The sequence below is a fragment of the Streptococcus iniae genome (assembly GCF_030732225.1).
In the GTDB taxonomy this organism is placed as follows: domain Bacteria; phylum Bacillota; class Bacilli; order Lactobacillales; family Streptococcaceae; genus Streptococcus; species Streptococcus iniae.
On record NZ_CP132230.1, the window covers coordinates 897,400 to 1,820,145 of the forward strand.

General features: G+C 36.4%; 885 protein-coding genes, 7 tRNA genes, 3 rRNA genes, 2 other RNA genes, 26 pseudogenes, 5 riboswitches and 3 other annotated features (1 of these 931 only partly in view). Of the genes and pseudogenes, 290 read left to right on the plus strand and 633 right to left on the minus strand.

Going from position 1 to position 922,746, the window contains the following annotated elements:
- Window positions 1–86: 86 nt before the first annotated feature.
- Window positions 87–1,040, minus strand: coding sequence for an IS30 family transposase (locus Q9317_RS04360; RefSeq protein WP_003098714.1), 954 nt, complete (start codon window positions 1,038–1,040; stop codon window positions 87–89).
- Window positions 1,041–1,211: 171 nt separating this feature from the next.
- Between Q9317_RS04360 and Q9317_RS04365 the strand changes: the two genes are divergently transcribed.
- A tRNA-Arg gene (locus tag Q9317_RS04365) sits at window positions 1,212–1,283 on the plus strand.
- Between the two features lie 101 nt (window positions 1,284–1,384).
- On the opposite strand, the gene Q9317_RS04370 is transcribed toward Q9317_RS04365, so the two are convergent.
- From Q9317_RS04370 to Q9317_RS10570, 5 genes and pseudogenes are all read right to left on the minus strand, one after another.
- Window positions 1,385–1,996 (minus strand): DUF3862 domain-containing protein, encoded by a 612-nt coding sequence (locus tag Q9317_RS04370; RefSeq protein WP_003099396.1) that lies wholly within the window; start codon window positions 1,994–1,996, stop codon window positions 1,385–1,387.
- 378 nt (window positions 1,997–2,374) lie between these two features.
- Window positions 2,375–3,463, minus strand: coding sequence for a site-specific integrase (locus Q9317_RS04375; protein ID WP_305981585.1), 1,089 nt, complete (start codon window positions 3,461–3,463; stop codon window positions 2,375–2,377).
- Between the two features lie 110 nt (window positions 3,464–3,573).
- Window positions 3,574–4,377 carry a TM2 domain-containing protein gene (locus Q9317_RS04380; protein WP_305981586.1) on the minus strand — a complete coding sequence of 268 codons (804 nt, stop codon included), beginning with the start codon at window positions 4,375–4,377 and terminating at the stop codon, window positions 3,574–3,576.
- Between the two features lie 15 nt (window positions 4,378–4,392).
- On the minus strand, window positions 4,393–4,740 hold the full coding sequence (locus Q9317_RS04385; protein ID WP_305981587.1) for a M78 family metallopeptidase domain-containing protein: 348 nt from the start codon (window positions 4,738–4,740) through the stop codon (window positions 4,393–4,395).
- Window positions 4,741–4,890: 150 nt separating this feature from the next.
- A pseudogene (locus tag Q9317_RS10570) lies at window positions 4,891–5,103 on the minus strand (helix-turn-helix domain-containing protein); the annotation flags it as partial.
- A 147-nt stretch (window positions 5,104–5,250) separates the two neighbouring features.
- Here Q9317_RS10570 and Q9317_RS04395 point away from each other — a divergent pair.
- The 3 genes from Q9317_RS04395 (at window position 5,251) to Q9317_RS04405 (ending at window position 6,629) form a co-directional block, all read left to right on the plus strand.
- Window positions 5,251–5,442, plus strand: a complete 192-nt coding sequence (locus Q9317_RS04395) for a helix-turn-helix transcriptional regulator (RefSeq protein WP_305981589.1) — start codon at window positions 5,251–5,253, stop codon at window positions 5,440–5,442.
- A 29-nt stretch (window positions 5,443–5,471) separates the two neighbouring features.
- Window positions 5,472–6,245, plus strand: a complete 774-nt coding sequence (locus Q9317_RS04400) for a phage antirepressor (protein ID WP_305981590.1) — start codon at window positions 5,472–5,474, stop codon at window positions 6,243–6,245.
- Window positions 6,246–6,440: 195 nt separating this feature from the next.
- Window positions 6,441–6,629, plus strand: coding sequence for a hypothetical protein (locus tag Q9317_RS04405; RefSeq protein WP_016355924.1), 189 nt, complete (start codon window positions 6,441–6,443; stop codon window positions 6,627–6,629).
- Window positions 6,630–6,659: 30 nt separating this feature from the next.
- Here Q9317_RS04405 and Q9317_RS04410 read toward each other — a convergent pair whose 3' ends face one another.
- Complete coding sequence (locus Q9317_RS04410) at window positions 6,660–6,818, minus strand: hypothetical protein (RefSeq protein WP_016355925.1); 159 nt, start codon at window positions 6,816–6,818, stop codon at window positions 6,660–6,662.
- A gap of 112 nt (window positions 6,819–6,930) precedes the next feature.
- On the opposite strand from Q9317_RS04410, the gene Q9317_RS04415 reads away from it, so the two are divergent.
- The 54 genes and pseudogenes from Q9317_RS04415 (at window position 6,931) to Q9317_RS04680 (ending at window position 41,573) form a co-directional block, all read left to right on the plus strand.
- Window positions 6,931–7,179, plus strand: a complete 249-nt coding sequence (locus Q9317_RS04415) for a helix-turn-helix domain-containing protein (protein ID WP_003108347.1) — start codon at window positions 6,931–6,933, stop codon at window positions 7,177–7,179.
- Entirely contained in the window at window positions 7,176–7,334 is a 159-nt protein-coding gene (locus Q9317_RS04420; RefSeq protein ID WP_305981591.1) for a hypothetical protein, read from the plus strand. Before Q9317_RS04415 ends, Q9317_RS04420 begins: the two co-directional genes overlap by 4 nt.
- A complete protein-coding gene (locus Q9317_RS04425) occupies window positions 7,327–7,572 on the plus strand; it encodes a hypothetical protein (RefSeq protein WP_305981592.1) in 246 nt (81 codons plus the stop codon). The genes Q9317_RS04420 and Q9317_RS04425 overlap by 8 nt, the downstream gene beginning before the upstream one ends.
- Window positions 7,573–7,890, plus strand: a complete 318-nt coding sequence (locus tag Q9317_RS04430; protein WP_305981593.1) for an XRE family transcriptional regulator — start codon at window positions 7,573–7,575, stop codon at window positions 7,888–7,890. It abuts the gene before it with no gap.
- Between the two features lie 37 nt (window positions 7,891–7,927).
- Window positions 7,928–8,716, plus strand: coding sequence for a DnaD domain protein (locus tag Q9317_RS04435; protein WP_305981594.1), 789 nt, complete (start codon window positions 7,928–7,930; stop codon window positions 8,714–8,716).
- A gap of 11 nt (window positions 8,717–8,727) precedes the next feature.
- Window positions 8,728–9,573: an ATP-binding protein gene (locus tag Q9317_RS04440; RefSeq protein ID WP_305981595.1), complete on the plus strand. Its 846-nt coding sequence runs from the start codon at window positions 8,728–8,730 to the stop codon at window positions 9,571–9,573.
- Window positions 9,574–9,711, plus strand: coding sequence for a hypothetical protein (locus tag Q9317_RS04445; protein WP_305981596.1), 138 nt, complete (start codon window positions 9,574–9,576; stop codon window positions 9,709–9,711). It begins immediately after the preceding gene.
- An 8-nt stretch (window positions 9,712–9,719) separates the two neighbouring features.
- Window positions 9,720–9,848, plus strand: a complete 129-nt coding sequence (locus Q9317_RS04450; RefSeq protein ID WP_305981597.1) for a hypothetical protein — start codon at window positions 9,720–9,722, stop codon at window positions 9,846–9,848.
- The gene (locus tag Q9317_RS04455) at window positions 9,841–10,017 is read left to right on the plus strand and encodes a hypothetical protein (RefSeq protein ID WP_305981598.1); all 177 of its coding nucleotides are present in this window, start codon (window positions 9,841–9,843) and stop codon (window positions 10,015–10,017) included. Before Q9317_RS04450 ends, Q9317_RS04455 begins: the two co-directional genes overlap by 8 nt.
- Entirely contained in the window at window positions 10,018–10,500 is a 483-nt protein-coding gene (locus tag Q9317_RS04460; RefSeq protein ID WP_305981599.1) for a siphovirus Gp157 family protein, read from the plus strand.
- Entirely contained in the window at window positions 10,497–11,084 is a 588-nt protein-coding gene (locus tag Q9317_RS04465) for an ERF family protein (RefSeq protein WP_122023704.1), read from the plus strand. The genes Q9317_RS04460 and Q9317_RS04465 overlap by 4 nt, the downstream gene beginning before the upstream one ends.
- A 12-nt stretch (window positions 11,085–11,096) precedes the next feature.
- Window positions 11,097–11,456: a hypothetical protein gene (locus Q9317_RS04470; RefSeq protein WP_122023705.1), complete on the plus strand. Its 360-nt coding sequence runs from the start codon at window positions 11,097–11,099 to the stop codon at window positions 11,454–11,456.
- 1 nt (window position 11,457) lies between these two features.
- Window positions 11,458–11,901: a RusA family crossover junction endodeoxyribonuclease gene (locus Q9317_RS04475; RefSeq protein ID WP_016355936.1), complete on the plus strand. Its 444-nt coding sequence runs from the start codon at window positions 11,458–11,460 to the stop codon at window positions 11,899–11,901.
- Between the two features lie 120 nt (window positions 11,902–12,021).
- A complete protein-coding gene (locus Q9317_RS04480) occupies window positions 12,022–12,300 on the plus strand; it encodes a DUF3310 domain-containing protein (protein WP_016355937.1) in 279 nt (92 codons plus the stop codon).
- On the plus strand, window positions 12,293–13,534 hold the full coding sequence (locus Q9317_RS04485; RefSeq protein ID WP_016355938.1) for a hypothetical protein: 1,242 nt from the start codon (window positions 12,293–12,295) through the stop codon (window positions 13,532–13,534). The genes Q9317_RS04480 and Q9317_RS04485 overlap by 8 nt, the downstream gene beginning before the upstream one ends.
- A gap of 76 nt (window positions 13,535–13,610) precedes the next feature.
- Entirely contained in the window at window positions 13,611–13,952 is a 342-nt protein-coding gene (locus Q9317_RS04490) for a hypothetical protein (RefSeq protein WP_016355939.1), read from the plus strand.
- On the plus strand, window positions 13,949–14,362 hold the full coding sequence (locus Q9317_RS04495; RefSeq protein WP_016355940.1) for a YopX family protein: 414 nt from the start codon (window positions 13,949–13,951) through the stop codon (window positions 14,360–14,362). Before Q9317_RS04490 ends, Q9317_RS04495 begins: the two co-directional genes overlap by 4 nt.
- A gap of 2 nt (window positions 14,363–14,364) precedes the next feature.
- Window positions 14,365–14,685, plus strand: coding sequence for a hypothetical protein (locus tag Q9317_RS04500; protein ID WP_016355941.1), 321 nt, complete (start codon window positions 14,365–14,367; stop codon window positions 14,683–14,685).
- Window positions 14,682–14,906 carry a PilN family protein gene (locus tag Q9317_RS04505; protein ID WP_016355942.1) on the plus strand — a complete coding sequence of 75 codons (225 nt, stop codon included), beginning with the start codon at window positions 14,682–14,684 and terminating at the stop codon, window positions 14,904–14,906. The genes Q9317_RS04500 and Q9317_RS04505 overlap by 4 nt, the downstream gene beginning before the upstream one ends.
- 78 nt (window positions 14,907–14,984) lie before the next feature.
- Window positions 14,985–15,221: a hypothetical protein gene (locus Q9317_RS04510; protein WP_016355943.1), complete on the plus strand. Its 237-nt coding sequence runs from the start codon at window positions 14,985–14,987 to the stop codon at window positions 15,219–15,221.
- 724 nt (window positions 15,222–15,945) lie between these two features.
- Window positions 15,946–16,308, plus strand: coding sequence for a hypothetical protein (locus Q9317_RS04515; protein ID WP_122023708.1), 363 nt, complete (start codon window positions 15,946–15,948; stop codon window positions 16,306–16,308).
- The gene (locus Q9317_RS04520) at window positions 16,301–16,693 is read left to right on the plus strand and encodes a hypothetical protein (protein WP_016355944.1); all 393 of its coding nucleotides are present in this window, start codon (window positions 16,301–16,303) and stop codon (window positions 16,691–16,693) included. The genes Q9317_RS04515 and Q9317_RS04520 overlap by 8 nt, the downstream gene beginning before the upstream one ends.
- The gene (locus Q9317_RS04525; protein WP_183121172.1) at window positions 16,690–16,863 is read left to right on the plus strand and encodes a hypothetical protein; all 174 of its coding nucleotides are present in this window, start codon (window positions 16,690–16,692) and stop codon (window positions 16,861–16,863) included. The genes Q9317_RS04520 and Q9317_RS04525 overlap by 4 nt, the downstream gene beginning before the upstream one ends.
- Before the next feature lie 288 nt (window positions 16,864–17,151).
- Entirely contained in the window at window positions 17,152–17,565 is a 414-nt protein-coding gene (locus Q9317_RS04530; RefSeq protein WP_305981600.1) for a DUF722 domain-containing protein, read from the plus strand.
- A 9-nt stretch (window positions 17,566–17,574) separates the two neighbouring features.
- Entirely contained in the window at window positions 17,575–18,042 is a 468-nt protein-coding gene (locus Q9317_RS04535) for a hypothetical protein (protein ID WP_016355945.1), read from the plus strand.
- 471 nt (window positions 18,043–18,513) lie between these two features.
- On the plus strand, window positions 18,514–18,876 hold the full coding sequence (locus Q9317_RS04540) for a phBC6A51 family helix-turn-helix protein (protein WP_016355946.1): 363 nt from the start codon (window positions 18,514–18,516) through the stop codon (window positions 18,874–18,876).
- Window positions 18,857–20,140, plus strand: coding sequence for a PBSX family phage terminase large subunit (locus Q9317_RS04545; RefSeq protein ID WP_016355947.1), 1,284 nt, complete (start codon window positions 18,857–18,859; stop codon window positions 20,138–20,140). The genes Q9317_RS04540 and Q9317_RS04545 overlap by 20 nt, the downstream gene beginning before the upstream one ends.
- A complete protein-coding gene (locus Q9317_RS04550) occupies window positions 20,140–21,450 on the plus strand; it encodes a phage portal protein (protein ID WP_016355948.1) in 1,311 nt (436 codons plus the stop codon). The genes Q9317_RS04545 and Q9317_RS04550 overlap by 1 nt, the downstream gene beginning before the upstream one ends.
- Complete coding sequence (locus Q9317_RS04555; protein ID WP_016355949.1) at window positions 21,437–22,357, plus strand: minor capsid protein; 921 nt, start codon at window positions 21,437–21,439, stop codon at window positions 22,355–22,357. Before Q9317_RS04550 ends, Q9317_RS04555 begins: the two co-directional genes overlap by 14 nt.
- A 206-nt stretch (window positions 22,358–22,563) precedes the next feature.
- Window positions 22,564–22,815, plus strand: a complete 252-nt coding sequence (locus Q9317_RS04560; RefSeq protein ID WP_016355950.1) for a DUF6275 family protein — start codon at window positions 22,564–22,566, stop codon at window positions 22,813–22,815.
- Between the two features lie 206 nt (window positions 22,816–23,021).
- Window positions 23,022–23,594, plus strand: a complete 573-nt coding sequence (locus Q9317_RS04565) for a DUF4355 domain-containing protein (protein ID WP_016355951.1) — start codon at window positions 23,022–23,024, stop codon at window positions 23,592–23,594.
- Window positions 23,595–23,609: 15 nt separating this feature from the next.
- Window positions 23,610–24,503, plus strand: coding sequence for a phage capsid protein (locus Q9317_RS04570; protein ID WP_305981601.1), 894 nt, complete (start codon window positions 23,610–23,612; stop codon window positions 24,501–24,503).
- The gene (locus Q9317_RS04575) at window positions 24,504–24,785 is read left to right on the plus strand and encodes a Rho termination factor N-terminal domain-containing protein (protein WP_016355953.1); all 282 of its coding nucleotides are present in this window, start codon (window positions 24,504–24,506) and stop codon (window positions 24,783–24,785) included.
- A gap of 8 nt (window positions 24,786–24,793) precedes the next feature.
- Window positions 24,794–25,135 (plus strand): hypothetical protein, encoded by a 342-nt coding sequence (locus tag Q9317_RS04580; RefSeq protein WP_016355954.1) that lies wholly within the window; start codon window positions 24,794–24,796, stop codon window positions 25,133–25,135.
- The gene (locus Q9317_RS04585; RefSeq protein ID WP_016355955.1) at window positions 25,132–25,443 is read left to right on the plus strand and encodes a hypothetical protein; all 312 of its coding nucleotides are present in this window, start codon (window positions 25,132–25,134) and stop codon (window positions 25,441–25,443) included. The genes Q9317_RS04580 and Q9317_RS04585 overlap by 4 nt, the downstream gene beginning before the upstream one ends.
- Window positions 25,440–25,841 carry an antigen C gene (locus Q9317_RS04590; RefSeq protein ID WP_016355956.1) on the plus strand — a complete coding sequence of 134 codons (402 nt, stop codon included), beginning with the start codon at window positions 25,440–25,442 and terminating at the stop codon, window positions 25,839–25,841. Before Q9317_RS04585 ends, Q9317_RS04590 begins: the two co-directional genes overlap by 4 nt.
- Window positions 25,842–25,844: 3 nt before the next feature.
- Window positions 25,845–26,255, plus strand: coding sequence for a DUF5072 family protein (locus Q9317_RS04595; RefSeq protein ID WP_016355957.1), 411 nt, complete (start codon window positions 25,845–25,847; stop codon window positions 26,253–26,255).
- 12 nt (window positions 26,256–26,267) lie between these two features.
- Window positions 26,268–26,774: a phage major tail protein, TP901-1 family gene (locus Q9317_RS04600; RefSeq protein WP_016355958.1), complete on the plus strand. Its 507-nt coding sequence runs from the start codon at window positions 26,268–26,270 to the stop codon at window positions 26,772–26,774.
- A gap of 15 nt (window positions 26,775–26,789) precedes the next feature.
- On the plus strand, window positions 26,790–27,107 hold the full coding sequence (locus Q9317_RS04605; RefSeq protein WP_016355959.1) for a hypothetical protein: 318 nt from the start codon (window positions 26,790–26,792) through the stop codon (window positions 27,105–27,107).
- 155 nt (window positions 27,108–27,262) lie between these two features.
- Complete coding sequence (locus Q9317_RS04610) at window positions 27,263–27,541, plus strand: hypothetical protein (protein WP_016355960.1); 279 nt, start codon at window positions 27,263–27,265, stop codon at window positions 27,539–27,541.
- Window positions 27,534–28,133, plus strand: a pseudogene (locus tag Q9317_RS04615) (hypothetical protein); the annotation flags it as partial. The gene Q9317_RS04610 and the pseudogene Q9317_RS04615, both read left to right, overlap by 8 nt.
- Before the next feature lie 316 nt (window positions 28,134–28,449).
- Window positions 28,450–28,962: an NUMOD4 motif-containing HNH endonuclease gene (locus Q9317_RS04620; RefSeq protein ID WP_016355962.1), complete on the plus strand. Its 513-nt coding sequence runs from the start codon at window positions 28,450–28,452 to the stop codon at window positions 28,960–28,962.
- Between the two features lie 404 nt (window positions 28,963–29,366).
- Window positions 29,367–30,917 (plus strand): phage tail protein, encoded by a 1,551-nt coding sequence (locus tag Q9317_RS04625; protein WP_305981602.1) that lies wholly within the window; start codon window positions 29,367–29,369, stop codon window positions 30,915–30,917.
- The gene (locus Q9317_RS04630) at window positions 30,918–32,408 is read left to right on the plus strand and encodes a distal tail protein Dit (RefSeq protein ID WP_016355964.1); all 1,491 of its coding nucleotides are present in this window, start codon (window positions 30,918–30,920) and stop codon (window positions 32,406–32,408) included.
- The gene (locus Q9317_RS04635; RefSeq protein WP_305981603.1) at window positions 32,408–35,302 is read left to right on the plus strand and encodes a phage tail spike protein; all 2,895 of its coding nucleotides are present in this window, start codon (window positions 32,408–32,410) and stop codon (window positions 35,300–35,302) included. The genes Q9317_RS04630 and Q9317_RS04635 overlap by 1 nt, the downstream gene beginning before the upstream one ends.
- Before the next feature lie 16 nt (window positions 35,303–35,318).
- Window positions 35,319–36,443 carry a hypothetical protein gene (locus Q9317_RS04640; protein ID WP_016355966.1) on the plus strand — a complete coding sequence of 375 codons (1,125 nt, stop codon included), beginning with the start codon at window positions 35,319–35,321 and terminating at the stop codon, window positions 36,441–36,443.
- The gene (locus tag Q9317_RS04645; RefSeq protein ID WP_016355967.1) at window positions 36,440–36,613 is read left to right on the plus strand and encodes a hypothetical protein; all 174 of its coding nucleotides are present in this window, start codon (window positions 36,440–36,442) and stop codon (window positions 36,611–36,613) included. Before Q9317_RS04640 ends, Q9317_RS04645 begins: the two co-directional genes overlap by 4 nt.
- Before the next feature lie 682 nt (window positions 36,614–37,295).
- Window positions 37,296–37,799 (plus strand): annotated as a pseudogene (locus Q9317_RS10595) (phage tail protein); the annotation flags it as partial.
- Between the two features lie 10 nt (window positions 37,800–37,809).
- Entirely contained in the window at window positions 37,810–39,681 is a 1,872-nt protein-coding gene (locus Q9317_RS04655; protein ID WP_016355969.1) for a DUF859 family phage minor structural protein, read from the plus strand.
- A 49-nt stretch (window positions 39,682–39,730) separates the two neighbouring features.
- Entirely contained in the window at window positions 39,731–40,081 is a 351-nt protein-coding gene (locus Q9317_RS04660; protein ID WP_305981604.1) for a DUF1366 domain-containing protein, read from the plus strand.
- Between the two features lie 28 nt (window positions 40,082–40,109).
- Window positions 40,110–40,268 carry a CD1375 family protein gene (locus tag Q9317_RS04665; protein WP_016355971.1) on the plus strand — a complete coding sequence of 53 codons (159 nt, stop codon included), beginning with the start codon at window positions 40,110–40,112 and terminating at the stop codon, window positions 40,266–40,268.
- 12 nt (window positions 40,269–40,280) lie between these two features.
- Window positions 40,281–40,547: a DUF7365 family protein gene (locus tag Q9317_RS04670; protein WP_016355972.1), complete on the plus strand. Its 267-nt coding sequence runs from the start codon at window positions 40,281–40,283 to the stop codon at window positions 40,545–40,547.
- A 7-nt stretch (window positions 40,548–40,554) separates the two neighbouring features.
- Window positions 40,555–40,740: a holin gene (locus Q9317_RS04675; protein WP_183121175.1), complete on the plus strand. Its 186-nt coding sequence runs from the start codon at window positions 40,555–40,557 to the stop codon at window positions 40,738–40,740.
- Window positions 40,741–40,853: 113 nt separating this feature from the next.
- Window positions 40,854–41,573 (plus strand): peptidoglycan amidohydrolase family protein, encoded by a 720-nt coding sequence (locus Q9317_RS04680; protein ID WP_016355975.1) that lies wholly within the window; start codon window positions 40,854–40,856, stop codon window positions 41,571–41,573.
- A gap of 167 nt (window positions 41,574–41,740) precedes the next feature.
- Here the strand turns inward: Q9317_RS04680 and Q9317_RS04685 are convergent, their stop codons facing one another.
- The 5 genes from Q9317_RS04685 to ssrA form a co-directional block, all read right to left on the minus strand.
- The gene (locus Q9317_RS04685; RefSeq protein ID WP_016355976.1) at window positions 41,741–42,343 is read right to left on the minus strand and encodes an AP2 domain-containing protein; all 603 of its coding nucleotides are present in this window, start codon (window positions 42,341–42,343) and stop codon (window positions 41,741–41,743) included.
- 1 nt (window position 42,344) lies between these two features.
- Window positions 42,345–42,539 (minus strand): hypothetical protein, encoded by a 195-nt coding sequence (locus tag Q9317_RS04690; protein WP_016355977.1) that lies wholly within the window; start codon window positions 42,537–42,539, stop codon window positions 42,345–42,347.
- Window positions 42,540–42,614: 75 nt separating this feature from the next.
- Window positions 42,615–42,803 carry a hypothetical protein gene (locus Q9317_RS04695; RefSeq protein ID WP_016355978.1) on the minus strand — a complete coding sequence of 63 codons (189 nt, stop codon included), beginning with the start codon at window positions 42,801–42,803 and terminating at the stop codon, window positions 42,615–42,617.
- Between the two features lie 14 nt (window positions 42,804–42,817).
- Window positions 42,818–43,189 carry an anti-CRISPR protein AcrIIA3 gene (gene acrIIA3, locus Q9317_RS04700; RefSeq protein WP_016355979.1) on the minus strand — a complete coding sequence of 124 codons (372 nt, stop codon included), beginning with the start codon at window positions 43,187–43,189 and terminating at the stop codon, window positions 42,818–42,820.
- Between the two features lie 320 nt (window positions 43,190–43,509).
- Window positions 43,510–43,857, minus strand: a transfer-messenger RNA (tmRNA) gene (ssrA, locus tag Q9317_RS04705).
- A 90-nt stretch (window positions 43,858–43,947) separates the two neighbouring features.
- On the opposite strand from ssrA, the gene Q9317_RS04710 reads away from it, so the two are divergent.
- Window positions 43,948–44,559, plus strand: a complete 612-nt coding sequence (locus Q9317_RS04710) for a TVP38/TMEM64 family protein (RefSeq protein WP_003099399.1) — start codon at window positions 43,948–43,950, stop codon at window positions 44,557–44,559.
- Between the two features lie 27 nt (window positions 44,560–44,586).
- Here Q9317_RS04710 and Q9317_RS04715 read toward each other — a convergent pair whose 3' ends face one another.
- Genes Q9317_RS04715 through Q9317_RS04725 form a run of 3 tightly spaced genes read right to left on the minus strand, consistent with a single transcriptional unit; the run spans window position 44,587 to window position 46,462 of the window.
- The gene (locus Q9317_RS04715) at window positions 44,587–45,384 is read right to left on the minus strand and encodes a hypothetical protein (protein WP_003099401.1); all 798 of its coding nucleotides are present in this window, start codon (window positions 45,382–45,384) and stop codon (window positions 44,587–44,589) included.
- A gap of 9 nt (window positions 45,385–45,393) precedes the next feature.
- The gene (locus Q9317_RS04720) at window positions 45,394–46,092 is read right to left on the minus strand and encodes an ABC transporter ATP-binding protein (protein ID WP_003099402.1); all 699 of its coding nucleotides are present in this window, start codon (window positions 46,090–46,092) and stop codon (window positions 45,394–45,396) included.
- A gap of 1 nt (window position 46,093) precedes the next feature.
- Window positions 46,094–46,462, minus strand: a complete 369-nt coding sequence (locus Q9317_RS04725; protein ID WP_003099404.1) for a GntR family transcriptional regulator — start codon at window positions 46,460–46,462, stop codon at window positions 46,094–46,096.
- Between the two features lie 182 nt (window positions 46,463–46,644).
- Here Q9317_RS04725 and Q9317_RS04730 point away from each other — a divergent pair, with 182 nt between their 5' ends.
- The 14 genes from Q9317_RS04730 to Q9317_RS04795 all read left to right on the plus strand — a co-directional run bounded on the left by Q9317_RS04730 (window position 46,645) and on the right by Q9317_RS04795 (window position 64,507).
- Complete coding sequence (locus Q9317_RS04730; RefSeq protein ID WP_016355980.1) at window positions 46,645–49,749, plus strand: DNA polymerase III subunit alpha; 3,105 nt, start codon at window positions 46,645–46,647, stop codon at window positions 49,747–49,749.
- Between the two features lie 79 nt (window positions 49,750–49,828).
- A complete protein-coding gene (gene pfkA, locus Q9317_RS04735; RefSeq protein WP_003099408.1) occupies window positions 49,829–50,842 on the plus strand; it encodes a 6-phosphofructokinase in 1,014 nt (337 codons plus the stop codon).
- 73 nt (window positions 50,843–50,915) lie between these two features.
- Entirely contained in the window at window positions 50,916–52,418 is a 1,503-nt protein-coding gene (gene pyk / locus Q9317_RS04740; protein ID WP_003099410.1) for a pyruvate kinase, read from the plus strand.
- A gap of 125 nt (window positions 52,419–52,543) precedes the next feature.
- Window positions 52,544–53,101, plus strand: coding sequence for a signal peptidase I (gene lepB, locus Q9317_RS04745; protein ID WP_003099412.1), 558 nt, complete (start codon window positions 52,544–52,546; stop codon window positions 53,099–53,101).
- Between the two features lie 170 nt (window positions 53,102–53,271).
- Window positions 53,272–55,086 carry a glutamine--fructose-6-phosphate transaminase (isomerizing) gene (gene glmS, locus Q9317_RS04750; protein WP_003099414.1) on the plus strand — a complete coding sequence of 605 codons (1,815 nt, stop codon included), beginning with the start codon at window positions 53,272–53,274 and terminating at the stop codon, window positions 55,084–55,086.
- 133 nt (window positions 55,087–55,219) lie between these two features.
- Window positions 55,220–56,986 carry a PTS mannitol transporter subunit IIBC gene (locus tag Q9317_RS04755; protein ID WP_305981605.1) on the plus strand — a complete coding sequence of 589 codons (1,767 nt, stop codon included), beginning with the start codon at window positions 55,220–55,222 and terminating at the stop codon, window positions 56,984–56,986.
- A 25-nt stretch (window positions 56,987–57,011) separates the two neighbouring features.
- Window positions 57,012–58,964 carry a BglG family transcription antiterminator gene (locus Q9317_RS04760; protein WP_305981606.1) on the plus strand — a complete coding sequence of 651 codons (1,953 nt, stop codon included), beginning with the start codon at window positions 57,012–57,014 and terminating at the stop codon, window positions 58,962–58,964.
- Between the two features lies 1 nt (window position 58,965).
- Window positions 58,966–59,403 (plus strand): PTS mannitol transporter subunit IIA, encoded by a 438-nt coding sequence (locus tag Q9317_RS04765; RefSeq protein ID WP_003099421.1) that lies wholly within the window; start codon window positions 58,966–58,968, stop codon window positions 59,401–59,403.
- 23 nt (window positions 59,404–59,426) lie between these two features.
- On the plus strand, window positions 59,427–60,575 hold the full coding sequence (locus tag Q9317_RS04770; RefSeq protein WP_003099422.1) for a mannitol-1-phosphate 5-dehydrogenase: 1,149 nt from the start codon (window positions 59,427–59,429) through the stop codon (window positions 60,573–60,575).
- A 125-nt stretch (window positions 60,576–60,700) separates the two neighbouring features.
- Window positions 60,701–61,039: a zinc ribbon domain-containing protein YjdM gene (locus Q9317_RS04775; protein WP_003099424.1), complete on the plus strand. Its 339-nt coding sequence runs from the start codon at window positions 60,701–60,703 to the stop codon at window positions 61,037–61,039.
- Between the two features lie 104 nt (window positions 61,040–61,143).
- A complete protein-coding gene (locus Q9317_RS04780; protein WP_003099426.1) occupies window positions 61,144–61,785 on the plus strand; it encodes an amino acid ABC transporter permease in 642 nt (213 codons plus the stop codon).
- Between the two features lie 9 nt (window positions 61,786–61,794).
- Window positions 61,795–62,424 (plus strand): amino acid ABC transporter ATP-binding protein, encoded by a 630-nt coding sequence (locus Q9317_RS04785; RefSeq protein ID WP_003099428.1) that lies wholly within the window; start codon window positions 61,795–61,797, stop codon window positions 62,422–62,424.
- A gap of 18 nt (window positions 62,425–62,442) precedes the next feature.
- The gene (locus Q9317_RS04790; RefSeq protein ID WP_031238952.1) at window positions 62,443–63,282 is read left to right on the plus strand and encodes an amino acid ABC transporter substrate-binding protein; all 840 of its coding nucleotides are present in this window, start codon (window positions 62,443–62,445) and stop codon (window positions 63,280–63,282) included.
- A gap of 454 nt (window positions 63,283–63,736) precedes the next feature.
- Window positions 63,737–64,507 (plus strand): CAMP factor family pore-forming toxin, encoded by a 771-nt coding sequence (locus Q9317_RS04795; protein WP_003099431.1) that lies wholly within the window; start codon window positions 63,737–63,739, stop codon window positions 64,505–64,507.
- A 110-nt stretch (window positions 64,508–64,617) separates the two neighbouring features.
- On the opposite strand, the gene Q9317_RS04800 is transcribed toward Q9317_RS04795, so the two are convergent.
- Both Q9317_RS04800 and Q9317_RS04805 read right to left on the minus strand, forming a co-directional pair.
- On the minus strand, window positions 64,618–65,853 hold the full coding sequence (locus Q9317_RS04800) for a cation diffusion facilitator family transporter (RefSeq protein ID WP_003099433.1): 1,236 nt from the start codon (window positions 65,851–65,853) through the stop codon (window positions 64,618–64,620).
- Between the two features lie 89 nt (window positions 65,854–65,942).
- Window positions 65,943–67,271, minus strand: a complete 1,329-nt coding sequence (locus Q9317_RS04805) for an alanine/glycine:cation symporter family protein (protein ID WP_003099435.1) — start codon at window positions 67,269–67,271, stop codon at window positions 65,943–65,945.
- Between the two features lie 131 nt (window positions 67,272–67,402).
- Window positions 67,403–67,476, minus strand: a riboswitch (glycine riboswitch).
- A gap of 318 nt (window positions 67,477–67,794) precedes the next feature.
- Here Q9317_RS04805 and pcrA point away from each other — a divergent pair.
- The 4 genes from pcrA (at window position 67,795) to Q9317_RS04825 (ending at window position 71,505) form a co-directional block, all read left to right on the plus strand.
- A complete protein-coding gene (gene pcrA, locus Q9317_RS04810) occupies window positions 67,795–70,095 on the plus strand; it encodes a DNA helicase PcrA (RefSeq protein WP_305981607.1) in 2,301 nt (766 codons plus the stop codon).
- A 328-nt stretch (window positions 70,096–70,423) separates the two neighbouring features.
- Window positions 70,424–70,669 carry a GlsB/YeaQ/YmgE family stress response membrane protein gene (locus Q9317_RS04815; RefSeq protein WP_003099440.1) on the plus strand — a complete coding sequence of 82 codons (246 nt, stop codon included), beginning with the start codon at window positions 70,424–70,426 and terminating at the stop codon, window positions 70,667–70,669.
- Window positions 70,670–70,722: 53 nt separating this feature from the next.
- The gene (amaP, locus tag Q9317_RS04820) at window positions 70,723–71,304 is read left to right on the plus strand and encodes an alkaline shock response membrane anchor protein AmaP (protein ID WP_003099441.1); all 582 of its coding nucleotides are present in this window, start codon (window positions 70,723–70,725) and stop codon (window positions 71,302–71,304) included.
- A 9-nt stretch (window positions 71,305–71,313) separates the two neighbouring features.
- Complete coding sequence (locus tag Q9317_RS04825) at window positions 71,314–71,505, plus strand: DUF2273 domain-containing protein (protein ID WP_003099443.1); 192 nt, start codon at window positions 71,314–71,316, stop codon at window positions 71,503–71,505.
- Between the two features lie 80 nt (window positions 71,506–71,585).
- Here the strand turns inward: Q9317_RS04825 and Q9317_RS04830 are convergent.
- Window positions 71,586–72,697, minus strand: a protein-coding gene (locus tag Q9317_RS04830; protein WP_089180045.1) for an IS3-like element IS981 family transposase whose coding sequence is annotated in 2 segments (ribosomal slippage) — window positions 71,586–72,481 and window positions 72,481–72,697 — 1,113 coding nt in all. Because the reading frame shifts where the segments join, the coding sequence is not laid out codon by codon here.
- A gap of 90 nt (window positions 72,698–72,787) precedes the next feature.
- Between Q9317_RS04830 and Q9317_RS04835 the strand changes: the two genes are divergently transcribed.
- From Q9317_RS04835 to tpx, 5 genes are all read left to right on the plus strand, one after another.
- Window positions 72,788–73,315, plus strand: coding sequence for an Asp23/Gls24 family envelope stress response protein (locus Q9317_RS04835; protein WP_003099446.1), 528 nt, complete (start codon window positions 72,788–72,790; stop codon window positions 73,313–73,315).
- Between the two features lie 57 nt (window positions 73,316–73,372).
- A complete protein-coding gene (locus Q9317_RS04840) occupies window positions 73,373–73,573 on the plus strand; it encodes a CsbD family protein (RefSeq protein ID WP_003099447.1) in 201 nt (66 codons plus the stop codon).
- Between the two features lie 2 nt (window positions 73,574–73,575).
- Window positions 73,576–74,064 carry an Asp23/Gls24 family envelope stress response protein gene (locus Q9317_RS04845; protein ID WP_003099451.1) on the plus strand — a complete coding sequence of 163 codons (489 nt, stop codon included), beginning with the start codon at window positions 73,576–73,578 and terminating at the stop codon, window positions 74,062–74,064.
- Window positions 74,065–74,212: 148 nt separating this feature from the next.
- Complete coding sequence (locus Q9317_RS04850; protein ID WP_003099453.1) at window positions 74,213–74,860, plus strand: GntR family transcriptional regulator; 648 nt, start codon at window positions 74,213–74,215, stop codon at window positions 74,858–74,860.
- Window positions 74,861–75,017: 157 nt separating this feature from the next.
- Complete coding sequence (gene tpx / locus Q9317_RS04855) at window positions 75,018–75,509, plus strand: thiol peroxidase (protein WP_016355984.1); 492 nt, start codon at window positions 75,018–75,020, stop codon at window positions 75,507–75,509.
- 23 nt (window positions 75,510–75,532) lie between these two features.
- On the opposite strand, the gene Q9317_RS04860 is transcribed toward tpx, so the two are convergent.
- A complete protein-coding gene (locus tag Q9317_RS04860) occupies window positions 75,533–76,081 on the minus strand; it encodes a TetR/AcrR family transcriptional regulator (RefSeq protein WP_003099464.1) in 549 nt (182 codons plus the stop codon).
- A gap of 118 nt (window positions 76,082–76,199) precedes the next feature.
- On the opposite strand from Q9317_RS04860, the gene Q9317_RS04865 reads away from it, so the two are divergent.
- The 21 genes from Q9317_RS04865 (at window position 76,200) to Q9317_RS04965 (ending at window position 97,281) form a co-directional block, all read left to right on the plus strand.
- Window positions 76,200–76,901, plus strand: a complete 702-nt coding sequence (locus Q9317_RS04865; protein ID WP_003099467.1) for an ABC transporter ATP-binding protein — start codon at window positions 76,200–76,202, stop codon at window positions 76,899–76,901.
- An 11-nt stretch (window positions 76,902–76,912) separates the two neighbouring features.
- A complete protein-coding gene (locus tag Q9317_RS04870; RefSeq protein WP_259458744.1) occupies window positions 76,913–77,611 on the plus strand; it encodes a hypothetical protein in 699 nt (232 codons plus the stop codon).
- 51 nt (window positions 77,612–77,662) lie between these two features.
- Window positions 77,663–79,005 (plus strand): IS3 family transposase gene (locus tag Q9317_RS04875; protein ID WP_370297210.1). Its coding sequence is split into 2 segments (ribosomal slippage): window positions 77,663–78,113 and window positions 78,113–79,005, totalling 1,344 coding nucleotides; the frame shifts between segments, so codons are not numbered across the junction.
- A 192-nt stretch (window positions 79,006–79,197) separates the two neighbouring features.
- Entirely contained in the window at window positions 79,198–80,970 is a 1,773-nt protein-coding gene (locus Q9317_RS04880; RefSeq protein ID WP_259458745.1) for an ABC transporter permease, read from the plus strand.
- A gap of 94 nt (window positions 80,971–81,064) precedes the next feature.
- The gene (locus Q9317_RS04885; protein WP_003099471.1) at window positions 81,065–81,661 is read left to right on the plus strand and encodes a restriction endonuclease subunit S; all 597 of its coding nucleotides are present in this window, start codon (window positions 81,065–81,067) and stop codon (window positions 81,659–81,661) included.
- Between the two features lie 12 nt (window positions 81,662–81,673).
- Entirely contained in the window at window positions 81,674–82,642 is a 969-nt protein-coding gene (locus Q9317_RS04890) for an aromatic acid exporter family protein (RefSeq protein ID WP_003099475.1), read from the plus strand.
- 66 nt (window positions 82,643–82,708) lie between these two features.
- Window positions 82,709–84,052, plus strand: coding sequence for a DUF2130 domain-containing protein (locus tag Q9317_RS04895; protein ID WP_003099479.1), 1,344 nt, complete (start codon window positions 82,709–82,711; stop codon window positions 84,050–84,052).
- A 79-nt stretch (window positions 84,053–84,131) separates the two neighbouring features.
- The gene (gene truB, locus Q9317_RS04900; protein ID WP_003099483.1) at window positions 84,132–85,013 is read left to right on the plus strand and encodes a tRNA pseudouridine(55) synthase TruB; all 882 of its coding nucleotides are present in this window, start codon (window positions 84,132–84,134) and stop codon (window positions 85,011–85,013) included.
- 19 nt (window positions 85,014–85,032) lie between these two features.
- On the plus strand, window positions 85,033–85,965 hold the full coding sequence (locus Q9317_RS04905; RefSeq protein ID WP_003099485.1) for a bifunctional riboflavin kinase/FAD synthetase: 933 nt from the start codon (window positions 85,033–85,035) through the stop codon (window positions 85,963–85,965).
- Between the two features lie 42 nt (window positions 85,966–86,007).
- Window positions 86,008–86,412 carry a Spx/MgsR family RNA polymerase-binding regulatory protein gene (locus tag Q9317_RS04910; protein ID WP_003099488.1) on the plus strand — a complete coding sequence of 135 codons (405 nt, stop codon included), beginning with the start codon at window positions 86,008–86,010 and terminating at the stop codon, window positions 86,410–86,412.
- Window position 86,413: 1 nt separating this feature from the next.
- A complete protein-coding gene (locus tag Q9317_RS04915) occupies window positions 86,414–86,695 on the plus strand; it encodes a UPF0223 family protein (protein WP_003099489.1) in 282 nt (93 codons plus the stop codon).
- Window positions 86,685–87,455 (plus strand): inositol monophosphatase family protein, encoded by a 771-nt coding sequence (locus tag Q9317_RS04920; RefSeq protein ID WP_003099491.1) that lies wholly within the window; start codon window positions 86,685–86,687, stop codon window positions 87,453–87,455. Before Q9317_RS04915 ends, Q9317_RS04920 begins: the two co-directional genes overlap by 11 nt.
- Window positions 87,456–87,597: 142 nt before the next feature.
- Window positions 87,598–88,464, plus strand: coding sequence for a phosphate ABC transporter substrate-binding protein PstS family protein (locus tag Q9317_RS04925; protein ID WP_003099494.1), 867 nt, complete (start codon window positions 87,598–87,600; stop codon window positions 88,462–88,464).
- 10 nt (window positions 88,465–88,474) lie between these two features.
- Window positions 88,475–89,410 carry a phosphate ABC transporter permease subunit PstC gene (gene pstC / locus Q9317_RS04930; protein WP_305981608.1) on the plus strand — a complete coding sequence of 312 codons (936 nt, stop codon included), beginning with the start codon at window positions 88,475–88,477 and terminating at the stop codon, window positions 89,408–89,410.
- Window positions 89,400–90,287, plus strand: coding sequence for a phosphate ABC transporter permease PstA (gene pstA / locus Q9317_RS04935; protein WP_003099497.1), 888 nt, complete (start codon window positions 89,400–89,402; stop codon window positions 90,285–90,287). The genes pstC (Q9317_RS04930) and pstA (Q9317_RS04935) overlap by 11 nt, the downstream gene beginning before the upstream one ends.
- Before the next feature lie 15 nt (window positions 90,288–90,302).
- On the plus strand, window positions 90,303–91,106 hold the full coding sequence (gene pstB / locus Q9317_RS04940; protein WP_003099499.1) for a phosphate ABC transporter ATP-binding protein PstB: 804 nt from the start codon (window positions 90,303–90,305) through the stop codon (window positions 91,104–91,106).
- Window positions 91,107–91,117: 11 nt separating this feature from the next.
- Entirely contained in the window at window positions 91,118–91,876 is a 759-nt protein-coding gene (pstB, locus tag Q9317_RS04945) for a phosphate ABC transporter ATP-binding protein PstB (protein WP_003099501.1), read from the plus strand.
- 54 nt (window positions 91,877–91,930) lie between these two features.
- The gene (phoU, locus tag Q9317_RS04950; RefSeq protein ID WP_003099503.1) at window positions 91,931–92,584 is read left to right on the plus strand and encodes a phosphate signaling complex protein PhoU; all 654 of its coding nucleotides are present in this window, start codon (window positions 91,931–91,933) and stop codon (window positions 92,582–92,584) included.
- Between the two features lie 61 nt (window positions 92,585–92,645).
- A complete protein-coding gene (locus Q9317_RS04955; RefSeq protein WP_003099506.1) occupies window positions 92,646–95,183 on the plus strand; it encodes a M1 family metallopeptidase in 2,538 nt (845 codons plus the stop codon).
- Window positions 95,184–95,303: 120 nt separating this feature from the next.
- Complete coding sequence (locus Q9317_RS04960) at window positions 95,304–95,978, plus strand: response regulator transcription factor (RefSeq protein ID WP_003099507.1); 675 nt, start codon at window positions 95,304–95,306, stop codon at window positions 95,976–95,978.
- A complete protein-coding gene (locus tag Q9317_RS04965; RefSeq protein ID WP_003099509.1) occupies window positions 95,971–97,281 on the plus strand; it encodes a sensor histidine kinase in 1,311 nt (436 codons plus the stop codon). The genes Q9317_RS04960 and Q9317_RS04965 overlap by 8 nt, the downstream gene beginning before the upstream one ends.
- A 171-nt stretch (window positions 97,282–97,452) precedes the next feature.
- Here Q9317_RS04965 and rpsT read toward each other — a convergent pair whose 3' ends face one another.
- On the minus strand, window positions 97,453–97,695 hold the full coding sequence (rpsT, locus tag Q9317_RS04970) for a 30S ribosomal protein S20 (protein ID WP_080613191.1): 243 nt from the start codon (window positions 97,693–97,695) through the stop codon (window positions 97,453–97,455).
- 59 nt (window positions 97,696–97,754) lie between these two features.
- Window positions 97,755–98,675, minus strand: coding sequence for a type I pantothenate kinase (coaA, locus tag Q9317_RS04975; RefSeq protein ID WP_003099512.1), 921 nt, complete (start codon window positions 98,673–98,675; stop codon window positions 97,755–97,757).
- A gap of 260 nt (window positions 98,676–98,935) precedes the next feature.
- Here coaA and Q9317_RS04980 point away from each other — a divergent pair, with 260 nt between their 5' ends.
- The 9 genes from Q9317_RS04980 (at window position 98,936) to Q9317_RS05020 (ending at window position 110,223) form a co-directional block, all read left to right on the plus strand.
- A complete protein-coding gene (locus Q9317_RS04980; protein WP_003099513.1) occupies window positions 98,936–99,535 on the plus strand; it encodes a class I SAM-dependent methyltransferase in 600 nt (199 codons plus the stop codon).
- A complete protein-coding gene (locus tag Q9317_RS04985; protein ID WP_003099515.1) occupies window positions 99,522–100,799 on the plus strand; it encodes a pyrimidine-nucleoside phosphorylase in 1,278 nt (425 codons plus the stop codon). The genes Q9317_RS04980 and Q9317_RS04985 overlap by 14 nt, the downstream gene beginning before the upstream one ends.
- A gap of 11 nt (window positions 100,800–100,810) precedes the next feature.
- Window positions 100,811–101,473 (plus strand): deoxyribose-phosphate aldolase, encoded by a 663-nt coding sequence (gene deoC / locus Q9317_RS04990; RefSeq protein WP_003099517.1) that lies wholly within the window; start codon window positions 100,811–100,813, stop codon window positions 101,471–101,473.
- Complete coding sequence (locus Q9317_RS04995; protein ID WP_230453495.1) at window positions 101,445–101,849, plus strand: cytidine deaminase; 405 nt, start codon at window positions 101,445–101,447, stop codon at window positions 101,847–101,849. The genes deoC and Q9317_RS04995 overlap by 29 nt, the downstream gene beginning before the upstream one ends.
- Window positions 101,850–101,935: 86 nt before the next feature.
- Window positions 101,936–102,991 carry a BMP family lipoprotein gene (locus tag Q9317_RS05000; RefSeq protein ID WP_003099521.1) on the plus strand — a complete coding sequence of 352 codons (1,056 nt, stop codon included), beginning with the start codon at window positions 101,936–101,938 and terminating at the stop codon, window positions 102,989–102,991.
- Window positions 102,992–103,123: 132 nt separating this feature from the next.
- Window positions 103,124–104,656 carry an ABC transporter ATP-binding protein gene (locus Q9317_RS05005; RefSeq protein ID WP_003099522.1) on the plus strand — a complete coding sequence of 511 codons (1,533 nt, stop codon included), beginning with the start codon at window positions 103,124–103,126 and terminating at the stop codon, window positions 104,654–104,656.
- Window positions 104,649–105,713 (plus strand): ABC transporter permease, encoded by a 1,065-nt coding sequence (locus Q9317_RS05010; protein WP_003099523.1) that lies wholly within the window; start codon window positions 104,649–104,651, stop codon window positions 105,711–105,713. The genes Q9317_RS05005 and Q9317_RS05010 overlap by 8 nt, the downstream gene beginning before the upstream one ends.
- 1 nt (window position 105,714) lies before the next feature.
- Window positions 105,715–106,671 (plus strand): ABC transporter permease, encoded by a 957-nt coding sequence (locus Q9317_RS05015; protein ID WP_003099524.1) that lies wholly within the window; start codon window positions 105,715–105,717, stop codon window positions 106,669–106,671.
- 183 nt (window positions 106,672–106,854) lie between these two features.
- On the plus strand, window positions 106,855–110,223 hold the full coding sequence (locus Q9317_RS05020) for a S8 family serine peptidase (protein WP_003099525.1): 3,369 nt from the start codon (window positions 106,855–106,857) through the stop codon (window positions 110,221–110,223).
- Between the two features lie 53 nt (window positions 110,224–110,276).
- Here Q9317_RS05020 and Q9317_RS05025 read toward each other — a convergent pair.
- The 5 genes and pseudogenes from Q9317_RS05025 to Q9317_RS05045 form a co-directional block, all read right to left on the minus strand.
- A pseudogene (locus tag Q9317_RS05025) lies at window positions 110,277–110,529 on the minus strand (IS3 family transposase); the annotation flags it as partial.
- 108 nt (window positions 110,530–110,637) lie between these two features.
- Window positions 110,638–112,353: a phospho-sugar mutase gene (locus Q9317_RS05030; RefSeq protein WP_003099526.1), complete on the minus strand. Its 1,716-nt coding sequence runs from the start codon at window positions 112,351–112,353 to the stop codon at window positions 110,638–110,640.
- Between the two features lie 146 nt (window positions 112,354–112,499).
- Window positions 112,500–113,069, minus strand: coding sequence for an ECF transporter S component (locus Q9317_RS05035; RefSeq protein ID WP_003099527.1), 570 nt, complete (start codon window positions 113,067–113,069; stop codon window positions 112,500–112,502).
- 66 nt (window positions 113,070–113,135) lie between these two features.
- Window positions 113,136–113,681, minus strand: coding sequence for a phosphopantothenoylcysteine decarboxylase (gene coaC / locus Q9317_RS05040; RefSeq protein ID WP_003099529.1), 546 nt, complete (start codon window positions 113,679–113,681; stop codon window positions 113,136–113,138).
- Window positions 113,674–114,363: a phosphopantothenate--cysteine ligase gene (locus Q9317_RS05045; protein ID WP_017794671.1), complete on the minus strand. Its 690-nt coding sequence runs from the start codon at window positions 114,361–114,363 to the stop codon at window positions 113,674–113,676. The genes coaC and Q9317_RS05045 overlap by 8 nt, the downstream gene beginning before the upstream one ends.
- 175 nt (window positions 114,364–114,538) lie before the next feature.
- Here Q9317_RS05045 and Q9317_RS05050 point away from each other — a divergent pair, with 175 nt between their 5' ends.
- The 6 genes from Q9317_RS05050 to Q9317_RS05075 all read left to right on the plus strand — a co-directional run bounded on the left by Q9317_RS05050 (window position 114,539) and on the right by Q9317_RS05075 (window position 121,604).
- A complete protein-coding gene (locus Q9317_RS05050; RefSeq protein ID WP_003099531.1) occupies window positions 114,539–115,363 on the plus strand; it encodes a lipoate--protein ligase family protein in 825 nt (274 codons plus the stop codon).
- 113 nt (window positions 115,364–115,476) lie between these two features.
- On the plus strand, window positions 115,477–117,147 hold the full coding sequence (locus Q9317_RS05055) for a formate--tetrahydrofolate ligase (RefSeq protein ID WP_003099533.1): 1,671 nt from the start codon (window positions 115,477–115,479) through the stop codon (window positions 117,145–117,147).
- 118 nt (window positions 117,148–117,265) lie between these two features.
- On the plus strand, window positions 117,266–118,855 hold the full coding sequence (gene cls, locus Q9317_RS05060) for a cardiolipin synthase (RefSeq protein ID WP_003099534.1): 1,590 nt from the start codon (window positions 117,266–117,268) through the stop codon (window positions 118,853–118,855).
- Window positions 118,856–119,113: 258 nt separating this feature from the next.
- Complete coding sequence (locus Q9317_RS05065; RefSeq protein WP_016355996.1) at window positions 119,114–120,193, plus strand: aspartate-semialdehyde dehydrogenase; 1,080 nt, start codon at window positions 119,114–119,116, stop codon at window positions 120,191–120,193.
- 35 nt (window positions 120,194–120,228) lie between these two features.
- On the plus strand, window positions 120,229–121,158 hold the full coding sequence (gene dapA, locus Q9317_RS05070; RefSeq protein WP_016355997.1) for a 4-hydroxy-tetrahydrodipicolinate synthase: 930 nt from the start codon (window positions 120,229–120,231) through the stop codon (window positions 121,156–121,158).
- 107 nt (window positions 121,159–121,265) lie between these two features.
- The gene (locus tag Q9317_RS05075; RefSeq protein ID WP_017794672.1) at window positions 121,266–121,604 is read left to right on the plus strand and encodes an ATP cone domain-containing protein; all 339 of its coding nucleotides are present in this window, start codon (window positions 121,266–121,268) and stop codon (window positions 121,602–121,604) included.
- A 22-nt stretch (window positions 121,605–121,626) separates the two neighbouring features.
- Here Q9317_RS05075 and Q9317_RS05080 read toward each other — a convergent pair whose 3' ends face one another.
- A complete protein-coding gene (locus Q9317_RS05080) occupies window positions 121,627–122,889 on the minus strand; it encodes an aminotransferase-like domain-containing protein (RefSeq protein ID WP_003099541.1) in 1,263 nt (420 codons plus the stop codon).
- A gap of 179 nt (window positions 122,890–123,068) precedes the next feature.
- Between Q9317_RS05080 and Q9317_RS05085 the strand changes: the two genes are divergently transcribed.
- From Q9317_RS05085 to Q9317_RS05100, 4 genes are all read left to right on the plus strand, one after another.
- On the plus strand, window positions 123,069–124,613 hold the full coding sequence (locus Q9317_RS05085) for an ABC-F family ATP-binding cassette domain-containing protein (protein ID WP_003099543.1): 1,545 nt from the start codon (window positions 123,069–123,071) through the stop codon (window positions 124,611–124,613).
- Window positions 124,614–124,730: 117 nt separating this feature from the next.
- Complete coding sequence (locus Q9317_RS05090) at window positions 124,731–124,907, plus strand: class IIb bacteriocin, lactobin A/cerein 7B family (RefSeq protein ID WP_003099545.1); 177 nt, start codon at window positions 124,731–124,733, stop codon at window positions 124,905–124,907.
- Between the two features lie 404 nt (window positions 124,908–125,311).
- A complete protein-coding gene (locus Q9317_RS05095) occupies window positions 125,312–125,464 on the plus strand; it encodes a hypothetical protein (protein ID WP_003099550.1) in 153 nt (50 codons plus the stop codon).
- 9 nt (window positions 125,465–125,473) lie between these two features.
- Window positions 125,474–125,818: a YtxH domain-containing protein gene (locus tag Q9317_RS05100; protein WP_003099551.1), complete on the plus strand. Its 345-nt coding sequence runs from the start codon at window positions 125,474–125,476 to the stop codon at window positions 125,816–125,818.
- Between the two features lie 5 nt (window positions 125,819–125,823).
- Here the strand turns inward: Q9317_RS05100 and Q9317_RS05105 are convergent, their stop codons facing one another.
- The 4 genes from Q9317_RS05105 to Q9317_RS05120 form a co-directional block, all read right to left on the minus strand.
- The gene (locus Q9317_RS05105; protein ID WP_003099552.1) at window positions 125,824–127,293 is read right to left on the minus strand and encodes an IS1182 family transposase; all 1,470 of its coding nucleotides are present in this window, start codon (window positions 127,291–127,293) and stop codon (window positions 125,824–125,826) included.
- Window positions 127,294–127,563: 270 nt separating this feature from the next.
- Window positions 127,564–128,466, minus strand: coding sequence for a diacylglycerol/lipid kinase family protein (locus tag Q9317_RS05110; RefSeq protein WP_003099553.1), 903 nt, complete (start codon window positions 128,464–128,466; stop codon window positions 127,564–127,566).
- A gap of 75 nt (window positions 128,467–128,541) precedes the next feature.
- Window positions 128,542–129,192: a PAQR family membrane homeostasis protein TrhA gene (trhA, locus tag Q9317_RS05115; protein ID WP_003099555.1), complete on the minus strand. Its 651-nt coding sequence runs from the start codon at window positions 129,190–129,192 to the stop codon at window positions 128,542–128,544.
- Complete coding sequence (locus Q9317_RS05120) at window positions 129,189–129,638, minus strand: DUF1836 domain-containing protein (protein WP_003099557.1); 450 nt, start codon at window positions 129,636–129,638, stop codon at window positions 129,189–129,191. Before Q9317_RS05120 ends, trhA begins: the two co-directional genes overlap by 4 nt.
- Before the next feature lie 312 nt (window positions 129,639–129,950).
- Between Q9317_RS05120 and Q9317_RS05125 the strand changes: the two genes are divergently transcribed.
- The 7 genes from Q9317_RS05125 to topA all read left to right on the plus strand — a co-directional run bounded on the left by Q9317_RS05125 (window position 129,951) and on the right by topA (window position 137,906).
- Window positions 129,951–131,273: a PTS sugar transporter subunit IIC gene (locus tag Q9317_RS05125; protein WP_225111305.1), complete on the plus strand. Its 1,323-nt coding sequence runs from the start codon at window positions 129,951–129,953 to the stop codon at window positions 131,271–131,273.
- The gene (locus tag Q9317_RS05130) at window positions 131,270–132,109 is read left to right on the plus strand and encodes an alpha/beta hydrolase (protein WP_003099563.1); all 840 of its coding nucleotides are present in this window, start codon (window positions 131,270–131,272) and stop codon (window positions 132,107–132,109) included. The genes Q9317_RS05125 and Q9317_RS05130 overlap by 4 nt, the downstream gene beginning before the upstream one ends.
- 469 nt (window positions 132,110–132,578) lie before the next feature.
- A complete protein-coding gene (gene ylqF, locus Q9317_RS05135; protein WP_003099566.1) occupies window positions 132,579–133,433 on the plus strand; it encodes a ribosome biogenesis GTPase YlqF in 855 nt (284 codons plus the stop codon).
- Window positions 133,417–134,202, plus strand: coding sequence for a ribonuclease HII (gene rnhB / locus Q9317_RS05140; RefSeq protein WP_003099568.1), 786 nt, complete (start codon window positions 133,417–133,419; stop codon window positions 134,200–134,202). The genes ylqF and rnhB overlap by 17 nt, the downstream gene beginning before the upstream one ends.
- Before the next feature lie 12 nt (window positions 134,203–134,214).
- Window positions 134,215–134,763, plus strand: coding sequence for a sugar O-acetyltransferase (locus tag Q9317_RS05145; protein ID WP_003099570.1), 549 nt, complete (start codon window positions 134,215–134,217; stop codon window positions 134,761–134,763).
- A 65-nt stretch (window positions 134,764–134,828) separates the two neighbouring features.
- Complete coding sequence (gene dprA, locus Q9317_RS05150) at window positions 134,829–135,674, plus strand: DNA-processing protein DprA (RefSeq protein WP_003099573.1); 846 nt, start codon at window positions 134,829–134,831, stop codon at window positions 135,672–135,674.
- A 96-nt stretch (window positions 135,675–135,770) separates the two neighbouring features.
- Window positions 135,771–137,906 (plus strand): type I DNA topoisomerase, encoded by a 2,136-nt coding sequence (gene topA, locus Q9317_RS05155; RefSeq protein ID WP_003099575.1) that lies wholly within the window; start codon window positions 135,771–135,773, stop codon window positions 137,904–137,906.
- Between the two features lie 93 nt (window positions 137,907–137,999).
- On the opposite strand, the gene Q9317_RS05160 is transcribed toward topA, so the two are convergent.
- Window positions 138,000–138,884, minus strand: coding sequence for a LysR family transcriptional regulator (locus Q9317_RS05160; RefSeq protein ID WP_003099578.1), 885 nt, complete (start codon window positions 138,882–138,884; stop codon window positions 138,000–138,002).
- Window positions 138,885–139,049: 165 nt separating this feature from the next.
- Between Q9317_RS05160 and Q9317_RS05165 the strand changes: the two genes are divergently transcribed.
- The 5 genes from Q9317_RS05165 to trmFO all read left to right on the plus strand — a co-directional run bounded on the left by Q9317_RS05165 (window position 139,050) and on the right by trmFO (window position 144,067).
- Window positions 139,050–140,108, plus strand: coding sequence for a PTS sugar transporter subunit IIC (locus Q9317_RS05165; RefSeq protein ID WP_003099589.1), 1,059 nt, complete (start codon window positions 139,050–139,052; stop codon window positions 140,106–140,108).
- An 18-nt stretch (window positions 140,109–140,126) separates the two neighbouring features.
- Window positions 140,127–141,119, plus strand: a complete 993-nt coding sequence (locus Q9317_RS05170) for a D-lactate dehydrogenase (RefSeq protein WP_003099592.1) — start codon at window positions 140,127–140,129, stop codon at window positions 141,117–141,119.
- A gap of 105 nt (window positions 141,120–141,224) precedes the next feature.
- On the plus strand, window positions 141,225–141,890 hold the full coding sequence (locus Q9317_RS05175; protein WP_003099599.1) for a SatD family protein: 666 nt from the start codon (window positions 141,225–141,227) through the stop codon (window positions 141,888–141,890).
- A complete protein-coding gene (locus Q9317_RS05180) occupies window positions 141,887–142,603 on the plus strand; it encodes a DUF3307 domain-containing protein (protein ID WP_031239171.1) in 717 nt (238 codons plus the stop codon). The genes Q9317_RS05175 and Q9317_RS05180 overlap by 4 nt, the downstream gene beginning before the upstream one ends.
- Before the next feature lie 129 nt (window positions 142,604–142,732).
- The gene (gene trmFO, locus Q9317_RS05185) at window positions 142,733–144,067 is read left to right on the plus strand and encodes a methylenetetrahydrofolate--tRNA-(uracil(54)-C(5))-methyltransferase (FADH(2)-oxidizing) TrmFO (protein WP_003099603.1); all 1,335 of its coding nucleotides are present in this window, start codon (window positions 142,733–142,735) and stop codon (window positions 144,065–144,067) included.
- A 138-nt stretch (window positions 144,068–144,205) separates the two neighbouring features.
- Here the strand turns inward: trmFO and Q9317_RS05190 are convergent, their stop codons facing one another.
- Window positions 144,206–144,691: a PASTA domain-containing protein gene (locus Q9317_RS05190; RefSeq protein WP_305981609.1), complete on the minus strand. Its 486-nt coding sequence runs from the start codon at window positions 144,689–144,691 to the stop codon at window positions 144,206–144,208.
- Window positions 144,692–144,889: 198 nt separating this feature from the next.
- Here Q9317_RS05190 and Q9317_RS05195 point away from each other — a divergent pair, with 198 nt between their 5' ends.
- The 5 genes and pseudogenes from Q9317_RS05195 (at window position 144,890) to Q9317_RS05215 (ending at window position 149,587) form a co-directional block, all read left to right on the plus strand.
- On the plus strand, window positions 144,890–145,642 hold the full coding sequence (locus Q9317_RS05195; RefSeq protein WP_003099608.1) for an ABC transporter ATP-binding protein: 753 nt from the start codon (window positions 144,890–144,892) through the stop codon (window positions 145,640–145,642).
- 1 nt (window position 145,643) lies between these two features.
- Window positions 145,644–147,599 carry an ABC transporter permease gene (locus Q9317_RS05200; protein ID WP_003099611.1) on the plus strand — a complete coding sequence of 652 codons (1,956 nt, stop codon included), beginning with the start codon at window positions 145,644–145,646 and terminating at the stop codon, window positions 147,597–147,599.
- Window positions 147,600–147,641: 42 nt separating this feature from the next.
- Window positions 147,642–148,307 (plus strand): response regulator transcription factor, encoded by a 666-nt coding sequence (locus Q9317_RS05205; RefSeq protein ID WP_003099615.1) that lies wholly within the window; start codon window positions 147,642–147,644, stop codon window positions 148,305–148,307.
- Window positions 148,304–149,250: pseudogene (locus Q9317_RS05210) on the plus strand (sensor histidine kinase). Before Q9317_RS05205 ends, Q9317_RS05210 begins: the two are co-directional and overlap by 4 nt.
- A 1-nt stretch (window position 149,251) precedes the next feature.
- Window positions 149,252–149,587 (plus strand): DUF5655 domain-containing protein, encoded by a 336-nt coding sequence (locus Q9317_RS05215; protein ID WP_003099619.1) that lies wholly within the window; start codon window positions 149,252–149,254, stop codon window positions 149,585–149,587.
- 88 nt (window positions 149,588–149,675) lie between these two features.
- On the opposite strand, the gene xerS is transcribed toward Q9317_RS05215, so the two are convergent.
- The gene (gene xerS, locus Q9317_RS05220; protein ID WP_003099620.1) at window positions 149,676–150,746 is read right to left on the minus strand and encodes a tyrosine recombinase XerS; all 1,071 of its coding nucleotides are present in this window, start codon (window positions 150,744–150,746) and stop codon (window positions 149,676–149,678) included.
- A 213-nt stretch (window positions 150,747–150,959) separates the two neighbouring features.
- Window positions 150,960–151,262 carry a hypothetical protein gene (locus Q9317_RS05225; RefSeq protein ID WP_305981610.1) on the minus strand — a complete coding sequence of 101 codons (303 nt, stop codon included), beginning with the start codon at window positions 151,260–151,262 and terminating at the stop codon, window positions 150,960–150,962.
- Between the two features lie 130 nt (window positions 151,263–151,392).
- Here Q9317_RS05225 and Q9317_RS05230 point away from each other — a divergent pair.
- A protein-coding gene (locus Q9317_RS05230) for an IS3-like element IS981 family transposase (RefSeq protein WP_089180045.1) occupies window positions 151,393–152,504 on the plus strand; the annotation gives its coding sequence in 2 pieces (ribosomal slippage) (window positions 151,393–151,609 and window positions 151,609–152,504; 1,113 coding nt in all).
- 51 nt (window positions 152,505–152,555) lie between these two features.
- Here Q9317_RS05230 and Q9317_RS05235 read toward each other — a convergent pair.
- The 5 genes from Q9317_RS05235 to Q9317_RS05255 all read right to left on the minus strand — a co-directional run bounded on the left by Q9317_RS05235 (window position 152,556) and on the right by Q9317_RS05255 (window position 157,429).
- On the minus strand, window positions 152,556–152,810 hold the full coding sequence (locus Q9317_RS05235; protein ID WP_305981611.1) for a hypothetical protein: 255 nt from the start codon (window positions 152,808–152,810) through the stop codon (window positions 152,556–152,558).
- A gap of 16 nt (window positions 152,811–152,826) precedes the next feature.
- Entirely contained in the window at window positions 152,827–154,332 is a 1,506-nt protein-coding gene (locus Q9317_RS05240) for a serine/threonine-protein kinase (RefSeq protein ID WP_037583453.1), read from the minus strand.
- Between the two features lie 13 nt (window positions 154,333–154,345).
- On the minus strand, window positions 154,346–154,840 hold the full coding sequence (locus tag Q9317_RS05245; RefSeq protein ID WP_230453496.1) for a hypothetical protein: 495 nt from the start codon (window positions 154,838–154,840) through the stop codon (window positions 154,346–154,348).
- 336 nt (window positions 154,841–155,176) lie between these two features.
- Window positions 155,177–156,282, minus strand: a protein-coding gene (locus Q9317_RS05250; RefSeq protein ID WP_089180041.1) for an IS3 family transposase whose coding sequence is annotated in 2 segments (ribosomal slippage) — window positions 155,177–156,006 and window positions 156,006–156,282 — 1,107 coding nt in all. Because the reading frame shifts where the segments join, the coding sequence is not laid out codon by codon here.
- A gap of 65 nt (window positions 156,283–156,347) precedes the next feature.
- Window positions 156,348–157,429, minus strand: a protein-coding gene (locus Q9317_RS05255) for an IS3-like element IS981 family transposase (RefSeq protein WP_305981612.1) whose coding sequence is annotated in 2 segments (ribosomal slippage) — window positions 156,348–157,213 and window positions 157,213–157,429 — 1,083 coding nt in all. Because the reading frame shifts where the segments join, the coding sequence is not laid out codon by codon here.
- 70 nt (window positions 157,430–157,499) lie between these two features.
- Here Q9317_RS05255 and Q9317_RS05260 point away from each other — a divergent pair.
- Window positions 157,500–158,605, plus strand: a protein-coding gene (locus Q9317_RS05260; protein ID WP_089180041.1) for an IS3 family transposase whose coding sequence is annotated in 2 segments (ribosomal slippage) — window positions 157,500–157,776 and window positions 157,776–158,605 — 1,107 coding nt in all. Because the reading frame shifts where the segments join, the coding sequence is not laid out codon by codon here.
- 913 nt (window positions 158,606–159,518) lie between these two features.
- Window positions 159,519–160,751: a peptidoglycan bridge formation glycyltransferase FemA/FemB family protein gene (locus Q9317_RS05265; protein ID WP_003099625.1), complete on the plus strand. Its 1,233-nt coding sequence runs from the start codon at window positions 159,519–159,521 to the stop codon at window positions 160,749–160,751.
- A gap of 24 nt (window positions 160,752–160,775) precedes the next feature.
- Here Q9317_RS05265 and Q9317_RS05270 read toward each other — a convergent pair whose 3' ends face one another.
- From Q9317_RS05270 to Q9317_RS05285, 4 genes are all read right to left on the minus strand, one after another.
- A complete protein-coding gene (locus Q9317_RS05270) occupies window positions 160,776–161,213 on the minus strand; it encodes a threonine/serine exporter family protein (protein WP_003099626.1) in 438 nt (145 codons plus the stop codon).
- Entirely contained in the window at window positions 161,204–161,986 is a 783-nt protein-coding gene (locus Q9317_RS05275; protein ID WP_003099627.1) for a threonine/serine exporter family protein, read from the minus strand. The genes Q9317_RS05270 and Q9317_RS05275 overlap by 10 nt, the downstream gene beginning before the upstream one ends.
- A 186-nt stretch (window positions 161,987–162,172) precedes the next feature.
- Window positions 162,173–162,595: a cupin domain-containing protein gene (locus Q9317_RS05280; RefSeq protein WP_003099628.1), complete on the minus strand. Its 423-nt coding sequence runs from the start codon at window positions 162,593–162,595 to the stop codon at window positions 162,173–162,175.
- Window positions 162,596–162,718: 123 nt separating this feature from the next.
- On the minus strand, window positions 162,719–163,747 hold the full coding sequence (locus Q9317_RS05285; RefSeq protein ID WP_003099629.1) for a Gfo/Idh/MocA family oxidoreductase: 1,029 nt from the start codon (window positions 163,745–163,747) through the stop codon (window positions 162,719–162,721).
- A 170-nt stretch (window positions 163,748–163,917) separates the two neighbouring features.
- Between Q9317_RS05285 and Q9317_RS05290 the strand changes: the two genes are divergently transcribed.
- Together Q9317_RS05290 and Q9317_RS05300 are read left to right on the plus strand one after the other, a co-directional pair.
- Window positions 163,918–164,610, plus strand: a complete 693-nt coding sequence (locus Q9317_RS05290; RefSeq protein WP_003099630.1) for a LexA family transcriptional regulator — start codon at window positions 163,918–163,920, stop codon at window positions 164,608–164,610.
- An 81-nt stretch (window positions 164,611–164,691) separates the two neighbouring features.
- Complete coding sequence (locus Q9317_RS05300) at window positions 164,692–164,952, plus strand: DUF5960 family protein (protein ID WP_003099631.1); 261 nt, start codon at window positions 164,692–164,694, stop codon at window positions 164,950–164,952.
- Window positions 164,953–165,014: 62 nt separating this feature from the next.
- Here the strand turns inward: Q9317_RS05300 and ffh are convergent, their stop codons facing one another.
- From ffh to Q9317_RS05325, 5 genes are all read right to left on the minus strand, one after another.
- Window positions 165,015–166,586 carry a signal recognition particle protein gene (ffh, locus tag Q9317_RS05305; protein WP_003099632.1) on the minus strand — a complete coding sequence of 524 codons (1,572 nt, stop codon included), beginning with the start codon at window positions 166,584–166,586 and terminating at the stop codon, window positions 165,015–165,017.
- A gap of 11 nt (window positions 166,587–166,597) precedes the next feature.
- On the minus strand, window positions 166,598–166,930 hold the full coding sequence (locus Q9317_RS05310; protein ID WP_016356006.1) for a putative DNA-binding protein: 333 nt from the start codon (window positions 166,928–166,930) through the stop codon (window positions 166,598–166,600).
- Window positions 166,931–167,034: 104 nt separating this feature from the next.
- Window positions 167,035–167,733, minus strand: coding sequence for a GntR family transcriptional regulator (locus Q9317_RS05315; protein ID WP_003099634.1), 699 nt, complete (start codon window positions 167,731–167,733; stop codon window positions 167,035–167,037).
- 76 nt (window positions 167,734–167,809) lie between these two features.
- Window positions 167,810–169,012: a hypothetical protein gene (locus Q9317_RS05320; RefSeq protein WP_003099635.1), complete on the minus strand. Its 1,203-nt coding sequence runs from the start codon at window positions 169,010–169,012 to the stop codon at window positions 167,810–167,812.
- A gap of 149 nt (window positions 169,013–169,161) precedes the next feature.
- The gene (locus Q9317_RS05325) at window positions 169,162–170,115 is read right to left on the minus strand and encodes an IS30 family transposase (protein ID WP_003098612.1); all 954 of its coding nucleotides are present in this window, start codon (window positions 170,113–170,115) and stop codon (window positions 169,162–169,164) included.
- Between the two features lie 221 nt (window positions 170,116–170,336).
- Between Q9317_RS05325 and guaA the strand changes: the two genes are divergently transcribed.
- From guaA to Q9317_RS05345, 4 genes are all read left to right on the plus strand, one after another.
- Window positions 170,337–171,899 (plus strand): glutamine-hydrolyzing GMP synthase, encoded by a 1,563-nt coding sequence (guaA, locus tag Q9317_RS05330; protein ID WP_003099636.1) that lies wholly within the window; start codon window positions 170,337–170,339, stop codon window positions 171,897–171,899.
- 356 nt (window positions 171,900–172,255) lie between these two features.
- Window positions 172,256–173,398, plus strand: a complete 1,143-nt coding sequence (locus Q9317_RS05335) for a cation:proton antiporter (RefSeq protein WP_003099638.1) — start codon at window positions 172,256–172,258, stop codon at window positions 173,396–173,398.
- Between the two features lie 310 nt (window positions 173,399–173,708).
- On the plus strand, window positions 173,709–174,422 hold the full coding sequence (locus Q9317_RS05340; protein WP_016356008.1) for a DUF554 domain-containing protein: 714 nt from the start codon (window positions 173,709–173,711) through the stop codon (window positions 174,420–174,422).
- A 174-nt stretch (window positions 174,423–174,596) separates the two neighbouring features.
- Window positions 174,597–176,072 (plus strand): peptide MFS transporter, encoded by a 1,476-nt coding sequence (locus tag Q9317_RS05345; RefSeq protein WP_003099640.1) that lies wholly within the window; start codon window positions 174,597–174,599, stop codon window positions 176,070–176,072.
- Between the two features lie 199 nt (window positions 176,073–176,271).
- Here the strand turns inward: Q9317_RS05345 and Q9317_RS05350 are convergent, their stop codons facing one another.
- Entirely contained in the window at window positions 176,272–176,751 is a 480-nt protein-coding gene (locus Q9317_RS05350; RefSeq protein WP_003099641.1) for a glutathione peroxidase, read from the minus strand.
- A 135-nt stretch (window positions 176,752–176,886) separates the two neighbouring features.
- Here Q9317_RS05350 and Q9317_RS05355 point away from each other — a divergent pair.
- A protein-coding gene (locus tag Q9317_RS05355) for an IS3 family transposase (protein WP_370297210.1) occupies window positions 176,887–178,229 on the plus strand; the annotation gives its coding sequence in 2 pieces (ribosomal slippage) (window positions 176,887–177,337 and window positions 177,337–178,229; 1,344 coding nt in all).
- 52 nt (window positions 178,230–178,281) lie between these two features.
- Here Q9317_RS05355 and Q9317_RS05360 read toward each other — a convergent pair.
- The 6 genes from Q9317_RS05360 to gyrA all read right to left on the minus strand — a co-directional run bounded on the left by Q9317_RS05360 (window position 178,282) and on the right by gyrA (window position 186,072).
- Window positions 178,282–179,316 carry a S66 family peptidase gene (locus Q9317_RS05360; protein ID WP_003099643.1) on the minus strand — a complete coding sequence of 345 codons (1,035 nt, stop codon included), beginning with the start codon at window positions 179,314–179,316 and terminating at the stop codon, window positions 178,282–178,284.
- A 386-nt stretch (window positions 179,317–179,702) separates the two neighbouring features.
- Window positions 179,703–180,878 (minus strand): IS256 family transposase, encoded by a 1,176-nt coding sequence (locus tag Q9317_RS05365; protein ID WP_305981613.1) that lies wholly within the window; start codon window positions 180,876–180,878, stop codon window positions 179,703–179,705.
- A gap of 197 nt (window positions 180,879–181,075) precedes the next feature.
- On the minus strand, window positions 181,076–182,032 hold the full coding sequence (locus Q9317_RS05370) for a DUF1002 domain-containing protein (protein WP_003099648.1): 957 nt from the start codon (window positions 182,030–182,032) through the stop codon (window positions 181,076–181,078).
- A 345-nt stretch (window positions 182,033–182,377) separates the two neighbouring features.
- Complete coding sequence (gene gloA2 / locus Q9317_RS05375) at window positions 182,378–182,791, minus strand: SMU1112c/YaeR family gloxylase I-like metalloprotein (RefSeq protein ID WP_003099649.1); 414 nt, start codon at window positions 182,789–182,791, stop codon at window positions 182,378–182,380.
- 45 nt (window positions 182,792–182,836) lie between these two features.
- Entirely contained in the window at window positions 182,837–183,595 is a 759-nt protein-coding gene (locus Q9317_RS05380) for a class A sortase (RefSeq protein WP_003099650.1), read from the minus strand.
- Complete coding sequence (gene gyrA, locus Q9317_RS05385; RefSeq protein WP_003099651.1) at window positions 183,595–186,072, minus strand: DNA gyrase subunit A; 2,478 nt, start codon at window positions 186,070–186,072, stop codon at window positions 183,595–183,597. The genes Q9317_RS05380 and gyrA overlap by 1 nt, the downstream gene beginning before the upstream one ends.
- 192 nt (window positions 186,073–186,264) lie before the next feature.
- On the opposite strand from gyrA, the gene Q9317_RS05390 reads away from it, so the two are divergent.
- A complete protein-coding gene (locus Q9317_RS05390; protein ID WP_003099652.1) occupies window positions 186,265–187,248 on the plus strand; it encodes an L-lactate dehydrogenase in 984 nt (327 codons plus the stop codon).
- A 200-nt stretch (window positions 187,249–187,448) separates the two neighbouring features.
- Here Q9317_RS05390 and nox read toward each other — a convergent pair whose 3' ends face one another.
- From nox to Q9317_RS05435, 9 genes are all read right to left on the minus strand, one after another.
- Window positions 187,449–188,816 (minus strand): H2O-forming NADH oxidase, encoded by a 1,368-nt coding sequence (nox, locus tag Q9317_RS05395; protein ID WP_305981614.1) that lies wholly within the window; start codon window positions 188,814–188,816, stop codon window positions 187,449–187,451.
- Between the two features lie 280 nt (window positions 188,817–189,096).
- A complete protein-coding gene (locus Q9317_RS05400; RefSeq protein WP_003099656.1) occupies window positions 189,097–189,699 on the minus strand; it encodes a lysozyme family protein in 603 nt (200 codons plus the stop codon).
- Window positions 189,700–190,677 (minus strand): nucleoid-associated protein, encoded by a 978-nt coding sequence (locus Q9317_RS05405; RefSeq protein ID WP_003099658.1) that lies wholly within the window; start codon window positions 190,675–190,677, stop codon window positions 189,700–189,702. It abuts the gene before it with no gap.
- 8 nt (window positions 190,678–190,685) lie between these two features.
- Window positions 190,686–191,939 carry a serine hydroxymethyltransferase gene (glyA, locus tag Q9317_RS05410; RefSeq protein WP_003099661.1) on the minus strand — a complete coding sequence of 418 codons (1,254 nt, stop codon included), beginning with the start codon at window positions 191,937–191,939 and terminating at the stop codon, window positions 190,686–190,688.
- A gap of 10 nt (window positions 191,940–191,949) precedes the next feature.
- Window positions 191,950–192,381, minus strand: coding sequence for a GNAT family N-acetyltransferase (locus Q9317_RS05415; protein ID WP_003099667.1), 432 nt, complete (start codon window positions 192,379–192,381; stop codon window positions 191,950–191,952).
- A 13-nt stretch (window positions 192,382–192,394) separates the two neighbouring features.
- Complete coding sequence (locus tag Q9317_RS05420; protein ID WP_003099670.1) at window positions 192,395–192,985, minus strand: L-threonylcarbamoyladenylate synthase; 591 nt, start codon at window positions 192,983–192,985, stop codon at window positions 192,395–192,397.
- Complete coding sequence (gene prmC, locus Q9317_RS05425; protein ID WP_003099673.1) at window positions 192,978–193,808, minus strand: peptide chain release factor N(5)-glutamine methyltransferase; 831 nt, start codon at window positions 193,806–193,808, stop codon at window positions 192,978–192,980. Before prmC ends, Q9317_RS05420 begins: the two co-directional genes overlap by 8 nt.
- Entirely contained in the window at window positions 193,808–194,887 is a 1,080-nt protein-coding gene (gene prfA, locus Q9317_RS05430) for a peptide chain release factor 1 (protein WP_003099677.1), read from the minus strand. Before prfA ends, prmC begins: the two co-directional genes overlap by 1 nt.
- A 36-nt stretch (window positions 194,888–194,923) precedes the next feature.
- A complete protein-coding gene (locus Q9317_RS05435) occupies window positions 194,924–195,502 on the minus strand; it encodes a thymidine kinase (protein ID WP_003099681.1) in 579 nt (192 codons plus the stop codon).
- Between the two features lie 215 nt (window positions 195,503–195,717).
- Between Q9317_RS05435 and Q9317_RS05440 the strand changes: the two are divergent.
- The 5 genes and pseudogenes from Q9317_RS05440 to Q9317_RS05460 all read left to right on the plus strand — a co-directional run.
- Window positions 195,718–196,521 (plus strand): annotated as a pseudogene (locus tag Q9317_RS05440) (IS30-like element ISSag9 family transposase); the annotation flags it as partial.
- 68 nt (window positions 196,522–196,589) lie between these two features.
- Window positions 196,590–197,695 (plus strand): IS3 family transposase gene (locus Q9317_RS05445; RefSeq protein ID WP_089180041.1). Its coding sequence is split into 2 segments (ribosomal slippage): window positions 196,590–196,866 and window positions 196,866–197,695, totalling 1,107 coding nucleotides; the frame shifts between segments, so codons are not numbered across the junction.
- A 45-nt stretch (window positions 197,696–197,740) separates the two neighbouring features.
- Window positions 197,741–198,106, plus strand: a pseudogene (locus Q9317_RS05450) (transposase); the annotation flags it as partial.
- A 365-nt stretch (window positions 198,107–198,471) separates the two neighbouring features.
- Window positions 198,472–198,657 (plus strand): 4-oxalocrotonate tautomerase, encoded by a 186-nt coding sequence (locus tag Q9317_RS05455; RefSeq protein ID WP_003099686.1) that lies wholly within the window; start codon window positions 198,472–198,474, stop codon window positions 198,655–198,657.
- A 71-nt stretch (window positions 198,658–198,728) separates the two neighbouring features.
- The gene (locus Q9317_RS05460; RefSeq protein WP_016356012.1) at window positions 198,729–199,640 is read left to right on the plus strand and encodes an FAD:protein FMN transferase; all 912 of its coding nucleotides are present in this window, start codon (window positions 198,729–198,731) and stop codon (window positions 199,638–199,640) included.
- A gap of 83 nt (window positions 199,641–199,723) precedes the next feature.
- Here Q9317_RS05460 and Q9317_RS05465 read toward each other — a convergent pair.
- The 7 genes and pseudogenes from Q9317_RS05465 to Q9317_RS05495 all read right to left on the minus strand — a co-directional run.
- Window positions 199,724–200,182: pseudogene (locus Q9317_RS05465) on the minus strand (transposase); the annotation flags it as partial.
- Window positions 200,183–200,251: 69 nt separating this feature from the next.
- A complete protein-coding gene (locus Q9317_RS05470; protein WP_003099691.1) occupies window positions 200,252–201,520 on the minus strand; it encodes a nucleobase:cation symporter-2 family protein in 1,269 nt (422 codons plus the stop codon).
- Entirely contained in the window at window positions 201,520–202,101 is a 582-nt protein-coding gene (locus tag Q9317_RS05475; protein WP_003099696.1) for a xanthine phosphoribosyltransferase, read from the minus strand. Before Q9317_RS05475 ends, Q9317_RS05470 begins: the two co-directional genes overlap by 1 nt.
- Window positions 202,102–202,196: 95 nt before the next feature.
- A riboswitch (purine riboswitch) is annotated at window positions 202,197–202,292 on the minus strand.
- Window positions 202,293–202,342: 50 nt separating this feature from the next.
- Window positions 202,343–203,326: a GMP reductase gene (guaC, locus tag Q9317_RS05480; RefSeq protein WP_305981520.1), complete on the minus strand. Its 984-nt coding sequence runs from the start codon at window positions 203,324–203,326 to the stop codon at window positions 202,343–202,345.
- 253 nt (window positions 203,327–203,579) lie between these two features.
- The gene (locus Q9317_RS05485; protein ID WP_003099699.1) at window positions 203,580–205,109 is read right to left on the minus strand and encodes an ABC transporter permease/substrate-binding protein; all 1,530 of its coding nucleotides are present in this window, start codon (window positions 205,107–205,109) and stop codon (window positions 203,580–203,582) included.
- A complete protein-coding gene (locus Q9317_RS05490) occupies window positions 205,102–205,830 on the minus strand; it encodes an ABC transporter ATP-binding protein (protein WP_003099700.1) in 729 nt (242 codons plus the stop codon). Before Q9317_RS05490 ends, Q9317_RS05485 begins: the two co-directional genes overlap by 8 nt.
- Before the next feature lie 235 nt (window positions 205,831–206,065).
- Window positions 206,066–206,914 (minus strand): Cof-type HAD-IIB family hydrolase, encoded by an 849-nt coding sequence (locus Q9317_RS05495; RefSeq protein WP_003099702.1) that lies wholly within the window; start codon window positions 206,912–206,914, stop codon window positions 206,066–206,068.
- A gap of 155 nt (window positions 206,915–207,069) precedes the next feature.
- On the opposite strand from Q9317_RS05495, the gene Q9317_RS05500 reads away from it, so the two are divergent.
- Window positions 207,070–207,759 (plus strand): hypothetical protein, encoded by a 690-nt coding sequence (locus tag Q9317_RS05500; protein ID WP_003099704.1) that lies wholly within the window; start codon window positions 207,070–207,072, stop codon window positions 207,757–207,759.
- Between the two features lie 187 nt (window positions 207,760–207,946).
- Here Q9317_RS05500 and Q9317_RS05505 read toward each other — a convergent pair whose 3' ends face one another.
- The 5 genes from Q9317_RS05505 to yjbM form a co-directional block, all read right to left on the minus strand.
- Complete coding sequence (locus tag Q9317_RS05505; protein ID WP_003099705.1) at window positions 207,947–208,705, minus strand: SDR family NAD(P)-dependent oxidoreductase; 759 nt, start codon at window positions 208,703–208,705, stop codon at window positions 207,947–207,949.
- Window positions 208,706–208,779: 74 nt separating this feature from the next.
- Window positions 208,780–209,772 carry a phosphate acetyltransferase gene (pta, locus tag Q9317_RS05510; protein WP_003099706.1) on the minus strand — a complete coding sequence of 331 codons (993 nt, stop codon included), beginning with the start codon at window positions 209,770–209,772 and terminating at the stop codon, window positions 208,780–208,782.
- 16 nt (window positions 209,773–209,788) lie between these two features.
- Window positions 209,789–210,682 (minus strand): RluA family pseudouridine synthase, encoded by an 894-nt coding sequence (locus tag Q9317_RS05515; RefSeq protein ID WP_016356014.1) that lies wholly within the window; start codon window positions 210,680–210,682, stop codon window positions 209,789–209,791.
- Entirely contained in the window at window positions 210,679–211,515 is an 837-nt protein-coding gene (locus Q9317_RS05520; RefSeq protein WP_003099713.1) for an NAD kinase, read from the minus strand. Before Q9317_RS05520 ends, Q9317_RS05515 begins: the two co-directional genes overlap by 4 nt.
- A complete protein-coding gene (gene yjbM, locus Q9317_RS05525) occupies window positions 211,490–212,161 on the minus strand; it encodes a GTP diphosphokinase (RefSeq protein ID WP_121791512.1) in 672 nt (223 codons plus the stop codon). The genes Q9317_RS05520 and yjbM overlap by 26 nt, the downstream gene beginning before the upstream one ends.
- A gap of 93 nt (window positions 212,162–212,254) precedes the next feature.
- Here yjbM and Q9317_RS05530 point away from each other — a divergent pair, with 93 nt between their 5' ends.
- From Q9317_RS05530 to Q9317_RS05560, 7 genes are all read left to right on the plus strand, one after another.
- A complete protein-coding gene (locus Q9317_RS05530; RefSeq protein ID WP_003099718.1) occupies window positions 212,255–212,827 on the plus strand; it encodes a CYTH domain-containing protein in 573 nt (190 codons plus the stop codon).
- 113 nt (window positions 212,828–212,940) lie between these two features.
- The gene (locus tag Q9317_RS05535; protein WP_305981521.1) at window positions 212,941–213,912 is read left to right on the plus strand and encodes a ribose-phosphate diphosphokinase; all 972 of its coding nucleotides are present in this window, start codon (window positions 212,941–212,943) and stop codon (window positions 213,910–213,912) included.
- Between the two features lie 3 nt (window positions 213,913–213,915).
- Window positions 213,916–215,031, plus strand: coding sequence for a cysteine desulfurase family protein (locus Q9317_RS05540; protein ID WP_003099723.1), 1,116 nt, complete (start codon window positions 213,916–213,918; stop codon window positions 215,029–215,031).
- 1 nt (window position 215,032) lies between these two features.
- Window positions 215,033–215,380 (plus strand): DUF1831 domain-containing protein, encoded by a 348-nt coding sequence (locus Q9317_RS05545; RefSeq protein ID WP_003099725.1) that lies wholly within the window; start codon window positions 215,033–215,035, stop codon window positions 215,378–215,380.
- 68 nt (window positions 215,381–215,448) lie between these two features.
- Window positions 215,449–215,661 (plus strand): DUF4649 family protein, encoded by a 213-nt coding sequence (locus Q9317_RS05550; RefSeq protein WP_003099727.1) that lies wholly within the window; start codon window positions 215,449–215,451, stop codon window positions 215,659–215,661.
- 174 nt (window positions 215,662–215,835) lie between these two features.
- On the plus strand, window positions 215,836–216,480 hold the full coding sequence (locus Q9317_RS05555) for a redox-sensing transcriptional repressor Rex (RefSeq protein ID WP_003099729.1): 645 nt from the start codon (window positions 215,836–215,838) through the stop codon (window positions 216,478–216,480).
- Window positions 216,481–216,488: 8 nt separating this feature from the next.
- Complete coding sequence (locus Q9317_RS05560) at window positions 216,489–217,190, plus strand: gamma-glutamyl-gamma-aminobutyrate hydrolase family protein (protein WP_003099731.1); 702 nt, start codon at window positions 216,489–216,491, stop codon at window positions 217,188–217,190.
- On the opposite strand, the gene radC is transcribed toward Q9317_RS05560, so the two are convergent.
- The 6 genes from radC to Q9317_RS05590 all read right to left on the minus strand — a co-directional run bounded on the left by radC (window position 217,187) and on the right by Q9317_RS05590 (window position 223,611).
- Complete coding sequence (gene radC / locus Q9317_RS05565) at window positions 217,187–217,867, minus strand: RadC family protein (RefSeq protein WP_016356016.1); 681 nt, start codon at window positions 217,865–217,867, stop codon at window positions 217,187–217,189. The two genes, Q9317_RS05560 and radC, sit on opposite strands and share 4 nt — an antisense overlap.
- Before the next feature lie 42 nt (window positions 217,868–217,909).
- Window positions 217,910–219,034 (minus strand): AI-2E family transporter, encoded by a 1,125-nt coding sequence (locus tag Q9317_RS05570; protein ID WP_003099737.1) that lies wholly within the window; start codon window positions 219,032–219,034, stop codon window positions 217,910–217,912.
- Window positions 219,035–219,136: 102 nt separating this feature from the next.
- Window positions 219,137–220,576: a 6-phospho-beta-glucosidase gene (locus Q9317_RS05575; RefSeq protein WP_003099738.1), complete on the minus strand. Its 1,440-nt coding sequence runs from the start codon at window positions 220,574–220,576 to the stop codon at window positions 219,137–219,139.
- A gap of 138 nt (window positions 220,577–220,714) precedes the next feature.
- The gene (locus tag Q9317_RS05580) at window positions 220,715–221,314 is read right to left on the minus strand and encodes a histidine phosphatase family protein (RefSeq protein WP_003099739.1); all 600 of its coding nucleotides are present in this window, start codon (window positions 221,312–221,314) and stop codon (window positions 220,715–220,717) included.
- Window positions 221,315–221,425: 111 nt separating this feature from the next.
- Window positions 221,426–222,043: a GDSL-type esterase/lipase family protein gene (locus tag Q9317_RS05585; RefSeq protein ID WP_003099740.1), complete on the minus strand. Its 618-nt coding sequence runs from the start codon at window positions 222,041–222,043 to the stop codon at window positions 221,426–221,428.
- Window positions 222,044–222,123: 80 nt separating this feature from the next.
- Complete coding sequence (locus tag Q9317_RS05590) at window positions 222,124–223,611, minus strand: glycoside hydrolase family 1 protein (RefSeq protein WP_003099741.1); 1,488 nt, start codon at window positions 223,609–223,611, stop codon at window positions 222,124–222,126.
- A 258-nt stretch (window positions 223,612–223,869) separates the two neighbouring features.
- Between Q9317_RS05590 and Q9317_RS05595 the strand changes: the two genes are divergently transcribed.
- Entirely contained in the window at window positions 223,870–224,802 is a 933-nt protein-coding gene (locus tag Q9317_RS05595; RefSeq protein WP_003099742.1) for an AraC family transcriptional regulator, read from the plus strand.
- Between the two features lie 91 nt (window positions 224,803–224,893).
- Here Q9317_RS05595 and Q9317_RS05600 read toward each other — a convergent pair whose 3' ends face one another.
- The 6 genes from Q9317_RS05600 to Q9317_RS05625 form a co-directional block, all read right to left on the minus strand.
- Window positions 224,894–226,813, minus strand: a complete 1,920-nt coding sequence (locus Q9317_RS05600; protein WP_003099743.1) for a beta-glucoside-specific PTS transporter subunit IIABC — start codon at window positions 226,811–226,813, stop codon at window positions 224,894–224,896.
- Between the two features lie 286 nt (window positions 226,814–227,099).
- Complete coding sequence (licT, locus tag Q9317_RS05605; RefSeq protein ID WP_003099745.1) at window positions 227,100–227,927, minus strand: BglG family transcription antiterminator LicT; 828 nt, start codon at window positions 227,925–227,927, stop codon at window positions 227,100–227,102.
- 79 nt (window positions 227,928–228,006) lie between these two features.
- Entirely contained in the window at window positions 228,007–229,554 is a 1,548-nt protein-coding gene (locus Q9317_RS05610; protein WP_003099747.1) for a ClC family H(+)/Cl(-) exchange transporter, read from the minus strand.
- Window positions 229,555–229,771: 217 nt separating this feature from the next.
- Window positions 229,772–234,316 carry a S8 family serine peptidase gene (locus tag Q9317_RS05615; RefSeq protein WP_003099748.1) on the minus strand — a complete coding sequence of 1,515 codons (4,545 nt, stop codon included), beginning with the start codon at window positions 234,314–234,316 and terminating at the stop codon, window positions 229,772–229,774.
- A 193-nt stretch (window positions 234,317–234,509) separates the two neighbouring features.
- Window positions 234,510–235,670, minus strand: a complete 1,161-nt coding sequence (locus tag Q9317_RS05620) for an NAD(P)-dependent malic enzyme (protein ID WP_016356018.1) — start codon at window positions 235,668–235,670, stop codon at window positions 234,510–234,512.
- A 22-nt stretch (window positions 235,671–235,692) separates the two neighbouring features.
- On the minus strand, window positions 235,693–237,000 hold the full coding sequence (locus Q9317_RS05625; RefSeq protein ID WP_003099752.1) for a 2-hydroxycarboxylate transporter family protein: 1,308 nt from the start codon (window positions 236,998–237,000) through the stop codon (window positions 235,693–235,695).
- Between the two features lie 160 nt (window positions 237,001–237,160).
- On the opposite strand from Q9317_RS05625, the gene Q9317_RS05630 reads away from it, so the two are divergent.
- Together Q9317_RS05630 and Q9317_RS05635 are read left to right on the plus strand one after the other, a co-directional pair.
- Entirely contained in the window at window positions 237,161–238,681 is a 1,521-nt protein-coding gene (locus Q9317_RS05630) for a Spo0B domain-containing protein (RefSeq protein ID WP_003099759.1), read from the plus strand.
- Window position 238,682: 1 nt separating this feature from the next.
- Window positions 238,683–239,354, plus strand: coding sequence for a response regulator (locus tag Q9317_RS05635; RefSeq protein ID WP_003099762.1), 672 nt, complete (start codon window positions 238,683–238,685; stop codon window positions 239,352–239,354).
- A gap of 291 nt (window positions 239,355–239,645) precedes the next feature.
- On the opposite strand, the gene Q9317_RS05640 is transcribed toward Q9317_RS05635, so the two are convergent.
- The 5 genes from Q9317_RS05640 to murB are packed head-to-tail and all read right to left on the minus strand — an operon-like array spanning window position 239,646 to window position 244,345.
- A complete protein-coding gene (locus tag Q9317_RS05640; protein WP_003099766.1) occupies window positions 239,646–240,719 on the minus strand; it encodes an ABC transporter substrate-binding protein in 1,074 nt (357 codons plus the stop codon).
- The gene (locus tag Q9317_RS05645) at window positions 240,712–241,488 is read right to left on the minus strand and encodes an ABC transporter permease (protein WP_003099768.1); all 777 of its coding nucleotides are present in this window, start codon (window positions 241,486–241,488) and stop codon (window positions 240,712–240,714) included. The genes Q9317_RS05640 and Q9317_RS05645 overlap by 8 nt, the downstream gene beginning before the upstream one ends.
- Window positions 241,485–242,279 (minus strand): ABC transporter permease, encoded by a 795-nt coding sequence (locus tag Q9317_RS05650; protein ID WP_121791514.1) that lies wholly within the window; start codon window positions 242,277–242,279, stop codon window positions 241,485–241,487. Before Q9317_RS05650 ends, Q9317_RS05645 begins: the two co-directional genes overlap by 4 nt.
- Window positions 242,263–243,417 carry an ABC transporter ATP-binding protein gene (locus Q9317_RS05655; RefSeq protein ID WP_003099772.1) on the minus strand — a complete coding sequence of 385 codons (1,155 nt, stop codon included), beginning with the start codon at window positions 243,415–243,417 and terminating at the stop codon, window positions 242,263–242,265. Before Q9317_RS05655 ends, Q9317_RS05650 begins: the two co-directional genes overlap by 17 nt.
- Window positions 243,418–243,451: 34 nt before the next feature.
- Complete coding sequence (gene murB / locus Q9317_RS05660; protein WP_003099774.1) at window positions 243,452–244,345, minus strand: UDP-N-acetylmuramate dehydrogenase; 894 nt, start codon at window positions 244,343–244,345, stop codon at window positions 243,452–243,454.
- 254 nt (window positions 244,346–244,599) lie between these two features.
- Here murB and Q9317_RS05665 point away from each other — a divergent pair, with 254 nt between their 5' ends.
- Window positions 244,600–245,766 (plus strand): IS30 family transposase, encoded by a 1,167-nt coding sequence (locus Q9317_RS05665; RefSeq protein WP_003099776.1) that lies wholly within the window; start codon window positions 244,600–244,602, stop codon window positions 245,764–245,766.
- A gap of 251 nt (window positions 245,767–246,017) precedes the next feature.
- Here the strand turns inward: Q9317_RS05665 and folK are convergent, their stop codons facing one another.
- From folK to Q9317_RS05700, 7 genes are all read right to left on the minus strand, one after another.
- Window positions 246,018–246,509 carry a 2-amino-4-hydroxy-6-hydroxymethyldihydropteridine diphosphokinase gene (folK, locus tag Q9317_RS05670; protein WP_003099778.1) on the minus strand — a complete coding sequence of 164 codons (492 nt, stop codon included), beginning with the start codon at window positions 246,507–246,509 and terminating at the stop codon, window positions 246,018–246,020.
- Window positions 246,506–246,865 (minus strand): dihydroneopterin aldolase, encoded by a 360-nt coding sequence (folB, locus tag Q9317_RS05675; protein ID WP_003099779.1) that lies wholly within the window; start codon window positions 246,863–246,865, stop codon window positions 246,506–246,508. Before folB ends, folK begins: the two co-directional genes overlap by 4 nt.
- A 6-nt stretch (window positions 246,866–246,871) precedes the next feature.
- Entirely contained in the window at window positions 246,872–247,672 is an 801-nt protein-coding gene (gene folP / locus Q9317_RS05680) for a dihydropteroate synthase (RefSeq protein ID WP_003099781.1), read from the minus strand.
- 9 nt (window positions 247,673–247,681) lie between these two features.
- Window positions 247,682–248,245, minus strand: coding sequence for a GTP cyclohydrolase I FolE (folE, locus tag Q9317_RS05685; RefSeq protein ID WP_003099782.1), 564 nt, complete (start codon window positions 248,243–248,245; stop codon window positions 247,682–247,684).
- A 28-nt stretch (window positions 248,246–248,273) separates the two neighbouring features.
- Complete coding sequence (locus tag Q9317_RS05690; protein ID WP_003099784.1) at window positions 248,274–249,533, minus strand: bifunctional folylpolyglutamate synthase/dihydrofolate synthase; 1,260 nt, start codon at window positions 249,531–249,533, stop codon at window positions 248,274–248,276.
- A gap of 83 nt (window positions 249,534–249,616) precedes the next feature.
- Complete coding sequence (gene thrB / locus Q9317_RS05695) at window positions 249,617–250,477, minus strand: homoserine kinase (protein ID WP_003099786.1); 861 nt, start codon at window positions 250,475–250,477, stop codon at window positions 249,617–249,619.
- A gap of 1 nt (window position 250,478) precedes the next feature.
- A complete protein-coding gene (locus Q9317_RS05700) occupies window positions 250,479–251,765 on the minus strand; it encodes a homoserine dehydrogenase (RefSeq protein WP_003099788.1) in 1,287 nt (428 codons plus the stop codon).
- A 184-nt stretch (window positions 251,766–251,949) separates the two neighbouring features.
- On the opposite strand from Q9317_RS05700, the gene Q9317_RS05705 reads away from it, so the two are divergent.
- Both Q9317_RS05705 and Q9317_RS05710 read left to right on the plus strand, forming a co-directional pair.
- On the plus strand, window positions 251,950–252,870 hold the full coding sequence (locus tag Q9317_RS05705) for a polysaccharide deacetylase family protein (RefSeq protein WP_003099793.1): 921 nt from the start codon (window positions 251,950–251,952) through the stop codon (window positions 252,868–252,870).
- A gap of 259 nt (window positions 252,871–253,129) precedes the next feature.
- Entirely contained in the window at window positions 253,130–254,305 is a 1,176-nt protein-coding gene (locus Q9317_RS05710; protein WP_003099056.1) for an IS256 family transposase, read from the plus strand.
- Window positions 254,306–254,649: 344 nt separating this feature from the next.
- On the opposite strand, the gene Q9317_RS05715 is transcribed toward Q9317_RS05710, so the two are convergent.
- From Q9317_RS05715 to Q9317_RS05765, 11 genes and pseudogenes are all read right to left on the minus strand, one after another.
- A protein-coding gene (locus Q9317_RS05715; RefSeq protein WP_089180059.1) for an IS3 family transposase occupies window positions 254,650–255,755 on the minus strand; the annotation gives its coding sequence in 2 pieces (ribosomal slippage) (window positions 254,650–255,479 and window positions 255,479–255,755; 1,107 coding nt in all).
- A gap of 67 nt (window positions 255,756–255,822) precedes the next feature.
- Window positions 255,823–256,263, minus strand: a complete 441-nt coding sequence (tnpA, locus tag Q9317_RS05720; RefSeq protein ID WP_003099798.1) for an IS200/IS605 family transposase — start codon at window positions 256,261–256,263, stop codon at window positions 255,823–255,825.
- 222 nt (window positions 256,264–256,485) lie between these two features.
- Window positions 256,486–256,851 carry a 50S ribosomal protein L7/L12 gene (rplL, locus tag Q9317_RS05725; RefSeq protein ID WP_003099800.1) on the minus strand — a complete coding sequence of 122 codons (366 nt, stop codon included), beginning with the start codon at window positions 256,849–256,851 and terminating at the stop codon, window positions 256,486–256,488.
- A 63-nt stretch (window positions 256,852–256,914) separates the two neighbouring features.
- Window positions 256,915–257,415, minus strand: a complete 501-nt coding sequence (rplJ, locus tag Q9317_RS05730; protein ID WP_003099802.1) for a 50S ribosomal protein L10 — start codon at window positions 257,413–257,415, stop codon at window positions 256,915–256,917.
- Between the two features lie 31 nt (window positions 257,416–257,446).
- Window positions 257,447–257,581 (minus strand) — a sequence feature (ribosomal protein L10 leader region).
- Window positions 257,582–257,678: 97 nt separating this feature from the next.
- On the minus strand, window positions 257,679–258,632 hold the full coding sequence (locus Q9317_RS05735; protein WP_003098612.1) for an IS30 family transposase: 954 nt from the start codon (window positions 258,630–258,632) through the stop codon (window positions 257,679–257,681).
- A 145-nt stretch (window positions 258,633–258,777) separates the two neighbouring features.
- Window positions 258,778–260,120 (minus strand): annotated as a pseudogene (locus Q9317_RS05740) (IS3 family transposase).
- 71 nt (window positions 260,121–260,191) lie between these two features.
- Window positions 260,192–260,905 carry a hypothetical protein gene (locus Q9317_RS05745; protein WP_003099809.1) on the minus strand — a complete coding sequence of 238 codons (714 nt, stop codon included), beginning with the start codon at window positions 260,903–260,905 and terminating at the stop codon, window positions 260,192–260,194.
- Between the two features lie 107 nt (window positions 260,906–261,012).
- Window positions 261,013–261,612 (minus strand): ribosome biogenesis GTP-binding protein YihA/YsxC, encoded by a 600-nt coding sequence (gene yihA, locus Q9317_RS05750; RefSeq protein WP_003099810.1) that lies wholly within the window; start codon window positions 261,610–261,612, stop codon window positions 261,013–261,015.
- 9 nt (window positions 261,613–261,621) lie between these two features.
- Window positions 261,622–262,851: an ATP-dependent Clp protease ATP-binding subunit ClpX gene (gene clpX, locus Q9317_RS05755; RefSeq protein ID WP_003099812.1), complete on the minus strand. Its 1,230-nt coding sequence runs from the start codon at window positions 262,849–262,851 to the stop codon at window positions 261,622–261,624.
- 224 nt (window positions 262,852–263,075) lie between these two features.
- Window positions 263,076–263,573 (minus strand): dihydrofolate reductase, encoded by a 498-nt coding sequence (locus Q9317_RS05760; RefSeq protein WP_003099817.1) that lies wholly within the window; start codon window positions 263,571–263,573, stop codon window positions 263,076–263,078.
- A gap of 78 nt (window positions 263,574–263,651) precedes the next feature.
- Entirely contained in the window at window positions 263,652–264,491 is an 840-nt protein-coding gene (locus Q9317_RS05765; protein ID WP_017794807.1) for a thymidylate synthase, read from the minus strand.
- Window positions 264,492–264,686: 195 nt separating this feature from the next.
- Between Q9317_RS05765 and Q9317_RS05770 the strand changes: the two genes are divergently transcribed.
- Both Q9317_RS05770 and Q9317_RS05775 read left to right on the plus strand, forming a co-directional pair.
- Window positions 264,687–265,859, plus strand: a complete 1,173-nt coding sequence (locus tag Q9317_RS05770; RefSeq protein WP_003099823.1) for a hydroxymethylglutaryl-CoA synthase — start codon at window positions 264,687–264,689, stop codon at window positions 265,857–265,859.
- A complete protein-coding gene (locus Q9317_RS05775) occupies window positions 265,849–267,126 on the plus strand; it encodes a hydroxymethylglutaryl-CoA reductase, degradative (protein ID WP_003099827.1) in 1,278 nt (425 codons plus the stop codon). Before Q9317_RS05770 ends, Q9317_RS05775 begins: the two co-directional genes overlap by 11 nt.
- Before the next feature lie 23 nt (window positions 267,127–267,149).
- On the opposite strand, the gene fni is transcribed toward Q9317_RS05775, so the two are convergent.
- The 6 genes from fni to Q9317_RS05805 form a co-directional block, all read right to left on the minus strand.
- On the minus strand, window positions 267,150–268,145 hold the full coding sequence (gene fni, locus Q9317_RS05780; RefSeq protein ID WP_003099830.1) for a type 2 isopentenyl-diphosphate Delta-isomerase: 996 nt from the start codon (window positions 268,143–268,145) through the stop codon (window positions 267,150–267,152).
- Complete coding sequence (locus Q9317_RS05785) at window positions 268,126–269,145, minus strand: phosphomevalonate kinase (protein WP_003099834.1); 1,020 nt, start codon at window positions 269,143–269,145, stop codon at window positions 268,126–268,128. Before Q9317_RS05785 ends, fni begins: the two co-directional genes overlap by 20 nt.
- Window positions 269,138–270,082 (minus strand): diphosphomevalonate decarboxylase, encoded by a 945-nt coding sequence (mvaD, locus tag Q9317_RS05790; RefSeq protein WP_003099837.1) that lies wholly within the window; start codon window positions 270,080–270,082, stop codon window positions 269,138–269,140. The genes Q9317_RS05785 and mvaD overlap by 8 nt, the downstream gene beginning before the upstream one ends.
- Window positions 270,058–270,942: a mevalonate kinase gene (mvk, locus tag Q9317_RS05795; RefSeq protein ID WP_003099844.1), complete on the minus strand. Its 885-nt coding sequence runs from the start codon at window positions 270,940–270,942 to the stop codon at window positions 270,058–270,060. The genes mvaD and mvk overlap by 25 nt, the downstream gene beginning before the upstream one ends.
- A gap of 130 nt (window positions 270,943–271,072) precedes the next feature.
- A complete protein-coding gene (locus Q9317_RS05800) occupies window positions 271,073–272,815 on the minus strand; it encodes an ABC transporter ATP-binding protein (RefSeq protein ID WP_003099847.1) in 1,743 nt (580 codons plus the stop codon).
- A 1-nt stretch (window position 272,816) separates the two neighbouring features.
- On the minus strand, window positions 272,817–274,538 hold the full coding sequence (locus tag Q9317_RS05805) for an ABC transporter ATP-binding protein (RefSeq protein WP_305981616.1): 1,722 nt from the start codon (window positions 274,536–274,538) through the stop codon (window positions 272,817–272,819).
- 575 nt (window positions 274,539–275,113) lie between these two features.
- Here Q9317_RS05805 and Q9317_RS05810 point away from each other — a divergent pair.
- The gene (locus Q9317_RS05810; RefSeq protein WP_121791516.1) at window positions 275,114–277,144 is read left to right on the plus strand and encodes a surface-anchored 5'-nucleotidase; all 2,031 of its coding nucleotides are present in this window, start codon (window positions 275,114–275,116) and stop codon (window positions 277,142–277,144) included.
- A 35-nt stretch (window positions 277,145–277,179) separates the two neighbouring features.
- Here Q9317_RS05810 and Q9317_RS05815 read toward each other — a convergent pair whose 3' ends face one another.
- The 11 genes from Q9317_RS05815 to Q9317_RS05865 all read right to left on the minus strand — a co-directional run bounded on the left by Q9317_RS05815 (window position 277,180) and on the right by Q9317_RS05865 (window position 288,941).
- A complete protein-coding gene (locus Q9317_RS05815; RefSeq protein WP_003099851.1) occupies window positions 277,180–277,590 on the minus strand; it encodes a peptide deformylase in 411 nt (136 codons plus the stop codon).
- Between the two features lie 79 nt (window positions 277,591–277,669).
- Window positions 277,670–279,019, minus strand: a complete 1,350-nt coding sequence (gene gdhA / locus Q9317_RS05820; RefSeq protein ID WP_003099852.1) for an NADP-specific glutamate dehydrogenase — start codon at window positions 279,017–279,019, stop codon at window positions 277,670–277,672.
- A 133-nt stretch (window positions 279,020–279,152) separates the two neighbouring features.
- Window positions 279,153–280,919: an ABC transporter ATP-binding protein gene (locus Q9317_RS05825; protein WP_003099853.1), complete on the minus strand. Its 1,767-nt coding sequence runs from the start codon at window positions 280,917–280,919 to the stop codon at window positions 279,153–279,155.
- The gene (locus tag Q9317_RS05830) at window positions 280,919–282,661 is read right to left on the minus strand and encodes an ABC transporter ATP-binding protein (protein WP_003099854.1); all 1,743 of its coding nucleotides are present in this window, start codon (window positions 282,659–282,661) and stop codon (window positions 280,919–280,921) included. Before Q9317_RS05830 ends, Q9317_RS05825 begins: the two co-directional genes overlap by 1 nt.
- 101 nt (window positions 282,662–282,762) lie before the next feature.
- Window positions 282,763–283,242 carry a GNAT family N-acetyltransferase gene (locus Q9317_RS05835; protein ID WP_003099856.1) on the minus strand — a complete coding sequence of 160 codons (480 nt, stop codon included), beginning with the start codon at window positions 283,240–283,242 and terminating at the stop codon, window positions 282,763–282,765.
- Window position 283,243: 1 nt separating this feature from the next.
- Window positions 283,244–285,130, minus strand: a complete 1,887-nt coding sequence (locus tag Q9317_RS05840) for an ABC-F family ATP-binding cassette domain-containing protein (protein WP_003099861.1) — start codon at window positions 285,128–285,130, stop codon at window positions 283,244–283,246.
- Window positions 285,127–286,335 carry a CCA tRNA nucleotidyltransferase gene (locus Q9317_RS05845; RefSeq protein WP_003099863.1) on the minus strand — a complete coding sequence of 403 codons (1,209 nt, stop codon included), beginning with the start codon at window positions 286,333–286,335 and terminating at the stop codon, window positions 285,127–285,129. The genes Q9317_RS05840 and Q9317_RS05845 overlap by 4 nt, the downstream gene beginning before the upstream one ends.
- Complete coding sequence (gene dapB, locus Q9317_RS05850) at window positions 286,332–287,099, minus strand: 4-hydroxy-tetrahydrodipicolinate reductase (RefSeq protein ID WP_003099866.1); 768 nt, start codon at window positions 287,097–287,099, stop codon at window positions 286,332–286,334. The genes Q9317_RS05845 and dapB overlap by 4 nt, the downstream gene beginning before the upstream one ends.
- A 16-nt stretch (window positions 287,100–287,115) precedes the next feature.
- Window positions 287,116–287,967, minus strand: coding sequence for a DegV family protein (locus tag Q9317_RS05855; RefSeq protein ID WP_016356025.1), 852 nt, complete (start codon window positions 287,965–287,967; stop codon window positions 287,116–287,118).
- Window positions 287,967–288,347 carry a DUF1149 family protein gene (locus Q9317_RS05860; protein WP_003099871.1) on the minus strand — a complete coding sequence of 127 codons (381 nt, stop codon included), beginning with the start codon at window positions 288,345–288,347 and terminating at the stop codon, window positions 287,967–287,969. Before Q9317_RS05860 ends, Q9317_RS05855 begins: the two co-directional genes overlap by 1 nt.
- A gap of 72 nt (window positions 288,348–288,419) precedes the next feature.
- Window positions 288,420–288,941 carry a hypothetical protein gene (locus tag Q9317_RS05865; RefSeq protein ID WP_003099873.1) on the minus strand — a complete coding sequence of 174 codons (522 nt, stop codon included), beginning with the start codon at window positions 288,939–288,941 and terminating at the stop codon, window positions 288,420–288,422.
- Window positions 288,942–289,137: 196 nt separating this feature from the next.
- Here Q9317_RS05865 and tnpA (Q9317_RS05870) point away from each other — a divergent pair, with 196 nt between their 5' ends.
- Window positions 289,138–289,611, plus strand: a complete 474-nt coding sequence (gene tnpA, locus Q9317_RS05870) for an IS200/IS605 family transposase (protein ID WP_003099875.1) — start codon at window positions 289,138–289,140, stop codon at window positions 289,609–289,611.
- Window positions 289,612–289,749: 138 nt separating this feature from the next.
- Here the strand turns inward: tnpA (Q9317_RS05870) and Q9317_RS05875 are convergent, their stop codons facing one another.
- From Q9317_RS05875 to rplU, 25 genes are all read right to left on the minus strand, one after another.
- On the minus strand, window positions 289,750–290,493 hold the full coding sequence (locus Q9317_RS05875; RefSeq protein ID WP_121791517.1) for a glycoside hydrolase family 73 protein: 744 nt from the start codon (window positions 290,491–290,493) through the stop codon (window positions 289,750–289,752).
- A gap of 124 nt (window positions 290,494–290,617) precedes the next feature.
- Window positions 290,618–291,232, minus strand: a complete 615-nt coding sequence (locus Q9317_RS05880; RefSeq protein WP_016356029.1) for a glycoside hydrolase family 73 protein — start codon at window positions 291,230–291,232, stop codon at window positions 290,618–290,620.
- Between the two features lie 88 nt (window positions 291,233–291,320).
- Entirely contained in the window at window positions 291,321–293,273 is a 1,953-nt protein-coding gene (locus Q9317_RS05885; protein ID WP_003099880.1) for a PTS fructose transporter subunit IIABC, read from the minus strand.
- Window positions 293,270–294,181 carry a 1-phosphofructokinase gene (gene pfkB, locus Q9317_RS05890; protein WP_003099882.1) on the minus strand — a complete coding sequence of 304 codons (912 nt, stop codon included), beginning with the start codon at window positions 294,179–294,181 and terminating at the stop codon, window positions 293,270–293,272. Before pfkB ends, Q9317_RS05885 begins: the two co-directional genes overlap by 4 nt.
- Complete coding sequence (locus Q9317_RS05895; RefSeq protein WP_259458545.1) at window positions 294,178–294,897, minus strand: DeoR/GlpR family DNA-binding transcription regulator; 720 nt, start codon at window positions 294,895–294,897, stop codon at window positions 294,178–294,180. The genes pfkB and Q9317_RS05895 overlap by 4 nt, the downstream gene beginning before the upstream one ends.
- Window positions 294,898–295,052: 155 nt before the next feature.
- Window positions 295,053–295,976, minus strand: coding sequence for a 2-dehydropantoate 2-reductase (locus Q9317_RS05900; protein ID WP_003099884.1), 924 nt, complete (start codon window positions 295,974–295,976; stop codon window positions 295,053–295,055).
- A gap of 18 nt (window positions 295,977–295,994) precedes the next feature.
- Window positions 295,995–297,053 carry a PTS sugar transporter subunit IIC gene (locus Q9317_RS05905; RefSeq protein ID WP_121791603.1) on the minus strand — a complete coding sequence of 353 codons (1,059 nt, stop codon included), beginning with the start codon at window positions 297,051–297,053 and terminating at the stop codon, window positions 295,995–295,997.
- Between the two features lie 135 nt (window positions 297,054–297,188).
- Complete coding sequence (locus tag Q9317_RS05910) at window positions 297,189–298,187, minus strand: NAD(P)/FAD-dependent oxidoreductase (RefSeq protein WP_003099886.1); 999 nt, start codon at window positions 298,185–298,187, stop codon at window positions 297,189–297,191.
- Window positions 298,180–298,920, minus strand: a complete 741-nt coding sequence (gene trmD, locus Q9317_RS05915; RefSeq protein WP_016356032.1) for a tRNA (guanosine(37)-N1)-methyltransferase TrmD — start codon at window positions 298,918–298,920, stop codon at window positions 298,180–298,182. The genes Q9317_RS05910 and trmD overlap by 8 nt, the downstream gene beginning before the upstream one ends.
- Window positions 298,910–299,428 (minus strand): ribosome maturation factor RimM, encoded by a 519-nt coding sequence (gene rimM / locus Q9317_RS05920; protein WP_003099888.1) that lies wholly within the window; start codon window positions 299,426–299,428, stop codon window positions 298,910–298,912. The genes trmD and rimM overlap by 11 nt, the downstream gene beginning before the upstream one ends.
- A gap of 254 nt (window positions 299,429–299,682) precedes the next feature.
- Window positions 299,683–301,212, minus strand: a complete 1,530-nt coding sequence (locus Q9317_RS05925; protein WP_003099889.1) for an MSCRAMM family protein — start codon at window positions 301,210–301,212, stop codon at window positions 299,683–299,685.
- Between the two features lie 171 nt (window positions 301,213–301,383).
- Window positions 301,384–301,623 carry a KH domain-containing protein gene (locus Q9317_RS05930; protein WP_003082623.1) on the minus strand — a complete coding sequence of 80 codons (240 nt, stop codon included), beginning with the start codon at window positions 301,621–301,623 and terminating at the stop codon, window positions 301,384–301,386.
- Window positions 301,624–301,632: 9 nt separating this feature from the next.
- Window positions 301,633–301,905 (minus strand): 30S ribosomal protein S16, encoded by a 273-nt coding sequence (gene rpsP / locus Q9317_RS05935; RefSeq protein ID WP_003099891.1) that lies wholly within the window; start codon window positions 301,903–301,905, stop codon window positions 301,633–301,635.
- A 270-nt stretch (window positions 301,906–302,175) separates the two neighbouring features.
- The gene (locus Q9317_RS05940; RefSeq protein WP_003099892.1) at window positions 302,176–302,784 is read right to left on the minus strand and encodes a TVP38/TMEM64 family protein; all 609 of its coding nucleotides are present in this window, start codon (window positions 302,782–302,784) and stop codon (window positions 302,176–302,178) included.
- Entirely contained in the window at window positions 302,777–304,021 is a 1,245-nt protein-coding gene (locus tag Q9317_RS05945; protein WP_305981522.1) for an ABC transporter permease, read from the minus strand. Before Q9317_RS05945 ends, Q9317_RS05940 begins: the two co-directional genes overlap by 8 nt.
- An 11-nt stretch (window positions 304,022–304,032) precedes the next feature.
- Window positions 304,033–304,746 (minus strand): ABC transporter ATP-binding protein, encoded by a 714-nt coding sequence (locus Q9317_RS05950; RefSeq protein ID WP_016356034.1) that lies wholly within the window; start codon window positions 304,744–304,746, stop codon window positions 304,033–304,035.
- Window positions 304,747–304,764: 18 nt separating this feature from the next.
- On the minus strand, window positions 304,765–306,009 hold the full coding sequence (locus Q9317_RS05955) for an efflux RND transporter periplasmic adaptor subunit (protein WP_016356035.1): 1,245 nt from the start codon (window positions 306,007–306,009) through the stop codon (window positions 304,765–304,767).
- Between the two features lie 266 nt (window positions 306,010–306,275).
- Window positions 306,276–307,535 (minus strand): uracil-xanthine permease family protein, encoded by a 1,260-nt coding sequence (locus Q9317_RS05960; RefSeq protein WP_003099896.1) that lies wholly within the window; start codon window positions 307,533–307,535, stop codon window positions 306,276–306,278.
- A gap of 14 nt (window positions 307,536–307,549) precedes the next feature.
- Entirely contained in the window at window positions 307,550–308,071 is a 522-nt protein-coding gene (pyrR, locus tag Q9317_RS05965) for a bifunctional pyr operon transcriptional regulator/uracil phosphoribosyltransferase PyrR (protein ID WP_016356036.1), read from the minus strand.
- Between the two features lie 203 nt (window positions 308,072–308,274).
- Window positions 308,275–309,174 carry an RluA family pseudouridine synthase gene (locus Q9317_RS05970; protein ID WP_121791519.1) on the minus strand — a complete coding sequence of 300 codons (900 nt, stop codon included), beginning with the start codon at window positions 309,172–309,174 and terminating at the stop codon, window positions 308,275–308,277.
- Complete coding sequence (gene lspA, locus Q9317_RS05975; RefSeq protein WP_003099904.1) at window positions 309,175–309,621, minus strand: signal peptidase II; 447 nt, start codon at window positions 309,619–309,621, stop codon at window positions 309,175–309,177.
- Entirely contained in the window at window positions 309,618–310,532 is a 915-nt protein-coding gene (locus tag Q9317_RS05980) for a LysR family transcriptional regulator (protein ID WP_003099906.1), read from the minus strand. The genes lspA and Q9317_RS05980 overlap by 4 nt, the downstream gene beginning before the upstream one ends.
- Before the next feature lie 144 nt (window positions 310,533–310,676).
- The gene (rpmA, locus tag Q9317_RS05985; RefSeq protein ID WP_003099908.1) at window positions 310,677–310,970 is read right to left on the minus strand and encodes a 50S ribosomal protein L27; all 294 of its coding nucleotides are present in this window, start codon (window positions 310,968–310,970) and stop codon (window positions 310,677–310,679) included.
- Between the two features lie 27 nt (window positions 310,971–310,997).
- Window positions 310,998–311,321 (minus strand): ribosomal-processing cysteine protease Prp, encoded by a 324-nt coding sequence (locus Q9317_RS05990; RefSeq protein ID WP_016356038.1) that lies wholly within the window; start codon window positions 311,319–311,321, stop codon window positions 310,998–311,000.
- Between the two features lie 7 nt (window positions 311,322–311,328).
- Complete coding sequence (rplU, locus tag Q9317_RS05995) at window positions 311,329–311,643, minus strand: 50S ribosomal protein L21 (protein WP_003099910.1); 315 nt, start codon at window positions 311,641–311,643, stop codon at window positions 311,329–311,331.
- Between the two features lie 32 nt (window positions 311,644–311,675).
- Window positions 311,676–311,749 (minus strand) — a sequence feature (ribosomal protein L21 leader region).
- A gap of 205 nt (window positions 311,750–311,954) precedes the next feature.
- Between rplU and Q9317_RS06000 the strand changes: the two genes are divergently transcribed.
- The 3 genes from Q9317_RS06000 to Q9317_RS06010 all read left to right on the plus strand — a co-directional run bounded on the left by Q9317_RS06000 (window position 311,955) and on the right by Q9317_RS06010 (window position 314,730).
- The gene (locus Q9317_RS06000) at window positions 311,955–312,908 is read left to right on the plus strand and encodes an IS30 family transposase (protein WP_003098714.1); all 954 of its coding nucleotides are present in this window, start codon (window positions 311,955–311,957) and stop codon (window positions 312,906–312,908) included.
- Window positions 312,909–313,039: 131 nt separating this feature from the next.
- Window positions 313,040–313,951 (plus strand): nucleoside hydrolase, encoded by a 912-nt coding sequence (locus Q9317_RS06005; RefSeq protein ID WP_003099911.1) that lies wholly within the window; start codon window positions 313,040–313,042, stop codon window positions 313,949–313,951.
- 83 nt (window positions 313,952–314,034) lie between these two features.
- A complete protein-coding gene (locus Q9317_RS06010; protein WP_003099912.1) occupies window positions 314,035–314,730 on the plus strand; it encodes a CPBP family intramembrane glutamic endopeptidase in 696 nt (231 codons plus the stop codon).
- Window positions 314,731–314,825: 95 nt separating this feature from the next.
- On the opposite strand, the gene Q9317_RS06015 is transcribed toward Q9317_RS06010, so the two are convergent.
- From Q9317_RS06015 to Q9317_RS06025, 3 genes are all read right to left on the minus strand, one after another.
- A complete protein-coding gene (locus Q9317_RS06015; protein ID WP_016356042.1) occupies window positions 314,826–316,022 on the minus strand; it encodes a CapA family protein in 1,197 nt (398 codons plus the stop codon).
- 81 nt (window positions 316,023–316,103) lie between these two features.
- The gene (gene thiI, locus Q9317_RS06020; RefSeq protein ID WP_121791520.1) at window positions 316,104–317,318 is read right to left on the minus strand and encodes a tRNA uracil 4-sulfurtransferase ThiI; all 1,215 of its coding nucleotides are present in this window, start codon (window positions 317,316–317,318) and stop codon (window positions 316,104–316,106) included.
- A 1-nt stretch (window position 317,319) separates the two neighbouring features.
- Window positions 317,320–318,462, minus strand: a complete 1,143-nt coding sequence (locus Q9317_RS06025; RefSeq protein ID WP_305981523.1) for a cysteine desulfurase family protein — start codon at window positions 318,460–318,462, stop codon at window positions 317,320–317,322.
- A 208-nt stretch (window positions 318,463–318,670) separates the two neighbouring features.
- On the opposite strand from Q9317_RS06025, the gene Q9317_RS06030 reads away from it, so the two are divergent.
- Window positions 318,671–319,090: a DUF6556 family protein gene (locus tag Q9317_RS06030; protein ID WP_003099920.1), complete on the plus strand. Its 420-nt coding sequence runs from the start codon at window positions 318,671–318,673 to the stop codon at window positions 319,088–319,090.
- A gap of 36 nt (window positions 319,091–319,126) precedes the next feature.
- Here Q9317_RS06030 and gorA read toward each other — a convergent pair whose 3' ends face one another.
- From gorA to Q9317_RS06060, 6 genes are all read right to left on the minus strand, one after another.
- Window positions 319,127–320,482: a glutathione-disulfide reductase gene (gene gorA, locus Q9317_RS06035; protein ID WP_003099922.1), complete on the minus strand. Its 1,356-nt coding sequence runs from the start codon at window positions 320,480–320,482 to the stop codon at window positions 319,127–319,129.
- Window positions 320,483–320,557: 75 nt separating this feature from the next.
- A complete protein-coding gene (locus Q9317_RS06040; protein WP_003099924.1) occupies window positions 320,558–321,475 on the minus strand; it encodes an L-lactate dehydrogenase in 918 nt (305 codons plus the stop codon).
- Window positions 321,476–321,503: 28 nt separating this feature from the next.
- The gene (locus tag Q9317_RS06045; RefSeq protein WP_003099926.1) at window positions 321,504–321,845 is read right to left on the minus strand and encodes a YlbF/YmcA family competence regulator; all 342 of its coding nucleotides are present in this window, start codon (window positions 321,843–321,845) and stop codon (window positions 321,504–321,506) included.
- Between the two features lie 56 nt (window positions 321,846–321,901).
- Window positions 321,902–323,068: a chorismate synthase gene (gene aroC, locus Q9317_RS06050; RefSeq protein WP_003099928.1), complete on the minus strand. Its 1,167-nt coding sequence runs from the start codon at window positions 323,066–323,068 to the stop codon at window positions 321,902–321,904.
- Window positions 323,069–323,161: 93 nt separating this feature from the next.
- Window positions 323,162–323,839 carry a type I 3-dehydroquinate dehydratase gene (gene aroD, locus Q9317_RS06055; protein ID WP_003099930.1) on the minus strand — a complete coding sequence of 226 codons (678 nt, stop codon included), beginning with the start codon at window positions 323,837–323,839 and terminating at the stop codon, window positions 323,162–323,164.
- On the minus strand, window positions 323,836–324,996 hold the full coding sequence (locus tag Q9317_RS06060; protein ID WP_305981524.1) for a class I SAM-dependent rRNA methyltransferase: 1,161 nt from the start codon (window positions 324,994–324,996) through the stop codon (window positions 323,836–323,838). The genes aroD and Q9317_RS06060 overlap by 4 nt, the downstream gene beginning before the upstream one ends.
- Window positions 324,997–325,130: 134 nt before the next feature.
- Between Q9317_RS06060 and Q9317_RS06065 the strand changes: the two genes are divergently transcribed.
- Window positions 325,131–327,305 carry an LTA synthase family protein gene (locus Q9317_RS06065; protein ID WP_003099933.1) on the plus strand — a complete coding sequence of 725 codons (2,175 nt, stop codon included), beginning with the start codon at window positions 325,131–325,133 and terminating at the stop codon, window positions 327,303–327,305.
- A 118-nt stretch (window positions 327,306–327,423) separates the two neighbouring features.
- Here the strand turns inward: Q9317_RS06065 and rplT are convergent, their stop codons facing one another.
- The 5 genes from rplT to Q9317_RS06090 all read right to left on the minus strand — a co-directional run bounded on the left by rplT (window position 327,424) and on the right by Q9317_RS06090 (window position 329,933).
- Window positions 327,424–327,783, minus strand: a complete 360-nt coding sequence (rplT, locus tag Q9317_RS06070) for a 50S ribosomal protein L20 (protein WP_003099934.1) — start codon at window positions 327,781–327,783, stop codon at window positions 327,424–327,426.
- Window positions 327,784–327,838: 55 nt separating this feature from the next.
- Window positions 327,839–328,039, minus strand: coding sequence for a 50S ribosomal protein L35 (gene rpmI / locus Q9317_RS06075; RefSeq protein WP_003099936.1), 201 nt, complete (start codon window positions 328,037–328,039; stop codon window positions 327,839–327,841).
- Window positions 328,040–328,079: 40 nt separating this feature from the next.
- Window positions 328,080–328,610, minus strand: a complete 531-nt coding sequence (gene infC, locus Q9317_RS06080; protein WP_003099938.1) for a translation initiation factor IF-3 — start codon at window positions 328,608–328,610, stop codon at window positions 328,080–328,082.
- 13 nt (window positions 328,611–328,623) lie between these two features.
- Window positions 328,624–328,747: a sequence feature (ribosomal protein L20 leader region), on the minus strand.
- Between the two features lie 23 nt (window positions 328,748–328,770).
- Entirely contained in the window at window positions 328,771–329,451 is a 681-nt protein-coding gene (gene cmk / locus Q9317_RS06085; protein ID WP_003099940.1) for a (d)CMP kinase, read from the minus strand.
- A gap of 14 nt (window positions 329,452–329,465) precedes the next feature.
- Window positions 329,466–329,933: an SAG1386/EF1546 family surface-associated protein gene (locus Q9317_RS06090; protein WP_003099941.1), complete on the minus strand. Its 468-nt coding sequence runs from the start codon at window positions 329,931–329,933 to the stop codon at window positions 329,466–329,468.
- 46 nt (window positions 329,934–329,979) lie between these two features.
- Here Q9317_RS06090 and Q9317_RS06095 point away from each other — a divergent pair, with 46 nt between their 5' ends.
- Complete coding sequence (locus Q9317_RS06095; RefSeq protein ID WP_003099943.1) at window positions 329,980–330,177, plus strand: ferredoxin; 198 nt, start codon at window positions 329,980–329,982, stop codon at window positions 330,175–330,177.
- Here Q9317_RS06095 and Q9317_RS06100 read toward each other — a convergent pair.
- The 21 genes from Q9317_RS06100 to dnaG all read right to left on the minus strand — a co-directional run bounded on the left by Q9317_RS06100 (window position 330,164) and on the right by dnaG (window position 351,818).
- The gene (locus tag Q9317_RS06100; RefSeq protein ID WP_003099946.1) at window positions 330,164–330,652 is read right to left on the minus strand and encodes an EbsA family protein; all 489 of its coding nucleotides are present in this window, start codon (window positions 330,650–330,652) and stop codon (window positions 330,164–330,166) included. The two genes, Q9317_RS06095 and Q9317_RS06100, sit on opposite strands and share 14 nt — an antisense overlap.
- 25 nt (window positions 330,653–330,677) lie before the next feature.
- Entirely contained in the window at window positions 330,678–331,901 is a 1,224-nt protein-coding gene (pepT, locus tag Q9317_RS06105; RefSeq protein ID WP_003099947.1) for a peptidase T, read from the minus strand.
- Window positions 331,902–332,109: 208 nt separating this feature from the next.
- Entirely contained in the window at window positions 332,110–333,147 is a 1,038-nt protein-coding gene (locus Q9317_RS06110; RefSeq protein ID WP_003099949.1) for an acyltransferase family protein, read from the minus strand.
- Window positions 333,131–333,970 (minus strand): NAD-dependent epimerase/dehydratase family protein, encoded by an 840-nt coding sequence (locus tag Q9317_RS06115; protein ID WP_003099951.1) that lies wholly within the window; start codon window positions 333,968–333,970, stop codon window positions 333,131–333,133. Before Q9317_RS06115 ends, Q9317_RS06110 begins: the two co-directional genes overlap by 17 nt.
- An 18-nt stretch (window positions 333,971–333,988) precedes the next feature.
- Window positions 333,989–334,783, minus strand: coding sequence for a glycosyltransferase family A protein (locus Q9317_RS06120; RefSeq protein WP_003099952.1), 795 nt, complete (start codon window positions 334,781–334,783; stop codon window positions 333,989–333,991).
- Between the two features lie 55 nt (window positions 334,784–334,838).
- Entirely contained in the window at window positions 334,839–335,804 is a 966-nt protein-coding gene (locus tag Q9317_RS06125; protein ID WP_016356045.1) for a glycosyltransferase, read from the minus strand.
- 11 nt (window positions 335,805–335,815) lie between these two features.
- Window positions 335,816–337,075 (minus strand): lipopolysaccharide biosynthesis protein, encoded by a 1,260-nt coding sequence (locus Q9317_RS06130; protein WP_003099954.1) that lies wholly within the window; start codon window positions 337,073–337,075, stop codon window positions 335,816–335,818.
- Complete coding sequence (locus Q9317_RS06135) at window positions 337,068–337,427, minus strand: DUF2304 domain-containing protein (RefSeq protein WP_003099956.1); 360 nt, start codon at window positions 337,425–337,427, stop codon at window positions 337,068–337,070. Before Q9317_RS06135 ends, Q9317_RS06130 begins: the two co-directional genes overlap by 8 nt.
- The gene (locus Q9317_RS06140) at window positions 337,427–338,152 is read right to left on the minus strand and encodes a glycosyltransferase family 2 protein (protein ID WP_003099957.1); all 726 of its coding nucleotides are present in this window, start codon (window positions 338,150–338,152) and stop codon (window positions 337,427–337,429) included. Before Q9317_RS06140 ends, Q9317_RS06135 begins: the two co-directional genes overlap by 1 nt.
- 48 nt (window positions 338,153–338,200) lie before the next feature.
- The gene (locus Q9317_RS06145; protein ID WP_003099959.1) at window positions 338,201–339,511 is read right to left on the minus strand and encodes a DUF2142 domain-containing protein; all 1,311 of its coding nucleotides are present in this window, start codon (window positions 339,509–339,511) and stop codon (window positions 338,201–338,203) included.
- Window positions 339,512–339,546: 35 nt separating this feature from the next.
- Window positions 339,547–340,527 carry a glycosyltransferase family 2 protein gene (locus Q9317_RS06150; RefSeq protein WP_003099960.1) on the minus strand — a complete coding sequence of 327 codons (981 nt, stop codon included), beginning with the start codon at window positions 340,525–340,527 and terminating at the stop codon, window positions 339,547–339,549.
- The gene (locus Q9317_RS06155) at window positions 340,520–341,746 is read right to left on the minus strand and encodes a rhamnosyltransferase WsaF family glycosyltransferase (protein ID WP_003099963.1); all 1,227 of its coding nucleotides are present in this window, start codon (window positions 341,744–341,746) and stop codon (window positions 340,520–340,522) included. The genes Q9317_RS06150 and Q9317_RS06155 overlap by 8 nt, the downstream gene beginning before the upstream one ends.
- 26 nt (window positions 341,747–341,772) lie before the next feature.
- Complete coding sequence (locus Q9317_RS06160) at window positions 341,773–343,038, minus strand: glycosyltransferase family protein (RefSeq protein WP_003099965.1); 1,266 nt, start codon at window positions 343,036–343,038, stop codon at window positions 341,773–341,775.
- Between the two features lie 19 nt (window positions 343,039–343,057).
- Complete coding sequence (locus Q9317_RS06165) at window positions 343,058–344,224, minus strand: ABC transporter ATP-binding protein (protein ID WP_003099967.1); 1,167 nt, start codon at window positions 344,222–344,224, stop codon at window positions 343,058–343,060.
- Window positions 344,224–345,030: an ABC transporter permease gene (locus tag Q9317_RS06170; RefSeq protein ID WP_003099969.1), complete on the minus strand. Its 807-nt coding sequence runs from the start codon at window positions 345,028–345,030 to the stop codon at window positions 344,224–344,226. Before Q9317_RS06170 ends, Q9317_RS06165 begins: the two co-directional genes overlap by 1 nt.
- A gap of 2 nt (window positions 345,031–345,032) precedes the next feature.
- Entirely contained in the window at window positions 345,033–345,965 is a 933-nt protein-coding gene (locus tag Q9317_RS06175) for a glycosyltransferase family 2 protein (protein WP_003099970.1), read from the minus strand.
- Window positions 345,955–347,109, minus strand: a complete 1,155-nt coding sequence (cps2T, locus tag Q9317_RS06180; protein ID WP_003099971.1) for a beta 1-4 rhamnosyltransferase Cps2T — start codon at window positions 347,107–347,109, stop codon at window positions 345,955–345,957. Before cps2T ends, Q9317_RS06175 begins: the two co-directional genes overlap by 11 nt.
- Before the next feature lie 117 nt (window positions 347,110–347,226).
- Window positions 347,227–348,081 (minus strand): dTDP-4-dehydrorhamnose reductase, encoded by an 855-nt coding sequence (gene rfbD / locus Q9317_RS06185; RefSeq protein ID WP_003099972.1) that lies wholly within the window; start codon window positions 348,079–348,081, stop codon window positions 347,227–347,229.
- A gap of 93 nt (window positions 348,082–348,174) precedes the next feature.
- Complete coding sequence (locus Q9317_RS06190; RefSeq protein WP_003099974.1) at window positions 348,175–348,513, minus strand: metal-sulfur cluster assembly factor; 339 nt, start codon at window positions 348,511–348,513, stop codon at window positions 348,175–348,177.
- 375 nt (window positions 348,514–348,888) lie between these two features.
- Entirely contained in the window at window positions 348,889–349,998 is a 1,110-nt protein-coding gene (gene rpoD / locus Q9317_RS06195) for an RNA polymerase sigma factor RpoD (protein ID WP_003099975.1), read from the minus strand.
- An 8-nt stretch (window positions 349,999–350,006) separates the two neighbouring features.
- Entirely contained in the window at window positions 350,007–351,818 is a 1,812-nt protein-coding gene (dnaG, locus tag Q9317_RS06200) for a DNA primase (protein WP_016356047.1), read from the minus strand.
- A 128-nt stretch (window positions 351,819–351,946) separates the two neighbouring features.
- On the opposite strand from dnaG, the gene mscL reads away from it, so the two are divergent.
- Window positions 351,947–352,324, plus strand: a complete 378-nt coding sequence (mscL, locus tag Q9317_RS06205; protein WP_003099977.1) for a large conductance mechanosensitive channel protein MscL — start codon at window positions 351,947–351,949, stop codon at window positions 352,322–352,324.
- Window positions 352,325–352,591: 267 nt separating this feature from the next.
- Here mscL and rpsU read toward each other — a convergent pair whose 3' ends face one another.
- From rpsU to rexB, 3 genes are all read right to left on the minus strand, one after another.
- Complete coding sequence (gene rpsU, locus Q9317_RS06210) at window positions 352,592–352,768, minus strand: 30S ribosomal protein S21 (protein ID WP_000048058.1); 177 nt, start codon at window positions 352,766–352,768, stop codon at window positions 352,592–352,594.
- Between the two features lie 133 nt (window positions 352,769–352,901).
- The gene (addA, locus tag Q9317_RS06215) at window positions 352,902–356,549 is read right to left on the minus strand and encodes a helicase-exonuclease AddAB subunit AddA (protein ID WP_003099979.1); all 3,648 of its coding nucleotides are present in this window, start codon (window positions 356,547–356,549) and stop codon (window positions 352,902–352,904) included.
- The gene (rexB, locus tag Q9317_RS06220; protein WP_003099981.1) at window positions 356,546–359,782 is read right to left on the minus strand and encodes an ATP-dependent nuclease subunit B; all 3,237 of its coding nucleotides are present in this window, start codon (window positions 359,780–359,782) and stop codon (window positions 356,546–356,548) included. The genes addA and rexB overlap by 4 nt, the downstream gene beginning before the upstream one ends.
- A 163-nt stretch (window positions 359,783–359,945) precedes the next feature.
- On the opposite strand from rexB, the gene ypfJ reads away from it, so the two are divergent.
- Window positions 359,946–360,869 carry a KPN_02809 family neutral zinc metallopeptidase gene (gene ypfJ / locus Q9317_RS06225; protein WP_003099982.1) on the plus strand — a complete coding sequence of 308 codons (924 nt, stop codon included), beginning with the start codon at window positions 359,946–359,948 and terminating at the stop codon, window positions 360,867–360,869.
- A 30-nt stretch (window positions 360,870–360,899) separates the two neighbouring features.
- Here ypfJ and Q9317_RS06230 read toward each other — a convergent pair whose 3' ends face one another.
- From Q9317_RS06230 to Q9317_RS06355, 26 genes are all read right to left on the minus strand, one after another.
- Window positions 360,900–361,571, minus strand: a complete 672-nt coding sequence (locus tag Q9317_RS06230; protein WP_003099984.1) for an ABC transporter ATP-binding protein — start codon at window positions 361,569–361,571, stop codon at window positions 360,900–360,902.
- An 8-nt stretch (window positions 361,572–361,579) separates the two neighbouring features.
- A complete protein-coding gene (locus Q9317_RS06235; protein WP_003099986.1) occupies window positions 361,580–362,650 on the minus strand; it encodes an ABC transporter permease in 1,071 nt (356 codons plus the stop codon).
- A 2-nt stretch (window positions 362,651–362,652) separates the two neighbouring features.
- Window positions 362,653–363,033 (minus strand): OsmC family protein, encoded by a 381-nt coding sequence (locus Q9317_RS06240; RefSeq protein ID WP_003099988.1) that lies wholly within the window; start codon window positions 363,031–363,033, stop codon window positions 362,653–362,655.
- Window positions 363,034–363,105: 72 nt separating this feature from the next.
- Entirely contained in the window at window positions 363,106–365,511 is a 2,406-nt protein-coding gene (pheT, locus tag Q9317_RS06245) for a phenylalanine--tRNA ligase subunit beta (RefSeq protein ID WP_003099989.1), read from the minus strand.
- A gap of 15 nt (window positions 365,512–365,526) precedes the next feature.
- Window positions 365,527–366,051 (minus strand): GNAT family N-acetyltransferase, encoded by a 525-nt coding sequence (locus tag Q9317_RS06250; RefSeq protein WP_003099991.1) that lies wholly within the window; start codon window positions 366,049–366,051, stop codon window positions 365,527–365,529.
- A 12-nt stretch (window positions 366,052–366,063) separates the two neighbouring features.
- Window positions 366,064–367,107, minus strand: a complete 1,044-nt coding sequence (gene pheS / locus Q9317_RS06255) for a phenylalanine--tRNA ligase subunit alpha (protein WP_003099992.1) — start codon at window positions 367,105–367,107, stop codon at window positions 366,064–366,066.
- A 291-nt stretch (window positions 367,108–367,398) separates the two neighbouring features.
- Window positions 367,399–368,262, minus strand: a complete 864-nt coding sequence (locus Q9317_RS06260; RefSeq protein WP_305981528.1) for a DNA/RNA non-specific endonuclease — start codon at window positions 368,260–368,262, stop codon at window positions 367,399–367,401.
- A gap of 30 nt (window positions 368,263–368,292) precedes the next feature.
- Entirely contained in the window at window positions 368,293–368,481 is a 189-nt protein-coding gene (locus tag Q9317_RS06265; RefSeq protein ID WP_003099995.1) for a DNA-directed RNA polymerase subunit beta, read from the minus strand.
- 3 nt (window positions 368,482–368,484) lie between these two features.
- Window positions 368,485–369,756 carry a UDP-N-acetylglucosamine 1-carboxyvinyltransferase gene (gene murA / locus Q9317_RS06270; protein WP_003099997.1) on the minus strand — a complete coding sequence of 424 codons (1,272 nt, stop codon included), beginning with the start codon at window positions 369,754–369,756 and terminating at the stop codon, window positions 368,485–368,487.
- A 65-nt stretch (window positions 369,757–369,821) separates the two neighbouring features.
- The gene (locus Q9317_RS06275; protein WP_071794729.1) at window positions 369,822–370,058 is read right to left on the minus strand and encodes a DUF1146 family protein; all 237 of its coding nucleotides are present in this window, start codon (window positions 370,056–370,058) and stop codon (window positions 369,822–369,824) included.
- Between the two features lie 75 nt (window positions 370,059–370,133).
- On the minus strand, window positions 370,134–370,550 hold the full coding sequence (locus Q9317_RS06280; RefSeq protein WP_003100001.1) for a F0F1 ATP synthase subunit epsilon: 417 nt from the start codon (window positions 370,548–370,550) through the stop codon (window positions 370,134–370,136).
- 12 nt (window positions 370,551–370,562) lie between these two features.
- On the minus strand, window positions 370,563–371,969 hold the full coding sequence (gene atpD, locus Q9317_RS06285) for a F0F1 ATP synthase subunit beta (protein ID WP_305981529.1): 1,407 nt from the start codon (window positions 371,967–371,969) through the stop codon (window positions 370,563–370,565).
- Window positions 371,970–372,084: 115 nt separating this feature from the next.
- On the minus strand, window positions 372,085–372,960 hold the full coding sequence (locus Q9317_RS06290) for a F0F1 ATP synthase subunit gamma (protein ID WP_003100004.1): 876 nt from the start codon (window positions 372,958–372,960) through the stop codon (window positions 372,085–372,087).
- Between the two features lie 18 nt (window positions 372,961–372,978).
- Window positions 372,979–374,484 (minus strand): F0F1 ATP synthase subunit alpha, encoded by a 1,506-nt coding sequence (atpA, locus tag Q9317_RS06295; RefSeq protein WP_003100006.1) that lies wholly within the window; start codon window positions 374,482–374,484, stop codon window positions 372,979–372,981.
- Between the two features lie 15 nt (window positions 374,485–374,499).
- Window positions 374,500–375,036 (minus strand): F0F1 ATP synthase subunit delta, encoded by a 537-nt coding sequence (locus Q9317_RS06300; protein WP_003100008.1) that lies wholly within the window; start codon window positions 375,034–375,036, stop codon window positions 374,500–374,502.
- Window positions 375,036–375,530: a F0F1 ATP synthase subunit B gene (gene atpF, locus Q9317_RS06305; RefSeq protein WP_003100011.1), complete on the minus strand. Its 495-nt coding sequence runs from the start codon at window positions 375,528–375,530 to the stop codon at window positions 375,036–375,038. The genes Q9317_RS06300 and atpF overlap by 1 nt, the downstream gene beginning before the upstream one ends.
- A 14-nt stretch (window positions 375,531–375,544) precedes the next feature.
- Window positions 375,545–376,258 carry a F0F1 ATP synthase subunit A gene (gene atpB, locus Q9317_RS06310; RefSeq protein ID WP_003100013.1) on the minus strand — a complete coding sequence of 238 codons (714 nt, stop codon included), beginning with the start codon at window positions 376,256–376,258 and terminating at the stop codon, window positions 375,545–375,547.
- A 104-nt stretch (window positions 376,259–376,362) separates the two neighbouring features.
- Window positions 376,363–376,560 (minus strand): F0F1 ATP synthase subunit C, encoded by a 198-nt coding sequence (locus Q9317_RS06315; RefSeq protein WP_003100014.1) that lies wholly within the window; start codon window positions 376,558–376,560, stop codon window positions 376,363–376,365.
- A gap of 288 nt (window positions 376,561–376,848) precedes the next feature.
- Window positions 376,849–378,276 carry a glycogen synthase GlgA gene (glgA, locus tag Q9317_RS06320; RefSeq protein WP_003100015.1) on the minus strand — a complete coding sequence of 476 codons (1,428 nt, stop codon included), beginning with the start codon at window positions 378,274–378,276 and terminating at the stop codon, window positions 376,849–376,851.
- Window positions 378,273–379,403, minus strand: coding sequence for a glucose-1-phosphate adenylyltransferase subunit GlgD (glgD, locus tag Q9317_RS06325; protein ID WP_003100017.1), 1,131 nt, complete (start codon window positions 379,401–379,403; stop codon window positions 378,273–378,275). The genes glgA and glgD overlap by 4 nt, the downstream gene beginning before the upstream one ends.
- Window positions 379,393–380,532, minus strand: a complete 1,140-nt coding sequence (locus Q9317_RS06330) for a glucose-1-phosphate adenylyltransferase (protein WP_016356049.1) — start codon at window positions 380,530–380,532, stop codon at window positions 379,393–379,395. Before Q9317_RS06330 ends, glgD begins: the two co-directional genes overlap by 11 nt.
- A 60-nt stretch (window positions 380,533–380,592) precedes the next feature.
- Window positions 380,593–382,470 carry a 1,4-alpha-glucan branching protein GlgB gene (gene glgB / locus Q9317_RS06335; RefSeq protein WP_003100021.1) on the minus strand — a complete coding sequence of 626 codons (1,878 nt, stop codon included), beginning with the start codon at window positions 382,468–382,470 and terminating at the stop codon, window positions 380,593–380,595.
- Between the two features lie 73 nt (window positions 382,471–382,543).
- Window positions 382,544–384,844 (minus strand): type I pullulanase, encoded by a 2,301-nt coding sequence (pulA, locus tag Q9317_RS06340; RefSeq protein WP_121791521.1) that lies wholly within the window; start codon window positions 384,842–384,844, stop codon window positions 382,544–382,546.
- Entirely contained in the window at window positions 384,844–385,875 is a 1,032-nt protein-coding gene (locus tag Q9317_RS06345) for a diacylglycerol kinase family lipid kinase (RefSeq protein ID WP_003100023.1), read from the minus strand. Before Q9317_RS06345 ends, pulA begins: the two co-directional genes overlap by 1 nt.
- A gap of 14 nt (window positions 385,876–385,889) precedes the next feature.
- Complete coding sequence (gene ligA, locus Q9317_RS06350) at window positions 385,890–387,848, minus strand: NAD-dependent DNA ligase LigA (RefSeq protein ID WP_003100024.1); 1,959 nt, start codon at window positions 387,846–387,848, stop codon at window positions 385,890–385,892.
- A 110-nt stretch (window positions 387,849–387,958) separates the two neighbouring features.
- A complete protein-coding gene (locus tag Q9317_RS06355) occupies window positions 387,959–388,465 on the minus strand; it encodes a QueT transporter family protein (RefSeq protein WP_003100025.1) in 507 nt (168 codons plus the stop codon).
- A riboswitch (PreQ1 riboswitch) is annotated at window positions 388,463–388,572 on the minus strand. It overlaps the preceding gene by 3 nt.
- A 171-nt stretch (window positions 388,573–388,743) precedes the next feature.
- On the opposite strand from Q9317_RS06355, the pseudogene Q9317_RS06360 reads away from it, so the two are divergent.
- Window positions 388,744–390,478, plus strand: a pseudogene (locus tag Q9317_RS06360) (IS1182 family transposase).
- Window positions 390,479–390,494: 16 nt separating this feature from the next.
- Here Q9317_RS06360 and Q9317_RS06365 read toward each other — a convergent pair.
- The 11 genes from Q9317_RS06365 to eno all read right to left on the minus strand — a co-directional run bounded on the left by Q9317_RS06365 (window position 390,495) and on the right by eno (window position 403,890).
- Window positions 390,495–393,317, minus strand: a complete 2,823-nt coding sequence (locus Q9317_RS06365; protein WP_003100030.1) for a DUF8508 domain-containing protein — start codon at window positions 393,315–393,317, stop codon at window positions 390,495–390,497.
- Between the two features lie 314 nt (window positions 393,318–393,631).
- A complete protein-coding gene (locus tag Q9317_RS06370) occupies window positions 393,632–394,750 on the minus strand; it encodes an ABC transporter permease (RefSeq protein ID WP_003100032.1) in 1,119 nt (372 codons plus the stop codon).
- Complete coding sequence (gene sagH / locus Q9317_RS06375; protein WP_003100035.1) at window positions 394,747–395,874, minus strand: SagH family ABC transporter permease subunit; 1,128 nt, start codon at window positions 395,872–395,874, stop codon at window positions 394,747–394,749. The genes Q9317_RS06370 and sagH overlap by 4 nt, the downstream gene beginning before the upstream one ends.
- 8 nt (window positions 395,875–395,882) lie before the next feature.
- On the minus strand, window positions 395,883–396,806 hold the full coding sequence (locus tag Q9317_RS06380; protein ID WP_003100036.1) for an ABC transporter ATP-binding protein: 924 nt from the start codon (window positions 396,804–396,806) through the stop codon (window positions 395,883–395,885).
- A gap of 22 nt (window positions 396,807–396,828) precedes the next feature.
- Complete coding sequence (locus Q9317_RS06385) at window positions 396,829–397,518, minus strand: SagF family protein (protein WP_003100039.1); 690 nt, start codon at window positions 397,516–397,518, stop codon at window positions 396,829–396,831.
- 4 nt (window positions 397,519–397,522) lie between these two features.
- Complete coding sequence (locus Q9317_RS06390) at window positions 397,523–398,185, minus strand: CPBP family intramembrane glutamic endopeptidase (protein ID WP_003100041.1); 663 nt, start codon at window positions 398,183–398,185, stop codon at window positions 397,523–397,525.
- Window positions 398,160–399,518 carry a YcaO-like family protein gene (locus Q9317_RS06395; protein WP_003100043.1) on the minus strand — a complete coding sequence of 453 codons (1,359 nt, stop codon included), beginning with the start codon at window positions 399,516–399,518 and terminating at the stop codon, window positions 398,160–398,162. The genes Q9317_RS06390 and Q9317_RS06395 overlap by 26 nt, the downstream gene beginning before the upstream one ends.
- Window positions 399,519–399,530: 12 nt before the next feature.
- The gene (locus Q9317_RS06400) at window positions 399,531–400,595 is read right to left on the minus strand and encodes a streptolysin associated protein SagC (RefSeq protein WP_121791522.1); all 1,065 of its coding nucleotides are present in this window, start codon (window positions 400,593–400,595) and stop codon (window positions 399,531–399,533) included.
- Window positions 400,592–401,542, minus strand: a complete 951-nt coding sequence (locus Q9317_RS06405; RefSeq protein ID WP_121791523.1) for a SagB/ThcOx family dehydrogenase — start codon at window positions 401,540–401,542, stop codon at window positions 400,592–400,594. The genes Q9317_RS06400 and Q9317_RS06405 overlap by 4 nt, the downstream gene beginning before the upstream one ends.
- Window positions 401,543–401,770: 228 nt before the next feature.
- On the minus strand, window positions 401,771–401,935 hold the full coding sequence (locus Q9317_RS06410) for a streptolysin S family TOMM toxin (RefSeq protein ID WP_003100048.1): 165 nt from the start codon (window positions 401,933–401,935) through the stop codon (window positions 401,771–401,773).
- A gap of 647 nt (window positions 401,936–402,582) precedes the next feature.
- Window positions 402,583–403,890, minus strand: coding sequence for a surface-displayed alpha-enolase (gene eno / locus Q9317_RS06415; protein ID WP_003100050.1), 1,308 nt, complete (start codon window positions 403,888–403,890; stop codon window positions 402,583–402,585).
- A gap of 221 nt (window positions 403,891–404,111) precedes the next feature.
- Between eno and Q9317_RS06420 the strand changes: the two genes are divergently transcribed.
- A complete protein-coding gene (locus tag Q9317_RS06420) occupies window positions 404,112–404,558 on the plus strand; it encodes a YueI family protein (protein ID WP_305981530.1) in 447 nt (148 codons plus the stop codon).
- A gap of 23 nt (window positions 404,559–404,581) precedes the next feature.
- Here the strand turns inward: Q9317_RS06420 and Q9317_RS06425 are convergent, their stop codons facing one another.
- The 14 genes from Q9317_RS06425 to add form a co-directional block, all read right to left on the minus strand.
- Window positions 404,582–405,130, minus strand: coding sequence for a DUF1697 domain-containing protein (locus Q9317_RS06425; protein ID WP_003100054.1), 549 nt, complete (start codon window positions 405,128–405,130; stop codon window positions 404,582–404,584).
- Window positions 405,127–405,558: a VOC family protein gene (locus Q9317_RS06430; RefSeq protein WP_031239160.1), complete on the minus strand. Its 432-nt coding sequence runs from the start codon at window positions 405,556–405,558 to the stop codon at window positions 405,127–405,129. The genes Q9317_RS06425 and Q9317_RS06430 overlap by 4 nt, the downstream gene beginning before the upstream one ends.
- Window positions 405,555–406,211 carry a phosphoserine phosphatase SerB gene (gene serB / locus Q9317_RS06435; protein WP_016356056.1) on the minus strand — a complete coding sequence of 219 codons (657 nt, stop codon included), beginning with the start codon at window positions 406,209–406,211 and terminating at the stop codon, window positions 405,555–405,557. Before serB ends, Q9317_RS06430 begins: the two co-directional genes overlap by 4 nt.
- Before the next feature lie 59 nt (window positions 406,212–406,270).
- Window positions 406,271–407,995 (minus strand): septation ring formation regulator EzrA, encoded by a 1,725-nt coding sequence (gene ezrA, locus Q9317_RS06440; RefSeq protein ID WP_003100060.1) that lies wholly within the window; start codon window positions 407,993–407,995, stop codon window positions 406,271–406,273.
- A gap of 150 nt (window positions 407,996–408,145) precedes the next feature.
- A complete protein-coding gene (gyrB, locus tag Q9317_RS06445) occupies window positions 408,146–410,098 on the minus strand; it encodes a DNA topoisomerase (ATP-hydrolyzing) subunit B (protein ID WP_003100062.1) in 1,953 nt (650 codons plus the stop codon).
- Window positions 410,099–410,659, minus strand: coding sequence for an HAD-IA family hydrolase (locus tag Q9317_RS06450; protein ID WP_305981531.1), 561 nt, complete (start codon window positions 410,657–410,659; stop codon window positions 410,099–410,101). It lies immediately after the preceding gene.
- A gap of 96 nt (window positions 410,660–410,755) precedes the next feature.
- A complete protein-coding gene (locus Q9317_RS06455; protein WP_003100065.1) occupies window positions 410,756–411,970 on the minus strand; it encodes an FtsW/RodA/SpoVE family cell cycle protein in 1,215 nt (404 codons plus the stop codon).
- Window positions 411,971–412,068: 98 nt separating this feature from the next.
- Window positions 412,069–412,140 (minus strand) — tRNA-Arg (locus Q9317_RS06460).
- A 62-nt stretch (window positions 412,141–412,202) separates the two neighbouring features.
- On the minus strand, window positions 412,203–412,883 hold the full coding sequence (locus Q9317_RS06465) for a beta/alpha barrel domain-containing protein (RefSeq protein ID WP_003100067.1): 681 nt from the start codon (window positions 412,881–412,883) through the stop codon (window positions 412,203–412,205).
- A 356-nt stretch (window positions 412,884–413,239) separates the two neighbouring features.
- Complete coding sequence (rplS, locus tag Q9317_RS06470; protein WP_003100072.1) at window positions 413,240–413,587, minus strand: 50S ribosomal protein L19; 348 nt, start codon at window positions 413,585–413,587, stop codon at window positions 413,240–413,242.
- A 118-nt stretch (window positions 413,588–413,705) separates the two neighbouring features.
- Window positions 413,706–414,905 carry a chloride channel protein gene (locus tag Q9317_RS06475; protein ID WP_003100074.1) on the minus strand — a complete coding sequence of 400 codons (1,200 nt, stop codon included), beginning with the start codon at window positions 414,903–414,905 and terminating at the stop codon, window positions 413,706–413,708.
- Window positions 414,905–415,195, minus strand: coding sequence for a chorismate mutase (locus Q9317_RS06480; protein WP_003100078.1), 291 nt, complete (start codon window positions 415,193–415,195; stop codon window positions 414,905–414,907). Before Q9317_RS06480 ends, Q9317_RS06475 begins: the two co-directional genes overlap by 1 nt.
- 129 nt (window positions 415,196–415,324) lie before the next feature.
- The gene (locus Q9317_RS06485) at window positions 415,325–415,777 is read right to left on the minus strand and encodes a flavodoxin (RefSeq protein WP_003100080.1); all 453 of its coding nucleotides are present in this window, start codon (window positions 415,775–415,777) and stop codon (window positions 415,325–415,327) included.
- 67 nt (window positions 415,778–415,844) lie between these two features.
- Window positions 415,845–416,864, minus strand: a complete 1,020-nt coding sequence (gene add / locus Q9317_RS06490) for an adenosine deaminase (protein ID WP_016356057.1) — start codon at window positions 416,862–416,864, stop codon at window positions 415,845–415,847.
- Window positions 416,865–417,114: 250 nt separating this feature from the next.
- Between add and yghU the strand changes: the two genes are divergently transcribed.
- Complete coding sequence (gene yghU / locus Q9317_RS06495) at window positions 417,115–417,891, plus strand: glutathione-dependent disulfide-bond oxidoreductase (protein WP_003100085.1); 777 nt, start codon at window positions 417,115–417,117, stop codon at window positions 417,889–417,891.
- Window positions 417,892–417,949: 58 nt separating this feature from the next.
- Here the strand turns inward: yghU and hisC are convergent, their stop codons facing one another.
- Window positions 417,950–419,005 (minus strand): histidinol-phosphate transaminase, encoded by a 1,056-nt coding sequence (hisC, locus tag Q9317_RS06500; protein ID WP_003100086.1) that lies wholly within the window; start codon window positions 419,003–419,005, stop codon window positions 417,950–417,952.
- A 19-nt stretch (window positions 419,006–419,024) separates the two neighbouring features.
- Window positions 419,025–419,822 (minus strand): transporter substrate-binding domain-containing protein, encoded by a 798-nt coding sequence (locus tag Q9317_RS06505; protein ID WP_003100087.1) that lies wholly within the window; start codon window positions 419,820–419,822, stop codon window positions 419,025–419,027.
- Window positions 419,823–419,988: 166 nt separating this feature from the next.
- Here Q9317_RS06505 and Q9317_RS06510 point away from each other — a divergent pair, with 166 nt between their 5' ends.
- Window positions 419,989–420,420, plus strand: a complete 432-nt coding sequence (locus tag Q9317_RS06510; RefSeq protein WP_003100088.1) for a GNAT family N-acetyltransferase — start codon at window positions 419,989–419,991, stop codon at window positions 420,418–420,420.
- Window positions 420,421–420,429: 9 nt separating this feature from the next.
- The gene (locus Q9317_RS06515; protein ID WP_003100089.1) at window positions 420,430–421,371 is read left to right on the plus strand and encodes a DHH family phosphoesterase; all 942 of its coding nucleotides are present in this window, start codon (window positions 420,430–420,432) and stop codon (window positions 421,369–421,371) included.
- Window positions 421,372–421,485: 114 nt separating this feature from the next.
- Here Q9317_RS06515 and Q9317_RS06520 read toward each other — a convergent pair.
- A protein-coding gene (locus Q9317_RS06520) for an IS3 family transposase (RefSeq protein WP_089180059.1) occupies window positions 421,486–422,591 on the minus strand; the annotation gives its coding sequence in 2 pieces (ribosomal slippage) (window positions 421,486–422,315 and window positions 422,315–422,591; 1,107 coding nt in all).
- Between the two features lie 70 nt (window positions 422,592–422,661).
- A pseudogene (locus Q9317_RS06525) lies at window positions 422,662–423,063 on the minus strand (helix-turn-helix domain-containing protein); the annotation flags it as partial.
- 236 nt (window positions 423,064–423,299) lie between these two features.
- Between Q9317_RS06525 and Q9317_RS06530 the strand changes: the two are divergent.
- Window positions 423,300–423,560, plus strand: a complete 261-nt coding sequence (locus tag Q9317_RS06530; RefSeq protein ID WP_003101136.1) for a type B 50S ribosomal protein L31 — start codon at window positions 423,300–423,302, stop codon at window positions 423,558–423,560.
- Between the two features lie 100 nt (window positions 423,561–423,660).
- Here Q9317_RS06530 and Q9317_RS06535 read toward each other — a convergent pair whose 3' ends face one another.
- The 9 genes from Q9317_RS06535 to Q9317_RS06575 all read right to left on the minus strand — a co-directional run bounded on the left by Q9317_RS06535 (window position 423,661) and on the right by Q9317_RS06575 (window position 435,729).
- Complete coding sequence (locus Q9317_RS06535; protein WP_003101138.1) at window positions 423,661–425,217, minus strand: zinc ABC transporter substrate-binding protein AdcA; 1,557 nt, start codon at window positions 425,215–425,217, stop codon at window positions 423,661–423,663.
- Between the two features lie 141 nt (window positions 425,218–425,358).
- Window positions 425,359–426,777, minus strand: a complete 1,419-nt coding sequence (locus Q9317_RS06540) for a C69 family dipeptidase (protein ID WP_003101141.1) — start codon at window positions 426,775–426,777, stop codon at window positions 425,359–425,361.
- An 11-nt stretch (window positions 426,778–426,788) separates the two neighbouring features.
- Window positions 426,789–427,703, minus strand: coding sequence for a DNA-binding protein WhiA (gene whiA / locus Q9317_RS06545; protein ID WP_003101142.1), 915 nt, complete (start codon window positions 427,701–427,703; stop codon window positions 426,789–426,791).
- Window positions 427,700–428,677, minus strand: a complete 978-nt coding sequence (locus Q9317_RS06550) for a YvcK family protein (protein WP_003101144.1) — start codon at window positions 428,675–428,677, stop codon at window positions 427,700–427,702. The genes whiA and Q9317_RS06550 overlap by 4 nt, the downstream gene beginning before the upstream one ends.
- The gene (gene rapZ / locus Q9317_RS06555) at window positions 428,674–429,567 is read right to left on the minus strand and encodes an RNase adapter RapZ (protein WP_003101147.1); all 894 of its coding nucleotides are present in this window, start codon (window positions 429,565–429,567) and stop codon (window positions 428,674–428,676) included. The genes Q9317_RS06550 and rapZ overlap by 4 nt, the downstream gene beginning before the upstream one ends.
- 102 nt (window positions 429,568–429,669) lie before the next feature.
- The gene (locus Q9317_RS06560) at window positions 429,670–430,413 is read right to left on the minus strand and encodes a DUF1003 domain-containing protein (RefSeq protein ID WP_003101149.1); all 744 of its coding nucleotides are present in this window, start codon (window positions 430,411–430,413) and stop codon (window positions 429,670–429,672) included.
- Window positions 430,414–430,641: 228 nt separating this feature from the next.
- Complete coding sequence (gene asnS / locus Q9317_RS06565; protein ID WP_003101150.1) at window positions 430,642–431,988, minus strand: asparagine--tRNA ligase; 1,347 nt, start codon at window positions 431,986–431,988, stop codon at window positions 430,642–430,644.
- Between the two features lie 31 nt (window positions 431,989–432,019).
- Window positions 432,020–433,210: a pyridoxal phosphate-dependent aminotransferase gene (locus Q9317_RS06570; RefSeq protein WP_003101152.1), complete on the minus strand. Its 1,191-nt coding sequence runs from the start codon at window positions 433,208–433,210 to the stop codon at window positions 432,020–432,022.
- 56 nt (window positions 433,211–433,266) lie between these two features.
- Window positions 433,267–435,729: a bifunctional DnaQ family exonuclease/ATP-dependent helicase gene (locus tag Q9317_RS06575; RefSeq protein ID WP_305981532.1), complete on the minus strand. Its 2,463-nt coding sequence runs from the start codon at window positions 435,727–435,729 to the stop codon at window positions 433,267–433,269.
- 149 nt (window positions 435,730–435,878) lie between these two features.
- Between Q9317_RS06575 and Q9317_RS06580 the strand changes: the two genes are divergently transcribed.
- Window positions 435,879–436,514: an MBL fold metallo-hydrolase gene (locus Q9317_RS06580; protein WP_003101156.1), complete on the plus strand. Its 636-nt coding sequence runs from the start codon at window positions 435,879–435,881 to the stop codon at window positions 436,512–436,514.
- A gap of 40 nt (window positions 436,515–436,554) precedes the next feature.
- Here the strand turns inward: Q9317_RS06580 and ftsX are convergent, their stop codons facing one another.
- The 5 genes from ftsX to Q9317_RS06605 form a co-directional block, all read right to left on the minus strand.
- A complete protein-coding gene (ftsX, locus tag Q9317_RS06585) occupies window positions 436,555–437,484 on the minus strand; it encodes a permease-like cell division protein FtsX (protein ID WP_003101158.1) in 930 nt (309 codons plus the stop codon).
- A complete protein-coding gene (gene ftsE / locus Q9317_RS06590; protein WP_003101160.1) occupies window positions 437,477–438,169 on the minus strand; it encodes a cell division ATP-binding protein FtsE in 693 nt (230 codons plus the stop codon). Before ftsE ends, ftsX begins: the two co-directional genes overlap by 8 nt.
- 35 nt (window positions 438,170–438,204) lie before the next feature.
- Window positions 438,205–439,306 (minus strand): peptide chain release factor 2 gene (prfB, locus tag Q9317_RS06595; protein WP_100185196.1). Its coding sequence is split into 2 segments (ribosomal slippage): window positions 438,205–439,233 and window positions 439,235–439,306, totalling 1,101 coding nucleotides; the frame shifts between segments, so codons are not numbered across the junction.
- Window positions 439,307–439,353: 47 nt separating this feature from the next.
- Window positions 439,354–440,472 (minus strand): tRNA epoxyqueuosine(34) reductase QueG, encoded by a 1,119-nt coding sequence (gene queG, locus Q9317_RS06600; protein ID WP_121791524.1) that lies wholly within the window; start codon window positions 440,470–440,472, stop codon window positions 439,354–439,356.
- Between the two features lie 115 nt (window positions 440,473–440,587).
- A complete protein-coding gene (locus Q9317_RS06605) occupies window positions 440,588–442,507 on the minus strand; it encodes a fructose-1,6-bisphosphatase (RefSeq protein WP_305981533.1) in 1,920 nt (639 codons plus the stop codon).
- A gap of 191 nt (window positions 442,508–442,698) precedes the next feature.
- Here Q9317_RS06605 and Q9317_RS06610 point away from each other — a divergent pair, with 191 nt between their 5' ends.
- Window positions 442,699–443,073: a hypothetical protein gene (locus Q9317_RS06610; RefSeq protein WP_003101168.1), complete on the plus strand. Its 375-nt coding sequence runs from the start codon at window positions 442,699–442,701 to the stop codon at window positions 443,071–443,073.
- 14 nt (window positions 443,074–443,087) lie between these two features.
- Here Q9317_RS06610 and Q9317_RS06615 read toward each other — a convergent pair whose 3' ends face one another.
- The 3 genes from Q9317_RS06615 to Q9317_RS06625 all read right to left on the minus strand — a co-directional run bounded on the left by Q9317_RS06615 (window position 443,088) and on the right by Q9317_RS06625 (window position 447,842).
- Window positions 443,088–443,825, minus strand: a complete 738-nt coding sequence (locus Q9317_RS06615) for a glycerophosphodiester phosphodiesterase (protein ID WP_003101170.1) — start codon at window positions 443,823–443,825, stop codon at window positions 443,088–443,090.
- A 530-nt stretch (window positions 443,826–444,355) separates the two neighbouring features.
- Window positions 444,356–447,040 carry a cation-translocating P-type ATPase gene (locus tag Q9317_RS06620; RefSeq protein ID WP_003101173.1) on the minus strand — a complete coding sequence of 895 codons (2,685 nt, stop codon included), beginning with the start codon at window positions 447,038–447,040 and terminating at the stop codon, window positions 444,356–444,358.
- 406 nt (window positions 447,041–447,446) lie between these two features.
- Window positions 447,447–447,842 carry a YwiB family protein gene (locus Q9317_RS06625; protein ID WP_003101175.1) on the minus strand — a complete coding sequence of 132 codons (396 nt, stop codon included), beginning with the start codon at window positions 447,840–447,842 and terminating at the stop codon, window positions 447,447–447,449.
- Between the two features lie 88 nt (window positions 447,843–447,930).
- Between Q9317_RS06625 and Q9317_RS06630 the strand changes: the two genes are divergently transcribed.
- From Q9317_RS06630 to Q9317_RS06645, 4 genes are all read left to right on the plus strand, one after another.
- Window positions 447,931–449,232, plus strand: coding sequence for an HD domain-containing protein (locus Q9317_RS06630; RefSeq protein ID WP_003101177.1), 1,302 nt, complete (start codon window positions 447,931–447,933; stop codon window positions 449,230–449,232).
- A gap of 167 nt (window positions 449,233–449,399) precedes the next feature.
- On the plus strand, window positions 449,400–450,206 hold the full coding sequence (gene yidA / locus Q9317_RS06635) for a sugar-phosphatase (RefSeq protein ID WP_305981534.1): 807 nt from the start codon (window positions 449,400–449,402) through the stop codon (window positions 450,204–450,206).
- Between the two features lie 4 nt (window positions 450,207–450,210).
- A complete protein-coding gene (locus Q9317_RS06640) occupies window positions 450,211–451,434 on the plus strand; it encodes an aminoacyltransferase (RefSeq protein ID WP_003101182.1) in 1,224 nt (407 codons plus the stop codon).
- A gap of 5 nt (window positions 451,435–451,439) precedes the next feature.
- A complete protein-coding gene (locus Q9317_RS06645; RefSeq protein ID WP_003101185.1) occupies window positions 451,440–452,672 on the plus strand; it encodes an aminoacyltransferase in 1,233 nt (410 codons plus the stop codon).
- A gap of 150 nt (window positions 452,673–452,822) precedes the next feature.
- Here the strand turns inward: Q9317_RS06645 and tpiA are convergent, their stop codons facing one another.
- The 6 genes from tpiA to ppc all read right to left on the minus strand — a co-directional run bounded on the left by tpiA (window position 452,823) and on the right by ppc (window position 460,869).
- A complete protein-coding gene (tpiA, locus tag Q9317_RS06650; RefSeq protein WP_003101187.1) occupies window positions 452,823–453,581 on the minus strand; it encodes a triose-phosphate isomerase in 759 nt (252 codons plus the stop codon).
- Between the two features lie 207 nt (window positions 453,582–453,788).
- The gene (gene tuf, locus Q9317_RS06655; protein ID WP_003101188.1) at window positions 453,789–454,985 is read right to left on the minus strand and encodes an elongation factor Tu; all 1,197 of its coding nucleotides are present in this window, start codon (window positions 454,983–454,985) and stop codon (window positions 453,789–453,791) included.
- Between the two features lie 125 nt (window positions 454,986–455,110).
- Window positions 455,111–456,211 carry an anti sigma factor C-terminal domain-containing protein gene (locus Q9317_RS06660; RefSeq protein ID WP_003101189.1) on the minus strand — a complete coding sequence of 367 codons (1,101 nt, stop codon included), beginning with the start codon at window positions 456,209–456,211 and terminating at the stop codon, window positions 455,111–455,113.
- Complete coding sequence (locus tag Q9317_RS06665; protein ID WP_003101190.1) at window positions 456,183–456,695, minus strand: RNA polymerase sigma factor; 513 nt, start codon at window positions 456,693–456,695, stop codon at window positions 456,183–456,185. The genes Q9317_RS06660 and Q9317_RS06665 overlap by 29 nt, the downstream gene beginning before the upstream one ends.
- A 72-nt stretch (window positions 456,696–456,767) precedes the next feature.
- Complete coding sequence (gene ftsW, locus Q9317_RS06670) at window positions 456,768–458,048, minus strand: cell division peptidoglycan polymerase FtsW (protein WP_003101191.1); 1,281 nt, start codon at window positions 458,046–458,048, stop codon at window positions 456,768–456,770.
- A 100-nt stretch (window positions 458,049–458,148) separates the two neighbouring features.
- Window positions 458,149–460,869 (minus strand): phosphoenolpyruvate carboxylase, encoded by a 2,721-nt coding sequence (gene ppc, locus Q9317_RS06675; RefSeq protein ID WP_003101192.1) that lies wholly within the window; start codon window positions 460,867–460,869, stop codon window positions 458,149–458,151.
- Between the two features lie 193 nt (window positions 460,870–461,062).
- Here ppc and pepF point away from each other — a divergent pair, with 193 nt between their 5' ends.
- Window positions 461,063–462,859 carry an oligoendopeptidase F gene (pepF, locus tag Q9317_RS06680; protein ID WP_003101193.1) on the plus strand — a complete coding sequence of 599 codons (1,797 nt, stop codon included), beginning with the start codon at window positions 461,063–461,065 and terminating at the stop codon, window positions 462,857–462,859.
- Between the two features lie 129 nt (window positions 462,860–462,988).
- On the opposite strand, the gene Q9317_RS06685 is transcribed toward pepF, so the two are convergent.
- Both Q9317_RS06685 and Q9317_RS06690 read right to left on the minus strand, forming a co-directional pair.
- Entirely contained in the window at window positions 462,989–463,369 is a 381-nt protein-coding gene (locus Q9317_RS06685; RefSeq protein ID WP_016356066.1) for a DUF4430 domain-containing protein, read from the minus strand.
- Entirely contained in the window at window positions 463,353–463,856 is a 504-nt protein-coding gene (locus Q9317_RS06690) for an ECF transporter S component (RefSeq protein ID WP_003101198.1), read from the minus strand. Before Q9317_RS06690 ends, Q9317_RS06685 begins: the two co-directional genes overlap by 17 nt.
- A gap of 325 nt (window positions 463,857–464,181) precedes the next feature.
- Between Q9317_RS06690 and Q9317_RS06695 the strand changes: the two genes are divergently transcribed.
- The 6 genes from Q9317_RS06695 (at window position 464,182) to Q9317_RS06720 (ending at window position 468,711) form a co-directional block, all read left to right on the plus strand.
- Window positions 464,182–465,033 carry a glycoside hydrolase family 25 protein gene (locus tag Q9317_RS06695; RefSeq protein WP_031239166.1) on the plus strand — a complete coding sequence of 284 codons (852 nt, stop codon included), beginning with the start codon at window positions 464,182–464,184 and terminating at the stop codon, window positions 465,031–465,033.
- A 141-nt stretch (window positions 465,034–465,174) separates the two neighbouring features.
- Window positions 465,175–466,350, plus strand: a complete 1,176-nt coding sequence (locus Q9317_RS06700) for an IS256 family transposase (protein ID WP_003099060.1) — start codon at window positions 465,175–465,177, stop codon at window positions 466,348–466,350.
- An 84-nt stretch (window positions 466,351–466,434) separates the two neighbouring features.
- Window positions 466,435–466,531, plus strand: a riboswitch (TPP riboswitch).
- 41 nt (window positions 466,532–466,572) lie between these two features.
- Entirely contained in the window at window positions 466,573–467,136 is a 564-nt protein-coding gene (thiT, locus tag Q9317_RS06705) for an energy-coupled thiamine transporter ThiT (protein ID WP_003101205.1), read from the plus strand.
- Between the two features lie 85 nt (window positions 467,137–467,221).
- The gene (locus Q9317_RS06710; RefSeq protein WP_003101206.1) at window positions 467,222–467,695 is read left to right on the plus strand and encodes a YbaK/EbsC family protein; all 474 of its coding nucleotides are present in this window, start codon (window positions 467,222–467,224) and stop codon (window positions 467,693–467,695) included.
- Between the two features lie 2 nt (window positions 467,696–467,697).
- Window positions 467,698–468,063, plus strand: a complete 366-nt coding sequence (locus Q9317_RS06715) for a YccF domain-containing protein (protein WP_003101207.1) — start codon at window positions 467,698–467,700, stop codon at window positions 468,061–468,063.
- 15 nt (window positions 468,064–468,078) lie between these two features.
- Window positions 468,079–468,711 carry a histidine phosphatase family protein gene (locus Q9317_RS06720; protein WP_003101208.1) on the plus strand — a complete coding sequence of 211 codons (633 nt, stop codon included), beginning with the start codon at window positions 468,079–468,081 and terminating at the stop codon, window positions 468,709–468,711.
- Window positions 468,712–468,743: 32 nt separating this feature from the next.
- On the opposite strand, the gene Q9317_RS06725 is transcribed toward Q9317_RS06720, so the two are convergent.
- Entirely contained in the window at window positions 468,744–469,646 is a 903-nt protein-coding gene (locus Q9317_RS06725) for an HAD family hydrolase (protein ID WP_003101209.1), read from the minus strand.
- A 179-nt stretch (window positions 469,647–469,825) separates the two neighbouring features.
- Between Q9317_RS06725 and lysS the strand changes: the two genes are divergently transcribed.
- Window positions 469,826–471,316 (plus strand): lysine--tRNA ligase, encoded by a 1,491-nt coding sequence (gene lysS, locus Q9317_RS06730; RefSeq protein WP_003101210.1) that lies wholly within the window; start codon window positions 469,826–469,828, stop codon window positions 471,314–471,316.
- 227 nt (window positions 471,317–471,543) lie between these two features.
- On the opposite strand, the gene Q9317_RS06735 is transcribed toward lysS, so the two are convergent.
- A complete protein-coding gene (locus Q9317_RS06735) occupies window positions 471,544–472,578 on the minus strand; it encodes an ammonium transporter (protein WP_016356067.1) in 1,035 nt (344 codons plus the stop codon).
- A 99-nt stretch (window positions 472,579–472,677) separates the two neighbouring features.
- On the opposite strand from Q9317_RS06735, the gene Q9317_RS06740 reads away from it, so the two are divergent.
- A complete protein-coding gene (locus Q9317_RS06740; RefSeq protein WP_016356068.1) occupies window positions 472,678–473,805 on the plus strand; it encodes an NAD(P)/FAD-dependent oxidoreductase in 1,128 nt (375 codons plus the stop codon).
- A gap of 127 nt (window positions 473,806–473,932) precedes the next feature.
- Window positions 473,933–476,986, plus strand: a complete 3,054-nt coding sequence (locus Q9317_RS06745; protein WP_003101214.1) for an ATP-binding protein — start codon at window positions 473,933–473,935, stop codon at window positions 476,984–476,986.
- 25 nt (window positions 476,987–477,011) lie between these two features.
- On the opposite strand, the gene hutG is transcribed toward Q9317_RS06745, so the two are convergent.
- From hutG to hutU, 10 genes and pseudogenes are all read right to left on the minus strand, one after another.
- Entirely contained in the window at window positions 477,012–478,016 is a 1,005-nt protein-coding gene (gene hutG / locus Q9317_RS06750; protein ID WP_003101216.1) for a formimidoylglutamase, read from the minus strand.
- Between the two features lie 20 nt (window positions 478,017–478,036).
- Entirely contained in the window at window positions 478,037–478,600 is a 564-nt protein-coding gene (folE, locus tag Q9317_RS06755) for a GTP cyclohydrolase I FolE (RefSeq protein ID WP_003101217.1), read from the minus strand.
- A complete protein-coding gene (locus Q9317_RS06760) occupies window positions 478,587–479,864 on the minus strand; it encodes a bifunctional folylpolyglutamate synthase/dihydrofolate synthase (RefSeq protein ID WP_003101219.1) in 1,278 nt (425 codons plus the stop codon). Before Q9317_RS06760 ends, folE (Q9317_RS06755) begins: the two co-directional genes overlap by 14 nt.
- A gap of 173 nt (window positions 479,865–480,037) precedes the next feature.
- A pseudogene (hutH, locus tag Q9317_RS06765) lies at window positions 480,038–481,586 on the minus strand (histidine ammonia-lyase).
- A gap of 22 nt (window positions 481,587–481,608) precedes the next feature.
- On the minus strand, window positions 481,609–482,940 hold the full coding sequence (locus tag Q9317_RS06770) for an APC family permease (protein WP_003101227.1): 1,332 nt from the start codon (window positions 482,938–482,940) through the stop codon (window positions 481,609–481,611).
- Window positions 482,927–483,580 (minus strand): HutD family protein, encoded by a 654-nt coding sequence (locus Q9317_RS06775; RefSeq protein WP_003101234.1) that lies wholly within the window; start codon window positions 483,578–483,580, stop codon window positions 482,927–482,929. Before Q9317_RS06775 ends, Q9317_RS06770 begins: the two co-directional genes overlap by 14 nt.
- A gap of 16 nt (window positions 483,581–483,596) precedes the next feature.
- Window positions 483,597–485,270 (minus strand): formate--tetrahydrofolate ligase, encoded by a 1,674-nt coding sequence (locus Q9317_RS06780; RefSeq protein WP_016356070.1) that lies wholly within the window; start codon window positions 485,268–485,270, stop codon window positions 483,597–483,599.
- 14 nt (window positions 485,271–485,284) lie between these two features.
- Window positions 485,285–485,911 carry a cyclodeaminase/cyclohydrolase family protein gene (locus Q9317_RS06785; protein WP_003101236.1) on the minus strand — a complete coding sequence of 209 codons (627 nt, stop codon included), beginning with the start codon at window positions 485,909–485,911 and terminating at the stop codon, window positions 485,285–485,287.
- 14 nt (window positions 485,912–485,925) lie between these two features.
- The gene (gene ftcD, locus Q9317_RS06790; RefSeq protein ID WP_003101238.1) at window positions 485,926–486,825 is read right to left on the minus strand and encodes a glutamate formimidoyltransferase; all 900 of its coding nucleotides are present in this window, start codon (window positions 486,823–486,825) and stop codon (window positions 485,926–485,928) included.
- Between the two features lie 118 nt (window positions 486,826–486,943).
- Entirely contained in the window at window positions 486,944–488,974 is a 2,031-nt protein-coding gene (hutU, locus tag Q9317_RS06795; RefSeq protein WP_003101241.1) for a urocanate hydratase, read from the minus strand.
- 201 nt (window positions 488,975–489,175) lie between these two features.
- Here hutU and hutI point away from each other — a divergent pair, with 201 nt between their 5' ends.
- Both hutI and Q9317_RS06805 read left to right on the plus strand, forming a co-directional pair.
- The gene (hutI, locus tag Q9317_RS06800) at window positions 489,176–490,432 is read left to right on the plus strand and encodes an imidazolonepropionase (RefSeq protein WP_003101242.1); all 1,257 of its coding nucleotides are present in this window, start codon (window positions 489,176–489,178) and stop codon (window positions 490,430–490,432) included.
- A 71-nt stretch (window positions 490,433–490,503) separates the two neighbouring features.
- Window positions 490,504–490,644, plus strand: coding sequence for a hypothetical protein (locus tag Q9317_RS06805; RefSeq protein WP_003101244.1), 141 nt, complete (start codon window positions 490,504–490,506; stop codon window positions 490,642–490,644).
- A 21-nt stretch (window positions 490,645–490,665) separates the two neighbouring features.
- Here Q9317_RS06805 and Q9317_RS06810 read toward each other — a convergent pair whose 3' ends face one another.
- The 5 genes and pseudogenes from Q9317_RS06810 to Q9317_RS06830 all read right to left on the minus strand — a co-directional run.
- A complete protein-coding gene (locus Q9317_RS06810) occupies window positions 490,666–492,315 on the minus strand; it encodes a peptide ABC transporter substrate-binding protein (RefSeq protein ID WP_305981535.1) in 1,650 nt (549 codons plus the stop codon).
- 156 nt (window positions 492,316–492,471) lie between these two features.
- Window positions 492,472–492,684, minus strand: coding sequence for a YdbC family protein (locus Q9317_RS06815; protein ID WP_003101249.1), 213 nt, complete (start codon window positions 492,682–492,684; stop codon window positions 492,472–492,474).
- A gap of 127 nt (window positions 492,685–492,811) precedes the next feature.
- Entirely contained in the window at window positions 492,812–494,107 is a 1,296-nt protein-coding gene (locus Q9317_RS06820) for a peptidase U32 family protein (RefSeq protein ID WP_121791526.1), read from the minus strand.
- A 71-nt stretch (window positions 494,108–494,178) separates the two neighbouring features.
- Complete coding sequence (locus Q9317_RS06825; RefSeq protein WP_003101251.1) at window positions 494,179–495,105, minus strand: peptidase U32 family protein; 927 nt, start codon at window positions 495,103–495,105, stop codon at window positions 494,179–494,181.
- A 346-nt stretch (window positions 495,106–495,451) separates the two neighbouring features.
- Window positions 495,452–496,213: pseudogene (locus tag Q9317_RS06830) on the minus strand (IS30-like element ISSag9 family transposase); the annotation flags it as partial.
- Window positions 496,214–496,283: 70 nt separating this feature from the next.
- Between Q9317_RS06830 and Q9317_RS06835 the strand changes: the two are divergent.
- A protein-coding gene (locus Q9317_RS06835) for an IS3 family transposase (RefSeq protein ID WP_089180059.1) occupies window positions 496,284–497,389 on the plus strand; the annotation gives its coding sequence in 2 pieces (ribosomal slippage) (window positions 496,284–496,560 and window positions 496,560–497,389; 1,107 coding nt in all).
- A gap of 48 nt (window positions 497,390–497,437) precedes the next feature.
- Here the strand turns inward: Q9317_RS06835 and Q9317_RS06840 are convergent.
- Window positions 497,438–497,764, minus strand: a pseudogene (locus Q9317_RS06840) (helix-turn-helix domain-containing protein); the annotation flags it as partial.
- Between the two features lie 211 nt (window positions 497,765–497,975).
- Between Q9317_RS06840 and Q9317_RS06845 the strand changes: the two are divergent.
- On the plus strand, window positions 497,976–498,260 hold the full coding sequence (locus Q9317_RS06845; RefSeq protein ID WP_003101260.1) for a DUF3270 domain-containing protein: 285 nt from the start codon (window positions 497,976–497,978) through the stop codon (window positions 498,258–498,260).
- Window positions 498,261–498,312: 52 nt separating this feature from the next.
- Here the strand turns inward: Q9317_RS06845 and Q9317_RS06850 are convergent, their stop codons facing one another.
- From Q9317_RS06850 to Q9317_RS06925, 16 genes are all read right to left on the minus strand, one after another.
- Complete coding sequence (locus Q9317_RS06850) at window positions 498,313–498,786, minus strand: YtxH domain-containing protein (RefSeq protein ID WP_003101262.1); 474 nt, start codon at window positions 498,784–498,786, stop codon at window positions 498,313–498,315.
- Complete coding sequence (locus Q9317_RS06855; protein ID WP_003101264.1) at window positions 498,779–499,186, minus strand: DUF948 domain-containing protein; 408 nt, start codon at window positions 499,184–499,186, stop codon at window positions 498,779–498,781. Before Q9317_RS06855 ends, Q9317_RS06850 begins: the two co-directional genes overlap by 8 nt.
- Window positions 499,187–499,203: 17 nt before the next feature.
- Complete coding sequence (gene lgt, locus Q9317_RS06860; RefSeq protein ID WP_003101266.1) at window positions 499,204–499,983, minus strand: prolipoprotein diacylglyceryl transferase; 780 nt, start codon at window positions 499,981–499,983, stop codon at window positions 499,204–499,206.
- Entirely contained in the window at window positions 499,980–500,912 is a 933-nt protein-coding gene (gene hprK, locus Q9317_RS06865) for an HPr(Ser) kinase/phosphatase (protein ID WP_003101270.1), read from the minus strand. Before hprK ends, lgt begins: the two co-directional genes overlap by 4 nt.
- Window positions 500,913–501,043: 131 nt before the next feature.
- Window positions 501,044–501,313: a PspC domain-containing protein gene (locus Q9317_RS06870; RefSeq protein WP_003101272.1), complete on the minus strand. Its 270-nt coding sequence runs from the start codon at window positions 501,311–501,313 to the stop codon at window positions 501,044–501,046.
- A 55-nt stretch (window positions 501,314–501,368) separates the two neighbouring features.
- Window positions 501,369–501,812 carry a SprT family protein gene (locus tag Q9317_RS06875; RefSeq protein WP_003101273.1) on the minus strand — a complete coding sequence of 148 codons (444 nt, stop codon included), beginning with the start codon at window positions 501,810–501,812 and terminating at the stop codon, window positions 501,369–501,371.
- Window positions 501,799–503,931, minus strand: coding sequence for a Tex family protein (locus tag Q9317_RS06880; RefSeq protein ID WP_003101276.1), 2,133 nt, complete (start codon window positions 503,929–503,931; stop codon window positions 501,799–501,801). The genes Q9317_RS06875 and Q9317_RS06880 overlap by 14 nt, the downstream gene beginning before the upstream one ends.
- 154 nt (window positions 503,932–504,085) lie before the next feature.
- Window positions 504,086–504,559 (minus strand): hypothetical protein, encoded by a 474-nt coding sequence (locus Q9317_RS06885; protein ID WP_003101277.1) that lies wholly within the window; start codon window positions 504,557–504,559, stop codon window positions 504,086–504,088.
- Window positions 504,560–504,765: 206 nt separating this feature from the next.
- Window positions 504,766–505,419, minus strand: a complete 654-nt coding sequence (gene phoU, locus Q9317_RS06890; RefSeq protein WP_003101279.1) for a phosphate signaling complex protein PhoU — start codon at window positions 505,417–505,419, stop codon at window positions 504,766–504,768.
- Window positions 505,420–505,432: 13 nt separating this feature from the next.
- Complete coding sequence (locus Q9317_RS06895) at window positions 505,433–506,044, minus strand: phosphate ABC transporter ATP-binding protein (RefSeq protein ID WP_016356076.1); 612 nt, start codon at window positions 506,042–506,044, stop codon at window positions 505,433–505,435.
- A gap of 2 nt (window positions 506,045–506,046) precedes the next feature.
- The gene (gene pstA, locus Q9317_RS06900; protein WP_121791527.1) at window positions 506,047–506,862 is read right to left on the minus strand and encodes a phosphate ABC transporter permease PstA; all 816 of its coding nucleotides are present in this window, start codon (window positions 506,860–506,862) and stop codon (window positions 506,047–506,049) included.
- Window positions 506,855–507,718 (minus strand): phosphate ABC transporter permease subunit PstC, encoded by an 864-nt coding sequence (pstC, locus tag Q9317_RS06905; RefSeq protein ID WP_003101285.1) that lies wholly within the window; start codon window positions 507,716–507,718, stop codon window positions 506,855–506,857. The genes pstA (Q9317_RS06900) and pstC (Q9317_RS06905) overlap by 8 nt, the downstream gene beginning before the upstream one ends.
- A gap of 62 nt (window positions 507,719–507,780) precedes the next feature.
- On the minus strand, window positions 507,781–508,656 hold the full coding sequence (locus Q9317_RS06910; RefSeq protein ID WP_305981536.1) for a substrate-binding domain-containing protein: 876 nt from the start codon (window positions 508,654–508,656) through the stop codon (window positions 507,781–507,783).
- 153 nt (window positions 508,657–508,809) lie between these two features.
- Complete coding sequence (pnpS, locus tag Q9317_RS06915) at window positions 508,810–510,138, minus strand: two-component system histidine kinase PnpS (RefSeq protein WP_003101288.1); 1,329 nt, start codon at window positions 510,136–510,138, stop codon at window positions 508,810–508,812.
- The gene (locus Q9317_RS06920) at window positions 510,122–510,847 is read right to left on the minus strand and encodes a response regulator transcription factor (RefSeq protein ID WP_003101290.1); all 726 of its coding nucleotides are present in this window, start codon (window positions 510,845–510,847) and stop codon (window positions 510,122–510,124) included. The genes pnpS and Q9317_RS06920 overlap by 17 nt, the downstream gene beginning before the upstream one ends.
- A 95-nt stretch (window positions 510,848–510,942) precedes the next feature.
- Window positions 510,943–511,326 (minus strand): VOC family protein, encoded by a 384-nt coding sequence (locus tag Q9317_RS06925; protein WP_003101292.1) that lies wholly within the window; start codon window positions 511,324–511,326, stop codon window positions 510,943–510,945.
- A gap of 192 nt (window positions 511,327–511,518) precedes the next feature.
- Between Q9317_RS06925 and Q9317_RS06930 the strand changes: the two genes are divergently transcribed.
- Genes Q9317_RS06930 through Q9317_RS06940 form a run of 3 tightly spaced genes read left to right on the plus strand, consistent with a single transcriptional unit; the run spans window position 511,519 to window position 513,379 of the window.
- Complete coding sequence (locus tag Q9317_RS06930) at window positions 511,519–511,662, plus strand: SPJ_0845 family protein (protein WP_003101294.1); 144 nt, start codon at window positions 511,519–511,521, stop codon at window positions 511,660–511,662.
- Window positions 511,662–512,567, plus strand: a complete 906-nt coding sequence (locus Q9317_RS06935) for a permease (RefSeq protein WP_003101296.1) — start codon at window positions 511,662–511,664, stop codon at window positions 512,565–512,567. The genes Q9317_RS06930 and Q9317_RS06935 overlap by 1 nt, the downstream gene beginning before the upstream one ends.
- The gene (locus Q9317_RS06940; RefSeq protein WP_003101297.1) at window positions 512,564–513,379 is read left to right on the plus strand and encodes a TIGR03943 family putative permease subunit; all 816 of its coding nucleotides are present in this window, start codon (window positions 512,564–512,566) and stop codon (window positions 513,377–513,379) included. Before Q9317_RS06935 ends, Q9317_RS06940 begins: the two co-directional genes overlap by 4 nt.
- A 71-nt stretch (window positions 513,380–513,450) precedes the next feature.
- Here the strand turns inward: Q9317_RS06940 and Q9317_RS06945 are convergent, their stop codons facing one another.
- The 20 genes from Q9317_RS06945 to yycF all read right to left on the minus strand — a co-directional run bounded on the left by Q9317_RS06945 (window position 513,451) and on the right by yycF (window position 536,895).
- The gene (locus Q9317_RS06945) at window positions 513,451–514,077 is read right to left on the minus strand and encodes an NAD-dependent epimerase/dehydratase family protein (RefSeq protein ID WP_003101299.1); all 627 of its coding nucleotides are present in this window, start codon (window positions 514,075–514,077) and stop codon (window positions 513,451–513,453) included.
- Window positions 514,078–514,363: 286 nt separating this feature from the next.
- The gene (locus Q9317_RS06950; protein WP_003101303.1) at window positions 514,364–515,740 is read right to left on the minus strand and encodes a PTS sugar transporter subunit IIC; all 1,377 of its coding nucleotides are present in this window, start codon (window positions 515,738–515,740) and stop codon (window positions 514,364–514,366) included.
- A 307-nt stretch (window positions 515,741–516,047) separates the two neighbouring features.
- A complete protein-coding gene (locus tag Q9317_RS06955; RefSeq protein WP_003101304.1) occupies window positions 516,048–516,482 on the minus strand; it encodes a DUF3284 domain-containing protein in 435 nt (144 codons plus the stop codon).
- A 3-nt stretch (window positions 516,483–516,485) separates the two neighbouring features.
- Window positions 516,486–516,812 (minus strand): PTS sugar transporter subunit IIA, encoded by a 327-nt coding sequence (locus tag Q9317_RS06960; protein ID WP_031239276.1) that lies wholly within the window; start codon window positions 516,810–516,812, stop codon window positions 516,486–516,488.
- 4 nt (window positions 516,813–516,816) lie between these two features.
- Window positions 516,817–517,128: a PTS sugar transporter subunit IIB gene (locus Q9317_RS06965; RefSeq protein ID WP_003101306.1), complete on the minus strand. Its 312-nt coding sequence runs from the start codon at window positions 517,126–517,128 to the stop codon at window positions 516,817–516,819.
- Between the two features lie 10 nt (window positions 517,129–517,138).
- Complete coding sequence (locus tag Q9317_RS06970; protein WP_121791528.1) at window positions 517,139–519,136, minus strand: BglG family transcription antiterminator; 1,998 nt, start codon at window positions 519,134–519,136, stop codon at window positions 517,139–517,141.
- Window positions 519,137–519,247: 111 nt separating this feature from the next.
- Window positions 519,248–520,333, minus strand: coding sequence for a DUF871 domain-containing protein (locus tag Q9317_RS06975; protein WP_003101309.1), 1,086 nt, complete (start codon window positions 520,331–520,333; stop codon window positions 519,248–519,250).
- A 9-nt stretch (window positions 520,334–520,342) separates the two neighbouring features.
- On the minus strand, window positions 520,343–521,740 hold the full coding sequence (gmuD, locus tag Q9317_RS06980) for a glycoside hydrolase family 1 protein (protein ID WP_003101311.1): 1,398 nt from the start codon (window positions 521,738–521,740) through the stop codon (window positions 520,343–520,345).
- Window positions 521,741–522,027: 287 nt separating this feature from the next.
- Window positions 522,028–522,525, minus strand: coding sequence for a YkgJ family cysteine cluster protein (locus tag Q9317_RS06985; protein WP_003101312.1), 498 nt, complete (start codon window positions 522,523–522,525; stop codon window positions 522,028–522,030).
- A gap of 26 nt (window positions 522,526–522,551) precedes the next feature.
- Entirely contained in the window at window positions 522,552–523,853 is a 1,302-nt protein-coding gene (gene ftsY, locus Q9317_RS06990; RefSeq protein WP_003101315.1) for a signal recognition particle-docking protein FtsY, read from the minus strand.
- Window positions 523,853–524,680 carry a Cof-type HAD-IIB family hydrolase gene (locus Q9317_RS06995; RefSeq protein WP_003101318.1) on the minus strand — a complete coding sequence of 276 codons (828 nt, stop codon included), beginning with the start codon at window positions 524,678–524,680 and terminating at the stop codon, window positions 523,853–523,855. The genes ftsY and Q9317_RS06995 overlap by 1 nt, the downstream gene beginning before the upstream one ends.
- A complete protein-coding gene (locus Q9317_RS07000; protein ID WP_003101321.1) occupies window positions 524,673–525,479 on the minus strand; it encodes a Cof-type HAD-IIB family hydrolase in 807 nt (268 codons plus the stop codon). The genes Q9317_RS06995 and Q9317_RS07000 overlap by 8 nt, the downstream gene beginning before the upstream one ends.
- Before the next feature lie 118 nt (window positions 525,480–525,597).
- Window positions 525,598–526,089 (minus strand): hypothetical protein, encoded by a 492-nt coding sequence (locus tag Q9317_RS07005; RefSeq protein WP_003101323.1) that lies wholly within the window; start codon window positions 526,087–526,089, stop codon window positions 525,598–525,600.
- Window positions 526,086–526,709: an ATP-binding cassette domain-containing protein gene (locus Q9317_RS07010; RefSeq protein WP_003101325.1), complete on the minus strand. Its 624-nt coding sequence runs from the start codon at window positions 526,707–526,709 to the stop codon at window positions 526,086–526,088. The genes Q9317_RS07005 and Q9317_RS07010 overlap by 4 nt, the downstream gene beginning before the upstream one ends.
- A complete protein-coding gene (locus Q9317_RS07015; protein WP_003101328.1) occupies window positions 526,709–528,688 on the minus strand; it encodes a bacteriocin-associated integral membrane family protein in 1,980 nt (659 codons plus the stop codon). The genes Q9317_RS07010 and Q9317_RS07015 overlap by 1 nt, the downstream gene beginning before the upstream one ends.
- Before the next feature lie 991 nt (window positions 528,689–529,679).
- On the minus strand, window positions 529,680–533,225 hold the full coding sequence (smc, locus tag Q9317_RS07020; protein WP_003101330.1) for a chromosome segregation protein SMC: 3,546 nt from the start codon (window positions 533,223–533,225) through the stop codon (window positions 529,680–529,682).
- A complete protein-coding gene (gene rnc, locus Q9317_RS07025; RefSeq protein ID WP_003101331.1) occupies window positions 533,226–533,918 on the minus strand; it encodes a ribonuclease III in 693 nt (230 codons plus the stop codon).
- Window positions 533,919–534,020: 102 nt separating this feature from the next.
- Window positions 534,021–534,830 carry an exodeoxyribonuclease WalJ gene (gene walJ / locus Q9317_RS07030; RefSeq protein ID WP_003101333.1) on the minus strand — a complete coding sequence of 270 codons (810 nt, stop codon included), beginning with the start codon at window positions 534,828–534,830 and terminating at the stop codon, window positions 534,021–534,023.
- Window positions 534,831–534,833: 3 nt separating this feature from the next.
- Complete coding sequence (vicK, locus tag Q9317_RS07035) at window positions 534,834–536,192, minus strand: cell wall metabolism sensor histidine kinase VicK (protein WP_003101335.1); 1,359 nt, start codon at window positions 536,190–536,192, stop codon at window positions 534,834–534,836.
- Window positions 536,185–536,895 carry a response regulator YycF gene (yycF, locus tag Q9317_RS07040; RefSeq protein WP_003101337.1) on the minus strand — a complete coding sequence of 237 codons (711 nt, stop codon included), beginning with the start codon at window positions 536,893–536,895 and terminating at the stop codon, window positions 536,185–536,187. Before yycF ends, vicK begins: the two co-directional genes overlap by 8 nt.
- A 254-nt stretch (window positions 536,896–537,149) precedes the next feature.
- Here yycF and Q9317_RS07045 point away from each other — a divergent pair, with 254 nt between their 5' ends.
- The 4 genes from Q9317_RS07045 to Q9317_RS07060 are packed head-to-tail and all read left to right on the plus strand — an operon-like array spanning window position 537,150 to window position 540,141.
- Entirely contained in the window at window positions 537,150–537,947 is a 798-nt protein-coding gene (locus tag Q9317_RS07045; RefSeq protein ID WP_003101338.1) for an amino acid ABC transporter ATP-binding protein, read from the plus strand.
- Window positions 537,944–538,762 (plus strand): transporter substrate-binding domain-containing protein, encoded by an 819-nt coding sequence (locus tag Q9317_RS07050; protein ID WP_003101339.1) that lies wholly within the window; start codon window positions 537,944–537,946, stop codon window positions 538,760–538,762. The genes Q9317_RS07045 and Q9317_RS07050 overlap by 4 nt, the downstream gene beginning before the upstream one ends.
- 14 nt (window positions 538,763–538,776) lie before the next feature.
- Window positions 538,777–539,478, plus strand: a complete 702-nt coding sequence (locus Q9317_RS07055) for an amino acid ABC transporter permease (protein ID WP_003101340.1) — start codon at window positions 538,777–538,779, stop codon at window positions 539,476–539,478.
- Between the two features lie 15 nt (window positions 539,479–539,493).
- Window positions 539,494–540,141 (plus strand): amino acid ABC transporter permease, encoded by a 648-nt coding sequence (locus tag Q9317_RS07060; RefSeq protein WP_003101341.1) that lies wholly within the window; start codon window positions 539,494–539,496, stop codon window positions 540,139–540,141.
- Between the two features lie 37 nt (window positions 540,142–540,178).
- On the opposite strand, the gene Q9317_RS07065 is transcribed toward Q9317_RS07060, so the two are convergent.
- The 5 genes from Q9317_RS07065 to dhaK form a co-directional block, all read right to left on the minus strand.
- Entirely contained in the window at window positions 540,179–541,186 is a 1,008-nt protein-coding gene (locus Q9317_RS07065; protein ID WP_003101345.1) for a DUF3114 domain-containing protein, read from the minus strand.
- Between the two features lie 88 nt (window positions 541,187–541,274).
- A complete protein-coding gene (locus Q9317_RS07070; protein WP_003101347.1) occupies window positions 541,275–541,985 on the minus strand; it encodes an MIP/aquaporin family protein in 711 nt (236 codons plus the stop codon).
- Between the two features lie 13 nt (window positions 541,986–541,998).
- A complete protein-coding gene (gene dhaM / locus Q9317_RS07075; RefSeq protein WP_003101354.1) occupies window positions 541,999–542,373 on the minus strand; it encodes a dihydroxyacetone kinase phosphoryl donor subunit DhaM in 375 nt (124 codons plus the stop codon).
- Window positions 542,373–542,948 (minus strand): dihydroxyacetone kinase subunit DhaL, encoded by a 576-nt coding sequence (gene dhaL, locus Q9317_RS07080; RefSeq protein WP_003101356.1) that lies wholly within the window; start codon window positions 542,946–542,948, stop codon window positions 542,373–542,375. Before dhaL ends, dhaM begins: the two co-directional genes overlap by 1 nt.
- A 9-nt stretch (window positions 542,949–542,957) precedes the next feature.
- The gene (gene dhaK, locus Q9317_RS07085; RefSeq protein ID WP_003101359.1) at window positions 542,958–543,947 is read right to left on the minus strand and encodes a dihydroxyacetone kinase subunit DhaK; all 990 of its coding nucleotides are present in this window, start codon (window positions 543,945–543,947) and stop codon (window positions 542,958–542,960) included.
- A 154-nt stretch (window positions 543,948–544,101) separates the two neighbouring features.
- Between dhaK and dhaS the strand changes: the two genes are divergently transcribed.
- Both dhaS and dhaQ read left to right on the plus strand, forming a co-directional pair.
- Window positions 544,102–544,647: a dihydroxyacetone kinase transcriptional activator DhaS gene (dhaS, locus tag Q9317_RS07090; RefSeq protein ID WP_003101362.1), complete on the plus strand. Its 546-nt coding sequence runs from the start codon at window positions 544,102–544,104 to the stop codon at window positions 544,645–544,647.
- Window positions 544,648–544,649: 2 nt separating this feature from the next.
- Window positions 544,650–545,639: a DhaKLM operon coactivator DhaQ gene (gene dhaQ / locus Q9317_RS07095; RefSeq protein ID WP_003101364.1), complete on the plus strand. Its 990-nt coding sequence runs from the start codon at window positions 544,650–544,652 to the stop codon at window positions 545,637–545,639.
- 218 nt (window positions 545,640–545,857) lie between these two features.
- Here the strand turns inward: dhaQ and Q9317_RS07100 are convergent, their stop codons facing one another.
- The gene (locus tag Q9317_RS07100) at window positions 545,858–547,033 is read right to left on the minus strand and encodes an IS256 family transposase (RefSeq protein ID WP_003099060.1); all 1,176 of its coding nucleotides are present in this window, start codon (window positions 547,031–547,033) and stop codon (window positions 545,858–545,860) included.
- A gap of 520 nt (window positions 547,034–547,553) precedes the next feature.
- On the opposite strand from Q9317_RS07100, the gene Q9317_RS07105 reads away from it, so the two are divergent.
- Together Q9317_RS07105 and Q9317_RS07110 are read left to right on the plus strand one after the other, a co-directional pair.
- A protein-coding gene (locus tag Q9317_RS07105) for an IS3-like element IS981 family transposase (protein ID WP_089180045.1) occupies window positions 547,554–548,665 on the plus strand; the annotation gives its coding sequence in 2 pieces (ribosomal slippage) (window positions 547,554–547,770 and window positions 547,770–548,665; 1,113 coding nt in all).
- A 248-nt stretch (window positions 548,666–548,913) separates the two neighbouring features.
- A complete protein-coding gene (locus Q9317_RS07110; RefSeq protein ID WP_003099060.1) occupies window positions 548,914–550,089 on the plus strand; it encodes an IS256 family transposase in 1,176 nt (391 codons plus the stop codon).
- Here Q9317_RS07110 and Q9317_RS07115 read toward each other — a convergent pair.
- The 11 genes and pseudogenes from Q9317_RS07115 to ccpA all read right to left on the minus strand — a co-directional run bounded on the left by Q9317_RS07115 (window position 550,086) and on the right by ccpA (window position 561,454).
- Window positions 550,086–550,574, minus strand: a complete 489-nt coding sequence (locus tag Q9317_RS07115) for an ATP-binding cassette domain-containing protein (protein ID WP_183121195.1) — start codon at window positions 550,572–550,574, stop codon at window positions 550,086–550,088. The two genes, Q9317_RS07110 and Q9317_RS07115, sit on opposite strands and share 4 nt — an antisense overlap.
- Before the next feature lie 332 nt (window positions 550,575–550,906).
- Window positions 550,907–551,407 (minus strand): annotated as a pseudogene (locus tag Q9317_RS07120) (ABC transporter permease); the annotation flags it as partial.
- A gap of 39 nt (window positions 551,408–551,446) precedes the next feature.
- Window positions 551,447–552,552 (minus strand): IS3 family transposase gene (locus tag Q9317_RS07125; protein ID WP_089180041.1). Its coding sequence is split into 2 segments (ribosomal slippage): window positions 551,447–552,276 and window positions 552,276–552,552, totalling 1,107 coding nucleotides; the frame shifts between segments, so codons are not numbered across the junction.
- A 69-nt stretch (window positions 552,553–552,621) separates the two neighbouring features.
- Window positions 552,622–552,915 (minus strand): annotated as a pseudogene (locus tag Q9317_RS07130) (ABC-2 family transporter protein); the annotation flags it as partial.
- A gap of 1 nt (window position 552,916) precedes the next feature.
- Window positions 552,917–553,735 (minus strand): ABC transporter permease, encoded by an 819-nt coding sequence (locus tag Q9317_RS07135; RefSeq protein ID WP_003101368.1) that lies wholly within the window; start codon window positions 553,733–553,735, stop codon window positions 552,917–552,919.
- 1 nt (window position 553,736) lies between these two features.
- Complete coding sequence (locus Q9317_RS07140) at window positions 553,737–554,729, minus strand: ABC transporter ATP-binding protein (RefSeq protein WP_003101369.1); 993 nt, start codon at window positions 554,727–554,729, stop codon at window positions 553,737–553,739.
- A gap of 275 nt (window positions 554,730–555,004) precedes the next feature.
- A complete protein-coding gene (gene tnpA / locus Q9317_RS07145) occupies window positions 555,005–555,469 on the minus strand; it encodes an IS200/IS605 family transposase (protein ID WP_003101370.1) in 465 nt (154 codons plus the stop codon).
- 192 nt (window positions 555,470–555,661) lie between these two features.
- A complete protein-coding gene (gene thrS / locus Q9317_RS07150; RefSeq protein WP_003101371.1) occupies window positions 555,662–557,602 on the minus strand; it encodes a threonine--tRNA ligase in 1,941 nt (646 codons plus the stop codon).
- 384 nt (window positions 557,603–557,986) lie between these two features.
- On the minus strand, window positions 557,987–559,324 hold the full coding sequence (locus tag Q9317_RS07155; RefSeq protein ID WP_003101376.1) for a glycosyltransferase family 4 protein: 1,338 nt from the start codon (window positions 559,322–559,324) through the stop codon (window positions 557,987–557,989).
- 1 nt (window position 559,325) lies between these two features.
- Window positions 559,326–560,324: an LTA glycolipid anchor biosynthesis glycosyltransferase, IagA/BgsA family gene (locus tag Q9317_RS07160; protein ID WP_305981537.1), complete on the minus strand. Its 999-nt coding sequence runs from the start codon at window positions 560,322–560,324 to the stop codon at window positions 559,326–559,328.
- 128 nt (window positions 560,325–560,452) lie between these two features.
- Window positions 560,453–561,454, minus strand: a complete 1,002-nt coding sequence (gene ccpA / locus Q9317_RS07165) for a catabolite control protein A (protein ID WP_003101380.1) — start codon at window positions 561,452–561,454, stop codon at window positions 560,453–560,455.
- Between the two features lie 171 nt (window positions 561,455–561,625).
- On the opposite strand from ccpA, the gene Q9317_RS07170 reads away from it, so the two are divergent.
- Window positions 561,626–562,711, plus strand: a complete 1,086-nt coding sequence (locus Q9317_RS07170) for a M24 family metallopeptidase (protein WP_003101382.1) — start codon at window positions 561,626–561,628, stop codon at window positions 562,709–562,711.
- Between the two features lie 162 nt (window positions 562,712–562,873).
- Here Q9317_RS07170 and Q9317_RS07175 read toward each other — a convergent pair whose 3' ends face one another.
- Window positions 562,874–563,215, minus strand: a complete 342-nt coding sequence (locus Q9317_RS07175) for a hypothetical protein (protein WP_003101385.1) — start codon at window positions 563,213–563,215, stop codon at window positions 562,874–562,876.
- 189 nt (window positions 563,216–563,404) lie between these two features.
- Between Q9317_RS07175 and Q9317_RS07180 the strand changes: the two genes are divergently transcribed.
- The 6 genes from Q9317_RS07180 to pcp all read left to right on the plus strand — a co-directional run bounded on the left by Q9317_RS07180 (window position 563,405) and on the right by pcp (window position 567,973).
- Window positions 563,405–564,067: an NAD(P)H-dependent oxidoreductase gene (locus Q9317_RS07180; RefSeq protein ID WP_003101387.1), complete on the plus strand. Its 663-nt coding sequence runs from the start codon at window positions 563,405–563,407 to the stop codon at window positions 564,065–564,067.
- 10 nt (window positions 564,068–564,077) lie between these two features.
- A complete protein-coding gene (gene gloA / locus Q9317_RS07185) occupies window positions 564,078–564,458 on the plus strand; it encodes a lactoylglutathione lyase (protein ID WP_003101389.1) in 381 nt (126 codons plus the stop codon).
- Window positions 564,459–564,584: 126 nt separating this feature from the next.
- The gene (locus tag Q9317_RS07190; protein ID WP_003101392.1) at window positions 564,585–565,511 is read left to right on the plus strand and encodes a glycosyltransferase family 2 protein; all 927 of its coding nucleotides are present in this window, start codon (window positions 564,585–564,587) and stop codon (window positions 565,509–565,511) included.
- 143 nt (window positions 565,512–565,654) lie between these two features.
- Window positions 565,655–566,338, plus strand: a complete 684-nt coding sequence (locus Q9317_RS07195; RefSeq protein WP_003101394.1) for a DUF969 domain-containing protein — start codon at window positions 565,655–565,657, stop codon at window positions 566,336–566,338.
- Window positions 566,338–567,264 carry a DUF979 domain-containing protein gene (locus tag Q9317_RS07200; protein WP_003101395.1) on the plus strand — a complete coding sequence of 309 codons (927 nt, stop codon included), beginning with the start codon at window positions 566,338–566,340 and terminating at the stop codon, window positions 567,262–567,264. The genes Q9317_RS07195 and Q9317_RS07200 overlap by 1 nt, the downstream gene beginning before the upstream one ends.
- A gap of 61 nt (window positions 567,265–567,325) precedes the next feature.
- Window positions 567,326–567,973, plus strand: coding sequence for a pyroglutamyl-peptidase I (gene pcp, locus Q9317_RS07205; RefSeq protein WP_003101396.1), 648 nt, complete (start codon window positions 567,326–567,328; stop codon window positions 567,971–567,973).
- A 150-nt stretch (window positions 567,974–568,123) separates the two neighbouring features.
- Here pcp and Q9317_RS07210 read toward each other — a convergent pair whose 3' ends face one another.
- From Q9317_RS07210 to Q9317_RS07255, 10 genes are all read right to left on the minus strand, one after another.
- Complete coding sequence (locus tag Q9317_RS07210) at window positions 568,124–568,840, minus strand: glutaminyl-peptide cyclotransferase (protein ID WP_003101397.1); 717 nt, start codon at window positions 568,838–568,840, stop codon at window positions 568,124–568,126.
- 9 nt (window positions 568,841–568,849) lie between these two features.
- Complete coding sequence (gene smpB, locus Q9317_RS07215) at window positions 568,850–569,317, minus strand: SsrA-binding protein SmpB (protein ID WP_003101398.1); 468 nt, start codon at window positions 569,315–569,317, stop codon at window positions 568,850–568,852.
- Entirely contained in the window at window positions 569,317–571,632 is a 2,316-nt protein-coding gene (rnr, locus tag Q9317_RS07220; protein ID WP_003101399.1) for a ribonuclease R, read from the minus strand. Before rnr ends, smpB begins: the two co-directional genes overlap by 1 nt.
- An 86-nt stretch (window positions 571,633–571,718) precedes the next feature.
- A complete protein-coding gene (secG, locus tag Q9317_RS07225) occupies window positions 571,719–571,955 on the minus strand; it encodes a preprotein translocase subunit SecG (RefSeq protein ID WP_003101400.1) in 237 nt (78 codons plus the stop codon).
- Between the two features lie 45 nt (window positions 571,956–572,000).
- On the minus strand, window positions 572,001–572,147 hold the full coding sequence (gene rpmG / locus Q9317_RS07230) for a 50S ribosomal protein L33 (protein WP_016356085.1): 147 nt from the start codon (window positions 572,145–572,147) through the stop codon (window positions 572,001–572,003).
- A 241-nt stretch (window positions 572,148–572,388) separates the two neighbouring features.
- The gene (locus tag Q9317_RS07235) at window positions 572,389–573,870 is read right to left on the minus strand and encodes a helicase HerA-like domain-containing protein (protein WP_003101401.1); all 1,482 of its coding nucleotides are present in this window, start codon (window positions 573,868–573,870) and stop codon (window positions 572,389–572,391) included.
- 99 nt (window positions 573,871–573,969) lie between these two features.
- Entirely contained in the window at window positions 573,970–574,608 is a 639-nt protein-coding gene (gene yczE, locus Q9317_RS07240; RefSeq protein WP_003101409.1) for a membrane protein YczE, read from the minus strand.
- 7 nt (window positions 574,609–574,615) lie between these two features.
- Window positions 574,616–575,218: a dephospho-CoA kinase gene (coaE, locus tag Q9317_RS07245; RefSeq protein WP_016356086.1), complete on the minus strand. Its 603-nt coding sequence runs from the start codon at window positions 575,216–575,218 to the stop codon at window positions 574,616–574,618.
- Window positions 575,185–576,024, minus strand: coding sequence for a DNA-formamidopyrimidine glycosylase (gene mutM, locus Q9317_RS07250; protein ID WP_003101415.1), 840 nt, complete (start codon window positions 576,022–576,024; stop codon window positions 575,185–575,187). Before mutM ends, coaE begins: the two co-directional genes overlap by 34 nt.
- Window positions 576,025–576,216: 192 nt before the next feature.
- The gene (locus Q9317_RS07255; RefSeq protein ID WP_003101416.1) at window positions 576,217–577,056 is read right to left on the minus strand and encodes a helix-turn-helix domain-containing protein; all 840 of its coding nucleotides are present in this window, start codon (window positions 577,054–577,056) and stop codon (window positions 576,217–576,219) included.
- An 89-nt stretch (window positions 577,057–577,145) separates the two neighbouring features.
- Here Q9317_RS07255 and Q9317_RS10575 point away from each other — a divergent pair, with 89 nt between their 5' ends.
- The 3 genes from Q9317_RS10575 (at window position 577,146) to Q9317_RS07265 (ending at window position 579,244) form a co-directional block, all read left to right on the plus strand.
- Window positions 577,146–577,214 (plus strand): SHP2/SHP3 family peptide pheromone, encoded by a 69-nt coding sequence (locus Q9317_RS10575; RefSeq protein ID WP_142924915.1) that lies wholly within the window; start codon window positions 577,146–577,148, stop codon window positions 577,212–577,214.
- Between the two features lie 118 nt (window positions 577,215–577,332).
- Window positions 577,333–578,955 carry a transglutaminase domain-containing protein gene (locus Q9317_RS07260; RefSeq protein ID WP_003101417.1) on the plus strand — a complete coding sequence of 541 codons (1,623 nt, stop codon included), beginning with the start codon at window positions 577,333–577,335 and terminating at the stop codon, window positions 578,953–578,955.
- Between the two features lie 139 nt (window positions 578,956–579,094).
- Window positions 579,095–579,244 carry a hypothetical protein gene (locus tag Q9317_RS07265; RefSeq protein WP_016356087.1) on the plus strand — a complete coding sequence of 50 codons (150 nt, stop codon included), beginning with the start codon at window positions 579,095–579,097 and terminating at the stop codon, window positions 579,242–579,244.
- A gap of 531 nt (window positions 579,245–579,775) precedes the next feature.
- Here Q9317_RS07265 and Q9317_RS07270 read toward each other — a convergent pair.
- Window positions 579,776–580,015 (minus strand): annotated as a pseudogene (locus tag Q9317_RS07270) (P-loop NTPase family protein); the annotation flags it as partial.
- An 82-nt stretch (window positions 580,016–580,097) separates the two neighbouring features.
- Here Q9317_RS07270 and Q9317_RS07275 point away from each other — a divergent pair.
- Window positions 580,098–581,273 (plus strand): IS256 family transposase, encoded by a 1,176-nt coding sequence (locus Q9317_RS07275; protein ID WP_003099060.1) that lies wholly within the window; start codon window positions 580,098–580,100, stop codon window positions 581,271–581,273.
- Between the two features lie 34 nt (window positions 581,274–581,307).
- Here Q9317_RS07275 and Q9317_RS07280 read toward each other — a convergent pair whose 3' ends face one another.
- The 11 genes from Q9317_RS07280 to Q9317_RS07330 form a co-directional block, all read right to left on the minus strand.
- Window positions 581,308–581,733, minus strand: a complete 426-nt coding sequence (locus Q9317_RS07280) for an ATP-binding cassette domain-containing protein (RefSeq protein ID WP_016356089.1) — start codon at window positions 581,731–581,733, stop codon at window positions 581,308–581,310.
- 757 nt (window positions 581,734–582,490) lie between these two features.
- Entirely contained in the window at window positions 582,491–583,666 is a 1,176-nt protein-coding gene (locus tag Q9317_RS07285) for an IS256 family transposase (protein ID WP_003099060.1), read from the minus strand.
- Window positions 583,667–583,841: 175 nt separating this feature from the next.
- A complete protein-coding gene (locus Q9317_RS07290) occupies window positions 583,842–584,795 on the minus strand; it encodes an IS30 family transposase (RefSeq protein WP_003098612.1) in 954 nt (317 codons plus the stop codon).
- Window positions 584,796–584,893: 98 nt separating this feature from the next.
- On the minus strand, window positions 584,894–585,160 hold the full coding sequence (locus Q9317_RS07295) for a hypothetical protein (protein ID WP_259458747.1): 267 nt from the start codon (window positions 585,158–585,160) through the stop codon (window positions 584,894–584,896).
- 53 nt (window positions 585,161–585,213) lie between these two features.
- Window positions 585,214–585,603, minus strand: coding sequence for a hypothetical protein (locus Q9317_RS07300; protein WP_003101424.1), 390 nt, complete (start codon window positions 585,601–585,603; stop codon window positions 585,214–585,216).
- A 200-nt stretch (window positions 585,604–585,803) separates the two neighbouring features.
- Window positions 585,804–586,280: an NUDIX hydrolase gene (locus Q9317_RS07305; RefSeq protein ID WP_003101426.1), complete on the minus strand. Its 477-nt coding sequence runs from the start codon at window positions 586,278–586,280 to the stop codon at window positions 585,804–585,806.
- 71 nt (window positions 586,281–586,351) lie between these two features.
- On the minus strand, window positions 586,352–587,251 hold the full coding sequence (gene era, locus Q9317_RS07310) for a GTPase Era (RefSeq protein WP_003101428.1): 900 nt from the start codon (window positions 587,249–587,251) through the stop codon (window positions 586,352–586,354).
- A gap of 127 nt (window positions 587,252–587,378) precedes the next feature.
- Window positions 587,379–587,786 carry a diacylglycerol kinase family protein gene (locus Q9317_RS07315; protein WP_003101429.1) on the minus strand — a complete coding sequence of 136 codons (408 nt, stop codon included), beginning with the start codon at window positions 587,784–587,786 and terminating at the stop codon, window positions 587,379–587,381.
- Window positions 587,767–588,264: an rRNA maturation RNase YbeY gene (gene ybeY / locus Q9317_RS07320; RefSeq protein WP_003101433.1), complete on the minus strand. Its 498-nt coding sequence runs from the start codon at window positions 588,262–588,264 to the stop codon at window positions 587,767–587,769. Before ybeY ends, Q9317_RS07315 begins: the two co-directional genes overlap by 20 nt.
- Before the next feature lie 92 nt (window positions 588,265–588,356).
- Complete coding sequence (locus tag Q9317_RS07325) at window positions 588,357–588,929, minus strand: uracil-DNA glycosylase family protein (RefSeq protein ID WP_003101435.1); 573 nt, start codon at window positions 588,927–588,929, stop codon at window positions 588,357–588,359.
- A 41-nt stretch (window positions 588,930–588,970) separates the two neighbouring features.
- Window positions 588,971–590,035 carry a PhoH family protein gene (locus Q9317_RS07330; protein WP_003101437.1) on the minus strand — a complete coding sequence of 355 codons (1,065 nt, stop codon included), beginning with the start codon at window positions 590,033–590,035 and terminating at the stop codon, window positions 588,971–588,973.
- A 218-nt stretch (window positions 590,036–590,253) separates the two neighbouring features.
- Here Q9317_RS07330 and Q9317_RS07335 point away from each other — a divergent pair, with 218 nt between their 5' ends.
- Window positions 590,254–591,591 (plus strand): MFS transporter, encoded by a 1,338-nt coding sequence (locus Q9317_RS07335; protein ID WP_003101438.1) that lies wholly within the window; start codon window positions 590,254–590,256, stop codon window positions 591,589–591,591.
- A gap of 50 nt (window positions 591,592–591,641) precedes the next feature.
- Here the strand turns inward: Q9317_RS07335 and Q9317_RS07340 are convergent, their stop codons facing one another.
- The 8 genes from Q9317_RS07340 to rplK all read right to left on the minus strand — a co-directional run bounded on the left by Q9317_RS07340 (window position 591,642) and on the right by rplK (window position 598,062).
- Window positions 591,642–593,414 (minus strand): oleate hydratase, encoded by a 1,773-nt coding sequence (locus tag Q9317_RS07340; protein ID WP_016356091.1) that lies wholly within the window; start codon window positions 593,412–593,414, stop codon window positions 591,642–591,644.
- Between the two features lie 170 nt (window positions 593,415–593,584).
- Window positions 593,585–593,800: a YozE family protein gene (locus Q9317_RS07345; RefSeq protein ID WP_017794750.1), complete on the minus strand. Its 216-nt coding sequence runs from the start codon at window positions 593,798–593,800 to the stop codon at window positions 593,585–593,587.
- 10 nt (window positions 593,801–593,810) lie between these two features.
- Window positions 593,811–594,335 carry a peptide-methionine (S)-S-oxide reductase MsrA gene (msrA, locus tag Q9317_RS07350; protein WP_031239310.1) on the minus strand — a complete coding sequence of 175 codons (525 nt, stop codon included), beginning with the start codon at window positions 594,333–594,335 and terminating at the stop codon, window positions 593,811–593,813.
- 77 nt (window positions 594,336–594,412) lie between these two features.
- Window positions 594,413–595,267, minus strand: coding sequence for a CvfB family protein (locus tag Q9317_RS07355; RefSeq protein WP_003101451.1), 855 nt, complete (start codon window positions 595,265–595,267; stop codon window positions 594,413–594,415).
- Between the two features lie 109 nt (window positions 595,268–595,376).
- Window positions 595,377–595,934, minus strand: coding sequence for a ribosome recycling factor (frr, locus tag Q9317_RS07360; RefSeq protein ID WP_003101453.1), 558 nt, complete (start codon window positions 595,932–595,934; stop codon window positions 595,377–595,379).
- 25 nt (window positions 595,935–595,959) lie between these two features.
- Window positions 595,960–596,694, minus strand: coding sequence for a UMP kinase (gene pyrH / locus Q9317_RS07365; protein ID WP_003101454.1), 735 nt, complete (start codon window positions 596,692–596,694; stop codon window positions 595,960–595,962).
- Window positions 596,695–596,842: 148 nt separating this feature from the next.
- Complete coding sequence (gene rplA / locus Q9317_RS07370) at window positions 596,843–597,532, minus strand: 50S ribosomal protein L1 (RefSeq protein ID WP_003101458.1); 690 nt, start codon at window positions 597,530–597,532, stop codon at window positions 596,843–596,845.
- Between the two features lie 104 nt (window positions 597,533–597,636).
- Window positions 597,637–598,062 carry a 50S ribosomal protein L11 gene (rplK, locus tag Q9317_RS07375; RefSeq protein ID WP_003101459.1) on the minus strand — a complete coding sequence of 142 codons (426 nt, stop codon included), beginning with the start codon at window positions 598,060–598,062 and terminating at the stop codon, window positions 597,637–597,639.
- 256 nt (window positions 598,063–598,318) lie between these two features.
- On the opposite strand from rplK, the gene Q9317_RS07380 reads away from it, so the two are divergent.
- On the plus strand, window positions 598,319–599,485 hold the full coding sequence (locus tag Q9317_RS07380) for an IS30 family transposase (RefSeq protein ID WP_003099776.1): 1,167 nt from the start codon (window positions 598,319–598,321) through the stop codon (window positions 599,483–599,485).
- 332 nt (window positions 599,486–599,817) lie between these two features.
- Entirely contained in the window at window positions 599,818–600,168 is a 351-nt protein-coding gene (locus Q9317_RS07385) for a DUF3397 family protein (protein ID WP_003101461.1), read from the plus strand.
- Between the two features lie 29 nt (window positions 600,169–600,197).
- Here Q9317_RS07385 and Q9317_RS07390 read toward each other — a convergent pair whose 3' ends face one another.
- On the minus strand, window positions 600,198–602,603 hold the full coding sequence (locus Q9317_RS07390) for an FtsK/SpoIIIE family DNA translocase (RefSeq protein ID WP_003101470.1): 2,406 nt from the start codon (window positions 602,601–602,603) through the stop codon (window positions 600,198–600,200).
- A 213-nt stretch (window positions 602,604–602,816) separates the two neighbouring features.
- On the opposite strand from Q9317_RS07390, the gene Q9317_RS07395 reads away from it, so the two are divergent.
- Window positions 602,817–603,629, plus strand: a complete 813-nt coding sequence (locus tag Q9317_RS07395; protein WP_305981538.1) for a peptidylprolyl isomerase — start codon at window positions 602,817–602,819, stop codon at window positions 603,627–603,629.
- Between the two features lie 52 nt (window positions 603,630–603,681).
- On the opposite strand, the gene Q9317_RS07400 is transcribed toward Q9317_RS07395, so the two are convergent.
- The 3 genes from Q9317_RS07400 to Q9317_RS07410 form a co-directional block, all read right to left on the minus strand.
- Entirely contained in the window at window positions 603,682–604,533 is an 852-nt protein-coding gene (locus Q9317_RS07400; RefSeq protein WP_003101472.1) for a metal ABC transporter permease, read from the minus strand.
- Entirely contained in the window at window positions 604,527–605,255 is a 729-nt protein-coding gene (locus Q9317_RS07405) for a metal ABC transporter ATP-binding protein (RefSeq protein WP_003101473.1), read from the minus strand. Before Q9317_RS07405 ends, Q9317_RS07400 begins: the two co-directional genes overlap by 7 nt.
- 65 nt (window positions 605,256–605,320) lie before the next feature.
- On the minus strand, window positions 605,321–606,250 hold the full coding sequence (locus tag Q9317_RS07410) for a metal ABC transporter substrate-binding protein (protein ID WP_003101474.1): 930 nt from the start codon (window positions 606,248–606,250) through the stop codon (window positions 605,321–605,323).
- Window positions 606,251–606,394: 144 nt separating this feature from the next.
- Here Q9317_RS07410 and Q9317_RS07415 point away from each other — a divergent pair, with 144 nt between their 5' ends.
- Window positions 606,395–607,042: a metal-dependent transcriptional regulator gene (locus Q9317_RS07415; RefSeq protein WP_003101475.1), complete on the plus strand. Its 648-nt coding sequence runs from the start codon at window positions 606,395–606,397 to the stop codon at window positions 607,040–607,042.
- Between the two features lie 134 nt (window positions 607,043–607,176).
- Here the strand turns inward: Q9317_RS07415 and Q9317_RS07420 are convergent, their stop codons facing one another.
- The 8 genes and pseudogenes from Q9317_RS07420 to Q9317_RS07455 all read right to left on the minus strand — a co-directional run.
- The gene (locus tag Q9317_RS07420; protein ID WP_003101476.1) at window positions 607,177–607,869 is read right to left on the minus strand and encodes a 5'-methylthioadenosine/adenosylhomocysteine nucleosidase; all 693 of its coding nucleotides are present in this window, start codon (window positions 607,867–607,869) and stop codon (window positions 607,177–607,179) included.
- A gap of 11 nt (window positions 607,870–607,880) precedes the next feature.
- Entirely contained in the window at window positions 607,881–608,141 is a 261-nt protein-coding gene (macP, locus tag Q9317_RS07425) for a cell wall synthase accessory phosphoprotein MacP (RefSeq protein WP_003101477.1), read from the minus strand.
- A gap of 2 nt (window positions 608,142–608,143) precedes the next feature.
- Window positions 608,144–608,695, minus strand: a complete 552-nt coding sequence (locus tag Q9317_RS07430) for an NUDIX hydrolase (protein WP_003101478.1) — start codon at window positions 608,693–608,695, stop codon at window positions 608,144–608,146.
- Window positions 608,696–608,713: 18 nt separating this feature from the next.
- Window positions 608,714–610,099, minus strand: coding sequence for a bifunctional UDP-N-acetylglucosamine diphosphorylase/glucosamine-1-phosphate N-acetyltransferase GlmU (glmU, locus tag Q9317_RS07435; RefSeq protein ID WP_003101479.1), 1,386 nt, complete (start codon window positions 610,097–610,099; stop codon window positions 608,714–608,716).
- A 100-nt stretch (window positions 610,100–610,199) separates the two neighbouring features.
- Window positions 610,200–611,165 (minus strand): Gfo/Idh/MocA family protein, encoded by a 966-nt coding sequence (locus Q9317_RS07440; protein ID WP_003101480.1) that lies wholly within the window; start codon window positions 611,163–611,165, stop codon window positions 610,200–610,202.
- A gap of 26 nt (window positions 611,166–611,191) precedes the next feature.
- Complete coding sequence (locus Q9317_RS07445) at window positions 611,192–611,890, minus strand: 3-oxoacyl-ACP reductase (protein WP_003101481.1); 699 nt, start codon at window positions 611,888–611,890, stop codon at window positions 611,192–611,194.
- Window positions 611,883–612,119, minus strand: a complete 237-nt coding sequence (locus tag Q9317_RS07450; protein ID WP_003101483.1) for a DUF2829 domain-containing protein — start codon at window positions 612,117–612,119, stop codon at window positions 611,883–611,885. The genes Q9317_RS07445 and Q9317_RS07450 overlap by 8 nt, the downstream gene beginning before the upstream one ends.
- 83 nt (window positions 612,120–612,202) lie before the next feature.
- Window positions 612,203–612,490, minus strand: a pseudogene (locus Q9317_RS07455) (tyrosine-type recombinase/integrase); the annotation flags it as partial.
- 265 nt (window positions 612,491–612,755) lie between these two features.
- Between Q9317_RS07455 and Q9317_RS10580 the strand changes: the two are divergent.
- Window positions 612,756–613,190: an isochorismatase family protein gene (locus Q9317_RS10580; protein WP_225111322.1), complete on the plus strand. Its 435-nt coding sequence runs from the start codon at window positions 612,756–612,758 to the stop codon at window positions 613,188–613,190.
- A 125-nt stretch (window positions 613,191–613,315) separates the two neighbouring features.
- On the opposite strand, the gene Q9317_RS07460 is transcribed toward Q9317_RS10580, so the two are convergent.
- From Q9317_RS07460 to Q9317_RS07515, 12 genes are all read right to left on the minus strand, one after another.
- On the minus strand, window positions 613,316–613,642 hold the full coding sequence (locus Q9317_RS07460; protein ID WP_003101486.1) for a hypothetical protein: 327 nt from the start codon (window positions 613,640–613,642) through the stop codon (window positions 613,316–613,318).
- A 187-nt stretch (window positions 613,643–613,829) separates the two neighbouring features.
- Entirely contained in the window at window positions 613,830–614,744 is a 915-nt protein-coding gene (locus Q9317_RS07465) for a magnesium transporter CorA family protein (RefSeq protein ID WP_003101487.1), read from the minus strand.
- 81 nt (window positions 614,745–614,825) lie between these two features.
- A complete protein-coding gene (gene brnQ / locus Q9317_RS07470) occupies window positions 614,826–616,169 on the minus strand; it encodes a branched-chain amino acid transport system II carrier protein (protein WP_037583405.1) in 1,344 nt (447 codons plus the stop codon).
- Window positions 616,170–616,361: 192 nt separating this feature from the next.
- On the minus strand, window positions 616,362–618,365 hold the full coding sequence (metG, locus tag Q9317_RS07475) for a methionine--tRNA ligase (protein ID WP_003101489.1): 2,004 nt from the start codon (window positions 618,363–618,365) through the stop codon (window positions 616,362–616,364).
- A gap of 133 nt (window positions 618,366–618,498) precedes the next feature.
- Window positions 618,499–619,218 carry a YoaK family protein gene (locus tag Q9317_RS07480; protein ID WP_121791531.1) on the minus strand — a complete coding sequence of 240 codons (720 nt, stop codon included), beginning with the start codon at window positions 619,216–619,218 and terminating at the stop codon, window positions 618,499–618,501.
- 66 nt (window positions 619,219–619,284) lie between these two features.
- Window positions 619,285–619,374 (minus strand) — tRNA-Ser (locus tag Q9317_RS07485).
- 100 nt (window positions 619,375–619,474) lie between these two features.
- Window positions 619,475–621,148 (minus strand): hypothetical protein, encoded by a 1,674-nt coding sequence (locus tag Q9317_RS07490; protein ID WP_003101491.1) that lies wholly within the window; start codon window positions 621,146–621,148, stop codon window positions 619,475–619,477.
- A gap of 130 nt (window positions 621,149–621,278) precedes the next feature.
- Window positions 621,279–626,174, minus strand: coding sequence for a S8 family serine peptidase (locus Q9317_RS07495; RefSeq protein ID WP_121791532.1), 4,896 nt, complete (start codon window positions 626,172–626,174; stop codon window positions 621,279–621,281).
- Between the two features lie 178 nt (window positions 626,175–626,352).
- Window positions 626,353–627,525: an L-lactate oxidase gene (gene lctO / locus Q9317_RS07500; RefSeq protein ID WP_003101496.1), complete on the minus strand. Its 1,173-nt coding sequence runs from the start codon at window positions 627,523–627,525 to the stop codon at window positions 626,353–626,355.
- A 131-nt stretch (window positions 627,526–627,656) separates the two neighbouring features.
- Entirely contained in the window at window positions 627,657–629,177 is a 1,521-nt protein-coding gene (locus Q9317_RS07505) for an L-lactate permease (RefSeq protein ID WP_003101498.1), read from the minus strand.
- Window positions 629,178–629,410: 233 nt separating this feature from the next.
- Entirely contained in the window at window positions 629,411–630,043 is a 633-nt protein-coding gene (locus tag Q9317_RS07510) for an SdpI family protein (protein WP_003101500.1), read from the minus strand.
- Window positions 630,033–630,311, minus strand: coding sequence for an autorepressor SdpR family transcription factor (locus Q9317_RS07515; protein WP_003101501.1), 279 nt, complete (start codon window positions 630,309–630,311; stop codon window positions 630,033–630,035). Before Q9317_RS07515 ends, Q9317_RS07510 begins: the two co-directional genes overlap by 11 nt.
- Before the next feature lie 172 nt (window positions 630,312–630,483).
- Here Q9317_RS07515 and Q9317_RS07520 point away from each other — a divergent pair, with 172 nt between their 5' ends.
- From Q9317_RS07520 to Q9317_RS07545, 6 genes and pseudogenes are all read left to right on the plus strand, one after another.
- Window positions 630,484–631,311, plus strand: a complete 828-nt coding sequence (locus tag Q9317_RS07520) for an exodeoxyribonuclease III (protein ID WP_003101503.1) — start codon at window positions 630,484–630,486, stop codon at window positions 631,309–631,311.
- 1 nt (window position 631,312) lies between these two features.
- Window positions 631,313–631,972, plus strand: coding sequence for a DNA alkylation repair protein (locus tag Q9317_RS07525; RefSeq protein WP_003101504.1), 660 nt, complete (start codon window positions 631,313–631,315; stop codon window positions 631,970–631,972).
- Between the two features lie 147 nt (window positions 631,973–632,119).
- Window positions 632,120–632,494 carry a glyoxalase/bleomycin resistance/extradiol dioxygenase family protein gene (locus Q9317_RS07530; protein ID WP_003101505.1) on the plus strand — a complete coding sequence of 125 codons (375 nt, stop codon included), beginning with the start codon at window positions 632,120–632,122 and terminating at the stop codon, window positions 632,492–632,494.
- Between the two features lie 24 nt (window positions 632,495–632,518).
- Window positions 632,519–632,935, plus strand: coding sequence for a VOC family protein (locus Q9317_RS07535; protein WP_003101507.1), 417 nt, complete (start codon window positions 632,519–632,521; stop codon window positions 632,933–632,935).
- Between the two features lie 150 nt (window positions 632,936–633,085).
- Window positions 633,086–633,988 carry a cation transporter gene (locus Q9317_RS07540; protein ID WP_003101510.1) on the plus strand — a complete coding sequence of 301 codons (903 nt, stop codon included), beginning with the start codon at window positions 633,086–633,088 and terminating at the stop codon, window positions 633,986–633,988.
- A gap of 125 nt (window positions 633,989–634,113) precedes the next feature.
- Window positions 634,114–635,831: pseudogene (locus Q9317_RS07545) on the plus strand (IS1182 family transposase).
- Here the strand turns inward: Q9317_RS07545 and Q9317_RS07550 are convergent.
- The 3 genes from Q9317_RS07550 to serC are packed head-to-tail and all read right to left on the minus strand — an operon-like array spanning window position 635,793 to window position 638,674.
- Window positions 635,793–636,968, minus strand: a complete 1,176-nt coding sequence (locus Q9317_RS07550; protein ID WP_003101520.1) for a 3-phosphoglycerate dehydrogenase family protein — start codon at window positions 636,966–636,968, stop codon at window positions 635,793–635,795. The pseudogene Q9317_RS07545 and the gene Q9317_RS07550 sit on opposite strands and share 39 nt — an antisense overlap.
- 42 nt (window positions 636,969–637,010) lie before the next feature.
- Entirely contained in the window at window positions 637,011–637,559 is a 549-nt protein-coding gene (locus Q9317_RS07555) for a GNAT family N-acetyltransferase (protein ID WP_003101521.1), read from the minus strand.
- Between the two features lie 23 nt (window positions 637,560–637,582).
- On the minus strand, window positions 637,583–638,674 hold the full coding sequence (gene serC / locus Q9317_RS07560; RefSeq protein WP_031239202.1) for a 3-phosphoserine/phosphohydroxythreonine transaminase: 1,092 nt from the start codon (window positions 638,672–638,674) through the stop codon (window positions 637,583–637,585).
- Between the two features lie 119 nt (window positions 638,675–638,793).
- On the opposite strand from serC, the gene Q9317_RS07565 reads away from it, so the two are divergent.
- The gene (locus Q9317_RS07565; RefSeq protein ID WP_003101523.1) at window positions 638,794–639,426 is read left to right on the plus strand and encodes a copper homeostasis protein CutC; all 633 of its coding nucleotides are present in this window, start codon (window positions 638,794–638,796) and stop codon (window positions 639,424–639,426) included.
- Between the two features lie 179 nt (window positions 639,427–639,605).
- On the opposite strand, the gene rsmI is transcribed toward Q9317_RS07565, so the two are convergent.
- The 17 genes from rsmI to Q9317_RS07650 all read right to left on the minus strand — a co-directional run bounded on the left by rsmI (window position 639,606) and on the right by Q9317_RS07650 (window position 653,043).
- Window positions 639,606–640,472 carry a 16S rRNA (cytidine(1402)-2'-O)-methyltransferase gene (gene rsmI / locus Q9317_RS07570; protein WP_003101524.1) on the minus strand — a complete coding sequence of 289 codons (867 nt, stop codon included), beginning with the start codon at window positions 640,470–640,472 and terminating at the stop codon, window positions 639,606–639,608.
- Between the two features lie 4 nt (window positions 640,473–640,476).
- Complete coding sequence (gene yabA, locus Q9317_RS07575; RefSeq protein WP_051009479.1) at window positions 640,477–640,755, minus strand: DNA replication initiation control protein YabA; 279 nt, start codon at window positions 640,753–640,755, stop codon at window positions 640,477–640,479.
- 43 nt (window positions 640,756–640,798) lie between these two features.
- Window positions 640,799–641,599, minus strand: coding sequence for a regulatory iron-sulfur-containing complex subunit RicT (ricT, locus tag Q9317_RS07580; protein WP_016356097.1), 801 nt, complete (start codon window positions 641,597–641,599; stop codon window positions 640,799–640,801).
- Complete coding sequence (locus Q9317_RS07585; RefSeq protein ID WP_003101528.1) at window positions 641,596–642,471, minus strand: DNA polymerase III subunit delta'; 876 nt, start codon at window positions 642,469–642,471, stop codon at window positions 641,596–641,598. The genes ricT and Q9317_RS07585 overlap by 4 nt, the downstream gene beginning before the upstream one ends.
- 17 nt (window positions 642,472–642,488) lie before the next feature.
- Window positions 642,489–643,121, minus strand: a complete 633-nt coding sequence (tmk, locus tag Q9317_RS07590; protein WP_003101530.1) for a dTMP kinase — start codon at window positions 643,119–643,121, stop codon at window positions 642,489–642,491.
- A gap of 80 nt (window positions 643,122–643,201) precedes the next feature.
- Window positions 643,202–643,864, minus strand: a complete 663-nt coding sequence (locus Q9317_RS07595; protein WP_003101532.1) for a CBS domain-containing protein — start codon at window positions 643,862–643,864, stop codon at window positions 643,202–643,204.
- Window positions 643,865–643,906: 42 nt separating this feature from the next.
- Window positions 643,907–644,617 carry an ABC transporter ATP-binding protein gene (locus tag Q9317_RS07600; protein ID WP_003101534.1) on the minus strand — a complete coding sequence of 237 codons (711 nt, stop codon included), beginning with the start codon at window positions 644,615–644,617 and terminating at the stop codon, window positions 643,907–643,909.
- On the minus strand, window positions 644,617–645,381 hold the full coding sequence (locus tag Q9317_RS07605) for an ABC transporter ATP-binding protein (protein ID WP_003101535.1): 765 nt from the start codon (window positions 645,379–645,381) through the stop codon (window positions 644,617–644,619). Before Q9317_RS07605 ends, Q9317_RS07600 begins: the two co-directional genes overlap by 1 nt.
- Window positions 645,382–646,335: a branched-chain amino acid ABC transporter permease gene (locus Q9317_RS07610; RefSeq protein WP_016356098.1), complete on the minus strand. Its 954-nt coding sequence runs from the start codon at window positions 646,333–646,335 to the stop codon at window positions 645,382–645,384.
- Window positions 646,336–646,338: 3 nt separating this feature from the next.
- A complete protein-coding gene (locus tag Q9317_RS07615) occupies window positions 646,339–647,208 on the minus strand; it encodes a branched-chain amino acid ABC transporter permease (RefSeq protein ID WP_016356099.1) in 870 nt (289 codons plus the stop codon).
- Between the two features lie 59 nt (window positions 647,209–647,267).
- Window positions 647,268–648,440 carry an ABC transporter substrate-binding protein gene (locus Q9317_RS07620; protein WP_003101539.1) on the minus strand — a complete coding sequence of 391 codons (1,173 nt, stop codon included), beginning with the start codon at window positions 648,438–648,440 and terminating at the stop codon, window positions 647,268–647,270.
- Window positions 648,441–648,578: 138 nt separating this feature from the next.
- Window positions 648,579–648,857, minus strand: coding sequence for a YlbG family protein (locus Q9317_RS07625; RefSeq protein WP_003101541.1), 279 nt, complete (start codon window positions 648,855–648,857; stop codon window positions 648,579–648,581).
- A complete protein-coding gene (locus Q9317_RS07630; protein WP_016356100.1) occupies window positions 648,833–649,303 on the minus strand; it encodes a YlbF family regulator in 471 nt (156 codons plus the stop codon). The genes Q9317_RS07625 and Q9317_RS07630 overlap by 25 nt, the downstream gene beginning before the upstream one ends.
- 128 nt (window positions 649,304–649,431) lie before the next feature.
- Complete coding sequence (locus tag Q9317_RS07635) at window positions 649,432–649,677, minus strand: hypothetical protein (protein ID WP_003101546.1); 246 nt, start codon at window positions 649,675–649,677, stop codon at window positions 649,432–649,434.
- 121 nt (window positions 649,678–649,798) lie between these two features.
- Window positions 649,799–650,401: an ATP-dependent Clp protease proteolytic subunit gene (locus Q9317_RS07640; RefSeq protein WP_071794733.1), complete on the minus strand. Its 603-nt coding sequence runs from the start codon at window positions 650,399–650,401 to the stop codon at window positions 649,799–649,801.
- 215 nt (window positions 650,402–650,616) lie between these two features.
- The gene (gene upp / locus Q9317_RS07645; protein WP_003101549.1) at window positions 650,617–651,246 is read right to left on the minus strand and encodes a uracil phosphoribosyltransferase; all 630 of its coding nucleotides are present in this window, start codon (window positions 651,244–651,246) and stop codon (window positions 650,617–650,619) included.
- 144 nt (window positions 651,247–651,390) lie between these two features.
- Window positions 651,391–653,043, minus strand: a complete 1,653-nt coding sequence (locus Q9317_RS07650; RefSeq protein WP_003101552.1) for a putative polysaccharide biosynthesis protein — start codon at window positions 653,041–653,043, stop codon at window positions 651,391–651,393.
- Window positions 653,044–653,130: 87 nt separating this feature from the next.
- On the opposite strand from Q9317_RS07650, the gene Q9317_RS07655 reads away from it, so the two are divergent.
- Both Q9317_RS07655 and Q9317_RS07660 read left to right on the plus strand, forming a co-directional pair.
- Window positions 653,131–654,576, plus strand: coding sequence for a UDP-N-acetylmuramoyl-L-alanyl-D-glutamate--L-lysine ligase (locus Q9317_RS07655; protein WP_003101555.1), 1,446 nt, complete (start codon window positions 653,131–653,133; stop codon window positions 654,574–654,576).
- 271 nt (window positions 654,577–654,847) lie between these two features.
- Window positions 654,848–656,290, plus strand: coding sequence for an IS1182 family transposase (locus tag Q9317_RS07660; protein WP_003101558.1), 1,443 nt, complete (start codon window positions 654,848–654,850; stop codon window positions 656,288–656,290).
- Between the two features lie 63 nt (window positions 656,291–656,353).
- Here the strand turns inward: Q9317_RS07660 and Q9317_RS07665 are convergent, their stop codons facing one another.
- Complete coding sequence (locus Q9317_RS07665; RefSeq protein WP_003101560.1) at window positions 656,354–656,818, minus strand: hypothetical protein; 465 nt, start codon at window positions 656,816–656,818, stop codon at window positions 656,354–656,356.
- Between the two features lie 290 nt (window positions 656,819–657,108).
- On the opposite strand from Q9317_RS07665, the gene Q9317_RS07670 reads away from it, so the two are divergent.
- From Q9317_RS07670 to Q9317_RS07685, 4 genes are read left to right on the plus strand one after another with little or no spacing between them, the layout of a single operon-like run.
- Window positions 657,109–657,891 (plus strand): ABC transporter ATP-binding protein, encoded by a 783-nt coding sequence (locus Q9317_RS07670; RefSeq protein WP_003101562.1) that lies wholly within the window; start codon window positions 657,109–657,111, stop codon window positions 657,889–657,891.
- 24 nt (window positions 657,892–657,915) lie between these two features.
- Window positions 657,916–658,842, plus strand: coding sequence for an iron-hydroxamate ABC transporter substrate-binding protein (locus Q9317_RS07675; RefSeq protein WP_003101563.1), 927 nt, complete (start codon window positions 657,916–657,918; stop codon window positions 658,840–658,842).
- Window positions 658,843–658,857: 15 nt separating this feature from the next.
- A complete protein-coding gene (locus tag Q9317_RS07680) occupies window positions 658,858–659,886 on the plus strand; it encodes a FecCD family ABC transporter permease (protein WP_003101565.1) in 1,029 nt (342 codons plus the stop codon).
- Complete coding sequence (locus Q9317_RS07685) at window positions 659,883–660,881, plus strand: FecCD family ABC transporter permease (protein ID WP_003101567.1); 999 nt, start codon at window positions 659,883–659,885, stop codon at window positions 660,879–660,881. Before Q9317_RS07680 ends, Q9317_RS07685 begins: the two co-directional genes overlap by 4 nt.
- Window positions 660,882–660,900: 19 nt before the next feature.
- On the opposite strand, the gene Q9317_RS07690 is transcribed toward Q9317_RS07685, so the two are convergent.
- The 28 genes from Q9317_RS07690 to Q9317_RS07825 all read right to left on the minus strand — a co-directional run bounded on the left by Q9317_RS07690 (window position 660,901) and on the right by Q9317_RS07825 (window position 682,513).
- Window positions 660,901–661,554 (minus strand): DUF1803 domain-containing protein, encoded by a 654-nt coding sequence (locus Q9317_RS07690; protein ID WP_003101570.1) that lies wholly within the window; start codon window positions 661,552–661,554, stop codon window positions 660,901–660,903.
- Between the two features lie 101 nt (window positions 661,555–661,655).
- The gene (locus Q9317_RS07695) at window positions 661,656–662,120 is read right to left on the minus strand and encodes a DUF8821 family protein (RefSeq protein WP_003101572.1); all 465 of its coding nucleotides are present in this window, start codon (window positions 662,118–662,120) and stop codon (window positions 661,656–661,658) included.
- Window positions 662,120–663,055: a manganese-dependent inorganic pyrophosphatase gene (locus Q9317_RS07700; RefSeq protein WP_003101574.1), complete on the minus strand. Its 936-nt coding sequence runs from the start codon at window positions 663,053–663,055 to the stop codon at window positions 662,120–662,122. The genes Q9317_RS07695 and Q9317_RS07700 overlap by 1 nt, the downstream gene beginning before the upstream one ends.
- 111 nt (window positions 663,056–663,166) lie before the next feature.
- Window positions 663,167–663,958, minus strand: coding sequence for a pyruvate formate-lyase-activating protein (gene pflA / locus Q9317_RS07705; RefSeq protein ID WP_031239152.1), 792 nt, complete (start codon window positions 663,956–663,958; stop codon window positions 663,167–663,169).
- 171 nt (window positions 663,959–664,129) lie between these two features.
- Window positions 664,130–665,464 (minus strand): hemolysin family protein, encoded by a 1,335-nt coding sequence (locus Q9317_RS07710; RefSeq protein WP_003101582.1) that lies wholly within the window; start codon window positions 665,462–665,464, stop codon window positions 664,130–664,132.
- Window positions 665,465–665,576: 112 nt separating this feature from the next.
- Window positions 665,577–666,653: a 3-dehydroquinate synthase gene (gene aroB, locus Q9317_RS07715; RefSeq protein ID WP_003101586.1), complete on the minus strand. Its 1,077-nt coding sequence runs from the start codon at window positions 666,651–666,653 to the stop codon at window positions 665,577–665,579.
- The gene (locus Q9317_RS07720) at window positions 666,644–667,393 is read right to left on the minus strand and encodes a bifunctional 3-deoxy-7-phosphoheptulonate synthase/chorismate mutase (protein WP_003101588.1); all 750 of its coding nucleotides are present in this window, start codon (window positions 667,391–667,393) and stop codon (window positions 666,644–666,646) included. The genes aroB and Q9317_RS07720 overlap by 10 nt, the downstream gene beginning before the upstream one ends.
- A gap of 100 nt (window positions 667,394–667,493) precedes the next feature.
- Entirely contained in the window at window positions 667,494–668,036 is a 543-nt protein-coding gene (gene mnmM / locus Q9317_RS07725; RefSeq protein ID WP_003101590.1) for a tRNA 5-(aminomethyl)-2-thiouridylate-methyltransferase MnmM, read from the minus strand.
- A 14-nt stretch (window positions 668,037–668,050) separates the two neighbouring features.
- The gene (locus Q9317_RS07730) at window positions 668,051–668,836 is read right to left on the minus strand and encodes an ABC transporter permease subunit (RefSeq protein WP_003101592.1); all 786 of its coding nucleotides are present in this window, start codon (window positions 668,834–668,836) and stop codon (window positions 668,051–668,053) included.
- On the minus strand, window positions 668,833–669,663 hold the full coding sequence (locus tag Q9317_RS07735; RefSeq protein WP_003101594.1) for an ABC transporter ATP-binding protein: 831 nt from the start codon (window positions 669,661–669,663) through the stop codon (window positions 668,833–668,835). Before Q9317_RS07735 ends, Q9317_RS07730 begins: the two co-directional genes overlap by 4 nt.
- 20 nt (window positions 669,664–669,683) lie before the next feature.
- Window positions 669,684–670,607 carry a tRNA modification radical SAM protein MnmL/YtqA gene (gene mnmL, locus Q9317_RS07740; RefSeq protein ID WP_003101597.1) on the minus strand — a complete coding sequence of 308 codons (924 nt, stop codon included), beginning with the start codon at window positions 670,605–670,607 and terminating at the stop codon, window positions 669,684–669,686.
- A 69-nt stretch (window positions 670,608–670,676) separates the two neighbouring features.
- Window positions 670,677–671,327 (minus strand): phosphatase PAP2 family protein, encoded by a 651-nt coding sequence (locus Q9317_RS07745; RefSeq protein WP_003101599.1) that lies wholly within the window; start codon window positions 671,325–671,327, stop codon window positions 670,677–670,679.
- Window positions 671,328–671,891, minus strand: a complete 564-nt coding sequence (locus Q9317_RS07750) for an ECF transporter S component (RefSeq protein WP_003101601.1) — start codon at window positions 671,889–671,891, stop codon at window positions 671,328–671,330.
- A 77-nt stretch (window positions 671,892–671,968) separates the two neighbouring features.
- Window positions 671,969–672,091: riboswitch (FMN riboswitch) on the minus strand.
- A 102-nt stretch (window positions 672,092–672,193) separates the two neighbouring features.
- Complete coding sequence (locus Q9317_RS07755; RefSeq protein WP_017794611.1) at window positions 672,194–672,739, minus strand: tRNA (cytidine(34)-2'-O)-methyltransferase; 546 nt, start codon at window positions 672,737–672,739, stop codon at window positions 672,194–672,196.
- Window positions 672,740–672,927: 188 nt separating this feature from the next.
- Window positions 672,928–673,170, minus strand: a complete 243-nt coding sequence (yidD, locus tag Q9317_RS07760; protein WP_003101613.1) for a membrane protein insertion efficiency factor YidD — start codon at window positions 673,168–673,170, stop codon at window positions 672,928–672,930.
- Window positions 673,167–673,889, minus strand: coding sequence for a pseudouridine synthase (locus Q9317_RS07765; protein ID WP_003101614.1), 723 nt, complete (start codon window positions 673,887–673,889; stop codon window positions 673,167–673,169). The genes yidD and Q9317_RS07765 overlap by 4 nt, the downstream gene beginning before the upstream one ends.
- 31 nt (window positions 673,890–673,920) lie before the next feature.
- On the minus strand, window positions 673,921–674,472 hold the full coding sequence (gene scpB, locus Q9317_RS07770) for an SMC-Scp complex subunit ScpB (RefSeq protein ID WP_016356103.1): 552 nt from the start codon (window positions 674,470–674,472) through the stop codon (window positions 673,921–673,923).
- Window positions 674,472–675,176: a segregation/condensation protein A gene (locus Q9317_RS07775; RefSeq protein WP_003101616.1), complete on the minus strand. Its 705-nt coding sequence runs from the start codon at window positions 675,174–675,176 to the stop codon at window positions 674,472–674,474. Before Q9317_RS07775 ends, scpB begins: the two co-directional genes overlap by 1 nt.
- On the minus strand, window positions 675,176–675,919 hold the full coding sequence (xerD, locus tag Q9317_RS07780) for a site-specific tyrosine recombinase XerD (RefSeq protein WP_003101618.1): 744 nt from the start codon (window positions 675,917–675,919) through the stop codon (window positions 675,176–675,178). Before xerD ends, Q9317_RS07775 begins: the two co-directional genes overlap by 1 nt.
- Window positions 675,912–676,379, minus strand: a complete 468-nt coding sequence (cbpB, locus tag Q9317_RS07785; RefSeq protein WP_003101621.1) for a cyclic-di-AMP-binding protein CbpB — start codon at window positions 676,377–676,379, stop codon at window positions 675,912–675,914. The genes xerD and cbpB overlap by 8 nt, the downstream gene beginning before the upstream one ends.
- Window positions 676,376–676,897 (minus strand): metallophosphoesterase, encoded by a 522-nt coding sequence (locus Q9317_RS07790; protein WP_003101622.1) that lies wholly within the window; start codon window positions 676,895–676,897, stop codon window positions 676,376–676,378. Before Q9317_RS07790 ends, cbpB begins: the two co-directional genes overlap by 4 nt.
- A complete protein-coding gene (locus Q9317_RS07795; RefSeq protein ID WP_003101624.1) occupies window positions 676,873–677,874 on the minus strand; it encodes a nucleoside-triphosphate diphosphatase in 1,002 nt (333 codons plus the stop codon). The genes Q9317_RS07790 and Q9317_RS07795 overlap by 25 nt, the downstream gene beginning before the upstream one ends.
- The gene (gene racE, locus Q9317_RS07800; protein WP_003101625.1) at window positions 677,871–678,665 is read right to left on the minus strand and encodes a glutamate racemase; all 795 of its coding nucleotides are present in this window, start codon (window positions 678,663–678,665) and stop codon (window positions 677,871–677,873) included. The genes Q9317_RS07795 and racE overlap by 4 nt, the downstream gene beginning before the upstream one ends.
- A gap of 180 nt (window positions 678,666–678,845) precedes the next feature.
- The gene (locus Q9317_RS07805) at window positions 678,846–679,085 is read right to left on the minus strand and encodes a YneF family protein (RefSeq protein WP_003101627.1); all 240 of its coding nucleotides are present in this window, start codon (window positions 679,083–679,085) and stop codon (window positions 678,846–678,848) included.
- A 109-nt stretch (window positions 679,086–679,194) separates the two neighbouring features.
- Window positions 679,195–680,433 (minus strand): diaminopimelate decarboxylase, encoded by a 1,239-nt coding sequence (locus tag Q9317_RS07810; protein WP_003101629.1) that lies wholly within the window; start codon window positions 680,431–680,433, stop codon window positions 679,195–679,197.
- A gap of 100 nt (window positions 680,434–680,533) precedes the next feature.
- Complete coding sequence (locus Q9317_RS07815) at window positions 680,534–681,223, minus strand: Bax inhibitor-1/YccA family protein (RefSeq protein ID WP_003101631.1); 690 nt, start codon at window positions 681,221–681,223, stop codon at window positions 680,534–680,536.
- A 12-nt stretch (window positions 681,224–681,235) separates the two neighbouring features.
- The gene (locus tag Q9317_RS07820; RefSeq protein WP_003101632.1) at window positions 681,236–681,736 is read right to left on the minus strand and encodes an HD domain-containing protein; all 501 of its coding nucleotides are present in this window, start codon (window positions 681,734–681,736) and stop codon (window positions 681,236–681,238) included.
- Between the two features lie 39 nt (window positions 681,737–681,775).
- A complete protein-coding gene (locus tag Q9317_RS07825; RefSeq protein ID WP_003101634.1) occupies window positions 681,776–682,513 on the minus strand; it encodes a TrmH family RNA methyltransferase in 738 nt (245 codons plus the stop codon).
- A 111-nt stretch (window positions 682,514–682,624) separates the two neighbouring features.
- Here Q9317_RS07825 and Q9317_RS07830 point away from each other — a divergent pair, with 111 nt between their 5' ends.
- Entirely contained in the window at window positions 682,625–682,903 is a 279-nt protein-coding gene (locus Q9317_RS07830; protein WP_003101636.1) for an acylphosphatase, read from the plus strand.
- An 83-nt stretch (window positions 682,904–682,986) separates the two neighbouring features.
- Window positions 682,987–683,916: a membrane protein insertase YidC gene (gene yidC, locus Q9317_RS07835; protein ID WP_003101638.1), complete on the plus strand. Its 930-nt coding sequence runs from the start codon at window positions 682,987–682,989 to the stop codon at window positions 683,914–683,916.
- A gap of 182 nt (window positions 683,917–684,098) precedes the next feature.
- Here yidC and greA read toward each other — a convergent pair whose 3' ends face one another.
- The 5 genes from greA to zapJ form a co-directional block, all read right to left on the minus strand.
- Complete coding sequence (gene greA / locus Q9317_RS07840) at window positions 684,099–684,581, minus strand: transcription elongation factor GreA (RefSeq protein WP_003101643.1); 483 nt, start codon at window positions 684,579–684,581, stop codon at window positions 684,099–684,101.
- Window positions 684,582–684,645: 64 nt separating this feature from the next.
- Window positions 684,646–686,238: an endolytic transglycosylase MltG gene (gene mltG, locus Q9317_RS07845; RefSeq protein WP_003101645.1), complete on the minus strand. Its 1,593-nt coding sequence runs from the start codon at window positions 686,236–686,238 to the stop codon at window positions 684,646–684,648.
- 109 nt (window positions 686,239–686,347) lie between these two features.
- Window positions 686,348–686,839 carry a GNAT family N-acetyltransferase gene (locus tag Q9317_RS07850; RefSeq protein WP_003101647.1) on the minus strand — a complete coding sequence of 164 codons (492 nt, stop codon included), beginning with the start codon at window positions 686,837–686,839 and terminating at the stop codon, window positions 686,348–686,350.
- Between the two features lie 51 nt (window positions 686,840–686,890).
- A complete protein-coding gene (murC, locus tag Q9317_RS07855) occupies window positions 686,891–688,222 on the minus strand; it encodes a UDP-N-acetylmuramate--L-alanine ligase (RefSeq protein WP_003101648.1) in 1,332 nt (443 codons plus the stop codon).
- A gap of 31 nt (window positions 688,223–688,253) precedes the next feature.
- A complete protein-coding gene (zapJ, locus tag Q9317_RS07860) occupies window positions 688,254–688,922 on the minus strand; it encodes a divisome accessory protein ZapJ (RefSeq protein WP_003101650.1) in 669 nt (222 codons plus the stop codon).
- A gap of 210 nt (window positions 688,923–689,132) precedes the next feature.
- On the opposite strand from zapJ, the pseudogene Q9317_RS07865 reads away from it, so the two are divergent.
- A pseudogene (locus Q9317_RS07865) lies at window positions 689,133–689,804 on the plus strand (helix-turn-helix domain-containing protein); the annotation flags it as partial.
- Window positions 689,805–689,874: 70 nt separating this feature from the next.
- Window positions 689,875–690,860, plus strand: a pseudogene (locus tag Q9317_RS07870) (IS3 family transposase); the annotation flags it as partial.
- On the opposite strand, the pseudogene Q9317_RS07875 reads toward Q9317_RS07870, so the two are convergent.
- Both Q9317_RS07875 and Q9317_RS10600 read right to left on the minus strand, forming a co-directional pair.
- Window positions 690,810–691,445 (minus strand): annotated as a pseudogene (locus Q9317_RS07875) (IS3 family transposase); the annotation flags it as partial. The pseudogenes Q9317_RS07870 and Q9317_RS07875 overlap by 51 nt on opposite strands.
- A 35-nt stretch (window positions 691,446–691,480) precedes the next feature.
- Window positions 691,481–691,771 carry a transposase gene (locus tag Q9317_RS10600; protein ID WP_003098689.1) on the minus strand — a complete coding sequence of 97 codons (291 nt, stop codon included), beginning with the start codon at window positions 691,769–691,771 and terminating at the stop codon, window positions 691,481–691,483.
- Between the two features lie 56 nt (window positions 691,772–691,827).
- Here Q9317_RS10600 and Q9317_RS07880 point away from each other — a divergent pair.
- A pseudogene (locus tag Q9317_RS07880) lies at window positions 691,828–692,049 on the plus strand (IS30 family transposase); the annotation flags it as partial.
- Window positions 692,050–692,376: 327 nt separating this feature from the next.
- Here Q9317_RS07880 and Q9317_RS07885 read toward each other — a convergent pair.
- The 11 genes from Q9317_RS07885 to Q9317_RS07935 all read right to left on the minus strand — a co-directional run bounded on the left by Q9317_RS07885 (window position 692,377) and on the right by Q9317_RS07935 (window position 704,655).
- Window positions 692,377–692,577 carry a cold-shock protein gene (locus Q9317_RS07885; protein WP_003101659.1) on the minus strand — a complete coding sequence of 67 codons (201 nt, stop codon included), beginning with the start codon at window positions 692,575–692,577 and terminating at the stop codon, window positions 692,377–692,379.
- Window positions 692,578–692,714: 137 nt separating this feature from the next.
- Window positions 692,715–695,804 carry a pilus expression-regulating Snf2 family helicase gene (locus tag Q9317_RS07890; RefSeq protein WP_016356109.1) on the minus strand — a complete coding sequence of 1,030 codons (3,090 nt, stop codon included), beginning with the start codon at window positions 695,802–695,804 and terminating at the stop codon, window positions 692,715–692,717.
- 157 nt (window positions 695,805–695,961) lie between these two features.
- A complete protein-coding gene (gene der, locus Q9317_RS07895; RefSeq protein ID WP_003101663.1) occupies window positions 695,962–697,272 on the minus strand; it encodes a ribosome biogenesis GTPase Der in 1,311 nt (436 codons plus the stop codon).
- Between the two features lie 50 nt (window positions 697,273–697,322).
- Window positions 697,323–698,225: a primosomal protein DnaI gene (gene dnaI / locus Q9317_RS07900; RefSeq protein ID WP_003101664.1), complete on the minus strand. Its 903-nt coding sequence runs from the start codon at window positions 698,223–698,225 to the stop codon at window positions 697,323–697,325.
- Window positions 698,226–699,413, minus strand: a complete 1,188-nt coding sequence (locus tag Q9317_RS07905) for a replication initiation and membrane attachment family protein (protein ID WP_305981539.1) — start codon at window positions 699,411–699,413, stop codon at window positions 698,226–698,228.
- Complete coding sequence (gene nrdR / locus Q9317_RS07910; protein ID WP_003101666.1) at window positions 699,397–699,891, minus strand: transcriptional regulator NrdR; 495 nt, start codon at window positions 699,889–699,891, stop codon at window positions 699,397–699,399. Before nrdR ends, Q9317_RS07905 begins: the two co-directional genes overlap by 17 nt.
- A gap of 145 nt (window positions 699,892–700,036) precedes the next feature.
- Window positions 700,037–701,524, minus strand: coding sequence for a HAMP domain-containing sensor histidine kinase (locus Q9317_RS07915; protein WP_305981617.1), 1,488 nt, complete (start codon window positions 701,522–701,524; stop codon window positions 700,037–700,039).
- Between the two features lie 2 nt (window positions 701,525–701,526).
- The gene (gene covR, locus Q9317_RS07920) at window positions 701,527–702,213 is read right to left on the minus strand and encodes a two-component system response regulator CovR/CsrR (protein ID WP_003101668.1); all 687 of its coding nucleotides are present in this window, start codon (window positions 702,211–702,213) and stop codon (window positions 701,527–701,529) included.
- Between the two features lie 228 nt (window positions 702,214–702,441).
- Complete coding sequence (locus tag Q9317_RS07925; RefSeq protein ID WP_003101669.1) at window positions 702,442–702,975, minus strand: YceD family protein; 534 nt, start codon at window positions 702,973–702,975, stop codon at window positions 702,442–702,444.
- A gap of 187 nt (window positions 702,976–703,162) precedes the next feature.
- The gene (gene htpX, locus Q9317_RS07930) at window positions 703,163–704,059 is read right to left on the minus strand and encodes a zinc metalloprotease HtpX (protein ID WP_003101670.1); all 897 of its coding nucleotides are present in this window, start codon (window positions 704,057–704,059) and stop codon (window positions 703,163–703,165) included.
- Window positions 704,060–704,097: 38 nt separating this feature from the next.
- A complete protein-coding gene (locus Q9317_RS07935; RefSeq protein ID WP_003101671.1) occupies window positions 704,098–704,655 on the minus strand; it encodes a LemA family protein in 558 nt (185 codons plus the stop codon).
- Window positions 704,656–704,799: 144 nt separating this feature from the next.
- On the opposite strand from Q9317_RS07935, the gene rsmG reads away from it, so the two are divergent.
- From rsmG to ktrA, 3 genes are all read left to right on the plus strand, one after another.
- Complete coding sequence (rsmG, locus tag Q9317_RS07940) at window positions 704,800–705,516, plus strand: 16S rRNA (guanine(527)-N(7))-methyltransferase RsmG (RefSeq protein ID WP_003101672.1); 717 nt, start codon at window positions 704,800–704,802, stop codon at window positions 705,514–705,516.
- A 91-nt stretch (window positions 705,517–705,607) separates the two neighbouring features.
- Complete coding sequence (gene ktrB / locus Q9317_RS07945; RefSeq protein WP_017794720.1) at window positions 705,608–706,969, plus strand: potassium uptake transporter channel subunit KtrB; 1,362 nt, start codon at window positions 705,608–705,610, stop codon at window positions 706,967–706,969.
- 9 nt (window positions 706,970–706,978) lie between these two features.
- Window positions 706,979–707,653 (plus strand): potassium uptake transporter gating subunit KtrA, encoded by a 675-nt coding sequence (gene ktrA / locus Q9317_RS07950; RefSeq protein WP_003101682.1) that lies wholly within the window; start codon window positions 706,979–706,981, stop codon window positions 707,651–707,653.
- Window positions 707,654–707,841: 188 nt separating this feature from the next.
- Here the strand turns inward: ktrA and sstT are convergent, their stop codons facing one another.
- The gene (gene sstT / locus Q9317_RS07955) at window positions 707,842–709,050 is read right to left on the minus strand and encodes a serine/threonine transporter SstT (protein ID WP_003101683.1); all 1,209 of its coding nucleotides are present in this window, start codon (window positions 709,048–709,050) and stop codon (window positions 707,842–707,844) included.
- Between the two features lie 209 nt (window positions 709,051–709,259).
- On the opposite strand from sstT, the gene brnQ (Q9317_RS07960) reads away from it, so the two are divergent.
- The gene (gene brnQ, locus Q9317_RS07960) at window positions 709,260–710,627 is read left to right on the plus strand and encodes a branched-chain amino acid transport system II carrier protein (protein ID WP_003101684.1); all 1,368 of its coding nucleotides are present in this window, start codon (window positions 709,260–709,262) and stop codon (window positions 710,625–710,627) included.
- A 332-nt stretch (window positions 710,628–710,959) separates the two neighbouring features.
- Here the strand turns inward: brnQ (Q9317_RS07960) and Q9317_RS07965 are convergent, their stop codons facing one another.
- From Q9317_RS07965 to Q9317_RS08100, 28 genes are all read right to left on the minus strand, one after another.
- Window positions 710,960–711,649, minus strand: coding sequence for a methionine ABC transporter permease (locus Q9317_RS07965; RefSeq protein WP_003101685.1), 690 nt, complete (start codon window positions 711,647–711,649; stop codon window positions 710,960–710,962).
- A gap of 3 nt (window positions 711,650–711,652) precedes the next feature.
- Entirely contained in the window at window positions 711,653–712,717 is a 1,065-nt protein-coding gene (locus Q9317_RS07970; RefSeq protein ID WP_003101686.1) for a methionine ABC transporter ATP-binding protein, read from the minus strand.
- Window positions 712,710–714,086: a M20/M25/M40 family metallo-hydrolase gene (locus Q9317_RS07975; RefSeq protein ID WP_003101687.1), complete on the minus strand. Its 1,377-nt coding sequence runs from the start codon at window positions 714,084–714,086 to the stop codon at window positions 712,710–712,712. The genes Q9317_RS07970 and Q9317_RS07975 overlap by 8 nt, the downstream gene beginning before the upstream one ends.
- A 60-nt stretch (window positions 714,087–714,146) precedes the next feature.
- Complete coding sequence (locus Q9317_RS07980; protein ID WP_121791534.1) at window positions 714,147–714,992, minus strand: MetQ/NlpA family ABC transporter substrate-binding protein; 846 nt, start codon at window positions 714,990–714,992, stop codon at window positions 714,147–714,149.
- A 148-nt stretch (window positions 714,993–715,140) separates the two neighbouring features.
- A complete protein-coding gene (locus tag Q9317_RS07985; protein ID WP_031239331.1) occupies window positions 715,141–715,971 on the minus strand; it encodes an amino acid ABC transporter substrate-binding protein in 831 nt (276 codons plus the stop codon).
- A 142-nt stretch (window positions 715,972–716,113) separates the two neighbouring features.
- Window positions 716,114–716,830 carry a YebC/PmpR family DNA-binding transcriptional regulator gene (locus Q9317_RS07990; protein WP_003101691.1) on the minus strand — a complete coding sequence of 239 codons (717 nt, stop codon included), beginning with the start codon at window positions 716,828–716,830 and terminating at the stop codon, window positions 716,114–716,116.
- A gap of 205 nt (window positions 716,831–717,035) precedes the next feature.
- On the minus strand, window positions 717,036–717,401 hold the full coding sequence (locus Q9317_RS07995) for a PH domain-containing protein (RefSeq protein WP_003101694.1): 366 nt from the start codon (window positions 717,399–717,401) through the stop codon (window positions 717,036–717,038).
- A 45-nt stretch (window positions 717,402–717,446) separates the two neighbouring features.
- Window positions 717,447–718,163, minus strand: a complete 717-nt coding sequence (locus tag Q9317_RS08000; RefSeq protein WP_003101698.1) for a MerR family transcriptional regulator — start codon at window positions 718,161–718,163, stop codon at window positions 717,447–717,449.
- An 81-nt stretch (window positions 718,164–718,244) separates the two neighbouring features.
- Window positions 718,245–719,351, minus strand: a complete 1,107-nt coding sequence (locus tag Q9317_RS08005) for a nucleotidyltransferase (RefSeq protein WP_121791535.1) — start codon at window positions 719,349–719,351, stop codon at window positions 718,245–718,247.
- Window positions 719,348–719,986 carry a DJ-1/PfpI family protein gene (locus Q9317_RS08010; protein ID WP_003101704.1) on the minus strand — a complete coding sequence of 213 codons (639 nt, stop codon included), beginning with the start codon at window positions 719,984–719,986 and terminating at the stop codon, window positions 719,348–719,350. The genes Q9317_RS08005 and Q9317_RS08010 overlap by 4 nt, the downstream gene beginning before the upstream one ends.
- Before the next feature lie 18 nt (window positions 719,987–720,004).
- The gene (locus Q9317_RS08015; protein ID WP_003101706.1) at window positions 720,005–720,745 is read right to left on the minus strand and encodes a class I SAM-dependent DNA methyltransferase; all 741 of its coding nucleotides are present in this window, start codon (window positions 720,743–720,745) and stop codon (window positions 720,005–720,007) included.
- 60 nt (window positions 720,746–720,805) lie between these two features.
- Complete coding sequence (gene rsfS / locus Q9317_RS08020; RefSeq protein WP_003101708.1) at window positions 720,806–721,159, minus strand: ribosome silencing factor; 354 nt, start codon at window positions 721,157–721,159, stop codon at window positions 720,806–720,808.
- 7 nt (window positions 721,160–721,166) lie between these two features.
- The gene (yqeK, locus tag Q9317_RS08025; RefSeq protein WP_003101710.1) at window positions 721,167–721,760 is read right to left on the minus strand and encodes a bis(5'-nucleosyl)-tetraphosphatase (symmetrical) YqeK; all 594 of its coding nucleotides are present in this window, start codon (window positions 721,758–721,760) and stop codon (window positions 721,167–721,169) included.
- Window positions 721,757–722,389 carry a nicotinate-nucleotide adenylyltransferase gene (locus Q9317_RS08030; protein ID WP_003101712.1) on the minus strand — a complete coding sequence of 211 codons (633 nt, stop codon included), beginning with the start codon at window positions 722,387–722,389 and terminating at the stop codon, window positions 721,757–721,759. The genes yqeK and Q9317_RS08030 overlap by 4 nt, the downstream gene beginning before the upstream one ends.
- A 56-nt stretch (window positions 722,390–722,445) precedes the next feature.
- Window positions 722,446–722,754, minus strand: coding sequence for a ribosome assembly RNA-binding protein YhbY (yhbY, locus tag Q9317_RS08035; RefSeq protein WP_016356114.1), 309 nt, complete (start codon window positions 722,752–722,754; stop codon window positions 722,446–722,448).
- Between the two features lie 65 nt (window positions 722,755–722,819).
- On the minus strand, window positions 722,820–723,938 hold the full coding sequence (yqeH, locus tag Q9317_RS08040) for a ribosome biogenesis GTPase YqeH (RefSeq protein ID WP_003101717.1): 1,119 nt from the start codon (window positions 723,936–723,938) through the stop codon (window positions 722,820–722,822).
- Window positions 723,938–724,465 carry a YqeG family HAD IIIA-type phosphatase gene (locus tag Q9317_RS08045; protein WP_003101721.1) on the minus strand — a complete coding sequence of 176 codons (528 nt, stop codon included), beginning with the start codon at window positions 724,463–724,465 and terminating at the stop codon, window positions 723,938–723,940. Before Q9317_RS08045 ends, yqeH begins: the two co-directional genes overlap by 1 nt.
- A 105-nt stretch (window positions 724,466–724,570) precedes the next feature.
- A complete protein-coding gene (locus Q9317_RS08050; protein WP_003101723.1) occupies window positions 724,571–725,047 on the minus strand; it encodes a sigma-70 RNA polymerase sigma factor region 4 domain-containing protein in 477 nt (158 codons plus the stop codon).
- A 98-nt stretch (window positions 725,048–725,145) separates the two neighbouring features.
- Window positions 725,146–725,219, minus strand: a tRNA-Arg gene (locus tag Q9317_RS08055).
- 75 nt (window positions 725,220–725,294) lie between these two features.
- Window positions 725,295–725,368, minus strand: a tRNA-Asn gene (locus Q9317_RS08060).
- Between the two features lie 11 nt (window positions 725,369–725,379).
- Window positions 725,380–725,495 (minus strand): 5S ribosomal RNA (gene rrf, locus Q9317_RS08065).
- A gap of 70 nt (window positions 725,496–725,565) precedes the next feature.
- A 23S ribosomal RNA gene (locus Q9317_RS08070) occupies window positions 725,566–728,468 on the minus strand.
- Window positions 728,469–728,636: 168 nt separating this feature from the next.
- A tRNA-Ala gene (locus tag Q9317_RS08075) sits at window positions 728,637–728,709 on the minus strand.
- A 218-nt stretch (window positions 728,710–728,927) separates the two neighbouring features.
- Window positions 728,928–730,476: ribosomal RNA gene (locus tag Q9317_RS08080) — 16S ribosomal RNA — on the minus strand.
- The 16S, 23S and 5S rRNA genes sit together here with 3 tRNA genes alongside, the layout of an rRNA operon.
- Before the next feature lie 307 nt (window positions 730,477–730,783).
- Window positions 730,784–731,916, minus strand: a protein-coding gene (locus Q9317_RS08085) for an IS3 family transposase (protein ID WP_370297334.1) whose coding sequence is annotated in 2 segments (ribosomal slippage) — window positions 730,784–731,643 and window positions 731,643–731,916 — 1,134 coding nt in all. Because the reading frame shifts where the segments join, the coding sequence is not laid out codon by codon here.
- A gap of 105 nt (window positions 731,917–732,021) precedes the next feature.
- A complete protein-coding gene (gene hpf, locus Q9317_RS08090; protein WP_003101732.1) occupies window positions 732,022–732,570 on the minus strand; it encodes a ribosome hibernation-promoting factor, HPF/YfiA family in 549 nt (182 codons plus the stop codon).
- A gap of 74 nt (window positions 732,571–732,644) precedes the next feature.
- A complete protein-coding gene (locus Q9317_RS08095; RefSeq protein WP_305981540.1) occupies window positions 732,645–733,130 on the minus strand; it encodes a ComF family protein in 486 nt (161 codons plus the stop codon).
- 175 nt (window positions 733,131–733,305) lie between these two features.
- Window positions 733,306–734,604, minus strand: a complete 1,299-nt coding sequence (locus Q9317_RS08100) for an ATP-dependent helicase ComFA (RefSeq protein WP_003101738.1) — start codon at window positions 734,602–734,604, stop codon at window positions 733,306–733,308.
- A 55-nt stretch (window positions 734,605–734,659) separates the two neighbouring features.
- On the opposite strand from Q9317_RS08100, the gene Q9317_RS08105 reads away from it, so the two are divergent.
- The 3 genes and pseudogenes from Q9317_RS08105 to tnpA (Q9317_RS08115) all read left to right on the plus strand — a co-directional run bounded on the left by Q9317_RS08105 (window position 734,660) and on the right by tnpA (Q9317_RS08115) (window position 736,993).
- Complete coding sequence (locus Q9317_RS08105) at window positions 734,660–735,298, plus strand: YigZ family protein (protein WP_003101740.1); 639 nt, start codon at window positions 734,660–734,662, stop codon at window positions 735,296–735,298.
- A gap of 96 nt (window positions 735,299–735,394) precedes the next feature.
- A pseudogene (gene cysK, locus Q9317_RS08110) lies at window positions 735,395–736,321 on the plus strand (cysteine synthase A).
- A 207-nt stretch (window positions 736,322–736,528) separates the two neighbouring features.
- Window positions 736,529–736,993 (plus strand): annotated as a pseudogene (gene tnpA / locus Q9317_RS08115) (IS200/IS605 family transposase).
- 135 nt (window positions 736,994–737,128) lie between these two features.
- Here the strand turns inward: tnpA (Q9317_RS08115) and Q9317_RS08120 are convergent.
- From Q9317_RS08120 to Q9317_RS08180, 13 genes are all read right to left on the minus strand, one after another.
- Window positions 737,129–737,485, minus strand: coding sequence for a S1 RNA-binding domain-containing protein (locus tag Q9317_RS08120; protein WP_003101745.1), 357 nt, complete (start codon window positions 737,483–737,485; stop codon window positions 737,129–737,131).
- Window positions 737,485–738,885, minus strand: a complete 1,401-nt coding sequence (locus Q9317_RS08125) for a bifunctional Cof-type HAD-IIB family hydrolase/peptidylprolyl isomerase (protein WP_003101746.1) — start codon at window positions 738,883–738,885, stop codon at window positions 737,485–737,487. The genes Q9317_RS08120 and Q9317_RS08125 overlap by 1 nt, the downstream gene beginning before the upstream one ends.
- Window positions 738,886–738,917: 32 nt before the next feature.
- On the minus strand, window positions 738,918–739,562 hold the full coding sequence (locus tag Q9317_RS08130) for a response regulator transcription factor (RefSeq protein ID WP_003101747.1): 645 nt from the start codon (window positions 739,560–739,562) through the stop codon (window positions 738,918–738,920).
- Window positions 739,555–740,559: an envelope stress sensor histidine kinase LiaS gene (locus tag Q9317_RS08135; protein WP_003101748.1), complete on the minus strand. Its 1,005-nt coding sequence runs from the start codon at window positions 740,557–740,559 to the stop codon at window positions 739,555–739,557. Before Q9317_RS08135 ends, Q9317_RS08130 begins: the two co-directional genes overlap by 8 nt.
- On the minus strand, window positions 740,556–741,251 hold the full coding sequence (gene liaF / locus Q9317_RS08140) for a cell wall-active antibiotics response protein LiaF (RefSeq protein WP_003101751.1): 696 nt from the start codon (window positions 741,249–741,251) through the stop codon (window positions 740,556–740,558). Before liaF ends, Q9317_RS08135 begins: the two co-directional genes overlap by 4 nt.
- 116 nt (window positions 741,252–741,367) lie before the next feature.
- A complete protein-coding gene (pknB, locus tag Q9317_RS08145; RefSeq protein ID WP_003101755.1) occupies window positions 741,368–743,272 on the minus strand; it encodes a Stk1 family PASTA domain-containing Ser/Thr kinase in 1,905 nt (634 codons plus the stop codon).
- Window positions 743,269–744,009, minus strand: a complete 741-nt coding sequence (locus Q9317_RS08150) for a Stp1/IreP family PP2C-type Ser/Thr phosphatase (RefSeq protein ID WP_003101757.1) — start codon at window positions 744,007–744,009, stop codon at window positions 743,269–743,271. Before Q9317_RS08150 ends, pknB begins: the two co-directional genes overlap by 4 nt.
- Before the next feature lie 37 nt (window positions 744,010–744,046).
- Window positions 744,047–745,369, minus strand: coding sequence for a 16S rRNA (cytosine(967)-C(5))-methyltransferase RsmB (gene rsmB, locus Q9317_RS08155; protein WP_003101760.1), 1,323 nt, complete (start codon window positions 745,367–745,369; stop codon window positions 744,047–744,049).
- Window positions 745,359–746,294, minus strand: a complete 936-nt coding sequence (fmt, locus tag Q9317_RS08160; protein WP_003101762.1) for a methionyl-tRNA formyltransferase — start codon at window positions 746,292–746,294, stop codon at window positions 745,359–745,361. Before fmt ends, rsmB begins: the two co-directional genes overlap by 11 nt.
- Window positions 746,295–746,360: 66 nt before the next feature.
- Entirely contained in the window at window positions 746,361–748,748 is a 2,388-nt protein-coding gene (locus Q9317_RS08165) for a primosomal protein N' (protein WP_003101764.1), read from the minus strand.
- A 50-nt stretch (window positions 748,749–748,798) separates the two neighbouring features.
- Window positions 748,799–749,116: a DNA-directed RNA polymerase subunit omega gene (gene rpoZ, locus Q9317_RS08170; RefSeq protein ID WP_003101767.1), complete on the minus strand. Its 318-nt coding sequence runs from the start codon at window positions 749,114–749,116 to the stop codon at window positions 748,799–748,801.
- Window positions 749,117–749,137: 21 nt separating this feature from the next.
- Window positions 749,138–749,764 (minus strand): guanylate kinase, encoded by a 627-nt coding sequence (gmk, locus tag Q9317_RS08175; protein ID WP_016356120.1) that lies wholly within the window; start codon window positions 749,762–749,764, stop codon window positions 749,138–749,140.
- 159 nt (window positions 749,765–749,923) lie between these two features.
- Entirely contained in the window at window positions 749,924–751,531 is a 1,608-nt protein-coding gene (locus Q9317_RS08180) for a ribonuclease Y (protein WP_003101769.1), read from the minus strand.
- A gap of 156 nt (window positions 751,532–751,687) precedes the next feature.
- Between Q9317_RS08180 and Q9317_RS08185 the strand changes: the two genes are divergently transcribed.
- Window positions 751,688–752,170: an S-ribosylhomocysteine lyase gene (locus tag Q9317_RS08185; protein WP_003101776.1), complete on the plus strand. Its 483-nt coding sequence runs from the start codon at window positions 751,688–751,690 to the stop codon at window positions 752,168–752,170.
- Window positions 752,171–752,251: 81 nt separating this feature from the next.
- Here the strand turns inward: Q9317_RS08185 and Q9317_RS08190 are convergent, their stop codons facing one another.
- The 5 genes from Q9317_RS08190 to Q9317_RS08210 form a co-directional block, all read right to left on the minus strand.
- Window positions 752,252–753,709 (minus strand): cell division site-positioning protein MapZ family protein, encoded by a 1,458-nt coding sequence (locus Q9317_RS08190; protein ID WP_003101780.1) that lies wholly within the window; start codon window positions 753,707–753,709, stop codon window positions 752,252–752,254.
- A 5-nt stretch (window positions 753,710–753,714) separates the two neighbouring features.
- Window positions 753,715–754,875, minus strand: a complete 1,161-nt coding sequence (locus Q9317_RS08195) for a THUMP domain-containing class I SAM-dependent RNA methyltransferase (protein WP_064537877.1) — start codon at window positions 754,873–754,875, stop codon at window positions 753,715–753,717.
- A gap of 64 nt (window positions 754,876–754,939) precedes the next feature.
- An RNA gene (gene rnpB / locus Q9317_RS08200) (RNase P RNA component class B) lies at window positions 754,940–755,312 on the minus strand.
- Window positions 755,313–755,326: 14 nt separating this feature from the next.
- Window positions 755,327–755,650 carry a cell division regulator GpsB gene (gene gpsB, locus Q9317_RS08205; protein WP_003101786.1) on the minus strand — a complete coding sequence of 108 codons (324 nt, stop codon included), beginning with the start codon at window positions 755,648–755,650 and terminating at the stop codon, window positions 755,327–755,329.
- A gap of 120 nt (window positions 755,651–755,770) precedes the next feature.
- Window positions 755,771–756,289 carry an SLOG family protein gene (locus tag Q9317_RS08210; RefSeq protein ID WP_121791536.1) on the minus strand — a complete coding sequence of 173 codons (519 nt, stop codon included), beginning with the start codon at window positions 756,287–756,289 and terminating at the stop codon, window positions 755,771–755,773.
- Between the two features lie 77 nt (window positions 756,290–756,366).
- Between Q9317_RS08210 and recU the strand changes: the two genes are divergently transcribed.
- Both recU and pbp1a read left to right on the plus strand, forming a co-directional pair.
- Window positions 756,367–756,969, plus strand: coding sequence for a Holliday junction resolvase RecU (recU, locus tag Q9317_RS08215; protein ID WP_003101791.1), 603 nt, complete (start codon window positions 756,367–756,369; stop codon window positions 756,967–756,969).
- Window positions 756,962–759,169 carry a penicillin-binding protein PBP1A gene (gene pbp1a / locus Q9317_RS08220; protein ID WP_305981541.1) on the plus strand — a complete coding sequence of 736 codons (2,208 nt, stop codon included), beginning with the start codon at window positions 756,962–756,964 and terminating at the stop codon, window positions 759,167–759,169. Before recU ends, pbp1a begins: the two co-directional genes overlap by 8 nt.
- Window positions 759,170–759,676: 507 nt before the next feature.
- On the opposite strand, the gene nadE is transcribed toward pbp1a, so the two are convergent.
- Both nadE and Q9317_RS08230 read right to left on the minus strand, forming a co-directional pair.
- Window positions 759,677–760,501, minus strand: a complete 825-nt coding sequence (gene nadE, locus Q9317_RS08225) for an NAD(+) synthase (RefSeq protein WP_003101802.1) — start codon at window positions 760,499–760,501, stop codon at window positions 759,677–759,679.
- The gene (locus Q9317_RS08230) at window positions 760,498–761,958 is read right to left on the minus strand and encodes a nicotinate phosphoribosyltransferase (RefSeq protein ID WP_003101803.1); all 1,461 of its coding nucleotides are present in this window, start codon (window positions 761,956–761,958) and stop codon (window positions 760,498–760,500) included. Before Q9317_RS08230 ends, nadE begins: the two co-directional genes overlap by 4 nt.
- A 206-nt stretch (window positions 761,959–762,164) precedes the next feature.
- Here Q9317_RS08230 and Q9317_RS08235 point away from each other — a divergent pair, with 206 nt between their 5' ends.
- Complete coding sequence (locus Q9317_RS08235; RefSeq protein ID WP_003101805.1) at window positions 762,165–763,118, plus strand: IS30 family transposase; 954 nt, start codon at window positions 762,165–762,167, stop codon at window positions 763,116–763,118.
- A 254-nt stretch (window positions 763,119–763,372) separates the two neighbouring features.
- A complete protein-coding gene (locus tag Q9317_RS08240) occupies window positions 763,373–763,717 on the plus strand; it encodes a hypothetical protein (protein WP_003101809.1) in 345 nt (114 codons plus the stop codon).
- Window positions 763,718–763,811: 94 nt separating this feature from the next.
- Here the strand turns inward: Q9317_RS08240 and Q9317_RS08245 are convergent, their stop codons facing one another.
- The 30 genes from Q9317_RS08245 to Q9317_RS08390 form a co-directional block, all read right to left on the minus strand.
- Window positions 763,812–765,206 (minus strand): amino acid permease, encoded by a 1,395-nt coding sequence (locus Q9317_RS08245; RefSeq protein ID WP_121791538.1) that lies wholly within the window; start codon window positions 765,204–765,206, stop codon window positions 763,812–763,814.
- A gap of 121 nt (window positions 765,207–765,327) precedes the next feature.
- A complete protein-coding gene (gene trxB, locus Q9317_RS08250; RefSeq protein ID WP_003101813.1) occupies window positions 765,328–766,242 on the minus strand; it encodes a thioredoxin-disulfide reductase in 915 nt (304 codons plus the stop codon).
- A 66-nt stretch (window positions 766,243–766,308) separates the two neighbouring features.
- Entirely contained in the window at window positions 766,309–766,533 is a 225-nt protein-coding gene (locus tag Q9317_RS08255; protein WP_031239157.1) for a DUF4059 family protein, read from the minus strand.
- 99 nt (window positions 766,534–766,632) lie between these two features.
- The gene (locus tag Q9317_RS08260; RefSeq protein WP_003101819.1) at window positions 766,633–767,376 is read right to left on the minus strand and encodes an amino acid ABC transporter ATP-binding protein; all 744 of its coding nucleotides are present in this window, start codon (window positions 767,374–767,376) and stop codon (window positions 766,633–766,635) included.
- Window positions 767,376–768,179 carry an amino acid ABC transporter permease gene (locus Q9317_RS08265; protein ID WP_003101820.1) on the minus strand — a complete coding sequence of 268 codons (804 nt, stop codon included), beginning with the start codon at window positions 768,177–768,179 and terminating at the stop codon, window positions 767,376–767,378. The genes Q9317_RS08260 and Q9317_RS08265 overlap by 1 nt, the downstream gene beginning before the upstream one ends.
- 268 nt (window positions 768,180–768,447) lie before the next feature.
- Window positions 768,448–769,791, minus strand: coding sequence for a DEAD/DEAH box helicase (locus Q9317_RS08270; RefSeq protein ID WP_003101821.1), 1,344 nt, complete (start codon window positions 769,789–769,791; stop codon window positions 768,448–768,450).
- Between the two features lie 81 nt (window positions 769,792–769,872).
- Entirely contained in the window at window positions 769,873–770,880 is a 1,008-nt protein-coding gene (mraY, locus tag Q9317_RS08275; RefSeq protein WP_003101822.1) for a phospho-N-acetylmuramoyl-pentapeptide-transferase, read from the minus strand.
- Between the two features lies 1 nt (window position 770,881).
- Window positions 770,882–773,134: a penicillin-binding protein PBP2X gene (pbp2x, locus tag Q9317_RS08280; protein WP_003101823.1), complete on the minus strand. Its 2,253-nt coding sequence runs from the start codon at window positions 773,132–773,134 to the stop codon at window positions 770,882–770,884.
- A 3-nt stretch (window positions 773,135–773,137) separates the two neighbouring features.
- Window positions 773,138–773,461, minus strand: a complete 324-nt coding sequence (gene ftsL / locus Q9317_RS08285; protein ID WP_003101824.1) for a cell division protein FtsL — start codon at window positions 773,459–773,461, stop codon at window positions 773,138–773,140.
- A gap of 4 nt (window positions 773,462–773,465) precedes the next feature.
- The gene (gene rsmH / locus Q9317_RS08290) at window positions 773,466–774,416 is read right to left on the minus strand and encodes a 16S rRNA (cytosine(1402)-N(4))-methyltransferase RsmH (protein WP_016356124.1); all 951 of its coding nucleotides are present in this window, start codon (window positions 774,414–774,416) and stop codon (window positions 773,466–773,468) included.
- An 82-nt stretch (window positions 774,417–774,498) separates the two neighbouring features.
- Window positions 774,499–775,749 carry a glutamate-5-semialdehyde dehydrogenase gene (locus Q9317_RS08295; RefSeq protein WP_003101827.1) on the minus strand — a complete coding sequence of 417 codons (1,251 nt, stop codon included), beginning with the start codon at window positions 775,747–775,749 and terminating at the stop codon, window positions 774,499–774,501.
- Window positions 775,750–775,758: 9 nt separating this feature from the next.
- The gene (gene proB / locus Q9317_RS08300; RefSeq protein ID WP_031239158.1) at window positions 775,759–776,562 is read right to left on the minus strand and encodes a glutamate 5-kinase; all 804 of its coding nucleotides are present in this window, start codon (window positions 776,560–776,562) and stop codon (window positions 775,759–775,761) included.
- Window positions 776,563–776,626: 64 nt separating this feature from the next.
- Window positions 776,627–778,261 (minus strand): permease-like membrane multi-spanning protein, encoded by a 1,635-nt coding sequence (locus Q9317_RS08305; RefSeq protein ID WP_121791539.1) that lies wholly within the window; start codon window positions 778,259–778,261, stop codon window positions 776,627–776,629.
- 4 nt (window positions 778,262–778,265) lie between these two features.
- The gene (locus Q9317_RS08310; protein ID WP_003101832.1) at window positions 778,266–779,000 is read right to left on the minus strand and encodes an ABC transporter ATP-binding protein; all 735 of its coding nucleotides are present in this window, start codon (window positions 778,998–779,000) and stop codon (window positions 778,266–778,268) included.
- 161 nt (window positions 779,001–779,161) lie between these two features.
- Complete coding sequence (tkt, locus tag Q9317_RS08315; protein ID WP_003101838.1) at window positions 779,162–781,147, minus strand: transketolase; 1,986 nt, start codon at window positions 781,145–781,147, stop codon at window positions 779,162–779,164.
- A 178-nt stretch (window positions 781,148–781,325) separates the two neighbouring features.
- Window positions 781,326–781,970 (minus strand): fructose-6-phosphate aldolase, encoded by a 645-nt coding sequence (fsa, locus tag Q9317_RS08320; protein ID WP_003101839.1) that lies wholly within the window; start codon window positions 781,968–781,970, stop codon window positions 781,326–781,328.
- 151 nt (window positions 781,971–782,121) lie between these two features.
- On the minus strand, window positions 782,122–783,594 hold the full coding sequence (locus Q9317_RS08325; protein ID WP_003101842.1) for an AcpB/EbpR/MafR family transcriptional regulator: 1,473 nt from the start codon (window positions 783,592–783,594) through the stop codon (window positions 782,122–782,124).
- Entirely contained in the window at window positions 783,584–784,921 is a 1,338-nt protein-coding gene (locus Q9317_RS08330) for an NAD(P)/FAD-dependent oxidoreductase (RefSeq protein WP_016356126.1), read from the minus strand. The genes Q9317_RS08325 and Q9317_RS08330 overlap by 11 nt, the downstream gene beginning before the upstream one ends.
- Before the next feature lie 98 nt (window positions 784,922–785,019).
- A complete protein-coding gene (locus Q9317_RS08335; protein ID WP_003101846.1) occupies window positions 785,020–785,721 on the minus strand; it encodes an MIP/aquaporin family protein in 702 nt (233 codons plus the stop codon).
- A 12-nt stretch (window positions 785,722–785,733) separates the two neighbouring features.
- Entirely contained in the window at window positions 785,734–787,563 is a 1,830-nt protein-coding gene (gene glpO, locus Q9317_RS08340) for a type 1 glycerol-3-phosphate oxidase (protein ID WP_003101848.1), read from the minus strand.
- Between the two features lie 9 nt (window positions 787,564–787,572).
- The gene (gene glpK / locus Q9317_RS08345; protein WP_003101849.1) at window positions 787,573–789,087 is read right to left on the minus strand and encodes a glycerol kinase GlpK; all 1,515 of its coding nucleotides are present in this window, start codon (window positions 789,085–789,087) and stop codon (window positions 787,573–787,575) included.
- Between the two features lie 169 nt (window positions 789,088–789,256).
- Complete coding sequence (locus Q9317_RS08350) at window positions 789,257–789,607, minus strand: PepSY domain-containing protein (protein ID WP_003101850.1); 351 nt, start codon at window positions 789,605–789,607, stop codon at window positions 789,257–789,259.
- A 166-nt stretch (window positions 789,608–789,773) separates the two neighbouring features.
- Window positions 789,774–790,031, minus strand: coding sequence for a DUF896 family protein (locus Q9317_RS08355; RefSeq protein WP_003101851.1), 258 nt, complete (start codon window positions 790,029–790,031; stop codon window positions 789,774–789,776).
- 31 nt (window positions 790,032–790,062) lie between these two features.
- Window positions 790,063–792,102: a glycine--tRNA ligase subunit beta gene (gene glyS / locus Q9317_RS08360; protein WP_003101852.1), complete on the minus strand. Its 2,040-nt coding sequence runs from the start codon at window positions 792,100–792,102 to the stop codon at window positions 790,063–790,065.
- A 51-nt stretch (window positions 792,103–792,153) separates the two neighbouring features.
- Entirely contained in the window at window positions 792,154–793,077 is a 924-nt protein-coding gene (glyQ, locus tag Q9317_RS08365) for a glycine--tRNA ligase subunit alpha (RefSeq protein ID WP_003101853.1), read from the minus strand.
- A 374-nt stretch (window positions 793,078–793,451) separates the two neighbouring features.
- Complete coding sequence (locus tag Q9317_RS08370) at window positions 793,452–793,988, minus strand: isoprenylcysteine carboxyl methyltransferase family protein (protein WP_003101854.1); 537 nt, start codon at window positions 793,986–793,988, stop codon at window positions 793,452–793,454.
- A 113-nt stretch (window positions 793,989–794,101) separates the two neighbouring features.
- On the minus strand, window positions 794,102–794,941 hold the full coding sequence (locus Q9317_RS08375) for an aldo/keto reductase (RefSeq protein WP_003101855.1): 840 nt from the start codon (window positions 794,939–794,941) through the stop codon (window positions 794,102–794,104).
- A 93-nt stretch (window positions 794,942–795,034) separates the two neighbouring features.
- Window positions 795,035–796,186, minus strand: a complete 1,152-nt coding sequence (gene nagA, locus Q9317_RS08380) for an N-acetylglucosamine-6-phosphate deacetylase (protein ID WP_003101857.1) — start codon at window positions 796,184–796,186, stop codon at window positions 795,035–795,037.
- A 128-nt stretch (window positions 796,187–796,314) separates the two neighbouring features.
- Window positions 796,315–797,157 carry a DegV family protein gene (locus Q9317_RS08385; protein ID WP_305981542.1) on the minus strand — a complete coding sequence of 281 codons (843 nt, stop codon included), beginning with the start codon at window positions 797,155–797,157 and terminating at the stop codon, window positions 796,315–796,317.
- 178 nt (window positions 797,158–797,335) lie between these two features.
- The gene (locus Q9317_RS08390; protein ID WP_003101862.1) at window positions 797,336–798,151 is read right to left on the minus strand and encodes a Cof-type HAD-IIB family hydrolase; all 816 of its coding nucleotides are present in this window, start codon (window positions 798,149–798,151) and stop codon (window positions 797,336–797,338) included.
- Window positions 798,152–798,447: 296 nt separating this feature from the next.
- Here Q9317_RS08390 and Q9317_RS08395 point away from each other — a divergent pair, with 296 nt between their 5' ends.
- A complete protein-coding gene (locus tag Q9317_RS08395) occupies window positions 798,448–799,458 on the plus strand; it encodes an alpha/beta hydrolase (protein ID WP_003101863.1) in 1,011 nt (336 codons plus the stop codon).
- Between the two features lie 161 nt (window positions 799,459–799,619).
- Here the strand turns inward: Q9317_RS08395 and Q9317_RS08400 are convergent, their stop codons facing one another.
- From Q9317_RS08400 to rimP, 10 genes are all read right to left on the minus strand, one after another.
- Window positions 799,620–803,360 carry a glycoside hydrolase family 2 TIM barrel-domain containing protein gene (locus tag Q9317_RS08400; protein WP_003101865.1) on the minus strand — a complete coding sequence of 1,247 codons (3,741 nt, stop codon included), beginning with the start codon at window positions 803,358–803,360 and terminating at the stop codon, window positions 799,620–799,622.
- 246 nt (window positions 803,361–803,606) lie between these two features.
- On the minus strand, window positions 803,607–803,816 hold the full coding sequence (locus Q9317_RS08405; protein ID WP_003101869.1) for a heavy-metal-associated domain-containing protein: 210 nt from the start codon (window positions 803,814–803,816) through the stop codon (window positions 803,607–803,609).
- Window positions 803,758–806,016, minus strand: coding sequence for a heavy metal translocating P-type ATPase (locus Q9317_RS08410; protein WP_017794543.1), 2,259 nt, complete (start codon window positions 806,014–806,016; stop codon window positions 803,758–803,760). The genes Q9317_RS08405 and Q9317_RS08410 overlap by 59 nt, the downstream gene beginning before the upstream one ends.
- The gene (locus Q9317_RS08415) at window positions 806,013–806,450 is read right to left on the minus strand and encodes a CopY/TcrY family copper transport repressor (protein ID WP_003101873.1); all 438 of its coding nucleotides are present in this window, start codon (window positions 806,448–806,450) and stop codon (window positions 806,013–806,015) included. The genes Q9317_RS08410 and Q9317_RS08415 overlap by 4 nt, the downstream gene beginning before the upstream one ends.
- Before the next feature lie 145 nt (window positions 806,451–806,595).
- Window positions 806,596–806,952 (minus strand): 30S ribosome-binding factor RbfA, encoded by a 357-nt coding sequence (gene rbfA / locus Q9317_RS08420; protein WP_003101876.1) that lies wholly within the window; start codon window positions 806,950–806,952, stop codon window positions 806,596–806,598.
- Window positions 806,953–807,047: 95 nt separating this feature from the next.
- Window positions 807,048–809,921: a translation initiation factor IF-2 gene (gene infB, locus Q9317_RS08425; protein ID WP_003101879.1), complete on the minus strand. Its 2,874-nt coding sequence runs from the start codon at window positions 809,919–809,921 to the stop codon at window positions 807,048–807,050.
- Window positions 809,922–809,940: 19 nt separating this feature from the next.
- Window positions 809,941–810,243, minus strand: coding sequence for a YlxQ-related RNA-binding protein (locus tag Q9317_RS08430; protein WP_003101881.1), 303 nt, complete (start codon window positions 810,241–810,243; stop codon window positions 809,941–809,943).
- A complete protein-coding gene (rnpM, locus tag Q9317_RS08435) occupies window positions 810,236–810,532 on the minus strand; it encodes an RNase P modulator RnpM (protein WP_003101884.1) in 297 nt (98 codons plus the stop codon). Before rnpM ends, Q9317_RS08430 begins: the two co-directional genes overlap by 8 nt.
- Window positions 810,533–810,547: 15 nt before the next feature.
- The gene (gene nusA / locus Q9317_RS08440; protein WP_003101886.1) at window positions 810,548–811,705 is read right to left on the minus strand and encodes a transcription termination factor NusA; all 1,158 of its coding nucleotides are present in this window, start codon (window positions 811,703–811,705) and stop codon (window positions 810,548–810,550) included.
- Between the two features lie 86 nt (window positions 811,706–811,791).
- Entirely contained in the window at window positions 811,792–812,268 is a 477-nt protein-coding gene (rimP, locus tag Q9317_RS08445; protein WP_031239038.1) for a ribosome maturation factor RimP, read from the minus strand.
- Window positions 812,269–812,541: 273 nt separating this feature from the next.
- On the opposite strand from rimP, the gene Q9317_RS08450 reads away from it, so the two are divergent.
- From Q9317_RS08450 to Q9317_RS08460, 3 genes are all read left to right on the plus strand, one after another.
- Window positions 812,542–814,218, plus strand: a complete 1,677-nt coding sequence (locus tag Q9317_RS08450; protein ID WP_119773869.1) for a sulfatase-like hydrolase/transferase — start codon at window positions 812,542–812,544, stop codon at window positions 814,216–814,218.
- Between the two features lie 67 nt (window positions 814,219–814,285).
- A protein-coding gene (locus tag Q9317_RS08455) for an IS3 family transposase (protein WP_089180059.1) occupies window positions 814,286–815,391 on the plus strand; the annotation gives its coding sequence in 2 pieces (ribosomal slippage) (window positions 814,286–814,562 and window positions 814,562–815,391; 1,107 coding nt in all).
- Window positions 815,392–815,441: 50 nt separating this feature from the next.
- Window positions 815,442–816,215: a sulfatase-like hydrolase/transferase gene (locus tag Q9317_RS08460; protein WP_003101893.1), complete on the plus strand. Its 774-nt coding sequence runs from the start codon at window positions 815,442–815,444 to the stop codon at window positions 816,213–816,215.
- A 57-nt stretch (window positions 816,216–816,272) separates the two neighbouring features.
- On the opposite strand, the gene Q9317_RS08465 is transcribed toward Q9317_RS08460, so the two are convergent.
- From Q9317_RS08465 to Q9317_RS08485, 5 genes are all read right to left on the minus strand, one after another.
- A tRNA-Ser gene (locus Q9317_RS08465) sits at window positions 816,273–816,359 on the minus strand.
- A gap of 26 nt (window positions 816,360–816,385) precedes the next feature.
- Window positions 816,386–817,024, minus strand: a complete 639-nt coding sequence (gene trmB / locus Q9317_RS08470) for a tRNA (guanosine(46)-N7)-methyltransferase TrmB (protein ID WP_003101896.1) — start codon at window positions 817,022–817,024, stop codon at window positions 816,386–816,388.
- On the minus strand, window positions 817,024–817,815 hold the full coding sequence (gene ccrZ, locus Q9317_RS08475; RefSeq protein ID WP_305981543.1) for a cell cycle regulator CcrZ: 792 nt from the start codon (window positions 817,813–817,815) through the stop codon (window positions 817,024–817,026). Before ccrZ ends, trmB begins: the two co-directional genes overlap by 1 nt.
- 60 nt (window positions 817,816–817,875) lie before the next feature.
- A complete protein-coding gene (locus tag Q9317_RS08480; RefSeq protein WP_003101902.1) occupies window positions 817,876–818,910 on the minus strand; it encodes an ABC transporter permease in 1,035 nt (344 codons plus the stop codon).
- Window positions 818,911–818,912: 2 nt separating this feature from the next.
- Complete coding sequence (locus Q9317_RS08485) at window positions 818,913–819,638, minus strand: ABC transporter ATP-binding protein (RefSeq protein ID WP_003101905.1); 726 nt, start codon at window positions 819,636–819,638, stop codon at window positions 818,913–818,915.
- Between the two features lie 197 nt (window positions 819,639–819,835).
- On the opposite strand from Q9317_RS08485, the gene Q9317_RS08490 reads away from it, so the two are divergent.
- Window positions 819,836–820,255 carry an HIT family protein gene (locus Q9317_RS08490; protein ID WP_003101908.1) on the plus strand — a complete coding sequence of 140 codons (420 nt, stop codon included), beginning with the start codon at window positions 819,836–819,838 and terminating at the stop codon, window positions 820,253–820,255.
- Window positions 820,252–820,554, plus strand: coding sequence for a hypothetical protein (locus Q9317_RS08495; protein WP_003101910.1), 303 nt, complete (start codon window positions 820,252–820,254; stop codon window positions 820,552–820,554). Before Q9317_RS08490 ends, Q9317_RS08495 begins: the two co-directional genes overlap by 4 nt.
- Window positions 820,555–820,690: 136 nt before the next feature.
- On the opposite strand, the gene lytR is transcribed toward Q9317_RS08495, so the two are convergent.
- The 4 genes from lytR to Q9317_RS08515 form a co-directional block, all read right to left on the minus strand.
- Window positions 820,691–821,986, minus strand: a complete 1,296-nt coding sequence (gene lytR / locus Q9317_RS08500) for a glycopolymer--peptidoglycan transferase LytR (RefSeq protein WP_003101912.1) — start codon at window positions 821,984–821,986, stop codon at window positions 820,691–820,693.
- A 1-nt stretch (window position 821,987) separates the two neighbouring features.
- Window positions 821,988–822,518 (minus strand): GNAT family N-acetyltransferase, encoded by a 531-nt coding sequence (locus Q9317_RS08505; RefSeq protein WP_003101915.1) that lies wholly within the window; start codon window positions 822,516–822,518, stop codon window positions 821,988–821,990.
- Window positions 822,505–822,954 (minus strand): tRNA (adenosine(37)-N6)-threonylcarbamoyltransferase complex ATPase subunit type 1 TsaE, encoded by a 450-nt coding sequence (gene tsaE / locus Q9317_RS08510; RefSeq protein WP_031239039.1) that lies wholly within the window; start codon window positions 822,952–822,954, stop codon window positions 822,505–822,507. Before tsaE ends, Q9317_RS08505 begins: the two co-directional genes overlap by 14 nt.
- Before the next feature lie 93 nt (window positions 822,955–823,047).
- Window positions 823,048–824,508: an NCS2 family permease gene (locus Q9317_RS08515; protein ID WP_003101920.1), complete on the minus strand. Its 1,461-nt coding sequence runs from the start codon at window positions 824,506–824,508 to the stop codon at window positions 823,048–823,050.
- Between the two features lie 228 nt (window positions 824,509–824,736).
- On the opposite strand from Q9317_RS08515, the gene Q9317_RS08520 reads away from it, so the two are divergent.
- The 5 genes from Q9317_RS08520 to Q9317_RS08540 all read left to right on the plus strand — a co-directional run bounded on the left by Q9317_RS08520 (window position 824,737) and on the right by Q9317_RS08540 (window position 829,205).
- Window positions 824,737–825,549 carry an HAD family hydrolase gene (locus Q9317_RS08520; protein WP_003101922.1) on the plus strand — a complete coding sequence of 271 codons (813 nt, stop codon included), beginning with the start codon at window positions 824,737–824,739 and terminating at the stop codon, window positions 825,547–825,549.
- A gap of 360 nt (window positions 825,550–825,909) precedes the next feature.
- Window positions 825,910–826,899 (plus strand): PTS sugar transporter subunit IIB, encoded by a 990-nt coding sequence (locus Q9317_RS08525; protein WP_003101927.1) that lies wholly within the window; start codon window positions 825,910–825,912, stop codon window positions 826,897–826,899.
- Between the two features lie 85 nt (window positions 826,900–826,984).
- Complete coding sequence (locus Q9317_RS08530; RefSeq protein WP_003101929.1) at window positions 826,985–827,794, plus strand: PTS mannose/fructose/sorbose transporter subunit IIC; 810 nt, start codon at window positions 826,985–826,987, stop codon at window positions 827,792–827,794.
- Between the two features lie 16 nt (window positions 827,795–827,810).
- A complete protein-coding gene (locus Q9317_RS08535) occupies window positions 827,811–828,722 on the plus strand; it encodes a PTS system mannose/fructose/sorbose family transporter subunit IID (RefSeq protein ID WP_003101931.1) in 912 nt (303 codons plus the stop codon).
- Between the two features lie 108 nt (window positions 828,723–828,830).
- Window positions 828,831–829,205 carry a DUF956 family protein gene (locus Q9317_RS08540; RefSeq protein ID WP_003101934.1) on the plus strand — a complete coding sequence of 125 codons (375 nt, stop codon included), beginning with the start codon at window positions 828,831–828,833 and terminating at the stop codon, window positions 829,203–829,205.
- Between the two features lie 29 nt (window positions 829,206–829,234).
- Here Q9317_RS08540 and Q9317_RS08545 read toward each other — a convergent pair whose 3' ends face one another.
- Window positions 829,235–830,305, minus strand: a complete 1,071-nt coding sequence (locus Q9317_RS08545; protein ID WP_003101937.1) for an acyltransferase — start codon at window positions 830,303–830,305, stop codon at window positions 829,235–829,237.
- Window positions 830,306–830,609: 304 nt separating this feature from the next.
- Between Q9317_RS08545 and serS the strand changes: the two genes are divergently transcribed.
- Window positions 830,610–831,887 carry a serine--tRNA ligase gene (gene serS / locus Q9317_RS08550; protein WP_003101940.1) on the plus strand — a complete coding sequence of 426 codons (1,278 nt, stop codon included), beginning with the start codon at window positions 830,610–830,612 and terminating at the stop codon, window positions 831,885–831,887.
- A 34-nt stretch (window positions 831,888–831,921) separates the two neighbouring features.
- Here serS and ldcB read toward each other — a convergent pair whose 3' ends face one another.
- The 34 genes from ldcB to Q9317_RS08720 all read right to left on the minus strand — a co-directional run bounded on the left by ldcB (window position 831,922) and on the right by Q9317_RS08720 (window position 864,059).
- Window positions 831,922–832,617: an LD-carboxypeptidase LdcB/DacB gene (ldcB, locus tag Q9317_RS08555; protein WP_003101942.1), complete on the minus strand. Its 696-nt coding sequence runs from the start codon at window positions 832,615–832,617 to the stop codon at window positions 831,922–831,924.
- Window positions 832,618–832,674: 57 nt separating this feature from the next.
- Window positions 832,675–833,445, minus strand: a complete 771-nt coding sequence (locus Q9317_RS08560; protein ID WP_003101945.1) for an acetyl-CoA carboxylase carboxyl transferase subunit alpha — start codon at window positions 833,443–833,445, stop codon at window positions 832,675–832,677.
- A complete protein-coding gene (gene accD / locus Q9317_RS08565; RefSeq protein ID WP_305981544.1) occupies window positions 833,442–834,308 on the minus strand; it encodes an acetyl-CoA carboxylase, carboxyltransferase subunit beta in 867 nt (288 codons plus the stop codon). Before accD ends, Q9317_RS08560 begins: the two co-directional genes overlap by 4 nt.
- 8 nt (window positions 834,309–834,316) lie before the next feature.
- The gene (gene accC, locus Q9317_RS08570) at window positions 834,317–835,681 is read right to left on the minus strand and encodes an acetyl-CoA carboxylase biotin carboxylase subunit (protein WP_003101952.1); all 1,365 of its coding nucleotides are present in this window, start codon (window positions 835,679–835,681) and stop codon (window positions 834,317–834,319) included.
- Between the two features lie 25 nt (window positions 835,682–835,706).
- Window positions 835,707–836,132, minus strand: a complete 426-nt coding sequence (fabZ, locus tag Q9317_RS08575) for a 3-hydroxyacyl-ACP dehydratase FabZ (RefSeq protein WP_003101955.1) — start codon at window positions 836,130–836,132, stop codon at window positions 835,707–835,709.
- Complete coding sequence (locus Q9317_RS08580) at window positions 836,129–836,569, minus strand: acetyl-CoA carboxylase biotin carboxyl carrier protein (RefSeq protein WP_003101957.1); 441 nt, start codon at window positions 836,567–836,569, stop codon at window positions 836,129–836,131. The genes fabZ and Q9317_RS08580 overlap by 4 nt, the downstream gene beginning before the upstream one ends.
- A 1-nt stretch (window position 836,570) precedes the next feature.
- Window positions 836,571–837,803: a beta-ketoacyl-ACP synthase II gene (gene fabF, locus Q9317_RS08585; RefSeq protein ID WP_003101959.1), complete on the minus strand. Its 1,233-nt coding sequence runs from the start codon at window positions 837,801–837,803 to the stop codon at window positions 836,571–836,573.
- Window positions 837,804–837,817: 14 nt separating this feature from the next.
- Window positions 837,818–838,552 (minus strand): 3-oxoacyl-[acyl-carrier-protein] reductase, encoded by a 735-nt coding sequence (gene fabG / locus Q9317_RS08590; RefSeq protein ID WP_003101961.1) that lies wholly within the window; start codon window positions 838,550–838,552, stop codon window positions 837,818–837,820.
- Window positions 838,553–839,482: an ACP S-malonyltransferase gene (fabD, locus tag Q9317_RS08595; RefSeq protein WP_003101963.1), complete on the minus strand. Its 930-nt coding sequence runs from the start codon at window positions 839,480–839,482 to the stop codon at window positions 838,553–838,555.
- Window positions 839,483–839,508: 26 nt separating this feature from the next.
- Window positions 839,509–840,474 carry an enoyl-[acyl-carrier-protein] reductase FabK gene (fabK, locus tag Q9317_RS08600; RefSeq protein WP_003101965.1) on the minus strand — a complete coding sequence of 322 codons (966 nt, stop codon included), beginning with the start codon at window positions 840,472–840,474 and terminating at the stop codon, window positions 839,509–839,511.
- A 142-nt stretch (window positions 840,475–840,616) separates the two neighbouring features.
- A complete protein-coding gene (locus tag Q9317_RS08605) occupies window positions 840,617–840,841 on the minus strand; it encodes an acyl carrier protein (protein ID WP_003101966.1) in 225 nt (74 codons plus the stop codon).
- 66 nt (window positions 840,842–840,907) lie between these two features.
- Window positions 840,908–841,882 carry a beta-ketoacyl-ACP synthase III gene (locus Q9317_RS08610; RefSeq protein ID WP_003101968.1) on the minus strand — a complete coding sequence of 325 codons (975 nt, stop codon included), beginning with the start codon at window positions 841,880–841,882 and terminating at the stop codon, window positions 840,908–840,910.
- On the minus strand, window positions 841,882–842,316 hold the full coding sequence (fabT, locus tag Q9317_RS08615) for a fatty acid biosynthesis transcriptional regulator FabT (protein ID WP_003101970.1): 435 nt from the start codon (window positions 842,314–842,316) through the stop codon (window positions 841,882–841,884). The genes Q9317_RS08610 and fabT overlap by 1 nt, the downstream gene beginning before the upstream one ends.
- 75 nt (window positions 842,317–842,391) lie before the next feature.
- On the minus strand, window positions 842,392–843,183 hold the full coding sequence (locus tag Q9317_RS08620; protein ID WP_003101971.1) for an enoyl-CoA hydratase: 792 nt from the start codon (window positions 843,181–843,183) through the stop codon (window positions 842,392–842,394).
- Between the two features lie 181 nt (window positions 843,184–843,364).
- Window positions 843,365–844,501 carry a molecular chaperone DnaJ gene (gene dnaJ / locus Q9317_RS08625; protein WP_003101973.1) on the minus strand — a complete coding sequence of 379 codons (1,137 nt, stop codon included), beginning with the start codon at window positions 844,499–844,501 and terminating at the stop codon, window positions 843,365–843,367.
- Window positions 844,502–844,821: 320 nt separating this feature from the next.
- Window positions 844,822–846,645 (minus strand): molecular chaperone DnaK, encoded by a 1,824-nt coding sequence (dnaK, locus tag Q9317_RS08630; RefSeq protein ID WP_305981545.1) that lies wholly within the window; start codon window positions 846,643–846,645, stop codon window positions 844,822–844,824.
- A gap of 351 nt (window positions 846,646–846,996) precedes the next feature.
- Complete coding sequence (gene grpE, locus Q9317_RS08635; protein WP_370297190.1) at window positions 846,997–847,545, minus strand: nucleotide exchange factor GrpE; 549 nt, start codon at window positions 847,543–847,545, stop codon at window positions 846,997–846,999.
- Window positions 847,546–847,581: 36 nt separating this feature from the next.
- On the minus strand, window positions 847,582–848,616 hold the full coding sequence (hrcA, locus tag Q9317_RS08640; RefSeq protein ID WP_003101978.1) for a heat-inducible transcriptional repressor HrcA: 1,035 nt from the start codon (window positions 848,614–848,616) through the stop codon (window positions 847,582–847,584).
- A 135-nt stretch (window positions 848,617–848,751) separates the two neighbouring features.
- Entirely contained in the window at window positions 848,752–849,336 is a 585-nt protein-coding gene (locus Q9317_RS08645; RefSeq protein ID WP_003101980.1) for a glucosaminidase domain-containing protein, read from the minus strand.
- Complete coding sequence (locus Q9317_RS08650; RefSeq protein WP_003101981.1) at window positions 849,333–850,076, minus strand: M15 family metallopeptidase; 744 nt, start codon at window positions 850,074–850,076, stop codon at window positions 849,333–849,335. The genes Q9317_RS08645 and Q9317_RS08650 overlap by 4 nt, the downstream gene beginning before the upstream one ends.
- The gene (locus tag Q9317_RS08655) at window positions 850,066–850,773 is read right to left on the minus strand and encodes a histidine phosphatase family protein (protein ID WP_017794852.1); all 708 of its coding nucleotides are present in this window, start codon (window positions 850,771–850,773) and stop codon (window positions 850,066–850,068) included. Before Q9317_RS08655 ends, Q9317_RS08650 begins: the two co-directional genes overlap by 11 nt.
- Before the next feature lie 72 nt (window positions 850,774–850,845).
- Window positions 850,846–852,183 carry a PFL family protein gene (locus tag Q9317_RS08660; RefSeq protein WP_003101984.1) on the minus strand — a complete coding sequence of 446 codons (1,338 nt, stop codon included), beginning with the start codon at window positions 852,181–852,183 and terminating at the stop codon, window positions 850,846–850,848.
- A gap of 11 nt (window positions 852,184–852,194) precedes the next feature.
- Window positions 852,195–852,461: an ACT domain-containing protein gene (locus Q9317_RS08665; protein WP_003101986.1), complete on the minus strand. Its 267-nt coding sequence runs from the start codon at window positions 852,459–852,461 to the stop codon at window positions 852,195–852,197.
- A gap of 243 nt (window positions 852,462–852,704) precedes the next feature.
- Window positions 852,705–852,938 carry a GlsB/YeaQ/YmgE family stress response membrane protein gene (locus Q9317_RS08670; RefSeq protein WP_003101987.1) on the minus strand — a complete coding sequence of 78 codons (234 nt, stop codon included), beginning with the start codon at window positions 852,936–852,938 and terminating at the stop codon, window positions 852,705–852,707.
- A gap of 62 nt (window positions 852,939–853,000) precedes the next feature.
- Complete coding sequence (locus Q9317_RS08675) at window positions 853,001–853,921, minus strand: DMT family transporter (RefSeq protein ID WP_003101988.1); 921 nt, start codon at window positions 853,919–853,921, stop codon at window positions 853,001–853,003.
- Between the two features lie 84 nt (window positions 853,922–854,005).
- Window positions 854,006–855,445 carry an Asp-tRNA(Asn)/Glu-tRNA(Gln) amidotransferase subunit GatB gene (gatB, locus tag Q9317_RS08680; protein ID WP_003101989.1) on the minus strand — a complete coding sequence of 480 codons (1,440 nt, stop codon included), beginning with the start codon at window positions 855,443–855,445 and terminating at the stop codon, window positions 854,006–854,008.
- The gene (gatA, locus tag Q9317_RS08685; protein WP_003101990.1) at window positions 855,445–856,911 is read right to left on the minus strand and encodes an Asp-tRNA(Asn)/Glu-tRNA(Gln) amidotransferase subunit GatA; all 1,467 of its coding nucleotides are present in this window, start codon (window positions 856,909–856,911) and stop codon (window positions 855,445–855,447) included. The genes gatB and gatA overlap by 1 nt, the downstream gene beginning before the upstream one ends.
- Window positions 856,911–857,213, minus strand: a complete 303-nt coding sequence (gatC, locus tag Q9317_RS08690) for an Asp-tRNA(Asn)/Glu-tRNA(Gln) amidotransferase subunit GatC (RefSeq protein WP_003101991.1) — start codon at window positions 857,211–857,213, stop codon at window positions 856,911–856,913. The genes gatA and gatC overlap by 1 nt, the downstream gene beginning before the upstream one ends.
- A 178-nt stretch (window positions 857,214–857,391) precedes the next feature.
- Window positions 857,392–860,037, minus strand: a complete 2,646-nt coding sequence (ppdK, locus tag Q9317_RS08695) for a pyruvate, phosphate dikinase (RefSeq protein ID WP_003101992.1) — start codon at window positions 860,035–860,037, stop codon at window positions 857,392–857,394.
- Window positions 860,038–860,050: 13 nt separating this feature from the next.
- On the minus strand, window positions 860,051–860,890 hold the full coding sequence (locus Q9317_RS08700) for a pyruvate, water dikinase regulatory protein (RefSeq protein WP_003101993.1): 840 nt from the start codon (window positions 860,888–860,890) through the stop codon (window positions 860,051–860,053).
- A gap of 10 nt (window positions 860,891–860,900) precedes the next feature.
- Window positions 860,901–861,530 carry a transcriptional regulator CcpN gene (gene ccpN, locus Q9317_RS08705; RefSeq protein ID WP_017794761.1) on the minus strand — a complete coding sequence of 210 codons (630 nt, stop codon included), beginning with the start codon at window positions 861,528–861,530 and terminating at the stop codon, window positions 860,901–860,903.
- Between the two features lie 214 nt (window positions 861,531–861,744).
- Window positions 861,745–862,050, minus strand: coding sequence for a rhodanese-like domain-containing protein (locus Q9317_RS08710; protein WP_003101995.1), 306 nt, complete (start codon window positions 862,048–862,050; stop codon window positions 861,745–861,747).
- Window positions 862,047–863,699, minus strand: a complete 1,653-nt coding sequence (locus Q9317_RS08715; protein WP_003101997.1) for an FAD-dependent oxidoreductase — start codon at window positions 863,697–863,699, stop codon at window positions 862,047–862,049. The genes Q9317_RS08710 and Q9317_RS08715 overlap by 4 nt, the downstream gene beginning before the upstream one ends.
- Window positions 863,700–863,726: 27 nt before the next feature.
- On the minus strand, window positions 863,727–864,059 hold the full coding sequence (locus Q9317_RS08720; protein WP_003101999.1) for a rhodanese-like domain-containing protein: 333 nt from the start codon (window positions 864,057–864,059) through the stop codon (window positions 863,727–863,729).
- Window positions 864,060–864,183: 124 nt separating this feature from the next.
- Between Q9317_RS08720 and Q9317_RS08725 the strand changes: the two genes are divergently transcribed.
- Window positions 864,184–864,444 (plus strand): metal-sensitive transcriptional regulator, encoded by a 261-nt coding sequence (locus Q9317_RS08725; protein WP_003102001.1) that lies wholly within the window; start codon window positions 864,184–864,186, stop codon window positions 864,442–864,444.
- A gap of 101 nt (window positions 864,445–864,545) precedes the next feature.
- Here the strand turns inward: Q9317_RS08725 and Q9317_RS08730 are convergent, their stop codons facing one another.
- The 3 genes from Q9317_RS08730 to Q9317_RS08740 form a co-directional block, all read right to left on the minus strand.
- Complete coding sequence (locus Q9317_RS08730) at window positions 864,546–865,094, minus strand: cysteine hydrolase family protein (protein WP_003102003.1); 549 nt, start codon at window positions 865,092–865,094, stop codon at window positions 864,546–864,548.
- A gap of 149 nt (window positions 865,095–865,243) precedes the next feature.
- Window positions 865,244–866,026: a GTP-sensing pleiotropic transcriptional regulator CodY gene (gene codY, locus Q9317_RS08735; protein ID WP_017794594.1), complete on the minus strand. Its 783-nt coding sequence runs from the start codon at window positions 866,024–866,026 to the stop codon at window positions 865,244–865,246.
- A gap of 164 nt (window positions 866,027–866,190) precedes the next feature.
- On the minus strand, window positions 866,191–867,405 hold the full coding sequence (locus tag Q9317_RS08740) for a pyridoxal phosphate-dependent aminotransferase (protein WP_003102007.1): 1,215 nt from the start codon (window positions 867,403–867,405) through the stop codon (window positions 866,191–866,193).
- 197 nt (window positions 867,406–867,602) lie between these two features.
- On the opposite strand from Q9317_RS08740, the gene Q9317_RS08745 reads away from it, so the two are divergent.
- Complete coding sequence (locus Q9317_RS08745) at window positions 867,603–868,055, plus strand: universal stress protein (RefSeq protein ID WP_003102008.1); 453 nt, start codon at window positions 867,603–867,605, stop codon at window positions 868,053–868,055.
- A gap of 76 nt (window positions 868,056–868,131) precedes the next feature.
- On the opposite strand, the gene Q9317_RS08750 is transcribed toward Q9317_RS08745, so the two are convergent.
- Window positions 868,132–869,520 carry a Cof-type HAD-IIB family hydrolase gene (locus Q9317_RS08750; protein ID WP_003102009.1) on the minus strand — a complete coding sequence of 463 codons (1,389 nt, stop codon included), beginning with the start codon at window positions 869,518–869,520 and terminating at the stop codon, window positions 868,132–868,134.
- Between the two features lie 459 nt (window positions 869,521–869,979).
- On the opposite strand from Q9317_RS08750, the gene Q9317_RS08755 reads away from it, so the two are divergent.
- Entirely contained in the window at window positions 869,980–870,735 is a 756-nt protein-coding gene (locus tag Q9317_RS08755; RefSeq protein WP_031239082.1) for a DNA/RNA non-specific endonuclease, read from the plus strand.
- A gap of 245 nt (window positions 870,736–870,980) precedes the next feature.
- On the plus strand, window positions 870,981–871,943 hold the full coding sequence (locus Q9317_RS08760) for an asparaginase (RefSeq protein WP_031239080.1): 963 nt from the start codon (window positions 870,981–870,983) through the stop codon (window positions 871,941–871,943).
- Window positions 871,944–871,982: 39 nt separating this feature from the next.
- Here the strand turns inward: Q9317_RS08760 and Q9317_RS08765 are convergent, their stop codons facing one another.
- From Q9317_RS08765 to Q9317_RS08850, 18 genes are all read right to left on the minus strand, one after another.
- Window positions 871,983–872,900 (minus strand): aldo/keto reductase, encoded by a 918-nt coding sequence (locus Q9317_RS08765; RefSeq protein WP_003102014.1) that lies wholly within the window; start codon window positions 872,898–872,900, stop codon window positions 871,983–871,985.
- A gap of 79 nt (window positions 872,901–872,979) precedes the next feature.
- The gene (gene recG / locus Q9317_RS08770; RefSeq protein ID WP_003102016.1) at window positions 872,980–874,995 is read right to left on the minus strand and encodes an ATP-dependent DNA helicase RecG; all 2,016 of its coding nucleotides are present in this window, start codon (window positions 874,993–874,995) and stop codon (window positions 872,980–872,982) included.
- A gap of 103 nt (window positions 874,996–875,098) precedes the next feature.
- The gene (locus Q9317_RS08775; RefSeq protein WP_305981618.1) at window positions 875,099–876,502 is read right to left on the minus strand and encodes an ATP-binding cassette domain-containing protein; all 1,404 of its coding nucleotides are present in this window, start codon (window positions 876,500–876,502) and stop codon (window positions 875,099–875,101) included.
- Complete coding sequence (locus tag Q9317_RS08780; RefSeq protein WP_003102020.1) at window positions 876,493–877,179, minus strand: energy-coupling factor transporter transmembrane component T; 687 nt, start codon at window positions 877,177–877,179, stop codon at window positions 876,493–876,495. The genes Q9317_RS08775 and Q9317_RS08780 overlap by 10 nt, the downstream gene beginning before the upstream one ends.
- On the minus strand, window positions 877,176–877,769 hold the full coding sequence (locus tag Q9317_RS08785) for an MptD family putative ECF transporter S component (protein ID WP_003102023.1): 594 nt from the start codon (window positions 877,767–877,769) through the stop codon (window positions 877,176–877,178). Before Q9317_RS08785 ends, Q9317_RS08780 begins: the two co-directional genes overlap by 4 nt.
- On the minus strand, window positions 877,750–879,435 hold the full coding sequence (locus Q9317_RS08790; protein WP_003102026.1) for an amino acid ABC transporter ATP-binding/permease protein: 1,686 nt from the start codon (window positions 879,433–879,435) through the stop codon (window positions 877,750–877,752). The genes Q9317_RS08785 and Q9317_RS08790 overlap by 20 nt, the downstream gene beginning before the upstream one ends.
- The gene (locus tag Q9317_RS08795) at window positions 879,416–881,191 is read right to left on the minus strand and encodes an ABC transporter ATP-binding protein/permease (protein ID WP_003102027.1); all 1,776 of its coding nucleotides are present in this window, start codon (window positions 881,189–881,191) and stop codon (window positions 879,416–879,418) included. The genes Q9317_RS08790 and Q9317_RS08795 overlap by 20 nt, the downstream gene beginning before the upstream one ends.
- Before the next feature lie 62 nt (window positions 881,192–881,253).
- Window positions 881,254–882,045: an ABC transporter ATP-binding protein gene (locus tag Q9317_RS08800; RefSeq protein WP_003102029.1), complete on the minus strand. Its 792-nt coding sequence runs from the start codon at window positions 882,043–882,045 to the stop codon at window positions 881,254–881,256.
- Window positions 882,042–883,067 carry a FecCD family ABC transporter permease gene (locus tag Q9317_RS08805; RefSeq protein ID WP_003102031.1) on the minus strand — a complete coding sequence of 342 codons (1,026 nt, stop codon included), beginning with the start codon at window positions 883,065–883,067 and terminating at the stop codon, window positions 882,042–882,044. Before Q9317_RS08805 ends, Q9317_RS08800 begins: the two co-directional genes overlap by 4 nt.
- Entirely contained in the window at window positions 883,068–883,952 is an 885-nt protein-coding gene (gene isdE / locus Q9317_RS08810; RefSeq protein ID WP_017794590.1) for a heme ABC transporter substrate-binding protein IsdE, read from the minus strand. It lies immediately after the preceding gene.
- Window positions 883,936–884,829: a heme-binding Shp domain-containing protein gene (locus Q9317_RS08815; protein ID WP_003102033.1), complete on the minus strand. Its 894-nt coding sequence runs from the start codon at window positions 884,827–884,829 to the stop codon at window positions 883,936–883,938. The genes isdE and Q9317_RS08815 overlap by 17 nt, the downstream gene beginning before the upstream one ends.
- Window positions 884,830–884,977: 148 nt before the next feature.
- Complete coding sequence (locus Q9317_RS08820) at window positions 884,978–888,736, minus strand: leucine-rich repeat domain-containing protein (RefSeq protein ID WP_003102035.1); 3,759 nt, start codon at window positions 888,734–888,736, stop codon at window positions 884,978–884,980.
- A gap of 302 nt (window positions 888,737–889,038) precedes the next feature.
- Complete coding sequence (gene alr / locus Q9317_RS08825; RefSeq protein WP_016356142.1) at window positions 889,039–890,145, minus strand: alanine racemase; 1,107 nt, start codon at window positions 890,143–890,145, stop codon at window positions 889,039–889,041.
- On the minus strand, window positions 890,145–890,498 hold the full coding sequence (gene acpS / locus Q9317_RS08830) for a holo-ACP synthase (RefSeq protein WP_003102037.1): 354 nt from the start codon (window positions 890,496–890,498) through the stop codon (window positions 890,145–890,147). Before acpS ends, alr begins: the two co-directional genes overlap by 1 nt.
- 86 nt (window positions 890,499–890,584) lie before the next feature.
- The gene (secA, locus tag Q9317_RS08835) at window positions 890,585–893,119 is read right to left on the minus strand and encodes a preprotein translocase subunit SecA (RefSeq protein WP_003102039.1); all 2,535 of its coding nucleotides are present in this window, start codon (window positions 893,117–893,119) and stop codon (window positions 890,585–890,587) included.
- A 144-nt stretch (window positions 893,120–893,263) separates the two neighbouring features.
- Window positions 893,264–894,211, minus strand: coding sequence for a mannose-6-phosphate isomerase, class I (gene manA / locus Q9317_RS08840; RefSeq protein WP_003102041.1), 948 nt, complete (start codon window positions 894,209–894,211; stop codon window positions 893,264–893,266).
- A gap of 111 nt (window positions 894,212–894,322) precedes the next feature.
- Complete coding sequence (scrK, locus tag Q9317_RS08845) at window positions 894,323–895,204, minus strand: fructokinase ScrK (protein WP_003102043.1); 882 nt, start codon at window positions 895,202–895,204, stop codon at window positions 894,323–894,325.
- Window positions 895,205–895,324: 120 nt separating this feature from the next.
- Window positions 895,325–897,193 (minus strand): sucrose-specific PTS transporter subunit IIBC, encoded by a 1,869-nt coding sequence (locus tag Q9317_RS08850; RefSeq protein WP_003102045.1) that lies wholly within the window; start codon window positions 897,191–897,193, stop codon window positions 895,325–895,327.
- A 182-nt stretch (window positions 897,194–897,375) separates the two neighbouring features.
- Between Q9317_RS08850 and Q9317_RS08855 the strand changes: the two genes are divergently transcribed.
- Both Q9317_RS08855 and Q9317_RS08860 read left to right on the plus strand, forming a co-directional pair.
- Window positions 897,376–898,815: a sucrose-6-phosphate hydrolase gene (locus Q9317_RS08855; protein WP_003102048.1), complete on the plus strand. Its 1,440-nt coding sequence runs from the start codon at window positions 897,376–897,378 to the stop codon at window positions 898,813–898,815.
- 5 nt (window positions 898,816–898,820) lie between these two features.
- The gene (locus Q9317_RS08860; protein WP_003102050.1) at window positions 898,821–899,786 is read left to right on the plus strand and encodes a LacI family DNA-binding transcriptional regulator; all 966 of its coding nucleotides are present in this window, start codon (window positions 898,821–898,823) and stop codon (window positions 899,784–899,786) included.
- A gap of 33 nt (window positions 899,787–899,819) precedes the next feature.
- On the opposite strand, the gene nusB is transcribed toward Q9317_RS08860, so the two are convergent.
- From nusB to uvrA, 7 genes are all read right to left on the minus strand, one after another.
- Complete coding sequence (nusB, locus tag Q9317_RS08865; protein ID WP_003102051.1) at window positions 899,820–900,257, minus strand: transcription antitermination factor NusB; 438 nt, start codon at window positions 900,255–900,257, stop codon at window positions 899,820–899,822.
- On the minus strand, window positions 900,250–900,639 hold the full coding sequence (locus Q9317_RS08870) for an Asp23/Gls24 family envelope stress response protein (RefSeq protein ID WP_003102053.1): 390 nt from the start codon (window positions 900,637–900,639) through the stop codon (window positions 900,250–900,252). Before Q9317_RS08870 ends, nusB begins: the two co-directional genes overlap by 8 nt.
- Before the next feature lie 42 nt (window positions 900,640–900,681).
- Window positions 900,682–901,239 (minus strand): elongation factor P, encoded by a 558-nt coding sequence (gene efp / locus Q9317_RS08875; RefSeq protein WP_003102055.1) that lies wholly within the window; start codon window positions 901,237–901,239, stop codon window positions 900,682–900,684.
- 183 nt (window positions 901,240–901,422) lie between these two features.
- Window positions 901,423–902,163 carry a CPBP family intramembrane glutamic endopeptidase gene (locus Q9317_RS08880; RefSeq protein ID WP_003102058.1) on the minus strand — a complete coding sequence of 247 codons (741 nt, stop codon included), beginning with the start codon at window positions 902,161–902,163 and terminating at the stop codon, window positions 901,423–901,425.
- A 396-nt stretch (window positions 902,164–902,559) separates the two neighbouring features.
- Window positions 902,560–903,012, minus strand: a complete 453-nt coding sequence (locus tag Q9317_RS08885; RefSeq protein ID WP_003102059.1) for a deoxycytidylate deaminase — start codon at window positions 903,010–903,012, stop codon at window positions 902,560–902,562.
- Between the two features lie 22 nt (window positions 903,013–903,034).
- On the minus strand, window positions 903,035–904,111 hold the full coding sequence (locus Q9317_RS08890) for a M24 family metallopeptidase (RefSeq protein ID WP_003102061.1): 1,077 nt from the start codon (window positions 904,109–904,111) through the stop codon (window positions 903,035–903,037).
- A 91-nt stretch (window positions 904,112–904,202) separates the two neighbouring features.
- A complete protein-coding gene (gene uvrA / locus Q9317_RS08895; protein WP_003102063.1) occupies window positions 904,203–907,025 on the minus strand; it encodes an excinuclease ABC subunit UvrA in 2,823 nt (940 codons plus the stop codon).
- A gap of 238 nt (window positions 907,026–907,263) precedes the next feature.
- Between uvrA and Q9317_RS08900 the strand changes: the two genes are divergently transcribed.
- Both Q9317_RS08900 and Q9317_RS08905 read left to right on the plus strand, forming a co-directional pair.
- Window positions 907,264–908,208 carry a magnesium transporter CorA family protein gene (locus tag Q9317_RS08900; protein ID WP_003102065.1) on the plus strand — a complete coding sequence of 315 codons (945 nt, stop codon included), beginning with the start codon at window positions 907,264–907,266 and terminating at the stop codon, window positions 908,206–908,208.
- Window positions 908,209–908,386: 178 nt separating this feature from the next.
- On the plus strand, window positions 908,387–909,055 hold the full coding sequence (locus tag Q9317_RS08905) for a DUF1129 domain-containing protein (RefSeq protein ID WP_121791543.1): 669 nt from the start codon (window positions 908,387–908,389) through the stop codon (window positions 909,053–909,055).
- A gap of 127 nt (window positions 909,056–909,182) precedes the next feature.
- Here the strand turns inward: Q9317_RS08905 and Q9317_RS08910 are convergent, their stop codons facing one another.
- Complete coding sequence (locus Q9317_RS08910; RefSeq protein ID WP_003102070.1) at window positions 909,183–911,564, minus strand: pneumococcal-type histidine triad protein; 2,382 nt, start codon at window positions 911,562–911,564, stop codon at window positions 909,183–909,185.
- Window positions 911,565–912,278: 714 nt separating this feature from the next.
- Between Q9317_RS08910 and Q9317_RS08915 the strand changes: the two genes are divergently transcribed.
- Window positions 912,279–914,399, plus strand: a complete 2,121-nt coding sequence (locus tag Q9317_RS08915) for an LTA synthase family protein (protein ID WP_003102074.1) — start codon at window positions 912,279–912,281, stop codon at window positions 914,397–914,399.
- Between the two features lie 160 nt (window positions 914,400–914,559).
- On the opposite strand, the gene rpsR is transcribed toward Q9317_RS08915, so the two are convergent.
- The 3 genes from rpsR to rpsF form a co-directional block, all read right to left on the minus strand.
- Window positions 914,560–914,799, minus strand: coding sequence for a 30S ribosomal protein S18 (gene rpsR, locus Q9317_RS08920; RefSeq protein WP_002983142.1), 240 nt, complete (start codon window positions 914,797–914,799; stop codon window positions 914,560–914,562).
- Window positions 914,800–914,863: 64 nt separating this feature from the next.
- Window positions 914,864–915,355 carry a single-stranded DNA-binding protein gene (locus Q9317_RS08925; protein ID WP_003102076.1) on the minus strand — a complete coding sequence of 164 codons (492 nt, stop codon included), beginning with the start codon at window positions 915,353–915,355 and terminating at the stop codon, window positions 914,864–914,866.
- A 20-nt stretch (window positions 915,356–915,375) separates the two neighbouring features.
- Complete coding sequence (rpsF, locus tag Q9317_RS08930) at window positions 915,376–915,666, minus strand: 30S ribosomal protein S6 (protein WP_003102078.1); 291 nt, start codon at window positions 915,664–915,666, stop codon at window positions 915,376–915,378.
- Between the two features lie 253 nt (window positions 915,667–915,919).
- On the opposite strand from rpsF, the gene Q9317_RS08935 reads away from it, so the two are divergent.
- The 4 genes and pseudogenes from Q9317_RS08935 to Q9317_RS08950 all read left to right on the plus strand — a co-directional run bounded on the left by Q9317_RS08935 (window position 915,920) and on the right by Q9317_RS08950 (window position 920,184).
- Window positions 915,920–917,086, plus strand: a complete 1,167-nt coding sequence (locus Q9317_RS08935; RefSeq protein ID WP_041497833.1) for an IS30-like element ISSag9 family transposase — start codon at window positions 915,920–915,922, stop codon at window positions 917,084–917,086.
- A gap of 1,155 nt (window positions 917,087–918,241) precedes the next feature.
- The gene (gene mutY, locus Q9317_RS08940; protein ID WP_003102081.1) at window positions 918,242–919,399 is read left to right on the plus strand and encodes an A/G-specific adenine glycosylase; all 1,158 of its coding nucleotides are present in this window, start codon (window positions 918,242–918,244) and stop codon (window positions 919,397–919,399) included.
- A gap of 185 nt (window positions 919,400–919,584) precedes the next feature.
- Window positions 919,585–919,716 (plus strand): annotated as a pseudogene (locus tag Q9317_RS08945) (helix-turn-helix transcriptional regulator); the annotation flags it as partial.
- Window positions 919,717–919,791: 75 nt separating this feature from the next.
- Window positions 919,792–920,184, plus strand: a complete 393-nt coding sequence (locus Q9317_RS08950) for a hypothetical protein (protein ID WP_003102082.1) — start codon at window positions 919,792–919,794, stop codon at window positions 920,182–920,184.
- Between the two features lie 44 nt (window positions 920,185–920,228).
- On the opposite strand, the gene trxA is transcribed toward Q9317_RS08950, so the two are convergent.
- Together trxA and Q9317_RS08960 are read right to left on the minus strand one after the other, a co-directional pair.
- Window positions 920,229–920,543 carry a thioredoxin gene (trxA, locus tag Q9317_RS08955; RefSeq protein ID WP_003102085.1) on the minus strand — a complete coding sequence of 105 codons (315 nt, stop codon included), beginning with the start codon at window positions 920,541–920,543 and terminating at the stop codon, window positions 920,229–920,231.
- Between the two features lie 101 nt (window positions 920,544–920,644).
- Window positions 920,645–922,746 carry the 3' portion of an endonuclease MutS2 gene (locus Q9317_RS08960; RefSeq protein WP_003102089.1) on the minus strand. 235 nt of this gene lie beyond the right edge of the window, so 2,102 of the gene's 2,337 nt are visible here — the last part of the coding sequence; the start codon falls outside the window, past its right edge — the gene reads right to left on this strand; the stop codon is at window positions 920,645–920,647.

Sequence of the window (922,746 nt, forward strand, 5' to 3'; positions counted from 1 at the left end):
TTAGGAATTGTTTTTTATGATCGTGATCCTATACTATTCGTGCATTTTAGAATGTTTGTTTAGAAGTGCTAAATTTCAAGTCCAAGTTAGCCAACGGTTAAAAACTCTTTAGGAGATTTGTAGTCTAATATTTTCTTAGGATAGTTGTTTATCCAATTTTCAATGAATGCGACCTCTCTTTGGGTCGTTTTCTTTGTTCCTTTAGGTAACCATCTTCTGATCAGTCTGTTGTGGTTCTCATTCGTTCCCCTTTCCCAGGAAGCGTAGGGATGTGCGTAGTAGATATCTTCTTTTGGAAAGACAAGAGAAAGTCTGTTGAATTCAGTTCCGTTATCAGCTGTAATAGAGTGAATAGAGTGAGTCTTTACTATACTTTCTAAGGCATGATTGACCGACTGAGCAGACTTATCCGGAATGAGTCTGATAATCTGGTGACGACTACGGCGGTCTGTTAGAGTTAGTAGACATTCATTCTTAGCCCTTGTTAGAATGACCGTATCAATTTCATAATGCCCATTTTCAAGTCTACGATTAATCGCATCAGGTCTTTTCTCAATGGATTGACCAGCAGGTTTGAAACGAGGGCTAGCCTTCTTTGATTTTCCCTTTCTTTTCCTTGGATACAAGATGTGATCAGAATGGATGCCAAGGTGTCCGTTATGAATCCAATAATAGATGGTTGAAACAGGAACAGCTATACCTTTCGACTTCACCATCATTTCAGGTGAAAAGTTCTGCCTCATATAGTGCAGAATCCTCTCTTTCGTATCTTTATCCAAGCCAATAGAACGAATAGAATTTCGTCGTTTATTCTCATAGCTAGCTTGAGCGTAGTCAGCTTGATAAATCATTTCAAATTTACCTTTACGAATTTGTTGTCTAACAAGTCCTCGTTTAACCTCATTATGAATGGTTTGAGGCGCTTTACCTAGCAAGTTAGCGATGGCTCTATTGGACTTTCCTTCTGACTTCCATTTCTCGATGAAGTAACGCTCAGCTATTGTCAAATGTTTTCCTTTTGGTGTATAATGTTCATGCATCTCAAAGTGTCCTATCTTGTGTTTGTGGTGAACTACAAGTATATCTCTTTGAGATGTTTTTTCATACCCTCAGATGGCTAACTTCATTTTAGAACTTTCTGTTTGTTTAGAAGTTATTTGTCTTAATGCATTTTACATCTTTGGAAAATATGGTATACTAATAGGGTGTTGCCACCTTTAGTGTAATGGATATCACGCAAGATTCCGGTTCTTGAAATGGGGGTTCGATTCCCTCAAGGTGGATAGTTGACTAAAAAAAGACCAACTCTTAAGCTGATAGATGTTCTCTTATTGTTTTTAGGAACATGAAGAGAGTACCTTGCTTATCGAGTTGTTCTTTTTTATTATTTTAATAGGGCATTTTGTGATTTTTTTGTTAATTTTCCGTCTTCAAATATGAGTGAAATGTTTGCGCCTTGAGAATCTGTTTTAAGACCACTAATCCAAACGGCTTGAAGTTGTTCTTTATCAGTTGAAATAGCTTGTGTGTAATCATCGGGCTCTGTTAGAATCTTTGTGACTTGATTATAAGTCATGCCTTCTTTGATTTTGTTATATTCTTTAAGTCCTAATTTCAGGTCACGATTGAAGATGAAGTTCTGAATTGATTTAATGATTGTGCTATTTTCGTATAAACTAGCAGTAATTGTTACCTGATCAAATGTCCAAGTATAAGAATCAAGAGTTACATCTCCTGCGGGTTTTGTGTCGTGCTTATTTGGTTCACCATATAGAGTTTTAAGTTCTTCGAGACTTGTTCCATTTTTGAAGTTTTCATGTCTAGAAGCAATTGAGATTTTTTCAAATGCAGCGCGCTTGTCTTGGTTAGCGGCTATCATTGTTGCTTTTTTCTCTTCTTTTTTGGTGCTGTCTTTGGCATTGTGTTTGGAACATGCAATGAGCATCATCGTTAGAAGTGGCAAAACAAGAAGTGTGATGATAGTGTTTTTTTTCATAATATACCCTGTTCTTTTTTAGTAATTTCATTATAGCATATTCCCTTTTCTGATAGAATCTCTAGTTGACATCTTTTCTTACAATTGTATAGATAGACTGAAACGTCTTAATACACTTTGGAAAGCTTCTAAGTGACTTAGGCTAAGTTGGAGTATAACTGTCAGAATAAATGAAGAAAACTTTTAGTAGTCATAAAAACGTTACAGGAAGTTGTCAATTTAGTTGTCAATAATTATAGAAACTTATGAATAGAACAAAAAGAAAAAACCTTGGATTAACAAGGTTTATATCAGTTAGGGGAACATATGATACCTTATGATGGAGCTGGTGGGAGTCACTTTATACTAGTAATATCAATAGGTTTCTCTTTTTAGTTGTCAATGAAGTTGTCTGTCACTTACAAATTGATTAAATTTAGTCCCCATATCATCGACTGCTGATTGTGTAATATGAGTGTAAACATTCATTGTTGTTTGTAAATCACCGTGACCTAACCTGTGCTGGACTTGTTTTAATGATAGTCCTGACTCAAACAATAGACTAGCATGTGTATGTCTAAAACCGTGAATTGTGATTGGTGGCAATTTGGTATCGCTGGTTAATTGTAATAACCATTTACGTGGTAGGCTAGGTGTCATGATTCCACCTGATTCAGATTGGAACATTAAAGTTGATGTCGGAAACGTCTCGTGTAATTCGTTCAATATTTCAACTGTTTCATCATCTAAGCTGATTAATCTATCACTTGATTTAGTCTTTGTAACATCTATTTCTAGCCCTGTAAATGTACGTGTAACAGCTTTGTTTATAGTCAGAGTGTTATTGTTAAAGTCATCCCAAGTTAGCGCTAAAAGCTCTCCTTTACGTATTCCGGTAAATGCTAACAACCTAAATAAAGCTATCTTCTCAATATCATCAGTTTCATCCACTAATTTTAAAAATATTTTCAATTCATCCAAGCTGTAGAAGTTATTATCCTTTTTTCGTTCTCGTTTTATCTTAGGAGGAGTTATCGGCAAAGCTGGATTGCTATTTAAATAACCATATCTTATAGCTAAGTTTAATATATTCCTTACAATGCCGAGAATTTTAGCGCCGTATTTTAGATCATAACACCATTGTTCCGTTAATTGTTGGATAAGTAGGGGTGTAATATCCCCAATCTTTACATTACTTAATTTTGGCAATATATGATTATTGATATTTCTTTCTGTTTTTAAGTACGTGCTACCTTGTACAGTTTTTTCGTATTCTTTCAGCCATTGTTTAGTTAATTTTCCAAAAGTCATATTAGTTTGTGGTTCTGAAAGTTCAGCTTGTAAGTTTATCAATGTTGCTTTAGCTTTCGCTTTAGTCTCAAATCCAGACCGTCTTATGTATTTCTTTTTTCCGTCTACAATTCCAATATACAATAAAAATTTGTAATATGTCTTACCATTCGATTTTTTATAAGATTCTATTTCCATTGATAAAACCTTTCGTTTTTGCTACAATAGAGTACAAGAAAAGACATTCTTTTCTTTCCAAATTTTTGCCTCACACTTCGCTTTGGTCGGTGGATAGTGTGGGGCTTTTTTTATTGTCCGTATGAATTTACAGTATAATTAGTCCCTAGCATTGCAGGTATAGTTTGCTCATTTCCCATAACAGTTTTATAAGTAGTGAGTCCTGCGTTTAATCCATAGACAGTTACATTGTCGTCTTCAGCAATAACATCTTTATAGTTAGAGTTTTCAATAGTTATCAATACAACTTGGTCATAATCGTCATTGATTGCCAATCTCAAATTCATACCTTCATTTGATTTCATAGCTTGGATAACAGTTCCTGTCACTTGGATTTTACTAGCTAGAGTTACTTTATCATGATTCCATTCATTAAAATCAACTAACGGATATGTTTCAGGTTCAAATGGTTCTTCCGAAGATGAAGAAGGAGTGCTTGATTCTTTTGTTTTAGTATCTTTTTTCTTTTCAATAGGCTTTTTAGTTTCGGCTTTCGTTTCATTTTTAGCTTCAATTTTCTTAGTTTTCTTAGGCTCTATTTTTTTCTCTACTTTTGACTCAGGAGACGCAACTTTTTTAGCTTCTTCTTTTTTTGGTGCAAATATAGCAGTAATAACAAGAATAGAGGTAACTACCAATACTGGGATAAACTTCTTCTGATTAGAAGGAATTTCAATCTTGCCATTTTCATCACTTTTAGTCATAGCAGCATTAAAAGCATCATAATAACTTAACAACATTGGAACAAATGTCAAACTAAATAATAAATATAAAACACCATATTTCGTATTTTTTGAATAGAATTGGTGAGCTCCTAAACCGCCAAAAAATATTGCAAGCAATATATAAGCAACTTTGTTAACACGATGATTCATAATAAATCTCCTTATTTATATTAAATTTTTAAACTCATTTACTACCATTTGCTCGTCACAAATGGTTTTTAATCTATACGCATCCATGAATCTACAAACGTTAAAATCCTCTATGAAATCAAGTGATGGAATATATTCCAGTAATAAATGATGAATCATATTGCGATCAGCCTGTGCTTCAAATTTTTCTTTTAAAAATGAGTAATTTTCCAAATACTGCCCAACATGCCCCATCTCGTGATACAAAACTTTCTTTTGGTCGATGTCATCAAGATAAGCGTTGATAAAGATAGTGTCGCAAGGCTGTATATACAACCCACTGTTGCCTGTCTCACGACCGTCAAAGTATTTTACAGCTGTCATATATATATCTTTCTATTCTTTATTTTTCACCATATTTTCAAGTAATGATTTTATCAATTCGGCATCGTTCTCATCTAATGTATGACCGTCAAACGCAACTGTGCGATTAAGTACGTCTTTAAGGTCTATTGTTTGCTCTCGTCTTGGTTCTTTGTCTTCAATCAAATCAGATTTTTGAACACCAAAATAATTTGCTAACATTTCTATTTTATCAATTCTTGGATAAGTTCTTCCAATAGTCCAATCAGTTACTGTAGTATACTTAAACCCTAAATCTTCGACTAATTTATTTCTATCAATTCCACGACGTTCCATAAAGCGATTTAAATTTTTAGCAAAAACTTCTTTATTTCCTAGTGACATATTTATCAGCTCCTTATATAGTAGATTATACGACAATAACGTAATGATGTAAAGTAAAAACAGAAAAAAATCGTAAAAAAACGTAATTTTGTTCTTGGCATTACGTTTTAAACATAATATAATGGTTATACAAAGAAAGGAGGAACAATGAAATATACGCTTAAGACATTAAGAAGCCTGAAAAATTGGACTCAATTAGAAGCATCTCAATCCATTGGTGTATCAGCAGATACATGGAGTAAATGGGAACGAGGAAAAAACGCACCGGGATATAAGAATGTTCAAAAGATAGTTGACACATTCGGTGTTCCATATGATGACATTATTTTTTTACCGTAATTTACGGTTTAAACGTAGAAAGGAGCAACATGCAAGAAATTTTTAATTTTAAAGGACAAGAAGTCCGAACAGTAACAATTAACAACGAACCTTACTTTGTAGGTAAGGATGTAGCAGAAATATTGGAATACAAAGAACCAAACAAAGCTATAGTTAGACATATTGATGAAGATGACAGGATGAAACGTCCTATCACTGACGAACTTGGTAGAAAACAAGAAACATACATCATAAACGAATCAGGTCTATACTCACTAATCTTATCTAGCAAACTTCCACAAGCTAAAGAATTCAAACGCTGGGTAACAACAGAAGTGTTACCAACGATCCGCAAACATGGTGCTTATCTAACAGATAGCAAGATTGAGGAAGTTCTTCTCAGTCCAGATACAATCATCAACTTAGCAACTCAACTTAAAGAGGAGCGCCAAAAGGTAAACTCATTGCAACTTGAATTGAAAGAAGCTCAAAAGCAAGCTAGATATCTTGATTTAATTATTGAATCAAAAGGTGCTTTACGTGTTTCTCAAATCGCACAAGATTATGGAATGACCGCTAATAAGCTTAATAAGGTTTTATATGAGTTAGGTGTACAGCATAAAGTAAATGGTCAATGGATTCTTTACAAACGCCACATGGGTAAAGGTTACACAGATAGCCATACATTTGATTATCAAGATAGAAACGGTCACACAAGAGCAAATGTAACGACTACATGGACTCAAAAAGGACGGCTGTTCTTATATGAATTACTTAAAGAGAATGACTACTTGCCACTAATTGAACAAGATGAGATCGCATAGAAAGGAATCACATGGAACTAACAATCACACAAAGTCTGACTTTATTACCAATCTTAATTTATGTGTTGGTTAAACTCTTAAAGTCAGACAACACATCAACGATCGAGATTAAAGAAGTTGAAAAACAGCAAGAACGAAATCCATACTATGGAGCGTATATGCAAAATCAAAGTGTATATCACTAAGGAGAAGAAAATGACAAAAATTACAGACGAACAACTTAACAAATACCTAGAAATCAGAACAGAACTTGGAGAAGAAAATTTTAAATTTATTAACTCTTGCTACGATGAAGTTATATATCTAAAAAAAGAAGAAGCAACAAAAGATATCAAGTTTGAAATTACAGATTTTTCTAAGTTTCGAGATTTCGCAAAAAAATAACCACCAGAATTAACTGGCGGTTACCCACAATCACAAATCTCCACGCATGCGACGCAATGAAGTCTTGTGATTATCAATACTTTCAGAAAGTTCACGAGGGTTAAGGATTTCAGCAAGGGCGTTTGCTAAATTCTCTGAATCTTGAACATTATTTCTATCAAGTATTGATTTAATTTTAGAAATCATCATTATAATCACCTCCTTTCGAGATGATTATACCACTAAAAAAACCACTGCGGGGACAGTGGTTAACAAAAATATTTTATTTATTTAATTATACCAGAAAGAGAGTTATTAATCAATGGATGATGTTATCACAATTAGCAGGTCAGAATTAAAGGCTCTGATTGCAGAAGAAGTAGCAATACAACGTAGACAAGTTGATTGGGTCAGCATTAAAGAACTCCAAACAATAACTGGATGGGGTAGAACTACTTTAGAAAATTGGCGTGACCAAGGTAAATTTAGATACCACCAAAAAGTAAAAGGTGGCAAGTACACTTACGATCTGCAAGACGTCCAACGATTTTTAAGGAGTATGAACAAATGAAATTTTTTAATTGGCTATTTACAAAACCAGAAGAAGAACAAAAACAAGAGTGGACTATCCAAAACAACGGATGGGAACATAACGCTGAAAAGTACGATGAATTTAACAAGTATTTTGCACGGGCGACGATGGGAGATGTGGAACGAAATGCATAAATTGCGAACAGAGAACGAAAATAAAGGTAAATCATTTGTAAGAGCAAAAGTTACTAAAACACAAAAAGAACATCTAGAAGTATTAGCTGAAATAAATGGAACTTCAAAAGATGAACTGCTAAATGAAGTTGTTACAAATTTCATTGAATTTAACTTAGATGCAATTTGTCAATATGAAGATAAGATTCAAAAAGCTAAATTAGAGGCTAAAGAAAAGCTTAATAAGAAGGGGTTTTAAATGAAACAAATTAGATTAAAACGATTACGAGAAGAATTAAATCTATCTAAAGATGAGCTGATTGAATTATTTAAATCACATAACCTTGAAATGAGTATCACACATTTAAATATTTACGAGGAACACGGAATTGGTAAAGAAGTCAACTGGGTATTTTGGGAAAACGTAGCAGAAGTATTTGATGTAGATGTAGCTTACCTATTGAATGTATCAATTTTCAGACGTCAAGCAGATGTGCAACAACAGTTGTTAGATTATGAAGACTTTCAGCACGAGGTTGATGAAGTTGTAGAAGCGTTTAAAGGAGTGAGGAAATAAATAAATTGGTCGATATATACGACTTGAAAGGAATTGAATGCACATAGATGAAGTTAAAAACAATAGATTTTATCAGTTCCCACAATGGTTACTGAAAGAACCTTATAACGTATTGAGTGATAAAGCAAAATTAATCTATATGTTGTTGTTTGACCGTAGAACATTATCGGAACAAAACAAATGGTATGACACAGACGGAAAAATTTATATGTATTTTACTAATGAGCAACTCGGAGGTGTGCTTAAATGTTCTAACAAAACTATTGTTAAAGCAAAAAAAGAATTACAAGAAGCAAACCTTTTGAAAGAAGTTAGACAAGGTGTTAATAAGCCAAATCGCTTGTATATCAATGGAAGTGTAGAAAGTACACGTCAAGAAGTGTCATTTCTTCCGCTTGGAAGTGTAGAAAGTACACGTCAAGAAGTGTCAGAAGTACACACAATCAATACTAATAATATCAATACTAATATATCAATAGAAGAAGAAGAAGGAGGAAACAAATTCTTACAAGATTTAGAAAACCTTTGGGGGCGTACCTTTAATGGTATGGAGGTTATGAAAATAACCGACTATCTAACTAATGAGGGTGTCTCTAACCAATTAATGAAAAAGGCAATTGAGACATCACTGTTAAATGGTGCTAGAAATTTCAATTATGTAAGCAAGGTATTAGATAACTGGATTGATGAAGGAATTAAAACACCTGAACAAGTTGATGTTAAGCAAGAAGAATATAAAAAATCAAATCAAAAACAAAAAGGGCAAAGATTTTCAGACGTACAAAAAGAAGAACTTAAACAGCCAGATGAGTTTTATGGTTTCTAGAAAGGGGCTAAATGTTATTAGAACAAATGGGGTTGACAGCTGGTGTTGATTATAAAGGCATGATTGCTAGTGGCTTTTTAGTGGATAGCGGGGAAACATGTGAAAAGCATAGCGCACCTATTTTTATTAGAACTAGGCCTGAACATTGCAAAGGAAAATTTTGCTGGGCATGTCAGACAGAAAGCAGAGATGCTAAAAAACAAAAGGTTGACTTAGATGCAGAAAACAAAGCGATGCTTGCTAGAGGGTATGAGGTATTTAAAAGAGAGAGCATATTATCTGAGGAACAAGCTAGAGCAGATTTTAAAAATTTTGCGGTATCAAACAAAACTGACCAAGAAGTGTTGAATTATGGAAAACGTGTTGTTAGAGATTACTTGAAAGGTATGAACGGAAATTCTGTTTTAAAAGGACCTACAGGAGCAGGGAAAAGCCATATATCAATGTCAATTGCTAAACAGTTAAATGAGTCATTTAAAGCGTACAAACAGGAAAAATCAGTAATATTTGTTTCTGTTTCTAGGCTTGTTCAATTGGTACAAGATAGTTTTAATGTAAAAGGTTCAAGGTACACTGCAGAGCGAATGACGAAGTTATTGACTGAATGTGATTTCTTAGTTCTAGACGATTTAGGGAAAGAATCAACAACTGGGAACAATATAAAGCCTGCTAGTGATTGGACTTACCGTTTCTTATTTAACATCTTAGATGCTAGAGAAAACACAATTATTAATACAAATTTTACTGTTAAAGAATTAAAAAGCATATACGATGATGCCTTTGTTAGTAGGGTTTTAAAAGGTGCAAAAAACAACATTTTTAGTTATCCAGATAGCGCAGAAAGTAAGAGGTTTTAAATGAAAGAAACCTTAGTTAGCTTCTTTGGAATATCCGAAGAACATGCTGAAAAAATTATGAATTTAGATATCCAAACAAGAGACAAAAAGATTGCTGAAATGAGAGAGTTCAGGAATCAATCAAAAATAACATTTTAGGAGTAAATATGAACGATAAAGGGCTATTCGGAACATTTGACTATGACAGAGATTTCATGCAACCACCAATAGAAAAAGAAGAATTAGATGATAACCATTATTGGAATGGGCATTCATGGGAAAAGAATGATGATTAAAGAAGATGATTTTGAATTTAGCGAAGACTGGGAAAGTAATTATTTTGAAGTCCAAAAGTTATTAGGTCAAGAAATTGACAAACTCCAAAACAGAGTGCTAACACTAGCAAACGAAAACAGAAAACTAAAAGCTGAGAACTTTCAGCTAAAACACAGAAAGAGGAAGTGAATGGCTTACTTATATGAATTAGAAGGAATTTATGCACAACTAGAATCAATGGATTTAGATAACGAATCGTTCCAAGATACGCTTGAAAGCATTGATTTTCAAAAAGACTTGGAGAAAAACTTAGAATATTTTGCAAAAATGAAAGCAAATGCGGATGCAAAAGTTGTTGTATTAAAATCAGAAAAAGAACGTTTTGACGAAAAAGCAAAAGCTGAACAAGCAAAATCTGACAAGTATAAAGAGATTATTAACAATGCTATGAAAATGAGTAATAAGAAAAAAATCGAAACAGACTTATTTACTATTAGCAAGCGAAGTTCAAAAGCAGTCAATATCATTGATGAAACAAAAATACCTCTTGAATTTATGAGCGAAACAATCACATATAAACCAATGAAAAAAGAACTTAAACAAGCAATTGAATCAGGACAAATCATCGAAGGGGCAGAAATTGGATACAACGAAAGCGTGGTAATTAAATGACGATGAAATTTACTGAGATTCAGAAAAAAATGCAGATTCCAAAAACAAAAAAAGGTGATGTTAAATATGCTTTTAGGAATGCTGAACAGATTGAAACACATTTTAAAAAAGAGACAGATGGTTGGATTCTTACTTTTAAAGATGAAATTAAAGAACTTGCAGGACGGTTATTCTACATTTCAAAATCAATTGTTGAAGAAGAAGATACAAAAGTAACTTATGAAAGCTTTGGTATTGCTGAACTTGGAGAAGTGCCAATAATTGTAACTAAAGCTGGTAAAACAATTCAGCAGATGCAAGTTCCGCAATGGACTGGTGCAGTCGGATCTTATGCTAGAAAGTACGCATTGCAAGGTTTGTTTGCTATGGGAGAAGAAGATGTGGATTCGTTTCAAAAAATTGGCGTGGAAGAGTTTGACAAAATCACTGCTCTACTTGAGATTAAGTGCGATACAGAAGATAAAATGCAAAGCGCGATTGCTTACATTTGTAAACAAGCAGGCGTTACAAAACTAGAAGATTTATTGATGAATCAACTAGATAGCGTTTTGGAAATCATCGGAAAACTAGGAAATAAAGGATAAGAGGAAAAAACAATGGGAATTACAAATAAAGGATTTATTAACTTTAACGAAAAATATAACAAAAAAACAGATAAATTTATGGAAGCGTCAATGACGATTTATAACGGTAAAGATGAATCTGGAGAAGCGAAATACAGTCATATCAAAATCAAAGTTTTTAAAGACTTAATTCCAACTTTAGAAGCAAATATCGGAAAATTGTGTGAAGTAAGCGGAAATTTGAGACTAAACGAATACAACGGAAATAAATATCCAGAAATCTTAGTTTCAGAATTTATTGACGGAAACGCACCTCAACAGGAAAATAAACAAATGCAAAATTTCAACAATTCTAAAACTATTGAAATTGATGAAGATGATTTACCGTTCTAATATGAGCAAAACAATCATTCCAATTGAGCCAAAACCTCAATCAAGACCACGATTCAGCAAATGGGGAACATACGAAGACCCAAAGATGATGAAATGGCGAAAAGAAGTCACAAATTACATAATTCAAAATTATGATGGAGACTACTTTGACGGTGCAATTAGTGTAGATGTGACTTTCTACATGAAAGCACCTCAGAGCCTCTCTAAAGAGCCTACACAGCGTGCAAAAGCAACGACAAAGGAAAAGTTCAGCAAATTCATAAACGAGCTTATATGGCACGACAAGAAGCCTGATATTGATAACCTAATAAAAGCAGTTTTTGACAGCATCAGTAAGGCAGAAATCGTATGGAAAGATGACAACTTAGTTTGTGATTTACACGCAAGAAAATTATATAGTCCGAATCCAAGAATAGAAATGGAGATTAAACAGATTGAATTTTAAATACGATATTGAACAAACTTATTTAGAAAAAGTTTTGGAAAAATTAAAACAAAAAGTTTTGGTTACGTGCAAAAACACCAACCGAAGGACAGGCAAAAATTATTATGAGGGGTTTAGTGAATGGATAAGAAAGTAAATAAATTTGATAGTCCAATGGATGCTTACGCTTACGCTTTTAAAGATAACGTAAAAAACGTATCACACTATCAAGGTAAAAATGGACTAGAAGTGTTTGAAGTACAAGAAAATTTCATTGGAGATTTAGCAGGTATGCAAGCATTCCATTGGTGCAATGTTGTTAAATACATTTTGAGATTTCAAAAAAAGAACGGTATTGAGGATCTAAAGAAAGCTAGACGATACCTAGATTTGATGATTGCTGAGGTAGAGAATGGCTAAACAGTTTAACCAAGAAAACGTAATTTACATTTTAAGAAACTACTTTGATTTGAGTTGGGAAAATAGGACTAAAGAATTAAATAAGCTTGATAACCCTGATCATTACAAAGGTGATGACTTAAGAAGCTATTGTCGTAAAAAAGAAAATGCGGACTGGTATGCAGAGTTTAAGCGGAAAAACGGTAGCCATAAAACTCTTAGCCACTATGACATGCATAGAAACACTGACTTATCATTTACAAACAAAATCAAGTCATTAATTATTCAAGGCGAGACAATCACAGAGGATGTTATCCTTGATGTCGCTGGTATGGATAAAGATGAGTGGAAAGTAGACGATCACGTTAAGTTTAATGAGTGGCCAACGCCTATGGATGGTGAAGCATTCTACAATTTCCAATTCCGTGTGAGCTTTAGTAAACGTCCAATGGTTGAGATGCGACCAGAGAAATTGTTGCATTTACTGAAAAACGTAACAGATAGAAAAATTAAATTCCTTCCAACCACTAAGAAACTAAATAAATACCTTTATATTCCATTGGCTGATATGCACTTTGGTCATAACAAACTTGAAGATTACGAAAAAATCAATGAAGAACTCCAAGGATGGATTAAAGAGGGATACAAAAAAATCCTTATTAGTATTCATGGCGATTATTTTCACGTAGATAACTTTCTTGGAACGACCGAAAAAGGGACTAAGGTTGATGATATTGACTTTGTGGCAGGCATTGAAGATGGTTACAAATTCCTACTACCATTAATAGAGTTATCAATTAAATATGCAATTGAAGTAGAGCTGGTATACCTAAGGGGTAATCACGCACCATCAATTGACTTTATGTTTGCAAATGCGATCAAGAAGATGTATCCGAACATATCCGTAGACGATTCCATAGATGAATATAAATGCCATTGGCTTGGAAATAACATTGTGCTAGGTCACCACGGGGATAAGCGACGGAAGTTAACGGATCTAAAAGATATTTTTACAACTTATTTTGCCAAAGAATGGGGATTGTCTAGTAGCAGATATATCTTTACTGGGCACTTACACCATGAGACAAGTATCTCAAAAGGCGGTGTTACCCATTATCAGGTACAAAGTCCAAGCAAGGCAAGTACATATGATAAAGCATATGGATTTAATACTAGCGAAGAAGGCAGTCAAATATTTATATTTAATAAAAACAAACGGAAAAACATTATTTATTTAGGAGATGATGACGAATGATCGTAGTTTACTTACTGCTAGTGTTTCTAGCAATTGCAACTATTTTACTGTTTTTGATTATGTGTGGGGTGATTAAATGATTAAGTTGACGAAAAAAGAAGATGAAGTATTAAGTAGTTTTAATGGAATTGAAGATGCAGCTATAAAGACAGATTTAATAAATTGGTTATTTGCAGGAGATGGATTGTTAAGTGAAAATTTTAACACTGATGAATTAAAACTAAAAGCTACCCAAGCTATCCTAGACGGTGAATGGGAAGTGGAAGAACCAATGACACTAGATGAATTTAAAGAAGAATATAAGTTACTTAAAAGTGAATATAACAGATTGAGAGTCGTAGGTAATTTGTCAGCAACTAGAATTCATCAAGAAGCTGTCACGAAGTTAGTTGAGGAATTTTTGGAGGAAGTGGAATGATTAAATTTAGAGGGTTTAACAAAAAAACTAAAAAAATGTATAGCGTCGAGGGGTTTAAAACAAGTGAACGCAAAATATACAGATGCAGCTTAGCAGATGATGAGTTTCGCTCTGGTCGCTTAGAGACGTTTCATTTTGTAGAGGATAATCTTGACAACTATATTCTCATGCAATCAACAGGTCTGTTTGATAATAATGACGTGGAAATTTTTGAAAAAGATATTGTAGTGAATCAATATGGTAATGTTGGATATGTTGCTTATCTAAAGCAAGAGGCTGGATTTGTAGTTGTACTAAAAAAAAGTGATTATAGATTAGGTCATAGAAACACAGGTGAGAGTTACGATGTAACAAATAATCACGACATCATTGGAAACATATATGAAAATCCTGACTTACTGGAGGTATAAAAATGAAACAACTATTAAGAATTACTAGAACTTACGGAAAAAGTGATGCAGATGGATATACAAACGAAGTGATTATCACATCGCAAAAAGAACTAGAGGAAGCAATCGAAGATAACATTTGGAACGAAGAACCTTGGGAAACATTAAAGTTTGGTGAAGAAGGGTGGGCTGGTGCGAATTTAAGTGGTGGCGGTTGGGATGAACCCACTGGTGTTGATTTTCAGTTGCTTAATATATCTACAGCTATAGCTGAATTAGAGAAACAAAAAGTCGATATAGACCGTAAAATTAAAGAATACAAGTTACTGGAGGAAGTGGAATGAAAAATGATTTTTTGTCTTGGCTCAACTCTGTTTTATTAGGACTTGTTATTTGCATTGCGCTCGCTTGCAGTACTGTTAATAAAGAAAATAATCAATTAAAACAACGTAATAACCACCTCAAAACAGAACTTAAATCAAAAGACCAACAAATCAAAGGGCTGTCTGAGCAAGTGAGTAGACAGACGAAACGGATAGCAGAGTTGACAGGGAATGGGGGATAAGGATGAAGCATGAGTTATTTAATGACCACTTTGAAAATGCGAAGCAGATGACAATATATGATTTTTTGGAGAAAAACTATGATACACACTAGACGATACGTCAACAAAGCAAAATACGCACCAAGAATGACCGATTCGTTAAAACCTTTGGACGTTGCGGAGTTATTAAAAAAAGAAATTGACTGCAATAACATTCCTTTTGAAATTGTCAGCGAAGCTACAGGAATACATGTCAAGCGTGTAGAACGGATTTACTACAATGACTTACCGAAAGAAGATGAGATGGTGCGTATTTTAGAGTGGGTGGGGAAATAGGAGATTGTAATGGCTGTACGATACGAAGAAAATGGAATTTACATAGCAGAATGCAATATTTGCAGATGCTTGCTTGTCGTTAAAAAAAATAGTCAAAATGAAATGGAACTATTTATGAAAAATAATGGTTGGGAAATTTGGAAGAGCCATAACGTACATCAACCAAATTGTGTCTGCTACAACTGTAAAAGTATGGTTGAGAGTCTAATAAATAAATAGAGGTGGGAAAGGAAGGAGATTATAATGGCGAAAAAATGTATAAAATGTGAAAAAGGAGTGGCGTATTGTTTCTCGGAACTTTGCTTTTCTTGTGAGAAAGAGAAATATGAGAGACAACTTACCGATGACATTCTTTCCGGGAAAGTAGTTGAGACGGAATGTGAAGATGATATTTTTTGCCCTTGGTGCGGAACTCGGCACGACCCATTCGATGTAGCCGAGGACTATTCGTACATGGATGAGGACGAACGCATAAATCAATGTCATGAATGTTGCCTTGATTTTACATATAGAGCCAATGTATCTATTACATTTTCAACAAGGAGATTATAATGGCGAGAGTGATTAAAGTGCCGGTTACGGACGAAAATGGAAAGTTAATCTATACACACAGAATGTTATCATGCTCTAAATGCGGACATTATCCACTTGATATTAGCATAGATTATTGTCGTAGTTGTTTATCGAAACAACATTTCACACAAAAACAAATAGATGAATTTGAATGAAAAAGAAAAAGAAAGAACCGCCATTGAATACCAACAAGTATCGTGACGAAAAGTGGTTTCCGCTGATTGGACATGAGCGAATGTACGAAATAAGTGATTACGGAAGGCTGAAACAGATTTGTACAAATGGAGGGCTGCCAATCAAAATAATTCAGAAAGGTATGAAGTTTAAACGCAAAGACAGGAAAGAATTGATTGTGAATATTATCAGTCCTAAGACAGGAAGAGCGAACAACGTACCTTTGCGCTTTCTAATGGAGATGCAATTTTTTGACAGGAAGTACGTTAAACCGATAGATGGCGATTACACAAATTTAAAATTATGCAATTTAATGACATTGGAGGAAACAGATGAATAAACAGGAAGCGATTAAAAAAGTTAATGATTTATGGAGTTTTATTTTGGAAGATGGACCATTCGAGGTTGATTTAATCAACAAAAGTTGTGTCATTGACATCATAACCAAAATAGACGAACCAAAAGAAGATGAGATGGTGCGTATTTTAGAGTGGGTGGGGAAGAATGAAGATTATAATGGCGAAAGTTATTTACAAAGGAACATGCGGAGGAGAAAGATGAATAAACAGGAAGCGAAAGAGAAATTGCATAATTTAGCCTTTGCCAAAATGAACGCAAAACCAGATAAATTGCATTTAGCGGATGTTATGCAAATTATCTCCCAAATCGACGAACCGCAGAAAGTGACAATTCCTAAGTTCGTGGCGGAAGAGGTGACGGAATGAATGAAGAATTAGGTGTGTTGATTGGCGATGATAAAACATCCTACTTTTTTAAGATGAACGTCGATGGGAAACCATTGTATTGTAAAAGTTTCTTTAACGCATACCACTGCACACGCAAAGAAGCAGAACAGTTTCCACAATTTAAATGGGTTGCGCTGTCCGATTTATAACCAACAACGGTATCACGCAGGTTCAATTCCTGCGGTTGGTATTAGACCGAAAAAATAATAAAAAATAAGAAAGGCTCCTTACATAATAAGTACACATTCTAACGCAGATTATCGGTCATCTGTTATTATTCAAGGCACTGTGAGAATTCAATGCGGATCGTGTGCTTGTCCGAAAATAAAAAAAGAAAAGAGGTATAGCTACTCCGATAAGACAACAAAAAGCGCCCACAAAAGGACACTTTGGTATTAGTTCGTAACTATATTATACCATAAAATGGGGGCTTAATAGTGGGTAAACTTACAATGTCGCAGTTAAAAGCATTAGATGAATTATTATTTGAATATCCAAGCATAGACCACAAAATAGCAGTCAGAAAGCTTGAAGTAACAGATATTCCAAATGAAGATGTAAACATAGGAGGAGGAAAAGCAAACAGGGTATCTAAGCCCACAGAAAACATCATAGAGCGTTGGGATAGTGACAGACGACTAAATAGCTTATATGCCCAGAAAGAAGCGATAGAGAGCACACTAGACACCTTAGACGGCGATTTAACAGAAATATTCTGGTTAAGATGGTCAAGAGGCAGTGTTAACTCATGGGAAGAAATAGCACACAAAACATGTTACGACAGAGCTACAATATATCGTAAGCGTGCAAGGATATTGGAAATTTTTGCAGATTATTACGGGATTATATAGGGGGGTAAAATGGCTAAAGTAATAAACAATATAGCAGTGATGAATGATTTTTTAGAAACATGTGATGAGTATTTGAGTTATGACGGTATTGAAGAAGCAAATAGGATTTATGGTATTGAAATAACTTACGATTTGATAGAAGAGTATTCAAAAAAGGCAGGAAAAATCAAGGTTGATGACACGGTTAGAGCGTTTGTTGAAGCATCTGGGTATTCTTATGAATATCTTTTAGGATACAATCCAGTAGAAAGTTTTTTCAATTATACAGAAGTATTAGAATTGCAAAAGCACCATAACGAATATAAAAAATTGATTTCATATTTAGACAATACTGTTCAAGCTAATTACAAGCGTAGCAAAAAGAGTGTACCAAAAACAGAAAAAGGGAGGGAAGACCTAGAAGATAGAATGAAAGTAACAAATTATTTAGCGAATGTTTTTCAAGATATCAATATTACGATGGAGTTGCATCATTGATTAAAAAGCTAAAGATAAAATAAAATTTATATTGCGACAAATAACGCTATTAGTCGCACTTGTATTACTGTATTATTGTATTATCGGAATAGTAAGAAGAGATAACAATTAACAACTGGTCTACATATGATTAGACGATTACTTATAAATAAATCGAACTTACTATTCAGTTAGAGATAAATAATGGAAGTGTCGCAGGTTCGAATCCTGCTATCTCAATAGGAACATAGAGTAGTGATTGGAAAGCTACTGGTTGATAGCTACTTCTTGGCACATTAGATGTCACTGTGTCGGTTCGATTCCGACTGTTCCTATTAAACGTTTATAGAACTGTAGTAGTAGAGTAATAGGTTTGCTCGCAACGTGTAAAGCGTTGGCGTATTGGTTCGAGTCCGATCGCTACAGTTTGATTAGTCACTCATTGAGTGGCTTTTTATTATGTAAACTTTTGCCAAGTTTGGAGGTGATTCTTTGGCGAGTGAAAAAATGCAAAAAGCCATATATTTAGCGGTTTCAACAAATAAAACTCAAAAAGAAATTGCTGAAGAAATTGGCGTGGATGTGACAACTGTTTCCAAATGGAAAAAACATCCTGATTATAACGATGCTAAATTAAAAATTGAGCGTGAAGTTTTAGGTGATTTAACTGGGTTAGCTATTAAGACGTATCGTGATTTATTATTAAATGGTCGCAGTGAACAAGTTAAGTATTTAGTGGCACAAGATTTATTAGATAGGACTGGTCACAAAGTAACCGACAAGCAAGAAATATCCATTGATGAGCCTATTGTATTAACAAATAGTTGGTTAGATGATGCAAAAAAAGATAATTGATATAGCAGACATCATTCCAATCGCTTTTAAACCAGTAGTGCAGGCAACATGGAACAAAGATATCTTACACGTAGCTTGTAAAGGTGGGCGTGGGTCTGGTAAGTCATCTAACATTGCACATATCATCACACGCTTAATTGTACAGTATCCTGTCAATGCGGTTTGTATCCGTAAGACTGATAACACACTTGAACAGTCGGTTTATGAACAATTAAAATGGGCTATTTCAGAGCAAGGATTGACGCGGTACTTTAAGTTTAATAAATCACCACTACGGATAACATACATCCCCAGAGGCAACTATATTGTGTTTAGAGGGGCGCAGAACCCTGAGCGTATCAAGTCGTTAAAAGATAGCAGGTTTCCGTTTGCTATTGGTTGGATTGAAGAACTTGCAGAGTTTAAAACTGAAGATGAAGTAAAGACTATTACTAACTCACTACTACGTGGAGAGCTTGGCGATGGCCTTTTTTATAAGTTTTTTTATACATACAATCCGCCTAAACGTAAACAATCTTGGGTTAACAAAAAATATGAGACACAATTTCAGGTGTCTAACACGTTCGTACACGCTTCTACTTACTTAGATAATCCATTTATAGCTAAAGAGTTTATAGAGGAAGCAGAAGCCACTAGACAACGTTCTGAGCGTCGTTATGAATGGGAGTATCTCGGTAAGGCTATTGGTAGTGGTGTTGTTCCTTTTGATAACTTACGCTTTGAAGAGATTACGGACGAGCAGTTACAATCATTTGATAACATACGCATGGCAGTTGACTTTGGTTATGCTACTGACCCTCTAGCTTTTGTTAGATGGCATTACGACAAGAAGCGTAACGGTATTTATGCAATGGATGAATACTACGGTCAGAAGATATCAAATAGGCAGTTAGCAAAATGGTTAAAATCAAAAGGCTATTCAAATGATGAAATATACGCAGATAGCGCTGAACCTAAGTCGATAGCAGAGTTAAGAAATGAGTTTGGTATCAAACGTATCAAAGGCGTTAAAAAAGGTCCTGATTCAGTTGAATTTGGGGAGCGCTGGCTTGATGACTTGGATTTTATATGTATAGATCCAAAACGAACACCTAAGATCGCATTTGAGTTTGAAAACATTGATTATCAAGTGGATAGAGATGGCAATCCTAAACCACGCCTAGAGGATAAAGATAATCATGCTATCGATGCCACACGGTACGCATTTAATGACGATATGAGAAATCATAAAACAATAGTTAAAACATTTAAAGGAGGTATCTAGTGTCAAATATTTTTACACAACAAAGAGATACGGAAATGACAAGTGAGTTATTAACGCAAGCAATTGCTGAGCACTCGAAGCTTGTCCCACATTATTTAAAACGCAAGAAAATGTATGAGGGATTACATGACATTTTAGAGCAAGAGGCAAAAGAAAAATATAAGCCAGATAATCGTTTGGTTGTCAACTTTGCAAAGTATATCGTAGATACGTTTAATGGGTATTTTATTGGCAATCCAATTAAAGTAAGTCATGATAATGAGAAAGTTAATAAGTATCTTGATTTTTTAGATGGATACAACGACCAAGATGATAATAATGCGGAGTTATCTAAGATATGTTCTATTTATGGGCATGGATATGAGCTTATCTTTGCGGATGAAACTGCAAAAATAGGACTAACATATCTAACACCAATGGATGCATTTATTATTTACGATGATTCAATTAGAGAGATACCTCTCTTTGCAGTTCGATACTTTAAAAATAAAGACGGAATAATTGAAGGAACTTTTTCAGATAATCGAAATATTACTTACTTTGTTTTGGGCAAGGATGGTTTCGTGTTTGATGAGCCTAAGCCACACAATTTTGATGACGTTCCAATGATTGAATATGTCGAAAATGAAGAGAAAAAGGGTATTTTTGACAATGTTATCACTTTGATTAATGCATTTAATAAGGCAATATCAGAAAAGGCAAATGATGTTGAATATTATGCAGATGCTTATTTGTTGGTATTAGGGGCAGAGTTAGACGAAGAAAACCTCAAGACGCTACGAGATAGCAGAATCATTAACTTAAAAGATGAAGCTACAGCTAACTTGATAGTAGAATTCTTACAAAAACCAGACGCAGACGGAACACAAGAAAATCTATTGAATCGTTTAGAAGACTTAATCTTTAGAACTGCTATGGTGGTTAATTTATCGGATGAGAAATTTGGCAATTCTAGTGGAGTGTCACTAAGATACAAGTTGCAGGCTATGGACAATTTAGCAAAAACAAAAGAGCGCAAATTCACGTCTGGTATGAATAGACGGTACAAGATTATCTCAACGTTTCCGACATCTGATATTTCAGGCGATGAATGGGCATCTATTAAATATAAATTCACTCGCAATGTACCAGCTAATATGCTAGAAGAAAGTCAAATTGTAGGTGCATTGAAAGGTATTTTGTCTGACGAAACATTACTTGCTATGTTATCTAATGTAGATAATCCAAAGGCAGAACTAGAGCGAATAAAAGCAGAATTTGATGAAAGCAGTCCATATATCCCAAGGGTAATTGCTAATGAACAAACATAATTACTGGAAAAAAAGACAGAGCGAGCTTTGGGAGTCCTTAGAGCGTGATGAGAGCCTTTTGAAAGATAAGATGGCTAAATACTACTCTGAACAAGAAACGCTCTTAGAACGTGAAATAGGGGTGTATTTTAGCAAGTATGGTAAAGATAATGTAATTGAGTATAGAGACTTATTACAAAGGTTATCAAAAGAAGATAAAGACTTACTTTACAGAAATTATGATAATTTTGTTAAAAAATATCCACAGTATAAAGATTTAGCTCCTATCCGTGGTTCTATCTATAAGTTGGATAGACTTCAAGGGCTTGAATTAAGCATCAAGATGCAACAATTAGAAATTGGAGCAATTGAACAGGAAGCTGTTAGTGCTCATTTAGCTAAGACGTTTAAAAAAGGTTATAAAGAAACAGCTAAAACAATGGGTTTTAAAATTGATGACGTAGCAGTTGAAACTTTAATACGTGATAATTGGACTGGTCAAGGAGATTTTTCTGAAGCAATTTGGGGGAATAAACAAAAGTTGGTTAATTATCTAACAACCGACTTTAAAAATGGCATTATCCGAGGAGATAGCTTTGACAAGTTAACAAAACAATTACGAGATAGGTTCAGCAAGCAGTCAAATAGTAATTTAAATAGGTTGCTAACGACTGAGGGAACATACGTTAATAATCAAGCAATGATGAAGCCTTTTGAAGATAGTGGATTATATGACGAATTTGAGTTCGTGGCTGTGTTAGACGGTCATACCTCTTCATTATGTAAAGGGCTTGACGGACAAAAATTCCCAATGAAATCTAAACAAGTTGGAGTGAATTTCCCGCCAATGCATGCCAATTGTCGCAGTACGTTCGCAATGGTTATCCCAGATGACTATGTAGACAGATATGAAAAGGAGAATAGTTAATGTTTTGGACTTTATTTAGTGAATTATGCGGGTTCATTTTGTTTTTAATTGCTTTGGTGATTCTAATAGCAATAATTGTTAGCACTTATCAAGTAGTTAAAGAGCAATTGAAAAAATAGAAAGAAAAAAATGAAATATGAAAGTATATATCTTAACAAGTGTTGCAGGATATGCTTTTGATTAAAAATTAAAAAAGGAGAATTAATATGTTAGAAAGAGCAAAAGAATTAGCTTCAAAAGAATTTAGTCGGTTGTCTGGTGTAGAAGTAAAGCCAGAGGACTGTTATGTAGTTTGGTTTAGCAAAACTCTACAAAACTGGAAAGCTTTGGTTAGCACAAACAAATTGCACTCAAGCTCTAATCAAGGTAATTATGCCGAAGTTACTCATAATGGTGACATGGATGAAACATACGTGGATGTTTATAAAAAAATATCAAACAAAGCATATAAAGATTAATCAGAAAGGAGCATCACACCTTGAAACCATCAGAAAACTGAAAGGAAGTGATCTAACATCTTGACTGGTAGGAATAGACTACTAACAAAATATTTCGCTTAGACCTTGACAGGTCTTTTTATTATGTCCTGAGCATGACATTAAACTACTTAAATAAAATCGCAATGCACTGGGGCTTATGCAATGGTGTGGGGCAGGAGGAAAAAATGAACGAAAACGAAGAAATTTTAGATAAATCTGGTGCACAAGAGGAAACTAAAACACCAACGTTTGATGAAGTATTGTCAGACCCTAAGAATCAAGCTGAATTTGATAAGAAGGTAGCTAAAGCATTAGAAACTGCACGTAGTAAATGGGAGCAAGAACAAGCAGATAAAGAAGATGAAGCAAAAAAACTTGCTAGAATGAATGCAGAACAAAAGGCTCAGCATGAAAAAGACCAACTTCTCAAAGAGCTTGCGGAGCTTAAGGCAGAACGCACACGGTCAGAAATGACTACGACCGCTCGTGGCATGTTAAATGAAGCTAACTTGTCAATCGGTGATGATTTGATTAATCAATTAGTGGCTGACAATGCAGATGATACAAAAAAAGCTGTTGAAGGCTTTATTGACTTATTTAACGAAAACCTAGAAAAAGCAATTAATGAACGTTTGAAATCGCCTTTACCAAAAACAAGTAAAGGAAACAATAGTCTGACAAAAGCTGACATTTTTGCAGTAAAAGACACAAACGAACGTCAACGCTTAATTTCTGAAAACTTACATTTATTTAATTAAAAGGAGAAATAACACATGGTAACAACACGCACATTCCCAGAAGAAAACTTGATCAAATCAACTGACTTAAAATATCCAATTACAATTGACGTAGCTAATAAATTTGAAGCTAATCTAAATAAATTGGTTGAAATGCTCGGAATCACACGTAAAATCTCAGTTAATGAAGGCATGACATTGCGCACATACTCTGGATATGACGTTACTTTAGGCGATGGGGCTGTACCAGAAGGCGAAGTAATCCCATTATCCAAAGTTGCTCGTAAAACACATTCTGAAAAAACTATTTCACTAAAAAAATATCGTAAAGCAACTACTGCTGAAGATATCCAAATGTTTGGCTCTAATGAAGCAGTAACAAATACAGACAACGCTTTAATCCGTGAGTTACAAAAACAAGTCCGCAAAGACTTTGTGACTTCTTTGAAAACTGGAACAGGTACAGAAAAAGCTGTTGCACACGGTTTACAAGGCGCTCTAGCTACTGCATGGGGTAAATTACAAGTCTTGTTTGAAGATTATGGTTCTGAGCAAGCTGTAGTCTTTGCTAACTCAATGGATGTTGCTGAATATGTTGGTAAAGCGAATATCACAACACAAACAGCATTTGGATTGACTTACTTAGTTGACTTCACAGGCACTTTAATCATTGCCACAAATGACATCACAAAAGGCGAAATTTGGGCAACTGTACCAGAAAACTTAATCTTGGCACACATTAACCCTAATTCATCTGCGGTTGCTCGTGAGTTTAACTTATCAGGCGATGAAACAGGGTTCATTGGTATGACACACTTTACTGAAAATACTACAATGACAATCCAAACATTACTAGCATCTGGAATTTTACTATATCCTGAGCGTATTGACGGAATTGTTAAAGTACAACTTACAGCAGGAGTTCAATAAATGAATTATAAAGTTGAAGAACGTTTCTTTGACTTATTAGATAATAGCTTTGTTTACGAGGTTGGAGATGTCTTTCCTCGTAAAGGCTATGAACCAACAAAGGAACGATTAGAAAGTCTGTTGTCAACTAATAACGCTTATCACAAACCTTTTATTTCAGCATCTGAAAACTTGCACGATATGAAAGTAACTGAATTAAAAGAAAAAGCTAAAGAATTAGGGATTGAATTACCAGCTAAAACAAACAAGGAAGAAATTATTGAATTAATTGAAAAGAAATGAGGTGACTTATGAGTGCTAATGAAGACATTCTAGCTCGTGTAAAAATAAGGTTATCTGACGAAACCAATGTTAATCCATTACTTCTTTCTGAATTAGTTCAAACCGCTATTGATCGTATTAACTTAAAAGTAGGAGATGCTATTTTTAATCCTATTTTTAACTCTATTGCTGTGGATGTTGTGGTTAAAATGTATCGTAGATTATACTATGAGGGAATCTCGAGCGAAGACGCCGACACAATTAGAACAACATTTGTTAATGATTTATTGGCAGAATACGGCGAAGAGTTGACAAGTTACAAAAAAGACCGTTTAGCAATACTAAATAAAAAGGTGGTACGTTTCTTATGAGATATACCACTTTTAATTTGGTAACTAACGTATCAACAGGACAAAAAGACACCCTTGGAAATGACATCATAACTAAATCAGAATCTGTAAGTCATAAAGGGAGGTTTACGGAGTGGCACGCCAATGATGAGATTGTATACGGTCGAGATTTAACGTCTAGCAATCGTAAAATGATAAGTAATACAATAACACTAGGTGAAGCTAAAAAGGCATCACAAGTTAAATTAGACGGCAAATATTACGATATAAAATCAGTTAAAGATTTAGGTCGTTGGCGTTTGTTATTGATTAATGGTTATCGCTTATGAAATTTACAATTAAAGGCACTGAAAAGCTTGAAGAACGTTTTAGGGCAATGAATGCTATTCGATGGGATGGTGTTGTCAATAAAAGCCTTACTCAAATGTTTAATCGAGGGGCTAGACCGCCAGGCACGCCAGTTGGTAAACAAACAAAAAACCATAGCGCTGGGGAATTAAGACGTTCAAGAAGAAAGCAAGAAATTTCATCTAAAGATGGTTCTTATACAGGTTCTTTTTACTATACAAAAGACTATGCTCCGCACGTTGAATATGGGCGTAGGATAGTAAGAAAAGGCAAGCAAGTTGGTTATGTCAACGGTAAAAAATATCTTTTCAATAACGTTCAAAAACAACGTCAAATTTATTTTAAAGATATGTTAGCTGAATTAAGAAAGAAGAGGTAAGGTATGTTAAAAAAATTAGGTTTGACAGATTTACATGCCACTTTAAAGGAAACAATTGAAAAATATACAGGTGTTGTAGCGTATGATTCTGTCCCAGAAGATGCGCCTTCACCTTTTTATTTTATTGAGATTGTGGATAAACGACCAGAAGACACAAAAGTCATGTGGTGCGAAGTATTTACCATTTGGATACATGCAATTTCAGAAAAAGGAAAATCTAAAATTGCAATCTATAAAATGATTGAAGATTTAGAAGAAGCTTTAACAATGGAGTTGGCATTACCAGATGGTGTTGAAGTGCTACGACAAGTAGAAACTGGGATGCAGTCCTTACAAGAGGATGAAACAGGTGAGAATCATGCGATTATTGCCTATGAAATAAAAGTCGCTTATGGCTTTAAAACAAAGATATAAAAGGAGAAAATAATGGGAACAGAATTTGATAGTGGTGTGTATTGTAACTTTGATGCAAGCTCCACTAAAGCAATTGCAGGGAAAGACATTATCTTGGCAATTTTTGATGCAACTGGGGCTAAATTATTGGCAATCAGTGGGCAACAAGGGTTGACAATTAATCGTTCAGCAGATTCAATCGAAGTGTCGTCTAAAGATACCAAAGGCGGTTGGAAATCTAAAATCGCTGGTATGAAAGAATGGTCTATTGACAACGATGGTCTATACATACCTTCTGACGAAACACACAAAGAACTAGGCAAAGCGTTTGAAGCAAGCAATCCAGTTTGTATCAAAGTTGTTAACGGTAAAACTAAAAAAGGCATGTTTGGCGGACTAGCTTATGTCAGTGATTACTCACTAGAAGCACCATATGATGACGGTATGACTTACTCAATCAGTTTAGATGGTAACGGTGCATTAGTTGACTTGTCAACATTAACAGATCAAGCTAATTTAGTAGTAGCTATGCCTGAATAATAGAGAGCAGGAATAATGGAAAAAGAAATTATTACAATTGATGAAAAACAATATGAATTAAAATATAACGAAAAAACTATTGAAAATATTGAGTCAATCACAGGTAAAGCTTTTATGAGCATTATTATGAGTGATAAGGGAATGCTGTCTTTGGCAACTATGCGACAATACTTTTCAAATGCATTGTATGCGGTTGAAGGTGGTCGAGTATCTGCTGAACAAGGTTCTATTGTTTTCGAAAAAGTTTTAAATGCAAAAGGTTTTGCTTATGTAAACATGTTGATTATTACCACTGTCCAGCGTGACTGCCCTTTTTTCTTCCTAGGCGCTTAGTTGAGTTAGAGTATCTCGGTGGGAGTGAAGATAATACTGATTACGAATATATAGAACTAGCGAAGCAATACGAAAAAGATATTGACTTCGCTTTTTTCTTTGTTGAGTTTGGAATAACTAAAAACGATTTTTTAGAACTAACAAAAAGAGAAAAGTTGTTTATTCGTAAAGCTTGGGAAGATAAATTGGTTAGAGATAATGAGTTTATGAGGAATGCAGTATTAAACGCTGTTAGCAATGCTATGCGTAAAAAAGGCAGTAAGTTTTCAGACCTTTGGAAACGTAAGCAACAACCAGCAAATATGGATGTTGTCACAGCTCACTTAGAAATTATATCTATATCGGAAGAAACTGAAGGCAAGTCATGGGTTGATGCAATTTACAAAGCTAACAACTTAAAAAAACCAAACAGAGAGGAGGTAGATAATGGCTGATTATACTTTAGGTGTTGACGTAACAGGTGATGCTTCGAGCATGCAAAAGGAATTTGATAAAGCTCAAAAAGCAGTTGAAGCTTTAAAGAAAAAAACTGAAGAAGCAAATAAAACAGCTTCGGGAACTTTCAGTGAAATGTCAAAAAGCATAGGAGATACCTCTGAAAAGTTAAGAAGTTTTGGCGATAAAATGAGCGGTGTCGGTGAAAAAATAGCGGATGTTGGTTCTAACATGACAAAATGGATTACAACTCCAATTGTTGGGGCGGTTGGTTACGCAGTCAAAGCTTACGCAGATCTGGAACAAGCCGTGGGCGGTGTTGAAACACTGTTCAAAAGCTCATCAAAAGAAGTAATTTCAAATGCTGAAAAAGCCTATAAAACAGCTGGAATATCATCTGTTAAATATATGGAACAAGTTACTTCATTTTCAGCTAGCTTATTACAAGGTCTTGGCGGGGATACTGCTAAGGCTGCCAAGGTGGCAGATAAAGCTATCATTGACATGTCTGACAACGCCAACAAGATGGGTACATCTATTGAGTTAATCCAAAATGCTTACCAAGGTTTTGCGAAAGGTAATTTTACGATAGAATTAATGTCCGCTGCATAGGTGACTATGTAGATGAAAGTGTGTGAACCCTACTAGGGGTGTGAAGTCAAAATATAGCAGGAAATGGCTATTGAGATGGCTTTGCTAACAGGGGAAGTCTAAAACGATTATAGCTTTTCGTCATGATTATCCTGTGCTAAGCTTTATGCGTATAAACCAAATTATTATTGACTGATAGATGATAATTTGGTATAATATATAAAGAAAGTCAAACGACTATGAGTTTGTTACTCAGTACTGTATCTATTAGTACGATATGGGAAGTGCACACCAACTTTAAAGGAGAATGAAAGCTATGGAGATGTGGAAAGATATTGATGATTTACCGGGGTATTCTATAAGCAATAAAGGAAGAGTCATGAAAAATGATACAGGTCAGATTATGGTGCTGGGCAAGAATAACGGATACGTTAGAATCGTTGTTGCTAAACACGTCCATAGGCTTGTAGCTAAAGCTTTTCTTGACGAACCTGAAAATGAAGAACAACTATGGGTAGACCATATAGACGGAAACCGTTCTAATAATGATGTTTCTAATTTGAGATGGGTTACTCCATCAGAAAATAGATTGGCGTTTGGCCATGAACAAAGAAGCATAAATAAACGGAGAAAAGTTAGAGCGACACATCTCGATGGCAAAGAAATAATTTTCGAATCAAGACAAGCCTGTGCTGAGTATTTTGGAACATCTGACAGCGAAGTTGTTTACAACAAGCGATATCAGAAGCACTCGTCTAAAAAAAGGACGAATCCAAATGCGCATGATAAAAAAGGCTGGATCTTTGAAAAAGTTGAAGATATAGTCTAATCCCTTAAGGTTTACGAAAAATCGTAAGCCTTTTTAAATACCACGAAAGTGGGGGTATAAATGGTTAGATAACTTAAAACTGGGTAAACCTAAAAAACTAGCTCAGTATAAACCTCGTGAAAACGGTGAAACTCTAAACACATTATTATGTGCATGACAATACCGTGCTAAGCCTTTTTTAAAGGAAAGTGTAACGACTATCGAAACAGATTAAGCATTCTTATTTATAAAATAAGGTGCTTTTTTAATGGAGTAGAGTACACCCAAGTGGGTGGAAGTGCGAGGGTGCAGAAATGTACAAGAGATAGTCTAGTCTATATAGAAATATATAGCAGTTCATAAGAGAACGGTCATAAATTAACGACTTATGGCGAATATAAACGTACGGTGGCTCAAGGGAAGAAATGCAACGATTGCTTGAAAAAGCTGAAGAACTAACAGGAATTAAATATGACATAAACAACTTGTCAGATATTATCGAGGCAATCCATGTAATCCAAACCGAGCTTGGGATTACTGGAACGACTGCAGAAGAAGCTGAATCAACTATAAGTGGGTCTTTTAATCAGATGTTATCATCATTAAACAACCTATCAGCAGGTTTCGGTGATAAGAATGCAGATATAAAAAAATTGATGAATGAACTAGAACAATCCACTAAAACTTTTGTAACCAATGTATCCAATGTATTAAAAACAATATGGGACAACTTACCACTTGAACCTTGGCAAAAATGGACTTTTGGGGTAGTTGCATTGGCTGGACCAGTTTTATTAGTCTTTGGGCAATTAATTGTTGGAATTGGTAGTTTAATAACTGCATTTGGAACAATAGGAGGCGCAATATCTGGCATAGCTGGATGGTTTGGAGCGTTAACAGCTGAAGGCGGAGCTTTAGCAGGTGTATTTGGTTCGCTTGGTGCTGGACCTATAATCGCAATTTTTGCAGGTATAGCTCTTGCAGTTGGATTAGTTGTGTTAGCTATAAAAGATTTATGGACGAATTCCGAAGCTTTTAGAACTGCTGTAACAGAAATTTGGACAAGTATTTCAACGATGTTAACAAATGTTTGGAATAGTTTTATATTGCCTGTTTTTCAAGCAATAAAAGAAATAATAATGTCAGTAGTTGAAGAATCGTTAATTCCTTTATATAACAGTTTTAAACAGACATTAGAGGATATAGCTATTGAATTGTCAATCTTTTTAAAAAAAGCAGAACCATTTATTTCTACACTTGCTGAACTTTTTGGGAAAGTTCTTCCCCCTGTGCTTGAAACTTTAGGCGCTGTATTTAAAGGGGCGTTTGCAATTATCGCAAATGTAATGACCGTTTCATTTCAAACAATTAGTGGAATAGTAAAAAGCATACTTGAAGTATTAGGAGGATTAATAACTTTCATTACTGGTGTATTTACTGGGGATTGGCGCAAAGCTTGGCAGGGAATTGTGGATATGCTAGGCGGAATATTAGGTGGAATTGTTGCTATTTTTAAAGGAGTTATGAATGGTGTTATAGGCATTATCAATGGCGCAATAAGTGGCATTAATAGCTTAATAGGCACTGTTAATAAAATTCCCGGGGTGAATGTTGGCACTATTGGGAATATCCCTTACCTTGCTAGAGGTACTGACAATTGGCAAGGTGGCTTCGCTCGAATGAATGAAGGTGGACGTGGGGAGTTAACTTACTTGCCTGGTGGCTCTGTGGTAGTTCCACATGATATTAGCATGAAATATGCAAAAGAGAGCGCTCGTTCGCAATCAGGAATGGTAATGATCAGCGGTAATGATGAAATAGCTAAAAATGCCCTTAAATTAGCAAATGAAGCTGTTAAACGCCCTATTGTGTTAAATATCAATGGGCATGAGGTCGCTAGAACAACAGGTGGAGATATGAGAGACTATTTAAATAGTCGAGATATGACATTAAAACGATTGAGAGGTGAGGTTTAGATGACTACAATGACTTTTAATGATGTGGATTTATCTAGCCTCATCACTATCATGTCTGTCAATCGTGACATCGGTAACAATCGGCAAGCCGAAACTAATGACGCCCCATTTATTGGCTTACATGTTAAAAAAATCAAGACTAGCGCAAAAATAATCACAGTTGATTTTTATTTAAAGGACAGGACAAACGAGTACGCATTAAACCAGCTAAAACATAAATTAGCTGGTATTTTTAATGTCAATGAGCAAGTTAAAGTGACTTTTAGCGATGAGCCTGACAAATATTATCTAGCTATACCAATAAATAAAATATCGGCTAGCGATCCAATCGCTTGGCTAAGTCTAGTAAGTTTGGAACTGCTTGTTCCAGACGGTGTAGCCCACTCCGTCACGTATAAAAAAGCAACTGTGATGTCTGAGGCGGACGGCAAGCAAATTTTTGAAGTGACTAATAACGGTAATACGGACGCATTCCCCATTATCACCATCAAACACGGCACGGAAAATGGTTATCTAGGATTGGTAAATCAAACAGGGATATTCGAGGCTGGAAGTCGAGAAGAAACAGATCGTGAAACTGTCAATAAGTCTGAAATATTGCTTGATTATCGTGATGCTAAGATTGTCCAAGGGTTTAATAATGCTCAAAAAAACGTAGCGATCAATAATACTAATTTGCTAACACTTAAAAACACATTGTCTGTTATTGACTTGTGGGATAAAAAGCACATCAAGACAACATATAGAAATATGACAGGTTATAACGGAGGAAGTCTCACTTGGCCAATACCCGCTGACTCAAAAGGAGAGGCAGGCTCGTTGAACGATTGCATTTGGTGGAGACAAACGATGTGGAATGATGGTTTTAACCAATATGGCTTTATCCAAGTAACCGTATCGGACGAAAATGACCAATTTTTATATGGTGTCGAAACCTATAAGAGGTCTCAAGGTATAGATTGTGAGTACAACATTTTGGCCAGTGATGGTAACGGCAGCTTTGAAGTTTTAAAACGATTTACTTTTAAAGGGACTAATGAGTCTAGTGAAAATCCATTTAATACAGTTAATGGATTTGCTGAAATTAAACGAAATGACGACAAGTTATCTGTAGCGTGGAAAGGGTCCTCAATCCCGCTGGTAGCAAAAGGAATTAAGGGCCGTAAATCTAAAAAAATACACGTCATTATTGGTTCTATTGGTAGCAATCCAATGGTTGCGCACTTGTACTTAGACAGTCTCTATTATCGTAAAGATTTTATCGAGTCAATAGAAGATGTACCAAATAGATTCAGCGCAGGAAGCGAAGTTGTTATCAATAGTGAAAATGACACTTTTACAATCGACGGAATTAAAAAGATAAGCGAGATTATTGATATCCCAGACTTTATCAAAATTCCTCCAGGGAAAACAAACATAGAGTTGTACACTTCACAGTGGGTAGAATCAAAACCGCAAGTTGAAATTAAATTTGAAGAAAGGTATCTATAATGCTTATTACAATACACAATGCAGGTCTTGAAAAGGTAGCTTTTATCGACAATGACAAGCAAGATACCTTGAATTATTACAACGACAAGTTTTCGCAATACCTGAAAACAGCTAACTCGACTTTTGAGTTTACCGTTTACAAAAAAGGTATCAAATCAGACACAGTTAAAGAAAAGGCCTATCTGACATTAACAGAGAGGTCTTTTGTTTCGTTTAAATATAACGGACGCACTTATTTGTTTAATGTTATGACAACTGACGAAACAGACACAGAAATCCATTGTTACTGCGAAAATCTGAATCTCGAACTACTAAACGAGTATGCAGGACCTTATAAATCTGCAAATCAATTGTCATTTGTTGATTATTGCAATTTATTTGGTGTTTTAAAATATGGTGCGATAACAATCGGAGTCAATGAGGTAGCTGACCAAAAACGAACCATCGAATGGACTGGCCAAGATACTAATCTCAAACGCTTATTATCCATTGCTAATAATTTTGATGCAGAAATCGAATTTGTGACAAATCTTAAAAGCGACTCTAGTTTAAAGTCTTTTGTCATGAATATCTACAAAAAAAATGATGGTAAGAATCAAGGTGTAGGAAAACGCCGTGACGATGTCATTTTATCGTATGGCAAAAATATTGATGGTGTTAGACGTAAGATTGATAAGACTGGTGTATTTAATGCAGTTTATCCACGAGGTAAAGCTACAGTGACAACAACGACTACAACTGTTAAACAGGGGTCAGCAAAACTTGGAACTGTTACTTGGTCAGGAGGTAATCTTAATTACGCTGGGCATAACATTCCATCAGCTATTGTCGGCGAGATATTAAGTCTGTGTACACAACATAAATTGTTACCGTCAGGCGTATTTAGTCAACTATACTTAGAGTCATTTTGGGGGAATTCCAACGTTGCTCGTGTCGATAATAACTGGGGTGGTTTAACGTGGTCAGGCTCAACAACAAGGCCATCAGGTGTTAAAGTTACGCAAGGTAGTCCGAGACCATCAGCAGAGGGCGGTTATTATATGCACTTTGCTAATATATCTGATTACTTTAAAGATTACACCTATCTTTTGGCAGAGCAAGGCATCTATAAGGTAAAAGGTGCAAATACTATTGACGACTATACAAAGGGCCTGTTTAGAGTAGGCGGTGCAACATATGATTATGCTGCAGCTGGATATGCTCATTATGCACCGTTAATGCGAGACATTAGGTCTGGTATCAACCGCAATAATAACAATGCGATGGATAATATTGACAATCAATTTAAATCCATGGGTACAGTCGGGCAATCGCCAGTTACTCAGATTGCCAGTAAAACAAAATCCGTACTTGATCAAGCGTCGACTTTAAAAGGTAGATTGGTTGGGAGTGGTCAGTGCTACGCATTGTCTGCTTGGTATGCAAATGCATTAAACGGTCCAGGTCTTGGTGGAGGTGTCACTAGTTTAAGAGGGCTTATCGGCGGCGGTATGGCAGCATCACAAATCGGCACAGATTACAACTGGGGTCAGTTCGGCTGGAAATCAATAGTCCCTCGAAGCGTGGCTGATTTGATACCGGGTGCGATTGCAAACATCAAAGCAAACGCAGGTGGCCCAGTCTATACTAGCGGTTGGGGGCATACTGTAGTTATTAAAGCTATCTCTGGCGATACACTTACAGTCTTAGAGCAAAACTTCGCAGGGCATCAATACGTTGAAGAACGTAACTACTCAGCTAGTGCTTATTTAGGCGTTGTCCAAACTGTTTGTTATCCACCTGAAATCGTCCAAGGAAAACGCATCAATGGCACAACAGAGCCTACACCAGACAGCACAACAGAGACCTCAACAACGAGCGAAGAAAAAACTATCACTATCTCAAATGCTCTTTACAGAGAGTGGAAAAATGATAAAGGCGATGTTGAATTTTATGTAAAAAATGGGATGTTATATGCACCAATCTCTAAAGACCTCTATCCATCTGCTTTCAGTGGAAGAGAGATAGACGATAACTGGATTAGAAAAGACATTGAAGTCCAAACTGATGCAGAGGAAGTGCTTATATCAACTGCATTAGCAACGCTACGAAAAAACGCTTATCCTGCGATTACCTACGAAGTTGTTGGATATGTAGCTAATCTTGATGTTGGTGACACAGTTAAAATCAGCGATAAAGAGTACAGTCCTAGCCTGACATTAGAAGCGAGGGTCAGCGAACAACACATATCGTTTACAGAGCCAAATCAAAATAAAACTGTTTTTGATAACTACAAAGCCCTCGAAAACAAAACATCATCAATCTTAATAGACCGCATGAATGATATAGCTGAAGAAGCTAAACCATACGACTTAAGATTAATCACTGACAACGGGACTACGTTTAAAAATAGCACTGGAAGAAGCGTACTTACTGCTGAATTGTGGAAATCAAACAAAAAGTTTAATGCAACCTTCCAATTTAGGAATTTTGACACGTTGCTAGCTAGTGGTCTAACTTATACCGTTGACGGTTCAACAGTTCCGATTGAAAAGCCTTTTTTAGTATCAGTTGATGCATTTATTGGAAATGACTTAGTAGCTACAAGGCAAATAACATTTACTAATACAGGCGACGGTGTATCACCAATCTTGATGGTCATCAAGTCATCAAATGGCAACATATTTAAAAACAACATTATAAGCACTCGTTTAATTGCGACACTTTGGCGTGATAACAAGGAGATAGACATAGCAGGAAATGATTTTGCCTACGTTTGGACTAAAAAAAACGCTGACGGAACTCTTGATAAGACTTGGAATGCACAACATCAGACAAGTCAAAAATCAATAACAATCACACAATTTGACATCTGGCAACGAGCAACATTTGACTGTGATGTCACACCAATTTAAAAAGGAGAAAAAATAAATGGTAGTAGTTTCGAGTGGTCAGATTACACTGACTGATTTATCAGATGCACCTGTTTTAAGCGCTTTTATAACAGCTAGCGCAAACACAACTCAAATGTATGATGGAACTGGGCAGACTTGGTCCCCATCTTACGCTAGTACACCACAGACATTAACATTAAATTTAACAAAGGCTGGGAGCGGAACATCGATTTTATCAGGTGTGTCAGGACCTGTTACGTGGTCTCGGATTGATAACGGTGCATCTACATCTATTACTAGCACAACTAACACTGATACTCAGTACCTTTCAGGCACTTCTAACAGTGTCTTAACAACTAAAGTCAATGTGCCAATAAATGGAAATGGTTCACGCTTTATTGCAACCGGGAATTGGTTAGACCCAATTAGTGGGTTGTTAGTTCCGTTTTCAGCAACCATAGACCTGTTTGTTATTCAATTAGCAAAATCGCCATTAATTGCTAGTGTCTATACTGGTTCTGGTGGTGCATTTTACAATAATTTACCAGCCACTTTAACTATCAATGCTGATTTATATAAGGGTGGTCAGTTATCAGGCGGAAATAAACAAATTAAATTCTTTTATGCTTCTAGTTCTGTAGTATCAACAAGCTCAACTGGTTATGATGCAGACGGTGGTCTTGGTTGGTATTTATGCCAAACCAACACAGTAGGGGCTAGCGCCAATGTTGCACCAACAGCAGTTAACGTGACATCGCAAGGCATTTTAACAGTTACAGCAGATTTTATCACAAATGCACAAACTTTCAAAGCTGTTATTATTGATAAAGCCGGTGGAACGTCTGGAACAGTAGTAACTGGAATTGCAACACTAATTGACTACTCAGACCCAATTGCAATTGTTATGGAATCAACGTCTGGAGACGTATTTAAAAACAATCAAGGATCAACAACGATTACCGCTAAGCTCTATCAGTCAGGACAGGAGATTGACACAACTGGTAGCAAATACACTTACAAATGGTCTAAGCGTGACCAAAATGGCGTCTTAGATGCTAACTTTGGTGGCACTGGCAATCAATACAAAACAGGTAAGTCAATTACTGTTAAAGCAACTGATATTAATATCAAAGGTACTTATTTTTGTGAGGTAAACGGATGATAAAAGCACATATTGAGTTAGGCGGACAACTTGAAATCATTGATTTTAAAGTTGATACGAAAAAAGAAGCCATTGAAAAAATCTGGGAAACTTATGGAATGGCTACGCCAATCATCGATTTATTCGACGAGACGGAAGTAGGTGATTCTATTGGCAATACTAGCGAGTAGTTCCTATACAATAACTAATTTAATTGACGGTGCAGATGGCAAGACCCCATATTGGCACACTGCTTACGCAAACAGTGCGGATGGTAAAACAGACTTCAGTTTAACCGTATCTGACGGTAAGCGTTACATCGGTCAATATACTGACTATGTAAGTGCAGACAGTTCAGACCCTACCAAGTACAAATGGGTTGATATGGTTGGCTCTATCGTTTTGAGTACAGGTAATTTGCTTGCTAGTAAATATCTTATTAATAACTACTCCTCTAAGTCCTTTACTTTAAAAGCTTGGGCTAATGCATTTGTGGAAGCAATTAATATTCCTGATATTTTTAAAGAGGGCGAAACGTATACTATTAGCTTTGATGCTGAAATTATTGAAAAATCAACAATATTGACAATTTACGCCAAACAAGTTGGCTTCGCTTTGTGGTCACGATCAGCTAATTCAATTTTTCCGTTTTTTTTGAAAAATTTGTCTGATCTTAATCAAAAAGGACGCTTTGAATTAACATTTAAATGCCCCAAAATTGAAGCTGATACAAAGCTACTAGTCTACACTAACCGTTATTTTGATGGCACTAAAGTAGATTATGACATAGTTAAATTTGATAACCTTAATGTCACGATTGGTAATGTTGTTAACAAATCTTGGTTACAACCGATTGAAGACATCGATGCAAAAATCGACTCAAAAGCAGACCTAGCGCTCACCCAAGCGCAGTTGCTAGCGCTCGAGGAGCGAACATCACTAGCTCGTGAAAATGCAATTGCCGAGGCTATGCAAAACACTATTAGCGAAGTTGAGGCTAGATATAAGTTGTGGTACGAGACAACCACAAAAGACGAAAAACAAAAGGTTGCGTCTGATATAGCATCGCTCTTTGATAGAACAGTAGAGCTAAATCAAAAACTTGGTGAGGCATCAGCCAAATTTGAATTTATTAACAACGAAACACTCATCGGCGAAGAGGGGATAGCAATTGGTGATAAAGAGGGTAAAGCTAAATTGTTTATGTCACAGGATAGCATTAGCTTCGTCACAAACGGTACCGCTCAGATGACGTTAACTGGTGACACTTTGATGATTAAAAACGGTCTGTTTACCGAGCGCATACAGATTGGAAAATATGTTGAAGAAGTGTATGATGCTAATCCAAACTTTAATGTCATCAGGTATATAGGATAGGGGGTGAATCATGGGTACTAATACATTTACTGGTGGTTGGGGTGGAAACCTAACACTTGAGATTATCTCGGCATGGAACTCTCAAAATACAGTTGGAAACTTTAGCACAGTTAACGTGCAAGTGTTCTTACGCATGTCATCGTACGGTATGATTTCGCTGTCTGAGAATCGACCATTGAAAATTACAGTGGACGGTTGGTCTGAGACTGTCAATATCAACCCATCTATCAGCCAAGGTCAATACAAGCAGATTTTAGCTAAGGATTATCGAGTTAATCATAATTCTGATGGCTCTAAACCTCAATTTAATATATCTGCTTACTTACCTATTAATTTTAGCAATTATGGTGAGGCAAGCGTATCAGAGCTTATCAGATTGCCGACAATTAAGCGTGCTAGTACATCAAGTGCGATTAGTGGAACTTTGGGTAGTGCAGTAGCAATCAACGTCACAAGACAAGATGCTAGCTTTAAACACACCATCAAGTATGACTTTAAAGGTACAACTGGCACGATTGCAACTGGAGTTGATACGAGTTATTCGTGGACTTTACCAACATCATTTGCTAGCTTAATGCCAAACGAATTAACAGGTACTGGCACATTTACGGTCGAGACCTACTCGGGGTCATCAAAAATCGGAGAGAATAAATACTCTCTATCAGTATCTGTGCCGGATAATGCAACTTATAAGCCAAAGCTGACAAGTATCAGCTTATCTGATGCTAATACTTCCACCGGTAGTCTAATCACTGGTAATAACTTTGTACGGATTTTAAGCAATGTAAAAGTCGCATTTAGCGGGGCTACTGGCTCAAACGGTGCAAGTATCGTTGGTTATCGTGCCGAAATTGTTGGCAAAGGCAACGTGATAACTGCTAACGGTGGAACACTTGGCATGATGGATTATGTCGGCTCAGCAACCGTGAGAGCAACTGTCACTGATAGTCGCGGATTAACATCTGCACCAGTTGACGTAAGTATTAATGTGATTGATTATTTTCTACCTTTTGTTACCTCGTTTAAAGTCACAAGAGCTAAGTCTAATCCAAACATTTTACAATTGTCACCTATCGTTAAAATCGCACCTTTGATGGTCGGAGGAATCCAAAAAAATCAACTTAAAATAAAAGTTGATGTTGCACCTTATGATACTGGTATTTTTGTTACAGACAACGGTGCAGCGACTAATACATGGACAACTGTATCAAGCTTTAACGGTGAGCTATTAAATCTTGGTGGAACTTACGACAAATCAAAGTCGTGGATAGTTAGAATTGTACTCAGTGATAGTCTTATGCAAGCATCGCCAGTTACTCAGACGATATCAAGTGAGTTTGCATTGATGACCAAAGCACCTACTGGAGTGGCATTTGGTAAAGTTTGGGAGCGTGGCATCATTGATGCTGAGGGAGATGTCTACATTAGTGGCAAGACAGAGACTAAATCATTAACTGTTGATGGATTTGCGATTAGTAAATTAGCTTTGTTAAACATGATGTACCCAATCGGGGCAATCTATATGAGTACGTCATCAGCTAATCCAAGCACGTTAATGGGTGGTACGTGGGTCAGATACGCTCAAGGCCAAACAATTGTCGGTGTAAACGAAAATGACTCAGATTTTAATACTGTCGGTAAGACAGGTGGTGCTAAGACTCACAAATTGACAGTCAATGAGTTGCCAGCCCATCAGCATGAGGTTAACACAGAAGCTGGAACCGCAGGAAATGCGAGCGGTTGGCAAAACGTTGGGAGTGTTATGAGGTCAGCTCAAACTAGTTACACACAAGGTGTAAAAACTAACTCGGTTGGTGGTGGTCAAGCGCATAACAACATGCAACCGTATATTACGACATATATTTGGTTAAGAACTGCGTAAAATTAACACTCGAATAAAACAGATAATAAACTCAAGAAAGGAGTTACTTATGTTAAATATAACGTCAAAATATCCGAAGCAAATGGCTGATGGGTCATTGTCAGGAACAAGTGTCATCATTGATGGCACTGATGAACACGCCGGTTGGCACATACCATTGGAATTACCAAAAGAGTATTTAAATACGCCACAAGATGAAGTTATGAAACTTTGTCAGGAATTGATTTTTCAAAAATTGGACCCAGCAAAGGCACTGTCTGAGAAATTTAATCAATTTAACGAATTGGTTGAAAAAGCTGACAAAGTGGCTACAACTGGCAATCTGGCTGCTATGAAATTAATAGAAATTTTGTATTCGAAAGGTACTATAACCGATGAAGATATTGTTGCACTTAATTAAACTCATTTATAAGAAAGAAGGGATAGATATGATGATTAAACTTTTTGCAATTAATTTATTTTACGAAAAAACAACATGGACTCAATTTTTGAAACATAAATTTTCTGAATTGATCAATACAAAAGTTAAAGAAGAACTTGCACTTATGTGTGACGAAGAAACTCTCAAACGCATTTTGGAAAACTAAAGAGGTAGTTATGTGACAGATTTTATTTACAGCGCAGTCGGGTTTGTCGTTGGAATCATGACGATTTACAACATGTTTAACTCTAAGTCTATCAAGCAAGCTACTGACATCACATTGTTGCAGTCCGAAGTTGAACACCTAAAAGTAGATGCTAGACAGTTAAATAGACGTATGGAAACCGTTGAGCAACAGAACCAAACATTGCAAGTTTTGTCAGAGCAAATCAAAAATTTGACATCAGACATCAACGAAATCAAATCAACATTGAAAGGAAAATAATATGAATATTGAAAAATGGTCAAAAAAAGTCTTAATCAAAACGATTAAAACTATGGCGCAGACTGCTGTTGGTCTTATTGGGTCAAGTGTGTTAATCACAGATATTAACTGGCCGACAATGTTATCAGCAGTATTGTTATCAGGACTAACATGTATCTTGATGAATGTATCGCAAATCAAAGACGAGGAGTAAAAACATGAGAGCAATCACACGATTAGCATTAGTAGTAGCAATTGCAATCTTATATGTGCCTATTTCGTTGATTGCTCTTATCGTTTATCCATTTTTTAACAAGGAGAAATAATATGACAATAAATACTGAGCAAGCTATTGCTTGGATGGCTGCTAGACAAGGTAAAGTTACTTACTCAATGGACTACCGAAACGGACCGAGTAGCTACGATTGCTCAAGTTCTGTTTATTTTGCGTTGAGAAGCGCAGGTGCATCTGATAATGGTTGGGCAGTAAACACTGAATATATGCACGATTGGTTAATTAAAAATGGTTATGTTTTAATTGCTGAAAATACAAGTTGGATTGCGCAACGTGGTGACATATTTATTTGGGGTCAACGTGGAGCATCTGCAGGGGCAGGTGGTCACGCAGGGATTTTTGTTGATGCTGACAATATTATACATTGTAATTATGGGTATAATGGCATTACAGTTAACAATCATGATGAAATTTGGTCCTGGAATGGAATGCCATATGTGTATGCGTACAGATACGTTGGTAAACAATCAGAAACACCAAATGTTACAACAAGTGCTATATCTCAATTTGAGCATGAGTTAGACGTTAATACACCATTAACTAATAGCAATATGCCATACTATGAAGCAACGCTGTCAGAAGACTATTATGTTGAGTCAAAACCTGATGCAAATTCAGAGGATAAAGAGTTGCTTGTCGCAGGCACTCGTGTAAGAGTGTATGAAAAAATAAATGGTTGGTCACGGATCAATCATCCACAATCTGCTCAATGGGTAGAAGATAGCTATCTCATTGACGCTACAGATATGTAAATGAAAACCGCTCTCAATTCGAGGGCGGTTTTTTGTGTTATTTAAAAGAAACATCTGCATTATCAACACTTGCGATAAGTTTCATTCTAAGCTCACGTCCGATACATTCAAGGATTTAAACTTAATAAGATATAAGAAAACCCCTCACTAATCAGTGGGGGCTTTTTTTATTTATTCCAAAATTCTTGTTCCGCATTTTTTCGTGCATGTTCAGCGTCAGCTAATCTTGCGAATTGGCCAAGATAAACTGTTTTCTTATCAACATTAATAAATGCTTGATATTTACCTTTACGCTTATTGTAATAAACTCCACGCACGCCAGTTGTGCTTTTAGCAGTCGGTTTTGTCGACTTTAAAGATTCAGGATCTCGTATAGCGTTCATAAATTCTTTTGATGCACCTAGCAAACAACCGCATGATTTCGTGACTTCACTTTCGTTTGAATTGAGATATGTGTAATTACCGCAATGCTTGCATTCACAAAGCCAATCGACACGTTGATTTTCACTTTCTTTTTTGACGATAACTTTAAAATTATCGTTTTCATATCCAATTAAATCTTTATACCTTTTTCTTTTAAGGTCGTCATTTAGACAACCACACGATTTAACTTTTCCGTTTTTTAAATGATCACCACGAACAAATGTTATTTTTCCACAGTCGCACATGCAATGCCACAAAACCTTACCATTTTTCGCTCGTTTGCCAACATCACCTAAAACAGTCAAGCGCTCAAAGCGCCGTCCTGTCAAGTCATTTTTAGCAGTCATATTATTTAATTACTGTGCCTTTTTCAGCATATTCTGCAACAAGTTCAGTTACTTCATCAATTAAATCTTCATTTTTGTCAATGCTCCAAACAATTGTATCAGAACCGTATTGTTTATATAAATCAACTGCTTGTCCCATTGTTTCGACTTGAGTGTTTAAGTTTTTAGCTTCGTTAGTTACTTCGTAGTTTTTCATTTTGTTTTCCTCTTTTGCTTATTTATTTTATATACTTATTATATACAATATTGTATATAATGTCAAGCGTTTTTATCAACTTTTTTGAATTTCCTCAGAATATTTTGTTAGTTTGCTAGCAACTTCTAGCGATATATTCCCGAGCTTTATTTTGCCATTTTTTAAAGATGACAATTTTGATTGTGCAACACCTGTACTTTTCGATATTTTATACTGAGTCTCATTTTCCAATAACCATTTTATTTTTTTACTGTCTGCTTTCATAATTCCTCCTTTTTTTATGCAACAGTAGCATATAATTGAACTGCTTTGATTGCTTGTTTCCAAACATTTGTTGACCACATTTCTTTAGCCATGTCGTCAACGTAGCGAACTTTTTCTACTGCGGTTACTTCAGCAGTTACGCCAAGTTTACGACAAGCCCAGTCCCAAGCTTTAGCTTCTTCAGAAAGAGGAGCATTAGCTTCTTTTTCAGCCATTCTTTCAACGATAGCTTTTTCACGACCCCAAGCTTCTTTAAGACAGTCAGAGAAAGTTTTTTGACCATATACTAAAGCAGTAGCGTATTCATAGTCGCAAGTATCAAAATTATCACTGTTGAACAATGTCCAAGCTTGTGTCATGATTTCTGATTTGTTGTATTTAGCCATTTTGTTTTTCCTCTTTCTTATCTTTATATACTTATTATATACAATATTGTATATAATGTCAAGCGTTTTTATCAACTTTTTTAAATTATTTTTTACGTCCTCTACAACGGACATTTAGCATAATGGCGGTTATAACGGAAATAAAAATATTAATTATTATATTTAATAGAAGAAAGTTTTTACTAGAATACAAAAAAGCTAACTAGTTGTCTATTAGTTGTCTCTTATGTAAGAAAGAATAGAAAGGTATAGAAAAGAACAAAACAAAAAACCTTGATTTAACAAGGTTCTAAGAAGGTTTAGTAAGTTTTACGAAATAAAGATGGAGCTGGTGGGAGTCGAACCCACGTCCAAACACCTGCCAACATATTTGTCTACAACCATAGGTTATGTATTGATTTAACCCGTCAGGGACACATAACTCAAGCCACTGATGTGCGAGTCTAAAAATCTCTTAGTAAGGCTCTAGACAAAACCTCACTCGTAGCTTGCTATTTTAAGACTTCTAGCAGGACACAAGCAATCTTGTAGAAGTCACGCTAACTGGTTATTAAGCAGCTAATGCGTAAGTGTTTGTATTTTTTGCAGTTATATTTAACTGGCATTTTACATCTGCCGATGGGTCGCAAAACATGTCTCATAATGCCTGTCGAATCCGTAACAACCCCTTAAAAAACAGTAAATTAAACTTTACTAGACTAGTATACCAAAAAAAGTTTCAGATAGCAAAAATCAATTTCTTGTGGTATGATTAAGCTATGAAAATGCACAATTCAAAAGCCTATTCTTTTTTTCAAAAATTATTTAAAGTTTTAGGGGTTATTGCCTTAATAGGAAGTTTTATTATTGCTTTTTGGCTCTATAAATTAGGAATTCTAAATGATAGCAATGCTTTGAAAGATTTGGTTCATTACTATAAGTTTTGGGGGCCGGTTGTCTTTATCATTGTACAGATTTTTCAAATTGTTTTTCCTGTTATACCAGGTGGGATTACGACAGTTGCTGGCTTTCTAATATTTGGTCCTGTTCAAGGCTTTATTTACAATTACATTGGTATTATAATAGGAAGTTTTATTTTATTTCAGTTGGTTCGGGTTTATGGGAAAAAATTTATCTTATTATTTATGGATGACCAAACTTTTTTAAAATATGAAAAAAGATTAGAAACATCAGGTTTCGAAAAATTTTTTATCATCTGTATGGTATCTCCAATCTCACCTGCTGATGCTATGGTTATGATTATTGCTCTAACAAATATGTCTTTAAAGCGGTTTATGCAAATTATTGTGATTGCTAAGCCATTCTCAATTATCGGCTATAGTTATCTTTTTATTTTTGGTGGAGATGTTATCAGATGGTTTATCAAGTAAAAAAGGTTGGAAAATGATCCAACCTTTTTATTGTAAATTCAATTTGTGTTTCATGATGAAATGTGTTGCAAAATAGAAAGTGACCAATTCAATAACGGTTTCTCCAAGTAAAACATACATGTAACGATTTCTCAAAAAGTCAAGATCCATTGTTTCGTTAAAATCAAAACGAAAGAGATTGGTATTGATTTGTGAGAAGAGAATAGTTATAAGAACTGTTATAACTGCATAGGCAATAAAGGCTTTTAGACCTCGTCTATTGGCAAAAAGTTGACCAATTGAGATTGAAAGGTAAATCATCAGTATGCCTGAAAATGTTGACAAAAGAAGATAGCTAATGCCAAATCCAGTTAAGTCTAGATTTTCAAGGATGAGTTGTCCCAAATCACGAAAAGCATTTAGGAATTCAGCAACACTTACCTGAGGAATAATTAAAATCAGGGTTGCGATAACTAAAATAAAGCTATTAAAAATCATGCAAATAAATGATGCCAAAAGTTTAGAGAGAATAAGGTGATGTTCTGATACGGGCAAAGTCATCGTTAGATAACCTTCACGACCAAAAACATTTTGATTAAAGCGACGAATGATAATGAGTAAAGTAGCTAGGAGTGATCCAGCGATGAGAAAACCAAAAATCAGTGTCAGTATCATTGGGAGAATATCCGTTGTCCATGATATTTTGGGGTGGGTCTCGTTGACTTTACTAGAAAGCAATTCAAATGTGAATGATAAGATAACTGCGATAGCAATAATGCTAACATTTAAAGCGAAATACCATTTTCCAATTGATTTAAGTTCATATTTAAATAATTTTCCAAACATTGTTTTCTCCTAGATTTTGTAAGTTTTTCTGAAGAGAGAATCAATAGATTGCCCCTCATTTTCTCTAAGGTCATCGACATTTCCTGAAATAGCAACTTTACCATTTTTAAGGAAGATGGCTTCATCTAAGATAGGTTCAATGTCTGAAATGAGATGTGTAGAGATTAGAACAGAAGCATCCTCACTATAATTGTTGATAATTGTTTTAAGAATATATTCTCTTGCGGCAGGGTCAACCCCACCAAGTGGCTCATCTAGGATATATAATTTTGCTTTTCGGCTCATAACAAGAATAATTTGAACTTTTTCCTTATTGCCTTTAGATAGGTTTTTAAGGCGTTCATCCAAGTCTAAGTTAAGATCTCGAAAGAGACTGTGAGCTTTGTTCTTATTAAAATCAACATAGAAATCATCAAAATAATTAATGATATCGCTGATTTTCATCTCTTCTCGAAGATAAGAAGTATCTGGTAAGTATGAAACAATTCTTTTAGTTTCAATTGACGGGCGAAAACCATCAATCACGATGTCACCTTTATTTGGTTGTAAGAGGCCGTTAATCATTTTGATTAGGGTTGTTTTACCACAGCCATTAGGTCCGAGGAGTCCGATGATTTTACCGCTTGGAATGGTGAAGGTGAGGTCATCAATAACCTTTTTTCCTCCATAGGACTTTGAGACGTGGTGTAGTTGTAAGAGTTGTGACATCTTAAGCTTCCTCCTTTAAAAAGCTCTCTAAAACGGGAATGATTTCAAGGCGATTAAATCCCATTTTTTCCATATTATGACTAAAGGATTGTAATTCGTTTCGAGCTAATTCGCGTCTCTTTGTTGCAATTAATTCTTGATCATCCGTAACGTAACGACCAGCAGTGCGCTGAGAATATACCATTCCTTCGCGTTCTAGTTCAGTAAATGCCCTTTGCATGGTGTTAGGGTTAACACCAGCTGCTTCAGCAAATTCCCTAACTGTTGGAAGTTGATCGCCACTTTTAATTTCTTGGCTCACGATTTGCATCTTGATATGTTGCGCAATTTGAGCATAAATTGGCGATTTTTCATCAAATTTCCAAGACATAGGGTCTCCTCTCTTTATATAAAATTAACTATTGTATCATTTAAATAATACAGAAAAAAATGAGAAAAGTCAAGATAAATGATATTTTCTCATTTTTTGATAAACTCATTCAGAGTAAATAAAATCAGCATCTAAATGGAATTCATAGTATAATAGAGATACTAATTAAGAAGGAGAGATCCATGTTTGCACAAATCGATACAAAAACAGTTTATTCCTTTATGGATAGTTTGGTTGACTTGGAAAGCTATATTCAAAGAGCTAAAGCTTTGGGTTACCAATCAATTGGAATAATGGATAAAGATAATTTGTATGGTGCTTATCATTTTATCAAAAATTGCCAGAAACATGGTCTACAACCTATTTTGGGTTTGGAAATTGACTACCCAATTAATGGAGGAAATCATCCGATTTATTTAATTGCACTTAACAATGCTGGTTATAAAAGTCTTTTGAAAATATCTAGTGCAAAAATGTCTGCACGTTTTGTGCCTTCAGAACTTGTCAATTATTGCCAGAATCTTGCCGTTATTATTCCTTATGAGGATGGCCAGGGCGACCTTGATCTGCCTTTTGATTATTTCCTTGGGATTTATGAAACAACTGATATTCCAGTAACAAAGCGCCAGCTGATTCCATTAAGGCAAGTAAGGTATTTTGAAGAAGAAGACCGTGAAGCCTTGCAGATTTTACATGCTATTCGAGATAATTTAAACTTAAATGAGACTGCTGTGGTTGAAGCTGATCATTTTTTAGAGAACTGTCAGGTGATGACCCAGCGCTTTCAAGAAAAGGCGCCTCAAGCTTTGGAAACTTTAGAAAATGTCCTTGCAAGTATCGACTATCAGTTTGATTCAAAATTGAAGTTGCCAAGATTTAACCGTGAGAAAAAAGCTCATTTGGAGTTGTGCCAGTTAACAGAAGCAGGGCTTAAACAAAGGCAATTGTGGCTTCCGGTTTATCAGGAACGCCTGAAGCAGGAGCTAGCAATTATCTCTGAAATGGGATTTGATGATTATTTTCTTATTGTCTGGGATCTTCTACGTTTTGGGCGTAGTAAAGGCTATTATATGGGAATGGGACGTGGTTCAGCAGCTGGTAGTTTAGTGGCCTATGCTTTGCAGATTACTGGAATTGATCCCGTCAAAAATAACCTACTTTTTGAGCGGTTTTTAAATAAAGAACGCTATAGCATGCCTGATATTGATATTGATTTGCCGGATATCTACCGTTCAGAATTTCTTCATTATGTGCGTGATCGTTATGGTAGGGATCATTCAGCTCAGATTGTCACCTTTTCGACATTTGGTCCAAAACAAGCTATTCGGGATGTTTTTAAGCGTTATGGGGTGCCCGAGTATGAGATTAGTCATTTCAGTAAAAAAATTGGATTTAAGGACACACTAACCAGTGTTTACGAAAAAAATATCAGTTTCAGACAAGCCATTAACAGTAAATTAGAATATCAAAAAGCCTTTGAAATGGCTAGACGCATTGAAGGAAATCCACGTCAAACCTCTATTCACGCTGCAGGAATTGTCATGAGTGATGATAATCTGACAGATCATATTCCACTCAAGCAAGGGGAAGATATGATGATTACGCAATACGATGCTGCTGCAGTAGAGGCAAATGGTCTTTTAAAGATGGATTTTTTGGGCTTGCGGAATCTGACATTTGTTCAAAAAATGAAAGAAAAGGTTGCCAAAGAATTTGGTCAGGATATTCTTATTGAAGATATTAATCTTGAAGATAAAAAAACCTTAGCTCTTTTTGCTCGTGGTGATACCAAAGGGATTTTCCAATTTGAACAAAATGGTGCCATTAGTCTTTTAAAACGGATTAAGCCTGTAAAATTTGAAGAAATTGTTGCTACAACCAGCCTGAATAGGCCTGGAGCAAGTGATTACACTAATAATTTCATTAAGCGTCGTATGGGTCAGGAAAAAATTGATTTAATTGATCCTGTCATTGCGCCCATTTTAGAACCAACTTATGGCATTATGCTTTATCAGGAACAAGTTATGCAAATTGCTCAGGTGTTTGCAGGCTTTACTCTTGGAAAAGCAGATTTATTACGCCGAGCCATGTCCAAGAAAGATGCCAATGAAATGAGCAAAATGGAAGCCGATTTTCTTGAAGGGGCTTCAAAACTTGGGCGTTCGCCTGAAACAGCAAAAGTGCTTTTTAAACGGATGGAAAAATTTGCGGGTTATGGCTTTAATAGAAGTCACGCCTTTGCTTATTCTGCCCTAGCTTTTCAATTAGCCTATTTCAAAGCGCATTACCCATCTGTCTTTTTTGATGTTATCATGAATTACTCTAATGCTGATTATATAACAGATGCCTTAGATTCTGATTTTCGTGTGGTACCATTATCCATTAATACCATTCCTTATACCGATAAGGTTGAAAATGGGACGATTTTAATGGGCATGAAAAATATCAAAGGAATCCCTAGAGACTTAGCTTATTGGATTATTGAAGCACGGCCATTTACAAGCATTGAAAATTTTTTAATGCAATTACCAGAAAAATACCAGAAAAAAGATTTCTTGACACCCTTGATTAGCATTGGTTTATTTGATTGTTTCGAAAAAAACAGACGTAAAGTCTTGGAAAATTCTGATGCTTTAGTAACTTTTGTCAATGAGTTAGGATCTTTGTTTGCGGATTCTTCCTTTGCTTGGGTTGAAGCAGACGATTTTACAAACAGTGAAAAATATCAGATGGAACGTGATTATATTGGCGTCGGTTTAAGCAAACATCCGCTAGTTGAAATGATGCAGAATTTTAAAGGGGATTTCACCTCAATTTCAAAAGTGGTTAAAGACAGCGATGTGCATTTATTGGTGCAAATTGAAACGATTCGTGTGATTCGAACAAAATCAAATGGGCAACAAATGGCCTTTATGACAGTGACTGATACCAAGAAAAAAATGGATGTAACACTATTTCCAGAGCAGTTTATCCGTTTTAAAGAGTTGCTAATCGAAGGGGAAATGTATTATATAGGTGGACGTGTCAAGGAACGTGATGGACGTCTTCAACTGATTTTAAATAGTATGAGTGCGATTAACCTTAAAAAATATTGGATTTTATTAGAAAACCATGAGCATGATCAGGCTGTAGCAGAGATAATTGATCAGTTTCCAGGAGATGTTCCAATCCTTATTCATTACCAAGAGACGAAAGAAACTTTGCAAGTTCAAAATAAATCCGTAGAGGTGTCAAGCCAGTTAGAACAAGCTTTAAAAGAATTTGTAGTGAAAACGGTTTATCAATAAAAATCGGATAATAGTGAAGTAATTTTCAAAGAATTATGCTATAATTAAGACGTTAAATTAATTAAAGGAGTACCCCTAAATGAAACGTATTGCTGTTTTAACCAGTGGTGGTGATGCCCCTGGAATGAATGCTGCGATCAGAGCAGTTGTTCGTAAAGCAATCTCAGAAGGAATAGAAGTATATGGAGTAAACCACGGTTATGCTGGTTTAGTTGCCGGTGATATTTTCCCAATTGACTCAAAAGGTGTTGGTGATAAAATTTCTCGTGGAGGAACATTCCTATATTCTGCTCGCTATCCTGAATTTGCACAACTTGAAGGACAATTAGCTGGTATTGAACAACTTAAAAAACACGGTATTGAAGGTGTTGTCGTTATTGGTGGAGATGGTTCTTATCATGGTGCTATGCGCTTAACAGAACATGGTTTCCCAGCTGTTGGTATCCCAGGTACAATTGACAACGATATTACTGGAACAGATTTTACAATTGGTTTTGACACTGCGGTAAATACTGCTGTTGAAGCTATTGATAAACTTCGTGACACATCATCAAGTCACGGTCGTGCATTTGTTGTTGAAGTTATGGGACGTAATGCTGGTGATATTGCACTTTGGGCAGGTATTGCGACTGGTGCTGACCAAATCATCGTACCAGAAGAAGAATATGACATGGCAACAGTTGTATCTACAATGAAAGATGACTTTGAAACGAAAGGTAAAAATCACCATATCATCGTCCTTGCAGAGGGTGTGATGAGCGGTGAAGAATTTGCTAAAGAATTAAAAGCAGCTGGTTGTACAAATGATTTACGTGTTACTAACCTTGGACATATCCTTCGTGGTGGCTCACCAACTGCTCGTGACCGTGTTTTAGCTTCATGGATGGGGGCACACGCTGTTGAATTACTCAACCAAGGTAGAGGTGGAGTGGCTGTAGGCATTCACAATGAAAAACTTGTTGAAAGTCCAATTTTAGGAACTGAGGAAGAAGGAGCACTCTTTACTCTTGCTGAAGATGGAAAAATCATCGTTAATAATCCTCATAAGGCACGTCTTGACTTTGCTGTCTTAAATCGTTCATTATCAAGATAAGTAAAATCGAGATAAAATATTATTTTTGTAAAACGTCGGTAATCGACAGAAATAAAAGGGAGTTTCATTTAATATGAATAAACGCGTAAAAATTGTTGCAACACTTGGTCCTGCGGTAGAAATCCGTGGTGGTAAAAAATACGGAGAAGATGGCTACTGGGCTGGACAACTTGATGTTGAAGCTTCAGCTAAAAAAATTGCTGAATTAATCGAAGCTGGTGCTAATGTTTTCCGTTTCAACTTCTCACACGGTGACCACGAAGAACAAGGTGCTCGTATGGCAACTGTTCGTCGTGCAGAAGAAATGGCTCGCCAAAAAGTTGGTTTCCTTTTAGATACAAAAGGTCCAGAAATGCGTACAGAATTGTTTGCAGAAGATGCAAAAGAGTACAGCTACACAACTGGTGAAAAAATCCGTGTTGCTACTGAACAAGGAATCCAATCAACTCGTGATGTTATTGCATTGAGCGTTGCTGGTAGCCTTGACATTTATGACGAAGTTGAAGTTGGTAATACTATTCTTATCGACGATGGTAAACTTGGTCTTAAAGTAGTTGAGAAAGACATCGCAAGCCGTCAATTTATCGTTGAAGTTGAAAATGATGGCATCATCGCTAAACAAAAAGGTGTTAACATCCCTAACACTAAAATCCCATTCCCTGCACTTGCAGAACGTGACAATGCTGATATTCGTTTTGGTCTTGAACAAGGTCTTAACTTTATTGCAATCTCATTTGTTCGTACAGCAAAAGATGTTGAAGAAGTTCGTCAAATCTGTCGTGAAACTGGAAATGATCATGTTCAATTGTTTGCTAAAATCGAAAACCAACAAGGTATTGACAACTTAGATGAAATCATTGAAGCTGCTGATGGTATCATGATTGCTCGTGGTGATATGGGTATTGAAGTACCATTTGAAATGGTTCCAGTATTCCAAAAAATGATTATTACTAAAGTTAATGCTGCAGGTAAAGCTGTTATTACTGCAACAAACATGCTTGAAACGATGACTGATAAACCTCGTGCAACGCGTTCAGAAGTTTCAGATGTTTTCAATGCTGTTATTGATGGTACTGATGCAACAATGCTTTCAGGTGAATCAGCTAATGGTAAATACCCTGTAGAATCTGTTCGTACAATGGCTACAATTGATAAAAATGCTCAAACTCTTCTTAATGAGTATGGTCGTTTAGATTCATCAACTTTCCCACGTACAAACAAAACGGATGTTATTGCTTCAGCAGTTAAAGATGCAACACATTCAATGGATATCAAACTTGTTGTTACTATTACAGAAACTGGAAATACAGCTCGCGCAATTTCTAAATTCCGTCCAGATTCAGATATTTTAGCTGTAACTTTTGACGAAAAAGTTCAACGTGCTTTGATGATCTACTGGGGAGTTAACCCTGTCCTAGCTGAGCGTCCTGCATCTACAGATGACATGTTTGAAGTTGCTGAAGAAGTTGCTTTGAAATCAGGTCTTGTACAATCAGGCGACAACATTATCATTGTTGCTGGTGTACCAGTTGGTACTGGTGGAACAAACACAATGCGTGTTCGTACAGTAAAATAATCAAAAATCAAGTCGTGAATAACCTTCACGGCTTTTTTATATTCTAATCATTCAAACTATTGAAACTTCTAACCTTTTGTTATTATAGATATCATGCTATAATAGTGTAAAGACTAGGAGTAAATATGGTAAAAAGAGATTTTATTCGTAATATAGTATTTGGACTTATTTTAATTGTTGTTGCAATTCTATTAAGAGTTTTTGTGTTTTCTACTGTTAAAGTTGATCAGGCAGCAGCCAATTCTTATCTTAAAACAGGCGATATCGTCACTGTCAAAAAAAATATGGAACCTAATTACAAAGATTTCGTGGTCTACACTGTAAAAGGTAAAGACTATATGAGTCGTGTCATTGCAAGTGAAGAACAAACAGTGACCTATATGGACGATATTTTTTATTTGAACAATAAGGTTGAAGATCAAACCTATATTGAAAAACAAAAAACTGATTTCTTAAGCACCTCCCCTATGGGGTCATTGTTTACTGATGACTTTAACATTTTGACTATTTCTGGTGGCAAAGTCAATAGTATACCAAAGGGCAAGTACTTAGTATTAAATGATAATCGTGTGAATCGTATGGATAGTAGAACTTTTGGTTTTATTGATCAATCACAAATTAAAGGGATTGTAACCTTTAGAATTTTACCTTTGAAAGATTTTGGATTTGTTGAAGTAGAGTAGCATTAGGCTACTCTTTTTTAGTGAAAAAACACCAAACTATACCAATTTCTGTTTGACAATAAAAAATCATTATTATATACTGTAAACATAGCATTTCTGAAAGAAAATTAGACTATACCAATTTTGATAATTAATAGAAAGAAGTAAGTTTTCTTACTTAGGTAAAAAAAATGTGTGGAATTGTTGGAGTTGTAGGCAATCGTAATGCAACTGATATCTTAATGCAAGGACTTGAAAAATTGGAATACCGTGGCTATGATTCGGCTGGTATTTTTGTAGCCAATGGTGACCATTCAAACCTCGTTAAATCTGTTGGTCGTATTGCTGATTTACGTTCTAAAATCGGTATTGATGTTGCTGGTCATACTGGTATTGGACATACACGTTGGGCAACTCATGGTCAAGCTACTGTAGAAAATGCTCATCCTCACACATCAGCAAGTGGACGTTTTGTTCTTGTTCACAATGGTGTTATTGAAAACTATCTTCAAATGAAAGAAGAATTCTTAACAGGTCATGATTTCAAAGGGCAAACAGATACTGAAATTGCAGTTCATTTGATTGGTAAATTTGTTGATGAAGATGGTATGCCTGTCCTTGATGCATTTAAAAAGGCTCTGTCAATCATTGAAGGGTCATATGCTTTTGCATTGATTGATACTGAAGATGCTGAGACTATTTATGTTGCTAAAAACAAATCCCCACTACTTATTGGATTAGGGGAAGGCTACAACATGGTATGTTCTGATGCCATGGCTATGATTCGTGAAACAAGTGAATTTATGGAAATCCATGACAAAGAACTTGTTATTTTAACAAAAGATACTGTAACTGTAACGGACTATGCTGGAAATGAAATGGAACGTGGGTCATACACTGCAGAGCTTGATCTTTCTGATATTGGTAAAGGAACTTATCCTTTTTATATGCTTAAAGAAATTGATGAGCAACCAACTGTCATGCGTAAATTAATTTCAACCTATTCTGATGAAGCTGGTAAAATGACAATTGATCCTGAAATTGTAAAATCAATCCAAGAAGCTGACCGTCTTTACATTCTTGCAGCTGGAACATCTTACAATGCAGGTTTTGCTTCAAAAGCTATGATTGAAACATTAACAGATACGCCTGTTGAACTTGGTGTTGCATCAGAATGGGGCTATAACATGCCTTTATTGAGCAAAAAGCCAATGTTTATCTTACTTAGCCAATCAGGTGAAACTGCAGACAGTCGTCAAGTACTTGTTAAAGCAAACCAAATGGGTATTCCAAGTTTAACAGTAACAAATGTTCCAGGATCAACCTTATCTCGTGAAGCAAGTTACACAATGCTTTTACATGCAGGTCCTGAAATTGCAGTTGCTTCAACAAAAGCTTATACAGCACAAGTAGCTGCACTTGCTTTCTTATCAAAAGCAGTTGGTGAAGCTAATGGTAAAAAAGAAGCTTTAGAATTTGATTTGGTTCATGAATTGTCATTAGTTGCTCAATCTATTGAGTCTACCTTGTCTGAAAAAGATTTGATTGCTGAAAAAGTTGAAAAATTATTAGCAACAACACGCAATGCCTTTTATATTGGACGTGGTAATGATTACTATGTTGCAATGGAAGCTTCATTAAAATTGAAAGAAATTTCATATATTCAATGTGAAGGTTTTGCAGCTGGTGAATTGAAACATGGAACAATTTCACTGATTGAAGATGGTACACCTGTAATTGGTTTGATTTCATCAAGTGAGGTGGTTGCAGCCCATACACGTGGAAACATTCAAGAAGTAGCAGCTCGTGGAGCAAGTGTTTTGACAGTTGTTGAAGAAGGACTTGACCGTGAAGGTGATGATATTGTTGTCAATAAAGTGCACCCCTATTTAGCAACAATTGGTATGGTTATCCCAACGCAATTAATTGCTTATTATGCCTCATTACAACGTGGTTTAGACGTTGATAAACCTCGTAACTTGGCTAAGGCTGTTACAGTTGAATAAAAATCACAGATAAAGATAATTGTCACTGATGACAGTTATCTTTTTTTGTCACAAAACTTGTGCCAAAGTTTGAGTTTTGTCTTTTTCAGTGACATGATATGATGAGAATGTAAATAAATTAGGAGGCGTTCTAATGGAACAAAAATCTTCACTTAAAGTAAAAGTTCAAAAGCTAGGGACAGCTTTATCGAACATGGTAATGCCAAATATTGGTGCTTTTATTGCCTGGGGTGTTTTAACAGCACTTGTTATTCCAACTGGCTGGATGCCTAACAAGGAATTCGCTGTTGCTGTTGGCCCAATGATTTCCTATTTGCTTCCCTTATTAATTGGTTATACAGGTGGTTACACCGTCTATGGACAACGTGGAGCAGTAGTTGGTGCAATTGCAACTTTTGGAGCGATTGCCGGTTCATCAGTTCCAATGTTCATTGGAGCTATGGTAATGGGACCATTTGGAGCATGGGTTATCAAAAAATTTGACCAAGCTTTCCAAGAAAAAATCCGTCCAGGATTTGAAATGTTGGTTAACAATTTCTCTGCTGGTTTACTTGGCTTTGGATTACTATTAATCGCTTTTAAGATTGTAGGTCCATTTGTTGCAATTTTTACTGGTGCAATTGGTAATGGTGTTCAAACAATTGTTGATTTGAAACTGTTACCCTTAGCAAATATTCTCATTGAGCCAGCAAAAATTCTATTCTTAAACAATGCACTTAACCATGGCATCTTTACACCACTTGGAGCAGAACAAGTCACTCAAACAGGGAAATCAATTCTCTTCTTATTAGAAGCAAACCCTGGTCCAGGTCTAGGTATCTTAGTTGCTTTTGCCATGTTTGGCAAAGGAGCCGCAAAATCATCATCATGGGGAGCAATGATTATTCACTTCTTTGGTGGAATCCATGAAATTTACTTCCCTTATGTTATGATGAAACCAGCTCTCTTCCTAGCTGTTATTGCCGGTGGTGTGACAGGTACATTTACCAATCAGCTCCTAGGTTCAGGTCTTAGTGGCCCAGCTTCACCAGGTTCTATTCTTGCAATTATAGGAATGGTTCCAAAAGGTAATAGCTATGTTGTAAACTTATTGTCAGTTTTAGCTGGTGTATTTTCTGCAGCACTTGTATCTTTCCTTGTTGCTTCAGTAATTCTTAAATCTGATAAATCAGAGGAAAGCTCATTGGAAGCTGCTCAAGCAGCTAGTCAAGCAGCTAAAGCTCAATCAAAAGGGCAAACAATAGCAGCATCTTCAGAAAATTTTGCAGGTGATGCTATTCAACAAATCATCTTTGCTTGTGATGCAGGTATGGGTAGCTCAGCTATGGGTGCTTCAATCCTCCGTGATAAAGTCAAAAAAGCAGGACTTTCAATTCCTGTAACCAATAAAGCCATCTCAAACTTAACAGATGTTACTAATACTCTTATTGTTACTCAAGAAGAATTGGCAGCGCGAGCTGCGCAAAAAACACCACGTGCAGCACACGTATCAGTTGATAACTTTTTAGCAACACCAAAATATGATGAAATCGTAGCACAATTGGCAAAAAAGCCACTAGCTGATGACAGCCAAGTAGAGCAATCATCAGCATCAGAAGAAGTTCTTGATTTGAACATCATTGACGAAGTTGTTTTTGCTTATGGACAGTCAAAAGGGTCTGCTACAATGGGGCAAGCCACTTTGCAAGAGATTTTTAAAGTACGTCACATTGGTATTCCAGTGTCAAAAGTTGAAAATTCAAAGTTAACTGCTTTTAATGCTAAAAATATTTTAGTTGTATCAGACATTGCCAATCAATCTCATGCACAAGTATTTGCACCAAATGCACAATACTTAGTCGTTGACAGTTTGGTAACGACAGCTGAGTACGATAAAATGATTGATCGTATGGCAAAATAAAATTAAATTGGTGTATAATAACATTATGCTACTAACAAAACGAGAAGAACAATTAATGAAAGCTTTCCTGTCTTATGGAAAGCTTTCAATTGATAATATGGAAGAGATTTTGAAGGTGTCAAGAAGAACTGTTTACCGTGTTCTTAATGACTTAACCATTAGTTTAAATAGTCAAAATATTAGTATTATCAAAGAAGACCAAAAGTATTTTTTTACCGGCCAGTTGGATGTGTTGCAATCATTTTCAAGCCAAGAAAGTTTTTCAAAGGTTGAACGATTGAATCTGATGACATATTATTTATTGACGAGCCAAAGTGAACTAACCAATGATTTTTTTCAGGAAGAATTCGCTGTTAGTAATGTGACTATTATTCAGGACATTGCTGAAATTGAAACGCGATTAAGTGATTTTGATGTGCAAATTAAACGTCAAAAAGGCTACTCTATTAGTGATAAAACCTTTAAAAAAAGGTGGCTTCTAGCTATTTTGCTCTCAAATAATATCTCTTTATCAGATTTTTGGCAGATGAAAATGGGTTATTTTGATTTTATCTCTGCTGATCGCTTAGTTATTGCAAAATCGGTTTTTCAAAAACATCAGTCAGAATTGCCTGAGATGGATTCTAAGTTACTTCAATTTTTTATCATTTTATTGGCTTTAAGCAATTGGCAAGCCATTGAAAAAGACAATCAATCGGTTAGTAAACTTGCTTTAGACTTTTCTCAAAAAGTTTTTGCTGATTTTTCAAGCCAGTCTAATGATTTTTACCCCATCAGTGAAATTTTGTATTTTGCAAAACTTCTGGATCTTTTGCTTTTAAAAAGGCAAGAAACGCCGTTGTTTCAAGAGAATTTTGACAGTGAATTTTTCTATAATGTTTCAAATTTAATTGATAAGGTTGCCTTATACACCAAGATTAATTTCACCAAGGATCAAACCCTATTTAAATTTCTCTTTAATCATATCCGTCTTAGTTTAGCAGTACAAATTCTTTTTGCTGATAGTAAAGTCACTGATTTGGCTCACGAAGCTTTGAGAAACAATGAGTATTTGCACCGTGTTATTCAACTTTTAGTAATGGAAATTTTTCCAAATTATCTTCAAACAGAGTGGGAATTGGAATTGATAACGCTTCACTTTGCATCAAGCTTAAGGCGTAGTCCTCAAATTTATCCTGTTAGAATTCTTTTGTTAACGGATGAAAGGCCTTTAGCGACAGAATTGTTAGTCTCCCGACTAAAAAACATTGCTCCTTTTATTGAGTCGATTGCAACTAAAGCTTGTAGTTCTTTAGAGGAGTCGGATTTTGATACTTATGATGCTATTTTAGCGACCAAATTATTATCACATGATAACATTCAGTTTGTTTCAACTTATCCTAACCCAAGTGAGATGTTAGGATTAGAAGAGTTTTTGCAAGATGTGCAAATTAATCGTGACGTCAAATTGAGAGAAAGTCAGAACGTGATGATGCAAATGGATTTTAAAGATTACTTTAATGCCAGTCAACTGATTTTAAAACGCTTTTATTTAAAACCTTTAAACAATCGAAAGCAGTTTAATCACACCATTGATGATATTATACAAAATGTGGATATGGTTTCTGACAAAGAGTATTTAACTCGGAAACTCAATAAGCGATTTAACGAAAGTCCAATGGCTATTCCAGAGACTAATTTGGCATTAATCCATACGCAATCAAGTAAAGTAATGAAATCAGTTTTCTTAGTGTTTGAATTGGAAAATCCAGTTTTTGCCAAATCTATGAATGGTCAAGATGAATTGGTCAAAAGGGTCTTAGTGATGCTAACTCCCTTAGAAGAAGGTGATGAAGTGCGAGATTTGATGACGGCAATTAGTCAATCGATTATTGAAAATCATCTTTATACTGAAATTTATAAAAAAGCAAATCAAGACATTATTTATCAGTTGCTTAATCAAATATTTACAGAAAAAATCAAGAAATTGGAGAATTAATATGGAATTTCAAAAAGAATTGATCAAATTAGATCAAGCGTTTGAGACTAAAGAGCAAGCTATTAAATATTGTGGTCAACTCTTATATCAACATGGTTATGTCGAAGAAGATTATATCCAAGCTATGCTTGATCGTAATGAAGAGTTATCTGTTTACATGGGAAATTTTATTGCTATTCCGCATGGCACAGATACTGCCAAAGAAAAAGTAAAACAATCAGGTTTAACAGTTGTCCAAGTTCCAGACGGTGTTAATTTTGGCACAGAAGAAAATCCTCAAATAGCAACAGTCTTGTTTGGCATTGCTGGTATAGGTGATGAGCATTTACAACTGATTCAAAAGATTTCAATTTTCTGCGCAGATGTTGATAATGTGGTTAAATTAGCAGATGCTAAGTCTGAAGAACAAATTATTAGATTACTGAATTCAGTTGAATAGTGAGTCGATAAGGAGATAAAAAAATGAAAAAAGCTTTGCATTTTGGGGCTGGTAATATTGGCCGTGGTTTTATTGGTGAAATTTTAGCAGCAAATGGGTTTTCCATTCAATTTGTTGACGTTAATGACAGCATTATCAATGCATTGAACGACAGACATTCTTACGACATTGAAATTGCTGAGGATGGGAAACGTCATATAAGGGTTTCTAATGTATCTGGAATTAATAACAAAGAGAATCCTGAAGCGGTTGTTGATGCAGTAGCGCAAGCTGATATTATCACAACGGCTATTGGTCCCAATATTTTACCATTTATCGCTGAATTAATTGCTAAAGGTATTCAAAAAAGACAAGCACAAGGAAATAAACAGCCGATTGATGTGCTTGCGTGTGAAAATATGATTGGTGGCTCACAATTCTTGCTTGAAGAAGTTTCAAAATATTTGACTGAAGATAATAAAGCTTATCTTGACCACTATGTTGGTTTTCCAAATGCTGCTGTAGACCGTATTGTTCCAGCGCAAAGTCATGAAGACCCATTATTAGTTGTTGTTGAGCCATTTAATGAATGGGTTGTTGAAACTAGTCGCATGAAAAATCAATCCTTAAAACTTGAAGGTGTTCACTACGAGGATAATCTTGAGCCATTTATTGAAAGAAAATTGTTCTCTGTTAATTCAGGGCATGCGACATCAGCTTATACAGGGGCATATGCGGGTGCAAAGACTATTTTGGAAGCATTAGAGGTTCCAGAAGTGAAAAGCCAACTAGAGGCTGTTTTAGCTGAAATTCGGTCATTGCTTGTGGCTAAGTGGAACTTTGATGATGACGAACTCAAAGCTTACCATAAGGTTATTATTAGTCGCTTTGAAAATCCCTATATTGTTGACGATGTTGAGCGTGTAGCTCGTACACCAATTCGTAAATTAGGTTATGACGAACGCTTTATCAGACCTATTCGTGAACTAAAAGCAGCTAATTTGTCTTATCATAATCTCCTTAAGACAGTTGCTTATGTTTTTAAATATAAAGATGTTAATGACCAACAAAGTAGTCAACTTCAAGTGATGTTGTCAGAAAACGATCTTCCAAAAGTTGTTGCAGATGTGACAAGCCTAGAGGATCAAGAGTTGATTGCTGAAATCGTTAAAAGCATTGAAGCATTAGCTTAAAAATGGTCCCTCTTATGAAAGAGGGGCTTTTTGCTAACAATTACGTTTGTGAGAACGATTTCATATTGTCAAAAGAATGATTATACAGTAGAATAATAACAATAACTTTATTTTAAGGAGACGATATGTCATTACCAAATTGTTTACAATGCCAATCAGAATATGTTTATGAGGATGGGACCTTATTAGTTTGCCCGATGTGTGCATTTGAATGGACACCAGGTCAAGAAGAAGAAATGGTTGAAGAAGGCTTAAAAGTTTTAGATAGTAATGGAACACAGTTACAAGATGGTGATACTGTCACAGTTATCAAAGATTTAAAAGTTAAGGGTGCTCCAAAAGACATCAAACAAGGAACACGTGTCAAAAATATTCGACTTGTTGAAGGTGACCACAATATCGACTGTAAAGTTGATGGCTTTGGTGCCATGAAGTTGAAATCAGAGTTTGTTAAGAAGATTTAATAATTATAGGCAATCAGTTTTCTGATTGCATTTTTATACAAATCACTAACAAATTTTCTGATAATTTGATATAATGTCAACATCTATCTTTTCATGGAGGGTCTATGTCCTATATTTTACAAGTATTACCCAGTTTATTAGATGGTGCCAAAATTACCTTACAAGTCTTTTTTATCGTTATTATTCTCTCAATACCATTAGGTGCATTTTTTGCCTTTCTAATGAAAGTGAATTTTAAACCACTTCAGTGGTTTTTAACACTGTATGTTTGGATTATGCGTGGTACCCCTCTATTATTACAACTCATTTTTTTCTATTATGTTTTACCTAGTGTTGGTATCACCTTCGATCGGATGCCTGCGGCAATCTTAGCCTTTACTATGAATTATGCTGCTTATTTCGCAGAAATTTTCCGTGGTGGTATTGAAGCTATTCCTAAAGGACAATATGAAGCTGCTAAGGTGCTTAAATTGAATCACCTTCAAACCATTCGCTATATTATTATGCCTCAGGTTTTCAAGATTGTTTTGCCGAGTGTCTTTAATGAAGTGATTAACCTTGTTAAAGATTCTTCACTGGTGTACGTGCTTGGTGTCGGTGATTTATTATTGGCCAGTAAGACAGCTGCAAACAGAGATGCAACTTTGGCACCCATGTTTATTGCAGGAATCATATACTTATTACTAATTGGTTTAGTGACGATTATTTCTAAACACGTTGAAAAACGTTTCAATTACTACAAATAAGGAGGGGCTATGTTAGAACTTAAAAATATTTCAAAACAATTTGGTCAAAAAACAATCTTTGATCGGTTCAATCTAACAGTCGCAAATGGTGAAATTTTATCACTTGTTGGTCCTTCAGGAGGCGGGAAGACAACTCTCTTGAGAATGTTGGCAGGATTAGAGCCTATCGACTCTGGTGACATTTTTTATGATGATCAGCCAGTTCCCATCGACCATTTAGAAAACCGAAACCTTTTAGGTTTTGTTTTCCAAGATTTTCAACTTTTTCCGCATTTAACAGTTTTAGATAATCTTATCTTATCACCAACCATTACAATGGGAGTAAGTAAAGCTGACGCAAAAGACAAAGCCATATCACTCTTAGAAAGACTTGGTCTAAAAGAGCATATGCATGTCTATCCTTTTTCTCTTTCTGGAGGGCAAAAGCAGCGCGTTGCACTGGCTAGAGCTATGATGATTGATCCACAAATTATTGGTTATGATGAACCAACAAGTGCTTTGGATCCGGAATTACGCCAAGAGGTTGAAAAACTGATTCTTCAAAATCGTGACATGGGAATTACACAAATTGTTGTTACACATGATTTGCAATTTGCAGAATCTATTTCTGACCGTATTATTAAGGTCAATCCCAAATAGAAAGTAATGGTTAAGCATATGAAAATGAAGAAAATTTTAGTTGCCTCAATGGCATTTCTATCGACTGTAGTTTTAGTTGCCTGTGCTTCAACTGCTACAAATACCTCAAAAAAAGATGCCTGGGAAGCCTACAAAGCAAAAAAAGAAATCACAGTAGGCTTTGATAATACATTTGTTCCAATGGGTTTTAAGGATGAAAGTGGCAAAAATACTGGTTTTGATATTGATCTAGCCAAAGCTGTCTTTAAAGAATATGGTATTAAAGTAACATTCCAGCCAATTAATTGGGATTTGAAAGAAACTGAATTAAAAAATGGTAAAATCGATATGATTTGGAATGGCTATTCGATGAATCCTGAACGTCAGAAAAAAGTGGCCTTTTCAAACCCATATATGAAAAATGAACAAGTTTTAGTGTCTAAAAAATCATCTCATATGACAAGTTTTGGGGACATGAAAGCTAAAGTATTAGGGGCGCAATCAGGATCATCAGGTTACGATGCTTTCACACGTCATCCTAAGGTTTTAAAAGATATTGTTAAAGATAATGATGCTAGACAATATGAAACATTTACACAAGCATTCATTGATTTGAAAAATAACCGTATTGATGGCTTGTTAATTGATAAGGTTTATGCAAATTATTACCTTAAACAAGAAAAAGAACTTGAAAACTATACCATTCTTGCCAGTGAGTATAAAGGTGAAAATTTCGCTGTTGGTGTCCGTAAAGAAGATAAGACCCTTCTAAAAAATATCAATAAAGGGCTTAAAAAACTTTATCAGGAAGGCAAATTCCAAGCCATTTCAGAAAAATGGTTCGGTACTGATGTTGCTGCAGAGGACATTAAAAACTAATATTTGAGTTAAGCAGATAAGTGAATTTAACGAGAAGATTATCAAAATCTTCTCGTTTTTTATCTGTTTGTTATGAGAGTTTAAAAAAATCAACCTAAAAATAAAGGTTCTGAAATTTTTTATCGATTTAGAAATTTTTTTATAAATGTAAGGATTTGAAAATAAAAAGAGCGATTTTCTTTTAATATATTGTGGTAAAAATAGGCCAATTAGTGAGGATTAAGATGATTTAGACGTTTTGTTTTTAAGCAAAGTCTTCTAAAACCTTTTTTACTATAAAAATCAAAAAATTTTCATTACATTAATATTTTCACTAAAGGAGGAGATTTTGACATATGATTAAAAATTGACCTAATTTTAATCTCGTAGTATGATATAGCCTATAAGTGCTTATATATATCAATTACATTCATCCAACTATTGCAATAGAAAGTCTTAGTAAGGAGAAAGTCGAATGAACTCTCAACACATTTTACGTCTATCAGTCATCGTGTCAGGTGTTGCTTTATTGTCTTTAGCTGCGCCATCTGTTTTAGCTGATGATGCGGTGCCTCAACATCAAACAGTTTCTCAAGCAAATACTTTAACCAGTCAAAAAGATGGTATTGTAAACACTATTGATCAAGACCTGAATCAATTACAGACAATTAAAGAAGAAGTAAAAGGAACAGATGCTGAAAAAGCAGTGACAACAGCAATTGAGACTGCTGACAAACTAAAAAGCTCTCTTAAATTTAATCCAGAAACTATCTATGACATCAATTCAATTGGTGCTCGAGTAGAAGCACTATCTGATGCTGTTCAAGCCATTGTTTTTGCAACAACTCAATTAAGCCACAAAGTTGACCAAGCACATATTGATATGGGATTTGCTATAACCAAATTAGTTATCCGAATTGCTGATCCATTTACATCTGTTGATGCAATAAAAGCACAAGTCCAAGCCATTGCTGATTTAGAGAAAAAAGTTCTAACTTATGCAGATTTAAAAGCTAGTGATAGAGCTACAATTTATGTGAAGTCATCGTTGGATAAAGTTATTTGGAATACACGTTTTGAAAGAGATCAAAAAGTATTAGGTATTAAAAGTTTTGCAGTTTATAATACCTTGAATCAAGCCATTACACATGCTGTTGGCGTACAACTTAATCCAAATGTAACAGTAGCACAAGTTGATCAAGAAGTGGTTGCTTTACAAAATGCCTTAACAGCTGCTCTTAACTAATTTTCAAGTTAAGCCTCCTTAGTTCACACTTATATCAAGCTAGTTGCTGCCTTTATGCAAGTAGTATCTTAGACAAAAAAATCAGCCTCCTAGGGGCTGATTTTAGCTTATCACACTTTATGAATACGATAGCGTGGTCTTGATTTTAAAGGGTGTTTTAGGGAGGTCACTTGATGGAAAATCATGTACCAAACTTCGTTTCGCCTCCAAATACTAGTGTGTTGCTCACCTTGCAATCGATAGGTGACTAATTTAGTTTTTTGACTGATTGATTTAATCTGGAAGTTTTCAAAATTGCTAGGGTAAAAAGTCTCTTTAGCAATCAATTGCTGGCGGTCAAATACATTTCCAGCGACATCAATCATGTAAAAATCTTCAGAAATATAGTCTTGATAGTCTGGAAGTTTTGACAAGATGATTTTCTCATTGGTAAAGAGTTTTTTGCTGACATTTTCCATTAATTCATCTTCTGGGATAACTGAAGGTTCAACATGAATGTCAATATCATAAACTGAAAAGCGTTGGCTTAAGAGTTGCTCGACACGTTCAGTGATTGCATGGCTTTCATAGACTGATAAGTCAGGATTCATTTCCAAAACAATATCTAGGTACACATTACTACCATAAGTGCGACCGCGTTGGGATTTAACAGCAGTAATTTTAGGAATTTCTAAAATGGCTTTTTCGTATTGTTTTAAGTGCTTATTGTCAAAACCATCTGAGAGGCTAAAAGCACTTTGCTTGAAAATGTCAAAAGCAGTTTTAAGAATAAAGTAGGTAATGACAATAGCTGCTAACCTATCGATGATGGTTAAGTTTAATGAAGCAGCAATAATAGCAATTGAGGTACCAATTGAGGTGACAGCATCAGACAGATTGTCCTTAGCAGCTGCAACAAGAGCACTGGATTTTACTTTCTTTGAGAGATTTTTATTATAAAGGTAAACAGCTAACATAATAATAGCTGAGATTAGACCTACAAGGGCACCAATTGGATCAATGGGCGTAGCCTTACCATAAAGCATGTTTTGAATGGTTTGAATTAAAACCTGAAAGCCAACAATAAACATAATAAATGATGTGATCAAACTGGATAAATCTTCAAACTTCCAATGACCAAAGCGATGGTTAGAATCAGCTGGTTGACTGGCTAGATGTAAGCCGATGAAGAGGGCAACATTACCAACAATGTCAGATAAGTTATTGAAGCCATCGGCAATTAAGGAGTTGGAATTGAGCAAATAACCACTAACGAGTTTCCCAATTGTAATTAAGAGATAGGCAACGATGCTGACAATAGGGCCTCTTTTTGCCAATTTGAGGTTGCTTATAGGGTCTTGAGACATAGTAACTCCTTCTTTAATAATGAGACTATTATACCATATTCTTCCAGTTAATTAGAAAAGTCTAGCCCTAAAAAGACTAGACGGTAGATTTACTGGTTGCTGCTAAAATAGCGTTTTGTTTCATAAATGATGACTGGTGAGAGGGCTAGAAGGGCAATGAGGTTTGGCAGAGCCATCAAACCGTTCACAATGTCAGCAAGTACCCATATCAATTCAAGCTTTAAAAAGCCTCCTAGTGCAACCATAAGAATAAATAATAGTCGGAAAAAAGCAATTGGTTTTGTTCCGAAAAGGAATTCAAAGCATCGCTCGCCGTAGTAACTCCATCCTAAAATGGTTGTAAAAGCAAATAAAATAAGTGAAAAAGTTAAGGCATATGCTCCGATGTTTCCAAAGACAGAGGCAAATGCTGCTTGGGTTAGAGGAGCTCCTTCTAGATGTGTTGTCCATTGTCCTGTCACAAGAATGGCAAGACCTGTTAAACTACAGATAATAATCGTGTCAATAAATGTTCCGGTCATTGAGATAAGCCCTTGTTCGACGGGTTCATTTGTTTTTGCAGCAGCAGCGGCAATGGGAGCAGACCCAAGACCGGATTCATTTGAGAAAACCCCGCGGGCAATTCCTTTTTGAATGGCATCTTTAACAAGGGTGCCAGTAAAACCACCAATAGCTGCAACAGGTGTAAAGGCTGATTTGAAAACAAGTGATATAACAGGTAAGATATGGTCAAACTTAATAAAAATAACTGTTAGTGAAGCAAGGATATAAAAGATTGCCATAAATGGGACCACTTTTTCAGCTACCTTTGAAATGGATTGGATACCACCAAAGATGATAAAAGCAACTAGGATTGCCATAATGACGCTCACAAATTTAGGTGAAAAGCCAAAGCTATGGTTTAATGAAGACGTAATGGAATTAACTTGAGCAAAGGTTCCAATACCAAATAGAGCCACTAAAACACCAGACAAGGCAAAAAAGACAGCAAGAGGTTTCCATTTTTCCCCCATTCCATTAACAATATAGTACATAGGCCCACCAGAAATCTCTCCGTTGGCATCCTTGGTACGGTATTTGATGGCTAAAACCCCTTCAGCATATTTTGTTGCCATCCCAAAGAAAGCGGCAACCCACATCCAAAATAAGGCCCCTGGCCCGCCTGATTTAATTGCTGTAGCAACACCAACGATATTTCCTGTTCCGACTGTTGCTGCAAGCGCTGTTGCAAGCGCCGCAAAGCTTGAGATATCCCCGTGTCCTTGGTCTTCAGTAAAAATCAGTTTAAAGGCTTTTGGTAATTTCAGCACTTGCAATAGGCCAAGCCTAACTGTTAGGTAAATCCCCGTACCAACAAGCAGCATGAGAAGGGGAGGTCCCCAAACCAAATCATCAATTAGTTTAATAATAGATAGCATATCAATTCTCCTAAAATGTAAAGTTGAATGAATGTACCAAAAAAGAAAAAAGTCATCTTGATAGATGACTTCTGAAAATAGGTGACAAAATAGAAGAAACTCAAAAAGCCTCTTTTAGTATTATTTGTTACCTTCTGTCCTTTTGCCTGAGAGATTGAGCAGTAAAGCCTTGCCCCTTCGGCGCCTATTAAGGTCTCTCCAGAAGTCCGTCCACCAACAGTCCCGTTCAACAAGTGAACACCTGAGAGTATAACTCCTTCGGCGAAAAAAATTCTTCTCCTGTATGGTTTCATTCGGTTATATTAAATTGTTTCCATCATAACCTAAAAGACCAATGACGTCAATAGATTTTAAAAAATAATCTGTTTTAGACTTAAATTTAGAAGTATTGCTATAGGCATGAACTGGTCAAAAACTTTGAGGAAAGTTGTTTTCAACAAGAAATGTTTCTGCCTTTTTTTAGGAAAAATGATATAATTTTAAGGTTGAAAGAAATAGTAGTGACTAAAGATGAGGAGAAAGAATGAATCCTTTACTAAATGGAATGAATGATAAACAAGCCGAGGCGGTCCAAACAACAGAAGGGCCACTTTTAATTATGGCTGGAGCAGGTTCAGGTAAAACAAGAGTGTTAACGCATCGTATTGCATACTTGATTGATGAGAAATGTGTCAATCCATGGAATATTCTAGCAATCACCTTTACCAACAAAGCTGCGCGTGAAATGAAAGAAAGAGCATTAGCTCTAAATCCGGCAACATCAGATACCTTGATTGCAACTTTTCACTCCATGTGTGTTCGTATTTTAAGACGTGAAGCTGATCATATTGGTTACAATCGTAACTTTACTATTGTAGATCCTGGTGAACAACGTACTTTAATGAAACGAATTCTTAAACAACTCAATTTAGACCCTAAAAAATGGAATGAACGGGCGATTTTAGGAACCATTTCGAATGCCAAAAATGATCTTTTAGACGAAAAAGCTTATGACATGCAAGCTGCTGACATGTATACTCAAATGGTTGCCAAGTGTTATAAGTTATATCAAGAAGAGTTACGTCGCAGTGAAGCTTTTGATTTTGATGATTTAATCATGATGACCCTTCGCCTTTTTGATCAGAATCCTGATGTCTTAAGTTATTATCAGCAACGTTATCAATATATCCATGTGGATGAGTATCAAGATACAAACCATGCTCAGTATCAATTGGTTAAATTATTAGCATCACGTTTTCGAAATATTTGTGTGGTTGGTGATGCTGATCAATCCATTTATGGTTGGCGGGGTGCCGACATGCAAAATATCTTAGATTTTGAAAAGGATTATTCAGATGCGAAGGTGGTTTTGTTAGAAGAAAATTACCGCTCAACCAAAACCATCTTGAAAGCAGCAAATGATGTGATTAAACATAATCAAAATCGTCGTGATAAGAAGTTATGGACACAAAATCAAGATGGTGAGCAAATCGTTTATCACAGAACTAATGATGAAAGAGAAGAAGCTGTCTTTGTTGCTTCTACTGTTTCAAATATGTGCCAAGAAATGGGTAAAAACTTCAAGGATTTTGCGGTGCTTTACCGGACAAATGCTCAATCCCGTACAATTGAGGAAGCCTTATTGAAATCTAACATCCCATATACCATGGTTGGCGGGACTAAATTCTATAGTAGAAAAGAGATTAGAGACCTTATTTCTTACCTAAATATTATTGCCAATCCTTCTGACAACATCTCATTTGAACGTATCGTTAATGAACCTAAACGTGGTGTAGGACCAGGGACGCTTGAAAAGCTCCGTCTTTTTGCTTATGAGCACCAGATGTCCTTGATGGATGCTTCATCAAATCTTTTCATGTCTCCTTTAAAAGGAAAAGCTGCGCAGGCCATCATGGATTTTTCAACACACTTACTTGATTTGAGAGAAAGATTGGATCAACTGAGCGTAACAGAATTAACAGAGAAAGTTTTAGAAGAAACAGGCTACATTGAAGCATTACGTCTTCAAAACACCTTAGAAAGTCAAGCACGTATTGAAAATATAGAAGAGTTCTTATCAGTGACGAAAAACTTTGATGATAATTCTGCTAAACAAGAACAAAACGAAACTGGTTTAGACAAATTAGGACGTTTCTTAAATGATTTGGCTTTAATTGCTGATACTGATGATGGTGATGTAGACAGTGCAGAAGTGACATTAATGACCCTTCATGCTGCAAAAGGCTTGGAATTTCCGGTTGTCTTTCTGATTGGCATGGAAGAAGGTGTCTTTCCTTTATCTCGATCCAGTGAGGATCCGTCAGAATTAGAAGAAGAAAGACGTCTTGCTTATGTAGGGATTACAAGAGCAGAAGAAGTTCTCTTTTTAACCAATGCAAGTACCAGAACACTCTTTGGTAAAACCAACTATAATCGGCCAAGTCGTTTCTTAACTGAAATTTCAGAAGAACTTTTAAGCCATCAAGACTTAGCAAGACCAAGTCACTCTTCTTTTGGAGTGACATTTAGTAAAGAGACCAAGCAACAATTTGGGCAGGGAATGAGTTTATCTCAAGCACTTCAATCCCGAAAAGCCAAAGTCCAAGCAGACAGGACTAGTCCTAATAGTTATGCCAAACAAGCAATGCCTTTTGTTTCCAATAATGCTAACAGCAAGAGTGAGGTGTGGGAGATTGGAGATTTTGCTTATCATAAAAAATGGGGCAAAGGAACGGTTTTAGAAGTTTCTGGTTCTGGTAAAACAATGGAGTTGAAAATAAAATTCCCTGAAGTTGGATTAAAAAAACTGTTAGCAAGTGTTGCACCTATTGAAAAAGTAGATTAATGATAACTGACTAGAATTCCTAAAATGGATTTCTAGTTTTTTTGTCTATCCTTTTAAAAAATAAAATTATCCGAGCATAATTCTTGCATTATATTTTAAGTGAAGTATAATAACAATATAAATAAAAAAACAAGTGGTCACTTTTATAAAACTTGTAAATACATGTTATAGCGCTAATTTACAATTTGTGTTTCATTTGGTTTTATAAATTGACACTATGTATTTTATTTAAGTTGTCTCTTTTAATAGAATTTTGAAAATCATTTTAAAAAGAGGCGTATTTTAATAAAAAAACGAGGTCTTAGAATCTCAAAGAGGAGAGAATATCATGGGAGTTATTTGGACATTAATCGTTGGTGGTTTAATTGGTCTTATTGCCGGATCCCTTACTAAAAAAGGCGGGTCAATGGGATGGATTGCAAATATATTTGCTGGTTTAGTTGGTGCTTATGTTGGTCAAGCTTTACTTGGAACATGGGGGCCATCTTTAGCTGATATGGCACTTATTCCATCTGTAATTGGTGCTGTAATTGTTGTCGTTGTTACTTCTTTTCTACTTAAGAAATTAAACTAATGAAATCAGACAGTAATATGATACACTAATTACTATTTTGGAAAGAGGTTTATATGGCAAAAAGTTTAAAGATTATTTATAGTCTCTTAGGTCTTATCTTACTCTCAATCTTTGCTGTGGTAATAGGGATAACAAGAAATTATGTCGACTTACCTGCTAGTTATGATTGGTTACAGTGGGATATTGATCGAACACCTGAATTGTTAAATCCAGGCTTGTATTATTATTTCTTCTGGACTGCTCTAGTGTTAGCAGTTGTGACGTTGATTTTTGTCTTAGTTGTTATCTTTTACCCGAGAACTTATACAGAAATTCAATTAAGTAAAAAGCAAGGAACTCTGTTACTTAAGAAATCTGCTATTGAAGGTTATATAAAAACAGCTGTTCATAATGCTGGCTTAATGACAAATCCAAATGTCTCAGCCACTCTATATAAGCGTAAGTTTAAAGTTGATGTTGTTGGGCGTTTAGACTCTCGCGTAGCTGTATCTGAACAAATTAATGGCATTCAAGAGGGTATTCAAAAGGGCTTGCAAGAATTTTTTGGCCTTGACCAACCAATTGCTTTTAAGGTCTATGTTAAAGATATTGCAGACACTCATCAGATAACCCATAAAAAAAATCGCGTAGAATAGGAGAGAATTATGGCCTTTTATGAAAAATATAAGTACCCAATTCTTGGTGGCTTATTAGGACTTGTATTAGCAATCTTACTAATGTCCTTTGGTTTCTTTAAAACACTTCTAGCAATAATCTTTATTGTCTTGGGTGTTTATGGTGGGCTTTACGCCAAGAAGACTGGAATCATTGATCAATTTATCAATAAATACAAATAAAGCAAATCGCTGTTATTGACACTTTTTGAGGTTAAGTCAAGTTTTTAGAGTAACAAACGTAGAATTTTAATCTATTTATTTTAAGCACTTACCTTTTCAAATTGATTAGGTGTAAGATACCCTAAACTTTGATGGATTCGTTTTGAATTATAAAAGGCTTCGATGTACCAGAAAATACTCTGATAGGCTTCTTCAAAGTTCTTATATTTAAATTGATACACCCACTCTCTTTTTAAATGTCCATGCCAAGATTCAAGACTGGCATTATGATAAGGGTATCCCCTTCGACTGAAAGAGTGAGTCATCCCATAATACTTAAGCAACTCTTCATACTCTAGACTCGTATACTGGCTTCCTTGGTCAGAATGAAGAATAACAGCTTCTGGATAGTCTTGTGATTTAATGGCCTTATTTAAAGTTCTTTGCACTAATTCTACAGTCATTCGCTTGCCCAAATCCCAAGCAATGACTTTTTTAGTATAACGATCCATAATGGTTGAGAGATAAGCCCATCCTTGTTGAGTAGGAATATAAGTAATGTCGGTTGACCAAACCTTATTTTTCTTTGTAGGTTCAGTCTGTATGAGATTTTTTCGATTGATGTGATCACTTAGTGAGTATCCAGGCTTAAATTTCTTAATGACTACAGACTTGAGTTGAAGTTGCTTCATTAGCTTCTGTACCAGTTTTAACCCGACTTTTTCCCCTTGTTTAAATAGAAGATGATGAATTTTAGGAGCACCATAGATTCCTCGGTTAGCATTGAAGAGTTGAGAAATTTTGAGTGACAGGTATTGTCTCCTTAATTGAGTTTTAGATGGATGTCGGTTAATCCGTTCATAATAACTTGATTCAGGAACATCAAGGAGTTGACAGCTTAGTCTGACATTGAGTGCTAAAGTTTGTATGGTTTGAGCCATATCCGCAGCACTCACTTCTTTTTCTCGGCGAATATGGTCAATACTTTTTTTAAGATGTCTCGTTCTTCCTTAACTTTAGCCAGTTGTCTTTTTAATTCTAGAAAATCAGCTTTAGAGACGGAGCTTTCATTAGATTTAGAGTAGAGGTCTATCCATTTATAAATTGTTGCAGGGGCCACGTCGTATTCTTTAGACAGCTGGGTGACGGATTGACCAGAATGATAGAAGGCGATAAGGGTTTCTTTAAATTCTTTTGAGTAGCGTTTTTTCATGTTTTTGTCCTTTGTCTAAATTATACAATAGTGACTCTAAGATTTAAGGATAACATCATTTAAACAAAGAACTTATTAAGGAGAAAAACAATGACTGAAACATTTATTAAAAACACACAAACAACTGCTTCATCAATTAATGGACAACTCACTTTTGAAGACAAAGTAATTGAAAAAATTGTTGGCTTAGCCATTGAAACTGTAGATGGTCTATTGGCTGTTAACGGTGGCTTCTTCTCAAACATTAAAGAAAAATTGGTTAACACAAATAGTGTTCGTGATGGCGTTAATGTTGAAGTTGGTAAAAAACAAGTAGCTGTTGACTTAGATATTATTGCTGAATACCAAAAACACGTGCCAACCATCTTTGAAGAAATTAAAACAATCATCGAAAAAGAAGTTAAACAAATGACAGATTTGGATGTTATTGAAGTTAATGTTAATGTCGTTGACATCAAAACAAGAACTCAACATGAAGCTGATAGCGTTAGCCTCCAAGATAAAGTAGCAGATGCTGCTCAGGCTACAAGTCAGTTTACTAGCAAACAAGTTAGTAATGTCAAATCAACCGTTGACAATGGTGTAGAAAACCTTCAAACTGAGCCTCGAGTAAAATAATTCAAGTCTAAACCCTCACTAGAAATACTAATATTGTAGAAAGTCAAGGTAAAACAAATGTCAGAAGAAAAATTCAATGCTAAAATCGATCAAGTTGGTGGTAAAGTTAAAGAAACCTTAGGTAAGGTTTCAGATGACAAAGAACTTGAAACAGAAGGTAAAGTCGAAAAAATGGCAGGAAAAGCTGAGGAAATGCTTGCTGATGCTAAAGATACTGTCAAAGGCTTTGTTAATGGTTTGAAGAAAGACGAGGAATAACAATGACTGAAAATAAGATTAAAAGTAAACTGACTTATGATGATAAAGTGATTGAAAAAATTGTTGGTCATGCTTTAGAAAATGTAGATGGGTTACTTGCTGTTAGTGGTGGTTTCTTTTCAAACCTCAAAAACAATGTGATTAATTCAGATTCTGTTACTGACGGTGTTAATGTTGAAGTGGGTTCAAAAGAAGTTGCTGTTGATTTGGATGTCATTGTTGAGTATGGTAAAGCTATTACTAAAATTGCTGAAAGCATCAAGGCTATTGTGTCACAAAATGTTGATGTTATGACACACCTTAAGGTTGTAGAAGTCAATATCAATGTTGTTGATATTAGAACAAAAGAAGAACAAAAAGCAGCAGAAGTTACTGTTCAAGACCGTGTTTCAGACGTAGCAAGTGCAACATCTGAATTTGTCGGTTCACAATCAGAAAAAATTAAAGAATCTATTGCAACAACAGTCAAAACTGAAAATGAAGAGAAGTAGTTTTCAGAAAAATCTAATATAGAATGTGAGAGCTAGATTCTTTGCTAGCTCTCGTTTTCTAGCTAAAAGTAGTGGAAATTTACTATTGAAAATTTCTGAAATATATGATTTAATAAGGGGTGTTTAAGAGTCAAAAAAGGAGATGTCTATGACTAAAGATGTTAGGAAAAGAGAAGTTGGCAGCTCTAAGTACCAAAAAATTGCAATTTCAGTTGCTCAGCGTATTGCCAGTGGTGAGTATGAAGTTGGCGAAAAATTAAAATCACGAACAACCATTGCTTCAACCTTTAATGTCTCACCAGAAACAGCTAGAAAAGGCTTGAATATTTTAGCTGATTTAAATATCTTAACCTTAAAACATGGAAGTGGAGCTATTGTGCTTTCTAAAGAGAAAGCTATTGAATTTATCAATCAATATGAAACAACACACTCTATTGCTGTTATCAAAGAAGATATTCGTGAGAATTTAAAAGAACATCAAGAGGGAATGGAGAGACTATCTTTGCTAGTTAATGACTTTTTGATGCAAAGTCAATCTATTAGTAAGCAATTTCCTCTTGCACCTTATGAAATTATTGTCAATAAAGATAGTGAGCATTTTGGAAAATCTATTGGTGTTCTAAACTTATGGCATCAAACTGGAGCGACAGTTGTTGCAATCGAACACCAAGGAGAATTATTGATTTCCCCTGGCCCCTATGCCGTGATTAAAAAGGGTGACCATGTCTATTTTGTTGGAGATGATCAAGTATACTCACGCATGAAAAATTATTTCAACCTCTCATTAGGTTTATAAAGGGTTAGATTTTGCGATCTAACTTTTTTTGTCAATTGCATTCTTTGAAAGATGTAATCAAATTAATCGAAAATAGAGTCTTCTTGCGCTAAAATAATAGCCTAGGGGTTCATAAGAATTCTTAAAGGCCTATCTATTTAATCCAGGAGGTAAACACATGACAACTTTTATTGGTAAACCAGTAACCTTAATTGGGCAAGAGCTAAAAGTAGGGCAAATCGCACCAGAATTCACCTTAATCACGACGGATTTACAGAAGAAATCCTTAACAGATTTCAAAGGAAAAAAAGTGATTAGTGTTATTCCATCAATCGATACAGGCATTTGTTCAACTCAAACACGCGTCTTTAATAAAGAAGTATCTGAGATGAAAGACACACATGTCTTAACCATTTCAGTAGATTTACCTTTTGCTCAAGCACGTTGGTGTGGTGATGAAGGGTTAGACAAGGCAATCATGCTGTCAGATTATTTTGACCATTCATTTGGTCAGGCTTACGGGCTTTTGATGAAAGAATGGAAGCTCTTGGCACGTGCTGTTTTTGTCTTAGATGCGTCTAATCAGATTGTTTATGTACAGTATCTTGAAAATGTTAATTCAGAACCTGATTACTTGTCAGCTTTAACTGCACTAAAATCCATCACATAAAAAATAAAGAACTAGGCCTTGGCTTAGTTCTTCTTTTGATCAATTGAAACGGTGTTTAAGATAATTTGGGTTAATTCTTTTGGTGATTCTTTGCCACCTTGTGATACCCAGTACGAAATTATGCACTCTATGGAGCTTAAATAGACTTCTAAGGCATAAGGAAAAGGGATATTGTAGTGACTAGTGATAATGGTTTGGTAGTTGTCTATGGTAACGAGAACTTGGTATATAAAGTCTTTAAGAACTTGTTTGAAATTGACATAACTCGATTGGGCTAATGCAGCAACAAATGAGAAATTATCCTTGATGAAATATAAGGATTCTTCCAGTACTAATTTAGGTTCTGAGTAAATGCTAGCATCATCTAAAATCAAAAATAAATGGTCTAAGATATTGTTTTTCAGTTGTTCCATCATGTCATTTTTGTCTTGATAATGGAGGTAGAAAGTGCCACGATTAATGCCAGCCTTTTGACAGAGGTCAGATACCGTTATGGCTTCAAATGGTTTTTCCAAAAGGAGACTGATTAAGGCCTCTTTTAAACAATTTTTAGATTGTGTTTGACGTTTCATAATGATCTCCCTTAAATCAACAAAGTCAGTTGTTTTGTTCTTGTTTATCCTTTAATGACATTATATAATAGTAACATAGTTAAATCAACACTGTGTTCATATAAAGGAGTTTAAAATAATGCCATATATAGAAATGAAATCATCTAGTAAAAGCTACCAGATTGGGGAGCATAAGGTCATTGCTAATGACAGTATTAGTTTTGACATTGAAAAAGGGGAATTGGTTGTAATTCTTGGACCGTCTGGTGCTGGAAAATCAACCGTCCTAAATATTCTTGGGGGAATGGATACCAATGATCAAGGGCATGTTTTTGTTGATGGTAAGGACATTTCAAGTTATAGTAGTAAAGCCTTGACCCAGTATCGGCGTGAGGACATCGGATTTGTTTTTCAATTCTACAATTTAGTTCCTAACTTAACAGCAAAAGAAAATGTTGAATTAGCAGTAGAAATTGTTAAGGAGGGCCGTGATCCTATTGAGGTTTTAAAAGAAGTTGGTTTAGAACAACGAATGGATCATTTTCCAGGTCAATTATCAGGAGGGGAACAGCAAAGGGTATCAATAGCTCGGGCTTTGGCTAAAAAACCAAAGTTATTGCTTTGTGATGAACCAACAGGGGCTTTAGATTATCAAACAGGAAAACAAATTTTAAAACTTCTCCAAGAAATGGCACAAACAAAAGGTTCCACTGTGGTAATTGTTACACATAATACAGCCTTGGCACCAATTGCTGATAGGGTAATCCATATTCATGATGCAAAAGTTAGTCGAATTGAACGCAACTCAGATCCTGTAAGTATTGATCAGATTGAGTATTAGAGGAGAAGATGATGACTAAAACACTATGGAAAGATTTAGTGAGGTCTGTGGCACAGTCCAAGGGGCGCTTTATCTCCTTATTTTTATTAATGGCATTAGGATCATTTACCTTGATTGGACTTAAAGTAACAGGGCCAAACATGGAAAAATCAGCCAACCGTTTCCTTGATGACAATCAGGTGATGGATCTAACCTTATTAGCGAGCAGAGGATTTAACCAAGAAGACAAAACTGAACTGGCAAACTTGAGCAATGCAGAGCTTGAGTATGCCTATCAACTGGATGCCAATTTTGGTCAGCGTGAAGATGCTATTCGATTGTTTTCTACCCAAAAAAAGCATTCTTTATCACCCTTACTTAAAGGGCATTATCCCAAAGAGCAAGATGAAATCGCCTTAGCACCATGGCTTGAAAAAGATTACCCAATTGGTCAAGACATTGAGATTAAAACAGGAAAACAAGAGCTTTTACAAAGCAAAAAGTTTAGGGTTGTGGGGTATATTAACTCCTCTGAACTCTGGTCAAAAAACAACTTAGGAAATACCCGCTCAGGAGATGGACACCTCTCAGCTTACGCTTTGTTATCAGAATCTTCCTTTAAAATCCCAAAGAATAGTGTTAGAATCAACTATTCGGATTTGCGTGGTATTAATGCCTTTTCAGACCAGTATGCCAAAGCAGCATTAGAAAAAGAAAAAGCCTTACGATGAACTGCACCCCAAAAGTTAGACACAAAATCTAACAGTTGGGGTGTTTTTCTTATGAAATTAAGTTATGAAGATAAACTAGAAATATATGAGCTGAAAAAGAGCGGCGTGTCGTGGACCAATCTTAGCCAGACATACAAGGTAACCATTGCCAATCTCACATACATGATAAAACTCATGGATCGGTATGGCTTAGAAATCGTTGAAAAAGGTAAAAATAGGTATTATTCACTCGAATTAAAGCAGGAAATGATAGATAAAGTCTTGATTCATGGTTGCTCTCAACTCTCAGTTTCTCTTGATTATACCTTGCCAAATCGAGGGATGCTCCCAAATTGGATAGCGCAATACAAGAAAAACGGTTATACTATTCTTGAAAAACCAAGAGGGAGACCTGCTAAGATGGGACGAAAGCCTAAGAAAAAGCTAGAAGAGATGACTGAATTGGAACGTCTTCAGAAAGAATTAGAATACTTAAGAGCGGAGAATGCTGTGCTAAAAAAGCTGAGAGAATACCGCTTGAGGGACGAAGCAAAGCTCAAAGAGCAACAGAAATCATTCAAGCATTAACGAATCGGTTTTCCCTAGAGACGCTACTTGAAATCCTTGATTTACCGCGCTCCACCTATTACTATCAAGTGAAGCGACTAGCTCAAGGAGATAAGGATATAGAACTAAAGAATTTGATTCGAGAGATTTATGATGAACATAAAGGAAACTATGGCTATCGTCGGATTTATTTAGAACTCAGAAATCGAGGATTCCTCATCAATCACAAAAAGGTGCAACGCTTGATGACAGTTATGGGCTTAGCGGCTCGCATTCGTCGTAAGCGCAAGTACTCTTCTTACAAAGGTGAGGTTGGTAAGAAGGCTGATAATCTGATTAAACGTCAATTCGAAGGTTCTAAACCCTATGAGAAGTGTTATACCGATGTGACAGAGTTTGCCTTACCTGAAGGGAAGCTTTATCTATCGCCAGTTTTTGATGGCTATAACTGTGAGATTATTGACTTTACCTTATCTCGCTCGCCTGACTTGAAACAGGTTCAAACGATGCTTGAGAAGGCTTTTCCAGCGGATTCATACAGTGGAACTATTCTCCACAGCGACCAAGGGTGGCAGTACCAGCACCAGTCTTACCATCAGTTTTTGGAAACCAAAGGGATTCGTCCCTCTATGTCTCGAAAGGGAAATAGTCCAGATAATGGGATGATGGAATCCTTCTTTGGCATTCTCAAATCGGAGATGTTCTATGGACTTGAGAAGTCTTACAAAACCCTTGATGAGCTTGAACAAGCTATCACAGATTACATTTTTTACTACAACAACAAACGAATCAAAGCAAAACTAAAAGGACTTAGTCCTGTTCAATACAGAACCAAATCCTTGCAATAATTAATTGTCCAACTTCTGGGGGTCAGTACACGAGCAGTCTTTTCTGATAATGCTAAAGCAGCCAATCAAGCCACCGAAAGTACCCAAAAACAAAGTCTTTCACAGGCTGAAGCTGCCCTAAAAATAGCTAAAGAAAACATATCACAGCAAGAAGTCTTATTAGGGCAATTACCAGCTGAGCAAAAAGAACAATTGCAAGATCACTTAAGTGCAAAAAAAGCAGAACTTCATGCTCAGGAAGAAAAACTCAATCAGAGAAAAAAAGAGTTGTCTTTATTGCCCAAAGCCAGCTACAGCATCTTCAATAGACATCAGTTACCTGGAGGAGAAGGTTATCATATTTATGACACTTCTATAAGGTCTATTGGAATGGTTAGTCATATTTTTCCCATTGTCCTATATTTGGTAGCAGCTTTAGTTACGTTTACCACGATGACACGTTTTGTTGATGAGGAAAGACGAAATTCTGGCTTATTGCAGGCTTTGGGATTTAGTAAGCAAGCAATCCTATCTAAGTTTTTAATTTATGGGTTATTAGCCAGTTTTTTAGGGACAACAGTTGGAATACTGGGGGGAACTTACTTCTTATCACCATTGATTGCTGAAATTATCACAAAGCCTATGGTTCTAGGACAAACACGATTGGATTTTTACCTGTCTTATGCCGCTATTGCCTACTTATTGGCACTGTTTTCTGCGCTATTACCTGTTTATGTGATTGTTCGTAGAGAACTAAGTCATGTTCCAGCGCAGCTATTATTACCAAAACCTCCCGTAAAAGGAGCAAAGGTTCTTTTAGAAAAAATCCCATTTTTATGGAAAAGACTATCTTTTACCTATAAAGTTACTATTCGAAATATTTTTCGTTACAAACAAAGAATGCTAATGACCATTTTTGGGGTGGCAGGATCAGTTGCTCTTTTATTTTCAGGTCTAGGCATCCAATCCTCCTTGTCAAAAGTTATTGATCACCAATTTCAAAAGATAAGCCCTTATGATTTGCTCCTAATTGAACAATCAGATGCTGAAGATAGGGCAAAAAGTCACCTTTTAGACTTCCTCAATTCAAAAGAGGTGGGCGCCTATCAGACGGTAAACTTTGCTGCTTCTCAATTTCAGATAAAAGGACAAAGTCAAGGCTCTCAAGTTAGTCTATTTACTACTGATGCGAAAACACTAGAGCCCTTTATGACACTCTATGACGTGTCTAGTAAAAAGAAAGTCAACCTGGCTTCAGATGGTATTGTGATGTCAGAAAAGTTAGCGTCTTTTTACCATGTAAAAGCTGGTCAGATGGTAGATTTAAGGGATACTCAAAATCATAAGATAAGGGTTAAGGTGTCGCATATTATTGAGATGAATGTTGGGCACTTTATCGTTATGAACCAAGCTTATTACAAAAAGAATTTTACAGCTATCACAACAGACAAGGCTTATTTGGTAAATGTGAGCAAGGGACATTCCTTATCAAAGACCGCTAAAAAGTTGCTAACTTATCCTTCTGTTAAGGCTCTTTCGCAAAATAGTCAAATCATTACTTCTGTAAAAGCAGTTGTACAGTCGTTAAATCAAGTGATGACTCTCTTAGTGATTCTGTCTCTATTATTAGCCTTGGTTATCTTATATAACTTAACCACTATCAATATTGCTGAGAGGATTCGGGAATTATCAACCATCAAAGTTTTAGGTTTTTATGATAAAGAAGTGGGTCTTTATATATACCGAGAAACCATTCTTTTATCTCTACTTGGTATTTTTCTTGGTATCTTATCAGGGCAGAAACTACACGGATTGATGATGCGTTTGATTGGGGCTGATAACATGCAGTTTGGACGCCAAGTCGATCTATATGTCTACTTGTTGCCGATTGTGGCAGTTTGCCTTTTGATTATAGCTTTAGGGATAAGTGTTCATCATAGACTTAAACATTTAGAAATGCTTGAAGCTTTAAAGTCTATTGATTAAATCTTTTCTTTTAAAGACTGATTATTTTTACTTGTTTTATCTTCAAAAACATGTTAGTATTTTAATACTATAAAAAAATAGAAAGATACTAAGTATGGATCAGATGATAGAAAGCTATATTACTGATAGTAGAGAGAAAATAGCACTGAAAGAATTAGTGGATTGCTTTAAGGGCAAAGCCATCTCAAGTAAGATTGAAGAAGGAGAGTTTGCCTTAATCAATTTGTCCGATATGGGGAAAGACGGTATTGATTATGATCATCTCAGAAGGTTCCAATTAGAAAGACGGCAATTACTTCGATACATCCTAGAAGATGGTGATGTCTTAATTGCTTCAAAAGGAACCGTTAAAAAAGTTTGTGTTTTTCATAAGCAGGCTAAAGAAGTTGTTGCATCATCTAATATCACTATTTTACGCCCAAAGGCTAATTGTAAGGGCTATTATTTGAAATTTTTCTTGGATTCTCCTTTAGGTCAAGCATTTTTGGAAAGAGCAGATCATGGGAAAGACGTTATTAATTTATCAACAAAAGAACTTCTCGAAATTCCAATTCCCATAATTCCACTACTGAAACAAGATTATTTGATCAAACACTATTTACAAGGGTTAAATGATTATCACCGGAAGGTAAATAGAGCTGAGCAAGAGTGGGCTCGTATTCAAAAAGAAATTGAAAAAAGTGTGCTTTAAAGAAAGGAAATCATGTCATTACTTGAACGAACGATTAAGATGGTTCTAGCAACTGTCTTAGCTATTATTATTGCTGAGTATTTGGGCTTAACTTATGCATTATCGGCAGGACTTATTTCACTTCTAAGTGTTTTGGATACGAGACAGACCAGTTTGATGGTTGCTAAAAATAGGTTGCTTGCTTTTGTGATAGCATTTGCTATTGCGATTACAGTGTTTTTCTTTTTAGGCTATGGTTTAATAGCTTTCGCCCTTTACCTTGTTTTAGCAGTTCCTTTATTGTACTACTTTAAGATTGAATCCGGTCTTGTTCCAATTACGGTTTTGGTAACGCATTTGATGACCTCTCAAAGTCTAGCTTTCTCAATACTTCTGAATGAATTTGCTATTTTTGCAATTGGAACTGGCTTAGCCTTATTGCTGAATATTTATATGGGGTCAAATGACTCACAAATCAAAGCATTTCATCAAACAATAGAGCAAAAGATGAAAGCAATTCTTTATCAACTTGAAGACTGTTTGCTTCATCAAAATGGTCAGGAATTGAACTTAATGGTTAGGCAATTGGATTTAGATTTGGATGCAGCCCTCCAACTGGTTTACCGCGAGAGTGATAATAAGCTCTTTCAGCAAACCAACTATCAGGTCCATTATTTTGAGATGCGAAGACGTCAAAATACCCTCTTAAAACAAATGGTAAAAACCAGTTTGGCAATTAAAGAACCAAGTAGAGAGAGCATTCTCTTATCTCATTTGTTTCATGAGACAGCTAAACAACTTAGCGAGAAAAATTCAGCAGTCACTCTTATTGATGATATTGAACAACTTTTGGAAGTTTACCGTCAAAGAGAGTTGCCACAGAGTCGTCAGGAATTTGAAATGCGAGCCTTACTATTTCAACTCTTGCAAGATTTAGAACGGTTTATCACTGAAAAAACAAGTTTTTACCATGACTATAAAAATGATACTGAATATGATTAGGAAGCTATTTCCTAATCTTTTTTGTTATAATATGAAGTAGTGATAATTGAGAAAATGGAGACAGGCATGAAAGAATTAAAATGTCCACACTGTCAAACGGTGTTTACAATAGATGAATCAGAATACACGCAATTATTAGCGCAAGTGCGCGGTCAAGAATTTGATAAGGAACTTAGTCATCGCCTTAAAAATGAAATTGCCTTGCTTGAAGAAAAGTCAAAAAATCAACTACAACATCAGTTAGCTGAAAAAGACAAAGACATTCAAAGCCTAAGCCATCACTTGGAGCAACTTGAAAAAGAAGAAACTTTTCGTCGTCAAGAAGCTCTGAGTCAAAAAGATAAAATAATTGCTTCTTTAGAGGCCAAACTCGATCGTTTAGCTTCTGAAAATGCTTTAGAGATGACAAAGCAATTGACACAAAAAGATCAAAGTCTCCTTGATTTGCAAAATAAGATTGAAAAATTAGAATTAGAAAATCAATCTAAACTTCAATCAACTGTTAATGCCCTTGAAAAAGAAAAAGACAGCCTTAAAAATCAACTAGCTATTCAGGATAAAGAAAAAGAACTGTCATTATCTTCTTTAAAGAGTGATTTTGAAGCCCAATTAAAGGCAGCTAATGAGCAGGTTGAATTCTATAAAAATTTCAAAGCACAACAATCAACCAAAGCTATTGGTGAAAGTTTAGAGCTTTATGCAGAGACAGAATTCAATAAAGTCAGAAGCTATGCCTTTCCAAATGCTCAGTTTTCAAAAGACAATCAATTATCTAGCCGAGGCTCTAAAGGAGACTACATTTACCGTGAGACAGATGCTAATGGTATTGAACTTCTTTCAATCATGTTTGAAATGAAAAATGAAGCAGACCAGACAAAAAACAAGCATAAAAACAGTGACTTTTTCAAGGAATTGGACAAAGACCGCAAAGAGAAAAACTGTGAGTATGCTGTTCTTGTAACTATGTTAGAAGCTGATAATGACTATTATAATACTGGCATCGTGGATGTCAGTCACGAATACCCTAAGATGTATGTTGTAAGACCTCAATTCTTCATTCAACTGATTGGTCTTTTGAGAAATGCCGCTATGAACGCGCTAGCTTATAAGCAGGAATTGGCATTAGTGCGTGAACAAAATATTGACATTACCCATTTTGAAGAGGATTTGGATATTTTCAAAAATGCCTTTGCAAAAAACTACAATTCAGCAAGCACAAACTTCAAAAAAGCCATTGAAGAAATTGACAAGTCTATTAAACGTATGGAAGAAGTTAAACGCTTCTTAACAACAAGTGAGAACCAATTACGTTTAGCTAATAATAAATTAGATGATGTTTCTGTCAAAAAATTAACCCGAAATAACCCGACAATGCGTGAGAAATTTGAGGGATTACAAAAGGAGTTATAAAGTTATTTTTCTTGTCAAAGGTGCCTTTGAACAGTTATAATGGAAAAGTTAAACCGATAGAAAATAGTGAAAGAAAAGCATGAAAAACGGAATTATAAATGTAAAAAAAGAGGCTGGAATGACCTCGCACGATGTGGTTTTTAAACTGCGCAAAATCCTTTGGGAAAAGAAGATTGGTCACGGTGGGACGTTGGATCCGGATGTTGTTGGTGTTTTACCAATTGCAGTTGGTAAGGCTACTCGTGTTATTGAATACATGACTGAGGCTGGTAAAGTCTATGAAGGTGAAGTAACATTAGGCTATGCTACAACAACAGAAGATGCCAGTGGTGACACAATTGAGGAAAAACACGTTCTCACAGACTTAAGTGAAACTGAAGTAGACCTTGCGATGGAGACGTTTCTTGGCGACATTACCCAAATCCCTCCAATGTACTCAGCAGTTAAAGTTAATGGTAGAAAACTCTATGAGTATGCTAGAGCTGGTGAGGAAGTTGAGCGGCCAAAAAGATTGGTCCACATTAGTTTATTTGAAAGAACAAGTCCATTGACTTTTAAAGATGGGCTTTGTCATTTTACCTTTAAAGTGGTTTGTAGCAAAGGCACTTATGTGAGAACCTTGGCTGTGGATTTAGGTAAAGCTTTGGGCTATCCAAGCCATATGTCTAAACTAGAGCGTACTGCTTCAGCAGGTTTGGAATTGGCTGACGCCTTAACACTTGGTCAAATTGCTGAAATGGTTGAGCGAAATGATGAATCATTTTTCCTTCCAATTGAATACGGTGTTTCAGATCTCCCCAAATTAGCTATTACTGAGACTGAGAAGACAGACATTTCATTTGGTAGAAAACTAGCTCTTCCAAGCATAGAGCCTCTCTTAGCGGTCTTTTTTAAAGACCAATTGGTAGCCGTAATGGAAAAACAAGATGAGCTCTATAAACCTAGGAAGGTTCTTATCTAAATAAGTAGACAGGATTACAATGAAGATTACACAAATCAAATCTTTTGAAGAGATTAATGAGACCAAAGACACGATTTTGGTATTAGGCTATTTTGATGGCCTCCATAAAGGACATAAAGCCTTATTTGACAAAGCAAAAGAACTAGCAGAAAAGAAGAATCTAAAGATTGTAAGCTTAACCTTCAATGAAAGTCCTAAGTTAGCATTTGCACGTTTTTCTCCTGAACTTTTGTTACATATTAGTTATCCGGAGCAACGTTATCATAAATTTGCTGAATACGGAGTAGAAGAGCTTTATTTGCTTGATTTCACTACGACCTTTTCTAAAGTGTCTTCTGACGATTTTATTAAAAACTACATTGGAAAACTAAGGGCAAAACATATTGTGGTTGGCTTTGACTATAAGTTTGGTCATAATCGAACAGATTCGGACTACTTGCAACGCAATTTTGATGGAACAGTTTACACTATTGATGAAGTGTCGATTAACAATCGAAAGGTCTCATCGACCTGGATTCGTGAATTAATTCAAGCAGGTGATGTTAATAAGGCTAATCAATTGCTTGGTTATGAATTTTCGACAAGAGGAATGGTTGTTCATGGAGATGCGCGTGGTAGAACCTTGGGCTTTCCAACGGCTAATCTTGCTCCTATCGATCGTACCTATTTACCAGCAGATGGCGTCTATGTTGCGGATGTCTTGGTTAATAAAAAAAGGTACCGCTCAATGACAAGCATTGGAAAAAATGTTACCTTTGGAGGAAAAGAGTTAAGATTAGAAGCCAATATTTTTGATTTTGATGGGGATATTTACGGAGAATCTATCGAAATTATTTGGCTTGACAAGATTCGAGACATGACAAAATTTGATGGTATTGAAGATCTTATTTCTCAGCTAAATAAGGATAAAGAAATTGCATTAAATTGGAAAAAAGATGGTCATTTTAATTAAATTTTTGTATAATAGGGTAAGTAATAATGATAGAGGATTAAAATGGTTACATTATTTTTATCTCCCAGCTGTACTAGTTGCCGTAAGGCAAGGGCATGGCTTTTGAAACACGAAGTTTCATTTCAAGAACATAATATCATTACAAGCCCATTAAGTCGTGAAGAGTTGTTAGCCATCTTGTCATTTACTGAAAATGGAACTGAGGATATTATTTCAACCCGGTCGAAGGTTTTTCAAAAATTAAACATTGATGTTGATGAGTTATCAATCCCTCATCTCATTGACTTGATTGCTGAAAACCCAAGTCTTTTACGTCGCCCAATTATCATGGATAAAAAAAGAATGCAGATTGGTTTTAATGAAGATGAAATCAGGGCATTTTTGCCAAGAGATTACCGTAAACAAGAATTACGTCAAGCGACTATTAAAGCAGAAATTGAGGGATAGTATGTCGGATAAAAACTATACATATCCACTTGACATAAACTGGAGCACTGACGACATTACATCAGTGCTTCATTTTTTGAATCAAGTGGAATTAGCTTATGAAAAAAAAGTAGATGCTCAACAATTGTTAGAAGCATATCGATGCTTTAAAACAGTAGTAACGAGTAAATCACAAGAAAAACAAATCGATAGAGACTTTGAAAAATCAAGTGGCTATTCAACCTATCAAGCCGTCAAAAAAGCAAAAGAAATAAAGAAAGGATATTTTTCTTTTGGAAGATAAATTTGCATTTGCTAAAGAAATCGTCTTGGAAGCGGCAGCTTATATCAAAAAGAGAATGTCAAGGCAACTAGCTATTGAAATTAAAACGAGTCATGATGATTTGGTAACTGATGTTGATCATGAAACGCAAGATTTGATTATTGACCGCATTAGGAATCGCTATCCTTCAGACCATATTCTAGCTGAGGAAAACAACGTTAGGCATCCTATTGATGATGGCCATGTTTGGGTTTTGGATCCGATTGATGGGACCATTAATTTCATTGTTCAAAGGGATTATTTTGCCATTATGCTTTCCTATTTTGAAGAGGGAAAAGGGCAGTTTGGTATCATTTATGATGTGATCAATGACCGTTTTTTGGTAGGTGGTGGCCAATTTGAGGTGACTTTAAACCATCAAAAAGTGTCTCCTTATGAAGAAAAACCTTTAAATAGGTCTTTAGTTGCTTGTAATTCAGGAATGTACCGTAATAATGATTATGGTTTAGTTGATTTTATCGGTAAAACATTAGGTTTAAGGATTTATGGTGGTGCTGGTATTTCAATGATGATGGTGATGACTCAACAATTATTTGCCTATTTTTCTTACATTCAACCATGGGATTATGCAGCAGCTCTTGTTCTTGGGAAACCTTTAGGTTATACCTTGTTAACTATGGATGGAAAAGAACCCGATTTTAGCACCAGACAGAAAGTTATGTTTATTCCTGAGTGCCATCGTGAGACGATCCAATCCTTGTTAAATAGCTGTGAAAACTAGTATAATAAAGTGGCTACTATTTTGGAGTGAGATTTGAAAAAGATGAGGGTAAAAGTTCTTTTAAAGAACGGCCATATATGTTACTATTAAAATTGAGTTTATTATAAAACTCCTTTTATATTTAATGAATAGGAAAAATAAAATGAATATGAAAAAGAAGTTCTTTTTGTTCAGTTTGTTAGCAGTTTCGACACTGTTTTTAACAGCTTGTTCTAGTTGGATTCAAAAAGGAGAATCCATTACGGCCGTTGGTTCAACAGCATTGCAACCTTTAGTAGAGGCTGCTGCAGATGAATTTGGTAAACAAAATCTAGGAAAAACAGTTAATGTGCAAGGTGGTGGGTCTGGTACAGGTTTATCACAGGTTCAATCAAAATCTGTTCAAATTGGTAACAGCGATGTTTTTGCTGAAGAAAAAGATGGGATTGATGCAAGTAAACTTCAAGATCATCAAGTTGCAGTTGCAGGCTTGGCTGTTATTGCAAATCCCAAAGTTAAGGTGTCAAATTTAACTTCAGAACAATTACGAAAAATCTTTTCTGGAGAATACACCAACTGGAAACAAGTAGGTGGTCAAGATTTAGCGATTTCTGTTATTAATAGAGCAGCTAGTTCTGGCTCGCGTGCCACTTTTGATGCTGTTATTATGAAAGGGACTCATGCTAAACAAAGTCAAGAGCAAGATTCCAATGGTATGGTAAAATCAATTGTTTCACAAACACCAGGTGCCATTTCATACTTAGCCTTCTCCTATGTTGATGATTCAGTTAAGTCTTTAAAATTGAATGGTTTTGCTTCAAAACCTGAAAATGTCATGACTAATGACTGGCCAATTTGGTCTTATGAACACATGTATACTTATGGCAAAGCTGATGGCTTAACCAAAGAATTTCTTGACTATATGATGTCAGAAGAAGTGCAAAAGAAAATTGTTGCTCACATGGGGTATATTCCAATGACCGATATGAAGGTTGTTAAAACTCATGACGGCAAAGTTTCCAAAAAGTAGTGAGGGAATTATGAATAATCAGGAATTAGCTAAAAAATTAGTTTCACCTTCAAAAAATTCACGTCTAGAAAAATTTGGTAAGACCATTACTTTTCTATGCTTGGCATTGATTGTATTTATTGTTGCGATGATTTTAATCTTTGTTGCTCAAAAAGGCTTATCAACTTTCTTTGTTGACAAAGTTAACGTTTTTGATTTCTTATTTGGAAGAGAGTGGCAACCAAGTATTAAAGATAAAAGTGGTATGCCAATTTTAGGCGCCTTACCAATGATTAGTGGTTCCTTTTTAGTAACCATTTTATCTGCTTTGGTGGCAACACCTTTTGCTATTGGTGCTGCAGTCTTTATGACAGAAATCTCACCTAAATATGGAGCTAAAGTTCTTCAACCAGCAGTTGAATTGCTAGTTGGTATTCCATCTGTTGTTTACGGGTTTATCGGTTTACAAATTGTTGTGCCTTTTGTTCGTTCAATCTTTGGAGGGACTGGATTTGGTATTTTATCAGGGGTTTTTGTGCTCTTTGTTATGATTTTACCAACAGTAACCTTTATGACAACAGATAGTCTTCGAGCTGTGCCACGTCATTATCGTGAAGCAAGTATGGCCATGGGGGCAACAAGGTGGCAAACGATTTGGCGTGTTGTTTTAAATGCAGCTCGTCCAGGAATCTTCACAGCAGTCATCTTTGGTATGGCTAGAGCATTTGGTGAAGCATTGGCTATCCAGATGGTTGTTGGGAACTCAGCTGTTATGCCTAGCTCCTTAACGACACCTGCAGCAACCTTGACATCTGTTTTGACGATGGGTATCGGAAATACCGTTATGGGTACTGTTCAAAACAATGTTTTGTGGTCACTAGCACTTGTTCTCTTATTAATGAGTCTGGCCTTTAATTCACTTGTTAAATTAATTAGGAAAGAGAGAAAGAGAAATTATGAACGCTAAAAAAATTGATAAATTAGCAACAGGTACCTTATATACCATTGCTGGAATCATTGTAGCTATTCTAGCTTCATTAATTTTATTTATCCTCCTTCGAGGACTTCCTCATGTTAGCTGGCATTTTTTAACAGGACAGTCATCTTCTTATGAAGCTGGTGGAGGAATTGGGATTCAACTTTATAATTCTTTCTTTCTGTTAATCATTACACTAATTATCTCAATCCCCTTATCAACTGGAGCGGGCATTTACCTTGCAGAGTATGCTAAAAAGGGTCCACTTACAAACTTTATTAGAACCTGTATTGAAATTTTATCGTCATTACCTTCAGTGGTTGTTGGTTTGTTTGGTTACTTGATTTTCGTAGTTCAATTCCAATATGGTTTCTCTATTATTTCAGGTGCCCTAGCACTAACAGTTTTCAATCTTCCACAAATGACGCGTAATGTCGAAGACAGTTTACTTCATGTTCATCATACACAAAGAGAAGCAGGTCTTGCTCTAGGACTATCTCGCTGGGAAACAGTTTTCTTTGTGGTTATTCCAGAAGCTCTACCTAGTATTGTAACTGGTATTGTCCTTGCTTCTGGTCGTATTTTTGGTGAAGCTGCAGCCTTAATTTATACAGCGGGTCAATCTGCACCAGCTTTAGACTGGTCAAACTGGAACCCACTAAGTGTCACAAGTCCTATCTCAATTTTCCGTCAATCTGAAACATTAGCTGTTCATATTTGGAAAGTTAACAGTGAAGGGACAATTCCAGATGGTACTTTAGTATCTGCAGGAAGTGCAGCAGTTCTATTAATCTTTATCTTAATCTTCAATTTATCAGCTCGCTTTATTGGTAAAAAATTACATTCTCGAATGACAGCGGCTAAATAAGACATAGGAGTAATCATGACAGAATATAATTGGAATGAACGCCATATTATCACGTTTCCAAAGGAAGTTGTTTCTTTGTCTACTAAAGACTTACATGTCTATTATGGTGGTAAAGAAGCAATTAAAGGGATTGATATGGAGTTTGAAAAAAATAAAATAACCGCTTTAATTGGCCCTTCAGGTTGTGGGAAATCTACTTATCTGAGAAGTCTTAACCGTATGAATGATACCATTGATATTGCAAATGTGACTGGCGAAATTTTATATCAAGGAATTGATGTTAACCGCAAAGACATGAATGTTTATGAGATTCGTAAGCACATCGGTATGGTTTTTCAACGTCCAAATCCATTTGCTAAATCAATTTACCGTAACATTACATTTGCTCATGAGAGAGCTGGTGTCAAAGATAAACGCGTATTAGACGAAATTGTTGAAACGTCACTGAAACAAGCTGCTCTTTGGGATCAAGTAAAAGATGATTTGCATAAATCAGCCTTCACTCTTTCAGGTGGACAACAACAAAGACTTTGTATTGCCCGTGCTATTTCAGTTAAACCTGATATTTTATTGATGGATGAGCCAGCTTCAGCTTTGGATCCAATTGCAACCATGCAATTAGAGGAAACCATGTTTGAACTGAAGAAAAATTATACCATCATTATTGTAACGCACAATATGCAACAGGCTGCCCGTGCAAGTGATTACACAGCATTTTTCTACCTTGGGGATTTAATTGAATACGATAAAACACGTAACATTTTCCAAAATGCAAAATGCCAGTCAACAAACGATTATGTTTCAGGACACTTTGGATAGAGAGGGATAAAATGTCAGAACCAATATTACAAGTACGAGATCTTTCTGTTTACTACAATAAAAAGAAAACTCTTAATAATGTTTCTCTTGATTTATTTCCAAATGAAATAACAGCATTGATTGGCCCTTCAGGCTCTGGGAAATCAACTTTACTTAGGGCTATTAACCGTATGAGTGATTTAAATCCGGAAGTTACTGTAACAGGATCAATCACATATAATGGACATAATATTTATAGCCCTCGGACAGATACTGTTGATCTTCGTAAAGAAATCGGAATGGTATTTCAACAGCCTAATCCATTTCCAATGTCTATTTATGAGAATGTTGTTTATGGCTTGCGTTTAAAGGGTATTAAAGACAAGAATATTCTTGATCAAGCCGTTGAATCCTCATTAAAAGGGGCCTCAATCTGGGATGAAGTGAAAGATCGCCTTCACGATTCCGCACTAGGATTATCAGGTGGTCAACAACAGCGTGTATGTATTGCTAGGGTCTTAGCGACGAGTCCACAAATTATTCTTTTGGATGAGCCAACTTCAGCCTTAGATCCAATATCAGCTGGTAAAATTGAAGAGACACTCTTTGCATTGAAAAAAGATTACACACTAGTCATCGTTACACGTTCAATGCAACAGGCTTCTAGACTGTCAGATAGAACAGGTTTCTTTCTTGCAGGTGATTTACTTGAATTTGGGAACACTAAACATATGTTTATGAATCCAAAACGCAAAGAAACAGAAGATTATATTTCTGGTAAATTTGGTTAATTAACTAAATCAGAATTGTCTCGCATAAACTAAAAGGATCGTAGAGGGAAAACAATGTTAAGAACTAAATTTGAAGAAGAATTAGATAAACTTCATAACCAATTTTATTCCATGGGTACAGAAGTTTTAGCACAATTAAATAAAACCGTTCGTGCCTTTGTTAGTCATGACCGTGATTTAGCAAAAGAAGTCATCGAAGAAGATGACATGGTTAATGAATTTGAAACAAAATTAGAGAAAAAATCATTAGAAATTATTGCTCTCCAACAACCTGTTTCAAATGATCTTCGTACTGTTATTACTGTTTTAAAAGCATCAAGTGATATTGAGCGTATCGGTGACCATGCTTCGTCTATTGCAAAAGCGACGATTCGTATGAAAGGTGAAGAACGTTTACCAATTGTTGAAGAACAAATTAACCTTATGGGAAAAGCTGTTAAGCACATGGTAGAAGATGCGTTAAATGCCTATATCAATGCAGATGAAGCTAAAGCTTATGAAATTGCTGCTAATGATGAAATTATTGATAATTACTTCCGTGATATTCAAGCTTTGGCAGTTGAAGAAATTCGTAAAACTCCAGATGCTGTGTTTGCTGGCAAAGAGTACTTCCAAGTGTTAATGTACCTTGAACGTATTGGTGATTATGCTCGTAACCTTTGCGAGTGGGTCGTTTACCTTAAGACTGGAAAAATTATTGAATTATAATAAAATATGATATAATAGTGATTGGAATTTTTCTAATCACTTTTTTAGAATAAGGAGCATTATGAAAACAGTTGAACATTTTATTGAGAAATTTGTTCCAGAAAACTATAACATTTTTTTAGACATTGACCGTCAATCAAAAACATTTACAGGAAATGTTGCCATTAACGGAGAAGCTTTAGATAATAGAGTTTCATTTCATCAAAAAGACTTAAGGATTCATGCCGTTTTACTTGATAATGAAGCGGTATCTTTTAAAGAAGATCATGACAATGAAGCCCTCCGTGTAGAGTTGCCAACCACAGGTTTAATGACTTTGGTTATTGAATTCTCTGGAAAAATAACAGATAATATGACTGGTATTTACCCATCCTATTACACTATTGATGGCATCTCTAAAGAAGTTATTTCAACACAGTTTGAAAGCCACTTTGCTCGTGAAGCTTTTCCTTGCGTAGATGAGCCTCATGCAAAAGCAACTTTTGATTTATCTATCAAATTTGACCAGCAAGATGGTGAAATAGTTCTCTCAAACATGCCTGAAATCAATGTTGACTTGCGTAAAGAAACTGGTTTATGGACATTTGATACAAGTCCTAGAATGTCTTCTTACCTGCTTGCATTTGCACTTGGAGACTTACATGGTATTACTGCTAAAAGTAAAAATGGCACGGATGTAGGTGTTTTTGCAACTAAAGCTCATCCGAGTACATCACTTGAATTTGCTCTTGATATTGCAGTACGTGTTATTGATTTTTATGAAGATTATTTTGGAGTAAACTACCCAATTCCTCAATCTTACAATGTTGCTTTGCCAGATTTTTCATCAGGTGCTATGGAAAATTGGGGATTGATTACCTATCGTGAAATTTATTTATTAGTTGATGATAATTCAACAGCTACAAGCAGACAACAAGTTGCTCTTGTTGTTGCTCATGAAATTGCCCACCAGTGGTTCGGTAATCTGGTAACCATGGAGTGGTGGGATGATTTATGGCTTAATGAAAGTTTTGCCAACATGATGGAATATGTGTCTATTGATGCTATTGAACCTGAATGGAAAATTTTTGAAGACTTTCAAACAGGAGGTGTGCCATTAGCTCTTAAACGTGATGCGACTGATGGTGTGCAATCTGTTCATGTTGATGTCAATCATCCTGATGAAATCAATACTTTATTTGATCCAGCAATCGTTTATGCAAAAGGCAGTCGATTAATGCACATGCTAAGACGTTGGATTGGCGATAGCGATTTTGCTAAAGGATTATCTCTATATTTTGAAAAACATCAATATTCAAATACAATTGGACGTGATTTATGGAATGCTTTGTCGGATAGTTCTGGTAAAGATGTTGCTGCTTTTATGGATGCTTGGTTAGAACAACCCGGCTATCCTGTCCTAACGGCATCTGTTGAAAATGACCACCTAATTCTTTCTCAGCAACAATTCTTTATTGGTGAAGGGGTTGAACAGGAAAGAATTTGGCCTATTCCATTAAATAGTACTTGGTCGGAATTACCAGATATTATGACTGAAAAAGAGATGATTATCCCAAACTACAGTCAATTAGCTGCTAAACATAAAGAACCACTACGTTTCAATACTGAAAACACAGCTCATTATATTAGTCATTATCAAGGAGAATTATTTAATGACTTAATTGATGGGATTGATCAATTGGATAGTGTTAGTCTGTTGCAAGTGCTCCAAGAACGTCGATTATTAGCTGAAAGCGGAGCTATTGGCTATGCTGAGCTTGCAAGTTTGATTGCTCGTTTAACAAAAGCGAAGTCTTATATGGTTGCATCAGCTATTAATCATATCTTAATTGGTTTAGAGCGCTTTATTGAGGAAGATAGTGAAGAAGATAAAGCATTTAAACGCTTGGTGGTGCGCATTTTCCAAGCTGACTATGATCAATTAGGTTTCCAAAAACAAGCGGGTGAATCTGACGAAGCTGAAATGGTTCGCCAAATCGTCTTAAATCAATTAATCAATAGTGGAAAAGAAGAAGTGATAGCAGAAGCCAAATCTATTTTTGAGGCTTATAAGCAGGATGTTGCTCAAATTCCAGCAGCTGTTCGTCGTTTAGTTTTAGCAAATCAAATGAAATATTTTGAAAATGAAACTATTGTTGATCATTATTTTGACACTTATATTGCCACGACAGATAATAATTTGAGGCTTGATCTTGCATTTGCGCTGTCAAAAACAAAGAGTGCTAAAACTTTAAAACGCATTTTAGTTAGTTTGAAGGATAAAGCTATTGTTAAACCTCAAGATTTAGCAATGTGGTATAATTGTTTACTAGGTCAAGTATACACTCAAGAACCTGTTTGGGTATGGGCACGTGAAGATTGGGAATGGATCAAATCAGCACTTGGAGGAGACATGAGCTTTGACCGTTTTGTTATTTACCCTGCCAACAACTTCAAAACACAAATTCGCTTAGAGGAATATAGAGCCTTCTTTGAACCAAAATCTGATGATATGGCTATTAGTCGTAATATTAAAATGGGTATCAATGAAATTAGAGCTCGTGTTCAACTGATTGAATCAGGAAAAACAGCAGTTAGCCAAGTCTTAAAAGCATACTAATTAATCATACTAAAAGAGAAGACAGTGCCCTGTTTTCTCTTTTTTAGTTCTTTTTAGCTAAAATTAAGTTTTCTATGGTATGATAAAAGATAATATATGATGACGTGAGTGGAGAATGCGATGATAAAAATATTACTTGTTGAAGATGATTTAAGTTTATCTAATTCGATTTTTGATTTTTTAGATGATTTTGCTGATGTTATGCAGGTTTTTGATGGAGATGAAGGTTTTTATGAGGCTGAAAGTGGTGTTTATGATCTTATTCTCCTGGACTTAATGTTACCTGAAAAAAATGGTTTTCAAGTCCTAAAAGAATTAAGAGAAAAAGACATCAAAACGCCTGTTCTTATTATGACTGCTAAAGAAAGTCTTGACGATAAAGGGCATGGCTTTGACCTTGGAGCTGATGACTACCTAACCAAACCATTTTATTTAGAGGAGCTAAAAATGCGTATTCAAGCCCTCTTGAAACGAACTGGTAAGATGACTACCAGTCAGCTATCTTATGGGAATATCAGTATTGATACTGAACGAAATATGGTAAAAGTCGGAGACACTACCATTGAGCTTCTTGGAAAAGAGTATGATTTACTCATTTATCTCCTTCAAAATCAAAATGTTATTTTACCTAAATCACAGATTTTTGACCGTATATGGGGATTCGACAGTGATACCACAATATCAGTTGTAGAGGTTTATGTTTCAAAAATCAGAAAAAAACTAAAAGGGACAGATTTTGTAGACAACCTTCAAACGCTTAGAAGTGTCGGATACATCTTAAAAACAAATGGCTAATTTAAAACGTATTTACCAGTCAGATAATTTTGGGCATTTTTTCCATTTTTTTGCAGTCTTTACAGGAATATTTGTTGTCATGACCATGATTATCATTCAAATCATGCAGTACGGTGTTTATTCTTCGGTAGATAGTAGTCTACTTGCTGTGTCAAAAAATTCATCGGTTTATGCTAATTTAACCATGGAACGAATGACCTCATTTTACTTTGATAATCAAGAGGATGCTTTTAAAAATGGAACTGAAGTCTTTAAAGCAGCCTTAGTTGAACAACCAGTTGCCAATACGGATATTATCCTCTTTAGTTCTAACGGAACGGTTTTAAATAGCTTTGATGCGCTATCGGGTTTTCAAAATTTTACCTTAAAAACAAATGAATTAAATGCCATTCGAACACGGAAATTGATGAATTTTTACGGGCATGAAGAAAAATACCATACGCTGACAGTTAAGATTCATTCCAATAGGTACCCAGCGGTGGCTTACCTAATGGCAGTTGTCAATGTGGAACAATTGGACCGTGCCAATGAGCGCTATGAACGAATCATTGTTCTTGTTATGATAACTTTCTGGTTTATTTCTGTTTTGGCCAGTATATACCTTGCAAAATGGAGTCGTAAACCAATTCTTGAAAGTTATGAGAAACAAAAAATGTTTGTTGAAAATGCTAGTCATGAATTAAGAACTCCCTTAGCAGTATTACAAAATCGCTTAGAGACCCTGTTTAGAAAACCTAATGAAACAATTCTGGAAAACAGTGAACCAATTGCTTCGAGTTTAGAAGAAGTGCGCAATATGAAGATCTTAACCACAAATTTATTGAATCTTGCCAGACGCGATGATGGGATTAATCCAGAACTCGTTGATGTGGATGCAAGCTTTTTTGACGCTATGTTTGAAAACTTCAACTTAGTAGCTGAAGATTATGGTAAAGACTTCCATTTTGAAAATCAGGTTAAGCGGACAATAAAAATGGATAAATCTTTATTAAAACAATTGATTACCATTTTATTTGATAATGCTTTGAAATACACGGACTCTGATGGGCAAATTTCAATTAGTGTTCGAACAACAGATAAAAATTTAATGGTCAGAGTGCTAGATGATGGTCCTGGAATAAAAGACATGGATAAAAAGAAAGTTTTTGACCGCTTCTATCGTGTTGATAAGGCTAGAACACGTACTAAAGGTGGATTTGGTTTGGGACTTTCTTTAGCAAAACAGATTGTTGCTTCCTTAAATGGAACAATATCAGTTAAAGACAATAAACCAAAAGGGACAATATTTGAAGTTAAACTCTAAAAAAGAGGATGAGCAAAGGCTCTAATCTTAGTTCTTCTTTTGAAAATAAGTCTTCTTAAAAAAGGCATTGAATCGCGTTTTTTGATTACGCAATTCAATGCCTTTTGCTCTATTTTAAAGCTTTTGACTAGAAAAGAAAAAAACTCCTAGAGGAGTTTTCATTGGTTTTAATTAGCCAAGTTTAGCAGCAAGACGTGCTTTATCGCGGCTAGCTTTATTTTTATGAATCAAACCTTTTGATTCAGCTCTATCGATGCTAGAAGAAGCAGTGCGGAAAAGCTCTTCAGTTGGGTTAGCTTCATATGCTTTGATAGCAGTACGCATAGCTGATTTTTGTGCTGAATTTTTTTCGTTTGCTTTAACGTTAAGTTCAGCGCGTTTGATAGCTGATTTAATATTTGCCAATGTTTTCACCTCCGTATTAATCTAACTACACTATTATATAGAAATAATGTTCATTTGGCAAGCCTTTATCATTTTTTGACATAAATTTCATCGATTTTGTGGTTTTTAGACTTGTGTAAAATGATTTCTGCACGATTTCGTGTAGGTTCGATGAATTTCTCTAAATTTTCAAGATTAATGGTTTTCCAAACCTCACTAGCAAATGAAATGGCCTCAGTTCTAGGCATCTTAGCATATTTGTAGTAAAAACTTGTTTGATCATCTTTAGCTAAATTTAAAATGCTTTCAAATCGCTCAATATACCATTTTTCAATATCATTACTATCTGCGTCAATATAAATAGAAAAATCAAAATAATCACTCATATAGAGCCTGTTATTTTGCTGATTTTGAAAAACATTTATCCCTTCAATGATTAAAAAGTCAGGACTCTCGATTTTTTGCAATTGATTGGGAACTATATCATAACTTTCATGAGAATAAACGGGAATTTCAGCATTTTGACCATTTTTCATATCATCTAAAAAGTTGAGCAGCAGTTCCATATTATAGGATTGTGGGAATCCTTTTCGGTTTAGCAGATGATTAGCAATTAAATAGTCATTTGGGTATAAAAAGCCATCAGTTGTAACCATTTCCACCTTACTTGTTTTGAAAGTTCTCGCAAGTAAGAGTTGTATTAAACGGCTGGTTGTTGATTTCCCTACAGCAACAGATCCCGATATACCAATGATAAATGGTCTTTTTTGGATATCTTTTTTTAAGAATAAGCTTTTTGAAAATGATAAATTTTCTTGATTGATTTTATAAATCTGAATGAGATTGATTAATGGTAAGTAAACCTCTATAACATCTGTAATATTAATATTATCGTTTAAACCAGTAATGGTTTTTAATTCATCTTCAGTTAATAATGGCTTTGAATGCTGATGTAAAACTTTCCAAGATTCTCTATTTATTTTTGAGAAATTGATAAATTCATTGGTCATGATAACTCCTATATGATTTTGCAATAGTATTATTATAGCACTTGATCTTGGAAATAGAAAAGATTGTTTCGGATAAAGTTAAAAAACAAACGTTTTCAAATGAAACTATATATATTGTTTGTGAAATGTATGATTTGAGGGGAGGATTTTTTTTAATATTTGTATACAAAAATAGTCTATAAATATTAAAAAAACTGTCTTGAAAACCGTTTCAAAGTATGTTAGAATGAAAAAGCATCTTAAAAAGGATAGGTAAATTCATGACAAAAATGTATTATGATGAAAATCCGGACAGCATTCATGATATTCATGAATTAAAGGTAAATCTCTTAAATCACCCTTTCACCTTTTATACGGATTCTGGTGTTTTTTCAAAAAAAATGATTGACTTCGGGAGTCAAGTTTTATTAAATGCTCTAAACTTTCACCCCAATGATACCTTATTGGATTTGGGTTGTGGTTATGGCCCTCTAGGGATTACTTTAGCTAAAGTACAAGGAGTAAAGGCTACTTTAGTTGATATTAATAATAGAGCAATAGATTTAGCTAAAAGAAATGCGGAAAAAAATCAAGCTGACGTTAGCATTTTCCAGTCTAATATCTATGAAAATATTTCTGATTCTTATCATCATATCATTAGTAATCCACCCATTCGTGCTGGTAAGAAAGTCGTCCATGAGATTATTGAAAAAAGTATCGATTATCTTGTTGATGGCGGTGATTTAACAATTGTTATTCAAAAGAAACAAGGTGCACCAAGTGCCAAAGAAAAAATGGCTGACATCTTTGGTAATGTTGACGTCTTAAAAAAAGACAAAGGCTACTACATTCTTAGGAGTATAAAACATGAGAACAGTTGATTTAATTCAAAAGAAAAGAGATGGACAGGCCCTTACAACTGAAGAAATAAACTGGTTGGTTAATGGGTATGCTGATGGAACAGTGCCAGATTACCAAATGGCTGCATTTGCAATGGCGGTCTATTTTAAAGGCATGACAACTGAAGAAACACGCGATTTAACCATGGCTATGGTTGGAACTGGAGAACAGATTGATTTATCAGCTATTGATGGCATTAAAACTGATAAACATTCTACAGGTGGTGTTGGTGATAAAGTTACCTTGATTTTAGCGCCCCTTGTTTCAAGTTTTGGTGTACCAGTTGCTAAAATGAGTGGTCGTGGTCTTGGGCATACTGGTGGAACGCTTGACAAATTGGAAGCTATTAAAGGTTACAAAATCGATAGAAGCCAAGAAGAATTTATTAAACAGGTTCAAGAAATTGGTGTATCTGTCATTGGACAATCAGATCAATTGGTGAAAGCAGATAAGTTACTTTATGCCCTAAGAGATGTGACTGCTACGGTAGATATTATCCCTCTCATTGCAAGTTCAGTCATGAGTAAAAAAATTGCAGCAGGAGCTGACAGTATTCTTTTAGATGTAACTGTTGGTGATGGTGCATTTATGAAAACAATTGAAGATGCTGAAACGCTTTCTCAATTAATGGTTGATTTAGGGAAAAAAGTTGGACGTCAAACGATAGCTGTTATTACAAATATGAGTCAACCTTTAGGAAGATCAATTGGAAATCGTTTAGAAGTACTTGAAGCAATTGAAATAATGCAAGGTAAAGGCCGTGAGGATATCACTGAGTTTATCTGTGAATTAGCACAAATCATGCTTAAGTTAGCAGGTGTAGAGAAAACGATTTCAGCTATTCATCGCCAACTTGTCGATGGTCCTGCATTAAGAAAATTTGAAGAAATGATTTCTTATCAAGGTGGTGATTTAGAAGATCTCTATAGACCATCTTCTGCAAAAGTTAAAACGCCAGTATTGGCAAAAGAATCTGGCTATATCACTGAACTTCCTGCTCTAGAATTTGGTCTTATTGCAATGCGATTAGGAGCTGGTAGAGCAGTTAAATCTGATCTGCTTGATTATGAAAGTGGTATTGTATTTGACAAAAAAGTTGGTGATGCCGTTCAAGTTGGTGATCAAATTGCTACAATCTATTCTAGTAACGAATTAGACAATAAAGTGCTTACAGAATTCGAAAAAAATGTTAAAATAGGTTTAGAACAAATTGAATCTAAAGAGATTATTAAGATTGTTTCCTAAAGGAGGAATTCATGGAAATTAACAAATATATCGATCATACTTTGCTTAAAGCAGATAGCGTTCAGAGTCAAATTGATCAGTTGTTGAGTGAAGCAAAAGAATATGATTTTGCAAGTGTTTGCATTAATCCATCTTGGGTTAGTTATTGTGCAAACGAGTTGAAAGATTCAGATGTTAAAGTATGTACAGTCGTTGGTTTTCCTTTAGGAGCTACAACTGCTGAAACAAAAGCTTTTGAAACCAAAAATGCCATTGAAAATGGTGCAGATGAGATTGACATGGTCTTGAATATTGGTCGCATGAAACAAGGTGACTATCAAGCTGTTGAAGATGATGTTCGTGCTGTTGTAGAAGCAAGTGGTGATAAACTTGTAAAAGTTATTATTGAAGCTTGTTTGCTAACAGATGAAGAAAAGGTTAAAGCTTGCCAACTATCTGTTGCAGCAGGAGCAGATTTTGTCAAAACCTCAACAGGTTTTTCAACTGGAGGCGCTACAATTGAAGATGTTAAGTTGATGCGTGAAACAGTGGGTCCAGAAGTTGGTGTTAAAGCAGCAGGTGGTGCAAGATCTCTAGCAGATGCTCAAGCCTTTATTGAAGCAGGAGCAACACGTATTGGAACTTCAGCAGGTGTTAAAATTGTTAATGGTGAGGAAGTCAATGGTGGCTACTAATTTAGTTGCATTAGCAATTGATGCTAGTAAAAATGCCTATGTTCCATACTCTCACTTTCCCATAGGTGCAGCTTTGAAAACAAAAGAAGGTCATGTTTTTACAGGTTGTAACATTGAAAATGCTAGTTTTGGTTTAACTAATTGTGGTGAAAGAACTGCAATTTTTAAAGCAGTATCAGAAGGGTATAAAGACTTGACTGAAATTGCTATATATGGAGAAACACAAGAGCCGGTTTCACCTTGTGGAGCTTGTCGCCAAGTTATGGCGGAATTTTTCCCAGCTTCGGCCAAAGTTACCCTGATCGCAAAAGACGGTCGCACTCAAGAAACAAGTGTAGGTGACTTACTTCCTTATTCTTTTACAGATTTAAATTAATCTGTTCTTAAATGTGTTATTTAGCCATAAGGCTATGTATTTTTCAGCAAGAAATTGCTAGAAACTTTTTAGGAGGGTTCATATTCATGAACAAGAAATTTATTGGTCTCGGCTTAGCTTCAGTAGCTTTATTAAGTTTAGCTGCATGTGGCAATCGTGGTGCATCAAAATCTGATAGCAAAGATGCTAAAACAGATCTTAAAGTTGCAATGGTAACCGATACAGGTGGTGTTGATGATAAATCATTTAACCAATCTGCTTGGGAAGGTTTACAAGCTTGGGGAAAAGAAAATGGTCTTAAAAAAGGATCAGGATTTGATTACTTCCAATCAACAAGTGAATCTGAATATGCAACAAACATAGATACTGCTGTTTCAAGTGGTTACAAAGTTGTTTATGGTATTGGTTTCGCCTTGAAAGATGCAATTGATAAAGCTTCAGGAGATAACTCAGATACAAATTTTGTTATTGTTGATGATGTTATCGAAGGGAAAAAGAATGTTGCCAGTGTAACATTTGCCGACCATGAAGCTGCTTACCTTGCTGGTATTGCAGCTGCTAAAACTACAAAAACTAAAATTGTTGGTTTTGTAGGTGGAATGGAAGGTACTGTTATTACTCGTTTTGAAAAAGGTTTTGAAGCTGGTGTTAAATCAGTCGATAGCTCAATTCAAGTGAAAATTGACTATGCAGGTTCATTTGGTGACGCTGCTAAAGGTAAAACAATTGCAGCTGCTCAATACGCAGGTGGTGCAGATGTTGTTTACCAAGCCGCAGGTGGTACTGGAGCAGGAGTCTTCAATGAAGCTAAAGCTGTCAACGAAAAACGTAACGAAGCTGATAAAGTTTGGGTTATCGGTGTAGACCGTGACCAAAAAGATGAAGGGAAATACACTTCAAAAGATGGCAAAGCATCAAACTTTGTACTTGCATCTTCAATTAAAAAAGTTGGAAAAGCAGTTCAATTAATCAATAAAAATGTTGCTGATGGAAAATTCCCTGGTGGAAAAACAACAGTTTATGGACTTAAAGATGGTGGGGTAGATATTGCTACAACAAGCCTATCAGATGATGTTATTAAAGCTGTTAACGAAGCTAAAGAAAAAATTAAATCTGGAGACATTAAAGTTCCTGAAAAATAATAGCTAACTATTAAAGTGCGACCTTAGTCGGTCGCCCTTTTTAGACTGAGATAACTTTTATCTCAGTAAAACTTGTCAGTACTGACAAGTTTTACTGAAATAAAAGAGTGAATTGAAAGGAAGAAAAATCCTATGACACAACATGTCATTGAAATGAAAGAGATTACAAAGAGATTTGGTGATTTTACTGCAAATGACCATATTAATTTGACTGTTAAAAAAGGTGAAATTCATGCCCTTTTAGGTGAAAATGGTGCAGGTAAGTCTACTTTGATGAATATGTTGGCTGGTTTGTTAGAACCAACTGAAGGTGAAATTTTTATCAATGGTAAAGCTGAACTCATTGATTCCCCATCAAAATCTTCGCATCTAGGAATTGGAATGGTTCACCAACACTTTATGTTGGTTGAAGCTTTTACAGTTGCCGAAAATATTATTTTAGGCAATGAAACTGTTAAAAATGGTCGCCTTGATTTGAAAGAAGCAAGTCGTGAAATTAAAGAGTTATCAGAGAAATATGGTTTAGCTGTTGACACAGAAGCTAAAGTTGCCAATATTTCAGTAGGTGCGCAACAACGTGTTGAAATTTTGAAAACACTTTACCGCGGTGCCGATATTCTTATTTTTGATGAGCCAACTGCTGTATTGACACCATCTGAGATTCAAGAATTAATGGTTATCATGAAAAACCTTGTCAAAGAAGGAAAATCCATCGTTTTAATCACTCATAAACTTGATGAGATTAGAGCAGTTGCTGATCGTGTAACAGTTATTAGACGAGGTAAAAGTATTCAGACAGCAAATGTTGCAGGGGTAAGCGCAAAAGAACTTGCTGAAATGATGGTTGGCCGTTCAGTATCTTTTAAAACAGAAAAAATACCATCTAACCCTAAAGAAACTGTTCTTTCTATTAAAGATTTAGTTGTAGACGAAAACCGTGGCATTCCTGCTGTAAAAGGTTTATCTTTAGACGTTAGAGCTGGTGAAATCGTTGGTATTGCTGGGATTGATGGTAATGGACAAAGTGAGTTAATTCAAGCAATTACTGGCTTACGAAAAGTAAAATCTGGTTCTATTACAATTAAAAATCAAGAAGTTACTCATTTCAATTCTAGAAAAATCACAGAACTTTCTGTTGGACATGTGCCTGAAGATCGTCACAAAGATGGTTTGATTTTAGAGATGTCTTTAGCTGAGAACACAGCATTGCAAACGTATTATAAAGAGCCTCTCAGTAAAAATGGTATTTTAAATTATGCAAAAATTAACGAGTATGCTCGTAATCTAATGAAAGAATTTGACGTACGTGGTGCTAATGAATTAGTTCCGGCCCGTGGTTTCTCTGGTGGTAATCAACAAAAAGCAATCATTGCACGTGAAGTTGACCGTAACCCAGATTTATTGATTGTTAGCCAACCAACTCGAGGTCTTGATGTTGGAGCTATCGAGTATATTCATAAACGTTTAATTGAGGAACGTGATAAAGGAAAAGCTGTTTTAGTTGTCAGCTTTGAATTGGATGAGATTTTAAATTTATCAGATCGAATCGCTGTTATTCATGATGGTAAAATTCAAGGAATTGTAAATCCAGAAAGTACCAATAAGCAAGAGCTTGGTATTTTAATGGCAGGTGGTTCAATTGATAAGGAGGAAGAAGATGTCTAAAAAGGCACAAAAAATTGCTGTTCCAGTTATTTCCGTCTTATTAGGATTTATTTTGGGTGCAATTATCATGTTTATCTTTGGGTATGATCCTATCTGGGGATATGAAGGACTTTTCCAAATTGCATTTGGTAGTGTTAAAAATATTGGTGAAATTTTCAGAGCTATGGGGCCTCTAATTCTTATTGGTTTAGGGTTTACAGTAGCTAGTCGTGCAGGCTTCTTCAATATTGGGCTTTCTGGTCAAGCTTTAGCTGGTTGGATTGCGTCAACCTGGTTTGCTTTAAGTCACCCTGAGATGTCTCGTCCCTTGATGATTGTAACGACTGTTATTATTGGTATGGTAGCAGGCGGATTGGCTGGTGCGATTCCTGGTATCTTACGTGCCTTTTTAGGAACAAGTGAAGTTATTGTAACAATCATGATGAACTATATCATACTTTATGTTGGGAATAGTATCATTCAAAAAGTATTTTCTGAAAAGATTAAACAAAGTATTGATTCTTCTATTCAAGTTAGTGCCAATGCTAGTTATCGAACACCTTGGCTTTCAGATTTAACCAATAATTCTCGTATTAATATTGGTATTTTCTTTGCCCTAGTTGCAATTGTTGTTATTTGGTTCCTACTAAATAAAACAACTCTTGGTTTTGAAATCCGTTCAGTTGGTTTGAATCCAAATGCTAGTGAGTATGCAGGGATGTCATCTAAGCGAACCATTATTCTTTCAATGATTATCTCAGGATCTCTTGCAGGTCTTGGAGGTGTTGTTGAAGGACTTGGAACTTTTGGAAATGTCTTTGTTCAATCAAGTTCTTTAGCCATTGGATTTGATGGTATGGCTGTTAGTCTTCTTGCGGCCAATTCACCTATTGGAATTTTCTTCTCATCATTCCTATTTGGAGTTCTTAATATTGGGTCACCAGGTATGAATATTGCTGGAATTCCACCAGAACTAGTTAAGGTTGTTACAGCATCAATTATTTTCTTCGTAGGTGCACATTACCTTATTGAGAGATATATCATTCAACCTAAAAAAGCAGTGAAAGGTGGTAAATAAGATGTCAATAGTTACAATTTTATCATTGTTAATGTCTTCAATGCTTATTTATGCAACACCACTTATTTTCACAAGTATTGGTGGAACTTACTCTGAAAGATCTGGGGTTGTTAACGTTGGTCTTGAAGGAATTATGGTTATGGGAGCTTTCTCTGGAATTGTCTTCAACTTAGAGTTTGCTGATGCCTTTGGTAAAGCAACACCTTGGTTAGCAGTTTTAGTTGGAGGAGTAGTTGGGTTAATCTTCTCACTTATTCACGCCGTTGCAACCATTAATTTCCGAGCAGATCACATTGTTAGTGGTACGGTATTGAACTTATTAGCACCTTCATTAGCAGTCTTTTTAGTAAAAGTACTTTATAAAAAAGGCCAAACAGATAACATTCAAGCATCATTTGGTAAATTTGATTTTCCAATTTTATCAAAAATTCCTGTTATTGGAGAAATCTTCTTTAAAAATACGACTTTAGTTGGTTATATTGCAGTAGCTTTCTCATTCTTAGCATGGTTTATACTTTATAAAACTCGTTTTGGATTACGTCTACGCTCAGTTGGTGAACACCCACAGGCAGCTGATACACTTGGAATTAACGTTTACCTAATGAAATATTATGGTGTTATGATTTCTGGTTTCCTTGGTGGCGTTGGTGGAGCTGTTTATGCACAATCAATCTCAGTTAACTTTGCTGTTACAACTATCCTAGGTCCTGGATTTATTTCACTTGCCGCAATGATTTTTGGTAAGTGGAATCCTGTTGGAGCAATGCTTTCAAGTTTATTCTTTGGTTTATCGCAAAGTTTAGCAGTTATTGGAGGACAATTACCATTATTGGAGAATATTCCTACTGTATACTTAGAGATTGCCCCATACTTAGTTACAATTGTTATTCTTGCCGCATTCTTTGGTCAAGCTGTTGCTCCAAAAGCAGATGGTGTTAATTATATTAAATCTAAGTAATTGATTAAAAATGAAATATATTGAAAAGTTCTAGATTTTCTAGAGCTTTTTTTGATTTTTTTGGATACTTTGATATATCAAAATGATAATATTTTATGAAAAAACTAATCTTACTAAAATCTATTGCTAAGTAAATGATAATATTGTATTATATAAAACAGACATCTATTGGAGGAATATATTGTGAAAAGTAAAGTTCACTCGAAAAAATTGATTATGCTTCAGTTATCACTTGCTGCAACAAGTGTTTTATTGACGCACGTTACAAGTGTCTCAGCAGCTGAAACAACTGCAGAGACAGCTATCTCAACTCATGTTGAGACAGTAGGTTTAGATCTCATAGACGACTTAGCCGATGTTTCAGAAACAGTAGTTAGTGCCCAGCCTTCAAGTGGAGAGGCTTCTGTTGAACCAGTTTCTGGAGAAGAGCAAAAACCTTTGATTGACTATGTTGATCCTTCGAATGTTAAAGACATTTGGGAAAAAGTTGGCAGAGGTAAAGGTTCTCTGATTGCTGTCATTGATGCTGGTATTGAACAAACTCATGACATGTTAAATCTTGCTGACAGCAGTGATTTGAAATACAGTAGTAAAGAAGACTTAGAAGCAAAGAAAAAAGAACATGGTATTGAAAGAGGAAAATGGGTAAATCATAAACTTGTTTTTTACCATGATTATAATGAAGGAGTAGATTCTCCAAAATCAGGTGATGAGGATTTATACCATGGAACCCATGTTGCAGGGATTGCAGCAGGCTCAATGGTAAACAACAAAAAAAATGAACTTTTAATGGAAGGGATAGCCCCAGATGCACAATTAATGTTCATGAGAGTTGGTAAAACAAGTCTGATTCCTGAAAAAGAAAATCTTTATGCTCTGGCTATTGAAGATGCCGTGGCACTTGGAGCTACTGCTATTAATATGAGTTTTGGTAGTGTTGGAAAAGCAAGTGATGAGTTAAAAGAAAGTGTTCATAGAGCTCTTAATGCGGCACGTGAAAAAGGAGTAGCACTTATTGTTGCTGCTGGTAATGATTTTGCAATGGGTGGTTATCCAGTTAAACCTCTAGCTAAGAATCCCGATTTTGGAGTCATTGGAACCCCTGCAACAACAGATGATGTATTAACGATTGCTGCCTATGTTGCTCCAGAAGATATCAGTGAGGTTTTCACTGTTGCAAGTCATAATGATTCAAAAGAATTAGCAGTAACTGTTGCTAGTGCTTTTCCAAAAGGAAGACAACTTGATTTTATTGATATCGGTAAAGGTTTAGAAGATGACTACCTCGATAAGGATGTTAAAGGTAAGATTGTTATTGTTGATTATGAAGCTGTCATAACATCAAAAGCAACGGCAGAACTTGCTCAATCTAAAGGGGTAGCAGGAGTGCTAGTTCACCATAGAGATTACAAGAGACCATTATTACCTTTAAACTATCATGGTGATTTACCAATGGGATTCATCAGTTTGGAAGATTTTGATTATCTTAAATCACTGGATAAGGCCACTTTAACCTTTAATCACAAGAAAAAACTTGTATCTGTTCCAGGTGGTCGCCAAATGGCTAATTTCTCTAGCTGGGGACTATCTGCAGATGGTCATATGAAACCAGATTTATCTGCTCCAGGTTATGAACTTTATTCACCATCACTTAAAAACACTTATGAGCCAATGTCAGGAACGAGTTCAGCTAGTCCACATGCGATGGGAATTGTTAGTCTGGTCCAAGAGCATGTTAAGAAAAAATACCCTCAGTATAGCCCACAAGAGCAATTGCTATTGGTTAAAAATATTTTAATGTCAACAGCTGATCCGATAATTAGTCCAGTGGATAATACTTATTATTCACCAAGACTTCAAGGTGCTGGGGCAATTGATGCTAAAAAAGCTATTGCAACTGATGTTTATCTGACAGGAAGCAACGGGTTGTCAAAAATCAACTTAGGAGATATTTCTAATACATTTGACTTAAAAGTAAGATTACACAATATGGGTAATCAAACAAAACAATTTAAGTATTATGCTACGGTTTTAGCAGATAAAGCTGAAAATGGTAAAATGACACTGCGTCCTCAGAAATTGTATACAACTGAGCAAGAAGAGGTTATTCTTGCACCAAATGAGGAAAAAGAAGTAAGTCTTACAATTGATATTAGTAACTTTGATGCTTCTCTAATAGCTCAAATGATTAACGGTTATTTTGTTGATGGTTTTGTTCATTTTGATTCAAATGATGGTATTAAAAATGTTCTATCTATTCCTTTCCTTGGATTTAAAGGGACATTTGCAGACCTAGAAGCCCTAGATAGTCCAATTTATAACAGTCTTGATGGTACTTTCTACTACACACCTGAAGAAGGACAAGACAAAGAGGATTTTGAAGTTGATAGTATTCAACAAATAAAAAATAATCATTTTACTGGCTTAGTGACAACTTTTACACCTTGGTCTTTAGTTGAAGGTAAAAAGATAGAAGGCTTTGATATTGAATCTGCTTCAGAAATCCCTCTTGATGATTTTCTTGGTTCCTATGTTAAAGACGGAGACCCAACTATTCGTCGCTTCCATTTTAAAGATGGAAAAGCTTACCTAGCTATTTCACCAAATGGTGATAATAATATGGACAGTCTTGCATTTAAAGGCATTTTCTTAAGAAATGTTAAGGATATTAAAGCGCAAGTATTTGCTAGTGATCATTTAGATAGTCCGATTTGGGAAAGCCAAGCAACTCCTTTTGCTCAAAAACATGTTAACACTGATGAGTTAAAAGAAGGTGTCCTTGAAAATACAAAATGGGATGGTAAAGACTCTTCTGGAAATATTGTTAAAGAAGGTGAATATGTTTACCGTATCACCTATACCCCAATTGCAAAAGGTGCCAAGGAACAATCTGTTGAATTCACTGTTTTAGTTGATTTAACTTTACCAGAAATTCCTGAGAACATTCTATTTGATTCTAATGAAAGAACTTTAGATATTCCAAAACTATCTAATAGCAAGTCAAATGATGTTTATCGTGATCGTTTATATTACCGTTATGGAGATGAGTCAGTAAGCTTTACGTTCTTTGATAGAGATGAAAATGGGCAATTTAAGTTACCAGAGGAAATTGAAGATGAGTTAAGTGGTGAAATGATTTCGATTGATATCACCAAATTAGATCAATTCTTCTATGTTTTGGAAGATAGAGCTGGTAATTACAATGTGCTTTCTTTGGAAGCTTTGCTTAAAATGAATCAGATGTCAGATGGCATTCTTGAAGACCATCAGGAACAAGCTTTACCTGAGTCAGACAATCCCTTAGAGTTGGATAAGAAAACACCGCTTTTGAGTGCTGTTAGTCAGGAAGTAGCAAAAGAAGCCAAAGTAGCTATCAAAACATTACAAGCTGCTCGCCCATCAGCAACTTTAACAAAAGCATCTCAAGAAAAAGACAGCAACCTACCAGTAACAAATGATTCACAAAAATCACACAAACTTTTAGGAAGTGTATTTCTTATTTCTGCTTTAGTTTTAGGTTTGGTCTCATACTTTAAACGAAAATCTCACTAAATCAAAAAAGAATGTTCGCCTTTGAACGGCCCCTAAAAGTTGGACATGGTATTTTAAGTAAAGGACTTAGTTCTGTATTGCACAGGACTAAGTCTTTTTGTTTTACTTTAATACGATTATTGTTGTAATAATCAATGAAATGTGTAACAGCTTGTTCTAAATCCTCTAGAGAGTTATAGTCTTTCTCATAAGCATAGAAAATCTTTGACTTTAGTATGCAAAAGAAAGATTCTATCATGCCCTTGTCTGGCCAATACCTTTTTATGGCATTGATAGTTGGATACCTTTAGAGTTTAGGAAGTGATAAATTTCTGATTTTTCTTCATAACATAAGTTCAAATAAAAAGCACCCCAAAGTTAGATTTTGAGGTACAGTTCATTTGAACTTTCTTTTTTGATTCTGTATTGGTATTACTAATTCACAAAAGTGTTGATTTCAGCTTCAATTGTTTTGATTTTTTCTTCAGCTTCTAAAAGTGTTTGGCCAACAGTAGCAACATAGAATTTGATTTTCGGTTCTGTTCCGGATGGTCTAACAGCAAACCAAGAATCATCAGCAAGTGTGTATTTTAAGACATTGCTTGGCGGTGTTGTTAATGGACTTGTGCCATCAGCAGATTTAGCAGTTTGTTCTAAGAAGTCTTCTGATAGAACAATTTCTGTTTGATTGAAGCTAGTAGGAGCACTTTGACGGAATTTGTCCATGATAGCTTTGATTTGACTTGCACCGTCAACACCAGAAAGTGTCAATGAAATGGTTTTTTCTGCAAAGTAACCATATTCTTTATAAATGTCATCAATACCATCTGCAAGTGTTAATCCTTTAGAGCGGTAGTAAGCTGCAATTTCAGCAACAATAAGTACCGCTTGAATAGCATCTTTGTCACGTACAAAAGGTTTAATGAGGTAACCAAAACTTTCTTCAAATCCAAACATATAGGTATGGTTATGTGTTTCTTCAAATTCTTGAATTTTTTCTGCAATAAATTTAAAGCCTGTTAAGACATTAAACATGGTTGCGCCATAACTCTCAGCAATTTTTGTTACCAATTCAGTAGACACGATTGATTTTGCAAGTGCAGCATTGACTGGTAGGGTTCCTGCTACTTTATGTGCTTCCAAGATATATTTAGCAATAAGGGCACCAATTTGGTTACCAGATAAGTTCCAATAAGAACCATCAGCTTGACGAATTTCAACTCCAAGACGATCGGCATCAGGGTCAGTCGCAACCAAAACATCTGCATTAACTGTTCTTCCTAATTCTTCTGCTAAAGCAAATGCTTCTTGACTTTCTGGATTAGGAGATGCTACAGTTGAGAAATTAGGGTCTGCTTTGGCTTGACTTTCAACAACTTCAACTGACTCAAAGCCAGCTTGTGCAAGTGCGCGACGCGTCAACATTTCACCAGTACCATGTAATGGTGTGTAGACAATTTTCATATCACGGCCAAAGGTATCAATAAGTTCTTGATTGATAGTAACATCTTTAACTTCTTTAAGGTATTCTGTGTCAATAGCCTCCCCAATAACTTCAATGAGACCATTAGATTTTGAGTCTTCTAAGTCAGCTAATACAATAGAAAATGGATCTTCAATAGCTCTAATGTAGTCTGTGAGGGCGTCTGCGTCTGCAGGAGGCATTTGGCCGCCATCAGCACCATAAACTTTGTAGCCATTAAATGGAGCTGGATTATGACTTGCTGTTACCATAATGCCCGCAACGGCACCTAAATGGCGAACCGCAAAAGATAATTCTGGTGTAGGGCGCAAGCTTTCAAAGACATATGATTTGATGCCGTGAGCAGCTAATACTTGTGCTGATTCAAATGCAAATTCAGGTGAGAAGTGGCGGGAATCGTATGCAATAGCAACACCAGCATCTTTGGCTGCTTGCCCTTTTGATTCTACTAATTTTGCTAACCCTTCAGTAGCTTGACGAACAACAAAAACATTAATGCGATTTGTTCCTGCACCAATATAACCACGCATACCTGCAGTTCCAAACTCTAAGTTTGTGTAGAAAGCATCTTCCTTTGTTTTTTCATCCATTGCAAGAAGTTCATCTTTTAGATAATCAGGGAGGTTTGAGGCATTAAGCCATTTTTGATAATTTTCTGTATAAGTCATTACATTCTCCTTAATATTTTTAAACGCTTTCATTATACCATTTTCATAAGAAAAAATCACTCATTTTTTTACAGATATTTACAGGAGTTTTCAGCTTGGAATTTTCAGAAAAAGCCAGTTACAAAAGTAACTAGCTAGTTCAACAATTATTTTTTAAGTTTTTCGAGTGTGGGGACGATAGCGGTTACCACAATAGCAGAAATAAGCATCTCTGCGATAGCATTTGTTGAGACAATACTTGCAAGCAATGCCTTAATATTTCCACCAAATACTGGTGCAAAAAAGATAAAAATACCACTTAAGACAAAGAATGTATTAGTCAATGAGCCAACAATTCCTGAAAGAAGTAGGCCAACTTTGTGATGCAATAACTTATAAGTATAGTAAGGTAAAATACCAATTAACATACGCGGAATTATCGCAATAATCAAAGAATAGAGATTTCCGTTAGTAACAAAGGGTGAAAAGAGATAGCTTGTTGGAAGAAGTACGATACTATTTGTAATCAGACTCATCAAGCCCATTAATCCTCCTAAAAATGTTCCTACTCTTGGGCCATAAATTATTGATGCCACAATAACAGGAATATGAACTAGAGTTGGTTTGATTGGTACAGGCCACAAATTAAATACGAGTGAGCTAATAAAGTGAATGAGCAACATGATAGCGAAGAAAATAGCAATTCTTGCGATATCAGAAGATTTATGTTTGTTCATTAATTTGGTAATCTCCATTAAATTTTTTCTATATTATACAAAAATTATTAGTTAATGAAAAGCTTTTCATACTGTTAGTTTTGCATCAATTGTGCTGATAATAGATGCAATATCTGCTAAAGCTCCTTTACCCAGATCACCACAAGCTAAAAGACTAGACTTGGGTTCAATTTCTTGATAACCATATGCTTTAAGACGCTTCAAGTTGTCCTGAGTGATTGGGTTATCATACATTTTAGTATTCATAGCGGGAGCTAGTAAACGTGGTGTTTCAATGGGAAGAGCAAGTGCTACACTTGTCACAATAGTATCAGCAAAGCCATAAGATAAATGGGCAATAGTATTAGCAGAAGCAGGGGCAACAATAAATAAATCGGTTTTTTTAGCGATATCAATATGATTGACCTTTTGGACGTCATCTTCAGCCATAACATCAAGGTGAACGGTGTTTTTTGAGAGAACTTGTAAGGTTAATGGTGTAATAAAAGCTTGAGCTGCTTGTGTCATTAGAACAGTCACATGATAGCCTTTTTTGATGAGTTGACTGGTTAAATCAGCAGCTTTATATGCAGAAATACTGCCTGTTACAGCAAGTGTTATTCTTTTAGTCATTACTTGTCACAACTTTCTTATAAATTGCCTGAGCAATTTGCTCTTTGGTCTCTAAAGGGAGATAGGTTTCATCACTTACTAAAAAGGCATGATGATTATTGTCTGTAATGTTTTTAAGATCATTAGCTAGGATATAGTCGGCTTTGTTTTTTAAAATACTTTGTCTGGCAACTTTTATGAGTTGTTCTTGGTCAACATCAACTAATAGTTTAAAACCAATGAGTAAAATGTTTGGATTCCATTTTTTTACCTGTGAAATCACTTTCGGTGTTTTCTTTAAAAACAAAACCTGATAATCTGATTGAGATGAAATTTTACGTTCTCTATTCTGTTTATGCAAGAGGCTTTTGATATCTTTTGTTTCTTCCAACTCAAGGAGGTCAGTCATATAAACTGGACTATAGTCAGAGACAGCCATACTATGAATCAAAGCCTGATGTTTAGGAACTTGGGTTTTTAAACACTCATATAAGGAATGGACATTGGTCGTTTCAATAATCGTTAAGTTTTCTCTTTGATGCGGTTTTTGAGCACTTGCAGTTGTTACCAAAGTCACCTGGTGACCTTTATCTAAAAAAAGGTCAGCAATGCTTTTTCCAAGTTTTCCAGTAGCGTGATTGGTAATGCCACGAACTGAGTCAATGGCTTCTGTTGTTCCGCCAGATGTTATTAAAATTTTCATAGCCATATTTTAACAGAAAATAAAGTATTAGTAAATGAAAGGCGCGTGTGGGTTAGGCTCTTTCTTATTCAAGTATGTTTTTTTGAAAGAAATGCTCAATCAAAAAGTGTAGGGTGGTAAAATGAACTATTTTAGGCTAATATAGAGGGACTAAGCAAATTTAAAAGGGGGAAACGTGATTACAATAAGAGATTTGAATCATCTGCTTGTACAAGTTCATCAAGAAAAAATCACAGAGCCTGATAAGTTGAGAGATCCTTTCATTTGGGGAGATGTCTTTTTAAAAGAACTTAACCGTAATCCTAATCAAATGATTTTACATATTTGGCCAATGGAAAATGCAGTTATTCTGGGAATGCTTGATAGAGAACTTCCTTGTTTTGCTAGTGCCAAACAAACAATAGAAGCTAAAGGCTTCTATCCTGTTGTGCGAAATATTGGTGGTTTAGCAGTGGTTGCTGATGAGGGAATACTAAATGCTTCACTTATCATACCAGATAATATGACAGAGAAAATAAGTATTTCAAATGCTTATCTATTAATGGTTGAGCTGATTCGGACTAGTTTTTCAGATTTTTACCAAAAAATTGACCATTATAAAATAGAAGGCTCCTATTGTCCTGGAAACTATGATTTAAGTATTTCGGGGCGAAAATTTGCAGGATTAGCACAAAGGCGCATAAAAAATGCAATTCTTGTATCCATTTATTTAAGTGTCAATGGGAATCAAAGCAAACGTGGTCAACTGATTGCGGATTTTTATGACGAAGGAAAAAATAATCAGCAGAGTAAGGTAGATTATCCAGAAGTTATTCCAGAATCCATGGCAAATCTATCAGAACTCTTAGATTATCCCTTTAGTTTATCAGAAGTGACAGAACGCCTTCAATTAGCATTGAGGCAGTTAGGTTTTGAATTACGTTCCTTAAATTGTCATTCTGAGCTGATGTCAGACTTTAAAGAGTTAAAAGATAAGGCCTTTTTAGAGAAGAATGCTTAAGATTTTAAGGAGAGGAAAATAGCTTTTACCCCAAAAATAATGATACGTCCCCATATCTCTTCTTAAATCAGATATGATATAATATGCCTATTATGTAAAGCAAAGGAGTTTCCATGAAATCAGATATCGACATTGCACAGAGTGTTCGTTTAAAACCAATTACAGAAATCATCGCTAAAGTAGGTATTGACTACGACGATATTGAATTGTATGGGAAATACAAAGCAAAATTATCCTTTGATAAAATTGATACTGTTAAAAACAATCCAGTAGGGAAATTGATTCTAGTGACAGCAATTAACCCAACTCCAGCAGGTGAAGGCAAATCAACTATGAGTATTGGATTAGCTGACGCCCTTAATCAGATTGGTAAAAAAACAATGCTGGCCTTACGTGAACCTTCTTTAGGTCCTGTTATGGGCGTTAAAGGAGGGGCAGCAGGTGGTGGTTTTGCGCAGGTTTTGCCAATGGAAGATATTAATCTTCACTTTACTGGCGACATGCATGCTATTACAACTGCAAATAATGCTTTGTCAGCATTGATTGATAACCATTTGCAACAGGGAAATGAGCTCTCCATTGATCAAAGGCGTATTATTTGGAAGCGGGTCTTGGACTTGAATGATCGCGCTCTTAGGAGTGTTATTGTTGGTTTAGGAAGTCCTATGAACGGTATTCCTCGCGAAGATGGTTTTGATATCACAGTTGCCTCAGAAATCATGGCAATTTTATGTCTTGCAAGGGATTTAAAAGATTTAAAAAATCGTTTAGCTAATATTGTTATTGCCTATAATACAGATCGTAAGCCGGTTTATGTTAGAGATTTAAAGGTAGAGGGGGCCTTAACCTTGATTCTAAAGGATGCCCTTAAGCCAAATCTTGTTCAAACCATTTATGGAACACCAGCATTTGTTCATGGAGGCCCTTTTGCCAATATAGCACATGGCTGTAACTCTGTTTTAGCGACCACAACAGCACTTGGACTTGCAGATTATGTTGTTACAGAGGCAGGATTTGGAGCAGATTTGGGCGCTGAAAAGTTCTTAGATATCAAAGTTCCAAACCTACCAACTCCTCCCTCAGCAATTGTTATTGTGGCAACACTTAGAGCGCTGAAAATGCATGGTGGTGTTGGCAAATCAGACTTGCATTTAGAAAATATGAATGCTCTTAAGGCAGGTTTTGCTAATTTGAAACGACATGTTGAGAACATGCGCCAATATGGTGTTGGAGTTGTCGTTGCGCTTAATGAATTCCTTACGGATACAGATGCAGAAATTGCTGCTTTAAAAGAACTTTGCAAGGAGATTAATGTACCAGTTGAACTGGCAAGTGTTTGGGAAAATGGGGCTAAGGGAGGTGTTCAATTAGCAGAAAAGGTTGTTTCTGTTATCGATTCACAGACTTCTCATTTTACAGAACTCTACCAGTCTGAAAGCACATTAGAAGCTAAAATTGAAGCTGTTGTTAAGAAGATATACGGTGGACAATCTGTTCACTATTCTGCTAAAGCTCAGGCGCAGCTTAAACAATTTGCCGACTTGGGTTGGGATAAGTTACCAGTCTGTATGGCAAAAACCCAGTATAGTTTTTCAGATGATCCAAGTTTACTAGGAGCACCAGAGGCATTTGATATCACTATTCGTGAATTTGTCCCTAAAACTGGTGCTGGCTTTATCGTAGCCTTAACTGGAGATGTGATGACTATGCCAGGTCTTCCAAAACACCCCGCAGCATTAAACATGGATGTTTCTGATAAAGGTGCAGCTATTGGCTTATTTTAAAACTAAGCATCTAAGAGGAGTAATCCTCTTTTTTGTGTCTAGAATGCATAGGTTAATGTTGGTGGTTACATGGGAAATTTCATTAAAATCTATGATATAATGAAGGAAATAAATACAAATGGTGGAGGTGAGCATCATCGCTAAAAAAATTAAGGTCAAACATTTATTACATAAAAGCAAACGAGGGGTTTTGCGAGGGATTTTTAGCCGTGCAACAATTATTGCTCTCCTCATTTTTATCCAGATTCTATTTATTATGAAATCCTATGTTTGGATTGAACAATATAGTTATGGCTTAACCATTGTTGAGGGAATTTTTACAATTATTGTTGTTCTTTATTTAGTCAATTCTGAAATGGATGCTATTTCTCGTGTGACCTGGCTAATTTTGGTTATGATAGCTCCTTTATTAGGGTGTTTATTCTTTTTCTATACGAAGTATGATATTGGATATAGAGGCTTAAAAAGGCGTATTAGTCATTTAGTTGAGCTTAGTAGACCTTATTTAAAAGATGATGAGGCCGTTGTCGAAATTCTTAAAGACAACACGTCAACGACTTACCATCTGGTTCAATACCTTCAAAGAAGTCGAGCAAGTTTTCCAGTTTATAATAATACTCAGAGTTCTTATTTTTCTGGAGGAGAAGATTTTTTTGAAACCTTTAAAGAAGAGCTTCTAAAGGCGAAACAGTACATTTTTTTAGAATTTTTCATTATTGCTGAGGGGCTCATGTGGGGAGAAATCTTAAGCATTTTAGAAGCAAAAGTGAAAGAGGGAGTTGAGGTTCGTGTCCTGTATGACGGTATGAATGAGTTATCTACCTTATCATCTGATTATGCTGAAAGATTGGCGAAAATTGGTATTAAGGCCAAATCTTTTTCTCCCATCTCACCTTTTATCACAACTTACTATAATTACAGAGATCATCGTAAGATAGTTGTTATAGACGGAGAAGTGGCCTTTACTGGTGGCATAAATTTAGCAGATGAGTATATTAATGAAATTGAACGATTTGGTCGTTGGAAAGACGCTGGCTTGATGCTAAAAGGCGAAGCAGTTGATAGTTTTTTAATTCTCTTTTTACAAATGTGGTCAATAACAGAAGATGACCTTGTCATTGAACCTTATCTTTCTCATCATCAGCAGCAACTTCCAACAGATGGTTATGTCATTCCTTATGGAGACTCTCCTTTGGATCATGATAAAATTGGTGAAAATGTCTATATTGATATTCTTAATCATGCTAAAGAATATGTTTATATTATGACACCTTATTTAATATTAGATAGTGAATTGGAACATGCCATTCGTTTTGCTTCTGAACGTGGTGTAGATATTAGGATTCTGATGCCAGGAAAACCTGATAAACCAATTCCTTATGCTTTGGCTAAAACTTACTACAAAGCTTTAATGTCTTCTGGTGTCAAGATATATGAATATGAACCAGGCTTTGTTCATTCCAAAGTTTTTGTCAGTGATAATACTAAAGCAGTTGTGGGCTCTATTAATTTAGATTATCGCAGTTTGTACCATCACTTTGAATGTGCCACTTATTTGTATCGCACAGCATCTATCGCAGATATTGTTAAAGATTTCCAAGAAGCACAAGCAGAATCCAAGTTAGTCACCTATAAAATGCTTGAAGAGCGTCCTTGGCATCAAAAGATTGTAGGCTTGTTAGTAAAAACAATTGCACCTCTCTTGTAATATATCAGTTAATCTGGTATGATAGGGTTATGCGATGAGTCGATTGTGGTCTAAGACCACTTTTGCGCTGGGGAGGTCATTAAGGCAGGAGCCGACTTTGATAAATTGTGTGAACCTCTTTATCACACTCACAAGTGGAGTGCCCCGCACCTTTACCGTTTTGGTAAAGGTTTTTTTATTTCTTTGCAATTTTGGAGAAATAAGCTATAATAGTCTTCAAACAAATTTTTAGAAAATTTAAATTATTGAGGTAATACTATGCAAGGTTATACAATTGCTGTTGTTGGGGCTACAGGTGCTGTGGGAACTCAGATGATTAAAATGCTTGAAGAATCATCACTTCCTATTTCCAAAATGAGATTACTTGCTTCAGTACGCTCTGCTGGGGAAACCCTTTCTTTTAGAAATGAAGAAGTTGTCATTGAAGAGACCACGAAAGAAGCCTTTGATGGGGTTGACATTGCATTATTTTCAGCAGGAGGCTCAATATCAGCAAGGTTTGCGCCATATGCTGTTAAAGCTGGAGCTGTTGTTGTTGATAATACCTCGTTTTTTAGGCAGAACCCAGATGTTCCCTTAGTTGTTCCAGAGGTTAACCCAGAAGCTCTTGATAAGCACCATGGCATCATTTCTTGTCCAAACTGTTCGACGATTCAAATGATGGTTGCTTTGGAGCCGATTCGTCAAAAATGGGGATTAGACCGTATTATCGTTTCAACCTACCAAGCAGTTTCAGGTGCAGGTCAATCTGCAATTAATGAGACCATGAATCAGTATAGTCAAGTGATTAATGAAGGCTATAATCCAAAAGACGTCACAGCAACTATTTTACCTTCTGCTGGTGATAAGCAACATTATCCTATTGCCTTTAATGCTTTGCCACAAATTGATGTATTTACAGATAATGATTACACCTATGAAGAAATGAAGATGACTAAGGAAACTAAAAAAATCATGGCTGATGACAATATAAAAGTATCAGCAACCTGTGTTAGAATTCCAGTCTTATCTGCCCATTCGGAATCCATTTATATTGAAACGAAAAAAATAGCAGCTATTGAAGAAGTAAAGCAAGCTATTGCTCAATTTCCGGGAGCTGTTTTGGAAGATGATGTTGCTCATCAAGTTTACCCACAAGCAGTTAATGCAGTGGGAGCAAAGGAAACCTTTGTTGGTCGAATTCGCAAGGATTTGGATATTGCAAATGGGCTCCATATGTGGGTTGTTTCAGATAACCTTTTAAAAGGGGCTGCCTGGAATTCGGTTCAAATCGCTGAAACCTTACACGAAAGAGCTTTGATTAGACCGACACAAGAAATGAAGTTTGAGTTACTCTAAACCTTGTCTCTAAAGAGATGTTGAAAGGAATGCCTATGTCTTTAAAAGAATTACAAAATTGTCAGATTATCACAGCTTTAATTACCCCATTTCATCAGGATGGCTCTATTAATTTTACTGCTCTCCCAGACTTAATTGAACATCTTTTAAAGCATCATACCCAAGCTATACTTTTAGCTGGAACTACAGCTGAAAGCCCGACCTTGACGCATGAAGAAGAATTAGAACTCTTTTTGGAAGTTCAAAAAATTGTTAAGGGGCGCGTGCCACTTATTGCTGGTATCGGTACAAATGATACACGAGATTCAGTTGATTTTGCTAAAGAAGTTTCCCAGTTTGGCGGTTTTTCCGCAGGTCTTGCTATTGTTCCTTACTATAATAAACCAAGTCAAGAAGGACTTTATCAGCATTTTATTGCCATTGCTGAGGCTAGTGATTTACCAATTATGATTTATAATATTCCTGGTAGAGTTGTTGTAGATCTCCATCCGGATACCTTGTTAAGGTTAGCAGAACATCCTAATATCATTGGTGTTAAAGATTGTACCAACTTGGATCACCTTGCTTATCTGATAGAGAATAAACCAAAAGATTTTCTGATTTATACAGGAGAAGATGGGCAAGCTTTTCATGCTATGAATTTGGGAGCGGATGGGGTGATTAGTGTTGCCTCCCATACAAATGGTGACACTATCTATCAAATGTTTCAAGCTATTGAAGCAGGTCAAATTAAAGAAGCAGCTAAAATACAAAGACAATTTTTACCAAAGGTTAATGCACTCTTTTCAGTTGCAAGTCCAGCTCCTGTGAAGGCGGTATTGAATCATCTTGGTTTTGAAGCAGGGCCATTAAGATTACCTCTTGTTGCTTGTAATGCAGAAGAAGCAGAAAGAATAATTAATATCGTTCTTGAAAAAACATCTGCACCAGCGGTGGCAAAAGGAGTTTTAAGGCCAGATTATTAACTAAAATAATTTTTTGACAATTCTCCTTTAAGTATAATAACTTGACAAATGACTAAAAGATTAGCATAATGTAAGTAGGATGAAAATCAATGAAAAGAGGCGATACCATGCAGATTATTAAACGTGACGGTCAAGTTGCAGAATTTGATCCAGATAAAATTTACCAAGCTATCATTAGAGCGGCTCAAACCGTTTATGTTATGGATGATACATGGAGACAAAACCTTGCTAATGTCACCAAAAAAGTTATTATTGATTTAGAAGAAGTTCATGCTGAAAAACCAACCATTAATATGATCCAATCTTTTGTTGAGAATCGTTTAATGGATGCAGGTTACATTAATATTGCAGAACATTATATTTCTTACCGTTTGCAACGTGATTTGGAAAGAAATGGTTATGGCGATAGTGTCATTGTTCATTTACGATTTGAACAGACAAAATAATATAAAAACAAACCGCAAGTGATTAATTGCGGTTTTTAGCTTTGGTATGGAGAGACCTTAAGAAATCGAGAGTGTTTTCCTTAAGTTCTATTTGGAGGTAACTTGATTTTTTATGCCTTAGCAATTGATGCTTTTTCAAATGCTTTAAATCCCAATCACAGTTTTTGGAATCGTATCTTAATGTTAGAAATTGAGGGGTTACAGTATAATCATCTAATCCAAGTTCTTTTTGCAAATACTTTTCTGTTTTTTGAAGCATAGTTTGAAAAATGTGTCTGTGTTGTTTTAAATTTTTATCAAACATACCATTAGCTAGATAGAGTGACAATGCTTTTTGCATGATTAAATTAGTGTCTAAGTCAATCATGCTTTTATGTGTTAAAAATGGTTCTTGCAATGCTTTTGGAAGCACTAATGCCCCTATTCGTAGAGAAGGAAAAACGCTAACAGAGAATGATTTTAAATAAATGACACGCTGATTAATATCAAAATAATGTAGAGGAGTATTATTGCTTTTAGCAAATTCCCCTAAAAAGTCGTCTTCGATGATGTAGACATCATATTGATTAGCCAGGGCAATAATTTTCTCCTTCTCCTCATTACGATAAGAGAGACCTAATGGGTTTGAAAACCTTGAAATTGTATAAAAAAACTTGATATCACCTGCTTTAAAAATTTTTTCTAAAACCTCTAAATCTATTCCATTAAAGGAGCGATCAATGCGTTTAAAAGGAAGTCCAAGTGATTTGACTAAGTCTTCCATGCGATGATAAGTTGGTGATTCTAATAAAATACAATCTTTGGCATTGGGAAAGGTCATTTGGCTTAAAATGTAGAGTGCTTGTTGGGTACCTGATGTGATGATAATATCTTCTTTATTGGCATAGACTGCAATCTCAGCAAAATAAGAAAGTAGTGAATCAATCAAATCATCCAGACCTTGATTTTTATAATAGTAGTCAAAAAGGTAACTTTCTTGTTGGCTGAGGCTATCATTTAGACAGAGTCTAAAATCTTCATAAGCTTGTTTATGATGGTTTTTAAAAGGACTAAGGTAACTATTAGTATTTTCTTGCTTTCCTAAAATATAATAACCACTCTTTGGAACAGCATAAACTAGTCCCTGGTATTTCAAGTCTAGTAAAGCACGTTGAACAGTATCTTTACTGCAATGATACGTTTGGCTTAGTGACCTAATAGAAGGAACTTTATCTCCTTTTACCAATGTTTCTTCAGTGATAGATTGGGTAATGTCATTAATAATTTGTTGGTATTTGTTTAGCATGCCTTATGTCCCCATACAGATTCTTTTTTATATTCTATCTTAAATAGCAAAAAGAGGCAAATTTGGAATAGAATAAGTGACTTGGCCTATCATGCGTTGACAAATGTGCGTATTTTTGCCATAATGACATATAGATTTATGCCGTTTTGACGGCTTTTTTGATGATTAAGGATGATAATATGAGTATTTTAGAAGTAAAACATTTAAGTCACGGTTTTGGTGATAGAGCCATTTTTGAGAATGTGTCTTTTAGATTATTAAAGGGCGAACACATTGGCCTTGTTGGTGCTAATGGTGAAGGCAAATCAACCTTCATGAGTATTGTTACAGGACATTTGCAACCTGATGAAGGTAAAATTGAATGGTCAAAATATGTAACAGCTGGCTATTTGGATCAACATACTATTCTTGAACCAGGATTAACAGTTCGTGATGTCTTGAGAACAGCTTTTGATGAGCTTTTTAAAACCGAAGCGAGTATTAATGATATCTATGCAGCTATGGCTGAACCTGATGCTGATATTGATGCTTTAATGGAAGAGGTTGGAGAACTACAGGATCGCTTGGAAACACGTGATTTTTATACTTTAGATGCAAAAATTGATGAAGTTGCAAGAGCTCTTGGTGTCATGGACTTTGGGATGGATTCTGACGTTACAGAACTATCTGGTGGTCAGAGAACAAAAATTCTGCTAGCCAAGCTATTGTTAGAAAAACCCGACATTCTCTTACTTGATGAACCGACAAACTACCTTGACGCGGAGCATATTGATTGGTTAAAACGTTACCTTCAAAACTACGAAAATGCCTTTGTTTTGATTTCTCACGATATTCCTTTCTTAAATGATGTTATTAATATTGTCTATCATGTTGAAAATCAAGACTTGGTGCGTTATACTGGCGATTATTATCAATTTAAAGAGGTTTATGAGATGAAGAAATCTCAAATTGAAGCCGCCTATGAACGTCAGCAAAAAGAAATTGCGGACTTAAAAGATTTTGTGAACAGAAATAAAGCGCGTGTTGCAACACGTAATATGGCCATGTCTCGTCAGAAAAAATTAGACAAAATGGATATTATTGAGTTACAATCTGAAAAACCAAAACCAAGTTTTGAATTTAAAGAATCACGAACTCCAAGTCGTTTTATTTTTCAAGCTAGAGATTTGGTCATTGGTTATGACCGCCCCTTGACAAAAGAGGCACTAAATCTATCTTTTGAACGAAATCAAAAAATTGCTATTACAGGAGCTAATGGTATTGGAAAATCCACCCTCCTTAAAAGTTTATTGGGTTTGATCCACCCTATTTCTGGGGAAGTTGAGCGAGGGGATTTTATTGATTTAGGCTATTTTGAGCAAGAAGTGGCAGGAGGCAATCGCCAAACGCCTCTAGAAGCTGTTTGGGATGCATTTCCGGCCTTAAATCAAGCAGAAGTTCGTGCAGCATTGGCACGTTGTGGCTTAACGTCAAAACACATTGAAAGCCAAATTCAAGTGCTTTCGGGTGGAGAACAAACTAAAGTACGTTTTTGTTTGTTGATGAATAGAGAAAATAATGTTTTGGTTCTTGACGAGCCGACAAACCACTTGGACGTGGATGCTAAAGATGAGTTGAAGCGTGCTTTGCAAGCTTACAAAGGTTCTATTTTGATGGTTTGTCATGAACCTGATTTTTATGAAGGCTGGGTAAATGATATTTGGGACTTTAATCAATTAACCTAGTGGTTAAAATCTGAGAATCAAGAAAATGGAGACAGAATGAATTTGTCTCCATTTTCTTGATTGTGTGACTTTAAGTAAGGAGTTTGGATTATGAAGTAACATGAAGATTTTAAAATTTTGCATGAAGTTGACTTGGCAAGTGTAGATGGTGGTAAAATTAATTGGGGATCTGTTGCAGGAAATTGTGTAGGCGGAGCAATAATTACAGGAGCTTTCTCAGGCCTCTTATATATACTAGACGCAGGAATTGGATGTGTTGTTGGATCAGGACAGTCTATTATTAATGAACTATAGATTATTAATAATAGGACTAATTTTAGTTCTAGTTGCATTATTGATAGTTAGTGTTATTAAAGAGGATTTGCATTTTTTGCGAATCAAGAAGATTTTTTTTCAAGGCTACATTATCAATTAAAGAGTGGCAAAGTGTTCATCTGGCCAAATCAAGATATTTCTTACACTGTTTGATGACACTCAAACAGTTTTTTGATGCATAATTGTTGACAAAAATGACGAGAGATAATAAAATGACACTATAGAAAACAAAACGTGTTGTCACTTTTTTTAAAATAGACTTTGACTTCTATTATAAGTGTATCGGTACGATGAGTCTTCTATTTCGATAAGACACTAGGAAATGCACTGGTAAAACTAATTAGGTTTTACTAGTGTCCTATTTTCTAAAAGAGGAGAGACGTATGAAATTACATGTTAATAAAGTAGTTAAAAACAACAAAATCCCTAAAACTCAGAAAAAAGTTAGTAAAACAGACCTTGTTCAACTTGTATTATTGTTGATTCCGGCTATTAAGTTAGCGCGAAAAATACTTAATGATCGAAAAATGAGATAGGAGATTTTTATGACACCTAAAAATAAAGGACTTTTAATCGGATTAACTGTAGGAGGCTTTGCTGCAGCACTTGCTTATCTTAGTCTTTCTGAGTCTGACAAAAACCAGCTTTTAAAAGAAAGTAGTGACAAGGTTGATGATCTTAATGATAAGGTTAAAGAGTTAAGTGATCATCTGACAGACTTTCTATCTGAAAAAGCTGAGGACACTAAAGAGCTTGTTGAAGATTATTCTGATTCATTAAATTCAGGTTTTGATCACAGTTATCAAGCTGTAAAAAAAGATGTCTTATCTTACACAGGCTTAGCTGGACAAAAACTTAAAGATGTTGTGGGAAAGTTGTCTGAAAAATAATGTCATTATAAAAAAAGAGGCCTTAGCCTCTCAGATTGAAGACAAACTAGTGACATTGCTAGTTTGTTTTTTTTATTGTTTCGCCTAAATTTCACTAAAATCAGATAAATAAGGCATTTAAGCCCAAAATAAAAAGGCTTCCCAGCCATCATTTTAACCCATTTTTTGAGATTTAGGCACGCTAAAGTCAGTCCAACTTTAGCTTTCATTTTGGACTTTCCAATTTCTCTAGTATAACGAAGGTTGTGGTATTCTTTAGCCGTTCCAAAAAGCCGCTCAATACTCTGTTTGCGCTGTTTATAGAGTTCTTTCATACCACTTTGATGCCGAATATCCTCACAAATATCCAGGTAGTCTTTCCAGATATGTCGGGTCACTACCTTTTGGTGATTCTTACTGTCAGTACAAATTCCTAGAAGGGGACAAGAAACACAAATTTCGGGGGCACTTTTATATTCTCTGTAGCCAGCTCGATTTGTTGTTGTATAAGACAATACTTGGTGTTCAGGACAAAGATAACACTCATAATAGGAGTCATAAATAAAATCATTTGGTCTTAAATTGCCTTTCTTACCACGAGGCCTAGTATAGGGGAAAACAGGTCTCACTTCATTATCCAAGAGTAACTTGGCAATACTAGGAGTCTTGTAGCCAGAATCAGCGATAATAAAGTCTGGCCGGAACTCTTTTATCTTCTTCCAAAGTGCAGGAAATGCTTGACTATCATGAGTATTTCCTGCATCTACAGTATAGGCTAAGACCCAACCATTCTTATCGCATGCCACTTGACTTGTGTAAGCAAAGACATCTTTATGTTCTCCCTTATGATACCAACCACTTTCAGGATCGGTCGTAGAAACTTTCTTATTTATGGGCTCTTTTTCTTTGGCGAGCCCTAGCGACTTTTTTTCATGTTTCTCCCTGTCCCTAGCAATTTCCAGCTCCAATTGGTCACTCATAAACTTAGCTTGTCTATCAACTTTCTGATTGCTATATTTGTGACTGTTAGCAGCTGCCTTGATATGAGTGCCATCCACAAAAATTTCAGTCGGATCAATCAGCCCAGCATTAAGGCATAGCCCTAATATATGAGAAAAGATGGCTTCAATCACTTGTTTATCTTGAAAACGACGACTGTAGTTCTTGCCGTAAGTCGTAAAATGAGGGACCTTATCTTCCAATGTCAATCCAAGAAACCAGCGGTAAGCCACATTCACTTCTATCTCTTTAATGGTTTGTCTCATAGAACGAATACCAAAGAGACATTGGATAATAGGGAGTTTAACTAACATCACTGGATCTAAACTAGGACGCCCATTATCAAGACAATAACTATCTGTCACTAAGTCATAAATAAAAGAGAAATCAATAGCTTGGTCAATTTGACGAAGCAGATGATCTTCTGGAACTAACTCATCTAGGGTATAAAAACCGACTTGATTGCGATTGTAATTAGGATTTTCTTTGTGAAACATAGAGAGCACCTCACAATTATTTTTACTATTATTATACTCCCAAGAAGAGAAAATCTCTCACTTTTAATGACGATTGTGATGTTTTTCCCAGTGGCATGAGTGGCTTATTCCGAATTAGAAAAGCCACGACGGCATTTTTTAGACCAGGGCTAAAAAATGAGTAATGGAATTCTGAAGGAAGTCGCTTACGTCCGAGCCACTTTTGAAAAACATCAAAAAGAGTGAAGACAGGGACTTTGTCTTCACTCTGAGAGGCCTTAGCCTCTTTTTTTATGGGACGATGACTGTAATGGCTTCTTTTAGAACTGTTAAATCAATGGGAAGGTAGTCACTTTTATCACCGTCAATTCTAGTCCGTGCAACCGCAAAATGGTCTTTTCTAACAGGGGATAACTTTAAAGAATTGGTATGGAAATGCTTAATTTGTTTGGCATTAGAAAAATCGCCTTGACGAAATTCATTGATATGTTTTAAAAAAGGGAAAAAAGCAATTTTTTTCATGGTGTAAACCTGTAGTAAGCCATCATTAACTAAGGCATCTGGTGAAAATGAATGAAAGCCTGCTATGGTGTTACTCATTGTAATTAATAAAAATCGAGTTTTAATAATTGTGGTCTTTTGGGGAGTTTCAATCGAAAGATGGTAACTTCTATTTCGTCTTAGTATTTTAATACTATCCTTTAAGAAGGCTAATGGGCCCCATTTCCGTTTTTCTTCAGAAGTAACATTTGCAGCAATATCTGCAAGAAGTCCTAAAGTTAAACTGCTAATCATATAGTTATCATTAGCTTTACAAATGTCTACTCGTTTTTCATTGCCAGCAACAATAGTTTTGATTGCGGTCTCGACGTCTAATGGAATAGATAATGATTTTGCAAAATTATTAACAGTACCTGAAGGTATGAGACCAATTTTAGAAAAACTGCCTCCTTCATAGACACCGCCAATAATTTTATTTAAAGTGCCATCGCCTCCTAGCGGAATAACAATATCGGTTTTAGCTTGAGCGACTTTTTTGGCTTTTTCAAAGGCATCTTTGCTGTTTTCAGGACAAATTATTGTAATGTTTTCAGCTGAAAACCCATGATTGATAAGACTATTTTTAACAGTTTCTTGAAGCTGATCATCTTTTTTACCAGATTTTGGATTATAAAATATAGCAACGGTCTTCATCTAAATGTCCTCCTTATTTTTATAACTTATTATAAACCTATCAATAAACTAAATCTATTGGAGCAACTTGTCATTTTAGTTCATATGAAAAATAATGGCAAGCATTTGCAGAAATGAAGCTAATAGAATAAAAAGATGCCAAATCATATGAAAATAGGGTCTCTTCTTAGCATAAAATAGAGCACCTATAGTGTAAGATAGACCACCTAGTAACATCAATATTCCGAAAGTTATCGTCATTTTAGGAAGTATAATAGGAAAAATAAAAACAACCATCCAGCCCATAATGAGGTATAAGATAAGACTAAATTTTTCATTGATTTTTTGTGCAAATATTTTATAAAGAATTCCAAAAATAGTCACCCCCCACTGTAAAATCATGATGATATAACCAAGCCATCCACCAACTAAAGATAAGGCAATTGGTGTATATGAGCCTGCAATGGCAACATAGATCATGCTGTGGTCAATAATGCGTAAAATGTATTTTTGTGGCGAATGGTATGACATGGAGTGATAGATGCTTGATGATAGAAACATCAAAAAGAGACTAATCATAAAAATTGATGTGCCTACAGCTGTTGTAAGATTGTTGGTTTTGTAAGAAAATATAGCTACCGCAGGGATTAATAATAACATTATAAGTGCAGCAGCTCCGTGGGTGGTTGCGTTAGCGACTTCCTCACCAAAACTTAAGGGGTGGCTTTTTTTAAAGGTTTGGTTCATTGGTTTTCCTCTTTGATTTGTAATGTGTTAACAATGCTGAGTGTTTTATAATAATGCTTCACGGTTTGACAGGCTAATATGATAATCTCTGAGCAATTGTCAGTTTGTTTATGATTCCAATAATGAACAAAAGCATCGTAGAGTTGCTCAGATGAATAATGAGAAGTGAGATTTTCTAAAACCACTGCAATAGTCTGAATTGGGAAGCTATTTTTTAAGAGTGATATAGCAATCAATCTTCCTATTTGTTCTTTTTGATATTTCTTTTTAATAGGTTTTTTTAGATAGCCATGTTTGACGTAATTATTGACCATTGAGGCGGTCAATTCTTTTTGCACCAACTCAGGAGTTATTGCGGTCGTTTGATTGACATACAGTAAGACTTGGTCAAGATAGAGGTCTAAATTGGGCAATTCCTCCCAAGAGGGAAGCGTTTGATAATTCATTTTTAAAAACTCCTTAATCTAGTTATGGTAACTAGATTATATAATTATATCAAAAATAATGCAAATAAGTTCCTTATTTTTTTCAAAATCGAAGCTTTTTACTAATCAGCTAGTCGCAAATAATATTCTTAAAGAGGCTATTGGATTAAGAATGGGTCATTTTACTCCTAGACTGTGATTGTGACGGTTTTTGTTAGAAAAATACTAAGAGTATAATCATTTGTATTTAAAAATAGATAGTGATAGAATAAGTAAAATTACTAGTATTAACTGTTTTTGAGCTATCAAAATAGCAGTAAATATGGAAATCAGATGTCCTCATTTATTAATTTAGGTTTAGGAGAAAGTATGCAAGAAATCCTATTTTACCATCTCTTACTTTTGCGAAAAAAAAGGCTTGTTCAAATTACGCAAAAGACCCTAGTATCAGTATTTCCTTTTATGCTTTTAACGGCTATTCTCCTAGTTTTTTCAGAGTCCATATTTAATGATGTCGGCTTTATTAATAGCTTATTTGGGATTTCTAAATGGTTTCCCTCTTTTACAATGATTACAAGTCTTCTATCACATCTTGTTTTATTATTTGTTGGTTTAATGGCGCCATTAACCACTTATTTTGCTGCTAAGTATACTGCTGGTTCCTATGGAAGAAGCACTGGTACTGCGGGAATTTCTGCATTTCTTTTCAGTCTTATTTTTTATTCAAGAGAGCTTTTTGAAGCTCCTCGAAGTGACAATTTCCTTAGTCCGATACATTTGTCTGTTCATTTTAACTTACTGCTTGCCATTCTTATTGGCTATGTCATCGGTCACATTTTTCGCTTATCAAATCCTTTGGATGACGAGATTGTTGATGAGTATTTCATTTATAGACCCCGTACCATGCGTCCAATTATTATCACAACACTATTTGGAATTATTTCCAACCTTTTGTTAATATTAGCACGACAATACAAACTGACGACAAGTATTGAAGGTTTTTTGACCCATTTATTTTTTAACGGACGTGGCATTATACAAGTTTCTATTAACAGCATTTTACGTTCCTTAAGTGCTTGGGTTGGAAGTAGCAGTCCCTACAAAGAAATTGGATTGTTAAATGATAACGATGCGCTTACTAATCTAAATGCTGCACTTGGAAAAGGTTCTTCCAATACTATTCCATTTCTTTTTACGGATACGAATCTTTATGCAGCATATGGCGCCTTGGCTGGTATCGGTGGTATGGTAGCATTCATTGTTGCAATCCTTTGGAAATCGACCAGTCGAAAGAACCAAAGCGTAGGTTTACGTAGTCTTTTTCCTGCTCTCTTTAATCATGGTGCCTCTTGCATGGTTGGTATACCTATCTTTTTTAACTTAATCTATGTGATCCCATTTCTATTGGTTCCTGTGATAAACGTTCTTTTAGCTGCTGTTTTCTTATCTTTAAAACTGATGCCTCCTGCAGTTTATCCTGTTCCTAATGGTACGCCAAATATTCTTTATGCTTTTATAGGGAGTGTAGGGAATTTACGTTCTTTAATAGTTTCCTTAGTTTTATTTGCAGTAGATGTATTTATATATGTTCCCTTTGTGCAATTAGATAATCGTCTGCATGATTATAGCCAACAACATGGAGGAAATGAACAATGAAGAAGACCATTAAGTGGGTGTTAGTGGCAGCTGTTGTCTTTATTCTTTTTTTAGCAGTGCCCTCTTATACTTGGACGAGACAGAATGTTAAAGCGATTGAGACTTTTTATAATTCAAAACTATCTCCTATAATAATGATTCCAGGGAGTTCTGCAACGGAAAATCGTTTTGATGGTCTTGTAAATAAACTTAATCAAAATAGACGTGGTGTTCCACACAGTCTTTTAAAAGTTAAGGTTTGGAATGATGGTCATACGACATATTCTGGTAAGATTGCGTCAAAGGATAATGAGCCAATTATTGTGATTGGTTTTGAAAACAATAAAGATGGCTATAATAATATCAAAAAACAAGCAAATATGGTTAATAAGGTTTTTTTTGAGTTGCAAAACAAGTACAATTTTAATAATTTTAAAGGCTTGGGGCACTCAAATGGTGGTCTCATCTACACTGCTTTTATTGAAAACTATCTTAATAATTACGATGTTGAACTTAAACGCCTTATGACGATTGGAACACCATACAACTTTACTGAAACCAATATCAAAAACAAATCAGAAATGTTAGCTGATTTTATTGCAGACAGAAGTACAATTCCCAGCACACTTTATATGTATTCTGTTGCTGGAACAATTACTTATGATTCCGATGAATTGGTGCCGGATGCCAGTGTGAATGCTGGAAAATATATTTATCAAGGACAAGTGGCTCACTACACTGAAACAACTGTAACAGGTGAAGATGCCCAACATTCTGATTTACCAACTAATGATGAAATCATTGCCCTAATTCAACAGAAAATTGAAGACCTGCCTAATCAATTTCATCACAATTGAGAAGAATAGGATTAAACAAATATCCCCAAAACCTATAAGCAAGCTCTTTTGGGCGCTATTTTGGTTTATCAATAATAGATGCTATTTATTCAGTTCTAATAAGTTTAAAATTACTAGTATGTGCTATCATGCACGTCATTTTGTTTTAATGTTAACTGTTAGTGTGATCAGTCAAAAAGAATAGGAAAACTCAAAGCATAATATTCAAAAAAATGATAAAATAAGACTATTGGTCTTTATTTTATTGTTTTTCTATTGAGTTTTAAAAAACAGTAACAAGGCTATTGTTAAGTTTTAACTATTTGATTTCTTTAGTTTTTTTTGATTTTAGAGAGTAAGAAAAATAAAACTAATCGCATTTTTTAGGCATTTTCTTTAAACTAAGAAGAATTGTTTTGCCTAACCCAATAGCTTATAAAAAGAAGTAAAGATGTTGTAAAAGTCTTATAAGAGAAAGGAAATAAACGACATGGCTATCATTCAATGGTTCCCAGGACATATGTCCAAAGCAAGAAGACAAGTACAAGAAAATATTAAACATGTTGATTTTGTGACAATTTTAGTAGATGCTCGTCTGCCTTTATCAAGTCAAAATCCAATGTTAACTAAAATTGTTGGCGACAAGCCGAAGTTAATGATTCTAAATAAGGCAGATTTAGCTGATAAAAGTAGAACTCAAGAGTGGAGACGTTTCTATGAATCTCAAGGGATTAAAACACTTGCTATTAATTCTAAAGAACAGTCAACTGTCAAAAAAGTAACTGAAGCAGCTAAAGAATTGATGGCTGATAAAATTCAAAAATTAAGAGATCGAGGGATTCAAAAAGAAACACTTCGTACCATGATTATTGGTATTCCTAATGCAGGGAAATCAACTTTGATGAATCGATTAGCTGGTAAAAAAATTGCAGTTGTTGGGAATAAGCCGGGTGTCACTAAAGGGCAACAATGGTTGAAATCAAATAAAGAATTGGAAATTCTGGATACACCGGGTATTTTGTGGCCAAAATTTGAAGACCAGCTAGTTGGATTGAAATTAGCTCTTACTGGAGCCATCAAAGATCAACTCTTACCATTAGATGAAGTGACTATTTTTGGTTTGAATTTCTTTAAAGCAAATTATCCTAATCGTCTTGAAGAGCGTTTCAAAGGGATAAATCTTGAGCTGGAAGCACCTGAGATAATTGTCGAAATGACACGAAAGCTTGGTTTTAGAGATGATTATGATCGCTTTTATAATCTCTTTGTTAAAGATGTGCGTGATGGTAAATTAGGTGTCTTTACTCTCGACCACGTTGGAGATCAAGATGAGCAAAACGATTAAAGAAATCAAAGACGAGTTAGAATGCATTTTAGAGCTCTCTGACCCTCGTTTGGGTCAATATGAAGCAGATAGCCGCTCTGGCGTTCAAAAGGCTCTCTTGCAACGAAAAAAGGCAATTCAGGCGATTTTAGATGAAGATGCTCGTTTAGAAGAGATGTTACGCTATGAAAAAATACTTTATAATAATGGGATTAACTATATTGCTGGTATCGATGAAGTTGGTAGAGGACCATTAGCAGGACCAGTTGTTGCTGCGGCAGTTATTTTGCCAAAAAATTGTAAAATAGTTGGTTTAAATGATTCTAAAAAAATTCCAAAATCAAAGCATCAAGCCATTTACAATGATATTCTTGATCAGGCTTTGGCACTTGGGATTGGAATAATGGATAATCATATTATTGATAGTGTTAATATTTATGAAGCTACAAAATTAGCCATGAATGAAGCCGTTAATCAACTTCATTCTGATGGATTAATTGCTGAGCATCTTTTAATTGATGCTATGACTTTAGATTTACCAATTAGTCAAACGTCAATCATTAAAGGAGATGCTAATTCATTATCAATTGCGGCAGCTTCTATCGTAGCTAAGGTTACTAGAGATCATATAATGTCTGATTATGCTCTTCAATACCCTGGCTATGATTTTGAAAATAATGCTGGATATGGAACTAAAAATCATTTAAGAGGCTTAGAAAGCCAAGGTGTCACACCAATTCATCGAAAGAGTTTTGAACCAGTCAAATCTATGCTAGCTAGTGAAGTTTAAAGGAGACTTATCGTGACAGAATTGGAAAAAATGCTAGCGGGTCAATTGTATAACGCTGGTGATAAGAAATTAACGGATATGCGCCAGCAAGCACGCCAAAAAATAGCTGACTTTAATAACTGTATTGATGCTTCTAAGCGAAGTCAGTTTCTAAAGGAATGGTTAGGAGCAACTGGTGAGCATGTCTATATGGAACCAGGATTTGTTTGTGATTATGGCAGTAACATTTATCTTGGAGACCATTTTTATGCTAATTTTAACACAACGATGTTAGATGTTTGTGAAATTAGAATTGGTGATAATGCTATGCTAGGACCTAACTGCCAGCTATTGACGCCCTTGCATCCACTTGATGCTCAAAAACGTGTCTCTGGTCAGGAGTATGGTGCTCCAATTACGATTGGTGATAATGTTTGGTTAGGTGGAGGTGTTACGATATTACCTGGAGTCACATTGGGTGATAATGTTGTGGTTGGAGCAGGTAGTGTGGTTACAAAATCATTTGGAGATAATCTTTTCATCGCGGGGAATCCTGCTAAAGTGATTAAAGAAATTTCTTAGAACAAGCAAGGAAAACTCTTCAGAAATGGAGAGTTTTTTCGAATGTTTAGGTAGAGAGGTGTAATATGAATAACTTTGAACTGTATAAATTAAAGAAAGCTGGCCTAAAAAATCATCATATTCTAAATATCATTCATTATAGCCAGCAAACTAAGAAATCTCTATCACTTAGAAATATGGCTGTTGTTTCAGGAACAAGTAAACCATGTCTGTTTTTAGAAAATTACAAGCTGTTAAATATAAAAGAGTTACGAGTAGAATTTAAGAAGTATCCCAGCTTTTCAATTTTAGACAAGACCTATCCCCTTGCTTTAAAAGAAATTGATAATCCGCCAGTATTATTATTTTATCAAGGAAATTTAGAGCTTTTAAATCGGCATAAATTAGCAGTGGTAGGGTCAAGGAAATCCTCAGCAGTTGGAAACAAATCTGTTGAATCTCTCATCAAGCAACTTAATAATCAGTTTGTTATTGTTAGTGGGTTGGCTAGAGGAATTGATACTGTAGCTCATTTTTCGAGCATCAAACAAGGTGGAGAGACTATTGCTGTTATTGGATCAGGGTTAGACATTTATTATCCTAAGGAAAATAGAAGATTACAGGAGTTTATTGCTGAAAAGCATTTATTATTAAGTGAATATTGCCCTAAGGAAGCACCTTTAGCACATCATTTTCCAGAACGAAATCGCATAATTGCAGGCTTATCTATGGGAGTTTTAGTGGCAGAAGCCAAATGGCGTTCTGGTAGTCTAATCACTTGTCGCTTTGCACTTGATTACGGTAGGGATATTTTTGTTGTTCCAGGCGCCATCCTTGACAAACAGTCGCAGGGAGGGAATCACCTCATTCAAGAGGGAGCGAAGCTTGTTACAAAAGGACTTGACATCATTTCTGAATACCAATTTTTATAAAGTTTCTTCTTATATGGCATTTTTTTATTGACAGTTGTAAAAAAATGGGATATTATTCTATAAGCTTTAACCATTAAGTGATAGGAAGTGTGTTTATTGGTAACAAAAACTGTCAGCAAGACTCAAACTGCAAACAAAAAAACAACGAGTAAGAAAAAAACAAAGACAACAAAAAAGAATCTTGTTATTGTGGAATCTCCTGCAAAAGCAAAAACGATTGAGAAATATTTAGGGCGTAACTATAAAGTTGTTGCTTCTGTTGGACATATCAGAGATTTGAAAAAATCATCTATGTCTATTGATTTTGATAATAATTATGAACCTCAATATATAAATATTAGAGGAAAAGGTCCCTTAATTAATTCCCTTAAAAAAGAGGCTAAACATGCTAAAAAAGTTTTTCTCGCGAGTGACCCGGATCGTGAGGGAGAAGCTATTTCTTGGCATTTGTCACACATATTAGGACTTGATTTAGAAGAAAAAAATCGTGTTGTCTTTAATGAAATCACCAAAGATGCTGTTAAAAACGCCTTTGTTGAACCACGTGAAATTGATATGAATCTTGTCGATTCTCAGCAAGCTAGAAGAGTTTTAGATCGTATTGTTGGGTACTCGATTTCGCCAATTCTTTGGAAAAAAGTGAAAAAAGGTCTATCTGCAGGTCGTGTTCAGTCTGTTGCTTTAAAATTAATTATTGACCGAGAAAATGATATCAAGTCCTTTGTTCCTGAAGAATATTGGTCAATTGATAGTATTTTTAAAAAGGGCAGCAAAAAATTTCAAGCAAGTTTTTATGGGATTGATGGTAAAAAGACAAAATTAAGCACCCATGAGGATGTTAAAGACGTTCTGTCACGTATCACATCTGATGAGTTTGACGTTAACAAAGTTGAGAAAAAAGAACGTCGTCGTAATGCGCCACTGCCTTATACAACATCTTCACTACAACAAGATGCTGCTAATAAAATCAACTTTAGAACACGTAAAACCATGATGGTTGCCCAACAGCTTTATGAAGGGATTAATCTAGGTAGCAATGGTACCCAAGGTTTAATTACCTATATGCGTACAGATTCAACACGTATCAGTCCTTATGCTCAAAATGATGCTTCATCTTTCATTAGTCAACGCTTTGGTAGCCAGTATTCAAAACATGGCAACAAAGTTAAGAATTCAAGCGGTGCCCAAGATGCCCATGAAGCTATTAGACCTTCAAGTGTTCATCATACTCCAGAATCAATTGCTCAGTATCTTAACAAAGACCAATTGAAGTTATATACACTTATTTGGAACCGTTTTGTGGCAAGTCAGATGACAGCAGCAATTTTTGATACGATGAAAGTGACACTTGAACAAAATAAGGTTATTTTTGTGGCTAATGGTAGTCAAATTAAATTTGATGGCTACATGGCAGTTTACAATGATTCGGATAAGAATAAAATGCTTCCTGAAATGTCTGAAGGTGAAGTGGTCAAAAAAGAATCAACTAATCCTGAACAACATTTCACACAACCACCAGCTCGTTTTTCTGAAGCAACTCTAATTAAAACACTAGAAGAAAACGGTGTAGGGCGTCCTTCGACATACGCGCCGACCTTAGAAGTTATTCAGCGCCGTTACTACGTAAAATTAGCAGCTAAACGTTTTGAGCCGACTGAGTTAGGTGAAATTGTTAATAACTTAATTGTTGAATTTTTCCCAGGAATTGTTGATGTTAAGTTTACTGCTGAAATGGAAGCCAAGCTTGACCAAGTTGAGATTGGTGAAAGACAATGGCAGACGGTCATCGATCAATTTTATAAACCTTTTGCTGATGATTTATCTGCAGCAGAAGAAGGGATTGAGAAAATTCAAATTAAGGATGAACCTGCAGGTTTTGACTGTGAGTTGTGCGGAGAACCTATGGTTATTAAATTAGGACGTTTTGGTAAATTCTATGCATGTAGTAATTTCCCAGATTGCCGCAATACTAAAGCAATCACTAAAGAAATTGGTGTTACATGTCCTATTTGTGAAAAAGGGCAAGTGATTGAACGTAAAACAAAACGTAACAGAATTTTCTATGGTTGTGATCGTTACCCAGACTGTGAGTTTACTTCATGGGATATTCCAGTAGGACGAACGTGTCCAAAATCTGGTGATTTCTTGGTTGAAAAGAAAATTCGTGGTGGCGGGAAACAAGTGGTATGTAGCAATGAAGCTTGTGACTACAAAGAAGATAAAGTTAAATAAAAATAAGCAAGCAATACATCAGTTTCTGGGTGACAGAACGTGAAGTGTTGCTTGCTTTTTGTTGTTTATCTAGTAGATTTACCCCAGATTTTTCTAGTTTGTTTTTAAGATACTTAAGAGTTCTTCAATGACTGGACTAAAGGCATAATCATCTCGGTAGGCAATCCCAATGGGGTAAAAATCATTTTTATCCTGAAAAGGAATCCAAACCAAATCATCGATTTTCCCGAGAGCTTCAAATTCACTTGGAATTATTGTAACAGCATTTAAACTTTTTAAACTGTGAATTAAAACTTCCCAGTCACTATGTTTGAAAACGATATTTGGCTCAAAACCTAGAGCTCGACTACGTCGTGGTAGCATTTCCCCAAGCATATAGTCTTCGTTTAATGAGGCAAATTTACAATCTTTTAAATCAACCAACCGAAGACTCTTGTGTTGAGCTAGTTCATGGCTTTTTGTCATTACAATACTGACCTTATAGCCTTGTGTAGAGGTTTGCAAAGGTTCCATTGTAATATCTTGACGAATACTTGGAAAAGAGAGAATCCCAAGGTCAATATCACCTTTAGCTAAAGAATTTTGAAGTTTTCGGGAGCCGTCTTGAATAAGGGATAATTCGACGTTTGAGTGAGTGGCCATAAAAGTAGAAATTTGTTTCATAAATTGAATGGCAAATAATGAGGTTAAGCCAACTCGAATTACTTCCTTTTTTTCTTGATTAAGTTGATGTATTTCAGAAACAATTTGGTTGAAATGACCAACAAGATCCTTACCCCGATGATATAAAATATCCCCAGCCTCTGTCAATAACAGTTGCCGGCCGCTTTGAGTGAATAGAGTAGTATTTAGTTCAGACTCTAGTTTTTTGATGGATTGTGAAAGGGTTGGTTGAGTGACAAAGAGACTCTTAGCAGCATGTGAGTAGTTCTTTGTTTCCGCTACAGCAATAAAATAAGTTAGTTGTCTAATGTCCATATCTAAATCCTTTTCTTTTCATAGTATAGCATATTTAGAAGTCTCATGACACTATTATCAAAATCTATAATACTATAATTTTTTGTAATTTCCTCTTTATTAGAAACTGTGTTATATTTTATGTATAGTTAGTGAATTCACAAACAAACTAAAAGGAGGCAACTAATGTCTGAAGTTGTACAAAAACAAACTGTAAAATCATTTACAATGAATGTCCTAAATGGTTTAGCACTTGGAACAGTTATCGTTCTTATCCCAGGAGCTATTCTTGGTGAATTAATGAAAGCATTATTACCATTGTGGGGCGGATTTGCCACTTTAATTGCTGCAACAGCTGTTGCTACAAGCATGATGGGACTTGTTATTGGAATGTTGGTTGGAATGAATTTTAAATTCAATCCAATCCAATCTGCTTCGTTGGGATTAGCAGTGGTCTTTGCTGGTGGTGCTGCAAATTTTGATAAGGGCTTAATTACAATGCAAGGTACAGGTGATATTATTAATATGGGTATCACAGCTGCACTAGGTGTGTTATTGATTCAGTTTTTATCTGATAAAACAAAATCATTCACTCTTATTGTTATTCCAACAGTTACTTTACTACTGGTTGGTGGCTTTGGGCGTTTCATCTTACCTTATGTTAAGGTTATTACTGCCATGATTGGTCAAGGTATTGCTTCATTACTTGGTTTACAACCTATTCTAATGTCTATTTTAATTGCAATGATTTTCTGTTTCCTTATCGTTTCTCCAATCACAACGGTAGGTATTGCTTTAGCAATTAGCCTTTCTGGTATTGGTTCTGGAGCAGCCAATCTTGGTATTTGTGCAGCAAGTTTTGGGTTGTGTCTTGCTGGTTGGTCTGTTAACTCTAAAGGGACATCATTAGCACATGTTCTTGGATCACCTAAAATTTCAATGGCAAATGTGCTTTCTAAGCCTAAAATTATGTTACCAATGATAGCTTCGTCTGCGGTTTTAGGTATCTTGGCAGCATTATTTAATATTCAAGGCACACCAGCTAGTGCTGGTTTTGGTATTAGTGGTTTAATCGGCCCTATTAATGCCCTTAATCTTGCGCAAGGTGGTTGGTCTGTGATGAATATTCTAATTGTTCTTCTGACTTTTGTTCTTGCACCAATTTTATTAAACCTTGTTTTTAATTACCTTTTTATCAAAGTGTTTAAACTGATTGATCCAGTGGATTATAAGTTGGATATCTAAGCTTAGAGGACAATAATCATGAAACTTAAAATGTATAATGTACGTGGTGAAGAAGCCCTTTTAGCACAAGCTTGGTCAGATAGAACGACTATTGAGATTTCAATGAGTGAAGGCCCTTTAACTGCGGAAACAGTTTGGGATGCCAAAGGTTATGACGGTGTTGTAAATGCTCAAGTTGGACCATTAGATGATGCCGTTTACCCTGCCTTAAAAACATTGGGCATTAAGCAGATAGCTCAACGTAGTGCTGGTGTAGATATGTATGATCTTAATGCAGCAACTGAAAATAATCTTATTATAAGTAACGTTCCTAGTTACTCACCAGAGTCAATCGCAGAATTTACTGTTGCCATTGCTTTGAATCTTGTTCGTAAGGTTGAGTTAATTCGTTCAAATGTTAGAGAACAGAATTTCTCATGGGGCTTACCGATTAGAGGACGTGTTATGGGGGACATGACGGTTGCTATTATAGGGACCGGTAGAATTGGCCTTGCGACAGCTAAGTTATTTAAAGGGTTTGGCTGTAAAGTTGTTGGTTATGATATTTACCAAAGTGAAGAAGCGTCAGCGATTTTAGATTATAAGAAATCTGTTGAAGAAGCTATAAAAGATGCGGATATCATTTCTTTACATATGCCACCATGCGCAGAAAATTATCATTTATTTAATCTAGATTTCTTTAAACAATTCAAAAAAGGGGCTATTTTACTTAATATGGCTCGTGGGGCTCTCGTTAAGACTGAAGATTTGCTACAAGCTCTTGATCTTGGCTTATTAGATGGCGCTGGTATAGATACTTATGAGTTTGAGGGTCCCTATGTTCCCAAGAATTTTGCGGGACAAGAAATCACAGATCGTTTGTTTTTGGAGTTAATTAATCATCCTAAGGTTATTTATACGCCACATGCAGCTTACTACACCGATGAAGCGGTAAAAAATTTAGTTGAAGGTGGTTTAAATGCAGCCTTAGATGTCATCAAAACAGGCACTACTGCTAATCGTGTGAACTAGTGTTGGTGTTAAAAAAGTCTATTATAATAGACTTTTTTAATTTGGTCGCTTATAATAGACTTTTTAAAATTCGTCTGTTATAATAGACTTCAAAAGGAGAAGCTTATGAACTACTTAGCCCTTATTGGTGATTTTATCGATTCCAAACAAGTCGACAACCGTTATGATTTTCAAGAAAAGTTTAAGCGTTGTTTGTCTAAAATTAATGCAAAGTACCAAAATGAAATTGTCTCTAAGTTTTCAATAACATTAGGGGATGAATTTCAAGGCTTACTTAAAAGTGATGCTGATATTTTTCATATTATTGACGATATTAGCTATATGATGTCTCCTCATCAGATTCGCTATGGTATTGGCTTTGGAAAAATTATAACAGCCATCAATCCCGAAATCAGTATCGGAGCAGATGGGCCAGCTTATTGGAATGCTAGAGAAGCCATTAACCATGTGCATCAAAAAAATGATTATGGACAAACAAAATTATTTGTCCAAGCACCAGATGATGTCGTAAACTTGCTTATAAACAGTCTGCTTTCTGCTGGTGAAGCGATCAAAAGTAACTGGCGTGCAAGTCAAGAAGAGGTTTTTGAAAGCATTTTGGAGTTAAATACGTACCGAGAGACTTTTGATCAGAAAGTGCTTGCTGAAAAATTAGGCTTAACAGCCAGCACCTTGTCAAAACGATTAAAAAGCAGTAATGTTAAAATCTATCTTCGAACAAGAATGGCTGCTAAAACTTTGCTAAATAAAATAGAAGAGGAGCTATTGTGATGTATGGATTATCAGACTATTTAAAAGCTAATCCCTTATTCCTTTGTTTTTTAATTGCTCATTTTTTGGCAGATTACCAGTTACAAAGCCCCAAAATGGCAGAGCTAAAAAGCCAAAGACCTGACTACCTCCTCAAACATATTGGATTTGTAGGAATCACCTTATTGCCTATTCTTATAATTTTTCCAAGTAGTTGGTTGGCAAACGTCATTATAGTCATCAGTCATGCCCTTATTGACGGAAACAAAGCAAAAATAGCAAACTACCTCACCTTAAACAAAAGTCAAAGCTTTTTACTAGATCAAGCCTTACATCTGCTGATAATCTTTGGTATATCCCTTAGTAGCAGTCCTCTAACAATTCCCAATTGGCTTAGCAGAGAAATGTTAACAGCTATTTTATTTCTTGTCTTAATCACAAAACCAAGCAATATCATCTTTAAAATTCTTTTTGAAAAGTATCAACCTGAAGAAGTTGTAAGGGTTGATACTATCGCTGGCGCAGGTGCAATGATTGGCACACTGGAGAGAATAGTTATTGGCGTTTGTATGATTATGGGACAGTTTGCCTCGATAGGATTAGTTTTTACTGCAAAATCAATTGCGCGTTATAATAAAATATCAGAAAGTCCGGCATTTGCAGAGTATTATTTGATTGGTTCACTTTTTAGCATACTTAGTGTCTTTTTAGCCTTTTGGATTTGCTTTTGCTAAAAGCATAATTTTATTTATGTAAACAATTAGCGTTTTTTGCTTTTAAACTATTTTTTGCTATAATATAGCAAGTGAAAATTTTAGAAAGATTTGTAGAAAACAGGGGTTTTCTAAAGAGGTATTAGTCTATTGTCTCAATCTTATATTAATGTTGTTGGAGCTGGCTTAGCTGGTTCTGAAGCTGCTTATCAAATTGCTAAACGCGGTATTCCGGTTAAACTTTATGAAATGCGAGGGGTAAAGCCAACTCCCCAACACAAAACAAGTCATTTTGCAGAGTTGGTTTGTTCTAATTCTTTTAGAGGAGATAGTCTTACAAACGCTGTAGGTCTGTTAAAAGAGGAAATGCGTCGTTTAGATTCACTGATTATGCGTGCAGGTGAAGCACACCGTGTTCCTGCAGGCGGAGCTATGGCTGTAGACCGTGAAGGCTATGCAGAAGCGGTCACAGCAGAACTTGAAAATAATCCATTGATAGAGGTTATTCGTGGGGAAATAACGGAAATTCCTGATGATGCGATCACTGTGATTGCAACTGGTCCCTTGACATCAGATGCACTTGCTGAGAAGATTCATGCTTTAAATGGTGGTGATGGGTTTTATTTCTATGATGCTGCAGCTCCGATTATTGATAAAGCGACAATTGACATGTCAAAGGTTTATCTTAAGTCACGTTATGATAAAGGAGAAGCCGCTTATCTTAATTGCCCAATGACAAAAGAGGAGTTTATGGCTTTCCATGAGGCTTTGACAAAGGCAGAAGAAGCCCCTCTTAATGCCTTTGAAAAAGAAAAATATTTTGAAGGCTGTATGCCTATTGAAGTCATGGCAAAACGTGGCATTAAAACAATGCTGTACGGTCCTATGAAACCAGTTGGCTTGGAATACCCAGAGGAATACATAGGACCCCGTGACGGTGATTTTAAGACGCCATATGCGGTTGTTCAGTTGCGCCAAGACAATGCCGCTGGAAGTCTTTATAATATGGTTGGTTTCCAGACACATTTAAAATGGGGTGAGCAAAAACGTGTCTTTCAAATGATTCCAGGTCTTGAAAATGCTGAGTTTGTACGTTATGGTGTTATGCATCGCAATTCCTATATGGATTCACCTAACCTATTAACAGAAACTTTCCAATCACGCGCCAATAAGAATTTATTTTTTGCAGGTCAAATGACTGGGGTTGAAGGCTATGTAGAGTCAGCTGCATCAGGACTTGTCGCTGGCATTAATGCAGCACGTCTTTTTAAAGGAGAAGCAGAAGTTATTTTTCCAAATACCACAGCAATTGGAAGCCTACCTTATTATGTCACACATGCTGAAAGTAAACATTTCCAACCAATGAATGTTAATTTTGGTATTATTAAAGAGCTAGAAGGCCCACGCATTCGTGATAAAAAAGAACGTTACGAAGCCATTGCAAATCGTGCATTAACAACTTTACAAGCTTTTTTAGAGAACTAAAAGTAAATAGGGGCTGGGCAAAAAGTCGAAATCTCATTGATTTTTTCAAATTTCCGAAATAAGAAACCGCATGAAATCAACGTTTGTAAACGAAAGATTTCATGCGGTTTTGTTTATATTAGGCTTTTTGCCCAGCCCCTATTTTTTGATAAATGGAATCTTAAGATGTTTAACAGTATCAAAAGCATCGGCGATTTTTTGATTAAACTCAACGGTTCGTAGGGTATCTTGGTCACGCAATTCTTGACTTTTTTCAAGGACATCTAGATTGATGTAATATAATTTCACGAGGGAACCAAGTTCGCGTTTGCCACCTCTTGGTGACATTGAGACAACTTCATTAAGGCTGTTGCTCAACCAAATTTTATTAGGTTTTGCTGGAATTGTGGCCACGACAAAGCCTATTTTTTCTAAGTGAGCTTTGGCATCATCAACAGAAAGATTAATAACGTCATCAATAATTCTTAAATTTTCTTGTTTTTGTTGACGTTGTTCCATATGTTTCTCAACGATAGGACGAGTATTATCCATTGCTTTGCCAATTAATTCTGTGGTATCTGGAATGATAGAAATCATTTTCCCAAAAGTACCTAAGGATTTTGTAAATCGACGTGATTTTACCATTATTTTTCTCCTAATATCTAACTCTCTGAAGTTATTATATCAAATTGTTCATTATTTACTAAAAATAAACCTTACAAAAGTGTAAGTTTCTTTTCCAAGAATGTAAGGTTTGAGATGATTCTTTATTCTATAATTAAAAGTAGAAAAAGAAAGTCTTTAACCTGTAAAAAGGTTATACTATTAGGAGGAGATTTTGTTATGTTACTAGAAATACATCATTTGGAGAAGATTTTTAGAACCCGTTTTTCTAAAGAAGAAACTCGCGCTTTACAAGATGTTGACTTCAAGGTTGACCAAGGTGAGTTTATAGCTATTATGGGAGAATCCGGTTCTGGTAAGACCACTTTATTAAACATTTTAGCGACCCTAGAAAAACCAACAAATGGTTCTGTTTTGTTAAATGGTCAGGACATCACAAAAATAAAAGAAGGGCACTTAGCTCATTTTCGTTTAAAAAATTTGGGATTTGTCTTTCAAGAATTCAATTTGTTAGATACCTTATCTGTCAGAGATAATATCTTTTTACCTTTAGTTTTAGATAGAAAATCTTATTCTGAAATGTCCAAACGCTTAGAAGTGATTGCTAGAAAATTGCGTATTGATCATTTATTGGATAAACGCCCCTTTGAAATTTCTGGAGGACAAAAACAAAGAGTTGCCATTGCAAGAAGTTTAATAACAGATCCTAAGCTCTTATTAGCTGACGAACCAACAGCTGCTCTTGATTATCGAAATTCCGAAGATTTATTGAATCTCTTTGAGGAGATTAATATGGATGGCCAAACGATTTTAATGGTAACCCATTCAGCCAATGCAGCTAGTCATGCTAATCGTGTGCTTTTTATTAAAGATGGCCGTATTTTCCATCAAATGTACCGTGGAAATAAAGGCAATGCAGAATTTAGTAAGGATATATCACTTGCCATGACTGGAATCCTAGGAGGTGAATGATATGTTTTACCTTAAATTAGCTTGGAACAATTTGCGTAAATCTAAAGCAACAGTAGCTCCCTTTTTACTTGCTAGCACTGTGCTCTATACCTTTCTAGCCATTGTTTTTTTGATTTTATTGAGCCCAATGACAAAGTCTATGAGTTATGGGAATTCATTATTAGGCTTAGCGATTGTTGTTCTAATCATCTTTTCCATTGTTATGGAAATTTATAGTTATAACTTTTTATTGAAGCAAAGAAGTCGGGAATTTGGGCTTTACAATATCCTAGGAATGACAAAAAAACAAGTTGGTTTAGTATCAACAATTGAATTAATCATCTTATTCTTTTTAACAATAGTGGGTGGTAGTGTTTTTTCAGCTATTTTTTCACATCTTTTTTACCTTATTTTTGTTAATTTAGTTCACTACAATCATCTACAGTTGGATATTAACGTGTTAGCTTTCGTATTTAACTCGGGTATTTTTGCTGCTATCTTTATAATATTGGAGTTTGTTGCTTTAAGAACAATTAAAAAATCTTCTCCATTAAGCCTTTTCCAAACAGCTTCAAAAGGTGAGAAAGAACCAAAAGGAAACCTTCTTTTGGCACTTTTATCAGTCATTTTTATAGGTGCTGGTTATTACTTATCCTTGTCTTCTACCAAAATTGCGGCTCTAGCCGTTCTCTACCGTTTCTTTATTGCTGTTGTTTTTGTGATTATTGGAACCTACCTTTTTTACATTTCATTTATGACTTGGTACTTGAAACGTAAAAAAGCAGATAAAATCTATTACTATAAGCCTGAACATTTCATTACAACATCTCAAATGATTTTTAGAATGAAAGAAAATGCTTTGGGTTTGGCAAATATTACCTTGTTAGCTGTTATGGCTTTTGTTTCAATTGCGACGACAACAGCTCTTTATAATAATAGCAATGACATGACTAATAAATTATTTCCCAAAAACACAAATTTTGATTTTTTTAGTCCAGATCGAAAAACAGCAGAGGAACAATTTAAGCACTACGTTGCAGAACCATTAGCTTTGAACAGTAAGGTTGTTATAGCTTACCAATCAAGCATGGTAGGTTTACCTATTGCGAATCAAAAGAAAGTGACTATTAACTCCGATGACATCACAAGTCCGGCAGTATCAAAATTATCCTTTGTTTTTTTGATATCTGAAAAAGATTTTATAAGTTTAGGGAATAAAAAACTTAATCTTAAAGAAGGAGAAATAGCTTTTTATCGCCAAAAAGGTGATAGTCAACTAGAAGCATTAAAGATTTTAGATCAGACTTATAGAGTCACTGAAAATTTTAAATCCCTTAAGTTTCCAAATGTAGCTAATACCTATAACCCATCTGTAATGATTCTAAGAGATAGAGTAGCAGTTGAAAAACTCTTGACAGCAATTAATAAAATATCACATACGAAATTAGAACCTGTTTACAGTGTTTATGTTGATTTATCGAAGGAACAAGTGAACCAATTACATTTACAGTCTAGTGTATTAGTTGATGGTGATCATTCTCTGGCACATATCACCCAAAAACACATTTTCTATTCAGATATTTTAGGTATGGTTGGTGGTTTTGTCTTCACTGGCTTCCTATTAGGTTTAACCTTTATTCTTGGTGCAGCTCTTATTATTTATTACAAACAGTATTCAGAAGGTTACCAGGATAAAAAATCATATCATATCTTACAAGAAGTTGGCATGAGTCAATCGGAAGTTAGGAAAACCATCAATTCACAGATTATTTTAGTCTTCTTTATGCCGATTGTTATGGCTGTTCTTCACTTTATGATTGCTTTAGTAATGATTAAGCAAATGTTGTTGATTTTTGGTGTGGATAATACATCAAGTGTTTACAGTATCAGTGCATTGACTATCATTGGTATCATTATACTTTATTATGCTATCTATCGTATGACAAGCCGCATCTATTACAAAATTATTGAAAGATGATAAAGTAGCGATTTTTCGCTACTTTTTTGCTAGAATAGACTTATGACAAAGACAGAAAAAATATACATTATTGAAGACGATCAAACCATTTTAAACCTCATTAAGGATTACCTTGCAACAAAGTACAGTGTTGCTACAGTGCAAAATTTCAGAGATATCAAAAAAGAAGTCTTAGCATTTGCCCCAGACTTAATTTTAATGGATATTAATTTACCTTTTTTTAATGGCTTTTATTGGACGACTGAAATTAGAAAACATTTAACAGTACCAATTATTTTTATATCAAGTTCAAGTGATGAAATGGATGCTGTTATGGCACTTAATATGGGTGGTGATGATTTTATGACAAAGCCTTTTTCGTTAGCCATTTTAGATGCTAAAGTAGCAGCTTTTTTAAGGAGAACACAACAATTCTCAACAGATTGCTTAACTTTTTCTGGTTATCAGTTGCTTTTTGACGGCACCTTGTCAAAGGGGGATATAAAAATAGATCTATCACCCATGGAGCATAAAATTTTAGCGCAGCTATTTTCCCATCAAAACGAAGTTGTTTCAAAAGAAGACCTTTTAATGACCTTATGGGAAAATGATCAGTTTATTGACCAAAACACCTTGAATGTCAATATGACGAGATTGCGCAAAAAAATAGCAACAATTGGCTTTGAAAAGATACATACTGTTAGAGGGGCTGGTTATATCTTAAAATGATTAGAGCATTTTTGAAAGAGTATCAGTCTTGGTATTTCACTTATATAAGCCTAATTCTCTTGTACTTGTTGGTTTTTGGGCTATATCATCTCCCTCTACCTTTTTTTACATCGCTAGTCTGATTTCGATGACTCTTTTATTATTGATTAGTTTTTGGAAATACTGGTGTTTCAAAGAGAAAATCAAATTGTTACAAGAATTTATTTATGTAAAAGAATTAGGAGACTTGCAGTCGCCAACAGAATTAGTTTACCAAGCTATCATCCAAAAAATATTAAGCCAACACTCAGATGACCTTTTAAATGAGAAGAAGAAGCAGCAAAACATGGAAGCTATTATTAAGCTTTGGACCCATCAAATGAAGGTTCCTCTGGCTGCTTTGTCGTTTATGGGGCAGACTGGTCATATTGAAGAACTGGAATTACAAAAACAAACTTATAAAATACAGAATCATATCAATCAACTACTCAGTTATATGAAATTTAGCCAGAGCAATGATGACTTTAGGTTTGAAGAGATTGAGCTTAATCAAGTGGTTAAAGAGATTTTGAAAGATATGCGTTTTCTTTGTATATCAAAGAATATTAGTGTTGACCTTCAAGGCAATTGGTTGTTAAAATCAGATAAAAAATGGCTGACCTTTGCACTCTCGCAAGTCATTGATAATGCAATTAAATACACGAGAGAAAGCGGGACTATCAAAATTGAAATCGCACAAGGAAGTATTAAAATACAAGATTCAGGTATCGGGATACTAAAAGAAGATTTGCCACGACTTTTTGATGAAGGCTTTACTGGTTTCAACGGTCATGAACATCAGAAAGCGACTGGTTTAGGGCTTTTTATGACCAAGGAAGTTTTAGATAAACTCAATTTACAGATTGCAATGACAAGTCAGGTTGATCAAGGAACAGAAGTGCTTATTAGCAAGAAAGAGAGATAGAATGGAAGAGTTTCAATGTCTTTTTGATAAAAAAGAGGAAAATGTTAAGGCAATAACAGAAGAAATTTTGGAAATTCTTCATCAATTTGGGCACTATCACATTGAAATCAAAAAGACCAGCCTTCATATTGTCAAAGAAAAAGCTTTTTTGGGTATTCATCCTAAAAAGAAATGGGTTGACATTAATATTGTTAGCAATAGAGCAATCTCTCATCATTTGATAACCAAAGTTGATCAGGTTTCTAAAAACAGATACCATAATAATCTTCGCTTATCATCATTAAATGATATTGATAAAGCTGTTATAGAACTACTTAAAATAACCTATGAAAGATAGGATTTAATAGAAACCCATATCATTTTGATATGGGTTTTATGTTATAAGATATTTCTCAAATAATAATTTACATAATTATATTTATGTATTATAATTTATCTAAAGCATTTTTTTGTTCATCGTTAACAATATGAGTATAGAGATCGGTAACTTGTGTTGAGGCATGTCCGAGTTGATGACTAACTAATACTTGTGATTTTGTGGCATCATATAACCTAGTTGCTAGAGTATGCCGTAATTTATGGGGAGTTACCCGAATTTTAAAATCTTGTGAGTATTTTGCCACCATTTTTTCGATACTTGAAGCGTCAATTCGATTAGGGACACCTCGATATTCTGTTAAAAAGAAAGCGACATCTTGCTTTTCAGCCTTATAGCGATTTTTGCGGATGCTTAAATAATTTTCCAAATATGGCTTAGCAAAACTAGCTACGTTAACAGAATCGCGTTTACCACCTTTACGTGTGACTTCGATGACCATCATTTTAAGATTAACATCTTTTAAATCAAGATTAACAGCTTCTGACAGACGCACACCAGAGGCTAGAAGTAGTGCAATGATAGCTAAATCACGTTCTTTATTTTTTCGGAAAGATGATTTAGCACGATTTGAGAGACTATTTTCATAGTCACAGTCAACATATTCCAAAAATTCCATGGTTTCATCACCTAAAAAGAGTTTTTGTTTGATGTTTTCAGCTCTGGAAGCTAAGGTTTCTTTTTTCTTTTTAGTGGACACCTTTTTCATGACGTTCCGGTAGAAATAGGGTTCGCCATTGTCATTTTCGACTTCCTCGGTTAAATAGTTATATAAACTGGATAAGGCTGACAAGGTGCGGTTAATGGTGGTCTGTGATAAGCCTTCTTTTGTTGAATAAGTATTAAGAGAGGGTCTTTCACGTAAATAGAGAACAAAAGCCTCCATATCTTTTTTAGTGAGATTTTCTAAAGTGTCAAGATCGATATTAGCAATCTTTCTAGCTTTTGAAATGTCAGAATCGATTAACCAATCAAAAAAGCGTTTATATTCTTTAAGGTATTCGTATAAGGTTGTAAAACTATAAGGGACAGATAATTTAGATTGGTAATATTCTAATACAAACCAGGGCATTATCTGTTTGTATTGGTCAATTTTTTCAAGTAGCAATTCACGTCTCATCTTGTTAATAAGTTCCTTTTGAATCTTTTTGTTTGTGTAACTTGTTCTTAATAGTAGTATATCACACCCTTGTATATTTTTCAAGAAAATTACAGTTTTTCGGAAAGTTTCCTAGACATCTTTCCGAAAAATAACAAAAATTTTTTTAAAGTACATTTTCGTTAAATATTTCAATTATACATTTTTATTGATTTTACTATTCAAAAACATGGCTTATGGATTGGAATCAATGATTTTTTGGTAAAAGCCATATTCAATCACTGTAAAGTGACAGAATACTTCAGCACATTCAATTAGAATAGGGTTTAGTTCTTCCCTAGGGGATAAACCAACTGAAAATCTAAACCTATCATCTCCAGCAGATTTATCTGTCCAAAAAGCTTGATGAAAAGCGGTTTCTGATAAATGAACATAACCTGATGATTTATTATAAATTTCTTCAATCTCAGGATAATACTCTGAAATTCTTTTCTTAAGATGAAAATCAGTCATCATTTTATTTTGATTATCTTTCATTTTCCTGATTGTTTTACCGCTTAAAGTCTCTTTAATAAATGTTCTTCTATCCTCTGATATAAAGGCAGCGAATGATGTTATCCTTAAATCTTAGAGTCACTATTGTATAATTTAGACAAAGGACAAAAACATGAAAAAACGCTACTCAAAAGAATTTAAAGAAACCCTTATCGCCTTCTATCATTCTGGTCAATCCGTCACCCAGCTGTCTAAAGAATACGACGTGGCCCCTGCAACAATTTATAAATGGATAGACCTCTACTCTAAATCTAATGAAAGCTCCGTCTCTAAAGCTGATTTTCTAGAATTAAAAAGACAACTGGCTAAAGTTAAGGAAGAACGAGACATCTTAAAAAAAGTATTGACCATATTCGCCGAGAAAAAGAAGTGAGTGCTGCGGATATGGCTCAAACCATACAAACTTTAGCACTCAATGTCAGACTAAGCTGTCAACTCCTTGATGTTCCTGAATCAAGTTATTATGAACGGATTAACCGACATCCATCTAAAACTCAATTAAGGAGACAATACCTGTCACTCAAAATTTCTCAACTCTTCAATGCTAACCGAGGAATCTATGGTGCTCCTAAAATTCATCATCTTCTATTTAAACAAGGGGAAAAAGTCGGGTTAAAACTGGTACAGAAGCTAATGAAGCAACTTCAACTCAAGTCTGTAGTCATTAAGAAATTTAAGCCTGGATACTCACTAAGTGATCACATCAATCGAAAAAATCTCATACAGACTGAACCTACAAAGAAAAATAAGGTTTGGTCAACCGACATTACTTATATTCCTACTCAACAAGGATGGGCTTATCTCTCAACCATTATGGATCGTTATACTAAAAAAGTCATTGCTTGGGATTTGGGCAAGCGAATGACTGTAGAATTAGTGCAAAGAACTTTAAATAAGGCCATTAAATCACAAGACTATCCAGAAGCTGTTATTCTTCATTCTGACCAAGGAAGCCAGTATACGAGTCTAGAGTATGAAGAGTTGCTTAAGTATTATGGGATGACTCACTCTTTCAGTCGAAGGGGATACCCTTATCATAATGCCAGTCTTGAATCTTGGCATGGACATTTAAAAAGAGAGTGGGTGTATCAATTTAAATATAAGAACTTTGAAGAAGCCTATCAGAGTATTTTCTGGTACATCGAAGCCTTTTATAATTCAAAACGAATCCATCAAAGTTTAGGGTATCTTACACCTAATCAATTTGAAAAGGTAAGTGCTTAAAATAAATAGATTAAAATTCTACGTTTGTTACTCTAAAAACTTGACTTAACCTCAGAAGACTCTCATAAGGTTATCAAGCTGTGTTCGCACTAAAATTCCTGCACAGGCCAGATTTCTCGTTCTTAATAATTCTATTATTCCATCAATAAATTGAACGCGTCTGTTAAGCGCGGAAATAAAAAACATATCATCTTCAGTAAAATTTTCACCAACAATACCTGCAGTTATACTCTTTGATTCTTCTCGATAACCTCTTAATTTATTGAAATAAGTCTCTATTTCATTGAAATATTCATCATTTGTCATTACATTTCCTCCTGAACTATCTTTCTAACATAGATTCAATCAGTGGTTCTATTCCTTCGTCAATCAAGCTATCTATCATGTGTTGTGCGCTAAACCGACCAGCTGTATAAGCTACATATTTTAAAATCCTTGCAGCAACTTCATTAACAGTAAATGGGAAATCCCCTCTTAAAACACGATAAGAAATGGTGGCAAAAGGGTCTGCATCTTCGAACTGCTTCAAATATTGCTCGTAGTTAGAATGAATCATCTGAATGATATAATTTGCATGTGTATCATCTAACCTCATAAAGATCATTAAGCATTCAATAAAAACATTACTTTTTTTGATACAAGCTTGACATAGCTCTTTTGCTGACATTTCATAAATATAGTTTTCTATATCATCATCAAAAACACCTTGGTCAATTTTTTCCCATATCGTTTTCTTGAAAGTCTCGTCGCTTCTAATGCTCAACCATGAATTTAACGCATTCAACATTTCAGTAGCGTCTTGATACCTATAATCAGGTTCTAAATTCGTGGCTTTTTCACTAACAGAACGAAGCGAATGAGAAAAAATATAAGGATTTTTTGTCATAACAAAATTGATAATACGTCCAAGTGAATATACATCACTCCGTTTATCTGCGTCTTTTAAAAGCGTTAGTTGCTCTGGTGCACAATAAAAGAGTTGACCAAAGGAAGATGTGTCCATTGTTTGATGAGATGTCAAAGTATTTAGGTTTTTTCCTAAACCAAAATCAGCAATCTTAATTATCCCATTCACAAAGAAAACATTGGTCGGACTTAAGTCTCTATGCAGAACATCTCTTTGATGGACAAGAGACATAGTATGAAGTATTTGCCGCAATATATTGAACTTAGAATCCTCTGTGAGCTCACTTTCTTCAATGTAGTCAGCCAATGTATAATCGGCTTTTTCCATTGTGTATGAACAATTACTACTATCAAAATCAAATACTCGGATAATACTCCCAATATCTGAACAAGATTTAGTTATTTCGTACTCTCTCTTTAAACGACTTCTCAACGATTGGCGTCTGATAGATTTCTCGTTCAGTTTTTTTAACACCAATCCTGTAGATTTTTGGAAATAAATGTCAGCGAAGCCTCCCTTTCCAATCTCAACTAAATCTAAATCAATTTCCACTAAATAAAACTCATTTCCTCTTTTTGAGAGTTTTAAATAATAAATGGAACAAATTTTATCTAACTCATTTATTATTTTCTGCTGATGCTCTAAAGCATCCACTTCATTTATCTGACGCTCCGTTAAAAGATATTGTTTGCTGAGTATAAGATTGAAAAATGAAGTGATAATGCCTCTAGAGGAAAAGTCCAACAGCTTGTCATTAACATACATCCACCTTGTAGGAAAACCTTGCCCATAACTATCTTGAGCATTGAAATGTGTATTGAAAAATGATACTAGCTGGGGTCCTGATTTATAAGTAAACAGCTCCATCTCATCCCCACAAAATATTGTTGCTAGTCTTTTGTAAAATTCTGGATTGACCAATAGCCGTTCCTCCTTATAGATGGTAATTCCTTAATTTAATAAATGTAGGCAGTGACACACAATCTATTTTCTCAATTAAACATAAGGTGTCGTCCTGAATAGAAAAAATATAAAATCTTTCTTGAAATAAAGTTACAAAATAGGTCTCAAACTCTTTCATTTTTAAACTCCGATAAGCAAACAGTGAATTAAAATCATAGTTTAGTGCACTAATAATTATATCGTCTAAATTTTCTGTTTCAAGACAATCTTCCAATTCAAATGTGTAAGGAAAAAATAGCATTATATTCTTCCTTTTTTCAAGTATGTCCAACACAGTAATAATGTCTTTTTCAATACCATGCTTTCTGCTGTTTTGAAAGTCTTCTTTTAATTGGATCAATTCTGCCACATTTCTTGTTCGAAATGCTACATGAATGTGAGTGGCTTTAATTTCGCCAGTCTTCTTTTTACTCTCAGTAATAGCTGTTATACCGTTCCCAAAGTTACTAATACCATGAGAAAACAAACTGCTAGCTTGTAGTCTAGTACTAGAGGATAATAACTTAAAGTCTATTTCGTAATCTTTTGATATGGCATCACACTGACCATGACTTTCGTCCACTGGTTTAGAAAAGTAAGATTTGCCTTTTTCAATAAAATGAGACGATTTATTAAGTAACTCTAGTAAGTAGTTTTCATAATTACAATCTGCTTCTCCAATAACAAATGAGGTTAAGTCAAGTTTTTAGAGTAACAAACGTAGAATTTTAATCTATTTATTTTAAGCACTTACCTTTTCAAATTGATTAGGTGTAAGTGAAAAGGCAACAGTTTTCTGTACAAGATTTATAAAGTGTTTTTATTAGACCGTTAATCTTTTGGTCATGGGCGTCTGATAGTTTAGACTACCATGAATGCGGTGGTGATTCCACCAGTGGACATAGTCCTTGGTTTTAAGGGCCAATTCTTCTAGCGTCTGGAAAGTTTCCTGGTGGACAAATTCTATTTTGAAAGCGCGATAGGTGCTCTCAGCTACGGCATTGTCGTAAGGACAACCTGCTTGACTAAGTGAGCGTTTGATATCAAAGGCTGTAAGCACATCATCTATCAAGGCATTGTCGAACTCTTTTCCTCTGTCCGAATGGAATATCTTGACCTTGGTCAGAGCGTAAGGAATACTCTGAATCGCTTGTTTCACCAGCTCTGCTGTCTTGTGCCAACCAACCGATAAGCCAATGATTTCACGGTTGTAGAGGTCCATAATGAAACAAACATAAGCCCAGCCATTACCGACACGAACGTAGGTTAAGTCTGTCACTAAAGCTTTTAGAGGCTTTTCTTGATGAAATTGTCTGGCTAAGTGATTAGGAATAGCTACCTCATTCTTACCTTTTGAATGTGGCTTGAAGACTGCTTTCTGATAAACAGATACTAAGTTGAGTCTGTGCATGATGCGACGAATCCGACGACGAGACCGCTGGATACCTTCATTTTCCAAACATTTCTTGATTTTCCTAGCACCGTATCTGGCCTTACTTTCGAGAAAAATAGCTTTGATATTTTCTTCAAGTTCCGCTTCAGAGACTGGTTTAACAGTCTTGTAGTAATAGCTAGAACGAGGAATGTTCAACCAACGACACATAGCTGAAATGCTATATTTATCCTTATTAGCAGTGATTACTTCTCTTTTCGTGCCATAATCACTGCCGCTTGCTTTAGGATATCTAGCTGCATTTCGAGTTCTTTATTGCGTTTTCGGAGTTCAATCAGTTCACGCTGTTCATCTGTCAGATTATCAATCGTTTTAAATGACCCAGTTGTTTTTGCCTGACGAACCCACTTATCGAAGGTTGATGGGGTTAACTCATATTCTTTGATAAGCTCACTTCGTTTCATCCCTGCATGGTGAAGGTCAACGATTTGTTGCTTAAAGTCATCAGTGAAGTGGCGACGTATTTTTCTAGACATCATATTCTCCTATTTTCTTTAGTGTAGAACACTTTATAAATTCTGTCTAGTTTAGTGTAACCGATTCAAAGATACCCTAAACTTTGATGGATTCGTTTTGAATTATAAAAGGCTTCGATGTACCAGAAAATACTCTGATAGGCTTCTTCAAAGTTCTTATATTTAAATTGATACACCCACTCTCTTTTTAAATGTCCATGCCAAGATTCAAGACTGGCATTATGATAAGGGTATCCCCTTCGACTGAAAGAGTGAGTCATCCCATAATACTTAAGCAACTCTTCATACTCTAGACTCGTATACTGGCTTCCTTGGTCAGAATGAAGAATAACAGCTTCTGGATAGTCTTGTGATTTAATGGCCTTATTTAAAGTTCTTTGCACTAATTCTACAGTCATTCGCTTGCCCAAATCCCAAGCAATGACTTTTTTAGTATAACGATCCATAATGGTTGAGAGATAAGCCCATCCTTGTTGAGTAGGAATATAAGTAATGTCGGTTGACCAAACCTTATTTTTCTTTGTAGGTTCAGTCTGTATGAGATTTTTTCGATTGATGTGATCACTTAGTGAGTATCCAGGCTTAAATTTCTTAATGACTACAGACTTGAGTTGAAGTTGCTTCATTAGCTTCTGTACCAGTTTTAACCCGACTTTTTCCCCTTGTTTAAATAGAAGATGATGAATTTTAGGAGCACCATAGATTCCTCGGTTAGCATTGAAGAGTTGAGAAATTTTGAGTGACAGGTATTGTCTCCTTAATTGAGTTTTAGATGGATGTCGGTTAATCCGTTCATAATAACTTGATTCAGGAACATCAAGGAGTTGACAGCTTAGTCTGACATTGAGTGCTAAAGTTTGTATGGTTTGAGCCATATCCGCAGCACTCACTTCTTTTTCTCGGCGAATATGGTCAATACTTTTTTTAAGATGTCTCGTTCTTCCTTAACTTTAGCCAGTTGTCTTTTTAATTCTAGAAAATCAGCTTTAGAGACGGAGCTTTCATTAGATTTAGAGTAGAGGTCTATCCATTTATAAATTGTTGCAGGGGCCACGTCGTATTCTTTAGACAGCTGGGTGACGGATTGACCAGAATGATAGAAGGCGATAAGGGTTTCTTTAAATTCTTTTGAGTAGCGTTTTTTCATGTTGAATCGGTTACACTAAACTAGACAGAATTTATAAAGTGTTCTACACTAAAGAAAATAGGAGAATATGATGTCTAGAAAAATACGTCGCCACTTCACTGATGACTTTAAGCAACAAATCGTTGACCTTCACCATGCAGGGATGAAACGAAGTGAGCTTATCAAAGAATATGAGTTAACCCCATCAACCTTCGATAAGTGGGTTCGTCAGGCAAAAACAACTGGGTCATTTAAAACGATTGATAATCTGACAGATGAACAGCGTGAACTGATTGAACTCCGAAAACGCAATAAAGAACTCGAAATGCAGCTAGATATCCTAAAGCAAGCGGCAGTGATTATGGCACGAAAAGAGAAGTAATCACTGCTAATAAGGATAAATATAGCATTTCAGCTATGTGTCGTTGGTTGAACATTCCTCGTTCTAGCTATTACTACAAGACTGTTAAACCAGTCTCTGAAGCGGAACTTGAAGAAAATATCAAAGCTATTTTTCTCGAAAGTAAGGCCAGATACGGTGCTAGGAAAATCAAGAAATGTTTGGAAAATGAAGGTATCCAGCGGTCTCGTCGTCGGATTCGTCGCATCATGCACAGACTCAACTTAGTATCTGTTTATCAGAAAGCAGTCTTCAAGCCACATTCAAAAGGTAAGAATGAGGTAGCTATTCCTAATCACTTAGCCAGACAATTTCATCAAGAAAAGCCTCTAAAAGCTTTAGTGACAGACTTAACCTACGTTCGTGTCGGTAATGGCTGGGCTTATGTTTGTTTCATTATGGACCTCTACAACCGTGAAATCATTGGCTTATCGGTTGGTTGGCACAAGACAGCAGAGCTGGTGAAACAAGCGATTCAGAGTATTCCTTACGCTCTGACCAAGGTCAAGATATTCCATTCGGACAGAGGAAAAGAGTTCGACAATGCCTTGATAGATGATGTGCTTACAGCCTTTGATATCAAACGCTCACTTAGTCAAGCAGGTTGTCCTTACGACAATGCCGTAGCTGAGAGCACCTATCGCGCTTTCAAAATAGAATTTGTCCACCAGGAAACTTTCCAGACGCTAGAAGAATTGGCCCTTAAAACCAAGGACTATGTCCACTGGTGGAATCACCACCGCATTCATGGTAGTCTAAACTATCAGACGCCCATGACCAAAAGATTAACGGTCTAATAAAAACACTTTATAAATCTTGTACAGAAAACTGTTGCCTTTTCACATGTTTTTGTCCTTTGTCTAAATTATACAATAGTGACTCTAAGATTTAAGGATAACATCAAAAATCCTTAATGATGGTAGCAGGAGGTAATAGTTTAAATCTTATTCGAGAATCAATATTTGGGTTTAAATCATCACTCATCAAAAATCTCCTTCAAATAATTATACCACCAACGTTAAAAAAGAATGTAACCATTAGGTTACAGCAGCCTACTGACTAATATGTTCAATTTAATTATTTAAAAATATACAATTGACCTTACTTCCTCTCCTCTATTTTCTACCTCATTTTGTACAATTGAATTTCTACCATAACTACAATATCCTCATCTAATTCTGTACTTTATTAGTGTCTAAAATAAAGTACAAAACAAAAACAAAGTACACTTTTTAAAGAATGTACTTTATGTATCTATCTCAGGTATATCAAGGCTTTAAGTACTCTTTGGTATAAAGTACATAAATTTTTAGTTTTAACTATTTTTATGAGTCCTTATAACATCTAGTGTTCAATTTTATCCTACTGATGGTGATAAGGTATTTGTTTTTTAGTTGTGACAAGGTTGATACTACTACCAGATTTTAAAGGCTATTCTTTTAGGTTTTGCTCTAGCTTTTGTTGGAAATTGTGATAAGTAACAGTCAAACGTTGGTTTAAAATAGCAAAAATCAAGAGGCTATAATTTATTTTTATTAAAAAACAAAAAATACCATTGACATATTAGAAATACATATGTAATATAATTGTAACATTAAGAAATGTAAATGTAACTTCATAAACTTTTAGAGCTCTTGTGCTTTAAAAATAAGGGTTTTGGGGTATTGTCGTTTGTTTTTTATTGTAAAAAAATTTTAGGATGCTAATAATATGGAAATCATAAGTGTTGGAAAGAGTGAATTTTTGGCATGCCAAGAAAACTTTGTGACATCAAACTTTTTGCAGTCGTATCAAATTTTTGAATTGCAAGATGATCGAGGTCATTTCGATTTGGTAGAGTCTGTTGTGTTTGTAAAAGATAATAGTATTGTTGGTTTAGCAATTATTGATTATAGAAAGAAATGTTATTTTTTCAAAGAAGCTTTGCTGATTCAAGGTCCAGTTTTGGATTATGATAATACTGAGTTGCTTAGTGAGGCCATTTGGGCTCTTGAGAAGCATGTTCTAAGTCGTAAGGCTTGCCGTTTGATGTGTCACCCTTATTTAAAGCGTTTACGGCTAAATGAAAATTTACAAGAGATTGGACAAGTGGAAAATGAAGCTACCAGGTCTCTTTTTCTTAAGAAAGGCTACTGCCACTCTTTTGATCCTGAATTTTTAATGAATGGTATGGCGCAAGCTTTTATTAAGGATTTGTCGTTGTATGACAATAGCCAGGCTATTTCAAAAAATTATGCTACTGCTCTTTGCCGGAATATCAAAAAATACAAGGAATCATGTGTCAAGGTTCGAGAATTGACAAAGGATGAGATTCCAATCTTTTATGATATTTTACTGAAAACATCTGATCGAAAACAATTTTCTGTACAAGATATAGACTTTTTTTACAAAATGAAAGAGGTTTTTCAGGAACAAGCAAAGTTTATGATGGCTTACTTAGATACAGAAGCTTACTTGTCCTACCTAAATGAGAATTGTGATCGGTTGCAACTTGAAATAGAGTCCTTATTGCTGAAGGATGATTCAAAAAAACGTAATACTGCCATAAAAAATGCTCAGCAGCAATTGACAAGTTTTCAAAAAAGACGAGATGAGTACAACAGTATGTTTATTTCAGAAGCTTTCTTACCTTTGTCTTCTTATCTATTTATTGAATATGGTGATGAATTAATTAGTTATGCTGGCGGTAATTTGGAAGACTATCTCATTTTTGGTGGCGCAACACTTATTAATGCTCATATGATTGCTTATGCCAAAAATAATGCCATAAAATACTTTAATTTTGGTGGGACCATTGAAACCTCTAAAAGCAAGCAAGGAATAGGGAATTTTAAATTTAAAAAACAATTTGGTGGGGAACTTGTTCAGTTTTTAGGTAGTTTTACGAAATCACTTAATACTACTGGCAAGTTACTGACTTTTTATGATAGGTATTTTTCCTAAAAGAAAAATCCAGAAAAAAGTTTTCTAGATTTTTTGATTTTTGAGGTGATTATAAATTTCTAAAAAGGAGTCTACTAAATAAACCGATAATGCTATTGCTCCAGATACCATCATGGATTCAATAAAATTTTTGCCGGCTAAATGACTATTCCCTTGAATATAGTAATAGGCTATTTTATAAACGCCTGCTCCAGGTACCAAAGGGAAATAACTTGGGATATAAAAAATGGTCACTGGAGCTTTTAATAGTCTAGCAGCAATCTGTGATAATAAGGCAATAACAATGCCACCACACAGTGTAGCTACAGCAATATCTGTTTTTAAGGAAGTTAGGAGATAAACCATATAACCTAATGCTCCAATAGCTCCTGTTTGAAAAACTAAATGACGTGGAATGCCTAGAATGACACCTGATGTTGCTGTCGCCACATAGGCTCCTAAGATTTGTAATATCATGCCCATGAGATAATCCCCTTTGCAATAAATAGTCCTAAGGCCACTCCTACTCCCAAGCTAATAGCGATAATTAAGGCTTCAACAATCTTAGTAATCCCAGCGCCATAGTCTCCTTTAAAGGAATCGCGAAAACCATTGGTAAATGCTGTACCAGGAAAAAGTGGCATTAATACAGAAATAACAACGATATCAAATGAAGGCCGGCTATTTCCTAATACATGGATAATCAGAGGAATTACAGTTGCTACCATTAGTGTGGCTACTGTTCCAAAAATAAAGTCGTTTAGTTGTAATAGATTTTTTAAGCGATAAGAAAACAATAGCAGCAAAGCTGCAATCAGTGATAAAATGATTTCACTGACATTGCCTCCTAATAAGATTGCAAATGATAATACCAATAATACGGTTGATAGTGAAACTAGATGCACTGAGTAATCACTTGCTTTAATGTTAAGTAAGGCATCATGAGCCTTTTCAATGGTGATTTTTCCAGAAGTTAAATCTCTAGAAATCTGATTGACAGTGTGAATTTTTCTCAGATTGGTATTGCGTTCTTTAATACGCTTAATAAGGGTGATGGGTTCGTCTAAATCTGGTCCATCAAGTGTAATAAATAAGCCAGTTGTATTAGCAAAAACTTCTCTAACAGGTTGATGGCTAACTTCCAAAATGCGTGAAACAGTATTTTCGACACGATAGCATTCAGCATTTGACTCTAACATGGTAATACCAGCCAAGGTTGCTACTTTGACCACATATTTATTGTATTTTTCTGTCATATTTTTAATTTTACCTAAGGATTCAATTCTAAAATTACTGGTGTGTTGGCAGTTGACAATTTATATAAGCCACATAGCTCACTAACCTAGTATATCATTTATTTACTTATTTGAAGTTATTGCGTTAATTTTTTTATAAAAAAATATAAAGAGACACATATCCAAAAGTGATATGTGTCTCTTTTATTAGTGTTCATTAGGGTCATTATGAGCATCTTCATGCGTTTTATGAATGGTTCCAGGAAGGTGATCAGGTCCGGCATAGATAGAATAAATTTTGAGTGGTGTGTCACCAATATTTGTTACATTATGCCAAGAATCGGCTGGTACTAGAATAACATCGTCATCAGTGACTTCTTTTTCGAATGTTAAGTTATCCTCAGCATCACCCATTTGGCATAACCCTTTACCTTCTTCAATACGAAGAAATTGGTCAATCCCCATGTGGACTTCCAAACCAATATCGTCACCAGGTTGGATGGACATCAATGTCACTTGAAGTTTATCACCAGTCCAGATTGTTGTTCTGTAATTGTCATTTTCTTTGGTGTAATCTTCAATATTAACAACGTATTTTTCTTTTCCGTGGTCCTTATAATCAAATGTCATTTCTTAAGCCTCCTTGTTTCTTAATTAGATTTATTCTAATTAAATCTATACTTAAGTTATACCATAAAAACGTTTTCCAAGCAAAGCAAAAGCTTCCTTTCCTTAAAAAATGACTTTAACCTTTTATTTAGTGGCTCCTGTCATTTGACGAATGCCCTCTTCAATGATTTCTATTTGTCGAATAGTTTCTTCGTCCTTAACAATCTTTTCTTTGCCCATAACAATAGTGTCGTAAACAGCTTGATACATACGAGCATAGCTACCGATTTCTGAAACGACCTTCTCCTCATGATAGATACCTTTATCGTCAATATAGGTCAGCACACCATAGTGTTCAGGGTTGTCTTGTCCAAAATCAGGATTAGAAGGCATGTAAAAGTGTTTAAGGTCTTCTTCTTGACGGTCTTTACTTTGTTTAACAAACATGCCTTTTTTGCCATAAACCACAAAACTAGGACGTTCTTTAATTCTAAAATAACTTGATTTAATAGAAACTTTAGTTGCGCCGTAGTAAAAATCAAGGTCGAAATAATCATTCATGCGACCTATACCTAATAGCTGACGCACATCATAATGAATATGTTCTGGCATGCCGAAATATGAAATTACTTGGTCAATGGTATGGCATGCATGTCCATAGAGATAACTTGTATTAATAGTGAATGTCTTTGTAGTTTCAGGGATTTCTGGACGGAAATAGTCGAAATGCATTTCTAGTTCAAGAACATCTCCTAAAACACCACTCTCAATAACTTTTTGAACAGTTAAAAAGTCTGAATCAAAGCGACGATTTTGATAAGCTTGAAGAAACAGCCCTTTTTTCTTTGCTAAGGCAAAAAGGTCACGTGCTTCTTCAGCTGTTTCTGTGAATGGCTTTTCAACAAGCGTGTTTTTACCTGCTTCTAAACATTGCTTAGCAAGACTATAATGAGCGGATGGAGGAACAGATAAAACTACTAGTTGTATATCGGGGTCCTCTAGAATCTCTTCGATTTTATTGGTATAATAAACCCCTTCTAAAGGTTCCCATAGGCCCTGATTAAGGCTTGGAGCGTAGATGGACTTTATTTTGATGTCTTTAATTTCTTTTACAAAAGGGATATGGTAACGGTTTGCACTTTTACCATTGCCAATATAAGCAATTGTTAACATAAACTCTCCTTATTAAGTGAATCATAACTGATTGTTATATGATTCATATCATACGACGAATAAAGAGAATTGTCAAAAATCTTCATATTATTTTGAAAAAAACTTGAAATTGAAAATCAAGTTTGTTATACTTTATGTAAAGTTATAACTTTACATAAAGGAGAGTGTTTATGTTTTCAGGTAAACAATTAAAAAAAATACGACAAGAGAAAAAAATGAGTCAAGAAAAACTAGGTAATCACCTAGAAGTTAACAAAATGACCATTTCGAATTGGGAAAAAGGAAAAAACAGTCCAAACCAAAAACACCTTAGTGCTTTGGTAAAACTATTTTCTGTCTCAGAAGATTACTTTGATTCGGAGCATCAGATTTTAATGCCATATAAACAATTAACGATAGGAAATAAGGAAAAAGTGATTCATTATTCTAAAAAGTTGTTAGCAAGTCAAGAAAAGATTGTCAGTCTACCTAAAGAGAACAAGAAACTTTATGCTTACCGCGTCTATGAAAGTTTATCAGCTGGTACTGGATTTTCTTACTTTGGAGATGGAAATTATGATGAGGTTTTTTATGATGAGCAATTAGACTACGATTTTGCCTCGTGGGTATTTGGAGATTCGATGGAGCCAACTTATCTTAATGGTGAGGTTGTCTTAATCAGGCAAGAAAACTTTGACTATGATGGGGCTATCTATGCAGTTGAATGGGATGGTCAAACTTATATCAAAAAAGTTTATCGCGAGGAAGACGGCTTACGCCTGGTATCCTTAAATAAAAAATACTCTGATAAATTTGCTCCTTTTGATGAAGACCCTAGAATCATTGGAAAAATCATTGCTAACTTTATGCCTCTAGAGGTTTAAAATGTCTCTTATTGATTATTCGCGCGAACCAGAATCGGACATTGATTTTGTAGATATGAAATTCTTTTATGCAAGTGTAGAGTGTCTCGAGCGTGGATTGAATCCTTTGACCACTTCCGCTACTCTGCTTTAGAAACACCGCTAACGTTTTTAACAGATGATATTTTATTAACAATGTGTAAATCTCAAAAAAACTATTTTAAACTAAACAAAGAAAATGCCTTAGATAATAAAGAGCACTATTTCTTGTTTGCTCCTTGTCCAAGCCCTGATAATCCTAATGTAATGGTTTATCAATACCAAAAGTCTAGCAATGAGTATAAAAATGAAGAAAACTGCTAATTATTGTTTTAGCAGTTTTCTTCATTTAGTAGAAAAAATAGATTTCCGAATTCTATCGTCATTTATTTACGCTTTTTCTTAGCTTTTTTAATTTTATTGACTTGTCGTTTCATGGCATGTTTCATGGCAAATTCTCCAACTTTACCTTTGAGGCCACCGCCAAACAGTTGACTCATGTCCATATCACCACCTAGGGAAGATAAATCAGGCATACCGCCTTGTCCCATCATTCCTTCAAGAGCAGACATATCAGGCATGCCACCATTCATATTTGGCATGTTTTTAGGAAGGTTGTTTGGGTTGATTCCCATTTGCTTCATTGCTTTATTCATATCTCCAGACATCATGCCTTGCATCATTGCTTTAGCTTGGTTAAAGTCCTTGATGAATTTATTAACCTCTACAAAGCTATTTCCAGATCCAGCAGCAATACGTCGTCTACGGCTAGGGGTTAATAAGTCAGGATTTTCACGTTCAGCTTTTGTCATTGATGAAACAATGGCACGCTTACGAGCAATTTGTTTATCATCAACCTTAATATTTGCAAGTGCTGGATTTCCAGCCATACCAGGAATCATTTTTAAGAGATCTTCCATTGGTCCCATATTTTGCACTTGGTCCAATTGGTCAATAAAATCATTGAAATCAAAGGTGTTTTCACGCATTTTTTCTGCGAGTTCCATTGATTTTTGTTGGTCGTACTCTTGGCTAGCTTTTTCAATCAGTGTTAAAAGGTCACCCATTCCCAAAATACGACTAGACATACGGTCTGGGTGGAAAGTTTCGATATCAGTGATTTTTTCACCGGTACCTGTAAATTTAATAGGTTTTCCAGTAATTTCACGGATAGAAAGAGCTGCACCACCACGGCTATCACCGTCAATTTTAGTAAGAACAACCCCAGTGATGTTTAATTGTTTGTTGAATTCATCAGCAACATTGGCAGCTTCTTGACCAATCATGCTATCAACCACAAGGAGGATTTCATTTGGATTAGCTAGAGCCTTAACGTCACGAAGTTCCCCCATGAGAGCTTCATCAATTTGTAAACGGCCTGCTGTATCAATTAAAACATAGTCATTACGGTTATCACGCGCAAGTTCTAAACCTTTTGTAACAATTTCAATAGCAGAGTGGTCTGTTCCCATATCAAAGACAGGGACATTGATTTGTTGCCCCAGTGTTTTTAATTGATCAATGGCTGCTGGACGGTAGATATCTGCAGCAATCATCAAAGGACGTGCATCTTCTTCTTTGATTAATTTATTGGCTAATTTACCAGCAAAAGTTGTTTTACCAGCACCTTGCAAACCAACCATCATGATAATGGTTGGGATTTTTGGTGATTTCTCAATTTCAGCTGTTTCAGATCCCAGAATCCCAGTTAATTCTTCATTAACAATCTTAACAATTTGTTGTGTTGGATCAAGCGTGTCAATGATTTCATGTCCTACTGCTCGTTCTCGGACTCGTTTAATAAAGGTTTTAACAACTGGTAAGGCGACGTCTGCTTCTAGTAAGGCAAGTCGAATTTCTTTTGTGACTTCTTGAACGTCTTGTTCAGATAATTTTTTCTTCCCGCGAATAGTTTTAAAAACGCCTTGTAAACGTTGGGTTAAGCTTTCAAAAGCCATAAGGTACTCCTTTAATCTCTGTTATCAATTTGGGTTAGGGTGGAAATCTGCTCTTGTATAAAGGCATCGTCAGAATACCTTTTTGCCAGTGCGTCAAAAATTTCACTGCGTACGATATAATCGGAATACATATGAAGTTTCATCTCATAGGTTTCTAAAATCTTTTCAGTTCGTTTAATATTATCGTAGACAGCTTGTCGGCTAACGCCGTATTCTTCAGCAATTTCGGCTAAGCTGTAATCATCAGCATAATAGAGTTCGATGTAGTTCATTTGTTTATCGGTTAAGAGAGCTGCGTAGAACTCAAATAGCGCGTTCATCCGGTTTGTTTTTTCAATTTCCATAGTCTTCATTTTACCATATAAATCAAGATATTAACAATAGTAAATCAAGATAGCAATTGGTTAAAGTAAAAGAAGAGCTTATTTTAAACTCTTCCTTATTACTGTTAATTATTCTCAAGATAAAATTCAAATCGGTCTCCGACATACTGACTGCGTACATATTCAAAGGGATTTCCATTCGTAAAGTAAGAAACTTGTGTTAAAGCTAAAATAGCATGTCCACGCGAGACCGCTAAATAATTTGCAACGCGTTCACTTGCTGTTTTGGCATATATGGTTTGGCGGCTTTTGCCGATTTCATATCCATTAGCAACCATGGTTTTAAAGAAATGCTCGGTGATATCTTGTCTTTTGACATTTGTAATGTATTTTTCGGGGATTGAGGCTACTTCGTAGACCAAAGGGAGTTTATCGGCATAACGAACACGTTCCATACGAATGACATAGTCTGTTTTTTGAAGGTTGAGTTCTTTGATTTCAGTGTCTGATGCCAATTGTTTTTGATAGGATAATAATTTTGACGAGGGGGTTTTTCCTTGGGAATGAACAATTTCTGTAAAACTTGTCGTTCCACGCATTTTTTCTTGAACACGGTGACTAGCCACATAGGTTCCACTCCCTATTCTTCTTTCTAAAATCCCTTCTTCTACTAATAAGGTAACAGCTTGGCGTAGCGTCATCCGGCTAACTTGAAAGTGTTCGGAGAGGTCTCTTTCACTGGGCAGTCTGTCACCGATGGGCCACACACCATTGTCAATATCTTTTTTGATTGCATCATGAATTTTTATATAGGCTGGTAACATTAGTGACAACTCCTTGATTATGAATGTAGTTTTATTTTATCATAATTAAGGCTAAAACAATACCGGTTCAATAACATCATTTGCTAAAAAAATTATGGCTGGCACTAATAGATGAATTAGGAGAAAAATGGATAGGAGACATGAGCCAATTATTGCTCTTAAATAAGGAAACAAGACTTGAAACAAAACGATTATGTGTAATCATAATTTTCCTGGCATCTGAAGAATGCTGCCCAATAGATGCCCCGTAAGCCTTTATAATGCCGTGTTTATCAACATAAGGCAGAAAGGCATTGTTTGTTACTTTGATGTTTTGACAAAGGTGGCGAGTGCTGTTATTGCTTTCATAATGTGGATCAATTGCTTTTATAAGGCCGGCATCCCACATCCCAGTTTTTTCTGCAGCATCAAATTGAATGGCTTCGGAATAGAAATCGTGTGAAGCTTTACTGAAATCAAGATGGGAAATATTAATGAGTTCAGGAGCATAACCGATAAATTGATTTTTTTCAAAGATAGAATTTTGAACTGAACCTAAGTCAAAAATATGACTGCTTTTTTTGTGAACCATGGTAAAGCGATTTTTGAAGACATGCCAGTTATTGCCGTGGTCTGCCATAATCATAAAATGACTTCCTTTGCTGAGGTCTTTTGCTACAAAATCAATGCCTGTGATAGTGAGGTTTTGAACCCCATCTTCAGGGTTAGGACCTGTTGCAAGACCAAACCAATAAGCAGTATCATCAATTTCTAAACTTGTTTTGTGTCCAACAATTGAAGTGTTTGAAGGCAAGAGCATGTAGTCTTTGTTTGGGCTTGGACTACCAATTGTGAATTCCCCTTCAGGTAGAGCAAGAACAGTATTTGGATGAGCTGTTGCATACTTAAAAGATTCGTTTAAAATGTGATTGTTTTCAGCAGCGCTATTAGATGTTTTTAGCTTAACAAGATGAGCCTTTTGTAATTCTGATTCAGGAACTTGAGTCAGTTCAACGTTGTCGTCTATTTTGAGATCATATGAAAATGTCTGTTTGTTTTTTTTGAAAATCCGATTGGTAATGATAGCTGCTTTATTTTTATATTTTGAAACTCTTTTTTTAAGAGAATGAACTTGAACAATTTCTCCCCTTTTAAAACGTGCTCTTTGCTGTTCTTGTTTATGCTCAAAAACCTTGATATAGTTTTTAGGATTTGTCAGGTGTAAAGGAATACTAAAAAGTGAAAAAGAAAATAGTAAGACGATTAAGGCTCGCATAAGAGGGGGCTTTTTCTTTAGCATGGTTAGGACTCCTTTCTTAAAAACGAGGCTTATTCTCGTCTTATTTTTAATCTTAGTATAAGAATAGTTTACTAAAAATTCTTAAAGTAAACTTAAGAAAGGGCGAATAAGAAGACGCTTTACCTTTAACGCTAAATTTCAAGTCCAAGTTAGCCAGCGGTTAAAAACTCTTTAGGAGATTTGTAGTCTAATATTTTCTTAGGATAGTTGTTTATCCAATTTTCAATGAATGCGACCTCTCTTTGGGTCGTTTTCTTTGTTCCTTTAGGTAACCATCTTCTGATCAGTCTGTTATGGTTCTCATTCGTTCCCCTTTCCCAGGAAGCGTAGGGATGTGCGTAGTAGATATCTTCTTTTGGAAAGACAAGAGAAAGTCTGTTGAATTCAGTTCCGTTATCAGCTGTAATAGAGTGAATAGGGTGAGTCTTTACTATACTTTCTAAGGCATGATTGACCGACTGAGCAGACTTATCCGGAATGAGTCTGATAATCTGGTGACGACTACGGCGGTCTGTTAGAGTTAGTAGACATTCATTCTTAGCCCTTGTTAGAATAACCGTATCAATTTCATAATGCCCATTTTCAAGTCTACGATTAATCGCATCAGGTCTTTTCTCAATGGATTGACCAGCAGGTTTGAAACGAGGGCTAGCCTTCTTTGATTTTCCCTTTCTTTTCCTTGGATACAAGATGTGATCAGAATGGATGCCAAGGTGTCCGTTATGAATCCAATAATAGATGGTTGAAACAGGAACAGCTATACCTTTCGACTTCACCATCATTTCAGGTGAAAAGTTCTGCCTCATATAGTGCAGAATCCTCTCTTTCGTATCTTTATCCAAGCCAATAGAACGAATAGAATTTCGTCGTTTATTCTCATAGCTAGCTTGAGCGTAGTCAGCTTGATAAATCATTTCAAATTTACCTTTACGAATTTGTTGTCTGACAAGTCCTCGTTTAACCTCATTATGAATGGTTTGAGGCGCTTTACCTAGCAAGTTAGCGATAGCTCTATTGGACTTTCCTTCTGACTTCCATTTCTCGATGAAGTAACGCTCAGCTATTGTCAAATGTTTTCCTTTTGGTGTATAATGTTCATGCATCTCAAAGTGTCCTATCTTGTGTTTGTGGTGAACTACAAGTATATCTCTTTGAGATGTTTTTTCATACCCTCAGATGGCTAACTTCATTTTAGAACTTTCTGCTTTACCTTTAACATCAATTTTTGAGGGATGACTCATTTAGTGGTGCCAATTTTTTAAAATTGTGCTACAATGGGAAAGAAACTATTAACCCAAAGGTTAAAGTATAGGAAAGGATTACAATGACTGAAATTGCAATTTTGAAAGATATTCAAAAGATTATCGTTCTTGATTATGGGAGTCAATACAATCAGTTGATTGCTAGACGCATTCGTGAGTTTGGTGTTTTCTCTGAATTGAAAAGCCATAAGATTACTGCTGAGGAACTTCGTGAAATCAACCCAATTGGTATCGTTTTATCTGGTGGACCAAATTCTGTTTACGCTGATGATGCCTTTAGCATCGATCCAGAAATCTTTGAATTAGGGATTCCAATTCTTGGTATCTGTTATGGTATGCAACTGATTACACATAAACTAGGTGGTAAAGTGGTTCCTGCAGGTCAGGCTGGTAACCGTGAGTATGGACAATCAACGCTTCGCCTTCGTCAAGAATCAAAATTATTTGCTGGAACACCTGAAGAGCAATTAGTATTGATGAGTCATGGTGATGCTGTTACTGAAATTCCAGAAGGTTTCCACTTGGTCGGTGATTCAAGTGATTGCCCTTATGCTGCTATGGAAAATTCAGAAAAGAACTTCTACGGCATCCAATTCCACCCAGAAGTAAGGCATTCTGTTTACGGAAATGACATTCTAAAAAACTTCGCAGTTACTATTTGTGGTGCGCGTGGTGATTGGTCAATGGATAATTTCATTGATATGCAAATTGAAAACATTCGTAAACAAGTTGGTGATCGTAAAGTATTGCTAGGTTTATCTGGTGGAGTTGATTCATCTGTCGTTGGTGTTCTTTTGCAAAAAGCTATTGGTGATCAATTAACATGTATTTTTGTTGACCATGGTCTTCTTCGTAAAAATGAGGGTGATCAGGTTATGGGAATGCTTGGTGGAAAATTTGGATTGCATATTATCCGTGTTGATGCTGCAAAACGTTTCCTTGATTTATTGGATAATGTTGAAGATCCTGAGAAAAAACGTAAAATTATTGGTAATGAGTTTGTTTATGTTTTTGATGATGAAGCAAGCAAATTAAAAGGAGTTGATTTCTTAGCACAAGGAACACTCTATACTGACATTATTGAATCTGGTACAGAAACTGCTCAAACCATTAAATCACACCACAACGTTGGTGGGCTTCCAGAAGATATGCAGTTCCAACTTATTGAACCTTTAAACACACTCTTTAAAGACGAAGTTCGTGAGTTAGGTATCGCATTAGGCATGCCAGAAGAAATTGTATGGCGTCAACCATTCCCTGGACCAGGTCTTGCTATCCGAGTTATGGGAGCCATTACTGAAGAAAAACTGGAGACAGTACGTGAGTCAGATGCCATCCTTCGTGAAGAAATTGCTAAGGCTGGTTTAGACCGTGATGTATGGCAGTATTTCACTGTAAATACTGGGGTACGTTCGGTTGGTGTTATGGGTGATGGTCGTACTTATGACTACACTATCGCTATTCGTGCTATCACTTCAATTGATGGTATGACTGCAGATTTTGCACAATTGCCATGGGATGTTCTTAAGAAAATTTCAGTTCGTATCGTTAATGAAGTTGATCACGTTAACCGCATTGTCTACGATATTACAAGTAAACCACCAGCAACAGTTGAGTGGGAATAAATTAGTCTATTAAACTTATTTATTTTTAGACGTAATCATTAGTTAAAGAAGCCAACTGGCTTCTTTTTTAGAATCAAAACATGACGGTTTTATTCTTAAGTTTTATTTAAGGGTTTGTTTTTATACTATAGTCATCCTAAAACTTTTCTTTTCATAAATCTCAAAAAATCTAGGCAATTTGACCTAGGTTTTTTGTTTTTTACAAAGCTAAGTGTTTTTTTAATCTTGACTCTAGTAAAAATCTTTGATCATCTTGTTATTTTCAGCTGAAATCCCTTGTTTTAAAGGCAATAAAGTTTTTTTACAGGCCTTATCATGTTATAATGGTATTATTGTTTTTATTACTAGGGGGATTTATGCACGAACTTTTTCAAATAACAATTATCTTAATATCCAGCTTTTTGGCAATTGAAATTTCCAAAAAAATCGGTATTCCAGCTGTCGTTGGACAACTTTTGATGGGAATCTTAATTAGTCCAGCCATTTTAAACCTTGTTCACCAAGGGGAAATGATTCACTTTTTAGCTGAGTTAGGGGTTATTTTACTGATGTTTTTAGCAGGTTTAGAGGCTGACTTTGGCTTGCTGAAAAAATATTTAAAACCAAGTTTGGTTGTTGCTTTATCAGGGGTTGTTATTCCTGTCGGGGTATTCTATGTTATTACTCAATTTTTTGGATATGGTCTTGAAACCTCATTGTTTTACGGCATTGTCTTTGCAGCAACCAGTGTTTCCATAACCGTTGAAGTACTTCAAGAATATAATAAAGTTCAAACAAACACAGGGGCTGTCATTTTAGGGGCTGCAGTTGCTGATGACATTTTAGCGGTTCTTCTGCTTAGTTTTTTTATCTCTACAACTGGAAGCAATGGCACTTCTTCAACACTTTTATTACAAGTTTTAGCACAAGTCTTCTTTTTAGCTTTTCTCATGTTACTGGTTAAATATTTGGTTCCAGCCTTGTACCAGTTCACTGCTAAAATCAAATATTTCAAAAAAGATACTTTTCTTGCCTTATTGATTTGCTTTATCATGTCTATTCTTGCTACTAATGTTGGAATGAGTTCTGTTATTGGTTCTTTCTTTGCAGGTCTGGCTATCGGACAAACTCAAAAAGCTGAGCAAATCACCCATGAAATTGCTGATTTTGCTTATATGTTTTTCATTCCGATTTTCTTTGCCTCAATTGCACTACCACTTAAACTTGATGGGCTTGTATCGGAATTTGGTTTGATTTTATTATTTACCATTCTTGCAGTTCTAACAAAGTTATTGCCAGGCTATTATGTCGGAAGAAAGTTTCATTTTTCCAAAAAAGATTCTCTGACTATTGGTGGTGGCATGGTAAGTCGTGGAGAAATGGCTTTGATTATTGTTCAAATTGGCTTAGCTGAAAAACTGATTTCAAACGCTATATACTCTTCATTGGTTATTGTTGTTATTTTATCTACAATAATTGCACCATTTATTTTAAAAATATCCTTCAAAGAGGCAAACTAAGATGATTTCATCTTGGTTTTTTATATTATTCAAAACAGAAAACACTGATTTTGTCAGCTTTAAACAGATTTTGATTAACTTCTTTACTAATATTTTTTCATTTCAAGATGGGATATGAAAAAATATAAAATCTATTGTTCGTTTATTTTTATAAAAAAAGATATAAATAAAATTTTTATTCTTTTTTAGATGATTATTCTGAATATTTTAAATTGATAGATATATTATTTACGAATTTTTAGCCTAAAAACTGTTGACAGTAAAAATGTAAGCGTTATAATAAATGTGACCTTAAAGGAGGATTATTGTCATGTTTGCATTAGGTACATTAATTGATACTGCTGCTATTTTCTTTGCAGGCTTTTGTGGTAACTGTTTTGGCCATAAATTAACGGCACGCCATCAAGAGAGTTTAACAATGGCAACAGGTATTAGTGTTCTTTTTATTGGCATATCCGGTGCCATGTCAGGAATGTTATCTTTAAGACCTGAAAGTTTAGCTAGTGGCCATAGTATGTTGGTGGTAGCTTCCTTATCATTAGGTGCTTTAATTGGTGAAATTATTAATATTGAGGGAAATTTTGAGAAATTTGGCAATTGGTTAAAAATTAGCTCAGGTAATGCCAAAGATCCTGATTTTGTAAATGCCTTCGTGGTGGCTACCTTGACTGTCTGCATTGGGGCTATGGCCATTATTGGTCCAATACAAGATGGTATTAATGGTGATATTTCGCTTCTCATCACAAAAAGTGTTTTGGATTTTATTATTATCATTATTATGACCACCTCTCTTGGAAAAGGGGCTATATTTTCTGCCATTCCAATTTTAGTCTTTCAAGGAAGTATTACAATTTTAGCAAGTTTTTTAAAACCTGTGCTAACGCTGGAAGCTTTGACTAATATCTCACTAGTAGGCTCTATTTTGATATTTTGTGTTGGCCTTAACATTGTTTTTGAAAAAGGAATCCGAGTTGCCAATATGTTACCAGCTCTCGTTTTGGCAGCACTCGTGGCTTATTTCTAAACGTTTTTTTAAAAACAAAAATACAAGGAAAACTTCTCCATACATCTCTAAGAAAAACTATTTTTTCTGCCAGATAGATTGCCTAAAAATAGCTTCCCTATAGGAAGAAATATTGACAGGAAGCCCAAATTAAGATATTCTATTTAATGGTTTTTAATTAAAGGAGAATATCTAATGACTGATCATACAAAAACATTTTTTGGACATCCTCGTGGTTTGTCCACTCTTTTCTTTACCGAAATGTGGGAAAGGTTTTCATACTATGGTATGCGTGCCATCCTTCTTTACTACATGTACTATAGCGTTAGTCAAGGTGGATTAGGCTTTAGTAAAGTAACAGCTGCTTCTATTATGGCTATTTATGGTTCACTTGTTTACCTATCATCTGTTATCGGTGGTTTTGTTAGTGATAGGATTTTAGGAAGTCGTAAATCAGTGCTATATGGTGGTATTCTGATTATGCTTGGCCATATTGCTCTAGCCACTCCATTTGGTAAAACAGCCCTATTTGTATCTATTGCCTTAATTATTTTAGGAACTGGTTTTTTAAAACCAAATGTATCAGATATGGTTGGCAGTCTCTATGGTGAAAAAGATCTTAGGCGTGATGCAGGCTTTAGTATTTTTGTTTTTGGAATTAACTTAGGAGCCTTTGTTGCACCAGCAATTGTGGGTTATCTTGGACAAGAAGTAAATTTCCATCTAGGCTTTTCATTAGCAGCTGTTGGAATGTTCTTTGGCTTGTTACAATACATGCATGATGGTAAAAAATACCTTCCGGAATCCAGTTTACACCCAACAGATCCCTTATCTGAAGCTGAAAAAGCTGATTTAAAGAAAAACGTTTTTATTTGGGGCCTTGCCATTTTAGCTGGTATTGTTTTCTTAAAATGTGTAAATCTCTTAACAATCAATACTGTTATTAATATCTTTACAGCGATTGCTATTATTATTCCAATCTACTACTTTGTTAAAATTTTAAGCAGCTCAAAAATCACTGAAACGGAACGTTCTCGTGTATGGGCTTATATTCCATTATTTATTGCCTCTATTTTATTTTGGTCAATTGAAGAACAAGGTTCTGTTGTTTTAGCCCTCTTTGCTGATGAGCAAACACGTCTTTATTTTAACCTATTTGGTCATCAAATCAACTTCCCATCTTCTTATTTCCAAAGTATTAACCCTCTTTTCATTATGCTATATGTTCCCTTCTTTGCTTGGATGTGGGCAAAATTAGGAACCAAACAACCCTCAGCAGCTAAAAAGTTTGCTTATGGTTTGATCGCTGCAGGGCTTTCATTTGTTTGGATGATGTTACCTGGCATGCTTTTTGGAGTTCATGCTAAAGTTAGTCCAATGTGGCTTATAGTTAGTTGGGCAATCGTTATTGTTGCTGAAATGTTGATTTCTCCTATTGGATTATCCATTACAACGAAATTAGCACCAAAAGCCTTCCAAGCTCAAATGATGTCTATATGGTTCTTAAGCAATGCTTCTGCTCAAGCAATCAATGCCCAAATTGTTAAGTTTTACACTTCTGGAAACGAAATTGCTTACTATGGTATTGTCGGAACAATCACAATCCTATTTGGCTTCTTACTCTTCTTTTACGTCCCACGTATTGACAAATTGATGTCAGGGATAAAATAAAATGCTCTCCTCAGTATATGAACTGAGGAGAATTTTTTTATGTGATGAGCTATGTCTATTTGACAATCTTGTTGAACAAATATGATAGTCTTGGTCTTTAGAACGAAAATCTTAAACATGGTCTTTCATATTTTATGCTTACAGCTCTTTCAAGGGCTTACTATATTATTCGAAAAAATGTAGTTTTTCTTTTGCCTCTTTAGGTTAATAATTCTTCTAACTTTGCTTTGATTTTTTCTGGTTCTGTTTTGGATGAGTAGCGTTTGATGACTTGACCATTTTGATCAATGAGAAATTTTACGAAGTTCCATTCAATGGCTTTGCCTAATAGGCCTTTCTTTTGTGATTTTAGCCAAGTGTACATTGGGTCTGCTTCTTTACCATTGACCTTAAGCTTTGCAAAGCGTGGAAATGTGGTCTGGTAATTGAGCTCACAAAAACTGTTAATCTCTTGGGCAGTGCCTGGGGCTTGTCCAGCAAACTGGTTACAGGGAAAATCGAGAATGACAAAGCCTTTGGCAGAATACTGGTCATAGAGTTCCTGAAGCCCTTGATATTGAGGCGTCAAGCCACAGCCAGTAGCTGTGTTGACAATGAGCAGAACTTTTCCCTGATAACGCCTTAAGGGAACCACTTCTCCCTTTTGATCTTTAACGCTAAAATCATAGAGTGTTGTCATCATAATCTCCTTTGAACAATGTCTTCTTAGGATTAGATTATCACTTAATGACAGGAATATAAAGCAAAAAAGCCCACTAAATGAACTGCACCCCAAAAGTTAGACACAAAATCTAACAGTTGGGGTGTTTTTCTTATGAAATTAAGTTATGAAGATAAACTAGAAATATATGAGCTGAAAAAGAGCGGCGTGTCGTGGACCAATCTTAGCCAGACATACAAGGTAACCATTGCCAATCTCACATACATGATAAAACTCATGGATCGGTATGGCTTAGAAATCGTTGAAAAAGGTAAAAATAGGTATTATTCACTCGAATTAAAGCAGGAAATGATAGATAAAGTCTTGATTCATGGTTGCTCTCAACTCTCAGTTTCTCTTGATTATACCTTGCCAAATCGAGGGATGCTCCCAAATTGGATAGCGCAATACAAGAAAAACGGTTATACTATTCTTGAAAAACCAAGAGGGAGACCTGCTAAGATGGGACGAAAGCCTAAGAAAAAGCTAGAAGAGATGACTGAATTGGAACGTCTTCAGAAAGAATTAGAATACTTAAGAGCGGAGAATGCTGTGCTAAAAAAGCTGAGAGAATACCGCTTGAGGGACGAAGCAAAGCTCAAAGAGCAACAGAAATCATTCAAGCATTAACGAATCGGTTTTCCCTAGAGACGCTACTTGAAATCCTTGATTTACCGCGCTCCACCTATTACTATCAAGTGAAGCGACTAGCTCAAGGAGATAAGGATATAGAACTAAAGAATTTGATTCGAGAGATTTATGATGAACATAAAGGAAACTATGGCTATCGTCGGATTTATTTAGAACTCAGAAATCGAGGATTCCTAATCAATCACAAAAAGGTGCAACGCTTGATGACAGTTATGGGCTTAGCGGCTCGCATTCGTCGTAAGCGCAAGTACTCTTCTTACAAAGGTGAGGTTGGTAAGAAGGCTGATAATCTGATTAAACGTCAATTCGAAGGTTCTAAACCCTATGAGAAGTGTTATACCGATGTGACAGAGTTTGCCTTACCTGAAGGGAAGCTTTATCTATCGCCAGTTTTTGATGGCTATAACTGTGAGATTATTGACTTTACCTTATCTCGCTCGCCTGACTTGAAACAGGTTCAAACGATGCTTGAGAAGGCTTTTCCAGCGGATTCATACAGTGGAACTATTCTCCACAGCGACCAAGGGTGGCAGTACCAGCACCAGTCTTACCATCAGTTTTTGGAAACCAAAGGGATTCGTCCCTCTATGTCTCGAAAGGGAAATAGTCCAGATAATGGGATGATGGAATCCTTCTTTGGCATTCTCAAATCGGAGATGTTCTATGGACTTGAGAAGTCTTACAAAACCCTTGATGAGCTTGAACAAGCTATCACAGATTACATTTTTTACTACAACAACAAACGAATCAAAGCAAAACTAAAAGGACTTAGTCCTGTTCAATACAGAACCAAATCCTTGCAATAATTAATTGTCCAACTTCTGGGGGTCAGTACAAAATGATGAGCTTTTTGTTTTATTATGACCAATCGAAAGTTATCACTTGTTTATCTACATCGACTTTTGTTGCTACGCCAAATGGTATGATACATCGAGGTGTAGCATGTCCAATATTAATATTTGTAACAATGGGAAGGTTCATATGACCGAGTTGTGCTAATAAGATTTCCTTGTATTCTTGATCATGTGCCTCATCCTGAGGTTTTCCAATTAATAGACCTGAAATGACATCAAATATACCAAAATCCTTAAGTACACCAATCATTTTTTCAAATAAGTGTCTGTCAGGCTTCTCTTCACTGGTTTCTAATAAGAGGATTTTTCCTCTCCATTCTTCGAGGGAAGGGAACAATTGGTATTTTTGGCAAAGCGATACGGTATCAGCATACCTTGAATTATCAAATAAATCATAGAGGGACTCTAAGCATCCACCAAGAATTTCCCCTTCAAATTGAGATGAGCCTGTAAGAAGCTGAAATCCTTGATTTTGAAAAGATTCTGTCGTGGTTCCTAAAGCTTTTTCTGAAAAATCAGTGCGCTCTGAATACCAGACCTGGCTAGGCTCAATTTTAGAAATATGACCCGTTTCTATTAATTCTTTGAAATACTTTTCTGTATAGGGAAGCATGTTGGGTGATAACTCACAAATATCTGGTAAAAAAGCTTGTCCATAGAAACTTTTAATGCCAAGCTTATTGAGCATCAAATGATTAATGGTCGTATCTGAAAAACCTAAAAACGGTTTGTCAGTGACAACTTTTTTTAATTGATTGTCATCAAATAAATAGGGTAAAAGACGGTAGGTATCATCACCACCTATGGCACACAGAATCATGTCGATACTATTATCTTTATAAGCATCTAACAAATCCTGAGCACGTTTTTCAGGATGAATGTCCAAGTCATCAACGCCCTTTAAGGCATTAGGCAGAAAAACAACCTCAATCCCCATATCTTCTAAACGACTAAGCCCAAGTTCCAATTCATGTTTAACAAATGTTTCACCCAGTATACCAAGTGAGAGAGAAATAATACCAATTTTTTTGATAGCCATAGGAATCCTCCTTTTAAATTAAGAACAAGTTTAATACAAAAGGCTACTAAAAGCAAGCTATAAAAACACATCCAGTTCTGCTTGTGCTTCTGGTGTGGTGCCTTTGAGTTGGTGAAGCCTGTTCATGAGTTCTTTAGATTGTTCCTCAATTTTAGCATTTGTGGTATTTCAAAGGGAACTTGTATAATTTTTCTAAATACTCATGTAAATAACACATGTGAGATTCATTCCTTGAATTTGGGCAATTAACTTTAATATAGCAGCGATTCCAGTACTGCAATTAGTATATTGCCTCCACAAAAATATATATTAAAAAAGTTATTTATTATTTTGAATATGATACTGTCAATAATTTTGTGTAAACACAAGAGTAGAGTTTTTGAATATTAGTCAAATAAGCTATCAAGTGTGTCAAAACATACTCCGAATCCTTTATGAATACGAGCTCCGAACTTAATGTTATAGTCTTCGAAAATACTTACAAGGCATCGTTCTAAGGCTTCTTCATTTGGAAAAACCACCCTCTTCTTGCTTTGTCGCTTGATTTCTTTATTGAGTGATTCAATCAAGTTTGTAGAGTAAATACTAGACCAAATGTGATGTGGAAATTGATAGAAAGTTAGGAGATTTTCAGTTGTTTCAAGTGATGTCATAACCTTTTTGTAACGAGGTTTCCACTCAGAAACAAATTGTTCCAATAATTTAATAGCCTCCTGTAAATTTGTGGCACGATAAATCTGCTTGAACTGATTTAGAATAGGTGCCCTATCTACTCGTTTGACCTTACTGGAGATATTGCGACCAATGTGAACCAGACACCGTTGCTGTTTAGCCATTGGATAGGCTTGTTGGATGATTTGATCCACACCGTTAAGCCCGTCTGTAACAACTAGAGAAACTTGCTTAAGTCCTTGATTTTGTAGCCTCTTAAGAAGATCTGACCAAGAGACATTATTTTCATTAGGGGCAATCTCATAGCCAAGAACTGATTTATACCCTTCAGGCGTGATACCAAGTGCAATGTGAATACATTCTTTACTGACCGTACCTCGTCGCAAGGGTAAGTAAGTTCCGTCTAGATACAAGACTGAGTAGTTAGTTTGAAAGGAACGCTCATGAAAGGCAGTGACACTTTCTTGAGTCACTTTTGTGATATTTGACACCGTTGCTGGACTGTAGTGGTGACCATACATGCGCTCAATAATGTCACTGATTTCGCGTGTCGTAACGCCAGTTTGATAGAGTTTAATCACCATCTCTTCCAAGTGGTCATCTCGTCTAGCATAAGATGGTAATAAAACTGGTGAAAACTCGCCGTTTCGATCTCTTGGAATGATTAAATTGACTAAGCCATACTTCGTTTCAAACTGTCGAGAGAAGGTCCCATTACGGCTATTACCTGTATTGTAACCTTCTTTTTTATATGGCTCATATCCAAGGAAAGCTGATAGTTCAACCTGCAAGAGATCATTCATAGCTATTTCTAAAGAGGATCGAAAGAATTCATCAATATCTTGTTTTTGCGCTAGGAAGTTAAGTAATTCTGTGGTAAACTGAGTCATGGGAATAAATCTCTTTCTAGTGAAGTGTCGTAACTCTACTATACAGGATTTATTCCTTTTTTGTGTTTACACAAGATATTTTACACTACCTTAATTTAAGTAGTTATATAAACTATAAAGTTAAGATATCATATATCTATATATTATATAATGAGTATACACCAAAAGGATAAGTTTCCTTATCCTTTTAAGTCATATTACCCAATCAAACTTCTAAAGAAGTCGACGATTTGTTGCCAGATGCCTTTGCCTGTTTCGACTGCTTTTGCTGTGTCAAAATTGAGGTTAATGTCTTTGAAACTTGCACCTGATTTAGCAACGATACTATCTTTTAGATTCTTTAAGGTTTCTTGGAAATGACCGTTTGAAATCACACCGCTGTTTGACAAGTTAATGGCAAAATTAACAATGACATTTATTTGATCACCTGAGATAACTTTGTCTAAGCCGTAATTCTCAAGGGTTTTCTTAACAATGTCTTCAACTTCTGTCTTACTTAAGTTTGAGCCACCTTCAGCAACTTGTTTTTTGATATCTGTAAGTGCGACATTGAGTTTGTTTGCATCGTAACCTTCTTTACCGGCATTTTCTGCATTAATTCCAGAGAGGGCATTTAATTCTTGCTGGGCTAATGCCTTGTTTTCGGCTGGAACATTGGCTCCTTTTTGCTCAAGGGAATAATAGATACCAGCTAAGGCTGATTCGCCAGTAACAGCTATTGGAGCTGCAATGGTAATATTAGCATGTTCAATACCTAAAGTAACGGCTGCATTGCGGTACATGTCTTGGGTAACTTTGGTGATGTTGTTAGGTGTGACAATGTTAACCTTTAAGACTTCTTTTGCACCTAATTTTTCAATTTTAACAGAAGAGTAAAGTTGAATGCTTGGGTCATCAGCCACATTCATAATTTTGGCGTATGCACTAGTGTTTAGGGTTTTAACCTGCTTATCTTTTCCTTCATTATAATGCAGTAAGGAAAGCGTTTGGCTTTGTTGTTCAGGGCTAAGTGAATAACCAAGAACATAATCAGGTTGCACATAGCTCTCATCAATAACATTTTGAACAGTTGAACTGCTGGCAAATGCTGTTGATACACTAAAGGTTGACGCTAATAGGATACCAGCTGTCACTAATTTCTTTTTTAAAGTCATGATTTTCCTCTTATCCTATAAATTAACTTTTCGATGTCTCTCTAACATCTTCTTTTTCAAAATCTGTTTCAACATTATATCATGATTCATTTTAAATGACGATCAAAAACTGTAAAAGCACTGTCTCAAAAACAGTGCTCAGATTGAAGAAAAAGTCCATTTGGGGCAATTTTCTTCAATCTGTTTTCTTTTACTTGAAATTAAAAAAACTCATGGAACCACTGTTATAACAGTATTTCTATGAGTTTGAATTATGTGGTAGTCAACCTTTAAACTAACAATTTTTCTATCAATAAGAGGGTTTGTCTACGTTCTGAGCACTGTCTCAAAAACAGTGCTATTTTTTTATTCGTGTAATTCCAAAGGTAAGCCATCGGGATCAAAGAAGAAAGTCATTTTTTTCCCAGTATAGTCATCTCGTCTTATAGGTTGCACGTAAATGCCTATTTCTTCCAGCTCACTAATGTATTTTTCGATAGAATCAACGTGAAAGGCCAGATGCCTCAGTCCACAAGCTTCACTACTGTATTCCGGCTGGCCGACACGTTTAGGCGGTGCTTGGTAGTTTGGATCACTCTTTTTATTTCCGAAGATTTCCAGTTCAATGTCGCCACATTTTAAGTCTAACTTGTAGTCATGGCGCTCTGGCCGATGATTTTCTCGGATAATGTCAAAGCCTAATTTGTTGACATAGAAGTCTTTAGACACTTCATAGTCAGAAACAATAATAGCAATATGGTGAACAGCAGTTAGTTTCATTTTTTCTCCTTAGGACAGAAAAACAGGAAATTATCCTGTTTTGTCTTATTCAATAGCAATTTGGTTATAAGAATGATTAAAAGCTTTCAAAACAGATTTAGGTGCTGTTTTATAAGCCATCTCTTCTTTTAAAACGCCTTTGACAATGATTCTTTCAGTCGCTTCAATATCTGTACAAGTCACCAATGTAACTTCTTTCATACCAAGAGTATCGTTGATGACATCAACTCTATCAGGTGTAACCGTTTCAACAACGGTGATATCATAGCGGTAAATCTTATCTTTATCAGTAAGATAGATAGGCATACCAACTTTAGCGTGTTCCAATGGTGAAAAGAGCATTTTTGAGGAACCGGCCATACCAAAAATATGGTGACTGGCTAAGGAGTAATTGTTTTCGCCTCCCATAACCTGCTCTTCTTTCATTGTACCAGCACCAAATAATAATTCGGTATTACCTAATCCTTTAAAGATTGGCAAGTTAATATCAAGGTCTGGAATTGCAATACCTCCAATAACTGGTAACTGTTGCGAGGCCATTTGGGCTTCTAAAACAGAATCAGTGCTTGCTGCTTCTACGGCTTCAAAGTCAAAACTGCTTTTAGCGGTTTTGTTTTTTTCAATTGTTTTCTTTGACACTTTGGTTACCTGGTATTTATTAGAATTCCAAGCAATCATTGTGTTGCGGATGGGTTTATTAAAGAGTAAAGCCAAGCCAACAACTAGTAAAATAACTGATAAGACTAATCTTAATGTGCTAGCTAGTGATCTTTTCTTTTTTTCGTTGTGTCGATTTCTTACCATTAGGATTCCTCTGTTGGTTTAACTTCTTCTGCTACAGCTGAGTCGTCTTCATCGATTTCAGGATTAACTAAGGCAAAAGTAACAATTTTTGACTCTTTGTCAAGACGCATCACTTTAACCCCTAGGGTTGCTCTTCCTGTTTGAGAAACATTTGCAAGGCTTGTTCTAATGATAACCCCTTTGTTAGTGATAACCATGATGTCTTCATCGCCATTAACGGTTGTTAGACCAGCTAATTCTCCATTTTTAGCAGTAATGTTGGCTGTTTTAATCCCTTTACCACCACGGCCTTTAGTTGGGTATTCAGAAGCCAATGTTCGCTTACCATAACCATTTTCAGTAATGATGAGGACTTCTTGATGGTCAGTAATTGTTGAAGCACCTACTACTAAATCATCGTCACGCAATTTAACCCCACGAACCCCTGTTGCTGAACGGCCCATGTTACGGATAGTGTCTTCTTGGAAACGAACAGAATAACCTGACTTGGTTCCGATAATAATATCTTCACTCCCATCAGTCAGTAAGACATTGATCAGTTGATCGCCCTCTTTAAGATTTAGAGCACGAAGTCCATTTTGACGGATATTATTAAACTCAGAAGCACCTGTACGTTTCACAATCCCTTGACGTGTTGTGAAGAAGAAATATTTGTCAACAATCTCTTCTTTACGGGCATTTATGATGGTTTGGATGGTTTCACCATCATCTAACTTAAGCAAGTTAACAATTGGAAGTCCTTTTGCTGTACGACCATATTCTGGAATTTCATAAGCTTTCAGACAATAAACCCGACCTAAATTAGTGAAAAAGAGGAGAGTATCGTGAGTACTTGTTGACACCAGTTCTTTGACAAAATCATCATCGTTGACACCAGTTCCTTGAACTCCACGACCACCACGTTTTTGTGCACGAAATTCATCTTGAGCAAGACGTTTGATGTAGCCTTTGTTAGATAAGGTGATAAGGACATCTTCTTCTTCAATTAAATCTTCGTCTTCGAGTGATAAAACTTCACCAATCATTAATTCTGTACGTCTTGGATTTGCATACTTACGTTTAATCTCATCCATCTCTTCGATGATGATAGCTTGAATACGCTCTGGTTTTGCTAAAATATCTGTTAAATCAGCAATTAAAGCTAATAAATCATCATATTCAGATTGAATTTTATCACGTTCTAATCCTGTTAAACGACGAAGTCGCATATCAAGAATGGCTTGACTTTGACGTTCTGAAAGTTCAAAACGTTGCATCAATTCAGCTTGGGCGATTGTATCTGTTTGACTATTTCTAATAATAGCAATGACTTCATCAAGATGGTCAAGTGCTATAAGCAATCCTTCTAAAATATGCGCTCTTGCTTCAGCTTTATCTTTATCAAATTGTGTACGGCGTGTGATAACTTCTTTTTGATGGATAATGTAGTTATCAATAATTTGACGCAATGATAGAATTTTAGGGACACCATTTTCAATGGCAAGCATATTGAAACTAAAATTGGTTTGTAAGCTTGTTAATTTGAAAAGGTTATTTAAAATAACTGATGCTGAGGCGTCACGTCTAATTTCTATAACAAAACGAACACCTTCACGGCTAGATTCATCTCGAACAGCTGTAATGCCTTCGATACGTTTTTCTTGCGCTAAACGAACGATATGCTCATGAACTTTAGTTTTGTTAACGCCATAAGGAAATTCTGTTACGACAATGCGTTCGCGGCCCGTCTTAGTTGTTTCAATTTCAGTACGAGAACGTAACACAATAGATCCACGACCCGTTTCATAGGCACGATGAATTCCAGAACGGCCCATTACCATGGCCCCAGTTGGAAAGTCTGGACCAGGGATAACTTCCATGAGGTCGCGTGTTGTTACTTCAGGATTTTCCATCACCATTCGAACAGCATCAATTGACTCAGCTAAGTTATGAGGTGGAATATTAGTTGCCATACCAACGGCAATACCTGTAGCACCATTAACTAATAAGTTAGGGAAACGAGCGGGTAGAACTAAGGGTTCACGTTCACTACCGTCATAGTTTTCTTGGAAATCAACGGTGTTTTTATTGATGTCACGTAAGAGTTCTAGAGCAATTTTACTCATTCGAGCTTCCGTATAACGTTGCGCAGCGGCACCGTCACCATCCATTGAACCGAAGTTTCCGTGTCCATCAACAAGCATGTGACGATAAGACCACCACTGTGCCATACGAACCATGGCTTCATAAATAGAAGAGTCTCCGTGAGGATGGTATTTACCCATAACATCACCTGTGATACGGGCAGATTTTTTATGAGGTTTATCTGGTGTTACACCAAGTTCGTTCATACCATAAAGAATACGACGGTGAACTGGCTTTAAACCATCTCTAACATCTGGAAGAGCACGGGCGACAATAACACTCATTGCATAGTCAATAAAACTCGTTTTCATTTCACTCGTTAAATTAACATCAATCAAATTTCTATCTTGCATTTAAGGAATGCTCCTTTTCTAGTCAAAACTCTATAGTATTATACCATAAATCACATATTTTTTCTTTGTGGAAGCGTTATCTGAAAACAATTTTCATTTTTTTGTTCAAATTGATGACAAAGCACTTGCAAAGTGATAAAATTGAAATGTATGAACAGAGTGTTCTAATAAAATTAAGGAGATATTTTACACATGACTGTAACCAAACAACACAAAAAAGTTATTTTAGTCGGCGATGGTGCCGTAGGATCATCTTACGCTTTTGCATTGGTAACTCAAAATATCGCTCAAGAGCTTGGTATTATTGATATTTTTAAAGAAAAAACTCAAGGGGATGCTGAAGATTTAAGCCATGCACTTGCATTCACATCACCTAAAAAAATCTATGCCGCTGAGTATTCAGATTGCCATGATGCTGACCTTGTTGTTTTAACTGCTGGTGCTCCTCAAAAACCAGGTGAAACACGTCTTGATCTTGTTGAGAAAAACCTTCGTATCAACAAAGAAGTTGTTACACAAATCGTAGCATCAGGATTTAATGGTATTTTCCTTGTTGCTGCTAACCCAGTTGACGTTCTAACTTACTCAACATGGAAATTCTCTGGATTCCCTAAAGAGCGCGTTATCGGTTCAGGTACTTCACTTGACTCAGCTCGCTTCCGTCAAGCACTTGCTGAAAAAATCGGGATCGATGCTCGTTCAGTCCATGCTTATATTATGGGTGAACACGGTGATTCAGAATTCGCTGTTTGGTCACACGCTAATGTAGCTGGTGTTAAACTTGAACAATGGTTACAAGATAACCGTGACATCGATGAGCAAGGTCTTGTTGACTTATTCATCTCTGTTCGTGATGCTGCTTACTCAATCATCAATAAAAAAGGCGCAACTTTCTATGGTATTGCTGTAGCCCTTGCTCGTATTACAAAAGCCATTCTTGACGATGAAAATGCTGTTCTTCCTCTTTCTGTTTTCCAAGAAGGTCAATACGAAGACGTAACAGATTGCTACATTGGTCAACCAGCTATTGTTGGTGCTTACGGTATCGTTCGTCCAGTAAACATTCCATTAAATGATGCAGAATTACAAAAAATGCAAGCTTCAGCAAATCAATTAAAAGCTATTATTGATCAAGCCTTTGAAAAAGAAGAATTTGCTTCTGCTGCTAAAAATTAAGAACTAAAAAAAGAGACTGAGGTCTCTTTTTTTAGTGTTTTGGGCAAGTTCTTGCAACTTGAATTGCTACTAGAATCTAGCTATTAGAGCTTTACTGTAATCTTTTGTATGAATGCTTGTCTTTTTGATCATAAAATTTTTAAGCAAAAAGTGCCTCTATAGAGACACTTTTTGACTGGGATTAAAATGATAAGAAGGTCTTATTCTGCACCAAGTGCTGCCATTGTAATGTAGTTGTATGGTTTGTTAAAGTGTGGCAAGAAGAAAATATCCATTAATGACAATTCTTCGATGGTAACTTTCTTCATGATGGCTAATGAGAACATATGGATTCCCATTGACATGTCTTCGTAAGATACCATTTGGCAACCTAAAACAAGACGGCTATCTTTATCGTATACAATTTTAATAGCAACATCGTGGTTATCTTCTTTAATGAACTCAGGTTTTTGTTTGTCCATAAATGAGGCAACTGCGGCATTAAAACCAGCTGCTTTTGCACGTTCTTCTGTCAAACCAGTTGAAACCATTTTAAGACCAAAAATGCTAATTCCGTTTGAACCTTGAACACCAACACCTTCTAAGTCATGTCCACATAAATTGTGGGCAGCGACAATACCAGTACGGACTGCATTTGATGCTAAAGCGATGTAAGAAACACCATCACGTGCGTTATCGTAAATCGTTGCACAGTCTCCAATAGCATAAACATCTTTCATGCTTGTTTCTTGTTTTTTATCAACAATCCAAGCACCATTTTCAAATGTTTCAAGTTGGCCATTTCCTAAAGCTGTATTTGGACGGAAGCCAACACACATGATAACCATGTCAACATCATAGCTTGCTTTATCTGTAACGATTCGTTCAACTTTTTGGTCTCCTTCGATAGCTTGTACAGCTTGACCTAAAGCTAACTCAATGCCATTTTTCTCTAGATTTTGATTCATCATTTCAGTGAAATCAAGATCGTAGTAAGCACCCATTACTGTTTCAGCGATATCAACAAGAACAACTTCCTTACCTTTACGTTTAAAACTTTCAGCAAGTTCTACACCAATATAGCCACCACCAACAACTGCTACACGGTTGATGTCTGGATTTTCAAGTTTATTAATAACATCTTCAGCATTTTGGTAAAGTTTAACAAATTGAAGATTTTCTAATGTTGCCTCAAATTCGCGTGAGCCTTCTTTGATTTCCACACCTTTAATTGGTGGAATAATTGGTTGCGAACCTGTAGCCAACAAGAGTTTGTCGTATGATTCAATATGTTCTTTACCATTTACAAGTGCAGTCACTTCTTTTTTATCGTAGTCGATATGAACAACTGGTGACTTCATGTGTACAGTTGCACCAAGTGACTCAAGTTCTTCTTTATCAGAATAGAAAAGTCCTTCGGCACTATCAATTTGTTCACCAATCCACAAAGCCATACCACAGCCTAGGAATGAAATATTTGAATTTTGATCAAAACAGACAATCTCATTTTCTTTGCCATATTGATTTAACATGGTTTTAATAGCAGCTGTTCCTGCATGGTTAGTTCCGACGACAACGATTTTACTCATATATTGTTCCTCTTTTCACATTATTTACTTTTTTATTATAGCATAGCAAAAATAGGCAACCAAGTTTTATGCTCATACTTCGTTATTTTTTTCACTAAAGAGTTGAAAAACCTTTGGTATCAACATTCGCAGTTATGCTAGAAATAACTTTTGAAATTGTCACAATTTTAGATATATTCCAAACAATAGTCAACTGTATCAGTACAAATTCGTGATTTTACGAACAATCATGGCAGAAAAAAATAGCTGAATTAACAGCTATCATGTTTATCAATTATTTTTAAAATAATGACATAGCTTTGATTAAATAGAGATTAAAATGAACTTCTCTAGAATAATAGATATTGCCACCGTTTTTATAGAGTTTGCCACCTGAAATTAATGCTAAGGGATGGTGGTAAAAATAAGTTTCACCACTTGTATTTCCAAGGCTTGGAGCCACTACTTTTTTAGAATAGTTATCTGCCAAATCAAGGGTGTTTTCACCTCCATTTTGAGCAATATACGTGATATAGGCAGTTCCAAAATTATAAGCTTGAACAGCTGTCCAAGAGTCAACATTGGCTTTTTGTGCTAATTCAAGATTGTGGGATAAGAGTTTTACCCCATGTTCAATACTTGTTTGGCTGTCTGTAATACTGTCTTTGACGCCACTGCTACTTTCACTAGATTGCATGACGTCAACTTCTCCACCTTTTGTTTCTGTGTAAATCATTGCAAGCACAAGATCAATGTTTGCCGGTGTATCATTATCCGCCAAGATTTTTTCAACCATAGGTTTGTATTGCATGACATTTTTTACATTTTCATGAGTAATGTAGCATTGATAAGCACAGAATATGATAAAGGCAAAGCTTATGATGCGCTTTAAAAATTTAAACATTTATTTATTTTTTATATCCTCAATATTTTTGATTAAGATAGAGTATGTCCCATCGTCATTCATAATAAATTCAACGGACTCTGCATCTTGATAGATGGCATTTGGTACCGTTAATTCAATACCGTTAGACAAAGATAGTTTTTGACTTTCAAGTTTTTTTATTTGACGAGAATGGTCGATATCACTAACTTTAATTGGTTCAGGGATGGATTCTTTGAGTTGATCAACAAAGGTTAATTTAGCTGTAAGATTATCATCAAACAACTGATCTGCCAACTTTTCAGGGGATAGTTCTGCTTCTTCGTCTAAGTTTTTAAAAATAGCAGATTTCATCTTAGATTGGAAAGAAAAATCATCTTGATTGAAGTTCTCAGCAATTTTTTGAGCAGTCTGTTCAATTTTTTTTATTGATTTTTTAACAGATTGTTCTGGTCTCACTTTTAAGAGGTTTTCAGAAAAATAATTTTCAAAACTACCATTATGTTTAACCCTTTTTTCAATCAAATAATAGGCAGATGTTTCTTTGTTGATGATTAAGGCTTCATCTGGAGCTTGTGCTGGGCTCGGCAAATTGTTTTGTGTAACGCTTAAGGGATTATCATCACTATCTGATAGGTGAGCAAAACTTTCTTTTAAGGCGATTCTTAAAAAGGCAAAATAGGGCTGACCATCTTTATCAAATTGAATAAAAACTAAGTCATTGGTCTTTTGATCTTCGGAAAAAACAAATTCTTCCTTCCATAATTTTGCAACTTTTTGAGATGAGGCGATAAAATCATCTGTAATGCTGTCTAAAAAGACATTATCAGAGTCAAATTGCCCACGTTTGGCATCGTCTGAAAAAACCTTGGTGATTTTTTTTCGGAAGTATTCATCAATTCGTGGTGTAATTGCAAGTGTTGATTCTGCTAGCGCAAGCTCTGTATCACTTGGTGAAAATTGATGAATGATTATTTTTTTTATATAAATATCTAACATGGAAGATTTCACCCGTAAAGTGGAAAACGATCAGTAATGGCACGTACTTCTTTACGAACTTGTGCAAGCACTTCTTCATTATCATGATTGGCAAGAGCCTGAATAATAAGTTGTGCAATAGCTTGACTTTCTTCTACTCCCATACCTCGACTGGTGATGGCTGCGCAACCAATACGAATGCCTGATGTTTTAAATGGTGATAAGGTCTCAAATGGAATTGCGTTTTTATTTAAAGTAATATTTACCTCGTCAAGAAGGTTTTGGGCCAGTTTGCCACTTTCTATAACAGAAGTTACATCAACCAAGAAGACGTGGTTATCTGTCCCGCCTGAAATAACTCTAAAGCGACCATCTTTAGCAAAGACTTCTGCCATTGCGACAGTATTTGCAATCACATTTTGGGCGTAGACTTTAAACTCTGAATCTAAGGCCTCTTTAAAGGATACCGCTTTTGCAGCAATAACGTGCTCTAATGGCCCGCCTTGTAAGCCAGGAAAGACAGCAGAATTAATTTTTTTAGCAAGTTCTTCATCATTGGTTAATATCAAACCACCACGTGGGCCTCTGAGGGTCTTGTGTGTTGTTGAGGTTGTAATATCTGCATAAGGAACTGGATTCGGGTGTAATCCAGCAGCAACCAATCCAGCAATATGAGCCATATCAACCATGAGATAGGCACCAACTTTGTCAGCAATTTCTCGGAATTTAGCAAAATCAATGGTACGTGAATAAGCTGAAGCCCCTGCAACAATTAGTTTTGGCTTAACTTCTTGAGCTTGAGCTAAAATGGCATCATAATCTAACATTTCGGTTTCTTTATCAACAGAGTAAGCAACAAAGTGATACATTTTCCCAGAAAAATTAACTGGAGAACCATGTGTTAAGTGACCACCTGCAGCTAAATCCATGCCTAAAACAGTGTCACCGGCTTCAATAAGTGCCATATAAGCTGCAGCATTGGCCTGACTTCCAGAGTGAGCCTGTACATTAGCAAACTTAGCGCCAAATAATTCTTTGGCACGATCAATGGCTAGATTTTCAACCACATCAACGCATTCAGTTCCACCATAATAACGTTTGCCTGGATAGCCTTCAGCATATTTATTTGTTAAAAGTGATCCTTGAGCCTTCATGACTGCTTTTGAAACAATGTTTTCAGAGGCAATTAGTTCTATATTATGTTCTTGTCTTTCTTCCTCGGCATGAATGGCATCCCAAAGTTCTCTATCATATGCTTGGTAATCTTCTTTATCAAAAATCATGGTGTACTCCTTATAGTAACTTTAAAAAACGTAATTGTGTTTTGTCGTCGATATAATCCAATTGCCTGTAAAAGCAATGTGCTTTTTTACGATGGCTTGCTGAATTTAAACGAATAAAATGGTAATTTTCTTGCCTTGCTTTTTCTTCTAACGCCATCAGCAACTTGCGACCAATACCTTGTCCTTGATACTCTGGCAAGACTGCTAAAGCAAGGATGTTTAGAGCTGGCTTTGAATAGAGTGACTCATACCTTTCAGCATGAACATAACCTAGTAAGTCATCTGTTCCATCATCGGAAAATCCAATAAAATAATGGTGTTTATCTTGTTTTAAAGCATCAAGTTTAGCAACTGTCAATTCGAGTGAAACTTCATAGCCTAAGGCATTGGCATTGATTTCTTGTAATCTAGGGCAGTCAGATTTCTTTAATCTTCTTAACATAGGCGTATATCTCCTAAAATTTAAGTTCAGGGACCTTGTTCAACAACATTTCTTTTGTAATGGTGCCTTGACGTAATAGCTGTGCTTTACCACTTGATAAATCAAGAATTGTTGAATCTTTACCTGTTATTGCAGCATCATCACAAACACCAGTGACCTGATCATTAAACGAGGCCATGATGGATGCAAAAACCTTACCACTTTCTGTGCCAGAAACATTGGCGGATGGACCAATTAAGGGGCCTGTTTTCTTGATAAGGTGACGAGTAACTGGGTGATTTGGCAAACGAAAGCCAACGGTTTTCAAACCAGAATTAATCCAAGTTGGAACCTGATCGTTAGCTTTTAAAATAATGGTTAATGGCCCAGGTAAAAATGCTTGATAAAGTTTTTTCAAGTAAGCTGGTTGATCCTTTGAATAGGCCAAGATGGTTTGGTAATCAGCTACATTTAGATTCATAGCTTTATCCCTAGGTCTTTGCTTCAAGTCATAGACCGCATCAACTGCCTTTTCGTTTAGGGCATCTGCAAAAATGCCGTATACCGTTTCTGTAGGTAAAACCAAAGCTCCACCTTCTTTGATGAGTTTTTCCAAATTAGCCATTATCAATCACCACCATGCGATCCTTTCCAAAACAATCTTTAACAAGGCGTTTTCTTTTTTCTGGAAAATAAGTTTCTGCTAATTTAAGAAGACCTGGACCTTGTTTATAACCGATTTCAAAGTAAAGTTTGCCTTTGGTTGTCAAAAAATCCTTTGCTTCTTTTAAAATGTGTCGATAAATGGCAAAACCATCTTCTTCAGCAAAAAGTGCTATGTGTGGTTCTGATAGCAAGACATTTCGCCCCACTTCATCTTTATCATCAAAAGCAATGTAGGGAGGGTTAGAAACAATAATATCAAACTTTCCTGAAATGGAACTAAAAACATCTGATTGGCAAAAAGTGATCTCTTGCTGACACATCTGTGCATTAGCTTTTGCGAGTGATAAAGCATCTAAAGAGATATCTGATGCCGTCACTAGCCACTGTGGGCGCTCATCTTTTAAGGAGATAGCAATTGCTCCACTGCCAGTTCCGATGTCTAAAAGTGTTTTGCAATCCGCCTCATTTTCAGCTAAAATCAAATCGACAAGTTCTTCTGTTTCGGGACGTGGGATTAAAACCCGTTGGTCAACCATTAATTCTAACTGTCTAAAATAGGCTTTTCCGACAATATATTGTGGAGAGCGTTCAGTCAATAACTGTGCCATAATGGTCTCAATCAGAGTCAAGTCTTCCTTAGTAACTTCTTTATTTTGATGAAGAAGATAATCTAAAGTAGACCATTTTTTCAACTCTTTAAAGACGTAAGAAATATTTTCCTTATCTGCTCCAATAGCCTCCAATTGTTGCTCTGCTAAACTTATTTTTTGTGCATAATTCATTAGTTATTTAATGATTCCAATTTCTGTGTTTGGTCATACATAATCAAGGCATCGACAACTTCATCCATTTTACCAGACAAGATGGTATCAAGTTTTTGCAAGGTTAAACCAATACGGTGGTCGGTAACACGATTTTGAGGGAAATTATAGGTACGGATACGCTCTGAGCGATCTCCAGTACCAACTGTTGATTTTCTCTCAGCATCTTGTTCATCTTGTGCAATTTGAGCAAAATGGTCAGCGACACGGGCACGAATAATTTTCATGGCCTTATCTCTGTTTTTTTGTTGGGTGCGTTCTTCTTGCATTTCAACTTTGATATTAGTTGGAATATGGACCATACGAACAGCAGTTGCTACTTTATTGACGTTTTGTCCACCAGCACCTGAGGCGTGATAAATATCAACTCGAAGGTCTTTGGGATCAATTTCATATTCAACATCTTCGATTTCAGGCATGATTAAAACAGTTGCTGTGGATGTATGAACTCGCCCTTGGCTTTCTGTTACAGGTACGCGTTGAACACGGTGTGCGCCAGATTCATATTTTAATTTTGAATAAACAGATTGTCCAGAAACCATAGCAATAACTTCTTTGATTCCGCCGACACCATTATAGGAAGCTTCCATAACTTCAAAACGCCAATTTTGACTTTCAGCAAATTTTTGGTACATGTTTAGTAAGTCGCCAGCAAATAAAGCAGCTTCATCTCCGCCAGCGGCCCCACGGATTTCTAGAATGATGTTTTTATCATCATTAGGATCTTTTGGCAAGAGAAGAATTTTTAATTTTTCTTCATACTCTTCTTTTGCAGCCTTTGATTCTTTCAGTTCTTCTTTTGCCATTTCTTCTAAATCTGCATCACCAGAGGATTCTTTAATCATCTCTTCGGCGTCACTAATGGCTTGAATAATGGCTTTGTATTCACGATAGGTTGTTACTGTTTCGCGAGTGCTTGCTTCTTCTTTTGACAATGCCATAAAACGCTTGGTATCTGAGACAACATCTGGATCGCTCAGCAATTCTCCCAACTCTTCATAACGGTCTTCAACAGACTGTAATTGATCATAAATATTCATATTCTCTTTTTTGCTCCTCTTTGTTAGATTTTCTAGTTAGTCTTTGTCAATTAGTGGGTCAAAATAATGCTTTCGGCAAACTGGAATATAGGTTTCGTTGCCACCAATTTGAATTTGTTGGCCCTGATAGACAGGCTTACCGTTCTCTGTTCTTAAGACCATAGTTGCTTTTTTACTACAATATTGACAAATAGTCTTAATCTCATCGATTTTATCTGCTAACAAGAGCAAATATTTGGAGCCTTCAAACAATTCATTTTGGAAATCATTTTTTAAACCAAAGGCCATGACTGGAACATTTAAATGGTCCACAACACGGGCCAGGTCATAGACGTTTTCCTTGCTTAAAAATTGACATTCATCAATTAAAATACAGTAAGGTTTTTCTGAAAGTTGGCTGATATAAGAAAAAATATCCATATCATCAGTAATCGGTGTTGCTTCTCGTTTCATACCAATACGACTGGAGACTAACCCAAAGCCATCTCTTGTGTCAAGTGCACTTGTCATAATCACAACAGGTTTTCCTTGTTCTTCATAATTGTGTGCAACTTTCAAGATTTCAATTGTTTTCCCTGAATTCATTGTCCCATACTTATAGTATAATTGAGCCAAGCTGATTTTCCTACCTTCTTCATTAATCTTATCTATTTTATCATAATTGGACGTATTTTGCGATTGCAATTCCTTAATATAATCCCTAAGAAAACACTTTAGTAATTTCTCAAAGTAAGTTCCGTCTGCCCTCCAAAACCGGAAGTTAGTGTGAAAAGGATTTTTATGGTGGAATTAAGTCTGAGACGTTTGGATTAGAAATGAGTTTATCCATCATGACAAAACACAAACACCTAACTCTCTCAGACCGTAATGACATCCAATCTGGTTTGGATAGAGGAGAAACCTTTAAAGCCATCGGGCTTAATCTACTGAAACACCCTACTACTATCGCAAAAGAAGTCAAACGAAATAAGCAACTAAGAGAATCAACCAAAGACTGCCTAGACTGTCCGCTACTAAGAAAAGCTCCCTATGTTTGTAATGGGTGTCCAAAGAGGAGGATCAACTGTGGTTACAAGAAGACCTTCTATCTTGCTAAGCAAGCTCAAAGGAACTACGAAAAACTTTTAGTTGAATCTAGAGAAGGAATCCCTTTGAACAAAGAGACCTTCTGGAAAATAGATAGAGTGCTTTCTAATGGGGTCAAGAAGGGTCAACGTATCTATCATATCCTCAAAACCAACGATCTAGAAGTGAGTTCTTCAACCGTTTATCGACACATCAAGAAAGGCTACCTATCCATCACACCAATCGACCTACCTAGAGCTGTGAAGTTCAAAAAAAGGCGAAAGAGCACACTCCCTCCTATTCCAAAAGCGATTAAAGAAGGGCGACGGTACGAGGATTTTATAGAACTCATGAACCAATCAGAGCTGAACTCCTGGCTTGAAATGGACACGGTTATTGGACGGATTGGTGGAAAGGTCCTTCTCACCTTCAATGTCGCCTTCTGTAACTTCATCTTTGCCAAACTGATGGATTCTAAGACAGCTATCGAAACTGCTAAACACATACAGGTCATTAAGAGGACACTCTATGATAACAAGAGAGACTTCTTCGAACTCTTTCCTGTTATCTGAATCGGTTACACTAAACTAGACAGAATTTATAAAGTGTTCTACACTAAAGAAAATAGGAGAATATGATGTCTAGAAAAATACGTCGCCACTTCACTGATGACTTTAAGCAACAAATCGTTGACCTTCACCATGCAGGGATGAAACGAAGTGAGCTTATCAAAGAATATGAGTTAACCCCATCAACCTTCGATAAGTGGGTTCGTCAGGCAAAAACAACTGGGTCATTTAAAACGATTGATAATCTGACAGATGAACAGCGTGAACTGATTGAACTCCGAAAACGCAATAAAGAACTCGAAATGCAGCTAGATATCCTAAAGCAAGCGGCAGTGATTATGGCACGAAAAGAGAAGTAATCACTGCTAATAAGGATAAATATAGCATTTCAGCTATGTGTCGTTGGTTGAACATTCCTCGTTCTAGCTATTACTACAAGACTGTTAAACCAGTCTCTGAAGCGGAACTTGAAGAAAATATCAAAGCTATTTTTCTCGAAAGTAAGGCCAGATACGGTGCTAGGAAAATCAAGAAATGTTTGGAAAATGAAGGTATCCAGCGGTCTCGTCGTCGGATTCGTCGCATCATGCACAGACTCAACTTAGTATCTGTTTATCAGAAAGCAGTCTTCAAGCCACATTCAAAAGGTAAGAATGAGGTAGCTATTCCTAATCACTTAGCCAGACAATTTCATCAAGAAAAGCCTCTAAAAGCTTTAGTGACAGACTTAACCTACGTTCGTGTCGGTAATGGCTGGGCTTATGTTTGTTTCATTATGGACCTCTACAACCGTGAAATCATTGGCTTATCGGTTGGTTGGCACAAGACAGCAGAGCTGGTGAAACAAGCGATTCAGAGTATTCCTTACGCTCTGACCAAGGTCAAGATATTCCATTCGGACAGAGGAAAAGAGTTCGACAATGCCTTGATAGATGATGTGCTTACAGCCTTTGATATCAAACGCTCACTTAGTCAAGCAGGTTGTCCTTACGACAATGCCGTAGCTGAGAGCACCTATCGCGCTTTCAAAATAGAATTTGTCCACCAGGAAACTTTCCAGACGCTAGAAGAATTGGCCCTTAAAACCAAGGACTATGTCCACTGGTGGAATCACCACCGCATTCATGGTAGTCTAAACTATCAGACGCCCATGACCAAAAGATTAACGGTCTAATAAAAACACTTTATAAATCTTGTACAGAAAACTGTTGCCTTTTCAATCCTAACGGATAATGGTGGGGAATTCGCTAGAGTGGATGATATTGAGATAGATGTTTGTGGACAGTCTCAACTCTTCTTTTGTGACCCTAATCGGTCTGACCAGAAAGCAAGAATCGAGAAGAATCATACCCTCGTGAGAGACATACTGCCTAAGGGGACTTCCTTCGACAACTTGACTCAAGAGGACATTAATCTGGCACTATCTCATATCAACAGCGTTAAGAGACAGGCTCTAAATGGTAAAACGGCTTATGAGCTATTCTCTTTTACTTACGGAAAAGACATCGCAAGTATACTCGGTATTGAGGAAATTACTGCGGAAGACGTCTGCCAATCTCCCAAACTATTAAAAGACAAAATCTAATAAAAGACAAAATCTAACCTAATCAACTAACTGATACAACCTAAACGTCTCACACTAACTTCAACCATAGCGGAACTTAATCTGAAACGCTTTCAGATGAGGAGGTTTTCTTGTACCCTTTTTTTGCGATTTTTAACTCTGAAAACCTATGAAATCAAGTATTATAAAAACCAACGGAACTTAGTCTGAGACGGATTTTCGTTGGTTTTTATTGGTTTTTATCAGACTAAATTCCATTTCTACTAGAGGTGGAACTTACTTTGAGAATTTAGCAAGAAAACACTTTCATCACTCATGGATTTTATGTCTATTTGTCTATTTAGTAACTAAAATGGTAAAATAGTAAAAAAGAAAAGGAGATACTTATGCCATTTGTTACAATTGATTTATTTGAAGGTCGTAGCCAAGAACAGAAAAAACAATTAGCCCGTGAAGTCACTGAAGTTGTTTCTCGAATTGCAAATGCCCCCAAAGAAAATATTCATGTCATTATCAATGACCTACCCGAGGGCACCTACTTCCCTCAAGGTGAGATGAAAACGAAAAATTAAAAAAGAGGCTTTATAGCCTTATTTTTCTATAGAATTTAGGTGAGAATGTGATTCAAACAAAAGAGTTAAGAATGATGGGAACTGTCATCACTATCCAAATAGAGTCAGATAAGGCAAGTAGGCAAATTGAAACTGTTTGTCAGCTTTTAGAGACCTATAATCATCGCTTTAGTGCTAATGATGAGGACTCTGAACTGATGCAAATCAACCATATGGCTGGTATTGAGGAAGTTTCTGTACATCCTGACTTATACCAACTTATAAAGGTTGGCAAAGAACATAGCCTTAGTGAACCCAGTAATCTTAATATAGCCATTGGCCCCTTAGTTCAAAGCTGGCGGATTGGTTTTTCTGATGCCACTGTTCCTGAATCAAGCACTGTTTTGGAGAAATTAAAAAAAACGGCCCCTCAAAAAATTCTTCTTAACGATCAGAAAAAAACTGTTTTGCTTGAAGAAAAAGAAATGAAAATTGATTTGGGTGCTTTAGCAAAAGGTTATATTGCTGATAAAGTGCTGTCATATCTTATTGAAGACGGCATCGATTCAGCACTCATCAACCTAGGTGGCAATGTTCTTGTTCATGGAAAAAACCCTAAACGTCAGGATGGCCTCTTCTACATTGGCATTCAACATCCAGTGAAAACTCGTGGTCAGAACATTGGTATCATAAAAACTGAAAATATGTCTGTTGTTACCTCGGGTATTTATGAACGGCATTTAAGCGTTAATGGAAAAGATTACCACCATATTTTTGATCGAAAAACAGGGTATCCCATTGAAACTGATATGACTAGCTTGACAATTGTGGCTAAGTCTTCGCTTGATTGTGAGATATGGACAACTCGATTATTTGGTTTACCATCTTTAACTGTTTATAACCTCCTTAACGCAAGCCCAGATATTGACGGGATTATCATTACTAAAGATCAAAAGATTGTTGTATCGGATGGATTAAAAACCTCCTTTCAGTTAGTGTTTTAAGAGAAGCTCCGCAATAATATAAAAGAAAAAAAAGAAACTGAAAAAGGCGCTGCACCTCAATAGTGGACAGAAGAAAAACACCATTATGAGACTAGTTTCCGGTATTGAACTGGAGACTGGTCTTTTAATTTCTGTTGAATTCTAGTTTCATTGTAAAATGTCATGTCATTTTTGAGAATATTTGTTATACTATTTTTAGTTAAGTTTCTCCATTGATGGAGATAGAAGGTTTCAGACTTTAAGACGGAATGAAACCATTCGATACAGGCATTATCTGCTGGTGTTCCCTTACGGGACATAGAGCGGGTGATGCCTTTTTCCATGTAAGCCTGATAGTAAGCCTTAGAAGTGTAGACTGAGCCCTGATCGCTGTGTAAGAGTGCTCCATTGGGTAATTTCAGTTGATTAAGTGTATCTAGTACAAGGTCTGTATCCTGACAATCTGAGATAGTGTAAGTTAGAATTTCACGGTTATAGAGGTCCATGATTGAAGAGAGATACCGTTTACAGTTACCAAAATAAAACACTCCTGTTTCTAGTTTACTAGAATTCTTCAGGAGTGTTTTTCTTGTGTCTCATTTGATGGGTTCAGTGCCAAATCAGTTCATTTTTTATTTTGACTTACCATTAAAAATCAAGTTTAGGCCAACTGCTGTTACTGTTGCTATAACAATACCATTTGTTAGAAACATATTTGCAGTGGTTGGTAAGCTTGAGAATAAGTTGGTTCCATTGAACCCAAGTCCTGCAGAAATTGAAACAGCTGCAATAATGAAATTATGCTCATTACCTGAAAAATCCACTTGGTTAAGCATCTGCATTCCTTGAAGGGCTACCATTCCAAAGAGAACTAACATAGCACCACCAAGTACTGGACTTGGAATCATTTGAGCAAGTGCACCAAATTTAGGCAATAAACCAATGACTACCAAGAAAGCTGCTGTGTAGTAGATTGGGCGACGTGTTTTAATGCCTGATAGTTTAACCAAACCAACATTTTGAGAAAATCCTGTATAGGGAAAAGTATTGAAGATACCACCAAGTAAGACTGCAAAACCTTCTGAACGGTAACCATTTCTTAACCTGTTAGCATCAAGTTTGTCACCTGTAATATCAGAAAGTGCTAGGTAAACACCCGTTGATTCAACCATTGAGACTGTTGCAATAATACACATCATTACAATTGATGTGATTTCAAATTTAGGTGCTCCAAAGTAAAATGGTGTTGGAATATGAACCCAAGGGGCATTTGCCACTGCACCGGTATCAACGAGTCCCATCATCGCTGCTACTAAGGTCCCTACGACAAGACCAATCAAAATGGCAATAGACTTGATAAAACCAGTTGCAATTTTTTGGACGGCTAGGATAATCACAATAGTCAGCATAGCTAATAAAAGACTCTCTTGTGTTGGCTTAGCAACGTTATTACCCATGTTTCCCATTGCTACAGGAATTAATGACAAGCCAATAGTAGTAATAACAGAGCCGGTAACAATCGCTGGGAAAAAGCGAGCAACTTTAGAAAAAATACCAGCAACAAGAACAACATAAATCCCTGATGCAATCAAGGCGCCAAACATTGCGCCTGAGCCTTGATGGGCACCAATAATAGACAAGGGTGCTACAGATTGAAAGGCACAACCAAGAACAACTGGAAGCCCAACACCAAAATGCTTATTAAGTTGTAGCTGTAAGAACGTTGCAATTCCACACATAAAAATATCTGTCGAGATAAGATAGGTTAATTCTTTGGCTGAATAGCCTAGAGCCCCTGCAATCATGATTGGAACAAGAATAGATCCTGCATACATTGACAATAAATGTTGAAGACCTAAAACAGCTGATTGGGAATGAGAGTGTTCTTGTTTTGCTGACATTATGCGTCTGCCTCCATAAAGTTTAAGGTACCATTTTCAAAGTTTTTGATACGAGCAAGTGATGTTACTTCCACACCTTGTGCTTCTAATAACTGACGACCATCTTGAAAAGATTTTTCAATAACAATGCCAACACCAAGAACTTGTGCTCCAGCTTGATTAATAATATCAATCAAACCTTTTGCAGCTTGGCCATTAGCAAGAAAATCATCAATGATTAAAACCTTATCAGAGTCTGATAAGAATCGACCATTAATGGATACAGTGCTAGTTACCTGTTTGGTAAAGGAATAGACTTCTGCTGTTAAAATTCCCTCCGTCATTGTAATGTTTTTATGTTTTTTAGCAAAAATCATAGGGACATTCAAGGCCTCGGCGGCATAAACGGCTGGTACAATTCCTGATGCTTCAATGGTAACTACTTTGGTAATTCCTTTGTCAGAATATTTGTCAGCAAAAACCTGTCCAATAGCTTTCATTAATGTGAAATCAACTTGATGGGTTAAAAAACTATCAACTTTTAAGATGTTGTCTCCTAAAATATCGCCATCATTTAAAATACGTTCTTCCAACAGTTTCATAAAATTCTCCTTTAAAAATGTTACATTAGAATACAAAAAAGCTTGCTGCAAAACAAGAGACTCTTCCCTTGTTTTGCCAGGTACTTAAACCAAGCAAGCTCAAAAAGCTCACTTATTGTTAGACATTGCGGTGTCTTGTAGAGACGCTGTGCCTATTCACAGCATAAATAAGTAATCACTATTTAATTGTTATTATAATGTACATATTGTATCACGATTTCCACATTTTTCAAGGAAAATTTTAGATAGCATCGCCGTTCCAAATGGAATTTTTGACAATGACATAGTCAACACGACGTAGTGCAGCAAGATCCTTGCCACCAGCATAAGAAATAGATGATTGCAAATCCTGTTGCATCTCGGTTAAAGTATCAGAAAGATGCCCTTTTGTTGGTAGTAAGATTTTTTTACCTTCAACATTCTTATGCTCCCCTTTTTGATATTCCGAAGCTGATCCATAATATTCTTTAAATGTTTCTCCGTCAATCTCAACTGTTTTTCCTGGGCTTTCAACATGTCCAGCAAATAAAGAACCAATCATAACCATGCTTGCCCCAAAGCGAATTGACTTTGCAATGTCACCGTGTGTTCTAATACCACCATCAGCAATAATTGGTTTTTGAGCAGCTTTAGCGCACCAACGTAGTGCAGCTAATTGCCAGCCCCCTGTTCCAAAACCAGTTTTAACCTTAGTGATACAAACTTTCCCTGGGCCGATACCAACTTTTGTAGCATCAGCACCAGCATTTTCCAATTCACGGACTGCTTCAGGAGTTCCAACATTTCCTGCAATAACAAAGGTCTGTGGCAATTCTGATTTGATATGTTTAATCATCTCAATAACACTATTGGCATGGCCATGAGCGATGTCGATAGTAATAAATTCTGGAGCATCATCTTTAAGTGATGAAACAAAGGCATATTCATAATCTTTAACACCTACTGAAATCGAGGCAATTAATTTTTGATCATGCATCCGTTTAATGAAAGGTTTACGACTTTCTTCATCAAAACGATGCATAATATAGAAATAACCTTCTTTTGCACATTTTTCAGCAATGGTCTCATCCATAATGGTTTGCATATTAGCTGGGATAACTGGTAACTTAAAGGTATAGTTTCCTAATTTAACACTAGTATCAGCTTCTGAACGGCTGTTGATTATGCATTTATTAGGGATTAACTGAATATCTTCATAATCAAATACAGGCATGTAATTAAACATATGGCTTTCTCCTTTTACAGACCAATGCTAGTGCATTGGTTCTCAAACAAAAATGACCTTCCTATAACCTCTTACAAGGCATCGCTGGGTAAAAACTTACCCTTCCTTGTTCAATATTAAAACTTAGTTTATTTTTTGTCAAAAAATAAACTAAAATTATTTTATAATGTTCGGCTTTTAGCTTAAAACAAAAAATCGAGCCTGGCAATTAGCTCGATTAAAGACTATGAAAACTAGATTTGTTTGCTGTTTTTTACTTTTTAATAAGACCTTCTTTTATTAAGTAGGCACGCGCAACTTCTTTAGCACTTTTGCCATGGACGGAGACTTGGTAATTCATTTCTTGCATTTCTTTTTCAGAGATTTTGCCACTTAAACGCTCTAAAATAGTTTTTAATTCTGGATGTTGTTGCAATAATTTAGCTGTCATTAAAGGCGCACCTTGATAGGGAGGAAAAAGCTGTTTATCATCCTTTAAAACGGTAAGATTATATCTGATTAATTCTGCATCAGTAGAATAGGCGTCCGTCACTTGAATATCACCTGACTGAATCGCTTGATATCTTAAAGCAGGCTCCATTGTTGCAACAGTTAAATGTAAGCCATATAAAGACTGCAAACCTTTATTGCCATCGGGTCTATCTTTGAATTCCAAAGTAAAACCCGCTTTAAATTGTTCTTTATAGTTTAATAAATCAGAAATATTAGAAATTACTCTGTCTTTTGCCAGTTGCTTAGGGACTGCAAGGGCATAGGTATTTTGAAAAGCAAATGGTTTTAACAAAACTAAATTATCCTGTTTTTTAATACCATCTCGAGCTTGCTGATAAACCAGCTTTGGATCAGTTGAAAGCATCGGCTTTTCTTTAAGTAAACTGGAGGTTATTGTTCCTGTAAATTCTGGATAGATATCAATATCACCAGATTTTAAAGCCTGATAAAGAAAAGTTGTCTTTCCAAAATTAGGTTTAAGGTCTACTGTCAAATGGGAGTCTTCTTCAATCAATTCCTTATAAAGGTTAATGAGGATTTCGGGCTCTGCCCCAAGTTTTCCGGCAATCACAATTTTTTGCGATGGTTTTTTAGTCATCATTGGCATAATTGCGGAGCTGTATGAGCTAATAAGAGCAACAATGACAACTATAAAGGCTAGCAAGATTTTCTTGAGAGATGCTCTTTCCAAATACAAAAGAATACTGTTAAAGACAATTGCTAAAATAGCAGATGACAAAGCCCCTATTAATATCAAGTTTGAGTTATTGCGATCAATTCCAAGAAGAATAAAGGATCCAAGACCTCCCGCTCCAATTAAGGAAGCTAAAGTTGCAGTCCCGATAATCATAACAGCAGATGTTCTAACCCCTGACATGATGACAGGCATCGCTAATGGGATTTCAAATGTTTTTAGCCTTTCCCACTTATTCATTCCAAATGCTTGCCCTGCTTCTTGTAAACTTGGATCAATACCACTTAGTCCAGTAATCGTATTTTGAATAATAGGAAATACGGCATAGATGACAAGAGCGGTCACTGCAGGAAGAGTTCCGATTCCCATCAACGGTATAAATAAGCCTAAAAGAGCTAATGACGGAATGGTTTGAAAAACACCAGTTATTTGCAAGATAAGATCTGACCAACGCTTACTCTTACTTAGGAGACTAGCTAAGGGGATAGCAATTAAAATTGCTAGTAATAAAGACAACAAGGAAATTTGTAAGTGCTCACTAAGTGCCTTTGTCCACTCACTAAACCGTTCTTGAAAGGTGGTGATAAAACTAGTCATGGAAATCACCTCCGAATAAATTTTCAACAAACGGTGTCGCTGGATTAGCAATGATGGCTTGGGGAGAATCCATTTGAAGAATTTCGCCTTGGTCTAGGATAGCCAGTCTATCACCTAATCTAATTGCTTCTTTGATATCGTGTGTGACAAATACAATAGTCATATCAAATTCTTGATGCAAAGCTAACATCAACTCTTGCAGTTGTTTTTTTGAGATAGGGTCTAATGCCGAAAACGGCTCATCCATTAACAAAATCTTAGGATGAGAAATAATAGCTCTTACGATGCCAACTCTTTGCTGTTCTCCTCCTGATAAATCACTTGGGAAGCGGTTGTAATAGTCATCAGGGTTCAAGCCTACTTTCTCAAGTAACTCTCTCGTTTTTGTTTCAATTTGGTCCTTAGACCACTCTTTCATTTTGGGGATAATAGCAATATTTTCTGCCACTGTTAAATGTGGAAACAAGGCAATTTGTTGTAACACATAGCCTATCGACAGTCTCATTTCCCTTAAGTCTAAGTCTTTTTGCTCTTTACCATCCAAGTAAATTTTCCCTGAAGTTGGTTCAATCAGACAATTAATCATTTTTAATAAGGTGGTTTTACCTGAACCACTAGAACCAACGAGAACAAAGAACTCGCGGTCTTTGATATGGAAATTTTGCTCTTTTAGAACAAGATTTCCAGCAAATTCTTTTGAGACATTTTCAAACCGTATCATCTCTTCTCCATTTTAATCAATCCTGTTGTTTATATGACATTAGTAAAAAAGCCTTGCTTAATATCCACTAAATGATGCTCTTGACTAAGAGTTGCTTTCCATCCTTCTTGAACAATATATTAATGGTTTTATGAAATCATAACATAAGTTGACCTATTAGTCGAAATCTTTGATTAATTTTTGAGGTCAAAAATTAAAAAAGACTGAGAAAACTCAGTCTTATCTTGAGTACTTATTATTGGCATAAACCTAATGTTTTAAAGGCATTGTAGAGTCCATTTTCTTCAACATCATCTGTAATCATATCAGCTATTTCAAGGATTTCTGGACCACCATTTCCCATTGCCACCCCAATTTTACAATAGTCTAGCATTGGAATATCAATTTTCGCATCACCAAATGCAATTGTATCTTCTCTGTCTAAGGCAAGATGAGTTAGCAGCACATCAATCGCAATTGCCTTATTAATCCCTTTAATACCCAAATCACCAAAGAGTGCTGTTTCTCCTCGACCACCCCAAGTATGGGCCTCTAAATGCGGGAAGGCTTTAATGGAATCCAGATGATCTTGATAACTTTTTAAAATGAAACTGACCTTATTGACATCATCAGGATAAGGTTCTCCACCATTATAAATTAAACCATACAAGGCATCCTCAGCTTCTAGACTTTTAACGTCATCTTCACTTTTTCCTTTTCGCATTGCGTAAGTTCTAAAAACAGGTCGGGCATGTTCTCGAAAATTTTTGCTAGCAAAAAGGCCATTATGTGACTCTAAATAGAACTCTAGGCCACGTTTTTGAAGCCAATCAACAATATCATTAACATCTTTTGTTAACATTTTTTGGTGCATAAGCACTTTTCCATGATGTTCAAGATAAGAACCGTTACCACCAATCATACCATCAAATCCAAGAGTTAAAATGGCTTCTGGCATTTCCGAGCGACTACGACCTGTGCAAACATATACCAGATGTCCTTTTTTACGGGCTTCTTGAACGGCTTTAATTGCTGAGTCGGGAATTGTATTATAGTAATCTACTAATGTGCCATCGACATCTAAAAATATGATTTTTTGTCTCATTACCTCACCTCTAAGAATAATTAATACTATTTTATTATAACCATAGTACTAGTTTAAAAGCTAAGCCAATCATCTGATTTTATGATACTTTCCTACTCTATTGACAAAAATCATTTCTGTTGCCATATCTATTCAAATTAAGGTATGATTACAGTATGAATAAATATCTTAACATAATAGCCTTAGAAAACCCTAACAATCCCTTTGAAGCTGAATTTTACACAAAACTAAAAACCTATTACAGTGATCTCTTTTCTATTTATATAATAGATGCAATAGAAAAGGTAAAGGGGCCGTTTGACGCCATTTTTTCTTTTACCCCTATTGAAACTCTCGACAAACCTCACTTACTTTTTAGCCATCAATTAGGCTCCTCAGACTCTTTTTATGTTAATCAAGAAATATTAGACAGTGCTGATACTATTTTAAGGTTAAGTCGTTACTTGAATAACTTTTATCAAAAATACTCAAGTTCTTGTTTGCAGGATTTCCTATACCAATTAAGGATTTCTGACAAAGATGGCCATTTCACCTTTCACAACCAACAATTTAATGGAACATTTTTTCCAGATCAAACAAGTAGACTTGAACCTTGGCTTTACCAGCAATTATCTGACCCTGAAAGAGCAGATAGTAAACACCTTCTCTTGCCTTCTGCTTCTCTTGACCATATTTACTTTCAGTCCTATTATGCCATTAGAGACCATCAAAAACATTACTTGGGTAGCATTGATATCGTTCAAGATTTAAAGCCAATATTAAGCCAATACCTTGACGAAACGGCACAAGCAATTGTTGGTTGGTCTGATGTCACATCTGGACCATCAATCTCCGACGACTATTAAAACCCTAAAAAATGATAAACAGGCACAGTTATTCTACTTATTTACTAACAATAACAAGTCCTATTACATTCTATCAATAGCTTATAAAGTTCTACAAGCTATCATATTTAAAGAAAAAGCCAACAAGTCTGGTTTTCTGTAACACAGAATTCCAATTTAGTTGGCTTTTTAATTGTTTTTTGATATTTTAATCCCTATGAACCGGTTGGGGGCCATAGGATTGTGAAACTGGCATGATTTCAATTCGATTGATATTAACATGTTCCGGTTGCGCTGCTATCCAAGAAACGGTATTAGCAATGTCTTTAGGTTGAATGGCATGTGCTCCAGCATAGATAGCTTCAACTCTTTGTTGATCGCCATCAAATCTAACAGATGAAAATTCTGTTCCCTCACAAAGCCCAGGTTCAATGTTAGTTACTCGAATCTTTGTACCTGCAAGATCAGCTCTTAAATTAAGGGAAAATTGTTTAACGAATGCCTTACTAGCTCCGTAAATATTTCCACCTGGATATGGAATCGTTCCAGCGGTTGATCCTATATTGATAATCATTCCGGAATTTCGCTTAACCATATCTGGTAGAATACGATGGGTTAGATAGCTTAGTCCAATAATATTTGTATTAATCATGGTTTGCCATTTTGTAAAGTCTGCTTCAAATGCTTTGTCTAAACCAAGCGCAAGTCCAGCATTATTAATCAATAAATCAATAGTTCGCCATTCTTCTGGTAAGCTAGCTATTGCTTGATCTATGCTATCTGTTGCTGAGACATCCATCTTTAACGCATAGGCTTTGTCTAAACCAAACTGATCTCTAAGGTCTTCCAATTTGTTTAGTCGCCTAGCAGCCAGAATAACACAATAACCATCTCTGATTAATTGACTTGCAATAGCTTCACCAAAACCAGCTGATGCACCAGTAATAAGAGCAATTTTTTTAAGCATCGTCTTCTCCTATTGTAATAAAAAGAAAGAGTGACATCACAAGCAAAGTAATGATGCACTCTATAAAATCTCAATTATTTTGCTTCCAAAGCTTGAGCTGCGGTAATGATGGCTAGTTTATAGATGTCCTCAGCACTTGATCCACGTGAAAGATCATTAACTGGTTTGTTAAGCCCTTGCAAGATTGGACCAATTGCATCAAACATCCCTAAACGTTGTGCAATCTTGTAACCAATATTACCTGATTGCAAGTCTGGAAAGACAAAAGTATTTGCTTGACCAGCAACATCACTGTCTGGTGCTTTAATTTTAGCTGTTTCAGGAACAAAAGCAGCATCAAATTGTAATTCACCATCTAAAGCTAATTCAGGGGCTAGTTCTTTAGCAATTCTAGTTGCTTCAGTAACTTTATCAACTTGCGGCGCTTTACCACTGCCTTTTGTTGAGAAACTCAACATGGCAATTTTAGGATCAATGTCAAAAATTGCTGCCGTTTCAGCTGTATTAACTGCAATTTCAGCTAATTCTTGTGCATTAGGATCAATGTTAATAGCGCAGTCAGCAAAAATATAACGTTCACTTGTATTTTCACGGTTCATTAAGAAAACGCCAGACGTTCTTGAAATACCTGGTTTTGTTTTAATAATCTGAAGTGCAGGACGTACCGTATCTGCTGTTGAATGGATAGCACCTGAAACCATACCGTCTGCAAGGCCCATTTTAACAAGCATAACACCAAAATAGTTAACATCTTTAAGCATTTTGTCAGCATCTTCCATTGTTGCTTTACCATTACGGACTTCAACAAATGCTGCTTTCATTTCTTCAAATTGTTCGTAAGTTTCAGGATTAATAATTGTATAATTCTGATCTGCAAAACCTAGTTTTGTAAGGAGGCTACGAACATCTGCTGCTTCACCTAAAATAATTGGTTCTACAAGACCTTCAAATTTAAGACGAGCTGCTGCACGGACAACACGTTCATCGTTACCTTCTGGGAAAACGATTTTAATGTTTTGTCCAACAACTTTTTCTCTTAAACCACCAAACAAACTTCTAATACCCATTTTAATAATACCTCTTTTATTTTTTCTGTAAACCTATGATAACGTTGTCAAAGTCATCTGTCAAATTTATTGTATGTTTAGTGTCATTTTTTTCAAAAGGATTATAAAAACCTAAGAAATGACAATGCAAAGCTTGTCGCGTAATCCCTAAATCAAGTCTACCACCATATAAATCATCCCCTAACAAAGGAAAACCAATGTGTGAAAAATGAACACGAATTTGGTGGGTTCTGCCAGTATGAAGTTTGATGTCTACCAAATGAACATTTTGAGGATAACGCGCAATCACTTGATAACTAGTTCTAGCATACTTTCCCATAGGATCAACAGCTCTTGTAATGATACTGTCTTTTGATCGACCGATAGGCTCGATGATTTCTCCGTGGTCAGGTAGTTGCCCCTGCCCAGAAACCAAGGCATAATAGCGCTTTTCAATAGAGCGTTTTTGTAATTGTTTATCAAGTCTTGCATGAGCATAACCATGCTTTGCAAAAAGCATCAATCCACTAGTATCACGATCAAGTCTGGTTACAATATGAACTTGTTTATTGGGATAATCTTTTTCGATGTAATAAGCTTTAACAAAATTTGCAATGGTATTGGAATGAATTGCACTTGGAATACTAGCAAAGCCAAATGGTTTATTAATAACCATAAAGTGATCATCTTCGTAAACAATGTCCAATGGATGCGACACAGCTTCTAATTTTTCAAAAGGTTGTTCGTTTGGAATATCTATCGAAACAAGATCACCGACATTCAAAAGATAAATGGCGTTTTGCGCAACGCCATTGACTAATATTTGTCCACCTCGATACTTGACTTTTGCTAATAATCCTTTTGACACGTCATGACTTTTGAGCAAGGTTTTTACTTTGGTTCTCTTATCTGCAACATAGTCAAATCTCATTCGTCAATTTCTCCGATAAAAGCATCCTTAACCCTCTCCCAAAAACTGGTGTGACTTGGGGTAGATACAAAATGTATTTTTTCACAGTCAATGTAATACTCAACTTTTTTAATGTTTTTGAGGTTATAGGTCTTATTATCAATTGAAACAGTGTAAATACCAGCCCGTTGAGGAAAGAGCTCGATTTTATCTTTTTTGGGGATAATCAATGACGAGCCTATGGTTCTGAAAACGCGATTATTAAGACTTGAAATTTCCGTTAATTGTAGAGCCTCAATAGTAGGATGTAAGATAGCCCCTCCTAGTGACTTATTATAGGCTGTACTTCCCGTTGGTGTTGACACAGCAAGTCCGTCACCTCTGAAACTTTCAAATTTAACGTTGTTAATAACGACATCAGCAACCATTGTTTTTTCAATGCGCTTAACTGTTGCTTCGTTTAGAGCCCTTGCCTTGATAACACGCCCATCTTCCAGACTAATAATAACTTTTAAAATAGGGTAAGAAACACGATCTCCCTTATCAAAGCGCAAGTTTTCAATCAATTTATCAATTTCAAAATCACGATAGTCAGTATAAAACCCCAAATGGCCAGTATGGATTCCAACAAAACGTACGTTATCTAGCTCATTTTCATACATATGGAATGCTGACAATAACATGCCATCACCCCCAATTGAAATCACAATATCTGGCTTTACCTTTGAAAGGTAAAAATCGGGGTCATCTTTGAAAACAGAAAATAACTTTGAAGCAATGCGCTTACTTTGGTATTTTCCATTTGCTATAATTGCTACTCGAGTAGCTTTATCTGTATAATTCATCTGTGTCATCACTGTTTCCTACACCGTCACTGAGGCTACGATTTATGGGGTCAAATAATAATTGTGCCTCTCGGATATCATCTCGTATTTTCCGCATTTCTTCATCTAATTCTAGGGCGATTTTGGCTGTTGTAGATAAGCGAGTTCTGATTTCTTCAGGAAAATCACCGCTATATTTATAGTTTAACGAATGTTCAATTGTGGCCCAAAAATTCATTGCTAAGGTACGAATTTGAATCTCAGCTAAAACATTTTTACGGCCTTCAATAGTGTCAACTGGGTATTCTACCACAACATGGTAAGACCGGTAGCCACTTTCTTTCATATTATGAATGTAATCCCGTTCATAAACGATGGTCATATCTTCTCTTTTTCGCAATAAGTGCAATACTTCTTCAACGTCATCAATGAATTGAACCATAACTCTGAGACCGGCTATATCTTGTATGTCTTGAGCGATATTTTCTTCCAAAACACCACGCATGATCATTTTTTTCTTTATGCTATCTACAGATTTTACACGACCCGTTACAAATTCAATTGGAGAATAGCGATTTTGTTTTCGGAATTGCTTTCGAATCCCTCTTAGTTTAATCTTTAATTCGCCAACAGTCTGAATATACGGATCCAAAAAAACTTCCCAGTCTAATGCCACAGAATCACACCTTTCTTGTCAAAGTCTAAACTTTAATATAAAATTGAAATAACAATTTATTATAGCATAAAAAACCAACAAAAGGAACGACACATGCCCAACCTTGAAATAGAATACAAAACCCTTCTAACTAAAGATGAATACAACCGACTCCTTGTGAAACTGTCTCATATTGAGCCCTTAACGCAAACAAATTATTACATTGATACACCAAATTTCGATTTAAAAGCTAATCGAATGTCCCTCAGAATCCGAACATTCAACGATAGTGCCGAAATGACTTTAAAAGTTCCTGAAAAAATTGGAAATCGTGAGTACAACGTTTCTTTAGATTTAATAGTGGCAAAACAGCTGGTTAAAAATTTTCAATTAGATGAGAATCCCATAAAAGAAATGATTGCACAAACATCTGTTGACTGTGGCCAATTAGAATGCTTTGGATTTTTAACAACAACTAGACGTGAAACAGATACTGCTATCGGCAAAATGGCTCTAGATTATAATCACTACTCTTCTGTAATTGATTATGAACTGGAACTTGAAGTTGACGACCCTATTAAAGGGCAAAATGACTTTGATAAGTTTTTATTAGAAAACCAGATTTCTTTCAAATATGCCAAAAGTAAAGTCGCCCGTTTTACTAAAACCTTAAGAAATCGTTCGTAAAGACAACAGAAAAACTGTCATTTTTCTGTTTTTCTGATAAAATAGTAATGTCTACAAAATTATGAATAGTATCCTAAACTATTCCCTAAAAGATGCAAGGAGCAAATATTATCATGATTCAACGATATGCTGATAAGCAAATCAAACTGTTTTCACTCACTTCTAATCCTGCCATTGCAGAGAAAATCTCTCAAGCTGCTGGTATTCCACTTGGAAAATTGTCATCACGTAAATTTTCTGATGGCGAAATTATGATTAATATTGAAGAAACAGTCCGTGGAGATGATATCTACATTATTCAATCAACAAGTTTCCCTGTAAATGATAATCTTTGGGAATTGTTGATTATGATTGATGCTTGTAAACGAGCAAGTGCTAACACAGTTAACGTTGTTCTTCCATACTTTGGCTACTCACGTCAAGACCGAATTGCTAAGACACGTGAACCAATTACAGCAAAATTAGTAGCAAATATGCTAACTAAGGCTGGTGTCGATCGTGTCCTTACCCTTGATTTGCATGCCGTTCAGGTGCAAGGTTTCTTTAATTTACCAGTTGATAATCTCTTTACTGTTCCCCTTTTTGCTGCAGAATATTGTAAAAAAGGAATTTCTGGTGAAGACACTGTTGTGGTTAGTCCAAAAAACTCTGGCATCAAACGTGCACGTAGTTTGGCAGAATATTTAGATTCTCCTATTGCTATTATTGATTATGCTCAAGATGATAGTGAGCGTGAAGAAGGTTATATCATTGGAGATGTAAAAGGAAAAAAAGCAATTATTATTGACGATATTTTAAACACAGGTAAAACCTTTGCTGAAGCAGCTAAAATTTTGGAACGTGGTGGCGCTACCGAGATTTATGCTGTTTCAAGCCATGGTCTGTTTGCTGGCGGTGCTGCAGAAATTTTAGAAGCTGCACCAATTAAAGAGATTTTAGTAACTGACTCTGTCTTAACTAAAAATAAAGTGCCAAGCAATGCCACATACCTATCAGCTAGCGAATTAATTGCAGAAGCTATCATCAGAATTCACGAAAGAAAACCACTCAGTCCACTTTTTAATTTCAGTGGTGACGAGAAATAAAACATGATATATTTTGATAATGCTGCCACTACTCCATTATTACCGTCTGTTATAGAAGCTATGACAGAAAGTATGCAAGGTCAGTTTGGTAATCCATCTAGTATTCATAGTTATGGAAGAGCCGCAAATAAGACATTGAGAGATTGTAGGCAAAGTATTGCTCAATTACTAGGTGTCGAAAGTCGAAACATCATTTTCACCTCCGGAGGAACTGAGAGTAATAATACAGCAATCAAGGGTTATGCCCTTGCAAATCAGTCTAAAGGAAAACACCTGATCACAACAAGTATCGAGCATCACTCTGTTCTACATACTATGGCATATCTTGAGGAACGGTTTGGTTTTGAAGTGACTTATATTAAACCTCAAAACAGACACATTACTGCTCAGCAAATCAAGGATGCTTTGCGCGAAGATACCATTTTGGTTAGTGTTATGGCAGCAAATAATGAAACAGGCGATTTATTACCCATTTCTGAAATTGGACAAGCCCTTAAAGATCATCAAGCTGTTTTTCATGTCGATGCTGTTCAAACTATGGGGAAAATTGAAATTTCTCCTATAACTGCAAAAATTGATTTGTTATCAGCTTCAGCACATAAGTTTCATGGTCCCAAAGGTGTCGGCTTTCTCTATGCAAATCCCCTGCACTTTGATTCACTTCTTCATGGGGGGGATCAAGAAGAAAAAAGGCGTGCTAGCACTGAAAACATGATTGGTATTGTTGGTATGACTAAAGCCCTTGAAGTTGCCTATGAAATGAAATCCCAACACTGGCAAACTGTGACAAACTTAAAAGAAAGTTTTTTAAATCACTTGTCTGGTATTGACTTTTATTTGACTAAGAATGAAGAATCCTTGCCTCATATTCTTAATATCGGCTTCCCAAACTGTGACAATGCAACATTGCTCACTCGTTTAGACCTTGAAGGTTTTGCTATCTCAACTGGTTCAGCTTGTACAGCCGGAAATGTTCAGCCTAGTCATGTTTTAGAAAATTACTATGGGAAAACTGCTCCTGCATTAAAAGAATCCATTCGCGTGTCTTTTTCTGAACTCAATCATTTAGATGACGTTCAATTATTAACAAAACACTTAAAAACAATCATTGGAGGATAAGATGGCTTTTGAAAAAGAAATTGCCCTAAAAGACTGTCGCTATCGCTACGCGATTAGCTCAGACATCAAAAAATACACTTTAAGAGATACAACCTTTTTTCAAACTAAACCTGGTCATTATGAATTAACAAGGCTTTTAGAAGAAGTTCCAAACTCTGGTCAGGGGTTTCCTCTAAAAATTACAATCAATAAAGATTTGACTTCTTTTAAACTAGCTATTACTGATATGTCTGGATTACGACTTGTTAATATCTTTAAATCAGAGCAAACTAAAATATTACAGGACAAATTTTATTTTTTAATGGATAGTTTAGTAGAACGTGGTATTTTCACAAAAGAAGAGCTCTAATCCAATCAGTTGAGCTACTCTACCAAAATAGGTATAATAAGTATATTAATCTATTATGGAGGTAAGATATGATTGAGATTACTTATTACAACGAAAGTAAACAAGAAAAAATCATTACTTATGATGATATGGAAGCTTTAGAAAGAGCCCAACATTCTTGTAATATCTTGATAGCTGATTATCTAAAGGTTAAAAAACTTCTTGTAAATGGAAAAGAATTAGATTATAAGGGAAATTTTGGTGACCTCTACTTCTACTTAAGCCAAGAAAATAAGCATTAATCCAAGTGATGTTATTATTAGAGACCCTACTTTAATGATAACGTCTTTTTTTATTCAATTTCTCATTTTAATGGAATATTTTTGTTTAGCTGTTGCATAATTCACAAACTTTTTGTTACAATAGAGATAGAAATAAGACAGAAATTAATTAACATTAAAAAAGGAGTAACTATTGTGGTTATTGATAAATCTATTCCAAAAGCAACCGCTAAACGACTATCACTTTACTATCGTATTTTTAAAAGATTTCATGCCGATCAAGTTGAGAAAGCTAGCTCAAAACAAATTGCAGATGCAATGGGCATTGATTCTGCCACTGTTCGTCGAGACTTTTCTTACTTCGGTGAGCTTGGACGACGTGGTTTTGGATATGATGTGACTAAATTGATGAACTTTTTTGCTGACTTACTAAATGACCATTCAACAACTAATGTTTTGTTGGTTGGTTGTGGTAATATTGGTCGTGCCTTACTACACTACCGCTTCCATGACCGTAATAAGATGCAAATAGCAATGGCTTTTGATGTCGATGATAATGATATTGTAGGCACAAAAACAAGTGATGGTATCCCAGTTTATGGCATTTCAAGCATTAAGGAGCATGTCCAAGAAAGTGATATTGAAACTGCTATTTTAACTGTTCCCAGTATCTATGCACAAGAAGTTGCTGACCAATTAGTTGAAGCAGGAATCAAAGGGATCCTAAGTTTTGCTCCCTTTCATTTGCAAGTCCCTAAAGGGGTAATTGTTCAATACGTTGACCTAACAAGCGAACTACAAACCCTTCTTTACTTTATGAATCATAATAATAATTTCTAGGAGTTTTAATGCCTAAACCAATCATCGGAATTAGCGCAAACCAGCGTTTAAATAGAACACTTGATGACCTGCCTTGGACATATGCGCCAGCAGGTTTTTCAGAAGCCGTCATAAAATCAGGTGGTATTCCTCTTTTATTGCCAATTGGTGATCAAGAGGCTGCACAGACTTATGTCTCTAACATTGATAAATTAATTCTTATAGGTGGTCAAAATGTTGACCCTAAATATTATAATGAAGACAAAAATGCCTTTGATGATGACTTCTTTCTTGAAAGAGATGAATATGAAATCGAACTGATCAAAGAAGCTATTAAACAAAGAAAGCCTATTTTAGGAATTTGTCGAGGCATGCAATTAATGAATGTATTTCTAGGTGGCAGTCTTCATCAAAATATTTCAGGTCATTGGCAAGAGACACCATCTGATACAACTTGTCATGATATCACTATTGAAGAAACATCATTTCTTAATGATATTTTTGGATCGCAAGCAGCAATAAATTCCTTGCACCATCAATGTATCAAGGATTTAGCTCCTGATCTCTCTGTTATTGCTAGAGATCCAAGAGATGAAACCATCGAAGCTGTGATTTCTAATAATTCTGAAATCGGTTTTATTGGCTTACAATGGCATCCCGAACTTTTACAAAATGCTCGAAGCCAAGATGCTGAAATATTTAACTATTTCATTCAATCCTATACTCTTTAAAAAAGATTGGATTTTTCTCTAAAACTATAATACCCTTCTTTACTAACAATGATGTGATCTAGGCATGCAATTCCAATATGATCACATGATTGTTTTATTTTATCTGTAAAATGGTAATCATTTTCACTTGGTTCTGTTGAACCTGAGGGATGGTTATGAACTATAATGAGACTTGTAGCCATATTTTTACAAGCATAGTGTAGAATTTCTCTTGGTTCAGCAATTGAGCGTCTAACACTGCCGATAAAAATTGTTTTTTCTTCAATAATTCTATTTTGAGTATCTAAATATAGGGCGACTAGATGCTCCTGCTTTTTATCCCCTAATTCGTGCATCATTAGTTTGGCTATTTGATGGCTAGAAAGTATCTGATTTTCTATTCCTTGTTTTTCAGCCTGGATTCGGTTTGAAAGTTCAAGCATTGCTTTAATTTCAATGGATTTTACCTTTCCAATACCAGATAACTGTTGCAACTCCTGAAGTGACATCTGCTTTAAATCTGATAATCTATCAAGCGAAGACAATAAATAAGCAGATAGCTCCATCACATGTTTTTCTTTATTGCCTGTTCGTAGTAAGATGGCTAGGAGTTCCTGATTGCTTAATGTCTCTACGCCATATCTGACCAATCTCTCACGTGGTAGCAAGGTTTCGTGTTCTAATTTAATACTGTACATAAAATGCCCTCCACTATTTTATTCGAAAAAAAAGCAAATTTCCTAAGAAATTTGCTTTTTTTCAATTGCTTGACGTTTTGCGATATCGTCTTTTAACATCTGATATAAAGTTGCTGCTAGTGGCACTGAAATAATCATACCAACAATACCTTTTAAAGAAGCTCCAATTGTAATAGCTAACAAAACCCACATTGCTGGTAAGCCAATTGAGCCACCTACAACTCTAGGATAAATTAAATTACCTTCAAATTGCTGTAAAACAACAATAAAAATGACAAATAAAACAGCTTGTGAAAAGGACTGAGTCATGATTAAAACAAAACCAACAGTAACCCCAATATAAGCGCCAACTACAGGTATTAAAGCGGTAAATGCTACTAATATGCTAATAGTAGCTGCAAAAGGAAATTGAAATATCAACATTCCTATTACAGTTAGTGTTCCTAAAATAGCTGCTTCAATGGTCTGGCTAACAAAAAATCCTCTGAAACGATGATGTAAAATACCAGTGACATAGTGAATACCATGAGCATACTTTCCAGCGTAGGTATCGATTAGCGTATTTGTTTGACGTCCCAATTGTTCTTTATTTCCTAAAACATAAAGGGAGAAGACAAAGCTAACAAAAACATTAATAATAGCTGATGCAATGGCTGATACTGACGTTAGAATATTCGTTAATATTGCTAAAAACTTTTGTAGGAGTTGTTGACTATAGCCAGAAATAGTCTCCGTAATTTTAGCATCTCCACCAATATAATCCATCCATTTGTTCAAGAGTTGATTGTCATTTAAATCTTTAATCACTTTTTTTATGGAAGAGGTATCAAAAGTCAGTAGTTTACTAATACTTGAAATTAAATCTGGAATAACAATCGAAATGATCCAAAAAAATAAGGCAAAAAAGGTTAGATAAGCTAAAACCATCGAAATACCTCGTTTTAATTGAAAATGATGCTCAGGTTTGAAAAAATGCGATAACAGATTTTCATAAGCTCCCATGACAATATTAACAATATAAGCTAGTGCTGCTCCATACAAAAAAGGAAGGCTTGTTTTATAAACACTATCAATAATATCAGTTCCAGCTTGCCAGTTGGCTTGAATAGCATAGCAAGCAATAAAGGCAATAATAAGGTAAATCACTTGTTTTTTCTCGAATTTCATATAAACTCCTTTCTCCTATTATACACTATAAGTTCTACTTTAAGCTAATTTATTCGATTAAAAAAGGGCTACTAAAAGCCCTAAATCTTAATGCTGTCTGAGTTAATCTAAATCTACTCCTTGTGAAGCAATCACACGTTTATACCAATCAAAAGATTTTTTCTTAGAACGTTTTAAACTTCCATTGCCGTAGTTATCTCTATCGACATATATAAAACCATACCGTTTTTTCATTTCCCCTGTCCCAGCTGAAACCAAATCAATACAACCCCAGGTTGTGTAACCAAGTAAGTCCACTCCATCACAATTAATAGCATCATTCATTGCTTTGATGTGTTCTCTTAAATAATCAATACGATAATCATCTTCAACATAACCGTTTTCGTCTGGAGTATCAATTGCGCCTAAACCATTTTCAACAACAAAAAGTGGTTTTTGGTAGCGGTCCCAAATAGCATTTAAGGTTATTCTAAGTCCAAGAGGATCAATTTGCCAACCCCATTCTGAAGCCTTCAAATAAGGATTTTTTAAGGAGGCAAAAATATTACCTTGTGTTTTTTCGTTAACATCTGGATCACCTGATGCGACTCGGCTTGAATAATATGAAAATGAAATGAAATCGACTGTATGAGTTGCTAATAGTTTCAAATCATCTTCAGTCATCTTGATGTCAAGTTTCTCCCTCTCAAATTGCTTCATAGCATAATTAGGATACTTCCCACGCGCCTGAACATCTATGAAGAAATAATTATGACGGTCTTCTTGCATAGATGCCCAATAATCCCGTGGATGTGCTGTATTTGGATAGTATTGCCCTGCTGCTAACATACAGCCAACTTTGTTATTAGGATCAATTTCATGAGCTATTTTAGTGGCCAAGGCTGATGCTACTAATTCATGATGAGCTGCTTGGTATTTCACCTCTTCTACATTTTCACCTTCATCAAAAGATAAACCAGCTCCCATAAATGGTGCGTGTAAAATCATATTGATTTCATTAAAAGTTAACCAATACTTAACAAGACCTTTATATCTGCTGAAAATCACACGGCAAAGGTTTTCATAGAAATCAATCATTTTACGATTACGCCAGCCTCCGTAAGTTTCAATTAAATGCATAGGGCAGTCAAAGTGCGTAATGGTTACCAAAGGTTCAATTTGATATTTATGACATTCTTTAAAAACATTTTCGTAGAATTGAAGACCAGCTTCATTTGGTTGACTCTCATCCCCCATAGGGAAAATGCGAGACCAAGCAATAGACATACGATAAGTTTTAAATCCCATTTCAGCAAACAAAGCAATATCTTCTTTGTAATGATGATAAAAGTCAATTGATTCCTTAGCAGGATAAAAATAATTGTCTTCAAAATGATCAACTTTTTTCTGACCGGTAATAATTGGGAGACGGTCTTTTCCAATAGGAACAAGATCAACATTGGCTAAGCCACGACCATCTCTATCATAGGCGCCTTCGCATTGGTTTGCAGCTGTCGCACCACCCCATAGGAAATCTTTTGGAAATTTAGCTTCTGTATTCATTATAATACTCCTTTTTTAAGAAATGATAGTAAGCACACAACTAAGGAAAGGGCGCTAGAGGGAATTGACTTCAATTATTACTGTCTGTTCTAAAGGTGTGCTTAAAAAAGTGTCGAGCTGATGTGGGCTTTGGTAATGTTAAAAATGATAGCTCTTGAAGTTATTAGTTGGTTGCACTAATTTTTTTAAAGTAAATTGGCCTGCATCATAATCAAATTCACAAATAGAACAGTTGGTGAAGAAAACACCTGGTGGAAATGTAATGCCTAATTCTAGACATAAGCCCCACATGGCCGCGCCATGACTAACCATCAAGATAACCCCGTCTTCTTTTTCCTTCACAACTTGTTTTTGCATTTCAACTTTAAGGCGTTTGCCTACTTGACGAATGTCTTCACCACCATAGGGAACCAATAAATCTTCAAAAGAGCTAGCACCCTCTCGATGTTTTGGTAGTAAATACTCGGGTTGAGCTTCAAAAGTACCAAAATTCATTTCCTTCAAACCTTTAAGCTGATAAACATTTTGGTCTACAATTAGTTTTGCCGTATCAGTTGCTCGCTCCTGAGTTGACGAATAAACCTTATCAAAAACAATATCTTCTTGTTCAAAATATGTTTTTGCAAGTAAGGCTTCTTTAATGCCAACTTCTGTTAAAGGTGAATCGCAGGCCCCTTGAACACGTCCTTGAGTATTAAAGAGAGTTTGCCCATGTCGCATCAGATAAAGTTTAGTCATTGTTAGTTACTCTTTCATTTTGTTATTTCCTATATGACCAAGAAAGAAATCACCCACGTCATTAACAATCATTGTTATGGCCATTACATATCATACTATTCCTTTTAAATCCTAGCTGAGATAAGGTTTTAAAAGTTGTGATAATTTGTCATAACCTAATACATTGAGGTGTAAGCCATCTTTGGTGTAATAATCATTTAAGGCATTTCTGTCATTTTTTAGGTGATTTGCAATTGGAATAAAAGTTATTCCAGGGATTGCTTCTAATTCACTATTAAGTTGGTCGATGGCATCATTTGACCGGACCTTGACAGTTTTGGAAAACATTTCTAAATCAGAAACCGGTAAAACCGAAATAAGATTTACCTCAGCATAGATATTATCAATCTTTAGTTTTGAAACGATATCAATCACTTTTTCTTTAATATCAGAAATGGAATGCCCAAGACCTAAATCATTTGTTCCGATTAATAAAAAAATTCGTTTAGCTTCTAAGTGGTAAAGATAATCTTCAAGGTGTTTTTCCAAGAAATAAGTATCAATTCCCGCAATTCCACGATTGTAGATTGTCTCATTGCGCCCAAAATATTTTTTAAGAGGGTAAAATTCAATAATGGAATCGCCAACAAAAATTGTGGCATCCTTATCAATATTTTGATTCCCTTTTTGATAGACTTGCAAGCGATTATTTTGATAATTTAAGAGTTCTTCTGTTACAACTTCAAGCATTTTTTGTCCTCGTTCTTTCTCAATAATTAGTATACCAAAAAGTCTTCAGACAAACAGGATTAATATATGATAATGTCGCTCTAATTGAGGTCTTGACCATTAGACGCAATCACTCTTTTGTACCAATAAAAGGAATCTTTAGGAGTGCGCTCTAAGCTTCCTTTACCTTCATCATCTTTATCAACATAAATAAAGCCGTATCGCTTGCGCATCTCACCAGTACCAGCAGAAACAATATCAATACAACCCCAGGTTGTGTAGGCAATAAGATCAACACCATTAGCTACCGCGTCGGACATGGCTTTGACATGAGTACGATGATAATCAATACGATAATTATCATGAATAGAACCGTCTTCCTCAACAGTATCGAAGGCACCCAAACCATTTTCAACAACCATCAAGGGAAGTTCATAGCGGTCGTAAATCTTTTCAAGATAGTATTGTAAACCTGTTGGATCTTGTGCCCAACCCCAATCAGAATACTCAAGGTACTCATTACGAGCTCCTGAAGAAAAATTACCTGCTACCTTATCTGTCACTTCATGAGTTGTCACATTGTTAGACATATAATATGAGAAAGTATAGAAATCTACTTTACCTTTTGCAAGAATTTCTAAATCATCTTCTGCCATCTCAAGTTCAACATGATGTTCTTTCCATAGCCGTTTAGCATAGGTTCCATATTTTCCTTTTGCTTGAACATCACCACAGTAATAAATGCCTTGTTCCCACTTATGCTCAGCCGCTAAAATATCAGCTGGATCACATGTTGCGGGATAGAAGGTGATGCCACAAATCATATTTCCAATCATATAATCTGGGTTAATTTGGTGCCCAATTTCAACAGCTTTAGCTGAGGCAAGAAATTGATGATGTAGGTGTTGGTAGGCATCCTGATATTCCTTATCATCAGCATTGCCACCAAACATATCTAAAAACATTACGGTGTTATTGATTTCATTAAAAGTTAACCAATAGTTTACTAATCCCTTATACTCTTTAAAAATAGTCTCAGCAAATTTAACATACAAATCTACTAATGCTCTATTCGTCCAGCCGCCATAGGTTTCTTCTAAATAAAGTGGGGTATCAAAGTGCCAGATAGAAACCAAAGGCTCAATACCATATTTATGGCATTCTTCGAAAACAGCACGATAAAAATCTAATCCTTCTTGATTAGGTTGAGTCTCATCTCCCTTTGGAAAAATACGTGCCCATGAAATTGATAGTCTGAAAATGCTATAACCCATTTCTGCAAATAATTTGATATCTTCTTTATATCGATGATAGAAATCAACAGCTTCATGATTAGGATAATAATGATCTTCTAAAACAGCAAACTTAGCACCTTCAGGTAAAACTGCTGTATGACCCATTGAAGGCATTTTGCCTGGTTTTCCATCCTTATCAATATATGTTGCATAACGCGGACTATTTACAGAACCACCCGTTGTAACATCTGTTTGAACTAATCCACGACCACCTTCATTGTAAGCACCCTCAGCTTGATTGGCAGCAATTGCACCGCCCCACATAAACCCTTTTGGAAATTGTGTATTTGTCATTGTTCTTCCTCTTTCATTTCTAATAGTTATAGTATAGGTTTTTTAAACATGTATTTCTTGTTCAATGATATGTATATATGATACTATCCTATGACATTGATCAAAACTGCCATTTCATAACTATTCAATTTTAGCCAATCCTCCAACCTTAACATCTCAATTGATAATTTTATCTAATGAAATATATGAATGCTTATCGTTTTTCTTTTGCAATAATCTGTTATAATACTATTATATGAATCTAAAAGGAATAAGCTCATGGTAAAAAACAGACAAACTATCCCTAAACTTTCGATGACTGAACAGAAACATCTTTTACCTTATAACTATTTTCAAACCCGTGTTGAAAATGGCCGGCCTGATATTCTTTTTCATTGGCATCCTGAATTGGAAATTAATTATATCTATGAAGGTACAGCACGATACCATATTGATTATGATTTTTTTAATAGCCAGGCTGGTGATATCGTTTTAATTAGACCAAATGGCATGCACTCAATACATCCAATAGCTAATCAAAAACACCTTATGGATACTTTTCAATTTCACTTAGAAATGATTGGTTCTACTATTATTGATCAGGTTAGTTTACGTTATCTTCAACCATTGCAAAATAGTGATTACAAATTTGTCTATTGTATTAAACCTGATATGCCGGGATACTCTGATATTAAATCCTGCTTATTTACCATTTTTAAACTCGCAAAAGAAGAAGGCAGACATTTTGAACTCCTTCTTAAATCAAAACTCCATGAATTTATTTATCTTCTTTTTTATTACCGCTATGTTCTTCGTAAAACGACAGATGATGTTTATCGAAAAAATGAAAAAATTAGGCAACTCATTGATTTTATCAACCACCATTATAATGAAAACCTGACAATTGAATTTTTAGCCGACTATATTGGTTATAGTAAAACCCATTTTATGTCTGTCTTTAAACAACATACTGGAAGCTCTTGTACTGAATTTCTGATTCAAGTAAGACTTAATAAAGCTTGTGAGTTATTAGCACATTCCACTAAACCTATTCTAGAAATTACTCATGATATTGGTTTTAATAACCTCTCTCATTTCAACAGGCAATTTAAACGGTATTTTTTTGTCACACCAAGTTACTATCGCAAACAGTATACTAAAACTAGAGAAAGCCAAAACCTGATTAATCCAGCAAAATCAGATCAAAAGTAACTCTAAAAATGAAAAAGAGCTCCTTATAAAAACAGTATTCAAAGGTTTCACTGCTTTATATAAGGAGCTCTTTTCATGTGCGTTATTTTTCTTAATAAATTGTTGTTAGCAGGTAATCACCAGATGCGATTTCTTTTTCTTGACTAACTAGAATATCTTCGAAAACTTCTGTATTAGTCACAATGACAGGTGTGATTACTGGTAAGCCAGCAGCTTTAATGGTTTGAATATCAAATTCTAACAGTTTTTGACCAGCTGCAACTTTTTCGCCAACCTTTACTAAAGCATTAAAGCCGTTTCCTCCTAAAGATACGGTATCCATACCAACATGGATTAACAAGTCTGCACCGTTTTCAGTTTTAAGACCAATGGCATGTTTTGTTGCAAAAACTAAGATCACTTCAGCATTTGTTGGAGCATAGATGATACCTTCACTTGGATTAATCGCAATCCCTTTCCCCATTGCACCAGATGCAAACACTTCATCCGGAACTTCTGCTAATGGTACTAATTGGCCAGACAGTGGACTAGCAATAATTTCTTGTTTAATGTCTTTAAGAGGCGTAATGTCACTTATTTCTTCAATTGCACTTGTAGCATCATCTCCTTCTTGACCACCATAAAGGTAAGGAACTGGTGCAATCATTTGTAGTGCAAAGGAAACTAGAATAGCTGCAAGAGTGAACGCCATCATAATAAACATCGGGGTCATACCATCTTTAGGACTAACGTAACCTGGATACATAAAGATTCCCAAGGCACCCATAGCATAGTTTTTCAAGTCGAAGAATGATAATCCTGCACCAATAAGACCAGATACCACACAAGAAATATAAAATGGAATTTTCATTGGTAAAGTAATGCCGTAAATTGCTGGCTCAGTTACCCCAAAGATTGAGGAAATAAAGGCTGGCATAGCAATCTCTTTAACTTTTTTCTCTTTTGTTTTAAGCATGATAGCTGCAAGAACACCTGTTTGGGTAAAGTTTGGTAATGCTGCTGCAAGAAGTATTGTTGACCAACCATTTTGTGAAAATTGTAATATTGCTAATGGTACAATAGCCCAATGAAGACCAAACATGACAAGAATCTGCCACAATGCTCCAAGTAAAATACCATAAAGGAGTGGACTAAAGCCCATAACTGAAGTAAATAAAGCTGATAGTAAGTCAGAGGCAAAATTAGCAATTGGACCAACTGCCAAGAATGTCAATGGAACAACAATTAGGAGTGTTGTAAAAGGAACCATAAAAACTTTAACAACGTCTGGAATAATGTTTTTCATGCTTTTTTCAACATGGGATGCAACCCAAACGGCTAATATAATTGGCATAACGGTTTGAAGGTAACTTCCTGCTGCAGGTAATTCAAATGGAATACCTAAAACATTAGCTAATTTTGCTTCTCTTAATGCAGTAAGAGTGCCTGGTAAGGTTGGATAAACCAAAGCCATAGCAATTCCCATAGCAGTGAATTCATTCATTTTAAACTTACGTGCTGCATTATAGGCTAATATAATTGGAAGAAATTGAAAAAAACCATCACCAGCTGTGTTTAAAATAACATATAAGGCACTGTTAGTAGCATTCCATCCTAATGATACTGATAAAATAGATACCAAACCTTTGATAATACCTGCTGCAGCAAGTGTGCCTAACATCGGTTGGAAAATTCCTGAAATTAAGTCTACAAAACGATCAAAAAGAGAGCCTTTAGGAGCATCACCTTCATCAATATTTAAAAGGCCTCCACCCGCAATCCCAGTAACACCTTGTACTGACTCATAAACATCAGGGACATGATTACCAATAACAACCTGATATTGCCCACCTGCTTTAACAACTGTTACTATACCATCTCTATTTTTAAGGTAATTATCATCGGCTTTTGCTTCATCTTTTAAATGAAAACGAAGACGAGTGACACAATGTTTAAGACCAATAATATTTTCTTTTCCACCCACGTGAGCAACAATATCTCTTGCCAACTCTGTGTAATCTTTTTTAGCCATCTTTTGGCTCCTTTCTTGAATCAGTCCATTTTGATAACTGATTTTGATTGGGTATCATGCCTTTCAGTATCTCAAATAGATGATTTGCTTTTCACTAGAAAATAGAAAAAACCTAAACAAATACCAAATAAAACTACAGCTGTGGCTACAGATTTATCTTGTATCTATTTAGGTTTTGCCTGCTTACCAGTAACAATCCTTTTGCTATGACATTATATTAACAGAAAAATCCAACAATTGCAAGCGCTTTTTTAGAAGTATAAGAAAAAAGCCGACTCTTGTCAGCTTAATTTTCTAGCCGTTGAATATGAATCGTCAAATAGACTTGTTCGTCCTTGCTCATTAGAAAATTGTAGGTAGACTCAACGTATGCTTTGATCTTTTCAGCACAACTAAAGGCTGATGGATAATTTAACTTCACTTGCTCATAAAGGAAACTGTCATTAGCTCCTTGCACTAAACCATTAACTACTCTCTGAGCAAAATATTGGATATGAGTCACAAACCTCGTATAGGTCAGACTATTGTCATCAGAAATAGTCCCATAATGAAAACGTACAATGTCTAAAATACCAGTAACGATTTTTGACATTTGTTGATTTTTTTCACTTGCTGTTATGTCTTTTTGAGCATTAATAAAATGTAAGGCAATTGAAGCAACCTCATCATTAGGTAAAGTCAAATCAAGTTTAGCTTTTATTAATTCCAACGCATCACGACCGACCTGAAATTCTTTTGGGAAAAACTTCCGAATTTCCCATGATAATGGGTTTGAAATGATTAGCCCTTCTTTGACACGTTCAAAAGTATAGTGTAAATGATCAGCTAAAGCAATATACAAAGCAATATCATAGGTATTATCCAAAACTTCTTGTCCGTGGTCAATAATAGCCCAAACCACTTCACTTTCTTGACTGGAAAGATTTTTGTAGACACTTGTCAATTCGATGGCAAGTTCAGAATCGTGTAAGACAAATCTTTTTTCAATCAGATCCTCATTTACCAAATTCCCTGGACGGGTTTGAAACCCTAATCCCTTGCCCATTAAAATTTCTTCATGGTTATCATTAATGACCTGAATAACATTGTTGTTATAAACTTTATCAATTTTCAATGTAATTGTCCTCTTTTATGTCATGGTTTGCATGATACCCTTTTGACAATCATAACAAAAATTTTCTGACAATACAATATTAACTTATTTCAGAAGCCATTAATTCTTGTCTTACACTTCCTAAATCCTGTTCGTTGGCAACCAGAAAAAGCGTAGCTCCTGCAATTAATTTTGTTTCTCCTGTTACAACTTCTGAATGTTTATGGTTGATTTGGGTGGTTATTAGGACATGTCTTGGCAAGTCTAAATCACAAACACGTTTGCCAGCAATCTTATCACTAACTGTTAACTCCATCAAGGTAGGCTGAATTAACTCTTTAGGACTGGTTAATGCCATTTTCTCTAAAATGGCTTCATAAATAGGTTGTCCCCCTAATAAATCCATAATCATATAAGCCATAAAGGTTACTACTGCTATTGGCATTAAAGGTTTTAAGTCACCAACCATCTCGGTAACCAAAATCATAGCTGTTAGCGGAGCTTTTGAGACAGCCGAGAAATAACCAGCCATTCCAAGAATGATGAATAAGGGTAAAAACTTATCTGACATGAAGCCAAGTGATGTTAAGCTTAAACCAAATAAGTATCCCGATAAAGAGCCTAAAGTCAAAATAGGAAGGAAAATACCTCCTGGCAAGCCACTACCATAGCTCAACATACTCACCATAAAACGCACCAATAAAAATAGCAAAACGATGTAAAGGGAAGTCTGGCTAGTTGATAACGATAATATTAAATGGTGGCCACCACCTAGAAGGTTTGGTGAATAATAGCCAAGAAGAAGAATAAAAGGCAAAACAAGAAGGCTGTGAAAATGAGAGGGTAAGCCTGTCATTTGACCCAAAACCTTAAAAACGGTTTTCAAAGATAAGAGAACCCATTCATAGATAAAGCCTAAAAATCCAAGGACTATTCCTAAAACAATCAAAAGGCCATACTGCCCTAAAGGTAAGAAAGGGACAGCTTTTGGCATTTGCAAAATAGGTTTTAAGCCAAAAATATTAAGGGAAATAAAATTGGCAACTAAACTAGCCACAAGTGCTGTAATCCAAACCAGCCGTGAGAAATGATGGTAAATCTCTTCAACAACAAATAACAAGCCAGCAATAGGGGCATTAAAGGCTGCAGAAAGCCCTGCTGCTGCACCACTTGCAATTAGAACTCGACGTTCTAGGGCTGATGAGTTAAGACCTTTTGCTATCCCTTTGGCTGACATAGCACCTAATTGAATGGATGGCCCTTCGCGGCCTAGCAAAAATCCCATAGAAATAGATAATAATCCAGCTAAGAATTTTTTCCATAGCACTCCCCACCAATTTGGTGATAGTAAACCTTTTAATTCTCCTTCAACATGGGGAATACCAGAGCCTTTGATATCTGGTTCTGACTTTATTAAAAGGCCAACAAGTAATAAGGAAGATAGACTTAGTAGAGCAATTCCAATTAAAATCAGTGGATTTGAGTGCGACAAATTGTAATAGTGGGTAATTGCTTCTGAAAACAGTTCAATCAGAAGCCTAAAAAGACTAACGACAACCCCAGCAACAATACCTACTAGGATTCCTCGCCAGACATAAGCAGTAATTGAATTTCGTGAAAAATGATATTCTTTTCGTTGATTTTCCATTTGGTCCTCACTTTCAAAAAAGAAACGCTATACCCATTGTATCAAAAACTAGAACTGGTTTCTAGAAAAGAATAAAAAGGGGCTGGGCAAAAAGTCGAAATCTCATTGATTTTTTCAAATTTCCGAAATAAGAAACCGCATGAAATCAACGTTTGTAAACGAAAGATTTCATGCGGTTTTGTTTATATTAGGCTTTTTGCCCAGCCCCTTTAAAAGTTTATTTTTCTATCTTTTTTCGAGATGGTAAAAGCCATGCGGCTGAAATGCTCAAGAAAGAAAGTAACATATATTTTAGTTGTGAGAATTCACCCGCCATTGGTAACTCTTTTTGGCTATTTCCAGATTTACCAGTAGCTAATTGGGATGCTAATGCATTACCTTTAGTGAATTGATTTGAAGGACTAACACTTGTATTTGAAGCCCAATCCTTTTCTTGATGGATAAGTGCCTTATCGACAATCATTTTTTCTGATTGTGATGCAGTGGTAACTTTTGCTTTTAGCGTCATCAGTTGGTATTTACCATCTTTTTCCAGTCGAAGCATCATTTCATTATGTTTAAATTTCAACATTTGAATACTATAACCAGGAGCATAGTTTGCTAAAGCTTGAATGGCGTTTTCAGCTGACTGCATTTGACTCATATCAAAGTCTTTGAACTGTTCATCTGCCTGCAAGTCGTTTTTAAGCAAATAAGGCGCAAGTTCTTCTTCCGCAGCAAGATGGCTCTCATCAGAATCAAAGGATGCACCTCTAGCACTTGGATCAATTTTCACTTGGAAAAGATAAGTTTTTGTGTTTTTCAAGTGGTCCCAGACTTCAATTTTAACATATTCTCCATCAACCACTGTTTTTTCATAGAACCAGTCTTTTTGATTTTGGTGGAAATAATCATCGTATTCACCAAGTTTTAAGGTGCTATCAATCATGTCATCATTAATAAAAAGTTTCCAACCATCTAAAGCGTCACGAATAGTGCCTTTTAATTGTAATTGGTCAGTTGGGATTGTTATCACTCCAACAACCTCATCTTCATAGTCTTCAGAATCAACCCAGTCATCACCTTTAAATGCAATATTCCTATTTTTAAAACTTAGTCTAGGAGCTTCAGTATCCAGTTTAACGGCATAGCCTTTATTAAAGATTAATTCATTATTATAATAGGTTTTAACATTGATAATGTTTGACCCTTGATAAATTGGGATATCAATTTTATAATAGTGCTCTTGTTCAAACAGTTCAGGTTTGTAAGCAATGCTAGTCTGATAGGTGACATCAGTGAAGTCTTTTTGATGCTGATTATTATAAAGGGCATTGGTATTTGTTACTAAAAGGCGTTGGCCCTCTTTAAGGTGGATGTAATAAGTACGGTAACGTTGCCCGCTTTCATCATCTTCACTTCCTAAATCACTACTTCTGTTTCCTTCAACATACCCTAATGTGAATTTATCATCGTGAATATCAGCTCCATTTTCAAAAGTTTTTGAGTCTTCATTTTTATCATCTAAGGCATCATCATCGTCTTCTTGGTCATCTGCATCTGAAGTCTCCTCTTTTGAGTCCTCCTTAGCATCACCATCTTGAATAGCATTAACAGCTTCGACTGATGTGTCATCGTCTTCGTCTTCTTCATCCCAATCATCTATGTCATCATCAGGATCTTCTGAATACAACTCAAAACCATTGTTGTTGGCTAAACGTTTTAAAGATTTTTTTGAGATGTCCTGTGGTCCAAATAAAGACTCTTCAGAGGAAACTGTAGACTCTTTAGCAAAATCGTAAATAATATAATTATCAGCATAATCAATTGCTCTTAATTCTAAACCGCCTTTGTCAAAAGAAGAAATATCAAGGCGATAAAGACCATCCTGATCAGCAACTAGTTTTTTAATTTCTGTACGATTTTTATAAAGGGCAACATCTTTTAGGTGTTTGTCTTTAATATCAAAAGTATACTCACTTGTCGTTTTATGTGTTAGGATTAAATCGGGTTTGGTGTTATCAACTTTGAAAGGAATATACATCTCTTGCCAAGCTCTCGTCTCATCCAATCTGGCCTTGACCTTGATAAAATAATCCCCTTCATCTACAAAGTGCTTTTTGTTTGTTATGGAATCGTACACACTGCCATCCCATTCTAAATCAGGGTCGTATTCACCAAACATCAATCCATAACGGTCAGGGTACTCACGAAAGGCACTTTCCATATATTTCGGATAATAATGCCCTGTTTTAAGGACTTTTACGGACTTGTTCTTATTAGTGTCTACAATTTCTACCTTATAATCTTTAGCGTGGCGCATAAACATTAAACGTAGTTTCATCTTGGCGTGGCTTGCAACCCCACCTTTTGTTTGCATGACATAATGTTTAGGATCAGATTCTAAATAATCATTATCTGCTTTCCACTTGTCGTAATCAACTCCCCAAGGAACAAAGTCAAATTTATCCTCACCTAATGGATAGCCTCTAACAATGCCTGTCATTTTGGTTTTACTACCTTCTTGCCAGGAAACGGGATCAACGATTTTTTCATTGTTCCAATCTCCATAGAAACCAAGATATGGAATGCTCAAGTCTGCTTGTTCTTTGCTTAGTGCTTTAAATTTTATAAACCCTTCAACGAATTCATGAAGCTGTGCCTGCCCAACATTAAGTTTAACAGGAATAATCATCTCACTGTGAGGCGCAATGCTAATATGGCTTGCCAATTGCAGATTAGCCCCGTCGATGGCGCGTGAATGCACTGATTTGATGTTTAAGGTTTTATCATAGTGCTTACGGGTATTATCATAGCTAATCTTGCCTAGAACAGTTCCAGGATCAATTTCAAATTGCTGACTTTTATCCGACAAATTACGAATAACAATGTTAAAATGTTTTTCTTTATCTGTAAAATCTTTGAGGTTAAGCACACCTTTATTGTCTTCTGCAGAAATAAAAACTTTCGTTTTTAAAGCTTTTTCAAGATCAATAGCACCTGCTCCTTGACGTCTTGGAGAGTAGGCTAAAATAGGTTTTCCATTTGGAACAGTATAATCCTTAAGGACATTGGCTGTATTTTGTAAAAGAAGTTTATTAAGTTGTGCTAATTCAATAGCTTTAAAGGACTTATTCCATGCTTTTTGATAGTCTTTTGTTAATGGTAGCAAAAGAGCACTTGCTCCTGCAGCATGAGGAGCAGCCATGGAAGTCCCACTATCATTGAAATAACTATTGTCATTTCCTGTCGAATAGACATTTTCACCAGGTGCAACTAAATCAGGTTTTAACTCAAGACTAGGTGATGTTCCCCAAGTGCTAAACCCTGAAATACCTGGGTGATCAAAAACTTTTGTAAGAATTGGTTTTGTTTTAAAATCAAGCTTTTGTGAGGGTTTAGGATGTTTTTTTAAATAGTCTTTGAGTTTTTGACCATCATTCTCAGATAAGCTAATTGCCCAAACATTTTTAAAGAGTCCCTCTTTATCAACTAAGAGTGTACTTCTTACCTCAGGAAGACTTTGGTAATTGCCGTAAGTATATGTCCCTGGTGCATTAATTAATATGACACCTTTGGCATTTTTTCGGACCAGTTGATCCACCTGAGGGAAAAAATAATCGGCTGTCCTACGAACAAGCACCACTTTACCACTCAAATCTGAAACATTAGGCGTTTCATCGTAGTCAATAATGGCATGTTCAAAACTTTTTTCCTCCACATGTTCTTGATCAAAAAGATAATAGTTATTCCAGTTAATATTTTCATAAGCTAAATCAAGCCCCCCAATATGAAGATGAGGCAAATACGTATGGGTATCATAATAAGACCCCACCCCAATAACATAGGGATTTGATGAGACTGATAAGGTCGTTGAGGTATCTGTTTGAGGGAATTTTTCATCAACAAGGCGATCAAAAGAATTGGTCATTGATGACGTTCCATAATTTGCCATTGATGCTGCAATGATGACATTTTTCTTTCTGGCATTTCGGATGACTTCTGCCCACAAGTCATCCTTGCGACCAGTTCCTAACTCCCCGATGCTCAAACTAATAACATCAGCACCGCGTTTAATGGCATCCTCCATTGCAATGAACTGGTTGCTTTCTTGGTAGCCCTCACTGTTATCCTTGCTCCAAGTTCTATATGCTAAAAGTTGAGCATTAGGGGCTAATCCCTTGAAGCCCTTTTTAGAATTTCCCACAAGAACACCTGCAATATGCATACCGTGTTCTGTTTGAGGGTCTTTAATGCTATCATCACCACTCATAAAGTCAAAAACGTAAGGAATTTTATCACTGATTCCATTGTTGTCTTTGGCTATTTTTAAATGATTTTTGATAACATCATCGTCTAATTTTAAAGCCTCGTGATCTGGGTCAATTCCAGAGTCAACCGAGGCAATCACAACCCCTCTACCATCAAGTTTTTCTGATGTCTCTACCTTATATTTCCCTTCATGAATTGCTTTTGCTTGGTCAATTAGGGATATACTTGGTAAAGTGTCAGTATCTGCTTGCCAAGTTTCAGGGCTAATAGGGCTTGATTCTTTTGGTATTTCTTCAGATTTTGCTACAGGTGATGCTTTTTCTAGTGTCTCATTTTCCTGATCAAGCTTAGTAACCTCCTTTTCAGGTGATTGCTTAGTTACTTCTGTACCAGCTTTAACAGGTGATTCACTGTCTGCTAAAACCGTTTGCCCATTTTGTGCTAATGAAGCCAGTAAAACAATTAAAGCTGATTGTAAAATAAGTTTTGGTTTGTGATTCCTTTTATCCAAATGATTCTCCTTTATATAATAATGATTAAGTTAGCGTGCAAGTCCTTTCTAAATTAGATTTGACTAGACGAGTCAAAATTAAGCATGCTTAATTTTTATTATACTCATTATTTCTTATTTTTCAATCGTTTTTTAGGCTTATTTTATATTTTTATTAAGTTAACTTAAAAAAGAGCTTTCGCCCTTTTTCTTTTTATTTGACTGCATCTCTTACAGAAGCTGCTACAATTTCTGCTACCCCTTCTTGAAATGCCCCTGGCATGATATGGGTTGTTGATAATTCTTCTGGTGCTACTAAACTTGCAATACCTTTTGCTGCTGCAATTTGCATCTCAATGGTGATTGATTTTGCTTGGGCATCCAAGGCACCTCTGAAAATTCCCGGAAATGCAAGCACATTGTTAATCTGATTTGGGAAATCACTTCTACCTGTTCCGACGATGTAGGCACCTGCTGCAAGGGCTTCATCTGGATAAATTTCTGGTACTGGATTTGCCATAGCAAAGATAATTGGTTTTTCAGCCATTTTACCAATCCACTCAGCTTTTAAAGCTCCCGGAGCTGAAACGCCAATAAAGATATCTGCACCTTCTAGAGCATCCGATAAGCTTCCTGATAGAAAATCACGGTTGGTTACTTTTGAAATCGCTAAGTGATGGTCTTGAAGTTTATCTCCTTCTTTTTCGTTAATAATACCAAACTTATCAACTACAGTCACATTTTTAGCACCTGCAGCAAGTAACTTCTTAGTGATAGATAAGCCAGCTGAACCACCACCATTAACAACTATTTTAACCTGATCAATGTTCTTTTCAATCAATTTTAAACTATTGAAGACAGCTGCTAGAACAACAATTGCTGTACCATGTTGGTCGTCATGGAAAACCGGAATATCACACTCCTTAATTAAACGTTCTTCAATTTCAAAGCAACGAGGTGCACTGATGTCTTCTAAGTTGATACCACCAAATGTTGGTGAAATGGCTTTTACAATTGCAATGATCTCATCAGTATCCTTTGTGTCTAAAACAATAGGAACTGCATCAACACCAGCAAATGCTTTAAATAGTGCAGCTTTTCCTTCCATAACAGGCATTGCAGCAACAGGTCCGATATCTCCTAATCCTAATACTGCCGTTCCATCACTAACAACAGCTACTGTATTTTTCTTAGTCGTTAATTCATAACCTAATTTTGGGTCATTGGCTATTGCAGATGAAACACTTGCAACTCCTGGTGTATAGGCGATGCTTAAATCCTCCTTATTTGCAATTTCAATTTTAGGGATTACTTCTAATTTTCCCCCTGCTTTACGTGCCTGTTCAATAGCAAGTTTTCCTAGATCTTTTGTCATCTCTTTACCTCATTTTCTATTTTTAATGCCATAATAGTCTTAAAATTGCTGTCATGGTAATAACGGTTATTGCGCCACCTAAACGTGTTGCGACTTGTGCAAAAGGCATTAAGTTCATTCGGTCTGCTGTGCTTAAAATAGCAACATCCCCAGTACCTCCCATACCACTTTGACAAGCAGAAATAATACCTGCTTCTACTGGATTCATATTTAAAAATCTCGAAATAAAGAAACCAACAGAAATGACCGTAAAGACTACACTAATAACCACAACAAAATACTGCCAGCTAAGGGTTGCAACAACATCTTTTAAAGGAATGTACAATAACCCCAGTCCAGCCATCAAAGGAAAGGTGAAGTTGCCAGAAATAAATTTATATAACTGCTTGGCACCATTTTGAGTTTCTTTTGGAATTACATTTAGGTATTTTAAGAATGCTGCTAGTACAATCATTAATACTGGCCCAGGAAAACCTGTCAGGTGTTGCAATAATCCACCGGCAATAAAAAGTGAACAAGCCGTTAAAACACCCCCACCCATTAATTTAACATCCAATTCACCGGAATTATCTTTAAGGGCATCTGCCATATCTTCACTATTTCCTACTTTAACCAATTGGCCTTGTCCAGAATATTGCGGATGTTTTTCACCAAAGCGACTTAGTAGCGCTGTGCACATTATCGCAAAAAAATTACCAATAATTGTTGCTGGAATCAATTGAGCAACCAATTGTTCACTGCCAACACCAGTTATGGAACTATAACCAAGCGATAGCGGAAGTATCCCTTCACCAATTCCACCTGCTAACACAGGGGTTACAATATAAAATAAGGTATGTTGCCATTTTAAACCTAAAATCACTCCTACTAAGGTACCTACTGCCATGGCTGATACCATACCAATCAACATGGGAATAATCATCCTAAACAAGCCTTGGATTAAAATTTTCCGATGCATGCCCAAGATACTCCCACAAACTAAGCAAGCAATGTAGAAATAAAGAAAATTCGCTTCTTTCATTAAACTGTTAGCAGCTGATAGGACATTTGGATTAAACAGGTTAAAGAATACTAAAATTGATGGAATCAACAAGGACATTATAGCTGGTCCACCAAAATTCTTTAAAACTGGGATATTTGCTCCAACCGTTCCTAAAAGCCAGCCAAGCGTTAAGATAACAGCAAAACCTCCCAACATATTGACCGGTAATTTTTGCAAATAAGCTGTGATGCAAATTAAAGAAGCCAAAACAAGATAGACCGGTAAGGGAACTGAACCGACTCTGAAATCCTTGAATCGCCTTTCTTCTTTTTTACTTAGTGTTTCCATGAAACAACCTCCTTTATTAATAAATTCAGTATAGAAAAATTTTGGTAATGTGGCTAGAATATTTAAATTCTTTAATTACTTTAACTAATTCAACTTTTTTAATTAATTTAAACTAGCAAGCTCTTATTTTTCTATGATATACTCAAATAAAGGAGAATTTATGCGAAAAAAACGATCACTCTGGGCAAGTCTCTCCTTAATACTCATTACAATGATTGCTGTAACAACTTCTATTTTCTATGGCATCATGATAAGAGAGACCTATCATTCTATTAAATCACAAGAAATTCATCTCTTAACTTCTACTGGTAAAATGCTTGCAAGCAACCAACTCATTAGTGATAATTTGCGTGCTGATAAAGCTGATCAAACCATCATCAACTACAGTAATACCATTGCTAAAACCTTTCATTTGGATTATGTTGTTGTCATGAATATGCAAGGAATCAGACTAACCCATCCTAATCCTCAAAAAATCGGTAAACCTTTCCAAGGTGGCGATGAAAAAGAAGCTTTAGAAGGTAAAACAGTACTTTCAACAGCTAAAGGAAGTCTTGGAAAATCCTTACGTTACTTAGTTCCAGTTTATAATCATAAGCGTCAAATTGGTGTTGTAGCCGTCGGAATTAAACTAACAACAATAAATGATGTTGCCTTAAAGTCTAAGAAGAACTATACTATAGCCTTAGTCATCTCTATTGTGATTAGTCTTTTTGCTACTACGCTTATCTCACTGCACCTCAAAAAACAACTTCATAACCTAGAACCAAGTGAAATTTATCAACTTTTAGAAGAACGAGATGCTATGTTAGATCAAATGGACGCTTCTGTTTTTATTATCACTAAATCACATACCATTCACCAGTATAATCAAGCCGCTAAAGAATTAGTTCTTAAACATCTTCCCCAAAAGACTGTCTTAGGTGTTAAAATAGAAGACCTTATTCCAGCTTTTTCAAAAATTGATTTTAGCAAAAACAATGAGCAACTCTTACGTTTTTGCGAAGAGGATTTTCTTATTTCCATCTCTCCTATTAATGTCAAAGGTGAGTTGCGTGGCTATATTATTTTCTTACGGCATGCCATTGATTCCATTTATCTATTGGACCAATTAGCTTACTCAACAACTTACGCTTCTGCACTGCAGGCCCAAACACATACATTTATGAATCGTCTCCATGTTATATATGGTTTGGTTGATATTGCTTATTACGACCAATTAAAAATCTATTTAGATTCCCTTTTACAACCTGAAAACGAGATCATCAATAGCCTTTCGGTGCTCATTAAAGAGCCACTACTAGCAAGTTTTCTCATTGGAGAACAAGAAAAATTCAAAGAGTTGGCTGTTACTATTAATTATCATATTATGCGTGAAATCCCTGCTTCACAATCTAAAAATGATCTCAACCATTGTCTTATTTTCTGCCGTTTTATTGATACCCATCTTTTAAATCATTTCAAGCCTGAAACGGTTACTGTTAGCATGGACTATCAAGTCGAAAAACTGATTATAAGATACACCATATTAGATTCTAATATGTCAAAAATGGACCTGGAAACTATTTTTAAGATGCATTATTTCCAACAGTTATTAGAAGATACAAACTCAAAATATTATCCCGACACCAGTCAAAAGACTTTGAGTTTTACCATCACAACACCTTATAATGGAGGATAAAATGAATGTACTGATCATAGAAGATGACCCAATGGTTGACTTTATTCATCGAAATTACCTTGAAAAACTAGAGCAATGTGACTTGATTATCTCTAGTAACAGCATTTCAGATGCAAAAGAAAAATTAGAACACTTCAAGATTGACTTAGTCTTACTTGATATTCACATTGCTGACGGTAACGGACTTGAACTGTTGGAATATTTGCGATCTATTCATCATGACAGTGAAGTTATCATTATTTCAGCAGCTAATGATAGTAGTGTCATTAAGTCTGGACTACATTTGGGGGTTATAGATTATTTAATTAAACCATTTACTTTCGATCGCTTTCAAGAAAGCATCAATCGTTTTGTACTACAAAAATCCCACTTCACACAAGGAAAACTCAATCAAAAAAGTATTGATTCTTTGACAAGTAAACAGCATGTGACAGAAAAAACTGATGGAAATTTTCTTGACAAAGGGCTTTCTCAGTCGACACTTGAACTGATTAAAAAAACAATTGCAAGTTTTAATGAGTCCTTTACCATCCCAGAGCTCGCCGAAAAATCTCAATTGTCCCACGTCTCAGTCAGAAAATATGCGGCCTATTTAGAAGAATGTAACTTATTAGAAAGTCGACAGATTTATACAAAAGTTGGCCGGCCCTACCGCATTTACTTCAAAAAATAGGCATATCTATCGCTTGAAATGAGCGTGTGACACCAAAAGGTTAATTTTTAGTGCCTAATCAATTTTTGTCTATTGCGCATTTTTGATGCCTAAGGTCTCCATAATGAGCATTTTGATTTGGCTGCATTCTTCATCTTGATGCAAGATAACTTCGTTTCTAATGAAAATGAATTGGCTTTTTTGATCATAATAAAACACTCCTGTTTCTAGTTTACTAGAATTCTTCAGGAGTGTTTTTCTTGTGTCTCATTTGATGGATGCAGTGTCATTTGAGCTCTTTTTTCTTAGTTATCATTTTCGGTACATTTTAAATTGTAAGTAAAGGTCATTATAATAACCCAACCAATATTGGCCAAGATTGTCGTAAACTTCTAATTTATTGATGATTTGTTGACTTGGATAAAAGGCCTTGTCATTTTTAATGTCATCAGGTAAAAGTTCTTTGGCTTTATTATTAGGTGTTGCATAACCAATATACTCTGCATTTTGCGCTGCGTTTTTAGGGTCTAACATAAAGTTTATAAAAGCATAGGCTTCTTTTTCATGCTTCATGGTTTTTGGAAAAACAAAATTATCAAACCATAAGTTTGATCCTTCTTCTGGTACTACATAATGAAGGTTTTTATTACTATCAAGCATCTCACTAGCTTCACCAGAGAAAGTGACACCAATAGCTGCATCTCCTTGGATCATGTAACCTTTCATCTCATCAGCAACAATGGCCTTAATGTTCGGTGTCAAGTCTTGCAGATGCTCTTTGACCTGCCCTAATTCTTGTTTGTTCTTAGAATTAAGACTGTAACCAAAGGTATTCAAGCCAAGTCCCATGACCTCCCGTGCCCCATCAATTAACATGATATTATTACGATACTCAGGACGCCACAAATCTTCCCAATGTTTTGGAGTACTTTCAACCATTTTATCATTATAGACAATACCAACAGTACCCCAGAAGTAAGGAATCGAATAATCATTTTTAGGGTCAAAACTCTTAGCCAAAAATTCATGACCAATGTTCTCCATTCCCTTAAGTTTGCTCTTATCCAATTTGACCAAAAGATTTTCTTTAATCATCTTATCAATGGTGTAATCACTTGGTACAGCAATATCGTATGTGGTACCACCTTGCTTGATTTTAGTATACATGGCCTCGTTAGAATCAAAGGTTTCATACTGAACTTGAATCCCAGTTTGCTTGGTAAATTTCAAAAGCAAAGCAGGGTCAATGTAATCCCCCCAGTTATAAATAACAAGTTTATCCGACTGTTTACCTGATCCCGATTGTTTTTCTAGGAAAAAGGCTAGTCCAGAGAGGATGATAATGATAGCAAGAACACCTGCTACGAATGAATAGAGTTTACGCATTCTTATCCTCCTTGTCTTTTGAAATATAATAGTAACCAATCACTAAAAGAATAGAAAAGAGAAAAACAACTGTCGATAGGGCATTAATATCTAAGGAAATTCCTTGTCGAGCCCGTGAGTATATCTCAACAGAGAGGGTTGTAAAGCCATTACCAGTTAAAAAGAAGGTCACAGCAAAGTCATCTAGTGAGTATGTGAATGCCATAAAATAACCCGCGATAATTCCAGGAGTCAAATAAGGCAACATCACTTCTTTTAACATTTGAAATTGACTTGCTCCTAAATCAAAAGCTGCATTAATCATATCTTGATTCATTTCTTTTAGTCTTGGTAAAACCATGAGCACAACAATAGGAATTGAAAAGGCAATATGACTTAAAAGTACTGACCCCATTCCCAGTTGAAACTTAAGTGTTGTAAAAAGAATCAAAAAAGAGGCTCCGATCATAACATCAGGAGAAACTAAAAGGACATTGTTCGTTGAAAGCAGGCTATTTTGATATTTTTTACGCATATCGTGAATGAAAATTGCCCCAAAGGTGCCAATAAAAGTGGCTACTAAGGCACTTAGAAAAGCTAGCACAAAAGTTTGTAAAAGAATGGCCATTAAGCGACTATCTTCAAACATTGTCTTATAGTTTTCCAATGTCCAACCTGTAAAACCGTTCATATCTCCTCCTTTATTAAAGGAGAAGAAAATCAAATAAAAGATGGGCACATAGAGTAAGACAAAGGTAAAAGCTAGGTAAATTTTTGCAAATTTTTTCATTTACTTCTCTCCTTTGTAAACCACATAATAGCTAGCATGGCTAAAATCAGAATGACACCAATGGTTGACCCCATTCCCCAGTTTTGCGTTGTCAAGAAATGTTGTTCAATAGCAGTTCCCAAAGTAATTACTCGATTTCCACCAATCAATCTAGTCAACATGAAAAGACTCAAACTTGGTATAAAAACAGATTGCACACCAGCTCGAACACCATTCATAGACAAAGGGAAAATCACTTTTGCAAAGGTTTGAGTCTCGCTTGCTCCCAAATCACGACTAGCATTAATGACATTATCATCAATATCATCCAAAGCATTACAAATTGGCAAAATCATGAAAGGTAACTCAATATAGGAAGCTACAAAAATAAACGAAAAGTCTGTAAATAAGATTTGTTGTGGGCCAACTCCAATGAATTCTAAAAAGGCATTAATACCACCTTGCTGGCCAAAAATTCCCATAAAAGCGTAAGCCTTCAGTAACAAATTTACCCAAGTAGGTAAAATGATTAGCATTAGCCATAATTGCTTATGCTTTAGTTTTGTCAAAAAGAAAGCCGCTGGGTAAGATATCAATAAGGTCACAAGCGTGATAAGACCTGCATAGAAAATTGAATTGAAACTCATTCTAATGTAGGTCCATGAGCTAAAGAAAGTTCGGTAGTTAGCTAAAGTGAAATGACCTTGAATATCAAAGAAAGATTTGTAAATTAAAAGAGCAACTGGAGCAAGCACAAAAAGCAATATCCATAAAAAATAAGGAACAGAATAGAGCTTAGAGGTTTTCTTCATTTCTCTCCTCCTCAATGGCGTTAATCAAGCCATCTTCTTGTTCTTCTGTTTCGACATACTCTTCAATACGGGCATCAAATTCTTCTTCAGTTTCATTAAGTCTCATGATATGAAGGTCTTCTGGTGTGAAATCTAAACCAATAATTTCCCCTTCAATTGCCTTACGTGTTGAATGAATCATCCATTCATTATCATGATCGTCATATGCAATAATTTCATAGTGAACGCCACGGAATAATTGGGTATCTACTTTAACTTGCAATTTACCTTCTTCAGGCAATGTGATTTGGAGATCTTCTGGACGAATGACAATTTCAACAGGTTCGTTAGGTTTCATACCACCATCTACTGACTCAAAACGCTTGCCATCAAAAGAAACCAAGTAGTCCTCAATCATTGTCCCATTAATAATGTTAGACTCGCCGATAAAGGTTGCTACAAAATGGTTTATGGGTTCATCGTAAATGTCAACTGGCGTTCCAGATTGTACAATCTCTCCGTCGTTCATGACGAAAATCCAGTCACTCATAGCAAGGGCTTCTTCTTGATCATGGGTAACAAAAACAAAAGTAATCCCTAGGCGTTGTTGCAATTCACGTAACTCATATTGCATTTCTGTGCGCAATTTAAGGTCTAATGCCGAAAGAGGTTCATCTAATAAGACTACGCGAGGCTGATTAATAATAGCACGCGCAATAGCAACACGTTGTCTTTGACCACCAGATAATTTCTGAATAGGGCGTTTGTCATAACCTTCTAGTTGAACCATTTTAAGAGTTTCTTGAACACGTTTAGCAATTTCCTTTTTAGGCAGGTTTTTCAACTTCAAGGCAAAGGCAACATTGTCAAAAACATTCATATGCGGAAAGAGGGCATAGTTTTGGAAAACAGTGTGAACATCACGCTTGCTGATTGGCACATCATTAATTCTTTGGCCATCCAAATAAATATCGCCGCTACTTGCTTCTAACAGTCCAGCAATTAAATTCAAAATGGTGGATTTTCCAGATCCTGAAGCACCAAGCAAGGTGTAAAACTTGCCTTCTTCAAGTTCGAAATTAATATTTTTTAAAACTTGGGTTCCATTGTCTTCAAATGTTTTTGAAACATTATTAAATGTGATAATTGGTTTAGTCAATTGTCATAAATCCTCCATGACACTTTCATTTTTATTAATTAAGGTAATCTCCGATAATACGAACTTCAGGTTCAAGACTTATTCCAGAAGTTTTTTCAACACTTTTAATCACATGTGCAATTAAATTTTCATAATCTTGAGCCGTTCCATTATCAACATTAACCATAAAACCAGCATGTTTCTCAGGAACTTCAACACCACCAATACGATAGCCTTTTAAATCTGCTTCCATGATTAATTGACCAGCAAAATGCCCTGGTGGTCTTTTGAAAACAGAACCACAAGATGGGTATTCCAAAGGTTGCTTAAGCTGTCTAAGGTGATTCAGTTGATTCATTTCTTGTGTAATCTGCTCATGATTTCCTGGCTTCAAGGCAAACTTTGCAGAAACAACGATATCACCACTTTGTTGAATGCTAGATTGACGATAACCAAATGCCATCTCTCTTGCAGAAATGGTTTTAATCTCGCCTTTTGGGGTTAACACTTTAGCTGATAAAAAGATATGAGCAATCTCTCCACCATAGGCTCCTGCATTCATGAAGATGGCACCACCAACACTTCCAGGAATACCACAAGCAAATTCAAAACCAGTCAAACTATGAAAACGAGCTATTTTAGTGGTTTCAATTAAATTAGCACCTGCTTCAGCTTCAATGGTATAACCATCAACGGTAACAGTATTTAACTTGTTAAACATAATAACAAAGCCACGAATCCCACCATCACGAACAATAAGATTACTAGCATTACCAAGAACAAGCCAAGGGATATTATTGGTGTTGGCATAGGTTACAATACGGGCTAATTCATAGCGGTTGCGGGGAAAGGCAAGATAGTCTGCAGGACCACCGACTTTCGTATAGGTATAATTTTTTAAAGGTTCATCAATCCGGATATCAATTCCATCAAGTTCATTTATAGTCATAAGCATCTTTCCAAATCATTACTAGTCAATTTTTGACTCAATTTAATCAAAAAAAATTGGCACAAGGCCAATAATATTATATCAAAATTTATTAAAAATAACGATATTTTTTTCCATCAGTTTGAGGAATTTTTTGACTTGTAATTTCTCAAAGTAAGTTCCACTTAGGGTTAGAAACCGGAAGTTAGTGTGAGAAGGATTTTTATGGTGGAATTAAGTCTGAGACGTTTGAGTTAGAAATGAGAATATCTATCTTGACAAAACATAAACACTTAACCCTCTCAGACCGTAACGACGTCCAATCAGGTTTGGATAGAGGAGAAACCTTTAAATCCATTGGACTAAAACTCCAGAAAGACCCTACTACAATCGCTAAGGAAGTCAAACGAAATAAGCAATTCAGAGATGGTTCTAAGAACTGTCTAGATTGTCCCCTCTTGAAAAAAGCTCCCTATGTTTGTAATGGGTGCCCAAAAAGGAGAATCAACTGCGGTTACAAGAAAATCTTCTATTATGCTAAGCAAGCTCAGAAAAACTACGAACAACTCCTTGTCCAAGCCAGAGAAGGTACTCCACTTAATAAAGAAACCTTTTGGGAGATGGACAAGGTAGTTTCTAAAGGAGTCAAAAAGGGACAGCGTATCTATCACATCCTCAAAACAAATAAGCTTGATGTCAGTTCTTCAACTGTTTATCGCCATATCAAGAAAGGCTACTTATCTATCGCACCTATCGATCTGCCTAGAGCTGTGAAGTTCAAGCAAAGACGTAAAATGACGCTTCCTCCTATTCCCAAAGCCAACAAAGAAGGGAGACGTTACGAGGACTTCTTAGACTACATGAACCAGACAGAACTCAGCTCCTGGCTTGAGATGGATACAGTCATTGGACGGGTTGGAGGAAAGGTTCTTCTGACTTTCAATGTCTCCTTTTGTAACTTCATCTTTGCCAAACTGATGGACTCTAAAACAGCTATTGAGACAGCTAAACACATCCAAGCCATTAAGAGGACACTCTATGACAATCATGTGGACTTCTTTGAGTTATTTCCAGTCATCCTAACAGATAACGGGGGAGAATTCGCTAGAGTAGATGAAATCGAGATTGACGTCAAAGGACAGTCTCAGCTCTTCTTCTGTGACCCAAACCGTTCTGACCAAAAAGCTAGAATCGAGAAGAATCATACCCTCATCAGAGATATACTTCCCAAAGGAACATCATTTGATACGCTAACTCAAGAAGATATCAATCTAACCCTATCGCATATCAACAGCGTGAAAAGGCAGTCTCTAAACGGAAAGTCTGCTTATGAACTATTCTGCTTTACATATGGAGAAAATGTCGCCAGTCTACTTGGCATTACTAAAATTCCGGCAGCGAAAGTCTGCCAATCTCCGATACTCTTGAAAGACAAAATCTAATATAAAAATATAAATCTAATTCCCTCAAACGTCTCACACTAACTTCCACCATAGCGGAACTTAATCTGAAACGCTTTCAGATTAAGGGATTTTGTGTACACTTTTTTCTGAGAAAAGATGGTTTAAAAGCTTATAAAATCGATCATGATAAAAACCAGTGGAACTTACTTTGAGACGGATTTCCACTGGTTTTATCAATTTTTATCAGGCTAAATTCCGCTCCTACAGGAGCTGGAACTTACTTTGAAAATTTAGCAATTTTTTGACTGAAGAATGATATCGGATTGGTCCAACTTATCTAAATAATTTTTTAGGTAATCTCCTTTACCATCAAGGCTTAGTTTAGGATTGATTTCCAATAAAGGAACTAGAACAAAAGCCCTTTGAGTCATATAAGGATGGGGAATAATTAAATTGTCAGAATGAATTGTTAAATGGTCAAATAATAGAATGTCAATATCAATTGTACGTGGTCCCCATTTTTCATGTCTGACTCTTCCTAAATCCCTTTCAATTTTCTGACAAGCTTGCAAAAAAGATTGAGCATCTAATTCAGTTTCAAGATAAGCTGCTAGATTTAGAAAATCAGATTGATCAGTTTTCCCCCAAGCAGGTGTTTTGTAAAAAGAGGAAATAGTTAAAAGCTTTGTTTCTTTAATATTTCCTAAAGCTGAGATAGCCTTATTTAAAATAGTAAAACTATCCCCTTGATTACTTCCTAAACTAAGGTATACATTACTCATCGTTTTCTCTCGATTTCTACTCCAACAGATTGATAATGCCCTGCAATAGGAGGATTTTCTTTAATAATTCTGATTTTCATAGCATCAATTAAGGGAAAAGCCTTAAATAATTTTTGACAAATTGTTTCAGCAAGATGTTCAATCAAAGCGTGCTTGCTTTCTTCAACCTCAGCCTTAACTGCTTCATAGACTAAACCATAATGAACCGTATCGTCAACCTTATCACTGTGACCAGCTTTTTTTAAGTCAAGGTAGAGTTCCATATCAATCATAAAAATCTGACCAAGAACCTGCTCCTCAGCAAGCGCCCCGTGATAAGCATAAAAACGACAACCATTTAAAAGAATTTTATCCATATAACCTCACATTAATTGCTCAATAACAGAAACAATCTGACGATTTGCTTCAACGTTATGTACCCTTACCATTTGACAGCCCTTACTTAAAGCATATGCTGATAGGGTTGCTGTAGCCTCATCTCTGTCCAAAGCTTTGGTATTCCCCCCCATAAGGTAATCAACTGTTCGCTTTCTAGAGATGCCAAAAAGTACCGGGTAACCCATTTGACAAACACTTTCTAAGCCTTTTAGAAGCTCTATGTTCTGCTCAGCATTTTTGGCAAAACCAAAACCGGGATCTATCCAAATATTTTCTTTTGGAACTCCTTTTTCAAGAGCCAGTCTTGCTCGTTCTGTTAGAAAGTCACAAACCTCTTGAGTTACATTTTGATAGACTTCCTCTTCTTGATTGTGCATAAGAATAATTGGAACATTATACTTGGCAGCTAAGTCAAACATTTGGCCGTCATATAAGCCTGCCCAAACATCATTTAAAATGTCGGCACCTGCTTCAAGCGCTGCTCTAGCTGTTTGCGTCTTATAGGTATCAATGCTAATTAAAACATCATATTTTTCCTTGATTGCTCTTATGACTGGAACCACGCGCTCAATTTCGTCTTCTGCTTCAACAACGTCATAACCAGGACGTGTTGATTCCCCACCAACATCAATAATTGTAGCCCCTTGCGCAATCATCTCACGTGTTTGCTCAAGAGCTTTTTCAATATCAGTATATGCCCCGCCGTCAGAAAATGAGTCTGGTGTCACGTTTAAAATGCCCATAATGGCAGCATTGCCATTAATTATATGTTGCCCAATCTTCATCTTAGCCTCCTAATGTTCTTTAATAAGTGCTAATACTTCTTTTCTTTCTGCTTGATTATCTTTATATATCCCTCTGGCTGTTGTTGTGATGGTCAGACTACCAGGTTTTTTGATGCCTCTCATCGTCATACACATGTGCTGTGCTTCCACCATGACAAAAACCCCTTTGGGATTAAGCGCTTCTACCAAAGAATCAGCGACCTGTGCTGTCAAACGTTCCTGCAACTGCGGACGCTTGCTTGCAACTTCAAGAGCTCTTGCTAATTTACTAAGACCAGTCACACGACCATCACTAGGTAAATAAGCAATATGTGCTTTGCCATAAAAAGGGACCAAATGATGTTCACACATGGAATAAAAAGGAATATCTTTTACAATAACCACATCGTCGTGGTTCTCAGTAAAGACAGCTGTAAATTGTTCTTTGGGATCTTGTTCTAATCCAGAAAACATTTCCTGGTACATTTTAGCCACACGTTTTGGTGTATCTAAAAGGCCTTCACGCTGAGGATTCTCTCCCAAAGCTTCTAATAAATCGTAAATTGCAGCTTCTGCTTTTTCAAGGTTTACCAAAGGTATTTTTCCTCGTTCTTTCTATATCTTAACGTAATTTTTGCTTAAACCAGTCTTGTCTCACCTGTGAAATAAAATACAAGGAACCTGTAATCACATAAAAGTCATCTTTTTTTGCCAGAGACCTAGCTGATAACCAGTCCTTAACGTCTTCAACTTTGGCATATTGACTTGGATAGTTATCAAGCGGATAAGCATTGTGATAGTCAAAACTTGTAACCGTTAAATCATCAAAGTTCTCCAACAAACAAAGCATTTCCTCAATGGGTTTGGTGTCAATAGCGGCAAATAGGATATGAATCCTTTTATGGCCATATTTCTCTTTTAACAAGGAAACGAGTGCACGAACACTTTCATTATTATGGGCACCATCAATCATCAGATTATCAGCTAGAAGCTCCGTTCTTCCCAACCAATAACTCTCAGAAATCCCAATTTTAATGGTTTTTTCTGTAACTTTGGGATAACTGTCGCTTAGTAAGAGACTTGTCATAATAGCTAGTGCAGCATTTGAAAGCTGATGATGTCCTGGCATAGCGGGTTGAATGCCTTCTATCTCTGCAATTGAAGACTTGAAACTGTAGGATTGACCGTCTGCTTCTAATGAAAAATCCGTCTTAAATGCTAACAGATTAGCCCCATACTTGTCAGCTTGATTTTGAAAAACAGCCAAAGCCTGAATCTTATCAATAGCAACAACAACAGGCTCTTTACCTTTAATAACGCCAGCCTTTTGGCTGGCAATTTCAACGTAGCTATCCCCCAAAATATTTTGGTGGTCTAAGCCAATTGAAGGACAAATAACAGCTAAAGCCTGAAAAACATTCGTTGAATCGTAGGTCCCACCTAAGCCAGCTTCAATTATAGCAATGTCAACAGGGTGAATCTGGCCAAAGTAATGGAACATAATCAGTGTGATTATCTCAAACTCTGTCGCTTGGCCGAAATCAGTTTCCTTTGGAAGACGCTCGGCAAGTGGCTGAATCTGATTGACGCAAAACACCAAATCCTTTTCTGAAATCATTTGACCATTAATGGCAATACGTTCTTTAAAATCCATAATAAAAGGTGATGTAAAGGTCCCAACCTCATAACCTGACGCAGAAAAAATGTGTTGTAGATTATTAACGGTTGAACCTTTGCCATTTGTTCCAACAACATGAATCCCCTTGATTTTTTCTTGAGGGTTTCCAAGTTTTTCAAGAACCCAAAACATTCTCTCTAAGCCTGGTTTTATGGAAAATTTATCCTGGGCATGTATCCAATCTAAACTTTTCTGATAGGACATGATTCCCCTTTCATTATTTATCTTAAAAAAAGTGGTTGCTGATACACATCAACAGCCACTCCATCACCGTGTCTCCTCATTAACTAGAGAACTCTGAGACCCTCATTATCAATAGTGAGCTGACAAATTTCCCCATTCAACTGAAGCTTTGTTAATTCCTCTAAAAGTTGAGCTGCTTTTTGATTTGGGCAAAGAGAAACAACAGTTGGCCCTGCTCCTGATAAGTAAGTGGCAAATGCCCCGTTCTTTTTAGACACAAGTTTAATTTCTTGAAACTCTTTTACGAGTTTTTGACGGTAGACTTCATGAAATTGATCATTTTCAATGGCTCGGCCTGCTTTTTCCATATCACCTGTTAAGAGAGCTGCAATAGCCACATTAGCAATAGAGGAGGCTGATACCGCCTGTTTATAGGAAAGTTGCTGTGGTAAAACGCCTCTGGAATCTGATGTTTTCAACTCATAATTAGGGATAAAAGCAATCAAACTCACATCAGGAAAGGCTGCCTTAACGTAGTCCAGTTGTCCAGCAAATTGTGAGGCAATAACCATTTGGCCAAAAATAGCAGGAGCCACATTATCTGGATGCCCTTCTATTTGTGTAGCAATGGTTAATTTACGTTCTTGACTAAGCTTTAAATCTGCTAGTTGATTGGCTAATTCAATACCAGCTACAATGACTGATGATGATGACCCTAAGCCTCTTGCTAATGGAATTTCTGACACCATTTTAATGCGATGTGCTTTAATATTGGGAGCGATTTTTAAGGCTGTTTGAATTAATAAATTTTCCTGATCATGAGGCACATCCCCAAGGTCATGCTCAATAACCCATTGGTGACTTTCTTCTAAAACATGTATGTCTAGGTATCTTGAAATAGCAATTCCTAGGGAGTCAAAACCAGGACCTATGTTTGCTGAGGTTGCTGGAACTCTAATGATCATGTTAATCTCCTAATACTCTAAATTGGTTAATCAAAGAAAAATCTTTAACTTGTTGAATATCTTTGAGCACAGCATTTACTTGAAGTTGATTCATGTCATGTGTGATGATTACCAATCTTGCTTTTTCTCCCTGAGCCTTTTCTTGAAGGACTTGTTGAAAGGACACATTATAACGGTTAAAAATGTCAGCAATACGCAACAATTGTCCTGGTTTATCCGGTGTTTCTAATGAGAAATAATAGGAACTGACAATATCTGCTGCTTTGGCTAAAACTGTTTCACTTTTAAATTCATTAAATGCTTTACCAATTGTCTCTTCCTTAAGGCGACGTGCAATTCGAATAATATCAGCCATTACAGATGTTGCTGTCGGTTTTTGACCAGCACCTGGTCCGTATAACATGGATTGTCCTATTCCAATTGACTCAATATAAACGGCATTCATGACACCATTAACACTGGCTAATGGGTGTTTTTCAGGAATAAAAGTAGGAGAAACACCAGCTGAAATCCCTGAAGCTGTTTCTTCAATAAAACCAAGTAGTTTAATAACATAACCTAATTCTTGTGCAAGAGTAACATCCTTAGCACTGATAGATGATATCCCTTTATGAGACACTTGTTCAAAATCAAGGTCCATCCCAAAGGAAAATTGGCTTAGAATTGCTACTTTATAGGCAGCATCAATCCCTTCAACATCGTTAGTTGGATCACTCTCAGCATAGCCAAGTTCTTGTGCCTTAGCTAAGGCTTGTTCATAAGTCCAACCTTTATCAACCATTTGAGTCATCATGTAATTGGAGGTTCCATTTAAAACCCCAATTAGTTTTGTAATCTTATCAGAAGCATAGGAATTCGCCAATGTTCTTAATATCGGAATGCCACCAGCAACAGCAGCCTCATAGTAAAAGGCGAGCCCCTCTTTTTGAGCTAAAGAACGCATTTCCTTACCATGCAATGCAATTAAGTCCTTATTCGCAGTAACAACATGCTTGCCTGCCCTAAGCGCCTGGCAAATAAATGTCTTTGCAGGCTCGATGCGGCCCATTAATTCAACGACTATAGTAATTTCTGGATCTTCTAAAATATCGTCAATAGATGTTACAAATTCATAGGTATAGCCTAAACCCATCAATCGATTTTTTTCATTTTCATTTCGAACTAAGATTTTTGAGATGACAATGTCATCACCTGCTGCATCGCTTATCTTGGAATAATTTTCCGTCAATAAAAAAGGCAGTCCACTAGCAACCGTACCAAATCCTAATAAGGCAATTTTTATAGGCATATCTATAACTCCTTTTACTACTATTTCAGGAGACTTTTAACAGTCTTACCTTGCTTATTATACCAAAAATTCATTTAATGTGATATATGGGAATGTTAATTCTGTAAGACTTCAACTATTTTCTGATTCATTATAAGACAAAACATGTTATAATAAAAAAAATAAAGTCATAGGAGTCTTCTGAATGCGTCATAATAACAGACGAAAACGTCAACAAAAGGAACGAAAAGTTTTTCTATTTCTTCTTTCTTTTTTAATAGTAGCACTTGGTTTTTTTGTATTTCATTATAAGGATTCTTTGCAATTCTCTAAAACAACAACTCAAGATAAAACAAGTCAGGTCTCAACTAATCCTAAAGTCAAAAACAACATAAAAAAAGACACTAATCAAACAAAGAACAAAACAACTTGGACTAAAGCAGAACAACCCGTTAAAATACCAATTTTAATGTATCATGCCATTCATAACATGGCCCCAGAGGAAGCTGCAAGTGCTAATTTAATTGTTGCTCCTGATGTTTTTGAAAGTCACATTAAGCAACTTTCTGAGCAAGGCTACTATTTCCTAAGTCCAGAGGAAGCCTACCGCGTTCTGAGCAAAAATGAATTGCCTAGTGATAAAGTAGTTTGGCTAACTTTCGACGACAGCATGATTGATTTTTATAGAGTAGCTTATCCTATTTTGAAAAAATACCAGGCCAAGGCTACAAATAATGTCATTACTGGCTTTACACAAAATAATAGTGTTGCCAACCTGACCATTGATCAGATGAAAGAAATGAAAAAACACGGCATGTCTTTCCAAGATCACACTGTTAACCACCCTGATTTATCACAACAAAATGAAGTTACACAAAACTTTGAAATGCAAGATTCCATGGAATTTCTAGACAAAGAATTGAGTCAAAAAACGATCGCCATTGCATACCCTGCTGGTCGTTACAGTGATAAAACCCTAGAAATTGCAAGCCGACTAAACTATAAACTAGGGGTTACAACAAATGAAGGCCTTGCTAGCGCTGCAGATGGATTACTCTCTCTTAACAGAGTACGCATTCTACCAAACACGACAGCAGAAATTCTTATGGCCACTATCACACAATAAAAAAAGAAAAAAAGACAAGAGAGTCATACTCTGATGTCTTTTTTTTACTTTCAAGTAATCATAAGCATTTTTGACTCTATAATCTCTGCGGTGTATTTAGCCACTACAGAAATTATGGAACCTATTTTAAAAAAATTGATCAATTTCGTTGGTAAATACCACTATTTTAGGTAGTGTAAAATATCTTGTGTAAACACAAAAAAGGAATAAATCCTGTATAGTAGAGTTACGACACTTCACTAGAAAGAGATTTATTCCCATGACTCAGTTTACCACAGAATTACTTAACTTCCTAGCGCAAAAACAAGATATTGATGAATTCTTTCGATCCTCTTTAGAAATAGCTATGAATGACCTCTTGCAGGTTGAACTATCAGCTTTCCTTGGATATGAGCCATATAAAAAAGAAGGTTACAATACAGGTAATAGCCGTAATGGGACTTACTCTCGACAGTTTGAAACGAAGTATGGCTTAGTCAATTTAATCATTCCAAGAGATCGAAATGGCGAGTTTTCACCAGTTTTATTACCATCTTATGCTAGACGAGATGACCACTTGGAAGAGATGGTGATTAAACTCTATCAAACTGTCGTTACGACACGCGAAATCAGTGACATTATTGAGCGCATGTATGGTCACCACTACAGTCCAGCAACGGTTTCAAATATCACAAAAGTGACCCAAGAAAGTGTCACTGCCTTTCATGAGCGTTCCTTTCAAACTAACTACTCAGTCTTGTATCTAGACGGAACTTACTTACCCTTGCGACAAGGTACGGTCAGTAAAGAATGTATTCACATTGCACTTGGTATCACGCCCGAAGGGTATAAATCAGTTCTTGGCTATGAGATTGCTCCTAATGAAAATAATGTCTCTTGGTCAGATCTTCTTAAGAGGCTACAAAATCAAGGACTTAAGCAAGTTTCTCTAGTTGTTACAGACGGGCTTAACGGTGTGGATCAAATCATCCAACAAGCCTATCCAATGGCTAAACAGCAACGGTGTCTGGTTCACATTGGTCGCAATATCTCCAGTAAGGGCAAACGAGTAGATAGGGCACCTATTCTAAATCAGTTCAAGCAGATTTATCGTGCCACAAATTTACAGGAGGCTATTAAATTATTGGAACAATTTGTTTCTGAGTGGAAACCTCGTTACAAAAAGGTTATGACATCACTTGAAACAACTGAAAATCTCCTAACTTTCTATCAATTTCCACATCACATTTGGTCTAGTATTTACTCTACAAACTTGATTGAATCACTCAATAAAGAAATCAAGCGACAAAGCAAGAAGAGGGTGGTTTTTCCAAATGAAGAAGCCTTAGAACGATGCCTTGTAAGTATTTTCGAAGACTATAACATTAAGTTCGGAGCTCGTATTCATAAAGGATTCGGAGTATGTTTTGACACACTTGATAGCTTATTTGACTAATATTCAAAAACTCTACTCTCGTGTTTACACAAAATTATTGACAGTATCTCAAGAAATTAAATATAATTAAAGTTATAAGTTCATGGAATTTAATCTTTATTTTAGAAATAAGATTGTTTCATTAATGAATCATAACCACCCGTCTAACGGGTGGTTTGAACAAGGGCTATAAGCCCAGAATACAAGCCAGCGTCTAAAGGCGCTGGCTTTCACTTTGTTCAAGCCTTATTGCTCTTGACTCGTCACTTGCCTCTCAAAGAGGCCTTTGTATTACTTGCCACTATCCCTAAAGGGATCTTCTGAAAAGGCAACACTTTTCTGTACAACATTTATAAAGTGTTTTTCTAGGCAATTAATCTTTTAGTCATTGGTGTTTGGTAGTTGAGACTACCATGAATGCGGTGGTAATTCCACCAATGAACATAGTCTTTAGTCTTAAGAACTAGTTCTTCCAGCGATTGAAAGGTTTCTTGATAAACAAATTCAATTTTGAAAGCACGATACGTACTTTCAGCTACGGCATTGTCATAAGGACAACCAGCCTGACTAAGCGAACGTGTGATTCCAAAGGCTTCCAATATTTCATCAATTAACTGATTATCAAACTCTTTGCCACGATCTGAATGGAACATCTTGACTTTGGTCAGGGCGTAAGGGATGCTTTGTATGGCTTGCTTAACGAGTTCAGCGGTCTTGTGCCAACCAAGAGACAGGCCGATGATTTCACGGTTGTATAGGTCAATGATGAGGCAAACATAAGCCCAACGATTGCCTACACGAACATAGGTTAAGTCAGTGACTAAGGCTTGTAGTGGTCTTTCTTGCTTAAACTGCCTGTCTAAGTGGTTGGGAATAGGGGCTTCATTCTTGCCTCTAGAATGTGGTTTGAAGGTGGCTTTCTGATAAACAGAAACCAAATTGAGTCGCTTCATAATGCGTCGAATCCGACGCCGTGAAAGTGTGATACCTTCGTTATTCAAGCATATTTTGATTTTTCTGGATCCGTATCTGGACTCGCTCTCGAGGAAAATTCTTTTAATAGTTTCTTCAAACTCCGTTTCAGATACTGACTCCACGGCTTGATAGTAATAACTTGAGCGTGGCATATTCAGCCAGCGACACATCTTTGAAATGCTGTATTTAGCCTTATTAGCAGTGATTATTTCCCTTTTTGTGCCATAATCACTGCCGCTTGCTTTAGGATATCTAATTGCATTTCGAGTTCTTTATTGTGTTTCCTGAGTTCAATTAGCTCCCGCTGTTCATCTGTCAGATTATCAACAGACTTGAATGAACCAGTTGTTTTGGCTTGTCTAACCCACTTATCGAAGGTGGAAGGGGTTAGCTCGTATTCCTTGATGAGGCTGCTACGCTTTCTACCAGCATTGTAAAGGTCCACAATTTGTTGCTTAAAATCATCGGTGAAGTGACGACGTACTTTTCTAGACATGGTTTTTCTCCCGTTTTTCTTAAGTGTAGAACACTTTATAATTTCTGTCTAGTTTAGTGTAACCTATTCATTCATATTCTTTTACACTTAATTTATCCACTGCTATATCATGTTTCTCTTGATCTTGTATGTATTTTTTTATTGTGGCTTCATTCAATCCAACTGTACTTACATAATAACCTTCAGCCCAAAAATGTCGATTACCAAACTTATATTTGAGATTGGCGTGTTTATCAAACATCATGAGTGCGCTTTTTCCTTTTAAATATCCCATAAAACTTGAAACACTAATTCTTGGGGGAATACTTACCAACATGTGGACATGGTCTGGCATCAAATGACCTTCAATTATTTCTACACCTTTATAGCTACACAGTCTCTGAAAAATCTCACCGAGACTACTTCTGTATTGATTATAGATTATTTTTCGTCTATACTTAGGGGGGAACACAATGTGATATTTACACATCCACTTTGTGTGTGATAAGCTATGTGCCTTCTGTGCCATATTTTGACTCCTTTCGCTTTACAATTGGCTTGAACACCTATATTGTACCGCGTTAGGAGTCTTTTGGGTGTAACCTTTGATGCACACCCGCATAGCGGGTGGTTTTTTGTTTCACACCTTCGGAGTGAAACGGACTAAAAGTCACATAATAAAAACCCCCACTAAGATTTCTCTTAGTGGGGGTTAAAACTAGGCTTTCAGCCTTAAATAATCATTAAATGATTATTTAAGTGTGATTGTAGCTCCAGCTTCTTCAAGTTTAGCTTTAAGTTCTTCAGCTTCTGCTGCAGAAACGCCTTCTTTAACGTTAGCAGGTGCTCCGTCAACAAGACCTTTAGCTTCTTTAAGACCAAGACCTGTGATTTCACGTACAGCTTTGATAACGCCAACTTTTTTGTCACCAGCAGATGTCAATTCAACGTCGAATGAATCTTTAGCAGCTTCTTCAGCACCACCAGCAGCGGCAGCAGCTACAGGAGCAGCTGCAGTTACACCAAATTCTTCTTCGATAGCTTTTACAAGATCGTTAAGCTCAAGAATTGAAGCTTCTTTAATTTCAGCAATAATGTTTTCAATGTTCAATGCCATTGTAATTTCCTCCAAATTGTTAATTGTATAGTTTATATGTAACCAAGGTTACAGCTTGACGCATTAAGCAGCGTCTTCTTTGCTTTCTGCAACAGCTTTAACAGCGTATGCAACGTTGCGGACAGGTGCTTGAAGTACTGAAAGTAACATAGAAAGCATACCTTCGCGGTTTGGCAATGTCGCAAGAGCCATAATTTCTTCTTTTGAAGAAACAGCACCTTCGATTGCTCCACCTTTGATTTCAAGTGCGTCAGCAGTTTTAGCAAAATCGTTGATAACTTTAGCTGGTGCGATAACATCTTCGTTTGAGAATGCTACTGCAGATGGTCCAACGAAAATTTCTTTTAAGTCATCAAGACCAGCTTTTTCAGCCGCACGTGTCAAAATTGAATTTTTGATAACTTTAAATTCAACGCCACCTTCACGTAATGAACGACGAAGAACAGTATCTTGTTCAACTGTAAGACCACGTGAATCAACAACTACGATACTTGCTGCGTTTTTCATTTTTTCAGCAACAATATCGACCAGTTCAGCTTTTTTAGCAATAATTGCTTCACTCATTAGTTTTACCTCCGTAATTATTTTTTGTCTAAGGACAACAAAAAAATCGTCCCTAAACCTAGACACGAAAGTACAAATACGTTATTAATTAATATCGTTTTGTGCCTCGGTAGGAAGATTATGAGCTAGGCTCCCCTACTGTCTTAGGTCAGTTTTTTTCAAAACCTTAATTATTATATCCCATTTAGGAAACTCTGTCAAGAATTTTTTAAAATTTTATAAAAAAGACTCAATTGCTAAGCAAGCTAAATTTCAAGTCCAAGTTAGCCAGCGGTTAAAAACTCTTTAGGAGATTTGTAGTCTAATATTTTCTTAGGATAGTTGTTTATCCAATTTTCAATGAATGCGACCTCTCTTTGGGTCGTTTTCTTTGTTCCTTTAGGTAACCATCTTCTGATCAGTCTGTTATGGTTCTCATTCGTTCCCCTTTCCCAGGAAGCGTAGGGATGTGCGTAGTAGATATCTTCTTTTGGAAAGACAAGAGAAAGTCTGTTGAATTCAGTTCCGTTATCAGCTGTAATAGAGTGAATAGGGTGAGTCTTTACTATACTTTCTAAGGCATGATTGACCGACTGAGCAGACTTATCCGGAATGAGTCTGATAATCTGGTGACGACTACGGCGGTCTGTTAGAGTTAGTAGACATTCATTCTTAGCCCTTGTTAGAATAACCGTATCAATTTCATAATGCCCATTTTCAAGTCTACGATTAATCGCATCAGGTCTTTTCTCAATGGATTGACCAGCAGGTTTGAAACGAGGGCTAGCCTTCTTTGATTTTCCCTTTCTTTTCCTTGGATACAAGATGTGATCAGAATGGATGCCAAGGTGTCCGTTATGAATCCAATAATAGATGGTTGAAACAGGAACAGCTATACCTTTCGACTTCACCATCATTTCAGGTGAAAAGTTCTGCCTCATATAGTGCAGAATCCTCTCTTTCGTATCTTTATCCAAGCCAATAGAACGAATAGAATTTCGTCGTTTATTCTCATAGCTAGCTTGAGCGTAGTCAGCTTGATAAATCATTTCAAATTTACCTTTACGAATTTGTTGTCTGACAAGTCCTCGTTTAACCTCATTATGAATGGTTTGAGGCGCTTTACCTAGCAAGTTAGCGATGGCTCTATTGGACTTTCCTTCTGACTTCCATTTCTCGATGAAGTAACGCTCAGCTATTGTCAAATGTTTTCCTTTTGGTGTATAATGTTCATGCATCTCAAAGTGTCCTATCTTGTGTTTGTGGTGAACTACAAGTATATCTCTTTGAGATGTTTTTTCATACCCTCAGATGGCTAACTTCATTTTAGAACTTTCTAATTGCTAAGCAATCTGTACTGACCCCCAGAAGTTGGACAATTAATTATTGCAAGGATTTGGTTCTGTATTGAACAGGACTAAGTCCTTTTAGTTTTGCTTTGATTCGTTTGTTGTTGTAGTAAAAAATGTAATCTGTGATAGCTTGTTCAAGCTCATCAAGGGTTTTGTAAGACTTCTCAAGTCCATAGAACATCTCCGATTTGAGAATGCCAAAGAAGGATTCCATCATCCCATTATCTGGACTATTTCCCTTTCGAGACATAGAGGGACGAATCCCTTTGGTTTCCAAAAACTGATGGTAAGACTGGTGCTGGTACTGCCATCCTTGGTCGCTGTGGAGAATAGTTCCACTGTATGAATCCGCTGGAAAAGCCTTCTCAAGCATCGTTTGAACCTGTTTCAAGTCAGGCGAGCGAGATAAGGTAAAGTCAATAATCTCACAGTTATAGCCATCAAAAACTGGCGATAGATAAAGCTTCCCTTCAGGTAAGGCAAACTCTGTCACATCGGTATAACACTTCTCATAGGGTTTAGAACCTTTGAATTGACGTTTAATCAGATTATCAGCCTTCTTACCAACCTCACCTTTGTAAGAAGAGTACTTGCGCTTACGACGAATGCGAGCCGCTAAGCCCATAACTGTCATCAAGCGTTGCACCTTTTTGTGATTGATGAGGAATCCTCGATTTCTGAGTTCTAAATAAATCCGACGATAGCCATAGTTTCCTTTATGTTCATCATAAATCTCTCGAATCAAATTCTTTAGTTCTATATCCTTATCTCCTTGAGCTAGTCGCTTCACTTGATAGTAATAGGTGGAGCGCGGTAAATCAAGGATTTCAAGTAGCGTCTCTAGGGAAAACCGATTCGTTAATGCTTGAATGATTTCTGTTGCTCTTTGAGCTTTACTTCGTCCCTCAAGCGGTATTCTCTCAGCTTTTTTAGCACAGCATTCTCCGCTCTTAAGTATTCTAATTCTTTCTGAAGACGTTCCAATTCAGTCATCTCTTCTAGCTTTTTCTTAGGCTTTCGTCCCATCTTAGCAGGTCTCCCTCTTGGTTTTTCAAGAATAGTATAACCGTTTTAATTGTATTGCGCTATCCAATTTGGGAGCATCCCTCGATTTGGCAAGGTATAATCAAGAGAAACTGAGAGTTGAGAGCAACCATGAATCAAGACTTTATCTATCATTTCCTGCTTTAATTCGAGTGAATAATACCTATTTTTACCTTTTTCAACGATTTCTAAGCCATACCGATCCATGAGTTTTATCATGTATGTGAGATTGGCAATGGTTACCTTGTATGTCTGGCTAAGATTGGTCCACGACACGCCGCTCTTTTTCAGCTCATATATTTCTAGTTTATCTTCATAACTTAATTTCATAAGAAAAACACCCCAACTGTTAGATTTTGTGTCTAACTTTTGGGGTGCAGTTCAATCCCGAGTCTTTTCATTTATTTTTTGAAGGTATAACTTTCATCTGCTCCCTCAAGTTTTAAACGCTTTTCTTTGAGTGAATAACTGTAGTTCTTTCCTTTTTGGTTAGCAAGTCCTTTTGCTGCTTTATCGTTGACATAAGTAAGTTTTATAGTATGTAAAATGCGATTAACCTCACCTTTAAAGGCAACTGCTGATAAAACTCCTGTTTTAGCGTCATAAGTTCCACCAATTTCTTTGGCATTTTGAAGAAAGCCTTTATCAAGCATTTCTTCAATATCTGATGCAGTAGGAAGTGATTCTTCTAGCGTTTTTTTCACTTCTGGGTCCAAATCATTATAGGTAATGTCATTTCCAAAATTTTTCTTTAATTGTTCATCATAAAACGCTAAAACACGTTTGCTAAACAGTTTTTTATCAATAGTCATCTTAAAACGCGTTGTAGCATTACCGTCTTTGACATCCATCATTAACTCAGGTTTTGAAATAATTCCTTTAGCATTAAATTCAGCGCTCTCTTCAAATTCATGCATACCTTTATTTAAATCATTTTCTAATTTTTTATCAAGTTGAACAGCTACCCAATTACCATCTATTCCACCTTTTTGATAACGCAATCCTACACATGTTCCAATTACTAAAAGAATAACAAGTAATGCTAGCAAAATCCCTTTTAAGGGAGATTTCTTTTTCTTTTCTGTTGTTAAGACAGATGATTGATTCAGTTTCATTAATATTCTCCTCCAATACCTCAATGATAGCACTTTCTAATTTTTCAGTCAAGTTGCTATTTCAAGGGCGAAATATTAAAAAACACTTTCCAAAAGGAAAGCATTTCTTATATTTTTTCTAAAATTATATCCCAAGCTTCATCAATACCAATGCGATCCACAGATGAAAAAATAATAAAGTTATCTTCTTTATTAAAATCTAAAGACTTTTTGATCATTGACTCATGTTTATTCCACTTGCCACGGGGTATTTTATCTGCTTTTGTTGCCACAATAATAACAGGAATCTCATAGTATTTCAAAAATTCATACATCTGAATGTCTTCTTTTGATGGCTCATGGCGAAAGTCAACTAAAGACACAACAGCACGGAGATTATCTCGTCCAGTTAAATACTCTTCAATCATCTTGCCCCATTTAGCCCGCTCTGATTTTGAAACTTTTGCGTAACCGTAACCTGGAACATCAACAAAACGAAGTTTATCATCGATGTTGAAAAAATTTAAGAGTTGCGTTTTCCCAGGTTTGCTTGATGTTCTGGCTAAATTTTTTCGTCCCAAGATTGTGTTAATAAAACTTGATTTTCCAACATTTGACCGACCTGCCATTGCAATTTCTGGAAGTTCGTCTTGAGGATAATGTGACTGGTTTGCTGCACTAAGTAAAATCGAGGCATTATGGGTATTTAAATATTCTTCTTCAGCCATATTTTCTCCTTATGCCGTTTCCAAAATAGGTTTTTTAAGCCCATCCACAGAGTCCTTAGTAATGCGAACCTTAATAACATCTTCTTGACTAGGGATTTCAAACATAATGTCAAGCATGGTTTCTTCAATGATTGAACGAAGGCCACGCGCACCAGTTTTACGTTCTATAGCTTTTGCAGCAATAGCTTCCAAAGCAGCCTTTTCAAATTCAAGTTCAACACCATCATAAGATAAAAGAGCTTGGTATTGTTTAACAAGAGCATTTCTTGGTTCTGTTAAAATTTGAATCAGGTCAGCAACTGTTAACTGTTCTAAGGCTGCAACAACAGGTAAGCGTCCAATAAATTCTGGAATAAGGCCAAATTTTTGAATGTCTTCTGCGATAATTTCTTGCATATATGAAGCATCTTCATCAATTTTACGGCTATTTTGGCCAAAACCAATAATTTTTTCTCCAAGACGCTGTTTAACAATTTCTTCAATGCCATCAAAAGCGCCACCAACGATGAACAAAATATTTTTCGTATCAATTTGAATCATCTCTTGATTAGGGTGTTTACGTCCACCTTGAGGTGGAACACTTGCTTCTGTGCCTTCAATAATTTTTAGCAGGGCTTGTTGAACACCTTCACCAGAGACATCGCGTGTAATGGAAACATTTTCCCCTTTTTTAGCAATTTTATCAATTTCATCAACATAAATAATGCCACGTTCTGCACGTTCTACATTATAATCAGCTGCTTGAATTAATTTTAGCAGAATATTCTCAACATCTTCGCCGACATAGCCAGCTTCAGTTAATGAAGTAGCATCCGCAATGGCAAATGGTACATTTAAACTTTTTGCCAAAGTTTGTGCCAAGAAGGTTTTTCCTGAACCAGTTGGGCCAATCATGAGAATATTTGACTTTTGCAATTCCACTTCATCTTCATCGCGACTTTCTGTAAACGAAACACGCTTATAATGGTTATAAACTGCTACTGCTAAAGCCTTTTTAGCATGGTCTTGACCAACAACATATTGATTTAAAATATCTAAAAGTTCTTTTGGTTTTGGAACTTCCGTTAAATCAGCTAATACTTCCTCTGCTAATTCTTCTTTTATAATTTCTTGAGATAATGCAACACATTCATCACAGATGAAAACATTGTTCCCTGCAATAATTTTTTTAACTTCATCTTGGTCCTTGCCACAAAATGAACAATGGACCTTAATATCGTTTGTACGATTAACTGCCATAACGCCTCAATCTTTCCCTTTTCAATTCTTTCTTAAAATAATGTACCATAAAATGCATGAATGGTATTAACTAAATTTGTAAAGGCATTTAACAAAAATAGTAATCCCAATCCTTTTCGATTACGCCTAAATGCTGGAATAGCACAAAGAATACAAATTAAACACAAAAATGCCGTAAATACGCCAAAAATACTCCGTTGCATTGATTACATTCTCCTCTAATCTTACTTCTTCACATAAACATAGACAGTAAAATCATAGGGATTCTTATCGTCTTTTTCATGAAAAGTCTGGCTTTCTTCTGTAAAACCACTTAAATCAATATTAGGAGCTTTTGTATCCCCTTCAAAACAGTGATGGACAACAGTTTTAATAATCCTGTCAAAATGACCATCAAATGCTTCCAAAACTTTCTTACCACCAATAACATACAGTGTTCTTTCTTGTGATTGAAACCAGTCTAAAACAGCATCAAGACTTGACATGGTTAAGACACCAGGAACTTTATAAGTGTGATCAGAAGTCATCACTATAGTCTGACGTTCTGGTAAAAGACGCTTTTTCATTCCATCAAACGTTACTCTTCCCATTACAATTGCTTGGTGTAAGGTAGTTTTTTTAAAATGTTGTAATTCTTTTGGAAGATACCATGGTAAATGACCATTACGACCGATGACACCTTCTTCGTCTTGTGCCCAAATAGCAATTATTTCTTTTGTCATTAACAGATTATCCTTCCTAAAGCTCTCTATATTCTATCAAATTTTTAAGAATTCTGCAGATAAAAAAGCAAGAATGCTTTAGATTGCAAGGTCAAACTTTAATTGTGGCTTAACAGGTTGATAATCTTCAAGTTCAAAATCTTCAGCTGTGATATCAAAGAAATTTGTTCCATCAGGAACATTTAGCACCAAACGTGGTTTGCAGTCCGAAGCTTCTCTTTTTAAGAGTTCATTGGCCTGAGTGAATTGATTATCATAGATATGAAGATTATTGACAAAGTAAAAGAATTTTCCAAGCTTCCATCCAAAATGTTTAGCAAACATCATCTGCAAAGCGACATATTGCATAGCATTAATATGATGAGCTACTAGCATATCATTAGACCGCTGCACCAAGGTAGCATCGAGGTAAATTTCCCCATCAACGCGACGCACATCAAACATTGTCTGAAAAGCACAAGGTAATAGGCCTTCTGTCTCTTCAAAGGCCTCATAATCCCAAAGCGAAATAACATTGCGACGGTTCCAAGGATTGTCTTCTAATTGTTTCAATAGTTTTGTGATAATCCCATGTTTTTTAACAACTGCACCATAGCGCTGACCAATTGTCCTTGTATTGCCAACTTCCCAATCATTCCAGTAATGAACATTATACTTTTCTTCTAAAACATCAAGACTATTTGACTGATCTTGATAGATCCATAATAACTCTTTAATAGCTGATTTAATAGGAATAGGACGAAGAGTTGTAATAGGAAATTCCCCTTTTGATAAGTCGTATTCCGCAAAGGCTCCTGTAATATATTTTGAATTTGCGACATTGCCGTCTTTATATTTTGGACGTGCTTGCTCACTGAAGACTCCCTCTTCTAAAATTCTTGAGATATTGTCTTTAAAAATAGCATCTGCTTTAGTCATCATAAGCCCTTTCAGAAGTTTATATACTGCTTATTATTTTACCAAATTTTGAGAAAATAGCTAGGATTAAATGTTTTCACTTCTGTCATTGAAAGAAATTGATTTGAAGAGTAAAAGTATAATAGTAAATCACCAAATTTTTTTAAAAAATATGATAAAATATTATCATTATAAGACTATATGAAAAGGGAAAAGATGAAAATTGGAATTGATAAGATTGGCTTTGCAACGAGTCAATATGTATTAAAAATGGAAGAATTGGCGCAGGCTCGTCAAACAGACAGTGAAAAATTTTCTAAAGGTTTAATGCTCGATGCCATTAGTATTTCACCTATCACAGAAGACATTGTTACTCTAGCTGCTTCAGCTTGCCAAGACATTTTAAGTGATGAAGATAAAAAAACGATTGATATGGTCATTCTTTCGACGGAGTCCTCTATTGATCAATCAAAAGCTGCCAGTGTTTATGTCCATAACCTATTAGGCATTAATCCATTTGCACGTTCTATTGAAATGAAGGAGGCTTGTTACAGTGCCACTGCCGCACTGGACTACGCTAAACTTCATGTAGCCATGCATCCGCAGTCTCGCGTACTTGTGATTGCTAGTGATATTGCTAAATATGGTATCGCATCTGCAGGTGAGCCAACTCAAGGGGCTGGTAGTGTCGCAATGCTTGTCAAAAAAGATCCAAGTCTATTAATAATGCACAATGATAACGTTGCTCAAACTCGTGATGTTATGGACTTTTGGCGACCAAACTACTCAAGTACTCCTTATGTCAATGGTATCTTTTCAACCAAACAATATTTGGACTGTCTCAAAACAACTTGGAACCATTACAAAGAAAAACATGACACGGATTTAAATCATTTTGCTGCTTTTTGCTTTCACATCCCATTTCCAAAGTTGGCTTACAAAGGTCTCAATAAAATCATCGACAAATCTCTTAGTCAAGAGAAAAAAGATGCCTTGGAAGCGGCTTTTAACGCATCAATTACTTATAGTCGCCAAGTAGGAAATATCTATACCGGATCCCTTTATTTATCACTTTTAAGCCTTTTAGAAAATTGCCATACTCTTAAAGCAGGCGATCAGATTGGACTTTACAGTTATGGTTCTGGTGCAGTAAGTGAAATTTTCAGTATGGAGCTGGTCTCAGGCTACAAAAAACACCTTAAAAAAGACCGATTAGCCTCTTTAGCAAAACGTCAAAGCATTAGTGTGGACCAATATGAAAGGCTTTTTTATGAAGAAACACAACTAGATGAGGGCGGTAATGCTGGTTTTAATACCTACTCAACTGGTCACTTTAGCTTGACTGCTATTCAAGAACATCAAAGGATCTATCAAAAAAATGACAAGTAAAATCAACTGGAGTGGCTTTCACAAAAAGACACCTCACGACCGTCTTGTATTCTTACAAGACAATCACCTCTTATCTGAGCAACTTCAAGAAAAGCTAAAGCTTGACGAGTTACTTACTTTAGATACTGCTAATCAAATGGCCGAAAACGTGATTGGTAGACTGGCTCTGCCTTTTAGCATCGCCCCTGATTTTCTCATCAATAGCAAAACTTACCATGTCCCATTTGTGACCGAAGAGCCTTCTGTCGTAGCTGCTGCTGCCTTTGCTGCCAAAATCATGAAACGCACTGGAGGCTTCAAAACCAAAGTCCATGACCGACAAATGATTGGACAGGTCGCACTTTATGATATCAAAGAAATGGCTCTTGCCCAAAGGGCAATCATAGAAGCTTCTGAACAGCTGATTACCCTAGCCAATCAAGCCTATCCTTCTATTGTCAAAAGAGGAGGCGGTGCTAGAAGAATTAAAGTAGACATTAAAGAAGATTTTCTCCTTGTTTATATGACAGTTGATACCCAAGAAGCTATGGGAGCAAATATGGTTAATACCATGATGGAAGCCTTGTCCCCTGAGCTTGAAAGACTGACTCAGGGGAAAACACTCATGGCTATTCTTTCGAATTATGCTACAGAGTCCCTTGTTTCTGCAGAGTGTTGTTTGCCCTTGAGATTTCTGAGTCGTGACCCAAAAGAAGCTCACCAATTGGCACATAAGATGGCATTGGCAAGTCAGTTAGCCCAGATTGATCCTTACCGTGCAGCTACACATAATAAAGGAATTCTAAATGGCATTGATGCTGTGGTTATGGCTACTGGAAACGACTGGCGAGCAATAGAAGCTGGTAGCCATGCTTATGCTGCTAAAGATCATGCTTACAAAGGCCTAACACAATGGTATTTTAATGCCGATAAAGGGGTGATTGAAGGTTACATCACTCTCCCCATGCCAATAGCAACAAAAGGGGGCTCTATTGGGCTAAATCCAAGTGTTATGATTGCTCATGACCTACTAGGCCACCCAACAGCTAAAGAATTAGCTCAAATCATTGCAGCAGTTGGCTTAGCGCAAAACTTTGCTGCCCTTAAAGCACTAACAAATTCGGGCATCCAAGCAGGACATATGAAATTACAAGCAAAATCATTAGCACTTCTAGCTGGGGCTAATGAATCAGAACTTCCTCAGCTTCTCACACGTTTACTTAATGAAAAACATATGAATCAAGAAACTGCTCAATTACTATTAAAAAACTTAAGACAAGAAAAATAAGACAGCAAAATTAGTTTGCTGTCTTATTTTTGATTAGCCTCTTGCAATTTGCCATACAAAAGATAGTCTACATTTTTTAAGTCGCTGATTTGTTTGCAATTGAGTGCGCACATTATCAGTCGCAAATCGTCTTTCCAGCCATTTACAATAGCAATAGCCTCTTCTTCAGAATGATTTTCGACCAATTCTAAGAAGCTTCTAGATAAGCCTACTGATTTAGCCCCTAAAACTAGGGCTTTGATAATATCCAAAGGATTCCTTACCCCTCCTGAAGCTAAAATTTCTACCTTATCTATCAAATGTTGACTATTTAAAAGGCATTGTAGTGTTGTCTGTCCCCATTGGTCTAAATAAGAACGACTACCACTTCTTTGATTCTCAATATAGGCAAAAGAAGTGCCACCACGGCCAGAAATATCAAAGGTTTTAATACCTAATTGCCTAGCTTCCTCAATGGTTTTGACATCCATGCCAAAACCAACTTCTTTTAAAATCAAAGGGACTTGGATGTTTGTTATATAATCTTTAAGGTGTTGTCGCCAATGTTTAAAGGTGCGCTCTCCTTCAGGCATTAATAATTCCTGCATAAGGTTAATATGCACCTGTAAAAACAAAGGTTTCATTTCTGAAACGGTCCTAAGAGCTAATGCATGGTCTTTATCAAGGCCAATATTTGTTGCTAACTGTAATTTAGGTGCTACCTGACGTAATTGATAAGAGCTATCAGTCGGGTCTTTTAAGGCGGCGCTATAAGAACCAGTCACCATAACAAGTCCCGTTGCTTCTGCTACACGCGCAAGCTTTTCATTAATAAGTTTTGCTTTGTCACTACCACCTGTCATTGCGTTGATATAAAAAGGATAGTCAAAATCATAACCGGCAAAATGAGTTTTTAAATCAATATCAGCCAAATCATAAAGGGGCAAAGACCGTTGAATTAATTCCATATCATCAAAAGCATTATAGGGTGACTTGTAATCTAAGGCGTATTTAATGTGATCATTTTTTCGATTTGTCATATTTCCCCCAAAAATCGTGATAGAGCGTCTCTATTTCCAATTCTTGCCATTCATTTTGGATTGCTTTAGCCATGTCATCCGAAAATGCAAAAGCAATCCCACAATCTCCACCACCTGCACCAGATGATTTTGCAATGGCACCAAGATTCTGTGCAGCTTCTTTTAAATCATGTAATTTTGGATGATAAATGCTTGAATCTAGCTGACTTAATAAGTCACTAATTCTTGCAAGAGCAACCACAAAAAGAGACTTATTATTTGTCTCTATAGCTTCTTTACATTCCTCAACAGCAAGTTGTGTTTCCTGACAAAAAAGAGGCGTCAGTTTGTCTTCTACCTTTGTAATCATCTCTTTTGAAATGGCTGGAACCTTTGTCCAACCAACTAAGAAATGTAGGGGAAGTTCCCTTTTGATGGGATGAATGGCATATTCCCAGTCTAAGCTCATAAGCTCCTCAAAACTAAGATGATTAATGGCAGCTTTTATCTTCTCCCGGTCAAATGACTGGTAAAGAACAAGGTCTTCATAAGCAATACAAGCAATATCTCCCATAGACCCATTATCGCCTTGCTTTAACAAGGTATAAGCTGCTAATTTAAAAAGCAAGTCAGCTGACAAATCAAGGTGATAAAATGCAGCAAGGGCTTTTAAAGTAAGCACTGTAACGCTACCACTTGACCCAATACCAAACTTCTTACCATCTTTTTCCATTTTTCCTGAAATTGTCAACGAGAAAGGAGCTAAGGCTTCCAGAGGCTGTTTGCGTAGTAAAGCAATGGTTTGAACACAAGCTTGAATTAACCTGTAATCTGAATCACTTTCTATACCAGCTTTATGTGAAAACATATCAGAAGAAAGTTCAATTTGTGCTGATGGAACTATAGAAGCTGTCATTTTAATGGGAATAAAGATGATAATTGCCTTTGAACCAGCCTTTAAAATAGCGTATTCCCCAGCAATATATAACTTACCTCCTGTTGATACGGTATAACTAGTCATAGCTTGGATCCTTTGTTTTTGAGACAATCACCTTATAGTCTTTTTCAAATATTGAACTCAAAGTTTGTAAATCTTTTTCCAAACAAAGTACCTTAACATTTGGACCAGCATCCATTGTGAAATAACATTGATATCCTTTTTTTCTTAAGGATTTCACCCTCTCCATGGCTTGATAGGATTCTGGAATTAAATATGAAAAAGATGGGCTTGCCGTTCTGGTTGTGTCATGCATGGCTAAGGCATTTTTTTCAGTTAAGATGCCAACTTTTTCAAAGTCATTATCCTTTAAATACCTTAACATATTTTGGTAATCCTCTTCTGAATCCTTTATCCATTTATCAAATGTTGTAGAGGTTTCACGACACAATTTCATACCGTCTCGGCTTGAAATAGCTTTTTTAGAATCCTTCAAGACAAGCATAATCATTGCTAATTTCAAGTCTGTCTCAACTTTGTAAATGGCACCGCTATCCTTGTCCCATGCTGCAATTGGCCCAAAAAATGAACGCGAGGAAGAACCAGAAGCAAATTTTGCTTTCTGAGCCAATTCTTCTTGATTGAAGCCGGTTTTAAATAAGAGATTACAGGCTTTCACTAAAGCAGATAAACCACTTGAACTCGAGGATAAGCCTGCAGCAGTCGGCATGTTATTATGGGTTTCCACTTTAACATATTGTGTTTTATCCAAACGAAACTGATCTAGGATGGCCGAAATTTTAGCATGTTCTTTGGCATCTTGTTTGTGACCATCAATGTAGAATTCATCTGCTGTAGCCGTATTAGGCAAAAAGGAAAGGGCCGTTTCTGTATACATATTCTCTAAAGTAAGTGAAATACTGCTTGTTGAGGGCATCATTATGTCATGATCCTCTTTTCCCCAATATTTGATGATGGCAATATTAGCATATGACTTTACTGTGATAGTGTTTGTATCCATGTGTTTACTGCACCTCCCTTTCTAAGTTCTTGACTCACGTTTTTGGCAGTTTCCTTACTGTCAGTCAAAGCAATGATACAGCCTCCAAGACCTCCTCCTGACATTTTAGCACCAAGTGCACCAGAGGCTAAGGCTATACTCACCAAATCATTTGATTTTTCAACACTGACTCCAATAGCTTTTAATGATTCGTGAGCCATTGTCATACAAGCACCAATGTCATGAATAGCTTTTGTTGCAATAGCAAGCTCAACTTTTTCAGTTAGTTGCCCCAGTTTTTCCAAATGAGGCAAGTTAAGTTCTTCAAATTGGGCAACTTTGGCTACTGCTTCACGTGTTTGACCATGAATGCCTGTATCTGCAATCACTAAATAAGCATCTAAATTAATGTTGATCGTATCAAAGCCAACATTTCTGATAAATTTAATAGCATGATCACTTAAGCAAGTTTTAGCATCTAAACCACTTGGATTAGTATGGGCAATAATTTCAGCCTTATTGACCAGAATTTCCAAAAGGTCATCCGTAATTTCTTGATCAAAATAATCAAAAACCGCACGGATAGTTGCAATAGAAACAGCTGCCGATGATCCCATACCACGTTTTTGAGGAACTTGGGACTTTATTTTATATGTTATGGGTTTTTCCTTGATTTGCAAATAATCAAGTGCCGCATAAATTGCTGTCGAAAGGGTATCATAAAAATCAAATGTTAAATTTTCTTGTGCCTCTTTAATACAGCATGTCACTTCAATATCTTTTAAGGGTAAAGCAATTGCTGGGTAGCCATAAACAACTGAATGTTCACCCATTAGAATAATTTTACTGTGAGCTTTACCAATTCCTATTTTTTTATTCATAACCTAATCTTTTCACAAAACTTAATCTTTACATTTACCTTACTATTTTACACTAATTGCATGGAAAATGCGATAAGATACTTTTTTACAAAAGAATTATCCAAAAACAAAAAGAGCTTAAAAAGCTCTTTTATATATTTTCTTGTAATGAAACCATTTCTGCGTAAATGCCCGCTTTAGCAATCAAATCTTGGTGGCTACCGCGTTCAACAATTTGTCCTTTATCTAAGACTAAAATTTGATTAGCATTTTGAATTGTTGAGAGTCTATGGGCAATAATGAATGTTGTTCGGCCTTTTTGTAAAACCTCCATTGCATTTTGAATCAATTCTTCAGTTTCTGTATCAATATGTGAGGTTGCTTCGTCTAAAATTAATATCTTAGGATTGCTAATAAGAGTCCTTGCAAATGCAATTAATTGCCGTTCTCCACTTGAAAATGAAGCACCTTTTTCCTGAACCTGATGGTATATTCCATTCTCGTAACGTTTTAGCATTGGTCCTGCTCCAACTTTTTCTAAAGCATCAATTACTTCTTGATCACTATAGTTCTCATTCCCCATACGAACATTTGATGCAATTGTTCCTGTGAAAAGGTAGGGATCTTGGAGTACGATTCCCATGTGACTTCTGACGCTCTCTCGAGAAAAATCTTGGATATCATAACCATCTATTGAAATTTTTCCTGATTTTGGATCATAAAAACGATAAAGAAGGTTCATTATGGAAGATTTTCCTGATCCAGTGTGTCCAACAAGACCAATTGTTTCACCTTTTTTAGCTTCAAAAGAAATTCCTGATAAAACCAAATCTCCTTCGTTATATGAGAAGTCAACAGTATCAAAACACACATGCCCATTACTTATGGGAATTGTATTGACATGATCACTTTCTATAGGTTCTTCTAATAAGGCCATTACCCGTTTTCCAGTTGCTGCCGAGCGTTGAAGATTTGGTAACTGACGAACAAGATTTCCTAGTAAATCAAAGAGTCGCGTTAGGTAATTAATATATATAAAAAGTTTTCCCACAGAAACATCTGTATTCCCTTTAAGAAATTGATGCCCCACAATAGCTAATAAGATGGAAATAAAACTGTATTTGACAAACTCAGTTAGTGTCCATGAAGCAACTGAATCTGCAAATATAATGGCTTCATCTGCTTTTCTCATAGTATTGATGTTGTGGTTAAACTCTGCTAGTACAGTATCTTCTTGTTGAAAAAGCTGAATAATCTGAGCGCCATTCATGGTTTCATTAACCTGAGTGTTAACAGCACTTCGTCCATCATAGAACTCTTTCATAGGTTTATCTGTCATGTTTTTATAAAGCACTTGAATGCCGTAAAAAACAGGTACTACTAAAAGAAGTAACAGACCTGACTTAATATCCAAATAAATCATAACAAGATATATGAAGATAATTTGGAATAAACTAATAATAATTTGAGAAAGTAGATTATTATAAAACTGATTTCTTAAAGTTTCAGTATCATTAACAATACGGGTTGCAATTTTACCCGCAGGTACATGATCAAAATAAGAAATAGGTAGTTTTTGCATCAAGTCAAATGCTTTATTACGTAAATGTGTAACAACTTTATTTGACGTTGCAACTAAAGCTTTAAATGAAAAATACCGTAAAAGTGATGTTATTAAAATAAGAAGACTGTAAAGAAAAATCAACTGGAAAAATAATTCAGTATTGACAAGCTTCCCTTTAGCAATAGGGGTTAAATAATGATCAATCATCTGCTTCATCAATATGGGGGAAACTTGCCCCAGGGCTGAAGCTACTAATAAGAGTAATAATCCTGAGATAAAACTTATTTTAGCAACTTTTAACTCTTTACTTAATTTTATAAATAGGGACATTTTAGTCCTCCTGTGCTTGTTGCCGTTGATATTGTTCATAATACCAACCTTTTTTCTTTAAAAGGTCATCAGGGGTGCCTTCTTCGCTGATACGCCCCTGCTCTAAAACGATAACCCAATCTGCATGTTGAACAGCAGATAATCGGTGGCTGACGATAAATGTCGTTTTATTTTTCCTAACCTTTTGAATATTTGCGATAATTTTTGTTTCTGTTTTAGCATCCACAGCAGATAAGGAATCATCTAAAATTAATAAATCAGACTTGGGCAAAAAGGCTCTTGCAATAGATACCCGTTGTTTTTGACCTCCTGAGATAGACAATCCTCTTTCTCCAATTTGGGTCTCTAAACCTTTTGGCATATGTTTTAAATCTTTAGTGAAATCCGCTGTAGCAATCGCTTCTGCAATATCTTGGTAACTTGGATTTTTAGTTCCAAAAGCAATATTTTCAGAAACAGTTTTAGAAAACAAGATATGCTCTTGAGGGACATAAGCTACTTGTTCTTCCACACTTTTGCGTTTAAAATTCTTAAAATCTTCGCCATTGACGATAAATTTACCCTTCCCTAAAGGGTATTGTCTAAGGAATTGTTTAACTAATGTTGTTTTACCTGATCCTGTCTTTCCAACAATACCTAAGGTCTGCCCTTTTTTTACTTGTAGAGTCACTTGCTGTAAACTTGCATCCTGTGCATTTGCATAGCTAAAAGAATAGTTTAAAAGTTCTATCTTTTTAAAACCATCCAAGATTTGCTTGCCATCTTTTTCCATATCATCACCACTTTCAATTAATTCATTTACTTTTCCAAATGAATTCTTACCAGTTTGATAAACTAAAATAAAGTCTGATAACATGGCAAAAGGTTCGACCAATGATACTAAATACAATTGTAAAGCTATGACTTGTCCTAATGTAACATGTCCATTTTTGATTTCAGATAATCCCAAGGCTAATATAAGCATTTCACTTAAGGCAATCATTGTATTAAATATTGGAAAATACAATGCATTGTATGATGCGATATGATTCCATCTATCTGCCAGTGCCTGTGCTTTTTTTGAAAAATGCCGATACTGATTATCTTTTTGACCATATGCCCTCATCACTTGGATACCTTCGACGGTTTCAAGCACTTCATCACTAAGATTTGAAATAGCATCTCTTGCTTTTTCAACGAGTTCTTCTTGTTTTTTTGAAATCAGATAGGTTGCTATAACAGTCATTAAAATTGGTATCATACCAATAACACTCATCTTAAATGATATTACAAACATCGTGGGAATAATAAAAGCAATCATCCCACCGGCATATAAAACAATCATTAAACCATAACCAATGAAAACCATCAAGGCTTCAACGTCTGTTGAAAAACGTGTCATCATATCTCCTGATCGAAACTTCTCATAGTATGGTGTTCTCATGTGAACTAATTTTTTAAATGCCCTTTGTTGAAGATTAAATTTAAAATGAACGGCCTCTTGAAAAAGATTTACATGCCACAAATAGGCAGTTCCATAATTAATTGTAGTGGCAAATATTAAAATAGCGAGATGAGACCAAAGTACCTGACTAGTGAAACTACTCTTTGTCATTTGATCAATCAAACTTTGGATAATTTTTGTTGGCACTACTAAAGAAGCGTCATAAATAACTAAACTAATAGCAATTACTAAATAGATTTTTTTATTTTTCTTTATATAATCAATAATTAAGGATACCATCATATCCTCCTTTTCTTCCCCTAATGAGGTTTTTTGCACACAAAAAGCCCGTGATAAAATATCCTTTCTACCACGGGCTTTACTATAAGTCAGATAAAATGACCTATTTACTTTGGTTAGAAAGGAGCATATAACGAATCTTACTTGTCATTGAAATAATCACTAAGTTTTTCATTATAGTATTCTCCTTTCTTTTAATCTATTTTAGATAATACCATAAACTCCTTTATTTGTAAACGCTTTATTTACTTATCTGCAAAATATATTTAAGTGGACTCTATCCTTAGCTTAATGACATTATTATTGGTTAAGGATTTACAATTTGTTCAATTTTAGACTTCAACTCCAAAAACACAACTCTCTACTTAATTAAAAATCGAAATTTTAACGATTTGGTCGAAATCTTAATAAACAGTATTTTCATTTTTATATCATTCGTGTTTTATCGATTTTTTTATTGACTTATTCAATTTTTGAAAATTTCATAAAGTTTTTAACCGTTTTCGTATTACCATAAGTGAAAAAACGTAGTAAACTAGTTTGTGCAAGCTATTAAATAACTATTAGGAGTTTATATGAAAAAGCATATTGTTTTAAAAAGTAGTATTTTAACTGTTATGGCAGGAATGTCTATCCTTGTAACGTCAGTTCAAGCTGATCAGGTTGATGTTCAAATTCTAGGTGTCAACGATTTCCACGGTGCTCTTGATCAGACTGGATCAGCTTATATGCCAGCACCTGAGGGAAAAGTTTCTGGCGCTGGTACTGCCGCTCAGCTTGATGCTTACATGGATAAAGCTAATGAAGACTTTAAACAAGCTAGCCCTGATGGAACAAGTATCCGGGTTCAAGCCGGCGATATGGTTGGGGCCAGTCCTGCAAACTCTGGATTATTACAAGATGAACCAACGGTAAAAGTTTTTAATGAAATGGGCGTTGAATATGGCACACTGGGAAATAATGAATTTGACGAAGGATTAGCTGAATACAACCGTATTATGACAGGAAAAGCACCTGCTGCTGATTCAACCATTAATGAGATAACTAAAAACTACACACATGTTCCATCTAGTCAAACCATCGTCATTTCAAATGTTATTGACAAAACAACTAAAGAAATTCCTTATAACTGGAAACCATATGCCATTAAAAACATTCCCGTAAATAACACTTCAGTTAATATTGGTTTTATTGGGGTAGTAACAACTGAAATCCCAAACCTTGTTTTAAGAAAAAATTATGAACAATATGAATTTTTAGATGAAGCACAAACCATTGTTAAATACGCCAAAGAATTAAAGAATCAAAACGTAAATGCTATTGTTATTCTTGCTCATATCCCTGCTATTAGCACTGATGGTGTTGTTGGAAGTGATGTTGCAGCAATTATGGAAAAAGTCAATAAACTTTATCCTGAAAACAGTATTGATATTATTTTTGCTGGCCACAATCACCAGTACACTAATGGAACAATTGGAACAACACGTGTTGTTCAAGCTGTATCACAAGGTAAAGCTTATGCTGATGTTCGTGGTAAATTAGACACAACCACACAAGATTTCGTTGAAACACCAACTGCTAAAGTTCTTGCTGTTGCTCCTAAAAAACTTGCAGGAAGTCCTGATATTCAAGCTATTGTTGATGAAGCTAACAAAATAGTTGCAACAGTAACAACTAAGCAAATCGGAACAGCTGCCAATTCAGAAATGATTTCTAAAACAGCTAATAAAGACAATGAATCTGCTCTTGGAAATTTGGTAACAAGTGCTCAACTAGCAGTTGCCAGAGAAACCTATCCAGATGTCGACTTTGCCATGACAAACAACGGAGGCATTCGTTCTGACCTTATTGTCTCTAAAGGTAATTCAATCACTTGGGGGGCTGCACAAGCAGTACAACCATTCGGCAATATTTTACAAGTTGTCGAACTCACTGGCCAAGATATTTATGATGTTTTAAACGAACAATATGACGAAGACCAAAAATACTTCCTTCAAATGTCTGGCTTAAAATACACCTTCACAACTAGTGAATCTGGAGATCCCTCTAAACCATTTAAAGTTGTTCGTGCATTCACTGACAAAGGGGTAGCGATTGATCCCAAAGCTAGCTATAAGGTTGTTGTTAATGACTTCTTATTCGGTGGTGGAGATGGCTTTGCTACTTTCCGAAAAGGAAAACTTATCGGTGCTATTAATCCTGACACTGAAGTCTTCATTAAATACATTAAAGATAAAGAAGCAAAACACGAAACAATTGCTGCTGATTTTTTAGGCATTAAAACTTTCGTTACATCTACTGTTGAAAGTTCAAAAACAAGTGATGATATGGGGCACCATGATATTGTCAAACGTGTTTATCGTGACCGTGATGGTCACATTGTCGATGAGGAAATCATTTCTGATTTAGTCACTCCAAATCCACAATCACCTACTAAGCAGACAGCTCTTGCTAGCCCTCAAGCTCTTGCCAAAACAAGCACAATGGCTAAGAAACAAGAATTACCACATACTGGTAGCAAAGAAAATCAAGCTGGACTACTATCTATGCTTGGTCTTGTAACACTATTCTTTGCCAAAGTAAGCAAGAAAAAAGAAGAAAACTAATCAAAAGACTGGAAAATTTTCCAGTCTTTCTTCGTTTAAATAATAATTCCTTCAAGATGATCCATTTCATGTTGGCAAATTTGTGCAGCTAATCCTTTAAGAGTAAGTGTCTTTTCTTTCCAATTACTATCTAAGTAACTGACCTTAATCTCTTCAAACCGCTGTGTCGGTCGAGAACCTTTCAAAGATAAGCAAGATTCCTGTGTCTGATATGGTTTATCTTTACTAATTATTTTGGGATTAAACATTAGTAAATCAATAAATCCCATACTAACAATAATGATACGTTTGTTTTCTCCAATCATATTTGCAGCAAGTCCCAAGCAAGACTCTCGGTGGTAATTTAAGGTATCTTGCAAATCTTTTCCAATGAGTTTGTCTTCTTTATTGGCTTTTATTGCTTTTTTTTGCAAAAAAAGCGGATCTTTTACAATATCTCTAATCATTGTCATATCACCTCACTAATCCAATAGCTACATTATAACAAAAAAGAACTCAAAAGAGTTCTTTTCAGTTTTGTAATGCTTAAACAACTCCTTGAGCAGACATTGCCTTAGCGACTTTTAAGAATCCAGCTATATTAGACCCCATCACTAAATCTCCTTCATGCCCAAACTCTTTAGCTGCTTGAGCAGATTGTTCATAAATATCTTTCATTATATCAAACAATTTTGCATCAACTTCTTCAAATGTCCAAGCTAATCTACTACTATTTTGGGCCATTTCTAATGCTGATACGGCTACTCCACCTGCATTTGCGGCTTTAGCCGGTCCAAATAAGACACCAGCTTTTTGGAAGTTTTCTATCGCTTTAAGTGTAGATGGCATATTGGCCCCTTCTGCCACTGCAATAAGGCCATTTGCAATTAATTGTTTCGCATGCTCTTCATTAAGCTCATTTTGTGTTGCACACGGAAAGGCTAAATCAGCCTTAATCGACCAAATAGACCCCTGATCTGCAGCAATAAACTGAGCTTTTGGATGCTTTTCGAGATAAGCTGAAACACGTTCTCGCTTAACTTCTTTGATGTCTTTTAGAGTTTCCAGGTTAATGCCTTCAGAATCATAAATGTAACCAGATGAATCGGATACTGCTAGAACTTTTGCCCCTAACTCATTTAATTTTTGACTGGCATAGATAGCAACATTTCCAGATCCAGAAACAATTGCTGTTTTTCCTTGTAATTTTAAGCCTTTTGCAGCAAGCATCTCTTGGGCAAAATAAACAAGACCATAACCAGTTGCTTCTGTGCGTGCCAAAGAACCTCCGTAATCAAGTCCTTTACCCGTTAGAACACCATTTTGATAGCCTTTAAGGCGCTTATATTGGCCATACATGTAGCCAATTTCACGCCCTCCAACACCAATATCTCCAGCCGGAACATCCATATCAGGGCCGATGTACTTTTGAAGTTCCGTCATAAAACTTTGTGTGAAACGCATGACTTCTGAATCAGATTTCCCTTTGGGATTAAAATTTGAGCCACCTTTACCACCACCAATTGGTTGACCAGTCAGTGCATTTTTAAAAATTTGTTCAAATCCTAAAAACTTAACAATTGATTGGTTAACCGTCGGATGAAATCTCAGCCCCCCTTTATAGGGGCCAATTGCTGATGAAAATTGAACACGGTAACCACGATTCACTTGAACGCAACCCTTGTCATCAACCCACGGAACTCGAAATGAAACAACCCGTTCTGGTTCCACTAAGCGTTCTAAAATATTTTCTTCTATGTATTTTGGATACTTATCAAATACTGGAACAAGTGACTGGAAAACTTCCTCTACTGCTTGTAAAAATTCTGTCTCATGGGGATTATCCTGCTTTACTTTTTCAAAAACACTGTTTACATATTCTCTTCCTTTTGCCATTTCGATTCCTTTCTCTTTTACATTAATTTAAGATAGTAAATATTATAAATTTTCTGAATATTCTTGTCAAGCATTTAACACAAAAGAAATAGCATGCCTTATTAGTTCTAGGAATGCCATTTTTTAAAGGTTATTATGATTTTTTGAATTGGCTATTATAGAGGTTATAATAGAACCCTTTACCCTGTAAGAGACTCTCGTGAGTGCCTTGTTCAATGATTTGTCCATCTTTAAGCACTAAGATTTTATCTGCCTCTTGAATGGTTGATAAACGATGAGCAATAACAAAACTTGTTCTACCTTGCATAAGGCGCTTCATAGCTTTTTGAATTAATAATTCTAAGCGCGTGTCCACTGATGAGGTAGCCTCATCTAAAATCAGAATTTTTGGATCTGCTAACAGAGCCCTTGCTATTGTTAATAACTGCTTTTGTCCAAGGGAAATATTACTTGATTCCTGATTCATAACCATTTGATAACCACCTGGAAGGGTGCTAATAAAGTGGTCGACATTAGCAGTTTTTGCTGCATTAATAATATCTTCTTCACTAGCAGCTAGATTTCCAAATTGAAGATTTTCTTTAATGGTTCCCTCAAAGAGCCAAGCATCTTGTAAGACCATCCCAAATTGACTACGGTAATACTGACGAGATAAATCACGAATATCATGCCCATCAACCGTTATGACACCATGATTCACATCATAAAAACGCATCAAAAGGTTAATCAAAGTTGTCTTACCAGCACCTGTTGGACCAACAATAGCAATCATTTCTCCTGGTTTAACATCAAGGTTAAAGTCTTTAATCAACTCTCTACTGCTGTCATATGAAAAAGTAACATTTTTAAAAGACACTTGTCCTGACAATGAGCGAGGTAAAGTTACTTTAGTTTCTGAGAAATCATCCACTTCATCAAGAACAGAAAAAATACGTTCTAACGAAGATTTAGCAGATTGAATGACTGGAGCTAACTGCGTAATGGTTTGAATAGGTTGTGAAATTTGCCAAGTGTATTGCACAAAGGCTTGCATATTACCTATCGTTAATTTTCCTGCAAGAACTTGCAAACCGGCAATTAAGGCGATAAGCATATAAATGGAATCTGAAATAAAGTGAACAACTGGCATCATAATCCCAGAAATAAAGCTTGCTTTAAAACCAACGGCTTGCAAGCGATTGGTAATATCATGAAATTCAGCTTCAGATGCCTCTTCACGGCCATAAAGTTTTAAAACATTAAATCCTGAAAGTTTTTCTTGGACAAAACCATTCATTTCTCCTAAAACTTTAGCTTGCTCTTTAAAATATGGCTGTGACTTTTTCAAAATAAATTGACTGGCTAGATAAATCAAAGGAACAGCAATAACCAATACCAAGGCCAATGTAACGTTAATATAAAAAGCCATTGAAACTGCTAGAATAATAGATAAAAAGGCATTAACAATCTGTAGAAATGACTGTTGCAAAGCATTTGAAACAGTCTCCACATCCGATGTAAAACGTCCTAACATATCTCCAAATTGATGCTTGTCAAAATAAGAGACCGGGATACGGTTAATTTTTCGGCTCAAATCGTTTCTCAAATCCTTAATGCTTGACTGAACTGTTTTTGTCATGAAATAGTTGGAACCATATGAGCCAATTTCAAAGAATAAGGCACGAATAAAATAAATCACAAGAATAAGTCCAATATAAGACTTATTAATGGAAGCTCCTTCAACACCTCTTGCCATATCAATCAAATTTTTAGAAATTTCAGTGATGGCTAAACCAAGAACAAAAGGCTCAAGGGCACTCATTACTGCACTCATTACTTTAAGAAAAAGAGCTGCTAGTAAGGAAAACTTGTATTTCCTAAGGTAGCTCCAAAGACGGTTTAATAAGTGTTTTCCAGTCATTAATCAAGCTCCTTTCCTTCACTCTTTTTATTAAGTTGCGAACTTGCAATCTCACGGTAAATGGCATTATTTTTTAATAATTCTTCGTGAGTTCCACGACCAACAATTTCTCCTTCATCAAGAACAATAATGTGATCAGCATCCATAATTGTTCCAACGCGTTGCGCCACAATTAAAACAGTTGCGTTTTGAGTAACTTCTTTTAAACGTTTCCGTAATTCAGCGTCAGTTTTATAATCCAAAGCAGAAAATGAATCATCAAAAATATAAATATCTGGCTGTTTGACAACTGCCCGGGCAATTGAAAGTCTTTGCTTTTGGCCTCCTGAGAGATTGTTGCCCCCCTCAGCTAAATGGCTATCATAGCCCTCTTCACGACTTTCTATAAACTCTTTAGCTTGAGAAACGTCCGATGCTTGATCCAGTTCTGAACGACTAGCATCATTTTTGCCGTATTTGATATTTTCTTCGATGGTCCCTGTGAATAGCAGAGCTTTTTGAGGGATAAAACCAATTTTAGAACGTAAGGCTTTAAGGTTGTAATCTCTGACATCAATCCCATCAACTATGATTTTACCAAAGGTAACATCATAAAATCGAGGAATCAGGTTAACAAGTGATGACTTGCCAGACCCTGTTGATCCTATAAATGCTATGGTTTCCCCTGGTTTTGTTTTAAATGAAATGTTATTTAAGACAGGATTTTCTGTCTCTCCTGGATAAGCAAAGGTTACATTATCAAATTCCAAATAGCCCTGAGAATCACTTTTTGTAATGCCATCTTCATTTTTTGAGATAGACAATGGCATGTCAAGAACTTCATTAATTCTATGACTTGAAACAGCCATCCTTGGATACATGGTAAAAAGATTAGCAAACATTAAAAAAGAAAATAGCGCATGAAAACTGTATTCAATAAAAGCAACCAAATCCCCAATTTTAAACTGACCTTTATTAAGAGGATCTAGAGCGAACCATACAATGGCCACTATCATCGCAATGATAATTTGAACAAATAAAGGTTCTGTTAGCCCTGTTAATATAAAGAGTCGTTTTGATATACCAGAATACTCTTGATTTTGCTGATTAAAACGTTCTTCTTGGAAAGATTCTCTTGAAAAAGCTCTAATCACGCGCAAACCAGTTAAATTTTCCCTAACCAACTGATTAATTTTGTCCAAATTTTCTTGTTGCTTCTCAGAAAGTGGTTTGGTTTTAAGTGCCACATAAATAACTACAAAGACTAAAAATGGCATTGAAACTGCAACAATCCATGCTAATGAAGGACTTGTAACCAAAATCATGACAACTGAAAAAAGCATCATTAAGGGGGTTACAACACCAAGCCTCAAAGACATTTCAGCAAATTGCATTAAAACAAAAGCATCATTGGTTATCCTTGTCACTAAAGATGACACCCCTATTTTCTCATACTCCGTGTGGGAATAATCCTGTAAGCGTTGGTACATGTCATTACGCAATTCTTTTATCATGGTCGTTGTTAAACGACTTGAAGCATATGACAGAAGAAGCCGTCCTAGTACCCCTAAAAATACAATCAAAAACATGATAGCTGTCCAAAAATACAAGGCACTTTCTTGTTTTTGAACAACTCCTTGATCAATCATTTTTGCTAAGACTGTTGGCAAACCAAGGTTGACCAAAACAAAAAACAAGGCACCGACAATATCTAAGAAAAGCCATTTTTTCTTTGTTTTTAAATACGACCAAATTAAGCCCATGTGACACCTCCTTTTCCTTATATGAAAAGAAGCGCAGAGATGCACTTCTTCATTAGTAATAGTTTAACATATGGCTGATGCCTTTGTCATTTAATTCGAGATTATTTTTTGAATTCTTTAATCATCCAAACATCCATCAAGTGATGATTTTGATCATTAGATAGCGCTTGCTCAAGTCTCCTAAATCCAATAGACTGATAAAAGTAAACAGCTTCTTTCAAAAGTGATGAACTTTCTAGATACAAGGATTGATAACCAGATTCCTTAGCAGCCGACTCCACATGCATCAGTAACAGTTTTGCAATGCCTTGGCGACGATAACTAGCATCAACATAGCACTTTTGCAATTCACAAATGGAAGCATCAACAGGACCAAAACCAGCACCTGCAAGTACCTGATTATCTTCTTCGTAAACAAAATAAGCAGCATTTGACAATCCTTGATAGTACTCATATAAGTTATCTAACTGAGGATCACTATATGCAGTCCCTGGCTGATCAAGCCCAACTGCTTTCAAAGACTGGCGAATAATTCTTGCAATGACATGATTATCACTCGCTTTAATCAGACGTATCGGCATACTATTCCTCCAATTCGCTAAGATAGTCGTAACGCTCATACTTATCCAAAATAGATTGATTGATAGCATCTAATTGCCTCTGGAGTTCTGCCAACTTGCCATAATCACTGGCACATGTCAACATTTCTTCCTCCAAAAGGCCTAGGGATAATTCAAGTTCTGCCAATTCTTCTTCAATACAAGCCCACTCTTGTTTCTCTAAGTAAGACATTCTTTTTTTATTGACCACTGCAGCTGGCTGACTACTTTCAAGGTGTTGACTTTCCACTTGCTTATCTGTTACATTTTGATGCTCTTTTTGAAATGCAACTTCTTCTAAATAATCACTATAATTCCCATAGAATTCAGTAATCCCACCATCCTCAAAAGCCAATATTTTAGTTGCCACTTTATCTAAGAAATAACGGTCATGGCTTACGGTAATGACTGGACCAGCAAAACCTTGAAGAAAGTTTTCTAAAACAGTCAATGTCGCAATATCCAAATCATTGGTTGGCTCATCTAAAAGCAAAACATTTGGTTTTTCAATTAACAGTTTCAAAAGATAAAGCCGTTTTTTCTCACCGCCAGATAACTTTCCAATTAAGGAGCCATGACTTGACCTTGGAAATAAAAATTGCTCAAGAAGTTCACTAATACTAGTTGTTCCAACAGTTGTTTTAACTTCATCAGCAACCTCTTGCAAATAATTGATAACCCTTTTGTTGTCATCCATATCTCGAATTTGTTGAGAAAAATAGGCAATACGAATGGTTTCACCAACAATCACTTGCCCAGATTGTGCAACCACATCTCCAGTAATTAATTGTAAAAGTGTTGATTTACCAACACCATTATCACCAACAATACCGATACGATCCTTATTTTGAATAATCAAATCAAAATCTTTGATCAGTGGCTTTTTCTCATCATAAGAAAATCCAACTTTTTCAAAATGAATAACCTTCTTACCAATACGACTGGTTTCAAAATTAATATCTAATTCTTCTTGACTATTATCAACATGCACTTGACCTTTCAAATCATGGAAACGATTGATTCTAGCTTGTTGCTTTGTCGCTCTAGCTTGAGGTTGTCTTCTCATCCAAGCTAATTCTTGCTTATAAAGCTGCTTTTTCTTATGAAGATTTGCAGCATCTCGTTCATCTTGTTCAGCCTTTAAACGCACGTAGTCCTGATAATTCCCTTGATATTCATTTAATGATGCATTATCCAATTCAAAAATTCGTGTAGCTAATCCATCTAAAAAATACCGATCATGTGTAATAAACATTACCGTGCGTTTGCTTGACTTTAGGTAATTGGTTAACCAGGCAATGGTGTCGATATCAAGATGGTTTGTTGGTTCATCTAATAAAAGCAAATCAGACTTGCCAAGCAAGACCTGGGCTAATTGAACCCGTCTTCTTAGACCTCCAGACAATTGCCCAACTTTTTGATCTAATTGTGTAATTCCCAACTTAGATAAGACCGTCTTAACATCACTTTCAACTGACCATACATCTAATCTATCCATTTCTGACATCACTTTTTCAAGCTTTTCCTGATTAGCCTCACTGTAATCGCGTAATAAAAGTTCATAATGACGAATCAGTTTCATTTCTGGTAAATCAGCAGATAAAACAGTGTCAAGAACAGTTTCTTGATCATCAAAATCAGGATCTTGCGTCAAGTAAGAAATACGGAACTCATTAGCTTTTAAAATGGGAGAAATATCTCCATCAAAACCTAAACGTTCAGATAAAACATCCAAAAGCGTGGTTTTTCCAGTTCCATTAACACCAATAATACCAATCCTGTCAAAATCATGAACAATAAAAGAAATGTCTTTGAAAACCGTTTTATCACCAACAGACTTATTTAATTTTTCAACAATAAAATCACTCAATAGGTCAACTCCTTGATTACAAATTGTTCAATCTCAGACACTTGGTTGGCTAACATCCCATCAACAATAGCTAACTCAACTTTTTTTAAGAGTTGGCCCAACTCAGGACCTGGTGTCATCTTCATGTGTTTAATGAGATAGGAACCATTCACAACAATATCATGTTTATCATAAATAACAAGTTCATCATAAAGTTTGTCAATAACAGCAAAATCACTTGCTAATCCCTTAGCCTCAATAAGTTTTTCACTGAGGTAAGCAATACCTTTACCATATTGGTAAAGAGTTCGTTTATCTAATGCATTTTCTTGCCGTAACTGATAAACACTTAAAATAGCTTGTACTTCTTTTTGAAATTCATTGGAAGTTTTCCAAACTTTCAAAAATGCCTTGGGATTTGGGATTTCTAATTCTAGAATAAGATTGGCCCAAGCCTGTGCACTGGTTTCAAACCTAAACCATTGTGGCAGTACTTGCATTAAATGGCCTAACTTAAAGCCCTTGTGATGTAATCCTGGCAAATAATCAAAAGCTGAAGCTTCCATAAACTTTTGCAAGCCGTTTTTCCAAAAAGGAGCCATCATTAATTGATCAAATTCAATAAATGACCTCTCAACAGAAATTTTCTCTAAAAGCGGAGCATGAGTACACATTGCTTCAAAAGTCTTTTCTTCAATTGAAAAATTTAAAGTGGCAGCAAAACGAAAGCCACGCATGATACGTAAGGCATCTTCCTCAAAACGCTCCTCAGCTTTTCCAACTGCCCTTAAAAGCTTAGCATCAATATCTTCTAAACCACTAAATTTATCAATGATTTCCCCTTGATCATCAAGAGCTAAAGCGTTGACCGTAAAATCCCGTCTTTTTAAATCTTCTTCCAAAGAGCGCACAAAAGAAACCTGACTAGGACGGCGGTAATCTACATAGACATCCTCAGTCCTAAAGGTGGTGATTTCATATTCAGAATCTTCCTCTAAAACAAGTACTGTGCCATGTTCAATACCAACATCTACTGTTCTTGGAAAAATGGCTTTCGTTTCTTGTGGATAGGAACTTGTTGCAATATCAACATCGTGTATGGGACGACTTAAGAGAACATCCCTGACACTACCTCCCACAAAATATGCCTCATAGCCAGCATCTTTAATTTTTTTTATTATTGGTAAAGCCTTCTGAAATTCAGAAGGCAGTTCTTTTAATCTCATAATAACTTCTCTAATCCATAAACAAGTTCTTGCATTGTAACGACTTTTTTAATTCCTAAGTTAACACCACTCATAAAGGACTGACGGTCAAAGGAATCATGCCTCAAGGTCAAACCTTCACCTGGACCTCCAAAAATAACCTCTTGGTGAGCAACTAGTCCTGGCAAACGTACACTATGAATTCTAATCCCATCATAGTTAGCACCTCTTGCTCCTGCAATCAATTCTTCCTCATCAAGCACAGCTGAATCTTTTGAGGCTCTATTTTCAGCAATTAATGCAGCAGTTTTAAGGGCTGTCCCACTAGGAGCATCTTTTTTCTGGTCATGGTGCAGTTCAATAATTTCTAAATCTGGAAAATATTTGGCTGCTTTAGCCGCAAATTCCATTAGGAGAATGGCTCCTATGGCAAAGTTAGGCGCAATTAAACCACCCAATTTCTTAGTTTTTGCTAAGGCTTCTAAATCATCAATTTCTTTTTGTGACAATCCGGTTGTGCCAATAACAGGAGCAAATCCCTGCGAAAGAGCAAAATGCGTATTTGAAAAAGCAACCCTTGGACTTGTAAAATCAACCCAAACGTCAGCTTCAAGGCCTACCAAGTCTTCTTTAGTGTTGACAATGGGAACACCTTTATAATCTTTGTCATTGGTAAAAGGGTCGACTAAGGCTACCAATTGCAATTCTGGATCATTTTCAACCATTGCAAGGGCTGTTGAACCCATTTTCCCCTTAAAACCAGCAATAATGACTCTTATTCCCATAAGTCTCTCCTTTATTCTAGTCCAATCGTGGCGTAAATCCGATAGCTACAGCATTCGAACCAAGATGTGTTCCAACAACAGCGCTAAATGTAGCATCTACAAATTGATCTGGTAAGCCACTCTCAAGCAACATTTTTTTTAATGTTGCTGCTTTTTCACTACCATTGGCATGTATGATAGCAAATTCATAGTCTCCTCTTTCATTTTGTTGATGAAGCAATTCAACTAACCTTTTCAAAGCTTTTTTTTCAGTTCGAACTTTTTCATGAACGACAATAACCCCGTCAGAATCAAAAGTCAAAACAGGTTTAATGCTTAGTAAATTCCCTAACAAAGCTGAACCGTTTGACAAACGACCACCCTTGACCAAATGGTTAAGATCATCCACTAAAATATATGCAGACGTCCCGTCAATTTGCTGTTGCAATTTAGCAGTTAATTGATCAAAAGTTAAACCTGCTTGATGCCATTGAAAAACATTACCTACCATCATTCCCACCGGAGCTGACGCAATCTTGGTGTTTGGAAAAGCAATAGTTAAAGCAGAATGTTCCTCAATCAAAAATTGAATATTTTGCCAAAAGCCAGAAATACCACCCGATAAGAACAATCCTACAACATGTGTGTAGCCATCCTTTTGCAATTGCGTTAACAATTGATCTAACTCAGCTAAAGAAGGTTGGCTTGTTTTAGGTAACTCCTCAGATGCTGCCATCTTGTCATAAAACTCGTCCAAGTCAATGTTAATGCCTTCATAATAAGTTTCATCATTAATCATTATTGGAATGTTCATCATATAAAGATCAGGATTATTAAAAAGTTGATCAGACAAAAAGGCTGTATTATCTGTTATTACTGCTAATTTCATTAATTTTTAAACTCCAAGTTTATGCCTGGTCTGTCCAAGGCAATTTCTGTAACTTCATAAGTGAGACGTTGCACCATATCAAGTAAGGGTGCCGCTAAAGATTCTACTTCTGGCTGAGTGAACTCACTCGGTTTATCAATCAAACGGTCAACAATGGTTACCATTTGAGAAATAACGCCACCAATGACAAATTCTTCTTTTACAATCATAAATTGAAGTACTGAAACAATAACTGTTTCATTTTTTTCTTCATCACGATTAATCAATTGGAAAGTTACCTCAAAATTTGTTTCCGGGGCACCGTTTTCTTTTTCCCATTCAAGATTTCTAGCATCATAATGGTACTGATTAACAAATTCTTTTTCACGAATTACTTGCATCTATATATTCTCCTTGAGCGCGATATGACCCATTATAGCATAGTTTTCATGATTATAAAAGGTCGAGCAGGGCTAGTATTTTTTCTGAGGGTGCTTTTCAATGATTTCAGGATGAGCTTCTAAGGCCTTACGTCCCTTTTCAAGCAAAGAGTACCCTCTAATAGTAAATAATTTTCCTAATTCTTGCTCGTCAAATACCAGGGCGATTGCTTCTTCCAAATCCTGACATTTCATTTTAGACAAGCCCTTAAACTCTTTAGATTTTAAAAATTCTTTCAAAAAAAGAGAAGATAAATGCTTTAAAGAATCAAAAGCAGAATCAATAGTTACATAAGCTTGCGCAATTAAAAATTCCAATTCCTTTTGCGCATCAATCCCGTAAGTCGTATAAAAATATTTATGGTGAGGGTGTTCGGTAGTATATGTTCCAAACTGAATGCGCCATAACATCACAATATGACCTGGCAATAAACCTTCTTTTGTCCTAATCATGTTACGTTTTGGAATTGGTTTTTGCAGTAAATCACGTTCATATTTTGCTTCAATATGTGGCATTTCAGCGTGTTGATTATAAATGGTATCAATTGTTTTCATAGGAATATTATAACAAAAAAATCACCTCATAGAGATGATTTGATTTGTTAGTTCTATTATGGCTTCAAGCCAGTTTTTCTCGCAGAGAAAAATGAAAAAACCACCAGCTATGCTGGTGGCTAACAAGGCTTCTAGCTTCCATTTATTTTTCCATGTATAATCTAATTGTTCAGGTTAGATAAAGGAGGAAAAATAAATGGCTAAAACCAGTTATAGTTTATCACACACCAAATGGATGTGCAAATATCACATTGTGTTCACACCAAAGTATCGGCGCAAGTCCATTTACTATAAAATTAGACAGGACTTAATCGAAATTTTCCGTTATCTATGCCAATATAAGGGTGTTGAAATTATAGAGGGGCATATGATGGCGGACCATGTTCACATGCTTGTTCTGATTCCACCAAAACTTGCGATTTCAGATTTCATGGGTTACCTGAAAAGTAAGAGTGCTTTAATGATCTTTGATAAGCATGCCAATTTAAAATATAAATATGGAAATCGCAAGTTTTGGGCACGAGGGTACTACGTCAGTACGGTTGGCTTAAACGAGAAAACTGTTGCGAAATACATACGTGAGCAAGAGAAAGACGACATCGCACTCGATAAGTTAAGTGTAAAAGAATACGAAGATCCATTCTCGGATGGAGGCTTTAGAACACGATAAAAGCCCGTTGTTACGGGCATTAGTCAAGTAATCAAAGCATAACCTGAACGTATGTTCAGCGAGCGTCTTTAGACGCCGCTGGAGTTTAACGGCTTATAGCCGGTGTACAAGCCACCCGTTTACACGGGTGGTTTTGACTTAATAGCCTCTTGTTAAAATTGCCCAAGCGTCATCTTGTGATAAGGTTGCTGCATCTGTGTGACGACTTCTATACTTGTTCCAAACCAGCTGACCACTTGTATTAACAACACCAGCTTGACTTGCTTGATCAACTGCGGCCATTTGTTCTTGGCTTACTGCTGTTGGAGCAACTGGCGCTACAACATCATAAGCTGTTAAACCATAGGTCTGAATAATATTATTTAATTTGGCATTGTATGCTGTATCCGTAGCATAAAGACCTGTTAGAGCAGCTGTGGCATCTTGATAAGATAAGGTATTCGAACGTCTTGCACCTGCATAAATTGGTGCATTTAATAATGCAGCATAATCATATAATGAGTCTGCAACACTTGGATAAGCACGAAAATGTTGATCAATTTCATATGGATTTCCCTGACCATCATCTTCCCAAGTTGTCATGTTCACTGATGCACCATTATAACTTCCTTTGATACCAAAAAAATTATAATAGGGAGCTTGGCTTAAACCAGACTGTCCGTTACTTGATTCCAAAATCGCCTGAGCAATCATGACTGAAGCGTATAAATCTCTCTCCGCAGCAATTTGACTAATAAACTCTTGTGTTGGACCACTTGTAAATGTCTCAGCAGAAACACGAGATTCTTTCTGTGTATTAGTTGTTAAAAAGTATGCTCCAGCTACAGTAACAAGCATCATCAACAGAGCAACTCCTACTTTTTTAACTTTAGTGATTGTCATAATCCTATTCCTTTTCATTTCTTTGTTTGGAATAATATTATAACACAGTTTTTTAGTATTAGACTACAAACCTTAGCAATTTAATTTTCTTGATAAATTTGTAGTCAAATTGAAACATTTCTTTTTAGAATGGGTAGTCAAAATAATAAAGCCTATAAGTCTCAATAAGATTATTTAATTTGACATGATAAGACGTGTCTGTTGCATAACGACCCGTTAAAGTTGCTGTTGCTTCTTGATAGTGTTTTGTTTTAGCTTTATGAGTATTTTCATACAAAGGGTCTGATAATACAGTTGCATAGTCTTTAAAAGAATTAATCATTTTTCCGTAAGATCTAAACTTTGCATCAACTGTATAAAGATTCCCTTGACCATCATCTTCTAGAGTGGGTAAAACAGCAGATTTTCCTTTGTAATCTCCTTTCACCCCAAAGAAATTATAATAAGGTTTTTGACTCAATTGGGATTGGCCATTTTGCGACTCTAGAGTTGCTTGCGCAAGCATCACTGACGTATATAGATCATTTTTTCTTGCTATATCTGCCGCTGAATGTGCACTTTTTCTTATAAATGATAAAGAGGCTGTTTCAGCTAAAGGTTTCAAATCTTGCCTAGCTTTTTTTAAAGACCATACTGAAACTAGTAATGTCAAAAGAACAAAACTTAAAACAGTTAACTTAAACCCTTTTGAACTTGTTTTTTTTAGCTGATAACTTCTTTTTCTTTTTTTTCTGCCCATCCTAATAACAATTCTTCCTATTGCTTTTTTTATTAGTATATCAAAAAACTAGAATCCTAACAGACTCTAGTTTCCTTTTTTTAAACTTTTATGCTTTTTTGCGTAAAGCACCAAACAAGATTCCAGAAACAACTGCTCCTATTGCAATGAAGACAAGATAGAGTAATGGATTACTTGTTAAAGCAATAACGAAAATCCCACCATGTGGAGCCATAAGTTTAATACCTGCTAAACCAACAAGTGCTCCTGCTAATGCAGAACCTGCAATAAAACTTGGAATAGCTCGAGCTGGATCAGCTGCACCAAATGGAATAGCACCTTCAGTAATGAATGAAAGCCCCATTACAATATTTGTTAAACCAGATTCACGTTCTTCTTTTGTAAATTTATCTTTAAAAAGTAATGTTGCAACAAATACAGCTAATGGCGGAACCATACCACCTGCCATGACAGCAGCCATAACAACAGAGCCTCCATCAGAAACAGTTGCTGCAAGAGTTCCTGTACCAAAGACATAAGCTGCTTTATTAACTGGACCACCCATATCAACAGCCATCATCCCCCCAACAAGTAGTCCCATAAGAATTGCAGAGCTACCTGACAAGCCTTCTAAAAAGCTATTAAGAGCGGTATTGATTGCTGCCATTGGAATATTAACAAATAGCATTAAAAATCCAGTAATAAGAACACCAAGCAATGGGTAAAGAAGAATAGATTTAACACCTTCTAATGACCTTGGAAGTCCTGACAAGAGTTTGCGAAGAGCTAAGATAACTCCTCCAGCAAGAAAACCACCAACTAAAGCTCCCAAGAAGCCAGAAGGAACACCTGCAAGAGCTAATGAAGCTTCACCGCCTTGAGCAAATGGCACCTTCCCAAAAGCAAGACCGCTTGAGGCAATTGCTCCTGCTACAAAACCTGCTACAAGACCCGGTTTTTCAGCAATAGAATAAGCAATATAGCCTGCTAGAACAGGTAGCATGAATGAGAATGCTGCGCCACCAATCTTCATAAAGATTGCAGCTATTTCGTGATATGACCCAAGATTTCCTAATTGATCCTTAGGCACACCAAGCATGTTATCAAGTAAGAATGCAATAGCAATCATAATACCGCCACCAATAACAAATGGCAACATTTGAGAGACACCACCCATTAAGTGTTTATAGAAAGCTCCTCCAAGACTCATTTTTTCTGAACTTGAGGCCTTTTCAGACACTGCATTTTTAGCTTGATATGGTCTTGCTTCACCAGTCATAAGCATGGTAATCAATTCTTCACTTTTCTTAATACCATCAGCTACAGGTCTTGAAACCAGTGGTTTTCCATCGAAACGATCCATCTCAACAGCTTTATCTGCAGCAACAATAACCCCTTTAGCTTTTTTAATGTCATCAGCGGTTAGACGATTTCCAACACCAGATGCTCCATTAGTTTCAACTTTTATAGCAATTCCCATCTCTTTAGCTTGTTTTTTCAAAGCTTCTTCTGCCATATAAGTGTGTGCAATTCCAGTTGTACATGCTGTAACTGCAACAATAAAATCACTTGCCATCACTGGTTGAACTTGTTCTTTTGCTTTCTCTTCTTTTTCTGAAGCATCAAATAAAGCAATGACATCATCAGCAGACCTAGTTTTTCTCAGTTGGTCAGCAAAACCGTCTTTTAACAAGTATTGTGATAACTGCGCAAGAGCAGCTAAATGTGTATCGTTAGCGCCATCTGGTGCAGCAATCATAAAGAATAAATCTGTTGCTTGTCCATCTAATGAAGCATAGTCAACACCTTTATTTGATTTAGCAAAGAGAACACTTGCTTGGCTGACAGCAGAATTTTTACTATGCGGCATTGCAATTCCATCACCTAATCCTGTTGATGTCTGTGCTTCACGCGCCATAATTCCAGCTTTAAATGTTTCAAAATCAGTAACAACCTTATTGTCAACTAAATTTGAAATCATTTCATCAATTGCAGCTTCTTTGCTTGTTGCTTGTAAGTCTAAGATCATCAGATCTTTGTTTAGTAAATCCTGTAATTTCATCTTTTTTCTACCTCAACTTGTTGATAAATGTCTTTAATAAATGTCATAGTAGCTAAATCATCTGAGAAGGCCGTTGATGTCCCACAAGCAACTCCCCACTTCAGAGATTCAATCGGATCAAGTGTCGCTACATATTTCCCAGTGAAACCTGCAACCATTGAGTCACCAGCTCCAACAGAATTTTTCACCTGTCCTTTAATAGGTTTTGCAAAATAATTTCCCTCTGGCGTTACTAATAAAGCTCCATCGCCAGCCATTGAGATAATGACATTTTGAGCGCCCATATCCAATAATTTTGATGCATATGTTTCAACATCATCTAAACCATTCAATGTAACATTAAAAATAGCTTCAAGTTCATGATTATTCGGTTTGACTAATAAAGGCTGATAAGCCAAGGAATCCAGTAAAGTTTGTCCCTCAAAATCACAGACCACCTGAGCACCCAAGTTCCTAACGTAAGGAATTAAATCTCGGTAGACACCATTACCAATATTTGATGGTGCAGAACCTGCAAAAACTACCGTATCATTGGCTGATAATGTCGAAAAAACTGTTTTTAAAGAAGCTAAATCTTCTGATAAAATTTCGGGACCTTGTCCATTGATTTCAGTTTCTTGCTCAGACTTAATTTTTACATTAATCCGAGTATCGTCTTTCACAGTAACAAATTGTGTCTGAACGCCCTCATTGAGTAAAGACTGTTCAATAAAGTTACCTGTAAAACCACCAAGAAATCCAGTTGCAACATTATCAATAGCTAAACGTTTTAAAATCCGGCTAACATTGATACCTTTACCACCGGCAAATTTATCATCGCTATCCATTCGGTTCACTGCTCCATTTTCCAAATGGTCTATCCTAACAATATAATCAATAGATGGATTCAGCGTTACTGTATAAATCATACTTCAATCACCTTTGCTTTCTCCTTTACCTTCTTTAATAATGGATTCGTTGAAGAACCCGTAATAATTGTAAGATTATCAATAGGGGCAACGTTAATAAATGATACTTGACCAATCTTCGACGCATCAGCAAGGATATAACTTGATTTAGCGTTGCTGACTATGGCTTTTTTGATAACTGCCTCTTCCATATCAGGGGTTGTCAAAAACTGATCATCAATCCCATTCATGCCAATAAAAGCTTTGTCAAAATTCATATTTTGTATTTGAGATAATGCAACACTACCAACGCTTGCATCAGTCGTCACTTTTACAACACCACCAATAATAATTGTTTTTATATTCATATCAACAAGTCTAGCAGCGTGGTGAATAGAATTAGTCACAACTGTGACATTTCGATACTCCAGTTTGTCAATCATAAATTCTGTTGTTGTACCTGCATCAATAAAAATAACATCCTTATCAAAAATAAATTCTGAAGCTTTTTCAGCAATTTTCATTTTTTCTTGACTGTTTTTGACAGATTTCTCTTGATTGGACAATTCTTCTTGCATGGAATGAATTGACTCCGCACCACCATGAACTCGGTGAAGCTTTCCTTCGCTCTCTAATTCATCCAAATCTCTACGTACAGTAGACTCAGATGAATTAAGTAAGTCAATTAAATCCTCTAAAGCAACAAAACTATCACTTATTATTTTCTCCATAATCAACTGTTTACGTCTTGATTTTAGGATAATAACACCCCTTTCTGAAATCGTTTACAAGTCCATTATACTCTTTTTGACTTCAAAGTCAAGCATTTTCTGTCATTTTCTGTCAAATCACCACAGAAAAAAACTAGGAAATATATTCCTAGTTAATCAACTTATTTAATGTTTAGAACGTCTTCTTTGGTATGAACCATTTGTGTGATTAAACGACAATACGGTGTATCAATGCCAAGTTTTTGACCTTTAGCACTAACAGCACCATTCAAGAAGTCAATCTCTGTTTTACGGTGATTTTGAACTAAATCTTGGTGCATTGATGGGTAATGATGAGCTGCTTTGACAGAAGTATCCATAACATATTTTGTAATTTCAGCTTCATCCAAAGTAACCCCTTCTGCTTGCCCTACAATGACAAATTCATGAATAATTTCTTCAACCATTTTAAGACCATCTTGACTAGCAAAAAGTTCACCAATTGTACAATCAAGCAAAGCACATGTTGAGTTCATTGTGCCATTAACACAAGCTTTTCTCCAAATATTTGGCAAAACATTCTCATCATAGGTTGCAAATAATTTTGCTTCTGTAAGCATTTCAGCAACTTGATGACCTGCTTCTTGATTTTCTGGATCCATGCTTTGAAGGTTGAGAGCTCCAACACCTTGTAAATGGGCATGTCCTGGACCTTTAAGACCAGCAGTCCAAACAGTAACACCCATTAAAATGTTATGTACTGGAATGTATTGGCGGATAACTTCTTCATGACCAAGACCATTGAGAAGACAAAGTACTTTTGTTTCTTTACCAATAATAGCTTTAACGTCTTGTAACATTTGTGGTAACTGCATAGCTTTTGTAAACAAGATGATTAAATCAGCTTCTTTAGTAGCTTCAGTTGGCTTCATAATTGGAAGGTTTACAGTTTCTTCAACATCACCAGTGATTTTTAAGCCATTTTCTTTAATGGCATTAATATGATCTTCCCAGTTGTCTAAGAGGATAACATCGTTATTTGTTTTTGAAATTTGGTAACCAAAACGACACCCCATTGCACCAGAACCAGCAATATAAACTAACATGTTTTTCTCCTTTTTCTTTTAGCCTTCAAATACAAAGATATCTTCTTTGTAAAGTTTTAATACATCTTTACTAATTTTATGTGCAGCAAAAGCAACACTAAATGGAATCACAAGCCATGCAAGAATAATAATCATGATATTGCTTCCTCCTGCAAGTGAAGCTATCGGACCTACAGCACCAACAAGACCAAAACCAGATGAAGCTGGTGTACCAACAAGATTAAACATAGGAACCATTAATGAACTCATTGCTGCTGTAACAAGCATTGGAATTGCCATCACTGGATGTTTCAAAAAGTTTGGCATCATCATTTTCATAGCACCCAAGGCAATAGCAATTGGGACACCTGATTTGTTAACTTTTAGTGTTGCCCATACTAATACTGCTGCAGTTGAAGCTATACCCATTGATGCTGCCCCAGCAGCCATACCATTTAAGCCAATAGCTAAACCGATTGCAACAGTTGAAATTGGACTAACAATTAAAATAGCAAAGGCCATGGCAATTAAAATTGACATTAGGATTGGTTGTAAGGTTGTAAATGAGTTGATTCCTTGCCCAATTAAAGTGGTTACATAAGATACATATGGAAGCAATTTCCAACCAATATAACCAACACCAGTACCAATCAAAATTGGAAGAAGGATGATTGTCAATGAACCAAGTTTATTGACAAACCATTTAACAGCTAAAACAGCTAAACTTGCAGTAATCATCATATTGATAAGGTCGCCAATACCTCGTAATTGGAAAGAACCTGTCGCTACACCTTTTTGAATAACTTCAGTGTACATCCACGCTCCTGAACCAATATAGGCCGCACCACCAACTGCTAATTGTTGCATAGGTGTAAATTTAAATTGTTGACCAATTAAAAATCCTGCCATAATAGGTGTGAAAAATTGGAAAACTTGAACAATATGTAAAAACTCTGCAGCAAAAACATTTGATACAAATGGTTTTAAAAATGTTGCCAAGATAGCGTTTGGAATGAGGGCAACTACAATTGCAATTGCTGTTCCCGCTAGAACTTTATTGATAAAAGAGCTAAACGTCTCTTTGTTTGTATCTGTCATGACATGACCTCGCTTAATTTTTATAGTGTGAAATCAATCACATTTATAACGTTAATTATATCACAAAGAAAATTCCTTGTCATAGTGATTTTCAGTAATAAGTATGGTTAATTTTTATAGTTTCATAAACTTTTCTTATAGTTTTTCAATCAATGAAGTCGAATGAACAAGCCGATTATCACGCTCAGGATAAATATAATTAATAGCTTGGTTAACAGCAATTGGAGCTTCACCAAAACCAGTTGCAATGAGGTCAACTTTGCCGTCATAATCAGCCGCATCGCCAATTGCAAAGATTCCCTCTTGGCTAGTTTGGAAGAGATTAGAAACCTTAATGCTTGACTTTTTATAATCTAAATTCCAGCTTTTAAGATTTTTATTTGAAGTTGAAAAGCCAAAGCTTACAATCAAGGCATCTAAGTCTAAATCTAAAATTTCTTCATCTTTAACTTTTTGAACAATCACTTTTGAAAGATGCCCATCTTTTCCTTCCAAAGCAAGCGGAATATAGGGCGTTAAAACCTGAATTTTTGACGCTTTAAGTAATTCGACACTATGTTCATGTGCTCTAAACGCTTCTCGTCTATGCACTAGAGTCACACTCTCAGCAATATCTTCTAATGCTAAAGCCCAGTCGAGAGCAGAATCTCCTCCCCCACAGATGCCAACTCTACGCCCTGTAAACTGTTCTAATTTATGGACATTGTAAAAAAGTGTCTTGTCTGCAAAGTCCTCTTCACCTTCCAATCCTAATCTTCTTGGAGCGAAAGCACCATTTCCACAAGCGATAATAATCGCTTTACTATAACGAACTGTTTTGTTTGTTTGAATATGAAAAACAGCCTCTTTTTGCTCAAACGCAAGAACTTCTTCTTTGAGACAAGTACTTATCCGGTCTTTAAAGCGACCAAGTTGCTTGAGCATATTTGTCGTCAAGTCAGCGCCACTAATTGCAGGATAAGCAGGAATATCATAAATAACTTTTTCAGGATATAAAATAGCCGGTTGTCCTCCCAACTCAGAAAGGCTTTCAATAATATTGACCCTCATACCTCTTAGACCAGCATAATAAGCTGCAAAGAGCCCTACAGGGCCCCCTCCAATAATTGTAATATCATATATAGTGTCACTCATTTAGTTGATTACGCTCCTTTATTTGACCAGTTATCTTTTCTAGCATTTCTTTTTCTTCATCAGTAAATGTATACTTGTCTAATAAGTCAGGGCGACGATCTAAGGTTTTTTTCAAACTTTGCTCTAGTCGCCATTTCCTAATATTTTCATGATGCCCACTCATCAAGACATCTGGAACCTTCATTCCTCTAAAATCATAAGGTCTCGTGTATTGTGGGTATTCTAAAAGACCTGAAGAAAAAGAATCATCCTGGTGACTAGCTTCTTTACCAATAACATTTGGAATCAATCTTACCGTAGCATCAACAATGGTCATTGCTGCTAATTCTCCACCAGTTAAGACAAAATCTCCCAATGAGAGTTCATCTGTTACAAGCTCTTTAATGCGTTCATCATAGCCTTCATAATGTCCACAAATAAAAATTAATTCCTCTTCTTTTGCTAACATGTCAGCATCGCTTTGAGTAAATCTTTTTCCTGCCGGATCTAGGAGTATGACTCTGGGATTTTTAGCCTTAATTTTTTCAATTGTATCATAGATAGGCTGCGCTCTTAAAAGCATCCCTTGCCCGCCACCATATGGCTCATCATCAACATGGCGAGCTTTCTCTGCATTGTCTCTAAAATTATGATAATGAATATTTAGCAGTCCTTTTTCAACAGCTTTACCTACAATGGAAGCTTCTAAAGGTGTAAACATCTCTGGAAAAAGGGTTAAAATATCAATTTTCATCATCTAAGCCTTCCATAATGTCAACGTCAACACGCTTGTTAGCAATATCAACATTTAAAACAACTGGTGGAATAAATGGCAACAATAAATCACGTTTCCCTTTTCGGCTAACAACCCAAACATCATTTGCACCAGGCTGTAAAATTTCTGTGATAGTTCCTACTAAAACATCATGTTCATAAACGTCTAATCCAATAATCTCATGGTAATAATACTCATCATCATTCAATTCTGAAAGCTTGTCTTCTGAAACCTTTATGGTAAAACCCTTATACTTTTCAATGTCATTAATATGGTAGTGATTTTTAAATTTGATAATATCAAAATTTTTCTGTTTTCGGTGACTTGCAATTTCAATCTCTTGAACAAATTGATCCTTATCATCAAATAAAGCTAAAATATTCCCTTTTTTAAACCGTTCATCTGCAAAATCACTAACTGATAAAACACGCATTTCTCCTTGAAGTCCTTGGGTGTTGACGATTTTACCAACATTATAAAATTTCATTACTACTCCTATTTCATCTTACTTACTGTCACTTCGATTTCTTTGACACCATTAAAAACAATCAATTTTTCAGAAAATCAATCATCTCTTATTTTATCATTTTCCAAATAAAATTGCACTCACTATCTTAATCATCACAAGTCAAACAGCTTCTCTAAAATGTCCAACAATTTCAGTTGATACCTTTTCGAATCTCAGTTGTATGCAAAAAAACCTCTCAACTTCTAAAATCGAGAGGAATGATAACATAATTTTTATTGTCTAGTGTTTTTTAATGTTTTTTTAGCTAGTAATAACAAGGTTGAAACACCTAACATAACAAAACCAACGAGACTCAAAATTGACACAGCACTATCTCCTGTTTGCGGAAGAGAGGCTTTGTTTTTGGGATTCATTTCTTTTGCTTTGCTTGTTTGCTTTTGATCAGCCAATGCATTCCCAGCTTTTTTCTGAGCTACTTCTTTAGGTTCTGCAGTTGTATCCTGTTTGTCCTTTTTATGGTTTGAAGGGGCTACTTGAGGTACTTCTGCTACTTTCTTAATCTGATCAGATGATAATGCGGCATTAATGCTATTTCCAGGCGTAATTGTATTCATTTTGATGCCGTTAACTGAGAATTGATAAAAGGTTCCATCCATTAGCTGATCTTCGAAAATCGCTTTACCATCCTGGTTTGTCATTAATTCAGCAACTTTCTGACCAAGTTTATTGAACAAAGTCACTGTTTGTCCACTCAAAGGTTCAGCATCCTCATTTACTACACGAATGGTAGCTGGCGTCTTAGTGTAAGTAGGAAGTGTATTTCCTTTTCCAGAAACATAGAATGCTGCTGCCTTTTCTTGACCATCTTTATCAGTCCTAATAGTATAACCTTGGGCTTTTCCATCAATGGAAACACTGATGTTCCTTGATAATGGCAGTTTATCAAAATCGACTTGACCACTAGCATTACTGTCAGCTGACTGCAAAGCTGTTTCTTTACCATCAGTAATATCAAACAATGAGACTTTTTTACCTTCTAGTACTTTACCATTATCACCTAAAACAGTTACTTTAAAAGAGAATGAACCTGCAGCTTGAGATGCATTTACTACAGGAGATTCAACTTTCTCACTATTACTCGTTGTATCAAGAGCTGTATTAACTGAAATCCCAGGAATCGTTTCACCCATTTTTTTCCCATCAATATAAAATGGATAGTGAGTACCATCAAGAAGATTCTTTGTAAAACGTGCTAAACCTGAGTTATCCGTAAGGACACGATCAACTAGATTCCCTTGTCTGTCTTTTAAAATGACTTCTTTGTTTGGAATAGGTTCAGCATCTTGATTTGAAACTAAAACAACTAATGGCTTATTTGTATAGCTCGGCGCTCCTTTTCCAAGTCCGTCTGCTGTAAAACTAGAAGCCAATGTAGTTCCTGCTTGATCAGTTCTCAAGGTATAACCTTTGGTTTTTCCATCAACCGAAACACTAATGTTTCGGTTCAGAGGTAAACTAGAAAAAATGGCTTGCCCTTGACTATTTGAAACCTGAGATTGAATCGGTTTTGAAATGCCATCTGTAATATCAGTTAAAAGAACCGTTTTTCCAGATAGTGTTGCTCCTTTACTATCTACAACACTTGCAACAAAATTAAAGCTTCCAGTTGAAACAGTAGCACTTGATGGTGCACTTGTTGAATCTGCAATAACGACACTTGCTAAATTCCCATTTACCAAGACTAAACTTGACAAAGTAGCAACCGTTAAAAGGCTTTTAGAAAAGCAAAAATATTTTTTCATGTGTCTCCTTTACTTAACCAGTTAAGTACATATTCTAAAATAATAACCTCAAGGGTCATTAAAATACTACTATAAAATACTTAACCAGTCAAGTATTTTATGTAAAAAAACCTTTAAAACTAAATAAATTAGCCTTAAAGGTTAAAATAATTACACACAAAGTTCTATCTCTTATTTTTCATCAATAACGAGTCTAACTTTTTTTCCTTGTGTTGGTACCGAATAGACTATCGATCTTATCGCCGTAATGGTACGACCTTTTTTTCCGATAACACGACCGATGTCTTGAGCATCCAAGTCAAGATGATACTCAAGAAAATCAGGAGTATCTTCAATTTTAATGGTAAGATTGTCAGGTTGTGAAATCAATGGTTTCACAATGGCGATAATAAGATTTTCAATGGTATCCATAGGCATATATTATTTTGAGAATTTTTGATTGTGGAATTTCGTCATAACTCCAGCTTTTGAAAGAATGTTACGTACTGTATCTGAAGGTTGAGCTCCTTTTGATAACCAGTCAAGAATACGATCTTCTTTTAGAGTTACTTGGTTTTCAGTTACAAGTGGGTTGTATGTTCCAACAGTTTCGATGAAACGACCATCACGTGGTGCAAGTGAATCTGCAATGTTGATACGGTAGAAAGGTTTTTTCTTAGAACCCATACGAGTTAAACGGATTTTTACTGCCATTTTTGTAATATCTCTTTTCTTTAATGTTTTATCAGAAACGCTACACATTTCTTACTTTATCTAGTATAAGGTATTTCATGATTTCTGTCAAGTTTTTTTCTTGACACTTCTCTTTTTTTATTTGACAACCCAAAACACATCCAAGTAACATAAAAGGCGTAGAATTCCGTCATCGAAAACGCTTATTCTACGCCTTTTTAAAGTGATGTTAAGAAGAATTGCTATTCAAGATTTTCCTTATTCATATTAAAATACGAATAATAGGAATCCCTAAATTAATTTACTGAGTAACTGACCACCATGAATCCAAAAGTAGCTATATACTACCATTGATATTGGGCGACAGAGAATAATAATTAGTAAAAATTTTTTAAATGATATTTTACTGAGTCCTGTTATCATTATCATCACATCTGCAGGCGCTACCGGTGAAATCATATTTAAGATAAAAATACGCTCATATATCTTCGAAGCTAATTTTTCTTCATATACCACCATTTTTTCATCATCAATAAAGAGAAGAACAAATGGTTTTCCGAATTTCCTAACTAAAATAAATAGTAAAGACGACCCTAAAATTATCCCAACAACATTAAGAAATAATCCCAATATAGGGCCAAAAGTTAGGAAACCAACAACAGTTGTAATTCCCCCAGGAATTATTGGGATAACAACCTGAATAATTTGAACAAGGAAAAAAACAATTGATCCAATTAAAAGATGGTCTTTAATTAATTGAGATAAAGCCTGCGGATTATTGAAAATGTCTAACTTTCCAACCAAATAACAGATAAACGTTAGCGAGAAAAGAATAGACAATACCCCAATTAATCGAACAATTTTTTTCAATTGAGCATGGCTTAATCTCAGTTTATTCATAGCGCAAAGCCTCAATCGGATCAAGTTTGCTTGCTTTGTTAGCAGGCAACATCCCAAAAATAATACCAATTGATGCTGAGAAAATAATAGCAATTGCTGCAACATCCATTGAAACAGTAGCATTCTTCAGCTTCATAGCCTCACCCAGTACACCAACTGAACTGTAAGCAATTCCCAAACCTGCTAAGCCACCTAAGATAGTTAAAACAATAGATTCAATTAAGAATTGTGTTAATATTTTCAAACGAGTTGCTCCAAGAGCTTTTCGTAACCCAATCTCCCGAGTTCTTTCTGTAACAGATACAAGCATAATATTCATAACACCAATCCCACCAACTAAAAGCGAAATTCCAGCAATTGAACCAATAACACCTGTCATAATACCGAATTGCTGTTCTACTTCTTTGATAACAGCACTGTTGTCTGGAATAGCATACTTGCCACCTTTTACGTTTGTTTGGTTCGTTAACATTTCAGCTGCTTGTTCGCCAAGTTTAATACTTTCTTTTATATCATTGACATGGATGAACATTGAGCCAACATCGTTGACATGGAATTCTGAAGCGACTTGGGTATTAGCCATAACTGAGCCACCTGATGATGGTCCCATCATTGTGAAGCTTGGGGCATCTGTTTTATAAACACCAACAACTAAATAATCTTTCCCTGCAAGACTGACCACTTTATTAAGAGCATCTTGATAATTCCCTTTGCCAAATAGTTCATTCGAAAGGTCTGTATCTAGTAAGATAATACGAGAAAAATTTTCATAGTCATTGTCATTAAGTGTACGTCCTGCAACAATGTCATATTTTTTTACTTTGAAATAATTTTTGCTGACACCTGTTATAGAAGAACTTTTAACTTTTTTCTTCTCAAAAGAAATATCTGCCGATGCTGAGTTAGTGAAATAGTATGAATCAATTCCTTTAATTTCTTTGACAATCTCTTCAAACCACTCACGTTTAATATCTTTAGTATTACTTTTAATATCTTTAGTATTACTTTTAATATCTAAACTTGCATAGGGATCATTCTCATCTTTTTTAGCCTTAAAATAAATCTGTACTTCTTTATTTTTTGTTGAAAATGAGTTGGTAACACTTGTCTTCATTGCATTTCCCAATCCCATAATGATAACAACTGCTGCAACCCCAATAATAATTCCTAGCATGGTCAAAATCGACCTCATCTTATGTCCCCAGATTGAACTAAGGGCAAATTTCCAATTTTCCATTTGTTTCCTCCTTAGTCAACTATTCGAACACTATCTGTCGTATCCATTGTTATTTCTCCGTCACGGATAACAATCTTACGCGTTGCATAATCAGCGATTTCTGGTTCATGGGTAACCATAATTATTGTTTTACCTTCTTTATTAAGGTTAGATAAAAGTTGCATAATTTGCTCACCAGTATGGGTATCTAATGCTCCTGTTGGTTCATCAGCCAAAATAATTGATGGATTATTGACCAAAGCTCTAGCAATGGCCACCCTTTGTTTTTGGCCACCTGATAACTCTGATGGCAAATGCTTCATGCGAGTTTCCAATTCCACTTTTTGGAGAAACTGTTTTGCTAATTCTTTTCGTTTAGAAACTCCAATTCCAGCATAAATCAAAGGCAACTCAACATTTTGTAACGCATTTAATTTTGATAATAAGAAGAACTGTTGGAAAACAAAGCCAATTTCTTCATTTCTTACTTGTGCTAATTTCTTGTCATTTAATTGCTCAACTTCGGTACCACTAAGAGAATAGTCACCACTACTTGGTCTATCGAGTAAACCGATGATATTCATTAGAGTAGATTTCCCCGAACCAGAAGGGCCCATAATAGCAAGAAATTCTCCTTCATAAACTGTCAAGTCAATGCCTTTAAGTACTTGAAGTTCTTGTTCTCCATTCTTATACGACTTAACAATGTTTCTTAAATTGATGATTTCTTTATCTGTATTTGACACTATTGCCTCACCTCTGTTTTATCTTTTAGCATCTTTCTTTGCTTTTGTATCTGCAGAAGTTACACCTTCTAGTTTTTTGCCATCTGTAAATGATTTATCTGGGTTAGAAATAACTATTTGACCGACCTTAAGCCCACTAATAACCTCTTGGTTTTTAGCATCTGCACTTCCAACAGTAACTTCAGTTTTTGATACTTTGGCAGTTGAGTCGTTATAAGTCCACACATAATTCTTTTTCCCCTCTTTAACAACTGACGTTACAGGGATTAGAAGATGTTTGCCTTCATTAATGACTTCAACAGAAACACTAAACCCTTGTTTTAAATCATCCAATGGGCTTGTGATATCAGCTTTATAATCATAGGAAGCTGAGCTTGATCCACCAGAAGATGCTTGGCTTTGATCACCTGCAGGCGCTGATCCTTCTTTGGGATAGTTAGAAATGTATGAAATTTTACCAGCCCACTCTTTGTCTGGATGTACTTTTGATTTAATTTTAATTGGTTGCTCTGCTTTTACCGTCGCTAAATCAAATTCAGTTAATGAACCTTTAACTTGTAGCTGACCTTCTGATGTCACATGTACTAAAGTTTGACTGGTTTTTGATGATGGATCAATATCATTATTAACCTCTACAACTGTCCCATCAACACTGCTAACAATAACTGTTTCATTCAATGTTTGCTGCGCTTTATTCACTTCTGATTGCGCATCAGCATAAGCATCATTCAAATCTTGCAATTGTTGTTTGTAGCCAGCATTTTGTTGTTGTGTTGGGTGTACAGTGGTTGATGTCGTTTTGCCAGTTTCTTCATCCGTACTTGTCTCAGTTGTTGCCATCGGCACACCGTAAGTCTTAAGATAATTAATTTGACGTCCAACTTTATTCAAATTTCTCACAGCTGTATCATAAGCTGCTTGTGGTGCTGTCGTATTGTATTGAACAAGTTGCTGACCTTTTGTAACTTTATCACCAACTTTAACCGTTACTGAAGCATTCGTTCCTTTGCTTTGATCAAAGTATACATATTCTTCTGACAAAGCCTTGACTGTTCCAGATAATAAGGTTGAAGATGAAATCGTTCCTTCTGTAACATTTACTGCAGCGTAAGGTTCTTTGGCACTCATTTCTTTCATGCTTTGTTTTTCTTGATACCAAAGGACACCACCAATAAGCACAACGCTACCAACAGCAAGTCCTGCAATAATATTTTTTGTTTTTTTAGTCATTTTCCCACTTTTTATTTTCTTCACTCTAGACATTATAGTTCTCCTATTTTTTGTATTATTTCCATAAGACAAGTATATGACCTTTTGAAAAAAATGTCAAGAATTTAATGAGTCTTTTTTAATATTTCAGATATATTTCTTGCTTATGTAGTCATTATTATAGCAAGATTTCATAAGTCACATCTTACACTTTTGTAATAATTGAAAAAATCATTCCTAAGAATGATTTTTCGTCTTTTTTAATCAGCCCAACTGACTTTTACCAATTACCTATGATTTTTTTAAAGCTGGTTTAGTAATTAATCTTCAGGTAAAATTTGATATAAAATAATTCCTAAGAGTGTGGAGAATGCTACTCCTGAAATTTGCAAGCCTTTAATTTGAAGCATTAACCCTCCAATACCAGATACCATAATCACACTGGCAATCAGAAGATTCTTTTTACGATCCATGTCAACTTTAGATTCAATAAGAATTTTGAGGCCACTTGAAGCAATGACACCAAAGAGTGCAATCGAGATACCTCCAATAACTGGTGACGGAATTGATTGAATGATGGCTGAGATTTTTCCTACAAAGCTCAAGAAGGAAGCAATAACTGCGGCTCCAGCAATAACATAAACCGAGAAAATTTTATTAAGTGCCATTACTCCAATATTTTCACCGTATGATGTTACTGGAGGTGCACCTAAGAAGCCGGCAATGACTTGTGCAAGACCATCACCTGTCAAGGTTCTCTCAAGTCCTGGATCCTTGAAATAATCTCTTTGTGTTAAGCTGTTTAACACCATAACATGCCCAAAATGTTCTGTCATTGTAACAAATGCAATTGGAGCCATTGTCAAAATAGCACTTGGGTAAAATTTAAAAGCATAAGTTAAGAATGGGATTTCAACAGATGGTATGCTAAACCATTTAGCTTGTGCAACCGGAGCAAAATTAATAATTTCTTGTCCCGTTACAAGACCTACTATTAAAGTAAATCCATAACCTATTAAAAGTCCTAATAATATTGGAATGATTACAATGATACCTTTACCATAGATATTAAAGAAAATAACAGCTAGTAGGGTTACCATTCCAATAAGTAGATAAGTTAAATTGTAATTGCCATCTTTAAGCATCACATCGCCAACTGCTGTTGAAGCTAAACTCAATCCAATAACCATAACAATCGGACCTACTACCACTGGGGGTAATATTTTATCAATCCAGTCATTTCCAATCATTTTGACAACTAAAGCAACTATCAAGTATACAAAGCCTCCCGTAATGGCACCTTGTGCAACAGCGCCAATACCATCCGTTTTCATAAGCATTTGCATGGCTGCAATGTAAGCAAAACTTGAGCCCATATAAGCTGGGATTTTGAATTTTGTTACTGATAGGTGAGCAAGCGTTCCTAAACCACTCGAGAGCAGTGCTACAGCTGGATCAATTCCAACAAGAATCGGAACGAGTACTGTTGCTCCAAACATTGCAAATAAGTGTTGAAAGGATAAGCCAAATAGCAGACCAGCTTTAGGAATATCTTCTACGTCGTAAATAACATCTTTCATAACTAACCTCTTTCTTAGCTTGGATCTACAATGCTGACACGATCTTGCCCATCAACTTCAATAACTTCAACAACGATTTCCTCAATACTGCTTGTTGGAATATTTTTACCCACATAATCAGGTCGAATTGGCAATTCTCTATGTCCTCTATCAACAAGAACTGCAAGACCAACACGAGCTGGTCTACCTAAACTAACTAAATTGTCAATAGCCGCTCGAATAGTTCTTCCTGTATAAAGAACATCATCCACTAAAATAATATCTTTACCTGAGATATCAACCGGCATAACTGTTGAGTCTTCTTCAACCTTAAAATCATCTCGAAAGGGTTTAATATCCAATTCACCTATCGGAACGGAAATACCTTCCAATTCTTGTAATCTTTTTTGAATACGTCTTGCTAGATAAACACCTCGTGTTTTAATACCAGCCAAAACTAAATTATCTAAACTTTTATTGCGCTCAATAATTTCGTATGTGATACGTGTTATGGCACGTTTCATTGTAACATCATCTACTATCTCTTTGCTTTTCACTACAGTCTCCATTTCTACAAAAAAAATCCCCTTGTTAACAAGGAGATTACAGAAAATGATTGCGCACACAAAATGCCCACTCTTATCAGGTTCTTCTCCTTGACAGCCTCACGGGACTGTTTTAAAGGAATATCAAATTTAAAATAGTATAACAAAAAATCAAGATGAACACAAGACTTTTTCAAAACTTTTTTTATAATCAATTACTGGCAATTGCTTTTTCTTAATTTTTCAAGCGTTTCTTGAAAAATTTGAGGCGGTTCTGCTTGAAAAGTCATTGTTTCTCCGGTTCTTGGATGGGTCAATCCTAAGGTTTGCGCATGTAAAAACTGACCATTTCCAGCTAATGTTTTACGTGGACCGTAGGTCAAATCTCCTGCAACAGGATGGCCAATATAAGCCATATGAACACGGATTTGATGCGTACGACCTGTTTCCAAAGTTAATTCTACAAGTGTATAATCTCCAAAACGTTCTAAGACATTAAAGCGAGTAATGGCTTCTTTGCCATTAGCGATAACCGCTTGTTTTTTACCGTCTTTGTCACTACGACCAATCGGTGCTTCGATCATACCACGATCATTTGGAAGATTTCCATGAACAATGGCAAGGTATTTGCGCAAGGATTTCTTAGCTTTTAATTCATCAGCTAAAACACGATGCGCCTCATCATTTTTAGCAACCATTAATAAGCCCGAGGTGTCTTTATCAATACGATGAACGATACCTGGTCTAACAACTCCATTAATGGTTGAGAGGTCTTTAATGTGATACATCAATGCATTAACTAAAGTTCCTTGAGTATGGCCAGCTGAAGGATGAACTACCATTCCTTGAGCCTTATTAACAATAACAATGGCATCATCTTGGTAAATAATATCAATCGGAAGATTTTCTGCTTGATAATCTAATACTTCTTCTTCGGGAAGTTGATAATCAATTTCATCACCTGTTTTGACTTGATATTTTGCTTTACTTGGTAGACCATTGACTAAGACAAGGCCCTTTTTTATTTCATCATTAGCCTGACTTCTAGACAGTTCTGTCAAGTCTGCCAGTGCTTTGTCTAGGCGACTACCAGACTCTTTTATAACTAATTTCATTTAATCTTCCTTCCATAGAATTACCATTAAGAGAAAAACACCTACACATAAATAGGAATCTGCAACGTTAAAAATAGCAAAATCGATAACATCTAAATGAACCATATCAACCACATATCCCAAAGTGAGTCGGTCACTAAAATTACCAATAGCTCCTGAAATAATCAGAAATAGGGCTAATTCTTTCCAAAAATGCATCTGTTTATTGGTGATATAATAGTAGACAGCAAAGCTAAGTACCGCTATTGTGATCACTGTGAAAAACCATTGTTGATCTTGTAGAATCGAAAAAGCTGCACCTTTATTTTGCAAATAAGTAAGACTAACAAAACCTGGAATAAACGGTTTTATCTCACCTAAAGAAATAGTTGAGACTGTCCACCATTTGCTCAGTTGATCCAGTGCTACTAGTACAACACTCCAAAGTAGTAGTTTTATCCATTTCATATGTCTGTTCTCTTAAACCTTTCAAAGTATTCTTTCAATAACTGAATAAAAGTCACCGCTGCAGTACTTAACTCTTTGTCTTTTCGTTTAACATAAACCATCTTATTTTCAAGATGCTTTTCTAAAGGAATGACCTTTATCCCATTAACACTACCTTGATCCAGTAAACCAGATCCAGTTGCAAAGGCTTCTGTTCTCTCCAATAAACCATTGAGGGTCGCTCTATCTGTCACATTATAAACCAAGCCTGTTTCGTTTGTATTAACAAAATTTTCAGAATAATACAGGTATTCATCTTTTTCTTGGGTAAATTTAACAACTGGGTATCCATCTATATCTTCAATGGACAGAGATTTTCTATCTGCAAGAGGGTGATTTTGCCCTAAATAAATATGTGTTTGAAAGGCAACTAAGTCAAAAAATTCTAAATTCAATTTGTCCATCCTTTGAAAAAGCCCCTTTCGGTTCTGAGAATTGAGATAAATAATTCCAATTTCACTATTACCTTGAGCAACTTCATCTAAAATTTGAATAGTTGTTGTTTCAAAGACGCGAAGTGACTGATAATTTTTATTAATCTCAGAGAATCTGGCCATAATAGGTGGCAAAAAATCATAATGCTGACTAGCAATTGAAAATTCATTTTGATCAAAATCAGATTGCGAAAAATGCTTTTCAAATGAGTCAAAACACTTAACTACTTCTAATGCCTTTTCATAAAAAAGAAGGCCTTGATTGGTTAAAACCGTTCCAGTTGTTGTACGGTTAAAAATTTGAAAGCCTAATTCATTTTCCAAATCTTTTATGGACACTGATAAACTCGGCTGACTTACATATAATTTATTGGCAGCTTCACGGAACGTTCCATTATTTGCAATAGCAACAACATAACGTAATTGTTGAATATTCATCCTAATTTCCCTTATATTAATAAGCACTATTATACCACAAAGTCCAGTGATAAAAAATTATTGTTCTTGATTAAGATAGCTAAAAAAACAAATAAAAGAGCTATCTGACTAACAGATAACTCTTTCTAAATTGTTAGATAAGCCTTATTTAGCAACTGGGTAAACAGAAACTTGTTTTTTGTCGCGACCTTTACGTTCAAAGCGTACAACGCCTTCAACTTTAGCAAACAATGTATCATCTCCACCACGTCCTACATTTTCACCAGCATGGATATGAGTTCCACGTTGACGGTAAAGAATTGATCCACCTGATACAGTTTGACCATCAGCAGCTTTAGCGCCTAAACGTTTAGCTTGTGAGTCACGTCCGTTTGATGTTGAACCTCCACCTTTTTTGTGGGCGAAAAGTTGCAAGTTAGCAAGATTCATTTTTAACATAATGTTGTTTCCTCTCTTAAAATAATTTTAGATGACTTTTGTACTAACAAATTCCGAAGAATCTTCAGACAATTTAGTCATTCCTAGAAGAAATGATTCAAACAACAGTTGAACATTCTCCTTATTGTCATGTGGGATAGACACTTTCATGTACCCACCTTCAACTTGATCTACCTTTATAGAAGCCTGTGTCTTTGTTAATAGCTCTAGTGAATTAATAAAATTAATAGCAAGAGTACTAACAGCTGCACAAACAATATCAAAGCCATATTCACCACTACCAGCATGACCTGTCAGTTCTGCACTGAGCAAAGCCCCATCCTTGTGTCGTGTAAAAATTGCTTTAATCATCTAGAAATTAAGCGTTGATTGCGTTGATGACAACTTTAGTGTAAGGTTGACGATGACCTTGTTTACGGTGGCTACCTTTTTTAGGTTTGTATTTGAAAGTAACAACTTTCTTTTGTTTTCCTTGTTTTTCAACAGTTCCAACTACAGTAGCTCCTTCAACAACTGGAGTACCAACTACAGTTTTGTCACCACCTACAAGAACAACTTCGTTAAATGTTACTTCTGCTCCAGCTTCAACGTCGATTTTTTCAACGTAGATTGCTTGACCTACTTCAACTTTAACTTGTTTTCCACCAGTTTTGATGATTGCGTATGTGCTCATGATGCACCTCCTATTATTTTTTTCTGAGGTTTCCCTCTGTGAAGACTCGCCTGGGAATCGTGAGATTACTCTACTTAAAACGATTTTCGCGCGGTTGCACAGGATGTGCATTTAGTCAACATTACAAGTCTACCACTATCTGATCTATTTTGCAAGAGATTTAAGTGAAATAGATCAATTTTTGTCAAAGAGAAGCCTTGTTTTCTTCCTAAGAAAGTTCTAAAATGAAGTTAGCCATCTGAGGGTATGAAAAAACATCTCAAAGAGATATACTTGTAGTTCACCACAAACACAAGATAGGACACTTTGAGATGCATGAACATTATACACCAAAAGGAAAACATTTGACAATAGCTGAGCGTTACTTCATCGAGAAATGGAAGTCAGAAGGAAAGTCCAATAGAGCCATCGCTAACTTGCTAGGTAAAGCGCCTCAAACCATTCATAATGAGGTTAAACGAGGACTTGTTAGACAACAAATTCGTAAAGGTAAATTTGAAATGATTTATCAAGCTGACTACGCTCAAGCTAGCTATGAGAATAAACGACGAAATTCTATTCGTTCTATTGGCTTGGATAAAGATACGAAAGAGAGGATTCTGCACTATATGAGGCAGAACTTTTCACCTGAAATGATGGTGAAGTCGAAAGGTATAGCTGTTCCTGTTTCAACCATCTATTATTGGATTCATAACGGACACCTTGGCATCCATTCTGATCACATCTTGTATCCAAGGAAAAGAAAGGGAAAATCAAAGAAGGCTAGCCCTCGTTTCAAACCTGCTGGTCAATCCATTGAGAAAAGACCTGATGCGATTAATCGTAGACTTGAAAATGGGCATTATGAAATTGATACGGTCATTCTAACAAGGGCTAAGAATGAATGTCTACTAACTCTAACAGACCGCCGTAGTCGTCACCAGATTATCAGACTCATTCCGGATAAGTCTGCTCAGTCGGTCAATCATGCCTTAGAAAGTATAGTAAAGACTCACTCTATTCACTCTATTACAGCTGATAACGGAACTGAATTCAACAGACTTTCTCTTGTCTTTCCAAAAGAAGATATCTACTACGCACATCCCTACGCTTCCTGGGAAAGGGGAACGAATGAGAACCACAACAGACTGATCAGAAGATGGTTACCTAAAGGAACAAAGAAAACGACCCAAAGAGAGGTCGCATTCATTGAAAATTGGATAAACAACTATCCTAAGAAAATATTAGACTACAAATCTCCTAAAGAGTTTTTAACCGTTGGCTAACTTGGACTTGAAATTTAGCTTGTTTTCTTTCTAATTATTTTAAAGGACTTCCTCTACTCTTTCTTATTGAAATAGGACTCCAATTATAGTACACTCAGGTTATGTTTTTCAAAAAGAAAAGGAGTTAACTTGTGGTAAGAAATCTTATAATTGACACTGATCCTGGAATTGATGACGCAACTGCTATTACACTAGCTTTAATGAGTCCAAAATTTCAAGTACGCTTAATAAGTACTATCGGTGCAAATGTTACGGTTGATCAGGCAACAACAAATGCTCTAAAATTAGTAGCATTTTTAGAGAAGGATGTTCCTGTTGCGAGAGGTTCAGAAAAACCATTGTTAAAGGAATTGCAAACAGTTCCTGGAATTCATGGTGTTTCAGGTATGGATGGTTACCATTTTCCTGAACCTAAACAAAAAGCATTAGAGATTCACGCTGTTGAGGCAATGAGGCAAACGATTTTAGCCTATCCAAATGATATTACTATTGTTTCAATTGGAGCTATGACTAATCTTGCTCTCTTAATCTCAATGTATCCTGACATCAAAAAAAATATCACTGAAATTGTCATGATGGGTGGCGCTATCCATGGTGGCAATACATCATCACTTGCTGAATTTAATGTTGCAAGTGATCCTCATGCTGCAGCTATTGTTTTTAGTTCTGGAATTCCTTTAACCATGATTGGATTAGATGTAACTGAAAAAGCCTTATTTTACAGAGATGCTGCCATCAAAATGAAAGAAAGTGGTCCAACTGGCCAAATGCTCTATCAGTTATTTGAGCATTATGGTGGACCAAGTTTAGATATGGGCATGACTATTCATGATGCCAGTACGATAGCTTACCTATCACAACCAGATTTATTTACAACTGAAAAACGTTATTTGCGCGTTGTGACTGAAGGATTAGCTGCTGGAGCTATTATTACAAATTCTCACTACGAACCAGTTCCCAAAGAATTGGAAAATGTAACAGTCTGTATGGCTGTAGATCATAAAAAATTTGAAGATTGGATTCTTTCGCAATTTATAAAATGATAATTACCTTAAAAAATGATGGCATTTAGCTTTCATTTTTTTCTCTTTTATTGTATTATTGTCATATCACACAAGGAGGATTTATGAGAGATAAACTAACAACACTAAGGTGGTTTGATATATTAGTTGTGACTATCATTCTTTTCACAGATGGTATTATTAATTCAACTAAACAATATTTGGCCCTTCTCAATCAAACAAGTAACTTAACAGATAATCTTACTTTTTCAAGTGGGCAAAACTATCAAGCCTTCTTACTTCAAAGTTTGCTACTTTTAATGGCAGCTGCTTATCTTTACTTTAGACGTTTTGATTTTTCTGTTTTAACAACTAAAATAAATGTTAAGCCCATAGTGATTCTACAAGCTATCCTAATATTTATCGTGGCTTCTTTCTTAATGGATTTGTCTTATCTTATTTCCTATCAATTGGAAAATGCTATTAGACCAAGTCTATACCATATGTTTTCAAATCTTGATTTTTCACTTGTCCTTTATTCATTTCTTAATGGTTTTTATGAAGAGATTTTTTTCTTAGGAATTTGTTTAAGTGTTAAGCCAGACTATATCAAATGGGCTTTTCTTTATAGTTTGCTTATCAGGACTTCTTTTCACACTTATCAAGGTCTTACGGCAGCATTTAGTATCGGTTTAATTTTGGGAACACTTTTTTATGTCTTGTACCGAAAACTAAAACCCGAAAACCTATTACCTTTCTTCTTAGCCCATGCTATTGCTGATATGATTGGCTTATCAGTCATTTTTTACTTTTGGCAATAATCAAGAAGTTAGATAAAATGTAATAATACAGTAAAGGCATAGAATTAGCTTAGCAAAACGCTGATTCTATGCCTTTTAGAGTATTCAAGTTGTGTTTACCAGTTTAAATTGACATGATCTGTCATTTCTTTATAAGCAATATCGGCTTTTTCTTGTGTCTTAGCATCAATCTTTTTACGGTATTTACCACCTTTAATAAAATCTTCTAAAACCAATGTTCTATAATTGAAAAGTTCATACCCTTTATCATTGTAAATCCCTTTTGATTTTGCTAATACCATGGTTGGGTGTGCTTTTGCTGTTTTAATTCTAGTATGCTTACCTTTTTTCTCGAAGGTAACATCCATCAAAAGCCCTCTCTCAGTCCAAATATCGTCAACAGTCTCAAGGCGTTGATTGGAAATGAAATTTCCCATAGAATAAATGATCAATTTTTTTTGACCATTTTTTGTAATGGTTTCGGATGGTTCTACCACGTGAGGATGGCCACCAAGAATTAAATCCGCTCCCCAATCAACCATTTTGCGGTAAAGAAGCTTTTGGTCTTCTGTTGGTTCCAAGGCGTACTCAGTTCCCATTTGGGGCATGACAATAGTGACATCGGCTAGTTTTTCTGCTTTTTTGATTTCTTTTTTTATTTTTTCAGGGTCTAAATCAGACATATGACTGTCATATTCTGTTTGAGACAAATTGCCTTCCATACCATTATAACCATAAGAATAGCCTAAGATAGCAATTTTAATGCCATTAACCTTTTTAATTAAAAACTCTTCATCGTTTCTATTTTTTTTATAGACACCAATACTGTCAATACCTCTTTTTTTGAAGACTTCTTTCGTATTTAAAGCACCGGCTAAACCAGAATCTAAGATATGATTATGGGCCAAATCAACTACGTCATAGCCCGTTTCCTTAATAGCGTCAGCAATATCAATTGGTGCATTAAAGAGGGGATAACCTGCCAATGGGTATTCTGAACTAATTGTCCCTTCATAATCTCCAATTGCTAAATCTGCTTTACTGATATGCTCTTTAACATATTCAAAATAGGGAGTAAAATCATATTTTCCTGGTGATATCTGAGCACTTTCATAAAGCACATCGTGTATTAAGATGTCACCATTTGCTACTACACGAGCAGTTTTACTGACTTCTAGCTTCTTGGTCTGATTGTTTTTACTTTCACGGCTTTGAAAACCCAAGACATCATAGACAAGAGAAAAAAGTAAAATTGCTGCAATGATGCTTATTATATAATAAATTACTTTTTTAATTCTTTGTGTTTTTTCCAATTGAAAGCCTCCTTTTCTCCATTATAGCATTTTTAGAAAGCCTTTTCCTTAAGAAAAAAGAATTCCTTGGGAGAAATTCTTTTATAATAAATCATCAATTAAATCAGAAACAGCATCATTCGCAACTTCAGGAGTGATTTCTGTTACCATAATACCAGCTACTACTCTTTCTACTAAGCCTTCAATATCAAAACGTTCTTCATATTTTTCAACATTTGATAATTTAGGATTGGTTTTAGGACGATCTGGTGCAAAAATAGTACAACAATCTTCAAAAGGTTGTATGGAAATGTCAAAGGTATCAATCGCTTGAGCTATTTCAATGATTTCTAATTTGTCCATTGTAACTACCGGTCTTATGATGGGTGTTGCAGTTACAGCATTTATAGCTTGCATGCTTTCAAGGGTTTGACTAGCAACCTGACCTAAACTTTCTCCATTAATAATAACTAAGGCATTACGTTTTTCGCGAAGAGAATCCGTAATACGCATCATAAAACGACGTGTTAATGTCATAAGGTAAGCTTCAGGCGCTTTATTCTTGATTTCTTCTTGAATTTCAGTAAATGGAACTTCAATAAATTGGATATTGCCACCAAATCTTGTTAAGCGACGTGTTAAATCTTGCGCTTTTTTTAAGGCACCTGGACTTGTATACGGTGGGCTTGCAAAATGAACAGCCTCTATATCAACACCACGCTTAAGGGCTAAATAACCTGCTACTGGAGAATCAATGCCACCAGATAACATGAGCATTCCCTTCCCAGAAGTCCCAACTGGTAATCCACCAGCTCCTTTAATCTCTTCATGCGAAATATAAGCTGCTTCGTCTCGAATTTCAACTTTTAGATTAACATCAGGATTTTTCATTTGAGCTTTTATCTCTGGTAAAACTGTAAAAACAGCACCACCTAAAGTCTGATTAAGTTCACGACTATCTAACTCAAAGTGATGGTCACTGCGTTTACTTGAAATCTTAAAAGTCATTCCGTCATGATAAAGGCTTGTCATAATCTCTTGAACAGCAGAAATAAGAGTTGGCATATTTTTCTCAACCTTATACACTGGAGCTAAAGCCTGAATCCCAAAAACTAATTTAAGTGAAGCAATAACAGCTTGTGGATCTGTACCGTTTAAAAAGACATGTGTTCTATCTCTATCTGAGTGAACCGTGATATTTGGGTAAACGGAAAGAATATCTTGAATATTGCCTTTTAATTTATTAATAAAACGCATGCGATTTTTGCCTTTGGTTGAAAGTTCGCCGTGACGAACCATAATTTCTGAATAATTCATGTTATCTGACTTTCTGTGTTTTTTGATAAATCTGTTTAAATAAGGTTAGGAACTGTTCAACTTGACTCATGTCATTATCATCATCCATACTAATTCGAACTGCTGTTTCAGCTTGTTGTGTAGGTATTCCCATTGAAATCAAAGTTCCTGCAGGTTTTCCTGCTTTAGAAGAACAAGCACTGGTTGTTGAGATATAGACCGAATGATTCTCAAATGCATGAACGATAACTTCACCACGAACGCCTTTTATTCCAAAAGTTAATATATTGGGAACAAAATTATCCATTTCTGAAAATAAAGTAACATCAGCATAATCACTAAGAGCTTTATAAAGAACTTCTTTCATCGCTTTTAATTTTTTTAATGATTGTTCTTCTTTTTCAAGGCTAATTCTTAATGCTTTAGCCATACTAGCAATTGCAGCAACATTTTCTGTTGTTGACCTAAGATCATCTTCTTGACCACCTCCATGCAATAATGGCGTCAAGCGTTTTCCTTTTTTCTTATAAAGGAAGCCAACACCTCTTACAGCGTGAAACTTATGCCCTGAAAAAGAGGCAAAATCCACCCGCTCAGTTAAATAGCTATTAAGGGGTATCTTCCCAATAGCTTGAACAGCATCAACATGGAAAGAAATTGTAGGTTTATCCATTAGTAAATTTGAAATCCCTTGAATATCTTGAATTGATCCAATTTCATTATTCACTGCCATAACAGACACCAAAATTGTATCCTGACGAATCAAATTTTCAAGTTGCTTCAAATCAACAAAACCAGCTTTGGTTACAGGTGCAAAGAATACTTCAAATCCCATTGTTTCTAGCCATTTGGCACTTTCTTTTATTGCCGGATGTTCAATATCAGAAACAATAATATGCTTTCCAAAAGAGGCTTTTTCAAAAGCAATACCTTTTAATGCCCAATTATCACTTTCTGTTCCGCCAGATGTAAATAAAACTTCTTGCGGTAAACACCCTAGAAGATCCGCTATTTGCTTACGGGAAGCTTGTAAAATTCTTGTCGCATTACTTCCCAACTCATGTAAACTAGAGGGGTTCCCAAAAATTTTTTGAGAAACCTCTTGAAAAGTTCTTAGAGCTTCTGGATAGGGAAGTGTTGTTGCTGAATTATCAAAATAAATCATGTGTCACCTTATCTTTTTTCAATCATTCTATTTTAACATAAAATTGTCAAAAGAAAAAATAGCTGTGACTTTTCAGTTACTCCGTCACTTTGAAGTAAATAATTGACTTAGATTTCCATCAAGCTTATACTATTTAAGTAAACTTTTAAAGTTTTTTAAAGGTTAAATAGCTATAATAGAATGAAACAAAGACAGAAAGAGGACTGAGATGACAAGTCACTATTCACGAAAAAATAAAAGACCATCAAAATCTGAAATTCCTACTAAACACATCAAGGCAGGTCTTACAACACTTCAAAAAACCATCGCATTGGTTGGTAGTATTTTAAGTATCATTGTAGCAACAATAACAATTACACGCGCCTTACATCCTGAAAGAGAGGATAAAAAGGAATCAAATACCGGTCAGCCAACCTCAACCATTGTAAAAATTATTGAAAAAGAAAGTTCTAGTCAACAAAAAAATGACAGTCAAACAGAACTTCCAAGTAACACAGGTCAATCGTCATCTTCTTTACCATCTGAAACGCCTGCTACGCAATCAAGCCCTACAACTTCTTCAACACCAGAAGTTCCACTTAATCCTGAGGAGGCAGGTACTTCAAGCTCATCAAATCAATCACATTAAAAATCTACATGCAGTTAGTCATGCATGTAGATTTTTTTAACGCATGGTGACAAATTCTTCAGCACCAGTTGGATGGATAGCAACGGTTTGGTCAAAATCAGCCTTTGTTGCTCCCATTTTGATAGCTACTGCGAAGCCTTGAATCATTTCATCGACGCCATAACCAATACCATGGAGACCAATAACTCTTTCATCTGCTCCTTTTGTAATTAACTTCATCTGACATGCCTGTCGATGCTTAGTAACAGCCGTATACATAGAAGTGAAACTTGAGCGATATACCTTGATATTTTCCTGACCAAATTCAGCAATAGCCGCTTCTTCACTCAAACCAACCGATCCAATAGCTGGATGACTAAAAATGACTGTTGCTACATTTTGATAATCTAAGGCGTCATATGTCTTCCCATTGAAAAGTCGTTCTGATAATTTACGCCCTGCAGCAACAGCAACAGGCGTCAAAGCAAGTTTACCATTAATATCACCAACAGCATATATTCCAGGGATTGAGGTGTTTTCATAACTATCTGTCTCAATGTAACCATTTTTTGTTAGTGTGATACCTAGTTTTTCTAAGCCGAAATTTTCTGTATTGGCTTTCCGTCCAATTGCCCAAATCAATTGATCGACTTCTAGGATTTCCCCATTTGCTAAGGTCACAAGAAGTGATTTATCAGCAGCCTCTTCCACCTTTGATACTTGACTGTAGGTATGAAGCATTGGACCAGATGTTGACATTTCAGATAGTAGACTAGCAATAATATCCTTGTCAAAAGTTCTCAACGGACGGTCATGTCTGACTAGTAAATGCGTTTGTGAACCAAGTGAATGAAGAACACCAGCTATTTCAACTGCAATGTAGCCAGCACCAACAACTGCTGTTCTTTTAGGAAGTTGATCTAATGCAAAGAAGCCATCTGAAGTGATTCCTAACTCAGCACCAGGAATATCTGGAATAATTGGTCTACCGCCTGTTGCTATTAAAATATGAGGTGCCCTATAAAGATTACCTGAAACTTCTACCGTGTTTTTATCCTCAAAACGAGCATAACCAACAAGAAGTTCTACCCCATTTTTTACAAAACCATTTCTATAGGACTGATGAATACGATCGATATAAGCTTCTCTATTTGCTTTTAGTCTAGAAAAATCAAATGTAAGCTGGTCACTTGTAAATCCATAATCAGCAGCATATTTGGTTAGGCTATCTGCAACCTGCGCACCATACCACATAACCTTTTTAGGCACACAACCTAAATTGACGCATGTTCCTCCAATAGACTTAGCTTCAATTAATAATACTTTTGCGCCATGAATTGCAGCACGATTAGCTGATGCGATCCCAGCACTACCTGCTCCAATAACAATATAATCATAATTTTTTACAGTCAAAACTGTCCACCTTTCTGTCGCCCTTAATCAACTTTCACTAGAAAAACTTGAAAGTGAACTTTCAAGTTTTGTGACTTATTGTAAACTGCTTGCAACCTTTGCTTTAATAAAGTCAGCAGAAGCTTGCAATTGTTTTTCCTCATCATCCGTCAACTGTAATTGTACTTGCTCTATAATACCGACTCTTCCAACAACTGCTGGGTAAGATAAATAAGTATCGAGTGGCTCGTAGTAATTAGACACAGGTAATTCTTCATGGCTATCCGAAATCACCGCTAGAGCTAAGCGAATAGCTGCACTTGCAATCCCATAATTGGTATATTTTTTGCCAAAGAAAACACGGTGTCCACCAATAATAGCCTCCTGACCAAGTTGAGCCAAATCATCGGCTGATGCTATTTCACTTATCCTATTCCCTTTAACCCTTACTTGACTCCATGCAGTAAATTGAGAATTTCCATGCTCACCTAGATTGTAGCCAAAAACACTTCTTGGATCAACTGAAAACTGTCGACCTACTGCCCGTTTCATTCTTGCAGTATCTAATAAAGTACCTGTTCCAATAACTTTTTGCTTAGGTAAGCCTGTATAGGATTGAAAAAGGCTTGTAATCACATCAACTGGATTTGATATGACAATAATTACCCCAGAAAAGCCAACAGCATTTAGCTGTTCAGAAACATCTTTGACCTCAATTGCATTCCCCAATAACTCTGCAAAACGATCAGCATCCGGATTATCTTGAAGTTTAATATCACCTAAGGCTGAAATAACAATTTCAGCATCTGCTAAAGCACGATAATCATTAACAACAATGTTGGCATGATGATTTAAATTAGCTAATGCATCCTGAAAATCAAGGGCATCTGCCTCAACTTTTACTGATTTTTTATCTATAAAGACATAATCATCAAAAGCACCTTGAGCAATGAGACCATGGGCAATAGCAGCCCCTACATTTCCCATACCTATAATTCCAATTTTTCGACTCATCTCTCTCCCCTTGCTAATTCTAAAGAAGTTATTTAACTAAATCATTTAAGGGACCAAAAACAATACGTTCAATGTCTGAAACATAAACAGACAGTTTTTGTTGCGCATCAAAATAAGCCTTAATAACAAGGTTTCCTTCAATTTTTTGACCTAATTCTTGAATAGCAGTTTGCTCTTCTTGTGATGGCATTTGGCCGGTTTGCATCAGCGTTTGAAGTTTTTCTTGCATGGCTACAAATTCATCAAAAAGCATTTTTGCTTCTGAGTCCTCATTGATTGCCATTTTAGCATCTTGAACTGTTTTATATTCTGGTAGCGCACGAATGGCTCTTTCTAATTTGTTAGCATAATCATAAATTTCTTGTGACATATGGTTCTCCTTTAAGTTTGTGCCTTTATCTTATCAAAAAAAATGCTATCTGTCTTTTAATAACTACGAATATAGTCACGGTAACTTTCAAGTGATGTTCGCAAGTCAACCATATTATCAGATGGAAACTTGTCTAATATTTCACTTAAAATGACAGTAGCAATGACATTTTCCATCACTACTCCTGCAGCTGGCAATGCCGTAGGATCAGACCGTTCAACGGTCGCTCTTTTAGCTTGGTGTGTTTCGATATCAACAGACATCAATGGTTTATATAAAGTTGGAATTGGTTTCATAACAGCTCTAATTACCAAAGGTTGACCATTTGTCACTCCTCCCTCAAAACCACCAAGATTATTTGAAGCTCTACTATAGCCAGACACTTGATCCCAAATAATGTCATCCATGACTTCAGATCCTTTCTTACTAGCCATATCAAATCCCATCCCAAATTCAACACCCTTAAAGGCATTAATAGACACAACTGCTTGGGCAATTTTACCATCCAATTTTTTATCCCAATGAACAAAGGACCCTAACCCTGCTGGCAGACCTGATACAATGGTTTCAAGTTTGCCACCAATAGTATCACCTTCTTTTTTGATGCTATCAATATAAGCTTTGATTTGTGCCTCTTGTTTGGGATTAGCAATTGACAAGTCCGACTTAAATGCCGTCTTTTGAACGTCAGCTAAACTTGCTTGCTCACAAATCTCAATCCTAATGCCTCCAAAGACAAGGACATGGTTCAGAAAATAAATATCCAAATCAGCCAATACCTTTTTAGCAAGAGCTCCAATAGCAACACGCATTGCTGTCTCTCTTGCAGATGAACGCTCCAAAGAATTGCGTAAATCATCATATCGGTATTTCATTCCTCCCACTAAGTCAGCATGACCTGGCCTAGGTTGAGTAACCCTTCTCTTGCTCTTAACCTTATCAGTAACCGTCCCGACAGCCATAATATCCAACCATTTCTGATGGTCTTTATTGATAATGGTTAATGTAATTGGAGTACCCGTCGTTTTTCCATGTCTGACACCCGATGACAAAATGACTTTATCGTTTTCAATTGACATTCTAGCCCCACGACCATAGCCACCTTGTCTTCTTTTAAGTTCCTTATTAATATCTTCTTCTGAAAGGTCAAGACCAGCTGGAATCCCCTCAATTATTCCGGTTAACGATGGTCCATGAGACTCACCTGCAGTTAAATACCTCATTTATTCTCCTTTAATCCTTTCACAACGTATTCAAATGACAATAAAAGCACCATTCTAAAAACCTTAGAATAATGCCTCCATTTCTATATATTTTTAATCTGCATCCAAAATTTGAATAACTTTTTTCATATCATTTAAAGATACTTGACCCGGTGCAAGAGGGGCATCCATTGATACAAAGGTCCATGATGACCCAACAACATCTCCAGATAAGCGGGAAATGCGTCCAAGCTTGCCCATCGACATGGTTGCATAGGTTTGTTCAGGATTCAATGCCTTAAATCCTCTGGTATAATTCATCAAGTCCAAAACATCCTGTTGGCTTTTAGGCATCACCGCAATTTTAACCACACGTGGAGCTAACTTGGTCATTTCAGAGAAAGATTCCATTAGGTTCTCAGGTGTCTCTTCAAAGTTATGATAAGACAAGATTAAATTAGGAAAATCCAACATTTCATTGAAGACAGCCTTATGGGTAAAGTATTCGAAATCAATATAGTCAGGGTTGTAAATAGCATTAATGTCTTTAATGATTGAGATATACTCCTGATCACTTAATGCAATATGCCCACCTTCTTGAGTGGTTCTAAGGGTAAAGATAATTTCCCTTCCTGAAAATTTTTCAAAAATGGCTGGCGCAACAGTTACAATTTCTTCCATTGGAAGGTAATCAGCTCTCCATTCAATTAAGTCAACACCTTCATATTTTGAGACATCGATAGATTGAGCTTCTTCTAAACTTGTTGGCATTATTGGAGCTACTATTTTCATTTTTCTACCTTTATTGTAAATACCTTTAAATAATTACTTCTTTCATCCGCTTTATTGACTGAAAAATCAGTCGGCAACTGTTGCAAAGTCATTTCAGAAATGTCTTTATCAAAAGCCTTGAGAATCTGTTTCTTAAACTGTTCTTTTGTCATATTAGAAGCATTTGTTGATGCGATAATTTGTCCATTAGGCTTTAAAATCTCTAAAGCCTCAGCAATCAACTTATGGTAATCTTTCATGACTGAAAAAGTTTTCTTTTTATTGCGTGCAAAACTTGGTGGATCAATTACTATTATATCAAATTTTAATGCTTTACGCTTAGCATATTTAAAATAGTCAAAAACTTCCATAACCACAAGCTGGTGATTTGTCATTTCTAAATGGTTTGCTTGAAAATGAGCTTGGGACAATTCTCTTGATCTTTTAGCTAAATCAACTGAAACGGTTTGACTGGCTCCTCCCATAGCAGCAGCTACAGAGAATGCAGCTGTGTAAGAAAAAAGATTTAAAAGGCTTTTTCCAGCAGCCATTCCATCAGTCAATCCCTTACGAACATCATGTTGATCAAGAAAAATGCCTGTCATTAAACCATCGTTTAAAAAGACCTGGTAAGCAATGCCGTTTTCTAAAATAAGAAATGGTTCTTTGACTTCTTCTCCATAAAGGTGGGCTGATTCATAGTCCTCTCCTTTAAAGCGAATTTTTTCATATGCACCTTTTAGGTCAGGATAAACCTCTTTGAAAGCCTGAATGATAATTGCTTTTTCTTGATAAACAAAGGTGTTATACCAAGAAAATAAGGCAAAATCATTGTAACGATCTACAGTGAAACCTCCAAAAAAGTCTCCATCTTGATTAAAAAGACGATATGCTGTATCAGTATCAGAATCTTCAAAGCTTTTTCGTTTCAGCCTTGCTTTTTGAAATAAATCCACAAAAAAAGATACGCTTAAGTTTTCAAGCTTCTTAGGAAGAACCCAACCTAGCCCCTTGTTTTGTTGAGATAAATAAGCAGTTCCTATATGCTGATTGCTTTTTGAATAGAGTTGGACCAGTTGGTCTATTGTTTCTAAGTCCTTGAAATCTTTTTCATCTAGTAATTGAATACCAGATGCAATTCTTTTTTGGACAAAAGAATTAATATAGAGTTTATTCATAACAATTATTATAGCAAATTCTCTAAAATATTCCTACTAAATTTAAACTAATAGCAAGCAAAAGGCGCTAATTTTTGATATAATTTACTTTGAGATTTTATCTTTAGGAAAAATATGATGAGGATGTTCCTACTGTGAATAAATTAAAAACACTTTTAACTACTTTTGTAAATACAAGGTTAGGATTTGTATTTACATTACTCTTCGCCTACTGGCTGAAAACACTTTGGGCTTATAACATGGATTTCTCACTTGATTTAGGAAACCCTTATCAAGTCTTTTTAACCATTATTAACCCTGTTCCACTTGCACTTCTATTACTTGGCCTAGCCCTATACATAAAAAACACCAAGACCTTTTACATTACTGCTTGGGTTTGCTATGTCCTTGTTAATCTCTTATTAATTTCAAACGCTATTTATTACCGTGAATTTTCTGATTTTATTACAGTCAGCGCCATGTTAGCTTCAAGTAAGGTATCAGCAGGTTTGGGTGATTCTGCATTAAACCTCTTACGCATTTGGGATTTGATTTATATTATTGACTTCATTATTTTAGTTTATTTATTTAGACGAAAATTCATTAAGAAAGATAAACGTGCCTTTAATAAACGTGCCGCTTTTGCCATAACAGCCTTGTCTTGTCTTTTAATGTCCATCAACCTCTTTCTAGCAGAAATTGATAGACCTGAACTATTAACCCGTGGTTTTTCAAATACTTATATTGTTCGCGCCCTTGGTTTGCCTGCTTTTACACTATACAGTGGTAATCAGACCTATCAAGCACAAAAAGAGCGTAACGATGCTACAGCAGATGAATTGGTTGATGTTAAAAATTATGTCAAAGAACATTATGCTGCACCTGATCCAAAATACTTTGGAATTGCTAAAGGTAAAAATGTCATTGTCCTTCACTTAGAGAGTTTTCAACAATTTATTATTGACTACAAATTAAAAGCCCATGATAAAGAATATGAAGTTACCCCATTTTTAAACTCACTCTATCATTCTAATTCGACCTTGGCATTCTCTAATTTTTTCCATCAAGTTAAAGCTGGAAAAACATCTGACGCTGAGACAATGATGGAAAATTCTTTATTTGGTTTAAATAGTGGTTCCTTTATGGTTAACTATGGTGGAGAAAACACACAATACTCTGCTCCCACCATCTTAGCTCAAAATGGACACTATACCAGTGCAGTCTTCCATGGTAATGTAGGTACTTTTTGGAATCGTAACAACGCCTATAAACAATGGGGTTATAATTACTTTTTCGATTCAAGTTACTTCTCAAAGCAAGATAAAAATAATTCCTTCCAATATGGCTTAAATGATAAATACATGTTTAAAGATTCTATTAAGTATTTGGAAAGAATGCAACAACCATTTTACACTAAATTCATTACTGTAAGTAACCATTACCCCTATACAAGTCTTAAAGGTGAAAAAGATGAGGAAGGTTTTCCTCTGGCAGAAACCGATGATGAAACAATCAATGGATACTTTGCCACCGCAAACTATCTAGACACTTCAATCAAATCATTTTTTGACTACTTAAAAGCTACTGGTCTATATGACAACTCGATCATTGTAATGTATGGTGATCATTATGGAATCTCTAATTCAAGAAACTCCTCACTTGCTGGACTTCTTGGAAAAGATCCTCAACTTTGGTCTGAATATGACAATGCCATGCTTCAACGTGTCCCTTATATGATACATATTCCTGGTTATTCAGGAGGGGGTATCCACCAAACCTTCGGGGGTGAAATTGACGCCTTACCAACACTCTTACACGTCTTAGGAATTGATACAAAAAACTATGTTCAATTAGGACAAGATTTATTATCACCACAAAACAAACAAATCGTTGCTCAAAGGACTTCAGGAACATATATGACTCCTGAGTACACCAATTATAGTGGTCGCCTCTATGCAACTGCAACTGGTGCTGAAATCACAAATCCCGATGAAAAAACACTTGAAAAAACTCATGCCATTCGAGAGCAAACCTCACGCCAACTTTCTGTTAGTGATGCTGTTCAAACCGGTGACTTACTTCGTTTTGATTCAGAAAACGGCTTAAAACCTGTTGATGCAACAACATTCATCTATACTAAACAACTAAAACAGATGAAAGAGATCGAAAAAGAACTCGGAAGTAAATCAACTAGCCTATATAGTAAAAATGGCCATAAATCTACACAAAAACACTTCAAAGCCCCTTCTTATTTGGAACTAAACCCAGTTACTGAAACAGAGAGCTCAACAAGTTCTTCTTCAAGTTCAAGCCAAGAAAAAGAGAAATAAGTTAAGAATAAAAATAGCAACCTTTAACAGGCTGCTATTTTTATATGCTATTATCAAAAACTGATAAGCTATCTTAGAATTTAAAAAACCGGTGACAAGTCACCAGTTATTGTTAAGCTTATTTAGCAAGTTTAGCTTTCGCTGCATCTGCAAGTGCTGTAAAGCCAGCAGCATCTGTAACAGCTAAATCAGCAAGCATTTTACGGTTTACTTCAATTTCAGCAAGTTTCAAACCATGCATCAATTGTGAATATGATAAACCATTCATACGAGCAGCTGCGTTGATACGTGTAATCCACAATTTACGGAAGTCACGTTTCTTTTGACGACGGTCACGGTATGCATAGTAATAAGAATTCATTACTTGTTCTTTTGCAGTACGGAACAAGATATGTTTTGATCCATAGTAACCTTTAGCTAATTTTAAAACACGTTTACGACGTTTACGTGCAACAACTCCACCTTTAACACGAGCCATTTATATTTCCTCCAAATAATTCTAATAATTCTAGTAAATGTTTACAATAGGCTTTTTATTTAAGACCAGTAAGCATTGCTTTAATACGTTTGAAATCTCCTGAGCTAACCATTGTAGCTTTACGTAGATGACGACGTTGTTTTTTAGTTTTTCCGTGGAAACGGTGTGATGTAAAAGCGCGGAAGCGTTTCAAACCACCTGAACCTGTACGTTTAAAACGTTTAGCTGATGCGCGGTGTGTTTTTTGTTTTGGCATTTTAGTATTCTCCTCTTAACATAATATCTAACAGTGACAATTACTTCTTGTCAGTCATCGGTGCAAGTTGCATAAACATTTGGCGACCATCCATTTTTGCTCTTTGCTCAATGATAGCAATATCTTGAGTTGCTTCAGCAAATTCAGCTAGAACCTTTGCTCCAATTTCCTTATGAGTAATCATACGCCCTTTAAAGCGGATAGAAACTTTAACCTTATTTCCTTTTTCAAGGAATTTACGGCCATTACGAAGTTTTGTTTCAAAGTCACCCTTATCAATAACAGGACTAAGACGCACTTCTTTTACAGTTACAACACTTTGTTTTTTGCGTTGTTCCTTTTGTTTCTTTTGGTACTCAAATTTGAACTTTCCATAGTCCATAATTTTGGCAACAGGAGGGACAGCTTGTGGCTGGATCAAAACCAAATCAACATTTGAAGCATCTGCAAGTGCCTGCGCTTCAAGAAGTGGTTTAATTCCTAATTGTTCACCTTCTAGACCGACTAGACGAACTTCACGTACGCGAATTTCATCATTAATGAATAGATCCTTTTTAGCTATGATCTTCACCTCTTTATTTTTTTAGAGAAAAACAAAACGAACTTGATTTCTCAAGCCCGTACACATAATTTCCTAGAAAGGATTTTAACATGTGGGCCAGACAACCGTAGTCGCAAGGCGAGAAGTTCTCACTTCTGCTTTTCTCATTGTTACTAGTTTACCATAAGCCTTAGGCCATGTCAATCAATTTTTCTGCTTTTTCTTGAATAAAATTAACAACGCCCTCAATACCGATACCTGTTGTATCAAAAACAATAGCATCTTCTGCTGCTTTTAAGGGAGACACTGCTCTGTGGCTATCTTTGTAGTCTCTTGCTTCAATTTCTTTCTTAAGAAGCTCTAAATCCGTTTCAATCCCCTTTTCAAGGTTCTCTTTATAACGTCTTTGTGCTCTTTCATCAACAGAAGCAATTAAAAATATCTTAAGTTCTGCATCTGGTAAAACAACAGTGCCAATATCACGCCCATCCATAATAATAGCCCCATCTTTAGCAATACGTTGTTGTTGCTTAACCAATTCTTCTCTAATTTCTGCTAAAGCAGACACCCAAGACACATTATTTGTTACGTCATTTTGACGAATAGCTAAAGTAACATCTTGGTTTCCAAGGAAAACAAGTTGGCTACCGTCACTTCCTTTTTTAAAAGAGATCGGATGCTCTGACAACTGATTTAAAATAGCAGTCACATCTGATGCGCTATAATGATTTTTTAGTGCAATGTAAGTAGCTGAACGGTACATGGCTCCAGTGTCTAAATAGGTGTAGCCAAGATTCTTTGCAACAATCTTGGCTACAGTACTTTTTCCACTTGAAGCTGGACCATCGATAGCAATTCTAATGGCTTTCATAAATTCCTCTTCAATTAATTAATATAAACAGCATCCCCTGGATTAGCATACCAATACCCTTGTGTCATATGGTCTGGATTCAATGCTTGAAGTTGTTCTACAGTAATACCTGCTCGTCCTGCAATGGAGGCTGCTCCTTCTCCAGCTAAAACAGTGATTGTCTCACCTTTTTTCACTTCTGAACTAGAAGGTGTTGTCTCTGTTGTTGCTGCTGTTTCTTCACTTGATTTACTTGTTTTCGGTGTAGATTTCTTTTCAGTTTTTGATGATGATACCCCATAAAAACCGCTTGTATCTGTTTGTTTATCACCACCACTATTTGATGTGTAAAAGAAGATAAATAGTATACCAACAATGATAACAAAGAATACACTGAGTAAAGCTGTTAACCAAGGTGTGCTTAAAAATGCAACCCTACTTCTATTAACCCTTGTTTTCTTTGAATCATTAACGATTTTTTCTTCCCATGGTTCATTGGCCATGATTCTCCCCCTTGTTAAATTAACAAAATCATATTAAAATAATAGTATGAAAGTAACTATTATCCCAGAAAAATGCATTGCTTGTGGTCTATGCCAGACCTACTCTAGTCTGTTTGACTACCAAGATGATGGCATCGTCAAATTTACAGATTCAACTGATACCACACAAATCGTATCAGCTGATGATTACGATTCACTTTTAGCAGTTAAATCTTGTCCTACCAAGGCCCTTACAATCCAGTAAGTGTCTTTTTTTCATCCTTGTAAACTTCAAAATAATCAAGATTAATAAGATTATCAACAAGTTCTACTTCACCTTGAAAATACGGGTTTAAAACCAAGGCATCTAAAAAATATTTTTTGGGCCATTTTCTCATGTAAAAAATATAGTGTTTATCTTCAACAAAAAAACAAATTGTTGATTTAGTGACTTCTACTTTTGTTACTTTTGAAATCTCAATTTTACGTGGTCCAAATAGTTTTAAAGAAACAACTCTTAGAATTCCATTATTTTCAATAACGAAATAGCGATGAAAACCAACACCTACTAAAAAGGCAAATAAAGCAAATAAAATAAAGACACGACTAGGGATTTCTGTTCTCTCATAAAGCATTGATAAACCTATAAAAATAGGAGCAATAGCAATTGACCAATAAATAATCGACCATGATAGTTCCGGTTGCCAGTGGTATCTTATTTTACCAAAAATTTTTATCATTCGATATCACTCCCCAATTTTAGTATTAGCTTTTTTGAACAATGCCCAAAATGACATTGACAGCTTCTTGCATCGTTTCTAAACTAACAAACTCAAAACGACCATGCATGTTTTCACCACCTGCAAACAAGTTCGGTGTCGGAATTCCCATAAATGAAATTTTAGAGCCGTCTGTACCACCGCGGATTGGTTCTATCAAAGGCTTAATACCTAAATCTTCCATAACCTCTTTGGCAAGGTTAATTGGTGTCATATCCTTTTCAATAACTTTTTTCATGTTATAATACTGATCATTCATAGATACAATAACACGTTGTGATCCCAATTCTTGGTTCATTTGATTAGCAATAGCCACAACAAGATTTTTACGATTTTCAAAAGCTTCATCTTCGAAGTCACGAATAATATAGGATGCGTGAGCTTCTTCGACTGTTCCTGACATGCCATGTAAATGATAAAACCCCTGATATCCATCTGTTTTTTCAGGTCTATCTGTCTCAGGCAGTTGACTATGGAAATCCATAGCCAGCTGAAGGGCATTAATCATTTGTCCTTTTGCAGTTCCTGGATGAACATTACGACCTAGAAACTTTAGGTCTAAACCAGCAGCGCTAAATGTTTCAAATTGTAACTCACCAAGGGGACCACCGTCAACTGTATAAGCAAAATCAACATCAAAATCAGTAACATCAAACTTATCAGCACCAACACCAATTTCTTCATCTGGACCAAAAGCTACCATAATATGACAATGTTCAATTTGAGGGTTAGCCACTAAATATTCAATTGCAGTCATGATTTCAGCAATTCCGGATTTATCATCGGCTCCAAGCAGTGTTGTGCCATCAGTTGTTATTAAGGTTTGACCATGGTAATGATTAAGGTTTGGAAAGTCTTCTGGCCTTAACGAATAACCTGACTGACCTAGTTTAATAGCTTGCCCCTGATAATTAGCAATGACTTGCGGATTAATCTGTTCAGCATTGAAATCAGCCGTATCTATATGTGAAATAAAACCAATTTTTCGCTGTAAGTGACTGGCATTGGCAGGTAGTGACCCAATCAAATATCCGTTGGTTGGATTGTAATGCACGTCTTGAAGTCCAATGGATTCCATCTCTGGTTTTAAAACCGTCAAAGCAAAGTCAACTTGGCTTTGTGTACTAGGAACTGTTTGACTATCGGGATTACTACGCGTATTAATTTTGACATATTTTAAAAATCTGTCTAAAAGTGTTTCATAAATCATTTCTCACCTCAACATATTATCAGTATTATTATAGCATAAAAAGACTTGAAATAGCTAAATTCTTCTGCTTTTCAAGTCCTTATTTTAAACTATAATAGCTTTGTAGTAAGATAAGATTCCAGAAGCAACCCCTTGCGCCAATTTTTCTTGATAGGCTGTAGAATTGAGGGGTAAATGGGTTAACAAACTATCTCTATAAGAGCGTATTTTAGTGCAACCTTTCAAGCATTCTTTTTTCAGCCCAATAGTAGATAACATATCCTACTACAATTGAGCAAACACTAGCTAAGCCAATATTTAAAAGTGGCAACATCTTACCGCCAAAGAAATAGACAATCGTTTGTTGTATTGGGAAAGCACACAGGTAAATCCCATAGGAAAGATTTCCTAACTGTCCCATTTTTTGACTGATTTGTTTCATTCCAAATGATAAGTAAATAATAAGATATGGAAAAAAAACAAATAAACCGAGCCATGCCATATGTATGACAACTGTAGTTGTAAATCCAATCAAAGAAATCAGAAAAAATAACTTGGTGATTGGTATATTGTTTTTATAGACGTAATAGCAGACACCAACATAGAACATAAAAACAGGCTGTGAAAAATTTCTAACCAAAATAAGAAACGGCAATTGTGATAGGTTGATAAAGGTAAATAACACGAATACAGGAAGAATGGTGTAATATAAAACTTTTTCTTGTGTTAGCTTCAGTTTAAAAGCAGCATAAATTGCCAAATAACATGCAAATTCAACTGGAAGTGTCCATAAGGCACCATTTACGACATTGCCATAAGTATTACTAGAAAAAAGGCCTGGTAAACTATGCTTAGGAAGCAATACGGCATTCATAAAATAAAGCCAAGTATCTTTAGACATAAAATAGTTTCCAATGGTTAGAGTTGTCAGGAAAGGGCCTAAAATAAACACTGTTATTAATACCACAAAAAATAGGGGTGGAAATATTCTGATAAGCCTTGCTTTAAGATAATTGTTAAAATTTGGTCTTCTTTCAATACTCCTGTAAATAAGAAAACCACTGGCGATGAAAAAGACTGCCACCGCTAAATTACCAAACGTCAATGTGTTCCCCGATAGACTAGCAAGTGGATCCAGATGCTTGCGGCCTAAAGATAAAGGATAGGCATGGCAAATAATAACAAAAAGGGCACAAATAAACCGAATAAGATTTAAATTCTGACTTTTTTTAGAGACTTGCTCTGCTAAATTATTTTTGATTTTCATAATTCCTTAAAATAGCCTTTATTTTTGTATTATCGCCCCAGATTGCAGGTGAATCATACTCTCGTTCTGGAAAAACACCAAATTCTGGTTTGATTGATAAGTGATGCGTTTCAATAAACTGACTAACCTTATCGCCAATAGAAACAGGTTGCCCTGAGCAACAGTTAATAATACCTTGAATATCATCTTGAACTGAGGCTAGAGCAATTTGATTTGCTAATGCATCAACTTCTAAGAAATCATATTTGTTTTTTCCAGATACAAATGGAAACGAGGTTTTCCCTTCTTTATCCATTGCAATAATCTTTGAAAAAATAGAATTATTATTTAAGTCATCTCCAAAAATATAGAATGCTCGTAACCATGTTAGCGTCACATTGGTATCTCTCAATAAGAGAAAAACAGCATGTCTTAAGGTATCTTTTGCAATACCATATAATGACATCGGGTTTGTTGGTGTATTTTCATCAATTGCTCCTTCAAAATACCCGACTTCATGCATTGTTCCCATTACAGAAAGGTGTTTAATTCCTGAGTCAACCATTTTTTTGATAAAGGCATAATGATCATAAAGCATTTTCAAATGACTATCAGAATTATGAATAAAACCATCTTTCCATGCAAGATGAATACAAACTTCAGGACTATCTAGCAGTTCAAAAATATTATCATCTTTAAAAATATCAACTGTTTTGACAATAGCTCTACTATCAATTTTATCTGTTACAAGGTCTGTTGCAACAACATCATGACCTAAGTCAATCAACCGAGAAACTACATGCCTTCCAATATAACCATTTGCTCCTGTTACTGCAATTTTCATTTTAGTTTACCTATGTCCTTATATTTTATTGCTCTTTTCACTTTGTGCATAAACCTTATTAATAAGGTTAGCAATCGGCCTTGGCCAAAAAAGTGATAAAATTTCCAAATCTTCTTTTTGTCTGATGTTATCCCCGAGGTTTTTTGAAGTTGCAGACTCTGCATAGATGCGATGCCCTAATAATGCTTTATTAATATATACAAAACTACCATTCTTTTTAGACAAATCAACCCAAGTTTTGTAATCACAACTGTTAATAAAGGTAGTATCAAAAATACTTTGACCTGCCAATGGCTTATTGAAAGTTACTGCTGGACAACAAATGGGACAGCCCAAAGAAAGAATGGCTGATTTAAAAAATTTAGTATTTCTAAAAGATTTAACAAGCATCGGACTGTTCAACAAATGCTTAATCATTAACAGTAAGTTTTTGCTCTCTTTTTTGCCTAATTTTATTTCATAATAGTTTGTATAACTCATAATCGCGTTTGGATTCTGATTAAGTTCTTTCAAGGTTTCTTCTAAAAACTCAGCTTCATAAATATCATCTTGGTGAGCTATCGTCACAAGTGGTGTAGGTGCCATATCGTAAGCCCAATTCCAATCCGCTCCTGCATTTTTAGGAGTTGGATTTACAAACATTTCTAGTTGGTATTTTTGGCAAATTCCTTCAATAAACGCATTTGGTGTTGATGTTGAAATATAGACATCACTTTTTACAGTCTGATTCAGCAAAGATACTACTGTATCTTCTAAGTGCTTATTCTCTTTATAGGCACAAATAACAAAACAATGCTCTTTAGCACTAAACATTAAACTTTAACCAACTTTCTTTAACTTTCCAATTTTCTTTCAAATTAAGAAACTACTATTTCTTACAATAGATTTTAGCAAATAAGGGAAGTAAATGACTTTTTTCTAAACATGAAAAGATAAACATAATCACCTTAACATTGAAACGTTCAGCTTTTACTTTTGAATTAAATGGGCTCATATGTGATTCCAAATGATTTTCTTTTAGCCAGGACAAAATACGTGTATGCTCTTCTAAAAAGACTTTACTTGAAGAAGCTTTCCCTGAAAACAGTAAATAATACATGTATGACTTTTTATATAAAAATGTCACTAGATCATTTGGCTTGACGTCTCGATGAATACAAGATAGTAAATAGAGAAAATCAATATCTTTTCTAATCCCTTGATGATCTGTTCGAGTTGTACTAGCAGGATTCACATAATTATTATAACCTATATAGGACATTGTACTCACATTTTTAGTCTTAGAAAATGCAACTGCATTAAAATGAATGTCTTCCATTGTATAATCAATGAATTTTAAAGAGTGGCTATCTAAGAAAGCCTTTTTAAAAATTCGCGTGTATGGTGTGGTAATGATATATTGAGACCAATTGTCCCCTGAAGTATCATCCAATACAATTTGGCTAACCACTTTCCCTTGATTATCAACCATTCTTAAGCTACTAATAACAATATCATTTCCTGTTTTTACAATTTCTTGATATAAAACGTCAAGATAGTCAGAATCAAGATAATCATCAATGTCAACAAAGACGATATAGTCACCACTTGCAGCATCTAAACCAGTATTTCTGGCTATTGATGCCCCACCATTTACTTGATCGATAACTTTAAAATTAGAATGATGTTCTTCAAATTCTTTTAATAACTGTAAGGAATTATCTTTAGAACCATCATTGACTAAAATTAATTCAAACTCTTGAAAAGTCTGCTCCAATAAAGATTGAATACATTTAGAAATGGTTTTCTCTGCATTATAAACAGGAACAATAACGGATATTTTGGGGTTTATCATAATTTCCTCTTTCATTTTAGTGACAATAATCCATTTGATTTAGCATGTTCATCTTTGATAAGTTGTCTATATTCATAGTAAAAATACCCATAGATCAGTGAGAAATGAAGCAACATAATCATAAAGTATGCATAAATTGCACCATGAATATGATAAGCTGTGACTAAGTGTTTTGCTAAAAATAACCCGACTAGGGAACTCGTTGCAAATAGGAATATTTGAGGGGTAGTTTTTCTCATGGTTATTAGAACTGTTGAGTAAACAGATGCACAGGAATAAAAGAGAGCACCCGCAATCACAATTAATAAGTCAAAGCGATAAGCTGAAACGTCGACACCATAAAGAAGATTCAAAACAGGTATTCCTAAAAGAAAGGCCCCTAAAAGAGCAATGATATCAATCATAAGTAAAGCCAGACTAATCTTTGTAGTTGTTTTTTTCAACTCTTTGTATTTGTGATTGTAAAAATATTCAATTAACTGATTTAACAAAGGTTGAACAATGTATTGACCGCATAAGCTAATGATGGTTGCAGGCATAACAATGATATTAAAGACGGCCTGAAATTGATTGGCCAATTGCTCATCAATAACATATTTTGAAACATTAACAATATAGATTGATAGGAATGAAAAAATAAAGATGGAAAATCCTTTTTTAAACAACGCTAAGGTATTCTTTACCTCTATTTTTTCAAAGGTCATTATTTTGTTGACATTTGGAAAGTCATAGCTAAAAATAAAAATAAGGTTAACAAAAATAATTGATAGACAAGCAAGTACTAGATTTTTTGTTAATAAATCAACTAGCAAGAATAGAAATACAGCCACAAACGACTTCCAAAATAAGGAAATCCCTGCAATGTAGAGTAACTGTTTTTTTTGCAAATACCCATACAAAGTGTCGCTAAATGCTTCTAATGCCTTATAGATCGTCAAAGCTAAAATCACAATCGATTTTTCCAGATGATAACCTTTGGCATACACATAGACAATTGCAACAAGTACCATCAGTGAGGCTGTCCAAACTTTATGCACCAAGTATTCTGAATCACTTGTTTCATTATAAATATCAGAAACTTGAAAAGTTCTTCCAGCATAAAGTCCAATAATGAACCACAGTGATGCTAAAGCAAAAGAAAAACCAAATACACCCGCATCATTAATTCCATTTATTCTGCTTACAATGATAAGAAAAAATAAGGAATTAAAGGAATTGAAAGTTATCCCTAAAGTGTTCCAAAAAGCATTTTTTTTAATATTATCAATCACGCTTGTTCTCACTTTCAAGTTTAGCAATTCTACGGTTTGATAGTGATAACTCTTGTGTTAAAGCAGTCAATTGTTCTCTTTGTTTTGAAAGTTGAACCGTTTGTAAAAACGTAATAACCAGTAAAAATAAAACTGCTAACGTTAGCAAAAAATTTGAAATGAGGGCAAAACCGAACATCTTAGTTAAAAATGCAGGAATCACGTCAAATATCGAGATAATAATCATTATGATTGCAATAACAATCCACATAAATGCTTGATCAAACAAAATATTATTTTTATTAATATTTCTAAAAATAAAATACAAGAATAGAATTGATGTCACCAACATAACAAGTGATAAAATGGACATTATTCCGTCTCCTTCATAAATGCTGCAATTAAGATAGATGAACACACTTCCACCATATAACGAATGGATTTAATGGCAGTAATTGATGATTCTCCACCTTGTCGTTCAAACATGTTGGCAGGGGCTTCTACCACACGATACTTTCGTTTCAAAAGATGAACTGTAGACTCAGGTTCAGGATACTTTCGTGGGTAGCGTTTGGCAAACTCTTTGATAACAGGTCTATTAGCCAAACGGTAGCCAGATGTTGTATCAAATACACGTTTTCGTGTTGTTAACTTTATCATCATTGAAATAATTGTAATCCCGAATCGTCTCATAAAACTTGTCTGAAACTCTGATTTATCCTCACCAACAAATCGTGAACCAATAACCATATCTGCCCTATCCTTAATAATAGGCTGCACCAAATGATTTAAAGAATGAATATCATGTTGCCCATCCCCATCAAATTGTACAGCAATATCATAATCATGCTGCAAAGCATATTTATAACCAGTTTGAACAGCCCCTCCAATACCTAAGTTCATAACAAGATGGACAGCATTCAAACCATTTTCTTCTATAATTTGCTTGGTTTTATCTGTTGAACCATCGTTAATCACAATGTAATCCAAGTCAAAATCGACTTGCTCTTTATAATTATTAATGTTGGTTACTGTTTGTAATATACTTGCCTCTTCATTATAGGCCGGTATAATAATTAAAACACGTTTATGATTCATTGTATTCTTTCTATAGAAAATCGTCATTTATCTCAAAATTTCCATTAATTAAACCCAATAATATAACATTATCAAGATATTGTATATCACATAGTTAAAAACAATAGTTCCAAGAACTAAGGGTACAAATAGTTTTTTATTTAAATAAAAGTTAAAATAGTTTTTCAAACTCATAAATAAAGGAAATAAATATAAAAGGAATGGTGTAAAATATCTTCCTTGTGCACCAACAGATATATTGGCATTTTCACCTAACATTTTGGGAGTCCAAGCAAAGTACATTGTAATAATAATAACCACTACTTGAAGAAGAACCATTATAAAAGATGAGATACCAACTTCTTTAGTTGTCACATCATTTAAATGACTTTGAGCTTCCTGTAAGAAAACTATGGTAAGAACAAAAATATTAAGCCAAATTACCCATGCTGGCATTTGAATAACCAACATACCAAAAAAGCCAAAGACACCTGTGGTTAGAACATTATTTAAATCAGGATTCAAATTATTAACAAAAAGGGTATTGAAAATCATATGAATAAAATGAAGCACACTTGTTCTTTTAGAAAGAACAAAAGTCAATACAATTAAACATAATAGCGTTAAGAGCACTACTATTTTCAAACGATTTCGTTGCCAAAATTCTAATATCGGGTTTAATTTATTAATGTATGGCCCTTCAAATCTAAAATTAATAAATCCAATCAAGGGGAAAAGCAGCAAGTTATTCGGTTTCACTGCATACAATAAAATAATTAATAAGAGATAACCGAAAAGTTTTTTCCAAGTAACTTTTTTGTCAATCATTAAGTTAATATAGCAAACAAAAAAACTGGCAATTGCAACAAAATTGAGAACGTCATAAGAAAGTGATCCCGCCTGATGTATCATCATTGGAAGTAATGAAATAAACATCAAGGTATACTTTCCAACTTTAATATACTTAATCAGATAATAAATTGCCAATATATAGATAAAAGCATTTGTAATCCTACCGGCTGTAATAATAACTCCGGCTGAAGGGTAAATCATTTTTCCGATTACCATACCAATCAGCTGAGGGATATGCCTAATATTTACAATACTAAATTTTAATCGCGTTTTTTCTTTCGAAAAATCAATTTTTTGTGTAAAGAATTTCTGATAACCTTTAAAATTGATGGCTTTATCAGCTGGCTGCTTATTTTCAATACCAGTCCCTTGAAGCCAGGTATGTTTTTGAGGTTTTTCTTGATAGACAATATCCCAAGCAAAATGGGCATGAACCCGCTCATCAGGAACTTGTGTTACTGGCATAATCAAAATTGATAAACTAATCAATAGTGACGCCAGTAATAAATACATTTTTTCAACCTTCATTACTGTTTTAAACTCCCAAAAATTCTATTAATAGCCTAAATCTCTTTTCTTTTTTCCAATGAGTATTTTGACTGTTCACTTGTTAAATCAACCTGATTAGCCAGCCTCATTCCTCGCCATTTCTCAAGATGGAAGAGAGGATTGATGGCCAACCAATACAATTTGCGTTTCCATGAATAATCCTTATCAGAAATAATGTTCATGGCATCTTTTACGGATGCTTTTGCAGCTTGTCTCAATACTGTTACCATTGAAATCTTGGTGGTTACACCACTATTTAATCGAACATTATAAGTTTCATCAAATATACGACTCTTATACTCTGAGAGTAAAATATCGTTAGAGTGTTCAACAACTGCTTGGCTGTTATAAGCTTTCATAAAACCTGCATCAAGAATGTCCTTACCATACTCATAATCTTCTGAATATGCAACATGACGGTAGCCAATTTGATTAACCAAAAAGTCTCTTGGTGCTGCCGAGCAGACATCACTATAAAAGGACTCTTTTGTATATTTGCCTTTCAAATTTTCATCATCACGTGTCCAGATTGTCAGTGCATCTGCAACACCTTGCTCATTAAAAACAGCGTTAATATCATATTTCATTGCAGGAAAACAGCTAAGTCTTGGTTTTTGTTTCCCAAGTACGGCAACTATCTTATCATTAAATTCAAAAGGTTTTACCATTTCACTCAACCAATTATCATTGGCAGGAACTGCATCCTGACTCAGATAAACCATATATTCTGCACTTGATTCTTGCGCAGCCATTTGACGTGTCGCACCGTGAGAATAGTCTGATTTTTTTAATTGAATCAGTTTTAAGTTACCATATTTCTCAGCAAATTTCTCAATAATCGCAACTGAATTGTCTTTTGATTCCGAATTTGTAATGATAAGATCCCATAAAAAATCGGTTTTTTGGGCATACAAAGCTGTTAGCGTTTCTTCTAAATGATCATTTTCACCATTATAAACTGGAATAAAAACAGTTGCCTTTAGCTTATCAGTCATTGATTACCTCACGTCGAATGATTTCTTCAACTTTTTGATAACTTGCTTCCCAAGAAATCGTATCGTATTTTTGACTAATTTCATTAGCATAGTCATCAATATTAGCGCGCTCAACAGCTTTACAAAGTTCTTCTGCTAAAGCTACAGGATAAGCTTCTGCATAGGCGATGTCATCATTGTCACCTAAGACCATTGTATTATTGTCTCCTGAATTCATCACTGGAATACAACCCGCTACCAATAATTCTAGTGGTAATAAAGAAACATTTGTTAAAGATAGTACTAAGCAGGCAACACTTTCATGATAAATATCTGCTAGTTCTTCTTTATTTAATATTCCTCTATCAATAAAGTCAAAAGGGATATCGTAGTTAGACATATCTTGACCAAAAAATTCAATATCATACTCTGGATGTTTGTCTTTAAAAATCTTAAGGGCCATCACCCCAAGTTCAAAACCTCGGCGTTCTGTATGAGCACGGGCATAAAAAGCAATTTTCTTTTTCTTTTTAAGTACTTGTTTAGGTTTATAAATATCAGTATCTGCCCCAAAATCAAAGAAATCGGCATCCATTTGGTAATCTTTTAATTTATGGGTTAACCACTTCCCAGCTGTCACACCGTAAAATCCAAATTTATAAGTAGCTTCTGCTAATTTATAGCGTGATCCTACTCCATAGAAAATCGGCTCGAAATCTTGAACGAAATAAAATTTATGAAGGTTCTCACCTTGTAAATTAAAGACGGCATAGGCCGTTTCCCAACTGGTGGCAAAGACCAAATCTTGATTTTTAAACTCTTCTAATCGATCAACCTTGACATCAATACCGTATGCCTTTGAGAAAATTTCTTGAGCTTCTTTTGGAGACTGGTCAATAGTATTGTTATGATAGATGTAAAAAGTGATATGATGCCCTTTAGATTGTAAATACTTTACAAATCGTGAAATAGTGGTATGCCCACCACCACCTTTTCCAACAGGTGGGGAAACCCAAGCTATATTCAGCTTCTCTTTTGAAATTTTAGAAGGTTTTTGATAAGGATTATTGATGTAATCAGCTTTAGCAATATCTTCTAATTGTGGCATAATTGGGATTCGATTTAAATCGATTTTGCCAGCTTCTTGTTGATGAGAACCACCTTGTAAACGATGACGAATTTTTCTCAAGGTAGCACGACCACCTTCATCTTTATAACTTCTGATAATTTTTGTAATCATTTTTTCTCCTAAGTTAATGAACTTATTTAATGGGTTTTATTTGGGAAAATAAAAGCTTTTACTTTCCATAGGACTTGACAGAATTTAAACATGCGAGAAGCATTAATAGAAGCAAGCTCTTGATTTTTCGCCTCTAACTGTTGCAACAAGTCTTCTCTTTCACTTTTCATTTGTTTTTCTATGCTTTCGAGACGGTGAATACCTTCCCATAAGTTAGCGACATCATTTTCCAAACCAACAATCTTAGACTGAATTAACAAATTAATAGCATTGATGTATTCAATATCTTGTTTTTCTAATAAATCAATGGGGTGATCACTTGATTCAAGGCTTGAAAAAATACGACTCATATTGTTTGAAATAGTATATCGGTTTCGATATTCTTCAATATGTTTTTTTTGAAAGGATTGAGCACTTTGGTAGCCAGCTAGTAGGTCAGATACGATTTCTTGAGACGTTTTACGACATTTTTCAAAACCTCTGCCTGAAAAATTATTAAAAGCTGCTTGCTCAATATTTTCAGCCGTCAAATAGCCCGGTCCTTTAAAATGATCATAAACATAGATTGGTTTTCCCATAGCTAAACAATATTGAACGTTTTTTCCAATACCAATAACACAATCATAACCCGCAATCAAATCTGGACTGACTAATTGATAATGATCAGACCAAACACCAAAAAAATCAACTTTTATCCCTTTGGCATTTAAGAGAGTTTTTATGCCCATAACTTCTTTAGGTGGATGATTTGATATGACCAGTATCGATTCTGGAGCTGTTTTCTGCTCATGCACTTGAAGCGCGTATTCTTCAGGAACCGGATTGGGATAGTACTGTAAATTAGGAATTCCCTTAAAAAATCGTTTTAAATTTTTCTGAACAATTTCCTCAGAAATTGCTAAAGTCGCTGATGACAATTTTTCTTCTAAGCCATAAATATAAGGTTGTTCCAAAACATGCTCTTTTAAAGCCGCCATGTGTATGAAAATAAATTTAGGGCACTTTTCTTGTTTTTTTCCTAAAGCATTAACAATGGCCGAAGGAATGATATTTTGCGCTGAAAAAATCACATCATAGCAATTAATATCAAATGGATAGTTTATATCATCAATAACAGAAATATCACGTTTTTGAAATTCTTCAATCATCGGAGAACTTGCTAAAAACGTAAATACCTCGACCTTGGCCCCCTCTTTTTTTAAATAGGTAGCAAGTTCTAGAATATTGATTTCTGCACCACTAAAGCCTCTAAGCCAAATATGAGTTAATAGAAATCGTTTCCCTTTGTACATCCCCATATCCCCGTTTATTCTAATGTAAGTTAACTTTTGTTTCAGGTTTCCAATAAATATTATTACCTGATTTACCTCTATTGATTAATTCAAAATCACAAATGCCGCTAAACATAGCATACTCTTTTGAGCGGTCTCGTGATTTTACCCCAAATTCTGTTGTAAATTTCCCGTTAGGATAAATGTTTTGAATGGCAAAATCAATAGAGATTTTTGCATTTGAGACCTCTAGTTGCCCATCAATTTCTTCATCAGAAACCCAACGGTATAAGAGTTCGCCTGTATCCTTGTGAATTGTAAAGGTTAAGACAGGATCTTCAATAATATCTTCAAAATGAACTTCAAAATTAAAATCTAGTGTTTTATTATCTCTATTGAAAAACTGAGAAGACAATGAAATGCCATTATTTTCAGTCTTCTTATTTGATTCTTTAGCAACATCTAAACCATTCAATTGCTTGTAAATCTGTGAGATTTCAAGTGGTGTTCCAACTTCCACTTGATGCCCCTTATCTATCAACATTGCTTTATTACAAAAGCGTTGAACTTGTTCCATAGAATGTGTTACCAAAATAACTGTTTTATTGTCGCGTTTAAGTTGCGCAAAATAATCAAAACATTTACGTTGAAAAGCCTCATCTCCTACGGCTAAAACTTCATCCAAAATTAAGATATCACCTTTGGCCTTAATAGCAATTGAAAACGCCAGACGAACTTGCATTCCCGAAGAATAATTTTTCAATTTTTGATCCATGAACTCATGAAGCTCTGCAAAAGCTACAATATCATTGTACATGGCTTCAACTTCCTCTCGAGAAAAGCCCAACAATGCGCCATTCATATAAACGTTTTCACGACCTGTTAACTCTGGGTTAAAACCAACTCCCAACTCGATAAATGGAACCAACTTCCCGTCAACAGTGACTTTTCCTTTTTCTGGATCGTAAATTTTTGAAATGATTTTTAGTAAGGTTGATTTCCCAGAGCCGTTACGACCAACAATCCCGAAAAAGTCACCCTCTTCCACCTCAAAGGAAACATTATCTAATACGTGTTGTTCAGTATATCCTTTTATCCCTTTGAAATAATTAACCAGACTAGTTCTCAGACTATGACTAGCCTCTGTTGGCAGTTTAAAGGATTTGCTTACTGAATCAACTGATAAAACAACTTTTTTTTCTGACATTAAAGAATCTCCGCAAATTTCTTAGCATTTCTTTTAAAAACAGTGTAACCTACTATAAATGAGCCAACTGAGATGATAATCGGAATTAGTGTAAACAATTTGTTATCAAAGATATCCCAGTTAATGGTTGCTCCTGAATAGACAATAAAGTGACGTAATTCTTGAATAATTTGTGCTAATGGATTCATCATCATCACTTTAGCAATTGATAAATGCCCTCTTTGAATAATATAGGTGATGGAATAAATGATTGGTGTAGAATACATTCCAGCTTGCAACATAACTTCCCAAATCGGCCCCATATCTCTATACTTGACAAATAAGGTTGCTAAAATAAAGGCAACTCCTGCTGCAAATAAAAACAACTCAATAAACAATGGCAATAAAATCAAAATACCAAAGCTTGGCTTAACACCATTAATTAATGCAAACGCAAAAACCACAATAATATTAATAAAATAATTAATTGAAGCTCCTACTACTGAGGAAATAACAATAATCTCTTTAGGGAAATTGATTTTTCGTAACAAATCTCCCCTTGAAACAATGGATAACATTCCCATGTTTGTTGCTTCAGTGAAAAAATTCCAAGTGACCATCCCTAAAAGTAAACTTACAGCATAGTGAGGGGTTCCATCATCAAATTTCAAAAAGCGAACAAATACTAAATACATAATTGTAAATAAAAGCATGGGTTTCAAAATTGACCACAGATGCCCGATAAAGCTTCCTTGATAACGTAATTTAAAGTCCGTTCTTACCATTTCTCTTAATAAAATGCGATTTTTAACGGTTAGAAAATTCATTTCTATTGTCTCCTGTATCCAAATTTGGTAATAATTAGTGAGCTAAAAACAAGGGTGTGAAAAGCTCTGTTTTTCTTGAAACCATATTTTTTCAAAGTTATTATTCGTTGTTTCAAGTTTTTATCTAAAAGTGTCACATAGTCTTGAACCATATCGTAATCTTTTGTTGATAAGTCATGATCAAGTAACAATTTTGCTTGTTTTTGGCTTGAAGTAATCAGCCACCAATACTTATCAATTAATTTATGAGGTCTAATCCAATTTTTCATACGTTTAGACCAAGTTCTAGCCCCTAAAACATTACTATCGTGTTGACGATATAGTTCTGTTGGATGATCTAAATAGACGAGATTCCCTAAACCAGAAGCGAGTAAGGCCAGGTACCAGTCATGCATTAAGAGGTTTTCAGTTACTGTCCACTCTTTAGCTAAAGCATGGTTAATCATCATAGTGCCGCCTGTAACAGTGTTTTCCGTTAGTTCTTCCACTAAACTGGTATTAGCATGATGTGATTGTGTTTTAATCATGCTGTCATTAGTCACTTCAAGTTTTTGATTGACAATTTTTAAATCAGTATAAATCAATAATGGTTTCTTTAACTCATAACGATCACTTTCTGCTAATGTTAGAGCTAACTTATCTTCCAGCCAAACATCATCTTGATCACTAAAGAAATAAAAGTCTGCCTCTTCAAACTTCACTAAAGTATGAAAGTTTTTAACAACTCCAAAGTTCTGACGATTATTTGGGTTAATAAAACGAATACGAGAATCGGTTTTAGCAAATTCCTGAATAATTTGAGGTGTCCGGTCTGTGGATCCATCATCTCTAATTAACAAATTCCAATCCTTTACCGTTTGTTTTTGGATACTTTCAATTTGTTGAGCCAGAAATTTTTCGCCATTATATGTGGACATTAAAATATTAATTTTCATTTAAAAATAAAGCCTCATATTCTCCTACAATTTTTTTCCAAGTGTATTCTTCTTCAATAATCCGCTTAGCTTCTTTACCCAAATCTTCGTAATGACTTCTTTGATCAACACTCTCAATCAATTGAGCTAAATCATTAGCGGTTTTTGTCCAGTAAAGGGCTGCCGTTTGGGCAACTGATTTGTTAAAATCAACCCCAAAAACTAAATTAAGGTTCGTATGTGCAAGAGCCTCAAGCAAACCAGGATTAGTCCCTCCAACTTCGTGACCGTGAATATAGGCAAAGGCATTCTCGCGAATATATATCAGTAATTCTTTGTCATAAACAGTTCCTACAAACTTAATTCTAGGATCTTTATCACATAACGTTATGGTTCTTAATTTTTCAAAATAAGGATTGCCTTGGTGATTCGTAATAATGACCAGATCACGACTTGTCTTAGATAACATGAATTCACGAATGATGGTTTCATAATTATTTTCCGGAACAAACCGACCCAAAACCAAATAATAATCTTTTTCGCTAAGTTTATTTTGGTAAAAATAATTTCTAACAGACTCATCTTCGAAAGCTAATTGTGACTTACCTGTTTCAGTTCCATAGGCAATAAAAGTTGTTTTAGCACTTTTATAGTTTTGGTTGAGGTATGCCTCAATACCAATGTTATCTGAAATCACCAAGTCAGCCAATTGACACATTTTCTTTTCTGAAAATTTCAAATAAGTTTGAACAGGTTTTGACCATTTTGAGCGTTTCCATTCTAAACCATCCGGATTAATAAAGAATAAACCGTTGCGTTTTTTTATGGCTTTAACAAATGGAGACATAAAGGCACCTATGGTATTGCCTAAGATGTAAAAAATAGGATTTTTTATGTCATGTTGGACAATATACGTTAAGGCTTTTTTGATAGCTAACATATCATATGCTATAACACGAGCTGGTCCTAATTTTGGTGGAGCAATATAAAAACAGCGGGCCCCCTTATAATTGGAGTCCTTTTTTCCTTTTTCATCAGATAAGCAAGCCACATGATAAGTAATATCGTGACTCACTTGATGATTAATAAGCTCCTCAACAAAGGTTTCAAATCCACCATATTGAGCAGGTAATCCTCTACTTCCAATAATAAAAACGTCACGCATTCAATAATGCCCCATTCTAAATGATAATCATAGAATATTATAGCATAATAGAGGTATTTTGGCGACTTTTACCATCATAAAAAGAGTTACAATAATAGCTCGTAACTCTTTAATGTATTATTTTTTCACTTCTTGCTTGTAGAACTCACCTAGGGCATCTTGCCAAGTTGGAATAACAAAGCCAGTTGCCTTTGCTTTATCTAAATTCATTGTTGAATTAAGAGGACGTTTTGCTTTTGCAGCAAAAGCCGATGAATCGACTGGTTTCACATCAACTGTAGTATCTTTTAAGATTTCTTTGGCAAAATCATACCAAGTTGTATCTTCCTTAGCATCATTTGATAAGTGGTAGTAACCAAATTCTTTCTTATTTTCTGCTAAGTGACACATAAATTCTGCCAAAGTCCTTGTCCAAGTAGGACGACCATGTTGATCATTTACTACTGTTAAAATATCATGGCTTTTAGCAAGATTTTGCATGGTAAAGACAAAGTTTTTACCGTAATTCCCGAAAACCCAGGCTGTACGAATAATGTAGAATTTGTCTGTATATTTTTCAACTGCTTCTTCACCTAATCGCTTGGTACGGCCATATTCAGTTTGAGGATTGGGAATATCAGTTTCCAACCATTCTTGACCAAGAGGTTTCTTACCATCAAAAACATAATCTGTTGAAATATAGACCAGTGTCGCTTGGTGTTTTTGGCAAGCCTTGGCAATATTTTCAGTTCCGTCAACATTAATTGCTTGATTCAAAGCTTTACCTTCATCTTCAGCAGCATCAACGGCAGTATATGCTGCACAGTGATAAACCAAGGTTGGTTTGACTTGAGCAAATACATCATCTACTTTTTCAGAATTGGTAATATCCATCTCTGCAACATCTACAGCAACATAGTCTTCATTTCTTTCATCTAGTAGGTAACGCAGTTCTGTTCCAAGTTGACCATTACTTCCTGTAATTAAAATCATGTTATCTCCTTAATCATTCTCATTAGCCATTGCCAATGACTCATTGATTTATCCTTTATTCCTAATGCTAAAATTAAAGTTTGCCATTTTTGATTAACGAATGCCAAGTGCAATTCTAGCATAGCGACTCATTTTTTCAACTGTCCATGCAGGATACCAAACAAGCTTCACTTCAGAACTTGTCACTTCTGGGATTTCTTTTAGTACATCATATATTTGGTCTGTTAATAAATCCGCTAACGGGCAGCCCATTGTTGTTAAAGTCATGTCAATTTCCGTATGACCAGTAGCTTCAAATCTAATTTCATAGATTAATCCCAAATTAACAATATCAATTCCTAATTCTGGATCAATAACCATTTCTAAAGCTTCTAAAATTCTGTCTTTAATTTTAGATACTTCTTGATCAGAATATTTTTTTTGTTCTGTCATATTTTCTCCAAACTGAAATCTATACTTTTAATATCCCTTATCATATTATTTTTTATTCTTAAGTGCATTACGTTAAAAATACATTATGATAGCAAATCTACAATTTTCAAACTCTTTGTTATAGTTATGGCCCGTTTTCAGTCTCCGGCTCGCCCTTAAAAATGCCCACTGGCAAAGTTAACTCTTATTGTTTTAGCAATAAAACTATAAGAAACCTTTATTCTTAGGCGCGTTTACAGTTTTAAGCTCGCCCTTAAAAATGCCCACTGGGCAAAGTTAACTCTTATTGTTTTAGCTATAAAACTATAAGAAGCCTTTATTCTTAGGCGCGTTCACAGTTTTAAGCTCGCCCTTAAAAATGCCCACTGGGCATTTTTAATCCTCTATAAAGTCTCTTAATTGTTTACTTCTACTTGGGTGGCGTAGTTTACGGAGGGCTTTTGCTTCAATTTGGCGAATACGTTCACGGGTAACATTAAAGACTTTACCAACATCTTCTAGTGTGCGCATTTTACCATCATCAAGGCCAAAACGTAATCTCAAAACATTTTCTTCACGATCAGTTAAGGTATCCAAAACTTCGTCTAATTGTTCACGAAGTACCACTCGTGTTGTGTAATCAACAGGATTTTCAATGACTTCATCCTCAATAAAATCACCTAAATGGCTATCGTCTTCCTCTCCAATAGGAGTTTCTAATGAAACAGGCTCTTGAGCAATCTTAAGAATTTCTCTCACCTTATCCGGAGTCATTTCCATACGTTCTGCAATTTGCTCTGGAGTTGGATCTTGACCTAACTCTTGCAGAAGGTTACGTTGTTCACGAACAAGCTTATTGATGGTTTCAACCATATGAACAGGAATACGGATTGTTCTAGCCTGGTCTGCAATAGCACGGGTAATCGCTTGACGAATCCACCATGTAGCATAGGTTGAAAATTTGAAGCCTTTTGAGTAATCAAATTTATCAACAGCTTTCATTAACCCCATATTTCCTTCCTGAATCAAGTCAAGAAATTGCATGCCACGTCCAACATAACGCTTGGCAATTGAAACAACTAAACGCAGGTTAGCTTCAGCCAAACGTTGTTTAGCTTCTAAATCCCCCTCTGCAACTGCAACCGCTAATTCTTTTTCTTCATCTGATGACAAAAGTGGGACAACCCCAATTTCTTTGAGATACATGCGAACAGGATCATTAACTTTTGCTGAATTACTTCCAATCAATTGTTCATCAGTCAACTCTTCTGGTTTTGGCTCTTCCACAATGTATTTGGCAGATGGATTTCCTTCTTTATCGGTAATTGAAATCCCACCATCTGTTAGACGTTCTAGCAAATCATCAATTTGATCAGCATCTAAGACAAAAGGAATAACAAGTTTTTCAGTAATTTCATCATCAACTGCAGATCCTTCTTTTTTATGATTACGAATAAAATCCGCAACTTGAACATTAAAAGTTGTTATTTCGTTTTCTTTAGCCATATTTTCCTCTATTCCATATTTCTTTTTTGTGCAATTAAATTTTCCAAAACTTCTAAAGCCAACTGGTGGTCACCTTTATTACTTGATTCTCTAACCTGCTTCCCTTGCTTTAAAATGTCTCGTTCACTAATCAGTCGATTTCTTTTTACTAAGATATCATTGATTTCACTATCTGCTACCTCATCGGGTAAATTCTCTTCCAACACTCTATAATAGGCTTGACTAACTTGTGGATTCATCTGAGATAAGTCATAGGGACTTATTTCGCCACTTTCTTTTAGAAGGTTATAGAGCGATTGTAATTCCTGTGTATCAAAATAAAAATCCTCTTTATTTCGAAACTCATTCAAAAGGTAATCATGGTGAATAAGTCGATGTAACAAATGATTTTCCGCTTTGATCAAGGCTGTTACACTTTTGTTAACAGGTAAACCAACAAGAGCAGTTTGAACTTGCGGAATTTGCCCCTGTCTGTTTTGCCTATCTTGAATGCGATAGGAATTAACGGTTTGTTCCACCTGCAAGTAATCAAAATCCGGTAGTAGATCAGCTACTCGATTGATATAAGAGTTTTGAGCTGTTATCGATGGGGAAGCTGCAATAATCTTAGCTATTTTTTCCACATAGGCAATTTGCGATTGCAAATTATCCATGTTTCCCGGCTTTAAATACTCAATTAAAAACTCAGTGCTGCTAATACGAGAATGGCTAAGCAAATCAGATAGAGCTTCTGCAGAATTCTGTTGAATGAATTCATCAGGATCCATCTGATTAGGAATTCTAACAATTTCTACTTGTAAATCTGTCAGTAAATCTAAAGATTTTGCGATAGCGTTTTGACCAGCATTATCACCATCATAAGTCAAGATAACCTTTTTTGTTAGCTTTTTAAGATGCTTCACATGTTCAGGTGTCAAAGCCGTTCCCATTGATGCAATGGCATTTTCTGCCCCAGCTCTATAAGCAGCGATGACATCCATAAAACCTTCCATCAGGTAAACTTCATGTTTTTTGGTAATGATAGGCTTTGCTTTATCTAGGTGGTAAAATTCATAGGACTTGTTAAATAAAACTGTTGCTCGAGAATTTTTATACTTGGCTAATTTTTGTTCTGTATCATTTTCAGTCCAAATACGACCCGAAAAAGCAATAGTGTCTCCTCGTTCATTTGTCAAAGGAAACATAATGCGTTGCCTAAAGGCATCATAGACCAGATTGTTTCTCTCTGAAAGATTAAAAAGCCCAGAAGTCAACAAGCTTTCTTCACTGTATTTTTTAGATAGTGTCTGATAAAGATAATCTGATTCATCAGGTGCAAGACCAATTCTAAAATGGTCAATTAAAGAATCATCTAAGCCCCTTTGGTATAGATATTCTCTTGCTAACTGTCCTTGAGTTGTTGTCATTAAAACGGCATGATAGAATTTTTGAGCATCTTCATGAATCCTAATTAACTCTTGGTGAGCTGACGCCCTTGGATTTTCATATTGTCTTTGTGGTGCAAGATCAATTGCAATACCAGATTTTTCAGCAACAATTTGAACACTTTCTAAAAATGGCACTTGACGATATTCTTCAATAAATTTAAAGACATCGCCGGATTTACCACATCCAAAGCAATGAAAAAATTGTCTGTCTTCAATAACATTAAAAGATGGTGTCTTTTCTTTATGAAATGGACAAAGACCAAGATAGTGTCTTCCTGTCCTTGAAAGACCAACCACTTCTCCAATAAGATCAACGATATTGACACTATTTTTAATTTGGGAAATCATTTCTTTGTCTATAGCCAAATCATCACCTCCCCACAATAATCCCATTGTAATTTTACCATTTATTATACCACTTGAGTAAACTTTTGTAAATTTTTAAAATTAAGCCCAAATCTTTGGAAGTATCATTATATTTGTGGTATGATTAGTAAAGATTAAAAAAGGGGGAGATTTCAATGATTAAAGAATTGAAAGAATTTTTATTTAAAGGGAATGTTTTAGATTTAGCTGTTGCCGTTGTTATTGGTGCTGCATTCAAGACTATTATTGACTCTTTAGTTGCAGACGTTATTACACCACTTATTGGTTTATTATTTGGTGCGCCAGATTTTTCAAGCATCAAACTATTTAACGCTATCCTAATTGGTAACTTTATCAATGCTGTGGTTAATTTCCTAATCGTTGGTACTGTTCTCTTCTTCGTTGTTAAAGCTGCTAATAAAGCAATGAGCTTCAACAAAAAAGAAGAAATTGAAGAAGAAGTCATTGCAGGTCCAACTCAAGAAGAACTTCTTGTTCAAATCCGCGACTTACTTGCAAAAAAAGAAGCTTAAAACAAGACATCAAGAAGTGCTTAATGCACTTCTTTCCGATTGAAGACAAGCCTCATTTTTGAGGGTTGTCTTTTTTTTCTATGTTGACGAAATATAGTGGAAATTGGCAGATTTTGGCAAAATAAAAAGGCTTCCCAGCCATTATTTTTACCAGTTTTTAATATTGAGACACACTAAAGTCAGTCTGACGTTTATCTTCTTACGCCAACAAAACATTGAAAAAAAGCAACCTCTTATATTAAGAGACTGCTTTTAAATATCTAAAAATTAGAATTTTTTACGTTTGCGAGCTGCTTCTGATTTACGTTTACGTTTTACAGAAGGTTTTTCATAGAATTCACGTTTACGTGATTCTTGAAGAGTACCAGCTTTAGTCACAGAACGTTTGAAGCGACGAAGTGCGTCGTCAAGTGATTCGTTTTTACGTACTACTGTTTTTGACATGGATTTCACCTCCTCAAGATAATGTAACATTTACACGTTCTTATACATATTACCTAACTTAATAAAAAATGTCAATCAAATTCCCTGAAAAAATCAAATTTCTCCTTAAAAGCCTCTTAAAAATGGTAAAGACTTAATCAACAGCTACTACTTCAATTGTTTGACCACCCATTAAAACCAGGTATTTTTCAATTTTGTTAATCCTATAGGCCTGTTTTAAAGCTTGCGCATAAAGTTCCATTTGCATGCTATACCTATTTACCATATCTAAACTTGTTGAATATCGATCTGTCTTATAGTCAAATAATACGATTCTGTCATCAAATAACAAGTAACCATCAATTATCCCACGGACAACAAATTTCTCCTGACTTTTAGGGTCTTTTTTCAACATAGCAAAAGGTGCTTCACGATGTAAGAATGCTCTCTTTGCTTGAATTTTTTGCCCAAGGTCAGTTTCTTGAAAAAAGGCTAATATTTTCTTCAAATCAATCTTTTCTTTAACACTATCATCAGCACTGACCAATGCTAATGCATCCTTAATCTCCCTCATTGAAACCTTATCTGAAACTGTAATGCGTTGCATCAATTCATGCAATGCTGAACCAATTTGACTTGATTCAACGACCTTACTTTTTGAAAAGTTAGGAAGTTTGTAAGTCTTTTGACTGTAGGTTTGTTTATCAATAACATCAACACCATCATTATCCATTAAAGGTTCATAATATTTTTTCAACTGACTAGGCGTTCTGACAGTTGGTAAATGGATTGCCGCATCATAGAGTTGATTGAGTTCTGACACCTTATCCAACATGTCAATAGCACGCGCTATCTCGAGCGTTTGACGGTTATCTTTTTGATTGTCTTTTTGATTTAAAAAACTTTCCTTTGATAATCTCCCAATCTGATTTGCTGTTAGATCCTTATCTGACACATATACTAAATCAAAATGTAAATCCTCTTTGAAATTTTCAGAAATGGCTAAAATCCAGTCCTGAAATGTAGTTAGTGACTCTCTTAGTTCTTGCGATAAATGATTACCAGTTCTTTGTCCAGAAAAAGCATCTTGTGCCTTTTGTTGGCTCCCTTTACCAATCAAGTATAACTTCTTTTTTGCCCTTGTCATTGCAACATAAAGCAAGCGCATCTGCTCTGATAAGGTTGCTCTTTTTAAACGGTTTTTATTCAACTGATAAGGTAAGGTTTCAAGCGAAACTTTTAAACTATTCAAGTGTTGTGCTTCAACCTGCTCTTTGACATCTGCAATATATTTTATGCCAATCCCCATCTCACGGTCTAAAATAAGCGGTGAATGAAGATCTGTCATGCTAAAGCGTTTATCACAATTGAGAATGAAAACATATTTAAATTCCAAACCCTTAGATTTATGGATTGTCATTAGATTGACAGCATTTTTAGGTTGGTCTATTTCCACATCCACCAGGTCATTTTGAGTCTCAAGAATCTTATCAATCATTCTGATAAAACGAGACAGACCTTTAAAGCCCGTTTTTTCAAACTGACTAGAACGAAGGGCTAGGGCATAGAGATTGGCCTGAGCTTGCTCAGCTTTTGGACTTGTTGCCACTAAGTCATAGTAAAAACGATCATTAAAAATTTTCCAAATCAAGTCATATAAGGAGTGACTCTTTGCAAAGTGACGCCAAGAGTCAAGTGTGTTATGAAACTGTTCTAATTCCATTTTAAAATCAGAAGAAATAAGTTCCGGATGCTCCCCTTCACCTTTGAGACAATTGCAGAGCTTTTCATAAAAAGAATCAATTTTTCCAGAATTACTCCCCTGTAAAGCTATTCTAGCCAATTGATCCTCATCAAATCCAAACATAAGAGAACGCATCAATGCAACTAAAGCATAATCATTCAAAGGATTATTAATCGTCCTTAGGGTATCAAGCATAAGCATTACTTCAACTGATTTAAGATAATTCGTCTGTCCACCATCAGCGACCAAAGGAATGCCATAGTGATTAAATGCCTGAAATATGGTATCATTGCGTGTTCTTGAAGATACTAAAAGTGTTATGTCTGAAAATGGGACACCTTCTTCGGTATGAAGTTTGATAATTTCTTTAACAAGAAGTTTAACCTGCCAAGGGGAAATACCATCACTTTCACTTTCTTCAAGGGTAGTCGACTCATCTGAATCATCAGCAAGGTCTGTATTGTATATCAAAAATTGACACTTGTTTTCTGGATGTTCTTCTTTTTGACGGTCACTTCCTGCAAGGAGTTGATGGTTACCATCATATAGAATATCCCCAACAGCCTCATCCATAAGATGAGTAAAAATAGCATTGGTCACATCTAAAACTTCTGACTGACTTCTAAAATTCTCTTTTAGAATAATCAATTGACCATGCTGAGGATTTTCCTGATAATCCTTAAATTTAGCATTGAAAATCTGTGGATCTGCCTGCCTGAATCGGTAAATAGATTGTTTAATATCACCTACCATAAAACGGTTTTGACCAGTTGATAATAATTCTAAGAGGCGTTCTTGCATATGATTATTATCTTGATACTCATCTACCATAACTTCATGATAATGTTCTTGATAAGCTAAACGAACAGCCTCATTGCCCTCAAGAATAGAAATTGCAAAGTGTGCAATATCCGAAAACTCAAAAGCATTCTCAGCCATTTTAGCCTGCAAATAAGCTTCAGAAAAATCGGCAATAAAAGCTTGTAAAAGTTCTAAGAGTGGCAAACTTTCTCCCTGATACTGGAAGATAATATCTAAATGCCTTAGCCCTTCAAGATGATTCTGTAAATCTTTGAAAACAGGATATTTCTGTCCAGCAACAGTCACAGATTGCCCAGATGGCAAGAGAGCTGTTAAGTCTTGGGCTAGTTGTGATATCTTAGCAAAGCCATACATGGTTTCAAAGTGAGTCGAAAACTCATATAAACTCGCAATCATCTGCTTATGTTTCTGATAAGCCTTTGTCTCACTTCCTTTAGCGGTAACTTGCTTATAATCTTCCAAGTCCGTAATGTCTTGCAGTGCGGCAGCTGTTTTTTGCATGCACTCTAAGAAAAGTTCCAACTCCTCTTTAGGATAATCGGCAAAGCCTTGATAATGATGAACACCCTTAAGAAAGTTTTGAGCTAACCATTTTTTAGGGTTGTCAGTTGACTGGCAGAATTGGTGAATCTGATAGACCAATTGTTTAAAACTATTAGCAGTCTTTGCTTTTCCTGAAAAATTTTGCACCAAAGCGATGAAGATGCCTTGGTGTTTTTGCATATAGCTTTCAAACAGCTTATCAAAAACCTCTGTTTTTAAAATATCTTGCTCAGATTTCTCCTGCATTATCCGATATTTAGGTGAAATCCCTAATGAATAACCATACTGAGAAACTAATTTTTGGGTAAAAGCATCCATTGTCCCGATATCTGCTTGATCTAAGTGATGCAATTGTTCACTCAGGTAATGTTTGACGTCTGGATTATGCTGACTTTTAATGGCTTCAATAAGCTTTTTTTCCAAACGCTCTTTTAATTCAGTTGCCGCCTTAACAGTGAAGGTAGAAATGAACATTCGGTCAATAGCAACACCACGCATGATTTTGTCAATAATACGTTCAACCATAACAAAGGTTTTTCCTGAACCTGCAGAGGCTGAAACTAAAATATTTTGACCATGACTATAAATCGCTTCAATTTGTTCAGCTGTCCTTTTTTGCACTTTGTCTGACGCCATTTCAGCTTCTTGCAGAGCAATAATAGCCTTTGCATCTAAAAATGGTTCAAAGTTCATTTTGACCTAACCTCTTTTTCCATTAAACTTAAAAATTCTTGACGTTTTTCGTTACTTGAGCCTTTAACCAAAAGTCTAGCTTGACCTAAATCAAGGTCGGATTCAAAACCTGTAATAGCCTTTAATTGGTCACCTTGTACAGACCTACCATCCTTACTATAAGGATTGATAAGAAAATGCCCAGATTTAATTTGCTCTAAAGCTTTATAATAAAGGTGTTTATTAAATTGAATTAATAAATCGATTTCTTGCTCACTATAAAGGTTCTTACTTGTTTTGTAAAGACCATTAGACAGGTATTCTTTTTCTGTCTCAAGAAAAATCCCTTTATAAGTCATTTCACTATAAAAATCTGTTAAAACTTTCTCATCTAATTGTTTATATTTTTTCAAATCAAACTTTGGATCTTGCATATGCAAATACATGGCTCCAAAAAGTTTCCCATCAGGATTATTGTCTTTTAATGCTGTCAAGTAAGTCACTAATTGTGGGCTTAAACCATTATAAAACTGATCAATCTCAAAAGCTTGTGCACTTGATTTGTAGTCAACAATCCCAACACTAGCGTCAGGCAACTGGTCTATTCTATCAATTGTTCCATTAATCAATAACTCCTTACCCAAGGCAATTTTAAAATGGTCTTCTTGTTTTAAAACTTTAATAGACTGAGACAAATCTAGAATCCTAGCAGTTGATTTAACGATGGCTTCTAATTGTCTTAGACTAAATTCTCCCTGAGCATCCTGCTGATAAAAGGTTTTGAAGGAAGTTTCTTGGTTTACCTCTTCAATTGCCTTTTGCACTTTAGCATCAAAAGAGGCAGCTGAATGATCCGACATGATTACTTCAAACACTTTATGGAGATAAGTGCCGTGTTGCCTTGCATCAGGATGAATTGAGCCCTTCTCTTCTAATCCCAAAACATACTGTAAATAATACTTATACTGATTGTTGTAAAAAACTGATAGTGCCGAACTTGATAGCGACAATGGCTTATCTTCTGGGAAACGCCTTGCCAAAACCTCTGGTGCCAATTTTTTGGTTTGCAGATGATTTTTCTGTTCCTGAAAAGAAATCTTATTCTCTTTAAGTCTCTTTTTTAAATAACGCAACATGACCGTCCAAAAATTATTGTCTTCTGGACTAAACTCTTGATCTAATGCTTGTCTGTTAATGTCAATAAGTTGGCTCAACAAAGACTTGTAGTGACCAATATCTGTTTCTCTATTGGAAAATTGATTTTTACCTTTCTCAATCAAAGGAACGCCAAAATGAATGAGATCCAACAAATAAGGTGACGAGTGATCAGACATCTCATTAATAAGACTTGGCTGGCTCAAAACCAATTCTTTAGTAGCAGCATTAAAAAGTGATAAGGCTGTATAGTGATTTTTTTTACCATTTTCATAACTAGCTATTTCCAAACGGTGGAACTGGTCTTGCCTATCATTGGTCATTAACCGTTCGTCATCACTAATTAAAGAGCTATTCTTACTGTGCTTTGGGAAATGAGTCTGGGTTAATCCAAGTGCGTAAACAAAAGCATTACTATGTGCTTGAACAAGATCATAAGATGTCACCGTTACAACATCAAGGGTTGCCGGAACTGCACGATACTCTGCGGCTTGCATGGCGACTTTTAACAGGGATAAGGCATCATCTAAACTGAGTTTTTCCTCCGCAAAAATAAGCTGGAACTCTTCAAGAATGCTAATAAATACCTTCCATACCTCATCATTTTTCTCCCTATCATTTTCACTTTCTTCTTCAGAAAGCTGCTGGAAATTTCCTGTTAAGTCTATTGTTTCAAAGAAGAACACTAATTTTTTCATCAAGGATTTCCCTAATTGTTGCTGACTCTTAAAAAGAGTAGCCAAGGGATCAAATAACTGTTTGCGAAGATGGTTTAAAGATTCAAGGTGAAAAATTGGCAAGTCCTGTTTTCCTTTAGGATTTATGCTAAAGGGGCGAGAAAATTTCGTAAAACCATTGATATCTGCATAATCTAAATAATACTCAAACTGATCAATACTAGTGTTTTCAAAATGACCAAACAGACCTGATTTTAAAAGATTAATAATATCTTCACGACGCCAATTATAGCGTTTACTTCTCTCCAAAGACTCCATAAAGTGAACCAGAGGGTGATGACTCATGGATTCTGACTTCCCAAAGTAATAAGGAATGTCATACTTGTCGAAAATAGGGCCAATTTGCAGTTGATAAGCCTCTACATCTCCAAGTAAAACTAAGATATCTTTATAGCGGTAACCCTCATACAATTTCTGACGAATTGCTTTTGCAACATGCTCTATTTCTTCTTTTTGATTTGGATTTTGCCAAATAGCAATGGCTGATTTATCATCTTCTTCTAAAACGATATCTAGTTCTGAAAAATCATTTTTTGCCTCAAAGAGCCTACTTAATTTACTAAATGTCTCTGGATAAACCATCGAACTGCTCATAAATTCAGCTTTACAGTGATAGTCTTTAGACAATTGTCCCATAAACTCAATACTCGCCTGATAAACATTGCCTTTAACAAACGATTTTTGAAAGGCTTTTTGACTAATATAAGTTCCAATAACAACCTGATGGCACTTGTCATTAAGTAGAGAAACCAAATAATCCTCTTCTGCTGTGAAACGGGTAAAACCATCAATGACAACAACTGTCTTTGACAATTCTTTTTCAAGCTCTCTTGAACAAATAGCTTGCGCAAAATAAGCTAATGGGGTCTGGTCTTCAAATTGATCTTGCCTAATCAGATCTGAAACCATAGCGAAAATGGCGATAAGGTCATTTTTACGCTCCTCATTGTCCAAATGTAAGTCTAAAATACTGATATTGGATGTTTTCAACTCCTTATATAGATCAACCAGTTGTTTGATGAAAGTCAAATCCCTTTTTAGAGGACCATAAATAGATAAATCTTTTGGCGCAATCAGCAAGAGTGCACGGTAAAAAAACATGGTTAGGGCATTATCAGTTAAGGTCTTTCCAGATCTCTTTGAATTAATGGTGAAATACCTTGCCATCTGTGTGAAACGTGTAACTGTAATAGCAAATGAAGCTTCTTCTTCAAGATGTTCTAAAACAGCTCTTTCTTTTTCAAAGGAGAGAGAATTAGGAGCAATATAAAAAACCCGATAGCCAGATTTAGCAAAACTAGCTGCTTGATTGACTAATATTTCCGTTAAAGATTGACTAATGTCTGTGTATAATAATCTCATAATCCATTTCCTATCATCTTCTTTCTCATATTATATCAAATGTAAGGTGTTTTAGATATTTCAATCCCTCTTTTCAAGAAAAAGAGCTCTTTACGTTCTAAATTTATGCAATTCCTACAAAAAAAGCTTATAATAGACCAAATAAATGTTTTAGGAGAGCATTATGAAAACAGACGATTTAAGGGAAAGTCAAAATGTCGAAGACAGACGAGGACAAGCATCTAGCTCATACAATGGAAGCTCTGGTAGTTCTGGTGGAGGTATGCTACTGCAACTACTTTTTTCAAGAGGTGGTTGGAAAACAAAACTTATTATTGTAATAATCATGCTTGTCATGGGAGGCGGAGGACTTTCTGGAGTGTTGACCGGAGAGCAATCAAGTCCAAGTAATAATAGCTATCAATCAACAAAAATAAATCGTACCAAGGGGGATAAAGCTAGTCAAGAGCAAGTGACATTTGTTAGTAAGGTGTTCGCATCAACTGAAGACTATTGGACCAAAACTTTCCAAGAACAAGGTTTAACCTATAAAAAACCAACACTTGTTCTCTACACAGGAACAACACAAACAGCTTGTGGTCAAGGACAAGCTGCAGCTGGACCATTTTATTGTTCTGCTGATAAAAAGGTTTACTTAGATATTTCTTTTTATGACGAACTAACTCATAAATATGGAGCATCTGGTGATTTTGCCATGGCTTATGTTATTGCTCACGAAGTTGGCCATCATATTCAAAATGAAATCGGCACCATGTCTAAGTACGCACAGGCGCGTCAAGGAAAAAGTCAAACACAAGCCAACCAACTTAACGTGCAACTGGAGCTTCAAGCTGACTACTACGCGGGAGCATGGGCTAAATATGTTCAAGGTCAGAATTTATTAGAAAAAGGCGATATCGACGAAGCTATGACAGCCGCTCATGCGGTTGGTGATGATAAACTGCAAAAAGAAGCTTACGGTAGAGTTGTTCCTGACAGTTTTACCCATGGTAGTTCTGAACAAAGACAACGATGGTTTAACAAAGGATTTGAGTATGGTGATTTTGACCATGGCAATACCTTTAGCATTCCATATAGTGATCTGTAATTCAAAAAGGAGTAGCATTTGCGACTCCTTTTAATGATGTTTTCTAAGCACACCATCTTCCATATAATAGACGTAATCACACTCTTCAATCATCCTTTGATCATGTGTTACCATTATGATAGCTTTATTTTTCTCTCGGCATTCTTTCAATAAAAGGGATACGACTTCATGAGCCCGTTTTGTATCCAAACTTGCCGTTGGCTCGTCTGCCAAAATAAGGGCTGGATTATTATAAAGAGCCCGCGCAATAGCTAGTCTTTGCCGCTCACCACCTGAAATGTCCTTTGGAAATTTTTTAGCAAGGTGACTAATCTCTAACTCTTTAAAAAGGGTCTGCTTTTGGTCGTGATTTCTTTTTTGTGACAGCCGATCAACCAATTCAAGTTGCTGCTCAGCTGTTAAAAACGGGATGAGATTAGAAGTCTGCAAAATAAAACCAATATCTTCAAAACGCCGTTTAGCACGTTCTTTTTCAGGTAACTGAGTGTAGTCACTCCCATTGATAATGATTTGGCCTTTTGTTGGTGTCTGCAAGCCACCAGCAAGCGTCAAAAATGTTGATTTCCCAGACCCAGAAGGTCCAATAACCGCAACAAACTGACCTGCTTCAATAGTGAAATCTGTTGCCTTTAAGGCTTGGATTTTTTGATTGCCATCTTGAAAAGTCTTGCTCACACCTATAAATTGTAAGATTCGTTCCATGCCAACTCCTATCCTATCGCTTTTAGAGGATCAATTCTAACTGTTGCAAGAACTGAAAATAGAGTCCCTAAAAGAGCACATAATATCAAACTCGTAAAAATAAGACTATCTAAACCAAGATTTCCTTGAAAAGGGACTGCCTTTGGCAATAGCAGAGCTGTTAAGCCTGTTAAAAGCCAACCAGCACTACTGCCAATAATACTGAGAAGAAAAGTCTGAGTCAGCAAAGCATTAGCAATAACTTTATTTGAAATCCCTTGTGCTTTCATTATGCCAAATATTGGTGCTTTTTGAATGGTTAACACATACATGAAAATGCTAATAATGATTGCTGAAATCAGAATTAAAAAACCAATCATAAAAGCAAAGGTTAAAACTTGAGCATTATAGCCCGGAAGTTTAGTGATAAAGCTTTCAAGACTTAATTTTTGAAAATCACTTTTGGGGTAATTGTCGACCTTTCCTTGAACAATAAAGGCATTAACAAGCATATCTCCAGTTTTAGAGGGTCTCATAAAAGGCTTAAAAGTCTCTTGAGACATATAAATAACTGGACTGACGTTAAAAGTAGCCTTATTTGTAATACCGACTATTTTAACTGTCTTATCTTGATTTAAAAATTGAATATGATCACCAAGTTCAAAACCAGACTTATCAGCCAAGCTTTTATCAATAAGAGCCTCATTTTGGCCTTTTAAAGTTCGTCCTTTAAGAAGTGGTGGCAAAAGAAAACTATTAGCTTCAATGCCAAAAAGGCTCACTTTTTGTTTATCTTCTTCGTTAGGTTTCACTTTTGTCCATGCAACTGTATTAAACTGCTGCAATGATGTTATTTTTGCTGCATCAATCTGTTTTTTCTTGTCTTTTGGTATTTGTGATAAATTAAGTGTGGCATTGGCATCTTTTGCTAAAAAAACCAGGTCAGCTTTCCAATAATCAATAGCTGACTTGTTTTCTTGTACAAGTCCATTAGCTAATCCAGATAGGAAAAACATGAGATAAGCTATTAGCAAAAGTAAACCTGTTATTAAGCTATATTTTAATTTAGCTTCTTTCATTTCATTAAGTGCTAAAAACATCGTTAAGCTCCTTTGGAGTGATAATGAAAATCAATGACTACTGTCACATCCTTTGCAAGCAGTTGTTTGACGCGGCATTTTTGTGCTACAAAGTCTCTTAATGCATTTTCAAGATGTTGAGTCAAAAGTGCCGGAAGAGTGACATTCAAATAAAAACCACCTTCTTCATAATCAATACTAGTCTCAATTCTTGCTTGATTATCACCAAAAGTGTGTTTCCAAAATGATTGCACACACATAGTGACACAGGAGGCGAGAGCTATGTTCATCAGAGACATTGGTGTCTCTCCATTTTCAGTTGACCCAAACAATTCAACACTTGTTCCATAGCCATTTGACCTTGTATGGAACAAGCGATCTCCATATATGTGATGATGGTACATAAGATTAACCTCTTCGAATTTTTCTTAATTATAACAAAAAGTGCCCTTTTTACAAAAGAACACTTCTTATTTTTATCGAATTTGTGCACCAAGCTTTTCTTCAAGAACTTTGGTGATTTTTTCCATGTACTTAGCCACTTCTTCATCTCTTAAACTGTCATTTGGATTTTGGAAGGTTAAATTATAGGCCATTGATTTTTTCCCCTCTTCAATCTTATCACCAGCATAAACATCGAAAAGTTTAATAGCAATCAAGTGCTTAATTGAAAGTGAGTTAATACTATCTAAAATATCCTGATGGCTTGTTTTCTCATCCAATAAAAGAGCAATATCACGAGAAACAGCTGGAATTTTTGGAATCTCTACAAAGACATTAGAGTCTTTTAGGGCTTCTTCAATAGCTGTCAAATCTAGCTCTGCAACATAAGTTTCAGGAACATCATAGTCATTAGCAATTTGAGGATGAATTTGACCAAGAAAACCAATGCTATTGCCTTCTAGAAGGATTCTAGCCGTACGGCCTGGATGCATACTTGAAAGAGTTTTATCAGCTTCATAAGTGACCTCTAAATCAAGCTTTTCAAAGATAGCTTCAAGAATTCCCTTAGCATAAAAGAAATCTACAGCTTGCGCTTGTGTTTGGAAATCTTTCTGCGTCACCAAGCCCGTGATAGCAAATGAAAATGTGTCTAATTCTTGTGGCAAATCTTCTTTCGGATTATTAGTTTGGGCAAAAACTTTTCCAATTTCATAAATAGCAAGATTTTTTTGCTTGCGAGCAACATTGTAAGCTAGGGTATCAAGCATACCAGAAATCATATTTTGACGTAAGGCAGACCTCTCATTAGTCATTGGCCACATCAGTTCCGTTAAATGCGATGGTTTAATCGCAAATGCTAATGCCTTTTCAGGGGTTGTTAGGGCATAAGAAATGATTTCTGTTAAACCAGCACCTTCTGCAATGCTACGAATCTTACGACGCAAACTTTGACTGAGGGTTAATTCTGCTGCAGTACCACCAGCTTCTGCTAGGGTTGTTGGCAACTGATCATAACCGTATATACGAGCAATTTCTTCAACTAAATCTGCTTGAATGCTAATATCCCAACGGCGTCTTGGAATTTCAACTGTAAAGGAAGAGGCTGATCCAGAAATACTAAAACCAAGTTTTGCGAAAATAGCCTCAATATCAGAATAGCTTAAAGCTGTTCCTAAACGAACATTAACGTAGTCTAAACTTGTTGAAACTGTAACCGGATTGCTTGGTAAGTGACCTGCTTGAACCTTACCTGAAAGCACTTGTGCATTCGTTAATTCTTGAAGCATTGCTGCTGCAAAATCTAAAGCATCTAGGACAGTGTCATGGTTGACACCTTTTTCAAAACGAGATGAACTTTCAGACCGCAAATTCAAACGTCCAGAAGTTTTACGAATTGATTTGCCATCAAAAACGGCAGCTTCCAAGAGGACAGTTTGAGACTGATTATCAATCTCAGTCTCTTTACCACCCATGACACCAGCAAGAGCAACAGCTTTATCATTGACTGAAATAACAAGATCCTCAGTAATTAAATCACGCTCAACACCATCAAGTGTCACAAGTTTTTCGCCTTGACGGGCATGACGAGCAACAACTTTCTGAGCCTGGAATTTATCAAAATCAAAAGCATGCATTGGTTGACCAAAGTAAAGTAATACATAATTAGTGACGTCAACAACATTATTGATAGGACGAATACCAGCATTCATCAAAAGATTTTGTAACCATTGTGGACTTGGTGCTACAGTCACATTTTTTACCAAACGGCTAGCATATGTTAAAACCTTGTCTGATTCAATAGCAACTTCAACTTCTTGCTCTGTCTTTTCTTCTACTTCTACTAATGATTTTTCAGGAAAATGTACTGATTTACCATAAATAGCAGCCACCTCATGGGCAACACCACGCATTGATAAGGCATCCGCTCTATTAGGTGTAATGGATAACTCAATCATTTCATCATCTAAACCAAGATATGGGAAAATACTATCACCTGCTTTAGCCTCAGCAGGAAGGATTTGAATACCTTCTGAAAATTCCTTTGGAATAATAGATTCAGACAAGCCAAGTTCTTGTAAAGAACAAATCATGCCTAGGGATTCCATTCCACGAATTTTCCCTTTTTTAATTTTATAATTATCTGCAATACGAGCGCCAGGAATTGCAACAATGACATTAATGCCTGCTGTCACATTTGGAGCACCACAAACAATTTGACGTGGTTGGTCATCACCAGTGTCCACCTGACACAAATGCAAGTGTGTCTCTGGAACATCCTCACAAGAAATAACATGACCAACAACAAGTTTTGATAACCCTTCTGAAGGGACTTCTACCCCTTCAACTTCAATACCAGTTGTTGACATTTTTTCAGCCAATTCAGCACTTGTCACATCAAGATCTACTAACTCTTTTAACCATTTGTAAGATACTAACATTTCTTCTCTTTCTTTCTATTTTAGGGATTTTTTCATTAGCCAATCAGTGTCAGTCTTATCGCCAACAGTGAAGCTGTGTTCTGCAAATTTCTCAAAACCATATTTTTGGTATAAGGATTGAGCCTTTACATTATGCTCCCAAACGCCTAACCAAACCCAATTGAACTCAGTTGCTTGCGTCATTTGTAATGCATATTCAAAAAGGTATTTGCCTAATCCTTGTCCTTGAAATTCTTTTAAAATATAAATGCGTTGAATTTCAATTGCACCATCAAGTTCCTGCTCAGTCTGTGCAGAACCCCAATTTATTTTTAAATAGCCTACTGGACGACCATCTAACATTAAGAAATCGACCTCAGTTTCAGGATCATTTAACTCCGCCTCTAAAGTTGCTAAATTATAGGCCTTTTGATAAAAATCATTTAACTGCTCTAGGCTGTTATCGTGTCCAAAAGTTTCACCAAATGTTTTTATTGCTAACTCTTGTAATAGTGGCAACTCTGCATGGGAAACTTCTTTAATTCCAATTGTATAGGCCATTTAGTACTCCTCTTATTTAAACTGCTCAGAGAATCGAGCATCTCCTTGGTAAAAACCACGAATATCATTGATTCCATAGCGTAGCATAGCTATACGTTCTTGCCCCAGTCCAAATGCAAAACCAGAATAAACTTCTGCATCAACACCTGACATTTCAAGGACGCTTGGATGCACCATACCAGCACCCAAAATCTCAATCCAACCAGTCTTTTTACAGACATTACAACCGGCCCCACCACACTTGAAACATGACACATCAACTTCAACTGATGGTTCTGTGAATGGGAAGTATGAAGGTCTCAAACGAATCTTTCTGTCTTCACCAAACATCTTTTTAATAATCATCTCAAGAGTACCTTTTAAATCTCCCATTGAAATGTTTTTGCCTACAACTAAACCTTCAATTTGGTGGAATTGATGTGAGTGAGTGGCATCATCAGTATCACGACGAAAGACACGGCCTGGTGAGATCATTTTTAGAGGCCCTTTGCTAAAATCATGCTGATCAAGTGTTCTTGCTTGAACTGGACTTGTATGTGTTCTAAGTAAAATCTCTTCGGTAATGTAGAATGTGTCTTGCATGTCACGTGCCGGGTGGTCTTTTGGCAAATTCATGCGTTCAAAGTTGTAATAATCTTTTTCAACTTCAAAACCATCAACAATCTGAAAACCCATCCCCAAGAAAATATCTTCAATCTCTTGGCTAGTTTGTGTGAGGATATGTCTATTTCCTAATGTCATTTTACGACCAGGTAAGCTAACATCAACACTTTCTGCATCTAACTGTGCTTGAATTTTTGCTGCTTCAACAATTTTTGCTTGGTCATCAAAAGCAGTTGTTAAAACGTCACGCACTTCATTAACAAGCTTACCAACAAGAGGTCTATCTTCTGGGCTCAACTCTTTTAGTCCTTTTAAGAGTTCTGTCAAAGAACCTTTTTTTCCTAAAACAGCAACTTTCAAGTCTTGTAATTCTTTACCATGATTACCATTAAATTCCTGTAATGCTGCTAAGGTTTTTGTTTTCAGTGCATCTAATTGTGCTTGTAAATCCATTTAATTCCCTTTCTTATCTAAACCACAAAAAAAAGCGTGTCAAAACTCCATCTATGCGGAGCGTTGACACGCGGTACCATCCGTTTTCATCTGATTAATCAGACCTTAATTACACGTCATGTGTGAGTGAATTCCTAACTGTTTCATCAAGAAGGCTTACAGTCTACGGCCCTCACTCCCTGCTAATTTCCCAATTAGTACTAGTCTCACTGACTATTATTCAATTAGTATTATTTTATCAAAAATTAGTCTTCTTGACAATCATTATCTTAGGTGAAATCCTAACTTGAATTAGTGACTGACTGTTATTTGTCCTGTTTGATAGTCAACTTCTAGACCTTTTTGAACATTTGGCACAAAAACGTTAAATTCTAAACTGCCGTCATCTGATTTTGCTTCTAAATGGCTTCCACTTGCTAATATATTATCAGCCTCGTAAATGAGGGTAACACGGTAACGGACACGCTTATTCTTGTCCAATGCACGTCTGATTTTTGTTTCATAATAATTTTGGCCAGTGGAATCACTATCCATCGCTTGGTTAGCCCAGGATAATTGCGTTGCTATGTTATCGCTATTGCTTGTAGAGGCATCAAATCCTTTAAGACCTCCCACTAAAGCATAGCCTAATAAATGCCCACGGTCCACAGCGTGATCATATTTTCCTGATAAACCATGAATCTGGTGCCAACCAGCAGGTTTCCAATAAGAGTAGCCATTTCCGGTCTCGTTTCGGTCTCGGTATTGCCTTGTTGATTTGGCAAGTAAAGCATTGGCGACTGTTGGAAGCTTTTTCCCTGATAAGAGTCTGGTTTGATTGTGAGCATAGGGAGCACTGTATACTTTTGCATCCAAATTGGTACTGTTATCATTGATGACAAATGCACCATTACCATTCCACTCAACTTTCGAACCAAGTTGTCTTTTTACTTTTTCTGTTAAAACCGAAGATGCCAAGGCATAACTTGGTGTATCAGGATTGCTTGATTCTTTTTGGCTAGTTTGATTGGAAGCTCCCATCACTGATTGATAAAAGGCTCGAATAGGATTATTCTCTTCCCCTTCTTTACTATCAATCAAATAGAATAAGCCAACGAGCACAAGCAGAAACAATAATAGATTGATTTTTTGACTTTGTTTTGTCTTTGGTGACATTCTTCTCCTTATAGAAAAAGTAGGCAAAGCCTACTTTCCAGTAAATTTATGTAATAATTCCGTCCACTTATCTATTGATAAAATAGATAAAGGATCACGACCATCTCCCATGAAACTATAGCCAATCATTAAACCTATAGCTAAGAATAGGCAAGCTAAGACGGCTACCAGTAAAATGAGACCCATTTGCCTAAGCACATATTTCCAACCCACAGCCATTTCTTAGTCCTCACTCATACGTGTAATGCTTGCACCTAATTTTGCAAGTTTTTCATGGAATTGGTAATAGCCTCTATCTAGGTGAGTTAGTTTTGTAACAGTGGTTTTCCCTTGAGCAACCATCCCTGTTAGAATCAATGCTGCACTAGCCCGTAAATCTGTTGACATGACAGGAGCACCTTGTAATTCAGCACCGCCATGAATCATTGCTGTATCGCGAAGGATTTCTGTTTGTAATCCCATACGACGCATCTCTTCCAGATGTTGGAATCGATTTTCAAAGACGGTCTCAACCATTGTTGACTCCCCCTTAACAACTGCCATAAGTGCCGTAAATTGGGCTTGCATATCTGTTGGGAAACCTGGATGTGGTAAGGTTTTAACTGAAACTGGTTTTAGATTTTTAGTTTGGGATTGCACACGAATACCATTTTCTTCTTCAGTGACTGAGACACCCATTTCCATTAATTTTGAAATTAATGGACGGTTATGTTCCCAAACAGCATCTTTGATGAGAACGTTTCCTGATGTCATAGCTGCTGCTACCATAAAGGTACCTGCTTCAATTCTATCTTGAACAACGTCATGTTCAACACCTTTTAGTTTGTCAACACCTTTAATGGTTAACGTTTCAGTACCTGCACCTTTCACAACTGCTCCCATTTTATTAAGTAGCTGTGCTAAATCAACGATTTCTGGTTCACGAGCTGCATTTTCAATAACAGTTGTACCGTCAGCAAGTGTTGCTGCCATCATCAGGTTTTGAGTTGCACCAACTGATGGGAAATCCATATAGATATTAGCCCCTTTTAAGCGTGATGCTGTTGCAGTGATATCCCCTGCAGATTGAGTGATCTTAGCACCCATTGCTTCTAACCCTTTTAAATGCAAGTCAATGGGACGACTTCCAATGGTACAGCCCCCTGGCATAGATACTTTTGCATGACCGTTTCTGGCAAGAATAGGACCTAAAACGACAATAGAAGCACGCATTTGGCTAACATACTCATAGGGTGCCTCATCCAAGATATCACCTGATGCATCAACGATAACTTGATTAGATGCTTCTTTAAAATCTACTTTAATATCTAAGCCTCGAACAACGTTATTCATTGTGTAAACATCCGATAAAATAGGAACATTATTTAAAACAGTTTTCCCTTCAGATGGAAGAATTGTTGCAGCTAAAAGTGGTAATACGGCATTTTTAGCCCCTTCAATAACGACTTCTCCTGCTAATCTTGTATGTCCACCCTCAATAATAATTTTATCCACAATTTTCTCCATTTCTGATTGGCAATATAATAGTAAAATTATATCATAATTCTAACTTTCGAGCTTCATTTGAGCACTAAAAAGAGGGATTGACTCATTTGAATCAATTCTAACATAAAATGGCTTACCATAAAGCCCATAATAATAGCAAGGAAAAAAACAAAGAGTCTGACTCTGCCAAAGTTGTCTCTGCTATTTCTGATTATTTTAGTCCAGTCAAAGAGACTAATCAGAAGTTGATAGCTAATACCTATAAATAGGAGGTGACTTGTAAGTTTTAATAATTGATTAATATAGTCCATACCCCTATTATATCAAAAGTCTGACAAATGGAAAAACATTTCAAAAAAAATAGGCTCTTAAAAAGAGTCCCATTTTTATTTTGTACCAACACTGATACGGTTTAATGCACGTTGCAATGCAATTTCTGCCCGTCTTGCTTCATTGATATCTTTTTTAGATTTTGCTTCTTCAATTTCACGCTCTGCTCTTTGTTTAGCACGCTCTGCACGACTAATATCAATATCACTTGAACGTTCTGCTGAGTCCGCTACAATTGTAACAAGGTTATCTTTTACTTCAATAATACCACCATTGATGGCAATCCAGTCAACATGGGTATCGTTGTCTGTTCGACGAATTTTCATTTCATGAATAACAAGTGGTGCAATCATATTAATGTGTTTAGGAAGAATTCCCATCTCACCATCTGGTGTTTTTACTGAAATAAATTTGGCATGATGGTCATATTTTAAGCCATCTGGTGTCACAACTTGAACAGTCATTTGAGCCATTCTTATACCTCACTAATAACCCATTGATTTTGCTTTTTCAAGAACCTCTTCAATTGGTCCAACTGAACGGAAAGCATCTTCAGGAATATGGTCATATTTCCCGTCAAGAATTTCTTTGAAGCTACGAACAGTATCTGCAACAGGAACATATGAACCTGGTTGACCAGTAAATTGTTCAGCAACATTGAAGTTTTGAGATAGGAAGAATTGAATACGACGAGCACGTCCAACAAGCACTTTTTCGTCATCTGACAATTCATCCATCCCTAAAATAGCAATAATGTCTTGCAATTCACGGTAACGTTGCAAAATACGTTGCACCTCAGTTGCTACTTCATAATGGTTTTTACCTACAATCTCAGGTGTCAAGGCACGTGAACTTGATGCCAGTGGATCAACCGCAGGATAAATCCCCATTTGTGTCAATTTACGTTCCAAGTTTGTTGTTGAATCTAAGTGAGCAAATGCTGTTGCTGGCGCTGGGTCAGTATAGTCATCAGCTGGTACATAGATTGCTTGAATAGAGGTAACCGAACCTTTTTTAGTCGATGTAATACGTTCTTGTAATTGTCCCATTTCAGTTGCAAGGGTTGGTTGGTAACCAACGGCTGAAGGCATGCGTCCCAAAAGGGCTGACACCTCAGAACCTGCTTGAGTGAAACGGAAAATGTTGTCGATGAATAAAAGAACGTCTTGTCCTTCCACATCACGGAAGTATTCCGCAATTGTTAACCCTGTTAAGGCAACACGCATACGTGCTCCAGGAGGTTCATTCATCTGACCAAAAACCATTGCTGTTTTTTCAATAACACCTGATTCCTTCATTTCCCAGTAGAGGTCGTTCCCTTCACGAGTACGTTCACCTACACCGGCAAAAACTGAAATACCACCATGTTCTTGAGCAATGTTGTGGATCAATTCTTGAATAAGAACGGTTTTACCAACTCCGGCACCACCGAAAAGTCCAACTTTACCACCTTTAAGATAAGGTGCAAGTAAGTCAATAACTTTGATACCTGTTTCAAGAATTTCTGATGATGTTGATAGTTCATCAAAAGCAGGCGCTTTTTTATGGATTGGTTGACGCTCTGCATCTTCTGCAAATGGCTCTTCCAAATCAATGGTTTCACCAAGAACATTGAAGACACGTCCAAGAGTTTCTTTACCAACTGGGACACTAATTGCACGTCCAGTATCAAGAACCTCTAATCCACGAGTAAGCCCATCAGTTGATTCCATAGCGATTGTACGAACCATGCCATTACCCAATTCAAGAGCAACTTCAAGAACGACTTTTTGTTTTTGTTCGCTATCTTTATAAACTACCAATGCATTATTAATCTCAGGAAGTTTGTCACCAGTTGCAAAAATTACGTCTACAACAGGACCAATAACCTGAGCAATTTTGCCTGAGCTCATTAATTTCTCCTTATTTAGTCAAGATAGAATAAGATTTTAACTGATGAAAATCTATTCTATATAAATGTTTTAATAGTTATGATAATACCGATGAATACTATCAATGCTAATCCCATTACTCCAGTGCATTGGCACCTGCCACAATCTCAGTAATTTCCTGAGTAATTGCGGCCTGACGTGCCCTGTTATATTGAATCGTTAATTCATCAATAACGTTTTCAGCATTGTCAGTTGCAGTTTGCATTGCCGTCATCCCTGCTGCATGTTCAGCAGTTTTTGCATCAATTATCGCCGCATAAATAAGACTTTCTGTAAACTGAGGCAATAATTGATTTAAAATAACATCATAATTAGGTTCAATTTCAAAGCCAACAAGTGCTTCTTCATTTGCTTCTTCATCAACTAAATCTGAAATAGGAAGCATTTGTTGAACACGGACTTGGCTTGTCAAACTGTTAACATGATGGTTATAACAAACATACAATTCATCGAAAATCTCATTTTGATATAATTCAACAGACTGTGAAATGATTTTTCCAACATCCTCAAAAGATGGTTGGTCTGAAAGTCCTCTCAATTCAAAGGACACATTCATGCCACGACTTTTGAAGAAATCAGAGCCCACACTTCCAATGGAAATAATAGAGTAACTCCCATCAGCATGGTATTCCTCAATCATTTCCATGACAGATTTCAGAATCTTAGAATTATAAGCCCCAACAAGGCCTTTATCAGAAGTCATCACAATGTAACCTGTTTTTTTAACTTCTCTATTAGCCAACATAGGGTGTCTTGACTCTGAACCATTATTGTTTTTGACAAAATCTGTTGTGATTTTTCTGATTTTTGAAGCATAGATTTGAAAATCACGCGCTGCTTGTTCTGATTTGACAAGTTTTGCAGATGATACCATGCGCATAGCACTAGTAATCTTGCTTGTTTTTTCAGTTGAAACAATTTTTGCTTTTATTTCACTTAGAGAACCTACCATATTATAGTCCTCCTTTTACTATTCAAAACTGATTTGATTTTTAAAGGCTGAAATAGCAGCGTTCAATTCTGATTCATCTGGAAGATCTTTTGTCGTGCGAATTGTCTCAAATAAATGAGCATAGTGCATGTCAAAATAATCATACAAGGATTCTTCAAATTGTAATAAACTGTTTACTGGCACATCATCTAAGAAGCCACGTGTTAATGCATAAAGAATAAGCACTTGTTTTTCAACAGCTAATGGCTTATGCAATGGTTGCTTCAAGATTTCAACTGTACGACGGCCACGGTTTAATTTGGCTTGAGTTGCAGCATCTAAATCAGAACCAAATTGCGTAAAGGCTTCAAGCTCACGATATGAAGCTAAGTCAAGACGCAAGGTACCAGCAACTTTTTTCATTGCTTTAATTTGTGCTGAACCACCAACACGTGATACCGATGATCCTGCGTCAATAGCTGGTTTAATACCTGCATTGAAAAGATTTTCTTGTAAGAAAATTTGCCCATCCGTAATTGAAATAACATTTGTTGCAATATAGGCAGAAATATCACCTGCTTGCGTTTCAATAAATGGTAAGGCTGTAATAGAACCACCACCTAGTTCATCAGAAACTTTTGCAGAACGTTCTAACAAACGGCTATGTAAGTAGAAAACATCCCCTGGATAAGCTTCACGCCCTGGAGGACGACGAAGTAAAAGTGATAATTCACGATATGCTACTGCTTGTTTTGATAAATCATCATAAACAATCAAAACATGCTTACCATTGTACATAAACTCTTCAGCCATAGCCACACCAGCATAAGGTGCAATAAAGAGTAATGGTGATGGTTGTGATGCAGAGGCAGTTACAACAATTGTGTAATCAAGAGCACCATATTTTCGCAATGTTTCAACTTGTGTACGTACTGTTGATTCTTTTTGTCCAATAGCAACATAGATACAAATCATATCTTGCCCTTTTTGGTTCAAAATTGCATCAATTGCTACAGATGTTTTACCTGTTTGTCGGTCTCCGATGATTAATTCACGTTGCCCACGTCCAATTGGTACAAGTGCATCAATTGCCTTCAAGCCTGTTTGAAGTGGCTCAAAAACTGATTTACGTTGCATAACACCTGGAGCAGGTGCTTCAACAGGTCTAAATCCACTTGTTTTAATGTCGCCCAAACCATCAACAGGTTGTCCAAGAGGATTAACCACTCGACCAATAAGAGCTTCACCAACTGGTACTTCCATGATTTTACCAGTACGTTTAACAACATCTCCTTCACGGATTGTTGAAAAATCACCTAAGATAATGATACCTACGTCTGTAGACTCCAAGTTTTGAGCCATCCCATAAGCACCATTTGAAAATTCAAGAAGTTCTCCACTCATGACAGTATCTAAGCCACGAGCGCGAGCAATACCGTCACCAATATAGGTAACGACACCAGTTTCTGTGACATCGAAATTTGGCTGGAAGTTCTCAATTTGCTTTTTAATTAAAGCGCTAATTTCTTGTGCATTAATTGCCAAAAGTCACACCACTTTCTATATTAATTTAGATTTTAATTCGTGTAATTGCCCTTTTATACTTGTGTCTAGGACTTTATTATTAACCTTAATAATAAAACCACCAAGTATTGAGGGATCAATCTCTTCAATAAGACGATCTGTTTTACAACCAATTTTTTTAGCAACGACAGATTGCACACGACTTTTTTGCTCCTCTGTTAAAGGAACTGCGGATGTTACATAAACATCATATTCATTAGTAACTTGAGTTATGTCATCTAAAACCAGTGTCAGAATTGCTTTTAAGTAATTCTCACGTTCATTATAGATAATAAGCTCAAGAAAATTGTTCATATATACTGAATTAGTATCCTTAAGTAACCTTACAAGATTAGCCTTATCTTTTTGTTGTAGAGCATAACTTGACAAGATGTAATCAAGATTTGTTGCTTCAAATGTTTCTAACAAGGCCAAAATATCTGACTTTAACTGATTAATTTGACCATGTTCATTTGCAACCTCAACAAGGCTTTTTGCATATTGCTCAACAAGAGCCTGCTCTTTTTTTGTCATTAGGCTTCTCCTAAATCATCAAGGTAAGCATCAATCAGTTTACTTTGAGCATCTTTATCAAGATTTGCTCCCATAATTTTCTCAGCTAATTGAATGCTTAGTTGAGACATTTCTGCCTTCACATTTTCAAAAGCTTCAGATTTACTTTGTTCAATATCAGCATGCGCTTTTTCTTTCAAGCGTTTTGCTTCACTATTAGCTTCTGCGATTAATTGATCACCTTTTGTTTGACCAAGATCCTTAGCGGCTGTGATAATTTGACTTGCTTCTTGCTTTGCTCCTGCCAACTCTGTCTCGCGTTGTTCTGCAAGCTTCTCAGCAGTAATTTTAGCTGTTTCAGCACTATCAATATCATTTGCTATTTTAGTTGAACGTTCTTCTAAAATTGCTGTAATGGAACCCCATGCAAATTTTCTCAGTAAAAGATACAAAACAAGAATTGAACCTGTTACTAATATAAAATTCCCAATAAGTTCACCCATTGTTAATTCCATTTGGTTCTCCTTTCTTATTCCTCTTCTTCATTAACTTTCTTACCAAGATACATTGATGTTAGTTTAGTAAATACGTAAGCTTGAATACATGATATGAAAATAGAAAACACGGTCCATACCAGATTCAATACTAAGCTCACTGGGAACAAAGCTACATTAGCTTGTAAAATTTTAAGAATCAATCCCATGACCACTTCACCAGCAAAAATATTACCGTAAAGACGTAAAGCTAAAGATAACACGTTTGTAACTTCTTCAAGTAAGTTCATTGGTGCCATAATACCAGGTGTAACGAGGCGTTTAACATAAGCTTTAAAACCTCGTTGACGAATTCCCTCAAATTGACAAATGATTGAAATCATAAATGATAATGAAAGGTCAAAACCAATATTAGCAGTTGGCGATGTCCATAAATTCATCTTATCTAATGTTTCAAGTTTTGTCATAAGGCCAATATTATTAGCAACCATTACAAATAAAAAGATACAGAAAAAGAAAAGGGAATATTGTTTTCTAAAAGGCTTTTCAACATGCTCATCTGTGACACTTGAAATAAAATCCAAGAGCATTTCCAAAACAGTTTGTTTCCCTTTAGGTCTTACCGACATATTCCGACTAGCAGAATAAACAAATGCAAAAACAAGTACAATGACAATCACACACATGGCAAGCAGGGTCAAATTAAAGGTTACTGGACCTAATGTCAGTGTTGGAGTAATTTCTTCCAACTCTTTCCCTCCTTTGTTTCAATACTCAAAAATCCATAATCCCTTTTAGAGGTATTATCAGATTTCTATTGAATGCTCCATTAATTTTAAAATAAGGTTTAACTTTATTTTAAAACAAATGCCATCGCAAGTGTAACGAAGAATGTTCCCTCGATAAAGGCAATACCTAAGATAAGCAATGAACGAAGTTCTTTAATAATTTCAGGTTGACGAGCAGCTGATTTAAATAGATTTGCCATCAAGTATCCCTCTGAAAGTGATACACCAAAGCAGGCAAGTGCTAATGCAAAAATTGGATTCATAATAGAATTCTCCTTCAAAAATTTTTTTTACTAAGCTATTCTATTCCTTAAAATAAAGAATGTCAACAGAAAATTAAAGTCTACTGATACTTTATCGGATTATTCCCAAAATTTCATTAAACCATTAAAAATCTATTTGCTTATTTGAAATAGACTAACACATTCATTATAGCAATAATTAACTCATTATTCCAACAATAAAGGGAATATTAAAAAAGCGGTCTAAGCCGCTTTTAACGTTCATTATCTACCAAGATTCAAAACACTTCTTGCTTTAACTTATGGCTTTCATAAATCCTGATATAGTTTTAGATAAGCCTGACTTGCCGTATCCCAAGAAAAGTCACACGACATGGCATTCTTTTGAAGTATTTTCCAATCTTCTTGATGATTTTTGTAAACATCAAGAGCAAACGCTAAGGTTTGCATCATCCAATAACCTGAAAAATGATTAAAACTAAAACCTCTACCACTTTTATCATAAGGATTAAAAGGAAGGACAGTATCTTTTAAGCCACCCACTTCATGAACCAAGGGTAGACTGCCATATCTCATTGCCATCAACTGGGATAAACCACAAGGCTCAAAGGCACTTGGCATCAAAAAGAGATCACTTGAGGCATAAATTTCTTGAGCTAATGCTAGGTCAAATGTTATTTGAGCAGATAATTTTTCTGGATACTTATGTGAAAACTTTTTAAAAGTTTCTTCGTAATGCTGATAACCAGTTCCAAGAACTACAAGTTGAACATCCAAAGCCATCATATGCTCAAGTTCCTGAATAATTAAATCAAACCCTTTTTGATCCGTTAAACGTGATACTATTCCAATCATTGGAATAGTAGCGTCACAAGTTAAGCCTAATTTTTTTTGCAGGTCTATTTTATTAAGTGCTTTTCCTGTCATATCATTTAAAGAAAAGGAATGTTTTAAAAAAGGATCTGTTTCTGGGTTGTAGAGTTCTGTGTCAATACCGTTAATACACCCAATCAATTTGCTACTTTCCATTCGCATGACCTGATCTAATCCTTTCCCAAACTCAGGACCTTGAATTTCCAAGGCATAACTTGGCGAAACGGTTGTTACGCTATCAGCATATAAAACAGCCGCCTTCATCCAATTGAGGCAATTATTCCATCTTAATGTTCCATCTTCATATCTTTGTGAGCCAACACTAAATAAATCACCCAACATGTCAGGTCCGAATTGTCCTTGAAATTCAATATTATGAATCGTAAAGACAGTTTTAATCGACTGATAAGATTGAATCCAATGGTATTTCTCCTTTAATAAGAAAGGAATCATTGCAGTATGATAATCATGACTATGCAAAACATCTGGGATTAGGTTTATTTTCTCCATTGCTTCAATGGCTGCTAGTTGGAAAAAAGCAAATCGCTCACCATCATCCCAATCACCATAAACATGTCCTCTAAAAAAGTAATAACGGTTGTCGATAAAATAATATGTGACCTGATCCTTAATAAGTTTTTTAACGCCAACATATTGATGCCTCCAGCTCATATCAATATAAAAAGAACAGAGATCTTCAACTTGAGAACCAAACTTCTGATCGATAAGGTCATAATAAGGAAGCATGACAGCAACTTCTTCACCAGCAGTTGCAAGAGATTTAGGTAAAGCTCCGATAACATCACCTAAACCTCCTGTTTTTGCAAAAGGAGCTCCTTCTGCTGCTACAAATAAAAGTTTCATCGCACAACATCCTCTACTACTTTTGTTCCTTTAGGGATAACAATTGGCTGATCTTTTGTTCCCCTTATCGTAATTCCTGCTGAAACAGTAACTGATTTATCAATAATCGCATACTCAATTCGTGCTTTTTCTCCAATAACTGCTTTTGGAGAAAGAATACTGTCTTTAATGATGGTTTCAGTCTCTAAATAACAATTTCTTGAAATAATAGAATGTTGAACCTGTCCTTTAACGACACAACCTGAAGCAATTTGTGAGCTTTCAACATGTGATTCTTTAGAGAAATAGGTTGCTTCCTCATTTTTAACACGGGTGTAAATTTTTTGATTGGAATAAAGAAGGGAATGGAATTTATCTGCTTCTAACATATCCATATTGGCATCATAGTAGGATTTGACAGAGTATATATTAGCTAGGTAACCATTATATTCAAAGCTATTAGCTGCTTCTGTTACCGCCAATTCTCTTAGTAAGTAGCGCAGTTTTTGTGGCTCAGCTTTCTCAGCTTCTTTTTCCATTTTTTGAATTAACCAATTGGTATTGATGATATACAAACCTGCTGAAAAAGATTCTTTCATTTCATGAGCAACGGGTTTACTGGCTGTCACTAAGCCTGATTCATCAAAACTAAGAATAGCATTATCGTCTGAAACTTGTTTTGTTGGCATGTTTTTATAAACAACAGTTAGCATTGCTTGACTTTGTTGGTGAGCATCTATCACTTCGTTTAGATCAATGTTACATAAGATATCACAACTCATATAAACAGTTTGATTGGAACCTGATCTTTTTAAATAGGTTAAAACTTGATCGTAATAGTCCTTGTCAGCTTCTTTTTGATCATCTTTAGTGTTATAGAAACCTAAAAAATATTGACTTAGAAGACTATTTAGCCCCCATTCACGACCACTTCTCACATGATCTAGAACTGAGCGGATATTGTCACTTCTAAAAATACCGTAAATACTTTTTATTCCTGCATTAGCTAGTGTTGAAAGCGGGAAGTCAATGAGACGATACTTCCCATCAAATGGTAAATTTGCAAGAGGGCGGTGAGTGGTCAAATGTTCCATCTCTTTGAATCCTACGGCACTGCCTAAAATAGCTGAATATTTTTCACTTTTCATTTGAACCTCCTAAAACCTCACCATGTCCCACAACTTGGATACTGTCTCTTCCATCAATAATGGTGTGACTTCCAATAACAGCATTTTCTCCAATAATAGCTTTGGTAATATGTGCCCCTTCACCAATAATTGCACCACTCATGATAAATGACTCTTTAACTACCGCCCCTTTTTGTACTTGAACATTAGTTGATAAAATTGAATGCTCCACTTGACCAGATACATAGCAACCATCAACAACTAAACTATCAGAGACTTCTGCTCCTTGTGCAATATAATTTGGTGGGGCAATATGATTTTTTGAATAAATCTTCCAAGATCGGTCACGGCTATCCAATGGATTATTTTCAGCTATGTATTCCATATTGGCTTCCCACAGTGATTCAATGGTTCCTACATCTTTCCAGTAACCGCTAAATTGATGGGTGTAGACCCTTTCACCCGAATCAAGATAGGATGGAATAACATGTTGACCGAAATCTTCAATATTGTGGCCATTTTTTTCAGCATCCACTAACATTTCCTTTAACCGTTGCCAGGTAAAGATATAAATCCCCATCGATGCCTTGGTTGATTTAGGCTGTTCTGGCTTTTCTTCAAACTCAATGATACGATCATCAGAATCGGTGTTCATAATACCAAAACGACTAGCATCTTTTAGAGGAACATCCAAGACAGCAACTGTTAAACTAGCATCATGTTTTTTATGGGTTTGCAACATCTCATCGTAATCCATCTTGTAGATATGATCTCCTGATAAAATGAGAACATACTCGGGATTGACACTTTCAATATAATCAATATTTTGAAAAATGGCATGACTTGTTCCTTGAAACCACTTGTTACCTTCACTTGCAGAATAGGGCTGTAAAATTGTAGCTCCAGCATCAATTCCTTCTAAGCCCCAAGCAGAACCATTCCCAATATGGTTGTTTAAGGCAAGAGGTTGGTATTGCGTGATAACACCAACATGGTCAATTCCAGAATTGGCACAATTTGATAAAGCAAAATCAATAATTCTGTAACGCCCTCCAAATTGAACTGCTGGTTTTGCAATGCTTTGTGTGAGTTTTCCTAATCGGGTTCCTTGGCCACCGGCCAATATTAAGGCTAACATTTTAGTATTCATTTTTCCCCTCCATGGTTCCTTGAAAAGTGACTTTTTTCTTTAAAAACACTCTATCACAGTTTATTTTTTGCGGCGTTTCATTCTCCAAACACTTGCTCCTAAAGCAGGCAGAGTGAAAGCTAAGGTATTCTTATAATTCCTCCATTCTTGATGCTGTGTTTGTGTGTTTGGGTTATGGTCTTTCCATACCCCTCCAAACGCTTCCATTTCAGTATTTAAAACCTCTTCATATAATCCTGCTACTGGAACACCAATAGTAAAGTTTTTTCGTTCGACAGGCGTCATATTGAAAACGCAAAGGAGCAAATCTCCTTTATCATTTTTGCGGCAAAATGATAACACTGTTTCATCCTTATTATCAGCATCTATAATTTCAAGGCCATCATAACTATAATCATTTTGCCAAAGCATATTAAAGTTTTTGTAAAATTGATTTAAGTGTGATGTGAACGCATGCATTTTAGCATTCATGCTGTCGTTCAAATTATCCCAAACCAATTGGTCATTGTATTTCCATTCCAAAAATTGACCAAATTCTGACCCCATAAAAATCAGTTTTTTTCCTGGATGACACATTTGATAGGTATACAAATTTCTTAGACCAGCAAACTGATTGTAACGGTCTCCCCACATTTTATGCATCAAGCTTTTTTTACCATGGACAACTTCATCATGCGAAAATGGTAAGAGGTAATTTTCATTAAAACAGTAGATAAAACTAAAGGTGATCAGATCATAATGGTATTTACGATAATAAGGGTCTTCTTCATAGAATCTAAGCACATCATTCATCCAGCCCATGTTCCACTTGTAATCAAATCCAAGCCCACCCTCACTAATGCTTTTTGTAATTGCAATATCTGAAGTCGCCTCTTCGGCAATGAGCATCACATCGGGTTTCTTTTCTTTGAGGCTTTTGGTTAGTTTTTGAAGAAAGGCTATGCCTTCCAAATTATGATTACCACCCTTTTGATTAGGCGTCCACGGCCCTTGATCATAGTCTAAATAGAGCATGTTACTAACAGCATCTACTCTAATGCCATCAATATGAAAGGTTTCAATCCAATAAAGTGAACTTGAAATAAGAAAAGATTGAACTTGACCTTTTCCTAAATCAAAGTTCATCGCTCCCCATCCGTAATTATGAGCCCTATGATAGTCTTCGTACTCATAAGTTGGAGTCCCGTCAAAATAGGCAAGGGCATCATCATTTTGAATAAAATGTCCTGGTACCCAGTCAACAATAACACCAATATTATGTAAATGACAAGCATCAACAAACTCCTGAAAATCTTCTTGACTACCAAATGTTGCTTCAAAGGCAAAGTATCCCATGACTTGGTAGCCCCAGCTCATATCCAAAGGATGAGCCATCAAGGGCATAAACTCAACATGCGTGTAGTTCATTTTAATCAAATAAGGAATCAAAGTTTCTTTTAGTTCTTTAAATTGGAAAGGGCGGCCATTGCTATCTTTTTTCCAGGAATTGGCATGGACTTCATAAATGTTTACAGGACGATTTTTAAAACCTAGTCGTTTTCGACGCCCCATCCAAAGAGCATCATGCCATTTTTTGTCCAAATCAGTTTTGATAACTGCGCCAGTTGCTGGTCGCTTTTCAAAAACATGTGCAACGGGATCAATTTTCTCAACCACCTGCCCACCCTGCCTTGTAACAAGGTACTTGTAGATATGACCTTCCCTTGCCAAATCTGTCTCTATTTCCCAAACACCACCAGCAATTTTTGTCATTTCCAAAGGCATTTGAAACCAGTCTGTAAAATCACCAATCAGTGAAACCGACTCAGCATTTGGAGCCCAAACCCTAAAGACATAGCAAAAACTATTGTTCTTATTAATGCGATGAACACCAAAATAATCTTGAATATAAGCATTATCACCATTTTCAAAAGCTTTTAACTCTTCGTCTTTTAACATGACATCACCCTCTCTTATCTTTTAATCATCAGAAATTTCGTTTTGGTATAAAAAAATAACCCAAAAAATCAGGTTATTTCGTCACATCAAGAATGATTGCCGTCAAATTATTGATGTGCTCTTCATCCCTATAGAAACTCTCATCATTTGATTCAATTATAGCATTTTCACTGGCTAACTTCATTTTTTTTCTGTGAATTGTGAAAATAATCTGAATTTTCTTTCCATCATCAACAAAATAAGTGATAAAACCCGAATGAGGATGGGCATTTTCAATATAAAGGTGCTTTCTGATTTCTTCAAAACTCGAGTAAGAAAAATAAGGTGTGCTGGTTTTTAAGGCAATGATTTTTTGAATAAATCGAATTGTTCTCTTTTCAAAAGTAACTTGATTCCAATCAATTTGGTTCACAGCATCAGGCGCATTGTAAGAATTCATTGCTCGTTGTTTATCCTCACTGGTGAAGATACCATTTTCACCAGTCGCAAGACATTTGGTTCTTAAAAATTCTTGACCAATCTGCATAAAGGCAATTCCTTGCATTAAAAGGTTCATAGCAGTTGATAGCTGGATTCGTTTCGTATGGGTTGCTAAGCTATCTTGAGGATGCAAGGCCCAAAATAGATCATTTAAATTATAATTGTCATGAGCTTCAACATAGTTAACAACTTGACTTGGACTTAGGTAAGTTCCCAATTCATCACTACCCAAAATAGCTTTAGCTAAAGTAGCTTCTGTGGGCTCATCTGAGATAAAACCAGCTTTTAAATTGCCATAAACTTCTGAACCTTTAACAGCATTACGCTGATCATCATTAAAAAATCCAATTCCTGGCAGCAAATGTGCATTGTCTTTTTTAGCCTTTTTCTCAGGCTGTAATCCAATGCCCATATCCCAACCTTCACCATATAATAAAATCCGTGAGTCAATTTTATCAACTTCTTGACGAATAATAGACATTGTTTCCACATCATGCAAGCCCATCAAATCAAAGCGAAAGCCATCAATATTGTATTCTTGTATCCAATAAAGAATGGAGTCAAGCATGTATTTTCTAAACATTTCCTTTTCACTGGCAGTCTCATTGCCACATCCGGAACCATTTTGAAAAGACCCATCTGGATTCATGCGATAGTAATAGTCTGGAACTGCAAGTTGAAAAGCAGAATCCATATTGGAATAGGTATGATTATAGACAACATCCATAATGACGTTTATGCCAGCGTCATGATAGGCTTGAATCACTTCTTTTAATTCTAAAATCCTTCTTGTCGGTTCGTGAGGATTACTTGTGAAAATGGCCGATGGAACATTATAATTTTCAGGGTCATACCCCCAATTATAAGCAAAGTCTCCTGTCTCATCAATAGTTTGATGGTGGTCAAAAATTGGTTGCAATTGAATATGAGTAATGCCAAGTGATTTGACATAATCAAAACAGGTCGCATCGCCATATTTGTTTTGAGTTCCTTCTTGAATTAAGCCCATAAATTTTCCGCGATGGGCTAAATCGACACCAGATGTTTCTGATTTTGAAAAGTCACGAACATGCATTTCATAAATGACTGCTTGATTAGGGTTATCAAGGCGCCAGTTAGCTTCTTCTTTGTGTTTGACCTTAAAGTGCTTTGGTTTTAAGTCATTAGGGTCAACAACAATTGAGCGTTTTCCATCTGCTGTTGTTGCAATGGCATAAGGATCACGAGTGTCACTGTAGGTTCTTTTTCGGTAATTAACACGGTAGTGATAGGACTGAAAATTCAAGTCCCGATGAACAGTTACTTCCCAAACACCAATGGTATTTAGGGTATGATCTTCTGGTGAAGCCACTCGACCTTTTTCCATGGCAATAACATGAGCAACACTTGCTTTATTATCTGTTGAATCAAATAAAATCAGACTAACAGCTTCAGCTGTTGGAGCCCATAGACGAAAACATGTTTTTTCCTTGTCGTATTGAAAGCCAAGCCATCCAGAAAAGCCCCACTTTTTATCGAAAGCAGAGCTGTTGATTGCCATATCAAAGGCATGATTTCTTCGAACAAAATATGATGAACTTGAAACAGCAGCTTGTCTTGAATAGTAAACGGTCTCATCCCCATCAACTAGCCAAATTTCTGTTTTACCAAAACCATAATCACGATGACATGAATACTCATGTGATTTATTTTTCCACTGTGGTTCTTTAATAATCATAGACACTTGAAAAATGGCTTCTTCTGACGAAAATTCCAATGAAGCAACTGCTCCAAAACTATCATATCGTGTAAAAAATGTATCCCGACCTAACTGGCCTTCTCTCCAACTCCACAGGCTTTTATGTGAATAATTGCCATGCGAGGTATGATAGTGCACAATAATTGCATTTTTCATTAATCTTCAAAGCCACCGTTCTTTTCTTCCAAGTCTTCGACTTCATGAGCAAATTTTTGTGCAATTTCTTCAATCTCAGGTTCTTCGTCATTAACACCATAAGCATCATTTGAAATCAGGTCAGTATCGGCAAAAAAGCTAATATGATTTTTCAAATTAAGCAAAGTAATTGGTGCATCTCCGCCATATTCACCATCCAGATTAATCATCATGCGTTGGCCAGACATTGGTTCAATACTGATTTTGCTAGTTTTGATGTATTCAATCCGTTTATCTGTGATATGTTTTCCACCATCAATAACAAGTCTTAAGAGGTGGACTATTTCAAATAAGTTAGCTGTTTTAACTAAAATCAATGTAAACATACCATCATCTAGTTTAGCATCAGGTGCAATCAGCTCAAAACCTCCAACAGAGTTAGTAATGGCCGCAAAAATAATTGAGACTTGACCTTCAAAAACACCTTCATCATGACTAATTTTGACAGGCACATTTCGGACACGAGGCAGTAATTCAACTCCTTTAGCAAGATATGCTAAATAACCAAACATGGTTTTCAACTGACTGGGCACACTATAGGTTAGCTCCGTCAAACTTCCAGCAGCAGCAATATTAATGAAGTAAGCGTCTTCTCTTGCTTGACCAATATCCATCTTAATCCGCTGATTCTTTCCAATAACCTTAGCAGCTTCCACAGGATTTCCGCGAGGAATTTTTAAGGCTCTTGCAAAATCATTGGTTGTTCCAGTTGGAATGATTGCCATTTTGGGACGTTTTTTTAATGGAGCAATACCACTAACCACTTCATTAATTGTCCCATCACCACCTGCAGCAATCACAAGATCAAACCCTGCTTCTGCAACACGTCTTGCCTCATTCAGAGCAGAATTGGGTTCTGCTGTTGTTTGAAAAGCTGACGTCTCATAACCAAAGCCTTCAATCACATTTAAAACATCTGCTACATTTTTTTTCATGATTTCTTGCCCAGATGTTGGATTATAAATCAGCCTTGCTCTCTTTTGTTTCTTCATTTCTTACCTCATACTTACAAATCAAGTAGCCAGTTTTCACTTTGCACTTCAATACCTAACTGTCTGGCTTTTTCAAGTTTTGATCCAGCATCACTTCCTGCAATCACTAAATCTGTTTTTTTAGAAACACTAGAAGTAACTTTAGCCCCTAACTGCTCTAATTTAGCCTTAGCATCATTACGATTCATTTGTTCCAACTTACCTGTTAAAACAACCGTCATGCCAAATAGCTGCGCTGTCTGATCAATTTTTTGACCTAAATAGTCTAGATTGAGACCCGCTGCTTTTAACTCTGAAATCAAAAGTTTAGCTTCTTCTTTATCAAAATAAGCATGAATTGAATCAGCAATCACACTGCCTAATCCATCAATTGCAGCAATAGCCTCTTTTTCTGCCTGCATCAAATGATGCATATCACCAAAGGTCTCAAGCAATAATTTACTTGCCTTAGCACCAACATGTCTGATCCCTAAACCAAATAAGAGTTTGTCTGCTGAATTAGCCTTGGAAGCTTCAATAGCTGCTAATAATTTTTCAGCTGATTTTTCCTTAATCCCATCTAAAGCTAACAATTGCTCTAAGGTCAGTTTGTAGATATCTGCCACATCATGAATCAAGCCTGCTTCAAACAATTTAAGAACAATAGCAGAACCTAAACCAGAGATATTCATAGCATTTCGACTGGCAAAATGTTCCAAACTGCGTTGCATTAAACTTGGACACAAGGGATTAATACAGCGAAGAGCCACTTCCCCTTCTAAATGACTGAGTTCACTGGCACATGATGGGCAAGCGCTTGGAATCGGCATTTTTTCTTGATGACTTCTTTTACTCTCCACAACTCGAAGAACTGCTGGAATAATATCACCAGCCTTGTAGACAATAACAGTATCTCCAATTCTGATATCTTTTTCTGCAATATAATCCACATTATGCAAAGTGGCACGACTGACAGTAGTCCCAGCAAGTTGAACCGGTGTCAAATTAGCTGTTGGTGTCACAACTCCCGTACGACCAATTGTCCAATCAACAGAGAGAATTTCTGCTTCTTTTTCCTCAGCTGGAAACTTATAAGCAACAGCCCAACGCGGAGCTTTTACAGTGAAGCCAAGCTCTTCTTGCATAGCAAGGCTATTTACTTTAATCACAATACCATCAATGTCATAAGGTAACTTATCTCTATGACCTTCAATCTCTTGGATGAAATCCCAAATCACATCCATAGAGGAACTAACAAGATAGTTTTGATTAACAGTAAACCCTAAAGTATCCAATCTATCCAAAACCTCTTTTTGGCTGATGGATTGGCTTGGGCTAGCTTCTTGATACAAGAAACTTCCCAAATTACGCTTGGCTACAATTGATGTGTCCAACTGACGTAAGGTTCCTGCTGCAGCATTCCTAGGATTAGCAAACTCTGCTTCACCATTTTCTTGCCGCTCTTGATTGATTTTTTGAAATGATGCTCGTGACATATAGGCCTCTCCACGAACAGTAATATCAATGGCTTCATTTAGTTGCTGGGGGATATCTTTTAATTTCTTGAGGTTCTCTGTGATGTTCTCACCGATGCTTCCATCTCCACGGGTAGCACCTGTCACAAGTTTTCCTGCCTGATAACTTAGTGAAATGGATAAACCATCAATTTTCAGCTCTGCCATATAATCCGCCTGAGGAAACTCTGCTTTGACCCTACGATCAAAGGCATACAATTCCTCTAGTGAAAAGGCATCTTGCAAACTGTAAAGCGGATAGGGGTGTTGGTACTTTTCAAACCCCTCTAAAATAAGACCACCAACGGCCTGAGTTGGGCTATCTTCTTGACGGTATTCTGGGTATTTTTTTTCTAACTCTACAAGCTCACGATATAGCTTATCATAGTCGCTGTCAGACACTTGGGGCTTATCGTTAGTGTAGTAATCTTTACGGTATTGGTTTAATAAATGGCTTAAGTCTTTAATACGATTTTTCATATTTCTATTTTATCATATTTCCTTTAAATTGGGCTATTAGGCTATCGGTAAAGCCAGAAAAAGAGACTGGTTTTAAACCAATCTCTTATTGATATGCAATTGTGAAATGGCTACTGCTTCAAATCCAGTTGTCGTGCTAAACGTTCAATAACAAGTGAGCCAATCAGTAACGAAATGAATTCTCCTGTTGCTGTGGTAAACCAAGTCACTAAAAACGGCGAACCAAAAAAGCTGAGTTCAATAGCAACTGTAATCATTGAAATGGAAAAGAAAATGCTAAAGTAAAAGAATGCTTTATTGATAAAACCATTAAAAAGAAAGTCCTTCTTAAATTGTCCAAAGAGTCTAACACCTAATGTGACAAAAACTAAAGTTGACGCACCGCCTACCAAAACATCTATTAAGCCAAAACTGTAAAAGTTAGCAATCATACAGCCAATAGTCACCGCTAGGATATACTTCTTGTTATAAAAGGCAAGAAAGTTTAACATTTCAGAAACGCGCAACTGATACATGCCATAAGAAATAGCATTTAAAGGTGGGGTAATGGTTAAAACCACATAAAGGGCAGCAACCAGTGCAATGTGAACGTAGTCACGGACAGTGTATGTTTTCATTTTTCTCCTTTGACGTCTGTTTTTAACTCAAAACGACGTGTCTAATATGCTTGGTGAAAGGGAACTAAGCACCAAGGGTTGCTGAGCAACAGTCTTATTGTAGCATAATCCTAGCTAGAAAAAAAGGAAAATTAAACCCTTAAAAAATAGTCAAAGTGGCTGGGCAAAAAGTAGCTTCAGAATAGAAAAAACGAGCATTTCCGCAGTTGGAGATGCTCGTTTTCCTATGTCATGGTTTATAATTATAATAACCACAAAACAACTAGAAAGCCATGACTATGTATAAAGAGTATAACACAAATCAATTGAGTTTGGAACTAAACCTTGCCTACGATATTCCTATGAATCATGAAGTTAGATTGATCAGTCTTTTTGTGGATAGTATTCCTAGCCAAGTTTTATTAGAAGATAAGTCACACACTGGTCGTCCTGCCTTTCATCCTGCTATGCTTTTGAAGATGACGCTCTTCGCCTATGCCCGTCAAGTCTTTTCTGGTCGCAAAATGGTGCAGATGAATGAGGAAGTGATTCCCATGAAATGGTTGAGTCAGGATACTTATGTCAGTTATAAGACCATCAATAATTTTCGCTCAAGCAAGCATGCCAACAACCTGATTAAGACTGCCTTTATTTACTTCACCCTCCTTATGCGTGAGAATGGCATGATTGAAGATGAGGCACTCTTCATTGATGGCACCAAGCTAGAAGCTGATGCCAATCTCTACTCTTTCACTTGGAAAAGAGCTGTTGATAAATACGAATATGCCTTAAATGGGAAAATCTCAGAACTCTATGACCAGCTGGTTCAAGAGGGGGTAAACCTAGCTCTGTCTAAAGAAGAATGCGAAACCAGCGAGGGGTTAGTGCGCCTTTTAGAAGACACTGAACAGGCCTTGGCTGAAGTTGAGAAAGCAATTTCTGAAGAACCAAAGGTTATCAAGGGAGGTTCTGCCAATAAGCAGAAGCGACGTCGTATTAAGAAACTGCGCAACCAGTTGAGAAAGGATTATCTCCCTCGTAAGCAACGCTATGAGGAGGCTAGAGAGATTCTAGAAGAGCGTAACTCTTTCTCCAAAACGGACCACGATGCCACTTTTATGCGAATGAAAGAGGAAAGAAATAGTCTGGGGAGAGACTATTTCTTCACGAGCTTTAAAATAAAAGAGCGAGTATGATGAATGGCCAGCTTAAGCCAGGCTACAATATCCAAGCTGCCACCAATGGCCAATATGTTCTTGCCTACGATATATTTCCAAATCCAACGGACACCCGAACTCTGAAACCATTTCTCCAATCCATTCAAACTCTGGACCTCTTCCAAAATATTGTCGCCGATGCCGGTTATGGCAGTGAGGAGAATTATAGTTTTATCATTGATGAGTTGGAGAAATCTCCTCTTATTCCCTATGGTATGTACCAGAAGGAATTGACTAAGAAATATAAAAACAGTCCTACTAATCCAAATAATTGGGACTACCTTGAAGAAACAGACCAATTCATTAAACCAGATGGTGTTGTTTATTCCTTTAAATATTACTCTCGTAGAAAAGATAAGTATGGCTTTGAACGGGATTTCAAGATTTATGAGGCAGAAAAAATACAAAGCACGGAAGAGTTGGAAAAACTTTCCAAAACAGAAAGTGGTCGCCAGAAACAGATCCATTACAATCCAACTTGGAATTACTTTAAAGAACTCATAAAGGAAGAATTACATAGCGAAGATGGCTCTCGAATCTATGCCAAACGGAAAATCGATGTCGAACCCGTTTTTGGCCGATTGAAGAGTGTTTTTGGCGTGCGTAGAGTCCATGTCAGAGGCAATCAAGCCGTCCAAACGGAGGTTGGATTCCTCTTCATGAGTATGAATCTCACGAAATTAGCTAAGAATCTCGACTCTAAAACTTCAAATACTCAAAAACCACACAGTGATTTTTTCATCTTGATTGTTTTCAAGACTGAAATCACTGTGTGGTTTTATTTGAAGCTACTTTTTGCCCAGCCTCTTTATCTTAAGAATTAAGGCATATCATTAGTTTTTTTGACCTTTACGTTTTAATGAGATAAAGCCAAATAAACTTGTCATACCAAGGAATGATAGCATCAATCCAGAAGTTTCTCCGGCGTGAGGTAATACTTTTCCTTTTTTTTTGACTGCAGTTGCCAGAGCTGCTTTTGGTTTAATCACTTGGTTTTCAGAATTTTTATTTCCCGGAACTACCTTGTTTGGTGATGGTAATTCATCCCTTTTTGGAAATGCCAATTGTAGCAACAATGGGTCATGGTCTGAAGCACGACCATGTGCTTCCATAAATGGCGAATTCACATGCACCATATCAAAAGCATAACGTCCCAATAAATTAGTTGAAACAAGCATGTTATCAAGTGATTGATTATTGCCTTGATAGAAATAAGAGTAACGGTCTGACCAATCATGACGACTTACCAAGTTGGCCATCTCACCTTCTTCAATCAATTGAATGGTTTTTGTAAATTCAAAATCATTATAATCACCTAACATGACAATATTGGCTTGTTGACGAGAACCTTCCTTGGCAAACTGAGCAAGCACTTTAGCTAATTCATGACGTCTTTCTTCAGATTTGAAGGTAACTGGTTGAATTCGACCATACAGGGCATTATCACCACGTTTTGAGTTCAAGTGATTAGCAACAACAACAACTTTATTTCCTTGGAATATAAATTCAGCTGCCAGAGATTTGCGAACATCTTTCCAAATGGCATTTGTTGGATCAATACGTCCAACACTAAAATTCAATCCCCCATTTTCCCAAGAAACTGCATCATTAGCACCACCTTTTGCTTTTTCAGAAAGGCTAACGCGATCTGGTTGATAAAGAAATCCTGTACGAATATTCCCTCCAGGCTCCCCACCATCAGCATTATTTTCAGGCGCAATATCAACATAACGGTAAATCGGTCCTCCTAGTGCTTTAATAGCATCAATAAGGCGTTGAGCACTTTGACTTGCATCAGTAGTCCCATCATTTGTCGGACCATTATTATCTTGGACTTCAATTAAACCAATAATATCAGGCGAGTTAAGGTCATTAATAAATGACTCTGCAATGCGGTTAACTTTTTCATTTTTGGTTGATTTTGGATTAGCTGAAAAGTTCTCAATATTGTAAGAAGCGATACTTAACTTACTTGGATCTTTTGGTAAATGTGTTTTTTCAGGTTTTAATTGGCCATCATTTAATGTAGGCATGCCTTTAATGCCGTCCACGACAACTTTATAGTTCCCATAACTATAAGATACCGGACCGGTAAGACGACCTGTGTAGAAATCACCTGCTTTAATGATTTGTTTGCCTTTTTTAAAGAGAATTGGAATTAAATCAGTATTATATGCCGTTGGTCTCAGTGACACACCACCTGAATTATTAAGTGTTCTAGTTGTATCACCTGGTAAAACATAAATTTCTGAGTTTTTACTTGGTCCAACAATTTTAGCATTATCAACTGCAACTAGCATCCCTTCCATTGATTCCCAATAATCAATAGCATCTTCTTGTGGATCAAATTGTTTCAAGCCATCATTATCAATAATATCAACTGGAGCTTTACGATCTTTCCCTAAAACAAGTGGAGCAGGAACACTTGTTTCCCCTGTTTTAAGAATTGATTTTGCTTTAATTTGAGTCATTGTTAAATCTGTTTTTTTGAGGTCTTGGTAGCCACGACCGAAATATTCTTCGACTAATCCTGAAATGGTTAACACATCCCCCACTTTAACTTGTGGTTTTAAGTTTTGTGTAAAAATACGAATACCATCAGATGTCGCAATATTAGCATCCCCTTGAATATCTTGAACGTAAAAATGAGTTGAATCATCAATGTAAGTTACCACAACCTGCTCAACGGTCACATTCTTTTTATCATATGGAGATTGATGACTCGTTCCTTGAATCTGACCAATTTTCAACAGTTGAGAAAGAGGTTCTGGGCTTGCCTCTTCTTTTCGAATAGCTTTTTTAACAACCTCAAACTGATCAAGATTAAAAGGTTTAAGTTGGAATTTCGTCTTAAATATAGAGTGGATAGCAGTTAAATTAATGACATCTCCTTCATTAATTTTAAGAAGCAAATCAGAAGTTTTTATACCAGTACGACTATCTACCCTAACTGCAATCGTATTTCCAAATTTATCCTTTACCTCAAAGTTTGATGTTTCAGATTTTTCAGATGTGATTTTGCCAACAGTCACTTCTGAGACTTTGACTAAGGTTGATAGGCTCTCATCAGTTAATTGAGGAATGGTTTTTTCAAGGACCGTGGTCGGTAACTGCCCTTGAATTTTATGATGGTCACTAATGGTTTTTAATTGTAATTCACCATTAAAATTGGTTAATTGCCCTGTTATTTGGATAAGGTCTCCACTGACATATCCTAGTGATTGCCCTGGATAAACATAGATACCTGTCCCCTTACTATCTTGCATGTAAAAGCCATTACCACCCCATCCATCAACAGCACTGATAATTTTACCAGTTACCGTATAGGTTTGGTTCTGAGGACTTGCTTTTACTTCTGCTATAGGTTTGCTCCCATTAGCATCTGCTAAAACTTCTGGACTTACAGTCAATGTCTCAACGGCCGCTCTTTCTTCAAGCGGACGCTCTGTCGAGTTTTTTTCTCTTGTGTCCTTAGTAACTAAAGTATTTAACGGTTCCAAGGATTCTGCAGTAGTGTTCACAATCGGCTCTGTTTTGGGTCCTATGATTTCTTCAGCATAAACTGAATTGTGCTGATCAAAAGACTCTTCAATTACTGGTGACACAGCAACTAAAGCCAATAAGGAAGCATAAGTAAAAAACTTTTTGTTTAACATAAAAACTCCTTTAAATTGTTGTATTTACTACATGCTTATTGTAACAGAAACATCAGTCAAAATAAATACATTTTTTAAACTTTTATCACCTAAAGTTAATTATAATTATAATGCAAACGTTTTTATTTTATAAAAAAGATAAGAATTAAAGTAAAAAACAAACAATACCATCTAAACGCTTTTAAAACTATAATAATTTCTTAAAAAGGTAAGAAAAACAGTTCAAGTTAATCGTCTTTAAATAAAAAAACACCAGATTTAGAAAACTATCATTCTAAATCTAGCGCTAAAACTTCTTTTTTCGCTTTTGATATCTATACTCTAGAAGGCTTTAATAACACACTTGATAGACCAATTAAAGCAATAGCTGTTACAAACAAAGCTATTAGGTAAGGGCCTGCACTCAAGAGACTTCCTCCTTTTTGGAAAATCTCAATTGCTGAAAGAACCCAATTTTGAGGCAAGCATTTCCCTATGATTTGCATATACATTGGTGTTATAGACAAAGGCCATAAACAACCTGCTAACATCGAAGTTGGCATAACAATGACATTTGCTAACTGACTACTCTGTTGAGAATTTTTGGCAATAGCACCCACTAACAAACCAAAACCAATGGCCAAAAGACTAAAAAGGAAAAAGATTAACAGCAAAATCGAAAGTGGAATATAAAAACTAATATTGACCACTCTTAATAAGCCTATCATAATGGCAATTTGGATGGCAAAGGCAACTAGTCCAAGACAAACATAACTTAACATGTATTTGATAGGAGATAGTTTTGATAAGATTAAACGGTCATAAACCTGACTAGATTTATCCTGTAAAATTCCTCCGTAAATGACACTAGTACTACCAAGCATTAATATTAATAAAAATCCTGTTGTTGTCGATGACACTGATTTACTACGGGAGTAATCTGCTAATTTAACTTGCTTAACCTGATAAGCTAAGGTCTTATTTTGGGAAAGAACCTTATCAAAAGTCTCTTGGTTTCCAGCAGCAATATCCCCAATAGTATTATAGTTTTCTAAGAGATAATTGGCCTGCGCTTTAAACCACTCTGTGATTTCACTATTAGCAATTGCACGTAACTTAAGTTTTTGTGATTGACCATTTAATACTTTTTGTGAAAAACCTTCATCAATAGTTAGAACAGCTTCTAAAGACTTAGCTTTCAAGTATTGGTCTATACTATCTTCATCTAATTTAGTAAAAATCTCATACTTCTTATTATTTTTAAGTTGTGACACAAACTGCTTTGAAATAGCACTATGATCCTTATCTAATACACCAATTTTAGCCTGGCTATTAGCAGAAAAAGTCAAGGAAATCGCCAAAAGAGTCGTTAAAAACGGAAGTATAAAAAAGGTCACATAACTGGTTTTTTTACGCCCTACTTTACGAAATAGCGTTTTAACAAAAGCTATCATGATGTCACCTGCTTTCTCATACCTACTAAAGCCAAGATTACAAATGCAGTACCAATACCGAGATTAACCATTAAAGTGATAGGAATTGGGTTATTTTGACCACCAAATATAATGAAAAACAAACTGTCATTAACCCATTTGATTGGCGAAATATGAGATAATTGATTAATCAATGAACTGTTTAAAGTAGCTAGTGGCACATAACTTCCTCCTAAAAATGCAAAAATCGGAATAACTGCATTTGAAGCCACTGTTAAAAAGGCTTCATTCTTAATACTAATTGCCATACCGATACCAATTGCAACAGATAAATAAACCAAAGAGGCTGTCACACCTAAAATTTGTAAATCACTGGTTCCCCAATTGACCTGCAAAACAAACCTTGTAAAGATATACAAGATACCTAATTGCACAAAGGTTGCTAACATAGCTCCAATTAGCTTTCCAAAGACTAAGAGACTAGGAGAAACACCTGTTAGGTAAATCCGCTGGTTGGTTTGATGTTGTCGATCTGACAAAACAAGATTCATTGCAGACATAATGCTATAAAAAGTAATCATGGTAAACATGGAAATTGCATAATAATCTGCTGAAGTCATTCCTTTACTTGTTTGAACAGAACTAACTGCAATAAAATCAACTTCTCGCTTTTTAATATTGGTTAAAGTTTGAGGATATAATTTTACAATCGAATCATAGGTTTTAGCATTGTCGACATAGTTTGTCACTAACATGTTAATCAAATCTGCATTCTGCTGGTTAATTGTGTTAGTTGTCACCTTAATGGTTTGATTTTGTTTAACCTCTAAAGTAGCTGTTAGAGCACCCTCTTTGACCTTTTTCTTATCAGCATCAATTGAGTGGCTTTCTTTTGCCTCTAAACGCAGTTCCTGATTTAAAGTCTTTAAGAATGCCAGAAAATTTTTCTGATAATCTGTCTTTTCCCCTTCTAATTGGTAACGAACAGTCAGCTTAGGAACAGTTGTTGCGGTGTTAAAGCTTGATTTAAAAGCAAAACTCAAAATCATAATCATTAAAATTGGGAAAAAGACCATCATTAATAAAGCCGTTCGATTTCGAAAAATCTGTAAACTTTCTTTTTTGATTAAATGTAATAGGACCATAATAACCTCTAATCTCTTAACTTCTTACCAGTTAAGTGCAAGAAGATTTCTTCTAAATTCAAGTGGTTATGTTTAATCTCACTAAATAAAATCTCTTCTTCTGTCAATTGGCGCACTACTGTTGCGATATCACTATTTTCAACCATCAAAATAGAGTCATGATCAGTATCAACTATAGACCATCCCGGTTTCTTAGATAAATCAAAAGTCGGTTTCTCTGTTAAAGTCACCAAAATATGATGATTCAACTCTTCAGCATAACGTTTTTCCAAGTCAAATTTATGACCTTCTTCAATTATTGAACCATGATCCATGATAAAAATATAATCACATAAGGCTTCAACTTCTTCCATATAATGACTAGTATAGATAATAGTAGTACCTTGTTGATTAAGTAACCGAATAGAATCTAAAATGTGATTACGTGATTGAGGATCAATTCCTACGGTTGGTTCATCAAAAATAATTAATTTTGGAGAATGTACCAGAGCACAGGCAATATTTAAACGCCTTTTCATTCCTCCCGAAAATTGGCTTGGAAAGTGATTGGCTTGAGATCTTAAGCCTACAAAATCTAAACTTTTTAAAACTTGTTCTTTTAATGGACTGCCTTTTAGACCATAAAGTGAGCCAAAGAGCTCAACATTCTCATAAGCTGTTAAGTCTGGATAAACTGCAATATCTTGAGGAACATAACCAATCTGTGAACTTATTTTTCGAATAGAATGATGAGGCTCTTGTAAAATTGTCACTTCTCCTGAACTTAATGGAATCAAGCCTAAAATAAGACTGATTAAGGTTGATTTCCCAGCACCATTTGGGCCCAATAAGCCATAAATATTGCCTTCTTCAATTGTTAAAGAGACATTATCTACAGCTTTTTTATTTCCTTTATAGACTTTTACAAGATTTTGAATCTCGATAAAACTCATATCATATTCCTTCTTTCCAACATTAATGTTGTTCTTTAAAACTAATCAAAAGATAGGTCATTGTTAACAAGAACAAGCCAATTCCCCAACCATATAATAAACACGCCGTGATACACCAGATCGCAATAACAGCAAACAGGCAAAAGGCCAGTAACCGATGCGACCAAACTGTGTAGCGACAAGCCTTAACAAAGGCATATCCTAAAATAAGAGCAATCAGATTTACAGGGGATGTTTTCGCTAAAAAGAGAAGCACACCCAAATAAACAAGAGCATCTGAGAGACACACAAAAGATAAAACGAAAAAACTGAGCTTTGGCTTTTCAGGTCTATAAGCTAGCCAATTCATTTTTTTAAAAAGTGTTCGACTGTCTTTTTTTAAGGTAACATCAAAAAGAGCAATCAATACTAACAAGGTTATTTCTACTAGCGCTATGATATATAATAACGCATAACATATGATTTGCCAATGCCATTCTATCAACTGCAAAAAATGGAAAGCATCACTTATCCTTATTTGACTCGGAAAAATAAGGATAAGCAGCAAGAGAACACTTAATTGAAGAAGACAAAGTAAACAATCCAGCCACTGTTGGTAAGATAAATGCTTAACCTGCTCTAAATGCCATCTTGCCATCGAGCGTCGTCTAGGACTTGTAATCACGCAAGTCGCTAGACCTAAAAAAGATAGCAGTCCTAATATAATTTTCATAATACTACCTTCTTACCTTTGACTGATAATAGCTAACGCATTCAACCACAAAATTTCCCCCGACATGAACAATCACAAGTAACCAAAAGTTCTGGCTAAAGTAATAAATACCAGCATATAAGAGTCCTGTGAGAAGTTTTCCATAAAAAATAGATTTCCCCATCAACAAATGATTCAATGCATAACAAAAACTACTCAAGACCAATACCAGCATAATTGGCAAGTGCCATTGAACATATAAGATAGCAAACCATAAAAAGCGATAAGTTATTTCCTCACACAAGGCCAAAAGCAAAGGGTAAGGCATGGTTTGCCATTTTTGAGTTGTACCAACAAATGATAGTTTCAAAGGCTTCCACTGCTTGTTTTGAAAGCAACGTAGTGCATGAAGAAATGCAACTTCAATTAAAAGAACTGCAATCAGCAATACTAAACCAATTGCAAAGACCTCGCTATTGCTATTTCCTAATGGGGCAGCAATAGAAGGAGACAAAAAATAAATTACTGACAAAACAATTGCATAATAAACTAAAACAGCTCTTAAAAAAGCAATCAAATTAAAGCCATATCCATTACTACTTTTTCCAAAAATAGCTTGCACGGCAATTGAAGGGCAGCACGTGACCAGTAAAAAACAAAGATTAAGGCATTGGGTGGACAAATTCATTGGTAACACCTCCAAACTGTCTCATTCGTGGGTGATTAGCAAATGGAAATGCTGGAATACACATTTCAAGAAGTTCAGGTGTTAACACTCGTGTGACGTACCAACCTTTTTCAGAAGCTTCTGGAGGTGTAATGTCTAAAAATACTGCATTAGGACTCACTTTTTTAGTATAAGCTAATAGAATTTTCAGATTTTCCTTCTTATCTTGACCTGCATTATTTTTTAAATCACTCAGACAAATCTCACCTGAAATTAAAGGTTCAAAAGCTTTCCATTTATGCTCTTGATCCTTAGGATGAGCGTAATAAAAGACATTGCTATCTAAGTCCAAGAACAAAGGCGAATCGCTCTCAATATTTGCTAAAGATTCCTTTTGATAAAAGAGATTATAATAGTAACTGTAACTAATGGCTGCAGCTTCCATAACCCCTCTTAGTAGTGTATGCTTGGGATCTAAACCAGCCTGAACACCAAATAAAAGGTAGGGACCTTCTTCATATTTATTTTTAAGGATAATACCAAAGGTATATAGGGGATTGTCCTCTCCAACAGTCATGTCAATTGGGATAATCTCATACAAGCTGTCTTTACCAAGTCTTGCTTCTTCCAAAATAGCTTGAATGTCTGGATCATCAATAATGATTCTTGGACAAGCTTTTTTGGTATGCCAGCTAAGCATCATTGAGTCAATTTGAATGTATTCAATTAGACTATTACACATAGCTGCTTCAAGTGTTTTATGAGAAGCCGTACCAGTTGAAAATCCAGGAATAACATACTGTTCACCTACTTCACGATTAGGCTTATAGCCAATGCAAAGCATCTGAATAGGCACATACAGTTCCTTATCTTCAAAAAACATGGGGCATTTCACCCAACCTAAAACATCATCTTCAGTCACCATTTTTTCACACATATGCATATGAAGTTTGCACGACTGATCAATTTGTTCCTGTGTAAAAACCTGTAAATATTCTAATGGCATGACAGGATTGGATTGGCTGAGTTCCTTATAAGAAGCGTAAACAATGCGATCTGAAAGCAAATCACCTGCAATAATAGTTGCATAGCGTTCAATACTCTCACCTAAATATTTAATAAGTGCTTCTTCATAATGACTGCCATAACCAATAATATGATAGCTAACTTGACTCAATTCATCAATATATTGTTTGTGATAATCAGGTATCTGACCAGTCACACTTTTTAAGTACACATCATGTTGATGGTTACAAACTGGAACTTGTGATTGATTTAAAATCCCTGTTCTATTGCCACTCAAACCTTTGAGTTCATCTAAAATATGGTTAAAGGACGGGTAATAATGTAACATAAATAAGCCTCCTTAGGAATCTTCTTTTAGGAGGTTTTTGACAATTTCTCGTGTCGAAATTTGTTGGTCCTCATACCTTAATTTCGCAAGTGCACCTTGGGTTTGAGAATTGGACATTTTCAAAATATCTTGAACCTGAATCTCAAGTGTTGGCAAATAAATACTCAACAATCGCCCTTCAAATTTGGAACTTCCTGTTTGTGCAATAATAAAGGCCTCACTAACAACTAAATTCATTAAAATATTCAATAAAGGCAGATAGGAATGACTAACTGGTTGCGTCGTTGGCAACATTTGGCTGGCAAAATGCTGATAAAGAGCATGATCTTGCAAACGAGCTAAAACCCTTCTTTCTAAACTATCAAAATCTGCGCTATGCGGCGGGTTTAAGGTACAAGCATGAATAAAAGGACCATCTACAAAACCAAGTACCATTTGCTTTTTCAAAGCAACACTGATTTCATTAAGATGACGAAGCATCATTATGTTCAAACGCTCCTGGCAAACTACAATACTTTGATAAGGCATTAACTTTCCAGATAAACGCTTCATATTGCGATGGTGTTCTAATGCATCTAAACGAGAGGTAACATCAATCTTTTGAATCAGCATTTTTAGTTCATCACTTGCCACAACAAGGTTCAAATTCAAATGTTCTGCAAGTAACTTTGCTGAGTCATTAACATAACTAGAGTCACTGATAAACAAGACAGGGTCCGTATTCTTAGTATGCCCTTCTTGGGCCATAAAGCGGAAATTTCCCATCAATACTTTCATAACATTTTCTTCAAGGGCGTAATCATCTTCAAACATGAGTACATCATTATAATATAGAGCTGTCATGACTTCCATCACTTTAGCAAATAATTCAGCTTCTAACTCTTTTTCATAACCATCTGTATCGACCACTAGCCCTTTTAGGAGGTCAGCAACAATTTGCTGGTAAACTTCTTTTAACATTTGTGGTTCTTGTGACAAATCTAATACAGCTTCATTAAAATCCCATAATCCTTTTCTAAAACAAAAGGTATCATCAAATTGCACAATACGAACATTACTATTTAATTGGTATCTCATTGCGACTCCTTGTTTCCTACTAATGTCATGTGAATGACATGCTGGTTTAATCCATCTAAAGCTAACTTTTCTTGGAGATATTCCTTACTATAACCTCCAATATCAACACTACCATATGCTAAAGCAGTCGAAACCAATTGAATGTTCTGTGCTATTTCACCAGACTCAATAAAAGCGTAAGCAGTCGCTTGATTGCCATATTTGCGTGTGTTTTTAATGTAATTGTAGACGTATATCATAATCACGTTACAGTTCTCGGCATTTATGCTACCATACTCAGCAAAAACTCTGACATCTTCTTCTTCACTGACACGATGACATCTTAAAGCATGCTGATAAGGAAGGTATTCATAAAAACCGTCTTTAAGTTTTGTAATATTGCGAGCATAAAAGAATAAGGTAATTGGGTATAAACCTCCACCAGAAGCGCAATTTCTTAGACTAACTGTTTTTGTCATGCCTTCTTTAATACTTGCTTCAGAGCTAACACCACAAGCATAATACAAAAGATTTGCTAAGTCTTGAAGAGGCATTTCCAAACCTGAAAACTGCCTATGACTCCTCCTTTTTGTAATACAAGTAGACAGAGAAGTCACAATTTTACTGGCCTTTGGTAAAGAAATCGTCTCATCCTGACTTTCAAAAAAATCACTGTTAGAAAAAGTGGTCACCGCAGAATCCGTAAAAAAATCAACGACACTGGCTTGAAAGCCCAAATAATTATTATTTGACTTATAATTCATCAAAAAACGTTGACTAAGATTGTCTGTTTCATTAGGCATTAAATGTTGAGCCACCAACTGCTTAGAGGTTTTCAAAACCGTTTGACGATGATAACCAGACATCGATAAATGATTGGTGTTAAATTCAAACAATTGCCGCGCTTCATCTTGGCTGATTGACTTTTGTTTTTCTGAAATGTGTTTTTCCTTAGAAAAAAAAGACATATATATTTTCCTACATTATTCTAGTATACATATAGTAATTAGCAGGCACTGACTAGTACCTGCTAATTACCTTGAGACATGAGAACCAAGATGATTACAACAGTCTCGTGACATGTAACATCCCTATTCAAAATGAGCTGACATCACAAGTTAGATGCAGTATAGTTAGCCGCTAGCAAACTAATCTTCAACACTTAACCATTAAATAGAGATGCTAAGAAGAGTGAATTACTTTGGAGCTGGTGCTGGAGTACCACTACCACCTTGAGCAGAACCACTTCCAACATTTACCGCCACACAACATGTGCAGCAGCAGCAGCAACAGCCACCAGGAGCAACTTGAGTTGTTTCAGCTACACTAGTAGCTAAGATATTTGAAGTAAATTGTAACATAACGCTTACCTCCTTATACAAATAAGTAAAACAACTGATAAGAATTCAAATAGTATTTTAGAACTTAATCTATAAGCGTTATCCATAAAACAAGGCTAGCAAATTTGTATTATTGTAACGAAACAACTACCTAACTCTTATCAACTATATTATATTAAAAAATAATAGATATGTAAACCCTTTCTTTGTAATTTATTAAAAAAGAATACTGAATCGTAATCATTATTAGAATTTTTCTGAAATCAAAAAATCTTCAAACACCTAAACCACTTTTCAAAGAAGTGTTATCAAGTTTAATGACGAAGCAAAAAACTGATTTGGACACTCAACTCTTGCCATGACTATGGACACTTATTCTCACTTATCAAAAGAGAATGCAAAAAAAGCAGTCTCATTCTTTGAAACTGCAATTAATCATTTATAGAGAGTGACTTCGGTCACACCCTAAATTTATACCTAAAATACATAGGGGTAGTAAAAAGGGTAGTAAATTTAAAAAGCATTCTAGGATGTTCCCCTAGAATGCTTTAATATCAACGTTTCTAAACACTAATCAAATATTTAGCGTCGTGGTTGTTTGGCTATAAATAGCCTAAGCAACCTGACGGAGGTGCGACTACGAAATCAAAGATTTCTGTCTTACCGTCTTATTTTTTAAGGTTGTAGAATGATTTGATTCCTTTGTATTGAGCAACTTCACCAAGTTGATCTTCGATACGAAGTAATTGGTTGTATTTAGCAATACGGTCTGTACGTGACAATGAACCTGTTTTGATTTGTCCTGCATTTGTAGCAACTGCGATATCAGCAATTGTTGAATCTTCAGTTTCACCTGAACGGTGAGATACTACTGCAGTGTAACCAGCTTCTTTAGCCATTTCAATAGCTTCAAAAGTTTCAGTCAAAGTACCGATTTGGTTAACTTTGATAAGGATTGAGTTAGCAGCTTCTTCTTTGATACCACGTGCTAAGTAATCAGTGTTTGTAACGAAGAAGTCGTCACCAACTAATTGAACACGTCCGCCTAAACGTTCAGTAAGTGCTTTCCAACCATCCCAGTCATTTTCATCCATACCATCTTCGATAGTGATGATTGGGTATTTGTTAACCAATTCTTCAAGGTAATCAATTTGTTCAGCTGAAGTACGAACAGCTGCTCCTTCACCTTCAAATTTAGTGTAGTCATATACACCACGTTCTTTGTCGTAGAATTCTGATGAAGCACAGTCAAAACCAATCATGATGCCGTTTTCGCCTGCTTCATATCCAGCAGCTTCGATAGCTTTAAGGATAGTTTCTACACCGTCTTCAGTTCCTTCAAACTTAGGAGCAAATCCACCTTCGTCACCAACAGCAGTAACAAGTCCGCGTTCTTTAAGGATTTTCTTAAGAGCGTGGAATACTTCAGCACCCCAACGAAGTGCTTCTTTAAATGTTGGTGCACCAACAGGCATAATCATGAACTCTTGGAATGCAATTGGAGCATCTGAGTGAGATCCACCGTTGATGATGTTCATCATTGGAGTTGGAAGAACTTTAGCGTTAAAACCACCTAAGTAGTTATAAAGTGGCACTTCAAGGTAGTCAGCTGCAGCACGAGCTACGGCAATAGAAACACCAAGAATAGCATTAGCACCAAGTTTACCTTTGTTAGGAGTACCATCAAGTGCAATCATAGCACGGTCAATAGCTTGTTGATCACGAACATCAAAACCGATGATTGCTTCAGCGATAATGTTGTTAACGTTGTCAACTGCTTTTTCTGTACCTAAACCTAAGTAACGAGATTTGTCGCCATCACGTAATTCAACTGCTTCATGCTCACCAGTAGAAGCTCCTGAAGGAACCATTCCACGTCCGAAAGCACCTGATTCAGTATAAACTTCTACTTCAAGTGTTGGGTTACCGCGTGAGTCTAAGACTTCGCGAGCGTAAACATCAGTAATAATTGACATTATAATACTCTCCTTATGAGTTTTAATTTTTTACATGTTAATGTTACCACAAACTTCACAAATTATCAACTTAAAAAGGATATTTCTGAAAACGTGATATCGTTTTCATTGCATATTTCTGTAAACTATCCATAATTTCCGAATCCTTTTGAATACATCTTTTAATAGCTTTTTAATTCAAAAATAAGTATAATGAAATTATACGCTTTTAGGAGGTTATTATGGAGTCTACAGATAAAAGAATCTTGCAGAGCGCTTTAGGCGAACACAGGTTAAACCCCGACCAACAACGCTATTATTTGAGAACTTTTGCCGAAAGAATACTGTTAACTATTCCTCTTGAGGGGATTGATGATCACATTGCAAGGGAAGAATTTGAACGCCTACTACCAACTTTTGTTGACAACTATCAACCCCTTTCTTTAAAATTATCAAGTGATTTGAATTCTGACACACAGATGTTCTTTATGAAATTAGCCAGTAAAAAAAGTATCCCCTCTACAATTATCGACGAAACCGGAAGCACTTCACCTTTTGCACTAGTTTTACATACTGATCATGCTGTTAACTTAGACGAAACCTCAATAACAAGCTCAATTGAAACTAAACCAACTAATGAGGTTCCACCAAAAAAAGAATCTTTCTGGCAAAAATTATTTGCCGATTAACGCAAAAAAGCCAAATGGCTTTTTTAGTTTTTTCCAAATTCATAAGCTAGAAAACTACTTGTTCTTGCATTTCTTATAGTTACTTCTTGATAAAGTGATGTTTTAATTAGCCCCTTATGATAAAAAGAAGAAGAGTAGGCTTCCTCGCTCTCTACTGCCCAATAAAGGGCTAAATCTTTTAAAACAAGTTGTTCCTTGGGTGCTAAGGGGACTGTTTCCAACCATTTTTGCACTTCATGACTGGACTGGCTAGGAAGAAGAAAAAGGACATTCTTTCTAAAATGATCCTTGTGCCACCATTTTGGTAAGCTGCTATATTCTTCAGTTAAAGTTTGCTTCTCAATTATGACAAAAGGAATGGGAAAATCATAGTGGCTATTAAATAGCGCCTTCAATAGGCCATATAAGTCATCTTTATCATGATAACTTTCAAAATAAAGATTGCCACTATTAATATAAGACTTGACCCTTTCTAGTCCTAACGTTATTAATAGTAGCTTTAAATCAGCCATGCTAACCTTATGCCGTCCTCCAACATTAATAGCTCTCAACAATAAAAGATAAGCTTTCATACAATCACCATATCATTGTCATCAAAAGGCATCGTCGGATTCCAACAGACTTCCCAAACGTAATAGTCAAGATCAGCAAAATAGGCATGGAATCCTCCCCAAAACACGTCACTGGGCTCTTTTAAAATTGTAGCACCAGCCTTTCGGGCCATTTCAATAACTGAGACAACTTCCTTTTGACTTTTAGTATTATATGCCAAAGTCATACCGTTAAAGTGTTTTTCTGGTAAAAGAGGTAATTGAGCTCCAAAATCTAAAGACAAGTCAGAAAGAGGAAACAATTCCAATTTTGAACCACCATTATTAAAGAATACAATTGCTGGATGGTTTTCTTTTTCTTTCGTTTCAAAGCCTAAACCATCTCGGTAAAATGAGACGGATTTTTCCATATTTCTTACACCTAGACAAATAATATTGACCCGATTCATTTGTTTGCCCTTTCATGTTGGGAGATAATAGCTAATACTTCTCTTAAATCTGGAATATCAATCCTATATGCTGCCTCTTGTTTCACCAATTCTTTAGCACAAAATGCAATACCAATACCCGCTTCTTTAATCATCATCAGGTCATTGGCACCGTCTCCCACAGCAATAGTTTGTGATAAATCAAGACCATTGAGATCAGCCCACTCTTTTAATTTATCACATTTTACTTCCTTAGTAACAATTGGACCCTCCAACTTTCCAGTTAGTGTGTCATCTCTGACTTGCAAACGATTCGCCATAACATAGTCTATGCCAAGTTCAGCAGCCAATCTATCAACAGTCTCGTGAAAACCTCCTGATACCAAGCCAATCTTATAGTGACGCTCATGAAGAGTGGCAACAAGTTCTTTTGCTCCTTTTTGAAAATGAATCATTGGGTAAATGCTATCAAATACCTCTGCACTTAGGCCTGAAAGTAAAGAAACACGCTCTTTTAATGCCTCTTCAAAATCAAGGTGACCCTTCATAGCAAGTTCCGTAATCTTTGCAATTTCTCGCCCTAAACCAGCAGCTTGACCTAAGAGATCAATGACCTCTTCTTGCACTAATGTTGAATCAACATCCATAACAAGCAAACCTTTAATCTTATCCATTTATCCACCTTTTCTTAATAATTCTTAAAGAAAAAAGTTTGAGACTTAGCTCAAACTTTTTAAAAACGAATGCGTTCACGTGTTCTCTCATATGAATTAACAAAACGGTCAGTAACTCCTGGCTCAACAGTTTCTAGGACATATGAAATTTCATCAAAAGATGCTTGATAATCAAACTCAACTTCAAAAAGCTGCATAGCAATTTCAAAGGAATGTTGAACACCAGGTTCAAAACTACGGTAACGATTTGAATACTGCAACAACTGCTCTGTTAAAGTTGCATTTTGGACAACTTGATAAGTATAGGCTTCAAGATCAGTAATTGAAGCTTCTGCAATATCCCTTAAGCGTGAAATTGCTTCAATATTAATTTTTCCTTTACTCAGTTCATCCATCAGAGCTTCCAATTGTGTACTGCTTGTAAAGAATGTATTTAAATAATCTTGAGGAATGCCAGGTAAATGGCGTTTCTCCATAAAGCGTTTAATCATATGAAGTTGTGTCACAAAGAGTGTCGCATCTTTACGTGTTTTTGCTTCAATCCCTTCAATACCTTTAATCTCTTCAAAAACTTCCATTTGGCCTGCCTCAACTCCAGCAAGAGTTTTAAGCGCTTTGCCAAAAATAGCATGTAATTCTGAGAATGGTTTTTCTTGACGTTCAAAGTCTTGTGCTAATTCTAAAGTTGTCGCTTCCAAATTAGCAATTTCTTTATCAAAAGCTTGAATGGTTAATGCTTGGTTCTCATTCAAGATATATTTACGTGAAAGACGGTTCAATTCCTCTTTTAATTTGCCATTATTTTCTTTAGCATGGGCAAGGTATGAAGGAATAATTTTACTATCTTTTTCAGCTAGCTTTTGAGCTTTGATTTCACGTTCAAAAAGGTCATAAAGGCTATCAACTTTGTCTTGGATAAGCTGATTTTCTTCTCTAGCATGATCTAAATCTAAAGAGACTAACTCTGAAGCATTTGACCCGATTGATTCACGAATCTCTTGGAAACGCGCCTCAATATTTTTCTCTGCAAAATGATAATTTTCCTCTAAAAGACGACGATAGCCACTTTCAAGATCATCTAGTTGGTCAGGGAAGTGTTTTTCAAGTTTCTCAACAATTTCAGGAACTTGTTCTGTGATTTGACCCAAAGCAATTGTATGTTCTTCTGCTTTATCAAGCACTTCAGAAGCTTCAACTGGGTCCCCAGAAGAGTTTAACGTTACAAATTGAGAAAACTCTGTTTCAATATTCTTCATCTGTTTATCAATTTCGTCTTTTGTAGAGCCGAATTGATTTTCTTTTTCAGAAATTGAAGCCTGCAAACTTTCATATAAGTCAAGTGCATGTGTGACACGAGCACTATTTTTTTCCTCTTGCTCCTTTAAAATACCAAGTGCTTCACGAATAGCAGTGATATCTTCTTCAACAAGATTTAACTGACTTTCAACACTATTAATTTCATGCTTAGCACGGATAAAATTAAAGGTATCATTCAATTTTTCAGCTTCAAATAAATGATTTTCAATATCAGTAAATGAATTGTGGGTTAAATCAACCCATTTTTGATTCCACTCTCTAAAAGATGTTTGACTTTGACCAATTAAGTGAAGTGATTTCACTTCTTCAATTTCATCATTGACAGGTAAGCCGAATAACTTTTCTTTTCTTTCTTCTAAATTAGTGATAACTGATTCGTTTCGTTTACGTACAATTACGCCAATCAGATAAGCAATGATTACTAGTAGAACGACTGCTACTATCAGCAAGATGATTCCGCTTGACATCTTAATCTCCTTATATTTTAAAACAAGACATACCGCTAAGCTTTTCGAGAATCTTTTAGCGTGACTTGTTTATTATTAAATTTTCAACAAAAATATACTATAACGTTACGATTATAACATACTTTAAAACGCTTTTCAAAGAATAATTAACTAAATATCAAGCGTACTATAAACAGCATTTTCTTCGATAAATTCACGTCTTGGCTCTACACGATCCCCCATTAACATATCAAAAACTTTATCCGCTTCAGCGGCATCATCAACTGTTACACGGGCCATCAAGCGATTTTCAGGGTCCATTGTTGTTTCCCAAAGTTGATGATCATCCATCTCACCAAGACCTTTATAGCGCTGTACTGTTGGCCGTGAACGTCCAACACTATATTCTTCCAAAGCAGCTTTCAATTCTTCTTCTTGATTTAAGCCAGGTTGAATATACTTTTTGATTTCACTACCAACTTTAACACCATAAATAGGTGGCTGAGCAATATAAACATAACCAGCTTCTAAAACAGGACGCATAAAACGATAAATCAAGGTTAAGAGCAAGGTTCTAATATGCGCACCATCTACATCGGCATCGGTCATTATGACAAGTTTTTGGTAACGGGCTTTTGAAACATCAAAATCTGAACCAAAGCCTGTCCCCATTGCTGTAAATAAACTACGGATTTCTTCATTGGCTAAAATTTTATCCATTGTAGCTTTTTCAACATTAAGGATTTTTCCTCGAATTGGAAGAATTGCTTGAAATTCACGATTTCTACCTGACTTAGCAGATCCGCCGGCAGAGTCTCCCTCAACGATAAAGAGTTCATTTTGGCTAGCATCATTTGATGAACAGTCTGCTAGTTTCCCTGGTAAATTTGAAATTTCAAGTCCTGATTTTTTACGAGTTACTTCACGGGCACGCTTTGCAGCAATTCTAGCTTTTGATGCTAAAATTCCTTTATCAACAATACGACGAGCAACCTGAGGGTTTTCCAATAAGAATCTTTGGAAGGCATCACTGAAGAGTCTATTTGTGATTTTCACAACTTCAGAATTTCCTAGTTTAGTCTTTGTTTGTCCCTCAAATTGAGGATTTGGATGTTTTACAGAAATAACTGCCGTTAACCCTTCACGAACATCTTCACCGGTAAGGTTATCATCATTTTCTTTAAGAATTTTATTTTTCTTAGCGTAATCATTAATAACACGTGTTAAGGCTGTTCTAAAACCTTGTTCATGAGTTCCGCCTTCATGAGTATGAATGTTATTTGCAAAACTCATAACATTTTCATGATAACTCGTTGTATACTGCATTGCAACTTCTACTGCAATACCATCCATTTCACCATCTGTATAGATTGGGCTTTCAATAATAACATCTTTTTTTTCATTGAGGTATTCAACATAACTAGCAATACCACCTTCATAATGAAAATTCTTTTCTTGTTCAATGTCTTTACGTTTATCTGCAATTGAAATTTTTAGGCCACGATTTAGAAAGGCTAATTCCTGAATACGTTTTGCCAATTTATCAAAGTCAAAGACTACTGTTTCTGTAAAAATTTCAGGATCTGGTGTAAAGTGAACCGTTGTACCAGATAAATCAGTGCTGCCAATAATGGCTAAATCTTCTCCTACCACACCACGTTTAAATTCTTGATAGTAGATATTTCCATTTTTATAAACCCGGACATCTAACTGTGTTGAGAGGGCATTAACAACTGATGAACCAACCCCATGCAGACCACCTGAAACCTTATAACCGCCTCCGCCGAATTTACCTCCAGCATGGAGAACTGTAAAGACTGTTTCAACAGCAGGTCGACCCGTTTTTTCTTGAATATCAACAGGAATCCCACGGCCATCATCAACAACGGTAATGGAATCATCTTCTTCGATATACACTTTGATTTCACTTGCAAATCCTGCCAAAGCTTCATCAATAGAGTTATCAACGATTTCCCACACCAAGTGATGCAAGCCTTCTTTAGAGGTGGATCCGATATACATCCCAGGACGCATACGAACAGCTTCAAGTCCTTCTAAAACCTGAATCTGGCTGGCATCATATTCTTGAATAGTGTCTTGTTCTTGTTTTATTTCTTCAGTCATTTAATTCACAGTCTCCAATAGGGATTTTTTTCCATCGACAAGCAAGGTGTCAAAACCTGCTGCTTGCCCTGCTTCTTTATCGATTTCCCTGTCACCGATAACTAAGCCACTACAAATATCATATTTTTCTTTTAAATAGAGTAAACTCTCAGGACTAGTTTTTCTCTTAAAGCCATCAGATGCAGTAATCACTTCTGTAAAATATGGGCTTAGGTGAGCTTGTTTCAGAAGTAAGAGAACCTGATTATCGCGATGCGAAATCAAAAAATTCCGAGACCCCTCAGATACAATTTTATGCAATATTTCGTGACAGCCCTTAGCCCATACAGGGTCAGCCAATCTTGAAGCTTCATTTTTCTTATACGAGGCCAAAAAAAGCGGTTCTTGTAAAGCAAAAGTTGTCACTGCACTATCTGTTGATTCCTTTAATTTTTGGTAGACTGCATCATGGTCTCCAGAAAGATTAAATTCCTCTAAGGTCTTGAGAAAGGCTTGAGTGGAAAGCTCGTAATTGTCAAGCAAGGTACCACCCAAATCCCAAATATAATCCTGATAATTCATAGCCTTTATTATAACACATTTTACTGTATTTTTATAGTTTTAAATTCAAAATACAAATCAAAAAAAGCTGACTTCTCTCGGTCAACTTTCCTTTTCTTAGTAATAATATTTATAACTTCTTTGCAAATTTTTTTCACTTTCTTTTTCCTTATCAAGCATCTGCTGATAATGCATGGATAAAATCAAGCCAACACCTATAAGGTTTGAAATCAAGGATGATCCCCCCTGAGAAATAAAAGGCAAAGGAATTCCCGTTAAAGGTAAAATACCAATAGCTGCACCAATATTCTCAAAAATATGGAATAAAATCATCATGATAAAACCAGTTGAAATATAGGTGTAAAATAAATTATTTGACTCCAAAGTTACTCGTAACATCCGATAAATCAAGATAAGATACAAAGCTAATAAAATTGCAGAACCAATAAAGCCAAAATTTTCAGCAATTACTGTAAAAATCATATCACTTTCTCTAACTGGAACCGGTAAGTCAAGATGGTTAAATCCTTTCCCAAAAACACCTCCACTACCGATAGAAATCATACTTTGTGTTTGTTGATAGGCGATGGTTTCTGAAAAATCGAAAGGGGTCAGCCAGGCTGAAATACGATTGATTTTATAGGTATCCATCCCCTGATTATAGAGAAATTGTTTGCCTTGTGGTAATAAAAATACTAGCAAAAACAAGGCAAACAAGAGAATTAAAAAACTCACAATGGGAAGAATAATTCGCCATGAAACGCCTGAAACAAGAACCATTCCAGCAAGAATTGCCATGAAAACAAGCGCAGTCCCTAAATCTTTTTGCAAAGCTAACAAAACCATCACAGGTAAGGTTAAGAAGAAATATAGCCCTAGCAATTTCCAATCATCAGACAATTGTTCTCTTTTGTGTCCCTTAAAAGAGACCGTTGTCCAAGCAAGTGCTAAGATGTAGGAAATCTTCATAAATTCCGATGGTTGAAAGAGCGTTACAGAACCTAGTGTAACCCAGTTTTTAGCCCCTGTAGCCGCAACAAGCTGTGGGCTAAAAAAAACAAGGGGGAGTATCATCAAAGCTAAACCTAACAGGTAGAAAAAAGGGGTCAATTTCCAGAGGAAGGCTCTTGAGAAAAACATTAAAATAAAAGCAAACAAGGCTCCAAATCCAATCCAAAGAAGCTGTTGAATCATTACTTTATCAATCATTTTTGGAAAATCATGGAAGGTTGCAACATAAATCGATAATAAGCCAATAATCAACAAACAAAAAACTGGAAAAATAATACCGTAATCAATTTTGCTATCAAGTCCTTTTTGAAATTTCACCATGAAAGCCACCTTTTCTCATCAAAGTCATTATCACACTTGAAAAACGTAACCATAAATAAAAAAGAGCCATTCAATGGCTACTATTAACAAGTATCAAATGACCCCTGCCGGAATCGAACCAGCAACTACTCCTTAGGAGGGAGTTGTTATATCCATTGAACTAAGGGGTCTTAGAGTATTAATTACTCTAACTATTGTAGCTTAGAAAAAGTGGAAATGCAAGATTAAACCGTTAGTCTTTTTGACTATTTCTATATTTTTCCATTTTCTTTTTAAAAAGTTCTCCATTTGTTGGTGGTGTAATGGTAATAGCATTTGCACCTGCATCAATTATTTTCTTGATGGTTTCTTCAGTTGGACCTCCGGTAGCCATGATTGGAAAATCTGGAAACTCTGCTCTAATTTTTTTTACAATATTAAGGGTATTAGGACCACCACTAACATTTAAAATGTCAACACCCGCTTCAATGCGAGATTTGATATCAGAATGCTCCGAAACAACTGTATATATAATTGGAATGTCAATCATTTCTTCAATGGTTTTAATTGTGTCAACCTGTGTTGGTCCATTAACTACAACAGCATAAGCTCCTTCTGATTCTGAAAATAAACTCATATTTGCAGAACGATAACCTGTAGTTAAACCGCCTCCTACTCCTGCAAAAACAGGAACACTTGAAGACATCATAATACTCTTTAAGATAGAAGGATTTGGTGTAAAGGGATAAACTGCCAAAATGGCATCCGCATTACTGTTAGAAATAATTGCCACATCTGTACTAAATAATATTGATTTTATCTTTCTGCCATAAATATAAATACCTGAGCATTCTTTAATAATGCCTGGCATCTCTATAATTTCTTTACGCAAATCTGACATTACTACTGGAGTTTGACGTTTCTTTTTCATCATTACTAGTCCTATACTTCACACTTATTTTTCTTATTGTAACATATGATGACTATTCTTGGCATTATAATATGATATTTTCAGTAACTTTTAGCATTTTAAAACTAACTACGAAAACTGATCAAAAAAATAAGGCACCTTGATAACTTAATCCCTTTTTAAAATTCATCCTTCATTCATTTTTATAACTTTTTTCACCAAAAACGAGAAAATAAAAAAACCTCTCTGATGAGAGGTAAATCTGACAAATCCTACTCGGGCTAGCCAGACGAGAAAAAGAGAAATTCACTTCTATCCAAGGATACTTCACCAACTTCTTATTTTCTTGTCCCAGTCTTTATGCCCTAAGTAACTGAAGATTAACGTCTGATTTCTTTGATACGTGCTGCTTTACCTTGTAATGCACGTAGGTAGTAAAGTTTAGCACGACGGACTTTACCGTAACGCACAACTTCAATTTTTGCTACACGTGGTGTGTGGATTGGGAAAGTACGTTCTACACCGATACCACCTGAGATTTTACGAACTGTGTACATTTCTGAGATCCCTTGACCTTTACGTGAAATAACCACACCTTCAAAGATCTGAATACGTTCGCGAGTACCTTCGACAACTTTAGCGTGAACGCGTACAGTGTCTCCAGCGCGGAATTCTGGAATATCAGAGCGAAGTTGACCTTCTGTCAAACTTTGGATTAATGGATTCATTTTTATTCTCCTATCTTACTAATCTTAAGAGGACATCTTAGCGGATTAGCCGTAAATTTTGTATGTCCATTACATACAGGCTATATCATATCAAAAAATTCTTGACTTGTAAAGCTATTTAAGCTTCTTTATTAGCATAAATACTTTCTTTTTTATTAAGGTTATAAGCTAGCGCGACAACAATAAGATAGGCCCAAATATAATCCGGCCCAAAGACCTCTACACCAATAAAAACAGGAGCTAAAAAGGTATTGGTTGCACTGGCAAATACTGACGTGTAACCTAAGGCAGCTACTAACATAACGGGCAATCCAAACACAGGAGCTAAAACCACTCCTAAGGAGGCGCCAATAGCAAACAAAGGGGTCACTTCACCACCTTGAAAGCCAGCTGCAAGTGTTACGACCGTTAACAATAATTTTAAGAGCCAATCGTAAGTGTAAATCTCCCCTCCAGAAAAGGCCGCTTGAATCACATTTGTTCCCAAACCACTATAGCGCCCCCAATGAGCCACTAACAGACTTACTGTTAAAAAAAGCGAAACAAGAAAAATGCGATAATAGGGGTTGGTCATTTTAGCTGCAAACTTTTGTTTTGTTTGTGTTAATAAGATAGCAAAAGCATTTCCAACTAAGCCAAAAATCAGCCCTAGAAGCAATAATTTAGCAAAAAGAATTGGAGTAAGCTCAAGCTGACTATCTAAAATAGCATGAAACTTTTCCAAACCTAAAAAATGCGAGGTATAAGACGCCGTAAAAGCTGCAATCAAAGAAGGTAACAAAGCCGTCAAATAGAGTTTATTTAAAACAAGAACTTCAAGGGCAAATAAGAGAGCTGCAATTGGGGTTTGAAAAAGCCCTGCGAAACCGGCTGCCATACCAATAACAGCCATCATTGAAGAAGCTCCTTCAAACTTAAAAAATCCCTTAAAGGCATTTGAAAGAGTAGCACCGATTTGAACCGCTACCCCTTCACGACCTGCACTAGCGCCAAATAAATGGCTCAACCAGGTTGAAATCATAATGAGAGGAATCAGAATCAAAGGAAGGTCTTTCCTTTTGTTCTGACCAACTTCAAAGACTAAAGCCATTCCTTTGGAAGCAATTTTTCCGTACTTTTGGTAGCAAAAGACAATCACTAAGCCGATAACTGCTAAAAAGGGTAGCAAGTAAGCAATATGCTTATCCCTAAAGGCTGAAATTAGTAAAAGGCCTGAGCCAAAGATGTAATCCATAACGCCAACAAGAAAACCAATAAATAAGCCATAAGCACACAAGACTAACTTATCTTTAATTGCTAATTCCGGTACTGTCTCCATTATAAACCTCTTTCATTATCATCATTTTCAATGAATTGATTTTGGAAAGCTCTAGAACTAGCCATAATAGCTGTAAAAGATTGCACTACCGTTTCCTTATAAAGATCTTTTGTCACCAATCCAGCAACTTTCTCCAAAATATAGTTCTCCCTTTGGGCATCAAGTACAGGTAACTGATGCTGCTTTTTGTAACTTGTTACTGCTGCTACTAGATCCATTCTTTTCTCAATTAATGCAACTAATGCAATATCAACTTTATCAATTTCTTGGCGAATATCTTTTAATTCCAATTAACTTTCCTATTTTCTATAAACAACTTTTCTAGCATCATAAAAGAAGTTAGCCGTTCACATTTTTTCCATCATAAAAGACACAAATGGAAAAAGAACGCAATCTAACTTCTTTATCTGACTATTCTATTATGACAGACGATTAATAGCGTCTGACATTTCTGTTGCAAAGGTTTCTAAATGCTCAATATCTTCATCTTCTGCTGCTAAATCAACCTTGACCGAAGCAGCACCTTTACTTGCACCAGTTAAGACAAATTGCTCTTCAAATTCATCGACTGATTTACAGAAATAATCGTAAAAAGTATCACCGGAACCGACAACACCAAAAACTTTTCCTGATAAATCTAAATCTTGTAAGTCTTCATAAAAATCGACGATTTCGTCTGGTAAATCACCATCACCATAAGTATACGTTGCAACAATTGCCATATCAGCATCTTCAAAATCCGAAGCATCAACTGAGGTACATTCGTCAATTTCAACATCATGACCTAACTCTTGTAACTTATTAGCTACAATATCAGCAATTTCTTCAGTATTTCCTGTCATGCTGGCATAAACGATTTTTGCTAATGCCATAATTTCCTCCAAAAATAACTAAACTTCATTCATTTTACCATATTTTCTTAGGAAAATCACTAGTAAATCACAGATAGTTCTGATAGTTTTCTGCTAATTTCGCTAAAAGCACCGCTTTTTCATCAGAAGATGCAAAAGAAGCATGGATAGCATCTTGATTATGCTTGTAAAAGTCTAGAGCTGAGCTTTTAAAATACTCATGGTATAGCTGATACTCTTTTGTTAAATTAGTATCTGATACCGTTCTGTTATCAGTATTTATTGATAATTTTGCACCAGCATTTTTCAAGAAAAGGTAGGGGAATTCATCAATTGTTCTTGCAGCTTTTGTTTGTAAATTACTTGTTAAACAGAGTTCAGCTGTGACATCATGTGCAATAAATTGCTCTAAAAGAACTTGATTGTTGCAAATTGCTGTCGTGTGTCCTAAACGTTTGATCCCTAAATCAATGGCTTGTTCAATATAATTTGGACAACCACACTCACCAGCATGAAGGGTGAAGGGTAGTCCTAAAGCCTGCGTTTCTTTAATCAGAGTTTCCAGATGGTGTGGGGGAAAATCAAGTTCGTTCCCAGCAAAATCAAACCCAACCAAGCCTCGGTGAGCCCAAGAAATAACATCATTAAAAATGGATTGGCTAACTGCTAATGACGACTGTCTCAAGCCACAAACAATAGCTTTTGCAACAATTCCAAATTCATCTTGTGCTCTATTTAAACCATCTAAAACGGCTTCAACAACTTGATTAGCACTTAAGCCTTGGTGCATTGACAATTCTGGAGCAAAACGAATTTCAGTATAAATAACATTTTCTAAGGCAGCTGTTTTTGCGACATCGTAAGCTGCTAATCTCAAAGCATCTTGCGTTTGAAGTAAGGGAGTAATAAAATCAAAAGTCTTAAGATAATCCATTAAGCACTCTGCTGAAGGTGGTGCTGTAACAAGTTTTTTTAAATCACGGTCATCATCTGGGATATCAATTCCAGCCATATCGGCCAGTTTACGAATAGCCTCTAAAGATAATGATCCATCTAAATGACAGTGTAATTCCGTTTTAGCTAAATTGTGAAACAGCTTGTTTTCCATGAAACACCTCGTGAATTTATTTTAAATATCATAACAAATTTTCCTTTAAAATCAAGAGGTTTTTGGCGTTTTTTGAAATAAAGTTTGTTATTTGTGCAAAAAATAAATATTATCGTTTTGAAAAAGAAAACAAGGTGACTATGGCCGAACATTAATTGTTTTTATAAAGATAATATCTGTGGTTATATAGTTTGTTTTTTCCATTTCTGTTTGTTATGATGGCACTATAAACATCTTGAGGAGGTTTCTTATGACAAACTATAACATTCCTGAAGTTTGGATAAATACTACAAATCCTTCAGCTTTAAACCAAGACAAAGCAGGGAGCCGATTCCAACAAAAACTTCCCAAAGGAGAAGCTATCTTTCAACTCTACACATTAGCCACTCCTAATGGGATTAAGCCGATTATTCTCTTAGAAGAACTCAAAGAAGCTGGTATTCTAACGGTTGACTATGATTTATTCAAAATAGACATCACCAAAGGGCAACAGTTTGGCAGTGATTTTGTTGCTATTAACCCTAATTCAAAAATTCCTGCTATGATTGATCAGTCAAACCAAGACCTTGCTGTTTTTGAATCAGCAAATATACTACTTTATTTAGCTGAAAAATACCATTTTCTGCTAGGAGAAACCCTCAAAGAAAGAACCCAAATCTTAAATTGGCTGTTTTGGCAAACCGGGGCTGCTCCATTTCTTGGAGGTGGCTTTGGACATTTCTTCCATTATGCACCTGAAAAATTAGAGTACCCAATTGACCGCTATACTATGGAAACCAAGCGACAACTGGACTTACTTGATAAGGAACTAAGTCGCAAAGCCTATATTTGTGGAGATTCTTATAGTATCGCTGATATTGCCATTTGGTCTTGGTATGGCCAGTTGGTGCTTGACCGGCTTTACCCTAATGCTGCCGTATTCCTTGATAGCGATCACTATCAAGCAGTCAAACGTTGGGCAAATCACATTTTAGAGCGTCCTGCCGTTCAAAGAGCATTAGCTGCTAGCTATCAATCCATCACTTAAAACATCCAAAAAGGCCTCAAGGCTTTAAGAATGGGAGACCAATCTTAAAGCCTTAAGGCTATTTTTTGAGTGTCATTTTTTTCAAATGATTAAGAAGAATTTCCATGTCTTGTTGACTACCAATTGAAATTCTTAAATAATCCGTAATCATTGAAATATCAGGATAATGTCTTACAAGAATATTTTCTTTCTTAAGAAGTTGCAAAAGTTGCTCTGCTTTAATCTTATTAGGTTTAACAAGTAAGAAATTGGTAACACTTGGAATAACGTCATAACCCAGTTTAACTAATTCCTTTGAAAACCAATCCCTGGTCTGACAAATACGGCTAATCGTCTCTTGATAATAGGCCCAATCTTTAATGGCTTCAGTCGCAAGTACTTCTGCAATACTATCAATATTATAAGGATTAACAGAATCTTTCACTGCGTTCATCAGCTGGATAATTTCAGGATGACCAATCCCGTAACCAACACGTAAGCCCGCTAAAGAAGCATCTTTAGAAAAAGTCCTAACAATGAAAAGGTTTTTGTATTTTGGTAAAAGTTCTAAAGCAGATTGACCACCAAAATTGATATAGGCCTCATCCACAATAACCATAACATTAGGATTTGCCTTGATGATATCCTCAATCTCCGATAAGGGTTTAAAAATACCTGTTGGAGCATTTGGATTGACCAATACAATCCCACCGTTTTCTTTTTGATAATCTTTTGTTTTGATAGTGAAATCATCTGCTAATGCTACTTCTTGATAAGGAATATGGTAAAGTTCAGCTAAAACTTTATAAAAACCATAGGTTACATCCGCAAAAAGTAAAGGCGCTTGATTATTAAAGAATGCTAGAAAGGCCATAGCAAGCACTTCATCACTACCACTTCCCATAATCAACATCTCTTTTGACACACCAAGGTGTTCTGCGACAGCCTCTTTTAGAGCTGTCTGATCAACTGGTGAATATTTTCGGAGTTGACTATAATCAAATGCTTTTAAGGCTTCTTCAACCTTAGGACTTGGTGGAAAAGGGTTTTCATTGGTATTAAGTTTTATAGTGTTTGCATTTTTGGCTGGCTCGCCTGGAATATATGGAGCCATCTGTCTTAGACCTTGAATCATATCAACCTCGTTTTATACCTTATTTTGCCTCTGTGTAAGTTGCCGATTTATCAATATAAGATTTGTAAGTGTCACCCTTAACTTTTTTAACAACCTGATTAATTGTTTTTTGAAGTTTTGGACTGTTCTTAGGCATTGCAACGACTTTTGAATCTGCATTATTTGTTTTAAAAGTGTAATCAACAATAACCAAATCACTATTTTGAGCAATATATCCTGCAGCAACTGGACCATCCATTGTAGCTGCATCAAGTTGACCATGTTTCAATTCATTAATCACTTCACCCATTTCTGTTAAACTAACAATTTGAGAGTCTTTCAACTGTGTTTTAGCTAAGTTTTCTTGAATGGTTGCTTTTTGAGCACCAACTTTTTTGCCTGCCAGTGCTTGCATATCTTTTAACTTAGCAGCATCACTTTTCTTAACCACAATGGCATTTTCCGTATCGTAATATGATTCTGAAAAATCATAAACTTTCGCACGTTCTTTAGTGTATGAAATCCCAGAAATAGCAATGTCTGCTTTTTTTGATTGTAAACTTGATAAAACATTATTAAAACTCATCGGTGATAGTTTCAATTTTACACCTAATTGGTCCGCAATATCTTGTGCTAACATGATATCTGAACCTACAATGGTATTTTTCCCATCTTTCAAGGTTTGAAATTCAAAAGGGGCGTAATCAGGACTAAGAGCAACCACCAAGGTCCCTTTATCCTTGACCTTGTCTTGCGTGTCTTTAGCTGTTGTTCCACATGCAGTAAGTGAGAACAGTGCTAGAAGACTAGCTACTGTTACTAAATATTTCTTTTTCATAAATCATTTCTCCTTAAGTAATTGACTCTTATAATATAACATAAATATTCACTTGTCAAGTGCAATTTGAATATTTATACCATTTCCCCAAAAGCTATTTCTTTGCAACATTTTCTTTTATGTTATAATAAAGTCATTAACAGCCATAGACAGTGAGGATTACCTTATGTGGACCATTAAAACTTTTCAAGAATTAACCACTGAAGAACTTTTTCATATTTTAAAAGCAAGGGTTGACGTTTTTGTTGTTGAGCAAGCTTGTGCTTATCCAGAAATTGATGACTTGGACAAAGATTCCTATCACTTATTTCATACAAATAACAAGCAGCAATTAGACGCTTACTGCCGTTTAATACCATCAGACAAGCTTATTAAATTAGGTCGTGTCTTAACTAGCAAAACAAGTCGTAAAACAGGATTAGGACGCCAACTTGTTGAGCAAGCTCTTGGTTTTTGTTTGCAACATTATCCTGATTTACCAGTTTATGCTCAAGCCCAAGCACATTTGCAAAACTTTTATGCATCATTTGGTTTCAAAGCCACTTCTAATGTCTATTTAGAAGATGACATCCCTCATATTGATATGATTAAAAAATAAAGGAATACCATGACATTATACACAGAAATCTTACACAAAATTCAAGAATACCAAACAATTATTATCCATCGCCATAAAAATCCTGATCCAGACGCACTTGGAAGTCAGGCTGGTTTAAAAGAAATTATTCAACACAATTTTCCAGATAAAAGGGTTTTGATGACGGGATACAATGAACCTAGCTTGTCCTGGATTTCTTTAATGGATGATGTCACTGATGCAGATTATTCTGGAGCTTTAGTGATTGTAACTGATACAGCTAACAGACCACGGATTGATGACCAGCGTTACCTTAATGGTGACTTCATGATTAAAATTGATCACCATCCCAATGATGATGTCTATGGGGATATTTGCCTTGTTGATACCTCTGCATCAAGTGCTAGTGAAATCATTGCAGATTTGGCATTTGATCAAGAGCTAAACCTATCAGCAAAAGCTGCACAATACCTCTACACTGGAATCGTTGGTGACACTGGCCGTTTTCTCTATCCAGCTACAACAAGTAAAACCTTGATGATTGCTAGCAAACTAAGAAACTATAATTTTGATTTTTCAGCTATTGCCCGTCAAATGGATTCCTTTTCATTTAAAATTGCTAAATTACAAGGCTATGTCTTCGATCATTTAGAGGTGGATGACAATGGTGCTGCTCGTGTTGTCATTACACAAGATATTTTAAAGCAATATGATGTTTCTGATGCTGAGAGTTCAGCAATTGTTGGCACTCCGGGTAAAATTGATTTGGTTCAAGCTTGGGCTATTTTTGTGGAACAAGCTGATGGGCACTATAGAGTCCGTATGCGCAGTAAATTTAAGGTCATCAACACCATTGCCAAACGACATGCTGGCGGTGGGCATCCTTTAGCCAGTGGCGCCAATTCATATAGCCTTGAAGAAAATGAGCAAATCTATCAAGAAATCAAAGCCCTAATGGCCAGTGATAAATAATGCTAAATTCTCAAAGTAAGTTCCACCTCTAGTAGAAATGGAATTTAGTCTGATAAAAACCAATAAAAACTGAAAAGGCAACACTTTTCTGTACAACATTTATAAAGTGTTTTTCTAGGCAATTAATCTTTTAGTCATTGGTGTTTGGTAGTTGAGACTACCATGAATGCGGTGGTAATTCCACCAATGAACATAGTCTTTAGTCTTAAGAACTAGTTCTTCCAGCGATTGAAAGGTTTCTTGATAAACAAATTCAATTTTGAAAGCACGATACGTACTTTCAGCTACGGCATTGTCATAAGGACAACCAGCCTGACTAAGCGAACGTGTGATTCCAAAGGCTTCCAATATTTCATCAATTAACTGATTATCAAACTCTTTGCCACGATCTGAATGGAACATCTTGACTTTGGTCAGGGCGTAAGGGATGCTTTGTATGGCTTGCTTAACGAGTTCAGCGGTCTTGTGCCAACCAAGAGACAGGCCGATGATTTCACGGTTGTATAGGTCAATGATGAGGCAAACATAAGCCCAACGATTGCCTACACGAACATAGGTTAAGTCAGTGACTAAGGCTTGTAGTGGTCTTTCTTGCTTAAACTGCCTGTCTAAGTGGTTGGGAATAGGGGCTTCATTCTTGCCTCTAGAATGTGGTTTGAAGGTGGCTTTCTGATAAACAGAAACCAAATTGAGTCGCTTCATAATGCGTCGAATCCGACGCCGTGAAAGTGTGATACCTTCGTTATTCAAGCATATTTTGATTTTTCTGGATCCGTATCTGGACTCGCTCTCGAGGAAAATTCTTTTAATAGTTTCTTCAAACTCCGTTTCAGATACTGACTCCACGGCTTGATAGTAATAACTTGAGCGTGGCATATTCAGCCAGCGACACATCTTTGAAATGCTGTATTTAGCCTTATTAGCAGTGATTATTTCCCTTTTTGTGCCATAATCACTGCCGCTTGCTTTAGGATATCTAATTGCATTTCGAGTTCTTTATTGTGTTTCCTGAGTTCAATTAGCTCCCGCTGTTCATCTGTCAGATTATCAACAGACTTGAATGAACCAGTTGTTTTGGCTTGTCTAACCCACTTATCGAAGGTGGAAGGGGTTAGCTCGTATTCCTTGATGAGGCTGCTACGCTTTCTACCAGCATTGTAAAGGTCCACAATTTGTTGCTTAAAATCATCGGTGAAGTGACGACGTACTTTTCTAGACATGGTTTTTCTCCCGTTTTTCTTAAGTGTAGAACACTTTATAATTTCTGTCTAGTTTAGTGTAACCTATTCAGAGGATATGATAGATACGTTGGCCCTTCTTGACCCCATTAGAAAGGACTCTATCTATTTTCCAGAAGGTCTCTTTGTTCAAAGGGATTCCTTCTCTAGATTCAACTAAAAGTTTTTCGTAGTTCCTTTGAGCTTGCTTAGCAAGATAGAAGGTCTTCTTGTAACCACAGTTGATCCTCCTCTTTGGACACCCATTACAAACATAGGGAGCTTTTCTTAGTAGCGGACAGTCTAGGCAGTCTTTGGTTGATTCTCTTAGTTGCTTATTTCGTTTGACTTCTTTTGCGATAGTAGTAGGGTGTTTCAGTAGATTAAGCCCGATGGCTTTAAAGGTTTCTCCTCTATCCAAACCAGATTGGATGTCATTACGGTCTGAGAGAGTTAGGTGTTTGTGTTTTGTCATGATGGATAAACTCATTTCTAATCCAAACGTCTCAGACTTAATTCCACCATAAAAATCCTTTTCACACTAACTTCCGGTTTTGGAGGGCAGACGGAACTTACTTTGAGAAATTACTGTGATAAATAATTTAGATAAAGTGGTCCAAAAGCCTTGTCAAATCCTTAATATTTTGTTAAACTAATGAGGTTAATAACTATGGGACAAAAGTACCATGGCAGAAAGGAAATTATTTTAAGATGAGAAAAGACATTCATCCAGATTATCGTCCAGTTGTATTTTTAGATACAACTACAGGTTACCAGTTCCTTAGCGGTTCTACTAAGAACAGCAAAGAAACTGTTGAGTTTGAAGGGGAAACTTACCCATTAATCCGTGTAGAAATTTCTTCAGATTCACACCCATTCTATACTGGACGTCAAAAATTCACTCAAGCAGACGGACGCGTGGATCGTTTCAACAAAAAATACGGTCTCAAAGACGAAAACGCTGCAAAATAAGCATGACATTATTAAACCACTTCTCCTTTGGAGAGGTGGTTTTTTTCAAATTAAAACGTAAAAAAAATGAACAACCCTGAGGTTATTCATTTTTTGATGCTTAATGGGCATTAATTTCTTGGGCGATTTGACGACCACTCAAGTCTGAACCATAGTAGGTTGGCCAATGCTCCATTTCTTCTAAAAGTTTGTCATGGCTTTCTCCACCCCAATAAATATGGAAGTGTTCAGCTTTTCCAGGAGCAATCGCATGATCACTGAATTGAATGTATTTGAATTCACCAGCATCTTTTTCTTTTGCTTCAAACAAGAAGCGAACACCACGATTACCTTTTTTATACGTTAGAATTTTCTTACCAGAATACTTATAAGTAAGTGTTTTCTTTTGACCATCACGTTCAAATGTAATAGTATTCTTTTTACCATCAATTTTGATCTTATTAACATCTGTTTTATAGCCAATAGTATAATAGTCTTTGAATTCTTGGGCAGTCATTTGACCTTTAGATTTCTTAGCCTTATAATCCATTACTTGGTCTAATGTTCCATCTTGTAAGAATGGGTAAACTGATTGCCAGTTACCCGACCAGTCAGATAACTTGCGGTCTTTCACAGCATTATCTTTAAAGTAGCCGTTATAAACAGTCTTAGTTTTATCTTCTTCGGCCATAATTTCTTTACCTTCACGTTCTGTTGTTAAGGTTAAAGATTTTAAGTTTTTACGCATCACCGTTAAGTAATCTTGACCAGTTTTCATTTCTTTTTCAGTGAGACCCTCTAAAGGATTTAAAACTTCTGAGGAAACACCTGCTTCTTTTGCTAAGGTTTTAGCAACTTTACTTGATGCATTTTCTTCAAAATAAATGTATTTGATATCATATTTTTGAACATATTTTGATAATTCTGCTAAACGTTTCGCTGACGGTTCACTTTCAGCTGACACACCATTAATTGAAATCTGATTCAAGCCATAATCTAAAGCTAAATAGCCAAAAGCTGCATGTTGTGTTACAAAACTTTTTTGCTTAGCTGCAGAAAGTGTATCACTATATTCTTTGTCTAATTTTTTTAACTCTTCAATATATGCCTTAGCATTAGCTTTGAAAGCTTCTGCTTTTTCAGGATGTTTTTTAGCTAATTGCTGAGAAATGGATTCAACAACTGAGATACTACGATAAGGTGATAACCAAACGTGTGGATCATAGGCATGTGAATGCCCCTCGTGATCATGATCTTTATGATCGTGATCATCTTTTTTATCAGACTCTTCATGAGCATGTCCATCTTCTGAACCAGCTACTAAAAGCATGTCTCCAGTACCTTCGATATACTCAACTTTACCAGATTTTGTTGATTTTTTAACTTTAGGAATCCATGTTTCCATATTATCATCCATGTAGACTAAAGCATCAGCATCTTGAATTTTTTTAACGTCTTTTGTTGATGGTTCAAAATCGTGTGGCTCTACTCCTGCTTTCATCAGTAGACTAACGTCTCCTTCATTACCTACAACATGTTTTGTAAATTCATAAACAGGGTAAAAGGTTGTCACCACTTTGATTTTTTTGTCAGCTGCCATAACTTCTTGCGCTTGACTCAGTTGAAGAGCTGATGTCAAACCGACCAAACCAGTCATTAACAAAATATTTTTTTTCATGTTTCCTCCTAAATTAACTAGTTAATTTTTTACTGGTTAAGTATATCACACTGAGAATATTTTGCAAGTTTTTTATTTTTTTAATGTAAAACCCAGTCTTCTGTATCATCAGACTGGGTTTCTTTTCTAATCGAATAATTTCTAGTCACTTAATGAAAAACGGTTGGTCATTAAATTACTAGCATCAAACACAATGAGATTGAGTAACTTCTGAGTTTCTTCTTGGATGTAATCACTCATTTCTTGGTTTTTCACTGTTAAATCCACTTTTTCACCTTTTGAAAAAGCGTCTTCAACGGAATGAATCATTGCATGTCCTTTTGCCATTGTTTGGTCACTATAGGTTTCAATGGCTGTTTGATGGTGACTAAAATGAGAATCTGAAATAACTGCAATTAAGCGGTTAATCCAATAAAAATTATCTGTAGACACATTTTCTGTCGTGTTGGCAAAATAATTCGGGATGTGAGTCACTTGTGTGAAAAAGGGAACCATTGTATTAAAAGGCATTGCCCCATAAGACATCCACTGAATAGCTGCAATTTCTTTTGGCATATTCGGTCTGATTTGAAGCAGGGCCGTTTGACTAGTCCTATTTATCCCAATTGGTCGAAAAGCCTTCTGAGTAATTGCACTTCCTTCAGGTCCATAAGGATTGTAGATGGTGTCTTGGTAATGATTACTTAGAACATATTTGACGTCTTCAACTGTAACTTTACGGTATGGTTTTTGACACCAAGGGATAGCAAAACTATGTGGGTCTTGCTCAATTTCAGGATTTAGAAATTTTTGCATCGCCCAAGCACGAGGAGTGTTATAGTGTTTGTCTCGATCTTTTTGACTCCCAAAAGCATAACGTGGGTTGAAATGTTCATTAGAGTAGGTCAAATCCAAGTGGTAACGCTGGATAAAGTCTCTTAAATCTGCTGAACAAAGGTAGTCATCTGTGTTATTAAACTCAAAATGATCGATGCCTAGCTGATTAGGATTCGTCACATAAGCATCATCTGGCACACGACGTGCAATCCAGTGATGACCACCAACTGTTTCAAGCCACCAAATATCATTAACATCTGAAAAAGCAATACCATTAGATTCATAGGTTCCATATGCTTCTAAAAGTTTTCCAAGTCTCAAAACACCTTCTTTAGCAGAGTGAATATATGGAAGAACTAATGTAAGCATGTCTTCTTCGCCAATACCAGATTCTACCAGAGGATCCGCTCCAAGAACACGGGCATTAGTTGTAATGGTTTCTGTAGCACTCATGGCAACATTGACAGCGTTCACACCTGCCTCAGCCCAAATACCATCTTTGCCAAGTGCATCTGGAACGGAGGTGTAGGTCATCGGATTATCTGGTAAATCCATATTAAAAGAGGATAAAACCGACTGATAGTGTCTTGGTTGCTTATCAGCCTTTACCACTACCATTTTTTTAGGTGTGAAGTCACCATTTTGTGAGTCTTCTGTACGAGCAACCATGGTTGAACCATCATAACTGGCTTTTTTTCCCACTAGAATTGTTGTACAGGAATCTTGTATTTTTGTGTTTCTCATCGCTTCGCTCCTTATTGAATATCTTCAGCTATCTTATTAAGTTTACGCAACCTGTGATTAACACCACTCTTTGAAATTGGAAAATCCAGACTATCAGCAATTTCTTGAATAGAATAATCCGGATGTTTAATTCGAATTTGAGCAATTTGCTGAAGTTCAAAAGGTAAAGTGTCTAATCCAATAGTCTCCATAATCTTAATAATATTATTGATGGTTTTCATGCTAGCATTAATTGTTCTAGCAATGTTAGCTGTCTCAGCATTGTTGGCACGATTAATGTCATTTCTAGCTTCTCTGAGTAATTTAACTTCTTCAAAAGCTTCTTTACATTCCATTGCACCAATGATAATCATAAAATCCATGATGTCTTCTGCTTTTTGAAGATAAGTCACTGCGCCACTTTTATGTTCAATGGTTTTGGCGTCCAGCATAAATTTATGGAGCAATTCTGCCAGGTCTTGAGCATGGTCCAAATAGACTGAATAAATTTCTAACTGATACTTACCCGATTCTGGATCTTTGACTGTTCCAGTTGCTAAAAATGCTCCTTTTAAATAAGCACGACCAGCGTCATCATCACTTAGTATTTCTTTTTCAATACCTGTTTCAATACCAAAGAAGGAATCAGCTAATTTCAAGTCTGACAAAACATTATCAACAGACTCATCAATCAAAACAGAATAGACCCGGTTTTTTTTGAGGTTGGTTTTTTGATGGTAACTGATTTCTGGAACAATGTCGTAATTGCGTTCAATCAATGAATAAATGTATCTAGCAATTTTGGCATTTTCAGTTGTGATAGCTAGGGTTAACCCGCTCTGTTTTAGACTAAGACTTCCAGATAGTTTAATGATAGCAGACAATTCCCTCTTGTCATTACTGGAGGTATTAATCAACTCTTCTTTAACTTTTGTGGTAAAACTCATAGATGCCTTTCCCTAACTAAATTCATTAATTCTTCAACAACCAAATTCCCATCATGGAAAGCGCCACCGTTTTCCAAGCGTAAAAAATTAGAAGAAATGACACGTTTAGCTTCTTTGCTTAGGGCTTCAAATTGGTGTTCTACCTGAATTAAATATTCATCAAACTTATTAGAATCCATGTAAGATTGGGGAACTTTTTCAATATTGACTAATACAGTATCAACAACATCTTTTCCTAAATATTTGTTCAAAACAGATAAGTGGTCTGCATCTGAGAAATGCTCTGTCTCGCCGTACTGGGTCATGATATTACAAATATAAACCACTTCTGCTTTGGTTTGTTGTAGTGCCTCATTAATTTCTGGTATAACCAAATTAGGTAAAATGGAGGTAAATAAAGAGCCTGGACCAAGCACAATCATGTCACTCTCTAAAATTGTATCGACCACTTTTCGACTAGCCTTTGGTTTTTGATCATTATAGGTATTTGACACATAAACATGGTCAATCATCCCAGAATAATCAGCAATTGAACTCTCACCAATCACTTCATGGCCATCTTGAAAAACAGCATGAAGTGTTAAAGCATGCTCACTTGAGGGGTAAATTTTACCTGTAATATGGAAAAACTTGGTTAAAATCTGGATAGCATTATAAGTTGAACCTTGCATTTCAGAAATACCAGCAATAATTAAATTCCCTAAGGGATGACCTGCCAAGGCGCCATCATTTTCATTAAAACGGTATTGAAATACTTTTTCATAAAAACGAGGCATGTCACTCATGGCTAATAAGACATTACGTAAATCACCTGGCGGTGCTAATTGCATGGCATTACGGAGTTCACCAGATGAACCTCCATCATCAGCAACAGTTACAACTGCTGTAATATCAACTTCTTCTGTTCGTAAACTCTTTAAAATAACAGGGATACCAGTGCCTCCCCCTATAACAGTTATTTTGGGTCTTCTCATGATCTATTTACAGTTTCCTTACGTTTATTTTTATCACGATGACTTTCATTGACTGGCCAATTGTTATGTTTAATACTTTCAGCCAAACGGTGAGCAAAGGCAACACTACGGTGCTGACCTCCTGTGCATCCAATTGCAATGGTTAGTAAAGACTTTCCTTCTTTTTGATAAGCAGGAAGAATTGGTAAGAGCAAGTCTTGCAAATGCTTATTAAAGTCTTCTGATTCTTGATGGGTCATAACATAATCATAGACATCCTGATCTAAACCAGTCTTATGACGCAACTCAGGCAAGTAATAGGGATTTGGTAAAAAGCGCACATCAAAAACCAAATCTGCATCTAAAGGAATACCATATTTAAATCCAAAACTCATCACTTCAACACGAAATGACACGGTATTGGACTCGCTAGAGAATTGCTCTGAAATGGTTTGACACAATTGTCTAGGTGTCAAGTCACTAGTATCCACAACATTTTGACTCATATTTTTCAACGGTGCCAAAAGTTCTCTCTCTAATTTTATACCATCCAAGACGCGACCATCTGCAGCTAAGGGGTGACTGCGGCGTGTTTCTTTGTACCTTGAAACCAACTCATTATCTGTAGCGTCTAAAAAAAGAATTCTCAAGTCAATATGCCCATTGCTTTCGATATCATCTAAGATGTGATTAATTTCATTAAAGAAGAGGCGACTACGCATGTCCACAACCAGAGCCACACGCTTGTAATCACTACTGTTTTCAATGATTTCAATAAATTTAGGAGCCAGTGTTGGTGGCATATTATCAATGGTAAAATACCCTAAATCTTCAAAAGATTGAATAGCCACTGTTTTTCCTGCTCCACTCATTCCTGTAACAATTACAAGTTCTATTTTATTATCAGTCATATTTCTTCTCCTACTCAATGATCATCTCTAATGCTATTATAACATATAAAAACCTATCAAAGATAGGTCAGAAGTTCTTTCAAAAATTATCTGGCTTAATGCTTAGCATTTCGTTCTTGAAGCATCCTCTTTAATGCTTGCTTCAGATGATAGTTGTTTCGTAATGGATAATAATATTTCTGTTTGTAATTTTTGAATTTGCATTAAGTCTGATTGGTCCTGTAAGACCAAGTGATCTATTTTTGAATGCAATAAACGAATACCTTCTTCAGAAGTTTTATTGACTTGATAGTCATTTTTTGCTTGCAATCTGTCATATTCTGATGTTCTATTTTGACTCATCATAATAAGAGGCGCTTGAATTGCCGCAATAGTAGATAAGGCTAAATTCAATAGAATAAAGGGGTATTTATCAAAAGCTAAACCAAAGGGATTGATGATGTTAAACATCATCCAAGCGGCCATAAAAATCAAAAATGAAATGATAAAGGTCCACGTGCCCCCAAAGTGAGCGACAACATCAGCAAGTCTTTGCCCGAAAGTGGTTTTACTATCTAACTGATCTTGAATGTTTAAAATGGCATAATTTTGATTTTTAGAAACCTCATTAACCATTTCACGGATAACTTCATTCTTCATCTTAGCATTGTCAATCATTTCATTCAGGTATATGAGACGATAACTGGCTAAATTTTCCTGACTGATAAAAGAGGTGGCATCTAAGTCAGGATGGTCCTTAATAATTACGTTTTGTAATTGCTGATCTAATTCAAAAAGAAACAAGCCTTCTGTTCTAAGGTAAGAAGTTCCATTTATAGCATCAATAACCCAACGTTTTTCATTCATCGTTTACCTCTTTCTTTTTACGGATTACACAAAAGCTACCTGATATAAGCCGTAAAACTCACAAATTAATAGTTTGTATGTTCACACTTTAAACATTCAATGAATCTAAAAATATCTGAACATTACAACCTTACAGATTATGGTCTTGAAAGCTTAAATGAATCTTAAAGTGATTCCTTGAACAAGAAAAAAAAGCACCCTTACTAGAAGGGTACAATTCATTAATCATTAAGGTTTAATTCTGTGTAACATACGTGGGAATGGAATGGCTTCACGAATATGTTTTGTTCCTGCAACAAAGGTTACCATACGTTCTATACCAATACCAAATCCCCCATGAGGAACTGAGCCATATTTACGAAGGTCAAGGTAGAATTCATATTCTGATTTATCCATTTCCAAGGCATCCATTTTAGCAACAAGTGCATCGTAATCATCTTCACGTAATGAGCCACCAATGATTTCGCCATAGCCTTCTGGTGCCAATAAGTCTGCACATAAAACACGCTCTGGATTACCAGGTACTGGTTTCATATAGAAAGCCTTAAAGCTTGCTGGATAGTTGACAACAAAGGTTGGAACGCCAAAGTAGTTTGAAATCCATGTTTCATGAGGTGAACCAAAGTCATCACCATGTTCGATATGGTCATAATCAGTATCGTCATCGTTTTCATGCTCTTGGAGTAAATCAATCGCTTCATCGTAAGCAACACGTTTGAACGGTTGCTCGATGTAACTTTTGAGCAAGTCAACATCACGTTCTAACATTTCAAGTGCCTGTGGGGCACGGTCGATAACACCTTGAATAAGAGCTTTAACATAAGCTTCTTGAAGATCGAGTGATTGGTCATGGTTAAGGAATGAATATTCTGCATCCATCATCCAGAATTCAGTCAAATGACGTCTTGTCTTAGATTTCTCAGCACGAAAAACCGGACCAAAGTCAAAAACGCGACCAAGAGCCATTGCTCCTGCTTCAAGATAAAGTTGACCAGATTGGCTCAAGTATGCTGGAGTTCCAAAATAATCTGTTTCAAATAATTCTGTTGAATCTTCTGCTGCATTGCCAGATAAGATGGGACTATCAAATTTGATAAAGCCATTTTGATCAAAGAAATCATAAGTTGCATAAATAATAGCATTTCGAATTTGCATGATTGCCATTTGTTTGCGTGAACGTAACCAGAGATGGCGGTTATCCATCAAGAAATCTGTTCCATGTTCTTTCGGTGTAATTGGATAATCTACTGATTCTCCAATTATTTCTAAGTCTGTAATATCTAGTTCGTAGCCAAATTTAGAACGGGTATCTTCTTTAACCACACCTGTTACATAAACAGATGTTTCTTGGCTAAGTCGTTTAATCATATCAAACTTAGCTGCCCCTTCTTCTTCACCAAATTTTTCAATAAAATTTGGTTTAAAAGCAACTGCTTGGAAAAAAGCTGTTCCATCTCGTAGTTGCAAGAAAGCAAGTTTACCTTTTCCAGATTTGTTAGCCACCCATGCACCAATAGTAATTTCTTGACCAAGATGCTTTTTAACATCATTAATTGTTACGTATACTTTTGACATAAAATCTCTTTTCTATATTAGTTTCTTATTCTTATTTTTTGTGTGTTTCCATAAAATGATTTAAACGCTTAACGGCTTCTTTTAAGCTATCGATATCCGTTGCGTAACTTAAGCGAATATTCTCTGGCGCACCAAACCCTGCACCTGTAACCATAGCCAAGCCTTCTTCTTCCAAAATAGCATCTGTAAAGGCTGTTACATCAGTATAACCAGTCATTTCCATTGCTTCTTTAACATTGGGAAAGAGGTAAAAGGCCCCTTGGGGTTTAAGCACTTTAAATCCTGGCACTTGATTAAGAAGGGGATAGATATAATTAAGGCGCTCTTCAAAGGCAAGACGCATAAGCTCAGCATCATGCTGACTGCCATTAAAGGCCTCAATTGCTGCGTATTGAGAAACTGTTGTTAAGTTAGATGTGGTTTGGCTGATAATTTTAGCCATAGCACCAATGATTTCACTGTCTCCTACGGCAAAGCCCATACGCCAGCCAGTCATTGAATAGGTTTTAGCAACCCCATTAACTGTAATAGTCTGTTGACGGATGGCTTTAGAAAGGCTTGAAATTGGAACAAATTGATTTCCATTATAAACCAAACGAGCATAGATATCATCTGCTAATATTAAAATATCATGCGCAACTGCCCAATTGCCAATTGCTTCTAATTCTGTTTTATCATAAATCATGCCAGTTGGATTAGATGGCGAATTCAAGAGTAATACTTTTGTTTTTTCAGTTCTGTAAGCCTCTAGTTGGTCTACTGTAACCTTAAAGGCATTTTCTTCTTTTCCTTCTACAAAAACAGGCTCGCCATCTACCATTTTAACTTGATCTGCATAAGAAACCCAATAAGGCGTTGGAATCAAGACTTGGTCTTTGGGATTAAGTACTGCCAAAAAGAAAGCATACAAAATAAATTTAGCACCTGCCGCTGAAACAATTTGATTCGAAGACACCCGATAACCATAATAAGTTTCCATATAATTGGCAATCGCATCTGTCAGTTCTTGCAAACCACCTGCTGCTGTGTAGTAACTAGCTCTTCCATTTTCAATGGATTCAATTGCTTGTCGTTGAATATTTTTAGGAGTCACAAAATCTGGCTCACCAAGTGTTAAACTTAAAACATCCTTACCTTGTGCTTTCAAAGCTTTTGCCTTGGCTCCAGCTGCTAAAGTGACGCTTTCTTCCATTTCTAGTACTCGATTTGATAACTTTGTCATAACTCCTCCTTCCCAATCACCTGTTCTTACTTGTCTTAAAATTGTGATCTTTTCTATTATATCAGAAATTGTGCCATTTCAAACAAGCTATCATCAAATTTTTGCTCAGAAGTTTGAAATTCTTGTTCCAGTGCTTTTAATATTTCGCCACCGTAGGATTGGCTTGATATTCTTCTATCTAAAATCATAATAACCGATTTTTGATTGTCTCGTCTCATGGTTCGACCAATGGCTTGTTTTAGTTTTAAAATAGCCATTGGTAGAAAGTAATCCTTAAAAGGTTCTTTTTTTAACTCATGTAAATAATGTGTCATTTTTACAACAAAACTGTTATTGGGACTATCAAAAGGGAGTCTTGTAATCACTTCAATCATACGATCTGCATGAATAAAATCAACACCTTCCCAAAAAGATCCCATACCTAGCAAAATAGATTGCTCCCCACGGTCAAAGCGTTTTTTAATGTTATAAGAACTGCCATTTTTTTCTTGGGTTAAATGCATGACCTTCCAACTCTCTAACACTTCAGATACCTGCATCATGTGTTTTTTAGAGTTAAATAATACCAAAACAGGATAATGCAAGTTTTGGAGTTGTGCGACTCTCCTAGCAATTTCGTAACAATACGTCTCATCTGTCATTTCTTTAATCAAAGGCATTGATTGATCTATCAAAACCAATTGCTTGTCTGATTTAAGCTTAGGAATAGCTGCATAACTATAATTATCAAAACCAAGTAATTGAGCTAGGCTCACTTGTGGGATAATTTGTAGCGTGGCAGAAACAAAGTAAGTCTTGATAGTCTCTGGTAAAAAAGACTTAAAATTAATAAAGCGACTGCTACTGGCATTGAAAGTGGCAACTCTTTTGTCCAAATTCTTTTCTGTGCTCAACCAATAATCAGCTTGCTCATAGTTAAAAAAGTCATGAAGCACATCATATTGATTGGGATTCAGTTCTGATACCAAGGTTTTCAACTGTTCAATCATTTCAGTATCGCAAGGCATTTCTGGATGATGGTAAAACCTTTCTACCACATTTGATAATTCAAAGGATAGGCTTTCCAGAAGCCTTTTCTCTAAAAGACTTTTAGCCATTCCTTGATTCTTCTCAATTTCTTGTAAAACTTTTGCAATATCCATCTGCTTTCGTGATAGCTGATCTAATTGCAAGACAAGTGACTGTGCCTCATCAAAAACAAGAATTTTTCCCTTAGCAAAGTTTTTATCATCTTCTACGCGATGGAGAAAATAAGCATGATTAGTTAGAAGTACATCAGCCTTCTTAGCTTTTTCATAGCTACGCTGCCAGAAATCATAAGCATAAAAAGGAGAAGATTGTTTCAAGTCACCATCATGTTTAATCTGATCAAAATAAGCTGCAAAACGTTGCTTTTGTTTGATTTCATCCAAATCACCAGTATCTGTTTCTAAAAGCCAAATCACCAGTTGCATTTTATAACGGTTAACAACACGGTTATCACCAAAACGCCTGAGACTCTCTAAGAAAAAATCTAATTTAAGGTAATTGGCTGGCCCTTTAATACTGTGACAGTTAATGTGATATGCTTCTTTTAAACTGGCTAATTCTTTAGCAGCCAGTTGATCTTGAAGAATTTTGGTGGGCACTGACACTAAAATTTGTTGCCCTTGATGATGTGCTAGTAAAGGAAGTAAGTAGCCATATGACTTTCCTATTCCAGCTTGTGCTTGAATAAAACTAGGCTCAGGAGAAAGCAATGCCTCTTGCACCAGATGAGCAAACTGCTCTTGTAAGGGCCGCTCTTCTAATGCTAACAGTGCTAAATTGACTTGAAAATCTTTAGACAGTTTCAAAGGCTTGCCTAATGCCACTTCCTTTTTTAGCAAGAGGCCTTCAACTTTCACATGGGTTTTTGGGTTATAAGCGCTAGCCATTTCCAATGCCTGATCAATTACAATTCCGGATTCAAAAAGCAAGTTATCCGAAAACTGTGTCAATATCTCAAGTGTTTCCAAGGGCAAACTGGCTATCTTATTTTTTAACTTAAGAAATAATTGAGCCGTAGCCATAGCGTCTGCAATTGCGGTATGGGCGTCAGATAAATTGAGGTTCAAGGCTTCTGAGAGATGACTTAAATTATATTTTTCTAAACGTGGAAAGAAGATTTGTGCCAATTCAACGGTATCAATTCTCGGTGTGCGTAATTCATAGCCTTCAAAAAATAAGGATTCTGCTAAGAGATTAGCATCAAACTTAACATTATGGGCAACAAAGACACAATCACAGATGAGGTCATAAATTTCCTTGGCAACTTGTGAAAAATCAGGTGCCTGACTCAGCTGGTGATCCGTAATACCAGTTAACTGTTTGATATGATCTGATAAGGGTTCATGGGGATTAATATCTGTTTGGTAACTGCTAGTAATGGTATTTCCTTCTAAAATAACAATACCTACTTGGATAATACAGGCCTCAGGTCCAGCATTAGTAGCTTCTAAGTCAATAACAGCATATTTTTCATTTCTTTGATTGGTCATAGTAAGTTTATTATACCATGTTTAGACAAGTCATAAAAACGAAATCTTTTTAGAAAAGGAAGGTTTTTGAAATCTTTTTGAGTTAGTTTTTGTCAAAAAATCAAACGTAATCAGTAACGTTTTTAGCTTATTTTTGATAAACTAGGTATATGGAAATCATTACAATTTTAAATCAAGTCGCCTTCGAAAATACTTATGTCCTTGTTAATGATCAAGCCGCTCTTCTTATAGACCCAGGTAGCAATGACACAAAAATTCTCAAGACCTTAGAAGCTATTCAAAAACCACTAGTGGCAATACTTCTCACACACACTCACTATGATCATATCATGAGTTTAGACGTCGTTAGAAAAACTTATCCAGATGTACCAGTCTATGTTTCTGAAAAAGAGGCATCTTGGCTATTTTCACCTTTAGATAATCTTTCTGGACAAATAAGACATGCCGACCTTCCTGATATTATCACTAAACCTGCTGACCACTTTTTTCAATATGAGAAATTATATGAACTATCAGGGTTTAGCTTTGAAGTAAGGGAAACACCTGGTCATTCAATTGGTGGCGTCTCCTTTGTTTTCACAAAAGACCAATTGCTTATCTCAGGTGATGCTCTCTTTTACGAAGGGATCGGAAGGTATGATTTACCAACAGGAAATCATCAACAACTTATTACCTCAATTCAAACAAAACTCTTTAGTTTACCCAACCATTTTACCGTCTATCCCGGACATGGTCCCAAAACGACCATTGGTCATGAAAAAAATTTCAATCCCTTTCTGAATTAACAAAAAAACAACTTCTGACTTATCAGAAGTTGTTTTGTCTTTAAAATTTAAGATAGCGTCTCATTGACATTACTGACCCTAGGGAGCCAATAATAATTCCTATTACAAAGAGGGCGCCAATTAAAATGTAAACATAATAATTAATAGGATACATAGATAACCCATTAAGTTGTAATTCAGGCATAAATTGACGATAAGCCATTTCATATAGGTAATAAATCAAGAGAGCTGGAAAAACAGCTCCTAAAAACCCAACCCAGGCACCTTCAAAGATGAACGGACCACGGATATATGAATTCTTAGCCCCAACCAATCGCATGATTTCAATATCTCTTTGACGATTCATGATTGTCATGCGTATTGTATTTGAAATCAAGAAAATTGCAACTACAAGTAAGAGAGCTGTCCCAATAAGGCCCCAAGTTTTAATAAAGTTGGCAAATTTAAAGAGTTTATCTGAATTGATGCCTCCATAATCAACATCTTCGATTCCTTTGATGCCTTTAATTTTATTGCTAACACTTTTAACTTGTGACGGGCTTTGTGTTTCTATAATATAGATATCTTGCAGAGGATTTGTATCTTTATCATACAATTCCCAAACATCACCCATTGTTGATTGAAGTTTCTTTAATTGCTCATCTTTACTTGAAAAGATTATACGCTCAACACCTTTTATAGCTTTAATTTGATCAAAGATTTTATGGTAATCTTTGTTATCTACTTCTTTGCCAGTGACATCTTTGACAACTTTTTTAGGATCAGTCGAGTCAACTTGCAGGTAAGTATTAATTTGAATGTTATTTTGAACACCTGAAGCAACACGTTGAATATTTAACAAGGTTGCTGCAAATATCCCAACTAATGTTAAGGTAATAGCAACTGAACTTACTGATGCAATTGTCATCAAAAGATTGCGTTTGAGGTTTTTAATAGACTCCCAAATATGACGGAAAAAATTTCTAATCATCGTAACCGTAGTCTCCTTCCTCTTCATCTCGGACAATACGCCCATCTTCAATCGCAATAACACGATGGCGAAGTGTGTTAACAATATGGCTGTTATGCGTTGCCATTAAAATTGTTGTGCCTTGTAAGTTGATTCTTTCCAACAATTGCATAATTTCCCATGAAATTTCTGGATCCAAGTTACCTGTAGGCTCATCACAAATCAATAATTTAGGGCTATTCACAATCGCACGCGCAATAGCAACACGTTGTTGCTCACCACCCGAAAGTTGATTAGGGAAAGAACGCATCTTATGTTTTAAACCAACAAGTTCCAATACCTCCGGAACACGTTTTTTAATATGACGACGCTTCTCCCCAATAACTTCCATAGCATAAGCAACATTTTCAAAAACTGTTTTTCGAGGTAGTAATTTAAAGTCTTGGAAAACAACACCAATATTACGACGAAGAATAGGAACTTCTTTGGCTTTTAACTTCGTTAAATTATATTCACCAACATAAAGAATCCCGCTTGTCACTTTCTCTTCTCGGTAAAGGAGTTTGATAAAGGTTGATTTACCAGCTCCAGATGGACCTACCAAATAAGCAAATTCACCTTGATTAATGCCAATACTAATTCCACGTAAGGCAGTTGTTGAGCGGTGATATTTTTTTGTCACACCCTTCATTTCTATTAATGCCATCTTATTCTTCTTTCTTTATTTCCTTTAAGGCTACTTTAGTCATCATTCATGCGCCATTTAAGATAGGCATCAATGAAGCCGTCGATATCACCGTCCATAACCTTGTCAACTTGAGAAACTTCAAAATTAGTACGGTGGTCTTTTACCATAGTGTATGGTGTGAACACGTACGACCGAATTTGACTTCCCCAAGTGATTTCTTTTTTGTCACCCTTAAGGGCATTGACTTCTTCAGCTTTTTTTTCTTGTTCTAATTGGTAAAGTTTAGCCTGAAGCATTTTCATGGCACGGTCTCTATTACCATATTGTGTTCTATCAACGGTTGAAGCCACAACAATCCCTGTAGGAATATGGGTCAAACGAACACCTGTTGACACTTTGTTAACGTTCTGACCACCAGCGCCACCTGATCGGAAAGTATCCATTTTGATTTCATCATCACGAATATCAACTTCAATAGTATCATCAAGTTCTGGCATCACCTCAACCGATGTAAATGAGGTATGCCTTCTCTTTGCAGAATCAAATGGGGATATACGCACCAAACGGTGGACGCCCATTTCTGATTTCAAAAAACCATAGGCATTTGGCCCTTCAAAAGAAAGGGTAACAGACTTAATGCCTGCCTCATCTCCAGCTTGATAATCTAAAGTCTCTACCTTGTAACCTTTGGCATTGCCAAAACGGCTATACATTCTAAAAAGCATATCAGCCCAATCTTGAGCCTCTGTTCCACCAGAGCCTGGATGAATCTCCAAAATAGCATTATTATGGTCATAAGGTTCTGATAAAAGCAAGGTCATTTCATAACTGGCAAGTATTTGATCTAGTTTTTCAAGACTTGCTTCTAGCTCTTCTTTAACAGATTCATCTTCGTCCAACATTTCCAAATACAATTCTGTCTCTTCAGACAAGTCTTGCATTTGGTGAAAAGTGTTATAAGTTACCTTTAAGTCATTTAACTCTTGAGATGTTTTTTGCGCCGCGATATTATCATTCCAAAAATCAGGCTCTGTCATCTGATGTTCAAGGAGTGCAATCTCCTCTTCCAAACGATCTAAGTCAAAGAGACCTCCTGAAGCTAGTCAACTTCTCATTGTTTTCTACTATTTTTTGGCGAATTTCTGCCACTTCCATCTTAGTACCTCTTTTATTTGTTATCTTATTATTCTATCACAATGCCCTTACAATTGCCATTTTGCAAGAAGTAATTCCAACTCTTTTTGACTGTCTTTATCACTTGGTTTAATAGACCTGATAAACGCAATCATTGGTTCTTCTGGAGTTTTAATCACTTGACCAAGTGCCCAAATAGCTGGCGCTGTGTGAATGGGATTGTTATTTTTATCAATAATTTGCATTAATTTAATAATAGCAGACTTATCATGACCATTTGCCAAGGCAATAATAGCATTGCGTTGTAGGATATTTTTCCCTCGCCATGAAGCTGCAATATAGCCAAATTTTTCCTTAAAATCTTTATTACTCAGTTCTAAAAAAGGAATTAATTCGGGCATAGCAAGCTCTGGATCAATGTCGCTTGCTAAGGGATTTGAAAGTCCCTTATTATAAGGGCAACAAATTTGACAAATGTCACAGCCATAAATAACTGTTTTAATTTTCTTTCGAAACTTTAGGTCCATCATGCCTTTGTCTTGTGTTTGAAATGACAAACATTCCTTGGCATTCATCGTACCATCCCCAATTAAACATGAGGTGGGACAGGCATCTAAACAGCGTCTACAATCTCCACAATCATAAGTGACAGGTTGATCTGGTGTGATATCTAAATTGGTAATGAGTTCCCCTAAATACATGTAAGAACCGAATTCTTTAGAAATAACCAAACCATTTTTACCAATAAAGCCGATTCCTGCTCGTCTTGCAACTGCAGTATCAACCAAGGCCCCTGTATCAACCATTCCCTTGTATTCAAAGTCCTTTGTCAAGGCTTCAATGCCCTGAGCCAGTTGACTTAACTTATCTTGTAAAACATGATGGTAGTCAGTTCCCCATGAATTTGGAGTAATCTTCCCACGTTTATAAGCTGTTTTTGGAGGTGGGACAGGCAATTTATGGGGATAAGCAACTGCAATTGAAATGATGGTTTTAGCAGAAGCAAGTGATAGTTTAGGTTTCACTCTTTCTTCGATGTTTTTATGTTCAAAACCACTTGTTCTACCTTCTTCAACTCCAAGACGAAGCGATTTTTCTAAATAAGAAAAATCATCAGCTGTTGTAAAACCGATTTTTGAAATCCCAATTTCTTTTGCAAGTTTAATAATTTCCGCCTTAATCTCCATATTACTATCATAATGGAAAACTATAAAGAGTTCAAGACTAAGCCATTACTAATTATGACGAAATATTAAAATGCAGTGACAAAGAAATAGACAGACACTTACAAGACATAGCCTATTAATACTGATCAAAATGTCGGTAAAGGTAATCTAAATCAGCTATCTCCTTGAGCAATTTTTTACCATTGTCTGTATCTTTAACCAGTGTCCTGACCTTAACTTCTTCCACCAAGCGTTTGATAAAAACAATGTCACAATGACCATCTAAAACATCTTGAACGGAGGAAAAAGGCATATGAGCCACCAATTCCAAGCCATAACTATTAGAAATCAAGGTATAGCCTGCAATACCTGTTTTCTTCTGATAGCCTTTTGCAAGTCCACCATCAATAATAATCATTCGGCCATTGGCTTTAATGGGTAATTCTCCCCCTTTTTCCTTGACTGGAGTATGACCATTTACAATATGAGCTGAATGGTCCAAACCAAACTCAACCAGAATTCTTAAACAAATCTCTTCTTGTTCTCGTAAGTGATAATATGGATTTTTGTTTTCTTTATGGCTAGATTTATCTGCTATATAATAACGTTCAAACGTCGTCATACGGTCTTTTCCAAACAATGACGAAACCTCACCACACCAAAGGTACCAAAACAGGTCAGTAGCAAAATCAATCTGATTATGTGGCTGTTTGTAGGATTGAACAACTTTATCCTGAAAATAATCTAGCAAGGCCTTTCCAGAATAGGACCTATTCTCAAAAGTCATGGATTTGAAATCACCATTTGCATGCATTGGAACACAGCCATGAAAAAGCAAATGATTATTTGAAATATGATACATTGCTCCATGTTCCATAAGGAATGCAATGTGTTGGCTTAATCTGGCAGACTTTTGGAAGCTCGTCATAAGGCCATTAAGCAGTGACTCCTCTTCGTCTGTTAGACTTTCAGGGTTTTTCCAGTCAATCTTTTCAAAAGGAAAAGACTGCAAAGGAAATGACTTACCACCAAGTGTAATGGTTTTGTGTTTGCAATCAATCTTATCAAAAAGCAGTGAAGCTTCCATAGCAAATTCTGGTCTGCGCTTTACCAATTGATGTTCTAACTTAAATTGTAGTAGAGCTGTTGCTTGCTGAAGTTTATTTAGCAAAAGACGCTCACTCTTTGAAAGGCGATCATCCTCATCTAATATGGGATTAAAGACCTCTTCTTCTTTAAAATGCCTCTGGCTATAATCTATTAGAGAGCGTAAATTAATGCCGTAACGATCTTCAATGAGTGCAATGCTATTATATCTTGCAGCGATCCGAATCACGTTAATCATACAGATGGCTGATCCTGACATTGCCCCAATCCAAGTGATATCATGATTTCCCCATTGAATATCAATTTTGTCAAAATCATTGAGGCGATCAATAATATAATCAGGGTATTGCCCTCTGTCAAAAATATCACCAACAACATGTAAATGATCAATTGAGAGTTTTTGAATGAGCTTTGCAAAGGCAATAAAGAGATCATCTAATTGATCAAGCGCTGTCACCTTTGCAATAATTGCTTCATAGTAAGGTTTTTTATTTTTATCGGGTTGTTCTTCTATGAGTAACTCTTCCATAATATAAGCAAAATCTTTTGGCAACATTTTACGAACTTTAGATCTGGTGTATTTGCCTCCAATAAATGTAACCAATTGCAACAGATAAGGTAATAAGCTAAGCAGTTCTAAACAATGTTCTGTTTTTGACAGAAACTGTTCATTTTGTGCTATTTTTTCAGCAGGGTAATAAATATATTGACAGAGAATATTAATTTCTTCTTTAGATTGATTTGGAAAGCATTCTTGGAGTTTCTTTTTTATAGAACCTGACCCATTACGAAGCAGGTAATCAAAGGCTTGATACTCACCATGTAAGTCACTAAGAAAATACTCTGTTCCTTTTGGCAGATGACAAATGGCATCTAAATTAATCATCTCTGTGATTAAAGAAGATTTTGTTGGAAACTTTTCTTTCAGCAATTGGTAATATTGTGTCATGTGTTAAGCAAATTCCTTTCCATCTTAAGGCTAATAATGCCATTGTTTTCACTTCCTTTTCCATTCTAAAACTTATTGCCAAATATTGCTATTAAAAAGTAAACGCTTTCTTTCGATTGACTTGTTGGCTAGTCTTATTGTCTGATATTTGATAAAATATAACTATCTTTGTATCATAAAAAGGAGTCCAAATGATTATCAAACGCTGTACCCGTTTTTCCTATTTTGGTGCAACTATCACCTTATTAATTGGGTCGAACCAGAAAGTTGTTTTAAAAAAAGGCGAAAGTATTAACATTCCAATTCAAACTAGTGGCGAAATGGTTAAACTTAAAAGACCCTTTCAGACACGTAAACAAGTCTATGACTCTGATGTTTTACTCCTCAAAGATAATCTCAAAAGCATACTGTTTTTTTGGTCCGCTATTGCCCTCATTATGATTAGTCACCTCGTTCTACCTTTTGATTCCGATTGGCTATTTTGGTTGACCATTATAGGATTAGCGCTCCTATTAGGAAGTTACCTAATTCCCTCATTAAAATGGGAAAATGAAAAAGAAGCTTAACCAACTCTAAGTGGTCAAACTTCTTCTTGTGCTGCTTTGAGCCTCACAGCAACTTCGGGTTTATCTGTCATAAATCCAGCAAGTCCCGCCTTAAATGCCATAAGCATTTGTTCTTCGTCATTCAAGGTCCATGGCCTGATTATTTTTTGCTTGTTATCAATCTGATCAGCCTTGCTTAAAAACCGACTCTTATGGGGATGAATGGCAGTTACAAAAGGTGTTTTTTGCCCTAAAAAGAAGAGGAAGGGACTGGTCTTCATCAAATAAGCCAATTCAATTTCTTTGTTATATCGATGCATAAGCATCAAACTTAACCAATTAAAACTGCTATAAATATAAGTAAATGGCCACTTTCTGCTCTGCATCAGCGCAGCTATTTCGCTTTCGATTTTAGGATAAGGGTAATGATCTGTTTTAATTTCAATATTAAGGACACCTTTATAATTAAGTTGAACCAAGAGATCAAGGACCTCTTCTAAAGTTGGTATTTTTTCTCTAAAAAACTGTGGTGAAAACCATGACCCTACATCTAAAGCTTTAATTTCATTGAGAGTTAGTTTTCTGACTAAACCAATTCCATTGCTTGTACGATCAACACGTTCATCATGAATAACCACTAAGTGATTGTCTTTTGTCCTATGAACATCTAGCTCAATACCGTCTGCTCCAACAGTGACAGCTTCTAAAAATGAAGCCAAAGTATTTTCTGGTCTATTAACTTTACTACCACGATGGGCAAAAATGACAGTCATAATAATCTTTCTCCAACTTGTTTTCTTATATTTTATCACACTTGTTCATCAGCTAAAGACAATTAAACTACAAAATGGTATGATAGCAGTAATAGAAATCAAGGAGGCTTACTATGCTTGTTTCCATTGAAAATCGGATTAAACCTAGCCGATTCTTTCATTATACCTTTCCAATTGCCATTCGCATTAACAAAAAATATATTCAGGAAATTGTAAATCTTGAGACAGTAACTATTGATATCCCTGAAAACAATGCCTTATTGAGCTATAATTTTTTTGATTATCCTAGAATACGGGTTTCAGACGGAGATACTGTTACTATAGAGCATCATCAAGTCTCACGACTACTTCGATTCCTAGTCACTACCACATATTTTCTTTTTTATTTCTTAGCCCCTTCATCATTTACTAGTAGTCCATATTTTAGAACTTATGTATTTTTCATTGTCATGTTCACAATAGTTCTATTACCTAGCTATCGATTCCAGAAACGATAAAAACAGACTCCATTTTGGAATCTGTTTTTTGCTTTAAATAGCTTTTTCATCTTTGCCCATAGCACGTTGAACAGCCTTAACTGCTTCAACAAGAACAACCATGAGTAAACTACCAATAATAGTAACCAACCACTGTGTCATGCTAAGGTGTGCGACATGGAAGAATTGATTAAATCCTGGAACAACAACCGTTACCATCAAAGCGACAAAGGCTACTGGAATTGAGTAGTTAAAGAGTTTGTTACGGAATAGACCTACAGTAAAGATTGACTGGTAAACAGACTTAACATTATAAGCATGCACCAACTGAATCAAACCAAGCGTTACATAAGCCATTGTAAGAGCATCCGCATGAACTTCTTCATAAGTTGAGTGCTCTGGGAACATCAAGGCAAAACCGTAAACTCCTAAAACAAGCATTGTTTGGAAAGCTCCTTGGTAAAGGATAGCTTCTTTAACACCACCATCGAAGAAACTTGATTTACGACCACGAGGTTTATGACTCATCACACCTGGCTCAGCCGGCTCAACACCCAAAGCAATCGCTGGAAGGGTATCCGTTACTAAGTTAATCCAAAGCAGATGAACAGGTTGAAGAACATCCCAACCAAATAAGGTTGCAAGGAAAATTGTGAACACTTCTGCCATATTTGCTGACAATAAGTATTGAATGGTTTTTTGAATATTTGAGAAGACTTTTCGTCCTTCTTCAACCGCAACAATAATGGTCGCAAAGTTATCATCAGCAAGAACCATATCAGAAGCCCCTTTAGAAACCTCTGTACCAGTAATCCCCATCCCGATACCAATATCTGCCGTTTTAAGTGATGGCGCATCGTTAACACCGTCACCTGTCATAGCAACAACCTTGCCTTCATTTTGCCAAGCTTTAACGATACGAACTTTATGCTCAGGAGACACACGGGCATAAACAGAATATTGTTTGAAAACCTTTTGGAATTCTTCATCAGAAAGTTCATTTAATTCAGCACCAGTAAAGACATGATCTTCAGTATCTGTTTCATCAATAATGCCAAGACGTTTAGCAATAGCTTCCGCAGTATCCTGATGGTCACCAGTAATCATGATCGGACGAATACCAGCTTCTTTAGCCACTTTAACGGCTTGCGCTGCTTCAGGACGTTCTGGGTCAATCATACCAACCAGTCCAGAGAATACAAGATCTGACTCAACCACATCTGTTTCAAGTGTTGGAAGGGTATCAGAATATTTATAGGCCATCATCAAAACACGTAGAGCTTGTTTGGCAAGGCTCTTATTAGTGTCAAGGATTGTTTGCTTATCTTCTTCTGTAATTGGACGGAGTTGGCCATTATCTTCAATTTGTGTAACACGTTTAAGCAATTGGTCTGGTGCCCCTTTAACTGCAATAAAGTATTTGCCTTCGGCTTCTTTATGAATTGTAGACATCAACTTACGATCAGAATCAAATGGCAATTCAGCCACACGAGGTTCTGTTTTCATTGAGTCACGAACATCAAAACTATGGTCTAGCCCAAATTGTACCAATGCTGTTTCAGTTGGATCACCAATCAGCTTCCCATGTTCATCAATTTTTGTATCATTAGCAAAAGTCATGATACGAAGTGTTGAATTGTCAGCAGTAATGGCTGCTGAAGCATTTTGCAATGCCCCATTAGTATAAACTTTTTCAACCGTCATTTGGTTCATTGTTAAGGTACCAGTTTTATCTGATGCAATAATTTCTGTTGAACCAAGGGTTTCTACTGCAGGTAATTTACGAATAATGGCGTTACGTTTTGCTAATACTTGTGTACCAAGTGAAAGAACAACCGTCACAATAGCTGGTAGTCCTTCTGGGATTGCTGCAACAGCAAGAGCAACGGAAGTCATTAACCCTTCAAGAGGAGCTTGTCCACGAAGAAAGACACCTACAGCAAAAGTAATGGCTGCAATAACCAAGATGGCATAGGTCAAAATTTTAGAAAGATTATCTAAGTTTTGTTTTAATGGTGTGTCTGTTTCATCTGCATTAGCAAGCATTCCTGCAATGTGACCAACCTCAGTATACATACCAGTGTTGGTAATCACCCCTAAACCACGGCCATAAGTAACATTTGAGTTTTGGTACCCCATATTAACACGGTCACCAATACCAGCATCTTCTGTGAGTTCAACAGACAAGTCTTTTTGAACAGGAACAGATTCACCTGTTAAGGCTGCTTCTTCAATTTGTAGAGAATTAGCTTCAATCAGGCGCATGTCAGCAGGAACAACATCTCCTGCTTCAAGCAATACAACATCTCCTGGAACTAATTCTTTTGAATCCATTTCAATAACATGACCATTGCGACGAACACGCGCTAATGGACTTGACATTGATTTTAGAGCTTCAATAGCTGCTTCTGCTTGCCCTTCTTGGTAAACACCAAAGGCTGCATTAAGAATAACCACAGCTAAGATGATAATAGCATCTGTTAAACCATGCATTCCTTCTGTCGCCACTGAAAGTAAGGCTGCAACAATCAAAATAATGATCATCAAATCCTTAAATTGATCAAGGAATTTCATGAAAAGAGATTTTTTTTCCCCTTCGTCAAGCTCGTTACGACCATATTGCTCAAGTCTACTTTGAGCTTCTTGAGTCGTAAGCCCCTCTAAACTCGTTTCCAATTGGGAAAGTACGGCTTCCTCGCTTTGCGTATAATACGCTTGTTTGTTTTGTTCTTTCGACAAAATGTGTTACCTCCTTGGTCTCTTTATACCGCTGACGATATAAAAAACCTGTTTATTTGATTAAACAAGTCTCGCTGTTTCAGATTGCACCGGAAATCGAAATTCCGTAATGACGATACAACCACGGTAAACCGTCTGCTACTCCCTTGATATACTCTTAATTATAGTAGAATTATTGTTAAAAAACAAGTCATAACGATTTTAAATGAGAAAAAACGCCCAAAATCATCAGATGATTCAATGGACGTTTGATAGTCAAGTATTAAAATGATAATTTTAACTCCTTCAAATAAAGCTTATTTTTGTCTAAAATAATGCCACACCATTTAAAATAAATATACTTTCATCTGAAGACTTTTTAAAGCTAAACAAAGCTAGCAAGTCTTCAATGACAGCAAACAAATACTTAACGTGACTTATACCAGGTGATGGTCAAATGATAAGAGGCAAAGATCGCTTGGCCGTCTGCTTGCTTCAAATCATAGCTAATAGTCAGAGTCTCAGCCAATCTATCAAAGTCATAATGATGTGTTTTTAAAATAAACTGTTGAATACCAATTGGAGTTGGCACCGCAATTAGACTTTCTTTAGCTTGGTAAAATTTCATAATGGATTGGGGCTTTGAAAAGCGACTCATGGTCATGTTTGTGTCATTTACTTTGATCACTACTTTTTCATTTTCTGCATTATGGTATATCAGATAGAGGTACTGCCCTTTTTCGGTTAAATCACAGTCATACACCTCATGGATTTCTTCTGTATCCTTATCAAGAGTGATTTTATTCTTTATTTCTATTTTCATGGTTTAACTTTCTACAATTCTTTCTAAAATAACCTTGTCTATTGTACCAATTTATACGATATTTGACAATTTCTGCTATAATATAGCTATGAACGAAAAAGTATTCCGTGACCCAGTTCACAACTACATCCATATTAATCACCAAATCATTTACGATTTGGTTAATACAAAAGAATTTCAACGACTACGACGCATTAAGCAAGTGCCTACAACTGCATTTACCTTCCATGGTGCTGAACATAGTCGTTTTTCACACTGCCTTGGTGTCTACGAAATTGCTAGACGTGTTACGGAAATCTTTGACGAAAAATACCCTCATATCTGGAATAAAGAAGAGAGCCTTCTAACCATGACAGCTGCTCTACTTCACGATATTGGGCATGGAGCCTATTCGCATACTTTTGAAAAATTATTCGACACAGACCATGAGGCTGTTACACAAGACATCATCTGCAACCCTAACACCGAAATTAATGCTATTTTAAAACGTCTATCACCCGATTTCCCAGATAAGGTTGCTAGCGTTATTAACCATACCTATCCCAATAAACAAGTTGTCCAACTGATTTCTAGTCAAATTGATTGCGATCGTATGGACTACCTTTTGAGAGATTCTTATTTTTCAGCAGCGCAATATGGACAATTTGATTTAATGAGAATTTTGCGGGTCATTCAACCGGTTGAAGATGGCATTGTTTTTGATCAAAATGGTATGCACGCTGTTGAAGACTATATTGTCAGTCGTTTCCAGATGTACATGCAAGTCTATTTCCATCCTGCTAGCCGAGCCGTTGAGTTGATTTTACAAAACTTACTAAAACGTGCCAAACAGATCTATGCTGATCATAAGGACTATTTCAAAAAACACTCTCCAGCCCTAATTCCCTTCTTTCAAAACAAGTTCACTCTTGAAGATTACCTTCGTTTAGATGATGGTGTTTTAAACACCTATTTCCAATCTTGGATTGAAGGCCCCGACAATATCTTATCTGATTTAGCAAGTCGCTTTATCAATCGCAAAATCTTAAAATCAGTGACTTTTGATAAGGAGTCTTTTGCTGATTTAGATAAGCTAAGACACTTGGTTGAAGCTGTTGGCTTCGACCCAGACTACTATACGGGTATTCACGTTAATTTTGATTTACCTTATGACATTTATCGTCCAGAACTGAAAAATTCAAGAACACAAATTGAAATGATTCAAAAAGATGGAAGTCGCTCTGAACTCTCTCAATTATCACCAATTGTCAAAACCTTAACTGGAACGACCTATGGGGATCGTCGCTTTTATTTCCCTAAAGAAATGTATGATGTCGATGATTTATTTGCCGTTCACAAACAAGAATTTATTTCTTATATCTCTAACGAACATTTTCAATTTCCAAACTAAAGGATCCTTGTGATCCTTTTTGAAATGTTAAAAACATTCTAATAAAACGTTTTCAATGGCATTTATCAGCTATTTAGCTCTGCTTTCCATGACAAAATCTGGCTTTTTTAGTAAGATAGTAGGTAGATATTTTAAAGATTACTAAGTAAGCATTAAAGGAGAATTCCATGTCAATCAAACTTGTTGCCGTAGATATTGATGGCACACTGATTACAGATGACCGCCAAATTACAGACCAGGTTTTTCAAGCCATCCAGGAAGCTAAAGCTACAGGGGTTCATGTTGTTATTGCAACTGGACGACCAATTGCTGGCGTTACAAGCTTATTAAAAGAATTAAACCTTAATCAAGAAGGAGACTTCGTCATTACTTTCAATGGTGGATTGGTTCAAGATGCAGCAACTGGAGCTGAAGTCATTAAAGAAAACATGTCTTATGAAGATTACATGGATATTGAATTCTTAAGCCGTCAGCTAGGTGTTCACATGCATGCTATTACAAAAGAAGGGATTTATACAGCAAATCGTAACATCGGTAAATATACCGTTCACGAAGCAAACCTTGTTAACATGCCTATTTTTTACCGGACACCAGAAGAAATGGCTGATAAAGAAATTGTTAAAATGATGATGATTGATGAGCCTGCTGTCTTGGATCAAGCAATCGCGAAAATTCCACAAGCTTTTTATGACAAGTATAACATTGTCAAATCAACACCATTTTATCTAGAATTCATGCTCAAAACAGTTAGCAAAGGCCATGCTATTGTGCACCTTGCAGATAAATTAGGGCTTGATATGTCTGAAACAATGGCTATAGGTGATGCTGAAAATGACCGTGCCATGCTTGAAGTTGTGGGAAATCCAGTTGTTATGGAAAATGGCGATCCAGAACTTAAACAAATCGCCAAATATATCACAAAGACAAACAATGAAAGTGGCGTAGCACACGCTATTTGGGAATGGGTATTATAAGGTCATGTATACATATAAAGTGGGCATAAAAGCCCAAGAGCACGATGCATTTGTCATCGCTAATCCAGCATGTAATCTGCTTCAAAGCTCAAATTGGGGTAAGATTAAAGATAACTGGGAACAAGAACTTATTGGTTTTTACCAAGGGGAAACATTAGTCGCTTCTGCTTCTATACTCATCAAAAAATTACCTCTTAAAAGAAGCATGCTCTATATTCCTCGTGGACCAATCATGGATTACACCAATTACGAATTGGTTGATTTTGTTGTGTCTTCCCTTAAAAAATATGGGCAAAGCCAAAAAGCAATCGTTATTAAATGCGATCCTACTCTCTTTATCAAGCAATTTCTGGCTGACGCTGATCCAGAAACAATTGAAGAAAATGACATAACCCCTACAATCATAAACTTCCTAGCGAAAAGAGGCCTTGAATGGTCAGGGCCAACAAAAGATATTGCTCAAACCATTCAACCACGTTTTCAAGCAAATCTTTATAAACAAGACTTTTCACTTGAAAACCTTCCCAAAAAAACAAAACAAGCTATCCGAACAGCTCAAAATAAAGGCATTGAGATTACCATTGGTGGTATGGAATTACTGGAAGATTTTTCTCAGTTGATGAAAAAAACTGAAGAACGAAAAGGAATTAACTTGCGAGGCATTCATTATTACCGTAAGCTAATGACGACATACTCTGATAAGAATTCTTACATTACTATGGCACGTTTAAATCTTATTGAACGTCATCAACTCTTAAACCAACAGCTTGAAAAAGCTCATCAAGAACAGGCAAAATTTACTGAAAAAACCAAAGAAGGCAAGAAAAAAGAAACAGCAAATGCCATTTCTCGTATTCAACAAGAACTTGATTTCTTAGATGAAAAAATCGCTGCCGGTCAAACCCTTGTGCCTCTGGCCGCTACACTCAGTCTTATCTTTGGTAAAACTTCAGAAAATCTCTATGCGGGTATGGATGAAGAATACCGTCACTATCAAGCTGCTCTTCTTACATGGTTTGAAACAGCTAAGCAGGCATTTGATAAGGGCTGTGACTGGCAAAATATGGGAGGAATTGAAAATCAACTTGACGGCGGATTGTACAGTTTCAAATCTAAATTAAACCCAACTATCGAAGAGTTTGCAGGTGAATTTAACATTCCAGTAAGCCTATTACACAAGCCAGTCATGTTAGCTTATAACGTGCGCAAAAAACTAAGGAGTAAATAATTACAATGGCATTCATCACCTTGAGCAACGAACGATTTGAACAGTTTGCAAATACAGTTGAACATCGTTATTTTGAACAATCCGTTAATATGAAAGAACTATTAAGTAAACGCGGTTACCAAACTGAACTAGTCGGATACGAAGACGATAATCAAACCCTTCAAGTTGCTGCCCTTCTTTATAGCACTCCAATGACTGGAGGAGTTCATATAGAAATTCACTATGGTCCCCTCTATAAAAATACTACTTACTTAAAAGCATTTCTCATTGACTTAAAAAAATATGCCAAAGCGAAAAAAGCTATTGAACTTCTAGTAAAACCATACGACATTTATCAATTCTATAATGACCATGGCCAGCCCATCAGTCCTGAAAACAATGAATTACTTGCGCTATTTGAAAGTTGTGGTTACACTTATACTGGTCTAACACAAGGATTTACCGATAATGACTGGCATTATGTCAAAAATTTAGAAAATCTTACTCAAGAAAAGCTTATTAATTCTTTTAGTAAAAAAGGTAAACCACTAGTGAAAAAAGCTAAAACATTTGGCATTAAAGTTAGACCTTTAGCCCGTCATGAATTACACCTTTTCAAAGATATCACCTCATCAACATCAGATCGTAGAGATTATAACGACAAACCACTTGAGTATTATGAATATCTCTTCGATAGTTTTGCTGATAAAGCAGAATTTCTTGTTGCTACCCTAAACTTCAATGATTATTATAAAAACCTAGAGAAAGACCAAGCAAAACTTGCAACTAGGCTAGAAAAATTAGAAGCTGATTTAGAAACACATCCACATTCTGAAAAGAAAAGAAATCAACATAGGGAGTTTTCGAGCCAGTATCAAACCTTTGAAGTCCGTAAAAATGAAGCAAAAACATTTATTGAAAAATACGGTGATAAAGATGTTATCTTATCTGGAGCAGTGTTCATTTTCACTAAACAAGAAGCTGTTTATTTCTTCAGTGGTTCTTATACTGAATTTAATAAATTCTATGCCCCAGCCATTCTTCAAGAATATATTATGCTAAAAGCAATTAAAGCTAATATAAAACGTTATAACTTATTAGGTATCGAAGGAATTTTTGATGGTAGTGATGGTGTCCTAGGTTTTAAACAAAATTTCAATGGTCACATCGAGCGCAAAGCAGGGTCATTTTACTACTACCCTAATCCAAGTAAACACAAACTTATCAAATTAGTCAAAACACTATTAAGGAGAAACTAAAAAGGGGCTGGGCAAAAAGTCAAAATCTCATTGATTTTTTCAAATTTCCGAAATAAGAAACCGCATGAAATCAACGTTTGTAAACGAAAGATTTCATGCGGTTTTGTTTATATTAGGCTTTTTGCCCAACCTCTTTTTATCTAGGAAAGCTTATTTGACAAAGTCAAGCAAAGCTAAGAAGCTTTCAGCTTCTAATGATGCACCACCAACAAGAGCACCATCAACGTCTGGACAAGCCATATATTCAGCAACGTTTTCAGGTTTTACTGAACCACCGTATTGAACACGTACTTTATCAGCAACTGCTTGACCGAAGTCTGCAGCTACAACATCACGAACGGCTTTACACATGTTTTGTGCATCGTCTTGAGTAGCAGATTTACCAGTTCCGATTGCCCAAATTGGCTCATAGGCAATAACAAGTGATGCCACTTGCTCATCTGATAAGCCTTCTAAGGCTGCTGAAACTTGTGCGCCTACAAACTCAACTGCTTTACCAGCTTCGTAAGTTTCAAGAGATTCGCCACAACATACAATTGGAGTTAAACCATTAGCAAAAATAGCTTTAGCTTTTTTATTAATATCTTGGTCAGTTTCATGGAAGTATTCACGACGCTCTGAGTGACCAATAACAACGTAATGAGTACCCATTTCAGCTAATACTTTAGGGCTGTTCTCACCAGTGAATGCACCTGTTGCTTCAAAGTAAGCATTTTGTGCTGCTACTTTAAGGTCTGACCCTTTAGCAGCTTCAATAACAGTTGAAAGGTCAAGAGCCGGTGCTGCAATTCCCGCTTCAACAAGATCAGCTGAAGGTAATTGACTTGCTACAGCTTCAATAAAAGCTTTAGCTTCTTCAGGGTTTTTGTTCATTTTCCAGTTACCAGCAATAAATGGTTTACGTGACATTTCACATACCTCTTCTTCTTTAAATTTACTTCTCTATTTTATCATAATTTTAGCCTTAATAAAAGGAATTGTCTATCATTTAGGAATATTTTCACAAATGTAAGATGGTTTTCTGAAAAATTTTTCAAAACCAAAAAGGAGCCTCAATGAGGCTCCCTACAATTATGTTGTCTGACTCTAATTGTTAATTTGGGAACTTAATTAAAATTAAGCTTCGATTTCTGAAACGATACCTGAACCAACAGTACGTCCACCTTCACGGATTGAGAAAGTAGTACCTTGTTCTACGGCGATTGGGTGGATCAACTCAACGTTGATTGTCACGTTATCACCAGGCATAACCATTTCTGTACCTGCTGGAAGTTCGATTGAACCTGTTACGTCAGTTGTACGGAAGTAGAATTGTGGGCGGTAGTTGTTGAAGAATGGAGTATGACGTCCACCTTCTTCTTTAGAAAGGATGTATACTTCACCTTTAAATTTAGTATGTGGGTTGATTGAACCTGGTTTAGCAATAACTTGTCCACGTTCGATTTCGTCACGTTGAACACCACGAAGAAGGATACCTACGTTGTCTCCTGCAAGACCTTCGTCAAGTTGTTTACGGAACATTTCAACACCAGTAACGATAGCTTTTTGAGTTTCTTCTTTAATACCAACGATTTCGATTTCGTCGTTGACACGAACAGTACCACGGTCGATACGTCCTGAAGCAACAGTACCACGTCCAGTGATTGAGAATACATCCTCAACTGGAAGAAGCAATGGTTTGTCAGTATCACGTTCTGGTTCTGGAATGTATGAATCAACAGTAGCCATCAATTCCATAACGATGTCTTCGTATTTTTCATCGCCTTCAAGAGCTTTAAGAGCTGAACCTTGGATAACTGGAAGGTCATCACCTGGGAAATCGTATTCTGAAAGAAGATCACGGATTTCCATTTCAACTAATTCAAGCAATTCTTCATCATCAACAAGGTCAATTTTGTTCATGAAAACGATAAGGTGTTTAACACCAACTTGACGTGAAAGAAGGATGTGCTCACGAGTTTGTGGCATTGGTCCATCAGTTGATGCAACAACAAGGATAGCTCCGTCCATTTGGGCAGCACCAGTGATCATGTTTTTAACATAGTCCGCGTGTCCTGGGGCATCGATGTGGGCATAGTGACGAGTTTCAGTTTCGTACTCAACGTGTGCAGTGTTGATTGTGATTCCGCGTTCGCGCTCTTCTGGAGCAGCATCGATAGAAGCATAATCTTTAGGTTGGTTAACTGAAGTAGGTAAACGACGTGCAAGAACAGTTGTAATTGCAGCTGTTAAAGTTGTTTTACCATGGTCAACGTGTCCGATTGTACCAATGTTAACGTGGGGTTTACTACGATCGTATTTTTCTTTTGCCATTTTGGGAAAAGCCTCCAATAAAATATATTTTATAGATAGACGGTAGGCAATACAGTCTAACTTTACCTTACTATTGTAGCAAATTATTAAGAAAATGCAAGTGTTTTATATTCAAGTGTTCTTCTTTATTTTGTCAACTGATGATATGGCTTAATTTCCACTGATTCTCCTATATTTGAGGCAAAAATCCAGTCTTTATTTTCCAATTCTTTAAAATGCTCAGAACGCCCTGTCACAATTAGTCCAGCAAATCTTGCTGTATGAGGATCTGAGTTGTGTTTCAGGTATTCTTTTAGTTGCTTTTGAGTACTATAGACTTTGCCATTATTTGCTGACGTTGTCGAAAAATCATGGTCCAAGGCTAAATATTTCTGTGCATTTTCTTTAAATACGCTGTAACTGTTTTCCATTCCTATAAGAGGTGATATTTTTTGTTTTTTTTCATATTTTTGATAGATGGCTTTTATGTCTGCATCTTTATTTTTAGCTAAAGCTTGTTCAACTTCTTTGTTTAATGCATTTTGTTGCTGAGCCGATAAGCCTAAATCAAAATTTGCGTGGAAACCAAATTGATTAGCAAGACTATTTTCAATAAGTAAATCACTATCACTACCTATCCAAATCCAATTGATTTTAAGGTTTTCAGGGATAACTTTTTGTATTTCTTTTAATGTATAGGGCTTATTAAAGGTAATGGCCACTTCTACAGCCTGATTCGGTAGTTGTTTTAATAGTGGAATATCTTGGGTTGGTTTCATTGAATAGTCTTTTCCAATAGGATCTTTAACAAAGAAAAGGGGGACCTTGTTGTGATTTCTATGGGTATATAACGACTGCCCCTGGTCACCTGATTTCAGTCCTGAATCACTTCCCCCAAATCTAGCTGACCATAATGAGTAGTTCACTTCAAAACTTTCAAACGGCACTTCAATTCCATCAATATCTTTAAAGCGAGTTGATCTAAAAACTCCTGTAAATTGTGAACTTGGGTAATAGCCCCAGCTACTATATGAAACATTGGGATAAGCAATTTCAGAAATAATAGAAAAATAGTCCTGTATCTTTTTTCCTTGCTGACTGCTTAACCTATTGAGTCCAACATATGATACGGATAAGACTAAAATACTAATGATTAAGCTAATAATACTATTTCTTACAAGACTTCTATTTTTTCTTCGCTTAGCTATTTTTTCAAAATCATTTGATAGGATCATGTTTAATTCCATCTCTTTCTAAAAGTTCCTTCATTTTTTTACGGCCACGCCATAAATCAATTTTGACTTTACTTTGGCTAACCTCTAAAATGCTAGCAATTTCCTTAACTGAAAAATCATTAAAATAATATAAATCAATAACTAACCTATAGTTTTGTGGTAATTCTTCTAATGCCTGATAGAGGTTGTCATAATCACAGGTCTGATCATACTGTATTTGATTGCTTAAAAACTCAGTTGCTACAATATCCTGATATCTTTTTTTGCGCCTGTAATAATCAATATACTTTCTGAGTGCAACACGGTACATCCATGACCGCATTTTTTCTTGAGGTAGAAGAAAATCACTCTCAAGCATTTTTAAAAGCACATCTTGCGCAATATCTTTGGCTTCTTGTTGATTTGCTCCAGATTTTTGTAAATAATGAGAAATTTCTTTCGCATAAGCTACTAGCTCTTCTTCATAGGCATCAAGTTTGATTTCTTCCACCTCCATTCTTCACTATTATAACGAATCATATTTCCCTTTGGTTACAAAAAAATCTTCCTCACGGAAGATTTTAATGACCTATTGAAATTGATTAATGCTGACGATTTTGTCATTGATTGGTTCTTCACGCACTGTTTTGCGATAGGATAACTCTGCTTCTTTCAGGATATCCTCACGTTTTTCATTGGCATCAATATTTAACACAAAGCCAATAGCAACAGATAAAACGAGCAAACTATTTCCACCTTGTGATAAGAAAGGGAAGGTTACACCTGTTGATGGAATCAAGCCTGAAATACCACCAATGTTAACAAAAACCTGCATTAACATCATGCCACCAACACCTAAAGCCATCATGGCATTAAATGGCTTTTTAGCTTTAATACCAACATTCATAATTCTGAGAATCAAAAAGAAGACTAAAGCTAAAATGAAACCAGCCCCTATTAAACCAAGCTCTTCAATAACAATTGAGAAAACAAAATCAGTTTGAGCTTCTGGTAAATACCCTCTTTTTTCAATTGAGTTTCCAAGACCAAGCCCAAACCAACCACCATTACTCATAGCGTAATAAGAATGAGCTAGCTGGTGTCCTGAGTCTGTTAAGTCATGAAAGGGATTGAAAAAAGCACTAAAGCGTTTAGCAACATAGCCAAAAACAGGAATTTTTGCCACTTTTTCAACACCAATAACAGCAATGCTTCCAAGAAAGGTGACTGAAGCTAAAAATATTGTTGTTAATAAAGCTGAAAACCACCTATAGCCAATGCCGCTAACTGAGAATAATAAAATAGAGGTCAAAACAATAATGGCAGCATTTCCCAAATCAGGTTGGGCTGCTACAAGCATAATTAAAAATAATGAATAAACACGCCAATCCTTTAAGTCACTTGTTTGCCTTGGCCACCATAAACGTCTAGTTAAGGCTTGATAATCGTACTTAAATATTTCTTCTTGTCTGCGTGAAAAAGTTGCTGCCAAATACCACACCATGATAATTTTAAGGTATTCTGCAGGTTGAAAACTAATCGGTCCAATGATAATCCAACCATGTGCACCATTAACTTCCTGAGTAAAGAAACGGGCGACTAATAATAGAAAAGCTTCCATCAACATAACTAAAGTTAGAATTTTTGTGTTATTTAAAAAATTCAGTTTTACTTTATACATAAACGTAATAGAAATCAAACTCAAAATCCAAAAAACTCCCTGATTGAGAACTGATCTGAATGGATTTAAATGGAACTGAATGAGTGTCGCACTTGTTGTTGAATAAACCATTATAAGGCCAATAACTGATAAAATCAGGTAAGGCAATAAGATGGAATAATTTAAAAGGTGCCTTTTGTCAATTGTCATAATTTCCCCTATTTTCGAGATAATCTTTTAGCATTATATCATCTTTCAAGTTCAAAAAAAAGAGAAAAGAGAGCTCAAAACTGATGCCCTCATTTTGCTCTTAACCGGAATTACGCAATCCTGTAGCAATCCCATTAATAGTGATATGAATTAATTTTTCATAATCTTCGTCCAATTCATTGTGACGCAATCGCTTAATCAATTCAATTTGAATATAATTTAAGACATTGAAATATGGAAGCCTGAAATCCAAACTATGTTTTAAGGAAGGATTATCTTCCAGTAATTCTTGGTGTTCCTCAATTGCCAAAATAATATCTTTGGTCAATTGCCATTCGTCCAAAATGGGATGGAAAACAGCTCTAACTTCTTCATTTTCAGCTAACTGAGCATATTGAAAGGCAATATTCATGTTGGATTTTGACAATACCATATCAACATTCGAAAGAAGCGAATGGAAAAATGGCCAGGTTTTATACATGTGTTGGAGTTTGGCAAGGTTTCCTTCTTCCTTATCAATAAAGTGTTTGAAGGCAGACCCTACGCCATACCATCCTGGCAACATGATCCGATTTTGAGACCATGAAAATACCCAGGGAATGGCACGTAATCCAGAAATCTCTGTGATGGTTTTTCGTGCTGCAGGCCTAGAGCCAATATTTAAACTAGAAACCTCTTTGATTGGACTCGCTTCAAAGAAGTAATCATAAAAATGTGGGTTTTCAAAAACCAATGAACGGTAAATAAGATTACTATCTTCGACAATCTCATCCATAATGCCTCTAAAACCAGCTATTTCATCTGGATTTGTCAACATACGACTAACCATTCGATTGATAGATGCTGAAATAAGCATTTCTAAATTATAGTAGGCTACATCTTTATTGCCATATTTATTTTCAATGATTTCCCCTTGTTCAGTCAAACGAATGCGATCTTTGATGGAACCAAAAGGTTGCGAGGTAATCGCATCATAAGAAGGCCCACCACCTCGGCCAACTGTTCCTCCACGCCCATGGAAGAAGGTAATTTTAATGGCATTTTTCTGACCAATTTCAGTTAGTTCATTTTGAGCTTTATAGAGCGTCCATCCTGAAGCTAAATAGCCTCCATCTTTATTGCTATCAGAATAACCTAGCATGATTTCTTGGTAGTTATCTTTTGAAGCAATCCATTTTTTTACAATATCATAACTTAAAAATTCGGTCATAATAGCAGTTGAATTTTCCAAGTCTTCAATGGTTTCAAAAAGAGGAACAATTTGAACACGGGCCTTATCCTTATCAACAAGACCAGCTTCTTTAAGCATGATGGCAAGTTCAAACATATCTGAGACACTTTCAGTATGTGAAATGATATGTTGCTTAATAACTTCCTCACCCAGTAAATCTTTCATCTCACAAGCAGCATGATAGATAGCTAATTCTTTTTCAAGAAGCTCTGACTTTGGAACAGTTGTCGATGATAAAGTTCTCGGGTCATCCATTAATTCTTTTAGAAGGATTTGACATTTTTTTGTTTCACTTAGCGAGCTATAATCATCCACAATGTTGGCAGCCTTTAATAGCTCTGCAACACAAGCTTCCTGGATACTTGAGTCTTGACGCAAATCAATACTTGCAAGGTAAAACCCAAAAACATCAAGTGCTTGAATAAGATTTTGGAGATCCCCTTTAATCAAAAAACCATCACCATTTGCTTGCAATGAATCACAAATGGTTACTAAATCAGCCTTAAATTCTTCCGCTTTTTGGTAGGCAGGTACCTGAAGACCTGTGTTTTCTCTTTTTTTATTGCTATTAGGTGCTAGGGCATTTAGGGTTTCCACCATACGTGATTGAATGTAATGAAAAGCCTTCCTATAAGGTTCATTTTCACGGTAGATAGATTGGTCCTGTGATAACTTAGCTAATTGTTCAACTTCTGCACTAACCTTTGTTAAAGTGTTTGACAGTGAGAAACTTCTATAGAGATGGGATAACTTTTCAATATAGTAAGTGATAATCACCTCACTTTGAATCTTAGCCGAAAGTCTCAAGGTTTCAGCAGTGACAAAAGGATTTCCATCACGGTCACCACCTATCCACATGCCCATTGTAATGGGTTTAGGATTTTGCAAATCAAGCCCTTTTGCTTGGGCTAAGGCTTTGTATTCACTTGTTAATTTGGTAACGGCGTCAATTAACGAAGCATTGTAATACTCCATGACATTTGTAATTTCATTTTTGACTTTGAGTTTTTTTTCACGGATGATGTCAGTCTGCATGATAATATCAACATATCGACGCAATTCTTGTAACCATTTATCCCTGTTTGCAATTCCTGTTTTAACATCACGATACTTGCGTAACAAATCGTGAATTTTATTGGTTAATTCAAGAACAGTTTTACGCTGAACCTGAGTTGGATGAGCTGTAAGCACAGGTACCACATTAACATTTTCCAAAATGGACTGAGCATCTTCTTTTTTAGAAACTTCTTCAATGGTTGAAGCCAACTTTCCTAAATAAGAGACATTAGTATTATTTTGAAGGTTAATTTCATAAGCTAAATCCACATCCTCTGAAATATTGATCAAAAGAGGTAACAATGAAAAATAGCGTGAAATGATAACCATCTCATCATTAGTAAGCTCAGAAATATAAGATTCTAAGGCTGTGTAATCTTGGTTTTCGGATAAAACAAGGATTTTTTGAATATTATAAAAGGCCTCATCGCCAATCATTTGACGAGTGCTTTCTTCCAACATTTCTTTTAAAATAGCTACTTCTTCTGCTATAATTTCGGTATTATTACGGCTTTCTAGTTTGTTGACAGTCACATCAATCACTCCTTTTACTCGGACTTACATTTTATGATACCATTTTTTAGTTAAATTGTAAGGGGATTTAGAGAATAGTATCTGTTTTTGGCACCTGTTTTCATCATTTTCTGTATGAAAGTTCTGATTTTTTATGCTTTGCTACTTTTATTTTGATATACTAAGGGAAGAATATGAAACAAAGGAGAATACCATGTCACTCAAAAAACGTTCTGAATTTCCAGAAAATGAACTTTGGGATTTAACTGCCCTTTATAAGGATAGAGAAGACTTTCTTTTAGCTATTGAAAAAGCCCTTGCAGATGTCTTTGCATTCCAGAAGAATTATGATGGTCACTTAAACACGGTTGAAGATTTCGACCGTGCCTTAAGGGAAATTGAACACATCTATATCCAATTAAGTCATATTAGCACATATGCTTTTATGCCACAAACAACTGACTTCTCAAATCAAGAATTTGCTGAGATTGCACAAGCTGGTGACGATTGCATGACCAAAGCCAGCGTAGCCTTAAGTTTCTTTGATACTGCACTAGCAAATGCTGATGTAAACATTTTGGATGCTCTGGAAAAAGAAAGTTATTACAGTGCAACTATTCGCCAAGCAAAACTCCAAAAAAAATACCTATTAGCGCCTGAAGTCGAAAAATGTCTCACCAATTTACGTGAAGTCCTTAATACGCCTTATGACATCTACACAAAAATGCGGGCTGGTGATTTTGCTATGGAAGACTTTGAAGTTGAAGGTAAAACATACGCCAATAGTTTTGTCAGTTACGAAAATTTCTACCAAAACCACGAAAACGCTGAAATCCGTGAAAAAGCATTCCGTTCCTTCTCCAAAGGCTTACGTGCTCATCAAAACGCTGCAGCTGCAGCCTATCTTGCTAAAGTCAAATCTGAAAAATTAATTGCAGATATGCGTGGTTATGATACTGTCTTTGACTATCTATTAGCGGAGCAAGAAGTTGATCGTAGCATGTTTGACAGGCAAATCGATTTAATCATGACGGAGTTTGGCCCAGTTGCTCAAAAATTCCTAAGACATGTGGCTGAGGTAAATGGCCTTGAGAAAATGACATTTGCAGACTGGAAGCTTGATATTGATAATGAATTGAATCCTGAAGTATCAATTGATGATGCATACGATTTAGTCATGAAATCACTTGCTCCACTTGGAAAAGAATACCTTCAAGAAGTTGAGCGTTACCAAACAGAACGTTGGGTAGACTTTGCTGCTAACGCCAATAAAGATTCTGGTGGTTATGCCGCCGACCCATATAAGGTTCATCCTTATGTTCTCATGAGTTGGACTGGTCGCATGTCAGATGTTTACACTTTAATTCATGAAATTGGGCACTCTGGCCAATTTATCTTCTCTGATAATAACCAATCTTACTTCAACACTCATATGTCAACCTATTATGTTGAAGCCCCATCAACCTTTAATGAATTATTGCTAAGTGATTATTTGGAAAATGCTTTTGATGACCCTCGTCAAAAACGTTTTGCCCTTGCTCATCGCTTAACAGATACTTACTTCCACAACTTTATCACTCATCTATTAGAAGCTGCTTTCCAAAGAAAGGTTTACCAATTAATTGAAGATGGGGGCACTTTTGGTGCCGAACAACTAAACAGCCTGATGAAAACTGTCCTTCAAGAATTCTGGGGAGATGCTGTTGAGATTGATGACGACGCTGCACTCACTTGGATGCGTCAAGCACACTACTATATGGGCTTATACAGTTATACTTATTCTGCCGGATTGGTTCTTTCTACTGCTGGTTATTTAAACCTTAAAAATAATGATGAGGGGGCAAGTGAATGGCTTGAATTCCTCAAATCTGGTGGCAGCAAAACACCGCTTGACACTGCTATGTTAATCAATGCTGACATTTCAACTGATAAACCACTTCGCGATACCATAACATTCCTAAGCGACACTGTTGATCAAATCATTGCTTATACAGAAGACCTCAAGCAATAAGCAAATCTTCTAGGACAAAATCCTTTGAAAAATCACTAAGAAAGAGACCATGTTTTGACACATGATCTCTGTTGGCTCTCTAATTTCTATCGTGGGTAAATCCACTTTAGAGATTATGGAGCTTTTTTCTTATTTCATTTTTTCAATGTAAAATTCAATTTTATCATTCTTTTTCACTTTTAATTGATTGGCCGCTTTTGCCGCCATTTTGTCATTAACTTTGAAAAGCCAATATTTTTGTTCTTTGGGGTCCTGTTTATGGCCATCTATTTCTGTAATAAAGCCGTCTTTTTCTTTAACCTTATAATTGGCTTTTAAGACATCCATAACCGTCTCTCCTTCTTTAAAAGAAACTTTCTCGTCAATGGTATTAGTATCTTCTTTGACAATCAATTGCACCTGATGTTCTGCTTTACTTTCTTTACTGTCAGTTTTGGTTTGATCAGCTGCGCAAGCCATTAGTAAAAATGAAAAACTTGACAAGGTTAACAGTTTAAAAAATCTTTTCATGTGATAATCTCCTAAAAATAGCAAATATAATGGGGTAAAACAATAAGGTTGATAAGCCATGGGCCAAATTAAACGGAGCACCAGCTAAAACATAAGACCACCAAGGCATACTATAAAGATAAGCAAAACAACTATCAATAAAAATGCCATATAAAACCGCACAAAGACCTGCTAAAACAGAAATAAAAGGCATCTGATAGTTCGTCACTTTTTGGCTAAGCGGATAGATAAGAAAGGTCCAAAGAAAAATAATAAGCATGAAAGTCGCTAATTGCCAAAATACCCAGGGACCAAATCCAAGAACAAAGGAGCTGATAAGCATTGTCAGGGACATCACAAGTACCGACTCATAAAAGCCAAAAAATACTGCAAAAACGAGAAATAGGGCCGTAACGGGTTGAATATTAGGTAAGTGGCTAAAGCTTAGACGTAAGACTAAAGCTAGAGCTGAAAATATAGCAATTCTTGTTAATTGTTTGGTTGTCATGACTTTTCCTTTCTTACCTTCTTATTATGACAGATTTTAGTAAAGTTGGGTAGTATCTTTGCTTAAAAAGAAAGCAGTAACAATAAAATGATAAATTTATAAGAAAAGGGAAGCTCTAAGAGACTTAGTTATAGTTTTAAACTGTATCTTTTCGCGAATTGTTATAGCTATTAGCTAAGGAGATTCTAGAGTAAGAGTTACACTAAGTCTGTCATGACAGTTTTTAAGAAAAATTAAACAGAATTATACTTAAAATGCAAGATAATATAAGAATTTAGTGAGGATGCTTTGACTTTTTCCTACCTTTTAGGGTACAATAGCAATAATGAGAAGAAGAATAAAGCCTATAGTGGTTCTTGTCTTCTTTATCGTGTTTGCACTATTATTAATTATTGGAAAAACCCATTCAGACAATCTTAAGGAAAAGGAATTGCGCACTGCAAAATCAAACATTCCAATAGTTTCTAGCACTCCAGATAAAGTAAGCTCCACCACATCAGAAACGGAAGAATTTATCTTAAATCCAATTATTGACGTCTCCGGATGGCAATTGCCTAGCGAAATTGACTACGACACTCTTTCAAAAAATATCTCTGGCGCCGTAGTTCGTGTATTTGGAGGCTCACAAATTACAGCACGCAACAATGCAGCTTACACAACTGGAATTGATAAATCTTTCAAAAAGCACATTGAAGAATTTCAAAAACGAGATGTTCCCGTTGCTGTTTATAGTTATGCATTAGGATCAAGCAGTAAAGAAATGCGAGCTGAAGCCCGTGCCTTTTATAAAAGTGCTTCACCATACAACCCAACCTACTACTGGATTGATGTTGAAGAAGCTACCATGAAGGATATGAATAAAGGGGTTAAAGCTTTCCGCGAAGAATTAGAAAAACTTGGTGCTGAAAATGTTGGTCTCTACATTGGGACTTATTTCATGGCAGAACAAGAAATTTCAACCAAGGGCTTTGACGCCATTTGGATTCCGACTTACGGAAGCGACTCTGGCTATTATGAAGCTGCACCAAATACCGATATTGACTATGATTTGCATCAGTACACCTCAAAAGGGTATGTACAAGGTTTTGATAAACCTCTTGATTTAAATCAAATTGCCGTTAACAAAGACACGCGAAAAACTTATGAAAAGCTTTTCGGAAAAATCAAAGACAAATAAAGGTCTTTAGGTCTTTTTTGATTAACATTTCTTGACAAAGTCATTTTTAAAGGTAGTGTAAAATATCTTGTGTAAACACAAAAAAGGAATAAATCCTGTATAGTAGAGTTACGACACTTCACTAGAAAGAGATTTATTCCCATGACTCAGTTTACCACAGAATTACTTAACTTCCTAGCGCAAAAACAAGATATTGATGAATTCTTTCGATCCTCTTTAGAAATAGCTATGAATGATCTCTTGCAGGTTGAACTATCAGCTTTCCTTGGATATGAGCCATATAAAAAAGAAGGTTACAATACAGGTAATAGCCGTAATGGGACCTACTCTCGACAGTTTGAAACGAAGTATGGCTTAGTCAATTTAATCATTCCAAGAGATCGAAACGGCGAGTTTTCACCAGTTTTATTACCATCTTATGCTAGACGAGATGACCACTTGGAAGAGATGGTGATTAAACTCTATCAAACTGGCGTTACGACACGCGAAATCAGTGACATTATTGAGCGCATGTATGGTCACCACTACAGTCCAGCAACGGTGTCAAATATCACAAAAGTGACTCAAGAAAGTGTCACTGCCTTTCATGAGCGTTCCTTTCAAACTAACTACTCAGTCTTGTATCTAGACGGAACTTACTTACCCTTGCGACGAGGTACGGTCAGTAAAGAATGTATTCACATTGCACTTGGTATCACGCCTGAAGGGTATAAATCAGTTCTTGGCTATGAGATTGCCCCTAATGAAAATAATGTCTCTTGGTCAGATCTTCTTAAGAGGCTACAAAATCAAGGACTTAAGCAAGTTTCTCTAGTTGTTACAGACGGGCTTAACGGTGTGGATCAAATCATCCAACAAGCCTATCCAATGGCTAAACAGCAACGGTGTCTGGTTCACATTGGTCGCAATATCTCCAGTAAGGTCAAACGAGTAGATAGGGCACCTATTCTAAATCAGTTCAAGCAGATTTATCGTGCCACAAATTTACAGGAGGCTATTAAATTATTGGAACAATTTGTTTCTGAGTGGAAACCTCGTTACAAAAAGGTTATGACATCACTTGAAACAACTGAAAATCTCCTAACTTTCTATCAATTTCCACATCACATTTGGTCTAGTATTTACTCTACAAACTTGATTGAATCACTCAATAAAGAAATCAAGCGACAAAGCAAGAAGAGGGTGGTTTTTCCAAATGAAGAAGCCTTAGAACGATGCCTTGTAAGTATTTTCGAAGACTATAACATTAAGTTCGGAGCTCGTATTCATAAAGGATTCGGAGTATGTTTTGACACACTTGATAGCTTATTTGACTAATATTCAAAAACTCTACTCTTGTGTTTACACAAAATTATTGACAGTATCTTTTTAAAAGACTATAATAAAGTTACTTAATGAAATAATTTCACAAGGGAGTGCTTCAGCTGAGATCGCATCTGCGAAATCCTTAAAACCTGATCTTGTTAGTACAAGCGTAGGGATTGTGACCTAACATCAACTCTGATTTAGGCTCTTTTTGTGAAAAAAAGGAGCCTTTTTATGTCGAAAAATACTAATCTTAACTATTTAGTTGAAGCTGCCATTTTTGCTTCCTTAGCCATGTGCTTATCTTTAATACCTGACTTCTTCAGTTGGTTTAGTCCATCATTTGGAGCTATTCCACTGGTTTTATTCTCACTTCGTCGCGGCCTTAAATATGGTTTATTAGCTGGTTTTATATGGGGCTTGCTTCATTTCACTTTGGGCAAAGTTTACTACCTAAGCCTATCACAAGTTTTTATCGAGTATATTTTGGCCTTTCTTTCTATGGGTATAGCTGGTCTCTTTTCTAGTCACTTGTCTAATGCTATTGCTCATAAAAATAAAAAAGCAGCTGTTTTATTAGCTTCATTTGCTGCTATTTTAGCAGTCTTTACCCGTTATATCTGGCACTTTATTGCCGGAGTGATTTTCTGGGGTTCTTACGCTCCTAAAGGCATGTCAGCTATTTGGTATTCCTTTACCGTTAATGGGTCCGCAGGCATCCTAACACTTATTATTGTGCTTATTGCTATTTATAGCATCATAAGCCTTCACGAAACCTTTTTCTCCCCTAAAAATTAATTCCATCGTGAGGTGTAATTTTAATAGCTAAAAAATGGTATAATTAATCATTATACTTTTTTTAGTTTTTAAGATTGGAGATAAGATGGCTAAAAAAGAAAAGCTTAAAAAAACATTAGTCGAACAAATCCTAGACAAGGCAAAGATTTCTTATGACAGTCTTGCTATTAATGCATTGACAGGGCAATTGCCTGATGCCATTGATAGGGGTGATATCTACAAAACCTTGGCTTTAGTTGGAGATAAAACTGGTCCTATAATCGGTATTATTCCCATAACTGAGCATTTATCTGAGAAAAAACTGGCTAAAGCATCTGCTAACAAAAAAGTTAGCATGATTGCTCAAAAAGACTTGCAAAAAACAACCGGCTATGTGCATGGGGCTAATAATCCTGTCGGTATTCGACAAAAACACAACTTTCCAATTTTCATTGATCAATCGGCACTTGAAAAAGGAAGTCTTATAGTATCTGCTGGTGAACTTGGGCGCTCAATTAGAGTCAATGCAAGCGAATTAGCAGCGTTTGTTGCAGCAGTATTTGCTGATATTAAGGAGTAAGGATGAGAGTTATCGGAAATATTATTTGGTTTTTGTTTTCAGGATTCTGGGCTTGGTTGGTTTGGACTTTGATTGGTTTAGTCTTTTGCCTAACAATTATTGGATTTCCTTTGGGAGTTCAATTTTTTAAAATCGCTAATTTTGGGCTTTTCCCCTTTGGTAAAGAGATTCACATTGGACAATCAAATGCTAGCTTATTATTAAACATTTTATGGATTCTATTTTTAGGATGGCAATTAGCTGTGATGCATTTAGCATCTGCCGCTTTACTTGCTTTTTCAATTATTGGGATTCCATTTGCAATCCAATCTCTTAAAATGGTTAAGATTAGCCTTTTTCCTTTTGGTGCTAAAATCAGATTTACCTAAACAAAGGAGTATGTGTTGAAATTATATATAATCAGACATGGTAAAACCCAATGGAATCTTGAGGGACGCTTTCAGGGAGCTTCTGGAGATTCACCACTGCTTGAAGAAGCTTATGACGACATTAAACAATTGGGACAAAGACTGGCAAGGGTTTCTTTTGATGCTCTTTACTCCAGTGATTTAAAACGAGCAGTTGATACCAGCAAAGCATTGTTAGAGCAAATCCAAGCACCAAAAGAAATTGTTTATACACAAGAGCTTAGGGAGTGGCGTCTAGGTCAACTTGAAGGTGCTAAAATTGCTACCATGACGGCTATTTATCCTAGACAAATGAATGCCTTTAGTCATAATCTTGCCCTCTTTAATACCAATCAATTTGGAGCAGAGTCCTTATACCAAACACAAAAGCGTGTGACTGATTTAATCACTCGATTTAAAGAAAAAGATTATAAAAACGTCATTATTGTGGGACATGGAGCTAACTTAACTGCTTCTATTCGATCTTTATTAGGCTATACTCCTGCACTTATTAGGGCTGAAGGTGGTTTAGATAATGCAAGTTTAACCCTTTTGGAAACAGATGATTGTGTGCACTTCAAGTGCTTGACTTGGAATGATAAATCCTATTTAACTGGCAATAACCAATAAAAAAGTATTTCGGAGATTTCCGAAATACTTTTTTATTTGGCATACTTCATGCGTAATAGTTTTTCTTGCTGTTTATTAAGTCTTAGTAAGATGACTACTTTATCAATACTCATATTTGATTCCAAAAGGCGTTCTGCTGCCATCATCAACCCATTATTTAATCCCATTTCTAGAATTGGATTTTCTTTATCATTGAGGTCAAAGATGAATTTATTATCTGGCAAATCAAAAAGGACTTTAACAGCTCCAAACAATTGTTCAAAATTGTCAATAGCAACATCATAAACTGGTTTAGTCCCAGCTTTTAAACGTCTTCCTCGATGATTAAACCACATGGAATGCCAGCCTCCGTTAAAAGCTCCCATGACATCATTATCATAGGAATCACCCACGTAAAGTGTGGTTTGTGGGTTCATGTCAAATTGTTCTGCGGCAAGGTTAAAAATTTCTTTTTCTGGCTTTTGAAAACCTGTGGCTTGACTGACAATAACACGCTTAGGATCAACATAATCATATAAACCAAGCTTTCTCACTTTTTTTAATTGATGCTCTGTAGGTCCATTTGTAATAATCCCAATTGGCACATTTTTTGACTTTAAGAAATCCAGTGTCATACGCATTTCATCAAGCATGGTAATATTTTCAAGTTCAACTTCATAAACTGCTTGAAAATGGTTTCCTTCTGCTTCGTCAATGGCACGGTAATCGAATTCTAAAAGAGTTTCTCGGCAACGCCAAAAGCGAAAATATGCTGTCGTCCACTCTCCTGCCATTACTCTTGGAAAACCAATATCAGAATAGTGACGAAAACGGATATAAGCTTCTTTCATTCGTTTCATATCAAAATCTGGGAAACATTTCTCCATAGCAATACGGTATGGTGCTTGTTGGTCATAGATTGTATCGTCAACATCAAAAACAATAGCGGTAATCATGAATCTCTTTTCTTTTCCTTTTATTTTATACTAGGTTATTATACTATTTTTGATTAGTCCTGACAAACCGCGACAAAAAGTGTTTTTTTAGGGTATGAAATCCCTTTCCGTAATGAAAATAAGGTGTACTCCCCTTTATTTTATGTTACAATAGAGGGGAAAACTTATTGGAGGAAACCATGTCAAACGAACACATCGAAGAATTAAATGACCAACAGATTGTCCGTCGTGAAAAAATGACGGCCTTAGCGGAACAAGGAATCGATCCATTCGGTAAGCGTTTCGAACGCACTGCTAATTCCGGTCAACTAAAAGAAAAATATGCTGACAAAACAAAAGACGATTTACATGACATTAAAGAAACGGCTATTATTGCTGGTCGTTTAATGACTAAGCGTGGAAAAGGAAAAGTTGGCTTTGCCCATATCCAAGATCGTGAAGGCCAAATACAAATTTACGTTCGTAAAGATTCTGTTGGCGAAGAAAACTACGAAATCTTTAAAAAAGCTGATTTGGGTGACTTTATTGGTGTTGAAGGTGAAATTATGCGTACTGATATGGGAGAACTCTCAATCAAGGCAACACACTTAACCCACCTCTCAAAATCACTACGCCCACTTCCTGAAAAATTCCATGGCCTAACAGATATTGAAACAATCTACCGCAAACGCCATTTAGATTTGATTTCAAATCGCGACAGTTTTGATCGTTTTGTAACCCGTTCAAAAATGATTTCTGAAATCCGTCGTTATTTAGATGGTATGGACTTTTTAGAAGTTGAAACTCCTGTTCTTCACAACGAAGCTGGTGGTGCTGCAGCTCGTCCATTCATTACACATCACAATGCTCAAAATATTGATATGGTTCTACGTATTGCAACGGAGTTGCATTTAAAACGCCTTATTGTTGGTGGAATGGAACGTGTTTATGAAATTGGTCGCATCTTCCGTAATGAAGGAATGGATGCCACTCACAATCCTGAGTTTACTTCTATTGAGGTTTACCAAGCCTATGCTGATTACCTGGATATTATGAACCTAACAGAAGGCATCATTCAACATGCTGCTAAAGCTGTAATTGGCGATGGACCAGTCAACTACCAAGGTAATGTCATTAACATTCACCAACCTTTCAAGCGCCTACACATGGTTGATGGAATCAAAGAGATTACTGGTGTAGACTTCTGGCCTGAAATGTCTGTTGAAGAGGCTATTGCTTTAGCAAAAGAACATCATGTGCCACTTGAAAAACACTTTACAAGCGTAGGCCACATCATCAATGCCTTCTTTGAAGAATTTGTTGAAGAAACTCTAATTCAACCAACCTTCATTTATGGTCATCCTGTTGAAGTTTCTCCACTGGCTAAGAAAAATCCTGACGATTCTCGTTTCACTGATCGTTTTGAACTCTTTATCATGACAAAAGAATATGCCAATGCCTTCACTGAACTCAATGATCCAATTGATCAATTATCACGTTTTGAAGCACAAGCACAAGCTAAAGAACTTGGTGATGACGAAGCAACTGGTATTGACTATGACTTTGTTGAAGCACTTGAATACGGCATGCCGCCAACAGGTGGACTTGGAATTGGAATCGATCGCCTTTGTATGTTACTAACAGACACAACAACCATCAGAGACGTCCTACTATTCCCAACCATGAAATAAACTAGGACTTGCTTGCAAGATACTATATTCTCACTTCCTATTAAGTAAGAAGTAAAGCCTAAAAGGGGCTGGGCAAAAAGCCTAATATAAACTAAACCGCATGAAATCTTTCGTTTACAAACGTTGATTTCATGCGGTTTCTTATTTCGGAAATTTGAAAAAATCAATGAGATTTCGACTTTTTGCCCAGCCCCTTTTTTATGCCATATTTTATTAACTTTGATTGACTAAGATTTTACACTTTTATAAGTGCCTATTCTTATAATAAGATAAGTCATGACAACAGATAAAAGGAGGGTTACAAAAATAGCTAATAACTGTGGCAAAATATCTTTTGGGTAACAAGCTATGACTCCTATACTTCCAAAAAATCCCCCTATTCCATTCATGGCAAAGGAATCTACCACATCGTCTATCGCTTTTAAGTGATTTATATAGACCGAAGACAGATAAGTCAAGTAGGACCCAACAAAACAAATCAGGAGCATCTGAATTGGTTTTACATAACCCACTCCTGCTGTACTTGTCACTAAGCCAACAACAATACCATTTAATAGAGCTGAGCTGGACAAGTCTTTTGTCATCAGATAAGAAGCTAAGGTCCATGATAAGCCTCCAGCAATAATAGCAATCAAGGTATTAATGAGAGCCAAGCCTGCAACTTGGTTTAAGGTCAATGCAGGTCCTGCATTAAAGCCAAACCAGCCTAAAGTAATCAATACCATTCCAAGAAATTGCCAATCTGTCTGCTCATTTTCACTATGGTCAAAGCTTGTTTTTCCCAACTGTTGTGCCAAGATAAAACTTGATACCCCAGCAGATAAATGAACCACCATACCACCGGAAAAATCTCTGACACCTAATTGCGCAAGAGCACCTTGGGGCGTCCAAATTAAAAAGGCCAAGGGACAATAAACTAAAAAAATCCAAAAAACAACCGTTAGCAAAAGGGATCTCAAAGGAAAACGATCAATAACTGAACCAATCAACATCACAACAGCATAAAGACAAAAGCACAGCTGGAATAGCATGTCTAAAACCACGTCTAATGGGAGCTTTTCTGCAAAAAGGGGAGTTAATAGACTTCCTTTAAATGTGACACCATAAGCCAAAAATAACCAGAAAAAAGAGGACACTAAGACAACTAAGACAAACTGAAAAATGATCCTTGAGGCTAAACGAGTATTCAAAGTGGCAAAATATGATTTAGCCACACCAAAAATCATTAGCCACATCACTAATATACAAAGCAGTAAAAACATTAATAGGACTTCCTTTACAAAAAAAATATTATTTGTTACACTAATAAAGTTAACTGGTTAAGTATATTATTATTCACATTATTTTGTCAAGGAGATAAGATGAAAACATATAACATTATTATTATTGGTGCAGGTGCGGCTGGTATAGGTTTTGGTGCATCACTTAAAACTGTTGGCATTGAGGACTTTCTTATTCTGGAAAAAGGGGAAATCGGTGACAGTTTCTTAAAGTGGCCAACAACGACTCAATTTATTACCCCTTCATTTACAAGCAACGGCTTTGGTTTTCCTGATTTAAATGCTGTTGTCCCTGATACATCACCTGCTTTTACTTTTGAAAAGGAACATGTGACAGGCAAAGAATATGCCGAGTACCTACAATTAGTCGCTTCACATTACCAATTGCCTATTAAAACAAAAACAAACGTTTGTGACATTACAAAGCAAGACGACAAATTCCTTATAAAAACGCAAACAGATACATATCTTGCTAACTACCTCATTATGGCAACTGGCGAATTTCAATACCCAAATAAAAGTCAGATTGCTGGTTCTGAATTGGGGATACACTACGGTGAGGTTGAGCATTTTCATGTTACATCCGAAGACCCCTTTATTGTTATTGGAGGAAATGAGAGCGCCTGTGATGCATTAAGTCACCTCGCCTATTTGGGAAATGATGTCCATTTGTTTACTGAAACATTTGGCCAAAAAGAAAACAATCCTGATCCAAGTATTTCCCTCTCCCCTATTACCAAAGAAAGATTAAAACACCTTCAAAGCAATCCTAAATATCATCTGAGCATTACCGAAAATAAAAAAGCCATTTCAATTGAAAAGATAAAAGACCTTTACCATGTCACTTTTCAAGATGGGACCTGCGCAAACAGTAAACACAAACCCATTCTGGCAACTGGTTTTTTAAACACTTGCCACTTGATTGGTGGTATGGAGCTCTTTTGCTATGATGACAATCACTTGCCGCTTGTTACAGAACAAGACGAATCCACTAAAGTAGCAAACTGTTTCTTAATTGGGCCAAGTTTAAGGCATGGAGATACCATTTTCTGCTATATTTATAAATTTAGACAACGTTTTATGCCATTAATCTGTGAAATTGCAAAACGTGAAAAGCTCAAGCTTCCTCAAGAAGAAATTAATTTTTTCAAGGCCAATCAAATGTATTTAGAAGATTTAGACTGTTGTTCGGTCAATTGTGACTGTTAGAATAATACGATTTCCCATCATAATTGTTAGTAAAAGCAGAACAAAAACAAGCCATTTATCAAGCCAACTTGATAAATGCTTTTTTTTAGGTTATAGTGGAATGAGAAGAAATGGAGGCGTTTTCACTATGAAAATTTTACGTTTTACCCTACTTGGGAATCCTTCCATCCATCTAGACAATCAGGAAATCTTTTTTTCTTTTGCAAAAATAAATGCTCTCCTTTACTATATGGTCATTAATGGGAATGTGAACCGTGACGAAATCGCAGGCATTCTCTGGGAAGATAAGGATACAAAAACCGCCAAAAAAAACCTACGTAATTCCATTTACCAGGTTAATAAACTATTGGGAGATGACTACATCATAAGTCCCAGCAAATCACTATTGCAGTTTAATCCAGAGGTCAACATTGAAAGTGATGTTGCACATTTTTCAAAAAATCCTCTGACACACCTCTCTTTATATAAAGGAGAATTTTTACAGAATTTCTTTTTAAAAAGTAATGAAACCTATGACCTTTGGTTAACAAAAATGCGGTCCCACTTGGAGCAAGTTTACATTAAAACCTGTTACCAAAACATTGACCAAATGATGGAAACGGCCGACTTTGAAGAGATTGAAGATCATATTTTTAAGCTGATTAGTATTGATGAATTTGAAGAACGGCATTACCAATTACTGATGAAACTTTATCAAAAATACCAGCGTTTTGGCAAGGTCATCGAAACCTATTATAAATTAGTCAATCTACTTGATGAAGAATTGGGCATTGCACCCAGCCCAGCAAGTCAGGCTATCTATGAAGAGGTAGTTGCTAAAGACCGTAACCATAAAAAAATCAAAAAATTTCTCAGAACCACTAATGATTTCTTTGGTCGACTAGACGTTATCAAAGAATTAGAAGATTATTTCAATGCAGTATATGATAGCAAACAATCACACACCATGCTTTTATTAGGTGGTACAGGAATTGGCAAAAAAACAGTAACCCGGCAAGTCCTCTCCAACCAGACCAGCCGCTATCAGATTGTCACTGCTGAATGCTTTCATGAAGAAAACTCCCATTCCTTACAAGTGATTAAAGATATCTTGGAAGGCTTAGGCGACTTGGTTCTAGAATACCAATTAATGACATTAAAAGACTGGAATCAAAGACTAGAATACTTTTTCCCAAGTTTTCTCAAGGACAAAGACAATCAAACAAGACAAGATGATTCCATTAGCCTAACGCGTTTCATGATTGATATACTGAAAAAACTCTCAAGCCAAAAAGCCACTGTTATTCTGATTGAGGACATTCATTGGATGTCTGCTGAGGCTGTGGACATTTTACAAACCCTTGTTAACCATTTAGAAGATGCTCCTTTAGCATTAGTTTTAACCAAACACCTCAACTCCAATAACTACTTGGACCAGTTCTTTAATCACCTCATCAGTCGTAAGCGTATTGACTTTCTTAAAATCAATAACCTCTCGGAAAAAGAAAGCATGGATTACCTGAAGCAAACACTAGGTCACCTCAACTCCTCTCAGCAAGACTACAATAAAATATACCAAATCAGTGAAGGCAACCCTTTCTTTTTATCTGAATATGCTAACCTGCTTTTGAAGGGGCAAAAATTCACCCCCCTAACACCTGCCATCGAAGCAAAACTGTCTCTAAAACTAAAACAAATTAGTAGCCAAGAAGAAGAGCTCCTCTACTACTTGTCCTGTTTTAGAAATCCACCTACTTTGAAATTATTGGCAGAGCTGATGACCTTAAAAATTGAAGAAACCATTGATATCATAGAAGCACTTTGTCAAAGACAGCTCCTGTTTGAAGCAACAGATGAGGATGAGGTTCTTGCCATCTTTAAGCAAAAACTGATGGCTCATTTTTGCTACAGTCGTATATCACTAGCAAAAAGACGGCTCTTACATGCACAAATTGCAAAAACAATGGAGAAAACTACCAATCTCATTTCTTGCAGTAAGAAGATTTTTGATGAAATGGCCTATCATTATCAAGAAGCCAAACAACCCTTAAAATCACTCTATCATCACCTCAATTACTTGGAAGCCATGTTACAGTTCCAGCATGAACTTTTCCCAATCTATGCACAAAACCGATCTGAATCAGGGCAATTTGATTACAAAAGGCATCAAGCCATTCAAAAACAGTTTGATGGCATTAACCAAGACATTCAAGAATTGCACCCTAAATATCAAGCTGACAAACAATTTCAAGAATCATTGATTCGTTTCTTGTATCTAGAAGGCTGCTACAAAATTCGGGTCGGTCAATACCAACAAGGCATTTCGGATATTCAAAAAGTGATTTCGATAGCTAGTGAATGGCAACACACCAGCTACTTGCTTGAGAGCTATCGTCAGATTATTCACTACTGTATCCAGGTTGAAAATATTTCTGAAATGAAATACTACACTGAGTTAGCTTTAGAAGCAGCCATTACAGCAAACAACTATGAAGCTATCGCTATTCAACTCAGACTAAGTGGCCTTTACCATCTCATGACTGGCAATATTGATGAGGCAACAAGCAAGTGCAAGCAATCAATTGACCTGTTTACTTTGACCAGTAGTATCCAATCCAAATACGCCATTCAAATTGCTGCAGCCTATGATTATTTAGCAGAAATCAAACAAATTCAAGGCAATTTAGCAGATGCTATGGCCTATCAAGAAAAAGCCATTCAACTCAGCCTCAATAAGCGCAGCGAAACGTCTATTCTCTCATTCTATATTGGCTTAGGTATTTCATATTACCAACAGGGAAACAATCACAAAGCGCAAGCCATTTTCACTGAAGCAAAAGAAGGGCTTAAAACTCTTAGTTTCCCTTGGAAAGAAGTTCAACTTGAAGTTTATTTGGCTTTAATTAATAGTGATAAGGGCAATTTCCAACCATTGATTGACTTGATTCATAAAAAAGAAGAGTTGATTGCCCGCTATTCAAACCCACGGGACAAGGGCATGATTTACTATCTTATGGCTATTAGCAAGAATAAATTGACTCAAAAAATCATTTCAGATCAAAGACTGGAAACCTTACTTGACGACAATCTGTTGGACTACCTTCAAATCGCCAAGAAACACTTAAATCCTTACCGGGATTGTAGACAACTTGAAGAATTAGAGAAGTTAGAACAAACCCTTAACAAAGCAAAACGTCTATAGCAACACAAGCTATAAACGTTTTTTCTTATTGAAGTGTCCTAAAGGCATTTTGCGCTAAAATCTGTGTGATGTAAAAAATGAAAGTAGCCGCTAAATTTGCGGTGTGATGATCAATATCATGTGGAGGCGATACTTCAACAATATCAAAACCAATTAATTTTCCACTGGCTGCAATATGTTGTAAAACAAGTAAGGCTAGTTTAGGATCAACTCCCAAGGATTGAATAGCACTTACCCCAGGGGCATTGGCTGCCGCAAAACAGTCCATATCAATGGTCAGGTAAACATGTTTTTGGTCTTTTAAGAAGTGGTCAATGCGACTGCAAATCTCGTTATGCCCCATTTTATACATATCTTGACCTGTTAGAAAAGAAATTCCTTTTGATTTGGCAACAAAGTCGAAGAGAAAGAGATTATTGTTATGTTCTTGAATCCCTAAAATTAGGTAAGGAAACAGTTGGTTAACTGTCAAAGCATGATCAAACATCTGTCGAAAACCTGTTCCAGAGTTTGGACCAGTTTGGTCATATGGGCGTAAGTCAAAATGGGCATCCATATTGATCACAGCCAGTTCGTCTTGAGGATCAATGGATGATTTGAGACCTAAATAATGCCCAAAAGCTGTCCCATGCCCTCCTCCTAAAACAATTGGCTTGATGTTTAGAGCTTTCATGCGTTTGATGGCTTTAGCTAGACTTTCTTGCATCTGTTCCAAAGATTGGTTTGGCGCATCAATGTCACCAACATCATAGAGATTTACATGATGACCAAAATGCCAAGGCAATTTAGCTAACTGTTGCCTAATAGCATCAGGGCCCTCCACTGCTCCAACACGCCCATGGTTAATATAGACCCCCTTATCACTTTTAAAGCCAATAATCCCAAAATGAACACCCTCAAAAGTCTCTAAAGAATCATCATTTAAGTCTAAAAATTTAATGAGCATGCCCCATTTAGCATTGTAAAGGTCATCATCATCAATACCACGATGGTAATAACTGTGGGTCATTGGAAAATAATTACTTAACATATTTGGTAAGCCCCTTATCCTTAACGTTCTTTAATCAATTCTAACACTTCCTTACGCAGTTGGCTATCTTCTTGATATATTCCTCTAGTCATAAGTGTCACTGTTTTGCTTCCTGACTTTTTAACACCGCGCATGTTCATACACATATGCTCTGCTTCAAGCATGACAAGGATTCCCTTGGGTTGTAATGCTTCTTGCATAGCATCTGCAATTTGTCCAGTCAGTCTTTCTTGTAATTGTGGGCGCTGGCTAGCTACCTCAACTGCTCTTGCCAACTTACTAAGGCCTGTCACCTTACCATCATTTGGTAAATAAGCCAGATGAGCCTTGCCATAAAAAGGCAATAAATGGTGTTCACACATAGAATGAAAGGGAATATCCTTAACAATGATCAAGTCGTCATACCCTTCTGAAAATACAGCTGTAAATTGGTCTTTCGGATCTTCTTCCATACCGGAAAAGACTTGAGCGTACATCTTAGCCACACGTTTTGGAGTGTCAAGGAGGCCTTCTCGCTCTGGATTCTCCCCAATAGCTTCTAAAAGGTCGTAAATGGCTTTTTTGGCTTTCTCATAATCTATCATTTTCTTCTACTCTATTCATTTTAATAAAATCTTGCCTTACCTGTGAGATAAAATAAAGTGACCCCGTCACAAGATATAGATTATCACAAGAACTATGACGAGCTTCTTGTAAAAAACTGTGATAGTCGTCAATTCTATCATAGCCTTGTGGATAATCATCTAGCTGTAAAGCTTTTGGAAAAGAAAAAGTGGTCACAAATACAGATCCCAGACTAGACAATTTGTCAAGCATGCTATCAAGAGGTTTTGACTTGATTGCTGCAAAAAGGATATGCATTTTCTTATCAGTATAGTCATCTTGAATGAGTTTAACTAAGGCATCAATACTCTCATTATTATGCGCCCCATCAAGCATCAATTGCGGCATCAAAAATTCTGTACGCCCCACCCAACTTGTCTGTGCTATTGCTGTCCTGATATTTTCTAAAGTCACCTTCGGGTAAGCTTTTTGGAGAATAAGGCTTACCATGATAGCCAAGCTGGCATTTTGTCTTTGATGGGAACCAAGCATTTTCAATGTGATATTTTTCAACACCTGCTCCTTGTAACAAAAATCAAAACTAGCATGTGATTCCAAAATGGTAAAATCAGTCCCTAAGTGAAAAGCCCTGCTATTTTTTTGTTGGCAAATCTCATGAAAAACTTGAGTGACCGACTGATTCTGACTAGCAAAAATAAAGGCTTCTCCTCCCTTTAAAACAGAAGCCTTTTGATAAGCAATCTCAGCATGCGTTTTTCCAAGCATTTCCTGATGGTCTAAACCAATTGACGGGCAAACTACTGCCAAAGCATGGAACATGTTGGTCGCATCATTTAGACCACCTATTCCAGCTTCTATAATAGCTATATCTACAGAGTTTATGCGAGTAAAATATAAAAACATCATCAAGCAAACCACTTCAAACTCACTTGCTGGTGCAAAGTCTGTTTGTTCAGGTAAGCTATCTACTACAGGTTGAACAAGCTCAACCAAGCTAATTAAATCAGCTTTAGAGATCATTTGTCCATCAATTGCTATTCTCTCTCTAAAATCAATAATAAATGGGGAGGTAAAGGTTCCAACACGATAAGCTGATTGCCTAAAAATATGCTGCAAATATGCTACTGTTGAGCCTTTACCATTTGTGCCAACCACATGAACAGCTGGTAAATGCCTTTGAGGATTGTCAAAAGCATTTAACAACCATTCCATTCTTTTTAAACCAGGTTTGGGGCCAAGTTTTATCTTTGCGTGTATCCAATTTAAGGCTTCTTGATAATTCACTTCATCACTCCAATCTGATTGTCAAAGACGACTCTATAACCCTCTCATTATAAAAACTTCTTTTCCTTGTGTCAACTGACTTCGAAAAAAGTAAGAGTTTGAAACACGAAGCTGAATCAAACTCTTAAAATGTTTACTTATTAAAATTTGTCTCTATAAAACAATTCTTAAGACTAAAACTGAATGGACAAGTCCACTGCTTCTTCAACAGCTGCTAAGAATGCTTCACTTTCAACAACTTCTGAAGCTTTGTTTAATTCATCATAAATTTCAATATCTTTATCAAATTCGATAAAACTCATGTGTTTGCGAATAAGGTCATAAGCAGGTTGAGTGCCTTTACCAAGTTTACCATTTGTTGGTTTAAGATCTAAGGCTTGGCAGGCAGCCATAATTTCAGTTGCAACAATCCGACGAGAATTTTTTAAGATTTCTCCGGCTTTGCGGGCAGCTGTTGTTCCCATACTGACAAAATCTTCTTGATTTTCACAAGATGGAATGGAATCCACACTTGCTGGATGTGCTAAAATTTTGTTTTCAGCAGCCAATGATGCGCAAGCATATTGTGTAATCATAAAGCCTGAGTTAAGACCTGGGTGTTTAACTAAGAATGATGGTAATTTACTCAAGTTTGTATTGACCAAACGTTCAACACGGCGTTCAGACACATTACCAATTTCTGAAATGGCAATTCCTAAGAAATCAAATGGTTGAGCCATTGGTTCACCGTGGAAGTTTCCTCCTGAAATAACGTGACCATCTTTACAAATGATTGGATTATCCGTAACGGCGTTGATTTCAATTTCAACTTTCTCTTTGACATAAGCAATGGTATCTTTACTTGCTCCATGGATTTGCGGGATACAGCGCAGGGTATAAGGATCTTGCACATGGTTTTGACTTGCCACACTTGTATTTCCACTACCCTCAATCAAATGACGAATATTTCGAGCAGTTGCTAGTTGGCCGCTTTGAGGACGAATAGTATGTAACCTTTCTTCAAATGGACTAGCAATGCCATTATGAACTTCAAGAGAAAGGGCACCTGCAATATCTGATAGTTTTAAAAGATTGATGGCATCATAGGTCACAAGAGCTCCAATACCTGTTAAAACAGTTGTTCCATTAATCAAAGCTAAACCTTCTTTAGCAATGCCTTGTTTGCTCAATTGTGTCAATACCTGCTTTTGCCATTGCTTCTTTACCAGAAAGTAACTCACCTTTATAATAAGCTTTTCCTAGTCCCAACATTGGCAATACCATATGAGATAAGGGTGCTAAGTCACCAGAAGCACCTAATGATCCCTTTTCAGGAATATAAGGGTGAACACCTTTGTTAAGAAGTTCTAATAATTTTTCAATTGTTGATAGACGAATACCAGAAAAACCTTTTACTAAAGAATTAATACGAATTAGCATAATAGCTCGCACAGCGTCTTCTGGTAATGGATTACCAAAACCACTAGAATGTGTGCGAATCAAGTTTTCTTGCAATTGAACAGTATCTTCAGGGGAAATACTAACATTACAAAGAGAACCAAAGCCAGTGTTAATGCCATAAACAACACGTTTTTCACGAACAATGTCATCTACAATTTGACGTGATGCTTTCACTTCTTCTTTAGCTGATTCAGCAATTCGACACTCAACCCCTTTACGGGCGACTGCAATTACATCTTCTAAGGTTAAACTTTTTCCGTCTAATGTTATAATATTTGTCATTGATCTTTTCTCCTATAAGTAATTACTCCACTTTTGTTCTGGCATGACCTTTACGACCATGCATTAGATAGTAAACTGTACTAGCGACAATTACACCAATTAAACCATAGATAATATTCATTGGGTTATCACCGACAATCATAATAAGACTGACAATAACAGCTACAATTGGAATAACCGGACCAAATGGAACACGGAAGATAACATTTGCATCTGGTTCCATTTTACGAAGTTTGATAACAGCTAAAGCTGTTGGAATGTATTGGAAGAAACGAAAGACAACACTAAGTGTCGCTAATGTTTCAAATGTACCTGACAACAAGAGAGCAATTGCAATACCACTTGAAATCATGATGGCAACAACTGGTGCAGCATTTTTGTTTTCTTTAGCAATTTTTGCTGGAAGCAATCCTTCGTTTGCAATAGCAGCTCCATAACGAGGAACCATAATTGATTCACCCATATTTAAACCAGTGATAGAGATTAAAGCACCTATTGAAACTAACCAAGCACCTGCAGGGCCAATCATTTTAACAAATGCATCTTGTACTGGTGCATCTGTACTCATAATTCCAGAACCAAGCATTGCAATGGTACCACCAATGATAAGCATGTACAATACTGAGACGATACTAATTGAACCAAGAATAGCACGGGGGACATTTTTTTCTGGGTTACGCATTTCACCTGCTACAATAGATAGGGTTTCAAAACCGATAAAACCGTAGAAAATGTAAACTGCTGTTTTAGAAACGGCACTAAATAAACTTTGACCTTGTTCTAGTTGAGTAAATGGGGTAAAGTTTGGCATCCCTTGTTTCAAAAAGAAAATAGTGATAACTGAGAAAGCAACAATAGGAATTAATTTTGCGATTGTTGCTGTAATAGTCAAGACTTTAGATGTTTTCAAACCAGCAATGTTCATCAATGAAAGCATGATAACAAGGCCAATTGAAAGTGGAATATTCCATCCCTCAAATGCTGGGAAGGTGATAATAAACATTTTAGCAAAACCTGCTGCCATCGCTGCCCAAGCAAAGATAGTAACAGTCCAACCAAGGAAACCAACATTGAAACCAATGAAATCTCCAAATGCACGTTTAGAATATTGGAAAGCTCCACCATTTTTACCAAAGTAACCGGAAACTTCCGCAAAACAAACTGCTAACATAATTGTCAAGATTGCTGTTCCTAACATAACAGCAATAGATGCTGGGCCTAAGCCTTTATAAATTTCTTGTGGTAGTAAGAAAATACCAGAACCAATAACGGCATTAATTCCGTATAAGGTCGCTCCACTTAGACTAAATTTAGCATCTTCTCTTTCTTTTTCAGTAATCTTAGTTGAATCCATAATAATGCTCCTCCTTAAAGAGCCTTTCATCATGCAAACCAAATCCTCTTCTGTAGGATAATCCTGCCCAAACTGCTATAGCGACATCCTTTTGTTTTTCGCTTGTCAATTGAATGTGACATGCTTTTTTGGGGGGTTCTTTTTCTATTACTAATAAATGGTTGGCTTTGAGCATTTGCTTATCACCATAATTAATTTGATAAGTCACATCACACAAAGAATAGACCATTTGAATAGACTGACTGTTACATATAGGATCATTATTGCTAGTGATAGCCATTAATTGGCCACAGTAGTCATCATTAAAAATGAAATTAAAGTCAGTACATTTTCCAATACTTCTTATCCTATCGCTCCCTTCAAAGTAATATGCTTGAAATGGATGTAAGTCCACTGTTTTATGGCTAGTATGATTGATTAAAGTCATGGGATGATCAAGGGTCATAATAATTCTGTGATAACCACTTAAGTCAGAAAAAGTTGTTTCTTCAAGAGATACACTTGCCGTTGATAGTCTAAACTCAAAATCTCTATTTAAATAGCGACTCGTTGGAGGGAAAAGATAAAGTTCTTTTGTTTTCCCTCCAGACCAATCTGACATTACAAACGATTTTGGTTCTAAAACATATTGTTTAGCCATATGAGTTCACTTACACTTAAAATAAACCACTAATATTGCCTTGATCGTCAATATCGATTTTCTCACTGGCAGGTACTTTAGGTAGTCCTGGCATTGTCATTACTGCACCAGTTAATGCCACAATAAAGCCTGCACCTGCTGAAACTTTAAGGTTTGAAATCTTAACAGTAAAGTCTTTTGGTGCGCCAAGTTTTTTAGCATCATCTGAGAATGAATATTGCGTTTTTGCCATACAAATTGGATAAGAGCCAAATCCAAGTCTTTCAAGTTCTGCCATCTCTTTTTTAGCTGCTGGGGTTAATGAAATACCTTTACCCCCATAGACTTTAGTAACAATCTTAGTTAGTTTAGTTTCAATAGAATCATCTTCATCATAGACAAAGCTGAAGTTATTTTCTTGTTCTGCAAGAGCTACAACTTTTTCAGCTAATTCAGCTCCACCTGCACCACCATTTGCCCAAACGTCTGATATAACGACATCTACTTGACGTTTTTCACAGGCATCATACACTGCTTGCAACTCAGCTTCTGTATCAAGTGGGAATTTATTGATGGCAACAACTACTGGCAAACCATAAACTTCTTGAATAGTTTCCAAGTGTTTATCTAAGTTTGGTAGTCCATTAAGAACTGCTTCAACATTTTCAGTAACTAAATCCGCCTTTTGAACACCGCCATGCATTTTCAATGCTCTGATAGTTGCAACAAGGACAACTGCTGATGGCCTAATTCCTGATAGTCGACATTTAATATCGATGAATTTTTCTGCGCCGAGGTCTGCCCCAAAACCTGCTTCGGTTACAGTATAGTCAGCATATTTCAATGCTAGTTTTGTGGCAAGCACACTGTTACACCCATGAGCAATGTTTGCAAATGGCCCACCATGGATTAATGCTGGTGTGTGTTCAAGTGTTTGGACAATATTTGGATGGATGGCTTCTTTTAAGAGAGCAGCCATTGCACCTGCTGCTTTTAAATCACCTGCTGTCACAGGCTCTCCTTGAAAATTATAGCCAATAATAATCTTTTCAAGCCGTGCTTTCAAATCAGAAATAGATTCTGACAAACATAGAATTGCCATGATTTCTGATGCAACTGTAATATCGTAACCATCTTCGCGTGGAACACCATTAACTTTGCCTTGTAAGCCATTCACAATATGACGCAATTGGCGATCATTCATGTCCACAACACGCTTCCAAGTAATGCGACGAGAATCAATCCCTAGGCTATTACCATGATGAATATGATTGTCAATTAAAGCTGCCAATAAATTATTTGCAATTCCAATTGCATGGAAGTCCCCAGTAAAATGAAGGTTAATATCTTCCATTGGAACAACTTGCGCGTGTCCACCACCGGCAGCTCCACCTTTAACACCAAATACTGGTCCAAGCGAAGGTTCACGTAAGGCAATGACAGCCTTTTTACCAATATGTGAAAGGGCATCCACTAAGCCAACAGAAGTCGTTGTTTTTCCTTCTCCTGCTGGTGTCGGTGAGATAGCAGTTACTAGAATTAATTTGCCATCTTTTTTATCTTTAAGGGCTTGTAGCTGATGTGAATCAATTTTAGCTTTATACTTGCCATAAAGTGTCAAATCTTCTTCGTCTATTCCTAATGCTTTTGCAACATCAACAATAGGCTTCATATCAACAGAATTTGCTATATCTATATCTGAAAGCACCATGAGATCTCCTTTTATTATAATCGTTTTAATACATCTGAATAAATAGAATCTGCTAATTGACTACCTTTTTCTAATAATTTTTGACCATTATCACGATATTCACTAACAAAAGCTTCATCTTTAATACCTGATAGGTTAATGAGTACATTTAGCCATGCCCCTTGTAAGCCAGCTTTAAGATTTAAAGCCGCAACCCCTAAATCACTAGCAGCGTTTGTATTTGATTTACCAACTGCTTTTTCAGTTGTTTCAAGTGCAGTAAGTATTTTTTTCATCATTGAAAATGGTGATTTTGTTGCTTCTTTCAATGCATTTTGCATCGCTTTGCGTCTTTTAGCTTTATCATCATCAGTTTCTTTAGGTAAATCAAAGACTGCTGAAACAAGGTTAAAAGCTTCTGTATCTTTGTCAATTGCAGCTAACAATTCTGTTTGTAATTCTTGAGCTTCTTGATGAACTCCTTTAATCACATCTTGGAATTCTTCATATTTCTTTTTGCCTATGGTTAATTCACAAACCATCTTAGTTAGTGAAATCCCATTTGCTGCTGATAATGCTGCAGCTGATCCACCACCAGGAGCTGGGGCGTCAGACCCTAAAACTTGAGCAAAATCAGTCAGTGTTAAATCAACTAATGCCATCGTCTATGTCCTTTCTATCCCAATAAATGATTTTCTAAAATTTGTTTGCCATAGTCAAAATCTTCTACTTGGAGATAATATTCAGCAACATCAACTAAAGCCTTAGCCGGAGCAAGACCAATGATTTCAGAACCAATAATATTAACACCATAACGTTTTGCTTCAAACTTAATGGTTTCGAATGTGCGATAAAGGGAACATTTTTCAAAATTAACCATATTCATTGACACTTGGGCAATGTTACGATCTTCTAACATCAAGCCAATCCCTTTACAGTATTTGTAGCCACCACTTGAACCACGGATAATTTTAGCAATACTTTTAGCAACTTCAACATTATCTGTATCTAAGTTAACATTAAATGCTACTAGCGGCATACGAGCACCAATTGCAGTTACACCAGCAGTAGGATGAATTTTTCTGTCACCAAAATCAGGTGCCCAATCCTCTTCCAAAAGTTTGTCAGCCATGCCTTCAAATTGCCCTTTACGAACTTTCGCAAGATTTTGACGTTCCGGACGACTTGCTGAATCTTCATATAAGAAAATTGGAATATTCAATTCAGTATTAACACGTTCTGCAACTTTTTTAGAAATCTCAACACATTCTTCAGTTGTGATTTCTTTAATGGGTACAAATGGACAAACATCTGTTGCCCCCATACGAGGGTGTTCACCTTGATGTTTTGTCATATCTATAGTTTCACTAGCATATTTGATGAGTTGGAATGCTACTTCTTGGATACTATTGTCATCACCTACAAGCGTAAAAACACTGCGGTTATGACTAGCATCAGAAGAATAATCTAATAAGGTCACACCGGGAATACTTTTGGCAGTTTTTACCAAGCCATCAATAACCTCTTGATTTCTTCCTTCTGAAAAGTTTGGGATACATTCAACAATTTTTGACATTCTTTTCTCCTTTTATTATTGGTTTATATTATTTTTGTTATCGCTTACAATTTATTATAAAGAAAATCGGGGAGCAAATCTAGCTATATCTTTAGATCAGTTCCCCGAAAAGGAAAACCTAATTAAACAATTGTGCAACAGCATCTTTAATTAGTTGCTCATCTGTGAGGTAAGGAATGGTAATATGATCTGTGCCTTCATTAAGTTTATTGTATTCAATAGCCGTTTCAATAGCATGATCATTACGAGCCCAGTTACGTCTTGCAACACCACCCATAGTATCCCAAGCAATAGCTGATTTAATGATTTCGTCAATGCGTTCACTACCATCAAGAACTAGTCCAAAACCACCATTGATAGCTTTACCAATACCAGTACCACCACCATTATGGAGGGCAACTAAACTCATACCACGCGCAGCATTTCCGGCATAACATTGAACAGCCATATCAGCACATACATTTGAGCCATCTTTAATATTTGATGTTTCACGAAATGGTGAATCTGTTCCCGAAACGTCATGGTGGTCACGACCAATCATAACAGGACCAATTTTACCGTCTCTAACCATTTCGTTAAATTTAAGCGCGATATTAACACGACCCATACAATCTTGATAAAGAATGCGAGCTTCGGTACCAACAACAAGTTGATTCTTTTCAGCATCTCTAATCCAGTTATAGTTATCGCGATCTTGGTAACGTCTTTCTGGGTTAATAACTTCCATTGCAGCTTTATCAGTTGCTTGAAGATCTTCGTGTTTACCACTTAAGCAACACCAACGAAATGGCCCATACCCATAGTCAAACAGCATTGGTCCCATGATATCTTCAACATATGATGGCCAGATAAAGCCGTCTTTATCATCAATACCATTTTTAGAAATTTCCATGACTCCTGAGTCAAAGACTGACTTCATAAATGCATTACCATAATCGAAGAAATAAGTCCCTTTTGCAGTCAATGCTTTGATTGCTTTGAAATGACGTTCTAAAGTCATATCTACCATTTCATGGAATTTTTCTTTATCTTCACCTAAAAGTTTGGTTCTCTCTTCAAAGCTAATGCCTACTGGACAGTAACCACCATCATAAACATTATGACAAGACGTTTGATCAGATAAAAGATCAACATGGATATTTTCTTTTATAGCATATTCAAGCAAGTCAACAATATTACCATGATAGGCAATTGATGTTGTTTCATTTTTTTCTTGTGCATCAAGTGCTAGCTTCATAGCTTCTTCTACTGTTTCTGCTACTTGACTAATCCAACCCTGTGAATGACGTGTTTCAATACGTGAGTCATCTACTTCAGCAATAATTGATACTGCTTTAGCAATTTCAGCTGCCTTACCTTGTGCGCCACTCATACCGCCAAGACCTGATGAAATGAATAACTTACCAGTCAAGTCCCCATCATCAGCTACACCAAGTTTTAAACGACCTGCATTCAAAAGGGTATTAAATGTTCCATGGACAATACCTTGTGGTCCGATATACATCCAGCCACCTGCTGTCATTTGACCATAGTTTGTAACCCCCATCTCTTCAGCGATTTCCCAATCTTTCATGTTATCATACTCACCAACAAGCAATCCGTTGGTGATGATTACACGAGGAGCTTCTGGTTTAGATTTAAAAAGACCTAATGGGTGCCCTGACTCAACAACCAAAGTTTGGTCATCAGTCATTACTTCAAGATATTTTTTTATCAAGTTATATTGCATCCAGTTGGCACAAACTGAACCTGTTTCCCCATAAGTGACTAACTCGTATGGGTAGAGGGCAATTTCAAAGCTAAGGTTATTATCAATCATAACTTGCATCGCTTTTGCTGCTACTGAATTCCCTTTATAATCATCAATTGGTTTACCATAAATCCTTTCTTTTGGACGCCAACGATAGCCATAAATACGGCCTCTTGTTTTTAATTCTTCAAGAAATTCTGGAATAACTTCTTCATGGAATCTTTTTGGAACATACCTTAGGGCATTTTTTAAAGCAACTTCTGTTTGTGCTTGACTTAGTCGAAATCCCCTATCTGGTGCTCGTCTAATACCTTCTTGAAAAACCGTTTTTTCAGGTAAAACATCATCCAATTTTACGGTCATAGCTGCAGAAATATCTGCTTCACTATAATGTGTCATAGAAAACCTCCTCAATGTCTTCAGTCTGTTTTTGTTATTTGTTAACTCTAGTTTAAAAAATAGCCGTCCATATTCAGTCAAGTTTTTTTAAAAAGTCAAAACTTTTTTTAAAAAAATTCACCTGATTGTTTTTTGACGAAAATTTGACGCTTTTAGACTATGATTTAGATGTATTTACGACTTATATAAAGGAGATCTGTTATGGTCGCTGATTTACTTTTAGTTCATTTTAACCAAATTTTCTGCCCAAATGACCCTGGTCACCCACTTTTTGGCCATCAAATGAAAGAAGCTAATATAATTGAGAATGGCTATATCGCCATAAAAGATGGGGTTATCTTAGAAGTTGGTAGTGGTGAGCCGCAAGAAGCATTGATTGGTAATAAGACGAAAATCATTTCTTATCAGGGAAAAATTGCGACACCTGGTCTTATTGACTGTCACACACATCTGGTCTATGGCGGCAGCCGTGAACATGAATTTTCTCAAAAGTTAAATGGGGTTTCTTACCTAGATATACTAGCTCAAGGCGGGGGAATATTAAGTACTGTAAGAGCAACAAGAAAGGCTTCCTTTGATAATCTTTATGATAAATCCAAACGACTATTAGATTATATGCTTTTGCACGGTGTCACTACTGTTGAAGCCAAAAGTGGTTACGGCCTTAATTGGGAAACTGAAAAAAGGCAGTTAGAGGTTACAAAAGCATTGGATAAAGAACATGATATTGATTTGATTTCAACTTTCATGGCTGCACATGCTATTCCTCAAGAGTTTAAAGGACAGTCCAAGGACTATTTAGACCTGATTATTAATGACATGCTTCCTGTTGTTAAAACAGAAAAGCTTGCTGAATTTTGTGATATTTTCTGCGAAAGTGGTGTTTTCACTGCTGAAGAATCCCATTATCTCCTATCAAAAGCTAAAGAAATGGGCTTTAAATTAAGAATTCATGCTGATGAAATAAAATCAATTGGTGGTGTTGATGTTGCTACTGAATTGGGAGCAATTAGTGCTGAGCATTTAATGATGATTACAGATCAAGGTATTGAAAAAATGAGTCAAGCAAAAGTCATCGGTAATCTCCTTCCGGCAACAACTTTTAGCCTAATGGAAGATACTTATGCACCTGCTCGCAAAATGATTGAAAAAGGTATGGCAATTACCTTATCAACGGATAGCAATCCTGGTTCATGCCCAACAGCAAATATGCAGTTTGTCATGCAATTAGGCTCTTATATGATGAAGCTAACACCTATTGAAATCTTAAACGCCGTTACTATTAATGCTGCCTACTCAGTTGCAAGACAAGAAAAAATTGGCTCCTTCGATAAAGGTAAAGCAGCTGATATTGCTATCTTTGATGCACCAAATATTGATTATATCTTTTATTTCTTTGCTACAAATCTTATCCACCATGTTTATAAAAATGGACAATGCGTCGTTACTAATAATTAATCGGAAAAAATGGAAATTTTGAATCATGCATCCCTTTTATGGTAAAATAAAAGAAAGATAGGGAGGTTTGAATGCGAAAAGAACACATTAGTTATTTATCTGCAGCGATTTTTATCATTTATGGTTTGGTTAGCCATAAATTGATTTTCCTAGTACTTGGTTTTGTACTCTTAATTGTTGGATTGGCCAATTACATTAGACAGCAAAAATAACTCCGTGTGGAGTTATTTTTCTTATTTTGTCTTGTAGGCGGTTGTGAAGTCGACATCAAGTCCTGTCGAATTACGAACTAAGCCTTTAAGATTTGGATTTTGTAAACCTTCATTTGATAAGGCATAAAGTGGATTGTAGTGCGCCCCTTCAAAAAGAACTTTCTCAGCTGCTTTATAGTCATCTGCTGCTGCATCTTTATCCAATGCATTAGTTGTTAAAGCATTTTTATAAGCTGCGTCATATTCAGGACTTGCCACTTTACCATAGTTGTAGTCTGAAACAGTTGTAAACAAGCCGTAGAAAGTTGAGCCTTCTGGATAATCTCCACCCCAACTAACAAAAGCAATTTCAAAGTTTTGTTTTTTAGTGTCTGCTAACCGTTGTTTAAAGGTTACGAATTTCTCTTCTAATGTAAATCCTGGTAAGTTCTTCTCCCAAGACTCTTTCAAATAATCACCCGCTGCTTTTTTGGCAGGATTATCTGAGTCTGCTGTCATGGTTAGTGTCAGTGAATCAATTCCTAACTCTTGCAAACCTTCTTTGAAGAGTTTAGCAGCTGCTTCTTTATCAAATTGATAAGGTTGTGCAACGTGTTTGCCTAAATCTGTCCCATCAGTAAGAGTTGCTAAACCTGCTGGAGCAAGTGCCTTTGCTGGTTTTGATCCCGTATCAACAGCCGCTTTCACAAGTCCTTGTCTATCTGTTGCAAGATTAAGTGCTTGACGAATTTTTTGGTTGCTTAGGGCTTTAACCGTTCCTGTTTCATTATAAGCAAGGTAATCAGCGCGAGCTTCTGCAATTTCAACCTTATCCTTATTCTTTTTATTCGCATTATAGATTGCTGATGTTCCAGAGATATTAGCAAAGTCTAACTGACCTTGTTTATACATTTGAACAGCTGTATCTGGTTTTTTCACAGCTTGGACTGCAACAGTCTTAGTTTTAACATTTTTGGCATTCCAATAATTTTTATTTTTAACCAATTTAAAGCTTCCACTTGTACCATTCCATCCTTTAACGACATACGGGCCAGAATACAAGACTTTTTCAGAGGATGTCCCATAGTCTCCCCCAGCTTTTTCAACAAAGGCTTTTTTCTGTGGAACAAAGTTCGAGAAGGATAATAAGCTTTCAAACTGTGGCGCTGGATTGTCTAAAGTGAAAATAACTTTATTGCCGTCAGCCTTTACTCCTAATTCCGAAAGATCTGTTAACTCACCAGAAATGAGTTTATCTGCATTATGCAAGTGAGCATCTGTTGTTAAATAAGAATACTCCGATGCTGTTTTTGGATCAACCATACGTTGCCAGGTGTAAACAAAGTCCTCAGCTGTTAATTTACTGCCATCAGACCATTTGAGGTTATCACGGAGTGTTGCTGTGTAGGTTTTTCCATCTTTAGAAATCTCAAGTTTTTTAGCCAAATCAGGCTTTAAAGCTCCCGTTTTATCGACACGCAATAGATTACTTCCTGAATTACCAATAGCCATAGCTGAATATCGGTCTGTGTTTTTTGAAACATCTAGTGTGATAATTTCAGTTGGTGTGTACCAATTAATTTGGTCTTTCGAAGCTGAGTTTGCAGAGTCTGATTTTCCACCACAAGCAACTAAAGTTGTCACAGTAGCTAACGTTAATCCTGCTGTCGCAAATGTCTTCCAAGTTTTCATAACCTTTACCTCTATTTCATTAATCCATTTAAGTTATGAATCTGATATTATCATAAATTTCAGAATTGTCAAACTATTCGGAATATTTTTGTTCATTAGATGTAAAAACCGAATAAGAGGCAAAAAACCTAAAAGAAAACTTTTAGGTTTTGATTTTTAGTTTTTGAAAGCTTGGACAATTTTATCAAATTCCTCATTAGTTAAGGTAATTCCTTTACCCATCTTTGTATGATCGGGACTCCAGGTTCTAATGTCCCATTTTGCTTCTGCCCCATTAAAGGACACACGATTTAATTCCTTAGTCCATCCCTTATCACTTTCTGATAAGGTTAAAAGGTGTTCTTCTATTGTAAATGAAAATTCTGCCATTTTTTCCTCCTATCTCTTTATTCGTTATTTTTTAGGATTTCTACTATTAGTTTATCAATTTACCAATACTAATGCTAATAAAAGTGTTTATCAATCAAAAAAGTTGCGACTAGCACAACCTTTTTCATTAAGCATTTGCTCGAACTGTCTTACTTGAACCATCTTTCTGGTAAAGATTAACAAGACCTTCTTTACATGCCCTGATCATATCACCTGCTTTAACGGCTTGTGGTAAGTTAATGGTTAGTAAGGCCATTGGATTTGGTGCACGGTCGATTTTATTGCCATCTTCATCATGCAAGTCCTTAACAATAGTTTCAAAATGACGAAAGCCCGGTCCGTAAAATTCAATTTTATCACCTTCATGAATAACATTGCGCTGACGGATGGTTGCTGTCATTGTTTCATCATCAAACGAAACTACTTCTCCGACAAATTTATATTGCGGAATTTTGCGACGCGCTCCAAATAATTGTTCATTTTCAGTTGGAATGCCATAATAAAAACCACTAGCTAATTCACGTTGAGCAACTTTCCATAATTCATCAATCAAATCCTCTTTAATGGCATTAAAAGCTTCTGGGCTTTCCATGTAAGCATCTACCGCAGCCTTGTAACAATTGGTTACTGTTGAAACGTAATGAATTGATTTCATACGGCCTTCGATTTTAAGACTATCAACACCATTTTCAATTAAATCAGGAATGTGCTCAATCATACACATATCAACTGATGACATTGAATACTCTTCAGGGATTTCACCTTTTAATGAGCGTCTTTCAGAACCAAATGGCATGTCGTAAAGATCGTATTTCCAACGGCAGGATTGTGAACAACCTCCGCGGTTAGCATCACGATGACTCATGTGATTTGAAAGGACACAACGGCCAGAATAAGAAATACACATGGCTCCATGTACAAAAGCCTCAATTTCAACCTCTGTTCTTTTACGAATCTCAGCCAATTCTGCCATATTAACTTCACGTGCTAATACAACACGGGTTAATCCCATTTCTTTCCAAAATTCAAAGGTTTCGTAATTGGTTGATGAGGCTTGGGTTGATAAATGGATTTCTAAGCCCGGAGCTTCAGTTGAACAAATGACAATCAATGCTGGGTCAGATACAATAACAGCATCCAATCCCATATCTCGTAATTGACGGAACCATTCACCAGCTCCCAATTCATTTCCTTCATGGGTTACCATATTGGCAGCAACATAAACTTTAGCAGCGCGAGCATGGGCATAATCAATACCTTCTTGTAACTCTTCCATTGAGAAATTACCTGCTCTACTGCGCAAGCCATAAGCCTGACCACCAACAAAGACCGCATCTGCTCCGTAGTCAATTGCAACTTTTAATTTTTCTAGTGTCCCTGCGGGGGATAGAACCTCGGGACGTTTTTTTACGCTATCTGTCATGATTATTCCTTTTTAGTAATCCTTAAGATTTTTGTATGTCACAAGGACAATAGTAATGTTCAATTTTAACTTTATTTGACTGTTTTAGGGTCGAATTCATAGAAACCAGTATCTAGTCCACGACCTGCAGGATGAAGTTTTTCGACTGCTTGGCTAAGGTTTTGCGCTTGCTCATCAGTCCATTGCCCTTTTTCAAACATGTGACGGGCCTCTACAAATAATTGACAAATAGCCACAAAATCATGACCCGGGCAATAAATACCATCTAGTTTCCAATGGTTTAAGTCATGTGCAACCAGTTGGTCTAATTTTGGCATCATGCTAATGTCATTATTAATGAAAATGTGAGTGCCATGCTTGTCTTGATAAATAGAATAATGACTTTCTGGGTCACCGGGTTCTGCTAAAAATAAGCCCCGCTCACGAGTCACCTGATCATCAATATGGGTGAAACGATAATAATTTTCAAGTAGTGGACGTTTGGAATGGTGAATAACAGAAGCCCCGTAAACAAGAATTTCCGCAGGATACTCAAGGTTTTCAGCTAATGCAAAGAGTTCAGCAGATGGGATTTCTCTCGCCAATACGGTTTCAACTGCACCGTGTTGCCCCCAAAAATTAACTTGTCGGCTTGAAGTCACAAAAACCGATGTGTCGTAAATGAGTTTAAAATTGTAGCCATCTCGTTTGTTAACGTAAAAAAGACCTGCATCACCTACAACAAGGTAATCAACTTGAATGTCTTTCATAAGGTCTAAGAAAGGCTTAACAGAATCCATCATATCCTGATGCATCAAGGCATTGCAGGCGACAGTCAATTCTTTTCCTGCCTCATGAACCAACCTTGCAATCTCTCTTAAGTCGTCATCAGAAAAATGATGTGGGAGACGTAAACCATAATTTTCTTCACCAACATAAATGCGGTCAACTCCAATTGCTAGGAGTTCTTTAACTTGTTCAATACTTTCAGCTGTAGCTGTTATGATTATTTTTTCCATATAAAAAATATTATAACAAATTTTTAGCTCTTTGAAAGCACATTTCTTGCCAATTATGATAACTTGTGCTTATGCTAAATTCTCAAAGTAAGTTCCACCTCTAGTAGAAATGGAATTTAGTCTGATAAAAACCAATAAAAACCAACGAAAATCCGTCTCAGACTAAGTTCCGTTGGTTTTTATAATACTTGATTTCATAGGTTTTCAGAGTTAAAAATCGCAAAAAAAGGGTACAAGAAAACCTCCTCATCTGAAAGCGTTTCAGATTAAGTTCCGCTATGGTTGAAGTTAGTGTGAGACGTTTAGGTTGTATCAGTTAGTTGATTAGGTTAGATTTTGTCTTTTATTAGATTTTGTCTTTTAATAGTTTGGGAGATTGGCAGACGTCTTCCGCAGTAATTTCCTCAATACCGAGTATACTTGCGATGTCTTTTCCGTAAGTAAAAGAGAATAGCTCATAAGCCGTTTTACCATTTAGAGCCTGTCTCTTAACGCTGTTGATATGAGATAGTGCCAGATTAATGTCCTCTTGAGTCAAGTTGTCGAAGGAAGTCCCCTTAGGCAGTATGTCTCTCACGAGGGTATGATTCTTCTCGATTCTTGCTTTCTGGTCAGACCGATTAGGGTCACAAAAGAAGAGTTGAGACTGTCCACAAACATCTATCTCAATATCATCCACTCTAGCGAATTCCCCACCATTATCCGTTAGGATAACAGGAAAGAGTTTGAAGAAGTCTCTCTTGTTATCATAGAGTGTCCTCTTAATGACCTGTATGTGTTTAGCAGTTTCGATAGCTGTCTTAGAATCCATCAGTTTGGCAAAGATGAAGTTACAGAAGGCGACATTGAAGGTGAGAAGGACCTTTCCACCAATCCGTCCAATAACCGTGTCCATTTCAAGCCAGGAGTTCAGCTCTGATTGGTTCATGTGTTCTATAAAATCCTCGTACCGTCGCCCTTCTTTAATCGCTTTTGGAATAGGAGGGAGTGTGCTCTTTCGCCTTTTTTTGAACTTCACAGCTCTAGGTAGGTCGATTGGTGTGATGGATAGGTAGCCTTTCTTGATGTGTCGATAAACGGTTGAAGAACTCACTTCTAGATCGTTGGTTGAATAGGTTACACTAAACTAGACAGAAATTATAAAGTGTTCTACACTTAAGAAAAACGGGAGAAAAACCATGTCTAGAAAAGTACGTCGTCACTTCACCGATGATTTTAAGCAACAAATTGTGGACCTTTACAATGCTGGTAGAAAGCGTAGCAGCCTCATCAAGGAATACGAGCTAACCCCTTCCACCTTCGATAAGTGGGTTAGACAAGCCAAAACAACTGGTTCATTCAAGTCTGTTGATAATCTGACAGATGAACAGCGGGAGCTAATTGAACTCAGGAAACACAATAAAGAACTCGAAATGCAATTAGATATCCTAAAGCAAGCGGCAGTGATTATGGCACAAAAAGGGAAATAATCACTGCTAATAAGGCTAAATACAGCATTTCAAAGATGTGTCGCTGGCTGAATATGCCACGCTCAAGTTATTACTATCAAGCCGTGGAGTCAGTATCTGAAACGGAGTTTGAAGAAACTATTAAAAGAATTTTCCTCGAGAGCGAGTCCAGATACGGATCCAGAAAAATCAAAATATGCTTGAATAACGAAGGTATCACACTTTCACGGCGTCGGATTCGACGCATTATGAAGCGACTCAATTTGGTTTCTGTTTATCAGAAAGCCACCTTCAAACCACATTCTAGAGGCAAGAATGAAGCCCCTATTCCCAACCACTTAGACAGGCAGTTTAAGCAAGAAAGACCACTACAAGCCTTAGTCACTGACTTAACCTATGTTCGTGTAGGCAATCGTTGGGCTTATGTTTGCCTCATCATTGACCTATACAACCGTGAAATCATCGGCCTGTCTCTTGGTTGGCACAAGACCGCTGAACTCGTTAAGCAAGCCATACAAAGCATCCCTTACGCCCTGACCAAAGTCAAGATGTTCCATTCAGATCGTGGCAAAGAGTTTGATAATCAGTTAATTGATGAAATATTGGAAGCCTTTGGAATCACACGTTCGCTTAGTCAGGCTGGTTGTCCTTATGACAATGCCGTAGCTGAAAGTACGTATCGTGCTTTCAAAATTGAATTTGTTTATCAAGAAACCTTTCAATCGCTGGAAGAACTAGTTCTTAAGACTAAAGACTATGTTCATTGGTGGAATTACCACCGCATTCATGGTAGTCTCAACTACCAAACACCAATGACTAAAAGATTAATTGCCTAGAAAAACACTTTATAAATGTTGTACAGAAAAGTGTTGCCTTTTCACTTTGTTCAAAGGGATTCCTTCTCTAGATTCAACTAAAAGTTTTTCGTAGTTCCTTTGAGCTTGCTTAGCAAGATAGAAGGTCTTCTTGTAACCACAGTTGATCCTCCTCTTTGGACACCCATTACAAACATAGGGAGCTTTTCTTAGTAGCGGACAGTCTAGGCAGTCTTTGGTTGATTCTCTTAGTTGCTTATTTCGTTTGACTTCTTTTGCGATAGTAGTAGGGTGTTTCAGTAGATTAAGCCCGATGGCTTTAAAGGTTTCTCCTCTATCCAAACCAGATTGGATGTCATTACGGTCTGAGAGAGTTAGGTGTTTGTGTTTTGTCATGATGGATAAACTCATTTCTAATCCAAACGTCTCAGACTTAATTCCACCATAAAAATCCTTTTCACACTAACTTCCGGTTTTGGAGGGCAGACGGAACTTACTTTGAGAAATTACTAACTTGTGCTTATTTTGCGAATTTTTTAAAAAACCGTGACAAATAGCTTTTTTTATGGTAAAATGTCTTAGTATCTCAAATAGAAAGGAGAAGACAATGCCAGCTTCATTGAAAAACCATCAAGACTATGATTACGAGCAGTATGACCAATCAGAAACTCCTAAATACCAAGATTTTCAAGAGCTAAACAATCACAGTGCTAAACTAGAAGAACTCTTTTTCTTTGGACGTATTACTATCTTTAGTTTAATTACTGTCTTGTTAGCATTTGCTCTTCTCGCTATGAAACTAGCTCCCTTCTGGGCTTTCTTATTCTCAAGTGCATTAAGCTATGGGCTCACAAGCCTAATAGCCAAAACTCTAAAATCAATGATTGCTTAAAAAAATCTGCTCTTGTGAGCAGATTTTTTTAGTTAGTGATTTGTCGCGAAGACTAGTGTTCAGTTTTTAGGATTTCTTCATCCTCAGGTATTAATACTTCCACTGAATCAGTAGCAAGAACATCATCTTCTTCTAAGGTTTCTTCTTTTTTGGTGATATCAATAATAATATCATCATCATTTTCAACAACAGTATCATCTTCTTCAGCTAAATCTGCTGCCAACTCTGAAAATTTGTGGACAAAATCACTTGTTTTTTCTTTGACCATATCAAAAACTTGATCCTTTGTTAACTCACCAGATTCAAATTTTTGTTTATAGTCATTGAAGGTTTCTTTAGCAAGATGTGTATATTCTTGCCCTTTTTCTTTGGCCATTTGATGATAATCATCTGGATTTTCCTTGTAGGCTTCGATAGCTTTTTCAACCCGTGTTTTAACTTTTTTACCTTGTTCAGTTGATAAAAAATACGCAGTAGCAACACCTGTTGCAGTACCAATAACTAATGATTTAAAAAAATTACCCATTTTTTTTCTCCTTTTTAGTGAATACTTTTGAAGCAACTTTTCCAACTAGAGCAGCCTTACTAACCTTTGTCACAGCCCCTGATGCACCAGATGCTTTTTTACCAATGTTTCGCGCTTGATGATTTAAGTCTGAAACACTTTCTGATAAATCAGCAATGGCTACAAAAAGAGGATCAATGGTTGCCACTTTTCCAGTAACATCTTCCACCAATACATTAGCTTTAGCCAAAATTTCATTAGTTTGGTAAAGGCTAACATTGACATCGCTAGTTAATAGAGAGATTGTTTTTTTCGTTTCTTCAATGGTTTCTGAAACTTTTTTCAAAACAATGATTAAAAAGATTACTAAAGCAACAAATGCTAGTGCAATAATAATCAATGCAATTCCTACTAAATCCATATTTTTCTCCTTTTCCCTTATTCCTGATAATAAGGAATTCCTTGGCGTCTACGTCTGACAAGAACAAAGGTAATGCCTGTCACAATCAAAATTGCTGATAAAATCTGCGATACGCGTAGCCCCATTAACATCAAACTGTCTGTACGCATACCTTCAATAATCATACGGCCCAAGCCATACCAAATCAGGTAAAAAGCAAGGACTTCACCTTCTTTAAGCAACTTCCTTTTACGTCTTAATACCATGATGATCACAAATCCCACTAAATTCCAAAGGGATTCATATAAAAAAGTAGGCTGACGGTAATGCCCTTCAATAAACATTTGTTTCTGAATAAATTCTGGTAGGTAATTAAGGCTTTTAACTGCCTTACCATATGCTTCTTGATTAACAAAATTTCCCCAACGACCAATAGCTTGTGCAATCATAACTGCTGGGGCGATAATATCAAGAAAAGCAATGGGGTTAATAACCTTATAATAAGAGTAAATCAGCAGAACCAATACTCCTGTTAACAAGCCTCCATAGATAGCAATACCACCATTCCAAATGGCAAAAATCTCAGTCAAATGTTGGCTGTAATAGGACCATTCAAAAAGAACGTAATAAATTCTAGCCCCTAAAATAGCCAGCGGAAAGGCAATTAAGACAAAATCAATGACATCATCACTGGTGATTTTTTTTCGGGGAGCTTCTTTGGTAACAAGATAAACAGCTAGCAGTAAGCCAAGCATAATACACAGTGCATACCAATGAATCGCAAAGGGACCAATTTTTAGTGCAATGGGATCAATCATGGTCTGTCCTCATTTTGGCTAATCAAGTTGGTTAGACGATCTTCAAATGTCTTAGTGGCATCAAAGCCCATTTGTTTTGCTCGGTAGTTCATAGCCGCAGCTTCAATAACAACCGAAACGTTACGACCAGTTTTCACTGGAATTCTGATCCTTGGAATTCTAACACCCGCAAACTCAATGTCCTCATTTCCATTTCCTAAACGGTCAAAAACTTTGCCAGCTTCATAATTTTCAAGGTAGATGGCCAGTTGAACTTGTGATGACCCTTTAACGGCGCTTGCGCCATAAAGAGACATGACATCAATAATACCAACTCCACGAATTTCTAAGAGATGTCGCAAAATTTCAGCAGGTTCTCCCCAAAGGGTCTCCTCATCTTTGGCATAAACATCAACACGGTCATCTGCAACCAATCGATGCCCACGTTTGACAAGTTCCAAACCAGTTTCACTTTTACCAATACCAGAATCTCCTTGAATAAGAACACCCATTCCATAAATGTCCATTAAAACACCATGAACACTGGTACGTTCTGCCAAAGAAGCATCCAAATAGTAAGAAATACTTCCTGCCAAACGACTGGTCGAAATTTTACTCTTAAGAAGAGAAATGCCTTCTTCTTTTGCAGCTCGAAGCATCTCATCTGGAATTGATAAATCACGTGATACAATAACCGCTGGGGTATCTGCTTTAAACATTTCTTTTAAGACAGAATAACGATTATGAGAAGTCATGGTTGTTAAATAGGACCATTCTTTCATCCCAAATAATTGAATACGTTCTGGGGAATAATAGTCAAAGTAACCTGTCATTTCAAGACCAGGACGTGAAATATCAGAAGTTGAAATGATTTTACTTAGCAGTTCATCTGTGCTGTAAATGACTTCAAGTTTAACCTTATCAACTAACATTTTTACTGTTACTGTCATAATTTCTCCTTTTACACATTATAACATATAAAAGGCTTATGGCTAAATCTTTGACTGTCTAATCCGAAAAAAATGATAGTTAAAAAGGTCTTGAAGAACATTGCCTTAAGACCTGATTTTAAAAGGGTTTCTTACCAAAACCAACCATCATCACCATTTACTGGATCTGCATCTTTACGACGTCTTGGGCCATTGCCGTGTCGTCTTGCAATTACATCTTCTTTGTAGGGTAAGAAAATTGCTAGCAAGATGTAAATAATAACCCCAAATCCCGATGCATACATTAACACACCAATGAGGATGCGAGCTACTAATAAATCCCAACCGTATTTATCTGCTAAACCAGCGACAACACCAGCAAGTAGGCGATTTTTTCGTTGCTTGTAAAATTGAGTTTCCATCCTATCCCTCCTATTCTATCTATTTGTATTATAAATGATGGACGGGCAAAAAAAATCAGACTTTTGACTGATTTTTTAAGCTTATCTTACCATGGCAGTTACCACAAAAATACTTATTGGTATTTATTTTTCGTTTGCGTTTAAAAAGGTGATGACACCTTAAACATTCATAAAGCCAATAAGTCTGATGACGCGTTGAACAAGGAGCATATCTTAGACCGTCTACTGCTTTTAAGAGGTCCTTGAATGCCTTGTCTTTATGCTTATAGCCTTGCCCTTGAAAATAAAGGTGATAATGACAGAGTTCATGTCTGACAATCTGTCGAAAAATGGCTATCCCAAATTCTTCTAGTAGGGCTGGGTTAAAATCAAGATGACCATCTTGTGGGAAAAATCGTCCCCCTGTCGTTCTTAATCTAGTATTCCATTTTGCCTGATGGTGAAAAACCTTCCCGAAGTCTTCAAGGGAGACTTCTTTAACATATTCAGTGAGATTCATTTGGCGCTAAAAGGCTTAAATTGACTTTATGTCTTGTCAAATCAATTTTAGAAACATAAACCGTAACCAAATCACCAACTGAAAGTACTTGGCTAGGATGGTTAACAAAGGTTTTACTCATTTCAGAAATATGAATAAGGCCATCTTCATGAACACCAATATCAACAAAAGCCCCAAAATCAACAATGTTTCGAACAGTACCTTCTAATTTTTGACCAATTACTAAGTCTTTAAGGTCAAGAACATCTTGTCTAAGAACAGGAGCTTTGAAATCGTCACGAAGGTCACGTCCTGGTTTTAAGAGGTCTGCTACGATATCTGTTAAGGTTTCAAAACCAATCTCAAGTTGTGCTGCCATCTCTTTAAGGTTGAGGGCTTGCAACTTTGCTTTTGCCTCATCATCAAGTGTTTTAATCGCCAAAAGCTTAAAGAGTTGCTTAACTGCTGGGTAAGATTCTGGATGAACACCTGTATTATCTAAAATGTTTTTAGCATTTGGAATGCGCAAAAATCCAGCAGCTTGTTCAAAGGCTTTTGCCCCAAGACGAGGAACTTTTTTGATTTCTGCACGTGATGTAATCATGCCATTTTCTTCACGGTATTTAACAATATTTTCAGAAATTGACTTGTTTAAGCCTGAAACATGAGCCAATAAAACAGAACTTGCGGTATTGATATTAACACCAACTTGGTTAACAACAGTATCCACAACGAAGTCAAGATTTTCTGATAATTTTTTCTGACTAACATCATGTTGATACTGCCCAACACCAATAGATTTAGGATCAATTTTAACCAATTCAGCAAGAGGATCTTGGAGACGTCTTGCTATTGAAATGGCAGAGCGTTTTTCAACAGTTAGGTCTGGAAACTCATGTCTTGCCAGTTCAGAAGCTGAATAAACTGAGGCTCCGCTTTCATTGACAATAACGTAGGACGTGTTTGGGAAGTCCTTAAGAATATCAACCACAAAAGCTTCGCTTTCTCGACTAGCCGTCCCATTACCAATAGCAATAATTTCAATGTGATAAGTGGCGATGATTTCTGCCAATTCTTCTTTGGCTTTTTCAATTTTTGCTTGACTTGCAGGAGCAACCGGGTAAATGACATGTGTCGTCATTAATTTTCCAGTCTGATCTACGACAGCTAACTTGGCACCCGTTCGAAAGGCCGGGTCAAAGCCTAAAACCATTTTGCCTTTTAAAGGAGAAACCAATAAAAGGTTGCGTAGGTTTTCAGAAAAGAGCTTAATAGCTCCATCTTCTGCCGCCTCAGTTAATTCCGTTCTGATACGGCGCTCCATAGCTGGAACAATTTTTTTCTTAAGGGTTTGGGAAATAAGGTCTTCAATGTAGGCATTTTTTTCTTTAAAACGAACACTGTAGAAACGCTGCATTTTATCAATGTTATGCTCAAAATTGACTTTTAAGATTCCTAATTTTTCACCACGGTTCAAAGCCAAGGTACGATAACCTTGCATTTTAGAAATCTTATCTGAAAAATCATAATAGATTTGGAAGACTTCTTTGTCATCCAAACTTTGGTCTTTGACTGTTGATGTGATATGGCTGTAATTCCAAATCTCATTATAAGTCCAAGAGCGAAGTTTCGTATCTTCTGATAAAGCTTCAACAAGAATATCTACAGCTCCTGCTAAGGCAGCTTCAGGACTTGTAAAGTTTTCAGATAGAAAATTTTCAGCCTCTTTTTCTAAATTCTTTGCATTTTGTAAAATGAATCGTGCCAGAGGAAATAGCCCTGCTTCACGCGCAATAGTCGCTTTGGTTCGGCGTTTTTCTTTGTAAGGGAGGTAAAGTTCTTCCAATTCAGCCATTTTTTCTGAAGCTAGAATTGAAGCTTTTAAAGTGTCGGTTAATTTGCCTTGTTCTTCAATTTTACCCAAAATGGTTTCTTTTCGCTCTTCAAGGTTACGAATAGATCTTTCCAAATCTATAATGGCCTTGATTTCCACTTCATCAAGATTGCCTGTAACTTCTTTACGGTAACGGGCAATAAAGGGAATGGTATTTCCTTCAGCTGTCAAAGCCAAGACCTGTTCAATTTGTTTTTCTGAAATTGACAAATCGCTTGCAATTTTTGTAATAAATGTATTTTCCATAATATCCCTATTATATCATAACTTATTTTAGAAAGCGCTTAAATAGAATAAGCTTCCACTGTTTTACTAACTAAAAAACACCTTTAGCAATCTGTAAAACAGAAAAACTAAAAGTGTTCACTGGGTGAATCAAGATGATGAGTTTTAATAAAAATTATCGGCGACGGTAATATTTATTAATTTCTTTTTTAAGATTATCAAGTGCTCTTTCTTTGTTAATCCCTTGAGCGTAAGGAATACCTGTTAAATCAAAATGCAAGCGCTTATAGAGTCTTGTTCCAATTCTTCCTTTATTTTTACCTTCTTCAAGGAGTTGCTCTAATTCTTTATACTTCGCATCAACACCTTGTGCTGCTGACTCCTCTCTTTTGGCTTCTGCTACTACTGTACGAATTGTACTATAATCAGAAAAATTATTGATGCTTTTTTCATATCTGCTTTTATTTTTATCTGTTATTGAGTATTGTTTTACTCGATCTATATTATCTCGTTTAAATTGGTTCAAGCTTCGTTCAGTAGAACTCAAACTTCCTCTGTTCCATTGATAAGCCTCTACTGTTCCGACTGTTCCTAATAGTGTTGTTCCCATCATGAGTGCTGCTGCACTTGCTAAAATAACTTTTTTCATTGTTATTTCCTTTCTTTCTAGCTATAGCTGTTTTTGTATTTGGCATCACTTTTTCTTTTGATGCTTTTTTAGTATAACACTTCTCTTTTCTTTTTTCAATTTAATGAGTTTATTGTGAGTTTAAGATTAGGTTTTTATTATTTTGTTTTAAAGTTTGAAAATCCCATCTGCTCTAACAACAAAAAAGACGCTTAACGCGTCCATTCTTAGTTTAATTCTACAAGCTCACCTGTTTCTAGGTAGACTAAGCGTTCACAGATGTTTGCGATGTAATCTGCAAAGCGTTCAATGTGACCAATCATATAAAGGTATTGCGCTCCGTTACGAACAGATGTTTCTTGTTCTTTCATCAGGCTTAAGATTTCCTTTGAAATATTGTAGTAGAGGGCATCGATAGCTTGGTCTTCTTCTGCAATGGCAATTGCTTTGTCAGATTGACGAATTGGAAAGACCACTAGCAAATCAGCTAACATCTTAAGGGCTTTTTGACCAGCTTCGTGAATGTTTTCTTCTATGTTATCAAGGCTATCGCTTTCTTTTAAATGAAGAACATTTCGCGCTATGCCTGCCATATGATCACCCATACGTTCTAAATCTGAACAGGCGGACATCACCGTTAAAACAAAGCGTAAATCAGTCACTTGAGGTTGTTGTAAGGCTAAGATGCGGGCGCAAGCCATTTCAATATCCAATTGGGCCTGATTGATTTTACCGTCTGCTGCGATAATCAACTCAGCCATCTCCATATCCTTGGCTGCTAAAGCCAACAAAGCTTTTGATGCCGCTTCAAGAACACTATGGCCCATATCCAAAAATGTTTGTTCAAGAACCTGTAATTCTAAGTCAAATTGTTCTCTCATAACCTACCCTCTCTTATCCAAAACGCCCTGAAATATAGTCTTCTGTACGTTTATCCTGTGGATTTGTAAAAATATCAAGTGTATCTCCAAACTCGCAGATTTCGCCTGTTAAAAAGAAGGCTGTTTTGTCTGAAATGCGTGAAGCTTGCTGCATGTTATGGGTCACAATAATGATTGTGTAGTCCTTTTTAAGTTGCTGAATCAAGTCTTCAATTTTCAAGGTTGAAATAGGATCCAAAGCAGATGTTGGCTCATCCATTAAGAGAATATCAGGCTTCACAGCAAGAGCTCTAGCAATGCAAAGGCGTTGCTGTTGGCCACCTGAAAGTGACATGGCAAAAGGATTGGGTTGTTGAAATACCATCCCTACACGCTTACGCAAACTATTAAGATTCATTGTTTTGCTGTAGATATCATCTTGATCAAGCAAGACTTGTCCTTCAACGCGACATGAAGGCACCAAATCATTCATGCGATTTAATGTTTTTAAGAAAGTCGACTTTCCACAACCAGATGGTCCAATAAGGGCTGTAATTTGCCCTTGTGGCAAGTCAATTGAAATATTTTTTAGGGCTTTAAAGTCCCCATAGTATAGGTCTAAATGTTTAACGGAAAAAGTTCCCATTCCTAAGAGGCTCCTTTCACAAGTCGGTGTGATACTAAACTCGATAGTGCATTAATCAACAAAACAGTAATGATAAGAATGACACCTGTTGCATAGGCTTCCTTAACGTGTAGCCCTTCACTAGATAGCATATACATGTGTAGGGCAAGTGAGCGGCCAGAAGACAGCAAGCTTGTTGGTGTATTTGTTGAAGTTCCTAAAGTATACATGAGTGCTGCTGTTTCACCAACAATACGACCAATGGCAAGAATGACACCTGATAAGATACCAGGCATTGCAACTGGTAAAACAATCTTAAAGACCGTTCTTAATTTACCAGCACCTAAGCCAAAACTGGCTTGGCGCATACTGTCGTCAACAGAAAGCAAGGCTTCTTCGGTCAATCTGATAATCAGAGGCAAAACCATAATCACAGACGTTAAAATACCAGATAATAGTGAGTATTGAAAACCAAGAAAGACAACAAAGAAGAGCATGCCAAAGAGACCAAAAACAATGGATGGAATTCCAGATAAGGTATCTGAAGCTAGACGCATGATTTTAACCCATAAAGAGCCTTTTTTGGCATATTCAACCAAGTAGAATCCTGCAAAAATACCAATTGGCAGTGCTAATAATAGTGAGCCAAACACTAAAATGACTGTTGAAATAATAGCAGGCATTAAGGACACATTCTCACTGGTATAAGTCCATGAAAAAAGTTGAGGGGTCAGATTTGGTAAGCCTCTCACTAAAATAAAGCCAATAATGAGAAAAAGAGAGCCAAAAGTTACTAATGAAAAGAAATAGACTAAAGCCTTTAAAAGATATTTACTCATGCACGGATTTTCCTTTCATATAGGCAAAGCAAGCATTAATGATTAAAATGAAAACAAAAAGAATAGCCGAGGTTGCAATAAGTGCTTCTCTATGTTGACCTGAGGCGTAAGCCATTTCAAGCACAATGTTAGTCGTCATTGTCCTTGTTCCTTCAAAAATTCCTGAAGGAAGGATTGGTTGGTTCCCTGCAACCAGAATGACTGCCATGGTTTCGCCAATAGCACGACCAATTCCTAAAATAATAGCCGAGAAAATACCAGATTTTGCTGCTGGTAAGATCACACGAAAGATGGTTCTTTCATGACTTGCCCCTAAAGCTAAACTTCCAGAATAATAAGTAGCTGGTACTGTTCGGATGGCTGATTCTGACAGGCTAATAATCGTTGGAAGCACCATAATTCCCAATAAGAGCGAAGCCGTTAAAACACTCATGCCGTTACCAGAAAATGTTCTTATCCATGGCACCATTAATTGTAGGCCGAAGAATCCATAAACAATAGAAGGAATAGCCGCCATCATATTAATAGCTGATTTTAAGAATTTATAGAGTCCTTTTGGGCAATAGTAAACCATAAAGACAGAGGTCAAAATTCCTGTTGGAACTCCTACAAGAATGGCTCCTAGTGTGATCAAGAGTGAACCCACAATCATGGGTAAGATGCCAAAACTTGCTGGATTATTAGATGGAGACCAATCTTTGCCAAATAAAAAATTTGTCAGGCCATATTTTGCTATGAAAGGCAAGCCATTCATAAAAATAAAGACACAAATGAGGAGTATGGCAACGATTGCTGTTGCCGCACTAAGAAAGAAGATAAGTCTGAAAAAGTCCTCTTTTAATGCTTGTTTTTTCACTAGTTGTCCTTTCTAAACAATGAAAGTAAGGGAAGCTTCAACTTCCCAGACTTTCTGAAGGGTTAGTTTACTTTATCCCAGCTATTTACTTTTCCAGTAAAGACATCTGCGATAGCTTTCATGCTAATAGCATCTATTTTGCTATCTTTATTAACCACAACTGCAATTCCATCTAAGGCAATCGCGTCATGTTTTAAGCCTTTTCCTTCTTCTGGGGTCAATTCACGCGAAACCATTCCAATATCTGCTGTTTTTTCTTGGGTTGCTGTAATTCCAGCTGATGAGCCATTAGCGGTGATGGCTATGGTCACATCTGGATTTTCTTTTTTATAGGCTTCAACTAATTTTTCCATTAATGGTGCAACTGATGTTGAGCCAACAATTGACAATTTCCCTGATAATTTTTGTGAACTGTATGCTGTTACTTCTGTTTTAGCCTCTACAAATTTGTTTTTGCTCACGACTGCTTGGCCTTCTTTTGAATGAATAAAGCTTACAAAATCTTTACCTAGACCAGAGAGTTGGTCTGTAAAGACAATATTAAAGGGACGTTGCAGAGGGTATTCTCCATCAAGAACAGTTTGTGAACTTGCTTTAACACCGTCTACTTTAAGGGCTTTGATATGATCGTTTAATAACCCTAAGGAAATATAACCCACTGCTTGTGGATTGCCTGAAACTGCTGAGATAACCCCTTCTGTACTATTTTGAACGACTGCCGATTTTGAGGTGTTATCAATCTCTTTGCCCTTATCTTTTTTCTTAATGCCAGTAATTTCTGTAAAAGCTCCACGTGTTCCTGAGCCATCTTCACGGGTGATAACTTCGATTTTTCCAGATGATGTCGCAGAGGACTGACTGCTATTGTTACCACAAGCGGCAAGTCCAAAAGCAGTTACTGAAAGGGCTACGAGAGAAAGCATTTTTGTCATTTTCATAATGATCACCTTTATCATATTGATTTTTTTGATGTAGTTTTGCTACACCTATAGGATACCAAGCTTTTGTAAAAGTTCTTTGTGGATTCCTGTAAAGATTTTGTAAAGATTAAAAAAACAGCTATTCTCATAACTAGAGAATAACTGCTTTTATTATATTTCAATAAGTTCTTTTGGAAATTCTAAGGTAAACTGACTGCCTCTACCAAGCTGGCTTTTAACACTGACTTGTCCTCCTAAAAGCTGACTAAGCTCTTTGACAATAGATAAACCTAGACCTGTTCCGCCACTCTGACGGCTACGCCCTTTATTGACTCGATAAAAGCGTTCAAAAATACGATCAATTTCCAATTGACTAATACCTATTCCAGTATCTGAGATGCTTAAAGCAATGCTCTTTTGCAAACATTGACTGGAAATGGTAATACTTCCCCCCTCATCGGTGTACCTAACAGCATTGGTTAAAAGATTCAAGACCATTTGGGATAATAAATACTTATCTGTTTTAAGCGTTATATCTTCAGATAAGTCAAAGAATAAGTGGAGTTGTTTAGCCTCTATTTGAGGTTTAATACTATTAGCCATATAATGCAAAAAGGTATTTAAGGAAAAAGAAGACTCTTGAAGCTGTGTTTTTTTAACTTTTGATAGGGTTAACATATGTTCGACAATATGCTCAAGACGAAGACTTTCATTGTAAATAATATCTAAAAACTCATTTTTTAAGTCACTTTCATCCTCTGGCATGCCTTTAACAGTCTCAGCAAATCCTTTAATTGAGGTCACAGGGGTCCGTAATTCGTGCGAAGCATTTGTCACAAAATCCAAATTAAGTTTTTCATAGGTTCTGATAGTGGTTAAGTCATAAATCAGGACCAAAACTTGATCAAGGCTATTTCCTAAATTAAGAATTGGTACTGCTGTCACTTCTAAAATCAAATCGTCATCATGAAAACCTTTAAGCTCTTTTTTCCGACTTTCTTTGCAATCAAAAACCTCTGTAATCAAAGCCTTGATATCCATGCGGCTAATATCAGAAAACTCTTTGAATGGCGCTTGCCCTCCTGGAAAAAAATGAGGCAATGAGGCACTCTGTAGTAAAATCTCCTTATTAGCATCTACTAAGAGAATTCCCATGGTTAGGTGAGATAGCAAAGCTTCTAAGTTATCAGATAGTTGATGACCTTTTGCTTTCTCTTCTTTTAGTTGCTTTGTCATCTGGCTAAGCTGCTGTAAAAGTGCTCTCAGATCACCTTGATCATCTGGGAGAAAAGTAGGAGAGCCTGAAAAATGAAAGGCTTGAATAGCTTGAAATTGCTTTTCCCAAGCAAATAATCGCCTTAAGGGAATGCTCATTAAAGCAAGAAGTATCCCCCCTATCATGACTAGTAGCCATTGATTTTGAGCAAAAAATAGACAGGCTCCTAAACTCATCATCAGTAGGACCATTAAAGCTGTTAACTGTTTAAGATTTTGTAGCATCCTTCATCTCCTTAAACTGATAGCCATAGCCCCTGATTGTTTTAATCATCTCTGGATTTTTAGGATCATCTTCAATTTTGTCTCTTAATTTTCCAATATGAACATCTACTAAACGTGTTTCTTGGCCAAAGTCATACCCCCAAATCCGTTCTAAAAGTCGTTCTCTTGTTAAGGTCATATTGGGATGTTTGACTAAATACATTAACAGTTCATACTCTTTTGGGGTTAAGGAAATCAAGTCTTGCTCTTTGTAAACTTCATTTCTTTCAGGGTAAATGACCAAGTCATTGACCAAGAATCGCTGGTCAGCGAAGCCAAACTCTTCTTGTTGGCTGTCGTCTTTTCCTGTTCGTCTTAAAATAGCTTTTACACGCGCCAGCAATTCCCTTGGACTAAAGGGTTTTGTCATGTAATCATCAGCTCCTAGTTCTAAGGCTAGGACCTTGTCAAATTCTTCCCCTTTAGCTGATACCATCATAATAGGGGTCTTACTATTTTTAGCTCTGATACGTTTACAGACCTCAATACCGTCCAATTGGGGCAACATGATGTCTAACAAAATGAAGTCATAACTTTCTGTTTCAGCTAATTTTAGTGCTGATCTGCCATCTGTTGCTGTGTCAATACTAAAGCCTTCCTTGCTGAGATGATAGTCTAATAAACGTAAGATGTGCTCTTCGTCGTCTACTAATAAAACTGTCTTTTTCATTTAAGTCTCCTATACTGCACATTATAGCATATTTCCAAAAAATGACAGCGGTCAACTGTCTCAATCAAAAAACAGTAGAGGGACTGTTTTTCGCTTTAAATGGTCACTTCAATTTTGTTTCCTTCTGGGTCTGTGATAACTGCTTCATAATAGCCATCTCCTGTTGTTCTAGGACCATTTTCGATTGGGTAACCTTTGTCTTGCATGGCATAAGCAAAGGCATCAACCTTTTCTCTTGAGCCAAGGCTAAAAGCCAAGTGGGCCAGCCCAAACTGATTGTGGTCTTGCTTATTAAGCCCTTCTTTGTGCATTAACTCTAATCGAGTCCCTTGACCAAAATTTAAAAAATAAGAAGAAAATCCTGTTTTGGGATTGTGATATCGTTTTGTTGCTTGCGCTTCAAAATACTGACAATAAAACTCTTTCATAGCTTCAAGATTATTTACCCATAGTCCAATATGTTCAATAGAAACCTTCATATTATTACCTCACCTTTTTGAAAACTAGTATAGCCTATTTAAAATCAAAAGTCTGATATTAACAACTGAACATCTGATACTATTTGATGAAGTGCTCGTAAAATCCCAAAACAAGTCAGCAACTTTTTACATTGTCATTTCAAGTTAAATGATAGTATAATAGAGCTACTATATAGAAAGTTGGTGTTTTACATGGCAATCACACATAAAAAAAATGATCAATTAGAAAAAATGATGGCAAATTTTGCTCATATCCCGAGCTTTGACAAGCCTCTAGAAGTTGATGCTGATGGTAAACTTATTGACCAAAAAAACAATCAGGAAAGTCAAAACTGATGTCAGTGTTTTCACAACTTCCTGCCAGTGTCTTACAGTGGTTTGCCATTTTCTTGTCAATTATTATTGAGGCACTGCCATTTGTTCTTCTTGGCACTATTTTTTCTGGTGCAATTGAAGTCTTTGTTACACCAGACCGTGTTCAGCATTATTTGCCAAAAGGAAAAGTCGCAAGAATTCTTTTTGGAACCTTTGTTGGTTTTGTTTTTCCTTCCTGTGAATGTGGGATTATTCCCATCATCAACCGTTTTTTGGAGAAGAAAGTTCCCAGCTACACTGCGATTCCATTTTTAGCGACAGCTCCGATTATTAATCCAATTGTACTTTTTGCCACCTATTCTGCTTTTGGAAACTCCCTAAGATTTCTCTTTTTGAGGTTATTGGGTGCTATTGTTGTTGCAGTTGCTCTTGGTATCTTACTTGCCTTTTTTGCAGATGACACTATTTTAAAAGAAACAGCTAGTCCCATGCATTATCATGACTATTCTTCAGATTCCTTTTGGAAAAAAGTTTATTTGGCACTTGTTCATGCTATTGACGAGTTTTTTGATGCAGGTCGGTATTTGATTTTTGGAAGTTTAATTGCTTCTGCTATGCAAATCTATGTTCCTACTCGCGTTTTAACGACTATCGGTCATAGCCCTCTGACAGCTATCTTAATTATGATGCTTTTAGCCTTTATTCTCTCACTGTGTAGTGAAGCTGATGCCTTTATTGGAGCATCTTTATTATCTACTTTTGGTGTCACCCCTGTTTTAGCCTTTCTATTAATTGGACCAATGGTTGACATTAAAAACCTTATGATGATGGCTAAATCCTTTAAGAAGACCTTTATTGTTCAGTTCGTTGGAGTATCAACAAGTATTATTATTGTCTATTGTTTACTAGTGGGGGTGATGGGATGATTCGTTTTCTAGTTTTAGCAGCCTATTTTGAATTAACCATGTACTTGCAATTATCTGGCAAATTGGATCAGTATATCAATATTAAATACTCTTATTTGGCATATATTTCTATGGCCTTATCCTTTCTATTAGCACTTGTTCAACTATATACGTGGATGAAAAATATTAAGGTACACAGTCACTTGCATGGGAAATTAGCGAAAGTAACCAGCCCTATGATTCTAATCATTCCTGTTTTTATTGGCTTATTAGTCCCTACGGTAAGTCTTGACTCAACAACTGTTTCTGCTAAAGGCTACCATTTTCCACTTGCAGCAGGAACCAGTACAACTGGTCTGAGTGATGACGGTGCTAGAGTACAATACCTTAAACCAGATACTTCCTTATATTTTACAAAGTCAGCCTATCAGCGGGAAATGCATAAGGAATTGCAAGCCTTCAAGGGCAATCAACCTGTCAAAATAACCACTCAAAATTACATGCAAATTATGGAATTGATTTACCTTTACCCAGATGACTTTGCTAATCGTGATATTGAATATACTGGTTTTGTCTATAGAGAACCCGGTCATGATGATTCTCAATTCCTCTTTAGATTTGGTATCATTCATTGTATTGCCGACTCCGGAGTCTACGGTCTTTTAACAAAAGGGGGCAAAGCAAACTATCCAAACAACACTTGGCTTACTGTTAAGGGGAAAATTCATACAGAATACCATAAAGCCCTAGATCAAAACTTGCCAGTCTTAGAAATTGAAAGTGTTCATCAAACGCAAAAACCTGACAATCCTTATGTCTATCGTGTTTTTTAAACCATAAAAAAAGTCATTTCAGTCTTATTTTCTGAAGTGACTTTTTTTGTTGACAAGTAGCCTCTAAGGCATTAAGCTGACGTTTTTCCTCTTAAGTCTTCTAATGTCAAAAGTTTTTGCTCAGGGAATCTTGTAATGGTATCAGATATGGTAATTGCAACATCACTAACCTTCAAAGGGTAAATCATACTGGTAAAGTGATGAATGAAAGGGAGAGGATCAAGCAGTTGCAAACAGTTAGCTTGAATCCGTGAAGCTTTGCGGTTTCCTCCATAAAGCAAGCCAGGTCTTACAATAAGATACCTTAGCCCACTTGTTTGAATAAGGTCTTCTGCTTTCCTTTTGCTTTTGAGATAAGCAGGGTAGCCAGCATTTGCAGAAATAAAAACCATTTTAGGAATGCTATAGGATTGGCAAAGACTTATGCAAGCTTTAAGAGCAACTATATTTAACTTGTTTAGCTCACTTGGTTTAATGGCCCCAACACAATTAATAAGAAGGTCAAACCAATCATCTTCTAAGACAATCTCATCTTCTTTAAGTAAATCGCCTTTAATATAAGATAACTTATCTGAGGCAAAGAGTGCCCCGTCTCCTGGATGCCTCGAAAGATAACTTACCCGATGCCCTTTTTTAAGCAACTCTTCAATCAAGTGTCTGCCAAGAAAACCACTGCCGCCTACAACTAATATGTTCATCTCATCATCTCCTTCTTGTTCCTTTAGTATAAAATCTTATGCCTATCCTGTCAAAATATCGACTTAGGTCCATCATATCTTCTGTTGTGACAATTTGAAAAACCAACCTATAGAAAGGCTGGTTAAAAGGTTGAGACTTATTGTTTCTTTTTTAATTGATAATAGCCAACTCCAATACAGAAAAGTCCTGTTGCAATGTGGGGATACTTATTGCCAAGCAAAGGACTAATTGCCATGAGAAAAAAACCTAAGGCCATAAGAAATGTGGCACCATTTTTTTCCTTCATTAGCTATCACTCGCTCTTTCTTTGTTAGCTGAGATAACAAAGGGTGTCCAAATGAGAAAGGCTACAAACAAGTTAAAAAGAGAAACTAAAGCAGCCATAAGATTACCACCTGTTGCTAAAAATGCATATAAGACTGGTGGAGTAATCCATGGAACAGGTGTAAAAACTGGCGGAATAAGTCCTGCTGCTGTTGCCAGATAGGCAATTGTCGCGCAAATAGGAGGTGTGATTAACCACGGAATAGCAAAGCTTGGATTCAAAACAATAGGAATACCAAATGTGATTGGTTCATTGATGTTAAAAATCCCCATTGGGGCAGACAATTTTGCAACAGTTTTATGTTCTTCCCGTTTTGAGAAAAGAAATATAGCAATAATAAATGCAAGTGTCACCCCTGAACCGCCCATTTGAGCATAGGCATCAAAAGAGCCACGTGTCCATAAGTAAGGTAAATGTGCTGCACTATGAGCACTATTATAAGCAGCTGTATTTTCAGTAAGTGCTACTAAGTAAACACCATCAAGAATTGGTGCTAAAACATTGTGACCATGAATACCAAAGAACCATAAGAGCTGAACCAAGAAGGTTAAGATGATAACAGAGCCCAAACCTTGGGAGAGACCTAGCAATGGCACTTGGATAAATTTTGAAATCAAATCATTAAGTGCCATACCTGACATGGCAAAGATAAGGTAGGCTACAATTGAAGTAACATAGATGGCTGCTGTTCCAGGAATAATAGCTGCAAAGGCTTTATTAACTGCAGGTGGTACCGTGTCAGGCATCTTAATAATGATATGGCGTTTTGTCAGTGCCGCATAAACAAAAGTTGCCAAGAATCCTACAAAGAGAGCCGTAAAGAGGCCTGTTGCACCAGCATATTTAAGAGCAATCGCTCCCCACTGACTGACTTCTAAATTCGAAACACCATTTCCTTTTGTTACTGTCAATCCCAAATCTTTTAAGCCAGAAAGCAAACTAGCATTAGCATCCGTAAGCGGTGTTGCTATTGTCAAAGTTTGAGGAATGGTTGAAACAAAAGCAGCAAATGAAATGAGGCCACCTGCCAAAGGATTAACCTTGTGCATGATTGAAAGGTGGTAACCAAGTGCAAAAGCAAAGACAAGAGCCATAATCCCAATTGTCCCAAAATAGACATAACCATTAATGTCAATGATTGGTTTCATCGCTGTAGCAAACCCAGTCCACTTCATGTTAGTTGGAATATCCCGTAAAAAGACATTCAATAATACTGCGACAGACCCTGCCATAGTAATTGGCATCATTGAGATAAAAGAATCACGAATAGCTACCAGGTGCCGTTGTGATCCCATTTTCCCTGAAATTTCCATAAACTTATCAGAAAAATGTGACATATTTTTTCTCCTAAAATTTTTATTCCCTAAAATAAACAATTTCCCATTACAAATATGAACAATCCTTTTTGCAATGAGCTTTGCCAATCTTCCTTTTCGTTCACTCCTAGTTTTCTCTTTACTTCTTTTTGACCCCTTTAAGAAAAAGGCATCCCACTAGCCGCTATAGGAAGGGGCTAAATAGGAAGGAGGAGTTGACCAGAGATAACTGTTACGAAAGTTGCTTGGCAGTTCTAATAGCTTTTTTGTGATGACTCCTTTCTAAAGGGTAAATGATTAATAGCCCTTAAGCATTCAAAATCACTTGTTAGACCATTGTTTTGGCATAGTTAACTAGAGCTTGAAGTTGAGCTTGTGTTTGCTTTTGTAAACTTTTTTTCAAGAGAATCTGCATTAAAAATTGATTGGCCTTCTGAAAAATATCTTCTGAGATCATCTCAAATTCATAGACAATAGCCGTTTTTTGATGTCCTAAATCCTCTAAACGGTAACTTAATTGTTTAAGTCCACGGTTTGAACTAAAACAAGCTGCATACTTTTTGGGAGCTTCAAATGCTGTTACTGTGACACGAACATTATGTTGATTGTTCTTTCCATAATGTTTAATGTAAGTCAAACCTTCTCGTAACTGCTCAGGTTGCAAGTGTGTCAAAGTATTTTGATGATAGTCCTCCATCAACGATAAGCTAATGGCTTTAAACAGTTGATTCCTTGAAACATCCACTTCTTTTCTAATAATCATCTCTTAGCCTTTCTGCTCAGCCATTTTTTCGTAAATTGTAACAAGCTCTTTCGCTAGATCAATGAAGGAGAGGGCTGTCATCATGTGGTCTTGACCGTGCACCATCAATAAGGAGAGTTCAACAGAATTTCCAGATGCCTCCTGTGCTAGTAAACCTGTCTGAGATTGATGGGCAATGGTCAGTGATTGGTTAGCCTCTTGAAGCAAGTGATGTGCTTCTTCAAAATACCCATCTCTAGCTGCATGAATAGCCTCTACCGCTTTACCTTTTGCCTCACCACCATACATGATCAGACCCATGATTGCTTCTAAGTTAGATGGTTCAGACATCATTTCAGTCCTCCATCATTTTAAAAGCTGTTTCAAGCACTTTAGCACCATTCATCAGTCCGTAATCTGCCATATTGATAGCATCAACTTTAATTTCTGGCTCATATTTTGCTTTATAGTCTTTCAATAAGAATTTAACCTGAGGCCCTAACAGAAGAACGTCAACTGGTTTAGCTGCTACTTCTGCATCAGCTTCTGAAACTGGAACTGCCCAAATATCTGCTTCAAGCCCCTCTTCTTCGGCTGCTTTTTGCATTTTTGTTACCAACATACTGGTTGACATACCTGCATTGCAAACTAACATAATGTGTTTCATATTTCTTCTCCTATAATTCTGTCATAATTGTGGTAAATAGTGTTATGAGGTGTTGATAAGTTGGCTCTTGCATGAACTGTTTTTGAAGTTTTGGGGCATTGACAAAGCTCACTAAGCTAGGTGAGATATATTTTAAATGCCCATTTGTACCTTTTGAGGGGGATAATAAAAAGATAAATCTCACTTCTTGATGGTCTTTATCCCAATAAATAGGGTCTTTACAAACAGCAACAACAACCTGCTCAGTATATGTTCTTGGACTGGCAGGATGAGGAAAGGCTAAAACATCGCCATAAACAATAGAACTATAACTTTCTCTCAGTTTGACTTGCTCTTGAAAGTCTTGAATAAAGTTCGCATGACTTGCTTCTTCCAAACAATGAATCATGGTTTTGAGGGCTTGCTCTTTTGTTAGAGGCTCTTCAAAATAAAGAACAGCCTTTTCCTTGAAAACAGCCTTGGCAATTTTTTCTGCCTCTTTAAGTGTCATCTTGTTTAGAGAGATGTCATCTTTGACAAGCCGTTCTTTGTCACCAATAAACTGACGAATTTCCTCTATATTTTGTTCAGACAATAAGACACTAACCGTAATAACAGGTGTCAAAAACAGCATTTGTGACAGGCTAATCGATGAAATAATTAAGTCAATTGTGTGAAGAGCTTTTTCGCTTATTTCATAATAGCTGACCACATCTACAATTTTCAATCTGCCTTTGAATTCTTTTTCGAGTCGATTTTTTAACATCATGGCACTACCGTAACCAGTAGCACAAACAACCAGGACCCTTAATTTATTTCTGTTAGAATAGCGTTCAATGGCTGCTAGAACATGAAGGACAATATAGGCCCATTCGTCATCACAGACTTGATAAGAGGCTAATTCTGGCATCTGTGAAAATGCAGATTTGGTTAAAGCAAAAACTTCGGGGTAATTGCTTTTAACATCATTTGTTAAAGGATTAGTTAACGGAATCTTGTTTTCTAGTCGCGTTGTTAAAGGCAACATATGTGCTCTAAGACCATTGAGTAACTGATGATCTCCTTGAAATTTCATACCTGTTTGCCAGGCTGCTTTTTCAATACATTGGCGCAAATGACGAGACAAACTATCCTCATGACCACAAGCAAGAACAGCATCACTAACGGAGTGTTTTACTTTTAAGTGTAGAGCAATATAATTGGCTTCTTCTTTGGGAAAATGTATTCCCATTGCTTCTTCAACCCTATTTAAAATGTTCAATGCCACTTGGTATTCAATAGACTCTTGGATGTCTTCAGAAATTGGAAAACCTTCCAGCTGATTTCCAGAGTGAATCCGTTGGACCATTAAAGCAATGTGTAAAACTAAATTATGCATGACAAAGTCTGATAATTTGAGTTTGGCATCCCGGCAAGCATCTAAGACAAAAATGGTAATTTCAGCAAAGTTCACATCATCAAGAAAACTATTTTCCACCATGGCATACATAGACTCATTAAAACTATTGACAAAAAAGTAGTCCATAATAAAATGCCTAATATCTGCTTCTTTGCCCTGTAACTGCACACATTTACTATTACTAGTTAAGCTAATCCCATATAGGGCTAATTGTTTTTTGATGTCACTTAGTACTGTTTTTAAGGTTGTCTGACTGATGTATAGTTCTTGACAAAGGCTAGCAAAATCTTGAACGGCATCTTCAAAACATAGTTTGTTTAAAAGGTAATACTCTCTATCAACAGCTTCTTCTAGCTGTGTAACATCATCAAGTCTTTTCTTTGTTCTTATGGTTTCTTGCCAAAACATATCAAACTCCATAGGCCGCTCTATTGTCATGCAATAGCCATAGCCTTGTTTGGAATTAATTCTCGCCCCATATTCTGGTAAGATAGCAATAATATTCTTTAGGTATTTTCTAATGGTACGGTCACTAGATCCTAGCTCATTGGCTAGTGTGCCACTGGAAACATAACTTCTTTCTCGGCTGAGTAAAAATGCTACTATGGCCATTTCTTTTTTAGATAGCATTATCCCTCCTCTTTTTTAGAAAACCTTTTCTTTATACTTCTAGTTTAGCAAAAACATGGCAAATAAGGTGACCATGTTTTTCCGTATCGATAATGAATCTTAGTCTGTTGATTACCGTTCCAATCGAAAACTTTGCCAAGGCTTTAATTGGTCTAGCAAGGGTAAATAGGCTTGATCAATTTCTGCAACAAGGTTTGCCTTAGGGCTAATAGTAAAAGACTTGAGAGCAATTTGCAATTCACCTTTATAGCGCTTATAAGCATCATTATCAATAATAATACTGCCGCGTTTAACTACTTTTGATTGGTCACGCGCTGCTATTGATTCATCTGCATAAGCTAGTCGTGGCATTGTTGAGCGAACAACATAAGACGAAATATCACCACGGTAGACGTGCTCAAAATCAATAATGTTTTTTTCCACATCTGTTAACTCAACTAAAGGCTTAATTTTTAGTGTCATGTCCTTGCGAGAGACTGCAATAGAGCACTCTTTCAATTCTTCTTCTGAAATGAATTGATTCGATAAAAGCAAGTTATCAATTGTTCCTAGGGCTTTCATCATTTCAACTTGAAGGTTTAAAGGCAAATGTCTATAATCTTCTACTGTCGGTAATCCTTCTGAAAGTGGCCACGGCCCTTCTGTGGCTGATTGGGCTGAAATAAATGCTGCCGTTTCAATGCCCATATCATGATAACATTGGGACATCTTTTTAAAATGCTCAAGCGAAAGACCTGTGAATTCATGTGGGTAAAAATTGTGACAACCGATGATATTTTCTCGGTTTGCGCAGCCATGAAGTAATGCTGTTAACAGTTTATCATCAGTACTCATGTTCAATTCAATCTTAATACCGTAGGGATTATTGCTTAAGGCAATCATCTCATTTAGAGGCAAGGCCTCATCAAGGCGAACTCCTGCTAAACCAAAATCATGAGCATTTTTAATGAGACTAGTCTTCCAACCAGTTTGTTCAAGAAATTCTGGACTGATATCTGCAATGACTTTAATTCCCAAACGGTTTGCATAAGCCACTAACTCGCGGTAAAGTGAAAATACGGATTGATCAGTTGGGCTTAGTTGCAAGAAACTCATGAAGAGTCGCTTTGCTCCGTATTTGTGCAAGAGTCGCATATAGGCTTTGCTGTCTTCAAGTGAGTGTTGTTCTGGGTAAAGTGAAAATCCTAATGTTACCATGCCAATCTCCTATTTGCTAAATCCATTGTGTTTACTGAGTTCTCTAAACCATAATCCTGATTTTTTGATGCTACGTTTTTGTGTTTTTAAATCAAGTGCCACCAAACCGTAGCGGTTTTTATAAGCATTCAACCAAGACCAACAATCAATGAAGGTCCATAAGAGATAACCTTGGCAATTTGCACCTGCTTGGATTGCTTTGTGTAAGGCAATCAGGTGATCCTCAATAAAAGTAATCCGGTAATCATCCTGAATTTGGCCATCTTTTTTAAAGGCGTCTTCACCTTCAACCCCCATACCATTTTCTGTTACCAGCCAGTCAATATTGCCATAATTTTCTTTGAGGTTAATAGCAATATCGTAGAGGCCTTGCTCATAAATTTCCCATCCTCTATGAGGGTTCATTTTCTTGCCAGGCATATCATAATGTTCAAAAAATGCTGCTGGAGTTACTGGTTTTCCCTTGTCATTACAATTTTTCGGAGCTTTTACGCGCAAGGGTTGATAATAATTGACACCCAAAAAATCAACGGTATTTTCCTTGATTAGCATTAATTCTTCTTCAGTATAATCTGGTAACAGGTTTTCTTTAGCAAGTATCTTTGTTAATTCTTTAGGATAGCAGCCTAAAACAGACGGGTCAAGAAAGCTTTTGGTTTGAAAAAGTTCTGCAATTTGTGCTGCTTTGACATCTTCTTGGCTCTTACTTCTTGGATAAGCAGGAGTCAGATTTAAGACGATACTAATACGGTGATCCTTATGCATTTCATGGCATGCTTTAATAGCTAAAGCACTTGCCAATTGTGTATTGTAGGCCACTTGAACAGCTGCTTTCATGTCCATTTTACAGGGATAGTGGTAATCACCAAGGTAGCCACATTCTACTGGAACAATAGGTTCATTAAAAGTAATCCAAGTATCCACCAAGTCTCCAAAAAGCTTAAAGCAAAGGCGAGCATACTGTTCATAGGCAAAAACAGTTTCCTTATTTTCCCAGCCTCCTTTTTCTTGCAAGGCATAAGGAATGTCAAAATGATAAAGGTTAACAATTGCTTTAATCCCTTGAGCCTGGATTTCCTTGAAAACATCGCGATAAAAAGCAAGCGCTTTGTCATTAACCTCACCAATCCCAGTTGGGATTAAACGAGACCACTGAATAGATGTTCTAAAAACGGTATGACCCGTTTCTTTTAATAAAGCAATATCACTTTTGTAGTTCTTGTAAAAAGTTGACGTTTGAGATGGGCCAATCTGGTCATGAAATTTCTCTGGAGCAATACTAAACCAATAGTCCCAGTTATTCATCCCTTTACCATCTCCTAAAGCTCTTCCTTCACTTTGTGGGCCAGATGTTGAGCTTCCCCATAGAAAGCCATCTGGAAATTGATAATGTGTTTTTTCTGACATTACTATTTTCCCTTCTTTTCAGAATTATTAATACTCTTATTATATAAGGCATGATTGTTATTGTAAACGTTTTAATAAACCAAATCTTTCCCCATTGAAAAGGAAAACAAGGTAGTCATTGCTAAAAACTTGCCACTAGTATGGCATCCTATTCGTTAAAAAGGTCCAAAAAAAGAGCTGACTCCAGTACTATCCCTCAAAAGTTAGATACCATGTCTAACTTTTGAGGTGTCCTTCACTGAGTCAACTCTTTTTATTTTTTTACCATTACTTGTTACAATCACTGACTAAACCCTATCTTTTAATTTCTCTACAAAAAGATAAGCTGCTGGACAAAATAGGGTATTTTTCAGGGTCAAATGATTAATTTGATAGATTTTTTTACGATCTGTATGAGGAAATTCACGACAAGCCTTTGGTCTAACCTCATAAATAGAGCAAAGATTATCTTCACCTAAAAAGGGGCAAGGCATGGATTGAAAAATCTTGTCGCCATCTTCATCAATCTGTAAAAACATGTTTTCAAAGGCTGACAATTTCATCCGAAAATGCTTTGAAATACGTTCAATGTCTGCTTCTGTAAAAAGTGGTCCAAGACTCTTACAACAATTGGCACAAGCTGTACAATCAATCTCCTTAAAGACCTCACGGTGAACCTCTTGAACCATTTTATCCAAGTTCTTAGGTGGTTTTTTCTTTAATTGTGCTAAAAACTTGCGATGTTCCGCCTGCTTTTGCTGTGCCAGTTCCTTATACCTGTCAAGGTTCATCCTATTATTAGCCATCGTTTTATGCTTTCTTGATTACTCTCTTAAAGTAAGTCCCCTAAAAGACCACGCATGAAATCTTCGGATTGGAATTCACCAATGTCGTCAATTTTTTCACCAAACCCAATAAATTTAACAGGAATATCTAAGTCTTGACGAATGGCCAAAACCACACCGCCCTTAGCACTTCCATCAATTTTGGTTAAAATCAATCCTGTCAGTGGTAAGATTTTTGAAAATTCCTTAGCCTGACTGAGAGCATTTTGCCCTGTAGAGGCATCTAAAGCTAAAAGGGTTTCATGTGGTGCATCTGGTAAAACACGCTTAATGATACGACCCATTTTTTCAAGCTCAGCCATTAGGTTTTCTTTATTCTGCAAACGACCTGCTGTATCAATCAAAAGAATATCAACCTTTTCAGCGACAGCCTTTTCCATACCATCAAAGACCACAGACGCTGGATCAGCTTTTTCTGGTCCAGTAACCACTGGAACAGCAACACGTCGTCCCCATTCCGCTAATTGAGCAACAGCTCCAGCACGGAAGGTGTCCGCGGCAACCAACATCACTTTTTTGCCTTCTGCTTTATAGCGGTAAGCTAGTTTACCAATTGATGTTGTTTTACCGACTCCGTTAACCCCAACAAAGAGCATAACCGTCAAATCATCTTGATAGTTGATTTTTTCATTGTAGATGCCATCTTTTTCATAGATATCTACCAATTTTTCAATGATAAGGCGTTTTAATGCTTCTGGCTTCTTCGCATTTTCAAGTTTAGCTTCCTGACGCAATGCTTCTGTTAACTGTGTGGCAACCGTAACACCAACATCTGATAAGATAAGCATTTCTTCTAATTCTTCAAAGAACTCTTCATCAACCCGTCTAAAATTGGCAAAAAAGCTGTTAAGACGCGCTGCAAAGCCAGTTCTTGTCTTGCTTAAACTACGCTCATATTTATCTTCATCACTTTCGTCATGACCTTCAACAGAACCTACTTGTGGTAACTCCTCCTCAGAAGTTTGCTCAACTAATTGTTTTTCAAGGTCTGCCTTACGTCTATAATAGTCTTCCATAGCAGCAAGTGCTGCGTCACTTTCTTCGCTATCTTCTTGCGCCTCTGTTAGTAAGGTCTCCGAATGCTCTGAAGGTAATGGTTCTGACTCAAGCAAAGGCTCAAAAAGCGCTGCATTGTCATGTAGACTAGAGTCACTGTCTTGCAAATCCTCTTGCTTGTTTGAGTCTTCTGCCTCAACTTGCTCCTCTACTACTTCAGCTGTAAGAGGCATGTCTTCTTCTTTTTTTGTAACCTCTTTTTTAGTTCCAAATAATCGATCAAATAATCCCATTAAATTTCCTCATTAAGTATGTATTTTTGAATAGCTTCCGCAACACCAGATTGATCATTGGTTAAACGGGTTACCTTGTCTGCAATTTGCTTAGCATCAGCTACCGCGTTTGCCATTGCTACTCCAAGACCAGCCCATTCCAACATGGTAAAATCATTGGCTTCATCCCCCATGGCCATCACGTTTTCTGCTGAAAATCCTAAGTGCTTGCAGAGTAGTTGTAAGCCAAAGGCTTTATGAACACCTTTTGGCATGACTTCAAAGATAATATCACGTGATTTAAAGGCTTCAAAGTTTTCAAAAGCATCTTCCTTTGCACCTGCTAAGGCCTCATCTAGAAAATCAGCATCTGTAACAGTTACAATTTTATTGTAAACAATACCCTTAGGCAATTGGTCAAAATCAGCAATCTCAACAAAATCAAGAAGGGGACTCGCCAAATAATATTCAGATCGTCTGCCGTCAGGACTTGGAATACTGTAAACTTTACCATCACTTAGAATATCTGTTGGTAACTGTAAGAGTTGCAATTGCTGGTGTAGATAGCTTACTTCTTCTAGACTTAAACTACTTTTATCTAGGATTTCCCCTGTATTACGTTGAACTAAACCACCATTAAATGTAATACAATAATCATCGTCATCTAATAGTCCAAGTTCATCAAGTAAATTGCCAATTGCTAATAAGGGACGGCCAGTTGTAATGACAACTTTTATGCCCAATTCTTTAGCAGCAAAAATAGCCTCTTTATTGGCATCACTAACAATTTTTTCCTTGTTAAATAAGGTCCCGTCTAAGTCTAGTGCTAATAATTTAATATCATTCATGAGCAACTAACCTTTCTAAATAATCCATTACTGCCTCTTGGTCACAGTGACCAATAATCTGATCAGAAACAGCTTTCACTTCTTCTCTAGCATTTTCAGTTGCGACAGCTTTACCTGCAAAAGTTAACATTTCCATGTCATTAATATTGTCACCAAAGGCAATAACATCTTCGGCAGCTATTCCTAAAGAATGACACAAATGCTCCAAACCAAAGCCTTTATTGACTTCTTTTAAAATCACATCAATTGACTCAAAACCAGTGGCTACTGCACTGATATAGGGCAACTCCTCTTTAAGCCAGTCACTAGCAATCAAGACCTTATCAGGGTCAAAACTAGTTGTCACTTTAAAAATAGTGTCGTGATCCATGTCATCAATATGGTCAATCATTGTTACATTTTCATAAAAAAGCTGCATACGATCATAGTAAGCTTGAGGTGTGCCTTTAAGAATATAAGAAGCTTTCTCGCCAGAAAACAATAAGCCAGCCTGACTATAATAGGGGTTGCTCGCAATTTTTTGAGCCACTTCAGCGTATTGCATTTTTGTCATGGCATCTGAAAAAATAACCTTGTTTTGATACTGCACAACTGAACCATTTTCACCGACAACAGCAATTTGGTCTAAAACTTCAGCGAAGAGTTTATCAATAGCCAAAATAGAGCGGCCACTTGAAACTGTGAAAATAATGCCTTTTTCCTTTAATTTTGGAAGGAGTTTTGCTAGCCGTTCCTTATCATAGCAGCCATTTTCTTTCAGAAAAGTGCCATCCATATCGGTTGCTACTAATTTAATCATACCATCTAACCTTTTTCTTCTTAGGGAGACAAAATCCCCTCATTTTTCATTATTCTCATTATACCACAGAACACTACTGCAAATCACCCAAAAAAGACGTGTCGAATTGACACGCCTTTTACTTTTTAAAAGCTTGGTATAGTTTTTTGTATAATTCTTTCTTTTCTTTTTTCTGAGAATTCAACTCTTTTTTGCCATAATCAAAATTTGCTATCACAAATCCCTCATTAGCATTCGAAAAAGTGAAAAATTCTATTTCCATTAATTTATTATGTTTAGAATCTTCTACACTATTCCCTAAATTAGCGTTAAATTGTTTAACCTCTTCTTCACTAACCCCAAAGCCCATAGCAGCCCCATCTGCAATGATATTTGAAAATATCTCTTTTGAAGATGCTGCTTCTTTGACCGTGATTGGGTATATAGCTTCTGCTGTCTCTAATTCTTTTACTGTATTCCATTTTTTAGCATCACTAGAAGAAATTGTATAAACTGTTAACTCTACCTTAGGTTTATTAGGATTTTCTTTTTTTATGACTTGTTTTCCAATTAAGAAAAACGCGAGCAGGCCTGTTATTAGTATCAAAGTAATGCAAATTTTCTTTTTCATATCTTACTTCCTATATCTTTCATATCAATTATCACATCAACTTTATTATAGACAGCTGGGTCATGCGTTGCTATAATAACATATTTATTATCAGCTGTTTCATTCAATAATAACTTAATGATTTCTTTTCCAATCTTACCATCCAAAGCCCCTGTAGGCTCATCGGCTAAAATAACGTTGCGTGGCTTCATTAACATTCTGGCAATAGCTACACGCTGAGCCTGTCCCCCAGATAATTCATATATTTTCTGATGTAAATAGTCACTAGAAAGTCCTACTTTTTCAAGGACATCAGATATCATTTTTTTGTCTTTAGTGATAAGTTTCAAGTTATCATATACTGTTTGGTTTTCTATTAAAGAATAGTTCTGAAAGACATAGCCAATTGTATTTTTAAAGAATGTTCTTTCTTTTATTTTCCAAATATCCTGTTCATCAACTAAGACCTTTCCTTTGTCAATTTTTTCTAGTCTACCTATTATGTTAAGAAGTGTACTTTTCCCTGAACCAGAACCTCCAATCAAGGCGTAACTTTTTCCAGTTTCAAAGCTTAAATTTAAGTCTGTAAATATCTTTTTTGAGCCAAATGTTTTTGTCACATTCAAAATGTCAATTGTCATTATTCATCTCCTTTTAAAATTTGAGAATATTTTTCAGATAATTTTCTAAAACTTATTACTGCTGAGAAAATTAAAACCATTAAAGAAGCAAGGCCAATATACAAGAGCTCTATTTGTCCTGTCATAATATATGTCAACAGAATAACCATTGCAATGGTTATCATAAAGTATTTGAGGCTTGAAATGGCTATACGTGTTTTTGACAATCCTAAAATGATTTTTTTCACATAATCATTCTGTTTTGAAGCAATAAAGAGTTGAACATATTGATAAATGAGTAGAAATACAATACTGTAAATAATCTTCTGCAAGATTTTGGAAAGAAAAATTTGGTGTTCTAAGGATTGACTATTAAGTTTCACAATTTGGTAAACATCTACTGGATTCATTGAAAAATTCAAGTTAAGGCTTGAAGCATTAATTTTCTTTATTGCTTCAGGACTAAAAAGTGAGTTGTTTACAATATTACTAGCCAAAGAAAAATCATTGTTTGCTATCATTTTATCAGTGTCTAGCACAACTACTATATTAGTTTTGCTATCTGCTACACTTGACAACGGTAAACTCTCTTTACTTTTACGATCATTGTCTCCATTCTCATTGAAATAAAACATTTTTTTGCCATTAGGAATTAGTTGCACTGCAAGATTTGCTTTTGTATAGTTTGTTCCAGTAAACTGTTCTGCTACAACCGTATTCTCAATCGATTCTCTTTGTTCTTTAAATTTTTCAGGAATATAGATGCTTGCTACCTTATCATCTAAAACATGATAATTTGTGCCATTCACTTTATTTTGTAAGGTAGCACCTGTTTGATTGATATAAATCAGCTCTTTATTTACTTCTGGATGGCTTATCCCATCACTTTTTAATTGTTTATAAAAATCTTCGGCAAAATGCGACGTTTTCATATAATCTGGAATATATATCGAAGACGGTTTTATATATAAAAAATCTAGTTTTTTTAAGGCAGCAGCTATCTGTAGATACTGATTATCTGAATCACTTACTGCTCCATTTTTAGCTGAGTCACTTTCAATCCCCAAGAACTCTAGCCTTTTCCAGTCTTTTACTTTGTTCCATGGCTCTAAATGATTTATCTGTATGCTAATTCTGTATTGACTACTCTTTGTTTCTTGTAAAAAAATCCCTGAGACAATGATGATGCTAGAAATAATGACAAGCCATACGATAAAAATCAAGTTATTTTTTGCCTTGTTTTTGATAATTTCAATAGGTTTTTCACTCTTAATGGTCAGCCAAAATAGAAGAACGGTAATGAGGTCAATGATTTGAAATAGTATAAAATTTGTTAAAAGCATCGAAAAAAATAACTTGGAACTATAGGTCAAAAAACTGCCACCCAAAAAAGAACTGTAAGAAATCATCAACAAACTAGCCACAAATACTTCAAAGCTAAAAGAAATGAAATAATCTCTTTTTAAGTTGTATATCGGCAATCCTAAAGAGCGTCTTATCACTCCTTCTTTAATCTGTCTTGTTCTAACAACAAATAAAACTACTAATAAGGTCAAGTAAATGGATAGCATTAACAATAGCCTTAAAGTCCCAGTGAATTGTAATATTCCTCCTATATACCAAGGGTAAGCCATATAGACTGTTTGAAGTCCAGTAGTCCTAAGTGTTTCTAAACTATTTGTATCAAGTTTCCCTAAGGTATAATACATTCCTGTTATTGGTACAGACTTTAATTGTTCATCATTTGCATCATCGACATTTACATACTTCAACTGACCCGAACTCTGAACAATCGGCTTGTAAATAGTAACTTTTTTCGTTTTTGATAGTGTACTAATTCTTTTATAAATTTCTTTACTAGAAAGGTTACTTTTCCCTTGTATTGAAAAGGCACCATCAATTGGTAAAGGTACTGGTTTTTGAGTATCACTAATACTGACAACACCAACTGCAGCAATTATACAAAAGAAGAAAGCAATAACACCTAATTTTAATTTCATAAGCACCTACCTATAGTATAAAAGACCCTATAATATGATTGGGTCTTTAGCTCTCATAAACCATTTTTAACATTTAAAGTAATCCAATGTGCATTTAATTGAACATCATGCCAAGTTTTTTGTAAATTTGGTATTGCTCGCCCATATCTTTTGAGAATCGGATACCTTAATTGTTCCCCAAATATTAGTTACTGAATAATTTGAACCAAAATAATTGGAGACTTAACACAGGAATTAGAATACCCATAGCTATCACTTACACCATCATGCCATTCAGCAATAATTGGATATGAAGCTGAATTTGACTTACTGCACTAACAAGATAAGCTGCAGCGGTAAATCCAAAACTTAAAGAGCTAACGGTTTATTACTAATTCTTTTTTCATATTACTTCTCCTTGAATTAAAGTATTCAAAGAATTCACCATTATTCAAACATAATACCATATTATGGCTTCAATTGTAAGATGCTAAATGTCTAGAAGCAGATAAGTACCTTACAGAAATTGTGGGGCAGGTCGTCGTTCAAAATGTTCTCTAATTTTAGAAACATGTCGTTAATCGTGATACCACTGAAATAAAGCTAAAATAAGACTATACTATCTCTCAAATGATTTATCGCATATTATTCTTTAATTTTTAAGGAAAAATAGAATCTTGTTACTCTAAGGTTTATCCCCAAAAAACTCAATCCATTATTCTCAAATACATAGTTTTATCTTATTACTAATATAATGGAAAAGATTAGATCTATTTCGTCTACTCATTCATAATAACTAACTCCAGTCTAGCATTTTCTAAAACCAGTCTAATAGTTAAGAATAGACAAGTAAAAGAAGAGACAAAAAATCCTTGCTAAAACATTTTACTTGAATGTGCCGCTATGGCTGAAAACAAACCCCCTTGGAAATAATGTCATCCAAGGGGGAGGTATTCTATTGTAGCATTTTGCTTACTACTAATGTTATTTGGCTTTCTCTTCTTTCTGTTTCCTAAGCTAAAAACGTTAAGTCTTTTGAATCTTTCAATTTTACTGAGACAATTTTGGAGACCCCTGATTCTTGCATGGTTACCCCATAAATACTATCAGCAGCAGCCATGGTTCCCTTACGGTGTGTCACGACAATAAATTGACTATTCTTATCAAAACGGTTTAAATAATCTCCAAAACGTTTAACATTAGCCTCATCTAAAGCTGCTTCAACCTCATCCAAAATGACAAATGGAATGGTCTTAACACGGATGATTGCAAAAAGTAAGGCAAGTGCTGACAAGGCTTTCTCCCCACCTGACATTAGGTTTAAGGACTGAATCTTTTTACCTGGAGGTTGAACTGAAATCTCAATACCTGCCGTTAACAAGTCACCATCTGTTAACACCAGATCCGCTGAACCGCCACCAAACATTTGTGTAAAGGTTTCCTTAAAACTGTCACGAATTGCTTCAAAAGTCACTTTAAAGCGCGCCTTCACTTCACTATCCATACTACCAATGGTCTCAAGTAACATGTTTTTAGCTTTGTTTAAATCGGCTTTTTGGCCATTTAAAAACTCAAGGCGCTCCGCAACTTCCTCATATTGAGCAATGGCATCACTATTGATAGGACCCAAAGCCTTGATTTTTTTCTCAAGCTGACGCAAATGCTGACGTGCTGTTTCTAACTCCTCCAAAACACTTGTAAAAACAAGAGCCTCATCAAAAGTCATTTGGAAATCTTCAGCCAATACTCGAGCAAAACTCCTTAGTTTATCAGTGACTTGTTCCAGCGCGGCTTCTAATTTCGTTTGCTTACGAATATAACTTTCATTTTTTTCAAGTTCTTTGCCGAGTTTCTCTTCGATTTCCTCAAGCTGCGCTTGATAATCCTCATTTTCAAAACGTAACTGAACTAGCCGTTGTTCCACTAACTGTTTACGATTGGCCACTTGAATAACTTGATTCTTCAGGTCTGGTAATTGGTGACGCTCTTCTTCTGAAATCTTGCTGTTCAGCAAACTCTCTAACGACTCAATAGCAGACTCTGTCTCAACAATAGCTTGCTTTAAGCGAGTTATATCTGAAGACTCAAAGCGTTTTTCATTGAGAAGGTCTCGTTCTTGCAAACGAGCTTGAGAGAGAGTCTCAGATAAGCTAGCTTTTTTATCATTAATGCTATCTTTGTTCTCTTTGATTTGTTCAATCTCAAGTGTCAAAGCTTCTTTTTTCACTCCAAGTTTAGCTAATAAAGCTTCAAGCTCAATCTTTTCTTGATCAAAATGATTGGAATGTTCTTCACTTTGATCTTCTGTTAAAGCTCGGTATATTGCTTTAGTATCTAATAAACTTTCTTGAAGTTGTTGGAAATGAAATTCAGCCTTTTGCTCTTGCATACGAGCCGTTTCTCCCGAAACTTTCAAGACTTCTAATTGCTCTGTTTGAGCCATCAACTGGTCTTTAAGCTTCGCAACAGCTTTTTCACTGACTTTCAATTGTTCAGAAATCGTTTCAATGTCCTTTTGGATTTGCTCTAATTCAGGCTTAATAAAGGTACTATTGTTTTGACGATTTGCACCACCAGCAAATGAACCACCCGGTCTTAGCTCCGTTCCATCCAAGGTTACAATTCTCACTTTATACTGCAAACGTTTAGCTGCGCTATTAGCATGATCAATCGTATCAAAAATAAGTGTTGTTCCAAGTAGATTTTTGAAAATATGAGTAAGATGCTTTTGATAGCGAACAAGTGACTCTGCCGTTCCCAAATAGCCTTGACAAGATTGCAAGACCCTTAGGTGTTGATCTGATAAGTGACGCTCTTTAATGGTCGTTAATGGTAAAAAGGTTGCTCGACCTTGACGGTTTTTTTTCAAGAAAGCAATTGCAGCTTTTGCAGCTGCTTCATCAGCAACAATAATATTTTGGCTACTCGCTCCTAAGGCAATTTCTAAGGCAACTTGATAATCTTTATCAAAACTTAAGTGCTCACTAACAGCTCCTAAAATACCTTCTAATTGACCAGCATGCTGTAAAACAGAACGAACCCCCGCGTAGAACTGACTATGATTTTTTTGAATGGCTTCTAAACTTGCTTTGCGGGCTTCTTTTGCTTTTTTCTGATCAAGAATATCAAATAAGCGAGATTGTTCTTGCTGATAAGTTTGCTCCTGAACTTTGATAGAACTTGCTAAAGTCTGATAGTCTGTTAGCAATTGTGCAACTGTTTCTTGTTTTTCTTGATAGTCAGCCTTTATGTCATCAAATTCTGTTGATAGACGATCTAGCTTTTCTTTAAGATCACGTTCTTCTTGAGCTTGAAGTTCCTTGGTTTGACTTGCTTTTTCCATGTCAGAATGCAAAACAGTTAAGCGATTTGACAGTCTTGCTTCTTCTTGCATTAAAGCAACAAAATCTTCTCGTAAACTTTCAATCAACTGATCCGGATCACTTGAAAAACGCTCTAATTCTTGACTCGTTTCTGATACTTTATTTTGCACATCCACTAAAGTTTCGTCCAACTGAGCCACTTTCTCTAACTTTTCTTCATGGTCATGTTGGTATGTGCTTAACTGACTTGTTAATTGATGAAGTCGGTCATTAGCTTCTGCTTTTTTCTCTTTTTTCTGATTGCTTTCTAAGGTGATAAGATCAATTTGACGCTCTAAATCTGATAGGAGTTTTGTTAATTCCAGCAAATCAGCTTGTTTAGCCTCTGTTTCAGCCAATAATTGTTGACGTTTTGATTTTAAAACTTGATTGTCGTGTTCTAATTGGTTTCTGTTATGATGGTATTCAGAAAGCTCCGTTTGCAAGCCCTCAAGTTCTACTTCTTTTTGAGCCTGAAGAGCTTTATTGCTTTTAATATCTGATACCAAAATATCCAACTGCAATTGCTTACGTTCTTCTTCTAAAACTTGGAATTCTTTAGCAACCTTAGCTTGTTTTTCCAAAGGGGCTAATTGATTTTCCAACTCATAAACAATATCATCTAGTCGGTCTAAATTATCTTGTGTTTGATTTAATTTGCTCTGTGTTTCTTTTTTACGATTTTTGTATTTTAAAACACCAGCTGCTTCTTCAAAAATGGCACGTCTTTCTTCTGGTTTGCTGTTGAAAATCTCCTCAACTCGCCCTTGAGAAATGATTGAAAAGGAATCACGGCCAAGCCCGGTATCCATAAACAAATCATGAATATCACGAAGCCTCACTTTTTTTCCGTCAATCATGTAGTCACTGTCACCATTACGATAGATGTGTCGTTCCACGCGAATTTCTTTAGCCGCATCTTTTATAAAAGCATCACTATTATCTAGGACAACAACAACCTCAGCATAATTAAGGGGATTACGATTTTCTGTACCAGCAAAAATAATATCTGGCATCTTGCCACCACGCAGACTCTTGGCACTTGATTCTCCTAAAGCCCAACGTAAACTCTCTGTGATGTTACTTTTACCTGAACCATTTGGTCCTACAACTGCAGTGACGCCTTTATCAAATTCAATCTTTGTCTTATCAGCAAAGGATTTGAAACCTTGCATTTCAATTTTCTTTAAAAACATTTAGTCCTCACTCAATTGGCTCAAGGCATTTTTAGCCGCATCTTGTTCTGCTAATTTTTTGGATTTACCAAGCCCTTGACTAATAAATTCATTATTGGCATAGACAGCAACTTCGAATTCCTTAGCATGTGCTGGGCCAGATTCCTTAACCACTTGGTAATCAATTAGAATATCTCCTTGGGCCTGTAGGATTTCTTGCAAGCTTGTCTTGTAGTCTTTAACACGTTCAAATTTTCCTTGTTCAACCTGTGGAATCATTACCTGATTAAGAAAACGACGCACCTCATCTACACCCTTATCCAAGAGCAAAGCACCTAGAAAGGCTTCAAAAAGATCACCTAAGATGGTATCACGATTACGACCACCAGATTTTTCTTCTCCTTTACCAAGTTTAATATAAGTATCAAAGGAACAAAAGCGTGAAAAACCTGCTAGACTCTCTTCACGAACAATCATAGAGCGTAATTTAGAAAGATCACCTTCAGCTTTTTTAGGGTATTTAGCAAAAAGATATTCTGAGATAATGAGCTGAAGAACAGCGTCTCCTAAAAATTCCAAACGTTCATTATGTGAAATGTTTAGGAGGCGATGCTCGTTGGCATAAGAGGTATGTGTAAAGGCTGTTTCCAGCAGACTTTTATTTGAAAAACGGATTTGAAATGAGGCTTCTAAGAGGGCTTCTAACTTTTTCATAATTTCTCCTTTTTTGGTAGTCAGTAACAGACTATTCTAGTATACCAAAAAACCAGCTATAAGGCTTGCTTTAGCTGATTTTTTAGAAAGTAATTCCATTTTTTAGATATCCGATAAAGGACAGGCAGTATCAGGTGAGGTATCAAAAACAGTAAATTGTGACCCTAAAGGCAAATCTGCCATTGCTAACTGATTTTCCATGGTCATGTGCGCTAATTCTTTGATATTATTTTCTTTACTTAAATGCCCCAAAAAGATTTTTTTGGTCTTATTTCCCATACTGCGTATCATAGCTGCCGCACCGTCTTCATTTGACAAATGACCTTGATCCGATAAGATTCGCTGTTTGAGACTCCAAGGGTAAGAACCTGACCTTAGAATTTCGATATCATGATTGGATTCAATCAAGTAAGCATCAGCGTTCTCGATGACACCAGAAAGCCTATCACTAACATAACCTGTATCTGTTAACATGACAAAGGATTTCCCATCTTTCATAAAACGGTAAAATTGAGGATCAGCAGCGTCGTGGCTAACACCGAAACTCTCGACATCTAAATCCCCGAAAGTCATCATCTTATCTCTTTCAAAGACGTGTTTTTGTGCCACATCAATCTTTCCAAGCATCTGACGGTGATCAATCATTTGCCATGTTTTTGAATTGGCGTAAATATCAAGGTTATATTTGCGAGCTAGAACACCAACTCCCTTGATATGATCTGAATGCTCATGTGTAATTAATATGGCGTCTAAATCTTCAGGAGAGCGGTCTATCTCAGCTAGCAAGCTGGTTACTTTTTTTCCTGTTAAGCCTGCATCAACCAATAATTTCTTCTTAGGTGTTTCAATATAGAAGCTATTACCTGTCGATCCAGATGCTAAAATACTGTATTTAAATCCTACTTCTTCCATAAATTAGTCTATATCATCCTCCCAATCATCTTCTCCATCTGTCATCACATCTTTTTCATATGGCAAGACAATGGTAAATGTAGAGCCCTTGCCATAGTCACTTTTTGCCCAAATAAAGCCATTGTGTTGCTTAATAATTTCTTTTGCAATAGCCAAGCCTAAGCCAGTACCACCTTGGGCGCGACTTCTAGCCTTATCAACACGGTAAAAAAGATCAAAAATCAATGGCAAGTCTTTTTTAGGTATGCCCAATCCTTCATCAGAAATAGAGATAATCAATTGCGTGTCAGTAGTTTTCATCTTAACACCAATCTTTCCACCATCTGGGGAATACTTAATGGCATTGTTAAGAATATTTTCAATGACTTGTGTCATTTTATCATTATCAATCTCAACCCATACAGATGTAATGGGATAATCTCGAATAATTTCATAGCTTTTCCCTGCAACTGTATTTTGCGTTTTAACCAAGTCAAAACGGTTTAAAATAGAGGTCATAAAGGCTGTAAAGTTAGTCATTTCAACAGCTAAGGTCGTTACATTATTGTCAATTCTTGATAAATTCAAAAGATCAGAAATCATCCGCATCATACGATTTGTCTCATCTAAAGAAACCTTGATAAAATTGGGGGCAATTTCTTCTTTTAAGGCACCTTCATCCAAAGCCTCTAAATATGACTTAACAGATGTTAATGGCGTTCTTAATTCATGACTAACATTAGAAACAAAGAGACGACGTTCTCGTTCTTCTTTTTCTTGCTCGGTCATGTCATGTAAAACGACAACTAATCCTGAAATAAAACCACTTTCACGGCGATTTAAGGCAAAACGCAATCTTAAGGTTATAAATTCTCCCATTTCATCACGTCGGTTTAAGGTCACAACAGGTGTTTTAGACACTAATTCCCGATAGGTGTAAGGAGTGTCATTATCAAGTAAATCTGTAATGTTTTTTTGCAGAGCTTCTTCACGGCTTAAATTCAATTGTTTTTGTGCTGTTTCATTAATCATCAAAATTTGACCTGATCGGTCAGTTGCCAAGACACCATCGCTCATATAGGCAAGAATACTGGCCAAACGATTTTTTTCCTGGGCTAAATTTTCATGGCTTAAGCGAAAAACATCTGATAAGTCGTTTAACTGTTCAGACAGCTCCATTAATTCAATATCTGCCTTTTGATTAATGTCATCAGTATAACGACCATTAATCAAGTCCCGTATTTTATGGCTCATTTGTCTAATAATCTTAGCGTTTCGATAATCACGAAGAGCCAAGTGGACAAAATAAACAGCAACAAAAATAAGAAGAGACAGAATTGCTAATTCAAATAAGGATAAGTTACCAATAATATCTTTAGTCATGTGATTTCATGTAGTATCCAACTCCTCGTCTTGTCAAAATATATTCAGGACGGCTAGGAGTATCTTCGATTTTTTCTCGCAAACGACGTACCGTTACGTCAACTGTTCTAACATCACCAAAATAATCATAGCCCCAAACAGTTTCAAGCAAATGTTCACGAGTCATTACTTGCCCAATATGGTTGGCTAAGTGATGCAATAATTCAAATTCACGGTGGGTTAACTCAACCTCTTGACCATGCTTTTTAGCTAAAAAGGCATCTGGCAAGATTTGAAGGTTGCCAATCGTTAACTCTTGATTACCAGCTGAGGCATTTTCTTCAGCAACTGCTGTTTCGATGGTTTCTGTACGGCGCAAATGCGCCTTAACACGAGCTAATAGCTCACGATTAGAAAATGGTTTTGTCACATAGTCATCTGCACCAATTTCAAGACCGATGACCTTATCAAACTCACTATCTTTTGCTGATAACATAACAATTGGAATGTGGCTTGTTTTACGAATTTCTTTAGCAACTTCTAAACCATCCATTTCAGGTAACATCAAATCTAAAATAACCAAGTCTGGTTTTTCTTCTTCAAACAAGGTAACTGCTTCACGTCCATCAAAAGCTGTCACCGTTTCATATCCTTCTTTTGTTAAATTAAATTTGATGATATCTGAAATCGGTTTTTCATCATCAACTATAAGAATTTTCTTCATAATTAATTCTCCCATATGCTTTTTTTATTTGCACTATTGCTTCAAAAGCTATCAATCATAGTGCCTTAACATATTTGTGTCCTTACAATTATACCAAATTATCTGAGCAAATGACAATTCTAGCTATAGAAAGGCTAAAAAATAACATCTTACTCTAAAGATTCTGAATTTATTGACAACAAAGTGACCATATGATAATATACAAATAGTTTCCTACGTAAGGAAACCTCACATAAAAATAAAAGGAGAATACTATGGCCTTAATCGAATTTAAAAATGTCGAAAAATACTACGGGGATTACCACGCTCTCAAAAATATCAACTTAGAGATCGATAAAGGTCAAGTTGTGGTACTCTTAGGCCCGTCAGGCTCTGGAAAATCAACTCTAATCCGAACAATTAATGCCCTTGAGAAAATTGAAACAGGAAGCCTTCTCGTTAATGGTAAAGAAATTGTTAACAAATCAGCCAAAGACCTGGTATCCCTACGTAAAGAAGTTGGCATGGTTTTCCAGCACTTCAATCTTTACCCACATAAAACAGTCTTAGAAAACGTCACATTAGCACCTATAAAAGTTCTTGGCTTATCCAAAGCTGAGGCAGAAAAGATTGCTGAGAAATATTTAACCTTTGTTAACATGTGGGATCGAAAAGATTCCTTCCCATCCATGTTATCTGGTGGTCAAAAACAAAGGATTGCCATCGCCCGTGGTTTGGCCATGAATCCAGAGATTTTACTCTTTGATGAACCAACTTCTGCACTTGATCCTGAGACAATTGGTGATGTTTTAGCTGTTATGCAAAACTTAGCTGCAGATGGCATGAACATGATTGTTGTTACACACGAAATGGGATTTGCCCGTGAAGTTGCTGACCGCATCATCTTCATGGCTGATGGAGAAATTTTAGAAGACACAACAGATGTTGAAGGTTTCTTTGATCATCCTAAAGACCCAAGAGCCCAACAATTCCTAAGCAAGATTATTAACCATACCAGCGAGAAAGTCCAAGCCAAGAAAAAAATCAGAGTTAAAAAGGAGGTCAGTGAATGAAAAAATTCAAAACAATTCTAATACTCTGCTTACTAACTCTTTGTAGCTCTTATCATTTTTCATCTGTCAAAGCAGATGAAAACATGCTCTTATCTAGTGAAGCACTGCAAAAAATTAAAAAATCTGGCAGCTTGAAAATTGGTGTTAAACAGGACGTGCCAAATTTTGGATATTATAGTGCTGACAGTGGACAATATGAAGGCATGGAAGTTGATATTGCAAAGAAAATTGCAAAGTCCTTAAAGGTTAAGCCTGAATTTACAGCTGTTACTGCACAAACCCGAGAAGCCTTACTTGATAATGGTCAACTTGATATTATCATTGCAACTTACACTATCACACCCGAGCGTCAAGCTAACTACTCATTTTCAAAACCTTACTATTTAGATGAGGTTGGCTTTTTGGTCAATAAATCTGGACAAGCCAAAACCATTAAAGATCTCAATAACAAAACAATAGGTGTTGCCCAAGGCTCCACAACAAAAGCTGCAATTGAAGAATATGGCAAAGCTAACCATTTAACCTTTACCTTTGTCCAACTGGGTTCTTACCCAGAACTTGCTATTTCTCTTTATTCTAAACGGATACAAGCTTTTTCCGTTGATAAATCAATCTTGTCGGGTTACAAAAGCAAGCAAACCAAAATCCTTTCACAAGGTTTTAATAAACAATCATATGGTATTGCAAGCACTAAAGCTAACAAGGATGTCACACGTTACATCAACGAACTCATCAGCAAGTGGGAAAAAGATGGAACACTTCAAAAAATCTACAAAACCTATGATTTAAAACCAGCAAAAGCTGATAACAAGTAAGAAAGGCGTTTTATATGACATTATTAGCAGTTACAAGTCCATTTGCACTTTCAAGGTGGCATGCTTTTTTTGACAATAGTGGTATCTTTTTTAAATCCTTTCTCTATACCTTAAGCATGTCTGCTGGTGCTTTACTTCTAGCCCTCATCCTTGGTGTTTTGTTTGGAGCAATGTCTACTTCTAAAAAACCAATTCTAAAAGGCCTTGCCCGTGTCTATGTGGAACTTTATCAAAACACTCCCCTTTTAGTTCAGTTTGTTTTTGTCTATTACGGCTTAGCTATTATCTCAAACGGTGCAATCATGATTTCAGCCTTCTTCACTGCTGTACTCTGTGTTGGAATTTACCATGGTGCCTACATAGCTGAGGTTATCCGTTCTGGAATTGAAGCTGTGCCTAAAGGGCAAACGGAAGCCGCATTATCTCAAGGTTTCACCTATGAACAAACCATGAGTCTCATTATTTTGCCACAGGCTGTGCGCACTATCTTACCACCTATGACAAACCAGATTGTTAATCTAATCAAAAACACTTCTGTGGTAGCCATCATCTCTGGAGCTGACATTATGTTTACAGCTAAGGCTTGGGCATATGAAAGCACCAATTACGTTCCAGCTTTTGCAGGAGCAGCTATTTTATACTTTATCATGTGCTTCCCGCTCGCTAACTGGGCTCGCCGTAAAGAAGAAGCCAACAAAAAAATGTATTCCGTTTAGAAAGGGGAAAGTCCTATGTCATCACTATTTAGCACATCTAACCTTTCCTTCATTCTAGAAGGACTTTGGTTAACCCTCTACATTTCACTGCTTTCCATTTTACTCTCAACCGTATTTGGAACCCTTCTTGCCATCATGCGAAATGGTAAAAATAAAGCCTTAAAATTGATAGCAAGCATTTACATTGAATTTGTCAGAAATGTCCCTAATCTCCTGTGGATTTTCATTATCTTTTTGGTCTTTCAAATGAAATCAACCCCAGCTGGTATTTGTGCCTTCACAGTTTTTACCTCTGCTGCCCTAGCAGAAATCATCCGTGGTGGCCTTAATGGCGTTGATCATGGCCAAACCGAAGCAGGACTTTCGCAAGGAATGACTGCAAGCCAAGTCTTTCTAATCATTGTCTTCCCACAAGCCTATCGTAAAATGCTCCCTGCTATTATTTCCCAATTTGTAACCGTAATAAAGGACACATCACTTCTTTATTCTGTCATTGCTATACAGGAACTTTTTGGAAAAAGTCAAATCCTCATGGGGAAATATTTCCAAGCTAAAGAGGTCTTTGCACTTTATGCCTTGATTACCTTAATCTATTTCCTTATCAATGTAAGCATTTCAATGTTCTCTCGTCGCTTGGCTAAAAAATGGGCACAAGCCAACTAAAACAACCTCCCTTGTTGAACAACAAGGGAGGTTTTCATTATTTCATAAAAGGGAGACACTTTGCCAATCTAATGCCCCATTTTAGTCTGCGACTTTGTCTTTTAACGTTAGCATAACTGCTACGACCCTTGTAAGAATACATTCCTCTTCTATTAAAATAGGAATTTTGAAAATCATCACTTTCTTTATTCAACCATTTTTTCATAAGCCACTTTGGAGACCGATACCCTTTTGATATGCGGTTTCTAAAGATAGGGTCATGCTTACGAATCGGATCAACATCTAAATCCCAATGCCTCTTGCCATCCGTCCCATAGTTGAAACTTGCACCATTAACAACACCATTTTCAGTGATGATTTCAGCATCCACTTCATTTAAAAAAGAACCTTGACTATCTAAAATAAACTCCGTATGAAAGTTCATCAAAATTTTTAAATTGTAAGAGATTTTGTTATCAGGAAAGATAACCTTACCATCTTCATATTTTAATTTATTGTGCAATCGAGCAGAGTCCATAAGGGTATAATCACGGGATTTCCGCCAAAAGAAGGGCCCTTTTTTAGTCTTTAAATATCGGATTAGAGCTTTCCTGTCTGACTCACCAGCATCTTTAAAATGCCTTCTAATATATTGGACTTGTTGGCTCGAAATAAGGTATCTGAATTGATGCAGTCGCCTCTCCAATTGCCCATCAGCTCCTAAAGTCCTCTCCGGAAAAGCCCGATCAACCAAGTCTGCCAATTGTGACCAAAATAAATGATCTGCAGCCAAGTCAGGTGAAAAATGCTTTAAAAGCCTTTGTGTTTCAGAAATTTCCCCAGACAGTTCAATAGGCATATCCGCAAGAGTCATGACAAATTCCAGTAACCATTTAGGCTCTTTTTGAGCATAAACACACTGCCAAAATGCCAAAAACTGAGGAGAGCCAATTCTAAAATCAATAGATTTCTGCTTAGCAAGAGTCATTAATTCTTCTTTAGTCAATCCCAAACGACTTAACTTTTTTAATTGACAATAACGCTTTTCTAGTTCACTTTGATGCATGTCGCCCTCCTCTCATTACGCCTCATTATAACTGAATTTTTGAAAAAAAACACTAAAAAAAGACCCTCACAAGGTGAAGGTCTAAAATTTACATCATTGCAAGAATAGCTTGATAAATAAGTGCTCCAGCTACACCACCAATAATTGGACCCACTACTGGAATCCAAGCATATGACCAGTCAGAGTCTCCTTTATTTGGAATTGGTAATAAGGCATGTACAAGACGTGGACCGAGGTCACGCGCTGGATTAATGGCATAACCTGTTGTTCCACCAAGTGAAAAACCTACAGCCGCAACAACAAAACCGACAATTACTGGACCAAAGCCAGCAGCCACTTTGTTCGGACCAATTGCCATAACTGTAATAACAAGTACAGCAGTTCCAATAGCTTCACCTAGAACATTTGACCAGGTATGACGGATTGCAGGACCAGTTGAGAAACAAGCTAGAATTGTTCCTGAATCTTCAGTTTCTTTCCAATGTGGGAAATAATGCAAGTAAAGCAAAATTGCACCCAGCATTGCACCAATAAATTGGGCTAAAAGATAGATTGGTACTTGACTCCAAGGTAGAGAGCCAATAGCTGCCATTGCAAGTGTTACTGCGGGATTTAAATGGGCACCACTCATAAAGCCACTAATGTAAACTGCAACAGTTACTGCCATTGCCCAACCAAGAACAATTGCAATCCAACCACTGTCTTTGGCCTTAGATTTCCCTAATAAACAAGCTGAGACAACACCATCACCTAGTAATACTAAAACTAGGGTTCCTAAACATTCTCCGATAAAATTCATTTTATCTTCTCCCTTATTTTTTAATTTCTAACTCTTTTAATTGCTCCAGAACAGCGTCTTTTTCAAGTCCAGCCTGTATTAAAGCAGCAGCAGTATAGGTCCCTTCTACAAATGGGACATTTACAATCGTGATGGCTTTTTCTGAAAAATCTTGAACCATCTCAAGATTCATACGTGCAGAGCCAAGGTCATAAAAGGCCAATAAATCTTCCTTAGGATTTTCTGAGACAATAGCCTCAACACGTTCAAAACTTGTTCCAATACTTCCGTCTTCTAAACTACCAACATAAGTGATAGAGACGTCTTTAGCGACTTCTGAAATCAAATCAACTAAGCCTTGAGCTAAGTGTTTTGCATGTGAAACAATAATAATTCCTGTCTCTGACATTATTTCACCCCCGCTTCAATCATGGCTGAAAAGAGTAAAGCAGATGAGTATGAACCTGGATCGATATGACCAACAGAGCGTTCTCCAACATAAGAAGCACGTCCCTTAGTTGCTACAATATCTTTTGTCGCAAGAGCTAAAGACATAACGTCATCACTAGTAACATCACCTTCTTCAAGTTTTGCAATCATAGGCTCCCAGACATCAACCATTGTCTTTTCTCCTAGCACAGCCTTCCCACGTTTTTTTATCATGTCAAGACCTGCGCTAAGTAATTGAGCAGGGCTTGCATCGACATCTGCTTTAGCCATTCCCATAAATGCAGAGCCATAAAGAGGACCAGAAGCTCCTCCAACCTTGCTCAATAATTGCATGGCTACAATTTTTAAGATTTCACTTGAGTCTGAAAACTCCTTACCTTCAATGCCAGCCATTACTGCTGCCATGCCACGAGCCATATTACCACCATGATCTCCATCACCAATTGGTGTATCTAGTTCACTGAGGTAATCTTTATTTGCGACAATTTTATCATTAAAGAGACTAATCCATTTGAGTGTTTTTGTAACGTCCATAAGTCCTCCTTACCAAGCTGCTGTTACAACAGCTGCATCAAGGGCATCACGCCATGATTCTTCTTCTAGTTTCAATAATGTCACTGACAAACCAGCCATATCAATTGAGGTCATGAAGTTACCAATTTTCTTGTAAGAAACATCAACACCTTTTTCAGCCAAAAGTTTTGCGACATCATTAGCAAAAACATATTGTTCCATCAATGGAGTACTTCCTAAACCATTGATTAGCAAGGCATATTTTTCTCCCTCAGCCATTTGGAAGCTATCAGCTAATTTGGTCACTAGCTCATCAGCAAGTACTTTTGAAGCTTGCATTTTTTCTTTTTTATAGCCTGGTTCACCATGAATACCAACACCATATTCAAATTCGTCATCTTCTAGAACAAAACCTGGTTTACCAACTTCTGGTACAGTTGCACCTGATAGAGCTAGACCAATTGTTTTAATATTTGGCACTAATTTATCAGCTAATGCTTTAATATCAGAAAGTGATTTTCCTTCGTCAGCAGCTTGTCCTAAAATTTTATGAACCAAAATAGTTCCTGCAACCCCACGGCGACCTTGTGTGTATAGACTATTTTCAACAGCAATATCATCATCAACAACAACACTTGCTACTTCAATACCTTCCATTTCAGCTAACTCTTGTGCCATCTCAAAGTTCATAATGTCACCTGAGTAGTTTTTTATAACCATGAAGACACCGGCACCTTCATCAGCAGCTTTAATAGCTTCTAAAATTTGATCAGGTGTTGGTGATGTGAAGACAGCTCCACAAATAGCTGCTGACAACATCCCTTTTCCAACAAAACCAGCATGTGATGGTTCATGACCTGAACCACCTCCAGAAATCAAGCCAACTTTACCAGTTTTTTCGGCTTTACGTACGATAACATCAAAGCCATCTAGTCTTTCAACTAAATCAGAGTGCATAAATGCTAAACCTTCTAGCATGTCATCAACAATTTGAGTTGCCTCATTCATAATTTTTTTCATTTGTGTTTCCTCCAATTTTTGTTTACGCTTTCATTTTAGAACAGATTCTTAAAATTTGTAAGGGACAAATTTCAAAATGTGTCCATTTTCTTTTCCATTTCGCTTTGTTACAGTATAATAGAAACAAGTAAAATCATTGGGAAAGGAAGCATTAATGGCAAAATCATTAATCACTAAAAAAAGAATTGCCAAGGCCTTCAAAAAACAATTAGAAGTCAAGCCTTTTGATAAAATATCTGTGGTTGATATAATGGACTATGCCCAAATTAGAAGACAGACTTTCTACAACCACTTCCTGGACAAATATGAATTATTAGACTGGATTTTTGAAACCGAATTGCAAGAACAGGTCACCAATAACCTCAACTACATTTCAGGTTTTCAACTCTTAGATGAATTAGTCTTTTATTTCAGCCAAAACCGCTCCTTTTATGCACAATTATTTGATATCAAAGGCCAAAATGATTTTTATTCCTATTTTGGTGATTACTGCAACATTTTAATGGAGAAAATCATTTCTGAATATGAAGAAAAAATGACTATTAGCATTGATAGTCATTACCGGACATTTTTAAAAAGCTATCATGCCAAAGCATTGGCTGATATCATTAAATCTTTTGTTACTATTAACGATTATCAGCCTCAAATGTCCTATATTAAAACGATTATTTTAACAAGTATTAGAAGCAACGAGGAATAAATATGGTTACTATCATCAACCAAAAATTAGATATGATTGATAATTATTATCAAGGCTTACTAACAGCCCACCCCCATTTGGCTCACTTAGAAGGAATCCCACTCATTTATAACAAGGCTTTTAATCCGAATAAAGTGCCAATATTATCTGGCGGAGGATCTGGTCACGAACCTGCCCATGCTGGTTTTGTCGGTGAGGGTATGTTAACTGCAGCAATTTATGGCGACATCTTTACTCCTCCTAGTTCTCAGGACATTTTAAAAGCTCTAAGGTTTCTTAATAAGGGAAAAGGAGTTTTTGTTATCATTAAAAACTTCGAGGCAGACATACGCGAATTTAGTCAAGCTATACATATGGCCCGTCAAGAAGGAATTTTAATCAAATATATCATCTCCCACGATGATATTTCAGTAGAACCTAAACGTAATTTCCAAATGCGACATCGAGGACTGGCTGGAACTATTTTTTTACATAAAATTTTAGGACAATTATCCAATAATGGTGCCAGTATAGAAGAACTTGAACGAACAGCTTTTCAGTTGGCAACAGAGATTGCTACCATTGGCTTTGCTACAAAATCAGCCAGACTTCCTAATGCGGCACTACCACTCTTTGAATTAGAAGAAAGTCATATTTCCTATGGTATTGGAATTCATGGTGAAGAAGGTTATCGAACCGTGCCTTTTCATTCATCTGAGCAGTTAGCTATCGAAGTTATCAACAAATTAAAAATGAAATTTCGCTGGCAAGAAGGCGAACACTTTATTGTTTTAGTTAATAATTTAGGCACAGCAACTGACTTGGAACAAGCTATTTTCCTCAATGACATCAACCAATTGTTAGAACTTGAAGGACTTACAGTTGACTTCGTTAAAAACGGGAAATACATGACAAGCCTTGATATGACGGGCATTTCAGTAACACTATGTCGTATAAAAAATGACACTTGGCTTGAAAGCCTTAAAGCTCCAACCAATGCATTTGCTTGGTAACTAAAAGGAAGTCTCATAACGAGACTTCCTTTTAGTTACAATAATTTCCCAATAATATAATAGACTGTGAAAATAAGTAATATGGTTAGTGCGAAAGCTTTAAAAATATCACGTTTAGAGACAATATTACCCTTCATTTCCTTTTCAACTGATAATTTTACAAAATAATTGATACTGTCAATAATTTTGTGTAAACACAAGAGTAGAGTTTTTGAATATTAGTCAAATAAGCTATCAAGTGTGTCAAAACATACTCCGAATCCTTTATGAATACGAGCTCCGAACTTAATGTTATAGTCTTCGAAAATACTTACAAGGCATCGTTCTAAGGCTTCTTCATTTGGAAAAACCACCCTCTTCTTGCTTTGTCGCTTGATTTCTTTATTGAGTGATTCAATCAAGTTTGTAGAGTAAATACTAGACCAAATGTGATGTGGAAATTGATAGAAAGTTAGGAGATTTTCAGTTGTTTCAAGTGATGTCATAACCTTTTTGTAACGAGGTTTCCACTCAGAAACAAATTGTTCCAATAATTTAATAGCCTCCTGTAAATTTGTGGCACGATAAATCTGCTTGAACTGATTTAGAATAGGTGCCCTATCTACTCGTTTGACCTTACTGGAGATATTGCGACCAATGTGAACCAGACACCGTTGCTGTTTAGCCATTGGATAGGCTTGTTGGATGATTTGATCCACACCGTTAAGCCCGTCTGTAACAACTAGAGAAACTTGCTTAAGTCCTTGATTTTGTAGCCTCTTAAGAAGATCTGACCAAGAGACATTATTTTCATTAGGGGCAATCTCATAGCCAAGAACTGATTTATACCCTTCAGGCGTGATACCAAGTGCAATGTGAATACATTCTTTACTGACCGTACCTCGTCGCAAGGGTAAGTAAGTTCCGTCTAGATACAAGACTGAGTAGTTAGTTTGAAAGGAACGCTCATGAAAGGCAGTGACACTTTCTTGAGTCACTTTTGTGATATTTGACACCGTTGCTGGACTGTAGTGGTGACCATACATGCGCTCAATAATGTCACTGATTTCGCGTGTCGTAACGCCAGTTTGATAGAGTTTAATCACCATCTCTTCCAAGTGGTCATCTCGTCTAGCATAAGATGGTAATAAAACTGGTGAAAACTCGCCGTTTCGATCTCTTGGAATGATTAAATTGACTAAGCCATACTTCGTTTCAAACTGTCGAGAGTAGGTCCCATTACGGCTATTACCTGTATTGTAACCTTCTTTTTTATATGGCTCATATCCAAGGAAAGCTGATAGTTCAACCTGCAAGAGATCATTCATAGCTATTTCTAAAGAGGATCGAAAGAATTCATCAATATCTTGTTTTTGCGCTAGGAAGTTAAGTAATTCTGTGGTAAACTGAGTCATGGGAATAAATCTCTTTCTAGTGAAGTGTCGTAACTCTACTATACAGGATTTATTCCTTTTTTGTGTTTACACAAGATATTTTACACTACCAAATAATTTGCAAAATAAAACGATGTTATTATAACACTATATAAGACGATATAGTTGAACATGTCATTATCTAAAAACCCAAATAATATTATCATTGGAAGGAAGATGCTACTAAATAGTATGCTAGAGTGTAAGGCATAGAATCTCAGTTTAAAACTATACCTACTAGTATCAATCCAAGAATGAAAAATAAACTGATAATGTTAAATAATCCATAAATATGAAATTTTTTTCTTAATAAGGCAATTTCTATCAAAAAAATATTAATCAATTAATTCACGCTCCAATTCATCTATCTTTCCGGTATTTTTCATATGTTTAGCAACTTTTCCATCTTTAAGATAGATATATTCATCGCAAATATCATTAAGATGATGTTATCCTTAAATCTTAGAGTCACTATTGTATAATTTAGACAAAGGACAAAAACATGAAAAAACGCTACTCAAAAGAATTTAAAGAAACCCTTATCGCCTTCTATCATTCTGGTCAATCCGTCACCCAGCTGTCTAAAGAATACGACGTGGCCCCTGCAACAATTTATAAATGGATAGACCTCTACTCTAAATCTAATGAAAGCTCCGTCTCTAAAGCTGATTTTCTAGAATTAAAAAGACAACTGGCTAAAGTTAAGGAAGAACGAGACATCTTAAAAAAAGTATTGACCATATTCGCCGAGAAAAAGAAGTGAGTGCTGCGGATATGGCTCAAACCATACAAACTTTAGCACTCAATGTCAGACTAAGCTGTCAACTCCTTGATGTTCCTGAATCAAGTTATTATGAACGGATTAACCGACATCCATCTAAAACTCAATTAAGGAGACAATACCTGTCACTCAAAATTTCTCAACTCTTCAATGCTAACCGAGGAATCTATGGTGCTCCTAAAATTCATCATCTTCTATTTAAACAAGGGGAAAAAGTCGGGTTAAAACTGGTACAGAAGCTAATGAAGCAACTTCAACTCAAGTCTGTAGTCATTAAGAAATTTAAGCCTGGATACTCACTAAGTGATCACATCAATCGAAAAAATCTCATACAGACTGAACCTACAAAGAAAAATAAGGTTTGGTCAACCGACATTACTTATATTCCTACTCAACAAGGATGGGCTTATCTCTCAACCATTATGGATCGTTATACTAAAAAAGTCATTGCTTGGGATTTGGGCAAGCGAATGACTGTAGAATTAGTGCAAAGAACTTTAAATAAGGCCATTAAATCACAAGACTATCCAGAAGCTGTTATTCTTCATTCTGACCAAGGAAGCCAGTATACGAGTCTAGAGTATGAAGAGTTGCTTAAGTATTATGGGATGACTCACTCTTTCAGTCGAAGGGGATACCCTTATCATAATGCCAGTCTTGAATCTTGGCATGGACATTTAAAAAGAGAGTGGGTGTATCAATTTAAATATAAGAACTTTGAAGAAGCCTATCAGAGTATTTTCTGGTACATCGAAGCCTTTTATAATTCAAAACGAATCCATCAAAGTTTAGGGTATCTTACACCTAATCAATTTGAAAAGGTAAGTGCTTAAAATAAATAGATTAAAATTCTACGTTTGTTACTCTAAAAACTTGACTTAACCTCAAGAGTATCAAGTATGTGTGAGGATATTATTATTGTTGTTGTTTTCTTTAACTTAAGTAGTAGACGTTTTAATTGAAAGATATAATTAACATCAATACTATTAAAGGTAGTGTAAAATATCTTGTGTAAACACAAAAAAGGAATAAATCCTGTATAGTAGAGTTACGACACTTCACTAGAAAGAGATTTATTCCCATGACTCAGTTTACCACAGAATTACTTAACTTCCTAGCGCAAAAACAAGATATTGATGAATTCTTTCGATCCTCTTTAGAAATAGCTATGAATGATCTCTTGCAGGTTGAACTATCAGCTTTCCTTGGATATGAGCCATATAAAAAAGAAGGTTACAATACAGGTAATAGCCGTAATGGGACCTACTCTCGACAGTTTGAAACGAAGTATGGCTTAGTCAATTTAATCATTCCAAGAGATCGAAACGGCGAGTTTTCACCAGTTTTATTACCATCTTATGCTAGACGAGATGACCACTTGGAAGAGATGGTGATTAAACTCTATCAAACTGGCGTTACGACACGCGAAATCAGTGACATTATTGAGCGCATGTATGGTCACCACTACAGTCCAGCAACGGTGTCAAATATCACAAAAGTGACTCAAGAAAGTGTCACTGCCTTTCATGAGCGTTCCTTTCAAACTAACTACTCAGTCTTGTATCTAGACGGAACTTACTTACCCTTGCGACGAGGTACGGTCAGTAAAGAATGTATTCACATTGCACTTGGTATCACGCCTGAAGGGTATAAATCAGTTCTTGGCTATGAGATTGCCCCTAATGAAAATAATGTCTCTTGGTCAGATCTTCTTAAGAGGCTACAAAATCAAGGACTTAAGCAAGTTTCTCTAGTTGTTACAGACGGGCTTAACGGTGTGGATCAAATCATCCAACAAGCCTATCCAATGGCTAAACAGCAACGGTGTCTGGTTCACATTGGTCGCAATATCTCCAGTAAGGTCAAACGAGTAGATAGGGCACCTATTCTAAATCAGTTCAAGCAGATTTATCGTGCCACAAATTTACAGGAGGCTATTAAATTATTGGAACAATTTGTTTCTGAGTGGAAACCTCGTTACAAAAAGGTTATGACATCACTTGAAACAACTGAAAATCTCCTAACTTTCTATCAATTTCCACATCACATTTGGTCTAGTATTTACTCTACAAACTTGATTGAATCACTCAATAAAGAAATCAAGCGACAAAGCAAGAAGAGGGTGGTTTTTCCAAATGAAGAAGCCTTAGAACGATGCCTTGTAAGTATTTTCGAAGACTATAACATTAAGTTCGGAGCTCGTATTCATAAAGGATTCGGAGTATGTTTTGACACACTTGATAGCTTATTTGACTAATATTCAAAAACTCTACTCTTGTGTTTACACAAAATTATTGACAGTATCCTATTAAATGGTTCATCTAAAATAATTAAATCATAATCATTGATAAAAATATTAACCATTGACAATTTTTTTGTCATTCCTTGAGATAAATCACTGATTTGAGTATTCCTTTTTTCTTGAAGTTGCAATTCGTCTAAAATTGTAGAACACTTTTTTTCTGATTTTGAATACTTTAAAATGATGTTGACAAATTCTTCAACCGACATATAATCAAATGGAACAAGATCAGATGATATGTAAAGTATTTTGTCCTCATTTAAACCACTAACATCAAAAGCATCACTTGCTACTAAAAAGCGTGACAACACGTTCATCAATGTCGTTTTACCAGCACCATTACTACCAATCAAACCCACAATTTGATTATCTGCTATTTCCATTTGGCTGATATCCAACTCAAAATTAGAATACTTATGAACAATCTTATTTATTTTCAAAACAATAACCTCTAACTTCTTTAAATACTTCTCCTAAACTAAATAAATCTATTTCCGACATTATTTTCTCCTTGCAACTCTTACATTTTAGTATATATACTACCACATTAATGTGATTAGAATTATTAAATTATGATTAACTTTAGAGGGACTATAAAAAGCAAGCACTAGAGCTTGCTTCAAATAAAAATAGATAGCGACTAATATTACATTTAATTCGTAATAAACTTATACAACTACTTGTTTGCTTTATTTACAAAATTTGCTCATAAGTCTAACTGCTTTCCCCTTTAAAAATAACTGAATACCTATTTTCGGCTATTTGAGACATGTTATGATCCAGCACTTTCATAAGCATCTAAGCCTTTTTTCCACAACTGCAAGGCTATACCTATGAACAATAGAGAGACTAGGCATAAGCCCCCGACATTAAATGCCGCATTTTCTCCTTTTAAAAAATAACTTGCTGGGTAATAGGCCGTAAAGGCAAAGGGAATAATAAAGCTAATTAACCAGCGTAAAAAGTGATTATAGATTGACATTGGGTATTTGGCGAAATCATTAAACATGTAAAAGATATAAGTCACAGCGCCAGATTGCTTTGTCCAAAAGGCAATACTTGCTGTTGCAATTTTTAAAGAAGTGTAAATCAGTGTTGCAAATGGGATGGAGACAATAAAAAGCATCATCTTTGTCAATGACCAGTCTATACTTGAAAAACTTGTAGACAATAAGAAGATACCTACAAGTAATTCACCCAAAGCATCTACTTGAAAGGTCTCAACCAAAACATGAAAGAGTGGACTAATTGGTCTAGTTAAATATTTTGAAAAGGCAACAGTTTTCTGTACAAGATTTATAAAGTGTTTTTATTAGACCGTTAATCTTTTGGTCATGGGCGTCTGATAGTTTAGACTACCATGAATGCGGTGGTGATTCCACCAGTGGACATAGTCCTTGGTTTTAAGGGCCAATTCTTCTAGCGTCTGGAAAGTTTCCTGGTGGACAAATTCTATTTTGAAAGCGCGATAGGTGCTCTCAGCTACGGCATTGTCGTAAGGACAACCTGCTTGACTAAGTGAGCGTTTGATATCAAAGGCTGTAAGCACATCATCTATCAAGGCATTGTCGAACTCTTTTCCTCTGTCCGAATGGAATATCTTGACCTTGGTCAGAGCGTAAGGAATACTCTGAATCGCTTGTTTCACCAGCTCTGCTGTCTTGTGCCAACCAACCGATAAGCCAATGATTTCACGGTTGTAGAGGTCCATAATGAAACAAACATAAGCCCAGCCATTACCGACACGAACGTAGGTTAAGTCTGTCACTAAAGCTTTTAGAGGCTTTTCTTGATGAAATTGTCTGGCTAAGTGATTAGGAATAGCTACCTCATTCTTACCTTTTGAATGTGGCTTGAAGACTGCTTTCTGATAAACAGATACTAAGTTGAGTCTGTGCATGATGCGACGAATCCGACGACGAGACCGCTGGATACCTTCATTTTCCAAACATTTCTTGATTTTCCTAGCACCGTATCTGGCCTTACTTTCGAGAAAAATAGCTTTGATATTTTCTTCAAGTTCCGCTTCAGAGACTGGTTTAACAGTCTTGTAGTAATAGCTAGAACGAGGAATGTTCAACCAACGACACATAGCTGAAATGCTATATTTATCCTTATTAGCAGTGATTACTTCTCTTTTCGTGCCATAATCACTGCCGCTTGCTTTAGGATATCTAGCTGCATTTCGAGTTCTTTATTGCGTTTTCGGAGTTCAATCAGTTCACGCTGTTCATCTGTCAGATTATCAATCGTTTTAAATGACCCAGTTGTTTTTGCCTGACGAACCCACTTATCGAAGGTTGATGGGGTTAACTCATATTCTTTGATAAGCTCACTTCGTTTCATCCCTGCATGGTGAAGGTCAACGATTTGTTGCTTAAAGTCATCAGTGAAGTGGCGACGTATTTTTCTAGACATCATATTCTCCTATTTTCTTTAGTGTAGAACACTTTATAAATTCTGTCTAGTTTAGTGTAACCGATTCAATTTATCAAAATCACCCTTTCGAACAAGTCTTTGACCCAAAGCCCAAAGGTTATCAAAAAAAAGATGATCTATACCTTTAGGAATTAAAGAAAAGCCATAGATAAAAGCAATTTCTTGGAATTTCCAACCTTCTAAGGATGGAATGTGCTGAAAAAGAACTTTCAAAAACAAAAGATTTAGCCCTTGCGTTAAAAAAACACCTAGAACCCCTACAAAAAAATCAACCTTATATTCCATAATTTGCTTGAGGTATTGTTTGATAAAAATAGCATGCATATGTTGGTATTTTCTCATCTTAACCTCCTTGAATAGTAATGTGTGATTGCACCTTTTTCCAAATTACTTGAGATAAAGCTATCATTACTAATAACCAAAAAACTTGAGTAAGTAAAGCCACAAGCAGTTCTGAACCTTGATATTTTCCAATAACTATCATGACAGGTGTATAAATTAAAGATGAAAATGGTAAAAAGCCTAAAATAGCTGCAATTACTTTAGGGAAAAAAACGAGTGGAATCAAACTGCCTGACATAAAGGCTACCAAAGAATTTTTCAATAAGTTTGACCCCCAAAGGTTTTTAAAAACAAATGCTGTAAAACCAAAACAAATATTAAAGTAAAAATTAATCAAAAATGCTAGGACTAGACTGATTAAATAAGAAAAGAGTGTCATAAGAAGCACGAATAGTGATTGTCCAGCAAAAAGTTTCATTATAACAATAAGTACTAAAAATGGTAGCCCAACACTCAAAAAGACAATCCACCTAAATCCAATCTCCATAAAAAGATAGGAAGTCGCAAAGTGAACGGGACGCAAAAGCCTCATGATAATAGAGCCATCTTTAACTTCTTCTCCTATCATGAAAGAACTATCTGATTTTGTCAGTAAATTGGTCACAAAACTCATGATAATATAAAGAGTCACATCGGCTAAAGTAAAGCCCTCAATCAGGGCTTGGTGGGAAGATTCAAAGACCGCTTTCCAAAGGTAAAAAGCGACAAAAGCCCCCATAACATCACCAATGCGATATAAAAAGAAGTTAACCCGATAAGTTATTAATTCTTGAATGCCAGCACTAATAAAAGGCTTGTAACGTTTCCAAAAACTAAACATCTTACAACTCCTTTCGGTAAAAACGACGAATAATATCCTCAATATCCACATCAGTCATTTTTAAATCTCTAACCACAAATTCAGCCATTGTCTTTTGAATGATATCTGCTGTATGGTAATAAGAACTGTCATATTGAATTTCTAACTGTAAGTCTTTACGGAAAACTTTGATATTTTGTAAGCTAGCAAAATGTGACTGACGATTTTCTTGACCTGGTGCCAATTCAAAGGCCAAACTTTTCATTTTTCCAAATTTCGCCTTAAGCTCAGAGACAGTACCGTCAAAAAGTTCTTGACCCTTATCAATCATAAAAATACGATTACAAAGTTGCTCAATATCACTCAAATCATGTGTGGTTAATAAAATTGTGGTATTTTCTTCTTGGTTAATATGAGTGATAGCTTTGCGAATATTATCTTTAACAGATACATCTAAACCAATCGTCGGTTCATCTAAAAAAAGCACCTTAGGGTTATGTAACAAAGAAGCCGCAATATCTGCTCTCATGCGTTGACCAAGAGATAAGGTTCGAACAGGGTCTTTAATAAAATCTCCTAAATCTAAAACCTCATTCAAGAAATCCATTCGCTTTTGAAAAGCCTTATCAGGCACATCATAGATTTCTTTTAAAACCGTATATGTCTCTTGTAAAGCTAAATCCCACCACAACTGTGTTCTTTGACCAAAGACAACACCAATATCCTTTACATAGTCTTGGCGATTTTCCTGAGGGATTTTACCATTAATTCTACAAAATCCAGAGCTTGGTTTTAAAATACCAGTTAACATTTTAATGGTTGTTGATTTTCCAGCACCATTTGCACCAATGAATCCTAATATTTGCCCTTCAGGTACTTCAAATGAAAGGTCTTTAACTGCTTCAAAGGTTTCTTTTTGTGGTCTCATAAAGGACCTGAACGCTCCCGCTAACCCCGGTTCCTTAAGGGTTTTAATAAAATTCTTTTGAAGATGAGACACTTCAATCATTGCCATCTGTCTTATTCCTCATTTCCTTAACTCTTTCCAAAATGTCATCAGCTTATCACATTTTCTTTTTTGCTGATTATTTTGTTAGCGCTTTATTATAACATAACAAAATAAACGGTGCAATCGCTTGCTTAAACTAATCATAACCACCCGTCTAACGGGTGGTTTGAACAAGGGCTATAAGCCCAGAATACAAGCCAGCGTCTAAAGGCGCTGGCTTTCACTTTGTTCAAGCCTTATTGCTCTTGACTCGTCACTTGCCTCTCAAAGAGGCCTTTGTATTACTTGCCACTATCCCTAAAGGGATCTTCATATTCTTTTACACTTAATTTATCCACTGCTATATCATGTTTCTCTTGATCTTGTATGTATTTTTTTATTGTGGCTTCATTCAATCCAACTGTACTTACATAATAACCTTCAGCCCAAAAATGTCGATTACCAAACTTATATTTGAGATTGGCGTGTTTATCAAACATCATGAGTGCGCTTTTTCCTTTTAAATATCCCATAAAACTTGAAACACTAATTCTTGGGGGAATACTTACCAACATGTGGACATGGTCTGGCATCAAATGACCTTCAATTATTTCTACACCTTTATAGCTACACAGTCTCTGAAAAATCTCACCGAGACTACTTCTGTATTGATTATAGATTATTTTTCGTCTATACTTAGGGGTGAACACAATGTGATATTTACACATCCACTTTGTGTGTGATAAGCTATGTGCCTTCTGTGCCATATTTCGACTCCTTTCGCTTTACAATTGGCTTGAACACCTATATTGGACCGCGTTAGGAGTCTTTTGGGTATAACCTTTGATGCACACCCGCATAGCGGGTGGTTTTTTGTTTCACACCTTCGGAGTGAAACGGACTAAAAGTCACATAAACTAAAAAGAAGCCTCTATAGGCTCCTTTAAACAATAATTATTTTATTCAGCGTCTGGTCGTGATTTACGTGCAATATCAGCTAAAATGGTATCAACAAACTCTGGTAAACTTTCTGTATGTGTCGCTTTGCTTCCATAGCGACGAACGTTAACAGATTTATCTTCCATCTCCTTATCACCAACAATTAATTGGTAAGGGATTTTACTTGTTTGAGAAGCGCGGATTTTATACTGCATTTTTTCATTACGATCATCCACATCAGCACGCACGCCACGGTCACGAAGGGCTTTTGCCACTTCCCAAGCGTAGTCGATATGGGCTTCATTTGAAATTGGAATAACCGTTACTTGATGTGGTGCCAACCAAATTGGGAAAGCCCCTTTATAAGTTTCAATCAAAATAGCTGTAAAACGTTCCATAGTTGAGATAACACCGCGGTGAATCATCACAGGACGATGCTCTTCTCCGTCAGCCCCAATATATTTAAGGTCAAAACGTTCTGGTAACAAGAAATCTAACTGAATCGTTGACAAGGTTTCTTCATTGCCAAGAGCAGTTTTAACTTGAATATCTAGTTTAGGACCATAAAAGGCTGCTTCGCCTTCAGCTTCAAAGTAGTCTACTTCCATCTCATCAAGAGCGGCTTTTAACATGCTTTGTGCATTTTCCCACATCTCATCATTATCATAATATTTTTCCTTATCTTCAGGATCACGATATGATAGACGGAAACGGTAATCTGTCAAATTAAAGTCTGCATAAACATCAATAATTAATTGAAGAGCACGTTGGAATTCTTCTTGAATCTGCTCTGGTGTGACAAATAGATGCCCGTCATTGAGAGTCATTTCACGCACACGTTGGAGACCTGATAAAGCACCTGATTTTTCATAGCGGTGCATCATACCAAGCTCAGCAATACGAATAGGTAACTCACGGTAAGAATGCACGTGGTTTTTATAAACCTGAATATGGTGAGGACAGTTCATCGGACGAAGAACAAATTCTTCTCCATCTCCCATATCCATTGTTGGGAACATGTCATCTTGGTAATGCTCCCAGTGACCAGATGTTTTGTAAAGATCTACAGATGCAAGAGGTGGTGTGTAAACATGTTGATAACCTGAAGCTAATTCTTTATCCGTAATATAGCGTTCTAAGGTACGACGAATAGTTGCACCGTCAGGTAGCCAGAAAGGAAGTCCTTGACCAACTTCTTGACTAATCATAAAGAGGTCAAGTTCTTTACCAAGTTTACGGTGATCACGCTCTTTCGCTTCTTCAATGCGTTGAAGGTATGCTTTAAGGTCTTTTTTATCAAACCAAGCAGTTCCATAAACACGTTGCATCATCGCATTATCGCTATTACCACGCCAGTATGCTCCAGCAACATTAAGAAGATGGAAGACTTGGATGCGTCCTGTTGATGGCACATGTGGCCCACGACACAAGTCTACAAACTCGCCTTGACGGTAAATCGTTAACCCGGCATCTGCATGTTCACTAATGAGTTCAACCTTATAAGGATCGTCTTTAAAGATTTCAAGTGCTTCTTCTTTTGACACTTCCTCACGAATACATGGGTGGTTTTCTTTCACAATTTTTTGCATTTCAGCTTCAATGCGTGGAAGATCTTCATTTGAAATCTGCCCAGCTGCGTTATCAGTATCGTAATAGAAGCCTTCAGCAATAGCTGGTCCTACTCCTAAGTGAATATCTGGGAAAAGACGTTTTGCAGCTTGTGCAAATAAATGCGCTGCTGAGTGACGCAAAACATCAAAAGCATCTTCATGGTCTGGGGTAACAATTTCAATACTACCATCTTCTTCAATTGCTCTGTTTGTGTCAATCAATTGACCATTGAATTTTCCAGCCAAAGCTTTTTTGGCAAGTGAATTGCTAATTGATTGTGCAATATCGAAAGTTGTTACACCAGATTCAAACTCACGTACTGCACCATCTGGAAAAGTAATTTTAATCATCCTAATCTCCTTTGTTTGGTTACTTCTCACCGATTCTTATAAAAATAAAAAGCGACATCCCAAAAAGGACGTCGCAACGTGGTTCCACCTTCATTTGTCTATGACAAAAAAAGCCATAAACCTCTGATTGGTTATAAGGGAACCACCCTTTTATGTTTGCATAAAATCAGTGGAAGGAGTATTACATTAGTCATCCTGTGCTCTTTTCACCAACCAGCACTCGCTTCAAAAGATGTTTCTAATCTAACATGTCTTCTGTTTTATTATAGCAATAATCAAAAATAATTCAAGTGATTTTACTGTAAAATTAATCAGACCGCTCTACCTCTAGGTGCTACAAACTATTTTTTATAATTAATGGCCCTAAACCTTTACCAGTATTGCCTAATAATCTAGAAAATCTTTGATTGCATTTACCATTTTCAATGGTGCCTTAACCACTTTGACAGAAGTCTGAGCAGTCGCTTTAGCTGCACGTTTTGGCAAAGTCGTTGCTGTTTGAACCAATTTTAAAGGTTCTCGTTTCTCAGTACCACTAACATAAAGTGATAGTTTTCGATCCTCTTTAGTATTTTTACTAATTAAAGTATCTAAGTAAAACCTATAAATAGAACTACCAAAGTGTTGGGCAGAAATCTCATGGCGTTTTTGTTCTAAAACATCCAACTGCATCTCAGGTGTTTCTATAATAGCATCAATGATGGCATCTGCAAGTTCATCTTCTCTGCTATATAAGGTTCCAAACATTCTGTCTGTAATCAAATCGTCTAGGTATGGATTACTTTGAGCAATAATAGGTTTACCACTTGCCAAACTCTCAATATAAGTCAATCCCTGTGTCTCACTTGTTGATGCACTAATAAAGAAATCACAGGCCTTGTAGTAATAGGCCACTTTTTCATGGGCAATCATACCCGTAAAAATAACGTTTGAAGTGATTGCTAACTCATGTGCTAGTGCTTTTAAATCAGCTAAATAAGGGCCATCTCCAACAACAACCAACTTAACGAAGGGATTCTCAGCCAAAACTTCCGGTAAGTGTTTTAAGATAGCTTGGATATTTTTTTCAAAAGACACACGAGACAAACTTAATAAAAAGGTTTCATTTTCAGCAATTCCTAAATCGGTTTTCAGTTGTGCAACTGCTTCTTTTGAAAAGTCATCTCTAATATAATTTTCCAAAGCAATTCCCGTTGGAATCACCCGTTTTGGAATTTTAACCTCATAGCCATCCAACAGATTTAAAACAATTCTACTTGGACAAACAACGCCGTCTAAATCCTTGAGATAGCCACGTAAAATCGGCTTAATCATACTAGGGCGAATTAATTTGCCATTTGCAATGTATGAAACATAGTCCTCGTATTGCGTGTGATAGGTATGTACGACTGGTATTCTTAAGGCTTTGCCCACCATTTTTCCCAATAAGCCAAGACTAAATTCCGTTTGCGTATGAATAATGTCAAGATTATACTGCTTTGCAATTTTATAAGAAGAAATGAGACCACGATAGACCACACGACGGTCTGTAAAAGAAACAAAGGGAACACTTGGCAGACGAATGATGGTTGGATCTTCAAAGCGTTTGACATTTTTATCTGTAGTTGTAAAAATGTAAACCTCATGACCTTCTTTTTCAAGTTCTTTTTTTAGGGTACGAATACTAGTTGCGACACCTGATACTTGTGGGAAATAAGTGTCTGTAAATAGTCCAACTCGCATGTTATAACTCCATTACTTTTTGATAAGTAGCCACTAATTCTGAAGCGATATTTTCCAGGCTATTTTTTTGTGCAACCCGATAACCTGCCTCTATTTTATTGCTCTCTCCATCAAAAATATCATTAAGGGCTTTGACAAATCCAGGAACATCATCTGCCAAATTAGCACTCTCTTGATTTAGCCAACCAGAATAAACAGGAATATCTCTGAGCACAATATGTTGGCGACTTGCTAAAGCTTCTAAGACAACAATACCTTCTGTTTCTTCACGACTTGGAAAAAAGAAAGCATCACTTCCTGTCATTGCTCCTTCATAAACCGGCCCTTTAATGTAACCTGGAAAAATAACATTTTTAGGGTGATTTTTGCTAACTAACTGACGAACATCTTGTGGAATCATCCACTTGTTGGTTTCCCCAAACCAAATAAAACGAACATCTGGCATAGCTTCGGCAACTTTAATAAAGTCATCAATACCTTTACGAAGAAAGAATAGGCCTGCACCCATGACAACTTTTTCACCCTCTTTAATATTAAAATAATCACGAAAAGCCGCTTGCTTATCAAGCTTTGCACCATACTGTTTCAAGTCAATACCGTTTGAAATAGCATAAACAGGCTTTGTAATCCCATAATTTTCAATTAAGGATTTTGAATAAGGCGTTGGTGTAATAATAGCATCAGCCTGTTGATAAAAACGGCAAAGATGGCGCTTAAAAAGAGGAGACAAAAGATTGGAAAAAACAAAAGAATTTCTAAAGTCTTCCTCTGTTGAATGCCCATGCATAATGACTTTTTTTCCTTGTTTTTGAGCCTTTTTCATGATATGCCAACTCATGGGTCCATATGAATTGATATGAACCAAATCATAGTCATCATTAGGATTTCTTGTGTAGCTTTGACCTGCTATATCCAATGCACGCATCTGATGTGTAATAGCACGACCAATTCCTGATTTTTTTAATTGTTTTTCAGCTTCTAAATATAGTAAGACTTTCATTTCTCTATTATAGCTTATTTTACAGTATTTTTCACTAGGTGAATTCAAAAATCAGCCCAAAGGCTGATTGCTAAACACTCCTAAGCTAAGTTTTGACGGTCAAAAAAATCTACCTTAACAGGTAGACTTTATTTTGTTGTGCCACGGCGTTTAATGCCATGATTTAACAGGATTTCTTTTTCTTCAAGTTCTTCTTTGTTCATGATTTTTGTTAACATACGCATACTTACAGCACCTAAGTCATAAACTGGTTGGCTGATTGAGCTTAAGTTAGGGCTTGTGTATTCAACAACAGGTGAATCATTACTTGTGAAAATCTCAAAATCTTCTGGAACACTTTTACCTGCTGCAAAAAGACCATTTAACAAACCTGCTGCTAATTCATCTTCTCCAACATAGGCAGCAGTTGCTCCTGAATTAATCACACGTTGTGCCAAGTCAAAACCGTCTCTGTATGAGTATTTCGCTTCAAAAACAAGGCCTTCTTTGTAACTTAATTTATTCTTTTTAAGGCCTTCTTTATAACCTGAAAGTCTTACTTTTCCATTAATATCATCAATAAGCGGTCCTGAAACAAAAGCAATTTTTTGATGGTTTTCAGCCAAAATATCAACAATTTCAGAAACTGCCGCCTTGTAATCAATATTAACACTTGGTAATTGATGTTCTAAATCAACTGTTCCAGCAAGAACAATAGGTGTCCGTGAACGAGAAAACTCTGCACGGATTTTTTCTGTTAAATGATGCCCCATAAAAATGATGCCATCAACTTGTTTTGCAAACAAAGTGTTAACAACGTTAACTTCCTTATCATCATCCTCATCACTAGATGCCAGAACAATATTATATTTGTACATTGCTGCAATATCATCAATTCCTTTAGCCAAAATTGAAAAATAAGCATTAGCAATGTTAGGAATAACCACACCAACTGTTGTTGTTTTTTTACTTGCTAGACCTCTAGCTACAGCATTTGGGCGGTAGTCTAAACGGTCGATAACTTCTAAAACTTTCTTACGGGTATTTTCCTTAACGTTTTTATTACCATTTACAACACGGCTGACTGTTGCCATTGAAACACCTGCTTCACGAGCAACATCATATATCGTAATTGTATCATCTGTGTTCATACTTTATCTTCCTTTCATTTGAAAATTACGCTTTCAAAAAATATTTTAGCATGATTTGTAACCACTTTCAAGTCATAAGAGTCAAATTATTGAAAACTTTTTCAAAAAATTTACTTTGACTTGATTTTTTGGGTAATTTTTGAAAAAATAGAGTCAGAAAGAAGGTAGCCCATGACAAAATTAGATACAATCCGTCAATTCCTCACTCAAAAGCAAGCAGCACTAGCCATCTTTTCAGATCCTGTTACCATTGATTACCTAACGGGTTTTGCCTGTGACCCACATGAACGCCAACTCTTTTTATTTGTTTATCAAGACAAGCAACCCGTGATTTTTGTACCAGCTTTGGAAATAGCTCGCGCTGAAAAATCCGTTTCTTTCCAAGTTATTGGATATATGGATTCTGAAAATCCATGGGAAAAATTAGCTGCTTGTCTACCAAGCACCACTGCTAAAAAAATCTATGCTGAATTCGACCATTTAAACATCACAAAATTTCAAGGATTACAAACTGTTTTCACAGGTCACTTTGAAAATTTAACACCAACAATCCAAAGAATGCGATTAATCAAGTCTGCTGATGAAATCCAAAAGATGATGATTGCAGGAGACTTTGCTGATAAGGCTGTAAGAGTTGGTTTTGATGCTATTTCACTTCAAGCTACTGAAACAGATATCATTGCACAAATTGAATTCCAAATGAAAAAACAAGGTATCAGTAAAATGAGCTTTGACACAATGGTGTTGACAGGTAATAACGCTGCAGATCCACATGGGATTCCGGGTACAAACCCTATTGAAAATAATGCCCTTTTACTCTTTGATTTAGGAGTTGAAACACTAGGTTACACAAGTGATATGACTAGAACCGTAGCTGTTGGTAAACCAGACCAATTTAAACGAGACATCTATGAAATCTGCTTAGAAGCCCAATTAACAGCTCAAGAATTTATCAAACCTGGGGTTACTGCTTCTGAAGTTGATGCCGCAGCACGCAAAGTCATTGAAAAAGCAGGTTATGGCCAATACTTTAATCATCGCTTAGGGCATGGTCTAGGTATGGATGTTCATGAATATCCTTCAATTATGGCTGGCAATGACATGATTATTGAAGAAGGCATGTGTTTCTCAGTGGAACCTGGCATTTATATCCCTGGGAAAGTTGGTGTACGTATTGAAGATTGTGGACATGTCACAGCAAGTGGTTTTCAAGTCTTTACCAAAACACCAAAAGAATTACAGTATTTTGAAGGGTAAAAAAACAATCCACCGCACTGTTTCCAGATTGAAGAAAAACTCCATTTGGGATCTTTTTCTTCAATCTTTTCTTTTTCTTGAAAAACAAAAAAATCCTAAAAGCACCTTTATAGAAATAGCAATTAGCAAAAAAAAAAAACAATAACCTAAGGGCTACTGCTTCTATGTTAATGACAATGTTGCCAAAGGAGATAGTTGCTGACTTTGGACAATCACCTGATTAAGGGTCAATTGATATTCTGCCATCAAAAGCTCCTTTAGCTTAATATCACTTAAGTAAGATTGAACAGAGTAACACCCGTTTTCTTTATTATCAGAAATAATAGTAATGGTTTCCATTAGACGACCATTTTGACTTAAATCAATTGGTTTTGTTAAATGCCTAAAATGAATACTGTAGCATTGTCCTGTATTTTCTCTAAGGACAAAATGTCCTCTGATAATAACAAAAATAAAGAGTGAGAATAAGATGAGCGATGACATAATTAACAATGTCTCTAACATACGTTCTCCTTTAATGTTAATGTGATAATTATCGAAAACTAAGGGTATTATACCTTTAAATGTAAGCGTTGTCAATAACTCGCTTTTTGAATTTGAAGAATTTTCGAAATTCTTAATAGCACCGTACCATATTTTTGAGATGTTTCTGTCTTTGTGCTATCATAAAGACAGAAATTTAGGAGGATAGGTATGGACGATATTAGAAATCACCTCAGACAAACTATGACTTTTCGAACAGCTATTCGAGTTTACAATGATCAAAAAATACCTCAAGAAGATTTAGATCTCATTTTAGATGCTGCTTGGCGAAGCCCTTCTTCTGTGGGATTAGAGGGCTGGCGTTTTATTGTGTTAGAAAATGAAGCCATTAAATCTCAGATTAAAGAACATGCATGGGGAGCAAAATACCAGCTTGAAACAGCCAGTCACTTTATTTTATTATTAGCTGAAAAAAATGCCCGTTACGATAGCCCGTCTATGAAAGAAAGTCTCTTAAGAAGAGGTTTGAGCCGTCAAGAAGATATTGATAGCCGCCTAAACACCTACGCTAGCTTTCAAAAAAACGACATGGATATGGCAGACAATCCACGAGCACTTTTTGATTGGACAGCAAAACAAACCTATATCGCTTTAGCAAATATGATGTCAACCGCAGCCCTAATTGGAGTTGATTCCTGTCCAATTGAAGGGTTTGATTACGCTAAGGTAAATGCTATTTTGACCCAACACGGACTCATCACTCCTGAAAAAGAAGGCATCGCCTCAATGTTATCTTTAGGTTACCGGCTTAGAGATCCTAAACACCCACAAAATCGTAAACCTCGACATGAGGTCATTACAACTGTCACATAAGGAGAAACCAATGAAAGCATTACACACTTGTATTCGCGTTAAAGATTTAGAAGCTTCTATTGCATTTTATACCCAAGCTTTTCCTTTTAAAGAAACGCGTCGTCGTGATTTCCCAGATAGCAAATTTACTCTGGTATATCTTGCTCTAGAAGGAGAGGACTATGAATTAGAGTTAACCTATAACTATGATCATGAAGCCTATGATTTAGGGAATGGATATGGTCATATTGCCATTGGTAGTGATGATTTCCAAAACTGTTACCAAGCTCATAAAGCTGCTGGCTATCCCGTCACTGACATTAAGGGGCTAACAGACAAATCTGCTCGTTATTATTTCATTCAAGACCCAGATGGCTACAAGATTGAAGTCATTGATTTAAGCGTCAAATAATCTAAAACAAGAGGCTCAAATGGGTCTCTTTTGCTTTTCTGATAGTCTATTTAGCCTTTCCTTTTAAAAAAATGATGATTTATGATACAATTTGACTCATAAGCAACCGTTTGTGAAAGGACTCATATGGCATTATTATCAATTATTGTTCCATGTTATAACGAGGAAGAAACCATTTATCCCTATTTGGATGAAATGCGCCTTTTAGAAAATGCTATGGTTTCACAATTGGCATTTGAATATATTTTCATTGACGATGGTTCAACAGATAATACGCTTTCTATTTTGCGTGAGCTTAGTAGCCGTTTTGGTAACCTACACTACCTTTCTTTTTCCAGAAATTTCGGCAAAGAAGCTGGGCTATTAGCAGGGCTAGAAGAGGCTAAAGGTGATTTCATCACTGTTATGGATGTTGATTTGCAGGATCCTCCTGATTTACTACCTTTAATGTATGCAAAGATTTTAGAGGGTTATGATGTTGTCGGGACAAGACGAATCAGCCGAAAAGGGGAACCCCTTGTGCGATCTTTTTGCTCTAAGCTTTTTTACAGTTTGATCAATCGCATGTCCAAGACACCAATTCTGGATGGAGTTAGAGACTTTCGATTAATGACGCGTCAAGTTGTTGACAGTATCTTAGAGTTAGGAGAGGTCAACCGATTTTCAAAAGGTATTTTTTCTTGGGTTGGATATGAAACCACTTATATTAGTTATGACAATCGTGAGAGACAACACGGAAAAAGTTCTTGGACATTCTGGGATTTGATTCACTATTCAATAGATGGTTTTATCAATTTTTCAGAAATGCCTTTAACCATTGCAACTTGGACTGGTACAATCAGCTTTGTTCTCTCTATTTTTGCTATTATCTTTATTGTCATACGGAAATTGCTCTTTGGAGATCCTGTATCCGGATGGGCAAGTACAGTCTCAATCATTCTATTTATTGGAGGCATTCAGCTCTTTTGTATGGGAATCATTGGCAAATACATGTCTAAAATTTTCTTAGAAACTAAAAAACGTCCTATTTATATTATTAAAGAAAAACGTTAAAAGTAAGTTTTTTCTCTTACTTTTAACGTTTTTTAGTGTCAAAATGGCAAATATTAATATATTAACTTGTCAAATTGGCTTTACAAATCTTAAAATCAAGTGTTATAATATTCTCAATATTACAAAAAGGAGCCTATCATTATATGGAATGGATTAAATTAATCGGGATTGCCATTATTGTTTTGGGATTCATTCTCAAATTTGATACAATTGCAACCGTAGTCATTGCAGGACTTGTCACTGCATTAGTATCAGGTATTTCATTTTTAGATTTCTTAGAAATTCTAGGAAAAGAATTTACTAACCAACGTGTTTTAACCATTTTCTTCGTTACTTTGCCATTAATTGGTTTATCTGAAACATTTGGATTAAAACACCGTGCAACACAACTCATTCAAGGGATTCAATCTTTTACTGTTGGACGATTTTTCACCTTATACCTCATTATTCGTGAAATAGCTGGTTTCTTCTCTATTAGACTTGGTGGACACCCACAATTTGTACGCCCTTTAATTCATCCTATGGGGGAAGCTGCGGCTGTTGCAAAAGTTGGGGATAAATTGACTGATAAGCAAAAAGATGACATCAAAGCTATGGCTGCAGCTAATGAAAATTTTGGTAATTTCTTTGCTCAAAATACCTTTGTTGGTGCTGGAGGCGTCTTGCTTATTGGTGGAACCTTAGATCAATTGGGATATGATGGCAATACTGCTAAAATTGCTTCTGCTTCTATTATCATTGCAGTTATCACCATATTTATTGTCGGCATCTACAATTATCTCTTTGAGAAAAAACTAGAAAAGTTTCATAAGAAAGGTGACAAATAATGCTTGAATTTGCAAATAATGTGTTAGAGTTTATTTTTATTCTGATTGGGCTACAATTGTTCCATACAGCTTATTGCGCCTTTAAAGATCAAACCAATCCTGTTCGGATTGGAACTGCACTCTTTTGGGGTCTTCTTGGAGTAACCTTCGTTGGTGGTGCTTTTCTTCCAAATAAAGTTGTCGGTGTTATTGTTATTATTCTTGCACTCTTAACTTTACTCAAACAAGTTCGAATTGGAAGCTTGCCAAAATTTGATGAAGAAAAAGCTGAAGAAAGCACACGTAAAATCGGCAGTTGGATTTTCTTACCTGTTATGTTAATGGCACTTGTTGCATTACTACTTGCTAAATTCTTACCTGATTTCAGTAAAAGTGCAATTGGAATTGCTGCCATCCTAGCAACAGTTATCATTTTAATCATTACAAAACAAAAACCATCAGCTCTTCTTGCTGAAAATAACCGCATGAATCAACAAGTTTCTACAAGTGGTATCTTACCTCAATTATTGGGGGCTTTAGGAGCTATTTTTACAGCAGCTGGTGTTGGAGATGTTATTGCTACAATGATAAGAGGGCTTGTTCCAACTGATAGCCGTTTCTTTGGTGTATTAGCTTATGTTCTTGGTATGGTTATCTTTACCATGATTATGGGAAATGCCTTTGCTGCTTTTACTGTCATCACTGCTGGAATTGGTGTCCCATTTGTTTTCGCCTTAGGTGCAGATCCAATTATAGCTGGTGCACTTGCTATGACTGCTGGTTTCTGTGGTACCTTATTAACGCCCATGGCAGCAAACTTTAACGCCCTACCAGTTGCTCTTATGGAGATAAAAGATCCTAATGCCGTTATCAAAAAACAAGCTCCAATTGCATTTATTTTAATTATTATACATGTTGCATTAATGTATTTACTTGCTTTCAAATAATATTTTTGATACGTTTAACTAGTATTTAAATTCTAGTTTACTAGTCGAAAGGATGTTCTTTATGAAAATTTTAGTCACTGGCTTTGATCCCTTTGGAGGTGAAGCCATTAATCCAGCACTTGAATCAATAAAGCAATTACCAAGCACAATTGACGGTGCTGAAATAAAATGTGTTGAGGTTCCAACAGTTTTTCATGAGTCAGCTGAGGTGCTAAAGAAGCATTTAGAGAACTTTAAACCTGATGTTGTACTTTGTATCGGACAAGCCGGCGGACGCACTGGACTTACTCCAGAACGAGTTGCCATTAACCAAGACGATGCACGTATTCCTGATAACAAAGGAAATCAACCTATTGATACTCTCATTCGTGAAGATGGCGCTCCTGCATACTTTTCAACGTTGCCCATCAAAGCAATGGTTGCAGCCATTCAAAAAGCAGGTCTCCCAGCATCTGTTTCTAATACAGCTGGCACATTTGTTTGTAATCATTTAATGTATCAGGCACTTTACTTGGTTGAAAAACACCTTCCAAATGCTAAAGCTGGCTTCATGCATATTCCTTATATGATGGAACAAGTAGTTGATAAACCAAACACTGCAGCCATGAACCTTGACGATATTACCCGAGGCATTCAAGCTGCTATCACTGCTATTGTAGCATATAATAATCAGTCAGATTTAAAAATAATTGGTGGTGAAACACATTAAAAAAACGGGGCTGGGCAAAAATCCTAATATAAACAAAACCGCATGAAATCTTTCGTTTACAAACGTTGATTTCATGCGGTTTCTTATTTCGGAAATTTGAAAAAATCAATGAGATTTCGACTTTTTGCCCAGCCCCATTTTTTTAAACTTTTAGTGATCTGATAAGACAACTTCTAACAGCTTGGGATAGAGTTTGCCAGATATCAAGAAATGATGATTCCCTAGATAAGCAATTCCATTTAGAACATTGATTCCTGGGTAGTGCTCTTTATCTAAGTGTAGTTGTTCAAGTATTGGAGTAAAGTCATAAGTAGCAACTAGTTGCCCATTATTTGGATGACATTTAATGATTGTATTGGTTTGCCAAATATTAGCATACAAGTAACCATCAACATATTCAAGTTCATTAAGCATTGAAATTGGAACGCCATCAACAGCAACAAGAACCGTTTCTAAAAGTGTAAAATCCCTTGGATGACGTTTCTGTAAAAATGCGCTACCATTTGTCATCCACAAACAGTCCTCTTTTTTATCATAAGCCAAGCCCCAGCCATCACCTTCATAAGAAAAACAGCCTTCACAAGCAAATGTGGTCAAATTGTATTTATAGGCCTTGCCCTCTTTATAAGTTAAAACCCAAAAACAGTCGTCAACAATTGTCAAGCCTTCTGCAAATTCCTCATCTGGAAATTGCAATTTGGGGCAAAAGGTTTGAGCATCTAATTGAAAGAGACCAACCTTAGAAAAACCATAACGGCCAGCACTAACTAAAACCTGATTTTCCTCAAGCACTTCTAATCCTTGAGTGTATAAGGCACTATCATAAGAATAGGTACGCACCAAGCTTACCAGTCCTTTACTTATCATGCTACAAACTCACCTCGCATTGTATTGTTTGATTTGTTTTTTGAGTTCTCGGTCTTGCTCTCGACGTTTAAGCGTTTCACGCTTGTCGTAATCATGTTTCCCTTTAGCTAGACCAATCAGAATTTTTGCAAAACCATCTTTTAAATAAACCTTCAGAGGCACTAATGTCATACCCGATCCTTTGAGTTCATTGCTGAGACGCTCAATTTCACGTTTTTTTAGCAATAATTTTCTGGTTCTATCTGGGTCTTGATTCCAAATATTTCCCTGTTCAAAAGGTGCGATATGAACATTAACCAACCAAGCTTCCCCATTTTTTATTTGGGCAAAGCCATCTTTTAATTGAATTCGAGCAGCACGGACACTTTTAATTTCAGTTCCCGTTAAGACGATTCCAGCCTCAATGGTTTCGACGATGTGATAGTCATGTCTAGCTTTTTTATTTTGTGCAAGAAGATTACCTTCGCCTTTTGCCATTACTTACTCCTTTTTCTTTGTTTCTTTTTGGCAGCATCTTTGTAAAATGGTTTTTTCGAGCCTTGTTTAACATCTTTAGATGCTCCATTTTTCTTCCGACCTTGCTTATCTTTTGATGATTGTGTTCCTCGTCTTGCGTTTCCTTTTCGCCTATCTGATTTTTCAATCTTTTCAACAATATCAAAATCACTTGGCAAGTACTCGAAATCAATATCTCCAGTTTCTTTGTCAGCCTTAACAAGCTTGACACGAATCGGTTGACCAACCTTAAAGACCTTTCCAGATTTCTCACCTTGCAGTACCATGGTACGTTCATTGTAATGAACATATTCTGGTAGTGAAGTCACATGAATTAAGCCTTCAATTGTATTTGGAAGTTCCACAAACATTCCAAATTTAACCACACTGGCTACAATACCATCAAACTCTTCACCAACGTGCTCCTCCATGTACTCAGCTTTTTTCATGGCTTCGACAATACGCTCCGCGTCAATAGCTCGTCTTTCCAAACGCGAAGATGAACTTGCTAATTCAGGAATAACTTGCTCAAAGTGCTTTCGTTTATCATCAGTGACGTGTGTGTATTCACGAATCATACGATGAACTAATAAATCTGGGTAACGTCTGATTGGACTTGTAAAGTGAGTATAATAGTTTGCGGCAAGGCCATAATGACCATGATTGGTTTCTGAGTATCTTGCTTGTTGCATGGATCTCAAAAGCATCATATTAAGCACTTCTGCTCCAGGTTTTCCTTCAATTTTAGCCATAAAGGTTTGAAGAGCTTCTTGTGAAATGTTACTAGCCGTTCCTTTAATCTGAACACCAAAGAGACTTGCATAATCAATAAATTTCTGTAATTTCTCAGATTTTGGCTCTTCATGGACACGGTAGATAAATGGTAATTTGCCTTTTGAAAAGTGCTCTGCTACACATTCATTAGCAGCTAACATAAAGGACTCAATCATACGTTCTGCAATTCCACGCTCACGAACCACAATATCTACTGGCAGACCCTTTTCATTAACAATAATACGAGCCTCAGATGTGTCAAAATTAAGTGCACCACGTTTGGTACGCATGGCTTCTAAAATCTTGTGCAAGGCTACCATATCATTAACTGGCTCAACAATTGTTGCAAATTCTTGGAGTCTAGCGTCATCGCCAGCAATCATCTCATTAACAGCACTATAAGTCATTCTAAAAGTAGTATTGATAACGGATTGACAAATTTGGTGATTAAGCACATGACCGTTTTGATCAATTTCCATAATGGCAGATTGTGTCAAACGATCAACATTTGGATTTAAGGAACAAATGCCATTTGATAAACGTTCTGGCAACATTGGAACAACTCTATCAGTTACATAAACAGATGTGCCACGCGCAACTGCCTCACGGTCAAGAGCTGACCCTTCAGTAACGTAATAAGAAACGTCAGCAATATGAACCCCAAGTTCAAAGTTGCCATTATCTAATCGCTTAATATGAATAGCGTCATCTAAATCCTTTGCGTCTGCACCATCAATGGTAAAGGTAATTTCTTGACGTAAATCTACGCGACCAATTAAATCCTTATCACTTGGTACATCAGCTACTGCATTAGCTTCAGCCATAACATCATCTGGAAATGTAGATACAATATCCATAGATTCCAAGACCTCCAGCACATCAATGCCAACATCACCTTGGTGACCTACAATATCTAAAACATTTCCCACAAAGAAATCATGCCCACGCGTTGGGTATTTTTCAATAGCAACTTTTATAATTTCAGTTCCATCTAAAACAACAGGCTCTTTTTTGATGTAAATTTTTTGCTGAATTTTTTGGTTTTTAGAAGTGATGTAGCCTGCATATTTAGGTTTTTCGTCATCTAAAATGAATTTACCAACAACTGTTTTTAAGGCTCTCTCTACAATGCCAACAACCTTTGCTTCTGCAGCAGTCCCTTTTTGACGGTCTGCTGGTTTTTTAATAGTTACTTCAACCATGTCGCCATCAATGGCATAACCAACATCATTACGCCCAATAAACATATCGTCTTCGTTGTCATCGACATACAAGAAACCAAAGCCTGCCTTATTAGCTCTAAATAGCCCTTGAACTGTAATTTCTTTTTTAGGCTCTTTGGGTTTTCTAAGGGAAATCGTCCCGTCGTTTGCAAACCTCAAGAGTCTCTTACTTTCCATTTTGGAAATCTCTTTAATTAAACTAGGGAATTTTTTTGCCCCTGCCATATCTAAAGAAGTAGCAATATCATTGATATTGGACTTGCCATTTTCTTTTAGATAAGTAATAATATTTTCTTTCATAAAACCTTTTTTCTATTTCTGTTAGTGTTTGCAGCTATCTTTTGTGATAAAAAAATGAGCTAGACTAACTCTGTCAAGCTCACTCCCTATTTACTTGATAAAACAGCAAGCACAAGTGCAATCACCAGCCAGAAAAATACTAGAACTGCTGTAAAACGTTGCATGAAAGCTTCAAAGCCACGTGCCTTTGTACGTTCAAACAATGCTTCTGAACCACTATTATCAAAAACATTACTGCTTGGGTTTTTCTGAGGTTGCATAAAAATTGCAATGATTAGAAAAACAGATAAAACAAGCAATACTGTCAGTAGTAAGTTGTACATGTTAATTCCTCCACTATAGTCTAAGTTATTCTAACATAAATCCTATTAAGATTCAACATGTAAGGTTACTTTTCTATCTTTAGGACAATACTTTGGCACCTGAATTTTTTCAGGATGATTGGTTTTGTTTTTACTTGTTAAGTAGTTTTTACTGCCACATTCACTACACTTTAAATTAATTTTTACTCTCACACAATTCCCTTAACCCATATTTTTAACAACTTGGAAAAGCCACTTCTTTTTGTCCTTGCAAGAACACACTAAATCTAAGCCCATACGTAAAAAACTTGCTTTGGCAGTGTAGCCAAAGTCAAGTTTAATAAGACTAATTATCGCTATGAGCCCTATATATGCTTACATATCATCTTCTTTATTCTTGACATTACTTCTATCATTATAGCACATTTCCAGGGCACAAGGAAATGGCTATTGTCTATCTTTTCTTGAGTGAACCAAGAAGCCCTCTAACCAACTCACGACCAATGGTACGGACGGCTGTACTAATGAAAGCATCGGTTGCTTTTTCAACGACTGTTTTACGAGGCCGTCCTACTGGACGACTTGATTGTTTTTCTTCTTGTTTAGCTTGTTTTTCTCTTTCCTTAGCTTGGGCTTGTTCTTGAGCCTGTTTTTGATCATTTAAAACTTTTTCTGCCAGTCTTTCATAGGCAGAATCACGATCAATGGATTGACCATATTTGCTTGCAAAAGGGGAACTTGCCATTAAGCTCTGCCATTGCGAAGCAGTCAACAAATCGAAGCTGCTTTTAGGTGGCATAACAAAGGCGCGTTCTACAATGGACGGTTGTCCTTTTTCATTGAGCACCGAAATTAGAGCTTCTCCGACTTCAAGTTCTGTAATAGCAGTCGCCACATCTAGTTCAGGGTTTTGTCTAAAGGTATCTGCTGCTACACGAACAGCTTTTTGCTCTTTTGGGGTATAGGCACGTAAAGCATGTTGAATACGATTCCCCAGTTGAGCCAATACTGTTTCAGGAAGGTCGAGTGGATTTTGAGTGATAAAGAAAATCCCAACACCTTTTGATCGAATGAGACGGACCACTTGTTCAACCTTATCAAGGAAAACTTTTGGAGCATCTTTAAAGAGCAAGTGTGCTTCGTCAAAGAAGAAAACCATTTTGGGCTTTTCAAGATCACCTGCTTCAGGAAGCAACTCAAACAATTCAGACAGCATCCATAACAGAAAAGTGGAATAAAGTGTTGGTGAGTTAAAGAGTTTGGTAGCATTTAAAATATTAATTGCCCCTTGACCTGTTGCCACATCAAGCTGAATAAAATCCGCAATATCAAGTGCTGGTTCTCCAAAAAAGAGTTCTGCCCCTTCTGCTTCCAAGGTTAACAAGCTGCGCTGAATAGCACCTACAGACTGTTTGGCAATATTCCCATATTGGTTAGAATAATCAGATGCATGGTCAGCGACTTCCTTTAAAACAGCTTGTAAGTCTTTCAAATCAATTAATAACCAACCTTTTTCATCTGCTATTTTAAAAACAATTGTTAATACGCCTGTTTGCGTGTCATTTAAATTCATGAGACGAGCCAACATCAAAGGACCCATTTCAGAAATTGTTGTTCGTAACGGTTGCCCATCTTGACCAAAGACATCCCAAAGTCTGACAGGAAAGGACTGAGGTTGATAGTCTGTAATCCCAAGTTTAGCTAAACGTGCTGAGAGTTTGTCAGAGACCTGTCCAGCATTAGATAAATTATTAAGATCCCCCTTAATATCAGCTAAAAAGACTGGGACTCCTGCCAAACTCAGTTGCTCTGCCAAAACTTTAAGTGTCACTGTTTTACCGGTACCTGTAGCCCCTGCAATCAAGCCATGACGGTTTAACATGTTTAATTGTAACGCAACATCTTGCTTGCTTTTTGCTATCGTTATTGTTGCCATAAAAACCTCTTTCTCCTTATCTCAACTTCTCTGAGAAACCTCATTATTAGCTCAATTATAACACAAAAGACTGATTTCCTTATCAGTCTATACTTGTATTTATTTTGGAAAATATTTCTCTAGGATGATTAAACTACATTGCATAGCCCATCCTACCCCAAAAACAAAGGCTAAGGTTCCAAGACCTAAGGTTCCACCACTCAACCATCCTAAGGCACAAACACTTCCTTCGAGTAAGGTTCTGACAATCGCAACACGCCAACCAGTTATATAACAAAGACCTACCAGTAAACCATCGCGAGGGCCTGGTCCCTTATGTGACGTTAAATAGAGGGCTGAAGCTATACCTATTATGACAACACCAAATACAGCTAATAACACACGCGTTAATAATCCCTCAGGAGTCCTAAAACGACTCACTAACAGACCAACGACAAAGGCAATAATAATCATATTAAGGATAGTTCCAATTCCCGGTTTTATGCGTAATGGTATCCAAAGAATAAGGATTAGAGCACTGATGCTAAATGTCATCCAACCAATATTAATCCCTGTTAAGCGAGATAAGCCTTGCGAAAGGACCATCCAAGGGGCTGATCCCAAATCAGCTAATACCAAACAGGATTCTCCAATACCAAAAAGTACCAAACCAATCATTAAAACAAGCAGTGAAATGGGCTCCATAGACCATCGGCTTTTACCCGTCCAAGGAGTTTCTGGAATAATTTTTTGTGACATTTTTCCCCTACTCTAAACTTTTCAATGCCTCTTTAACTTGTTTTCTAAGTGCCTCCAAACTACCATTATTATCAATAATGATATCTGCATAGGCTTTTTTTTCTGTTAATGGCATTTGTGAGGCTAAGCGTTTTTCAGAAGCTTCCTGAGAATAATGATTTCTAGCCATTAGCCTATCAAGCTGTGTTTGTTGATCAAGATAAACCAACCAAATAACATCAAACCACCCCTGATAACCTAGCTCAATTAGCAAAGGGATATCCATGAAAAAGACTGTTTCTTTGCTAGCCATTTGGTCTTTCAAAGCCCTTAAACGGTTTTGAATGATGTCATTTTGAATCCTTGACGATAGTTCCATCTTTTCAGGGCTTGAAAAAATCATCTCTGATAATTTTGGCCGATCAAGTTCTGCTTCTTCATTGAGAATTTTTTCACCAAAAGCAGCAACTAAAGCATTATATAGTTTTTCACCTTTTTTCTGCAAGTCATGAACCACTTGATCAGCATCAATAACCTTATAACCTGCTTGTCTTAGCATTGTAACAACTGTTGATTTGCCAGAGGCAATCCCCCCAGTTAAGCCAATGACACGACTTCTTTTTTCTGACACTTTGGACAAAAATGGGTCCCCCTTCCAGCAAATTGTATCTTTTCAATGGCAGTGCCACACCGTGGACAAGGCTTATCTGTCTGACCGTAAACCTGTAAATAGTCCTGCATTGAGCCATCCATGCCCAGAGTATTCTGGTATGTTCTAATGGTCGATCCACCTTTTTCAATCGCAAACTTCAAAATCCTGATGGTTTCATCATGAATTCTTTTCATTTCAGCTTTTTTCAAATGACAACTTTTACGTGCTGGATGAACCTTGGCCGCAAAAAGAACTTCATCCACATAAATATTTCCCAGACCGGCAACAAGTTTTTGCTCTAACAAATTTGGCTTGATGGGTTTTTGAGATAATAGCAGAGCTGCTTCAAAGTCTTTCAATTTAAAGTCTGTTTCTGTTGGTTCTGGACCGATTTTCCGAGATAAAAAGAAATTTTCTAAAGCATTTTGGGGCAGAAAATCAAAGGTCCCAAACTTACGAACATCCTGATAAACCAAAGTAGACCCATCCGTAAATGTAAAGAAAAAATGAAAATGCTTATTTTCAGGTACTGCCCCCTCAAAAAGCAAATATTTTCCTTCCATTCGTAAATGTGAAATGAGCACGTCATTTTCAAAATAAAACAGTAGGTATTTGCCACGACGATCTACAGAGTAGATGGTTTGACCCGGCAATAATAATTGAAAAAGGTCAAAATCTGTTTTAACCATTTTAGGAACTGTCACTTGAAGTGATGCAATCTTTTTTCCTGTAACCAAATCTGATAAACCACGACGGACCGTTTCAACCTCTGGTAATTCCGGCATAAATGATAACCTAAAGCACACCATCAAAATGAGGCTCTACGAACCTATTTTGACTCACCAACTAAAGAAATGCTTACCTTTCTCACTAAGTTTAAAAGAAAAACTCAAAATAAGTGTCCCATTGAATTCTTTCTTTTCTTACGTCCTATTATAACATGATTTTAACAATCACTAATAATGTCAACAATCCTTTTACAAAGCATTCGCTGAGACTTGTTTATAATAGTGTTCCTGATAGGCATCATACAGGGCATTTTCGTTAAGCAGTTGAAAAATAGTTAGTGCATCTTCCATTTCTTTTTTTCCTTCTATGTCACCTTGTTTCAGTTTATAATACCCGTGAACATATAAAAAAATGGTCTTTTCATAAAATTGAATTTCATTAGTCAAAAGTTCTTGAATTTTAGAGATTAAGTAACAGCTGTTTTCAAAATAATGATTGTCAATACTGATAATTAGGCAATTGATGGATAATTGAGTCACTAAAACTTTATTGCTTTTGTTTTGTTCTGAATAAGCAAATGATGTCACCATTTCTTTTGTCAATAGAAAAAGCGTATTATAATTAATAAACCGTGTGCAATTCCCTAACAAAATAATCTCATAATTTCCCCAATGTTCAACTTTGAATAAATAATCCGTTAATTGATTGATTTCGGATTCATCTGGCTTAATTGTTTGATCAATTGAAAAAGTAACTGCTTTGATCATTGTAGTCTCATAGGGTTTTTCCTGGTAAGCTTCTAATAATCCAACTAAGCCTTCTCTATTTTGCTCAGCAGAATATTTTCTAAGTTGTGTTAGAAGTGTAAAAAAGTGAGTATGTTCCCTTGAGTGAATTGATAAAAATTCATCGATGCTAATATTCAGCTTATCCAATAAATTCAAGAGGCGATTGCATGAAATTTCGGATTCTCCACGTTCAAATCTCGAAATTTGAGACTTTGATAAATGCTCATCTGCTAAAGCACTGATGGTTACCTGCTTGCCTTTTCGTAAAGACCGTAATGTTTTTCCAAGTCTTGTTTCCATTTTTTCCCACTTTCACAACAAAATATTAAAATGATTAGGACTATTATATAATACCATAGTAAACTATTAAATCAGAAAGGGGAAATCCCATGAAAAAAATAAGTATGTTTCTTGTTTTTACTCTAATTATGGACATCCTTATTATTGTCGGTGGCTAAGATTGATTTTTAGCAGTCAAGCTTATTCTTGAACAATAAATCTGAGATGATAACCAGACTATAGAAAATGTTTCTAGGCTAAGAAACAAGCTATTTTGATGAAGCTTTAGGAGGGCAAATGAAAAAGAAGAAGAAAATAATAAGTGGTCTTTTAGCCACTTTACTCGCAACATCTTTAACAGTTGCAGGCAATCAGGTTCACGCCGATGCATTTAGTAATGCTGAGGTTTATTACCGCACAGAAACTGCGAACCGTAATCAAGCTGTTAACTATTATAACCAACAAAATCAATCGTTACACCAATTTATCCATGACAATATAGACCAATTTGTTAGTTTTTCATCACAAAATGCTAATAAGGAACTTAATCGCTTAATAGCTTTGGCAAAACAAGCAGACAATCAACTTGTGACACAATTACAAAGTCAACAGTTAACTGTAAAAGCCCACAATGAGGCTTTGAAACGTAGAGAATTAATTCACGCAAATATTCAAACGCTACTAAATCAAGAAACAGCTAAAGTCAATAGCATGCAAATGCGTTACAATACCCTTGTCAATCAAAGAAACAATGCTGTTAGACAGATTACTCTTCTATTAGAAAGGATTCATTTTGATGAAAATGGTAATCTGAATCAGCTAAAAATCATGTTTCAAGAAGTTGCTGATGGCATTAATCCCTTGGTGGAACAGATTACCAGCTACAAAAACGAAGCTCTAAACTTGCAATATGAATTAGACAACTATTCGGCAACAGCATTAGAAGCTGAAATTCGTAAACTGACAAGTCCAGACAACTTTAATATCAGCCCTGTTAAGGCAGAATCAACACTTATTGACTCATCTGATAGTGAAAAACCTGCAGAAACAGAAAATAATAAAGCAAATATTGAAACAAATACTTCTGCTGCTGTAAGTAAAGCTGTAGAAACCCCCAAAAATGATCAGAACACAGTTGCTTCTTATGAAGCATTAAAAAGTTTTCTAACTGAGAAAGTTGATAATCGCACACCAAATATCACTGTTAAAATGTCTTTAAAAGACCGTCAAGAAGTTAACGTCTATCAAGAAAAACTTCAAAAAATCTTAAATGACCTTGCTAACTTATTTGGTACAGCTACTATGTTCTCTGCAAAAAGTAACTTTACCATGTATCAAAAAGGTGGCCAAATAGAACAAATTCTTGTAAGCAGTGATATCACCGTAGAGTATACTGTCAAAAAAGACCAAGTCGCCTTAACAAAAGAGTACAAAAACTTTGTCTCTCACTTTGTCAAAGAAAATATCACTGACAAAAACATCACAAGTGATTATGAAAAAGCAAAAGTTATCCATGATTACATTGTTAATTCCTATGCCTATGCTACTGAAGAATTAGCAAGTAATCATGAGACTGCAAGTAAAATCAGTGTGCACGCACCTGAAGCACTTTATAAAGACAAACGCGGAGTTTGTCAAGCATACGCTGTAATGTTTAGAGATATGGCTACTGCTGCTGGTTTAGATGCTTGGTATGTAACAGGAAAATCCAACATTATTGGTGATCCCGTAAGTGGGAATCACGCTTGGAACATTGTAAAGATTGATGGGACAAACTATTACGTGGATGCAACATGGGATGATACTGCAAATACTAGAGACTACTTCTTGGCAGGAAAAACCGTTATGAACAAGGAACACGTTCTAGATACAGCATATAGTGCCATTGCTGCTTCCATTCCAAATGACAATTATAGTTGATGATCAAACACTCCCCTTAGTAGCAATAGAGGGAGTGATGTATCCAAAATTAGTCTTTTTAAAATTACTCATCATTTGTTGGACTTGCTACTTTATCGGATATTACATTAATAAAACCGAAAAAGAAAGGACATCAATGATGAATAAAGGTGAAACCTCAAAAGAAACTAGCCCAAATACCACTGTTCCTCATTTTTCTTCCAAAGACAAACCACATGGTAATACCGTCATCAAACCCAAAATCAAGATGCAAAGTGAAACAATCATCATCTCCTTAGATGAAAACTAATCATTAATTATGATAAAGGGGCTGGGCAAAAAGCCTAATATAAACAAAACCGCATGAAATCTTCCGTTTACAAACGTTGATTTCATGCGGTTTCTTATTTCGGAAATTTGAAAAAATCAATGAGATTTCGACTTTTTGCCCAGCCCCTTTTATTATTTTCGGAAAATTATCACTGATGAGGAAGCTAAACAGGTAACCAACTTGTACCCCTTTCACTCTATCTACTCTCATTACTATAAATGTAAGCCCTACAACAGTCAAATCTAATATTTAAAATATTAGGTAGCTTTTCCATATTTAAGGAGGGAAAGTATAGCTTTGCTTATTGTTTCAAATTGTTGAATTGTATTGATTTAGAAGGCCTCCTCATTTTATTACCTGGTCAAAACATTTAATCTCTTGTTAGTCCCAATTATTTTTATTAATATCTGCTAAAATATGGTTTCTAACTAAGATTAAAAGTGACTATTTTCATCTGAAATATAAACTTACAGAATTAAAGGTTTCCGAACATATAGGTTCATTTCGCTTTTATCTATTAATTTCTGAAATGATTTTCCCATCTTGTACATGAAAAATAGTATCACATAAATCTTCGATATCACTTTTATAGTGAGAGGTCATAATAACCATTCCTTTTTCCCTTTGTTTATTAATGAGTTCTTTTGTTACTTTGACACTTATTTCATCTAAGGCATTCATTGGTTCATCAAGAATTAATATTTCTGGATTATCCATAAAAGCTTGAATTAAAATCATTTTTGGTAGTGTAAAATATCTTGTGTAAACACAAAAAAGGAATAAATCCTGTATAGTAGAGTTACGACACTTCACTAGAAAGAGATTTATTCCCATGACTCAGTTTACCACAGAATTACTTAACTTCCTAGCGCAAAAACAAGATATTGATGAATTCTTTCGATCCTCTTTAGAAATAGCTATGAATGATCTCTTGCAGGTTGAACTATCAGCTTTCCTTGGATATGAGCCATATAAAAAAGAAGGTTACAATACAGGTAATAGCCGTAATGGGACCTACTCTCGACAGTTTGAAACGAAGTATGGCTTAGTCAATTTAATCATTCCAAGAGATCGAAACGGCGAGTTTTCACCAGTTTTATTACCATCTTATGCTAGACGAGATGACCACTTGGAAGAGATGGTGATTAAACTCTATCAAACTGGCGTTACGACACGCGAAATCAGTGACATTATTGAGCGCATGTATGGTCACCACTACAGTCCAGCAACGGTGTCAAATATCACAAAAGTGACTCAAGAAAGTGTCACTGCCTTTCATGAGCGTTCCTTTCAAACTAACTACTCAGTCTTGTATCTAGACGGAACTTACTTACCCTTGCGACGAGGTACGGTCAGTAAAGAATGTATTCACATTGCACTTGGTATCACGCCTGAAGGGTATAAATCAGTTCTTGGCTATGAGATTGCCCCTAATGAAAATAATGTCTCTTGGTCAGATCTTCTTAAGAGGCTACAAAATCAAGGACTTAAGCAAGTTTCTCTAGTTGTTACAGACGGGCTTAACGGTGTGGATCAAATCATCCAACAAGCCTATCCAATGGCTAAACAGCAACGGTGTCTGGTTCACATTGGTCGCAATATCTCCAGTAAGGTCAAACGAGTAGATAGGGCACCTATTCTAAATCAGTTCAAGCAGATTTATCGTGCCACAAATTTACAGGAGGCTATTAAATTATTGGAACAATTTGTTTCTGAGTGGAAACCTCGTTACAAAAAGGTTATGACATCACTTGAAACAACTGAAAATCTCCTAACTTTCTATCAATTTCCACATCACATTTGGTCTAGTATTTACTCTACAAACTTGATTGAATCACTCAATAAAGAAATCAAGCGACAAAGCAAGAAGAGGGTGGTTTTTCCAAATGAAGAAGCCTTAGAACGATGCCTTGTAAGTATTTTCGAAGACTATAACATTAAGTTCGGAGCTCGTATTCATAAAGGATTCGGAGTATGTTTTGACACACTTGATAGCTTATTTGACTAATATTCAAAAACTCTACTCTTGTGTTTACACAAAATTATTGACAGTATCTCATTTTTTTCTTTGTTCCTAAAGATAAGTCCTTATAAAGAGTTTTTCGATACTTTTCAATATGGTAAAGGTTAATCCAATAATGCAAATCAATCATTTTTTTGTTAGAACAGATTTTCTTTATTAATCTTAAATTTTCTTCTAAGGTGAAATGGCAAATAAATTCTTGTTGACCTAATACTAAGCCAGCATTTGCAATCATTCTTTTCCCACAACCAATAAGTCTATCATTTTGATATACATCTCCTTGTGTTAACTTGTGAAAACCTGATAATGCCTTAAGAATCATTGTTTTTCCAGATCCATTTATACCTACTAATCCATAAATGCGATGATTTTCAAATTTTTGTGTTATCTGATCAATTAATATGCGTTTATCTTTTAAAATTGTTCCATTCTTAATTTCTAACATCTTTCACCTCCAATAAGTACATGAGAAAACAATAGAATAATATTCCTAAAAAAAGGATAACAATCATTTTAATAAGTATGTACCTAAAAATAATTTCCATACTAATTAGAACAATTGTAGCTAGGCTATCGGTAGCAAAATAGCTTATCCAAAAATAACTGATACAATCCACTAAAAACCATATACTTAGTAGATAGATTATGTCAAACAAAGCCGATGTTGGAGGATTAATCACTAGTAAGACACTACATACACAAGTTGCCAGATATAGGAACTCTCTGTAATAAGCATCTAAAATAAGTTTAGTGATAGACAATTGGTAATGAAACAGAGTCTTACAGTGACTTCTTATGATTTCTTTAATTGTGCAAGGTATTTCAGCCATCAATCGATAGCTACTCCAAAAACAAATATAATTTAAGCCTAGCAACATGATGATTCTTATATAATTTATTCTTTGGCCAGCAAGTAAAGGAAAAGGATCTAGTAATTGATTTTCCACTAATTGAACAATATTAATATTCTGATCTTCATTATAGACAGTTAGTAATAGAAAACAGATGGTCCATGTGGTCATAATATTCAATAATCTAAGAAATATTTTATATAATATCATAGGCATTTTTACAATTTAAATAGATATAAAGGATGCAAGCTGGTAAATAAGTAGCAAAAATATTCCACAAATTCAAATTTCCATAGGAAGTAAGATACTGTCAATAATTTTGTGTAAACACAAGAGTAGAGTTTTTGAATATTAGTCAAATAAGCTATCAAGTGTGTCAAAACATACTCCGAATCCTTTATGAATACGAGCTCCGAACTTAATGTTATAGTCTTCGAAAATACTTACAAGGCATCGTTCTAAGGCTTCTTCATTTGGAAAAACCACCCTCTTCTTGCTTTGTCGCTTGATTTCTTTATTGAGTGATTCAATCAAGTTTGTAGAGTAAATACTAGACCAAATGTGATGTGGAAATTGATAGAAAGTTAGGAGATTTTCAGTTGTTTCAAGTGATGTCATAACCTTTTTGTAACGAGGTTTCCACTCAGAAACAAATTGTTCCAATAATTTAATAGCCTCCTGTAAATTTGTGGCACGATAAATCTGCTTGAACTGATTTAGAATAGGTGCCCTATCTACTCGTTTGACCTTACTGGAGATATTGCGACCAATGTGAACCAGACACCGTTGCTGTTTAGCCATTGGATAGGCTTGTTGGATGATTTGATCCACACCGTTAAGCCCGTCTGTAACAACTAGAGAAACTTGCTTAAGTCCTTGATTTTGTAGCCTCTTAAGAAGATCTGACCAAGAGACATTATTTTCATTAGGGGCAATCTCATAGCCAAGAACTGATTTATACCCTTCAGGCGTGATACCAAGTGCAATGTGAATACATTCTTTACTGACCGTACCTCGTCGCAAGGGTAAGTAAGTTCCGTCTAGATACAAGACTGAGTAGTTAGTTTGAAAGGAACGCTCATGAAAGGCAGTGACACTTTCTTGAGTCACTTTTGTGATATTTGACACCGTTGCTGGACTGTAGTGGTGACCATACATGCGCTCAATAATGTCACTGATTTCGCGTGTCGTAACGCCAGTTTGATAGAGTTTAATCACCATCTCTTCCAAGTGGTCATCTCGTCTAGCATAAGATGGTAATAAAACTGGTGAAAACTCGCCGTTTCGATCTCTTGGAATGATTAAATTGACTAAGCCATACTTCGTTTCAAACTGTCGAGAGTAGGTCCCATTACGGCTATTACCTGTATTGTAACCTTCTTTTTTATATGGCTCATATCCAAGGAAAGCTGATAGTTCAACCTGCAAGAGATCATTCATAGCTATTTCTAAAGAGGATCGAAAGAATTCATCAATATCTTGTTTTTGCGCTAGGAAGTTAAGTAATTCTGTGGTAAACTGAGTCATGGGAATAAATCTCTTTCTAGTGAAGTGTCGTAACTCTACTATACAGGATTTATTCCTTTTTTGTGTTTACACAAGATATTTTACACTACCAAGTACTTTTGAGATCTGCCTAAAAAATAGCGACAATACCTATTTTTTAGGTAATCATATATTTTAGCTAAATTTCAAGTCCAAGTTAGCCAGCGGTTAAAAACTCTTTAGGAGATTTGTAGTCTAATATTTTCTTAGGATAGTTGTTTATCCAATTTTCAATGAATGCGACCTCTCTTTGGGTCGTTTTCTTTGTTCCTTTAGGTAACCATCTTCTGATCAGTCTGTTATGGTTCTCATTCGTTCCCCTTTCCCAGGAAGCGTAGGGATGTGCGTAGTAGATATCTTCTTTTGGAAAGACAAGAGAAAGTCTGTTGAATTCAGTTCCGTTATCAGCTGTAATAGAGTGAATAGGGTGAGTCTTTACTATACTTTCTAAGGCATGATTGACCGACTGAGCAGACTTATCCGGAATGAGTCTGATAATCTGGTGACGACTACGGCGGTCTGTTAGAGTTAGTAGACATTCATTCTTAGCCCTTGTTAGAATAACCGTATCAATTTCATAATGCCCATTTTCAAGTCTACGATTAATCGCATCAGGTCTTTTCTCAATGGATTGACCAGCAGGTTTGAAACGAGGGCTAGCCTTCTTTGATTTTCCCTTTCTTTTCCTTGGATACAAGATGTGATCAGAATGGATGCCAAGGTGTCCGTTATGAATCCAATAATAGATGGTTGAAACAGGAACAGCTATACCTTTCGACTTCACCATCATTTCAGGTGAAAAGTTCTGCCTCATATAGTGCAGAATCCTCTCTTTCGTATCTTTATCCAAGCCAATAGAACGAATAGAATTTCGTCGTTTATTCTCATAGCTAGCTTGAGCGTAGTCAGCTTGATAAATCATTTCAAATTTACCTTTACGAATTTGTTGTCTGACAAGTCCTCGTTTAACCTCATTATGAATGGTTTGAGGCGCTTTACCTAGCAAGTTAGCGATGGCTCTATTGGACTTTCCTTCTGACTTCCATTTCTCGATGAAGTAACGCTCAGCTATTGTCAAATGTTTTCCTTTTGGTGTATAATGTTCATGCATCTCAAAGTGTCCTATCTTGTGTTTGTGGTGAACTACAAGTATATCTCTTTGAGATGTTTTTTCATACCCTCAGATGGCTAACTTCATTTTAGAACTTTCTAATCATATATTTTACCAATAAAAAGAATAAGCAAAGGTAGTAAAAATGCTTGAAAAAAATTATATTCAAAAAGACTATTATTTAATGACAAAAGTCCATAAATCAATTTTAATTTAACTGATTCTCCTTGAATTTGAACTAAGTCAAAAGCTTTGTCATCAAAAAATATCATATGAGAAATCACTTGATGATAAATTAATATGGAAAATACCAAACAAAGTAAAATATACCATTTTTTATAGGGCAATAATTTGAAAAGTATCATTTTTTCTCCTTTAATAGCGGGAATAACAAATAAACGTTATGATCTAAGTACTACTATTTTGAATCTGGAGACCAACTACCATCAATAAAGAATCCGTTATCCCAGAAGTTTTCTCTAGCTAAGTTTAAGTTATAAATATAATGACTTTTCGCAAAATTTGTGTACACACCTCTTTGACCAGTCCAAGTTAAATCAACATCACTTCTTCTAATCCCCTGAGAATTTGCTAGGTAATGTTTTACTCTAATTTGAGGCTTCTTTGAATCTAAATTAACAACATAGTAACTATCATTCATTTTTTTCAAATACCCTGTCCCTGTAAAGCTAGGTGTAATTCGAAATTGTGATAGTTGTCCAATCTGTCTAGATCCCGCAAATACACTGCTTGTTGAAATAAATATGCTAACTAATAATATAAAAAGACTAACTTTTCGTTTCCTCATCATGAACCTCATTTCTATTACTTTGTTATTCCCATATCTATCTATTCGAATTTTTTCTCATAACATTAATGTTTTGCCATTTAAATGATAAAATATATTTTACCATTGTTTTCTTTTTTTGCCTATAAGTCAATAATTTCAGGTTTTATAGGCAAAACAAAAAACACAGCATGTTTACTGTGTTTGATTACTATAATATCTCACCAGCCCAACTTAAAATCATCAGTTAGGTATTCTTTTAACATCAGTTGGTGTTTATCTGATAAAGTCACAAGCTCTGCTATTTCACTTGGTGAGAAGAATTTCAGTTTTAAAGTCTCTGTGTTGCTAAAGCTTTCAATATTAATTGGATGCTTTGCTTTAACGTGATAGAGACAGACCAATGTTTGGACCTGATCACCATTTGGATAAATTTCTTCGAAATTACTGTAAATATTGAGAAAACGAAGAACTTCAACTTGGATACCAGTTTCCTCATAAAATTCTCGAATACAGGTGTCTAAGGTAGACTCACCAAGTTCTTGAGCTCCACCTGGAATTGCCCAAGTGTGCTTATCTCCTCGAAGTTGAAGTAAAATCTGTCCATCCTCATTTTCTAAAATACCTCCTGCAAAAGTTAAAATAACCTTATCGTGTCCCACTTTAGAACGGATATATGAAATATAATCTTTAGTCATCTTTTCTTCATTATTCTAAAAACACCTCTAAATCCGTTTAACTTAGAGGTGTTTTATCCTATTTTCAATTGTTAATATTCTTTTTGGTTATAGCCAAAGTCTGCTAGGTCAAGTTTTTTATCACGCCAGTTCTTTTTAACTTTTACCCAAGTTTCAAGGTAAACTTTATCTCCCAACATGATTTCGATGTCACGGCGAGCCATTTTACCAATTTTCTTAAGCATGGCTCCTTGCTTACCAATAATAATGCCTTTTTGACTATCACGCTCTACCATTATCGTTGCACGGATATGAACTTTGTCAGTTTCTTCATCACGTTTCATTGACTCAATAACAACAGCAACTGAGTGAGGAATTTCTTGTTTGGTTAAATGCAAGACTTTTTCACGAATCATTTCTGAAACAAGGAAACGTTCGGGATGATCTGTGATTTGATCTTCTGGGAAGTATTGGAAGCCTTCATCTAAATTATCAGTCAATAACTGTAAGAGGGTTTCAACATTATTACCTTGAAGAGCTGAAATTGGCACAACTTCTTTGAAATCCATATGGCTTCTGAAATCATCAATTTGTTCCAAAAGTTGATCTGGATGTACCTTATCGATTTTATTAATTACCAAGATAACAGGAACTTTAGCAGCTTTTAGGCGTTCCATTATCATCTCATCGCCCTTACCACGTTTTTCATCAGCAGGAACCATAAACAAAACCGTATCAACTTCTCGCAAAGTACTATATGCCGACTCCACCATAAAATCACCCAAAGCAGTTTTAGGCTTGTGGATTCCAGGGGTATCAATAAAAACAATCTGCTCAGTCTCAGTAGTATAGATACCCATAATTTTATTACGAGTGGTCTGAGCCTTATCACTCATAATAGCAATTTTTTGCCCCATTACATGGTTTAAAAAAGTTGATTTTCCAACATTTGGTCGTCCTAAAATAGCAACGAATCCTGATTTAAAAGTCATTCTTAATATACAGAGGTACTGTCTTATTAGCCTTTAACAGCATCAAGTCTCACCTCTTCCTTTCTTTTCTTTGAACAGACCCTTGGTCTGTCATTGCTGAGCTTCTTAGCTCATGTGACACTAAAGACTATTTCCTAAAAAACATATAAATGAGTTTCGGTAAAAAAATAATTAATCCTGTAATAACAGCATATCCTGACATAACAAGAACTGCTCCTGCTGCCATGTCTTTTGCTTTTTTAGCAAGCATGGAGAAATGGTAGTCACTCGCTAAATCAACCACATTTTCAATGGCAGAATTGACAATCTCAAAAGCTATCACTAAAAAAATAGCTAAAAAGAGAAAGAGCCATTCTATAGCAGAAATTCTAAAAACAAGACCAGCTAATAAGGTTAAGATAGCCGAAAAAAGATGATTTTTGAGGTTTCTTTCTTCACCAATTGCCGTCACTATCCCTGTCAGAGCAAATTCTAAGCTGGACATAATGGTTCTGTTTTTCCATTTACGTTTGGAATTATTGTCGTTTAAGGCCATAAGCAGTCAAAATCTCTTCCTGTAGTGTGAACATTTCTTTTTCTTCTTCTGGCGTGTAATGATCATAGCCATTAATATGCAAAAAGCCGTGAACAGCTAAGAAACCCATTTCTCGCTCAAAGGAATGACCATACTCACTTGCTTGTTCTTTTGCCTTATCAATTGAAATAAACAATTCACCAATATAAGCATCAAACTCAGACAACATTTCTGCTAGTTCAGGATCATTTTCAAGATCAGCTTGGTCAAATAAAATGGGAGTCTCAGGTTTATATTCTAAGGAAATAACATCCGTTGGACGATCCGTATCACGGTATTCTAAATTCAATTCATGACTACGTTCGTTGGTCACAAATGTGACGGACATTTCTTTTTCTTCTTTTCCCATTTTTTGGGCGGCAAAGTTAAGCAAATCAGTTGTTTGCTTCATAATCTCTTGCGAAACAAAGCCTGTTTCGTCAATCATCTCGATATACATTTACGTCTTCTTTCAATTGATAGTATTGTCTTATTATACCATAAGCAGCTCAAAAAAGGGAATTCCCTCGCAAGTCTCCCAGTTGTCTCATTTTAAGATAGGATATCTCTTACTAATGCTTGTAAAGAAGGAATGACTTCTTCTAAAAACCAGGCATTCTTTTTCATCCAAAGCTGATTTCTAGGAGAAGGATGGACCAAAGGAAAAAAGTCAGGAAGGTAATCTTTATAGTGTTTAACCGTCTTCGTTAGGTTCTCTTGACAATTCTGTCCAAGATAGTATTTTTGTGCATAGTGTCCAACTAAAATAATCAGTTTTAAATCCGGCATAGTCTCAATAAGTTTCTGATGCCATTTTAGAGCAAAACCTTTCCTAGGTGGCAAATCACCAGACTTCCCTTTACCTGGATAGTAAAAATCCATAGGTAGAAAACCAAACAGTTGAGAATGATAAAAAGTGTCATTATCGACATCTAACCACTCTCTAAGCCTGATGCCACTTCGATCGTTCCAATAAAGCCGAGTTTCTTGCGCGATAATACCTGGTGCTTGACCTACAATCAAAATACGAGCCGTCCTAGGAGCCGCATAAAGCGGTTCAATTCCTTTTTCTGTATAAGATTGATTATCCTGATCAGCCATAATGGCTTTGAAAATATCATCCATAAGAACTCCTTTTAGAAAAAACTCTTCGTTAGAAGAGCTTTTTAGTGATTATCGACATCAGGCAATTGCCCAATAACCTCATAAGTTGTTAACCCTGATTTTTGAGCTTGAGTTTTTTCAGAATGGCTGGCGCTAATAAGTTCATCTTGCTCAGGCTTGTTTTCATAAGCTTTAATAATGCCAGCAACTACTGGATGTCTTACCACGTCTTTAGCTGAAAAATAGATAAAATCAATGGCCTTGATACCTTGTAGTTTTTGACTAGCATCAATCAGACCAGATTTAACTTGCCTTGGTAAATCAATTTGACTAATGTCACCATTAACAATCATTTTAGAATTAAAACCAAGTCGGGTCAAAAACATCTTCATTTGCATAATAGTTGTATTTTGCGCTTCATCTAAGATAACAAAAGCATCATCTAATGTTCTTCCACGCATATAAGCTAGCGGAGCTATTTCGATGATTTCTCTTTCCATCAAACGGCTTGTTTGTTCTTTTCCTAAAATCTGGTAAAGAGCATCGTAAACTGGTCGAAGATAAGGGTCTACTTTTTCTTTTAAATCACCAGGTAAAAATCCTAAACTCTCACCAGCTTCAACTGCCGGTCTCGTTAAAATAATGCGTTTTACCTGACCTTTTTTAAGGGCTGTTACAGCTAATGTTACGGCAAGGAAGGTTTTACCTGTTCCTGCTGGACCAATCCCAAAAACCACATCATGGTTTTTAACACTATCACTGTAATGTTTTTGTCCTAGAGTCTTAACTCTGATTGGCTTACCACTATTGTCTTTAATAATTTCTTCTTCATACAGTGCAACAAACTTATCAATCTTGTCATTTTCAGCCATTGACAAAGCTGTAACAAGGTCTGAAGTATTAACAATCATGCCACGACCAACAAGAATAAGGAGCGCTTGAATGGTCAATCTGGCTAATTCAACCGATTTTTGATCATCACCTATGACTTGCACACGCTCTGTTCTGGCATGGATAATCACTCCTAAATGATCTTCAATTAATTTTAAGTGACGCTCATTTGTGCCAAAAAGTGCCAGAACATCATCTGGGTGGTTTAGTGTAATATCAACAGAATACTCTTGCAAATAGAGTCCCTCTTTCTTTAGTTTCTTTTTTCTCTATTATAACAAATTTCTAGAAAATTAACTGAAATTACCTTTGTTTGAAACACTATCTTTTTCACATTTTCTCATTTTATTTTTATGAAAACGTTGACAATGTTTTATTTATTTGCTAGAATGTTAAATTGCAATGACACTTTAATGCGCATAATTGTCCAGCAAAACACTTAAAGGAGATATTTATGAATCATACTTATGAACAGGAACATCCAGAAAGCTTCTCACGGTTTTTAAAGCGCCAAAAAGTAGTCTTTCTAATTGCCTTTTTTGGTTATGTCTGTGCTTATTTAGTGCGCAACAATTTTAAACTTATGTCAAACACCATCATGATCACAAATGGATGGGATAAAGCTCAAATTGCAACCTTATTGTCATGCCTTACCGTTTCTTATGGTTTAGCTAAATTTTATATGGGAGCTTTAGGAGACCGTGTTAGTTTGCGAAAACTCTTTGCAACAAGTTTGGGAGCCAGTGCCTTAATTTGCATTTTAATTGGTTTTTTCCACACTTCCATGCTAACACTTGGCATTTTACTATTTCTTTGTGGTGTCGTTCAAGGTGCACTCGCTCCTGCTTCACAAGCTATGATTGCTAACTATTTCCCTAATAAAACTAGAGGGGGCGCTATTGCTGGTTGGAACATTTCACAAAATGCTGGTTCTGCACTTCTGCCTTTGACTATCGCATCTTTTACAAGTGCTGGTTTAGTTGTTCCTGAAACAGGAAATATTTTACTCGCATTCCTAATTCCAGGACTTTTCGTTCTCGTATTTGCCGCGATTTGCTGGAAATTCGGTGGTGACAATCCTGAGGCTGAGGGACTCGATTCTTTACGTACTATGTTTGGCGAAGCTGGTGAGTCAAATGTCGCTTCTGAAGAAGAAAAAAGTAACCTTTCTTATTGGCAACTGATTTGGAAATATGTTTTTTGCAATCCCTCATTACTACTTGTTGCTGCAGTAAACGTTGCTTTGTACTTTGTTCGTTTTGGTATTGAAGACTGGATGCCAATTTATTTAACAGAGGTTGCTAATCTATCTGAAGCTAAAATACATTTTGCTATCTCTATTTTAGAATGGGTCGCTATTCCTGGATCACTTGTTTTTGCATGGCTAGCTGTAAAATACCCCAATAAAATGGCTAAGATTGGTGCGATTGGACTCTTTGCTATGGCAGGTATCGTCTTTGTTTATGAGTACATCACAGCTAGTGGAGCCCCTGATTACGTCTTGTTACTCATCATCTCAGGTATCCTTGGCTCACTTATCTACGGGCCACAATTAATTGTTAATATCCTAACCATCAACTTCGTTCCATTAAATGTTGCTGGAACTGCCATTGGCTTTGTTGGTGTCACAGCTTATTTAATTGGCAATATGGGAGCAAACTGGTTAATGCCAATCTTAGCAGACAATTTTGGCTGGTTTTGGTCATATGTTGTTGTAGCTGGTTTATCTGCTTTCTCAGCTATCGGTTATCTATTACTTGCAAAACACGAAGAAGAATTAATTAAAGAATAGTAAAAAACACATCCGTTTTTGGATGTGTTTTCAGTTATAAATAATCTTTTTTAAATTAATTTTGCTTCTTTTAACAGTTCTTCCAGATAAGTTCCTTTAATTTTCTTACGCCCAATTTTTTCAATTAATTTTGGAATTGGTAAATCTAATTCTCCAAGTTGTTTATGGTCATTTAAATGGTAAACAGCTTGTAAAAGTGTTCGAATGTCATAGCAAGAATTAAAGACCTCTGGAACACCTCTTTCAACATCCAACAGGCTATAAACAGCTTCCATTGCGGTGCGAATTGAATATTCTGTGGTAAATACAGTATCTTTCGTTGGTGATTCTGCAAAATTACCAATAAAGGCTAAGTTAACAGAGCCATCAGGGATTACTTTTGGTCTATCCCCCATTACCCTAGGCATAAAGTAACTTGTGATATAAGGCATGTAAACTGGAACCGTATTAATGTATTCTTGAGCTGAAAGGGTCTTGATTTTATTTTCCGGAACACCTAAATGGTATAGTAATTCTTCTGTAATTTCACGTCCCGTACACTCTTCAATTTTTTTAGTTACAAAATTGCCTTCAACATTGGAGTAAAGTCCATAAATCCAAACAATTGTTTCATTGTCTTTTTGTTCTTTAAAATGAGGTTGTCTATGAATGGCAAAACTCATCATCCAATTAGAATCTGTAATGGTAATAATACCACCGGTATTGACTTTACCATCATGCAAATCACGATGAGTTAAACGTTCAATGTATGGTTCGATAGCAGGATCTTTGATTGTTGCAGTAGCTGAAACAAACCAACTTTTATCTGGAAGATTTTTGTAAAATTTCTTAGGATGTCCAAATGCATCAGATTGAGCAGCAAGATTTTCCCACAAATTCCATGAACCACCTAAGTCTTTTGTTGGTTTAGCAACAGTATCATGACTACCATAGGTTGTACTTTCTGTAATGGAACCATTTGTCACAAACACTAAATCATTTGGGCTAAGTTGACGTTTTTCTGCCTGGCCAGCAACAGTCATATGTAAGGCCGTTACCATTTTTTTGCCGTCTTTAAAATCAACACTTAAATTGGTAACCTTAGTATCAAATTGAATATCAACATGATGTGACTCAAGGTAACTAATAATTGGTTTTACCATAGAATCATATTGATTGTATTTATTGAATTTTAATGATGTAAAATCTGGTAAACCACCAATATGATGAATAAACCTCATGGCATAACGACGCATTTCAACAGCTGAATGCCATTTTTCAAAAGCAAACATTGTTGCCCAGTAAGTCCAAAAATTACTGTCAAAGAAAGCATCGGAAAAAACATCAGCAATGGTCAGTTCCCCTAAAGACTCTTCTGTTTTCATGACAAGACTAATGAGTTCTTTCGAGTGAGCACCAAGCGTAAACAAACCATCATCCTCTAAACGATGTCCTCTTTTATGAATAAGACGACAGTTAGAAGAATTCGGATCGTCTTTATCCAACCAATAGAATTCATCCAAATAAGAAGCACCAGGGATTTCAAGTGAAGGAATAGACCGATACATATCCCACATACACTCAAAATGATTTTCCATTTCTCGTCCACCACGAGTGACAAAACCAATATCAGGACGCTTAATACCATCTAAAGACCCACCAGACAATGGCAACTCTTCTAATATATGAATTCTCTCACCAGACATTTGACCATCCCTAATGAGAAAAACAGCTGCTGCTAATCCAGCTAAACCTGATCCAATAATATAGGCTGATTTGTCATCAACACCCTTTGGTTTTCTAGGTCTAGCAAAAGCCTCAAAATTTCCACTGCTATAATACATCGAAAATCCTCCTTATAAAAAATGATTTATATACCTGTATTTTACTCCTAAAACCATTCTTCTGCAGACAAAAAATGCTTTTCTAAGGAAGAATTTAGACATTTTTTAAAATGTGTCCAATTGATTAAAAAAAGCCTAGCCCAAAGACTAGGATATTAATAACAAGCATATCAATGACTCAAATAATCTTCCCAAATAGCATCAAATTGACCAAGATTAAATGAAAAACTGGCTTGATCTTCAAGATAAGAACTGATAATATCAAAATCATCCGTATGTTTAGGAAATGTGGTTTCATCAAAAGCTAAATCTGCTAAAATAGCAACCGGCTCATCAGATTTAGGATTACGTTGCGTCATCAACCAGCTATAAAATGATTTTCTCAAGGGACTTACTCTACCTCTTCTCTTTGTTTTGCCATGTACGCTCTAAAAAATCATGCCTGATTTTGCTTGATTGGGCATAGCGTTCTGGATTTTTTCTGTAAAATGCTTGATGGTATTCTTCTGCGGGATAAAATGGCTGTGCTTCTTCAATTGTTGTCACAATTGGAGCATCAAAAATAGCTGCTTGAGCTAACTCCTTCTTAGATTGCTCTGCCAATTCTTTTTGAGACTGATTCAGATAAAAAATAACCGGGCGATAATTATCCCCACGATCCTCAAATTGCCCCATGGCATCCGTTGGATCAGTCATTTGCCAATACAAATCAAGTAATTCTTTATAGGTAACTTGAGACGAGTCAAAAATAATTTCAACAGCCTCAGTATGACCTGTTTGTTTTGAGCACACTTGCTCATATGTCGGATTTTCGGTGTGTCCAGCAGTATAACCACTACGAACAGAAAGAATCCCTTCCTTTTCTTCAAATGGTTCTACCATACACCAAAAACAACCGCCGGCAAAAATTGCTTTCTCCAATGTCTGTGTCATAAGAATCCTCCTTATTTGTTGATTTATTGTAACAAAAAACTTTGCAGACTGCAAAGTTTTTTGGTTTATAGTAATTCTGTTCCATTCACATCTTGTTTGATTTTCTTAACTTTCATTAAACCACCAAGTGCTTTTTTGAATTGCCCTTTTGAAATCCCAAAAGTTGCTTTAATATCATCAGGATGAGATTTGTCATTTAAGGTCATAAAACCGCCATTTGATTCCAAATAAGTTAGAATCATTTGAGCATCATTTTCAAGCATTTCAAATGAACGAGGTTTCAATGATAAATTTAATGTGCGATCAACTTCTCTAAACCCAATAACACGGGCATCTAAAACTTGGCCCAAGCGTGGTTCATTATAGCGTTCACTTGGATGGATGTAACCAAGCATATTGTTCTCAGGTAAATAAACAAATGTACCATTCATTTTTAGACGATAAACAATCGCCGGCCAATTTTGATTTTGCATGTTGTTATAAGCAGGATCTGACATCTCTTGAAAAACTTCCGGCTGAGCTGGAATAGCCCACATGCGTTCTTTGCTATCGACTTCTAATCTGACATAGAGTTTATCACCTTTTTTAGGCCATAATTCTTTCATTTCAGGTAATAAGTCTAAAGACACAACAACTTCCTTATCAGGTAAGCCAATATCCAGAAAAACCCCTAGATCACGTCGGATATCAGTCACCTGCCCCCAACCATAAGAATCAAGTCCTGCGTTAATAGGTTTTGTTGTTAAACGTAATTTTTGCTTTATGTCTAAATAAGCAAACCCTGTCACCATTTGTCCAACTTCATGCTCACCTTCTGCTTTAGCAAGGTTGAATATAAACCCGTCTTTTTGAACAAAATAGGAATGGTCATTTTCATCTCTAATCAAACCTGTAATTGTTGTTGCTAATAAATCGTTCATTCTTTTTTTCTTTCTAGAAAAACTAGGCCACCTTCAAAAACAAGAGTTTCTGAAATGATGACCTACCTCCTTTTTATTTTCCTGTTAACCCTATTAGGGCAGTCTATAATTAAACTTCTAAAAGTTCTTTTTCTTTGTTAGCAGTCATGCTATCAATGTGTTTGATAGCATCATCAGTAGCTTTTTGAATATCTTTTTCCAATGATTTCAATTCATCTTCAGTGATTTCTTTAGCTTTTTCTTGTTTTTTTGCTTCTTCCATAGCATCACGACGGATATTACGGATAGCAATTTTTGCATTTTCACCAACTTTTTTCACATCTTTGGCTAGACTCTTACGTGTTTCTTCAGTTAAAGCAGGAATAACCAAACGAATAACAGAACCATCACTTGATGGTGTAATTCCTAGGTCTGATGCATTAATGGCACGCTCAATTTCTTTAATTGATGATTTGTCAAATGGTGAGATGAGCAATACACGTGCTTCTGGAACAGTGATTGATGCCAACTGGTTAAGAGGTGTCATTGCACCATAATATTCAACTTGAATACGGTCTAATAAACTTGCATTCGCACGACCTGCACGAATACCTGCATATTCTCGTGATAACGAGTGATGTGATTGCTCAAAACGTTCGTTTGCTTTTTCAATAATTGGGTTTGCCATTTTTAGTTTTTCTCCTTGTTTTCTGTTATTGTTCGTCGTTTGCTTTGTTTGAAACCGTTGTTCCGATATGTTCACCAAACACAACACGTTTTATGTTGCCTGTTTCATTCATATTAAAGACAACTAAATCAATATCATTATCCATTGACAGAGTTGATGCTGTTGCATCCATGATTTTAAGCCCGCGTTTAATCACTTCACCATGGGTTAATTCATCAAATTTCACAGCATTAGCATCTTTTCTAGGGTCTGCATTGTAAACACCATCGACACCATTTTTAGCCATAAGAATAGCGTCAGCTTCAATTTCAGCAGCTCTTAAAGCAGCAGTCGTATCTGTTGAGAAATAAGGGGAGCCAATTCCAGCACCAAAAATAACAATACGACTTTTTTCTAAATGGCGAAGGGCACGCCCACGAATATAAGATTCAGCAACATTTTGCATTGGAATTGCAGTTTGAACACGAGTATCAACACCATAATGTTGCAAACTATCAGCCATGACAAGAGCATTCATAACAGTTCCCAACATACCTGTGTAATCTGCTTGAACACGGTCCATGCCAGCTGCAGCAGCAGGTTCACCTCTCCATAAATTTCCACCACCGATAACAACAGCAATTTCAACACCTGATTGATGAACTTCAGCAATTTCTTTAGCGATTGACTGTACTGTTGGAATGTCAATACCAACACCTTTGTCACCTGCAAGTGCCTCACCAGATAGTTTGATTAAAATTCGTTTATATTTTGGTTCCACGTTTATGTTCTCCTTATTTTGTCCTTACTATTCTACCACAAATCATAGAAATTTAATAGGCGAATAACTGAGACGACCTTACAATTTTTTTCATTTTCTGAAAGTCTTTCGACAAAAAAGACCATCCTAAGATAGTCTTTAAAAGTTATTATAATGAACTTGGATCAACTTTAATACCAACACCTTGTGTTGATGTAATTGAAACGTTAGTCATGTAAGTACCTTTTGCTGTTGATGGTTTAGCTTTAGCCATAACATCGTTGAATGCTTTAAAGTTTTCAACAAGTTTATCAGCGTCAAATGATACTTTACCGATGATAGCTTGAACGTTACCAGCTTTGTCGGCACGGTAAGTGATTTTACCACCTTTTGATTCTTCAACTGCTTTAGTAACATCCATAGTTACAGTACCAGTTTTAGGGTTTGGCATCAAGTTACGAGGTCCAAGGACACGTCCAAGACGTCCAACGATAGCCATCATGTCTGGTGTTGCAATAACAACATCAAAGTCAAGCCATCCACCATTGATTTTAGCAACAAGATCATCTTCACCTACGAAGTCTGCTCCAGCAGCTTTTGCTTCTTCAGCTTTTGCACCACGTGCAAATACAAGCACACGTTGTGTTTTACCAGTTCCGTTTGGCAATACCATTGCACCACGGATTTGTTGGTCAGCTTTACGAACATCAATGTTCAAGTTGTATGCAACTTCTACAGATGCATCAAATTTTGCGAAGTTAGTTTCTTTTACGAGTGCTACAGCTTCTTCTACGCTGTATGCTTTAGTGCTATCTACTTTTTCAAGTGCTGCACGCATTTGTTTGCTTTTTTTAGCCATTTTTAAATTCTCCTTGTAATGTGGTCATATCGATTTGCTTTAAAATCTCCCACGTCACTCATCTCTTATGATGAAGTCGTGCGGGTAATAGGGTCTCTTACTGATTAGTCAGCGATAGTGAATCCCATAGAACGAGCAGTACCTTCGATCATACGCATTGCAGACTCAATGTTTGCAGCGTTTAAATCTGGCATCTTAGTTTCAGCAATTTCTTGTACTTGCGCACGAGTAACTGATGCAACTTTAGTTTTGTTAGGTGTACCTGATCCTTTTTCAACTCCTGCAGCTTTTTTCAAAAGAACAGCAGCTGGTGGTGTTTTCGTTACAAATTCGAATGATTTATCTTCAAAAACTGTGATAACAACTGGGATGATCATTCCAGCTTGGTCAGCTGTACGAGCATTAAATTCTTTAGTGAATCCCATGATGTTGATACCTGCTTGACCAAGGGCTGGTCCAACTGGTGGAGCTGGAGTTGCTTTACCAGCAGGGATTTGAAGTTTTACAAGTTTTTCGACTTTTTTAGCCATTTTTAAAATCCTCCTGTTGTGGTTTTGGCGGTAATTAAGATTTTTACCTCCCACATATATGCTATAGCATACCTTACTATTATACATCAAAAATAATTTTTTTCAAGTAAAAAATCATTGGTTCAGTAAAAAATCGACTAATGTAATTTCTCAAAGTAAGTTCCACTTAGGGTTAAAAACCGGAAGTTAGTGTGAGAAGGATTTTTATGGTGGAATTAAGTCTGAGACGTTTGAGTTAGAAATGAGAATATCTATCTTGACAAAACATAAACACTTAACCCTCTCAGACCGTAACGACGTCCAATCAGGTTTGGATAGAGGAGAAACCTTTAAATCCATTGGACTAAAACTCCAGAAAGACCCTACTACAATCGCTAAGGAAGTCAAACGAAATAAGCAATTCAGAGATGGTTCTAAGAACTGTCTAGATTGTCCCCTCTTGAAAAAAGCTCCCTATGTTTGTAATGGGTGCCCAAAAAGGAGAATCAACTGCGGTTACAAGAAAATCTTCTATTATGCTAAGCAAGCTCAGAAAAACTACGAACAACTCCTTGTCCAAGCCAGAGAAGGTACTCCACTTAATAAAGAAACCTTTTGGGAGATGGACAAGGTAGTTTCTAAAGGAGTCAAAAAGGGACAGCGTATCTATCACATCCTCAAAACAAATAAGCTTGATGTCAGTTCTTCAACTGTTTATCGCCATATCAAGAAAGGCTACTTATCTATCGCACCTATCGATCTGCCTAGAGCTGTGAAGTTCAAGCAAAGACGTAAAATGACGCTTCCTCCTATTCCCAAAGCCAACAAAGAAGGGAGACGTTACGAGGACTTCTTAGACTACATGAACCAGACAGAACTCAGCTCCTGGCTTGAGATGGATACAGTCATTGGACGGGTTGGAGGAAAGGTTCTTCTGACTTTCAATGTCTCCTTTTGTAACTTCATCTTTGCCAAACTGATGGACTCTAAAACAGCTATTGAGACAGCTAAACACATCCAAGCCATTAAGAGGACACTCTATGACAATCATGTGGACTTCTTTGAGTTATTTCCAGTCATCCTAACAGATAACGGGGGAGAATTCGCTAGAGTAGATGAAATCGAGATTGACGTCAAAGGACAGTCTCAGCTCTTCTTCTGTGACCCAAACCGTTCTGACCAAAAAGCTAGAATCGAGAAGAATCATACCCTCATCAGAGATATACTTCCCAAAGGAACATCATTTGATACGCTAACTCAAGAAGATATCAATCTAACCCTATCGCATATCAACAGCGTGAAAAGGCAGTCTCTAAACGGAAAGTCTGCTTATGAACTATTCTGCTTTACATATGGAGAAAATGTCGCCAGTCTACTTGGCATTACTAAAATTCCGGCAGCGAAAGTCTGCCAATCTCCGATACTCTTGAAAGACAAAATCTAATATAAAAATATAAATCTAATTCCCTCAAACGTCTCACACTAACTTCCACCATAGCGGAACTTAATCTGAAACGCTTTCAGATGAGGAGGTTTTCTTGTACCCTTTTTTTGCGATTTTTAACTCTGAAAACCTATGAAATCAAGCATTATAAAAACCAACGGAAGAAGTCTGAGACGGATTTTCGTTGGTTTTTATTGGTTTTTATCAGACTAAATTCCATTTCTACTAGAGGTGGAACTTACTTTGAGAATTTAGCAAAAAATGTCACCTATCACCATTAGAAAAACGGAGAATAAATTTACAAATCATCTAAAAGAGTATAAAATAGAATTATGATGACTTATAAATTGATAGCCTTGGCTTTTATTATTTTAACACCACTTTTTTCACATATAATGGTTTCTTTTTTTAGACTAGGAAGATATGGTCTTAAATTTCCGGACCTTGCTCTTGTCTTTTTTGGTTTAGAACTCTTTTTAGTATCTGGTAAATTTTTATCACATAGTCTCTTGCCTCATTATCTAATAATGATGTCGCTTCTAGCCTTGATTATTACTTTAATATTGGTTTTCAAAAGTCAGCAATTTACCTACCACAGATTTATGAAACTATTTTGGAGAATTGGTTTTCTCATCACTTCTTTGTCTTACATCCTTTTAGCTTGTTACGTTTTTATAGTATAAAAAAATCTTGGCCATGCGGCTAAGATTTTTTAGTTTGTTTGTAATACCTTGCGTGGTTTTGTTCCTTCAGCAGGGCCAATAACTCCAGCTTCTTCCAATTCATCCATTAATCTGGTTGCACGGTTAAACCCAACCGACAAGCGTCTTTGAATCATTGAAGCTGAAGCTTTTTGTGTTTCTAAAACAAGAGCTTTCGCTTCTTCAAATAAAGGATCTCCTTCTGATACATCTCCTGAAACAGAAGCCATATCTGCCTCTGTGACTTCACCAGGATCAAAGGACTCATCATAATCAGCCTCAGCTTGTTCCTTAATGAAACCAACAATACGTTCAACATCATCATCTGAAATAAAGGACCCTTGCAAGCGAACAGGATGGTTCTCATCTATAGGTTTAAAGAGCATATCACCACGGCCTAGCAGTTTTTCCGCACCGTTAACATCTAAAATGGTCCTACTATCAGTACCAGATGATACCGCAAAAGCAATTCGAGATGGAACATTGGCTTTAATTAAACCAGAAATAACATCAACAGATGGCCTTTGTGTTGCAAGAATCATATGAATACCAGCAGCACGGGCTTTTTGCCCTAAACGAATAATAGCATCTTCAACTTCTTTACTTGCTACCATCATCAAGTCAGCTAATTCATCCACAATAACAACAATTAATGGCAAAGGAATTTGCTTTTGTTCTGATTGACTGTTATATTCTTCGACTTTAGCATTATATCCTGCAATATTGCGAACCCCTACTTTACTAAAGAGTTCATAACGGTTTTCCATTTCATCAACAACTTTTTGCAAAGCCTTGCTGGCTTTACGAGGATTTGTAACAACTGGAATGAGTAAGTGAGGAATATCGTTATAAACGGAAAGTTCAACCATTTTAGGATCAATCATCAAGAATTTGACTTGATCAGGTCGTGCTTTCATCAAAATACTTGAGATAATGCCATTAACAGCAACTGATTTCCCAGAACCTGTTGAACCAGCAACTAGTAGATGAGGCATTCGTGTTAAATCAAAGCTTCTGGCCATACCATTAACTGCTTTTCCAAGAGGGACTTCTAGAAGCTTATCCTCAGATGTATTAGACTGCTCCCAAAGTTCTCGGAATGAAACTGTTGCAATTTCTGAATTTGGCACTTCAATACCAACAAGGGACTTACCAGGAATTGGAGCTTCAATACGAACATCTTTTGCAGCAAGTGCTAAAGCTAAATCATCTGAAAGATTCGAAATTCTATTGACACGTACCCCAACGGCGGGCTTAATTTCATATTTTGTTACAGATGGCCCAATTTCAGCACGCTCAACCTTAACGTCTATTCCAAAACTCTTGAAGGTATCTTCAAGAACTGTAATATTTTTACGCACAAGATTTTTTTCTTTAGATTGATTTTTAGGCTTGTCAGGTGCAAATAAGTCAATAGTTGGTAATTTATAAAGAAGATTTGCTTTAGGTGTGAAATCCACCACAACCGGCTCATCATCACTTTCTTCTTCACTATTATTATTCTGTGGAACTCTTTCCTCTTGAATTTTTAAGCTTAAACTTCCATCAAAGTCATCCAAGGAAATGGTTTCCTCATCACTATCTGGATGAGAGTGATAAGCAATAATTTCTGGCTCAGAAGCTATTGTGTCAAAAGAAGCTTGCTCATCAAAAATCTCACCTGTTTCTGGATCGACTGAAAGAGGCGTTCTCTCAAGAGCTGAGAGAGCTTCTTCTCTTCCTTTTTCTTGCTCCAGTCGCTCGTTTTCAAGTCGTTCTTGCTCTGCCAGAGCCTTCTCTTCTTCTCGCTTGATAAAACGTTGCTCTTTTTTTTCTTGATGTTTCAAATGAAGTTTATAGATCACATTTTTAAAGAAATTGGAGACATCATAAACATCCCATGGTGTCATCAAAAATAAACCTAATAGAATGACTAGACCACCAATCAAAAAGGCCCCTAGGTTTGAAAAGAGAAAAGAAACCGGTTTATAGATGAGTGCCCCAAACATGCCACCACCCAAAAAGGCATCGACTTTAAACTGTAGTAAATCTGCCATTATTAAACGAGCCGAGCTTGTGAAAACTTCTTTGTCTTTTAAAGCTGGAAAAGTAAAGAGATAAGCATGCCATTCAATAAGTAATCCTATAAAAAGAATAACAAAACCTGCTATAAAACCTTCTTTTTTTTGTAGCCATTTAAAGAAAAAAAGATGAATGACCATAGCAAAAATAAAGAGATAGGCCAGACTTCCTACCATAAATCGAATAACATTATACGCTGTCATTCCAAAAACCCCAAGTTTAAGGGCTGCAAAAACAAGAACAATACCTGTTAAAATAGAAAGAGCCATTCTTTTAAGTGCTCTTTGTTTGTCAATATCTGCTTTAGTGAGTCGCTTTTTCTTAGCAACTTTTTTACGTTGATTTCTTTTAGCCATGCACCTATTATACCATGTTTTGATAATTATTAAAGATGACTTTGTTTTCAGAAGTCTTCAACTCAAATTATCTTGATAACCTCCTTTCGTTTATGTTTCAGTTTAGTTTTGACTATTATACTAAGTAAGAACGTTGATAAAAAATACTCTCTATCCCTTATTTTTCCCTAAGATTTGTGGTAAAATAAGATAAAATCACTACAAGGAGATCCCATGAAAAAATGTCTTTCCCTGACTTTAATCTTAGTCAGTTTAGTCAGTTTAGTCAGTTTAAGTGCTTGTCAATCTGTTAATCGTGCCATTAAAGGCGATAAATATGTCAATGAAAAAATGTCCAAGGACAAAGCTGATGCCGATGCTAAAGCTTATGAGAAAAAAGTCAAAAAAGCACTCACTGCTCCACAAAGTGCTTTTCCTCAATTGACGAAAGAAGTTTCTAAAGATGAAGCCAAAGTTATTTTAAAAACAAGTCAAGGGGACATTACCCTCAAACTTTTCCCAAAAATTGCACCATTAGCAGTTGAAAACTTTTTGACACATGCTAAAAAGGGCTACTATAATAACGTTAGTTTCCACCGTGTCATCTCAGAATTTATGATTCAAACAGGAGACCCAAAAGGTGATGGAACAGGCGGACAATCTATTTGGTACGGTAAAGATAAAAAGAAAGATGCTGGAAACGGCTTTAAAAACGAAACATCACTTTACCTTTATAACTTACGTGGTGCACTAGCAATGGCTAATGCTGGACCAGATACAAATGGCAGCCAGTTCTTCATTAACCAAAATACACAAGACCAAAGTATGACACTCTCTGAAGATAATTACCCTAAAGCCATTATTGAGGCTTATAAAAATGGTGGGAATCCAAGTCTTGACGGTGGCTATACAGTCTTTGGCCAAGTGGTTGATGGCATGGATGTTGTTGATAATATCGCAAGCACAAGTGTGGACGAAAAAGACAAACCTCGCCAAGACATTACAATCACATCTATTGATATTCAACAAGATTACAACTTTAAGTAATAAGCAAAAAATCTGAGGCAATTCAAAGTTGCCTCAGATTTTTTTCATTTGTTTAATGTCTATTTTTACTAACTAGTCCATTTTTTAGGAAGCCTTGTTTGGGTGAAATAACAAAGCTAATAGCAAATATAATTGCTGATGTCAAAACGATGCTTGAACCTGCCGCAATATTAAAACTATAGCCAATAAAGAGGCCTAAAAAAGAACTTAATGCCCCTAAAGTAGATGATAAGATAAGCATCTTTTTAAGGCTTGTTGCATAAAGATAGGCTGTTGCAGCTGGTGTGATTAACAAAGCGACAATTAAGATGGTACCAACACTTTGCATAGCAGTGACAGCAACTAAAGTTAATAGAACCATCAATAAATAATGGTAAAAGCCAACTCGATACCCCATTGACTTAGCAAGCACTGGGTCAAATGACGTTAATAATAATTCTTTAAAGAAAAGAACAATAACAGCCAAAACAAGAACTGAGACGACAATTGTCATCCATTTATCACTATCTTGAACCGCCAGAATATTCCCAAATAAAATATGGAAAAGATCTGTTGAACTATTGGCTACACCAATCAGTATAACCCCTAAAGCCAGAAAGGAACTAAAGGTAATGCCAATTGCCGTATCCCCTTTAATCACGCTATTTTCTTTGATAAATGTGATTAAAAGTGAAGCTATTAGCCCAAAAACAACTGCTCCAATAAAGAAATTAATCCCTAAAATGTAGGACAAAGCTACCCCAGGAAGAACAGCATGTGAAATAGCATCCCCCATCAATGACATAGACCTCAAAATAATGAAACAACCTACTGCCCCAGAGACAATTCCAATAACAATTGCTGTTATTAAAGCATTCTGTAAAAAATGATAAGCCATCAAACCATCAATAAACTTCATTAACATGCTTTTTCTCCTTTTACAATTAAATCATTTCCATAAGTATCGGCCAAACTTTCAACCGTAAAGACCTCTTTAACTGGCCCATAAGCTTTGATTTCTTTATTTAATAGGATGACTCTGTCAAAATAGTAATCAACTTTACTCAAGTCGTGATGAACAACTAAAATCATTTTCCCTAAACTGCGCAGTTCTTTAAGCAAGTCCAAAATAATGGATTCACTGACAGAATCAATCCCCACAAAAGGTTCATCTAAAAAGATATATTGTGTTTCTTGAATAAGACATCTTGCTAAAAGCATTCGTTGAAATTGTCCACCTGATAATGCATTAATTGGCGCATCAGCATAGTCTTTTAAGCCCACTTGGTCCAAATAATGAAGAACTTTTTCGGATTCTTTAGCAGTTACTCTATGAAATAAACCTAATCTAGCATAAGTTCCCAATGCAACACATTCTTTAACCGTAATAGGAAAATGGAAATCAATCATACTTCGTTGCTCCACATAGGCAACTGTTGAGCCAAGATTTTTCCCATCACGTTCACCAATAGTTACCGTACCACTATAGTCCACAAGATTCAAAAGCGATTTAATGAATGTTGACTTTCCAGCACCATTTGGACCTATGATTCCAATTATGCCGGGACCTTCAATGCTAATATTCACATTATTCAAAGAATTTTCTTGTCCTTGATAACTAACAGACAAATTTTTTGTTTTAATCATCATACCCTCCTTAAAATAAAAGAAAGCACAAAATCAGGAAAAGAGACTGTGCTTTACTTCATATCTTATTTTGCTAAGCCTTCTGAAATTTTATCTAAATTCCATTTCATCATGGCATAGTAACTATCACCGTCTTGACCTTTTTTAGCAACTGAGTCTGTAAAAATCTCAGAGTAAATTGGAATACCACTGTCTTTTGAAACAGATTTCATTGGACGGCTATCAACACTTGATTCAACAAAGAGTGCTGATGGTTTTTTAGCTTTCAACTTCTCAATTAAACTTGAAATTTGGTCTGGTGTTCCTTCTTCTTCAGTATTGATTTCCCAAATATAAGCTGACGGCACTTTGTAAGCTTTTGAGAAATATTTGAAACAGCCTTCACTGGTAACAATTACTTTTTTATTGTCAGGAATTTTATCAAATGCAGATTTCGCTTCTTGGTCTAATTTTTCCAATTTAGCTACATAGGCATCCAAATTCTTTTGATAGTAGTCTTTATTTTCGGGATCTTTTGCCATTAATTGTTTAGCAATATTTTTGGAATAAATCACCCCATTTTCAAGGTTCAACCATGCGTGTGGATCTTCTTTACCTTTTTCATTTTCACCTTCAAGGTAGATCACATCAATACCATCACTGACTGCAAAATAGTCTTTGTTTTTGGTTTTCTTAGCATTTTTAACAAGTTTCGTAAACCAGGCTTGCCCACCATCTTCTAAATTAATACCATTGTAAAAAATGAGGTCTGCATTTGTTGTTTTTTCAACATCTTCTGGCAACGGCTCATACTCATGGGGATCTTGACCAATTGGGACAATACTGTGCAAATTAATTTTTTTACCTGCAATATTTTTTGTCATATCAGCAATGATTGAATTGGTTACGACAACATCAAGTTTCTTATCTTTAGAGGCTTGTTGTTGACTTGAGCATGCAGTTATACAAAAAATGGACAAGAGCATCGCAAAAGCTAGGCTTATTTTTTTAAACATTTCATTCTCCTTAATGTTATTTATCAAATTAATTAAGTGTAGTTAATTATATACTTAAGATACATTAGTTAATGTTATTTGTCAAGATTTTTTTTGATTTTTCTGTTATAATAATGATTATAAACAAGAGAAAGGCCTGGTCTCATGACGCCTAACAAAGAAGATTATTTAAAATGTATTTATGAACTGGGTGAACAATTCCCCAAAATGTCTAACAAAATGATTGCAGAAAAAATGCAGGTGTCACCACCCGCTGTTTCTGAAATGATTAAAAAAATGCTTAGTCAAGAATGGATTCTCAAAGATAAAGCAAAAGGCTATTTATTAACAGATAAAGGAGCTAGCCTAGTAGCTAATCTTTATCGCAAACACCGCTTGATTGAACTCTTTTTAATCACCCAATTAGGTTACAAATCTCATGAAATTCATCAGGAAGCAGAAGTTTTAGAACATACCGTATCTGATCTTTTCATTGATAGATTGGATAAAAACTTAGGCTACCCTGAGTTTTGCCCACATGGTGGTAGCATTCCAAGAAAAGACCAACCATTAATTGAACAAAGCACTGTCACATTAAATAAAATTGATCAACTCGGTCAATACCGTTTAAGCCGTGTTCATGATGATTACCAGCTCTTGCAATATCTTGATATGCACCAATTAGAAATCAATACAATCTTTACCATAGAAATGATTGACCCTTATGCTAAAACACACACCATCGCTTACTTAGACAAAAGACTTTACATCCCAGAGAATATTGCCCGCCAACTATATGTCACAAAATGCTAAAAGAGGCTGGGCAAAAAGTCGAAATCTCATTGATTTTTTCAAATTTCCGAAATAAGAAACCGCATGAAATCAACGTTTGTAAACGAAAGATTTCATGCGGTTTTGTTTATATTAGGCTTTTTGCCCAGCCCCTTTTAATGTAATTGTTGTAAAAAAGTCATTAAAGTTGCTGCTGATTTTTTTCCAGCTTCAATAATAAAGTGATCAAAACTGATATTGGCATCATGAGCTGCTGTATCACTCATAGCTCTTATGACAACAAAAGGTTTACCTGTTGCATGTGCTGCCTGAGCAATAGCTGCTCCTTCCATTTCAACTGCTAAAACATCTGGAAAAGCCGCTTTGATTTGATTAATTTTTTCTTGACCTGCTATAAAACTATCACCCGTCGCAATCAAGCCCATATGACTGGGATTATTTTCTTGCTGCAAGACCTCTTTGAAGGTGTCAACAAAGGTTTGATCACAATCAAAATATAAGGGTTGCATCGACATTTGCCCATAGTCATAGCCAAAAGCTGTTAAATCAACATCATGGTAGACTAAACGATCTGCAACAACGACATCACCAATAGCTAAACCTCTTGCCACTGCTCCAGCTGAACCGGTGTTAATTAAAGCATCAACCTCAAAGCGATCAACTAAAATGGCTACTGTCATGGCTGACATGACTTTACCAACACCAGATTGTACTAAAACAATATCATGATTAGCAATCTTACCACAATAGTATGTGTTCCTTAAGACCTCATGGCATGTTTTGTCCTCTAGTTTATCAACTAAAAGTTCTAATTCCTGCGCCATGGCAGCAATAATTCCAATTTTCATTTTACTTCCTTTTATAGATTAAAAACTGCATATATCAATAGTGCAATCAGAATAAGTAAGGCCAACAATAAGAGATTGAGCTTTGACTGAAACTCGCTGCGTTTTGCATTTTCAATTCGACGGCTTTTGTAAATACGGTCTTCGTGGTCTTGAAAATCGTCCTCTAAAAAAGTCATGATTTTGGTATCTGAATCAACAGCATAATCATCATCAATTGGCTCACCACGATTAGCTTTGGCAATAATCTCATCAGTTAATAAAGATTTTCCCATCTTTAGATTCCTCCACACGTCAAACCATAGAATTGGATCGCCATGATCGTTTTAGCATCAACAATCTGCCCTTTTTCAACCATCGCTTGGCACTCTTGATAAGAAAGTTCTAAAATTTCAATGGTTTCATCGGCATCAAGCGGTCTTGGATGAGAAACTTTTTCTAAATTTTTGGCAAGAAAAAGCTTTATCTTTTCATTACAAAATCCAATAGCTGTGTAAAACTCATAAATAAAAGATAAATCACCAGAGTATTGAGTTTCTTCTTCTAATTCACGCGCAGCAGCCTCCATCTCTGCTCCTGCTTCTCCAACTTCAAGTTTGCCCGCTGGAATTTCGTAGGATACTGCTTCAATCGCCTTGCGGTATTGTTTTACAATAATCAGTTTATTTTCCGGAGTGACTGCTAAAATAGCGACTGCTCCTTTATGCAAGACAAGTTCACGTTTGGATTGACCTAAACCGTTTGGTAGTTCCACATCATCAACGACAACATCAAAAATCTTGCCGTGAAAAATTTCTTGTCTTTTTAGGTTTTTTTCTTCAAAGTCCACAAGCCTACTCCTCTTACCTTATTTTTGACAGTTCTTAGGATGGTGCGGTAATTGCTCAGCATAACCGGCTTTAATTACTTGACGGCTTCTTGCAATAGCAAGACTATCATTTGTCACATCCTCTGTAATGGTTGATCCTGCAGCTGTTAAGGCATTATCCCCAATTTCAAGTGGTGCAATTAAAGTCGAGTTGCTTCCAATAAAGACATTGTCACCGATACGCGTTTTAAATTTATTTTGACCGTCATAGTTTACTGTAATTGTACCTGCGCCAATGTTAACACCTGATCCAATTTCTGCATTACCAATGTAGGTTAAATGACCAGATTTAGTGCCCTCACCAATTGTAGAGCCTTTAACCTCAACAAAATTACCAATATGAACATCTTTTTCAAGCTGTGAACCCGGTCTAATATGGGCGTAAGGACCAACTGTAACACCTGATCCAATCATAGACTCTTCAATGGTTGAATTTGTGATGACAACATTTTGTCCAATTTCTGCATCAACCAAATAACTGCCATTGGTTAAAACAGAAGCTGCACCAATTTTTGTTTTCCCTCTTAAAGTAACGTTTGCTTCAATCAACACATCTGGCTCCACAATAACATCACTTTCAATATAAGTAGCATCTGGGTTTTGGAAAGTAACACCATTAATCATGTGCGCTTTGTTAATTCGCCCACGCATAACAGACTCAGCTGTTGCTAAGGCAAGGCGGTCATTAACCCCTAAACTTTCATTAAAGTCCCTAAGAATATAGGCACCTACTTTTTCCTTATTTTCTCTAAAAATAGAGATAACATCAGTGAGGTAGTATTCTCCTTGGGCATTATCAGTAGTAATATTTTTTAGAGCTTCAAAAAGACGTTTATTATCAAATACATAAGTTCCTGTATTAATTTCTTTGACTTCTTGTTCAAATTCGGTTGCGTCTTTTTGTTCAACTATTTTAAGCACTTCACCATCTTTATTGCGGATAACACGGCCATAACCAAAGGGATCTTTGGCATTAGCTGTTAAAATGGTTGCCACATTCTTATGGTTAACATGGAATTCAATCAAATTTGTTAAACTCTCCCCAGTGATTAAAGGAGTGTCTCCAGCAATAACAAGGGTTGTCCCCTCAAGATCTGCTAACATCTCTTCTGCCATCATCACGGCATGACCTGTTCCTAATTGTTCAGTTTGTAAAGCAAATGCTGAACGATCTGCCAAAACCTCTTTAACAAGGTCTGATTTGTGACCAATTACTGTCACATTTTTTTCAGGTTTAATTGCCGAAACACTTCTAAAAACATGCTCAAGCATGGTTAAACCAGTAACTTTGTGAAGTACTTTTGGAAGGTCTGATTTCATACGGGTACCTTTACCCGCAGCCAAAATAATTGCGTAGTTTTTCATATGAATTCCTTTTATCTTTTTTGTTGACTATCATCTCATTATAGCATATTTGACATTTTAATGCTTAAAAAATGAAATTGGAAAATCCAATTTCAGGTGATTATAGCAAGCTTTCAAGTGCTTTTTCAAGAACAGTCATAACTTGATAACTATGTTTTAAAGATGACTCAGCTAGAGCATAATCTTTCTTTGCAATAATAGCTTCAAATGCTTCAAATTCAGCAACCATACGGTGCTCATGCTGGTTAGCATTAACCCATTTTGTGTCGTGTCCGTTCAAACTCAAAGCCAACTGAGGAACTGTATTTGTTGCCCCTAAAATAACCATTGAACCTTTATTTCCTTGAATAGTAGAACGGATTTCTGCACTACAGTCTTTGGCAGCGATAGCAATGACCTTAAAATTCTGATAATCCAAGACAAGAATGCCTGAAGTATCAATCTGCCTTTCAATATTAGGAAGATAGTTAACTGACTTTGGAAGGCCAAATAAACCGACAATAATATGAATGTTATAGATATTGAGATCTCGTAAAGCCCCTCCACCCTTTTCAGGGTCAAAAGCTGGCGCAATTTCTCCTTGTTTAAAAGCATCATACCTTGAAGAATACTGAGAATAATTGCATTCTACAATTTTAATGTCTCCTAATTGTTGTAAGTGCTCTTTCATAAAGTGAAAGTTTCCCAAATACTGATTTGTGATGGCTTCTAGAAGTATCACTTTATTTGCCTTGGCAATCTGAATCAAGTCATCAAGTTCTGCTAAGGTCATGGTAAAAGGCTTTTCACAGATGACATGTTTTCCAGCTAATAATGCTTGTTTAGCCATTGCATAATGCAAATGATTTGGCGTTGCCACATAGACCGTGTCGACTGCAGAACTCTTTATTGCACTTTCAAATTGGTCACTAACTTCAGCAATACCATAACTTTTAGCAAGGGCTTTGGCCTTTTCAATACTTCTTGGTGTTGAAATTATGGTCTGTAAGTGAATGCCCTCAACTTCTTTTAAAGCAGGTAAAGCATCTTCCACTATTTTTCCTGTTCCGATAATTGCTAATTTCATTTTTTCTCCTTTAACTCTTTTAGCTGTTATTTAAGGCTCCATCCGCCATCAATTTTAAGAATCTCACCTTGCATGCCAAAAGCTCTACCAGAAGCCAAAAAGAGGGTTACCTCCGCTACTTCAATTGGGGCAATCCAACGTTTAATCGGAGTTTCTTCTGCTACCCAATCAGATAGTCCTCCTGGCTCAAAGTCACTAGCCGTCATACCTGTCTTTACGGCACCTGGGGCTATCCCAAAAACTTGAATGCCGTCTGCCGCATAATCCAATGCTAGCTGGCGAGTTAATCCAGCTAGAGCATGTTTACTAGCTGTGTAGGCCGCTCCTCCACCACCAGCGATGAAACTTGCAATTGAACACATGTTAATAATGATTCCTGACTGCTGTTTTTGCATTTCTTTCACATAAAACTGACTGAGTTTAGCTGCTGCAAACACATTAGTCGCAAAAACCTGTTCAAACTCATCCATATCAACCTCTAAAAGAGGCTGATAGGCATCTAGGACACCAGCTGTATTACAAAGAATATCTATTGAAGTCACTTGTTCAAATATAGGACTTAAATCCATACTGATATCCTGTTTGATAAAGGTAAAGTTTCCTGCTAAATCAGGCTTTGAAGCCCTATCAACACCATAAACCTGATAGCCTTTTTCCAAAAAAAGGCGAGCTTGCTCAAGACCAATACCTGATGAAACACCCGTAACAAGTACTGTTTTAGTCATTGACTTCAATCCAATCACTGGCCAATACATCACAAGGTGTCGGTGCCCACATGGAAAAACCTTCTCCATCACCACTAACATGAATTAAAAAATATGGGGTGACTTCTAAAGCCTTTCCTTCAACTTCAATCCTATCAAAAAGTTGAACATAATTTTCTGCGCCCCCCCAACCTTGACGGACATATTTCTTTTTCGCTTTTAAACCCGGTAGAATTTCTTCAAATGTCATGTTTTTCTCCTTAATCGTCTATAAACACCTATTTAATAAGGTTTATAGCATTACTGTTTTAATTAGTTTATAAATTTGTTCACCTAGAGGCTATTTATAGCTTTTTCATAGTAAGAAACTGCTTCTTTTTCTTTATCAATAGAGAGGTGACTATAAATATCCATAGTCATGGCCAAAGTGGCGTGCCCTAATCGGTATTGTAATTCTTTATAACTTATGCCAGCATTTAATAATAAACTAGCATGAGTATGTCTAAATGCATGGAAAGTAAATCTAGTGCACTTAATCTCATTAAGACGTCTATCCAAAGCTTCTTGACGTATGGCCATGTTTTGATATTCCCTTGTAGGTGTTGCAAACACAACCTTTGGGAAGAATAAATTTATTATACCAAAAAAGGAGAGAAAAATGGGTTAAAGAAAAACTCAAAGAGCTAAAACTATTCTTAGCCTTAATGACAATATTTAAAGAGTGACGAAACAAAGATATTAAGCTGATGGATGTTTTTCATAATCCTGAAGAAACAAAAAGACTATTCATAAATTAAAGGAATTCCATAGGTAGCAATTTGCCTTAAATAGCCTAAATTTAACGTATAACTAACATTACCAGTTTTATACATATCTTATACTTGAAATAAATCGAGATAGCGCTTTAGAAGACTTTAATGCTAGAATTGATTTATATCGCAAGAAAGATAAAAATATAATATTTATTCAACATAACGATTTAAGTTTAAAAAATGGGACACCAGAATGGAAAATTGATGAAAGATTACATCTAAATAAAAATGATCTCTGTATTCAAAAGACACATGCTAACGCATTTTATAAAACAGACTTACTTAATAAATTAATAGATAAAAATACAAAATCTATTGAGTTCTGTGGTGCTCAAACTGAATATTGTGTTAATGCAACGGTTGAATTCGCATTTGGATTAGGATTTGATAATTTTATGAAAAAGGGACATACTTCAACAGAAAATAATGAATTTTTAAGTGCACAAAAAACAGTTGAATATTTTGAAAATAATATATGGAATAATAGATTTTTAAAAATTATAGATTAAGTAATGATTAACAAAGATAGTTTTTCGATATCAAAAAAAATTAAAATGGCGCCTCTTGCACTCCCCCATAAAATGAGACACAAGAAAAACACCTCTTTTTGAGGTGTTTGGTAAATAAGCTAGGTTTATTTGAAAATGGTTTTGACAATGCCTTTTAACATGACAATCAAAAACGAGCCTACCATCAGGACAATGGTAAAGACACCAATAACTAATTTGGTCCCTGTTGTAAAATTGCGATGAATTTCTAATTGTCGTCCCAAGGTTTCTAGTTGATCAGCATTTAAGATCTGTCTCATATGATTAATAAATTCAAGGAAACCATCCGCAAATAAATACAAGCCAAAAAGCAAGCCTAACATGATAACCAGTTTTAAAAGCACTAATAAAACTGTTACCAAAATACTAGCAAGTGAATGTCTTGATTTTTCTCGTCTTATATTTTCTGCCATAATTATTGTCTCCTTATTCTACTTAACTAATATAGTATCAAAAGCTCATCTAAACCACAAGACTTTCTTACTCATATAAGAAGTTATTAAAAATAAACTAGTGTTCTTTTAAAGGCTTTGAGCTGATGTTTAGCATTACATGATCACTTAAAAAGCAGTATGGTTAATTCTTTCTTGAATAGAAGGTTTATTTTTTTCGATAGTTCATCATGACTTTTAAAATCATGGCCATCACAAACCAAAGGATAACAGAAATGCCAATCACCATAACCCAGCCCAATGGATGGTGTGTTAAAACTGTTGGCAAAGGCACGTTAATCCCAAAAAAACCTGTCACAATACTTGGAATAGTTAATAAAATAGATAAGAGGGTCAAGATTTTCATGGTGTCATTTAATTCATTATTAAGCACATTATTATAGGTTCCCTCAAGTTGAGCTAAGACTTGTGACGACAGTTGGGTCATCTCAAGTAACTGCTTTGCTTCAATGAGAGCATCGTCTAATTGTTCCATTTCACTATCACTTAAGTTTAGGTAGTTGCTTAAACCTTTAATTTGATTAATAAGAAGCACATTTTGTTTGCTAGAAGACACCAGATAAACCAAGCCTGTTTCTAAATCCGACAATTCTAAAAGTTCACGTTTACTGGTTCTTTCACGCAATAATAAATTTAGACGATTTCGTTCTTGATTAAGATTTTCAACGGATGGAAAGTAATTTTTAGAAATTAAAAACAAAACACTAAATAAGAACTTATAAAGACTGTAACCCTCATTTTTTTGCAACAACTGCTCCATCTGATTTATCAGATAGGCACTTTTATCCTTATAAATTGTCACCAGCTTATCTTGACAGACATAAAAAGTAATTGGAAGTGTTTGGTAATGGTAATCCTCTTTAGACATGTCTAAAACGTTATAGATTAAAAATAGAGATTTCTCTTCCTTATCATATTCTAAGTGAGATAACTCATTTTTATCAGAGGCATAGTTTAAAATTTCTTGATTCATTTCCATGGATTGGCTCAATAAACGCAAATCATTTGGATTGTCTGCGTTAGCCATGTACATGGTAAATACCTTATTTCGGATTTCTTTCACAAAATCACCTCCATCAATTCATTAGCACTTTAGTATATCAAAAAAAGAGCTAGATAGCTCTTTATGGGGTTTATTTTTAGACTATTGTGCCTTTTCAAATTGTGACAGGTCAAATGCTTCACCTTTTTGTTTATCAGGTAAAAGCAATGCTAGCGCTAATCCAAGCATGGTCGGCAATAACCAAGACATGGAGATAGAATGAAAGGGCAAAACTGTAACCAGACGCGTTAAAAGAGGCAGAGCAATAAGCCCAGAGAGAACTTCAAGAAGGGAAACTATCGTGACTAAAGCTATGGTTAGTGACATTCCCTTTTTAGACAGTGCCAGCCATTTATTAAGAAGAATAATAAGGACAAGCACAATAACAATTGGGTAAAGTAAGGTTAATACTGGTACTGAAAACGCAATTACTGTATTCAAGCCTAAGTTCGCAATACCAAATCCAACTAAAGTAAAGACTGTTGCATACCATTTGTAATGGCCAAAAGAAAGGTTTTGATCAAAAAATTCAGAAACAGACACAATCAAACCAACTGTCGTTGTAAAACAAGTGAGAATGACCATGATACTTAAAAAAAGACGACCAAATGAGCCAAACAATTGATAAGATGATTGCGCTAAAACATAGGCACCTTTATTAACATTTGGATTGGCTAAAACATCTGCCGGAATCACAAATTTATTGCCCAAAAAGGCAAGCCCTAAATAGAGGATACTAAAGGCTAAACTAGTGACAAGACCAACTACCCAAATGGTTGACAGGTATTCTTTTTTACTCTTAAAGCCAAACTGTTTTAATGTTTCAGTCGCCACCAAACAAAAAGCAACTGACGCTAGGGCATCTAAAGTATTATAACCTGCTAAAACACCACTACCAAAAGCGTTTTTAGCATAATCAGCACTAGCAAGTGGACTGTCTAAATGCCCAAATTTTAGAGCTCCAACCACTACCAAAAGGAGGATTAAAAGGGCAAAAATTGGGGTTAAAATTTTACCAACACTATTTAAAATGTTATTTGGCTTAATTGCTAGGAGGTAAGCTGCTAGGAAAAAGAAGATGGTGAAGATAAAAAGAGCAATAGGGCTATTACCTACAATAGGGCTTAAGCCAACTTCAAAAGAGACTGTTGCCGTTCTTGGAATGGCAAAGAGCGGGCCAATGGTTAAGTAAAGAAGAATCAAAAAGCCAAGCGAGAACCATGGGCTAAATTTTTGATCCATTTCTTTTTTAAAGCCACCATTTGTTAGCGTCCCAACCAGTAAGGTAATAATGGCTAAACCAACACCGGATAGGCAAAAACCTAAAATAGCCGGCCAAAACTGCTGGCCTGAATCAACGCCTAAAGCAGGAGGAAAAATGAGGTTTCCCGCTCCAAAAAATATTCCAAATAAAAGTAAGCCTGTTAAAAAGCCTTTTTTAACCATTTTAAATCCCAATTGCAAACTGACGCTTACATCCTTTCTTTTCTTATCCTATTTTCTCATTTTAGAGTTACTTTTTCTGAGTAATTGCTTTCTATTATAACAAATTTTTCATAATAGGCTAGACTTTTTTCGAAATTTTCTAACAATTCCACCTAAAAAATCAAGACCTGTTAAAAAGCCTTGATTTCTTTTCTAACCAATAATAGAACCATTTGCTACTGATGGATCAACAGTTAAAACGGTTAGCTTTCCATCGTGTTCAGCAGATAAAATCATACCTTGGCTAATGTATTTTTTCATCATTTTACGTGGTTTTAAGTTAGCTACAATTTGTAATTTTTTACCCACTAATTCTTGTTCATTAGGATAGAATTTTGCAATTCCTGATAGGATTTGACGATCTTCACCGTCACCAGCATCTAAACGGAAACACAATAATTTATCAGACCCTTCTACTTTTGAAACTTCCTTAACTTCAGCAACTCGAATCTCAACAGCATCAAAGGTTTCAAATTTAATTTCTTCTTTTGAAGAAGTCAATTTAACGTCCTCTGGAACCCACTCTTTTTCTGCTGTATTAGGTGAGTTTCCTTCCATTTCAGATTTGATATAGCTAATTTCTTCTTCCATATCAAGTCTTGGGAAGATGGGTTGCCCTTTTGCAATCACAGTAACACCAGTTGGCAAACCTGAAAGTTCAAGGTTTTCAAGGTCAAAATCAAGGGATAAACCAAGTTGTTCCATAATAGCATTTGAAGTTGTCATCATAAAAGGTTGGATCAAATGAGCAACCACGCGCAAGCTTGCTGCTAAGTGAGCCATTACAGAGGCCAAGTGTTCTTTATCACCGTCTTCTTTAGCTAAAAGCCATGGAGCTGTTTCATCAATGTATTTATTGGCACGAGAAATAATTGTCCAAACAGCCTCTAAGGCACGTGGATAATCAACAGCTTCCATATAGTTATGATAATCTGTAATTTGCTCTGCTACTACTTGAGCTAAATCAGCATCAAAAGCAGTTACATTGGCAACATAGGAAGGAATTTGCCCATCAAAATACTTGTTCACCATAGCAATGGTACGGTTAAGTAGGTTTCCTAAATCATTGGCAAGTTCATAGTTGATACGACCAACATAGTCTTCAGGGGTAAAAGTACCATCTGAACCAACTGGAAGAGAACGCATGAGGTAATAACGTAGTGGATCAAGACCAAAACGTTCTACCAACATTTCTGGGTAAACCACATTGCCTTTTGATTTGGACATTTTGCCATCTTTCATGACAAACCAGCCATGAGCAATCAGACGTTCTGGCAGTTTCATGTCTAGCATCATTAAAAGAATTGGCCAGTATATCGAGTGGAAACGTAGAATATCTTTACCAACCATGTGGAAAACTGTTCCATTCCAGAATTTATCGTAGTTGTCATGATTTTCTTGACCATAACCTAATGCTGTTGCATAGTTTAAGAGAGCATCAATCCACACATAAACCACGTGTTTAGGGTTTGACGGTACTGAAACACCCCATGTAAAGGTGGTCCTTGAAACTGCTAAATCTTCTAACCCAGGCTCAATGAAATTCTTCATCATTTCATTCATACGCCCATCTGGTTGGATGAAGTCTGGATGTTGATTAAAAAATGCAACCAAACGATCCGCATATTTGCTAAGGCGTAAGAAATAAGATTCTTCTGAAACCCATTCTACTTGATGTCCTGATGGTGCAATCCCACCAATAACATTTCCTGAAGCATCACGGAAAACTTCTTCAAGTTGACTTTCTGTAAAGAATTCCTCATCAGATACCGAATACCATCCTGAATATTCTCCTAAATAAATATCATCTTGAGCCAGTAATTTCTCAAAAACAGCTGCAACCACTTCTTCATGGTAAGCGTCTGTTGTACGGATAAAATGGTCATAAGAGATGTCTAGCAATGACCAAAGTTCCTTAACCTCTTTTGCCATTCCATCAACATAAGCTTGCGGAGTAATACCAGCTTCTTCAGCCTTACTTTGAATTTTTTGACCATGTTCATCAAGACCAGTAAGGTAGAAAACCTCATGGTTCATCATGCGTTTATAGCGGGCAATAACATCACAAGCAATGGTTGTGTAGGCTGAGCCAATGTGTAATTTACCTGATGGGTAATAAATTGGTGTTGTAATGTAAAATGGTTTTTTATCTGTCATTTCTATTCCTTTCAAGGCTAATGAAACCTTTTTGAATTTAATAATCACCTAAAACAAAAACTTTTGCTGTTAAAGATGTCGTTAATAATTCATTATATCATATTTATGCCATCAAAAAAACCGATTCTAGGACTTATCCTCGCCTAATCGGTCTTATTTTTCGTTGAATATAGAGATGCTCTGCTAATAACAAATAATTAACATAAGCCAAAGGAAACAACATTGCACTTAAAGCCATTTCACCAAAATGATAAGACAAAAGTGTTGAGCAGATAACCCCTAAAACAAAAGTCATGATAATAATAAGAGTATTGCGCCCAATCTGTATGAGTTCTCTATTATTTTCATAAAGCCCTTTTGTCAAGACATAAGCTGCATTCTTAATATTCCCTGTCATCATAACATTGGCATAACTAGCACCTCGAAGTGATTTAAAGGTATCTACCTGGATTGAAGCAAAAAAAGCTAGCGCTGATACTGTGACATATTGGGGAGAAAATGGCGTCATTATGCTGGTAAGAATTGCAATAATCGTAAGCATACTGCTTGAAATGAGGTACCAATGCAAGTGGTGTTTGTTGGACCATCTATGAACAAAATAAGTGAAACTTTGCCCAAGCATGAAAAAGAAAATAGGTAACAAGAAATTAAAGGCTTGCAGATAGGTTTTTTCTGCTATACGAATAGCAAAATACAAAACATTTCCTGTTTGAACTCCTGCAAAGCGTCTTCCTTGAGTTACAAAAGTAAAGGCATTCACATAGCCACTAATAAAAGTTAGTGCTGAAGCACACCTTATCCCCTCATATACTTGATGCCTTTTACGTCTATTTTTTCGTGATTTATTTGACATGTTGCCTTCCTTAATCAAAGTAAATAAAAGAAAAAATACTGTTAACCAGTACTTTTTGATTATTTAAGGAGGATGTGGGATTCGAACCCACGCACGCTGTTACACGCCTGACGGTTTTCAAGACCGTTCCCTTCAGCCGGACTTGGGTAATCCTCCAAAAACGATACCTCTAGTATAGCACAGCCATTCTCCCAAGACAATAGACTTTCTTAGAATGACAAATCAAAAATGAGTGGAAAAACCACCCATTTTCAACTTATTCTAATGTGACATTTTTACTCAGTTCTTTTTCTTCAATTTTAAAGTTTTGCAAGAAGTTTTCTTCTCCTAATTCAGCTTTAAAGAAATCTCCAACTTTTAGGAAAGGAAGTTGGTCACTACTTTCTCTTGTCGCCTTTACTTTGTAGATTTGACCATCTGAAATCAGGTAATAAATACTTGTCCCAGAAACAATTTGGCTAGCAACTTGTTGCACTTGACCCGTAATCACTTTTACTTTTTTACGGGTTCCATTTAGAGAAGTCAGTCCACTAGTGTCTCTATCCGTAAATTGTGCAATCAAACTGGAAATATCGTTATTAACAGTCACTTGTTGATAATCTTCGGCATCCACAAGTGCATACGATTTCACCAAGCTCGCCCCATCTTTTAAAGAAATGAGGTAATAGGCCTTACCATTTAATTTAACCAAGGTTGGAGCTGTGGCAGAGTACCCTTTTTCTTGCACTTCTCCCTCGGCTGATTTCATGGCTGAGGTCTCCGTAGCTGAGGCTAATTTGTAATTGGTAATTTGTCTGGTTCGCATATTAACTAAAATAAAACCAAGATTGGAGGAATCAGCTGTGGCAGAAGTAATCCCTGTATATAAGTAAATATCAGACCCAATAGTGATGTAGTTGTAACTATCAGTTGTTTGTTTAACACCAGATTGACTAAAGACTGTGTTCCAGTAACCATTTTGATAAGTGTAATGATCATCAACACGTTGAATAACATTTTCAGCCGAATAGACACGGTCAACCCATTTTGGCACTTGATCCAGTTGGTAATGACGTGACTTACCTGTCACAGCATCTAAAATAATAACACCATTTGGATCCATTGAAGATAGACCAAATTGCGGAGCATAAGTTGTCGCAATGTAGTATGAATTTCCATCATCATCTACTTCAAATGATGGGTCTGAAAAAATGGTGAAGGGGTGGCTAAATCTCAAATGACGCATTGTGTCGCGAAACATAAATTCAGAATCTGAATATTTCATTGGTGAAGCTAATTTTTGCAACTCTGCTTTGCCTGTTGTTTGATTAACTTTAACATAATAGCTAATACCTTCTTGACGGTTTGTTACCCATTTCCAAAAACTCTTATATTCCAAAGGAGACACACGATAGGGTTGTTTTCCTATAGTAATTTGTCGGTAGTCATCGGAAATGCCAAACTGTGACACTTTATCAATTGTTCCTAGATAGGTATCACCAATTTTTTCAGCCGATTCTCTATCTAATAAAGCTAATGTTGAGATATTGGTTTCTGGAAAATCGGTCTTAAAATCAGCATCTTTCACCTTGACAACATTGGCATAAGATTTAGCTCTGAAAAGGCGCGTGTTAACAATTGATAAGAGGGCAAGTCCTGCTGCTATGACCATCATTGATACAATAAGCCATTTGGTAACACCTGAAAACACTTTAAAAGAGGCTGTAACATCCTTTAAACCACTTGTTTTTGTTTTTTTGCCAAAAAGATTTGTAAGACCTGTTGAGACAGAACCTACAAAGAGGTTGATGGCTAAAATAAAAAGTAAAAAAATGGCAAAGACCCAAAAATCACCACTTAAAACATTAATAGGGGGTAAATTTACCCAATAATAGACTGCCACTACAACTAAAGACAGCAAGCCCAGTAGTAATTGAATCTGTTTTTTCATCCCATTCTCCTAAACCTTTAAATGATAAGATATTATGACTTTATTATACCATATCTGAGTGGACTTTACTGTTTTAAACAGCAGAAAAGACAGGGAAAGCCCCGTCATTTCTAACTTCTATTTTCACGACTTATTCGCCTTTGTCGTATCTTTTTTGAAAAAATGATAAAGGGGCTAAACACAAGAGTGCAACTCCCGATGAAAGCGATAACAATGCTTGTTTTTCTCCCGTTACAGGAAGCTGTGAAGCCTTATGTTCACCTTGTCTAATAGCATTTTTAAGGAACTCTTTTAGCATTGCAACAGATCCAGCAACATTTTGACCTTCAGATACAGATGGACCGTTACTTACAAGTTGAAGGTAGGATTCAACAAGATCATTTTGAAGCGCATCAATACTTGTTTGACCGCTAATGTGATAACCTTCTGGCAAGGTCACCATAATAGTGTAGCGACCATCACGAACAGTGGCACCGTAAGCATTTGGCACATATAAGGATTTGTCTAAATCAATCAATTGCCCATTTTCTGCTTGTAGCATGACACGGCTTCCTTCTGGTAATAGCTGATTAAAGAAGACTCTAACCATTGCTGGTTCTGATTTTCTTATGACAAAGGCATGGTGAACAAACGCATTCTGTTCACTTATTTCAAGATTAAATAGTTTAGGTGAAACAAGTTCTGCCACATTGTGATCATAGGTTAACAATTCTAAACTATAATGACCAAATGGTAATATCAGCATTTGCGTGCGATCATCGTAGTAGTTGAGTTTATCAATAGCTTGACCATTCTCATCTCTCACCAAGTAAGTAAAAGGAACTTTTGGTCTTTCAATACTGTTGTTGTAAACCAGAGCAATATCAAGAATCCCCTGACCATCACCAACGCTTCTCATCGGTAACAAGCTTGAGTAAACAATATTGCCTGCCATATCTTCAACTAAATAATAGAAATCAGCAGGTGTAACTCCCTCTACCTTAGGTATAGTATAACTACCATCAGCATTCCTTGGAATGAGTACACGACGATCACTGATTGTCACAAGGTCATCAACTGTAGCAATATCATACTTACGCCCTTCTTTTTCTAAGACATAGAAAACCTCTTCACGAGCAATACCAACCTGATTAAGATCAAGAACTTTTCCTGGTTTAAAGAATTCTTTATCCCCATCCTTTTGGAAACTTGCCTTAGTGATTATAGGTTCCTCATGACTCACCAAAATATCATGTTCTTGGCGTTTTACCATTCCAGAAGCATCACGATAAGTAATAACGTAACGGTATGCTCCAGATAGCACTTTTTGCCCCATTTGAGTTTTGCCATCCCATCTTGTCGTGTTTAAATCACCGACTGTAGTCTTTTGAGGACTGGTCCAAATAGCAGAGCTCATCAGCTTATCATCAGCTGCAAAAACAGTGACTTTCAAGTCATGGTAAACTTGGCCTGGCAAGCCTCTAAAGGCAATAAAATCTCTATTCCCATTGTCATTTGGTGACAGAATCAATTGGGACTGATTAGCCTTAACTAAACGACTAAGCGGACGATTACGATTTGTAATCATGATATCTGATTGATTTGTCATTAATCCAGAATCATTGGCAGTCATTTGCAACTTATCCTCAAGAGCATGATGATTTTGGTAATTGCCTTCTTTTAATGTGAAGGTAAAGATGTCTTTTCCAAAGGCCTCAGGTAAGGTTTCTCCCAATTTTGCAATAGCAATATTGCCAGCAAAATCTTCAACCATATAATAGAAGTCGGCTAAGTTAGCCTTGTCAAGTGGTAAGATGAAACCGCCATCTTTAGACTTTCCGACAAAGACTTTGTTATCAGCAACTGAAACATACTTGAAGCCTTGGTTAATCGAAATCGTATAAGGTTTACCATCTTTTTCTTCTAAATAGAAGACACTATCACGAAGAAGCCCAGATTGACCACGATCATGAACATCTAAGGCCTTAAATTCTCTTGTTTCAGGATTAAAACTTGCTAATGTCAAGAGTGGTTTTTCACGGTCGACAATGACATCAAAGACCATTTCTTGGCTTTTTGCACCAATGACATCTGGATAATATGAAACCACGTATTGGTATTTACCATCTGGTAAATCCTCACCACTCAAACTTCGGCCTGAAAATTCAGTTGACAATAGTGTTGTGGATTGTGGAAAGCGAATATCACTATGGTAGTTCTTTTCTCCATTATGAGCCTGACTTGTCCATAACAATTGCTGACGCTTGTGATCATCGGCGCGATAAACACTTGCTTTTAAGCCTTTATATTTTCGTAAAAAGACACCTTTAAATGCTACAAAATCTTGATTTTTATCACCATTTGGTGAAATCGCAAGCACAACATTTCCGGATTGATCTTTTTCTAAAATAAACTTGCCATCCTTATTGCGGTAAGTTCCAAGGGTATGGATACCATTGTCAGAAATTGTTCTAGTTGAGACATTAGCATCAGCTCCAATGGTTACTAAGCCCGTGTAGTGTTTTCCAACATAAATCTCATCTGGTGTTTTAGATTCTTCAAAATAGAAACCTTTTTCTCCCTTAGCTTTTAAGTTATAGATGGATTCTTCAACGACAGCTAAGTTTTGGAATTCTCCTTTAAAGCCAACAAATGGGATGTTAACCTTATCTTTTGTTGAATCAGTGGCATTTTCAAAACGAACAAAACCTTCTAAGAAGTAACCATTTGGCATTTGCTTAGTTAATGTTTTGGTAAACTCTGATACATCCATCGAAACTCTTATGGTTGTTTGACCTTTGGCTGGCACGTCAACAAGGTGCCCTTGATAGCTTTTTAGAGCTACAGAGCTTAAGGTGAAGCGACCGTCTTCTACTTTATCAGTCATTAAATCTGTCACATAGCGAAGCTTTTTAGCATGATTTGACAGGTTATGAACAGTAACATCAAAGCTGATTTTTTCTCCTAGATTTCCTAAAGAAATGCTACCGTAGTTGTCAGAGCCAGTTAGGTAAAGACCACTCGTTACTGCCGCTTGAACATTCAAAAGTCCTGCCCCTTGACGACGTGGAGATGTTGTTAATTGCGTTTTAGGATCCTTATGAATGCTTGCATTGCTCATTAATAAATACTTAACAAGATCAGACATTTCTTCTGTTTTAACGTCAGGATGTTGCGCTTCAATGTATTGTTTAAGCAATAAACTCGCACCTGCAATATAAGGCGAAGCCATACTTGTTCCTGTTTGGCTTCCGTAATGGTTATCATTATAGGTGGAATAAATATCGCCTCCAGGCGCTGTAATATCTGGTTTTAAATACCCATCTGATGTTAATCCCCAACTAGAGAAATGATTCATTTGCTGACTTCTTTGATTTGAAGCTTTTGATAGTTTACTTTCAAATCGTAAACGACCTGTTCCATTCCCATTCAGTTGAGACATAGCTTTACCAAACTCATGTGAAATAAAAGCTGATGGCAACACTTGTCCTTCACTGGTTAAACGCATCTTACGATTAGATTGACCCGGAATATGGTTAAAAATAAGAATCCCTGCGACTTCGTGCTTTTTGGCATTTGCAATCAATTCAACATAAGGATGGTCTAGATGCCGTTCAATAAGAACAATTTTCCCTTTGACCTCTTTGCCAATATAGGCTTGATCAGTTGGTTGGTTAATATAAATAAAATCATAGTCTTTATCAAAGGAAAGGACTTCTTTAATTTTTTTATAGTCAATTGACTCCGTGTATAGTGCTTTACCATGGTCTAAATCAGCACGATTTTCTAAACCTTCAACCTTCATTAAACGGTCAATAATAATCTTATTGTCGATAGCTGCAACAGAAGTTGGAATTTTTCCTGTAGACGGTGAATTGACAATACCATAGTCTGGATTACTTGCGAAGGGATCTGCATGGTCAGAACCAAACAAACGTTCATTACCTGCTGCAACAATGACTGAAACTCCAGCTTTTTTTGCTTTTTCAATTGCAGCCATTAAAGAGGCATTCCCTCCTAAGAAAGACCCATTAGGACCACCTAAACTGAGGTTAATAGCATCAGCACCTAATGCTACCGCATCTTCAATCGCTTTAATGTAGAGGGCTTCACCCGTTCCCATAAAATCATTGGCAAAAACACGCATAAAAATAACTTGCGCTTCTGGTGCCACACCTAAGAAACGCTCTCCAATAGGAGATGCTTCCAATGGGTTGCCAACAGCAATTCCTGTAACATGCATTCCGTGTGATTCGTGCTGACTTTCGTCATCATGACTTGGCCAATCAATAATGTGACTAAAGTCATCCGGATTGATTTGAATGACTGTTTCTTTGGGTTTGTCACTGTTTGACTTAGGGTAAACTCGGTATCTCTTTTTGTCTACACTTTGAACAAGAGTGCTCTCAATAGAGTCTAAAATAGAATCATCTTCTATATCAAAGTCAAAGTCAAAATCAAACTTAACTTCTTTGACCTTATCATTGTTTTCCACATAGTTATGGGCAAAAATGACTTTTTGATTAATCCATTTCCCGTAGTTAATCTTAGCCTTAGCTTTTTGCTGATCCATGTCTTCTGCTGTTTTGAATTTTGCTTGGCTAATGTCACTGATGCGCATAGCTTGGTGATTAACATCAATACCTGTATCAATAATAGCAATGACTTTTCCTTGCCCTTTATAGCCATTTTCCCATGCACCTGAAACTTGAGTCCAATCATGGGTATCTTTATTAATTGGAGCATCTAAAAGAGGAACTGACTCTTCTTTTTCAGCACTACTATCTGCAGATAAAATAGATTCGAGCTCTTTTAAATCTTCTGCTGTTAGCTGATCTGCACTCATAGTCAGTTTGTCTTGATTGCTGTTTTCAGTCTGTCCATCCACTTCTTTTGTAAGTAGAGACGGTGTTTCTTCTGCTATGCTCACTGTTGTTAGCTGATCTGCAGAAACTTGACTTGCTCCCGCAAAAAAGACTGTTCCAATTAAAACAGACACAATCCCTGATTTATATTTTCTTAAGGAAAATCGTTCTTTCTTTTCCACTCTGTAAACTCCTTTAATAACATTTTTCTATCATTTTTCCAATAGAAAATTAATTATTATTTAATCACAAATTGAGGAGAAAAGCAATCTATTCTACTAATAATGGGCAAAGCTTTGAGACAATTTTTGAAACAGCATTAAAAAAACTGCCCTAATATCTGATTGGGCAGTCTAAAGATTAATCTAATTTTAAAGCATTTTGGCTAAATGGAATGGAAGAATCATATGGGTTATGACGCAATTTAAAATGTTTAACATCGTCGATGGTTTGTGTACCAGCTAATTGCATAACCATTTTAAGTTCATCATTAATTTTTTCAAAGACTTGACGTGTTCCTACGCTACCACCCATTGCTAAGCCGTAAATAACAGGACGGCCAAGTGCTACAAGATCTGCACCAGATGCTAAGGCTTTAAAGACATGTTGTCCGCGTCTCACACCAGAATCAAAGACAATTGGTACACGGCGATCAACAGCTTCAGCAACTTCTTGGAGAGAATCAAAGGCTGCTGGACCACCATCTAATTGACGGCCACCATGATTCGTTACCCAAATTCCTGAAGCTCCAGCTTCTAAAGCACGAAAGGCATCTTCTGCACATTGTGGCCCTTTAACATATACAGGCAAGCCTGAATATTGTGCAATGTATTCAACATCTTTTGGTGATAGGGCTTGTTTAGTAGCTTTATAAACATAGTCCATTGTTTTTCCTGCCCCATTTGGGAGATACTCTTGAACAATTGGCATTCCAACAGGGAAAACAAAGCCATTACGCTTATCAACTTCACGGTTTCCACCAACTGTCGCATCAACTGTTAGGACAATTGATTTTACCCCTTCAGCTTTCAAACGGTCCATGATGTGTCTGTTAATACCATCATCTTTACTATAATAGAATTGGAACCAATGTGGTGAATCACCAAGTGTTTGTGAAATTTCAGGTAAATCAGTTGTTGAATAAGAACTGGTTGTATAGATTGTTCCAAATTCTTTAACACCTTTGGCACTTGCGATTTCCCCTTGCTCATTGGCTAATTTGTGCGCCGCGACAGGTGCTAAAATAATTGGTGACGCTAATTTATCGCCATCAAAAGTTATTTCAGTACTTGGATTTTCCACGCCTTTTAATCCGTGAGGAACAATCAATTTATGATTAAATGAACGAATATTTTCATGTAAGGTGAAGGTATCTCCAGCACCACTTGCTATATAACCAAAGGCCCCTTTAGGAATAACTTTTTGAGCCATTTTTTCAAGGTCAAAGACATTTACAAAATCAACGCTGCCTTCAGCACTGCTTGTTTTGAACTCTATAGTAGTCGCATTTATCATTTCTGATTTATTTTCCATTAATATTCTCCTTTAAAAATATTGATAACGCTTACAAGTTATAAGTGAATTATAGACGAATGTTTTTTTGATGTCAAAAGATTTGCTCACAAGTTTTTTGAGTTTAAAAAATATTATTATTAGCCAGTTGCTTATAAATATCCTAGAGCTTTTCCAATAGCAAAAACAACTAAACAGGTCAGTAACATATAGAATGCACAGTACTTAATAACTTCTTTTAAGAGACTACCTTCTTGACCTTCTAAACCAATAGCTACCGCTGCAACTGCAATGCTTTGAGGCGAAATCATTTTTCCTGCAGTTGCCCCTGTCATATTTGCTGCCGCCATCCAATAAGGATTCATGTTCAAATTGTTTGCTGCTTTAACTTGCAACTCACCAAACAAAACATTAGCAGAGGTGTCACTCCCTGTAATAAAAGTCCCTAAAGTACCAATAACTGGTGCGATAAAGGGATAAAATCCTCCCGTTACTGCAACTAAACTAACAGCAATTGTATTAATCATTCCACTATAGCTCATTACTTTGGATAAGGCTACAATAGATGCTACCGTCACCATCGTCTTGGTCAATTGTTTAATACTTTTGCCTAAAATTGATCCAATTTCTTTAAAGGACATGCCTTGAATTAAGCCAGCTATAAAAGTTGCTAAAATAATCATTGTCCCAGGCGAGGTCAGCCATTTAATGGTGTAAGGTTTAGCGTGCTCACCTGTGTAAATCGAAACTGTGGTTGAAACTTTTGCAAGTAGCTGATTGATTGCTGGAAATAAAGAAGATGTTAGCATAATAAAAAGAAAAACAAGGATAAAAGGCAAGCAAGCCATAATGCCTTCTTTAAAAGCAACGTCTCCTCCTACTGGACTTGCATTTTTTCCTCTTTCACGTAAGTTGACAAACAAAATAGTGACTAAGATACAAAAAAGTGAACCTATAATTGAGGGAAGTTCTGCTCCTAAATAGTTAGAAACAAGGATTTGAGGAAGTGCAAATGCTAAACCAGAAGCTAAGGTTATGCCAAAAACACCTTTAATTGGCCTTTTCCCCTCTCCAGTTAATGAAACAAGAACAAATGGAATAGCAACAATGAGAATAAATAATTGCAAAGAAACAATAACTGAAAGTTGTTTTACTTCAAGTCCTGTTACCTGCGCTAATGTGGTCACAGGCAAGCCGATAGCACCAAAAGCTGTAGGAGTGGTATTAGCAATTAAGCAAATCAATGCAGCGCGCAAGGGTTTCATGCCTAAAGCGACTAGAATACTTGCTGGTATGGCAACCGCAGTTCCAAAACCTGCAATAGCTTCAAGAAAACCACCAAAACCCCATGCAAGAATAAGTACTAAAATACGTTTATCTTCAGTAATTGTCATTAATAAACGCTTGATAACAGTCATTCCACCTGAAGCAGTTGTTAGATTATAAGTAAAAACAGCAGCTACAATAATATAAATGATAGGCCAAAATCCCATCATAGCACCTTCTAAGCCAGCAGTTAAACCATCTTTGATACTGAAATGAAAACCAATAATACTGGTTAAAAGAGTGATGATTAACCCTATAAAACAGGCCAAATCTCCTCGCATTCGGAAAACGGCTAACGATAAAATTAACCACAAAATTGGAATGATTGCTAATATTGCTTGAAACATATGGTTTAAAACCTCGCTTTTTATATAATGAAAACAGTTATAATTTGTTAGCGCTTTCAAATATTATCTTTATAATAATAAACATTAATCTATTAGTCAAATCTAATGCTCACTTTTTTGGCTTGTGATTATTTTTTTAATTTTACCAGTTTAAATTAAAAAGACCCTACAAATCACCATTTGCAGAGTTACTCATCAGCTAAATCGTTAAAAGATTGTGAAATCCTTTTTCCTTAATTATCATTTTTAAATAAACGATAAGAATAAATCATGGGCACTACTAGTATGACAGCTAAAGAAATGAAAATAATTGATCCATTTTCAATCCCAAACAAACCAAAAATGAATAGGGCTAAACCACCAACTACCCAAAGTTTTCCAGCAAGACGATGAGTCTTGTTCCAGTTAGTCTCATCATTTAAAGTCCATGGTAACTTAATCCCTACAGTATAGTTTTGTCTAACTTTAGGTAGATAATTTCCTAAAACCAAGAACAAGAGCCCCAAAAAAAGGTTGGCATTAAAAACACTTATTTTCGTAAAGCCAGAGGCTACCAAAAAGACCATCGACTGTGCAAAAATAGAAATCACAGGAACAATCCAATAAATAAGATGTTGCATTTTGCCAAGACCTCCTGATTTTGGATCTTTTGATGTTAGCCAAATGCAAAAAAGATGTGTCAAAAGCATAACCCCTGGCAAGAAAAAAACTGCTTCAAATTTACTTGAATAGCCATCTGGTTTTCCTGAAAAATCAAAATGTGTTGCTATTTGCTCAGGCAATTGTCGCCATAAAAGGAGACCAATGACAATAGGTAGCAAGACAATTAGACTTGTTATGAGTAATACGTTTTTCTTAATTTTCATGATTAGAATCTCCTTTAATAGCTTGTAGCCATGCCATAATATCTTCTAAAACGGAGGTATTAATATCATAATAAATAAAATTTTTGACCTTCGTTTCACTGATTAAGTCTGCTTTTTTGAGAATGTTTAAATGATATGAAACAGAAGCCTGAGCTAAGTCAAATCGAGCAGCAATGTCACCTGCTGACATCTGACCATCCTTCAAAAGCGTCAAGATTTCTCTTCTAGCTGGATCTGACAAAGCTTTAAATGTTTGTGCAAAGGACAAATGGATCACCTCTATCTATTTAGAATATTTTCTAAATAGATTATAGCACTTTCTTTGCAGAAAACAATAATTATTTCGAATTTTTTTGAAATAGATTTAAAGCTTGAAAAATAGCTTGATAAGGCTTTTTTTGCTAAAATAAGGACAGTACAAATTAGAAAGACGAACTCAAATGAAATTAATCTCATGGAATATTGATTCCTTAAATGCTGCCCTAACTGCTGAATCTCCCCGTGCCTTATTATCACGCGCTGTTATTGACACTCTTGTTGCTCATGATGCTGATATCATTGCTATTCAAGAAACCAAACTCTCTGCAACAGGACCAAGTAAAAAACACTTAGAAGCTCTAGACAACTATTTTCCAGGCTACCATAATGTTTGGCGTTCTTCTATTGAGCCAGCTCGTAAAGGCTATGCTGGAACTTTATTTTTATACAAAGAAAACCTAACTCCTAAAGTAAGCTTCCCTGAGATTGGAGCTCCAACAACCATGGACTCCGAAGGGCGAATCATCACACTTGAATTTGATGATTACTTCGTGACTCAGGTTTATACCCCAAATGCTGGAGATGCCTTAAAACGCTTAGAAGACCGTCAGGCTTGGGATATTGCTTATGCTAATTACCTGGTTAAACTTGATCAGCAAAAACCAGTTCTTGCAACAGGCGACTACAATGTTGCTCACGAGGAAATTGACTTGGCAAATCCAGCAAGTAACAGACGCTCTGCTGGCTTTACTGACGAAGAACGTCAAGGCTTTACAAACCTACTTTCAAAAGGCTTTACTGATACTTTTCGTCACCTTCATGGCAATATTCCAAATGTCTATACCTGGTGGGCACAACGTAGTAAAACCAGTAAAATCAATAACACAGGCTGGAGAATTGATTATTGGCTAACATCGAATCGTCTTGCTGATAAAATCATAAGATCTGAAATGATAGATTCTGGTAGTCGTCAGGACCATACCCCAATCCTGCTAGAAATTGATTTATAATATGGGAACTATTCGATTTCAACACCTGCAAAAAACATTTGAAGAAAAAGAAAATCCGCAACAAGCTAAAAAAATGGCTGCCTATATGAAACATCATTTTGATTTCTATGGCATTCAAACGCCTGAACGACGTCTCATTTATAAATCACTTATTGCTGAGGATAAAAAAGCCAAAATTATGGATTGGCAACTCCTTGATTTAGCGTGGAATAGCCCCAAAAGAGAGCTCCATTATTTTGTTTGTGATTACCTAAAAGCCATGCAAAGCAGACTAAACTATGACCATGTGCCACAACTTTTAACTTATGCTTCCACTAATCAGTGGTGGGATTCTATTGATCATTTTGACCGTATTTTGGGCAAAATTGCTGACGCTAGAATTCCTCAGCTCATGCTTGATTTATCTGTTTCTGATGACATGTGGATGCGACGAATTGCTATTGATCATCAATTAGGGGAAAAGGAAAAAACCAATACTCAACTGTTAGAAACGATTATTCTAAACAACCTTGGGAGTAAAGAATTTTTCATCAACAAAGCAATCGGGTGGAGCTTAAGAGACTACTCCAAAGTCAATCCAGATTGGGTTACAGCATTTATAACTAAAAACCAAAAATTGCTAGCACCACTCTCTATCCGTGAAGCAAGTAAATACCTTTGAAACACCTTTAAGAGGTGTTTTTTTCAAGGAAAAACTGTGTTTTTGTTTCATGGGAATTTTTTGAAATTTTAAGTTAAAATAATTGTCATTTGTAGCAGCAAAGGATATAATAACCTATCACTAAATATTACTAAATGGAGAGAAATCATGATTTCAAAATCTACAACTATGCTTTATGTTGATGACACCAAAGCAGCAATGACTTTCTGGACTGAACAAATGGGGTTTGTTCTCATCAATTCTGTTGAAGCTCAAGGCTATATGTCCTATGAAATGGCACCATCTGCTGATTCTGCTACAAAGTTTGGACTTCACACTAAAGAACTTGTCGCAAAAGCTAATCCTGGAATGAACGTTGACTTTCCTTCACTTCTTTTTGAAACAGATGACCTTGAAGCTGAATACAAATCACTAACTGAAGCTGGGGTTACTACTAATCCTATTATGGAATACCAAGGAATGGTGCACTTCACTTTCTGCGATAATGAAGGCAACTACATTGCTATTCGTCAAACAAACTAATCACCAAAACTAAAGGAGAATACCGTGGTAACTGCAATTAATGTTTATCTAATTACAAATGGAAATGGCAAAGAAGCTGTCGCATTTTACAAAGATGCCTTTAATGCCCAAGTTAACAACCTCATGTTCTGGAAAGATGGCGTTCCAGACTGTCCTAAAGACCGTGAAGATTTAGTCATGAATGCCCAATTAGAATTCAACGGCATCAGACTTCAGTTATCTGATGAAAATCCTGATTTCGATTATAAAGCTGGTGGTAATATGTCTGCTGCTATTATTGTTGATAGTGTTGAAGAAGCTAATGCACTTTATGAAAAATTAACTGTTAATGCCCAAGAAATTGTTATGGAAATGCAAGAAATGTTCTGGAGTCCAGCATATGCAAACTTCATTGACCAGTTTGGAATCATGTGGCAAATCAATACTGAGTTAGCCCAGTAATCCTATAAAAAATGAACTGATGAAAACATCAGTTTATTTTTTTGAAATAAGTGACTTCTTAAAAACGAAACATTAGAGTCACTTTTGAATTCTAAGCTTTTTCATGTTACAATAATAGTAAGTCAATTTCATATCTTATCAGGAGGTCAAATGAATTTTAAAACAATTGAGAACAAAGCATTGCTAGTATCCTCTAGTATCAACTTCATCAATGCTCTTGCAGGTGTTGTTGTTTATATCATAACAGGATTAAACGCCTTACTCTTAGATAGTGTTTTTTCTATTATTGGCTTCATTGCATCAGTTGCTGCTATCTATATCAGTAAAAATAGCCACAAAAAAACAGAACATTTCCCTAATGGCATGTATTTTCTAGAACCACTTTTTGGAGTCTTAAAATCCATTGCCACACTCATGCTCCTACTTGTTGCTTTTTTGGAAAGTAGCGCTGTTGCATTTGCATATTTTGCTCATGGTGAAGGTGACATTATTGTTACTGGTCCAGCTCTTCCTTATACTTTAATAACAGGAACAATCTGTTTCATGTTGGCAATCTATAATAGTAAAACCAACCAAAAAATTCAAAAAATGAGTACCATTTTAGAAGCAGAAAGTAAGGCTAATTTAGTGGATGGTTTAATTTCTATCGGAATTGGTATCTCTATTTTAATTCTTAGTGTCATCTCAATAGATGGGCAACTAGGATTTCTCCACTATACTGCTGATTTTTTCATCACGCTCATCTTAGTTCTCCTGTCAGTTAAAGAGCCCCTCCATGTTCTTGTCCAGTCCTTTAAAGAGTTTGCGAATTCAACCATTCAAAATGATCACATCAAACATCATGTTGATGCTATTTTTAATGAAATGATTGGTCACAGGCTTGATGACCTTGATATTTTCGTCCATAAACAAGGTATGCATATTAGCGTCAAAGTTTTTATTAATACGATTGAAAATACTAGTCTCATTGATGAATTAGCCTCCGAAAAAGCAAACCTTATTAATCGACTACGAAAAGATTTTCAGCAAATCAGTTTGGAATTTACATTTTAAAAGAGGCTGGGCAAAAAGTAGCTTCAGAATAGAAAAAACGAGCATTTCCGCAGTTGGAGATGCTCGTTTTCCTATGTCATGGTTTATAATTATAATAACGACAAAACAACTAGAAAGCCATGACTATGTATAAAGAGTATAACACAAATCAACTCAGTTTGGAATTAAATCTTGCCTACGATATTCCAATGAATCATGAGGTTAGATTAATCAGTCTCTTTGTGGACAGTATTCCAAATCATATTTTGCTTGAAGAGACGTCTCACACTGGTCGTCCTGCCTTTCATCCTGCCATGCTTTTGAAGATGACGCTCTTCGCCTATGCCCGCCAGGTCTTTTCTGGTCGCAAAATAGTTCAGATGAATGAAGAAGTCATTCCCATGAAATGGTTGAGCCAGGACACCTACGTTAGCTATAAAACCATCAATAATTTTCGTTCTAGTAAACATGCCAATAACCTAATTAAGACCGCCTTTATTTATTTCACCCTCCTCATGCGTGAGAATGGCATGATTGAAGATGATGCTCTCTTTATCGATGGCACCAAGCTAGAAGCTGATGCTAATCTCTACTCTTTCACTTGGAAAAGAGCTGTTGATAAATACGAAGAGGCACTAAACGGAAAAATCTCAGAACTCTATGACCAGCTGGTTCAAGAGGGGGTAAACCTAGCTCTGTCTAAAGAAGAATGCGAAACCAGCGAGGGGTTAGTGCGCCTTTTAGAAGACACTGAACAGGCCTTGGCGGAAGTTGAGAAATCAATTTCTGAGGAACCAAAAGTTATCAAGGGAGGTTCTGCCAATAAACAAAAGCGACGTCGTATTAAGAAACTGCGCAACCAGTTGAGAAAGGATTATCTCCCTCGTAAGCAACGCTATGAGGAGGCTAGAGAGATTCTAGAAGAGCGTAACTCTTTCTCCAAAACGGACCACGATGCCACTTTTATGCGAATGAAAGAGGACCACATGATGAATGGCCAGCTCAAACCTGGCTATAATGTTCAAGCTGCCACCAATGGTCAATATGTTCTTGCATATGATATATTTCCAAATCCAACGGACACCCGAACCCTGAAACCATTTCTCCAATCCATTCAAACTCTGGACCTCTTCCAAAATATTGTCGCCGATGCCGGTTATGGCAGTGAGGAGAATTATAGTTTTATCATTGATGAGTTGGAGAAATCTCCTCTGATTCCCTATGGCATGTACCAGAAGGAATTGACTAAGAAATATAAAAACAGTCCTACTAATCCAAATAATTGGGACTACCTTGAAGAAACAGACCAATTCATTAAACCAGATGGTGTTGTTTATTCCTTTAAATATTACTCTCGTAGAAAAGATAAGTATGGCTTTGAACGGGATTTCAAGATTTATGAGGCAGAAAAAATACAAAGCACGGAAGAGTTGGAAAAACTTTCCAAAACAGAAAGTGGTCGCCAGAAACAGATCCATTACAATCCAACTTGGAATTACTTTAAAGAACTCATAAAGGAAGAATTACATAGCGAAGATGGCTCTCGAATCTATGCCAAACGGAAAATCGATGTCGAACCCGTTTTTGGCCGATTGAAGAGTGTTTTTGGCGTGCGTAGAGTCCATGTCAGAGGCAATCAAGCCGTCCAAACGGAGGTTGGATTCCTCTTCATGAGTATGAATCTCACGAAATTAGCTAAGAATCTCGACTCTAAAACTTCAAATACTCAAAAACCACACAGTGATTTTTTCATCTTGATTGTTTTCAAGACTGAAATCTCTGCGTGGTTTTATTTGAAGCTACTTTTTGCCCAGCCTCTTTAAGGCTATTTTGTAATCAGACGAACACTAATAATATTCTCTGATTGCTTAAACTCTTGAACCAGGGCATCAATTTTAGTTTGATCACATTCATCTAAGTCAAGAAGAGTGTAAGCATAATTCCCCTTTGAACGGTTGATGATATTAGCAATATTGATATTAGCTTCAGATACTGCTGTAGAAATATGGGCAACGATATTTGGCACATTTTTGTTAATTAAGGTAATACGATAGGGTGCTGTTAAAGCTTGATGGACATTTGGAAAGTTCACAGCATTGGTGATCTCACCTGTCTCCATAAAGCGGCGAATGGTTTGACTAGCCATAATCGCACAATTGAGTTCTGCTTCTTCAGTGGATCCACCAAGGTGTGGAAAAACGGTCACTTTTTCTTTATTAAGTAAGTCTTCTGTCCCAAAATCAGTGATGTAACGTTTGACGACACCAGTTTCAATAGCTTCGAATAAAGCTTGCTGATCGACCAATTCTGCTCTGGCGAAATTAATGATAGTTGTTGATTTTTTCATTAGAGCAAAAGCTTCACTGTTAAAGGTGTCTTTAGTTTCATCTGTCAATGGAACGTGAATGGTGATATAGTCACACTCTCTAAAAATTTCTTTAATATCATTGACCCTTTTAACATGACTAGAAATGTTCCAAGCTGTTTCAATAGAAACAAAAGGATCATAACCTAAAACAGTCATGCCAAGTCTGTAAGCGTCGTTAGCAATACGTCCGCCAATTGCACCAAGTCCAATAACACCAAGTGTTTTGCCATTGATTTCTGAGCCAGCAAATTGGTTTTTGCCAGCTTCAATTTGTTTTGGAACATCTTTGCCAGTGAGTGTATTGGTCCACTGATGAGCTGAAATGTAATCTCTGGCAGAAAGGAGTATTGCTGTCAAAACAGCTTCCTTCACTGCATTTGCATTGGCACCCGGGGTATTAAAAACAACAATTCCAGCAGCTGTTGCTTCGTCAATCGGAATATTGTTTGTTCCAGCACCTGCACGAGCAATCGCTTTTAAATGACTCGGAAAAGCAAAGCCATGTAAATTTTGACTCCGAATAATATAGGCATCTGGGTTTTCAGCCAAATCACCATCAATTTGAAACTGATTACCTAATTCCTTTAAGCCAATTGGGTTAATGTTATTAAATGTTTTGACGCTATATACCATATTTTTAAAAAGCTGGGTCTAACCCAGCACTCCATTTCTACCTTAAAATCCATTGAGATTATCTTCATCAATTTCGTGATAATCTGCTTTTTCATGTTCTTTTTTGAGTTTTTGATAGGCCAGACGAACACCATCCAAAGGTACCTTACCACAGTAGACGTAACCTAATTTTTCAAGAACATGTTGCATAGCAATATTTTTTTCATGTGTATCACAACGAAAATCTTCTTGATCAAACCCTTCAATGAGGCATTGAATAAAAGTTTGCGCAATAGCTTGCCCTTGATGGTCTGCAGACACTGCAATACGATGAAAGGTTAAATAGTTTTTCTGATGATTTAACCACTGCCCCTCATAGATGGCATTATAAGCTGCTTCATTACCATAAATAGCTGCCGCATAAGCAACAATGTTACCATCAATTAAAGCCACATAGCCTTGACCTTTTAGAATATCATCACTAATATCCTCCTGACTTGGATAACGACCTTGCCATTGATCACTCCCATAAGCAGCAATAACCTTACGAGCAGACTCAATAATGCTTACAATAGGAGCGATTTCATTTGGAAAAGCTAATCTAATCTCCATCTTTCAAAAACTCTCACATTCTTTTAGTTATTTTTTGCTTCAAAGTCTTTCATAAAGCTAATTAAAGCTATAACACCTTCTTGTGGAAAGGCATTGTAAAGACTGGCTCTCATACCACCCACACTCCTGTGTCCCTTAATATTTTTAAATCCTGCAGCATCAGCTTCCTTAACAAAGAGTGCATCTAGTTCCTTACTAGGTGTTGTAAAGGGAATGTTAGCCACTGAACGCTCTTTGGGATTCTTAACGGGATTCTTGTAAAACTCCGACTGATCAATAAAATCATATAGAAGACCTGACTTATGACGGTTTATTTTTGCCATCTGATCTAAGCCACCTAGTTCTTTTACCCACTCAAAGACCATCTTAGCAATATAAATGCTATAAGCCGGTGGCGTATTATAAAGCGACTTAGCATCTGCTTGTATGCTGTAGTCTAACATGCTTGACATAGCTGGCGCGTCATTAATCAAATCTTCCCTAATAATCACCAGCGTTACACCAGCTGGCCCAATATTTTTTTGAGCCCCTGCATAAATCATACCAAAGTCTTCAACCCGGTAGCGGACAGCTAAAATATTTGAAGACATATCTGCCACAATAGGAACGCCATTTGTATCTGGAAGATCATAAATTGCTGTTCCTTCAATGGTATTATTGGTCGTCAAATGAACATATGCAGCTTCTGGGTCAATTGTTTTTGCATCAAAGTCAGGAATACCATTAAAAGCAGTTGCTTCTGAAGAAGCTAGTAAAATCGGTTCAAAGGGAATAGTTTTTGCTAACATTACAGCTTCAGTGTAAGCTTTTTTCCCCCAAGAACCAGCCACATGATAATAGGCTTTTTTACCTTTGGCAACATTTAATGGTATCATGCTAAATTGAGTTGATGCACCACCTTGTAAAAAGAGAACACGGTAATTATCAGGAATTGCCATTAATTCCCTTAATAAATATTCAGCATCAGTGATAATAGATTCAAATTCTTTGGATCGGTGCGACAATTCCAAGACACTCATGCCGCTAGATTGGTAATCAAGCATCTCAGCTTGCGCCTTTTCAAGCACGGGTTTTGGCAATACTGCAGGACCTGCAGAAAAATTATAAATTGTCATCATAACACCTCCGTATAATAATAGAGAGTATAGCATAATTTTCAGAATTTTACAAAGACTTTTTAGCTATTATTTTCACAAAGAAGCATGGTATAATATAGGCATTAAAGGAGACAAACATGTTAATTAAAGAATTTTGTGCTGAAAACTTAACCCTGCTTCCCCAATTGCAAAGTGGACAAGTCAATCGTGTGGAATTATGTGATAATCTAGCCGTTGGCGGCACTACACCTTCCTATGGTGTTATCAAAGAAGCTTGCCAACTGCTCCACGAAAAAGCAATCACTGTTGCGACAATGATTAGACCACGCGGTGGTAACTTTGTCTACAATGACTTGGAGTTAAAAGCTATGGAAGAAGATATTCTTAAAGCTATTGAGGCTGGTTCAGATGCTTTAGTGATGGGATTGCTAACTGATGATAATCTTTTAGATTCGGATGCTATTGAGCAACTTCTTCCTTCAACACAAGGACTTCCTCTTGTTTTTCACATGGCTTTTGATGCAATTCCACATGAAAAACAGGCTGAAGCTATTGAAAGGTTGATTGAATATGGCTTTGTACGTATCCTACTTCATGGATCAACTGATCAAAAATCAGTTGCTGATAATGCAGCAGCTATTAAAGAATTGGTAACACTTGCTAATGGTCGTATTGAAATCATGATTGGCGGTGGGGTGACTGCCGAAAATGCCGAAGAGTTAAGCAAACTAACAGGAACAACTAGTGTTCATGGAACAAAAATCATTTAACAGATCATCACGAACTTGCTTTGAGGCAAGTTTTTTTGACTCAAAAAAAGAGGCTGGGCAAAAATGCTAAAAAATAGAAAACGGCTTAGAATAACGTCGTCAGAAACGTTAATTCTAAGCCATTTTTGGTTATTATAATTTTAATAGAAAGTCTAAATTTTGAGTTTTGCCCAGCCTCTTTAAGTAAGCTCATGGTAAGCTTGGTAAAGTTCTTGCCGGTTAAGTTTGTATTTTTTAGCAATGCTTTTGATAGCTGCATTGGGCTTTGCTCCAGCCGCAACTTCTTCTTTCACTAGGGAGATAGGATCCAATTGCTCACTCTCTTCTAAGACTTGGTCCTTATTTTGTCCCTCAACAATCAAAAGACATTCTCCTTTTAAGGGATGTTCTTCTAGAAAGCTCAGCAATTCACTAATACTGCCTCGTTGGTATTCTTCATAGAGTTTCGTCAACTCTCTAACAAGGACAACTTGCCGGTTACCATAGACAGAAAGCATATTAGCTAAGGTATCTGCGACGCGAAATGGCGATTCATAGAAAATCTGCGTTTCTGGATAGGTCACTTTTTCTTGGAAAAATGCTTTTTGTTGGCCAGATTTACGAGGTAAAAAACCAAAGAAAAGATGAGGTTGAGGTGCAATACCGCTAGCAATTAAAGCTGTTATTCCAGCTGATGCACCCGGAAGAGAAACAACCGTGATATCACTTTTGATAGCTTCTTTGACCAAATCATGACCAGGATCAGAGATTGATGGCATGCCTGCATCCGAAACTTGAGCAAGATTTTTCCCCTCTTTTAACAGTTCAATCAAATCTGGAATTTTCTCATAAGCATTATGCTCATGGAAACTGATTTGTTTGGTACTTATGTCAAAGTGCTTCAAAAGAATACCTGTATTTCTAGTATCCTCAGCACAAATAAAATCAACGTCTTCTAAGACTGACACCGCTCGATAAGTCATGTCCTGCAAATTTCCTATTGGGGTAGGAACAAGATAGAGTGTTCCTGTCTCTTTTTGAGTTTTAAAACTTTTTTGAATCTGCATTTGCTTACTTTCTGTCTAAGAGTTCTCTACAGAACATGCACTCTTCATCATTTTCACGGCGTTGCCCATAAAAGAAATTACAAATATGAAAACCTTCTTCATAAATACTCTCCAAATGGTCTTTACCGTGGTTATGACTTGTCGGTGATTTTGCAATATTTTCTTGTTCTAATTGATTGAGTCGGTCACGCAATTTTGTGTTTTCAATGCGCAAAACGGTATTTTCTTCAAGCATGGCTTGAACTTGTTTTTTCATAGCTTCAATATCTGCTAGTGTTACCATGAGATTCTGTGAAAACCCATCAAAGGCATCAAATAACTCTCTCTTATTTACCAACTGTAACCTCCTCTAAGGCATATGTCATAAGTGTTTGTTTATCTTCAAATTTTAACTGTAGTGTCTCTGCAAACAAGTCTATGCCGACAACTGTTGCAGTCCCTTCTTTGGTTTCTACTTTTGCACCATAGTCAGGAAATTTTTGCTTGCACTCTTGGTAAAAGGCATCTTCATATTGAAGGCAACAGAGCAAGCGTCCACAATTACCTGTTGTCTTCCCATTATTTAAGGATAAGCCCTGATTTTTCAACATTTTAATGGAAACCGTAGGAAATTCTCCTAAAAAACTAGAACAACAAAGTGGGCGTCCACATGGTCCTAAACCACCATAAAGTTTTGCTTCTTCACGGCTATTTATTTGGCGCAGTTCAATTCGCGTCTTAAATAGGCTGGCTAAATCTTTTAGGAGTTGACGAAAATCAACCCTCTCCTCAGCCGAAAATGTTATTAAGACATAACTTCTTTCCAGTGAAAAAACAATGTCAATCAGCTTCAGCTCAAGCTGATTAAGCACAAAGAGCTCTTTAACACGCTCACGTGATTCCTGAGCATAATCTGCATTGTTTGTAAAAGCCTTTAGGTCACGATCATTTGGTTTTCTAAGATGATAGGAAGAATCTACAGAAACCTGTTTTCCATTCAAATCCTTAGCCAGGAAGTAAACCTTAGCCATACGACTTCCTTTAGCATCTTTAACAACTACCCAATCAGAAAGCCTGAAATCCTCAGTAGTCTGTGCATATTTTATCAAGTCTGATTCATTGTATTTAAAACCAATAATTCTTATCATGACATCACCATATATTCCAATGCATTTTGAAAATTGACATTGCTTTGCCACATTAACCTAGCTTGATAAAGCCCTTGTAGGTATCTAATGGCTTTTTGTTGAGAATAATCCTTAGCCAATTGATTGGTAAGGCATTTTAAAACGAAATCTTGATCTGATTTTTCTGTAGCTTGCGCTGCCAAACGGCTAACCTCTAAGTAGGCTAGATTAGTATCTGTTAGAAGCAAAGAAGCAAATTTTTGGCTAAGTGAAATCAATTCCAAACATTTATTATCCTGAGCAAATTTCTCTAACTCCTGAGGATTTTTAGCCAGCTTAGCCAATAAATCTGCCTGACTTTTTAAGAGCCCTAGTTTTTGAGCCTCTAGTGATAAAAAGGCTTCGTCCTTTGGAAAATGAAAGATCTGTGTTCGACTTTTGATTGTTGGAAGAACTTGCGATTGATCATTTGTTAACAAAAAAATATAAGAATTACTTTGAGGTTCTTCAATGTATTTCAATAAGCTGTTTGCAGCATTCACATGCATTTTATCACAGTCTCTAATGATGAACACCTGATTTTTACTCTCGTAACCCGTCTGCGAGAAATTTTTCATCATTTCCTTCACAGTGTCAGTTTTGATAACCTGTCCAAGGGGTTCTAAAATGGTAACATCGGAAAAATCATTGGCTTCAATTAACTGGCAGGTACGACAGTTTAAACAAGGCAAATGATTTTGTAAATTGTCACAAAAACAGGCTTTAGCCAAAAAGAGGGCCATGTCAAAATTGGCATAATCACCTGAAAAGAGATAGGCATGGTGAAGTCTATTTTTTTGTAAAATATCACAAAAAGAAGCGTAGCTCTTTGGAGCCATTTCTTCGATTAACATTCCTACCTTCCTTTCTTTTAGCCAAACCGCTTCATAAGAACAGCTAATGCATCTTGAATCACTTTTTCTAAACTCTGCGAAGCATCAATTGTCACAATCCGATCTGGATTTTCCTTAGCCAATGCTAAATAGCCTTGACGTACTTTTTTGTGCATGTCTATTTTTTCAAGATCCAATCGATTAATCTCACGGTCTTTATTTTGTTCAATCCGAGCTAGACCAACTTCTGATGGCACATCAAAATATAAGGTTAAATCGGGGGTTATAAAATCCGTTGCAAAATCATTCAACCATTGAATGTCTTGCTTTTCAATGCCTCGTCCTGCCCCCTGATAAGCAACTGAACTGTCAATGAAACGGTCAATCAAAACCAAATTGCCTTTTTTAACAGCGGGTAGAACCTTTTCTACCAAATGCTGGCGACGCGCAGCGATGTATAATAGTAATTCTGTTTTGTAATCCATCTCGGTATGATTAACATCCAAAATGAGGGAACGAATACTTTCTGCTATAGCCACTCCACCTGGTTCTCTGGTGCTTATAATACCTTGAGTAAACTCTTCTTGAAGTAAGGGGATTAAGCCTTCTAAAACACTTGTTTTACCAGCACCATCCGGACCTTCTAGTGTAATAATAATACCTTTAGTCATTTGTTTTCCTTTTTCTTTGTACTCCTTTTATTCTACCAAAAAATCATTAAAAAAGCACTGCCTATTATAGGCAGTACCCCTTAATTAATATCATTTTTTGCAACAGTATGCTGAATATCTCTTACCACAATTCCTGTTTGTGATAATATCGCTCTAAGATTTTCAGGATCTGTTTGACCATCAATCTGAACTTCAATAATGGTTTTCCCACTTGCACGGGTATCAACTACGGTTCTTCTTATATTGAGATTTTCCTTTGAAATACTTTCTGCTACTTTAGCTAGGACACCTACAGTATCCTCACTCTCTAAAACAACACGAATCCCCTCAATACCGTAGCCCGATACATGAAGAAAGGCTTTAAAAACATCACGATCTGTGATAATGCCACAAAGCTCTCCCTCATCCAAAACAGGTAAAACACCTATCTTATGTTGAAGCATCAGATAAATAGCATCTTCTAAACTTGCATCTGGAGAGACTGTAATCACTTTTTTAATCATGATATCACGAATTTTAGTTTTATTGAGCAAATAGTTCATTTCGTAAATTGATAAACTCGTTGCCTTAGAAGGGCTTGCATCAGCCATTGTTCCTGCTGTAACAAGTCCAACTAAACCTCCCTTATCAAGAACAGGAAGACGACGCAAATCCTGATCACGCATCAAGTCTGCTGCTTCTGCTACTCTTGTTTCAGGAGTAATTGTTACCACATCTTGTGTCATATAATCTTTTACTGACATAATTTTTCCTCTTTAATTCCTTATTTGAAAAGCAAGAGCACCTTAACCACCAAGATAAGCTTTTTTAACCTGATCAGACTCTAATAAGTCTTTTCCAGTCCCTGCTAAAACAACTTTTCCAGTTTCTAAAACATAAGCGCGATCAGCAATTGAAAGGGCCTTATTAGCATTTTGTTCAATCAAAAGAACCGTTGTTCCTTGTTTTTGAATGTCTTGAACGATATCAAATATTTCCTGAATAAAAATTGGAGCTAGACCCATTGATGGTTCATCTAAAAGTAAGAGTTTTGGTTTACTCATTAAGGCACGTCCCATAGCAAGCATCTGCTGCTCACCACCTGATAATGTTGCCGCGTCCTGATTACGGCGTTCATCAAGACGAGGAAAGCGATCAAAAATCATTTTCAGATTTTTCTGATTTTCTTCCCGATTTTTATTGAGAAAAGCTCCCATTTCTAGGTTTTCCATGACTGTTAACCCCGAAAAGACATGGCGTCCTTCTGGAACCTGTGACAAACCTTGAGCTACAATTTTTCGTGCAGGCAGTTTTTGAATATCTTGTCCAAGAAAAGATATACTACCTGATTTTGGCCTAACTAATCCAGAAATCGTGCGCAAAATAGAGGTTTTTCCTGCCCCATTTGCACCAATCAAGGTAACAACTTCACCTTCTTCAACATGAAAAGAAACATCTTTAACAGCTTCAATAGCTCCGTAATTAATGGTTAAATTTTTAATTTGTAACATGCTCATTAGGCTTCACCTCCGAGATAGGCTTCAATAACCCGTTTATTTGTTTTAATTTCATTAGGAGTGCCATGTGCAATGAGACGACCATATTCTAGAACATAAATGCGTTCTGTCACTTCCATAACAAGACTCATATCATGTTCAATCAAAATAATGGTAATACCAAAATCAGTTTTAATTTGCCTAATAAGACTGGTTAGTTCTGCTGTTTCTTGTGGATTCATACCTGCTGCAGGCTCATCTAAAAAGAGAATTTTGGGCTTTGTTGCAAGCGCTCGGACGATTTCTAAACGTCGTTGTTTGCCGTATGGTAGATTTTTAGCTAAAGTTTCTGCTTCCTGTTCTAAATCAAAAATCGCTAAAAGTTCCAAGGCTTTTTCTTTTAAATGGGCTTCGCTTTGATAAAATTTTGGCAAGCGTAAGAGACTGGCTAAGAGATGAGATTTCCCTTGATTGGCTAAGCCTATTAATACATTATCCAAGACAGTCATGTTTTTAAATAAACGGATATTCTGGAAGGTTCTTGATAACCCTAATGATGCAATTTTATAGGGTGTTTTGCCATTTAAGACAGTCCCATCAAGCGTAACAGTCCCATCACTTGGCACATATACCCCTGTCAATAGATTAAAAAGGGTTGTTTTTCCTGCTCCATTTGGCCCAATAAGCCCCACTAGTTCCCCTTCATGCAATTCCATAGTGACATTACCAACTGCTGTCAGCCCACCAAAATTTTTGGTTAATTGTTTAACTTCAAGAAGTGCCATCTATTTGCCCTCCTTAACTTTCTTTGCAAAATACTTGCTAAAACTCAATTCACGTGTGCCTAATAAGCCACCTGGTTTGAAAACCATAACTAAAATTAAGGCTAGAGAATAAATAATCATCCGAACATCAGAGAAATTCTGAAGGAACATATTTAAAGCACCTAAAACAATTGCTGCAACAATTGTACCTGTCATTGAGCCAAGACCACCCAAAACAGCAATGATAAGGTAATCAATAGAACGCATGATTGTAAAATCTTTTGGCACAACAGTTCCGATATAACCAACGTAGAGTGATCCAGCAATGCTTGCTGACATAGCAGCTACAGCAAAAGTAAATACTTTAACTTTTGTTGTATCCACACCCATAGATTCAGCTGCAATTTCATCTTCACGAACAGAAATAATTTGACGGCCAATTGAAGAACGGATGATATTCAAGAGAAGAACCGCAATAATAACTACAAAAAGAAATACTGTTGACCAAGTGGTATAGGGTAAAACTCCTGTCAAACCTGCTGCACCATTAGTAAGGTCACCACCATTAATAATGGCTATTCTAATGATCTCAGCAACCCCAAGTGTTGCAATTGCAAGGTAATCTCCTTTTAGACGTAAGGTTGGAAAACCAACAAGAACAGCAATAACGCCAGCTACTAATGCTCCAATAAGCATTGACAAGTAAAAAACAAAGTAAGTGGGCATTTGACTGGTCAAAATGGCTGTTGCATAAGCTCCAATTGCCATAAATCCAGCTTGTCCCAAAGGAAATTGTCCTGAGAAGCCAAGAACAAGATTTGTTCCCATAGCCATAATAATAGAAATACCAATTCCCATTAGAATTTGAACATAATAAGGACCCAATGTTCCAGAGCCAATCAATACACTTAGAACAAGGTAACTAAGAACAATAATAGTAAGCCATGCTAAAATGGATTTTAAATGTTGTTTCATCACTTACACCTTCTCCTTCACATTTTTACCTAATAGCCCAGCTGGTCTAATCAATAAAATAATAATCAACACAGCATATACAACGGCATCCCGATAGCTTGATAAACCAATGGACACCGAAAAAGTTTCCAAAAGTCCAATGATAAAACCACCTAGAGCCGCCCCTGGAATAATCCCAATGCCACCTAAAACTGCCGCAACAAAGGCTTTAATACCAGGTGTCATCCCCATTAGCGGATTAATTGTATTGTAATACAAGCCAATCAAAACCCCAGCAGCACCAGCTAAGGCAGAGCCCAATGCAAAGGTGAAGCTGATAGTGGAATTAACATTAATTCCCATAAGTTGTGCAGCATCACTATCAACTGAAACGGCACGCATAGCCTTACCCATTTTTGTTTTCTTCACAATAAACTGCAAAGCTAACATTAACGTAATAGCAATAACTAAAATAATGATTTGAACATTTGTCACACTAACTGGACCAAGAGAGTATTTAACGATTTTCAAGGCTTGCGGAAAGGCACGAGCTTCTGCACCAACAAAATAAACCATGGTGTATTCTAGTAAGAAGGATACCCCTATAGCGGTAATTAGTGCAGCTATCCGGGTGGAATTGCGCAAGGGCCGGTAGGCTAAAAATTCAATGAGTACACCTAGACTTGACGTGATTAACATGGTCAAAACAAGGGCTACAAAAATATTTAAATGAAAAGCATTAATAAGGTAATAGCCTATAAAAGCACCCATCATGTATAAGTCACCATGAGCAAAATTGATTAATCGGATAATACCATAAACCATCGTATAACCTAATGCCAATAAAGCATAGACACTACCTAATATAAGTCCATTTACAAGTTGTTGGAGCATATGATTACCAAACTTTCTAACATAACAATATGGGGAGGCTTGGCTCCCCATACTTTTTCTTAGTCAGCTTTAACTGTAGTTGCAGAAGACTCTTTTCCTTCTGTTAATCCGACTACAGAAACTGATTTCACTGGATTGTGTTTTTTATCAATTGTCATTGTACCTGTAACCCCTTCAAAATCTTTTAATTTTGAAAGATTTTTTGACAGGTCAACAGATGTCTTAGCATCCTTTGCAGCATCCGCAGCCATGTAGACGGAATCGTAAGCTAAAGCTGCAAACATTGATGGTTCTGCACCATATTTAGCCTTATAAGCTTGACTAAATTGTTTTGCCTTATCAGAGCTTGATGCTGAGAATCCTGAGATGTAATAAACATTGTTGACATTTGAACTTCCTGCAAGTTCAACTAATTTACTATCTGCAAAGCCATCTGGTCCTACAATCGGTGCAGTAATGCCCATTTCACGGGCTTGTTTGATGATTGTCCCAGTTTCTTGATAGTAGCCTGGCATGATAATAGCATCATATTCCTTAGACTTCATTTTTGTTAAAGCTGATTGAAAATCAGTATCTCCTGATTGGAAAGTTGCTTCACTAACAATTGTGTCTTTATAAACTTTTTTGAATCGTTTTGCTATCCCTTTGGCATAGTCACTTGAGTTGTCATAAAAGAGGACAACTTTTTTAGCTTTCAAATGATCAGTGGCATATTTTGCCAGAACATCACCTTGATAACTATCAATAAAGGTTGTTCTATAAACATAGGGATTGGTTTTACCGTCACTAGTTAGTGTTAGGTTATCTTGAGTTCCAGATGGTGTGATTAACGGAACAGCTGCTTTACTCGCATTTGGTGACGCTGCTGCTGTTGCCCCTGATGTCGCAGGCCCTACAATCACATTAACATTACTTTCTGTAGCAAGACTTGTTGTAACTGTAGCTGCTTCAGAGTTGTCAGACTTGTTATCTTTAGAAACAACTTCTAGTTTTTTCCCAGAAACACCACCTTTTTTATTGATTTCCTCAACAGCCAGCTTTGCCCCTTTTTCCTCAGCACTTCCATAAGCTGAGACACCACCTGTTAATTCTAAATTAAGTCCAACCTTTACAGTTTTCCCAACTTCGGTTCCCTTTTCAGCACTAGCATTGCTAGTTGGCGCTGCACTACAAGCAGCTAAGGTAACTGTTGACATTAATGCTAAGCCTGATAATAACATTTTTTTAGTCATAAATTTTCTCCCTAGTAAAATCGTTTTTTTGCTATGCATTTAAGAATACAGAATTATCAGAAAATTGTCAATAGTTTTTATTTTTTATTTTTTAAAATAAAAAAAGGCTCAAAACAATCGTTTCAAGCCTCACTTTTATTAAATTGTCTCTGAAACTAACTCACTTTCTTGTCTATGCAAGTTACCCACAAATTGGTGGTCAATGCGATCAAATTCAGAAATTGAAACTTCTTTGATAAATTTTAATTTTTGAATTTCTGAAACTTTGTCCTCTACATCTTCTTTGTTAACGTAGAGCACTAAAAATCTAGATTTTTTAGAATGGTAATATAAATCACCATATTTCAATAATTTTCTAGCATCACGATTATAATATAAATAGACAGTAAGGCCTACTCGATGTTGTCTTGTAAACATGGGTCATCCTTTTCTTTGATATTTTGATAAGGCCCTTTATGGGGACTTTCTTTTTTTGCAGCTAATGGCAATCCTGTGTCAACAAAAATTGTTGGAGAAATGGCTTCAGCAATTGCTACTGAAACATGTGCTAGGATTTTTTGAAGGTCCACTTCTGCATACCTTAAGGCCATGATTTTAGCATTCAAGTCTAATTGTCTTTTTTTCAAAAGCAGTTCCTTTTTCAAGGCTTTTACTTCTGGTCGAAAAGAAGCAAAGGCAATCTCCTTATCGTAAGTTTCTTTTAGTTGCCTAAAAAAAGCCAAATCTGCCTGCAAATTACTATCTTCTTTGACCACATTTCTCAGTTGACAATAGTTTTTGTATTCTTTGGTTTGCTTAATATCATTAACCAATTGGTCGATAGCGTCTTCAATAGCTAACAAGTCTTCATTAATGACTAACATATTTTGATTATACCATAAAACCATAACATTTAAAGAAGAAAGCCACTAATTTCAAAGCTTTGCCACTGCTAATAAGTGGTCTAGCTAAAAACGATCCTTATCCTATAAACGCTCATTAAGAAAAAGAATTATCTCTTTAGGCTATCGCTTAGTAACTTATTGTGAGCATTTAACTCTTGCAGAAGCTCCTCTTCTGATAATTCATTTGGTTTAGATAGAATTTCTTTTCCCGATTGAAGGGCTTGTGACTCATTAACTTGCTTACTAGAGGAGTAATGACATGAAACAGTTAAATCTTTGTGACTATTTTTTCTTGGCTCAAGTGACGCTTCAACTTCTTTATAGATGGTAGCTAACTTCCTTAATATTGTCATATTTTACATACTAATTGTCCTTTCAAAAACCATTATACAATAAAATAGGACTATAACATCTGTCTTATAAATACAAAAACTCCAAGTTTTTGAACTTGAAGTTTTCAGCTGTTTTTTGGCTTTACTTAAGTTTGTTATTTTCCATAATTTCATCAATGAAGCCATATTTTAGTGTTTCTTCTGCACTCATCCAATAATCACGTTCTGCATCTTTATGAACTTGTTTAATGGTTTTTCCACTATTTTTTGCCAATATTTTTTCAAGAGTGTGACGTGTTTTTAAGAGATGTTCAGCAGCAATTGCCATATCTGATTGCTGCGTACCACCACCTGTACCACCCATTGGTTGGTGAATCATGTATTCAGCATTTGGCAACATGAACCGTTTCCCTTTAGTCCCTGATGAGGCAATGATTGTTCCCATGGAAGCAGCCATTCCCATGACAATTGTTTGAACATCAGATTTAATAAAGTTCATTGTATCAACAATGGCTAAACCAGCAGAAACGGAACCACCTGGGGTATTAACATAAAGATAAATATCTTTAGTGTGATCTTGTGCATCCAAAAAAAGCAACTGTGCAATGACAGAGTTAGCCATATTGTCTTCGACCGGACCAGTTAACATGATGATCCGATCTTTTAGTAAACGAGAGTAAATATCGTAAGAACGCTCCCCACGACTTGTTTGTTCAATAACTACAGGAATCATAGTATTCTCCATTCTAGTATCTACTGATTTCTTTCAAAAAATCAGAAAATCTTTTTGTGATTGTTTTTATTATAATCATTTGGTCAATAAAGGTCAAATAATAAACTTACTTCCAAAAAACTTTCCAGATAAACTAGAAAGTCTTTTATATCATGTTCAAAAATGCCAGCCTCTATCTTATAAGTTCTTTATTTCTATATAGGACAGACCATTCAGACATTAATTTCTTATTTTGTACCAAACAAACGGTCACCAGCATCTCCAAGACCTGGGACAATGTAGCCATGTTCATTTAATTTTTCATCCAATGCAGCAGTATAAATGTCAACATCTGGATGGGCTTCTTCAAGTTTTTTAACCCCTTCTGGAGCAGCAACAAGGCAGACAAATTTGATGTTTGCCGCACCACGTTTTTTAAGAGAATCTACAGCAAGAATAGCTGAGCCACCTGTAGCTAACATTGGGTCAACAACAAAAATTTGGCGTTGGTCAATATCTTCAGGCAATTTGACCAAATATTCTACTGGCTCAAAAGTTTCTTCATCACGGTACATCCCGATATGACCAACTTTCGCAGCTGGAACTAAACTAAGAAAACCATCAACCATCCCAATACCTGCACGTAGGATTGGCACGATAGCTAATTTTTTACCAGCTAATTGTTTTTGAACAGTTCTTGCAACCGGTGTTTGGATTTCCACGTCTTCAAGAGGAAGATCACGTGAGACTTCATACCCCATTAACATTGCAATTTCATTGACAAGTTCACGAAAATCTTTTGTTGACGTATCTTGACGACGCAAGATAGACAATTTATGCTGAATAAGTGGGTGCGACAAAACTTGTAATTTTCCCATGTTGATGTACTTCCTTCTTATTTTTTTCACTTTTACCATTATAGCAAAAAACACTTGGAATTGCTTAAAAAATTATCAGAAATAAGAAGATATTTTGCATTTTAGCATCCTCAACTGAAAAAGCCTATTCATTAGAATAGACTCCTATTTTTTGATACCATGTGACAGTCCTAAGCGACGACGTAATGACTGAGCTCTTCTTACCCCAATTAATTTATCTAATTGATGGGTTAGTAATGCCAGATAGCCATAAACCACAAAACCAATGAGACCAACAATTAGTAAGTAAAGTAAACTGGTGCTACGACCTGTCGGTTGTAGAATAAAAGACAAGCCCCAACTCGAAAGGGCAACAACAACTGCCATAATCGTTGTTAAAATAGCAATGAGTAAAATCTGTTTATACAACAACTGTCTATTGAAACGGGTCACTTCATGAAGACGACGGTACATTAAGACAATAGGAAGCAGTAAACCAAAGGTTGTTGCCAGCAAAGGACCATAAGCATGAAACACATATATCGCTGGAATTTGTAAAACAAGCTTGGTCACAATCCCATAGGCAAAGTAACGCATGGCAGCACGATTTTCAAAAAGTGCTTGAAGCATCGGTGCTAATAAGGCATATAGGGCTAATAAAATGGTCTGTACTAAAACAACCCTAAACAAGTGTATAGCTTCAAGCTCACTGGCTCCATAAAAGACGGTATACAAAGGTTTTGCAAGAATAACGGCACCTACTAAGGCTGGCATTAAAAACATGAGCAGCATGACAATATTGTTAATAATTAATTTCGCTGCTGCTCGCATATCTTTTTTAACATAATTTTCCGTCAGTAGTGCAATACCTACTCCACCAATTGAAGCAGCCACTGCAATTAGAATCATTGTGATTTTAGCCGGATTGGCATTAAAATAGCCAAAAAGCACTAATAATTGATCCTTAGTATAATCTGTAAAGACTAGCATCGCATTGCTAAATGTCCACTGATCAATTAATTGAAAAGCTTGAATGGCGCTTCCAATGACAATAAAGGGGATTGATTCTTTTATGGTTTCAAACAATAGACCTTTGGCATCAATCGGAATATCTAATTGCGGTTTTGACAAAATAGCTTTCAGTAGACCTTGCTTACCTAAATAATAAATAAGTACAGCCATACTTGCAAGCATACCAATAAAAGCGGCAAAGGTTGATTGAGTAACAGCTTCAACAACATTTCCTGACCCCATTTTCATAATTAAGAAAGTTGTTAGTAACATCCAAATCACTCGAACCAATTGTTCAGCCATTTGACTTAAGGCATAAGGTTTGATGTTGTTATGGCCTTGAAAAATCCCCCGAACAACACTCATCACCGGAAATACTAGAACTGCCAAAGACAGACTATGCATTATTGGAATAAGTTCCTTATCACTCCCTGACATGGTTGCAAATACTGGTGCCGTTACAAACATAATAGCTGAAAAAACAATCCCTAAGACCACCATTAATTTCAAGGTGGTTCGCATAAGTTGGTAACTATGTTCTCGTTGCTCCAAAGAATTGTATTTAGCAATTTGCTTTGCGATGGCAACATTCAATCCAGTTGTTGAAATCAATAAAAAATAGGCATAAACATTATACCCCATATTAAAGAGTGCATTAGCTTTAGTGGCATGTTCTCCCATCCAAATTAACCAAGGAATGATGTAAACAACACCGAGTAGGCGACTAATAAAATTACTAGCCGTTGACCACGCCGTTCCTCTAAGCATTAATTGTTCTTGAGATAATTCTGATTTATTTTTTTCCATATCGTATCTTTCTAAAATGTCATAATGCCATTATAAACTTTTGCATGATACTTGTAAATCGTCAACATAAGAGATAAAATAAGTAATATGATAACAATAGAAAAAACCATAGACCTTCTCAAAGCTGACCATAACTTCCGAGAAGTCATCAACCAAGGAACTTATTTTTTTAACTTTTCAGGACTAGCATTCAATCACATCAGTTATGATAGCCGAGATGTCTCAACAGACACACTCTTTTTTGCAAAGGGAGCTACTTTTAAAGCAGATTATCTCAAAAATGCCATCAAAGAAGGCTTACAGGCCTATATTTCAGAAATAGACTATGACCTTGGTATTCCCGCAATTATTGTAACAGATATCAAAAAAGCAATGAGTCTCATTGCAATGCAATTTTATGGTAATCCACAAGAGCACCTTAAGCTGCTTGCCTTTACAGGTACAAAAGGCAAGACTACTGCAGCTTATTTCGCCTATCATATTCTCAAACAAAGTCATAAGCCAGCTATGCTATCAACCATGAATACAACACTTGATGGCATACATTTTTTCAAATCACAACTAACAACTCCTGAGAGCTTGGACCTGTTTAAAATGATGGCTGAATGTGTTAAAAATGGCATGACTCACCTCATCATGGAAGTTTCCAGTCAAGCTTACCTTGTAGGACGTGTCTACGGCTTAACTTTTGATGTTGGTGTCTTCTTAAATATCAGCCCTGACCATATTGGTCCTATTGAACACCCGACTTTTGAAGACTACTTCTATCATAAGCGTCTTTTAATGAACAATAGCAGAGCAGTTATTATAAATAGCGGCATGGATCACTTTGATATCTTAGCTGAACAAGTTGCTAACCAAGACCATGTCTTCTATGGTAATGGGTCTAATAACCAAGTCCTTGACAGCAAAGCATTCTCATTTTCTACTGAAGGCGATTTAGCTGGCCATTATGATATCCAATTAATTGGTCGCTTTAATCAGGAAAATGCTATTGCAGCTGGTCTTGCCTGCCAAAAACTTGGTGCAAGTCTAGAAGATATTCATCAAGGCATTGCAACTACTACTGTTCCTGGACGCATGGAAGTCCTTACACATCCAAGTGGTGCCAAGGTTTTTGTAGACTATGCTCATAATGGCGATAGTCTGGAAAAACTCGTATCTGTTGTTGAAGAGCATCAAAAAGGTGTGATCACACTCATTATTGGGTCAACAGGTAATAAAGGAGAAAGTCGTCGAGCCGACTTTGGTCATGTCATCAATCAGCACCCTCAGCTAAATGTGATTTTAACAGCTGACGACCCTAATTTTGAAGACCCTCAAGTCATTTCAGAAGAAATTGCAAGCCACGTCTCAAGACCAATCTCCATCATCAGTGATCGCGAATTAGCTATTAAAGAAGGGCTCAAATGCTGCAAGAATGCAACTGACGCCTTAATCATTGCTGGTAAAGGAGCAGATGCCTATCAAATCGTCAACGGAACCAAAACAGACTATCTTGGTGATTTAGCAGTTGCTAAACAACACATGTAAAAAAACCGCACGCGTGTGGTTTCAGAGTGAAGACAAAGTCCCTGTCTTCACTCTTTTTGATGTTTTTCAAAAGTGGCTCGGACGTAAGCGACTTCCTTCGGAATTCCATTACTCATTTTTTAGCCCTGGTCTAAAAAATTCCGTCGTGGCTTTTCTAATTCGGAATAAGCCACTCATGCCACCGGAAAAACATCACAATCGTCATTAAAAGTGAGAGATTTTCTCTTCTTGGGAGTATAATAATAGTAAAAATAATTGTGAGGTGCTCTCTATGTTTCACAAAGAAAATCCTAATTACAATCGCAATCAAGTCGGTTTTTATACCCTAGATGAGTTAGTTCCAGAAGATCATCTGCTTCGTCAAATTGACCAAGCTATTGATTTCTCTTTTATTTATGACTTAGTGACAGATAGTTATTGTCTTGATAATGGGCGTCCTAGTTTAGATCCAGTGATGTTAGTTAAACTCCCTATTATCCAATGTCTCTTTGGTATTCGTTCTATGAGACAAACCATTAAAGAGATAGAAGTGAATGTGGCTTACCGCTGGTTTCTTGGATTGACATTGGAAGATAAGGTCCCTCATTTTACGACTTACGGCAAGAACTACAGTCGTCGTTTTCAAGATAAACAAGTGATTGAAGCCATCTTTTCTCATATATTAGGGCTATGCCTTAATGCTGGGCTGATTGATCCGACTGAAATTTTTGTGGATGGCACTCATATCAAGGCAGCTGCTAACAGTCACAAATATAGCAATCAGAAAGTTGATAGACAAGCTAAGTTTATGAGTGACCAATTGGAGCTGGAAATTGCTAGGGACAGGGAGAAACATGAAAAAAAGTCGCTAGGGCTCGCCAAAGAAAAAGAGCCCATAAATAAGAAAGTTTCTACGACCGATTCTGAAAGTGGTTGGTATCATAAGGGAGAACATAAAGATGTCTTTGCTTACACAAGTCAAGTGGCATGCGATAAGAATGGTTGGGTCTTAGCCTATACTGTAGATGCAGGAAATACTCATGATAGTCAAGCATTTCCTGCACTTTGGAAGAAGATAAAAGAGTTCCGGCCAGACTTTATTATCGCTGATTCTGGCTACAAGACTCCTAGTATTGCCAAGTTACTCTTGGATAATGAAGTGAGACCTGTTTTCCCCTATACTAGGCCTCGTGGTAAGAAAGGCAATTTAAGACCAAATGATTTTATTTATGACTCCTATTATGAGTGTTATCTTTGTCCTGAACACCAAGTATTGTCTTATACAACAACAAATCGAGCTGGCTACAGAGAATATAAAAGTGCCCCCGAAATTTGTGTTTCTTGTCCCCTTCTAGGAATTTGTACTGACAGTAAGAATCACCAAAAGGTAGTGACCCGACATATCTGGAAAGACTACCTGGATATTTGTGAGGATATTCGGCATCAAAGTGATATGAAAGAACTCTATAAACAGCGCAAACAGAGTATTGAGCGGCTTTTTGGAACGGCTAAAGAATACCACAACCTTCGTTATACTAGAGAAATTGGAAAGTCCAAAATGAAAGCTAAAGTTGGACTGACTTTAGCGTGCCTAAATCTCAAAAAATGGGTTAAAATGATGGCTGGGAAGCCTTTTTATTTTGGCCTTAAATGCCTTATTTATCTGATTTTAGTGAAATTTAGGCGAAACAATAAAAAACAAACTAGCAAGGGCACTAGTTTGTCTTCAATCTGAAACCACACGCGTGTGGTTTTTTTACATGTGTTGTTACTGCTGCACTTAAATAATCACATTCCACTATTTCGCAGGCTTACCAACTGGAATCAGATTTCTCCCTTGTGATGATTTGGCGATAACCTCAAAATCACCTTTACTTTTCTCAAAGCCAACTGTTATTGCAGTTTTTTGATTTGGTAATGTTTTAGCTAAGTCAGCTGTTTCTTTTCGAATTTCATAGATTTGATTATATTCTTCTTTTGTTGCCAAACTTTTTTTAGCAGCTTTCATGGCCTTTGATAATGCCACTTTTTTATCACCAATCAAGCTTACCTTGATATTATTGTAGCCTTTTGGAAAGTCAGAATCTTTGACGTTTTTTTCAACGTTAATAGAAACATTTTTAGCATCAAACCTTTCCATTATCAATTGTTTTTCTTTGGCATAAATACCTTTTACAGTTGTCGTCTGCGTTTTTTGATTTTTACAAGCTACTAATGAAATCATCGATAGTAGTGCAACAGTATAAATCATGATTTTTTTCATATTTTCCTTCTCCCTTTATCACTCTCCATTGATAGACTTCATTATAACATAGTTTTTGTTTGACATAAAATTATTGAAAATCCAAAAGACTCTCATTTCTAATCAAGCCCAAATCCTTTGGCACATAGTAAGTGTTTGTGAAAAAATAGCTTTTATTTATAACCATTCTCGCTACTATTTTTAACCATTCTAAACAAGTAAAAATACTGATGAAAAGGCTTTTTTAAGCTTTTTTTATGTGCTATAATGGAATTGCTTTAGGCAAAAAATTCACAAAGAAGGAGGTTTTTATGTCAACCATTAGTGCACAAAACATTTCCGTTAATTATGATCAAAAACCAGTGCTTTCTGAGTTATCCTTAACCCTTATGACTCATAAAATAACAACAATTATTGGTGCAAATGGTTGTGGCAAATCAACTTTGCTAAAAGCATTAAGCAGAATAATACCACTTCAAAAAGGAAGTGTTCTAATAGATGGCCAAGCTATTGCACAACTACCAACCAAAGAAGTTGCTAAAAAAATAGCGCTACTTCCTCAGGTTCAAGACATTACAGAAGGCATCACTGTATTTGAGTTGGTCTCCTATGGGCGTTACCCTCATCAAGGGCAATTTGGACGCCTCACTGAAGCTGATTATGCCATTATTGAATGGGCTATGACAGCAACAAATATCAACAGTCTTGCTAATGATTACGTTGATAATTTATCTGGTGGGCAAAAACAACGCGTTTGGATTGCTATGGCTCTAGCTCAAGACACCGATACTATTTTTCTTGACGAGCCAACAACATACCTTGATATGAACCACCAACTAGAAATTTTAGAACTTCTCAAAAAGCTTAACCAAGAAGCTCATAAAACCATTATTATGGTCTTACACGACCTTAATTTGTCGTCACGTTATTCTGACTATTTACTTGCTATGGAAAATGGTAAGATTGCTAAAGAAGGCCCTGTTCAAGAGGTCATCACAAGTGACCTTATGGCTAGTCTTTTTAAAATCGATGCACAGCTTATTGAAGACCCTATCCATAAATGCCCCATTATACTGACTTATCAGTTACTATAAATTTGTTCTAGGAGATTAGAATACATGAAAAAATTAACACTATTTCTGACACTTTTTGTGACAAGCTTTTTCCTAATAGCTTGCGCAAACCAGAAGCAATCAAGTGAAAGTGCTTCAAAAATATCTAGCATGCCAAAAATTTCAGGATTCACCTATAAAGGTAAAATTCCAGAAAACCCAAAACGTGTGGTCAGCTTATCATCAACCTACACTGGCTACCTTGCAAAATTAGGTTTGCCTATAGTTGCCATGACCTCTTATGATGCGAAAAATCCTATTTTAAAAGACTATACTAAAGGTGCAAAAGTTGTTTCAGCCACTGATTTAGAAGCAATTGCTGCCTTAAAACCCGATCTCATTGTGGTAGGGTCAAATGAAGAAAACAAGGAGCAATTAGCAGAGATTGCACCATTAATTTCTATTGAATACCGTAAACATGATTATTTACAAGTCTTTACAGATTTCGGAAAAGTCTTTAACAAAGAAAACCTTACTCAAAAATGGTTAAGGGATTGGAATAAAAAAACGCAAGATCTCGGTAAAGAGATGAAATCTTTGACTGGAAAAGATGCTACTTTTACAATCATTGGTCTTTTTGAAAAAGAAATCTACCTTTTTGGTAAAGATTGGGGACGTGGTGGAGAGATTATCCATCAAGCTTTCCAATATAAAGCACCAGCTAAGGTCGAACAAGACGTTTTTCCTAAAGGCTATTTATCAATCTCTCAAGAAGTGTTACCAGATTATACTGGTGATTACCTTGTTGTTGCTGCTGAGGATGAAAAAACAGGCTCAGCCTTATACGAGAGTGACCTCTGGAAAAATATTCCTGCCGTAAAAGAGAATCATGTGATTAAAGTTAATGCAAATACCTTTTATTTCACAGATCCCCTTTCATTAGAATACGAATTAAAAACCCTTAAAAAAGGGATTTTAAACAGTCAAAAATAATAAGGACCTACGTTCATGATTGAGAGTAAACCATCTCAAGTAATTCATCATAAGCCAAAATCATTTTGGCTTCTTTTTGTCATCATATCCCTTTTATTGCTAAGTGGTGTCTATTTGGGATTGCGCTTTGGTGCTTGGAATTTTTCACATCAAGACCTCCTCAAAGTGATTCGACATCAAGCAATAGATCATCGACAATCCAGTATTTTTTGGGAAATGCGCTTACCTCGACTTTTAGCAACTTTACTTGTTGGTGCGGCACTTGCCGTTTCAGGAGCCATTATGCAAGCCGTGACGCGCAACCCTATTGCAGACCCTGGACTTTTGGGGATAAATGCTGGGGCTGGCCTGGCACTGGTTGTCGCCTATGCTATCTTTCATCACCTTCATTATATCTCAATAATCTTGGTTTGTTTATTAGGAGCCAGTCTTGCTTGCTTACTTGTCTTTGGTCTTTCATATCAATACGCAAAAGGCTACCAGCAATTGCGTCTGGTTCTCTCAGGAGCCATGATTTCCATGTTTCTATCTGCCATAGGGCAAGGGATTACCACTTATTTTAATTTGGCAACTTCAGTCATTGGCTGGCAAGCTGGGGGTTTTATTGGCCTCAATTGGACCATGTTAAAGATTATTGCTCCCCTTATCATCTTCGCTTTAGCTTTAGCACAGCTTCTTTCTTATCAGTTGTCTATTTTAAGCCTTAGTGAACTAAGAGCAAAAGCATTAGGGCAAAAAACCTTTCATCTAACACTAGTTTTTTTAAGCATCGTCCTTATCCTTGCTTCTGCCTCTGTTGCTATTGCCGGCTCTATTTCCTTTGTTGGTCTTGTTGTTCCGCATATCATTAAAGCCCAATCCTTTGGAAATTACAAACAGAGTTTGCCTTTAATTGGCCTTTTAGGAGCTACCTTTATGGTCTGGGTTGACTTTTTCTGCCGAAACCTAAACCCTCCTTATGAGACACCTTTAACAGCGTTAGTCAGCTTGATTGGTCTTCCAGCTTTTCTTTGGTTAATTAAAAAAGGAGGAGCCATGAAATGATTCCTCAAAAAACAAAAGTAATCGCCAGCCTTTTACTTGCCTTAGTGCTGTTGATTCTAGTATCTTTAGCTATCGGTGATTCTAACTTCTCTATCAAACCTTTACTGGAACTACTTTTGGGCAAAGAGAATCCTTCGCTAATTTTTATTATCACAAAAATCAGACTTCCTAGGATTTTAGCTGCACTTTTCGGCGGAGCCTCATTAGCCCTAGCAGGAATCTTGCTACAAACCCTAACCAAAAATCCTTTAGCTGATTCTGGTATTTTAGGGATAAACGCTGGCGCTGGTATTGTCATGACCCTTGTTATTAGTTTTTTTGCCGTTGAGAATCCACTAATCATTAAATTGCTTCCCTTTTTAGCCACTCTAGGTGGTGCTGTTACGGTTAGTCTTGTCTATTTCTTTTCTGTAAGCAAGACTGGAAAGCTTAATCCTGTCACCTTAATTATCATTGGTGTTAGCATCTCAATGATGTTATCAAGTCTAATGGTTGCTATTGTGGGAAACATCAATAAATACAAGGTCGATTACGTTATCAATTGGCTTAGCGGTCGTATTACTGGTGATGATTGGCCTACTTTAGTGGCAACTCTGCCACTCTTAATAATACTTGCAGGACTTACTTATTACAGAGCCTACACGCTTAATATTCTAACATTGTCTGAAGAGAGCGCACGCTCACTTGGTATCCGTCTTGAAAAAGAGCGGCTCATTACTTTAGGGTTAGCTACCGGTCTAGCAGCAGCAAGTGTTGCTTTAATTGGAAACATTACCTTTATTGGTTTGATTTCAGGCCACCTGAGTCGCCGTTTGGTTGGCAATGACCATCGTATAGCCTTACCTGTCAGCGCCATTTTAGGAATGCTCATTCTATTAAGTGCTGATACCATTGGTCGTGTCTTTCTTGTTGGGAGTAATATTCCAACAGGTGTTATTGTCTCAATCATTGGTGCACCCTACTTCTTATATTTAATGCGAAAAATAAAGAGTTAGAAGAAAAACTTCTAACTCTTTATTTGGCATAAAATGACATTTTTTCTTTATCCAATGCCATTGTCAACTTGTATTTCGTGCTTTCAACTTCTTCAATATAACCTAATAGTACTAAGGCTTGACAAAAAATATCTGGCCTTTTTTGCATGACAATATCTTTTCGCAAAAATTTAGCTAAAAAAGTCGTCAGATACTTCATTGCATAAGCTTCATTAACATCTCCAAGTAAATCAAATAATGGTTTTTGCTCATCTGAAACAGCTTGTCCTCTTGTCAGACGAGAAAAATAGTTCGACAAGCTCAAGCGCCTTCTTTGAAAATCTGTTTTTTCAAAAATCAGAAGGTCATTTGTGCTATTCTTTAGACAGGTCTCAAACTCTAAGGCCATCAATTGATGATACCTGTCACTGCAGTCATCACAAAACATCATTTGGTCTAACTCAAGGCTATTGATTTCCTCATTTAAGGGTAGCTTTAAATAATAGCGTTTTTCTGAGCGAATAATATAACCTGCTCTAACAAATGCTTCAATATGCTTATCAATAGCCTCAACATCAAAAAAAGCTTTCTTGATGTGACGTAAGGTGACACCCTCATTGTCCCATAGAAAATTGATCACTTGTTGAAAAAATGGCGTTTGGGTTAATTTGTCTGGATTAATAACAATCAACATAATAGCATTTCGTCCTCTCTTTAAACATCCTGGCACGCCCTTTTAACATTCTTATTAGCTGTAACAAAGAAAGGGCTGAAAAAAAGTGGGAGAACCCACTTCTAAAGATATTCTCCTTTGATAACAAAGAACGTTCCTCTAATCTCACCAGCTAATTTTGACCGTTGGCGAGCAAATTTAAATTTGCCTTCAAATTCTTTAGGGATGTCAATACCATTTGACAATTTAAAGCCAACTGCACGTTTGCCGCCTTCTTCTAGGGTATACAAGACATTAACTGCAAGACCATTATCGTAGTAGACATGTGACCAAAGAATACCATCTACCTCAAACTGAGAAAGGCAAAGGGCTTGATAAGGAAAAACCATATCGCGCTCACTTAAGACCTCTTCAATAAAAGGTAAAATTTCTGGTTTTTCTTCTGGTGTAAAGACTTCATAAGTTAATTGATATTTATTCCAGAAGTAGCGAGCCTCGTTAGCTCTTAGGCCTGCAAGCACTTCTTTAACTGGACTTTTGTCTAACAAGTGAGTTTCAACTTCTTTAAAATTGACTGTATAACTCATTAGTTTGCAAAACTCTCAGTTAATTGAGGCACAACTTGTTTCTTACGGGAAACAGCGCCTGCTAAAAAGGCATGGTTATCTTCTAGTTTAAAGTTAAAGGCAGCTTCAACTTTGTCCATGTTAGCCCCTAAAGCTAAAATTTCTGAGTTTGAATTTACAATATCAGTAATCATAAGAACAAAGTCAGAATAACCTTCTTTAGCCATAGCTTCTAAGATAGCAGCTTCAATTGCAACTTTACGCTCTAAAACTTCTGCAATATCAACTGTATTTACTTGTGCTACACGTACATTATTGCCATTTAATTCAAAAGTTTTAGCATCAATATCAATCAATTCCACTTCTGTTTTACTTGCAAGATTAGTACCTGCTTTAAGCAAGGACATGCCATAATCTTCTAAATTAACTTCTGCGAGTTCAGCCAATTCTTCAGCAACTTTATGGTCTGTCATGTGAGTTGTTGGAGATTTTAATAACAAAGTGTCTGAAATCAGCCCAGAAAGAAGCAAACCTGCAATTTCTTTTGGCACTTGAACACTATGTTCTTTAAACATGCGATAAACAATTGATGATGCTGATCCAACTGGTTCCAGACGCATGAACAGTGGATTGGCTGTTTCAAAATTAGCGACACGGTGATGATCTACAACGCCATAAACAGTCACTTCACTAATATCTGAAATGGACTGTTGGAATTCATTATGGTCTGTTAAAATAACCAATTCAGCGCCTTCAGCTTTTGCTGATGCAACAAGACGAGGTGCAGTAACACCAAAGTAATCCAAGGCGAAACTGGTTTCTTCATTAGGAGTTCCTAGTGCTACCGCCTCAGTATCCAAACCGTAAGCATTTTTTGCTAAATAGGCAAAAGCGTAAGACGATGCGATGGCATCTGTATCAGGATTTTGGTGACCAAAAACTAAAACTTTAGACATTGTTATACCTCATTTTATTCTTTCATTACTGTATATTCTAGCAGAAATAGACTTGAAAATCAAAGCCTCTTACTGAAAATAAAAAGAAGTGAATAATACCTTATTCACTCCCTATGATTTATGAACACGGTTCATGTATTCCGTGTAAGATTCTGTTTTCATAATCGTTTTAGCGTTTTGGACCCTTTGCTGTGTTGGAGGTTTTACACCTTCTAATGGATATGGAATGCCCAGCTCACGCCATTTAAATTCTCCCATGGTGTGATAAGGAAGTATTTCAAATTTATCAACATTTTTTAATCCTGATACAAAGTCTCCTAAACGCTCCAAATGTTCATCAATATCTGTCAAGCCCGGTACTAAGACATGACGAATCCAAACAGGAATGCCTTTATCAGATAAATATTGGGCAAAAAGTAAAATATTTTTATTGGACTGTTTGGTAACAATCTTGTGTTGTTCCGCATCAATTTCTTTCAGATCTAAGAGCACTAAATCAGTGACAGCCAACAATTTTTCCAGTTGTTCATGATAAGCTTCTGTTGGACGGTAGGTAAAGCCACAGGTATCTAATGTTGTATGAACACCCAGTTTTTTAGCTTCAATAAAGAGTGCTGTGATAAAGTCAATTTGAAGCATGGCTTCGCCACCTGAAACAGTGATACCACCACTTTTACCCCAAAAATGCCGATACTGCAAGGCCTCTTTTAAAACATCACTAACCGTACGTTCTTTGGAATTATTGGTTTCCATTTGCCAAGTGTCTGGATTGTGACAATATTGGCAGCGCATTTTGCAACCTTGCATAAAAATAATAAAACGGACACCTGGGCCATCTACTGAACCAAAACTTTCAGTTGAATGGATCATACCGGTTACTTGTCCATAATCTTGTTCCAATATTGTTTCTCCTTTCACCTTAACATTAAGTAAGCATTTTCATTATATCCTTTTTCAAAAAAAAAGACTAGGAATTCTCCCAGTCTCTCTTGATATTCTGTTCTATAGTAAAGTATTGATTCCATAGCACTAGATAAAGATACTCCAATAAGCTGGTAACTTTTCAAGTGATGCTTAATCTTGCTCTGAGTTCTGTTCTATATTAGAAATCATCAATTTCAGTTTGGTGATACGACCGTCTTTAACTTTATCATTGATTAAGGTTAAATGCTTGCCATTACTATCACACTCAAAATGTTCTTTTTCTTCTTGACTTGGTATTGTTCCAATACCAGTCAGATAAAAGCCTGCAATGGTATCTACGTCATCACTTTCAAGTTCGGTTTCAAAAAACTCATTAAATTCATTGAGTGTCATGGTTCCAACCACAATATAGGTGTCTTCGCCAATAACATGCACAAACTGCTCTGCTTTGTCAGTTTCATCATCAATTTCACCAACGATTTCCTCTAACAAGTCCTCAAGTGTCACAAGACCAGCTACACCACCATACTCATCAAGCAAAATAGCCATTTGATTTTGTGTATTTCGTAATTGTCTAAGCAAATCGTCCACAAAAATCGTTTCTGGAACAAACAAAGGTTCTTGAAGGATTCGTCTCATGTTGATGTTTTCAAAGCCATTTCGAAAACCTGCTTCAAGTAAGCGTTTGGTATGAACAAGTCCAATCACTTTATCTTTATCAACATCGTAAACAGGAATTCGTGAAAAGTTTTGTTTTAAAATATCTTGAATATTCTCTGAGGTATCATCATTGATATCAATCATAAAGGCATCCGTTCTTGGAACCATCACTTCACGCGCCATCATTTCATCCAAAGAGAAAATTCCTTGAAGCATTTCAATTTCTTCAGCATCAAGAGTTGCTTCGCTGTTTGATAACATGTATTCAATTTCATCACGTGTCATCTGTGCATCAGCATCATCAAATGTCATTGGTGTTATACGACTAAGTAAATTGGTTGAAGCTGATAAAAACCAAACAAACGGACTAACTAATTTGCCCAAAGCAATAATAACTGGTGCAGAAACAATTGCCAATTTATCCTTCAGATTCATCGCAATTCTTTTAGGATAAAGTTCTCCTAAAACAATTGAAATATAGGTTAAAAAAATCAATGAAATAATGCTTCCAGCGGTCTGTGCAGTGGCAGAGCCACCCAACCAATTTGAAAAAACTTTTCCAAGAGAAGCTGATAAACTAGCCCCTGACAAAAGGCCAATAAAGGTAATACCGACCTGAATCGTTGATAAGAAATGATTAGGTTGTTCTAAAACATTTAATAAACGAATGTATTTTTTATCACCTTCTGCAGCTTTTTGCTCCACTCGTGACCGGTTTAAGGATACTAATGCCATTTCACTGGCTGAGAAGAATGCATTTAACAAGGTTAAAACAAACAGTAATAAAAATTGAAAATATAAGGGCTGACTCACAGGGTCTTCCATTAATTGTTACTCCTAAAAATAATATAGTAAGACTATTATAACACATTATTAGTCACTTACCTTAGTGATGGCATCGAAATTCCATAAAAAATGTCTTTTGATGCCGCCTAAATTAAGGTAATGCCAATAATTCTTGCATTTGCGTGATAAAAGAGTAATCTTCTTTATCAATACGATAAAGCGTAAAACCAGAATCAAGCGGTAAAATAAAGGCTATCTCTTGAGCGCTATTTTTTTTATCTGTTTTTAAGACCTCAAATAGGCTACTTGCTTTAAGTAAGGTCGCATCAACCTCTATTGGTAAGCCATAAGTCACAAGCATTTGTTCTAAACGCTCAAAATGATACGTCGACAATTTAGCCTCTTGTCTTGCTACTTTTGCTTCAAACATCATACCAATGGCAATTGCTTCACCATGCAAATAAGCATCATGATTTGTCAACGTCTCAATGGCGTGACCGATGGTATGACCAAAATTGAGAGAGAGGCGGTCATGGCCATCCCATTCATCTCTTTCAACGATTTTCTTTTTATTATTAACCGCCTGGTAGATGATTTCTTTTAATAACTTCGAATCATGCTGGTTTGCAAATACGGTAAGTTTTTCAAATAAAACTTGGTCATGTATAAAAGCTATCTTAATGATTTCACTCATGCCACAAGAAAATTCCCGTTTAGGTAAACTTGCTAAAAACAAGGTTGAAATAATAACAGCATTAGGTGGGTAAATCGCTCCAATAATATTGGTAAATTCTTTAAAATGAACACCAACCTTCCCTCCAATACTGCTGTCAACTTGACTCAACAAGGTAGTTGGGATTTGAATATACTGAATTCCTCTATTAAAAGTTGCAGCAACAAACCCACCTAAATCACCAATAACACCTCCACCAACTGTTATTAAATAGTCTTTCTTAGTAAAGTTTAAATCAAGTAATTTCTCATACATCAGGCTGGCCTGCTCTAAAGACTTAGAATTGCCTCCTGATGGAACAATATGAACCGTGGCTTGATATGCTTTTTCAAATCTTGCAAACAAGTCCTGATACAAAGCATATACATTGTCATCTGTCACAAAAAAGAATTGTTTTTCTTCTGATCTTTCAACAACCCTACTCAAGGCTTCCAAGACATCATCCTCAAATAAGACAGTATAATCTTTTAAGCGAGAACTGATTTTTAACTCCATAAGCTTTTCCCTAGTTCCTCAAATTGCTCATAATTAATTTGCTGCTCAGCATCAGATAGAGCTTCCTCAGGATTGGGGTGAACTTCCATCATAATACCATTAGCTCCAATAGCACGCGCAATTTTAGCTGCTGGCAACAATAAATCTCTTCTACCTGTTGAATGCGAAACATCCACAATAATTGGTAAATCAACCTTTTGTTGGATGATAGGCACAGCCATAATATCTAACATGTTGCGTGTTTCAACATCATAACCTCTAACACCTCTTTCACAGAGTATAATGTTCTTCTTGCCATTTTCTTGTAAATACGATAAGGCACCAAGGTATTCACTAATGGTTGACATAAGACCACGTTTAAAAAGAATAGGTTTCTCGATAGTAGACAACTCTTTTAACAATTCAAAATTCTGCATATTGCGTGAACCAATTTGAATGAGATCAAGGTAATCATAAGCTTCTTCTAATTGCTTAGCTGACATGATCTCACTGACTGATTTTAAGGAAAATTCTTGACAGACCTCTTGCAAATAGCGCACACCTGTCACTCCTAAGCCTTGAAATGACTCTGAGTTGGTTCTAGGTTTATAAGCACCACCTCTGAAGTATTTATAGCCTAAGCGCTTGACCTGTTCAGCTGACCTTCTAATTTGTTCATATGATTCTATGGAACACGGTCCAACAATAAAATTGTTTTTATCACATGTTCTACTGGAAAAATCCAGCATAATCTTATCCATTAACGACTCCTTTTTTAGTCTCTTTTATTCTTTCTTCTCTTTCAACACTGTTTTTGTGACTCTTAACAAAACTAAGCCTTGGTCACATCACAGTATCATCTTAACCTATTTTTTCAATCATCAGTAAAAATGGTGGTGTGTTGATTTGATTAATAGCTTGGTATGTCATAACCGTCAACATGTTTTGATTTAACTTCTCTAGGTAGTCAAAAAGAGCATCTTTTTCCCTATCACCACCTTCATGACCATAATAAACCATAATAGCGATGCGCCCACCAATTTTTAGCCTTGTAATAGCTTTCTCTAAAGCCATTAAGGTTGTACGAGGCTTTGTGATAATAGTTTTGTCAGCTCTTGGCAAATACCCTAAGTTAAAAATCGCAGCATCAATTTGGTCCACATAAGCGTCTAAATGTTCATGCCCATCCAAAATCAAATCAACATTTGTGATTTCAGCCAGCTCTAACTTTTGTCTGCTGGATTCAATTGCTTCTTCTTGAATATCAAAAGCATAAACCTTAGCAACTTTAGGGGCAAAAAAGAGGGTATCATTTCCGTTTCCGACAGTTGCATCAATCAAAATACTCTCTTTATTTAAAATCTCACTCAAAAATTCATGAGACATTTCTATTGGTCGTTTCAAACAAGCCATCCTCTCTAAGTATTAATATCACGTTTTGCATAGATAATTTTTGCCATAAACACTGAACACATTGAAAGGGCAAAAGCAATTACTATCAGTGTCCAATTAATTGAAGTGTTAGCAAAGCGATCTGTAGCGTTGGCGTAGTAAAAAGGAGTTAAATATTTCACATAATCCATATGCTCAACAATGCGGCAAATCATATCCATAAAATACATTAATAAGACAAGTCCCATACCTAATCCAGCCATTTTCTTTTTAAATAGTGCTGAAAAGGCAAATGTAAGACTCCCTATCTCCACCTGTAGCAACAAGACAAGTAAGTGGTATTGGATAAAGGCAGTCTCATTAAAAGGCATGTCAACCTTTAGTAAGGCAAGCCACTCCAAACTAATAGCAATTAGATTAAAGAGTAAGCTATTTATTAGCAAGCTGATATACTTATGATTCACTACTTTTTGACGACCAAGTGGTAAAGTCAATAAAAACTCGGCAGTATGTCCTTCTTCTTCTTTGGCTAATAAATCCACTCCTAAAAGTGCTCCAAACATAGCTGCTCCCAAAGTGTAAATCAAAGCAATTTCAGCCGCATAATAACCACTTAATGTGGCAATGGAAACCTTATCCATACCAAAAGCCTTTGAAACCCCACCCATGTCTTGATAAAGACTTGAAATGTCTTTCATACTATCAGCGACACTCTCATAAAGCAATATGCAAAGTGCACTTCCTAAACCAACTGAAATAGCCCATATCAAGAGGCTTTTTCTAGACTGACGCAATTCATGTTTTATAATCATTTGCTATCCTCTTCATAATAGTGTCTAAACATTTCTTCCAAACTAGGCTCTTCAATTAATAAATCGTCAACCTGCATGCTTATAAGCTCATTCAATAATGCAGACACTTGCCCTTCAAAAGTAAAGGTCTTAGACTGATCATTTTTCCAAGTGGTTACAATTTTCTTTTGGCTTTTGATTAAGACGTCCACCCGATCAACAGCCATTAATTTCCCTTTTTTAAGGATAGCTATGCGGTCACAATATGCCCTAACCTCAGACAAAACATGAGAGGATAAGAAACACGTTTTTCCATTAGCTTTCGCTTCTAAGAGCAATTGAAAGAAACGTTCTTGCATCAGTGGGTCCAATCCTGACGTTGGTTCATCCAAAATTAATAAATCTGGTTGATGCTGCATGGCACAAACAATACTAACTTTTTTGCGATTCCCTAAGGACAGGTCTTGAATTTTTTGATGTAGAGGAACTTCTAATAATTGGCAAATACGATCCGCCTCACGACGACAATCTTTTTTATGGGATTTGGCAGCAAAACGAATCACTTCCTTGACAGTCATATTAGGGTAAAACATAGCTTCTGAAGGCATGTAGCCAATATGCTCTAGCTTATCTTCAAACCTAAGATATTGATTTTCAAAAAGACTAATGCTACCTTTTTGATAAGAAATCAACTCAAGAAGACATCTAATTGTCGTTGATTTTCCAGCACCATTTGCCCCTAAAAAGCCAAAAATTTCTCCCTTTTCAACACTCAAGCTTAAATTGTCCAGAGCCAACTGTTTTCCGTACATTTTGGTCACATTCTTAATATCAATAATGTTTGTCATGCTCTTAGACCTTCTCTCTTTTATTTCTCGAGACGACACCCTTGATAAGAATTACGCCTCTGCATTTCTTTATCTATAGCATTTAGCACTTCCCACTTCTTTAAACTCCACATGGGCCCAATCAGCACGTCTCTTGGTGCATCACCTGTAATGCGATGAATAACAATATCTTTTGGAATAATTTCTAATTGATCACAAATAATAGAGACATAGTCTTCTTGGCTTAATAATTGCAACCGCCCCTCATGATAATCTCTTTGCATGCGTGTGTTTGTCATCAAGTGTAAAAGATGCAACTTGATGCCTTGAATAGCATTATCTGTGACGCAACGCCGAACATTTTCTAACATCATCTCATGGGTCTCTCCAGGAAGACCATTAATCAAATGCGATACAATATCAATTTTAGGGAACTTACGAAGACGTTTGACCGTTTCCTTGTAGAGGTCATACGAGTGCGCTCTATTAATTATGCGTGAGGTTTCTTCAAAGGTTGTTTGAAGTCCTAACTCAACTGTAACATGCATCCGCTCAGATAATTCAGCCAAATAAGCAATAGTCTCATCAGGTAAACAGTCTGGCCGAGTACCTATATTAATTCCAACCACGCCAGGTTCATTAATAGCTTGTTCATAACGTTGTCGAATCACCTCAACAGTGTCATGAGTATTGGTAAAATTTTGAAAATAAACCAAATACTGATTGACGTCTGGCCATTTACGGTGCATAAAATCAATTTCTTTATAAAATTGCTCCCTAATTGGAGCATCAGGCGCTACAATAGCATCTCCTGATCCTGAAACCGTACAAAAGGTACACCCACCATGTGCCACAGTTCCATCACGGTTAGGACAGTCAAATCCAGCATCAATAGGCACTTTAAAAATTTTTTGACCAAATAGCTTTCGATAGTAATCATTTAGAGTCTGGTATCGTTTTTTCATACTTCTTATTTTAACACAATAAAAAAAGGAAAAACGCTCTTTCGATGATTTTTCCTCACTTATAATTCCTTACTGCTGTTTTGAATGAAATCGCCACTCAAATCGTTTTTTGAGATAATAGGGATAAATTAAATTTAAAATGCCATAACCCAAAACAAAACCAGCAAAAACATCTGATGGATAATGCACGCCCAAATAGATTCTCGACAAGCCTATTAATAAAATAAGAAAACCTAGAATTAACTGCATCGAATACTTCAAAAAACCATGTTTGACCCGATCATGGATGATGATAATAAGTGATCCTAAGATTAAAAAACTACCTAAGGAATGACCACTTGGAAAGGAGAAGCCACCAGCATGAACTAAATGTTCTAAATCTGGTCTGATACGTTGATAAACCTGTTTGAATGCAACAATTAAAATACCTGCTATAGCACCATTAATCAGCACCAACAAGGCCTCTATTTTCCATTTTTTTATGTAGAAAATAGCTGCGAATAAAAAAACAAGAATAAATTGCGTCAGCACATTTCCCATAACAGTTATGGCCTTAAACATACTTGTTAAGTGACTTGGCAACTGTCCTCGCACAGCATTTTGAACATAACTATCAAACCCATGCAAGGTATTGGGATAAAACTGGACAGTATAGCCAATCATAACAAAAATCAGGAAAGCAAATGATGACTTGAGTAAATAATGTTGTTTGTTTGTCATTTAAATGGTATATCTTTCTATTATTGGTCTGCAAGCAAAGTAAATGAAATAAAATGAAAGTGCAAAAGCTAGACCTTCAACAAGATTAAAGGGAATAACCATTGAAACCATGTATTTGGTTAAACCAATATAAGCTGAAATATCAAAATTTGCAAACTTAGCATACAAAGGAACGGCATAAAAATAGTTCAATAACACCATAACAAGGGTTAAAGAAAGCGTTCCTAAAACACTAGCAAAAACAAATTGACCTCTATTCTTTTGGGGTTTCCAAACCAAGGCAAATAAGGTAACAAAGGTTGCTAGTGCAATGATATTCATTGGTAAACCAATAAAATCATTAATGCCACTGTTATTGAGAATCAATTTGAGAAGTGACCGCAATATAAGAATCAAGTAAGCGTGCTTAAGGTCAATCAAAACCAGTCCCAACAAAACAGGGATAATACTAAATTCAATCTTAAGGAAACTTGCTCCTGGAATGATTGAAAAGCTAAAAAACATCAGGATAAAGGATAAGGCTGATAAAATTGCAACCATTACCAAACGATGTGTTTTTGACATAAAAAAGTTCCTCCAATTTTTTCAAATTGAAAGAAGTTCCTTCGTAGTTGAGTACACTAAAAAAGCAACTCAAAAAACCCGGTCTTCTCTCATCCAGACTTTACTGTCGGTTGTGGAGTTTCACCACATCAGCTTGCGCTCGCGGACTTCTATTTCTAGTCACCGCCGGTCGGGAATTACACCCTGCCCTGAAGACACTTATAGGATATCAAAAAAATCTTTTATTAGCAAGGTTTTGCCCTTAGTAAAGACTACAAAAAAAAGATTAAAACCATTGTGTTTCAATCCATCTTAATATTTCCTTATTTTAATTTGTCATTGTCGTAATGATGACTTAATTCTAAGCCTTGAAATTCTTGCTGTCTTAAGGCTTCATAAACAATCATGCAGACTGTGTTAGACACATTAAGGCTTCTGACATGTTCATCATTCATTGGTATTCGTAAGACTTCTTTTTCATGTGAACGCATAAAGTCTTCTGGTAAGCCTTTGTCCTCACGGCCAAAAATAAAATAATGATCATCCTCATCTGCAAAATTTTCTTGGCTATAGGTTTTTTCAGCGAATTTACTAATTAGATGTAGTTTCCCCTGACAATTTGCTAAGAATTCTTCTAAATTCTCATAAAAACGGACATCTAATTTATCCCAATAATCAAGACCAGCTCGCTTCATTTTACGATCATCAATTGGAAATCCCATAGGTTTAATAATGTGTAACGGAGCATTTGTAGCAGCACATGTTCTTGCAATATTTCCTGTATTTTGTGGAATTTGAGGTTCAAATAAAACCACATGGTTCTTACTATCAGCTTCTCTATACTTGTTTTTTTCAATATCAACTGTCATTGTCAAATCCATTTCTTAAATCATAAAAAACCACACTGCCCGGAGTCACGCTCAGCAAACAATGTGGTTGATGGTGATTCATTAACTTAAATCATAACAGGTTTGATTTAAACCAACGAATGCTTATTTGTTATTATATCACTTTGAAAGGCATTGTCAATTGTTTTAGCTGATAATATCACATAATCTCAGCTTTTTTTGTGTCTTTTTAAGGTAAACTTATCAGGTACCGGATCTTCTCCCCCCTCAACAAAAGGATGACACCTTAAAATCCTAGCAATTCCCATTAATAGCCCTTTTAAACCATGCTTTTCAAGGGCCATAATCATATAAGTTGAACAGGTCGGTCGATAACGACAAGTCCCTGGAAAAAGTGGTGATATTGACTTCTGATAAACTTTGACTAGCCAAATAAGTAGATTCTTTATCATCTATCTGTTGTTGCAAGATTGTGCAGTTGACTAACTTCTTTTTTAGACAGACGGCGAGCTTCACCTGGCCTTAAACCAGTTAAATCTAATGTGCCAAAACGCGTCCGTGATAATTTATCAACTAAAAGACCAACAGATTCAAACATCTTTTTAACCTGATGATTTCGTCCCTCATGAATCGTTAGTTCAACAATTGATCTATTCTTATCAGCTTCCACACGGATAATATTGTACCGAGCCGGTTTCGTCTTTTTACCATCAATGACCACACCACGGGTTAACGGACGAAGATTTTCTTTCGTTGCAATCCCTTTTACACGGGCAAGATAAACCTTATCAACTTCATTACGAGGGTGGATCAATTTATCTGTAAAATCACCATCATTTGTCAAGATTAGTAAACCAGAAGTATCCCAATCCAAACGTCCTACAGGATAAATACGCTCTTTAACTTGTGGCAATAACTCAATAACTGTCTTACGGCCTTTATCATCTGAAACACTTGAAATCACACCACGAGGTTTATTGAGCAAATAATAAACTTTTTCCTCATTATAAATTGGGCTTCCTTCAACTTCAACCACATCACCAGACTTAACTAATGTTGCTAATTCTCTTACCACTTGACCATTTAATGTAACCAAACCTTGTTTAATTAATTCTTCGGCTTTACGACGGCTTGCAACACCGGCATGTGCAATGTACTTGTTAATTCTCATTTTTTCTCTTTCCTATCCATTCTTAGTTGGATTAATCATTATTGTTAAATAATGCAACTTCTTGATCTTCAATTTGCAAGGATGAAACATTAATCAATTCATCCAAGTGATTGATTCCCATATAATCCAAAAAGTAATCACTGGTTGCATATAAATTAGGACGACCAATAACATCTTTTTTGCCTGCTTCTTTAACTAAATCAAAAGCAATTAATTTACTCAAAGCGCCACTGGAATTAACACCACGAATATCATCTATCTCAACTCTTGTAATGGGTTGCTTATAAGCTACAATTGATAACACTTCTAAGCTTGCTCTTGACAAACTTTGATTGATTGGTGTTTTAGCATAAACTCTTAAAAGGTCTGCATAGGCTTCTTTTGTCACCAATTTATAAGTTTGAGATGATTCAATTAAACATAACGCTGACGCATCATCATCTGCATATTTTTCTGATAATTTTTCTAACTGCTGTTGTAAAGCTGTTGGGGTCAACGACAAGAGGGTTGCTAAATTACGGACACTCAACCCCTCTTCTCCAGCTACAAATAAAAGTGCTTCAATCTGAGACAAATAGCTCATCAGGATTCCTTTCTCAATATAATGTCGGCAAAATTATAATCCTGCTCAACTGTAACAAATTGAACCTTGATTAATTCTAGAGTGGCCAAAAACAAGGTAATGACCTCATTAATATTAGAACATTCCTTAAAGACGTCCGTTAAAGGTAAAAGCTTTTGATGCTCCAATTTACTTTCAAGATGTTTCATCATGTCTTCAATACGGTAGTCTTCTCTTTCAATAACAGTGTGAGTGTTCTTAAATTCTTCTTGCTTAACAGTCATGATTTTTGAAAAGGCTAAAAACAAATCCATAACAGAGGTATCTGTTTTCAGTTTAATGTCTTCAAAAATAAGTTCTTGCTTGGGCTTTGAAAAATAAAGGGCCCGTTGCTCATGTTGCTTGGCTAAATCCTGACTCAACTCTTTAAAACGACTATATTCTTCAATTTTACTTAAAAGGTCTATTTCAGGATCTGTCTCATCAGGTTCAGCTTCAACCATTTTTGGCAAGAGTCTACGACTTTTGATAAGCATTAATTGACTAGCCATCAGCATGTAGTCTCCTGCCACTTCAAGTTTCATGGCTTGTAAGGTTTCAATATAAGCCAAATATTGTTCAATAACCTCAACAATAGGAACTTCATAAATGTCAACCTGATATTTTGAAACCAGATGCAAGAGTAAATCAAGCGGCCCTTCAAAATCTTTAATTTTTATATCCATTAATGTCTGTAATACTTTTCTAGTGTTATTGGGCTTTTTAGGCCAAGAATCTGACTTAATTCAAGCATTGATTTTCCAGCATTTTTTTCTTTTATAATAAACTGTTCACGCAGTTTTTGCGCAGACAAATCAGCCAAATTGAGTGATTCCAAAAATTGACGCAATTTATTAAAATACCATTGTCTTGAAAAAACGTGATCCATATGATCAAACAAATAGGTATGTGATGCATCCAAGATATTTTCAAGATAGGGGATCATTTGGGATGGCAATGGCAAAACCCTCACGTTTTTATGATTTCTAATCGTCAAAACCTGAAAATTTAAATCAAAATCTGTTACTTTTAAGTTTGCCATTTCATTTGGTAAAAGTCCCAACTCCAATATCAATAGTGCAATCAATTGTCCTTCTTGATAGGGCGATTCTTGATAACATAATGTGCTATCCAACTCAGCAGGACACTGAGAGTCACTCACAAGTTTTATTTTTTCTGTTAGCTTTAAATAATCAGGATAATAATGCTTCTGATAAAGAAAGAGTAAAAATTGATTGACCGTTGAATATTTCCTTTTTTTAGCTGACAAACTAAGAGGTGCCATTTTTTTCTGATAAAGAAGCAACTTGTCATCAGATAATTTATGTGAAATGGTCTCTAAAAATTGGTTTAAATCGTAACGATAAGCTTTTTCGGTATTTTCAGATAGGTTTTTTTCTTTTAAAAACAAGTCAATTAATTCAATCATTTTTAGCCACAATTGTATAATCTTCTGTAAAATCATGTAATAGACTATTTACAGCCTTTAAAATTGATTTTCGCGTAATAATACCAATAAACTGATTGTTAGCATTAACCACAGGCAAAAATGGAAATTCAACTAACTTATGCATGATTAAGGTCAAACTTGACTCAACTGATATGGCATCAATTTTAGTATTGACCATATTACCAATATCCGTCTGATTCATTTCCCAATCAGTCAACTGGTGTTTAGCCTGATAATTCATGATATCAGAAATACTAATGGTTCCTTTGTATTCCTTATCTTTCGTAATAACAGGAACCCTTGAAAAACCATTACTGACTAACAATAACATAACATGATCTGAATTATGAGTATCAATGAAAATAGCCAAATCATCTGCTGGGATGAGGTAACTGTCTAAGTGTTGAAGGATAAAGCTTTCAAATTCTTTTGCAATCATCGGTTAAATTCCTTAGTTAATGAGGGATAAAGCTCATGGTTTCGGTTGAAAAACTCTACTTTTATGCTATCAGTTGACAGTTGAATACGCGCATATAAGGTTTCATTGACGTCACCACGTGGTTGAGAAACACTGCCTGGGTTGACAAAAATCGTTTGCCCAAGTTTCCAGGCAGCCGGACGATGCAAATGCCCATAAAGGCATAAAGTGGCGCTTTTTTCTTGAGCAAAATAATCTAACCTGTCCCAAGTGAAATTGATTTGGTATAAATGACCGTGTGTTTGTGCGATAATATCTCCATCCAAATCAATCACTAAATCATCACAATAAGCACTGTCGTAATCACAATTGCCTCCAACTACATGAATACCTTGCCAGATAGGATCTGAAGCTTGCAGTTCAGAATCCCCATTATGGAAAATGGCATCAACTTGCCCTTCATATTTTCCCTTAATTGCTGCAACAATATCTCGGTCACCGTGCGAATCACTCATTACAATGATAGTTTTGCTTGCCATTTTGGAAATACCTCTACTAATTTTTTAACAGCCTGCCCTCTATGTGATAGAGCATTCTTTTCTTGAGAACTGAGTTCTGCTGAATGTTTACCTGTTTCACCCACAATAAAAAGTGGGTCGTAACCAAAGCCATTTTCTCCTTTAGGTTGAAAAGCAATATACCCTGGCCAGTCAGCTTCAACAACTAAGCTATCACAATCTGGAGCAGCCACTACCAAAGTCGTATGAAACTGCGCTGAGCGATCTTTCTGTTCAAAAACCATTGAAAGTTCATGTAAGAGTTTAGCATTATTCTTTTCATCTGTAGCATCAGGTCCTGAAAAACGAGCTGACCAAACACCTGGTAACCCCCCCAATATATCAACTTTTAAACCAGAATCATCCGCAAGAACCATCTTTCCAGTTAATTTTGAAATGCTTTCAGCTTTTAAACGTGCATTTTCTTCAAAAGTCGTTCCAGTTTCTTTTACTTCTGGAAGTTCTGGGTAAGCATTCAAGTCTTCCACCTCATAGCCCAAAGGTGCAAACAAGGCTTTAAATTCTTCTGTTTTTCCCTTATTATGTGTTGCCACCAAAAGTTTTTTAGGAGCTGTTGATGCTATGTCTGAAAATAAGTCTGATTCCTTAAGGCCATCTTTTGGTAAGATTACTGCTCGGACTTTACTTCCGTCACTAATTAAGATGGCACCATTATGTCTGCGAGCAAGAAGATGACTGCTCGTTTCTTGATTAATCATATCAAGAACAAAAGAAATCAGAGAAAAATCTGAACTTTTCTTGATGACAGTTATTGCGTAACCAAAGTTATCCCAATCTTGTTCTTCAATCGTATTTGTATTCAACTGAGAGAGCACTTGATTAAGTCTTGCCAAATCCTCATTAATCAGATTGCCAACTTCCTCTATGCTATTATACCCATTCCACTTGCCTACAAACCAATTGTCATTATCTTTAAATTCATAAATTTTTTCACTCATAGGTCAATATGCTCCACATCTATTTTTTCATCTAGCCAATGACTAGCAATTGCTTGAAAACTCTCTCCACTTGCGGTTGTATAAAAGTGATGTTCTTCCTTTAAAACGTGTCTACTTGAATTAATCTGAAAATAATTAAGTAAAACAGAAATATCTCGAACACATTCTGCTCCACTATCAATTAGGGTGACTTGCGGCCCCATAACATTTTGAATAATTGGTCTTAACAACGGGTAATGCGTACACCCTAAAACAAGGGTATCAACTTTACCTACTAAAGGGGCTAAGGTTTCATAAACTACTTTTTTAGCCACACTAGATTGTGTCTCATTAGACTCCACAATAGGGACAAACTTAGGACAGGCTAAGCTTTTCACTGCCACTTGTGGGGCTAAGAGTTGGATTTTTTTCCGGTAAATATCTGAGTTAACCGTCATTGGTGTGCCAATAACGCCAACTTTCCCATTTTTGGTTGATTTAATAGCTGCGCTTGATCCCGGTAATATAACCCCTAAAACGGGAATTGAAAGGGCTTCTTTGACTTCTTCCCAAGCTACAGCAGTTGCTGTATTGCAGGCAAAGACAATCATTTTAACGTCTTTTGTCAATAAAAAATTAACCAATTCCCAGGTGTATTCTCTTATTTGCTCGGCAGGTCTTGGACCATATGGAGCTCTGGCAGAATCACCAATATAGACAATATTTTCATAGGGGAGCTGCCGCATCAATTCACGGACAACTGTTAGTCCTCCTACTCCTGAATCTAAAAAACCAATTGGTCTATTATCCATGAAAACTTCTTCCTATTTGATATAAAAAACTCAGTTGGTAGGAGCCAACTGAGTTTTGCTTTGAACCCTGAACAGTTGACAACTCTAATCGAAAGGATAAAAGTAGGTTTACTTCTACTATCACTGACTGTTCACTTGAATGCATTAAAGTGAAGCATTTGCTCACTTCAAATTAAGGGATTATTTTCCTTTAGCTGTAGCAGCCTTAGATTGTTTAACAATGTTGCGATATGTTTGTTGAATTTTGGCTTCACTAGGTTTTTGACCCATTTGACTCATCATTTCACGGATAGCTTCTGGAGTTAAACGTGGGTGCTCGCCAATTTCTTTTTCAATTTGTTTACGGGCGATAAAAATGCCTCCAAAAAGACCTGCAGCAAGAGCCAAAATAATAAGTAAAATCCAAATAGTTGTAGACATAGATATATAATTCTCCTAGTTTTTTATTCTATTTATTATACCAAAAAATGCTTGTTTTTACAAATAACAGTCGTATTTCTTTAGCCTTGTTTTTAGAGAAAGCAATTCCTTAAAAATCAAACCCTCTAATCGTTGCAAAATAATCTTCTGGCTCTTCAGCTCTTCTAATCAAGCGTACATCACCTGACTCTTCAAGAAGAATTTCAGCAGACCTCAAACGACCATTATACTGATAGCCCATTGAAAAACCATGTGCTCCCGTATCGTGAATGACAAGCAAATCACCAACCCTGGCTTGAGGTAAAAGCCGGTCCTTAGCAAATTTATCATTATTCTCACAAAGAGAACCAACAACATCAACTTTTTCCAGGTCACCTCTAGGATTTGACAGGTTTGTAATATGGTGATAAGAACCATACATAGCTGGTCTCAACAAATTAACTGCCGATGCATCAACACCAACATAGTCCTTATAAGTTTTCTTACGGTGCAGCACTTTAGTCACCAAATGACCATGTGGGGCAAGCATAAAGCGACCAAGCTCTGTATAGATCGCTAATTCACCCAAGCCTTTTGGTAGTAAAATCTCATTAAAAGCTGCCTCTACACCCTTACCAATGATTGCAATAGCGTTAGCTTTTTCTTCTGGACGATAGTTGACACCAATACCACCCGATAAATTAACAAAAGCTAGGGAAATCCCCAATTTCTCCTTGATTTCCACCGTTAAAGCAAATAAGTCTCTGGCAAGCTGCGGGTAATAATCATTTGTAACTGTATTGGAGGCAAGAAATGAATGAATCCCAAATTCTTCCACACCAGCTGCCTGTAAATCTTGTAATCCTTGGAAAAGCTGCTCTTTTGTCATTCCAAACTTAGATTCTGCCGGATGGTCCATAATAGTCGTCCCTAAAGAAAATACACCTCCTGGGTTATAACGTAAAGACAATCGTTTAGGTAAGGGCATTGATTCTTGTAAAAAAGCAATTTGTTCATAAGCATCTAAATTTATTGTCGCACCAATGCTTTTAGCATACTGGTATTCCCTTGCAGGCGTATTATTAGAGGAAAACATAATATCAGTAAAACCCAATTCTTGTGCCATCATTAATTCAACTTCCGTTGCACAATCCAAACCACAATTTTCCTCTTTTAGTATTTTTAAGATTGCTGGGGTAGGGGTCGCTTTCACTGCAAAGTATTCTTTAAAACCCTTATTCCAAGAAAAAGCTTGGTTTACGGCTCTGGCTTTTTCACGAATTCCCTTTTCATCGTACAGGTGAAAAGGAGTGGGATATTGTGCAACAATTTTTTCTAAGGTATTTCCAGTTACAAATGGCTCTTTCATATCTATTCTCCGAATCTTCAAAATATTAGAAGTATTATATCACAAGTCCTGATTTAAAGACACAATAAAAACTAGCCTCCCTTGAGACTAGCTAGTAACATTAGTCATTGCGACCAAAAATACGTAATAAGCTGATAAACAAGTTAATAAAATCAAGGTACAAACTTAGGGCCATTGACACCGCCCAGCCATCATTAACTTGACCATCAGTAGCTTGGTAAACACGCTTAATCATTTGATTGTCTGAAGCAATCAAACCTGAAAAAATCAAAACAGATACAATACTAATCAGATAGCTTACCGTACCACTTGCCATAAAAAGATTAACTAGACTAGCAATGATTATACCAATTAAGGCTGCCATCATAGCTTTACGAAGCCCTGACAAGTCTTTTTTAACTTTAGAGCCAATAACAGCCATTGCAAAGAATACCGCAGCTGAAGATAAAAAGGCTTGAAGCACTGTCGTTTGTGCATAAGCTGCAATGATAAAACTTAAAGTAAATCCATTTAAGGCTGAGAAAGTCAAAAAGAGCGGTAAAGCAGCTGGTGTATTTTTTTGTGCTGCGCTACTAGAGACAAAAACTAAAATCAGCTCTATAATAGTTGCCCCATAATAAACCCAAGGGTGGGCACCAATAATGCTAATTAAATTAGCCCTAAAAGGATATAACATGAGGTAAGAAACAAAGGCTGATAAGCCAATTCCCATACCTACTAGGCTATATATTTTAGCATAAAATTGATTCAATCCAGAATCCGTTCTGGTGTAAATTGCTTGATTATCCATAATTTCTCCTTTTTAACGATTGTGACTATTAAGCGTTTTACGTTTAAAGAAGCGTCTTTTTGCCCAACGCTTTCGCATTGGAGTTACAGCTTCTTTAACAGCCCAATATTTGTCAACCATAGTAACGATATAGCTTTCTTTATACCGTGGAAAGGCAACTGTTGCTCCCCACATGTGTTTTAAAATAATGTCTTCTTCTTTTTTATTCAAATCAGTCAGTTTTCTAGCATTTCTAACAGCAATCCTTGGGTGTATCCAAGCATGGCTTTTATTAAATTTTGTTACCCGCCAATCATAATAGAAAAAATCATGAAGAAGCCCACCACGAGCCGTACTTTTTGCATCCCAACCAAAACGTTTAGCCATTTTATAACTAGTGTAGGCCACATTTATAGAATGTTCCAAACGCGTGGAGTGGTGATGTTGTACGATGCCATCCAATTTTTGAAAACGCGGGTGATCAATCAAATGCCCCACATGTTCCATAAACTCTTGGTCTTGCCTATATTTCATATAGTATCACCTCTCATGGCCATATTATATCATATTTGCTTAAATCAAACTGAAAATAAGTATTCCTGCTGCCACAGCTACATTTAAACTTTCTGCTTGCCCAGGCATGTTAATATGGACTAATTGACTGGACAGCTCTGCCATCTCAGGGCTAATGCCCTGACCTTCATTGCCCATAACCAAAACAAAAGAATCCGGTTTTTCAATTTTTTGATAGTCTATAGAGTACTCTGATAGAGTCGTTGCCAAAACAGCTATCCCATTTTCTGTCATTTGCCGGCAATAATCGTAGACATTTGTTCGCCACACAGGTAAGTGAAAATGACTACCTTGCATAGACCTGATGGTTTTTGGATTATAAAGATCCGCTGATTTTTCCGATAAAATAACCCCATCAAAACCTGCTGCATCAGCAGTTCTTACCAGGGTTCCCAAATTTCCAGGATCTTGAACATCCTCTAACAAGAGGTATTTCCCAGGAAAGTTGCAAGGACTACCAAAATCAGGAAAGGCAATCTCAGCAATAATTCCTTGAGGTGTTGGAGAATCAGTCAACTCCTTAAGCACTTCAAACGTAACACAAGTAATGGGCAGATGTTCTGGAATTCTTGAGCACATCTCCTCTTCAACAAAGATATTCAAAAACCTTTGCTTGGATTTTAGAGCTTCTTCAAAAAGGTGCCAACCTTCAATGAGGTAGGAAGTTTTCCGGTTTTTCTTTACTAATAATTTTTTACTTGATTTAATCAAGGGGTTTGCTTTTGAACTTATTATCATGCTTCTATTATACCATATTCTCTTATCTTAGGATTTCAAAGGCTTAGGATTGGCTGGCTTTTTCTTAATTTTAACTGGGACTGTGTTATAATGAAGAAAAAGGAGATAGAGATGAAAAAAGTACGATTAATTGTTTCTGGAAGAGTCCAAGGTGTAGGTTTTCGCTATTCAACTTATGCCCTTGCACTTGAAATTGGTGATATCTATGGCAGAGTATGGAATAATGATGATGGCACCGTTGAAATTCTTGCTCAATCTGATAAGGCTAGTAAAATAGCTCTCTTTATACAGAAAATTCGTAAAGGTCCCTCTAGATGGTCAAAAGTCACTTATTTAGACGTGAAAATGGACAATTTCCCCGATTATAAGGATTTCAAAATGGCCAACTAAAATTCCAGCTACAGAACTATTGTTAATTTAACAAAAAAACAGTAGAATAGATAAGTATACTAAAAATTAAAGGATCAAAAACAGTGAAAATTAAATTAAATCGCATTCTCTTTTCAGGGCTTGCATTATCAATCCTACTAACTCTCTCAGGTTGTGTAGGCCGTGATTCTCACGGAAATCCCCAAGGAATGGTTTGGGACTATCTCGGTAAGCCCATGTCTTTCTTCATTGATTATTTCGCTAACAATGCTGCGCTTGGCTACGGAGTTGCCATTATTATCGTAACGATTATTGTTAGAACAATCATCCTTCCACTTGGTTTATATCAATCTTGGAAAGCTAGTTACCAGTCTGAAAAAATGGCCTACCTAAAACCAGTATTTGAGCCAATCAACCAACGTATGAAGAATGCTAGTAGTCCTGAAGAAAAAATGGCAGCCCAACAAGACTTAATGGCTGCTCAACGTGAAAATGGGATTAACATGCTTGGTGGCATGGGATGCCTACCACTTCTTATTCAAATGCCCTTTTTCTCAGCTATGTATTTTGCAGCACAATATACAAAAGGAGTTGCTACAAGTACCTTCTTAGGAATTGACCTTGGAAGTAAAAGTTTATTATTGACTGGTATCATTGCTATTCTTTACCTCTTCCAATCATGGCTCTCTATGCAAGCTGTTTCAGAAGAGCAACGGGCCCAAATGAAAGCCATGATGTATACAATGCCAATCGTGATGGTTGCCATGACACTAAGTCTTCCTGCTGGTGTTGGTCTCTACTGGCTTGTTGGTGGTTTCTTTAGTATTATTCAACAGTTGATCACCATGTTTATCATCAAACCAAAACTACGTGATAAAATTGAAGAAGAATTCAAAAATAATCCTCCAAAGGTAAGCCAACCTAACAGAGGTCGTAAAGATGTAACTGCTGGCAGTAAACCATCAACTGAACAAGCCATTATAACTCATCAAAAAACAAACCGTAATGCCGGAAAACAAGGTAAACGCCGTTAAAAGACAAAAAGGGGCTGGGTAAAAAGCCTAATATAAACAAAACCGCATGAAATCTTTCGTTTACAAACGTTGATTTCATGCGGTTTCTTATTTCGGAAATTTGAAAAAATCAATGAGATTTCGACTTTTTGCCCAGCCCCTTTTTTATTTAAAATAAAAAGCGCTGAAATTCAGCAACCATTTTATTTTGTTTTTTCAACACTCACAATTTCTACTTCATAAGTAGCAGCCGGTGATTGAATTAAGGCTTTATCGCCAGTTTTCTTACCAATTAAGGCATGAGCAATTGGGCTTTCGTTTGAAATTTTACCTGAGAAAATATCTGCTCCAGCAGCACCAACAATATGGTAAGTGTCTTTATCAGTTGTTCCTACTTCTTGAACAACTACTGTTTTACCAATTGCAACTTCGTCTTTATCAACTGCATCGCTGTCAATGATTTCAGCATAACGAATTTTTGTTTCTAGGGTTGAAATTTGCCCTTCAACAAAAGCTTGCTCATCTTTTGCTGCATCATACTCTGAGTTTTCAGAAAGGTCACCATATGATCTTGCAATCTTGATACGCTCAACAACTTCTGGGCGACGGACTAATTTTAAATCTTCTAATTCCTGTTCCAATTTAATCTTTTCAGTTAGGGTCATTGGATATGTTTTTTCAGCCATTTTTTATTCTCTTTTCGTTTAGTTTTTAGAAATACAAACATGATGCCTAGGCATCATGTTTGTTCTACTGGATTTGATCGTTGACGTATTTTTGAACATTTGCAGAATGTTCATCGTAAGTTCTTGCATAGAAGACCTCACCTGTATGCACATTAGCAACAAAGTACAAATAATCAGTATCTGCAGGTTTAACAGTTGCATCAATCGCCGCAACTCCTGGACTGTCAACAGGTCCAGGCATTAAGCCTGTATTAGTATAAATATTATAGGGCGAGTTGATGGTTGTGTCAATAGCAGCATCCTCAGCTAGTGTTGTTTTATCGCCAAGTTTCCCCATAGCATATAAAATAGCAATGTTAGACTGAAGTGCCATGCCATTATTCAAACGGTTGTAGAAGACACTTGCAATGTAACGACGATCTACATCTGTAGAGCCTTCTTTTTCAACAAGAGATGCTAAAGTAAGAACATCATTGACTGATTTCCCACTAGCAGCAATCCTATCATAGTAAGGAGCAAGCGTTGCATCTGTAGTTGCTAACATTTCATCAACAATATCTCGCATTGATGTGTTTTTGTAATAACTATAAGTAGCTGGGAAAAGGTAGCCCTCTAGCTGATAGACTGCATCTGATTTTTTGGGAATGCTTGCCAAAAGCTTTGGATACTTCCTAACCATTTCTTTAATAAAGGCTTCATCTTGCACAAGATTTAAAAACTCTTTCGAACTAAAAGGTGTTTTATCTTTGCTTGTTTTGGTATTAACATTATCTTGAATTGCCTTTGCAATTTGTCGAATACTAAACCCTTCAGGAATTAGTATCTTCCCTAACGCAGGTTTTGTGGGATGATCTGTTCCACCATTTTGTAAGGCTTTTGAAATATCATCCAATGTCATACTCTTTTGCAAATTATAATAGCCACTTTGGAAATTTGAATAATTCTTAAACTTAGTATAGAAGTTAAAGACGGTAGCACTTCTAATAACACCTTCTTTTTCAAGAACCTGTCCAATGAGTTTATTACCCGAACCGACCGGAATTTCAACTTGAACATAAGTATTATCATTTTTATCAACTGGATTAACTGCTCTATAAACAAAAATAGTAGCAAATAAGCCTACCGATAAAATTAAAATTACTATAGTTGTGATGACTATGGTTGAAATCTTTTTAGCCATCTTGTCAGCTTTTTGACGTCTTGCAGAATGGTGTCTCACAATTCCTCCTGATTCAGGACTTGAACCCGATTTTTCATCAGCAAAGTTAGTACCCTCTGCAGAATAAAAATCATCTTCTTTATCTGCCATCATCACAGGAGTATAGGGAATAGTCTTAGAAATGTCAGACTCTTTGGTCTGAGCGACTTCTTGACTTAAATCAATTTGACAGCTTCCTTTTTCCTGGTTATCTTGATGGCTTGTCCAAGTCTGACTAGTTTCTTTTTGATAGTCATGATAAAGTTGAGCTGTTTTTTGGGCAGCTTCTCGAACTTCTTGCTCTTTTTTACGGAATTCATCTCCGGCCAAACCTTGCTGAAGAAGTTCTTCCTCTTTTTCTTTTCGAATTTGATTTGCTTTTTCTAATTCAGCTAAAATTTGCTCTTTAAAGCCCATTGTAGACTGACGATTTTGCTCATCATCCTTATGATTGGTCAAAAATGAGTCCTCCTAAACATAATCATTCGCAATTATAGCGTAATTGTCCAATAAAAGCAATAAAATCATATGATTTGTCACTAAGTTTTAACAAAAACACCTATTTGTGCTAAAGAGTGGGCACTTTCCATAACATATCATGCCATAAGCCACCACCATGTTTGGATTCTGAGGGACCTTGATAGGTGAATCCATTCATTTCATAATAAGCTATCAAATAGTCGTGACAAGTTAGTAAAATCCCCTGACGCTCTTGAAAGAGGACTAAATCTTTCAATGCCGCTAATAAAGCCGTTCCAATGCCTTGTTTTTGATAAGCGGCTTTTATGGACAGGCTTGTAATGGCAAGATAGCCTCCTTTAATTGGATTCTTTTCAACCTTATGAAAAAGATTATCTGTCAAAACGGGATCCTGAACAATGGGACCTTCAATGTAGCCTGCAATGTCATCATTTATTTCTGCAACTAAGAAGGTATCTGGAATACATTTTATGCGTTCTTGAATGGCTTCTTTACTAATGGCTTCTTCTTTTGAAAAATTAGTGGCCTCTATTTGATGGATTGCTTGCCAATCACTTTCTTTAACATTTCTTATCAGCATCTTAATCTTATACCTCCAGCGACTAGAAAACCTGCCCATGGCAGGTTTCTATTATTGATTGTTTTTAGTCAAGTTAGCCAGCAGTTCTTCAAAAGAACGTTCATACAACTGAATATCTCCTGCTCCCATAAAGACATAAACAGCATTTTCATGATCTAAGAGGGGTGACACATTTTCAACCGTTACCACTTGTGAGGGTTTGATGATTCTGTCAGCTAAATCTTCAACTTTAACATCACCATGATCCACTTCACGAGCGGAGCCATAGATTTTTGCAAGGTAAACACTGTCTGCTTCATTTAAAGCTTGAGCAAACTCATCCAGCAAAGCAATGGTGCGTGTAAAGGTATGTGGTTGGAAAATTGCTACAATCTCTTTACTTGGGTATTTTTGTCTTGCTGCATCAATTGTTGCAACGATTTCTGTTGGATGATGGGCGAAGTCATCGATGATAATTGTGTCATTAATGATTTTTTCAGAGAAACGACGTTTAACTCCTGAGAAAGTTACCATATGCTCAGCAACAAGGGCCATGTCAAAGCCTGCAATGTATAGGTTAGCAATAACTGCTGTTGCATTTAAGATATTATGACGTCCATAAGCAGGCACATGGAAGTTACCAATGATGTGACCATTATGTTTCACCTTAAAATCTGATCCATTTGTTGTCCGAGTGATATCGCAAGCAATAAAATCATTTTCCTCAGCAAAACCATAATAATAGATTGGAGCATTGGCTGTAATCTTTTTCAATTCTTGGTCTTCACCATAAACAAAGAGTGCTTTTTGAACTTGTTTAGCATAGTCGTTAAAGGCAGCAAAGACATCTTCAATGCCAGTAAAATAATCTGGGTGGTCAAAGTCAATATTTGTAATGATTGAGTACTCAGGATGATATGGCATAAAGTGACGCTCATACTCATCTGATTCAAAAACAAAGTATTGGGCATTTGCAGAACCACGTCCAGTACCATCACCAATGAGATAAGAGGTATCAGTAATATTTCTTAAAACATGTGACAAGAGGCCTGTTGTAGATGTTTTTCCATGAGCACCAGCTACTCCAAGACTGGTAAATTGCTTCATAAAGTCTCCTAAAAACTCATGATAACGTTTAAAAGGGATATTATGTTCAATTGCGTATGCTAGCTCATCATTATTATCCTTACGGAATGCATTCCCTGCAATGAGTTCCATATCATCAGTGATATTATCCGGACTAAAAGGTAAAATGGTAATTCCTGCCTTTTCCAATCCTCTTTGTGTAAAATAATACTTTTCAACATCACTTCCTTGAACCTTGTGACCCATTTGATGCAGCATTAATGCTAATGCGCTCATTCCAGAGCCTTTGATTCCGATAAAATGATAGGTTTTTGACATGTTAACTCCTTTATTCCTTGAACTTATCTTTTTAATTCACATCGTCAAGTCGACTTAAGTTCAGTTCTTGTGCAATGGTTTTTTCTTTATGGTAACGATTTTCTTGACTGTTATAAATTTGACTTCTTTTTAAAAAATCATAATTATTTTTACTTTTTTGAGGCTGTTCTGTCGGGCTAGGTTCTGTATATACTTTAGGAATTTCAGCTAAAATATAAGCATCTTGCTGTAATTTCTCAGAATAACCGCTCCATTTATTGTCAGAACGTTTGTATTGTTCCCTAGTGGTTTCTTTTGTGTTTAGTTGAGCACTAGTGTCCTCTTTTATCAAGTCCTTTTTAGATTCTTGTTTAAGGCTTGAATGTGGTTTAGGATGCACTTTAGATTTGGCGTTGAAATTAAAATCCTGAGCTAAATAGGCCTGACGTTTTTGTTTTAAATCGGCCCTAGCTCTTTTTCTTGCTTCTTCTGCGTAGCTTCGCCCTTCGTCAATAATATGTTGACGTGAGGCAGCATTTGAAGGAGATGACTGTGAAGCATCAACAAAATTAAAATCTCTGGTTACATCATCATAATCTTTATCTTGATAAAAGCCATGAATATTGGTAATCAAGTCTTCATTTTCATACAAAGACATTTGCTTAGCTGCTTCAATAATTGGCTCTCCATCTGCAACCAGTGGAAATTGATTTTTTTGCATTCTCGTCCCTATCCTTCCTATAGCTTTCCCTATTATAAACTAATTACTTATAATTTTCAAAGTATTCCTATATTTCTCGTCAATATAATCAGATTTGTAATTTCTCAAAGTAAGTTCCACTTAGGGTTAAAAACCGGAAGTTAGTGTGAGAAGGATTTTTATGGTGGAATTAAGTCTGAGACGTTTGAGTTAGAAATGAGAATATCTATCTTGACAAAACATAAACACTTAACCCTCTCAGACCGTAACGACGTCCAATCAGGTTTGGATAGAGGAGAAACCTTTAAATCCATTGGACTAAAACTCCAGAAAGACCCTACTACAATCGCTAAGGAAGTCAAACGAAATAAGCAATTCAGAGATGGTTCTAAGAACTGTCTAGATTGTCCCCTCTTGAAAAAAGCTCCCTATGTTTGTAATGGGTGCCCAAAAAGGAGAATCAACTGCGGTTACAAGAAAATCTTCTATTATGCTAAGCAAGCTCAGAAAAACTACGAACAACTCCTTGTCCAAGCCAGAGAAGGTACTCCACTTAATAAAGAAACCTTTTGGGAGATGGACAAGGTAGTTTCTAAAGGAGTCAAAAAGGGACAGCGTATCTATCACATCCTCAAAACAAATAAGCTTGATGTCAGTTCTTCAACTGTTTATCGCCATATCAAGAAAGGCTACTTATCTATCGCACCTATCGATCTGCCTAGAGCTGTGAAGTTCAAGCAAAGACGTAAAATGACGCTTCCTCCTATTCCCAAAGCCAACAAAGAAGGGAGACGTTACGAGGACTTCTTAGACTACATGAACCAGACAGAACTCAGCTCCTGGCTTGAGATGGATACAGTCATTGGACGGGTTGGAGGAAAGGTTCTTCTGACTTTCAATGTCTGAATAGGTTACACTAAACTAGACAGAAATTATAAAGTGTTCTACACTTAAGAAAAACGGGAGAAAAACCATGTCTAGAAAAGTACGTCGTCACTTCACCGATGATTTTAAGCAACAAATTGTGGACCTTTACAATGCTGGTAGAAAGCGTAGCAGCCTCATCAAGGAATACGAGCTAACCCCTTCCACCTTCGATAAGTGGGTTAGACAAGCCAAAACAACTGGTTCATTCAAGTCTGTTGATAATCTGACAGATGAACAGCGGGAGCTAATTGAACTCAGGAAACACAATAAAGAACTCGAAATGCAATTAGATATCCTAAAGCAAGCGGCAGTGATTATGGCACAAAAAGGGAAATAATCACTGCTAATAAGGCTAAATACAGCATTTCAAAGATGTGTCGCTGGCTGAATATGCCACGCTCAAGTTATTACTATCAAGCCGTGGAGTCAGTATCTGAAACGGAGTTTGAAGAAACTATTAAAAGAATTTTCCTCGAGAGCGAGTCCAGATACGGATCCAGAAAAATCAAAATATGCTTGAATAACGAAGGTATCACACTTTCACGGCGTCGGATTCGACGCATTATGAAGCGACTCAATTTGGTTTCTGTTTATCAGAAAGCCACCTTCAAACCACATTCTAGAGGCAAGAATGAAGCCCCTATTCCCAACCACTTAGACAGGCAGTTTAAGCAAGAAAGACCACTACAAGCCTTAGTCACTGACTTAACCTATGTTCGTGTAGGCAATCGTTGGGCTTATGTTTGCCTCATCATTGACCTATACAACCGTGAAATCATCGGCCTGTCTCTTGGTTGGCACAAGACCGCTGAACTCGTTAAGCAAGCCATACAAAGCATCCCTTACGCCCTGACCAAAGTCAAGATGTTCCATTCAGATCGTGGCAAAGAGTTTGATAATCAGTTAATTGATGAAATATTGGAAGCCTTTGGAATCACACGTTCGCTTAGTCAGGCTGGTTGTCCTTACGACAATGCCGTAGCTGAAAGTACGTATCGTGCTTTCAGCTACGGCATTGTCGTAAGGACAACCAGCCTGACTAAGTGAGCGTTTGATATCAAAGGCTGTAAGCACATCATCTATCAAGGCATTGTCGAACTCTTTTCCTCTGTCCGAATGGAATATCTTGACCTTGGTCAGAGCGTAAGGAATACTCTGAATCGCTTGTTTCACCAGCTCTGCTGTCTTGTGCCAACCAACCGATAAGCCAATGATTTCACGGTTGTAGAGGTCCATAATGAAACAAACATAAGCCCAGCCATTACCGACACGAACGTAGGTTAAGTCTGTCACTAAAGCTTTTAGAGGCTTTTCTTGATGAAATTGTCTGGCTAAGTGATTAGGAATAGCTACCTCATTCTTACCTTTTGAATGTGGCTTGAAGACTGCTTTCTGATAAACAGATACTAAGTTGAGTCTGTGCATGATGCGACGAATCCGACGACGAGACCGCTGGATACCTTCATTTTCCAAACATTTCTTGATTTTCCTAGCACCGTATCTGGCCTTACTTTCGAGAAAAATAGCTTTGATATTTTCTTCAAGTTCCGCTTCAGAGACTGGTTTAACAGTCTTGTAGTAATAGCTAGAACGAGGAATGTTCAACCAACGACACATAGCTGAAATGCTATATTTATCCTTATTAGCAGTGATTACTTCTCTTTTCGTGCCATAATCACTGCCGCTTGCTTTAGGATATCTAGCTGCATTTCGAGTTCTTTATTGCGTTTTCGGAGTTCAATCAGTTCACGCTGTTCATCTGTCAGATTATCAATCGTTTTAAATGACCCAGTTGTTTTTGCCTGACGAACCCACTTATCGAAGGTTGATGGGGTTAACTCATATTCTTTGATAAGCTCACTTCGTTTCATCCCTGCATGGTGAAGGTCAACGATTTGTTGCTTAAAGTCATCAGTGAAGTGGCGACGTATTTTTCTAGACATCATATTCTCCTATTTTCTTTAGTGTAGAACACTTTATAAATTCTGTCTAGTTTAGTGTAACCGATTCAGGAACATCATTTGATACGCTAACTCAAGAAGATATCAATCTAACCCTATCGCATATCAACAGCGTGAAAAGGCAGTCTCTAAACGGAAAGTCTGCTTATGAACTATTCTGCTTTACATATGGAGAAAATGTCGCCAGTCTACTTGGCATTACTAAAATTCCGGCAGCGAAAGTCTGCCAATCTCCGATACTCTTGAAAGACAAAATCTAATATAAAAATATAAATCTAATTCCCTCAAACGTCTCACACTAACTTCCACCATAGCGGAACTTAATCTGAAACGCTTTCAGATGAGGAGGTTTTCTTGTACCCTTTTTTTGCGATTTTTAACTCTGAAAACCTATGAAATCAAGCATTATAAAAACCAACGGAAGAAGTCTGAGACGGATTTTCGTTGGTTTTTATTGGTTTTTATCAGACTAAATTCCATTTCTACTAGAGGTGGAACTTACTTTGAGAATTTAGCATATAATCAGATTTTGATAAAGAAGGATTTTCTGAAGCCAACAAAAAAAGACACCCTAAGGTGTCCAATAATTACGCTTTTGTAATGTTAACCGCTTGAGGACCACGTTGGCCATCTTCGATATCAAACATAACTTTTTGTCCTTCGTCTAATGATTTGAAACCATCAGATTGGATTGCTGAGAAGTGAGCAAACACATCTGGACCATTTTCTTGTGAAATAAAGCCAAAGCCTTTTTCTGCGTTAAACCATTTTACTGTACCTTGAGTCATTTTATGTACCTCTTTTATATTATTTGCAAAAAAACTTCTGAGAGATAAAACATAGATGAATCTGATACTTTTACTCGGAAAAACTTATTTACATTACCTACTATAACAGTAATAATGACATCTGTCAATGAAAAGTCTTAATTTATTCCTAAAATTTCTTTCATTTCTTCCACACTCATGCTTGCACGACTTTCATTACCATCAAGAACAGTGGTTACAAGGTTTCGCTTGTTTTCTTGGAGTTCTAGGATTTTTTCTTCTATCGTCCCTCTTGTAATGAGACGGTAGACTTCAACATTATCTTTTTGACCAATTCGGTGGGCACGGCTAATGGCTTGCATTTCAACAGCAGGATTCCACCATAAATCAATAAGCACAACGGTATCAGCACCGGTTAAATTGAGTCCAACGCCACCAGCCTTTAAAGAAATAAGAAAGGCATCTTTTGATCCCGTGTTAAAGGCACGTGTCATTTCTTGCCGTTCATCAGCTGGCGTTGACCCTGTAATTTTGTAGCTGCTTAAACCAAGTTTTAACATCTCTTTCTCAGCAATATCAAGCATTCCTCTGAATTGAGAAAATATCAAAGCCCTGTGACCATTTTCTTTGATTTGAACAAGTAAGGTTTGTAAACTGTCTAATTTTCCACTATCCCCTTTGTAGTCCATAAATAATGCTGGCGTATCACAAATTTGCCGCAAACGTGTAATGCCTGATAAAATTTCGATTTTTTGTCGATTGATTTGCGCATCCGATGAAAAACGTATCCGCTCTTGCATCTGACGTAATTGTGCTAAATAAATTGCTTTTTGACTTTCAGACATTTCATTAGAATAGGTCATTTCAATCAAATCAGGCAATTCAGGAAGAACTTCTTCTTTTTTTCGACGTAAAACAAAGGGCTTGATATAGCGGGCAACCTCTTTGGCTTCCATTTTCATAAAATCTTTTTTGGCAGGTAATAAACCTGGTAAGACAATTTGGAAAATGGACCAAATTTCAAGCAATTTATTCTCAATTGGTGTTCCAGATAAGGCAAAGCAATTTTTTGCGCTAAATGCTCGTAAATTCTGAGCAATCTTGGTCTGAGCATTTTTAATCACTTGAGCTTCATCAAGAATCAAGTAGTCATAATGATGTTCTTGATAGGACTCAAAATCTTGTCTAAAAGAGGCATAACTGCTAATCGTTACTTGATGGCCTTGACTAATCAATTGATCTCTAACTGTTTTTAAGCCGTAAGAAACAACGACATCAAGGCTTGGGGCAAATTTTTCAAACTCATCCGCCCAATTGTAGAGCAAACTTGACGGGCATAAGATTAAAATTTTAGAGTCTTTTGTTAATTTACTGCTTAAAAATGCTATGGTTTGAAGGGTTTTCCCCAAACCCATATCGTCAGCTAAAACTCCTCCAAATCCATATTTATCCAATGATGATAACCATTTTATGCCATAGTACTGATAATCTCTAATGTTGGCAGCTATGTCAAGTTGTGGTAAGTCATAATTTTCTGGATGATTAAGGTTATCAACAAGCGCCTGTAGTTCTTCTGAAAAATGCACATTAGACATTTCTGAAAACAGTTGAGACATCTGCATAGCAGCAATCCCATCAAGTTGTAAATGACCATTGTGTAATTGTTTAGCCCTTAATTCCTGTAATGACTTACTGATTCGCAAGGTTTCATCATCAAAAACAACCAATTGGCCTTTTTTACTTACAAAATAAGGATTGTTGGCAAAAAGAGCATCTAAAGCATCATCAATATCATTTTCAAAGACTTCTGAAAAATCAAATGAAATATCTAGTAAACTCCCTTTTTGGCTAATCTTAATTTGAGGAGCTTCAGAATAACGCATTTGCAGCAATTGTTCAGACAGATGAACAGACCCTATCTTTTCAAAATAAGGAATAGCTTTTGTAAAAAAATAATAAAGTTCATCTGAGTAATTAAGCTCTTTATAACTGTTAAAAACACCCTTAAAGCCATAATAAGCTAAAGCACGGTATATTTTCTCTTCTTTTTTGTAATGACTTGCAAAAGGCAAATGATCCAAACTTTGTTTGTCTTTAACGACAGTATCTCCATAATTAAAAACAAGTTGTGCCACGAGTTGTTTGTGATCTTTGATATCAAAATAAAAATCAGCCTCAAAATCTCGGATGGCAAAACTTTTAGGGGCACTAACCTTACCAACCTCACGAAAATCCAGCAAACTTGCTGCTAATTTTGCTTGATCATCTAAATCAAAATGAATGTGTTTAGCTAAATCAGATTCAATTGGAAGATTTCGAATAGCCCCTACAATTTTTCGCTGTTTCAAATTCAAATGGTAAAAAGTATCTTGAAACAAAAGGTATTCATTATCAAATAAAAATTGCACATTTTTTTCAGTGATAACAAGTTCAATGAATTTACGATGAACGTGAACATCAAAAGAGAATAGTCCGGATTCCTCTGCTAAAGGTTTTACAAAAAGATGATGGTATTGTTGATTAACACCTTCAAAGGTGAAATCATAGAGATCTGATAAAAGGTAAACCCCTTCTTCAAAAAAGCCTCCGGGTAAGTATAAATGTCTGGCATGATTTGGAAAAATAAAACTCTGATCTATCTTTTCACCATCTGGTGAAATGCGCCATAAAAATTGGATTAAATCTTGACTGGCTTGGTCAAACCTTAGAAGAGATAGAACTTCATAATAATTTTTTCCAATTTGGTAATAACCTTCTTTTTTAACTTGATTTAAAAACCCCTTTATATCCCGAATGATATAAGACCGGTCATCTGGCAAGCGATTGATTTTCAAACTCCACCAATAATCTCCAGAATAAGGACTTTTAGAGCCACTTGCTGAAATCCTGTATGAAACAGTATCATCTTCATTCATTTTTAAACCATCCAAAAAAAGGCTTCCAAATGAGGTCATTTTTTCTGTTTCTGCCTTGTTCTCTGTTTGGCTGGCTAATTGTTGAGAAATAACTTTTCCTTCGTTGTTATTCTTTAAAAAATACTCCAAAGCGGCAATATGTTGACAGTATTTTTTACGGCCATAAAATTCACATTGACAAGAAATCGCACTATCGTCAATCCCATAAGAAAGTTTATGACCATCTACTTCAGCCTCAATGAGACCATCTTTTTCAGCTTCAATTACTACTAGACCTTGATTGTAAAGGTCTATTCCTTGATTTCTAACCCAACCTGGAATTAATCTCGCCATATTTCCCCCACCTTTTTGCTTATCTCTTAATTATAACAAAATTCAAATGAGAATACTCCTAAAAATCTAATGTCAAAACTAATTTTTTACTTAACACAAAAAAAGCATGAAAAGCACTTTAGCTTTCCACACTCCCTTAATGCTATTTCTGCACAGATTATTTCCGTTTGCGCGCAATAAGATGTATTGGTGTTCCTTCAAAGGTGAAGGCTGCTCTAATTTGGTTTTCTAAGAAACGTAAGTAAGAAAAATGCATTAATTCTTCTTCATTAACGAAGACAACAAAAGTTGGCGGTTTTACAGAAACTTGCGTTGCATAGAAAATTTTAAGACGCTTGCCTTTATCTGTCGGTGTTGGATTAATAGCAATGGCATCCATGATAACATCATTAAGGACAGCAGATGGAATGCGTCTGTTTTGACTATCACTAATGCGTTTAATCATCTCAGGAAGCTTGTTCAAGCGTTGCTTGGTTACAGCTGATACAAAGATAATTGGAGCATATGCTAAGAACTGGAATTGATCACGGATATCTGCTTCCCAATTTGAAACAGTATGATTATCTTTTTCAAGAGTATCCCATTTATTAACGACAATAATCATCCCCTTACCAGCTTCATGCGCAAAGCCAGCAATACGCTTATCGTATTCTCGAATCCCCTCTTCAGCGTTGATAACAAGTAAAACAACATCTGAGCGATCAATGGCACGCATGGCACGCATAACAGAATATTTCTCAGTATTTTCATAGACTTTCCCTGATTTACGCATACCTGCTGTATCAATCATGGTGTATTCTTGCCCATCAGCATCTGTAAAATTAGTATCAATGGCATCACGAGTTGTACCAGCAACTGGACTGGCAATAACGCGGTCTTCACCTAAAATAGCATTGATTAAACTAGATTTTCCAACATTAGGTCGTCCAATCAAACTAAATCGAATAATATCATCATTTTCTTCTGCTACTTCAACAGGTAAGTTTTCAACAATAGCATCCAAAACATCCCCTGTACCAATACCATGAACAGATGATACCGGGAAAGGCTCACCCAAACCAAGTGAGTAAAAATCATAAATGTCATTACGCATCTCTGGGTTGTCGACTTTATTAACGGCTAGAATGACCGGCTTATTGGTACGGTATAAAATCCTTGAAACATACTCATCAGCATCTGTAATCCCTTCTTTACCAGAAACAACAAATACAATAACATCTGCTTCTTCCATTGCGATTTGTGCTTGGTGCTTAATTTGCTCCATAAATGGGGCATCAACATCATCAATACCACCAGTATCAATCAATGAAAATTTACGATTGAGCCATTCTCCAGTTGTATAAATACGGTCACGGGTTACCCCTTCGACATCTTCAACAATGGAAATACGCTCCCCTGCAATTCGGTTAAATAGTGTGGACTTGCCAACATTAGGACGTCCAACAATGGCAACTGTAGGTAAAACCATGATTCTCCTTTTACTTATCTTATCTCTTGATAACTTGCTTTATCTTTAAATTAACGGCGATTTGCGCCTTCTAAATGAAATTCACGCGCTAGATAACGCACACGTTCCATAACACGTTTGGCTTGCCAAGTTTCATCAGAACCTTTAATGTTTGCCCATTTTCTCTCTAAATCATCAAAACTATAGTTAGAGGTGAAGAAAGTCGGCAATTCTTCAAGCATGCGATATTGCAAAATAACTTGCAAAACTTCATCACGAACCCATGATGTTGCTTGTTCTGCACCAATATCATCTAAAATTAAGACAGGAACAGTTTTAACAGCATCAATTTCTTCTTTAACTGAACCAGATGAAATGGCATTTTTAACATCAATTGTGAAACTTGGGAAATGTAATAGTGTTGTCGACACTCCCTTTTTCTCAGATAACTCTCTTGCCATAGCAGCCATGAGGTATGATTTCCCAATTCCCATATCCCCGTATAAATAGAGGCCTTTTTGTTCTAGTGACGGATAAGCTTCAACAAAATCAATGATTTCTGATAGCACAGCCATACGGCTTTGATTGGTAATGTCAAAGTCTGACATTTTGATATGACGGTATGATTTAGGAAGATTGACCAAATTAATCCGATCTGAAATTTCTGCCTTTTTCTTGGCCTCGATTAACTCCCGTGTTTCACGGTAAGACACATCAGCATACCCTTCATTCATCACTAAAATCGGAGCATAGCCCTTAGCAATATAAGATGGATCTGAATTGTTATACTTCTGACGCTCTAACAAAAACTGATTGAACTTCGATAAACTCAAATTAATGGTCTCTTGAGACAAATCATGTGATTGAATAAAGGCAGCAATCTCAGAATCTGAAAGGATTGTTTGAATCAAAGCTTCAGAATTCACATGCCTTTGCTGGTTCAGTTTAGATATGGTTTCACCAATTTTTTCCATCTATTCACCACCTTTTTTAAGTTTATTTAAGCGTTCCAAAGCTTCTTTTTTGAAATGGTCCATTCTAGCTTGGTCCTCAGCACTAGTTTCTTCCTGATAATTAGGATTACTCCACGTTGGGACATTTGAAGCTTTACTTTTAGCTTTGGTTGTCTTTGATTCCTGACGATCAGCAAAAGCACGCATTTTCAAAATAGCATCTTCAGCATAGTTAACCCCTTGATAAGCAAAATCATTTGCAATTTTTGTAATATAAGTCTTTTGCAAATTTGCCGTGTTGGTCTTACTAAAAGTATACATGACCATCACATTAATGACTTCATCAAGAAAATCCATCTGAGCCAGACGAGTTAAAATATCTCTTTCATCTTTTGTGACCCTTGCACGTCTTGCTTGTTTTATTTTTTCTAAAAATTGCAGAGCTGTCGAGCTTTTAGCTTCCTTAATGAGGGCTTGTTCTGGTGCAGTAAATTCTGACTGAGCTGCGCTAGTAGAATCAGCTTGCTTCTTTAACAAAATACGTTTCGGAGCAATTTTACCATTAATAGCCGTTTCCTTTGCAAGACGATAAGTATCAAACCATGTCATGTCAAACTGTTCTGACAAACTATAAAGAGAAATCACATCTTCTTGCTCATTTTGAAATTGTAAACCATCACGGTTCATCAAATTTCGGAAACTGTCCAAATCAAATTGAACCCCTTGCTTTTTCCCTTGACTGACCTGGCTTGGTTGTTTATCTATAACCGTACCATAGACATCTGAGAAACGTTTTGAAATATTTCTTGCTTCTTTAGGAATGCTGACAAGCAATTGAGAAATTGCAAGATCACCAATTTTTTGCTCTAAAAGGCGATAATAGACGGGATTAGCCAAAAACACATCATTGTCAAGGGTTGGTTGCAACTTAATCAAATAAAAATCTGGCAATTGGTAAAAAACCAGCAATTCCATCGCAGTCAATTGAACCAAAGCCTCTTCAAGTCTAGGCATCCCAATCTGCAAGTGATTTAAAATCTCACTAAATTTATGGCCTCTTCTGCCATCATCAAAAAAACTAGTCAAATATTGATAAACCGACACAGCATCACTTCCGATGATTGGAAGATAGAGTTGAATTAAATTATTGGAATTGCAGATGATTTTATTATGCTGAACATAATAAAACTCATTAATGGGTTTCATCATTCACACTACTCTTCTTTTTTGCTCTAACGCGTGTTGTGATTTGTTGGAGTAATTCCTCAATCTCATCAACATCTTTAAAACTCTTATAGACACTTGCAAAGCGAACATACGTGATTTCATCAAGCTCAGCTAGACCTTCCATAACGAGATTTCCAATTGCAGTGCTAGGTACTTCATTTTCATAATCCGCCCTGACCTTTTGTTCAATGCGCGAAATAAGCGTTTCAATATCAGTACTTGACACAGGTCTTTTTTGTGCACTTTGAACAACACCATTAAGAATTTTATCTCTTGAAAATTGTTCACGCGTACCATCTTTTTTGATAACTAATAATGGGAGTTCTTCTAAGCGTTCAAAGGTTGTAAAACGTGTATGACACTCTTCACATTCTCGTCGACGTCTGATAGTATTTCCATCTTCTGCCTGTCGACTATCAACAACACTTGATTTATTATTATTACATTTCGGACAACGCACGCAAACACCCCAATTCTATCAAAATAATCTAGTACTCTATTTTATCATATTATCAGCTATAACAAAAGGATATTCCTTTTAGATTCCTTATTATATTTTTGTAACGAAAAAACCCAGTCAATTGGAATTGACCAGGTTACACTTTTTATTCATCAAGTGGCAAATGCAAAATAAATATGGACCCTTGATTTAGAACACTCTTAACCTCCATGGAAAGGTGATAGCCCTCCACAATTTGTTCTAAAATTGAAAGGCCAATCCCCAAACCAGCTTGTGTGCTGGTTCGATTGCGAGATTTATCCGAGCGGTAAAACCGTTCAAAAATATGTTTAATATCCTCTTCAGAAATCCCTTCACCTCTATCACGAACAGTAACTAATGCTTCGTCCTCTTCGATTTTTAAGCCAATACTGATACGTTTTTCTGAACGCGAGTATTTAATAGCATTATCAATCAAAATAAGCAAAGCTTGCTCAAAATGATTTTTGTAAATTTTTACAGCTGTCTTAGTCTCTCGAGGTTCCCATTCAAAAACAAAGTCTTCTCTGAGAACCTTGAAGTTCCCAATGACGGTTTCTATTGAACTTTCAACAGTTGTTATGTCATTTTCATGCCCCTCAAAACTCCCTTGAACCCTAATCATATCTAGCATATCATTAATCATAATGGCCATACGATCAGCTTCATGAGCTGTAGCATTCAGACTTTCTTCTAAAATCTCACTATCATTTTTTCCCCCGCGTTGTAAAAGTCCAATATGACCTTTAATGATAGCAACAGGTGTTCTTAACTCATGACTAACATCACTAATAAAGCGAGATTGAAGGGTTGTGTATTTCTCAACCTTATCCAGCATCGTATCAAAGATAACTGACAGCTCCTCAATTTCATCACCGGACTTGATATGTGAACGCAAGGTTAGGTTGTTAGGATTCTCTGAAATATCACTCATAATCCCATGCAAATTATGTAATGGTTCTAAGAAACGTTTCGTTGATAATAAAATAATCACATAAGCTAAGCATGAACCAAAAAGTTCAACAAAGAGTAACCAAAAAAGAAGCCTTGCACGAATCATAAAATAATCTTCTAAATCCTGATAAATCTGTACGTAGCCAATTAATTTACCTGAGTTTTTAGAATACACTTTTTTAATAATTGAAAAACCTCGGTATTCCCCTTCAATACGGTCATCAAAAACCTCATCAATCGGACCTTTTAGTTTATACCTAACCTCTTCTTCATCAGTGGTAAAAATCATGTTCTTATGCAGATTATAGATGTAAACCTCTTGTTCAGCATCTAAAATATTCGTAATATCACGTTTACTCCTGATAATTTGACCATCACCATGCTCGTCAACTTTTAAATTTTCTTTATCGTTGATATAAAGAACTTCTGCTAAATTGTCAAACGAAAAATTAGAGTTCACCTCTGACAGACGAACCCTAACCATATTTAAAGTTTGATAGACTGATTGTTTTTCTTTCTTCAACAAAAAATAATTAGTTGAATAGTAAGCAATCAGAGTAAACGCAGAAAAAATGCAGAAGAAGAGTACAAAGAAGAGACTTGATAGTCGCTTGGGCAATGATCTTTTATACTTTTTTTGTCTTTTACATTTTATTTGCATCATTATTTCTCACGAATAACATATCCCATTCCACGAACAGTTTGAATATAGGACTCACGTCCTTGCATATCGATTTTTCCACGTAGGTAACGAATATACACGTCAACAACGTTTGTTTCAACAGCTTCATCGTATTTCCAAACATTTGACAGCAACTCTTCACGCGTCATGACACGATTCATATTGCTCATTAAAATGTTTAACAAATCATATTCGCGTTTTGTCAATGAAATTTCTTCATCTCCACGGTTTACAGAACGGTTTTGTGGATTTAAGACTAAATCACGGTAAATACCTTGATTAGGAGATTTTTTCTCAGTTTCAATATCTTGACGACGGAAAATTGCACGAATACGTGCCAATAATTCTTCAATAGCAAATGGCTTAACAATATAATCATCTGCACCACGATCCAAACCAGCAACCACGTCCATGATAGAATCGCGTGCTGTCATCATCATAATGTAGGTTGTTTTTTCAGTTTGAAGACGACGGGTCACTTCAAAACCATCCATTTCAGGTAACATCAAATCAAGCAAGATTAAATCAAAATCTTTTTCAAGCGCTGTGTCAAGTCCTTCACGACCATTCACTTCTACAGTTACTTCGTAACCTTCGTGTTGCAATTCTAATGAAACAAACCTTGCAAGATTTTTTTCATCTTCAACAATTAGAATTTTTTTTGTCATATTCTATTACCCTTTTCCTTTTTTAAGAAGTTTTAAAAACTTCATAATAGTTATTGTATTTAGCCGCTACTCGACTAATTATTATCTCTCAGTCAAATCATATTTTTTATTCATCTCCATTTACCTTTATCAGTAGGGAGTTTTTTACTGAACAGATACTGTATAGAGTATACCAAAGTCATGTGCAGAATTCAACAAAAAAATTACAATTTTCTTAAAGATTCAGTTTTATTCATCAAATAAGCCTTGAAGGGCTGAAAATGGACTGGCTTCTTCCTTTTTATCTGCTTTCATTGCCTGATACTGTTCTTCCGTCATAACCGCCCAATCATTACCTGTAGGAAGAGAATCTGACATTTTTTCGTCATCTGTCAATACCTGTAATGGAATTGACAGAAGGATATTATCAATCGCACTTTCCTCGAGATCTATTGCATCACCTGTCAAAATAAGGAGAAGATTATCATCAACCAATTCTTTTTTTTCTGAAACAGATCCTTCTTCAATAAATATTTCTTGCACAAATTGACTTTCTTCAAGATCCACTGCTTTCATAGAACGGCTTGAGGGAAGCGTTAGGGTGTATGTTAAGTGATAGTCAAGAAGAAACAGCCCAGAATCATATGAGGCCGTTCCAACAGCTTTGACATGTTTAATGTCAATAATTTCGCTATTACGTGCCAATAATGTTTCTTTAATGTCTAAATCTTGGTCAAAATGAAGAACTTCTTTTCTTTTCTTGAGTTCTGAAACGAGTATCATATTTTCTCCTAATAAATCTCTAATTTATTTTTACTATTATTTTTAGATTTTGTCAACTATAATCAACAACTATTCTCTACCTTTATCTTAAACCCTAATAAAATAAAGGGTTATCGAGATTTTTTAAAAAATGATAATGTTTTGTCAATAGAAAAAGTCACTTATCATCATTAAAAAGTAGCACTCTTTACATCATTCGTAATCTTTCAATTCGCTCTGCAATCGGTGGATGTGTTGAAAATAAAGCAGAAATATCAGCTTTCTTCCGAGGTTCATTAATGTATAGAGCTGCACTAGCATCATCAACTGCTTGCTCCATTGGTTTGGAGTTTTCTAATTTTTCTAAAGCACGAATCATCCCTTCTGGATTTCGTGTTAAAGCAACCGAACTGGCATCTGCTAAAAATTCACGTTGGCGAGATATCGCTAATTGAACCAAAGACGCAACCAAGGGAGCTAAGATAATAGATAGAAGGGATAAAACTAGAAAAATAATCTCTAAGCCACCACTATCGCGATTGTTATCACTTCGGCGTCTTCCCCCACCATACCACATCATGCGACCACCAATACTTGAAATCATTGTTATTGCACTAGCTAAAGCAACTGCTATTGTTGACAGTCTAATGTCATAATTTCTAATGTGACTGACTTCGTGACCAATAACACCCTCTAATTCTTCTCTATTCATCAGATTTAACAAGCCAGTCGTTGCTGCAACAGCAGCCTTTTCTGGACTTGATCCTGTAGCAAATGCATTGAGTGATGAATCTTCAATAATATAGACTTTTGGCATCGGGATTTGGGCAACCATAGCCATATCTTCAACAATATGAAAATATTCTGGAGCATCATCAACACTAATTTCTCTGGCATTGTTCATTCTCATTACAACTTGAGTTGACTGAAAAATCATACTAAACGCATAGATGGCACCAATAATCAATGCCATAGCAATGCCTAATTGATAGCTATTAACCAACAAATAGCCTGATGCAGCTCCAATAACAGCTAATAAGACAAAAAAAGCAATTAGTAAAACAAGTGTTCTGCGCTTGTTTCGTGCAATTTGTTCAAAAAGCATTGGGCCTCCATTCTAGGTTAAATACAGATAGAATTATCTTAAAAATTAAATTCCACTTTAGGAACTGCTTTTTCTTCCTCAGGTGTTTGTAAAAATTCACTAGCCTTAAAACCAAATAGTTTACCAACAATATTACCTGGGAACATTTCCAATTTAGCATTATAATTAGCAGTTGTGGTATTGAATAGTTGGCGAGAATACGAAATTTTATTTTCAGTATTCGTCAATTCATCTTGCAATTTCAAGAAATTTTGATTGGCTTTTAATTCCGGATAATTTTCAGCGACAGCAATAATACTAGCCACTTGCTTGCTTAATTCATTTGACGCTTCCATTGTTGCTGCCGGTGTTGTTGCACGAGCAACTTGTGAGCGTAATTCTGCAATCTTCTCAAATGTTTTTTCTTCGTAACTGGCATAACCTTTTACCGTTTCAATCAGGTTAGGAATAAGGTCATTACGACGTTTTAGTTGCACATCAATTTGACTCCAAGCTTCCTTGGTATGCATACGGCTTTTGACAAAACCATTATAAGTTGCAATCAACCAGACTACTACAAGTCCAATAACAATAAGTAAAATTAAAAATGTTGGCATATGATTTCTCCTTTATTTCTTATGCCTTCATTATAACAAGTTTTAGTGCAATTAGAAAGTTCAAACACCTTTACAGAGGATTTGCCGTTTTGTTCTCACTACAATTATGATAAAATAGATAAAAATCAAAGATTGAGGAATGCAATGACACCCCAAGAATTTTATCACACTTTAGAAGAAGCTGGTTTCCCGTTATCTCCTAAGCAAAAAGAACAATTTAAGACTTATTTTCATTTTTTAGTGGAATGGAACGAGAAAGTCAACCTAACAGCAATCACCGAAGAAAATGATGTTTACCTCAAACATTTTTATGACTCTATTGCGCCCATTTTACAAGGTTATATCCCAAATGATAAGGTCAAACTGCTTGATATTGGTGCTGGTGCTGGTTTTCCTAGCATTCCAATGAAAATTATTTTCCCAGAACTCAATATCACCATCATTGATTCCTTAAATAAACGCATTCACTTCTTAAATCAGTTAGCCCAAAAGCTAGAGCTAACAGATGTTCATTTCTATCATGGCAGAGCTGAAGATTTTGGTCAGGATAAAACTTTTCGTTCACAATTTGACTTTGTTACTGCCAGAGCTGTCGCCCGGATGCAAGTTTTATCTGAACTTACTATTCCTTTCTTAAGAATTGGCGGCAAACTACTTGCTCTTAAAGCACAAGCTGTAGATCAAGAATTAACAGATGCCAAAAAGGCATTAGCTATCCTTTTCTCACAGGTCATTGAAAATCAACACTATTGTCTTCCAAATGGTGATTCTCGCTATATCACCATTGTTGAAAAGAAAAAAGAAACCCCTAATAAATACCCGCGCAAAGCTGGTTTACCAAATAAAAAACCCTTATCATAAATCCCTAAAAAGCCCCACTTGTTTGGCTTTTTTAGTTTTTTTTTGATAGTATATAATGGAATATGAGATTAGATTGGATGGGAATTTCCTTATGAGAACTTGGTCAGTAACGCAACGACTGACACTCAGCTTTGCACTTGTCATTTTTATTGGTAGTATTTTACTCTCACTACCCTTTTCACAGTATCCAAATGGTCCTGACTCCACTTTCCTTGATCACCTTTTTAACGTGGTTTCAATGGTTTGTGTGACTGGATTGTCTGTTCTTCCTATTTCTGAAGCCTATAACGGCTTTGGTCAAAGCATCTCCATTATCTTGATGCAAATCGGTGGACTGGGCTTAATCACTTTAATTGCAATCAGCACCTTTGCTCTAAAACGAAAAATGGATTTTGCTGGTCATACCCTATTACAGTCCGCTTTAAATAAAGAAGATAGCAAGGGCTTAAAAGATTATCTTTTTTTCGCTTATAAAGTGACCTTTTGTATTGAATTTATTGGCTTTGTACTCATTGCCACTGATTTTGTCCCTCGTTTCGGATGGAAAAATGGTCTATTTAATAGTTTATTTCTAACCGTTTCAGGATTTTGTAATGCTGGTTTTGATAATTTCGGCTCATCAAGTCTCAAGGACTTTGTTCTTAATCCAACCATCAATTTTGTTATTATTGCCCTAATCATTTCTGGTGGTATTGGTTTTGCTGTCTGGAGCGATATTGCTGATAATGTCAAACGTGTTGCTATTGAAAAACCTCGTTGGCATGGCAACTTTTACCGTAAACTTTCCAATCAGACCAAACTGGTTTTACAAACAACAGCCGTTATTTTAGTAATTGGGACCTTAATTTCTTGGTTTTTAGAAAAAGATAATCCTAAAACGATTGCCAACTATTCTCTTTTCCAGCAACTGATGGTTAGTTTTTTCCAAACCGTTACCATGCGTACTGCTGGATTTGCCACAATTTCTTACAATGATTCGCTAGCGCCAACAAACCTCTTGTATATGATTCAAATGATTATTGGAGGAGCGCCTGGTGGTACCGCAGGTGGTGTGAAAGTAACAACGGTTGCTATTCTCTTTTTACTCTTTAAATCCGAATTATCTGGTCAAACGGAAGTTACCTTCAGAAATCGTATTATTGCAAGTAAAACCATCAAACAAACCATGACTGTTCTGATTTTCTTCTTTTCTATTTTGATTTCAGGTTACATTTTATTATTAAGTTTTGAACCTCATTTAGATCCTGTTGCACTACTCTTTGAAGCTATTTCAGCTATTGACACAGTAGGTGTTAGCATGGATATTACCCCACAATTATCAACTGCTGGACGTATTGTTATCATGTTTCTGATGTTTATTGGACGAGTTGGTCCAATTACTGTTTTAATCAGTCTCATCCAACGTAAAGAAAAAACAGTCCACTATGCAACAACAAATATTTTAGTAGGTTAAGGAGTATACATGTTAAAACGTAAAACAATTGGAGTCCTTGGATTAGGAATTTTTGGTCGAACAGTGGCTCGCCAATTAAGTCAGTTTGATCAAGATGTTATTGCCATTGACACCAGAGAAAGCCATGTTAATGAAGTTGCAGACTTGGTAACGAAGGCTGCTGTTGGTGATATGACCGATCGTGATTTCTTGTTAGCTGTGGGTATCGAACAATGCGATACCGTTGTTATTGCAACAGGTAACAATTTAGAAGCTTCCGTTCTTGCCATCATGCATTGTAAGAAATTAGGTGTCCCAGCTATTGTAGCCAAGGCTAAAAATAAAATTCATGAAGAAGTATTATATGGTATTGGAGCAACCAACGTGATCACACCCGAGCGAGATTCTGGAAAACGAGTTGCTTCAAATATCCTTAAACACCACATTGAAAGTATCATCTATCTAGAACACGGCATTTCAATGATCAACTTTAAAATCCCAACCACTTGGATCGGGAAAACCTTGTCTGAATTAGATGTGCGTCAAAAATACGAGTTAAACGTTATTGGAACACGTCCAGAAAAAGAATCAACATTAGTACCAAATGTTAATCCTTTTGAACCCCTAAAAAGCGAAACAATTATTGTTGCCATTTGCAATAACCACACCTTTGAAAAATTTGATTACTTAGGTTATCTTAAATAAAAAATGAGGCTGGGCAAAAAGTCGAAATCTCATTGTTTTTTTCAAATTTCCGAAATAAGAAACCGCATGAAATCAACGTTTGTAAACGAAAGATTTCATGCGGTTTTGTTTATATTAGGCTTTTTGCCCAGCCCCGTTTTTTTTTTTTTTTTTTAAATAGTTACTTCTCAAAACCAGTGAGACAACCTTTATTTTTTCTTCCAAAATGCATTTTCAGCAACAGCCGTTAGGTAGACATCTGTTGATGAGTTCAAAGCAGTCTCACAAGAATCTTGGACAACACCAATGATAAAACCAACCCCAACCACTTGCATGGCTAAATCATTTGGAATACCAAATAAACTACAAGCCACAGGAATTAAAAGTAATGACCCGCCAGCAACACCAGATGCCCCACAGGCAGAAAGTGAAGCAATAATAGAAAGTAAAATGGTTGATAAAAAACTAACTTTAACATCAAAGGTATTAGCTGCAGCTAATGTTAAAATATTGATAGTAATTGCTGCTCCTGCCATATTAATAGTTGCTCCAAGTGGAATAGATACCGAATAAGTATCTTTATCTAAACCAAGTTTTTCACACAATTGCATATTTACTGGAATATTGGCAGCTGAAGAGCGAGTGAAAAAAGCAGTCATACCAGATTCACGCAAGCAAGTAAGAACTAACGGATATGGGTTTTTATGCATAACAAGAAGTCCTATAAGAGGATTGACAACAAGCGCAACAGTTAGCATACTTGTCACTAATACTAAGATTAAAATAGCATAATCTGACAACACACCCAATCCATTCTCTGCAATAGTTGCAAAGACAAGTCCCATAATACCAAATGGAGCACAATTGATTACCCAAACCACAGCCTGCGAAGTGGCATCTGATGCCGCTTTGATAACTTTTTTGATTTCAGGTGAAGAGGCTTGAAGGGCTAAGCCAAAAACCATAGCCCAAAATAAAATTCCCAAATAATTGGCATTCACCAGGGCGTTAATTGGATTATCAACCAAATTTAACAATAAATTTTGGAAAATTTCTGACAAGCCTCCTGGAGGTGCGATCCCGTCACCACCTGTATCTTGTAACTTGAGCGTCAAAGGTTTAACATAACTTGCTAAAACTGCTACTAAAGCAGCCGAAAAAGTTCCCATGAGATAGAGCACCAAAATTAATTTCATATTGGTTTCACGGCCCTTTTTATGATGGGAAATAGCTTGCACAACCAAGGTTAAAACAAGTAAAGGGGCAATAGCTTTTAATGCACCAACAAAGAGCTTTCCTAAAAGACTAATTGCTTTTAGTTGTGGGAAAAATAGAGCCAATAATATACCTGTAATAATACCAATGATAATCCTCTTAATCAGGCTCATCTTTTTCCAACTTAATATGACATTTTTCATAGTAACTTCCTTTTTTAAAATAGTTTATCTATTTAGCATAATATATTTTAAATTTTCCGTCAAACGCTTTGGTAATCGTTTTCTCTTTTTTTAGCATGTTGACCTCCTTTAAAAACTTAGATATAATAGCAGAAGTCTTGAATTGACTAGGGATTTAGATTGAATTATCTAAAAATTAAATTTTTAAAAAAGGGAATATTTTTTTATTTATGAAAGAAAAAAACAGATATATCGTCATTGGCTTTATGCTTTTTGCACTTTTTTTTGGTGCCGCAAATCTCATTTATCCTGCATTTTTAGGATTGTACTCTGGAAAAAACCTTCTTTGGTCTATTCTTGGTTTTTGTTTGACAGGTGTTTCACTTCCCCTTCTAGGTGTTATTGCTATTTCAACATCTGGAGCAGAAGATGTTAATGAATTGGCTAGACCTATCTCTAAAGGTTATGCCTTAGCTTATTCAGCTGTACTTTATTTATCAATTGGACCTTTTTTTGCTATCCCAAGAACAGGAGCTACTTCTTATGCTGTAGGAATTGCCCCGATTTTAGGGAACCATTTTGAAATTAAAGCTCTTTATGCCATTTTATTTTTTGGACTTTCTTATTTTCTTGCCATTCGTCCAAGTAAATTAGCTGAAAATATTGGAAAATTTTTAACACCGACCTTACTTTTAGTTATTGGTCTTCTCATTATTGTATCTTATATTCATCCCGCTGGAGACCTTGGTAGTGCATATAATTCAGGAGAAGGTATTAACAACGCTTTTAAAGATTTTCCATTTATGGCTGGTCTGATACAGGGTTATGGAACCATGGATGCCCTTGGTTCACTGGTCTTTTCAATTCTTGTTATAGAAGCCACAAAGCAATTTGGTGCCACTACTAAAAAAGAAATCAACAAGACAACCTTGATTTCTGGACTCATTGCAATTCTCTTACTTGCTTTTGTTTACATCTTTATTGGTCGTATTGGAGCAACGTCGCAAAGCCTCTTTACCTTTTCTAATGGACTATTCACATGGAATAATGATCCTGTTAACGGTGGGCAATTGCTTAGTCACGCTTCTTATTTCTATCTTGGCCGACTTGGCCAAACCTGCTTAGCTATCGTTATCTTTTTAGCTTGCCTCACAACCTCTACTGGTTTAATTACTGCCAGTGCTGACTTTTTCCACAAACTCATACCAAAAGTATCCCATATTATGTGGGCTAGTATGTTTACATTAGTTTCTGCATTTTTCTACTTTGGCGGACTTGATGTTATCATCAAATGGTCAGCACCAGTACTTTTTCTTCTTTACCCTCTAACGATTGCACTTATTGCACTTGTTTTAGGACAAAAATGCTACAACAATCATCACTCCGTTTATAAATCAACTATTATCTTAACTGCCATCCCAGCAGTTTATGATGCTTTATCAACCTTATCAATGATGACCAAATTATTTGTTCTACCACATTTCCTTGACCATTTCTTTAAAGATTTGGTTCCTCTAGGGCAGTTTTCACTAGGCTGGATTAGCTTCGCTATCATGGGATTTCTGATAGGACTCATACGTCTTAAACTAAAAAAATAAGCTAAGTAGCTGCTGATTTTTAAAATTGGTCACAAGAAAAAACTTATGAAACCAATTTCCTAAATAGAATAGAAGATTGGTTTTTTTATGTCATTGAAGTCTTGTGCCCGTCAAAAATATCATGTCATTTTTGACAATAGATTAGACTCTCTTTTACCTTACTTAAGATAAAGAAGAGGCTTGAAACCATTTAATACAGGCTAAGCTTATTTCCAATGCTTAAGCTTTTTGATCATCATAAAACACTGCTGAAGAATGCTAGTTAACTAGCATTCTTCAGCAGTGTTTTTCTACTCTTTCATTTGTGGACTATGGTGTCATTAGCTTATTTTTTATTTGTGACTGAACTTAAGTGTCAACCTATCTCCTAAAAACTGAATGGCAAAGATTAATAGCAGAATTAATAATGTTGCTACCCACGTCACATCGTTATTAAAACGATTATAGCCGTAAGAAATTGCAACGTTTCCTAAACCTCCTGCCCCAATAGCTCCTGCCATTGCTGTTTCCCCAACCAAAGAAATCAAAGTAACTGTAGACACACGAATTAAATCTGGTAAGCCTTCACTCAAGTAAACCTTAACAATATCCATAAAAGTTGCTCCTGAAGCTTGGGCAGCTTCGATGACCCCTTTATCTAATTCTGAGAAAACCACTTGTACTTGACGTGCAAAAAATGGAAACGTCGCAAAGGTCAAAGGGACTAAAGCAGCAGTTGCCCCTAGTGTTGTTCCCATAATCAGGAAGGTAAAACTTGCTAAAATCGCAATTAAAATAACAAAAGGTATCGCGCGGAAAATTGATGTTACTTTATCTAAAACCCAAGATACCTGTTTATTCTCAATGACACCTCCTGGTCCCATTAAAACCAACATCAGTCCTAAAAACAAGCCGATTGCCCCACCAATAATAAAAGGCAAAATAGTCATATAGATAGTATTCCAGATAGCTAATCCCCAACCAGCATCTCCAGACCAACCCAATTCATAAACGTTTGGTAAATATTTTTGTATCACTTCCACTTTCTATTCTCCCTTCTTTAAAATCGCCACATGGACGCCTGCTTGTTCTAAACTCACTTGCGCTGCTTCAACATTATTTGCTTGTCCTTCAAGGACAACAACCATTTCACCGACCGGTGTATCTTCTAAGATTTCAATATTACCATAGAGAATATTTGCAGTTACATCAAATTGACTATAGATATGATTAATCATAGGTTCATCTGTTGAAGCTCCCGCATATTTTAAGAGAGCTAAGACAGCATTTTGGGGGAGATTGATAACAACTTCTTGTTGATTAATTTTTTCCATAGCTTCATCAATTCCGGTAGCTGTGGAAATAAATTCTTGTGTTAAAGCCTCTTTAGGGTTTGTAAAAATACTCAGAACAGACCCTTCCTCAATTAATTGGCCATTTTGCATGACTGCAACACGATTACAAATATCTTTTACAATCTGCATTTCATGGGTTATCATAACAATTGTTAGTCCTAATTTACGATTTAAATCTTGTAATAAAGCTAAAATTTGTTTGGTTGTTTTAGGATCCAGAGCCGATGTTGCTTCATCTGAAATTAAAATTTTCGGGTCATTAGCAAGTGCACGCGCAATAGCAACCCGCTGTTTTTGCCCCCCTGATAATTGCGATGGGTAATTGTCTGCTCGATCAGATAAACCAACTAAATCTAGTAAATCAGCAACTTTTTGAGCAATAGCATCTTTGGATAAGGTTGAATGCCTCAAGGCAAAGGCCACATTTTCACGTGCCGTCTTTTGAGACATCAAATTGAAATGTTGAAAAATCATGCCAATGTCATGTCTTTTATGTCGCAACTCTTTAGCTGACAATTGTGTTCTTCTATCCGCAAAGGTGACATCACCGTCAATAGTAATCTTACCAGCCGTTGGCACTTGTAACAAATTTATAACTCTGACTAAGGTTGACTTTCCTGCACCAGAATAACCAACGATACCATAGATATCTCCTTGATTAATGTGGACAGTCACATCACGCACAGCCTGAATCTCTTTCTTTTTTTGTTGAAAAGTGATATCAATGTGATCTAATTGAATAATGGCTCTACTCATAACTTTTAATTAACTCCTCTATCAAGTGTATATGTGTGCAATAATCATCAATTGACACATTCTCATCGCCTGCATGATCGCGACTATCGTTATTGCCTAAACCAAAGGAAACCATTGGAACTTCTAAAGCCTGAAAAACCGTGTGCATTGGACCTGTCCCTGCTGAGGTTGGTAACAAACTTAATCCCTTATCATAATGCTTTTTTAACACTGCAATCAAATGCTCTATTTCCGATGAAGTAAGGTCACTACGATAGCTCTCTTCTCCCAAGGTGTAAGTGATTTTTAAAGCATTAAAGCCCTGTTGATATAAATACTCTTTAACAGCTTCAAAGACCTCTTTAGGTTTTAAACCTGGAACCAATCTTATTTCCATTTTTGCTGATGCCTTACTGGGAATAATTGTCTTGACACCTTGTCCCAAATACCCTGATTGAAGCCCCTGAATGGTTAGTGACGGTTCAAAATAGTACCTTTTCAAAAAGGATTTCCTGTCTGATTGTAACATAGGCAGCTGTAAGCCGTAAAGCTTTTCTAAGAGCACTTCATTTTCTAAAGCATAGCTTTCAATCAACTCTAACTCCCTTTGATTGGGTTGAACACAGTGATCATATAGGGCTTTTATAGCAATTGAGCCATCTTTTTCTCGAAGGCTACTTAAAGCCTCTATTAAATACCAAGTAGCAGATTCAATAACACCGCCATACTTTGAATGAATATCACTAGTTGCACTATCAACTTCAATGTCAAAGGTGACTATTCCTTTATTGCCCCCAGTTAATTCCAGTTGATTTTTTTCGTTGCGAATCCCTTGTTCCCAAATCAAAAGATCTGCCTTATCTAATTTGTCTTTGTAGCTTTCTAAGTAATGCTCTAAGTCAACAGAAGCAGATTCTTCTGCTCCTTCCATGATAAAAATAATATTAACCGGTAACTCTCCATAAGTAGCCAAATAGTTTTCGACAGCACTTAATCTTGCAATAATATGACCTTTATCATCATCAACACCACGCGCATACATAAAATCGTCTCTAATAGTTAATGAAAAAGGGTCACTAGTCCATAGCTGATCACTGTCTGCTGGAACTGTATCATAATGATTGTAAAAAATAATTGTTTTGGCCGATGCCTTATGACTATTAAAACTAGCAAGTAAAAAGGGAGCCTTGTAAGTCTCATCAAGAATAACTTGCGCACCTGCTGCTTCAAAAATACTTTTTAAATAGGTTGCTGCTTCTTTCAAGCCAATGTCTTGTGCAAAAATAGAAGGTTGTGCAATTAATTCCTGTAATTTTCGAAGATTAGATTGAACAATACTATTATTCCAATAGCTATCCAGCAGCAGTCTATTATTACTTTCTTTGGTCATTTCGCTCTCTCCTTAATGAGAAATGACGTGCTTGATTAACACGTCACCTCTTATTTCACATTACCAAACAGCAATATCAATTCCGTTAGATGTTTTATCAACTACTTTTTTAACATCATCTGTATGATAAACCTTAACTAACTTGTTAATTGCATCTGCTTTATCTGATTTTTTCCAATCTTTCTTACCTGCAATAACATTAATCCATTGGTTTGTATTTTTATCAACAGCTTCTTTGTAAAGTGATGTTTTGTAATCAATTTTTGCTGGAACCGCAAAACTATTATTAACAATTGCAGCATCTGCTGATGTCAGTGAACGTGCTGTTTGACTAGCATCTAATTCTTTAATGTCTAAGTCTTTTTTATTCTCCGTCACGTTAGCAATTGTTGCTAATTTTTCACCTGAAACATTCAATTTAATTAAACCAACTGCTTCAAGTAGGTAAAGGGCTCTACTTTCATTTGTTGCATCGTTTGGAACTGCAATTTGTGCACCTTTAGGAAGATCCTCGACTGTTTTGTATTTTGCCTTACCTTTTTGATCAGTACCAGAGAAGAGATGAATTGGACTGATATAAGTGTCAGCAATTGCAACCAAATTTTCTTTATTTTCTTTATTCCAGTTATTTAGGAAGTTATAATGTTGGAAAGCATTAATATCAACCTCACCATTTGCAACTGCCTTATTAGGTTGAGAGTAGTCTGTGAATTCTTTGTACTTAAGTGTAATATTTTCTTTTTTCAGTAACTCTTCAATTTTATCCCAACGGGCTTGATCAGAATCTGTCTTTGTAATAACCCCTACTGTAAGTGTATTTTTATCATCTTGTTTTCCTGAGCAGGCCACAAGTAAGGTTGACACTGCTACAAGTCCTAATAGGCTAAATAATTTATTGACTTTCATTTGTTTTCCTCTTTTCCTTTAACATGTTATTATTCTATCTCATTTAGGTATAGTTATCAAATTGGAAAAAACTAGGTTTTTATATAGTTTTAAACTATATCTAGTGAGGCAAAAATTTCCTTAGCATGACTAAGGAAATGAATTGTACTTATTTTGCTTCTGGAAGCTTCAAATCATTTGCTTTTGGAACATAATCACCGCCAAGATATTCCTTAGCAATCTTGCTTAATGTCCCATCTTTAGCTAAAACTTTCAGACGTTTGTTAACAAAAGTTTGCAAGTCTTTTTGATCTTGACCAAAGATAAAGTAAATAAATGGTTGCTCTTTTGACTCTAATGGAATGGTTTTAAGGTTATTTAACCCCTGATTTTCAATGATCGCATTTACTGTTGGCGCATCAAAGATTTTAAAGTCTGCTTTGCCTTGACTGAGATTTGAAAGCATTTGGGTAATATTTTCATTGGTAAATTTTAATTCAACAGGGTTATTTGCATTTTGCTTGTTAAAGTCAGCTAATTGTAGTGCTGTTGTCGTTCCTTGAACAACTTGTGTTGAATGCCCTTTAATATCATTATAAGTCTTAATATCACTGTCTTTTGGAACAACTAAAACAGATGGTGTTGACCCTGTTGGGTAGGAATAAAGGTATTTTACAGAACGTTCTTTATTAAAGCTAATGTTATTACCTGCCATCTGAAATTTACTTGAATCTAAGCCCGTAAAAATAGAAGACCATTCTGTTTTCTTGAAGTCAACTTTATAATCCTCAGACCCTTTAAAAACAGCCTTAGCCACTTCTATGTCATACCCACTCAACTGACCTTCTTTTTCAAATGAAAATGGCGCTGTTGTTCCTACTGTTGCAAAATGAACCACTTCTTTATCGGATTTCGTTGTTGATTTATCTGCCCCACAAGCTACTAACAAGCCTACTGTTGCAAAGGCAAGCAAAACTGTGGAATATTTTTTAAGTGTCATCATATGTCTCTCCTTACTTATATTAAAACTATTATAACATCTCATTATTCCTTTGACCAATACTAAACTAATATCACAGTGATAATCAAATAATATCAAAAAAAGACATTCAAAGGCTTGAAATGTCTTCATTTGTTAATGATTAAAAATCAGCAACGTTATGGTATACCTTTTGAACATCATCGTCTGATTCCAAAGCATCAATTAATTTTTCAAAAGTTTCTAAATCATCACCATCTAAAGTTACTTCTGATTGTGGAATCATTTCAAGTTCCGTTACTTGGAACTCAGCAATACCTGAATCACGAAGAGCTTTAATCCCTTTATGCAGATCAGTTGGTGCCGTATAAACTGTAATAGAGCCTTCTTCAGCTTCAACATCATCTACTTCTACATCTGCTTCAAGCAATAATTCAAAAATGGCATCAGCATCATCGCCAGCAAAAACAATAACCCCTTTTTTGTCAAAAAGGTAAGATACAGAACCTGATGCACCCATATTCCCACCATTTTTACCATAAGCAGTACGAACATTGGCTGCTGTACGGTTAACATTTGACGTCAAAGTATCAACAATAATCATTGAGCCATTTGGTCCAAAACCTTCGTAACGTCCTTCAACAAAGGTTTCATCAGTATTTCCCTTAGCTTTGTCAATAGCTTTATCAATAACATGCTTTGGTACTTGAGCTTGTTTCGCACGATCAATAACGAATTTAAGTGATGAATTTGTTTCTGGATCTGGATCACCCTGCTTAGCTGCTACATAAATTTCTACACCAAATTTAGCATAAACCTTTGAAGTTGCACCATCTTTAGCAGTTTTTTTAGCAACAATATTTGCCCATTTACGTCCCATTGGAATCTCCTCTAAATTATCTTTTTATGATTAAGCTCTTAAATTAATAGAGCTAAACTTATCTTTAACTCTATTATTATAGCACTTTGAAAAGCTTTGGTAAAATGGAAATTTAAATTCTTATTTGGCATTTAAACAGCAAATAAATTTTGTGTTGAGCTCTTATTTAAGTAATAACTGAGCAAATAAATTTTGTGTTGAGCTCTTATTTAAGTAATAACTGAGCAATTAAATGGTCAAATTGACGTACATTAATATCACGTTTAAGGTTGATTTTGATGTGTCCTGCGCGTGTCCAAAGTTCAACCTCTGAATTTAAATCAAATGTCCCAGCATTCTCTGTTGACCACATATTAATGGAAGAATAGGGTAATGAATATATTTCACTTTTTTTACCTGTTAAACCCTGAACATCCTTTACAATTAGCCGGCGATCAGTGAAAACTGCAGTATCACGAATTGTTTTATAGGCAGCAATAGCTTTTTCACCATCGACCAAAATCTCCTGAATATCATTTGGAATTGGTGTTTCAGAAATAAACGTCCATTGTAATAACCCTAGATCTGCCATATGAAAACCTCCTTTTATATTTATTAGTTATCATATCATGCACTCTTATTTTTGACAATAACTTGCAATAGCTTGACCAACAAAAGCTGCAGTTCCACGACCTCCCATATGATCAATCCTTGTTTGAAACCTTTTATCCATTGTATACATGATGCCTAGATTTGATAATATATCATTATTACAATTATAGAAATGATCACTAATATAGTTTTGTAAGGTACCAACCTGTTCTTGAACAAGTAGATTTGATGGACTAAGATGTTGAAGAGAACCAAATTTTTTAAATATTTGATTCATATCAATAGTAATCTGCTTCTCATCTAACTGTTCTGCAAGTATCTCATATTCCTTAAAATATGAACCTTCACCCCAACGTTCCTTAGCCTCTTTTTGATAGGCTTCTAATTCTGATTTATCATATGCTTTAAATGTCATTTCACTTTCTCCTTCTTGTAACTTTTTAACGTGTTGAATAAGTTGAGTCAATTGTTTTTGTCGTAATTCTAATAAACAAATGTGATCTTCTAGTGCTTTATAGCGGCTATAACTAGGGTTATCAAGAATTTCCTTAATTGTTTTCAAAGGAAATTCAAGTTCTTTAAAAAGAAGAATCTCTTGTAAGCGACAATAAACATCCTTATCATAATAGCGGTAACCATTTTCTCCAATCAAACTTGGTTTTAACAAGCCAATCTGGTCATAGTAATGTAAAGCTCTGATACTAACACCTGCTATTTGGCTAACCTCTTTAACGGTTTTCATTATATTTCCTCCTTGAGTTAACTTAAGTATAAACTATCACGTAATGTTAGAGTCAAGCCTAAAATAAAAATCCAATTAATTTTAATTGGACTTCTCTTTTTTTATGATAATAGGCATCCTTCCAAAACTTTGTTCCGGGATATCCTGATGACCAAGTTGATAGATACTATCAGCTTTTTGTGTCATCTCATCCCAAGTTTCTGCCCCAATTCTTGTAATTAGAGTTCTACTTTTTTTCAATGTTTTTAAATGCTTTTGTCCCTTTGAGGTAAACCCTAAAATATGAATCCCCTTAGGTAAAGAAGATTCCTTAGCATTAACCAAGATATAAGTTAAAAGACGTCGGACACGGGCTTTTGTACAGCGTTTTGTAGCAACACTGTCAACAAGATCATCAATGCTCTGACTGGATTTTATAGCCCTTTTAATACGACTTGCCAATTCATCATTGACCTGAAAAATACTGGTTAAATCAGAATGGCTCAGAATTTGATATTTTAAGAAAGAAAAATAATGGTTCCATGAAACATTTGGATTGACCTTCAGCAAGTCTGCATTGGGTACTGAATGACTTATAAAATCCCAATCATTCAAGTGCTGTCTAATTGCACTTGCAGAAGCTAACGGATTGTTTTTAGCTTTCGAATGGTATGCAGCCCCTTGACGCTTGATTGGACGTAGTTTTATATTCTTTCCAGCGCTAGCCTTTGCGTAACTTAAACCTAAAATATGATTTGGAGTTTGCCCTGAAAATTCAACTCCTGCAAAGCTTTCCCACATTTTTTGTGTTTTTTGGGGATAACTGAGAGCATCATCAAGCGTAGATAAATAAGCAGTCATCTGCTCCGATTTTTCCTCATAAACCCTAACAATTTTCTGGTAATCAATTAAATCCTCTGTGCCAAAAGTTAATTGCTGAATTCCTAATTGATAAAGAATATCAACAGCTCCTTGGGCAAAATAGTCTGCCGATTGAACTGAAACGAAAAAAGGCAACTCCACAACGATATCTGCACCATTTTTAAGGGCCATCTCTGCTCGAATCCATTTATCGACAAGAGCTGGTTCTCCCCTTTGCATAAAATTTCCCGACATAGCAACAATTTTCAGTCCTTCTGCTGATTCTAGCAAATACTTATGCCCATTATGAAAAGGATTGAACTCGGCTATAATTCCAGTAATAGTCATAGAATCTCCTTAAATTGTAGTGGATAATCTTTTTTTATTGCTAATAAAAGTGAATCAAATTCTTGATTACAAAGTGTAAATGAGATTTTTTCTTGAGATAACTCAGGTAAACTTGGTAAAAACCCTAAAATATAAAGTACTGAATTGGTAAACTCCTCAACACCTCTTTTTGTCCCTAATGCCGTAATCAGTTTACCATCGACGACACAATGCTTATCCATAAACTTATCCTCATTTAGCCAGGAAAAATAAGATAAGAGATTGGTATAGATGCCACCTGTAAAAGTACGGTCTTTTATTAATCCAGCTTTAGCCAGAATCAAGGGTGAGGATGACATTGCAGCAATTACTGTTGTTTCTGAGTTAATTAAAGCTAAATTTTCAATCATAGTTGCATTCAAAACAGTTTCAAAAGGTTTCATTGTACCTGTAAAGAAAAGGGCATCATAATCAGTCCACTTCACCTGACTAAAAGCAAACTCAGGCATCACTTGAAAGCCATCCTCACTGACATAACATTTCTTTTCTTCAGCAATAATATCTACTTGTTGATGATAGTTTAGAGCCAACTGAGCTGTTAGAGGCGTTATTTCATATAACGAAAATTCTGGATAAATAATTAAACCAATTTTCACTAAAAACACTTCTTTCTTTTACTTTTGTGCTACAAAAAACCATCTCCTGCTAGTTTCGGTTACTTCTTTGTCTTCAAAATCTGCAAAAAGTTTAAATGACTTAAAACCTGCCTGTTCTAGCAAAATATCATATGTTAGGACATCGTAAGTTCTTTCTTCATGAATCTCATCATGACGCGTAAATCGACCATCCTCTTCTTGAATAAAGAAGGTTAACTCATGCACAACTGAATGTGGTGCTTCATCTTCAAACGTATCCCAAACCATAGCAAAATCATCTGCATTTTCGTGATAAGAAAAACCTGGAAAAAGATGATCCGTTTGATAAGTAGAATGAACATCAAAAATAAAAACACCACCATCATTTAATACGGAATAAACTTCTTTAAAAACATCACCGACTTCGACTTCATCTTGCATATAGCAAATTGAATCCGAATAACACGTCACAAAATCATATTTTCCTACTTGGGATAAATCTAGCATATTGCCTTGATAAAAATCAATTTTCTTCTTAGCAGACTCAGCCCTCTTTTTAGCAATGTCTAACATGTCTTGACTTAAATCTAATCCAGTCACATCGAAACCAGCTTGTGCAAAACGCACCGACTGAATGCCTGTTCCACAGGCTAATTCCAACAACTGTTTTTTAGTTTTTGTCTTAGGTAAATGACGAAGCGAAAAATCAGTCCACTTGTCATAAAGTGTATCATCCATAACAGCATCATAGACAGATGCAAAAGTTTCATATGGTGTCATTGTTTTTTATCCTTTATTTTGAAAAAACAGCCTATTAGACTGTTTAAAAATGGCATATTGTTAAGCTAAATCAAGATTTAAAGCAACTTCTGGGGCATCATGCCAAAGTTTTTCAAGATTATAATGGTAACGCTCATCTTCAGAGAAAAGATGCACCACCACATCATTTAAATCAAGCAAAATCCAACCAGTCACACTATCACCTTCAACATGACTCGCATCACCGCCTGCTTCTTTAACTTTTTCTCTAATATTTTCAGCAATTGCTTCTAATTGGCGAGTATTGCCTGCTGTTGCAATCACAAAATAGTCTGTTAAACTTGTTAAACCTTCTAAATTAAGTGCAATAATGTCCTCAGCACGTTTTTCATCAGCTGCTTTAACAACAATGTCCAGTAATTCTTCTTTTTTCATAAATAATTTAGTCTTCCTTTAAATAGTGACAAAAAGCATTATATGTCTCAATTGTCTGTGGGTAAATTGGTAATGATTGTGATGCTAAAAATGCAACCGTGTTAGCCGTTGAAAAAGCAACAGCCTTATCTAAACTTTCCTGAGCAATTCGTCTTGCCTTTTCAACAATTGGAAATGTTCTACCAGGCTCGATATAATCTGCGACGTACAAAATTTTGTCTAATTGACTCATCTTTGCAGCCCCAACAGTATGAACTTCAATGGCATGTAAAATTTCTTCATCTTTAAGTTCAAACTCATCAGAAATAATATACCTACCTACCATTCCATGCCAAATGTTATTATTCCAATTCTTCAACTCTTGATTTAACTGATAATGATTAATTACGTTCAAGAAAACAGAGTCTGATAATTCTTTGGCATAGTCATGTAGTAAAGCGGCGAGTCCCGCTTTATCTCTATTGTGATCATAAAGCTCAGCTAATGCAATTGCAGACTGTTCAACTCCAAGAATATGTTCAAAACGCTTCTTACTGACCCGCAAAGCGATTTTTTCCAAAAGTTCTTGTCTTGTATAAGGGACATAATCTGAATAACTCATTGATACAAACCTTCTTCATTAATATAGTCAAGAACGTTTTTAGGGAGAAGATAATTAGGTTGACGGCCTTTTTTGATAAACTCTCGAATCATACTTGAAGAAATATCCATTAAGGGAACATCAACCCAAATCACAGGATAGGATGTACCAGTCTTATATTTAGGTCTTTGCACGCCAACAAATTGAACCATCTCAACTAACTCATCAATGCGATGCCATTTAGGAAGATAATCAACCATATCTGCACCGATAATAAAGTAGTAGTCAACATCAGGATTTTTTTCTTTGAGCAAGGTCATTGTATCAAAAGTGTAAGAAATCCCTTTTCTTTCAATTTCAATTGTTTCAATTGTCAAACCATCATAGCCTTGAGTTGCAAGATTTAACATGTTTAAACGGTGTTTTTCAGAAATTGTCTCTTTTGTATCAACATGGGGTGGTTTGAATTCAGGCATTAACAAGACTTCATCCAAACCTAATTGTTGTCGAACTTGATCGGCAACCACTAAATGCGCATGGTGAACAGGGTTAAAATTGCCCCCCATAATACCAACTTGTTTGCGATTACTGTTTTTTTCTTCTAATTTAATATCAACTTTTGTAAATGGTGTCAATAACTCTAAAGCCATATTTTCTCCGAATTCTCCAAGTGAAATTTATTTTTAAAAGCCTTATAAAGTGATGATTATATTGCTTTTACTTTTGGGGATAATTTTCTGTTTTCTTTCTTTGCCGAAACTTTGTATAAAATCAATACACGTCCAATTTTCAAGACTGTATCACATCCAATTTCTTCTTCTAACGTTTCAGCAACATCATTAATGTCTTCATCGGTGTTTTGTAACAGTGTAATCTTAATTAATTCTCTTGCATCAAGTGCATTTCTAACACTTGTTTTAATTTCATTATTCAAACCATTTTTCCCAATTTGAATAATTGGTTTTAAGCTATGTGCCTCTGATTTCAAAAAGGTTCTTTGTTTACTTGTTAACATTTTAATTCCTTATTTCTAGTAATTCAAATAGTTTTCAACAATTAAGTCTACTAATTAATTTCTGATTAAATAATTGCTTTACGAATGACTACCGAAACACCATTCGGTGCCCAGCCAGCAACTTTAACAACATTATCTTTTGAACCATTAATTTTTATCCAACCTAGACCAGAAAAAACTAAATCTATTTTGTCTTTAACAACAAATTCATATGGTACCAGTGCTGGAAATTTATTTTTTTGTTCCATATTTGGTGGTGTCAATAAGCCACCCAAGTGTTTCAAATAAAACTCATCGGCTTTTTCAAGTTTTGTTCTATGCAAGTCGAGGTTATTGTCAAAATAAGCCGTAATTCCTTGTCTTTGACCACTAATAAAATCAAACCTGCCCAAACCACCAAAAAAGAGGGTTTGCTCTGGATTCAGCTGATAAGTCTTTGGCTTAATTTCTTTACTTGGACTAACAATTTTTAAATCCTTATCAGTTAAATAATGTGCCATTTGATGACGATGAATAATTCCCGGAGTATCAAAAATAAATGTTCCATCATCTAAAGGAATTTCAATTTTATCTAAGGTTGTTCCCGGAAAGCGAGAAGTTGTTATGACTTCTTTATCACCTGATACTTCTTGAATAATAGCGTTTATTAAAGTTGATTTACCAACGTTAGTAACACCAACAACATAAACATCCCTTCCTTTACGCAGCTGGTTAATTTTTTCAATTAACTCTTTGATTGCGTATTTATTTTGAGCACTTGTAAGAATTACATCTACAGGACGTAACCCCTCTTCATGTGCACGCTCAATCAACCACTGACTAACTTTCCCATCTTTTACAGATTTTGGTAATATATCCTTTTTATTTCCAACAAGTAAAACATCATTACCAGAAACAAAGCGAGACAAACCTGGTATCACTGAACCATTGAAGTCAAAAATATCAATTACATTTACAACCAATGCATCACTATCACCAACTTCATGTAAAAGTTTCAAAAACTCATCATCACTAATATGAACATCAGTAATTTCATTGTAATGCCGTAATCTAAAACAGCGTTGGCAATATAATTCTCCAGCAGCTAAACCCTTATCAATTGCTGCAGTAGGGGTATAACCCATTTTTTCTTTATTATCAGATTGTATTTCAACACCACAACCAATACAAAATAACTCTTCCATTAAATTCCTTTTTGATAGTCTAATTGACCATATTTCTTTTCTAATTTTGCAATGACACGTTTTTCACGTAGTCTATTAAACTTTGTATTCCATGCATCAGATGTTACAAGAGGCTTAACTAAGACAGATTTTATTCCTGCTCTGTGACTTGCTCGAATATCAGTCATCAGTTGATCTCCAACCATGATAATTTCATCTCGATCAAATCCATACCTCTTTATAGCTATGTTAATTCCCCTAGAAAATGGTTTCATTGCTCTACTAATAAAGTCAACACCAAAATGAGAAACCGCACGCTCAACTCTTTTAAAGTTGTTGTTTGAAACAACAACTACAGTAATATCAGCAATCGTCATTTCGTCCAACCAAGCCCGTACCTCTGGTGTTCCATCAGGATTATTCCATGCAATTAACGTATTATCTAAATCAACAAGAACAGCGGTTATTCCATTTCTTAATAAATCATCTGCTCGTAAATCATAAACTGCTTCGACCATATAGGTCGGCCTATAATCATCTATGCCCATTTTTTCTCCAAATTAGTTAGTACTTCTTATTATACCATATTGCCGATGAAAAGTAAGTAAAACTAAATGTTTAAGACTTGTAAGTTTGTAGTGATAACATAACATTTATTCTTTAAAATCAATAAAATATGGCTTAATTTTTCTAAGAAGTGCTTTTCTTCCAGAAAACCTTTCTCCTCTCACCAAAGCATAGAATTGTTCTAATTCCGTCCCATTCAAAATACATTTCAATTCTTCAACAATAGCTTGATAGGCAATATAATCATCAAGAACTAATCCTTTTGAAGCAACTTTATGTGATACTTCACCGATTTCTTCATATGGCATTTTATTAAACTTTCTTTTGTAACTTTCTTGATGTCTTAAGACATCTTTAATATATGATGAAAATTTTGTCTTAAAGTATGTATAAAGCCTTTTATCATTTTCTGTCAAATCAGGAAATTCTGTAAGTAAAGCATGCAATACAACTCTACCTTCTTGTAACCAGTCTTCTTTATCCCAAAGTTGTATATAATAACGTTTTTGAAATTTTAAAATAATTGGTTTAACTGAATTAAATAGTGATTCAACTTTTTCCATGATAAACTCCATTTCTTTCCACATATAATATAGACATTATAAAAGAAGGCAAAGAAAAAGAACATGACATAAATGTCATGTTCAAAAAGTAAAAATAATGCACCCTAGAGGAGTCGAACCTCTAACCGCCTGATTCGTAGTCAGGTACTCTATCCAGTTGAGCTAAGGGTGCTTACTAACTTTAAAACTATCATATCATCTTATCACTAAAAATGCAAAAAAAGATAGGCTATCCTATCTCCTCTTACTCCGCCAGTAGGACTCGAACCTACGACATCATGATTAACAGTCATGCGCTACTACCAACTGAGCTATGGCGGATGGTAAACTAAGCTAAGCGACTTCCGTATCTAACAGGGGGCAACCCCCAACTACTTCAGGCGTTCTAGGGCTTAACTACTGTGTTCGGCATGGGTACAGGTGTATCTCCTAGGCTATCGTCACTTAACTTGAGTCCACTCAAAATTGAATATCTATATTGTATCAAGTTATATCCCTTATTGTCAATAAACTCTTTTTCGGATAAGTCCTCGAGCTATTAGTATTAGTCCGCTACATGTATCACTACACTTACACTTCTAACCTATCTACCTGATCATCTCTCAGGGCTCTTACTAACATAAAGTTATGGGAAATCTCATCTTGAGGGGGGCTTCGCACTTAGATGCTTTCAGCGCTTATCCCTTCCCTACATAGCTACCCAGCGATGCCTTTGGCAAGACAACTGGTACACCAGCGGTAAGTCCACTCTGGTCCTCTCGTACTAGGAGCAGATCCTCTCAAATTTCCTACGCCCGCGACGGATAGGGACCGAACTGTCTCACGACGTTCTGAACCCAGCTCGCGTGCCGCTTTAATGGGCGAACAGCCCAACCCTTGGGACCGACTACAGCCCCAGGATGCGACGAGCCGACATCGAGGTGCCAAACCTCCCCGTCGATGTGAACTCTTGGGGGAGATAAGCCTGTTATCCCCAGGGTAGCTTTTATCCGTTGAGCGATGGCCCTTCCATGCGGAACCACCGGATCACTAAGCCCGACTTTCGTCCCTGCTCGAGTTGTAGCTCTCGCAGTCAAGCTCCCTTATACCTTTACACTCTGCGATTGATTTCCAACCAATCTGAGGGAACCTTTGGGCGCCTCCGTTACCTTTTAGGAGGCGACCGCCCCAGTCAAACTGCCCGTCAGACACTGTCTCCGATAGGGATTACCTATCTGGGTTAGAGTAGCCATAACACAAGGGTAGTATCCCAACATCGCCTCTAACGAAACTGGCGTCCCGTCTTCAATGGCTCCTACCTATCCTGTACATGTGGTACAGATACTCAATATCAAACTGCAGTAAAGCTCCATGGGGTCTTTCCGTCCTGTCGCGGGTAACCTGCATCTTCACAGGTACTAAAATTTCACCGAGTCTCTCGTTGAGACAGTGCCCAAATCATTACGCCTTTCGTGCGGGTCGGAACTTACCCGACAAGGAATTTCGCTACCTTAGGACCGTTATAGTTACGGCCGCCGTTTACTGGGGCTTCAATTCATACCTTCGCTTACGCTAAGCACTCCTCTTAACCTTCCAGCACCGGGCAGGCGTCACCCCCTATACATCATCTTACGATTTAGCAGAGAGCTGTGTTTTTGATAAACAGTTGCTTGGGCCTATTCACTGCGGCTGTCATCGCTGACAGCACCCCTTCTCCCGAAGTTACGGGGTCATTTTGCCGAGTTCCTTAACGAGAGTTCTCTCGATCACCTGAGGCTACTCGCCTCGACTACCTGTGTCGGTTTGCGGTACGGGTAGTGTATACTTAAACGCTAGAAGCTTTTCTTGGCAGTGTGACATCACTAACTTCGCTACTTAATTCGCTCCCCATCACAGCTCAACGTTATAGATATAAGCATTTGACTCATATCACGCCTCACTGATTGGCCAGACTCTTCCAGTCGTCTGGTTTAGTTAGCCTTCTGCGTCCCTCCATCACTATATACACTAGTACAGGAATATCAACCTGTTGGCCATCGAATACACCTTTCGGTCTCTCCTTAGGTCCCGACTAACCCAGGGCGGACGAGCCTTCCCCTGGAAACCTTAGTCTTACGGTGGACAGGATTCTCACCTGTCTTTCGCTACTCATACCGGCATTCTCACTTCTATACGTTCCAGCACTCCTCACGGTATACCTTCTTCACATATAGAACGCTCTCCTACCATTACCTCTTAAGGTAATCCACAGCTTCGGTAAATTGTTTTAGCCCCGGTACATTTTCGGCGCAGGGTCACTCGACTAGTGAGCTATTACGCACTCTTTGAATGAATAGCTGCTTCTAAGCTAACATCCTAGTTGTCTGTGCAACCCCACATCCTTTTCCACTTAACAATTATTTTGGGACCTTAGCTGGTGGTCTGGGCTGTTTCCCTTTCGACTACGGATCTTAGCACTCGCAGTCTGACTGCCGATTATATCGTCTTGGCATTCGGAGTTTATCTGAGATTGGTAATCCGGGATGGACCCCTCACCCAAACAGTGCTCTACCTCCAAGAGACTTAACATCGACGCTAGCCCTAAAGCTATTTCGGAGAGAACCAGCTATCTCCAAGTTCGTTTGGAATTTCTCCGCTACCCACAAGTCATCCAAGCACTTTTCAACGTGCCCTGGTTCGGTCCTCCAGTGCGTTTTACCGCACCTTCAACCTGCTCATGGGTAGGTCACATGGTTTCGGGTCTACAACATGATACTATGTCGCCCTATTAAGACTCGGTTTCCCTACGGCTCCGTCTCTTCAACTTAACCTCGCATCATATCGTAACTCGCCGGTTCATTCTACAAAAGGCACGCTCTCACCCATTAACGGGCTCGAACTTGTTGTAGGCACACGGTTTCAGGTTCTATTTCACTCCCCTCCCGGGGTGCTTTTCACCTTTCCCTCACGGTACTGGTTCACTATCGGTCACTAGAGAGTATTTAGGGTTGGGAGATGGTCCTCCCAGATTCCGACGAGATTTCGCGTGTCTCGCCGTACTCAGGATACTGCTAGGGCTAATTTCAATTTTAAATACGAGGCTTTTACTCTCTTTGGCTTACCTTCCCAGGTAATTCTTCTATTAATTTTAGTCCCACGTCGCAGTCCTACAACCCCGAGGAGTAAACTCCTCGGTTTGCCCTCCTGCCGTTTCGCTCGCCGCTACTAAGGCAATCGCTTTTGCTTTCTCTTCCTGCAGCTACTTAGATGTTTCAGTTCACTGCGTCTTCCTTCTCATGACCTTAACAGTCATGGATGACATGCATTACATGCCGGGTTCCCCCATTCGGACATCTCTGGATCAGCGCTTACTTACAGCTCCCCAAAGCATTTCGTCGTTAGTCACGTCCTTCTTCGGCTTCTAGTGCCAAGGCATCCACCGTGCGCCCTTATTAACTTAACCTTATTTCCAGTCTTTCGACCTTCTTTATTTTTTTTAATATGTTCGCGTTTATCTTTTTTTCGGTTTATTTCTTGTTACTTTTTCTACAATCATTTTCATGATCGTGGAATTTGATATAGATATTCAATTTTCAATGGACTTCACGTATTTTAGAGACTTCCTTGTCTATGGAGCCTAGCGGGATCGAACCGCTGACCTCCTGCGTGCAAAGCAGGCGCTCTCCCAGCTGAGCTAAGGCCCCACAGTTAATATGTTAACGTTTCTTATCTTGTTACTCATACTATATTATGGATCTAAATTGTATTCGAACTAAAATCTTAGTGAAAATGATAAACTTCCTTGTGTCTTTTGACACTGCGTCTCTTTCCTATTTTCATACAGATTTCTTAACGTTCTCTTTACTTTTTTAAGACCTCTCAAAACTAAATAAGACTTCCAAACGTACTTCCTTATCCTTAGAAAGGAGGTGATCCAGCCGCACCTTCCGATACGGCTACCTTGTTACGACTTCACCCCAATCATCTATCCCACCTTAGGCGGCTGGCTCCTAAAAGGTTACCTCACCGACTTCGGGTGTTACAAACTCTCGTGGTGTGACGGGCGGTGTGTACAAGGCCCGGGAACGTATTCACCGCGGCGTGCTGATCCGCGATTACTAGCGATTCCGACTTCATGTAGGCGAGTTGCAGCCTACAATCCGAACTGAGATTGGCTTTAAGAGATTAGCTTGCCGTCACCGGCTTGCGACTCGTTGTACCAACCATTGTAGCACGTGTGTAGCCCAGGTCATAAGGGGCATGATGATTTGACGTCATCCCCACCTTCCTCCGGTTTATTACCGGCAGTCTCGCTAGAGTGCCCAACTTAATGATGGCAACTAACAATAGGGGTTGCGCTCGTTGCGGGACTTAACCCAACATCTCACGACACGAGCTGACGACAACCATGCACCACCTGTCTCCTCTGTCCCGAAGGAAAATCCTATCTCTAGGACGGTCAGAGGGATGTCAAGACCTGGTAAGGTTCTTCGCGTTGCTTCGAATTAAACCACATGCTCCACCGCTTGTGCGGGCCCCCGTCAATTCCTTTGAGTTTCAACCTTGCGGTCGTACTCCCCAGGCGGAGTGCTTAATGCGTTAGCTGCGGCACTAAGCCCCGGAAAGGGCCTAACACCTAGCACTCATCGTTTACGGCGTGGACTACCAGGGTATCTAATCCTGTTTGCTCCCCACGCTTTCGAGCCTCAGCGTCAGTTACAGACCAGAGAGCCGCTTTCGCCACCGGTGTTCCTCCATATATCTACGCATTTCACCGCTACACATGGAATTCCACTCTCCCCTTCTGCACTCAAGTTCTACAGTTTCCAAAGCATACAATGGTTGAGCCACTGCCTTTTACTTCAGACTTATAGAACCGCCTGCGCTCGCTTTACGCCCAATAAATCCGGACAACGCTCGAGACCTACGTATTACCGCGGCTGCTGGCACGTAGTTAGCCGTCCCTTTCTGGTTAGTTACCGTCACGTAATGGATTTTCCACTCCCATTACCGTTCTTCTCTAACAACAGAGCTTTACGATCCGAAAACCTTCTTCACTCACGCGGCGTTGCTCGGTCAGACTTCCGTCCATTGCCGAAGATTCCCTACTGCTGCCTCCCGTAGGAGTCTGGGCCGTGTCTCAGTCCCAGTGTGGCCGATCACCCTCTCAGGTCGGCTATGTATCGTCGCCTTGGTGAGCCGTTACCTCACCAACTAGCTAATACAACGCAGGTCCATCTCATAGTGAAGCAATTGCTCCTTTTAACTTAAGTACATGTGTACTCTAGTATCATGCGGTATTAGCTATCGTTTCCAATAGTTATCCCCCGCTATGAGGTAGGTTACCTACGCGTTACTCACCCGTTCGCAACTCTTTGGATTAGTGCAAGCACCAATCCTCAGCGTTCTACTTGCATGTATTAGGCACGCCGCCAGCGTTCGTCCTGAGCCAGGATCAAACTCTCATTAAAAGTTTGAGTTCTTTACTCATTGTTTCTGTCGCTGACAGATTTATTTCGTTGTTTCTTTATTGACAGGTAATATGCGTTAACATATCACCCTGCACGTTTGGTTTTTTGTCTTATTCAGTTCTCAAAGGTCTTTGTATCTCTTACGAGACAACTACTATATTCTATCAGCTATGACTTTTTGTGTCAACACTTTTTGTAAACTTTTTTTAAATTATTTTTTTCGCATCTTTCTAAAGTCTTACTATAACAAGAAAACAGCCACGCAATCGGCGCTGCACCCCAATAGTGGGACAGAAGAAAAACACTTTCACGCGATCAGTTTCCTGTACTGTACAGGAGACTGGTCTTTTACTTTCTGTTGAATTCTAGTTTCATTATAAAATGTAATGTCATTTTTAACAATATTTGTTATACTATCCTTGTTGTATTTTCTCCTATCATGGAGATAAAAGGTTTCAGTCTTTAGGACGGAGTGAAACCATTCAATACAGGCATTATCTGCTGGTGTTCCCTTACGGGACATAGAGCGGGTGATGCCTTTTTCCGTGCAAGCCTGATAGTAAGCCTTAGAAGTGTAGACTGAGCCCTGATCGCTGTGTAAGAGTGCTCCATTGGGTAATTTTAACTGATTAAGGGTGTCTAGTACAAAATCTGTGTCCTGACAATCTGAGATAGTATAAGCTATAATCTCTCGGTTATAGAGGTCCATAATTGAAGAGAGATACAATTTACAGTTGCCGAAATATAGGTAGGTAATATCCGTTACAAGTTTTTCCAATGGCTTATCGGCATGGAAATCCCGACTCAATTTGTTATCTGTTAAATAATAAGTTTTACCAAGATTGGGCGATTTCTTTGGACGTGTCCGACAAAGCCAGCCATTGTCTTTCATGATACGATAGACTTTCTTTGCATTAATAGTCAATCCATAGGTCTTCTTGAGCAATCGTGTAATGGTACAATAACCATAAATAAAGTGATTCTCCATGCAGAGTAGCTCAATGGTTTCAACTATGACATCTCTTTTCTGTGGCGTCTCCCTTTTCTTTTTCCAACGGTAAAAGGTAGACCGTCTGACACCAAAACAATTTAGAATAACGGAAACGGGGTAGATATTCTTATAGTCTTCCACAAGCTTGATAAGGGTCACTTTGTCGATTTTCTTATCAAGCTTCGATACTTTTTTAAGAGATCCACCTGAAGTCGTAACTGTTCTATTTCAGAGAGTTGTTCCATACCTTGTCCGTAAGTATATTGTTTACCTACAGGTTGGTGGAAACGGTGCAATTCATCCTTTTCATACCATTTCATCCAAGTATAGATTTGACTATCATTTTTGATACCTAAGGTCTCCATAATGACCTTGTTTGACTTGCCTGCATTCTTCATCTCGATGCAAGATAACTTCGTTTCTAATGAATAAGCTTTTTTGACCATAATAAAACACTCCTGTTTCTAGTTTACTAGATTTCTTCAGGAGTGTTTTTCTTCTGTCTCATTTGATGGGGGCAGTGCCATCGTAGCTGTTTTCTATTTTTGAGTATTTTATTTTGCTTCAATTAGCCCTAAATCACCATCTTCACGACGATATAGAATATTTGTTGCACCATTGTCTGAATCTGTATAGATAAAGAAGTCATGTCCAAGAAGTTCCATTTGAAGACGAGCCTCTTCAACATCCATCGGTTTCAGAGTAACATTCTTAGTACGAACAATCTTGATTTCTGGAGCTACTTCATCTTCCTCAGCTTCAAATTCACTGGTGAAAACTTGACCGGTTGGTAATTTTTCACGATGTTTTTTTGCAATTTTTGTCTTATTTTTTCGAATTTGACGTTCAATTTTATCAACAACCAAATCGATTGAACCATACATATCTTGTGAAACATCTTCTGCTCTTAAGGTCATATTTCCCAATAAAATGGTCACTTCAACTTTCGCTGTTTTTTCACGATAGACTTTTAAATTGACACGAGTATCTATTTCATTTTCTTCTACAAAATATTTTTCAATTTTGGCAAGCTTTGATTCAACATAGTCGCGAATAGCTTCGGTTACTTCGATGTTTTCTCCACGGATACTGAATTTAATCATAAGATACCTCTTTTCTCGCGCTCGAAGCGCTTTCTATACTTATATTATACCGTTTTCATGAAAATTTGCAAGTTTCAGCGTGCTATGCTGATACTTTTAATTTTCTTAGCTCCCTTAACTTTACATATATCTTGAATTTGAAAAATTGTTGTTCCCGTTGTATAGATATCATCGACTATTAACACTTTGTCCGGCAGAACAATTCCTTTTTTTAAAACAAATGGATTTACGCTATTTTCTCTTTCTTTTTTATTTCTTTTTGACTGACTTTCAACATCTTGTTTTAAAATAAGGTCACTATAGTCTAAGTTTCCTGCTTCAATAATTCCAATAACCTGATTAAATCCCCTTTCTTTTTGCCTTTCTAAAGAAAGGAGGACTGGGATAACAAGGTAATCTGAGTATTCTTTTCTCACAGTCTGTCTCAACTCCTCTGCAAAAACCTTACACAACTGATAATCTCCATGAAATTTATATTCTGAAAAATAATCTTTCATTTTAGAATTGTAGACAAAGAGACTCTTGTGATTGACATGATACCCCTTTTTTTCCCAATTCATACAATCCCTACAAACATTCTCGTTTTTCTTACAACATCTTGGGCATACTAATCTTGGCGTAACTTCAAAGGCATTTTGACAATTCTCACACAAACATTGAGTAGATTTCCTCATAAACACAAGATCTAAAAAACATAACTCAATTTGATAAGGTTTTCGACATAGTAAGCAGATATTAGCCATAAGCAATCTTATTCATCTTTATTATTTCACTTTTGGCTTTTATCATAGCTACGCTTATCCCTTCATGAAAAAAGAGTAATTTTCCTTCAGGTCTTTCTATCGAACGGCCAACTCGCCCTGCTATCTGAATAAGCGAAGAAGCATTATACAACCTATGGTTGGCTAGAATAACAAAAACATCTACACCTGGAAATGTAACACCCCTTTCTAATATGGTTGTTGAAATTAAAATGGATATTTCCTTATTTCTAAAAGATTCAATAAGCTCAGCTCTTTCTTCAGATTCACTGGAAACAAATGCAATCTGTTCATCTGGAAAATGGGTTGTTAATAGGTCTTGAAATAATTGGCCATCCTCAATAATAGGGAAGAAAATGAGTAAGGGATGTTTACTTAGCCGTTGTTGTTTAAGCTGTTTTTTTATATTCCTTGGTAACTTATGTCTTTTCAATTTCTCAGATAACGATAAAACTAATTGAAATTCTGGTAGAACCAATGGATTATTGTGGAATCTCCTTGCTAATGTAATCCCTTGACATCTTCCATTTTTAACATCTTTATCTAGTTTTTTAGTTGAGGTTGCTGTTAAGTAAACTATTTTCCCACTTGGAGCTAAAGCATTTTCAAGGGCTTGGTTAAGCATTTTATTATTAACGAATGGAAAGGCATCAACTTCATCAATAATAATTAAATCAAAAGCCCGGTAAAACTTTAACAATTGATGTGTTGTGGCAATAATGATTGGATTTCTCTGATAACTTTCTGAATGTGCATGCATTAAGGTTACTGAACAAGAAAAATCGCGTGAAATTCTCTTTTCAAGTTCTATACATACATCAACTCTTGGACATGCCAAACAAAGCCATCCTCCTTTTTCAAGAACATATGCTATTAATTGATAAATCATTTCGGTTTTTCCTGCCCCAGTGACAGCGTGTACTAAACTTCGCTGATTATTTTTAAAATGTTTAAGGAGCTGTTGAGAGACTGCTTCTTGGTATTGTGTCAGTTGCCCTTGCCACTTAAGGTAAGTTCCAGCTTCAAATGGTAAACTGTCAAAAAAATAAAGAAAATCATCACTTTCGTTACGGCCAAAAATAAGACACTCTCTACAGTAATATTTTCCAGAAGGAAGTTTATTATTTAAATCAATCTTCATTCTGCACCGCTGGCAATACCAGTGGCGTCCTATCTTAAACATACTATCTATTTTTTCAGCCTTGACTTTTTCTACTTCAGATAATTGTTTACTGGTAAAAATTCTTCCATAATATAATTCTAAACTTTCCATACTTTATTATTCGACTTTTTTTGCCAAAAAAATAAAAATACTGTAAAATTTTGATATGGAAAGCTATAAAACAATACGAATTGACAATGATTATGAAGAAGTCATCAAAAAATCTCGCTTTATTTGTTCTCTTTTCCGAATTGAAAATGAGCAAGAGGGCAAAACAATACTTGCAGAACTCAAAAAACAACATTATAAAGCAAATCATTCTTGCTCAGCAATGATTATTGGAGATAAGGCCGAAATAAAGCGTTCTAGTGATGACGGAGAACCTTCGGGAACTGCCGGTATTCCCATCTTATCTGTTTTGGAAAAGCAAGAACTAACTAATATTTTAGCTGTCGTCACTCGGTATTTTGGAGGTATCAAACTTGGCACTGGAGGTCTTATCCGTGCCTATTCAAGCGTAACTTCAGCTGCTATAAAACAAGCTGACATTGTGGAAGTCAAAGAACAATCTTGTTTAGAAATTACTTTAAATTACTCACAATATCAGACTTTCCCAATCTTTTTGGAGAAATTTTGTCTTATTGAACAAGAAACAGAGTTTTTAGATTATATTAAAACAAGAGTTTATTTTGACCCTGATTTAGAAGAAATGCTATCAAAAGACTTAATCCAATTTTTCAACGGCAAAGTCACCTTCGAAAATAGAGATTCTAAAATTATTGAAGTGCCTTTTAGTGATAGATAGAACTTATCACGGCCATCAACTATTTCTATTTTACATTTTCGCCCCAACTATCTATACTTTCTTTACAGACTATTTTTGAAAAGGTAAAGTATAAAAATGACAAAAATTTATAAAACTATCACAGAACTTATTGGAAAAACCCCTATTATTTCACTAAATCATTTGGTAACTGATCAAATGGCAGATGTTTATGTGAAGATGGAATCCTTTAATCCTGGTTCTTCTGTTAAAGATCGTATCGCTTTAGCCATGATTGAAAAAGCCGAAGCAGATGGCATCCTGTAAAGGGGAGATACCATTGTTGAGCCAACTAGTGGTAATACAGGAATTGGATTAGCCTGGGTTGGTGCTGCAAAAGGCTATAAGGTACTCATTGTAATGCCTGAGACAATGAGTATCGAACGTCGACAACTTATTCAAGCTTATGGTGCTCAATTGGTACTAACCCCAGGTGATCAAGGAATGAAAGGTGCTATTGAAAAAGCAAATCAACTCGCTAAAGAGTTAAATGCCTTTTTACCAATGCAATTTGAAAACCCTTCTAATCCCGCTATTCACGAAACAACTACGGGGCCTGAAATCATTCAAGCCTTTGAAGAAATCGGTTTAGATGCATTCGTTGCAGGGGTAGGAACTGGCGGAACAATTTCTGGTGTTTCCCATGTATTAAAAAATAAATTTCCTAACCTTGAAGTATATGCTGTTGAAGCAAATGAATCAGCTATTTTATCAGGGGAGCAACCTGGACCACATAAAATCCAAGGGATCTCTGCTGGCTTTATCCCAAAAACATTGGATACCAAATCATACGATCATATTGTTCGCGTCACCTCTGAAAATGCTCTAGAAACTGGACGGCTTGTGGGAGCAAAAGAAGGATTCTTAGTTGGCATTTCTGCTGGTGCAGCTATTGACGCTGCCTTGCAAGTTGCAAAAAAACTGGGGGAAGGAAAAAAAGTCCTTGCGATATTGCCAGATACTGGCGAGCGTTACCTATCAACTGAGTTATTTCAGAACAAGTAAAAAGACAGATACTACTTCATATCTGCCTTAATGCCAGGATTACTCCTGGCTTTTTTTATTATGTGACTTTTAGTCCGTTTCACTCCGAAGGTGTGAAACAAAAAACCACCCGCTATGCGGGTGTGCATCAAAGGTTATACCCAAAAGACTCCTAACGCGGTACAATATAGGTGTTCAAGCCAATTGTAAAGCGAAAGGAGTCAAAATATGGCACAGAAGGCACATAGCTTATCACACACAAAGTGGATGTGTAAATATCACATTGTGTTCACCCCTAAGTATAGACGAAAAATAATCTATAATCAATACAGAAGTAGTCTCGGTGAGATTTTTCAGAGACTGTGTAGTTATAAAGGTGTAGAAATAATTGAAGGTCATTTGATGCCAGACCATGTCCACATGTTGTTAAGTATTCCCCCAAGAATTAGTGTTTCAAGTTTTATGGGATATTTAAAAGGAAAAAGCGCACTCATGATGTTTGATAAACACGCCAATCTCAAATATAAGTTTGGTAATCGACATTTTTGGGCTGAAGGTTATTATGTAAGTACAGTTGGATTGAATGAAGCCACAATAAAAAAATACATACAAGATTAAGAGAAACATGATATAGCAGTGGATAAATTAAGTGTAAAAGAATATGAAGATCCCTTTAGGGATAGTGGCAAGTAATACAAAGGCCTCTTTGAGAGGCAAGTGACGAGTCAAGAGCAATAAGGCTTGAACAAAGTGAAAGCCAGCGCCTTTAGACGCTGGCTTGTATTCTGGGCTTATAGCCCTTGTTCAAACCACCCGTTAGACGGGTGGTTATGATTTTCGAAAATGCGCCATTCCTTCTTCTACCCATTGGGGAAGTTGATCTTCAATTGGTTTAAAACCAAAATTTAATTTACTATTGGAAAAACGATGGCGATGTGTGATGTGATGCTTTTCTTCTTCCAATGTGCGCATAGACAAACTTGCTTTATGGTTAAATTCATCATAATCAACCACTTGTACCAAAACTTCTTGACCAAGGGATAACATTTCGCTGATGTTATCAATAAATCCTGTTTTGATTTCTGAAATATGGATGAGACCTGTTGTCCCATTTTTTAGGGCAACAAAGGCACCATACGGTTTAATACCAGTAATTGTCCCATGTAATTTGTCGCCGATTTTCATTAATCAATTACCTCGATGGTTTCAATAATAACATCTTCTTTAGGTTTGTCTTGAGGTCCTGTCTCAACAGCTGCAATTTTATCTAATACTTGGTAAGACACTTCATCACTTAATTGCCCAAAGACAGTATGACGTCTATCTAAATGAGGAGTCCCACCATTTTCAGCATAACTTGCTGCTATTGGTGTTGGCCATCCACCACGTTCCAATTCTTTTTTAGCATAAGGAATTTTTGCATTCTGAACAATAAAGAATTGACTTCCATTTGTGTTTGGACCAGCGTTAGCCATCGATAGAGCCCCACGGAGATTATAAACTTCCTCAGAAAACTCATCTTCAAAACTCTCTCCATAAATAGATTGTCCACCCATGCCAGTACCTGTTGGGTCACCACCTTGAATCATAAACTCTGGAATAATACGGTGAAAAATAATCCCGTCGTAATAGCCTTCTTTGGCTAATCCAATAAAGTTAGCTACTGTTTTTGGTGCTTGTTCTGGGAAAAGTTGTAAACTCAAGTCTCCATGATTTGTTTTAATAATCGCCTTTGGTCCTTCACATGACTGTAAGTCTAATTGTGGAAAGTGTAATTCTTTTTCAATCAATCCTAATTCCTCCAAGGCATATTGTATGCCATTTTCTTCTACTTTTTTTGTGACAAAATCAGCTTTTTCTTGTAATAACGGGTGTGAAATTCCCATTGCAATACTGATTCCTGCATAATCAAATAACTCAAGGTCGTTAAGTTCATCCCCAAAAACCAAGATATTTTCAGGTTTCAAGCCCAAATGTTCAACAATTTTTGATACCCCTAAAGCTTTGGAAGTGTTTTTCAAAACAACATCCGATGAGTTGTCATGCCAACGCACTAGACGTAGGTCTTTTGCCAAGTCCTCTGGTAGGTGCAAGTCATCGCCTTGATCTTCAAAAGTCCACATTTGATAAACATCATGTTTTTCATTGAAATCTGGGCAAACTTCTAAACCAGCATAGACATGATCAATTGTGTTATTAACCAAGTCATTTCTAACTGATAAAACAGCTTGATGACGTCCCGCCATTCCATAGTGAATACCTACTGCATCCGCCCACTCTTTGTAGCGAATAACAGTCTCACTTGGAATAGGTGCTTGAAAAATAATATTTTTCTTATCATCTTTTGCATAGGCTCCATTAAGTTTTACACAATAGTCAGCATGTAAACGTTGAACCTCTTCTGGAACACCATAGCGAGCTCTTCCTGATGCTATTCCAGTTAGGATACCTTTTTCCTTTAGTTTTTTGAAAATTACTGGAATTGACTCAGGCATATAACCTGTATCTTTAACCCGTAAGGTATCATCAATGTCAAAGAATACCATTTTGATTTTTTTTGCTTTATATCTTAATTTAGCGTCCATTATTTCCTCCACTAATAGATACCATTATAACATTAATTATCGTCTTGTGGCACTAAGTGATGTCGAAAGGCATAAACGACAGCTTGTGTCCTGTCATCAACATCTAATTTAGCTAGGATATTTGAAACGTGCGTTTTGACTGTTTTTAGTGAAATAAAGAGCTCATCTGCAATGGTCTGATTATCATAACCTTTAGCTAACAAAAATAAGATGTCATATTCACGCGCTGTTAAATCATCGTGTAAATCCGGATGCTTATCATGAGCTTTTATTTTTTTATCAACTTCCGTTTCAATGGCTAACTGACCTTTGGATACTTTTTTGATCGCATTTAAAATCTCTGCAGCACTTGAGGTTTTTAGCATATAGCCTTTAGCACCTGCATCAATAACGGGGTATATTTTCTCATTATCTAAATAAGATGTAAGCACTAATATTTTAGCCTCAGGCCATTCTTTTAAAATGGCTAAAGTTGCCTCAACACCACCAAGCTCTGGCATCACTAAATCCATAACAACAACATCTGGTTTTAATTCTAAAGCTTTTTCAATACCTTCTCGTCCGTTTGAGGCTTCTGATATTACTTGGATATCGGCTTGCATATTTAAAAAACTTTTCAAGCCTAAACGAACCATTTCATGGTCATCTACTAACATGACACTTATCTTTTTAGTCATCCATTTCCTCTCTAACTAATGGTAGCCTAATATCCATTGAAACCCCTTTGCCTTTTTGGCTAATGAGTTTAATAGATCCTGCTAAATCATCCACACGGTCCTCAATATTTTTTAAACCGTAGCTAAGTTCTCTAACTTCATCCATATCAAAACCAACACCATTATCAACCATTTTAAGTTGCACTTCATTTTCACTTTGGTTCATATAAACTTCTAAACGACTAGCTTTGGCATGTTTCAAGGTGTTGCTAATAAATTCTTGAGCGATTCTAAAAAGATTATCTTCCATGTATTTAGGTAAGTCTTTAATGTTTTTCAGATAAACCACTTGGATATCACTCTTATCTGTCAATTCTTTTAAAATCATCTCAAAACCTTCGGTTAAGGTCCTATTTGCCAATTCCGTAGGTCTTAAATGAAGTAATAAAACCCTTAAATCTTTTTGAGCATTTTGTAGCATTGATTCAACTGTCAACAGTTGTTCTTTTAACTTGTCCTTATCAAGGCTATCAATAGCCATGGACACTCCTGATAAAATCATAGATGAGGCAAACAATTCCTGACTGACAGTATCATGAAGGTCTCTGGCAATTCGTTTACGCTCCCCTTGAACAATCTTTTGACTATCTAAAATATAGGCACTCTCTTTTTTTTGCAAGCTGTTTGTCATGTGAGCCATACGTTTTGACAGACGATCTAGATTAATTCCCATTTCAGAAGTCTCATCTAACTTAAGGGGTTGGTTATTGAGAATACGTCTTAAGTTATGATTAATATTACGTTTACTAATATCATCTAATACAATCCATAAAAACATCAAAATCAGTGTTACAGATACAATTAACAACACTATTGAAAAGAGTAGTTTTTCTAATCGCCAAATATTAGCTCTTAGATAGGTAAAGTCAATGCCTAAATTTTCCATGAGAACAAAGACAATCGACAGTATTGTAACTGTTGCATAAAGCCATATGAGAACATAGTAGCGTTTTTTCATCGTCTTTCCACCTTAACATCTCCTGCTATAGTATTAACTATGATTTTTACTTTTTTCAAACTGTTATCATTTTCTTCATAACCTAGTTTGATGGATTCGTTGCGTAAATCATATTCCTGACACGCTAAAAAACTGACACTTGCATACACAGAACTAACATCAAGATTAACAGCTACATCAATAGGAACAAGAATTCTGGTTGGTCCAAAAATTTTGCGGATAATGATGACATTGTCTTTTCCTGAAACAATAACATTTGATAAATCAATTGTATCACTACCACTAAGTCTGATGATGTTAATGTCATCAAAAGCGTAGTAGTCACTATCATAAGTTGCAGAGCCAAGCCATTGATGTCTCGTTTGTTTAACGTCAATTCCTTCCTGACCAAACAAGCCCAAGGCGTAGCGATTTTTCTTTTTAACTTGTGAAAAGTGATTGATAACCATGTAGACAATGCCAAACAAAACACTCAAAATAATATAGGGATTCAGCATGAAGATCAAAAAGAGAAGTAATAAACTAACCGTTAGTAAAAAGTTATTACGACTGTCTTGATTGTAAAAGCGTAGGGCTAATAAAATAATAACTAAGATAAAAATAAAACTCGTTATATCATCAGCTAAAATGGTCATAATCCCCATTGCTAGTAAGACACATTCAACTAGCAGAAAAAATTGAAATTTCTTCATTATTCTCCTTCCATTACCTTGTCATTTTATCAAAAATTGACATTTTTTTCATCCTACTTGTGACTGATATGTAAGAAAACCACTGTTCGTCTGATACTGAACAGTGGTTAATCACTTTAGTTTTGAGGTGATACATTGGCATCGGTGTTTGTTTCGGTACCTGCGTTAGGGTTAGAGGATGAGCTGCTTGTGGCATGACTCTCACTACTTGATGCTGTACTTCGACTGTTTGATGATGTTGTTGTATCAGAACTATTGGCTGTTGGTTCTTCAGCATAAAGGTAAATGCTAATCTCGCTAGTAGCAGATAAGGAAATCTCTACACCTGCATATGGATCTTGTGCGCTGATAATCATTGTTGATTTTGGATTAGGCATCTTGCTAAAGCCAGTAGCAGAGTTAACATCAGGATAATAAGCTTTGACACGCTTACTGTCAATTCCTAAAGCTTTTAGTGCTGCAAGGGCATCCTGATAAGTATAGTTAACAATAGTTGGCATTAAAACTGTGTCATTACTAGCCACACTGAGGACAATCTTCGATTTTCCTTTGGGATTAAATTTCTCACCTGGACTAGGTGACTGGGCAATAACCATATCCTTACGATAGTCGGATGTTACCACTCTTTCAATTTTAATTTTCGACCTTGGAACATTGTAGGTGTTAACAAGGTTTTCAACGGCATCTTCGTAAAGTTGATTTTTATAATCTTCCATCACAAAACTCTGATTACCTATTGAAACATAAATATCAACCTTAGAGCCTTCGCGTTTTGAAGTTCCAGCTTCTGGATCTGTTTTAACAACATTACCTTCTGCAACGGTTGCACTCTCAATTTCTTTTACTTTTCCAATCTTAAACCCTAAAGATTTTAACTCTGATTCAGCAACCGCTAGACTACTTCCATTAACATTTGGAACTTTTACGGTAGATGGCTTGGTCAAGACAAGAAAGGCAAAAAACGCAACACCGATAACAAATAGTGCAAAAATAATCTTTAATAAAGTTCCAAAGAAACGCCCACTCTTTTTTTTCTTAACAGGCACATCAGCAATGGCTTCTTGTTTTTGTTTAGTGGTATTACTTGGACTTACCGGAGCTACCGTTGGTTTTGGTGCTGGGGTCGGGGTTACTTTTGGTAAGGGTTTTGTGCTTTCAACATCCAAAAAGACTAACTTGCGTTCACGGCTTCGATTATAACTTAGTGCAGTCATTAGGTCGCGACTCATTTCAAATGTCGAATTGTAACGATCACTTAACTTTTTAGCAGTTGCCTTAATAACAACATTTTCTAAAGCCTGTGGAACTTGCGGGTTCTCGTCAATAATTGAAGGAAGGGGTTTTTGGAAATGCTGCAATGCAATTGTAACAGCACTATCACCATCATATGGGATATGACCTGTTAACATTTCAAAGAGCATAATTCCCATGGCATAAATATCACTTTGAATGGTGGCTTTTGAACCACGGGCTTGTTCTGGTGATAAATAATGCACACTTCCTAACATGGAATTTGTCTGCGTTAAACTAGTTTCAGCAAAAGCTACAGCAATACCAAAGTCTGTAACTTTGACAACACCTGACTTTGTTAATAGAATATTTTGAGGTTTCAAGTCTCTATGAACAATCCCTTTTTGGTGGGCTAATGTCATAGCAGATAAAACTTCTTCCATGATTCTAACAACTTGGGTGTTAGACAAAGGAGCGTTATCTTGAATAAATTTCTTAAGGTCAGCGCCCTGGATATATTCCATTACTAAGAACTGCTGTCCGTCTTCTTCACCTATATCTCGAATAGCGACAATGTTGGGATGATTTAATTCTGCCATCGCTCGCGCTTCTCTTTGGAAACGCGCTACTGCAACTTGATCTGTTTGATAATTGGTTCGCAAAACTTTAATTGCAACTTCTTCATTATCTAAGATTAAGTCATTGGCTAAGTAAACATCCGCCATACCACCGCGGCCAATTGATTTTAAGATGCGATAACGACCAGCAAATAATTTGCCAATCTGTATCATTCCATACCCTCACTTTCGTAATGTACCAAAGCGATAGTGATGTTATCCAAACCTCCACGAAGATTTGCGAGATTAATTAACTCTTGATTTTTTTCATCCAAGGATAAATCACGTGATACAATTTCTGCAATTTCTGCATTAGAAACCATATTCGTTAATCCATCTGAATTAATCACTAGATAATCATCATTTTCAAGCACCTTGATGCCTAAATCAGGTTCAACAGGAGATGATTGCCCGATAGATTGCGTGATAATGTTTTTTTGAGGGTGACTGCTAGCTTCATCTTCTGTAATTTGACCAGCTTTAACAAGTTCATTAACAAGAGAATGATCACTTGTCAGTAATTTATATTCCCCATCTTTTACTAATCCGATACGAGAATCACCAACATGTGCATAGATAGCATTGTTATCAATTAATACAACTGCCTCAACTGTCGTTCCCATACCTTTGTAATCTTCTGTCTGACCCATTTGATAGACTCTTTTATTTTCAGTTTCAATTGTCTCCAAAAGCCAATCTCTGATTTGACTTAATTCTGTCAGCTCAGTTTGAACCCACTCTTTTCCAAGATCGGTAACTGTCATTTCGCTAGCAATATTGCCAGCACGATGGCCTCCCATACCGTCGGCTAAAACGATAAGAGTAATACCTTTTTTATTATCAAATTTATTGATAAAATCTTGATTATTTGAGCGTTTTTGCCCAATATCTGTTATTAATGAAATTTTCATATATGTGTCTCTGACTAAGTCAGTCTCCTCCTAAATACTACAAGACCCTTCTAAACTGGCTAATAAAGAAACCGTCTGTTTGGTACTGTTCCGGCGTAATGTACAAACATCCATCCTTAACAATATCTTCTTGTGTATGATTAAGTTTTACTTGTTCAAAATTAGAATGACTTTGTAAAAATTTTTCAACGACTTGAAAATTCTCTTCATCAAAAATAGTGCAAGTGCTATAGGTTATTATACCACCTTTTCGCACCGTTTGACAAACGCTAGCCAGTATCTCTAACTGCAAGCCCTGCAATTGTTCAAAGTCTTGAATCTCTTTATTGTATTTAATATCTGGTTTACGTCTCATTAAACCAATACCAGAACAAGGTGCATCAACTAATATTTTGTCAAAACTATCCGCAGGAAAAGTCTGATTTACCTTTCTTGCATCTAATTGTCTCGTTTCAATTTTATCTGTTAAGCCTAATCGTTTTGCATTCTCCTTAACAAGATCAAGTTTGTGTTGGTAGATATCTAAGGCTGTAACACGACCGCTACTCAAATATGAAGCCATGTGAAGGGTTTTCCCACCTGGTGCGCTACAAGCATCCAAAATATGCTCATGACCTTCTATTTGGAGTGTCGGTGCAACCAATTGACTGCTTTCATCTTGAATAGTAATGGCGCCACTTGTGAAATAGTCACTAGTTGCAAAATTAGCACTTGTCTTTGTCAAACCAAGGGGTGATATCACAGACTCTTGTGCACCAAGTGCCTCTTTAATTTCCATTAGACGATTTTCATCTGTAACACGAATACTTGCTTTACTTGTCTCAAGTAGGCTTTCCATTATGGCCAGTGCACGTGTCTCACCAAATTGGTCCATTAATTTTTTAACCAACCAAGTTGGCAAGGAATATTTAATGGAATAACGTTTATTTTGACGTTTAATTGTTTCATAATCAGGTAAATCTGATGCTGTTAGTTGTCGTAAAATCGCATTCACATACTTCTCAGCACCACGTTTGTTGCCACGGTTTTTAGCAATATTGACAGCTTCATTAACAATGGCATGCTTTGGAACCTTATCTAAATAAACAAGTTGGTAAAGACTGAGCATCAAAAGGTAATAAACCCACTTATCTAGTTTGTCACGGTCTGTCACAACATGTGATAGATACCATTCTAATGTGATTTTACGGCTAATGGTTCCATAAACAATTTCAGTAATGAAGCCTTTATCTTTAGGGCTTAACTTGTTATTACTCAGTTGATGATTAAGGGCAATGCCTGAATAGGCACCATTTTCAAAAACGTCCTCTAGTACTATTAATGCTTTTCCACGTGGAAGCTGTTTCCAATTATTTGCCAAAGTAATCTCCTAGCTGTAATTCTCTTCCCAACCCATTAAGGTAATCTTGGATAGGCATTTTAGGTTTGCCCGCAGGTTGAACCAATTCTAAAGCGACAGCATTGTCACCACAAGCAATATGCACTGCTTTTTTTGTTTTTGCAATCACTTGTCCGGGTTGCCCTTGTCCATCTACCAAGCTTGCTTGGTAAATCTTAAAACGCTCTCCATTTTGATAGGTATGAGCTACTGGCCAAGGAGACATTCCTCTGATTTGATTAAAAACTTCTCTTGCTGATTTTGTCCAGTCCAAAACTTCCTGCTCAGAGCTGATATTTGGTGAGAAACTTGCTTGACTGTGATCTTGTGCTTGAGGTTTCAAATCTCCTGATAAATAGGCTGGCAGACTTTCTAAAAGAAGGTCACGTCCAATAATGGCTAGCTTCTCAAACATACTACCCACATTATCACTATCAAGAATAGGAGTGCTAGCTTTAGAAACCATATCGCCTGCATCCATTTCTTTTACCATTTCCATCAAGGTCACACCTGCTTCTTTTTCACCGTTCATAATAGCATAATGAATAGGAGCACCACCTCGATATTTTGGTAAAAGCGATGCATGGACATTTAAGGCAAATGACACCGAATCTAATAATGCCGTCGGCAAAAATTGACCATAAGCTGCTGTAATAATCCCATCAGCTCCTAAAGCCATAATCTCTTTTAATTCTTTTGAACCAGATAATTTTTCTGGTTGGTAAATAGGCAAATGATTCGCTAGAGCTAACTCTTTTACGGGTGTCATTTTGATTTCTTTTTTGCGTCCTACTGCTCTGTCTGGCTGAGTCACAACAGCTAGAATGTCATAGGCTGATGCCTTCACTAAGCCTTCTAAAACGGTTGCCGAAAATTGGGGGGTCCCCATAAAAATTATTTTTGTCATACTACTCCTTAAGCTGTCTTTCCTTCCATTATACCATAAGCCTGCTTTTCTTTTTGCGATGAAAGCCTACATGAAACTTTGTGGTTCCTGGTCAATAATAACTTTTAAGTCTTTATTTCCAGCCTCTTGTGTCCAATCTAAAATACTATTTAAAGTGGCTTCTAAGTTATCTTCAAATCGATATTTCAAAATCATCTGATAATGGTAGAGATTATGCGTTCTAGCAATTGGTTTTGGCGTTGGACCAAGAAGTTTAATATTATTAGACAAGCCTTCTTTTAACAAGGTCATCGCCTGATAAGCCTTTTTAACGACTTCTTGTTCATTATGGTGCGAAAAGGTTAAACCAACTGTAAAATAATAAGGCGGATAAGCCATTTTTTGCCTTATTTTCATTTCATAATCGTAAAAGGCATCAAAATCTTGTGATTTTGCTAATTGAATCGCATAATGGTCTGGGTTATACGTTTGAATTAAAACTTCTCCTTCTTTTTCGGCACGACCTGCACGACCTGCTACCTGGGTCAGTAACTGAAAGGTTTTTTCAGACGACCTAAAATCAGGTAAATTTAATGACGTATCGGCATTTAAAACACCTACTAGGGTAACATTTGGAAAGTCAAGACCTTTAGCAATCATTTGAGTTCCTAAAAGAATATCAGCCTTATGGGAACCAAATTCTGATAAGAGTTTTTCATGACTACCTTTTTTTCGTGTTGTGTCCACGTCCATTCTAAGAATTCTTGCTTCTGGTAAAACCTCCTTAAGCTCATCATAAGCTTTCTGAGTTCCCGTTCCATAATAACGGATACTTGAACTATGACAGTTTGGACAGGTTCTAGGAATGGGCTTTTGATAGCCACAATAATGGCAGTTCATGGTCTTTGTATCCATGTGGAGTGTCAGTGAGATATCACAATTTGGACACTCATCCACATAACCACAATCCCGACACATAATAAAACTTGAATAACCACGGCGATTCAGCATTAGAACAACTTGTTCTTTTTTAGCTAAGCGATCTTTAATTTTATCAATTAAATAAGGTGTGTAGTTGCTAACATCTTGTTGTCCAATATAGTCTCGGAAATCAACAATTTCTACATCTGGAATTTTGGCTTTGGGATTAGCCCTTTCTTTCAATTGAATAAAGTGATAAACACCTTTACTTGCACGAGCTCTACTTTCAATACTTGGTGTAGCAGACCCCATTACCAAAACAGCACGATTTGTTTTTGCCCGGATAACAGCTACGTCTCTAGCATGGTATCTAGGATTTGATTCTTGCTTATAAGTTGCTTCATGTTCTTCATCAATAATAATGGCACCAATATTCTCTAAAGGCGCAAAAATAGCCGATCTAGCACCAACAACAACCTTCGCTTCACCCTTCTTAATTTTTTGCCATTCATCAAATTTTTCCCCATCAGATAAACCTGAATGCATAATAGCAACCATTTTACCAAAACGTGAGATAAAACGTTGCGTCATCTGGGGAGTTAGCGAAATTTCAGGAACTAAGACGATGGCTGTTTTTCCTTCCTTTAACACCTTATCAATAATATGAAGGTAAACTTCTGTTTTTCCCGACCCAGTAATCCCTTGGAGAAGAAAAGGGTTTGACTCTTTACCAACTTCTGCAACAATTTGTGAGACAGCCTTTTTTTGTTCCAGATTCAAGTTTAAAAAAGTGCTTTCTGCAACTTTTTCAAAATAAGCATCGCTACGATTAACTTGAACGTCAAAGACAGTGATAAGTCCTTGAGCGCTAAAGTAGTTCACAATGTCCCTTGAAAAGCCTTTTATGAGGTCATTCAGCAGGCCATCTTCTTTGTGAGTCAGTAAAAATTCTTTCAATTCTTGCTTCTTTTTAGCTCTATTTGAAATAACGTGCTCTGCTAACAACGCCTTATTAACCTTATAATGTTTTTCAGTTTTAAGGGTCTTTTTATCTGTAGCTAAATAGTTAAAACCAATAGCTCCTGACTTAATTAAGGTTGCCACACGACTTTCTTGTTCTGGAGAAAGCTGTGATAACAAAATGGTAGTTTTGTCAGCAAAAATAAGCTTTTTATCTTCTTGACTGATACCATCACACCAAAACAATTCTTTATCATAATTAGAATTTAATAGATTTGGAATCATAGCTTTTAGCAAAGTAATTTTATAAGAAAAAACACGTTTTCGCATGTGGTTAGCTAGATCTAATTGCTCTTTGGTTAAAACAGGTTCAAAATCCAAGACAGATTGGACCTCTTTTAGTTGGCTAATATCTTCTTCACTTGATATACCAATGACAAATCCTTGTAATAGTCGATTCCCTCTTCCAAAAGGGACATGTACTCTTGATCCAATTTGTAATAGCGACTCAAAATAGTTTGGAATAGAATAAGTGAAGGGTTTATCTGTTTGCATTAATGGCACATCAACAATAACCTGCGCTACATTTCCCATTTCCTCTCCTTTCTATAAAGGCTATATGAAAAAATCTAAGATATAGCACCTTAGATTTTTTCTCCTTCTTCTTCTTTTTCTTTTGCAATTTGTTCTTTAATCTTGCGTTCTTCTTCTTCTTTTGCTAAGCGTTCTGCTTCAATTTTAGCACGAACTGCTGCACGTTTTGCAGCTGGGTCAGGATGAATAACAACATTACCAGCTTCAATTTCTTCGAGAGCTTGTAAAGTTGATTTCACAGATTTGAAGTTTTGTGTTGCTTTTGCTCCAGCTTCAAGTTCGTGAGCACGTTTTGCTTGTAGGATGACAAGCGAATATTTTGAAGGAACTTTATCTAATAAAGTATCAATTGAAGGTTTTAACATCATGGTATTTGGCTCTTTTCTATTTTAACGGATATCTTTTGTTTGTTTAATCATATTGTCGTAGCGACCAATCACACGTTCAACACGAAAATGTTCTGTTTCTATAATACGTTTGACACGCTCTGCAGCCAGTGGCACTTGATCATTAACAACTGCATAATCATATTCACGCATCAAAGCAATTTCTTCTCTTGCTCTTTCAATGCGTTGCGCGATAACTTCTTGGCTATCTGTACCACGTCCAACAAGACGGTCTTGTAATTCTTCCAAATCTGGCGGTGTCAAGAAAATAAAGACACCATCTGGAACTTTACTCTTTACTTGCAATGCTCCTTGAACTTCAATTTCAAGAAAAACATCAATTCCTTTATCAAGTGTTTGATTAACGTAAGTTAAGGGTGTTCCATAATAATTGCCAACATACTCGGCATACTCTAACATTTGGCCATTTTTTATTAATTCTTCAAATTCTTCGCGGGTACGGAAGAAATAATCAACGCCATCAACTTCGCCAGGTCTTTGTGGACGAGTTGTCATTGAAACTGAATATTCAAATTTATGATCGGGTGTTGAGAAAATCTCCTGCCTAACCGTCCCTTTACCTACACCTGATGGTCCTGAAAAGACGATTAACAAACCTCGTTCAGACATTACATTCTCCTTAATAATTGCTTTCTAATAGTTTAACAAAAACAATGGGCTTTTTCAAGATAATTATAAGATAAGTTCCCGACTTAAACGAAGAAATGAACTGTCCACTCCTTCTTGAATCACTAAGTTCCAAGTCCAAGTTAACAGTTCATAACTTTTTTATTTGGCGTAATCAATAGCACGCATTTCACGGATAACCGTTACTTTAATATTTCCAGGATAATCTAAATTATTTTCAATCTTCTCACGTACTTTATGTGATAGAATAACAACTTGATCATCAGAAACTTTTTCAGGTTGAACCATAATACGGATCTCACGACCGGCTTGAAGGGCAAAACTATTTTGAACACCGTCAAAGCTAGTTGCAATATCTTCTAAATCTCGGAGACGTTTAATATAGTTTTCCATGGATTCATTACGAGCACCTGGTCTTGCAGAACTTAAGGCATCTGCTGCTGCAACCAAAACTGCAATAACAGAGTCAGGCTCAACATCACCGTGGTGACTTGCTATAGTATTAACAACAACTGGGTGTTCTTTATATTTACGAGCAAATTCCATGCCAATTTCAACATGGCTACCTTCAACTTCTCGGTCAATAGCCTTGCCCATATCATGAAGGAAACCTGCACGTCTTGCTAGGGCAACATTTTCACCTAGTTCACCAGCTAAGATACCCGCTAATTTACCAACTTCAACAGAATGGCGGAGAACATTTTGCCCGTAAGACGTACGGAATTGCAATCTTCCCATAATTTTAATTAAATCAGGGTGTAAATTTGGTGCTCCAATTTCATATGCAGCCGCTTCACCATACTCACGAATACGGTTATCCATCTCCAGACGATTTTTCTCAACCAGCTCTTCAATACGAGCAGGATGAATACGACCGTCCGCAATTAATGATTCCAATGTCATTCGTGCAATTTCACGACGAATTGGATCAAATCCAGATAGAACAACTACCTCTGGTGTGTCATCAATAATAACATCAATCCCAGTTAAGCTTTCAAGTGTGCGAATATTACGGCCTTCACGACCAATAATACGCCCCTTCATATTATCATCTGGTAAGTGAACACTTGTAATGGTCTGTTCTGTAACATATTCACCAGCCATTCTTTGCATAGCTTGTGCCAGTAGATCTTTAGCTGTTTTATCAGTTTTATCTTTAATGTCACGTTCTGCATCTCTGATACGAGTTGCAATTTCATGTGTTAAGTTATTCTCTGTTTCCATCAAGATAACTTCGCGCGCTTCAGCAATTGTCATTGCTGCAACACGTTCCAATTCAGCTTTTTTCTCTACTTCAAGCTTTTCAACTTCTGTTTGACGCTCATCAATATGTTTAGATTTATCGTTCAGACTTTGTTCTTTGCTATCAAGTAATTTTTCTTTACCTGACAAATTCTCATCTTTTCGGTCAAGAGAAAAGGCACGTTCTGTCAAACGCGTTTCTAACTGTTTAAGCTCTTGTCTTTCAGATTTAAATTCTTGTTCAATTTCTTCACGATATTTTCTTGCTTCTTCTTTTGCTTCTAAAAGTAATTCCTTGCGATTTGCTTTACTTTCACGTTCTGCTGATAAACGAATATGGGCTGCTTCTTCTTCAGCTTTCCCACGAATATTAACAGCATCTTGCTCTGCGTTAAGAAGAGTCAAGTCCGCATTTTCTTTCGCTGACTTTAATTTTAGCGAAAGAAGTGCATAACCTATTATCAAACCAATGAGGGCACAAACAATCAATAGTACAATATCAATCATTTTATTACCTCAATTTTTATTAGATTTCATTAATAGAAAACTATAATATATTCTATCACATTTTAGACTTTTAGACAATTTAAATACGATAGAATTCCTATTACAGTCTAAAGCTTTTATGGTATCATAGTCTTATGAAGAAAAAGGAGTGTTCTCATGGTTAAAGAAGTTATTGTGGAGAGTTTTGAACTAGACCACACTATTGTCAAAGCACCTTACATCCGCCTCATCTCTGAAGATATGGGACCAAAAGGTGATATTATTACAAATTTTGATGTTCGCCTAGTGCAACCCAATCATAATTCTATTGAAACAGCTGGTTTACACACTATCGAACATCTCTTAGCAAAACTCATTCGCCAACGTATCGACGGTATGATTGACTGCTCACCTTTTGGGTGTCGCACTGGTTTTCATTTAATTATGTGGGGACAACATAGCTCTACAGAAATTGCTAAAGTCATTAAATCAAGTCTTGAAGAAATCGCTAAAGGCATCGAATGGAAAGATGTGCCTGGAACTACTATTGAATCTTGCGGAAATTACAAAGATCACAGTTTATTTGCGGCTAAAGAATGGGCTAATCTCATTTTAAGCCAAGGTATTTCAGACGATCCATTTGAACGTCATCTTGTATAAACCTTAATATTTGTTGCTTATCAGAAATAACTTAAAACAAAAAAACATCCTTGAAGCTAATGTGCGCTCAAGGATGTTTTTTTAATAGTCTAAAGCATCAGCATTGCCTTTTGCATTTCCGACAAAATAACCTGTCTTACCATTGATTGAGAAAAGGTAAGTTCCGTCTGTTTTAAACATATTATAATAGCCATTACCATTAATGATATTAACTGGCTCAATAATATAATTTGAACCCGTAAAATAGCCTCTTGCTTGTGATGTCGCAATAATACGCTCTAAGACACCTGGATTGATTAACCAAGCAGGATTACCACTATCTGCAATAGCTACATTGTTATATGGCACTCGAGATAAATCTCTTTGTAAACCAGCATATTGTGATAGAGCAACTCCTGGATTAGCTGGTGACTGACCCGCAAGAGGAGAAGATGTCGCTGCAGACGCCTGATTTGCAGCAGCACTTTCCGCCGCTTGCTTTTCTTCTGCTGCTTTTGCGGCAGCTTCTTTTTCTGATTTTTCTTTATCAGATAGTTGTTTGCGACCATCCGAAATAGCTGACTGCAACATACTGTCTAAACTTGCATTACCTGTTTTTAAAATGTCTGCTTGTAAATCATCGAAATGAACACCTGACTTAACTGTTGCAGCAATTTTTTCACCGTCTTTAATCACTTCTGTTGCAAATTTACCATTAACAGCTTTAATGGCAACAATCTGTTTACTCAAAAGATCAAATTTTTCTTTAGCATTATCGTAATAGGCTGTTTTTTTCAATTTAGACAAGATTTTTTCTAAATCTGTCAATTTATCAAAGTGATCATTTTTAAGCTTTGTTTGCTTATCATCACTATAGAATGCCTTGAGTTCGCTATTAAATGCCTTTGCGTTTGCTTTAGCCTTCTTGGCTTGCTCATTTTCTTTTTCTTGTTCAGCTACTTGCTTAGCCACTTCTTCTCTAGCTTTAGGCGAGTTTGATTGTGAAGCAAAATTAACACCAAGAAAAACAACTAAAGCAAGAAATAAGATTGCTAGCAAAATAGGAATCACTTTTTTCTTCTTGCGTGAGTTAGCTTGCCCTCTACTTACAGTACCAAACGTTTGTCCCTCAGGATAATCAATCTTATCATATAGTGTTTCTTTAGGAAAATCTGTATCAGCAGTGCCAAGAGTGTCGGGAACAGGAACTTCTTCTGTTTTAACACTGGATGTTTCTTCATTATATAGTGTTTCGTTTGCTGACGATTCCTTTTTAATTAAGCCAGCTTTTGCTAATTCTTGGCGTTGTTTCTGGATAAATTTATCCAAGCTAGCCGTATCCAAAGTCTCTAGTTCAGACAGTTTTGTTTCAAATTTTTTGGATGCGACTTCTTCACGGTGTTGTTTGATGTATTTATCAAGAACGCTATCTTGATCAGTAATACCAGCTTTCAACTCCGAATCTTTTCGAACAGCTTCACCAACCGTCATATTTTTTGCTTGGTCAATATCTAGGGTTTGACCATCCTTGTTGATTTCAAAGTCTTTCTTTTCAGACACACTCTTTACCTCTCAGATAGATTACGTTTGACTCTTTGGCCATAAAATTGATAAAGATCAACTTTCATAGTTCCATTGTAGAGTTTACGTTTTTTATCAGCCTGTTGGCCATATTTTTTTTCAAATTGTTCGTCACTTGTCAGGACAAATTTACTCCATGTTTTTAAGGGGGCAAAAGTTTGGCCCATTTCATTATACAAGATGTCTACAGCTTTGTCATCAAGTAACCTTTCTCCATAAGGTGGATTTGAAATGATAACACCATTTTGTTTATCTGTTCGAAAATCTTGTAAACGCATTTGTTTGAAAGTAATAACATCTGCTAACCCAGCCTCTTCGGCATTCTTTTTAGCAATAGCAATCATACGGCCATCAATATCAAAACCTGAGATGTCTAATTGAATGTCATAATTGGCTTGCGCTTCTGCTTCATCTCGAACCTGCTCAATTAAAGATTTATCAACCCAGCTCCACTCTTCAAAAGCAAAGCTTCTATTAAAGCCGGGAGCAATATTCATACCAATTAGTGCGGCTTCAATACAGAAGGTTCCAGAGCCACAAGTAGGGTCAACCAATGGTTTATCTGGGAACCAATTGCTTAAAGCTAAAATAGCTGCTGCCATGTTTTCTTTAATTGGCGCCCCACCTTTTTGGAGACGGTAGCCCCGTTTAAAGAGGCTAGTACTACTAGTATCAATCATAATTGTTGCAACATCTTTTAAGATAGAGACTTCAATTTTAAATTCAGAGCCAATTTCTTGTAAGGGAACACCCTCTGGACGATGGTAGTGTTTTTGAAGTTTTTTGACAACTGCCTTTTTGGTAATTGCTTGAACACTAGGTTCGTTATGCAACTTTGACTTAACACATTTTGCTTTTGCAATAGGAAATTTTGCACCTAAAGGTAAGTAATTCTCCCAGTCTAATCCATTGACACCTTGAAATAATTCCTCAAATGTCCTAGCAGGAAACTGCCCAACAATAATCTTAATTCTATCTGCAGCCCTAAGCCATAAATTTGTCTTTGCAATTGCTTTTATATCACCATCAAAATACACTTTACCATTATCAACCTTGTAGTCAAATCCAAGGGCTTTCATCTCTCTACCGACAACTGCTTCTAATCCTGCTGCTGCAGTAGCTACTAATTTAAAGTTTTCTTTCATTTTCATTTCTTTCTTTAAAATCAAATAAAAGCTAGCAAGTGCTAGCTTAACCTATTATGCAATTTTCTATAAGCCATGTTTTGTTCCAGAAGTGACTAGGAACCACTTCTTTCGATAATCATCTGTCTACTGATTGTATTACAGTCAGAATAGCCTGTTCGTTTCCATGCTATTCCATGCCCCGACCAAAGTTTGGGTTGCTAGCTTGAGGGGTTTACCGCGTTCCATTTTTTACGTTTCCATAAAAACTGCGTCACTGTGGCACTTTCAGACTTACTTTGGCATATCAAAGGACTTAGCCATTTCACTCGCCGTAATGTACTAAAGTACATTCCTAGGCTTATTTTTTCGCCTAGCACAAACACTACTGGCATCACAGCCAGTGCTAGCATGGACTTTCCTCATAGTATTAAAATACTACGCGATTATCCAAAAATTGCACGAATATTCATTATTCCATAATTTGCTTGCCAAAAACTTCTTTTTCTAAGCGACTAATACGTTTTAAAATATCGAAATTTGTAGCAGATTGTGCAACACGAGTCGGTTGAACTGGAGTGTGACGTTCCTCATTAATACTGTGACGAACATGTGCTCCTTCTTTTTTAAGGTGTTCAATTTCAGCTTTCAATTCTTCAATTTCTGAAATATACGCTTCGTAGTCTTTGATAACATTATCTAGAAATTCATCAACTTCCTTTTTATCAAATCCACGCATAGCGGTCTTAAATTCTTGTTCAAATATATCTTTTGGGCTATAAATAATACGTGTCATTCTATACTCTCCGACTGGTCTTTCTTACTTAACTATCAACTTTGCGATATCATTATTAATGATACAGAAAAATAAGGCAAAAAGCAAGTGTTAAACTATTACTAATTATTAAAATGCTAACTATTCTTCATCATTTATTTTATTTAAACGTTCAAAGGTCAAGAAATGCATGTCATAATTTCTTTTCTCTGACATTTGTGCAACTAAATACTTCATATTCGTTTCATTTTCATTATCATAAAAGAGATATGCACCATCGGTGTTTTCAATTATAAATTGATTGTATTGTTTGAATTGTGATGGATTTTCATAATGCTTAAAAGAATATTTGACAAAATCAACGGTTTTAAAATCTGCTAATTTCTGTTGATTCCCTTCATTCCATTGCTCTCCATGGTTTTCAAAAAGAAAAACAGTGGCTATTTGAATAGGGTAGTCTGCTTGTAATTGCTTTGCAACCTCTAAAGCCCAATACTCAAAACCCAAATTCCCTGTAAAAATGAACCAGTCCACACCGCTTTCGATAAATGCTATCAAATCTTTGCTTATTGCCCGCTTTATCACATCAATCCGAGTATCTTTTTCCTTAAAAATTCCTAAATCAAATGAACGGTAGCCAGTTACGAGAATTGCAGTCATATTGTGTTGTCCTTTCAAAAATTATGATATAATAATATTGCTTAAATTTTTCATTAAGTCTTGACGTTAGGAGTATCATGGTCAACTATCCTCATCAACTTAAAGGAAAAAAAGCAACCCCTATTCAAACAAAGACAAAAGCAGCTAAAGTAGATTTTGCTAATCGGGGCATGTCCTTTGAAGCAGCTATCAATGCTACTAATGATTATTATTTATCAAGGCATATCGCTGTTATTCATAAAAAGCCAACACCTGTTCAAATTGTTAAGGTTGATTATCCTAAAAGAAGTCGTGCTAAAATCGTAGAAGCCTATTTCAGGCATGCGTCAACCACAGATTATTCTGGGGTTTATAAAGGTTTTTATATTGACTTTGAAGCTAAGGAAACTCAACAAAAAACAGCTATGCCAATGAAAAATTTTCATTTGCATCAAATTGAACACATGGCTTCTGTCTTAGAACAAAAGGGTATCTGCTTTGTCCTTTTACACTTTACAACTTTGAAAGAAACTTACTATCTTCCAGCCAAAGCTTTGATTGACTTTTATGCTATAGATAAAGGAAACAAATCAATGCCTCTCGATTATATCAGAAAAAATGGCTTTGAGATAATGATTGGAGCTTTTCCTCAAGTTCCTTATTTAGAAATTATTGAACAAAATTTTTTAGGCGGTGATTAAAATCAAAAATCCAACACTTCAAAAATGGCTTAAGTATTCATTTGGTGCACTACTAGGTCTTATCATTCTTTGTATCGTTTTCGGTGGACTACTCTTTGCATTTTATATAGCGAGTGCTCCTAAGCTTTCTGAAAATGAATTGAAATCAACAAATTCAAGTCTTATCTATGATAGTCACAATAAACTAATTGCTGACCTTGGCTCTGAAAAACGTGAAAACGTTACAGTTGATAGTATCCCTATCAACTTGGTTAATGCCATTACCTCTATTGAGGACAAACGTTTCTTTAATCATCGCGGTGTCGATCTTTATCGTATTCTTGGGGCTGCTTACCACAATTTAACAAGTAGTAGCACTCAAGGAGGCTCTACCTTAGACCAACAGTTAATTAAATTAGCTTATTTCTCAACCAATGAATCTGATCAGACTTTAAAACGTAAAGCTCAAGAAGTGTGGTTGTCTCTTCAAATGGAGCGTAAATACACCAAACAAGAAATTCTAACCTTCTATATTAACAAGGTTTATATGGGGAATGGCAATTATGGGATGTTAACAGCTGCTAAGTCTTACTATGGCAAAGACCTAAAAGACCTTTCTTTTGCACAATTAGCTCTCTTGGCTGGGATTCCTCAAGCACCATCTCAATATGATCCATATGTTAATCCTGAAGGTGCACAAAATCGTCGTAACCTTGTTCTTCAACAAATGTATTCTGAAAAGAACATCACTAAAGAAGAATATAACCAAGCTATTGCAACACCAGTAACTGATGGATTGCAAACATTGAAAAAAACATCTAGCTATCCAAAATACATGGATAACTATTTGAAACAGGTTATCAAACAAGTTAAGTCTGAAACCAACAAAGACATCTTTACTTCTGGTCTTAAAGTTTACACTAACCTTGAACCTAATGTTCAAAAACGCCTCTACGATATTTATAACACTAATGATTATGTTTATTATCCAGATGACAACTTCCAAGCAGCCTCAACAATTGTTGAGGTTACAAATGGACATGTTCTTGCTCAATTAGGTGGAAGACATCAAGATGAAAATGTTTCTTTTGGTACTAACCAAGCTGTCTTAACTGACCGAGACTGGGGTTCAACAATGAAACCGATCTCAGCTTACGCACCCGCTATTGAATCCGGTGCCTATAATTCGACAGCTCAATCAACAAACGATGCTATCTACTACTGGCCTGGTACTAATACTCAACTCTTCAACTGGGACCGCAGGTACTATGGATGGATGACCATCCAAACTGCCATTATGCAATCTCGGAACGTTCCTGCTGTAAGAGCATTGGAGGCATCAGGCTTAGATTATGCTAAATCATTTTTAAACGGTCTTGGTATCAACTACCCAGAAATGAATTATTCAAATGCTATTTCAAGTAATCACAGTAGTTCTGATGAAAAATATGGTGCAAGTAGTGAAAAAATGGCATCAGCTTATGCCGCTTTCTCAAATGGTGGTATCTATTATAAACCACAGTATGTTAACAAAATTGAATTTAGTGATGGCACAACCCATACTATTGAAAATAAAGGCAGTCGAGCAATGAAAGAAACAACTGCCTATATGATGACAGATATGCTTAAAACTGTTTTAACATATGGGACTGGTACTGCTGCTCAAATTCCTGGTGTCGCTCAAGCCGGTAAAACTGGTACATCTAACTACACCGATGAAGAATTAGCTGTGATTGGTAGTGAATTAGGGCTTTATACTGATTACGTTGGTACAATGGCTCCTGATGAAAACTTTGTTGGTTATACTAATAAATACGCCATGGCTGTGTGGACAGGTTACAAAAATCGCCTAACGCCTGTCTATGGCAACGGCTTAACCATTGCTTCTGAAATTTATCAAAGCATGATGTATTATTTAACAGACGGCTATAGTGAAGACTGGGTAATGCCAAGTGGTCTCTACCGTAGTGGTGGTATGCTTTATCTAAGTGGTGGCACATACACAACAAACAATACAAATAGTAGCTCTGTTTATAATAATATTTATAGTAGCTCTTCAAGTACTACAGCAAGTTCAAATAGTGCATCAAGTGTTCCTGAAAGTTCAACTTCAGCACATGAGCAAACACCATCTACTAACACAACTCCTGCAACTCCTGATACTGCCGGAGGCAATGCTAATAACGGAAACGGTGGCTCACAAGCTCACAACGGAAACTAAACAATAGCAAATTGGAGAGACTATTGTTTTGCTCCGATTCAGATTGAAGAAAAAGTTCCTTTTGGACCATTTTCTTCAATCTTTTTCTTTTTCTCGGAAAAGAAAAAAACTTATAAGTGCCATTATATCAGCAGTTATAAGAGTATAGACACTAGGCAATCTCTAAAGATGCAAATTTTCTATTACTGATAAGGTTTGCCTCCAATGTTTTGATTCTTTTCTTTTTTATCATCTTAAGCCTATCTAATATTTTTTATTCCAGTTAGCCTAGAAGAGCCTCTCTGGCAAACAAGCAAACCCCCTACTCAAGTTGGTTTACACCATAATATTACTTTTATATGCTTCGTCACAGAAGCAAAAATCTAGATTTTCTCAAATTAGTTGGCGATTTTGATAAGCTTTCACTAGCTTATTTAGGCATCAAAAAACTTCCCTCTTCTATCAAACAGAAAGGAAGTCTTTTAGTATTGTATGGATGATGTGTTACTTTGCCTAAGTTTTTACTGTTTATTTCCAAAACTCATCAAAAATAGTTATTGGTAAGTGACGCTTGTGTTCACCTTTATACCACCAAGATTCAATCTTTGATTTTGCTTCGTCAGTGACTTCTTTACCTTCTAAGTAATCATCAATATCATTATAAGTAACTCCAAGAGCAACTTCGTCAGCAATTCCAGGTTTGTTATCTTCTAAATCTGCTGTTGGTATTTTTTCATATAAACTTGAATCAGCATTCAGTTCTTTTAAAAGTTCTTTACCTTGCCTTTTATTAAGTCTAAAAAGTGGCAAAATATCAGCACCCCCATCACCAAATTTTGTAAAGAAAGCTGTGATGTTTTCAGCAGCATGATCTGTTCCAATGACTGCACCACTTGTCTGTCCAGCGACAGCGTACTGGCTAATCATGCGTTGACGCGCCTTAATATTACCTTTATTGAAGTCAGAAACAGCAATTCCTGCCTGTGATAAGGCAGCAACTTGCCCATCAACAGCTTCTTTAATATTGATGGTTAAAACCTGATCTGGTTTAATAAATGCAAGGGCCTTTTGGGCATCTGCTTCATCTGCTTGGATGCCATAAGGCAGTCTTATAGCAATAAACTGATAAGTCTCATCACCTGTTTCTTGGCGCAATTCTTCAATAGCCATTTGGGCCAACTTGCCAGCCAAACTGGAGTCTTGACCACCTGAAATCCCTAGAACCAAACTTTTTAAGAAGGGGTGTTTTCGTAAATAGGCTTTTAAAAAGTCAATCGACTGACGAATCTCCTCGTTAGGATTAATGTTAGGTTTAACCCCTAATTCTTTAATAATTTGTGACTGCAATGTCATTTTAGCTCTCCATTTCCCAATGTTTGTTTTCGAATTTTTTCAATTAGATTCATTTTGTTCTGCCATACATCTCGAGCTAAGTCAACTGGGTAATCCTGTGGGTTGAGAACTCGTTTGTATTCATCCCAAAGGCTATCAAATTCATGTCGTGCATAATCTTGAATCTCTTTCAGGCTTGGTAATTGATAGACCAATTTGCCATTATCAAAAATATCAACCAACAATGGAACGGCATCAAAATCCCTTACTGTTTTATTGATATAAGTGTAAGTGGGGTGGAACATTTCAATCTCATCCAAGGCATTGACATCAAGATCTGTAAAAGTAATGTAGTCGCCTTCTGATTTGCCTTTTTCTCGGCTTGTGATACGCCAAACTTGTTTTTTACCTGGAGTTGATACTTTCTCAGCATTGTTAGATAGTTTGATGGTATCTTGCATTTGTCCCTTATCGTCTTCAATGGAAACAATTTTATAAACAGCTCCTAAAGCGGGTTGATCATAAGCTGTAATCAATTTGGTTCCAACACCCCAAACGTCAATTTTTGCTTTTTGCATTTTGAGGTTAAGAATGGTTTGTTCATCTAAATCGTTTGAAGCATAAATTTTAGCTTCTGTAAACCCAGCTTCATCCAACTGCTGACGGACTTTTTTTGACAAGTAAGCTAAATCTCCAGAGTCTAAGCGAACACCTAGGAAATTGATTTTATCACCCAATTCTTTAGCCACTTTAATAGCACTTGGAACTCCCACTCGTAAGGTATCATAAGTATCTACTAAAAACACACAATCTTGATGTGTTTTTGCATAAGCCATAAAAGCTTGGTAGTCGTTACCATAAGTTTGTACTAAGGCATGGGCATGGGTACCTGATACTGGGATATCAAAAAGTTTCCCAGCTCTAACATTACTAGTTGCATTTGCCCCACCAATCACCGCAGCACGGGTTCCCCAAATCGCCGCATCCATTTCCTGAGCTCGTCTTGTTCCAAATTCTAGCAGGGGTTCATCTTCAATCACTGAACGAATACGCGCAGCCTTGGTTGCAATGAGGGTTTGGAAATTCACAATATTCAAAAGAGCTGTCTCAACCAATTGACATTGCCCTAGTGGACCTTCAATTTGAACAATCGGTTCATTAGCAAAAACCAAATCCCCTTCTTTAGCTGAACGAACCGTCAATTCAAGCTTCAAGTCTTTAAGGTAAGTTAGAAATGCCTGGTTGTAGCCTAAATCTTTTAAATAAGCTAAATCTGTTTCTGAAAACCTTAAGTTTTCTAGATAGGTGACAATTCTCTCTAAACCGGCAAAAACGGCATAGCCATTGCTAAATGGTTCTTTACGGAAATAAACTTCAAAAACTGCTTTTTTAGTATGTATTCCTTGTTCAAAATAAACTTGCATCATATTTAACTGATATAAATCAGTATGGAGTGTTAAACTGTCATCTTTATACATATTACTAATGACTCCTTTGGATTATTGTTAATATTATAACATATTCTTTATTCAATGCTGTTATGCTTGCACTCAATACTCAATCAGTTGATAAATCAGCATTTTTAGAAAGTTCTAAAATGAAGTTAGCCATCTGAGGGTATGAAAAAACATCTCAAAGAGATATACTTGTAGTTCACCACAAACACAAGATAGGACACTTTGAGATGCATGAACATTATACACCAAAAGGAAAACATTTGACAATAGCTGAGCGTTACTTCATCGAGAAATGGAAGTCAGAAGGAAAGTCCAATAGAGCCATCGCTAACTTGCTAGGTAAAGCGCCTCAAACCATTCATAATGAGGTTAAACGAGGACTTGTCAGACAACAAATTCGTAAAGGTAAATTTGAAATGATTTATCAAGCTGACTACGCTCAAGCTAGCTATGAGAATAAACGACGAAATTCTATTCGTTCTATTGGCTTGGATAAAGATACGAAAGAGAGGATTCTGCACTATATGAGGCAGAACTTTTCACCTGAAATGATGGTGAAGTCGAAAGGGATAGCTGTTCCTGTTTCAACCATCTATTATTGGATTCATAACGGACACCTTGGCATCCATTCTGATCACATCTTGTATCCAAGGAAAAGAAAGGGAAAATCAAAGAAGGCTAGCCCTCGTTTCAAACCTGCTGGTCAATTCATTGAGAAAAGACCTGATGCGATTAATCGTAGACTTGAAAATGGGCATTATGAAATTGATACGGTCATTCTAACAAGGGCTAAGAATGAATGTCTACTAACTCTAACAGACCGCCGTAGTCGTCACCAGATTATCAGACTCATTCCGGATAAGTCTGCTCAGTCGGTCAATCATGCCTTAGAAAGTATAGTAAAGACTCACTCTATTCACTCTATTACAGCTGATAACGGAACTGAATTCAACAGACTTTCTCTTGTCTTTCCAAAAGAAGATATCTACTACGCACATCCCTACGCTTCCTGGGAAAGGGGAACGAATGAGAACCACAACAGACTGATCAGAAGATGGTTACCTAAAGGAACAAAGAAAACGACCCAAAGAGAGGTCGCATTCATTGAAAATTGGATAAACAACTATCCTAAGAAAATATTAGACTACAAATCTCCTAAAGAGTTTTTAACCGCTGGCTAACTTGGACTTGAAATTTAGCAAATCAGCATTTTTTAAACTAACACTATCTATTAAATCACTATCAATTTAAAAACAAGGTAGTCAATTTTAAGCTGGGAAATATTTTATTTTATCTCCAATTTTAAACTTTGTACCATTTTTTCCTAATTTATTAACAAAATATTTGACCAAGGATAGAAAATAAAGTAAAATAATATTGAAATCGATTACAATATTATTGTTGGTTTCTAAAAACAAAATTGGAGGATAGTCATATGAAAAAATTTACACTCTCTATCATGGCAACTTTAGCATTATCAGGAGCATTCCTGACAAGCCCAATACAAATTGTCAAGGCTGATCAGTCTACTGATTTAGATACAGAATTTTTGGAAGTTCTTAATAAACCTGGGTACCAAGAACTTTTAGGATTTCTACAAACACAAGGACTCGATGAATTTTATTCACAATTGTATCTAGAGCTGTTCCCTGAGAAAGATTTTAAGAAAACCTTGAAAGATTTTAAAATGAAAACAACTGACGTCATCAAAGACCAAGTTATTTCTGAAGTTAATGCTTATTTCCAAATGTACGCTCCTGTACCTTTAGATGAACAATAATAATAAGGACTGAGTTTAAACGCTCAGTCCTTATTGATTTATAAAGGAAACAATAGTAAAGCTTATAGCAATCACATGATTAATAATCCCAATCTTAATTTTTAACCACTAGTTTAAAACGTCTATTACAATAGATACCAAATACTATGATCCAGATGCTTGCCCAAATTGCTCCAATATAAGTTGATTCCTGTAGGAACAATGATACAAAAACAAATGCAAAGAAGATTAAGGTTAATGGTGTAGCAAGTTTGTAGTAAGGCATTAAAAAGCCATCTTGCATAAAGTCACTTGACTGACGGTATTTCCAGTGAGCTACCATTGTTAAGGCGTAGATTGCAATGTAAACACCTGATGAAGATGCTGCAATCAGTGAGAAAGCATCAGAGACACCTGGTAAGACGTTAATAATAGCTGAAATACCAACGATAACGGCTGAGAAAATAATAGCTTTACTTGGAACACCTTGTTTGGATAACGTATTTAATTTCAAGTTATTCGTTAATTTGTTTGAATTTTCATTAGCTAACTGATACAGATGTCGTCCTGTTGAATATAAAACTGAGTTCAATGCTGACGCTGATGATGTTAAGACAACAAAGTTAATCAAGGCAGCTGCCCACTTAATTCCCAAAAGTTGAAAAACCATAACAAATGGAGATTTATCAATCGGTAATTGATGCCATGGCACAATAGCCATAATCGAAATTAAAGAACCAACGTAAAAAATAACAATACGAACTGGAATATCTTTAATAGCTTTTGGTAAAACTTGTCTTGGATTTGCCGTTTCTGATGTTGTGATACCAACAAACTCAATTGCTTGATAAGCAAAGAATACCATTTGGAAACCCATTAAGAATTTCAATTTGCCATTTGGGAAAAATTCAAACTTACTTGATAAATTCATCAGACTGGCGTGACCAGTAGGCGTTTCAAAACCAGTTAAAACCATAAAAATTGCCGTAGCAATCAAAGCAACAATAGCAACAATTTTAATCATGGCAAACCAAAATTCGGTTTCACCAAAAATACGAACTGCAATAAGGTTAATGGATGACAAAATAACTAAGAAAACCAATTGAATTAACCAGGAATGCCAGTTAGGAAACCAGTATTGAACGTAAGTTCCAACTGCTGTTATATCAGCCATTCCAATAAATATCAAGGAAATCCAGTAGGAAAGCCCTGAAAAATAGCCCCAACCTGGGCCAATATACTTGGTAATGAAGTTAATAAAGGTGTGTTGGTCTGGATCAAAATACAGCATTTCTCCGATGGCACGCATCATCATAAACATGAAAAATCCAGTGATGATATAAACTAATAAAATAGAAGGACCTGTTAAGGAAATCGCACGACCAGCTCCTAAAAATAAGCCTGTTCCAATTGTTCCTGCAATAGCAATCAATTGAACATGACGATTTTCAAGACCTCTGACCATACCATTTTCTAGTTCGGTATTTTCGTCTGTTTTATGGTTTGACATTATAAACTCCATTCAATAAAATATGTGTTATTATACCCTTTTTTCAGAATATTTGCAATACGGCTCATTTGAGCCTGCTAAAAAGACCAAAACAGGTCATGTTTTGATCTTATTTTTAATATTATACCATATTTTCAATAAAATGATAAACACCTTGACCTGCAATGGCACCATCTCCAACTGCAGTTGTAATTTGACGCAAATCTTTTTGCCTTACATCACCAATGGCAAATATACCAGGAACACTTGTTTTCATGTGGCTATCTGTTTCAATCCAACCTTCTACATCACAAATCCCCAAATTCTGAACCATGCTGGTTACAGGAATCATTCCCACATAAATGAAAACACCACCAAAAGCATGATTGGTCACTTCTTCCGTTTTCACATTTTTAATAGCTACTTCAGATACCTTGATGGCATCGCCTTTAATTTCTTCTACTACTGAATCCCAAATAAATGTTATTTTTTCATTGGCAAAGGCACGGTCTTGTAGAATTTTCTGAGCTCTTAATTGGTCACGGCGATGAACAACTGTAACACTTTTAGCAAATTGAGTCAGGTAAATTGCTTCTTCAACGGCAGAATCACCACCTCCAACAACCAAGAGGTCTTGATTACGGAAAAACGCCCCATCACAAACCGCACAGTAAGAAACGCCACGGCTTGTGAATTCCTCTTCACCTTTAACACCTAGAAGCTTGTATTTAGCACCTGTAGCAACAATAATCGTTTTGGCATCAAAGGATTGATCTTCTGTTGTTACACGCTTAAAATGGCCCATATCTTCAACAGATTGAACAATACCATAGATATGCTCAACCTCAAATTTTTCAAGTGGTTCAAACATCTTCATCGACAATTCTGGACCTGAAATATGATCATAACCAGGATAGTTTTCGATCTCAGAAGTATTATTCATTTGACCACCCGGTGCTCCTTGCTCAATAATAGCTACTTTTAAATTACTACGAGCAGCATATAAAGCCGCTGTCATTCCAGCAGGACCTGAACCTACTATTAATGTATCATACATGCTTGGTTTTTCTCCTTTGTTACTAATTGACATCATTTTACCAATGTCAGCTTTTTATTGCAATGTTTACGACTTCAACACAATCAAGATACTCATAAAGGCAAATGACAAAACAGGTATCAATAAAAGAGCAATCATGATCATCTCATATAAAAAATGTTGTCTTTCTGAAGCTGTTTTATCTAATTTACGTTTCGCTCGAAAGAAAATCCAAAAGCCACAAATACTCAAGACTGTTATTGTTGAAAAGAGTAAGCCTTGAAGATAAATCGTCATTAATTCTGCAAACATCTTGCCACCCATTCATTTCATTCTTTTTCCTTGCTAATAGTGTCAACAAGAAAAGTCTAGGATAATCCCAGACCCTTTTATTATATCAAAAGTCATCTATTAAATATATGATTTTGAGTACTTGTTGAAAAATTCTTTTGTTCTGACTTCTCTAGGATGGTTAAAAATCTGATCAGCCGTACCTTCTTCTAAAATACTTCCATTGTCAAGAAACAACACACGATCAGCAACTTGCTCAACAAAATGCATATCATGACTAACCAAAACCATTGTTTGACCCGTTTTAGCGGCATCAGCAATTGATTTTTCAACTTCACCAACCAATTCCGGATCTAACGCAGATGTTGGTTCATCTAATAAAAGAACATCTGGTTGCATGGCCAGTGCTCTAGCCAAGGCAACCCTCTGTTTTTGCCCACCAGAGAGATGGCGGGGGTAATGATTTTCACGATCTGATAAGCCTACTTTTGCCAATTGCAGTTTAGCAATTGCAGTCGCCTCTTGATTGCTCATCTTTTTAACAACAATCAAACCTTCTTTGACGTTTTCCAAAGCTGTTTTACGCTCAAAAAGATTGAACTGTTGAAAAACCATGGCTAATTTACGTCTAAGAATCAAAACCTCTTCTGATTTAATTGTCTCAAAATCAACAAAGAAGTCATCAATTTTGATAGAGCCTTTGTCAGGTTTTTCAAGATAATTCATACTGCGTAAAAAGGTTGACTTGCCAGCACCTGACGCTCCAACTAAGGCAATAACCTCTCCTTTTTCAATGGTCAAACTTAAATCATCTAATACCTTTTGACCTGAAAAATGTTTACTTAAATGGGAAATCTCTATCATTAGCGTAAGTCTCCAATCTTTGTATCGAGTTGATTTTCAGGGCTTTGAATTGCCATTTTATTTTCAATGAAGCGGCCCAATTGTTCAATCAAAATACTAATAAACCAATAAATCAAAGCTACCGAAATATAGCGCTCAAAATAGCGGTAATCAGCACCTCCTAGAATTTGTGCTTGTGCAAACATTTCAACAATTCCCGCGTTAAAGGCTAATGATGTGCCCTTGGTAAGACCTATCAAACCATTAATTAAGGTCGGCGTCGCTACTACAGCCGCATTTGGAATGATAACACGCTGATAAACTTGTCTAGCTGTCATTCCTAAACTTTTAGCTGCTTCAACTTCCCCACTATTAACAGATAAGATTGCTGCTCTAATTGTTTCACTAGTATATGCCGCCTCATTAAAAGCAAAAGCCATAATAGCAAATACCGAAGCGGGAATAGCATTAATATTCCAGTTAAAGCCATACTTAACATTGAGGTATTTTAAGAATAAAGGAATGCCATAATAAGTTAGCATCAATTGCACTAAAATCGGTGTTCCACGTAAAAAACTAACCATAACAGCTTGAATAGGATATAGAATCTTTACGCGATTAATCTTTACAATGGCAAAAATAAGAGCTAAGAATAGGCCAAGTACAGCGCCAACAACTGTTAAAAACAAAGTAATTGGTAAGCGTTGCAAAATATCTGGAATAGCATCAAATACAGCTTTCCAACTAAAAAGACTTCCTTCTGGAATATGGTCAACAAGCTTTTCGTACCAATTCCAACCACTTGCTAAAGTGTAGACTGACATAATTTCTCCTTAAAGTGCTAGATTCTTTTAGTTTAGCACTAGTCTTAAAATGTGTAAACAATTCTGCTTCCAAAGCCTAAGCATATCAGCTTAAAGGCCCCTAAGAGATTATTATTTTCTGATTTTTTTACATAAAGATGTAGCTACTATCATAACAAAATTCGAGCCTACTGAATAATATTTTTTTATTATCACACTCATTAGTAAAGCCTATCACACTGAAAATGTACCAAAAAGCTCCTGATTAACTCATCAGAAGCTTAAGAGTTTAAAAACTTTGTTTTCTAGCTTTACGTTCTGCTCTTCCACGCGCTTTGTTTTCTGAACGACGTTCTTTACGACGTTTTTCATCAACAACCCACTGAATTTTCTTCTTATAAGCTGGTTTAACCTTTTTCTTTTTCTTTTTAACCAGACCAATCATTTCAGTGTCTAATTTCTGATATGATTTTTCACGACTATTACGGCGATCACGATCATAAGTATCCTGAAACTCACCATCTTTTAGGACTTTAGGAACAAAGGCGATGCCCATTTTCTCAAGTTCCTTGATATCAGAATCATCACTTGGCTGATAAAGAGTAATAGCTGTGCCTGTGAGACCATTACGCCCAGTACGACCAACACGGTGCACAAAGAATGAAAGATCCTGAGGAATAGCATCATTGATTACATGACTAACCCCTTCAATATCAATACCACGCGCAGCCAAATCAGTTGCTACAATGTATTCAAAATCAAGTTTCTTCACCTGATTCATGATGCGTTTGCGTTCACGTGGAGGAACACCGCCATGTATTTTTGCAACACGCAAACCATTTGCCACTAGGAAAGCATGCAACTCATCAGCTCTTTCTTTAGTGTTAACAAAAATCATTGCTAAATAAGGCTGCATGGTTTTCAAGATGTTAAAAATCTGACCATTTTTATCACGGCCTTTTGTTGACACTAACCAGTTGTCAATGGTGTCAGCAATGACAGTTTCTGTCTTAATTTGTTCAATCAAAGGATTGGTCAAATATTTTTTCAAGAATGGCTGTAATTTCTTAGGAATGGTTGCTGAAAAGACAAGAATTTGCACTTCTTTTGGAAGTGATGAAGCAATCTTATCAACAGTATCCAAAAAGCCCATATCAAGTGTCATATCAGCTTCATCCACAACAAAAGTTCTTGCTTTATGAATTCCTAAATCCCCTGATTTAACCAAATCATAAATACGCCCAGGTGTTCCAACAACAATATGTGGTTGTGAAACCTTTAATTTTTCAATTTGACGTAATTTATCTGTACCTCCAACATAGTTGGCTAATCTGATTTCCTTATTAGAATAGCTAGCAAGTTGTTTGGCGGCTGCAAAAATTTGACTTGCAAGCTCACGACTTGGCGCCGTAATGACCACTTGGACAGATTGACTATCCTCATTGAGTTGTTCAAAAATAGGCAGTAAAAAGGTGTGTGTTTTCCCTGAACCTGTTTTTGATTCCCCAACCAAGTCACGCCCTGATTTGACAACAGGAATAAGGCGTTTTTGAACTTCTGTTGGCTCTGTAAAATGAATAGCATCCAAGGCCTTTTGGATGTATTCCTTAAAATTATAATCTTTAAATGACATAGTTACCTCTTTTTCTCTCATATTATACCATTAATGTTCAAGACAAGCAAAATGCAGTGCATTCGCACCGCATCTTATCCCTTATAGGTATAGAATTGCTAGTACAAGTAGACTAGCTACTAAACCGACTGACCATAAGAAAGCATCAACTTTCCATTCTGACCAAGCCTTTGATTTGCCTGATAGGCCACCTAATTCAAGGTGATGATGGAAAGGTGTCATTCTAAAAATACGGCGACCCTCTCCTAGTTTTTTCTTAGTGTATTTAAAATAGGAAACTTGCATCATGACTGAACTGGTTTCCAAAACATAGACAAGCCCAATAAAAAGTAAGGTCCACTCTTGTCTTAAAGCAATTGAAATAGATGCTAACATCGCACCTAATGCCAGACTACCCACATCTCCCATAAAGACCTTAGCAGGTTTATGGTTAAAGAGGAAAAAGCCAAGCAAAGCCCCAATCATAATACCAATCAGGAGTAAAACATCATATTGATTTTGGTGAATGGCAATAATAGCATAAGTTGTTAAACTGATGACAACAGATATTGAGGCTAAGCCATCAATACCATCGGTCAAATTAACAGCATTTGAAAACCCAACAACCCAAAAAAGAACAAAAAGAACGTAAAATATACCTACTTGTAATGAGTAACCAAATACATTAATGGTATCAATTCCATTTGGACCAACATGAAGTAAGTAAAAAATGAGACCTCCAACAATTTGGAGAAAAAGCTTTTGTTTTGCTGTTAGCCCCTCATTGATTTGCTTAAAAATCTTCAAAAAATCATCTAAAAAACCAATTAGCCCATAAATTAAAACAATGGACAAAATTCCTGAAATCAATCGAAAACTGATTTCATCTCTAAAGAAGATTAACGTAAAGACTGCTGACACAAAACTTGCAACTAGAAGAAAAACAGTTCCACCCATTGTTGGTGTCCCGGCTTTTGCTAAATGTTGTTTGACATCCTCATGCATTTGTTGTCCACCAATTTTTTTCATTTGATAGAAACGAATAAAGTAAGGCATTGCTATAGCAGTCAAAGCGAAAGCTATTACTCCTGCCCAAATGGTTAAAAACATTTTAATCTCCTAGTGTAATTGTAATTTTCTTGATTTTTTTAAGCGACTTCCCAACAGCAATGCTTTGTTTTGTCACTCTTCCATTTTCAGAACCTTTATATTGTACCTCAATTCCTGTCCATTTTGCAAACTTTTTAACATTCTCATCAGTCCAGCCATACATATCAGGCAAACTATCAAAATGATTTGTTAACAATAACAGTTGTTGATTTTCATTAATATTGGTATTTTTGCTCTTGGACATTTTAGTAATTTTGTCACCTGTTCCAAGCACAATGGGTTGTACCAAATTACGACGAAGCTCATCTGAGGTATCACCTGGTCTTTGACCTACAAAATCAGGTAACAAGTATTTACTTTGTTGTTCTGATTCATTTTTCATGGGTTCATTAAGCGTCTCCTGCATAAGGTAAGCTTCTTCCAATACCGGATTCACAACCTCTTCCCAATACATACCACTCCAATGTTCAGGCTGTTGAAGGGTAACATACATGACAAAATCCGGATTATCTGCAGGAACCATGGCAACAACTGAGAAAACATAGTTGGTTTGACCACCTTCAAGGTAACCACTTCCATCTTCTGATGCAATCTGTGCAGTCCCTGATTTCACAGCAACTGGAAGACTACCAACCTTAATGATTGGACCCGTTGCTTTGGAATACAAGGTCCCAAAAATGGGGTCAGTTCCTACATTAACCATGTATTCTCTTGTTTCACTGGCTGCTTTTTTAGAAACTGGTTTTCCAATAACCTCTTTTTGAGCTGTTCTGTATTTACCAGTATTTGGATCATAAAGACGGCTAATAAATTGAGGCTCCAACATTTCTCCATTATTAGAGATAGCAGTAAAAGCTCTTAGCATTTGAATTTGCGTCACACTTATCCCTTGTCCAAAGGAACTCATAGCTTGTGTAACAATATTATCAGACGGGAATATGCCTGATTCTTCATTGCCGACACCAAAGCGCGTTGGAAAACCAAACTTAAATTTAGCTAAATAATCTAACCATGTTTCATTTCCCATTTTCTGCTCAAGTTTAGTCATTCCAACGTTACTTGAGTATGAGAAACCTTGGGCATAGGTCATGTATTGCCCTGTTGATATTCCTTCATTGATAGACCAATCCTGAATAGTAGCATCAGCAATGGTAATTCCGTTAGCATTTGAATAAACTTCATTTGGTTTAAAGATGCCATGATCTATGGCTGACGCCAAGGTCATCACTTTCATTGTCGACCCTGGTTCAAAATTGGACTGATAAAGGGCACTCTTCCAGTTATAATTTTTATTATTTAAACCTTCAAGGGTGTCAGCATTATAACTTGGTCTTTGTGAGGTTGCTAGAATTTCACCTGTTTTAGCATTAACCAGTGTTGCACTTGCTAAAGCACCATTTGTTTTTTGTTGGAAAATATCCATTTTGGTTTCCAAGAAGGTCTGAATAGGTTCTGAAAGCGTGGTGTAAACATCTCTACCATCAATCGGTTTTTTCACTGTTTTACCAGTACCAAGTAAGGTGTTCCCATTTTTATCTTTTTCATAGATGATGGTGCCATCTCGTCCTGATAGAATTGTGTTTAATGCCGATTCTAGACCTGTTTTACCTACTAAACTCTTGCTGCCATCTTTATTTTCCTGCAAGGAAGCTAAACCAACAAGTTCAGAAGCAAAAGTTCCATTTGGATACATGCGTCCTGGACTCGTTGAAAAGGAGATGCCTTTTATTTTAGCCTTCTCCATTTCTTTTCGAATATTAGTCATCTTGCTGTATGAAATGCCTGAGCCAGCCGTTCCAAAGGAAACCTGAAAAAGTTTTTTCTGATTTAACTGTTTGAGAACATCTTTCTTTTTCATTCCCAGTTGTTCTTTTAAAATCTTAGCAACTTTATCATATTGTGAGGGTTGAACAAAGAGTTTCTCACCTGTTGCAGAAATAAAGGAATTATCCAAAACAGCATAAATGCTATAAGTTGTCGAATCAATGGCAATAGCAACACCGTTTCGGTCATAAATGGTTCCACGTTTTGCTTGCACCGTTACTTTTTCTTGGTAAACACTGCGAGCACCTTGTGATAAATTAACCCCAAATTTACTATCAGACCCAATAATAATCACAAAATTTATGATAAAAATGAAGAACATAAAGATAGCTAAAATCATCATGTTCTGTCCAACGTGAATACGGTTATTAACAGGTGTTTTGCGATCACGAACAGCGTAATCTAAAAATAATTTTTGAAATTTTTTCATAGATTACTCTACTTTCTTAATGTTATCATTGTGATTGCTTAAACCACCCTCGCCAGCAATCTCAACAATTCGGTCTCGTCGAGACAACTCATTTACTTCTTGTTTGGCGTTATTCAAATCCGTTCTTTTATCACTAATTTGACTATTTAGACGAGTGATTTCTTGTTGTAATTGCAATTTACGACTCTGCAAATAAATAATACTAACAGCCATTGTAATAGCTGTAATAATAATGGCAGCATAAAAAGCTTTCTCAATTCTCGAGAAAGTTCGAATGCGTTTTTGCAATGCTGATGAAATGGCTTGCGTTCTAGTTTCATTGTTCATAATCTTAATTCCGAATTTTTCTGGCAACACGAAGTTTTGCCGAATGTGCGCGGTTATTAGCATTTAACTCTTCCTGACTTGGAAGAATTGGTTTACGAGAAACAAGTTCAAACTTTGGTTGCATCTCCTCAGGAATAAAAGGAATTCCTTTAGGAACATCAACGGTACTTGCTTCTTTAAACAATTGTTTTGTCAGCCTATCTTCTAATGAATGGAAAGTAATTACTGAGATGCGACCATCTAAGGCAAGTAAATCCATGGCTTGCTGTATAGATTCATCAGCTGCCCCAAGCTCATCATTAACCTCAATACGTATCGCTTGGAAAATTTGTTTTGCTGGGTGGCCTTTTTTCTTAAGTTCCTTAGCTGGTTTGGCTGATTTGATAATTTCTGCCAATTCTGTAGTAGTCTCAATAGGTTTGAGACTTCTAGCAGCTTCAATTTTACGGGCGATTTGCTTAGAAAATTTATCTTCCCCGTACTTGAAGAAAAGACGTACCAAATCATGATAGTCATACTCATTAACAACATGATAAGCTGTCAAAGGAGCGTCTGCATCCATTCTCATATCCAAAGGGGCATCTTGTCGATAAGAAAAGCCTCGTTCCCTATGGTCTAATTGTGGGCTTGAAACGCCTAAATCATAAAGGATTCCATCAATTGTCTCAACTCCCAAAGAGGTCAACTGTGACGCTAAATGTCTAAAATTATCTTTAATAAAAGTTACTTGTCCTTTATCAATGTATGGTTTTAGGACTAGTTGAGCATTATCGATAGCATTTTGATCTTGATCAAAACAATAGAGATGCCCCTTATCATTTAATTGCGACAGCAAATAGGCCGAATGCCCTGCACCACCTAAGGTAGCATCTACATAGACACCATCAGGCTTGATTGCAAGCATATCGACTGTTTCTTTTAAAAGTACGGTTACGTGATGAAATTCTTTTGTCATAACTTTAATTTTAACATATTTTAGATATTAAGAAAACAAAAAGGGAAACTCTAGCCTAAAGCTCAGCTGCTTCCCCATTTTCTCATTGTCTGGTTTGCCCATTGCCATTGATGTAATACTTACTACTGGTTAAGGCTTCTAATCCCATTGGGCCACGCGCATGCATCTTCTGTGTTGAAATGCCGATTTCTGCGCCTAGACCAAATACAAAACCATCTGTAAAACGTGTTGACGCATTAACATAAACAGCTGCCGAGTCAATCAAGTCTTGAAATTGCTCCGCTGCCTGAAGGTTGTTAGTGATAATAGCCTCTGAATGGTGGCTAGAATGAGCGTTAATAAAAGAAATAGCCTCATCAAGAGAAGATACCGTCTTAACAGACATAATGTAATCTAAGAATTCTGTTGCAAAATCCTCTGGCACAGCTTGTTTAGCAGTACTAAAGTAAGGCAGTGCCTTATCATCTGCTCTAAACTCAATAGCTTGCTTTCCTTTTAGACTTTTTTCTAAAGCTGGAATAAAATGCTCTATTATTTTTTCATGAACAACTAAACTTTCAGCTGCGTTACACACACTTGGTCTTTGGGTTTTGGCATTGATCACAATTTGGCATGCCATATCGATATCGGCATCTTTGTCAACATAGATATGAACATTCCCAACACCTGTCTCAATAACAGGAACTTTGGCTTTCTCCTTGACTGTTTGAATGAGTTTAGCACCACCACGCGGAATTAAAAGGTCAACATAATGACTTGCCTGCATTAATTCTTCCGCCATCTGGTGAGAGGTGTCTTCCAGTAGTTGAACAGCATCCTGGCAAATAGACGCTTGTTTTAGACTTTGTCGTATTACCTTAACCAAGGCCATATTCGAATAAATCGCATCTCGACCGCCACGTAAAATAATGGCATTGTTGGTTTTGAAGGCTAAGCTAAAAGCATCCACTGACACATTAGGACGACTTTCAAAAATCATGGCTATAACCCCTATAGGGACACGTTTTTGCATGATTTTAAGCCCATCACTATTTGTATAACCCTTTATCACCTGCCCAATTGGATCTTGTAATTCTGCAACTTGACGAACCCCGTTAGCAATTGATGCAATGCTCTCTTTAGTCAATCGTAACCGATCACTCATAACCTCTGAAATACCATGCTCTTTAGCTTTATTAAGGTCCTTAAGGTTTTCTGCTAATAGAAAATCTGTTTGTGTCTCAAGATTGTCTGCTAACAAGACCAAAAAATCATTTTTTTCTTTTGTCGGCAACTGGATCAGGGCCAAGCTAGCTTTCTTGGCATTTTGTCCTAATTGATCAATTATTGTCATAAGTCTCTCCTATTTTTGCACAAACCAGGTTCCAATCACTTGTCCTTCAAGGACTCGTAAAATATCACGAGGATTCTTACCATTCATCAAAATCATTTGCCCGTTAGTATCAAAGACCATCTGAGCAGACTGAATTTTACTTAACATACCACCAGTCCCAAATTTACTTCCTGCACCACCTGCTGATGCAAGGATTTCTTCTGTAATTTCTGTTACGTGATGTCGTAATTTGGCATCCTCATAAATGCTTGGATTTTTATCAAAAAGCCCATCAATATCAGATAGCATAATTAATAAATCAGCCTTGGTAATTTCAGCAACTATAGCAGATAATCTGTCATTATCCCCAAACTTAGTGGCATGGTCCATTTCATCCACACTAACAGCATCATTTTCATTCACAATTGGCACAACACCTATTGCCAAAAGGCTTTCAAAGGCATTGGTAACATTGGCCAAACTTTCAGGAAAACTGACCACATCTCTGGTTAATAGAATTTGTGAAATATTGGTTTGATAATGGGCAAATATTTGGGAATAAAGACTCATCATCGCCACTTGGCCAACACTAGACACAGCCTGTTGCTTAGCTAGTTGACTAGGTCTCTTATCCATTTTTAAGATATCCAAACCAAATCCCATGGCTCCAGAAGAAACTAAAATTACCTCTTTGCCTTTATTCATCAAACTTGAAATGACAAAAGCCAATTGGTCAATTTTTTCTAAATTAATTTTTCCATTCCCCTGTACAAGAGAACTGGTTCCTATTTTAATTACAAGACGGTTCACGTCCTCAAAATGTCGTTTTATCATAAGAAAATTATAGCATAAAAAAACAGCCGCAAGGACTGTTTTAACTAAAATGATTAGAAGATTATCACAATTCAAAATAACTTTCCAATTTATTCCAAAACGATCTTTTTACTCTCCATTGGCCAAAAGCCAATACACAGAGTATAAATAAGGTTAAGACAAAATTAACTGCAAGTGGATTTTTAGTCACTGTTGATAGGAATATGGTAAATCCAATCAGAACGCCACCCACAATAAGGCCACCAAACATAAGGCCCATGGCAAACCACTGACTTCCCCCTCTTGTAAACAACTGACTAACATCTTGCCATTTTAAATTTAAATAATCACAATCTCTTTGAAACATCAATTGTCCTTGAACAAGAGCTGTTAAGACATACCCCAAAATTAAGGTCATTGTTAAAACAAGAGAAAGTTTAAGAACAACAAGTGAAAGTAGAGCATAAGCCATTATTGGAAAAATGGATTGTAAGAAAATCAAGACTAAAAATTTTTCTCCCAAAAACGTCTTCAGAGAAATTGGCAAACTCTTCAAATAGATAAAATTCTCTTTCTCCAAGGAAACCGCTACGCCAATAACCGATGTTGGCAAGGTTCCAAGAGAGGCTAATATAACTCCAACTATGAAAGACACTCCAAAATAACTACTTCCTAAGAAGTTCGAAATGCTATCTCCTGCTTTCAATAATGGCACTAAAAAACTAATACAGAAGATGAGGGGCATTAAATACGTATTGGTTAACAATGTCGCATTTTGAATGATTGATAGATGTTGTTTCGTCAGCATATGACGCAAACTCTTATCAATAAATGCATTAGTTTTACCACGCTTAAGCTTGTCTTTTACTTGAGGTCTTGTGTAAAGAACATCTTGGTAGTACTTAGGCATTACTCGACTAATAATTCCCCAAGTCAACACAAGAATTAAGAGAATTGGTAAAACAAAGTTAAGAAGGGTCGCTACTGAAAATGGAGATGAAACAAGGTCATGATAACCACGGAAATAAGGGATAGGACTCGTGTCTGTTATTTTACCTGTTGCACTCATCCTAGAGCTGTTTGAATAGTTCAAAAAGAAAACTAGACCAACAGAACCAATGCTTGAAGCAAACATCAAGAGTGTCGAAATTAATTTACGATGTGAGCTAGCTAGTATCAATTTACCAATAATGGCATTAAGGTAAATAGCAAGAACATTTGACGTCACTATTAAAACAAGAAAAGTTAAAATCGCAAGGAGAATGGCTAATGCATTCCCTATGATTTGCCAGTAAGCAATAACAAACAAAGAGAGTAGGGGCATTAAGAAGATTGACCCCATCCCTAAAGACGATATAATTTTTGCAATGTAAAGTTCACCTGGTTTAATGGGCAGATGGACATATAGTTTGACATCATTGCTTTCATAAAAAATAGTATAAAGTGTCGTAAAGGCTGATAGGGTTGCCATGACAAAGAATAAAGCAACGTAAAAACTAAAAATACCTGGATTTTGACTAAAATCAATTCCTAAAAACATGAAAATATAAACAAAGAGAAAAAGCACTGTCATGACTATTTGATTTTTAATCATGGCTTTGTAAGCACTAAATTCTTTTTTTTGACGTTTTTCTTGTTGTTTTTTAAGAGCTGTTAAGCTTTGTGGATTTGAATAAAGAATATTTATTTTGGTTAATTCCCAAATAGTTGACCAATTCATAAGCTTAGACCTCCTCACTAGAGTGACGTCCAGCTAATTCCAAATAAATAGTTTCCAAATCTTTGTCTGGATAATTGGCTTTCAAGTCATCAATGGTTCCAAGGAAAATCATTTTACCTTTTTTCAAAATGGCAATGCGATCACATAGCTGCTCAGCAACTGATAAGACATGTGTTGAGAAAAGAACAGAATTTCCAGCCGCGGCATGCTCTTTCATCATCTTTTTTAAATCGAAAGCGGCTTGTGGATCTAAACCTGTCAATGGTTCATCTAAAATCCAGATAGAGGGATTAGATATTAAAGCACCAATGACAATTGTTTTTTGGCGCATACCATGTGAAAAACTATCAATGGTATTGTTTTCTTCTGTTGTCATTTCAAATAGTTGACTTAGTTCTGCAATGCGTTTTTCAGTATCTTCTTTTGAAACCCCATAAATTTTGGCTAAAAAATGCCAATATTCACTAGCTGTTAAATTTAAAAATAAATCTGGCGAATCAGGAACATAACCAATCATTTTTTTAATGTCATCACGGTTTGCACTTAATTCTTTACCATCAACAAAAACCTGTCCATAGGATGCTTCAATAATAGATGTTAAAATGCTTATAGTTGTTGTTTTTCCAGCACCATTATGACCGATGAGGCCAAATATCTCACCATTTTCAATGGTTAAATTAATATCACTTAATGCTTCTTTATCACCATAAATCTTTGAGACATGTTCAAATGTTATCATCCTAAACCTCTTTCATAACTCCTAAATAGTTAGTGTTTTGTATTTTTAAATTAATACAATTGTTAGGTATAATAATAAATCTTTTCAAGCAATAAGTCAACTTAATAACGGGTAAAAATGCAAAAATCAGAAGAGCCAAAAGCCCTCCTGATTCCTTATTATTATAATGATTTATAACGGTTTACTGCATTTTCAGTTGTGAAACCATATTCTTCAAAAATAAGGTTTCCTGGTGCAGATGCTCCCCAAGTGTCAATGGTAAGGGTTTGACCTTGTAAACCGACATATTTAGCCCAACCAAAGCTTGATGCTGCTTCAATTGCTAGGCGTTTTGTCACAGCTTTTGGAAGCACTTCTTCTTTGTATTCAGCAGATTGCTCATCAAAGATATTTTGTGATGGCATTGATACCACACGAACAAAGATACCTTCTGCTTCAAGTGCAGCTTGTGTATCCATAGCTAATTTGACTTCTGAACCTGTTGCAATAATGATACCATCAAGATCTCCCTTAGCTTCTGAAAGAATATAAGCACCTTTATTAATACCATCAGCAGCCAATTCTTTTGTTCCTTCAAGAACAGGTAAGTTTTGACGTGTTAGAACAAGCATAGTTGGTCTATCTGTTTCAGCCATCGCACGTTTCCACGCTGCATTTGTTTCATTTCCATCTGCAGGACGAATAACGTTTAAATTAGGCATTGAACGAACACTTGCCAATTGTTCAATTGGTTCATGTGTTGGGCCATCTTCACCTACAGCAATTGAGTCATGTGTCATCACATACATGGTTGGTAAGTTTTGAAGAGCAGCCATACGAACTGCTGGTAATAGGTAGTTCGAAAAGACAAAGAATGTTCCACCGTAAACACGTGTTCCACCGTGAAGGGCAATACCATTCATAGCTGCTGCCATTGCAAATTCACGAACACCAAACCAGATGTTGCGGCCTTCAAATTGTCCAGGTTGGAAGTCTTTTTCAACTTTAACCATTGTGTTATTTGAAGCTGAAAGGTCAGCTGAACCGCCCCAGAAAGAAGAAACTTGTGCTGAAATTTGTTGGATAGCTTCTTGACTTGAGACACGACTAGCTTTTGATGTACCAAGTTCGTGTGCTTCTAAATCAACTGAAACAGCTTGATTTGCAAAAGCTTCCTTATAGTCTTTAGCTAATTCTGGATACTCTTCTTCATATTTTGCAAAGAGGTCATTCCATGCATTTTCAGCTTCTTGACCACGTGCTTGTAAGCCATCAGCAAAACGTTTTTCAACTGCTGCTGGTACTGTAAAGTCTTGTTCAGTCCATCCGTATGATTGTTTCGCAAATGCAATGCCATCAGCACCTAGTGGTGCACCATGAACAGCTGATGTGCCTTGTTTTTCTGCACCAAATCCAATAATTGTCTTAACTTCAATGATAGTTGGTTTTTGTGTCTCAGCTTTTGCTTCTTCAATTGCTTTTGCAATTGCTTCTAAATCATTACCATCTTTAACAAGGATATGTTGCCAGCCGTATGCTTCAAAACGTCCTTTAACATCTTCTGTGAATGCCATTGATGTTGGTCCATCAAGTGAGATGTCATTTGAATCATATAAAAGCACTAATTTGCCAAGTTTTAAGTGACCTGCTAAACTTGCTGCTTCTTGACTAACACCTTCCATCAAGTCACCATCTCCATTAATGGCATAAGTATAATGGTCAACAATGTCAAATCCTGGTTTATTGTATTTAGCTGCAAGGTGAGCTTCTGCCATTGCAAAACCTAGTGCATTTGCAATCCCTTGTCCTAGGGGGCCACTAGTTGCTTCTACACCATCTGTGTGATTTACTTCTGGGTGTCCTGGTGTTTTTGATCCCCATTGACGGAAATTTTTCAAATCGTCAATTGAAAGGTCGTAACCTGCTAGGTGCAATAAGCTGTATAGCATAGCACTTCCATGACCTGCAGAAAGTACGAAACGGTCTCTGTTTGTCCAGTTACGGCTTGTCTTTGGATTCACATTCATGAATTTATTCCATAAAACGTAAGCCATTGGGGCTGCACCCATTGGTAAGCCAGGGTGTCCTGAATTTGCTGCTTGGATTGCATCCATTGAAAGCGTGCGGACAGTGTTAACTGCTAACTGGTCAACTGCATCGAATGTCATAACTAAAAACCTCTCTGTTTTTCATCTAAAGTTTAACGTTTCCAAAGTCTATTGTATCATAAAATCACAAGGATTCTATGTCAAAATGGTGATTATCACTATTATGATTTAAAAAAATGAGCGTGCTTCATTGAGAAAACGAGACCTAGCTGCAACCTTACAGCTAGGTTCCCTCATCTTATTTTTTAAAAGAAGCCCAATCTTCCATAAATTGTTTAATGCCATTTTCTGTTAATGGGTGTTGTGTCATTTTGTCAAATAAATTATCTGGGATTGTCGCAATATGTGATCCTAATTTGGCAACAGCTTCAACGTGAGCTGCATTACGGATGCTTGCAGAGATAATTTCTGACTCATAACCATACAAATCAATGATTTCTCGCAAGTCTTCAATCAATTGATAAGGATCTGAACCAATATCTTCTAAACGTCCAATAAATGGACTGATATATGTTGCACCAGCTTTCATAGCCATAAGGCCTTGAGAAACAGTGAAAATAAGAGTTACATTTGTTTTAATACCTTCTTTAGACAAAATATTAGTTGCTTTCAATCCTTCTGTTGTCATAGGGATTTTAACAACAACATTTTCATGCCATTTAGCTAAAACACGTGCCTCTGATACCATTTCATCTGCTGTTAATCCAGTAACCTCAGCTGAAACTGGGCCATCAACGATGTCACAAATTTCTTTAATCACCGTTTCAAAATCACGTCCTTCACGGGAAATGATTGTTGGATTAGTTGTAACACCATCTACAACACCTAATGTGTTAATCGCACGAATAGCCTCAACATTGGCAGTGTCTAAGAAAAATTTCATGATAAATCCTCCAAAAAAATGATAAATATATAGTATAGATAAATAGTTAGGCTACTTATCTAATGACACAGTTTAATTATAATGAGCTCAAACAACAAGATAAAGACCAACTTATACACAGTCATGTGTTCAAAAATGTACCCAAGATATCTTAGTCTTGTTCCATAGTATCCTCTAAGGCAATTTTTTCTTCAAGTACTTTTTTCAAAAATCCCTCTAATGCCTGTAATTCATACGAGGAGCTAAAATGTTTAAGGTGAAAACTAGGCAAACAAGTCCTGAGTTCCTGGCGTTGACAAGAAACAATACAATCATAAGGAATTTCTGCACGATAAGGTTCAAAATGAAAATGACGATTATTTTTCAAATACTTCCTAATTGTCAACTCTGCGATTGCTTTTTCAACACTATCAGGCCCCAAAGCCAGAGCAACACGAAGAGGTTTATGGTGCCGTTCCAATGAAAAAATCAGCAACTGCAACAAGTGATAATTTAAGAATTGTGCGAAATCACTTTGATACAAACTACGATCCTCTAATTGCATCATTAAGTGTTGAACAACCAAATCAATTCTTGTCTTTTCTTCCTTGGGAATCAAGTGCTGTAAAGATGTTAACTCCTGATGACCATCTAGAATAATCCCTTTAAAAAAATAAGCACGAGAAAAAAAGAGGCCCAAACCATAAATAATATCTTCTTTGGTTCTTACAGTAAGAACTTCTGCTTTTTTCATCAACCAAAGAGCTTCTGAAATTTTGTCTGATATAGGACCTCCAAATCCCAAGATATATGACATTGAACTACGAGGTAGGATAGGATTAGTTACTAAAAAAGCAAACAGACTTTTGCTTTCAAAGCCATCAAATTCTAGTGCAAAACGGCTAAAGTAATGCAGTAATAACTGATTTAAACGTTTATAAAAACCATTTTGTTCCATCGTGTTATGATCGATATGTTCAAATAATGTTTTTTCGTTATGAAAAGAAAACCGATTTTGAGAAATGGCAAACCATAAGGAGAGCTTTTGTAAGTTAGGCACATCTAATTCTTTCCCAAGTAATCTTTCAACCAATTTGACTAAATGGTGTTGATTCTCTTCTTCAAACATCATCTGTTTTTCAGACTCTGTTAGTGTTAGGCAAAAAAGTTGGTAATAAAAATAACGCCACTGCAACTCATGTCCTACTTGTCTACCTTGAGAAATAGACAGTTGAAATTCTTCTAAATAGTTATTTAAAACAACTAATTGCCTATTTAAAGTTGCTTCGCTAACCATCAATTCTTGTGACAAAGCAGTAATGGCAAAATGTTCATGTTTTGAAAGGTAAAGCAAAATTTGATAGGACAAGGAATCTCTAATAAAAACAGAAATAAGATCCTCCCACATAAAATTGCCAGATTCTTCAAGTATTATTTCATCAGTAGTCCAAGAAAGACTGCAAGGGATAGCATGTTCTTGTAACAAATCCACCAAATGCTCTAAATACTTTAGAAGGGTTACTTTTGAAATAGCTGTAGACTGCATGACCTGTTTCAAAGGTAAACTCCCCTTAGACCGGTAAAGGGTGAGCAAAATTTGGTACTGGATGCGCCTTTCCTTGTCCATTAAATCATCAATTTTCATGCCTATTCCTCTTTTCAAATACCTCTAAACAGGCCTGATGCAGATGATAAGCTAACTCGCTATCTCCTTTTAAGAAAATAAAATCTTGAAAAGCCAGTTGGTAATCACACAGTTTCTGACTAACCGCCTGGGACAATTGATTGGTAAGCAAAAGATGATTAACTTTAGATAGACATTGCGCACCCAAAAGCCTACCATCACACTGGCTAACAATTAATTTAATTCTAAAAATAGAAGAGTCTTCTTCTAATTCTGCCTGATAAACAAACGTTACAAGATCACTATAAATGGAAGCTTCTTCTTCTGTAATACCAACACTGGATCTATAATAACCAAAGTGATGTCCCCCTACTACTTTGGTGCTTTCAAGCATTGGAACATTATAGCCAGCCAAATGATAAGCTAAAGCCTGACCTGAGCGCACTGCCTGATTAATTAAAGGAGTGTAATAAGGGATGCCAAGTGGAGAAAACTGAGAGGACACCAAATCCCCAATCGCATAAATAGAAGGGTTGCTGGTTTTAAAATGCTCATCTACCTTAACGGTTTTATCAAGTAAACACTCTACCTGACTGTCAAGTAAGTCACTGTTAGGTCTAAAATTCACAGCCAAGAATGCCAAATCTCCACTAATGACTTCTCCTTTATCAGTAACTAAAGATAACCCTTGGGGTGTTTCTTCAATAGCCTTAATACGGGTTTGTGTTAAAAGACAAATACCCATGTTAGCCATTTCTGTAAGTAATGGGTCTAACATTTCGATATCTGTTTGGTGAAAATCAACATGGTCAGCTGCCTCAATTAATGTCACAGACTTGCCTTTCAAGGAGAGACTATAGGCTAAATCAATGCCAATTGGACCTGCTCCAATGACCAAAATTGCCTGACTGTCATCAATTTTATCAAGTGCATCTCGACTATTGGTGAAATATTTTGTTGTCAAGACTTTCTCATTATCTGCACCCTTAATGTAATGTGATTCAGCCTTTGCTCCCATTGCACAAACTAGGGTTTCATAGGCTTCCTGACAAATAGAACCATCAGCTAACTTAAGGCTTAAGCTTTTTTCCTGACTATTGATTTCAATAACTTCTCCTTGTAGCCGATCAACTTGTTTATGCCCATGTAAAATAGGACTATCCCAAAGTGATTGGGATAAATCTGTGATGCTTTGTCGAAGGTAATAATTGAGACCATTAGGAAGATAGTTTGACTTACTTTCTTTGTCAATAAGGATTATTTCTGCCTCTGGCTTCAGGGTTACTAATTGTTCCGCGCATGCGATTGCCGCAAAGGAAGCGCCAATAATATGTATTTTCTCTGTCATATTTCTTATTATACCAATTCCATTCAGATAATGTAAACGTTTTACTTTAAAAGCCCAACCTCTCAAGATTGGACTTCTTATTTCAGTTATCTAATGTTTTAAAATACCACAGTGTATAAGAGAACTGCAAGAACTGCTCCAACAATTGGACCAATAATTGGAATCCATGAGTAAGACCAATCTGAGTCACCTTTATTTTCAATTGGCAAGAGTGCGTGAAGCAAACGCGGTCCAAAATCCCTTGCTGGGTTGATGGCATAACCTGTTGTTCCTCCTAATGAAAGACCAATACCAATAATTAATGTTCCAACAGACAATGTGCCTAAACCTGCTGGCATTTTATACATGCCAATTGCCAGGATTCCAAGAACCAAAACAAATGTTCCAAAGATTTCACTAAGCACGTTTGACGTTGTGTCTCTTAATGCTGGACCAGTTGCAAAGGTTCCTAAAATATCTGCTGGTTCTTGTGCAACCTTGTAATGTGGTCTAAATTGGAGATAGACTAAGAGTGAGCCTAACATAGCACCAACAATTTGTGCAATTGAATACATGGCAGCGGTTCCCCAACTAATATCACCTTTTACAGCAAAAGCAATGCTAACTGCTGGATTAAGGTGTGCTGGAGCAATGTGACCAGAAATGAAAGCTGCTACAGCAACAGCGATTCCCCAACCTGTTGTAATAACAATCCAACCAGAATTGTTGTTTTTGGTTTTCGGCAAAACAACACCCGCAACAACCCCATTACCAAGTAAAACCAGTAAGGCTGTTCCTAAAAATTCTCCAAAGATATCCATACCCTAATCCCCTTATTTTCTTTTTAATTCTTCTAAGTCATTATCTTTAAGATTTTGAACAAGCTCTTCAGTATAGGCTCCTTTTTCTTCCTCTGTCCAAGACAAATGCTTAGCCATTTCAGCAATGACTGGCTCAATTAATTGATCCATCTGAGTTCTCTTAAAGAGCATGTGGTTAGTTCTTCTTAAGAAGAAATCAGTTGGTCGCAAGGCCATCTCATAATCCATAGCATAATGAAGTGACAAGGTTTCACATAATGTCAACCCTTTTGCAGCTGTGATTTGACGTGTTAGTGCGAAAACTTTTGGTGCATTTGAGCCATATAGATTTGCTAAATAACGAGCCTCATCCATTGTTAGGCCATTTAATGCTCCTAATTGTGCGTAAGCTTCTAACTCTGAATCCACATTAGCAGGGTTAATTTCCCCACCAGAAACTGGATAAGTGGTTGAATTGATAAGTTTAAACTGTTTATCGTACTTGTCATTCAATACCTTGATTAAGATGTCAAGGGCTCCTTCTGCCATCTTACGGTAGTCAGTGATTTTACCACCTGCTAAAGTAAAGAGACCATTATCATCACATTCAAAGCTTGAGCCTCTAGAAACAGCTGATGGATCCAATTCTTTTTCTGAAGTGCTTGATTCAACTGCTTTAATAGCATGCTCAACTGTTTCGCGACTCTCCTTATGGTTTAAGTAAGACTCAACAGTAGTAATAAGATGTGTAAAGCTTTCATCACTTAACTTGCCACTGTTACCACCATTGTAGTCTGAAGCACTATTGCCAGATAAGAGTGGTCGTAAACCAGCCCATGAACTTTCAATGTCATCAATGCTAAGGTTAGCTTCTGGGAATCTACGGTTGACAATATCTAGCAAGTAATCCACGTCTTCTTGAGTGACTTTTGGATTTTTCAAATCACCTGTATAATCAGTATCTGTTGTTCCAAAATATGTTTTTTCTTCACGAGGTAAGACAAATACCATACGACCATCATTTAAACCAGTATCCACATAAACTGGCTGAGAGACATTCAATTTTTGACGGTCTACAACCAAGTGAACCCCTTTTGTCGGACGCAGTTGCTGAATCTTATTGCCTGTTTTAGCAAAATTCCGGATATCATCACTCCAAGGTCCTGTTGTATTAATAACAAGACGCGCTTTAATAAGGATTTCTTGATTTGTTATCAAATCTCTTGCTTTAACACCACAAACTTTTCCTTGGTCATCTAATAGAAAATCTTCTGCTTTAACATGACTGGCTAAGAGTGCCCCATCTTGATTAGCCCGTTTGATATTTTCAATAACAAGTCGGGCATCATTATTTCTAAAATCTAGGTAAACACCGCCACCTAGTAAGCCTTCTTTTTGCAAGTCAGGCTGTCTCGCTAGAACGTCTTCTTTACTTAAGACTTTATTAGCCAAGTCTGTTTGAGAAACACCTGCTAAGAGGTCATATAAATCCATTGCTACTTTGAGACGGAACATGTTAAAAGTACTTCCTGGCTCATCATATACTGGCAATAACATAGGATCTGGTTTTGGAATATGTGGTGCAATCCTTTGAACAACTGCACGTTCTGAAACAGTATCCGAAACAACCTCAACATCAAATTGTTTAAGGTAGCGAAGCCCACCATGGACCAGTTTGGTTGAACGGCTAGATGTTCCTTCAGCAAAGTCTTGCATTTCAATCAGACCAGTATCTAGTCCACTGGCTGCAGCTTGAAGAGCAACACCTGCTCCTGTAATCCCACCACCAATAATCAGCAAGTCTAAGGTTCTTTCTTGCATTTTTTGGAGTGCTAAACGTCTTGTTTCTTTTGAAAATTCCATCTTATCCTCCTAATCAATATCATCTTCTTGGGCAAAGACTTGTGTTGCTTTGACAGCTTTCTTCCAGCCTTTATAAAGTTTTTCTTTACGAGACTCATTCATGCTTGCTTTAAAGAGTTGACCAGTCGCATTTAATTCTTTTAGAGCATCCATATCTTCCCAATAACCAACTGACAAACCAGCAAGGAAGGCCGCTCCTAGAGCTGTGGTTTCAAGATTTTTAGCGCGAGCAATATCAATCCCTAAAATATCAGCCTGGAATTGCATGAGAAGATTATTCATGGCTGCACCACCATCGACACGAAGTTGTTGGATATCAATACCTGAGTCAATTTGCATTGTGTCAATAACATCACGGACTTGGTAAGCAATGGATTGAAGGGTCGCTTTAACAAAATCTTCTTTGCTTGATCCACGTGTTAATCCAAAAACGGATCCGCGAGCATTTGAATCCCAATAAGGTGCTCCTAAGCCAGTGAAAGCAGGAACAACGTAAATTTCATCATCACTTTGTGACTCACGAGCAAGTCCTTCTGATTCACTTGATGTCTCAATCATTCGAAGACCGTCACGCAACCATTGAATAGCACTACCCGCAATAAAAATTGAACCTTCTAAGGCATAATATACCTTGCCATTAATACCATAGCCAATAGTTGTTAAGAGATTGTTATCAGATAATTGAACTTCTTCACCTGTGTTCATAATGATGAAAGAACCAGTACCATAAGTGTTTTTAACCATTCCTGGCTCAAATGCTAATTGTCCAAACAAGGCAGCTTGTTGGTCACCAGCCATACCTGAAATTGGGACTTCGCCTCCATAGAAGTGGTAAGGAGCTGTTTTCCCATAAACTTCTGAATTTGATTTAACCTCAGGAAGAATAGCTTTAGGAATGTTAAGAATAGATAAAATCTCGTCATCCCATTTTAAGTCTTTGATGTTGTAAAGCATTGTTCTAGCTGCATTTGAGTAGTCCGTAACATGAACGGCACCATCTGTTAATTTCCAAACCAACCAAGTATCAATTGTTCCAAACAGCAAGTCACCTTTTTCAGCACGTTCTTGCGCTCCAGGAACATGGTCTAAAATCCATCTAATTTTAGTTGCTGAGAAATAAGCATCAATAACAAGACCTGTCTTATCATGAATCATATCTGTGTAGCCATCTGCTTTTAGCTGATCTGCAATTGGAGCGGTTTGACGGGATTGCCAGACAATAGCATTATAAATTGGAAGACCTGTTTTTTTATCCCAAACAACTGTTGTTTCACGTTGATTGGTAATACCAATAGCTTCTATTTGGCTAGGCTTGATACTTGACTCAATAAAAGCACCCGCAATAACAGATTGTACAGAATTCCAAATTTGGTTAGCATTATGCTCAACCCATCCCGCTTGAGGGAAAATTTGTGGGAACTCTTTTTGACTACTGGCAATTTTTTCACCTTTTTTATTAAAGATAATTGCACGAGAACTTGTTGTTCCTTGGTCAATAGCCATAATGTACTTTTCTTCTGACATGTGTCTTTCCTCCTTAGGTAAGCGTTTTCTTTTTTCTATACCCCTATTATAACTAAAATCTTTTAAAATGCATTATCAAGAATTTCTGACGACTAAAAAATTTCTGATAAGATATGTTAAAATTTATCATAATAAAAAAACCTATGACTATTCATAGGTTAAACTCTTATTAATCATTATGATTATCTGAAGATTTTTCAACAATATCACCATTTTGTGAATCAATACTATAGCTATATTCTTTACTGTCTTTGTCAAATTCAATATCATAGACTTCTTGGCCATCTTCTGTTTCAAGTTTAATGGTCAAGTTCTTGACATCTCCTTCAGCAAATCCTGCATCTTTTAATGCAATTGCTTTAGCTTTTTCTTCTGTAATTGCTGCTTTTTTTGTGTGAGTTGTTACTTTTTGGCTGTTAGACTGTTGAACATGATCATCGTCTTTATCCATATCACAAGCTGCAAGTGCCAATACTGAAAGTCCCGTTAATAGCATAAGGGAAAAGTTTCTCTTTTTCATATTATACCTACTTTCTATTTTCTTTTATTATACACTAGCTATGTAGAGACTTCTAACAATCTGCTTAGTTAGAGTCACTCTAAGACTTCAGATATGAGATACCTGCTTATCTAAAAAACTAGAAAACCTTTATTCCAAATGGATAAAAAGAGTTTCTAGTTTGTTTTTATGATTTTGGATCATCTAGCGAACGGCCATGTAAGCCTTTTTCACGTTGCACTTGTCTCAATTTTTCGGGTGTAACATCATTGCCTTTTTCATCAACAATTTTAATTCCTTCAACATGATGACGAACGGACCTGCGGTAACCTTCAATATATTCTTCACGCAGTCTAGCTTGTTCGACTTTTTCAGGACCAGTCAAACCAACTGTTTTTTTCTTTTTGGCTAACTCGTTAATGCGAGCAATTTTTTTAGGATCCATCTCTCTTCCTTTCTGTTAAAAAAGTTGCTTTTTATTTGGTATTTAAGAGATTAAATTTGGCTAGTTTATTAGCTTTTTCAACTAAGCTTGCTAAAAGAGCCAAACGATTATTTTTAAGCTTTTGATCATCAACCATAACCATTGTATTGTCAAAGAAAGCAATAATCTTATCTGTTAGGCCAAATAATTCTTGTAATGCTTGACTAGCAGTACCCTTAAGTGTTAAAGCATTAATGGCTTCAAAAAGAGCTTTTTCAGCATCATTTTCAAAGAAACTTTCAGTGACTGTTAATCCTTCTTCAGCTTTTTCAGCTAGATTAAAGACACGCGCCAAACTCTCAACAGCTTCTTTGTAATTATCTGCTTTTGAAGCTTCTCGTAGAGCATCAGCCATTTCAATCATTTGTGGCACTTGGTCATTTGAACTTGCAAGAACTGCTGATTTAATATCTTTTGGAATATGATTTCCCATCATTTTTTCAATACGGGCTGCAATAAAGGCCATAACCTCTTCTTGGTGATCATAAGTTAAACTGTCAAATGACAATTGGTAACAATCTTCTACCAACTGCGCTAGAGAAATATGCCAACCAAAAGCATCAAGAATACGAACAATTCCTTGGGTTGCACGACGAAGAGCATATGGGTCATTTGAACCACTAGGAATAAGTCCTACGCTAAAGAATGAAAGCAGGGTATCTAATTTGTCTGCTAGGGCTAAAACAGCACCAACTTTTGTTTTCGGCAGATCACCTTCTGCTGAATTTGGTAAATAGTGTTCTCGAATTGCTGTTGCTACATTATCATTTTCACCAGCTAAAAGGGCGTATTTTTCTCCCATCAAACCTTGTAATTCATCAAATTCACCAACCATACCGGTGAGCAAATCAAATTTGTAAATTTGGCTAGCACGTGCCACTGCTTTACTGTCATCTTCTGATAAACCAGCTTTTTGAGTTAAATAAGCTGCGATAACACCCGTACGCTCCATGTGTTCTGCTAAAGTCCCAATTTTTTCATGAAAAGTAACATGTGCCAATTTAGCAACAAGGTCTGAAATAACAAGTTTTTGGTCTTCACGCCAGAAGAATTCACCATCTTCAAGTCGAGCAACCAAAACCTTCTCATTTCCCTTAATAACGTTATGAATCCCTTTTTCATTACCGTTACGTACAGAAATAAAATGGGGAAGTAAGTTACCATTATGATCACGGACAACAAAATAACGCTGGTGATTTTTCATGGACGTAACCAAAACTTCTTCTGGGACGTCTAAATATTTGGCATCAAATGAGCCCATAAAAGCAGTTGGGTATTCTACTAAATTTAACACTTCATTAAGTAACTCAGCATCAATATCAACCTGAACATTTTCCTGAGCTTCAATAGCTTTAATCTGTTCAACAATCATATCCTGACGTTCTTTAGGATTTGCGATGACAAAGACCTCTTTCAACTGCGCTTCGTATGAATTGGCAGAAGTGATTTCTGTCTCATGACCTAAGAAACGATGACCACGCGATGTTCTAGCTGATGTAATGTCTAAGAAATCCATTTCCAAGGCTTTATCATCAAGTAAAACCGTTAATGTGTGAACAGGACGAATGTATTCAAAGCTATTATTAGCCCAATGCATTGAAACCGGGAAAGTCATGTTGCTAAGGACTGTAGGGATTTCAGCCAAAACAGCTTCTGCCATTTTACCACTTTCATGTTTAGTGACATAGACATACTCTTCGCCTTTAATATCACGAAATTCGATAGCATCAGTTGTCAGTCCTTTACCACGGACAAATCCTTGTGCCGCTTTTGAAAAATTGCCTTCTTTGTCTAGTGCAATCTTTTTAGACGGCCCCTTGAAATCTTCAGTCAAGTCTGTTTGTTTATCAGCTAAACCAAGGACACGTACGGCTAGACGACGTGGGGTTGAAAAAGTTTCAATAGCATCAAAAGTAAGGCGGTTTTCAGATAAGAAGCTCGCCATTTTATCGCCTAATTGCTTTTCACTTGATGTGACAACATAGGCTGGTAATTCTTCAAGTCCAAGTTCTACTAATAGATTTTTTGTCATGTTTTATGTCTCCGAAAAATGTTTTCTTCTTTTTATTAAGGTAGGTATTTTCTATTTCTCTTCTGAATCTTCTGCTAGAAGTTTGGCACGGCTTGCTTCATCTAAAAGGGGGTAACCCAATTTACGACGTTCTGCTACAAAGGTTTTAGCAACTTGTCTTGCAAGGTTACGAATTCGAGCAATATACCCTGCACGCTCTGTTACTGAAACAGCACCTCTGGCATCTAAAAGGTTAAAGGTATGTGAGCATTTGAGTACATAGTCATAGGCTGGATGCACTAAACCTTCCTCCAAGGCACGGCCTGCCTCTTTTTCAAATTTCTCAAAGTTTTCTAACAACATGTCCTGATCGGAGATTTCAAAAGAATATTTTGACTGTTCATATTCAGGTTGAAGGAAGATTTCACCATACTTAACGCCAGGTGCCCATTCAATATCATAAACAGAATCCACTTCTTGAATATAAGAAGCTAGACGCTCTAATCCATAAGTCACTTCAGATGTTACTGGACTTGTTGCAAGTCCTCCAACTTGTTGGAAATAGGTAAACTGCGTAATTTCCATACCATCTAACCAAACTTCCCAACCAAGTCCAGCTGATCCTGTTGAAGGGTTTTCCCAGTTGTCTTCAACAAAACGAATATCATGTTCTAAGGGATTAATTCCTAATGTTTCAAGAGATTCAAGGTAAAGTTCTTGGATGTTTGACGGGGATGGTTTCATAACCACTTGGAATTGATGGTGTTGATATAGACGGTTAGGATTTTCCCCATAACGCCCATCCGCAGGGCGACGACTTGGCTCTACATAAGCAGCATTCCAAGGTTCAGGACCAATGGCACGAAGAAAGGTATAAGGACTCATTGTTCCCGCACCTTTTTCATTATCATAAGCTTGCATTAGCATGCAACCTTTATCGTTCCAATAGTGTTGCAAAGTTAAAATAATTTCTTGAAAAGTAAGTTTTTTAGACATGATTTTCTCCTATCTTTTGTTACATCAGTTAAGGGGCAACAGATTATTCTTAAAATAAAGCAAATTCCTTAGCTTGGCAAGTCGCTCTAGTTGCTTTTAGGTTGCCACTTCTCAGTACTAGTAGCCATCTTAAAGCATAAGAAAAAGTGAAACCACTCCAACACTCCTATACAAATGTATAGGGGCGTTGAAACGCGGTTCCACCCTAATTTATGACTTCATTGTTAATTATACTGTTTTGTAATAATGAAAGTGCCTCATATTTTACTCATCACTCGGCTCACACCATCCCGAACTCGCTTAAGAAAAAGCTAAAATAATTTCTTTCCTAGAAACATTCTAGCACATTACAAACAACTTGTCTAGAAAATCAGTTATTGCAATTGCGTCTTCTTAAAGGTACTTGGAATGATAATTTCTGAAAGCAGTTGGTTCTCTTCTCGGATTCTAATGTATAGTGAGAGAATATAGAAAGGAAATAACAAGGTAGCTGTAATTTGTGCATGGCAAAGTAAAACAATCCCTATTAATTCAGGACAAATGTTCAAAAAATAATTAGGGTGCTTAACATATTTGAAAAGCCAATGGTCAACATAAGGATGCTCTTTTTTAAGCATCAGTTTAACCGTCCAAATACCACTTAACAAATGAGTTACCCAATAGAGCATGGCTATTGAAAATACCATTAGACTTAGTCCTAACAGACCAATACCATCCAATCTTACTTTATTTAACAAAGCTTCCGTTAAGGCAAAAAAATAAATCATGATATGAAGCAAGGTCAAGAATTTGGAGTTTTTTGCTCCGAACTCTTTACCTCCTTCTGCTAAAATACGTTTTTCGTTTTGAATGGATATTTTTAAGAATAGAAGACGGATGATAAACATCGTCATCATAAGAACAAGTATCATTGCTTTTTAAACCTCTTTTTATATAATGAAATTATTATACAAAAATGATAATAAAATGTCAATCAAACTAAAAACAGAGCTCCATTCAGAAAACGAATCCCTGTTTTAAAATCTTAAAAATCTTTTGTGTCCGGATCAGGTATCCCTGCCATATCAGGTAATGTTTTGATCATTTCAGCATCTTCTTGACTCAGTTCAATATCAAAGAAATCCCTATTTTCTTTAATACGATTTTCATGAACAGATTTTGGCAATGGTAAAAACCCCTCATAAACAGACCAGGCAAGAGCAATTTGCGCCACGGTTTTTCCATATTTTTCAGCCAAAGCTAACATGGTTTCATTCGTAAAGATTTCCCCTTGACCTAACGGACTCCAAGCTTCCAAAATAATATTTTTAGCCTTACAATAAGCAATAACATCTGCTTGGTAACATCCTGGGGCTAAACGGATTTGATTAACTGCTGGCTTGATCTTGGCTGTTTTTGCCAAAGCTTCTAAATGGTGAACCATAAAGTTGCTGACACCAATTGTTTTAATAAGGCCAGCTTCAACGGCATCTTCCATATAAGCCCATGCTTGAGCATTTGCTGACTCCCAGCTGTCACGGATAGCTTTAGGATTTGGCCAATGTATTAAGTAAAGGTCAATATAAGTTAAACCAAGTCGCTCTAAGGAAGCCTTTAGAGCTGCCTTAGCACCCTCATAACTATGACTGTCATTCCATAATTTAGTAGTGATAAAGAGTTCTTCTCGAGCAATACCACTGTCTTTAATGGCACGTCCAACACTTTCTTCATTTTTATATATTGCTGCCGTGTCAATGTGGCGATAACCTGCCTTCAAAGCTGATAAAGTTGCTTGATAAGCCTCTTGTCCATCTGCTGCTTTAAAGGTCCCAAAACCTAAAAGTGGTATTTCTAGACCATTGTTCATTTTAAGTGTTTTCATCATAAAAACCTCCTTTTCTTTCCCCCATTCTATCATAATAGCCTTTTTTTAGGGAAAAAAAGAATTGAGACAATTGCTTATCTCAATTCTTTAAACTTAGAGTGCTTGGTAAACTTTTTTTCCGTCTAAATAGGTCGCTATCAATTCTAAATTCTGATCTAGAACAATGAAGTCTGCTGCATATCCTGCTTTAATTTGACCACAAACATCATCAATCCCAACTGAGACAGCCGGAACGTAAGAAGACATACGAATAGCTTCTTCTGGGCTTGCAATTCCCCAGTTAACAACATTTTTGATTCCATCTTTAAGTTTTAAGATGGAACCTGCCAAGCTACCACTGTCTTTTAGTCTAGCAGTTCCCTTTTCAACAATAACTGGGAATTCTCCCAGCATGTAATCCCCCTCTGGAGAGCCTCCAGCTCGCATACAGTCTGTAATCATTGCCACATGATCATGGCCTTTTTGTTGCATCAAGATATCGCAAGCAACAGGTGACACATGGTGTCCATCACAAATTAACTCTGCATAGGTTCCTGGAATATTGTATACAGCACCAACCATTCCAGGTTCTCTATGCGTCAAACCACGCATCCCATTATAAGCATGAACCCAAACACTTGCTCCTGCATCTACAGCCGCCTTAGCCTCATCATAAGTTCCATTGGAATGTCCTAAGGCTACAGTAACCCCTTCTTTTGTAAGAGTTGATACAAATTCTTCAACACCATCTCGTTCAGGAGCTAATGCTATCTTTTTAATCAAGCCATTAGCGGCTTCTTGCCATTGCCTAAATTCATCAAGGCTTGGATTTTTCATATAATTAGGGTTTTGTGCTCCCTTGTATTCTTCTGTGAAGTATGGTCCTTCAAAGTAAATCCCTTGAATCTTCGCGCCTTTGACCTGATCTGCAACTGATGCTAGGGTAGCTGAAACGTCTTTCAGATGGTCAAAATCAGATGTTAATGTTGTTGGTAAAAATGACGTAACACCAGTAGATAAGAGGCCTTGACTCATGGCATGAATACCTTTGGCATCATTATCCATAACGTCTGCACCTGCATAACCATGGATATGGGTGTCAACTAAACCAGGTGCAAGCTGGTAGCCTGTGTAATCAATAATCTCTGAGTCTTTGGGTTCATTTTTTTGCCACTCACCAAAAACACCGTCTTTAATGGCAAGATAGCCTGCTTCTTTAACGTGATTTAGGTAATAAAAGCGGTCTGCTTTAATATAGCTTATCATTTTATTCCTCCCTTTTGCCTCTATTATACGCCAAGATTTCAGCTTTGTAAACGGTATATACCAATTTAGAAAGTAGTTTCAGAATTTAAAAAAATTGATTAAGGTTTTCCTCAATCAATTCCAATTTATTAGCATTCATATCCTAATAGGATACCTTCTTCTTCAGCATAAAAGCTACATAAACCTGATGTTGGGACGGTTTTAATTTCCGCATCTGGATAAACTGCTTTGACTTTTTCACTGATTTGTTGGCAAATTTTGGTGTTGTTGCGGTGAGCAATTGTTATCCGTCCACCCTTATAGCCTGCCTTTTCAAGTTCTTCGACAACTGCCAAGACTGCTTTTTTCTGACCACGAGCTTTTTGCAATAATTCTAATTGGCCATCTAGACTAGCACGTCCAACCATTCTGATATTCAAAAGACCAATGACTTTTCCAAGTAATTTGCTAACACGGCCATTTTTAACTAAGTTATCAATTTTTGCTAGAACAAATAGCAAAGCTGTCTGTTTTTGGTAGGCTGTAATTTTTTCAACAACGGCATCAAAACTAAGACCTTGTGAAATCAAACATTCCAATTCTGCAACGATCAAATCCATTTCACCTGCTGCAGACAAGGAATCAATCACATGGATGTTCACGTTTGGATTTTCTTCCAAAAGCATGTTTTTTGCTAAGCGCGCACTATTATGGCTTCCTGATAAGGTACCCGTTATGGTCACAGCAATGACATTATCTGCCCCTTCATAAGCTTTCATAAAAGCATCTGGACTTGGGCAACTTGAAGTTGTTGCTGCTGAAGCAGCATACATACTGTCCATCATATGGTCAATATCTAAACCTTTATCATCCACAAAAACCTCGTTACCAATACGTAGCATTAATGGCACGCGCTCATAGCTTAATTCCTGTGACTTTGTTTTTAATTCTACTAAATCACATCCTGAGTCTGCAACTATTTTCCAAGTCATGCATCTCCCTCGTTTCTATCATACAATTTCTTTTTTTATCATCTTAGTGATACCCTTTAAAATTATATCATTATATACCTAAATTAGGCTAGTAAAATTTGCTATATATTGCTCCACTAAGCTTTTATATCAACAATCAACTAATTCCTCTGCTTCATTTGGGAAATGGGGCTGATGGCTATTTTCTTAAAACATGGGTTTTAATAGCCTGTGCTACACCTGCATGGTCACAATCTGCAGTTACAGCGTCTGCTAAGTTTTTTACGGCTTGACTAGCATTGCCCATGGCAATTCCTAAGCCTGCGTAACTGATCATCTCAAGGTCATTTGCGGCATCACCAATAGCCATAATATGTTCTGAGTCAATCTTCAAATGCTCTGCTAAGGCTTTAAGAGCCCAAGCTTTAGTAACATTTTTCGGCATAATCTCCAAGATGTAATCTTGACTGCGAACAACACTGTAATCTTTTTCCAAGTCCTTTCGTACAGCCGCTTCAAATTGGTCTAAAAGAGGCTTCTCTCCCATGTACATGGCCTGAAAAATAAGGTCATTTTTTGCTTGTAATGCTTCTATGCTAGTTGCTTTTACAGTGGTAAAAACCAAATCCCCATCATATTGAACCAATTCTGGAACATGATCTGAGACAACATAAAAATCTTGTTCAGCTGTCAAGGTCAAATCCACACCAGGATAGTCTTGGCAAAGCTGATGCAATTTGGAGACATCAAAAAGACTGAGTTGTGCTGATTGAATGAGTTGCCAATCCCTGCTCTGATAACTGCTACAGCCATTATTTAGGATTAAAAATTCATTTTCTGATAAGCCTAATTGTTCGAAATATGGTTTTGTTCCAGATTTTGGACGACCAGTACAAATAACAATTGTCACACCAGAAGCCGCAGCTGCCTGCACTGCTTCAATGTTTTCTTTAACAAGTTCTTTTTGATGATTTAACAAGGTTCCATCTAAATCAATGGCAATAAGTTTTATCATAAATAGCCTCTTTCTAGTCTGATACATTTTTCACTTAAGACTAGTGTATCACTTTTTCACAAAAAATGAGATTCTAGACATGACCCTTACTTAATTTCCTTACTTTGAGCCAATAATTGATACCACTGGGCACTTTTCTTTGGGAACTTATTTAAACATACAAAAACTCATTTTATTTTCATTTTATTAAATAAATAATTGACAGATGAGAAAATTTCTGACATGCTAGTAGAGATAGATGGTTACTATTTTTTTATAGAATCCATTTAGAAAATACTTTAAAAGGAGATATAAGGTTGAAAAAACGTATTTGTTTGACACTTATTTTAGGACTTATCTCTTGTGTCTTTATCCAACCAGTAGCAGTTAAGGCCAGTGATCGTTCGTTAAAAAGTTGGTTTATTGAACAGTATTTTTGGCTTAAAGGAGACAAAAGCTACTACAGTGAACAGGATGAAGCCGAGTTCCAGAAATATGTCAATTCCGCAGGAGAAACAAGTAATAATGGTTACACTCTTGAACCTAGTTTGGTTAATGGCACATTAGTTAAAGAAGAAAAACATCAAATGACGGTTTATTCTTGGAACGATAAAAATGACCCTAATCAAAAAGTTATTCTATATTTACATGGCGGGTCATATTTAAATAATCCGACCACTTACCATATTGATATGCTCAAAAAAATATCAAGTCAGTTAGATGCTAAAATAGTACTTCCTATTTATCCTAAAGCTCCAAAGTATGCTTACCATCAAGTCATGCCTCTTCTTGTTGATCTTTATCAAGATGTCTACATGAGCAGAAGTCAAAATGCTAAAAACATTACACTTATGGGAGATTCCGCAGGAGGTGGTTTAGCACTTGGATTGGCCCGTGCATTAACTTATGAACCAAAACCATACCCACTTGCTCAACCCAAAGATATTATTCTCTTATCGCCTTGGCTCGATGTCAGCATGTCTCATCCAGAAATTCCAGCTTATGAATCAACTGATCCTATTTTATCAGCTTGGGGATTAAAGCGTGTTGGTGCTCTTTGGGCAGGCGATGAAGGAAATGTTCACCATGAATATGTTAGTCCTAAGAATGGTCCTCTTGACAAGCTGGCACCAATTACCCTATTTGTTGGAACAAGAGAAATTTTCTATCCAGATGTCCGTGATTTTGAACAACGGCTAAGCAATGAAAATCTTAGACACAATTATTTTGTCGGCAACGGTATGAATCACGCCTATCCTATTTACCCAATTTCTGAAGCCGATAAGGCACAAAGAGATATTGTTCAAATTATCAATAGACCTGCCTAAAGTCAACATAAACGTCAAGCATTCCTTAACTAAAATAAAGGACAAGTCCTGATGGTTTACACCTTATGATTGCTATTTGTTAAAGAATACACTAAAAAGCTCCCCTTTTTTCTTAAAAGAGGAGCTTCTTGGTTTTTAAATGATTGACTCGACACTCTTTTTTAGACGGTGGTGCTTGACTCTTCGAAGCATGCTTTAAGTCGGTAAATTCTTTCTTGTTTCATGTCTTCAGATGCTACTAAAATTTTTACTTCGTTCTGGTACTCAGGTAAAATGGTGATGGCACAATGATATGGATTCTTGTGAACAGAAATCTTAGAAACGTCTAAACTCCCACTATGTGTAGGGATATCCGTAATTCCTTTTTGAGAAAGCAGGTAATCTACTCCTTCAACAGATATCCTATCAAGCCATGCTTTCTTAGCTTTTGTAACCAACCAATCTCCTCTGAAGAGTTTAATTTTCTCATAATCACTGCTTACTCCTTCATAAACAATTTTAAACTGAACGGCTGATACAGGTGCTGTAAAACAATACTCTAGACCTTGACTTGTTTTCTTAGGTACTTTTGTTGATACTAATTGCCCATCAGCATATATGCTTGCTGTTTGTGAAGTTGGTAGGATAAGCCGTGCAATATTTTCAGCAGTTGCATAGGTATAGGTGACACTTGTTGTGTCTACTGTTTTTTGCGCTGACTTACTAACGTCAATTGAGGAATACTTTAATTCTTGCTGAGCAAGTCGTATGTTAGCACAGGCTTCTTTCTTATCACCTAAGACATCGACTATTCCTTTAACTGTGACAACCGGCTCACTTTGAAGTTTTTCTTGTAAATCCTCTGGTTTATTTTCCCAAATAACAGGAAACTGTGATTGGACAAGTTGACCATTTGCTAAATAGGCTTGAACTGTTTCTGGTAATAGTATGCTTTCGCCCTCTAATGCTAGGATGCTGATTGTTTTAATCGCAACCACCTGACCTATCATAAAGACATTGATGCTAATAGGTTTGTCACTGCTTGCTAGCCTTCCATTAATTGTGAAATCAAGTTCTTTTTTCAGTTTTTCTGCTAGAGATGACTTATCCCAAATGATATCTTCTAGCTTTTCTTCCCCATTATTTCTTCGAGTGAGAACCGTTTTGGGCAGGGGAAGGGTTTTTCTCCCTTTTTTGATGTAAAGGTTTTTAACCATGTCATAACGATCAATTGCACCTGCTTTTGGTTCTTTGTTTGCGTAGACTTTAATGCTTTGTTTTGCTGCTTTCAACCCCTTACTTGTAGCTTTTAAAAGCACTTGCCCACTGTCGCCAGTCATTTGCACAATAGCAAGGAGTTTGCCAGCAAAGGCCTGACGGTTATTGTCTTGATAGCTTTGATGGTCTGTCGGATCACCATTATCTAAAGCAAGCAGTCTAGCAGGTCCAGTTACTGAAACTGTGATACGATTTGATGCATCAGTAATGTCATGACCATCTTGGTCTTGAACACTGATTTCAACATAAGCTAAGGAGTTATCTGATACCTGTTTGGGACATTTTGAAGTTGTTAAATGAAGTTTATTAGGTTGACCAAAACTTCTTACCTTGCTATTTCCATGAGTTTCTGTGATGATTTTACCTTTTTTATCATAAGCTATGGCCTCCAAAGTTCCCTCTTGATAAGGGATTTCCCAGGTCAGGTAAAGGTTTTTGTGACTGATAGCAGTATCTCTGCTAGCTTCGTAAACCCTGTAAGAATGGATATTATCTGTTGCAGGCAAAAGCCTTGAATAGTTGCGTTTTCCAAGGAGTTGCTTCTTTCCAGTCATATCTGTATGACACAATTCAACTGCATCTGCATTAGAATATACAACAACAGTTACTTTTTGAGCATTGCCACTTGTGCATAAGATTGATTCTTTCCAGCTTGGGAGAATATGAAGGGTTGTGTCTTCTTTTTGCCATTGACTTCTATAAAAATAATAGCTATCTTTTGGAAATCCTGCCGTGTCAATGATGCCAAAATAAGAACTTTTTGGTGGCGGGTTCCCATTGAGTTGATTTGCTGGTCCTTTCCCAACACTGTTCCAAGGTGTTGGTTCTCCTAAATAATCAAATCCTGTCCAAACGAATTCCCCTGCTACAAAATCTCTAGTAATCACATCAAACCAGGCCTCACTAGCATAATGCCCCCAACCTACTGTACTGTTATCATAGGAACTCAATTGATTTTTCTCATTACGGTAAGCAGAGTGACCCTCTACTTTAATGCTTGCATTATAAACCCCACGACTGTTGATAGCAGAAGCTGTTTCAGAGCCATACATTTTCCAGTCAGGGTGTTCCTTGTGGTCACGGTCATAGTCACAACCACTAGCATAATTGTAACCCACAATACCTTGACAAGTATTCTTAGCAGTTGACAAGACTTTAGCCATTTCAAGAGAAATTGCCCTTTCAGTTCCTCCCTCATTTTTGAGTTTATTATCTCCCAATGTCACTGGTCTACTCTGATCAAGTTCTGCGACCCAATTGATGAGGTCTTTTAGTAACTTTGGATAAGAGTCCGTTTGGTTGTCACCTTCTAACCCTTCTTGAACTTCATTACCTGTTGACCACATGATTAGAGAAGGGGCGTTTTTGCCTGCTCTCACCATCTGTTTGATGTGGTATTCTGCCCATGTTTGTTGAGGTTTCGCATGACTTAGGTAGTTAGCATTTTCACCTATTTTCTGATCAAAAAACCTTGCGTAATCATATTGATTCCCGTTTTTTGCAAATCTCCAAGTGTCAAATGCCTCATCTACCAACAGAATCCCTTTACGATTAGCAATATCCCTCATAAAACGAGATGAAGGGTTGTGTGTCACACGAACAGCATTCACTCCCATATCTTTCAAAATTGTTAACTGTCTGTCAATGGCATCATAATAAGCTTTTGCACCTAATCCCCCTTGGTCATGGTGCATACAAACCCCTTGGAGTTTTACGGCCTGACCATTTAAGTAAAACCCTTTTTGGGCATCAAAAGCTATAAAGCGAAAACCAACTTCTTCTTCTTTTTGGTGAATGATTTGGCCATCCCTATCAAGAAGCTCTGTTCTTAAGACATAAAGATTAGGATGACTTATTGACCATAAGTCTGGATTGATAAGGCTTAAGTCATGTTTAAAAGTGACCTCTTTTCCTTGTTCAATAGTCTGCTCTTTTGTTTGATGACTAAGCAATGCTTGCGTCTTTATGTCTGATGTTTTTGGATAAAGAGAAGTTTTCACTGACACCGTTATAGCATTGTCTGATTGATTAATAACCTCTGCTTCAATGAGCAGCTGAGCTGTTTTATGATCTCTATAGGTTTCTGCTAAATTGGGAGTTTTAACCGTCACACCATCTTGTCTTAAATGAACTTGTGGTGTCACCTCCAAATAAAGAGACCGATAAATGCCGCTTCCTGAATACCAACGTGAACTTGGGATTTTATTGGTCACTTTAATGGCAAGCGTATTATCACCACAACTAGTCAGAAAGTCTGTTATATCATAAGAAAAATGGCTGTAACCATTAGGGTGCATTCCTAATTTTTGCCCATTCACATAAACTTCAGTTTCCATGTAAGAACCATCAAAGCATAGCAAAAAACGCCCTTTAGCAGCTTGACCACCTAGAGTAAAATACTTTCTATACCAGCCTACACCACCCAGTTTGTAACCACTTTCTGCTTCTCCTTGGTAGATTGCATAGTCTTGGGTCAAACTAAAATCATGAGGTAACTTAATTGTTTGCCAGCTTGAATCATCAAATAGCTGATGACTCGCATTTGGAACATCACCAAAGGTAAACTTCCAGTCATTGTCGAAAGGAATTATTTGATTTGTTGCTGTATAGTGATTGAATGACTGTGTTTCAATATCTGAATGCATATGACTTTCCAAAACTTCCTTATTTTTAACTTATTAAGACTAGCTTTTATGAGAAGGGCCTATTGCTATCATTTTGATTAAGCCTTTCAAAAGCAATCGCTTACAGCTGAGATTATATATTATTTCATTGCTATTTTCAATGACTTTACTGGCTTTTTATTGAAAGTCTTAAACAGATTATGGTCTAGGGAATTAAAAAAAGCTAAAGGATTTTTCCTCTAGCTTCTTGCTATTGGTTTACTTAGCTTAATGGTCTTGATACTTTGTTAGACTAAACTTGCTTGATGCCAAGGCTCTTTTAAGAAGTGGTTCCCAAATGAACCCTTGAACAAAAACTTGCTTGTTGTCTAAGTCAACTCGAACCCTTTTGACTCCGGGGACAGCTTCGAGTTTATCTTTAACGTTTTGGGCACATCCTTGACACTTCATACCACTGATTGTATAGATTTTTTCCATTTACTTCTCCTTCTATTCTTATGGTTTTGAGCCTTAAAGCATTTAAAACAACAGACACTGAACTTAGGCTCATAGCAAGTCCAGCAAACATGGGATTAAGTAAGGGGCCTCCAAAAAGGTGCAGAACTCCCATAGCAATGGGAATCATCAAAAGATTATAAATAAAGGCCCAAAACAAATTTTCTTTCACAACTTTAATAGTTGCCTGACTGAGTTGAACGGCTTTCACTAAATCAAGCATTTGTGGTTTCATCAAGATGACATCTGCAGCTTCAATCGCTATATCAGTTCCTGTTCCCATAGCAATACCAATTGCTGCTGTAGCTAGTGCTGGGGCGTCATTTATCCCATCTCCAACCATGGCTACTGGTCCAAACTCTTTTTGCAGCGCAGCTATGATGGAAGCTTTCTGATCGGGTAAGACTTGACTATAAACCTTATCAATCCCAACTTTTTTTGCTATTGCTTTAGCAACAGATTCCTGATCTCCTGTCAGCATAATGGTCTTGATTCCCATCTTCTTTAATTGGAAGATGGTTTTTTGGCTGTCTGCTTTGAGCTGATCTGATACAAGAAAATATGCCACTAGCTCCTGATTTTTAGCTACATATATGACTGTTTCATTACTTGTTTCAGGGATTTCTGCAACTTTAATTCCTTCTTTAGCCATCAATTTGGCATTCCCGACAATAAGGTCCTTGCCTTTTACTCCCATGCCTGTGTGTGCTTTAAAGTCAGATACTTCTTCCAAGGTCAAGCCATTTTCTTTTGCCTTTTGGACAATTGCTGTGCTAATAGGGTGTTCTGAGTATTGTTCCAGTGAAGCCACTGCTTGTAAAAGCGTTGGATCTTGCTGTGCTAAAAAATGCATGCTTGTCACTTGGAGCTGTCCTTGGGTGATGGTGCCTGTTTTGTCAAAAACAATTGTTTTAACCTGATGAAGATTCTCCAAATAATCTCCACCTTTAAAAAGAATACCATTGTGTGCTGCTCGCCCAGAACCCACCATAATGGCTGTTGGAGTGGCTAAACCAAGGGCGCAAGGACAGGCAATTACAAGAACGGCAATTCCTGCTGTCAAGGCAAAATGAAAGCTTTCTTGCATCAGAAAGAACCAGAAAAAGACTGTTAGCAAAGACAATACAATCACAAATGGGACAAATCGTCCTGAAAGCTGATCTGCAATTTTGGCAATTGGTGCTTTTGTAGCCTGTGCTTCTTCAACCAGGTCAATCATTTGTGAAAGAAAGGTCTGGTCATCACTTTTGCTAACACGAACCAACAGGTTCCCTTGACCATTTATTGTTCCTGCATAGACTGGACTATCACTAATCTTCTCGTTTGGGATACTTTCACCTGTTAACATGGACTCATCAATAAAAGAACTCCCTGATAGAACATAGCCGTCAAGAGGCACTTTTTCACCAGGCTTAATCATTAGAGTCTGTCCAACTGTGATTTCTTCAAGGTCTACTAATTTGCTAATACCATCTTTTACAAGTCTTGCCTGTGTTACTTTCAAACCTAAGAGTTTTTGAAGAGACTCAGAGGTTTTGCTTTTAGAACTTGCCTCAAAAAAATTCCCCAAAGTAATCAGAGTCAAAATAACAACTGCAGACTCAAAATAGAGTTGATGTAGGTAGTGGAGATGCCCTTTGAAGACTTGAGCAAGAGCAAACGTGCTAAATAAAAAAGAAACGGTAGTGGCTAAGGCTACTAGAGAATTCATATTGGGGGCTTGCTTAAAAAGAGAGTTAAAGCCATTGGTAAAATACGATTTATTAAAATAGAGAACAGGTAAAGTCAAGAAGAACTGCAAGATTGCTTGAAACTTTAAGTTAGTGGCAAATGGGACAGGTAAGCCAATCATGCTCCCCATAGCCAAATACACGACTGGAATGGTAAAGATTGCCGAACAGATAAACTGACGCCACAACCTTTGCGTGACATTATCCTGACGCTCTTGTAAGGACTTGTCTTGCTTGCCTAGATAACGTGTTGCCTGGTATCCAGCTTCAGCAACAGCTTTTTCAATAATCTTGGGGTTAATAGTTTCATCCTGATAATCAACACTTAGTTTTTCAGTAGTCAGATTGACACTTGCTTGGTCAACTCCTGGTAAACGTTTAACAGCATTTTCAACACTCAAGGCACAAGAAGCACAAGTCATGCCTTCAATTAGAAAACTTTCTTTTGTCATCTGTGACTTTCCTCCTTGTCACAACGGCATTGCCCAGGAATACAATTGCAGGGCACTTTTCCTACGGTAGACACTTCTTTCTCTCGTAGAAGTTCTTGAAAATCTGCAATATCTTGCTTTGTCATGGGCATAGCTTTTAAAATCTTTAGCAAGAGGCTAGCATGCTTGCGCTGACATATGTGATTGAGACCATCTTGAATCAATTTTTCTTGGTAATCTTTTTCGTTGACTAAAGACTCATATAAAAAAGCTCTCCCTGATTTTTGGGTGCCAACTAATTTTTTGTCCACCAATCTGCCTAATAAGGTTTTAATGGTAGAGGGTGACCACTGGAATTTTTCTTGTAGAATATCAATGATGTCACTACTTTTGAGTTGTTTTCTTGCCCAAATGACACGCATGACTTCCCATTCTGCTTCAGATATTGTTTGCATCTTGACTTCCTTTTGTTTACATGTGTAAATATATCTTATCACTTTTGTCTACATTTGTAAATTTATAAGACATAAAAAATGCCCCAATGGTTAGATTCCCTTCTAACCATTAAGGGGCCTTTTACTTATCAATGAGATTTAGCAATTAGTCCTTTGATTTACTGTCTAAATCACGTAATAACTGATCAATTTTATTGCCATATGCAATGGAATTATCTTTTTCAAATACCAAGTCCGGCATTTTATACATGGTTAATTTATGAGATAACTCACGTTTAATAGTTCCAGTTGCTTTTTCTAAACCTTTTTGTGCTTTTTGGTTGTCCGATGCCAAGTCACTCATGAGGGTGTAATAAATTTTTGCAAGGGATAAATCACCAATCATTTGCACTTCAGTGATGGTAACTCCTTGAACACGTGGGTCACGAATTTTTTTCTGTAAAATATCGTTGACTTCACGTTTAATTTCCATTCCGACACGGTCAATACGATGGTTTGCCATATGATGTTTTCCTTTCTTCATTGTTTAAGAAAAGGTTGAAGTCTTTTGTCACCTCAACCTTCCTTTTTGTCTGTATTCTATTGCACTTGTTCTTATTATTTACGAACAATTTCTTCCATGATGTAAGCTTCGATAGTATCATCAGCTTGCAAGTCGTTGTAGTTCTCAATCATCAAACCACCCTCTTGGGCATTTCCAACTTCTTTGACATCATCTTTATAATGTTTAAGACTTCCTAATTTACCATCAAAGATAACAACATTATCACGGATAACGCGTACGCTTGAATCACGTGTAATTTTACCTCTGATAACCATAAATCCACCAATTGTTCCCACTTTAGAAACTTTGAAGGTTTCACGAATAATGGCTTCACCAAGAATTTTTTCTTGGAAGACAGGATCAAGTTTACCTTTCATAGCTTCTTCAACTTCTTCAATCACTTTGTAGATAATGCTGTGAAGACGAATTTCAACGGCATCTGCATCTGCTTGTTGACGAGCTTGTGGAGTAGGACGGACGTTAAATCCAATGATTACAGCATTTGATGCTTCAGCAAGTGTCACATCAGACTCGTTGATAGCACCAACTGCTGAGTGAACCACATTAACACGAACACCCTCAACTTCAATTTTAAGAAGTGATGCTGCAAGAGCTTCAACAGATCCTTGAACGTCAGCTTTAATGATAACATTAACTGTTTTGATTTCTCCAGCTTTAAGGGTATCAAAGAGGTTATCAAGACTAACACGTTGTGTATTTTGACGTTGTTTAAGAAGAGCACGCTTGGCACGTTCTTCACCAGCTGCACGAGCAGCTTTTTCGTCTTCATAAACTGCGAAGTGATCACCAGCCATCGGAGTTTCATTCAAACCAGTAATTGAAACAGGTGTTGACGGCAAGGCAAACTTCACACGGCGTCCTAAGTCATTAGTCATCGCACGAACACGACCGAAGGTATTTCCAATAACGATAGGGTCTTGAACATTAAGTGTCCCTTGTTGAACAAGAAGAGTTGCAACTGCACCTTTTCCTTTATCAAGACGAGCCTCGATAACAGTACCAATAGCACGAACAGTTGGATCTGCTTTAAGTTCTTCAACCTCAGCAACCAAAAGAACAGTCTCTAACAATTCATCAATATTTTTATTGAATTTAGCTGAAATTTCAACAAATTCAGATTCACCACCCCAAGCTGTTGAAATAATACCATGCTCTGCTAATTCAGAAATAACACGTTCTGGGTTAGCACCCGGCTTATCAATCTTATTAATAGCAACAATGATTGGAACGCCAGCTGCCTTAGAGTGATTAATCGCTTCAATAGTTTGTGGCATAACACCGTCATCTGCTGCAACAATCAAAATGGTGATGTCTGTTACAGAAGCTCCACGTGCACGCATGCTTGTAAAGGCCGCGTGACCTGGTGTGTCCAAGAAAGTAATTTTCTTACCAGCTTCTTCGATTTGGTAAGCACCAATATGCTGAGTGATACCACCAGCTTCTCCTGTTGCAACGCGTGAATTACGCAAGGTATCTAAGAGTGTTGTTTTACCGTGGTCAACGTGTCCCATAATGGTTACAACCGGTGCACGTTCAACAAGATTTTCTGGGTTCAAATAAGTGTCGTCTTCAAAGAAACGTTCAATATCTGCGTCATCAACTTCGACTTTTGCCTTAGCTTCAATCCCATAATCAACCATTAAAAGTTCAATGGTGTCCCCATCGAGTGATTGGTTTTGGGTCGCCATAACACCCATCATGAATAATTTTTTGACAATTTCTGCTGGCTCACGTTTAATACGTTTTGCGATATCAGCTACTGTCATACCTTCTGAATACTCAAATTCTTTTGGTAATTCATGGAATTTACGCTCTGTTACTGGTTTTGGAGCTGCAGTATTATTTCTATTGTTCTTGCCTTTTTTAGGCTTCTTGTTCCAGTTACTATTTCTTTGATTTCTCACTTGGTTCTGATTATTCCAACTCTTCTTATTTTGCTTAGGTCCTTCGTCACGACTTTGATTTTCATCACTTGTCTTTTCAGGACGCGTTTTCTTACGACGTTTATCTACAGGTTTAGCGGCAACTGGTGCAGCAACAACATTATTCACAAGTGTTGTTTTTTCACTTTGTGGTTTTTCTTTCAGTTTTGCTGCTTGAGCTTTTGCTTCTTTTAATGCCTCTTGTTTTGCTTCTTCACGCGCAATTGCTTCTAAACGTTTTGCTTCTTTTTGCTCACGAATTTGGCTTTCTCTGTGACGAGTATACTCTGCATTTTGCTCAGCTTTTAAAGCTGTTGCTCTTGCTTTAAAGTCAATTTTAGGAGCGGTTACTTGTGACGGCGTCTTCACCTGCTGACTGTTTTTAAAACGATCATTTGGTCTGTCATTGTTAACTGAACGGTTGCCAACTGATTGACGGTTATCATTACGATTGTTGCCTGTTGGCTTGTTGTCAAACCGTCCGTCACGATGTTGACCTTGCTGACGGTTGCTATTACGGTCAGTTGTGACCTTACCTTTTTGACCATTCTGGCGATTGTCTTGACGTCTTGGTGCTGAAGTGTTTTGACCTGATTGTCTACGAGCTTCTTGTTCTTTTGCACGAGCTTCACGTTCAGCTTTAAAATTACGACTCTTTGGTTTAGCAACAACTGCTTGAGGAGCAGCAGATGGTGCTTTAACTTCTGAGAGGTCTTCTTTTACTTGAGCATTTGGTGTTTTTGCAACAGTTTCTTTTACTGCTTCAGGCTTCTTCTCACTTTTACTTGTTTGAACAGCTTTTGTTTGGTTGGTTTCAACTTTTGAATCTGTTGAAAAGCTAGAAACTAGACGCTTAGCATCCGCAGCTTCTACACTTGACGCGTGACTTTTCACGTCCAAGCCTAAAGCTTTGGCATGTTCTACAACCTCTTTACTGGTTTTGCCTAATTCTTTAGCTATTTCATGTAATCTTTTCTTTGACAAATTGTGTCCTCCTATTCGTCTATTCCATAAGAGTCCTCATTTTCTTTGAAAATCCAGTATCTGCTACGGCTACCACTTTACGTGGTTTTCCAAGGGCAGCACTTAATTCCAGTGCACTAAACACTGTGGAGACTTTTACATTGTAATAATTACTTTTATCGGTTACTTTTTTAGTCACATTTGGTCCGGCATCATTTGCAAGGAAGACAAGATTTACCTTTTGATTTTGAATGGCCTTAACAACCAACTCTTCACCTGAGATAACTTTTCCTGCACGTTGAGCTAAACCAATGAGATTTGATAATTTATCTAAATTATTCAAGGCCTAACTCTCTTCTTTTGACTTTGTGATCCACATAAGCAATCAATTCATCGTAAAAACTTTCTGGAATTTCCATCGAGAAACTACGATTAAAAACTTGTTTTTTCTTGGCTTGAAGTGCTTCGTCATTGCTAAGTTTGATATATGCCCCACGGCCATTTTTCTTTCCTGTTGGGTCAATTGATATCTCACCATCTTTTGTTTTCACAATACGAAGCAAGTCCCGTTTATCAATGATTTCTCCAGAAACCAATGATTTTCGTAAAGGTATTTTTTTTACTTTAGGCATCAAACACCTCGATTCTTATTCTTCCTCGTTAGCAACAGTCTCTTCAACTGTATCTGCTTCTACAGGCGCAGCAGCTTCTTGTTCTGCTTCAAGACGTTCATATTCACTGGCAGACTTGATGTCAATACGATATCCTGTCAAGTGAGCGGCCAAGCGAACGTTTTGTCCACGACGACCAATAGCCAGTGACAATTTGCTATCTGGAACAACAACTGTCGCACGTTTTAGGTCTTCGTCATCAAAGAGAACCATATCAACTTCAGCTGGTGCAATAGCATTGTAAATGAATTCTGCTGGGTCATCAACCCATTGAATCACGTCAATGTTTTCTTCTACTGGAATTTCAATGCCTGTTTTAGCATCAAAGCGTTTTGGATGGAATTTGCTGATGATTTTTTTAATGTTGCTTCCACCACGACCAACGATAGTACCAATAGCATCTACGTTAGGGTTATGGCTGCGCACCGCAACTTTTGTTCTGTCTCCAGCTTCACGCGAAACACTCATGATTTCAACAGTTCCATCAAATACTTCTGGAATTTCTTGTTCCATGATACGCTTGATAAATTCTGGATGGCTGCGGCTGACAAAAACGTTAACACCTTTAGGATTGTTTTCAACTTTGTAAACATAGACTTCAATACGATCATGTGACTTGAAGCTTTCACCTGGAATTTGATCTTGGTGTGATAATTGTGCTTCAAGTGAGCCTAGGTTAACATAAATGAAACGTTGGTCAAAGCGTTCAACAGTTCCTGTCATGATTTCGCCTTCATGTTCTTTGTACTCATTAAAAGTAACTTCACGCATTTGGCGACGCATTTTTTCCATAATTGTTTGTTTAGCGGATTGTGCTGCTACACGACCAAACTCTGTTACAGATTCTTCAAATCGAATTTTATCACCAAGTTCGTAAGCAGAACTAATAGCTAAAGCATCACTTAAACTAATTTCCAAGCGGCTGTCAAAAACTTCTTCAACAACTTCACGGACGGTGAAGACTTGAAAATCAGCTGTTTTTTCATTAAATTCAATGACACATGATTCTGATTGGCCATAACGGCGTTTGTAAGCTGATTTGAGTGACTCTGTTACAGCATCAATGATGTCACTTTTATTAATGTGTTTTTCTTCCTCTAAAATACGGAAGGCTTCTAGCATTTCTTTGCTCATAATGTTGTCTGCTTTGCAAGACTGCAAAAGCAAAATTCCTTTCTTATTGTTCAACGTAAAAGAAGTAAGTCTACTTCTAATATTTCTTAAAGTTTAACAGCCATTCTAGCTTTTGCTACTGTCTTATACGGGATTTCGACACGTTTTTGTCGTGTTTTATCTAGGTAATCAATGGTCAAGGTTTCACCATCAAATGCCACTAAATCCCCTTGAAAGACTTTGATTTTATCAATAGCCTTATAAAGACTAACATTGATGTAAGAACCAATAGCATTTTCTAAACTTTCAACCGTTTTTAGAGGTCTTTCCAATCCAGGACTAGAAACTTCCAACATGTACTGACTTGGAAATGGATCTGGTGTGATTGTGTCTAATAATGGACTGATAAGCTCAGTCAATTGAGTTGTATCTTCAACACTGATGCCACCTTCTTTGTCAACTAGAATGCTAAGAATATAGTCGCTTCCCATTTTTTCGTATTCAACATCAACTAACTCGTAGGGTGTTTCAATAACAGACCTTATTTTTTCCGTAACAAGGTCAACAATAGTTTGATTTGCGATGGTAGTGTCCTCCTTTACTGCTTTAACAAATTACTTGTCTTTACTTAATAGACGCCATGTCAATACAAAAGTGGCGAGATATTCTTCTCACCACCTTTCTGTATTAGTTAATCATATTATATCACATTATAATAAGATAGCAAGTTTAAACTCTCTTTCATGCCGACTTTAAAGTCAATTTCCCTTTTTTAATACTGACTTTAATTCCTGCTGGTTTCAAAAAGCTACAATTTATACTATAATATGTGGTGATTACTATTTTTGGGGGTCTTCTTGAATAACATTGTCAAAAATCCGTTTTTTAAACGGTTAACTATTATCAAAAATCGAAGCTTTTGGTATCTCTTGCTGACTTTTTTTGTTTCTTTTGGTCTATCTAGTATTGCTTTATACAATACCTTTGCAAGTCAAAATAGCAACATCTTTGATTTCATTCCTGTTCAGTTGCCTATTATTTTAGCACTAGCTCTTGGGCTTTTCATTTCTGGTCAGATGTCTGTGAAGTTTGTCAGTAAAGTAAGTTTCCTTTATCTTTTTTTCTTAGTCAGTTCCTACTTTATTGAAATGACCCTTCGTTTGAACGATGCTGACTTTGAATGGCAAGATTATAAAGAATTTTGGCAGCACAATTATTTAAATTGGTTAGGCCTTGTTTTATTAGTTGCCTTGTTTTTTAAACTGCTCTCTAAGAAAGTTACCATCTTTGAAAACATCAGAGTGCCTCATGACAAAAACTTTGCCATTCCTATTCTAGCTCAATTTTTGACTAGTTTTTACATTTCATCTAATCAATTTTTGAACCGCCTAGAAGTCAATACCTTTTTCCCACTTCATTTAGAGGATTCTCTTGAAAGTTCAAGGCATCTGTTTCTCTATGCTTTTGTTTTCTATCTTCTCTTTTTACTTGTTACCATCACCTTTATTAAAGGTCTTAGGGATATAAAAAGAAATACAGCAAGTCTATCATTAGCATTCAGTAGTAGTGTCTTTTTAGCAACCTTAATGAATTACTCACTTCAAGCTGGCATTACGGAGCAAGGTGCTCATTATGGGGTTTTGATTGCTCCTGGCGCTACCATTTATCAAATCATTGTACTTTCTAGCCTCTTTTTCATTGCTTATATTGCCATTAACCGTTACATCATAGCCACTCTTGTGATTACTAGTTTGTCCGGCCTCTTTTCACTAGCTAATAGTTTAAAATACACTGCCCGACACGAACCAATTGTCCAAGCTGATTTAATGTGGTTAAAAGACATTAGTTTCTTCAAGGACTACATCTCACTAACATCACTTGTAGAAGCTTTGGCAGCTCTTGCCATCCTTGTAACAATTGTATTTCTCTCGAAAAAAGTTGTCTTGCCTAATCCAATTATCAAACAGCTAAAGAGACAATTAGTCTTACTTCTCATCTTATTTAGTACTTGGGCATCTTTTCTTCATTTCCTAACAAAGCATGCAAATGAGCCTTTTCCAGACAATATCCCCGTGCTATCACCTGTCTACAATCTTTTTGATGTTGATTGGTTAGGTATCAATGCCAATACCAGATTTCAATCCTTGTCTTATGTTTGGATTAAAGGGTTAACGGTTGATAAAATGAATCCACCCAAAGGGTATAGTAAAGAAAAAATCAAAGCCCTTTATAAAAAATATCAAGAAGAAGCTTACCTTTTGAACAGTCAAAGGCAAAAAGAACTCTCCGATCAAACTGTTATTTTCATCTTAAGCGAGAGCCTTGCAGACCCTACACGTTTAAACGGTATTACTGCTGCCAATACTCCTATTCCTTACATTCAAGCCCTGAAAGAATCTACCACCGGAGGTTATATGATTTCTGACGGTTACGGGGGAGGAACGGCTAATATGGAATTCCAAACATTGACAGGCTTGCCCTTTACAAACTTCAACTCTAATGTCTCGGTGCTTTATTCTGAAGTGGTTCCTTGAATAGGTTACACTAAACTAGACAGAAATTATAAAGTGTTCTACACTTAAGAAAAACGGGAGAAAAACCATGTCTAGAAAAGTACGTCGTCACTTCACCGATGATTTTAAGCAACAAATTGTGGACCTTTACAATGCTGGTAGAAAGCGTAGCAGCCTCATCAAGGAATACGAGCTAACCCCTTCCACCTTCGATAAGTGGGTTAGACAAGCCAAAACAACTGGTTCATTCAAGTCTGTTGATAATCTGACAGATGAACAGCGGGAGCTAATTGAACTCAGGAAACACAATAAAGAACTCGAAATGCAATTAGATATCCTAAAGCAAGCGGCAGTGATTATGGCACAAAAAGGGAAATAATCACTGCTAATAAGGCTAAATACAGCATTTCAAAGATGTGTCGCTGGCTGAATATGCCACGCTCAAGTTATTACTATCAAGCCGTGGAGTCAGTATCTGAAACGGAGTTTGAAGAAACTATTAAAAGAATTTTCCTCGAGAGCGAGTCCAGATACGGATCCAGAAAAATCAAAATATGCTTGAATAACGAAGGTATCACACTTTCACGGCGTCGGATTCGACGCATTATGAAGCGACTCAATTTGGTTTCTGTTTATCAGAAAGCCACCTTCAAACCACATTCTAGAGGCAAGAATGAAGCCCCTATTCCCAACCACTTAGACAGGCAGTTTAAGCAAGAAAGACCACTACAAGCCTTAGTCACTGACTTAACCTATGTTCGTGTAGGCAATCGTTGGGCTTATGTTTGCCTCATCATTGACCTATACAACCGTGAAATCATCGGCCTGTCTCTTGGTTGGCACAAGACCGCTGAACTCGTTAAGCAAGCCATACAAAGCATCCCTTACGCCCTGACCAAAGTCAAGATGTTCCATTCAGATCGTGGCAAAGAGTTTGATAATCAGTTAATTGATGAAATATTGGAAGCCTTTGGAATCACACGTTCGCTTAGTCAGGCTGGTTGTCCTTATGACAATGCCGTAGCTGAAAGTACGTATCGTGCTTTCAAAATTGAATTTGTTTATCAAGAAACCTTTCAATCGCTGGAAGAACTAGTTCTTAAGACTAAAGACTATGTTCATTGGTGGAATTACCACCGCATTCATGGTAGTCTCAACTACCAAACACCAATGACTAAAAGATTAATTGCCTAGAAAAACACTTTATAAATGTTGTACAGAAAAGTGTTGCCTTTTCACCTAATATGAAAAAAATGCCTTCTATTAGTGACTTCTATAAACCAAAACACCGTCAAGTCATTCACTTAAATAACGCTCAGAACTATAATCGGTTAGCAGTTTATAAGAAGCTTGACTTCAATAAATTTATCGCAAGCTCTGGCACCAAGGACAAACCCTCATCCACAGAACTTTACGGACCTTATCCAAGTGATAAAACCACTTACCAAAATGTCCTAACTGAACTAAATTCAGATAAAGGTCAATTCATCTATGCATTGACTATGCAAAATCACGGACCTTATGGAAGCCCTCATAAACCCTATGATATCTGGGGTGACAATTTTTCGGACGCTGAAAACAATGCCCTACAAGACTATGCTGATCGATTACTCGAAACAGACCGAGTCACAGAAGAATTTCTAAACACCTTAAAAACCATAGATAAAGAGATTACTGTTGTCTTTTATGGTGACCATTTACCTGGCCTATATCCTACTAATTTTTTCCAGACAGACGATCTCCAAAAACAAACAACCGATTATTTCATTTGGTCAAATAAAAAAAATGTAAAACATAACTACCCCCTTATCCGATCAAATGACCTCCCCGCTATGCTTTTAGAAACAACCAACTCAAAACTATCACCTTACTTTGCCCTTTTAACCAAAACCCTCCCTTCAGAACAAGAAGGTATCAATAAAGAACGGGCGAAAGACTTAGCATTAATCCAATATGATTTAACCGTTGGAAATTATTATCTGAAAAATTACCCTCAATTTTTCGACATTTCACACTAAAAAAAACCTCTACTAGCTATTAGTAGGGGATTTTCATTGATATATCAATAAGATAAAAGGAGAGGAGGGGATTCGAACCCCCGAGCCCCGTTAAGGACTACACGCTTTCCAAGCGTGCGCACTCGGCCACTATGCGACCTCTCCGTAAAAGGAAGTTGGAAACCAACTTCTTAATGAAACATTGCTTCAACACGGTAAATAACTTGACCTTTTGATGAAAACTTTGCTTCGTATTCAGTCATTACATTGCCTTCATAATTACTGGCATGCAGGTCTAACCAAACTTGTTTTAGCGTCATACCATATTGTGAAAAACTAGCTAAACTGTATTCAAACAAACCTCTGTTATCCGTTTTGAAATGGATTTCTCCATTTTCCGGTAGAATTTGCTTATAAGTGTCTAGAAATTCCTTGTAAGTCAAGCGACGTTTTTCATGCTTGGTTTTTGGCCAAGGATCTGAAAAATTAAGGTAGAGAAGATCAATTTCGCCATCCTCAAAATAATTGGTCAAACTTGACCCATCAACTCTAAGCAACTTAATATTTGGTGCTTGACTTTCTAAAACCTTATCCAAAGCATAACTAAGAACCGATAATTGAATGTCAATTCCAATATAGTTAATCTCTGGGTGAGCTAAGGCCATGCCTGTAATAAAACCACCTTTTCCAGAACCCACTTCAACATGAATGGGATTGTCATTTCCAAAAACGTCTTTCCAGCAACCTTTGGCATCTTCTGGTTTTAGAATCACATAGTGTGGATTATTTTCAAGATGCTCTTGTGCACCTTTACGTTTTCTAACTCGCATTATTTCTTTCTAAACATCTCTCTAAATTGTCGTAGGGCATAAATTTCTTGGTTAACATGTTCCATATCACGTTGATCAAAACATCTCAAAATCTGAGTTAAATAAGATAATTGGCCATACCAAACAATCTTTTTAAAGACCTTCTCATTATTTTTATAACCATAAACAGCTAACCATTCTTCCCAACGCGAACGTGGAATGTAATGACTTAGCAAATAAGCCACATCATACATACGATCTGTCAAACGAACAGAATCCCAATCACACAAATAAATCATTCCACTTGTTGTAATAACCCAGTTGCTATATTTAATATCTCCGTGCACAATAGTTGCCACTTCGGCACGAAATTCCGGCAAACTTTGCTTTAATTCTGTTACAACAGATTGTAAGTAAGAATTTTGTTGAATTTGATAGGGTGCATTTTGTTCAAAATCAGATAATAAATCATAGGGATTTTCAATCCTATAATTTAATTGCAAAAGCTGATTAACCAATTGTTTTGACTTATGAAGACGACCCAAAATATGAATAATTTGTTTGCTACTCATATCTTGGCTTGACAGAATCCTTCCATCAAGCCACTCTTGAGCACTCATCATGTCCCCATTTCCCATACGCTTTGCCCATAGGAGTTGAGGAGCAATCTGTTCTTTGGCTAAGGCAGGCAAGATAGGTGTTGTGTTTAGCTTAATAAATACACTATCACCATTTGGATAGGTTCCTTTATAGGCTTTACCACTTTTGCCTCGTAAAGGCGTCAATGCTAATTCTTCGTCCGTAGTTGTCACCTTATCGCCCTCCTTTTCTTTTTATAATCACTTAGTCCTATTTTACTTGTTTTCCTTAACTTAGTCAATTATGTTCTTCAACTTATATGGTAAGTAAAAAAGATTGAGAAGTAAGAAAACACAGGTGATGATGATGATATTAAGAAGAGAATGGCTAAGAAGCATCTCAACAAGCCACAAAACAAGCGAAATTCCTCTTAAAAAGAGTAGCAGATTTTTTTTCTTCAATGTCGGTGTTACAGGATACAAACTCGTCAAATAATGGTAATCAAAATGATGGTAAAGTGCTAAAAGTTGGAACAGGAGTAAATAGTTACACAAAGAGGCTAATATCGCTGCAAGATAAGGGGGCTGAATAAACCAGAGAGCTAGACTGCTGAGTAAAAGCAAACGAATGAAAAGCCCCAAATAGTCTGCACTACGAAGAAATGCGCGTGCATATAGATGTGTCCAAAAAAGAGTGCTTTTTTGAGGTAACTTGCTTAAAAGACCAGTTAAATAAGGTCGCTCTTTAAAACCACTTGTAATTCCTTTGACATTAGTAAACAAAGAATAAAAAGTTAATATTTTCTGTTGACGGTGTCTTTCTTTTTCAATAGCCAGTTTCCAATTGAGCCCTGTAGGAGTCTTCAACTGATTTATTTTATAATCTTGAATAAACCATTTAACCACTAAAAGTAGCAAAATAACTATCCCAATAGAAACAACTGACAAGCCCAGTTTTAAAAAAATAGGAGCTAGTAAAACCAAGCAAAGGGTTTGAAAAGTTCCCCACAAGATAAAGGAATCTTTTCCTGACTTTTTGATTTCTAACAGAACTTCTTCTTCTTTGACCAATAAATAATGGCTATCCGAAGCTTCCAAGTAGGTCGCTGGCTGGCCAAAACCTAACAAAAATTGAACCAGTGATATCAGAACAAGAATCACCGCAAGGCGATTTTTAGGAAAATGGGCCAAGAGTTGACTATACTGGTAAAGCAAATAGCCTAATAAAAACATGAGCACTAAGACAAAATGATCATTGAAAACATAGGGGAGGTACTTGAGTTGGCGTTTTTGAAAGGCCAGTCTACGCTTTCTAAATAATTGTTCCATGCTCAGACCTCTCTTGTTAAGGCAAGGTAGATGTCATTAAGGCTTGCTCCAGTTTGAGCAAATTCTTGTCTGAGTTCTTCTAAAGTTCCCTGTGCTCTAACTTGTCCCTGATGTAAAATGACAAAACGATCACACATTTTTTCAGCGGAATCTAAGACATGGGTACTCATCAAAATAGATTTGCCTTTAACTTTTTCACTTTCAAGGTAGCTAATCAAGTCTGAGATCGCTAATGGGTCAAGTCCTAAAAATGGCTCGTCTAAAATAAAGAGGCTTGGGTCTATGATAAAAGCACAAATAATCATGACTTTTTGCTTCATTCCTTTAGAAAAATTTACCGGATACCAGTCTAATTTATCCGTTAATCGATAGCTTTCAAGCAGTGGTTTAGCACGTTCCATGGCTAGTTTCACATCAATATCATAGGCCATGGCAATGGTTTCAAGGTGCTCACTTAAAGTCAGTTCTTCATAAAGACTTGGTGTTTCCGGAATAAAACCAATTTTTTTGCGGTATTCTGCCATGTTTTCATCTAAGGTTAGGCCGTCAATGCTGATTTTCCCTTGGTAGGGTTTCAAAAGTCCGATGATTTCATTAATGGTTGTGGATTTACCTGCACCATTCAAACCAATCAAACCAACCAGCTGACCGTCTTCCACAGAAAAGCTGACGTCTTTAAGAACAGGAATATTAAGGTAACCTCCTGTTAAATGTTCAATTTTTAACATATTTCTTCTTTCTATTTCATTGATTTCTTATAATAACCATTATAGCAAAAAAGCTCATGAGGCAACATTCAAAAAAACATATTTCCATTGATTTCTTGAAAGCCTTCCAAGTTCTAAAGGAAATCCTTTGCATTATCGTTTTGCCCGTGCTAAGATAAAAGTACTATATTTCATTTAGGATTGAAGAGGTTTTAGATATGGATAATTGTATTTTTTGTAGCATCGTCTCGGGTGATATTCCTTCTGCAAAAGTCTATGAAGATGATCAGGTTTTAGCTTTTTTAGACATTACCCAAACAACCCCTGGGCATACCTTGTTAATTCCTAAACAGCATGTTCGTAACATTCTAGAAATGAATTCAGATCTTGCCAGCCAAACATTTGCGCAATTACCAAAAGTGGCACGCGCTGTCCAAAAAGCAACCCAAGCACTTGGTATGAACATTATCAACAATAATGAAGAAATCGCTGGTCAAACCGTTTTTCATGCGCATATTCACCTTGTTCCACGCTTCGGTGATAAAGATGGCATCGCTATTCAATACACAACCCACGATCCTGATTTTGACAAACTGGCTAGCCTTGCTTCGTCTATCCAAAAGGAGATTGCCCAATGACATTAAAATCTGCCTTGCTTATCGGCCTTTCATCAGTGATTGCCTACAAGACTTATCAGCATAAAGATGAGCTTCTAGCCATTGCTAAAAACAGTAAAAAACAAAAAGATAACATTCAATATGATCTTGAAAAGATAAAGACTAACCTTGCTGTTATCAGTTCTGAAACACACAAAATTCAAAAAATGAGCGATGACATCACCTATCGCTTACGTGTTTTCAATGCTCAAACACAACCTCTTTTCATGCAAATTAAAGAACGCATGGAAAAGTATCAATCTCAGGTAGATGAGCAATAACCTAAAATAGAATGACAAGAATCTAGTCTCAGTATTTCTTTAAAAAATGAATACCTTAAAAAGGCATAGAATAAGCGTTTTGAACAACGTCATTCTATGCCTTTTGCTGTGTTCTAGAGTTTTTCCAGCCTCTTTTTTATGGGCCTACTGCTGGAGCTGCTCCTGTAGATGGTGATTGCTCCGCAGGTACCGGAGCAACTGGAACTGTTGGACTACTATTTGTAGCAGGCTCTGTTACGGCAGTTCCAGTAGAAGATGATTGGGAACTTTCAGGTGGGATAAAGGAAACATTTGGTTCTGGCGTTGAATAATAGCCTCCCCCTGTATTATTACTGTCTGGATAACTGGAATACTTAGGGGCTTGCTGCGTCACTGAAGAGTTCGCTCCCCCTTGAGTCGTTTGCTTAACACTGCTGCCACCATATAATTCTTCATAAGTGACAGCCGTTGTCACAAGCTCTGTAACCTTTGAAATTCCCAACTGTTTGCGAATCTTATTTTGAATCTCCAAAAGATGTGGTTCTGTCACAATTTGATAAGAACCGCCATCTGCTAAAGTAGCATCCTCACCTCTCAACTGCTCAGACTTAATGACATTCAAGGCATCTTTATAGCCTAATAATTTAGGAATTGTTGCTGATGAAATCTCAATATTGGTCTGCATATTGTTACTTACAGCTTTAAGAATCTTACGGTAAGAACTAATACTATCTAGTGCAAGAATTTTTTGGAGCACCTTTTGAATAACGATTCGTTGGCGTTTTTGTCTACCATAATCACCTTCTGGGTCATCATAACGCATCCTTGCGTAAACCAAAGCTTGCTCACCATTAACCTTGTGGGTTCCCGGGTCAACAGTTGCCGTGTATTCTGGCTCATTTTCTGCAATTGAAATTGGGAAGTCAAAATCGTTGGTAACTGTAATTCCACCAACAGCATCAACTAAATCGACCAAGCCTTGCATGTTAATGCGAACATAATTGTCAATAGTAATGTTAAGCATGTCCTGAACTGTCATAATAGCCATTTCAGCTCCACCTGCAGCATAGGCAGCATTTAATTTAGCTTGAGCACCATTCATGTCATTTGAATTTGGTCCAGAGAGATTAATTAGAATGTCTCTTTCCAAACTGGTCATCGTTGTTTTTTTAGTCTCAGGGTTGATAGTAACCAAAATCATTGAATCACTATTTCCTTCCCATTTAGACTTACGCTCTGAAGAACCTGTATCAACTCCCATTAAAAGAATTGAGAAGGGTTTTGTCTGCTCAATAGCTTTACTTTTTGTTTTTGAGGTTGAAAAATCTTTAAAGGTTTTTGATAATTCATCCGTTGAAAAGTTATAAGCACTGGTTGCGTAAACACCAAGCGCAAGAATTGTCGTTGATAAAATAGCTAAGAGCATAAGCCCTATTTTTTTTCCAATTTTCATCTTATTTGTTGTTGGTTAAACATTTCCCCATCAGGTAAACATCTAACAATTCTCCATCCTTTGATTTGATGCCCATTTTTCGTCTTCCTTCAATATCAAAATCAAAACCTTGATATAGCTTCAGGGCTACTTCATTTCTAACTTGTACTTCAAATGCAATCTTCAGCAATTCTGGCGTTTGTTCTGCCCATTCCATGGCAAGCGTCATAAGCTCACTACCCAAACCAAAACCTTGGTATTTTTTACTTACGGCAATGAAGAGTTCACCAATATGCGCGTTACTAGGGAGCGAACCTGCTGTAATATTGACAAGTCCAGCAATTTCTTCTTCAACTTTGAGCAACAGACAGATACTGCTGATTTCTTGACTCTGATTAAAGATAAAATCTGCTATTTCGTGCTCAGTCGCCTGACTAATGTTTTCAGTTTCTGTGATAAAATCAGTCTCTTGACTAATCTTCTGAAGGAATTGCCTCAATTGCTGTGCATCTTCTAGCTCAGCCTCTTGAATAGTAATATTATCGTTCGGCATCTTCTAACTCCATCATCAGGTTATGATAAGCATTACCGTGAGCCTTGCATTCAATGGAACGACCTTGTTCACATCTTGAAATAATCAATTCCAAGTAATCTTCAAGAATATCATCTCCTAAAAGTTCTCCCCACTCAATAACAGTTACACCATCATTATAAATGAAGTCATCCAAATCAATGGAATCCGGATCATCACCAATGCGGTAAACATCTAAATGGTATAAAGGCAAGCGGCCTTCATATTCCCTAACTATTGTATAGGTAGGGCTCTTAATCATTTGATCAATTCCCAAGCCCTTGGCAATGCCTTTTGTCAAAGTCGTTTTTCCAGAACCTAAGTCTCCTGTCAAAACAATAAGGTCATTGGCTTTAAGCCGTTGACCAAGTTGATAGCCAAAAGCAATTAACTGGTTTTCATTAGCACTATAAAACATAAAGATATTATAGCAGAAAAGCCCTTGACTTCCAAGTCTAAGCATGAGTAGCTCTAAGATAAGAAAAAAAGGCACCTCAAGGTGCCACAAAATCTATATAATCGCTAGAATAATAAAGTTCAATATAAAGAGCAAGGTTGCTCCCCAAAGAATAGGATGAACTTCTTTAGCTTTTCCTTTAACAATCTTAACCAAGCAGTAAAAAATGAAAGCTCCCGCAATCCCATAAGAAATAGAATAGCATAAGGCCATAAAGAAAGCTGCAAAGAAAGCCGGTAGCGCATCTTCAAAATTACTCCAGTCCACATCAAGAAATGAGGAAACCATCATAACCCCTACAATGATTAAAGCTGGTGCAGTTGCTGCCGCTGGAACAATTCCAACAATAGGAAGTAGTAAAATAGATAAGATAAAACATACTGCCGTTGAGACAGCTGTCAAACCAGTTCGACCGCCTTCAGCGATACCTGCTGCTGATTCAACATAAGTGGTTGTATTGGAAGTTCCAAAAAGTGCACCAATAGATGTCCCAATGGCATCTGCAAAAAGAGCACGATCCATTTTTGAATTAAAACCAGTGCTATTTTCAAGAGCCGCCTCATCTTCTGTTGAGAAGATTCCTGTTCGACGCCCTGTTCCAATGAAGGTTCCAATTGTATCAAAAGTGTCAGAAAGTGAAAATGCAAAAATTGTCATCAAAACAAGTGGTAACCTACTAGAATTGTTAAAAAGAGAAGACATGCCATCAAAAGCAGCTAAAAAAGTGACCCCTAATTCATCAAAGGCCTGGCCAATGTGATTTGCTCCAAAATTCACTGCTGATAAATTCACAACTCCCATCGGAATCCCCACTAAAGTTGTTACAACAATTCCTAACAAAATCCCACCACGAACATTTTTGATGACCAAAACTGCCATTAATAAAAGTCCAAATATGGCTAATAGAACACTTGGATTGGTAAAGGTTGAAATAGCCGGAACGACCCCACCATTGGCATTAACAGAATAAAGCCCCTTAGCAAAGGTTTTAGCAGTTGCCTTAGCAGGTTCAACCCCATTAACGGCAACAATATTTTGTGCAGAAAGGGAAAAATCAATTATATCAGCATTTTTAAAGCCTAGATAGGCCACAAAAACACCAATACCACCACCAATAGCATGTTGCAAACTCACGGGAATGGCTTTAATGATACTTTTTCGAACTTTTGTTACTGTGATGAAGATATTAAAGAGCCCGCAAAGGAAAACCATTGCTAAAGCTTCTTGCCAAGTAAACCCTAAGCCAAAAACAACTGTGTAGGTAAAAAAGGCATTTAAGCCCATACCAGGAGCAAGTGCATAGGGGACATTGGCGAAAAGGCCCATTATTAAAGTTGAAATAGCAGCAGCAATAATCGTTGCTAGAAAAACAGCCTTAGTTGGCATTCCTGCAGCCCCTAAAATACTTGGATTAACAAACAAAATATAGGACATGGCAAAAAACGTTGTTAAACCAGCAACAAGCTCAGTAGAAACCTTTGTTCCATTTTCTTTTAACTTAAAAAACTTTTCCATCTTTGTGGAATCTCCTTAAATGATAGTGACAAAAGTTCAAAAATCTCTTTTAGCATCTTTTTTTGTCTAAAACCGAACGTTTGAACTTAATTTACGAACGATAAATATATATTACTACTATATCGTTCTTTTTTCAAGTAAAATCATTTAATCCTTCAAATAAAATAGCAAGCTGATCTAAAAATCTTTTTTTCTTTTATTACTGTCCATTTTTGATATAATTTACATATGACTAAAAAAATAATCGCAATCGACCTTGATGGGACCCTTCTTCATCAAGATAGTACAATCTCACACTTCACAAAAGAAACCATCAAAAAAGTGCAAACTAAGGGGCATCAGGTCATTATTTCAACTGGTAGACCCTACCGTATGGCTTTAGACTACTACTTACAATTAGAACTTAAAACCCCAATTATTACATTTAACGGTTCTTTAACTCACATGCCAGAACGCAAATGGGAATACGAACATAATGTAACACTGGAAAAAAAATACCTGTTAGACCTTTTAAAATACCAAGACGACTTTAAGATGGATTTTATCGCCAGTGAATACCGTAAAAATTTTTACATTACAATGGATAACAAAGAAAAAATCAATCCTCAACTTTTTGGTGTCGATAAAATCACTGATGATATGGCATTAGAGCGTCATAAAATCACTCGCAATCCAAACGCTTTATTGACTCAAACACATCATGAGGATAAATACGCGCTAGCAAAAAGTATGCGTTCTTTCTTTAAAGATGAAATCGAAGTCGATTCTTGGGGCGGACCACTAAACATTCTAGAGGTATCTCCCAAAAATATTAATAAAGCCTATGCTTTACATTACCTCCTTAAAATCATGAATAAAGATAAAAAGGACCTCATTGCCTTTGGTGATGAACACAACGACACTGAAATGCTTGCTTTTGCAGGGACAGGTTATGCTATGAAAAATGCAAGCTCTGTTCTCCTTCCCTATGCAGACCAACAATTGCCGTGGACTAACGAGGATGACGGAGTGGCTAAAAAACTTGAAGAGCTTTTCTTATGAGACTAAACGAAACCACTTTGATTCCTCAAAGTGGTTTTTTTACACTTTTTAAGGCTTCAAAACCAAGCCTTTTTTCATTTTTTCTCATTATTTTCACTCATTTTTTGCAGTTTTGTCTAAGCTTATCCTCAAATACGGTTATATTATAGTAGAATAGGCTTTTATTGCTTGTTTTTGTGATTGATTTTGCATGTTTTTACTATTTTTTGAAAAAACTATTGATTTTTCATTGAAAACGTTTTACAATAGAGTCGTTCTTGAATTTCGTTTTTTTGAAAAAGAATTGCCAAATGATATTTGGAAAGGAGATTATTCTTTTTCATTTCAACGAGAAATATTTTAAAAGGAGGAAGAACAAGAATGGGTATCGGTATTATTATTGCCAGCCACGGTAAATTTGCTGAAGGCATTCATCAGTCCGGTTCTATGATTTTTGGTGAACAAGAGAAAGTACAAGTTGTTACTTTCATGCCAAACGAAGGTCCAGATGATTTATATGCACACTTCAACAATGCTATTGCACAATTTGATGCTGATGATGAAGTCCTTGTACTAGCTGACTTATGGAGTGGATCTCCATTTAACCAAGCTAGCCGTGTTATGGGAGAAAACCCTGACCGCAAGATGGCTATCATCACAGGTCTTAACTTGCCAATGCTTATTCAATCCTACACAGAGCGTCTAATGGATGCTAATGCAGGTGTTGAACAAGTTGCAGCAAATATTATTAAAGAGTCTAAGGACGGGGTTAAAGCCCTTCCTGAAGAACTAAACCCAGTTGAAGAAGTTGCAAGCAAAGAAGCTGCTCCTGTAGTACAAGGTGCTATTCCAGCTGGTACAGTTATCGGTGATGGTAAACTTAAAATCAATCTTGCCCGTATTGACACACGTCTTTTACATGGACAAGTTGCAACAGCATGGACGCCTGCTTCAAAAGCAAATCGTATCATCGTTGCTTCAGATGAAGTTGCCAGTGATGACCTTCGTAAACAATTGATCAAACAAGCTGCTCCTGGTGGGGTTAAAGCTAACGTTGTTCCAATCAGCAAATTGATTGAAGCTTCAAAAGATCCTCGTTTCGGAAATACTCACGCACTTATTCTTTTCCAAACACCTCAAGACGCACTACGTGCTGTTGAAGGTGGTGTTGAGATTGAAGAGTTGAACGTTGGTTCAATGGCTCACTCAACTGGTAAAACAATGGTTAACAACGTTTTATCTATGGATAAGGACGATGTTGCTACTTTTGAAAAATTACGTGACTTGAATGTCAAATTTGATGTTCGTAAAGTACCTAATGATTCTAAGAAAAACTTGTTTGAGCTTATCGAAAAAGCAAACGTCAAATAAGTTCATCTCATTTAAGTTTTTAATCGTTATGTTGCTACTTTTTGCAACTAATCGTTTCGTTAACATACTTTGAAAGGATTACAAAATGTCAGATATTTCAATTATTTCTGCAATTTTGGTCGTAATCGTTGCCTTCTTCGCTGGTCTTGAAGGTATCCTCGACCAATTTCAAATGCACCAACCACTTGTTGCATGTACATTAATCGGTCTTGTAACAGGACATCTTGAAGCTGGTGTCATTCTTGGTGGTACACTTCAAATGCTTGCTCTTGGTTGGGCAAACATTGGTGCTGCCGTTGCACCAGATGCTGCACTTGCTTCTGTTGCTGCCGCTATCATCTTAGTTAAAGGTGGAGATTTCACTCAAAAAGGAATCACATTCGCTTATTCAACAGCTATCCCACTTGCTGTTGCTGGTCTTTTCCTTACTATGATCGTTCGTACTTTATCAACTGCACTTGTACACGCTGGAGATAAAGCAGCCGCTGAAGGTAACTTCGCTGGTATTGAACGTTTCCACTTTGCAGCTCTTTTACTTCAAGGTCTTCGTATTGCTATCCCAGCTGCCCTTCTTGTTGCTGTACCTACTGAAGCCGTTCAATCTGTTTTAAATGCTATGCCTGCATGGTTAAACGAAGGTATGCAAATCGGTGGTGCTATGGTTGTTGCCGTAGGTTATGCTATGGTTATCAACATGATGGCAACTCGTGAAGTATGGCCATTCTTCGCTCTTGGTTTCGCTCTTGCAGCTATTAGTCAGCTAACACTTATTGCTATGGGTGTTATCGGTGTTGCTATTGCCTTTATCTACCTTAACCTTTCTAAACAAGGTGGTAGCGGAGTTGGATCAGCTGGTTCAACAGATCCAATCGGCGATATCCTAGAAGACTACTAGAAAGGGGTAAGATCAAATGACTGAACAAATTAAATTAACAAAATCAGACCGTCAACGTGTTTGGTGGCGTTCACAATTCTTACAAGGTTCTTGGAACTATGAGCGTATGCAAAACATGGGTTGGGCTTACGCACTTATCCCAGCACTTAAAAAATTATACACAACTAAAGAAGATCGTGCTGCTGCTCTTGAGCGTCACATGGAATTCTTTAATACTCATCCATACGTTGCAGCACCAATCATCGGTGTAACACTTGCTCTTGAAGAAGAAAAAGCAAACGGTACGCCAATCGATGATAAAGCTATCCAAGGTGTTAAAATTGGTATGATGGGGCCTTTGGCTGGTATCGGTGATCCAGTATTCTGGTTTACAGTTCGTCCAATCCTTGGAGCACTTGGTGCTTCTCTTGCATCAACTGGTAACATTGTTGGTCCACTTCTATTCTTCTTTGGATGGAATATCATTCGTATGTCATTCTTATGGTACACTCAAGAATTTGGTTACAAAGCAGGTTCTGAAATTACTAAAGACATGTCTGGTGGTATCCTTCAAGACATCACTAAAGGTGCTTCAATCCTTGGTATGTTCATCCTTGCAGTTCTTGTTCAACGTTGGGTATCAATCAACTTCACTGTTAACCTTCCAGGTAAACAATTAGCTGAAGGTGCTTATGTTGTTTTCCCAGATGGTGCCGTTAAAGGTGCTGAGTTAAAAGGTATTCTTGGCCAAGCCCTTAGCGGAATGAGCCTAGATAAAATGCAAGCTCAAACGCTTCAAGGACAATTAAATTCACTTATTCCAGGATTAGCAGGATTACTGCTTACTTTCCTTTGCATGTGGTTATTGAAGAAAAAAGTTTCTCCAATCGCAATCATCATCGGTTTGTTTGCATTTGGTATCATTGCTCACCTATTACACATCATGTAATAAAAGAAGGTCTGAGGCTCAAGTCTCAGACTCTTTTTTTAATTTAAGAAAAAAACTATTCAGATAATATGGTATAATAGCTATAAATCATAAAGTAAAGGATCGCAAATGGCACAATCTTTAAACACAAGTGTGGAATACAAAACAAAAGCAGTCTCATACTTAGGCATGGGAGGCAAAGTCGGGCAGCTACTACTCGGCGATAAAGCACTTGAATTCTATAACGATAAAAATGTTAATGATTATATTCAAATCCCTTGGACATCTATAAATCAAATCGGTGCCAATGTTTCTCGAGGAAAAGTTGGAAGACACTTCGAAATCTTCACAGATCAAGGCAAATTTTTATTTGCTTCCAAAGACACAGGTAAGATTTTAAAAATCACACGCCAACATATTGGCAATGACAAAGTGATTAAATTACCAACCTTAGTCCAAACCATATTGACAAAACTGTCATCTCGAATCAAAAACAAGAAGTGATTCTAATAACCATAGATTCACTTCTTTTTCTAATTATCTTCAAAAGGGACTTTCTCATCAATCCAATTCAACAAACAGGCAACTTTCAACCATTGAAAGATATGTTGTCTTCCTTTTTCAATCAAAAAGGCCAGACAATAAATCATAACACTAACAGCTAGAATTAGAAAAGGATAGATAACAATTGGAACTTCTACAAAAGATTCTGCAAAGTCTCGAATAAAAAATTTAACAAGCAATGGATGTAGATGTGCTAAATAAATTCCTAAAGTTGCCGGAGAAACCATCACAATAAATGGGTACAGTCGACTTTTTTCAGATAGTGGCATTTTAGCAAAAATGATAAATAAACTAACTGCTCCCAAACTTAAACTCGGTGAAACATACCAATACCATATATTCCCCACTAAAAACTTCATGACATAAGTAACAAACATACAGAAGAAAAATAGCATTAATAAATAACTTCTTCGAAACACTTCTAAATCTAGCCGTTCCAAATATGCCCCAAGGATATAAAGAATCATCAACCAAGTCATTTCAAAACCTTTACTCAAAGAAAATTCTGCAACGGAATTATTCATCACTGCCGGCAATACAGAGAAAACAATTGTCATCAATAGCACTAAATGCCCCAGTTGTCTGTCTGACAATCCCCTTAAGCCAGCATTAATCACTGGAATAAAAATTAAAAGTCCAAAGTAGGCCGTTATATACCAATAATTCCCACTAACAATTGGCAAAAAAGCATGTTGCCAGTCTTTAAGACCAACAGGAAAGCCTAGAAGGTAAATAAAAAAAGTGATTCCAAAACTATAAAAGAAAACTTGCAGCCAAATATTAGCTAGCTTGGAATACTTGTAACTTGTATGAACGCCAACATAACCACTAATAAGAGCATAACAGTTGACTGCTCCATAAACTAAAACTTGAATAATCCAAGTGGTGATAAAATAAGGGTCGCTTTCTCCTGAGACACTTGACCTAATCCCTCCCTTACCTAACACATGAGTCACAACAATCATAAACATGGATATAATTCTCAATAAATCAAGTCCATAATGGTATTTTCTTACTGTTTTTTCTGCATTTCCATTCATAAGGGCATTTTAGCATAAAAAGGTAATACTAGGCAATAATAACCACTTTTGATAAGATTCATCTTGTCAGTTTACATTTCTATTTTTTCTGATATAATAGTCCTATCGGATAAGTAATATTTTAAACTTTTCAGAAAGTCTGTGGTCGCTGTGAACAGATAAGCACAAAATATGAAATTCTACCGAGTGATAAAATGACATAACAATAAAGTGCACAGATTGTGAAGCTGGATGGAACCGCGCAAAAGCGCTCCAGCAGTATCATTATCTGTGCTTTTTCTTATTTAAAATAAAGGAGATCCCTATGTTAGACTTAAAACGTATTCGTACTGACTTTGAAGCCCTTGCTCAAAAACTTGAAACACGTGGTGTTTCAGCAGAAACACTAACAGAATTAAAAGACTTAGACGAAAAACGTCGTCAATTATTGGTCAAAACTGAAGAGTTAAAAGCAGAGCGTAATCTTTCTTCTGCTGCAATCGCACAAGCAAAACGTCAAAAAGAAGATGCCAGCCAGCAAATCGCTGAAATGCAAAAACTATCTGCTGACATCAAAAGCATTGACACTGAACTGGCAGAAATCGATGAAAAAGTAACAGCAATTATCACGGTCCTGCCAAATACTCCTCATGATTCTGTTCCTGTCGGTGCTGACGAAGAAGAAAATCTCGAAGTTCGCCGTTGGGGGACCCCTCGTGAATTTGATTTTGACATCAAAGCACATTGGGATTTAGGTGAAAATTTAGACATCCTTGATTGGGAACGTGGTGCAAAAGTAACTGGTGCTCGTTTCTTATTCTACAAAAATCTCGGAGCTAGACTAGAACGTGCCCTTTATAACTTTATGCTTGACGAGCATATTAAAGAAGGTTACCAAGAAATCATTACCCCTTACATGGTCAACCATGAATCAATGTTCGGAACAGGACAATACCCAAAATTCAAAGAAGATACTTTTGAGTTAGCGGACTCAAACTTTGTTCTCATTCCAACGGCAGAAGTACCTCTAACCAACTACTATCGTGGTGAGATCCTAGACGGTAAAGAATTACCAATTTACTTCACCGCTATGAGCCCATCATTCCGCTCAGAAGCTGGTTCAGCTGGCCGAGATACCCGTGGATTGATCCGTTTACACCAGTTCCATAAAGTCGAAATGGTCAAATTTGCTAAGCCAGAGGAATCTTACCAAGAATTGGAAAAAATGACTGCCAACGCAGAAAACATCCTCCAAAAACTAAATCTCCCTTACCGTGTCTTAGCTTTGTGTACTGGCGATATGGGCTTCTCAGCAGCAAAAACCTATGACCTTGAAGTTTGGATTCCTGCACAAAATGCCTACCGTGAAATCTCAAGCTGTTCAAATACAGAGGACTTCCAAGCGCGCCGTGCGCAAATTCGCTACCGCGACGAAGCAGACGGCAAGGTTAAACTCTTGCATACTCTGAACGGTTCAGGATTAGCTGTAGGCCGTACCGTCGCAGCCATTTTAGAAAACTATCAAAACGCGGATGGTTCAGTAACCATCCCCGAAGCACTACGTCCATACATGGGTGGTGTAGAAGTTATCTCACCAAAATAAGATAGCAAAAACGACTGAGTCTTTTCAGTCGTTTTTAGTTTGGGTAGTTACCACCTTTTAGGTGAAAATAAGCTTCTAAAGTCTTACCAGATTTTGCAATATCAGCAGCCTCTTTGCCGATGTAGCGGATATGCCAGCTTTCCGCCTGATAACCAGTACTTGCCTCTTGGCCTTTGAGGTAGCGGACAATAAAGCCATAATCAGGAGCATGTGCGAGCAACCAAGCAGAAGCCTGCTCTTCTTCCAAGAGATGACCTTGACTATCAATGATGTCAAAAGCCAGGCCTGTCTGATGCTCGCTATAGCCTGGTCTTGCTGAATAGCGATCAGCATTTTCTTGGCCGTCTTGATTAACATAGGTCGCGTACAACTCCTCTTGCTTTTCATAACTTCTAAAACCACTGTAGTGATCACTCAATGCAAATCCCTGTCTGGCCATAGCCTGTTTTAATTGTTCAAATGCCTCTTTTGCCTTAGGGTCTTCTCCTGGATGATAGCTTTTAGCCAAGGGATAACGTTTGTTAACAATAATAATGTCATCATACTTCCCTTTTATGTAATAATAAGAGCCATTATGAAGAATTTCAGTTTGCTCAACTTCTTTATGAGGTAACTGTTTATCTGTTTGAATACTATTATTCTTCTTGGCTTCTGAATAAGTAGATTTTTTCTGACAAGCTGTGAGTAACAAGGTCAATACTAAAAGGACATATACAGATTTTTTTGACATTATTGTCTTTCTCCAATCATTTATGACTTAAAGCGAAAAAAATCCTATAAAAGGATTTTAAAATTTTCTAAAACGTTGATAGCGTTCTTCCAAGAGTTGCTCCATAGGAAGTTGACTTAAGTGATCAAAACTATCACTTAATTGTGATTTAATCTTATCAACCACTTCACTAGTGAAGTAACCTCGTTCTGGGATAATGCGATCAATAACTTGCATTTCCAATAATTCAGGTGCAGTAATTTTCATTAACTCCGCTGCTTCTGTTGCTCTTGAACCATCTTTCCATAAAATGGAAGCAAAGCCCTCTGGACTTAAGACCGCATAAATCGTATTTTCTAACATCCAAACTTGGTCTGCTACAGCTAAAGCAAGTGCTCCACCAGAGCCTCCCTCACCTATAATAATAGCAATGACAGGTACCTTGAGGTCACTCATTTCAAGTAAATTGCGCGCAATAGCTTCTCCTTGCCCACGCTCTTCAGCACCGACTCCTGGATAAGCACCAGCTGTATTGATAAAAGTAACAACCGGACGGCCAAATTTTTCAGCCTGTTTCATTAAACGCAAAGCCTTACGGTATCCCTCAGGATTTGGCTGCCCAAAGTTTCGATGAAGGTTATCTTGAAGGTTACTTCCTTTTTGAATACCAATAGCTGTCACCGGACGACCATTAAGGTAACCAATGCCTCCAATAACTGCACCATCATCAGCAAAATGACGATCACCATGGAGTTCCATAAAATGATCCAAAATTTGTGAGGCATAATCAAGGGCTGTTAATCTTCCTTGGTCTCTAGCTTCTTTTAGAATTCTTCCAACTTCAGTCATTGACTACCTCCATGAAAAGCTACTAAATGGGCAATTGTATCACGCATTTCTGTTCGTTTGACAATAGCATCCACAAAGCCATGTTCTAATAAAAATTCTGCTTTTTGGAAGTCCTCTGGAAGGTTTTCTCTAACCGTTGTTTCAATCACACGACGACCTGCAAAGCCAACCAATGATTGTGGTTCAGCAATAATGATGTCTCCTTGCATGGCAAAGCTAGCAGTCACTCCACCTGTTGTAGGGTCCGTTAAAACGGTTAGGTAAAACAAACCTGCATTCGAGTGCCTTTTTACAGCCGCAGAAACTTTGGCCATTTGCATAAGACTCATGGTCCCTTCTTGCATACGAGCACCACCTGAGGCGGTAAAAATCACTAAAGCTAGCTTTTCTTTTGTGGCCATTTCAATCAAACGAGTTAATTTTTCGCCAACAACAGTTCCCATACTAGCCATAATAAAATTGGAATCCATAATAGCTAAAGCAACTTTTTCATCCTTGATTGAGGCTTTCCCTGTTAAGATTGCCTCGTGTAATCCTGTTTTTTCTCTTGTCTTTACAATTTTATCAGTATAGTTAGGAAAATCTAAGGGATTATCACTTTCAATATCAGTATACAATTCCTCAAAACTGCCCTTGTCTATTGTTAACATGAGACGTTCATAGGCAGAAAGTCTAAAATTATAGGAACAATTGGGACAGATTTTTTCAATTCCCAGATCTTTTTGGTAAATCAAATGTTTACAAGCAGGACACTTAGCAAAAAGTTCATCTGGTACTTCTGGAACATTTCTGCTCAATGTTCCTTTTAAAGAATTATTAGGCGTAATACGGATGTATTTATCTTTTTTTGCAAATAAAGCCATAACAACTCCTATTTATTAGTATAGTCTGGTAAAAATTTTTCCATTAAGAATGCTGTGTCGTAATCTCCAGCAATCACGCGTTTATCTGAGATTAAATCTAGTTGAAATTCTACATTCGTGTGAATGCCTTCAATTTCTAGTTCATAGAGCGCTCTTTGCATCTTCATCAGGGCATCAAAACGATTCTCACCATGAACAATAACCTTAGCAATCATACTGTCATAATATGGTGGAATGGTATAGCCACTGTAGACAGCCGAATCAACACGCAAACCAACTCCTCCACAAGGCAAATACAAATCTGTGATTTGACCTGGGCTTGGGGCAAAATTAAACTTAGGATTTTCAGCATTAATACGACACTCAATGGCATGACCTTTTAAACGAATTTCTTCTTGGTTTATGGAAAGTTCAAACCCTGCAGCCACTTTGATTTGCTCTTTAACAATATCAATGCCTGTGACAAATTCTGTGACAGGATGTTCAACCTGAATCCGAGTATTCATCTCCATAAAGTAAAAATGACCACTTGACTCATCCAATAAAAATTCGATAGTACCAGCATTCTCATAAGAAACCGTCTGGGCGGCACGAACAGCTGCTGCCCCCATTTCTTGACGAAGGGTTTCGCCAATTGCAATAGAAGGACTTTCTTCTAAGACTTTTTGATTATGACGTTGCAAAGAACAATCTCTCTCACCGAGGTGAATAACATGTGAAAAGGCATCTGCTAAAATCTGTACTTCAATATGCCTTGCTGGATAGATAACTTTTTCCACGTACATGGCACCATTACCAAAAGCACTCAAAGCTTCATTAGAAGCAGAGGCAAAGGCTTCTTCCAGCTCATTTTCTGATGATACTTTTCGGATTCCTTTTCCACCGCCTCCAGCAGAGGCTTTCAACATGATTGGATAACCGATCTGATTGGCAACCAAGCGAGCTTCTTTTGCTGAGAAGACTTCACCATCTGAACCTGGAATAACTGGAACACCTGCTGCAATCATTTCTTGGCGGGCTCTAATTTTGTCCCCCATCTTTTCCATGACCTGTGCTGACGGTCCAATAAATTTTAAATTCATTTCTTCACACATGGTTGCAAACTTGGCATTCTCACTAAGAAAACCAAAACCAGGGTGAATGGCTTGTGCTCCGGTTACAATAGCTGCTGATAAAATAGAATTCATATTGAGATAAGAATCCTTGGATTTTGCAGGTCCAATACAAATTGCCTCATCAGCTAATACCGTGTGCAGAGCATCTTTATCTGCTTCTGAATAAACAGCTACTGTGGCAATCCCAAGCTCTCTAGCTGCTCGGATAATACGCACAGCAATTTCGCCACGATTGGCGATTAGGATTTTTTGAAACATTTCTCTTCCTCCACAGAACACTGCTTTAATTTGCAGCTATTGCAAATGTTAGTGTTCCACTAGCTGCTAATTGGCCATCTACTTCAGCGATTGCATCAACAACAGCAATTGTGCCTCGTCTTTTAACAACTTTAACAGTCATCACTAACTGATCTCCAGGAACAACTTGCTTCTTAAATTTAACCTTGTCCATTCCTGCATAAAAAACGAGTTTCCCTTTATTTTCCTCTTTTGATAATTCTAAAACACCTGCTGCTTGTGCTAGAGCCTCCATGATGAGAACTCCTGGCATTACAGGGTATTTAGGAAAATGACCTGTAAAGAAAGGTTCATTTATGGTCACATTTTTCAATGCCACAATTGAATCTTCACCAACCTCAAGAACTCGGTCAACCAAAAGCATGGGGTAGCGATGTGGAAGGGCTTCAATGATTTCTTTAATATCTATCATTTAATGCGTACCAATCCTTTTCCAAATTCGACAACCTCTTCGTTGGAAACAAGGATTTCAGTAACGATACCATCACATGGTGCTGGTAATTCATTCATCACTTTCATAGCTTCAATAATCAGTAAGGTTTGACCCTTTTTAACCTGATCTCCTACACTTACAAATTGAGCTGCACCTGGACTTGATGACAAGTAAGCTACACCAACTAAGGGGCTTTCAACCAGTTGTCCTTCTGCTACTTTTTCTTCTTGTTTTGTTTCAACAACTATCTCTTTGTTTTCCACTTCTGATACCACCGCTTGTGGTGAATGGTTTTCTATTTTTTGATAATCATTTTTACTAAAAGAAATTTCTTCGTCTTTATTTTTAAAAGAAAATTCTCTAAGATTTGACTTGTCAAATTGAGCCATCAAATCCTTTAGTTCGTCAATTGTCACGCTATTCCTCCCAATTTTTGAAGGCCAATACTGCATTATGTCCACCAAAACCAAAGGTATTTGAAATGGCATAGTGAATCTCTGCAGCTTGTCCTTGTCCAAAAATAACATTTGCTTCGATATCGTCTGATAATTCTCTTGTTCCAGCCGTCATCGGAATGTAACTGTTTTGCATTGCTTCAATTGTTGCAATAGCCTCAACAGCTCCTGCTGCCCCTAATAAATGTCCTGTAAATGATTTCGTTGAAGAAACGGGCACATCTTTTCCTAAAACAGAAACAATGGCCTGACTTTCCCCTTTTTCATTAGCTGGTGTTGATGTACCATGTGCATTGACATAATCAATCACATCAGCTGTAATACCTGCTTCTTTTAAAGCTAAACGAATTGCTTTTGCTGCTCCTAATCCTTCTGGATGTGGAGAAGTCATATGGTAAGCATCACAAGTGTTTCCATAGCCAACAATTTCAGCTAAAATATGAGCTCCGCGTGCCTTGGCATGCTCTAAACTTTCTAAAACAAGCATCCCTGAGCCTTCACCCATGATAAAACCATTTCTATCTTTATCAAATGGAATAGAACTACGTTTTGGATCTTCTGTCGTTGAAAGAGCTGTCAAACTTTGGAAACCTGCAATGGCGAATTTTGTAATGGCTGCTTCTGCACCACCAACTAACATGACATCTTGCAAGCCAAATTTAATCGTATGGAAAGCATCACCAATAGCATCGTTGGATGACGCACAAGCTGTGTTAATAGACTTACAAATACCATGAGCATTTACTTTCATGGCAACATTTCCAGCCGCCATATTTGGCAAGGCCTTAGGCAAAGTCATCGGTTTCACACGTTTAGGACCCTTTTCATGGAGACGGATCATTTGGTCTTGAATTTCTTGAATACCACCAATACCTGTGGCAACAATCACACCAAAACGATCACTATCAATATTTTCTGTGTCCAGTTTGGCATTTTCAACAGCTTCTAAACCAGCATAAATAGCATACAAAGAATACATGTCAAAACGATTTAAATCCTTTTTAACAAAATACTTATCAAAGGGGAAATCACTGATTTCTGCTGCGTTTTTTACGGCATACTCACTGGTGTCAAACTTGGAAATAGGTCCAATACCAATTTTACCATTTTTTAGGCTTGACCAGAAGTGTTTTGGTGTATTTCCGATTGGAGAAGTTACTCCGTAACCCGTTACTACAACTCTATTAAATGTCATTTTTCACCTCAATCTTATTGCATGGTTACGCCACCATCAATGGCGACGACTTGTCCTGTAATGTAATCTTGACTAGCAAGAAAAGTAACTAAACGAGCCACTTCCTCTGCTTGACCAATGCGTTTTAATGGAATCTGATTCAAGATAGCTTCTTGCATTTTGTCTGTTAAAACATCGGTCATATCAGAAGCAATAAAACCAGGTGCTACAATATTAGCACAAATCCCACGACTGGCTACTTCACGGGCTAAAGATTTGGTAAATCCAATTAAACCAGCTTTTGAGGCTGCATAGTTGGCTTGACCGACATTTCCAGTCATTCCAACAACACTAGATATATTAATAATAGCACCTTGGCGTTTTTTCATCATCGGCTTTAAGACTGATTGTGTCATGTTAAAAGCACCTGTTAAATTAACTTTTAGGACATTCTCAAAATCCTCTTCTGTCATACGAAGAACAATTTTATCATTGGTGATACCTGCATTATTTACAAGAATATCAACACTTCCTAATGCTTCAATAGCTTTTTCAACCATCTCATTAGCATCCTGAGCCTTTGAAACGTCTCCTGAAACAGCAATGACCTTCCCTGAATAATCTGAAAACTCTTCTAGCAACTCTTCTTTAATTGGTTTACGACCATTTAAAACAATATTTGCTCCCAATTTAGCAAAAGCTTTGGCAATGGCTAAGCCAATTCCACGGGTTGAACCTGTAATAAATACGTTTTTTCCTTTTACATCCATCTATTTTTTACTACTTTCTAAATATAATCTAAGTGAGTGTAAATCTTCGATTGAAGTTACCTGCATGTTTTTATCGATTTTCTTAATAAACCCTGTTAAAACCTTACCAGGACCAATTTCAACAATTTGACTGCAGCCTAATTCTTGTAATTTAGTGATACTTTCATAAAAACGGACCGGTTCCATAACCTGGCGGGTTAATAATTCTGGAATCCGTTCTTTTGTCATCACATCTGCTTCTGTATTGCCAACAAGTGGACACACAAAGTCTTTAAACCTTAATTTAGCTAACTCTTTAGCTAAATTTTGACTAGCAGGCTGCAAAAGTGCCGTATGAAAGGGACCTGATACATTAAGTGGTATCAAGCGTTTGACACCTTTTGCTTTTAAGCATTCAAGTGCTTGATTAACAGCTTCAACTTGTCCACCAATCACAATTTGACCTGGTGTATTATAGTTTGCTGGTGAAACAATACCAAACTGAGATGCTTCTTGACAAGCTTCTTCAATGATTGCTGCATCAGTGTTTAAGACAGCTACCATTTTCCCAGATCCTGCTGGAGCAGCTTCTTCCATAAATTGCCCACGTTTTGCTACCAAAAGAAGAGCATCTTTAAAGGAAATAGCCTCAGATGCAACTAAAGCCGCATACTCTCCAAGAGATAAACCTGCAACCATATCTGCTTTGATACCAGAATCTTTTAAGAGCCTGTAAATGGCTACAGAAGTCGTTAGAATGGCTGGTTGTGTGTAGCGCGTTTGATTCAGTTTTTCTTCATCTTCATCAATCAATTGACGTAAATCATAACCTAATAGTTGGCTTGCTTGATCAAAAAGCTCTCTTACTTGAGGATAGGCTTGGTATAAATCACTTGCCATTCCTAATTTTTGTGCCCCTTGGCCAGCAAATAAAAATGCAGTTTTTGTCATTTTAATTCCTCATTCATCTCACTCAGTTAGCGTTTCACATGAGCCCAACGCGCAGCTTCTTTGGCAATTATTTCAGAAGCCCCATAATAAAGATCTTCAATAATTTCTTTACAGCTTTCTTCTTTTTTGATAAGCCCTGCAATTTGGCCAGCCATTACGGAACCATTAACAACGTCCCCATCAACTACTGCTTGTCTGAGTGATCCAGCACCCATTTCTTCAATGTCTTCTGCAGTTTTTTGATCTGTCAAATACTCTTTTTCAGCTTTAGCATAAGCACTTGTTAATTTGTTTTTAATTGACCGAACAGGATGCCCTACAACTTGAGCAGAAATTACTGTATCAATGTCCTTTGCTTTTAGGATTTTTTCTTTAAAATTAGCATGGGCATTTGATTCTTTAGCAACAACAAAGCGTGTACCGACTTGAACAGCTTCTGCACCTAACATGAAAGCTGCTGCAGTTCCTGCTCCATCAGCAATGCCTCCTGCAGCAATAACTGGAATCGACACACTTTCAACAACTTGGCGCACCAAGGTCATGGTCGTCAATTTACCAATATGACCACCAGCTTCCATCCCTTCAGTGATGACAGCATCCACCCCTAATTTTTCCATGCGTTTAGCCAATGCTACACTTGGAACAACTGGAATGACAATAATACCGGCTTCGTGAAGACGATCCATGTATTTCCCTGGATTTCCTGCCCCAGTTGTGACAACTTTAACACCTTCTTCAATGACCAAATCAACAATATCGTCAGCAAAAGGTGATAAAAGCATGATATTGACACCAAATGGATTACTTGTAATAGACTTTACCCGATCAATATTTGCTTTGACAACTTCTTTAGGGGCATTTCCTCCTCCTATAATACCTAAGCCACCAGCATTGGAAACAGCTCCAGCAAGGTCACCATCAGCAACCCATGCCATTCCTCCTTGAAAAATGGGATAGTCAATATTAAGCAATTCTGTAATACGTGTTTTCATTTTGAACCTTTTCTAGCAAGATAAAAGTAATTTGATAATCAAACTATTAGTGAATAAAGAAAGAGCGAGCTAGGTCCTTTAGCAGGGGCTAATCTCACCCTTAGTGATTCATTAAAAGCTTTTTAAGCTCTATGAATCCCTTTTATTTTGTTTTTTCTTCAACGTAAGCAACAAGGTCGCCAACTGTGTTTAAACCTTCTTCAGTTTCGATTTGAATATCAAAAGCATCTTCGATTTCTGAAATAACTTGGAAAACATCCAAAGAATCTGCATCAAGATCATCAAATGTTGTTTCCATTTTAACTTCTTCTGCTTCTTTACCTAATTCTTCAACGATGATTTCTTGAACTTTTTCAAATACTGACATTTTATTTCTCCTTAAATAATGTTTATGTTAATTTTTTTATATAAATGTGCTATGCACATGCTATAACTAGATTTTAAGCATTAGACTTCCCCAGGTTAATCCGCCACCAAATCCTGATAGCAAAATGGTTTGGGTACCATCTAATGTGATTTGTCCATTTTGGACAGCTTCTGATAACAAGATGGGAATACTTGCCCCACTTGTATTGCCATAAGTCATCATATTCTCAAGAAATTTTTCTCGAGGCATATCAATCTTTCTGGCCATTTTATCTAAAATACGACGGTTGGCTTGATGTAAAAGCATGTAATCAATGTTTTCTTTAGCAATAGAGCTACTCTCAATTAAGGCATTGATGCTTTTTGACACATCACGAACCGCAAAGTCAAAAATAGCACGACCATCCATTCGCAAATAAGGTTCTGAAACCTGTTTCTCTGAAAAAGGTGAGGATAGATTCCGTTGACCAGACACCAAGCTGTCTCCTTTTGAGCCATCCGTTTTTAAGACTTCTGCTAAAAAGTGTTGCTGAGAACTTGCTTCAACCAAAACACCACCTGCACCATCTCCAAAGACCACTGCCGTTGAACGGTCAGACCAATCAATGTGTTTTGAGAGTGTTTCAGCTCCAATAACAATCCCTTTTTGGTATTGACCAGAAAGAATCAATTTATCTGCCATTGCTAGTGCAAAGACAAAACCACTGCATGCTGCTGTTAAGTCAAAGGCAAAAGCATTGACTGCTCCTATACGACCTTGAACCTTTGCAGCTGTAGAAGGCATCATAGCATCTGGTGATATCGTTGCTAAGATAATAAAATCAATCTCACTGGCATCAAGCCCTGATTTTTCCAACAATTGTGTAGCAACTTGACTGGCTAAATCACTGGTATTTTCTCTCAAGGACAGATACCTCTGTTTAATTCCTGTACGAGAAGCAATCCATTCATCACTAGTATCCATTATTTTTGCCAAGTCATCATTACTGACAGCTTGATTTGGCACATAATGAGCTACCTGACTAATTTTTGTGTAAGCCATTAAATCAAGTCCTCCAAAAACTGATGTAAATTTTCTAGCCCTCGAAGGAGTGCTTTCATGGCTTCGTCATCCATGTCCGCAACCACTTGCCCAACCATGTTTTTATGAAATTTAGCATGGAGTCTATCAAGCAGTCTCCCTCTTTTAGTAAGGGTTAAGTAAACAACACGTCTATCAGAAATAGAGCGAGTGCGTTCAATATAACCTTTGGCCTCAAGTTTATTGAGACTAGTTGTAACAGTTCCTAAAGTAACCATTAATTCTCTGGCGATGTCACTTGGAGTTACTTGATCAAATTTGCCAATAATTTCAATTGTGTGCATTTCTTTTAAGGACACATCACTAAATTGACTCGTTTTTAGACTAATTTCTTCAATGACTAAAATACGATTGAAGACATTTACTAAATACTCATTGATTTTATCATATTCCAAGTTGGCACCTCCTAACAATAAACTTTGACTTTCAAATTATATCAAAGACCAAATTATTTTGCAAGATTTTACAAACTATTTCCCTTGAAAATTAGGACGACGCCTTTCACTATATGCTCTAACACCTTCTTTGAAGTCTTCTTTAAAGGCTAAACTTTCTTGTAATTGTAATTCTAATGGTGCATAAGATTCCCAATCTTGGAAATAACTCTGCCAAACCAACTGTTTCATGGCTGCATAAGAATTTGAAGAACCGCGTCTTAAGCGTTTTAAGACCTTTGCTTCCAAAGCTTCTAACTTTTCAGATTCTGATACGGCATAAACAAATCCATAATCTAAAGCTTTTTCAGCTGATACTGCTTCACCTGTCATCACCAAGTGTGTTGCTCGGTTCAATCCTATTGCTCTTGTAAGCAGAAATAAACCACCTGCATCCGGAGCAAGACCCACATTGACAAATGCTTGAACAAACTTGGCATCCTTACTTGCAATGCAGAAATCTACAGCAAGGGCAATGTTAAATGCTGCACCAGCAACTGCACCATCTGCACATAGAATAACAGGTTTCGGTAATTTCTTAATGGCCAAGGAAATATCCTGAACAAGCTCTGCTATTTTGACAAGCGACTCAATGTTGTCATTGTCCACAGCATTTTGCATCTCAACTAAATCACCGCCTACTGAGAACAGTTTTCCCACTGCTTTAATAACTAAAAAGCGAAGGCCTGCGTCTTTCTCAACCTTTTCAATAGCCTCAAGTATTTCTAAACAAATAGGAATATTGAAACCATTTGAAACATGCGGACGGTTTAAGGTCAATATGGCAAGATCATTATTTTTTTCAAAAATAATGTGTTGATAGTCCATCTTCTACCCCCTTCTAGAGTATCGAAACATATAGTTTTAAAATGAAATAATTTGATTGTCAAACTATCTTGGATTTATTTTACAACAGATAAGTTAATCTTGCAAGAAAAAAATACAGAAAATAAAAAAATAACACTTGTCAATAGGAGATTTCCCATCAAAAAGTGTTATTTTATAGCTATTAGATATCTTCTAAAGCATCTTTCATTTTATCAAAGAAGCCTTTTTTCTTTGGACTTGAAATATCTTCACCACTTGCCTTAGCAAAGGCTTGTAATGCTTCTTTTTGCTCATGATTGAGTTTGGTTGGTGTTACAACTGTAATCGTCACATGTTGGTCCCCCTGACCAGCGCCACGTAATTTGGGAGCACCTTTGCCTTTTAGACGGAAGGTTTTACCTGTCTGAGTCCCTGCTGGAATTGACATCTCCACATCACCATGAACTGTTGGAATATCAACAGTATCACCTAAGGCAGCTTGAACAAAACTAATGTTCAAATCATAGTAGATTGTCGATCCATTTCGTTCAAATTTCTTGCTTGGTAAAACATTCAAGACAACAAAGAGATCGCCATATGGGCCACCGTTAAAGCCAGCTTCACCTTGACCTTGCAGTCTAATTTGCTGACCTGTTTCAACACCTGCTGGAATTTTAACCGAAACTTTGTGTGTTTTCTTTTCATGACCAGTCCCATGACAAGTATGACAAGGTTCTTTGATTTCTTTACCACTACCATGACAAACATCACAGGTAACTTGTCGGCGCATCATGCCAAGAGGGGTTTGCGTATCAACATTGATCACACCTGCACCATGACAGCGACCACAGGTAACTGGGCTTGTTCCTGGTTTAGCACCTGATCCTGAGCAAGTTCCACAAGTTGACTCACGGTGATAGCTCACTTCTTTTTCGGTTCCAAAAACAGCCTCTTCAAAATCTAGATTGACACGGTATTGCAAGTCATCACCTTGACGAGGAGCATTTGGATGACGTGAAGCACCACCGCCACCAAAGAAACTTGAGAAAATGTCCTCAAAGCCACCAAAACCACCTCCGTCAAAACCACCTCCAAAGCCGCCACCAAAACCACCACCTTGGGCACCAGCAGCTCCATATTGGTCATAAGACGCACGTTTTTGAGAATCACTCAAAGTCTCATAAGCTTCTTGAACATCCTTATATTTTTGTTCAGCCCCTGACTCCTTATTGATATCTGGATGGTATTTCTTAGACATCTTACGATAGGCTTTTTTGATTTCGTCCTGAGAAGCATCCTTAGACACCCCCAAACGATCATAGAATTCAGTATTGTTCATAAAATAAGATACCAAGACCGTAAAAAGCAAAGTGAAAATAGGAAATCGATAGAAATTCTGATTTCTATACGGTTTATCTTTTTCACACAACTTTTAGGTCGGGTTCAATTCCTTTCATTGAATTAATGCGTAATAAATCACTGAAAAACAACTCTTATGCTTTTTGCAAGCACTGCTTGTTAAGAGCTGTTTAACTTTTCCTTAAGTACAGGTCTTTCTAGCCAAAAACAGAGGCTGGGGTACAACCTCTGATTTGTGACTTCATCATAAGTAAGTCTGTTAGCTGACACTTACTCATGTGTTTAAACATGTTTTAAGGATTATTTCTCAGTAAACTCACCATCTACAACACCATCATCTGTTGGGTTTGCTTGTTCTGCACTTTCAGCACCAGATGCTGCTTGTTGTGCTGCCGCTGCTTGTTCGTACATTTTAACAGCAAGAGCTTGAGCTTTTTCATTTAAAGCTTCAAGTTTAGCTTTCATATCTTCTGTGTTGCCAGATTCTTGAGCTGCTTTTAAGTCATCAAGAGCTGATTGAGCTTGATCACGTTCTGTATCGAAGCCTTTTCCTTCAGTTTCTTTGATTGTTTTTTCAGTTGCAAAGATAGCTTGGTCAACTTCATTTTTAAGGTCAACTTCTTCTTTACGTTTTGCATCTGCTTCAGCATTTGCTTCAGCATCTTTCATCATACGATCGATTTCTTCTTCTGAAAGACCATCGTTTGATTTGATAACAATATGTTGTTCTTTTTGAGTTCCAAGGTCTTTAGCCTTAACAGATACAATACCATTTTTATCAATATCAAATGTCACTTCGATTTGTGGAATACCGCGAGGTGCCGCTGGAATATCTGTCAATTGGAAACGTCCAAGTGTTTTGTTATCAGCTGCCATTGGGCGTTCTCCTTGAAGAACATGGATATCAACAGCTGGTTGATTATCTGCTGCTGTTGAGAAGACTTGTGATTTAGAAGTTGGGATTGTTGTGTTACGATCAATTAATTTAGTGAAGACACCACCCATTGTTTCGATACCTAGTGATAATGGTGTCACATCAAGAAGAACAACGTCTTTAACATCACCAGTGATAACACCACCTTGGATAGCAGCACCCATAGCTACAACTTCATCCGGGTTAACTGATTTATTTGGCTCTTTACAAGTTTCAGCCTTAACAGCTTCAACAACTGCAGGGATACGAATTGAACCACCTACAAGGATAACTTCATCAATTTCAGATAGTGACAAACCAGCATCAGAAAGGGCACGACGAACTGGAACTTTTGTACGCTCTACAAGATCACGTGTTAAGTCATCAAATTTAGCACGAGACAAACTCATTTCCAAGTGAAGAGGTCCAGCTGCACCAGCTGTAATAAATGGTAAGCTGATTTGAGTTTGAGTTACACCTGAAAGATCTTTTTTAGCTTTTTCAGCAGCATCTTTCAAACGTTGTAAGGCCATTTTATCTTGTGATAAATCAATACCATTTTCTTTTTTGAATTCTTCTACTAAGAAATCAATAATTTTTTGGTCAAAGTCATCACCACCAAGTTTGTTGTCACCTGCAGTTGCAAGTACATCAAAGACACCGTCACCTAATTCAAGGATTGAAACGTCAAATGTTCCCCCACCAAGGTCAAATACTAAGATTTTTTCATCTTTATCAGTTTTATCCATACCGTAAGCAAGTGCTGCTGCAGTTGGTTCGTTAACGATACGTTCTACTTCAAGACCTGCAATTTTACCAGCGTCTTTTGTTGCTTGACGTTGAGCATCGTTGAAGTATGCAGGAACTGTGATAACTGCTTTGGTAACTGTTTCACCAAGATAATCTTCAGCATAACCTTTAAGGTATTGAAGAATCATTGCTGAAATTTCTTGTGGTGTATATTCTTTACCATTTGCAGAAACTTTTTCAGAAGTACCCATTTTTGATTTGATTGAGATGATTGTTTCTGGGTTTGTAACAGCTTGGCGTTTTGCAGCATCACCAACGATGATTTCACCATTTTTGAATGATACTACTGAAGGTGTTGTACGATTTCCTTCTGGGTTAGCAATGATTTTTGATTCAGTTCCTTCAAGAACTGCTACTGCTGAGTTAGTTGTTCCTAAGTCAATACCGATAATTTTAGACATTTTTTATTCCTCTTTAATATTAATTTTTTCTTTTGATATTTTCCTTAGATGGTGGGGACGGGAGCGACCTCATGCAGAGTTCCCTCGTAACAGTTACTAAGGCAACTGTTACTCTCACCACGGAGGAAAATATCGGATCAACTCACTTCGTTCGCTTCATTACTGACGCGGAACAAAGTGCACCTTGTTATCTAGCTTAGTAGTTTTACGACTTTTCGGTCAAGTTGTTTATTGCGACGGGAGCGATTAAAATCACATTTATTTTAATCGTGAGCTAGTAAGTAGCTTAGGCAATTCGCCCACAGCGATTGCCGGTTTCTGATGAGTTACTTTAGCAACCATCAGAAATAGCTAATTATAAACAATAACCATTGCTGGTCTTAATAGACGTTCATGTAATTTGTAGCCTTTTTGGAAGACTTGAGCAATGGTATCTGCTGGATGTTCGTCATCAGCAGGTAAGGTTTGGACAGCCATGTGCAAATTATGGTCAAAACTTTCAACTGTTACTTCTTCAATACCTTCTTCTTTAAGGGCTTGAACTAAGCTTTCTTGAACCATCTCGAGGCCTTTTTTAACATCATCTGTTAAGCCTTCAACTGCCAATGCTCGCTCCAAATTATCTAGACTTGGTAAGATTTTTTTTGCCAAGTCTTGTGAACGGTAGCGTTGCAAGGTTTGACGTTCTTCATTTGAGCGACGCTGAATATTTTGCATCTCTGCGTGTGCACGAAGGTATTTGTTTTCAAATTCATCAGCACGTTCATTAGCAAGTTCTAGTTCTGATTTTTCAGGACTTTCTTCTTGGACTGGCTGGTCAGCTTCTACTTCTTGCTCAACTTCTTCGATAATTTCTTCGTTTTTGATGTCTTCATCATGTTTTTGTGACAAAAGAAGCACCTCTTTCTTTTTTCATTTTAATAGCGCAGCTTTCTACTAATTCACTTCATAGTGATTGCTGTTCAAATAGCGATAGTAGTCTCTCAATTTAACCGCCAGTATTTTGCCGACGACATTAATTAAACTAACATTACGTCTATAATTCATATCAATCGGACCAATAAGGCTGAGCAGGCCAAATCCTCGGTAAGGAATGAGAAACTTGTAGGTCAATAAACTCAAATTAGCAAGTGCTGCTTCGCTACTATCAGCAACTTGTACTGTAGCCATCTCATTTTCAGCCATACTCTGGCGAATGGTAAGGGCTAACTCTTGCTCTTTGTCTAAAAACTGATAGGTTTTAAGACCTGAGTAATCGAGTGCATTGATTTTACCTGAAACAAATATGGTTTCTTGGAAAAGCCCTTTGAAAATATAGTCAAACAAATCCAAAACATTATCTGTTACTGTAAAATATTTTTGCAAAATCTGAGGGATTTCAGTTCTTAATTTATAATGAACATCCATCAACTCTCTTCCTATTAACCGTTGGTCTACAATTTCTTTGATTCGAACCAAGTCACGACTTAGAAAGTTCTTAGGAATAGCAAACTGTACAGTTAACGGCTTTGATTCATCTAAATTCAAAATAGCTAAGGCATCATGATTTGATAATTGGACGATATCAAAAGCGGTTAATTTTTGCCGAGATGGCTCAACATCTAAAATAGCTACCGAGTAGCCTGTCATCTCAGCTAAAACATGACCAGCTTTTGCTAAAATATCTTCCAATCTAAAAGCTTCAAAATCAAATGCTTTGACCAGATGATAAATATCACCCTCATCAATGCTATCAAGATTTAAAGAATGCTCAACAAAGTACTTGAAGCCAGCTGGACTTGGCATGCGTCCACTTGAAGTATGAGCTTTTTCAAGCAAACCTAGCTTTTCCAGCTTAGCCATGTCATTTCGAATGGTTGCGCTACTGCTATCAATGCTGGCTTGTAAAGCTTTTGAACCAACTGGTTCATGTGTTTGCGTGAACAAATCAACAATCAAATTAAGAATGTCATTTTGTCTTTCCGTAATCACAAGGCAACCACCCCTTCCACTCTTAGCACTCACATATAAAGACTGCTAACTTATATTTCCATTATACTCCATATTAAGAGCTTGTCAAGAAAAAAACACAAAAAATTAGCACTCTTTTAAAAGAGTGCTAATTCCTTAATCGTATTGCGTTAATTCCTGATCTTCAATGATTTTTATCAACTTATTTGAATAGTTGCTATCATAAGGATAAATGTATTCACCTAAGGTTTTAGCAGGTTCCTTATAACCTTTTTGAGTAGCAAGTTTACGATAAAGCTCCTTATCCCAAACCTGACCAGATTTTAAACGTCTTAAATAATCTTCAATGGATGTTTGCCAATCTTTATACCTAGCAAATCGAACCTTACTGTTTGCTTCAGCATTAACAAGAGGATGACTTGTTACCAAGAGCACTGATTCTTGACCAGTCCTTGCCTGTAAAGCAAAAAGGTTGCGGTATTTGTGAGATAAAAGGCTTGTTCCATTTTGGCTCTCTAAAAGGGCTTGTCCAATAAGAAGGGATGGTCGAATGCCATAAGCTTCTGCTTGTGGTTTAATGTCTCGACTAATAACCTTTATAAATTCTTCTGTTGTATAAGGACTTGCAACGACTTGTTTTGCCTCTGGTGTTTTTGATTGGAAAATCATCGGAATAATCACACAAAATAGAAAGGCTGCAAATATCACCAAAAACACTTGGAATTTCAGTCTATTTCTCATTTCTTCTCCTTCAATAATGCAATATATTCCTCTAATGACAGATTATGTTTTGTCATATATTTCGCGGATTCCTTACCAACATAACGGTAATGCCAATCTTCATAGCCAACACCCGTGCTGTGTTTTTTATCTTCTTGGAAACGTAAAACAAAACCATAGTCAGGAGCAATTTTTTCAATTTGCTTAACACTATCTGGATAACTTTGGTTAAGGTAATCCGATGTTCCCATATCTATTGCCAAACCTGTATTATGTTCACTGGCTTTAGGAGGTTGTGAATAGGCTTGCACACGTTTTTCTGCAGCTTCTGGGGTTAAACTTGGATCACTAGCCATTTCCTGCTCAATATATGACTGATAAAGTTGCGTTTGTGTTTCAACACTACGATAACCTGAGATTAAATGTTCTTGAGGGTCAATTGCTTGTGCAGCAGCTAAAAACTCCGCAGTTGCATCTGCGATACGTTCATCAATAAAAATACCATTTATCTCAACCACTACAGGATTAAGTTCCTCTTTCATATTTTCTCTATTAATCAAGGTTAATTGCCAATCTGTAGCAGACACCTTAGGCAAATGAGCACCTTTATTTTTTTTCTGACTGCTTTTTACAACTTGTTTGCTTTGTTGATTGTGAACGGTTTGAGTGCTGTCTTCTTTAATAAACATATACAAACAAGAAATGAAAAGAATAACAATTAATCCCTTTAAAAGAAATCCTAAGACGTTATTATTTTTCATGTGACATCTTTTCTATTATCTGACGCCCACAATGACGGTAAGTCATATCACCCACTGTCTCAATAGCAAATTGACCATTTTCATAGGTCACAACTGAAATACTACCATTATCAATGTATTGTTTTTCACGGTTTGGATCAATTAACCACATAAAGGTTCCAATGGTCATGCCGTGACTGACAACAATGGCATTTCCTCCGCCAGCATTTTCAATAGCCAATGCCATAGCTTCAAAACCATCATAAATCCGTTTACTCAAGACTTCCCATGGTTCCGCCCAATTGGCAGTATCAACTTCAACAATACTTTGAGCTAATTCTGGATAGGTCACATCTTTCATGTTCTCTTTCCCCTCAAATGCCTTAGTTCTTGGCAATACTCCTAGGAAAAGTTCTGAATCATAGGCCCCATCTAAACTGCCAAAACACCACTCTCGAATTCGTTTATCCCTTGTATAGGGAAGAAATTCATTTTCAGACTCTCTTAGAATAATTTCCATGGTTAACATGGTTCTGCCAGAATCGCTCGAAAAGGCTGCTTTAAAAGGGATTGCAGCTTCTTTTAAACCTAAACCAAGTTCACGAATACCTTCTTCCCCCAACTTTGTTAAAGGGGTGTCACTCCAGCCTTGAGCACGTCCAATAGTATTAAACATTGTTTTGCCATGACGAGCAATGTATAGTTTTGTTTTAGTCATAATATCCTCCAAATCCTCCTTTATATTATAGCATTAAATGAAAACACTCGCAAAAACATGCGAGTATTTCTACTAGTTTTTAAAACTATGTATAGGGGCTGGAATTTGGCCGCCTCTAGCAATAAAGCTGGCAGAGGAATTAGGATTAACTGCCACGACAGGAGCTGTCCCAAGTAAACCACCAAAGGCAATCATATCACCAACTTTCCCTTTAGGAATAATCCGAACCGCTGTTGTCTTTTGATTAATGACACCAATAGCTGCTTCATCAGCAATCATGGCTGCAATCGTTTCATAAGGGGTTTCTTCTGGGATGGCAATCATGTCTAGTCCTACTGAACAAATAGCAGTCATGGCTTCTAATTTTTCTAGATTAAGCGATCCATTTTGCACCGCAGCAATCATGCCTTCATCTTCTGAAACTGGAATAAATGCTCCTGATAGGCCGCCAACCTGGTTACAGGCCATTACGCCACCTTTTTTAACAGCATCATTCAACAATGCCAGTGCTGCAGTTGTTCCATGAGTGCCAACCATTTCAAGTCCCATTTCCTCCAGAACACGCGCAACCGAGTCTCCAACTGCCGGTGTAGGCGCTAGCGATAAGTCCACAATACCAAATTTAACACCTAGACGTTCACTTGCCATTTGCCCAACCAGTTGACCAATACGTGTGATTTTAAAGGCTGTTTTCTTAACCGTCTCTGCTAAAACATCAAAGCTTTCTCCTCGAACTTTCTCAAGAGCACGCTTAACCACACCAGGTCCAGAGACTCCAACATTGATCACCACATCTGCTTCACCAACACCGTGAAAGGCACCAGCCATAAAAGGATTGTCCTCAACAGCATTCGCAAAAACAACTAATTTGGCTGCACCTAAGTCTGACAGTTGTGCTGTTTCTTTGATAATTCGACCCATATCTGCAACAGCTGTCATATTAATACCTGACTTGGTTGAACCAATATTAACTGACGAACACACTTTATCTGTTTCAGCAAGGGCACGAGGAATAGAATTGATGAGTATTTCATCACCTTTTTGATAGCCTTTTTGCACGAGTGCCGAAAAACCACCAATAAAATCAACACCAATGTCATAAGCTGCTTTATCAAGAGCCTTGGCCAAAGGCAAATAATCATTTGCATCCGTCGCTGCACCAATTAAAGCAATAGGAGTTACCGAAACTCGTTTATTAACGATGGGTATACCCAATTCAGACGCAATCTCATCACCAACTGCAACTAAGTTGCCCGCTTTTGAAACAATTTTTTGATAGATTTTTTCCGCTGCTCGGTTAATATCTGAGTCAATACAATCCAAAAGGGAAATCCCCATGGTAATAGTGCGAATATCAAAATGTTGTTCTTCAATCATTTCAATCGTTTCGCGAACTTGTCTAATATCCATTTGAGTTCTCCTTATAAGTTATGCATAGCATCAAAAATAGCGGTGCTTTGAATATTAATCTTAATGCCTCGTTTTTCCCCAAAAACGTCAAGCTCTTGTCGCAAAACAGTAAAATCTTTCTTATCCTCACTTGACACCACAGTCATCATGGTAAAATAGTCATCAAGAACGGTTTGAGAAATATCATCAATATTCAATCCAAGTTCTGCAATCTTACCTGAAACACCTGCAACAATACCTTTACTATCTTTCCCAACAACTGTGATAATGGCTTTCATAGAAAGCACCTCCTTATATTTTGTTAAATTTTACCACAAAAAAATCTTATTTTCTATTATTTCTAAAGCATTCCCAAATAAAGTTGCACTAAGGTATCAAGAAAGACAAATAAAGCATTTTTTGTCATCAATTTGACACCAAATCTACATATAAGAAGACTATAATAAGCATGCAACCATTAAAAAGATAAGACATTTTTATGTTGCAAAAAAGCCCTTTGGATTTCCAGAGGGCTTTTTCGATTATTTTCCTAAAAAATAAGAAACAACTGCAATGACAATCACTGCTCCTAAGATTGATGGGAAAATGGCCATGCCTGCCAAATGAATTCCCCAATGACCAAACAAGGCTTGACCAACGGAAGAACCTATTAAACCTGCTGCAATATTAGTAAAGCAACCCATTTGCCCACCTTTTTCGGTGATTTTTCCTGCTATCATTCCAATAATAGCTCCAACAATAATCGATCCAATCATAGTGTTCTCCTTCTAATTAATGAGATTATAGCATAATTTCTCAGTTTTCATTACATTGATGACTATGTTTTTGCATTAAAGGCTTTTTCACGCCTTAATAAGATAAGGTCACGCACCGAAATCAAAAAGACCGCAAGCATAATCAAAAGCATTCCCAAAAGATCAATAGGGTAAAAAACATCCCCTAATAAAACAAGGGCAAAAACAACAGAAGCAACCGGTTCTATCGAAGCCAACAAACTTCCTTTAACAGGACCAACAAGACTAGCCCCTTTCAAAAAAACAGTATAAGCAAAAATGCTACCAATGGCAATCAAACCAAATAAAGCCATCAAAATCGGAAAAGTTAAAACGAGTGAAGCATTCCAAGGCCGAGTCACCAGTGAAAACGAACCTCCAGCAAATAACATGGCAAGACCAATCACAACTAAACTGCCCCACTCCTCAATCAAGCGAGCTGGCAAAATAATGTAAATGGCATAAGTGACAGCAGATGTTAGTCCCCAAAAAAGCCCAAGAGGTGTCACTGCCAATTGATCCCATCGCCCATGACTAGCAATGATAACAGTGCCTAAAATTGCTAATACGATTGCAACAGCTTCAGCAACACTAGGCCATCTTTTTTCCTTTGAAGTGACAAAAATCAGAATCAAGACTGGTGATAAATATTGCAAAACAGTTGCTGTTCCCGCGTTAGTATATTTAATAGCATTCAGGTATGTATATTGATTCAGCAAAAGCCCTAAAACACTAAAAAGCATAATATGACATAATATTTTCTTTTGAGTTAAGACTTTTTTCATTTTGCTCCTTTGTTTAAAATAGGCAAAGCCACAAAGGACAATTCCTGAAATAAGCAAGCGAAGCGACGTCAGCAAGTTAACATCAATGCCTTGCGCCATTAAATACTGACCAGAAACCCCTGAAATCCCCCAAGCAATTCCTGCAATTAAAACCATGATACTGCCTTTTTTACCTGTCATTTAATACCTCATAGCTATAAGATAAAAGACCGATGGCAGATGACTCCCTCAGTCCTTATCTTCTTTTATCTTATCTTGTGAATATCAGTCCAAGAGTTTTTGCAATTCTTGAGCCAATAATTGTTGTGCAACTTGTGGGTTGGCTTGGCCTTTGGTTGCTTTCATTAAGAATCCTGTAAAGGCTTTGTCCGCATTACGTTTACCAGATGTAAAGTCAGCAACAGCTGCCTCATTATCTGCGAAAACTTGATGAATAATTGGAATCAAAACCTCTGGATCAGAAATTTGAACCAAACCTGCTTTTTCCACATAGTCTCTAGCTGAACCACCATTTTTAGCCAAGTGAACAAAGACTTTCTTAGCAATCTTAGAAGAAATTGTTCCATCTTCGATAATGGCAATCATTTCAACTAAGTTTTCTGGTGTTAATTGAATAGCTTCAATGGTTTTATTTTCTGCATTTAAGAATTGGGCCACTTCACCTTGCAACCAGTTAGAGACTTGTTTAGGATCTCCTCCTAAATCTACAGTTTTCTCAAAGAAATCTGATAAGGCTTTGGTAGCCGTTAATTGGTTGGCATCATAGTCAGAAAGACCAAGAGTCTCAACATATGTTTCACGACGCTCTGCTGGGAATTTTGGCAATTCTGTACGCATTTCTTCAATCCATGCGTCATCAATGTCATACAAAGGAAGGTCTGGTTCTGGGAAATAACGGTAGTCAGCAGCGCCTTCTTTTACACGCATTAAAATCGTCCCTTTATTAGCTTCGTCGTAACGTCTTGTTTCTTGACGGATAATACCACCAGAACGAAGCACTTTAGCTTGACGTTCAACTTCAAATTCAAGTCCCTTACGTACATTACTAAAAGAGTTCAGATTTTTCAATTCCGTTTTGGTTCCAAATTCCTCTTGACCATATGGGCGAAGTGAGATATTGGCATCCACACGCATTGAGCCTTCTTCCATCTTAACATCAGAAATACCTGTATATTGGATGATTTCTTTCAAGGCTGTTAAGTAAGCATAAGCTTCCTCAGGAGAACGCATGTCTGCTTCAGAAACAATCTCAATCAATGGAACACCTTGACGGTTTAAATCAACGTATGAGTAGCCGTCTGTCCCATGTGTATTTTTACCTGCATCTTCTTCCAAATGCGCACGCTCGATACGGATTTTCTTCTTACTGCCATCTTCTAAGGTAATGTCAATCCAGCCATCATAACCGATAGGTTCATCAAACTGTGAAATTTGGTAAGCCTTAGGGTTATCAGGGTAGAAATAATTCTTACGGTCAAAGTGCATTTCTTTATGAATAGACATATTTAAAGCAAGTGCTGCTTTAATCCCTGAATCAATAACTCCCTTGTTAATGACAGGAAGAACACCAGGAAATGACCAATCAATAATATTGGTACTAGCATTAGCTTCTTGACCAAAGTGTGCTGGTGAAGGTGAGAAAATTTTAGAATTAGTGTTTAATTCCACATGGACTTCAAGACCAATAATTGTTTCAAAATTCATTAGTTTGCACCTCCAAAAATCACGGGTTGTTGCTTGTGGTAATCAGTGCTAGTTTCAAAAGCTGCTGCAGCTTGATAAACCGTTTCTTCACTGTATTTTGGACCAATCAATTGCAAGCCTACTGGTAAACCATCAACAAAACCTGAAGGAATCGAAATCCCTGGAAGACCCGCTAAGTTAACTGGAATAGTTAAAAGGTCAGCCAAATACATGGCCACAGGATCATGATTTAAAGTATCTAAACCAAAGGCTGGAGTTGGTGTTGTTGGACCTAAAATCAAGTCATAGTCTGCAAAAACCTTCTCAAAATCTTGAATGATTAAGGTTCTTACTTTACCAGCTTTTTTGAAGTAAGCATCATAATAACCTGATGATAGACTAAATGTCCCTAGCATGATACGACGTTTGACTTCATCACCAAAACCTTGACTACGGGTTTTGACATAAATATCTTCTAAGCTAGTTGCATCCTCTGCTCGGAAACCATAACGAATACCATCAAAGCGTTGCAAGTTTGAAGATGCTTCTGAAGAAGCAATAATATAGTAAACAGCTACACCATACTTACTATGAGGCAGTGACACTTCTTCAACAATAGCACCTAATTTTTCAAATTGTTTTGCTGCTTCAAGGATATTTTCTTTGATTTTAGGATCAATTCCTTCACCTAAATATTCTTTAGGTAAGGCAATTTTCATCCCTTTAATCTCTTGGCCAATTTTTGAGCTATAATCAGCAATTTGCACAGGGGCAGATGTAGAATCTTTCTCATCAGCACTGGCAAGCACGTTTAAAAATTGTGCATTTTCTTTAACAGTCTGTGAGAATGGTCCAATTTGGTCAAGGGAACTTCCAAAAGCAATCAAACCAAATCGCGAAATAGCTCCATAAGTAGGTTTGAAACCAACAACCCCATTAAAAGCAGCTGGTTGGCGGATTGACCCACCCGTATCAGACCCAAGTGATAAACGCACTTGTCCAGAAGCTACTGCTGTTGCTGAACCACCTGATGAACCACCAGGAACCTTACTGTTATCCCAGGCGTTTTTGGTTTTTTTGAAATAAGATGTCTCTGTTGAGCCACCCATGGCAAATTCATCCATATTGGTTTTACCAATAACAATCATGTCCTTGGCATAGGCATTGGCTACTGCTGTGGCATCAAAAACAGGTTCATAATTATACAGTATTTTCGATGCTGCCGTGGTTAAAATGCCATTTGTTGAAATGTTATCTTTAACAGCAAATGGAATACCTGCCATAAGGTTATCTGCGTCAATCCCTTTTTGATCAATGGCATCTGCTTGTTGTAAAGCTTTTTCTTCTGCAACTGTGATAAAAGAATCGACCACATCTTCACGGGACTTGATGTCTTCTAAAGTGGCTTGCGTCAATTCTCTTGCAGAAACTTCTTTATTAACAAGGAGTTCATGCAATTCTTCAATGGTATTATGATTAAATGACATTAGGCATCTCCTCCATCTTCCAAAATAGCTGGTACTTTGATAAAGTTATTTTCTTTTTCAGGGACATTTTTAAATAATAATGCTCTATCTGTTCCAGCTTGTGCCTGGTCTTTACGCATAACGTTTTTACGGTCTGCCATAGTTGTTGTGATTGCAACACCTTCAGTGTCAACCTCATTTAAAAGTTCAACCATCTCAACAATTTTGGTCAAGTCTGTTGCAAATGCTTTGGTTTCACTATCTGAAAATGATAACTTGGATAATGTGGCTACATGGCGCACTTCTTCTTCAGAAATTTTCATGATTTCTCCTTAACTCATTCTTAACATGGATTTTTTACATAGTCTAAAACATTATATCATATTTAAAAGCTTTTTTTATAGTATTGTGAATAGAAATCTATAAGCTCTGCCAGTTACCCAAAAGAAAAAACTAGCTCTATACCAACACTGGTTTAAAGCTAGTTTATAGACTTACTATTTATTTATCCCTATTACAATGATATCCATCTCTTTTGATTTTGGCTTGTGCTGCAGAAAGCCTTGCAATAGGCACTCTAAACGGTGAACAAGAAACGTAATTTATTCCTTGACTGTGGCAAAACTCAACTGAAGCTGGTTCACCACCATGCTCACCGCAAATTCCCAATTTAAGATTAGGTTTAACCGAACGACCAAGGTCAACTGCCATACCAAAGAGACGCCCAATACCTTTTTGATCTAAGACTTGGAAAGGGTCTTTTTCAAGCAAACCTTTTTCAACATATTCACCTAAGAATCTACCAGCATCATCACGTGAAAAACCAAAGCCCATTTGGGTTAAGTCATTTGTACCAAAACTGAAGAAATCAGCCTCCTCAGCAATTTCATCAGCGGTTACACAGGCTCTTGGAATTTCAATCATAGTACCAACAGTGAAGTCAAACGTAAGGCCTGCTTTTTCCATTTCTTCATGTACAGTTTCAATGATTAATGGTTTTAGAACTTTTAGTTCATTGACTGTACTGATTAATGGCACCATAATCTCTGGCTGCACTGCGAAGCCTTCTTTCATTGCTTGAAGGGCTCCTTGTGCAATGGCTCGCGCTTGCATCTGGCAAATTTCTGGATAAGTAATGGCCAAACGACAGCCCCTGTGACCAAGCATTGGATTGAACTCTTCCAATGCTTGAATCCGTTTATGAAGGAGCTGACTTGACATTCCCATTTCTGCTGCTAATGCATCCACGGCTTTGTCATCATGTGGTAGGAATTCATGCAAAGGTGGGTCTAAAAGACGAATGGTACATGATTTCCCATTTAAGACTTTAAACATTTGATAGAAGTCATCACGTTGGAATGGCAATAATTTATCAAGTGCTTTAACACGGTCATCAACAGTGTCAGCCAAAATCATTTTACGGACCGCTGGGATGCGCTCTTCTTCGAAGAACATATGTTCTGTACGACAAAGCCCAATACCTTCTGCGCCAAATTCAATGGCTTTTTTAGCATCACGTGGATTATCAGCGTTGCTACGAACCATCATGTCACGTTCTTGGTCAACCCATTCCATAAAAGTATTGAAGGCCTTGTCAACTTGAACAGAAGTCATGGCCAATTGCCCCAGATAAACAGCTCCACTGCTACCATCAATTGAGATATAGTCTCCTTCATTGATAACCTTGCCATTAACTTCAATGACCTTTGCACGTTCATCAACACGTAACTGATTACAACCTGCGACACAAGATTTACCCATTCCACGCGCAACTACGGCCGCATGAGAGGTCATTCCGCCACGAGCTGTCAAAATACCAACGGCACTGACCATTCCTTCAATATCTTCTGGTGAGGTTTCTTGTCTAACAAGTAACGTTTCTTCACCAGTTTTAACATGTGCAACGACATCGTCTGCATGGAAATAAACACGGCCACATGCTGCACCTGGTGAGGCAGGAAGTCCTTTTGCTAAGAGTGTGGCTTCATTGCAAGCAGACTGATCAAAAGTTGGGTGAAGCAATTGGTCTAATTGTTTGGGTTCAATACGCATGATGGCTTCTTCTTTTGAGATTAGGCCTGCTTCTACCATGTCAACTGCAATGTTAATGGCTGCTTTTGCAGTCCGTTTCCCGGTACGTGTTTGTAGCATGTAAAGTTTACCTTTTTCAATGGTAAATTCCACATCTTGCATATCCTTATAGTGGTCTTCAAGAATCTTAGTAATACCCGTAAACTGTTCATAGATATCTGGCATATCAGCTTTTAGCCTATCAATACTTTGAGGAGTTCTAATCCCTGCAACCACATCTTCACCTTGAGCATTGATTAAGTATTCTCCAAATAGCTGATTTTCCCCTGTTGAGGGATTGCGGGTAAAGGCAACGCCCGTACCACTTGTTTGACCCATATTGCCAAATACCATTGATTGAATAGTGACTGCTGTTCCAAGTGTATCTGAAATGTCGTTTAAACGACGGTAAACTTTTGCACGCGGATTATTCCATGAACGGAAAACCGCCTCGACTGCTAACAACAATTGCTCATTGGGATCCTGTGGAAACTCCTTACCAATTTCTGCCTTATAAATTTGCTTGAACTCAAGCACAATAGCCTGCAAATCTTGACTAGTCAAATCAGTATCACATTGATAGCCCTTTTCTGCTTTAATACGGTCTAAAACATGTTCAAATTTGTATTTTGGAATTTCCATAGCTACATCAGAAAACATCTGTATAAAACGGCGATAACTATCATAAGAAAAACGTTCATTTTGAGTCGCTGAAATTAAACCATGAATACTGTTATCATTCAAACCAAGGTTTAAAATAGTGTCCATCATTCCCGGCATTGAAAAAACTGCCCCTGAACGAACAGATACAAGTAAAGGATTGTGATTACTTCCCAATTGTTTGCCTTGTTCTTCTTCAAGGTGTGTAAGCGCTTTATTAATTTGACTTAAAATAAGGTCGCTAATCTGACCTTCTTTATCATAATAATCATTACACGCCTCAGTTGTAATGGTGAAGCCTTGTGGAACCGGCAAGCCAATAGCCGTCATCTCTGCTAAATTAGCTCCTTTACCACCTAAAAGACTGCGCATATCTTTATTACCCTGATCAAAACGATAAACAAATGTGTTTTCCATTATTGCCTCCATCTTACATATCGTAATCTTTAATAATTTTAATGCCGTTAGTTTTTAGCAGCTCTACAATGATGCCTGCTGTTTCTTCAATGGCTTTATTAGCAACATTGATGATTGGACAGTGCAAGGCATTCATTACTTTCTCTGCATAATCCAATTCTTCCATAATACGGTCCATCTTAGCATAACTTGCTGTTCCTGAAAGCCCCATGGCTTTAAGCCGCTCAATTCTGATATGACTCAATGTGTCAGGTGAATTTGTCAAACCAACAATCCGCCTTGGGTCAACCTCTTTGATTTCTTTTGGCAAGGGCACCTCTGGTATTAAGGGAATATTGACCACTTTTAACTGCTTATCTGCCAGGTACATGCTCAATGGAGTTTTAGAGGTTCTAGAGACACCAAGTAGAATCACATCTGCCTCTAAAATCCCTCTTGGGTCCTTTCCATCATCATATTTAACAGCAAATTCAATAGCATTTACCCTTTTAAAATAAAGACTATCTAGTTTTCGCAAGGTCCCAGGTTGGCCCAATGGTTGTATCCCAGAGATATGAGATATTGCCTTAATGACATTAGTCAGTAAATCTACATAAGCATAATTTTCTACAATCGCTTTTTCAACAGCATAACAAGCAAGCTCCTCATTAACTAAACTGAACATAAAAAGAACATGATCTTGATTAGCAGATTTAAAAACACCGTCTAATAGGTCTTTACTTTTGATATTTGTAAAGCGTTTAAATTCCCACGATTCATGGTTCGGAAATTGATAAACACAAGCCTTAGCAAGTGCTCTAGCTGTCTCTCCTAATGAATCCGAGACAATATAAATACTCAATGCTTCTTCCATAATCATCTCCTTAACAATCTAAAAAGAGTCTGGTAATAATGGTTTTTGAAAACTTGCCAACAACCTGCATTTTTTTAGGGTCCTGATCAATTAGGCGTACAACTGGCAAGCTGTCAACTTCTCTACTAACTAATTTTTGCGTTGCCTCTTTAACAGACTCATTTTCAGCGACTGTTGTAATATTAGGTATCCTTGTCATAATCATGCCAATAGGAAGTTTCGTTAAATCACCACCACCAATTGCTGCTTTAAGCAAATCTTTTCTAGAAACCACACCACAAAGGTAATCATCTTTATCCAGAATAAAAATCCCACCCGTATCTTCTAAGAAGATAGACACAATAACATCATATACCGAATCGTTTTGATGTGCCGTTACCGGAATCCCCATAACATCTGAAACCCTCAAGGGTTCTGTTGGCTTTAAGGCTTGTAAAACAGTTGTTTCTCCCTGATAGAAATAACCCACCTTGGGTTTAGCATCCAAAAGTCCCAACATGGTCAAAACAACCAAATCAGAGCGCAGAGCTGCCCTTGTAACATGTAACAGGTCTGCAATTTTTTCACCCGTAATAGGCTCTTCTTTTTTGACAATAGCAATAATCATTTCTTGTCGTTGACTTAATTGAATAAAAACCACCTCTTTCAATGTGATATACTATTTATTTTATATGCTATATTATATAATTTTTTTCGAGAATTTCAAAAGAAAAAGTTGTCTTTTAAAAATTAAAAAACCATTATTAATAGCATATTACCTCTCTTCAAGGACTAAATTGTAATTGCCCCCCCTCACTCAATACCCCCACCACTTACTCACCTAACTTTTAACTAAAAAAACTGAGCTCATACACTCAGTTTTCTGATGACTCTAATAGTCCTGTCCAAGCACTTGTGCCACCTTCAACATTGATAGCCTGGTAACCTTCTTGCTCTAAAAAGGCAACTGCTTGGGCTGAGCGACCACCAGATTGACAGATAATGTGATAGGTTTGGTCTTTATCTAAGTTGTTATAGTCCTGTCCCAAACGGCTAAGAGGAATATTTTGAGATCCTGGAACATGTCCTAATTGGTATTCAAAATCTTCACGAACATCAATGAGATTACATCCACCTTTACTTAAAGCATTTTGCAACGCTGCTATTGTTTCACTCGTCATTTTTTAATCCTTTCTGGATAAACACTGCTATAAAGGGAATAGGCCCCATCTAAATTTTCAACTGAGAAACCTTTTTGTTTTAAAATTCGTTCAGCTAAATATGACCGTAGTCCACTATGACAACTTACAATGTAGGATTGCCTTTTATCTAAGTCACTAAGCCTGTCACGTAAATCATCTAGCGGAATATTGAGAGCATCTCCAAAATAGCCAGACTTAAATTCACCTGCACTTCTCACATCCAATAAGACCTTCCCATCCGCTAGTTGGTCTTCTAGTTGATGCCACTGCACAGAATGGCTAATCCCTTCTACCACATTTATAGCAGCATAGCCAGCCATATTAACAGGATCTTTAGCTGAGCCAAAAGGTGGAGCATAGGTGAATTCTAACTCCGGTAAATCAAAGACTGTCAAATCAGCCTTAATAGCGGTAGCCAAAATATCAATACGTTTATCAACGCCTTTAGCTCCTATTGCCTGTGCACCATAAATACGTCCCGTATTTTTACAAAAGATAAGTTTCAAAGTCAATTCTCTAGCACCAGGGAAATAAGAAGCATGATCTTTTCCACTAATATGCACAACCCCAACATTCTCAAAAGCTTGTGTCGCAAGACCTTCACTAAGTCCAGTCGAGGCAGCCACAAGGTCAAAGACGCGGACAATAGCCGTCCCGATACTTCCTTTATTCCTACGTTTCATTCCAGCAATGACATCTGCTACTTGGTGCCCTTGACGATTTGCTGGGCTAGCTAGTGAAATCAAGGCATCCTGACCTGTGATTTCTTGCTCAACAACAATAGCATCCCCCACAGCATAAATACCTTTTTGACTTGTTTGATAAGAGGCATCTACTAAAATACCACCTTTCATCCCAAGTGCAATCCCAGCTTCTTGAGCCAACCGTGTGTCTGGAGAAACCCCAACAGACATAATGGTAATATCTGAAGTTAGGCGACTGCCATCTTGTAAAACAATCGTTTTTCCGCCATCTTCAAAGGCTTGAGCAGATAGTCCGGTGATAAGATTAACCCCATTAGCCTTCAATTCTGCTTCGACAAAACTTGCCATTTCCTGATCAAGTGGCGGTAACACATGAGGGGCCATTTCTATCACACTGACCTGATACCCTTTTCTCACTAAACTTTCAGCCATTTCAAGGCCAATAAAACCAGCACCAACAACTGTTGCTTTAGTGACCTTACGGTCAATGAGCTTGGTCATAATCATGTCTAAGTCAGGAATATTACGAAGGGTAAAAACATTTTCAGCCAAGTCTAAACCTGGCAAAGCCGGCAGAATTGGTTTTGCCCCTGGAGATAAAATCAACTTGTCATAAGATTCGTCATAGGTCTTGTCACTATACTTAACTGTGACTGTTTTGCCTACTGGATCAATTGCAATGACTTCTGTTTCTGGTCTGACATCTAAATTAAAACGAGCTTTTAGTCTTTCTGGGGTCTGAACCAAAAGATCTGAGCGGTCTTCAATTTCACCAGAAACATGAAAAGGCAGTCCACAATTTGCAAAAGAGACATAGGGGCCTTTGTCAAAAACAATAATCTCAGCATCTTCCATCAAACGACGTAACCTTGTCGCAGCAGACATACCACCTGCTACACCACCAACAATAATAATCTTTGTCATATCATTTCCTTTTCTTTTTATCTATCCTTAAACTTTAGACCCATCCCAAGAAGACATTCCACCTTTAACATTAATGGTAGAATAACCTGCCTTAGTTAACATCTGACAAGCTTTCTTACTACGAATCCCTGACTGGCATATCACATAGTGAATCTGCTTTTTATTCCCTTTATATTGAGAAATACTGCTTAAGGGAATATTTTGTGCACCTTTAATATGAGTATTTTGAAACTCTTGCTTTGTACGAACATCAATAAGTTTTACATTACCTTCTTTGATAAGCTTTTCTAACTCTTGTGTACTAATGGATTCTTGCTTTTGAAACCATTGCATTAGTGTCATTGTGGTTACCTCTTTCATGTTTTATACCCCTGTGGGTATCTAAAATATACCACGGCTATTAAACACTGTCAACTCAAAAACCTGTCTAAAATTGACAAAAATACCCCTTACGGGTATAATGACAAACAGAAGCGAGGTATTTATGAGGACTAAAAAAAAGGATATTATAAATCGATTAAAGCGTACCGAAGGGCAAATCAGAGGTGTTCAACGTATGATTGAAGAAGAACAAGGTTGCTTTGATATCATTTCCCAATTAACAGCTATTCGCTCAAGCATTAATAGCACTATGGGGGTTATCATTGGTCAAAAAATCACTGAGGTTATCGAAAACCCCGTTGATGACCCCAAAGCCCAAGAAGAGCGTATTAACAAAGCAATCAATTTAATTGTCAAAAAATAAAAAGAGCACAGTTTTTGAAAAGAACCCCTTATAAGAACAGTATAGTACTTTTTATACTGTCCATTATAAGGAGGTTCTTTTCATTTTCAACTGCGTTCTTTTTATATGATTTCTGCTGCAAGAACAGACGACATGTGTTGCAAGGCCCAATTGTGATTACTGTCAGACAAACTAGCAACAGCTTTCTCAACAACTTGAATCTTATAGCCCAGATGATAGGCGTCGATAGCTGTATGTAAAACACAAATATCCGTTAAGACACCCGTTAAAACAAGCGTATCAACCCGTCGTTCTCTCAGACGGCTGTCTAAATCCGTTCCAGAAAAAGCTGAATAATAGCGTTTATCAATCCAAAAAACTGAAGCATTGTCTTTTATGTCTTGATACAATTCTCCTAAGGCGCCATATAAATGCCTACCACTTGTTCCCATAATATTATGAGCTGGAAACAATTTCGTTTCAGGATGAAACTGGTCACCTTTATCGTGGCCATCTATTGCAAAAAAGATATAATCACCTGCTTCAAAAGCGTCCAAAGTAACCTTACTGATTACTTTTTCAATGGCTTGAGCTGGTTTCCCAGCTGTTAATAAACCATCATCAGCTACAAAATCATTGGTGTAATCAATTGAAATGAGTGCTTTCGCCATTATTTTCTCCGGATGAAATTTTCTAAAAATAATAATTATAATAACTATCTTACATTATAATCAGTTTTTTGACAGGTGTCAAGACACTTGTTTTTCTAATCAAAAAAAACCACCCTTAACAATAAGGATGGTTATCATCATAGATGAGATTAGAACTCTTTTAACTTTTCAAAGATACCTTCATTGATAACTTTCAAGTAAGTCCCTTTCATACCAAGAGAGCGACTTTCAATAATGCCTGCACTTTCAAGTTTACGAAGGGCATTAACAATAACAGAACGTGTGATACCAATACGATCAGCAATAACTGATGCTGTCAAACGCCCTTCATTGCCATCTAACTCTCCTAAAATAGCTGCGACAGCTTTCATTTCTGAATACGATAATGTGTTAATAGCCATATTAACAGCTGTTTGTTTACGAATTGTCTCTTCTAGATTTTCGGTTTGAAGATTCAAGAGTTGAATACCAACTACTGTACTTGAAATTTCAACCAAAATTAAATCATCATCGCTGAATTTCTTATCATTTCTCCAAATAATCAATGATCCCAAACGCATACCACCACCATAAATAGGTGCAATAGTTGTTAAGCCATCAGGGTAGATATCTTTTGATTCTACAGGGAAGATTGTCAATTCATTTTCCACCGGTAAATTAGCTTCTGTATCATAAACACGGCTAGCTGATTTAACATATGACTCTGGAAATTGTTTTGCTTCAAAAAACTCCTCAACGCGGTCTGTGTTGGTTTTATATTTCATGGCATACCCTAAGAGCGTCCCACCACCATTAATAATACAAGCATTACAATCAATGATATCTGCTAAACGAGATGCCATTGCATTATAGGGTAATTCCGTCTCCAAACTGTCTACAGAACGTTGAAGAATTGAAGTAATTTTCCTTGTTTTTTCTAGTAAATTCGGCATTTGTCACCTTTTCCTTTGATATATTTGCGTTACAATTATATCAAAGGAGTTTGCTTTTAGCAAGGAATTATCTGAAAATTGTTTACTATTTCTACAATTCTTCTCATTCATCTTTTAAACATTCCTAACAAAAAGAAATCTGATGACAATCAGACTTCTTTTGATTAACGTTTATACTTGTGTAGGACACGGGTAATTTTTTCTTGAACATTAGCCAGTTCTTCTACTCTTGGTAGATAAACAATTCTAAAATGATCAGGATCTTTCCAGTTAAAACCTCGGCCATGCACCAACATCACCTTCTCTTGTTTCAGCAAATCCAAAACAAATTGCTCATCATCATCAATACGATACATGTGACGGTCAATTTTAGGGAAGATATAAAGTCCTGCCTGTGGCTTAACAGCAGACAATCCAGGAATGTCATTAATCGCTTTATAAATAAAGTTCCTTTGTTCAAAAATACGGCCACCTGGAAGCAATAAATCATCTACAGATTGTCGCCCACCAAGCGAGGTTTGCACAACTTGCTGCGCCAAAACATTAGAACACAAGCGCATGTTAGCAAGCATATTAAGTCCTTCAATATAACCTTTAACATGTTGTTTCGGACCAGATAAAACCATCCATCCAACACGAAAACCGGCAATGCGATGTGATTTTGACAAACCATTCATAGAAACACAAAAAACATCTGGCGCTAAACTGGCAATTGCAATATGCTCACCACCATCCATGACAACACGGTCATAAATTTCATCAGCAAAAAGAATTAGACCATGTTCTCTAGCAAGTTCAACAATAGCTTCAAGGATTTCTTTAGGATAAAGAGCTCCAGTAGGATTATTAGGATTAATAACAACGATAGCTTTTGTTTTCGCAGTTATTTTTGACTTCATATCATCAATATCTGGATACCAATCAGCTTCTTCATCACAGATATAATGAACAGCCTTTCCTCCAGCTAAACTAACACAAGCTGTCCACAAAGGATAATCCGGCATCGGCACCAAAACCTCATCACCATCATCAAGCAAGGCTTGTAAAGACATGGAAATCAGTTCTGAAACGCCATTACCTAGATAAATATCATCAATATCAACATCTGGAAACTTCTTTAACTGACAGTACTGCATAATGGCTTTTCGTGCCGAAAAAATCCCCTTACTATCAGAATACCCCTCACTTTGGCGAGCATTTACAATTAAATCATGGATAACTTCATCTGGTGCTTCAAAACCAAAGGCGGCAGGATTTCCTGTATTCAAACGAAGGATTCTTTCCCCATTTGCCATCATACGTTCTGCTTCTTCCAAAACTGGTCCACGAATATCGTAGGCAACATCTTCTAACTTTGACGATTTATTAAACGTTTTCATATTCTTTACCTCGTAGACTATATTATAAACAAAATCAATCAAATTAGAAAGAATTTTCTATCTCTTTAAAAATGAAACACCGCGAAAAAATGATTTCAGAAAAAAATAAAACGTTTTCAAATCCTCCAAAAAAGGGTATAATATAAGTAAGAAATAGATTTAGAGCTTATCTCTAAATTTTCAAGGAGGACTAGGCTATGATTGAAAAATACGAACACATAATGGTTGCTGTTGACGGCTCTTACGAATCAGAACTAGCATTTAATAAAGGTGTTAATGTTGCTAAACGAAATGATGCAGAACTCATTTTAGTACACGTTGTTGACACGCGCGCCCTTCAAAGTGTTGCAACCTTTGACACTTATATCTATGATAAACTCGAACAAGAAGCCAAAGATGTGCTCTCAGAATTAGAAAGACAAGCCCGTCACTTGGGTATCACAAATGTAAGGCAAGTTATTGAGTTTGGCAGCCCTAAAAAACTCCTAGCTCACGATATTCCTGAACGTGAAAAAGTCGATTTAATCATGGTCGGTGCAACTGGCCTTAACACTTTTGAACGCCTCCTTATTGGCTCTTCATCAGAATACATCATGCGCCACGCTAAAGTGGATTTATTGGTCGTTCGTGACAATGACAAAACATTGTAAACTTTAAAAAAGCTTGGATCATTTGATATCGTCCCCTTAAAGTGAATAGAGGGGTAATCAAACATCCAAAGCTTTTTTATTTTTCTAAGCGTTGCAATGATTTTTGCAATTGCTTATCCAATTCCTTTTTAATTGCTTTTTCTGGAGCATAATGTTCCTGCCAATTATCTGGTTTTAAAATCTTATGGCTAACAGGGTCAAAATGAGCTACGCCATCAGGGAATAATTTGCCCATATTAGCCTCGTGCACGGTTTCAAATATGGGTTGAGGATCTACACCCATAAGCACAAAAGAACCATAGGTAAAGTACAACAAATCTGTCAAGGCATCTACCTGCCCTACCAATGGTGATTCTTTGTGTTCTTGAGACTGTACTTTATGTGCTGCTCTGTCAATAGCAGCATGCATATCCATCAAGGATTGTGTAAACTTAGTCTTATCCCCTTGACTAGCTGCATAAAGAAATTCAACCAACTCTTCCACTTTAAAATCAGCACGATGACCTGCCTGCGAAAGCGTGTAGCCTCTAGGAGTCTCAATGGTATCACCATCCATCACACGATGGAAATCTTTAACCTTATTAAAGTTTTCATCACGACTCTTGAAGCTCTTATCAACATCCAAATGAATTAAACCGTAATGGGCCAAAGCCTTTGAAATACCACCATTATTGTTTGAAGCAGTGACAAAATGCGCACCTTCTTTGACAAGATCATCGGCATTCCCCATAGCAACACCGACACCGACACCAGACAACATTTCAAGATCATTATCAGAATCGCCAAAAGCCATCACTTCAGACAATTCAAAATCAAAAATCTCTCCCAAACGTTCAATACCTTTGATTTTAGACTGCCCCATAGAAATTAAATCAATAGAATAAGGGCTACTTCTTGTTATTTTAACATGAGGAAATTTTTCCTTAATTTCTGTAGCTTCCTCAGCTGAGGCTACAATAACAATTTGGTAAATCGGCTCTCGCATAATGGTTACTAAATTGTTAAAACTTTGCGGTTTAATACGACGAATTAAATGTTTAAAACTCCCCTCAACTGTTGTAACCATACTTTTAGGAACAATACTTGAAACCACTTGACCAAACTGGCTCGTGCCCATGTCAATAATCCGGGAACCATCAAGGCCATAGGCTGTTCCTAAAGACACTTCTTTTTTGCGGTCACTTGCGTATCTTATAACCTTATAAATGAGTGATTTAGGCAACTGATTCTGATATAAAATCTTGTCTCTGGTTAAGATATATTGGCCATTATAGGTTACTGCAAAATCCAAGCCAAAATTTTCTAAAAAAGGCTGCACAAAAGCAGGGCCTCGACCTGTGGCTAGACCAACCATAATTCCTTGTTTTTTCAAACTTTGAATGGCTTTTTGCGTTGTCTTTTGGACATTTTTTCGATCATTTAGCAAGGTACCATCGATATCAAAAAAGACTGCTTTTATTGTCAAAATCTTTTTTCTCTTTTCTCTACTAGGATAAAATAGATTATATCATATTCTTCATATAACTTATAGTATCTTGAAAGGACAAGTAACACCATTTCATTAACACAAGGTTTAATTCTATTCATTTTACTGTAATTTATGATAATATCAATTATTTTAATTCTAATCCAAAACCTTAGAACACTCTGAAAATAGAGTGTTTTTTCTTTTGAAATCACTTTTTAAACAAGTGCAAAAAGCATAATTATTTAATAAATGAATAACCCTAAAACGCCTTTTTTAAGGCGTTTGGAAGACTTTAATTTATCAACTATTTTATCTAAAAATCATGTAAAAATAATTTTATTAAAACTGTGTTTTTTAATCTTAATAGTGTTATACTTATCTCGTAAAGTGCAATAAGTGATCCACTCTAAAAGCTAAAATTGGAAAGGTTTAGGTGCTATTATGAGAATGCCTAAAATGAATTCGTCCAAACAGAAGACAAGTTTGCTTGCTGTTATTGTTTTGCTACTATCATTTTCTCTGACAACAACCGTTGATGCAGCCCGAATACGAACGTATCCTAATGTAACACACGAAGAAACGAACTTTCCAATAGCAAGTTCTCCTAAAATACTAGCTTTTACCGGCGACTATCAGTTACAACTTGGTAATTTAGATCATCTAAACCGCGCTACTTCCTCACACATTCAACTTCAAGATAAACACGAAACAACTGACAATAGAACAAGCATCACTTATAACCCGGTTGGATGGCATAACTACAGATTCCCTTACGGAGATGGCACAAAATCCTCTTGGGTAATGAATCGTGGCCATTTAGTTGGTTACCAATTCTGTGGTTTAAATGATGAAGCAAGAAATCTCGTCACTATGACTGCGTATTTAAACACTGGTGCCTACGCAGGGGCAAATGACAGCAACCCTGAGGGAATGCTCTATTATGAAAACCGTTTAGATTCTTGGCTTGCTCTTCACCCAAACTTTTGGCTAGATTATAAAGTAACACCAATCTACAATGGTAATGAATTACTTCCTCGTCAAGTTGCATTGCAATATGTTGGAATTGATGCAGCAGGTCAACTTCTTACTATCAAATTAAACAGCGCCAAGGAATCCGTTGATGAACACGGCGTTACAACCGTTATCTTAGATAATGTCGCAGAAAATATCACTCTCGACTACGCAACAGGTACTGCTACTCCTAAAAATTAAATAAAGGTACTTAACCTCAAGACAAATAAGTAAACAAAAAGACTAGCTTTCTCTTTTCCCATCAAAAAGCTAGTCTTTTTCTTATTAACACCTTCCATTATCCTATTTATCACTGCTTAGTAAAAATACATTTTCAATTCTTTCTATGGAAAGGTCATTAAAAACGTAGTAAAATAGACCCTAGAAGCAACTAAGCCTATTTTTATAGGCCTAACTAATCTATTTTGAAAGAAGAATGACAACTAATGAAGCAAATCCTTGTCCTACATACCGGAGGAACAATATCCATGCAGGCTGATGCAGCCGGTCAGGTAGCACCTAACGCCATCAATCCAATGACAGAACTTGGGATTAACCTTGATAACATCCAACTTCATGTTATCGATTTTTTCAACCTACCAAGTCCTCATATCACACCTCATCACATGCTTAAACTCTACCACAAAATCAAAGAGGACGGCGCAGCTTATGACGGTATTGTTATCACTCACGGAACCGATACTCTGGAAGAAACCGCCTATTTTTTAGACACCATGGCCATTCCCGATGTTCCTCTTGTTATCACAGGAGCTATGCGTAGTGCCAATGAAATTGGTAGCGATGGTATCTATAACTACTTAACAGCTCTTCGTGTTGCAAGCCATGACAAATCAAAAGGCAAAGGTGTCCTTGTTGTTATGAACGATGAAATTCACGCTGGTAAATACGTTACTAAAACACATACAACAAATATTTCAACCTTTCAAACACCCACCCATGGTCCTCTTGGCATTGTCACTAAAGATGATCTTCTGTTCTTTAAAACTGCAGAACCACGTGTTCGCTTTGACCTCAAAGAATTAAGTGGTACAATCCCAATTGTCAAAGCCTACGCTGGTATGGGAGACGGTAGTATCCTCAGTATCCTTAGTCCAGATAACATCCAAGGTCTAGTTATTGAAGCACTCGGAGCAGGTAACATCCCACCATTAGCAGTTCCAGAAGTAGAGACATTAATTGCTCAAGGAATTCCTGTTGTACTTGTTTCGCGTTGTTTCAACGGTATCGCAGAAGCTGTTTACGCCTATCAAGGTGGCGGTGCCAAACTCCAAAAATCTGGAGTTATGTTCGTCAAAGAACTCAATGCCCCAAAAGCCAGATTAAAACTCTTGATTGCTCTAAACGCAGGGCTAAAAGGCCAAGCCTTGAAAGATTATATCGAAGGCTAAACAATAACTACCTAACTCCAAGAGCTAGGTAGTTTCTTTTTAAGGTAAATTATTCCCAGCTGCGCGGTATATCTCATACCACTCTGGACGCGTCAGCTTAATCTTAGTGGCTGCCGCAATTTTTTTAATCCTATCAGGATTCATAGAGCCAATAATAGCTTGCATTTGTGCAGGATGTCTGAGAATCCAGGCAATAATAATTGCCTCATCAGAAACAGCATAGTTTTGAGCTAAAGTGGAAATGACGTGATTCAACTCGACATAATCAGGATTTCCTGTAAAGAGACCTTTGTCCAAATCAATTTGAAAAGGAGACCATGCTTGAATCGTCACCTTCTTGAGACGACAATAATCTATAATCCCATTATCCCTGTCAATTCCTGCTTGATTGCGCATGTTAACATTTAACCCTGCATCAATCATTGGTGTGTGTGCTGGAGATAATTGCATTTGATTAACCGCCAAGGGTTGCTCCAGATAAGCCTGCAAAAGCTCCATTTGAAAACGATTGTGATTACTGACGCCAAAATGTTTAACTTTACCAGACTTTCGCAAAGAGGTAAAAGCTTCTGCAACTTCTTCTGGTTCAACCAAGGCATCCGGGCGATGAAGCACTAGAAAATCAAGATAATCTGTTTGCAAACGGTCTAAAATCCCATCAACAGAGGCCAAAATATGCTCTTTAGAAAAATCAAAATAGCCCTTTTGAATGCCACATTTTGATTGCAAAATGAAATCATCTCGCTTTAATCCAAGGTTTTGAAAAGCCTGACTAAAGCGTACTTCTGATTGACCACCGCCATATATATCAGCATGATCAATAAAATTAATGCCTTCTTCTAAGGCAGTCCCAATTACTTTTTGTGCCTCTATCACATCAAGACTGGCCATTCGCATACAGCCTAAGACAAGTCTGGAGGCTTCAAGCCCGGTTTGTCCGATTATTTGATTGGTCATCCTAAAACTCCTTTGAACCTTTATTACTGACAGTATACCATTTCAGTGAGCATTTCACTGTTTTTAACATCATTTGCACCTAATCAAAGTTTCCTTTGTCTTCTAAATTCTCTGCAATTACTCGCCACTCAGGGTGGCTTTGCCAATCCCTTTGGCCAGCAATCTGATTAGCCACTCGCCTAGCCTCTTCTAAAATATGAAAATCTTCAACAATATCAGCTGTTTTAAACTCCGGAATACCTGATTGTCTCGTCCCAAAAATTTCACCTGCCCCACGCATCTTCAAGTCGGCTTCAGCTAAGACAAAACCATCTGTCGTTTCAGTCATAATCGCCATACGTTCTTTACCAGACTCTGTTTTGGGATTAGCAACCAAAATAGCATAGGACTGTTTATGCCCACGACCAACACGACCACGCAATTGATGCAACTGACTCAATCCAAATCTGTCTGCGTCCATAATCATCATAATAGTTGCATTTGGCACATTAACACCCACTTCAATAACAGTTGTTGAAACAAGAATAGCTATTTTTTGTGCTTTAAAGTCTTGCATAATGCTATCTTTCATGTCATTTTTCATTTTACCGTGCATCAGTGCAATGCTAACAGTATCCCCAAAGTAGTCTTTGAGTTCTTCTTCTAAAGCGACAGCATTCTTCAAATCAAGTGCCTCAGATTCCTCAATCAAGGGTGAAATAACATAGACTTGGGCGCCTTTGGCAATTTCCTTAGAAACCCAGGCCAGTACACTCTCTAATTGTTGATGTTTAACCCAACGTGTCACAATAGGTTTTCGACCTGCTGGCAACTCATCAATAATAGAAACATCCATCTCTCCGTAAGCCGTGATAGCCAAAGTCCTTGGAATAGGGGTTGCCGTCATCATAAGCACATCAGGATTTTCCCCTTTTTCTCTAAAAATACGTCTTTGTTTGACCCCAAATCGGTGCTGCTCATCTGTGATGACCAAGCCCAACTTGTGGTATTGCACAGCATCTTGAATCAAAGCATGGGTCCCTACAATCATGTCAACAGACCCATCAGCAATTGCCGCCAGAGCTGTCCGCTTCTGTGCAGCTTTCATTCCAGATTTCAAAATAGCAATGGACAAATCCGGGAAGAGTTCTAAAAGGCTCTGGTAATGTTGCTCTGCCAAAATTTCTGTAGGAACCATCAAAGCTGATTGATAACCTGCTGTATAAGCCGCAAACATAGCTAAGCTGGCAAGGACTGTTTTACCAGAACCAACATCCCCTTGTAAGAGCCGATTCATATGCTGACCAGACTGCATATCTGATAAAATATCTGCCAAACTCTTTTCTTGAGCTCTAGTCAGCGAAAAAGGCAATTGCGCTACTTTAGCTTCAACTTCATCTTCCTTGTAGGCGATGGCTAAGCCAGAACTTTCTGATTTACTGGCAAATCTAAGCACCTGCAAGTGCATTTGAAAGTAAAAAAGTTCTTCAAACTTAATGCGTCTCAGAGCCGCCTTATATTCCTGTAAATCACTTGGAAAATGCATGGCTTTAATAGCAGCTTGACGCCCCATCAGTTTATAGCGGGTAATTAATGTTTCTGGTAAATTTTCTTGAACCTGACTTAATAAACCACTATCAAAGGCTGATTTAATAGCTTTAATCAAGGCAGTTTGACTTACTCCTTGCACCAAATGATAAACCGGCTGCAATTCATCTTCAAGCGTCATCACAAATTTCATTCCCGTTAGGCTAGCTTTCTTTTGGTCCCACTTGCCAAAAATAGCCACCTCCTTATCAAGTTCCACCTTATCTGCAAGATAGGGCTGATTAAAGAAATTAACAGCAATCACAAGCTCCCCTTGTTTCACTTTAAAACTTAAACGATTGCGCTTAAAACCATAATACTGGACATTGGCAGGTGTCACAACAAGACCCGTCACAAGGGCTTTTTCACCATCTTGAAGCTCAAAAACAGATTTACTCTTAAAATCCTCATAACGAAAAGGATAGTACAACAATAAATCTTCAACACTATAAATCTCCAATTTATGAAACTTTTCAGCTGATTTAGGTCCTAAACCCTTCAATTCTGAAATGGGCGACTGTAACTTCATAGGCCTCCTTCCACCATATCTCGACATAAAAACTCTTGTCACTATTATACAAGAGTTTTCAAATATTTTCAGTTAATTTGTTGGTGAATCAACAATTTCTCCTTTAACAAAACTTATAATCTTCTAACTGGTAGAGGTGATCACAAGTGTTTGCCAATAATTCTTCGTCATGTGAAATAAGGATAACAACTTTTCCTTGTGCTCGCAGTTTCTTTAATAAAGCGGCCAGAGCTTTCATCTGTACAAAATCCAAACCACTACTTGGTTCATCAAAAATAAAAATGTCTTTTTCTGACAAGAGACTAGCCGCTATCATTACCCGCTGTTGTTCTCCACCCGAAAGACTAGCAGGGTGACGTGTCATCAAGTCCTTCAATGCTAAAGCATCAAGCACTTGATCTGCATCTACAGCCTTTCTTTGCCCTAAAGTAATCTCCTTAGAAACAGACTCCGCAAATAACTGTAAGCTAACATCCTGCATCACCAGACTTGTCTTTTCTAGGCGTTCTTTTGCTGATAACAGCTTGCCTTCAAACCTGATTTCAGATGCTTTGTCTTCTAAGAGACCTGTTAGATAAGTTGCAAGTTGTGATTTTCCAATCCCATTGCTTCCCAAAATACCAGTGATACTCCCTTTGTCAAAATGCATTTCAGGCAGGTAAAGTAATTTTTTATCCGAAGCCTTAATGGTTAAATGCTTTAGATAAAGACCTGTTTTCACATGCTCTTTGGGAGCAACCATAGCCTCTAATTCCTCAAATAAAGGGCTAATGTCAAGACTCCGAAGACCATAAGCTTCTCTTTCTTCTTGTGGTAAGGACCTGATTTCTTCAGGACTGTAAACCCTGTCAAGATTCCCTTGATTAAAATAAAAGAATTGATCTGCCAAATCCACCAGATAATGAAGACGATGCTCTGCAATAATAATGGTTTTTCCCGCGTCCTTTAGTTGCTTCAAGTATGACTTGACCATAGCAATGCCTTTATTGTCAAGATGAGCTGTCGGTTCATCAAAAACCATGATTGGTGTCCCTTGCATTAAGGCAGTAGCAATTGCCACTCTTTGTTTTTGACCGCCCGATAACAAATACATGTCTGAATCTAAGAGAGTTTCAAACTGAAAATCAGTAGCTAGATGATGAAGCCTGTCTAATATCACCGAGGCTTGAATCCCTTGATTTTCACAAGGAAAAACCAATTCATGCTTGACTTCACGGTAGAAAAATTGACTTTTAGGGTTTTGAAAAACTGAGGAAACCTGATTCGAGAAAACTTCAACGCTTTCTCTACCCACATGATAATCAGCGACCCTTAAACTGCCTGTCAATGTCCCAGCATAATAGTCAGGAATCAAACCATTAAGCATTTTTAGAAAGGTTGACTTACCTGACCCTGATTTGCCACATAAGACGATAAATTGCCCTTTTGCAATATGACAGTCCGATAATTGGCAAGACAGTTGCTGATTTTGGGCATAGGTAAATTGCAAGTTCTTAGCTACAATGATTGCATCATCATGTAAAGAATGGTTATTAAACTCCAAAACTGTATCCCCCAATCTTTCCAAGTTAGCTGTGACACAAAACATTCACTCGTTGCATTTTTGAGTGCTAATCCCTTCGTTAAGCTGGCAATGGTTAAATGCTGACTATTCCTCACCAAGGACAACAACAATGGCACCAATATATACTCTAAATATCGACTAGGATAGCGGAAAATTTGCCACTTAGTCAAATAAATGCCACGAATTTTTAAAGCCCTATGGATAACTTTACTTTCTTGTTTAATTGTCGGTAAAAAACGAACCATAACTGCAAAGGTCAATAAAACAAGCTCAGGCACCCTACACTTACGTAGCCCATGAACCAACTCATAAACCGTAGTTGTTTTAAGCAGAATAAAAGCTGCCAATAAGGAAGGAAAAAGCAACTTTCCTGCTAGTGCAAAAAAAGCTAAAAAACGAATCAGCTGATAAGAAACCACATCCACATCAATGACACTAAAAACAAGCAAAATAAGATAAACCGTTCCTAAACTAATTGATAGTCTTTTTTGCCCTAATAAAGCCAAAATCCCTAAAAAGCTTCCAATGATAAGGTGGGCTAAATACCCCTCAATTCGAAAGAAGAGGCATGCATTTGCTAACAACAACAAACACAATTTGGTACGAACATCTAAGGTCATGCAAGTATTCCCGACTTAGAAAAATGTTTTCTTAATAGGTATTGACCAAATAAACCACCAATCAATGCACCTACAATAACAGTAGCGATAAACCAACTGGCATGTTCAAACGTAAAGTCATACATAACACGATTAACATAATCCATGTCTTTTCCTCTTGCCAATAGGCTTTTTACGTAAGCATCTTTCAAAAACCACATCATTAAAATGGGTCCACTATTAACAAAGGCAAAAATAAGATAAGACAAAAGATTCAATAAGCGTGATTTGTAATGGCCAATAGCCGCAACTAAATCAGCTACAAAAGCAAAAATAAGAGCTGGAAACAGAGCTGCTATAAAATGACCTGTTAAAAAGAAGAAAATCCCCATCATCACCCCCAACAAACTAATCGGTCCAAAAGTTTGTAATTTGGCAATCAGAAGAAAATAAACTGTGCCAGCTAGTAAAGCCGCAAAGGCTGGTGCATAAAGCATATTACCTGATTTATCAAATAAAATACCAATCGCCGTTCCTAAACCAACACAAATAAAATACAGAGCTGCAAAAGCACCTGTTGTCATTAAATCTTTAATCTTTAAGTGTTTCATATGGGGTTACCTCTTTTAATATACCATTTTCTAACTCAAACACTTGATCAGCACAAGCTAAGGTTGATGCTCGATGTGAGATGAGAAAAACAAAACCGTTACAATGTTTCCGGATTAAATCAAGGAGTATAGCTTCATTCAAAGAATCCAAATGCGATGTTGGCTCGTCAAAAATATAAGCATCTGCTTCTTTTAACAAAGCACGCATTAATTCCAAACGTTGCTTTTCGCCTGCTGAGAAAAAATCAACCTGTCCAATAAGTGTGTCTAATCCCTTTTCACAAGCTAAGATGCGCTCTTTCATCCCACAAGATTCTGCCAATTCCAATAAGGTTTCATCTGAAATATCTGTCCGTCCAAAGGTCAAATTTTCCCGCAACGTTTGTTGAAAAAGTTGTGGATTTTGAGGAACATAAGCAAAACGTGATTGCAAGTGAGCCGCATTCAAGTCCAGGCTATTTTGCCCGCTTAAAAAAATATCTCCGGAACTCCAATTATACCATTTCATGAGCAATTTCGCCAAAGTTGACTTCCCTGCACCCGACTGCCCTTTTATACCAATAATGCCTTTATCATTTAAATGTAAAGATAGATTTTGATAAACAAGCTCCTGACTATTGGGATAAGAAAAGGCCAAATGGTCAACGCTAATAGAGTCAAGGGAACTCAGTGATTTTTCCCCCTTATCTTGCATAACTTCTTCATCTAACAATGAAAAAATATTACTTGCAGCATTCATTGAGCGTTTGAAGGCAAGCGGCAAACGGCCTAATTCTAAAAATGGAGAGAAAGAAGCTGTAAAAGCCACAAAGGCCATTAGTGCCTGAGTGTAGCTTAGGGCCTCATGTTTAAGTTCGAAAAGTGCCACAAGAGCAAAAGCTAAAATAGCAAGCCCCAAGGTCAAGAAAGTTGCCGCAGTATGCAACCATTGAACTTGTCCAACGCGACGATCTAAGGCATTGACAGTTTTACTCTTCTTAGCTAACCCCTTTAATTCCTGAGGCATTTGATGGCACTGCAAGAGATCTCTGACTGTTCTGAGATTTTCTAGAAAATGCGACATATAACTTAGCCGGCTCTGATTCTGCTGACTAAGTAACGGTTCAAGTCCTTTAGCAAAAAGCATAGGTATAACTAAAGCCAATAAGGCATAGGTAAAAGCCGCAAGCAATGATAAAAACCAGCTCATTGTTCCAAAATAGCTAAGAATGCAAATAGCTGATAAGAGAGCTGTGATAACAGGAGCAATGGTATGAGCAAAGAATATCTCCAGTGCCTCAATATCTTCTCCAATCATTTTTAACAAACGTCCACTGTCTTGTCTATCCAAATGCCCAGGTGATAAAGCCCGTAATTTGCTAAAAATGATGCGGCGAAATGCTGCTAAACTGTGAAAAGCAACAAAATGCCCAAAATAATGTTCCCCGTACCGGAAGATCCCTCTTAAAAATGCCAAAACAACAAAACCATACAGGTAATTAAAAGGAATCTCCTTGCCTTTATAAGCCTCTAAAGCAAGGTAAGCTAAGGAACTTGGAACTGCTATGGTTACCAAAAAACCAAGCAAGGCGCAGATAACAGCTAAACTTATCCAAGGCAAAAGTTTCGCCATCATCCTAAGCAATCGCCAAACGAGCGCTGGTGTCTTATCTTTTTTCTTTAACATTTAAACTCGCCTCCAATCTGTCTTGTGTATCTGCTAATTGTCCAAAAGCTCCATTATTAACATATAACTCTTCATAAGTTCCAACAAGCGCAGCTTGATTTGGGCTTAAAAAGAGAATGGTGTCCACCTTTTTTAAACATTTCATTTTATGTGTAATAACAAGAACAATTGAGGTCTTTGCTAAGGATTCAATCATCCGGTAAATGATAGCCTCATTCTCAGCATCTAAACTTGCTGTAACTTCATCAAAAATATAAAGCGAGCGTTGGCACAATATGGCTCTGGCGCAAATAACTTGTTGCTGTTGCCCAGGTGATAAACGATTCCCATTTTCCCCAACAATCGTGTCAATCCCTTCTGATAAATCATGAATAAAAGTTAATAATTGGTGCTTCTCAAGCCATGCTAGCATTTCTTGTTTTGACAAGGCCTTTGCCATGACTAAATTATCGTAGATAGAACGGTTCAAAAGACTGGATTGATCGGATATGTAAAGGACTTCATGACGAATGGCTTCTTTTGATAATTCCTCAATAGCCACATCTCCTAATTGAATACTCCCTGCATCAGCTTGATAAGTCTTAAGTAAAAGATTCGCTAAACTTGTTTTTCCAAGTCCAGATACGCCCGCAAAAGCTGTTATTTTTCCTTTTTCCAAAGATAAGGAAATATTTTCCAACATGGCTTTATCATGATGAGAATAAGTCACATCTTGAATAATCACCTGATCAAAAGGCATTAAAGCCACTTCTTTGTCACTAGTATGCCCGTCAACACTATCTAAAAAACTAAAAATCCGATCTGCCATTTTAGTATTCATCATGACTAGATGCATACCATAACCCTTTTCTCTAATCGGTGTAAAAAACTCTGTCGCAATCAAGATGAAAAAAAGCACATTAAAATAACTCAAGTGACCAGCTAGCAAGGACTGGATGGCAAAAAATCCAGACAAGCCAATCCCCAAATACATGACCGCATCCATATATCCAACAGCTTGTAATTGAAAGCCCAATAAAGTCATTGTGGCTTTACGAAATTCTTCTGCTTTAGCCACAAAATTACTTTCATAGTTGTGATCAACCTGATAAGCATATAAAGTATTCAATCCCTTCAAATCATCCATGAAAAGATTACCAACATCCATATAACTATCCCAATAATAGGTCATAATTTTCTCAGAACGTTTTTGCATGGCTATAATAGATAATGGAATTAAGGGCAACACCAAAAGAAAAATCAAGGCTCCCGTTGGATAAATCAGTAAAACCAAGAAAAGCACGGTACTGCAGTTAAATAAGGTTCGCATAGCTAAGGGGAGATAGTAAGAATAATAAGTATCAAGACTATCAATCCCCTGAGAAGCCAAAGTAAGAATATCAGCTTCACTAGTTTGCTGGTCCAATTGACCATCCATGGCCACAAAAGCTTCAAAAAAAGATTCTTTCAAGGAATCACGAGCATGTTGTGACGCAAGTCCCTGTAATGGTTTGGCCAATAAGGCAAAGCCATAACCCAAAAGCGTTAAGACAACCAAAGTCGTAAAAGTCGACCAAAGTTCAAGCTGGCCTGTCAGCAAAACTGTTGAAAACTGTTTGGCAATAATATAAAAACTGCATAATCGCATTAAAAATTGTAACCAAGCTAGAAATGCCGCTAAATAAAGATATTTTTTCTTAGTAGCCATTCTTTCTTTCAAGCGTTTTAAGAGTTGTTTTTTCTTTTTTCGGGATATTTTTTTCTTTATTTCTGCCATCTCTGAATAATCTTGTCCCTTCTTTCTACACTAATAAACATAAATACTATCACTTTCTAATCTCATTTTGCTCTTAAAGAGTGTACCACATAAGGTTTCCCATCAACAGTTATCATTGGCAAAGAAAGACCAAAAACCGCTTCTATAAAAGCCTCATCAACCACTTGGTCAACAGTGCCTTGTGCATACAGTTTGCCATCTTTTAGACCAACAATCTTATCTGAAACCGCCAAAGCATGGTTAATATCATGTAAGACCATGATGATGGTTATTCCTAGCTCCTGATTAATTTTTTGAATTAATCTTAGGACATCAATCTGATATTTAATATCAAGATAAGTCGTCGGCTCGTCTAAAAGCAAAACAGGTGTTTTTTGAGCCAAAGCCATGGCAATAAAAACCCTTTGCCTCTCACCCCCAGAAAGCTCTTGTAATTCACGATAGGCCAAATCTTCTAAATCTGTGAGCTTTAAAGCCCAAGCTATCGTTTCATGGTCCAAAGACTTGTCTCTTTGAAAAAAACCTTGATGGGGTAAACGTCCTAATGCTACCATATCATAAACAATCATATCATCAATGAACTGATGCTTTTGATAAACCACTGCAACTTGCTTAGCAAACTTTTTAAAATGGATTTGCTTTAAGGCTGTTTCTTGTAAAAAAATCTGCCCTTTTTGAGGTGACAACTGCCTACTTAATAAGGCTAGCAAAGTAGACTTGCCACACCCATTTGCTCCCAATATTGTTGTGATTTGTCCCTGTTGAAACTCTACATTAATGTTCTCTAAAACACAAAGGTCATCATAAGAGAAACTAACATTTTCAAGTGACAAACACATTTTTCCCTTGGTCATATCAGCTTTGCCTTTCGTAATAAATAGATAAAATAAGGGCCACCTAAAATGTTCATCACTACTGAAGGATTAATTTCCAGTGGGTAAAAAAGACTTCTTCCCAAGGTATCTGCTAACAGGAACAAAAAAGCACCAAAAATCGCTGAAAAAGGGATTAAAAAACAGTGTTTGTTCCCAACTAAAAGTCGCCCAATATGTGGCACAATCAAACCTAAAAAGGAAACCAAGCCGACAATTGACGTTGCTACAGACGCTAATAAAACAGCTACCAAAGAAACCATCAGACGAAGAAACTGCCCGTCAATACCTAAATTTTTGATAATCTTATCATCAATCAAAAGAAGATCGCAACACCTGGATAAAAGGAAGGCTAAAGCCAGACCTACAAGGGTATAGGGCATGAGCAAACCAACGTCTGACCATGTTTTTTGGCTAATATTTCCTGAGATTAAGGCGTTAATATAGGGTGTGTTAGCCCCGCCAGCTAAACCAGCAAGAGCATTAGCTAAGCCGATAAAAAGGGCATTAATGGCAATGCCTGTCAAAATAAGACGAACAGGATGCAACCCCTGTTTCCAAGACAGCAAGTAAATCAGCAAAAATGACAAGCATCCTCCAAAAAATGAGAGGATTTGCCCATACAAAAGGAGTTGCGGCAAGACTGTTCCAGACAAAAGCACCATCACATTAGCACCGCTACAAACCCCAATAATAGCAGGATCAGCAAGAGCATTTTTCAAAACAGATTGAAATAACAAACCCGAAACAGAAATTGCTGCACCAGCTAAAAGTGTGATAACAATTCTTGGAAATCTCAAATCATAAATCAACGCAACCTTAGGATTATAGGAGACAAAAAGCCCCTTAAAAAGGGTTTGATAGGACAGAGAAAGCCCACCAACTGAAATAGCATGCAAGCAAAGAGCAAAAAGACAAAGCCCCAGAACTAAAAATGCCAGTAACCGTTTCTTTTTTTTGAGTCTAAGCTTTTGCTGATCAAAACAAAGGTGTGAAATCCTCATCTAAACTCCTTTCTCATCTGCAAATAAGAGCTTGTCAAGTTGTTCCAAAGCTTCCTTATAATTCAATTTTGCACTCATACCAAAAAGTTGGTTATCCAAATCATAAACGTTGTTAGTTTGAACTGCTTCAAAATGTTTCCAAATGTCATTATCATGAAATTCTTTTGCAAACATGTCTTTAACCTGATCAGGAAGGGCATGTGCTGTTCTTAAAATGATGTCTGGCTTATGTTGAAGCATGTCCTCAGGATTAAGTGTCATAAATTCCTTATCCTCAGAATGGTAACAATTATCACCTCCAGCTAAATGAACTAGATTCCCAACATAAGACTGATCTGTGGCAACCAAGTAACTTCCGGGTAGCCCCATCAAAACAAGAACTTTGGGTTTTTGAGTGTGCTTATTTTTAGCCTGAAAATGTTTGAAAAACTGATGGTAATCTTTTTGTAAAGCCCTAGCTTCATTTTCTTTGTGGAATAAACGTCCTAAATCATCAATCGATTGGTACATCCCTTCAACACTTCTCAAATCCAAAAAGCCATACTCCGATTTTAACTTTTGATACTTCGGCTCTAAATCATTTTGTAAAGAATTAGGACTCAAAATCCAAGTGGGTTTCAAAGAGGCAATCACTTCAATATCAGGATTCATCGGAAGACCTACTCTTTTAACGTCATCGTAACGTTCAGGCAATTGATAAAGCTTACTGTCACTAACCCCAACTAAATCCAAATTTAAGTGAGAGCAAATTTCTGCCACTGCAACTGAAGTTGCTACAATTCGGTCTTTCTTCTTGCTTTGCTCTTCTTTTGGGTGTTGATTAACACATGCTGCCAAACTACAAAGTGACAAGAAGAGAAGACATAATTTATATATTTGTTTCATTGCATTTTCTTTTCTTTTTGATGATTAAACCTAAAGCAATAGCTACTACTAAGAGGGTGGGAAGATAGTAAACAAAAACAGGCACAGAGGATTTTTTCCTTACACTTCTCTCTTTTTTATGGTCTAAAGAAGTCTGCAACCCTTTTTTAGAAGACGTTTTTAGGATTGACTGGCCTTTGCTTTCATTTGCATCAGCAGTTTTATTAGCTGTCTTCGTCTTTGGTTTTTCAGACTTGCTAGTAGTCCCCGAATTCTCTGTCACCTTATCGGACTTATCCTTCTGGCTTTCATTTTTGGCTAGTGGACTTGTTTCAAGTGCCTTTTCATCTTGCTTAGAATTCTCAAAAGTTCCTTGATTAGCTCCTGAATCTATTTCCTGAAAACCACTTGGTTTAAGATAGAAAAAGACCTGTCTCCCCATTGGTTCCACAAACATACTAGCTTTAACAATAGACTGGCTACTAGAAAGAGGGATGAGAATAGTCTTGGTTGAACCATTTGTGTCTGACCCTGTTCCAGTAACTTGATAGTCTACCGCTTGAAAAGGCCCTACTCCTCCTTCTTGAACCCAAAACTGATAATTCCCAGAAAAGTCCGCCAAGCTCATTGTGACTGTTAGAAAAAGCTGTCCAGAGGAAGCTTCCTCAATAAGACCACTGTTATAGACGGTCCCTTCAACCATCCCTTGACCAATGTCAAAGGATTTTTCACCACCACTATCTTCAATTTGCCCCGAAATAGGATGTCTGTAATACCTTTCAATCGTGCAACTATAGCTTTTGGTTTGATTGGCATAGACACCAGTTGAAACCATGCTTAACAAGCTTATCAAGATAAGCATAGTCCACGTGATTTTTTGATATTTCTTTCTTATCACTTGATCAAACTCCTTTATTTTTAATATTTTGACTTCTTATAAAAAGGAAAAACATGCCTATTTCCTGCACTTACCAGCCTTAAGCATTTCAGTGTTTGGAAATAGGCATGTCTTCGTCATGATTGTTAGTTATCAGTTGTCAAATGGTTTAAAATAATTTTTTCCTAGCTAGGAAAGCTCCTAAAAGAGCTACCACAAAGGTTGAAACCCCAATAACCTTGTGATAAGAAGGACGACTTTTTTTGACTGTTGACAATTTGTGTGAACTCTGACTTGGTGCTTTTTCCTCTTCTGAAGTTGACTTGATTTTAGATTTGGAAGACTGGTGGTCTGAAAGCAATTCCTTCAACTTATCAGTATTCCCTTTCTTTTCTTCTTTATCTTTTGAAGCAGGAGCCTGTCCATTTGCTTTTTTAGCAAGAAATGCTCCTATTCCATTACCAAAGCCACCAAAAGGAGAAAATTGCCTCTCAAACGCCTGATTTGAAGCTTGATTGTGGAATTCTTTAGCAGTATCACTTGTCTGTTCAGAAAGGTCAGATTCTTCACTTGTTAAACTTCGCAAATCCAATTTCATAAAGACTGTTTGGTGCCCTGCTCCTTTTGAGATTGAATCCATAACAGGCACAAAGACTTGTAATGGCACCAATCCATCTATTTTAGCTTGGTCTAATAGCTTGATTTTTAAGAGTTGGGGATAATCCTTACCATAAGTGTCTGCTAAAGGATTTCCTGTGGCATCTTTGAAATAAGATATAACTTCTGCTAGTTCCTTATGACCTGTAGGCTTACCTGAACGGTCCCTTTGATAGCCATCTGTGAAATAATACAATTGACCTAAATAGCCCATCATATGGCCAACTTTCATGCCTTTGAAAGCGACCTCTAAGAAATAATTCCCATTTTCAACAATTAACTTGACCTGAGGATTAATAGCTTTATTTGCCATTGATTCAGAAACTAAATCGTTTTTAAGCATTTCAGCTTTTAGATAGTAAACACCATCCTTAAGTGATTTGATGTCCAAGTTCTGATTTTTAGTAGACTGATAACTTCTCACCTTGTCTTCGTTAATGGTAATGTCATTTGAGACCAGAGTAAAATGCTCGCGTTTCTTAGCCATTTTTTTAACCATCAACACCTTACGCAGACGATAAGTTCCTTTATCTGAAACATCAAAAGTCCCTGTCATCTGGTCATCTGGATCTTCACTAAGTGCTTTTTCATCAATGGTTACATAGTGCCCATTTGAGTTTTTCTTTTGTAACTGAATCAGGATATTCCAATCCGTATCAAGCTGATTCAGCAACTCTTTGATATCTGTAGAATCCGTTTTTAATACCTTTTGGTATTGATCAAGGCTTGTAATTTCATCAACCGTGCTAGAAATAGTCTTTTGCTCCCAATAGTAAAGATCAAGCAAACTCACCGTTTGTTTGTAATCAATTTTATGACCACTTTGAGCAATTGACAAGCTAGCAAGATTCTTTTGAGGTTGCCATTTGTTTGAACCTAGAAGTTTTTTGACATTTTCTGGTATCTGATGCAAACAGTTCATTCGAATATCTAAGTTCAGTTTGTTAAACCCGTCAAAATCCTCAGCCTTAAGCTCCGTCAAGAGGTTATTAAATAAGTCTAAGTTAGCCAAATTTTTATTGGCCTTAAATCCTGAAGTTTTCAAGCGTGTCAATTCATTTGACGATAGGTTTAAAGTTGTCAATTGTGAAAATTGCTCAAAATCAAGGTCATCCAGTGAGGTCAAATGATTATGGTCAGCAACAATTTGGGTTAACCTTTTTAAGCGATTAAAGGATTTCGGTAATTGGTTCAACTTATTTTCTGACAAGTCAATAAAGGTCAAGTTTTCCAAATCAGCCAAGGCTTGCTCTGAAATCATCTCCAATTGATTTTCAGGAAGTGCTAATGATTTCAATTGTCTCAAACCTACAAATGCTTTGTCATCAATGCTACTGAGTCGGTTTTTAGAAAGATCTAATTCTTCCAAATGACTAAGATTTTTAAACATTTCCGGCTCTATCGTGGCTATATAATTACTTGCCAGTTGAATTTTCTTTAATTGCTTGTTATGAGCAAAAACAGACTTATCTAACTGCGTTAACTGATTGTTCTGCAATTCCAATACTTTTAATTCTGTCATTTGGCTAAAAGTATCTTTTGAAATCTCACTAATTTGGTTACCAACTAGATACAATTCTGTGATATGTGTGGCGTGTTTAAGAAGGGAAATGTCGGTTAAGTCATAATGATCTAAACGAAGTTCACCAGTCATTTTAGCTAATTCATCTGGTGACATTTTCCCATCATGGTTTAAATCTTTCCCCAAACGAATCAAGGCTCTTTCAAGACGTTCAGAGCCAACGCCTTTTTCCTTGTCATCAATCTCAACCTGATAGCCTTCAAAACCTTTGCTGACCATTTGATCAAAGGTCATATCAAGTTTGGTGTATTTATCATAATGGTGTTTATCACTTTCTTGACCACCCATAGCAGAAACCAAAACAGCCCCTTTATGCAATTTATCTAACTGGTCAATGGAGAACGTAAACTCACTTCTAACATAGGCACCATTAATATCTCTTTTACCAACTTGTTTTCGGACTGCTGTTGGAAATTCTCCATTTGTTTCAACAGAAAAGTCAATGAGAAAGGCACCTAAGGCTGTATTTAACAGGCTTATTTCTTTAGAACCATCTTTTTTAACCACTAATTTAGCCTTCTTATCAAAAGCTCCTTGCAGCATTGATGATTCGTCTGTATGTTCTTTGTTAGCTTTAAAGGTAAGGGTATAGGTGCCTTCTTTTAAGGTATCTATTGAGACTTTCTCAGACTTGTCAGGCGTCAACAAATCTCTCAATAGTGCTTCTGTCTTTCTTAACAAGTCTACACTATCAATATTTTGATAAGAATCCTTAATAACCTGTAGTTTATCAGCTAACCCTTTATCCCCAGACTTTTCAACAACAGCTTGCACTTTTGCAATCAGTGCTTCCAAAGTTGTAAAATCCAACTCCTTAGATTTTATTCCCTTAACTAAGTGGGAATTTTTTTGACGAGATGATAGAATGCTATAATCATCACCTGATTTACGAATCACGATTTCAAGTGGTTCAAAACCTTGTGACGAAATAAGAAGCGTATTGTCCCCTTCTTCAAAAGCCTTAGTTCCAATGTGAAGACCTTTCAAATCTGACAACCAAGCGTCCATACCTTTAAGCTTACTGCCATATTCTGCTTCCTTGTAATCCACTTGATTAAGCTTAAGACCACTAATCTTATGAACAAATTCCTTTACACTTTCATCACTAGAGTAACGGTCAAATTCTTGAAAAAGTAAAGCACCATCTTCTTTTTCAAGTTTACTTACTTTAATGAGGACAGCATTTTCAGACAAGGACCAATCACTAACTTGGTTATCATCCTGATTTAACTGACTAGACTTAGCTGGAAGGTCTTGCGAAGAGCTCTTTTCAGAAGTAACTTGTTGAGCTGATATAAACGTGACTTCTTTACCAGATTTTTTAAAGGTGACTAAAATATCACCAGCTACTGGATTAGAAATCAAAAGCTTATGCTCTCCATTAGAAATATCATTAGATTTAATCTTAATCCCTTTGTAATTAATGTCAAAGGTATAAGCACCATCCATCTTGTGGTCATATACTTTATTGTCAATCACAAGCTTATCAATAGTCTTATAATATTCTTTACCTATCTGCTTATCCGCATAAGGACCGATATCTTCTAAAAGGAGGATATCACCATCCACTTTCAGTGAGCTCACCAAGTCAGAAACTTTAAGAGAAACATCAGACTTGACAGAAAGAGGTGCTTGAGTGAGTGCCAATACTGACAAAGTCAGCAAGGCATATTTGTTGATTTTTTTCATATTGCCAATCAACTTTCTAACTTATTTTTAAATTTATAACTTTTTTTGTTAACTGCACTTAATTTATCACTTTAAAGACACCTTGTCAAGGTATATATAGGAAGTTATTCACATGATTTTTGGTAAGATATTTGCACTCAACCGGTTTACACCTCTGTATATTAGCTCTAATTAAGACAAAAAAACAAGACTATTTTCTATTTCATAGACATATAATCTTGTTTACTGTTTATAATAATTCTTGTGCAAATAGCAACTACTTTGGCCGCAAACCTCTCAAAAAGCATGCTCAGTCATCCTGCTTAATCCCGATAAAGCCTTGGAACACGATCACTCAATAAACAGGTTACCTCATAATTAATGGTCCCACGTTTTTCAGCAACCTCAGTAGCTGTAATCTCATGCTTCCCATTTCTGCCAATTAGGGTTACCTTCGTACCAATTGGATAAGTTTTAGGCAGTCTAACGGTCAATTGATCCATCGACACACGGCCAATAACTGGACAAAATTGCCCATCAATCAACACCTTAAAGTTTTGCATATCCCTTGTCCATCCATCAGCATAGCCAATGGGAATAGTACCAACAAATTGTGTCTCCAAAGCTTCATAAGTAGCTCCATAACCAACCGTAGCCCCTGCCTCAATGCACTTAACATGAACCAAAGCCGACTCCAAAGAAAGAGCCGCGGTCAAAGGATAAGGCAGAGCCAAATCACGTCCACTCGGGTTGAGACCATAGATCACAATTCCTAAACGAACAGCGTTGAAAATGCTGTCGCTATGCCAAAGACTAGTTGCGGAATTGCTAGCATGAACCAAAGCTGGTTTGTCATTCAAAGCATCAACCAAATCTGTAAAGAAAGCCAACTGTTGATTGAATTTATCAGTCTTTGCTTCATCAGCAGTGGCAAAATGAGTAAAGATACCATCCACTGACGCACCAAGCTCCTTCAAACCAGCAATTAATTGATTAGCTTCTGTCAGGGTACGCACACCAATGCGCCCCATACCAGAATCAACCTTAACATGAACATGTAGCCCCCTAACATCAACCGCCTGATCTCTAAGACAATCTAGCCACTCTAAACTAGCTGCTGTCACGACAAGGTTATAGCTAATTGCTAAAGCAAGCTGATCAGCTAAAATAATACCTAAAATCAAGATTTCTTTAGCAATGCCAGCCTCACGCAACTCAATTGCCTCATCAAGATTGGAAACACAGTAAGCATCCACTCGCTGCTCAATAGCTTTAGCAACAGCTACAGCCCCGTGACCATAAGCATTTGCCTTAACAACTGCATAGGTTTTTGTCCCCTGAGGAATATGTGTTTGAACAGCCTTTAAATTACCTCTAATTGCCTCTAAATGAACTGTCGCTAGAGTTGGTCTATGCAAACTTGAAATCATTACATTTCCTCCAAAATCACACTTGCTTGAACAAAATTACCGCTATGTGAAATACTAACAAAGGCCTTGCCTAAAAAGGGAGATTGGCTAATATAAGGTCTACCAACCTCATCATTTAAAACTTCAACATCATGAAAACTTAATTTCCCGATTCCTGTCCCCATGGCTTTAGAAAAAGCTTCCTTAGCAGACCAACGTCCTGCCAAATACGTGATCTGTCGTTTTCCTCTTAAATTGTCAAAAACACTTCTTTCACTTGGGGTTAACACTTTTTCAGCAAAGCGATGATGACGGTCATAAGCCTGCTCAACTGCAGAAATTTCTTGAATATCTATACCATGTCCAAATATCATACGACTACCGCTATATTTCCTCTTATTCACTCTAAAAATCCAGAAGCTGAGATAAGATCTCAGCTTCTTTTATCTGTTAAAACTGCCTAAAATGCTTTTTTACCACAACAGTTTTTAAATTTCTTACCTGAACCACATGGGCACAAATCATTACGTTTTACATTTGAAAAATCAATACCAGCATCAGCTGCTTCAGTTTGACTAATCGTCTTAGCAGAAATATTTTGTGCAGCTGTTGTTGTCGCGTGATGGCTAGCGCGTTCACGTTCTTGTTCATGAATCTCAGCTTTCATCATGGTACGTGTCACATCAAACTCAATAGCCCCAATCATATCTTGGAACATCTTGAATCCTTCTGCTTGGTATTCCACAACTGGGTTATTCTGGGCGTAACCACGAAGACCAACTGAATTACGTAATTGGTCTAAAGCATCAATATGCTCTGTCCACTTGTTATCAACAATCATCAATAGAAGTACTTTTTGGAATTCCAAGATTGCTTCATGGTCATGCAATTTAGCTATTTGTTTCTCATAAATAGCTAAAGCTTTTTCATAAAGGAAATCTTTGATGTGATCATCTTTCAAATCACGGATATCTTTTACTGTTATCGAATCCTCTGGCACAATATTGGTTCTTGCAAAGGCTAAGATAGCTTCCAGCGCATCCTTACGGTTACTTCTAGCATGGGCCTCTACCGTACGTTTAATGGTACGTTTAATCATGGCTTTGATTTCAGGGCCAAGGTCACGATTTGCAGTAATCACATCACGACGGTTGGCATAAATGATTTCACGTTGCTCACGCATAACATCGTCATATTGAAGGACTTGTTTACGAGTATCATAGTTATTGCCCTCGACACGTTTTTGAGCTGATTCAACCTGACGAGCAAGCATGCCTGATTTGATAACGGCATCTTCTTCGTCCAAACGCATTTTATCCAAGAAAGCTTTGATACGGTCTGAACCAAAACGTCTCATCAAATCATCTTCCAATGACAGGTAGAATTGAGATTCTCCTGGATCACCTTGACGACCTGAACGACCACGAAGCTGATTATCAATACGACGACTTTCATGACGCTCTGTACCAATAACACAAAGGCCACCAAGTTCACGAACACCTTCACCAAGTTTAATGTCAGTACCACGACCAGCCATGTTGGTTGCGATAGTAACAGCACCACGCTGTCCGGCATTCATGATAATTTGAGCTTCTTTAAAGTGGTTTTTAGCATTCAAGACTTCATGAGGAACACCAGCAGCCACTAATTGTTTTGAGATGTAATCACTGGTTTCAACAGCAACAGTACCAACCAAGACTGGTTGCCCTTTTTGGTGTCTGTCTTTAACATCTGCAATAACCGCTCTAAACTTAGACTCTAATGTTGGGTAAAGCAAGTCCGTATGGTCAATACGCGCAACTGGTCGATTGGTTGGAATTGGAATAATACGCATGTTATAAACTTCGCGGAATTCCTCTTCTTCTGTTTTAGCTGTCCCTGTCATACCTGCCAATTTTTTGTACATACGGAACATATTTTGGTAGGTAATAGAAGCACTTGTTTTAGATTCTTCTTGAATACGAACAGATTCTTTTGCTTCAATAGCTTGGTGCAAACCATCTGAGAAGCGACGACCTTCCATTGTACGACCTGTAAACTGGTCAACAATAAGAATTTCGCCTTCTTCACTAACCACATAATCAATGTCAAGTAACATGATATAGTTAGCACGAAGAGCATTATCAACAAAGTGAGTCAAAGCAACATTATCAATATCGTAGAGATTATTTAGGTTGAAATAACTTTCTGCTTTATCAATCCCTGAATCACTCAAACCAATTGTTTTTGTTGGAACATCAATAATATAGTCGTCTTCTTTTAAGGTTTTCACAAACATGTCCGCACGAACATAAAGCTGATTAGTTTCTGAACTCACAGCTCCAGAAACAATCAAAGGTGTTCTTGCTTCGTCAATTAAAACAGAGTCAACCTCATCGACCAATGCATAACTCAAAGGTCTTTGAACCATGTCTTCTTGACGAACAACCATATTATCACGAAGGTAGTCAAAGCCTACTTCTGAGTTTGTTGAATAAGTGATATCACAAAGATAGGCCTCGCGTTTTTCAGCAGGTGACTTAGCTGCCAAGTTAATCCCAACAGAGAGACCTAACCAACTATAAACCTCACCCATCTCAGTCGCATCACGGGTTGATAAGTATTCATTTACAGTGATAACATGAACACCTTCACCTGCAAGAGCATTTAAGTAAACAGGCATTGTCGCTGTTAAAGTTTTACCCTCACCAGTACGCATCTCAGGAACATCGCCATTATGAAGAACAATCCCCCCCATAATTTGCACACGGTATGGGTAGAGTCCTAGGACACGTTTTGCTGCTTCGCGTACAACCGCAAAAGCTTCTGGTAGCAACTGATCCAGGCTTTCTCCATTTTGATAACGTTCTTTAAATTCTGGTGTTTTTGCTTGTAAATCTTGATCAGACAACGCTTCCATCTGATTTGCATAAGATTCAACTTTCTTTGCAAGTTTTTCTAACTTTTTGATTTCGCCTTTGTCATTTTCAATGACTTTGCGTAGAATATTTGCCATTCTCTATCCTTTCGAGTCTCTTATCATTTCATTCTAACATAATTGAGCAGTCAGTTCAACAATTCCAGACAAATGAAGACAGAAAAGAAGGCCTTACAACCTCCTTTTATCTATATTCTAACTTTTCAACTTTAGACAGATTTTTTAAGCATTTGGATGACTCACAATCATCTCCAACTCCCCATCAAATGACCAAGCCTTAACATCATTAGGGAGGATAAAATGCATTCCCTTTTCAAGGGCATAGGCTTCGCTACCAACAAAGAGTTGACCTGAACCATCTAGAACACTAACTAACAAGTAAGGAGAGGCTTGACGCATGTCAACCAATTGATTTGTAGACCACTTAAATACTGTAAAGAATGGATTTGAGACCAAGGTGGTTGACACCAAACGATCTGTTACAACACTTGCAGGGACACTGTTTTCAGGAGTTCCAAGGTTCAAAACAGCAATAGATTGTTGCAAGTGTAACTCACGAAGATGACCAGCAGCATCTTTTCGGTCAAAATCATAAACACGGTAAGTGGTATCACTAGATTGTTGGGTTTCCAAAATCATAATCCCTTTACCAATAGCATGCATGGTCCCACTTGGCACATAGAAAAAATCACCTGCTTTAACAGGGCGTCTCGTTAGGAGATTATCCCAATCACCAGCTTCAATCATGGCTTGTAGTTCTTCTTTAGACTTGGCTTCATGGCCATAAATAATTTCTGAACCCGGATCTGCTGAAATCACATACCAACATTCTGTTTTTCCAAGTTCCCCTTCATGCTCCATAGCATAGCTATCATCTGGGTGTACCTGAACACTTAACCAGTCATTGGCATCTAAAATTTTAGTGAGTAATGGAAAGACCTTTTCTTTTGGATTCCCAAACAGTTCAGGTTTTTCGGCATACAGTTTGTCTAAGGCTATTCCTTTATAACGACCATTTGAAACAGTTGACACACCATTAGGATGAGCTGAAATAGCCCAATATTCACCAGTGGTTTCACTAGGAATAGTGTAGTTAAAAACATCCCGTAATTTGGTCCCACCCCAAATTTTATCATGCATTACAGAGTTTAGAAATAATGGTTCAGACATAATACTCCTCATTTCTTATCATTAAATAATGTCTTTATTATAGCACTTTCTAAAATAATGTGAACTATTTCCTTAATCTAAAAGCACCAACTTTTGTTAGTGCTCATTAATTTATTTTTCTGACACCATTTTTGCTAGCGCAAAATTTCCAATGGTCGCTGAAGCATTATCTTGAATAGCTGGTCTGACAATGTAGTCATTTAAAGGTGGTACTGGTAGATAACCATTCATCAAACTTTCAAATTGCTCGTGAACCCGTTTAACCATATGATCTTGCGCCATAACACCACCACCAAATACAATAACTTGTGGTCGGTAAAGCATGGTTGCTTGTAAAGCCGCTTGCGCAATATAGTAAGCCTGGATATCCCAAACACTTGACTCTTTAGGAATCAATTCACCTTTAATCCCTGTTCTCGCTTCAAGACTTGGTCCTGCTGCCATCCCTTCTAAACACCCCTTATGGAAAGGACAAACTCCCATGAAACCATTTTTTTGATCTTCAGGATGGGGCATCACATAAGTATGACCTGCTTCTGTATGCCCTAAGCCACCAATAAATTGACCATTTTGAATGGCACCTGCTCCAATCCCAGTTCCAATGGTATAGTAAACCAAACTGTCCGTATTTTCTCTGAGCATCATTTCCCCGTAAGCTGAACTGTTAACATCTGTTGTGAAGTATAAAGGGACTTGTAATGCGTCAGCAATTGGCCCAAGCAAATCAACATTTGCCCAATTGGGTTTTGGTGTACTTGTGATATAACCATAGGTAGCTGAACTTGGGTCAATATCAATGGGCCCAAAAGAACCCACTGAAATCGCCACTAAGTCTTCTTCAAATGTTTTGAAATAGTCAATGGTTTTTTGGATGGTTTCTTCTGGACTGGTGGTTGGAAACTGAATCTTGTCGTAAGGGGTAAACGTTTCATCTCCTACAGCACAAACAAACTTTGTCCCACCTGCTTCTACACTTCCATATAAAGTTGTCATTTTTTCTCCTTTTGAAAACGCCTTCTTATTATCTATTATAGGCAAAAAAATCATTTATCGCAAGCTTTCACAAGCTTCTCTTTAAGCATTCAAAAAGGCTAGTTAGACTAGCCTTTGACCTTATTTTACACGTAAAATCTCTTGGCCTTGTGAGATTATGCCATCAGCTAAAAGGGTTATTTCTGAGTAATCAATACTATTTGTTACAATAACCATTGTTGTATCATCTAAGCCAGCTGCAGCAATCTTTGCAGAGTCAAAATAACCTAACAGGTCCCCTTTTTTCACTTCTTGATTAACAGTGACTTTAGATTCAAAACCATCGCCAGCCATAGAAACCGTGTCAATTCCGACATGAATTAAGACTTCTGCTCCACTAACTGATTTAATCGCAAATGCGTGACCAGTTTCAAAAGCGACTTCAACACTACCATCAACTGGTGAATAAACTGCATTAGAACTTGGTTTAAGAGCAAGACCTCTCCCCATAGCACCTGATGAGAATACGGGATCACTAACATTTTCAAGTGCCATGACCTGACCAGCAAGTGGCGATACTAGTACTTCTTCAGAAGCTTCTGCAGGGCTTACTGAAACAAGCGGAGATTTAGGCTTTTTTTCAGCGAAGTCTCCCTCTTCATCTTCAAAACCAAACATATAAGTTAGTGCGAAACCTGCCGCAAATGAGACCGCAACCATGATGAGGTATGAAAGAAGTTGACCGTTAAGATAAAGAAGTGTTCCTGGGATAATAGTGATACCAAATCCTGTACCAGCTAAACCTAAGATTGAAGCAACCGCACCACCAATAGCACCACCAATCAATGATAAGAAGAATGGTTTACGGTAACGTAAGTTCACCCCAAAGATAGCAGGCTCTGTAATCCCCAAGAATGCAGAGAGTGCTGCTGGGAAAGCAAGGGCTTTTAGTTTTGGATTTTTGGTTTTAACACCAACTGCAACTGTTGCTGCACCTTGGGCAGTCATAGCAGCCGTGATAATTGCATTAAAGGGATTTGCGCCAGTGTGGGCAATTAATTGTGATTCAAGTAAGTTAAAGATATGGTGAACACCAGATACAACGATAACTTGATGAACCCCACCAATGAGTAGACCAGGAAGACCAAATGGTAAAGCAAGAATTGCTTCTGTTCCCACTAAAATAGCATTTTCAACCACATGGAATACAGGACCGATAATGAAAAGTCCAAGAATTGACATCACAAACAAGGTCACAAACGGCGTTACCAGCAAGTCAAGTACTTCAGGAACAACCTTACGGACAGCTTTTTCAAACTTAGCACCTAAAATACCGATGATAAAGGCAGGTAGAACTGAACCTTGCAAACCAACAACTGGAATAAAACCAAAGAAAATCGTTGGTTTAACATCACCACCTGATGCAACTGCCCAAGCATTTGGAAGAGAACCTGAAATCAACATGAAACCAAGAACTATACCAATGACTGGATTACCACCAAATACTCTGAAAGTTGACCAAACAACTAAAGCAGGTAGAGCAATAAAAGCAGTGTCCGTTAAGATTTGTGAGTAAACATTTAAATCCTCAGGCAAAGTAACACCAAATGCTCCAAGTAGGCCACGAAGTCCCATAAATAAACCAGTTGCTACGATTGCTGGAATAATTGGAACAAAGACATCACCAAAGGTACGAACCGAACGTTGGAACCAATTCCCCTGCTTAGCCGCTTCTGCTTTTTGTTCAGAAGTTGTAGAGGTTGGCAATCCTAAAGCAACCACTTCATCATAAATCTTGTTAACAGTACCAGTTCCAAAAATCATTTGGTATTGCCCTGCATTAAAGAAAGCTCCTTTTACTTTTTCAATATTTTCAGCTTTTTCTTTATCAATTTTACTTTCATCAACAACCATGACACGAAGTCTCGTTGCACAGTGTGCTACACTTTTAACATTTTCACGACCACCGAGTGCCTCGATAACCTTTTTTGCAATCTGATTATTATCCATACTTGCAAAATCTCCTTATTTAAATAGTAAGTGAAACGGTTTCACTTCTTGATTCTTATTTTAGCACGAAAAAATTTTATGTCAAGCGTTTGACATATTTTTTTATTATTTTAGTTTTATTGTTGATTTTTAAAGAGAAAACGTTTAGTATATTTCTTAAGAATACTTAAAGGAGTTCCCAAATGGATTTACCACAAAAAGTGCGCTACCGTCCTTATTGCGAGTGGAGCAAAGAGGAAATTGAAGAAATCAAGGTAAACATGCAAAAATCTCCTTGGCATACGCACTACCATATTGAGCCAGAAAGCGGTCTACTAAACGACCCTAATGGTTTTTCTTATTTCAATGGAAAATACCATCTTTTTTATCAAAACTGGCCATACGGTCCAGCCCATGGTTTGAAACAGTGGGTGCACATGACATCAGAAGACCTTGTTCATTTTACAAGGTCCAAAACAAGACTCTTACCCGATCACAAAAACGACAGCCACGGTGCCTATTCTGGATCTGCCTATGCCGTAGAGGATAAACTCTTTCTTTTTTACACTGGAAATGTGCGTGATCACAATTGGGTCAGAGACCCTCTTCAAATCGGAGCTTGGATGGATAAAGATGGGAAAATTGAAAAATTCGACCAGGTTTTAATCCAACAACCAAGTGACGTCACTGAACATTTCAGAGACCCACAAATATTTGATTATAAAGATAACTTCTATGCCATTGTTGGTGGTCAAAACCATGACAAAAAAGGTCTCATCAAACTCTACAAAGCCGTAGAAAATGATGTTCAAAACTGGCAATTCCTTGCAGACCTAGACTTCGATGATCCTGCTTCTGAGTATATGATTGAATGCCCAAATTTGGTTTTTGTTGATGGGCACCCTGTCTTAATCTATAGCCCACAAGGTCTAGCCCAAGAAGACCTCAACTATGATAACATCTACCCAAATACCTACAAGATTTACCAAAACTTCGACCCTGATCAGGGAAAACTAAGTGGTGGTGGACCTCTTCAAAATCTAGATTTTGGTTTTGAAGCCTATGCCACACAAGCATTCAATAGCCCTGACGGTCGTGCCCTTGCCGTCTCTTGGATTGGACTTCCTGATATCAACTACCCGACAGATGCCTACGACTATCAAGGCGCACTTAGCCTGGTCAAAGAACTTAGCATTATTGACGGAAAACTCCACCAAAGCCCAGTCGCAGCCATCAATAGCTTGCGCTGTCAAAAAGAAGACTTCCAAAACAAGGTTCAATCCAGCAATTGTTACGAACTTGAGCTTTGCTTTAAAGCCAATCAAATCGCTGAACTCCTACTCTTTGCTGATGAATCCTCACAAACTGGGCTTGGCCTCACAGTTGATACTAAAACTGGGCAATTACACTTAGACCGTAGCCAAATTGGTCAGCAATACGCAAGAGAATTTGGGACCAAACGCTCTTGCCAAATTCCGCAAGAAGATGTTACACTTAATATCTATGTGGACAAATCCATTGTTGAAATTTTCGTCAACAAAGGCCAAGCTGTCCTAACAAGTAGAGTCTTCCCTGAACACGGTGAAAGTGGACTTCAATTATTGACTGGAGAAGTTCAAGGATATTTTTATGAAATGAGGTAGTTATTGTGGTCGCAAAATTGACTGATGTCGCGGAATTAGCAGGCGTTAGCCCAACAACAGTATCACGGGTCATTAATAAAAAAGGATACCTGTCACAAAAAACTGTTGACAAGGTTCAAACAGCAATGAGGCAATTGGGTTACCAACCCAACAACCTGGCTAGAAGCTTACAAGGAAAATCAGCCCAGTTAATTGGACTCATTTTCCCAAACATCAGTAATATCTTTTACGCAGAACTGATTGAATACTTGGAAATTGAACTTTTCAAAGAAGGTTACAAAACCATTATCTGCAATAGTGAACGCGACCCTAAAAAAGAAAAAGAATATTTAGAGATGCTTGCTGCTAATCAGGTTGATGGCATTATTTCATCTAGTCACAACCTTGGCATTGAAGATTATGAACGGGTCGAAGCCCCCATTGTTGCCTTTGACCGAAACTTAGCTCCAAACATCCCTATCATTTCCTCTGATAATTTCCAAGGAGGAAAATTAGCTGCTCAGACCTTGCAAAAATACAAGTGCCAAAAAATCATCATGATTACAGGTAATGATAACTCCGATTCGCCAACAGGACTTCGTCAATTGGGCTTTTCTTACCAATTGAAAAAAACGGCTGAAATTATCAAATTGCCAAACAACCTATCAACCATTCGCCGTGAAATGGAAATCAGATCTATCCTCTCAAGCCGAAAACCCGATGGTATTTTTGTTTCAGATGATTTAACTGCTATTTTAATTATGAAAGTAGCAAATCAACTCGGCTTAGACGTTCCTAGTGATCTTAAAGTTATTGGTTATGATGGGACACATTTTATTGAAAACTTTTTCCCTCAATTAACGACAATTAAGCAACCTATTGAAGAAATTGCGAAATTAACCGTTGAAGTCCTCCTAAAAAAAATCCGAAAAGAAAAAACCAGCAAGGACTATATTTTGCCAATTACACTCCTGCCTGGTTCAAGCATCTAAAAAAAACAATCCTCCAGCGAGAATTGTTTTTTCTTATTCTGATTCTTCTGAAACAAACTGACTTAATAAGCCATTAATAAACTTAGCTGAAGTGTCATCAGAATATTTTTTTGCAATTTCAATAATTTCATTAAGGGCAACACGGTCTGGCGTTTCATCAAAGTATTTAATTTCAAACAAACCAAGACGAAGCATTGTTTTATCCGTTAACGTTAATCGTTCGATAGACCAACCTTTTTTGAGGTTTTCCTTAATGATAGCATCCAGCTCGTCCTTATGATCTACCACTCCATTGACTAAATTCAATAAGAATGTTGGCAGTTCTGAAACCTGATCTTCTTCAGTAACTTTGTCATAATCATAGGCAAATTGAGAAGCCTCAAGAAAATCCCCACCTAGCTCCACATTAAAGAGGGCTTGAAAAGCACGTTCACGAAGGTCTCTTCTTGAATTTTGAAAACTATTAGTCATCCAAGAAATCCTCTTCAAACAATGATTTCAAATCAGGTTTTGGTGTCTTTTCAGGAACAATGCCTTCAACATGAATGTTAACAGCTGAAATGGTCACTTCTGCCATATCATAGACAGCTGTTTTAACAGCTTTTTGAATAGCAACTGAAACAGATGGTACTTTTACACCATATTGTAAGTAAACATAAATATCTGCTGTAACAGAACCGTCTTCTTCTGTATGAAGGTAGACACCTTTGCCAAGACTCGCTTTGTTGAAGCTGTCTGACATTTTTTTGTTATGAAGCGAGTAGACACCCTCAACTTGTGTTGTAGCAATCCCTGTAATGACTTCAAGAACACGCGGTGAAATAACGATTTCACCAATATTTTCACTCATCATAGCTTTTCCTTTCTTTTCTCAACCCATTGGCTGACAAAACTATTAGGCACGTGAAACGTAAGTACCTTCAGCAGTGTTGATCACCAATTTTTGACCAGCTTCAATGAAGTCTGGAACGTTGACAACAAGACCTGTTTCCAATGTTGCTGGTTTACCAGAACCTGTTACAGTAGCACCTTTAATTGATGGCTGTGTTTCAGCGACTGTTAATTCAACAGTTGTTGGAACTTGAACCCCGATTACTTCTGATCCGTAGAATTGGATTTTCACATCTGAATTTTCAAGAATGTAAAGCAATTCTTGCTCAACGTTAGCTACAGGAATTTCATATTGATCATATGTATCTGTATTCATGAAGTAAGCAGTGTCATCCATTTTGTACAAGTATTGAGCTGGAACTGTTTCAATAATCGCTTGCTCAAATTTTTCATCTGGACGATAAGTTGTGTCAAATGTAGAACCAGTACGAACATCACGTAATTTCATACGCATGATTGTGTTCCCCTTACCTGGTTTATGGTGACTTGCATCAAGAACGCGGATTAATTTCCCTTCTGATTCAAAAGTCATACCTGCTCTAAGCTTACTTGCTTCAATCATTTATAATTACCTCTTACTAAAATATTTATCATCTCATTTTACCACAATTTAGGCACTCTCTCAAATACTTTTATTCTTTTTCAGCTAAAAGCAGTGCTAGCACTTGCATTACGAGCCACTTATCATATATCACGCAAACATAAAATCACTTAGGCAATCTAAGCGATTTTATTTCTATTAGTGTTAAGTTAGGAATTTAAAATATACCACAATAAGAACGTTACAAATAAAATGCACTAGCATGGGCACTTCCAAACGCCCTGATTTGTAATAAACATAACCAAATACACCACCATTTAAGATATATAAAAGAGAATGTATAGGACTGGTAGCATAGTGCATATTTCCAAAAATCAAAGCTTGGACAATAATCCCTACAATCGGCCATTTGGCAAAGCCAAACCTTTGAATAAGGCCACGCACAACCAATTCTTCCTCTAAAGACGGAATAACACCTAATGTAATAACCAAACGCCAGAAATCCGCATTTTTTATGGCCTCATTATGAGCTTGTTGGTTTTCAGAAAGACCAATCTGCGGGCCAAAATGATTTAGTAAATAATCACCAAACTGTAAAGCTAAGACCAGTGCAATACCAATAAAAACCCATTTCATAATAGGACGATTATCTTTTTTGGGACCAAAAAAACGAGCCCCAAATACATAAAAACTGCCAAATAACAGAAAAACACTAAACAATCCCATCATTATATTAGATAAGGGCTCTGTGTTTAAAAGGTCGATAAAGGCCTGACTATCTCTAGGAATATCTGGATTAAACCAAGAGGTAACTTGAAGTCCAAATTTCTCCATAAACATTGCAAGTCCTACAAACAGAATATACAACACAAGTACCTTCCAAATTGGAAGAAAACCATTTTGGTCATTGATCCAGTCGATGTTCTTTTTAAAAATCGATTTCATAAAATCCTCTCTTTCACGATAAAATCACTTAAGCATGACAGTTTAAGTGATACTAATTTTAATTATTCAATATTATTATAAGCTATTACGCACCTTTGTATTAGCTCATTAGAACAATTATAACATAACTTTTGATTTTATTCAGCAAAGAGTTCTTAAAAAGCACCTTTATCACAAAAGATGCTTTTTGACCACTTACTTGTCGCCTTTAATTATTAGTCATTTCCCCTTAGTAGCAACACACTCTAACCAATAGGGGGTAACGTCATTTAGACCATTTAAACGCCATTTCTACACAAAGATAAAACACCACCACTTGACTAAGTCAAGAACGACCTGAGTTAATTTGTCACAACTCACACCGAAATAAGAGCACTAGCCAAGCTTTAAAGCCCATTATTTTTCACCTAGAAGAATAACTGGAACATCATGTTGAACATAAGCAACCCCTTTTTTCTCCATTAGTTCAATAGCAAATGGGTGTGGGTTATAATTTGCTTTATAAGTGATTTTGGTTATCCCTGCTTGAAGTAAAGCCTTGGTACAATTAATACAAGGAAAATGCGTCACGTAAATTTCAGTTCCATCTGTTGAAATGCCTTCTTTTGCACATTGAATAAGTGCATTCATTTCCGCATGAACCGTTCTAATACAATGGCCGTCTTCCATATAATGGCCTGCTTGATCACAATTATCCGTTGCTGACACACCACCATTATAACCTGTTGCGATAATACGGTTATCCTTGACTAATACAGCACCAACATAAGCTCTATCACAAGTTGAGCGTTTGGAAATCAGCTCTGCGTTAGCCATAAAATAATCTTGCCAAGATAATCTCTGTTCCATCTCTTGCTCCTTATTTACCTTATTAGCTTAAAACAATTAATTCTTTTGGGGCAAGTGTTAGTACTTGGCAACCCTCTTGTGTAATCACTAAATCATCCTCAATACGAACACCATAGAGATGATCTAGATAAATACCTGGTTCATCCGTCACAACCATTCCTGCTTGTAATTGGTCTTGCGTTTTAAGAAAAAATGGATTCTCGTGAATGTCTAGTCCAATGCCATGCCCAATACCATGTGTGAAGCACTCGCCATAACCTGCTTGACTAATAATATCTCTAGGAATCTTGTCAAAGTCGCTATATGTCATGCCAGCGCAGGCTTTTTCAATCAAAGCCTTATTGGCCTTTAAGACAATCTCATAAATCTCACCTTCTTGTTCTGTGACATGTCCGATGTGAATGGTTCTGGTCATATCACTAACATAATGATTGTAATAGCAACCAAAATCCAAGGTTAAACTGTCTCCATTTTTAATGACTTTTTGGCTCGCTACTCCATGAGGCATAGCTGAGCGTTTGCCAGAAGCTGCAATGGTTTCAAAGGACACACCACTTGCACCATAGTGCCTCATTCTAAAATCTAAGAAATTAGCAACATCAATTTCCCTTGTCTTTTCTGCTTTAATAAACTCCAAAACATCTATAAAGGCTTTATCTGAGATTTCACAGGCTTTTGAAATGGTCTCAATTTCACTAGCGTCTTTAAGAAGTCGTAAGTCTTCTACAAAGCTATTTTGAACGTGCAAATCAACCCCCTCAAAGCTTTGTTCTAAACGTTGAAAGAAGGCATAGGTCATGTCATTTTCAAACCCAATAACGGACAGTTTGTCTGCTTTGGCGATTTTTGACACTTCTACAAGTGCTGTACGGCTTTCAATGATGTCAAAATCAGTGATTGTTTCCTTAGCAATCAGCGTGTAACGCGAATCTGTGACAAAAACGCGTCTCGTCTTGCTAATAAAAAGTGTGGCTGCCGTTCCTGAAAAACCTGTTAGATAATAAATATTGGTGAGATTGGTGATTAACATACCATCTAAATTGCGCTCATCTAACTGACGCAAAGCTTTTCTTAAGCGTTCTTGCAAGTAAACCGTCATAACATTCTCCTTGGTCATTAACTGTCTTTAGTTTACCATTATTTACAGCCTTTTAAAAGATAAAAAAGGAACTCAGATGAGTTCCAATTGCTTATAATTTTTCTTTTAGGTATTGTCCGGTATAACTTTCTGGGACCGCTGCGATTTCTTCTGGTGTGCCGGTGGCAATGATTTGTCCGCCGCCGATTCCCCCTTCTGGTCCTAAATCAATGATGTGGTCAGCTGATTTAATCACATCTAAGTTATGTTCAATAACTAAAACAGTGTTGCCATCATCAACAAAACGCTCTAAGACAGTAAGCAGCCGCGCAATGTCATCTGTATGTAAGCCAGTAGTTGGTTCATCAAGAATATAAAGGCTCTTACCAGTTGAACGTTTATGCAGTTCACTGGCTAACTTCATCCGTTGTGCTTCTCCACCAGATAAAGTCGTTGCAGGTTGTCCAAGGGTGACATAACCTAGACCAACATCTTTAATGGTTTGAATCTTACGTGCAATCTTAGGAATTGCCGCAAAGAACTCAACTGCATCATCAACTGTCATGTCTAAAATTTGAGCAATGTTTTTTTCCTTATAGTGAACTTCAAGTGTCTCAGAATTATACCTGTGACCATGACAGACTTCACATGGAACATAAACGTCTGGTAAAAAGTGCATCTCAATTTTGATAATACCATCACCAGAGCAAGCTTCACAACGCCCCCCTTTGACATTAAAGGAGAAGCGCCCTTTTTTATAACCACGAATTTTGGCTTCATTGGTCTGAGCAAACAGGTCCCTAATATCATCAAAAACACCCGTATAGGTTGCTGGGTTTGACCTTGGTGTGCGTCCTATCGGGCTTTGATCAATGTCAATAAGACGTTCAATATGCTCAATACCGGTTACTGTCTTGTGTTTACCTGGCTTTTCAGAATTACGATTTAGCTTTTGAGCTACTGCTTTTTTCAAAATGCTATTAATCAAGGTGGATTTCCCTGAACCAGATACACCGGTAACGGCAATGAATTTTCCCAGTGGGAAACGAACATCTAGATTCTGTAAGTTGTTTTCACGGGCACCCTGTATTTCAATAAAACGACCATTTCCCACGCGACGTTCCAGCGGTAAGGGGATTGATTTTTTGCCAGACAAATACTGTCCTGTAATGGACTTTTTATTTTTAGCCACTTGTTTAGGAGTCCCCGATGCAATGATCTGGCCACCAAATGCGCCTGCGCCCGGACCAACATCAATCAGCCAATCCGCCTGCATCATAGTATCTTCATCATGTTCAACAACAATCAAGGTATTGCCCAAATCTCGCATCTTTTTAAGGCTTTCAATGAGCCTGTCATTATCCCTTTGGTGCAAACCAATTGAAGGTTCATCAAGAATGTAGAGTACACCCGATAAATTAGAGCCAATTTGCGTTGCTAGTCGAATCCGTTGGCTCTCACCACCAGAAAGAGTCCCCGAAGAACGAGAGAGGGTCAAATAGTTGAGTCCAACATTATTCAAGAATGTCAAGCGATCATGAATTTCTTTAAGAATGGGTTTAGCAATGGTTGCTTCATTTGGACTCAATGTTAAGTTTTCCAAATGGTTTAAATGATCAGAAATTGATAACTCTGATAATTGACCAATATGAGGCGCCTGTTCACCTCCTACATGAACACATAAAGCTTGGTCATTAAGGCGATAGCCATGACAAGTGTTACATGTTAGCTCATTCATGTAGGTGCGCATAACATTTCGTGTGTAATCACTATTAGTTTCATGGTAGCGACGATTGATATTTGTAACAACACCTTCAAAGACAATATCAATATTGCGTTCGCCGCCAAAATCATTGACATAATGAAAATGGAATTCTCGATCACCAGAACCATACAAGACCAACTGCTTCTCATCTTCTGACAAATCTTCATAAGGTTTATCCATATCCACACCAAAGGCCTCCATGGCCTGTTCTAACATGGATGGGTAATAATTAGATGAAATAGGATTCCAAGGTGCCAACGCCCCTTCTCTCAAACTTTTACTTGGATCTGGAATAACCAAGTCCATATCAACTTCCAACTTAATCCCTAAACCATCACAAGTTGAGCAAGACCCAAAAGGAGCATTAAATGAAAAAAGACGGGGTTCTAATTCCGGCACAGTAAAGCCACAAACCGGACAAGAATAATGTTCCGAAAAGAGCAACTCATTGCCATCCATAGTGTCAATGATTAAATAACCATCACCTAACCTTAAAGCAGCTTCAATGGAGTCAAAAAGACGACTTCTGATGCCATCTTTATTGACCAAACGGTCAATTACCACTTCAATATCATGCATCTTGCTTTTTGATAATTCTGGGACTTCTGACACATCATAAATCTCACCGTCAACGCGAACACGAACATAACCATCTTTTTGAATTTTTTCAAAAATGGTTTTTTGTTGCCCTTTTTTTCGGCGAACAATAGGAGCTAAAATTTGCATGCGACTACGTTCTGGCAAATCCAAAACCTGCTCCACAATCTGCTCAACCGATGAGGCCGTAATAGCCCCATGACCATTAATACAGTAAGGCGTCCCAACACGAGCATAAAGCAACCTCAAATAGTCGTTGATTTCTGTAACTGTCCCAACGGTCGAACGTGGATTTTTACTGGTTGTTTTTTGGTCTATAGAAATTGCTGGGCTAAGGCCATCAATAGAATCCACATCAGGTTTTTCCATGTTCCCTAAAAATTGCCTTGCATAAGCAGAAAGACTCTCTACATAGCGCCGTTGCCCTTCGGCATAAATCGTATCGAAGGCCAGACTTGATTTTCCTGATCCTGACAACCCTGTCACAACAACTAACTTGTCGCGAGGAATCTCAACATCAATATTTTTTAAATTGTGAGCACGCGCTCCACGAATAATAAGTTTATCTTGCATAATCTCTTTAAGTGTCTGTTTCCCTTTCGAATGACATTTCTTTTATTATAGCAAATTTTCTAATAATCAGTTGTCCCAAAGTTCGCCATTTTATAGTATAATAGTCTAGTATGTAATGAGACAGATAAGTGAATAATCTCAAAAGGGTTGAAAATAGCCATTTCACCCTTTTACAATGCGATTTAAATACTTTCTTTTCATCCAACACACGCAAATAAGGTCAAAAGGAGGGCTTGTCATGAAACAAATGTTTCTTTCATCAGCAATTGAATTCAAAGAAATTGAAAGATTCGAGCCAGGGGCTTGGATAAAACTGGTAAACCCTTCCCAGGAAGAGTCAATGGAAGTTGCTGATCAGTTTAACATTGACGTCTCTGACTTACGCGCCCCTTTGGATATTGAAGAAACATCCCGTGTCGCTGTTGAAGATGACTACACACTCATTATTGTCGACGTTCCAACCTACGAGGAAAGAAATAACAAAAGCTATTATGTGACGGTACCTTTGGGTATTATCGTGACCGAAAATGCCGTTATTACAACTTCCTTACACGATTTAACACTTTTTAATCATTTTCATGACCGCAGGGTTAAGAACTTCTTCACCTTTATGAAGACCCGTTTTGTCTTTCAACTGCTTTATCGTAACGCGGAGCTTTTTCTAACAGCCTTAAGAACTATTGACCGTCAAAGCAATCGTTTGGAAGCGCAACTTGAAGCAGCAACTCGAAATGAAGAGCTAATTGACATGATGGAACTGGAAAAATCTATTGTCTACCTGAAAGCCTCTTTGAAATTCAATGAACGCATTGTTAAAAAATTATCTAGCAGTACAAGTTCTCTTAAGAAATATATTGAAGACGAAGACTTACTGGAAGACACTCTGATTGAAACCCAACAGGCCATTGAGATGGCTGGCATTTATGAAAATGTCTTGAATGCCATGACAGAAACAACTGCCTCAATCATTAACAACAATCAGAATACAATCATGAAAACCTTGGCCTTAATGACCATGGCTCTAGATATTCCTACTGTTATCTTTTCTGCCTATGGCATGAACTTTAAAAATAACACCATGCCTTTCAATGGACACGATAATGCATTTTGGTTGATTGTTGCTTTTGCTGCAATAGGCTCGTCCGCAGTCGTTGTTTATTTCTTTAGAAAGAAATGGTTTTAATGGCGTATTTTTGATGCAACTAAAGCAACAGCGCCAGTACTTGTAACAGGTTGTAATAGTGTCTAAGATACCTGAACCAAGTTGTTTTTGTTTGACCATACCCATTTATCTGGTGATGTCATCACCCACTAGATAGAGGGACGAAACAATAGTATAATTGAAAAATAAAGGAGATATGATGGATTTTCAAAATCTTACTAAGAAAAACCAAGAATTTATTCACATTGCTACTAATCGTTTGATTGAAGACGGTAAATCTGATCAAGAGATTAAAGAGATTTTAGAGGAAACTGTCCCTACCATTCTTGAAAAACAAAGACAAGGTATTCCTGCTAGGTCTTTTCTTGGGGCTCCTACTGCTTGGGCTGCTTCTTTTTCTCCAAAAACTATTGGAAAAAACGGTAATAAAGCATTCAAAGAAAAAAATACCAATCCTTGGTTGATGTGGTTAGATACGTCACTACTCTTCATTGGAATGGTTTCTCTTCTTCAAGGAATGTTACTCTTTTACAATTCTAAAACTGCAGTATCTGGTTTAACAGCACTCTTGGCACTTGGTTTTGGTGGCGGTGCTTCTATGTATGCAACATACTACTTTATTTACCGTCATGTCGGTAAAGCCAAAAGCCAACGTCCAAGTTGGTTTAAAATCATTGCTGCCTTAACACTTGTCATGCTTTCTTGGATTGGACTATATACTGGTGCAGCTTTGCTACCACAAGCACTAAACCCACAATTACCAGCCTTTGCACTTGTTGTTCTAGGAGCAATTGCTTTTGGTAGTCGCTACCTCCTTCAACGAAAATACAATATTCAAAGTGCTATGTCTGCACAACAACACTCTTAAAAAGCTCGATTGTCTTCGAGCTTTTTCATTAGTCTATTTTCAAAAAGAATCACAGTAGCTTAAAACAAAATGTTTTCTACTGTGATTCTTTTTCCTTAGGAGGCTTTATTACGGTTTGTAGGCGATGCTATACTTCACCTTGATTGATAATATCATAGGTAACCGTTTTTCCATTTGAAGTGAAGCTTATAGTTTTCGCTCCAAAGGACATTTGATCCATACCTACTCCATATTTTATTGATAAGTCTACAATACGCTTTTGAAGAAGGTCCTTAGTAAGCCCATATTGCTTTGCTAAGTTCTCTAATTTCATGTCATAGGGATCTTCTTCATCAACTTCTTCGTCATCGACTTCATCAGCGTCTTCTTTGGGCTGTAATGGTTTTTCAGTGGCAGTCTCTGAAGCTTCTTCTGATTCATCCATATCCTCTTCGTCATCACCTTCTGCATCAATAGGTTTAGGAAGTGCATTACCTGTTCTCAACGTATAAATAATAGCGTCATTAACATTAACTTTACTTAACAAAACAGAAGGTTTATCTGGAACACTAACAATATCACCAATAACCATCAGTTTTGTTCTTGGTACTTTATATTGACGTGCAATATAGTCCAGTTTCTCGTCATTTGGATTTTTAACTGCAAGGTCTTTTGAAAAATCAATCTCTTGATAATCTAAAGGAAGTTTAATACTATTGAGCGCCACTTTCTTAGTAGAACCATCTTTAGCATAAATAATCAAGTCTGGACCTGAGCGAATGATATCATTTGTTTGATAGTCTTGTTTTGCTTTTCCCATCTTCAACTGCATGATAATCGTCTTATAGTCATCAGCATCTTCAAATTTATCCACACTTAATTTGCTTGGAATGTCTTTTAATTCTGCTGTATGTGTATGATTGCCATGTGGAATAATCACCTTATCGCCGGTAATTTTAAAGTTATCCACAGGAACATTGTTTTGAAGAGAAAGGAATTGTAGTTTTTGAGCAATCTCTTCTTTAGTGAAATGGCCTTCATCAACCTTGACAATTTTACTATCTTTGGCATTAATAGCATCTTGAACTTGTTTGAGTTCACTATCTTCTAATTCACTATAAGGAATATAATGTTCATGCCCTTCATGATCTGCAATAATACCATCTTCATCGTAAGATTTAATGGAAGCTACTGAAAAAACATAGCCGTCATCTGTCGTATAGGTTTTACCATCATTGCCTTGTTTTGTTTTTTTAATAGAAGCATCTAAAAGATTGATTTTTTCAGCTGGTTTCTGAGGTTTTGTATCGATTGGCAATGGATTTGCTGGCTTCTCAGGTGTTTTGAGGCCTAATAATTGATCTGCTGTCGCCTTGTCCAACTGACTTTGACCTGATAAATGCATTCTAGCAAGATAAATCTCAAGTGGAGATAATTGATGTTCAGCTACCACATGCCAGTGATTGCCATGTGGAATAACATAGCCTCGGCTTGTTAATTTTGTCACTTGATTTGGATCAAAAACAAGACCATCACCTTCACGATGCCTCTTAGAATCTGGTTGCTCATAAAGTTTCTTCAAAAGATAGTCATAAGAAACTTTATTTTTATCCAACTGGACATCCGGAATATTGGGGTGACTTGGGTAATCAATCGGATAATAAGGGGCTGGAAGTGGTGCGTTAGGGAGTGTTGGATAAGTCACCACTTTACCTGGCTGATTGCCATTTTGATTAGACCAAGTTCCACCAGTATTAACATGAATAGGACTTGTAGCTTTACCTGATTTAGATAACCAAACTGCCTGAGCAGCAGCTAGCTCACCTGCCGACAATTCTGATTTTGGAATATAGTGAAAATGGTTCCCATGAGGGACAATATAGGCATCTCCTGTATCTTCAATAACATCATTAGGATTAAAGATATAACCATCATCAGTTGTATACCGCCCTTCTTTTTTGGCAGCATTAATTTCTTGAACAGTGGCACCGCCATGAGCAGAGTAAGATTTCCCTTGTCTAGAAGCTTTAGCTTCCTTTGCTCCTTTTGCAGATTGTTCTGCAATTTGTTTTTTTGTTCTTAGGTTTGTTTTTTTACTACCCTCTTTTAAATAAAGGTAATAGTTCCCATCTACTTTAATAATATGCCCATCTTTGACATCATTAACAATATCCGATTTTTTCAAGACATAGTTTGGATCTTTCATTAGCAGTTCTTCGCTAATTAAAGCATCGTATGGCACTTTCCCATTATAATAATGATAATGATCACCATGGGAGGTCACATAACCTTTGTCTGAAATTTTAACAACGATTTGTTCAGCAGAAATCCCTTCTTCTCTACTAATATCATCTGGATTTTTTTCTGATGATAGTTGTTTTTTATGCACCTTAGAAGGCTTACTAGCATCAATATAAGCAATGCTATTTGCATTAGCTTTTTCTGCTTGGTAACGTCCTAATTCATAACCACATGCACTAAAAACCAAAGCAATAGCAGCACCTGCTCCAATAAGTTTTTTGTGTTTCATGTCCTCCTCCTTTTCTTTGCCCAAAGACAAAACAGCTAAACATTCTTCTTAACACTTGCCACCAATCCGTCACATAAACGAAACAGTAACTGCCCAGTTTAATTCCCTTTCACTGGCTTAAGATTCATTTTTAAGCTGGCTATCTTTTATTAAATGAAATCACTTTGTTAAATATACTTAACCAGTTAAGTATAAAACTGTGAAAAATTTTTGTCAAGAAAAAAAAGTAAAAAGCTTTAATGATTTTCTAAAACCACATCAAAATTCTAACAATTCTTATTGTTTTTAAAGCAATGCAAGTATGAAAATGATATGAAGTATTCCTCTGAAAACATGATGACTCAGATGCACCTTTTCACCACTGCTAACTCTAGCTAAATAAAGCAGAATCGGAATCACAATTAATATGAGGGCTAAAAGTAGCTTAACAAACCTTAGTTTTGAAAACAAAAAAATAAGTGATAGGAGAAAAAACAGGGCAAAAACAAGCAACTTGGTCTTTTGATAAGGCCCATTTTTTTCAACAAAAGCTGCTAAACATAGAATCAAACTGTAAAGACACAAAATATAAACCATCACTTTTTCACCTCTTTAATTTCAATCATTATAGCACAAAAAGCTTGCAAATGTATTCTTTAAAAAACAGTTCTTCTTTTACAAATCACAATTGATTATGTTATAATCGAAATTCATTATTTTTGAAAGGATACTGTTGTGAAGATTAATTTTGCATTAAAAAACATTACTTTTAACACACGTCTCAAACTCATCAGTCTGCTTGTCGGTTTTTACTGGCTTAAAACAATCACAGCCTACGCTATTGATTTTGATTTAGGGACAAAAGGTTTATTACAATATATTTTACTCATTTTAAACCCACTTGCTATTAGCATCTTTTTATTTAGTCTCTCACTTTATTTCAAAAGAAAAACACTTTTTCTCTCAACTCTCCTTGTCTTTTATCTTTCTCTAAACATGCTTTTAATTGCTAATATTCTTTATTACAGAGAGTTTTCCGATTTTATCACTTTCAGTACCATCTTATCTGCTAGTAAAGTTTCTGCGGGGCTTGGTGACTCTGCACTTCACTTACTTAGGTATTGGGATTTTATCTACATTCTCGATGTCATTGCCATCCCTATTTTTCTCTTCAAAAACAAAAATAATTTGTCGCAGAATCTAGGACAGCTAAGAAGTCATTTAATGGTTTCTGCGTTAGCTATTATCATTTTTATTTTAAATGTCACTTTAGCTGAAATAGACCGCCCACAATTGTTAAAACGAGGGTTTTCAAACTCATATATTGTAAGAGGGTTGGGCCTTGGTGTCTTTTTTTCAAACGATGTCAAAGAAACTTATAAAATAAATAAAATTCGTCAAAACGCTAGCGCTGATCAGCTTGATACTGTTGAACAATTCATTAATCAACATCACATTGCGCCAAATCCAGATTATTTCGGCATTGCCAAGGGCAGAAATGTCATTACCATACATTTAGAGAGTTTTCAGCAATTTCTAATAGATTTCCATTTAGAAGATGACAAGGGGCAAAAACATGAAGTATCACCCTTTCTCAATTCCCTATACCATCATCCAGACACCCTGGCCTTTTCAAATGTTTTCCACCAAGTTAAAGCTGGCAAATCATCAGATTCTGAATTGCTTATGGAAACCTCTTTATTCGGTTTAAACCAGGGAGCCTTCTTCGTTAAATATGGAGCTAGCAATACACAGAATGCCTTACCGCATATTCTCTCTAAAAAAGAAGGGTATACAACTGCTGCTTTCCATGGCAATGATGGTGCATTTTGGAATCGCAACAACACTTACAAACAATTGGGGTATCAATACTGGTTTGACCAATCTTATCTGTCAAAACCAACAGAAGAAAATTCTTTTCAATATGGCTTAAATGACAAAGTACTATTTGCAGACTCAATCCAATACCTGGAAAGGCTTCAACAGCCATTTTACACCAAATACATCACTGCAACTAACCACTACCCCTATCAGCATTTAAGTGGTAAGGAATCAGGATTCCCTCATGCAAAGACAAAAGATCAAACCATCAATGCCTACTTTAGTACCGTCAACTATTTAGATACTTCCATCAAACTCTTTTTTGATTATCTAAGAGATTCAGGACTTCTTGAAAATTCTATTATTGTTTTATACGGCGATCATTATGGCATATCCCATTCACGCAATCCTGAGCTTGCTGAACTTCTAGGCAAGGATAAAGAAGAATGGACAAGCTACGATAACGCCATGCTCCAAAGAGTTCCTTACATGGTTCATATCCCAGGAAGTCAAAAAGGGGGAATAATCGATACTTTTGGAGGTCTCATTGATTCTGCTCCAACAGTGCAACACCTCCTAGGTTTGGACACTCAAACACACATTCAGTTAGGGCAAGACCTGCTGGCTTCTAACAGAAGTCAGGTAGTCACCTTAAGAACAAATGGCACTTTTATCACACCTCTTGTCACGAGTTATGGCGGAAAACTCTACGAAACAAAAACTGGTCATGACATCAATGAATTTGAAAACCCCTACTTCTTGGAGATTGAACAGGCCAAACAGCTAAGTGCTGAACGCCTTAACATAAGTGATCAGATACAAATCAATGACCTTCTTCGTTTCTATACTAAACATAACTTAGAAGCTCTTGAGCCCGATAAGATTTCTTACCTCAAAGCCTTTGATCGCCTAAAAGAAATTGAGGCAAAGGCCGGTGATGCATCAACAAGTTTATACCATCAAAAACAAGGAAGCACTAGAGAACTCTTTAAAGACATAACCTTTCAAGATAAGCTGACAGCTCATTTGCAATAAAGAAGTTTACCTCATATTATTAGTCTGACTAAAAAGACGCTAGCGTCCCAACAAGGATACTGGCGTCTTTTTTTCCATATCATTACCCCAAAAAAGAGTGCTAGCAACTCTCTCCCACTTCTAGAAGTAACGAAAAAACAGCCCCCAGTGGGCTGTTTTATTAATCTTCGTTTACGTAAGGCATAAGTGCCATAACGCGAGCACGTTTAATTGCTGTTGTTACTTTACGTTGGTTTTTAGCTGAAGTTCCTGTTACACGACGTGGAAGAATTTTTCCACGTTCTGAAACGAAACGGCTTAAAAGTTCAGTATCTTTGTAATCAACATATTCAATTTTATTAGCTGCGATGAAGTCAACTTTTTTACGGCGTTTGAATCCGCCACGACGTTGTTGAGCCATGTTATTTCTCCTTTATATTATACTCTTGAACTCTAGCAGAGTTCTTTCATTCAAACCCACTCTATTAGAATGGTAAATCGTCATCTGAGATATCCATTGGGTTAGAGTTTCCAAATGGACTTTCTTCTCGACCAAAATTAGGCGTTTGTTGTGCTGGAGCAGAATAATTATTATTTGATGATGAATTGTTAAAACCGCCACCATTATAAGAATTAGATGAGCCACCTTCACGTGTAGCACGGCTTTCCAACATTTGGAAATTATCCGCAACCACTTCAGTTACATAGACACGTTGACCTTGTTGATTGTCATAATTACGGGTTTGAATACGACCTGTTATTCCAATCAATGCACCTTTTTTAGCCCAGTTTGCTAAATTTTCAGCAGGTTGACGCCAGATGACACAGTTAATGAAATCAGCTTCACGCTCACCACTTTGGCTTTTAAATGTACGGTTAACAGCAAGTGTAAAAGTAGCTACAGCCACTTGACTTGGTGTGTAACGAAGTTCTGCATCTTTGGTCATACGACCAACTAGTACTACATTATTAATCATAAACTACCTTCTTACCGGTCTTAAGCATCAAGTTTAACGATCATGTGACGAAGAATGTCACCGTTGATTTTTGAAAGACGGTCAAACTCACTAAGAGCTACAGCGTCAGTCGCTTCAACGTTAACGATGTGGTAAAGTCCTTCACGGAAATCATTGATTTCGTATGCAAGACGACGTTTTTCCCAATCTTTTGATTCAACAACAGTTGCACCATTGTCAGTTAAGATAGAGTCAAAGCGTGATACCAAAGCGTTTTTTGCTTCTTCTTCAATGTTTGGACGAATGATATAAAGAATTTCGTATTTAGCCATTGATATTTTCCTCCTTTTGGTCTAATGACCTATACTATTTAGTATAGGTAAGTGAGGTATGCTCACAGAATATCATTATACTTTAAATCAAAAAAAAAAGCAAGAAAAAAATAATTTAACTGGCCTTTTAAAAAGACAAGTAATTTCTCAAAGTAAGTTCCGTCTGCCCTCCAAAACCGGAAGTTAGTGTGAAAAGGATTTTTATGGTGGAATTAAGTCTGAGACGTTTGGATTAGAAATGAGTTTATCCATCATGACAAAACACAAACACCTAACTCTCTCAGACCGTAATGACATCCAATCTGGTTTGGATAGAGGAGAAACCTTTAAAGCCATCGGGCTTAATCTACTGAAACACCCTACTACTATCGCAAAAGAAGTCAAACGAAATAAGCAACTAAGAGAATCAACCAAAGACTGCCTAGACTGTCCGCTACTAAGAAAAGCTCCCTATGTTTGTAATGGGTGTCCAAAGAGGAGGATCAACTGTGGTTACAAGAAGACCTTCTATCTTGCTAAGCAAGCTCAAAGGAACTACGAAAAACTTTTAGTTGAATCTAGAGAAGGAATCCCTTTGAACAAAGAGACCTTCTGGAAAATAGATAGAGTCCTTTCTAATGGGGTCAAGAAGGGCCAACGTATCTATCATATCCTCAAAACCAACGATCTAGAAGTGAGTTCTTCAACCGTTTATCGACACATCAAGAAAGGCTACCTATCCATCACACCAATCGACCTACCTAGAGCTGTGAAGTTCAAAAAAAGGCGAAAGAGCACACTCCCTCCTATTCCAAAAGCGATTAAAGAAGGGCGACGGTACGAGGATTTTATAGAACACATGAACCAATCAGAGCTGAACTCCTGGCTTGAAATGGACACGGTTATTGGACGGATTGGTGGAAAGGTCCTTCTCACCTTCAATGTCGCCTTCTGTAACTTCATCTTTGCCAAACTGATGGATTCTAAGACAGCTATCGAAACTGCTAAACACATACAGGTCATTAAGAGGACACTCTATGATAACAAGAGAGACTTCTTCAAACTCTTTCCTGTTATCCTAACGGATAATGGTGGGGAATTCGCTAGAGTGGATGATATTGAGATAGATGTTTGTGGACAGTCTCAACTCTTCTTTTGTGACCCTAATCGGTCTGACCAGAAAGCAAGAATCGAGAAGAATCATACCCTCGTGAGAGACATACTGCCTAAGGGGACTTCCTTCGACAACTTGACTCAAGAGGACATTAATCTGGCACTATCTCATATCAACAGCGTTAAGAGACAGGCTCTAAATGGTAAAACGGCTTATGAGCTATTCTCTTTTACTTACGGAAAAGACATCGCAAGTATACTCGGTATTGAGGAAATTACTGCGGAAGACGTCTGCCAATCTCCCAAACTATTAAAAGACAAAATCTAATAAAAGACAAAATCTAACCTAATCAACTAACTGATACAACCTAAACGTCTCACACTAACTTCAACCATAGCGGAACTTAATCTGAAACGCTTTCAGATGAGGAGGTTTTCTTGTACCCTTTTTTTGCGATTTTTAACTCTGAAAACCTATGAAATCAAGTATTATAAAAACCAACGGAACTTAGTCTGAGACGGATTTTCGTTGGTTTTTATTGGTTTTTATCAGACTAAATTCCATTTCTACTAGAGGTGGAACTTACTTTGAGAATTTAGCTTTTAAAAAGACACCCAATGCACACTTTGGATGTCTTCATTTCAGTTCTAAATTTGGATATAATCCTCTCTCACCATTTCAGAAGGAAGAAACAGACAACTGTGTTATCCCTTTTTTAAAAGGGATTAAGGTTAGCATTTTTATAGCTTTAATCTCCTTTCTTTAGTGAAATGATTTTTTTAATGATTCTTTTTTTGACATGTGTGAATAGTTACATTGGATTCACCCCTTTAGCTATAGTTTGCAACTCGCTAAAGTGTCTCCATTTTTGTATCTTGCAACGTTCATAAGATCCTCCTTTAATAGAAAAACTCAATCCCTGTGCGACAATAACACTATTTAACCTTTATCTTTCACCCTGAGTGCCAATAACAATAACTAACAGATTATGAATAACTAATCTCTGGAAAAATTAGTCTCCATTCTTGTAACGTCCTTTATTGAATTTAAGCATATACTATACCTTTCAATATTGGAGATTTTCCAAAACTTATACTGTAAAGAGCGCTCCTTTGGCCAAATAACGCATACTTCAATAAGTTCAACAATGTGATCACTTTGTTAGTTGTAAAAGTCAGTTTGCCTACCGTTGTTGGAGCTACTTAGTCTCCGTTCTTGTACCGTGCGACATGTAGTTTCATCATAAGATTTCCTCCTATAAATCTGTGTCATATGTCATCCTTCTTTATAGTTTCATTATAATGTAAGCGTTTGCTTTTGTCAAGAAAAAATATTTCCCTATGACATTTTCCACTTGCCTAATAAAAAGATAAGAAAAAAAAGCTGTTATCATTGTTTTTTGAAAACTCTGATAGAAGCTATTATTTTGACTTTCTAGCCTAGCCTTTTCGCATATTGAAAAAACTTTGCTACAATAGAGGTATGTTAGATTTAGAAACTTACGGCATCACTATGTGGGACGCCAAAAAAATAGATGATTTTCGTCGAACACTACTCAACTGGTATGACCAAGAAAAGCGCGACCTCCCTTGGAGACGTAGCAATAACCCCTATCATATCTGGGTCTCAGAAATCATGCTCCAACAAACTCAAGTTCAAACTGTTATTCCTTATTACTATCGTTTTTTGGAATGGTTTCCAACTGTCGAAGCATTAGCTCATGCAAAAGAGGATAAGCTGCTTAAAGCATGGGAAGGACTAGGCTATTATTCCCGCGTTCGTAACATGCAAAAAGCTGCCCAACAAATCATGAGTGAGCATAATGGCATTTTCCCATCATCTTACCAAGCCATTTCCAGTCTAAAGGGAATTGGACCCTATACTGCTGGCGCTATTTCAAGTATTGCTTTTAATCTGCCAGAGCCTGCTGTTGATGGTAATGTCATGCGTGTTATGGCTCGCTTATTTGAAGTCAATTATGATATTGGCGACCCCAAGAATCGCAAGATTTTTCAAGCTATTATGGAATTGTTAATTGATCCCATAAGGCCAGGTGATTTCAACCAAGCACTGATGGATTTGGGCACCGATATCGAATCAGCAAAAACTCCAAAACCAGATCAATCACCAATTAAATTTTTCTGCGCAGCCTATTTAAATGGAACTTATGACAAATACCCCATTAAAGAACCTAAAAAGAAGCCACGCCCCATTCAAATTGAGGCTTTTGTCCTCCATAATAGCAAGGGAGAATTTTTACTTGAGAAAAATAATCAGGGGAGACTTTTAGGTGGATTTTGGTCTTTTCCAATCATGGAAACCGATCTTGTAGAACAGCAGCTAGACCTATTTGATAATTCCCCTCAAATGCTTGAAAGGGTATCAAAAAAGGCTGCATTTGAAAGTCATTACCAAATAACTCCCAAATGGAGTGAACAGATTTTTCCACAAGTCAAACATACCTTTAGCCATCAAAAATGGACCATTACTTTAAGTGAGGGTGTATTAGACAGTTTCACACCACAAACAGAAAGTGAAATGGCCTGGGTTTCTCCTGAAGATTTGGACAAATACCCTATGGCAACACCACAAAAGAAAATGATGGAAACTTATCTTAGAACCAAGAAGACCTTAATCTAGTATTTTATGACATTCAACTCTTTTCTTGTGTAAAATAGTTAACAGTCTTGTCAACTTTCTGTAAAGGTCTCCTAAAAATAGTTGCTGTTAAACTCCAAAACCCTTTAACAACAGGATGTCAAAAGGTTTTGCTAGACAAAAAAACAAGACTATAATAGATTTGTTATAAAACAAAAAGGAGTCCTATCTATGAAAATCGGGCAACAAATACTTTTTTTCGTAAACAATTCCAACTATCACAAGAAGAACTAGTTGAAAAAGTTTATGTCAGCAGACAGAGTATCTCTAATTGGGAAAATAATAAAACTTACCCTGATATTCATAGCCTTCTTTTACTATCACATCTATTTCAAACTAGCTTAGACGACCTCATTAAAGAAGATATCGAAGAAATGACGTCTATTATTGATAAGAATGATAAAAAATCCTATGAGCGCAATTCGGTTACCATGCTTGGTTTAATGGTCATTATCGCGGTAGCTATTTTCCCTCTTTTATATTTTTTTGGGTGGTTAGGATTTATTACTTACCTTATTTTGTGGGGAATTTGTCTATTTTATGCCTATCGGGTTGAAGCTTTCAAAAACAAATATCAGATTCATACCTATAAAGAGATCCATTGTCTTGCAAACTCAACCCAGTTAAGTCCAATTGAAAAGTGCCAAGAAAAAGCGAAATATCCCTATCAGAAAGTAGCAATTGTTTTAGGTTTTACTATTATTTTTGCTGTTGTCTCTTTAATGTCTAGTCTATTCTTTTTGTGGCTATTCCACCTCAAAATATGAAAAAGGCCAAAGCATCAGTTGCTGGCCTTTTTTCATGTTTTAAATTAGCTTAACTCTGCTACAATAGCTTTGATTTGTTCTTTTGTATGAACACCGGCTACTTGTTTGACCACTTGACCATCTTTTTTGAAGAGTAAGGTCGGGATTGACATAATGCCAAATTGTTGGGCTGTGTTTGGATTTTCATCCACATCAAGTTTCACAATTTTTAACTCGTCTTCGTCAAGTTCAGCAGACAATTGGTCTAAAATTGGTGCCTGCATTAAACATGGACCACACCAAGTTGCCCAAAAGTCAATTAAGACTAAGCCTTCTTTTGTTTCATTTTCAAATGTTGCATCTGTTACGATTTGTGTCATGGTTGACTCCTTTTTCTAGTTTATACCCCTATTTTATGGGAAAAAAAGCAATAAAGCAATAATCTGCTACGGCAACTTCTTTTTTAAAAATAGATGCTCTTCTAACCTAAGGTAGCAATAGTACAGCCCGACCCACCGGCATTTTGCGGGGCATAGGCAAAGCTCTTAACATGTTTATGCCCACGGAGATACTTAGTCACTGCATCACGAATAACACCTGTTCCAATACCGTGGATAATGTCTACCTGACTCATGTTGTTCACCAGAGCCTGGTCAATAAAGGCATCTAATTCTTGCATGGCTTCTTCATAACGTTTGCCACGTAAATCCAGTCGCGCCCTTGGTCCACTGCTTTTAGTTACCTTTTTGATAACATGATGTCTTTGATTTTTAGGTTTTTGAGTGTCCTCAGAGACCTTAGTCAACGTAAATTCATCTTCTTTTAGGGTCATTTTAATCAAACCAACTTGAGCTTCCCACTTATTGCCCTTAACCTGTGCAATCAAGGTTCCACGTTGACCATAAGCTGTAACCACAATATCATCACCAATACGAGCTGCTCTTGCTTTTTTGGCTTGTTTAAGCACCTTATTCTTAGAAAGATCAACTTCAGGAACCAGTTGTTTCAACTTGGTCTTAGCTTCAATAATTTCATGAGGTTTCAATTCGGCTTTTTCATGCAAGTGACTTAAGATTTCTTCACTTTCAGCCAAGGCCAAATCAACAATTTCCTTAGCTTCAAGGCTTGCTTTTTCCATTTCTTTGTCTTTAGCCAGTGAAAATTCATTGTAAAGCTTCTTAACTGCACGGTTGAATTTAACATTATCTTGCTCAATGTCTTTAATATGTTCTAAACGTTTACGGCTGTCTAAGGTTTGAGCTTCTAGTTTTTCAATAATACGGTTGACATCACTGTCTGTAGTCGTCATTTCTTGTGCCTGATTGACAATATGTTGAGCCAGGCCTAATCTGCGAGCTATTTCAAAGGCATTTGAACGCCCAGGAACACCTTGCATAAAACGATAAGTCGGCTTGAGGCTAGTCGTATCAAATTCCATACTGGCATTTTCCACAAATGCTGTCTCAATGCCATAGGCTTTGAGTTCTGGGTAGTGGGTTGTTGCCATGGTTTTAATATTGGTTAAGCGCAGCTGTTCTAAAATAGCCATAGCTAGGCTAGCCCCTTCTTGTGGGTCTGTACCAGCACCAAGTTCATCAAAGAGGACTAAACTATCTGCGTCAGCTTCATTTAGAATCGCAACGATGTGAGTCATATGGCTAGAAAAGGTTGAAAGGCTCTGCTCAATTGATTGCTCATCACCAATATCGGCAAAAATGCCATTAAAGACTGCAATGCTTGAGCCTTTATCAGCTAATATAGGAAGCCCCGATTGTCCCATCAATTGTGCTAAACCTAGAGTTTTGAGCATAATCGTTTTACCACCAGTATTAGGTCCAGTGATGACTATAACGGCTAAATCTTCTTTAAAATGAAGATCATTTGGCACAGGATTTTCAAGTAGGGGATGTCTTACATTTAACAGTTGAAGGGATTTTCCTTGTCGGATTTTTGGGACTGTTGCATGCTTATCTTTCATATAAAGGTATTTGGCACGAACAAAATCTAAATGACCTATAAGCCAAGCGTTATTTGCTAAAACACGACTATAAGGCCTAATCATGCTAGACAATGCTTTTAAGACACGCGCCATTTCATGACGTTCATCAGCACGAAGTTGCGTTATTTCTTCATTGAGTTGAACTAAGGCACGAGGTTCAATGTAGACCGTACTACCAGATGCTGAAATATCATGAACAACACCGGCCACCTTGTTTCTAAAGGTATTCTTAACAGGCAATACACTTCGTCCATTACGACTAGCAATCAATTGCTCTGACAGATAATCTCCTTGCTTTTTGATAACATCTTGTAAAAGATGTCTAGTAGCATTTTCTCTGTCTGAAATTTGGCGACGTATTTTTTCCAACTCTGGACTTGCAAAACTCTCAATAAAACCACCGTCATTAATAGATTGTAAACTTCCTTGTAAACTTGGAAATACCTCTATTTTTTCAAAAAGGTTTTTTAAAACGCGCAGTTCTACCTTCTCCAAATCCGCATAAAAACGGCTGATTTCTGCTGAAACCTGCAATACTTTTTTGATATCTAGAAGTTCCTGAATATTAAGGTCAGCTTCTAAAT

Coding starts and splice junctions, on each gene's coding strand:
- Q9317_RS04360 (WP_003098714.1), bottom strand. CDS start 1,040: ATGCATGAACATTATACACCAAAAGGAAAACATTTGACAATAGCTGAG.
- Q9317_RS04370 (WP_003099396.1), bottom strand. CDS start 1,996: ATGAAAAAAAACACTATCATCACACTTCTTGTTTTGCCACTTCTAACG.
- Q9317_RS04375 (WP_305981585.1), bottom strand. CDS start 3,463: ATGGAAATAGAATCTTATAAAAAATCGAATGGTAAGACATATTACAAA.
- Q9317_RS04380 (WP_305981586.1), bottom strand. CDS start 4,377: ATGAATCATCGTGTTAACAAAGTTGCTTATATATTGCTTGCAATATTT.
- Q9317_RS04385 (WP_305981587.1), bottom strand. CDS start 4,740: ATGACAGCTGTAAAATACTTTGACGGTCGTGAGACAGGCAACAGTGGG.
- Q9317_RS04395 (WP_305981589.1), top strand. CDS start 5,251: ATGAAATATACGCTTAAGACATTAAGAAGCCTGAAAAATTGGACTCAA.
- Q9317_RS04400 (WP_305981590.1), top strand. CDS start 5,472: ATGCAAGAAATTTTTAATTTTAAAGGACAAGAAGTCCGAACAGTAACA.
- Q9317_RS04405 (WP_016355924.1), top strand. CDS start 6,441: ATGACAAAAATTACAGACGAACAACTTAACAAATACCTAGAAATCAGA.
- Q9317_RS04410 (WP_016355925.1), bottom strand. CDS start 6,818: ATGATGATTTCTAAAATTAAATCAATACTTGATAGAAATAATGTTCAA.
- Q9317_RS04415 (WP_003108347.1), top strand. CDS start 6,931: ATGGATGATGTTATCACAATTAGCAGGTCAGAATTAAAGGCTCTGATT.
- Q9317_RS04420 (WP_305981591.1), top strand. CDS start 7,176: ATGAAATTTTTTAATTGGCTATTTACAAAACCAGAAGAAGAACAAAAA.
- Q9317_RS04425 (WP_305981592.1), top strand. CDS start 7,327: ATGCATAAATTGCGAACAGAGAACGAAAATAAAGGTAAATCATTTGTA.
- Q9317_RS04430 (WP_305981593.1), top strand. CDS start 7,573: ATGAAACAAATTAGATTAAAACGATTACGAGAAGAATTAAATCTATCT.
- Q9317_RS04435 (WP_305981594.1), top strand. CDS start 7,928: ATGCACATAGATGAAGTTAAAAACAATAGATTTTATCAGTTCCCACAA.
- Q9317_RS04440 (WP_305981595.1), top strand. CDS start 8,728: ATGTTATTAGAACAAATGGGGTTGACAGCTGGTGTTGATTATAAAGGC.
- Q9317_RS04445 (WP_305981596.1), top strand. CDS start 9,574: ATGAAAGAAACCTTAGTTAGCTTCTTTGGAATATCCGAAGAACATGCT.
- Q9317_RS04450 (WP_305981597.1), top strand. CDS start 9,720: ATGAACGATAAAGGGCTATTCGGAACATTTGACTATGACAGAGATTTC.
- Q9317_RS04455 (WP_305981598.1), top strand. CDS start 9,841: ATGATTAAAGAAGATGATTTTGAATTTAGCGAAGACTGGGAAAGTAAT.
- Q9317_RS04460 (WP_305981599.1), top strand. CDS start 10,018: ATGGCTTACTTATATGAATTAGAAGGAATTTATGCACAACTAGAATCA.
- Q9317_RS04465 (WP_122023704.1), top strand. CDS start 10,497: ATGACGATGAAATTTACTGAGATTCAGAAAAAAATGCAGATTCCAAAA.
- Q9317_RS04470 (WP_122023705.1), top strand. CDS start 11,097: ATGGGAATTACAAATAAAGGATTTATTAACTTTAACGAAAAATATAAC.
- Q9317_RS04475 (WP_016355936.1), top strand. CDS start 11,458: ATGAGCAAAACAATCATTCCAATTGAGCCAAAACCTCAATCAAGACCA.
- Q9317_RS04480 (WP_016355937.1), top strand. CDS start 12,022: ATGGATAAGAAAGTAAATAAATTTGATAGTCCAATGGATGCTTACGCT.
- Q9317_RS04485 (WP_016355938.1), top strand. CDS start 12,293: ATGGCTAAACAGTTTAACCAAGAAAACGTAATTTACATTTTAAGAAAC.
- Q9317_RS04490 (WP_016355939.1), top strand. CDS start 13,611: ATGATTAAGTTGACGAAAAAAGAAGATGAAGTATTAAGTAGTTTTAAT.
- Q9317_RS04495 (WP_016355940.1), top strand. CDS start 13,949: ATGATTAAATTTAGAGGGTTTAACAAAAAAACTAAAAAAATGTATAGC.
- Q9317_RS04500 (WP_016355941.1), top strand. CDS start 14,365: ATGAAACAACTATTAAGAATTACTAGAACTTACGGAAAAAGTGATGCA.
- Q9317_RS04505 (WP_016355942.1), top strand. CDS start 14,682: ATGAAAAATGATTTTTTGTCTTGGCTCAACTCTGTTTTATTAGGACTT.
- Q9317_RS04510 (WP_016355943.1), top strand. CDS start 14,985: ATGATACACACTAGACGATACGTCAACAAAGCAAAATACGCACCAAGA.
- Q9317_RS04515 (WP_122023708.1), top strand. CDS start 15,946: ATGAAAAAGAAAAAGAAAGAACCGCCATTGAATACCAACAAGTATCGT.
- Q9317_RS04520 (WP_016355944.1), top strand. CDS start 16,301: ATGAATAAACAGGAAGCGATTAAAAAAGTTAATGATTTATGGAGTTTT.
- Q9317_RS04525 (WP_183121172.1), top strand. CDS start 16,690: ATGAATGAAGAATTAGGTGTGTTGATTGGCGATGATAAAACATCCTAC.
- Q9317_RS04535 (WP_016355945.1), top strand. CDS start 17,575: ATGGCTAAAGTAATAAACAATATAGCAGTGATGAATGATTTTTTAGAA.
- Q9317_RS04545 (WP_016355947.1), top strand. CDS start 18,857: ATGCAAAAAAAGATAATTGATATAGCAGACATCATTCCAATCGCTTTT.
- Q9317_RS04555 (WP_016355949.1), top strand. CDS start 21,437: ATGAACAAACATAATTACTGGAAAAAAAGACAGAGCGAGCTTTGGGAG.
- Q9317_RS04560 (WP_016355950.1), top strand. CDS start 22,564: ATGTTAGAAAGAGCAAAAGAATTAGCTTCAAAAGAATTTAGTCGGTTG.
- Q9317_RS04565 (WP_016355951.1), top strand. CDS start 23,022: ATGAACGAAAACGAAGAAATTTTAGATAAATCTGGTGCACAAGAGGAA.
- Q9317_RS04570 (WP_305981601.1), top strand. CDS start 23,610: ATGGTAACAACACGCACATTCCCAGAAGAAAACTTGATCAAATCAACT.
- Q9317_RS04575 (WP_016355953.1), top strand. CDS start 24,504: ATGAATTATAAAGTTGAAGAACGTTTCTTTGACTTATTAGATAATAGC.
- Q9317_RS04580 (WP_016355954.1), top strand. CDS start 24,794: ATGAGTGCTAATGAAGACATTCTAGCTCGTGTAAAAATAAGGTTATCT.
- Q9317_RS04585 (WP_016355955.1), top strand. CDS start 25,132: ATGAGATATACCACTTTTAATTTGGTAACTAACGTATCAACAGGACAA.
- Q9317_RS04590 (WP_016355956.1), top strand. CDS start 25,440: ATGAAATTTACAATTAAAGGCACTGAAAAGCTTGAAGAACGTTTTAGG.
- Q9317_RS04595 (WP_016355957.1), top strand. CDS start 25,845: ATGTTAAAAAAATTAGGTTTGACAGATTTACATGCCACTTTAAAGGAA.
- Q9317_RS04600 (WP_016355958.1), top strand. CDS start 26,268: ATGGGAACAGAATTTGATAGTGGTGTGTATTGTAACTTTGATGCAAGC.
- Q9317_RS04605 (WP_016355959.1), top strand. CDS start 26,790: ATGGAAAAAGAAATTATTACAATTGATGAAAAACAATATGAATTAAAA.
- Q9317_RS04620 (WP_016355962.1), top strand. CDS start 28,450: ATGGAGATGTGGAAAGATATTGATGATTTACCGGGGTATTCTATAAGC.
- Q9317_RS04625 (WP_305981602.1), top strand. CDS start 29,367: ATGCAACGATTGCTTGAAAAAGCTGAAGAACTAACAGGAATTAAATAT.
- Q9317_RS04630 (WP_016355964.1), top strand. CDS start 30,918: ATGACTACAATGACTTTTAATGATGTGGATTTATCTAGCCTCATCACT.
- Q9317_RS04635 (WP_305981603.1), top strand. CDS start 32,408: ATGCTTATTACAATACACAATGCAGGTCTTGAAAAGGTAGCTTTTATC.
- Q9317_RS04640 (WP_016355966.1), top strand. CDS start 35,319: ATGGTAGTAGTTTCGAGTGGTCAGATTACACTGACTGATTTATCAGAT.
- Q9317_RS04645 (WP_016355967.1), top strand. CDS start 36,440: ATGATAAAAGCACATATTGAGTTAGGCGGACAACTTGAAATCATTGAT.
- Q9317_RS04655 (WP_016355969.1), top strand. CDS start 37,810: ATGGGTACTAATACATTTACTGGTGGTTGGGGTGGAAACCTAACACTT.
- Q9317_RS04660 (WP_305981604.1), top strand. CDS start 39,731: ATGTTAAATATAACGTCAAAATATCCGAAGCAAATGGCTGATGGGTCA.
- Q9317_RS04665 (WP_016355971.1), top strand. CDS start 40,110: ATGATGATTAAACTTTTTGCAATTAATTTATTTTACGAAAAAACAACA.
- Q9317_RS04680 (WP_016355975.1), top strand. CDS start 40,854: ATGACAATAAATACTGAGCAAGCTATTGCTTGGATGGCTGCTAGACAA.
- Q9317_RS04685 (WP_016355976.1), bottom strand. CDS start 42,343: ATGACTGCTAAAAATGACTTGACAGGACGGCGCTTTGAGCGCTTGACT.
- Q9317_RS04690 (WP_016355977.1), bottom strand. CDS start 42,539: ATGAAAAACTACGAAGTAACTAACGAAGCTAAAAACTTAAACACTCAA.
- Q9317_RS04695 (WP_016355978.1), bottom strand. CDS start 42,803: ATGAAAGCAGACAGTAAAAAAATAAAATGGTTATTGGAAAATGAGACT.
- acrIIA3 (WP_016355979.1), bottom strand. CDS start 43,189: ATGGCTAAATACAACAAATCAGAAATCATGACACAAGCTTGGACATTG.
- Q9317_RS04710 (WP_003099399.1), top strand. CDS start 43,948: ATGAAAATGCACAATTCAAAAGCCTATTCTTTTTTTCAAAAATTATTT.
- Q9317_RS04715 (WP_003099401.1), bottom strand. CDS start 45,384: ATGTTTGGAAAATTATTTAAATATGAACTTAAATCAATTGGAAAATGG.
- Q9317_RS04720 (WP_003099402.1), bottom strand. CDS start 46,092: ATGTCACAACTCTTACAACTACACCACGTCTCAAAGTCCTATGGAGGA.
- Q9317_RS04725 (WP_003099404.1), bottom strand. CDS start 46,462: ATGTCTTGGAAATTTGATGAAAAATCGCCAATTTATGCTCAAATTGCG.
- Q9317_RS04730 (WP_016355980.1), top strand. CDS start 46,645: ATGTTTGCACAAATCGATACAAAAACAGTTTATTCCTTTATGGATAGT.
- pfkA (WP_003099408.1), top strand. CDS start 49,829: ATGAAACGTATTGCTGTTTTAACCAGTGGTGGTGATGCCCCTGGAATG.
- pyk (WP_003099410.1), top strand. CDS start 50,916: ATGAATAAACGCGTAAAAATTGTTGCAACACTTGGTCCTGCGGTAGAA.
- lepB (WP_003099412.1), top strand. CDS start 52,544: ATGGTAAAAAGAGATTTTATTCGTAATATAGTATTTGGACTTATTTTA.
- glmS (WP_003099414.1), top strand. CDS start 53,272: ATGTGTGGAATTGTTGGAGTTGTAGGCAATCGTAATGCAACTGATATC.
- Q9317_RS04755 (WP_305981605.1), top strand. CDS start 55,220: ATGGAACAAAAATCTTCACTTAAAGTAAAAGTTCAAAAGCTAGGGACA.
- Q9317_RS04760 (WP_305981606.1), top strand. CDS start 57,012: ATGCTACTAACAAAACGAGAAGAACAATTAATGAAAGCTTTCCTGTCT.
- Q9317_RS04765 (WP_003099421.1), top strand. CDS start 58,966: ATGGAATTTCAAAAAGAATTGATCAAATTAGATCAAGCGTTTGAGACT.
- Q9317_RS04770 (WP_003099422.1), top strand. CDS start 59,427: ATGAAAAAAGCTTTGCATTTTGGGGCTGGTAATATTGGCCGTGGTTTT.
- Q9317_RS04775 (WP_003099424.1), top strand. CDS start 60,701: ATGTCATTACCAAATTGTTTACAATGCCAATCAGAATATGTTTATGAG.
- Q9317_RS04780 (WP_003099426.1), top strand. CDS start 61,144: ATGTCCTATATTTTACAAGTATTACCCAGTTTATTAGATGGTGCCAAA.
- Q9317_RS04785 (WP_003099428.1), top strand. CDS start 61,795: ATGTTAGAACTTAAAAATATTTCAAAACAATTTGGTCAAAAAACAATC.
- Q9317_RS04790 (WP_031238952.1), top strand. CDS start 62,443: ATGAAAATGAAGAAAATTTTAGTTGCCTCAATGGCATTTCTATCGACT.
- Q9317_RS04795 (WP_003099431.1), top strand. CDS start 63,737: ATGAACTCTCAACACATTTTACGTCTATCAGTCATCGTGTCAGGTGTT.
- Q9317_RS04800 (WP_003099433.1), bottom strand. CDS start 65,853: ATGTCTCAAGACCCTATAAGCAACCTCAAATTGGCAAAAAGAGGCCCT.
- Q9317_RS04805 (WP_003099435.1), bottom strand. CDS start 67,271: ATGCTATCTATTATTAAACTAATTGATGATTTGGTTTGGGGACCTCCC.
- pcrA (WP_305981607.1), top strand. CDS start 67,795: ATGAATCCTTTACTAAATGGAATGAATGATAAACAAGCCGAGGCGGTC.
- Q9317_RS04815 (WP_003099440.1), top strand. CDS start 70,424: ATGGGAGTTATTTGGACATTAATCGTTGGTGGTTTAATTGGTCTTATT.
- amaP (WP_003099441.1), top strand. CDS start 70,723: ATGGCAAAAAGTTTAAAGATTATTTATAGTCTCTTAGGTCTTATCTTA.
- Q9317_RS04825 (WP_003099443.1), top strand. CDS start 71,314: ATGGCCTTTTATGAAAAATATAAGTACCCAATTCTTGGTGGCTTATTA.
- Q9317_RS04835 (WP_003099446.1), top strand. CDS start 72,788: ATGACTGAAACATTTATTAAAAACACACAAACAACTGCTTCATCAATT.
- Q9317_RS04840 (WP_003099447.1), top strand. CDS start 73,373: ATGTCAGAAGAAAAATTCAATGCTAAAATCGATCAAGTTGGTGGTAAA.
- Q9317_RS04845 (WP_003099451.1), top strand. CDS start 73,576: ATGACTGAAAATAAGATTAAAAGTAAACTGACTTATGATGATAAAGTG.
- Q9317_RS04850 (WP_003099453.1), top strand. CDS start 74,213: ATGACTAAAGATGTTAGGAAAAGAGAAGTTGGCAGCTCTAAGTACCAA.
- tpx (WP_016355984.1), top strand. CDS start 75,018: ATGACAACTTTTATTGGTAAACCAGTAACCTTAATTGGGCAAGAGCTA.
- Q9317_RS04860 (WP_003099464.1), bottom strand. CDS start 76,081: ATGAAACGTCAAACACAATCTAAAAATTGTTTAAAAGAGGCCTTAATC.
- Q9317_RS04865 (WP_003099467.1), top strand. CDS start 76,200: ATGCCATATATAGAAATGAAATCATCTAGTAAAAGCTACCAGATTGGG.
- Q9317_RS04870 (WP_259458744.1), top strand. CDS start 76,913: ATGACTAAAACACTATGGAAAGATTTAGTGAGGTCTGTGGCACAGTCC.
- Q9317_RS04885 (WP_003099471.1), top strand. CDS start 81,065: ATGGATCAGATGATAGAAAGCTATATTACTGATAGTAGAGAGAAAATA.
- Q9317_RS04890 (WP_003099475.1), top strand. CDS start 81,674: ATGTCATTACTTGAACGAACGATTAAGATGGTTCTAGCAACTGTCTTA.
- Q9317_RS04895 (WP_003099479.1), top strand. CDS start 82,709: ATGAAAGAATTAAAATGTCCACACTGTCAAACGGTGTTTACAATAGAT.
- truB (WP_003099483.1), top strand. CDS start 84,132: ATGAAAAACGGAATTATAAATGTAAAAAAAGAGGCTGGAATGACCTCG.
- Q9317_RS04905 (WP_003099485.1), top strand. CDS start 85,033: ATGAAGATTACACAAATCAAATCTTTTGAAGAGATTAATGAGACCAAA.
- Q9317_RS04910 (WP_003099488.1), top strand. CDS start 86,008: ATGGTTACATTATTTTTATCTCCCAGCTGTACTAGTTGCCGTAAGGCA.
- Q9317_RS04915 (WP_003099489.1), top strand. CDS start 86,414: ATGTCGGATAAAAACTATACATATCCACTTGACATAAACTGGAGCACT.
- Q9317_RS04925 (WP_003099494.1), top strand. CDS start 87,598: ATGAATATGAAAAAGAAGTTCTTTTTGTTCAGTTTGTTAGCAGTTTCG.
- pstC (WP_305981608.1), top strand. CDS start 88,475: ATGAATAATCAGGAATTAGCTAAAAAATTAGTTTCACCTTCAAAAAAT.
- pstA (WP_003099497.1), top strand. CDS start 89,400: ATGAACGCTAAAAAAATTGATAAATTAGCAACAGGTACCTTATATACC.
- pstB (WP_003099499.1), top strand. CDS start 90,303: ATGACAGAATATAATTGGAATGAACGCCATATTATCACGTTTCCAAAG.
- pstB (WP_003099501.1), top strand. CDS start 91,118: ATGTCAGAACCAATATTACAAGTACGAGATCTTTCTGTTTACTACAAT.
- phoU (WP_003099503.1), top strand. CDS start 91,931: ATGTTAAGAACTAAATTTGAAGAAGAATTAGATAAACTTCATAACCAA.
- Q9317_RS04955 (WP_003099506.1), top strand. CDS start 92,646: ATGAAAACAGTTGAACATTTTATTGAGAAATTTGTTCCAGAAAACTAT.
- Q9317_RS04960 (WP_003099507.1), top strand. CDS start 95,304: ATGATAAAAATATTACTTGTTGAAGATGATTTAAGTTTATCTAATTCG.
- Q9317_RS04965 (WP_003099509.1), top strand. CDS start 95,971: ATGGCTAATTTAAAACGTATTTACCAGTCAGATAATTTTGGGCATTTT.
- coaA (WP_003099512.1), bottom strand. CDS start 98,675: ATGACCAATGAATTTATCAATTTCTCAAAAATAAATAGAGAATCTTGG.
- Q9317_RS04980 (WP_003099513.1), top strand. CDS start 98,936: ATGACAAAAATGTATTATGATGAAAATCCGGACAGCATTCATGATATT.
- Q9317_RS04985 (WP_003099515.1), top strand. CDS start 99,522: ATGAGAACAGTTGATTTAATTCAAAAGAAAAGAGATGGACAGGCCCTT.
- deoC (WP_003099517.1), top strand. CDS start 100,811: ATGGAAATTAACAAATATATCGATCATACTTTGCTTAAAGCAGATAGC.
- Q9317_RS04995 (WP_230453495.1), top strand. CDS start 101,445: ATGGTGAGGAAGTCAATGGTGGCTACTAATTTAGTTGCATTAGCAATT.
- Q9317_RS05000 (WP_003099521.1), top strand. CDS start 101,936: ATGAACAAGAAATTTATTGGTCTCGGCTTAGCTTCAGTAGCTTTATTA.
- Q9317_RS05005 (WP_003099522.1), top strand. CDS start 103,124: ATGACACAACATGTCATTGAAATGAAAGAGATTACAAAGAGATTTGGT.
- Q9317_RS05010 (WP_003099523.1), top strand. CDS start 104,649: ATGTCTAAAAAGGCACAAAAAATTGCTGTTCCAGTTATTTCCGTCTTA.
- Q9317_RS05015 (WP_003099524.1), top strand. CDS start 105,715: ATGTCAATAGTTACAATTTTATCATTGTTAATGTCTTCAATGCTTATT.
- Q9317_RS05030 (WP_003099526.1), bottom strand. CDS start 112,353: ATGACTTATACAGAAAATTATCAAAAATGGCTTAATGCCTCAAACCTC.
- Q9317_RS05035 (WP_003099527.1), bottom strand. CDS start 113,069: ATGAACAAACATAAATCTTCTGATATCGCAAGAATTGCTATTTTCTTC.
- coaC (WP_003099529.1), bottom strand. CDS start 113,681: ATGACTAAAAGAATAACACTTGCTGTAACAGGCAGTATTTCTGCATAT.
- Q9317_RS05045 (WP_017794671.1), bottom strand. CDS start 114,363: ATGAAAATTTTAATAACATCTGGCGGAACAACAGAAGCCATTGACTCA.
- Q9317_RS05055 (WP_003099533.1), top strand. CDS start 115,477: ATGAAATCAGATATCGACATTGCACAGAGTGTTCGTTTAAAACCAATT.
- cls (WP_003099534.1), top strand. CDS start 117,266: ATGGTGGAGGTGAGCATCATCGCTAAAAAAATTAAGGTCAAACATTTA.
- Q9317_RS05065 (WP_016355996.1), top strand. CDS start 119,114: ATGCAAGGTTATACAATTGCTGTTGTTGGGGCTACAGGTGCTGTGGGA.
- dapA (WP_016355997.1), top strand. CDS start 120,229: ATGTCTTTAAAAGAATTACAAAATTGTCAGATTATCACAGCTTTAATT.
- Q9317_RS05075 (WP_017794672.1), top strand. CDS start 121,266: ATGCAGATTATTAAACGTGACGGTCAAGTTGCAGAATTTGATCCAGAT.
- Q9317_RS05080 (WP_003099541.1), bottom strand. CDS start 122,889: ATGCTAAACAAATACCAACAAATTATTAATGACATTACCCAATCTATC.
- Q9317_RS05085 (WP_003099543.1), top strand. CDS start 123,069: ATGAGTATTTTAGAAGTAAAACATTTAAGTCACGGTTTTGGTGATAGA.
- Q9317_RS05095 (WP_003099550.1), top strand. CDS start 125,312: ATGAAATTACATGTTAATAAAGTAGTTAAAAACAACAAAATCCCTAAA.
- Q9317_RS05100 (WP_003099551.1), top strand. CDS start 125,474: ATGACACCTAAAAATAAAGGACTTTTAATCGGATTAACTGTAGGAGGC.
- Q9317_RS05105 (WP_003099552.1), bottom strand. CDS start 127,293: ATGTTTCACAAAGAAAATCCTAATTACAATCGCAATCAAGTCGGTTTT.
- Q9317_RS05110 (WP_003099553.1), bottom strand. CDS start 128,466: ATGAAGACCGTTGCTATATTTTATAATCCAAAATCTGGTAAAAAAGAT.
- trhA (WP_003099555.1), bottom strand. CDS start 129,192: ATGAACCAAACCTTTAAAAAAAGCCACCCCTTAAGTTTTGGTGAGGAA.
- Q9317_RS05120 (WP_003099557.1), bottom strand. CDS start 129,638: ATGAATTATCAAACGCTTCCCTCTTGGGAGGAATTGCCCAATTTAGAC.
- Q9317_RS05125 (WP_225111305.1), top strand. CDS start 129,951: ATGTCCTCATTTATTAATTTAGGTTTAGGAGAAAGTATGCAAGAAATC.
- Q9317_RS05130 (WP_003099563.1), top strand. CDS start 131,270: ATGAAGAAGACCATTAAGTGGGTGTTAGTGGCAGCTGTTGTCTTTATT.
- ylqF (WP_003099566.1), top strand. CDS start 132,579: ATGGCTATCATTCAATGGTTCCCAGGACATATGTCCAAAGCAAGAAGA.
- rnhB (WP_003099568.1), top strand. CDS start 133,417: ATGAGCAAAACGATTAAAGAAATCAAAGACGAGTTAGAATGCATTTTA.
- dprA (WP_003099573.1), top strand. CDS start 134,829: ATGAATAACTTTGAACTGTATAAATTAAAGAAAGCTGGCCTAAAAAAT.
- Q9317_RS05160 (WP_003099578.1), bottom strand. CDS start 138,884: ATGGACATTAGACAACTAACTTATTTTATTGCTGTAGCGGAAACAAAG.
- Q9317_RS05165 (WP_003099589.1), top strand. CDS start 139,050: ATGTCTGAAGTTGTACAAAAACAAACTGTAAAATCATTTACAATGAAT.
- Q9317_RS05170 (WP_003099592.1), top strand. CDS start 140,127: ATGAAACTTAAAATGTATAATGTACGTGGTGAAGAAGCCCTTTTAGCA.
- Q9317_RS05175 (WP_003099599.1), top strand. CDS start 141,225: ATGAACTACTTAGCCCTTATTGGTGATTTTATCGATTCCAAACAAGTC.
- Q9317_RS05190 (WP_305981609.1), bottom strand. CDS start 144,691: ATGGTAAAATCACGTCGATTTACAAAATCCTTAGGTACTTTTGGGAAA.
- Q9317_RS05195 (WP_003099608.1), top strand. CDS start 144,890: ATGTTACTAGAAATACATCATTTGGAGAAGATTTTTAGAACCCGTTTT.
- Q9317_RS05200 (WP_003099611.1), top strand. CDS start 145,644: ATGTTTTACCTTAAATTAGCTTGGAACAATTTGCGTAAATCTAAAGCA.
- Q9317_RS05205 (WP_003099615.1), top strand. CDS start 147,642: ATGACAAAGACAGAAAAAATATACATTATTGAAGACGATCAAACCATT.
- Q9317_RS05215 (WP_003099619.1), top strand. CDS start 149,252: ATGGAAGAGTTTCAATGTCTTTTTGATAAAAAAGAGGAAAATGTTAAG.
- xerS (WP_003099620.1), bottom strand. CDS start 150,746: ATGAGACGTGAATTGCTACTTGAAAAAATTGACCAATACAAACAGATA.
- Q9317_RS05225 (WP_305981610.1), bottom strand. CDS start 151,262: ATGAAAGATAATCAAAATAAAATGATGACTGATTTTCATCTTAAGAAA.
- Q9317_RS05235 (WP_305981611.1), bottom strand. CDS start 152,810: ATGACAAATGATGAATATTTCAATGAAATAGAGACTTATTTCAATAAA.
- Q9317_RS05265 (WP_003099625.1), top strand. CDS start 159,519: ATGGAAATCATAAGTGTTGGAAAGAGTGAATTTTTGGCATGCCAAGAA.
- Q9317_RS05270 (WP_003099626.1), bottom strand. CDS start 161,213: ATGGGCATGATATTACAAATCTTAGGAGCCTATGTGGCGACAGCAACA.
- Q9317_RS05275 (WP_003099627.1), bottom strand. CDS start 161,986: ATGACAGAAAAATACAATAAATATGTGGTCAAAGTAGCAACCTTGGCT.
- Q9317_RS05280 (WP_003099628.1), bottom strand. CDS start 162,595: ATGACATTTGATTATAAGGACCACGGAAAAGAAAAATACGTTGTTAAT.
- Q9317_RS05285 (WP_003099629.1), bottom strand. CDS start 163,747: ATGTTAACAATTGCTTATATTGGCAATGGTAAAAGTGCAAACCGTTAC.
- Q9317_RS05290 (WP_003099630.1), top strand. CDS start 163,918: ATGTTTTCAGGTAAACAATTAAAAAAAATACGACAAGAGAAAAAAATG.
- ffh (WP_003099632.1), bottom strand. CDS start 166,586: ATGGCTTTTGAAAGCTTAACCCAACGTTTACAAGGCGTTTTTAAAACT.
- Q9317_RS05310 (WP_016356006.1), bottom strand. CDS start 166,930: ATGGAAATTGAAAAAACAAACCGGATGAACGCGCTATTTGAGTTCTAC.
- Q9317_RS05315 (WP_003099634.1), bottom strand. CDS start 167,733: ATGTTACCAGCCTATATAAAAATTCATGATGCAATCAAAAAAGATATT.
- Q9317_RS05320 (WP_003099635.1), bottom strand. CDS start 169,012: ATGCTAAAGAAAAAGCCCCCTCTTATGCGAGCCTTAATCGTCTTACTA.
- Q9317_RS05325 (WP_003098612.1), bottom strand. CDS start 170,115: ATGCATGAACATTATACACCAAAAGGAAAACATTTGACAATAGCTGAG.
- guaA (WP_003099636.1), top strand. CDS start 170,337: ATGACTGAAATTGCAATTTTGAAAGATATTCAAAAGATTATCGTTCTT.
- Q9317_RS05335 (WP_003099638.1), top strand. CDS start 172,256: ATGCACGAACTTTTTCAAATAACAATTATCTTAATATCCAGCTTTTTG.
- Q9317_RS05340 (WP_016356008.1), top strand. CDS start 173,709: ATGTTTGCATTAGGTACATTAATTGATACTGCTGCTATTTTCTTTGCA.
- Q9317_RS05345 (WP_003099640.1), top strand. CDS start 174,597: ATGACTGATCATACAAAAACATTTTTTGGACATCCTCGTGGTTTGTCC.
- Q9317_RS05350 (WP_003099641.1), bottom strand. CDS start 176,751: ATGACAACACTCTATGATTTTAGCGTTAAAGATCAAAAGGGAGAAGTG.
- Q9317_RS05360 (WP_003099643.1), bottom strand. CDS start 179,316: ATGGCTATCAAAAAAATTGGTATTATTTCTCTCTCACTTGGTATACTG.
- Q9317_RS05365 (WP_305981613.1), bottom strand. CDS start 180,878: ATGACTCAGTTTACCACAGAATTACTTAACTTCCTAGCGCAAAAACAA.
- Q9317_RS05370 (WP_003099648.1), bottom strand. CDS start 182,032: ATGACTTTAAAAAAGAAATTAGTGACAGCTGGTATCCTATTAGCGTCA.
- gloA2 (WP_003099649.1), bottom strand. CDS start 182,791: ATGAAACTAACTGCTGTTCACCATATTGCTATTATTGTTTCTGACTAT.
- Q9317_RS05380 (WP_003099650.1), bottom strand. CDS start 183,595: ATGGTAAGAAATCGACACAACGAAAAAAAGAAAAGATCACTAGCTAGC.
- gyrA (WP_003099651.1), bottom strand. CDS start 186,072: ATGCAAGATAGAAATTTGATTGATGTTAATTTAACGAGTGAAATGAAA.
- Q9317_RS05390 (WP_003099652.1), top strand. CDS start 186,265: ATGACTGTAACCAAACAACACAAAAAAGTTATTTTAGTCGGCGATGGT.
- nox (WP_305981614.1), bottom strand. CDS start 188,816: ATGAGTAAAATCGTTGTCGTCGGAACTAACCATGCAGGAACAGCTGCT.
- Q9317_RS05400 (WP_003099656.1), bottom strand. CDS start 189,699: ATGTTTAAATTTTTAAAGCGCATCATAAGCTTTGCCTTTATCATATTC.
- Q9317_RS05405 (WP_003099658.1), bottom strand. CDS start 190,677: ATGTTAGATATTTATATAAAAAAAATAATCATTCATCAATTTTCACCA.
- glyA (WP_003099661.1), bottom strand. CDS start 191,939: ATGATTTTTGATAAAGAAGATTACCAAGCATATGATAGAGAACTTTGG.
- Q9317_RS05415 (WP_003099667.1), bottom strand. CDS start 192,381: ATGTTAAGAAGATTAAAGAAATCTGACTGCCCTAGATTACAAGAAATC.
- Q9317_RS05420 (WP_003099670.1), bottom strand. CDS start 192,985: ATGGCTAATTTGGAAAAACTCATCAAAGAAGGTGGAGCTTTGGTTTTA.
- prmC (WP_003099673.1), bottom strand. CDS start 193,808: ATGAATTATGCACAAAAAATAAGTTTAGCAGAGCAACAATTGGAGGCT.
- prfA (WP_003099677.1), bottom strand. CDS start 194,887: ATGAATATTTATGATCAATTACAGTCTGTTGAAGACCGTTATGAAGAG.
- Q9317_RS05455 (WP_003099686.1), top strand. CDS start 198,472: ATGCCATTTGTTACAATTGATTTATTTGAAGGTCGTAGCCAAGAACAG.
- Q9317_RS05460 (WP_016356012.1), top strand. CDS start 198,729: ATGATGGGAACTGTCATCACTATCCAAATAGAGTCAGATAAGGCAAGT.
- Q9317_RS05470 (WP_003099691.1), bottom strand. CDS start 201,520: ATGTCAGCAAAACAAGAACACTCTCATTCCCAATCAGCTGTTTTAGGT.
- Q9317_RS05475 (WP_003099696.1), bottom strand. CDS start 202,101: ATGAAACTGTTGGAAGAACGTATTTTAAATGATGGCGATATTTTAGGA.
- guaC (WP_305981520.1), bottom strand. CDS start 203,326: ATGTTTAATTACATGCCTGTATTTGATTATGAAGATATTCAGTTAATC.
- Q9317_RS05485 (WP_003099699.1), bottom strand. CDS start 205,109: ATGACTAGTTTTATCACCACCTTTCAAGAACGGTTTAGTGAGTGGACA.
- Q9317_RS05490 (WP_003099700.1), bottom strand. CDS start 205,830: ATGATACGGTTTGAAAATGTCTCAAAAGAATTTGCTGGAAATCTTGTT.
- Q9317_RS05495 (WP_003099702.1), bottom strand. CDS start 206,914: ATGAGACAAAAAATCATATTTTTAGATGTCGATGGCACATTAGTAGAT.
- Q9317_RS05500 (WP_003099704.1), top strand. CDS start 207,070: ATGAATAAATATCTTAACATAATAGCCTTAGAAAACCCTAACAATCCC.
- Q9317_RS05505 (WP_003099705.1), bottom strand. CDS start 208,705: ATGCTTAAAAAAATTGCTCTTATTACTGGTGCATCAGCTGGTTTTGGT.
- pta (WP_003099706.1), bottom strand. CDS start 209,772: ATGGGTATTAGAAGTTTGTTTGGTGGTTTAAGAGAAAAAGTTGTTGGA.
- Q9317_RS05515 (WP_016356014.1), bottom strand. CDS start 210,682: ATGAGATTTGACTATGTTGCAGATAAGAGAACCAAAGTAAAAACCTTG.
- Q9317_RS05520 (WP_003099713.1), bottom strand. CDS start 211,515: ATGACACAGATGAATTATACAGATAAAGCTACTCGAGTAGCAATTATA.
- Q9317_RS05530 (WP_003099718.1), top strand. CDS start 212,255: ATGCCCAACCTTGAAATAGAATACAAAACCCTTCTAACTAAAGATGAA.
- Q9317_RS05535 (WP_305981521.1), top strand. CDS start 212,941: ATGATTCAACGATATGCTGATAAGCAAATCAAACTGTTTTCACTCACT.
- Q9317_RS05540 (WP_003099723.1), top strand. CDS start 213,916: ATGATATATTTTGATAATGCTGCCACTACTCCATTATTACCGTCTGTT.
- Q9317_RS05545 (WP_003099725.1), top strand. CDS start 215,033: ATGGCTTTTGAAAAAGAAATTGCCCTAAAAGACTGTCGCTATCGCTAC.
- Q9317_RS05550 (WP_003099727.1), top strand. CDS start 215,449: ATGATTGAGATTACTTATTACAACGAAAGTAAACAAGAAAAAATCATT.
- Q9317_RS05560 (WP_003099731.1), top strand. CDS start 216,489: ATGCCTAAACCAATCATCGGAATTAGCGCAAACCAGCGTTTAAATAGA.
- radC (WP_016356016.1), bottom strand. CDS start 217,867: ATGTACAGTATTAAATTAGAACACGAAACCTTGCTACCACGTGAGAGA.
- Q9317_RS05570 (WP_003099737.1), bottom strand. CDS start 219,034: ATGAAATTCGAGAAAAAACAAGTGATTTACCTTATTATTGCCTTTATT.
- Q9317_RS05575 (WP_003099738.1), bottom strand. CDS start 220,576: ATGAATACAGAAGCTAAATTTCCAAAAGATTTCCTATGGGGTGGTGCG.
- Q9317_RS05580 (WP_003099739.1), bottom strand. CDS start 221,314: ATGACTAAACTTTATCTGATGCGACATGGGCAAACTCTCTTTAATACT.
- Q9317_RS05585 (WP_003099740.1), bottom strand. CDS start 222,043: ATGCTTGAAGTTGTAACAGAAGAACTCTTAAATTATCAAAATAATCGC.
- Q9317_RS05590 (WP_003099741.1), bottom strand. CDS start 223,611: ATGACAAATACACAATTTCCAAAAGGGTTTATGTGGGGCGGTGCAATT.
- Q9317_RS05595 (WP_003099742.1), top strand. CDS start 223,870: ATGGTAAAAAACAGACAAACTATCCCTAAACTTTCGATGACTGAACAG.
- Q9317_RS05600 (WP_003099743.1), bottom strand. CDS start 226,813: ATGGCTAAAAAAGATTACACAGAGTTGGCAAGAGATATTGTTGCTCAC.
- Q9317_RS05610 (WP_003099747.1), bottom strand. CDS start 229,554: ATGGAAAATCAACGAAAAGAATATCATTTTTCACGAAATTCAATTACT.
- Q9317_RS05620 (WP_016356018.1), bottom strand. CDS start 235,670: ATGACAAAAGATCTAGGAAAACTTGCTATTGAACAGGCACGTAAAGCA.
- Q9317_RS05625 (WP_003099752.1), bottom strand. CDS start 237,000: ATGGAAACACTAAGTAAAAAAGAAGAAAGGCGATTCAAGGATTTCAGA.
- Q9317_RS05630 (WP_003099759.1), top strand. CDS start 237,161: ATGCGAAAAAAACGATCACTCTGGGCAAGTCTCTCCTTAATACTCATT.
- Q9317_RS05635 (WP_003099762.1), top strand. CDS start 238,683: ATGAATGTACTGATCATAGAAGATGACCCAATGGTTGACTTTATTCAT.
- Q9317_RS05640 (WP_003099766.1), bottom strand. CDS start 240,719: ATGCGTAAACTCTATTCATTCGTAGCAGGTGTTCTTGCTATCATTATC.
- Q9317_RS05645 (WP_003099768.1), bottom strand. CDS start 241,488: ATGAAAAAATTTGCAAAAATTTACCTAGCTTTTACCTTTGTCTTACTC.
- Q9317_RS05650 (WP_121791514.1), bottom strand. CDS start 242,279: ATGAAGAAAACCTCTAAGCTCTATTCTGTTCCTTATTTTTTATGGATA.
- murB (WP_003099774.1), bottom strand. CDS start 244,345: ATGACTATAAATGAACTTGATGGAATTGATATCCGGATTGATGAACCT.
- folK (WP_003099778.1), bottom strand. CDS start 246,509: ATGAGTAATGTATACCTTAGTTTAGGAAGTAATCAAGGGGATAGTTTT.
- folB (WP_003099779.1), bottom strand. CDS start 246,865: ATGGATAAAATTCTTTTAAATGGTTGTCGTTTTTATGCTTATCACGGG.
- folP (WP_003099781.1), bottom strand. CDS start 247,672: ATGAAGATTGGGCAACATATAATTAATGGCAATGCTGCCATTATGGGC.
- Q9317_RS05690 (WP_003099784.1), bottom strand. CDS start 249,533: ATGTCCTATCAGAAAAGTTTAGATTGGATACATGCCCAGGATAAATTT.
- thrB (WP_003099786.1), bottom strand. CDS start 250,477: ATGATCATTAGAGTTCCAGCAACCTCAGCAAACATAGGTCCTGGTTTT.
- Q9317_RS05700 (WP_003099788.1), bottom strand. CDS start 251,765: ATGCCTATAAAAATTGCCTTATTAGGATTTGGTACGGTTGCTAGTGGA.
- Q9317_RS05705 (WP_003099793.1), top strand. CDS start 251,950: ATGCGTCATAATAACAGACGAAAACGTCAACAAAAGGAACGAAAAGTT.
- Q9317_RS05710 (WP_003099056.1), top strand. CDS start 253,130: ATGACTCAGTTTACCACAGAATTACTTAACTTCCTAGCGCAAAAACAA.
- tnpA (WP_003099798.1), bottom strand. CDS start 256,263: ATGGCACAGAAGGCACATAGCTTATCACACACAAAGTGGATGTGTAAA.
- rplL (WP_003099800.1), bottom strand. CDS start 256,851: ATGGCATTGAACATTGAAAACATTATTGCTGAAATTAAAGAAGCTTCA.
- rplJ (WP_003099802.1), bottom strand. CDS start 257,415: ATGAGTGAAGCAATTATTGCTAAAAAAGCTGAACTGGTCGATATTGTT.
- Q9317_RS05735 (WP_003098612.1), bottom strand. CDS start 258,632: ATGCATGAACATTATACACCAAAAGGAAAACATTTGACAATAGCTGAG.
- Q9317_RS05745 (WP_003099809.1), bottom strand. CDS start 260,905: ATGAAACTGAATCAATCATCTGTCTTAACAACAGAAAAGAAAAAGAAA.
- yihA (WP_003099810.1), bottom strand. CDS start 261,612: ATGGCTGAAGAAGAATATTTAAATACCCATAATGCCTCGATTTTACTT.
- clpX (WP_003099812.1), bottom strand. CDS start 262,851: ATGGCAGTTAATCGTACAAACGATATTAAGGTCCATTGTTCATTTTGT.
- Q9317_RS05760 (WP_003099817.1), bottom strand. CDS start 263,573: ATGACAAAAGAAATAATTGCTATTTGGGCACAAGACGAAGAAGGTGTC.
- Q9317_RS05765 (WP_017794807.1), bottom strand. CDS start 264,491: ATGACTAAAGCAGATGCTATTTTTAAAGACAATATCTCAAGAATTTTA.
- Q9317_RS05770 (WP_003099823.1), top strand. CDS start 264,687: ATGAAAATTGGAATTGATAAGATTGGCTTTGCAACGAGTCAATATGTA.
- Q9317_RS05775 (WP_003099827.1), top strand. CDS start 265,849: ATGACAAGTAAAATCAACTGGAGTGGCTTTCACAAAAAGACACCTCAC.
- fni (WP_003099830.1), bottom strand. CDS start 268,145: ATGACAAATCGAAAAAATGATCACATTAAATACGCCTTAGATTACAAG.
- Q9317_RS05785 (WP_003099834.1), bottom strand. CDS start 269,145: ATGACTAGTTATACCGTATCAACAGGAGGTAAGTTATATATTGCTGGG.
- mvaD (WP_003099837.1), bottom strand. CDS start 270,082: ATGGATACAAACACTATCACAGTAAAGTCATATGCTAATATTGCCATC.
- mvk (WP_003099844.1), bottom strand. CDS start 270,942: ATGAATAAAAAAATAGGAATTGGTAAAGCTCACAGTAAAATTATTCTA.
- Q9317_RS05800 (WP_003099847.1), bottom strand. CDS start 272,815: ATGTCCCTATTTATAAAATTAAGTAAAGAGTTAAAAGTTGCTAAAATA.
- Q9317_RS05805 (WP_305981616.1), bottom strand. CDS start 274,538: ATGGTATCCTTAATTATTGATTATATAAAGAAAAATAAAAAAATCTAT.
- Q9317_RS05810 (WP_121791516.1), top strand. CDS start 275,114: ATGAAAAAGCATATTGTTTTAAAAAGTAGTATTTTAACTGTTATGGCA.
- Q9317_RS05815 (WP_003099851.1), bottom strand. CDS start 277,590: ATGATTAGAGATATTGTAAAAGATCCGCTTTTTTTGCAAAAAAAAGCA.
- gdhA (WP_003099852.1), bottom strand. CDS start 279,019: ATGGCAAAAGGAAGAGAATATGTAAACAGTGTTTTTGAAAAAGTAAAG.
- Q9317_RS05825 (WP_003099853.1), bottom strand. CDS start 280,919: ATGACTGGAAAACACTTATTAAACCGTCTTTGGAGCTACCTTAGGAAA.
- Q9317_RS05830 (WP_003099854.1), bottom strand. CDS start 282,661: ATGGGCTTAATTTGGTCGTATTTAAAAACAAAGAAAAAATGGCTTTTC.
- Q9317_RS05835 (WP_003099856.1), bottom strand. CDS start 283,242: ATGCCGATACGTCTGATTAAAGCGAGTGATAATCATGTCATTGCAAGA.
- Q9317_RS05845 (WP_003099863.1), bottom strand. CDS start 286,335: ATGAGATTAAAAGAACTGCCTTCTGAATTTCAGAAGGCTTTACCAATA.
- dapB (WP_003099866.1), bottom strand. CDS start 287,099: ATGGGAATAAGAGTCATTATTGCTGGTTTTAAGGGGAAAATGGGTTCA.
- Q9317_RS05855 (WP_016356025.1), bottom strand. CDS start 287,967: ATGAAATTAGCAGTAATAACAGATAATACAGCCTTTTTGTCTGATCAA.
- Q9317_RS05860 (WP_003099871.1), bottom strand. CDS start 288,347: ATGCAAGTAATTCGTGAAAAAGAATTTGTTAATCAGTACCATTATGAT.
- Q9317_RS05865 (WP_003099873.1), bottom strand. CDS start 288,941: ATGAAAACAATTGATACCATTTATAATCAACACGCTGAAATGCCACAT.
- tnpA (WP_003099875.1), top strand. CDS start 289,138: ATGGCTAAAACCAGTTATAGTTTATCACACACCAAATGGATGTGCAAA.
- Q9317_RS05875 (WP_121791517.1), bottom strand. CDS start 290,493: ATGACAATCACTAAAGTTAAAAAAGTAGGAGTTGCTCTGTTGATGATG.
- Q9317_RS05880 (WP_016356029.1), bottom strand. CDS start 291,232: ATGGGCAGAAAAAAAAGAAAAAGAAGTTATCAGCTAAAAAAAACAAGT.
- Q9317_RS05885 (WP_003099880.1), bottom strand. CDS start 293,273: ATGAAATTACAGGATTTACTAAACAAAGATCTGATGATCTTAGACTTA.
- pfkB (WP_003099882.1), bottom strand. CDS start 294,181: ATGATTTATACAGTAACGCTGAATCCATCTATTGATTATATTGTTAGG.
- Q9317_RS05900 (WP_003099884.1), bottom strand. CDS start 295,976: ATGTTAGTTTATATTGCTGGTTCTGGTGCAATGGGGTGTCGTTTTGGT.
- Q9317_RS05905 (WP_121791603.1), bottom strand. CDS start 297,053: ATGACAGATACAAACAAAGAGACGTTTAGCTCTTTTATCAATAAAGTT.
- Q9317_RS05910 (WP_003099886.1), bottom strand. CDS start 298,187: ATGAGTGACACTATATATGATATTACAATTATTGGAGGGGGCCCTGTA.
- trmD (WP_016356032.1), bottom strand. CDS start 298,920: ATGAAAATTGATATTTTAACCCTTTTTCCAGAGATGTTTACACCTTTA.
- rimM (WP_003099888.1), bottom strand. CDS start 299,428: ATGAAATTTTATAATGTTGGTAAAATCGTCAACACCCAAGGACTTCAA.
- Q9317_RS05925 (WP_003099889.1), bottom strand. CDS start 301,212: ATGAAAAAATATTTTTGCTTTTCTAAAAGCCTTTTAACGGTTGCTACT.
- Q9317_RS05930 (WP_003082623.1), bottom strand. CDS start 301,623: ATGGATACCATTGAAAATCTTATTATCGCCATTGTGAAACCATTGATT.
- rpsP (WP_003099891.1), bottom strand. CDS start 301,905: ATGGCAGTAAAAATCCGTTTAACTCGTATGGGTTCTAAGAAAAAACCT.
- Q9317_RS05940 (WP_003099892.1), bottom strand. CDS start 302,784: ATGAATAAACTGAGATTAAGCCATGCTCAATTGAAAAAAATTGTTCGA.
- Q9317_RS05945 (WP_305981522.1), bottom strand. CDS start 304,021: ATGGAAAATTGGAAATTTGCCCTTAGTTCAATCTGGGGACATAAGATG.
- Q9317_RS05955 (WP_016356035.1), bottom strand. CDS start 306,009: ATGTCTAGAGTGAAGAAAATAAAAAGTGGGAAAATGACTAAAAAAACA.
- Q9317_RS05960 (WP_003099896.1), bottom strand. CDS start 307,535: ATGAAAGATGTTATTTACGACGTAGAAGATATTCCTAAAGCTGGTCTG.
- Q9317_RS05970 (WP_121791519.1), bottom strand. CDS start 309,174: ATGAAATTAGTTATAAAAGAGTCTGGTAGTCGCCTAGACAAAGCACTG.
- lspA (WP_003099904.1), bottom strand. CDS start 309,621: ATGAAATGGATAAAACTACTACTTTGGAGTGTTGTACTAGTAGCACTG.
- Q9317_RS05980 (WP_003099906.1), bottom strand. CDS start 310,532: ATGAATATTCAACAATTACGTTATGTTGTTGCTATTGCAAATAATGGA.
- rpmA (WP_003099908.1), bottom strand. CDS start 310,970: ATGTTAAAAATGAATCTTGCTAACTTGCAACTTTTCGCCCACAAAAAA.
- Q9317_RS05990 (WP_016356038.1), bottom strand. CDS start 311,321: ATGATTAAAGCAATTTTTACACGACACAAGGATGGGGCTTTGCTCAGT.
- rplU (WP_003099910.1), bottom strand. CDS start 311,643: ATGAGCACATACGCAATCATCAAAACTGGTGGAAAACAAGTTAAAGTT.
- Q9317_RS06000 (WP_003098714.1), top strand. CDS start 311,955: ATGCATGAACATTATACACCAAAAGGAAAACATTTGACAATAGCTGAG.
- Q9317_RS06010 (WP_003099912.1), top strand. CDS start 314,035: ATGAGAGATAAACTAACAACACTAAGGTGGTTTGATATATTAGTTGTG.
- thiI (WP_121791520.1), bottom strand. CDS start 317,318: ATGAATTATTCAGAAATTATGGTTCGTCACGGCGAACTTTCAACCAAA.
- Q9317_RS06025 (WP_305981523.1), bottom strand. CDS start 318,462: ATGATTTATTTTGATAATTCAGCAACAACACTTCCCTATCCAGAAGCT.
- Q9317_RS06030 (WP_003099920.1), top strand. CDS start 318,671: ATGACAAGTCACTATTCACGAAAAAATAAAAGACCATCAAAATCTGAA.
- Q9317_RS06040 (WP_003099924.1), bottom strand. CDS start 321,475: ATGAGTCGAAAAATTGGAATTATAGGTATGGGAAATGTAGGGGCTGCT.
- Q9317_RS06045 (WP_003099926.1), bottom strand. CDS start 321,845: ATGTCACAAGAAATTTATGATTATGCTAACAAATTAGAAAGAGCCATT.
- aroC (WP_003099928.1), bottom strand. CDS start 323,068: ATGAGGTATTTAACTGCAGGTGAGTCTCATGGACCATCGTTAACCGGA.
- aroD (WP_003099930.1), bottom strand. CDS start 323,839: ATGAAAATAGTAGCTCCAATAATGCCAACAAGTTTAGAAGAAGCTCAA.
- Q9317_RS06060 (WP_305981524.1), bottom strand. CDS start 324,996: ATGAATAAACTCTATATTAATTCTTTTGTCCAAAAAAGAATTGCATCT.
- rplT (WP_003099934.1), bottom strand. CDS start 327,783: ATGGCTCGTGTTAAAGGTGGAGTTGTTGCACGTAAACGTCGTAAACGT.
- rpmI (WP_003099936.1), bottom strand. CDS start 328,039: ATGCCAAAACAAAAAACACACCGCGCATCAGCTAAACGTTTTAAACGT.
- cmk (WP_003099940.1), bottom strand. CDS start 329,451: ATGAAAGCCATTAGAATTGCTATCGATGGTCCAGCTTCAAGTGGAAAA.
- Q9317_RS06090 (WP_003099941.1), bottom strand. CDS start 329,933: ATGGCCAATGAACCATGGGAAGAAAAAATCGTTAATGATTCAAAGAAA.
- Q9317_RS06095 (WP_003099943.1), top strand. CDS start 329,980: ATGAAAGTAACTATTATCCCAGAAAAATGCATTGCTTGTGGTCTATGC.
- Q9317_RS06100 (WP_003099946.1), bottom strand. CDS start 330,652: ATGATAAAAATTTTTGGTAAAATAAGATACCACTGGCAACCGGAACTA.
- pepT (WP_003099947.1), bottom strand. CDS start 331,901: ATGATTTATGAAACACTTTTAGACAGATTTTTAAAATATGTCAAAATT.
- Q9317_RS06110 (WP_003099949.1), bottom strand. CDS start 333,147: ATGAAAATCAAAAATAATTTAGCAGAGCAAGTCTCTAAAAAAAGTCAG.
- Q9317_RS06115 (WP_003099951.1), bottom strand. CDS start 333,970: ATGAAAATTGCAGTAACAGGAGCAAATGGTTATATTGGAAGGCATGTA.
- Q9317_RS06120 (WP_003099952.1), bottom strand. CDS start 334,783: ATGTTTAGTGCTAAAGAGCATTGTTTTGTTATTTGTGCCTATAAAGAG.
- Q9317_RS06125 (WP_016356045.1), bottom strand. CDS start 335,804: ATGATAAACCCCAAAATATCCGTTATTGTTCCTGTTTATAATGCAGAG.
- Q9317_RS06135 (WP_003099956.1), bottom strand. CDS start 337,427: ATGTCCATTTTATCACTTGTTATGTTGGTGACATCAATTCTATTCTTG.
- Q9317_RS06140 (WP_003099957.1), bottom strand. CDS start 338,152: ATGAATCATAAACGTGTTTTAATTATTATACCGGCCTATAATGAAGAG.
- Q9317_RS06145 (WP_003099959.1), bottom strand. CDS start 339,511: ATGAAGGTTGAAAAAATGTATTTATTACTGGCGTCACTATTGATTAGT.
- Q9317_RS06150 (WP_003099960.1), bottom strand. CDS start 340,527: ATGACTGATAAGCTAAAGGCAACTGTTTTTATTCCAGTTTATAATGGT.
- Q9317_RS06155 (WP_003099963.1), bottom strand. CDS start 341,746: ATGATTACAAAAATTATCAGAAGTTATAAAGATGAAGGTGGTCGTGCT.
- Q9317_RS06160 (WP_003099965.1), bottom strand. CDS start 343,038: ATGTACAAAGGGAAACGATTTCTATTAACTCATATTTGGCTTAGAGGC.
- Q9317_RS06165 (WP_003099967.1), bottom strand. CDS start 344,224: ATGTCAGAAAAAAAAGTTGTTTTATCAGTTGATTCAGTAAGCAAATCC.
- Q9317_RS06170 (WP_003099969.1), bottom strand. CDS start 345,030: ATGAATTTTCTAACCGTTAAAAATCGCATTTTATTAAGAGAAATGGTA.
- Q9317_RS06175 (WP_003099970.1), bottom strand. CDS start 345,965: ATGAAAATTAATATTTTAATGTCCACATATAATGGCGAAAAATTTCTG.
- cps2T (WP_003099971.1), bottom strand. CDS start 347,109: ATGCGTGACGTTTTTATTATTGGAAGTAGAGGATTACCTGCTCAATAT.
- rfbD (WP_003099972.1), bottom strand. CDS start 348,081: ATGATTTTAATTACAGGAAGTAATGGTCAACTTGGAACAGAACTGCGT.
- Q9317_RS06190 (WP_003099974.1), bottom strand. CDS start 348,513: ATGACAGAACAAAAAAAATATTCTGATCAAGAAGTATCTAAAATTAAA.
- rpoD (WP_003099975.1), bottom strand. CDS start 349,998: ATGGCTAAAGAAAACGAAATAACAACTTTTAATGTTCAAGTTGCGGAT.
- dnaG (WP_016356047.1), bottom strand. CDS start 351,818: ATGGGATTATTGTGGGGAGGTGATGATTTGGCTATAGACAAAGAAATG.
- mscL (WP_003099977.1), top strand. CDS start 351,947: ATGATTAAAGAATTGAAAGAATTTTTATTTAAAGGGAATGTTTTAGAT.
- rpsU (WP_000048058.1), bottom strand. CDS start 352,768: ATGTCAAAAACAGTAGTACGTAAAAACGAATCACTTGACGACGCACTT.
- addA (WP_003099979.1), bottom strand. CDS start 356,549: ATGAACTTTGAACCATTTTTAGATGCAAAGGCTATTATTGCTCTGCAA.
- rexB (WP_003099981.1), bottom strand. CDS start 359,782: ATGAGATTATTATACACAGACATTAGTCAATCTTTAACGGAAATATTA.
- ypfJ (WP_003099982.1), top strand. CDS start 359,946: ATGAAAACAGACGATTTAAGGGAAAGTCAAAATGTCGAAGACAGACGA.
- Q9317_RS06230 (WP_003099984.1), bottom strand. CDS start 361,571: ATGGAACGAATCTTACAATTTATAGGTGTGAGCAAGACTTTTCAAGAT.
- Q9317_RS06235 (WP_003099986.1), bottom strand. CDS start 362,650: ATGTTTTTAGCACTTAATGAAATGAAAGAAGCTAAATTAAAATATAGC.
- Q9317_RS06240 (WP_003099988.1), bottom strand. CDS start 363,033: ATGTACCATCATCACATATATGGAGATCGCTTGTTCCATACAAGGTCA.
- pheT (WP_003099989.1), bottom strand. CDS start 365,511: ATGTTAGTATCTTACAAATGGTTAAAAGAGTTAGTAGATCTTGATGTG.
- Q9317_RS06250 (WP_003099991.1), bottom strand. CDS start 366,051: ATGGCCTATACAATTGGAATTAAAGAAGTTTCCCATGCAGAGTTGCCA.
- pheS (WP_003099992.1), bottom strand. CDS start 367,107: ATGGATTTACAAGCACAATTAGATGCACTGAAAACAAAAACCTTAGCA.
- Q9317_RS06260 (WP_305981528.1), bottom strand. CDS start 368,262: ATGTCACCAAAGACAAAACAAAGTCAAAAAATCAATCTATTATTGTTT.
- Q9317_RS06265 (WP_003099995.1), bottom strand. CDS start 368,481: ATGGCTGTGGGTTGGAAATATGTGCTTAGGCAAATGGGTCTCATTTTA.
- Q9317_RS06275 (WP_071794729.1), bottom strand. CDS start 370,058: ATGGACTATATTAATCAATTATTAAAACTTACAAGTCACCTCCTATTT.
- Q9317_RS06280 (WP_003100001.1), bottom strand. CDS start 370,550: ATGGCTCAAATGACTGTTCAAGTTGTGACACCAGATGGCTTAAAATAT.
- atpD (WP_305981529.1), bottom strand. CDS start 371,969: ATGAGCTCAGGCAAAATTGCTCAGGTTATTGGTCCTGTTGTAGACGTA.
- Q9317_RS06290 (WP_003100004.1), bottom strand. CDS start 372,960: ATGGTAGGTTCTCTAAGTGAAATAAAAGCAAAAATTGTTTCAACTGAA.
- Q9317_RS06300 (WP_003100008.1), bottom strand. CDS start 375,036: ATGACAAAAAAAGAGCAGGCTCTTGTTGAGCAATATGCAAAAAGCCTT.
- atpF (WP_003100011.1), bottom strand. CDS start 375,530: ATGGAATTAACAATGGGTGAACTTATTGGGAATTTTATATTAGTAACA.
- Q9317_RS06315 (WP_003100014.1), bottom strand. CDS start 376,560: ATGAATCCAATTTTTGCATTAGCACTTGCCTGCTTTGGTGTATCACTT.
- glgA (WP_003100015.1), bottom strand. CDS start 378,276: ATGAAACTTTTATTTGTAGCAGCAGAAGGAGCTCCTTTTGCAAAAACA.
- glgD (WP_003100017.1), bottom strand. CDS start 379,403: ATGAAAAGTGAAAAATATTCAGCTATTTTAGGCAGTGCCGTAGGATTC.
- Q9317_RS06330 (WP_016356049.1), bottom strand. CDS start 380,532: ATGAATACTAAAATGTTAGCCTTAATATTGGCCGGTGGCCAAGGAACC.
- glgB (WP_003100021.1), bottom strand. CDS start 382,470: ATGTTAAAAGACGAAGAGTTAAAAGCTTTTGAAAATGGTGATAATGCT.
- pulA (WP_121791521.1), bottom strand. CDS start 384,844: ATGAAAAATGCAATTATTGTGCACTATCATACCTCGCATGGCAATTAT.
- Q9317_RS06345 (WP_003100023.1), bottom strand. CDS start 385,875: ATGAAGAAACAAAAGAGAGCAAGGCTGATTTATAATCCAACATCTGGG.
- ligA (WP_003100024.1), bottom strand. CDS start 387,848: ATGAAAAATCGTATTAAAGACTTAAGCCATTTATTAAACCAATACCGT.
- Q9317_RS06355 (WP_003100025.1), bottom strand. CDS start 388,465: ATGAAAACATACACTGTCCGTGACTACGTTCACATTGCACTGGTTGCT.
- Q9317_RS06365 (WP_003100030.1), bottom strand. CDS start 393,317: ATGTTAAACAAAAAGTTTTTTACTTATGCTTCCTTATTGGCTTTAGTT.
- Q9317_RS06370 (WP_003100032.1), bottom strand. CDS start 394,750: ATGATAGCTTTTGTTAAAACGCTATTTCGTAAAGTAGGGCGTAAAAAA.
- sagH (WP_003100035.1), bottom strand. CDS start 395,874: ATGGTCCTATTACATTTAATCAAAAAAGAAAGTTTACAGATTTTTCGA.
- Q9317_RS06380 (WP_003100036.1), bottom strand. CDS start 396,806: ATGAGTTTTATCGAGATTCAAAATCTTGTAAAAGTCTATAAAGGAAAT.
- Q9317_RS06385 (WP_003100039.1), bottom strand. CDS start 397,518: ATGAAAATTATATTAGGACTGCTATCTTTTTTAGGTCTAGCGACTTGC.
- Q9317_RS06390 (WP_003100041.1), bottom strand. CDS start 398,185: ATGAATTTGTCCACCCAATGCCTTAATCTTTGTTTTTTACTGGTCACG.
- Q9317_RS06395 (WP_003100043.1), bottom strand. CDS start 399,518: ATGTTACATTATTACCCGTCCTTTAACCATATTTTAGATGAACTCAAA.
- Q9317_RS06400 (WP_121791522.1), bottom strand. CDS start 400,595: ATGAGATACCAATTAAATAGTAATGTTCGTATTGTGCAATTTGATGAT.
- Q9317_RS06405 (WP_121791523.1), bottom strand. CDS start 401,542: ATGTCTTTTTTTTCTAAGGAAAAACACATTTCAGAAAAACAAAAGTCA.
- Q9317_RS06410 (WP_003100048.1), bottom strand. CDS start 401,935: ATGTTACAATTTACTTCAAATATCTTAGCTACTAGTGTAGCTGAAACA.
- eno (WP_003100050.1), bottom strand. CDS start 403,890: ATGTCAATTATTACTGATGTTTACGCTCGCGAAGTCTTAGACTCACGC.
- Q9317_RS06420 (WP_305981530.1), top strand. CDS start 404,112: ATGGAGTCTACAGATAAAAGAATCTTGCAGAGCGCTTTAGGCGAACAC.
- Q9317_RS06425 (WP_003100054.1), bottom strand. CDS start 405,130: ATGAAAGCTTATCTTTTATTGTTGAGAGCTATTAATGTTGGAGGACGG.
- Q9317_RS06430 (WP_031239160.1), bottom strand. CDS start 405,558: ATGAATCGGGTCAATATTATTTGTCTAGGTGTAAGAAATATGGAAAAA.
- serB (WP_016356056.1), bottom strand. CDS start 406,211: ATGGATAAGATTAAAGGTTTGCTTGTTATGGATGTTGATTCAACATTA.
- ezrA (WP_003100060.1), bottom strand. CDS start 407,995: ATGTCAAGCGGAATCATCTTGCTGATAGTAGCAGTCGTTCTACTAGTA.
- gyrB (WP_003100062.1), bottom strand. CDS start 410,098: ATGACTGAAGAAATAAAACAAGAACAAGACACTATTCAAGAATATGAT.
- Q9317_RS06450 (WP_305981531.1), bottom strand. CDS start 410,659: ATGAATTATCAGGATTATATTTGGGATTTGGGTGGTACCTTGCTTGAC.
- Q9317_RS06455 (WP_003100065.1), bottom strand. CDS start 411,970: ATGGTGAAATTTCAAAAAGGACTTGATAGCAAAATTGATTACGGTATT.
- Q9317_RS06465 (WP_003100067.1), bottom strand. CDS start 412,883: ATGATGAAAAAGAAACGTCAAACTCCAGTAGTAATGTCAGATTTGCGT.
- rplS (WP_003100072.1), bottom strand. CDS start 413,587: ATGAATCCATTAATCCAAAGTTTGACAGAAGGTCAACTTCGCTCTGAT.
- Q9317_RS06475 (WP_003100074.1), bottom strand. CDS start 414,905: ATGGAGACAGTACCGGAATTAGCAATTAAAGATAAGTTAGTCTTGTGT.
- Q9317_RS06485 (WP_003100080.1), bottom strand. CDS start 415,777: ATGGCATTAGCAAAAATCGTTTATGCCAGCATGACAGGAAATACTGAA.
- add (WP_016356057.1), bottom strand. CDS start 416,864: ATGGAAAACAAGCTGTTTCACAATTTAGCTAAAACGGAATTACACTGT.
- yghU (WP_003100085.1), top strand. CDS start 417,115: ATGACAAACTATAACATTCCTGAAGTTTGGATAAATACTACAAATCCT.
- hisC (WP_003100086.1), bottom strand. CDS start 419,005: ATGATTCAAGGTCTAAGACAGATGGCTCCATATATTCCAGGCGAGCCA.
- Q9317_RS06505 (WP_003100087.1), bottom strand. CDS start 419,822: ATGAAAAAGAAATATTTAGTAACAGTAGCTAGTCTTCTAGCACTGTTC.
- Q9317_RS06510 (WP_003100088.1), top strand. CDS start 419,989: ATGTGGACCATTAAAACTTTTCAAGAATTAACCACTGAAGAACTTTTT.
- Q9317_RS06515 (WP_003100089.1), top strand. CDS start 420,430: ATGACATTATACACAGAAATCTTACACAAAATTCAAGAATACCAAACA.
- Q9317_RS06530 (WP_003101136.1), top strand. CDS start 423,300: ATGAGAAAAGACATTCATCCAGATTATCGTCCAGTTGTATTTTTAGAT.
- Q9317_RS06535 (WP_003101138.1), bottom strand. CDS start 425,217: ATGAAAAAAAATATTTTGTTAATGACTGGTTTGGTCGGTTTGACATCA.
- Q9317_RS06540 (WP_003101141.1), bottom strand. CDS start 426,777: ATGAGAAACACAAAAATACAAGATTCCTGTACAACAATTCTAGTGGGA.
- whiA (WP_003101142.1), bottom strand. CDS start 427,703: ATGAGTTTTACCACAAAAGTTAAAGAAGAGTTGATTAATACCTCCAGT.
- Q9317_RS06550 (WP_003101144.1), bottom strand. CDS start 428,677: ATGAGAAGACCCAAAATAACTGTTATAGGGGGAGGCACTGGTATCCCT.
- rapZ (WP_003101147.1), bottom strand. CDS start 429,567: ATGACTGATAATAAAATAGAACTTGTAATTGTTACAGGAATGAGTGGA.
- Q9317_RS06560 (WP_003101149.1), bottom strand. CDS start 430,413: ATGAATGAAAAACGTTGGGTTATTGATGCTATAAATGGAACTTCTTAC.
- asnS (WP_003101150.1), bottom strand. CDS start 431,988: ATGTCAAAAGTATACGTAACAATTAATGATGTTAAAAAGCATCTTGGT.
- Q9317_RS06570 (WP_003101152.1), bottom strand. CDS start 433,210: ATGACAAAGTTATCAAATCGAGTACTAGAAATGGAAGAAAGCGTCACT.
- Q9317_RS06575 (WP_305981532.1), bottom strand. CDS start 435,729: ATGACCAATCAAAGAAATGAAAAATATGCTGTTATTGACTTAGAAGCT.
- Q9317_RS06580 (WP_003101156.1), top strand. CDS start 435,879: ATGGAAATCATTACAATTTTAAATCAAGTCGCCTTCGAAAATACTTAT.
- ftsX (WP_003101158.1), bottom strand. CDS start 437,484: ATGATTAGAAATTTTTTCCGTCATATTTGGGAGTCTATTAAAAACCTC.
- ftsE (WP_003101160.1), bottom strand. CDS start 438,169: ATGGCATTAATAGAAATGAAGGGTGTGACAAAAAAATATCACCGCTCA.
- queG (WP_121791524.1), bottom strand. CDS start 440,472: ATGGAGATTAAGGCGGAAATTATTAAACTTGCAAAAGAAATTGGGATT.
- Q9317_RS06605 (WP_305981533.1), bottom strand. CDS start 442,507: ATGACACAATATTACCAATTGCTGAAAGAAAAGTTTCCAACAAAATCT.
- Q9317_RS06610 (WP_003101168.1), top strand. CDS start 442,699: ATGATTATCAAACGCTGTACCCGTTTTTCCTATTTTGGTGCAACTATC.
- Q9317_RS06615 (WP_003101170.1), bottom strand. CDS start 443,825: ATGACTGTCATTTTTGCCCATCGTGGTAGTAAAGTTAATAGACCAGAA.
- Q9317_RS06625 (WP_003101175.1), bottom strand. CDS start 447,842: ATGAAAATAGAAATAAAGAATAAAATCACTCTTGATAAGGATACAGAA.
- Q9317_RS06630 (WP_003101177.1), top strand. CDS start 447,931: ATGAACGAAAAAGTATTCCGTGACCCAGTTCACAACTACATCCATATT.
- yidA (WP_305981534.1), top strand. CDS start 449,400: ATGTCAATCAAACTTGTTGCCGTAGATATTGATGGCACACTGATTACA.
- Q9317_RS06640 (WP_003101182.1), top strand. CDS start 450,211: ATGTATACATATAAAGTGGGCATAAAAGCCCAAGAGCACGATGCATTT.
- Q9317_RS06645 (WP_003101185.1), top strand. CDS start 451,440: ATGGCATTCATCACCTTGAGCAACGAACGATTTGAACAGTTTGCAAAT.
- tpiA (WP_003101187.1), bottom strand. CDS start 453,581: ATGTCACGTAAACCATTTATTGCTGGTAACTGGAAAATGAACAAAAAC.
- tuf (WP_003101188.1), bottom strand. CDS start 454,985: ATGGCAAAAGAAAAATACGATCGTAGTAAACCCCACGTTAACATTGGT.
- Q9317_RS06660 (WP_003101189.1), bottom strand. CDS start 456,211: ATGGAATTAAACATGATCCTATCAAATGATTTTGAAAAAATAGCTAAG.
- Q9317_RS06665 (WP_003101190.1), bottom strand. CDS start 456,695: ATGGAGGTGGAAGAAATCAAACTTGATGCCTATGAAGAAGAGCTAGTA.
- ftsW (WP_003101191.1), bottom strand. CDS start 458,048: ATGACAATTGACAAAAGGCACCTTTTAAATTATTCCATCTTATTGCCT.
- pepF (WP_003101193.1), top strand. CDS start 461,063: ATGTCACTCAAAAAACGTTCTGAATTTCCAGAAAATGAACTTTGGGAT.
- Q9317_RS06685 (WP_016356066.1), bottom strand. CDS start 463,369: ATGAAAAGATTTTTTAAACTGTTAACCTTGTCAAGTTTTTCATTTTTA.
- Q9317_RS06690 (WP_003101198.1), bottom strand. CDS start 463,856: ATGACAACCAAACAATTAACAAGAATTGCTATATTTTCAGCTCTAGCT.
- Q9317_RS06695 (WP_031239166.1), top strand. CDS start 464,182: ATGAGAAGAAGAATAAAGCCTATAGTGGTTCTTGTCTTCTTTATCGTG.
- Q9317_RS06700 (WP_003099060.1), top strand. CDS start 465,175: ATGACTCAGTTTACCACAGAATTACTTAACTTCCTAGCGCAAAAACAA.
- thiT (WP_003101205.1), top strand. CDS start 466,573: ATGTCGAAAAATACTAATCTTAACTATTTAGTTGAAGCTGCCATTTTT.
- Q9317_RS06710 (WP_003101206.1), top strand. CDS start 467,222: ATGGCTAAAAAAGAAAAGCTTAAAAAAACATTAGTCGAACAAATCCTA.
- Q9317_RS06715 (WP_003101207.1), top strand. CDS start 467,698: ATGAGAGTTATCGGAAATATTATTTGGTTTTTGTTTTCAGGATTCTGG.
- Q9317_RS06725 (WP_003101209.1), bottom strand. CDS start 469,646: ATGATTACCGCTATTGTTTTTGATGTTGACGATACAATCTATGACCAA.
- lysS (WP_003101210.1), top strand. CDS start 469,826: ATGTCAAACGAACACATCGAAGAATTAAATGACCAACAGATTGTCCGT.
- Q9317_RS06735 (WP_016356067.1), bottom strand. CDS start 472,578: ATGTTTTTACTGCTTTGTATATTAGTGATGTGGCTAATGATTTTTGGT.
- Q9317_RS06740 (WP_016356068.1), top strand. CDS start 472,678: ATGAAAACATATAACATTATTATTATTGGTGCAGGTGCGGCTGGTATA.
- Q9317_RS06745 (WP_003101214.1), top strand. CDS start 473,933: ATGAAAATTTTACGTTTTACCCTACTTGGGAATCCTTCCATCCATCTA.
- hutG (WP_003101216.1), bottom strand. CDS start 478,016: ATGTTAAGTAATTATTTTCCAATGACCCACAGTTATTACCATCGTGGT.
- folE (WP_003101217.1), bottom strand. CDS start 478,600: ATGATAGATTATGAGAAAGCCAAAAAAGCCATTTACGACCTTTTAGAA.
- Q9317_RS06770 (WP_003101227.1), bottom strand. CDS start 482,940: ATGGATTCAACTAAGATTACTGAAAAAGAAAGAGAAGATGCTAAATTT.
- Q9317_RS06775 (WP_003101234.1), bottom strand. CDS start 483,580: ATGGCTAAACAATATGTTTTAGAACCAAAATCGTTTGTAATGTCAGAT.
- Q9317_RS06780 (WP_016356070.1), bottom strand. CDS start 485,270: ATGGTGCTTTCAGATATAGATATAGCAAATTCTGTTGATATGAAGCCT.
- Q9317_RS06785 (WP_003101236.1), bottom strand. CDS start 485,911: ATGGCATTAGTTGATTTAACACTGACTGATTTTGCTCAAGTTTTAGGG.
- ftcD (WP_003101238.1), bottom strand. CDS start 486,825: ATGTCAAAAATTGTTGAATGTATCCCAAACTTTTCAGAAGGAAGAAAT.
- hutU (WP_003101241.1), bottom strand. CDS start 488,974: ATGACACATTATAGTGAAGCAGATATTTCTGCAGCTATGACCGTAAAA.
- hutI (WP_003101242.1), top strand. CDS start 489,176: ATGGTCGCTGATTTACTTTTAGTTCATTTTAACCAAATTTTCTGCCCA.
- Q9317_RS06805 (WP_003101244.1), top strand. CDS start 490,504: ATGCGAAAAGAACACATTAGTTATTTATCTGCAGCGATTTTTATCATT.
- Q9317_RS06810 (WP_305981535.1), bottom strand. CDS start 492,315: ATGAAAACTTGGAAGACATTTGCGACAGCAGGATTAACGTTAGCTACT.
- Q9317_RS06815 (WP_003101249.1), bottom strand. CDS start 492,684: ATGGCAGAATTTTCATTTACAATAGAAGAACACCTTTTAACCTTATCA.
- Q9317_RS06820 (WP_121791526.1), bottom strand. CDS start 494,107: ATGACAGATAGCGTAAAAAAACGTCCCGAGGTTCTATCCCCCGCAGGG.
- Q9317_RS06825 (WP_003101251.1), bottom strand. CDS start 495,105: ATGGAAAAAATAATCATAACAGCTACAGCTGAAAGTATTGAACAAGTT.
- Q9317_RS06845 (WP_003101260.1), top strand. CDS start 497,976: ATGCCAGCTTCATTGAAAAACCATCAAGACTATGATTACGAGCAGTAT.
- Q9317_RS06850 (WP_003101262.1), bottom strand. CDS start 498,786: ATGGGTAATTTTTTTAAATCATTAGTTATTGGTACTGCAACAGGTGTT.
- Q9317_RS06855 (WP_003101264.1), bottom strand. CDS start 499,186: ATGGATTTAGTAGGAATTGCATTGATTATTATTGCACTAGCATTTGTT.
- lgt (WP_003101266.1), bottom strand. CDS start 499,983: ATGATTGATCCCATTGCACTAAAAATTGGTCCCTTTGCGATTCATTGG.
- hprK (WP_003101270.1), bottom strand. CDS start 500,912: ATGACAGTAACAGTAAAAATGTTAGTTGATAAGGTTAAACTTGAAGTC.
- Q9317_RS06870 (WP_003101272.1), bottom strand. CDS start 501,313: ATGGAAACTCAATTTTACAAGCAACGAAAAAATCGCCTACTTGCTGGT.
- Q9317_RS06875 (WP_003101273.1), bottom strand. CDS start 501,812: ATGAATCTCACTGAATATGTTAAAGAAGTCTCCCTTGAAGACTTCGGG.
- Q9317_RS06880 (WP_003101276.1), bottom strand. CDS start 503,931: ATGGAAAATACATTTATTACAAAAATTGCAAGCGATTTGTCAATTTCA.
- Q9317_RS06885 (WP_003101277.1), bottom strand. CDS start 504,559: ATGAAAAAAGTTATTTTAGCAAGTGCAGCAGCACTCATGATGGGAACA.
- phoU (WP_003101279.1), bottom strand. CDS start 505,419: ATGAGAGAACAATTTGACTTAGAATTACAGGTTCTTGAACAAACATTT.
- Q9317_RS06895 (WP_016356076.1), bottom strand. CDS start 506,044: ATGGGAACTTTTTCCGTTAAACATTTAGACCTATACTATGGGGACTTT.
- pstA (WP_121791527.1), bottom strand. CDS start 506,862: ATGAGTAAATATCTTTTAAAGGCTTTAGTCTATTTCTTTTCATTAGTA.
- Q9317_RS06910 (WP_305981536.1), bottom strand. CDS start 508,656: ATGAAAATGACAAAAATGCTTTCTCTCGTAGCCCTTTCAGTAACTGCT.
- pnpS (WP_003101288.1), bottom strand. CDS start 510,138: ATGCTACAAAATCTTAAACAGTTAACAGCTTTAATGGTCCTACTGATG.
- Q9317_RS06920 (WP_003101290.1), bottom strand. CDS start 510,847: ATGAAAAAGACAGTTTTATTAGTAGACGACGAAGAGCACATCTTACGT.
- Q9317_RS06925 (WP_003101292.1), bottom strand. CDS start 511,326: ATGAAGGTTTCTATTGAACATATTGGACTATGGGTAAATAATCTTGAA.
- Q9317_RS06930 (WP_003101294.1), top strand. CDS start 511,519: ATGGCAATCACACATAAAAAAAATGATCAATTAGAAAAAATGATGGCA.
- Q9317_RS06935 (WP_003101296.1), top strand. CDS start 511,662: ATGTCAGTGTTTTCACAACTTCCTGCCAGTGTCTTACAGTGGTTTGCC.
- Q9317_RS06940 (WP_003101297.1), top strand. CDS start 512,564: ATGATTCGTTTTCTAGTTTTAGCAGCCTATTTTGAATTAACCATGTAC.
- Q9317_RS06945 (WP_003101299.1), bottom strand. CDS start 514,077: ATGAACATATTAGTTGTAGGCGGCAGTGGTTTTCTTGGCAGACACTTG.
- Q9317_RS06950 (WP_003101303.1), bottom strand. CDS start 515,740: ATGTCACATTTTTCTGATAAGTTTATGGAAATTTCAGGGAAAATGGGA.
- Q9317_RS06955 (WP_003101304.1), bottom strand. CDS start 516,482: ATGATTATTAGAAAAGAAGTGGATGTTTCAAGGAATCAACTGTTTAAA.
- Q9317_RS06960 (WP_031239276.1), bottom strand. CDS start 516,812: ATGTCTGAACCATCTAACTTAGAAGCAATCATGGGTCTGATCATGTAT.
- Q9317_RS06965 (WP_003101306.1), bottom strand. CDS start 517,128: ATGAAACACATTATGTTAGTTTGCAATGCAGGTATGTCAACCAGTATG.
- Q9317_RS06970 (WP_121791528.1), bottom strand. CDS start 519,136: ATGCTATCTAAAAAAGAAATGGCCATAGTAGCATTTTTACTCAGCCGA.
- Q9317_RS06975 (WP_003101309.1), bottom strand. CDS start 520,333: ATGGTAACATTAGGATTTTCACTTTACCCAGAACAACACTCACTTGAA.
- gmuD (WP_003101311.1), bottom strand. CDS start 521,740: ATGTCAGAAAAAACACATTATCAATTTCCAGATGGCTTTCTATGGGGA.
- Q9317_RS06985 (WP_003101312.1), bottom strand. CDS start 522,525: ATGGCTAATAATAGGATGAACCTTGACAGGTATAAGGAACTGGCACAG.
- ftsY (WP_003101315.1), bottom strand. CDS start 523,853: ATGGGATTATTTGATCGATTATTTGGAACTAAAAAAGAGGTTACAAAA.
- Q9317_RS06995 (WP_003101318.1), bottom strand. CDS start 524,680: ATGAATGATATTAAATTATTAGCACTAGACTTAGACGGGACCTTATTT.
- Q9317_RS07000 (WP_003101321.1), bottom strand. CDS start 525,479: ATGATTAAATTAGTAGCAACCGATATGGATGGCACTTTTCTGAAAGAA.
- Q9317_RS07005 (WP_003101323.1), bottom strand. CDS start 526,089: ATGAAAAAGAAAATTTGCATTACTTTGATACTAATAACAGGCCTGCTC.
- Q9317_RS07010 (WP_003101325.1), bottom strand. CDS start 526,709: ATGACAATTGACATTTTGAATGTGACAAAAACATTTGGCTCAAAAAAG.
- Q9317_RS07015 (WP_003101328.1), bottom strand. CDS start 528,688: ATGAAATTAAAATTAGGTGTTATTGCTTTCTTCTTTTGTATAATTGCT.
- smc (WP_003101330.1), bottom strand. CDS start 533,225: ATGTTTTTAAAGAAAATTGAAATGCAAGGTTTCAAATCCTTTGCTGAT.
- rnc (WP_003101331.1), bottom strand. CDS start 533,918: ATGAAAAAGTTAGAAGCCCTCTTAGAAGCCTCATTTCAAATCCGTTTT.
- walJ (WP_003101333.1), bottom strand. CDS start 534,830: ATGGAAGAAGTAGGATTTAAATACAGTATTTTAGCATCTGGATCGACA.
- vicK (WP_003101335.1), bottom strand. CDS start 536,192: ATGACTAAAGATATTATTGGTAACTTATCCTTATTTGAATTAGCAATT.
- yycF (WP_003101337.1), bottom strand. CDS start 536,895: ATGAAGAAAATTCTTATAGTTGATGATGAAAAACCGATTTCAGATATC.
- Q9317_RS07045 (WP_003101338.1), top strand. CDS start 537,150: ATGGCCTTAATCGAATTTAAAAATGTCGAAAAATACTACGGGGATTAC.
- Q9317_RS07050 (WP_003101339.1), top strand. CDS start 537,944: ATGAAAAAATTCAAAACAATTCTAATACTCTGCTTACTAACTCTTTGT.
- Q9317_RS07055 (WP_003101340.1), top strand. CDS start 538,777: ATGACATTATTAGCAGTTACAAGTCCATTTGCACTTTCAAGGTGGCAT.
- Q9317_RS07060 (WP_003101341.1), top strand. CDS start 539,494: ATGTCATCACTATTTAGCACATCTAACCTTTCCTTCATTCTAGAAGGA.
- Q9317_RS07065 (WP_003101345.1), bottom strand. CDS start 541,186: ATGCATCAAAGTGAACTAGAAAAGCGTTATTGTCAATTAAAAAAGTTA.
- Q9317_RS07070 (WP_003101347.1), bottom strand. CDS start 541,985: ATGAATTTTATCGGAGAATGTTTAGGAACCCTAGTTTTAGTATTACTA.
- dhaM (WP_003101354.1), bottom strand. CDS start 542,373: ATGTCAGAGACAGGAATTATTATTGTTTCACATGCAAAACACTTAGCT.
- dhaL (WP_003101356.1), bottom strand. CDS start 542,948: ATGGACGTTACAAAAACACTCAAATGGATTAGTCTCTTTAATGATAAA.
- dhaK (WP_003101359.1), bottom strand. CDS start 543,947: ATGAAAAAAATTATGAATGAGGCAACTCAAATTGTTGATGACATGCTA.
- dhaS (WP_003101362.1), top strand. CDS start 544,102: ATGGCAAAATCATTAATCACTAAAAAAAGAATTGCCAAGGCCTTCAAA.
- dhaQ (WP_003101364.1), top strand. CDS start 544,650: ATGGTTACTATCATCAACCAAAAATTAGATATGATTGATAATTATTAT.
- Q9317_RS07100 (WP_003099060.1), bottom strand. CDS start 547,033: ATGACTCAGTTTACCACAGAATTACTTAACTTCCTAGCGCAAAAACAA.
- Q9317_RS07110 (WP_003099060.1), top strand. CDS start 548,914: ATGACTCAGTTTACCACAGAATTACTTAACTTCCTAGCGCAAAAACAA.
- Q9317_RS07135 (WP_003101368.1), bottom strand. CDS start 553,735: ATGTTTAGTTTTTGGAAACGTTACAAGCCTTTTATTAGTGCTGGCATT.
- Q9317_RS07140 (WP_003101369.1), bottom strand. CDS start 554,729: ATGGCAATGATTGAAGTGTCTCATCTTCAAAAGAATTTTATTAAAACC.
- tnpA (WP_003101370.1), bottom strand. CDS start 555,469: ATGGCACAGAAGGCACATAGCTTATCACACACAAAGTGGATGTGTAAA.
- thrS (WP_003101371.1), bottom strand. CDS start 557,602: ATGATTAAAATTACTTTTCCAGATGGTGCAGTACGTGAGTTTGAATCT.
- Q9317_RS07155 (WP_003101376.1), bottom strand. CDS start 559,324: ATGCGAGTTGGACTATTTACAGACACTTATTTCCCACAAGTATCAGGT.
- Q9317_RS07160 (WP_305981537.1), bottom strand. CDS start 560,324: ATGAAAGTCTTACTATATTTAGAAGCTGAAAAACAATTAAAAAAATCA.
- ccpA (WP_003101380.1), bottom strand. CDS start 561,454: ATGAACACAGATGATACAATTACGATATATGATGTTGCTCGTGAAGCA.
- Q9317_RS07170 (WP_003101382.1), top strand. CDS start 561,626: ATGACAAAATTAGATACAATCCGTCAATTCCTCACTCAAAAGCAAGCA.
- Q9317_RS07175 (WP_003101385.1), bottom strand. CDS start 563,215: ATGTTAGAGACATTGTTAATTATGTCATCGCTCATCTTATTCTCACTC.
- Q9317_RS07180 (WP_003101387.1), top strand. CDS start 563,405: ATGGACGATATTAGAAATCACCTCAGACAAACTATGACTTTTCGAACA.
- gloA (WP_003101389.1), top strand. CDS start 564,078: ATGAAAGCATTACACACTTGTATTCGCGTTAAAGATTTAGAAGCTTCT.
- Q9317_RS07190 (WP_003101392.1), top strand. CDS start 564,585: ATGGCATTATTATCAATTATTGTTCCATGTTATAACGAGGAAGAAACC.
- Q9317_RS07195 (WP_003101394.1), top strand. CDS start 565,655: ATGGAATGGATTAAATTAATCGGGATTGCCATTATTGTTTTGGGATTC.
- Q9317_RS07200 (WP_003101395.1), top strand. CDS start 566,338: ATGCTTGAATTTGCAAATAATGTGTTAGAGTTTATTTTTATTCTGATT.
- pcp (WP_003101396.1), top strand. CDS start 567,326: ATGAAAATTTTAGTCACTGGCTTTGATCCCTTTGGAGGTGAAGCCATT.
- Q9317_RS07210 (WP_003101397.1), bottom strand. CDS start 568,840: ATGATAAGTAAAGGACTGGTAAGCTTGGTGCGTACCTATTCTTATGAT.
- smpB (WP_003101398.1), bottom strand. CDS start 569,317: ATGGCAAAAGGCGAAGGTAATCTTCTTGCACAAAATAAAAAAGCTAGA.
- rnr (WP_003101399.1), bottom strand. CDS start 571,632: ATGAAAGAAAATATTATTACTTATCTAAAAGAAAATGGCAAGTCCAAT.
- secG (WP_003101400.1), bottom strand. CDS start 571,955: ATGTACAACTTACTACTGACAGTATTGCTTGTTTTATCTGTTTTTCTA.
- Q9317_RS07235 (WP_003101401.1), bottom strand. CDS start 573,870: ATGGCAACAATAACGATAGCAAAAAGCAAGCAAGATGTTGCGTTACAA.
- yczE (WP_003101409.1), bottom strand. CDS start 574,608: ATGTCACAAAAAATTATTCCAGAAACTCCTTGGACGGGTAAAAGCCGA.
- mutM (WP_003101415.1), bottom strand. CDS start 576,024: ATGCCGGAATTACCAGAGGTTGAAACGGTCCGTCGTGGTTTATCAGAT.
- Q9317_RS07255 (WP_003101416.1), bottom strand. CDS start 577,056: ATGGAAACAAGACTTGGAAAAACATTACGGTCTTTACGAAAAGGCAAG.
- Q9317_RS07260 (WP_003101417.1), top strand. CDS start 577,333: ATGAAAAAGAAGAAGAAAATAATAAGTGGTCTTTTAGCCACTTTACTC.
- Q9317_RS07265 (WP_016356087.1), top strand. CDS start 579,095: ATGAATAAAGGTGAAACCTCAAAAGAAACTAGCCCAAATACCACTGTT.
- Q9317_RS07275 (WP_003099060.1), top strand. CDS start 580,098: ATGACTCAGTTTACCACAGAATTACTTAACTTCCTAGCGCAAAAACAA.
- Q9317_RS07280 (WP_016356089.1), bottom strand. CDS start 581,733: ATGTTAGAAATTAAGAATGGAACAATTTTAAAAGATAAACGCATATTA.
- Q9317_RS07285 (WP_003099060.1), bottom strand. CDS start 583,666: ATGACTCAGTTTACCACAGAATTACTTAACTTCCTAGCGCAAAAACAA.
- Q9317_RS07290 (WP_003098612.1), bottom strand. CDS start 584,795: ATGCATGAACATTATACACCAAAAGGAAAACATTTGACAATAGCTGAG.
- Q9317_RS07295 (WP_259458747.1), bottom strand. CDS start 585,160: ATGATACTTTTCAAATTATTGCCCTATAAAAAATGGTATATTTTACTT.
- Q9317_RS07300 (WP_003101424.1), bottom strand. CDS start 585,603: ATGAGGAAACGAAAAGTTAGTCTTTTTATATTATTAGTTAGCATATTT.
- Q9317_RS07305 (WP_003101426.1), bottom strand. CDS start 586,280: ATGACTAAAGATTATATTTCATATATCCGTTCTAAAGTGGGACACGAT.
- era (WP_003101428.1), bottom strand. CDS start 587,251: ATGACTTTTAAATCAGGATTCGTTGCTATTTTAGGACGACCAAATGTT.
- Q9317_RS07315 (WP_003101429.1), bottom strand. CDS start 587,786: ATGGCCTTAAACGACAATAATTCCAAACGTAAATGGAAAAACAGAACC.
- ybeY (WP_003101433.1), bottom strand. CDS start 588,264: ATGTATATCGAGATGATTGACGAAACAGGCTTTGTTTCGCAAGAGATT.
- Q9317_RS07325 (WP_003101435.1), bottom strand. CDS start 588,929: ATGGATGATATTTTCAAAGCCATTATGGCTGATCAGGATAATCAATCT.
- Q9317_RS07335 (WP_003101438.1), top strand. CDS start 590,254: ATGAATCATACTTATGAACAGGAACATCCAGAAAGCTTCTCACGGTTT.
- Q9317_RS07340 (WP_016356091.1), bottom strand. CDS start 593,414: ATGTATTATAGCAGTGGAAATTTTGAGGCTTTTGCTAGACCTAGAAAA.
- Q9317_RS07355 (WP_003101451.1), bottom strand. CDS start 595,267: ATGAACGATTTATTAGCAACAACAATTACAGGTTTGATTAGAGATGAA.
- frr (WP_003101453.1), bottom strand. CDS start 595,934: ATGGCAAACCCAATTATTGAAAAAGCAAACGAACGTTTTGAGCAATCA.
- rplA (WP_003101458.1), bottom strand. CDS start 597,532: ATGGCTAAAAAAAGCAAACAAATGCGTGCAGCACTTGAAAAAGTAGAT.
- rplK (WP_003101459.1), bottom strand. CDS start 598,062: ATGGCTAAAAAAGTCGAAAAACTTGTAAAACTTCAAATCCCTGCTGGT.
- Q9317_RS07385 (WP_003101461.1), top strand. CDS start 599,818: ATGATGACTTATAAATTGATAGCCTTGGCTTTTATTATTTTAACACCA.
- Q9317_RS07390 (WP_003101470.1), bottom strand. CDS start 602,603: ATGGCTAAAAGAAATCAACGTAAAAAAGTTGCTAAGAAAAAGCGACTC.
- Q9317_RS07395 (WP_305981538.1), top strand. CDS start 602,817: ATGAAAAAATGTCTTTCCCTGACTTTAATCTTAGTCAGTTTAGTCAGT.
- Q9317_RS07400 (WP_003101472.1), bottom strand. CDS start 604,533: ATGTTAATGAAGTTTATTGATGGTTTGATGGCTTATCATTTTTTACAG.
- Q9317_RS07405 (WP_003101473.1), bottom strand. CDS start 605,255: ATGATTAAAACAAAAAATTTGTCTGTTAGTTATCAAGGACAAGAAAAT.
- Q9317_RS07410 (WP_003101474.1), bottom strand. CDS start 606,250: ATGTTTAAAAAAATAAGCCTAGCTTTTGCGATGCTCTTGTCCATTTTT.
- Q9317_RS07415 (WP_003101475.1), top strand. CDS start 606,395: ATGACGCCTAACAAAGAAGATTATTTAAAATGTATTTATGAACTGGGT.
- Q9317_RS07420 (WP_003101476.1), bottom strand. CDS start 607,869: ATGAAAATTGGAATTATTGCTGCCATGGCGCAGGAATTAGAACTTTTA.
- macP (WP_003101477.1), bottom strand. CDS start 608,141: ATGGGAAAATCTTTATTAACTGATGAGATTATTGCCAAAGCTAATCGT.
- glmU (WP_003101479.1), bottom strand. CDS start 610,099: ATGAAAAACTACGCAATTATTTTGGCTGCGGGTAAAGGTACCCGTATG.
- Q9317_RS07440 (WP_003101480.1), bottom strand. CDS start 611,165: ATGAAATTAGCAATTATCGGAACAGGAAAAATAGTGGAAGATGCTTTA.
- Q9317_RS07445 (WP_003101481.1), bottom strand. CDS start 611,890: ATGACTAAAACAGTACTTGTTACGGGTGTTTCATCAGGTATTGGTCTT.
- Q9317_RS07450 (WP_003101483.1), bottom strand. CDS start 612,119: ATGACATTTGAAGAAATTCTACCGGGTTTAAAAGCGAAAAAGAAATAT.
- Q9317_RS07460 (WP_003101486.1), bottom strand. CDS start 613,642: ATGGCAGAAAATATAAGACGAGAAAAATCAAGACATTCACTTGCTAGT.
- brnQ (WP_037583405.1), bottom strand. CDS start 616,169: ATGGTTAAAAAAGGCTTTTTAACAGGCTTACTTTTATTTGGAATATTT.
- metG (WP_003101489.1), bottom strand. CDS start 618,365: ATGACAGATAAAAAACCATTTTACATTACAACACCAATTTATTACCCA.
- Q9317_RS07480 (WP_121791531.1), bottom strand. CDS start 619,218: ATGTCAAATAAATCACGAAAAAATAGACGTAAAAGGCATCAAGTATAT.
- Q9317_RS07490 (WP_003101491.1), bottom strand. CDS start 621,148: ATGAAAAAACAGATTCAATTACTACTGGGCTTGCTGTCTTTAGTTGTA.
- lctO (WP_003101496.1), bottom strand. CDS start 627,525: ATGGAAAATAAATCAGAAATGATAAATGCGACTACTATAGAGTTCAAA.
- Q9317_RS07505 (WP_003101498.1), bottom strand. CDS start 629,177: ATGTTTCAAGCAATATTAGCAATCATTCCAATTTTGTGGTTAATTTTA.
- Q9317_RS07510 (WP_003101500.1), bottom strand. CDS start 630,043: ATGAAAATTAAGAAAAACGTATTACTCATAACAAGTCTAATTGTCTTG.
- Q9317_RS07520 (WP_003101503.1), top strand. CDS start 630,484: ATGAAATTAATCTCATGGAATATTGATTCCTTAAATGCTGCCCTAACT.
- Q9317_RS07525 (WP_003101504.1), top strand. CDS start 631,313: ATGGGAACTATTCGATTTCAACACCTGCAAAAAACATTTGAAGAAAAA.
- Q9317_RS07530 (WP_003101505.1), top strand. CDS start 632,120: ATGATTTCAAAATCTACAACTATGCTTTATGTTGATGACACCAAAGCA.
- Q9317_RS07540 (WP_003101510.1), top strand. CDS start 633,086: ATGAATTTTAAAACAATTGAGAACAAAGCATTGCTAGTATCCTCTAGT.
- Q9317_RS07550 (WP_003101520.1), bottom strand. CDS start 636,968: ATGGTATATAGCGTCAAAACATTTAATAACATTAACCCAATTGGCTTA.
- Q9317_RS07555 (WP_003101521.1), bottom strand. CDS start 637,559: ATGGAGATTAGATTAGCTTTTCCAAATGAAATCGCTCCTATTGTAAGC.
- serC (WP_031239202.1), bottom strand. CDS start 638,674: ATGACAATTTATAATTTTTCTGCAGGTCCTGCAGTATTGCCAAAACCC.
- Q9317_RS07565 (WP_003101523.1), top strand. CDS start 638,794: ATGTTAATTAAAGAATTTTGTGCTGAAAACTTAACCCTGCTTCCCCAA.
- rsmI (WP_003101524.1), bottom strand. CDS start 640,472: ATGCAGATTCAAAAAAGTTTTAAAACTCAAAAAGAGACAGGAACACTC.
- yabA (WP_051009479.1), bottom strand. CDS start 640,755: ATGGTAACACTAGCAGATATTGAAGCTATGAAAAAACAAGTTCAAGCC.
- ricT (WP_016356097.1), bottom strand. CDS start 641,599: ATGATAAGAATTATTGGTTTTAAATACAATGAATCAGACTTGATAAAA.
- Q9317_RS07585 (WP_003101528.1), bottom strand. CDS start 642,471: ATGTTAATCGAAGAAATGGCTCCAAAGAGCTACGCTTCTTTTTGTGAT.
- tmk (WP_003101530.1), bottom strand. CDS start 643,121: ATGACTAAAGGTATTATTATTACACTAGAAGGTCCGGATGGTGCTGGT.
- Q9317_RS07595 (WP_003101532.1), bottom strand. CDS start 643,864: ATGTCAGTAAAAGATTATATGACACAAGATGTGGTAACAATTACTCCT.
- Q9317_RS07600 (WP_003101534.1), bottom strand. CDS start 644,617: ATGAGCATGTTACAAATTAAAAATTTAACCATTAATTACGGAGCTATT.
- Q9317_RS07605 (WP_003101535.1), bottom strand. CDS start 645,381: ATGGCACTTCTTGAAGTTAAACAATTAACCAAAAATTTTGGTGGGCTG.
- Q9317_RS07610 (WP_016356098.1), bottom strand. CDS start 646,335: ATGAAACAACATTTAAAATCCATTTTAGCATGGCTTACTATTATTGTT.
- Q9317_RS07615 (WP_016356099.1), bottom strand. CDS start 647,208: ATGCTCCAACAACTTGTAAATGGACTTATATTAGGTAGTGTCTATGCT.
- Q9317_RS07620 (WP_003101539.1), bottom strand. CDS start 648,440: ATGACTAAAAAAATGTTATTATCAGGCTTAGCATTAATGTCAACAGTT.
- Q9317_RS07625 (WP_003101541.1), bottom strand. CDS start 648,857: ATGTTTACAAGACAACATCGAGTAGGCCTTACTGTCTATTTATATTAT.
- Q9317_RS07630 (WP_016356100.1), bottom strand. CDS start 649,303: ATGTTAGTCATTAATGAAGACTTGTTAGCTATTGAAGACGCTATCGAC.
- Q9317_RS07635 (WP_003101546.1), bottom strand. CDS start 649,677: ATGACAATATTAAGGAAGTTAGCTACCATCTATAAAGAAGTTGAAGCG.
- Q9317_RS07640 (WP_071794733.1), bottom strand. CDS start 650,401: ATGGAGAATACTATGATTCCTGTAGTTATTGAACAAACAAGTCGTGGG.
- upp (WP_003101549.1), bottom strand. CDS start 651,246: ATGGGAAAATTACAAGTTTTGTCGCACCCACTTATTCAGCATAAATTG.
- Q9317_RS07650 (WP_003101552.1), bottom strand. CDS start 653,043: ATGGAAAAAAATAAATCAGAATTATCTCAAGAACAATTAATGCTTAGA.
- Q9317_RS07655 (WP_003101555.1), top strand. CDS start 653,131: ATGATAACAATAGAAAAAACCATAGACCTTCTCAAAGCTGACCATAAC.
- Q9317_RS07660 (WP_003101558.1), top strand. CDS start 654,848: ATGTTTCACAAAGAAAATCCTAATTACAATCGCAATCAAGTCGGTTTT.
- Q9317_RS07665 (WP_003101560.1), bottom strand. CDS start 656,818: ATGAAAAAAATCATGATTTATACTGTTGCACTACTATCGATGATTTCA.
- Q9317_RS07670 (WP_003101562.1), top strand. CDS start 657,109: ATGTCAACCATTAGTGCACAAAACATTTCCGTTAATTATGATCAAAAA.
- Q9317_RS07675 (WP_003101563.1), top strand. CDS start 657,916: ATGAAAAAATTAACACTATTTCTGACACTTTTTGTGACAAGCTTTTTC.
- Q9317_RS07680 (WP_003101565.1), top strand. CDS start 658,858: ATGATTGAGAGTAAACCATCTCAAGTAATTCATCATAAGCCAAAATCA.
- Q9317_RS07685 (WP_003101567.1), top strand. CDS start 659,883: ATGATTCCTCAAAAAACAAAAGTAATCGCCAGCCTTTTACTTGCCTTA.
- Q9317_RS07690 (WP_003101570.1), bottom strand. CDS start 661,554: ATGTTGATTGTTATTAATCCAGACAAATTAACCCAAACGCCATTTTTT.
- Q9317_RS07695 (WP_003101572.1), bottom strand. CDS start 662,120: ATGAGTTATACAGTCAATTTTAAAGAAGTTGAAACTCACTTGTTAGAC.
- Q9317_RS07700 (WP_003101574.1), bottom strand. CDS start 663,055: ATGTCTAAAGTTTTAGTTTTTGGTCACCAAAATCCTGATACAGATGCC.
- Q9317_RS07710 (WP_003101582.1), bottom strand. CDS start 665,464: ATGGAAGACCCTGTGAGTCAGCCCTTATATTTTCAATTTTTATTACTG.
- aroB (WP_003101586.1), bottom strand. CDS start 666,653: ATGGAGTTAAAAATCAGTTCTCGCTTAAAAGATTATACTGTCTTATTT.
- Q9317_RS07720 (WP_003101588.1), bottom strand. CDS start 667,393: ATGGATAAGATTATGCTGGATTTTTCCAGTAGAACATGTGATAAAAAC.
- Q9317_RS07730 (WP_003101592.1), bottom strand. CDS start 668,836: ATGATTATAAAACATGAATTGCGTCAGTCTAGAAAAAGCCTCTTGATA.
- Q9317_RS07735 (WP_003101594.1), bottom strand. CDS start 669,663: ATGACAAACATTATTGATATTAAGAATGTGACCAAAATGTACGGAAAA.
- mnmL (WP_003101597.1), bottom strand. CDS start 670,607: ATGAAAAAACGATACCAGACTCTAAATGATTACTATCGAAAGCTATTT.
- Q9317_RS07745 (WP_003101599.1), bottom strand. CDS start 671,327: ATGACAAACAAACAACATTATTTACTCAAGTCATCATTTGCTTTCCTG.
- Q9317_RS07750 (WP_003101601.1), bottom strand. CDS start 671,891: ATGTCAAAAACACATCGTTTGGTAATGGTTGCAATTTTATCAGCCTTA.
- Q9317_RS07755 (WP_017794611.1), bottom strand. CDS start 672,739: ATGACAGTTGATATTGAAAAAAACAAGTATAGAGAAGCTGATAGTAAG.
- yidD (WP_003101613.1), bottom strand. CDS start 673,170: ATGATAAAGAATCTACTTATTTGGCTAGTCAAAGTTTATCAGAAGTCA.
- Q9317_RS07765 (WP_003101614.1), bottom strand. CDS start 673,889: ATGAGAATTAACAAGTACATTGCACATGCCGGTGTTGCAAGCCGTCGT.
- scpB (WP_016356103.1), bottom strand. CDS start 674,472: ATGAGCTATTTGTCTCAGATTGAAGCACTTTTATTTGTAGCTGGAGAA.
- Q9317_RS07775 (WP_003101616.1), bottom strand. CDS start 675,176: ATGGATATAAAAATTAAAGATTTTGAAGGGCCGCTTGATTTACTCTTG.
- xerD (WP_003101618.1), bottom strand. CDS start 675,919: ATGATTGAATTAATTGACTTGTTTTTAAAAGAAAAAAACCTATCTGAA.
- cbpB (WP_003101621.1), bottom strand. CDS start 676,379: ATGATTGCAAAAGAATTTGAAAGCTTTATCCTTCAACACTTAGACAGT.
- Q9317_RS07790 (WP_003101622.1), bottom strand. CDS start 676,897: ATGGCAAGCAAAACTATCATTGTAATGAGTGATTCGCACGGTGACCGA.
- Q9317_RS07795 (WP_003101624.1), bottom strand. CDS start 677,874: ATGAGTGAAAAAATTTATGAATTTAAAGATAATGACAATTGGTTTGTA.
- racE (WP_003101625.1), bottom strand. CDS start 678,665: ATGGATAATAGACCAATTGGTTTTTTAGATTCAGGAGTAGGAGGACTA.
- Q9317_RS07805 (WP_003101627.1), bottom strand. CDS start 679,085: ATGTCTACAACTATTTGGATTTTACTTATTATTTTGGCTCTTGCTGCA.
- Q9317_RS07810 (WP_003101629.1), bottom strand. CDS start 680,433: ATGAAAGAGCCATTTGTAACTGGAAATACCTTAGAAAAAATTGTTGCA.
- Q9317_RS07815 (WP_003101631.1), bottom strand. CDS start 681,223: ATGGATAATCAAGCAATTTACACCAGAACGGATTCTGGATTGAATCAA.
- Q9317_RS07820 (WP_003101632.1), bottom strand. CDS start 681,736: ATGAAATATAGGCAAGACCAAGAGTTTATGGAACATGTGGGGCATTTG.
- Q9317_RS07825 (WP_003101634.1), bottom strand. CDS start 682,513: ATGATAATAAGTTCAAAAGCAAACCCCTTGATTAAATCAAGTAAAAAA.
- Q9317_RS07830 (WP_003101636.1), top strand. CDS start 682,625: ATGAAAAAAGTACGATTAATTGTTTCTGGAAGAGTCCAAGGTGTAGGT.
- greA (WP_003101643.1), bottom strand. CDS start 684,581: ATGGCTGAAAAAACATATCCAATGACCCTAACTGAAAAGATTAAATTG.
- Q9317_RS07850 (WP_003101647.1), bottom strand. CDS start 686,839: ATGCTGATAAGAAATGTTAAAGAAAGTGATTGGCAAGCAATCCATCAA.
- murC (WP_003101648.1), bottom strand. CDS start 688,222: ATGTCAAAAACCTATCATTTTATCGGAATCAAAGGCTCTGGAATGAGC.
- zapJ (WP_003101650.1), bottom strand. CDS start 688,922: ATGCAAAAAAATCAATTTCCACTGGTTGCAGATGGAGAGCCAATTATT.
- Q9317_RS10600 (WP_003098689.1), bottom strand. CDS start 691,771: ATGTCTAGAAAAATACGTCGCCACTTCACTGATGACTTTAAGCAACAA.
- Q9317_RS07885 (WP_003101659.1), bottom strand. CDS start 692,577: ATGACTCAAGGTACAGTAAAATGGTTTAACGCAGAAAAAGGCTTTGGC.
- Q9317_RS07890 (WP_016356109.1), bottom strand. CDS start 695,804: ATGGCGAGATTAATTCCAGGTTGGGTTAGAAATCAAGGAATAGACCTT.
- der (WP_003101663.1), bottom strand. CDS start 697,272: ATGGTTTTACCTACAGTTGCCATTGTTGGACGTCCTAATGTTGGCAAG.
- dnaI (WP_003101664.1), bottom strand. CDS start 698,225: ATGGAAAAAATTGGTGAAACCATATCTAAACTGAACCAGCAAAGGCAT.
- Q9317_RS07905 (WP_305981539.1), bottom strand. CDS start 699,413: ATGATGAAACCCATTAATGAGTTTTATTATGTTCAGCATAATAAAATC.
- Q9317_RS07915 (WP_305981617.1), bottom strand. CDS start 701,524: ATGCAAATAAAATGTAAAAGACAAAAAAAGTATAAAAGATCATTGCCC.
- covR (WP_003101668.1), bottom strand. CDS start 702,213: ATGACAAAAAAAATTCTAATTGTTGAAGATGAAAAAAATCTTGCAAGG.
- Q9317_RS07925 (WP_003101669.1), bottom strand. CDS start 702,975: ATGATACTCGTTTCAGAACTCAAGAAAAGAAAAGAAGTTCTTCATTTT.
- htpX (WP_003101670.1), bottom strand. CDS start 704,059: ATGCTTTTTGAACAAATTGCACGAAACAAGCGCAGAACACTTGTTTTA.
- Q9317_RS07935 (WP_003101671.1), bottom strand. CDS start 704,655: ATGCCAACATTTTTAATTTTACTTATTGTTATTGGACTTGTAGTAGTC.
- rsmG (WP_003101672.1), top strand. CDS start 704,800: ATGACACCCCAAGAATTTTATCACACTTTAGAAGAAGCTGGTTTCCCG.
- ktrB (WP_017794720.1), top strand. CDS start 705,608: ATGAGAACTTGGTCAGTAACGCAACGACTGACACTCAGCTTTGCACTT.
- ktrA (WP_003101682.1), top strand. CDS start 706,979: ATGTTAAAACGTAAAACAATTGGAGTCCTTGGATTAGGAATTTTTGGT.
- sstT (WP_003101683.1), bottom strand. CDS start 709,050: ATGAAAAATGTCATATTAAGTTGGAAAAAGATGAGCCTGATTAAGAGG.
- brnQ (WP_003101684.1), top strand. CDS start 709,260: ATGAAAGAAAAAAACAGATATATCGTCATTGGCTTTATGCTTTTTGCA.
- Q9317_RS07970 (WP_003101686.1), bottom strand. CDS start 712,717: ATGAGTAGAGCCATTATTCAATTAGATCACATTGATATCACTTTTCAA.
- Q9317_RS07975 (WP_003101687.1), bottom strand. CDS start 714,086: ATGACCAAAGAAAGTAATAATAGACTGCTGCTGGATAGCTATTGGAAT.
- Q9317_RS07980 (WP_121791534.1), bottom strand. CDS start 714,992: ATGAAAGTCAATAAATTATTTAGCCTATTAGGACTTGTAGCAGTGTCA.
- Q9317_RS07985 (WP_031239331.1), bottom strand. CDS start 715,971: ATGACACTTAAAAAATATTCCACAGTTTTGCTTGCCTTTGCAACAGTA.
- Q9317_RS07990 (WP_003101691.1), bottom strand. CDS start 716,830: ATGGGACGTAAATGGGCAAATATTGTTGCTAAAAAAACTGCTAAAGAT.
- Q9317_RS07995 (WP_003101694.1), bottom strand. CDS start 717,401: ATGGCAGATCTAGGGTTATTACAATGGACGTTTATTTCTGAAACACCA.
- Q9317_RS08000 (WP_003101698.1), bottom strand. CDS start 718,163: ATGAAAACCGTTAAAGAGGTTAGCCAAATAGCAGGTGTTAGTATCAGA.
- Q9317_RS08005 (WP_121791535.1), bottom strand. CDS start 719,351: ATGACTATTACTGGAATTATAGCCGAGTTCAATCCTTTTCATAATGGG.
- Q9317_RS08015 (WP_003101706.1), bottom strand. CDS start 720,745: ATGACACCATATGAAACTTTTGCATCTGTCTATGATGCTGTTATGGAT.
- rsfS (WP_003101708.1), bottom strand. CDS start 721,159: ATGAAAAAAGAAGAATTACTGGACATTGTTGTTAAAGCAGCTGATGAA.
- yqeK (WP_003101710.1), bottom strand. CDS start 721,760: ATGAGTTATTCAGATTATGTCCCTTATACAAGACAAGAACTTTTGGAA.
- Q9317_RS08030 (WP_003101712.1), bottom strand. CDS start 722,389: ATGGCTTTAGAGTTATTGACACCATTTACAAAAGTTGATATTAAATTA.
- yhbY (WP_016356114.1), bottom strand. CDS start 722,754: ATGTTAACAAGTAAACAAAGAACCTTTTTGAAATCAGAGGCACATAGC.
- yqeH (WP_003101717.1), bottom strand. CDS start 723,938: ATGGAAGAGTTATTTTGTATTGGTTGTGGTGTTGAAATACAATCTGAT.
- Q9317_RS08045 (WP_003101721.1), bottom strand. CDS start 724,465: ATGGGCATAGATGATTATAGGCCGACCTATATGGTCGAAGCAGTTTAT.
- Q9317_RS08050 (WP_003101723.1), bottom strand. CDS start 725,047: ATGGAAAAAGTTGAATCACTATTTAATTCAGTTAAACCAATTATTTTA.
- hpf (WP_003101732.1), bottom strand. CDS start 732,570: ATGATTAAATTCAGTATCCGTGGAGAAAACATCGAAGTAACCGAAGCT.
- Q9317_RS08095 (WP_305981540.1), bottom strand. CDS start 733,130: ATGAATTGGGAAAAAAAGGGGTATCATGTCAATCACAAGAGTCTCTTT.
- Q9317_RS08100 (WP_003101738.1), bottom strand. CDS start 734,604: ATGGAAAGTTTAGAATTATATTATGGAAGAATTTTTACCAGTAAACAA.
- Q9317_RS08105 (WP_003101740.1), top strand. CDS start 734,660: ATGGAAAGCTATAAAACAATACGAATTGACAATGATTATGAAGAAGTC.
- Q9317_RS08120 (WP_003101745.1), bottom strand. CDS start 737,485: ATGAAAATCGGCGACAAATTACATGGGACAATTACTGGTATTAAACCG.
- Q9317_RS08125 (WP_003101746.1), bottom strand. CDS start 738,885: ATGGACGCTAAATTAAGATATAAAGCAAAAAAAATCAAAATGGTATTC.
- Q9317_RS08130 (WP_003101747.1), bottom strand. CDS start 739,562: ATGACTAAAAAGATAAGTGTCATGTTAGTAGATGACCATGAAATGGTT.
- Q9317_RS08135 (WP_003101748.1), bottom strand. CDS start 740,559: ATGAAAAAACGCTACTATGTTCTCATATGGCTTTATGCAACAGTTACA.
- liaF (WP_003101751.1), bottom strand. CDS start 741,251: ATGAAGAAATTTCAATTTTTTCTGCTAGTTGAATGTGTCTTACTAGCA.
- pknB (WP_003101755.1), bottom strand. CDS start 743,272: ATGATACAGATTGGCAAATTATTTGCTGGTCGTTATCGCATCTTAAAA.
- Q9317_RS08150 (WP_003101757.1), bottom strand. CDS start 744,009: ATGAAAATTTCATTAATAACAGATATTGGGCAAAAACGCTCAAATAAT.
- fmt (WP_003101762.1), bottom strand. CDS start 746,294: ATGACAAAAATAATTTTTATGGGGACCCCCCAATTTTCGGCAACCGTT.
- Q9317_RS08165 (WP_003101764.1), bottom strand. CDS start 748,748: ATGGGAAATGTAGCGCAGGTTATTGTTGATGTGCCATTAATGCAAACA.
- rpoZ (WP_003101767.1), bottom strand. CDS start 749,116: ATGATGTTAAAACCTTCAATTGATACTTTATTAGATAAAGTTCCTTCA.
- gmk (WP_016356120.1), bottom strand. CDS start 749,764: ATGTCTGAACGAGGTTTGTTAATCGTCTTTTCAGGACCATCAGGTGTA.
- Q9317_RS08180 (WP_003101769.1), bottom strand. CDS start 751,531: ATGATTGATATTGTACTATTGATTGTTTGTGCCCTCATTGGTTTGATA.
- Q9317_RS08185 (WP_003101776.1), top strand. CDS start 751,688: ATGGTTAAAGAAGTTATTGTGGAGAGTTTTGAACTAGACCACACTATT.
- Q9317_RS08195 (WP_064537877.1), bottom strand. CDS start 754,875: ATGAAAGAAAACTTTAAATTAGTAGCTACTGCAGCAGCAGGATTAGAA.
- gpsB (WP_003101786.1), bottom strand. CDS start 755,650: ATGACACGTATTATTTATAGCCCAAAAGATATATTTGAACAAGAATTT.
- Q9317_RS08210 (WP_121791536.1), bottom strand. CDS start 756,289: ATGACTGCAATTCTCGTAACTGGCTACCGTTCATTTGATTTAGGAATT.
- recU (WP_003101791.1), top strand. CDS start 756,367: ATGGTCAACTATCCTCATCAACTTAAAGGAAAAAAAGCAACCCCTATT.
- nadE (WP_003101802.1), bottom strand. CDS start 760,501: ATGACATTGCAGTCACAAATTATTAAAGAATTAGGGGTTAAACCTAAC.
- Q9317_RS08230 (WP_003101803.1), bottom strand. CDS start 761,958: ATGTATAAAGATGACAGTTTAACACTCCATACTGATTTATATCAGTTA.
- Q9317_RS08235 (WP_003101805.1), top strand. CDS start 762,165: ATGCATGAACATTATACACCAAAAGGAAAACATTTGACAATAGCTGAG.
- Q9317_RS08240 (WP_003101809.1), top strand. CDS start 763,373: ATGAAAAAATTTACACTCTCTATCATGGCAACTTTAGCATTATCAGGA.
- Q9317_RS08245 (WP_121791538.1), bottom strand. CDS start 765,206: ATGTCAAACCATAAAACAGACGAAAATACCGAACTAGAAAATGGTATG.
- trxB (WP_003101813.1), bottom strand. CDS start 766,242: ATGTATGATACATTAATAGTAGGTTCAGGTCCTGCTGGAATGACAGCG.
- Q9317_RS08255 (WP_031239157.1), bottom strand. CDS start 766,533: ATGTTTGCAGAATTAATGACGATTTATCTTCAAGGCTTACTCTTTTCA.
- Q9317_RS08260 (WP_003101819.1), bottom strand. CDS start 767,376: ATGATAGAGATTTCCCATTTAAGTAAACATTTTTCAGGTCAAAAGGTA.
- Q9317_RS08265 (WP_003101820.1), bottom strand. CDS start 768,179: ATGTCAGTCTACACTTTAGCAAGTGGTTGGAATTGGTACGAAAAGCTT.
- Q9317_RS08270 (WP_003101821.1), bottom strand. CDS start 769,791: ATGTCATTTAAAGATTATAATTTTAAGGAATACATCCAAAAGGCCTTG.
- mraY (WP_003101822.1), bottom strand. CDS start 770,880: ATGTTTTTAACCATTTGGGCAGGAGTAATAGCTTTCGCTTTGACTGCT.
- pbp2x (WP_003101823.1), bottom strand. CDS start 773,134: ATGAAAAAATTTCAAAAATTATTTTTAGATTACGCTGTTCGTGATCGC.
- ftsL (WP_003101824.1), bottom strand. CDS start 773,461: ATGAACAATGAAACTAGAACGCAAGCCATTTCATCAGCATTGCAAAAA.
- rsmH (WP_016356124.1), bottom strand. CDS start 774,416: ATGACAAAAGAATTTCATCACGTAACCGTACTTTTAAAAGAAACAGTC.
- Q9317_RS08295 (WP_003101827.1), bottom strand. CDS start 775,749: ATGACAATAATTGATCAATTAGGACAAAATGCCAAGAAAGCTAGCTTG.
- proB (WP_031239158.1), bottom strand. CDS start 776,562: ATGATAAAACGACATTTTGAGGACGTGAACCGTCTTGTAATTAAAATA.
- Q9317_RS08305 (WP_121791539.1), bottom strand. CDS start 778,261: ATGAATTGGTCAACTATTTGGGAATTAACCAAAATAAATATTCTTTAT.
- Q9317_RS08310 (WP_003101832.1), bottom strand. CDS start 779,000: ATGATAACATTTGAACATGTCTCAAAGATTTATGGTGATAAAGAAGCA.
- tkt (WP_003101838.1), bottom strand. CDS start 781,147: ATGACATTCGATGCAGTTGACCAGTTAGCAGTTAACACTGTCCGCACG.
- fsa (WP_003101839.1), bottom strand. CDS start 781,970: ATGAAATTTTTCTTAGACACTGCCAATGTTGAGGCTATTCGTGCGATT.
- Q9317_RS08325 (WP_003101842.1), bottom strand. CDS start 783,594: ATGAAAATTGATGATTTAATGGACAAGGAAAGGCGCATCCAGTACCAA.
- Q9317_RS08330 (WP_016356126.1), bottom strand. CDS start 784,921: ATGACAGAGAAAATACATATTATTGGCGCTTCCTTTGCGGCAATCGCA.
- Q9317_RS08335 (WP_003101846.1), bottom strand. CDS start 785,721: ATGGATATCTTTGGAGAATTTTTAGGAACAGCCTTACTGGTTTTACTT.
- glpO (WP_003101848.1), bottom strand. CDS start 787,563: ATGGAATTTTCAAAAGAAACAAGACGTTTAGCACTCCAAAAAATGCAA.
- glpK (WP_003101849.1), bottom strand. CDS start 789,087: ATGTCAGAAGAAAAGTACATTATGGCTATTGACCAAGGAACAACAAGT.
- Q9317_RS08350 (WP_003101850.1), bottom strand. CDS start 789,607: ATGAAAAAGAGAAACTTTTCCCTTATGCTATTAACGGGACTTTCAGTA.
- Q9317_RS08355 (WP_003101851.1), bottom strand. CDS start 790,031: ATGGATCCTAAAAAAATTGCTCGCATTAACGAGTTAGCCAAAAAGAAA.
- glyS (WP_003101852.1), bottom strand. CDS start 792,102: ATGACAAAAAATCTATTAGTAGAACTTGGACTTGAAGAATTACCAGCC.
- glyQ (WP_003101853.1), bottom strand. CDS start 793,077: ATGTCTAAAAAACTTACTTTTCAAGAAATTATTTTAACTTTGCAACAC.
- Q9317_RS08370 (WP_003101854.1), bottom strand. CDS start 793,988: ATGATACTTGTTCTTATGATGACGATGTTTATCATCCGTCTTCTATTC.
- Q9317_RS08375 (WP_003101855.1), bottom strand. CDS start 794,941: ATGATGAAAACACTTAAAATGAACAATGGTCTAGAAATACCACTTTTA.
- nagA (WP_003101857.1), bottom strand. CDS start 796,186: ATGATAAGCTATATTAAAGCAGACCGCTTTTATTACCTAAATCACGTT.
- Q9317_RS08385 (WP_305981542.1), bottom strand. CDS start 797,157: ATGACTTGGAAAATAGTTGCAGACTCAGGATGTGATTTAGTAGAATTA.
- Q9317_RS08390 (WP_003101862.1), bottom strand. CDS start 798,151: ATGATAAAACTTATTGCCATTGATTTAGATGGAACCTTGTTAAATCAT.
- Q9317_RS08400 (WP_003101865.1), bottom strand. CDS start 803,360: ATGCATTCAGATATTGAAACACAGTCATTCAATCACTATACAGCAACA.
- Q9317_RS08405 (WP_003101869.1), bottom strand. CDS start 803,816: ATGGAAAAAATCTATACAATCAGTGGTATGAAGTGTCAAGGATGTGCC.
- Q9317_RS08410 (WP_017794543.1), bottom strand. CDS start 806,016: ATGACAAAAGAAAGTTTTCTAATTGAAGGCATGACTTGTGCTTCTTGT.
- Q9317_RS08415 (WP_003101873.1), bottom strand. CDS start 806,450: ATGCAAACAATATCTGAAGCAGAATGGGAAGTCATGCGTGTCATTTGG.
- rbfA (WP_003101876.1), bottom strand. CDS start 806,952: ATGGCAAACCATCGTATTGACCGTGTCGGAATGGAAATTAAACGTGAA.
- rnpM (WP_003101884.1), bottom strand. CDS start 810,532: ATGCCTAAAGTAAAAAAAATACCTTTACGAAAATCATTGGTTTCTGGA.
- nusA (WP_003101886.1), bottom strand. CDS start 811,705: ATGAGCAAAGAAATGCTAGAAGCCTTCCGTATTTTAGAGGAAGAAAAA.
- Q9317_RS08460 (WP_003101893.1), top strand. CDS start 815,442: ATGAAAAAAATGCCTTCTATTAGTGACTTCTATAAACCAAAACACCGT.
- trmB (WP_003101896.1), bottom strand. CDS start 817,024: ATGCGAGTTAGAAAACGTAAAGGTGCACAAGAGCATCTTGAAAATAAT.
- Q9317_RS08480 (WP_003101902.1), bottom strand. CDS start 818,910: ATGGAACAATTATTTAGAAAGCGTAGACTGGCCTTTCAAAAACGCCAA.
- Q9317_RS08485 (WP_003101905.1), bottom strand. CDS start 819,638: ATGTTAAAAATTGAACATTTAACAGGAGGTTACCTTAATATTCCTGTT.
- Q9317_RS08490 (WP_003101908.1), top strand. CDS start 819,836: ATGGATAATTGTATTTTTTGTAGCATCGTCTCGGGTGATATTCCTTCT.
- Q9317_RS08495 (WP_003101910.1), top strand. CDS start 820,252: ATGACATTAAAATCTGCCTTGCTTATCGGCCTTTCATCAGTGATTGCC.
- lytR (WP_003101912.1), bottom strand. CDS start 821,986: ATGAAAATTGGAAAAAAAATAGGGCTTATGCTCTTAGCTATTTTATCA.
- Q9317_RS08505 (WP_003101915.1), bottom strand. CDS start 822,518: ATGCCGAACGATAATATTACTATTCAAGAGGCTGAGCTAGAAGATGCA.
- tsaE (WP_031239039.1), bottom strand. CDS start 822,954: ATGTTTTATAGTGCTAATGAAAACCAGTTAATTGCTTTTGGCTATCAA.
- Q9317_RS08515 (WP_003101920.1), bottom strand. CDS start 824,508: ATGGAAAAGTTTTTTAAGTTAAAAGAAAATGGAACAAAGGTTTCTACT.
- Q9317_RS08520 (WP_003101922.1), top strand. CDS start 824,737: ATGACTAAAAAAATAATCGCAATCGACCTTGATGGGACCCTTCTTCAT.
- Q9317_RS08525 (WP_003101927.1), top strand. CDS start 825,910: ATGGGTATCGGTATTATTATTGCCAGCCACGGTAAATTTGCTGAAGGC.
- Q9317_RS08530 (WP_003101929.1), top strand. CDS start 826,985: ATGTCAGATATTTCAATTATTTCTGCAATTTTGGTCGTAATCGTTGCC.
- Q9317_RS08535 (WP_003101931.1), top strand. CDS start 827,811: ATGACTGAACAAATTAAATTAACAAAATCAGACCGTCAACGTGTTTGG.
- Q9317_RS08540 (WP_003101934.1), top strand. CDS start 828,831: ATGGCACAATCTTTAAACACAAGTGTGGAATACAAAACAAAAGCAGTC.
- Q9317_RS08545 (WP_003101937.1), bottom strand. CDS start 830,305: ATGAATGGAAATGCAGAAAAAACAGTAAGAAAATACCATTATGGACTT.
- serS (WP_003101940.1), top strand. CDS start 830,610: ATGTTAGACTTAAAACGTATTCGTACTGACTTTGAAGCCCTTGCTCAA.
- ldcB (WP_003101942.1), bottom strand. CDS start 832,617: ATGTCAAAAAAATCTGTATATGTCCTTTTAGTATTGACCTTGTTACTC.
- Q9317_RS08560 (WP_003101945.1), bottom strand. CDS start 833,445: ATGACTGAAGTTGGAAGAATTCTAAAAGAAGCTAGAGACCAAGGAAGA.
- accD (WP_305981544.1), bottom strand. CDS start 834,308: ATGGCTTTATTTGCAAAAAAAGATAAATACATCCGTATTACGCCTAAT.
- accC (WP_003101952.1), bottom strand. CDS start 835,681: ATGTTTCAAAAAATCCTAATCGCCAATCGTGGCGAAATTGCTGTGCGT.
- fabZ (WP_003101955.1), bottom strand. CDS start 836,132: ATGATAGATATTAAAGAAATCATTGAAGCCCTTCCACATCGCTACCCC.
- fabF (WP_003101959.1), bottom strand. CDS start 837,803: ATGACATTTAATAGAGTTGTAGTAACGGGTTACGGAGTAACTTCTCCA.
- fabG (WP_003101961.1), bottom strand. CDS start 838,552: ATGGATGTAAAAGGAAAAAACGTATTTATTACAGGTTCAACCCGTGGA.
- fabD (WP_003101963.1), bottom strand. CDS start 839,482: ATGACAAAAACTGCATTTTTATTTGCTGGCCAAGGGGCACAAAAATTA.
- fabK (WP_003101965.1), bottom strand. CDS start 840,474: ATGAAAACACGTATTACAGAATTGCTTAATATTGACTATCCCATTTTT.
- Q9317_RS08605 (WP_003101966.1), bottom strand. CDS start 840,841: ATGTCAGTATTTGAAAAAGTTCAAGAAATCATCGTTGAAGAATTAGGT.
- Q9317_RS08610 (WP_003101968.1), bottom strand. CDS start 841,882: ATGGCTTACACAAAAATTAGTCAGGTAGCTCATTATGTGCCAAATCAA.
- Q9317_RS08620 (WP_003101971.1), bottom strand. CDS start 843,183: ATGGACTATCAACACATTATTTTTGAAAAAAATAATGATCTTGCCATA.
- dnaJ (WP_003101973.1), bottom strand. CDS start 844,501: ATGAACAATACTGAATTCTATGATCGTTTGGGGGTGTCTAAGGATGCT.
- dnaK (WP_305981545.1), bottom strand. CDS start 846,645: ATGTCTAAAATTATCGGTATTGACTTAGGAACAACTAACTCAGCAGTA.
- Q9317_RS08645 (WP_003101980.1), bottom strand. CDS start 849,336: ATGAGAAATAGACTGAAATTCCAAGTGTTTTTGGTGATATTTGCAGCC.
- Q9317_RS08650 (WP_003101981.1), bottom strand. CDS start 850,076: ATGAAAAATAATAACGTCTTAGGATTTCTTTTAAAGGGATTAATTGTT.
- Q9317_RS08655 (WP_017794852.1), bottom strand. CDS start 850,773: ATGACTAAAACAAAACTATACATTGCTCGTCATGGCAAAACAATGTTT.
- Q9317_RS08660 (WP_003101984.1), bottom strand. CDS start 852,183: ATGGATATTAGACAAGTTCGCGAAACGATTGAAATGATTGAAGAACAA.
- Q9317_RS08665 (WP_003101986.1), bottom strand. CDS start 852,461: ATGAAAGCCATTATCACAGTTGTTGGGAAAGATAGTAAAGGTATTGTT.
- Q9317_RS08670 (WP_003101987.1), bottom strand. CDS start 852,938: ATGATTGGATCGATTATTGTTGGAGCTATTATTGGAATGATAGCAGGA.
- Q9317_RS08675 (WP_003101988.1), bottom strand. CDS start 853,921: ATGACAGGTAAAAAAGGCAGTATCATGGTTTTAATTGCAGGAATTGCT.
- gatB (WP_003101989.1), bottom strand. CDS start 855,445: ATGAATTTTGAAACAATTATTGGTCTTGAAGTCCATGTGGAATTAAAC.
- gatA (WP_003101990.1), bottom strand. CDS start 856,911: ATGTCATTTAATCATAATACCATTGAAGAATTGCATGAACTCCTTGTT.
- gatC (WP_003101991.1), bottom strand. CDS start 857,213: ATGAAAATTTCTGAAGAAGAAGTGCGCCATGTAGCCACATTATCCAAG.
- ppdK (WP_003101992.1), bottom strand. CDS start 860,037: ATGGAAAACACATTTGTTTATCGTTTTGATCAGGGTAATAAAGATATG.
- Q9317_RS08700 (WP_003101993.1), bottom strand. CDS start 860,890: ATGGAAGAAGCATTGAGTATTTATATTGTCTCGGATTCATTAGGAGAG.
- Q9317_RS08710 (WP_003101995.1), bottom strand. CDS start 862,050: ATGACGAGTGAAACAATAGCAGCGTTGCAAAATGCTTTAAGTAAAGGT.
- Q9317_RS08715 (WP_003101997.1), bottom strand. CDS start 863,699: ATGACAAAGATTATTATTGTTGGTGGTGTAGCAGGTGGTATGTCTGCT.
- Q9317_RS08720 (WP_003101999.1), bottom strand. CDS start 864,059: ATGAAAGAGGTAACCACAATGACACTAATGCAATGGTTTCAAAAGCAA.
- Q9317_RS08725 (WP_003102001.1), top strand. CDS start 864,184: ATGAGGACTAAAAAAAAGGATATTATAAATCGATTAAAGCGTACCGAA.
- Q9317_RS08730 (WP_003102003.1), bottom strand. CDS start 865,094: ATGGCGAAAGCACTCATTTCAATTGATTACACCAATGATTTTGTAGCT.
- codY (WP_017794594.1), bottom strand. CDS start 866,026: ATGCCGAATTTACTAGAAAAAACAAGGAAAATTACTTCAATTCTTCAA.
- Q9317_RS08740 (WP_003102007.1), bottom strand. CDS start 867,405: ATGAAAACGTTTAATAAATCGTCAAAGTTAGAAGATGTTGCCTACGAT.
- Q9317_RS08745 (WP_003102008.1), top strand. CDS start 867,603: ATGATTGAAAAATACGAACACATAATGGTTGCTGTTGACGGCTCTTAC.
- Q9317_RS08755 (WP_031239082.1), top strand. CDS start 869,980: ATGAATTCGTCCAAACAGAAGACAAGTTTGCTTGCTGTTATTGTTTTG.
- Q9317_RS08760 (WP_031239080.1), top strand. CDS start 870,981: ATGAAGCAAATCCTTGTCCTACATACCGGAGGAACAATATCCATGCAG.
- Q9317_RS08765 (WP_003102014.1), bottom strand. CDS start 872,900: ATGACCAATCAAATAATCGGACAAACCGGGCTTGAAGCCTCCAGACTT.
- recG (WP_003102016.1), bottom strand. CDS start 874,995: ATGAAGTTACAGTCGCCCATTTCAGAATTGAAGGGTTTAGGACCTAAA.
- Q9317_RS08780 (WP_003102020.1), bottom strand. CDS start 877,179: ATGACCTTAGATGTTCGTACCAAATTGTGTTTGTTGTTGTTAGCAAAT.
- Q9317_RS08785 (WP_003102023.1), bottom strand. CDS start 877,769: ATGAAACACTTAAAGATTAAAGATTTAATGACAACAGGTGCTTTTGCA.
- Q9317_RS08790 (WP_003102026.1), bottom strand. CDS start 879,435: ATGTTAAAGAAAAAAGATAAGACACCAGCGCTCGTTTGGCGATTGCTT.
- Q9317_RS08795 (WP_003102027.1), bottom strand. CDS start 881,191: ATGGCAGAAATAAAGAAAAAAATATCCCGAAAAAAGAAAAAACAACTC.
- Q9317_RS08800 (WP_003102029.1), bottom strand. CDS start 882,045: ATGACCAAGGGAAAAATGTGTTTGTCACTTGAAAATGTTAGTTTCTCT.
- Q9317_RS08805 (WP_003102031.1), bottom strand. CDS start 883,067: ATGAGGATTTCACACCTTTGTTTTGATCAGCAAAAGCTTAGACTCAAA.
- isdE (WP_017794590.1), bottom strand. CDS start 883,952: ATGAAACAAATATATAAATTATGTCTTCTCTTCTTGTCACTTTGTAGT.
- Q9317_RS08820 (WP_003102035.1), bottom strand. CDS start 888,736: ATGAAAAAAATCAACAAATATGCCTTGCTGACTTTGTCAGTATTGGCA.
- alr (WP_016356142.1), bottom strand. CDS start 890,145: ATGATTTCAAGTTTGCATAGACCAACTCTAGCGACAGTTCATTTAGAG.
- acpS (WP_003102037.1), bottom strand. CDS start 890,498: ATGATATTTGGACATGGTATAGATATTCAAGAAATTTCTGCAGTTGAG.
- secA (WP_003102039.1), bottom strand. CDS start 893,119: ATGGCAAATATTCTACGCAAAGTCATTGAAAATGACAAAGGCGAAATC.
- manA (WP_003102041.1), bottom strand. CDS start 894,211: ATGTCTGAACCATTATTTCTAAACTCTGTAATGCATGATAAAATTTGG.
- scrK (WP_003102043.1), bottom strand. CDS start 895,204: ATGACAACTTTATATGGAAGTGTAGAAGCAGGTGGGACAAAGTTTGTT.
- Q9317_RS08850 (WP_003102045.1), bottom strand. CDS start 897,193: ATGGATAATAATCAGATTGCAAAAAAGGTTATCGAGGCACTCGGTGGT.
- Q9317_RS08855 (WP_003102048.1), top strand. CDS start 897,376: ATGGATTTACCACAAAAAGTGCGCTACCGTCCTTATTGCGAGTGGAGC.
- nusB (WP_003102051.1), bottom strand. CDS start 900,257: ATGACTAATAGTTTTCAAAATTCAAGAAGAGACCTTCGTGAACGTGCT.
- Q9317_RS08870 (WP_003102053.1), bottom strand. CDS start 900,639: ATGATGAGTGAAAATATTGGTGAAATCGTTATTTCACCGCGTGTTCTT.
- efp (WP_003102055.1), bottom strand. CDS start 901,239: ATGATTGAAGCAAGTAAGCTTAGAGCAGGTATGACTTTTGAATCAGAA.
- Q9317_RS08880 (WP_003102058.1), bottom strand. CDS start 902,163: ATGAAATCGATTTTTAAAAAGAACATCGACTGGATCAATGACCAAAAT.
- Q9317_RS08885 (WP_003102059.1), bottom strand. CDS start 903,012: ATGGAACAGAGATTATCTTGGCAAGATTATTTTATGGCTAACGCAGAG.
- Q9317_RS08890 (WP_003102061.1), bottom strand. CDS start 904,111: ATGACGGTTTACTTGCAAGAACGCTTAAGAAAAGCTTTGCGTCAGTTA.
- uvrA (WP_003102063.1), bottom strand. CDS start 907,025: ATGCAAGATAAACTTATTATTCGTGGAGCGCGTGCTCACAATTTAAAA.
- Q9317_RS08900 (WP_003102065.1), top strand. CDS start 907,264: ATGAAACAAATGTTTCTTTCATCAGCAATTGAATTCAAAGAAATTGAA.
- Q9317_RS08905 (WP_121791543.1), top strand. CDS start 908,387: ATGGATTTTCAAAATCTTACTAAGAAAAACCAAGAATTTATTCACATT.
- Q9317_RS08910 (WP_003102070.1), bottom strand. CDS start 911,564: ATGAAACACAAAAAACTTATTGGAGCAGGTGCTGCTATTGCTTTGGTT.
- rpsR (WP_002983142.1), bottom strand. CDS start 914,799: ATGGCTCAACAACGTCGTGGCGGATTCAAACGCCGTAAAAAAGTTGAC.
- Q9317_RS08925 (WP_003102076.1), bottom strand. CDS start 915,355: ATGATTAATAATGTAGTACTAGTTGGTCGTATGACCAAAGATGCAGAA.
- rpsF (WP_003102078.1), bottom strand. CDS start 915,666: ATGGCTAAATACGAAATTCTTTATATCATTCGTCCAAACATTGAAGAA.
- Q9317_RS08935 (WP_041497833.1), top strand. CDS start 915,920: ATGACAAAACACAAACACCTAACTCTCTCAGACCGTAATGACATCCAA.
- mutY (WP_003102081.1), top strand. CDS start 918,242: ATGTTAGATTTAGAAACTTACGGCATCACTATGTGGGACGCCAAAAAA.
- Q9317_RS08950 (WP_003102082.1), top strand. CDS start 919,792: ATGACGTCTATTATTGATAAGAATGATAAAAAATCCTATGAGCGCAAT.
- trxA (WP_003102085.1), bottom strand. CDS start 920,543: ATGACACAAATCGTAACAGATGCAACATTTGAAAATGAAACAAAAGAA.